This window comes from Leclercia sp. G3L, assembly GCF_021117075.1.
Lineage (GTDB): Bacteria > Pseudomonadota > Gammaproteobacteria > Enterobacterales > Enterobacteriaceae > Enterobacter > Enterobacter adecarboxylatus_C.
Genome location: NZ_CP088265.1, coordinates 629,819 through 1,552,564 on the forward strand (window position 1 = coordinate 629,819; position 922,746 = coordinate 1,552,564).

Annotated in this window: 815 protein-coding genes, 23 tRNA genes, 12 rRNA genes, 19 pseudogenes, 2 riboswitches and 1 other annotated feature (2 of these 872 only partly in view); of the genes and pseudogenes, 435 read left to right on the forward strand and 434 right to left on the reverse strand. The window is 56.4% G+C overall.

Translation table 11 applies throughout. The annotated features are described in order from the left end of the window. The 5 genes in view from glaH to csiR are tightly spaced (at most 45 nt apart) and all read left to right on the forward strand, a layout consistent with a single transcriptional unit that may run on beyond the window. Window positions 1-163 carry the 3' portion of a glutarate dioxygenase GlaH gene (gene glaH, locus LRS40_RS04400; RefSeq protein WP_231313191.1) on the forward strand. It extends 815 nt beyond the left edge of the window, so 163 of the gene's 978 nt are visible here — the last part of the coding sequence; the start codon falls outside the window, past its left edge; the stop codon is at window positions 161-163. A gap of 11 nt (window positions 164-174) precedes the next feature. After that, a complete protein-coding gene (gene lhgO / locus LRS40_RS04405; RefSeq protein ID WP_231313192.1) occupies window positions 175-1,443 on the forward strand; it encodes an L-2-hydroxyglutarate oxidase in 1,269 nt (422 codons plus the stop codon). Window positions 1,444-1,466: 23 nt separating this feature from the next. Then, the gene (gene gabD / locus LRS40_RS04410; RefSeq protein ID WP_231313193.1) at window positions 1,467-2,915 is read left to right on the forward strand and encodes an NADP-dependent succinate-semialdehyde dehydrogenase; all 1,449 of its coding nucleotides are present in this window, start codon (window positions 1,467-1,469) and stop codon (window positions 2,913-2,915) included. Window positions 2,916-2,932: 17 nt separating this feature from the next. After that, window positions 2,933-4,216 (forward strand): 4-aminobutyrate--2-oxoglutarate transaminase, encoded by a 1,284-nt coding sequence (gene gabT, locus LRS40_RS04415; RefSeq protein WP_231313194.1) that lies wholly within the window; start codon window positions 2,933-2,935, stop codon window positions 4,214-4,216. A 45-nt stretch (window positions 4,217-4,261) separates the two neighbouring features. Beyond that, a complete protein-coding gene (gene csiR / locus LRS40_RS04420; RefSeq protein ID WP_142488044.1) occupies window positions 4,262-4,945 on the forward strand; it encodes a DNA-binding transcriptional regulator CsiR in 684 nt (227 codons plus the stop codon). Window positions 4,946-5,129: 184 nt separating this feature from the next. Here csiR and LRS40_RS04425 read toward each other — a convergent pair whose 3' ends face one another. Both LRS40_RS04425 and LRS40_RS04430 read right to left on the reverse strand, forming a co-directional pair. After that, window positions 5,130-5,363, reverse strand: coding sequence for a type II toxin-antitoxin system CcdA family antitoxin (locus LRS40_RS04425; RefSeq protein WP_231313195.1), 234 nt, complete (start codon window positions 5,361-5,363; stop codon window positions 5,130-5,132). Between the two features lie 357 nt (window positions 5,364-5,720). Then, complete coding sequence (locus LRS40_RS04430) at window positions 5,721-6,059, reverse strand: DUF1493 family protein (RefSeq protein WP_231313196.1); 339 nt, start codon at window positions 6,057-6,059, stop codon at window positions 5,721-5,723. Window positions 6,060-6,295: 236 nt separating this feature from the next. Between LRS40_RS04430 and symE the strand changes: the two genes are divergently transcribed. After that, a complete protein-coding gene (gene symE, locus LRS40_RS04435; protein ID WP_231313197.1) occupies window positions 6,296-6,628 on the forward strand; it encodes an endoribonuclease SymE in 333 nt (110 codons plus the stop codon). 109 nt (window positions 6,629-6,737) lie between these two features. Here symE and LRS40_RS04440 read toward each other — a convergent pair whose 3' ends face one another. Together LRS40_RS04440 and LRS40_RS04445 are read right to left on the reverse strand one after the other, a co-directional pair. Beyond that, window positions 6,738-7,607 (reverse strand): hypothetical protein, encoded by an 870-nt coding sequence (locus LRS40_RS04440; protein WP_231313198.1) that lies wholly within the window; start codon window positions 7,605-7,607, stop codon window positions 6,738-6,740. A gap of 99 nt (window positions 7,608-7,706) precedes the next feature. Continuing rightward, a pseudogene (locus LRS40_RS04445) lies at window positions 7,707-8,856 on the reverse strand (IS3 family transposase). A gap of 62 nt (window positions 8,857-8,918) precedes the next feature. Here LRS40_RS04445 and LRS40_RS04450 point away from each other — a divergent pair. From LRS40_RS04450 to LRS40_RS04475, 6 genes and pseudogenes are all read left to right on the forward strand, one after another. Beyond that, a pseudogene (locus LRS40_RS04450) lies at window positions 8,919-9,401 on the forward strand (restriction endonuclease); the annotation flags it as partial. Continuing rightward, window positions 9,394-10,680: an McrC family protein gene (locus LRS40_RS04455; RefSeq protein WP_231313199.1), complete on the forward strand. Its 1,287-nt coding sequence runs from the start codon at window positions 9,394-9,396 to the stop codon at window positions 10,678-10,680. The pseudogene LRS40_RS04450 and the gene LRS40_RS04455, both read left to right, overlap by 8 nt. A gap of 113 nt (window positions 10,681-10,793) precedes the next feature. Then, window positions 10,794-13,385, forward strand: a complete 2,592-nt coding sequence (locus LRS40_RS04460) for a type I restriction-modification system subunit M (RefSeq protein ID WP_231313200.1) — start codon at window positions 10,794-10,796, stop codon at window positions 13,383-13,385. A gap of 1 nt (window position 13,386) precedes the next feature. After that, window positions 13,387-14,616, forward strand: coding sequence for a restriction endonuclease subunit S (locus tag LRS40_RS04465; protein WP_231313201.1), 1,230 nt, complete (start codon window positions 13,387-13,389; stop codon window positions 14,614-14,616). Between the two features lie 14 nt (window positions 14,617-14,630). Then, a pseudogene (locus tag LRS40_RS04470) lies at window positions 14,631-17,868 on the forward strand (type I restriction endonuclease subunit R). A 74-nt stretch (window positions 17,869-17,942) separates the two neighbouring features. After that, a pseudogene (locus LRS40_RS04475) lies at window positions 17,943-19,138 on the forward strand (IS3 family transposase). Continuing rightward, window positions 18,220-18,336 (forward strand) — a sequence feature (AL1L pseudoknot). Its footprint overlaps the pseudogene before it by 117 nt. 224 nt (window positions 19,139-19,362) lie before the next feature. Here LRS40_RS04475 and LRS40_RS04480 read toward each other — a convergent pair. The 8 genes and pseudogenes from LRS40_RS04480 to rraB all read right to left on the reverse strand — a co-directional run bounded on the left by LRS40_RS04480 (window position 19,363) and on the right by rraB (window position 27,387). Then, a complete protein-coding gene (locus LRS40_RS04480; protein ID WP_231313203.1) occupies window positions 19,363-21,036 on the reverse strand; it encodes a UvrD-helicase domain-containing protein in 1,674 nt (557 codons plus the stop codon). Further along, window positions 21,033-23,063 (reverse strand): ATP-dependent endonuclease, encoded by a 2,031-nt coding sequence (locus tag LRS40_RS04485; protein WP_231313204.1) that lies wholly within the window; start codon window positions 23,061-23,063, stop codon window positions 21,033-21,035. The genes LRS40_RS04480 and LRS40_RS04485 overlap by 4 nt, the downstream gene beginning before the upstream one ends. A gap of 339 nt (window positions 23,064-23,402) precedes the next feature. Then, window positions 23,403-23,543, reverse strand: a pseudogene (locus LRS40_RS04490) (hypothetical protein); the annotation flags it as partial. Window positions 23,544-23,746: 203 nt separating this feature from the next. After that, a complete protein-coding gene (locus LRS40_RS04495; RefSeq protein ID WP_231313206.1) occupies window positions 23,747-25,006 on the reverse strand; it encodes an integrase arm-type DNA-binding domain-containing protein in 1,260 nt (419 codons plus the stop codon). Window positions 25,007-25,205: 199 nt separating this feature from the next. Beyond that, window positions 25,206-25,290 (reverse strand) — tRNA-Leu (locus tag LRS40_RS04500). Between the two features lie 104 nt (window positions 25,291-25,394). After that, window positions 25,395-26,126 carry a topoisomerase II gene (locus LRS40_RS04505; RefSeq protein ID WP_231313207.1) on the reverse strand — a complete coding sequence of 244 codons (732 nt, stop codon included), beginning with the start codon at window positions 26,124-26,126 and terminating at the stop codon, window positions 25,395-25,397. Window positions 26,127-26,160: 34 nt separating this feature from the next. Continuing rightward, window positions 26,161-26,919 (reverse strand): tRNA isopentenyl-2-thiomethyl-A-37 hydroxylase MiaE, encoded by a 759-nt coding sequence (gene miaE / locus LRS40_RS04510; protein ID WP_231313208.1) that lies wholly within the window; start codon window positions 26,917-26,919, stop codon window positions 26,161-26,163. Window positions 26,920-26,964: 45 nt separating this feature from the next. Beyond that, window positions 26,965-27,387, reverse strand: coding sequence for a ribonuclease E inhibitor RraB (gene rraB, locus LRS40_RS04515; RefSeq protein WP_142488030.1), 423 nt, complete (start codon window positions 27,385-27,387; stop codon window positions 26,965-26,967). Window positions 27,388-27,551: 164 nt separating this feature from the next. Here rraB and argF point away from each other — a divergent pair, with 164 nt between their 5' ends. Continuing rightward, window positions 27,552-28,556 carry an ornithine carbamoyltransferase gene (gene argF, locus LRS40_RS04520; RefSeq protein WP_231313209.1) on the forward strand — a complete coding sequence of 335 codons (1,005 nt, stop codon included), beginning with the start codon at window positions 27,552-27,554 and terminating at the stop codon, window positions 28,554-28,556. Window positions 28,557-28,640: 84 nt separating this feature from the next. On the opposite strand, the gene LRS40_RS04525 is transcribed toward argF, so the two are convergent. Further along, entirely contained in the window at window positions 28,641-29,024 is a 384-nt protein-coding gene (locus LRS40_RS04525; protein ID WP_142488028.1) for a hypothetical protein, read from the reverse strand. 244 nt (window positions 29,025-29,268) lie between these two features. Here LRS40_RS04525 and LRS40_RS04530 point away from each other — a divergent pair, with 244 nt between their 5' ends. Beyond that, window positions 29,269-30,027 (forward strand): IclR family transcriptional regulator, encoded by a 759-nt coding sequence (locus tag LRS40_RS04530; protein WP_231313210.1) that lies wholly within the window; start codon window positions 29,269-29,271, stop codon window positions 30,025-30,027. Between the two features lie 33 nt (window positions 30,028-30,060). Here the strand turns inward: LRS40_RS04530 and LRS40_RS04535 are convergent, their stop codons facing one another. The 3 genes from LRS40_RS04535 to LRS40_RS04545 form a co-directional block, all read right to left on the reverse strand. After that, the gene (locus tag LRS40_RS04535) at window positions 30,061-32,028 is read right to left on the reverse strand and encodes a YjhG/YagF family D-xylonate dehydratase (RefSeq protein WP_142488026.1); all 1,968 of its coding nucleotides are present in this window, start codon (window positions 32,026-32,028) and stop codon (window positions 30,061-30,063) included. A 14-nt stretch (window positions 32,029-32,042) separates the two neighbouring features. Continuing rightward, complete coding sequence (locus LRS40_RS04540; protein ID WP_231313211.1) at window positions 32,043-32,951, reverse strand: dihydrodipicolinate synthase family protein; 909 nt, start codon at window positions 32,949-32,951, stop codon at window positions 32,043-32,045. 188 nt (window positions 32,952-33,139) lie between these two features. Continuing rightward, window positions 33,140-33,592, reverse strand: a complete 453-nt coding sequence (locus tag LRS40_RS04545) for a YhcH/YjgK/YiaL family protein (RefSeq protein ID WP_231313212.1) — start codon at window positions 33,590-33,592, stop codon at window positions 33,140-33,142. A gap of 203 nt (window positions 33,593-33,795) precedes the next feature. Here LRS40_RS04545 and LRS40_RS04550 point away from each other — a divergent pair, with 203 nt between their 5' ends. From LRS40_RS04550 to LRS40_RS04570, 5 genes are all read left to right on the forward strand, one after another. Then, window positions 33,796-33,900, forward strand: a complete 105-nt coding sequence (locus LRS40_RS04550; protein ID WP_156262787.1) for a pyrBI operon leader peptide — start codon at window positions 33,796-33,798, stop codon at window positions 33,898-33,900. 34 nt (window positions 33,901-33,934) lie between these two features. Further along, window positions 33,935-34,867 carry an aspartate carbamoyltransferase gene (gene pyrB / locus LRS40_RS04555; RefSeq protein WP_231313213.1) on the forward strand — a complete coding sequence of 311 codons (933 nt, stop codon included), beginning with the start codon at window positions 33,935-33,937 and terminating at the stop codon, window positions 34,865-34,867. Window positions 34,868-34,879: 12 nt separating this feature from the next. After that, window positions 34,880-35,341 carry an aspartate carbamoyltransferase regulatory subunit gene (gene pyrI / locus LRS40_RS04560; RefSeq protein WP_156262786.1) on the forward strand — a complete coding sequence of 154 codons (462 nt, stop codon included), beginning with the start codon at window positions 34,880-34,882 and terminating at the stop codon, window positions 35,339-35,341. A 72-nt stretch (window positions 35,342-35,413) separates the two neighbouring features. Further along, window positions 35,414-35,800 carry a 2-iminobutanoate/2-iminopropanoate deaminase gene (ridA, locus tag LRS40_RS04565; protein WP_142488020.1) on the forward strand — a complete coding sequence of 129 codons (387 nt, stop codon included), beginning with the start codon at window positions 35,414-35,416 and terminating at the stop codon, window positions 35,798-35,800. Between the two features lie 183 nt (window positions 35,801-35,983). Beyond that, window positions 35,984-36,136: a hypothetical protein gene (locus LRS40_RS04570; RefSeq protein WP_231313214.1), complete on the forward strand. Its 153-nt coding sequence runs from the start codon at window positions 35,984-35,986 to the stop codon at window positions 36,134-36,136. Here the strand turns inward: LRS40_RS04570 and LRS40_RS04575 are convergent. Then, a complete protein-coding gene (locus LRS40_RS04575; RefSeq protein ID WP_231311807.1) occupies window positions 36,130-36,828 on the reverse strand; it encodes an IS1 family transposase in 699 nt (232 codons plus the stop codon). The genes LRS40_RS04570 and LRS40_RS04575 overlap by 7 nt on opposite strands. Window positions 36,829-36,860: 32 nt before the next feature. Here LRS40_RS04575 and gbpA point away from each other — a divergent pair, with 32 nt between their 5' ends. Continuing rightward, window positions 36,861-38,222, forward strand: coding sequence for an N-acetylglucosamine-binding protein GbpA (gene gbpA, locus LRS40_RS04580; RefSeq protein ID WP_370649957.1), 1,362 nt, complete (start codon window positions 36,861-36,863; stop codon window positions 38,220-38,222). Between the two features lie 126 nt (window positions 38,223-38,348). Here gbpA and LRS40_RS04585 read toward each other — a convergent pair whose 3' ends face one another. Together LRS40_RS04585 and mgtA are read right to left on the reverse strand one after the other, a co-directional pair. Continuing rightward, the gene (locus tag LRS40_RS04585; RefSeq protein ID WP_231313216.1) at window positions 38,349-40,733 is read right to left on the reverse strand and encodes a beta-N-acetylhexosaminidase; all 2,385 of its coding nucleotides are present in this window, start codon (window positions 40,731-40,733) and stop codon (window positions 38,349-38,351) included. A 200-nt stretch (window positions 40,734-40,933) separates the two neighbouring features. Next, window positions 40,934-43,636, reverse strand: a complete 2,703-nt coding sequence (gene mgtA, locus LRS40_RS04590) for a magnesium-translocating P-type ATPase (RefSeq protein ID WP_231313217.1) — start codon at window positions 43,634-43,636, stop codon at window positions 40,934-40,936. Window positions 43,637-44,026: 390 nt separating this feature from the next. Here mgtA and treR point away from each other — a divergent pair, with 390 nt between their 5' ends. The 5 genes from treR to nrdG all read left to right on the forward strand — a co-directional run bounded on the left by treR (window position 44,027) and on the right by nrdG (window position 51,305). Then, window positions 44,027-44,974, forward strand: coding sequence for a trehalose operon repressor TreR (gene treR / locus LRS40_RS04595; RefSeq protein WP_156262781.1), 948 nt, complete (start codon window positions 44,027-44,029; stop codon window positions 44,972-44,974). Window positions 44,975-45,099: 125 nt separating this feature from the next. After that, window positions 45,100-46,518 (forward strand): PTS trehalose transporter subunit IIBC, encoded by a 1,419-nt coding sequence (gene treB, locus LRS40_RS04600; RefSeq protein WP_231313861.1) that lies wholly within the window; start codon window positions 45,100-45,102, stop codon window positions 46,516-46,518. A gap of 48 nt (window positions 46,519-46,566) precedes the next feature. Next, entirely contained in the window at window positions 46,567-48,222 is a 1,656-nt protein-coding gene (treC, locus tag LRS40_RS04605) for an alpha,alpha-phosphotrehalase (RefSeq protein WP_231313218.1), read from the forward strand. Between the two features lie 373 nt (window positions 48,223-48,595). Next, window positions 48,596-50,734, forward strand: a complete 2,139-nt coding sequence (gene nrdD / locus LRS40_RS04610; RefSeq protein WP_231313219.1) for an anaerobic ribonucleoside-triphosphate reductase — start codon at window positions 48,596-48,598, stop codon at window positions 50,732-50,734. Window positions 50,735-50,840: 106 nt separating this feature from the next. Further along, window positions 50,841-51,305 carry an anaerobic ribonucleoside-triphosphate reductase-activating protein gene (gene nrdG, locus LRS40_RS04615; RefSeq protein ID WP_142488011.1) on the forward strand — a complete coding sequence of 155 codons (465 nt, stop codon included), beginning with the start codon at window positions 50,841-50,843 and terminating at the stop codon, window positions 51,303-51,305. 2 nt (window positions 51,306-51,307) lie between these two features. On the opposite strand, the gene LRS40_RS04620 is transcribed toward nrdG, so the two are convergent. From LRS40_RS04620 to LRS40_RS04665, 10 genes are read right to left on the reverse strand one after another with little or no spacing between them, the layout of a single operon-like run. Beyond that, window positions 51,308-53,218 (reverse strand): BglG family transcription antiterminator, encoded by a 1,911-nt coding sequence (locus LRS40_RS04620; RefSeq protein ID WP_142488010.1) that lies wholly within the window; start codon window positions 53,216-53,218, stop codon window positions 51,308-51,310. 19 nt (window positions 53,219-53,237) lie between these two features. After that, window positions 53,238-54,374, reverse strand: coding sequence for a lactonase family protein (locus tag LRS40_RS04625; RefSeq protein WP_231313220.1), 1,137 nt, complete (start codon window positions 54,372-54,374; stop codon window positions 53,238-53,240). Between the two features lie 58 nt (window positions 54,375-54,432). Then, a complete protein-coding gene (locus LRS40_RS04630) occupies window positions 54,433-55,173 on the reverse strand; it encodes a KDGP aldolase family protein (protein WP_156262776.1) in 741 nt (246 codons plus the stop codon). Further along, window positions 55,170-56,288 carry a DgaE family pyridoxal phosphate-dependent ammonia lyase gene (locus tag LRS40_RS04635; RefSeq protein ID WP_231313221.1) on the reverse strand — a complete coding sequence of 373 codons (1,119 nt, stop codon included), beginning with the start codon at window positions 56,286-56,288 and terminating at the stop codon, window positions 55,170-55,172. Before LRS40_RS04635 ends, LRS40_RS04630 begins: the two co-directional genes overlap by 4 nt. Then, window positions 56,272-57,405, reverse strand: coding sequence for an amidohydrolase/deacetylase family metallohydrolase (locus LRS40_RS04640; RefSeq protein ID WP_231313222.1), 1,134 nt, complete (start codon window positions 57,403-57,405; stop codon window positions 56,272-56,274). The genes LRS40_RS04635 and LRS40_RS04640 overlap by 17 nt, the downstream gene beginning before the upstream one ends. A 42-nt stretch (window positions 57,406-57,447) precedes the next feature. Continuing rightward, the gene (locus LRS40_RS04645; RefSeq protein ID WP_142488005.1) at window positions 57,448-58,089 is read right to left on the reverse strand and encodes a DUF4310 family protein; all 642 of its coding nucleotides are present in this window, start codon (window positions 58,087-58,089) and stop codon (window positions 57,448-57,450) included. Between the two features lie 13 nt (window positions 58,090-58,102). Then, on the reverse strand, window positions 58,103-58,879 hold the full coding sequence (locus tag LRS40_RS04650) for a DUF4311 domain-containing protein (protein WP_142488004.1): 777 nt from the start codon (window positions 58,877-58,879) through the stop codon (window positions 58,103-58,105). Window positions 58,880-58,901: 22 nt separating this feature from the next. Continuing rightward, window positions 58,902-59,201, reverse strand: coding sequence for a DUF4312 family protein (locus LRS40_RS04655; RefSeq protein WP_006810338.1), 300 nt, complete (start codon window positions 59,199-59,201; stop codon window positions 58,902-58,904). Between the two features lie 2 nt (window positions 59,202-59,203). Further along, the gene (locus LRS40_RS04660) at window positions 59,204-59,566 is read right to left on the reverse strand and encodes a glycine-rich SFCGS family protein (protein ID WP_231313223.1); all 363 of its coding nucleotides are present in this window, start codon (window positions 59,564-59,566) and stop codon (window positions 59,204-59,206) included. A 10-nt stretch (window positions 59,567-59,576) separates the two neighbouring features. After that, window positions 59,577-59,915 carry a glycine dehydrogenase gene (locus LRS40_RS04665; protein WP_106994092.1) on the reverse strand — a complete coding sequence of 113 codons (339 nt, stop codon included), beginning with the start codon at window positions 59,913-59,915 and terminating at the stop codon, window positions 59,577-59,579. 452 nt (window positions 59,916-60,367) lie between these two features. On the opposite strand from LRS40_RS04665, the gene LRS40_RS04670 reads away from it, so the two are divergent. Continuing rightward, window positions 60,368-60,490: a Hok/Gef family protein gene (locus LRS40_RS04670; protein ID WP_231313862.1), complete on the forward strand. Its 123-nt coding sequence runs from the start codon at window positions 60,368-60,370 to the stop codon at window positions 60,488-60,490. 70 nt (window positions 60,491-60,560) lie between these two features. On the opposite strand, the gene cybC is transcribed toward LRS40_RS04670, so the two are convergent. After that, window positions 60,561-60,944: a cytochrome b562 gene (gene cybC / locus LRS40_RS04675; protein ID WP_142488001.1), complete on the reverse strand. Its 384-nt coding sequence runs from the start codon at window positions 60,942-60,944 to the stop codon at window positions 60,561-60,563. Window positions 60,945-61,103: 159 nt separating this feature from the next. Continuing rightward, window positions 61,104-62,456, reverse strand: coding sequence for a metalloprotease PmbA (gene pmbA / locus LRS40_RS04680; RefSeq protein ID WP_142488000.1), 1,353 nt, complete (start codon window positions 62,454-62,456; stop codon window positions 61,104-61,106). A 95-nt stretch (window positions 62,457-62,551) separates the two neighbouring features. On the opposite strand from pmbA, the gene yjgA reads away from it, so the two are divergent. Next, window positions 62,552-63,103 carry a ribosome biogenesis factor YjgA gene (gene yjgA, locus LRS40_RS04685; protein ID WP_142487999.1) on the forward strand — a complete coding sequence of 184 codons (552 nt, stop codon included), beginning with the start codon at window positions 62,552-62,554 and terminating at the stop codon, window positions 63,101-63,103. Window positions 63,104-63,207: 104 nt separating this feature from the next. Here the strand turns inward: yjgA and mpl are convergent, their stop codons facing one another. Next, window positions 63,208-64,581, reverse strand: a complete 1,374-nt coding sequence (gene mpl, locus LRS40_RS04690; protein ID WP_231313224.1) for a UDP-N-acetylmuramate:L-alanyl-gamma-D-glutamyl-meso-diaminopimelate ligase — start codon at window positions 64,579-64,581, stop codon at window positions 63,208-63,210. A gap of 179 nt (window positions 64,582-64,760) precedes the next feature. Between mpl and fbp the strand changes: the two genes are divergently transcribed. Then, window positions 64,761-65,759: a class 1 fructose-bisphosphatase gene (gene fbp, locus LRS40_RS04695; RefSeq protein WP_032616238.1), complete on the forward strand. Its 999-nt coding sequence runs from the start codon at window positions 64,761-64,763 to the stop codon at window positions 65,757-65,759. 203 nt (window positions 65,760-65,962) lie between these two features. After that, complete coding sequence (locus LRS40_RS04700) at window positions 65,963-66,316, forward strand: LysR family transcriptional regulator (protein ID WP_156262772.1); 354 nt, start codon at window positions 65,963-65,965, stop codon at window positions 66,314-66,316. Here LRS40_RS04700 and LRS40_RS04705 read toward each other — a convergent pair. From LRS40_RS04705 to ytfQ, 5 genes are all read right to left on the reverse strand, one after another. Continuing rightward, window positions 66,291-67,859: a methyl-accepting chemotaxis protein gene (locus tag LRS40_RS04705; protein ID WP_231313225.1), complete on the reverse strand. Its 1,569-nt coding sequence runs from the start codon at window positions 67,857-67,859 to the stop codon at window positions 66,291-66,293. The genes LRS40_RS04700 and LRS40_RS04705 overlap by 26 nt on opposite strands. A gap of 96 nt (window positions 67,860-67,955) precedes the next feature. Continuing rightward, window positions 67,956-68,954, reverse strand: a complete 999-nt coding sequence (yjfF, locus tag LRS40_RS04710) for a galactofuranose ABC transporter, permease protein YjfF (RefSeq protein ID WP_231313226.1) — start codon at window positions 68,952-68,954, stop codon at window positions 67,956-67,958. After that, on the reverse strand, window positions 68,941-69,966 hold the full coding sequence (gene ytfT, locus LRS40_RS04715; RefSeq protein WP_142487994.1) for a galactofuranose ABC transporter, ATP-binding protein YtfT: 1,026 nt from the start codon (window positions 69,964-69,966) through the stop codon (window positions 68,941-68,943). Before ytfT ends, yjfF begins: the two co-directional genes overlap by 14 nt. Window positions 69,967-69,976: 10 nt before the next feature. Continuing rightward, the gene (gene ytfR / locus LRS40_RS04720; RefSeq protein ID WP_231313227.1) at window positions 69,977-71,479 is read right to left on the reverse strand and encodes a galactofuranose ABC transporter, ATP-binding protein YtfR; all 1,503 of its coding nucleotides are present in this window, start codon (window positions 71,477-71,479) and stop codon (window positions 69,977-69,979) included. Window positions 71,480-71,582: 103 nt separating this feature from the next. After that, entirely contained in the window at window positions 71,583-72,539 is a 957-nt protein-coding gene (ytfQ, locus tag LRS40_RS04725) for a galactofuranose ABC transporter substrate-binding protein YtfQ (protein ID WP_032616231.1), read from the reverse strand. A gap of 309 nt (window positions 72,540-72,848) precedes the next feature. On the opposite strand from ytfQ, the gene ppa reads away from it, so the two are divergent. Together ppa and LRS40_RS04735 are read left to right on the forward strand one after the other, a co-directional pair. Then, a complete protein-coding gene (ppa, locus tag LRS40_RS04730; RefSeq protein ID WP_103178006.1) occupies window positions 72,849-73,376 on the forward strand; it encodes an inorganic diphosphatase in 528 nt (175 codons plus the stop codon). A 219-nt stretch (window positions 73,377-73,595) separates the two neighbouring features. Further along, window positions 73,596-75,179, forward strand: coding sequence for a methyl-accepting chemotaxis protein (locus tag LRS40_RS04735; RefSeq protein WP_231313228.1), 1,584 nt, complete (start codon window positions 73,596-73,598; stop codon window positions 75,177-75,179). A gap of 37 nt (window positions 75,180-75,216) precedes the next feature. Here LRS40_RS04735 and LRS40_RS04740 read toward each other — a convergent pair whose 3' ends face one another. Genes LRS40_RS04740 through tamA form a run of 3 tightly spaced genes read right to left on the reverse strand, consistent with a single transcriptional unit; the run spans window position 75,217 to window position 81,070 of the window. Continuing rightward, on the reverse strand, window positions 75,217-75,561 hold the full coding sequence (locus LRS40_RS04740) for a gamma-glutamylcyclotransferase (RefSeq protein ID WP_142487991.1): 345 nt from the start codon (window positions 75,559-75,561) through the stop codon (window positions 75,217-75,219). A gap of 2 nt (window positions 75,562-75,563) precedes the next feature. Continuing rightward, the gene (tamB, locus tag LRS40_RS04745; RefSeq protein WP_231313229.1) at window positions 75,564-79,340 is read right to left on the reverse strand and encodes an autotransporter assembly complex protein TamB; all 3,777 of its coding nucleotides are present in this window, start codon (window positions 79,338-79,340) and stop codon (window positions 75,564-75,566) included. Continuing rightward, window positions 79,337-81,070, reverse strand: a complete 1,734-nt coding sequence (gene tamA, locus LRS40_RS04750) for an autotransporter assembly complex protein TamA (protein ID WP_142487989.1) — start codon at window positions 81,068-81,070, stop codon at window positions 79,337-79,339. Before tamA ends, tamB begins: the two co-directional genes overlap by 4 nt. 224 nt (window positions 81,071-81,294) lie before the next feature. Between tamA and msrA the strand changes: the two genes are divergently transcribed. Continuing rightward, window positions 81,295-81,936: a peptide-methionine (S)-S-oxide reductase MsrA gene (msrA, locus tag LRS40_RS04755; RefSeq protein ID WP_142487988.1), complete on the forward strand. Its 642-nt coding sequence runs from the start codon at window positions 81,295-81,297 to the stop codon at window positions 81,934-81,936. A 188-nt stretch (window positions 81,937-82,124) separates the two neighbouring features. Next, window positions 82,125-83,462, forward strand: a complete 1,338-nt coding sequence (locus LRS40_RS04760; RefSeq protein ID WP_142487987.1) for a hemolysin family protein — start codon at window positions 82,125-82,127, stop codon at window positions 83,460-83,462. A gap of 58 nt (window positions 83,463-83,520) precedes the next feature. Here LRS40_RS04760 and LRS40_RS04765 read toward each other — a convergent pair whose 3' ends face one another. Next, a complete protein-coding gene (locus tag LRS40_RS04765) occupies window positions 83,521-83,727 on the reverse strand; it encodes a DUF1107 domain-containing protein (RefSeq protein ID WP_032616223.1) in 207 nt (68 codons plus the stop codon). 325 nt (window positions 83,728-84,052) lie between these two features. Between LRS40_RS04765 and LRS40_RS04770 the strand changes: the two genes are divergently transcribed. Next, window positions 84,053-84,610, forward strand: coding sequence for a YtfJ family protein (locus LRS40_RS04770; protein WP_142487986.1), 558 nt, complete (start codon window positions 84,053-84,055; stop codon window positions 84,608-84,610). Here the strand turns inward: LRS40_RS04770 and cysQ are convergent. Then, window positions 84,604-85,344, reverse strand: coding sequence for a 3'(2'),5'-bisphosphate nucleotidase CysQ (cysQ, locus tag LRS40_RS04775; protein ID WP_231313230.1), 741 nt, complete (start codon window positions 85,342-85,344; stop codon window positions 84,604-84,606). The two genes, LRS40_RS04770 and cysQ, sit on opposite strands and share 7 nt — an antisense overlap. Before the next feature lie 190 nt (window positions 85,345-85,534). On the opposite strand from cysQ, the gene LRS40_RS04780 reads away from it, so the two are divergent. Next, the gene (locus LRS40_RS04780; protein WP_231313231.1) at window positions 85,535-87,478 is read left to right on the forward strand and encodes a bifunctional 2',3'-cyclic-nucleotide 2'-phosphodiesterase/3'-nucleotidase; all 1,944 of its coding nucleotides are present in this window, start codon (window positions 85,535-85,537) and stop codon (window positions 87,476-87,478) included. Window positions 87,479-87,600: 122 nt separating this feature from the next. Here LRS40_RS04780 and LRS40_RS04785 read toward each other — a convergent pair whose 3' ends face one another. Further along, a complete protein-coding gene (locus LRS40_RS04785; RefSeq protein WP_197090553.1) occupies window positions 87,601-87,981 on the reverse strand; it encodes a helix-turn-helix domain-containing protein in 381 nt (126 codons plus the stop codon). A gap of 89 nt (window positions 87,982-88,070) precedes the next feature. On the opposite strand from LRS40_RS04785, the gene LRS40_RS04790 reads away from it, so the two are divergent. The 3 genes from LRS40_RS04790 to LRS40_RS04800 all read left to right on the forward strand — a co-directional run bounded on the left by LRS40_RS04790 (window position 88,071) and on the right by LRS40_RS04800 (window position 90,865). Next, window positions 88,071-88,919 carry an SDR family oxidoreductase gene (locus tag LRS40_RS04790; RefSeq protein ID WP_231313232.1) on the forward strand — a complete coding sequence of 283 codons (849 nt, stop codon included), beginning with the start codon at window positions 88,071-88,073 and terminating at the stop codon, window positions 88,917-88,919. Between the two features lie 80 nt (window positions 88,920-88,999). Continuing rightward, window positions 89,000-89,824: an AraC family transcriptional regulator gene (locus tag LRS40_RS04795; RefSeq protein ID WP_142487981.1), complete on the forward strand. Its 825-nt coding sequence runs from the start codon at window positions 89,000-89,002 to the stop codon at window positions 89,822-89,824. Window positions 89,825-89,899: 75 nt separating this feature from the next. After that, window positions 89,900-90,865, forward strand: a complete 966-nt coding sequence (locus tag LRS40_RS04800; protein ID WP_231313863.1) for a DMT family transporter — start codon at window positions 89,900-89,902, stop codon at window positions 90,863-90,865. A gap of 116 nt (window positions 90,866-90,981) precedes the next feature. Here LRS40_RS04800 and LRS40_RS04805 read toward each other — a convergent pair whose 3' ends face one another. Next, window positions 90,982-92,631, reverse strand: a complete 1,650-nt coding sequence (locus LRS40_RS04805; protein WP_156262761.1) for a methyl-accepting chemotaxis protein — start codon at window positions 92,629-92,631, stop codon at window positions 90,982-90,984. 242 nt (window positions 92,632-92,873) lie between these two features. Here LRS40_RS04805 and ytfE point away from each other — a divergent pair, with 242 nt between their 5' ends. Continuing rightward, window positions 92,874-93,536, forward strand: coding sequence for an iron-sulfur cluster repair protein YtfE (gene ytfE / locus LRS40_RS04810; RefSeq protein ID WP_106994067.1), 663 nt, complete (start codon window positions 92,874-92,876; stop codon window positions 93,534-93,536). A gap of 65 nt (window positions 93,537-93,601) precedes the next feature. Here ytfE and cycA read toward each other — a convergent pair whose 3' ends face one another. Next, complete coding sequence (gene cycA, locus LRS40_RS04815; protein WP_142487979.1) at window positions 93,602-95,011, reverse strand: D-serine/D-alanine/glycine transporter; 1,410 nt, start codon at window positions 95,009-95,011, stop codon at window positions 93,602-93,604. A gap of 306 nt (window positions 95,012-95,317) precedes the next feature. Further along, on the reverse strand, window positions 95,318-95,938 hold the full coding sequence (gene fklB, locus LRS40_RS04820) for an FKBP-type peptidyl-prolyl cis-trans isomerase (protein WP_185902404.1): 621 nt from the start codon (window positions 95,936-95,938) through the stop codon (window positions 95,318-95,320). A 231-nt stretch (window positions 95,939-96,169) separates the two neighbouring features. Between fklB and LRS40_RS04825 the strand changes: the two genes are divergently transcribed. Beyond that, window positions 96,170-96,805, forward strand: coding sequence for an OapA family protein (locus LRS40_RS04825; RefSeq protein WP_142487977.1), 636 nt, complete (start codon window positions 96,170-96,172; stop codon window positions 96,803-96,805). Between the two features lie 23 nt (window positions 96,806-96,828). Here the strand turns inward: LRS40_RS04825 and LRS40_RS04830 are convergent, their stop codons facing one another. From LRS40_RS04830 to rpsF, 5 genes are all read right to left on the reverse strand, one after another. Then, window positions 96,829-97,770 (reverse strand): DMT family transporter, encoded by a 942-nt coding sequence (locus LRS40_RS04830; protein WP_142487976.1) that lies wholly within the window; start codon window positions 97,768-97,770, stop codon window positions 96,829-96,831. A gap of 152 nt (window positions 97,771-97,922) precedes the next feature. Continuing rightward, window positions 97,923-98,372 carry a 50S ribosomal protein L9 gene (gene rplI, locus LRS40_RS04835; protein WP_142487975.1) on the reverse strand — a complete coding sequence of 150 codons (450 nt, stop codon included), beginning with the start codon at window positions 98,370-98,372 and terminating at the stop codon, window positions 97,923-97,925. Between the two features lie 41 nt (window positions 98,373-98,413). Next, window positions 98,414-98,641, reverse strand: a complete 228-nt coding sequence (gene rpsR, locus LRS40_RS04840; RefSeq protein ID WP_000135199.1) for a 30S ribosomal protein S18 — start codon at window positions 98,639-98,641, stop codon at window positions 98,414-98,416. 4 nt (window positions 98,642-98,645) lie between these two features. Further along, window positions 98,646-98,960: a primosomal replication protein N gene (gene priB, locus LRS40_RS04845; RefSeq protein ID WP_006178996.1), complete on the reverse strand. Its 315-nt coding sequence runs from the start codon at window positions 98,958-98,960 to the stop codon at window positions 98,646-98,648. A gap of 6 nt (window positions 98,961-98,966) precedes the next feature. Beyond that, entirely contained in the window at window positions 98,967-99,362 is a 396-nt protein-coding gene (gene rpsF / locus LRS40_RS04850; protein WP_011915632.1) for a 30S ribosomal protein S6, read from the reverse strand. Window positions 99,363-99,705: 343 nt separating this feature from the next. On the opposite strand from rpsF, the gene yjfY reads away from it, so the two are divergent. Next, window positions 99,706-99,981: a DUF1471 family protein YjfY gene (gene yjfY, locus LRS40_RS04855; RefSeq protein WP_142487974.1), complete on the forward strand. Its 276-nt coding sequence runs from the start codon at window positions 99,706-99,708 to the stop codon at window positions 99,979-99,981. Window positions 99,982-100,060: 79 nt separating this feature from the next. Here the strand turns inward: yjfY and LRS40_RS04860 are convergent, their stop codons facing one another. Genes LRS40_RS04860 through ulaA form a run of 6 tightly spaced genes read right to left on the reverse strand, consistent with a single transcriptional unit; the run spans window position 100,061 to window position 104,469 of the window. Continuing rightward, window positions 100,061-100,747 (reverse strand): L-ribulose-5-phosphate 4-epimerase, encoded by a 687-nt coding sequence (locus tag LRS40_RS04860; RefSeq protein WP_231313233.1) that lies wholly within the window; start codon window positions 100,745-100,747, stop codon window positions 100,061-100,063. Then, the gene (locus LRS40_RS04865) at window positions 100,734-101,600 is read right to left on the reverse strand and encodes an L-ribulose-5-phosphate 3-epimerase (protein ID WP_231313234.1); all 867 of its coding nucleotides are present in this window, start codon (window positions 101,598-101,600) and stop codon (window positions 100,734-100,736) included. Before LRS40_RS04865 ends, LRS40_RS04860 begins: the two co-directional genes overlap by 14 nt. A gap of 9 nt (window positions 101,601-101,609) precedes the next feature. After that, window positions 101,610-102,260, reverse strand: coding sequence for a 3-keto-L-gulonate-6-phosphate decarboxylase UlaD (locus LRS40_RS04870; RefSeq protein ID WP_142487971.1), 651 nt, complete (start codon window positions 102,258-102,260; stop codon window positions 101,610-101,612). A 12-nt stretch (window positions 102,261-102,272) separates the two neighbouring features. Beyond that, a complete protein-coding gene (gene ulaC / locus LRS40_RS04875; protein ID WP_231313235.1) occupies window positions 102,273-102,740 on the reverse strand; it encodes a PTS ascorbate transporter subunit IIA in 468 nt (155 codons plus the stop codon). A 10-nt stretch (window positions 102,741-102,750) separates the two neighbouring features. Next, window positions 102,751-103,056 (reverse strand): PTS ascorbate transporter subunit IIB, encoded by a 306-nt coding sequence (gene ulaB, locus LRS40_RS04880; RefSeq protein ID WP_108476136.1) that lies wholly within the window; start codon window positions 103,054-103,056, stop codon window positions 102,751-102,753. Between the two features lie 12 nt (window positions 103,057-103,068). Beyond that, entirely contained in the window at window positions 103,069-104,469 is a 1,401-nt protein-coding gene (gene ulaA / locus LRS40_RS04885) for a PTS ascorbate transporter subunit IIC (protein ID WP_142487969.1), read from the reverse strand. Between the two features lie 354 nt (window positions 104,470-104,823). Between ulaA and ulaG the strand changes: the two genes are divergently transcribed. Together ulaG and ulaR are read left to right on the forward strand one after the other, a co-directional pair. Then, the gene (gene ulaG, locus LRS40_RS04890; RefSeq protein WP_142487968.1) at window positions 104,824-105,888 is read left to right on the forward strand and encodes an L-ascorbate 6-phosphate lactonase; all 1,065 of its coding nucleotides are present in this window, start codon (window positions 104,824-104,826) and stop codon (window positions 105,886-105,888) included. 108 nt (window positions 105,889-105,996) lie between these two features. Continuing rightward, window positions 105,997-106,752 (forward strand): HTH-type transcriptional regulator UlaR, encoded by a 756-nt coding sequence (ulaR, locus tag LRS40_RS04895; protein ID WP_156262756.1) that lies wholly within the window; start codon window positions 105,997-105,999, stop codon window positions 106,750-106,752. Here the strand turns inward: ulaR and yjfP are convergent. Beyond that, complete coding sequence (gene yjfP / locus LRS40_RS04900; protein ID WP_231313864.1) at window positions 106,749-107,480, reverse strand: esterase; 732 nt, start codon at window positions 107,478-107,480, stop codon at window positions 106,749-106,751. The genes ulaR and yjfP overlap by 4 nt on opposite strands. 138 nt (window positions 107,481-107,618) lie before the next feature. Here yjfP and bsmA point away from each other — a divergent pair, with 138 nt between their 5' ends. From bsmA to LRS40_RS04915, 3 genes are all read left to right on the forward strand, one after another. Continuing rightward, window positions 107,619-107,948 (forward strand): biofilm peroxide resistance protein BsmA, encoded by a 330-nt coding sequence (gene bsmA / locus LRS40_RS04905; RefSeq protein ID WP_156262755.1) that lies wholly within the window; start codon window positions 107,619-107,621, stop codon window positions 107,946-107,948. A 136-nt stretch (window positions 107,949-108,084) separates the two neighbouring features. Continuing rightward, window positions 108,085-108,372: a DUF1471 family protease activator YjfN gene (gene yjfN / locus LRS40_RS04910; RefSeq protein WP_142487965.1), complete on the forward strand. Its 288-nt coding sequence runs from the start codon at window positions 108,085-108,087 to the stop codon at window positions 108,370-108,372. Window positions 108,373-108,544: 172 nt separating this feature from the next. Further along, window positions 108,545-110,470, forward strand: coding sequence for a methyl-accepting chemotaxis protein (locus LRS40_RS04915; protein ID WP_231313236.1), 1,926 nt, complete (start codon window positions 108,545-108,547; stop codon window positions 110,468-110,470). A 3-nt stretch (window positions 110,471-110,473) separates the two neighbouring features. On the opposite strand, the gene LRS40_RS04920 is transcribed toward LRS40_RS04915, so the two are convergent. Next, the gene (locus LRS40_RS04920) at window positions 110,474-112,096 is read right to left on the reverse strand and encodes an isovaleryl-CoA dehydrogenase (protein ID WP_231313237.1); all 1,623 of its coding nucleotides are present in this window, start codon (window positions 112,094-112,096) and stop codon (window positions 110,474-110,476) included. Between the two features lie 183 nt (window positions 112,097-112,279). Here LRS40_RS04920 and LRS40_RS04925 point away from each other — a divergent pair, with 183 nt between their 5' ends. Then, the gene (locus tag LRS40_RS04925; RefSeq protein ID WP_231313238.1) at window positions 112,280-113,569 is read left to right on the forward strand and encodes an MFS transporter; all 1,290 of its coding nucleotides are present in this window, start codon (window positions 112,280-112,282) and stop codon (window positions 113,567-113,569) included. A gap of 91 nt (window positions 113,570-113,660) precedes the next feature. On the opposite strand, the gene rlmB is transcribed toward LRS40_RS04925, so the two are convergent. The 4 genes from rlmB to LRS40_RS04945 form a co-directional block, all read right to left on the reverse strand. Beyond that, window positions 113,661-114,392, reverse strand: a complete 732-nt coding sequence (gene rlmB, locus LRS40_RS04930; RefSeq protein ID WP_142487961.1) for a 23S rRNA (guanosine(2251)-2'-O)-methyltransferase RlmB — start codon at window positions 114,390-114,392, stop codon at window positions 113,661-113,663. A gap of 63 nt (window positions 114,393-114,455) precedes the next feature. After that, the gene (rnr, locus tag LRS40_RS04935; RefSeq protein WP_231313239.1) at window positions 114,456-116,897 is read right to left on the reverse strand and encodes a ribonuclease R; all 2,442 of its coding nucleotides are present in this window, start codon (window positions 116,895-116,897) and stop codon (window positions 114,456-114,458) included. Between the two features lie 38 nt (window positions 116,898-116,935). Continuing rightward, a complete protein-coding gene (nsrR, locus tag LRS40_RS04940; RefSeq protein ID WP_142487959.1) occupies window positions 116,936-117,361 on the reverse strand; it encodes a nitric oxide-sensing transcriptional repressor NsrR in 426 nt (141 codons plus the stop codon). A gap of 203 nt (window positions 117,362-117,564) precedes the next feature. After that, entirely contained in the window at window positions 117,565-118,863 is a 1,299-nt protein-coding gene (locus LRS40_RS04945; protein WP_231313240.1) for an adenylosuccinate synthase, read from the reverse strand. Between the two features lie 371 nt (window positions 118,864-119,234). Between LRS40_RS04945 and LRS40_RS04950 the strand changes: the two genes are divergently transcribed. Beyond that, on the forward strand, window positions 119,235-119,525 hold the full coding sequence (locus LRS40_RS04950) for a hypothetical protein (RefSeq protein WP_142487957.1): 291 nt from the start codon (window positions 119,235-119,237) through the stop codon (window positions 119,523-119,525). A 53-nt stretch (window positions 119,526-119,578) separates the two neighbouring features. Here the strand turns inward: LRS40_RS04950 and hflC are convergent, their stop codons facing one another. The 9 genes from hflC to nnr form a co-directional block, all read right to left on the reverse strand. Continuing rightward, a complete protein-coding gene (gene hflC, locus LRS40_RS04955) occupies window positions 119,579-120,580 on the reverse strand; it encodes a protease modulator HflC (RefSeq protein ID WP_142487956.1) in 1,002 nt (333 codons plus the stop codon). A 2-nt stretch (window positions 120,581-120,582) separates the two neighbouring features. Then, window positions 120,583-121,836 carry an FtsH protease activity modulator HflK gene (gene hflK, locus LRS40_RS04960; RefSeq protein ID WP_142487955.1) on the reverse strand — a complete coding sequence of 418 codons (1,254 nt, stop codon included), beginning with the start codon at window positions 121,834-121,836 and terminating at the stop codon, window positions 120,583-120,585. Between the two features lie 116 nt (window positions 121,837-121,952). Then, window positions 121,953-123,233 (reverse strand): ribosome rescue GTPase HflX, encoded by a 1,281-nt coding sequence (gene hflX / locus LRS40_RS04965; protein ID WP_142487954.1) that lies wholly within the window; start codon window positions 123,231-123,233, stop codon window positions 121,953-121,955. 77 nt (window positions 123,234-123,310) lie between these two features. Further along, complete coding sequence (gene hfq, locus LRS40_RS04970; RefSeq protein WP_032616179.1) at window positions 123,311-123,619, reverse strand: RNA chaperone Hfq; 309 nt, start codon at window positions 123,617-123,619, stop codon at window positions 123,311-123,313. An 85-nt stretch (window positions 123,620-123,704) separates the two neighbouring features. Continuing rightward, window positions 123,705-124,655 carry a tRNA (adenosine(37)-N6)-dimethylallyltransferase MiaA gene (gene miaA / locus LRS40_RS04975; RefSeq protein ID WP_142487953.1) on the reverse strand — a complete coding sequence of 317 codons (951 nt, stop codon included), beginning with the start codon at window positions 124,653-124,655 and terminating at the stop codon, window positions 123,705-123,707. Continuing rightward, window positions 124,648-126,495 carry a DNA mismatch repair endonuclease MutL gene (gene mutL, locus LRS40_RS04980; RefSeq protein WP_142487952.1) on the reverse strand — a complete coding sequence of 616 codons (1,848 nt, stop codon included), beginning with the start codon at window positions 126,493-126,495 and terminating at the stop codon, window positions 124,648-124,650. The genes miaA and mutL overlap by 8 nt, the downstream gene beginning before the upstream one ends. A 9-nt stretch (window positions 126,496-126,504) precedes the next feature. After that, window positions 126,505-127,836 carry an N-acetylmuramoyl-L-alanine amidase AmiB gene (gene amiB / locus LRS40_RS04985; protein WP_231313241.1) on the reverse strand — a complete coding sequence of 444 codons (1,332 nt, stop codon included), beginning with the start codon at window positions 127,834-127,836 and terminating at the stop codon, window positions 126,505-126,507. Window positions 127,837-127,852: 16 nt separating this feature from the next. Next, on the reverse strand, window positions 127,853-128,314 hold the full coding sequence (gene tsaE, locus LRS40_RS04990; RefSeq protein ID WP_142487950.1) for a tRNA (adenosine(37)-N6)-threonylcarbamoyltransferase complex ATPase subunit type 1 TsaE: 462 nt from the start codon (window positions 128,312-128,314) through the stop codon (window positions 127,853-127,855). After that, window positions 128,307-129,833: a bifunctional ADP-dependent NAD(P)H-hydrate dehydratase/NAD(P)H-hydrate epimerase gene (gene nnr, locus LRS40_RS04995; protein ID WP_231313242.1), complete on the reverse strand. Its 1,527-nt coding sequence runs from the start codon at window positions 129,831-129,833 to the stop codon at window positions 128,307-128,309. Before nnr ends, tsaE begins: the two co-directional genes overlap by 8 nt. Here nnr and queG point away from each other — a divergent pair. Beyond that, complete coding sequence (gene queG / locus LRS40_RS05000) at window positions 129,832-130,971, forward strand: tRNA epoxyqueuosine(34) reductase QueG (RefSeq protein ID WP_231313243.1); 1,140 nt, start codon at window positions 129,832-129,834, stop codon at window positions 130,969-130,971. The two genes, nnr and queG, sit on opposite strands and share 2 nt — an antisense overlap. Window positions 130,972-131,241: 270 nt before the next feature. Here queG and LRS40_RS05005 read toward each other — a convergent pair. From LRS40_RS05005 to orn, 4 genes are all read right to left on the reverse strand, one after another. Further along, window positions 131,242-131,317, reverse strand: a tRNA-Gly gene (locus tag LRS40_RS05005). Between the two features lie 36 nt (window positions 131,318-131,353). Further along, window positions 131,354-131,429: transfer RNA gene (locus LRS40_RS05010), tRNA-Gly, on the reverse strand. A gap of 150 nt (window positions 131,430-131,579) precedes the next feature. Continuing rightward, window positions 131,580-131,655 (reverse strand) — tRNA-Gly (locus LRS40_RS05015). A 198-nt stretch (window positions 131,656-131,853) separates the two neighbouring features. Then, window positions 131,854-132,399: an oligoribonuclease gene (gene orn, locus LRS40_RS05020; protein WP_142487947.1), complete on the reverse strand. Its 546-nt coding sequence runs from the start codon at window positions 132,397-132,399 to the stop codon at window positions 131,854-131,856. A 107-nt stretch (window positions 132,400-132,506) separates the two neighbouring features. Between orn and rsgA the strand changes: the two genes are divergently transcribed. From rsgA to mscM, 3 genes are all read left to right on the forward strand, one after another. Further along, window positions 132,507-133,559, forward strand: a complete 1,053-nt coding sequence (rsgA, locus tag LRS40_RS05025) for a small ribosomal subunit biogenesis GTPase RsgA (protein WP_231313244.1) — start codon at window positions 132,507-132,509, stop codon at window positions 133,557-133,559. Window positions 133,560-133,657: 98 nt separating this feature from the next. After that, window positions 133,658-134,626, forward strand: coding sequence for an archaetidylserine decarboxylase (gene asd / locus LRS40_RS05030; RefSeq protein WP_231313245.1), 969 nt, complete (start codon window positions 133,658-133,660; stop codon window positions 134,624-134,626). A gap of 17 nt (window positions 134,627-134,643) precedes the next feature. Next, complete coding sequence (gene mscM, locus LRS40_RS05035; protein ID WP_231313246.1) at window positions 134,644-137,967, forward strand: miniconductance mechanosensitive channel MscM; 3,324 nt, start codon at window positions 134,644-134,646, stop codon at window positions 137,965-137,967. An 81-nt stretch (window positions 137,968-138,048) separates the two neighbouring features. On the opposite strand, the gene epmA is transcribed toward mscM, so the two are convergent. Continuing rightward, window positions 138,049-139,026: an elongation factor P--(R)-beta-lysine ligase gene (gene epmA, locus LRS40_RS05040; RefSeq protein WP_142487943.1), complete on the reverse strand. Its 978-nt coding sequence runs from the start codon at window positions 139,024-139,026 to the stop codon at window positions 138,049-138,051. A 310-nt stretch (window positions 139,027-139,336) separates the two neighbouring features. On the opposite strand from epmA, the gene frdA reads away from it, so the two are divergent. The 5 genes from frdA to blc all read left to right on the forward strand — a co-directional run bounded on the left by frdA (window position 139,337) and on the right by blc (window position 143,247). After that, window positions 139,337-141,127 (forward strand): fumarate reductase (quinol) flavoprotein subunit, encoded by a 1,791-nt coding sequence (gene frdA / locus LRS40_RS05045; protein ID WP_142487942.1) that lies wholly within the window; start codon window positions 139,337-139,339, stop codon window positions 141,125-141,127. Further along, a complete protein-coding gene (locus tag LRS40_RS05050; protein ID WP_039028428.1) occupies window positions 141,120-141,854 on the forward strand; it encodes a succinate dehydrogenase/fumarate reductase iron-sulfur subunit in 735 nt (244 codons plus the stop codon). The genes frdA and LRS40_RS05050 overlap by 8 nt, the downstream gene beginning before the upstream one ends. 10 nt (window positions 141,855-141,864) lie before the next feature. Next, window positions 141,865-142,260: a fumarate reductase subunit FrdC gene (frdC, locus tag LRS40_RS05055; RefSeq protein ID WP_039028427.1), complete on the forward strand. Its 396-nt coding sequence runs from the start codon at window positions 141,865-141,867 to the stop codon at window positions 142,258-142,260. 10 nt (window positions 142,261-142,270) lie between these two features. Further along, on the forward strand, window positions 142,271-142,630 hold the full coding sequence (frdD, locus tag LRS40_RS05060) for a fumarate reductase subunit FrdD (protein WP_231313247.1): 360 nt from the start codon (window positions 142,271-142,273) through the stop codon (window positions 142,628-142,630). 86 nt (window positions 142,631-142,716) lie between these two features. After that, the gene (blc, locus tag LRS40_RS05065) at window positions 142,717-143,247 is read left to right on the forward strand and encodes an outer membrane lipoprotein Blc (protein WP_231313248.1); all 531 of its coding nucleotides are present in this window, start codon (window positions 142,717-142,719) and stop codon (window positions 143,245-143,247) included. Here blc and sugE read toward each other — a convergent pair. Then, complete coding sequence (gene sugE / locus LRS40_RS05070) at window positions 143,244-143,561, reverse strand: quaternary ammonium compound efflux SMR transporter SugE (protein WP_032616159.1); 318 nt, start codon at window positions 143,559-143,561, stop codon at window positions 143,244-143,246. The genes blc and sugE overlap by 4 nt on opposite strands. 271 nt (window positions 143,562-143,832) lie before the next feature. Between sugE and LRS40_RS05075 the strand changes: the two genes are divergently transcribed. Then, complete coding sequence (locus tag LRS40_RS05075; RefSeq protein ID WP_231313249.1) at window positions 143,833-144,420, forward strand: response regulator transcription factor; 588 nt, start codon at window positions 143,833-143,835, stop codon at window positions 144,418-144,420. A 49-nt stretch (window positions 144,421-144,469) separates the two neighbouring features. Here the strand turns inward: LRS40_RS05075 and ecnB are convergent, their stop codons facing one another. From ecnB to efp, 3 genes are all read right to left on the reverse strand, one after another. Beyond that, window positions 144,470-144,616 (reverse strand): lipoprotein toxin entericidin B, encoded by a 147-nt coding sequence (gene ecnB, locus LRS40_RS05080; RefSeq protein ID WP_142487938.1) that lies wholly within the window; start codon window positions 144,614-144,616, stop codon window positions 144,470-144,472. Between the two features lie 106 nt (window positions 144,617-144,722). After that, complete coding sequence (locus LRS40_RS05085; RefSeq protein WP_142487937.1) at window positions 144,723-144,854, reverse strand: entericidin A/B family lipoprotein; 132 nt, start codon at window positions 144,852-144,854, stop codon at window positions 144,723-144,725. Between the two features lie 66 nt (window positions 144,855-144,920). After that, window positions 144,921-145,487 (reverse strand): elongation factor P, encoded by a 567-nt coding sequence (efp, locus tag LRS40_RS05090; protein WP_032616155.1) that lies wholly within the window; start codon window positions 145,485-145,487, stop codon window positions 144,921-144,923. Between the two features lie 40 nt (window positions 145,488-145,527). Between efp and epmB the strand changes: the two genes are divergently transcribed. Then, window positions 145,528-146,556: an EF-P beta-lysylation protein EpmB gene (gene epmB, locus LRS40_RS05095; protein ID WP_231313250.1), complete on the forward strand. Its 1,029-nt coding sequence runs from the start codon at window positions 145,528-145,530 to the stop codon at window positions 146,554-146,556. Window positions 146,557-146,636: 80 nt separating this feature from the next. Here the strand turns inward: epmB and LRS40_RS05100 are convergent, their stop codons facing one another. Beyond that, the gene (locus LRS40_RS05100; protein ID WP_231313251.1) at window positions 146,637-147,224 is read right to left on the reverse strand and encodes a winged helix-turn-helix domain-containing protein; all 588 of its coding nucleotides are present in this window, start codon (window positions 147,222-147,224) and stop codon (window positions 146,637-146,639) included. Window positions 147,225-147,279: 55 nt separating this feature from the next. Here LRS40_RS05100 and LRS40_RS05105 point away from each other — a divergent pair. Continuing rightward, window positions 147,280-147,977 (forward strand): IS1 family transposase gene (locus LRS40_RS05105; RefSeq protein ID WP_223216367.1). Its coding sequence is split into 2 segments (ribosomal slippage): window positions 147,280-147,529 and window positions 147,529-147,977, totalling 699 coding nucleotides; the frame shifts between segments, so codons are not numbered across the junction. A 35-nt stretch (window positions 147,978-148,012) separates the two neighbouring features. Next, window positions 148,013-148,672 carry a YjeJ family protein gene (gene yjeJ / locus LRS40_RS05110; RefSeq protein ID WP_231313252.1) on the forward strand — a complete coding sequence of 220 codons (660 nt, stop codon included), beginning with the start codon at window positions 148,013-148,015 and terminating at the stop codon, window positions 148,670-148,672. A gap of 94 nt (window positions 148,673-148,766) precedes the next feature. Here yjeJ and LRS40_RS05115 read toward each other — a convergent pair whose 3' ends face one another. The 3 genes from LRS40_RS05115 to LRS40_RS05125 form a co-directional block, all read right to left on the reverse strand. Then, window positions 148,767-149,120 (reverse strand): DUF4156 domain-containing protein, encoded by a 354-nt coding sequence (locus LRS40_RS05115; RefSeq protein ID WP_231313253.1) that lies wholly within the window; start codon window positions 149,118-149,120, stop codon window positions 148,767-148,769. 137 nt (window positions 149,121-149,257) lie between these two features. Further along, on the reverse strand, window positions 149,258-150,904 hold the full coding sequence (gene groL, locus LRS40_RS05120) for a chaperonin GroEL (protein ID WP_142487925.1): 1,647 nt from the start codon (window positions 150,902-150,904) through the stop codon (window positions 149,258-149,260). Window positions 150,905-150,948: 44 nt separating this feature from the next. Next, window positions 150,949-151,242, reverse strand: a complete 294-nt coding sequence (locus LRS40_RS05125; RefSeq protein ID WP_032616151.1) for a co-chaperone GroES — start codon at window positions 151,240-151,242, stop codon at window positions 150,949-150,951. A 177-nt stretch (window positions 151,243-151,419) separates the two neighbouring features. Between LRS40_RS05125 and yjeH the strand changes: the two genes are divergently transcribed. After that, window positions 151,420-152,658, forward strand: coding sequence for an L-methionine/branched-chain amino acid transporter (gene yjeH / locus LRS40_RS05130; RefSeq protein WP_231313254.1), 1,239 nt, complete (start codon window positions 151,420-151,422; stop codon window positions 152,656-152,658). 74 nt (window positions 152,659-152,732) lie between these two features. Here yjeH and LRS40_RS05135 read toward each other — a convergent pair whose 3' ends face one another. Further along, window positions 152,733-153,203, reverse strand: coding sequence for an FxsA family protein (locus LRS40_RS05135; protein WP_142487923.1), 471 nt, complete (start codon window positions 153,201-153,203; stop codon window positions 152,733-152,735). A gap of 336 nt (window positions 153,204-153,539) precedes the next feature. Between LRS40_RS05135 and aspA the strand changes: the two genes are divergently transcribed. The 5 genes from aspA (at window position 153,540) to LRS40_RS05160 (ending at window position 159,126) form a co-directional block, all read left to right on the forward strand. Beyond that, entirely contained in the window at window positions 153,540-154,976 is a 1,437-nt protein-coding gene (gene aspA, locus LRS40_RS05140; protein WP_106994018.1) for an aspartate ammonia-lyase, read from the forward strand. Between the two features lie 114 nt (window positions 154,977-155,090). Next, window positions 155,091-156,392: an anaerobic C4-dicarboxylate transporter gene (locus LRS40_RS05145; RefSeq protein WP_142487922.1), complete on the forward strand. Its 1,302-nt coding sequence runs from the start codon at window positions 155,091-155,093 to the stop codon at window positions 156,390-156,392. 114 nt (window positions 156,393-156,506) lie between these two features. Further along, window positions 156,507-156,830: a divalent cation tolerance protein CutA gene (gene cutA, locus LRS40_RS05150; RefSeq protein ID WP_106994016.1), complete on the forward strand. Its 324-nt coding sequence runs from the start codon at window positions 156,507-156,509 to the stop codon at window positions 156,828-156,830. Beyond that, window positions 156,806-158,503: a protein-disulfide reductase DsbD gene (locus LRS40_RS05155; protein WP_231313255.1), complete on the forward strand. Its 1,698-nt coding sequence runs from the start codon at window positions 156,806-156,808 to the stop codon at window positions 158,501-158,503. Before cutA ends, LRS40_RS05155 begins: the two co-directional genes overlap by 25 nt. Before the next feature lie 47 nt (window positions 158,504-158,550). Next, complete coding sequence (locus LRS40_RS05160; protein ID WP_231313256.1) at window positions 158,551-159,126, forward strand: transcriptional regulator; 576 nt, start codon at window positions 158,551-158,553, stop codon at window positions 159,124-159,126. Here LRS40_RS05160 and LRS40_RS05165 read toward each other — a convergent pair. Both LRS40_RS05165 and LRS40_RS05170 read right to left on the reverse strand, forming a co-directional pair. Next, entirely contained in the window at window positions 159,123-159,713 is a 591-nt protein-coding gene (locus LRS40_RS05165) for a LysE family translocator (RefSeq protein ID WP_231313257.1), read from the reverse strand. The genes LRS40_RS05160 and LRS40_RS05165 overlap by 4 nt on opposite strands. A 36-nt stretch (window positions 159,714-159,749) precedes the next feature. Next, window positions 159,750-160,592, reverse strand: coding sequence for an AraC family transcriptional regulator (locus LRS40_RS05170; protein ID WP_156262729.1), 843 nt, complete (start codon window positions 160,590-160,592; stop codon window positions 159,750-159,752). 171 nt (window positions 160,593-160,763) lie between these two features. On the opposite strand from LRS40_RS05170, the gene LRS40_RS05175 reads away from it, so the two are divergent. Continuing rightward, a tRNA-Phe gene (locus LRS40_RS05175) sits at window positions 160,764-160,839 on the forward strand. A 90-nt stretch (window positions 160,840-160,929) separates the two neighbouring features. Here the strand turns inward: LRS40_RS05175 and LRS40_RS05180 are convergent. Next, window positions 160,930-162,960, reverse strand: a complete 2,031-nt coding sequence (locus tag LRS40_RS05180) for an RNA-binding domain-containing protein (protein ID WP_231313258.1) — start codon at window positions 162,958-162,960, stop codon at window positions 160,930-160,932. Window positions 162,961-163,130: 170 nt separating this feature from the next. Between LRS40_RS05180 and LRS40_RS05185 the strand changes: the two genes are divergently transcribed. Then, window positions 163,131-163,721 (forward strand): hypothetical protein, encoded by a 591-nt coding sequence (locus tag LRS40_RS05185; RefSeq protein ID WP_231313259.1) that lies wholly within the window; start codon window positions 163,131-163,133, stop codon window positions 163,719-163,721. Window positions 163,722-163,792: 71 nt separating this feature from the next. On the opposite strand, the pseudogene LRS40_RS24750 reads toward LRS40_RS05185, so the two are convergent. After that, window positions 163,793-163,909 (reverse strand): annotated as a pseudogene (locus LRS40_RS24750) (Fic family protein); the annotation flags it as partial. A gap of 504 nt (window positions 163,910-164,413) precedes the next feature. Next, a complete protein-coding gene (locus LRS40_RS05190; protein WP_231313260.1) occupies window positions 164,414-165,838 on the reverse strand; it encodes a DUF4832 domain-containing protein in 1,425 nt (474 codons plus the stop codon). 230 nt (window positions 165,839-166,068) lie between these two features. On the opposite strand from LRS40_RS05190, the gene LRS40_RS05195 reads away from it, so the two are divergent. Both LRS40_RS05195 and galE read left to right on the forward strand, forming a co-directional pair. Next, a complete protein-coding gene (locus LRS40_RS05195) occupies window positions 166,069-166,995 on the forward strand; it encodes a hypothetical protein (protein WP_142487915.1) in 927 nt (308 codons plus the stop codon). Window positions 166,996-167,116: 121 nt separating this feature from the next. After that, window positions 167,117-168,133: a UDP-glucose 4-epimerase GalE gene (galE, locus tag LRS40_RS05200; RefSeq protein ID WP_231313261.1), complete on the forward strand. Its 1,017-nt coding sequence runs from the start codon at window positions 167,117-167,119 to the stop codon at window positions 168,131-168,133. Here the strand turns inward: galE and LRS40_RS05205 are convergent, their stop codons facing one another. The 11 genes from LRS40_RS05205 to proP form a co-directional block, all read right to left on the reverse strand. Continuing rightward, a complete protein-coding gene (locus tag LRS40_RS05205) occupies window positions 168,134-168,541 on the reverse strand; it encodes a hypothetical protein (RefSeq protein ID WP_142487913.1) in 408 nt (135 codons plus the stop codon). A gap of 2 nt (window positions 168,542-168,543) precedes the next feature. Further along, window positions 168,544-169,656 carry a glycosyltransferase family 4 protein gene (locus LRS40_RS05210; RefSeq protein ID WP_231313262.1) on the reverse strand — a complete coding sequence of 371 codons (1,113 nt, stop codon included), beginning with the start codon at window positions 169,654-169,656 and terminating at the stop codon, window positions 168,544-168,546. Window position 169,657: 1 nt separating this feature from the next. Beyond that, on the reverse strand, window positions 169,658-170,869 hold the full coding sequence (locus LRS40_RS05215) for a glycosyltransferase family 4 protein (protein ID WP_231313263.1): 1,212 nt from the start codon (window positions 170,867-170,869) through the stop codon (window positions 169,658-169,660). Beyond that, window positions 170,869-171,867, reverse strand: coding sequence for a glycosyltransferase family 2 protein (locus tag LRS40_RS05220; protein WP_142487910.1), 999 nt, complete (start codon window positions 171,865-171,867; stop codon window positions 170,869-170,871). Before LRS40_RS05220 ends, LRS40_RS05215 begins: the two co-directional genes overlap by 1 nt. Next, a complete protein-coding gene (locus tag LRS40_RS05225; RefSeq protein WP_142487909.1) occupies window positions 171,864-173,240 on the reverse strand; it encodes a capsular biosynthesis protein in 1,377 nt (458 codons plus the stop codon). The genes LRS40_RS05220 and LRS40_RS05225 overlap by 4 nt, the downstream gene beginning before the upstream one ends. Further along, complete coding sequence (locus tag LRS40_RS05230) at window positions 173,237-174,448, reverse strand: oligosaccharide flippase family protein (protein WP_142487908.1); 1,212 nt, start codon at window positions 174,446-174,448, stop codon at window positions 173,237-173,239. The genes LRS40_RS05225 and LRS40_RS05230 overlap by 4 nt, the downstream gene beginning before the upstream one ends. Then, window positions 174,445-176,562: a polysaccharide biosynthesis tyrosine autokinase gene (locus LRS40_RS05235; protein WP_231313264.1), complete on the reverse strand. Its 2,118-nt coding sequence runs from the start codon at window positions 176,560-176,562 to the stop codon at window positions 174,445-174,447. Before LRS40_RS05235 ends, LRS40_RS05230 begins: the two co-directional genes overlap by 4 nt. Window positions 176,563-176,564: 2 nt before the next feature. Further along, window positions 176,565-177,122, reverse strand: a complete 558-nt coding sequence (locus tag LRS40_RS05240) for a polysaccharide biosynthesis/export family protein (RefSeq protein WP_142487906.1) — start codon at window positions 177,120-177,122, stop codon at window positions 176,565-176,567. A gap of 1 nt (window position 177,123) precedes the next feature. Next, complete coding sequence (locus LRS40_RS05245) at window positions 177,124-178,410, reverse strand: outer membrane beta-barrel protein (RefSeq protein ID WP_231313265.1); 1,287 nt, start codon at window positions 178,408-178,410, stop codon at window positions 177,124-177,126. Continuing rightward, window positions 178,400-179,815 (reverse strand): undecaprenyl-phosphate glucose phosphotransferase, encoded by a 1,416-nt coding sequence (locus LRS40_RS05250; protein WP_231313266.1) that lies wholly within the window; start codon window positions 179,813-179,815, stop codon window positions 178,400-178,402. The genes LRS40_RS05245 and LRS40_RS05250 overlap by 11 nt, the downstream gene beginning before the upstream one ends. A 318-nt stretch (window positions 179,816-180,133) precedes the next feature. After that, complete coding sequence (proP, locus tag LRS40_RS05255) at window positions 180,134-181,636, reverse strand: glycine betaine/L-proline transporter ProP (RefSeq protein WP_142487903.1); 1,503 nt, start codon at window positions 181,634-181,636, stop codon at window positions 180,134-180,136. A gap of 655 nt (window positions 181,637-182,291) precedes the next feature. Between proP and kdgT the strand changes: the two genes are divergently transcribed. Beyond that, window positions 182,292-183,287: a 2-keto-3-deoxygluconate transporter gene (kdgT, locus tag LRS40_RS05260; RefSeq protein ID WP_142487902.1), complete on the forward strand. Its 996-nt coding sequence runs from the start codon at window positions 182,292-182,294 to the stop codon at window positions 183,285-183,287. A 40-nt stretch (window positions 183,288-183,327) separates the two neighbouring features. Here kdgT and LRS40_RS05265 read toward each other — a convergent pair whose 3' ends face one another. Together LRS40_RS05265 and crfC are read right to left on the reverse strand one after the other, a co-directional pair. After that, complete coding sequence (locus LRS40_RS05265; RefSeq protein WP_142487901.1) at window positions 183,328-184,206, reverse strand: diguanylate cyclase regulator RdcB family protein; 879 nt, start codon at window positions 184,204-184,206, stop codon at window positions 183,328-183,330. Further along, window positions 184,203-186,560, reverse strand: a complete 2,358-nt coding sequence (gene crfC, locus LRS40_RS05270; protein WP_231313267.1) for a clamp-binding protein CrfC — start codon at window positions 186,558-186,560, stop codon at window positions 184,203-184,205. The genes LRS40_RS05265 and crfC overlap by 4 nt, the downstream gene beginning before the upstream one ends. Window positions 186,561-187,151: 591 nt before the next feature. Between crfC and LRS40_RS05275 the strand changes: the two genes are divergently transcribed. The 16 genes from LRS40_RS05275 (at window position 187,152) to phnP (ending at window position 199,250) form a co-directional block, all read left to right on the forward strand. Next, the gene (locus LRS40_RS05275) at window positions 187,152-187,487 is read left to right on the forward strand and encodes a zinc ribbon domain-containing protein YjdM (protein WP_142487899.1); all 336 of its coding nucleotides are present in this window, start codon (window positions 187,152-187,154) and stop codon (window positions 187,485-187,487) included. A gap of 123 nt (window positions 187,488-187,610) precedes the next feature. Next, window positions 187,611-188,039, forward strand: coding sequence for a VOC family metalloprotein YjdN (yjdN, locus tag LRS40_RS05280; protein WP_142487898.1), 429 nt, complete (start codon window positions 187,611-187,613; stop codon window positions 188,037-188,039). A gap of 173 nt (window positions 188,040-188,212) precedes the next feature. Further along, window positions 188,213-189,001: a phosphonate ABC transporter ATP-binding protein gene (phnC, locus tag LRS40_RS05285; protein ID WP_156262719.1), complete on the forward strand. Its 789-nt coding sequence runs from the start codon at window positions 188,213-188,215 to the stop codon at window positions 188,999-189,001. A gap of 23 nt (window positions 189,002-189,024) precedes the next feature. After that, window positions 189,025-190,041: a phosphonate ABC transporter substrate-binding protein gene (gene phnD, locus LRS40_RS05290; protein ID WP_231313268.1), complete on the forward strand. Its 1,017-nt coding sequence runs from the start codon at window positions 189,025-189,027 to the stop codon at window positions 190,039-190,041. Between the two features lie 100 nt (window positions 190,042-190,141). Next, the gene (phnE, locus tag LRS40_RS05295; RefSeq protein WP_142487895.1) at window positions 190,142-190,921 is read left to right on the forward strand and encodes a phosphonate ABC transporter, permease protein PhnE; all 780 of its coding nucleotides are present in this window, start codon (window positions 190,142-190,144) and stop codon (window positions 190,919-190,921) included. A 20-nt stretch (window positions 190,922-190,941) separates the two neighbouring features. Further along, on the forward strand, window positions 190,942-191,667 hold the full coding sequence (phnF, locus tag LRS40_RS05300) for a phosphonate metabolism transcriptional regulator PhnF (RefSeq protein WP_142487894.1): 726 nt from the start codon (window positions 190,942-190,944) through the stop codon (window positions 191,665-191,667). Continuing rightward, entirely contained in the window at window positions 191,668-192,120 is a 453-nt protein-coding gene (phnG, locus tag LRS40_RS05305; RefSeq protein WP_231313269.1) for a phosphonate C-P lyase system protein PhnG, read from the forward strand. After that, window positions 192,117-192,701, forward strand: a complete 585-nt coding sequence (phnH, locus tag LRS40_RS05310; RefSeq protein ID WP_142487892.1) for a phosphonate C-P lyase system protein PhnH — start codon at window positions 192,117-192,119, stop codon at window positions 192,699-192,701. Before phnG ends, phnH begins: the two co-directional genes overlap by 4 nt. After that, the gene (locus LRS40_RS05315; RefSeq protein WP_231313270.1) at window positions 192,701-193,765 is read left to right on the forward strand and encodes a carbon-phosphorus lyase complex subunit PhnI; all 1,065 of its coding nucleotides are present in this window, start codon (window positions 192,701-192,703) and stop codon (window positions 193,763-193,765) included. The genes phnH and LRS40_RS05315 overlap by 1 nt, the downstream gene beginning before the upstream one ends. After that, complete coding sequence (gene phnJ, locus LRS40_RS05320; RefSeq protein ID WP_231313271.1) at window positions 193,758-194,603, forward strand: alpha-D-ribose 1-methylphosphonate 5-phosphate C-P-lyase PhnJ; 846 nt, start codon at window positions 193,758-193,760, stop codon at window positions 194,601-194,603. Before LRS40_RS05315 ends, phnJ begins: the two co-directional genes overlap by 8 nt. Next, window positions 194,600-195,355, forward strand: coding sequence for a phosphonate C-P lyase system protein PhnK (phnK, locus tag LRS40_RS05325; RefSeq protein WP_231313272.1), 756 nt, complete (start codon window positions 194,600-194,602; stop codon window positions 195,353-195,355). The genes phnJ and phnK overlap by 4 nt, the downstream gene beginning before the upstream one ends. 338 nt (window positions 195,356-195,693) lie before the next feature. Continuing rightward, window positions 195,694-196,374 carry a phosphonate C-P lyase system protein PhnL gene (phnL, locus tag LRS40_RS05330; protein WP_142487888.1) on the forward strand — a complete coding sequence of 227 codons (681 nt, stop codon included), beginning with the start codon at window positions 195,694-195,696 and terminating at the stop codon, window positions 196,372-196,374. Continuing rightward, window positions 196,371-197,507 carry an alpha-D-ribose 1-methylphosphonate 5-triphosphate diphosphatase gene (phnM, locus tag LRS40_RS05335; RefSeq protein WP_231313273.1) on the forward strand — a complete coding sequence of 379 codons (1,137 nt, stop codon included), beginning with the start codon at window positions 196,371-196,373 and terminating at the stop codon, window positions 197,505-197,507. The genes phnL and phnM overlap by 4 nt, the downstream gene beginning before the upstream one ends. Further along, window positions 197,504-198,061, forward strand: a complete 558-nt coding sequence (phnN, locus tag LRS40_RS05340; RefSeq protein ID WP_142487886.1) for a ribose 1,5-bisphosphokinase — start codon at window positions 197,504-197,506, stop codon at window positions 198,059-198,061. The genes phnM and phnN overlap by 4 nt, the downstream gene beginning before the upstream one ends. Next, window positions 198,048-198,482, forward strand: coding sequence for an aminoalkylphosphonate N-acetyltransferase (gene phnO / locus LRS40_RS05345; RefSeq protein WP_142487885.1), 435 nt, complete (start codon window positions 198,048-198,050; stop codon window positions 198,480-198,482). Before phnN ends, phnO begins: the two co-directional genes overlap by 14 nt. A 9-nt stretch (window positions 198,483-198,491) precedes the next feature. Beyond that, a complete protein-coding gene (gene phnP, locus LRS40_RS05350) occupies window positions 198,492-199,250 on the forward strand; it encodes a phosphonate metabolism protein PhnP (RefSeq protein WP_156262711.1) in 759 nt (252 codons plus the stop codon). Between the two features lie 106 nt (window positions 199,251-199,356). On the opposite strand, the gene yjdP is transcribed toward phnP, so the two are convergent. The 3 genes and pseudogenes from yjdP to LRS40_RS05365 form a co-directional block, all read right to left on the reverse strand. Continuing rightward, window positions 199,357-199,683, reverse strand: coding sequence for a DDRRRQL repeat protein YjdP (yjdP, locus tag LRS40_RS05355; protein WP_231313274.1), 327 nt, complete (start codon window positions 199,681-199,683; stop codon window positions 199,357-199,359). 108 nt (window positions 199,684-199,791) lie between these two features. Next, window positions 199,792-200,169, reverse strand: a pseudogene (locus LRS40_RS05360) (GNAT family N-acetyltransferase); the annotation flags it as partial. Between the two features lie 107 nt (window positions 200,170-200,276). After that, window positions 200,277-202,583 (reverse strand): hybrid sensor histidine kinase/response regulator, encoded by a 2,307-nt coding sequence (locus LRS40_RS05365; RefSeq protein WP_231313275.1) that lies wholly within the window; start codon window positions 202,581-202,583, stop codon window positions 200,277-200,279. A gap of 130 nt (window positions 202,584-202,713) precedes the next feature. Between LRS40_RS05365 and LRS40_RS05370 the strand changes: the two genes are divergently transcribed. The 6 genes from LRS40_RS05370 to LRS40_RS05395 all read left to right on the forward strand — a co-directional run bounded on the left by LRS40_RS05370 (window position 202,714) and on the right by LRS40_RS05395 (window position 208,850). Continuing rightward, window positions 202,714-204,228, forward strand: a complete 1,515-nt coding sequence (locus LRS40_RS05370; protein WP_231313276.1) for a sugar ABC transporter ATP-binding protein — start codon at window positions 202,714-202,716, stop codon at window positions 204,226-204,228. A gap of 2 nt (window positions 204,229-204,230) precedes the next feature. After that, window positions 204,231-205,226, forward strand: coding sequence for a ribose ABC transporter permease (locus LRS40_RS05375; protein ID WP_231313277.1), 996 nt, complete (start codon window positions 204,231-204,233; stop codon window positions 205,224-205,226). Window positions 205,227-205,257: 31 nt separating this feature from the next. Further along, window positions 205,258-206,199 (forward strand): ABC transporter substrate-binding protein, encoded by a 942-nt coding sequence (locus tag LRS40_RS05380; protein ID WP_142487879.1) that lies wholly within the window; start codon window positions 205,258-205,260, stop codon window positions 206,197-206,199. A gap of 137 nt (window positions 206,200-206,336) precedes the next feature. Continuing rightward, window positions 206,337-206,969 (forward strand): D-lyxose/D-mannose family sugar isomerase, encoded by a 633-nt coding sequence (locus LRS40_RS05385; RefSeq protein WP_231313278.1) that lies wholly within the window; start codon window positions 206,337-206,339, stop codon window positions 206,967-206,969. A 10-nt stretch (window positions 206,970-206,979) separates the two neighbouring features. After that, complete coding sequence (locus LRS40_RS05390; protein ID WP_231313279.1) at window positions 206,980-207,840, forward strand: ketose 1,6-bisphosphate aldolase; 861 nt, start codon at window positions 206,980-206,982, stop codon at window positions 207,838-207,840. Next, entirely contained in the window at window positions 207,840-208,850 is a 1,011-nt protein-coding gene (locus tag LRS40_RS05395; RefSeq protein ID WP_231313865.1) for a carbohydrate kinase family protein, read from the forward strand. Before LRS40_RS05390 ends, LRS40_RS05395 begins: the two co-directional genes overlap by 1 nt. Here LRS40_RS05395 and LRS40_RS05400 read toward each other — a convergent pair. Next, window positions 208,847-209,578, reverse strand: a complete 732-nt coding sequence (locus LRS40_RS05400) for a response regulator (protein WP_142487876.1) — start codon at window positions 209,576-209,578, stop codon at window positions 208,847-208,849. The two genes, LRS40_RS05395 and LRS40_RS05400, sit on opposite strands and share 4 nt — an antisense overlap. Before the next feature lie 265 nt (window positions 209,579-209,843). Between LRS40_RS05400 and fdhF the strand changes: the two genes are divergently transcribed. The 3 genes from fdhF to LRS40_RS05415 all read left to right on the forward strand — a co-directional run bounded on the left by fdhF (window position 209,844) and on the right by LRS40_RS05415 (window position 213,258). Then, a complete protein-coding gene (gene fdhF / locus LRS40_RS05405; protein WP_231313280.1) occupies window positions 209,844-211,991 on the forward strand; it encodes a formate dehydrogenase subunit alpha in 2,148 nt (715 codons plus the stop codon). Window positions 211,992-212,313: 322 nt separating this feature from the next. After that, window positions 212,314-212,466 carry a Hok/Gef family protein gene (locus tag LRS40_RS05410; RefSeq protein ID WP_142487874.1) on the forward strand — a complete coding sequence of 51 codons (153 nt, stop codon included), beginning with the start codon at window positions 212,314-212,316 and terminating at the stop codon, window positions 212,464-212,466. A 117-nt stretch (window positions 212,467-212,583) separates the two neighbouring features. After that, window positions 212,584-213,258 (forward strand): tetratricopeptide repeat protein, encoded by a 675-nt coding sequence (locus LRS40_RS05415; RefSeq protein ID WP_231313281.1) that lies wholly within the window; start codon window positions 212,584-212,586, stop codon window positions 213,256-213,258. An 85-nt stretch (window positions 213,259-213,343) separates the two neighbouring features. Here the strand turns inward: LRS40_RS05415 and gltP are convergent, their stop codons facing one another. Then, window positions 213,344-214,657 (reverse strand): glutamate/aspartate:proton symporter GltP, encoded by a 1,314-nt coding sequence (gene gltP, locus LRS40_RS05420; RefSeq protein WP_142487872.1) that lies wholly within the window; start codon window positions 214,655-214,657, stop codon window positions 213,344-213,346. A 420-nt stretch (window positions 214,658-215,077) separates the two neighbouring features. Here gltP and acs point away from each other — a divergent pair, with 420 nt between their 5' ends. The 3 genes from acs to actP all read left to right on the forward strand — a co-directional run bounded on the left by acs (window position 215,078) and on the right by actP (window position 219,084). Further along, window positions 215,078-217,036 carry an acetate--CoA ligase gene (gene acs / locus LRS40_RS05425; RefSeq protein ID WP_142487871.1) on the forward strand — a complete coding sequence of 653 codons (1,959 nt, stop codon included), beginning with the start codon at window positions 215,078-215,080 and terminating at the stop codon, window positions 217,034-217,036. An 87-nt stretch (window positions 217,037-217,123) separates the two neighbouring features. After that, on the forward strand, window positions 217,124-217,438 hold the full coding sequence (locus tag LRS40_RS05430) for a DUF485 domain-containing protein (protein WP_142487870.1): 315 nt from the start codon (window positions 217,124-217,126) through the stop codon (window positions 217,436-217,438). Next, the gene (actP, locus tag LRS40_RS05435) at window positions 217,435-219,084 is read left to right on the forward strand and encodes a cation/acetate symporter ActP (protein WP_231313282.1); all 1,650 of its coding nucleotides are present in this window, start codon (window positions 217,435-217,437) and stop codon (window positions 219,082-219,084) included. The genes LRS40_RS05430 and actP overlap by 4 nt, the downstream gene beginning before the upstream one ends. A gap of 210 nt (window positions 219,085-219,294) precedes the next feature. Here the strand turns inward: actP and LRS40_RS05440 are convergent, their stop codons facing one another. The 3 genes and pseudogenes from LRS40_RS05440 to LRS40_RS05450 form a co-directional block, all read right to left on the reverse strand. Beyond that, window positions 219,295-220,410, reverse strand: a complete 1,116-nt coding sequence (locus tag LRS40_RS05440) for a hypothetical protein (protein ID WP_231313283.1) — start codon at window positions 220,408-220,410, stop codon at window positions 219,295-219,297. Between the two features lies 1 nt (window position 220,411). After that, window positions 220,412-221,110, reverse strand: a pseudogene (locus LRS40_RS05445) (IS1 family transposase). 33 nt (window positions 221,111-221,143) lie between these two features. Further along, window positions 221,144-221,650: a hypothetical protein gene (locus tag LRS40_RS05450; protein WP_231313284.1), complete on the reverse strand. Its 507-nt coding sequence runs from the start codon at window positions 221,648-221,650 to the stop codon at window positions 221,144-221,146. A 47-nt stretch (window positions 221,651-221,697) separates the two neighbouring features. Here LRS40_RS05450 and LRS40_RS05455 point away from each other — a divergent pair, with 47 nt between their 5' ends. Next, a complete protein-coding gene (locus tag LRS40_RS05455) occupies window positions 221,698-222,993 on the forward strand; it encodes a Gfo/Idh/MocA family protein (RefSeq protein WP_231313285.1) in 1,296 nt (431 codons plus the stop codon). Window positions 222,994-223,088: 95 nt separating this feature from the next. Further along, window positions 223,089-224,366: an ABC transporter substrate-binding protein gene (locus LRS40_RS05460; RefSeq protein ID WP_231313866.1), complete on the forward strand. Its 1,278-nt coding sequence runs from the start codon at window positions 223,089-223,091 to the stop codon at window positions 224,364-224,366. 76 nt (window positions 224,367-224,442) lie between these two features. Here LRS40_RS05460 and LRS40_RS05465 read toward each other — a convergent pair whose 3' ends face one another. After that, window positions 224,443-225,132 carry an LrgB family protein gene (locus LRS40_RS05465; protein WP_142487865.1) on the reverse strand — a complete coding sequence of 230 codons (690 nt, stop codon included), beginning with the start codon at window positions 225,130-225,132 and terminating at the stop codon, window positions 224,443-224,445. Further along, a complete protein-coding gene (locus tag LRS40_RS05470) occupies window positions 225,125-225,535 on the reverse strand; it encodes a CidA/LrgA family protein (RefSeq protein ID WP_032616019.1) in 411 nt (136 codons plus the stop codon). The genes LRS40_RS05465 and LRS40_RS05470 overlap by 8 nt, the downstream gene beginning before the upstream one ends. Before the next feature lie 101 nt (window positions 225,536-225,636). Between LRS40_RS05470 and LRS40_RS05475 the strand changes: the two genes are divergently transcribed. After that, window positions 225,637-226,524 carry a LysR family transcriptional regulator gene (locus LRS40_RS05475; protein WP_142487863.1) on the forward strand — a complete coding sequence of 296 codons (888 nt, stop codon included), beginning with the start codon at window positions 225,637-225,639 and terminating at the stop codon, window positions 226,522-226,524. Between the two features lie 78 nt (window positions 226,525-226,602). On the opposite strand, the gene LRS40_RS05480 is transcribed toward LRS40_RS05475, so the two are convergent. From LRS40_RS05480 to soxR, 4 genes are all read right to left on the reverse strand, one after another. Beyond that, window positions 226,603-228,249, reverse strand: a complete 1,647-nt coding sequence (locus tag LRS40_RS05480) for a Na+/H+ antiporter (protein ID WP_142487862.1) — start codon at window positions 228,247-228,249, stop codon at window positions 226,603-226,605. A gap of 151 nt (window positions 228,250-228,400) precedes the next feature. Beyond that, the gene (gene ghxP, locus LRS40_RS05485) at window positions 228,401-229,750 is read right to left on the reverse strand and encodes a guanine/hypoxanthine transporter GhxP (RefSeq protein ID WP_156262696.1); all 1,350 of its coding nucleotides are present in this window, start codon (window positions 229,748-229,750) and stop codon (window positions 228,401-228,403) included. A 298-nt stretch (window positions 229,751-230,048) separates the two neighbouring features. After that, complete coding sequence (locus tag LRS40_RS05490) at window positions 230,049-230,720, reverse strand: glutathione S-transferase family protein (RefSeq protein ID WP_231313286.1); 672 nt, start codon at window positions 230,718-230,720, stop codon at window positions 230,049-230,051. A 275-nt stretch (window positions 230,721-230,995) separates the two neighbouring features. Beyond that, complete coding sequence (gene soxR, locus LRS40_RS05495; RefSeq protein ID WP_142487859.1) at window positions 230,996-231,454, reverse strand: redox-sensitive transcriptional activator SoxR; 459 nt, start codon at window positions 231,452-231,454, stop codon at window positions 230,996-230,998. Between the two features lie 98 nt (window positions 231,455-231,552). Here soxR and soxS point away from each other — a divergent pair, with 98 nt between their 5' ends. After that, window positions 231,553-231,879 (forward strand): superoxide response transcriptional regulator SoxS, encoded by a 327-nt coding sequence (soxS, locus tag LRS40_RS05500; protein ID WP_039031951.1) that lies wholly within the window; start codon window positions 231,553-231,555, stop codon window positions 231,877-231,879. On the opposite strand, the gene LRS40_RS05505 is transcribed toward soxS, so the two are convergent. Both LRS40_RS05505 and LRS40_RS05510 read right to left on the reverse strand, forming a co-directional pair. Further along, a complete protein-coding gene (locus LRS40_RS05505; protein ID WP_231313287.1) occupies window positions 231,876-233,462 on the reverse strand; it encodes an EAL domain-containing protein in 1,587 nt (528 codons plus the stop codon). The genes soxS and LRS40_RS05505 overlap by 4 nt on opposite strands. Before the next feature lie 338 nt (window positions 233,463-233,800). Next, entirely contained in the window at window positions 233,801-235,129 is a 1,329-nt protein-coding gene (locus LRS40_RS05510) for a sensor domain-containing diguanylate cyclase (RefSeq protein ID WP_231313288.1), read from the reverse strand. Between the two features lie 611 nt (window positions 235,130-235,740). Between LRS40_RS05510 and LRS40_RS05515 the strand changes: the two genes are divergently transcribed. Continuing rightward, the gene (locus LRS40_RS05515) at window positions 235,741-236,022 is read left to right on the forward strand and encodes a YjcB family protein (RefSeq protein WP_106993942.1); all 282 of its coding nucleotides are present in this window, start codon (window positions 235,741-235,743) and stop codon (window positions 236,020-236,022) included. A 64-nt stretch (window positions 236,023-236,086) separates the two neighbouring features. On the opposite strand, the gene ssb1 is transcribed toward LRS40_RS05515, so the two are convergent. Continuing rightward, window positions 236,087-236,617 carry a single-stranded DNA-binding protein SSB1 gene (gene ssb1 / locus LRS40_RS05520; RefSeq protein WP_032615999.1) on the reverse strand — a complete coding sequence of 177 codons (531 nt, stop codon included), beginning with the start codon at window positions 236,615-236,617 and terminating at the stop codon, window positions 236,087-236,089. A gap of 249 nt (window positions 236,618-236,866) precedes the next feature. Between ssb1 and uvrA the strand changes: the two genes are divergently transcribed. Next, on the forward strand, window positions 236,867-239,689 hold the full coding sequence (gene uvrA, locus LRS40_RS05525; protein WP_231313289.1) for an excinuclease ABC subunit UvrA: 2,823 nt from the start codon (window positions 236,867-236,869) through the stop codon (window positions 239,687-239,689). A gap of 3 nt (window positions 239,690-239,692) precedes the next feature. On the opposite strand, the gene LRS40_RS05530 is transcribed toward uvrA, so the two are convergent. The 6 genes from LRS40_RS05530 to dnaB form a co-directional block, all read right to left on the reverse strand. Then, window positions 239,693-240,046, reverse strand: a complete 354-nt coding sequence (locus LRS40_RS05530; protein WP_142490045.1) for an MmcQ/YjbR family DNA-binding protein — start codon at window positions 240,044-240,046, stop codon at window positions 239,693-239,695. 2 nt (window positions 240,047-240,048) lie between these two features. Beyond that, window positions 240,049-240,465 carry a secondary thiamine-phosphate synthase enzyme YjbQ gene (locus LRS40_RS05535; protein WP_142487855.1) on the reverse strand — a complete coding sequence of 139 codons (417 nt, stop codon included), beginning with the start codon at window positions 240,463-240,465 and terminating at the stop codon, window positions 240,049-240,051. A 110-nt stretch (window positions 240,466-240,575) separates the two neighbouring features. Further along, entirely contained in the window at window positions 240,576-241,289 is a 714-nt protein-coding gene (gene aphA / locus LRS40_RS05540; RefSeq protein WP_231313290.1) for an acid phosphatase AphA, read from the reverse strand. 194 nt (window positions 241,290-241,483) lie between these two features. Beyond that, window positions 241,484-242,677 (reverse strand): aromatic amino acid transaminase, encoded by a 1,194-nt coding sequence (tyrB, locus tag LRS40_RS05545; protein ID WP_156262691.1) that lies wholly within the window; start codon window positions 242,675-242,677, stop codon window positions 241,484-241,486. A 145-nt stretch (window positions 242,678-242,822) separates the two neighbouring features. Continuing rightward, entirely contained in the window at window positions 242,823-243,902 is a 1,080-nt protein-coding gene (gene alr / locus LRS40_RS05550) for an alanine racemase (RefSeq protein WP_231313291.1), read from the reverse strand. Window positions 243,903-243,933: 31 nt separating this feature from the next. Further along, window positions 243,934-245,346 (reverse strand): replicative DNA helicase, encoded by a 1,413-nt coding sequence (dnaB, locus tag LRS40_RS05555; protein ID WP_032615986.1) that lies wholly within the window; start codon window positions 245,344-245,346, stop codon window positions 243,934-243,936. A 71-nt stretch (window positions 245,347-245,417) separates the two neighbouring features. Between dnaB and LRS40_RS05560 the strand changes: the two genes are divergently transcribed. Then, window positions 245,418-246,401, forward strand: a complete 984-nt coding sequence (locus LRS40_RS05560) for a quinone oxidoreductase (protein ID WP_142487851.1) — start codon at window positions 245,418-245,420, stop codon at window positions 246,399-246,401. A gap of 178 nt (window positions 246,402-246,579) precedes the next feature. On the opposite strand, the gene pspG is transcribed toward LRS40_RS05560, so the two are convergent. The 4 genes from pspG to LRS40_RS05580 form a co-directional block, all read right to left on the reverse strand. Continuing rightward, window positions 246,580-246,822, reverse strand: coding sequence for an envelope stress response protein PspG (pspG, locus tag LRS40_RS05565; protein WP_142487850.1), 243 nt, complete (start codon window positions 246,820-246,822; stop codon window positions 246,580-246,582). A gap of 142 nt (window positions 246,823-246,964) precedes the next feature. After that, window positions 246,965-247,960: a tRNA dihydrouridine(20/20a) synthase DusA gene (dusA, locus tag LRS40_RS05570; RefSeq protein ID WP_142487849.1), complete on the reverse strand. Its 996-nt coding sequence runs from the start codon at window positions 247,958-247,960 to the stop codon at window positions 246,965-246,967. 80 nt (window positions 247,961-248,040) lie between these two features. Next, window positions 248,041-249,351 carry a conjugal transfer protein TraF gene (locus LRS40_RS05575; RefSeq protein ID WP_231313292.1) on the reverse strand — a complete coding sequence of 437 codons (1,311 nt, stop codon included), beginning with the start codon at window positions 249,349-249,351 and terminating at the stop codon, window positions 248,041-248,043. A 163-nt stretch (window positions 249,352-249,514) separates the two neighbouring features. Continuing rightward, window positions 249,515-250,003 carry a cupin domain-containing protein gene (locus LRS40_RS05580; RefSeq protein WP_156262688.1) on the reverse strand — a complete coding sequence of 163 codons (489 nt, stop codon included), beginning with the start codon at window positions 250,001-250,003 and terminating at the stop codon, window positions 249,515-249,517. Window positions 250,004-250,115: 112 nt separating this feature from the next. Here LRS40_RS05580 and zur point away from each other — a divergent pair, with 112 nt between their 5' ends. Next, window positions 250,116-250,631: a zinc uptake transcriptional repressor Zur gene (zur, locus tag LRS40_RS05585; protein WP_032615974.1), complete on the forward strand. Its 516-nt coding sequence runs from the start codon at window positions 250,116-250,118 to the stop codon at window positions 250,629-250,631. Window positions 250,632-250,700: 69 nt separating this feature from the next. On the opposite strand, the gene LRS40_RS05590 is transcribed toward zur, so the two are convergent. The 4 genes from LRS40_RS05590 to LRS40_RS05605 all read right to left on the reverse strand — a co-directional run bounded on the left by LRS40_RS05590 (window position 250,701) and on the right by LRS40_RS05605 (window position 253,521). After that, entirely contained in the window at window positions 250,701-250,910 is a 210-nt protein-coding gene (locus tag LRS40_RS05590; protein ID WP_032615972.1) for a CsbD family protein, read from the reverse strand. 141 nt (window positions 250,911-251,051) lie between these two features. Next, window positions 251,052-252,371: an MATE family efflux transporter DinF gene (dinF, locus tag LRS40_RS05595; RefSeq protein WP_231313293.1), complete on the reverse strand. Its 1,320-nt coding sequence runs from the start codon at window positions 252,369-252,371 to the stop codon at window positions 251,052-251,054. Between the two features lie 63 nt (window positions 252,372-252,434). Beyond that, the gene (gene lexA, locus LRS40_RS05600; RefSeq protein ID WP_032615967.1) at window positions 252,435-253,043 is read right to left on the reverse strand and encodes a transcriptional repressor LexA; all 609 of its coding nucleotides are present in this window, start codon (window positions 253,041-253,043) and stop codon (window positions 252,435-252,437) included. 109 nt (window positions 253,044-253,152) lie between these two features. Further along, window positions 253,153-253,521, reverse strand: coding sequence for a diacylglycerol kinase (locus LRS40_RS05605; RefSeq protein WP_142487845.1), 369 nt, complete (start codon window positions 253,519-253,521; stop codon window positions 253,153-253,155). Between the two features lie 155 nt (window positions 253,522-253,676). On the opposite strand from LRS40_RS05605, the gene plsB reads away from it, so the two are divergent. Beyond that, window positions 253,677-256,097: a glycerol-3-phosphate 1-O-acyltransferase PlsB gene (plsB, locus tag LRS40_RS05610; protein ID WP_231313294.1), complete on the forward strand. Its 2,421-nt coding sequence runs from the start codon at window positions 253,677-253,679 to the stop codon at window positions 256,095-256,097. Between the two features lie 88 nt (window positions 256,098-256,185). On the opposite strand, the gene ubiA is transcribed toward plsB, so the two are convergent. The 5 genes from ubiA to malK all read right to left on the reverse strand — a co-directional run bounded on the left by ubiA (window position 256,186) and on the right by malK (window position 261,311). Continuing rightward, window positions 256,186-257,055: a 4-hydroxybenzoate octaprenyltransferase gene (ubiA, locus tag LRS40_RS05615; protein ID WP_231313295.1), complete on the reverse strand. Its 870-nt coding sequence runs from the start codon at window positions 257,053-257,055 to the stop codon at window positions 256,186-256,188. A gap of 12 nt (window positions 257,056-257,067) precedes the next feature. Continuing rightward, entirely contained in the window at window positions 257,068-257,565 is a 498-nt protein-coding gene (ubiC, locus tag LRS40_RS05620) for a chorismate lyase (protein ID WP_142487842.1), read from the reverse strand. 181 nt (window positions 257,566-257,746) lie between these two features. Then, window positions 257,747-258,709, reverse strand: coding sequence for a maltose operon protein MalM (gene malM / locus LRS40_RS05625; RefSeq protein ID WP_142487841.1), 963 nt, complete (start codon window positions 258,707-258,709; stop codon window positions 257,747-257,749). A gap of 113 nt (window positions 258,710-258,822) precedes the next feature. Next, window positions 258,823-260,130, reverse strand: a complete 1,308-nt coding sequence (locus LRS40_RS05630) for a maltoporin (protein WP_231313867.1) — start codon at window positions 260,128-260,130, stop codon at window positions 258,823-258,825. A 71-nt stretch (window positions 260,131-260,201) separates the two neighbouring features. Further along, window positions 260,202-261,311 (reverse strand): maltose/maltodextrin ABC transporter ATP-binding protein MalK, encoded by a 1,110-nt coding sequence (malK, locus tag LRS40_RS05635; protein ID WP_142487840.1) that lies wholly within the window; start codon window positions 261,309-261,311, stop codon window positions 260,202-260,204. Window positions 261,312-261,680: 369 nt separating this feature from the next. Here malK and malE point away from each other — a divergent pair, with 369 nt between their 5' ends. The 3 genes from malE (at window position 261,681) to malG (ending at window position 265,441) form a co-directional block, all read left to right on the forward strand. Further along, a complete protein-coding gene (gene malE, locus LRS40_RS05640) occupies window positions 261,681-262,871 on the forward strand; it encodes a maltose/maltodextrin ABC transporter substrate-binding protein MalE (protein WP_106993919.1) in 1,191 nt (396 codons plus the stop codon). 120 nt (window positions 262,872-262,991) lie between these two features. Next, window positions 262,992-264,536: a maltose ABC transporter permease MalF gene (gene malF / locus LRS40_RS05645; protein ID WP_142487839.1), complete on the forward strand. Its 1,545-nt coding sequence runs from the start codon at window positions 262,992-262,994 to the stop codon at window positions 264,534-264,536. A gap of 14 nt (window positions 264,537-264,550) precedes the next feature. Next, entirely contained in the window at window positions 264,551-265,441 is an 891-nt protein-coding gene (gene malG / locus LRS40_RS05650; protein ID WP_142487838.1) for a maltose ABC transporter permease MalG, read from the forward strand. 93 nt (window positions 265,442-265,534) lie between these two features. Here the strand turns inward: malG and psiE are convergent, their stop codons facing one another. Beyond that, window positions 265,535-265,945: a phosphate-starvation-inducible protein PsiE gene (psiE, locus tag LRS40_RS05655; RefSeq protein ID WP_142487837.1), complete on the reverse strand. Its 411-nt coding sequence runs from the start codon at window positions 265,943-265,945 to the stop codon at window positions 265,535-265,537. Between the two features lie 179 nt (window positions 265,946-266,124). Then, a complete protein-coding gene (gene pgi, locus LRS40_RS05660) occupies window positions 266,125-267,774 on the reverse strand; it encodes a glucose-6-phosphate isomerase (protein WP_231313296.1) in 1,650 nt (549 codons plus the stop codon). Window positions 267,775-268,078: 304 nt separating this feature from the next. Here pgi and lysC point away from each other — a divergent pair, with 304 nt between their 5' ends. Next, a complete protein-coding gene (gene lysC, locus LRS40_RS05665) occupies window positions 268,079-269,428 on the forward strand; it encodes a lysine-sensitive aspartokinase 3 (RefSeq protein ID WP_231313297.1) in 1,350 nt (449 codons plus the stop codon). Between the two features lie 33 nt (window positions 269,429-269,461). On the opposite strand, the gene LRS40_RS05670 is transcribed toward lysC, so the two are convergent. Continuing rightward, on the reverse strand, window positions 269,462-270,250 hold the full coding sequence (locus tag LRS40_RS05670) for a nucleotidyltransferase domain-containing protein (RefSeq protein ID WP_231313298.1): 789 nt from the start codon (window positions 270,248-270,250) through the stop codon (window positions 269,462-269,464). A gap of 5 nt (window positions 270,251-270,255) precedes the next feature. Further along, a complete protein-coding gene (locus LRS40_RS05675; protein ID WP_156262681.1) occupies window positions 270,256-271,482 on the reverse strand; it encodes an RtcB family protein in 1,227 nt (408 codons plus the stop codon). 188 nt (window positions 271,483-271,670) lie between these two features. On the opposite strand from LRS40_RS05675, the gene rtcR reads away from it, so the two are divergent. The 3 genes from rtcR (at window position 271,671) to LRS40_RS05690 (ending at window position 274,637) form a co-directional block, all read left to right on the forward strand. After that, a complete protein-coding gene (gene rtcR / locus LRS40_RS05680; protein ID WP_231313299.1) occupies window positions 271,671-273,245 on the forward strand; it encodes an RNA repair transcriptional activator RtcR in 1,575 nt (524 codons plus the stop codon). Between the two features lie 111 nt (window positions 273,246-273,356). Further along, entirely contained in the window at window positions 273,357-274,301 is a 945-nt protein-coding gene (gene panS, locus LRS40_RS05685; RefSeq protein WP_142487831.1) for a ketopantoate/pantoate/pantothenate transporter PanS, read from the forward strand. A gap of 63 nt (window positions 274,302-274,364) precedes the next feature. Further along, a complete protein-coding gene (locus LRS40_RS05690) occupies window positions 274,365-274,637 on the forward strand; it encodes a DUF3811 domain-containing protein (RefSeq protein WP_142487830.1) in 273 nt (90 codons plus the stop codon). Here LRS40_RS05690 and rluF read toward each other — a convergent pair whose 3' ends face one another. The 3 genes from rluF to metH all read right to left on the reverse strand — a co-directional run bounded on the left by rluF (window position 274,638) and on the right by metH (window position 281,280). Further along, on the reverse strand, window positions 274,638-275,513 hold the full coding sequence (gene rluF / locus LRS40_RS05695; RefSeq protein ID WP_231313300.1) for a 23S rRNA pseudouridine(2604) synthase RluF: 876 nt from the start codon (window positions 275,511-275,513) through the stop codon (window positions 274,638-274,640). A 145-nt stretch (window positions 275,514-275,658) separates the two neighbouring features. Further along, the gene (locus LRS40_RS05700) at window positions 275,659-277,290 is read right to left on the reverse strand and encodes a Na/Pi cotransporter family protein (protein ID WP_156262678.1); all 1,632 of its coding nucleotides are present in this window, start codon (window positions 277,288-277,290) and stop codon (window positions 275,659-275,661) included. Window positions 277,291-277,596: 306 nt separating this feature from the next. Then, complete coding sequence (gene metH, locus LRS40_RS05705) at window positions 277,597-281,280, reverse strand: methionine synthase (protein WP_231313301.1); 3,684 nt, start codon at window positions 281,278-281,280, stop codon at window positions 277,597-277,599. Between the two features lie 194 nt (window positions 281,281-281,474). Here metH and iclR point away from each other — a divergent pair, with 194 nt between their 5' ends. Continuing rightward, on the forward strand, window positions 281,475-282,299 hold the full coding sequence (gene iclR, locus LRS40_RS05710; protein ID WP_156262676.1) for a glyoxylate bypass operon transcriptional repressor IclR: 825 nt from the start codon (window positions 281,475-281,477) through the stop codon (window positions 282,297-282,299). A gap of 81 nt (window positions 282,300-282,380) precedes the next feature. Here the strand turns inward: iclR and aceK are convergent, their stop codons facing one another. The 8 genes from aceK to LRS40_RS05750 form a co-directional block, all read right to left on the reverse strand. Continuing rightward, complete coding sequence (gene aceK / locus LRS40_RS05715; RefSeq protein ID WP_231313302.1) at window positions 282,381-284,108, reverse strand: bifunctional isocitrate dehydrogenase kinase/phosphatase; 1,728 nt, start codon at window positions 284,106-284,108, stop codon at window positions 282,381-282,383. A gap of 68 nt (window positions 284,109-284,176) precedes the next feature. Continuing rightward, the gene (aceA, locus tag LRS40_RS05720; RefSeq protein ID WP_156262674.1) at window positions 284,177-285,481 is read right to left on the reverse strand and encodes an isocitrate lyase; all 1,305 of its coding nucleotides are present in this window, start codon (window positions 285,479-285,481) and stop codon (window positions 284,177-284,179) included. A 32-nt stretch (window positions 285,482-285,513) separates the two neighbouring features. Continuing rightward, on the reverse strand, window positions 285,514-287,115 hold the full coding sequence (gene aceB, locus LRS40_RS05725) for a malate synthase A (RefSeq protein ID WP_231313303.1): 1,602 nt from the start codon (window positions 287,113-287,115) through the stop codon (window positions 285,514-285,516). A gap of 269 nt (window positions 287,116-287,384) precedes the next feature. Further along, window positions 287,385-288,314: a homoserine O-succinyltransferase gene (metA, locus tag LRS40_RS05730; protein ID WP_142487821.1), complete on the reverse strand. Its 930-nt coding sequence runs from the start codon at window positions 288,312-288,314 to the stop codon at window positions 287,385-287,387. 275 nt (window positions 288,315-288,589) lie between these two features. Continuing rightward, window positions 288,590-288,705, reverse strand: a 5S ribosomal RNA gene (gene rrf / locus LRS40_RS05735). Window positions 288,706-288,797: 92 nt separating this feature from the next. After that, window positions 288,798-291,715: ribosomal RNA gene (locus LRS40_RS05740) — 23S ribosomal RNA — on the reverse strand. Window positions 291,716-291,935: 220 nt separating this feature from the next. Then, a tRNA-Glu gene (locus tag LRS40_RS05745) sits at window positions 291,936-292,011 on the reverse strand. A gap of 86 nt (window positions 292,012-292,097) precedes the next feature. Next, a 16S ribosomal RNA gene (locus LRS40_RS05750) occupies window positions 292,098-293,637 on the reverse strand. 561 nt (window positions 293,638-294,198) lie between these two features. On the opposite strand from LRS40_RS05750, the gene purH reads away from it, so the two are divergent. Beyond that, window positions 294,199-295,788, forward strand: coding sequence for a bifunctional phosphoribosylaminoimidazolecarboxamide formyltransferase/IMP cyclohydrolase (purH, locus tag LRS40_RS05755; protein ID WP_142487820.1), 1,590 nt, complete (start codon window positions 294,199-294,201; stop codon window positions 295,786-295,788). Window positions 295,789-295,803: 15 nt separating this feature from the next. Then, a complete protein-coding gene (gene purD, locus LRS40_RS05760) occupies window positions 295,804-297,096 on the forward strand; it encodes a phosphoribosylamine--glycine ligase (RefSeq protein WP_231313304.1) in 1,293 nt (430 codons plus the stop codon). Window positions 297,097-297,138: 42 nt separating this feature from the next. Here purD and LRS40_RS05765 read toward each other — a convergent pair whose 3' ends face one another. The 6 genes from LRS40_RS05765 to nudC form a co-directional block, all read right to left on the reverse strand. After that, window positions 297,139-297,831: a DUF1481 domain-containing protein gene (locus tag LRS40_RS05765; protein ID WP_231313305.1), complete on the reverse strand. Its 693-nt coding sequence runs from the start codon at window positions 297,829-297,831 to the stop codon at window positions 297,139-297,141. Between the two features lie 11 nt (window positions 297,832-297,842). After that, complete coding sequence (gene hupA, locus LRS40_RS05770) at window positions 297,843-298,115, reverse strand: nucleoid-associated protein HU-alpha (RefSeq protein WP_032615913.1); 273 nt, start codon at window positions 298,113-298,115, stop codon at window positions 297,843-297,845. 186 nt (window positions 298,116-298,301) lie between these two features. Further along, complete coding sequence (locus LRS40_RS05775; protein ID WP_106996058.1) at window positions 298,302-298,892, reverse strand: YjaG family protein; 591 nt, start codon at window positions 298,890-298,892, stop codon at window positions 298,302-298,304. A gap of 41 nt (window positions 298,893-298,933) precedes the next feature. Next, entirely contained in the window at window positions 298,934-299,605 is a 672-nt protein-coding gene (nfi, locus tag LRS40_RS05780; protein WP_142487817.1) for a deoxyribonuclease V, read from the reverse strand. Between the two features lie 9 nt (window positions 299,606-299,614). Further along, window positions 299,615-300,679 carry a uroporphyrinogen decarboxylase gene (hemE, locus tag LRS40_RS05785; RefSeq protein WP_142487816.1) on the reverse strand — a complete coding sequence of 355 codons (1,065 nt, stop codon included), beginning with the start codon at window positions 300,677-300,679 and terminating at the stop codon, window positions 299,615-299,617. 42 nt (window positions 300,680-300,721) lie between these two features. Beyond that, on the reverse strand, window positions 300,722-301,495 hold the full coding sequence (gene nudC / locus LRS40_RS05790; protein WP_231313306.1) for an NAD(+) diphosphatase: 774 nt from the start codon (window positions 301,493-301,495) through the stop codon (window positions 300,722-300,724). A 95-nt stretch (window positions 301,496-301,590) separates the two neighbouring features. Here nudC and rsd point away from each other — a divergent pair, with 95 nt between their 5' ends. The 9 genes from rsd to LRS40_RS05835 all read left to right on the forward strand — a co-directional run bounded on the left by rsd (window position 301,591) and on the right by LRS40_RS05835 (window position 308,610). Beyond that, window positions 301,591-302,088: a sigma D regulator gene (gene rsd, locus LRS40_RS05795; protein WP_142487814.1), complete on the forward strand. Its 498-nt coding sequence runs from the start codon at window positions 301,591-301,593 to the stop codon at window positions 302,086-302,088. A gap of 53 nt (window positions 302,089-302,141) precedes the next feature. Continuing rightward, window positions 302,142-302,250, forward strand: a riboswitch (TPP riboswitch). A gap of 76 nt (window positions 302,251-302,326) precedes the next feature. Then, entirely contained in the window at window positions 302,327-304,222 is a 1,896-nt protein-coding gene (gene thiC / locus LRS40_RS05800; protein WP_142487813.1) for a phosphomethylpyrimidine synthase ThiC, read from the forward strand. Next, window positions 304,222-304,857: a thiamine phosphate synthase gene (gene thiE, locus LRS40_RS05805; RefSeq protein ID WP_142487812.1), complete on the forward strand. Its 636-nt coding sequence runs from the start codon at window positions 304,222-304,224 to the stop codon at window positions 304,855-304,857. The genes thiC and thiE overlap by 1 nt, the downstream gene beginning before the upstream one ends. Beyond that, window positions 304,850-305,605, forward strand: a complete 756-nt coding sequence (thiF, locus tag LRS40_RS05810; protein WP_231313307.1) for a thiazole biosynthesis adenylyltransferase ThiF — start codon at window positions 304,850-304,852, stop codon at window positions 305,603-305,605. The genes thiE and thiF overlap by 8 nt, the downstream gene beginning before the upstream one ends. After that, window positions 305,589-305,789: a sulfur carrier protein ThiS gene (gene thiS / locus LRS40_RS05815; protein WP_142487810.1), complete on the forward strand. Its 201-nt coding sequence runs from the start codon at window positions 305,589-305,591 to the stop codon at window positions 305,787-305,789. The genes thiF and thiS overlap by 17 nt, the downstream gene beginning before the upstream one ends. 1 nt (window position 305,790) lies before the next feature. Continuing rightward, window positions 305,791-306,561, forward strand: coding sequence for a thiazole synthase (gene thiG / locus LRS40_RS05820; protein ID WP_231313308.1), 771 nt, complete (start codon window positions 305,791-305,793; stop codon window positions 306,559-306,561). Continuing rightward, complete coding sequence (gene thiH / locus LRS40_RS05825) at window positions 306,558-307,691, forward strand: 2-iminoacetate synthase ThiH (protein WP_231313309.1); 1,134 nt, start codon at window positions 306,558-306,560, stop codon at window positions 307,689-307,691. Before thiG ends, thiH begins: the two co-directional genes overlap by 4 nt. A 292-nt stretch (window positions 307,692-307,983) precedes the next feature. Further along, on the forward strand, window positions 307,984-308,289 hold the full coding sequence (locus LRS40_RS05830; protein WP_039028885.1) for a PTS sugar transporter subunit IIB: 306 nt from the start codon (window positions 307,984-307,986) through the stop codon (window positions 308,287-308,289). 3 nt (window positions 308,290-308,292) lie between these two features. Continuing rightward, complete coding sequence (locus tag LRS40_RS05835) at window positions 308,293-308,610, forward strand: PTS lactose/cellobiose transporter subunit IIA (protein ID WP_106996047.1); 318 nt, start codon at window positions 308,293-308,295, stop codon at window positions 308,608-308,610. Window positions 308,611-308,754: 144 nt separating this feature from the next. Here LRS40_RS05835 and rpoC read toward each other — a convergent pair whose 3' ends face one another. From rpoC to LRS40_RS05900, 13 genes are all read right to left on the reverse strand, one after another. Next, a complete protein-coding gene (rpoC, locus tag LRS40_RS05840) occupies window positions 308,755-312,978 on the reverse strand; it encodes a DNA-directed RNA polymerase subunit beta' (RefSeq protein ID WP_142487807.1) in 4,224 nt (1,407 codons plus the stop codon). Window positions 312,979-313,054: 76 nt separating this feature from the next. Next, the gene (gene rpoB / locus LRS40_RS05845) at window positions 313,055-317,083 is read right to left on the reverse strand and encodes a DNA-directed RNA polymerase subunit beta (protein ID WP_142487806.1); all 4,029 of its coding nucleotides are present in this window, start codon (window positions 317,081-317,083) and stop codon (window positions 313,055-313,057) included. 318 nt (window positions 317,084-317,401) lie between these two features. Then, window positions 317,402-317,767: a 50S ribosomal protein L7/L12 gene (gene rplL / locus LRS40_RS05850; RefSeq protein ID WP_142487805.1), complete on the reverse strand. Its 366-nt coding sequence runs from the start codon at window positions 317,765-317,767 to the stop codon at window positions 317,402-317,404. Between the two features lie 66 nt (window positions 317,768-317,833). Beyond that, window positions 317,834-318,331 (reverse strand): 50S ribosomal protein L10, encoded by a 498-nt coding sequence (rplJ, locus tag LRS40_RS05855; protein WP_001207203.1) that lies wholly within the window; start codon window positions 318,329-318,331, stop codon window positions 317,834-317,836. Between the two features lie 291 nt (window positions 318,332-318,622). Further along, window positions 318,623-319,327 (reverse strand): 50S ribosomal protein L1, encoded by a 705-nt coding sequence (rplA, locus tag LRS40_RS05860; protein ID WP_142487804.1) that lies wholly within the window; start codon window positions 319,325-319,327, stop codon window positions 318,623-318,625. Between the two features lie 3 nt (window positions 319,328-319,330). Then, on the reverse strand, window positions 319,331-319,759 hold the full coding sequence (rplK, locus tag LRS40_RS05865; protein WP_032615878.1) for a 50S ribosomal protein L11: 429 nt from the start codon (window positions 319,757-319,759) through the stop codon (window positions 319,331-319,333). Between the two features lie 154 nt (window positions 319,760-319,913). Further along, window positions 319,914-320,459 carry a transcription termination/antitermination protein NusG gene (gene nusG / locus LRS40_RS05870; RefSeq protein WP_003862341.1) on the reverse strand — a complete coding sequence of 182 codons (546 nt, stop codon included), beginning with the start codon at window positions 320,457-320,459 and terminating at the stop codon, window positions 319,914-319,916. Window position 320,460: 1 nt separating this feature from the next. Then, window positions 320,461-320,844 carry a preprotein translocase subunit SecE gene (gene secE, locus LRS40_RS05875; protein WP_003862342.1) on the reverse strand — a complete coding sequence of 128 codons (384 nt, stop codon included), beginning with the start codon at window positions 320,842-320,844 and terminating at the stop codon, window positions 320,461-320,463. Window positions 320,845-321,074: 230 nt separating this feature from the next. Further along, window positions 321,075-322,259, reverse strand: a complete 1,185-nt coding sequence (gene tuf, locus LRS40_RS05880; RefSeq protein ID WP_142487332.1) for an elongation factor Tu — start codon at window positions 322,257-322,259, stop codon at window positions 321,075-321,077. A gap of 118 nt (window positions 322,260-322,377) precedes the next feature. Continuing rightward, window positions 322,378-322,453, reverse strand: a tRNA-Thr gene (locus LRS40_RS05885). Between the two features lie 6 nt (window positions 322,454-322,459). Then, window positions 322,460-322,534, reverse strand: a tRNA-Gly gene (locus tag LRS40_RS05890). Between the two features lie 118 nt (window positions 322,535-322,652). Then, window positions 322,653-322,737: transfer RNA gene (locus LRS40_RS05895), tRNA-Tyr, on the reverse strand. A gap of 8 nt (window positions 322,738-322,745) precedes the next feature. Beyond that, window positions 322,746-322,821: transfer RNA gene (locus tag LRS40_RS05900), tRNA-Thr, on the reverse strand. A gap of 338 nt (window positions 322,822-323,159) precedes the next feature. On the opposite strand from LRS40_RS05900, the gene coaA reads away from it, so the two are divergent. After that, on the forward strand, window positions 323,160-324,110 hold the full coding sequence (coaA, locus tag LRS40_RS05905) for a type I pantothenate kinase (RefSeq protein WP_142487802.1): 951 nt from the start codon (window positions 323,160-323,162) through the stop codon (window positions 324,108-324,110). A gap of 51 nt (window positions 324,111-324,161) precedes the next feature. Here the strand turns inward: coaA and dppF are convergent, their stop codons facing one another. The 9 genes from dppF to LRS40_RS05950 form a co-directional block, all read right to left on the reverse strand. Then, a complete protein-coding gene (gene dppF, locus LRS40_RS05910; protein WP_142487801.1) occupies window positions 324,162-325,175 on the reverse strand; it encodes a dipeptide ABC transporter ATP-binding subunit DppF in 1,014 nt (337 codons plus the stop codon). Beyond that, window positions 325,172-326,155 carry a dipeptide ABC transporter ATP-binding protein gene (dppD, locus tag LRS40_RS05915; RefSeq protein WP_142487800.1) on the reverse strand — a complete coding sequence of 328 codons (984 nt, stop codon included), beginning with the start codon at window positions 326,153-326,155 and terminating at the stop codon, window positions 325,172-325,174. Before dppD ends, dppF begins: the two co-directional genes overlap by 4 nt. Before the next feature lie 10 nt (window positions 326,156-326,165). Further along, the gene (dppC, locus tag LRS40_RS05920; protein WP_142487799.1) at window positions 326,166-327,068 is read right to left on the reverse strand and encodes a dipeptide ABC transporter permease DppC; all 903 of its coding nucleotides are present in this window, start codon (window positions 327,066-327,068) and stop codon (window positions 326,166-326,168) included. Between the two features lie 9 nt (window positions 327,069-327,077). Beyond that, a complete protein-coding gene (gene dppB / locus LRS40_RS05925) occupies window positions 327,078-328,097 on the reverse strand; it encodes a dipeptide ABC transporter permease DppB (protein WP_231313310.1) in 1,020 nt (339 codons plus the stop codon). A 177-nt stretch (window positions 328,098-328,274) separates the two neighbouring features. Beyond that, window positions 328,275-329,882, reverse strand: a complete 1,608-nt coding sequence (dppA, locus tag LRS40_RS05930; protein WP_142487797.1) for a dipeptide ABC transporter periplasmic-binding protein DppA — start codon at window positions 329,880-329,882, stop codon at window positions 328,275-328,277. Window positions 329,883-330,527: 645 nt separating this feature from the next. Continuing rightward, window positions 330,528-330,604: transfer RNA gene (locus LRS40_RS05935), tRNA-Pro, on the reverse strand. A 91-nt stretch (window positions 330,605-330,695) separates the two neighbouring features. Continuing rightward, window positions 330,696-332,387, reverse strand: a complete 1,692-nt coding sequence (gene eptB / locus LRS40_RS05940; RefSeq protein ID WP_231313311.1) for a kdo(2)-lipid A phosphoethanolamine 7''-transferase — start codon at window positions 332,385-332,387, stop codon at window positions 330,696-330,698. Window positions 332,388-332,653: 266 nt separating this feature from the next. After that, window positions 332,654-333,856 (reverse strand): MFS transporter, encoded by a 1,203-nt coding sequence (locus tag LRS40_RS05945; RefSeq protein ID WP_231313312.1) that lies wholly within the window; start codon window positions 333,854-333,856, stop codon window positions 332,654-332,656. Window positions 333,857-334,060: 204 nt separating this feature from the next. Next, window positions 334,061-334,765 carry an autotransporter domain-containing protein gene (locus tag LRS40_RS05950; RefSeq protein WP_142487794.1) on the reverse strand — a complete coding sequence of 235 codons (705 nt, stop codon included), beginning with the start codon at window positions 334,763-334,765 and terminating at the stop codon, window positions 334,061-334,063. 180 nt (window positions 334,766-334,945) lie between these two features. Here LRS40_RS05950 and tag point away from each other — a divergent pair, with 180 nt between their 5' ends. Beyond that, a complete protein-coding gene (gene tag / locus LRS40_RS05955) occupies window positions 334,946-335,527 on the forward strand; it encodes a DNA-3-methyladenine glycosylase I (protein WP_231313313.1) in 582 nt (193 codons plus the stop codon). Continuing rightward, entirely contained in the window at window positions 335,505-335,951 is a 447-nt protein-coding gene (locus tag LRS40_RS05960; RefSeq protein ID WP_142487792.1) for an N-acetyltransferase, read from the forward strand. Before tag ends, LRS40_RS05960 begins: the two co-directional genes overlap by 23 nt. Here the strand turns inward: LRS40_RS05960 and LRS40_RS05965 are convergent. Continuing rightward, the gene (locus tag LRS40_RS05965) at window positions 335,914-338,241 is read right to left on the reverse strand and encodes a molybdopterin guanine dinucleotide-containing S/N-oxide reductase (RefSeq protein WP_370649940.1); all 2,328 of its coding nucleotides are present in this window, start codon (window positions 338,239-338,241) and stop codon (window positions 335,914-335,916) included. The genes LRS40_RS05960 and LRS40_RS05965 overlap by 38 nt on opposite strands. Window positions 338,242-338,409: 168 nt before the next feature. Here LRS40_RS05965 and LRS40_RS05970 point away from each other — a divergent pair, with 168 nt between their 5' ends. The 6 genes from LRS40_RS05970 (at window position 338,410) to ghrB (ending at window position 344,375) form a co-directional block, all read left to right on the forward strand. Then, complete coding sequence (locus LRS40_RS05970; protein ID WP_231313314.1) at window positions 338,410-339,072, forward strand: OmpA family lipoprotein; 663 nt, start codon at window positions 338,410-338,412, stop codon at window positions 339,070-339,072. Window positions 339,073-339,204: 132 nt separating this feature from the next. After that, window positions 339,205-340,221 (forward strand): substrate-binding domain-containing protein, encoded by a 1,017-nt coding sequence (locus LRS40_RS05975; protein ID WP_142487789.1) that lies wholly within the window; start codon window positions 339,205-339,207, stop codon window positions 340,219-340,221. A 102-nt stretch (window positions 340,222-340,323) separates the two neighbouring features. Beyond that, complete coding sequence (locus tag LRS40_RS05980) at window positions 340,324-341,073, forward strand: sugar phosphate isomerase/epimerase (protein WP_231313315.1); 750 nt, start codon at window positions 340,324-340,326, stop codon at window positions 341,071-341,073. A gap of 4 nt (window positions 341,074-341,077) precedes the next feature. Beyond that, window positions 341,078-342,016, forward strand: coding sequence for a sugar kinase (locus LRS40_RS05985; protein ID WP_231313316.1), 939 nt, complete (start codon window positions 341,078-341,080; stop codon window positions 342,014-342,016). Between the two features lie 76 nt (window positions 342,017-342,092). Next, window positions 342,093-343,373: an MFS transporter gene (locus LRS40_RS05990; protein WP_142487786.1), complete on the forward strand. Its 1,281-nt coding sequence runs from the start codon at window positions 342,093-342,095 to the stop codon at window positions 343,371-343,373. Window positions 343,374-343,400: 27 nt separating this feature from the next. Beyond that, window positions 343,401-344,375, forward strand: coding sequence for a glyoxylate/hydroxypyruvate reductase GhrB (ghrB, locus tag LRS40_RS05995; RefSeq protein WP_142487785.1), 975 nt, complete (start codon window positions 343,401-343,403; stop codon window positions 344,373-344,375). A 55-nt stretch (window positions 344,376-344,430) separates the two neighbouring features. Here ghrB and cspA read toward each other — a convergent pair whose 3' ends face one another. Both cspA and LRS40_RS06005 read right to left on the reverse strand, forming a co-directional pair. Then, a complete protein-coding gene (cspA, locus tag LRS40_RS06000; RefSeq protein ID WP_032615822.1) occupies window positions 344,431-344,643 on the reverse strand; it encodes an RNA chaperone/antiterminator CspA in 213 nt (70 codons plus the stop codon). Window positions 344,644-344,912: 269 nt separating this feature from the next. Then, the gene (locus LRS40_RS06005) at window positions 344,913-345,623 is read right to left on the reverse strand and encodes a DUF3053 domain-containing protein (RefSeq protein ID WP_142487784.1); all 711 of its coding nucleotides are present in this window, start codon (window positions 345,621-345,623) and stop codon (window positions 344,913-344,915) included. Between the two features lie 331 nt (window positions 345,624-345,954). Between LRS40_RS06005 and LRS40_RS06010 the strand changes: the two genes are divergently transcribed. Next, window positions 345,955-346,245, forward strand: coding sequence for an HTH-type transcriptional regulator (locus LRS40_RS06010; RefSeq protein WP_142487783.1), 291 nt, complete (start codon window positions 345,955-345,957; stop codon window positions 346,243-346,245). Window positions 346,246-346,286: 41 nt separating this feature from the next. On the opposite strand, the gene LRS40_RS06015 is transcribed toward LRS40_RS06010, so the two are convergent. From LRS40_RS06015 to LRS40_RS06030, 4 genes are all read right to left on the reverse strand, one after another. Continuing rightward, window positions 346,287-347,906: an ATP-binding cassette domain-containing protein gene (locus LRS40_RS06015; RefSeq protein WP_142487782.1), complete on the reverse strand. Its 1,620-nt coding sequence runs from the start codon at window positions 347,904-347,906 to the stop codon at window positions 346,287-346,289. 256 nt (window positions 347,907-348,162) lie between these two features. Then, window positions 348,163-350,232: a glycine--tRNA ligase subunit beta gene (gene glyS / locus LRS40_RS06020; protein WP_142487781.1), complete on the reverse strand. Its 2,070-nt coding sequence runs from the start codon at window positions 350,230-350,232 to the stop codon at window positions 348,163-348,165. 9 nt (window positions 350,233-350,241) lie between these two features. Continuing rightward, window positions 350,242-351,153, reverse strand: a complete 912-nt coding sequence (glyQ, locus tag LRS40_RS06025) for a glycine--tRNA ligase subunit alpha (RefSeq protein WP_003860141.1) — start codon at window positions 351,151-351,153, stop codon at window positions 350,242-350,244. 159 nt (window positions 351,154-351,312) lie between these two features. Further along, complete coding sequence (locus LRS40_RS06030; protein ID WP_370462902.1) at window positions 351,313-351,609, reverse strand: YsaB family lipoprotein; 297 nt, start codon at window positions 351,607-351,609, stop codon at window positions 351,313-351,315. Between the two features lie 189 nt (window positions 351,610-351,798). Here LRS40_RS06030 and LRS40_RS06035 point away from each other — a divergent pair, with 189 nt between their 5' ends. Further along, window positions 351,799-352,794 carry an acyltransferase gene (locus tag LRS40_RS06035; protein ID WP_231313317.1) on the forward strand — a complete coding sequence of 332 codons (996 nt, stop codon included), beginning with the start codon at window positions 351,799-351,801 and terminating at the stop codon, window positions 352,792-352,794. A 79-nt stretch (window positions 352,795-352,873) separates the two neighbouring features. Here the strand turns inward: LRS40_RS06035 and xylB are convergent, their stop codons facing one another. Together xylB and xylA are read right to left on the reverse strand one after the other, a co-directional pair. Next, window positions 352,874-354,328, reverse strand: coding sequence for a xylulokinase (xylB, locus tag LRS40_RS06040; RefSeq protein WP_231313318.1), 1,455 nt, complete (start codon window positions 354,326-354,328; stop codon window positions 352,874-352,876). Window positions 354,329-354,386: 58 nt separating this feature from the next. Continuing rightward, entirely contained in the window at window positions 354,387-355,709 is a 1,323-nt protein-coding gene (gene xylA / locus LRS40_RS06045; RefSeq protein ID WP_142487777.1) for a xylose isomerase, read from the reverse strand. Window positions 355,710-356,079: 370 nt separating this feature from the next. On the opposite strand from xylA, the gene xylF reads away from it, so the two are divergent. The 4 genes from xylF (at window position 356,080) to xylR (ending at window position 361,062) form a co-directional block, all read left to right on the forward strand. Then, window positions 356,080-357,072, forward strand: a complete 993-nt coding sequence (gene xylF, locus LRS40_RS06050; protein WP_142487776.1) for a D-xylose ABC transporter substrate-binding protein — start codon at window positions 356,080-356,082, stop codon at window positions 357,070-357,072. Window positions 357,073-357,143: 71 nt separating this feature from the next. Further along, entirely contained in the window at window positions 357,144-358,685 is a 1,542-nt protein-coding gene (locus LRS40_RS06055; protein WP_231313319.1) for a xylose ABC transporter ATP-binding protein, read from the forward strand. Next, window positions 358,663-359,841: a xylose ABC transporter permease XylH gene (gene xylH, locus LRS40_RS06060; RefSeq protein ID WP_231313320.1), complete on the forward strand. Its 1,179-nt coding sequence runs from the start codon at window positions 358,663-358,665 to the stop codon at window positions 359,839-359,841. The genes LRS40_RS06055 and xylH overlap by 23 nt, the downstream gene beginning before the upstream one ends. 42 nt (window positions 359,842-359,883) lie before the next feature. Further along, entirely contained in the window at window positions 359,884-361,062 is a 1,179-nt protein-coding gene (gene xylR, locus LRS40_RS06065; RefSeq protein ID WP_142487773.1) for a D-xylose utilization transcriptional activator XylR, read from the forward strand. A gap of 39 nt (window positions 361,063-361,101) precedes the next feature. Here the strand turns inward: xylR and LRS40_RS06070 are convergent, their stop codons facing one another. Next, entirely contained in the window at window positions 361,102-361,926 is an 825-nt protein-coding gene (locus LRS40_RS06070) for a protein bax (RefSeq protein ID WP_142487772.1), read from the reverse strand. Window positions 361,927-362,239: 313 nt separating this feature from the next. Between LRS40_RS06070 and LRS40_RS06075 the strand changes: the two genes are divergently transcribed. After that, a complete protein-coding gene (locus tag LRS40_RS06075) occupies window positions 362,240-364,270 on the forward strand; it encodes an alpha-amylase (protein ID WP_231313321.1) in 2,031 nt (676 codons plus the stop codon). A gap of 176 nt (window positions 364,271-364,446) precedes the next feature. Then, window positions 364,447-365,703 carry a valine--pyruvate transaminase gene (avtA, locus tag LRS40_RS06080; protein WP_231313322.1) on the forward strand — a complete coding sequence of 419 codons (1,257 nt, stop codon included), beginning with the start codon at window positions 364,447-364,449 and terminating at the stop codon, window positions 365,701-365,703. A gap of 4 nt (window positions 365,704-365,707) precedes the next feature. On the opposite strand, the gene LRS40_RS06085 is transcribed toward avtA, so the two are convergent. Both LRS40_RS06085 and LRS40_RS06090 read right to left on the reverse strand, forming a co-directional pair. Further along, a complete protein-coding gene (locus tag LRS40_RS06085) occupies window positions 365,708-366,178 on the reverse strand; it encodes a 4Fe-4S binding protein (RefSeq protein ID WP_231313323.1) in 471 nt (156 codons plus the stop codon). A 126-nt stretch (window positions 366,179-366,304) separates the two neighbouring features. Further along, the gene (locus tag LRS40_RS06090) at window positions 366,305-367,123 is read right to left on the reverse strand and encodes an AraC family transcriptional regulator (protein WP_231313869.1); all 819 of its coding nucleotides are present in this window, start codon (window positions 367,121-367,123) and stop codon (window positions 366,305-366,307) included. A 226-nt stretch (window positions 367,124-367,349) separates the two neighbouring features. Here LRS40_RS06090 and LRS40_RS06095 point away from each other — a divergent pair, with 226 nt between their 5' ends. The 3 genes from LRS40_RS06095 to LRS40_RS06105 all read left to right on the forward strand — a co-directional run bounded on the left by LRS40_RS06095 (window position 367,350) and on the right by LRS40_RS06105 (window position 372,011). Further along, a complete protein-coding gene (locus tag LRS40_RS06095) occupies window positions 367,350-368,750 on the forward strand; it encodes an MFS transporter (RefSeq protein ID WP_142487768.1) in 1,401 nt (466 codons plus the stop codon). Between the two features lie 10 nt (window positions 368,751-368,760). After that, window positions 368,761-370,719 (forward strand): glycoside hydrolase family 127 protein, encoded by a 1,959-nt coding sequence (locus LRS40_RS06100; RefSeq protein ID WP_231313870.1) that lies wholly within the window; start codon window positions 368,761-368,763, stop codon window positions 370,717-370,719. A 209-nt stretch (window positions 370,720-370,928) separates the two neighbouring features. Next, window positions 370,929-372,011: a type I restriction endonuclease gene (locus LRS40_RS06105; protein ID WP_231313324.1), complete on the forward strand. Its 1,083-nt coding sequence runs from the start codon at window positions 370,929-370,931 to the stop codon at window positions 372,009-372,011. A 137-nt stretch (window positions 372,012-372,148) separates the two neighbouring features. Here LRS40_RS06105 and LRS40_RS06110 read toward each other — a convergent pair whose 3' ends face one another. Then, window positions 372,149-372,889, reverse strand: coding sequence for a MipA/OmpV family protein (locus LRS40_RS06110; RefSeq protein WP_231313325.1), 741 nt, complete (start codon window positions 372,887-372,889; stop codon window positions 372,149-372,151). A gap of 119 nt (window positions 372,890-373,008) precedes the next feature. Here LRS40_RS06110 and LRS40_RS06115 point away from each other — a divergent pair, with 119 nt between their 5' ends. Beyond that, entirely contained in the window at window positions 373,009-373,971 is a 963-nt protein-coding gene (locus tag LRS40_RS06115; RefSeq protein ID WP_156262652.1) for a LysR family transcriptional regulator, read from the forward strand. On the opposite strand, the gene aldB is transcribed toward LRS40_RS06115, so the two are convergent. After that, the gene (gene aldB / locus LRS40_RS06120) at window positions 373,968-375,506 is read right to left on the reverse strand and encodes an aldehyde dehydrogenase AldB (RefSeq protein WP_156262651.1); all 1,539 of its coding nucleotides are present in this window, start codon (window positions 375,504-375,506) and stop codon (window positions 373,968-373,970) included. The two genes, LRS40_RS06115 and aldB, sit on opposite strands and share 4 nt — an antisense overlap. A gap of 167 nt (window positions 375,507-375,673) precedes the next feature. Between aldB and LRS40_RS06125 the strand changes: the two genes are divergently transcribed. Then, on the forward strand, window positions 375,674-376,561 hold the full coding sequence (locus LRS40_RS06125; protein WP_156262650.1) for an ROK family protein: 888 nt from the start codon (window positions 375,674-375,676) through the stop codon (window positions 376,559-376,561). Here the strand turns inward: LRS40_RS06125 and selB are convergent. The 5 genes from selB to LRS40_RS06150 form a co-directional block, all read right to left on the reverse strand. Beyond that, window positions 376,558-378,414, reverse strand: coding sequence for a selenocysteine-specific translation elongation factor (selB, locus tag LRS40_RS06130; protein ID WP_231313326.1), 1,857 nt, complete (start codon window positions 378,412-378,414; stop codon window positions 376,558-376,560). The genes LRS40_RS06125 and selB overlap by 4 nt on opposite strands. After that, entirely contained in the window at window positions 378,411-379,796 is a 1,386-nt protein-coding gene (gene selA, locus LRS40_RS06135; protein ID WP_156262648.1) for an L-seryl-tRNA(Sec) selenium transferase, read from the reverse strand. Before selA ends, selB begins: the two co-directional genes overlap by 4 nt. A 102-nt stretch (window positions 379,797-379,898) precedes the next feature. Further along, window positions 379,899-380,507 (reverse strand): glutathione S-transferase, encoded by a 609-nt coding sequence (locus LRS40_RS06140; protein ID WP_156262647.1) that lies wholly within the window; start codon window positions 380,505-380,507, stop codon window positions 379,899-379,901. A gap of 93 nt (window positions 380,508-380,600) precedes the next feature. Continuing rightward, window positions 380,601-381,737 carry an HlyD family secretion protein gene (locus LRS40_RS06145; RefSeq protein ID WP_142487759.1) on the reverse strand — a complete coding sequence of 379 codons (1,137 nt, stop codon included), beginning with the start codon at window positions 381,735-381,737 and terminating at the stop codon, window positions 380,601-380,603. Window positions 381,738-381,739: 2 nt separating this feature from the next. Next, entirely contained in the window at window positions 381,740-382,096 is a 357-nt protein-coding gene (locus tag LRS40_RS06150; RefSeq protein ID WP_231313327.1) for a DUF3302 domain-containing protein, read from the reverse strand. A gap of 658 nt (window positions 382,097-382,754) precedes the next feature. On the opposite strand from LRS40_RS06150, the gene LRS40_RS06155 reads away from it, so the two are divergent. The 8 genes from LRS40_RS06155 (at window position 382,755) to trmL (ending at window position 391,495) form a co-directional block, all read left to right on the forward strand. Further along, complete coding sequence (locus LRS40_RS06155; protein ID WP_142487757.1) at window positions 382,755-384,668, forward strand: PTS mannitol transporter subunit IICBA; 1,914 nt, start codon at window positions 382,755-382,757, stop codon at window positions 384,666-384,668. A 108-nt stretch (window positions 384,669-384,776) separates the two neighbouring features. Then, a complete protein-coding gene (gene mtlD, locus LRS40_RS06160; RefSeq protein ID WP_231313328.1) occupies window positions 384,777-385,925 on the forward strand; it encodes a mannitol-1-phosphate 5-dehydrogenase in 1,149 nt (382 codons plus the stop codon). Further along, complete coding sequence (mtlR, locus tag LRS40_RS06165; protein ID WP_142487755.1) at window positions 385,922-386,512, forward strand: mannitol operon repressor MtlR; 591 nt, start codon at window positions 385,922-385,924, stop codon at window positions 386,510-386,512. The genes mtlD and mtlR overlap by 4 nt, the downstream gene beginning before the upstream one ends. A 59-nt stretch (window positions 386,513-386,571) precedes the next feature. Further along, window positions 386,572-386,934, forward strand: a complete 363-nt coding sequence (locus LRS40_RS06170) for a YibL family ribosome-associated protein (RefSeq protein WP_142487754.1) — start codon at window positions 386,572-386,574, stop codon at window positions 386,932-386,934. Between the two features lie 269 nt (window positions 386,935-387,203). Further along, window positions 387,204-388,859 carry an L-lactate permease gene (gene lldP / locus LRS40_RS06175; RefSeq protein ID WP_142487753.1) on the forward strand — a complete coding sequence of 552 codons (1,656 nt, stop codon included), beginning with the start codon at window positions 387,204-387,206 and terminating at the stop codon, window positions 388,857-388,859. Beyond that, window positions 388,856-389,629 (forward strand): transcriptional regulator LldR, encoded by a 774-nt coding sequence (gene lldR, locus LRS40_RS06180; protein ID WP_231313329.1) that lies wholly within the window; start codon window positions 388,856-388,858, stop codon window positions 389,627-389,629. Before lldP ends, lldR begins: the two co-directional genes overlap by 4 nt. After that, the gene (gene lldD, locus LRS40_RS06185; protein WP_156262644.1) at window positions 389,626-390,813 is read left to right on the forward strand and encodes an FMN-dependent L-lactate dehydrogenase LldD; all 1,188 of its coding nucleotides are present in this window, start codon (window positions 389,626-389,628) and stop codon (window positions 390,811-390,813) included. Before lldR ends, lldD begins: the two co-directional genes overlap by 4 nt. A gap of 211 nt (window positions 390,814-391,024) precedes the next feature. Continuing rightward, on the forward strand, window positions 391,025-391,495 hold the full coding sequence (trmL, locus tag LRS40_RS06190; RefSeq protein WP_142487751.1) for a tRNA (uridine(34)/cytosine(34)/5-carboxymethylaminomethyluridine(34)-2'-O)-methyltransferase TrmL: 471 nt from the start codon (window positions 391,025-391,027) through the stop codon (window positions 391,493-391,495). 32 nt (window positions 391,496-391,527) lie between these two features. On the opposite strand, the gene cysE is transcribed toward trmL, so the two are convergent. From cysE to LRS40_RS06215, 5 genes are all read right to left on the reverse strand, one after another. After that, complete coding sequence (gene cysE, locus LRS40_RS06195; RefSeq protein ID WP_103177740.1) at window positions 391,528-392,349, reverse strand: serine O-acetyltransferase; 822 nt, start codon at window positions 392,347-392,349, stop codon at window positions 391,528-391,530. Between the two features lie 79 nt (window positions 392,350-392,428). Next, window positions 392,429-393,448 carry an NAD(P)H-dependent glycerol-3-phosphate dehydrogenase gene (gpsA, locus tag LRS40_RS06200; protein WP_231313330.1) on the reverse strand — a complete coding sequence of 340 codons (1,020 nt, stop codon included), beginning with the start codon at window positions 393,446-393,448 and terminating at the stop codon, window positions 392,429-392,431. After that, entirely contained in the window at window positions 393,448-393,915 is a 468-nt protein-coding gene (secB, locus tag LRS40_RS06205; protein ID WP_106995460.1) for a protein-export chaperone SecB, read from the reverse strand. Before secB ends, gpsA begins: the two co-directional genes overlap by 1 nt. Window positions 393,916-393,947: 32 nt before the next feature. Continuing rightward, window positions 393,948-394,199, reverse strand: a complete 252-nt coding sequence (gene grxC / locus LRS40_RS06210) for a glutaredoxin 3 (protein ID WP_032615744.1) — start codon at window positions 394,197-394,199, stop codon at window positions 393,948-393,950. Window positions 394,200-394,213: 14 nt separating this feature from the next. After that, window positions 394,214-394,645: a rhodanese-like domain-containing protein gene (locus tag LRS40_RS06215; protein WP_142487749.1), complete on the reverse strand. Its 432-nt coding sequence runs from the start codon at window positions 394,643-394,645 to the stop codon at window positions 394,214-394,216. 248 nt (window positions 394,646-394,893) lie between these two features. On the opposite strand from LRS40_RS06215, the gene gpmM reads away from it, so the two are divergent. Genes gpmM through LRS40_RS06230 form a run of 3 tightly spaced genes read left to right on the forward strand, consistent with a single transcriptional unit; the run spans window position 394,894 to window position 398,682 of the window. Next, window positions 394,894-396,441, forward strand: a complete 1,548-nt coding sequence (gpmM, locus tag LRS40_RS06220; RefSeq protein WP_142487748.1) for a 2,3-bisphosphoglycerate-independent phosphoglycerate mutase — start codon at window positions 394,894-394,896, stop codon at window positions 396,439-396,441. Between the two features lie 33 nt (window positions 396,442-396,474). After that, entirely contained in the window at window positions 396,475-397,734 is a 1,260-nt protein-coding gene (gene envC / locus LRS40_RS06225) for a murein hydrolase activator EnvC (protein WP_231313871.1), read from the forward strand. 3 nt (window positions 397,735-397,737) lie between these two features. Continuing rightward, on the forward strand, window positions 397,738-398,682 hold the full coding sequence (locus tag LRS40_RS06230; RefSeq protein WP_231313331.1) for a divergent polysaccharide deacetylase family protein: 945 nt from the start codon (window positions 397,738-397,740) through the stop codon (window positions 398,680-398,682). A gap of 23 nt (window positions 398,683-398,705) precedes the next feature. Here the strand turns inward: LRS40_RS06230 and LRS40_RS06235 are convergent, their stop codons facing one another. From LRS40_RS06235 to kbl, 3 genes are all read right to left on the reverse strand, one after another. After that, entirely contained in the window at window positions 398,706-399,506 is an 801-nt protein-coding gene (locus LRS40_RS06235; protein WP_142487745.1) for a glycosyltransferase family 2 protein, read from the reverse strand. Between the two features lie 138 nt (window positions 399,507-399,644). Next, window positions 399,645-400,670, reverse strand: a complete 1,026-nt coding sequence (tdh, locus tag LRS40_RS06240) for an L-threonine 3-dehydrogenase (protein WP_142487744.1) — start codon at window positions 400,668-400,670, stop codon at window positions 399,645-399,647. Between the two features lie 9 nt (window positions 400,671-400,679). After that, the gene (gene kbl, locus LRS40_RS06245; protein ID WP_142487743.1) at window positions 400,680-401,876 is read right to left on the reverse strand and encodes a glycine C-acetyltransferase; all 1,197 of its coding nucleotides are present in this window, start codon (window positions 401,874-401,876) and stop codon (window positions 400,680-400,682) included. 215 nt (window positions 401,877-402,091) lie between these two features. Between kbl and rfaD the strand changes: the two genes are divergently transcribed. Genes rfaD through LRS40_RS06270 form a run of 5 tightly spaced genes read left to right on the forward strand, consistent with a single transcriptional unit; the run spans window position 402,092 to window position 407,272 of the window. Continuing rightward, window positions 402,092-403,024 (forward strand): ADP-glyceromanno-heptose 6-epimerase, encoded by a 933-nt coding sequence (rfaD, locus tag LRS40_RS06250; protein ID WP_231313332.1) that lies wholly within the window; start codon window positions 402,092-402,094, stop codon window positions 403,022-403,024. 9 nt (window positions 403,025-403,033) lie between these two features. Beyond that, entirely contained in the window at window positions 403,034-404,080 is a 1,047-nt protein-coding gene (gene rfaF, locus LRS40_RS06255; protein ID WP_142487741.1) for an ADP-heptose--LPS heptosyltransferase RfaF, read from the forward strand. A gap of 3 nt (window positions 404,081-404,083) precedes the next feature. Continuing rightward, complete coding sequence (rfaC, locus tag LRS40_RS06260; RefSeq protein WP_231313333.1) at window positions 404,084-405,070, forward strand: lipopolysaccharide heptosyltransferase RfaC; 987 nt, start codon at window positions 404,084-404,086, stop codon at window positions 405,068-405,070. Beyond that, window positions 405,063-406,166, forward strand: a complete 1,104-nt coding sequence (gene rfaQ / locus LRS40_RS06265; RefSeq protein WP_156262637.1) for a putative lipopolysaccharide heptosyltransferase III — start codon at window positions 405,063-405,065, stop codon at window positions 406,164-406,166. Before rfaC ends, rfaQ begins: the two co-directional genes overlap by 8 nt. Continuing rightward, on the forward strand, window positions 406,163-407,272 hold the full coding sequence (locus LRS40_RS06270) for a glycosyltransferase family 4 protein (RefSeq protein WP_231313334.1): 1,110 nt from the start codon (window positions 406,163-406,165) through the stop codon (window positions 407,270-407,272). The genes rfaQ and LRS40_RS06270 overlap by 4 nt, the downstream gene beginning before the upstream one ends. On the opposite strand, the gene LRS40_RS06275 is transcribed toward LRS40_RS06270, so the two are convergent. Further along, the gene (locus LRS40_RS06275; protein ID WP_156262635.1) at window positions 407,251-408,354 is read right to left on the reverse strand and encodes a glycosyltransferase family 4 protein; all 1,104 of its coding nucleotides are present in this window, start codon (window positions 408,352-408,354) and stop codon (window positions 407,251-407,253) included. The two genes, LRS40_RS06270 and LRS40_RS06275, sit on opposite strands and share 22 nt — an antisense overlap. 255 nt (window positions 408,355-408,609) lie before the next feature. Here LRS40_RS06275 and LRS40_RS06280 point away from each other — a divergent pair, with 255 nt between their 5' ends. From LRS40_RS06280 to coaD, 7 genes are all read left to right on the forward strand, one after another. Next, a complete protein-coding gene (locus LRS40_RS06280; RefSeq protein WP_231313335.1) occupies window positions 408,610-409,983 on the forward strand; it encodes an O-antigen ligase family protein in 1,374 nt (457 codons plus the stop codon). Between the two features lie 125 nt (window positions 409,984-410,108). Next, window positions 410,109-411,092, forward strand: a complete 984-nt coding sequence (locus LRS40_RS06285) for a glycosyltransferase (protein ID WP_231313336.1) — start codon at window positions 410,109-410,111, stop codon at window positions 411,090-411,092. A gap of 10 nt (window positions 411,093-411,102) precedes the next feature. After that, window positions 411,103-412,074, forward strand: coding sequence for a glycosyltransferase family 1 protein (locus tag LRS40_RS06290; RefSeq protein ID WP_231313337.1), 972 nt, complete (start codon window positions 411,103-411,105; stop codon window positions 412,072-412,074). 18 nt (window positions 412,075-412,092) lie between these two features. Further along, complete coding sequence (locus LRS40_RS06295; RefSeq protein ID WP_231313338.1) at window positions 412,093-413,727, forward strand: sulfatase-like hydrolase/transferase; 1,635 nt, start codon at window positions 412,093-412,095, stop codon at window positions 413,725-413,727. 153 nt (window positions 413,728-413,880) lie between these two features. After that, on the forward strand, window positions 413,881-415,155 hold the full coding sequence (waaA, locus tag LRS40_RS06300) for a lipid IV(A) 3-deoxy-D-manno-octulosonic acid transferase (protein ID WP_142487732.1): 1,275 nt from the start codon (window positions 413,881-413,883) through the stop codon (window positions 415,153-415,155). After that, entirely contained in the window at window positions 415,155-415,925 is a 771-nt protein-coding gene (locus LRS40_RS06305; protein WP_231313339.1) for a glycosyltransferase family 2 protein, read from the forward strand. The genes waaA and LRS40_RS06305 overlap by 1 nt, the downstream gene beginning before the upstream one ends. 3 nt (window positions 415,926-415,928) lie before the next feature. Further along, window positions 415,929-416,408: a pantetheine-phosphate adenylyltransferase gene (coaD, locus tag LRS40_RS06310; protein ID WP_231313340.1), complete on the forward strand. Its 480-nt coding sequence runs from the start codon at window positions 415,929-415,931 to the stop codon at window positions 416,406-416,408. Window positions 416,409-416,459: 51 nt separating this feature from the next. Here coaD and mutM read toward each other — a convergent pair whose 3' ends face one another. From mutM to radC, 4 genes are all read right to left on the reverse strand, one after another. After that, window positions 416,460-417,269, reverse strand: a complete 810-nt coding sequence (gene mutM, locus LRS40_RS06315) for a bifunctional DNA-formamidopyrimidine glycosylase/DNA-(apurinic or apyrimidinic site) lyase (RefSeq protein ID WP_142487729.1) — start codon at window positions 417,267-417,269, stop codon at window positions 416,460-416,462. Between the two features lie 72 nt (window positions 417,270-417,341). Further along, window positions 417,342-417,509: a 50S ribosomal protein L33 gene (gene rpmG / locus LRS40_RS06320; RefSeq protein ID WP_003024094.1), complete on the reverse strand. Its 168-nt coding sequence runs from the start codon at window positions 417,507-417,509 to the stop codon at window positions 417,342-417,344. Between the two features lie 22 nt (window positions 417,510-417,531). Next, window positions 417,532-417,768, reverse strand: a complete 237-nt coding sequence (gene rpmB, locus LRS40_RS06325) for a 50S ribosomal protein L28 (RefSeq protein ID WP_002436699.1) — start codon at window positions 417,766-417,768, stop codon at window positions 417,532-417,534. 339 nt (window positions 417,769-418,107) lie between these two features. Beyond that, complete coding sequence (gene radC / locus LRS40_RS06330) at window positions 418,108-418,773, reverse strand: DNA repair protein RadC (RefSeq protein WP_231313341.1); 666 nt, start codon at window positions 418,771-418,773, stop codon at window positions 418,108-418,110. Between the two features lie 174 nt (window positions 418,774-418,947). Here radC and coaBC point away from each other — a divergent pair, with 174 nt between their 5' ends. The 3 genes from coaBC to slmA all read left to right on the forward strand — a co-directional run bounded on the left by coaBC (window position 418,948) and on the right by slmA (window position 421,309). Then, window positions 418,948-420,159 (forward strand): bifunctional phosphopantothenoylcysteine decarboxylase/phosphopantothenate--cysteine ligase CoaBC, encoded by a 1,212-nt coding sequence (gene coaBC / locus LRS40_RS06335; RefSeq protein WP_231313872.1) that lies wholly within the window; start codon window positions 418,948-418,950, stop codon window positions 420,157-420,159. Continuing rightward, complete coding sequence (gene dut / locus LRS40_RS06340; protein WP_139563925.1) at window positions 420,137-420,595, forward strand: dUTP diphosphatase; 459 nt, start codon at window positions 420,137-420,139, stop codon at window positions 420,593-420,595. The genes coaBC and dut overlap by 23 nt, the downstream gene beginning before the upstream one ends. 117 nt (window positions 420,596-420,712) lie before the next feature. Next, window positions 420,713-421,309 (forward strand): nucleoid occlusion factor SlmA, encoded by a 597-nt coding sequence (gene slmA / locus LRS40_RS06345; protein WP_032615703.1) that lies wholly within the window; start codon window positions 420,713-420,715, stop codon window positions 421,307-421,309. 40 nt (window positions 421,310-421,349) lie between these two features. Here slmA and pyrE read toward each other — a convergent pair whose 3' ends face one another. Together pyrE and rph are read right to left on the reverse strand one after the other, a co-directional pair. Beyond that, a complete protein-coding gene (pyrE, locus tag LRS40_RS06350; protein WP_032615701.1) occupies window positions 421,350-421,991 on the reverse strand; it encodes an orotate phosphoribosyltransferase in 642 nt (213 codons plus the stop codon). 60 nt (window positions 421,992-422,051) lie between these two features. Next, complete coding sequence (gene rph / locus LRS40_RS06355) at window positions 422,052-422,768, reverse strand: ribonuclease PH (protein ID WP_032615700.1); 717 nt, start codon at window positions 422,766-422,768, stop codon at window positions 422,052-422,054. A gap of 125 nt (window positions 422,769-422,893) precedes the next feature. Here rph and LRS40_RS06360 point away from each other — a divergent pair, with 125 nt between their 5' ends. The 3 genes from LRS40_RS06360 (at window position 422,894) to LRS40_RS06370 (ending at window position 426,651) form a co-directional block, all read left to right on the forward strand. Next, complete coding sequence (locus tag LRS40_RS06360) at window positions 422,894-423,757, forward strand: YicC/YloC family endoribonuclease (protein WP_032615698.1); 864 nt, start codon at window positions 422,894-422,896, stop codon at window positions 423,755-423,757. Between the two features lie 173 nt (window positions 423,758-423,930). Further along, entirely contained in the window at window positions 423,931-425,865 is a 1,935-nt protein-coding gene (locus LRS40_RS06365; RefSeq protein ID WP_231313342.1) for an acyltransferase family protein, read from the forward strand. A gap of 168 nt (window positions 425,866-426,033) precedes the next feature. Beyond that, window positions 426,034-426,651, forward strand: a complete 618-nt coding sequence (locus tag LRS40_RS06370) for a trimeric intracellular cation channel family protein (RefSeq protein WP_142487725.1) — start codon at window positions 426,034-426,036, stop codon at window positions 426,649-426,651. Here the strand turns inward: LRS40_RS06370 and ligB are convergent. Further along, window positions 426,648-428,318, reverse strand: a complete 1,671-nt coding sequence (gene ligB / locus LRS40_RS06375; protein WP_231313343.1) for an NAD-dependent DNA ligase LigB — start codon at window positions 428,316-428,318, stop codon at window positions 426,648-426,650. The genes LRS40_RS06370 and ligB overlap by 4 nt on opposite strands. A gap of 252 nt (window positions 428,319-428,570) precedes the next feature. On the opposite strand from ligB, the gene gmk reads away from it, so the two are divergent. Genes gmk through recG form a run of 5 tightly spaced genes read left to right on the forward strand, consistent with a single transcriptional unit; the run spans window position 428,571 to window position 434,433 of the window. Next, a complete protein-coding gene (gene gmk, locus LRS40_RS06380) occupies window positions 428,571-429,194 on the forward strand; it encodes a guanylate kinase (RefSeq protein ID WP_231313344.1) in 624 nt (207 codons plus the stop codon). Between the two features lie 54 nt (window positions 429,195-429,248). Beyond that, window positions 429,249-429,524: a DNA-directed RNA polymerase subunit omega gene (gene rpoZ, locus LRS40_RS06385; RefSeq protein ID WP_032615688.1), complete on the forward strand. Its 276-nt coding sequence runs from the start codon at window positions 429,249-429,251 to the stop codon at window positions 429,522-429,524. Window positions 429,525-429,543: 19 nt separating this feature from the next. Beyond that, window positions 429,544-431,658, forward strand: coding sequence for a bifunctional GTP diphosphokinase/guanosine-3',5'-bis pyrophosphate 3'-pyrophosphohydrolase (gene spoT / locus LRS40_RS06390; RefSeq protein ID WP_231313345.1), 2,115 nt, complete (start codon window positions 429,544-429,546; stop codon window positions 431,656-431,658). Between the two features lie 4 nt (window positions 431,659-431,662). Then, the gene (gene trmH, locus LRS40_RS06395; RefSeq protein ID WP_231313346.1) at window positions 431,663-432,352 is read left to right on the forward strand and encodes a tRNA (guanosine(18)-2'-O)-methyltransferase TrmH; all 690 of its coding nucleotides are present in this window, start codon (window positions 431,663-431,665) and stop codon (window positions 432,350-432,352) included. Window positions 432,353-432,354: 2 nt separating this feature from the next. Continuing rightward, window positions 432,355-434,433: an ATP-dependent DNA helicase RecG gene (gene recG / locus LRS40_RS06400; protein ID WP_231313347.1), complete on the forward strand. Its 2,079-nt coding sequence runs from the start codon at window positions 432,355-432,357 to the stop codon at window positions 434,431-434,433. Here recG and gltS read toward each other — a convergent pair whose 3' ends face one another. After that, complete coding sequence (gene gltS / locus LRS40_RS06405; protein WP_231313348.1) at window positions 434,434-435,636, reverse strand: sodium/glutamate symporter; 1,203 nt, start codon at window positions 435,634-435,636, stop codon at window positions 434,434-434,436. A gap of 224 nt (window positions 435,637-435,860) precedes the next feature. On the opposite strand from gltS, the gene LRS40_RS06410 reads away from it, so the two are divergent. Beyond that, window positions 435,861-437,252 carry an NCS2 family protein gene (locus tag LRS40_RS06410; RefSeq protein WP_142487718.1) on the forward strand — a complete coding sequence of 464 codons (1,392 nt, stop codon included), beginning with the start codon at window positions 435,861-435,863 and terminating at the stop codon, window positions 437,250-437,252. Between the two features lie 118 nt (window positions 437,253-437,370). Then, on the forward strand, window positions 437,371-439,074 hold the full coding sequence (locus LRS40_RS06415; RefSeq protein ID WP_231313349.1) for an AsmA family protein: 1,704 nt from the start codon (window positions 437,371-437,373) through the stop codon (window positions 439,072-439,074). Between the two features lie 133 nt (window positions 439,075-439,207). Here LRS40_RS06415 and yicI read toward each other — a convergent pair whose 3' ends face one another. Both yicI and LRS40_RS06425 read right to left on the reverse strand, forming a co-directional pair. Then, window positions 439,208-441,526: an alpha-xylosidase gene (gene yicI, locus LRS40_RS06420; RefSeq protein WP_231313350.1), complete on the reverse strand. Its 2,319-nt coding sequence runs from the start codon at window positions 441,524-441,526 to the stop codon at window positions 439,208-439,210. Between the two features lie 12 nt (window positions 441,527-441,538). Continuing rightward, window positions 441,539-442,933, reverse strand: a complete 1,395-nt coding sequence (locus LRS40_RS06425) for a glycoside-pentoside-hexuronide family transporter (protein WP_231313351.1) — start codon at window positions 442,931-442,933, stop codon at window positions 441,539-441,541. A gap of 283 nt (window positions 442,934-443,216) precedes the next feature. On the opposite strand from LRS40_RS06425, the gene LRS40_RS06430 reads away from it, so the two are divergent. Further along, window positions 443,217-443,311 (forward strand) — tRNA-Sec (locus LRS40_RS06430). Between the two features lie 40 nt (window positions 443,312-443,351). Here LRS40_RS06430 and LRS40_RS06435 read toward each other — a convergent pair. Then, window positions 443,352-444,602 (reverse strand): annotated as a pseudogene (locus tag LRS40_RS06435) (ATP-binding protein); the annotation flags it as partial. A gap of 69 nt (window positions 444,603-444,671) precedes the next feature. On the opposite strand from LRS40_RS06435, the gene LRS40_RS06440 reads away from it, so the two are divergent. Continuing rightward, a protein-coding gene (locus LRS40_RS06440; RefSeq protein ID WP_231312969.1) for an IS1 family transposase occupies window positions 444,672-445,369 on the forward strand; the annotation gives its coding sequence in 2 pieces (ribosomal slippage) (window positions 444,672-444,921 and window positions 444,921-445,369; 699 coding nt in all). A 247-nt stretch (window positions 445,370-445,616) separates the two neighbouring features. Here the strand turns inward: LRS40_RS06440 and LRS40_RS06445 are convergent. The 3 genes from LRS40_RS06445 to LRS40_RS06455 all read right to left on the reverse strand — a co-directional run bounded on the left by LRS40_RS06445 (window position 445,617) and on the right by LRS40_RS06455 (window position 447,082). Then, window positions 445,617-445,847 carry a hypothetical protein gene (locus tag LRS40_RS06445; RefSeq protein WP_231313352.1) on the reverse strand — a complete coding sequence of 77 codons (231 nt, stop codon included), beginning with the start codon at window positions 445,845-445,847 and terminating at the stop codon, window positions 445,617-445,619. 9 nt (window positions 445,848-445,856) lie between these two features. Then, complete coding sequence (locus LRS40_RS06450; RefSeq protein ID WP_231313353.1) at window positions 445,857-446,768, reverse strand: SIR2 family protein; 912 nt, start codon at window positions 446,766-446,768, stop codon at window positions 445,857-445,859. Window positions 446,769-446,920: 152 nt separating this feature from the next. Then, window positions 446,921-447,082 carry a YlcI/YnfO family protein gene (locus tag LRS40_RS06455; RefSeq protein WP_231313354.1) on the reverse strand — a complete coding sequence of 54 codons (162 nt, stop codon included), beginning with the start codon at window positions 447,080-447,082 and terminating at the stop codon, window positions 446,921-446,923. 128 nt (window positions 447,083-447,210) lie between these two features. Between LRS40_RS06455 and LRS40_RS06460 the strand changes: the two genes are divergently transcribed. The 4 genes from LRS40_RS06460 (at window position 447,211) to LRS40_RS06475 (ending at window position 449,162) form a co-directional block, all read left to right on the forward strand. Further along, on the forward strand, window positions 447,211-447,498 hold the full coding sequence (locus tag LRS40_RS06460; protein WP_142487711.1) for a SymE family type I addiction module toxin: 288 nt from the start codon (window positions 447,211-447,213) through the stop codon (window positions 447,496-447,498). Between the two features lie 219 nt (window positions 447,499-447,717). Continuing rightward, window positions 447,718-448,203 carry a type VI secretion system tube protein TssD gene (tssD, locus tag LRS40_RS06465; RefSeq protein ID WP_231313355.1) on the forward strand — a complete coding sequence of 162 codons (486 nt, stop codon included), beginning with the start codon at window positions 447,718-447,720 and terminating at the stop codon, window positions 448,201-448,203. Window positions 448,204-448,212: 9 nt separating this feature from the next. Next, window positions 448,213-448,578: a tlde1 domain-containing protein gene (locus tag LRS40_RS06470; RefSeq protein ID WP_231313356.1), complete on the forward strand. Its 366-nt coding sequence runs from the start codon at window positions 448,213-448,215 to the stop codon at window positions 448,576-448,578. Next, window positions 448,575-449,162: a hypothetical protein gene (locus LRS40_RS06475; protein WP_231313357.1), complete on the forward strand. Its 588-nt coding sequence runs from the start codon at window positions 448,575-448,577 to the stop codon at window positions 449,160-449,162. The genes LRS40_RS06470 and LRS40_RS06475 overlap by 4 nt, the downstream gene beginning before the upstream one ends. Window positions 449,163-449,220: 58 nt before the next feature. Here the strand turns inward: LRS40_RS06475 and LRS40_RS06480 are convergent, their stop codons facing one another. The 3 genes from LRS40_RS06480 to LRS40_RS06490 form a co-directional block, all read right to left on the reverse strand. Further along, complete coding sequence (locus LRS40_RS06480; protein WP_142487708.1) at window positions 449,221-449,658, reverse strand: acetyltransferase; 438 nt, start codon at window positions 449,656-449,658, stop codon at window positions 449,221-449,223. Window positions 449,659-449,730: 72 nt separating this feature from the next. Further along, a complete protein-coding gene (locus LRS40_RS06485; protein ID WP_231313358.1) occupies window positions 449,731-450,729 on the reverse strand; it encodes a cyclopropane-fatty-acyl-phospholipid synthase family protein in 999 nt (332 codons plus the stop codon). A 75-nt stretch (window positions 450,730-450,804) separates the two neighbouring features. Continuing rightward, window positions 450,805-451,329, reverse strand: coding sequence for a lipocalin family protein (locus LRS40_RS06490; protein WP_231313359.1), 525 nt, complete (start codon window positions 451,327-451,329; stop codon window positions 450,805-450,807). A gap of 117 nt (window positions 451,330-451,446) precedes the next feature. Between LRS40_RS06490 and LRS40_RS06495 the strand changes: the two genes are divergently transcribed. From LRS40_RS06495 to LRS40_RS06510, 4 genes are all read left to right on the forward strand, one after another. Then, complete coding sequence (locus LRS40_RS06495) at window positions 451,447-452,172, forward strand: MerR family transcriptional regulator (protein WP_142487705.1); 726 nt, start codon at window positions 451,447-451,449, stop codon at window positions 452,170-452,172. Window positions 452,173-452,271: 99 nt separating this feature from the next. Next, the gene (uraH, locus tag LRS40_RS06500; protein WP_142487704.1) at window positions 452,272-452,685 is read left to right on the forward strand and encodes a hydroxyisourate hydrolase; all 414 of its coding nucleotides are present in this window, start codon (window positions 452,272-452,274) and stop codon (window positions 452,683-452,685) included. Between the two features lie 102 nt (window positions 452,686-452,787). Beyond that, window positions 452,788-453,747, forward strand: a complete 960-nt coding sequence (locus LRS40_RS06505; RefSeq protein WP_231313360.1) for a DUF523 and DUF1722 domain-containing protein — start codon at window positions 452,788-452,790, stop codon at window positions 453,745-453,747. Window positions 453,748-453,890: 143 nt separating this feature from the next. Further along, on the forward strand, window positions 453,891-454,979 hold the full coding sequence (locus LRS40_RS06510; RefSeq protein ID WP_142487702.1) for an AAA family ATPase: 1,089 nt from the start codon (window positions 453,891-453,893) through the stop codon (window positions 454,977-454,979). A 28-nt stretch (window positions 454,980-455,007) separates the two neighbouring features. Here LRS40_RS06510 and LRS40_RS06515 read toward each other — a convergent pair whose 3' ends face one another. The 3 genes from LRS40_RS06515 to nlpA form a co-directional block, all read right to left on the reverse strand. Continuing rightward, a complete protein-coding gene (locus LRS40_RS06515; protein WP_231313361.1) occupies window positions 455,008-455,961 on the reverse strand; it encodes a GlxA family transcriptional regulator in 954 nt (317 codons plus the stop codon). Window positions 455,962-455,987: 26 nt separating this feature from the next. Beyond that, window positions 455,988-456,767 (reverse strand): MBL fold metallo-hydrolase, encoded by a 780-nt coding sequence (locus LRS40_RS06520; RefSeq protein WP_231313362.1) that lies wholly within the window; start codon window positions 456,765-456,767, stop codon window positions 455,988-455,990. A gap of 138 nt (window positions 456,768-456,905) precedes the next feature. Then, window positions 456,906-457,709 (reverse strand): lipoprotein NlpA, encoded by an 804-nt coding sequence (gene nlpA, locus LRS40_RS06525; protein WP_142487699.1) that lies wholly within the window; start codon window positions 457,707-457,709, stop codon window positions 456,906-456,908. A 340-nt stretch (window positions 457,710-458,049) separates the two neighbouring features. On the opposite strand from nlpA, the gene LRS40_RS06530 reads away from it, so the two are divergent. After that, complete coding sequence (locus tag LRS40_RS06530) at window positions 458,050-458,556, forward strand: hypothetical protein (RefSeq protein WP_142487698.1); 507 nt, start codon at window positions 458,050-458,052, stop codon at window positions 458,554-458,556. 259 nt (window positions 458,557-458,815) lie between these two features. Here the strand turns inward: LRS40_RS06530 and LRS40_RS06535 are convergent, their stop codons facing one another. From LRS40_RS06535 to LRS40_RS06545, 3 genes are read right to left on the reverse strand one after another with little or no spacing between them, the layout of a single operon-like run. Next, a complete protein-coding gene (locus LRS40_RS06535) occupies window positions 458,816-459,214 on the reverse strand; it encodes a type II toxin-antitoxin system VapC family toxin (RefSeq protein WP_197090550.1) in 399 nt (132 codons plus the stop codon). Between the two features lie 3 nt (window positions 459,215-459,217). After that, window positions 459,218-459,550 (reverse strand): antitoxin, encoded by a 333-nt coding sequence (locus LRS40_RS06540; protein WP_370649941.1) that lies wholly within the window; start codon window positions 459,548-459,550, stop codon window positions 459,218-459,220. A gap of 45 nt (window positions 459,551-459,595) precedes the next feature. Further along, complete coding sequence (locus tag LRS40_RS06545; protein ID WP_231313363.1) at window positions 459,596-461,095, reverse strand: MDR family MFS transporter; 1,500 nt, start codon at window positions 461,093-461,095, stop codon at window positions 459,596-459,598. 78 nt (window positions 461,096-461,173) lie between these two features. Here LRS40_RS06545 and LRS40_RS06550 point away from each other — a divergent pair, with 78 nt between their 5' ends. Further along, window positions 461,174-461,833 (forward strand): TetR/AcrR family transcriptional regulator, encoded by a 660-nt coding sequence (locus LRS40_RS06550; protein ID WP_156262610.1) that lies wholly within the window; start codon window positions 461,174-461,176, stop codon window positions 461,831-461,833. Here the strand turns inward: LRS40_RS06550 and LRS40_RS06555 are convergent. Both LRS40_RS06555 and LRS40_RS06560 read right to left on the reverse strand, forming a co-directional pair. Further along, complete coding sequence (locus LRS40_RS06555) at window positions 461,830-462,249, reverse strand: GNAT family N-acetyltransferase (RefSeq protein WP_142487695.1); 420 nt, start codon at window positions 462,247-462,249, stop codon at window positions 461,830-461,832. The genes LRS40_RS06550 and LRS40_RS06555 overlap by 4 nt on opposite strands. Before the next feature lie 28 nt (window positions 462,250-462,277). Further along, window positions 462,278-462,541, reverse strand: coding sequence for a hypothetical protein (locus tag LRS40_RS06560; protein ID WP_231313364.1), 264 nt, complete (start codon window positions 462,539-462,541; stop codon window positions 462,278-462,280). A gap of 29 nt (window positions 462,542-462,570) precedes the next feature. Between LRS40_RS06560 and LRS40_RS06565 the strand changes: the two genes are divergently transcribed. Beyond that, entirely contained in the window at window positions 462,571-462,867 is a 297-nt protein-coding gene (locus LRS40_RS06565; protein WP_032615642.1) for a YicS family protein, read from the forward strand. Window positions 462,868-462,904: 37 nt separating this feature from the next. Here the strand turns inward: LRS40_RS06565 and LRS40_RS06570 are convergent, their stop codons facing one another. Beyond that, complete coding sequence (locus tag LRS40_RS06570) at window positions 462,905-463,852, reverse strand: LacI family DNA-binding transcriptional regulator (RefSeq protein WP_142487693.1); 948 nt, start codon at window positions 463,850-463,852, stop codon at window positions 462,905-462,907. A gap of 294 nt (window positions 463,853-464,146) precedes the next feature. Here LRS40_RS06570 and LRS40_RS06575 point away from each other — a divergent pair, with 294 nt between their 5' ends. The 6 genes from LRS40_RS06575 (at window position 464,147) to LRS40_RS06600 (ending at window position 470,097) form a co-directional block, all read left to right on the forward strand. Continuing rightward, entirely contained in the window at window positions 464,147-464,461 is a 315-nt protein-coding gene (locus LRS40_RS06575; protein ID WP_032615638.1) for a PTS sugar transporter subunit IIB, read from the forward strand. Window positions 464,462-464,473: 12 nt separating this feature from the next. Next, the gene (locus tag LRS40_RS06580) at window positions 464,474-465,799 is read left to right on the forward strand and encodes a PTS sugar transporter subunit IIC (protein ID WP_106995599.1); all 1,326 of its coding nucleotides are present in this window, start codon (window positions 464,474-464,476) and stop codon (window positions 465,797-465,799) included. Window positions 465,800-465,816: 17 nt separating this feature from the next. After that, complete coding sequence (locus LRS40_RS06585; protein ID WP_142487692.1) at window positions 465,817-467,202, forward strand: glycoside hydrolase family 1 protein; 1,386 nt, start codon at window positions 465,817-465,819, stop codon at window positions 467,200-467,202. Window positions 467,203-467,217: 15 nt separating this feature from the next. Beyond that, complete coding sequence (locus LRS40_RS06590; protein ID WP_072250852.1) at window positions 467,218-467,520, forward strand: PTS lactose/cellobiose transporter subunit IIA; 303 nt, start codon at window positions 467,218-467,220, stop codon at window positions 467,518-467,520. 161 nt (window positions 467,521-467,681) lie between these two features. Then, window positions 467,682-469,061: a carbohydrate porin gene (locus tag LRS40_RS06595; protein WP_231313365.1), complete on the forward strand. Its 1,380-nt coding sequence runs from the start codon at window positions 467,682-467,684 to the stop codon at window positions 469,059-469,061. 130 nt (window positions 469,062-469,191) lie between these two features. Continuing rightward, entirely contained in the window at window positions 469,192-470,097 is a 906-nt protein-coding gene (locus LRS40_RS06600; protein WP_142487690.1) for a DMT family transporter, read from the forward strand. Between the two features lie 36 nt (window positions 470,098-470,133). Here the strand turns inward: LRS40_RS06600 and nepI are convergent, their stop codons facing one another. The 10 genes from nepI to ivbL all read right to left on the reverse strand — a co-directional run bounded on the left by nepI (window position 470,134) and on the right by ivbL (window position 480,508). Beyond that, the gene (gene nepI / locus LRS40_RS06605) at window positions 470,134-471,324 is read right to left on the reverse strand and encodes a purine ribonucleoside efflux pump NepI (RefSeq protein WP_231313366.1); all 1,191 of its coding nucleotides are present in this window, start codon (window positions 471,322-471,324) and stop codon (window positions 470,134-470,136) included. Window positions 471,325-471,490: 166 nt separating this feature from the next. Beyond that, window positions 471,491-471,943 carry a DUF1198 domain-containing protein gene (locus tag LRS40_RS06610; protein ID WP_106995594.1) on the reverse strand — a complete coding sequence of 151 codons (453 nt, stop codon included), beginning with the start codon at window positions 471,941-471,943 and terminating at the stop codon, window positions 471,491-471,493. A gap of 164 nt (window positions 471,944-472,107) precedes the next feature. After that, window positions 472,108-473,112: an alpha/beta fold hydrolase gene (locus LRS40_RS06615; protein WP_231313367.1), complete on the reverse strand. Its 1,005-nt coding sequence runs from the start codon at window positions 473,110-473,112 to the stop codon at window positions 472,108-472,110. Window positions 473,113-473,274: 162 nt separating this feature from the next. Beyond that, a complete protein-coding gene (uhpT, locus tag LRS40_RS06620) occupies window positions 473,275-474,666 on the reverse strand; it encodes a hexose-6-phosphate:phosphate antiporter (RefSeq protein ID WP_231313368.1) in 1,392 nt (463 codons plus the stop codon). A gap of 132 nt (window positions 474,667-474,798) precedes the next feature. Further along, window positions 474,799-476,118 carry an MFS transporter gene (locus tag LRS40_RS06625; protein WP_231313369.1) on the reverse strand — a complete coding sequence of 440 codons (1,320 nt, stop codon included), beginning with the start codon at window positions 476,116-476,118 and terminating at the stop codon, window positions 474,799-474,801. Further along, the gene (uhpB, locus tag LRS40_RS06630; RefSeq protein ID WP_231313370.1) at window positions 476,111-477,616 is read right to left on the reverse strand and encodes a signal transduction histidine-protein kinase/phosphatase UhpB; all 1,506 of its coding nucleotides are present in this window, start codon (window positions 477,614-477,616) and stop codon (window positions 476,111-476,113) included. Before uhpB ends, LRS40_RS06625 begins: the two co-directional genes overlap by 8 nt. Beyond that, the gene (gene uhpA / locus LRS40_RS06635) at window positions 477,616-478,206 is read right to left on the reverse strand and encodes a transcriptional regulator UhpA (RefSeq protein ID WP_142487683.1); all 591 of its coding nucleotides are present in this window, start codon (window positions 478,204-478,206) and stop codon (window positions 477,616-477,618) included. Before uhpA ends, uhpB begins: the two co-directional genes overlap by 1 nt. Window positions 478,207-478,330: 124 nt before the next feature. Further along, window positions 478,331-478,618 carry an acetolactate synthase small subunit gene (gene ilvN / locus LRS40_RS06640; RefSeq protein ID WP_039032259.1) on the reverse strand — a complete coding sequence of 96 codons (288 nt, stop codon included), beginning with the start codon at window positions 478,616-478,618 and terminating at the stop codon, window positions 478,331-478,333. Window positions 478,619-478,621: 3 nt separating this feature from the next. Continuing rightward, complete coding sequence (gene ilvB, locus LRS40_RS06645; RefSeq protein ID WP_231313371.1) at window positions 478,622-480,310, reverse strand: acetolactate synthase large subunit; 1,689 nt, start codon at window positions 480,308-480,310, stop codon at window positions 478,622-478,624. A 99-nt stretch (window positions 480,311-480,409) separates the two neighbouring features. Further along, window positions 480,410-480,508, reverse strand: coding sequence for an ilvB operon leader peptide IvbL (ivbL, locus tag LRS40_RS06650; protein WP_103824263.1), 99 nt, complete (start codon window positions 480,506-480,508; stop codon window positions 480,410-480,412). Window positions 480,509-481,032: 524 nt separating this feature from the next. Between ivbL and tisB the strand changes: the two genes are divergently transcribed. From tisB to dsdA, 4 genes are all read left to right on the forward strand, one after another. Further along, window positions 481,033-481,122, forward strand: coding sequence for a type I toxin-antitoxin system toxin TisB (gene tisB, locus LRS40_RS06655; protein ID WP_039032257.1), 90 nt, complete (start codon window positions 481,033-481,035; stop codon window positions 481,120-481,122). Window positions 481,123-481,186: 64 nt separating this feature from the next. Continuing rightward, a complete protein-coding gene (locus LRS40_RS06660) occupies window positions 481,187-481,633 on the forward strand; it encodes a GNAT family N-acetyltransferase (protein ID WP_142487681.1) in 447 nt (148 codons plus the stop codon). A gap of 199 nt (window positions 481,634-481,832) precedes the next feature. Continuing rightward, on the forward strand, window positions 481,833-483,017 hold the full coding sequence (gene emrD / locus LRS40_RS06665; RefSeq protein WP_231313372.1) for a multidrug efflux MFS transporter EmrD: 1,185 nt from the start codon (window positions 481,833-481,835) through the stop codon (window positions 483,015-483,017). 61 nt (window positions 483,018-483,078) lie between these two features. Further along, window positions 483,079-484,377: a D-serine ammonia-lyase gene (gene dsdA / locus LRS40_RS06670; RefSeq protein WP_231313373.1), complete on the forward strand. Its 1,299-nt coding sequence runs from the start codon at window positions 483,079-483,081 to the stop codon at window positions 484,375-484,377. Here dsdA and LRS40_RS06675 read toward each other — a convergent pair. The 3 genes from LRS40_RS06675 to LRS40_RS06685 are packed head-to-tail and all read right to left on the reverse strand — an operon-like array spanning window position 484,374 to window position 486,182. Next, window positions 484,374-485,486 (reverse strand): anaerobic sulfatase maturase, encoded by a 1,113-nt coding sequence (locus LRS40_RS06675; RefSeq protein WP_231313375.1) that lies wholly within the window; start codon window positions 485,484-485,486, stop codon window positions 484,374-484,376. The two genes, dsdA and LRS40_RS06675, sit on opposite strands and share 4 nt — an antisense overlap. Further along, window positions 485,483-485,845 carry a DUF202 domain-containing protein gene (locus LRS40_RS06680; protein WP_142487677.1) on the reverse strand — a complete coding sequence of 121 codons (363 nt, stop codon included), beginning with the start codon at window positions 485,843-485,845 and terminating at the stop codon, window positions 485,483-485,485. The genes LRS40_RS06675 and LRS40_RS06680 overlap by 4 nt, the downstream gene beginning before the upstream one ends. After that, window positions 485,835-486,182: a YidH family protein gene (locus tag LRS40_RS06685; protein ID WP_142487676.1), complete on the reverse strand. Its 348-nt coding sequence runs from the start codon at window positions 486,180-486,182 to the stop codon at window positions 485,835-485,837. Before LRS40_RS06685 ends, LRS40_RS06680 begins: the two co-directional genes overlap by 11 nt. 331 nt (window positions 486,183-486,513) lie before the next feature. Here LRS40_RS06685 and LRS40_RS06690 point away from each other — a divergent pair, with 331 nt between their 5' ends. The 3 genes and pseudogenes from LRS40_RS06690 (at window position 486,514) to LRS40_RS06700 (ending at window position 489,684) form a co-directional block, all read left to right on the forward strand. After that, window positions 486,514-487,839: a PTS sugar transporter subunit IIC gene (locus LRS40_RS06690; RefSeq protein ID WP_231313376.1), complete on the forward strand. Its 1,326-nt coding sequence runs from the start codon at window positions 486,514-486,516 to the stop codon at window positions 487,837-487,839. 28 nt (window positions 487,840-487,867) lie between these two features. Next, window positions 487,868-488,191: a PTS sugar transporter subunit IIB gene (locus tag LRS40_RS06695; RefSeq protein WP_231313377.1), complete on the forward strand. Its 324-nt coding sequence runs from the start codon at window positions 487,868-487,870 to the stop codon at window positions 488,189-488,191. Window positions 488,192-488,200: 9 nt separating this feature from the next. Beyond that, window positions 488,201-489,684, forward strand: a pseudogene (locus tag LRS40_RS06700) (sulfatase). Here LRS40_RS06700 and LRS40_RS06705 read toward each other — a convergent pair. The 3 genes from LRS40_RS06705 to ibpA form a co-directional block, all read right to left on the reverse strand. Continuing rightward, a complete protein-coding gene (locus LRS40_RS06705; RefSeq protein WP_231313378.1) occupies window positions 489,681-491,342 on the reverse strand; it encodes a putative transporter in 1,662 nt (553 codons plus the stop codon). The pseudogene LRS40_RS06700 and the gene LRS40_RS06705 overlap by 4 nt on opposite strands. Window positions 491,343-491,530: 188 nt before the next feature. Continuing rightward, on the reverse strand, window positions 491,531-491,959 hold the full coding sequence (gene ibpB, locus LRS40_RS06710) for a small heat shock chaperone IbpB (RefSeq protein WP_142487671.1): 429 nt from the start codon (window positions 491,957-491,959) through the stop codon (window positions 491,531-491,533). A 132-nt stretch (window positions 491,960-492,091) separates the two neighbouring features. Beyond that, window positions 492,092-492,502: a small heat shock chaperone IbpA gene (gene ibpA / locus LRS40_RS06715; protein WP_032615564.1), complete on the reverse strand. Its 411-nt coding sequence runs from the start codon at window positions 492,500-492,502 to the stop codon at window positions 492,092-492,094. A gap of 311 nt (window positions 492,503-492,813) precedes the next feature. On the opposite strand from ibpA, the gene LRS40_RS06720 reads away from it, so the two are divergent. Then, a complete protein-coding gene (locus LRS40_RS06720) occupies window positions 492,814-493,146 on the forward strand; it encodes a YceK/YidQ family lipoprotein (RefSeq protein WP_142487670.1) in 333 nt (110 codons plus the stop codon). Here LRS40_RS06720 and LRS40_RS06725 read toward each other — a convergent pair whose 3' ends face one another. The 11 genes from LRS40_RS06725 to dnaA all read right to left on the reverse strand — a co-directional run bounded on the left by LRS40_RS06725 (window position 493,147) and on the right by dnaA (window position 506,503). Continuing rightward, complete coding sequence (locus tag LRS40_RS06725; protein ID WP_231313379.1) at window positions 493,147-494,373, reverse strand: DUF3748 domain-containing protein; 1,227 nt, start codon at window positions 494,371-494,373, stop codon at window positions 493,147-493,149. It lies immediately after the preceding gene. Window positions 494,374-494,424: 51 nt separating this feature from the next. Then, complete coding sequence (locus LRS40_RS06730; protein ID WP_185902397.1) at window positions 494,425-495,762, reverse strand: MFS transporter; 1,338 nt, start codon at window positions 495,760-495,762, stop codon at window positions 494,425-494,427. 179 nt (window positions 495,763-495,941) lie between these two features. Further along, complete coding sequence (dgoD, locus tag LRS40_RS06735; protein WP_142487667.1) at window positions 495,942-497,090, reverse strand: galactonate dehydratase; 1,149 nt, start codon at window positions 497,088-497,090, stop codon at window positions 495,942-495,944. Further along, window positions 497,087-497,704, reverse strand: a complete 618-nt coding sequence (locus tag LRS40_RS06740; RefSeq protein ID WP_142487666.1) for a 2-dehydro-3-deoxy-6-phosphogalactonate aldolase — start codon at window positions 497,702-497,704, stop codon at window positions 497,087-497,089. The genes dgoD and LRS40_RS06740 overlap by 4 nt, the downstream gene beginning before the upstream one ends. Beyond that, window positions 497,688-498,566: a 2-dehydro-3-deoxygalactonokinase gene (locus LRS40_RS06745; RefSeq protein ID WP_142487665.1), complete on the reverse strand. Its 879-nt coding sequence runs from the start codon at window positions 498,564-498,566 to the stop codon at window positions 497,688-497,690. Before LRS40_RS06745 ends, LRS40_RS06740 begins: the two co-directional genes overlap by 17 nt. Further along, window positions 498,563-499,252 carry a D-galactonate utilization transcriptional regulator DgoR gene (gene dgoR / locus LRS40_RS06750; protein ID WP_064324218.1) on the reverse strand — a complete coding sequence of 230 codons (690 nt, stop codon included), beginning with the start codon at window positions 499,250-499,252 and terminating at the stop codon, window positions 498,563-498,565. The genes LRS40_RS06745 and dgoR overlap by 4 nt, the downstream gene beginning before the upstream one ends. A gap of 250 nt (window positions 499,253-499,502) precedes the next feature. Continuing rightward, complete coding sequence (gene yidA, locus LRS40_RS06755) at window positions 499,503-500,315, reverse strand: sugar-phosphatase (protein ID WP_156262589.1); 813 nt, start codon at window positions 500,313-500,315, stop codon at window positions 499,503-499,505. Window positions 500,316-500,478: 163 nt separating this feature from the next. Continuing rightward, window positions 500,479-502,893: a DNA topoisomerase (ATP-hydrolyzing) subunit B gene (gyrB, locus tag LRS40_RS06760; RefSeq protein WP_142487663.1), complete on the reverse strand. Its 2,415-nt coding sequence runs from the start codon at window positions 502,891-502,893 to the stop codon at window positions 500,479-500,481. Window positions 502,894-502,921: 28 nt separating this feature from the next. Continuing rightward, complete coding sequence (gene recF / locus LRS40_RS06765; protein WP_142487662.1) at window positions 502,922-503,995, reverse strand: DNA replication/repair protein RecF; 1,074 nt, start codon at window positions 503,993-503,995, stop codon at window positions 502,922-502,924. Further along, entirely contained in the window at window positions 503,995-505,098 is a 1,104-nt protein-coding gene (dnaN, locus tag LRS40_RS06770; RefSeq protein WP_231313380.1) for a DNA polymerase III subunit beta, read from the reverse strand. The genes recF and dnaN overlap by 1 nt, the downstream gene beginning before the upstream one ends. A gap of 4 nt (window positions 505,099-505,102) precedes the next feature. After that, entirely contained in the window at window positions 505,103-506,503 is a 1,401-nt protein-coding gene (gene dnaA, locus LRS40_RS06775) for a chromosomal replication initiator protein DnaA (protein ID WP_142487661.1), read from the reverse strand. 601 nt (window positions 506,504-507,104) lie between these two features. On the opposite strand from dnaA, the gene rpmH reads away from it, so the two are divergent. The 7 genes and pseudogenes from rpmH to LRS40_RS06805 all read left to right on the forward strand — a co-directional run. Next, window positions 507,105-507,245, forward strand: a complete 141-nt coding sequence (gene rpmH, locus LRS40_RS06780) for a 50S ribosomal protein L34 (protein WP_002220736.1) — start codon at window positions 507,105-507,107, stop codon at window positions 507,243-507,245. A gap of 16 nt (window positions 507,246-507,261) precedes the next feature. Further along, window positions 507,262-507,621: a ribonuclease P protein component gene (rnpA, locus tag LRS40_RS06785; protein WP_014072458.1), complete on the forward strand. Its 360-nt coding sequence runs from the start codon at window positions 507,262-507,264 to the stop codon at window positions 507,619-507,621. Next, window positions 507,585-507,842, forward strand: a complete 258-nt coding sequence (gene yidD, locus LRS40_RS06790) for a membrane protein insertion efficiency factor YidD (RefSeq protein WP_132729115.1) — start codon at window positions 507,585-507,587, stop codon at window positions 507,840-507,842. Before rnpA ends, yidD begins: the two co-directional genes overlap by 37 nt. A gap of 2 nt (window positions 507,843-507,844) precedes the next feature. Beyond that, window positions 507,845-509,485: a membrane protein insertase YidC gene (gene yidC, locus LRS40_RS06795; RefSeq protein WP_231313381.1), complete on the forward strand. Its 1,641-nt coding sequence runs from the start codon at window positions 507,845-507,847 to the stop codon at window positions 509,483-509,485. A gap of 103 nt (window positions 509,486-509,588) precedes the next feature. Then, window positions 509,589-510,953: a tRNA uridine-5-carboxymethylaminomethyl(34) synthesis GTPase MnmE gene (gene mnmE, locus LRS40_RS06800; protein WP_231313382.1), complete on the forward strand. Its 1,365-nt coding sequence runs from the start codon at window positions 509,589-509,591 to the stop codon at window positions 510,951-510,953. A 194-nt stretch (window positions 510,954-511,147) separates the two neighbouring features. Further along, a complete protein-coding gene (tnaC, locus tag LRS40_RS24755) occupies window positions 511,148-511,225 on the forward strand; it encodes a tryptophanase leader peptide (RefSeq protein WP_138370951.1) in 78 nt (25 codons plus the stop codon). Window positions 511,226-511,454: 229 nt separating this feature from the next. After that, a pseudogene (locus LRS40_RS06805) lies at window positions 511,455-511,931 on the forward strand (beta-eliminating lyase-related protein); the annotation flags it as partial. Window positions 511,932-511,944: 13 nt separating this feature from the next. Here the strand turns inward: LRS40_RS06805 and LRS40_RS06810 are convergent. Further along, window positions 511,945-512,642, reverse strand: a protein-coding gene (locus tag LRS40_RS06810; protein WP_103215986.1) for an IS1-like element IS1A family transposase whose coding sequence is annotated in 2 segments (ribosomal slippage) — window positions 511,945-512,393 and window positions 512,393-512,642 — 699 coding nt in all. Because the reading frame shifts where the segments join, the coding sequence is not laid out codon by codon here. Window positions 512,643-512,696: 54 nt separating this feature from the next. Here LRS40_RS06810 and LRS40_RS06815 point away from each other — a divergent pair. Both LRS40_RS06815 and LRS40_RS06820 read left to right on the forward strand, forming a co-directional pair. Further along, a pseudogene (locus tag LRS40_RS06815) lies at window positions 512,697-513,647 on the forward strand (tryptophanase); the annotation flags it as partial. Window positions 513,648-513,737: 90 nt separating this feature from the next. Continuing rightward, window positions 513,738-513,917 (forward strand): annotated as a pseudogene (locus tag LRS40_RS06820) (aromatic amino acid transport family protein); the annotation flags it as partial. 36 nt (window positions 513,918-513,953) lie between these two features. On the opposite strand, the pseudogene LRS40_RS06825 reads toward LRS40_RS06820, so the two are convergent. Next, window positions 513,954-515,162, reverse strand: a pseudogene (locus LRS40_RS06825) (IS3 family transposase). Window positions 515,163-515,221: 59 nt separating this feature from the next. Between LRS40_RS06825 and tnaB the strand changes: the two are divergent. From tnaB to LRS40_RS06850, 5 genes and pseudogenes are all read left to right on the forward strand, one after another. Continuing rightward, a pseudogene (gene tnaB, locus LRS40_RS06830) lies at window positions 515,222-516,346 on the forward strand (low affinity tryptophan permease TnaB); the annotation flags it as partial. 111 nt (window positions 516,347-516,457) lie between these two features. After that, entirely contained in the window at window positions 516,458-517,633 is a 1,176-nt protein-coding gene (locus LRS40_RS06835) for an MFS transporter (protein ID WP_231313383.1), read from the forward strand. Then, on the forward strand, window positions 517,602-518,564 hold the full coding sequence (gene yidZ / locus LRS40_RS06840) for an HTH-type transcriptional regulator YidZ (protein WP_231313384.1): 963 nt from the start codon (window positions 517,602-517,604) through the stop codon (window positions 518,562-518,564). Before LRS40_RS06835 ends, yidZ begins: the two co-directional genes overlap by 32 nt. A gap of 143 nt (window positions 518,565-518,707) precedes the next feature. Beyond that, complete coding sequence (locus LRS40_RS06845) at window positions 518,708-519,454, forward strand: 4'-phosphopantetheinyl transferase superfamily protein (RefSeq protein WP_231313385.1); 747 nt, start codon at window positions 518,708-518,710, stop codon at window positions 519,452-519,454. A gap of 20 nt (window positions 519,455-519,474) precedes the next feature. Continuing rightward, the gene (locus tag LRS40_RS06850) at window positions 519,475-520,041 is read left to right on the forward strand and encodes an NADPH-dependent FMN reductase (RefSeq protein WP_231313386.1); all 567 of its coding nucleotides are present in this window, start codon (window positions 519,475-519,477) and stop codon (window positions 520,039-520,041) included. 41 nt (window positions 520,042-520,082) lie between these two features. Here the strand turns inward: LRS40_RS06850 and LRS40_RS06855 are convergent, their stop codons facing one another. Next, window positions 520,083-521,417 carry an NCS2 family permease gene (locus tag LRS40_RS06855; protein ID WP_142487652.1) on the reverse strand — a complete coding sequence of 445 codons (1,335 nt, stop codon included), beginning with the start codon at window positions 521,415-521,417 and terminating at the stop codon, window positions 520,083-520,085. Between the two features lie 168 nt (window positions 521,418-521,585). Between LRS40_RS06855 and yieH the strand changes: the two genes are divergently transcribed. Further along, window positions 521,586-522,251, forward strand: a complete 666-nt coding sequence (gene yieH / locus LRS40_RS06860; protein WP_156265001.1) for a 6-phosphogluconate phosphatase — start codon at window positions 521,586-521,588, stop codon at window positions 522,249-522,251. A gap of 40 nt (window positions 522,252-522,291) precedes the next feature. Here yieH and LRS40_RS06865 read toward each other — a convergent pair whose 3' ends face one another. Both LRS40_RS06865 and LRS40_RS06870 read right to left on the reverse strand, forming a co-directional pair. After that, window positions 522,292-523,452, reverse strand: a complete 1,161-nt coding sequence (locus LRS40_RS06865) for an esterase family protein (RefSeq protein ID WP_231313874.1) — start codon at window positions 523,450-523,452, stop codon at window positions 522,292-522,294. Window positions 523,453-523,486: 34 nt separating this feature from the next. After that, window positions 523,487-525,025 carry a carbohydrate porin gene (locus tag LRS40_RS06870; RefSeq protein ID WP_231313387.1) on the reverse strand — a complete coding sequence of 513 codons (1,539 nt, stop codon included), beginning with the start codon at window positions 525,023-525,025 and terminating at the stop codon, window positions 523,487-523,489. A 234-nt stretch (window positions 525,026-525,259) separates the two neighbouring features. Here LRS40_RS06870 and LRS40_RS06875 point away from each other — a divergent pair. Continuing rightward, a protein-coding gene (locus LRS40_RS06875; protein ID WP_103215986.1) for an IS1-like element IS1A family transposase occupies window positions 525,260-525,957 on the forward strand; the annotation gives its coding sequence in 2 pieces (ribosomal slippage) (window positions 525,260-525,509 and window positions 525,509-525,957; 699 coding nt in all). A 173-nt stretch (window positions 525,958-526,130) separates the two neighbouring features. On the opposite strand, the gene phoU is transcribed toward LRS40_RS06875, so the two are convergent. The 7 genes from phoU to glmU form a co-directional block, all read right to left on the reverse strand. Beyond that, window positions 526,131-526,856, reverse strand: a complete 726-nt coding sequence (gene phoU, locus LRS40_RS06880) for a phosphate signaling complex protein PhoU (RefSeq protein ID WP_103177617.1) — start codon at window positions 526,854-526,856, stop codon at window positions 526,131-526,133. A gap of 13 nt (window positions 526,857-526,869) precedes the next feature. Then, entirely contained in the window at window positions 526,870-527,643 is a 774-nt protein-coding gene (gene pstB / locus LRS40_RS06885; RefSeq protein ID WP_142487649.1) for a phosphate ABC transporter ATP-binding protein PstB, read from the reverse strand. A 47-nt stretch (window positions 527,644-527,690) separates the two neighbouring features. Continuing rightward, window positions 527,691-528,581 (reverse strand): phosphate ABC transporter permease PstA, encoded by an 891-nt coding sequence (pstA, locus tag LRS40_RS06890; RefSeq protein WP_142487648.1) that lies wholly within the window; start codon window positions 528,579-528,581, stop codon window positions 527,691-527,693. After that, window positions 528,581-529,540, reverse strand: a complete 960-nt coding sequence (gene pstC, locus LRS40_RS06895) for a phosphate ABC transporter permease PstC (RefSeq protein WP_142487647.1) — start codon at window positions 529,538-529,540, stop codon at window positions 528,581-528,583. Before pstC ends, pstA begins: the two co-directional genes overlap by 1 nt. Window positions 529,541-529,668: 128 nt before the next feature. Beyond that, the gene (gene pstS, locus LRS40_RS06900) at window positions 529,669-530,709 is read right to left on the reverse strand and encodes a phosphate ABC transporter substrate-binding protein PstS (protein WP_142487646.1); all 1,041 of its coding nucleotides are present in this window, start codon (window positions 530,707-530,709) and stop codon (window positions 529,669-529,671) included. Between the two features lie 290 nt (window positions 530,710-530,999). Further along, on the reverse strand, window positions 531,000-532,829 hold the full coding sequence (glmS, locus tag LRS40_RS06905) for a glutamine--fructose-6-phosphate transaminase (isomerizing) (RefSeq protein ID WP_142487645.1): 1,830 nt from the start codon (window positions 532,827-532,829) through the stop codon (window positions 531,000-531,002). Between the two features lie 278 nt (window positions 532,830-533,107). Then, the gene (glmU, locus tag LRS40_RS06910; protein WP_231313388.1) at window positions 533,108-534,475 is read right to left on the reverse strand and encodes a bifunctional UDP-N-acetylglucosamine diphosphorylase/glucosamine-1-phosphate N-acetyltransferase GlmU; all 1,368 of its coding nucleotides are present in this window, start codon (window positions 534,473-534,475) and stop codon (window positions 533,108-533,110) included. Window positions 534,476-534,818: 343 nt separating this feature from the next. Between glmU and LRS40_RS06915 the strand changes: the two genes are divergently transcribed. Continuing rightward, window positions 534,819-536,915 carry a right-handed parallel beta-helix repeat-containing protein gene (locus tag LRS40_RS06915; protein WP_231313389.1) on the forward strand — a complete coding sequence of 699 codons (2,097 nt, stop codon included), beginning with the start codon at window positions 534,819-534,821 and terminating at the stop codon, window positions 536,913-536,915. A 337-nt stretch (window positions 536,916-537,252) separates the two neighbouring features. Here the strand turns inward: LRS40_RS06915 and LRS40_RS06920 are convergent, their stop codons facing one another. The 13 genes from LRS40_RS06920 to asnC form a co-directional block, all read right to left on the reverse strand. Then, the gene (locus LRS40_RS06920) at window positions 537,253-537,672 is read right to left on the reverse strand and encodes a F0F1 ATP synthase subunit epsilon (protein ID WP_106995541.1); all 420 of its coding nucleotides are present in this window, start codon (window positions 537,670-537,672) and stop codon (window positions 537,253-537,255) included. A 20-nt stretch (window positions 537,673-537,692) separates the two neighbouring features. Beyond that, entirely contained in the window at window positions 537,693-539,075 is a 1,383-nt protein-coding gene (atpD, locus tag LRS40_RS06925) for a F0F1 ATP synthase subunit beta (RefSeq protein WP_039032216.1), read from the reverse strand. A gap of 26 nt (window positions 539,076-539,101) precedes the next feature. Next, entirely contained in the window at window positions 539,102-539,965 is an 864-nt protein-coding gene (gene atpG, locus LRS40_RS06930; RefSeq protein WP_156264997.1) for a F0F1 ATP synthase subunit gamma, read from the reverse strand. A 50-nt stretch (window positions 539,966-540,015) separates the two neighbouring features. Beyond that, the gene (gene atpA / locus LRS40_RS06935; protein ID WP_142487641.1) at window positions 540,016-541,557 is read right to left on the reverse strand and encodes a F0F1 ATP synthase subunit alpha; all 1,542 of its coding nucleotides are present in this window, start codon (window positions 541,555-541,557) and stop codon (window positions 540,016-540,018) included. A 12-nt stretch (window positions 541,558-541,569) separates the two neighbouring features. Then, window positions 541,570-542,103 (reverse strand): F0F1 ATP synthase subunit delta, encoded by a 534-nt coding sequence (gene atpH / locus LRS40_RS06940; RefSeq protein ID WP_142487640.1) that lies wholly within the window; start codon window positions 542,101-542,103, stop codon window positions 541,570-541,572. Between the two features lie 14 nt (window positions 542,104-542,117). Then, window positions 542,118-542,588 (reverse strand): F0F1 ATP synthase subunit B, encoded by a 471-nt coding sequence (gene atpF / locus LRS40_RS06945; RefSeq protein WP_032615498.1) that lies wholly within the window; start codon window positions 542,586-542,588, stop codon window positions 542,118-542,120. Window positions 542,589-542,641: 53 nt separating this feature from the next. Continuing rightward, window positions 542,642-542,881: a F0F1 ATP synthase subunit C gene (gene atpE / locus LRS40_RS06950; RefSeq protein ID WP_000429386.1), complete on the reverse strand. Its 240-nt coding sequence runs from the start codon at window positions 542,879-542,881 to the stop codon at window positions 542,642-542,644. A 49-nt stretch (window positions 542,882-542,930) separates the two neighbouring features. Next, on the reverse strand, window positions 542,931-543,746 hold the full coding sequence (atpB, locus tag LRS40_RS06955) for a F0F1 ATP synthase subunit A (protein ID WP_142487639.1): 816 nt from the start codon (window positions 543,744-543,746) through the stop codon (window positions 542,931-542,933). Window positions 543,747-543,754: 8 nt separating this feature from the next. Then, window positions 543,755-544,135 (reverse strand): F0F1 ATP synthase subunit I, encoded by a 381-nt coding sequence (gene atpI / locus LRS40_RS06960; RefSeq protein ID WP_103824374.1) that lies wholly within the window; start codon window positions 544,133-544,135, stop codon window positions 543,755-543,757. A gap of 615 nt (window positions 544,136-544,750) precedes the next feature. Continuing rightward, a complete protein-coding gene (rsmG, locus tag LRS40_RS06965) occupies window positions 544,751-545,374 on the reverse strand; it encodes a 16S rRNA (guanine(527)-N(7))-methyltransferase RsmG (RefSeq protein ID WP_142487637.1) in 624 nt (207 codons plus the stop codon). 105 nt (window positions 545,375-545,479) lie between these two features. Beyond that, window positions 545,480-547,369, reverse strand: a complete 1,890-nt coding sequence (gene mnmG / locus LRS40_RS06970; protein ID WP_156264995.1) for a tRNA uridine-5-carboxymethylaminomethyl(34) synthesis enzyme MnmG — start codon at window positions 547,367-547,369, stop codon at window positions 545,480-545,482. Window positions 547,370-547,742: 373 nt separating this feature from the next. Next, window positions 547,743-548,192 carry an FMN-binding protein MioC gene (gene mioC / locus LRS40_RS06975; RefSeq protein WP_231313391.1) on the reverse strand — a complete coding sequence of 150 codons (450 nt, stop codon included), beginning with the start codon at window positions 548,190-548,192 and terminating at the stop codon, window positions 547,743-547,745. 89 nt (window positions 548,193-548,281) lie between these two features. Continuing rightward, window positions 548,282-548,740, reverse strand: coding sequence for a transcriptional regulator AsnC (gene asnC / locus LRS40_RS06980; protein WP_032615488.1), 459 nt, complete (start codon window positions 548,738-548,740; stop codon window positions 548,282-548,284). Window positions 548,741-548,890: 150 nt separating this feature from the next. Between asnC and asnA the strand changes: the two genes are divergently transcribed. Then, window positions 548,891-549,883 (forward strand): aspartate--ammonia ligase, encoded by a 993-nt coding sequence (asnA, locus tag LRS40_RS06985; protein WP_156264994.1) that lies wholly within the window; start codon window positions 548,891-548,893, stop codon window positions 549,881-549,883. Here the strand turns inward: asnA and viaA are convergent, their stop codons facing one another. Together viaA and ravA are read right to left on the reverse strand one after the other, a co-directional pair. Next, window positions 549,884-551,335: an ATPase RavA stimulator ViaA gene (gene viaA, locus LRS40_RS06990; protein ID WP_142487633.1), complete on the reverse strand. Its 1,452-nt coding sequence runs from the start codon at window positions 551,333-551,335 to the stop codon at window positions 549,884-549,886. Beyond that, window positions 551,329-552,825: an ATPase RavA gene (gene ravA / locus LRS40_RS06995; protein ID WP_156264990.1), complete on the reverse strand. Its 1,497-nt coding sequence runs from the start codon at window positions 552,823-552,825 to the stop codon at window positions 551,329-551,331. The genes viaA and ravA overlap by 7 nt, the downstream gene beginning before the upstream one ends. A gap of 222 nt (window positions 552,826-553,047) precedes the next feature. On the opposite strand from ravA, the gene kup reads away from it, so the two are divergent. The 7 genes from kup (at window position 553,048) to rbsR (ending at window position 560,985) form a co-directional block, all read left to right on the forward strand. Next, window positions 553,048-554,916: a low affinity potassium transporter Kup gene (kup, locus tag LRS40_RS07000; RefSeq protein WP_142487631.1), complete on the forward strand. Its 1,869-nt coding sequence runs from the start codon at window positions 553,048-553,050 to the stop codon at window positions 554,914-554,916. Window positions 554,917-555,131: 215 nt separating this feature from the next. Then, on the forward strand, window positions 555,132-555,551 hold the full coding sequence (rbsD, locus tag LRS40_RS07005) for a D-ribose pyranase (protein ID WP_142487630.1): 420 nt from the start codon (window positions 555,132-555,134) through the stop codon (window positions 555,549-555,551). 7 nt (window positions 555,552-555,558) lie between these two features. After that, window positions 555,559-557,064 carry a ribose ABC transporter ATP-binding protein RbsA gene (gene rbsA / locus LRS40_RS07010; RefSeq protein WP_142487629.1) on the forward strand — a complete coding sequence of 502 codons (1,506 nt, stop codon included), beginning with the start codon at window positions 555,559-555,561 and terminating at the stop codon, window positions 557,062-557,064. A 4-nt stretch (window positions 557,065-557,068) separates the two neighbouring features. Beyond that, complete coding sequence (gene rbsC, locus LRS40_RS07015) at window positions 557,069-558,034, forward strand: ribose ABC transporter permease (protein ID WP_106995525.1); 966 nt, start codon at window positions 557,069-557,071, stop codon at window positions 558,032-558,034. A 27-nt stretch (window positions 558,035-558,061) separates the two neighbouring features. After that, window positions 558,062-558,952, forward strand: a complete 891-nt coding sequence (gene rbsB, locus LRS40_RS07020; RefSeq protein ID WP_231313392.1) for a ribose ABC transporter substrate-binding protein RbsB — start codon at window positions 558,062-558,064, stop codon at window positions 558,950-558,952. 107 nt (window positions 558,953-559,059) lie between these two features. Next, on the forward strand, window positions 559,060-559,989 hold the full coding sequence (gene rbsK, locus LRS40_RS07025) for a ribokinase (RefSeq protein ID WP_142490037.1): 930 nt from the start codon (window positions 559,060-559,062) through the stop codon (window positions 559,987-559,989). Window positions 559,990-559,992: 3 nt separating this feature from the next. Next, entirely contained in the window at window positions 559,993-560,985 is a 993-nt protein-coding gene (gene rbsR, locus LRS40_RS07030) for a ribose operon transcriptional repressor RbsR (protein WP_142487628.1), read from the forward strand. Here rbsR and mdtD read toward each other — a convergent pair. After that, window positions 560,951-562,378, reverse strand: a complete 1,428-nt coding sequence (gene mdtD / locus LRS40_RS07035; protein WP_231313393.1) for a multidrug transporter subunit MdtD — start codon at window positions 562,376-562,378, stop codon at window positions 560,951-560,953. The genes rbsR and mdtD overlap by 35 nt on opposite strands. Window positions 562,379-562,399: 21 nt before the next feature. Beyond that, window positions 562,400-563,092, reverse strand: coding sequence for a FadR/GntR family transcriptional regulator (locus LRS40_RS07040; protein WP_231313394.1), 693 nt, complete (start codon window positions 563,090-563,092; stop codon window positions 562,400-562,402). Window positions 563,093-563,550: 458 nt separating this feature from the next. Between LRS40_RS07040 and LRS40_RS07045 the strand changes: the two genes are divergently transcribed. From LRS40_RS07045 to rrf (LRS40_RS07060), 4 genes are all read left to right on the forward strand, one after another. Then, window positions 563,551-565,089: ribosomal RNA gene (locus LRS40_RS07045) — 16S ribosomal RNA — on the forward strand. 87 nt (window positions 565,090-565,176) lie between these two features. After that, window positions 565,177-565,251 (forward strand) — tRNA-Glu (locus LRS40_RS07050). A gap of 219 nt (window positions 565,252-565,470) precedes the next feature. Continuing rightward, window positions 565,471-568,383 (forward strand): 23S ribosomal RNA (locus tag LRS40_RS07055). A 92-nt stretch (window positions 568,384-568,475) separates the two neighbouring features. Further along, window positions 568,476-568,591 (forward strand): 5S ribosomal RNA (rrf, locus tag LRS40_RS07060). 89 nt (window positions 568,592-568,680) lie between these two features. On the opposite strand, the gene mobB is transcribed toward rrf (LRS40_RS07060), so the two are convergent. Next, window positions 568,681-569,187 carry a molybdopterin-guanine dinucleotide biosynthesis protein MobB gene (gene mobB, locus LRS40_RS07065; RefSeq protein WP_231313395.1) on the reverse strand — a complete coding sequence of 169 codons (507 nt, stop codon included), beginning with the start codon at window positions 569,185-569,187 and terminating at the stop codon, window positions 568,681-568,683. Further along, entirely contained in the window at window positions 569,184-569,768 is a 585-nt protein-coding gene (gene mobA, locus LRS40_RS07070) for a molybdenum cofactor guanylyltransferase MobA (RefSeq protein WP_231313396.1), read from the reverse strand. The genes mobB and mobA overlap by 4 nt, the downstream gene beginning before the upstream one ends. Before the next feature lie 68 nt (window positions 569,769-569,836). On the opposite strand from mobA, the gene LRS40_RS07075 reads away from it, so the two are divergent. The 3 genes from LRS40_RS07075 to dsbA all read left to right on the forward strand — a co-directional run bounded on the left by LRS40_RS07075 (window position 569,837) and on the right by dsbA (window position 571,819). Further along, on the forward strand, window positions 569,837-570,106 hold the full coding sequence (locus LRS40_RS07075) for a YihD family protein (RefSeq protein WP_142487623.1): 270 nt from the start codon (window positions 569,837-569,839) through the stop codon (window positions 570,104-570,106). Window positions 570,107-570,181: 75 nt separating this feature from the next. Beyond that, window positions 570,182-571,168 (forward strand): serine/threonine protein kinase, encoded by a 987-nt coding sequence (locus LRS40_RS07080; RefSeq protein WP_142487622.1) that lies wholly within the window; start codon window positions 570,182-570,184, stop codon window positions 571,166-571,168. 27 nt (window positions 571,169-571,195) lie between these two features. Then, window positions 571,196-571,819 (forward strand): thiol:disulfide interchange protein DsbA, encoded by a 624-nt coding sequence (gene dsbA, locus LRS40_RS07085; RefSeq protein ID WP_231313398.1) that lies wholly within the window; start codon window positions 571,196-571,198, stop codon window positions 571,817-571,819. Window positions 571,820-571,834: 15 nt separating this feature from the next. On the opposite strand, the gene LRS40_RS07090 is transcribed toward dsbA, so the two are convergent. Then, window positions 571,835-572,743: an acyltransferase gene (locus tag LRS40_RS07090; RefSeq protein ID WP_142487620.1), complete on the reverse strand. Its 909-nt coding sequence runs from the start codon at window positions 572,741-572,743 to the stop codon at window positions 571,835-571,837. 436 nt (window positions 572,744-573,179) lie between these two features. Here LRS40_RS07090 and polA point away from each other — a divergent pair, with 436 nt between their 5' ends. Further along, a complete protein-coding gene (gene polA, locus LRS40_RS07095; RefSeq protein ID WP_231313400.1) occupies window positions 573,180-575,972 on the forward strand; it encodes a DNA polymerase I in 2,793 nt (930 codons plus the stop codon). Window positions 575,973-576,284: 312 nt separating this feature from the next. Here the strand turns inward: polA and yihA are convergent, their stop codons facing one another. Beyond that, on the reverse strand, window positions 576,285-576,911 hold the full coding sequence (yihA, locus tag LRS40_RS07100) for a ribosome biogenesis GTP-binding protein YihA/YsxC (protein WP_142487618.1): 627 nt from the start codon (window positions 576,909-576,911) through the stop codon (window positions 576,285-576,287). A gap of 281 nt (window positions 576,912-577,192) precedes the next feature. Here yihA and LRS40_RS24760 point away from each other — a divergent pair. From LRS40_RS24760 to hemN, 3 genes and pseudogenes are all read left to right on the forward strand, one after another. Further along, window positions 577,193-577,300: pseudogene (locus LRS40_RS24760) on the forward strand (hypothetical protein); the annotation flags it as partial. Window positions 577,301-577,492: 192 nt separating this feature from the next. Further along, complete coding sequence (gene yihI / locus LRS40_RS07105; RefSeq protein WP_142487617.1) at window positions 577,493-578,008, forward strand: Der GTPase-activating protein YihI; 516 nt, start codon at window positions 577,493-577,495, stop codon at window positions 578,006-578,008. A 188-nt stretch (window positions 578,009-578,196) separates the two neighbouring features. Further along, window positions 578,197-579,570 carry an oxygen-independent coproporphyrinogen III oxidase gene (gene hemN, locus LRS40_RS07110; RefSeq protein ID WP_142487616.1) on the forward strand — a complete coding sequence of 458 codons (1,374 nt, stop codon included), beginning with the start codon at window positions 578,197-578,199 and terminating at the stop codon, window positions 579,568-579,570. 54 nt (window positions 579,571-579,624) lie between these two features. On the opposite strand, the gene LRS40_RS07115 is transcribed toward hemN, so the two are convergent. From LRS40_RS07115 to glnA, 4 genes are all read right to left on the reverse strand, one after another. Beyond that, a complete protein-coding gene (locus tag LRS40_RS07115; RefSeq protein ID WP_142487615.1) occupies window positions 579,625-579,747 on the reverse strand; it encodes a YshB family small membrane protein in 123 nt (40 codons plus the stop codon). A 112-nt stretch (window positions 579,748-579,859) separates the two neighbouring features. Continuing rightward, window positions 579,860-581,272 carry a nitrogen regulation protein NR(I) gene (gene glnG / locus LRS40_RS07120; RefSeq protein WP_142487614.1) on the reverse strand — a complete coding sequence of 471 codons (1,413 nt, stop codon included), beginning with the start codon at window positions 581,270-581,272 and terminating at the stop codon, window positions 579,860-579,862. Window positions 581,273-581,283: 11 nt separating this feature from the next. After that, window positions 581,284-582,333: a nitrogen regulation protein NR(II) gene (glnL, locus tag LRS40_RS07125; protein WP_142487613.1), complete on the reverse strand. Its 1,050-nt coding sequence runs from the start codon at window positions 582,331-582,333 to the stop codon at window positions 581,284-581,286. 187 nt (window positions 582,334-582,520) lie between these two features. Further along, on the reverse strand, window positions 582,521-583,930 hold the full coding sequence (gene glnA / locus LRS40_RS07130; protein ID WP_142487612.1) for a glutamate--ammonia ligase: 1,410 nt from the start codon (window positions 583,928-583,930) through the stop codon (window positions 582,521-582,523). Window positions 583,931-584,319: 389 nt separating this feature from the next. Between glnA and typA the strand changes: the two genes are divergently transcribed. The 5 genes from typA to fabY all read left to right on the forward strand — a co-directional run bounded on the left by typA (window position 584,320) and on the right by fabY (window position 589,167). Then, window positions 584,320-586,143 (forward strand): ribosome-dependent GTPase TypA, encoded by a 1,824-nt coding sequence (gene typA / locus LRS40_RS07135; protein WP_142487611.1) that lies wholly within the window; start codon window positions 584,320-584,322, stop codon window positions 586,141-586,143. A 129-nt stretch (window positions 586,144-586,272) separates the two neighbouring features. Further along, window positions 586,273-586,872: a glucose-1-phosphatase gene (gene yihX, locus LRS40_RS07140; RefSeq protein WP_142487610.1), complete on the forward strand. Its 600-nt coding sequence runs from the start codon at window positions 586,273-586,275 to the stop codon at window positions 586,870-586,872. Beyond that, a complete protein-coding gene (locus LRS40_RS07145; RefSeq protein ID WP_231313401.1) occupies window positions 586,866-587,747 on the forward strand; it encodes a virulence factor BrkB family protein in 882 nt (293 codons plus the stop codon). The genes yihX and LRS40_RS07145 overlap by 7 nt, the downstream gene beginning before the upstream one ends. Then, window positions 587,744-588,181, forward strand: coding sequence for a D-aminoacyl-tRNA deacylase (gene dtd, locus LRS40_RS07150; protein ID WP_231313402.1), 438 nt, complete (start codon window positions 587,744-587,746; stop codon window positions 588,179-588,181). Before LRS40_RS07145 ends, dtd begins: the two co-directional genes overlap by 4 nt. Window positions 588,182-588,225: 44 nt before the next feature. Next, the gene (fabY, locus tag LRS40_RS07155; protein ID WP_185902396.1) at window positions 588,226-589,167 is read left to right on the forward strand and encodes a fatty acid biosynthesis protein FabY; all 942 of its coding nucleotides are present in this window, start codon (window positions 588,226-588,228) and stop codon (window positions 589,165-589,167) included. Window positions 589,168-589,233: 66 nt separating this feature from the next. Here the strand turns inward: fabY and LRS40_RS07160 are convergent, their stop codons facing one another. Both LRS40_RS07160 and LRS40_RS07165 read right to left on the reverse strand, forming a co-directional pair. Continuing rightward, entirely contained in the window at window positions 589,234-589,794 is a 561-nt protein-coding gene (locus tag LRS40_RS07160; RefSeq protein ID WP_231313403.1) for an Ail/Lom family outer membrane beta-barrel protein, read from the reverse strand. A 167-nt stretch (window positions 589,795-589,961) separates the two neighbouring features. Beyond that, window positions 589,962-590,888: an alpha/beta hydrolase gene (locus LRS40_RS07165; protein WP_231313404.1), complete on the reverse strand. Its 927-nt coding sequence runs from the start codon at window positions 590,886-590,888 to the stop codon at window positions 589,962-589,964. A 228-nt stretch (window positions 590,889-591,116) separates the two neighbouring features. On the opposite strand from LRS40_RS07165, the gene LRS40_RS07170 reads away from it, so the two are divergent. Beyond that, window positions 591,117-591,431 (forward strand): type II toxin-antitoxin system RelE/ParE family toxin, encoded by a 315-nt coding sequence (locus tag LRS40_RS07170; protein ID WP_231313405.1) that lies wholly within the window; start codon window positions 591,117-591,119, stop codon window positions 591,429-591,431. Beyond that, entirely contained in the window at window positions 591,432-591,722 is a 291-nt protein-coding gene (gene nadS, locus LRS40_RS07175) for a NadS family protein (protein ID WP_156264963.1), read from the forward strand. Window positions 591,723-591,761: 39 nt separating this feature from the next. Here the strand turns inward: nadS and fdhE are convergent, their stop codons facing one another. Genes fdhE through fdnG form a run of 4 tightly spaced genes read right to left on the reverse strand, consistent with a single transcriptional unit; the run spans window position 591,762 to window position 597,285 of the window. Then, window positions 591,762-592,691: a formate dehydrogenase accessory protein FdhE gene (gene fdhE / locus LRS40_RS07180; RefSeq protein ID WP_142487602.1), complete on the reverse strand. Its 930-nt coding sequence runs from the start codon at window positions 592,689-592,691 to the stop codon at window positions 591,762-591,764. Further along, window positions 592,688-593,323: a formate dehydrogenase cytochrome b556 subunit gene (gene fdoI, locus LRS40_RS07185; protein ID WP_015569914.1), complete on the reverse strand. Its 636-nt coding sequence runs from the start codon at window positions 593,321-593,323 to the stop codon at window positions 592,688-592,690. The genes fdhE and fdoI overlap by 4 nt, the downstream gene beginning before the upstream one ends. Next, window positions 593,320-594,222 carry a formate dehydrogenase subunit beta gene (gene fdxH / locus LRS40_RS07190; protein WP_142487601.1) on the reverse strand — a complete coding sequence of 301 codons (903 nt, stop codon included), beginning with the start codon at window positions 594,220-594,222 and terminating at the stop codon, window positions 593,320-593,322. Before fdxH ends, fdoI begins: the two co-directional genes overlap by 4 nt. A 12-nt stretch (window positions 594,223-594,234) precedes the next feature. After that, window positions 594,235-597,285 (reverse strand): formate dehydrogenase-N subunit alpha, encoded by a 3,051-nt coding sequence (gene fdnG / locus LRS40_RS07195; RefSeq protein WP_142490036.1) that lies wholly within the window; start codon window positions 597,283-597,285, stop codon window positions 594,235-594,237. A gap of 438 nt (window positions 597,286-597,723) precedes the next feature. Here fdnG and fdhD point away from each other — a divergent pair, with 438 nt between their 5' ends. Then, window positions 597,724-598,554: a formate dehydrogenase accessory sulfurtransferase FdhD gene (gene fdhD, locus LRS40_RS07200; protein ID WP_231313406.1), complete on the forward strand. Its 831-nt coding sequence runs from the start codon at window positions 597,724-597,726 to the stop codon at window positions 598,552-598,554. A 114-nt stretch (window positions 598,555-598,668) separates the two neighbouring features. After that, window positions 598,669-598,881 carry a YdgH/BhsA/McbA-like domain containing protein gene (locus LRS40_RS07205; protein ID WP_231313407.1) on the forward strand — a complete coding sequence of 71 codons (213 nt, stop codon included), beginning with the start codon at window positions 598,669-598,671 and terminating at the stop codon, window positions 598,879-598,881. 41 nt (window positions 598,882-598,922) lie between these two features. On the opposite strand, the gene LRS40_RS07210 is transcribed toward LRS40_RS07205, so the two are convergent. Continuing rightward, a complete protein-coding gene (locus LRS40_RS07210) occupies window positions 598,923-599,246 on the reverse strand; it encodes an AzlD domain-containing protein (protein WP_103825275.1) in 324 nt (107 codons plus the stop codon). Then, the gene (locus LRS40_RS07215) at window positions 599,246-599,905 is read right to left on the reverse strand and encodes an AzlC family ABC transporter permease (protein WP_142487598.1); all 660 of its coding nucleotides are present in this window, start codon (window positions 599,903-599,905) and stop codon (window positions 599,246-599,248) included. Before LRS40_RS07215 ends, LRS40_RS07210 begins: the two co-directional genes overlap by 1 nt. A 102-nt stretch (window positions 599,906-600,007) precedes the next feature. Here LRS40_RS07215 and LRS40_RS07220 point away from each other — a divergent pair, with 102 nt between their 5' ends. The 5 genes from LRS40_RS07220 (at window position 600,008) to LRS40_RS07240 (ending at window position 606,270) form a co-directional block, all read left to right on the forward strand. After that, entirely contained in the window at window positions 600,008-600,556 is a 549-nt protein-coding gene (locus tag LRS40_RS07220; protein ID WP_142487597.1) for a helix-turn-helix domain-containing protein, read from the forward strand. Window positions 600,557-600,577: 21 nt separating this feature from the next. Next, the gene (locus tag LRS40_RS07225) at window positions 600,578-601,573 is read left to right on the forward strand and encodes a LacI family DNA-binding transcriptional regulator (protein WP_231313408.1); all 996 of its coding nucleotides are present in this window, start codon (window positions 600,578-600,580) and stop codon (window positions 601,571-601,573) included. 104 nt (window positions 601,574-601,677) lie between these two features. Then, window positions 601,678-603,801: an alpha-galactosidase gene (locus LRS40_RS07230; protein ID WP_231313410.1), complete on the forward strand. Its 2,124-nt coding sequence runs from the start codon at window positions 601,678-601,680 to the stop codon at window positions 603,799-603,801. A gap of 44 nt (window positions 603,802-603,845) precedes the next feature. Beyond that, complete coding sequence (locus LRS40_RS07235; RefSeq protein ID WP_142487594.1) at window positions 603,846-605,111, forward strand: MFS transporter; 1,266 nt, start codon at window positions 603,846-603,848, stop codon at window positions 605,109-605,111. Between the two features lie 220 nt (window positions 605,112-605,331). Further along, the gene (locus LRS40_RS07240; protein WP_231313411.1) at window positions 605,332-606,270 is read left to right on the forward strand and encodes an Abi family protein; all 939 of its coding nucleotides are present in this window, start codon (window positions 605,332-605,334) and stop codon (window positions 606,268-606,270) included. Between the two features lie 37 nt (window positions 606,271-606,307). Here LRS40_RS07240 and rhaM read toward each other — a convergent pair whose 3' ends face one another. The 9 genes from rhaM to rhaB all read right to left on the reverse strand — a co-directional run bounded on the left by rhaM (window position 606,308) and on the right by rhaB (window position 616,124). Continuing rightward, window positions 606,308-606,622 carry an L-rhamnose mutarotase gene (gene rhaM, locus LRS40_RS07245; protein ID WP_142487592.1) on the reverse strand — a complete coding sequence of 105 codons (315 nt, stop codon included), beginning with the start codon at window positions 606,620-606,622 and terminating at the stop codon, window positions 606,308-606,310. Next, complete coding sequence (gene fucO / locus LRS40_RS07250; RefSeq protein WP_142487591.1) at window positions 606,619-607,767, reverse strand: lactaldehyde reductase; 1,149 nt, start codon at window positions 607,765-607,767, stop codon at window positions 606,619-606,621. The genes rhaM and fucO overlap by 4 nt, the downstream gene beginning before the upstream one ends. Window positions 607,768-607,838: 71 nt before the next feature. Continuing rightward, on the reverse strand, window positions 607,839-608,843 hold the full coding sequence (locus LRS40_RS07255) for an ABC transporter permease (protein WP_142487590.1): 1,005 nt from the start codon (window positions 608,841-608,843) through the stop codon (window positions 607,839-607,841). Further along, window positions 608,840-609,844 carry an ABC transporter permease gene (locus LRS40_RS07260; RefSeq protein ID WP_231313412.1) on the reverse strand — a complete coding sequence of 335 codons (1,005 nt, stop codon included), beginning with the start codon at window positions 609,842-609,844 and terminating at the stop codon, window positions 608,840-608,842. The genes LRS40_RS07255 and LRS40_RS07260 overlap by 4 nt, the downstream gene beginning before the upstream one ends. Next, a complete protein-coding gene (locus tag LRS40_RS07265; protein ID WP_231313413.1) occupies window positions 609,844-611,346 on the reverse strand; it encodes a sugar ABC transporter ATP-binding protein in 1,503 nt (500 codons plus the stop codon). Before LRS40_RS07265 ends, LRS40_RS07260 begins: the two co-directional genes overlap by 1 nt. A gap of 54 nt (window positions 611,347-611,400) precedes the next feature. Next, window positions 611,401-612,387, reverse strand: coding sequence for a rhamnose ABC transporter substrate-binding protein (gene rhaS / locus LRS40_RS07270; RefSeq protein WP_032615332.1), 987 nt, complete (start codon window positions 612,385-612,387; stop codon window positions 611,401-611,403). 85 nt (window positions 612,388-612,472) lie between these two features. Next, a complete protein-coding gene (rhaD, locus tag LRS40_RS07275) occupies window positions 612,473-613,303 on the reverse strand; it encodes a rhamnulose-1-phosphate aldolase (RefSeq protein WP_142487587.1) in 831 nt (276 codons plus the stop codon). Between the two features lie 95 nt (window positions 613,304-613,398). Beyond that, window positions 613,399-614,658 (reverse strand): L-rhamnose isomerase, encoded by a 1,260-nt coding sequence (rhaA, locus tag LRS40_RS07280; RefSeq protein ID WP_231313414.1) that lies wholly within the window; start codon window positions 614,656-614,658, stop codon window positions 613,399-613,401. Next, the gene (rhaB, locus tag LRS40_RS07285) at window positions 614,655-616,124 is read right to left on the reverse strand and encodes a rhamnulokinase (RefSeq protein ID WP_231313415.1); all 1,470 of its coding nucleotides are present in this window, start codon (window positions 616,122-616,124) and stop codon (window positions 614,655-614,657) included. The genes rhaA and rhaB overlap by 4 nt, the downstream gene beginning before the upstream one ends. A gap of 301 nt (window positions 616,125-616,425) precedes the next feature. Here rhaB and rhaS (LRS40_RS07290) point away from each other — a divergent pair, with 301 nt between their 5' ends. Beyond that, on the forward strand, window positions 616,426-617,262 hold the full coding sequence (gene rhaS / locus LRS40_RS07290) for an HTH-type transcriptional activator RhaS (protein WP_231313416.1): 837 nt from the start codon (window positions 616,426-616,428) through the stop codon (window positions 617,260-617,262). Window positions 617,263-617,334: 72 nt separating this feature from the next. Next, window positions 617,335-618,183, forward strand: a complete 849-nt coding sequence (gene rhaR, locus LRS40_RS07295) for an HTH-type transcriptional activator RhaR (RefSeq protein ID WP_231313417.1) — start codon at window positions 617,335-617,337, stop codon at window positions 618,181-618,183. Here the strand turns inward: rhaR and rhaT are convergent, their stop codons facing one another. Next, a complete protein-coding gene (gene rhaT / locus LRS40_RS07300) occupies window positions 618,184-619,218 on the reverse strand; it encodes an L-rhamnose/proton symporter RhaT (RefSeq protein WP_231313418.1) in 1,035 nt (344 codons plus the stop codon). A gap of 287 nt (window positions 619,219-619,505) precedes the next feature. Between rhaT and sodA the strand changes: the two genes are divergently transcribed. Continuing rightward, window positions 619,506-620,126 carry a superoxide dismutase [Mn] gene (sodA, locus tag LRS40_RS07305; RefSeq protein ID WP_106995768.1) on the forward strand — a complete coding sequence of 207 codons (621 nt, stop codon included), beginning with the start codon at window positions 619,506-619,508 and terminating at the stop codon, window positions 620,124-620,126. A gap of 76 nt (window positions 620,127-620,202) precedes the next feature. Next, entirely contained in the window at window positions 620,203-620,877 is a 675-nt protein-coding gene (gene yiiM, locus LRS40_RS07310; protein WP_142487581.1) for a 6-hydroxyaminopurine reductase, read from the forward strand. 35 nt (window positions 620,878-620,912) lie between these two features. Here yiiM and cpxA read toward each other — a convergent pair whose 3' ends face one another. Continuing rightward, window positions 620,913-622,286 (reverse strand): envelope stress sensor histidine kinase CpxA, encoded by a 1,374-nt coding sequence (gene cpxA, locus LRS40_RS07315; protein ID WP_142487580.1) that lies wholly within the window; start codon window positions 622,284-622,286, stop codon window positions 620,913-620,915. Next, entirely contained in the window at window positions 622,283-622,981 is a 699-nt protein-coding gene (gene cpxR, locus LRS40_RS07320) for an envelope stress response regulator transcription factor CpxR (RefSeq protein WP_106995771.1), read from the reverse strand. Before cpxR ends, cpxA begins: the two co-directional genes overlap by 4 nt. Window positions 622,982-623,131: 150 nt before the next feature. On the opposite strand from cpxR, the gene cpxP reads away from it, so the two are divergent. The 6 genes from cpxP to LRS40_RS07350 all read left to right on the forward strand — a co-directional run bounded on the left by cpxP (window position 623,132) and on the right by LRS40_RS07350 (window position 629,260). Continuing rightward, window positions 623,132-623,632, forward strand: coding sequence for a cell-envelope stress modulator CpxP (gene cpxP, locus LRS40_RS07325; RefSeq protein WP_156264929.1), 501 nt, complete (start codon window positions 623,132-623,134; stop codon window positions 623,630-623,632). A 153-nt stretch (window positions 623,633-623,785) separates the two neighbouring features. Then, window positions 623,786-624,691, forward strand: coding sequence for a CDF family cation-efflux transporter FieF (fieF, locus tag LRS40_RS07330; RefSeq protein WP_142487578.1), 906 nt, complete (start codon window positions 623,786-623,788; stop codon window positions 624,689-624,691). Window positions 624,692-624,865: 174 nt separating this feature from the next. After that, the gene (gene pfkA, locus LRS40_RS07335; RefSeq protein WP_142487577.1) at window positions 624,866-625,828 is read left to right on the forward strand and encodes a 6-phosphofructokinase; all 963 of its coding nucleotides are present in this window, start codon (window positions 624,866-624,868) and stop codon (window positions 625,826-625,828) included. Window positions 625,829-626,042: 214 nt separating this feature from the next. Beyond that, window positions 626,043-627,032: a sulfate ABC transporter substrate-binding protein gene (locus tag LRS40_RS07340; RefSeq protein WP_142487576.1), complete on the forward strand. Its 990-nt coding sequence runs from the start codon at window positions 626,043-626,045 to the stop codon at window positions 627,030-627,032. 106 nt (window positions 627,033-627,138) lie between these two features. Beyond that, window positions 627,139-627,882: a CDP-diacylglycerol diphosphatase gene (locus tag LRS40_RS07345; protein ID WP_142487575.1), complete on the forward strand. Its 744-nt coding sequence runs from the start codon at window positions 627,139-627,141 to the stop codon at window positions 627,880-627,882. Window positions 627,883-627,955: 73 nt separating this feature from the next. Beyond that, a complete protein-coding gene (locus LRS40_RS07350) occupies window positions 627,956-629,260 on the forward strand; it encodes an SLC13 family permease (RefSeq protein WP_142487574.1) in 1,305 nt (434 codons plus the stop codon). A gap of 82 nt (window positions 629,261-629,342) precedes the next feature. On the opposite strand, the gene tpiA is transcribed toward LRS40_RS07350, so the two are convergent. Both tpiA and LRS40_RS07360 read right to left on the reverse strand, forming a co-directional pair. Then, window positions 629,343-630,110, reverse strand: a complete 768-nt coding sequence (gene tpiA / locus LRS40_RS07355) for a triose-phosphate isomerase (RefSeq protein WP_106995778.1) — start codon at window positions 630,108-630,110, stop codon at window positions 629,343-629,345. A gap of 110 nt (window positions 630,111-630,220) precedes the next feature. Then, entirely contained in the window at window positions 630,221-630,817 is a 597-nt protein-coding gene (locus LRS40_RS07360; protein ID WP_231313419.1) for a DUF1454 family protein, read from the reverse strand. Between the two features lie 112 nt (window positions 630,818-630,929). Here LRS40_RS07360 and LRS40_RS07365 point away from each other — a divergent pair, with 112 nt between their 5' ends. Then, window positions 630,930-631,349, forward strand: coding sequence for a DUF805 domain-containing protein (locus tag LRS40_RS07365; protein WP_142487572.1), 420 nt, complete (start codon window positions 630,930-630,932; stop codon window positions 631,347-631,349). On the opposite strand, the gene fpr is transcribed toward LRS40_RS07365, so the two are convergent. From fpr to LRS40_RS07385, 4 genes are all read right to left on the reverse strand, one after another. Further along, window positions 631,350-632,096, reverse strand: coding sequence for a ferredoxin--NADP(+) reductase (gene fpr, locus LRS40_RS07370; protein ID WP_156264920.1), 747 nt, complete (start codon window positions 632,094-632,096; stop codon window positions 631,350-631,352). 96 nt (window positions 632,097-632,192) lie between these two features. Further along, window positions 632,193-633,203 (reverse strand): class II fructose-bisphosphatase, encoded by a 1,011-nt coding sequence (gene glpX / locus LRS40_RS07375; protein ID WP_142487570.1) that lies wholly within the window; start codon window positions 633,201-633,203, stop codon window positions 632,193-632,195. A gap of 106 nt (window positions 633,204-633,309) precedes the next feature. Beyond that, window positions 633,310-634,821 carry a glycerol kinase GlpK gene (glpK, locus tag LRS40_RS07380; protein ID WP_142487569.1) on the reverse strand — a complete coding sequence of 504 codons (1,512 nt, stop codon included), beginning with the start codon at window positions 634,819-634,821 and terminating at the stop codon, window positions 633,310-633,312. Window positions 634,822-634,842: 21 nt separating this feature from the next. Beyond that, window positions 634,843-635,688: an MIP/aquaporin family protein gene (locus tag LRS40_RS07385; RefSeq protein WP_231313421.1), complete on the reverse strand. Its 846-nt coding sequence runs from the start codon at window positions 635,686-635,688 to the stop codon at window positions 634,843-634,845. Window positions 635,689-636,091: 403 nt separating this feature from the next. On the opposite strand from LRS40_RS07385, the gene zapB reads away from it, so the two are divergent. From zapB to LRS40_RS07400, 3 genes are all read left to right on the forward strand, one after another. Next, the gene (gene zapB / locus LRS40_RS07390; RefSeq protein WP_142487567.1) at window positions 636,092-636,331 is read left to right on the forward strand and encodes a septal ring assembly protein ZapB; all 240 of its coding nucleotides are present in this window, start codon (window positions 636,092-636,094) and stop codon (window positions 636,329-636,331) included. A 163-nt stretch (window positions 636,332-636,494) separates the two neighbouring features. Next, a protein-coding gene (locus LRS40_RS07395; RefSeq protein WP_223216367.1) for an IS1 family transposase occupies window positions 636,495-637,192 on the forward strand; the annotation gives its coding sequence in 2 pieces (ribosomal slippage) (window positions 636,495-636,744 and window positions 636,744-637,192; 699 coding nt in all). 194 nt (window positions 637,193-637,386) lie between these two features. After that, window positions 637,387-637,782: a hypothetical protein gene (locus LRS40_RS07400; RefSeq protein ID WP_231313422.1), complete on the forward strand. Its 396-nt coding sequence runs from the start codon at window positions 637,387-637,389 to the stop codon at window positions 637,780-637,782. 36 nt (window positions 637,783-637,818) lie between these two features. On the opposite strand, the gene rraA is transcribed toward LRS40_RS07400, so the two are convergent. From rraA to priA, 7 genes are all read right to left on the reverse strand, one after another. After that, on the reverse strand, window positions 637,819-638,304 hold the full coding sequence (gene rraA, locus LRS40_RS07405) for a ribonuclease E activity regulator RraA (RefSeq protein WP_142487566.1): 486 nt from the start codon (window positions 638,302-638,304) through the stop codon (window positions 637,819-637,821). A gap of 92 nt (window positions 638,305-638,396) precedes the next feature. Continuing rightward, window positions 638,397-639,317 (reverse strand): 1,4-dihydroxy-2-naphthoate polyprenyltransferase, encoded by a 921-nt coding sequence (gene menA, locus LRS40_RS07410; protein ID WP_231313423.1) that lies wholly within the window; start codon window positions 639,315-639,317, stop codon window positions 638,397-638,399. A gap of 69 nt (window positions 639,318-639,386) precedes the next feature. After that, on the reverse strand, window positions 639,387-640,718 hold the full coding sequence (gene hslU / locus LRS40_RS07415; RefSeq protein WP_142487564.1) for an HslU--HslV peptidase ATPase subunit: 1,332 nt from the start codon (window positions 640,716-640,718) through the stop codon (window positions 639,387-639,389). A gap of 9 nt (window positions 640,719-640,727) precedes the next feature. Continuing rightward, complete coding sequence (gene hslV / locus LRS40_RS07420) at window positions 640,728-641,258, reverse strand: ATP-dependent protease subunit HslV (protein WP_032615282.1); 531 nt, start codon at window positions 641,256-641,258, stop codon at window positions 640,728-640,730. A gap of 94 nt (window positions 641,259-641,352) precedes the next feature. After that, entirely contained in the window at window positions 641,353-642,336 is a 984-nt protein-coding gene (gene ftsN, locus LRS40_RS07425) for a cell division protein FtsN (RefSeq protein WP_231313424.1), read from the reverse strand. A gap of 93 nt (window positions 642,337-642,429) precedes the next feature. Beyond that, window positions 642,430-643,455 carry a DNA-binding transcriptional regulator CytR gene (gene cytR / locus LRS40_RS07430; protein ID WP_231313425.1) on the reverse strand — a complete coding sequence of 342 codons (1,026 nt, stop codon included), beginning with the start codon at window positions 643,453-643,455 and terminating at the stop codon, window positions 642,430-642,432. Between the two features lie 134 nt (window positions 643,456-643,589). Next, window positions 643,590-645,785, reverse strand: a complete 2,196-nt coding sequence (gene priA / locus LRS40_RS07435) for a primosomal protein N' (protein ID WP_231313426.1) — start codon at window positions 645,783-645,785, stop codon at window positions 643,590-643,592. A gap of 202 nt (window positions 645,786-645,987) precedes the next feature. On the opposite strand from priA, the gene rpmE reads away from it, so the two are divergent. Further along, on the forward strand, window positions 645,988-646,203 hold the full coding sequence (rpmE, locus tag LRS40_RS07440; RefSeq protein WP_039032122.1) for a 50S ribosomal protein L31: 216 nt from the start codon (window positions 645,988-645,990) through the stop codon (window positions 646,201-646,203). A gap of 51 nt (window positions 646,204-646,254) precedes the next feature. On the opposite strand, the gene metJ is transcribed toward rpmE, so the two are convergent. After that, entirely contained in the window at window positions 646,255-646,572 is a 318-nt protein-coding gene (gene metJ, locus LRS40_RS07445) for a met regulon transcriptional regulator MetJ (RefSeq protein WP_007369220.1), read from the reverse strand. A gap of 278 nt (window positions 646,573-646,850) precedes the next feature. Between metJ and metB the strand changes: the two genes are divergently transcribed. From metB to katG, 4 genes are all read left to right on the forward strand, one after another. Then, entirely contained in the window at window positions 646,851-648,011 is a 1,161-nt protein-coding gene (metB, locus tag LRS40_RS07450; RefSeq protein WP_142487560.1) for a cystathionine gamma-synthase, read from the forward strand. Window positions 648,012-648,013: 2 nt separating this feature from the next. Next, the gene (locus LRS40_RS07455; protein WP_142487559.1) at window positions 648,014-650,446 is read left to right on the forward strand and encodes a bifunctional aspartate kinase/homoserine dehydrogenase II; all 2,433 of its coding nucleotides are present in this window, start codon (window positions 648,014-648,016) and stop codon (window positions 650,444-650,446) included. A gap of 208 nt (window positions 650,447-650,654) precedes the next feature. Then, window positions 650,655-651,545, forward strand: coding sequence for a methylenetetrahydrofolate reductase (metF, locus tag LRS40_RS07460; protein WP_106995794.1), 891 nt, complete (start codon window positions 650,655-650,657; stop codon window positions 651,543-651,545). A gap of 144 nt (window positions 651,546-651,689) precedes the next feature. Further along, window positions 651,690-653,861, forward strand: coding sequence for a catalase/peroxidase HPI (gene katG, locus LRS40_RS07465; RefSeq protein WP_142487558.1), 2,172 nt, complete (start codon window positions 651,690-651,692; stop codon window positions 653,859-653,861). 112 nt (window positions 653,862-653,973) lie between these two features. On the opposite strand, the gene LRS40_RS07470 is transcribed toward katG, so the two are convergent. From LRS40_RS07470 to argE, 5 genes are all read right to left on the reverse strand, one after another. Further along, a complete protein-coding gene (locus LRS40_RS07470) occupies window positions 653,974-655,077 on the reverse strand; it encodes a glycerol dehydrogenase (protein WP_231313427.1) in 1,104 nt (367 codons plus the stop codon). Window positions 655,078-655,089: 12 nt separating this feature from the next. Further along, window positions 655,090-655,752 carry a fructose-6-phosphate aldolase gene (gene fsa, locus LRS40_RS07475; RefSeq protein ID WP_156264908.1) on the reverse strand — a complete coding sequence of 221 codons (663 nt, stop codon included), beginning with the start codon at window positions 655,750-655,752 and terminating at the stop codon, window positions 655,090-655,092. A gap of 128 nt (window positions 655,753-655,880) precedes the next feature. Beyond that, a complete protein-coding gene (locus LRS40_RS07480; RefSeq protein WP_231313428.1) occupies window positions 655,881-656,648 on the reverse strand; it encodes an AraC family transcriptional regulator in 768 nt (255 codons plus the stop codon). 94 nt (window positions 656,649-656,742) lie between these two features. Continuing rightward, complete coding sequence (gene ppc / locus LRS40_RS07485; protein WP_142487554.1) at window positions 656,743-659,394, reverse strand: phosphoenolpyruvate carboxylase; 2,652 nt, start codon at window positions 659,392-659,394, stop codon at window positions 656,743-656,745. Window positions 659,395-659,641: 247 nt separating this feature from the next. After that, entirely contained in the window at window positions 659,642-660,793 is a 1,152-nt protein-coding gene (gene argE / locus LRS40_RS07490) for an acetylornithine deacetylase (RefSeq protein ID WP_142487553.1), read from the reverse strand. Window positions 660,794-660,881: 88 nt separating this feature from the next. Between argE and argC the strand changes: the two genes are divergently transcribed. The 4 genes from argC (at window position 660,882) to oxyR (ending at window position 665,327) form a co-directional block, all read left to right on the forward strand. Continuing rightward, window positions 660,882-661,886: an N-acetyl-gamma-glutamyl-phosphate reductase gene (argC, locus tag LRS40_RS07495; RefSeq protein ID WP_231313429.1), complete on the forward strand. Its 1,005-nt coding sequence runs from the start codon at window positions 660,882-660,884 to the stop codon at window positions 661,884-661,886. A 6-nt stretch (window positions 661,887-661,892) separates the two neighbouring features. Continuing rightward, entirely contained in the window at window positions 661,893-662,669 is a 777-nt protein-coding gene (gene argB / locus LRS40_RS07500) for an acetylglutamate kinase (RefSeq protein WP_142487551.1), read from the forward strand. A 77-nt stretch (window positions 662,670-662,746) separates the two neighbouring features. Continuing rightward, window positions 662,747-664,120 (forward strand): argininosuccinate lyase, encoded by a 1,374-nt coding sequence (argH, locus tag LRS40_RS07505; RefSeq protein WP_231313430.1) that lies wholly within the window; start codon window positions 662,747-662,749, stop codon window positions 664,118-664,120. Between the two features lie 289 nt (window positions 664,121-664,409). Beyond that, window positions 664,410-665,327 carry a DNA-binding transcriptional regulator OxyR gene (gene oxyR / locus LRS40_RS07510; RefSeq protein ID WP_142487549.1) on the forward strand — a complete coding sequence of 306 codons (918 nt, stop codon included), beginning with the start codon at window positions 664,410-664,412 and terminating at the stop codon, window positions 665,325-665,327. On the opposite strand, the gene sthA is transcribed toward oxyR, so the two are convergent. Next, the gene (sthA, locus tag LRS40_RS07515; RefSeq protein ID WP_142487548.1) at window positions 665,310-666,710 is read right to left on the reverse strand and encodes a Si-specific NAD(P)(+) transhydrogenase; all 1,401 of its coding nucleotides are present in this window, start codon (window positions 666,708-666,710) and stop codon (window positions 665,310-665,312) included. The genes oxyR and sthA overlap by 18 nt on opposite strands. Before the next feature lie 196 nt (window positions 666,711-666,906). On the opposite strand from sthA, the gene fabR reads away from it, so the two are divergent. Both fabR and LRS40_RS07525 read left to right on the forward strand, forming a co-directional pair. Further along, entirely contained in the window at window positions 666,907-667,545 is a 639-nt protein-coding gene (gene fabR, locus LRS40_RS07520; protein ID WP_032615233.1) for an HTH-type transcriptional repressor FabR, read from the forward strand. 10 nt (window positions 667,546-667,555) lie between these two features. Then, window positions 667,556-667,915, forward strand: coding sequence for a YijD family membrane protein (locus LRS40_RS07525; RefSeq protein ID WP_032615232.1), 360 nt, complete (start codon window positions 667,556-667,558; stop codon window positions 667,913-667,915). 45 nt (window positions 667,916-667,960) lie between these two features. On the opposite strand, the gene trmA is transcribed toward LRS40_RS07525, so the two are convergent. After that, entirely contained in the window at window positions 667,961-669,061 is a 1,101-nt protein-coding gene (gene trmA, locus LRS40_RS07530) for a tRNA (uridine(54)-C5)-methyltransferase TrmA (RefSeq protein ID WP_231313431.1), read from the reverse strand. Window positions 669,062-669,165: 104 nt separating this feature from the next. After that, window positions 669,166-669,342, forward strand: a riboswitch (cobalamin riboswitch). Window positions 669,343-669,407: 65 nt separating this feature from the next. On the opposite strand from trmA, the gene btuB reads away from it, so the two are divergent. The 9 genes from btuB (at window position 669,408) to LRS40_RS07575 (ending at window position 677,814) form a co-directional block, all read left to right on the forward strand. After that, on the forward strand, window positions 669,408-671,252 hold the full coding sequence (btuB, locus tag LRS40_RS07535) for a TonB-dependent vitamin B12 receptor BtuB (RefSeq protein WP_231313432.1): 1,845 nt from the start codon (window positions 669,408-669,410) through the stop codon (window positions 671,250-671,252). Then, complete coding sequence (murI, locus tag LRS40_RS07540) at window positions 671,197-672,048, forward strand: glutamate racemase (RefSeq protein ID WP_142487545.1); 852 nt, start codon at window positions 671,197-671,199, stop codon at window positions 672,046-672,048. Before btuB ends, murI begins: the two co-directional genes overlap by 56 nt. A 382-nt stretch (window positions 672,049-672,430) precedes the next feature. After that, a 16S ribosomal RNA gene (locus tag LRS40_RS07545) occupies window positions 672,431-673,969 on the forward strand. Window positions 673,970-674,039: 70 nt separating this feature from the next. Next, window positions 674,040-674,116, forward strand: a tRNA-Ile gene (locus LRS40_RS07550). Window positions 674,117-674,152: 36 nt separating this feature from the next. Continuing rightward, window positions 674,153-674,228, forward strand: a tRNA-Ala gene (locus LRS40_RS07555). Between the two features lie 207 nt (window positions 674,229-674,435). Further along, window positions 674,436-677,348 (forward strand): 23S ribosomal RNA (locus LRS40_RS07560). A gap of 92 nt (window positions 677,349-677,440) precedes the next feature. Then, window positions 677,441-677,556: ribosomal RNA gene (rrf, locus tag LRS40_RS07565) — 5S ribosomal RNA — on the forward strand. 55 nt (window positions 677,557-677,611) lie between these two features. Then, window positions 677,612-677,688 (forward strand) — tRNA-Asp (locus LRS40_RS07570). 50 nt (window positions 677,689-677,738) lie between these two features. Further along, a tRNA-Trp gene (locus LRS40_RS07575) sits at window positions 677,739-677,814 on the forward strand. 100 nt (window positions 677,815-677,914) lie between these two features. Here the strand turns inward: LRS40_RS07575 and hdfR are convergent. Next, window positions 677,915-678,736, reverse strand: coding sequence for an HTH-type transcriptional regulator HdfR (gene hdfR, locus LRS40_RS07580; RefSeq protein WP_142487544.1), 822 nt, complete (start codon window positions 678,734-678,736; stop codon window positions 677,915-677,917). 118 nt (window positions 678,737-678,854) lie between these two features. Here hdfR and LRS40_RS07585 point away from each other — a divergent pair, with 118 nt between their 5' ends. Continuing rightward, complete coding sequence (locus LRS40_RS07585) at window positions 678,855-679,193, forward strand: DUF413 domain-containing protein (protein WP_142487543.1); 339 nt, start codon at window positions 678,855-678,857, stop codon at window positions 679,191-679,193. 25 nt (window positions 679,194-679,218) lie between these two features. Here the strand turns inward: LRS40_RS07585 and LRS40_RS07590 are convergent, their stop codons facing one another. Beyond that, window positions 679,219-680,739, reverse strand: a complete 1,521-nt coding sequence (locus LRS40_RS07590) for a YifB family Mg chelatase-like AAA ATPase (protein ID WP_231313433.1) — start codon at window positions 680,737-680,739, stop codon at window positions 679,219-679,221. Between the two features lie 343 nt (window positions 680,740-681,082). Here LRS40_RS07590 and ilvL point away from each other — a divergent pair, with 343 nt between their 5' ends. The 7 genes from ilvL (at window position 681,083) to ilvA (ending at window position 687,638) form a co-directional block, all read left to right on the forward strand. Beyond that, complete coding sequence (ilvL, locus tag LRS40_RS07595; RefSeq protein ID WP_023620831.1) at window positions 681,083-681,181, forward strand: ilv operon leader peptide; 99 nt, start codon at window positions 681,083-681,085, stop codon at window positions 681,179-681,181. Between the two features lie 86 nt (window positions 681,182-681,267). Next, a complete protein-coding gene (ilvX, locus tag LRS40_RS07600; RefSeq protein WP_197090613.1) occupies window positions 681,268-681,318 on the forward strand; it encodes a peptide IlvX in 51 nt (16 codons plus the stop codon). A 2-nt stretch (window positions 681,319-681,320) separates the two neighbouring features. Then, a complete protein-coding gene (gene ilvG / locus LRS40_RS07605) occupies window positions 681,321-682,967 on the forward strand; it encodes an acetolactate synthase 2 catalytic subunit (protein ID WP_231313434.1) in 1,647 nt (548 codons plus the stop codon). Further along, window positions 682,964-683,233 carry an acetolactate synthase 2 small subunit gene (ilvM, locus tag LRS40_RS07610; protein WP_032615208.1) on the forward strand — a complete coding sequence of 90 codons (270 nt, stop codon included), beginning with the start codon at window positions 682,964-682,966 and terminating at the stop codon, window positions 683,231-683,233. The genes ilvG and ilvM overlap by 4 nt, the downstream gene beginning before the upstream one ends. A 17-nt stretch (window positions 683,234-683,250) precedes the next feature. Continuing rightward, window positions 683,251-684,180, forward strand: coding sequence for a branched-chain-amino-acid transaminase (gene ilvE / locus LRS40_RS07615; RefSeq protein WP_142487539.1), 930 nt, complete (start codon window positions 683,251-683,253; stop codon window positions 684,178-684,180). 60 nt (window positions 684,181-684,240) lie between these two features. Further along, window positions 684,241-686,091, forward strand: coding sequence for a dihydroxy-acid dehydratase (gene ilvD, locus LRS40_RS07620; protein WP_142487538.1), 1,851 nt, complete (start codon window positions 684,241-684,243; stop codon window positions 686,089-686,091). 2 nt (window positions 686,092-686,093) lie between these two features. Beyond that, window positions 686,094-687,638 carry a threonine ammonia-lyase, biosynthetic gene (ilvA, locus tag LRS40_RS07625; protein ID WP_231313875.1) on the forward strand — a complete coding sequence of 515 codons (1,545 nt, stop codon included), beginning with the start codon at window positions 686,094-686,096 and terminating at the stop codon, window positions 687,636-687,638. 26 nt (window positions 687,639-687,664) lie between these two features. On the opposite strand, the gene ilvY is transcribed toward ilvA, so the two are convergent. Further along, on the reverse strand, window positions 687,665-688,555 hold the full coding sequence (gene ilvY, locus LRS40_RS07630; RefSeq protein WP_142487537.1) for an HTH-type transcriptional activator IlvY: 891 nt from the start codon (window positions 688,553-688,555) through the stop codon (window positions 687,665-687,667). A gap of 151 nt (window positions 688,556-688,706) precedes the next feature. On the opposite strand from ilvY, the gene ilvC reads away from it, so the two are divergent. Continuing rightward, window positions 688,707-690,182 carry a ketol-acid reductoisomerase gene (gene ilvC, locus LRS40_RS07635; RefSeq protein ID WP_032615195.1) on the forward strand — a complete coding sequence of 492 codons (1,476 nt, stop codon included), beginning with the start codon at window positions 688,707-688,709 and terminating at the stop codon, window positions 690,180-690,182. A 90-nt stretch (window positions 690,183-690,272) separates the two neighbouring features. Here the strand turns inward: ilvC and ppiC (LRS40_RS07640) are convergent, their stop codons facing one another. Together ppiC (LRS40_RS07640) and ppiC (LRS40_RS07645) are read right to left on the reverse strand one after the other, a co-directional pair. After that, entirely contained in the window at window positions 690,273-690,554 is a 282-nt protein-coding gene (gene ppiC / locus LRS40_RS07640) for a peptidylprolyl isomerase PpiC (protein ID WP_032615193.1), read from the reverse strand. A 49-nt stretch (window positions 690,555-690,603) separates the two neighbouring features. After that, window positions 690,604-690,885 carry a peptidylprolyl isomerase PpiC gene (ppiC, locus tag LRS40_RS07645; protein WP_106995953.1) on the reverse strand — a complete coding sequence of 94 codons (282 nt, stop codon included), beginning with the start codon at window positions 690,883-690,885 and terminating at the stop codon, window positions 690,604-690,606. Between the two features lie 112 nt (window positions 690,886-690,997). On the opposite strand from ppiC (LRS40_RS07645), the gene rep reads away from it, so the two are divergent. Then, complete coding sequence (gene rep, locus LRS40_RS07650; protein WP_231313435.1) at window positions 690,998-693,019, forward strand: DNA helicase Rep; 2,022 nt, start codon at window positions 690,998-691,000, stop codon at window positions 693,017-693,019. Between the two features lie 45 nt (window positions 693,020-693,064). Here rep and gppA read toward each other — a convergent pair whose 3' ends face one another. Both gppA and rhlB read right to left on the reverse strand, forming a co-directional pair. Continuing rightward, window positions 693,065-694,549, reverse strand: a complete 1,485-nt coding sequence (gene gppA / locus LRS40_RS07655; protein WP_231313436.1) for a guanosine-5'-triphosphate,3'-diphosphate diphosphatase — start codon at window positions 694,547-694,549, stop codon at window positions 693,065-693,067. A gap of 5 nt (window positions 694,550-694,554) precedes the next feature. Continuing rightward, complete coding sequence (gene rhlB / locus LRS40_RS07660; RefSeq protein WP_142487534.1) at window positions 694,555-695,820, reverse strand: ATP-dependent RNA helicase RhlB; 1,266 nt, start codon at window positions 695,818-695,820, stop codon at window positions 694,555-694,557. A 144-nt stretch (window positions 695,821-695,964) separates the two neighbouring features. On the opposite strand from rhlB, the gene trxA reads away from it, so the two are divergent. The 17 genes from trxA to LRS40_RS07745 all read left to right on the forward strand — a co-directional run bounded on the left by trxA (window position 695,965) and on the right by LRS40_RS07745 (window position 711,183). Then, complete coding sequence (gene trxA / locus LRS40_RS07665) at window positions 695,965-696,294, forward strand: thioredoxin TrxA (RefSeq protein WP_006179218.1); 330 nt, start codon at window positions 695,965-695,967, stop codon at window positions 696,292-696,294. A 336-nt stretch (window positions 696,295-696,630) separates the two neighbouring features. Further along, window positions 696,631-697,890 carry a transcription termination factor Rho gene (gene rho / locus LRS40_RS07670; RefSeq protein ID WP_001054528.1) on the forward strand — a complete coding sequence of 420 codons (1,260 nt, stop codon included), beginning with the start codon at window positions 696,631-696,633 and terminating at the stop codon, window positions 697,888-697,890. 240 nt (window positions 697,891-698,130) lie between these two features. After that, window positions 698,131-699,231: a UDP-N-acetylglucosamine--undecaprenyl-phosphate N-acetylglucosaminephosphotransferase gene (wecA, locus tag LRS40_RS07675; RefSeq protein ID WP_142487533.1), complete on the forward strand. Its 1,101-nt coding sequence runs from the start codon at window positions 698,131-698,133 to the stop codon at window positions 699,229-699,231. Between the two features lie 12 nt (window positions 699,232-699,243). Then, entirely contained in the window at window positions 699,244-700,290 is a 1,047-nt protein-coding gene (gene wzzE / locus LRS40_RS07680; protein WP_142487532.1) for an ECA polysaccharide chain length modulation protein, read from the forward strand. Window positions 700,291-700,347: 57 nt separating this feature from the next. Further along, complete coding sequence (gene wecB, locus LRS40_RS07685) at window positions 700,348-701,478, forward strand: non-hydrolyzing UDP-N-acetylglucosamine 2-epimerase (RefSeq protein ID WP_231313437.1); 1,131 nt, start codon at window positions 700,348-700,350, stop codon at window positions 701,476-701,478. Further along, window positions 701,475-702,737, forward strand: a complete 1,263-nt coding sequence (gene wecC, locus LRS40_RS07690; protein ID WP_231313438.1) for a UDP-N-acetyl-D-mannosamine dehydrogenase — start codon at window positions 701,475-701,477, stop codon at window positions 702,735-702,737. Before wecB ends, wecC begins: the two co-directional genes overlap by 4 nt. Next, window positions 702,734-703,411, forward strand: coding sequence for a dTDP-4-amino-4,6-dideoxy-D-galactose acyltransferase (rffC, locus tag LRS40_RS07695; RefSeq protein ID WP_231313439.1), 678 nt, complete (start codon window positions 702,734-702,736; stop codon window positions 703,409-703,411). The genes wecC and rffC overlap by 4 nt, the downstream gene beginning before the upstream one ends. A gap of 4 nt (window positions 703,412-703,415) precedes the next feature. Beyond that, window positions 703,416-704,546 carry a dTDP-4-amino-4,6-dideoxygalactose transaminase gene (rffA, locus tag LRS40_RS07700; protein WP_231313440.1) on the forward strand — a complete coding sequence of 377 codons (1,131 nt, stop codon included), beginning with the start codon at window positions 703,416-703,418 and terminating at the stop codon, window positions 704,544-704,546. Between the two features lies 1 nt (window position 704,547). Further along, window positions 704,548-705,798: a lipid III flippase WzxE gene (gene wzxE / locus LRS40_RS07705; RefSeq protein WP_231313441.1), complete on the forward strand. Its 1,251-nt coding sequence runs from the start codon at window positions 704,548-704,550 to the stop codon at window positions 705,796-705,798. After that, on the forward strand, window positions 705,795-706,874 hold the full coding sequence (locus LRS40_RS07710) for a TDP-N-acetylfucosamine:lipid II N-acetylfucosaminyltransferase (RefSeq protein ID WP_231313442.1): 1,080 nt from the start codon (window positions 705,795-705,797) through the stop codon (window positions 706,872-706,874). Before wzxE ends, LRS40_RS07710 begins: the two co-directional genes overlap by 4 nt. Further along, a complete protein-coding gene (gene wzyE, locus LRS40_RS07715; protein WP_231313443.1) occupies window positions 706,871-708,223 on the forward strand; it encodes an ECA oligosaccharide polymerase in 1,353 nt (450 codons plus the stop codon). The genes LRS40_RS07710 and wzyE overlap by 4 nt, the downstream gene beginning before the upstream one ends. A gap of 12 nt (window positions 708,224-708,235) precedes the next feature. After that, a complete protein-coding gene (gene wecG, locus LRS40_RS07720) occupies window positions 708,236-708,976 on the forward strand; it encodes a lipopolysaccharide N-acetylmannosaminouronosyltransferase (RefSeq protein ID WP_231313444.1) in 741 nt (246 codons plus the stop codon). A 267-nt stretch (window positions 708,977-709,243) separates the two neighbouring features. Then, a complete protein-coding gene (locus LRS40_RS07725; protein ID WP_231313445.1) occupies window positions 709,244-710,626 on the forward strand; it encodes an amino acid permease in 1,383 nt (460 codons plus the stop codon). A 105-nt stretch (window positions 710,627-710,731) separates the two neighbouring features. Beyond that, window positions 710,732-710,808: transfer RNA gene (locus tag LRS40_RS07730), tRNA-Arg, on the forward strand. A gap of 72 nt (window positions 710,809-710,880) precedes the next feature. Further along, window positions 710,881-710,956 (forward strand) — tRNA-His (locus LRS40_RS07735). Window positions 710,957-710,977: 21 nt separating this feature from the next. Continuing rightward, a tRNA-Leu gene (locus tag LRS40_RS07740) sits at window positions 710,978-711,063 on the forward strand. A gap of 43 nt (window positions 711,064-711,106) precedes the next feature. Then, window positions 711,107-711,183: transfer RNA gene (locus tag LRS40_RS07745), tRNA-Pro, on the forward strand. 501 nt (window positions 711,184-711,684) lie between these two features. Here LRS40_RS07745 and LRS40_RS07750 read toward each other — a convergent pair. The 5 genes from LRS40_RS07750 to hemC all read right to left on the reverse strand — a co-directional run bounded on the left by LRS40_RS07750 (window position 711,685) and on the right by hemC (window position 717,123). Continuing rightward, window positions 711,685-712,890: an MFS transporter gene (locus LRS40_RS07750; protein WP_231313446.1), complete on the reverse strand. Its 1,206-nt coding sequence runs from the start codon at window positions 712,888-712,890 to the stop codon at window positions 711,685-711,687. 158 nt (window positions 712,891-713,048) lie between these two features. Continuing rightward, window positions 713,049-714,248, reverse strand: a complete 1,200-nt coding sequence (hemY, locus tag LRS40_RS07755; protein WP_156264866.1) for a protoheme IX biogenesis protein HemY — start codon at window positions 714,246-714,248, stop codon at window positions 713,049-713,051. A gap of 2 nt (window positions 714,249-714,250) precedes the next feature. After that, entirely contained in the window at window positions 714,251-715,423 is a 1,173-nt protein-coding gene (gene hemX, locus LRS40_RS07760) for a uroporphyrinogen-III C-methyltransferase (protein ID WP_231313447.1), read from the reverse strand. Window positions 715,424-715,444: 21 nt separating this feature from the next. After that, a complete protein-coding gene (gene hemD / locus LRS40_RS07765; RefSeq protein ID WP_156264862.1) occupies window positions 715,445-716,185 on the reverse strand; it encodes a uroporphyrinogen-III synthase in 741 nt (246 codons plus the stop codon). Next, entirely contained in the window at window positions 716,182-717,123 is a 942-nt protein-coding gene (gene hemC / locus LRS40_RS07770; RefSeq protein ID WP_142487518.1) for a hydroxymethylbilane synthase, read from the reverse strand. The genes hemD and hemC overlap by 4 nt, the downstream gene beginning before the upstream one ends. 344 nt (window positions 717,124-717,467) lie before the next feature. On the opposite strand from hemC, the gene cyaA reads away from it, so the two are divergent. Next, complete coding sequence (cyaA, locus tag LRS40_RS07775; RefSeq protein ID WP_231313448.1) at window positions 717,468-720,011, forward strand: class I adenylate cyclase; 2,544 nt, start codon at window positions 717,468-717,470, stop codon at window positions 720,009-720,011. A gap of 88 nt (window positions 720,012-720,099) precedes the next feature. Here cyaA and cyaY read toward each other — a convergent pair whose 3' ends face one another. Next, window positions 720,100-720,420, reverse strand: a complete 321-nt coding sequence (gene cyaY / locus LRS40_RS07780; protein WP_156264857.1) for an iron donor protein CyaY — start codon at window positions 720,418-720,420, stop codon at window positions 720,100-720,102. 139 nt (window positions 720,421-720,559) lie between these two features. Between cyaY and LRS40_RS07785 the strand changes: the two genes are divergently transcribed. From LRS40_RS07785 to corA, 8 genes are all read left to right on the forward strand, one after another. Beyond that, on the forward strand, window positions 720,560-720,763 hold the full coding sequence (locus LRS40_RS07785; RefSeq protein ID WP_106995931.1) for a lipoprotein: 204 nt from the start codon (window positions 720,560-720,562) through the stop codon (window positions 720,761-720,763). Between the two features lie 32 nt (window positions 720,764-720,795). Further along, complete coding sequence (gene dapF / locus LRS40_RS07790) at window positions 720,796-721,620, forward strand: diaminopimelate epimerase (protein WP_156264856.1); 825 nt, start codon at window positions 720,796-720,798, stop codon at window positions 721,618-721,620. Continuing rightward, on the forward strand, window positions 721,617-722,324 hold the full coding sequence (locus LRS40_RS07795; protein WP_142487514.1) for a DUF484 domain-containing protein: 708 nt from the start codon (window positions 721,617-721,619) through the stop codon (window positions 722,322-722,324). The genes dapF and LRS40_RS07795 overlap by 4 nt, the downstream gene beginning before the upstream one ends. Beyond that, window positions 722,321-723,223, forward strand: a complete 903-nt coding sequence (gene xerC / locus LRS40_RS07800; RefSeq protein ID WP_156264855.1) for a tyrosine recombinase XerC — start codon at window positions 722,321-722,323, stop codon at window positions 723,221-723,223. Before LRS40_RS07795 ends, xerC begins: the two co-directional genes overlap by 4 nt. Next, window positions 723,223-723,939 carry a 5-amino-6-(5-phospho-D-ribitylamino)uracil phosphatase YigB gene (yigB, locus tag LRS40_RS07805; protein WP_156264854.1) on the forward strand — a complete coding sequence of 239 codons (717 nt, stop codon included), beginning with the start codon at window positions 723,223-723,225 and terminating at the stop codon, window positions 723,937-723,939. The genes xerC and yigB overlap by 1 nt, the downstream gene beginning before the upstream one ends. Before the next feature lie 107 nt (window positions 723,940-724,046). Next, entirely contained in the window at window positions 724,047-726,209 is a 2,163-nt protein-coding gene (uvrD, locus tag LRS40_RS07810; protein ID WP_142487511.1) for a DNA helicase II, read from the forward strand. Beyond that, window positions 726,170-726,415, forward strand: a complete 246-nt coding sequence (gene ysgD / locus LRS40_RS24765; protein WP_350223562.1) for a YsgD/CorL family protein — start codon at window positions 726,170-726,172, stop codon at window positions 726,413-726,415. The genes uvrD and ysgD overlap by 40 nt, the downstream gene beginning before the upstream one ends. A 148-nt stretch (window positions 726,416-726,563) precedes the next feature. Beyond that, a complete protein-coding gene (corA, locus tag LRS40_RS07815) occupies window positions 726,564-727,514 on the forward strand; it encodes a magnesium/cobalt transporter CorA (RefSeq protein WP_142487510.1) in 951 nt (316 codons plus the stop codon). 84 nt (window positions 727,515-727,598) lie between these two features. On the opposite strand, the gene rarD is transcribed toward corA, so the two are convergent. Together rarD and yigI are read right to left on the reverse strand one after the other, a co-directional pair. Next, window positions 727,599-728,495, reverse strand: coding sequence for an EamA family transporter RarD (gene rarD / locus LRS40_RS07820; RefSeq protein WP_231313449.1), 897 nt, complete (start codon window positions 728,493-728,495; stop codon window positions 727,599-727,601). 51 nt (window positions 728,496-728,546) lie between these two features. Beyond that, window positions 728,547-729,014, reverse strand: coding sequence for an acyl-CoA thioesterase YigI (gene yigI, locus LRS40_RS07825; protein WP_142487508.1), 468 nt, complete (start codon window positions 729,012-729,014; stop codon window positions 728,547-728,549). 159 nt (window positions 729,015-729,173) lie between these two features. Here yigI and pldA point away from each other — a divergent pair, with 159 nt between their 5' ends. From pldA to rhtC, 3 genes are all read left to right on the forward strand, one after another. After that, window positions 729,174-730,034 (forward strand): phospholipase A, encoded by an 861-nt coding sequence (gene pldA, locus LRS40_RS07830; RefSeq protein WP_142487507.1) that lies wholly within the window; start codon window positions 729,174-729,176, stop codon window positions 730,032-730,034. A gap of 91 nt (window positions 730,035-730,125) precedes the next feature. After that, window positions 730,126-731,955, forward strand: a complete 1,830-nt coding sequence (gene recQ, locus LRS40_RS07835; protein ID WP_231313450.1) for an ATP-dependent DNA helicase RecQ — start codon at window positions 730,126-730,128, stop codon at window positions 731,953-731,955. 61 nt (window positions 731,956-732,016) lie between these two features. Next, window positions 732,017-732,637 carry a threonine export protein RhtC gene (gene rhtC / locus LRS40_RS07840; protein WP_156264851.1) on the forward strand — a complete coding sequence of 207 codons (621 nt, stop codon included), beginning with the start codon at window positions 732,017-732,019 and terminating at the stop codon, window positions 732,635-732,637. On the opposite strand, the gene rhtB is transcribed toward rhtC, so the two are convergent. Further along, window positions 732,634-733,254 (reverse strand): homoserine/homoserine lactone efflux protein, encoded by a 621-nt coding sequence (gene rhtB / locus LRS40_RS07845; RefSeq protein ID WP_106995919.1) that lies wholly within the window; start codon window positions 733,252-733,254, stop codon window positions 732,634-732,636. The two genes, rhtC and rhtB, sit on opposite strands and share 4 nt — an antisense overlap. A 109-nt stretch (window positions 733,255-733,363) precedes the next feature. Here rhtB and pldB point away from each other — a divergent pair, with 109 nt between their 5' ends. The 3 genes from pldB (at window position 733,364) to LRS40_RS07860 (ending at window position 736,167) form a co-directional block, all read left to right on the forward strand. Then, window positions 733,364-734,359 carry a lysophospholipase L2 gene (pldB, locus tag LRS40_RS07850; RefSeq protein ID WP_231313451.1) on the forward strand — a complete coding sequence of 332 codons (996 nt, stop codon included), beginning with the start codon at window positions 733,364-733,366 and terminating at the stop codon, window positions 734,357-734,359. 25 nt (window positions 734,360-734,384) lie between these two features. Further along, complete coding sequence (gene yigL / locus LRS40_RS07855; protein WP_142487503.1) at window positions 734,385-735,185, forward strand: sugar/pyridoxal phosphate phosphatase YigL; 801 nt, start codon at window positions 734,385-734,387, stop codon at window positions 735,183-735,185. 82 nt (window positions 735,186-735,267) lie between these two features. Continuing rightward, the gene (locus LRS40_RS07860) at window positions 735,268-736,167 is read left to right on the forward strand and encodes a carboxylate/amino acid/amine transporter (protein ID WP_231313452.1); all 900 of its coding nucleotides are present in this window, start codon (window positions 735,268-735,270) and stop codon (window positions 736,165-736,167) included. On the opposite strand, the gene metR is transcribed toward LRS40_RS07860, so the two are convergent. After that, window positions 736,055-737,008: an HTH-type transcriptional regulator MetR gene (metR, locus tag LRS40_RS07865; protein ID WP_142487501.1), complete on the reverse strand. Its 954-nt coding sequence runs from the start codon at window positions 737,006-737,008 to the stop codon at window positions 736,055-736,057. The genes LRS40_RS07860 and metR overlap by 113 nt on opposite strands. A 117-nt stretch (window positions 737,009-737,125) precedes the next feature. Here metR and metE point away from each other — a divergent pair, with 117 nt between their 5' ends. Beyond that, entirely contained in the window at window positions 737,126-739,387 is a 2,262-nt protein-coding gene (gene metE, locus LRS40_RS07870; protein WP_231313453.1) for a 5-methyltetrahydropteroyltriglutamate--homocysteine S-methyltransferase, read from the forward strand. 64 nt (window positions 739,388-739,451) lie between these two features. Here the strand turns inward: metE and LRS40_RS07875 are convergent, their stop codons facing one another. The 7 genes from LRS40_RS07875 to LRS40_RS07905 form a co-directional block, all read right to left on the reverse strand. Continuing rightward, window positions 739,452-739,862, reverse strand: a complete 411-nt coding sequence (locus LRS40_RS07875; RefSeq protein WP_370649960.1) for a Shiga toxin A subunit — start codon at window positions 739,860-739,862, stop codon at window positions 739,452-739,454. A 33-nt stretch (window positions 739,863-739,895) separates the two neighbouring features. Beyond that, window positions 739,896-740,264, reverse strand: coding sequence for a tlde1 domain-containing protein (locus LRS40_RS07880; protein ID WP_231313455.1), 369 nt, complete (start codon window positions 740,262-740,264; stop codon window positions 739,896-739,898). Continuing rightward, window positions 740,261-740,758 (reverse strand): type VI secretion system tube protein TssD, encoded by a 498-nt coding sequence (locus LRS40_RS07885; protein WP_231313456.1) that lies wholly within the window; start codon window positions 740,756-740,758, stop codon window positions 740,261-740,263. Before LRS40_RS07885 ends, LRS40_RS07880 begins: the two co-directional genes overlap by 4 nt. A 203-nt stretch (window positions 740,759-740,961) precedes the next feature. Beyond that, window positions 740,962-741,798 carry a PRD domain-containing protein gene (locus tag LRS40_RS07890; protein ID WP_231313457.1) on the reverse strand — a complete coding sequence of 279 codons (837 nt, stop codon included), beginning with the start codon at window positions 741,796-741,798 and terminating at the stop codon, window positions 740,962-740,964. 23 nt (window positions 741,799-741,821) lie between these two features. After that, entirely contained in the window at window positions 741,822-743,285 is a 1,464-nt protein-coding gene (locus LRS40_RS07895; RefSeq protein WP_231313458.1) for a glycoside hydrolase family 1 protein, read from the reverse strand. Beyond that, window positions 743,285-745,096, reverse strand: coding sequence for a beta-glucoside-specific PTS transporter subunit IIABC (locus tag LRS40_RS07900; RefSeq protein WP_156264845.1), 1,812 nt, complete (start codon window positions 745,094-745,096; stop codon window positions 743,285-743,287). The genes LRS40_RS07895 and LRS40_RS07900 overlap by 1 nt, the downstream gene beginning before the upstream one ends. A gap of 179 nt (window positions 745,097-745,275) precedes the next feature. Next, complete coding sequence (locus LRS40_RS07905; protein ID WP_231313459.1) at window positions 745,276-746,082, reverse strand: dienelactone hydrolase family protein; 807 nt, start codon at window positions 746,080-746,082, stop codon at window positions 745,276-745,278. 251 nt (window positions 746,083-746,333) lie between these two features. On the opposite strand from LRS40_RS07905, the gene udp reads away from it, so the two are divergent. The 9 genes from udp (at window position 746,334) to tatD (ending at window position 754,211) form a co-directional block, all read left to right on the forward strand. Beyond that, window positions 746,334-747,095 (forward strand): uridine phosphorylase, encoded by a 762-nt coding sequence (udp, locus tag LRS40_RS07910; protein ID WP_106995909.1) that lies wholly within the window; start codon window positions 746,334-746,336, stop codon window positions 747,093-747,095. A 139-nt stretch (window positions 747,096-747,234) separates the two neighbouring features. Further along, entirely contained in the window at window positions 747,235-748,683 is a 1,449-nt protein-coding gene (gene rmuC / locus LRS40_RS07915) for a DNA recombination protein RmuC (protein ID WP_142487495.1), read from the forward strand. A gap of 66 nt (window positions 748,684-748,749) precedes the next feature. Next, on the forward strand, window positions 748,750-749,505 hold the full coding sequence (gene ubiE, locus LRS40_RS07920; protein ID WP_032615102.1) for a bifunctional demethylmenaquinone methyltransferase/2-methoxy-6-polyprenyl-1,4-benzoquinol methylase UbiE: 756 nt from the start codon (window positions 748,750-748,752) through the stop codon (window positions 749,503-749,505). A 13-nt stretch (window positions 749,506-749,518) separates the two neighbouring features. Then, entirely contained in the window at window positions 749,519-750,124 is a 606-nt protein-coding gene (gene ubiJ / locus LRS40_RS07925; protein ID WP_142487494.1) for a ubiquinone biosynthesis protein UbiJ, read from the forward strand. Further along, window positions 750,121-751,761, forward strand: coding sequence for a ubiquinone biosynthesis regulatory protein kinase UbiB (ubiB, locus tag LRS40_RS07930; RefSeq protein WP_142487493.1), 1,641 nt, complete (start codon window positions 750,121-750,123; stop codon window positions 751,759-751,761). Before ubiJ ends, ubiB begins: the two co-directional genes overlap by 4 nt. A 76-nt stretch (window positions 751,762-751,837) precedes the next feature. After that, complete coding sequence (gene tatA / locus LRS40_RS07935) at window positions 751,838-752,092, forward strand: Sec-independent protein translocase subunit TatA (RefSeq protein WP_032615095.1); 255 nt, start codon at window positions 751,838-751,840, stop codon at window positions 752,090-752,092. Window positions 752,093-752,095: 3 nt separating this feature from the next. Continuing rightward, on the forward strand, window positions 752,096-752,623 hold the full coding sequence (tatB, locus tag LRS40_RS07940) for a Sec-independent protein translocase protein TatB (protein ID WP_231313460.1): 528 nt from the start codon (window positions 752,096-752,098) through the stop codon (window positions 752,621-752,623). Between the two features lie 2 nt (window positions 752,624-752,625). Next, window positions 752,626-753,387, forward strand: a complete 762-nt coding sequence (gene tatC / locus LRS40_RS07945; RefSeq protein WP_142487491.1) for a Sec-independent protein translocase subunit TatC — start codon at window positions 752,626-752,628, stop codon at window positions 753,385-753,387. Window positions 753,388-753,428: 41 nt separating this feature from the next. After that, window positions 753,429-754,211, forward strand: coding sequence for a 3'-5' ssDNA/RNA exonuclease TatD (gene tatD, locus LRS40_RS07950; protein WP_231313461.1), 783 nt, complete (start codon window positions 753,429-753,431; stop codon window positions 754,209-754,211). Here tatD and rfaH read toward each other — a convergent pair. Next, window positions 754,208-754,699 carry a transcription/translation regulatory transformer protein RfaH gene (gene rfaH, locus LRS40_RS07955; protein ID WP_106995902.1) on the reverse strand — a complete coding sequence of 164 codons (492 nt, stop codon included), beginning with the start codon at window positions 754,697-754,699 and terminating at the stop codon, window positions 754,208-754,210. The two genes, tatD and rfaH, sit on opposite strands and share 4 nt — an antisense overlap. Before the next feature lie 183 nt (window positions 754,700-754,882). Here rfaH and ubiD point away from each other — a divergent pair, with 183 nt between their 5' ends. After that, entirely contained in the window at window positions 754,883-756,367 is a 1,485-nt protein-coding gene (gene ubiD / locus LRS40_RS07960) for a 4-hydroxy-3-polyprenylbenzoate decarboxylase (protein WP_106995901.1), read from the forward strand. A gap of 42 nt (window positions 756,368-756,409) precedes the next feature. After that, window positions 756,410-757,111: an NAD(P)H-flavin reductase gene (gene fre, locus LRS40_RS07965; RefSeq protein ID WP_142487488.1), complete on the forward strand. Its 702-nt coding sequence runs from the start codon at window positions 756,410-756,412 to the stop codon at window positions 757,109-757,111. Window positions 757,112-757,273: 162 nt separating this feature from the next. On the opposite strand, the gene fadA is transcribed toward fre, so the two are convergent. Then, window positions 757,274-758,437, reverse strand: coding sequence for an acetyl-CoA C-acyltransferase FadA (gene fadA, locus LRS40_RS07970; protein ID WP_231313462.1), 1,164 nt, complete (start codon window positions 758,435-758,437; stop codon window positions 757,274-757,276). A gap of 9 nt (window positions 758,438-758,446) precedes the next feature. Further along, window positions 758,447-760,636 (reverse strand): fatty acid oxidation complex subunit alpha FadB, encoded by a 2,190-nt coding sequence (gene fadB / locus LRS40_RS07975; RefSeq protein WP_231313876.1) that lies wholly within the window; start codon window positions 760,634-760,636, stop codon window positions 758,447-758,449. 187 nt (window positions 760,637-760,823) lie between these two features. Between fadB and pepQ the strand changes: the two genes are divergently transcribed. The 14 genes and pseudogenes from pepQ to LRS40_RS08045 all read left to right on the forward strand — a co-directional run. Beyond that, window positions 760,824-762,155: a Xaa-Pro dipeptidase gene (pepQ, locus tag LRS40_RS07980; protein ID WP_231313877.1), complete on the forward strand. Its 1,332-nt coding sequence runs from the start codon at window positions 760,824-760,826 to the stop codon at window positions 762,153-762,155. Next, on the forward strand, window positions 762,155-762,769 hold the full coding sequence (locus tag LRS40_RS07985) for an IMPACT family protein (RefSeq protein ID WP_142487486.1): 615 nt from the start codon (window positions 762,155-762,157) through the stop codon (window positions 762,767-762,769). The genes pepQ and LRS40_RS07985 overlap by 1 nt, the downstream gene beginning before the upstream one ends. 40 nt (window positions 762,770-762,809) lie before the next feature. Beyond that, window positions 762,810-764,261 carry a Trk system potassium transporter TrkH gene (gene trkH / locus LRS40_RS07990; RefSeq protein WP_142487485.1) on the forward strand — a complete coding sequence of 484 codons (1,452 nt, stop codon included), beginning with the start codon at window positions 762,810-762,812 and terminating at the stop codon, window positions 764,259-764,261. 12 nt (window positions 764,262-764,273) lie between these two features. After that, complete coding sequence (gene hemG / locus LRS40_RS07995) at window positions 764,274-764,816, forward strand: menaquinone-dependent protoporphyrinogen IX dehydrogenase (protein WP_231313463.1); 543 nt, start codon at window positions 764,274-764,276, stop codon at window positions 764,814-764,816. A 361-nt stretch (window positions 764,817-765,177) separates the two neighbouring features. Next, window positions 765,178-766,718, forward strand: a 16S ribosomal RNA gene (locus tag LRS40_RS08000). Between the two features lie 70 nt (window positions 766,719-766,788). Next, window positions 766,789-766,865 (forward strand) — tRNA-Ile (locus tag LRS40_RS08005). A gap of 110 nt (window positions 766,866-766,975) precedes the next feature. Then, window positions 766,976-767,051 (forward strand) — tRNA-Ala (locus LRS40_RS08010). A gap of 207 nt (window positions 767,052-767,258) precedes the next feature. Next, window positions 767,259-770,166: ribosomal RNA gene (locus LRS40_RS08015) — 23S ribosomal RNA — on the forward strand. Window positions 770,167-770,258: 92 nt separating this feature from the next. Further along, window positions 770,259-770,374: ribosomal RNA gene (gene rrf / locus LRS40_RS08020) — 5S ribosomal RNA — on the forward strand. Between the two features lie 175 nt (window positions 770,375-770,549). Continuing rightward, entirely contained in the window at window positions 770,550-771,578 is a 1,029-nt protein-coding gene (gene murB / locus LRS40_RS08025; protein ID WP_142487483.1) for a UDP-N-acetylmuramate dehydrogenase, read from the forward strand. Continuing rightward, window positions 771,575-772,537, forward strand: coding sequence for a bifunctional biotin--[acetyl-CoA-carboxylase] ligase/biotin operon repressor BirA (birA, locus tag LRS40_RS08030; RefSeq protein WP_231313464.1), 963 nt, complete (start codon window positions 771,575-771,577; stop codon window positions 772,535-772,537). Before murB ends, birA begins: the two co-directional genes overlap by 4 nt. A gap of 196 nt (window positions 772,538-772,733) precedes the next feature. Further along, window positions 772,734-774,740 (forward strand): biofilm formation regulator HmsP, encoded by a 2,007-nt coding sequence (hmsP, locus tag LRS40_RS08035; RefSeq protein ID WP_231313465.1) that lies wholly within the window; start codon window positions 772,734-772,736, stop codon window positions 774,738-774,740. Between the two features lie 158 nt (window positions 774,741-774,898). Next, a complete protein-coding gene (locus LRS40_RS08040) occupies window positions 774,899-776,185 on the forward strand; it encodes a dicarboxylate/amino acid:cation symporter (protein WP_231313466.1) in 1,287 nt (428 codons plus the stop codon). Window positions 776,186-776,410: 225 nt separating this feature from the next. After that, window positions 776,411-777,829 (forward strand): annotated as a pseudogene (locus tag LRS40_RS08045) (M16 family metallopeptidase); the annotation flags it as partial. 96 nt (window positions 777,830-777,925) lie between these two features. Here the strand turns inward: LRS40_RS08045 and LRS40_RS08050 are convergent. Continuing rightward, on the reverse strand, window positions 777,926-778,855 hold the full coding sequence (locus tag LRS40_RS08050; protein ID WP_231313467.1) for a sugar kinase: 930 nt from the start codon (window positions 778,853-778,855) through the stop codon (window positions 777,926-777,928). Between the two features lie 232 nt (window positions 778,856-779,087). Here LRS40_RS08050 and pdeH point away from each other — a divergent pair, with 232 nt between their 5' ends. Next, window positions 779,088-779,858 (forward strand): cyclic-guanylate-specific phosphodiesterase, encoded by a 771-nt coding sequence (gene pdeH, locus LRS40_RS08055; RefSeq protein WP_142487477.1) that lies wholly within the window; start codon window positions 779,088-779,090, stop codon window positions 779,856-779,858. A gap of 117 nt (window positions 779,859-779,975) precedes the next feature. Then, a complete protein-coding gene (locus tag LRS40_RS08060; RefSeq protein WP_231313468.1) occupies window positions 779,976-782,018 on the forward strand; it encodes an AsmA family protein in 2,043 nt (680 codons plus the stop codon). Window positions 782,019-782,099: 81 nt separating this feature from the next. Here the strand turns inward: LRS40_RS08060 and LRS40_RS08065 are convergent, their stop codons facing one another. The 3 genes from LRS40_RS08065 to LRS40_RS08075 form a co-directional block, all read right to left on the reverse strand. Further along, a complete protein-coding gene (locus tag LRS40_RS08065) occupies window positions 782,100-783,422 on the reverse strand; it encodes an MFS transporter (RefSeq protein WP_142487475.1) in 1,323 nt (440 codons plus the stop codon). 272 nt (window positions 783,423-783,694) lie between these two features. Further along, the gene (yhjD, locus tag LRS40_RS08070) at window positions 783,695-784,735 is read right to left on the reverse strand and encodes an inner membrane protein YhjD (protein ID WP_231313469.1); all 1,041 of its coding nucleotides are present in this window, start codon (window positions 784,733-784,735) and stop codon (window positions 783,695-783,697) included. 51 nt (window positions 784,736-784,786) lie between these two features. After that, complete coding sequence (locus LRS40_RS08075) at window positions 784,787-785,686, reverse strand: LysR family transcriptional regulator (RefSeq protein WP_142487472.1); 900 nt, start codon at window positions 785,684-785,686, stop codon at window positions 784,787-784,789. Between the two features lie 119 nt (window positions 785,687-785,805). Here LRS40_RS08075 and LRS40_RS08080 point away from each other — a divergent pair, with 119 nt between their 5' ends. Further along, the gene (locus LRS40_RS08080) at window positions 785,806-786,564 is read left to right on the forward strand and encodes an SDR family NAD(P)-dependent oxidoreductase (RefSeq protein ID WP_231313470.1); all 759 of its coding nucleotides are present in this window, start codon (window positions 785,806-785,808) and stop codon (window positions 786,562-786,564) included. Window positions 786,565-786,596: 32 nt separating this feature from the next. Here LRS40_RS08080 and LRS40_RS08085 read toward each other — a convergent pair whose 3' ends face one another. Beyond that, complete coding sequence (locus LRS40_RS08085) at window positions 786,597-787,124, reverse strand: GNAT family N-acetyltransferase (RefSeq protein ID WP_231313471.1); 528 nt, start codon at window positions 787,122-787,124, stop codon at window positions 786,597-786,599. A gap of 151 nt (window positions 787,125-787,275) precedes the next feature. On the opposite strand from LRS40_RS08085, the gene LRS40_RS08090 reads away from it, so the two are divergent. Further along, window positions 787,276-788,871: an STY4199 family HEPN domain-containing protein gene (locus LRS40_RS08090; protein ID WP_231313472.1), complete on the forward strand. Its 1,596-nt coding sequence runs from the start codon at window positions 787,276-787,278 to the stop codon at window positions 788,869-788,871. Window positions 788,872-788,883: 12 nt separating this feature from the next. On the opposite strand, the gene LRS40_RS08095 is transcribed toward LRS40_RS08090, so the two are convergent. Together LRS40_RS08095 and LRS40_RS08100 are read right to left on the reverse strand one after the other, a co-directional pair. Continuing rightward, window positions 788,884-790,533, reverse strand: a complete 1,650-nt coding sequence (locus LRS40_RS08095; RefSeq protein WP_142487468.1) for an alpha,alpha-trehalase — start codon at window positions 790,531-790,533, stop codon at window positions 788,884-788,886. A 238-nt stretch (window positions 790,534-790,771) separates the two neighbouring features. Continuing rightward, window positions 790,772-791,494 (reverse strand): hypothetical protein, encoded by a 723-nt coding sequence (locus tag LRS40_RS08100; protein ID WP_142487467.1) that lies wholly within the window; start codon window positions 791,492-791,494, stop codon window positions 790,772-790,774. 192 nt (window positions 791,495-791,686) lie between these two features. On the opposite strand from LRS40_RS08100, the gene LRS40_RS08105 reads away from it, so the two are divergent. Beyond that, window positions 791,687-792,091, forward strand: a complete 405-nt coding sequence (locus tag LRS40_RS08105; protein WP_142487466.1) for a hypothetical protein — start codon at window positions 791,687-791,689, stop codon at window positions 792,089-792,091. 457 nt (window positions 792,092-792,548) lie between these two features. Here LRS40_RS08105 and gorA read toward each other — a convergent pair whose 3' ends face one another. Both gorA and LRS40_RS08115 read right to left on the reverse strand, forming a co-directional pair. Further along, the gene (gorA, locus tag LRS40_RS08110) at window positions 792,549-793,901 is read right to left on the reverse strand and encodes a glutathione-disulfide reductase (RefSeq protein ID WP_231313473.1); all 1,353 of its coding nucleotides are present in this window, start codon (window positions 793,899-793,901) and stop codon (window positions 792,549-792,551) included. 70 nt (window positions 793,902-793,971) lie between these two features. After that, the gene (locus LRS40_RS08115; protein WP_142487463.1) at window positions 793,972-794,814 is read right to left on the reverse strand and encodes a 23S rRNA (adenine(2030)-N(6))-methyltransferase RlmJ; all 843 of its coding nucleotides are present in this window, start codon (window positions 794,812-794,814) and stop codon (window positions 793,972-793,974) included. 203 nt (window positions 794,815-795,017) lie between these two features. Here LRS40_RS08115 and prlC point away from each other — a divergent pair, with 203 nt between their 5' ends. Beyond that, the gene (prlC, locus tag LRS40_RS08120; protein ID WP_142487462.1) at window positions 795,018-797,060 is read left to right on the forward strand and encodes an oligopeptidase A; all 2,043 of its coding nucleotides are present in this window, start codon (window positions 795,018-795,020) and stop codon (window positions 797,058-797,060) included. Window positions 797,061-797,067: 7 nt separating this feature from the next. Further along, window positions 797,068-797,820 carry a 16S rRNA (guanine(1516)-N(2))-methyltransferase RsmJ gene (gene rsmJ / locus LRS40_RS08125; protein ID WP_142487461.1) on the forward strand — a complete coding sequence of 251 codons (753 nt, stop codon included), beginning with the start codon at window positions 797,068-797,070 and terminating at the stop codon, window positions 797,818-797,820. A 91-nt stretch (window positions 797,821-797,911) separates the two neighbouring features. Here the strand turns inward: rsmJ and uspA are convergent, their stop codons facing one another. Beyond that, window positions 797,912-798,349: a universal stress protein UspA gene (gene uspA / locus LRS40_RS08130; RefSeq protein WP_032615029.1), complete on the reverse strand. Its 438-nt coding sequence runs from the start codon at window positions 798,347-798,349 to the stop codon at window positions 797,912-797,914. Between the two features lie 283 nt (window positions 798,350-798,632). Here uspA and uspB point away from each other — a divergent pair, with 283 nt between their 5' ends. After that, window positions 798,633-798,968 (forward strand): universal stress protein UspB, encoded by a 336-nt coding sequence (gene uspB / locus LRS40_RS08135; protein WP_032615027.1) that lies wholly within the window; start codon window positions 798,633-798,635, stop codon window positions 798,966-798,968. Between the two features lie 57 nt (window positions 798,969-799,025). On the opposite strand, the gene pitA is transcribed toward uspB, so the two are convergent. Then, window positions 799,026-800,522 (reverse strand): inorganic phosphate transporter PitA, encoded by a 1,497-nt coding sequence (gene pitA, locus LRS40_RS08140; RefSeq protein WP_231313475.1) that lies wholly within the window; start codon window positions 800,520-800,522, stop codon window positions 799,026-799,028. A gap of 230 nt (window positions 800,523-800,752) precedes the next feature. Here pitA and LRS40_RS08145 point away from each other — a divergent pair, with 230 nt between their 5' ends. Both LRS40_RS08145 and LRS40_RS08150 read left to right on the forward strand, forming a co-directional pair. After that, entirely contained in the window at window positions 800,753-801,955 is a 1,203-nt protein-coding gene (locus tag LRS40_RS08145; RefSeq protein ID WP_231313476.1) for an NAD(P)/FAD-dependent oxidoreductase, read from the forward strand. A 169-nt stretch (window positions 801,956-802,124) separates the two neighbouring features. Beyond that, window positions 802,125-803,150, forward strand: coding sequence for a TerC/Alx family metal homeostasis membrane protein (locus LRS40_RS08150; protein WP_231313477.1), 1,026 nt, complete (start codon window positions 802,125-802,127; stop codon window positions 803,148-803,150). Between the two features lie 63 nt (window positions 803,151-803,213). Here the strand turns inward: LRS40_RS08150 and LRS40_RS08155 are convergent, their stop codons facing one another. From LRS40_RS08155 to LRS40_RS08165, 3 genes are all read right to left on the reverse strand, one after another. Continuing rightward, on the reverse strand, window positions 803,214-803,876 hold the full coding sequence (locus tag LRS40_RS08155) for an HAD family hydrolase (RefSeq protein WP_142487457.1): 663 nt from the start codon (window positions 803,874-803,876) through the stop codon (window positions 803,214-803,216). 94 nt (window positions 803,877-803,970) lie between these two features. After that, window positions 803,971-804,765 (reverse strand): SDR family NAD(P)-dependent oxidoreductase, encoded by a 795-nt coding sequence (locus LRS40_RS08160; protein WP_231313478.1) that lies wholly within the window; start codon window positions 804,763-804,765, stop codon window positions 803,971-803,973. A 54-nt stretch (window positions 804,766-804,819) separates the two neighbouring features. After that, entirely contained in the window at window positions 804,820-805,680 is an 861-nt protein-coding gene (locus LRS40_RS08165) for a LysR family transcriptional regulator (RefSeq protein WP_231313479.1), read from the reverse strand. Window positions 805,681-805,779: 99 nt separating this feature from the next. Here LRS40_RS08165 and LRS40_RS08170 point away from each other — a divergent pair, with 99 nt between their 5' ends. Beyond that, window positions 805,780-806,286 (forward strand): phenolic acid decarboxylase, encoded by a 507-nt coding sequence (locus LRS40_RS08170; protein WP_039032475.1) that lies wholly within the window; start codon window positions 805,780-805,782, stop codon window positions 806,284-806,286. A gap of 5 nt (window positions 806,287-806,291) precedes the next feature. Here the strand turns inward: LRS40_RS08170 and acpT are convergent, their stop codons facing one another. Genes acpT through LRS40_RS08265 form a run of 19 tightly spaced genes read right to left on the reverse strand, consistent with a single transcriptional unit; the run spans window position 806,292 to window position 822,572 of the window. Then, complete coding sequence (gene acpT, locus LRS40_RS08175; protein ID WP_142487454.1) at window positions 806,292-806,873, reverse strand: 4'-phosphopantetheinyl transferase AcpT; 582 nt, start codon at window positions 806,871-806,873, stop codon at window positions 806,292-806,294. A 2-nt stretch (window positions 806,874-806,875) separates the two neighbouring features. Then, a complete protein-coding gene (locus LRS40_RS08180; protein ID WP_231313480.1) occupies window positions 806,876-808,105 on the reverse strand; it encodes a beta-ketoacyl-ACP synthase in 1,230 nt (409 codons plus the stop codon). After that, the gene (locus LRS40_RS08185) at window positions 808,102-808,833 is read right to left on the reverse strand and encodes a 3-ketoacyl-ACP reductase FabG2 (RefSeq protein ID WP_142487452.1); all 732 of its coding nucleotides are present in this window, start codon (window positions 808,831-808,833) and stop codon (window positions 808,102-808,104) included. Before LRS40_RS08185 ends, LRS40_RS08180 begins: the two co-directional genes overlap by 4 nt. Further along, complete coding sequence (locus tag LRS40_RS08190) at window positions 808,830-809,303, reverse strand: 3-hydroxy-fatty acyl-ACP dehydratase (RefSeq protein ID WP_156264822.1); 474 nt, start codon at window positions 809,301-809,303, stop codon at window positions 808,830-808,832. The genes LRS40_RS08185 and LRS40_RS08190 overlap by 4 nt, the downstream gene beginning before the upstream one ends. Next, window positions 809,300-810,466: a beta-ketoacyl-[acyl-carrier-protein] synthase family protein gene (locus LRS40_RS08195; RefSeq protein ID WP_231313481.1), complete on the reverse strand. Its 1,167-nt coding sequence runs from the start codon at window positions 810,464-810,466 to the stop codon at window positions 809,300-809,302. Before LRS40_RS08195 ends, LRS40_RS08190 begins: the two co-directional genes overlap by 4 nt. Window position 810,467: 1 nt before the next feature. Next, complete coding sequence (locus LRS40_RS08200) at window positions 810,468-811,052, reverse strand: DUF3261 domain-containing protein (protein ID WP_231313482.1); 585 nt, start codon at window positions 811,050-811,052, stop codon at window positions 810,468-810,470. Continuing rightward, window positions 811,049-813,367 carry an MMPL family transporter gene (locus LRS40_RS08205; RefSeq protein WP_231313483.1) on the reverse strand — a complete coding sequence of 773 codons (2,319 nt, stop codon included), beginning with the start codon at window positions 813,365-813,367 and terminating at the stop codon, window positions 811,049-811,051. The genes LRS40_RS08200 and LRS40_RS08205 overlap by 4 nt, the downstream gene beginning before the upstream one ends. Further along, complete coding sequence (locus LRS40_RS08210; protein WP_231313484.1) at window positions 813,336-813,941, reverse strand: outer membrane lipoprotein carrier protein LolA; 606 nt, start codon at window positions 813,939-813,941, stop codon at window positions 813,336-813,338. Before LRS40_RS08210 ends, LRS40_RS08205 begins: the two co-directional genes overlap by 32 nt. Continuing rightward, window positions 813,938-814,360: a thioesterase family protein gene (locus LRS40_RS08215; RefSeq protein WP_156264817.1), complete on the reverse strand. Its 423-nt coding sequence runs from the start codon at window positions 814,358-814,360 to the stop codon at window positions 813,938-813,940. The genes LRS40_RS08210 and LRS40_RS08215 overlap by 4 nt, the downstream gene beginning before the upstream one ends. A gap of 3 nt (window positions 814,361-814,363) precedes the next feature. Continuing rightward, window positions 814,364-816,055: a glycosyltransferase gene (locus LRS40_RS08220; RefSeq protein WP_231313485.1), complete on the reverse strand. Its 1,692-nt coding sequence runs from the start codon at window positions 816,053-816,055 to the stop codon at window positions 814,364-814,366. Next, window positions 816,046-816,399 (reverse strand): hydroxymyristoyl-ACP dehydratase, encoded by a 354-nt coding sequence (locus tag LRS40_RS08225; protein WP_156264815.1) that lies wholly within the window; start codon window positions 816,397-816,399, stop codon window positions 816,046-816,048. The genes LRS40_RS08220 and LRS40_RS08225 overlap by 10 nt, the downstream gene beginning before the upstream one ends. Continuing rightward, on the reverse strand, window positions 816,386-817,747 hold the full coding sequence (locus LRS40_RS08230) for an AMP-dependent synthetase (RefSeq protein ID WP_231313486.1): 1,362 nt from the start codon (window positions 817,745-817,747) through the stop codon (window positions 816,386-816,388). The genes LRS40_RS08225 and LRS40_RS08230 overlap by 14 nt, the downstream gene beginning before the upstream one ends. Then, complete coding sequence (locus LRS40_RS08235) at window positions 817,740-818,327, reverse strand: hypothetical protein (RefSeq protein WP_231313487.1); 588 nt, start codon at window positions 818,325-818,327, stop codon at window positions 817,740-817,742. Before LRS40_RS08235 ends, LRS40_RS08230 begins: the two co-directional genes overlap by 8 nt. 6 nt (window positions 818,328-818,333) lie before the next feature. Continuing rightward, on the reverse strand, window positions 818,334-818,588 hold the full coding sequence (locus LRS40_RS08240; protein ID WP_142487442.1) for an acyl carrier protein: 255 nt from the start codon (window positions 818,586-818,588) through the stop codon (window positions 818,334-818,336). A 13-nt stretch (window positions 818,589-818,601) separates the two neighbouring features. Continuing rightward, window positions 818,602-818,859: a phosphopantetheine-binding protein gene (locus LRS40_RS08245; RefSeq protein WP_106995276.1), complete on the reverse strand. Its 258-nt coding sequence runs from the start codon at window positions 818,857-818,859 to the stop codon at window positions 818,602-818,604. Beyond that, entirely contained in the window at window positions 818,840-819,655 is an 816-nt protein-coding gene (locus tag LRS40_RS08250) for a 1-acyl-sn-glycerol-3-phosphate acyltransferase (RefSeq protein WP_231313488.1), read from the reverse strand. Before LRS40_RS08250 ends, LRS40_RS08245 begins: the two co-directional genes overlap by 20 nt. Beyond that, window positions 819,652-820,374 carry a beta-ketoacyl synthase chain length factor gene (locus LRS40_RS08255; protein ID WP_142487440.1) on the reverse strand — a complete coding sequence of 241 codons (723 nt, stop codon included), beginning with the start codon at window positions 820,372-820,374 and terminating at the stop codon, window positions 819,652-819,654. The genes LRS40_RS08250 and LRS40_RS08255 overlap by 4 nt, the downstream gene beginning before the upstream one ends. A 47-nt stretch (window positions 820,375-820,421) precedes the next feature. Beyond that, a complete protein-coding gene (locus LRS40_RS08260; protein ID WP_231313489.1) occupies window positions 820,422-821,495 on the reverse strand; it encodes a methyltransferase in 1,074 nt (357 codons plus the stop codon). Between the two features lie 3 nt (window positions 821,496-821,498). Continuing rightward, a complete protein-coding gene (locus LRS40_RS08265) occupies window positions 821,499-822,572 on the reverse strand; it encodes an AI-2E family transporter (protein ID WP_156264809.1) in 1,074 nt (357 codons plus the stop codon). Between the two features lie 108 nt (window positions 822,573-822,680). Between LRS40_RS08265 and LRS40_RS08270 the strand changes: the two are divergent. Further along, window positions 822,681-823,920 (forward strand): annotated as a pseudogene (locus LRS40_RS08270) (MFS transporter). Window positions 823,921-823,924: 4 nt separating this feature from the next. Here the strand turns inward: LRS40_RS08270 and LRS40_RS08275 are convergent. Then, window positions 823,925-824,482 (reverse strand): DcrB family lipoprotein, encoded by a 558-nt coding sequence (locus LRS40_RS08275; protein ID WP_231313491.1) that lies wholly within the window; start codon window positions 824,480-824,482, stop codon window positions 823,925-823,927. A 72-nt stretch (window positions 824,483-824,554) separates the two neighbouring features. Then, a complete protein-coding gene (locus LRS40_RS08280) occupies window positions 824,555-825,220 on the reverse strand; it encodes a 7-cyano-7-deazaguanine/7-aminomethyl-7-deazaguanine transporter (RefSeq protein WP_106995269.1) in 666 nt (221 codons plus the stop codon). Window positions 825,221-825,538: 318 nt separating this feature from the next. Between LRS40_RS08280 and tusA the strand changes: the two genes are divergently transcribed. From tusA to LRS40_RS08300, 4 genes are all read left to right on the forward strand, one after another. Further along, complete coding sequence (gene tusA / locus LRS40_RS08285; protein WP_142487436.1) at window positions 825,539-825,781, forward strand: sulfurtransferase TusA; 243 nt, start codon at window positions 825,539-825,541, stop codon at window positions 825,779-825,781. A 239-nt stretch (window positions 825,782-826,020) separates the two neighbouring features. Beyond that, window positions 826,021-826,992, forward strand: a complete 972-nt coding sequence (locus tag LRS40_RS08290) for a TRAP transporter substrate-binding protein (protein ID WP_231313493.1) — start codon at window positions 826,021-826,023, stop codon at window positions 826,990-826,992. An 11-nt stretch (window positions 826,993-827,003) separates the two neighbouring features. Further along, window positions 827,004-827,513, forward strand: a complete 510-nt coding sequence (locus LRS40_RS08295) for a TRAP transporter small permease (RefSeq protein WP_231313495.1) — start codon at window positions 827,004-827,006, stop codon at window positions 827,511-827,513. 10 nt (window positions 827,514-827,523) lie between these two features. Further along, complete coding sequence (locus LRS40_RS08300; protein ID WP_231313498.1) at window positions 827,524-828,810, forward strand: TRAP transporter large permease; 1,287 nt, start codon at window positions 827,524-827,526, stop codon at window positions 828,808-828,810. Between the two features lie 74 nt (window positions 828,811-828,884). Here LRS40_RS08300 and zntA read toward each other — a convergent pair whose 3' ends face one another. Continuing rightward, window positions 828,885-831,071, reverse strand: a complete 2,187-nt coding sequence (gene zntA, locus LRS40_RS08305; RefSeq protein ID WP_231313499.1) for a Zn(II)/Cd(II)/Pb(II) translocating P-type ATPase ZntA — start codon at window positions 831,069-831,071, stop codon at window positions 828,885-828,887. 76 nt (window positions 831,072-831,147) lie between these two features. After that, the gene (locus tag LRS40_RS08310; protein WP_142487431.1) at window positions 831,148-831,774 is read right to left on the reverse strand and encodes a lysoplasmalogenase; all 627 of its coding nucleotides are present in this window, start codon (window positions 831,772-831,774) and stop codon (window positions 831,148-831,150) included. Window positions 831,775-831,901: 127 nt separating this feature from the next. Here LRS40_RS08310 and LRS40_RS08315 point away from each other — a divergent pair, with 127 nt between their 5' ends. Then, window positions 831,902-832,261, forward strand: coding sequence for a DUF2500 domain-containing protein (locus LRS40_RS08315; protein WP_231313501.1), 360 nt, complete (start codon window positions 831,902-831,904; stop codon window positions 832,259-832,261). A 62-nt stretch (window positions 832,262-832,323) separates the two neighbouring features. Here LRS40_RS08315 and LRS40_RS08320 read toward each other — a convergent pair whose 3' ends face one another. Both LRS40_RS08320 and rsmD read right to left on the reverse strand, forming a co-directional pair. After that, window positions 832,324-832,605, reverse strand: a complete 282-nt coding sequence (locus LRS40_RS08320; protein WP_032614948.1) for a DUF1145 family protein — start codon at window positions 832,603-832,605, stop codon at window positions 832,324-832,326. Next, window positions 832,589-833,191 carry a 16S rRNA (guanine(966)-N(2))-methyltransferase gene (gene rsmD / locus LRS40_RS08325; protein WP_142487429.1) on the reverse strand — a complete coding sequence of 201 codons (603 nt, stop codon included), beginning with the start codon at window positions 833,189-833,191 and terminating at the stop codon, window positions 832,589-832,591. The genes LRS40_RS08320 and rsmD overlap by 17 nt, the downstream gene beginning before the upstream one ends. Window positions 833,192-833,327: 136 nt before the next feature. Here rsmD and ftsY point away from each other — a divergent pair, with 136 nt between their 5' ends. From ftsY to LRS40_RS08350, 5 genes are all read left to right on the forward strand, one after another. Then, window positions 833,328-834,848 carry a signal recognition particle-docking protein FtsY gene (ftsY, locus tag LRS40_RS08330; RefSeq protein WP_231313502.1) on the forward strand — a complete coding sequence of 507 codons (1,521 nt, stop codon included), beginning with the start codon at window positions 833,328-833,330 and terminating at the stop codon, window positions 834,846-834,848. A 2-nt stretch (window positions 834,849-834,850) separates the two neighbouring features. Then, on the forward strand, window positions 834,851-835,516 hold the full coding sequence (gene ftsE / locus LRS40_RS08335; protein WP_106995258.1) for a cell division ATP-binding protein FtsE: 666 nt from the start codon (window positions 834,851-834,853) through the stop codon (window positions 835,514-835,516). Next, entirely contained in the window at window positions 835,509-836,567 is a 1,059-nt protein-coding gene (gene ftsX, locus LRS40_RS08340; protein WP_156264806.1) for a permease-like cell division protein FtsX, read from the forward strand. Before ftsE ends, ftsX begins: the two co-directional genes overlap by 8 nt. Window positions 836,568-836,821: 254 nt before the next feature. After that, window positions 836,822-837,679 carry an RNA polymerase sigma factor RpoH gene (gene rpoH / locus LRS40_RS08345; RefSeq protein WP_106995256.1) on the forward strand — a complete coding sequence of 286 codons (858 nt, stop codon included), beginning with the start codon at window positions 836,822-836,824 and terminating at the stop codon, window positions 837,677-837,679. A gap of 297 nt (window positions 837,680-837,976) precedes the next feature. Then, window positions 837,977-839,077 (forward strand): branched-chain amino acid ABC transporter substrate-binding protein, encoded by a 1,101-nt coding sequence (locus tag LRS40_RS08350; protein ID WP_142487426.1) that lies wholly within the window; start codon window positions 837,977-837,979, stop codon window positions 839,075-839,077. Window positions 839,078-839,164: 87 nt separating this feature from the next. On the opposite strand, the gene panM is transcribed toward LRS40_RS08350, so the two are convergent. Next, window positions 839,165-839,548 (reverse strand): aspartate 1-decarboxylase autocleavage activator PanM, encoded by a 384-nt coding sequence (panM, locus tag LRS40_RS08355; RefSeq protein ID WP_142487425.1) that lies wholly within the window; start codon window positions 839,546-839,548, stop codon window positions 839,165-839,167. 423 nt (window positions 839,549-839,971) lie between these two features. On the opposite strand from panM, the gene livK reads away from it, so the two are divergent. The 12 genes from livK (at window position 839,972) to ugpQ (ending at window position 850,653) form a co-directional block, all read left to right on the forward strand. After that, the gene (livK, locus tag LRS40_RS08360; RefSeq protein WP_231313504.1) at window positions 839,972-841,081 is read left to right on the forward strand and encodes a high-affinity branched-chain amino acid ABC transporter substrate-binding protein LivK; all 1,110 of its coding nucleotides are present in this window, start codon (window positions 839,972-839,974) and stop codon (window positions 841,079-841,081) included. Window positions 841,082-841,131: 50 nt separating this feature from the next. Beyond that, on the forward strand, window positions 841,132-842,058 hold the full coding sequence (gene livH / locus LRS40_RS08365; RefSeq protein ID WP_039032510.1) for a high-affinity branched-chain amino acid ABC transporter permease LivH: 927 nt from the start codon (window positions 841,132-841,134) through the stop codon (window positions 842,056-842,058). Continuing rightward, a complete protein-coding gene (locus LRS40_RS08370; RefSeq protein WP_231313505.1) occupies window positions 842,055-843,332 on the forward strand; it encodes a high-affinity branched-chain amino acid ABC transporter permease LivM in 1,278 nt (425 codons plus the stop codon). The genes livH and LRS40_RS08370 overlap by 4 nt, the downstream gene beginning before the upstream one ends. Continuing rightward, window positions 843,329-844,096, forward strand: a complete 768-nt coding sequence (gene livG, locus LRS40_RS08375) for a high-affinity branched-chain amino acid ABC transporter ATP-binding protein LivG (protein WP_142487422.1) — start codon at window positions 843,329-843,331, stop codon at window positions 844,094-844,096. The genes LRS40_RS08370 and livG overlap by 4 nt, the downstream gene beginning before the upstream one ends. A 1-nt stretch (window position 844,097) precedes the next feature. Next, window positions 844,098-844,811 carry a high-affinity branched-chain amino acid ABC transporter ATP-binding protein LivF gene (gene livF, locus LRS40_RS08380; RefSeq protein WP_156264803.1) on the forward strand — a complete coding sequence of 238 codons (714 nt, stop codon included), beginning with the start codon at window positions 844,098-844,100 and terminating at the stop codon, window positions 844,809-844,811. A 147-nt stretch (window positions 844,812-844,958) separates the two neighbouring features. Beyond that, window positions 844,959-845,180 (forward strand): type II toxin-antitoxin system Phd/YefM family antitoxin, encoded by a 222-nt coding sequence (locus LRS40_RS08385; protein ID WP_142487421.1) that lies wholly within the window; start codon window positions 844,959-844,961, stop codon window positions 845,178-845,180. After that, window positions 845,177-845,545: a type II toxin-antitoxin system death-on-curing family toxin gene (locus LRS40_RS08390; RefSeq protein ID WP_142487420.1), complete on the forward strand. Its 369-nt coding sequence runs from the start codon at window positions 845,177-845,179 to the stop codon at window positions 845,543-845,545. Before LRS40_RS08385 ends, LRS40_RS08390 begins: the two co-directional genes overlap by 4 nt. A gap of 152 nt (window positions 845,546-845,697) precedes the next feature. After that, the gene (gene ugpB / locus LRS40_RS08395) at window positions 845,698-847,014 is read left to right on the forward strand and encodes a sn-glycerol-3-phosphate ABC transporter substrate-binding protein UgpB (RefSeq protein WP_231313506.1); all 1,317 of its coding nucleotides are present in this window, start codon (window positions 845,698-845,700) and stop codon (window positions 847,012-847,014) included. A 100-nt stretch (window positions 847,015-847,114) separates the two neighbouring features. Next, entirely contained in the window at window positions 847,115-848,002 is an 888-nt protein-coding gene (gene ugpA, locus LRS40_RS08400) for a sn-glycerol-3-phosphate ABC transporter permease UgpA (RefSeq protein ID WP_142487418.1), read from the forward strand. Continuing rightward, window positions 847,999-848,844: a sn-glycerol-3-phosphate ABC transporter permease UgpE gene (gene ugpE / locus LRS40_RS08405; protein WP_142487417.1), complete on the forward strand. Its 846-nt coding sequence runs from the start codon at window positions 847,999-848,001 to the stop codon at window positions 848,842-848,844. The genes ugpA and ugpE overlap by 4 nt, the downstream gene beginning before the upstream one ends. A gap of 1 nt (window position 848,845) precedes the next feature. After that, window positions 848,846-849,916: a sn-glycerol-3-phosphate import ATP-binding protein UgpC gene (locus tag LRS40_RS08410; protein ID WP_231313507.1), complete on the forward strand. Its 1,071-nt coding sequence runs from the start codon at window positions 848,846-848,848 to the stop codon at window positions 849,914-849,916. Next, the gene (ugpQ, locus tag LRS40_RS08415; protein WP_231313508.1) at window positions 849,913-850,653 is read left to right on the forward strand and encodes a glycerophosphodiester phosphodiesterase; all 741 of its coding nucleotides are present in this window, start codon (window positions 849,913-849,915) and stop codon (window positions 850,651-850,653) included. Before LRS40_RS08410 ends, ugpQ begins: the two co-directional genes overlap by 4 nt. Here ugpQ and LRS40_RS08420 read toward each other — a convergent pair. Beyond that, the gene (locus LRS40_RS08420; protein WP_106995241.1) at window positions 850,650-851,027 is read right to left on the reverse strand and encodes a DUF2756 family protein; all 378 of its coding nucleotides are present in this window, start codon (window positions 851,025-851,027) and stop codon (window positions 850,650-850,652) included. The genes ugpQ and LRS40_RS08420 overlap by 4 nt on opposite strands. A gap of 122 nt (window positions 851,028-851,149) precedes the next feature. Here LRS40_RS08420 and ggt point away from each other — a divergent pair, with 122 nt between their 5' ends. Continuing rightward, complete coding sequence (gene ggt, locus LRS40_RS08425; protein WP_231313509.1) at window positions 851,150-852,895, forward strand: gamma-glutamyltransferase; 1,746 nt, start codon at window positions 851,150-851,152, stop codon at window positions 852,893-852,895. Window positions 852,896-852,972: 77 nt separating this feature from the next. On the opposite strand, the gene yhhY is transcribed toward ggt, so the two are convergent. Next, window positions 852,973-853,461 (reverse strand): N-acetyltransferase, encoded by a 489-nt coding sequence (gene yhhY, locus LRS40_RS08430; RefSeq protein WP_231313510.1) that lies wholly within the window; start codon window positions 853,459-853,461, stop codon window positions 852,973-852,975. Window positions 853,462-853,679: 218 nt separating this feature from the next. Further along, window positions 853,680-854,330: a polymer-forming cytoskeletal protein gene (locus tag LRS40_RS08435; protein WP_231313511.1), complete on the reverse strand. Its 651-nt coding sequence runs from the start codon at window positions 854,328-854,330 to the stop codon at window positions 853,680-853,682. A gap of 173 nt (window positions 854,331-854,503) precedes the next feature. Between LRS40_RS08435 and LRS40_RS08440 the strand changes: the two genes are divergently transcribed. The 5 genes from LRS40_RS08440 to gntU all read left to right on the forward strand — a co-directional run bounded on the left by LRS40_RS08440 (window position 854,504) and on the right by gntU (window position 859,453). Beyond that, the gene (locus LRS40_RS08440; RefSeq protein ID WP_231313512.1) at window positions 854,504-855,541 is read left to right on the forward strand and encodes an oxidoreductase; all 1,038 of its coding nucleotides are present in this window, start codon (window positions 854,504-854,506) and stop codon (window positions 855,539-855,541) included. Between the two features lie 123 nt (window positions 855,542-855,664). Next, complete coding sequence (locus LRS40_RS08445; RefSeq protein ID WP_231313513.1) at window positions 855,665-856,360, forward strand: pirin family protein; 696 nt, start codon at window positions 855,665-855,667, stop codon at window positions 856,358-856,360. 99 nt (window positions 856,361-856,459) lie between these two features. Beyond that, window positions 856,460-857,455, forward strand: a complete 996-nt coding sequence (gene gntR, locus LRS40_RS08450; RefSeq protein ID WP_231313514.1) for a gluconate operon transcriptional repressor GntR — start codon at window positions 856,460-856,462, stop codon at window positions 857,453-857,455. Window positions 857,456-857,581: 126 nt separating this feature from the next. Beyond that, on the forward strand, window positions 857,582-858,109 hold the full coding sequence (gene gntK, locus LRS40_RS08455) for a gluconokinase (protein WP_231313515.1): 528 nt from the start codon (window positions 857,582-857,584) through the stop codon (window positions 858,107-858,109). 3 nt (window positions 858,110-858,112) lie between these two features. Next, a complete protein-coding gene (gene gntU, locus LRS40_RS08460; protein ID WP_231313516.1) occupies window positions 858,113-859,453 on the forward strand; it encodes a gluconate transporter in 1,341 nt (446 codons plus the stop codon). A gap of 91 nt (window positions 859,454-859,544) precedes the next feature. Here the strand turns inward: gntU and LRS40_RS08465 are convergent, their stop codons facing one another. Beyond that, complete coding sequence (locus LRS40_RS08465; protein ID WP_032614883.1) at window positions 859,545-860,138, reverse strand: YhgN family NAAT transporter; 594 nt, start codon at window positions 860,136-860,138, stop codon at window positions 859,545-859,547. A 177-nt stretch (window positions 860,139-860,315) separates the two neighbouring features. On the opposite strand from LRS40_RS08465, the gene asd (LRS40_RS08470) reads away from it, so the two are divergent. From asd (LRS40_RS08470) to glgP, 6 genes are all read left to right on the forward strand, one after another. After that, entirely contained in the window at window positions 860,316-861,419 is a 1,104-nt protein-coding gene (gene asd / locus LRS40_RS08470) for an aspartate-semialdehyde dehydrogenase (protein ID WP_231313517.1), read from the forward strand. 248 nt (window positions 861,420-861,667) lie between these two features. Further along, the gene (gene glgB, locus LRS40_RS08475) at window positions 861,668-863,854 is read left to right on the forward strand and encodes a 1,4-alpha-glucan branching enzyme (protein WP_142487406.1); all 2,187 of its coding nucleotides are present in this window, start codon (window positions 861,668-861,670) and stop codon (window positions 863,852-863,854) included. Then, a complete protein-coding gene (glgX, locus tag LRS40_RS08480; protein WP_231313518.1) occupies window positions 863,851-865,827 on the forward strand; it encodes a glycogen debranching protein GlgX in 1,977 nt (658 codons plus the stop codon). The genes glgB and glgX overlap by 4 nt, the downstream gene beginning before the upstream one ends. 18 nt (window positions 865,828-865,845) lie before the next feature. Next, window positions 865,846-867,141, forward strand: a complete 1,296-nt coding sequence (gene glgC, locus LRS40_RS08485) for a glucose-1-phosphate adenylyltransferase (protein ID WP_142487404.1) — start codon at window positions 865,846-865,848, stop codon at window positions 867,139-867,141. Next, a complete protein-coding gene (glgA, locus tag LRS40_RS08490) occupies window positions 867,141-868,574 on the forward strand; it encodes a glycogen synthase GlgA (RefSeq protein ID WP_142487403.1) in 1,434 nt (477 codons plus the stop codon). The genes glgC and glgA overlap by 1 nt, the downstream gene beginning before the upstream one ends. A 19-nt stretch (window positions 868,575-868,593) precedes the next feature. Then, the gene (gene glgP / locus LRS40_RS08495) at window positions 868,594-871,041 is read left to right on the forward strand and encodes a glycogen phosphorylase (protein ID WP_156264796.1); all 2,448 of its coding nucleotides are present in this window, start codon (window positions 868,594-868,596) and stop codon (window positions 871,039-871,041) included. Between the two features lie 90 nt (window positions 871,042-871,131). Here the strand turns inward: glgP and glpD are convergent, their stop codons facing one another. Continuing rightward, window positions 871,132-872,640: a glycerol-3-phosphate dehydrogenase gene (glpD, locus tag LRS40_RS08500; protein WP_231313519.1), complete on the reverse strand. Its 1,509-nt coding sequence runs from the start codon at window positions 872,638-872,640 to the stop codon at window positions 871,132-871,134. A 207-nt stretch (window positions 872,641-872,847) separates the two neighbouring features. Between glpD and glpE the strand changes: the two genes are divergently transcribed. The 3 genes from glpE to LRS40_RS08515 are packed head-to-tail and all read left to right on the forward strand — an operon-like array spanning window position 872,848 to window position 874,829. Continuing rightward, window positions 872,848-873,177 (forward strand): thiosulfate sulfurtransferase GlpE, encoded by a 330-nt coding sequence (glpE, locus tag LRS40_RS08505; RefSeq protein WP_231313520.1) that lies wholly within the window; start codon window positions 872,848-872,850, stop codon window positions 873,175-873,177. A 44-nt stretch (window positions 873,178-873,221) separates the two neighbouring features. After that, window positions 873,222-874,052 (forward strand): rhomboid family intramembrane serine protease GlpG, encoded by an 831-nt coding sequence (gene glpG / locus LRS40_RS08510; RefSeq protein WP_142487400.1) that lies wholly within the window; start codon window positions 873,222-873,224, stop codon window positions 874,050-874,052. 18 nt (window positions 874,053-874,070) lie between these two features. Beyond that, window positions 874,071-874,829 carry a DeoR/GlpR family transcriptional regulator gene (locus LRS40_RS08515; protein ID WP_142487399.1) on the forward strand — a complete coding sequence of 253 codons (759 nt, stop codon included), beginning with the start codon at window positions 874,071-874,073 and terminating at the stop codon, window positions 874,827-874,829. Window positions 874,830-875,009: 180 nt separating this feature from the next. On the opposite strand, the gene malT is transcribed toward LRS40_RS08515, so the two are convergent. Beyond that, window positions 875,010-877,715, reverse strand: coding sequence for an HTH-type transcriptional regulator MalT (gene malT / locus LRS40_RS08520; RefSeq protein WP_142487398.1), 2,706 nt, complete (start codon window positions 877,713-877,715; stop codon window positions 875,010-875,012). 584 nt (window positions 877,716-878,299) lie between these two features. Here malT and malP point away from each other — a divergent pair. Together malP and malQ are read left to right on the forward strand one after the other, a co-directional pair. Beyond that, on the forward strand, window positions 878,300-880,693 hold the full coding sequence (gene malP / locus LRS40_RS08525; RefSeq protein WP_231313521.1) for a maltodextrin phosphorylase: 2,394 nt from the start codon (window positions 878,300-878,302) through the stop codon (window positions 880,691-880,693). Window positions 880,694-880,702: 9 nt separating this feature from the next. Next, a complete protein-coding gene (gene malQ, locus LRS40_RS08530; RefSeq protein ID WP_231313522.1) occupies window positions 880,703-882,790 on the forward strand; it encodes a 4-alpha-glucanotransferase in 2,088 nt (695 codons plus the stop codon). 79 nt (window positions 882,791-882,869) lie between these two features. On the opposite strand, the gene gntT is transcribed toward malQ, so the two are convergent. The 3 genes from gntT to gntX form a co-directional block, all read right to left on the reverse strand. After that, the gene (gene gntT / locus LRS40_RS08535; RefSeq protein WP_142487393.1) at window positions 882,870-884,186 is read right to left on the reverse strand and encodes a gluconate transporter; all 1,317 of its coding nucleotides are present in this window, start codon (window positions 884,184-884,186) and stop codon (window positions 882,870-882,872) included. A 304-nt stretch (window positions 884,187-884,490) separates the two neighbouring features. Further along, on the reverse strand, window positions 884,491-885,066 hold the full coding sequence (gene nfuA / locus LRS40_RS08540; protein WP_142487392.1) for a Fe-S biogenesis protein NfuA: 576 nt from the start codon (window positions 885,064-885,066) through the stop codon (window positions 884,491-884,493). Between the two features lie 58 nt (window positions 885,067-885,124). Beyond that, window positions 885,125-885,808 carry a DNA utilization protein GntX gene (gene gntX, locus LRS40_RS08545; RefSeq protein WP_231313523.1) on the reverse strand — a complete coding sequence of 228 codons (684 nt, stop codon included), beginning with the start codon at window positions 885,806-885,808 and terminating at the stop codon, window positions 885,125-885,127. A 36-nt stretch (window positions 885,809-885,844) separates the two neighbouring features. On the opposite strand from gntX, the gene bioH reads away from it, so the two are divergent. Together bioH and LRS40_RS08555 are read left to right on the forward strand one after the other, a co-directional pair. Further along, the gene (gene bioH / locus LRS40_RS08550) at window positions 885,845-886,618 is read left to right on the forward strand and encodes a pimeloyl-ACP methyl ester esterase BioH (protein ID WP_231313524.1); all 774 of its coding nucleotides are present in this window, start codon (window positions 885,845-885,847) and stop codon (window positions 886,616-886,618) included. Window positions 886,619-886,731: 113 nt separating this feature from the next. After that, window positions 886,732-887,001, forward strand: a complete 270-nt coding sequence (locus LRS40_RS08555; RefSeq protein ID WP_142487389.1) for a YdgH/BhsA/McbA-like domain containing protein — start codon at window positions 886,732-886,734, stop codon at window positions 886,999-887,001. 40 nt (window positions 887,002-887,041) lie between these two features. Here the strand turns inward: LRS40_RS08555 and feoC are convergent, their stop codons facing one another. The 3 genes from feoC to feoA are packed head-to-tail and all read right to left on the reverse strand — an operon-like array spanning window position 887,042 to window position 889,863. Continuing rightward, the gene (gene feoC / locus LRS40_RS08560) at window positions 887,042-887,278 is read right to left on the reverse strand and encodes a [Fe-S]-dependent transcriptional repressor FeoC (protein ID WP_142487388.1); all 237 of its coding nucleotides are present in this window, start codon (window positions 887,276-887,278) and stop codon (window positions 887,042-887,044) included. A gap of 8 nt (window positions 887,279-887,286) precedes the next feature. Then, complete coding sequence (gene feoB, locus LRS40_RS08565) at window positions 887,287-889,605, reverse strand: Fe(2+) transporter permease subunit FeoB (protein WP_156264786.1); 2,319 nt, start codon at window positions 889,603-889,605, stop codon at window positions 887,287-887,289. Window positions 889,606-889,635: 30 nt separating this feature from the next. Further along, window positions 889,636-889,863 (reverse strand): ferrous iron transporter A, encoded by a 228-nt coding sequence (feoA, locus tag LRS40_RS08570; protein ID WP_142487386.1) that lies wholly within the window; start codon window positions 889,861-889,863, stop codon window positions 889,636-889,638. A 306-nt stretch (window positions 889,864-890,169) separates the two neighbouring features. On the opposite strand from feoA, the pseudogene LRS40_RS08575 reads away from it, so the two are divergent. Further along, window positions 890,170-890,871, forward strand: a pseudogene (locus LRS40_RS08575) (IS1-like element IS1B family transposase). Between the two features lie 122 nt (window positions 890,872-890,993). Here LRS40_RS08575 and LRS40_RS08580 read toward each other — a convergent pair. Both LRS40_RS08580 and greB read right to left on the reverse strand, forming a co-directional pair. Then, a complete protein-coding gene (locus LRS40_RS08580) occupies window positions 890,994-893,318 on the reverse strand; it encodes a Tex family protein (RefSeq protein WP_231313525.1) in 2,325 nt (774 codons plus the stop codon). 101 nt (window positions 893,319-893,419) lie between these two features. After that, the gene (greB, locus tag LRS40_RS08585; RefSeq protein WP_231313526.1) at window positions 893,420-893,893 is read right to left on the reverse strand and encodes a transcription elongation factor GreB; all 474 of its coding nucleotides are present in this window, start codon (window positions 893,891-893,893) and stop codon (window positions 893,420-893,422) included. Window positions 893,894-894,120: 227 nt separating this feature from the next. Between greB and ompR the strand changes: the two genes are divergently transcribed. Further along, window positions 894,121-894,840 (forward strand): two-component system response regulator OmpR, encoded by a 720-nt coding sequence (ompR, locus tag LRS40_RS08590; RefSeq protein WP_001157751.1) that lies wholly within the window; start codon window positions 894,121-894,123, stop codon window positions 894,838-894,840. Beyond that, window positions 894,837-896,183 (forward strand): two-component system sensor histidine kinase EnvZ, encoded by a 1,347-nt coding sequence (gene envZ, locus LRS40_RS08595; RefSeq protein WP_142487383.1) that lies wholly within the window; start codon window positions 894,837-894,839, stop codon window positions 896,181-896,183. The genes ompR and envZ overlap by 4 nt, the downstream gene beginning before the upstream one ends. Window positions 896,184-896,221: 38 nt before the next feature. Here envZ and pckA read toward each other — a convergent pair whose 3' ends face one another. The 5 genes from pckA to LRS40_RS08620 form a co-directional block, all read right to left on the reverse strand. Then, a complete protein-coding gene (pckA, locus tag LRS40_RS08600; protein WP_142487382.1) occupies window positions 896,222-897,841 on the reverse strand; it encodes a phosphoenolpyruvate carboxykinase (ATP) in 1,620 nt (539 codons plus the stop codon). Between the two features lie 380 nt (window positions 897,842-898,221). Continuing rightward, a complete protein-coding gene (hslO, locus tag LRS40_RS08605) occupies window positions 898,222-899,100 on the reverse strand; it encodes an Hsp33 family molecular chaperone HslO (protein ID WP_156264782.1) in 879 nt (292 codons plus the stop codon). A gap of 23 nt (window positions 899,101-899,123) precedes the next feature. After that, window positions 899,124-899,525 carry a ribosome-associated heat shock protein Hsp15 gene (gene hslR, locus LRS40_RS08610; protein ID WP_142487380.1) on the reverse strand — a complete coding sequence of 134 codons (402 nt, stop codon included), beginning with the start codon at window positions 899,523-899,525 and terminating at the stop codon, window positions 899,124-899,126. Then, the gene (yrfG, locus tag LRS40_RS08615) at window positions 899,522-900,205 is read right to left on the reverse strand and encodes a GMP/IMP nucleotidase (protein ID WP_231313878.1); all 684 of its coding nucleotides are present in this window, start codon (window positions 900,203-900,205) and stop codon (window positions 899,522-899,524) included. The genes hslR and yrfG overlap by 4 nt, the downstream gene beginning before the upstream one ends. A 64-nt stretch (window positions 900,206-900,269) precedes the next feature. Continuing rightward, window positions 900,270-902,405: an intracellular growth attenuator family protein gene (locus tag LRS40_RS08620; RefSeq protein WP_142487378.1), complete on the reverse strand. Its 2,136-nt coding sequence runs from the start codon at window positions 902,403-902,405 to the stop codon at window positions 900,270-900,272. 326 nt (window positions 902,406-902,731) lie between these two features. Here LRS40_RS08620 and nudE point away from each other — a divergent pair, with 326 nt between their 5' ends. Then, the gene (gene nudE / locus LRS40_RS08625; RefSeq protein ID WP_142487377.1) at window positions 902,732-903,292 is read left to right on the forward strand and encodes an ADP compounds hydrolase NudE; all 561 of its coding nucleotides are present in this window, start codon (window positions 902,732-902,734) and stop codon (window positions 903,290-903,292) included. A 41-nt stretch (window positions 903,293-903,333) separates the two neighbouring features. Here the strand turns inward: nudE and mrcA are convergent, their stop codons facing one another. Continuing rightward, the gene (gene mrcA / locus LRS40_RS08630; RefSeq protein ID WP_231313527.1) at window positions 903,334-905,886 is read right to left on the reverse strand and encodes a peptidoglycan glycosyltransferase/peptidoglycan DD-transpeptidase MrcA; all 2,553 of its coding nucleotides are present in this window, start codon (window positions 905,884-905,886) and stop codon (window positions 903,334-903,336) included. Between the two features lie 120 nt (window positions 905,887-906,006). Between mrcA and pilM the strand changes: the two genes are divergently transcribed. The 12 genes from pilM to trpS all read left to right on the forward strand — a co-directional run bounded on the left by pilM (window position 906,007) and on the right by trpS (window position 915,998). After that, complete coding sequence (gene pilM, locus LRS40_RS08635; RefSeq protein WP_231313528.1) at window positions 906,007-906,789, forward strand: pilus assembly protein PilM; 783 nt, start codon at window positions 906,007-906,009, stop codon at window positions 906,787-906,789. Next, on the forward strand, window positions 906,786-907,325 hold the full coding sequence (locus LRS40_RS08640; protein WP_231313529.1) for a PilN domain-containing protein: 540 nt from the start codon (window positions 906,786-906,788) through the stop codon (window positions 907,323-907,325). The genes pilM and LRS40_RS08640 overlap by 4 nt, the downstream gene beginning before the upstream one ends. Then, the gene (locus LRS40_RS08645) at window positions 907,309-907,770 is read left to right on the forward strand and encodes a hypothetical protein (RefSeq protein ID WP_156264779.1); all 462 of its coding nucleotides are present in this window, start codon (window positions 907,309-907,311) and stop codon (window positions 907,768-907,770) included. Before LRS40_RS08640 ends, LRS40_RS08645 begins: the two co-directional genes overlap by 17 nt. Further along, complete coding sequence (locus LRS40_RS08650) at window positions 907,760-908,155, forward strand: HofP DNA utilization family protein (protein ID WP_231313530.1); 396 nt, start codon at window positions 907,760-907,762, stop codon at window positions 908,153-908,155. The genes LRS40_RS08645 and LRS40_RS08650 overlap by 11 nt, the downstream gene beginning before the upstream one ends. Next, the gene (gene hofQ / locus LRS40_RS08655) at window positions 908,070-909,305 is read left to right on the forward strand and encodes a DNA uptake porin HofQ (RefSeq protein WP_231313531.1); all 1,236 of its coding nucleotides are present in this window, start codon (window positions 908,070-908,072) and stop codon (window positions 909,303-909,305) included. Before LRS40_RS08650 ends, hofQ begins: the two co-directional genes overlap by 86 nt. Before the next feature lie 296 nt (window positions 909,306-909,601). After that, entirely contained in the window at window positions 909,602-910,123 is a 522-nt protein-coding gene (aroK, locus tag LRS40_RS08660; RefSeq protein WP_010436374.1) for a shikimate kinase AroK, read from the forward strand. Window positions 910,124-910,180: 57 nt separating this feature from the next. Beyond that, window positions 910,181-911,269 carry a 3-dehydroquinate synthase gene (gene aroB, locus LRS40_RS08665; RefSeq protein ID WP_231313532.1) on the forward strand — a complete coding sequence of 363 codons (1,089 nt, stop codon included), beginning with the start codon at window positions 910,181-910,183 and terminating at the stop codon, window positions 911,267-911,269. Between the two features lie 92 nt (window positions 911,270-911,361). Next, window positions 911,362-912,648, forward strand: a complete 1,287-nt coding sequence (gene damX / locus LRS40_RS08670; protein ID WP_231313533.1) for a cell division protein DamX — start codon at window positions 911,362-911,364, stop codon at window positions 912,646-912,648. A 67-nt stretch (window positions 912,649-912,715) separates the two neighbouring features. Continuing rightward, window positions 912,716-913,528, forward strand: a complete 813-nt coding sequence (dam, locus tag LRS40_RS08675) for an adenine-specific DNA-methyltransferase (protein WP_231313534.1) — start codon at window positions 912,716-912,718, stop codon at window positions 913,526-913,528. A gap of 41 nt (window positions 913,529-913,569) precedes the next feature. Beyond that, window positions 913,570-914,247, forward strand: a complete 678-nt coding sequence (rpe, locus tag LRS40_RS08680; RefSeq protein WP_142487368.1) for a ribulose-phosphate 3-epimerase — start codon at window positions 913,570-913,572, stop codon at window positions 914,245-914,247. After that, the gene (gene gph / locus LRS40_RS08685; RefSeq protein WP_231313535.1) at window positions 914,240-915,001 is read left to right on the forward strand and encodes a phosphoglycolate phosphatase; all 762 of its coding nucleotides are present in this window, start codon (window positions 914,240-914,242) and stop codon (window positions 914,999-915,001) included. Before rpe ends, gph begins: the two co-directional genes overlap by 8 nt. Then, window positions 914,994-915,998: a tryptophan--tRNA ligase gene (gene trpS, locus LRS40_RS08690; RefSeq protein ID WP_156264777.1), complete on the forward strand. Its 1,005-nt coding sequence runs from the start codon at window positions 914,994-914,996 to the stop codon at window positions 915,996-915,998. The genes gph and trpS overlap by 8 nt, the downstream gene beginning before the upstream one ends. Window positions 915,999-916,140: 142 nt before the next feature. Here trpS and LRS40_RS08695 read toward each other — a convergent pair whose 3' ends face one another. From LRS40_RS08695 to nirB, 5 genes are all read right to left on the reverse strand, one after another. Further along, entirely contained in the window at window positions 916,141-916,311 is a 171-nt protein-coding gene (locus tag LRS40_RS08695; protein WP_032614785.1) for a YhfL family protein, read from the reverse strand. Between the two features lie 134 nt (window positions 916,312-916,445). Further along, complete coding sequence (gene cysG / locus LRS40_RS08700) at window positions 916,446-917,819, reverse strand: siroheme synthase CysG (protein WP_231313536.1); 1,374 nt, start codon at window positions 917,817-917,819, stop codon at window positions 916,446-916,448. A gap of 14 nt (window positions 917,820-917,833) precedes the next feature. Beyond that, window positions 917,834-918,643, reverse strand: coding sequence for a nitrite transporter NirC (gene nirC / locus LRS40_RS08705; RefSeq protein WP_231313537.1), 810 nt, complete (start codon window positions 918,641-918,643; stop codon window positions 917,834-917,836). 156 nt (window positions 918,644-918,799) lie between these two features. Beyond that, window positions 918,800-919,126, reverse strand: a complete 327-nt coding sequence (gene nirD / locus LRS40_RS08710; protein ID WP_039031530.1) for a nitrite reductase small subunit NirD — start codon at window positions 919,124-919,126, stop codon at window positions 918,800-918,802. After that, the gene (nirB, locus tag LRS40_RS08715; protein ID WP_156264776.1) at window positions 919,123-921,666 is read right to left on the reverse strand and encodes a nitrite reductase large subunit NirB; all 2,544 of its coding nucleotides are present in this window, start codon (window positions 921,664-921,666) and stop codon (window positions 919,123-919,125) included. Before nirB ends, nirD begins: the two co-directional genes overlap by 4 nt. A 240-nt stretch (window positions 921,667-921,906) precedes the next feature. Here nirB and LRS40_RS08720 point away from each other — a divergent pair, with 240 nt between their 5' ends. After that, on the forward strand, window positions 921,907-922,746 hold the 5' portion of the coding sequence (locus LRS40_RS08720) for a cytosine deaminase (RefSeq protein ID WP_231313538.1). It continues 477 nt past the right edge of the window; 840 of the gene's 1,317 nt are visible here — the first part of the coding sequence; it begins with the start codon at window positions 921,907-921,909; the stop codon falls past the right edge of the window.

A 922,746-nucleotide genomic window follows, 5' to 3' on the forward strand; every position in this document is an offset into this window, starting at 1 on the left:
CGTCTCCATTCCGGTACCGGTGGGTAAATTCCTGCTGATTAACAATATGTTCTGGCTGCACGGTCGGGATCGCTTCACCCCGCATCCGGATCTGCACCGGGAGCTGATGCGCCAGCGCGGGTATATCAGCTACGCCACCAGCCACTATCAGACTCATCAGTAGGAATTGAGCGGATGTATGACTTCGTGATTATCGGCGGCGGCATTATCGGCATGTCGACCGCCATGCAGCTGATTGAACTCTACCCGGACGCCCGCATTGCGCTGCTGGAGAAGGAGGCGGGCCCCGCCTGCCACCAGACCGGGCACAACAGCGGGGTGATCCACGCCGGGGTCTATTACACCCCCGGCAGCCTGAAGGCGCAGTTCTGCCTGGCGGGCAACCGGGCGACCAAAGCCTTCTGCGATCAACACAACATCCGCTACGATACCTGCGGCAAGATGCTGGTAGCCACTTCTCCGCTGGAGATGGAGCGCATGCGTGCCCTGTGGGACCGCACCGCCGCCAACGGCATCGAGCGCGAATGGCTCAGCGCCGCCGAACTGCGCGAGCGCGAGCCCAACATCACCGGGCTGGGCGGGATTTTTGTCCCCTCCAGCGGGATCGTCAGCTATCGCGAAGTGGCGGCGGCGATGGCGAAACGCTTTCAGACGAAGGGCGGAGAGGTGATTTATCGCGCCGAGGTCAGCGCCCTGAAAGAGCACGGCGACCGGGTGGTGATCCACACCCACGACGGACGCGAGTATGAAGCCTCCACCTTAATCAGCTGCTCCGGGCTGATGGCCGACCGGCTGGTGAAAATGCTCGGCATCGATCCCGCGTTTATTATCTGCCCGTTCCGCGGGGAGTATTTTCGCCTCGCGCCGGAGCACAATCAGATCGTCAACCATCTTATCTACCCCATCCCCGACCCCGCGATGCCGTTTCTCGGGGTGCATCTCACCCGGATGATCGACGGCAGCGTGACGGTGGGGCCGAACGCGGTGCTGGCCTTTAAGCGCGAGGGTTACCGCAAGGGCGATTTCTCCCTGTCCGATATGCTGGAAATTATTGGCTCAACGGGCATCCGCCGGGTATTGCAGAACAACCTGCGCTCGGGCCTGGGTGAGATGAAAAACTCGCTGTGCAAAAGCGGCTATCTGAAGCTGGTGCAGAAGTACTGCCCCGGCCTGACGGTGAAGGATCTGCACCCCTGGCCTGCGGGTGTGAGGGCGCAGGCAGTTTCGCCAGAAGGTAAGCTGATCGACGACTTTTTATTTGTCACCACGCCGCGCACCATCCATACCTGTAATGCCCCCTCCCCGGCGGCGACCTCGGCGATCCCCATCGGGGCGCATATTGTGAGCAAGGTTCAGACCCTGCTCGCCAGCCAGCACAACCCCGGGCGTGCGCTGCGGGCTGCCGGTAGTGTGGAGACCTTACATGCCGCGTTTACCCGTTAATCATTCTGAGACAGGAAGCCATCATGCAACTCAACGATCCCAGCTTATTCCGCCAGCAGGCTTATATAGAAGGAGAGTGGTGCGACGCCCACAGTGGTGAGACCCTCGCCGTGACCAACCCGGCGAACGGCCAGACCCTGGGCAGCGTGCCGAAAATGAGCACTGACGAGACCCGCGAGGCGATTGAGGCGGCGAACCGCGCCCTGCCCGCCTGGCGAGCGCTCACTGCCAAAGAGCGCGCCAACATTCTGCGCCGCTGGTTCGATTTGATGATGGCGAACCAGGACGATCTGGCCCGGCTGATGACCCTCGAGCAGGGCAAACCCCTGGCGGAAGCGAAAGGCGAGATTAGCTATGCCGCCTCTTTTATCGAGTGGTTCGCCGAAGAGGGGAAACGCGTCTACGGGGATACCATTCCGGGCCATCAGGCGGACAAGCGGCTGATCGTGATTAAGCAGCCGATTGGCGTGACCGCCGCCATCACTCCGTGGAACTTCCCGGCGGCGATGATCACCCGCAAGGCCGGTCCGGCCCTGGCGGCAGGCTGCACCATGGTCCTCAAACCCGCCAGCCAGACGCCCTACTCCGCGCTGGCGCTGGCCGAACTGGCGCAACGTGCCGGGATCCCGGCAGGGGTGTTTAATGTGGTGACCGGTTCGGCGTCCGATATCGGCAACGAGCTGACCAGCAACCCGCTGGTGCGCAAGCTCTCCTTTACCGGCTCGACCGGGATAGGCCGCCAGCTGATGGCCCAGTGCGCGAAGGACATCAAAAAAGTGTCGCTGGAGCTGGGGGGCAACGCGCCCTTTATTGTCTTTGACGATGCCGACCTCGATAAGGCCGTGGAAGGGGCGCTGGCCTCGAAGTTCCGCAACGCCGGGCAGACCTGCGTCTGCGCCAACCGCCTGTACGTGCAGGACGGCGTCTACGATCGCTTTGCCGAAAAACTCCAGCAGGCGGTGGAGAAGATGCAGATTGGCGACGGCCTGACCCAGGGCGTCACCATCGGGCCGCTGATTGACAGTAAGGCGGTGGACAAAGTCGAAGAACACATTGCCGACGCGCTGGAGAAAGGCGCGCGGATTATTACCGGCGGATCGCAGCATAAACTCGGCGGCAACTTCTTCCAACCGACTATTCTGGTAGATGTACCCGGTGATGCGAAAGTGGCAAAAGAGGAGACCTTCGGCCCGCTGGCGCCGCTGTTCCGCTTTAAAGATGAAGCCGATGTTATCCATATGGCTAACGACACCGAGTTCGGCCTCGCCGCCTACTTCTATGCCCGTGATTTGAGCCGCGTGTTCCGCGTCGGCGAGGCGCTGGAGTACGGCATCGTCGGGATCAACACCGGTATTATCTCCAACGAAGTGGCCCCGTTCGGCGGCATTAAAGCCTCCGGCCTGGGTCGGGAAGGTTCCAAATACGGCATAGAAGATTACTTAGAAATCAAATATATGTGCATCGGCCTTTAATCTTTCAGGAGATTTAAATGAGCAGCAATAAAGAGTTAATGCAGCGTCGCAGCAATGCCATTCCCCGTGGCGTGGGTCAGATCCACCCGATTTTTGCCGCCCGGGCCGAGAACTGCCGGGTGTGGGACGTCGAAGGCCGGGAGTATCTTGATTTCGCCGGGGGGATTGCGGTGCTGAACACCGGGCATCTGCACCCGGAGGTGGTCAGCGCCGTGGAAGCGCAGCTGAAAAAGCTGTCGCACACCTGCTTCCAGGTGCTGGCCTATGAACCCTATCTGGAACTTTGCGAAACCCTGAACCAGAAAGTGCCGGGGGACTTCCCGAAAAAGACCCTGCTGGTGACCACCGGATCCGAAGCGGTCGAGAACGCGGTGAAAATTGCCCGCGCGGCGACAAAGCGCAACGGCACCATCGCCTTCACCGGGGCCTATCATGGCCGCACCCATTACACCCTGTCGCTCACCGGGAAAGTGAACCCTTACTCGGCGGGCATGGGGCTGATGCCGGGCCACGTCTATCGCGCGCTTTTTCCCTGCGCCCTGCACGGCATCAGCGATGACGACGCCATCGCCAGCATCCATCGCATCTTCAAGAACGATGCCGCCCCGGAAGATATCGCCGCTATCGTGATCGAGCCCGTCCAGGGTGAAGGCGGCTTCTACGCCACCTCCCCGGCCTTTATGCAGCGCCTGCGCGACCTGTGCGACGAGCACGGCATCATGCTGATCGCCGATGAAGTGCAGAGCGGCGCGGGCCGCACAGGGACCTTCTTCGCCATGGAGCAGATGGGCGTGGCGGCGGATATCACCACCTTCGCCAAATCCATTGCCGGCGGCTTCCCGCTGGCGGGCGTCACCGGGCGCGCCGAGGTGATGGACGCCATCGCCCCGGGCGGACTGGGCGGCACTTACGCCGGGAGCCCGATCGCCTGCGCCGCCGCGCTGGCGGTAATCAAGGTCTTCGAGCAGGAGGATCTGCTGGGCAAAGCCAACAAGCTGGGTAACACCCTGCGCGAAGGCCTGCTGGCTATCGCCGAAAAACACCCTGAGATCGGCGACGTTCGCGGCCTGGGGGCGATGATCGCCATCGAGCTGTTTGAAGAGGGTGACCACCATAAGCCGAACGCCGCCCTGACGGCGCAGATTGTGGCCCGGGCGCGGGACAAAGGGCTGATCCTGCTCTCCTGTGGCCCGTACCATAACGTGCTGCGCATCCTGGTGCCGCTGACCGTGGAAGAGGCGCAGCTTCAGCAGGGGCTGGCGATCATCGCCGAATGTTTTGACGAGGCGAAGCAGGGTTAATTTTTACGCCCGGTGCAGGCCGGGCCGTATTCAAGGAGCACGACCATGACCATCATTTCCCAGGCAACGGCCATCGACGGCTACCGCTGGCTGAAGAACGACATTATCCGCGGCGTGTATCACCCGGATGAGAAGCTGCGGATGAGCCTGCTGACCTCCCGGTATGAACTGGGCGTCGGCCCGCTGCGCGAAGCGCTGTCGCAGCTGGTTGCCGAGGGGCTGGTCACGGTCATTAACCAGAAAGGCTACCGGGTGGCACCCATGTCCGAACAGGAGCTGCTCGATATCTTTGATGCCCGCGCCAACATGGAGGCGATGCTGGTGCGCCTCGCTATAGAGCGCGGCGGCGAAGAGTGGGAAGCCGACCTCCTCGCCCGGATGCATCTGCTGAACAAGCTCGAATCCCGCGACGCCAGCGAGACGATGCTGGATGAGTGGGACCAGCGCCATCAGGCGTTTCATACGGCGATTGTGGTTGGGTGTGGGTCGCGGTATTTGATGCAGATGCGGGAGAGGCTTTTTGATCTGGCGGCACGGTATCGGTATGTGTGGCTGCGGAAGACGGTTTTGTCTGTTGCGATGTTAGAAGAGAAGCATGTGGAGCATCAGAAGCTGATGGATGCGGTGCTGGCGCGGGATGCGGATAAGGCGGGGGAGCTGATGTATCAGCATTTGTTGACGCCGATTCCGATAATAAGGGGGGCGATGGGGGTGGGTCTGGCGACATGAAAAGTTAAATGCACCTTAAAACAGGCACTTTGAAGTGGATGTGTGTTTGTGGGCCAGGAAGCGATGCGGCACTGGCGGATGCAGATGCGCCGCGCCCCAAATAATAATCCGCCAGGGGACTGCACCTCAAGCAGGTACGGATAGGTCTTGTTCTTTCCTTTAATGCGGTAAACGCAGAATTGCATCACAGCTTCCCTGGTTCGTCAGAAAAACGGCCGTGGGTTTCAAAGAAGCGGCGCATCTCTTCCAGCCCTTCCCTGCTCTCTTCTGTCCAGCGAGCGGCCTGCAGCCGTTTCTGTTCGACGAGCAATGCTTTATTAAAGAGGGCAGATATGTTCGCCCCGGATAGCTTCACTTCATCGTAGAGGGCTGGGTCCACGATCAGGGTAACAGTTCTCTTTGGTTCAGTATGAGTCATGATATTTATCCTTATATTTATTGTGGTAAATATCCATTATGGCTGGTCCGCTCGTGAAAGCAGAATGCCTTTAAGCACAACCTTCCCACAAGATAATCGGGAAGGTCGTGTCAGAGCGCGAGGAGGAATGACTAAGGGATGCTATTTTTGCTTACCTGCGGGCTTAACATCCGCCACCCAGGTGCAAATTACGGCACATCCCGGTCGTAGCCTGGATACTTTTTCGGAATGTCTCACTATCCCAACGCTCTCTCGTCTAACCCTTTTAAAAGCAAAGCCTCCAATAAAGTTGGCTTTTTAGGAACAGTCAAAAATAAGTGTACAGGTATCGGAATTTATTTAGCTCTTTGATTATGATTAGTCGTACAACCATTTCCCGGCTTTAGCTGATTCGATCAACATGCTAATCGTAAAATCGGGAACAGGAACAGGAACAGGAGCAGATTTCTTAAATAGATTCCAGGAAAAAGGCTCATCGGGATAATAGATCTTTATATTAAAGCCTCCCCTGGCAACGCTGAATTCTCTAAAAAAGCCCTCCATGAGTTCTTCGGCTTCGTCAACATCTAGTAACATGTCAGTATCTATGTCTGTATCTGCGTTGAGTAACTTTTGTTTTTTCTCATTATTGATGAGATACACGCCATTGTAGCGTCTGGCGAGCACATAAATATGCTGTTCAATATCCTCTACCATAATTCGCATTTCCTTATGAGTTACTAACAGTTATGTAAAACAATGATTATCCACCGAAATTTAATTTATCGCATTAATATTCCAAAGCAGTCTAATCGCGCTTATTACGTTTTATATTAATCTGGACTTAATTTTATTTACTGGGTAAATTTACAGGTGTTATTTAACGCAATACGGGCATGCGCCAACATGCCCGTATCGCTCATCACAATCACTATGAATAGCGAATAGTAACCATGACTGATATCGATTGTATTGCAGAATCACTGCAACCAGAAGTCTTTGCCGCCGACGACCGGGTATTTACCGTAAGTTATGCGACGCGGTACGGGGATTACACCCGCATCCCTGCATTTATTATGAAAGGCCTGTGGCTCAATGAAGCCGGGTTCAGCACCGGAACGAAGGTAGATGTGAAGGTGATGAAGGGCTGTATGATCCTGACGTCCCGGCAGGGAGAGCCGGAGATAGAGACGCTGATGCGTGAGGTGAGTCAACTGTCGGACCAGGAGCAACAGCAGGTGATGGACTTTGTGGGGGTGATATCCGGGAAGGTTCGAAAGGCTTAAGACAGCGATAGTATGATTAAGGCGCCGGTGGGCGCCTTTTTGTTGGTAGTGAAAATCTGCCCGGTGAAAAGAGAGGCTCCCTGAAAACATACCGGGAGCCCTGGTCGTATTATCTTAGTAACTGAGCAACCCAGCGAATTAACTCAATTAAGGAATACTGCCCAAAGAGTTCTCCCTCATTTGTCACCCAGATCGGGAAAAACATTAACAGGGAAGCTGTGAGCAGGCTGGTCAGAATAAGGCTTATGAACCAACCGCTACGTAAAATCTTTTTATTCACCGCCCATTTAGCCAGATGCTGACCCATTCGCCAGCGGACCCAGCCACTGCGCCATAAATACCCCAGCAAAGAGATAACTATGGCGACGATGGCAATAAACAGGCCACAGTAACGCGCCAGTACCTCCAGGGAAGCGAGTAAATTATGCTGATTATCCCAGTTAGTGAACGGGGTAAGATAGACGCGTCCTGTCGCCCTGTCGTTGGACCAGATATCGCCATACGCTGTGTACAGAGGCATAAACAGATAGATAATGACAGCGCTGAAGATTGACCACTTCACCACCGACCAGTTCTGGACAGCCTGGGTGATGGCTTTCAGGCTGGTCAGGGCTTCATCGATATAGGTCGTAGTAACCCCACGATTCATCGCTTCGCGGAGCATATCCCCGGATTTACCCTTGCGGTTCGCATCCAGCATCTCCTGATGGGCTTCCGATTCCATAAAGGTTGCCACCGTTTTACGGCTACACGTAGCAACAAGCGGATTCAGCAATTTCCTTCTGGTGGTTCGATAGACAAGCTCGTTAAGATCGTTTTTCAGCATCAACTCAACGACATGTCCCGCATCCAGTATTTGCGGATGTCGACCGTAAACGATCCAGTTAACAGGCTGCGCAGCAAGCTGGGCCTGGCGTAGCTGGCTCGTAAATCGGGCAAAGGGTACGCTGGCGTTGTAGATAAAATTAACGTTACGCAACCCCTCATCAATACTGGAATCCGCCAGCTCAACGGCGCCATAACTCGCCAGTTCTGGGATACCCGCTTTGTAGAGGCCATCTGAATCGCCACGGATAATCTAGACACTTCCTAGCCGTTGATAATACTGGTTTTCATATTCTGTCGGTGACATCTGATCGCTGGAACCATGCCGACGCTTACTGTTATAAAACATTTCGATGTAATCAAAAATATCGCTGCGGGCTTCTTCCCGCGTTCCGTAGATCTTTTTCTTTATCCGTTCGCGTTTCAACAACTGGAAAAAGCTTTCTGCAACCGCATTATCATGGCAGTTACCGCGACGGCTCATGCTGCCCTCCAGGCCGTGTGATTTCAGGAACGACTGCCACTCATGGCTTGTGTACTGACTGCCCTGATCCGAATGAACCAGCACCTGTTTTTGGGGATTACGGCGCCATACAGCCATCAGCAGTGCGTTCAGGACAATGTCCTTTGTCATCCGGGATTGCATGGACCAGCCGATAATTTTGCGTGAGAACAGATCAACAACCACGGCAAGATACAGCCAGCCTTCGTGGGTCCTGATGTAGGTTATGTCCGTTACCCAACGCTTATCCGGAGCATCCGGATTGAACTGTCGCTGGAGCCTGTTGGGCGACACGATACTGGCCTCGCCTTTACGTGCCCGCGGGCTCCGGTATCCGACCTGAGCCTTTATCCCGACACGTTTCATCAGTCGCCAGACTCTGTTCACTCCGCACTGTTGCCCGCTGTCCCGCAGATCCAGATGGATTTTGCGATAACCATAGACGCATCCCGATTCCAGCCAGAACTGTTTAATCTGTCCTGTCAGTCTCAGGTCTGCCTGATGGCGTTGTGAATGCGGCTGCTGAAGCCAGGCGTAAAAAAACCACTGGGATGAACATCCAGCACCCGACAGAGCAGGCGAACAGGCCAGCAACAGGTGTTGTCACGGATAAAGGCGTACCTCAGTCGGACAGCTTTGCGAAGTACGCCGCGGCTTTTTTTAATATGTCCCGTTCGTCGGTAACCCGCTTCAGCTCTTTCTGGAGACGGCGGATCTCGGCCTGAGCATCTGACTGTTCTTTATTAGCGGAAGAATCCGGACCGTACTTCTTTATCCAGGCATAAAGGCTGTGGGTGGTGATATCGAGACGTGTTGCAACGCTGGCAACAGAATAACCGCGATCAACAACCTGTTTGACTGCTTCAATTTTAAACTCTTCGGGATAACGCTTACCGCTCATGGGCACCTCTCTTTAAGCCATCTTAAATGACTCTGAGGTGTCTGTTAAACCCGTGGCGATTCACTTTGCTGAGTGGAAGTAAGGTGAAAGGCATAGAACTCGAGTCGTTGTTAGAGAAACTCAACAGCCGCATCGAAGCACTTTACGATCGTGAACATACGCTAGGACATGCGTTCTTTATGCCGGTAAAAAATGCACTCGATGCCGGTGATGAAGACACTGCGTTTAAACAATTGAAGATCGCATTCCAGAAAAAGATCATTCCGCTTTTACAGGAATACTTTTTCGATGACTGGAACAAGATCCGGTTGGTGCTGGCAGACAATCAAAAGCAAGACGACAACCTGCAATTCGTGATTGAGAAAATCGACGATCTCGATACGCTTTTTGGTAACAACCATGGTTTACGACGCCATGATCAGCAATCAACAGCTTACGAGCTTAAAGATTTCGATCAAGAGATCTGGAATATTCCACAGGCTTATCGTTCAATTTATCAGCCCCAGCAGACACCCCTTGATGAGCAGGTTGTAAATCATGGGTGAAGTTATCTCCGTTTTTGAATATGACCTACTGGGGAGTGACAAAGCGGCTTCAGTTGGCGCAAAACCGGTGCCTCCACTGGTCTTTAATTATTTAGAAGCGCTTAGCCTGGCAAGTAATCAAGGGAGCCAGTTCCTCAAACTCACCTCTCGCTCAGGCTTCAAATTGCTTCAGGTTCAAAACTACGCGGGGATGCTTTCAACACCTCACTGTTTCCAGCTTGAGATACTGCCCAAGGTTGGTAAAAACCTCACAGCGGCTAATGCACGTCAAACATTGCTGACGATGCTAAGTCACCTGCCTGGGTTTCGACATATTCAAACCCAGCAGGCCACTCTTCAGGCACAGCGCATGCCTTTGCTCGAGATTTTTATCAGCCAGTTTTTGCAAAGCGTCAGCCAATTGCTTAAACAAGGTTTACGCTCCGACTATGTGAGCGAGCAAGGTAATCTGCCTTTTATGAAGGGCAAGCTGATGCTTTCTGCACAGCTGCGACATAACGCGGTAAATCGCCATAAGTTTTGTGTCGATTATGATGAGTATATGCCTGATTGTGCTGCCAATCGGCTCTTACACTCCGCACTGGATAAGTTACTTAGTCTGCAGCTGTCATCAGAGAATCAACGCTGGCTTTACGAACTGCGCTTTGCGTTTGACGGGATTCCACTTAGCCGGGATATAGAAAGTGATATAAACAGCTTACGCCTGGAACGTGGTATGGCTCATTACAATAAGCCAATGGCTTGGGCGCAGTTGATTCTGAGAGGAATGAGCCCGAGTGCCTTGCAGGGAAATACCGATGCAATATCACTCCTATTCCCTATGGAAGCGCTATTTGAATCCTTTGTTGCACAAACTCTCCCTGACGAACTCCCTACTCACCTTAAAGTTAAACCACAGGCTGCCACTTATTCTCTTGTGAAGCATGGGCCTAACGACTGCTTTAAGCTTCGCCCTGACTTGTTGATTCAATCGCTGCAACCGGTTCAGACCAAAATGGTAATGGATACAAAATGGAAGCTGGTGGATAACAAATTACAAAAAAAATCACTGTATGGACTAGCGCAATCCGACTTCTATCAAATGTTTGCCTACGGCCAAAAATACCTTGGTGGAACAGGCGAGATGTATCTGATTTACCCTGCGCATGATGACTTTAGCCAACCGATACCGCAGCACTTTGCTTTCTCTGACACCTTAAGATTGTGGGTTGTGCCATATCGGATAATGGCAAAGCGCGGGGAGAGGATGATGTGGGTAGGTGATGTGTCCAATATATAGTTACTAAGCCAAACTCGAAAACCTTGCCGCTAGCCAGGATCTCTTATCAAACGTACAATCAAAACCCTAAAATAGCCCTTTCCAAAAAAGAATTGCTTTTAACAGGAATTATAGTGAATAAACAGCAGCTTGCAGCAAAAATCTGGGAATCTGCCAACCAGATGCGTTCTAAAATTGAAGCCAACGAATACAAAGATTACATACTCGGTTTCATCTTCTACAAGTACCTAAGCGACCAGCTGGTGCAGTTTGTCACCAGACAGGGTATGACGCCCGAAGACATCAAAGCCCTCAATGAAGAAGACGCCGACACCGTTAAATACGTTCAAGACAACCTGGGCTACTTTATTGCCTACGATAATCTGTTCTCTACATGGATTGATCCAACATCCGAATTTGATGAGTCTAACGTGCGAGATGCACTCTCCGCCTTTAGCCGTTTGATTTCGCCAACTTACAAAAAACTGTTTGAAGGCATTTTTACTACCTTAGAAACAGGTTTAAGCAAACTGGGTGAAAGTGCTGGCAAACGCACCAAAGCCATCAGCGACTTGCTACACCTGATCAAAAGCATCCCCATGAACAGTAATCTAGGGTATGACGTCCTGGGCTACATTTACGAATACCTGATTGAAAAATTTGCCGCCAATGCGGGTAAAAAAGCCGGTGAGTTTTACACGCCTCATGAAGTTTCGGTACTGATGTCGAACATCATCGCTCATGAGTTAAAACACAAAAATACCATCAAAATTTACGACCCTACTTCCGGCTCTGGTTCGTTGCTGATCAATATCGGTGAGGCGATCGAGAAATACGCTAAAAATAAAGACAGCATCACATATTTCGCCCAAGAGTTAAAAGCCAACACCTACAACCTAACCCGTATGAACCTCATCATGCGTGGTATCAAAGCCAGTAACATTAAAACCCGTAATGGCGATACCTTAGAAGACGATTGGCCGTATTTTGATGAAAGCGATCCACAAGGCTCGTACTACGCCTTGCATGTCGATGCCGTGGTGTCCAACCCACCTTATTCACAAAACTGGGACCCCAGCTTTAAAGACAGCGATCCACGCTATTCACGTTTTGGCCTGGCGCCTAAAACCAAAGCCGACTTTGCTTTTTTACTGCACGATCTCTACCACCTAAAACCCGATGGCATTATGGCTATTGTACTGCCCCATGGTGTCTTATTCCGTGGCGGTGAAGAGGGTGAAATTCGCAAGCAACTCATTGAGCAGAATCACATTGATACTGTTATCGGTTTACCGGCAAATATCTTTTTTGGCACCGGCATTCCCACTGTGATTTTAGTACTCAAACAAAAACGCCAAAACACCGATGTATTGGTCGTCGATGCCTCCAAACACTTTATGAAAGAAGGCAAAAACAACAAACTGCAAGCCAGTGATATCAAACGTATTACCGATGCGGTGATTAACCGCGAAAGTATCGACAAGTTCTCGCAACTCGTAAGCAAACAAACCCTGCGCGACAACGGTTATAACCTCAACATACCGCGCTATGTAGATTCCTCTGCTCCGGCACCAAGCTGGGATTTACACGCCACCATGCTCGGCGGCATCCCCAACAGCGAAATTGCCGAACTACACAACTATTGGCAAGCTTTTCCGCAATTGCACAATACTCTGTTTGCGCCAAAATCTGCTGCTTACAGTGAACTGGCCATTGCCAAGCAAGACGTCAACGCCAGCATCAGTGGGCATCCGCAAGTGTTAGCGTTTATCAGCGCCTACAACCAAGCCTTTAATGGCTTTGATGACCACCTAAACACAGAATTAATACAAAACTGGGTAAGCGTAAAGCGTAACCAACAAGAGGCGATATTAAGTACCGAGCTATTTACTCGCTTAGCCCCCATTACCTTAATCGACAAATACCAGGCTTACCAATTTCTAAACAACCAATGGCAAATTATCAGCGCCGATTTAGAAATGATGCAAACTGAAGGTTTTGCCGCCACCAAACAAGTTGACCCTAATATAGTCATCAAGAAGAAAGACGGCAAAGACACCGAAGTACAAGACGGCTGGAAAGGCCACATATTGCCCTTTGATTTAGTGCAACAAACTTACTTAAGTGATGACTTACAAGCCCTGGCCGATAAAGAAACTCGATTGGCAGAAATTTCCAGCACACTGGAAGAAATTTTAGAATCTCTAACCGAAGAAGAAAAAGAACAAGATACGGTAAAAGAAAGTAAAGACGGCTTTGCCAATGCCGAATTGAGTAAAGCCGCCAAGGCCTTCTTGAAAGAGCATAAAGACAGCGAAGTTAAATTCGCAGAAGAAAGCTATGAAGCCAAAATCATTCGTGCGAACAAATTAATTGATGAAGAAAAAACCCTGAAAAAAACGGTCAAAGATGCCGCCACTGCCCTGCACTTAAAAACCAAAACAACTATCGAAGCCTTAAACGATGAACAGGTGAACAACTTGCTGCGCCTCAAATGGATTATGCCATTAAGCACGGAACTCGCAGCCATGCCAAACGCCGTGATTAACCAGCTCACCCGCCAAGTACAAGCCCTTGCTGATAAATACGCTGTCACCTATTCGCAAGTGGCCAATGATATAAAAACCACCGAGCAAGAATTGGCGGAAATGATAGGTGAACTCACAGGCAATGAATTTGATCTACAAGGCTTGGAAGTACTCACCAACTTATTGAAGGGTGAATAAGATGAGTGTCAAGAAGAAGATACCACAAATCCGGTTTAAAATATTTAGTGGGCAGTGGGTACAATCTAATTTAGCCAAATGCACGGATCTGCTTACTGGCAACCCTTTTAATAGTAAAGAATTTACCGCTGAAGGCATTCTTCTGGTGAGGGGAATGAATGTCAAAAGGGGATATTTAGATGTATCACCTGAAATTTCTGAGTTTTGGCCATCATCTAAAGGTTTAGAAAATTATTTACTTGAGCCAGAAGACATTGTTATTCAAATGGATGGTGCATTAATTGGAAAAAGTTATGCCAAAATAGAGTCGATTAATTTACCTGCCATTTTAGTACAACGCGTTACTCGCGTTAGGTGTAGTGAGGTAAATCCTGAATTTATTTACCAGTACATACAAAAGGACTTCTTAAACCATATTTCAGGTATTAAGACTGAAACAGCGGTACCACATTTGAGTCTACATGACATTCGAGGTTTCTCGGTTTCCTTGCCTAAAAGGTCAGAGCAAAATGCTATCGGAAATTACTTCCAAAAGCTCGATACCTTAATCAACCGACACCAACAAAAGTATGACAAACTCGGCAACTTTAAAAAATCCTTGCTGGGAAAGATGTTCCCAAAACAAGGCGAAACCATGCCAGAAATCCGCTTTAAGGGGTTTAGTGGTGAGTGGGAGGAGAAGGAGTTAGGTGAATTAGCTGAAATTGTTCGCGGCGCGAGCCCTCGCCCGATTGAAGATCCTAAATGGTTCGATAGTGAATCAAGTGTTGGTTGGTTACGTATTAGAGATGTGACCGAGCAAGATGGCAGAATTCACTTTCTAGAGCAGAGAATTTCAAAGCTTGGCCAAGAAAAAACTCGTGTATTGCATGAAAGACATCTGCTGTTAAGCATAGCCGCGAGTGTTGGTAAACCTGTAGTTAACTATGTTGAAACGGGGGTTCACGATGGTTTTCTAATATTCAAAAAGCCACTTTTTGAACTTGAGTTTATGTATCAATGGTTAAAATCTTTTGAAACAAAGTGGCAACAATTTGGCCAACCAGGAAGCCAAGTTAACCTTAACTCCGATATTGTTAAAAACCTGACCGTAACTATTCCTACTAATGAAGAACAAGCGGCCATCGGTAACTACTTTCAAAAGCTTGATGCCCTAATTAACCAACACCAGCAACAAATCACCAAACTCAACAACATCAAGCAGGCATGCTTAAGTAAAATGTTTGTCTAACAAGGAGCGCCATCATGATCACCTTTACAACTGAAGCGCAATTTGAGCAGGCTTTTATTGAGGTACTAACCAACAAAGGTTGGGAGCCGGAGATACTCAAAAACATAACCGAAGCCGATTTACTGCAAAACTGGGCAAACATTTTGTTTGAAAACAATCGCCAGCGGGACCGTTTAAACGATGTTCGGCTTACCGCGACTGAAATGCAGCAAATTATTGAGCAAATCAAAGAACTTAAAACCCCGCTCAAACTCAACGGTTTAATTAATGGCAAAACCGTGGCCATTAAGCGCGATAACCCCGCCGATACCTTGCATATGGGCAAAGAAGTCAGCTTAAAAATATACGACCGCCAGGAAATCGCTGCAGGCCAAAGCCGTTACCAAATTGTGCAGCAACCCAAATTTGAACGCGGCAGCCCTTTACGTAACGACCGGCGTGGTGATGTGCTATTACTGATTAACGGGATGCCGGTAATCCATGTAGAGCTAAAGCGCAGCGGCATTCCCGTTAGCCAGGCCATAAACCAAATTGAAAAATACAGCAAAGAGGGTGTATTTAGCGGCCTGCTTTCGCTTATCCAGGTCTTTGTGGCAATGGAACCCAATGAGACAAAATACTTTGCCAACCCCGGGCTAGACGGCAAGTTTAACCCAGACTATCAGTTTAACTGGGCCGATTTTAATAACGAACCCATGAACCACTGGAAAGACATCGCCTCTACCTTGCTTTCCATCCCTATGGCGCACCAGTTGATTGGTTTTTATACCGTCGCCGACGATACCGATGGCGTGCTTAAGGTAATGCGCAGTTATCAGTATTACGCCGCCAATGCGATATCTGACAAAGTGGCCAAAACCAACTGGCAACAACTGGGTAGCGCGGCCAATAACCCTGATCGCCTCGGTGGTTATGTGTGGCATACCACAGGTTCGGGTAAAACCATGACCAGTTTTAAATCGGCGCAGTTGATCGCACAATCCAAAGATGCCGATAAAGTGATTTTTTTAATGGACAGGATTGAGCTGGGTACCCAGTCTCTCGCGGAATATCGCAATTTTGCTGGCGATGGCGAAGACGTTCAAGCCACCGAAAATACTCACGTACTCATTACTAAATTAAAAAGCACCGCCCCCGCCGATACCTTAATTGTTAGCTCTATTCAAAAGATGAGTAATATTTTTGAAGCGGTAGACGATGAAGGTGCGGCCACAAACTCTGCGGATATTGAGAAAATTCGCGCTAAGCGTTTGGTGTTTATTGTCGATGAGGCGCACCGCTCTACCTTTGGCGACATGCTGATTATTATTAAGCGTACCTTTCCGCGCGCCCTGTTTTTTGGCTTTACCGGTACACCAATTCAAGAAGAAAACGAAAAAAACGGCAATACCACCAGTACCGTATTTGGCAACGAACTACACCGCTATAGCATCGCCGATGGCATACGCGATGGTAACGTGCTGGGCTTCGACCCTTACAAAGTTCCAACTTTTAGAGACAGTGATCTAAGACAAGCGGTGGCGTTAGAACAAGCCAAAGCCAACACGGTGATGGAGGCCATGGATAACCCAGCCAAAAAGAAAAAATTTAACCACTTTATGAAAGATGTACCTATGGCTGGCCATAAAGACGCCACAGGCAAGTACCACAAAGGCATTGAGGACTATGTGCCTAAAAGCCAATATTTAAGCGAAATTCACCAAGCCAAGGTGGTGGAAGATATTCTGCATAAATGGGATGTGCTCAGCCAAGGCAATAAATTCCACGCCATTTTGGCCACTAATAGCATTGCTGAAGCCATTGACTATTACCGTCATTTAAAAGCTGCCAAACCTGAACTTAAAGTATCGGCCCTGTTTGACCCGAACATTGATAACGACGGCAGTGGCGACCGTGGCCCCACCTTTAAAGGCGATGGCCTGGAAGAAATTATGGTCGACTATAACGCGCGTTATGGCCAGGATTTTGATTTTGCCCGCCATGCAGCCTTTAAAAAAGATTTAGCGGCACGCCTTGCCCATAAAAAGCCCTACGAGCGCATTCATACCGAGCCTTCAAAGCAATTAGATTTACTGATTGTTGTAGATCAAATGCTTACTGGCTTTGACTCTAAATGGCTTAATACCTTGTATTTAGACAAGGTGATTAGATACCAAAACATTATTCAAGCGTTCTCACGCACCAATCGCTTGTTTGGTCCCGACAAACCCCACGGCATCATTCGTTATTACCGCTATCCACACACCATGGAGCAGCACATTAACGATGCGGTAAAACTTTATTCTGGCGACAGACCTATCGGCTTATTTGTTGATAGGTTAGAAAGCAATCTTAAAGCCATGAATGAATTAGTAGTGGAAATTACCGAGCTGTTTGTCAGTACGGGTGTTGAGAACTTTGAAAAACTGCCAGACGATATAGAAGCCTGTGCTCAATTCGCCAAATTATTTAACACCTTTAGCCAACATCTGGAAGCGGCTAAAGTACAAGGTTTGCATTGGGAACAGTCAGTCTATTCCTTTACTGAAAATGATGTAGAACATGAAGTAACGCTGGGCATAGACGAACAAACTTACTTGGGCCTGGTCCTGCGTTACAAAGAATTGGTAGGCAAAAGTGATAGCGGTAGTGCAGGTGGCGACGATGTGCCTTTTGATATCAGTGGTTATTTAACTGAAATAGATACCGGCAAAATCGATGCCGACTATATGAACAGCCGCTTTGATAAATTTTTAAAAGAGCTTAACCAACACCAGGACTCTGCGAGCATTGAAACCACATTAAATGAGTTGCATAAGTCATTTGCATCGCTCACCCAAAGTGAGCAAAATTACGCCAAGCTCTTTTTACACGATTTGCAGCGCGGCGATGCGCAGTTAATTGAAGGCCATACTTTTAGAGACTACATCAACACCTACAAAGATAACGCTGAAAATGCGCAATTAAATGCAGTTGTTAATGCTCTTGGTTTAGATAAAGGGCTACTCATCGCATTAATGGCTGATAGTGTTAATGATAAGAATCTCAACGAGTTTGGTCGCTTCGACGCATTAAAAGATTCGGTAGATAAGGCAAAAGCCAAAGTTTATTTTGAAAAACAAGACGGCGTAATCTTACCTCCATTTAAGTTGAATATACGTATTGATCAGTTTTTAAAGCAGTTCATTTTTGCACAAACGGATGATTTCTTAAGTGGCAGTGATGTTGTTGATGTCGTAATGTGACGTGATGAATGTTCCTCCCTCAGCATAAGTCCTGTGACACTTATGCTGAGTGAACCGCCCCGGTAATCCTGGAGACTACACTCTTTGAGAGAGGTAACCAGGATGACAAAACATAACCGATTTCCCCCTGAAGTTCGTCAACGCGCTGTTCGTATGGTTCTGGAAAACCAGGACACCTACAACTCACAATGGGCCGCTATCTGCTCCATTGCCCCTAAGATCGGCTGCACTCCCGAAACATTGCGTATCTGGTCCGTCAGCAGGAGCCCGTTGATGATGAGCAGAATGCGCTGACCGCCAGCGAACGCCAGCGTCTGAAAGAACTGGAGCGGGAAGTCCGGGAGCTGCGCCGCAGCAATGATATTCTGCGTCAGGCTTCAGCGTATTTTGCCCAGGCGGAGCTCGACCGCCACTGGAAAAAATAATGCCGCTTCTGGAAAATCTGAGCGGTGAACACGGGGTCGGGCCAGTCTGTCATGAGCTGGATATTGCTCCGTCAACGTACTACTGGCATCAGCAACGCCGGAAGTATCCTGAACGACGCAGCCGTCGGGATAAACGCGATGCCGTGCTGATACCTGAGATACAGCGTGTATACGAAGAAAACTACAGCGTTTACGGTGCGACAGCTAAAACGTGAAGGCGTCGGTGTTGCCCGTTGCACCATTGAGCGCCTGATGAAAGCCCTGCGGCTACGTGGGGTGACACGCGGCAAAAGTGTCAGAACCACCCGCAGCAGCAAAGCCGAAACACCGCAGGATCGGGTGAACCGTCAGTTCGTGGCTGAACGGCCCGATAGTCTTTGGGTGGCCGATTTTACCTACGTCAGCACCTGGCAGGGGTTCGCCTATGTGGCCTTCATCATTGATGTGTTCGCCGGTGTTATCGTGGGCTGGCGAGTCTCATCCACGATGGAAACGTCGTTCGTGCTGGATGCACTGGAGCAGGCGCTGTGGGCCAGACGCCCGAGCGGCACCATCCATCACAGCGACAAAGGTTCGCAATATGTGTCACTGGCGTACACGCAACGGCTGCAGGATGCGGAGCTACTGGCTTCAACAGGTAGCACGGGTGACTCATATGACAATGCGATGGCAGAAAGTATCAACGGGTTGTATAAAGCGGAGGTGATCCACAGACAAAGCTGGAAAACCCGACAGGATGTTGAGTTGGCCACGCTGAAACGGGTTGACTGGTATAACCATCACCGATTAATGGAACGCACCGGATATATCCCGCCAGTGGAGGCAGAAAAGGTGTATTACGCTTCACTGAATAACCGGGATGTGGCAGCCTGAACACTCAGGCAAAATACTCTCCAGGAAAACCGGGGCGGTTCAGAGTGTTCTTTTTTAGAGGTACTGCATCATGAACTCGATAAAAGTTATGCTCTGGTTATGCGAGATACTTGCGCTTATAGCTGGCCGGGTTGAAAGGCCAGCCTATGTAATATCAAGCACATGATAAAGGTAGCACTCCGGATATAGCAGCCGTCTAAGCCGTAGCGATTCAGTTTTTTCTATTATTTTTCTTGCTTGAAATTGCAATTTTTCATTAAGAATGAATATATAGGAGCAACGTTTTTATAGGTAGAAGCTCTATCATCTCGCCAATTAGACACTCTATGCTCTCTATATTTTGTAGTAGTTATTATTATAGTTTCCTTAGCCCTGGATAAAGCAACATAGAGAGCACAATCATTTTCAAATTTTTCATTTCTATAAGTCCAAAAAGCCTGGTCCTCTAAGCCAAGAAAAATAACCACTTTATATTCAAGTCCCTTGCATTTATGTACGTTCATCACTTGAACAGAGTTTTCCGCCTGAAACATCAGCGCTGCTTCGTTAAGGGAATGCGTTGCATCTATTGTGTAGCGCAAATGCAGTTCAAGACTACGCCAGACCTTACCCCAATAGTCAGTGGACTTATACTGATTCCATCGCCCCGCCATTTTTTTCACACCAAATAGAGTTAAAACATCCTTAATATGGGTGATCAATGAATCGGGGCTGGGTGCATCACCTAAAGCTTCCCTATTAGCTGCTATTTTATCTGACAATTCTTTAATTAATATTTCTTCTTTTTCATCACCACTCGTAACTCGATGCAACTTAAGATATAAATCACAAAGCTCAGTATAGCTTGATGATGAGCGCGATGTATAAACCTTGAAGAGTGTAGCGAATATTCGCCCTAATGGTTCTTTTAATACATCTTGCAATTCCGATAAATCAAGATTTCTAATCCCTTTAGTCGTCAACTTATCCCGAAGTTTTCCTGTATATTTCTCTGACTGCTGCTTAACCAGCACACAAATTTCTTTTTCTTCAATACCAGAATCGATGAATCTTTTTATTTTAGCTGCAATATCATCCGCTTCAGAAAACTCATTATCATAAAAATGAATAGTACAATTATTGATGCTTTTGGAAATTGGTGTAAAATTATCATCATTTTGTACAAAATGAATGAAGCATCTCAATACCTCTTGAATGTCCTTATTAGCTCTAAAGTTTTGCACCAATAGTTTTTTTGTGGTATTAAATTCTCTTTCACAATCTTCAAATACTGTTTTCTTGGCACCAGCCCACAACATAATGCTCTGGTTGATATCGCCCACCGCTAGCAATTGCGTTCCTTTGTCTTTAAAAAGAAGCTTAATCAGTTCATACTGATCTGAGCGAGTATCTTGAAACTCATCTATAAAAACATGTGAATACGTCAAAGAAAAAAGATCTGCAATATCCGTTCTAGATTTTAAAATATATAACGCCAAACTTCTTATTAGATCAAATGACAACTTATCTTTGCCATTGCTCATTTTATGATTAAATACTAAATCATAATTATTTGATGGTATTTTACCCTCAGGCAAAACATCTTTAAAACGGTCAACAATACTTTTACAAAAAGCGTCAAAAGTATAAGAGTCAAAGCGTTCACCTCTTTGTCCACATCTTTTCATCACACGCGATTTGATATTCTCTTGCGCCTCTTTTTTATAAGAAAGGCATAATATCCGTTTAGGCCATATGCACTTTCCTGTCTGCAACAAGTAATTCGATTTCTGAGCCAAAAGCTCCGTTTTACCCGCCCCTGCACCAGCAAGCACAGAAACGGATTGATCACAGAAGATAATATCCATTAACTCCTGTGTCGACTCAATGCCTTCAGAAGGTTGCCATTGCTCAATCATTCAATAACCTCCGACAATAATGCCACAGTCTTGTCAGCAGCCCGAATTAATACTTGAGGCAATTTTTCTCTGATTTCATCCGGCGTATATTTCCCTTCAATTTTAGAAAACATTCTGACATGGGAGGCTGGCTTACTTTTATTAGATAAAAAACGATAGCGATACCACAGAAAATAATTAAGATAATCAGCAGAGAATTTGTAACGAACCCCGGAGTTGCCTTTTTTCAATACTGCATTTATTAACTCTTTCTTTTTATCTTCCTGGTTTTCCTGCTCTTCCTGCTCAATATCTTTAGGCCCCCTCTCTCCATAGCCCATATCTTTTTCACAGAAAATATCAGGGAAAGATTCAATCATTGCGTAATCAATATCCAAAGGTGATGAAAAGTAAATATTATTATTTTCCAATCCAGCCACAACATTATATTTTTTATCACCACTGCCCATAATTGTAAATGTTGTTGGATCTCGGTCATCATCCCATGTAGGTATCATTTCTTTTATCTGATCAAATCTTCCATCGTGGAAAATAGACAGTTGCTCAATAGCATATTTAAGCCGCCCAAAACCACCGCCATTTCTATCAATATCAAAATCCAGCAAAGTGATGAAGGGAACCTGCAACGATTTCAACAGACGCCAAAAATGGTTCACATGTCGTCCGCCAAGAGGAACAACAGAGATAGAATGGCTGTCGATCTCCGTTGAGTGCAGCTCTAGCACCTTAGGAATTATGATTTCCTCACTATCCCCTTCGCAAAATATTACCAGCTTAGAAAAATAGATCTCCGGGTACGCTTTAACCGCTTCTTTAATAAACTTAGAAAGCTCATCCTCTTTTTCCGGCAACATTAATGCGCTTACAACCGTACTTTTTGAGACCTGATCCAATCTAAAGTGACGTATTTGTTCAGGTTCGATTCGGCTTAAAATAGAAGATGAATGGGAAGAAATAATGACCTGGCATAATTCATTACGGCCATAATCTTTCACTAACTTAACAATTCTACCTAAGTAATGCGGAGAAAGATGATTTTCAGGCTCTTCCAGAGAGATCATACTAAAAATTGGGAGTCTCATTTTTTGAGGATTAAAATTAGACACCGCTCCTGAGGAAATCAACTCCCTGGTCTTCTTATCAATATCAAACATCGCCTTGATAAGGGAGAAATAGACCAATGATTTTTGCCCATCGCTTAGCCGGTCTACATTAACCGTGTGTCCGGTTTCATCAGGATTAAATTGAAGTTGTATTAATTTCAGTATTTCATCAATATTAGCAAGTGGAAAATTCAGCGATGCCTGAGATAAATAACGCCCCTTGTAGACATTTCCCCAACTGGCGTTAATTGCCGCTGCAATTTCATTTAATGCAGGATTGCTCTTCGTTAATGCATTTAACTTAGCCGCTTGCTCCTCTAATATTTCCTGACCTCCTCCAGCCCACTCAATTGCCTTCAATAAACGCCCAAGCACTGCTTTCGATGAATATTTTAATTGCAATAATGGATCTCGGTTGGCTGGAACGTAACTCACCTGAATGGCATTTCTTACTGCAGAGGAAAGTTTTTGCTTACTGCTCTCTTCAACCAGCTTATCGCTAGAGTTCACTACCCAGATATCTTCGTCAATATCTCCCATCGGATTTGCTTCAAAAGAAAGCTTGCCCTCTAATCGCACCCTAAAAAGAATAGTACCATCAGATTTATCAATGGTGAGATGTTCGATTAACGGAGGGATGGAGATTTTGCCTTCTTTTGGTTTAGGGAAGCTAAACCAAGCTTCGATAATTAAATTTCTAGTCTTTTCATCTTTCCCATCATCTGCATTATGGAAGTCATTTATTGTTAAGCTTCGCAGTGAATGATCCACCGAAAACAGCTTATTAAGCGCTTCCATGGCCGTACTTTTCCCAGTTCCATTATGGCCAATAAATGTGGTTAATTCATGCTCAAGGTCAATCGTTTGAGGATGTTGATTGGAGATACTTTTAAAACCGGAAACAACAATTTTCTTAAGTTGCATATATCAAGTCCTGGTTATAAGAATACGCAATCCTGATGCACATGATTCATCATATTTATTTGATTAAAAAAATCAATAAGTTAAATAACTTCACGTCAACAAAAGAAGCATAACGACGCGCTCGTCACATAAACTTTTTGCCCAATAAACAATTGGCTGCAGCTCCCATACGCTGTATCCCTCATTCAGCCACCAGACTTCCTAACTGGACGCCCGTGATGCGAATGACGCCCCTATTCTTTTATTTGTAATTACCGCTATTATTCACCAGCGAGCACAACGACCTGTGTAATGGTCTAATCAAACCGGACTGAATTGCCACGGATAATCTAGATACTTCTGAGCCGTAGCTTCACCAAATATACGTATCTTGATAAGCGTGGTGTTAGAGTCATCCGGATAATTGTTTTCTGCCACACAGGCAATAGTGTAAATAAAGTCGTTAATGCCTTTCAGGGAATCGAATTTAGCTTTTTTCATGCGTGCTCCATGTCCTACTCAGTCACAGAGGGGGCCTTAGCCATTACGTTAATCTTTTATAAAACAAAGATTAAAGTTTCTTAGCCTTCACAGATTGCTCGAGCGATTAATAGCATTGCCTGGGCTGAGTTATGAGGCTGTAAATACCAAATTAGCAAAAAAATAAGGCATGCCAGATGCATGCCTTCCAGAATCCCTTTTAATCAGCCCGTACTCAACTTAGCAAAGTCAAACGGACTAACCCCCTTATCCCGATTCGCATCCAGATAATCCGCCCACCACTGCACCATCAGCCTACGCTCCCCCAAGTGTTCAGCCTTATGAATATAAGCCGCTCGCACAGAGTTACGTTCCTGGTGACTCATCTGCCTTTCTACCGCATCCTTCGACCACAACCCCGACTCAATCAACGAACTACACGCCATTGTCCTGAAACCATGTCCACAAACTTCCGTTTTCGTGTCATAGCCCATAACTCGCAGAGCCTTGTTCACAGTGTTTTCACTCATCGGCTTACGTGGATCGTGATCGCCTACGAAAATCAGCTCACGATTTCCACTCATGCTTTTGATCTTTTCCAGAATGATCAAAGCCTGACGGGATAAAGGAACAAGATGAGGGGTACGCATCTTTGATCCTCGATGTGAATGCTTCACACCTTCCAATGGCTCACGTTCCCCCGGAATCGTCCACATAGCCGTTTCAAAATCGACTTCTGACCAGCGGGCAAAACGCAGTTCACTAGAGCGGATGAAGACTAACAACGTCAGCTCCACAGCTAAGCGTGTTAGCGGTCTGCCAGTGTAGGAATCAATTCGATGAAGTAGTTCAGGAATGCGATTAAGTTCTAGCGCAGCGCGATGCTGTCGTTTAGCTGTTGCAACCGCTCCAGCGATCTCTTGTGCGGGGTTGTAGTCGATTAATCCGCTTTGCACGGCAAATCGCATAATTGCTGTTGTTCGTTGTTGTAGACGCGTCGCCACTTCAAGACGTCCAGACATCTCTACGGCTTTGATGGGAATAAGTAAATCTCTGGTTTTTAACTCAGCGATATTCCGCTTACCAATCGCATCGAACAGATTATCTTCCAGGCTTTTAAGAACACGGCCACTATGTGACTCAGACCACTTTTGATTGCTTGCATGCCAGTCTCTGGCAACAGATTCAAAAGTGATGACCTCTTTAGCCTGTTCTTCTTTTACTGCACGCTTATGCTCACGAGGATCGACACCGGCAGCAACAAGCCTCCTGGCTTCTTCCCTCTTTTGACGAGCATCAGCCAGTGATGTTTCGGGGTAAACACCAAATGCCATCAGATGTTGTTTACCACCAAAGCGGAAACGAAAGCGCCAATATTTGGAGCCGTTAGGGTGTATCAGCAAAAACATGCCATCGCCGTCTACTAGCGAGTATTCCTTTGCTTCAGGCTTTGCCGAACGCACCTTAGTATCAGTCAGGGCCATGATGGTCTTCCTTCCATATGCTGCCGTGAGTATATAAGCATTATCGAACCAGCATATATACTCGGTTCTATACTCACAAGCATGTTGATGTGGGGTAACTCAGATTGATGTCGGTTGACTGAAAAGCGGGGCAAAGCCTTGCGGGGTCTAGATTTTAGACATAAAAAAAGACCTCAGTTGAGGTCTATTTACATACTGTTGGTGCCGAAGGCCGGACTCGAACCGGCACGTATTTCTACGGTTGATTTTGAATCAACTGCGTCTACCGATTTCGCCACTTCGGCACTGAAGGGGATGCGGAAACGTTGTGGATTATACCTGTCGCGCGCCGCCATGCAAGCGGCGACGCGCTAAACCGCGCTAAGTGCCCAAAAAACCAGCGTCCCCGTCAATCCAGTTCCGTCACCGCCAGCCGAATCACCCTCGCCGCCTTCTGCTCCGGCAGAGCCAGCACCTTCGCCCACATCGCCTGCACCAACTCGCAGGTGAGCTTCTCTTTGCCCACCGCGTTCTCCGGCATCACCAGCAGCTGTATATCCTTACCGTACTTGCTGGACAAGGCCTGCATAATCGGCCGCACATCTTCCACCGCGGCGGCGTGTTCCTCCGGGGTCACGGTGTGGCGATCTTTACCCCAGCCCGCGCGCATCATGTCGGCGTCGGCCTGCAGACGGCGCTGCATCATATCTTTATCCAGCACCCGCATCGGGTTGACGCCGCCCTTGACGGCCGGGAATAAGAAGCGGAAACAGGCGTCGTCACTCACCTTCTGAATGGCGGCGGTCTGCTCCATGTTGATCGTCATCCAGGCCACCGCATTGGCGTCGGGGGCATATTGCAGGCGCGACATCTGCAGCTCGAGGATCTGCGGCTGGACCACGTCGATAATCTCCTGCTCAGACTCCCCCGCTTTCTGCATGGTGAGGATCTGCTCGCGGATGCGTGCCACAAATCGGGGGTCCTGCTCTCTCAGCACCTGCCAGGAGGGCATGGCGTTAAGGACGGTATCAAGTCGATGTTCGGGGGTGTTTTGCAGGCGCTGCTTGTCGTAATAAACCCAGAAGGCCACTGCTGCGGAGATAACCGCTACCACTGCTATACGAGTCCACGCTCTTCTCATCGTTACGCATCCTTGATCCTTTAGCTATGCCGGTTTACACCGGCACGCCGCTATGGAAGCGAAACTCGTTGTCCGGTGATGAGATCAGTGTGGCTTCAATTTCACCAAAAAGCTGTATGCGGGGAGAGATATCCTCGTCGCTCACCTGTTGGGCAAGCGTCAGATAGTCCTGATAATGCCGCGCCTCGGAGCGCAGCAGCGACAGGTAAAACTTCTGCAACTCCTCATCGAGGAACGGGGCCAGCGCGGCGAAGCGTTCGCAGGAGCGCGCTTCGATATAGGCCCCGCAGATCAGCTTGTCGATCAGCGTCAGCGGCTCGTGGGTGCGCACGGCTTTCAGCATCCCTTTGGCGTAGCGGCTGGCAGTGATTTTGACGTAGGGGATATTGCGGGTCAGCATCGCCTCGCGCACCTGCCAGAAGTGGTGCAGCTCCTCTTTAATCAGCAGCACCATACTGTCGATCAGCGCCTGGCCCCAGAGGTCGTCGGTCTTCGGCATCACGCTTTTGCCAATCTGCTTATGCAGGGCGACAAAATCCGGTTCCGGGCCTTCGCGGAAGGTAAAGGCTTCATAGGGCTTGAGCCACTCGAGCAGGGCGTCGGCACCGCTCTCGTCGGCAACGTATTTTCGCACTAATAACAGCGCGGTCTGGGCGGCTTTGAGCTCGCACACCATATGGTCGGTGAGCAGCAGCGGCAGGTTAGCCGGGTCGCGGGCTTTATCAATCCACGCTTGCGGGGTCGGGCACTGGAGGAAGTTGAGAACAGGGGCGAGTATCTGCGGGTAATCCATCATTGAACCTTGCAAAGCGGCAGCCGAAGCTGCCGCAAATCATACTTAGTGACGCACGCCGTCGTCGTCTTCGTCAAAATCTTCGTCGTCTTCGTCGTCACCCTCTTCGCCGTTCGGATCTTCGAAGTAGGTGCCCCAGCCGTCGTATTCCACTTCAAAACGTTCGGCCAGGTCCATCAGCTGTTCAACCTGGGCGTCGATCAGCTCAGCTTTCAGCGCGCCTTCGCTCAGGATGTCGCAGCAGATGACGGTGTCGCCCTCTTCCACTTCCAGCTCTTCTGGCTCCGTCACTTCGTAACCCAGACGGAACGCTTCAACCGCCAGCTTTTCCAGCGCTTCGAAATCATCCGCAGAGAAATGGTGCTCGATGGTGTACAGCGCATCCGGATCGCTGCCGTCTTCCAGCAGTTCTTCAATAATCAGTCGCGTCTCTTCGCGCTGTTCTTCCAGCAGTTCTGGGTTTGCCATGGCTCGTTCCTCTTTAAAGTGCGGCAGATACTTCTATTTTCACACACGGATGTGTTTGCCTCCACCTTTGTAAGAAAGATTTGTGAATCGGGGTTGCAAGTGAATATTGATACAGATAAAGTGAATTTTAATTCAATAAGTGGCCTTTGCCATGTGAGGATAAAATGTCTGAACTGTATAAAAAACATTTCCTGAAATTGCTCGATTTTACTCCCGCACAGCTCACCTCTCTGCTTGCCCTCTCGGCACAGCTGAAAGCCGATAAGAAAAAAGGGACTGAAGTACAGAAACTTACTGGCAAAAACATCGCGCTCATCTTCGAAAAAGACTCTACCCGTACCAGATGCTCTTTCGAAGTTGCCGCATTTGACCAGGGCGCGCGCGTCACGTATCTCGGGCCGAGCGGCAGCCAGATTGGGCATAAAGAATCAATTAAAGATACCGCCCGCGTGCTGGGCCGGATGTATGACGGCATTCAGTATCGCGGCCATGGCCAGGAAGTGGTCGAAACCCTGGCGGAATTTGCCGGTGTGCCGGTGTGGAACGGGCTGACCAACGAGTTCCATCCAACCCAGCTGCTGGCGGACCTGCTCACCATGCAGGAGCATCTGCCGGGCAAAGCCTTTAACGAGATGGTGCTGGTCTATACCGGCGACGCGCGCAACAACATGGGTAACTCGATGCTGGAAGCGGCGGCGCTCACCGGGCTGGATCTGCGTCTGGTGGCCCCAAAAGCCTGCTGGCCGGAAGAGAGCCTGGTGGCGGAGTGCAGCGCGCTGGCAGAGAAGAACGGCGGCAAAATCACCCTCACCGAAGACGTGGCGGCGGGCGTGAAGGACGCCGATTTCATCTACACCGACGTGTGGGTGTCGATGGGCGAAGCCAAAGAGAAGTGGGCCGAGCGGATTGCGCTGCTGCGTGGCTATCAGGTGAACAGCCAGATGATGGCCCTGACGGGGAACCCGGACGTCAAGTTCCTGCACTGTCTGCCGGCGTTCCACGACGACCAGACCACGCTGGGCCAGCAGATGGCGAAGGAGTTCGATCTGCACGGCGGAATGGAAGTGACGGACGAGGTGTTTGAGTCGACGGCGAGCGTGGTATTTGACCAGGCAGAGAACCGGATGCACACCATTAAAGCGGTGATGGTCGCCACTCTGGGTGAATAACGCCTGCTTTTAAAATGACGGGAGGGTTGCCGCCCTCCTGATATTTATATTATCTACTTGTCGACAGAATAGTTTACCGGCTTATTAATTTGCCCTCACCCTCATCTTGCCGAACGGGCATTGTTTAAAAATACATTTTACCGGAGCATCGCACGTCTTGCTCTCCGGGTCGCGATGGCCGGGGCAGCTGGACATCTTATTCATTACGCGCCACAGGGTGTGGCTGTATTTGTCGATCTGCAGAATATTAATATCGCAGGGCTCGTCGTTAATAAATAAACGATTATAAATGACTTTTATCCGATCGCCGGGTTTAAAAAGCTGCTCGCCGTTATACCACAGAATATATTTATGATTATGTTGAGTCAGAATTTTTGAAAATAACGTCCCTGTGGCCGGACTGGCAATGGTGCCTAAAGAAACCCAAGTTTTAGAAGCAGTCATTAAAATACCTTTTAAACGAGCCATAAAAAATGCAGAAAGCCTTACGGTTAATGAGTGTAAAAGAACAATGAAAATGTGAGTAATAGGCACAGCCTATCTTTTTAACTTGAATCCATAAGTATCAGGAATGACTTATGTCAAATTTTTCCGCCATGATTGCCTGTGACGGTACCAGGATCGTCAAAGTCCCCGCCTCCCTTGTCGATTGATTTTTCAGCGTAAACAGGGTACGTTTTCGCCTTAATTCCAGCGCGGATGTGCCGAACTTATGCCTATTATTCAATCTGTTGAACGTGCCTTACAGATCCTCGATCTGTTTAACGAACAGGCGACGGAACTCAAAATCACCGACATCAGTAAACAGATGGGCCTGAGCAAGAGCACCCTCCACTCGCTGCTTAAAACCCTGCAGCTGCACGGCTATATCGATCAGAATCCGGAGAACGGCAAATATCGCCCGGGCATGAAGCTGGTCGAGCGCGGCCACTTCGTGGTGAGCACCATGGATATTCGCCAGAAGGCGAAGCACTGGCTGACGGCGCTGTCGGAGCGCACCGGGCAGACCACCCATCTGGGCATTCTGGACGGGCGTGAAGGGGTCTATATCGAGAAGATTGAAGGCAAGCTGGCGGCCATCGCCTACTCGCGCATTGGCCGTCGCCTGCCGGTGCATGCCACCGCCATCGGCAAAGTGCTGATCGCCTGGCTGAGCGACGCCGAGCTGAACACGCTGCTCGACGGTTATCAGTACACCACTTATACCCCCGCAACCCTGGCCTCACGCGAGGCGCTGCTGGCCGCGCTGGCACAGACCCGCGAGCAGGGTTATGCCCTCGACAGCGAAGAGAACGAGCAGGGGGTGCGCTGCGTGTCGGTCCCGGTGCGTAACCATGAATCCCGGGTTATCGCTGCCCTGAGCCTGTCGACCCTGACCTCCCGCGTCGACGACGATGAACTGGCGCATTTTCGCGAGCAGCTACAGGAGGCCGGGCGCCAGCTCTCACGCGCCCTGGGCTACCCGGCCTAAGGTTAATCTGCTCCCGGTATCTGGCTGAAGGGCTTATAAACCGAGCGCTTTTTTACCGGCGTTAATGACCTCGATAATTTTATCCGTGTCGTAAATACAGCCTTTCCAGGTTCCGCCGCTCACCGACTGTAAGGCCGCCCACAGGCGCGTATCGTCGGGTAAAAAATCGTGCGCGTGCAGTTCCGGATGAGGCTGACGACGCGCCAGCTCTGTAGCCCCCTCTTCGGGGGTGAGCGGTGCCAGCGGCGTGCCGATAAAGTTGACGCTGCCGGTCAGGGAGAGGCGATCCACCACAATCTCGATGATGTCGTTATCGCGCAGTTTACCAATCGGCCCACCCGCCAACGCTTCAGGCGCCACATGACCAAAACAGGCTCCGGTCGAGACGCCCGAGAAGCGGGCATCGGTGATCAGCGATACCGTTTTTCCCCAGGAGACATGCTTGAGCGCCGAGGTCAGCTGATATGTCTCTTCCATCCCGGTGCCGGACGGCCCGCCGCCGATCACCACCATGATGTCGCCCTGCTCAATCTCGCCGCTTTTGATCGCCTTGATTGCCCGGGCTTCCGAGACAAACACCCGCGCCCGGCCGGTGTGGCGATAAACGCCGTCCTCACCCACCACCGACGGGTCGATCGCCGTGGCCTTGATCACCGATCCTTCCGGGGCGATGTTGCCCACCGGGAACGCCACCGTGGAGGTGAGCCCGCGGGCGTTGGCACGCTCCGGGGGCAGGATCACATCGTCAGGATCCACCCCGTCCTGCTCGCGCAGGCACTGGCGGAAGCGCTCCCGGCGTTCCGAGGCCTGCCACCAGTCGAGGTTTTCCCCCACGGTCTGGCCGGTGACGGTCATGGCATCCAGATGCAGCAGACCAAGATCGCGCAGATGGAGCATCACCTCCGGCACGCCGCCCGCGAGGAATGCCCGCACCGTCGGGTGATAATCCGGCCCGTTCGGTAATACGCTCACCAGCCGCGGCACCTTACGGTTGACGCGGGTCCAGTGGTCGACGTCAGGAATGGTGCAGCCCGCCGCGTGAGCAATGGCCGGGATATGCAGCAGCAGGTTGGTGGAGCCGCCGAACGCGGCGTGGATCACCATCGCGTTCTCAATGGCTTTGTCGGTGAGGATATCGCGGGTGGTGATGCCGCGGTTATCCAGCTCGACCACCGCCCGCGCCGACTGGCGGGAGATCTCCAGCCACACGTCCTGTCCGGACGGGGCCAGCGCCGAGTGCGGCAGCGCCAGGCCTAAGGCTTCGGCCACCACCTGCGAGGTGCCTGCGGTGCCGAGGAACTGGCAGCCGCCCCCCGGTGAGGCGCAGGCGCGGCAGCCCAGCTCGGCGGCCTCCTGCAGGGAAAGTTCATGGTTAGCGTAACGCGCCCCGATGGTCTGCACCTTGCCGGCATCCTCGCCGAAGGTGGGCGGCAGCGTAGCGCCGCCCGGCACCAGAATGGTCGGCAGGTTGTGCATAGACGCCAGCGCAATCATGGTGGCGGGGAGGCCTTTGTCGCAGGTGGCGACGCCAATCACCGCCCGGCGCGTGGGCAGGGAGCGGATCAGCCGCCGAAAGACGATCGCCGCATCGTTGCGGTACGGCAGGGAGTCAAACATCCCGTGCGTGCCCTGGGAGCGCCCGTCGCAGGGGTCGCTGACAAAGGCGGCAAAGGGGATCCCACCGTTGCGGGTGATCTCTTTTGCCGCGGCCTGCATCTGCAGGCCAATCTCCCAGTGTCCGGTGTGGTAGCCCAGCGCCACCGGGCGGCCATCGCCCGCGCGGATCCCGCCCTGGGTGCCGATAATCAGCACCTCTTTGCCGGTGAGTTTATTGGCATCCCAGCCCATTCCGGCGTTCTGGGTCATGCCAAACAGATTGCCGCTCGGGGATTCCATCAGCATCTGCGGGGTCAGGGGCAGCGCCCCCTGCGGCCCGGCCGCGTGGGTGATCACCGAGTAGAAGGCGTCATCCTGCGGGGTAAAAATCGTCTCTATCGACATCGTCACCTTCCGGTTCAGCAGAGCTTGAGCTGTTGCAGCAGCGCTTTCAGCTGCGCCTTACGCGGTTCATCCAGCGGCCCGGCAGGCGGCAGCACGTGGGTGGACACCGGACGCACGCAGAGGGCAATCGCCTCTTTAATCACATTCACGAACGGGGCATCCAGCTGATACATCTGCGGGATTTGCAGCATGGTCTGATGATAGTGCGCGGCCTGCGCCAGGTCGCCGTCGTGGAAGGCCTGCAGCAGTTTCACCGAGATCTGCGGGGCGAAGTTGCCGCTGGCCGAGATCGCCCCATCGCCGCCCAGCAGCAGGGTATTGAACAGGTGATCGTCATAGCCGCAGAGCACCACAAAGTGCGGGTGCGCCGCCTTAACGGTGAGGATCATGCTGCGCAGGTGAGCCACAGAGTCGATGGTGTCTTTGATCCCCACGATATTGCGGCGGGAGTCCACCAGGGTTTTGACCAACTGCGGGGTCAGATCCTGTCCGGTCAGGGCCGGGAAGTTATAGAGGATCACCGGCAGGGTGACGCTGTCGGCCACCTGCCCGAAGTAGCGGATCAGGTTCGCTTCCGACACTTTCCAGTAGTAGGGGTTAATCACCACGATGCCGTCTGCCCCCGCCTGCTGCGCGTGCTGGCTCAGCTCGATGGTCTCCCGGGCGTTGGTGCCTCCGGTGCCGATCAGCACCGGCACGCGGCGATTCACATGGGCGATGGCAAATTCGGCGATCGCTTTACGCTCCTGGGTGTTGAGCTGGGAAAACTCCCCGCCGCTGCCGAGAAAGAACAGGCCATTGACGCCTGCGTCGATCATGCTGTCGATCAGCGCGGCGGTACCGGCTTTATCCAGTGCGCCATCGGCGGTGAAGATAGTGGAGACGGGGGGAATAATCCCCGAGAACTGTAGAGTCTGCTGCATGCGATCTCCTTGCTGAATCATTTTGTTCTACATTATAGAACAGCGTTCGTTTATTTAACGATCATACTAGAACGTGGGGAAAGCGAAGGACAATGCGGAAAAAGGAGGGAGTGCGTGTTTTTTAAGCTGGATCACAGAATGGGAGGCGTGTTCCCTCTCCCTGGGGAGAGGGTCAGGGCGAGGGGAAATTATCCCACTAACATCTTCACCACCACCTTGCGCACCTGGGCCGGGTTGCCCACCGCGCACAGCGGTTTGTGCACTTCGCCCGGGTAGAAGACCACGAAGTCGCCTTCGTTCAGCACTACGGTTTTCTCCTGCTCACCTTCCGGCTGGAAGGCGATGTCTTTATCCGCCAGCCAGTCGGTGTCCGGCGTGCCGTTTGGCAGGGTGCTGAAGGTCATCCCTTCCTGGCCTTTGAGCAGGATCTGGATGTCCAGATAACGGGCGTGATACTCCGCACGGCGCTCGGCAAACGGCTGGGTCATGTCTTCGGAAACCAGATAAAACAGGTTGTTGCCGTCGATATCATGTTTGCCGGTTGGGGTCGCGTCAGTCACGTTTGCTTTAACGTGTTCGATCGCCTGACGCAGCGCCTGCGGCAGCCAGGACTGGAGGTTGTGAATGTTGCCAACGATCATAGTGAAATCCTCAATATAAAACATCGTTTCATTTTCAACTTTTATACGAGAAATTCAGCTGCCATACCACCACTTTTTGGTGGGGATTTGCTCTTGCGCATAACCATGCACGCGGAAACCTTTACGTTGCTTAAAGTGTGCATTATTCGCTTGATCCGCGATTCAGGCTGCGTATAATGCCCCACAATTTGCCAGGAGGAAGCATGCTCAAACATGTTCGACAGAGTGCCGTTGCGCGTCTTAAAACAGACGCTGGCCTGCCGTTTTTCTTCCCATTGCAATCCCTATTCCAGAAGCCCCTCATTTGAGGGGCTTTTTTTTGCCCGGCGTCAGGAGATAAAAATGAATCCGCTTTATCAAAAACACATCATTTCCATCAACGACCTCAGCCGTGAAGAGCTGGAGCTGGTTCTGGCAACCGCGGCAAAACTGAAGGCCAATCCACAACCGGAGCTGCTGAAGCACAAGGTGATCGCCAGCTGCTTCTTCGAAGCCTCCACCCGCACCCGTCTGTCGTTCGAGACCTCCATCCACCGTCTGGGCGCCAGCGTGGTGGGCTTCTCCGACAGCAGCAACACCTCGTTGGGCAAAAAAGGCGAGACCCTGGCGGACACTATCTCGGTGATCGGCACCTACGTTGACGCCATCGTGATGCGTCACCCGCAGGAGGGCGCCGCGCGTCTGGCGACCGAGTTCTCCGGCGGTGTTCCGGTACTGAACGCCGGTGACGGGGCCAACCAGCACCCGACCCAGACCCTGCTGGATCTGTTCACCATTCAGGAAACCCAGGGCCGTCTGGAAAACCTGAACATCGCCATGGTGGGCGACCTGAAATATGGCCGCACCGTCCACTCCCTGACCCAGGCGCTGGCGAAGTTCAACGGCAACCGCTTCTACTTCGTCGCTCCGGACGCGCTGGCGATGCCGCAGTACATCCTCGATATGCTCGATGAAAAAGGTATTCAGTGGAGCCTGCACGCCAGCATCGAAGAGATGATGGCCGAGGTGGATATTCTCTATATGACCCGCGTGCAGAAGGAGCGTCTTGACCCGTCGGAGTACGCCAACGTGAAGGCGCAGTTTGTCCTGCGCGCCAGCGACCTCGAAGGTGCACGCAACAACATGAAAGTGCTGCACCCGCTGCCGCGTATCGATGAGATCACCACCGACGTGGATAAGACGCCGCACGCCTGGTACTTCCAGCAGGCCGGGAACGGCATCTTCGCTCGCCAGGCGTTACTGGCACTGGTTCTGAATCGCGACTTAGCTCTGTAAGGGGAAATGACCATGACACACGATAACAAACTCCAGGTCGAAGCCATCAAACGTGGCACCGTAATTGACCACATCCCTGCGCAGGTGGGCTTTAAGCTGCTGACCCTGTTCAAACTGACCGAAACCGACCAGCGCATCACCATCGGCCTGAACCTGCCATCCGGCGAGATGGGCCGCAAGGATCTGATCAAAATTGAGAACACCTTCCTGACCGATGAGCAGGTTAACCAGCTGTCCTTGTACGCGCCGGACGCGACCGTCAACCGCATCGACGACTACGAAGTGGTGGGCAAATCCCGTCCGAGCCTGCCGGAACGTATTGATGGCGTGCTGGTGTGCCCCAACAGCAACTGCATCAGCCATGCTGAGCCGGTCAACTCCAGTTTTGCAGTGAAAAAACGCGCCAATGACATCGCGCTCAAATGCAAATACTGCGAAAAAGAGTTTTCCCATAATGTGGTGCTGGCCAACTAATCGCAGTGGTAATGCATGCCTGCCTCTCTATAATGGCAGGCATATTCATAACGCTGTTATTCAGGAGAAATCATGACCAAAGTACTCGCGACGGAAAATGCACCTGCAGCTATCGGCCCATACGTTCAGGGCGTTGATCTTGGCAGCATGATCATCACCTCCGGCCAGATCCCGGTGAACCCAAAAACCGGTGAGGTGCCGGAAGACGTCTCTGCGCAGGCGCGCCAGTCGCTGGAAAACGTCAAAGCGATCGTTGAATCCGCTGGCCTGAAAGTGGGCGACATCGTTAAAACTACGGTCTTCGTGAAAGATCTCAACGACTTCGCCACCGTTAACGCCACCTACGAAGCTTTCTTCACCGAGCACAACGCGGGCTTCCCGGCGCGCTCCTGCGTGGAAGTGGCTCGTCTGCCAAAAGACGTAAAAATCGAAATTGAAGCGATTGCCGTGCGTCGCTAATACCTGATTTTGATATGCAAAAGGCAGCCTGCGCTGCCTTTTTTATTTTCTGAATACACAGAGAGAAATAACCTTCAAGCCTTTTCATTATTCTTTTTCATCGCAGCTTAAAATGACTAATTTTTTATTCCGGGCAACACTAAACCCGCCCAAATGCATTAATCCCTTTTAATGGAATAAAAAATGAAACTGTCTAAAATTGCGTTGGCACTTGCCACACTCACGGTTGCCTCATCGGCTTTTGCACATGGTTATGTAGAATCTCCGGCCAGCCGCGCTTATATGTGTAAGCTCGGTAAAAATATCGATTGCGGGGTAATGACTCCAACTTACTGATAGTGTTTTATGTTCAGATAATGCCCGATGACCTTGTCATGCAGCTCCACCGATTTTGAGAACGACAGTGACTTCCGTCCCAGCCTTGCCAGATGTTGTCTCAGATTCAGGTTATGCCGCTCAATTCGCTGAGTGTAACGCTTGCTGATTACGTGCAGCTTTCCCTTCAGGCGGGATTCATACAGCGGCCAGCCATCCGTCATCCATACCACGACCTCAAAGGCCGACAGCAGGCTCAGAAGACGCTCCAGTGTGGCCAGAGTGCGTTCACCGAAGACGTGCGCCACAACCGTCCTCCGTATCCTGTCATACGCGTAAAACAGCCAGCGCTGACGTGATTTAGCACCGACGTAGCCCCACTGTTCGTCCATTTCAGCGCAGACAATCACATCACTGCCCGGCTGTATGCGCGAGGTTACCGACTGCGGCCTGAGTTTTTTAAGTGACGTAAAAATCGTGTTGAGGCCAACGCCCATAATGCGGGCGGTTGCCCGGCATCCAACACCATTCATGGCCATATCAATGATTTTCTGGTGTGTACCGGGCTGAGAGGCGGTGTAAGTGAACTGTAGCTGCCATGTTTTACGGCAGTGAGAGCAGAGATAGCGCTGATGTCCGGCAGTACTTTTACCGTTACGCACCACGCCTTCAGTAGCTGAGCAGGAGGGACAACTGATGGAGATGGAAGCCACGGGAGCACCTCAAAAACACCATCGTACACTAAATCAGTAAGTTGGCACCATTACCCGATTGCGGTACTGTTCAATATGAACCCCAGAGCGTTGAACGTACTTCTGGCTTCCCAACTGGCGCGCTGCCGCCGGATGGACAGCTGGCCAGCGCCGGTATTTCCCAATATTCCCAGCTCGATCGCCAGAGCCTGAACGCGTGGACTAAAACACCGATTACTGCGGGTAAAAATACCTTTACCTGGTATCACACCGCACCACATAAAACCGTTAACTGGCGCTGGTATATTACGAAACAAGACTGGAATCCAAATAAACCGCTGACCCGCGATCAATTTGAGTCCACCCCATTCTGTACCGTAAATGGTAATGGTCAGGCTCCGGCTCAGCGTCAGCAAATGACCTGTAATGTTCCGCAGCGTACTGGCTACCAGGTTATTTACGCGGTATGGGAAATTGCGGATACCACTAATAGCTTCTACCAGGCGATAGACGTTGATTTCGGTAATGGCGGCAACGTCACCCCAGACGAAACCCCGGCAGTGGTTTCCGAATGGACCAACACCCTGAGCGGCCAGATTTCGGGTAACAACGTCAACGCAGGCGACAAAGTGATCGCCCGCTTCTTCGACGCAAATGGCGAAGTGGTCTCCATGCGTACCGAACTGACCGTCTCCTCGGCGTCTCAGGGCCAGGCAAGCCAGTGGGCATTCGATCTGGCGCAGGCGATCAACGCCGCGCACAGCGATGTCCGCGTCGGCATGAAAGACGAAAGCGGCGAGGTGAATCCGGTTCACGGCGCGAACAACGTCTACGTGAAAGACGGCAGCACCCTGAAATCTGTTGCTGTCTCTTATGAGGAACAGCAGTCTCAGGTGAGCGAAGCTATCGCCGTCACTAACGTGAAGTTCAGCAAAATCAAAAACGGTGCGGCAACCGTGACCTTCCACGTGAATACCCAGGGTAACGTCAACCTGGAAGCACGCGTGATGAACCACGCCGGTGCGGAAAAAGGTTATGTGAAGCAGGACATGAACAACGCCAACCAGGACGTGACCATGAACCTGTCTGACGTCACGCCGGGCCACCACATGCTGAAATACTACGCGTCCAACAAAGATGGCGTCATGTTCGCGCAGGACGTGATTGACATGATGCTGGAAGGCGAAGCGTCAAACACCGATAATGGTACCGCAGGTAAATACGACTACACCTATCCGCAGAATATCGCCTCCTACAAAGCCGGTACCGTGGTTCTGCAGCCGAAAAATGGTAAAACTTACAAGTGTAAGACTGCGCCATACAGCGGCTACTGCATTCAGTACGCAGCGGGCGCTAACCAGTTCGAACCGGGTGTCGGTTCCCACTGGACCATGGCGTGGACCCTGCAGAAATAAGTTGTTCTGTTTGCCGGGTGGCGGCTTCGCCTTACCCGGCCTATGGGTTAGTGCGGTTTGTTTGTCCGACAAACGGAACCGTACGGATTTTGTAGGCCCGGTAAGCGTAGCGCCACCGGGCATTTTTTACTGATTGCGCGTCGCGCGCAGCAGTTTCTCCAGCGGGTAGACCGCCGCAATCACCACTTCATCCTGAATTTGCGCCGCCTTATCCAGCTCGCCCTGAATCGACGCAATCTCGTTATCATCCAGCGTTCCCTGACGCGCCACCAGATCCGTTAAGCGCAGCCCAATCGTCGCCAGCTTATCCACCGTCTGAATCACCGGCTTCAGCGCTTTCAGCTGATAGCTGTTTTCGGCCAGCGCCAGCGCGTCCGGGGTGTTGGTCTGCCAGCGAGTAAAGAGATGACGCAGGGACTCCGCGCTTTCGCTGTCTTCGGCATCGCTCACCAGCCGCTCGGCCCAGCGGTCCATCTGCCGCACCTGGTTGCTCTCCGGAGGCAGCGCGTCGGCCAGGCGGTTCAGGGGCTCAAACAGATCGTAGTTTCCGGCCTGGAACTTGAGATGATTGCGGGTGTAATACTGGGCAGGCTCCAGCGCCTGGGCGAGGATGTTCAGCGCCATCGTGTCGGTGGTGTTCCCCAGACGGGTGAACTGCACCTGCTGACGGGCATGTTGTTGTAAGCCCACCGATACCGTCGACCAGCTGTCCATTGCCTGCAGGCGGGTGTACATGTTATCGACATCCGTTACGTCCTGCGCCGACCACAGCCGCTCCGCCACCGCAAACGCCCGCGGCCACAGCTTGATATCCAGCACCGGGGCAGACACATTTTCCGCCCACAGCGCCGCCTCGCCGCCCAGCAGATTCGCCTGCTGTCTGGCGTCAGGCACCGCCGGGGCGATCCCTTCCGGCACCGTATCCAGCCGCTGACCCGTCACCGGATAGCGGCTGTTGCCCAGCAGGAAATAGCCCTCAATCTTGTCGTCCTTCACCGTTACCACCGGGCGGGTTTCCCCCATCCAGGTATCGACGGTGAAGCTCACCTGATTGTCGCTGCGCCAGTCGATGTCCTGTACCGCCCGCCGCGATTTGCCGCTGAAATCGATAAACCCGCGCCAGCCCGCGTCGCCTTTCACCAGCGTGAAGCTCCCCTCCACCGGCTTGCCCTTCAGGCGCGGCAGGGTAAAGGACCAGCTCTGGGCGCTGTCGCGATCGGTGATGACGTCCACGTTGTTGAGCCCCTGGGGCACGATCTCATTGCGGTAGTGATAGGCGGTGTACTGGGGCTGATCGAGATAAAACCCGGTGGAGAGAATTCCTTTGTAGCCCTGCTTCACCACCTCGCCCAGCGCGTCCTGCCCCTGCCAGGACTGGATCAGGATGCTCTTCGGCAGATCCGGGTGGAAGATCTCGTCCCAGCCCACCATCTGGCGCTGGTTTTTCTCGAGGATCGTCTCCAGCTTGCGGTTGAAATACGCCTGCAGGGCGTGGCTGTCGGCCAGCTTGTTGTCGCGCATAAACTGCTGGATGGCGGGGTTCGCTTTCCACTGGCTGTCGTCCACCTCATCGCCGCCGATGTGCAGGTAGGGATCCGGGAAGATCGCCGTCAGTTCGGCGATCATCGCCCCGGCAAAGACGTAAGTGGCCTCTTTGGTGGGATCCATCACCGGCTTGAGCACGCCCCAATGACGCTCCATCTCATAGGGCCCCGGGGCGCTCATCAGCTCCGGATAGGCCACGGCAATGGCCGAGGCGTGGCCGGGCATGTCAATTTCAGGCACCACGCGAACGCCACGCGCGGCGGCGTAGCGCACCACGTCACGCATCTGATCCTGGGTATAGAACAGGCCGTCGCTGGCGAGTTCGGTCAGTTTCGGGTAGCGCTTTGAGGCAAAGCGCCAGCCCTGATCGTCGGTTAAATGCCAGTGCAGCACGTTGAGCTTCGCCGCCGCCATGCCGTCGATCTGGCGCTTGATGTCGTCGAGCGGAATAAAGTGGCGGGCCGAATCGAGCAGCAGGCCGCGCCACGGGAAGCGCGGGGCATCCTCAATGCTGACCCACGGCAGGGAGGTATTTTCCGCACCGTTCTGGATCAGCTGCAGCAGGGTCTCCATCGCCCGCAGCGCGCCGAAGCGGGTGTTGGCGGTGATAGTCACCCCGCTGGCGTCTACGGTGAGTGTGTAGCTTTCATCGCTGTCCGGTTTAGGCTGGGGGGCCACCTTCCGGGCGATGGCGATGGTTACCGTCGGTTTTTCAGGTTTGTCGGCCTGGGGCTGGAGGGTCCAGCCGGTTTGCAGCGCCACCCGCTGACGCAGGCGTGTCACCGCGTCACCGAGATCGTCCCCCGAGACGCTAACGGAGAAGTTATTGTTGATGACCAGCGCGCCCTGGCTGGCAGGACGTTCGACCTTTGCAGGCCAGGGCATCAGAGGGAGATCGCCTGCCGGGGCGGCAAACGCAGAAAAACCGAGCATAAGCCCGGCGGTCAGGAGGCTGTACCGTAACATGAATGTTCCTTATTTGACGGGCCGAAAAAAGGCAAAACATTCTGTTAACATGTGCGCAAATTAGCGTCAAGCGCGGCGGGTGACGGCGATCACAGGTTATTGAATTTGGGGTAAACGCGATGTGCCGGGTGGCGGCTTCGCCTTACCCGGCCTACGTTAGGATCGTAGGCCCGGTAAGCGCAGCGCCACCGGGCACAAACCTACTGCCAACCGTACCGGCGGCTATAGAACCCTTTCACCAGCTGCGTCAGCACCATATACCCGGCGAGGATCGCCACCAGCCACGGGAAGTAGCCGAGCGGCAGCGCCTGCAACTGCAGATACCCTGCCAGCGGCGAGAACGGCAGCGCGATGCCGAGCACCATCACCAGCCCCGTCATCAGGATCAGCGGCCAGGCGGCGCGGCTCTGGAGGAACGGAATGCGACGGGTGCGGATCATATGCACAATCAGGGTTTGCGACAGCAGCCCAACCACGAACCAGCCGGACTGGAACAGGGTCTGCTGATCCGGCGTGTTGGCGTGGAACACGAACCACATCAGGCAGAAGGTCAGAATGTCGAAGATCGAGCTGATCGGGCCGAAAAAGAGCATGAACCGGCCGAGTTCTGACGGATCCCAGCGCTGCGGCTTGCGGATCTGATCCTCGTCGACGTTATCAAAGGGGATCGCCACCTGGGAGACGTCGTACATCAGGTTCTGGATCAGCAGATGCAACGGCAGCATCGGCAGGAACGGCAGGAACGCGCTCGCCACCAGCACGCTGAAGACGTTGCCGAAGTTGGAGCTGGCGGTCATCTTGATGTACTTGAGCATGTTGGCGAAGGTGCGGCGACCTTCGATCACCCCCTCCTCCAGCACCATCAGGCTCTTCTCCAGCAGAATGATATCCGCCGCTTCCCGGGCGATATCCACCGCACCGTCAACCGAAATCCCGATATCCGCCGCACGCAGCGCGGGCGCATCGTTGATGCCATCCCCCATAAAGCCCACCACGTGCCCCTCGCGCTTCAGCAGGGTAACAATGCGCTCTTTGTGCATCGGGGTCAGGCGCGCAAACAGCGTGGTGCGCTTTGCAAGCAGAGCCAGCGCGTCGTCGGAAAGCGTTTCGATCTCGCTGCCCGTCACCACCTCACCCGCATCCAGCCCCACTTCGCGGCACACTTTCGCCGCCACCAGCTCGCTGTCGCCGGTAAGGATTTTCACCGTGATGCCGCTGTTTTTCAGCGCCCTGAGCGCCGGAGCGGTGGTCTCTTTCGGCGGATCGAGGAAGGCGATGTAGCCTTCGAGGATCAGATCCGATTCGTCGATGCGCTGGTAATCCCCCTCGCGGGCCGGCAGAAACTTGCTGGCCACCGCCACCACACGCAGCCCCTGGCGGTTGAGGTTATCGGTGACGCGGCGGATGCGCCGCAGCATGCTGTCGTCCAGCGGGACAATCTCGCCGTTGTGCCGCACCTGGGTAGATACATTCAGGATCTCCTGCAGCGCCCCTTTGCAGATCAGCTGATGTACCCCCTGCTCTTCACTGACCACCACCGACATGCGGCGGCGCTCGAAATCAAAGGGGATCTCATCCACTTTCTGCCAGCGGGTCGAGAGGGTGCGGGCTGTGGCTTCATCCACCCCTTCCAGCACCGCGACGTCGAGCAGGTTCTTCAGCCCGGTCTGGTAGTGGCTGTTCAGCCAGGCGGTATTCAGCACCCGCTCGCAGACCTTGCCCGACACGTCGGTGTGATGCTCCAGCACGATCTTGTCCTGAGTCAGGGTGCCGGTTTTGTCGGTGCAGAGGATATCCATCGCGCCAAAGTTCTGAATGGCGTCGAGGTGCTTGACGATCACCTTTTGCTTCGAGAGTTTTACCGCCCCGCGCGCCAGGGTCGAGGTGACAATCATCGGCAGCATCTCCGGAGTGAGCCCCACCGCCACCGAGAGCGCAAACAGCGCCGCTTCCCACCAGTCGCCTTTGGTGTAGCCGTTAATCAGCAGCACGATGGGGGTCATCGCCAGCATAAAGCGGATCAGCAGCATGCTGACGCGGCCAATGCCCTGCTGGAAGGCGTTGGGCTCGCTCTCCTGCTCGCTGACGCGCCCGACCAGCTGTCCAAACCAGGTGTTTCCTCCGGTGGCGATCACCATTGCCTGTGCCGTGCCGCTGACCACCGTGGTGCCCATAAAGCACAGGGTGTCGCACTCCAGCGGGTTGCTCTGCTGCGGATCGCGGCTGTGGGCGACCTTCTCCACCGGCAGGGATTCGCCGGTCAGCGAGGCCTGGGCCACAAACAGGTCCCGGGCCTGGAGAATGCGTAAATCCGCCGGGATCATGTCCCCGGCCGCCAGCTTCACCAGATCCCCCGGCACCAGCTGGTCAATAGGTACCTCCCGCCAGCCGCTTTCCCCTTTGTCGTTGAGGGTGCGCAGGACGGTGGCGGTGTTGCTGACCATCGCCTTCAGGGCATCCGCCGCCCGGGTGGAGCGGGCCTCCTGGATAAAGTTCAGCAGCGTGGAGATGCCCACCATCAGGGCGATCACCCCGGCGGCAAACAGGTCTTCGGTGGCATAGGAGATAACGCCCAGCACCGTCAGCAGCAGGTTGAAGGGGTTGCGGTAGCAGGCCCACAGATGCACCCACCAGCGGGCCGGTTTTTGCGCCGGGATCTGATTCTCGCCGTGCGTGGCGCGAGCGGTTTCGACCTCAGCGGCCGTCAGCCCTTCCGGATGGCTGGCAAAGGTCCGCCACAGCGCGGGCTCTTCCATTGCGGCCACCCGCAGACAGTGGGCGGCAAGCGCGCCGGGCATGACGGTATCGGTTTTGCCCGTTGCCATCGGGTCGCGCTGCACCAGACGGCGCGGCAGGTGGCGGCTCAGCCGGGCCAGCAGCTGTTGTGTGAAATTTTTGAACATAACACGTCCCCCGCACCCGTGAAAACGGGCGCAGTCTTGTCTTCAGACGTGACAAAGCCACGCCTGAGCGGCGGTATCAGTTATGCAGGAACGTTGAATAACGTTACTGCCTTACGCATCCGGTAAGGCAGTGAGTACAGGCTTACCGGAAAGAAAGGGTTCTCCCTCGCGGGAGAGGGGTGGGATCGGGATCCATACAGCCTCCGGTAAGTAAAAAAAGGTAAGTCGGCGCGCAGTATAGCGTTTTAGCCATACCGTTCGTGACAATTCGGGCGGTATGATACCGGCCGGGCATTAAACCAAACGTAAACCAGACTTTGCCCATTGCGGAACCGGACACCCGATTTAGGCTTATTGATTATTTCATCAATGCGTTACAGGAATGAAAGCATGCAGAATCGCCTCACCATTAAAGACATTGCGCGTCTGAGCGGCGTGGGTAAATCCACCGTCTCACGGGTGCTGAACAACGAAAGTGGTGTCAGCGAGCGCACCCGCGAACGCGTCGAGGCGGTGATGAATCAGCACGGCTTCTCTCCGTCCCGCTCGGCGCGCGCCATGCGCGGGCAGAGCGACAAAGTGGTGGCGATCATCGTCACCCGTCTGGATTCGCTGTCGGAAAACCTGGCGGTACAGACCATGCTCCCCGTCTTCTATGAACAGGGTTACGATCCGATCATGATGGAGAGCCAGTTTTCGCCGCAGATGGTCGAGGAGCACCTCGGGATGCTGAAGCGACGCAACATCGACGGCGTGGTGCTGTTTGGCTTTACCGGCCTCAGCGAGCAGATGCTCACCCCGTGGCAATCGTCTCTGGTCATGCTGGCCCGGGATGCCCGCGGCTTCGCCTCGGTGTGCTATGACGATGAAGGGGCAATTCACGTTCTGATGCAGCGCCTGTACGACGGTGGTCACCGGCATATCAGCTATCTTGGCGTGCCGCACAGCGACGTCACCACCGGCCAGCGCCGCCATAATGCCTACCTGGAATTCTGCAAACAGCACGCCCTGCCTGCGGTCGCCGCGTTACCCGGTCTGGGGATGAAACAGGGCTATGAGAAAGTGGCTGACGTGCTGACCCCGCAGACTACCGCGCTGGTCTGTGCCACGGATACTCTGGCCCTGGGCGCTAGTAAGTACTTACAAGAACAGCGCATCGACAGCCTGCAGCTGGCGAGCGTTGGCAACACGCCGCTGATGAAGTTCCTCCATCCGGAGATCGTTACCGTCGATCCCGGCTACGCCGACTCCGGCCGTCAGGCCGCTATGCAGCTGATTGAGCAGATCAACGGCCGCAGCGAACCGCGCCAGATCGTCATTCCCGCCGCCCTCTCCTGAGCGTCAAAAGACGCTTTATTGTGATCCTCGCCCGGTTTCGGGAACGTTCCCATTTTCCGCGTTACGCTGAAAGAGTAGGCTTGCCACCAGTCCCTAACCCCTACCATCTGTCATGAGGCTTCATGATGAGCAAAGTAAAACAAACGGATATCGACCAGCTGATCGTGCTGGTTGGCGGACGTGACAACATCGCCACGGTCAGCCACTGCATTACCCGCCTGCGTTTTGTGTTAAACGATCCGGCCAAAGCTAACCCCAAAGCCATCGAAGAGCTGTCGATGGTGAAAGGCTGCTTCACCAATGCCGGGCAGTTCCAGGTGGTGATCGGCACCGAGGTGGGCGATTACTATAAGGCGCTGCTGGCGACCACCGGCCACTCGTCGGCCGATAAAGAGCAGGCCAAAAAGGCCGCGCGCCAGAACATGAAGTGGCATGAACAGCTCATTTCACATTTCGCAGAGATTTTCTTCCCGCTGCTGCCGGCGCTGATCAGCGGGGGCCTGATCCTCGGCTTCCGTAACCTGATTGGCGATGTGCCGATGAGCGACGGCAAGACCCTCGCCCAGATGTACCCGGCTCTGCAGAGCATCTATGACTTCCTGTGGCTGATTGGCGAGGCGATCTTCTTCTATCTGCCGGTGGGGATCTGCTGGTCGGCGGTGCGCAAAATGGGCGGCACGCCGATTCTGGGTATCGTGCTGGGCGTGACGCTGGTCTCTCCACAGTTAATGAACGCTTACTTACTTGGGCAGCAGGTGCCTGAGGTGTGGAACTTCGGCCTCTTTACCATCGCCAAAGTGGGCTATCAGGCGCAGGTTATCCCGGCCCTGCTGGCCGGTCTGGCGCTGGGGATGATCGAGACCCACCTGAAGCGCATGGTGCCGGATTACCTCTATCTGGTGGTGGTGCCGGTCTGCTCCCTGATCCTGGCGGTGTTCCTCGCCCACGCCTTTATCGGTCCGTTCGGCCGCATGATTGGCGATGGCGTGGCATATGCGGTGCGTCACCTGATGACCGGCAGCTTCGCCCCGATTGGCGCCGCGCTGTTTGGCTTCCTGTATGCCCCGCTGGTGATCACCGGCGTGCATCAGACCACCCTGGCGATTGATATGCAGATGATCCAGAGCCTCGGCGGCACCCCGGTGTGGCCGCTGATTGCCCTGTCGAACATTGCGCAGGCCTCGGCGGTCACCGGCATCATCATCGTCAGCCGTAAGCATAACGAACGTGAAATCTCGGTGCCGGCGGCGATCTCCGCCTACCTCGGGGTCACCGAACCGGCGATGTACGGCATCAACCTGAAATATCGCTTCCCGATGCTGTGCGCGATGATCGGCTCCGGGCTGGCGGGCCTGCTGTGCGGGCTGAACGGCGTGATGGCTAACGGCATCGGCGTCGGCGGTCTGCCGGGCATCCTCTCTATCCAGACGAGCTACTGGCAGGTCTTCTCCCTGGCGATGGCCGTGGCGATTATCGTCCCGATGTTGCTGACCACCGTTATCTATCAGCGCAAGTTCCGTCAGGGCGCGTTGCAGATTGTTTAATCTCTTTCGGGGCGCAGTTGCGCCCCTTCGCATTTGCAGGAACGCACTATGAATACCCTTCCTCACTGGTGGCAAAACGGCGTCATCTATCAGATCTACCCCAAGAGCTTCCAGGATACGACCGGGCGCGGCACCGGGGATTTGCGCGGCGTGACCTCGCGTCTCGACTACCTCAAAACCCTCGGCATCGACGCTATCTGGCTGACGCCGTTCTATATCTCTCCGCAGGTGGATAACGGCTACGACGTGGCAAACTACGTCAGCATCGATCCGGCCTACGGCACGCTGGATGATTTCGACGCGCTGGTGGCCGCAGCCCATCAACGCGGGATCCGCATCGTACTGGATATGGTGTTTAACCACACCTCCACCCAGCACGCGTGGTTCCGCGAGTCGCTCAATAAAGAGAGCCCGTACCGCGAGTTCTACATCTGGCGCGACGGCACCCCGGAGCAGCTGCCCAACAACTGGCGCTCCAAGTTCGGCGGCAACGCCTGGCGCTGGCATGCCGAAAGCGAGCAGTACTATCTGCACCTGTTTGCCCCGGAGCAGGCTGATCTCAACTGGGAAAACCCGCAGGTGCGCGCCGAGCTGAAAAAAGTGTGCGAGTTCTGGGCCGATCGCGGCGTGGACGGCCTGCGTCTCGACGTGATTAACCTGGTATCGAAAGACCAGGATTTCCCCGACGATACGATCGGCGATGGCCGCCGCTTCTATACCGACGGGCCGCGCATTCACGACTATCTGCAGGAGATGAGCCGGGACGTCTTTACCCCGCGCAACATGATGACGGTGGGCGAAATGTCCTCCACCCGCCTGGAGCACTGCCAGCAGTACGCCGCGCTCGACGGGCGGGAACTGTCGATGACCTTTAACTTCCACCATCTGAAGGTGGATTATCCCAACGGCGAGAAGTGGACGCTGGCGAAACCGGATTTCGTGGCGCTGAAAGCCCTGTTCAGCCACTGGCAGCAGGGGATGCACAACCGGGCGTGGAACGCGCTGTTCTGGTGTAACCACGACCAGCCGCGCATCGTCTCACGCTTTGGCGATGAGGGAGAGTATCGCGTCCCGGCGGCGAAGATGCTGGCGATGGTGCTGCACGGGATGCAGGGCACCCCTTACGTCTATCAGGGCGAAGAGATTGGCATGACCAACCCGCACTTCACCCGCATCACCGACTACCGCGACGTGGAGAGCCACAACATGTTCGCCGGGCTGCGCGCCCAGGGGCAGGACGCCGACGAGCTGCTGGCGATCCTCGCGAGCAAATCCCGCGATAACAGCCGCACGCCGATGCAGTGGGATGCCTCAGCCAATGGCGGGTTCACCACCGGCGAGCCGTGGATCGCCCTGAGTAATAACGCGGAAACGATCAACGTCGAGGCGGCGCTGGCCGATCCCGACTCGGTGTTTTACGCCTACCAGAGGTTGATCCAGCTGCGTAAAACCCTGCCGGTGCTCACCTGGGGGGATTATCAGGATCTGCTCCCGGATCACCCGTTCCTGTGGTGCTATCGCCGCCAGTGGCAGGGCCAGACGCTGATGGCGATCGCCAGCCTGAGCCGCGAGTGCCAGCCGTGGCAGCCGCAGGCGGTTGAGGGCGACTGGCAGGTGGTGATGAGCAATTATCCTGAAGTCTCGCCGCAGCCTGGCGCCATGACCCTGCGTCCGTTTGAAGCGGTATGGTGGCTACAGTCTTAACGGGCATGCCGGGCGGCTCGAGGGCTGCCCGGCATGCGGATTAATTTTGTTTATTAATTATACAATTACTGAACTGTTGTCTTTACAATTCCTCAATCGCCCACCCGCTGTACTCTTCCCTGGATACCTTGTTCTGAATCAAATAAATCGCAAACTTGTTTGATGCAAATCACTATATGTAGCGCTTAGAATGCACGCCGACCCAACATCTTGTATTTAACGTCTACAATTTCAACAATAAGACGGCGTCAACGCTGGCCGGAATTGTGGATAACATGTGTTGGTAACCCGGGAAGTGGCTGGGCTGACTGTTGTTATGCCAAAAACCCACTTTCCTCTTCTCTGTGGATAACCTGTTTCTAAAGGAGTGGTCATGACACCGCATGTGATGAAACGAGATGGCTGTAACGTGCCTTTCAAATCAGAGCGCATCCAGGAAGCGATTCTGCGTGCAGCTAAAGCAGCGGGAGTCGATGACGCAGATTACTGCGCCACCGTCGCAGAAGTCGTCAGCAATCAGATGAAGGACCGCAGCAAGGTCGACATCAACGAGATCCAGACCGCGGTGGAAAACCAGCTGATGTCGGGCCCATATAAGCAGCTGGCGCGCGCCTATATTGAATACCGTCACGACCGGGATATCGAACGTGAAAAACGCGGTCGTCTGAACCAGGAGATCCGTGGCCTGGTCGAGCAGACCAACTCTGCGCTGCTCAACGAGAACGCCAATAAAGACAGCAAAGTGATCCCCACCCAGCGCGACCTGCTGGCCGGTATCGTCGCCAAGCACTACGCCCGTCAGCACCTGCTGCCGCGCGACGTGGTGCAGGCCCACGAGCGCGGGGATATTCACTATCACGATCTCGACTACTCGCCGTTCTTCCCGATGTTCAACTGCATGCTCATCGACCTGAAAGGTATGCTGACCCAGGGCTTCAAGATGGGCAACGCCGAGATTGAGCCGCCAAAATCAATCTCCACCGCCACCGCAGTGACCGCGCAGATCATCGCCCAGGTCGCCAGTCATATCTACGGCGGCACCACCATCAACCGCATCGACGAAGTGCTGGCCCCGTTTGTCGCCGCCAGCTATGCCAAGCATCGCCAGGTGGCGGAAGAGTGGCAGATCCCGGATGCGGAAGGTTATGCCCGCTCCCGCACCGAGAAAGAGTGCTACGACGCCTTCCAGTCGCTGGAATATGAAGTGAACACCCTGCACACCGCCAACGGTCAGACGCCGTTCGTCACCTTCGGCTTTGGTCTGGGCACCAGCTGGGAATCACGCCTGATCCAGCAGTCCATTCTGCGCAACCGTATTTCCGGTCTGGGCAAAAACCGTAAAACCGCGGTGTTCCCGAAACTGGTGTTCGCCATCCGCGATGGCCTGAACCACAAGTTTGGCGATGCCAACTACGACATCAAACAGCTGGCGCTGGAGTGCGCGAGCAAGCGCATGTATCCGGACATTCTGAACTATGACCAGGTGGTGAAAGTCACCGGCTCGTTCAAAACCCCGATGGGTTGCCGCAGCTTCCTCGGCGTGTACGAAGATGAAAACGGCGAGCAGATCCACGACGGGCGCAACAACCTGGGCGTGATCAGCCTGAACCTGCCGCGCATCGCGCTGGAAGCCAAAGGCAACGAGGCCGTCTTCTGGACGCTGCTGGACGAGCGCCTGCTGCTGGCGCGTAAGGCGCTGATGACCCGTATCGCCCGTCTGGAAGGGGTCAAAGCGCGTGTCGCGCCGATCCTCTATATGGAAGGGGCCTGCGGGGTGCGCCTGAAGGCTGACGATGACGTGTCTGAGATCTTCAAGAACGGTCGTGCGTCTATTTCGCTGGGCTATATCGGGATCCACGAAACCATTAACGCCCTGTTTGGCGACCAACACGTCTATGACAGCGAAGCCCTGCGGGCGAAAGGTATCGCTATCGTGCAGCATCTGCGCGACGCGGTAGATAAGTGGAAAGACGAAACCGGCTACGGCTTCAGCCTCTACAGCACCCCGAGCGAAAACCTGTGCGACCGCTTCTGCCGCCTGGATACCGCCGAGTTTGGCGTGGTGGAGGGTGTCACCGATAAGGGCTACTACACCAACAGCTTCCACCTCGACGTGGAGAAGAAGGTGAACCCGTATGACAAGATCGACTTTGAAGCGGCCTACCCACCGGTGGCGAGCGGCGGTTTTATCTGTTACGGCGAGTACCCGAACATTCAGCACAACCTGAAGGCGCTGGAAGACGTGTGGGATTACAGCTATCAGCACGTGCCCTATTACGGCACCAACACGCCGATCGACGAGTGCTACGAGTGCGGCTTTACCGGCGAGTTCGAATGTACCAGCAAAGGCTTCATCTGCCCGAAATGCGGTAACCACGACGCCGCCCGCGTCTCCGTGACCCGCCGCGTATGCGGTTACCTCGGTAGCCCGGATGCACGTCCGTTCAACGCCGGCAAGCAGGAAGAGGTGAAGCGCCGCGTGAAGCATCTGGGGAATGGGCAGATCGGTTAATCCTCTGCCACATTGATGCCCGGTGGCGCTGCGCTTACCGGGCCTACGGACCGCACTCTCATTGTAGGCCGGGTAAGCGCAGCGCCACCCGGCGTGGTTACACGCTATGAACATCCATCAATACTACCCGGTCGACATCGTCAACGGTCCCGGCACCCGCTGCACCCTGTTTGTCTCCGGCTGCATCCACGAATGCCCCGGCTGCTACAACAAAAGCACCTGGCGGCTGAACTCCGGAATGCCGTTCACCGCAGATATGGAACAGCGGATCATCGACGATCTCAACGACACCCGCATCAAACGCCAGGGGATCTCCCTTTCCGGCGGCGATCCCCTGCATCCACAGAACGTGCCGGATATTTTGCGGCTGGTGCAGCGCATTCGCGCCGAGTGCGCAGGCAAAGATATCTGGGTCTGGACCGGCTATAAGCTGGATGAATTAAACGATGACCAGATGCAGGTGGTGGACCTGATCAACGTGCTGATCGACGGCAAGTTTGTGCAGGATCTGAAAGATCCGATGCTTATCTGGCGCGGCAGCAGTAATCAGGTGGTGCATCATTTGCGTTGAGCTCAAAACCGGCTCAAACACTCCATCGCCACGGTTTTAAACTCGTCGAAGTCGTGGCAGCCGCACAGCCGGGTCATCGCCCGTTCGCGCAGGAAGGTGACGAAGATATCGTAGATCGCCATCGCCTCCTCATACTCGCTTTTACTGATCGCCAGCAGGAAAATGACGTGCGCGGTGTCATCGCCCCACTGGATGCCCTGCGGGGCCAGCACGGTATAGACCACGGTTTTTTGCGCCAGCAATCCGAGGGAATGCGGCAGGGCGATACCGTCGCCGAGCAGGGTGCTGACGATGGCCTCGCGCTCCACCACCGAGTCGAGAAACTCCGCGTCCACAAATCCCTCTTCCTGCAGCTGGTCGCACAGCTCCCGGAACAGCGTCTGCTGGTCGATGGGGCGATCGATGACGCGGAAATGGCTGGCGTCGAAGAACTTCTCCAGCATCCACGGGCGCGTTCTGTCCACCAGCACCAGCTTGCCGATCTGCTCCAGCTGATAGTCGGTCGGGAACGGGGCGATCAGCACCACCGGCTTGGCTTTTTCCGCGATCCGCGCGGTGGATATCACGAAGTCCTCGCTGATGCTTTCGCACTGCTCGTACTCCCGCAGGGTCAGGGTGCGCGTCACCTCGATCTGCGGGTACTTGCGCTGCAGCACCGCCTCGATCATCCGCACCATCGCGTTGCCCGCGTCGCAGACCAGCATCACCCGCGGCTGGCGCTGATAGCCAATGTTGTAATGGCGCTCCAGACCGACGCCAATGTGCAGCACCAGGAAACCGATCTCGTTTTCGCTGATCACATAGGGGGTGTATTTTCCCCAGCTGGAGACCGCCGCGAGGGTCATGTCCCACGCCATCGGGTAGTGCTGCTTGATGTTATCCAGCAGCGGATTGGGGATCATGATCTGGTAGCGCACGCGGGTGATCATGGTTTTTATATGGGTCAGGAGATCCGCGTGCAGCTGGGTGTCGTCGAGCAGATTGTAGTTAAAGTGGGTGTTGATATAGCGCAGGATGTAGTTCACCAGCGCCTCTTCATCATCGGCGTTGATGGCGCTGGGGGAGATCTCCTGCACCTGGCGGGCGGCGATATGCACCCCCAGCCAGGTCTCTTCCGCTGGCGAAAGGGTCTTATCCGCCAGCCGGGCGATGGCGCTGGCGATGTCCCGCGCGGCATCGCGCACGTTCTCAGCCACCTCTTCGGCGTTAAATTCCGGCAGCGGATAGCCTTCGCTGATGCGTCGCACCGTCACCGCGCCGTAGAGGCGTAAAAACAGCTCGCCTTCGTCGGTGAGGCGAATATGGTGGCGGGTGAAGGTCTCATGCAGCACGGCGGCGAGCTGTTCCGGCACGCCGGCATTCAGCGCCACTTCGGTGACCAGCGGATTGAGGTTGTCCTGCTGCGCCAGCTGCCACAGCAGATCGGTCAGGCAGGCGCGGATCGCCATCTCGCTGCCAAACAGCTTCATGCCGTGGCGCGGGCGGGTCTCCAGCGTCAGGCGATAGCGGTGAAACCACTCGCGCACCTCCGCCATATCGCTTTGCAGCGTGGCGCGGCTGACAAACCACTCGTCGGCCAGATCCTCCAGTTTGAGGGAGAACGCCGAAGTGAGAAAGCGCACCACCAGGTAGTGCACCCGCTCCGGGCCGGTGCGTGGGATCCGCAGCATCCGCGGGTGGGAATCCTGCAGCTGCTGGTAGCGGGCCTGATCGTCGATTTTCAGCTGATAGCCGTTCCCGCGGCTGAGGATAAACTGCGCCCCATTCCCCGCCAGCAGCGCGTTGAGCGCGGTAATGTCAGCCCGGACGGTACGCGTGGATACCGACAACCGTTGCGCCAGTTCGTCCTGAGGCAGCGTCTCGTTCTGCAACATTTCAAACAGTTGCGCTAAACGTTGGTTGGGAAATCGCACGGGGTTGTCCTCTTACTGCTTAAGGTGAAATGACCATCTGGGATGGGCTGCCGACCGGGGTATAGTCTGGCTCGAAGCTCAGCTTGCCGTCCTGCGCCACGCGGAAACGGGTGATGTTGTCGCTGCGCTGGTTCATGACGTACAGCCAGCGTCCCTGTTTATCCAGCGTCAGGGTGCGCGGGTAATCGCCACGCGTCCAGACATCGTCCCGATGCGTCAGCGTGCCATCCGCCGTTACGGTAAAGTGCCCGATGCTGTTATGCAAACGGTTAGCGACATACAGCTGCTTTCCATCGGCACTGAGTGCCAGCCCGGCGGCAAAACTGGTGCCTTTATACCCTTCCGGCAGCGCAGAGATCGTCCTGCCCTCTTTCAGCGTGCCGTTGGCCTGCACGGCATAATGGGTGAGCGTAGACGCCTCTTCGTTAATCAGCCACAGGGCATCGCCTTTTGGCGTAAAGACGAAGTGGCGCGGCCCGGCGCCTTTCGAGGAGGCGCTGATAAACGGCGGATCGTTCGGGGTCAGCTTGCCGCTTCGATCGTCAAAACGGTACTGATAGATGCGATCCAGCCCCAGATCGGTGGAAAAGACAAATTTCCCGCTCGGATCGGCGGCGATCATGTGCGCATGGGGACCGTTGTGATCGCTGATGGCAAAACTGCCTTCGGCTGCCGCTTCGGGTTTTGCGGCACCCGGCTCGCCCCGATCCTGATGTTTGTCGGTGGCATCACCCAGGCTGCCGTCTGCGTTGATCGGCAGCACCGCAATGGATCCGCTGACGTAGTTGGCCACCAGCAGGTGCTGGCCGTTTGGCGTCAGGGAGAGATACACCGGGCCCGCACCGCCGGACGCCACCTGATTCAGCTCACTCAGCTCGCCGTTTTCGCCCACCCGCAGCGCCTGCACCACGCCCTGCTCCACTTCGCTGGCCAAATAGATCGTTTTACCGTCGTGTGAAGCGGCCAACTGCGCGGCGTTCGGCAGCTTACTCACCAGCGTTTTGTTGCCGAGCGCGCCGGACTGCGGGTCGAGGGTAAAACGATACAGCCCTTCACCGTTCGGATTGTAGGTCCCCACCCAGGCATATTGCGTCTGGGCGACGGCGGCGGTAGCAAGTAGAGAGAGTGAAGCGACAAGCAGGTTACGGGTGTGCATGGTGGCTCCTGATCGTTATTCCCTCTCCCTGTGGAGAGGGTTAGGGTGAGGGATAGTTTTACTTCACCAACTTCTTCGTCATTTCCAGCAGCGTACGCACGTCTTCCGGGCGCGTGTCGCCGCTGGCTTTGTCGATGATCGAGCTGTAGATATGCGGAATGATCTTGCTCACGCCCGCATCCAGGGCGATCTGCAGGATCGCTTCATAGTTCTCCAGATCGATTCCCCCGGTCGGCTCCAGCCAGAAGTCGTGACGGGCGCAGGCTTCCGCCACCGCTTTGTATTCGTCACGACATTTCAGGCCGCCCATCGGGAAGTATTTGATCGAGCTGCCACCGAAATCCTTCAGCAGGGCAATGGCGGTTTCCACCGGGACGATGCCGTCCGGTGCCGCGCTGCTCAGCGGGCCGGTGGAGATTTTCACCATCCCGACGGTGCCGGTCGGGGAGACCAGGCCGTTAACCACGGACTCGCTCTGCCCCAGCAGCGCGCGGCTGGTAGCCACCCCGGTGAAGACCTGGTTGACGTGCTGCGGCTGCACCTGGCGGGAGATTTCGCTCACCATCGCCGACTGGTTCGGATCCCCCGCCCCCAGGCCCACGGAGAGGGCGTTATCGATCAGGGCGGCGTACTCGCGCATGTCCGCCACGGCGCTGTCCACGTCCGGGTAGTTTTTGGAGAGCACGCCCACCAGCACATGGCCTTCTGCCGCTTCATAGATGGCGCTGGCGTTGGCTTTGGATCCGGCCAGCACGTTCAGACACACGCGGTCGCGGTAAAAATTGGGGGTCAGTTTCATGCCTTTTTCTCCTGGCCTAATACTTCGCTGATGCGGCGATAGACGATATTCAGTTGGTCTGCGCTGACGCTGCGCACGTCGGCTTCGATAATCCCTTCGTTAGCTTTGTAGCCACGGAAGTAGATAGCGTATTCGCCCTGCTTCAGGGCATGCACCAGGTCGCCGGTGCCGACGCCGGTAGTGGCTTCGTCGAACTTAATCTCGGTGCGGGCGATATCGCGACCCGCGCTGTCCCAGACCACGCGCGCGGTGACGCCGTTCAGGGTGTTGAGCGCGTCGATAAACGGCGTCATCTTCGCCACCATCTCGGCCCCACTCTCTTTGGCTGCCGTCAGGTAGTGTTCAATGGCGCAGGTCAGGCCCAGAATGCCCTCTTTACCCACCTTCATGGCGCGGCCAATGCCTGCCGTCTGACGCTTGACCCACTCGACGTACTTGGTTCTGCCGATCACCAGGCCACTGGTTGGCCCTTCGATGGCCTTCGCGCCGCTGTAGATCACCAGGTCCGCGCCGGAGCGGTAGTAAGCGTGCAGATCTTCTTCTGCCGCCGCGTCGACAATCAGCGGCAGGTCGTGTTTACGCGCCACCACTGCCGCCTGCTCCACGCTGAGCATGCTCTTCTGCACACAGTGGTGGGATTTGATATAGAGGATTGCCGCAGTGCGCGGGGTGATCGCTGCCGCCAGCTGATCGGCGGAGCATTCGTTGGCGTAACCGGCTTCCACCAGCCTGCCGCCGCCCAGCGCCACCATGGTGCCCACCGGGGCGCCAAAGTTAACGTTGTGGCCTTTCGGCAGGACAATCTCGTTGTTCTCAATCGGGGTGACGTGCAGGTTCTCCAGCAGCCAGTCGCTCTCTTTCACCAGCACCGCCGCCACCGACTGGGCGATGCCCGCCGAGGCGCAGGAGACGACGGTCGCCCCTTCCACATCCAGCAGCTTCGCGATGTACTCGCCGGTTTTGTTGACCAGATCCTTCATCTCGAAGTACTGGTTCATGCCGTCCATCGCCGCCTGCATCACTTCCGGGCGCGGGGTGGAGACGCCGAGCGCCGTCATGCGCCCGGAGGTGTTAATCACCTGTTTTAAATTGTATTTCTCAAAAATTGAAGGCATGTTCCGTGCTCCCTTGTTCGGTCATGTAGCCCTTGCCCGCGCGGATCGCGGCAAGCGGCACCAGAATGTGTTCAGCCTGCAGGCTGTCGTTTTCGGCATCCGTCAGCACGGTTGGCTGGTGTTTGATGGTGAACAGCGTCAGGTCGGCGTCGAGACCCGGCTGAATGCGGCCTTTATGGGCCAGGCGCAGGCCGTCGGCGGCGTTGGCGGTCACGCACTCGATCACCTGCGGCAGCGACATGCCGATGGCGAGAAACTTCGACATCACGCTCGAAAGCGAGCCTACCGGGCCGTTGATGCGGTTGCGGCAGTAGATATCCGAGCTGATAGTGTGCGGCAGAATGCCCATCGCGATGGCGCGTTTCGCCACCTCAAAGCTGAAGCTCGCGGTGCCGTGGCCGACGTCCAGACGCACGCCGCGCTTCAGGGCGTTGGTGACGGAGGCGCGCAGTTCCCCGGAGGGGGTCAGAATGCGGTTCGGTTTGCCGTTGTAGCAGTGGGTGATGATGTCGCCGGAACTCAGCAGGTCGGCGATTTCGTCGAGATTCGGCGGGTTGTTGCCGATGTGTACCATCAGGGGCAGATCGCCGTTCTCTTTCTGGATCGTTTTGGCGCGCTCCAGCGGCGTAATGCCGTTTTCACCGACAACGCTGCTGCTCATGCGCGCTTTCAGGCCGACGATAAAATTCGGGTGGCGTTGTACCGCCTGCTTCACCGCGTCAGCGTCGATGTTGGCCATGTTGGCCAGTTCGTTCTGGGCAATCAGCCCCACGCGGGAGATGTTCAGCAGGGCAAATACCTCGGTGGAGGCCTTACGGGTGATGGCGTAGAAGTCGTCCACGTCATCCGCCCCGGTGCTACCGGCGTCCACTACCGAGGTGACGCCGGTGGCAATGCCCACGCTGTCCGGCTCGTCGTGGTAAATCGGGGAGTTCGGGTAGCAGTGGACGTGGGAGTCAATCCAGCCTGCGCTGACAAACACTTCGCCGTTCAGCTCCACCGTTTTTTGGGCAGGCGCGGCGATGTCGCCCACCGCTGCGATCTTCCCGTCCTGAATGGCGATATCGGTCAGGGTATCGTCGGTGAGGCGCGCGCGGCGCAGGAGTAAATCAAACATGGGGTTCTCCTGATAAGGCGGGCGCCTGAGCGCCCGCGGGTATTAAAGGGCGACCGGGAACAGCCAGCCCAACAGCATCGCGCCGAGGATGGCGCCACCGGTAATCGGCTTCTGCCAGATGTAGAACAGCAGGGCGCCTAACAGGGAACCGATGCCGATGGGAATCGACGCGGTCATCGCGCTGAGGATAATCAAAGGCCCGAGGAAGCGGCCGGAGGCGTTACCCGCGCCCATCATCACGTCAGCCCCGTAGGTGGAGTTGCTCTGATTGATGGTGAACTTGCGCGCCAGGATGATGATGTAACCAATCGCCAGACCAATAATCAGGCCGGTCGCCAGCGAGGCGATAAAGTTGGTCACCGGGAACATGATGCCCGCCCCCAGCAAGAGCGCCGGAACGCCGAGGCCCACCCCGGTCTGGATCGCCCCGCCGATATCGAGGATCCCCACCAGGGAGCCTTCGATAATACGGGCAAACAGGAAGCTGGCGCCGAACGCCGCTACCGCGCCGTAGGCACCGGTATCGATACCCGCTTTCAGCATCGCCACGAAGGCCACTTCGTTAAAAGCGCCGATACCGTAGAGGTAGTACATGTGCGTCCCGGCGAACACGCCGGAGGAGAGCAGGCCAACGAAGATCGGGAACGACCAGTCGGCATACCAAAAACCTTTATTCTGTTCCATTTAGAGGCTCCTGTTACTTGCCGCTGAGCGAGTTGTGGATCATGTCGAGCCAGTTCGGCACGGTCAGATGGAAGGATTCAATCATCTTCATGTCGAAGCCGCGGAAGAAGCCGCTCAGCACGAACAGCGCGACGATGGCGACCATCATCACTTTGGTGACGTGGTTCCAGCCGCTCTCTTCCACGCCTTTACCGATCAGGATCCCCAGCACCAGGCCCGGTACGGCGTTACCCATAATCAATTGCGCCGCGCCGCCAAAGACGGTGGCCCAGAAGCCCGATTTTTTACCCGCATCGATAGCCGCCAGCCAGAAGATCACCGGCATCACGGTGTTCACCAGCAGGTTAGCGGCAGGTACCAGCACCTTCACGGCGGTCACCTGAAGCGCAGCAGGAACGGACGACGCGGTGAGGTTCAGGAAGGTGACGACAATCATGCCGATCACGCCGCAGGCGATCGCCATTTTGCGGGGATCGTGCAGCGTCTCGCCGACGTTGCGGTTTTTGATCATCAGCGCCGCGGCACCCCAGTTCGGGATGATGCGGTGGTCAACGTCCTGGGTGAAGGAGCCCGCCGCAACCGACGAAGCCCAGGCGTTGAAGAAGAAGCCTAACCCAAAGGAGAAGTGAGACGCTGGGTCTCCCTCACAGGAGTTCAGCTCCCCCAACGTACGAAACGCGCCCATACCCTGTGTGGTAGGCGCATGAAACATGCGTGCAGCCCCGGCGCCCACGCCGACGCCAACCAGGCCGCCGATGATGAGCGATTTTATTAAAATTATCAGGAACATTAGTCTGCCCTATTAGTAAGAATCAGCGTTGCGTGACAAAGTCCACCTGGTCCAGATTGATGGCAGTCACGTTGACGGTCACGTCCAGCTCCACGCTGTAGGTGCGTCTTTCCCGGCGCAAAAAGAAGAACAGAAACGCCTCTTTACGCACCGCTTCTTGCGCCTGAACAACCTGCACATCCTGTGGCTCAATACGCAGTAAGATATGCGGCGATGCTTTCATCACCGCGGCCTGAACGTGGTTCAGCGCGTCGGCAAAGGCGCGCGCTTTGGCGTCACCCTTGCCTTTCACTCTCACCGTGGTGGTGAACTGTTCTTTCATGCTTATGCGCCGTGCTTCTTCTTCCAGGCCTGTACCAGACGCTCGCCCAGCTCTTCTTTATCCATAAAGCCAAAGCCCAGCACGTTGCAGCCTTCGTTGATGGCGGTCACGCCCTCTTCCACGGAACGCATGCCGTACTTGGCTTTGTAGCCATATTTGGTCTGAGCGGTGATGGCACCCGCGCCGCCGCTGCCGCAGAAGGAGATGCCGAAGGTGGCGTTTTCCGCCTTCATCACGTCACCCAGCTTCATGTCCGCCGCCACGCCTGGTACCACCACTGCGCGGCCACCCGCTTTTTCAACGCCTGCTGCAACCTTCTGACCTTTACCCAGGCGATCGCCGATAACGACTGTAATTTGTTCCATGATGTGCTCCTTAAAGGTTGTCTTTTGCGACTTCAAAGTGGACGGAGAGCAGCCAGGCTTCTTCATCAGGAAGGTTGCCAAACTGCGCCACGACTTCGCGGGCAAGCCGCATTGATTCAGGTGAAATTTCGTCAAACAGGTCAGCCTCGACCTCCGGCAGCGGCTCGCCGGTCACCGACCGGTGCGCCATGGCGCGAACGTGGGAGGTCAGCATCTGCTCCTGAACGGCATTGGGGATAATGTGGTGATGACTAAGCAGCGTGAAGGTCTGCTTGAGCATGGTGTCGGCCAGCTGTTCAGTTTGCGCCGCCTGGTCTCCAGTGTCGTTTATTACCGTTCCGTTAATCACTCGTCTTACCCCGTTATTGGCTCTGGGATAAAACTAACGCCCGCTGTTATGGGTTTGTAGCGAGTTGTTTTCCACTTCGAAGTGGAAAGGAGAGCGGCGCCAGTGATCTGTGCCACATAATTGCGCTGAATGATGATTTTTCGCTGGTCTAACGTGATGAATATCACGCTCCTGAGCGGGTAAAGCGGGGTTGTGGAGGTGAAAAAGTTTACGAGCAGACTCGTAGAAATGTGAGCTGGATAAGGTTTTCTTATGCGGATTGGGTAGAGTGGCCGTGGGTGCTTGAGACTGACCGTCTCTTGCATGGGACGGGAAGTGGAAAGCCCCACCTGACAAAAAATCAGGGATGGGGCCCGAAACGACACGTCCGAACACGTGAAGTTCGTTGCCTTACCCGCTTAAAAAGCAAGGAGGCATCCATGAAACGCAGAGATCCCAGTATCGGGGTTTTGATGATTATTTCTTTGACAATAATCATCTTAACGCTGGTGACGCGGAAGACACTGTGCGAGATCCGTTTTCGAAACGGTTCGCTTGAAGTGATTGCGCAAATGGACTGTCGCTCCGGATCGTAGGGAGCAAACATGCGGAGGCGTTTAGTACGCCTCCGCAACACGGGGAGAGGACGTGCGGCTCAGGCACCCATTAACGGTATTTTTTGTGATAAGTATTGCGCGTGGTGACAAACCCGTCGGCTGCCGCCTGCGCCTCTTTCACTTTGCCTTCGTTGGCCAGCTTCAGCGCGCCGTCAATCTGCCCGACCAGCGTCTCCAGACCGTGACGGTAATCTTTCATCTCCGCGCTGTCTTCCGCTTTGCCTTCCAGCTTCGGCGGGGTCTCTTTTTGCGCATCTACCGCAGCAGCGCGCATTTTGGTCAGGGCGCCTTTCATCTCCGCCGCATTGTCCGTTTTCTGCACCACCTTCAGGTTTTCGCTGAGGGTGTCCATATTATCTTCCAGGTCGGCAAACACCGACGAACTCAATACCAGCGTTGAGGCTGCGAGGATGGCTAACAGGTTTTTACGCATTGCTCACTTCCTTTTTTATTATTAAAAAAAGACTAATACCCTAAATAATTCGCGTTGCAGGAAGGCGGCAAGCGCGTGAATCCCCGGGAGCTTACATAAGTAAGTGACCGGGGTGAGCGCACGCAGCCAACGCATCTGCACCGTGAAGTATGACGGGTATTACTGACCGGCGATCTTCATCTCCGGTAACAGCACCGATCCGCACTGGATATTGCTGCGGGTTTCAATATCGTTACCCACCGTCACGATATTGCGCCACATATCCTTTAAGTTGCCGGCGATGGTAATTTCGCTCACCGGATACTGAATTTCACCGTTCTCGACCCAGAAGCCGGACGCCCCGCGCGAGTAGTCGCCGGTGACGCCGCTGACGCCCTGGCCCATCAACTCGGTCACTACCAGCCCGGTGCCCATCTCTTTCAGCATCTGCTCAAAGCTCAGGCCGCGGCCAGGGATCCGCCAGTTGTGGATGCCGCCCGCATGGCCGGTGCTTTGCAGCCCCAGTTTGCGCGCGGAGTAGCTGGTCAGCAGCCACTGGGTCAGGATGCCGTCTTTGATGATATCGCGACGCTCCGTGCGCACGCCTTCGCTGTCGAACGGCGTGGAGGCCAGCCCTTTCAGCAGGTGCGGATGCTCTTCAATGGTCAGCCATTCCGGCAGGATCTGCGTGCCCAGCGCGTCGAGCAGGAAGGTCGACTTACGGTATACCGCCCCACCCGCGATGGCCCCCACCAGATGCCCGAACAGCCCGGTCGCCACTTCATTGGCAAAGATCACCGGTGCTTTCATGGTAGACAGTTTTCGTGGAGCGAGGCGGGACAATGTGCGTTTTGCGCACTCCATCCCAACCCACTCCGGCGACTGAAGATCGCCCAGCGCGCGGCCAATGGTGTAGGCGTAATCGCGCTCCATGTCGCCATTCTCTTCGGCGATGACGCAGCTGGAGAGCGAGTGACGGGTGGAGCTGTAGCCCTGCAGCATACCGTGGCTGTTGCCAAAAACTTTGATGCCGTAGTGGCTGTTAAAGCTGCCGCCTTCGGTGTTGGTGATGCGCTTATCGGCGTTAAGGGAGGCTTGTTCCGCACGAGCCGCGAACTCAATGGCTTCGTCAGGGGTCACTTCTGCCGGGTGGAACAGATCCAGATCCGGGGCCTCAAAAGCCAGCAATTCGCGGTCTGCGACGCCTGCGTAAGGATCCGGCGAGGTGTAGGCGGCGATATCCAGCGCCGCCTGCACGGTACGCGCTATGGCGTCCGGGCTGAGGTCGGTGGAGGAGGCACTGCCTTTACGGTTCTGGTGATAAACAGTAATCCCTAACGCGCCATCGCTATTAAATTCAACGGTTTCCACCTCGCCATAGCGGGTGCTGACGCTCAGGCCGGTGGTTTTGCTGACAGCGACTTCTGCCCCGTCGGATTTCGCTGACGCCAGCTCCAGAGCCATGGAGACGGCCTCTTCCAGTGCTTTACGCTGCGCTGCAACTTGTGAGATCACTTTCATCGTAAATGCCATAATGTAAGGTGTAGTTAGCTGAAGTCTATCAGAGAACCGTTTCTCAGTACGCGCCTAAACTGGTAAGATTAGCCTCTTTTTTTAAGGAGCCTGACATGACTAAGCAGCCCGAAGACTGGCTCGACGACGTTCCCGGTGATGACATCGAAGACGAAGATGATGAGATCATCTGGGTCAGTAAAAGTGAAATTAAACGCGACGCCGAAGAGTTAAAACAGCTTGGTGCGGAAATGGTAGAGCTGGGCAAAAACGCGCTGGATAAAATCCCGCTCGACCCCGATCTGCGTGCCGCCATCGAACTGGCACAACGCATCAAGAAAGAGGGCCGCCGTCGCCAGCTTCAGTTGATTGGTAAAATGCTGCGCCAGCGCGATGTAGAACCCATTCGCCAGGCGCTGGACAAGCTGAAAAACCGCCACAACCAGCAGGTTGCCCTGTTCCATAAGCTGGAGCAGATCCGCGATCGCCTGATTGATAATGGCGATGACGCCCTGGCGGAGGTGCTGAACCTGTGGCCGGACGCCGATCGCCAGCAGCTGCGAACGCTTATCCGCAATGCGAAGAAAGAGAAAGAAGGGAATAAGCCGCCGAAGTCTGCGCGTCTGATCTTCCAGTATCTGCGCGAACTGGCGGAAGCCGAAGGTTAATATCGTGCATGCTGTTTGCCGGATGGCGGCGTAAACGCCTTATCCGGCCTACAAAGCGTGCGAATTGCAGGCCCGGTAAGCGTTAGCGCCACCGGGCCTTTTTATTACTCTGCGACTTCCGCTTTCTTCGCCAGGCCGTCCAGCAGCTTCTGATGGATGCCACCAAACCCGCCGTTGCTCATCACCAGAATGTGATCCCCCGGCTGCGCGGTCTTCACCACCATCTCCGCTAACGTATCCACATCGGCACTCCAGTGCGCAGGCTGGATACAGGCTTCAGCCACTTCCGCTACCTGCCAGGGAATATGCTGCGGCTGCAGGAGGAAGACTTCATCGGCACGGCCTAAAGACGGGGCCAGGTCATCTTTGCAGACGCCCATTTTCATGGTGTTGGAGCGCGGTTCCAGGACGGCCAGAATGCGTGCCGTGCCGCCCACTTTGCCGCGCAGCGCCGCCAGCGTCGCGAGAATCGCCGTCGGGTGATGGGCAAAATCGTCATACACCGTCACGCCATTCGCTTCGCCGCGCAGTTCCAGGCGGCGACGGGCGTTGATAAACGATCCCAGCGCATGAGCCGCATCGGCAGGCAGCACGCCCACATGACGGGCCGCGGCAATCGCCATCAGGCCGTTGTGCATGTTGTGTTCGCCCACCAGCGCCCAGTGCACTTCCCCAACTTTTTCGCCATCCAGCAGGACTTCCCACTGGGAGGCATCGTTGGTGAGCTTTTTCGCCTGCCAGTGGCCCTGCTCGCCCGCCAGCTCCTGCTCGCTCCAGCATCCCATCGCCAGGGTCTGCTTCAGGTTGATGTCGTTTTCCGGCAGGATAATACGTCCCTGACCCGGCACGATGCGCACCAGGTGGTGGAACTGCTTCTGAATCGCTTTCAGGTCGTCAAAGATGTCCGCGTGATCGAACTCAAGGTTATTGAGGATCAGCGTCCGTGGGCAGTAGTGGACAAATTTAGAGCGTTTGTCAAAGAAGGCGCAGTCATATTCATCCGCCTCTATGACAAAGAACGGGCTGTCGCCCAGGCGGGCAGAAACCTCGAAATTCCCCGGTACGCCACCGATCACGAAGCCCGGCTTGTAGCCGCAGGCCTCAAGGATCCAGGTCGCCATCCCGGCGGTGGTGGTTTTGCCATGAGTACCGGCAACGGCCACAACCCAGCGATCGCGCAGCACAAAGTCGTGCAGCCACTGCGGGCCCGACATGTAGGGAATATTCTTTTCCAGCACGGCTTCTACGCAGGGGTTGCCACGGGTCATGGCGTTACCGATGATCACCAGATCCGGCTGCGGATCGAGCTGGCTGGCGTCGTAACCCTCAATAAGTGAGATGCCCTGGTTTTCCAGCAGCGTGCTCATCGGCGGATACACATTGGCGTCCGAACCTGTCACCTCATGGCCAAGAGCGCGCGCCAGCATAGCCAGGCCGCCCATGAAAGTGCCACAAATCCCCAATATATGAATGCGCATACGTCACTATCCTTCTTCAATGTGGCGCACATTTTACGCATATGTCAGCAGCAGAGAAACGCATTTCAGGAAAATCTGTACTCAGCTGGCGCGATTCACCTCTGCGCGAAGATTTGAAAGTTTGTTAAGATTGTTGGGCATCAACAACTTTACTCAACATCCAATGCAGGGAAGGTGTTATGAAAACGTTAGGTGAATTTATTGTCGAAAAGCAGCACGAGTTCTCGCATGCTACCGGTGAGCTCACTGCTTTGTTGTCGGCAATAAAGCTGGGCGCCAAGATCATCCATCGCGATATCAACAAGGCCGGTCTGGTCGATATCCTGGGTGCCAGCGGTGCTGAAAACGTGCAGGGCGAAGTTCAACAGAAACTCGATCTGTTCGCGAACGAAAAACTGAAAGCTGCACTGCGCGCACGCGACATCGTTGCGGGGATCGCCTCGGAAGAAGAAGATGAAATCGTCGTCTTTGAAGGGTGTGAACATGCAAAATATGTCGTTCTGATGGATCCGCTGGATGGCTCCTCCAACATCGACGTTAACGTCTCTGTCGGCACGATTTTCTCCATTTACCGCCGCGTCACCCCTGTCGGCACCCCGGTAACCGAAGAAGATTTCCTGCAGCCGGGCAACAAGCAGGTCGCGGCGGGCTATGTGGTTTACGGCTCCTCCACCATGCTGGTCTACACCACCGGCTGCGGCGTGCATGCCTTTACCTACGATCCTTCACTGGGTGTGTTCTGCCTGTGCCAGGAGCGCATGCGCTATCCGCAGAAAGGCAGCACCTACTCCATCAACGAAGGGAACTACATTAAATTCCCGGCGGGCGTGAAGAAATACATCAAATTCTGCCAGGAAGAGGATAAAGCGACCCAGCGTCCTTACACTTCGCGCTATATCGGCTCCCTGGTGGCAGATTTCCACCGCAACCTGCTGAAAGGCGGGATCTACCTCTATCCAAGCACCGCCAGCCACCCGGAAGGCAAGCTGCGTCTGCTGTACGAGTGCAACCCGATGGCCTTCCTCGCCGAGCAGGCGGGCGGTAAAGCCAGCGACGGTAAAGAGCGGATTATGGATATCATTCCTGAGAGTCTGCACCAGCGCCGTTCGTTCTTCGTCGGCAACGATCATATGGTGGAAGACGTCGAACGCTTAATCCGTGAATACCCGGATGCCTGATTTATTCGTTTGATCAAAAGGGGCCATACGGCCCCTTTTTATTGTCGGTATGTTTGACCAAAAGGGGCCGGGCGGCCCCTTTTGTTTTTCCAGTGATTTATACCTTTGTCGGTATAACACTATATAAAAATGCTGCTGTAACCCACCGACTCAATCCGTCATCATTACGGCGTTCAAATAGTGTTCAACGGAAATCAGCAGAAATGAAAAATCTCTCTCGCTCATCCACTGGTATCGACCTCAATCTGATTCCGGTATTTATTGAAGTCGTCAGGTGCGGGAGCATGGCCAAAGCCTCTTTACGTCTTGATATGTCCAGACCGGCCGTGAGCCTGGCGCTGAAACGCTTTGGGATGCTGTTTAATGAGCCGCTGTTTACCCGCAAAGGCCTGTTTCTTGAGCCAACGCCCTATGCGCTGCATCTGACCGCCGAGATGGAAAAGCTGCTGGGCTTGATCCACGACCATATCGCCAGCGCGCCGTCCGCCGGAGAGAGCATCCCGACGCCAGCGGCGCCGGAACGCGATGAGGCTATACCTGTTGCGTCGACAGTTTAAACGACGACATCGCCTCGATAAGCTCGCGTGATTGCTCTTCCAGCGAGCGCGTCGCGGCGGAAGACTGCTGGACCAGAGCCGCGTTTTGTTGCGCGGTTTCGTCCATCTGATTGACCGCAATATTCACCTGCTCAATACCCCGGCTCTGCTCATGCGACGCGTTGGCAATCTCACGCATCAGGCGGGTCATGCGCATCACTTCGGTGGCGATCTCATCCATGGTTTCACCCGCCTGCTGGGCCAGATCGCTGCCTTCACTGACGTGTGACTGCGAATCGCTAATCAGGGTGCGGATCTCTTTTGCCGCATCGGCGCTGCGGCTGGCGAGGATACGCACCTCACCGGCCACCACCGCAAAACCACGACCCTGCTCACCCGCGCGGGCCGCTTCTACCGAGGCGTTCAGCGCCAGGATATTGGTCTGGAAGGCAATGCCGTCGATGACGCTAAGAATATCGGCGATGCGGTCGGCGCTGCCGGAGATGTCGCGCATCTTCTCAATCACGTAGCACACCATTTCGCTGCCGCGATCGGCAGTATCAGACATCGTCTTCGCCACCTGGTGTGCCTGCTCGGCGTTGTGGGCGTTCTGTTTCACCGTGGCGGTGAGTTCTTCCATGCTGGCCGCGGTCTGCTCCAGCGAGGTAGCGGTCGACTCCGTACGCTGGGCCAGGTGCATATTGCCGGCGGTCAGCTCCCGGCTGCCGGTATCGATCTGCGAACTGGCATCGCGCACGCGCAGTACCGAGCCCATCAGCGACTGGCGCATCTCTTCGATGGCGGCATTCAGGCGGTTAAACTCCTGGCTGGCGGGTGCGCTGAGGGCGTGGGTCAGATCGCCGGCCGCCACGTGCTCAAGCTGGGCGATAGAGGTGGAGAGCGGCTTCAGCAGCATATGACGCAGGGCCAGCCAGGCCAGCACAATGATGCCCGCGGTCAGCAGCGCGGCGACGATAATCAGCAGCATCACCCGCTCTTTGCTGGCCTGCACCGCCGCCACTTCGGCTTTACCGCGGCTGTCGCTCCAGGCCTGGAAAGCCTGCATGTCGTTATCGAACTGACGCGCCACCGGCACCAGGTGGTTCTCCAGCAGATCGTAATAGGCATCGGCGCTCTGCTCTTTCAGCGCGTTCTGCATCGGCACGATCCCTTGGGCGTTATAGGCCGCAAGGCTCGCCGCAACCTTCTTCAGCAGTTGCTCGCCTTCGGGATCCTTTACTCCGCCATCGATCACGTTTTTCAGCGTGGTTTGTGCCTGAGTGATTTCGTCATTGATGTTCTTCACCGATTTGGCGGCATCATCCAGCAGGCCAACCTCCATCATGCGCACGGCCTGCCCCGCCTCGTTACGCGCGCGCAGGATCAGGGTATAGCCCGAATTGAGCTGCACCAGCTGTTCACCCTGAAGATGATTAATGCGCTGCAGTGAAGAGGAACTTTGCGTGAGGGCATAAATGCCAATACCGCTGACGAGCAGCAGCAGGAGGGTCATGACGGCCAGTAACGAAAGCAAGCCGGTACGAATCGATAGCGTTTTAAGCATGATGTTATTTCCGGTAGCGAGATAAATCTGGACAGAATTAAAGGTTATCGGCCGCTACCGGAAAAGATTTAGACTTACAGCAAATTCAGTATGTTACTACTTTGTAGTTGTTGTACTAACCCGTGTTACAGGCGAGCTCTGGCGGTTCTCCCACAGCACCGTCAGCCCACGCTGCAGGGCGATAAAGATGAACAGCAGGATGCCAATCGCAATCTTGGTCCACCACGAGCTGAGGGTGCCGTCGAAGTTGATATAGGTCTGGATCAGCCCCTGGATCGCCACCCCGAACAGCGTACCCAGCACCGTACCGACCCCGCCGCTGAGCAGCGTGCCGCCAATCACCACCGAGGCAATGGCGTCCAGCTCCACGCCCACTCCCGCGAGGGCATAGCCCGCCTGGGTATAGATGGAGAAGACGATCCCCGCCAGCGTCGCCAGCCCGGTTGAGAGCATATAGATACGAATGGTGGTGCTGCGGGTGGAGATCCCCATCAGGTTGACAGAGGTCGCGCTGCCGCCGATGGCATAAACCTCATTGCCGAAGCGGGTGCGGTGGGCGAGGAAAATGCCAATCACCACCACCCCCAGCATCACCAGCCCGAGAATGCTCAGACGCCCGCCGCCGGGAATTTTCCACGCCAGGCTGGAGAGGGTGTCGTAGACCGGATGGTTGATCGGGATTGACTCCTCGGACACCAGATAGCTGACCCCTCGCAGGAAGAACATCCCGGCGAGGGTGATAATGAATGCCGGGATCTTCAGGGCGTCGATCAGCAACCCCATAAAGGCCCCGAAGGCGCAGCCCATCGCCAGCACCAGCGGGAAAGCCAGCAGCGGAGAGATCCCCCAGTAGCCGATCGCTTTCGCCAGGAAGACGCCGGTAAAGGCGATCACCGACCCCACGGAGAGATCGATCCCGCCGGAGAGGATCACGAAGGTCATACCGACGGCGATGATCCCGAGGAAGGCGTTATCGGTCAGGATGTTGCAGATCACCCGCGTCGAGGCAAAACCGGGGAATTGCGTCAGACAGTAGAGATAGCCCAGCACGAACACGCCCAGGGTGATCATTAACGGTAAATTACGTTTTATCATGGCCACGCATCCCCTTAATTAGACTGATAAAGCGCGGCGACTGGACGATCAGCACGCAGAGCACCACTACCGCTTTCACCACCTGATTGAGCTCCGGCGGGAAACCGGACAGCAGGATCCCGGTGTTCATCCCCTGGATAATCAGCGCGCCAATCACCGACAGCAGCAGGTTAAAGCGTCCGCCCATCAGCGACCCGCCGCCGATCACCACCGCAAGGATCGCATCCAGCTCCAGCCACAGGCCAGCGTTGTTGGCGTCCGCCCCGCGAATATCCGCCGCGACGATAATCCCGGCAATGGCGGCGCACACCCCGCTTAAGACGTAGGTCAGCATCACCATCAGGCGGGTACTGACCCCGGCGTTTTTCGCCGCGCGAATGTTAATCCCCACCGCTTCAATAAACATCCCGAGGGCGGTTTTGCGGGTGAACAGCCAGAAGGCAATCAGCGTCACCACCACGATGATCACCGGCGTCGGGAAGAACAGCAGCGAGCCACTGCCGATCCATGCCAGATTGGGGGCGTTGAAGGTGACGATCTGCCCGGAGGTGATCAGCTGCGCCACCCCGCGTCCGGCCACCATCAGGATCAGGGTAGCAACGAAGGGCTGTATTTTGAGGATCGCCACCAGGATGCCGTTCCACAACCCTGCCAGCACACCGGTACCCAGCGTCACCAGCAGTACCACCGGCAGGCTGTGTCCGGCTACGGTCATCGAGGCTGCCGTGGCACCCGCGATAGCCATCACCGCCCCGACCGACAGGTCGATACCGCCGGTAGCGATCACCAGGGTCATACCAATCGCCAGCAGAGCCACCGGCGCGGCGCGGTTTAAAATATCAATCGGGCTGCCGAACAGGCGGCCATCCTGAAGGATAATCTGATAAAAATGCGGTGAAACGAGGCTATCCACCAGCAGCACCAGCAGCAGCGCAATGATTTGCGGCATACCGGTGGGCCAGCGGAAGCGGCGCTTCGGCTCGCCGGTCTGAGAGAGTGAACGTGACATCACGATGTACTCCTTATGCCGCAATGGCGTTCATGATTGCCGGAACGGACAGCGCGTCCAGCGGGATCTCGGCCACCTGTTGCCGGTCACGCATGATGATCACGCGATCGGCGTAGCCCACCAGCTCCTCCAGCTCCGACGAGATAACCAGCAGTGCCAGGCCGTCGGCGCAGAGGGTTTCGATCAGGCGGATGATCTCCGCATGCGCCCCCACGTCGATACCGCGCGTCGGCTCGTCGAGGATCAGGAACTGCGGTTTGGTCAGCAGCCAGCGCGACAGCAGCACCTTCTGCTGGTTGCCGCCGGAGAGAAACTCGATCGGCTGCTCCGCGCTCGGGGTGCGGATGCCCAGCTGGCGAATAAAGCGTTCGGCAATGGCGTTCTGCTCTTTACGCGGAATGGGCCGCAGCCAGCCGCGCTGGGCCTGCAGGGCCAGAATGATGTTTTCGCGCACCGAGGCCGCGGCAATAATCCCGTCGGTTTTCCTGTCTTCCGGGCAGAAACCGATCCCGAGGCTGGAGGCCTGATGCGGGGAGCGCAGCGCCTGGGGCTTGCCTTTAATCAGGGCAGTGCCGGTGTCGGCAGGCTTAATGCCGAAGATCACTTCGGCGGTTTCGGTACGACCGGAGCCTAACAGCCCCGCCAGGCCGACGATCTCGCCGGGACGCACCTCCAGGTTAAAGGGCGCAATGGTGCCCTTCCTGCCGTAATCCTTAAATGCCGCAATGGGTTTCTCGCTGAGCAGCGTCCGGCCCGCACGCTGCAGGGCGTTAGTCTCCAGCTCGCGGCCGAGCATCATTTTCACCAGCTCGATTTGCGGCAGCTCGCGGGTTTCGCGGCAGCCGACAAAGCTGCCGTTACGAAGCACGGTAATGCGGTCGCTCACTTCATAGACCTGATCGAGGAAGTGGGTGACGAAGATCAGGCTTACCCCCTGGTCGCGCAGCTGGCGCATCAGGGTGAAGAGCATCTCCACCTCCTGGGTATCCAGGCTGGCGGTGGGTTCATCGAGGATCAGCACTTTGGCGGAGAGATCGATGGCGCGGCAGATGGCGACGATCTGCTGCATCGCCACCGAAAAGCGGTTCAGCGGTTCGCGCACGTCGAGGGAAAAGCCGTAGGACTCCATTAGCTTCGTGGCGCGGGCTTCCATCTCTTTGCGGCGCAAAAAGCCAAAACGACGCGGCTCGCGACCGATAAACAGGTTATCGGCCACCGACATGTTCGGCAGCAGGTTCACTTCCTGATAAACCGTCCCGATCCCCAGCTGCTGGGCATGGGCGGTATTTTTGGGCGAAATGGCCTGGCCTTCCAGCCAGATGGTGCCGCGATCGGCGTGATACACCCCGGTCAGGGCTTTAATCAGGGTCGATTTCCCGGCGCCGTTCTCGCCTAATAGCGCCATAATCTCGCCACGTCGCAGGCTGAAATCGACGCTATCCAGCGCTTTCACGCCGGGAAAGTACTTGCTCAATCCTTCTGTGCGGAGGATTTCCTGGTGTTGGTTTGTGGTCATGGTTCCCCCTGCATCACGCCGGATGGCGCTACGCTTATCCGGCCTACAAAAAGCGTATCGTAGGCCGGGCAAGCGCAGCGTCGCCCGGCATTTTCACTGGAGCTTAGTAGCCCATATTTTTCTTCTTCTCTAACTCTTCTTTAGCGGTATCAGGCAGGTAGAGGGTGGATTTGGTAATGGTGACTTTCTCCGGCATGGTGCCGTCTTTCTTGAATTTTTCCAGCGCGTCGAAGGCCGGGCCTGCCATGTTTGGCGTCAGCTCAACGCTGGCGTTGGCCTCTTTATCGATCATCGCCTTATAGATATCCGGCACGCCGTCGATGGAGCCGGTCAGAATATCGGTGCCCGGTTTCAGACCCGCTTCTTTAATGGCCTGAATGGCGCCGATCACCATGTCGTCGTTATGGGCGTAAACCATGCAGATGTTTTTGCCGTTGTTCTCGGCTTTGATGAAGCTCTCCATAACCTCTTTCCCTTTACTGCGGGTGAAGTCGCCGGACTGAGAGCGGATAATCTTGATGTTTGACGCTTTGGAGATGGCATCAGCAAAGCCTTTCTTACGATCGATGGCCACGCTGGCGCCGACGGTGCCCTGCAGCTCAACCACGTTACACGGCTTGCCATCCACCTGTTTCACCAGCCACTCACCGATTAATTTACCTTCCAGGACGTTGTCGGCGGTAACGGTAGTCATATAGAGAGATTTGTCTTTTACATCGATGGAACGATCGAGCAGAAACACCGGAATTTCGGCATCTTTGGCTTCTTTCAACACCGGCTCCCAGCCTGTTGCCACGACCGGCGCAATGAAGATGGCGTCAACGCCCTGGGCGATAAAAGAGCGTACCGCTTTGATCTGGTTTTCCTGCTTTTGCTGACCATCTGCGATTTTCAGCGTGATGCCGCGCTTTTCGGCCTCGCTTTTCGCGACGTTGGTTTCAGCCGCTCGCCAGCCTGATTCCGAGCCGACTTGTGCGAATCCTACGGTTAATGGGGCGGCCATCGCCATAGACGACATGGCTGCTGAAACTGCTGTGACAAGAAGTAAGCGCTTCCACATAAGAACGTCCTCGTAGGGTAGTTTATTGTTGGGTAAAAGGTGTTCTGCGAACAGACTATAGACAATGCGAGATGTAACGGAGTGTGTTACATCACACTTCAGAGAAGTGAATAAAACGTTAATCACAAGTTTGTAATCGCTTTCATTGAGCCATTAAAAATGCGGCTGAGTTTATGGATTATCTTGTCATGAGAAAGGGCTGATAGTGGCATCCGCGAGAAGGGAATGGCGAAAACAGGCGAAGACATTCGGCGCCAGTTGGCTATAATACTCGCCACTTGATTACCAATCATTTTAAAGGACACAGACATGAGCTTACTCAACGTCCCAGCGGGTAAAGAACTGCCGGAAGACATCTACGTAGTTATCGAAATCCCGGCGAACGCTGATCCTATCAAATACGAAATCGACAAAGACACCGGCGCGCTGTTCGTTGACCGTTTCATGTCTACCGCGATGTTCTACCCGTGCAACTACGGTTACATCAACCACACCCTGTCCCTGGACGGTGACCCGGTAGACGTGCTGGTCCCAACACCATACCCACTGCAGCCGGGCTCCGTGATCCGCTGCCGTCCGGTTGGCGTGCTGAAGATGACCGACGAAGCCGGTGAAGATGCGAAACTGGTTGCGGTACCGCACACCAAGCTGAGCAAAGAGTACGATCACATTAAAGATGTGAACGACCTGCCAGAACTGCTGAAAGCGCAGATCGCCCACTTCTTCGAGCACTACAAAGATCTCGAGAAAGGCAAATGGGTGAAAGTGGAAGGCTGGGACAACGCAGAAGCTGCTAAAGCGGAAATCGTTGCCTCCTTCGAGCGCGCTAAGAAGTAATTCTTACCCTGCGAAACGCCCCGACACGTCGGGGCTTTTTTATGCCCGTCAATTGTCACTAAACTGTCACATAGACTTTTTCTCCTGAAGTATTAGTTAGATAGCGTGTTTCTCCTGCCCTAATCCCCCTTCGCTCTCTTAAAGTCTGTCAGCCGTCGGTCGATACCTTCGTTACGTGATCACGATCGCTTTATTTCACCAGGGAAATACCTGCTACAGATGAAACTCAACACCCTTACCATTGGCCAACGGCTGGGGCTGCTGGCCGCACTGTTGCTGCTTGCAACGCTCTTCACCGGCCTGCGCGGGCTGGCGATTAACAACGACAGCCTGACGCAGCAAGAACAGATTATGACGATGGAGCAGTCCATCACCGAAAGCATCGATACCGCGCGTAGCGCCCAGGTGCAGTTCAAGATCCAGGTGCAGGAGTGGAAAAACACCCTGCTGCGCGGAGCCCAGGGACAGGAGGCGTTCGATAAATACAAAAATGCCTTTAGTCGTGAGAGCCAGGCCACCCAGGCGCTGCTCACTCATTTGAGCGAGCTGCTGCCCAAAATCGGTATGGATAATCGCGAGGTGCTGGCAACCCGTCAGATCCACGCCGGGCTGGAGCAACAGTACCTGAAAGCGCTGGCCGATTATCAGGTGGGGAATGTGACCAGCGCCCAGCGCGTGGATAGGCAGGTCACCGGCATTGACCGTGAACCGACCAGAATGATCGACGAGGTGGTGGCAAACACCCTCCAGCACGCAAAGGTGCTTCACCAGCAGATCGCTGACCAGAACCAGGCCCGCTATCAGCAGATCCGCTGGATGCTGGTGCTGACGATGGCATTAACTCTCGGCGCCGGAATGCTGGTGACCTGGTGGTTAATTCGCAGCATCACCCGGCCCCTGGCCCAGGCGGTCAGCATCGCCCGTACCGTGGCCGCCGGGGATTTGCAGTCCCGCTTTACGGTTGCCGGTCGCGATGAGACGGCCGAACTGATGCATGCCCTGCAGGAGATGAACATCAACCTGACCCGCATTGTGTCCGGGGTACGCAGCGGCACCGAGACCATCGCCACCGCCTCGGCACAGATTGCCAGCGGCAGCCATGAACTCTCTTCCCGTAACGAAGCCCAGGCCAGTGCCCTGGAGCAGACCGCCGCCTCAATGGAAGAGCTGACCTCGGTGGTCAAAAGCAACGCGGAACATTCACGCACCGCCAGCGATCTGGCCCGCAATGCCCGTCTGGTGGCGCGTCAGGGGGAAGAGGCCGTGGATCGTGCCATGCAGACCATGAGCGAGATCCATAATTTCTCCAGCGAGATCAACACCATTATCAGCATGATCGACAGTATCGCCTTCCAGACCAACATCCTTGCGCTGAACGCCGCGGTCGAAGCCGCCCGGGCGGGAACCGAAGGCCGTGGATTCGCGGTGGTGGCTGCTGAAGTGCGTGCCCTGGCTCAGCGTTCCGCCTCGGCCGCCAAAGAGATCCGCGTCCTTATCGATCGCTCTGTCAGCCGCATCGATGAGGGTAATGGTCAGGTCAAAGAAGCCGGGGTTGCCATGGCCGGTATTCTGCACAGCGTCAGCAAGGTGAGTGAACTGATTGAGGCGATCTCGTTAGCCAGCCACGAGCAGAGCACCGGCATCGATCAGGTGAACGTGGCCGTCACCCATATGGATGCCGCCACGCAGCAAAACGCTACGCTTTCGCAGGAGTCGTCCGCGGCGGCGCAGGCGATGCATCGCCAGGCTGAACAGCTGCTGGAGACGGTGCAGATCTTTAAGCTGCGCCAGGAAGGGGCATAACAAAAAACAACGCCACCCGAGGGTGGCGTTGTTTATCTCAGTACTGGTCTCTGTCTAACCAGTTACCGCTTTCAATCAGCGTCAGGCCGTCCACCGAACGTTGGTACACGTACATCCATGCACTGCCGTAAGGTGTCTGGATCAACTGGCGAGCGTATTCCCCGCCTCTTGTGCGCAAGGCATCAAGTTCGGCCAGCGTGGCATTATCAATACGATACACTTCACCGTGCACTGCTCCGTTCCCCGGAACCGCGCCTGGATAGTGGCCCAGGCTGTACAACTGGTAGTTCTCGATACTGTAATCCCCCAGCAACTGGGCGTTGGTCATCCAGTGGCTGTTGCCTTGCCTGGTTCGTAAACTACCGTAGACAAATATTCGCATTGCTAGAACTCAAACTGATAGAGCAAATCGAGTGCCTGATCTACGCCAGACACCGCTTCCAGATATAGCTTAGGCATCAGGCGATAGCGTAACGTGAGTGTCGCCAGCGAGTCAAAGATCCCCACGCCATATTTCACCTGCAGACCCGGCAGTACATAGCCGCTGACCACCACCTGGGAAGAGTCACCGACTCCCTGGGTGTCCAGCGCCAGATTGCTTACGCCAAACGTCTCCCCGATTTTACCCACAACCTGACCACTTTGTGCAACCCCCAGGCCGACTAACATTGAGGTCATCGCCGCACTGTCGCTCTGATTGCTGTCCAGACCTTGCCCGCGCAGCAGGTATGAGAGCGCTTCCTGCTGGGACATCGCCGGGTCGGAGAAAATTTCCGCTTTCGGTTCGTCCGCGGTGCCGGTCACGCGCACCCCGGCGATCACGTCATTCTCGGTAGCTTCCGGGTTACGGATCGCTTCGATATTCAGCAGGGGCTGATCTGGCGGACCGGAGAACAGCAGCTCGCCTTTACGCACAATCAGATCCTGCCCGTAAGCGTGGAAGCGCCCTTCCGGAATGGTGATCTGCCCGTTCAGGCCCAAGCCCTGCTTATCCTGCGCGACCTTCAGATCGCCGGTCAGCCTCGCCTTCAGGCCAAAGGCATCCAGCCGCACGTTGTTGCCCACGTGCACGATCAGGTTGCTGTTGATCGGGATAGAGGCCCGCTGCGTCTCCTCCGGCTGCAGATTGTTATCGAGCATGACCTCATCGCTGGAGACGCCTACCGCGCTCTCCGGCAGGTCATGGACTACAATGCGCGCCCATGGGACATCGACCCGGCCGTCGAGGGTGAACAGCTGCGGCGTGGCCTCAAAGACCACGTCCGGCGAGACGTCCAGCCGCACCATCGGCGGCACAGTGATGCGCACCTTGCTGCCCTTGGCCGCCACCCGCGCACGCCAGTTGTCGATCTGGCTCCAGTCGGCATCGCCGCTGAGGTTGATCTGTCCCTGCTGGGTGCGAACGGTCCCCGCCAGCGTCGAGCTCATGCCGTTGAAATTCATCGCCAGCTGGCTCGGCAGCATATCGAACGGCATAAAGTTGCCGTCGATATCCACCCCGTTAAGCTGCATCTGACCAAACAGCTGCGGGCTTTGCGCGCTGCCGGCCAGCCGCAGGTTGGCGTTCAGCATCCCGGCCGCCTTCTCGCCGCGGGAGAAAATGGCGTTCGCCATCGCCAGGTTGAGATTGCGGATGTTGACGTTGCCGCCCAGATTGCGCTGCCCCTGCGGATCGGTCACCTGGATCTGGCCGTCAAACTGGCCGTTGTTGGCGAGGCGGATGAGCCAGCCCAGTTCGGCGCGGTTGTTATGCAGATCGGCGGTCAGATTCAGGGTAGTAAACGCCAGCGGCAGCGGCGCATCGTTCACCACCTGCGTCACCTTCACGTTACGCCCGGAGAGCGTGACGTTGCCCTGCGGCAGCCCTGGTTTGGTGGCATCCCAGGCGACATCGGCCTTGCCGCTAAACACGCCGCTGGCCTGGGTAGACTCCGGCATAAACGGCTTGAGCATCGCGAGGTCAAAGCGGTTGAGGTTCACCATCGCCCGCCCTTCGGCCCCTGCGTCAACGGTTTGCGGCACGCACAGCTCGGCGTTCGGGTTGGTCCAGCAGTGCGGCCCGATGCTGATCTTCTGCTCCGCGTTGCGGTAATCCAGCGCAATGGAGCGGGTTAACGACCAGGGCCCCACCGGGGTGGCGAAGCGGGTGTTATCCAGGGTGCCTTTCCAGCGCATCTCTTTACGGTCAAAACTGCCGGCCAGGTGCAGCTGGCCGGAGACCGGCTCGCCCTGCACGCGCAGCTGGAGATCGTGCTGCTTCTCGCTACCTTTGGCTTCCAGCGTCACCTGACTGAGGTTTACGCCCGGCTGGGAAATACGATCGACGCGCAGGTTCAGATGCCCGGCGATCTGGTCGGTGGATTTGACGTCGCCGTCAACGCGAACGCGGGCGATGGTGAGCTCCTGCCAGCGCAGGCCGTTGGCGGTGATATCGGCCAGCAGCTGCGGGGCCTCGACCGTGCCGCGCACCTTAACCAGCCCTTTCGCCGTTCCGCCCAGCCCTGGCAGGGCATTATCAAGATTCGGTGCGTCGATGGTGGCATCCAGATCCAGATCTTTCACCCCCAGCTCGCCCTTGATGTCGGCGGTATTGCGGCCCAGCGCCACGTGCAGACCCGGGATGATCCACTGCAGGTAGCTGTTGCCCTTCAGCGAGCCATGTACATCCACCTTGTTCTGCTTCACGTTGCCGGTGATCTTCAGCTCCGGTACGTCCATCTGCCAGCTGCCGCCGTACAGGCTGCCGCGGGTTTTAATCAGTCCGTCGAGCTTCGATGGCCAGTCCGGCACCTCTTTGGCGGTGTTGATCCCGGTGAGCTTCAGCTCCCCGCGCCAGCTGATCGCCTTCTGCCAGTCGAGCAGCGCCGTCAGCTCGGTTTTCCCCTCCAGCGCCGCAACCGTCAGCTTATCGAGGTTGATCTGCTGCTCGTTCCCCTTCGCATCCAGTGTGATACCGGCGGGAGGCAGCCCCTCCCCTTTCACCGCGGTGCGGAACGACAGGGTGTAGTCGGTCATTTTGCCGGTGAGCTTCAGCTTCACGTCATCGGCCTGATACTGCTTCTCGCCGGTGAAGGGCCAGTAGAGCTGTTCGCTGACCACTTCCAGGTTGAGCGGCAGGCCCGCCTCGGCAAGCCGGGTCTGGCCGCGCAGCACCAGATCCACCGGGCCGGAGAGGTTCACGCCAAACTCCAGCTGCTCGCGCAGGGCGCCGCCGACCTTCAGCTTCACTTTCTCACCCTTGATTGGGTCGATGTTCAGGCTGCTGTTGAGGGTGATATCCACCGGCCAGTTATCCCGCAACTGCGCATTGCCGGTGGCGTTGACGCTCCCCTGGTTGGTGTCGATATCCAGCGCGTCGAGCTTCATGTTGCCGTCGATACTGCTCACCTTCAGCAGCATGTTGAAGACCGTCAGATCGGTATCGCCGGTCAGGCGCAGCTGCTCGCCCTTAAACTCTTCGATATTGAGGTTCAGCGGCAGATGAACGTCGGTCATCTCCGGCAGGACAGGTTTAGAGAAGAGATCTTTCAGCGTTTCGCCCAGCGGCTTCTCTTCCGGCTGCGGATTCTGAATTTTTGGCTCGACGATCTCTTCCTGCGCCACCTCCGCCACTTTCGGCAGGGCAATCAGCAGCCCCTGCAAAGCGGTCGGGGTCAGGGTCAGGTTCTTCTCCTGCCAGCGCAGGCCGGAGGTGAAGTCCATCACCGACACGGTGGTGTCGTCGATTTTGACGTTGACGTTATTCAGCGCCACCCGGCTAAGGGTAATCGGGTATGGCGTGGAGAGATCCAGCGGCCCGCTCTCCTCTTCGGCGGGCGGCGCCGCTTCCGGCATTTTTTTCGAATCTATCGTCACGAAGACATCCTTTAACGACAGATCGTTGATGCACAGGCTGCTGTCGCGCAAACAGCTGAGCTTCACCGCCAGGTGCAGATCCCCGGCGTTGACCGCCACGCCCGGCTGATCATAGCGGACGTTTTTCAGATGCAGGTCGCGCCAGCCGCCGGTGACCTGGCCAATCTCCAGCCCCGGTACCCAGCGGTTAGCCGCCTTAAACAGCAGATGCAGCCCGCTGGTGGTCCCCACCAGAAAGGCCACCGCGGACAGCAGCAGCAGGATAAACAGCACAACGCCGAGGCTGACTTTCTTCCATAAACTCATAATTCAGGCCCCAGACCGATGTAAAACTGTAAACCGTGTTCATCTTTATCCCCCACCGGCACGGCGAAATCGAGCTTGATCGGCCCGACCGGTGACTCCCAGCGCACCCCGACGCCCGCGCCGGTTTTAAAGTCGCTGCGGCGGATATCGCTCACCGCTTCCCCGCTGTCGATAAAGGTCGCCCCCCACCATTTTCCGGTGACGTTGTACTGATACTCCAGCGAGCCGGTAGCCAGCTTCGAGGCCCCAATCAGCTTGCCGTCGTCATCTTTCGGCGCGATGGATTTGTATTTATAGCCACGAATGCTGCGATCGCCCCCGGCGAAGAAGCGCAGATCCGGCGGCACTTTCTCGAAGTCGCCGGTTTCGATCCAGCCCAGATTGCCGCGCATCACAAAACGGTGGCGGTCATAGAGGGTGCGGATCCAGGCGTTCTGCGCCTGCACCACCACAAAGTCAACATCCGAGCCCCAGGCGGTATTGGAGTAGTCCACCGAATAGCGCTGGGAGTCGCCCCAGGTCGGCATCAGCCCGCCGCGGGAGCGGGTCCGGCTGATCATCACCCCAGGATAGAGCAGCATGGTGGTGTTGGTGACGTTGGCCTGGGTAAAGTGATCGAGGCTCCAGCGCAGGTTAATGGCGCGCTGCCAGCCGCTGGAGAGGTCCCAGTAGCGTGACACGGCGAGGGTCGTGGAGTCGGCTTCGGTATCGTTCAGATCGGTACGCTTAAAGCCGCCCTGCACCAGGTAATACTGCTCGAGCGGGTTTTTCAGCAGCGGCATTTTATAGCTGAAATCGAGCTGCTGCTCGGGCGCAGAGATACTGGCGTTGGTGGTCAGGCTGTGGCCGTATGAGTTCATCCACGGCTTTTTCCACGTCGCTTTTACCCGCGGACCGACGTCGGTGGAGTAGCCGACCCCGGTCTCGATGGTGTTCTCGGTGCGCGGCGAGACCACGCCATGCAGCGGCAACACTTTGGTCTTGCGCGCTTTATCAAACTCCGGGGCCACCACTACCGAGTTAAACCAGCCGGTAGCAGAGAGGCGGCGGTTAAGCTCGGCCAGATCTTTCGACTGGTAATAGTCGCCTTCTTTAAAGGGGATCAGGTTCTGCAGGTACTCGTCGCGGATTTGCGAGCCTTCGAAGGTCACATCGCCGAAGCGGTAGCGTTCCCCGCTGTCGTAATCGATATCCCAGAACGCCTGATGCCGGTCGAGAGAGACGCCCAGCTGGCTTTTGTTGAACTGGCTGTCGAAGTAGCCTTTGCGCAGCGCCACTTTAGTGAGATCTTTTTTGAAGCCGTCATAATCGCTGTGATTGAGCACGGTGCCGTTCTTCGGCCGCGTATTCAGCAGATCAAGGTAGTCATGGTCGGTGCGCGCGCCGCCACGCAGCACCACGTCCGTGCCGCCAATCAGCACCGGCTCGCCCGGCTTGACGCGGGCAATCAGCACCTGCCGCCCTTTGGCCGGAGGTGGACGCAACTCAAAGTCGATGGTGGGTTCGTAATAGCCGAGCGCTTTTAAACCGCCGCGGATGGCGTCATCCACGCGGGCGCGGAAGCGACGGTCTGGCGTCACTTCGTCGCTCTGGATCGTGGAGAGCTGTGCGCGTACGTTTTTTTGCAGCGCGCCGGATAGCCCCTCAACCTGCAAACGAACATTCGCCGCATCGGCGACTCCGCTTGTCAGCAAGAAACTGACTAAACATAACTGGCGGATTTTTGGCACGTTTTCTCCTGAATATCCTTGTTTCCACCCCTGGAAGCATATGAAGTGCCGCTCCGCAGCAGATCACGGCATAAAGCCCAAAACCCAATTCACGGGTTGAAAAATGGTTAAACAACCTAATATTTCTTATGTTTAAATCTAGACTCATTCACCGCATTTATTGTGTTCAATTAAACGCGTCGTGACAACCTTAACCCAAACATCACCTACCCGGAGGTCACACCGTGAGTTTATTCGATAAAAAGCACCTTGTTGCTCAGGCGGATGCATTACCGGGACGTAACACCCCTATGCCCGTCGCCACGCTGCACGCCGTGAACGGTCACTCGATGACCCATGTTCCCGACGGGATGGAGATCGCCCTGTTCGCAATGGGCTGCTTCTGGGGCGTGGAGCGCCTGTTCTGGCCGCTGCCGGGGGTCTACAGCACTGCGGCGGGCTACACCGGCGGCTATACCCCTAACCCAACCTACCGCGAAGTCTGCTCCGGCCAGACCGGCCATGCCGAGGCGGTACGGGTGGTGTATGACCCGAACGTCATCAGCTATGAACAGCTGCTGCAGGTGTTCTGGGAAAACCACGACCCGGCGCAGGGCATGCGTCAGGGTAATGACCACGGCACCCAGTACCGCTCGGCGATCTATCCGCTCACTCCGGAACAGGACGCAGCGGCCCGCGACAGCCTGGCGCGCTTCCAGCAGGCGATGCGCGACGCCAACGACGACCGTCAGGTGACGACCGAGATCGCCACCGCTCTGCCGTTCTACTACGCAGAAGACGATCACCAGCAGTATCTGCATAAAAATCCGTACGGCTACTGCGGTATCGGTGGTATTGGCGTTTGCCTGCCGCCTCAGCTGGCATAACAGTAAACCGGTTCTGCCTGTTTGTGGGCAGAACCGGCTCAAAAAGTGATCTCTGGCGACTTTACAGTTCATTACGCTATACTAGCCGCTGAAATAACCGGCCTACCGCTTCGGACCGGTGTTCAAAATGTCTACAACCCTGTGTGACCAACTTCCCTCCGAGGATCTGGCGAGAAGCCGGATAAGATATGTTAAACAGTATTTTAGTAATACTTTGTCTGATAGCCGTCAGTGCATTTTTCTCAATTTCAGAAATTTCCCTGGCCGCATCCCGTAAAATTAAACTCAAACTTCTCGCCGATGATGGCGATATTAATGCTCAACGTGTGCTGAAAATGCAGGAAAACCCGGGGATGTTCTTCACCGTGGTGCAAATTGGCCTCAATGCGGTCGCCATCCTGGGCGGTATTGTCGGCGATGCCGCCTTCTCCCCGGTGTTCCATAGCGTGTTCTCTAAGTACTTTTCCCCTGAACTCTCCGAGCAGCTGAGCTTTATCCTCTCCTTCTCGCTGGTGACCGGCCTGTTCATTCTGTTTGCCGATTTGACCCCGAAACGCATCGGTATGATTGCGCCCGAAGCCGTGGCTTTGCGCATCATCAACCCGATGCGCTTCTGCCTGTTCGTGTTCCGTCCGCTGGTGTGGTTCTTTAACGGCCTGGCGAACACCATTTTCCGCCTGTTCAAGCTGCCGATGGTGCGTAAAGACGACATCACCTCTGATGACGTTTACGCCGTGTTCGAGGCCGGTGCGCTGGCAGGGGTGCTGCGTAAGCAGGAGCATGAGCTGATCGAGAACGTGTTTGAGCTGGAGTCCCGTACCGTGCCGTCATCAATGACCGGCCGCGAGAACGTGATCTGGTTCGATCTGCACGAAGACGAGCAGAGCCTGAAGACCAAGGTGGCGGAACATCCGCACTCCAAGTTCCTGGTCTGCAATGAAGATATCGATCACATCATTGGCTATGTCGACTCCAAGGACCTGCTGAACCGCGTGCTGGCGAACCAGAGCCTGGCCCTGAACAGCGGCGTGCAGATCCGCAATACGCTGATTGTCCCGGACACCCTGACGCTCTCCGAGGCGCTGGAAAGTTTCAAAACCGCCGGGGAAGACTTCGCGGTGATCATGAACGAATACGCGCTGGTGGTGGGGATCATTACCCTCAATGACGTGATGACCACCCTGATGGGTGACCTGGTGGGACAGGGTCTGGAAGAGCAGATTGTGGCGCGCGATGAGAACTCATGGCTGGTGGACGGCGGCACGCCGATTGACGACGTGATGCGCGTGCTGGATATCGACGAGTTCCCGCAGTCCGGCAACTACGAGACCATTGGCGGCTTTATGATGTTTATGCTGCGTAAGATCCCGAAACGCACCGACTCGGTGAAGTTCTCGGGCTACAAGTTCGAAGTGGTGGATATCGACAACTACCGCATCGACCAGCTGCTGGTGACGCGCATCGACAACAAGCCCACCGTGCTGGTGCCGAAACTGCCGGATGCCGAAGAGAACGCTTCGGCCTAAGCCAGAAACATCAACGGCTCCCTTTGGGAGCCGTTTTTTTTACTGCATAGCACGTTGGTTAAGCCATCTCAGTTTGCAGACGCATAACCTGACGGTTGACTTCGGACATCACAGAAAAGTGCTGTTTATCCTTCACTTTTGGGACAAGGATTTTGCCCTTATCAAACTCAAAAGCGCCAACATCCTTGATATACAACCGTCCACGGAACAGGATTTTTACGTATTTCGCCACCTGAAGCGGATTGTAGCGTTGAAAAATTTTCATTCTATTATCTCCTGCGAATCATACGCTCTTGCGGCGCCACAATCGGGCCGACTCTCTGGAGCGCAAATTTTGTTGCCCAATGACTATAGACGAGAAAAACGGTGACACCCAGTCTGCATAAGTTTATTTACCTTTTGATGACAAATAATCAGAATATTCTTTGCAATGGTCACTTTCGAACAGTATATGCCTTCGTTTTTGTGCAGATATGTGCGTTCCCCCTCACTCTGGCACCGGGATTGCGGGTAAAGCGCCGCGATCGCACTTATGATTAAAACCTATGACCAAGTGGTCGGATCACCTGCCAAAAAAATAAGGAAACACCATGACCCTACGTAACATCCTGGCAACTGCCTGCCTGTTGCTGCCACTGATGGCTTCTGCACATAATTTCGAGAAGGGACAACGTGTGCCGCCGGTGGGCATTGCCGACCGGGGAGAATTGATCCTCGACAATAATGAGTTTAGCTACAAAAAATGGAATAGCGCGCAGCTCCCAGGCAAAGTGCGAGTTGTGCTACATATTGCCGGCCGCTCGTCGGCAAAAGAGAAAAACGCAACCTTGATTGAAGCGATCAAGTCGGCACATTTACCAAAAGATAGTTACCAGACCACCACCATCGTCAACACCGACGATGCGATCCCGGGCTCGGGCATGTTTGTGCGCAGCAGCCTGGAGAGCAATAAAAAGCTCTATCCGTGGTCGCAGATCATCGTCGACAGTAACGGTACGGCACGCGGCGCGTGGCAGCTGGAAGAAGAGAGTTCAGCGGCGGCCGTACTGGATAAAGAGGGCCGCGTTCAGTGGGCGAAAGACGGGGCGCTGACCCAGGAAGAGGTGCAGCAGGTGATTGCCCTGCTGCATAAGCTGCTCGGTCAGTAAAGCGAGACCCGGAAGCCGGGATTGAGGAAGGATTCACGCGGGGTATAGTCGAGCGGCTTGCCCTGCCAGTCGTGAACGTGCGCTCCCGCGGCGGCGGCAACGGCGTGGCCTGCCGCCGTATCCCAGACGTTGGTCGGCCCGAAACGAGGATAGAGCTGCGCCTGCCCTTCTGCCACCAGGCAGAACTTCAGCGAGGAGCCAATCGAGGTTGTCTGATGCTCACCCAGCTGATGCAGATACTCCTGCAGTTCGTTATCCGAGTGCGAACGGCTGATCACCACCAGCGGCGGACGGGCATCACGCACCTGAATCTGCTTACGCACGCCGCACTCTTCTTTCCACGCTTTGCCGTCGGCGGCGCTGTACATCACCTTCAGCACCGGGGCATAGACCACCCCCAGCACCGCTTTGCCTTTCTCAATCAGGGCAATGTTCACGGTGAATTCACCATTACGTTTGATGAACTCCTTGGTGCCATCCAGCGGATCGACCAGCCAGTAACGCTGCCAGTGCTGGCGTTCGTCCCAGGGCTGAGGATCTTCTTCTGACAGCACCGGAATATCGGGCGTCAGCGCCTGCAGACCCTGCAGGATCACCCCGTGCGCCGCGAGATCGGCGGCGGTCACCGGTGAGTCATCGATTTTTTGGATCACGTCCATCGGGAGCTTGCCATCATAGACCTGCATAATGGCATCGCCCGCATCCCGTGCGAGCTGACAAATTTTATCTAACATTCTCCACCTCTTTGTTAACACAGTGGGTTTAACTCTTTGTTTTATTTATATCGCATTGTGAATAAATCCGCTATCTGTGAAGCAATTCCGGTTTCAGGGCTCTTTTTTCTGGCAGGATTCACAATTCTGTAAGCAAAAAAATATAGATACATATTCTTTTGTGGCCTGGTTCAAAAAAAGGACTCCTCTGATGATTAAGTTTAGCGCAACGCTCCTGGCGACGCTGATTGCAGCGAGCGTACAGGCGGCGACGGTCGATCTCCGCATTCTGGAAACGACCGACCTGCACAGCAATATGATGGACTTCGACTACTACAAAGATGCGCCGACGGAAAAGTTTGGTCTGGTGCGCACCGCCAGCCTGATTAACGCCGCCCGCAGCGAAGTGAAAAACAGCGTGCTGGTCGATAACGGGGACTTAATTCAGGGTAGTCCGCTTGGCGATTACATGGCGGCGAAAGGTCTGAAAAAGGGCGATATCCACCCGGTTTACAAGGCGCTGAACACGCTGGGTTACGCGGTGGGCAACCTCGGTAACCATGAGTTTAACTACGGGCTGGATTATCTGCACATGGCGCTGTCCGGGGCCAAATTCCCGTACGTTAACGCCAATATCATCGACGTTAAGACCAACAAGCCGCTGTTCACCCCTTATCTGATCAAAGAGACTACCGTGGTCGACCAGGACGGGAAACCGCAGACCCTGAAGATTGGCTATATCGGCTTTGTGCCGCCGCAGATCATGACCTGGGATAAGGCCAACCTGAGCGGCAAAGTGACGGTCAACGACATTACCGAAACCGCCCGTAAGTATGTGCCGGAGATGCGCGAGAAAGGCGCCGATCTGGTGGTGGTGGTGGCCCACTCCGGTCTCTCTGCCGATCCGTATCAGGCGATGGCGGAAAACTCGGTCTACTACCTCAGCGAAGTGAAAGGCGTCGACGCCATTCTCTTCGGTCACGCCCACGCGGTGTTCCCGGGCAAAGATTTCGCCAGCATTAAAGGGGCGGACATTGCCAGAGGGACGCTCAACGGCGTGCCCGCGGTGATGCCGGGCATGTGGGGCGATCACCTTGGGGTGGTCGATCTGGTGCTGAATAATGACGGCGGCAAATGGCAGGTCACTGAGTCGAAGGCCGAAGCGCGACCGATTTACGATCTGGCGGCCAAAAAAGCGCTGGTGGGCGAGGATAAAAAGATCGTCGAGGTGCTGAAGCACGACCACGACGCCACCCGCGAGTTTGTCAGCAAGCCGATCGGTAAGTCTTCCGACAACATGTACAGCTACCTGTCGCTGGTGCAGGACGATCCCACCGTGCAGGTGGTGAACATGGCGCAGAAAGCCTACGTGGAGCGCTATATTCAGGGCGATCCGGACCTGGCGAAACTGCCGGTGCTCTCCGCCGCCGCGCCGTTTAAGGTGGGCGGGCGCAAGAACGATCCGGCCAGCTACGTCGAAGTGGAAAAAGGCCAGCTGACCTTCCGTAACGCCGCCGACCTCTATCTCTATCCGAACACCCTGGTGGTGGTCAAAGCCACCGGCCAGGAGGTGAAGGAGTGGCTGGAGTGCTCGGCCGGACAGTTCAACCAAATCGATAAGAACAGCACCCAGCCGCAGTCGCTGATCAACTGGGACGGGTTCCGCACCTATAACTTCGACGTGATCGACGGCGTGGAGTACCAGATTGATGTCTCCCGGCCGGCGAAATATGACGGCGAGTGCCAGGTGGTGAATGCTCAGGCGGAGCGTATCAAGAATCTGACCTTCAACGGCAAGCCGATCGATCCAAAAGCGACCTTCCTGGTGGCGACCAACAACTATCGCGCCTACGGCGGTAAGTTTGCCGGGACCGGCGACAGCCATATCGCCTTCGCCTCCCCGGACGAGAACCGCTCGGTGCTGGCGGCGTGGATCGGAGAGCAGTCGAAAAAATCGGGTGAAATCCACCCGGCAGCGGATAACAACTGGCGTCTGGCGCCGATCCACAGCGACGTGAAGCTGGATGTTCGCTTTGAGACATCGCCATCCGAGAAAGCGGCGGCGTTTATCAAAGAGAAAGCGCAGTATCCGATGCAGCAGGTCGCGACCGATGAGATTGGGTTCGCGATTTATCAGGTAGATTTAAGCAGGTAAAAGCAAGTGCGGTTTTTGTAGTTTCGTAGGCCGGGTAAGGCGCAGCCGCCACCCGGCAATCAGGCCGCACAATGCCCGGCGGCGCTTCGCTTGCCGGGCCTACAAAACCGCCAGCCAGGCAATCACGCCGCACGCTCGTCCCGGTTGCTCATCACCTGGGGTAAATTCAGCTCGATCCAGTCGGCCAGCGCCGCTACTTTCTCGCTCACCTCCTCTCCCAGCGGCGTCAGGCTGTACTCCACGTGCGGGGGTACCACCGGGTACGACACGCGATTAATAAACCCATCCTGCTCCAGGGCCTGCAGCGACTGGGCCAGCATCTTCTCGCTCACCCCGCCCATCTTGCGGCGCAGATCGCTAAAGCGGTGCGTCCCCTGACGCAGCGCCACCAGGATCAGCACGCCCCAGCGGCTGGTCACATGCTTGAGCACATCCCGGGAAGGGCACTGCTCGGCAAAGAGATTGCCGTCGCGCAGTTGCTCGCTAAGGGTTGGATTCGTCATTTGATACTTACCTTTTTGTACGTACTTACTAAAAGTTAGCTTGAGTGTTAGTGTGCCACAACATTCACACGAGACGAAGGATATTCATCATGATCGCGATTACCGGCGCTACCGGCCAGCTTGGCCAACTCGTTATTGAACAGCTGCTGAAAACCGTTCCGGCCAGCCAGCTGGTCGCCATTGTGCGTAACCCGGCGAAGGCCGACGCGCTGAGCCAGCAGGGGGTGACCGTCCGTCAGGCCGATTACACCGACCAGGCCGCCTTCACTGCCGCGCTTGCGGGCGTGGATAAACTGCTGCTGATCTCCTCCAGCGAAGTGGGCCAGCGTGCACCGCAGCATCAGAACGTGATTAACGCGGCGAAGGCGGCGGGCGTGAAATTTATCGCCTACACCAGCCTGCTGCATGCCGACACTTCCCCGCTGGGGCTGCACGTGGAACACGTCGACACCGAAAAAGCGCTGGCAGCCTCCGGCATTCCTTACGCCCTGCTGCGTAACGGCTGGTATACCGAAAACTACCTCGCCAGCGCCCCACCGGCTCTTGAGCATGGCGTGTTCATCGGCTCTGCGGATGAAGGCAAAATCGCCTCTGCCACCCGCGCCGACTATGCCGCCGCTGCGGCCCGCGTCATCAGCGAAGAGGGTCATGCCGGTAAAGTCTATGAGCTGGCAGGCGACCAGGCGTGGACGTTAGGCGACCTGGCTGCCGAACTGAGCCGCCAGAGCGGGAAAAACGTGGTGTACCAGAACCTGAGCGAAGCCGATTTTGCCGCCGCGCTGAAGGGCGTGGGCTTACCGGCGGGCCTGGCGGATATGCTGGCCGACTCCGACGTTGGTGCCTCGAAGGGCGGTCTGTTTGATGACAGCCATACTCTGCGCGCGCTGCTGGGACGTCCGACTACCTCCCTGGCCGAGAGCGTGAAGGGCATCCTGTAATTGTTAAAAGCTGGTTAATTATTGTGGCATCCCTGCGGGTCATCTCTGATAATGAGATCTGACCCGCGAGGAGGCTCACCGTGCAAGGCGTACCCGAACAGTTCTTCGATGAGAGAGACAGCGCGCGCTTTCGCCATCTGGCGCAGCTGCCGGGCGTGGAGCTGTATCACGCCCATATCTCCCGCTACGCCTTTGAGCCCCACACCCACGAGGCCTTCGGTATCGGCGCTATTGAAGCCGGTGCCGAACGCTTTCGCTATCGCGGAACGCAGTACGTCGCTCCCGTCCATTCCGTTGTGACCATGAATCCCGATGAGCTGCATACCGGCGAGGCCGAAACCGCCGACGGCTGGCGCTACCGCATGATCTACCTCGAGCCGGATCTGCTGGAAGAGGTGACGGGTATCCGCCACTGGTGGTTCAGCGAGGTCACCCGCCACGATCCCCGCCGTTCGCAGCAGATCGGGCAGCTGATCTATGGCCTGTGGCATACCGACGATCCGCTGGCGCAAAAGGGAATGCTGCTGGATCTGATTGATACCTTCCAGCCGCTGGCGCGCCATGCCCCGGTTCTGCACGAAGGGACGCATCGCTTCGAGCGCGTGCGCGACTATCTGCATGACAACTATATGCACTCCCTGACCCTCGATGAGCTGGCGCAGGTGGTGTCGCTCAGCCCGTATCATTTCCAGCGCCAGTTTAAGGCCCATTTTCACGTCACGCCTCACCAGATGCTGATGGCGATCCGCCTGTGGCGCGCCAAAGCCTTTCTTACTCAAGGGCTCCCGGCGGCAGAAGTGGCCGCCGCGACGGGCCTGACCGATCAGTCGCACCTGACCCGGGCGTTTACGCGTCGGTACGGCATCACCCCCGTGCGCTACCAGAAACAGGTCGCGAAGCGCTAATGCGCAATCTCATACAATACGCCCCCCTTTTGCCTTTCTACACTGCCAGCAGGTTCAGCGAAAATGGATAGAAAAATGGTTAGCGGCGTGTTGTATGCCCTGCTTGCAGGGTTGATGTGGGGGCTGATTTTTGTCGGCCCGTTGATTGTGCCGGAGTACCCGGCGGCGTTGCAGTCGATGGGGCGTTACCTGGCGCTGGGGCTGATCGCCCTGCCGATCGCCTGGCTCGGCCGCGCGCGGTTACGCCAGCTTACCGGTCGCGACTGGCTGACCGCGCTGGCGCTGACCATGATGGGCAACCTCATCTATTACATCTGTCTGGCGAGCGCCATTCAGCGTACCGGGGCCCCCGTCTCAACGATGATCATCGGCACGCTGCCGGTGGTGATCCCGGTGTTCGCCAATCTGCTCTACAGCCAGCGCGACGGCAAGCTGGCATGGTCGAAGATGGTGCCCGGGCTGATCGCCATTGCCCTGGGGCTGGCCTGCGTCAACATTGCCGAGCTGCGGCACGGCGTGGCTGGAGGCAGCGGCTGGCGCTATGTCTCGGGGATCCTGCTGGCGTCGGTGTCGGTGGTCTGTTGGGCATGGTATGCCCTGCGTAATGCCCGCTGGCTGCGGGAAAATCCGGACAAACATCCGATGATGTGGGCTACCGCGCAGGCGCTGGTAACGCTGCCGGTATCGCTGCTGGGCTATCTCGCCGCCTGCGCCTGGCTGAACGTGCAGCAGCCGGACTTCGCCCTGCCGCTGGGGCCGCGTCCCTGGGTCTTCCTCGGGCTGATGGTGGCGATTGCCGTCTGCTGCTCGTGGGTAGGTGCTCTGTGCTGGAACGTCGCCAGCCAGAAATTGCCGACGGTGATCCTGGGGCCGTTGATCGTTTTCGAAACCCTGGCCGGACTGCTGTATACCTTCCTGATGCGCCAGAGTCTGCCGCCGCTGTTAACCGGCACGGGGATTGTGTTGCTGGTGGTGGGAGTGGTGATCGCGGTCAGCGCGAAGCCGGAAAAACCCTTGGTCGTTCCGGCTTCGGAGCTGTAGATATTGCCCGGCGGCGCTACGCTTGCCGGGCCTACGGTTTCCCAGGCCGGGTAAGGCGAAGCCGCCACCCGGCAGGTTTCGTAGGCCGGGTAAGCGTTAGCGCCACCCGGCGTCTGTCAGAAGGTTTCCCAGTTAGCGTCCGTTGTGGCCAGCACCGGTTTCGCTTTTGCGGTATAGGTTTTCACTGGTGCCGCTTTGGCCGCCTGACCGTGAACAATCTTAAACACCGCCACCGCCTCGTTCAGGCGCGCCGCCTGCTCTTCCAGCGCCGCCGCCGCCGCCGCAGACTCCTCAACCAGCGAGGCGTTCTGCTGGGTCACACGATCCATTTCGGCCACCGCCTGACCCACCTGGTCGATACCGCGGCTCTGCTCATCCGAAGCGGAAGCGATTTCGCCCATGATGTCGGTCACGCGGGTGACGGCGCTGACGATTTCCGCCATCGTCGCGCCGGCTTCATTCACCAGTGCGGAACCCGCGCTGACGCGCGCGCCAGAGTCGTCAATCAGGCCTTTGATCTCTTTCGCGGCCTGGGCGCTGCGCTGGGCCAGGGTACGGACTTCCCCTGCCACCACCGCAAATCCGCGCCCCTGCTCGCCGGCACGCGCCGCTTCTACCGCCGCGTTCAGCGCCAGAATGTTGGTCTGGAAGGCGATGCCATCAATCACGTTAGTGATCTGGGCAATCTTGCTGGAGCTGGTGGCGATCTCGTCCATGGTGCGCACCACGCCTTCAACCACGTTTCCGCCTTTCTTCGCGGTAGAGGAGGCATCCAGCGCCAGCCGTGACGCCTGACGGGCGTTATCGGCGTTCTGCTTCACGGTGGCGGTTAACTGCTCCATGCTGGCTGCGGTCTCTTCCAGCGAGGCCGCCTGCTGCTCGGTGCGGGAAGAGAGGTCGTTGCTGCCTGCGGAGATTTCACCGGCGCCGGTGAAAATGGTGTCCGCCCCATCGCGGACCACGCCCACGGTGTTGGCCAGCGCCTTTTGCATTTCGTGAACGTTATGCGCCAGCAGCGCCATTTCATTTTGACCCCGGGCATCGATCGGTTGCGTCAGATCGCCGGCGGCAATGGCGCGAATATGCGCAATTACCTCATGCAGCGGCTTCAGCAGCACGTTGCGCATGGCGATCCAGCTGGCGACAATCACCGCCACCACAACCACCATAATGGCCGAGAGGATCCACAGGATACGCTGGTAGTCGTTCTCGTTATCGGTGATGCCCGCGCTGGTCAGCTTCGCCTGCGCTTCACGCCATTCGCGGTAAACAGCCTGCATCGCCACCTGCTTCTTCTCGGCATTCTGCTTGAACATATCGTCCAGCTTGCCCTCGGCCAACAGTGCGTTCATTTTCGTCAGCGTGGTGTGGTAAGCGCGATACTGCTCTTCCAGCCGATCGGCCAGCTTCTCATCCATACCCGGTGTTTCCGGCAGGGCATAGTATTTGTCGTAGTGCCCCTGCGCTTCGGCCAGCAGGGATTTCCCGGCGGTGACCAGCTCGCCCAGCTGCGTGCCGTTGATCTCGGTCGCCGTACTGCTTTGCAGACGAAGCATGCCGCGGTTAAGGGTAACGCGCGCCTGGTTCAGACTGATCCACGCGTCGGTAAACTCTGCCACGTTCTGGCTTGACAGCTGGGAGACGGTGAAATTGCTCTTATCATTGTTCAGGGCATTGATAAAAACCGTCGCGGCGATGATTTGCATCAGCCCGAGCACCAGCAGTACCGAGACTAACAGGGTGATTACTTTAATCCGTTTAAACATTCTTAACCTTATGTGCAGGACATTGTCTGTTGAGGACATATCGGCAGAGCAGGCGTGTTATTTAACGTTTCGTGGTCTAACCACCCTATTTTTTGGAAATAATTAAATCCATTCAGCAAGTTAAACCATAAGAAAGTTTTGTGAATTACCCTCCTTTTTACCCTCTGCTCCTAAAGGGTTATATCTTCATCTTAAAGATGCATTTAAAATGCATCTTATCAAATAACGATGAGGTAACGACCATGGCCTTCCGCGACCAACCTTTAGGCGAGCTGGCGCTCTCCATCCCACGCGCTTCCGCGCTGTTTCGTAAATACGATATGGATTACTGCTGCGGCGGTAAGCAAACCCTGGCGCGGGCGGCATCGCGTAAGGAACTGGATCTGGACCTCATCGAAGCTGAACTGGCAAAACTGGCTGAGCAGCCGCTGGAAAAAGACTGGCGCAGCGTGGCGCTGGGCGAAATCATCAATCACATCATCGTCCGCTACCATGACCGCCATCGTGAGCAGCTGCCGGAACTGATCCTGCAGGCGACCAAAGTTGAGCGCGTCCATGCGGAGAAAGCCTCTGTCCCGCGCGGTCTGGCGAAGAACCTGACCATGCTGCACGAAGAGCTCTCCAGCCACATGATGAAAGAGGAGCAGATCCTGTTCCCGATGATCAAACAGGGGATGGGTAGCCAGGCGATGGGGCCTATCAGCGTGATGGAAAGCGAGCATGACGACGCCGGTGAACTGGTGGAGGTGATCAAGCACATCACCAACAACGTGACCCCGCCGGCAGATGCCTGCACCACCTGGCGCGCAATGTATAACGGGATTAACGAGATGATCGACGACCTGATGGAGCACATCAGCCTCGAGAATAACGTGCTGTTCCCACGGGCGCTGGCCGGGGAATAAAAAAAGCCCGGTGGCGCTAGCGCTTACCGGGCCTACAAACGGCAACCGACGTTGCCGTTTCGCTTTTACCTTACGCCAGCCATTCTTTTCTTACCAATAAACAGCCAGCCCAGTCCCAGCGCGATAAACCACAGCGGCGTCACGATCAGCGCCTGACGGGTATCCTCTTCCAGAGTCAGCAGCACCAGCACAAACACGAAGAACGCCATGCAGACCCAGCACATCAGCTTGCCAAGCGGCATCTTGTAGATGGATTTTTCATGCAGGTGCGGACGCTGTTTGCGGTACACCAGGTACGAGCACAGTATGATGGTCCAGACGAACATGAACAGGATCGCCGAGACCGTGGTGATCATGGTGAATGCGCCAATCACGCTTGGGTTCACGTAGAGCATCACCACGCCGCCCAGCAGGCAGATACAGGAGAAGGTCAGCCCTTTTGCCGGTACCGCACGCTTTGAGAGCTTGGCGAACGCGCTCGGCGCCACGCCTTCCTGCGCCAGGCCGAACAGCATACGGCTGGTGGAGAACACGCCGCTGTTAGCCGACGAGGCCGCGGAGGTCAGCACCACGAAGTTAATCAGGCTCGCCGCTGCCGGCAGACCCACCAGCACAAACAGCTCAACGAACGGGCTCTTGGTTGGGACAACGGAGCTCCACGGCGTGACCGACATAATCACGATCAGCGCGAAGACGTAGAACATGATGATACGCACGGGAATCGAGTTAATCGCCCGCGGCAGAGACTTCTCAGGATCTTTGGTTTCAGCAGCTGTCGTACCTACCAGCTCAATCCCCACGAAGGCGAAGACCGCAATCTGGAAGCCGGCAAAGAATCCGCTCAGCCCTTTCGGGAACCAGCCGCCGTCATTCCACAGATGGGAGAACGAGGCCTCAACGCCGCTCGGGGAGGTAAAGTGGGTCATGACCATCACCAGGCCGACCACAATCAGGCCAACGATAGCGACGATTTTGATCATCGCGAACCAGAACTCCATCTCACCGAACATTTTTACGGTGGCGAGGTTAAGGCTCAGCAGCAGAACAATTACCGCCAGCGAGGCAACCCAGTCCGACAGCCCGGGGAACCAGAACTGCGCATAGGCCGTAATGGCGACGACGTCGGCCATCCCGGTGACCACCCAGCAGAACCAGTAGGTCCAGCCGGTAAAGTAACCCGCCCACGGCCCGAGAAGGTCGGAGGCAAAGTCGCTGAAGGATTTGTATTCGAGATTCGAGAGCAGCAGCTCTCCCATTGCCCGCATCACGAAAAAGAGCATAAAGCCGATAATCATATAGACAAAAATGATCGACGGACCGGCAAGGCTGATGGTTTTGCCTGATCCCATAAACAGCCCGGTGCCGATGGCCCCGCCGATGGCGATAAGCTGAATATGACGATTTGTGAGATTACGCCGTAGCGACTGTTCAGACGGTGCCTCTTCGTCGGCAACGACTTTTACCTGATCTACCATGTGATGTTTTCCTGTTGTAACTGCCTGTGTTGTTTAGGCTCTTCTGGCCCTTTATTACGTCGAAAAGCGACGGCCCGGTTAAGGACTCATCGATATTAGGTAAGAATCGGCGGGATGAATACTATGATTTAAATATTATGTTAACAATATGTTGAAAATGAGTGTCATATCACTCAAGCCACGCAAAACAGCTCACAAAAATACACTTAATGCGGTCATTTGCAAGATAATCTGTTGATTAGCGCGTAACTATAGGTTTTTTAACTGATTTCCCCTCCCCTGCTGGGGAGAGGAAAGTGCGCGGAATTACAGAATTTCCAGCAGCTCGACTTCAAAGACCAGGGTGCTGAATGGCGGAATGGATGCGCCTGCGCCACGCTCGCCGTAGGCCAGGTTCTGAGGGATAGTCAGTTCCCATTTGGAGCCAACCGGCATCAGGGTCAGAGCTTCGATCCAGCCTGGGATCACGCCGTTTACCGGGAATTCAGCCGGTTCGCCGCGGGCAACGGAGCTGTCGAACACGGTGCCGTCGATCAGTTTACCGGTGTAGTGCACGCGAACGTGGTCGGTACGTGCCGGGATTGCGCCGTCACCCTGATTGATCACGCGGAACTGCAGGCCGGTTTCGGTGCTGTTCACGCCTTCGCGCTCACGGTTCTCTTCGAGGAACTTCTCGCCTGCCGCTGCCATCTCTTCAAAACGCGCGCGACGGACGGTGTCAGCACGCTCGTGGATTTCGCGCAGCGCGCGGTGAACCACATCAACCGGAACCGCCGGGTGCTTACCTTCCAGCGCATCGGCGATACCCGCCACCAGCGCTTCCGGTAACAGACCCTGCAGACCTGATTCGCTCAGCTGCTGTCCTACCTGCAAACCAATACCGTAGCTTGCCTGCGCTTCGATTGTGTCAAAAGTCGGGGTGGTCATGGGATTTCCTTCCATCACATTTAAAGTAGCGGGCAGCATAACAGCCACCTTCCATCCGGTAAAACTTTGTCTTATGGAAAGATGACAAATTGCGATGAAACGGAAACAATAGAGACTATCTGGATTTTTCCCGAATGTGTGTCACGGAAGCCGTCTTTGCAATGCTCATCAGGCAGTTAGCAAACTATACTTCTCGGGACAGGAAAAAAGACGCGGAGCAGGAGGAGAGCCATGCCCGGGCCATTTGAACTAAAACCTACCCTGACGAAAATCTGGCATGCGCCAGACAACTTTCGCATCATGGACCCGCTGCCGCCCCTGCACCGCAGAGGCATTATCATCGGTGCGCTGATGGTTATTGTTGGTTTTCTGCTGCCAGGCGCTGACGACAGCGCGACAGCGCCTGTGCGCCGGGATGCCGAACTGGATTTCCGTTCGCAGACGCAGCCGCAGCCCGATAGCCAACCGATGCAGACGCAGCTGGTTTCCCCCTCTAACGATCCGGGCCAGATGGCGCCGGTTGAGCCGGAGCCGATTCAGGAAGAGCAACCCCAGGAGCAGGCCGCCGCGCCCGTGCAGTCGCAGCCGGTGCCGGGTATCGAACAGCAGTGGCGTTCCTACCGCGTAGAGCCGGGCAAAACGATGGCGCAGCTGTTCCGCGATCACAACCTGCCGCCGACCGATGTCTATGCGATGGCGCAGGTTGAAGGTGCGGGCAAGCCGCTGAGCAATCTGCAAAATGGTCAGATGGTGCAGATCCGCCAGAATGCGAGCGGCGTGGTGACAGGGCTGACCATTGACAGCGGCAATGGTCAGCAGGTGCTGTTTACCCGTCAGTCTGACGGCAGCTTTATCCGCGCTAAATAGCAGTCCGCCCGGTAGCGCGTTGCTTACCGGGCCTGTTTTCCACTCACTTTGTTGACCCACCAGATCCCCGAGCAGACCAGCACCAGCGCCACGGCATATTTGATCTCAAGGATATTCTCCCCGAGGAAAATCGCAGAGAGGACGGTTCCTGCCACCGGCACTAAGAAGTTGAAGGGTGCAATCATACTGACGCGGTTGTACTTCAGCAGCAAACTCCACAGCGCAAACGCCACCGAGGAGAGCAGGGTCAGATAACCGAGGATGGCCGCCGCTTTGACGCTGGGTACTGCCAGCGTTCCGCCTGTGATATAGCCTCCGACAACCAGCATCACCCCGCCTATCGCCAGCTGCCAGCCGGTCATCACCATCGGGTCGACCGTCTGAGAAATACGTTTGCCGTACAGCGTGGCCGCTGAAAGGATAAACGCCGCCAGCACCACAAAACCGTCTCCATTCCAGACAAAGTGGAAGTCCTGCAGGCCGCTATTGAAGTTCACGATCATTACCCCGGCAAAACCGAGGATACAACCGAGGGCTTTGTTGTAGCTGATCTTGTCGTTCTGATAGATAAAGTGCGCCAGCATGACGCTAAAGAAGGTGGCGGTCGCGTTCATGATCGACCCTTTGGCACCCGTCGTGTAAGCGAGACCGATATAAAAGAACGTGTACTGGATAGCCGTCTGCGTCAGGCCCAGTACCGTCAGCTGTCCAAACTGCCGGGGGCTGAGCCGACCAATTGGCTTGCGCTGGGCAAGGGCTAACAGCAGCAACAGCAGGCCGGCAAACACAAAGCGATAACCCGCAAAGACGACTTTTGATGAAATATCGTTGGTCGCAATCTGAAAGAGTTCGTAGCCGCTTTTAATGGCGGGATAGGAGCTTCCCCATAACAAACAGCACAGCGTCGCGCTGGCGAAAACGATGTTTTTACGGGCAAAAATCGGCGTGGGCAGAACGGAGTCCATAGCAAATCTCGAAGATAAAATGGCGTTTCATTTTATTATCAGAGAATGCGGCAGGAATAGCTACCCTGGAAGGCAAAAGGTGGGACAGGGCGCGTTAAAAAAGCAAAACGCCGGCACAAGGCCGGCGCTTCGACGTGGTGACGAGTAATTACTTACTCAGCAACAACGTTAACAACCAGTTTAGCGAAGACTTCGCTGTGAACCTGGAAGTCCACTTCGTGCTCACCGGTGGTACGCAGAACGCCGTTCGGCAGACGAACTTCGCTCTTAGCCACTTTAACGCCAGCTGCAGTTACTGCATCAGCGATGTCGCGGGTACCGATGGAACCGAACAGTTTACCTTCGTCGCCAGCTTTAGACGCGATGGTAACAGTGCCCAGTGCGTTGATTTCTTCAGCGCGAGCGTTAGCAGCCGCCAGAACGTCAGCCAGTTTGGCTTCCAGTTCAGCACGACGTGCTTCGAAAAACTCTACGTTTTTCTTGGTAGCAGGAACAGCTTTACCCTGTGGAACCAGGAAGTTACGAGCGTAGCCCGCTTTAACGTTTACCTGATCACCCAGGCTGCCCAGGTTTGCTACTTTATCAAGCAGAATAACTTGCATTACCTTATCCTCTTAAAGTCGTATTAATGGACCGTGCCCGATTACTGATGACGATCAGTGTACGGCAGCAGGGACAGGTAGCGAGCGCGTTTGATAGCGCGAGCCAGCTGACGCTGGTATTTTGCACGAGTACCGGTGATACGGCTTGGGACAATCTTACCGCTTTCGGTGATGTAGTTTTTCAGCGTTGCGATATCTTTATAGTCGATCTCTTGAACGCCTTCCGCGGTGAAACGGCAGAACTTGCGACGACGGAAATAACGTGCCATATGGCTAGTCTCCAGAATCTATCAAATCAATCTGCTCGGCATGCAGAACCATTTTGCTCAGACCGTTCTTTGCCTTGTGGCAAGAGATGAACCCCTGAACGGTTACTGCGCTACCGACCGTTATACTGTGAGTAATGGCCTGGTTTTCGTGTCCGCTAATAATAACGGGCATTTGGCACCACGCCTGCCGGTGAAACCCGGCTTCCTCCTGCACTGAACGATGCTCAAGCACGAACTGGCAGTGAGGAATTCCTGATGGGCTGACCTTACGAAGGGGGGTCCTGCACACGGTACCGGACAACACCAGACGGTTGGTCATCAGAAATTACTCTTCAGAATCCCCAGCATCAGAATCATCTGCGGTTTCGTTTGCGAAATCATCGCGACGCTCACGGCGCTCGTCTTTCGCTTTAACCATCGGAGATGCTTCGGTCACTGCGTTTTTGGTACGCATAACCATGCTGCGGATAACGGCATCGTTGAAGCGGAAGTTAGTTTCCAGCTCATCGATCGCTTCCTGCGGTGCTTCAACGTTCAGCAGAACGTAGTGAGCTTTGTGCAGTTTGTTGATCGGATAAGCCAGCTGACGGCGGCCCCAGTCTTCCAGACGGTGGATCGTGCCTTCTGCTGCAGTGATTGCACCAGTGTAGCGCTCGATCATACCCGGAACCTGTTCGCTCTGGTCAGGATGGACCATAAAAACGATTTCGTAATGACGCATCGAATTGCTCCTTACGGATTATTCAGCCTCCTGTCTGGGTCAGCCGAGGCCCGGGGAGGCAAGGAACGTGTTAAAGGTCGGCTGAAAAATTGACGCGTCATAATACTTGCGGACCCCTGGAAACTCAAGCGCATTGCACAAATAATTCGCACAAAGCGCAAAGCTCGTCTAAGTGGGTGATTTACCATAGCTCACGGACGATCGCGGCGCTTTTTTGAACAACAGCATCAGAAATGGTCGCCATTGCCCACCAGATAAGGGGTTACACTTTAATCAGACCCCTTCTGAGGACAAAACCCGAAGTGATTATCGTCGCACCGTAGTTTGTCGTGGAGCGCATATCATGAAAAAGATAAACCTTGCCATTCTGGCTGCGCTTTTGCTCAGTGCAAACGCGACAGCAGCGATTCAGGTTGACGGCCGACAGGCCAGGAATATGGATGATGTGCAAAGTCTGGGCGTCATTTATATCAACCACAACTTCGCTACGGAAAGCGAAGCAACAGAAGCCATTACTGCAGAAGCCGAAGCGCGGGATGCCCGCTACTATCACGTCATGCTCACCCGTGAACCGGGCAGCAACGGCAATATGCACGTCAGCGCAGATATCTACCGGTAATGCTTTGACGCTAGCACCAGGAAAGCCAACAACGAAAATATTGTCATAGTCTAATTAGCCCCCTGCCCGGGGGCTTTTTTTATTTTTGCCCGTAATAGGCGTTCGGGCCATGCTTGCGCATAAAGTGCTTGTCCATCAGGTAGCTGTCTATAGGTTGCAGATGAGGGTTGATGCCGCGGGCTATCCACGCCATTCGCGCCACCTCCTCCATCACCACGGCATTATGCACGGCATCGTGCGCATCTTTACCCCAGGCGAAGGGGCCATGCTGATAGACCACTATCCCCGGCCTGTGCAGCGGTTCGCTCTCACCCAGGGTTTCAACGATCACCCTGCCGGTATTGAGTTCGTACTCCCCTTGCACCTCCTCTTCGGTTAATGCCCGCGTACAGGGAATATCGCCAAAAAAGTAGTCTGCATGGGTAGTGCCCAGTGCCGGAATAGCCAGCCCCGCCTGCGCCCAGGCCGTGGCGTGGGTGGAGTGGGTATGCACCACGCCGCCAAGGGAGGGGTAACGCCGGTACAGCGCCAGATGGGTCGCGGTATCGGACGAAGGCCGCCACTGGCCCTCCACCACTTTGCCGTCGAGATCCACCACCACCATGTCTTCCACACGCATAGCCTCATAGGCCACGCCGCTGGGTTTGATCGCCACCAGCCCCCGACGCCGGTCAATGGCGCTGACGTTTCCCCAGGTAAAGGTAACCAGAGCGTAACGCGGCAAATCCATGTTGGCCTCAAACACCTGCTGTTTAAGCTGCTGCATTTTCGCCTCCCATAAGCCCGGCCCGCGCCATCCGCTCCAGCACCCAGTCCCGGGCTTTTGCCACCTCTTGCAGCGGATCTTCTGCGGTTTCGCTCCACATCTCAATCAGCCAGGGCCCGCAATAGCCACTCTCTTTCAGCGTCTGGAAACAGCGCTCAAAATCCACTACGCCACTGCCGAACGGCACGTTTTTGAATACGCCTGGCCGCGTGTCTTTGACGTGTACCGCCACGATATGACCAATACCCGCCTGTAGCTCCATCTGAACGTCGTTATCCCACGCGGACAGGTTGCCGATATCGGGATAGAGCTGGAACCACGGGTTGTTGAGGTAGTGAGCATAACCCAGCGCCTTGCTGATGGAGTTCATCAGCGGGTAGTCCATGATCTCCATCGCCAGCGTCACCTGGGCGCGGCTCGCCATCTCGACGCTCTCTTTCAGACCATCACGGAAACGACGGCGCGTTTCGTTGTTGGCCTGCTGGTAGTAAACGTCATAGCCTGCCAGCTGGATGACGCGGATCCCTACATCCTGGGCAAAGCGAATCGCTTTACGCATGATCGCCAGCCCCTGTGCGCGCACGGCGTCATCTTCACTACCCAGCGGAAAGCGACGATGGGCACTCAGGCACATTGAGGACACGCGCACGCCGGTTTCGGCCACCGCATTCACCAGCGCCAGACGCTGCTCGCGGCTCCAGTCGAGACGGGAAAGGCGCGCATCCGTCTCATCCACCGACATTTCGACGAAATCGAAACCCAGCGATTGCGCCAGTTTCAGTCGCTCGAGCCAGCACTCCCCGGCGGGGAGTGCCTTTTCATAGATACCTAGCGGCACCTGCTTGCTTAACATAACCGCTCCTTATCCCCACAGCTGGGCAATGGAACGTTTAAACTGGCGTGCCGCTTCCACCGGCGAAGCAGCATCACGAATGCTGCGCCCGGCGATAAAGACATGAATCGGGATACCTTTGAACAGCGGCAGATCCTCCAGCGCCAGGCCGCCGGTGACGGTGACCTTAAAGCCCATCTCCGCCAGGCGCTTAACGGCACTGATATCCGCATCACCCCAGGCGACTCCCGCGGCCTGCGCATCGCGGCTGCGGTGATAGACCACCTGCTGAATGCCTGCATCGCGCCACTCTTCCGCCTGCTTCCAGGTCCAGAAACCGGTGAGTTCGATCTGCACGTCGCCGTTAAACTCTTTAGCAACGTCCAGCGCCCCTTTGGCGGTATTAATATCCGCACAGCAGATCACTGTCACCCAGTCGGCGTTAGCTTCGAAGCACATCCGCGACAGGATTTTGCCCGCATCTGCGATCTTGGCGTCAGCCAGCACAATTTTGTGAGGATAGAGCGCTTTCAGATCGCGCACGGCGCGAACGCCTTCCCCCACGCACAGAATGGTGCCCACCTCGATGATGTCTACCTCTTCGGCGATCAGACGTGTCGTTTCGTAAGCGTGGGCCAGGGTTTGGTTATCCAGCGCGACCTGCAACATTGGTAATGACATTTCCGTTCCCTCTTAAAGTGCCGCCGCAGTGGCGTTATCGATTAAATCCAGGACGTCCTGCCCGGTACGGCAGGCGCGTAATCGGTCAAAGTTGGCTTCATCTTCAAACAGATTGACGATCTGCATGATGCCCACCTCCTGATGGGTGTTGGCATCGACGGCCGCCATGGTGATGAGGATATCGACCGGATCGTTATCTTCGTGGTTAAACACCAGCGGCGTTTTCAGGGTGACCAGGGCGAAACCGGTTTTTTTTACGCCCTCTTCCGGACGGCCATGCGGCATCGCCAGCCCCGGGGCAATCACAAAGTACGGCCCAAACTGCTCAACGCCATCGAGAATGGCCTGGTAATAGCGCGGCTCAACAATATCGGCCTTAACCAGCAGGTCAACGCTCAGCTTTACCGCTTCCTGCCAGGTGCTGGCCTCGGCCTGTAACAGGATTGAGTCATTTTCAGCCAGCGAATCACGGAGTTTCATATGGCTCCCCTTACTTCACGTCTTGTGGAAAGTGCTCTTTGATCACTTCCAGCAGTTTTGGGCCAAAGTCCGCAGGCGACAGCATGTTGCGCACCCCCACCACATATTTATTGCCTGTGACGCTGATTTCACCGGCGATATGGGTAGAGGCAATGATGATGTCCGCGCCGTTCAGTTCACTTTTGTATTCACCCACCGCACAGCTGTTCACCGTGTGGTCAATGTTTGACTGGGTTAAAAATTGGTCCACTTTCATCTTCATGATCATGGAGCTACCTTGCCCATTGCCACACACAGCCAGGATACGTACGGTCATAGTCAAAACTCCTTAGTGAGCAGAAACTTCTGCTGTTTGTTGTTCCGCATCTTCTTCCGCCCGCAGCGAACGGCCAGCGAAGAACATATACGCCAGGGCAATCAGAATAATGACGGCCATAAAGACGATGCCGAGGGAGGCGAAGCCCTGCATCATTGGCGGGGCCAGAATTGACCAGTCGGCCATCCCCATCCAGGCGCTCATGCCGGTGAGCTTGACCGCCCACACGCAGCCGAAGATTTCAATCATCCCCATCACCAGGCAGATCTTGAGCGCCGCGCGCCAGCCGCCAAAGTGGTTAGCAAACACGCCAATGGTGGCGTTGGAGAAGAACATCGGGATAAAGCCCGGAATGATGAGGATGGAAGAGCCGCAGCCCACCAGAATACCGACCGCAATCAGCTGACCGATGGTGCCCCACATAAAGCCCCACACCACCGCATTCGGCGCAAAGCTATAGATAGCCGCACAGTCGATCGCCAGAACCGCGCCGGGGATCAGGCGCTGAGAGATACCGTTGAAGGCTTCGGAGAGCTCGGCCACGAACATGCGCACGCCCTGGGTAATAATGAAAATGGCCACCGCAAAAGAGAAACCGGTTTGCAGGATGTAGATCGTCCAGTGGGTTTTACCCGCCATCGCCTGGACAACGTCAATCCCGAACGAGAGCAAAATCGCGCCGAAGAAGATGGTCATGACTATCGCCGTCGAGACAATGTTGTCGTGGAAAATATTCAGCCAGCCCGGCAGCTTGAGATCTTCCACGCTCTCCTCTTTTTTGCCGAGGTAAGGCGCGACTTTATAGGCAATCCAGGAGGCGAACTGCTGCTGGTGGCCGATGGAGAAGCCGCAGCCGTCAGTCACTTCCTGGGTTGGCTTGAACATCATGTTGGAGGTGATACCCCAGTAGAGCGACACCAGCACTGCCGTACAGATGATGGTGGTCCACATTGGGTAGCCGCAAATATAGAAGAAAACGGCAATTAGCCCGGCCTGCTGGAACATGATGTGGCCGGTCAGCATGATGGTACGAATGCCTGTAATACGGCGCAGCAGGACATAAATAATGTTCAGCGCCAGCGCCAGCAGCACGGCGTATCCCACCCAACTGTAGGCATCGCCCATGCGTTCGATGGTGGCCATCATGGAAGCATAGGTGTCAGATATGGCGCCGTTGATGCCATAAACTTCGGACATTTTGGCGACAACGGGCTTAAAGGTGCTGGTTAAAATACCTGAACCTGCCTGAAGCAGCATAAAACCGATGATGGTCTTAATGGTGCCTTTGATTATCACGCTCACGCTTTTACGCAGCAGGATATAACCCAGGCAAGTCACGATACCCAGCAGCAGCGGGGCATTGGTCATGACCTGATTAAAAAAGACGGTAAAGACGCTGTAGAGGATCTCCATAACACTCTCCGGTAAAGGCAGTACGATGCGTAGTGCTCGTACAACAGGCCACCACTCTAGTAATCACAAATAATCACCACAAGATTGCATTTGATTATTTGTGACGCATCACGCAAATTATTTCCCTGCATAGAGCAATGTCTTTTTCAACAATAGACCAACCTAATACAAATCATTTAATTTCAATAATATATTTAAATACAACAGCTAAAATCATAGATCGGCCTTGTCAGGGACGTCCTTTCAACGCGACATTTTGCTGTAATCAGGCCATTGCATTACTGAATCATTGGTGACAATATCAATCAAATTAAATCACCATATGATTAATTGTGAGAAAGAGGGAGTCTGACAATGAGTAAAGTGAACACCATTACCCGCGAATCATGGATCCTCAGCACCTTCCCGGAATGGGGAACCTGGCTGAATGAAGAGATTGAACAGGAGCAGGTTGCGCCAGGCACCTTTGCCATGTGGTGGCTGGGCTGTACCGGGATCTGGTTGAAATCTCAGGGTGGCGCGAATGTCTGTGTCGATTTCTGGTGCGGGACCGGCAAGCAAAGCCACGGTAATCCGCTAATGAAGAAAGGGCATCAGATGCAGCGTATGGCGGGGGTGCAAAAGCTGCAACCGAACCTGCGCACCACGCCGTTTGTCCTCGATCCGTTCGCCATCCGTCAGATCGATGCCGTACTGGCAACCCACGATCATAACGATCACATTGATGTGAATGTCGCCGCCGCCGTAATGCAAAACTGTGCGCCAGACGTGCCCTTTATCGGCCCGCAAACCTGCGTGGATATCTGGATCGGCTGGGGCGTGCCACAGGATCGCTGCATCGTGGTGAAGCCGGGCGATGTGGTGAAAATCAAAGACATTGAAATCCACGCGCTGGATGCGTTTGACCGTACGGCGCTGATTACGCTGCCGGCAGATCAGAAGGCAGCCGGTGTGCTGCCAGACGGCATGGACGAGCGCGCGGTAAACTATCTGTTTAAAACCCCGGGCGGTACCCTGTACCACAGCGGCGACTCGCACTACTCCAACTACTATGCCAAACACGGCAACGAGCACCATATCGACGTGGCGCTGGGTTCCTATGGCGAGAATCCACGCGGCATCACCGATAAAATGACCAGTGCCGATATTCTGCGCATGGCAGAAGCCCTCAATACTCAGGTGGTGATCCCGTTCCACCACGATATCTGGTCAAACTTCCAGGCCGATCCGCAGGAGATCCGCGTGCTGTGGGAGATGAAAAAAGATCGACTGAAATATGGCTTTAAGCCGTTTATCTGGCAGGTGGGCGGCAAGTTTACCTGGCCGCTGGATAAAGACAATTTTGAGTATCACTACCCGCGCGGCTTTGACGACTGCTTCACCATTGAGCCGGATCTGCCGTTCAAATCTTTCCTGTAATTGCTTCCCCCTCGCCAGGCGCTGCGCCTGGCGAGCCCATCATTTACTTAGTAATTTCAGGCTATTTCAAATATCATCTTTTAACATCAATTTATTTCGGAATAGCTCATGACAGAAGCACAGCGGCATCAAATCTTACTCGAACTCCTGGCGCAGACGGGGTTTGTTACCGTGGAACAAGTGATTGCCCGGCTGGGCGTTTCCCCTGCCACCGCGCGCCGGGATATTAATAAACTTGATGAAAGCGGGAAGCTGAAAAAAGTGCGTAACGGTGCGGAAGGGATCAGCCAACAACGCCCGCGCTGGTCTCCGATGAACATTCATCAGGCACAGAATCATGACGAGAAAGTGCGTATTGCCCGGGCCGCCTCCCAGCTGGTGAATCCCGGTGAAAGCGTGGTGATTAACTGTGGCTCAACTGCCTTTCTGCTGGGTCGCGAAATGTGCGGCAAGCCGGTGCAGATCATTACCAACTACCTGCCGCTGGCCAACTACCTCATCGATCAGGAGCACGAAAGCGTGGTGATCATGGGCGGACAGTACAACAAGAGCCAGTCCATTACCTTAAGTCCGCAGGACAGCGAGAACACGCTCTATGCCGGGCACTGGATGTTTACCAGCGGGAAAGGACTTACCGCCGAAGGGCTGTATAAAACCGATATGCTGACGGCGATGGCGGAACAGAACATGCTGAACGTGGTCGGCAAACTGGTGGTGCTGGTTGACAGCAGCAAGGTCGGGGAGCGCGCGGGAATGTTATTCAGCCGCGCCGAGCAGATAGACCTGGTGATCACCGGTAAAAGTGCTGACCCACAGATCCTCCAGAAACTGGAAGATCAGGGGGTGAAGATCCTGCGCGTTTAAAGATGCTGACGGAAAAACGCCACCGTGGCATCGAGGGCAGTCGGCGTAATGCGATGTTTCACCCCTGCCTCCCACAGGCAGGTCAGGTTTTTGTCCAGCCCTTCATGCCGCAATGCCTGCTGCAAACGGAAGGTCTCTGCGGCGGGCACCACATCATCCTCTTCCCCGTGCCACAGCAGCAGCGGACGATCGGCCAGCCGGGGTAGCCTGGTCGTTACCTCCCAGTCGGCAAGCGGAGAGACCATCTCCGCGAAGGACGCAGATGGCTGTGGGGGAAACAGCGTAGGGGCTAGCGAGGTAAAGTAGCCAGAGCCCATCAGGCTTGCCACGCATTTCACCTCCGGATGGCGCGCCATGATGCCCAGCGCGGTCATCCCGCCCATCGAGGCCCCGGCCACCGCAAGACGTTCATCCGCCACCAGCCTGGCCTGATACAAACCATCCCGTAGCGCGGCAAATTCAGTGAGGTTGCCATGCAGGATCGGCCAGAACTGCCCCAGACGAGCCTGCTCATCCCCCGTAAAGCGTGCGCCATGATCCGGTGCATCCGGCATTACCACCCGAAAACCGGCCTGCGCCAGGGCAACCGCAAAATAGCTGTAGACCAGCTTTGATGAGGTAAAACCATGATAAAAAATAACAACCGGCAACGGCTGAGACAGTTTTCCCGCCGGAACGGCATGTACACTCTCATGGTCGCCAAATTGTCGTATTTCAAGTTCAATCATCATTGGGCCTCATGCTAAAGGGTGATTTAAAATGTTGAGAACTGGATTACGCTTTCGCACAATTTTCATTCGAAATTTACGCCACAGCTAACAATTTGGGAACATTCCCCCAATCCTAAATCAACAGAGTTCTACACTATGGCTATCAGGAAACGAGATATGGTTATGCGAAGGTTTGCTGCTTTATTGCTGATGCTGGTGTTGGGCGGATGTAGCGCGTTAGAAGGCACGCCACAGCCTGCACCACCGGTTGCCGACCACCCACAAGAAATTCGTCGTAATCAGACGGAAGGATTACAACGGATGGGTACCGTCACCGCACTTGAGCGAGGCTCTCCCGCAGATGTGGAAGATGCCATCAAAGCAAAAGCCGTCGCCGCGAAAGCAGATTACTACGTCATTATCCTTATCGATGAAACCATCGTGACGGGACAATGGTACTCGCAGGCCATTTTATACCGTAAATAACGCGCGGTATTTAAACGACATTTACACTGCTTTGCGTCCATAGACGTTTTCCTGTCCACAATAAACTCCATGCCTGGGACAATGGAAGCGAGTTTATTAGCGAAGGATTGCCCGGCGGATACCGGGGACACGTAAAATGGAGCTGACGATGAAACGATCTCTTGCTTTGACCTCACTGTTACTCTCAGCCGGTCTGGTGAGTACTGCCGCTCAGTCAGCCGAATTTGCCAGCGCTGATTGTGTGACGGGTTTGAATGAAATTGGACTGATTTCCGTGAGTGATATCTCAGGGAGTCCGCAGGATGTAGAGCGCATGATCGCGCTTAAAGCAGATGAACAGGGAGCGTCGTGGTATCGCATCATAACCATGCAGGAAGACAGCCATGTTGATCGCTGGCGGGTACAAGCCATTCTCTACGCCTGAAAAGCGCCGATAAAAAGCCACTAAAAAAGAGTGGCTTTTTAACATTTACAATTCTATTATCCTTGCCGCTACTACCCCGAGACATTCTTGTAACATTTTGTTACATAAACCCAATAAATGTTATCCCCGCTCTGCCGTTGAAAAGCGTTACCTTTTTAGCAATGAGCAATTTATGATCAACTTTTTTCGCCGTGCAGGTCTGGGCACAAAGCTATCGCTGCTTACCGGCTTGAGTGTCGCTACACTCTTTCTGCTTTTCACTTTTCTCCTGAGCTATAACACCAGTCAAAAACTCGAATCCCTGGCTATCGAAGACCTGCATAATCAGTCCACCGGCGTGGTGGACATGGTGCAGATGTTCAATACCAGCCTCACCGAAGAGGTGGAGAGCTATACCCGTCTGTTCACCACCTTTTTGCCGCAGCCGCTGAGCCTTGACGTCAGCCAGCCCCGCACCATCAACGGTCAGAACGTTCCGCTGCTGAAAGGCGGCGATACGGAACTCCATGAGAACAACACCACGCCCGATGATTTCCTGAATCGCACCGGTGCTATCTCGACGCTGTTTGTCCGCAACGGCGATGACTTCGTCCGCGTGGCAACCTCGCTGCGTAAAGAGAACGGCGATCGGGCCATCGGGACGGTACTGGATCATGCCAGCCCTGCCTGGGCGGTAGTCACCAAAGGTGAGGTTTATCGCGGCCTCGCCCTGCTGTTCGGCAAACGCTATATCACCCAGTATCAGCCGGTAAAAGACGCGGGCGGGCAGGTGATCGCCATTATCTTCGTTGGGGTCGACATTACTCACTCGTGGAACGTCATGCGCGAAAAGATCCTCAGCCGTCGTCTGGGCGAGAGCGGTCACTTCTTTGTGCTGGACCGCAGTAACGGCAAAAATCACGGCCAGTACCTGTTCCATAGCGTAGAAGAGGGGCGGTTGCCGACGTGGGAGAACGGCGTTCAGCAGCAGCTGTTGGGGGATAAATCCGGCACCCTGGAGCGCCAGAGCGCCGATGGTCGCACGCTGATTATGGCCTGGACGCCGCTCCCGGGCTGGAACTGGACCATCGTGGGCGAGGTGGATAAAACCGTCCTGCTGGCCGATGTGACCAGCCTGCGGGATCGCTTCCTGCTGGCCGGCGTGGCCCTGTCCGCACTCTTCGCCATGCTGTTCGTGTTTATCATCCGCCGCTGGCTTTCACGCCCGCTGCGCGATGTGATTGGTCTGGCAGAACAATATGCTGCCGGCGATCTACGCGCTACCCTGCCTGCCACTCGTCAGGATGAGGTGGGCCAGCTGATCAATGCCATCAACGGCATTGGCGGCGGTCTGCAAAAAATCGTGCTGCAGGTGCGCGAAGCCGCGGGAGATATCCATCTGGGAACCAACGCCCTGGCAGCGGATACCGGCGAGATCTCTGAGCAGATCAACAAGCAGGCCAGCAGCGTGGAAGAGACCTCCGCCAGCATGGAGCAGCTGGCGGCCAGCGTGCAGCAGAATGCGGCCAATATGGAGCAGACCCAGCAGCTGGTGGGCGAAACCTCCCGGGCGGTGCATCAGGGCGGAGAGACCGTCAGCAATGCTGTTGCCACCATGGACGATATTCGCGAAGCATCGAAACGCATCGAAGCCATCACGCGGGTAATTGAAGGGATCGCGTTCCAGACCAATATTCTGGCGCTGAACGCCGCTGTAGAAGCCGCCCGGGCGGGAGAACACGGTAAAGGCTTCGCCGTGGTGGCCCAGGAAGTCCGTGCCCTGGCAGCGCGTAGCGCCAATGCGGTGAAGGAGATTGAACAGCTGATTGGCGATACGCTCAGCAAGGTAAGCGAGGGCCACGCCCTGTCGGAGCAGACCCGGCATGCGATGGAGAGCATCATCGAGCACATCGACAATATCAATCAGCTGGTCACGGAGATAAACCATGCCTCCCGCGAGCAGTCGGCAGGCATTGGTCAGGTGAACCTGGCGATGACGCATATCGGCGAAGCGTCGCATATCAACGCCGACCGCGTCTCGCGCAGTGAACAGACGGCGCAGGTTCTGCGCGGGAAGGGTTCACACCTGACCGATCTGGTCAGCCTGTTCCGCCTGTAAGGATCAGGCCACGCCGCCCGTGGCGCGCAGCAGCAGGTCGTCCTGGACCTGCTCGCTGAGCAGGGATCCTCCCCGGGCGTCGAGCATTTCACGGCACCAGGCCTGCGCCACCGGCGGTGATGCATGGCGCAACATCTGTGCCCCCGCGCCCAGCAGGAAGATCTGCCGGGCGATCTCCCTTCCCTGCGCCTCCTGTGGTTTACGTAGCTTCTGCTGTAGCTGACGCCAGCTGCGATCGAAGTGCCGATCCTGCCCCTTCACGTCGGCAAAATCATCGGCCAGCAGATCCATCACCGCTGGCTGCTTCGCCAGCACCCGCAGCACATCCAGCCCCATGATATTGCCCGAGCCCTCCCAGATACTGTTGACCGGCATCTCCCGGTACAGGCGCGGCAGCTCGCTCTCCTCGCAATAGCCGATGCCGCCAAGGACCTCCATCGCTTCGGCGACGAACGGGATCCCCGCTTTACAGATCGCCAGTTTCGCGGCCGGGGTAAACAGCCGCGCCCACAGAGCTTCGTGCTCGCTGTCACGGCGATCCCAGGCCCGCGCCAGGCGGAACAGGAGCGCCGTCTGCCCCTCCAGCTGGAGCGCCATGCGACTTAACACATCGCGCATCAGCGGCTGATCGATCAGGTTTTTGCCAAAGGTCTGTCGCTGGTGGGCATGATATAACGCCACCGAGAATGCCCGGCGCATCAGGCCGTGGCTGCCCAGCGCGCAGTCGAAACGGGTGAGGCCGCCCATCTTCAGGATCTGGCGCACGCCTTCACCCTCTTCGCCCAGCAGCCAGCCGGTAGCGTCGAGAAACTCGGCTTCACTGCTGGCGTTGGAGCGGTTGCCCAGCTTGTCTTTCAGACGCTCCAGATGCACGGCATTGCGCAGGCCGTCAGGCAGAAAACGGGGAACGAAAAAGCATGACAGGCCGCCTTTCGCCTGTGCCAGCACCAGGTGCGCATCGCTTTGCGGCACCGAGAAAAACCACTTATGGCCCACCAGCCGGTAGCTGCCGTCGCTGCAGCGCTCTGCCCGGGTGGTATTGCTGAGGACATCCGATCCGCCCTGCTTTTCCGTCATCCCCATACCGATTAACAGACCGCGCTTCTGGTTGCCCGGCGCCAGATGGGAGTCATACCGATCGCTAAGGAGCGGCGTCAGCCAGTCGTGGAAGGATCGCGGTAACGCCTGTTGCAACAGCGGCGTGGCGGCATGGGTCATAGTGATCGGGCAGAGCGTGCCGGCTTCTACCTGCGCATGCAGGATAAAACGCGCTGCCCGGGCTACGAAGGCCCCTTTGCGCGCCTCCTCTTCCCACGCCAGGTTATGTACCCGGTTGGCGCAGAGGCCCTGCATCAGCAGATGCCACGCGGGATGAAAGCGCACATCGTCCAGCCGGGTTCCGCTGGCGTCAAAACGCAGCAGCTCGGGTGGATTGACGTTGGCGAGGCGGCCCAGTTCCAGTGATTCTGCGGTACCCAGCTGCTGGCCGATACTGGCGAGTAGCTCGGCGTCCCAGTCGGCACCTTCACAGCTGACCGCTTCACACAGGGCTCGGTCGGAAAGAAAAAGGTTGCTGTTGGTGAGTGGCGCAGGCTGATTAAAAACAGTGTGCGTCTGCCAGTGCATAATGTATCCCTCCTTCTATGGCAATGAGGTAATTATGGACAGAGCGGGCAGACGCTGCACGAAAGCGGTCGCAAAATATCGCCCCTTGCAAGCGTGAATTAGCTCACACAATGAACGAATAATAAATTTCTCATCTGTTTTTATGGTGAATAATTTATTCTTACCCTCATGGAGAGAATAACGATGCAATCCACTCAGCGGGCGCCGGATGCCCATAAGCGTGCTTTAGTTGCTGGCTCTATTGGTAACTTTATCGAATGGTATGAATTTGCGGTGTACGGTTTTCTGGCCACCGTGATTGCAAAAAACTTTTTCCAGCTCAGCGGTGAGGCCGGGCTGACCAGCCTGATCCTCACCTACGCCTCTTTTGCTATCGCCTTTTTCTTCCGTCCGCTGGGTGCCATCGTCTTCGGGCGGCTCGGCGATCGTATCGGGCGCAAGCCCACGCTGATCGTCGTGCTGGTGATGATGACCCTGGCCACGGCGGCGATCGGCGTCGTGCCGGTGTATGCCAGTATCGGCATTGCCGCGCCGCTGCTCATCACCGGCCTGCGGATCCTGCAGGGGCTGTTCGCCGGCGGCGAGTATGGCGGCGCAGTGTCGCTGATGACCGAGTTCGCTCCACGCGGCAAACGCGGACTGTACGGCGCATGGCAGTCCTTTACCGTTGCGCTGGGTCTGCTGGCCGGGGCGGGGATCGTGGCGCTGCTCTCGGCGTTGCTGACGCCAGAAGCTTTACACGACTGGGGCTGGCGCATCCCGTTCTTTATCGCCCTGCCGCTGGGGGCGGTGGCCCTGTGGCTGCGGGTGAGCATGGAAGAGACGCCGAGCTTCGTGAAACAGCAAACCAAACCGGTGGCGGTGAAGGCGCGGACCGGTGACACCCTGAAGGCCATCGTGATGGGGATCGGCCGGGTGATGGTGTGGTCTGCCGCGGGCTATACCTATCTGGTGATCATGCCCGCCTATCTGCAATCAGCCCTGCATACCGGCTTTAACCAGGCGCTACTGATTGCGGTGATCTCCAATATCGGCTTTGCGCTGACCATTATTCCGTCGGGGATCCTAAGTGACCGCATCGGACGGCGCACGGTAATGGTGATTGCCGCCGCACTGCTGCTGATCCTTGCCCTGCCGCTGCTGAAAATTTTGCAGGCGGAATCCAGCACCCTGGCGGTGAAAGCGATAGTGGTGCTGATTGCCGGTGGGCTGGTGGGGATGCTGGCAGGACCAGGACCCGCCATGTTGTCAGAGATGTTCCCGACGCGAGTGCGCTATACCGGGCTGGGGCTGGCTTATTCACTGTCGAACGCCATATTTTCGGGGTGCGCGGGCTTAATCATTACCGGACTGATAAAAGAGACCGGGAATCTGGATATTCCGGCATATTACGTCATGGCGACGGCGGTGGTGAGTATTGTGGCGCTGATGACGCTCAGGAAGGATGACCATTTGCGGTCGCTGGAGGAGTGAGGTATGTGCCGGGTGGCGCTGCGCTTACCCGGCCTACGGAATCGGGCTTTTGTAGGCCGGGTAAGGCGAAGCCGCCACCCGGCACAACAGGCTACCCGCGCTGGCGCACCGCTTCAAACAGGCAGATGCCGGTTGCTACGGAGACGTTCAGGGACGAAACGCTGCCCGCCATCGGAATGCTGATCAGCTCATCGCAGTGCTCGCGGGTCAGACGACGCATACCTTCGCCTTCGGCACCCATCACCAGCGCCATGCGGCCGGTCATTTTGCTCTGGAACAGGGTATGGTCCGCTTCACCTGCGGTACCTACGATCCAGATATTTTCTTCCTGCAGCTGACGCATGGTGCGTGCCAGGTTGGTCACGCGGATCAGCGGCACATTTTCCGCCGCGCCGCAGGCCACTTTTTTGGCCGTCGCGTTGAGCTGTGCGGAACGGTCCCGAGGCACGATCACCGCGTGGACACCCGCCGCATCGGCGCTGCGCAGGCAGGCACCGAGGTTGTGCGGATCGGTCACGCCGTCGAGGATCAGGAAGAACGGATTATCCAGAGTTGCGATGAGATCCGGCAGATCGTTTTCCTGATACTGGCGGCCCGGCTTCACGCGGGCGATGATCCCCTGGTGTACCGCGCCTTCGCTTTTCTCATCCAGATACTGACGGTTCGCCAGCTGGATCACCACGCCCTGCGCTTCCAGGGCATGGATCAGCGGCATCAGGCGTTTGTCTTCACGCCCTTTCAGAATAAATACTTCCTGAAAACGCTCCGGTGCGCGCTCCAGCAGGGCCTGCACCGCATGGATGCCGTAAATCATTTCACTCATTGATGATTCTCATTAATTACTGTACTCCTCTCCCAAAAGGGAGAGGATCAAGGTCAGGGAAAATTATTCAGCTACTTTTTTCTTCGCTGCGCGCTTTGCTTTGGTCGCGGCGGCGATTTTCTGGGATTTAGCCGAGGGCTTTTTCGCTGCTCTGGCTTCTTTCTTCGCGGCCTTCGGCTTCTGTTTTTTCTCGCCGCGGAAGGCGCTGTCCGGCTCGAAGTTTACCTTTTTACCGGCCTGACGTCGTTTGCCGCTGGTTTTACCGGCAGTCCCTTTCTTCGCTTTCTCACGCTCGGTTTTACCCAGGTTGCGCGGCGCACGCTCGCTGGAGATCAGGCTGAAATCAATCTTGCGCTCGTCCATGTTGACGGCTTCAACCTTCACTTCCACACGATCGCCCAGACGATAGGTTTGACCGCCCGATTCGCCAATCAGACGCTGGCCGACCTGGTCAAAACGGTAGTAGTCATTATCCAGGCTGGAGACATGCACCAGACCATCAATGAACAGTTCATCAAGACGCACAAAGAAACCAAAGCCGGTAACGCTGGCAATCACGCCCTTAAACACGTTCCCGACCTGATCCAGCATGAAGTCACACTTCAGCCAGTCAGCAACATCACGGGTCGCTTCATCCGCGCGGCGTTCCGCCATCGAACAGTGCTGGCCCAGCTGCAGCATCTCTTCCATGGAGTAGTGGTAACCCCCGGTTTCCGTGGTGTTGCCCTTGTGGCCCTGCTCCTGCGCCAGCAGATATTTAATGGCGCGGTGCAGAGAGAGGTCCGGGTAACGGCGGATCGGCGAAGTAAAGTGGGCGTATGACTGCAATGCCAGGCCGAAGTGGCCGCGGTTTTCCGGATCGTAAATCGCCTGCTTCATGGAGCGCAGCAGCATGGTTTGCAGCATTTCCGCGTCAGGACGATCGCTGATGGACTCCAGCAGCTCGGCGTAATCGCGCGGCTCGGGTTTGTTGCCGCCCGGCAGCTCAAGGCCCAGCTCAGCCAGCACGGTACGGAACGAGGTGATGGCTTCGGTGGTCGGTTTATCGTGAATACGGAACAGCGCGGGCTCTTTGGCTTTCTCAACGAAGCGCGCCGCGGAGATGTTCGCCAGGATCATGCACTCTTCAATCAGCTTGTGCGCATCGTTACGCTGGGTCTGTTCGATCCGCTCGATGCGACGTTCGGCGTTGAAGATGAACTTCGCCTCTTCACTCTCAAATGAGATACCGCCGCGCTCTTCACGCGCCTGATCCAGCAGTTTATAGAGGTTATGCAGCTCTTCGATATGCTTCACCAGCGGCGCATACTGTTCACGCAGATCCTGGTCACCCTGCAGCATATGCCACACTTTGGTGTAGGTCAGGCGAGCATGTGAACTCATCACCGCTTCATAGAATTTGTAGCCGGTTAAACGCCCTTTGGTGGAGATGGTCATTTCACACACCATGCACAGACGGTCAACCTGCGGGTTGAGCGAGCATAAACCGTTGGAGAGCACTTCCGGCAGCATCGGCACAACCTGCGACGGGAAGTAAACCGAGGTGCCACGGTTGCGGGCTTCACCATCCAGCGGGGTGCCGGTCCGAACGTAATAGCTCACATCCGCAATCGCCACCCACAGGCGCCAGCCCCCGCCGCGTTTTTTCTCGCAGTAGACGGCGTCATCGAAGTCGCGGGCGTCTTCGCCATCGATAGTGACCAGCGGCAGGTTGCGCAGATCCACCCGGCCTGCTTTTGCCGACTCCGGTACCTGCTCTTTCAGGCCTTCAACCTGCTCTTCAACCGCTTTTGGCCAGACGTACGGAATTTCGTGGGTACGCAGCGCCATGTCCACGGCCATGCCGGTGCCCATGTTATCGCCCAGCACTTCGACGATCTTACCGATCGCTTTGGTACGGCGGGTTGGACGCTGGGTCAGTTCAACAACCACCACAAAGCCCATCCGCGCGCCCATCACCTCTTCCGGCGGAATCAGGATGTCAAAACTCAGACGACTGTCGTCCGGCACCACAAAACCGACACCGGCGTCGGTGAAGTAGCGGCCCACGATCTGGCTGGTTTTCGGCACCAGCACGCGCACCACGCGCGCCTCACGACGACCTTTACGATCGGCGCCCAGCGGCTGGGCCAGGATCTGGTCACCGTGAATGCACATCTTCATCTGTTCAGAGGAGAGGTACAGGTCGTCCTTGCGGCCTTCGACGCGCAGGAAGCCGAAACCATCACGGTGGCCAATCACCATGCCTTTCAGCAGGTCGAGACGTTCAGGCAGGGCATAGCACTGACGGCGGGTAAAGACCAGTTGTCCGTCACGCTCCATAGCGCGCAGACGACGGCGAAGGGCTTCAATTTGCTCTTCGCCTTCAATGTTTAATTCAACGGCAAGTTCTTCACGATTAGCGGGTTTTTCGCGTTTAGTTAAGTGTTCAATGATGAACTCGCGGCTTGGGATAGGATTAGCGTATTTTTCAGCTTCGCGTTCCTGGAAAGGATCTTGTGACATATCGGTTCCTCCGTTGTCATCTCCGGTGGAAATTTTCTTCATTCCACCAGCAATAATTTATACAGCGGTTGATTCTCTTCAACCAAATCGGCCAGCGTGTAGTTATCCAGCTCCATGAGAAAACTTTGCACGGCCTTAGAAAGCGCCTGTTTCAGACGACAGGCGGGGGTAATGTGGCAGAACTCGCTGCTGCAGTTCACCAGAGACAACGGCTCCAGTTCACGTACCACATCGCCAACACGAATACTCTGTGCCGGTTTACCGAGGCGGATGCCGCCATTTTTCCCTCGGACGGCAGCAACATATCCGGCACGGCTAAGTTGATTGATTATTTTGACCATATGATTACGGGACACACCGTACACCTCTGTCACCTCAGAGATACTGGTCATCTGCCCATCGGGTAACGACGCCATGTAGATCAGCGCGCGTAATCCGTAATCGGTGAAACTTGTTAACTGCACATCAACCTCAGGAAAAGGGTAAATCGCGGTGTATCCGCAGAGATATTCATTAATGATGATAAACCAGCCAGATAGTCAACGGCGAATTTATTTAAACTGAAAGGAGGGAAGGAGAAGGAAAAAGCCGGATACGCGATGCTTATCCGGCCTACGATGGGGTTTTGTAAGCCCGGCAAGCGCAACGCTGCCGGGCAAAACCATCATTATGCGTCGAACGGATCGCGCAGAATCATCGTTTCACTACGGTCCGGGCCGGTAGAGATAATATCAATCGGCACACCGGTCAGTTCTTCAATGCGCTGGATATAATCCAGTGCCGCCTGCGGCAGGCCGCTACGCTCTTTCACGCCGAAGGTGGTTTCAGACCAGCCTGGCATGGTTTCGTAGATCGGCTCAATGCCCTGCCAGTCGTCAGCTGCCAGCGGAGTGGTGGTCACTTCGCGGCCATCCGGCATACGATAGGCAACGCAGATTTTCACTTCTTTCAGGCCGTCCAGGACGTCCAGTTTGGTCAGGCAGAAGCCAGACAGGGAGTTGATCTGCACCGCACGGCGCACGGCAACCGCATCCAGCCAGCCGGTACGACGACGACGACCGGTGGTCGCGCCAAACTCGTTACCCTGCTTGCAGAGGAACTCGCCGATGTCATCAAACAGCTCGGTCGGGAATGGACCTGCACCCACGCGAGTGGAGTACGCTTTGATGATACCCAGAACGTAATCCACATAACGTGGGCCCAGGCCAGAGCCGGTTGCCACGCCACCCGCGGTGGTGTTTGAGGAAGTTACGTACGGATAGGTACCGTGGTCGATATCCAGCAGCGTACCCTGCGCACCTTCGAACATGACGAAATCGCCACGCTGACGCGCCTGGTCCAGCAGATCGGAAACATCAACAACCATACCGGTCAGGATGTCGGCAACCGCCATCACATCGTCCAGTACTTTCTGGTAGTCAACCGCGTCAACTTTATAGAAATTCACCAGCTGGAAGTTGTGATATTCCATCACTTCTTTCAGTTTTTCAGCAAAGGTGGCTTTGTCGAACAGGTCGCCAACGCGCAGACCGCGACGGGCAACTTTATCTTCGTAAGCCGGGCCGATACCACGACCGGTGGTACCGATCGCTTTCGCGCCACGCGCTTTTTCACGAGCCAGGTCCAGCGCAACGTGGTAGTCGAGGATCAGCGGACAGGCTTCGGAGAGCAGCAGACGTTCGCGAACCGGGATGCCACGGTCTTCCAGGCCTTTCATCTCTTTCATCAGCGCAGCAGGAGACAGCACAACACCGTTACCGATGATGCTGGTCACATTGTCACGAAGAATGCCTGATGGAATAAGATGGAGGACGGTTTTTTCACCGTTGATTACGAGAGTATGGCCCGCGTTGTGACCACCCTGATAACGCACAACAAATTTAGCACGTTCAGTCAGAAGATCGACGATCTTCCCTTTACCTTCGTCACCCCATTGGGTGCCCAGTACGACGACGTTGTTACCCATTTTTCAAAATCACCGATTGCTTAAAAATGGATTCTACCATCGGTTTTGATGATGTTCAGCTTTTTTTGTATACAAATTTCGTCGAAATTGACGGGTTCATCAGCAGTTAAACGATTACCTCAATATCTTGTGTGACAGACCGATTCTTATCACAAGCGGTGCGGTAGAGACGAAATAATGCCGTGTTGAAATAGTCACAATATCTATTTCATCTTCAGATATTACCGCTTTCTGTTATACGTCAATGTGATTCAAAGAGATGAGATAAAATTCACAACCCTCTGGTATTGCTGAATATTTCAAAGGTTGTCAGGATCGTTTCGCGCCGCCAGAGGGCGGAGCTAAATAACTAAATAATTAGGATGATTATAATGAAAGAATTAACAGCGTTTGAAATTGAATGTGTCAGCGGTGCTGGCTGGCTGCAGGATGGTCTGGCTTCTTTGGGTAGCAAAATTGGGACTGCTGCATGGTCAATGGGTACCGATCTGCTGAGTGTTGACCTGCCGCTGATTGGCACCGTTAATCTTTCCACTATCGCCCCGGACCTGGGAGAAAAAGTGGGTTCAACCATTGGTTCTACTGTGGGTGGTATGATTGAATCAACCCTGGCAAGCCTGCCAATTGTCGGCGGCCTGCTGAATAAACTGCTGGGTAACTAAACCTTACTTTTGTGGTAAAAAAAATGGCGCCTCAGTGAGGCGCCATTTTAGTTTTAGCGGCTGGCAGCAGGTGATTTCATGTAGCGGAAGAAATCGCTGTCCGGGCTCAGCACCATCACATCCTGGTTGCTCTGGAAGCTGCTTTCGTAAGCGCGCAGGCTACGGATAAAGGCGTAGAAGTCTGGATCCTGGCTGAACGCATCGGCGAACAGTTTTGCCGCTTCAGCATCACCTTCACCACGCATTATACGACCCTGACGCTCAGCTTCTGCCAGCGTTTTAGTCACTTCATAGTCTGCGGTTGCGCGCAGCTTTTCAGCCTCTTCCTGACCCTGTGAACGATGGCGACGGGCTACAGCTTCACGCTCAGCGCGCATACGGTTGTAGATCGCTTCAGACACCTCGGCCGGGAGGTTGATCTGCTTGATACGCACGTCAACCACTTCAATACCCAGCGCAGCCATACTGTTCGGGTTGATCACCGGCACTTTGCCGTTGGTTTCAGCCTGAACGCGCTCGGCGGCTTTGGCAATCGCATCGTCTGCTGCCGGTGTTTCGACTTCATCTTCTGTGCCTGCGGATCCAGAGTTCAGCGCATCGCGCACTTCCAGGGTCAGACGACCACGGGAGTCGGTCACGATGTCTTTCACATCCAGACGACCAATCTCAGAACGCAGACGGTCAGAGAACTTACGTTTCAGCAGCACTTCGGCCTGGGAGACGTCACCGCCGCCTGTTGCCAGGAAGTAGCGGCTGAAATCACTGATACGCCATTTGATGTAAGAATCAACGATCAGGTCTTTCTTCTCTTTAGTCACGAAACGGTCGGCCTGGTTATCCATCGTCTGGATACGCGCATCAAGCGTTTTCACGGACTGGATAAAAGGAACCTTAAAGTGCAGGCCCGGCTCATAGATCACCGGACGCTTGTCACCGTCACGCACGACGCTGCTGAACTGGAATTTAATCCCTCGCTCGCCCTCTTTCACCACAAAGATCGAGGTGTAAAGCACGACCAGTACGATAATGATGATCGCAATAACTGACTTACGCATCCTTATTCCCCCTGACGCTGGTAGTCGTTACGCTGCGCGTTAGCACGGCGTTGGTCCATAATGTCACCATCGTTAGAAGAAGGCGTTGTGTTCGCGCTGGCGCTGCCTGATGAGGCAGGAGGCAGACGCAGCAGATTGTTGGCACCGCTGTTATCGTTTTTCGCCGGAGCGTTACCGCCTTTCAGCATCTGATCCAGCGGCAGAACCATCAGGTTGCCATTTTTGCTGTCATTAACCAGTACCTTACGAGTATGGCTTAGCACTTTCTCCATGGTCTCGATATAGAGACGCTCACGGGTAATTTCCGGAGCCGCTTTATATTCTGGCAGGATGCGCGCAAAGCGAGCCACTTCACCCTGTGCTTCCAGCACGGTCTGCGTCTTATAAGCACGCGCCTCTTCGAGAATACGCTGGGCCTGGCCGTTCGCACGCGGCTGTACTTCGTTGGTGTAGGCTTCTGCTTCACGGATGTACTGCTGTTCGTTTTCACGGGCAGCAATGGCATCGTCAAACGCCGCTTTCACCTCTTCCGGTGGACGAGCAGCCTGGAAGTTAACGTCCAGCAGGGTGATACCCATGTTGTACGGACGAATAGTCTCTTCCAGCTCGCGCTGGGTATCGCTACGAATAACGGTACGACCTTCAGTCAGGATGCGGTCCATGGTGTATTTGCCGATCACGCCGCGCAGGGCGCTGTCGGTAGCCTGACGCAGGCTGTCGTCCGCGCTGGCCACGCTAAACAGGTAGCGTTCCGGATCGGTGACGCGGTACTGCACGTTCATCTCAACGCGCACCACGTTTTCGTCAGACGTCAGCATCACGCCGGATGCCGCCAGCTCACGCACCGATTCAACGTTCACCGCCGTGACGTCATCAATAAAGGTTGGTTTCCAGTTCAGGCCTGGCTCAACCAGATGGCTGAATTTACCAAAACGGGTAACAACACCGCGTTCGGCTTCTTTGATAGTGTAGAACCCGCTGGCAGCCCAGATAATTACGGCTGCTGCCGCAACAATAGTCACCACGCGACCGCCCATATGAGGACGCGGCCCCTGGCCAGTACCGCCGCCAGTGCCTTTACCACCGCCAAGACCGCCCAGCTTTTTACTCAGCTTGCGGAAGATATCATCCAGATCGGGTGGCCCCTGCTCGCGACCACCTTTGTTGCCATTTCCCCCGGAGTTGCCGCCTTGATTATTGCTGCTCCCCCACGGGTCGCGGTCTTGTCCGTTATTACCGGGCTGATTCCACGCCATGTATGTGCTCCATATTTGTTATGCGGTGATATACCTTCAAACGCCTGGCATGCCGGGGCATCCACTGCGATGCAGGTATCCCAAAGGGCAAAAACCTTCAGGCATCTCCTTTCCGGTCAGACGACGTAGTCGACCAGCGCAGGTTCTTGTTTACAGAGGCGACGCCAGTCAACGATCGGCATACGCACTTGCAACCCCACGCTGCCGTCATCCTCCATCCACTCTTTTTCTATCGCCTGAAGCTGATAAAAACGGCTGCGCAGTCGGCCTTCCTCGGGCGGTAAACGCAGCGTGTGCTGAGCCACTTCACCGGAAAGACGTTCTGTTAAGGCCTGGAAAAGCAGTGGTACACCAACACCGGTCTGGGCAGAAAGCCAGACCCGAATCGGTATGTTCTCTTCATTCCTGTCGATACGCGGCTCGAAGCCGTCCAGCATATCGATTTTGTTCATTACCAGCAGCGTCGGGATCTCGTGCGCGTCAATTTCTTCCAGCACAATATTCACTGCATCAATGTTTTCCTGCAGGCGTACATCCGCAGCGTCAATAACGTGCAACAGCAACGTCGCCTGACGGGTCTCCTGCAGGGTGGCTTTAAATGCGGCCACCAGATCGTGCGGCAGATGACGGATAAAACCAACGGTATCCGCCAGCACGGTTTCTCCGACATCCGCCACGTCAATGCGGCGCAGCGTCGGATCCAGGGTCGCAAACAGCTGGTCTGCGGCATACACCTGGGCCTCAGTTATCTGGTTAAACAGGGTGGATTTACCTGCGTTGGTATAACCGACAAGCGACACCGTCGGAATGTCTGCTTTTTGTCGCGATCGGCGCCCCTGCTCACGTTGCTTCTCCACTCTTTCGAGCCGTGAGAGGATCTGGGTTATACGGCCACGTAACAAGCGGCGGTCGGTTTCGAGCTGGGTTTCACCCGGGCCGCGCAAACCAATCCCGCCTTTCTGTCTTTCAAGGTGTGTCCAGCCGCGCACCAGGCGCGTTGCCAGATGGCGCAACTGCGCCAGCTCAACCTGCAATTTCCCCTCATGGGTACGTGCACGTTGAGCAAAAATGTCTAAAATCAAACCCGTCCGATCGATAACCCGGCATTCACACAGACGTTCCAGGTTGCGTTCCTGGGCCGGCGTCAGGGCGTGATCAAAAAGCACGACTGATGCGCCAGTCGCTTTAACGGCATCCGCAATCTCTACTGCTTTACCTTCACCAACAAAATACTTTGGGTGCGGCGCTTTACGGCTACCGGTAATCACCTGCATTGCTTCGACACCGGCGGAAGAGACCAGAGATTCAAACTCCTGGAGATCTTCCATATCTTTGTCTTGCGAAAAATAGATGTGTACCAGCACCGCCTGCTCACCGGCATCGTAACGGTCAAACAAGCGTAAACCTCTCAAAAAAGATCAGCGGGGAACGCAGAAAACCTGGCTCCCCGATATGGAAATAACAGCCAGTAACCTTATTCGGTTTCTTCACTGTCCTGCGCAGGCGCAGAAGAACCCTGCGCGTTGCTGCCATGATGGTAGTTACTGGAACCGCCGCCAGCGTTATTGCTGTGATGAGATACCGGGCGAGACGGAACAACAGTAGAAATCGCGTGCTTGTAGACCATCTGGCTGACCGTGTTTTTCAACAGGATCACGAACTGATCGAAAGACTCAATCTGACCTTGCAGCTTAATACCATTCACCAAATAAATAGAAACTGGAACACGTTCACGACGCAGTGCGTTCAAGAACGGATCTTGTAAAGATTGCCCCTTAGCCATTCTATCTTTTCCTTATATGCTTGTTTTGTACTTAGAACCTTGCGATTCTGAAAAATTGCGCACGATACGGCTTAATTGTACACATTCAGTCTGCGATATCACCAACAACCTGTAATACATCATGTAACGCCTGTTGTGGCTTTTCACTGTCTAACCAGTGAACACCGTCCCAACCGCGCAACCAGGTTATCTGGCGTTTCGCCAACTGTCTCGTGGCGCAAATACCTCGATAAACCATTTCATCATGTGAAATCTCACCTTCAATGTATGACCACATCTGGCGATAACCCACACAACGAATGGAAGGCATATCCGTATGCAAATCTCCACGGGCAAATAGCGCCCGCACTTCTGCTTCAAAATCTGAAGCTAACATCTGATGAAAACGCTGCTCAATTCGCTGATGGAGCAGTTCACGGCTCGCCGGGGCGATGGCGAACTGATGCACCTGATACGGCAGAGCCTCTCCTGACGTTTGCGTCAGTTCCGTTAAAGTTTTACCCGAAATGAAAAAAACTTCCAGTGCCCGGGAAAGCCTTTGCGGATCATTTGGATGAATACGTGCTGCGGCAACCGGGTCGATCTCAGTCAGTTGCTCGTGCAGCGCACCCCATCCCTGCTCTGCCGCCTGTTGCTCAATCTTTGCTCTTACCGCCGGGTCTGCCGATGGCAATGGCGACAACCCTTCCAGTAAGGCCTTGAAATAGAGCATTGTTCCACCCACTAACAGGGGAATACGTCCTGCTGCGGTGATCTCTGCCATCTGGGCCAGCGCATCGCGACGAAAATCTGCCGCTGAGTAAGCCTGCGCCGGGTCGAGAATATCCAGTAATCGGTGCGGTGCCGCGCGTAACTCGTCTGCGTTAGGCTTTGCCGTACCGATATCCATCCCCTGATAAATAAGGGCGGAATCAACGCTAATCAACTCTACTGGCAAAACTTTACGTAACTCAATGGCTAACGCGGTTTTACCGGAGGCCGTTGGCCCCATCAAAAATATCGCCTTTGGCAGGCTGGTATTACTCAAGTCACTCATTTTTCAGGGCGTTCATCGCCAAATGTAGATCTACAGGTTGCAACAAACCACCCGGCGGCGCTTTCACCAGCTGCGGGCAGAGGCGTTCGACCTCCGCCAGCACCGTGATCGCCTGCGCCATATTCCACGACGAATGCTCGCTGGCCAGCTGGCGGGCGATCCACTGCGCGGTGTTGGCGGCATCAAACGTCGTTTGTTGCGCCAGGTAGCCTATCAGTTCAGGAATCAAGTTTTGTAAATTTTGTTGGCGTAAGGGTAAAGGCACCGCCCGAAGCGTGACATGGTGCGCTTCGGTTACGACTTCGATACCCATTTCAGCCAGCGGCTTTTGATAGCGCTGGATGACCTGCGTCTCTTGCGCTGAGATTTTTATCCGCACCGGAATCAGCAGCGGCTGGGCACAGGCCTGGTGTGGCCCGGGCGCAAGCTGCGCCTGTTTTAACCAGCGTTCGGCTACCGGCAGGGATAACAGCGCCAGCTGGCCGTCACGCTCCAGCAGGGCCGCATCTGGCGATACAATGGTCAGCACCCGGCCAAAACTCTGGCTATGCCCCACCAGCGTAGAGGCCGCAGGCGCGACATCCTCTGTTTTCTGCGCAGGGGCCGGGGTATCAAGCAGCGTCCGATAGACCGCCCCCGCCTGCTTCTGATAACCCGGCTGCGCATGCGGGTAGCTGGCGCCCGACGCGCGAGGGGCTGCGCCGCCGGATGCAAAGCGCGGTGCGGCTGGCTCACGCGCGACAGCCGGTTCGGCAAACTGGTTTCTTCCCGCCGCAACGCGGTTTTCCGGAATGGGACGCGGCGCAGGCTCCACCTCACTCAACGGGAGAGTTGGCTCAGCCTGCTGCTGCAGGACGCTCAGCACGCCCTGGTAGATAAAGTCATGCACCAGCCGCGACTGATGAAAACGCACCTCATGCTTCGCCGGATGGACATTCACATCCACCTGATGCGGGTCGATTTCAAGATAGAGTACAAAAGCGGGCTGCTCTCCGGCACCGAGTTTATCCTCGCACGCCTGGCGGATAGCATGGTTGATCAAACGGTCACGCATCATGCGCCCATTTACGTAGCAATACTGGATCTCAGCAAAAGCCGCACTGCTCGCTTTCGGATCGGCCACCCAGCCGCGCAGGGTCAGATCCCCATGCTGCCACTCGATGGCCAGCGCCTGTTCAAGAAACGGCGTGCCGCAGATGGCGCCCAGCCGGCGCTCTTTCTGCCCACCCTGCGCCACGGCGCGGTACTGGCGCATCATCTTGCCGTTATGGCTCAGATTGATGGTGACATCGAAACGCGCCAGGGCGATGCGGCGAATAATCTCGTCGATATGGCCGAATTCGGTTTTCTCGGTGCGCATAAACTTGCGCCGCGCCGGAGTGTTGTAGAACAGATCCAGCACTTCCAGCGTTGTTCCCACCGGGTGTGCGGCAGGTTTCACCGTTACGTCCATATCTCTGCCTTCGGCGTAAGCCTGCCAGGCTTCCGGCTGTTCGGCGGTACGGGAGGTGAGCGTCAGACGCGAGACGGAGCTGATACTGGCCAGCGCTTCGCCGCGGAAACCGAGACTGATAATGGCTTCGAGATCGTCGAGAGAGGCGATTTTGCTGGTTGCGTGACGAGCCAGCGCCAGCGCCAGCTCCTCTTTTTTAATACCGCAGCCGTTATCGCGGATCCGAATAAGTTTCGCACCGCCGCGTTCAATATCAATGTCGATACGGGTTGCTCCCGCATCGAGACTGTTTTCCACCAGCTCTTTCACTACCGACGCAGGTCGCTCTACCACCTCACCGGCGGCGATTTGGTTCGCAAGCTGCGGCGGCAGAACCTGAATCGGCATGAAATCTCCTTAGTTGGTCGAGGTCGACTCGCCCGGTAATACGGCGCTGGCGGTCTGCCCCGCGCCACTCTGCGGTGCAGACTGGAGCGGATGCGTATCAAAATACTTACGCAGGCCTTTATAAATCGCTTCGGCAATCTGCTGCTGGTAGCGGTCGCTGCCCAGCAAACGCTCTTCGCCGTTATTACTGATAAAGCCCGTTTCCACCAGAATGGACGGGATATCAGGCGAACGCAGCACGCCCAGGCTGGCATGTTCCGGGCGGCGCTTGTGCAGGGAACCGACGCTTTGCAGCTGATTCAGGACGTTAGTCGCCACATCATACCCGACACGCTGAGAATGGCCGAACTGTAAATCCAGTACCGCCTGGCTCAGGTAGGGATCCGACTGGCTGTTCGCCAGCACATCACCTGCCCCGCCTAACAGTTCGGATTGTTTTTCATGTTCCTCAAGCCAGTTTGCCATTTCGCTGTTAGCGCGACGGTTGGAAAGCACCCATACGGATGCCCCTGTCGCGTTGCGGTTGGGAGCGGCATCGGCATGCACAGAGACCAGGAAATTGGCATTCTGCTGACGCGCGACGTCAGAACGCCCCATGACCGAGATAAAATAATCGCCGTCGCGAGTCAGGACGCCTTTAAACATCGGGTCGTCGTTCAGCAAGGTCCTCAGCTTACGGGCAATGGCGATTGTCACATTTTTCTCACGCGTCCCACCCGGCCCGATGGCGCCAGGATCCTCGCCACCGTGTCCGGCATCAATCGCAATAATGACTTTATCACCGTTTACCTGGCGCGCCTGCGCTGCCGGTCGGGTCACCGTGTTGCTGCTGGTGACGCTGGTAATACGATCGCTGCAGGATTTAAACGGATTGCGGGCCGGCTCTGAAGGGCGCGGCGCCACGACAGGTGCTTCCACCCGCTTCGCCACCACTGGCGGAGGAGGCGGCGGCGGTGCATCGGCATTGATGGTAAAGATCACCATATAGTTCGCGCCATTCTGTTGCTTCACCGCCCGGGTCTTGCCGTTTTGGGTTAAATCGACCACCAGACGCAGGGACTGATCGTCTTTCGGCGTACCGGAACGGATGCTGTGCACCAGGTTGTTGCCGCTGAACTGGAGCGGCAGCCCCTTGATGACGCCGGTCTGTTTAATATCCAGCGCGACGCTGCGTTTATCGTCCTGCGAAAACGCATACTCAGGATCGCCCATAAAGCTGAAGGTGATCCTGGCCTGATTGTCGCCGTTGGACACCTGAATATCGGACAAGGTTGCCGCCCCGGCCTGCGCACAAAACAGCACCGTTGCAGCCATCAACCAACTCTTAACGCGATTAATCATCCCGTTATCTCTTTTTTTAACCGGCTAACCGGGCCAGTATGGCGTTTCCTGATTCGGAGACAGCAGTGACGCGGGCTTCACGCCCTTGCGCCTGATACTCCAGGTGAATTTCAACATCCGGATCAGGCAAGACACCTGTTCCCTGCTGCGGCCACTCTACCAGGCAGATGGCATCGTTGGCGAAATAGTCACGGATCCCCATAAATTCCAGCTCTTCAGGATCGGCAAGGCGATAGAGATCGAAGTGATACACCATCAGGTTGTCCAGGGTGTAGGGCTCAACCAGCGTATAGGTCGGGCTTTTCACATTTCCCTTATGCCCCAGCGCCTGTAAGAAGCCCCGGCTAAAGGTGGTCTTCCCCGCGCCAAGGTCGCCATACAGATAAATGACGGTTGTGCCCTCGCAGGCCTGCGCCACGCGCTGGCCAAGATCTAAAGTTGCCTGTTCGTCGGGTAAAGGGATCACTCGATTAATCATTTTCTACGTCAATTATTTCCGGGTTAACAACACGCCGCAGCGTGTCAAAAAGATCGGTTGCCAGCATGCCGCGCGTGCCGTACTGGTCGGCCAGCCGATCGGCTGCTGTACCATGGGCGACGCAGCCTGCGCAGGCGGCATCATAAAGCGCCAGTTTCTGTCCGAGCAACGCCCCGATAATACCGGAGAGCACATCGCCCATGCCGCCGCTTGCCATTCCGGCATTACCGGCATCAATGATGCCTGACATCCCGCCCTCGCTGGCGACGACGGTGCCAGCGCCTTTCAGCACCACCACACCACCGTAACGTTTTACCAGACGCTGGGCAGAATGTAAGCGATCGCTTTCAATTTCTGCAACGCTGCAGTTAAGCAGGCGCGCGGCCTCGCCGGGGTGCGGCGTCAGGATGCGATTGTGACGTTTATCCGGGTTGATTGCCAGAAGGTTCAGCGCGTCAGCATCCCACAGCATGGCGTGGCGAAAATTCTCGACCTTCCGTAGCGCCTCTTTCCCCCACGGCTCCTGACCCAGACCGGGGCCAATCACCACCACATCGGCCCATTGCAGGCTGTCGTCCAGCGCCTGAATGGTGAGTTCGTGCACCATCAGCTCAGGCCGGGCGGTAACGATCGGAGCAATATTTTCGCGGCGAGTGAGGACGCGCACCAGCCCTGCGCCCGTCCGCAGTGCCGCTTCACCGGTCATGCGGATGGCCCCTGCGGTGCCGTGGTCGCCGCCGATAATCACCAGCCGGCCGTGATCGCCCTTATGGGATGTTGGGCGACGTGGGGGAAGCCAGTGCGCCAGTTGCGAGGCGTCAAAGCGGTCGATCGCCGTCTCCTGCCCGGCAAGCCAGCTCTCCAACCCGAGGGCGTTATGGTGCAATGCCCCGACCACATCCCGCGCTTTCCCGGTCAGCAGGCCGGGTTTGAGGGCAATAAAGGTCACCGTATGGTCGGCGTGAATGACTTCGCCGGGCGTGGCGCCCGTCTGCGCATTCAGCCCGGACGGGATATCCAGCGCAACGACAGGGGCCGGATGATGATTGGCATGAGCGATTAATCGGGCGACTTTATCGCGCGGCGCGCTGCGTAAACCGGTTCCCAGCAGGCCGTCGACGATCAGATCGACGCCTTCGGGCCAGGCCTTATCCGCGGCGTGGATAACCCCCGCCGCCTCCAGCCAGCTTTCCCGGGCTTTTGTCGCCTCTTCGGGAAGCGGTTTTTCGCTCTCCAGCGCCAGCAGCGTCACGGTCATACCGGCGGCCATCGCCAGGCGAGCAACGACATAGCCATCGCCGCCGTTGTTGCCATGGCCGCACAGAATCAGCCAGTGCCTGGCCCGCGGATACGTCGTGCGGGCAACGGCAAAAGCCGCCTCGCCCGCGCGCTGCATCAGCTCATAAAGCGTCATGCCGATGCTGTCCGCAGCCTCTTTTTCGGCGCGACGTAGCGCCTCCGCGGGCCAGACAGAATGTGGTATACTTGCGGGGTTTTTCTTCACAGTATGGTCCGTCATGTCACAGCCCCTCGATCTCAATCAGTTAGCGCAAAACATTAAACAGTGGGGCGCTGAGCTTGGTTTTCAACACGTGGGTATCACCGATACCGATCTTTCTGCCAGTGAACCAAAGCTCCAGGCATGGCTGGATAATCAATACCACGGCGAGATGGAGTGGATGGCGCGTCACGGCATGATGCGCGCCCGCCCGCATGAACTGTTGCCGGGGACCCTGCGCGTGATCAGCGTGCGGATGAACTACCTTCCCGCCAAAGCCGCCTTTGCCAGTACGCTGAAAGATCCTACTCTGGGATACGTCAGCCGTTATGCCCTGGGGCGTGACTATCATAAATTGTTGCGTAACCGGCTCAAAAAGCTTGGGGAAATGATCCAGCAGCAGTGCGCCACGCTGAATTTTAGACCCTTTGTCGATTCTGCGCCTGTACTTGAGCGCCCGCTGGCTGAAAAAGCGGGACTTGGCTGGACAGGTAAGCACTCACTTATCCTCAGCCGCGACGCCGGCTCGTTCTTCTTCCTCGGTGAACTGCTGATTGATCTTCCCCTGCCGGTGGATAAGCCGGTTGAGGACGGCTGTGGGCGGTGCGTGGCCTGCATGACCATCTGTCCCACAGGCGCCATCGTTGAGCCTTACACCGTCGATGCCCGTCGCTGCATCTCCTATCTGACCATCGAACTCGAAGGAGCGATCCCGGAAGAGTTTCGGCCGTTAATCGGCAATCGCATTTATGGCTGCGATGATTGTCAGCTCATCTGCCCGTGGAACCGTTATTCGCAGTTAACGGAAGAGGACGACTTCAGCCCACGTAAGGCCCTGCACGCGCCACCGCTTATCGAGCTATTTGCCTGGAGCGAAGCCTGGTTTCTGAAGGTAACGGAGGGATCGGCTATTCGCCGCATCGGGCATCTGCGCTGGCTGCGCAATGTCGCGGTCGCGCTGGGAAATGCCCCCTGGGACGAAGCCAATCTTCAGGCTCTGGAAAGTCGCCGAGGTGAGCACCCACTTCTTGATGAACACATAGAGTGGGCGGTTGCGCAGCAGATCGCCAAACGAAACGCCTGCGTGGTAGAGGTGCAATTACCGCAGAAAATCAGGCTGGTACGGGTGGTGGAAAAAGGGCTCCCACGGGATGCATGATGTTTCCACAGGCTGTGAATAAAATTTAAAAGCCAGAAGTAGTCTGGGCCCGGCAACAGGTCAAGTGATCGGCTTAACATTTTGAAATGAAATTTTCTTTATTATTTTCAACGGATTATAAAGTTACTATTCATCAGGCGAAGTATTCGCATATTCACTGAAAAAAGACAAAGCTGTGGATAAGTCTGTTAAGAAGAGTTTGTCAGAAATGAAACAAATCATCCCCGGCGGGGCTTTCCGCGGTGGATATCTGGAGGAGGAGAAAAAATTTGGAGCGGGAAACGAGACTCGAACTCGCGACCCCGACCTTGGCAAGGTCGTGCTCTACCAACTGAGCTATTCCCGCTTGGGTGGTGCGTATCTTGCGATACCTTTCAAATTTTGGAGCGGGAAACGAGACTCGAACTCGCGACCCCGACCTTGGCAAGGTCGTGCTCTACCAACTGAGCTATTCCCGCTTAATCTTCGTCTTTCAAGCCGCCACTGCGTTGGCTGCCTTCACTCACCTTAGTCACTTACTTTAGTAAGCTTCTAAGGATTCGTTCAGTTGCCGCCTTGTTGCAACTTGAAATCCTGCGATTGGTGGTCTTACTGCACAGCGAAAGATTTGGAGCGGGAAACGAGACTCGAACTCGCGACCCCGACCTTGGCAAGGTCGTGCTCTACCAACTGAGCTATTCCCGCAAAATCTGTGCTGTCGTAACGATGAATTCTCTGTCGTTACGGGAGGCGCATTATACGAGAAATCCTTTCTGCTGCAACCCCCCTAAAAGCGTTTTTTTATAAATTTAGTTCAAGTGCTGCAATATTCGTCACATTGCGCATTTTTAAATCGTTTTAGCCGCTTAGGCCCGGCAAGTGCTGCCCTGCCGGGCCTGTCGCTTATAATTTAATAAAATGTTCGCGGTAGTAAGCCAGTTCCGCCACAGACTCACGGATATCGTCCATCGCCTGGTGGGTGCCCTGCTTCTTAAAGCCATCCAGCATCTCGGGCTTCCAGCGACGGGCCAGCTCTTTCAGGGTGCTGACATCGAGATAACGGTAGTGGAAATACGCTTCCAGCTCCGGCATGTACTTAAACAGAAAACGGCGATCCTGGCCAATACTGTTACCACAGATAGGCGATTTGCCCTGCGGCACCCACTGCTTGAGGAACTCAATGGTGGCCAGTTCGGCTTCACGATCGCCCTGCGTACTGGCCTTAACGCGATCCACCAGCCCGCTACCGGTGTGGGTGCGCACGTTCCAGTCGTCCATCAATGCCAGCTGCGCGTCGGACTGATGCACGGCAATGGTGGGCCCTTCCGCCAGCACATTCAGGTTCGCGTCGGTCACCAGCGTGGCGATCTCAATAATGCGATCGCGCTCGGGATCCAGGCCGGTCATCTCCAGATCGATCCAAATCAGATTGTTTTCATCTGCACTCATGTTATTTTCCACCCTTCTCGTATAACCGGCCGTGGCAGGTTAACTAGTATTGATTAGTGTGTATCATAGAGGTTTTGCCCAATATGGGCGACCAGGAGCCAGCACGATTGAGTAAAAATAAACTCTCCAAAGGGCAGCAGCGCCGCGTGAAAGCCAATCACCAGCGCCGTCTTAAAACCACTTCGGAGAAGGTCGATTACGACGACAACCTGTTTGGCGAACCCGCGGAAGGCGTGGTGATTAGCCGCTTCGGTATGCATGCCGATGTGGAATCCGCCGATGGCGACGTTCACCGTTGCAACATTCGCCGCACCATCCGCTCGCTGGTGACCGGTGACCGCGTGGTATGGCGTCCGGGTAAAACCGCAGCAGAAGGCGTGACGGTGAAAGGCATCGTTGAAGCCGTACACGAACGCACGTCGGTCCTGACGCGCCCCGACTTTTACGACGGCGTAAAACCCATTGCCGCCAATATCGATCAGATCGTGATTGTCTCTGCGATCCTGCCCGAGCTGTCGCTGAATATTATCGACCGTTATCTCGTCGCCTGTGAAACTCTGCAGGTTGAACCGCTGATCGTCCTGAACAAGATTGATCTGCTCGACGGTGAAGGCATGGACTTCGTTAATGAGCAGATGGATATTTATCGCAAGATTGGCTATCGCGTGCTGATGGTCTCAAGCCGGACGCAGAATGGCCTGAAGCCGCTCGAAGAGGCATTGACCGATCGCATCAGCATTTTTGCCGGTCAGTCCGGCGTGGGCAAATCCAGCCTGCTGAACAACCTGCTCGGTTTGCAACAAGAGATCCTGACCAACGACGTCTCTGACAACTCCGGTCTGGGCCAGCACACCACCACCGCCTCACGGCTGTATCACTTCCCGCACGGCGGCGATGTGATCGACTCCCCGGGAGTGCGTGAATTTGGCCTGTGGCATCTCGAACCCGATCAAATCTTTAACGGCTTTGTCGAATTCCTCGACTATTTAGGCGAGTGTAAATACCGCGACTGCAAGCATGACAACGATCCTGGCTGTGCCATACGCGCAGCGGTCGAAAACGGTGAAATTGCGGAAACCCGTTTTGCAAACTATCACCATATTCTCGAAAGCATGGCGCAGGTAAAAACGCGTAAAAGCTTTTCTGAATCTGATGACTGACAACTAAGCTAAGCGTCGCTAAAATCGTCCCCTTTTTTCAGGTTCCGGCTGTCTGACAGCCGGATCAGGAACGACAAAACAATGGCCTGGAGGCTACCTTGTTAAACTCATTTAAACTTTCGCTTCAATACATTCTGCCAAAACTGTGGCTCACTCGCCTGGCGGGCTGGGGCGCGAGCAAACGAGCGGGCTGGCTGACGAAGCTGGTGATCGATCTGTTCGTGAAATACTACAAGGTCGATATGAAGGAAGCGCAGAAGCCGGATACCGCCAGCTACCGCACCTTCAACGATTTCTTTGTGCGTTCACTGCGCGATGAAGTGCGCCCCCTGAATACCGATCCAAACGTGCTGGTGATGCCTGCTGACGGCGTGATCAGCCAGCTGGGCGCGATTGAAAACGACAAGATCCTGCAGGCCAAGGGCCACAACTACAGCCTGGAAGCCCTGCTGGCAGGCAACTACCTGATGGCGGATCTGTTTCGCAATGGCTCCTTTGCCACCACCTACCTGTCGCCGCGCGACTATCACCGCGTTCATATGCCGTGCAACGGCATTCTGCGGGAGATGATCTACGTTCCGGGCGACCTGTTCTCGGTAAACCATCTGACCGCGCAAAACGTCCCTAATCTTTTTGCCCGTAACGAGCGCGTGATCTGCTTGTTTGACACCGAGTTTGGTCCGATGGCGCAGATTCTGGTGGGCGCGACAATCGTTGGCAGCATTGAGACCGTCTGGGCAGGCACCATTACGCCACCGCGTGAAGGCGTGATCAAACGCTGGACCTGGCCTGAAGGTGAAAACGAAGGCTCCGTGGCGCTGCTTAAGGGCCAGGAGATGGGCCGCTTCAAGCTCGGCTCTACCGTGATCAACCTGTTTGCTCCGGGTAAAGTGAAGCTGGTTGAGCAGCTCGAAAGCCTGTCGGTAACCAAACTCGGCCAGCCGCTGGCGGTTTCGACGGAAACCTTCGTGACACCGGACGCAGAGCCTGCGCCGCTGTCAGACGAAGAGATCGCTGCCGAACTCGAAGCCAGCCCGCTGGTTGATGACAAAAAAGACGAAAGCTAAGCAAAAGGTAGACTGACGTGCGCCTGATTATCACTTTGCTGATGGCCTGGTGCCTCAGTACGGGGGCGTACGCCGCTACGGCCCCCGACAGCAAACAAATTTCACAGGAACTGGAGCAGGCGAAGGCGGCAAAGCCCGCCCAGCCGGAAACCGTTGAGGCGCTCGAGGCTGCGCTGAACGCGCTTGAGGAGCGTAAAGGCTCTCTCGAGCGTGCCACGCAGTATCAACAGGTCATTGATAACTTCGCCAAACTTTCCCAAACCCTGCGCGCGCAGCTGAGCGATCTGCGTGAAGAGCCGCGCCAGGTGCCTGCGGGCATGACTTCTGACACCCTGAATCAGGAGATCCTGCAGGTCAGCAGTCAGTTACTGGAAAAAACCCGCCAGGCGCAGCAGGAGCAGGAGCGCGCCCGTGATATTGCAGACTCCCTGAACCAGCTGCCGCAGCAGCAAACCGATGCCCGTCGTCAGCTCAATGAGGTTGAACGCCGGGCCGGAGCGCAAACCGGCAATACCGCCCTTAGCCAGGCTCAAAATCTGGGCATACAGGCGGAATCTGCCAGATTAAAAGCGCTGGTAGATGAGCTCGAGCTGGCGCAGCTTTCGGCCAACAATCGCCAGGAGCTGGCGCGAATGCGCTCTGAGCTGGCGAAAAAACAGGGCGAGCAGCTGGATGCTTATCTTCAGGCGCTGCGCAATCAGCTCAACAGCCAGCGTCAGCGTGAAGCAGAGCGGGCGCTGGAGAGCACCGAATTACTGGCTGAAAACAGCGAAAACCTGCCCTCCGGCATTGTTGAGCAATTCAAGGTCAACCGTGAGCTTTCGGCCGCGCTCAACCAGCAGGCGCAGCGTATGGATCTGGTGGCCTCCCAGCAACGCCAGGCCACTAATCAAACCCTACAGGTGCGTCAGGCGCTGAATACGCTGCGCGAGCAGTCACAGTGGCTGGGCTCCTCGAACCTGCTCGGTGAAGCGCTGCGTGCCCAGGTCGCCCGCCTGCCCGAGATGCCAAAACCCCAGCAGCTCGATACCGAAATGGCGCAGCTGCGTGTGCAGCGTCTGCGCTTTGAAGATCTGCTGAATAAGCAGCCACAGCTGCGTCAGATCCACCAGCCGGACGGCAAGCCGCTCACCGCCGAGCAGAACCGCATTCTGGAAGCGCAGCTCCGTACGCAACGGGAATTACTGAATTCACTGTTGCAGGGCGGCGATACGCTGCTGCTCGAGCTGACCAAACTGAAGGTTTCAAACAGCCAGCTGGAAGATGCGTTAAAAGAGGTCAACGAGGCGACTCACCGCTACCTGTTCTGGACCTCGGACGTACGGCCGATCTCCTTCTCCTGGCCGATTGATATTGTTCAGGATCTGCGGCGGTTAATTTCGCTGGATACTGTCAGCCAGCTCGGCAAAGCCAGCATCATGATGCTCACCAACAAGGAGACGATCTTCCCGCTGCTGGGAGCGCTGATTCTGGTCGGGTTCAGCATTTACTCGCGCCGGCACTTCACCCGCTTCCTCGACCGCTCCAGCGCCCGCGTCGGCAAAGTAACCCAGGACCATTTCTGGCTCACGCTGCGCACGGTCTTCTGGTCAATCCTGGTCGCCTCGCCGCTGCCGGTCCTGTGGATGACCCTGGGCTATGGCCTGCGCGAAGCCTGGCCTTATCCGCTGGCGGTGGCTATCGGTGCCGGCGTAACCGCCACCGTGCCGTTGCTGTGGGTGGTGATGATCTGCGCCACCTTCGCCCGCCCGAATGGGCTGTTTGTCGCGCACTTCGGCTGGCCGCGTAGCCGCGTGGCGCGGGCTATGCGCTACTACCTGATGAGCATCGGGCTTATTGTCCCGCTGATCATGGCGCTGATCATGTTTGATAACCTGAACGACCGGGAGTTTTCCGGCTCGCTCGGCCGTCTGTGCTTTATCCTGATTTGCGGTGCGCTGGCCGTGGTGACGCTGAGCCTGAAGAAAGCCGGCATCCCGCTCTATCTCGATAAAGAGGGCAGCGGCGATAACATGGTCAACCATATGCTGTGGAATCTGCTGCTTAGCGCGCCGCTGGCGGCGATTCTGGCAGCAGCCGTCGGCTATCTGGCTACCGCCCAGGCACTGCTGGCGCGTCTTGAAACCTCGGTAGCGATCTGGTTCCTGTTGCTGGTGGTCTATCACGTCATTCGCCGCTGGATGCTGATTCAGCGCCGGCGTCTGGCGTTTGACCGGGCGAAAAACCGCCGGGCCGAGATCCTCGCCCAGCGAGCGCGCGGCGAAGAGGAACCGGCCCATATGCTCAGCACGGAAGGAACCGTGGAGGTCGATGAAACTGAGCTGGATCTGGATGCCATCAGTACCCAGTCCCTGCGCCTGGTACGATCTATTCTGATGCTGGTCGCGTTGCTGTCCGTCATTGTGCTGTGGTCGGAAATTCATTCGGCGTTTGGCTTCCTGGAAAATATTACCCTCTGGGATGTGACCTCGACGGTACAAGGGGTGGAGAGCCTGGAGCCGATTACCCTCGGGGCGGTGCTGATTGCGATTCTGGTATTTATCATCACCACTCAGCTGATCCGTAACTTCCCGGCGCTGCTGGAGCTGGCCCTGTTACAGCATCTGGATTTAACGCCGGGTACCGGATACGCCATCACCACCATCACCAAATACCTGCTGATGCTGTTTGGCGGGCTGGTGGGCTTCTCGATGATCGGTATTGAGTGGTCTAAATTGCAGTGGCTGGTGGCGGCACTCGGCGTCGGGCTCGGGTTTGGTTTGCAGGAGATCTTCGCCAACTTTATCTCTGGCCTGATTATTCTGTTCGAAAAACCAATCCGTATTGGCGATACCGTGACGATCCGCGATCTGACCGGCAGTATTACAAAGATCAACACCCGCGCCACTACTATCAGCGACTGGGACCGTAAAGAGATCATTGTTCCCAACAAGGCGTTTATCACCGAGCAGTTTATTAACTGGTCGCTGTCGGACTCCGTGACGCGTGTGGTGCTGACCGTGCCGGCCCCGTCGGATGCTAACAGCGAAGAGGTCACGCAAATTCTCTATACGGCGGCCGAACGCTGCTCGCTGGTGATCAGCACGCCAGAGCCGGAAGTGTTCCTGGTGGATTTACAGCAGGGGATCCAGATTTTCGAACTGCGTATTTACGCGGCCGAGATGGGCCATCGCATGCCGCTGCGCCATGAGATCCACCAGCTGATTCTGGCGGGCTTCCGTGAACACGGTATTGATTTGCCGTTCCCACCGTTCCAGATGCGTCTGGAAAGTCTGGACGGGCGTAAGACGGGAAGAACCTTGACTTCGGCGGCGAAGACGCGACCGGCGGGGAGTTTGTAATGCAAATGCCCGGCGGCGCTGCGCTTGCACGGGCCTACATGTTTCGTAGGCCGGGTTAGCGCAGCGCCACCCGGCGCGCAGTCAGGCGCGGTCTACGGTGAACGCTATCACATCACCCAGCTGCTCAGCGCCCAGCGCCAGCATCACCAGACGATCAACACCCAGCGCCACGCCGGAGCAGTCCGGCAAACCGGCTTTTAACGCCTCCAGCAAATTTTGGTCGATAGGTTGCTGCGGCAGGCCACGCGCGGCGCGCTTGCGGTTATCCTGAGCAAAACGCTGCTGCTGTTCACGGGCGTCGGTCAGTTCATGGAAACCATTCGCCAGCTCAATACCTTTAAAGTACACCTCAAAACGCTCCGCCACGCGGTGATCTTCAGTGCTGATCTGGGCCAGCGACGCCTGGCTTGCCGGGAAGTGATAGACAAAGGTCGGGCGATCTTTACCAATCTGCGGTTCAACGCCAAAGGTAAAGAGCAGCTGTAGCAGCGTGTCGCGATCCTCTTCAGTATCCGCAACATTGCTAAGATCCAGTTTTGCCGCCACTTCACGCAGCTGGGTTTTGTCCGCAGAGAGCGGATCGATCTCCAGATGGCGCTGGAAAGCCTGCTGATAAGAGAGGGTTTCGGCTTCCGGGCACTCCAGTACCTGCTGCAGCAGATCGTCCACTTCATTCATCAGGCGATACATATCGTAATGCGGGCGGTACCACTCCAGCATGGTGAATTCCGGGTTGTGGTGACGCCCCATCTCTTCATTGCGGAAACTGCGACACAGCTGATATACCGGCCCACATCCCGCCGCCAGCAGGCGCTTCATGTGGTATTCCGGGCTGGTCATCAGGTAGAGATTCATCCCCTGGGAGTGACCAGGGCCAACAAAACGGGTTTCAAACGGCACCAGATGAATATCCGTTACCGTCGCCTGACTCATGCAGGGCGTTTCCACCTCCAGCACACCGCGGTCCGCAAAGAAGCGACGAATCTCCGCCATAATTGCTGCGCGTTTTAACAGATTGGGGATGGATGCGCTCGGCTGCCAGGTGGCCGTTTCGCTCATGAGAATTTCTCCGATTTCAGACAAGGGGACGAAGTCTACTCGTAACCCATGGCGGAGACAAATTTTGCACAGTCAATTTTGGGCTTTTTATAACTACCAATAATTTCGTGACGTGATTCATCAATTGCAATGATAAATCGAGGGAAAGAACCGCAAAAAAATCGAACACGTCAAATTTCCCTCTCTTTCCTACGGCTATACTGCGTTACCCATAAAGGAGCAGTGGAATCGCTTTCGCATTTGCCCTCCCGGGCCGTGCACTACCTTAGGGTAGGTGAGATGCGAAATATCAAAAATCTGGAGGAATGTCGTGCATACCTTTCAAGCCGATCTTGCCATTATTGGCGCTGGCGGAGCGGGATTACGCGCAGCAATTGCAGCTGCCCAGGCTAACCCAAACGCTAAAATTGCCCTGATTTCAAAAGTCTACCCGATGCGTAGCCATACGGTCGCTGCGGAGGGTGGATCCGCTGCCGTCGCGCAGGATCATGACAGCTTTGATTATCACTTTCACGACACCGTAGCTGGTGGCGACTGGCTTTGCGAACAGGATGTCGTTGATTATTTCGTACATCATTGCCCGACGGAAATGACCCAGCTGGAGCAGTGGGGTTGCCCGTGGAGCCGTCGTGATGACGGTAGCGTCAACGTGCGTCGCTTCGGCGGCATGAAGATTGAGCGAACCTGGTTTGCCGCCGACAAGACCGGCTTCCATATGCTCCACACCCTGTTCCAGACCTCGCTGCAGTTCCCCCAGATCCAACGCTTCGACGAACATTTTGTCCTCGACATTCTGGTCGATGACGGCCAGGCCCGCGGCCTGGTGGCGATGAACATGATGGAAGGTACGCTGGTTCAGATCCGAGCCAATGCCGTGGTGATGGCGACCGGCGGTGCCGGACGTGTTTACCGTTATAACACCAACGGCGGCATCGTGACCGGCGACGGGATGGGCATGGCGCTGCAGCACGGCGTTCCGCTACGCGATATGGAGTTCGTGCAGTATCACCCGACCGGCCTGCCGGGTTCCGGGATCCTGATGACCGAGGGCTGCCGCGGTGAAGGCGGCATTCTGGTCAATAAGGATGGCTATCGCTATCTCCAGGATTACGGCATGGGCCCGGAGACGCCGCTGGGTGAACCAAAGAACAAATATATGGAGCTTGGCCCGCGCGATAAAGTCTCTCAGGCCTTCTGGCATGAGTGGCGCAAAGGCAACACCATCCCTACCCCACGCGGCGATGTGGTCTATCTCGACCTGCGCCACCTGGGCGAGAAGAAGCTGCTGGAACGTCTGCCGTTCATCTGTGAACTGTCGAAAGCCTATGTCGGCGTCGACCCGGTTAAAGACCCGATCCCGGTACGTCCAACTGCGCACTACACCATGGGCGGTATCGAAACCGATCAGCAGTGTGAAACCCGAATTAAAGGCCTGTTTGCGGTGGGTGAATGCTCCTCCGTCGGCCTGCATGGCGCTAACCGCCTGGGCTCCAACTCGCTGGCCGAGCTGGTGGTATTTGGTCGCCTGGCGGGTGAGCAGGCCATGGCCCGCGCAGCAACAGCCGGAGCCGCTAACGGTGCCGCGCTCGATGCGCAGGCTACCGATGTCGAGCTGCGCCTGAAAAAACTGGTGAATCAGGAAGGGAGTGAGAACTGGGCGAAAATCCGCGATGAGATGGGGCTTTCCATGGAAGAAGGCTGCGGTATTTACCGTACGCCGGAGCTGATGCAGAAAACCATCGACAAACTGGCTGAGCTACAGGAACGCTTCAAACGCGTGCGGGTGACGGATACCTCCAGCGTCTTCAACACCGATCTGCTCTACACCATTGAGCTGGGTCACGGCCTGAACGTTGCTGAATGTATGGCGCACTCCGCCCTGGCGCGTAAAGAGTCGCGCGGCGCCCACCAGCGTCTGGACGAAGGCTGTACGGAGCGTGACGACGTCAACTTCCTCAAGCATACCCTCGCTTATCGCGACGCGGACGGCTCTACTCGTCTGGACTATAGCGACGTGAAGATCACCACGCTGGCACCGGCGAAACGCGTTTACGGTGCAGAAGCGGAAGCAGCCGAGAAAAAGGAGACGGCGAATGGCTGAAATGCAAACTCTGAAAGTTGAAGTGGTGCGCTATAACCCGGAAGTGGACAGCGCGCCGCACAGCACTTTCTATGAAGTTCCTTACGATGAGCAGACCTCCCTGCTGGATGCGCTGGGCTACATCAAAGACAATCTGGCACCGGACCTGAGCTACCGCTGGTCCTGCCGTATGGCGATTTGCGGCTCCTGCGGGATGATGGTCAACAAAGTGCCAAAGCTGGCCTGTAAAACCTTCCTGCGTGAATACCCGAAAGGGATGAAGGTCGAAGCCCTGGCTAATTTCCCAATCGAACGCGATCTGGTGGTCGACATGACCCACTTTATCGAAAGCCTGGAAGCCATTAAGCCGTACATCATTGGCAACCCGCGTACGCCGGATCAGGGGCCGAACAAGCAGACCCCGGCGCAGATGGCCAAGTATCACCAGTTCTCCGGCTGCATCAACTGTGGTCTGTGCTATGCCGCCTGCCCGCAGTTTGGCCTGAATCCCGAGTTTATCGGCCCGGCCGCCATTACCCTGGCGCATCGTTACAACGAAGACAGCCGGGATCACGGGAAGAAAGAACGTATGGCGCAGCTGAACGGCCAGAACGGCGTCTGGACCTGTACCTTTGTCGGCTACTGCTCGGAAGTCTGTCCGAAGCATGTCGATCCGGCCGCCGCGATCCAACAGGGCAAAGTAGAAAGCTCGAAAGACTTTCTTATCGCCACCCTGAAACCACGCTAAGGAGTGCATGATGACGACTAAACGCAAAGCCTATGTGCGGCCGATGCCGTCCACCTGGTGGAAAAATCTGCCGTTTTATCGCTTCTATATGCTGCGTGAAGGCACGGCGGTACCGGCGGTGTGGTTCAGCATCGAACTGATGTACGGCCTGTTTGCCCTTAAGCATGGTCCGGAAACCTGGGCCGGTTTTGTCGGGTTCCTGCAGAACCCGATAGTGGTGATCCTGAATATCATCGTGCTGGCGGCAGCGCTGTTGCATACCAAAACCTGGTTTGAGCTGGCGCCGAAAGCAGCAAATATTATCGTCAAAAATGAAAAACTGGGGCCAGAGCCGATCATTAAAGGACTCTGGGTGGTGACTGCGGTCGTGACCGTGGTGATTCTTGGCGTAGCCCTGTTCTGGTAAGGAGACCACTGTGATTAATCCAACTCCAAAACGTTCTGACGAGCCCGTCTTCTGGGGGCTTTTTGGGGCAGGCGGCATGTGGTGCGCCATCATCGCGCCGGTCATTATTCTGCTGGTGGGCATTATGCTGCCGTTGGGGCTCTATCCCGGGGATGCCCTGAGCTACGAGCGGGTGCTGGCCTTTGCCCACAGCTTTATAGGGCGAATTTTCATCTTCCTGATGATTGTGCTGCCGCTGTGGTGTGGTCTGCACCGTATTCATCACGCCATGCACGACCTGAAGATCCACGTCCCTAACGGGAAATGGGTGTTCTACGGGCTGGCGGCCATCCTGAGCGTGGTCACGCTGGTTGCCGTGGTCTTTATGTAATCCTTCTCCGCTCTCCCGCCAGCCGGTGGGAGAGCAAAATTCCTGACAGGTTCTACACTTATCAAAAATCCTGTAAGGAAACGCCTATGCGCATCCTGCCCGTCATCGCCGCCGTTGCCGCTGCATTTCTGGTTGTTTCCTGTAGTGCTCCTACTCCGCCCCGGGGCGTGACTGTCGTCCGGCCCTTTAACGCCCAGCAATTCATGGGCTCCTGGTATGAAATTGCCCGTTTTGATCACCGCTTTGAACGTGGTCTACAAAAGGTGACGGCTCACTACAGCCTGATGAGCGATGGCGGTATTCAGGTTATCAACCGGGGCTACAACCCTGAGCGCGACATGTGGCAAAAAGTGATGGGAAAAGCGTACTTTACCGGCGCGTCTGACACCGCAGCGCTGAAAGTCTCTTTCATCGGTCCTTTTTATGGTGGCTATAACGTGATTGCGCTGGATAAAGATTACCAGCATGCGCTGGTGTGCGGGCCCAATCGTGACTACCTGTGGCTCCTCTCCCGCACACCGACGATTTCAGATGAGATGAAACAGAGGCTACTGAATTCTGCCACCCGTCAGGGATTTGATATCAGCCAGTTGGTCTGGATTGAACAACCCCATTAGTGGGTGCTGAGCTTCAGCCCAATAATACCGGCAACAATCAATGCGAGGCTGGCAATACGCGCCAGGCTCGCTGACTCACCCAGCAGTAAAATCCCGGTAATGGCCGCACCTACCGCGCCAATCCCCGTCCATACTGCATACGCCGTTCCCACGGGCAGCGAGCGCATAGCCCAGGAGAGCAGCACGATACTGACGATCATGGCGGAAACGGTAATGATGCTGGGCGTGAGTCGCGTAAAGCCGTGGGTATATTTCAGACCAATGGCCCATACCACTTCGAGCAAACCGGCAATAAAAAGAATAATCCAGGACATAAAGGCTCCTTAACTTAAATAACAGTCTGGGGCCGTCCCCGATGAGAGAAGCGCTTACAGGTCGTCCTGCAAGGCGGGTGAATCTCATATTTTGAAGAGCATGAATTCATTTTTCAACGTGTTTATTTCAGACATTAGTTGAGCGTTTGAAAGCGAGAAATAGACGTAATTAGCAGCGAAATTCACTCATTTATAACTCATCCGACTTCTTTATTATGGGACACTTCCTGATAGCAGGAAGCGACTACACTTTGCCGATTGCGAAAAACTAATGTTCAAAATTCTTTTGATTGACCGATGTCATTACACCCGCACGGGCCTGGAAATGTGGATCAATCATTCAGGGCTATTTCCTTCCCCTGTGTTGGTGACAGGCCTCAACAATCTCTTTCTTGCCAGAGAGCATATTCTGCAGTGGAAGCCGACGCTGGTGATTGCAGATTTGCAGGGGTTTACGTCAGACCTTCAGCACATCCATCAGCTCTCATCCGTAATGAATGCCAGTGAAACCGCACCTTTTGTTTTGCTGCATTCAGAGGAACAACCTGAAATGTCTGCATTTATGAACGCCTTTCCCCTGTGGGCATCGTTGGCCAAAACGACCCCACTGGAGGTACTGGCGCAGACAATTAATGAGGCGCTAGCATCCCAGGAAAGCAGTGAACCTGCATCGGCGGCATCGCCATTGCTGACACGTCAGGAAGAGAAAGTGTTAACGCTGTGGATGGAGGGTGCCAGCAATCAGAAAATTGCCTGCAAACTGAGCATTCATGGGAAAACGGTATACACCTACAAGCGCAATATTCGAATGAAACTGCACATGGATACACGGTATTCACCGTTTCTGTCACTGCCCTGAGCGGTAAACTGAGGGTACGGCGACGTATTAAGCCCCGTACCGCCCAAAATTACTGCTGTGCTTTAGTTGCCGCACCAGAGATCGCGCTGCCGCCAGAGGAGATATCTTCACCAACGCCGCGAGTGGTATTACAGGCAGTTAATACTGATGAAAGCACCAGGACAGAAAAGATCGCTACACATGTTTTCTTAAGCATAATGTCTTCCTTTTTTAGGCAAAGTTATTGTGTACAGCCACATAAGCATAGCCAGGATCCCGGCGAGTGACGGAAAAGGAAGCATTTTTAGGAAAAGTAGAAGATATCAGGAGGCGGCGTGAGAAATAGCATGACCCAGGCTTTTAATGTCTTCCCCGACACCACGGGCCGTGTTGCATCCGGTGAGAAGAGAGCCAGCAAGAACCATCAGCAGTAAGATTTTGATTGTGCGCGGCATCGTCCATGGACCTTTTATCGATCGATAAAGCGCAGCAAAACGCTGCGCCTTTCATCCCGAGATGAATTACTTCACGCGAGAAACGTACTCACCAGAGCGGGTATCCACTTTGATGATTTCGCCAGTCTGAACGAACAGTGGAACTTTAACCACTGCACCGGTGGACAGCTTGGCTGGCTTGCCGCCAGTACCTGCGGTGTCGCCTTTCAGACCTGGATCGGTTTCAACGATTTCCAGTTCAACGAAGTTTGGCGGGGTCACAGCGATAGGCTGGCCGTTCCACAGGGTTACGATACACTCAGCCTGATCCAGCAGCCATTTAGCGCTGTCACCAACGGCTTTCTCGTCAGCAGACAGCTGCTCGAAAGTGGAGTTGTTCATGAAGTGGTAGAATTCACCGTCGTTGTAGAGGTAAGTCAGGTTCATATCAACAACGTCTGCGCCTTCAGCGGAGTCGGTGGATTTGAAGGTTTTCTCTACACGGGTACCGGTCAGCAGGCGGCGCAGCTTAACGCGTGCGAATGCCTGACCTTTACCTGGTTTAACGAATTCGCTGGCTTCAACCGCGTACGGTTCGCCGTCCATCATGATTTTAAGACCGGCACGAAAATCGTTGCTATAGTAAGTCGCCATAAGGCCCTCTGAAATTGTTAACTGGTAGCTAAGCCACAAAATGGCGCATATTGTAACCCTAAACACCCCATCCAGAGAAGATTGGTTATTGCAACTTGCTGATGTAATCACCAGTCCTGATGAACTGCTGCGTCTTTTGAACCTGAACGCAGATGAAAACCTCCTTGCCGGACGTGAAGCGAAACGCCTGTTTGCGCTACGTGTTCCACGTGCTTTTGTTGCACGAATGGAGAAAGGCAATCCTGACGATCCTCTGTTAAAACAGGTTCTTACATCGCAGGATGAGTTTGTCGCTGCCCCCGGGTTCAGCACCGATCCCCTTGAAGAGCAAAACAGCGTGGTGCCCGGTCTATTGCATAAGTACCGCAATCGCGCATTGTTATTGGTTAAGGGCGGTTGTGCGGTAAATTGCCGTTACTGTTTCCGTCGTCACTTCCCTTATGCCGACAACCAGGGGAACAAACGTAACTGGCAGGCAGCTCTCGACTACATCGGCGACCATGCAGAACTCGATGAGATCATCTTCTCCGGCGGCGATCCCTTGATGGCGAAAGATCACGAACTAGACTGGCTTATCACTCAGCTGGAAGCGATCCCGCATATAAAGCGGTTACGCATCCATAGTCGTTTACCGATTGTGATTCCGGCAAGGATCACCGATGAGCTGAGCGCCAGACTGGCACGCTCATCGCTGCAAATCCTGCTGGTGAACCATATCAATCACGCTAATGAAATTGATGATAGCTTCCGGGCGGCAATGAAATACCTGCGTCAGGCTGGCGTAACACTGCTCAACCAAAGCGTCCTGCTACGTGACGTTAACGACAATGCTACGACACTGGCCGATCTGAGCAACGCGCTGTTTGATGCAGGCGTGATGCCTTACTACATCCACGTGCTGGATAAAGTACAGGGCGCTGCTCACTTTATGGTCGGTGATGAGGAAGCCCGCGCCATTATGCGTGAGCTACTGACCCTCGTTTCTGGGTATATGGTGCCGAAGCTGGCGCGTGAGATCGGTGGCGAACCGAGTAAGACGCCGCTGGATTTGGGGCTGAAGCAATGCTGAAGAAAAACTTGTCTGGCCTGCCAACCAGACAAGTATCAATACAGACTATATTTAAGCGGCGGTAGTCAATATTTCATGAATTAGAAATAATTAATAATAAAACTCATAACATCAACAATGATTAACGCTGCAAGAATCATTTTAACCCACGCAGGGATATAGGTTGCCTTTAAGGAGGACGGTTGAACATGTTCAAGTAAGCTGTTAAAAGGCGCCCCTAAATTTTTACGAAAACCTATTTTATTTTCTGTGTTGTCAGCTATAGATGGAGGGTTTGTTGATGAATATTGTGAATTAATTACTGGTAAATCTAATTCTTCTTCGAGCCGTTCAATTTTAGTATCTGTCGAAATAGTAAAACCCTTGCGCCTGACGGTAATGATAATCTCAACACTGAGCCCAGCTTTTTTTAAAGATTTACGTAATAAAGAAATATTTTGGTAAAACGTATTTTGTGAAACAACAATACCTCTGGCATTCCGGACTTGCAAAAGGAAGTCCTCTCTTGAAACGACGCGGCCTTGACACTCCAGCAAAAGCTGTAAACAACGAGCCGTAGGCACATTCAGTATTATGTTCTCACTTGATTCAATAGTAACAGACTTCACCTCACAAGAATTCATATCAAATATAACTTCACTGTTAATAATAAATTTATTGTATTTCATGGTAATGGTGCCAACTTACTGATTTAGTGTACGATGGTGTTTTTGAGGTGCTCCCGTGGCTTCCATCTCCATCAGTTGTCCCTCCTGCTCAGCTACTGAAGGCGTGGTGCGTAACGGTAAAAGTACTGCCGGACATCAGCGCTATCTCTGCTCTCACTGCCGTAAAACATGGCAGCTACAGTTCACTTACACCGCCTCTCAGCCCGGTACACACCAGAAAATCATTGATATGGCCATGAATGGTGTTGGATGCCGGGCAACCGCCCGCATTATGGGCGTTGGCCTCAACACGATTTTACGTCACTTAAAAAACTCAGGCCGCAGTCGGTAACCTCGCGCATACAGCCGGGCAGTGATGTGATTGTCTGCGCTGAAATGGACGAACAGTGGGGCTACGTCGGTGCTAAATCACGTCAGCGCTGGCTGTTTTACGCGTATGACAGGATACGGAGGACGGTTGTGGCGCACGTCTTCGGTGAACGCACTCTGGCCACACTGGAGCGTCTTCTGAGCCTGCTGTCGGCCTTTGAGGTCGTGGTATGGATGACGGATGGCTGGCCGCTGTATGAATCCCGCCTGAAGGGAAAGCTGCACGTAATCAGCAAGCGTTACACTCAGCGAATTGAGCGGCATAACCTGAATCTGAGACAACATCTGGCAAGGCTGGGACGGAAGTCACTGTCGTTCTCAAAATCGGTGGAGCTGCATGACAAGGTCATCGGGCATTATCTGAACATAAAACACTATCAGTAAGTTGGAGTCATTACCAAATTTCTAAAAGTAAATCAATGGATGCGACTAAGGCACTTATCAATAACATCCCTGCTATTGATATTTCTGAATTAGAACAACCTAATGAAGCATTGCTGGTTACGTCTTTAGCATTAAAAAACAAAGATGAAAATTTTAATTTAATTTTGATGATGCAGGATCAAAGCATTATTAACCTTAATATTAATGATTTTCAGATAGAAATCATCATTGCTTCTATCCAAAAATCTATGACAATTATTGAAGATCCTGATACTACAAATCAGATAATTTCGTTAGTAGATTTTATTCTTATGTATTCAGTTGACTTGGTGGATCATGAATATTTCAACTACAAAGAAATAGAACATCCTGATTGGAAAAAAAGCTTGTTCGCTAATTACATGGCTATACTTTATAGCTTTGGCACAGATAAAGGCGAGCGAATCCTTGCAGGGGTAATTATCAAGACTAATATTCAGCCTAATACAAAAGAGCTTAACGATTTAATATATCGTTTAAGTATGTTAATACCTATCATTACTGAATTAAAGAGTAAATATACTTTGCAGCAATCTTTTTGGAGAATTATCCCTTCAAAATCAGATGAGGTTTTAACCATGCAACAAAGCCTGGACTATTTGCATAAATTCTGTAAAGAAAGCCAAAAAAATCTGGTTTACGCTGAAAATAAATAACGGAAAATGTGAACAGTTAATTTTCCCGTTCAAAGATTACTCCCGTCTTTTATTCAAATTGTTTATACAAAAGACGGGAATAAATAGTCATATATCAGTTCGGGCACTTATAAACCTGGCCCTGCATCTCGCTGGCAGTCGGAACAAAGCTGGATAGCAACCCTTGCGTCGGGCTACTCACCCCATAAATCACATTCCCGCCCATATCAGCCGCCTGATTACGTAGGCCATTCGCCGCGCCACGCATCGAGCCGCCCTCTTCGCCATGCTGCCCGGAGAGCCAGTTGCTTTGCTTGCCCGTGGCGGTGCCAACCAGCTGGCATTCGCTTCCCGGCTTATCTTCTACAAAGCGAACGCTCTGCCCACCCGCAGACAGCTCGTTGCCGGAGCTGCAACCCGCCAGCAGCAACGCTGCTCCCACAATCCCTGCATAAACGTTAACGCGCATGTTATTCCTCGTTTTCAATAAGCTGGGCAGGTGCTGCCCGCGTCTAAACCTTATACTAAAAAGATGACCAAAAGAAAAACCCCCGATCATTTCTGACCGGGGGTTTGTTCATTTCTGCGAGGTGCAGAACAACATGATTACATCATGCCGCCCATACCACCCATGCCGCCCATACCACCAGCAGCACCTAAGTCAGGCGCGTCGCCTTTTGGCAGGTCGGTGACCATGCACTCGGTGGTGATCATCAGGCCAGCAACAGATGCCGCGTACTGCAGAGCAGAACGGGTTACTTTAGTTGGGTCCAGAATACCGAAGTCGATCATGTTGCCGTACTCTTCGGTAGCAGCGTTGTAACCGTAGTTACCTTCGCCCGCTTTCACCATGTTCGCCACAACAGACGGCTCTTCACCGGCGTTGGAAACGATCTGACGCAGCGGAGCTTCCATTGCGCGCAGCGCAACTTTGATACCCACGTTCTGGTCTTCGTTCTGAGCGGTCAGGCCAGCCAGTTTCGCTGCAACGCGAACCAGAGCAACACCACCACCGGCAACCACGCCTTCTTCTACCGCAGCACGGGTCGCGTGCAGGGCATCGTCAACGCGTGCTTTCTTCTCTTTCATCTCAACTTCGGTGGCTGCACCGACTTTGATTACTGCTACGCCGCCTGCCAGTTTCGCTACGCGCTCCTGCAGTTTTTCACGGTCGTAGTCAGAGGTCGCTTCTTCGATCTGCTTACGGATCTGAGTCACACGGCCCTGGATTGCATCTTCTTCACCCACGCCATCGATGATGGTGGTGGTGTCTTTGTTGATCACAACGCGTTTCGCCTGACCCAGATCTTCCAGGGTCGCTTTTTCCAGCTCCATACCGATCTCTTCAGAGATTACGGTACCGCCAGTCAGGGTTGCGATATCCTGCAGCATGGCTTTACGACGGTCGCCGAAGCCAGGTGCTTTAACCGCAGCCACTTTCACGATGCCACGCATGGTGTTAACCACCAGGGTCGCCAGCGCTTCGCCTTCAACGTCTTCAGCGATGATAACCAGCGGCTTGCCTGCTTTCGCAACGGCTTCCAGTACTGGCAGCATTTCGCGGATGTTGGAGATTTTTTTGTCGGCCAGCAGGATGAACGGGCTTTCCAGCTCAACAGCACCAGTTTCCGGCTTGTTGATGAAGTATGGGGACAGGTATCCGCGGTCAAACTGCATACCTTCAACCACGTCCAGTTCGTCTTCCAGACCGGTACCGTCTTCAACGGTGATCACGCCTTCTTTACCGACTTTATCCATCGCTTCAGCGATCAGTTTACCTACGGTTTCGTCGGAGTTAGCGGAGATGGTACCAACCTGAGCAATAGCTTTAGAGTCAGAGCACGGTACGGACAGCGTTTTCAGCTCTTCTACAGCAGCAACGACAGCTTTGTCGATACCACGTTTCAGATCCATCGGGTTCATACCCGCAGCAACGGCTTTCAGGCCTTCAGTGATGATAGCCTGTGCCAGTACGGTTGCAGTGGTGGTGCCGTCGCCCGCAGCGTCGTTCGCTTTGGAGGCAACTTCTTTCACCATCTGGGCACCCATGTTTTCGAACTTGTCTTCCAGCTCGATTTCACGCGCTACGGAAACACCATCTTTGGTGATGGTCGGCGCGCCGAAGGATTTGTCCAGAACCACGTTACGGCCTTTCGGGCCCAGGGTCACTTTAACTGCGTCTGCCAGTACGTTTACGCCGCGCAGCATTTTCACACGAGCGTCGTTACCGAATTTTACGTCTTTAGCTGCCATTTTAATCTTTCCCTTAAATTCGTATGTTCAGTGTCGTTCGCGGATTACGCTTCAACAATTGCCAGAATGTCGCTTTCGGACATGATCAACACTTCTTCATTGTCGATCTTCTCGGACTTCACACCGTAGCCATCGTTGAAAATTACGATGTCACCAACTTTAACGTCCAGAGGCTGCACATTTCCGTTTTCCAGAATGCGACCCTTACCGACAGCGATGATTTCGCCACGAGTTGATTTTGCTGCTGCAGAACCGGTCAGAACGATGCCGCCCGCAGATTTGGTTTCAACTTCTTTACGTTTGACGATCACACGATCATGTAACGGACGAATACTCATTGATAGCTCTCCTTTGAGAAAGTCATTATCAGTTATGGGTGACGCCGGGCCCTAAGCGGTTTTCCGGCTAGTGCCCTGAGAGATGGGGATGGGGTTTTACCCCTTCAAGGGGTAGTCGAAAAAAAATTTGTGAAAGTGTTACCATCGCCTCTCTTTTGATGGTGGCAGGACAACGGAATGAGTGGACTCAAACAGGAGCTTGGACTCGCGCAGGGTGTTGGCTTACTTTCAACCTCTTTATTAGGTACGGGGGTGTTTGCCGTGCCGGCGCTGGCTGCGTTGGTGGCAGGGGATAACAGTCTCTGGGCATGGCCGGTGTTAATCGTGCTGGTGTTCCCGGTGGCGATTGTGTTTGCCATTCTCGGGCGACACTTCCCGAGTGCCGGTGGGGTGGCGCATTTTGTCGGGATGGCGTTTGGCCCGCGACTGAAGCGCGTCACCGGCTGGTTATTCCTTTCCGTCATTCCCGTGGGGCTGCCTGCCGCCCTGCATATTGCGACGGGTTTTGGCCAGGCGCTGTTTGGCTGGCATGATGCGCAGCTGTTGCTGGCCGAACTGGGTACGCTGGCGATTGTCTGGTGGGTCGGATCTCGTGGGGCCAGTTCCAGCGCCAACCTGCAAACCCTGGTGGCGGTGCTGATTGTGGCGCTGGTTGCCGCCATCTGGTGGGCGGGCGATATTCAGGTAACGGAGATCCCCTTCCCTGTCGTAACCGATGTTGACCATTCTCAGCTTTTTGCCGCGCTTTCCGTTATGTTCTGGTGTTTTGTCGGCCTTGAAGCTTTCGCCCATCTGGCGTCAGAGTTTAAACAGCCGGAACGCGATTTCCCGCGGGCGTTAATGATCGGCCTACTGCTGGCGGGCACGGTCTACTGGGCCTGTACGGTGCTGGTGCTCCACTTCACTGCCTATGGTGCCGATATGGCAGCGGCGGCCTCGCTGCCTGCCATTGTGGTGCAACTCTTTGGTGTAAAGGCACTGTGGATCGCCTGCGTTATTGGCTATCTCGCCTGCTTCGCCAGTCTGAATATCTACATTCAGAGCTTTGCCCGACTGGTCTGGTCCCAGGCACTGTATAAGCCAGAAAGCCGTCTCGCGCGTCTGTCCAAACGTCAGCTACCGCTCAATGCGCTGAATACGGTGCTGGGCTGCTGTGTAGTGAGTACGCTGGCGATCTATTGGCTGGACATCAACCTCGACGCGCTTATCGTCTATGCCAACGGCATATTCATCATGATCTATCTGCTGTGCATGCTGGCGGGCTGCCGCCTGCTGAAAGGTCGTTATAAAGCGCTGGCCGTGATCGGTGGGGTGCTCTGCTTACTGCTGCTGGCGATGGTGGGATGGAAGAGTCTGTACGCCATTGTGATGCTGGCGGGACTTTGGCTGTTCTTGCCGAAGCGGAGTGCGGTGTAAACGCCGGATGGCGCTTCGCTTATCCGGCCTACAATCGTAGGCCCGGCAAGCGCAGCGCCGCCGGGCAACGTCTCTTAACGGTCGTCTTTATGATCCAGACGATCGCGCTGGTCATCCTTGCGCTGATACTCCCCGTCAAACGTCTCCCCACCGCCTGTTCCGGCGCTGAATCCGCCGCCCGGCATCCGGTTAAAACGCAAATGCGGCATCAGTTTCAGCGTCAGGAGCTTTTGCACTGGCGGGATCAGTAGTAACAGGCCGAGGAAGTCGGTGAAAAAGCCGGGAATAATCAGCAGGATACCGCCAATAATCAGCGACACGCTTTTGACCATCTCTGCCGCCGGGCTTTCGCCTGCGGCCATCTTCTGCTGCATTAACAGGAAATTTTTGAAACCCTGGTTGCGCACCAGCGACATGCCAATAACCGACGTGAAAATCACCAGTATTAGCGTCAGCAGGACGCCAAACACGTGGGCGACCTGAATAAAAATAGAAATCTCTATGTAAACATAGAGAAAGATTGCAGCTAACGGTATCCAGCGCACGGGCTTCTCCTGTGTGGCAGACGCCGTTGTGGCCCCTGTCGGTATCAATTTGCGATTCGCGTCTGTCAGAAATGGAGGCGTTTAGTCAAAATTCAATCGGTTTGCACGGATATTTTTTCTGGAAATATTAAAGCGGTGATTCATTTCACAGATTGATAAATATCATGCCACCGGGTCGATAATAAGTGATCCAGGTTACGGCATTTCGCTATCATCAGCATATCATTCCGGGTATCTGGTCGATTCAGGGGATAATCGTCGGTCAGAAAATAGACATAACCACAGATGTACTGTGTGTTTAGTACAATCAATCGGCAGCTTTAAAAGAAGGTTCACATGTTAAACAACATTCGTATCGAAGAAGATTTGTTGGGTACCAGGGAAGTTCCAGCGGATGCCTACTATGGTGTTCACACTCTGAGAGCGATTGAAAACTTCTACATCAGCAACAGCAAAATCAGCGACATCCCTGAGTTTGTGCGTGGCATGGTGATGGTGAAGAAAGCCGCAGCCATGGCAAACAAAGAGCTGCAAACCATTCCGAAAAGCATCGCCAATACCATTATCGCCGCCTGCGATGAAGTGCTGAACAACGGCAAGTGCATGGATCAATTCCCGGTCGACGTCTACCAGGGCGGCGCGGGTACATCGGTGAACATGAATACCAACGAGGTACTGGCCAACATCGGCCTCGAGCTGATGGGTCACCAGAAGGGTGAGTACCAGTACCTGAACCCGAACGATCACGTCAATAAATGCCAGTCCACCAACGACGCCTACCCGACCGGTTTCCGTATCGCCGTCTACGCCTCGGTAGTGAAGCTGGTGGATGCCATTAACCAGCTTGGCGAAGGCTTCCAGAACAAAGCCGTCGAATTCCAGGATATCCTGAAAATGGGCCGCACCCAGCTGCAGGATGCGGTCCCGATGACCCTCGGCCAGGAATTCCACGCGTTTAACGTGCTGCTGAATGAAGAGACCCGCAACCTGATGCGCACCTCTGAACTGCTGCTGGAGGTGAACCTCGGCGCAACGGCGATTGGTACGCGTCTGAATACCCCGGATGGCTATCAACAGTTGGCGGTGCAGAAGCTGGCCGAAGTGTCCAACCTGGCGGTTGTCCCGGCAGAAGATCTGATTGAAGCCACCTCCGACTGCGGCGCTTACGTAATGGTGCACAGCGCGCTGAAACGTCTGGCGGTGAAGCTGTCCAAAATCTGTAACGACCTGCGCCTGCTTTCTTCAGGCCCACGTGCGGGTCTCAACGAGATTAACCTGCCGGAACTGCAGGCGGGCTCGTCCATCATGCCAGCCAAAGTGAACCCGGTGGTGCCAGAAGTGGTAAACCAGGTGTGCTTCAAAGTCATCGGTAACGACATTACTGTCACCATGGCATCGGAAGCAGGTCAGCTGCAGCTGAACGTGATGGAGCCGGTGATTGGCCAGGCGATGTTCGAGTCCATTCATATTCTGACCAACGCCTGCTACAACCTGCTGGAAAAATGCATCAACGGCATCACCGCCAATAAAGCGGTATGTGAAAGCTACGTCTATAACTCCATCGGTATCGTTACTTACCTCAACCCGTTCATCGGTCACCACAACGGCGACATCGTCGGTAAAATCTGTGCCGAAACCGGTAAGAGCGTGAGAGAGGTCGTACTTGAGCGTGGCTTGCTGACAGAAGCCGAGCTGGATGATATCTTCTCGGCACAGAACTTAATGCACCCGGCCTATAAAGCAAAAAGATACACGGATGAAAGTGAACAATAACAGTTCAGGTTAAACTTCATGAAGGCACGTCACTTGACGTGCCTTTTTTGTTTTTAGGCTTTACCAAACCACAACAATTCAATATCAACTTGTTAATAAGCAAGGTAGGCACTCATGTTTGGAGCAGAACTCGTCATCGTCCTGTTGGCGATATACTTAGGCGCAAGACTCGGGGGGATCGGCATCGGTTTCGCCGGGGGTCTTGGCGTACTTGTACTCACTCTCTTTTTTCAAATTAAACCCGGCGCTATTCCGTTTGACGTTATTGAAATCATCATGGCGGTTATCGCCGCTATCGCTGCCATGCAGGTCGCGGGCGGTATGGACTATCTGGTGAGCCTGGCGGAGCGTATGCTGCGCCGCCACCCGAAATACATCACCTTCCTTGCCCCGCTGGTCACCTGGTTTATGACCATTCTCGCGGGTACCGGCCATACCGCGTTCTCCACCCTGCCGGTGATTACCGAAGTGGCGAAAGAGCAGGGCATCCGTCCATCCCGTCCACTCTCCATCGCCGTTGTCGCGTCGCAGATTGCCATCACCGCGTCACCTATCTCTGCGGCGGTAGTGTTCTTTGCCGGGATCCTCGAGCCACTGGGCGTAAGCTACCTGACGCTGCTGGCGATCTGTATTCCGGTGACGCTGATTGCGGTGATGATCACCGCAGTCTTCTGTAACTTCCTTGGCGCCGAACTGAAAGACGATCCGGTCTATCAGGAACGTCTGGCGAAAGGTGAAGTGAAGCTGCGCGGCAGCCAGGCCTTTGTCCTGAAGCCACACGCGAAACGCTCCGTGCTGCTGTTCCTGATCGGGATTATCGCGGTGATGTTCTACGCCACCGCCATCAGCGATACCGTTGGACTGATTCAGAACCCGGTCCTGCCGCGTAACGAAGCGATCGTGGTATTTATGCTGACCATCGCCACGCTGATTAGCATCACCTGTAAAATCGACACCAGCGAAGTGCTTAACGCCAGCACCTTCAAATCCGGTATGAGCGCCTGCGTGTGCGTACTGGGTGTGGCCTGGCTGGGTGACACCTTCGTCAAAGCCCATATCACGGATATCCAGACCGTAGCGGGCGACCTGCTGCATAACTACCCATGGCTGCTGGCGGTGGTGCTGTTCTTTGCCGCGACCCTGCTCTACTCCCAGGCGGCGACCACCAAGGCGCTGATGCCCGCGGCCCTGATGCTGGGCGTCTCTCCGCTAACGGCGATTGCCTCTTTTGCTGCCGTTTCCGCACTGTTTGTGCTGCCCACCTACCCGACCCTGCTGGCCGCGGTCGAGATGGATGATACCGGCTCCACCCGTATCGGTAAGTACGTGTTTAACCACGCCTTCCTGATCCCGGGCGTGATTGCTATCACCCTGTGTGTCGTCCTCGGCTTCATCATCGGCGGGATCGTGCTGTAAACCTCTTTTGGTTGTAAAAAGAGTTAAAGTCGGGCCGCTTAGCGGCCCGATTCATTAATGAGCAGTGGCCGGTCGTGATATAGTGATTTTTTTTCGCGATACCGAGGTCGACTTGTGAATACGCCCGACACTGTTGTTGTTCTGTGTACCGCTCCCGATGAAGCTACCGCCCAGGATCTTGCCGCCAAAGTGCTGGCAGATAAGCTCGCTGCCTGCGTGACCATCCTCCCCGGCGCCACTTCCCTCTACTACTGGGAAGGCAAACTGGAACAGGAGTACGAAGTGCAGATGCTGCTTAAATCCAGCGTGGCCCATCAGCAAGCACTCCTCGACTGCCTCAAATCGCATCATCCTTACCAGACTCCGGAACTGCTGGTGCTGCCAGTGCTCCACGGCGATAACGACTATCTCTCATGGCTCAACGCTTCCTTACGCTAATCCTGCTGCTGTGCAGCACGTCAGTCCTTGCCGGGTTGTTTGATGCACCCGGCCGCTCGAATTTCACGCCTGCCGACCAGGCTTTTGTCTTCGATTTTCAGCAAAATCAACATGAACTGAATCTCAACTGGCAGGTGAAAGAGGGGTACTACCTCTACCGCAAGCAGATCGGTATTACGCCCGCTCAGGCACAGGTTGGTGCCCTCCAGCTGCCCGCCGGGGTGGCGCACGAAGATGAATTTTACGGCAAAAGCGAAATCTACCGCGGTCAGCTGTCGGTGCCTGTCACCGTCGTGCAGGCGGATAAAGGCGCTACGCTGACGGTGACTTATCAAGGCTGTGCTGACGCCGGTCTGTGCTACCCACCCGAAACCAAAGTTATTCCGCTCAGCGAAGTGAAAGCGGTCGCCGTCCCTGCGGTTTCCCCTCTCCCCTCAGAGGAGAAGACCAGCGCAGGAGGCGAACTGCCCTTCTCCGCCCTCTGGGCCTTATTGATCGGCATCGGTATCGCCTTCACACCGTGCGTGTTGCCCATGTACCCGCTGATCTCCGGCATCGTCCTCGGTGGCAAACAGCGGCTCTCCACCGGCCGCGCGCTGCTGCTGGCGTTTATCTATGTTCAGGGGATGGCGCTCACCTATACTGCGCTCGGTCTGGTCGTCGCGGCGGCCGGCCTGCAGTTCCAGGCGGCGCTCCAGCACCCAGGGGTGCTGATCGGGCTCTCGGTAGTCTTTATCCTGCTGGCGCTGTCGATGTTTGGCCTGTTCAGTCTGCAGCTCCCCTCCTCCCTGCAAACCCGCTTAACGCTGATGAGTAATCGCCAGCAGGGCGGCTCGGTAGGCGGCGTCTTTGCAATGGGGGCCATTGCCGGGCTGATCTGCTCGCCCTGCACCACCGCCCCGCTCAGCGCCATCCTGCTGTATATCGCCCAGAGCGGAAATATGTGGCTCGGCGGCGGCACGCTGTATCTCTACGCCCTCGGGATGGGGCTACCGCTGATCCTGGTGACGGTATTTGGCAACCGCCTGCTGCCGAAGAGCGGCCCGTGGATGGAGACGGTAAAAACCGCGTTTGGTTTTGTCATTCTGGCGCTGCCGGTGTTCCTGCTGGAGCGCGTGATCGGTGATGTCTGGGGCCTGCGGCTGTGGGCCATGTTAGGTATGGCGTTCTTTAGCTGGGCCTTTATCAGCAGCTTAAACGCCAGTAAGCCGTGGATCCGCGTCGTGCAAATCCTGCTGCTGGCCGCCGCGCTGGTCAGCGTGCGTCCATTGCAGGACTGGGCCTTTGGCTCGCCTGCCGCGCAAAGCCAGGCGCACCTCAATTTCACGCCGATCGAAAATATCGACGCGTTACATCGCGCCCTGGCGCAGGCGGAGGGAAAGCCGGTGATGCTCGACCTCTACGCCGACTGGTGCGTCGCCTGCAAAGAGTTCGAAAAATACACCTTCAGCGACCCACAGGTGCAAAATGCCCTGAAAGACACCGTCCTGCTGCAGGCCAACGTTACGGCGAACAGCGAACAGGATAAGGCCCTGCTGAAGGAGCTTAATGTGCTCGGCCTGCCCACCATCTTGTTTTTCAACGCACAAGGTGAAGAGCAGCCCGCACAGCGGGTAACGGGTTTTATGGATGCCGCAACGTTCAGTGCGCATTTGCGCGATCGCCAACCGTAAACGACACTTTAAGCGGGAAAGTACGAAAGTAAACGGAGGAGAAAACCGTGCAACGTGAAAATGTTCTGGGCGCAACCCTGCAATTGCTTGAAATTCAAGGGATAGCCAGCACCTCGCTGGAAATGGTTGCCGAACGTGTTAATTATCCTCTGGATGAACTACGCCGTTTCTGGCCCGATAAAGAGGCGCTGCTGTACGATTCCCTGCGTTATCTCAGCCAGCAGGTGGATACCTGGCGCAGGCAGTTGATGCTCAACACCGAGCTCTCGGCAGAGCAAAAGTTACTGGCGCGCTACTCTGCGCTTACCGAATGCGTGCGTAACCACCGCTACCCGGGGTGCCTGTTTATTGCCGCCTGCACCTTTTTCACGGATCCGGGGCACCCGATCCACCAGCTTGCCGACCAGCAAAAGCGCGCCTCGCATGATTTTACGCATGAACTGCTGACCACCCTGGAAGTGGACGATCCGGCGATGGTGGCAAAGCAGATGGATCTGATTATGGAAGGCTGCCTCAGCCGGATGCTGGTTAACCGCAGCCAGGCCGATGTCGATACGGCACAGCGGCTGGCGGAAGATATTCTTCATTTCGCGCAGTGTCGCAAAGGCGGGGCGCTGACTTAAGCCAGCATTCCCGCCCAGGCAGAAATGAAGAGACACAGCGCCATCAGGCGCTGAAAACGCACCATCGCCGCAGCGGTCCGAAACAGCCTGTTTACCGCCTGTCCCAGCCATGCCCAGCACATCAGGCAGGCTACGGAGATCAGCAGGAACCAGAGCGCCATCAGCGCGACATCCCGTAACACATGCTCTCCCGCAGGGGCAAACAGGCTGACGACCGCCAGCGCCATCATCCAGGTTTTGGGATTGATCACCTGCAGTAGCGCTGCCGCCCGTGCGGTAAAGCGGGTATGCCCTGGGCGGGGGACGTTTGCCGCGGGGGCACAAAACAGCTGCCAGCTCATCCAGCTTAACCACAGCACCCCAGCCCAGCTCATCACCTGACGCACCAGCGGATACTGACGCAGCAGCTCCCCCGCCCCGGCTCCCGAAATCAGTACAATGGCGCTGGCCGCCACGCAGGCGCTCACCAGCGCGGGCAGAGTTGCCTTCATCCCGTAGTGCTGGCTGTTGGTCAGAACAAGAATATTGGTTGGCCCCGGCGTTATCGAGGCGACAAAAGCAAATAACAGAAACGGCATCAGGTTCACAGGCGACTCCTTTTTATCAGAGCCCTGACATTGCCGCTATTTTCTGGAAACGTCTGGAAGGTTTGTGCATAACCGACGGTAGTGGGCCGGCGTAATACGGTAAGCCCGCTGGAACCAGCGACCTAAATGGCTTTGATCGGCAAACCCCAGCGCCGCCGCCACGTCGACGGGCTGATCCCCGCGCGCCAGAAACTGCCGTGCTTTGGCCAGCCGCAGCTGTATGAGCCAGGCATGCGGCGCCAGATGAAACTCTCGCTTGAAGCAGCGGGTGAGCGTGAAGCGATCGGTGCCGGTCTCCCGGGCCAGATCGGAGAGGCCGATATTGTCGCCCAGATGAGCATAAAGATAGTCCCGGGCCCGGTGCGCTACCGCCGCGCTCTGCACCTGCGACGGTAATTTTTTGCGCCAGTGACAATGAGACGTGAGCTGCGCCAGCAGATTATCCATCGTGCTTTGCTGCACGATCTTCATTTCATCATTGTGCAGGGTCGCAAAGGTATCACCAATGGTTCGCACCAGCTGCGGCTCGCGGGTCAGGGTTTGGGTGAAATGCAGGGAATAGCTGCCGGGCGTGGAATCATACAGGCCATGCAGGGTGTTGGTGAGCCAGCGTTCATCAAGGTAGAACGTCAGATAGGTGAAGCCGCCCGCGACGGGGGCGTCGCCATCGTGGATCTCGCCTGGCTCAAGCAGGAACGCATCCCCCGGATGGCTACGGTGACGCTCACGGCGGCAATGGAACTGCTGGGTGCCGCTGAGGGTGATCCCCACCAGATAGCTGTCGTGCCAGTGCGGATCGTAGGCGTGCCCTTCAAAGTGCGCCTTGATAGTTTCAATCCCCGTATCTGCATGCTGTCGCAGTTCAAGCCAGTCCTTCACTGTCGTCCCCCTTTTTCGCTGTCAGCATTGCCCGGGCTTATCTTTCTGTCTGGAAGATTTGTGCAGAATCGACGCGCAAACCGACAGATTGCCGCAATCTTAAGCAGTTGAACAGCTTTTCCCGAAATAAGGTTGACGACCGTACCTGATTGCGGTTTAATGCGCCCCGTTGCCCGGATAGCTCAGTCGGTAGAGCAGGGGATTGAAAATCCCCGTGTCCTTGGTTCGATTCCGAGTCCGGGCACCACTATTTAGAAGAACCCGCCTATGGCGGGTTTTTTGCTTTTGGAGAATGGGGATCGGGATTTTCCGTTACCTGTTTAGTTTTAGCAAATATTCAAACTGCGCTATATCCCTGCTTCGGGTCATTCTTATACTGTGGAAACGCCAGTTTCAGTTCCCCTTGTTCCACCAACGATTTTAAGTACTGCTGACGCAGCGCGTTAGGGTTGCGACTAAGGATCTGCCCCAGCGCAGCAACGGAAATATACTGCCCCCGACATACGTTGAGGATCACGCTCTTCATCAGCTCCTTATCCCCCAGACGCAGCCTTTCGCGCGGAACTGCAGCCAGCGCAAACAACGCATCTCGAAAAGCATCGGTGAGATTTTCAACATCATCAATATAGGGTCTATCGATAAAGTGGTTAAGCAAACGTCCATACTCATCACGGGATGCGGGTTGATCGTCCTCAGCGTTATATGTGGAGCTTTCCTCGTTATGTGTGGACCTCTGCTCGTTATATGTGGAGTTACCCTCGTTATGTGTGGACCTCTGCTCGTTATATGCGGAGTTACCCTCATTATGTGTAGAGCTCAAAACCACCCCTAACGAGAAAACCTCATCCGGCGTCATCACCGATACGCCAGGTAAGGTGTAATATTTACTCTTCTGTTCACCCCCTGCGACCAGAAAACCTTTACTTTCCAGACGTGGAAGTGTCAACGTGACTTCACGGGAGTGACGAGTTGTTAACTGGCAGGCTCGTTCATGATTGACCCAGCCTTCAATCACCGCTGTTGCAACAATCACCTGTTCAAAATCATCAAGCTGATCGAAGGTCTCACCAAATAGTTGATGTAAATCATCCAGTACATTTTGTGGGATCAGGCTTGCAGTAGAAAGTTCTAATAGCGTCTGTGCAGGAAACGTTTTTTCCCAAAGCTTGGGTGTCCGCCAGTTAACCAATTTCCAGCCGCTGAAAATCTTGGGCATTCCGGAACCAGCCTTCTCACCTAAACCAATCAGCAAAAACATTTGGTGTAGCAATCTGTTGCGGCAATCACTGACACCGCCCGCAATGACATCCTCCAGCGGCAGGCGCATCAAGCCGGGATTGCGAAAGCCAAACATATCGGGACGTTTAACGATCAAAATAGAAACACGGTCAGTAAAATCAGCATGAACCAGCGTGTTGACTAGTGCTTCACGCAACGCGGTATGTACTGGCGTATCTGTTTTACGCTGGCCCTCTTCAAGCATGAACGGGACTTTCAGATCGGCGACCAGCTTTTGGTATACCTTACGATAAAAATCAAACAGGTTTCCTGACCATGTACCGTCCGGACATACCCGATCCACCCAACGCAGCTCCGTTTTAGCTTCGGGTCGTTCCTGATAATCCACCATGTAGTTAGGCGCTGCGGCAGTAATCGCATCCCATTTGCCAAACATGAGAACCCCAGCCAGAGTAATCCCTTCTTTTCCGGTTTCCCTGTCTTTACGCCATCCACCAATCATTTTAAATAGTTCAAACGGCTCACAGGCCAGATAAGGATGCTGCGGGTTATTTGCCGAAAGCAGGTTGCGATAGACTTTCAGGCTGTCCAGATTTATATCGTCCTGAAAGGAGTAGTGTTCAGAAAGTACTTCATTATCGCGGCTGTCGTGAAGCTGCTCTGCAAGCATCCGCTTGACGGTCATATCATCACAAAGGCGATCGCCTTCATGCAGACGTTGATATGTGTTACCAAATGGGGATTTTTTCAGATGAACCGGCTTCTGTTTACGCGTCGCCTGTGGGATATGGATTGCCAGAACATCCTTGCCCTGCAAAAAGACCTGTTGCACATCATTTTCTGATCTCAGCACATTCGCACTGACCCGATCACGATCGTTTAACTGATTAAACAGATCGGTCTTAATCTTTTCAGAATTGATAACACCAACGGGCGTGAACTTACCTGCTTCCTCTTTTACGCCCAGAACCACCCAGCCGCCCCGACCATTCGCCATTGCGGAATAGGTGGGCCAAAAGTCTTTTGGTAACTCACCTTTGCCGTCTTTCCCCCCTGCCAGCTTGAACTCTACCTGTTCCGACTCGACAAGGGTTTGCAGATCTATAATGTCTTTTATTTGCAAAGACATAGAGGTTCCTCTGGCTGAAAACTGTTCGGCTATATCATAACGCATCTGCTGGTTATTCGGTAGCCAGGCTGTGTTAACATAACCTGACTACAAGCTATATAGCCGTAGCAATGAAATTGTACGACAGGTCCAGAACATAATTTGATATTTAATAAATACATGGAGGTTATATGAGTGAGTTCATCAATACATTACTATCATTAATTTCATCTAACTTTTTTAACAAAAAATCAGAAAGTGAAGCGCTGGAGAAATTTCTACTCACATTTTCTCAACCAAATCACGATCCCCGACTTGTCGAATATTATTTCGCTCTAGCAACACACCATCGCTATGCTAAATATCATGAAATTATTTTTATGATGAATACTCGCTATTCATTGGCAACTATCTGGATGTACAAAAGCATTAACTGCATTCAGCAAGTTGTGCAATTTACTGACGATAGGGCAGTTGAAATTACCTCTCAAACTGGATGGCTGGCAAAATCTTCGTTACTGGTTATTGATATATTCTTTGCTACTGCATTTCTACTTTGCACCATGTGGGGAGCGAACGATATAAGCGTAATATATAATGCTATTGGTCATTCTGAGATATCGTTTTCCATGCTATGCAATGCTATCGGCTCAGGTATCGGTGCGATGGTTTCTTTCTTAATACTATCAATGACCGTTTATGGTTGGTGGGAAATCATCAACGCTCGGCCATTCGTTGATTACTATAATTTACATCGAAATAATACTACAGGCACAAATTGACCGTTATTCAGCTTATCTCCGTTATGCCAGCGCCGCAATTGGATAAATACTGGCATAAATTGTACTGTTGTGTGGAAAAAGGCCTTTAGCTGCGTAGACAGGATAGAATGGACACCGGTTGCCAGCCACAAGTGCCGGAGTAACTCCAGCTCCGTCAGCACATCGACCTAAGGGGAGTCAAAGGAGGGGGTTCAAAGTAATTGAATTGAGCCATGATGTTTGGTTATCTCAACTACCTTATGGCGACATCTAAAAAATAATTAAAATATCATTACAACTCATATAGTAACTAACAACCCCATCGAGAATTTTCTCAAAAGCATCTGATCCGACATATCAACTTAAAGCTCAATTCAGGGGTAAAGAATAAACACCCTACAAGTGAGGTGAGTATGTTTTTTCACGCCGTTATATGTGGACTTCGAACCGTTATGAGTGGAGTTCCACCACTATATGTGGACCTGATTCCACACATAACGAATCCTCTATTCGCTAAAATAGCGATTATTCGTGAGAACCATCACAAAAACAAAGCGATTTTATGTGGTGGGCCTTCATGGGGGCGCTGTTTGAGATAAATACCAAAAAAACTAATAATAAACAAGGTGTTAATCGTGGATATAATTCTGAGTCCGGCACCACTATTTAAAGAACCCGCCCAAAAGGCGGGTTCTTGCTATTTTGCACTTTCCTTAGTTAATCATCACCGACGACAGCCTATACCAGCCATCGCTCAGCTTTCCCTCGTTGGCGAGCTGAATACGCGCCTTACCGGTTTTATCCACCAGCGCCACGTCCAGCTGGTAGCGTCCTGCCGCCAGGCCAGGCGGGGTTGCCAGCTGATACGCCGAGCTGTGGCTACCCGGCAGCCATTGACGAATATCATCCCCGGCGTTGCCCTGCACGACCGTGCTTCCGCGCTCGTCCTGTAAACGCCAGGCGAGGGTATAGCGCAAATATATCGGCGCCACGCCGTCGTTTGACCACTGGCTGCTGAGCGAAACGGCCTGTCCGGCACCAGCACTTGCCGGATGGGTCAGCGATACCACCCGGAAGCGATAACCGATCTTCGTCAGCGCCTTATCGAGGATATCGCGGTACACCTGCGGCACGTCGGTAGATTTCAGGTTCAGGGTGCTGGCATGCTGTGCCAGGGCCCAGTCAAAGGTGGCCTGTACCTCTTCCCGGGTATACTTCTGCTCGCTCAGCCATTCCACCATGTGGCCGCAAATCTCCAGGCTGACGGGCGCTTTTTTCCACGCCTGGTTGAACCCCGGCCAGGCCGCCTGTGCCGCCGCAATGCGCTCCGGGTAATCATTGCCCATATGGCTCCAGCTGGAGCTAAAGTTACGCCAGTCGCCCCAGCAGTCCGCACGCCAGCCTGCCCCTCTCTTCGTCGCCCAGGCCACAGAATCATAACCGTTGAGCAGCATGATTTTAGGGGTATCAGGGAAGGCACTGAAGTGCATGTCGACATAGCGATTGAGCAATTCGGGAGGGTAACGTTCCTGCAACGGCTTCAGGGTCGGGAAATTACTGTTGTGCCACTCCCCCCATGAGCCCACCATACCGATATCGATAAAGGCCAGCTCGGGGTTATTGTTATAACGCGCGCCAAAGGCCTGAAGAAGACGCTGGGCGTAGGCAATATAGGTAGGATCGTCCAGATCGGGGACAAAGGTCTTATGATCCGGCGTCCATGTGCCTTTGATCCCCTTGTTGATCAGCCACTCCGGGATCTCAGAGCCTGACTCAGGCCCGTCGAGGATCATAAAACGCAGGCCAACGTTCATTGCCGGCTGATGCGCTGCCGCAGCGGCAAACCCCTCATCCACCAGCGCAAAATTGTACTGCCCTTCCCGCGGTTCAACTTCGCTCCAGTAGTAGCGACGATACTCGAGGCCCGTCGCCGGATACTGCGCGATGCTTAGGTCCTGGTTGTGAAAACGGGCCACGCCATTGCCCGGATTGGTCAGCAGTCCGCCGATGGCTGGAGGATTCACCGTTTGCAGCGGTTCCGCACTCTCCGCCTTCGCCCACCCCGACGAGAGCGCAAGCGCCCCGGCGACCCATAACAAATACCGATTTTTTTTGCATAGCAGATCGTGTAAATGCATCAATGCCTCTTTTCCCGGGAGCGAGTATTACAGGCGCGGCTGACAAGCCCGCGCGAAAGATGACCTCATTTTATTTCATAAGATATATCCCGGACTCACCCTTTTACATTATTTATTTAAAGAAACATTGGTCATATGGTTGTTATACACATGACGTACCGCTTTTCCTCGTGCTGTTTATGACAGCACATTCTGGATTTATTCATATTTCCTCTGAGAAGCAGGATAAAATGTTTAATAAAAATAACAGGATAATCAAAAAGCTGTTCTTCCATGAGTCCTGGGACATCATGGTCATTAACAGCTATGGCCAGCACGTTTTCCCGGAGAACACGCTGGATATCCTCAGTAACGCCAAAGCACAGCAGCTTGATAAAAAATATATCTTCCAGGCCGATCCTTTTATTATTGATAAAGACGATCTGCTGTATGTTTTTTATGAAGCGTTTTCCTTCCTTAACTCAAAAGGGGTGCTGCGCTGCCGCATCCTGAATAAAGATCTGGAAGAGATTGATGACGTGAAGCTGGAAGGGTTTGATGAATTAAAATGTCATCTCTCTTTCCCGTTCCTGTTCCAGCTCGACGGTAAGCTGTTCATGATCCCGGAGTCGGCAGAACGCAAAGAGGTGATTCTGTTCCAGTCCGTCGATTTCCCCGCGCGCTGGGAAAAGGTCAAAGTGCTGGTCTCCGATATGGCCGTCACGGATAACGTCGTCTTCGAGTTGAATGGCGTCAGTTATCTGGTCTCGACGACCATGGATAACGAACTGGTTATTCACACTTCTGATGGCATTCTTGGCGACTGGAAGCTGATCTCCCCAAACCTGGATGTCTGCAACGTGCATTTCAGAGGTGCCGGCAAGCCGTACTCGATCAATAACAAAACCTACCTCTTTACCCAGGAGTGCAATCCTGATGTATACGGAAAATCCATCTTCATCAAAGAATTGACCAGCTTAACCCCGGATAAATATGAAGAAAAACTGGTAGGGAAAATAAGCGCGTCGATCAATAACAGTGATGGTATTCACACCTTAAACTTCACCGACAATTATATTGTCTACGATACCAAGCACCTGACATTCAGCCTGCTCTCTACGCTTAAAAAACTGGCGTATAAAATTATGGTCAACCACCGTAAGCGGCTGCTTAGCTAAGTGACAATATGGGGAAGTCGCACTACGCTAACCAGAGCGGCAAAATAAAACACTGTGAAAGCGCATCTCTGTTACGGCACCTTTTTGTGTCGGCCGGCGATGGCTTTTTGGGGGATTTATTATGGCAATTCTGGTCACGGGTGGCGCAGGCTATATTGGTTCACACACGGTGCTGGCTTTACTGGAGAGAGGTGAAGATGTCGTCGTCATTGATAACCTCTCCAATGCCTCGCAGGAGTCATTAATCCGGGTCGCAGAATTAACGGGCAAACAGCCGGTGGTCTGCATCGCTGATATTCTGGATCGCGACGCGTTAAAAAAACTTTTCGCGCAACATACCATTTCTGACGTTATCCATTTCGCCGGTCTTAAATCGGTTTCAGACTCTATTGTCCGGCCTCTCGCCTATTATGAAAATAATGTCGTCGGAACCATGGTGCTTTTGGATGAAATGCAGCGTGCGGGCGTGTACAGTCTTATTTTCAGCTCATCGGCAACGGTATATGGCAACCCCGAATCCGTTCCTTTAAGCGAACAGTCCCGCACCGGCGGTACCACGAATCCGTACGGTACCTCCAAGCTGATGGTGGAGCATATTTTACGTGACTTCTCCGTTGCCGAGCCGTACTTCAGGATCGCCTGCCTGCGCTATTTCAATCCCGTTGGCGCACACCCCTCCGGGCGTCTGGGGGAGGATCCGAACGGTATCCCGAATAACCTTGTGCCCTATATTTCACAGGTGGCCATCGGCAAGCTGGCGTGCCTGACCGTCTTTGGTGATGATTATCCAACGCCGGATGGCACCGGCGTGCGTGACTATATTCACGTGATGGATCTCGCCTATGGCCACCTTGCCGCGCTGGATCATAAAGATGACGGCGAGGCGTTTAAGGCCATCAATCTCGGCACCGGGGTGGGCTATTCAGTGATTGACCTGATCAGGGCCTTTGAAAAAGCCGCGCAGACCAAAATCAACTACCGGATTGTCGGCAGGCGTTCCGGCGACGTGGCAGAGTGCTGGTCGGATTCATCGCTGGCGCGCCAGCAGCTGGGATGGCAGGCCACGCGCAACCTCGAGGAGATGATGCGCGACGCCTGGAACTGGCAGAAGAACAATCCCGGGGGCTACAGCGCCTGATTACTGATATTTCAGGTTGAGCCACCAGTCCCAAATCCCGACGTGATAGTTCTGGAAAACGTCTATGCCCAGTGCGGATTTGATCATATACAGCGTCAACAGCACGCAACACAGCAAGAACAAGGTGGCAAACAGGATCAGAAACGTCACCACGATCCGCGACAGCTTTGACTCCGGACGCGAGCGAGCACGGTGATCCCGCCCCAGTAAGAACACCATATAGAGGCGTTTGCCGAAGAAAGGAAAACTTTTACGGACATCGATGCGGTGGCGCGACGCCAGGGTAATCGTGATGATGGCGCTCTCGATCTCCTCTTTTTGCTCCGGGGTCAGCTGGGCGCTAACATCCTTATCAAGCACTTCATAAAAACGGTCGATAACAACCGGGTTTCTGGTCTTACTGGTCAATTTTAACCTATTTTTTTATCTAATCTATGGTAAATGGATACGGTTTTCCTGGCGATTTCATCCCAGTTGTAGCGCTGCAGAAAATCGCCATAATCAATCCGTGGAGAGTTCGCCCACCGGGTCATTTTGTCTGCCAGGTCAGCGACATCACCCAGCTTAAAACTGGTCTCAGCCGGTAAGCCGACCTCAAGGTTCGGCAAAATATCGCTCACCACCACCGGCAGCGAAAACGACATCGCCTCCAGCAGCGCAATAGGTAATCCCTCATGGTAAGAGGGCATCACAAACAGCGAGGCCTGTGAGAAGATGACCTGCAGCGCCTCGCCTTTTAAAAAGCCGGTCATGACGACGCCAGGCGTCTGAAACGCCAGCTGCTTCAGGTGTATGCTGTACTCCGTGTCATGATCCGCATCCCCGACCAACACCAGCGGCAGCGTCAGGCCCGACTGTTGATAAGCGGCAATGGCATCATGCATCCCCTTCTCTTCAACGAACCGCCCGACCATCACGATATAACGCCCGGGCTGCAACGCATAACGCCCGAGGATCCTGTCGATCGTCTCGTCAGCCAGCGGCGCCGGCACATTAGCGCCGTTATAAACCAGATGCGCATCATAGCGATGGTATTTCTGCTGGATCAGCTGGTTGATCACCTCAGAAATGACAATCACTTCGTTGGCATACTTCACCGCCACTTTCTCACCGAGCATCAGGATTTTTTTCGCCATCCTGCCCCACTTCTGGCGCTCGTAGTCCGGCCCATGATGGGTAAAGACCACGCGTTTGCCCAGCAGGCGTAACAGCGGCACCACGAGGCCGGGTCCGATGGCGTGAACATGCACAATATCGGATCGGTCAACAAATGTCCTCAACGCCGCAATAACAGAATGCACAATGGCTTCGAAACTGCGTTTTTTAGGCGCCCAGAGCGCCAGCGTCTCGACGTTTTTATAACTCGAGCGCCGGTAGGGCACGTAGGGTGACCGGGCAATCACGCAAATCTCCACGTCGTATTGCTGCCGGATAGCCGGGTACAGGTTCTGACAATGGGTTTCGACGCCGCCTAATACATCGGGGATCCCGCGTGTACCCAATACCGTGATTTTTTTTGGCATATTATGGCCTGTCGAGCAGTGCGCGATAGAGCGACTGCAACGTTTCCATGTGCTTGCGCAGTGAGTATTTCTGGCAAAGCCTGACCCGACCTTTCAGCCCCATCTCGTGGGCCTGCGCCGGGTTTTCCGCCATCACGTCCAGCGCATCGGCCAGATCCTGAGCGTTGCCAGGTTCAAACAGCAATCCTTCCACACCGTGACGTATCTGCTCCGGGATCCCGCCAATGCGGGCCCCTACCACCGCCCGGGCGAATGACATCGCCTCCAGCACCGCCATGGAGCAGTTTTCATAACACTCTGATGGCAGCACCACGGCCCGGGCGTTTTGAATCAGCGCATCCAGCGCCGGGCCCTGTTGCACATAGCCGAGGAACTCCGCGTTGGGATAGTCCACCACCATCTCGTCATACAGCGGCCCGTGGCCGACGATTTTTAACGGCATTTTATTGCGCATTAACTGATGCGCCCGGGTCAGGGTCGGAACCCCTTTCTCCGGACTCAGGCGCCCGACGTACAGCAGATAACCCTGATCCGCACCCGCCTCTGGCGTGTGGCTGTCGTCTATACCGTTCACAATCACATCGATGCGGGAATCCGGGAGCGAGCGTTTCAGCTCGTTACGCAGAAACTCGCTCGGGGAGACAATCACGTCCAGCGCCTGATAATTTTGCGCGATGTACTGCCAGGTCGCTTCTAACGACAGCAGCAGACTCTTCGCCGCCGAGCCCTCCTGACAGCGATAGCGAAACGCATTAAATACGCTGCCCGTCACGCACGCATCGCACACTTTGCCGTCGCGCAGCATCGAGTACGACGGGCACATAATCTTATAGTCGTGGGCGGTTAAGACGGTTCTACAGCCGAAGTCCCGGGCTACCTTGATCAGAGCCGGGGTCAGCTGGTGATAGATATTGTGGAAATGGACGATCTCCGGGCGCGTCTGCTCGAGCAGCGCCTGCATTTTTTTACAGGCTTCGCGGTTGTGAATAAAGCTGATGGCGGTCTTCACCCCCGCCAGCAGCCCGCCCTCTTTGTGATAATCGACATTGCTGACGAAGTAGTCGGCATAGTCAGATGGAAAGTTCTTCTCATGCTGCATGGAGAAATCGATCACCTCCACACCGGCCTCTTTCAGCATATTGCGTTCCTGAAAATAGACCGTCTCCGCTCCTCCCTTGATAAAGAAGAACTTATTCACCAGTAAGACTTTCATTACTCTACCTGTTCATGAATAACTTTATTGTCCGGCGGAACCCGGGGATCGCGCTGCGGGTGGAAAAGACCTTTCACCAGCCCGGCAGAGAGCACGGCAAGGTTGATTACGCTATTCAGGCCGTTTTTTAATGAGCGGTTCTGAATGGTTTTTAGCAGGATAAAGGCCAGCAGCGGCAGCAGCGCGATATCAATCAGGCTGACGTCGAAGGTGAAGAATGCAATCAGCACGATGAAGATGTAACTCGCAAAGATCACTTCGTTTTTCACCAGCATCAGCGCATCGCGGAACCAGGGTTTACCCCACGCGCTGCGCAACAGCTCACCGGGCGCCTGATGGAAGCCGCTTTTCCAGCGATAGCGCAGCATCCTGAAGGTCGGCATCGTATAGGAGGTATGACGAAAATAGGGTACGTTCAGGCGATGCAGTTTATAGCCTGCGGTCAGCAGGCGAATGCCTAACTCCGCCTCTTCATAGGCGTGCAGGCTGCGGTTGGTGAGATAACCAATATCGGCAATCGCCGACAGACGATAAAGGCCGCCGCCGCCCAAATGATCGTTATCGCCCAGCGGGTAGATTTTATTGATGCGCTGCTTGCGGGAGGTAAATTCATAGTTTGAGGCGTCGTCCATCTCCACCGTACCGGCCACGCCAGCGTACGTCGGGTTGTTCTGCAGAAACGCCACCGCATGATCGATAAAACCGGGCTCCAGCTCCATGTCGCCATCCATCAGCAGGATAAACTCCCCTTCGCTGTGAAGGTAGCCCAGCTGATGCCCGACACCGCAGCTGCGGTCCGCCGGTTCGGTTAACGACACCACCATCACCCCTTTATCGCTCGCCAGCTGCTGGGTGTTGTCCGTTGAAAGACTGTCAGCAACAATAATTTTATGCGGATACTCACCGATCTGGCTGCGAATACTGTCGATGGTTTTCTCAATACACTCGGCTTCGTTAAAGGTTTTGATACTTACGGTAATAAAGGGTTTGTACATCAATAGTGCCCCGTATAACGGCGTACGGTCCGGCGAATAATCAAACTGGAACCTAACGACATGTAAAACAAGAACTGCAACATCGGCGTGATCATCATTATCTGGCTGTACGGCAGGCTGAGCAGACAGGCAATGGCGAAGACGTTAAACGCTGGCGCGAAACTCAGAAGGTGAACGTCAGGCGCATCAAGCTGTTCAACCGACAGCACCGGTTCGGGCCGGGCCGCCTTAAGGGTGTAGATAATCAGGCCCACAAACAGCAGGGTCCCCACCACACCGACTTCCCATAGCAACATACTCAGGGAAGTACTATCGAGATACAGGTTGTAATACTGATGCAGGAAGCCCGGCGAGACGGAACTGCCGCTGTTGGTGGCGTTCAGGCCATAGCCGAACAGCGTTCCCGGCAGCCCCGACAGATCGTTATGCTGTATCCAGAACAGCAGGGAGGTGAATCGTCCCACTTCCCCGCCCGGCGTAATGAAATCGGGATCGAAGATGTAGTCCATGGAACCGAGGAAGACTTCAAAAGGGTTATCCGCCGTGTCGCCGCCATAGGCTGACGAGTAGGAGTAGGCCAGGGCGATGACCGCCACCACGATCAGCAGCGCCATGCCGATCAGAATAGAGAGCAGCACGGTTAAGTTGACCTTGCTTGCCTCTTTGACCCAGGAGGGCGTCAGCCACACCCAGCCCAGCAGCAGCGGCGACAGCAGGATCACGAATTTCACTTCGCCAATGATGCACATCACAAACCCCAGCACGATATGCAGCGCCATAGATTTAAAGCTGGTCAGCCCATGCTTATATTCCGAGACTTTCAGCAGCATGATCAGCAGACAGAACAGCCCCATAGCGGCCGTGTTACCGCCCCCCATAGGATCGCCGCCAAAGGTCCCCACTACGGAGTCCCATTTTTCGCCCTCGCCATACAGCGCCACGCGCTCCGGCAGGACAAAGATCAGCTGGTAAATGGCCACCGGGAACTGAATATAAAAGACCCAGTACAGCGCGCGAGTCACCTGATAGATCTGCGATTCCCGGCAGAACCCGAGCAGCAGGCAGACCATCACCAGCGACAGCCCAATTTCGTTTTTGAACCCGACGAGGGTAATCAGCGCCCCGCCCTGGAAGAGCGTTGAAATGACGGACAGCACGATAAAGGCGCCATACAGCGTCAGGATGATGGCCTCCTGGGCATCCAGCCGCAGGGGTTCATCGCGGGTCTGCAATACCAGGAAACCGGCCATCAGCAGCGTCATGACAAAGGGTAGCCACAGTACCGCCAGCTCACCGGTAAAATACTGCACCAGCCCGCAGAAGATCAGGGTAAACAGCGCGAAGGTCTGTAAATAATGTCCGGTATTAAGATTCATGATGCCACTGACCCGTTTTTCAGAATGTCGGCGCGCTTATTCACCTTCAGATAGATGAAGGCGTAGCGAATGAACGTCAGAATCGAAAATAAGATGATGGAGGTCGCATAGTCATTGTAGAGATACGGCACGACGACAAACGCGATGACCACGATCGCCAGTTGCTCAAGCTGGATCCGCAGGAAATAGCGGTGCGAGCCGAAAATCAGCTCTATCACCGTCAGCGGACAGACCGCCAGCGCCGGGAACAGGTACGGCAGCATATAGCGCGAGGTGGGCACAGAGGCAATCCACTCCTCGCTGAAACCCAGATTCATCACAATCGGATAGAAGATAAATACGCCCAGCGTGCAGACCACGCCCAGCACCAACAGCAGCAGACGGACCTTCGTGTACTCTTCGTAGTTGAAGATGTTGTTTCTGAAATCAATCGACCACTTCGAGAAAATGGTATTGCGCACCGCATTGCCGATAATCACCACCGGGGCCAGGCAGAAGCGGCTGACCACCGAAAAGTAACCCGCCGTTAAGGCCGAGAACCAGAAGTTGATCAGCATAATCGGCAGGTTGTTGCTCGCCATCGCCAGTACTTCTGCACTGCCCACCTTCGTGACGTGATGAATATTTTTTTTCAGGAACGCCAGGTTACTGGAGGGCCGCAGGTGATGCAGGGTGATAGAGCGAATATCAAATGTCCGCAGGATGCAGGCGCTGGTCAGCACCATCATCAGGATCGCCCACATCCAGTAAAATGCCATCACCTGTTGGGTGAGCAGGACAGAGACTACCACCACTACCGAGACGGAGATGCGCTGGACCACCAGAAAGCGAAAGTTCGCCGTACGCAGCGACAGGTTTTCTGCCACCAGCACCCAGGTATTCGAGAGCGTAAGCAGGTAAAGGAACAGCACATTCTGATGAAACAGCCAGCCCGTCAGCACGGCATAGGGGATGGCAATCGTCAGGCTTTGCAGGAGACAAAACACCACGTTCTGGGCCAGTTCGTCATCCTGCTGCCGGGGAATTAACAGCTGCGAGGCAAAGGTGCATACCTGTGCCCCGATCAGGGCAATACTGTAATTGAGCGCGTAGAGCCCCACTTCGCCAAGATCGTACTTATGCGAAATGAGCCAGATCGACAGGGCGCCAATCAGTTGTGAAATAACTGATGACCCTGCGATCGTGGAAGCGCTCCTGAGCAGACTCATGCCCGGCCTGTGTTATTCATCAGTTCATGCGTATGGTAGTTAAGTGAACGCAGCCCCTCTTTGCTCTCCAGATTTTTATCCACCACCTGATTCAGCACCCCACCAATCACCACGCAGCGATTGCTGACGGCTTTATCAATGGCATGTCCAACGGTGTCGGCACTGTTCTGGCCCGCTTTCAGGACGAAGATCAGACCGTCCGTCACTTGGCTCACCAGCTGCACTTCCTGGCTCTGATTCACCGCGGCCACATCAATGATGATGCGCTGGTAACGGCTGCGCAGCGTCCCGAGCAGCGGTTTCAAGCGTTCGGGCGACAGCAGCAACAGCGCAGAGATCGGCGTATTGCCGCGCGGCAGGAAGTCGAGCTTATCGTTGACCTTCACCAGCACGCTGTCGGTATCGCTGTCGCCGCGCAGGACTTCCGCCACGCCCGGCGCCTTCGGTGAGCCCAGCTCGCCCGACAGACCGTCATTGTTGAAGAAGTCCATGTCGATCAGCAGCGTTTTCTGGTCAAAGCTAAAGGAGTTCGCCAGCAGGTTCGCCAGTAGCGTCCGCCCCTCTCCGGCTTCCGCCGACGTAACGGCAATAACCTGCAACGGGTGACTGCTCAGCATGATCTGCGTGCGCATGCTGTGAATGATGTCGGCATTCAGCGGATCGCTGGTAATCAGATCGCGGATCTTGCCTCGCCCTCCCACGCCCTTAAAGCGGCGGATCTCACCCAGCGGCACCAGGTTAAGGCGCTTTTGCATCTGGCTGAGGGTGTTCACTGAGCGATCCGTGGCGGCTTTCACCATGACGTACATCACGTAGAAGAGCATCACCAGCAGCACGATCATCAGCATCAGCAGCGGTTTATTTGGCTTAACAGGACGCGCGGCGGGCACGGCAGGATCGTAGAGCTCCGCGTCAGCATCGGTATAGGTACCCGGCAGCGTCAGCTCCTGCGTACGCTGGTAGATCACCTTGTACATCTCTTCCGTCTTATCCAGCGCCAGCTTTAGCTCGTTGTAACCTTCGCGCTTCATCGACAGCCGCTGGAAGTTCTCTCTCTGCTCATCCAGCTGCTTCTGGTAATTTTTTTCATCCGCCACCGCCGCCTCGTAGTTCTGGCGTAATCCGGCCTCCTGCTCTCTGAGCGTCATCGCCGTTTGCGCCTGGATCGCGCCGATACGCGCCCGGGCCTGGATCACTTTGTCATGCTGCGGTCCGTAGGTTTTCTCCAGTTGCGAAAGCTCGCTGTTCGCCTGGATCAACGCAATGCGTAAATCCTGGATCTGGGCATGATTTGAAATCGACGGCAGCGAGATGGCCTTACCGCCACCGGAACGCACTTCGTTATAGATAGATTCTGCCGCCACCCGGCGTTCGGTAGCATTTGCCAGCCGGTTGGTGACAATGCCCATCTGTTCAGTTTCAAAACCGTCAACGCCGCGGAAGGTCAGTAACCCCGCTTTCGCCAGATAATTATCCAGCGCCGTTTTTTGCTGGATCATTTGCTCCTTGAGCAGCGCCAGCTTGTGCTGGGTATCTTCACTGGCCTGCAGCGTTTTCTGCTGCTTGAGCCCCAGGCTGTAATTGATAAACGACTCGGCCACCCCGTTGGCAACGTCTGCCGACAGCTGCGGGGAGGTGGACTCATACGAGACGGTGGCAAGATGGGTGGTACGCACGCTGTTAATGGTGAGGTTTTTACCTAACGTCTTGAGCGCATTTTCAACCCGCTGCTGCTCGTTCTCTTTCCCCGTTGCACCATCGTCGCCCCCGTTGAAAGCCGGATTTTGATCCAGCTTCAGGGTACGCACCGCCTGTTCCAGCACCACGCGCGACTGCATCAGCGCGTTTTGGGTTTCGTAGTAGCCGTTACGGGTGGAGTCATACCCCTCAACCTTCTGGAAAGGGGTCACATTATCGGGCTGGGCTTTAAGCAGGACCGTTGCCGTAGAGACATATTTTGACGGCATTAAACTCATTAGTGGCCAGGCAATCGCCCCGGCAATGACGCCGGAGAGAATGATTTTCCAGGAGTTCTTTTTAATTTCACTGGCAAATCTGGAGATATCGATAGCGCTTTCTCGCTTTTTGCCATTTTCCACTATTGATAGTTTCATGGTCAGAAGAACCCTATGCCAATAATTACGAGATCACCGGGGAGCACGGAGTGAGTCACATCAACATTTTCGAGTAACTCGCCAGTGGATGATTGTCGAATACTAAGGTCACTGCGGTCTGCACGGTCGGTATATCCTCCGCCTAAGGCGATAGCTTTTTCCACGGTCAGCCCTGGTTCATAGGCATAACCATTGGGATTCTCGATCTCACCAGAGATATAGAATTTGCGGAATTCAGCAATATTCACGGTCACCATGGGATTGAGCACAAACCCTTTGCGCAGGCGTTGCGTAATCTCTGCATCAACCTGACTTGCGGTTTTGCCCTTTAATTCCAGCTTGCCAATATAGGGGTAATTAATAGCCCCACTATTATCAAGTACTACCTTCATGGTCAGGTCAGGTTGACCGGCAACGTTAATGTTGACGGTATCGCCAGAGCCCAGTAAATAATTTGCTGTATCAACCACGCTATTGTCCATTAACGTCGGCTGTGGTGATTTGCAGCCGGCGAAAACAACGCTGAGGAGTAAAAACGCGCACAGTTTCATTATTTTCATTTTAAATCTGAACCTTAGCTGTAAGCATAATCAAAGATTGATCATAGCCCAACGTTTCAGTCACTACGCGGTCATCGTTGGGGCCGATGGTAAACGTATCTGTATCTTTATTAGACTTAAGCGTATCAAGATGATATTCCACACCAAAGTTAATCGATGGTGTGAGGTCATAACCTACGATAAATGAAAACACGCCATTCTTGTCGTGACGATCCTTGTCCTGATCTTTGTAGTCTTCTGTAATGTATGCATAATCAAGCAACGTCGTTAAACGGTTGTTCATCCATAGATGTTTGTAAGAAATACCGTATTCCGTTACTAAATTATATCCTCCCGCTTCGGAAGGGTCCTTAATACTTTGGGATGTTCTTAATGTAAAAAGTGACTGTTGCAAAGGTCTCCATTCACCTAGAATATCCCAGTTAATCCCGTTGAAATCCTTCGACCCGGGGTTATTTTCAAAGGTTTTATAGAGCCACGACACGTTCGCATCGACGTTTGTTTTGCCCGTTAGCTGCGATTGAACGCCGTATCGCAAATAATATTCATTACTGTCTTTTTCTGACGCATGGCCATAACGAAACTGGTTGGTAATAAAACTATAGCGAAAACGCGTCTTAGATGTGTACTGATCGAAAATTTCTGCAATCAGCGTATTTTCGTCCCACTCCTGCTCATCGATATATTCTGCAAAGTCCGCATCCTGGCTTTCAACCTGACCGGTATTGCCAAAGGTCCACTTGCGGTGCATCAACGCCAGGTCTGCTCTTCCACGTCCGTCCGGCGCACCATAACTATAGCGTAGCTCGCTGTTGAATAGATTGGTGGTTAAGGGTGACTTGACGCCAAATTGCCGGAACTGTTCCGGCAGGAACCCTTCCGTCACGCCGCGCCCGCGTGCCTCATGGCCGAGTGAATCTTCGAGATTCAGGGTCAGGCCATGCATCAAACCAAAGCGCCAGTCGCCTTTGAAGCGGAAAACGTGGTCATCGTAATCATCCGCAGAATTGCTGGAGTAGTGACGATAGTCCCCGGAGTACATCAGCAGATACTTATCCTGCCCACGCTCCCCGTTCAGGCTGATAACGGGCTTGAGGCTCTGGAAGTCGGAGCCTTTCGCATCGCTGTCATCGTGCTGGTAGGTCACGTTATCGTTATGCCCGTAATCAACAGCGACGTTGCTCTGAAAGTCGATGCCCGCAAAGCCGATGTGTGATTTTGGCGTTAATTCTGCCAGGGCGACCGGAGACGCTATAATCCCAGCGATAATAATAATTTTAGTATGCATTCTTACCGACAAATCCCTTAAAAATGGTTTTAATGATGATTTTTATATCTAACCAAAAGGACCAGTTCTGAATATATTCAATGTCGTACTGGACTCGCTTTTCCATTTTGTATAGCGCATCAATTTCGCCACGATAGCCATTAATTTGCGCTAAACCTGTGATCCCAGGCTTTACTTTATGGCGAATCATGTAGTTTTCGACCTGCTTACGGTAAAGCTCGTTGTGCGCCACAGCGTGCGGCCGTGGACCGACAATAGACATATTCCCTTGTATTACATTAATGAATTGCGGCAGTTCATCCAGAGATGTCCGACGTAAGAATGCGCCAAAGCGGGTGACCCGAGGATCGTCCCGTGTCGCCTGTACCACCGTGTCGGTATTTTCCATCACCTTCATCGTCCGGAACTTCCAGACTTTAATCTTCTGCCCGCTCAGGCCATAGCGATCCTGTTTGAAGAAAACAGGCCCACGTGAAGTGAGTTTGATACCTATAGCAATAGCGATCATTAACGTGGCAATCATTACCATAATCACGCTGCCCAATACCAGATCTTCTGCTCGTTTTATAAACGACCCGCCCCCGTCCAGCGGGGAGGTAAAAATGCCAATGGTCTGCAGGTTGTGGATGGAACGGATCTGGGAGGTATTAGTGCTGTAGGCGTAAAAGTCCGGCACAATATAGGTGTTGACCGTGGTATCAGACATCATCGCCAGAAAATGGCGGATGCGCTCCAGGGCCACCATCGGCAGGGCAATATAGATCTCGTCGACTCTGCTGGCTTTGGCTTCTTCAACCAGCTTGATCACCGGCCCGTTATAGGGGCTGGTAATTCTGGTGGCCAGTTCGCCGAGCCGCTCAGGACCGCGTTCATCGTAGAAGGCCAGGTCCAGCTGCACATCAGAGTACTCCAGGCGCAGCGCCCGCTCAGCCGCCAGGCCGTTATCCGTAATGCCGATAATAGCCACCCTTATTTTCTTTTTTGCCGACAGCTTGAAAATAATCAGACGGACGACGTAGAGAAAAGGGATCGGCGAGGCATACCAGAGCGGCATAGCAGGTATATTACGCACATCGATAAAGCTGACGTAGCCCAGAGCGTATAATTTCGCGACCAGCAGACGCACCAGGCCGATAAAAAGAATGGCAAAAAAAGCCGTCAGAAAGAGGCGTCTTTGGTTACGCAACTTGTTGTTTTTAGGACGATAGAGATAGCACTGCGTGTATTCACCAAACAGTAAAAAAGCGGTGGAGTACAATAAGCTGATCAAAATTACAGTATCGAAAGACTCCATTTTCAATACCCACCCACTCAGCATTAAAATTAAATTAATTGAGAAGAAATCAATTAATTTAATGAATACCGAGTATCCTCCATGGGTAATCTTTTGCGAATTTCTCAGCATGTCCAGACCTACTTATAATTAAGCTTGGTATTATTTTTTTGTTGTACTAATTGCATAAGCAAATAGTTTAGAAAATAAAATGCTGTTTCATGCAAGGGAGAGTGACAGGAATTGTCAACACCCTGTGTAATGCCTGCGTTTACAACTATGTCGGTGTAAAACTCAGCATACACACCCCTAATAGAGAAGAAAGCGTCGATTTTATAGAGACATCCGCTTATATACAGCGTAAGCACTATTCAATAAAATCGCCAATAAACTTTCGTTGTATTCCATTTGGATATGAAAAAAAAACCCGGCCGAAGCCGGGTTTTTTATTTACTCATTTATGCGGGGATGTTGATCGACCAGTCTGGAACGCTTCGCCTGTAGCTCGGCAATTTCAGCATCGATATCTTCTATCTTCTGCTCAATGTTGTCGTGGTGCTCGCGGAGGATCTCTTTGGCTTCCTGAAGGTCAGACGCAGCAGGCGTCGCCCCTTTCAGCGGCAGGTTCGCCGTCTCTTTCATGTAAATACCGGTAATCAGGCCAATCACCGCAATCACCATCAGATAGTAGGCAGGCATCATCAGGTTCTGGGTGCTCTCCACCAGCGAGGCTGCCAGCGTTGGCGTCAGACCGGCAATCAGTACCGAGATGTTAAAGGCCGCCGCCAGCGCGCTGTAACGGATATGCGTCGGGAACATCGCCGGCAGCGTCGAGGCCATCACGCCAATAAAGCAGTTGAGGATCACCGCCAGCATCAGCAGGCCGGCAAAAATCAGGCCGATCACATCACTGTTAATCATGATGAAGGCCGGGATAGCCAGCACAAAGAGCGCGATACTGCCGAAGATAATGAACGGACGACGTCCGAAGCGGTCGCTCAGCAGGCCCATGATCGGCTGCACAAACAGCATCCCCACCATGATGGCGATGATGATCAGCACGCCGTGATCTTCTGAGTAGTGCAGGTTGTGCGAGAGGTAGCTCGGCATGTAGGTCAGCAGCATGTAATAGGTCACGTTGGTGGAGATCACCAGACCAATACAGGTCAGCAGGCTACGCCAGTGGCGAGTCGCGATCTCTTTGAACGAGACTTTCGGTCCATCCTGCAGACCTTCGCGATCGCCCTGCTCCAGCTTTTCAACATGCTGCTGGAACGCCGGGGTCTCTTCTAACGCGTGACGCAAATAGAGGCCAATAAGCCCCAGCGGCAGCGCCAGGAAGAACGGAATACGCCAGCCCCAGGAGAGGAAGTTCTCTTCGCCCACCACGGTGGAGAGCAACACCACTACGCCCGCACCCAGCACGAACCCGGCGATGGAACCAAAGTCGAGCCAGCTGCCCATAAAGCCGCGCTTACGGTCCGGAGAGTATTCGGCAACAAAAATAGATGCCCCGGTGTACTCACCCCCAACCGAGAAGCCCTGAGCCATCTTACACAGCAGCAGCAGGATGGGTGCCCAGATGCCTATGCTCGCATACGACGGGATCAGGCCGATACAGAACGTACTGACCGACATAATCACTATCGTGATAGCGAGGATTTTCTGGCGACCATACTTGTCCCCCAGCATCCCGAAGAACAGCCCCCCTAACGGGCGGATAAGGAAAGGAACAGAGAACGTCCCGAGCGCGGCAATCATCTGCACGCTGGGATCGGCACCAGGGAAGAAGACTTTACCCAGCGCGTAGGCCACGAAGCCATACACACCGAAATCGAACCATTCCATCGCATTACCGAGCGAGGCGGCGGTGATCGCTTTGCGCAGTTTCCCGTCATCAATAATGGTGACGTCGCGCAGGGTGATCGGTTTAACTTTTTTCCTTTTCAGCATGGCTATCCTCGTTGACTAAGCCCAGTCCTCACCACAGCGCCTAAAAAGTGCGCTCTGTGGAACCCGGGAAGCGCCTCATGCGCATTCTCCTTTCTCAAGCGTAGCAGGTTTACTTACACTGACCTTTCGGAGCGGTACAACCGAACCTGTGACGCCTGTCTGGGCTGTTAATGATGCCTTTACCCTACCAGCGTTTATATTTGTGATCAACTTCACATATATTTTTAAGGTTTCTACCAGAAGTGTCAAAAGTGTAAATACAGCGTAATGCGTTGTTTCTTATACCCGGCGCTGAAAATATTCTTTCAGGCGTTATTATTTGCTACCAAATCAAAAAATAACGACATTTTTTTACAATGCATTCACAGCCATTTTAATAATCAAGAAGCAAATATCGTGTTTCCTTAAAATATGTGATGGAGATAACTAAAACACTGTTTTATTTTCATTGAATCATCATTCCAACGATCGCATCATAAGCCCGTCAAAACGAGTCTGGTGACCTTCAAGCGAAGGTTTAAAAATCCAAACTGGTTATATCTGCTGTATGAACGACGAATCGCCTGACGCATATTTGTCACAATTCGTTGAATTCATTAGATTATTAAATATCACTTGTCCGCGGGCGATGCGTGATGAGATGTGAGGGTTAATGATGAAGATTAAAGCCGCGATTGAACGCATCCCCGGAGGGATGATGCTGGTACCGCTGGTACTGGGTGCAATTTTAAATACCTTAGCACCTAATACCGGAGCCTATTTTGGTGGTTTCACCAAAGGCATGATTACCGGGACAGTTCCGATTCTGGCGGTATGGTTCTTCTGTATCGGCGCCTCCATTAATTTACGGGCAACGGGCACAGTATTACGTAAATCCGGTACGCTGGTGATTACCAAAATTGCCGTAGCCTGGATTGTGGCGATGGTTTGCGCCATGTTTATCCCGGAAAATGGTATTCAGACCGGCTTCTTCGCCGGCCTCTCCGTGCTGGCGATTGTCTCTGCAATGGACATGACCAACGGCGGCCTGTATGCCAGCCTGATGAACCAGTACGGCACCAAAGAAGAGTCCGGCGCCTTCGTTCTGATGTCTCTGGAATCTGGCCCGCTGATGACCATGCTGATCCTCGGCTCCGCCGGTCTGGCCTCCTTTGAACCGCACCACTTTGTCGGCGCCGTCCTGCCGTTCCTGATCGGTTTTGCCCTCGGCAACCTCGACCACGATCTGCGTGACTTCTTCAGCAAAGCGACCCCGGTTCTGATTCCGTTCTTCGGCTTCGCGCTGGGTAACACCATCAACCTGAACGTGATTCTGGATACCGGCCTGCTGGGTATCGTGCTGGGTGTGGCGGTTATCATCATCACCGGTATCCCGCTGATTATTGCCGACCGTGTAATCGGTGGAGGGAATGGTACTGCGGGTGTCGCCGCCTCGTCCGCAGCGGGTGCCGCCGTGGCGAACCCGGTCATTATCGCCCAGATTAACCCGGCCTTCGAACCGGTTGCCGCTTCCGCCACCGCGCTGGTTGCCGCGAGCGTCATCGTGACGGCGATTCTGGTGCCGATTATTACCGCCCTGTATGCCAAACGCTTTGGCAAAGTCCCAGAAAATACCGCGGAACAGAGCCCGGTTGAATCACTGCACCACTAATACGTAGCCCTCTCCCCGCCCGGGGAGAGGGTGAAAATCCTTACTCGCCAAACACCTCTTCCACCATCGCCTTTGCCAGCCTTGCCGCCGAACAAAGCCTCGGCATTCCCAGCGCCACATTCTGCCAGCTCTGCGTCACCGACCAGCACACCGGATGCCTGTCGGCATCGCACCAGTCCCCCAGCCAGCCAAGCATATCTTTATGATCGATAATCCCCGGCGTACTGGGTGTGGTCAGCCACTGATGGTAAAAATGACGGGTCGCGGGCGCCGCATTGATCCCCTGCGCCAGGTAGTTAGCCACCATGCTGCGCAGGTTATCTTTGAGCATGGCGCTGACATCCGCATTCGCCAGCCGACAGGCGTCACCGAACGCCCCCCAGCGCAGCTCCTCCAGCACCACATAGCCGCGCCCGGCCAGCGACCAGCCGTCATAATGTCCGGCCCGCCAGCGGGTAAAAATCTGTTCGCTGTGAACGCCCGCCTGCACCGTTAACCCACGCTGGGTTAATGCCTTCTCTTTAAACTGGGCGCGTTGCTGAAAATGGGCAGAGAGGATTTCGTACTGTTGCACCACGCCGATGGGGGGTTGATTGCGCAGGTTGGCCTGCTGGCGCAGCGTGGTCAGGGTCTGGGTCATGCGGGTCAGCGCCAGATGGCCGGGATCGACCATGCCCGCCAGTTTCTCTGCCAGCCCGAGCCGCAGCACAGCATTTTCGCTGAACATTCCCCCCATCGCCCACTGGCGAAGCTGAGTCTGCGCCATGATCTCCTGGGTTAAACGTTCACGAAAGTGCTGCTGTTGCGACCCCACAGAGGTGTGACGCTGTGCGTCAGCCCCCTGAACCAGGTCGACCATAAATTTAGGATGTATGCATTCCAGCGTCCGCCCGGGACCGTCCAGTAATTGTTTTGTCATGGTTGCTCTGCCGCGAACAGCGTTTGAATATCATCGCGTAACAGTCGGGTATCTTCCTGAATCCACGCTGCAGTCGTAATACATTGCTGCAGCAGCTGGCTGAGCGCGCGCGTGGCATGCTCATTCTGCTGGCGCACCGCGAGGCTATCACGCAAGCTTTCCTGTAACCCTGCAAGGCATAACGAGAACTCGGCAAAGAATGTCGCCATACCTGCTGTAACAGAGACATCGACCTGGGCGGCCAAAGCTTTACGGATTTGTTCACAAAATTGATCGATATGTTGTTTAAATTTCTCATGAAGCTGTGACACGTTGATAACATACCGCGTCCGCGTCATCACATAGTCTTCCCAGCCCCAGCCCGGATTGTTCAACCAGCGGGAGACCGTCTCACGCAGCGCGCTGCCGGCTCCCTGGGACTGACTGGCAGGCTGACTCTCCTGGGCGATAGCATCGCTGAACAGCCCCCGGGTATTAAAGTTAAGCTGGTTGGCCTGAAACGCCGGAAAGCTGATCCGCGCGCGAAAACCGGCGTGACTCAACTCTTCTTTAATACGCGTTTCAATCGGGCGCATGGCATCGTTCAGCGCCCGCGCCAGCGTGGACTCCAGCTGGTCGAAACGCAGCGCCAGCTCACGGCCGATTTTCGCCTGCGCATCCAGCATGATCATCTCGCAGGAGGAGCGGATTTTGCTCAACAGGATCTGCGCCTGGCCTTCATCCTCCAGTACCAGCTGACCGGGCATCGCCGCGGCATCAGCACGCTGTTTATGCGGATCAAACCCCGCCAGGTCGAGCAAATTGTCGGGATTAAAGATATGCGCGATGGAGAGTTTAATATCGTTCTGCTGGGAGGTGAGAAACAGATCCGTGGCGCTCAGCGCCTGGCTCACCTCATGGCGAACCTCATCGCTTACCGACGCCTGGCGGGAGTGCAGCAGCGCCATGTCATCTTCCAGACGGGCAATATTGTGCTGTAACTCGTCAAAGGCTACCGTCAGCCCCTGATAGCGGAAATCCAGATACTCCCGGGCGTTCTGGGCGTAGTTCAGCAGCTTATGCGACGCGGAGCGCAGCGCATACAGCGAGGCGTTGGAGTAGGCGGCATAAATCAGCTTGCGGATCGGCTGCTCAAACAGGGAGTCCTCCCACAGCAGATCGGCGGAGTGGCGAAGGTGTTCAATATCATCCAGATCGGCGGTTCGCCAGCGGCGGCCCAGTGCGGCCTCGGCAAAATCCTGCACCCAGCGCTGCTCCTGGTGATCGGGCAATTTACCGTGCATAGCCAGTTCGTGACGCGCCCGGTTCGCCAGGTATCCCCACATCGACGAGACCGGGAAGATCTGACCCGGGGAGATATGGCCCTTCATCAGGGTGCCGGAAATCATCGCCCGCACCTGCTCTTCATCATCGCTGTTGCGGTCTTTCTGATCGAACTTATTAACCAGGGCGTACAGCGGCACCGCTTTGCCGACGGCGGAGATGGCCAGCCGCACTTCGGCATCGGAGATCGACTTCAGTTGGGTATAGTCCATCACCGCCAGCACCGCCGATGCCCGGGCGAGCTGCTCGGTGAGCATTTTTTGCAGATGCGGCTGTCCGGCCTCGTTCGGCCCCGGGGTATCCAGCAGGGTTAATTGCCCCAGATGGACATCCAGCCCGGCCAGATGGACAAACTCCACTTCGATAACCGGGATATTCTCGATCGCAGCATAGGCCGGGAACGGAAAATCCGTGCCCAGCGCCTGAGAAAGCCGCACTAAATCGTTCAGGTTTTTTAAACAATTAAATATCGGCTGCGCACCTAAATAATGTTTTTCAAATGCCGCGCCGGTTTCGATACGCCCAAGTAGCGCATTCATATCTTTGTCAATTTCCAGCTGCTGCGCCAGCTTGCCGCGATCGTAATTGGCAAGCTTCTTTTGCATTTGTTTTATTAATGTATCGATGGGGGCGACGTGAGAAAAATGCAGCACCGGCTCTTTCTGGCCAGGAGTGTGACGGATCAGCGTCGGCAACGCGGTCATCGGGCGGTTGCGATTGGGTAACACTTCGGTGCCCACGATGGCGTTGATGGTGGTGGACTTTCCGGCCTTCATGGTGCCCACGATCGCCAGCACCATCTCCAGGCGGGTAATTTTGCGCAGCTCATTATTCAGCATCGACTGCTGCGCCTCTAAGCCACGGGCACTAAAATGCAGAGGTAAGACATTGCTGGTTTCGCCGGTAATGGCCGACGTGGCGTTGTCCAGCATGGCGACAGGCATGGCGCTCAACGACTCAAGATTCTGCAACGAGAGCTGCAGCAGCCTTTCGGCCTCCTGGCTCAATTCAAATATTGTCTGTGTGTGCATAGTAAAAGCCTTCCCTTAACACAAATTTTATATAACCGAATTGTTTATAAGAATGAAGGATCGGCTTATATGATTACGTGTTGTAAATATGTTCGAAGCCATATAATTGTGTAATGACAGTAAAAATATATTCTTTCAGCGCTTAAAGCAGCAGAGCGCGCTCCTTCGGTCAGGGAAACCGAAAGATTAAGAGCGTAGCTCAATTTTTAAAAACTTCAGGAAAAATCATCGTTAGTTACCCACCAAAAATGAGGGGTAAATCATCCCTTGCAGACCAGGGAGGGTTATTAAAGCAAGTCAGTAAAATATCATTAGCGTCTTAACCTTATCTGAAATGACACGGCGTATCAATTTGCCGCAATAAAATATTATCGCTTTTAATCAGGCGCGTTTATCCCCTGTGTCTGACTCTTAACATTGCCCCAATCGCTGACAAATTCTGTCATCGAAAAGACCCTTTTCGCTAAAAGCGAAAAACAATATCACCGACAACAGTAAGGACATGCGTTATACTTGCCGCCTTTTTCGACAACCTGTCGATTTTTGGCGGGCCTGATTGCCGCCGCTTCGCACTATTTTGAGGAGAACACCATGCAACTACCACAGTGTCCAAAATGCAGTTCTGAATATACCTATGAAGATAACGGTATGTTCATTTGCCCGGAATGCGCTTACGAATGGAACAACGCAGAACCCGCGCAAGAGAGCGATGAGCTGATTGTTAAAGATGCCAACGGCAACCTGCTGGCCGACGGCGACAACGTCACCGTGATTAAAGATCTGAAAGTCAAAGGCAGCTCGTCGATGCTGAAGATCGGCACCAAAGTCAAAGGCATCCGCCTGGTTGAAGGCGACCACAACATCGACTGCAAAATTGACGGTTTCGGCCCGATGAAGCTGAAATCCGAGTTCGTGAAAAAGAACTGATGCTTTTTTGTAGGCCCGGCAAGCGAAGCGCCGCCGGGCGCTTTTGCCGGATGCGCTACGCTTATCCGGCCTACAAATACCGAACTACACTTAACGGGCTTCTCTTTACCTGAGGTAATGATTATGCCGTTAAGTCCCTACATTTCATTCGCCGGTAACTGCGCAGAGGCCACGGCCTTCTATCAGCAGGCCGTCGGCGCGGAACTCCTCTATAAAATCACCTTCGGCGAAATGCCCAAAGACGACAACCGCGAAGAGGGCTGCCCGTCAGGCATGGCGTTCCCGGACTCCGCTATCGCCCACTCCAACGTGCGCATCGCCGGCAGCGTTATCATGATGAGTGACGGTTCGCCCGGCACAAACGCCACCTACGCCGGCTTTACGCTGGTGCTCGACACCCAGGACGTGGCGGAAGGCAAACGCTGGTTCGACAACCTGGCTGCGGGGGGCACCATCGACATGGCCTGGCAGGAGACCTTCTGGGCGCACGGCTTCGGCAAGGTGACCGATAAATACGGCGTTCCCTGGATGATCAACGTCGTTAAACAGTAGGCCGGATAAGCGCAGCGCATCCCGCAACAGCGCCCGGTGGCGCTGCGCTTAAAGGGCCTACAATGATTGTCATCGCTTTCACGTCAACTCTTCAAACTCCCGCAACCAACACTTAACCTAAATGTCATATTGATCCGCCAGCATGAGGCCACATTTGAATCGAGGCCTCCCCCATGCAAACTGTCATCCGCGTCGAGAAACTGAGCAAGACCTTCCATCACAATAAGGCTCTGCATGCCGTTGATCTGACCGTCCAGCAGGGCGAAATGGTGGCGCTGCTGGGGCCATCCGGTTCAGGTAAATCCACCCTTCTGCGCCACCTGAGCGGCCTTATCACCTGCGATAAAACCCCGGAAAGCCACGTTGAGCTGCTGGGCAACACCGTGCAGCGCGCGGGGCGTCTGGCGGGCGATATCCGCAAAAGCCGCGCGCAGACCGGCTACATCTTCCAGCAGTTCAACCTGGTGAACCGTCTGACGGTGCTTGAAAACGTGCTGATTGGCGCGCTCGGCAGTACCCCGTTCTGGCGCACCTGTCTGCGCTGGTTTTCGCCCTCGCAAAAACAGGAGGCGCTGCAGGCGCTGACCCGCGTCGGCATGGCCCACTTCGCCCACCAGCGCGTCTCCACCCTGTCCGGTGGCCAGCAGCAGCGCGTGGCGATTGCCCGGGCGCTGATGCAGAAAGCCAAAATTATTCTCGCCGATGAGCCGATTGCCTCGCTGGATCCGGAGTCGGCCCGCATCGTGATGGAAACCCTGCGCGATATTAACCAGCACGACGGCATCACCATCGTGGTGACGCTGCATCAGGTGGATTACGCCCTGCGCTACTGCGAGCGCATCGTCGCCCTGCGTCAGGGGCACGTGTTCTTTGATGGCGCCAGCCATCAGTTTGATAACGAACGTTTTGACCATCTCTACCGCAGCATTAACCGCGTCGAAGAGAACGCGCAGGCTGCTTAACGTCTCCACAATGAGGAATGGAAATGAGCTATAAAACGGTTGCCGCGCTGGCCTTCACCAGCATGTTCAGTATCAGCACCCTGTTAAGCCCGGCGTATGCGGAAGAGCAGGAAAAAGCACTGAACTTTGGCATCATTTCGACGGAATCACAGCAGAACCTGAAGCCACAGTGGGAACCCTTCCTGAAAGACATGGAAAGCAAGCTGGGGATCAAAGTGAACGCCTTCTTCGCCCCGGACTACGCGGGCATCATCCAGGGGATGCGCTTTAATAAAGTGGACATCGCCTGGTACGGCAACCTCTCCGCTATGGAAGCGGTGGACCGCGCCAACGGTCAGGTCTTTGCCCAGACCGTTGCGGCAGATGGCTCCCCGGGTTACTGGAGCGTGCTGATCGTCAACAAAGACAGTCCGATCAACAACCTCAACGACATGCTCGCCAAACGTAAAGAGCTGACCTTTGGCAACGGCGACCCGAACTCTACCTCCGGCTTCCTGGTCCCGGGTTACTACGTCTTCGCCAAGAACAACGTCTCCACCAGCGAATTCAAACGCACGGTCAACGCCGGGCATGAAACCAACGCCCTCGCCGTCGCCAACAAGCAGGTGGATGTTGCCACCAACAACACCGAAAACCTCGACAAGCTGAAGACCTCCGCACCGGACAAGCTGAAAGAGCTGAAGGTGATCTGGAAATCGCCGCTGATCCCTGGCGACCCGATTGTGTGGCGTAAAAACCTCTCCGACAGCACCAAGGACAAGGTGTACGACTTCTTTATGAACTACGGCAAAACCGCCGAAGAGAAGACCGTGCTGGAACGCCTGGGCTGGGCGCCGTTCCGCGCCTCCAGCGATTTGCAGCTGGTGCCGATTCGCCAGCTGGCGCTGTTCAAACAGATCCAGGGCGTGAAGGAGAACAAGGGTCTGAAGGACGAAGAGAAGAGCAGCAAGATGTCTGAAATTCAGGCGCAGCTGGACGATCTCGACCGCCTGACCGCGGCGCTGGGTGCGATGACCAGCGTGAATAAAGCGGTGCAGTAGTGCTTTTTGCCCGGTGGCGCTTCGCTTATCGGGCCTACTTTCTGGATCGTAGGCCGGATAAGCGTAGCGCCATCCGGCACACAAACCTCAAGGAACCTACATGCAAACCATCACTCTCCCACCGCCAAAGCGCAGCTGGTTCTCGCTGATCGGCTGGGCCGTTCTGCTGGCGGTGCTCGTTGTCTCCTGGAAGGGGGCGGAAATGGCGCCGCTCACGCTGATTCAGGACTCTGGCAACATGGCGACCTTCGCCGCCGACTTCTTCCCGCCGGACTTCAGCCAGTGGCAGGACTACCTCAGCGAAATGGCCATCACCCTGCAAATCGCCGTCTGGGGTACCGCGCTGGCGGTGGTGCTCTCCATTCCGTTTGGCCTGATGAGCGCCGACAACATCGTGCCCTGGTGGATTTACCAGCCGGTGCGGCGCCTGATGGACGCCTGCCGCGCCATCAATGAAATGGTCTTTGCGATGCTGTTCGTGGTGGCGGTCGGTCTCGGGCCGTTCGCCGGGGTGATGGCGCTATTTATTCACACCACCGGGGTGCTCTCCAAGCTGCTCTCGGAAGCGGTGGAAGCCATCGAGCCCGGCCCGGTGGAAGGCATTCGCGCCACCGGGGCCAACAAGCTGGAAGAGATCCTCTACGGCGTCCTGCCGCAGGTGATGCCGCTGCTTATCTCCTACTCCCTGTACCGCTTTGAATCTAACGTTCGCTCCGCAACGGTGGTGGGGATGGTCGGCGCGGGCGGGATTGGCGTCACCCTGTGGGAAGCGATTCGCGGTTTCCAGTTCCAGCAAACCTGCGCCCTGATGGTGCTCATCATCGTGACGGTCAGCCTGCTGGATTTCCTCTCTCAACGTTTGCGTAAGCACTTCATCTGAGAAGCGAGGCTTTGATTTGTATGCACTTATCCAGACATCCGACCAGTTACCCGACACGCTGGCAAGAGATTGCCGCGAAGCTTGAAGTGGAGCTGCGCACCCACTACCGCTGCGGGGATTATCTGCCTGCTGAACAGCAGCTTGCGGATCGCTATGAAGTGAACCGCCATACCCTGCGCCGCGCCATTGACCAGCTGGTTGAACGCGGATGGGTACAGCGTCGTCAGGGCGTCGGCGTGCTGGTGCTGATGCGCCCGTTCGACTACCCCCTCAACGCTCAGGCGCGCTTCAGCCAGAACCTGCTGGATCAGGGCAGCCACCCCACCAGCGAAAAACTGCTCTCGGTGCTGCGTCCGGCCTCCAGCCACGTGGCAGACGCGCTGGGGATTTCGGAGGGCGATAACGTCGTCCACCTGCGCACCCTGCGCCGGGTCAACGGCGTGGCGGTGTGTCAGATCGACCACTACTTCGCTGACCTGACCCTCTGGCCGGTGCTGCAGAACTTCGCCAGCGGCTCGCTGCACGACTTCCTGTTCGAAGCCACTGGGATTGCGCTCAGGCGCACCCAGACCCGCATCAGCGCCCGCCGCGCGCAGGCCAAAGAGAGCAAGGTGCTGGAGATTCCCAACATGGCGCCCCTGCTCTGCGTGCGCACCCTTAACCACCGTGACGGCGAGGTCAACGCGACGGAGTACTCCGTCAGCCTGACCCGCGCCGACATGATTGAATTCACCATGGAGCACTGAATGCATTTCGATACCTCCACCCGCCAGCACTGGATGGCCGTTCTCGCCCACAGCCAGCCTGCGGCGCTTGCCGAGCGGATGTCGGCCCTGAGCCTGACGCCCGCTTATGAACCGATCCGCGCCCCGGAAACCGGGCTGGTGCAGATCCAGGCGCGGATGGGCGGCACCGGGGCACGCTACTTTGCCGGTGATGCCACCCTGACCCGCGCCGTGGTGCGCCTTGCCAGCGGCACGCTCGGCTACAGCTACCTGCTCGGGCGCAACAAAGCGCATGCCGAGCAGTGCGCGGTGATCGACGCCCTGCTGCAGGAAGCGCCGCACTTTCAGACCTTAATGGAAACCCTTATTGCCCCGCTGGAAGCCGACCGCGCCGCACGCCTTGCCGCGCGTCAGGCCGAGGTGAATACCAGCCGGGTCGACTTCTTTACGCTCGTTCGCGGAGACAACGCATGACCCTTCAACCCGCTTTTACCCTTGCCGTGCAGGATGCCCAACACAGTTTTCGCCGTCTGCTAAAAGCGATGAGCGAACCGGGGGTGATCGTCTCCCTGCATCAGCTGAAACACGGCTGGCAGCCGCTGAACCTCGCCACCACCAGCGTGCTGCTGACCCTGGCCGATAATGACACTCCGGTCTGGCTGTCGGGCGCGGTGAGTAACGATATCGTCAGCTCTAACCTGCGTTTTCATACCAGCGCCCCGCTGGTGGATCAGCCCCAGCTGGCGGTGTTCGCCGTTGCCGACGAGCAGATTAGCCACGAGCAGCTCAACGCCCTGAGCGAAGGCAGCGCCGTCGCGCCGGAGACCAGCGCCACCCTGATTTTGCAGGTGCCGAGCCTGAGCGGCGGGCGCATGCTGCGTCTGACCGGAGCCGGAATTGCCGAAGAACGCATGGTCGCCCCGCAGCTGCCGGAGTGCATTATTCATGAACTGACCGAGCGCCCGCACCCGTTCCCGCTGGGGATCGACCTGCTCCTGACCTGCGGCGAACGCCTGCTGGCGATCCCGCGAACCACCCATGTGGAGGTGTGCTGATGTACGTTGCCGTCAAAGGGGGCGAGAAGGCGATCGCCGCCGCCCATGCCCTGCAGGAGCACAGACGCCGGGGCGATGAGCAGCTCCCGGAGCTGAGCGTCGCCCAGATCGAACAGCAGCTCAACCTGGCCGTGGATCGGGTGATGACCGAAGGCGGCATTGCCGACCGCGAGCTGGCAGCGCTGGCGCTGAAGCAGGCCAGCGGCGATAACGTCGAGGCCATCTTCCTGCTGCGCGCCTACCGCACCACCCTGGCGAAGCTGGCGGTGAGCGAGCCGATTAATAGCGCAGAGATGCGCCTTGAGCGCCGAATTTCTGCCGTTTATAAAGATATCCCGGGTGGTCAGCTGCTCGGCCCGACCTACGACTACACCCACCGCCTGCTCGATTTTACCCTGCTGGCGAACGGCGAGGCCCCTCGCCTGACCACCTCAGACGCCCCGCAGGATGCCGCCCCGCACGTCTTCAGCCTGCTGGCACACCAGGGGCTGGCGAAGGCGGAAGAGGATCGCGGCGATGAGCCGGACGACATCACCCGCACCCCGCCGGTCTACCCCTGCTCCCGCGCCTCGCGCCTGCAGCAGCTGATGCGCGGCGACGAGGGCTACCTGCTGGCGCTGGCCTACTCCACCCAGCGCGGCTACGGGCGTACCCACCCCTTTGCCGGCGAAATTCGCAGCGGCTATATCGACGTTGAAATCGTGCCGGAAGAGCTGGGTTTCGCGGTGAACGTCGGTGAACTGCTGATGACCGAATGCGAAATGGTTAACGGCTTTGTCACCCCGAACAACGACGCCCCGCACTTCACCCGCGGCTACGGGCTGGTGTTCGGCATGGGCGAACGCAAGGCGATGGCGATGGCGCTGGTCGACCGGGCGCTACAGGCCCCGGACTACGGCGAGAACCTCGCCGGCCCGGCGCAGGACGAGGAGTTTGTGCTGGCCCACGCGGATAACGTCGAGGCCGCCGGATTTGTCTCGCACCTCAAGCTGCCGCACTACGTCGATTTCCAGGCCGAGCTGGAACTGCTGAAACGTCTGCAACAGGAGCGCAAGAATGGCTAACCTCAGCGGCTATAACTTTGCTTATCTGGATGAGCAAACCAAACGCATGATCCGCCGCGCCATTTTAAAAGCGGTGGCGATCCCCGGCTATCAGGTGCCGTTCGGCGGTCGTGAGATGCCGATGCCTTACGGCTGGGGCACCGGGGGGATCCAGATCACCGCCAGCGTGATTGGCGAAGCCGACGTCCTGAAGGTGATTGACCAGGGCGCTGACGATACCACCAACGCCGTGTCGATCCGCCAGTTCTTCCAGCGCGTCACCGGGGTGAATACCACCGAGCGCACCGAAGACGCCACGCTGATCCAGACCCGTCACCGCATCCCGGAAACCCCGCTCGTTGAAGACCAGATTTTGATTTTCCAGGTACCGGTCCCCGAGCCGCTGCGCTTTATCGAACCCCGCGAAACCGAAACCCGCACCATGCACGCGCTGGAAGAGTACGGCGTGATGCAGGTGAAACTCTATGAAGACATCGCCCGCTTCGGCCATATCGCCACCACCTACGCCTACCCGGTGAAGGTCAACGGGCGCTACGTGATGGACCCGTCGCCGATCCCGAAATTCGATAACCCGAAGATGGACATGATGCCCGCGTTGCAGCTGTTCGGGGCCGGGCGCGAAAAACGCATTTACGCCGTGCCGCCGTACACCCGCGTGGAGAGTCTCGATTTCGACGACCATCCGTTTACGGTGCAGGAGTGGGACGAGCCGTGCGCCATCTGCGGATCGAAACACAGCTATCTCGATGAAGTGGTGCTGGATGACACGGGCAACCGGATGTTTGTCTGCTCCGATACCGATTACTGCCGCCAACAGAGCGAGGCCAACAGCCAATGAAACCGCTGCTTTCGGTCAATAACCTGACCCACCTCTATGCGCCGGGTAAAGGCTTCAGCGACGTGTCGTTCGACCTCTGGCCGGGTGAAGTGCTGGGCATTGTCGGCGAGTCCGGCTCCGGCAAAACTACTCTGCTGAAGTCCATCTCCGCGCGCCTTGCGCCGCAACACGGTGTGATCCTGTATCAGGGACGCTCCCTCTACGGCATAAGCGAGGCCGAACGCCGCCGCCTGCTGCGCACCGAGTGGGGCGTGGTGCATCAGCACCCGATGGACGGCCTGCGCCGCCAGGTGTCGGCGGGGGGCAACATCGGTGAGCGGCTGATGGCCACCGGTGCACGCCATTACGGCGACATCCGCGCCACGGCGCAGAAGTGGCTGGAAGAGGTAGAGATCCCGGCGTCGCGCATCGACGACCTGCCAACAACGTTTTCCGGCGGGATGCAGCAGCGTTTACAGATTGCCCGCAACCTGGTCACCCATCCGAAGCTGGTGTTTATGGATGAACCCACCGGTGGGCTGGACGTCTCTGTTCAGGCGCGCCTGCTGGATCTGCTCCGCGGCCTGGTGGTGGAGCTGAACCTGGCGGTGGTGATTGTCACCCATGATTTGGGCGTCGCCCGTCTGCTGGCGGACCGTCTGCTGGTGATGAAAAGCGGCGAGGTGGTGGAAAGTGGGCTGACCGACCGGGTGCTCGACGATCCGCACCATCCGTATACCCAGCTGCTGGTGTCGTCCGTGTTGCAGAATTGAGGTTGCTGTTGCCGGGTGGCGGCTTCGCCTTACCCGGCCTACGGACCGCGCTCTTTGTAGGCCGGGTAAGCGCAGCGCCACCCGGCAAGAATCCAGCACCTTGTAGGCCGGGTAAGCGCAGCGCCACCCGGCAAGAATCCAGCACCTTGTAGGCCGGGTAAGCGAAGCGCCACCCGGCAAGAATCCAGCACCTTGTAGGCCGGGTAAGCGAAGTGCCACCCGGCAAGAATCCAGCACCTTGTAGGCCGGGTAAGCGCAGCGCCACCCGGCAAGAATCCAGCACCTTGTAGGCCGGGTAAGCGAAGCGCCACCCGGCAAGAAAACGCCACGAGGCCAAGATGATCCACGTACAAAACGTAAGTAAAACCTTCGTGCTCCACCAGCAAAACGGCGTGCGCCTGCCGGTACTGCAAAATGCCTCTCTGGAGGTCAGCAGCGGCGAGTGCGTGGTGCTGCACGGCCACTCCGGCAGCGGCAAATCGACCCTGCTGCGATCCCTGTACGCCAACTACCTGCCGGACGAAGGCCATATCCATATCCGTCACGGCGACGAATGGGTGGATCTGGTGCAGGCCCCGGCGCGCAAGGTGCGGGACGTGCGCCGCACCACCATCGGCTGGGTCAGCCAGTTTTTACGGGTCATCCCCCGCGTCCCGGCGCTGGAGGTGGTGATGCAGCCCCTGCTGGATCTCGGCGTGCCGCGCGATACCTGCGCCGCCAAAGCCGCCAGCCTGCTGACGCGCCTCAACGTGCCGGAGCGCCTGTGGCACCTCGCTCCCTCCACCTTCTCCGGCGGAGAGCAGCAGCGGGTGAATATCGCCCGCGGCTTTATCGTCGATTACCCGATTTTACTGCTCGATGAACCGACCGCCTCGCTGGATGCGAAAAACAGCGCCGCAGTCATGGAACTGATCGAAGAAGCCAAAGCGCGCGGCGCGGCGATCGTCGGGATCTTCCACGACGACGCGGTGCGGGATCGCGTAGCGGATCGTCTGCACCCGATGGGGATCACCGCATGATCGTAAACAACGTAAAACTGGTGCTGGAAAACGAGGTCGTTAATGGCTCCATCGAGGTTCAGGACGGCGTCATTCGCGCCTTTGCTGAAACCCCGAGCCGCTCGCCGCAGGCGATGGACGGCGAAGGCGGCTGGCTGCTGCCGGGGCTGATTGAGCTGCACACCGACAACATGGACAAGTTCTTCACCCCGCGGCCAAAGGTAGACTGGCCCGCCCATTCGGCGATGAGCAGCCACGACGGAATGATGGTCGCCAGCGGCATCACCACCGTGCTGGACGCGGTGGCGATCGGTGACGTGCGCGACGGCGGCGACCGGCTGGAGAATCTGGAGAAGATGATCAACGCCGTGGAGGAGACGCAGAAGCGCGGCCTCAACCGCGCCGAGCACCGTCTGCACCTGCGCTGCGAGCTGCCCCACCACACCACCCTGCCGCTGTTCGAGAAGCTGGTCGGCCGCGAACCGGTGACTCTGGTGTCGCTGATGGATCACTCCCCGGGCCAGCGCCAGTTCGCCAACATCGAAAAGTACCGTGAATATTATCAGGGCAAATACTCTCTCAACGACCAGCAGATGGCGCGCTACGAAGAGGAGCAGCTGGCCCTGGCCGCCCGCTGGTCGCAGCCCAATCGCCAGGCCATTGCCGCCCTGTGCCGGGAGCGCAATATCGCACTGGCGAGCCACGACGACGCCACCGCGGATCATGTACTTGAATCCCATCAGCTTGGCAGCACAATTGCCGAATTTCCCACCACGTTCGAGGCGGCAGAAGCCTCCCGCCAGTACGGGATGAATGTCCTGATGGGTGCGCCGAACATCGTGCGCGGCGGATCGCACTCCGGCAACGTGGCGGCAAGCTCGCTGGCCTCGCTCGGCCTGCTGGATATTCTCTCCTCCGATTATTACCCCGCCAGCCTGCTGGATGCGGCGTTCCGGGTGGCCGACGATACGGGCAACGGCTTTACTCTGCCGCAGGCGATCCGTCTGGTGACGAAGAATCCGGCGCAGGCGCTAAATCTGCACGATCGCGGGGTGATTGGCGAAGGCAAACGCGCGGACCTGGTGCTGGCGCACCGCAAAGGCGAGCATATTCATATCGACCACGTCTGGCGTCAGGGAAAAAGGGTGTTCTGATGGGAAGAGTGATCTGGTTAATGGGGCCGTCCGGCTCCGGAAAGGACAGCCTGCTGGCGGCGTTGCGCCAGCAGACCCACCCGCAGCTGCTGGTGGCGCACCGCTACATCACCCGCCCCGCCAGTGCGGGGAGCGAAAACCACATCGCCCTCAGCGAGCCGGAGTTTTTTACCCGCGCCGGGCAGCAACTGTTTGCCCTGAGCTGGCACGCTAACGGCTATTATTATGGGGTGGGTCTGGAGATCGACCTCTGGCTGCATGCCGGATTCGACGTGGTGGTGAACGGCTCGCGCGCCCATCTTCCCCAGGCGCGGGCGCGCTATGCGGGGGCGCTGCTGCCGATCTGCCTGCAGGTGTCGCCAGATATTCTGCGGAGCCGACTGCAAAGCCGTGGTCGGGAGAACGCCAGAGAGATCGACCAGCGGCTTGAGCGTGCCGCCCGCTATACCCCGTCCGATTGTCCTGTCCTGAATAACGACGGAAGCTTGCTCCAGTCCGTCGAACACTTTCTTTCACTGATTCACCAGAAGGAGAACAACCATGCCCGAGTGTGAGTTGCGTCCCGCCACCGCGGAGGACGTCGACGCCGTCTATGGCCTTATTTGTGAATTAAAACAGGCGGAGCTTGACCGGTCAGCGTTCCATGCCGGGTTCGCGGCCAATTTGCAGGATCACAATATGCGCTACCAGCTGGCCGAACAGGATGGACACATCATCGGCATGATCGGCCTGCACATGCAGTTTCATCTGCATCATGCCAACTGGATCGGCGAGATCCAGGAGCTGGTGGTAATGCCGCAGGCGCGCGGGCTCAGGGTTGGCAGCCAGCTGCTGGCCTGGGCAGAAGAAGAGGCCCGCCACGCCGGGGCTGAGATGACCGAGCTTTCCACCAGCGTAAAGCGCCTCGACGCGCACCGCTTTTATCTTCGTGAAGGGTACACACAGAGCCATTTCCGCTTTACCAAACCGCTGTAAGGGGGCGCTATGAGTCTGACCATTACGTTAACAGGAACCGGTGGCGCCCAGCTGGTGCCCGCTTTTGGCTGTGACTGTCCGGCCTGCCGCCGGGCGCGTTTGCAGGACGACTATCGCCGTCGCCCCTGTAGCGCGGTGGTCAAATTCAACGACGCGGTAACGCTGCTGGACGCGGGAATCCCGCACCTGATGGACGACTGGCCCGCAGGCAGCTTTCAGCAGTTTTTACTCACCCACTACCATATGGATCATGTCCAGGGGCTGTTCCCGCTGCGCTGGGGCGTGGGGGCGACCATCCCGGTATACGGCCCGCCGGACGAAGCCGGCTGCGACGATCTGTTTAAGCACCCCGGCATTCTCGACTTTAGCCACACGCTTGAGCCCTTTGTGGTGTTTGAACTCCAGGGGTTACGCGTGACCCCGCTGCCCCTCAACCATTCGAAGCTGACGTTTGGCTATCTGCTGGAGAGCGCCCACAGCCGCGTCGCCTGGCTGTCGGACACCGCCGGGCTGCCGGACAAAACGGTAAAGTTTTTACTCAACAACCACCCGCAGGCGATGGTGATTGACTGTAGCCACGAGCCGCGCGCGGAGACCCCGCGCAACCATTGCGATCTGAATACGGTGATTGCCCTGAATCAGGTGATTGGCTGTCCGCAGGTGATCCTGACCCACATCAGCCATCAGTTTGACGTGTGGATGATGGACAACCCGCTGCCGGAAGGGTTCGAGGCGGGGTATGACGGGATGGTGCTGGTGCTGGACTAACGATTTTCTCCCTCTCTCTGTGGGAGAGGGCCGGGGTGAGGCATCAGGCCGCACGTTACTGCCGGGTGGCGGCTGCGCCTTACCCGGCCTACGGTTTTGTAGGCCCTTACCGCCGATCGTAATCATCCTCTAACCGCCGCTCGTCATCTTCAAGGCGACGTCGATCTTCGTCCAGCTGGCGCTGGCGCTCATCTAGACGCTGACGTCTGTCCTCAAGCTGCCTGCGACGATCGTCATACTGGCGGCTATCGCTGCTGCGACGGCTCTCTTCGTAGCGATCGTCGTCGGCATTGCGATTATTGCTGTTGGGGTTGTAGGCGTCGTTAATGGCCTGCTGGATATTGCCGATCGCATCGTCAACGATGTCGGCATGCGCCAGCTGGCTGGTTAAAGAGATCAGACCAAATAACAGAGCGGTAAAGGTACGTTTCATAAAGCCAGTCTCGCAGGGTGAGCTGGCTTTACGGTAATAAACGGCAGGTAGAGCGAGTAGCGGAGGAATCTCAAATTCTGGAAGGCAGAGTTGCTCCCATTATTACTATTGGTCAAAAACGCATATTAATGGGATACCGCATCGTAGGATTAACGCCTCATACAACCGAGTTGCCAGCCCTTTATCTCGCTCTGCGGGATCGACACAAATCCCCTCGACCTGAATAATATTGGCATCTTCCCAGCAGCGTTCAACAGCAACAATATCTTTCCCCAGGGTGGGTTTTCGCTGTAAATCCAGCGCCGCCACCACACGATGGCGCGGTACCCCTTCAAAGGTTTCGATATCCGCTTCAATAATGGCCGCACGAGGCGTCTGTGGATCGTAGATAACATGCAGCAGTCGCCCGGAGAGTTCAAACTCTTCCACCTGTTTAAAGGCGCGCGCGACTGTCATCGGGCTATAGGTTGTAGGCATCACGATCATATGTGAGTCCCCTCTCGTCAGTACCGGCATAATTCCCTTTATATCCTAATCCGCTTATTTTTGCGCAGATTAGCACCACCGATACCGCGCAAACGATTGATTAATTCTTAAACACTGCGGCGAATTTTCTCCGCATTCGTATCGATTTTACGCAGCGCCTGCGCCAGCTGCCCGCGGGTGAACGGCTTACGCAGCAGCTCCACCTCGGGCAGCTGTGGGTTGTGCGCCGGACGCAGATCCTGGCCGCTCATCAGCAGCACCGGGAGATGGGGGAAATGCTGGCGCACATGCTGGATCACCTCCGCGCCGCTCAGGTTGCCGGGCAGCATTAAGTCGCTGATAAAGATCTCGATATCCGCAGAGGCGCTCAGCATCTGTATCGCCTGCTCGCCGGTTTCGGCCTCCAGGGTCAGGTAGCCCAGCTGGTGGAGCTGTTCGCACAGCGTCTGCCGGACGTCGGTCTGGTCGTCCAGCACCAGCACCAGCCGGTCGCCTGGCGGCGAGGCGGGGGTTGCCCCGTTTTCCGACGAGGGTAGCGCCTGTAAGGTGGCGCGCGGCAGATGCAGCCGCACGGTGGTGCCCTGGCCGGGCGCGCTTTCGATCTCCACCCGCCCGCCGGACTGGCGCACGAAGCCATACACCATCGACAGCCCCAGCCCGCTGCCGCTGCCGGTCTGTTTGGTGGTGAAGAAGGGTTCAAAGACCTGAGATTTAATTGCCTGCGACATCCCGGCGCCGTGGTCGATCACCTCCAGCGCCACCATGTCCTGCTTACGCCCGTCGCTGCGGGTCACGCGCTGGTTCCAGGTGCGGATTTTGATGGTGCCGCTGTGCCCTTCCATCGCATCGCGGGCGTTCATCACCAGGTTGATGATGGCGTTTTCCAGCTGGCCAACGTCAATCCACGCCGGCCACGCCGGCGTTTGCGCTTCGATATCCAGCGCGACCGTGGCGGGCAGAGAGTGGCGCATCAGCTCGGCCAGGTTTTCCAGCAGGGGCTTCATCTCCACCGCGTGCGGGTTCAGCGACTGCTTACGGGAGAAGGCCAGCAGGCGCTGGGTTAACAGCGCCCCGCGCTCGGCGGCCTTCAGCGCACGGCCAATGCGTGGGGCATCCGGCGAGTGGGGATCGGCCAGCTCCAGGCTGCCGATGATCACCGCCAGCAGGTTATTGAAATCATGGGCCAGCCCGCCCGTCAGCTGCCCGACCGCCTTCATCTTCTGGCTGTGCAGCAGTGCCTCCTCCAGCCCCTGGCGTTCAAGGCGATCCACCTCCATCTGCGAGGTCTTCTCCTTCAGCAGTCGGGTGGTGTGCTCCAGCGAGGCGGTATTGCGGGCAAAGACGTTAAACGCCCTCGCCAGCTCGCCCAGCTCATCCCGGCGCTGCAGCGCAGGCACCGAGACATCCTGTTCCCCGTGGGCCAGCCGCGACATCGCCCGGGAGATAGCGGTCAGGTTGGTGCCCAGATTGCGGTAGATATACCAGCAGGCAAAGGCGGTGATGATCAGCGCCAGCACGGCGGACACCGTGATAAAGACGCTGATCGAGCGCAGCTCCCGATGGCTCTCAGCGGTGCGCAGCTGCGAGGCCTCGGCCACCTGCTCCACATACTGATTGATATCGCTGTTTAAGATCGCCACCAGCGCCTTGATGTGGAACATATACCAGCTGATAGCGAGATCGCTCTCTTCCAGCTGCCCGGAGAGCGGGCCGAGCTTGTTGAGTTCGGCGTAAAAATCAGGCAGGACGAAGCTCACCACCGGCTGCGCGGCCTGGCGGGGCAACATCGCCGTCACCGTATCCAGCTGCTGAAGGGTCGCGCGCGGCGAAGGGGTTTGAATGGCGGCGACGATCAGCCGATCCATCTCGCTGAGCAGCCGGGCGTCAGGCAGGTTACTGGCGTAGCGGCGATTGATGTCCTGCAGATGGCGGAGATAGCTCTGGCTCTGGTAGAGCGAGCTGAGCAGGGCGTTACGCTCCAGATGGCGTCGCTGCCCGCGCTCCAGCATGCCGGTCACGCTTTGCTGGAGCTCATTGCTGCGCTGGATGATCCGCGCCACCAGCGCCGGCTCCTGCTGCGCCAGCGGCGCATCGGCAAGCTGCTCCAGCGAACGGCCCAGCGCCGTCTGGGTCTGTTTGAGCCGGTTGGCTTCATCTTTATATTCCAGCGCCCCCACGACCTGCGACAGCCGCACCGCCGCCGTCGCCACGTTGGCGGTTTCACGCGCCAGGTTCATGCTGCCGGTCATGTCGTCCAGGGTCTGGCGCTGCACCTGCTCCTGAATATGGCTGGCATGACGAAAGCCCAGCACCGCCACGCCGCTGACCATTAACGTTACCGCCACCACCAGCAGATTGAAGATCAGCAGGCGGCCACGGGCGCTGGCGAAGAAGGGGGGACGGCGTGAGGGCATATTGGCTCCGCGGCGTAACTGTGATCCACATTAACTATTCATAACTATGACAAATATGAACGACTTCTGACATTTTGCATTTACCGGGGTGTGATGAAGTGCGGATATCGACCTTCACAGGAGATCCGCCATGAGCAGAACCCCGGTTTTAGAGATGCGCAGCATTGCCAAAACCTTTGGCAACTTCCACGCGCTGAAGGGTGTGGATCTGACGGTCTTCCCCGGCGAAATCCATGCCTTAATGGGCGAAAACGGCGCCGGGAAAAGCACCCTGATGAAAATCCTCGCCGGGGCCTACATCGCCACCGGCGGCGAGATCCTGATCGACGGCAAGCCGTTTCATATCAAAGGCCCAAAAGATGCGCTGGCGGCAGGCATCACCCTGATCTATCAGGAGATGCAGCTGGCCCCTAACCTTACCGTGGCCGAGAACATCTTCCTCGGCAGCGAGCTGTCGCGCGGCGGACTGGTACAGCGCAAAGAGATGGCCGCCCAGGCCCAGGCGGTAATCGATCGCCTCGGCGCCAATTTCAAAGCCACCGATCTGGTGATGAAGCTGACCATCGCCGAGCAGCAGCAGGTGGAAATCGCCCGCGCGCTGCACCGCAACAGCCGCATCCTGGTGATGGATGAACCCACCGCCGCCCTCTCCTCGCGCGAAACCCACCGCCTGTTCGAGCTGATTTTGCGTCTGCGCGACGAAGGGATGGCGATTATCTATATCAGCCACCGCATGGCGGAAGTGTATGAGTTATCTGACCGGGTCAGCGTGCTGCGCGACGGCCAGTACGTCGGTAGCCTGACCCGCGACAAGCTCAACGCCCCGGAACTGGTGCGAATGATGGTCGGGCGACCACTGAGCGATCTGTTCAACAAAGAGCGCGATATTCCTCTCGGCAGCCCGCGCCTGAACGTCCACCACCTGACCGACGGCGGCAAAGTGCAGCCCTGCAGCCTGCAGGTGCGTTCCGGCGAAATCGTCGGCCTCGCCGGGCTGGTGGGTGCCGGGCGTTCCGAGCTGGCGCAGCTGATTTTCGGCGTGCGCAAGGCCACCGGCGGGATGATTGAGGTGGATGGCGAGCCGGTGGTGATCCACTCCCCGCGCGCCGCCATCGACCACGGCATCGGCTTTTTAACCGAGAACCGCAAGGAGCAAGGGCTGTTCCTCGAGCTGGCGGCGCAGGAGAACATCACCATGGCGACGCTGGAACGCGATGCCAGCTTCGGCTGGCTGAACCGCAAAAAAGCCCAGTCGATCTCCGATGACGCCATCGCCCTGCTCAATATTCGCGTGCCGCACTCCCAGGTGCGGGCGGGCGGACTCTCCGGCGGCAACCAGCAAAAGCTGCTCATCTCCCGCTGGGTGGCGATTGGCCCGCGCATTCTGATCCTCGACGAGCCGACCCGCGGCGTGGACGTCGGGGCCAAAAGCGAGATCTACCGGATCATGAACCAGATGGCGCGTAAAGGGGTGGCGATCCTGATGATCTCCAGCGAACTGCCGGAAGTGGTCGGCATGAGCGATCGCGTGTACGTCATGCGCGAAGGGAGCATTGCCGGGGAACTCCATCGGGCCGATATCTCACAAGAAAACATCATGACGCTGGCGACCGGCGTTAACGACTCTCATCATCGGGCGGTATAACCATGACGCAACCTAACACTCCGCAACAGGTGGCCAAAGCGGCCTCCGCCAAAAAAATGCTGATGGGCGATCTGATGCAAACCATCGGTATCCTGCCGATATTGATCCTGATCGTCGCGGTATTTGGCTTTATCGCGCCGAACTTTTTTACCGAAAGTAATCTGCTGAACATCACCCGTCAGGCGTCGATCAACATCGTGCTGGCGGCGGGGATGACCTTCATTATTTTGACCGGCGGCATCGACCTGTCGGTGGGCTCGATTCTGGGCACCACCGCGGTGGCGGCGATGGTGGTCTCGCTGATGCCGGAGCTGTCGATGCTCTCGGTGCCGGCGGCGCTGATGCTCGGCATGGTGCTGGGGCTGTTCAACGGCGCGCTGGTGGCCTTTGCCGGGTTACCGCCCTTTATCGTCACCCTCGGCACCTACACGGCACTGCGCGGCGCGGCCTACCTGCTTGCGGACGGCACTACGGTCATCAACTCCAGCATCAGCTTTGAATGGATCGGCAATAACTATCTCGGGCCGGTGCCGTGGCTGGTGGTGATTGCCCTGGCGGTGATCGTTGTCTGCTGGTTCATCCTGCGCCGCACCACCCTCGGGGTACATATCTACGCGGTGGGCGGCAACATGCAGGCCGCACGCTTAACGGGCATCAAGGTCTGGATGGTGCTGCTGTTTGTCTACGGCATGAGCGGCCTGCTCTCGGGCCTCGGCGGGGTGATGAGCGCATCAAGGCTGTACAGCGCCAACGGCAACCTCGGTACCGGCTATGAGCTGGACGCTATCGCGGCGGTGATCCTCGGCGGCACCAGCTTCGTCGGCGGGATCGGCACCATCACCGGCACGCTGGTGGGGGCGCTGATTATCGCCACCCTTAACAACGGCATGACGCTGATGGGCGTCTCCTATTTCTGGCAACTGGTGATCAAAGGGACGGTGATCATCATTGCGGTGCTGATCGACAAATACCGTACCCGACACCATCAAAGTGCATAACAACAATACCCTACATAACGAGGACGAAAATATGCGTTTAAAACCTCTTGTTACCGCGCTCTGTGCTGGCGCACTGCTCGCAGCAAGCCCGTTTGTGCAGGCCAAAGAGCTGAAGTCCATCGGCGTGACGGTGGGCGATCTGGCGAACCCGTTCTTTGTGCAAATCACCAAAGGGGCGGAGCTGGAAGCGCGCAAGCTGGCGGGGGACAACGTGAAAGTGACGCTGGTGTCCAGCGGCTACGATCTCGGCCAGCAGGTTTCTCAGATTGATAACTTTATCGCCGCCAAAGTCGATATGATCATTCTTAACGCCGCCGATTCGAAAGGGATTGGTCCGGCGGTGAAGCGCGCGAAAGACGCCGGGATCGTGGTGGTGGCGGTTGACGTGGCGGCAGAGGGTGCCGATGCCACTATCACCTCCAACAACACCCAGGCCGGTGAGATGGCCTGTAAGCTGATCACCGACCGCCTGAAAGGCAAAGGCAACGTGGTGATCATCAACGGACCGCCGGTCTCTGCGGTACAAAACCGTGTGGAAGGCTGTAAGGCTGAATTTAAAAAACATCCGGATATCAAAGTCCTTTCGGATAACCAGAACGCCAAAGGCAGCCGTGACGGCGGGCTGGAGGTGATGACCTCCCTGCTGGCGGCCAATCCGAAGATCGACGGCGTGTTCGCTATCAACGATCCGACGGGGATCGGCGCCGATCTGGCGGCAAAACAGGCACAACGTAACGAGTTCTTTATCGTCGGCGTCGATGGCTCACCGGATGCGGAAGAGGCGCTGAAGCGGGAAAACTCTCTGTTTGTTGCTACCCCGGCGCAGGACCCGCAGGTGATGGCGGCGAAAGCGGTGGAGATCGGCTATGACATTCTGCAGGGCAAACCGGCGCCGAAAGAGCCGGTGCTGATCCCGGTGACGATGATCGATAAGAGCAACGTCGGCAATTATAAGGGCTGGACGGTTAAGTAATGACTGTACGCCTCTCCCCACAGGGGTGAGGATGTTCACGTTCCCTCTCCCCTGCGGGGAGAGGGTCAGGATGAGGAGTTTTCATGAAACGCTCCGAAATTAACGAGATCCTCGGCCACACGCGATAGTTTTTCTCCATGCACGATGTGCATCTGCCCCCCTTTGCCAGCTTCCCTCCTGCCCGCTGGCAGCAGCTTGACGGTGACGCCTGGCAGGAAGTATTCGACCTGCGGCTCGGCTGGGACGTGACCGCGTTCGGCGGCGATAACTTTGCGGCGCAGGGCTTAACCCTTTTTGCCCTGCGCAACGGCTCTCCCGGCGGCAAGCCATGGGACAAATGTTATGCCGAGAAGATCATGCATGTGCGTGAGGGCCAGGTGACGCCTTTGCACTTTCACTGGCGCAAACGCGAGGACATCATCAACCGCGGCGGCGGCAACCTCATTGTCGAGCTGTGGAACGCCGATGAGCATGAACAGAAAGAGGAGGGAGATATCAGGGTCGCCATCGATGGTTGCCAGCAGACCCACGTGGCGGGCAGCCATATCCGCCTCGCGCCGGGGGAGAGCATCTGCCTGCCGCCCGGCCTGTACCACAGTTTCTGGGGTGAGGTGGGCTTTGGCGACGTGCTGGTGGGTGAAGTCTCCTCGGTGAATGACGACGAGACGGACAACCACTTCCTGCAACCCACCGCCCGTTATAACAACATTGATGAAGACGAACCGGCCGTGCTGGTGTTGTGCAATGAATACAGCCTGTTTCGCCTGTAAGGAGTGAACCATGCCGCTTATCTCTCTCGCCGACGGGCTGGCCCATGCCCGCGAACATCGTTATGCGCTGGGGGCGTTTAACGTCCTCAACTCCCACTTCCTGCGGGCGCTGTTTGCCGCCGCCCGTCAGGAGAACTCGCCCTTTATCATCAATATTGCCGAAGTGCATTTTAAGTACGTCTCCCTCGACTCGCTGGTGGAGGCGGTCAAATTCGAAGCCGCCCGGCATGATATTCCGGTGGTGCTGAATCTCGATCACGGCCTGCATTTCGAGGCGGTGGTGCGGGCGCTGCGCTTAGGGTTCAGCTCGGTGATGTTCGACGGTTCCACCCTGAGCTACGAGGAGAACATCCGCCAGACGCGGGAAGTGGTGAAGATGTGCCACGCGGTGGGCGTGTCGGTGGAGGCGGAACTCGGCGCGGTGGGGGGCGATGAGGGCGGTGCCCTGTACGGCCATGCCGACGAAGCCTTTTTCACCGATCCTGGGCTTGCGCGGGAATTTGTCGACCAGACCGGCATCGACGCCCTGGCGGTGGCAATCGGTAATGCCCACGGCAAGTACAAGGGCGAGCCGAAGCTCGATTTCGCCCGTCTTGACGCCATCCGCCAGCAAACCGGCCTGCCGCTGGTGCTGCACGGCGGGTCCGGGATCGGCGACGCCGATTTCCGCCGCGCCATTGAGCTTGGGATCCACAAGATTAACTTCTACACCGGCATGTCCCAGGCGGCGCTGGCGGAGGTGGAGCAGCGAATGGCCAACCGCCAGCCGCTGTACGATGAGTTTGCTGAACTGCTGCTGGGCATCGAAGAGGCCATTACCGATACCGTCGCCGCACAGATGCGCACCTTCGGCAGCGCGGGGTTTGCGTGATGGAACGCCGGGGCATTATCGCGGCGGGCAATATGCTGGTGGATCACGTCCACCAGATTGTGCAGTGGCCGGAGCGCGGCTGGCTGGCGGAGATCGTCCACAGCGAACGCGCCACCGGCGGGGCGCCGCTCAACGTGCTGTTAACGGTGGCGAAAATGCACGCCGGGATCCCGCTGCAGGCGGTGGGACTGGTGGGGGATGACCACGACGGGGATTACATTCTCGCCATGCTCGACCAGTATCACGTCAACCGCCAGCGGGTGCAGCGCACCACCTTCGCCCCCACCTCCATGTCGCAGGTGATGACCGACCCCAGCGGCCAACGCACCTTTTTCCACTCCCCGGGGGCCAACCGGCTGCTGGATCTGCCCGCCTTCGACCGGCTCGACTCCAGCCTGAAGATCTTCCATCTGGGTTATCTGCTGCTGCTGGACAGCCTGGATATGCCGGACGAGGAGTACGGCACCCGCAGCGCGCGCTTGCTGGCGCAGATGCGCGAGCTGGGGTTTCAAACCTCTCTCGACCTGGTGTCGCGCAAGGGCGATCCGCGCTATCAGCCGCTGGTGCTCCCTGCCCTGCGCCATCTCGACTATCTGGTGATCAACGAGCTGGAGGCGGGCGAGTTCAGCGGCCTGGCAATGCGCGATGACCAGGATGCGCCGACGATCGCCAATATTGCCGCGGCGGCGGCAGAGCTGCTGGCAGCGGGCGTGAAGTCGCGGGTGGTGATCCACTGCCCGGAAGGGGCCTGGGGACAGGAGCCGGATCGGGAGGGGTGCTGGATCCCCTCGTGGCGGCTGACCCGGGAGGAGATCGTCGGCAGCGTCGGGGCGGGAGATGCTTTCTGCGCCGGATTTTTGTATGGCTGCCACGAATCGCTGTCGCTGGCGGAGAGCATCCGGATGGCGCACGCCTGCGCGCGGGCCAGCCTGATGGCGGCCAACGCTATCGACGGGGCGAAAACCCTGCAGGAGTTACGGCTTTTTATTCAGGAGAACCGGTTGGCCTAGGCCGCCCTGTCGCCATGCAGCACGTCGGCGGCAAAGACATAGCCCAGCCCGCGGATGGTTTTAATCAGCAGCGGCTGATGGGGATTGATTTCGATTTTGCGGCGCAGGCGCATGATCAACACGTCGATGGTGCGATCAAAAACCTCCGCGCTTTCGCTGTGGGTCAGCTCCAGCAGCTGTTCGCGGCTCAGCACCCGCCGGGCGTTTTGCGTCAACGCCAGCAGCAAACCGTACTCGCCCTGGGTCAGGGCGACCACGCCGCGCTGAGGGTCAATCAGTTCACAGCGGGTGGTATCCAGCGTCCAGCCGTTAAAGCCGATCCCGGCCGCCCGCGTAACGATCGGTTCTGCCGCCAGCGCGCCGGTGCGGCGTAGCACGGCTTTGACGCGCGCCACCACCACCCGGGGATTGAAGGGTTTGCCGATGTAGTCGTCCGCCCCCATCTCAAGGCCCACCACCACGTCCGACTCGCTGCCGAGCCCGGTGAGCATGATGACCGGCAATTCCGGGCGCTGCTTTTGCAGCTGCTGTAACACCTGCAGGCCGTTAATATCCGGCAGCATCATATCCAGCAATACCAGCGCGATATCCGGTGCCTGCTGCGCCAGACGCAGAGCATCCTGACCGGTATGGCACAGGTGGACGGTGAAGACGTGCTCGTTAAGCACATCCTGCAACAGTTCACACACCGCGGTGTCGTCATCGACCACCAGAATTGCTGGTTTCATCACTGGATTCCATTAGGGGGATAGAGATCAGTCTGGCCCATTCTGTGCAAGGCTCCAGCCAAAACGCCCTTTCCGTCACGGATCTTCAACCGCCGTCACATCCCCATCGCCACCAGGGCCGCAATTTTTGACGCGGGCCTGTTTTTCGTCAGGGTTTTGACCAGGATTCGCCCGTAAAGTCAGGGGAAATCCACAACAAAATTGTGGCATAGAGGCGGCATACTAAGCCGACATCTCAGCGTCATTTGAAACTGGAGCAAGACTGATGAAAAACGTCATCACGGTGTGCCCCTATTGCGCATCAGGCTGCAAGATAAACCTGGTGGTCGATAACGGCAAAATCGTCCGGGCGGAGGGAGCCGGGGGGAAAACCAACCAGGGCAAACTGTGCCTGAAGGGCTATTACGGCTGGGACTTTATTAACGACACCCAGATTCTAACCCCGCGGCTGAAAACCCCGATGATCCGCCGCGTTCGCGGCGGCAGGCTGGAGCCCGTCTCCTGGGATGAGTCGCTGGACTATGTTGCCCGCCGCCTCAGCGACATCAGGGCGCAGCACGGTCCGGATGCGATCCAGACCACCGGCTCCTCGCGCGGCACCGGGAATGAAACCAACTACATCATGCAAAAATTTGCCCGCGCGGTGATTGGTACCAACAACGTCGACTGCTGCGCACGCGTCTGACACGGCCCCTCGGTTGCAGGTCTGCACCAGTCGGTCGGTAATGGCGCCATGAGCAATGCCATCAACGAGATTGATGGCACCGATCTGGTGTTTATTTTTGGCTATAACCCGGCGGATTCACATCCGATCGTCGCAAATCATATTCTGCGCGCAAAGCAGAACGGGGCAAAAATTATCGTCTGCGATCCGCGGCGCATCGAAACCGCGCGCATTGCCGATATGCATATCGCGTTGCGAAACGGCTCAAACATCGCCCTGCTCAATGCCATCGGCCACGTGATTATTGCCGAGCAGCTTTACGATCGGACCTTCGTTGCCACCCGCACGGAGGGCTTTGATGAGTACCGTAAGATCGTTGAAAACTATACGCCTGAGTCGGTCGAAACCATTACCGGCGTAAGCGCGCGGGAGATCCGCCAGGCGGCGCGTCTGTATGCCGGAGCGAAAACGGCCACCCTGCTGTGGGGAATGGGCGTCACCCAGTTCTGGCAGGGGGTGGAGACCGTGCGGGCGCTCACCAGCCTCGCCATGCTGACCGGTAACCTCGGCAAAGCCCACGTCGGGGTCAACCCGGTGCGCGGGCAGAACAACGTGCAGGGTGCCTGCGACATGGGGGCGCTACCGGACACCTACCCGGGATACCAGTTTGTTCAGTTCCCGGAAAACCGAGAGAAATTCGCCAGAGCCTGGGGCGTCAAGAGCCTGCCGGCGCATCCCGGCTACCGTATCAGCGAGCTGCCGCACCGCGTGGCCCACAAAGAGGTGCGCGCGGCGTACATCATGGGCGAAGATCCGCTCCAGACCGATGCTGAACTGTCGGCGGTGCGTCAGGCGTTTGACGATCTCGAGCTGGTGATTGTCCAGGATATCTTTATGACTAAAACCGCGGCGGTGGCGGATGTTGTCCTGCCGTCTACCTCGTGGGGCGAGCATGAAGGGGTTTACACCGCAGCCGATCGCGGCTTCCAGCGCTTCTTTAAGGCGGTCGAGCCGAAGTGGGATTTGAAAACCGACTGGCAGATCATCAGCGAGATCGCGACCCGGATGGGTTATCCGATGCACTACGACAACACGCAGCAAATCTGGGATGAGCTGCGCCAGCTGTGTCCGGGATTCAAAGGGGCAACCTACGAGAAGATGGGCGAACTGGGCTACATCCAGTGGCCGTGCCGGGACGAGTCGCCGGCGGACCAGGGCACCTCGTTCCTGTTTGCAGAGAAATTCGACACCCCGAACGGGCTGGCGCAGTTCTTCACCTGCGACTGGATGGCCCCCATCGATAAGCTGGATGACGACTATCCCATGGTGCTCTCCACCGTGCGCGAAGTGGGCCACTACTCCTGCCGCTCGATGACCGGCAACTGTGCGGCCCTGTCGGCGCTGGCCGATGAGCCCGGCTATGTGCAGATCAACACCGAGGATGCCGCAAGGCTGGGCATTGAGGATGAGGCGCTGGTGTGGGTTAACTCCCGCAAAGGTCGGGTTATCACCCGGGCTCAGGTCAGCGATCGGCCTAACGTCGGGGCGGTATACATGACTTACCAATGGTGGATCGGGGCCTGCAACGAACTGGTGACGGAAAACCTCAGCCCGATAACCAAAACGCCGGAATATAAATATTGTGCCGTGCGCGTCGAGCCGATAGCGGATCAGGCTACCGCCGAACACTATGTGGTTGAAGAATATAATAAGCTGAAAAAATCGTTACGGGAAACCGCGATGGGTTGATGCAATTAAAGGTGCAATTAATAAAACGGGGTGAAATATTCATCCCGCTTTTATTTGCATAATAGAAATAATATATGGTGAATATTATTTTGCGAGCAGCATTCCAGAGAAATGTAATTTCACCTAAAAAGAATTACATCTTTTCTTTTGAGTTCAGCGGGATAAGATTAGCGGCGGGTGCTTAAGGCTTTCTGTCTTAAGCCGTATTGAGGGACAGAAAGTGAAAAACCCCGGAAATGTTTCCATTAACCGGGGGCTATCCCTCAACCACTCACAAGTTGAGGATAGCCCCTTATTCTTTTATTAGCAAGGAGTAAAGGGCATGACGCCATTAAAAACCGTGCCAGGCATAATATTAATTATTTGCCTGACCATAGTGATATTCGCCTTTATTAATCGCGGCACGTTATGCGAACTGACAATAAAGAGCGAGCAGCTTGAAGTGGCGGCTAAATTAGCCTGCGCAGCAGGCTAACGTCAGCGGGCGGGGAAACCCGCCCGGCTTGTGGGGAGTGGAGGTCTTAACGCACCCATTTTTTTCTTCTCATCCCGCGCTTATACTGCCCGTTATCTACCCCTACGAAAATAACGCATGAAACCTCTTTATCTGTTGTTGATCCTTTTTTCTTCCCTGGTTTGCGCCGAGGAGATTGGCGGCCAGTACCTGAAGCAGGCTGAGGCAGGCGACAGCCGGGCTCAGTATTATCTTGCCGAAACCTATTACAGCTCGGGGGATGATAAGCAGGCCGAAACCTGGGCCGAAAAAGCGGCCAAAAACGGCGATATCGATGCCATGGCGCTGCTGTCACAAATCAAGTTTAAGCACGGCGATTTAGCCCAGGCAAAAGGGCTGGCGCAGCAGGCCACGGTGGCGGGCAGCTCGCCGGGTGCGGTGATGCTGGCACGTTTGCTGGTCAATACCCGGGCTGGAAAAACTGACTACCCGCAGGCGCTGAGCTTACTGCACAAAGTCGCAGAGAATACCGAGGATGATGCCGCGGTCGATGCCCGGCAGCTGCTGGGGCTGATCTACGCCAACGGCGTGGAGGTGGCGCAGGATGATGTCCAGGCCGCACAGTGGTTTAAGCAGAGCTCCACCCTCTCGCGTACAGGTTACGCGGAGTACTGGGCGGGTCAGGTATTTCAGCAGGGCGAGGACGGGTTTATCACCCCGAATAAACAGAAGGCGCTGTACTGGTTAAATCTGAGCTGTAGCGAAGGTTTTGATACCGGCTGCGAAGAGTTTGATGCGTTAAGCGGGGAGTAAACGCCCGCCGACGGGACCGAGCGGTCTGCGTGCCGGGAGCGCTTCGCTTGCCCGGCCTACAGGACCGTAGGCCGGGCAATGTACTTTACTGGTCAGCGGTTTTATCAAAACGACCCAGCACATCGCGTTCATACGCCAGGGCTTTCTTACGGTCGAACTGATGTTCCCACTTGGCAATCACCAGTACCGCCAGCGCATTACCGACCACGTTCAGCGCGGTACGCGCCATGTCGAGAATACGGTCAACACCGGCGATAAACGCCAGCCCTTCCAGCGGAATACCCACGCTACCCAGGGTCGCCAGCAGCACCACAAAGGAGACGCCCGGCACGCCGGCAATCCCTTTTGAGGTCACCATCAGGGTCAGCACCAGCACGATCTCCTGCCACAGGGAAAGGTCGATACCGTAGAGCTGGGCAATAAAGATCGCGGCGATGCTCTGGTACAGCGTAGAGCCGTCGAGGTTGAACGAGTAACCGGTCGGCACCACGAAGCTGGTGATCGACGCAGGCGCCCCATAGGCTTCCATCTTCTCAATAATACGCGGCAGCACGCTCTCGGAGCTGGCGGTGGAGTACGCCAGAATTAGCTCGTCTTTCAGGATGCGGATCAGGATCCAGATGCTCAGGCCACACATCCGCGCCACCAGCCCCAGCACCACCAGAGCGAAGAACAGGATCGCGAAGTGCACCAGCAGCACCAGCTTCGCCAGCGGCCACAGGGAGGCAAAACCGAAGTTCGCTACCGTCACCGAGATCAGCGCGAACACCCCTACCGGCGCATAGCGCATCACCATGTGGGTCACTTTGAACATGGTTTCAGAGATGGAGCGGAACACGGTCACCAGCGGCTGACGGTGAGTGGACGGCAGTGACGCCAGGCCCAGACCAAACAGCACCGAGAAGAAGATGATCGGCAGCATTTCGCCCTTCGCCATCGACGCCACGATATTGGTCGGCACCAGCGAGAGGATGGTCCCCATCAGGCCATGAGAATGGCTTTGCACATCCGCGGTCGTGCTTTGGTATTTCGAAATATCCACCGTCGCCAGCTGCGACATATCAATGCCCGCGCCAGGCTGGAACACATTCGCCAGCGTGATGCCGAGAACGATCGCCACCGTAGTGATCACTTCGAAATAAAGGATGGTTTTTGCACCGATGCGGCCCAGCTGCTTCGCATCACCCACCCCGGCAATCCCTACCACCAGCGTCGAGATGACAATCGGCACCACAATCATTTTGATCAGATGGATAAAGATATCACCGGCAGGCGACAGTAAATTCGCGATCAGCCATTCGCGGCTGTCACTGTGATAATGCAGATAACTACCCAGCAAGATACCCAGCACAAGGGCCAGCAAAATTTGCCAGGCCAGGCTGACTTTCAAATTTTTCATGACAAGAAACTTCCTCAATGAAGTGTTCGTACTCGTAAAACGATGGGGACGACACATACTGAAAGGGTATGAATTGTGTTGCGTTCATTTATGGGGTTTTTTAACGCGCGGTATCAGTACCATTTGCACGGCATGCTACGCAAGCCTTTAAGAACGAGGCATTTGACTGACAAAAGGCGTTATCACGCTAATTTGTATTAGTCATGATAAATAACCTTTTGTTATAAAAACGCTTTTTTATGCAGTAATGCAAATAATCATTTCAGGCAATTATTTTTTTTCAAAGTGTCATTTGCTCATTTTTTATACTCTCTAATTTTTGCGTGATCTGTCGCCCAAATAGTAAACAAAGCTGGCAAAGCCCCTACAATTAACGTTTTTGCGACATATTATTAACATTCTACAAGGAGAACAAAAACCATGAGCCAGGTCCATAAACACGACATTCCCGCAAATATTGCGGACCGCTGCCTGATTAACCCGGAGCAGTACCAGGAGAAGTACCAGCTGTCTATTACTGACCCTGACGCCTTCTGGGGCGAGCAGGGCAAAATCCTTGACTGGATGACCCCGTATCAGACGGTCAAGAACACCTCTTTTGCCCCCGGCAACGTCTCTATTAAATGGTATGAAGACGGCACGCTGAACCTTGCCGCCAACTGCCTGGATCGTCACCTCGCCGATCGCGGCGACCAGACGGCAATCATCTGGGAGGGCGACGACGCGACCCAGAGCAAAAATATCACCTACCGCGAACTGCACCGCGATGTCTGCCGCTTTGCCAACGTGCTGCTGGCCCAGGGCATCAAAAAAGGCGACGTCGTGGCTATCTATATGCCGATGGTGCCGGAAGCGGCCGTGGCAATGCTGGCCTGCGCCCGCATCGGGGCCGTGCACTCCGTTATCTTCGGCGGCTTTTCGCCGGAAGCGGTGGCCGGACGCATCATCGACTCCAGCTCAAAGCTGGTGATCACCGCCGACGAAGGCGTGCGTGCTGGTCGTGCCGTTCCGCTGAAAAAGAACGTCGACGACGCGCTGAAAAACCCGAATGTGAACAGCGTCAACAGCGTGATTGTGCTGAAGCGCACCGGCAATGCCATTGAATGGCATGAGGGTCGCGACCTGTGGTGGAGCGACCTGATTGAGCAGGCCAGCGACCAGCATCAGCCGGAAGCGATGAACGCGGAAGATCCGCTGTTTATCCTTTATACCTCCGGCTCCACCGGCAAGCCAAAGGGCGTGCTGCACACCACCGGCGGCTATCTGGTCTATGCGGCCACAACCTTCAAATATGTCTTTGATTATCATCAGGGCGATATCTACTGGTGCACCGCCGACGTGGGCTGGGTCACCGGTCACAGCTACCTGCTGTACGGCCCGCTGGCCTGCGGCGCCACCACCCTGATGTTCGAAGGCGTACCTAACTGGCCGACCCCGGCGCGTATGAGCCAGGTGGTGGACAAACATCAGGTCAATATTCTCTACACCGCCCCTACCGCCATCCGCGCCCTGATGGCCGAAGGCGACAAGGCGATTGAAGGGACCGATCGCTCCTCCCTGCGCATCCTCGGATCCGTGGGCGAGCCGATCAACCCGGAAGCCTGGGAGTGGTACTGGAAGAAGATCGGTAACGAGAAGTGCCCGGTGGTCGACACCTGGTGGCAGACCGAAACCGGCGGGTTCATGATCACCCCGCTGCCGGGCGCTACCCAGCTGAAAGCCGGCTCTGCCACCCGTCCGTTCTTCGGCGTCCAGCCTGCGCTGGTGGATAACGAAGGCAACCCGCTGGAAGGGGCCACCGAGGGCAACCTGGTAATCGTCGACTCCTGGCCGGGTCAGGCGCGTACCCTGTTTGGCGATCACGACCGCTTCGAGCAGACCTACTTCTCCACCTTCAAAAACATGTACTTCAGCGGCGACGGCGCGCGTCGTGATGAAGATGGTTACTACTGGATCACCGGCCGCGTGGACGACGTGCTGAACGTCTCCGGGCATCGACTGGGGACCGCCGAGATCGAATCGGCGCTGGTGTCGCATCCGAAAATCGCCGAAGCGGCGGTGGTCGGTATTCCGCACAGCATCAAGGGCCAGGCGATCTACGCCTACGTCACCCTGAACCATGGCGAAGAGCCGTCGCCGGAGCTGTATACCGAGGTACGCAACTGGGTGCGGAAAGAGATCGGCCCGCTTGCCACCCCGGATGTGCTGCACTGGACCGACTCGCTGCCGAAAACCCGCTCCGGCAAGATCATGCGTCGTATTCTGCGCAAGATTGCCGCGGGGGATACCAGCAACTTAGGCGATACCTCAACGCTCGCCGATCCTGGCGTGGTGGACAAACTGCTCGAAGAGAAGCAGGCCATCGCTATGCCATCGTAACGCCACACCCTCACCCTAACCCTCTCCCTTAAAGGGAGAGGGAATAAAAACAACCCCTCCCCCTACAATACGTCTGGAGACTCTGTGATGAATGACAATATTTGTCAGCAGATAGAGAATAGTGCGCACTACAGGGAGCTCGTCGATAAGCGGCAACGGTTTGCCTTCACTTTATCTATCATCATGTTAATCATTTATGTCGGCTTTATTCTGCTGATTGCTTTTGCCCCACACTGGCTGGGCACACCGCTGCACGCCGGGACCAGCGTCACCCGCGGTATCCCTATTGGGATCGGGGTGATCGTCATTTCGTTTGTGCTGACCGCCGTGTACGTCATTCGTGCTAACGGTGAGTTCGACCGTCTGAATAAAGCCGTTCTGCGTGAGGTAAAAGCATCATGAAGAGAGTTCTGACGGCGCTCGCCGCCACCCTCCCCTTTGCGGCAAATGCCGCCGATGCCATTACCGGCGCAGTTGAACGCCAGCCAACCAACTGGCAGGCGATCGCGATGTTCCTGATCTTCGTGGTGCTGACGCTGTATATCACCTACTGGGCCTCGAAACGCGTGCGCTCCCGTAATGATTACTACACCGCGGGCGGCAACATTACCGGCTTCCAGAACGGCCTGGCGATCGCGGGCGACTTTATGTCGGCGGCCTCCTTCCTCGGGATCTCCGCGCTGGTGTACACCTCCGGCTACGACGGGCTGATCTACTCCCTTGGCTTCCTCGTCGGCTGGCCGATTATTCTGTTCCTGATCGCCGAACGTCTGCGTAACCTCGGACGCTATACCTTTGCCGACGTGGCCTCCTATCGCCTGAAGCAGGGGCCGATCCGTACCCTCTCCGCCTGCGGCTCGCTGGTGGTGGTGGCCCTGTACCTGATCGCCCAGATGGTGGGTGCCGGTAAACTCATCCAGCTGCTGTTCGGCCTGAACTACCATATCGCGGTGGTGCTGGTGGGCGTGCTGATGGTGATGTACGTCCTGTTTGGCGGCATGCTTGCCACCACCTGGGTGCAGATCATCAAAGCCGTGCTGCTGCTGTTCGGTGCCAGCTTTATGGCCTTTATGGTAATGAAGCACGTCGGTTTCAGCTTCAACAACCTGTTCAGCGAAGCGATGGCGGTCCACCCGAAAGGGGAAGCGATCATGAGCCCGGGCGGGCTGGTGAAAGATCCGATCTCGGCGCTGTCGTTAGGCCTGGGCCTGATGTTTGGTACCGCCGGTCTGCCGCATATCCTGATGCGTTTCTTCACGGTGTCAGATGCGCGCGAAGCGCGTAAGAGCGTGCTCTACGCCACCGGCTTTATGGGTTACTTCTACATCCTGACCTTTATCATCGGCTTCGGCGCCATCATGCTGGTAGGCGCAAACCCGGCGTTTAAAGACGCGGCGGGCGCGCTGATTGGCGGCAACAACATGGCGGCGGTGCATCTGGCTGACGCGGTGGGTGGCAACCTGTTCCTCGGCTTTATCTCCGCCGTGGCCTTCGCCACTATCCTGGCGGTGGTCGCAGGCCTGACGCTGGCCGGTGCCTCTGCGGTCTCCCATGACCTCTATGCCAACGTCTGGCGTAAAGGCGCCTCCGAGCGCGAGGAGCTGAAAGTCTCCAAAATTACCGTGCTGGTGCTGGGCGTGGTGGCGATCCTGCTGGGTATTCTGTTCGAGAGCCAGAACATCGCCTTTATGGTGGGACTGGCCTTCTCGATTGCCGCAAGCTGTAACTTCCCGATCATTCTGCTCTCCATGTACTGGTCAAAACTGACCACCCGTGGGGCGATGATTGGCGGCTGGCTGGGCCTGCTCACCGCGGTGATCCTGATGATCCTTGGCCCAACCATCTGGGTGCAGATCCTCGGCCACGAAAAAGCCATCTTCCCTTACGAATATCCGGCGCTGTTCTCCATCGCCGTGGCGTTCATTGGGATCTGGTTCTTCTCCGCCACGGATAACTCGGCGGAAGGTAACCTGGAGCGTGAGAAGTTCCGCGCCCAGTTTATCCGGTCCCAAACCGGCCTGGGTGTTGAACAGGGCCGCGCGCACTAAAATCCCCTCCCCGGCCGCTGGTCGGGGATCACATTTTTTTCCCCTTCAGGTGACGTTTATCACGTCACCAAAACAGAAAAAGCCGATGCGCATCACAGGCTTTATCTGCGATCCGCAAAGGCCATCACACTTTTCCCGATTTCACGCCAATCCCCGGCTTTCCCTCTGCCCCCCGTACAGACAATCCCCCTTCCAGTTTTTATGCTTTAGTCACAGCGACTCGCTCAGGCTTCTGGCAAAGCGCTCCAGCCGCGCCGGGCTCAGCAGTAGCGGCAGGAATAGCGGGCCGCTGGCGGGCGGGTCCACCAGCCAGCGATCCAGGGTGTCGGCGTAGTGAAGCAGCCGCTGCTGATGCTTCTGCAGGGTATCAGCAGGCAGGCTGTTCGCGCCGTAATGGTCGAGCCAGAGCACGTCGGTCACGGCGGCAGCCACGTGGGAGAACATCTGGCTGTAGATCTCCGCGCTGCGCCAGGCAGCCAGCAGGATCGCCAGCGTGTCGTCCGGGCAGGTAATACGCGGCATCAGCTCACGCAGGTTTTGCAGGGTGCGGGATGCGAGGAAGCAGGCGGCCTCTTTCTCCAGCGCCATCCGCTCCCGCTGCTCTTTGCCAAGCTCGGGATCGTCGGTGGGCATCAGCGGTTGCCAGGCGTGCAGCCAGTTGGCGCTGCGGGTGTCCATATGCAGCAGCTGTTGCGCCTGAGCGATGCTCTCCGGGATCTGGCTCTGATAGTGCAGCCGTCGCCCGAGGAGGTTCGGCGTTTTACACAGCCAGTCGTAGCTGGCATGCACGATGGCCGAGAGCTGATGCTTGTCCTGCAGGGAGCGAAAGCCGAGCTGATGATGTTCCACCCAGCGATCGAAGGTGGCGGGCAGCGCCGCATCGGCGGCCTGGTTGGCGGCGGTAAGACCGAACAGGTTGATGGCGTTGGCGGAGTCCATCACCCGGCTGTCGGGTAGCCACTGCCAGCTCACGCGGGAGGTAATAGCTTCAATTTCGTTTTCAGCGACACTGAGCGCCCAGCTTAAGCGGCCGCTGATCTCATCGGCCAGATAGCACGGCAGCGCGGTCCAGCCGTAGCCGGTGCCAAAGAGGTCGTACTCGATCCACTTTTTATGCCCCGGCAGGGTGGCGATGTGCGGATGGTTGGCAAAGCCGGGGTGGTAATCCAGCTCGGTGGCTTTTACCGAGGCGCGCACGTCGTCCGGGAGCGTCGCCAGAATGTTAGCGAGCTGCTGGCGCGGCCAGCTGTTATCAATAAAGTCGCGCAGGATGAGCTTTTTGCCCCGGGCGCGCAGCAGGCTCCAGACATCAGGTAATGACTCCAACTTACTGATAGTGTTTTATGTTCAGATAATGCCCGATGACCTTGTCATGCAGCTCCACCGATTTTGAGAACGACAGTGACTTCCGTCCCAGCCTTGCCAGATGTTGTCTCAGATTCAGGTTATGCCGCTCAATTCGCTGAGTGTAACGCTTGCTGATTACGTGCAGCTTTCCCTTCAGGCGGGATTCATACAGCGGCCAGCCATCCGTCATCCATACCACGACCTCAAAGGCCGACAGCAGGCTCAGAAGACGCTCCAGTGTGGCCAGAGTGCGTTCACCGAAGACGTGCGCCACAACCGTCCTCCGTATCCTGTCATACGCGTAAAAACAGCCAGCGCTGACGTGATTTAGCACCGACGTAGCCCCACTGTTCGTCCATTTCAGCGCAGACAATCACATCACTGCCCGGCTGTATGCGCGAGGTTACCGACTGCGGCCTGAGTTTTTTAAGTGACGTAAAATCGTGTTGAGGCCAACGCCCATAATGCGGGCGGTTGCCCGGCATCCAACACCATTCATGGCCATATCAATGATTTTCTGGTGTGTACCGGGCTGAGAGGCGGTGTAAGTGAACTGTAGCTGCCATGTTTTACGGCAGTGAGAGCAGAGATAGCGCTGATGTCCGGCAGTACTTTTACCGTTACGCACCACGCCTTCAGTAGCTGAGCAGGAGGGACAACTGATGGAGATGGAAGCCACGGGAGCACCTCAAAAACACCATCGTACACTAAATCAGTAAGTTGGCACCATTACCCAGACATCATGCAGGCTTTGCTGCCAGCGGGCGGTCTGAAAGTCCGGCGTCGTCAGGCTGAGAATAAGCCCGCTGAGATGGGGCAAGGCGTGTAATAGCGGATGCAATATCGCGGCATAAAAATGGTGCCAGAAATCCGGCGCGCTTTTTTCGTCGAACGTCAGTTCCGGAAATTTACGCTTAATAATGTCGTCATTGGGCGCGGCTTCACCCTGAAGCCAGAACGACAGATTATTTTCCGCCAGATAGCGATCGACGCGGATTAAATATTGCAGGGCGTAATGTTGCTGATGAATAAGGTTCTCGACGTTGAGCTTCTGGCTTAACGGCGAGGGCGTCGCAAGTACCGAAAGCAGTTCCTGTTGGTGCAGGATGATCCCAGTGAAACCGTGCTGCTTCGCGCTTTTTACTCCCTGAATAAACCAGGGCCAGTGCCAGATAAAAGTGCTGTTCAGCTCCATCAGCTGATGTGGAATACGTTTCATTGCGTCACCTTGCTGATATTTATTTTGCTACTTTAGCTGAGGATGCCATGAAAAAATATGCTCTGGTCGGGACCGGTGGGCGTGCCGGTTTATATATTTCCGCCATCGGGGGGGCCTGGCGGGAAAATGCCAGAATGGTCGCGTTCTGCGATACCAATACCACGCGCATGCACTACGCCAACCAGCTCTTAAAAAACGAAGGGGCGGCCCCGGTTTCCACCTGGCAGGCGACGCAGTTTGAGGAGATGATCCGCGAAACACGCCCCGATGTGGTTATCGTCACCACCATGGACCGCACCCACGACAACTACATCGTTCGCGCCCTGCACGCCGGCTGCGATGTGATCACCGAAAAGCCGATGACCATCGATGAACAGCGCGCCCTGCGCATTCTCGACGCTATCGAAGAGACCGGTCGCAGCGTGCGGGTGGCCTTCAACTACCGCTACGCCCCGCACCACAGCAAGGTGCGCGAGCTGCTGATGCAGGGGACGATTGGCAAGGTCACTTCGGTGCACTTCGAATGGCTGCTCAACACCGAACATGGCGCAGACTACTTCCGCCGCTGGCACCGGGAAAAACGCAACAGCGGCGGCCTACTGGTGCATAAATCCACCCACCATTTTGACCTGATGAACTTCTGGCTGGACAGCTACCCGGAGCGGGTTTACGCCGAAGGCAGCCTGCAGTTCTACGGCAGGGAGAACGCGGAGAAGCGCGGCGTGACGCACTTCTACCCCCGCGCCCACGGCTTCGCCGAGGCGAAAGCGGATCCCTTTGCCCTGCAGATGGCGGAGAACGCCCAGCTTAAAGCGCTCTATCTCGACGCCGAACACGAAGATAACTACTTCCGCGACCAGAGCGTGTTCAGCGACGGCATCACCATCGAAGACACGATGTCGGTGCTGGTGAAGTATCAGAACCAGGTCCAGCTCACTTACTCCCTCAACGCCTACCTGCCGTGGGAAGGGCTGAACGTGGTCTTTAACGGCACCGAAGGCCGGCTGGAGATGAAGATCGTCGAGAAGTCCTACGTTAACGCCGGGGGCGAGCGCGAAAACGAGGGCAGCCTCGAGCAGTGCGATCTCACCGTCTTTCCGATGTTTGCCGAACCCTGGAAAGCAACGTTCAGCCTCGGCGAAGGGGGCCACGGCGGCGGCGACAACGCCATGCTGGCCGACCTGTTTGGTACGCCGGGCCACGACCCGCTGCAGCGCGCGGCGGACCACCGCGCCGGGGCGATGTCGATCCTCACCGGGATTGCGGGCAACATCTCCATGCAGCAGCAGCGTCCGGTCAACTTTAAGGAGTTTGAGCTGGTTTCCCGTCTGACGAAACGCTAAAGGCATGGTGAAGGCGCGGCAGGAGACCGCGCCGGAGCCACTGGTCAGTATTGTGCCGTTACTCACCTGTTTAATAATAAAAAATCCGGAGATAAATAATGAATAAACTCCTGTCAGGTGTCATCGCATCGCTGTTATTTTCCTGTACCTCTACATGGGCGCAACCCGTTGAATTACGTATGTCGTGGTGGGGTGGCAACAGCCGCCACCAGGCCACGCTGAAGGCGCTCGACGCCTTTGAAAAAGCACATCCGGATATTAAGGTGAAGCCCGAATACACCGGCTGGGACGGGCATCTTTCGCGCCTGACCACCCAGATGGCGAGCGGCACCGAGCCGGATGTGATGCAGACCAACTGGCCGTGGCTCATCATCTTTTCCAAAAACGGCGAAGGTTATTACGATCTCGACAAGCTGAAAGCGGAGCTGGATTTAAGCCAGTACCAGGCCCAGGATCTGCAATCCACCACCATCAAAGGCAAGCTCAACGGCCTGCCGATCTCGGTCAACGCCCCGGTCTTTTACTACAACGACGTTACCTGGCAGAAAGCCGGGCTGGCGTACCCGAAAACCTGGGATGACTTTTTTGCCGCCGGGAAAGTGTTCCAGCAGAAGCTCGGCAACAGCTACTACCCCTACGCGATGGTCGATCAGGACGTCATCCTGCTGCTCAATGCCTGGATGATGCAGACCCATCACAAACCAATGTTCAACAGCGATGGTACCTTCGCCTGGAACGACGCCCAGTGGGAGGAGGCCTTCAGCTTTGTGAAGCGCCTGAGCGACGACCATGTTCTCCCGTCGCCAAAGACCCTCTCCTCCTACGGCAAAGGCAATCTCTATGAGATGAAGCCGTGGATTAATGGCGAATGGGGCGGCCTGTTCACCTGGAACATCACCATCCGCATGTTTGCCAACAACATGACGCCGCCGGCAAAGCTGGTACTGGGCGACTACGTGATGCAGCCCGGGACGGAAGAATCGGGTGTGTACTTTAAAACGGCGCAGATGCTGTCGGTAGCGAAATCAACGAAGCATCCAAAAGAGGCGGCAATCCTGGTCAACTACCTGCTCAACGATCCGCAGTCGGTTGAAGCCCTGGGGCTGGAGCGCGGCATTCCGCTCAACAAGGCGGCGGAGGCGCAGCTTATGGAGAAAGGGGTAATTGACCCGCAGGATCCGGTAATTGCCGGGCTGCGCCAGGCGCAGGCGCTGCACACCACGGTTGTCGCCACGCCCTATATTGAGGACTTGCAGGTAATCGACAGGTTTACCTCGGCGCGGGAAAAGCTGGAGCAGGGGCAAACGCCCGCTCAGGTCGCGGCGGATTTCCGCCAGCAGGTGGAGCGTATTGTACGGCGTGTGAACCGTTAGTATTGACGGGTGGCGCTACGCTTACCCGGCCTACAGAACCGTAGGCCCGTGCAAGCGCAGCGCCGCCGGGCAAAACTCAGAACATCAACCAGCCCACCAGCGGGGCCACCAGCACCATCACCACCCCGGAGAGCATCATCACCAGGCTGGCGACCACGCCCTCCTGTTGGCCCAGCTCATAGGAGCGGGCGGTGCCGGCACCGTGGGAGGCCGCGCCAAAGCCGGCCCCTTTCGCCATCCCTTCGCGGATCGAGAGCCGCAAAAACAGCATATCCCCCACCGCCATGCCAAACACCCCGGTGACCACCACGAACAGCGCCACCAGATCCGGCTGCCCGCCGAGCGGTTTTGCCGCGGCCAGGGCAAAAGGCGTGGTGACGGAGCGCACCGCGAGGCTGCGCTGGATCTCATCCGACAGGGTAAACAGCCGCGCCAGCCAGACCGAGCTGGTGACGGCTACCACCGTGGCGGTGATCACCCCGGCGGAGAGCGACATCCAGTGGCGTTTGATCACCGCGAGGTTGTCGTACACCGGCACCGCAAAGGCGATGGTCGCCGGGCCGAGCAGCCACAGCAGCCAGTGCGCTTCACCGATATAGTTCTGCCAGGAGATATGGCCCCACACCAGCATCATCACCAGCAGAATCGGGGTGAAGACCAGCGGCATCAGGGGCAGTTTACGAAAGCGGCGGTAGAGACGTTTGTTGGCAAAATAGATAACCAGCGTCACCACCAGACAGAGGACGCTGACCTGAAAGTTAGTCATGTTTCTGCCTGCTGATTTCAAAGCGGTAGACTTTATCCACCACCCACGCGGTGGCACCCAGCACCATTAGCGTGCTCAGGGCGATCACCGCAAAGATACGCCAGCCGTCCACCATCAGCAGCTGGACGTAATTGACCACCGCCACCACCGCCGGCACAAAAAAGAGCAGCATTTCCGCCAGCAGCCAGCGCGAGCCCGCCCGCACCCAGTTCAGGGGAATAACGCGACAGAGGATCAGGCTGAACATCAGCACCATGCCGACCAGATTGGCCGGCAGGGGCAGATGCAGCCAGCCAACAAGGTATTCAGCGAAGACAAAAAGACCCGCATAAAGCAGTACCTGAACCGGTACCTGGAGTCGTTGCACGACGGCAGGCGTAACGCGACCTAACGCCACGGTCATGGGGGATTTCCTAAAAATGAGAGGGAACGCCAGTATAGTCAGCGCCCGTAATTGACTGAAATGAATTAAAATCATCAAAGGTATAGTTTCGAGGAATAGCCATGGACATACGCACGCTGCGTTACTTTGTCGAAGTGGTACGCCAGCAGAGTTTCACCCGCGCCGCGGAGAAGCTTTTTGTCACCCAACCCACCATCAGCAAGATGCTGAAGAACCTCGAAGATGAACTGAACTGTACTCTGCTGATCCGCGACGGACGCAAGCTGCTGTTAACCGACACCGGCCGGGTGGTGTTTGAGCGCGGGCTGGCAATCCTCGCGGAGTTTCGCCAGCTGGAGGCCGAGCTGGGCGACATCAACCACCTCAACAAGGGGATACTGCGCCTCGGTATTCCCCCGATGGTGGGGATGATGATGGCCGGGCCCATCGGCCTGTTTCGCCAGCGCTATCCCGGCGTGGAGCTGAAAATTTCTGAATTTGGTGGTTTAACCGTCCAGCAGGCGGTAATCAACGGCGAGCTGGATCTGGCGATGACCGCCCTGCCGGTAGAGGAGGACAGCGGCCTGACGGCCCTGCCGCTGTTCAGCCATCCGCTGTGCGTTCTGGTGCCGCGCTCCGGCAGCTGGCTGACGCTTAAGGCTATTAATCCGGCGCTGCTGGCCGAGCACCCGTTACTGATCTACAACGAAGATTTTGCCCTCAGCCGCCAGCTGATGCAGCTCTTCAGCCAGCACGGCGTTAAGCCGCGCATTGCGGTGCGCAGCGGGCAGTGGGACTTTCTGGCGGCGATGGTGCAGGCGGGGGTGGGAATTGCGATACTGCCGCAGCCCATCTGCGAGCGGCTGGATAAAAACACCCTGCGCTGGATCCCGCTGCAGAGCGATCTGCACTGGCAGTTGGGGATGATCTGGCGGGAAGGGGTGTATTTGTCGAACAGCGCCCAGGCGTGGCTGAAATGCTGTGAAGGATTTTGGACTTCGGTGGAATAACGCCGGGTGGCGGCTTCGCCTTACCCGGCCCAGGGTTTAACAGGCCCGGTAAGCGTAGCGCCACCGGGCAATCAACGGCTACTGCTTCTCAATCAACAACGCTTCCATCAAATCGAGATCGTGCAGCAGCTTTTGCAGCGTCTCGTTGCTGATCTCCCGGGTGGCGCGCAGGTGATACAGCTCCGCGCGTTCAGAACGCAGCGCGGCAAGGCGGAAGCGGCGCTCGAGGTTCTCTTCCATCAGCGAGCTTTCCACGTCGTTGCGGCCATCCGCACGGCGGCGCAGGTTACCAATTACTCGCGAACTCACCTCTTTCAGCAGTTGGTTATCGATGTTCTCTTCGGTATCCGCGGCCAGACGCTCCTCCATCTTCTGGATGGCGACAATGGCTACCTCCGCCGTTGCCGCCCGGGCGATACGCGCCTCTTTATGCTGCTGAACGTGATCGCCCACCTCCATGTGTTGCAGCAGGATCGGCAGCATCACCACGCCAACAAACAGTGAGAACAGAATCACCCCTGCGGCGAGGAACACCAGCTCGTAGCGGGCCGGGAAGACGTCGCCGGTCGGCAGCAGCAGCGGAATGGAGAGTACACCGGCAAGGGTGATGGCCCCACGCACCCCGGCAAAGGTGGAAATCAGCAGCTCACGGGTGGTCCAGGAGCCAAACTCCATCGGTTTCTTTTTCAGGAAACGCATGCTGAAGTTTTTCATCGTCCACAGCCAGCCAAAACGCACCAGCATCAGCGCGGCGTAAATCAGCACGATGTCGGTAAACAACATCCAGGTTTCGACATTCGGATCGGCCTCGGCCGCCACCAGCGAGGACTCAAGGATACCCGGCAGCTGGAGGCCCAACAGCAGGAACACCATGCCGTTAAAGACAAACTCCAGCATCGACCAGGTGCTGTTGGCGCGCAGGCGCATCGCCAGCGGCGCGCGGCGCATAACCCCGGCGCGGGTGATGGTCATCCCGGCCGCTACCGCCGCCAGAATGCCCGATACGCCGATGTGTTCCGCAATCAGGTAAGAGGCGAACGGCAGCAGGAACAGCAGCACGATCTGCGTGGCGGGCTCGTCGCCGCCCCAGCGGCTGAGGAAACGCAGCGAACGACCGTACAGCCAGCTCACCACAAACCCCGCCAGAATGCCGCCAATGGCCACTTTAAAGAACTCAACGGACGCCCCGCCGATGGTGAAGACCATGGTGCCCATCGCCACGGCGACGGCAAACTTCAGCGCCACCAGGCCGGAGGCGTCGTTCATCAGCGCCTCGCCCTGCAGGATGCCCATGATTTTTTTAGGGATGCGTCCTTCGCCAACGATCCCGGACAGCGCCACGGCATCGGTGGGCGACAGTACCGCCGCCAGCGCAAAGGCCGGTATCAGCGGGATCCCCGGCACCACCCAGTAGATGAGAAAACCAATCCCCACCACGGTGACCACCACCAGCGCCAGCGCCAGACCTAAGATCTCGCGCCCGTGTTCGAGAAACTCACGGGTTGGGGTTTTCCAGCCGTCGGCAAACAGCAGGGGCGGAATAAACAGCACCAGAAACAGTTCGGGATCAAACTCGACATGCAATCCGAACGTCGGCCACGCCAGCAGAGCACCGATGGCGATCTGCATCAGCGGCAGCGGTAACTGGAAGGGCAGTACGCGGGTAACTACCCCGGAGAGGGAGACCAAAAGGGTCATGATGAGTATTGTGAAAAAGATTTCCATGCGTTCCCTGTTTGCGAGATTTCTGTACGTTTACATCACTGGCATCTTGCCACAGTGTATCTCCCCCAGAGTAACGCATAAGGCAACAAGATGTGTTCCGAAAATAAAAACGGGCGGCCTGAGCCACCCGTCTTTTTACGCAGTTGACGGCTTAGATAGCCCAGCCGCCCGCGTAGAAGGCCACCAGCGCCACGGCAATCACCACCGTACCGATGTTCAGCTTACGCCATTCGCCGGAGACGATGCGGCCGATCACCAGCGATGCGAAACCAATCATGATGCCGGTCACGATGTTACAGGTCAGCACGATGAACACCGCGGTGATCAGACCGGCCATCGCGTCAACGAAGTCGGCAAAATCAATTTTCGCCACGTTGCTCAGCATCAGCAGGCCAACGTACATCAGCGCAGGCGCGGTCGCATACGCCGGAACCAGATACGACAGCGGAGCGAGGAACAGGATCAGCAGGAACAGCACGCCGATGGTAATCGCCGTCAGACCGGTTTTACCACCTGCCGCCGTACCCGCCGCAGATTCGATATACACCGCCGCCGGGGCTGCACCCACCAGACCGGAGAAGACGCTGCTCAGGGAGTCGGTGGTCAGCGCTTTGCCGCCATCGATAATCTGACCGTCTTTATCCAGCAGGTTCGCCTGGCCCGCCACCGCGCGGATGGTGCCGGTGGCGTCGAAGACCGCGGTCATCACCAGCGCCAGCACGCTTGGCAGCACAACCGGGTTCAGCGCGCCCATGATATCCAGACTGCCGATCAGGGAGTTGCCGTTTTCATCGCTCAGGGATGGCATGGCGAACACGCCGGAGAAGTGCACCGCGGGATCGAAAATCAGACCCACAACAGAGACGCCAATGATGGTCAGCAGAATGCCGCCCGGCACTTTCAGTTTTTCCAGACCGATGATCACCGCCAGGCCAATCAGGGACATGATCACCGGGAAGCTGGCGAAATTACCCAGCGCAACCGGCAGACCGTCCAGCGGATTCTTGATCACAAGGCCAACGCCGTTGGCGGCAATCAGCAGCAGGAACAGGCCGATACCAATCCCGGTGCCGTGCGCAACGCCCTGCGGCAGGTTGCGGAGGATCCAGCTACGGATGCCGGTAGCGGAGATGATGGTAAACAGCACACCCATCAGGAACACGGCGCCCAGCGCAACCGGGACGCTGATCTGCTGGCCCAGCACCAGGCTGAATGCGGTAAAGGCAGTCAGGGAGATAGCGCAACCGATCGCCAGCGGCAGGTTGGCCCACAGCCCCATCACGATGGAGCCGACACCGGCCACCAGACAGGTGGCGACAAAGACCGCCGCCGGTGGGAAACCGGCTTTGCCCAGCATACCCGGCACCACGATCACGGAATAGACCATGGCCAGGAAGGTCGTCAGACCGGCAACGATCTCCTGACGCACGGTGCTGCCGCGAGCAGAAATTTTGAACATGGCGTCGAGTGAACCGCCGGTACGCGCAGATGGCGTAGACATAGAAAACATCCCCTGAAAATGATAATCGTCGTCGGTCAGCGTGATGGACACTCCACGACCAGCGAAACGTCATATCCCTGTGCTGCGTTTATGACAAAAAGGGGCGTCATAAAAAAAGCAAACGTTTAGCTTCGCGCTGACAAAACGGGTGTTGAATTAAAGGCAAACGATTATCCGTCCTGAAGATGGGCGTTTTCAACTTAACTTTGCCGTTTTTCGCTAATTTCCCTGCGCAGTGGTGAAGAAGTAGACAGAGTATGCGCAAACGTTATCGTGAATGCGCAATTTGATAACATTTTCAGGACTCGCCAGGGATTTCGAACGGACCGCCCTGCTGGATCGCACGCTGCCAGGCGGGACGCATTTCGACATTTTTCTTCCACGTCTGCAGGTGAGGGAGATCCTTGATACCGCCACGTTCCAGCAGGGCAAATACAGGAAAGCTCATTTGGACATCCGCCATGCTGAGGCGATCCCCGGCAAACCAGCGGTGATCCTTAAGCCAGGATTCCAGAAAACGGGCGTGGGTTTCCAGCTGGCGGTTGAGATACGCTTTCTGCACCCCCTGCCCCAGTACTTTGCCCAGCGAGCGCAGGCCAAACGGGATCGGCGGTTTACCGAGGCTGGAGAAGACCAGCTTCATCAGCAGCAGCGGCATCAGGGAGCCTTCCGCGTAGTGCAGCCAGAATCGGTAGTGCAGTTTCAGCTCGCGATCCTGCGGCTTAAGCTGCGACCCGGGATCGTAGGTCTCCTGCAGGTATTCAAGAATAGCGCCCGACTCCGCCAGGATCAGACCGTTATCTTCCAGCACCGGAGATTTACCCAGCGGGTGGACTTTGCGCAACGCGGCGGGTGCCATCATGGTTTTATCGCGCTGATAGCGCTCAATCTGATAGGGCAGCGAGAGCTCTTCCAGCGCCCAGAGCACGCGCTGGGATCGGGACTGGTTGAGGTGGTGGACCTTAATCATGGTCATCTCCAGTTGGGCTTATCCACTAACTATAGAAAATTGCACAACCTGGCGAAAAAATTTCGCCGAGTTTTTGCTCAGTGACGCTGGCAAACCCGGGCCCCCGGCCTAGACTTAAATTGTCAGCACAAACCGGAACCTCCAAAGCATGCTCGACTGAGGGGTGTTGATGTCGGGGGAAACCCTCCTGTGAACCAGCGGGATAGAGAGAAAGACAAAGACCGGGAATAAACTAAAGCGCCCTGTTGTGGCGCTTTAGTTTTTTATGCGTCGGGCTAATCCTCTTCCAACAGCCGCGCGCCGGTGCCCTGCTCGCCCAGCTTATCGCCAGGGTTACGCAGCGGACAGTCGCTGCGCGACAGGCATCCGCAGCCAATGCAGCCGTCAAGCTCATCGCGCAGCGCCTCCAGGGTGTGGATGCGCCGATCCAGTTCGTCGCGCCACTGGGAGGAGAGCGCTTTCCACTCTTTCGCACTCAGGGTATGCCCCTCCGGCAGGATACCAAACGCCTCGCCAATGGTGGCCAGCGGGATGCCGATACGTTGGGCAATCTTAATGATCGCCACGTAGCGCAGCACGTCGCGGGTATAACGGCGCTGGTTGCCGGTGTTGCGGATGCTCTTAATTAACCCTTTGCTTTCATAGAAATGCAGCGCTGACACCGCCACGCCGCTGCGCCTGGCCACCTCGCCCGGGGTGAGCAGCGGTTTTATCCGCGGTAATTTCTTTTCCATAAAACCTCTTTACCTCAAGTTAACTTGAGGAATTATACTCGCCCGCAGACAAAACGACGAATTAACCGATACAGGTGTAACCAGAAAGAGGCTGCTCTATGTCGCATCAACAAATTATTCAGACACTTATTGAATGGATGGATGACCATATCGATCAACCCTTGAGTATCGATGTGGTGGCTAAAAAGTCGGGTTATTCGAAGTGGTACTTACAGAGGATGTTCCGCGCCGTTATGCACCAGACGCTCGGCGAGTACATTCGTCAACGCAGATTATTGCTGGCCGCTCAGGCGTTACGCACCACCCAGCGCCCTATTTTTGATATCGCCATGGATCTGGGTTATGTCTCCCAGCAGACGTTTTCCCGCGTATTCCGCCGCGAGTTTGATCGGACCCCCAGCGACTATCGTCATCAGCTGAATTAATGGCTGTGGGCGAGTGTTGCCGCGACAGGCTGTTGCTGCCAGGTCATGAAATCCTGCGGCGACATCGCCTTTGCAAAGTGCCAGCCCTGACAATACTGCACGCCGCGCTTGTTTAACCACGTGACCTGTTCCGCCGTTTCCACCCCTTCCGCGATGGTTTTTAAGCGCAGGCTTTGGGCCATTTCGATAATGTGCTCGACGATCAGATGGCTGGTGCTGTTGGTGGTCAGCGTATCAATAAAAGATTTATCGATTTTCAGGATATCCACGTTCAGCGAGTAGAGGTTGTGCAGGTTGGAATAGCCGGTACCAAAATCATCGATCGCCACTTCATATCCTGCCTGTCGAAACGCCTGAATCACCGGCGTCGTTTTCGGCACGTCGATAAACCCGCGCTCGGTCACTTCGATTTTGATTTGCTGGGCCCGGACGTTGTAGTGGCGGGCTTTATCGGAGATCATCGCAATCAGGCGTGAAGAGTGAAAGTCCGTGGCCGACAGGTTAATGGAGATATAGATATGTGGGTTGCAGGCCAGGAAAGGACCCAGATCGCTGAAGACTTCTTCCACCACGTAGTCGGTAATGCGCTCGCTCATGCCCTCTTTTTCTGCCAGCGGGATAAACTCTACCGGGCTCATCACCGGACCGTTAAACCCAGGCCATCGCAACAGTGCCTCTGCCCCGACACAAAGGTTGGTTTTAATATCGATAATCGGCTGGTAGTGCAGACAAAGCTGTCTTTTATTTAATGCCCGATGCAATAAGCGACCCGGGGAGTTAAATTCGCGTCGTGTTCTCGACCACATCAGTAAAATAATAATGCTGCTGATCATCCCCAGCGGCAGGGTTAATGTCGCCTGATGATAGAGCACTTCATAAAAGCGCTGGTTAGTCGTTGAAACAATAGCGGCAATCGGGCGCTTGTCCGAGCGAACAATAGTATAAAAGCGGCCTTCATTCTGGAACGCCAGATCGTTATCGCTAATCAGCGTTTTTAATTCATTCTGATTGGCCTGTTCGCTGACGGAGAAAAAGGCATTGGTTATCGTATCAAATACGCCCCATGCCAGAGAACGATCCGAAGACATCACTTCGCTATAGGTCAGCGGATTAACCACCACCACATAATGACCTAATTGCATATAAGTCATCTTATATCCCGCATAAAATGGGGTGTCGCGGTAATAATAGGTAGAGACGTCAGGCTGGCGTTGGTAATTGGCGGCGGAAATAATATAGGGATTATCGGGGGTGCTCGTCGTTGAGCAGAGGAATTCACGCCCTTCAGCATAGAGCAGGTCGGCAATGTAAAGCCGGCCCCGGACGATATTTAACATATTTTGCCGATGTGCCGGCGTGCAAATATCACCCGAATACTGTTCAGCCGCCTGCCGGGCCAGATCCACCTGCTGAATGACCAGTTCAGTTTTGTCTAAAGCGAGTTGAGCAAAGGATCGAAGCTGACTACTTGTTTCGTTGACCGCGCGTTGCTGGGCAAACCATAGCGCAAGCATCACAGGTAGCAAAACTACCATGATAACCCCGACTATCCTCAGCACCTTGTCCCGTGCGCTACGATTCATTTCCGCCCTATATCCCTGCTTTTTATGTGCCTGTAATCATGAAGGCCGGATGCTTTGCTAAACAGGTGATTACGTTGCATGAATCATGCGAAGTTAGCAACTGACTTTTAACACCAATAACCTAATATTTGGTTATGCCGATAATATTTGTCCGTAAGCCAAACTGAAAGTATTCGTTTCCTGTTTATTAAGTAAAATAATTACCGGTGGCGAAAGCCAGGCTCCCGGATAACTCAACAGAATGTCGTCGATTAAGTCAAACTACCGACAGCGTCAAAAAAGCGCAACTTCATCATGAGATTTTGTGCTATTTATCCCATGATAATGATTAAAGTGATTTATAAATAATCAACCGCGACGATTGTTTTTCCTCTTCCCGCGCGTTTGGCATCATAAAGTGCCTTATCTGCGCTAATGAGTAGCGAGGAGGTATCGTGCTGTTCACCGCTTACCTCCACCACCCCCGCGCTAAAGGAGAGGATCAGCGTCCGGCTGCCAACGTTAAGCGGCGTCACGGACAGCGCCTTGCGAAGCCGGGTGGAGAGCTGCACCGCCGCGTCGCTGCGGCTCTTCGGCAGCAGCAGTAAAAACTCCTCTCCACCGACCCGGCCCAGCGCCGAACCGGGCGGGATCAGCGCCCGCAGGCAGTCGCAGAAGTGCACCAGCGCGGCATCCCCCACCAGGTGGCCCCACTGGTCATTAATCTGTTTAAAGAAATCCAGGTCAAACATCAGGACCGAGAAATGGCTATCGGCCTCCTGCCGCCGGCTGGCCTCCAGGGCAGCGGCAATCCGCTGCAGGATGGCAAAGCGATTTAAACAGCGCGTCAGATCGTCGGTCATGGCCTTCATCTCCAGCTGCCGCTCCGCTTTTTTACGGGCGGTGATATCGAGCCCGATATTGAGGATCGAGCCGTCCGGCAGGCCGATATTCGACCACAGGACCGTCAGCTGCGTACCGTCCCGGCGTACCGGGTGCCATTCATACATATCGTTCAACGGGGTGCTGTTCACCGACTCGTGCACCCGGCGTCGCATCTCCGGGTCAGGATAAAACAGCGCCAGCGGCTCGGCATGGGCGTTAATCTCCGCCATCGACCAGCCAAACACCTTTTCGCATTCGGCATTCCACAATACGCAGCGGCTATGCCTGTCGAAAGAGTTCATCAGCACCGGCGCCCGCTCAAACAGCGTTTTGTACTGGGCGATCATCCGCTGCATCTCTTTTGCCGTGCGTTCACGCGCGACAAGCCCGGTGACAAAATCCTTTAGCTTTTCTACCAGGATAATCACCACCTCTTTCAGCACGGTGATAGTGCTTTGCGGTTGCGTAAACCCCAGGAAGAAGTAACCGTGCTGATGCGGGGCCATTTGACACAGCACCCCGCACTGTAACTGGCGATGTCCCGGATGCCCTGGAGGAAATATCAACGCACCCATATTCTCTTTCCAGCCGATGACCTGCCACGGACGGCGATGGCGTTGCAATAACAGGCTGGCAAGAAATGCATTAATTTCCAGCGGATGGCAGGTTAATTCCCCGGCACTGACAAACTGCGGCTGGCCCGTATCATCCTGCATCATCACCCAGCTAAGCTGGGCACCAAAGGTATGATTAATCGTCTCCAGCAGATCCGTTAAGGTGGCGTGGGACGATAATTTTGGCATTAATTTAGCTAATGCGTGCAGGGCTCGGGTACTGTCTTTAATATTCTCTCGATTTACTTGCGTCATTGGTTATTCGCAGCTCATTAACGAGACAGAAATACCGCAACGAATTAATCAGGAATAAAGTGATATTCAGTCAGCATACATTAATGCGACTCTCTTACTGGGATGCGTGTGTAAAAATAAAAGGACAAAGAATAATAAACAACAAAAAGCACAAGCCTGATTTATTTATTACGAACAGAGTAAGCAACGGGAAGAAGCATAATCTATAGCCCTGAGGCTGTAAATATTGTACATCAACTGCCGCGCTGTACATGTTTTCTTATCCCGATGAATTATCAGCAAAGTTGTCATAAATACACCGGTTAGCAGGCTAAATATATATTTTCGCTCGCAATAACCACGTTAATATAAAGGTTATATGAGGCCATTTTTATGCATTTGCCCAGTGGCGAATAAAAGAACAAACGTGATATAGTTCACATATCTTATGTAACAAGAAACATCGTTTCATTGTTGTGAGTCTGAGCCTGCCGATAGCCAGTTTGCCACAGCGTGTGGGCAACGTCGCGCTTTACCCGGCGGCGGTTATCTTTGAGGATCGTTTTATGGCAGCTATTACCACCGGTGTTGTGTTTGCACGCTGGGAGTTGTTGAGCGCAGTGCTGATGTTTCTGGCCAGCACGCTGAACATTCAATTTCGTAAATCGGATTACACCGCGCTGGCGGTGATCAGCACCTGTCTGGGTCTGGCGGCGGCATGCTGGTTCGCGACCGGCCTGCTGGGCATCACCCTGCTGGATGTGGCCGTTATCTGGAACAACGTTAAAGCGGTAATGGTCGAGGCGATGAGCCATACGCCACCAGACTGGCCAATGATGTACACCTAGTAGATATAAAAAAACCCAGACATCGTCTGGGTTTTTTGTTGTTACGAAACGCAGGTTCTGATTATCAGAACGGGATATCGTCGTCGAAATCCATTGGCGGTTCGTTGGACTGCGCCGGTGCAGACGGCTGCTGCTGCGGACGGGACTGTGCGCCGCCGCTGAACTGGTTGCCGCCCTGCGGCTGCTGAGGCTGACCCCAACCGCCCTGCTGCTGCTGGCCGCCACCTGCTGGTGCGCCACCGCCCTGACGGCCACCCAGCATCTGCATGGTGCCGCCAACGTTGACTACCACTTCGGTGGTGTATTTTTCTGCGCCGGACTGATCGGTCCATTTGCGGGTACGCAGCTGGCCTTCGATATAGACCTGGGAGCCTTTACGCAGATATTCACCGGCCACTTCGGCCAGTTTGCCAAACAGCACAACGCGGTGCCATTCGGTCTGCTCTTTCATCTCACCGGTCGCTTTATCACGCCAGGATTCGGAAGTAGCCAGCGTAATGTTGGCCACTGCACCACCACTCGGCATATAGCGTACTTCCGGGTCCTGGCCCAGATTACCGACGAGAATCACCTTGTTTACGCCTCTGCTGGCCATGATCGTGTCTCCTGAAAACTTGTCTGAATAGTGTAAGCGCGCGAGTGTACCATTTCCACGTGGTCTTCCGATAGTTGGGAAGCATCTTCCAGACTTCTCACGAAGGATACATTGTTGCACAAGTAATCAGAATTTGCATTCCAATACTGTATATCCAGCCAGGTCAATTTGTGTCATAATTAATCGTTTCTGCCGGTTGTCCTTCAAACAAACCAGGCATTCCGTGTATCTACCTACCGGGAAAGGTGAATGGATAAGATAGAAGTTCGGGGCGCCCGCACCCACAATCTCAAGAATATCAACCTCGTCATCCCTCGCGACAAACTGATCGTCGTGACCGGGCTTTCAGGCTCAGGCAAATCCTCACTGGCTTTCGACACCCTGTATGCCGAAGGACAGCGTCGTTACGTTGAATCGCTCTCTGCATATGCGCGCCAGTTCCTGTCGCTGATGGAAAAACCGGACGTCGACCATATCGAAGGGTTGTCGCCGGCCATCTCCATTGAGCAGAAGTCGACTTCTCACAACCCGCGCTCCACCGTCGGGACCATCACCGAAATCCATGATTACCTGCGTCTGCTGTATGCCCGCGTGGGCGAGCCGCGCTGCCCGGACCACGATGTCCCGCTGGCGGCCCAGACCGTCAGCCAGATGGTGGATAACGTGCTGGCGCAGCCGGAAGGCAAACGCCTGATGCTGCTGGCGCCAATCATTAAAGAGCGCAAAGGCGAGCACACCAAAACGCTGGAAAACCTGGCCAGCCAGGGCTATATCCGCGCCCGTATCGACGGGGAAGTGTGCGATCTCTCCGATCCGCCGAAGCTGGAGCTGCAAAAGAAACACACCATCGAGGTCGTGATCGACCGCTTTAAGGTGCGTGATGACCTGACCCAGCGCCTGGCGGAGTCGTTCGAAACCGCGCTGGATCTCTCCGGCGGTACGGCCGTGGTGGCCGATATGGATGACCCGCAAGCGGAAGAGCTGCTTTTCTCTGCCAACTTCGCCTGCCCGGTGTGCGGCTACAGCATGCGCGAGCTGGAACCGCGTCTGTTCTCGTTCAACAACCCGGCGGGGGCCTGCCCGACCTGTGATGGTCTGGGCGTGCAGCAGTATTTCGATCCTGAGCGAGTGATCCAGAACCCGGAACTGTCGCTGGCCGGCGGCGCGATCCGCGGCTGGGACAAGCGTAACTTCTACTATTTCCAGATGCTGAAGTCGCTGGCTGAACACTATAAGTTCGACGTCGAAGCGCCGTGGGGCAGCCTCAGCCCAACCGTACACAAAGTGATCCTGTTCGGCTCCGCGAAAGAGAACATCGAGTTCAAGTACATGAACGATCGCGGCGATACCTCGGTGCGCCGTCATCCGTTCGAAGGCGTGCTGCACAACATGGAGCGCCGCTACAAAGAGACGGAATCCAGCGCGGTACGTGAAGAGCTGGCGAAGTTCATCAGCAACCGCTCCTGCGCCACCTGTGACGGCACCCGTCTGCGTCGCGAAGCGCGTCACGTGTATGTTGAAAACACGCCGCTGCCGACCATCTCGGACATGAGCATCGGTCATGCGATGGACTTCTTCAACAACCTGAAGCTCTCCGGCCAGCGCGCGCAAATCGCCGAGAAAGTGCTGAAGGAGATCGGCGATCGCCTCAAGTTCCTGGTCAACGTCGGCCTGAACTACCTCACCCTTTCCCGCTCGGCAGAGACCCTGTCCGGCGGTGAAGCCCAGCGTATCCGTCTGGCGAGCCAGATCGGCGCGGGTCTGGTGGGGGTGATGTACGTGCTGGATGAGCCGTCCATCGGCCTGCACCAGCGCGACAACGAACGTCTGCTCGGGACGCTGATCCATCTGCGTAACCTCGGCAACACGGTGATTGTGGTTGAGCACGATGAAGACGCGATCCGCGCGGCCGACCACGTGATCGACATCGGCCCCGGGGCCGGCGTCCACGGTGGCCAGGTGGTAGCGGAAGGTCCACTGGACGCTATTATGGCGGTACCAGAATCCCTGACCGGCCAGTACATGAGCGGCAAGCGCAAGATTGAAGTGCCGAAACAGCGCGTACCCGCCAACCCGGAAAAAGTGCTGAAGCTCACCGGGGCGCGCGGTAACAACCTGAAAGACGTGACTCTGACCCTGCCGGTCGGCCTGTTCACCTGTATCACGGGTGTCTCGGGTTCCGGTAAATCAACGCTGATTAACGACACCCTGTTCCCGATTGCTCAGACCCAGCTGAACGGGGCAACCCTGGCTGAACCGGCGCCGTATCGCGAGATCCACGGCCTGGAGCACTTCGACAAGGTGATCGATATCGACCAGAGCCCGATCGGCCGTACGCCGCGCTCGAACCCGGCCACCTATACCGGCGTGTTTACGCCGGTACGTGAACTCTTTGCCGGCGTGCCGGAATCGCGTTCGCGCGGCTATACGCCTGGACGTTTCAGCTTTAACGTCCGCGGCGGCCGCTGTGAAGCCTGTCAGGGCGATGGGGTGATCAAGGTCGAAATGCACTTCCTGCCGGATATCTACGTGCCGTGCGACCAGTGCAAAGGCAAACGCTATAACCGCGAAACGCTGGAGATTAAGTACAAAGGCAAGACCATCCACGAAGTGCTGGATATGACCATCGAAGAGGCCCGTGAGTTCTTTGATGCCGTTCCGGCGCTGGCGCGTAAGCTCCAGACCCTGATGGATGTCGGTCTGACCTACATTCGTCTGGGCCAGTCGGCAACCACCCTGTCGGGCGGCGAGGCGCAGCGCGTGAAGCTGGCGCGTGAGCTCTCCAAACGCGGCACCGGGCAGACGCTGTACATTCTGGATGAGCCGACCACCGGTCTGCACTTTGCCGATATCCAGCAGTTACTCGACGTGCTGCACCAGCTGCGCGATCAGGGCAACACTATCGTGGTGATTGAGCACAACCTGGACGTGATTAAAACCGCGGACTGGATTGTCGATCTCGGTCCGGAAGGCGGCAGCGGCGGCGGCGAAATCCTGGTTTCCGGTACCCCGGAAACCGTCGCGGAGTGCGAAGCCTCGCACACGGCCCGCTTCCTTAAACCACTTCTGTAGTCGTCACACTGACAGCTGCTGCCGGGTCATCTCCGGCAGCAGTTCCACCGCCTGCTTGTACGAGGCATCCACCAGATAGTAAATCTGCGAATCCGGTATCGACCCATCCAGATAGACCGTGCTCCAGTGCGCTTTATTCAGGTGCTTGCTGGGACGCACGTCGGTGTGCTGCTGGCGCAGCAAATCCGCCAGTTCCGGGCTGGTTTTTAGCGAGGCCGCCGGACGCCCCTCCACATCTTTCACCATCGCAAACAGCACGTCTGCGACCTTGATCTGGGTGGCCTTCCAGTCACTGTGCACGCTTTGCTCCGCACCCGGCTTATTCATGCAGTACTGAAGTATCTCCGAAATGGTCATCATTATTCCCCTTGTAGCGTAGCGATAATTTTGCGCGAACCGCCATGGATACGGTGTTCTCCCAGCCAGATCCCCTGCCAGGTGCCGAGCTGCACGCGGCCGTGATTCACCGGCAGCAGCAAAGAGACGCCCAGCAAGGAGGATTTAATATGGGAAGGCATGTCGTCTGGCCCCTCATCATCATGTTCCCAGCGGGCATCGTCGGGAACGGTTTTGAGAAAATGCTGCTCCATATCGGAACGGACGGTGGGATCGCAATTCTCGTTGAGGGTGAGAGAGGCTGACGTGTGTTGCAGCAACAGATGCAGTAAACCGACGTTAATGCGGGGAAGATCGCGGATCTGTCCGAGGACCTCGTCCGTCACCAGATGAAAACCACGAGACCTGGCGCGCAGGGTCAGGGTTTGCTGATACCACATGTGCTGCTCCGTTTTACAGGATAATCCTTCTAAGTGTGCAGCAATACGACGAAAGGTAAAACCCGTAGCGGGAAAATGTGCTTAAAAAAGCGTCTTTTCTGCCCGAACACTCAGTATTCTGAATTGGCGATCACCTCTTCGCCAAACGCTCCCGCCTGTGGGAGCGGTTTGTACGTCGAGTTGGAGGCGCGCAGCACCCGGATGCCTCTGGCACCCGCCTCGCGAGCCGCGGTGATGTCGCTGTCCGCATCGCCGTAGTAAATCTTGATCTGCTTCTGCTCCATCCACTGGGCTTTGTTGTTTCTGCCAGATTTCTCACCGGCAAAAATGACCGGATTCATGGCCGCGGCGGGGATCAGGAAAGCGTCCTGCAACGTTTTGGTGACGGTTTCGGTTTTAGTGGGGTGACGCCCGGTAATAAACCAGATCCTGTCGCCACGCTTGACGTGCATGGCAATCAGCGCGCGGGCCACCTCTTTCGGAATGCTGAACTCGTCCCAGCCGTTGTTCATCTGCTGCCAGAAGGCCGGGTTTTTCAGGTAGTCATCACTGTCCGGTGACCAGGTTTTTTTACCCCGCCAGAAGCCCGGGCTGGAGAACAGCACGGTGTCATCAATATCAAATCCCACCGACATGGGCGGACGCCCCATCAGGCTGTTTTCAATCTGGGCAACAGACACCCAGTGGATCGGTGCCTGCTCGGCCAGTCTGGCGGTGGTGGTGCCGGTGTATAACGGTGGAGGTGATGAGGGGCGCGCCACCACCGGGTGGCTGAGCGAGAGCAACAAGCAGACGGCGCTGAGCGCCAGTGTGATTTTGCGCATGTTTTCCCCTGAATATTGAAACCGTTATTTTTTATTTTGAGCGGATGGTCAAAAACCACCTCGAAAATAACCGTAGCCGGAGGGGAATGAAAGGGAATTCTTTATATAAACCATAATAAAAAGAGGGGTATCACAAAGCGGGGTTTACCTATTCCGGCCCCCTTCGCCAACGGAAGGAGACCGTGAGTAAGTGCTTACATCACAGCAGCAAAAGCCTGCGCCACGCGCTGAACGTTGCTGCTGTTCAGACCCGCCACGCACATGCGTCCGCTGGCAATCAGGTAGACGCCAAACTCATCACGCAGGCGATCCACCTGCTGCGCGCTGAAGCCGGTGTAGCTGAACATGCCGCGCTGCTGTAGCAGGTAGTCGAAGTTGTGCCCCGGAACCGCCTCTTTCAGCACGTCGACCAGCGTCTGACGCATGGAAAGGATACGGGTACGCATCGCTTCCACTTCCGCCAGCCACTCGGCCTTGAGTTCATCATCGCCCAGCACGGTCGCCACCACCTGCGCGCCAAAGTTTGGCGGGCTGGAGTAGATGCGACGCACGGTGGCTTTCAGCTGGCCGAGCACGCGTCCGGCAGCATCCTGATCCTCGCAGACTACCGACAGGCCGCCGACACGCTCGCCATACAGCGAGAAGATTTTGGAGAAGGAGTTGCTGACCAGTGCCGGCAGGCCTGCGCTGGCGATGGCGCGAATGGCATAGGCGTCCTCTTCCATCCCGGCACCAAAGCCCTGATAGGCAATGTCGAGGAACGGGATCAGGTTGCGGGCCTTCAGTACTTCAATGACCGCATCCCACTGATCGTTGGTCAGATCGGCACCGGTCGGGTTATGGCAGCACGGGTGCAGCAGCACAATGCTGCGTTCCGGCAGGGTGCTCAGTTTTTCCAGCAACGCGCCAACGCGCACGCCGTTGCTCTGATCGTCAAACCACGGGTAGGTATTCACCGTAAAGCCTGCGCCTTCAAAGATGGCGACGTGGTTTTCCCAGGTCGGGTCGCTCACCCAGACCCCGGACTCCGGGAAATACTTGTGCAGGAAGTCGGCCCCGACTTTCAGCGCGCCTGAGCCGCCCAGGGTCTGGATAGTGGCAACGCGCTTTTCCACCAGCACCGGATGCTCTGCGCCAAACAGCAGCGGAGCAATGGTGTGACGATAGCTGTTCAGCCCTTCCATCGGCAGATAGAGCGACGCGCCGTGCGGCGTGGCATTAAGACGCGCTTCGGCTTTGGCCACCGCCTGCAGCTGCGGAATAATGCCTGCTTCGTTGTAGTACAGACCGATACTGAGGTTAACTTTATCGCCCCGGGGATCTTCTTTGAAACGCTCCATTAAGGAGAGGATGGGGTCGCCAGCATAGGCGTCGACTTTCTGGAACACGCGATGGTTCTCCGGATAATAATGAGGCAGGGAATTCAACAATAAACCGGAAGCAGCAGAAGATCGAGAGGATGTTAAGGAAGATGGGGGTTGGGCAACAGAACCTGCTTTACTCCCTCTCCCATCAGGAGAGGGAACATAGCCGTCAGTCGAGGTAGTGCATCGCCACCCGCGACGTCAGGCGTGTGATAAGTTCGTAAGCACTCACTTTTGTGATTTCCGCGATCCGCTCTACGGGTAACCCTTCGCCCCAAAGGGTCACCGGATCGCCCGCTTTCTCCTGCGCCTCGGGTCCGAGGTCCACGCAGATCATGTCCATCGCCACGCGTCCGACGATGGTCACTTCGCGGCCGTTCACCAGCACCGGCGTACCGGACGGCGCGGCGCGCGGGTAGCCGTCGCCGTAGCCCATCGCCACCACGCCCAGACGGGTATCGCGCTCGCTGACCCAGGTGCCGCCATAGCCCACCGGCTCCCCGGCTTTATGCTCGCGCACCGCAATCAGGCTGGAGGTGAGCGACATCACCGGCTGAAAACCAAAGTCTGGCCCCCAGGGTTTACCCTCCAGCGGCGAGACGCCGTAGAGGATAATGCCCGGACGTGCCCAGTCGAAATGGGACTGCGGCCACAGCAGAATGCCGCCTGAGGCCGCAATCGAGCGCATCCCCGGCTTGCCTTCGCAGAAGGTGTTAAAGATATCGAGCTGCTGCTCGGTCGCACCGCATTCGGGCTCGTCGGCCCGGGCGAAATGGCTGACGATATTGACCGGCTGGTGAACGTTCTGGCACTGGCTTAAGCGCTGATAAAAGGCCTCTGCCTGCTCCGGGCGAACGCCCAGACGGTGCATGCCGGTGTCGAGCTTCATCCAGACGGTGACAGGCTCGCTGAGTACCGCGTTCTCCAGCGCCTCGAGCTGCTCCAGGTTGTGCACTGCGGTATGCAGCCGTTTTGCGGCGATGGTCGGCAGGTCGGCGGCGTTAAAGAAGCCCTCGAGCAGCAGGATCGGCTGGGTGATCCCCCCTTCGCGCAGGCGCAGGGCTTCTTCGAGACGGGCGACGCCAAAGGCGTCGGCATCGGGGAGCGTTCGCGCGGTCTCGATCAGACCGTGTCCGTAAGCGTTCGCTTTCACGACTGCAACCAGTTTGCTGGCGGGCGCCAGTTCACGCAGGCGTTGCAGGTTGTGTCGCAGAGCGCGGCGGTTAATGACTACAGTTGCCGCTTGCATTGCAATTCCTTGTTAAAAGAATGTCGGAGAGTTATTCATCGTCGTATTGCGGTCCCGCATAATTATCAAAGCGCGACCACTGGCCGTTAAAGGTCAGCCGCACCGTACCGATCGGGCCGTTACGCTGCTTACCGATAATAATTTCGGCGATCCCTTTCAGGTCGCTGTTCTCGTGATAAACCTCATCACGGTAAATGAACATGATCAGGTCGGCATCCTGCTCGATGGAGCCGGATTCACGCAGGTCGGAGTTGACCGGGCGCTTGTCGGCGCGCTGTTCCAGGGAGCGGTTAAGCTGCGACAGCGCCACTACCGGTACCTGTAGCTCTTTCGCCAGCGCTTTCAGCGAGCGGGAGATTTCGGCAATTTCCAGGGTACGGTTGTCCGAGAGCGACGGAACGCGCATCAGCTGGAGGTAGTCAATCATGATCAGCCCGATGCCGCCATGCTCGCGGGCGATACGGCGCGCGCGGGAGCGCACTTCCGTCGGCGTCAGGCCGGAGGAGTCATCGATATAGATGTTTCGTTTTTCCAGCAGGATGCCCATGGTGCCGGAGATCCGCGCCCAGTCCTCGTCGTCGAGCTGGCCGGTACGAATGCGGGTCTGGTCCACGCGCGACAGCGAGGCCAGGGAACGCATCATGATCTGCTCGGAGGGCATCTCCAGACTGAAGATTAAAACCGGTTTATCCTGCAACATCGCCGCATTTTCGACGAGGTTCATTGCAAAGGTGGTTTTACCCATCGACGGACGCGCGGCGACGATAATCAGATCCGACGGCTGGAGCCCGGCGGTCTTTTTGTTCAGATCGTCATAGCCGGTATTGACCCCGGTGACCCCGTCGTGTGGCTGCTGGAACAGCTGCTCAATACGCGAGACGGTGGCATCCAGCACCTCGGCGATGTTTTTCGGCCCTTCGTCTTTATTGGCGCGGCTTTCAGCGATTTTGAAGACCCGCGACTCGGCCAGATCGAGTAGCTCGTCGCTGTTACGCCCCTGGGGGTCGAAACCGGCTTCGGCGATCTCGTTGGCGACCGAGATCATGTCGCGCACTACCGCACGTTCACGCACGATATCGGCATAAGCGCTGATGTTCGCCGCACTTGGCGTGTTTTTCGATAACTCGGCCAGATAGGCGAAGCCACCCACCGACTCCAGCTGCCCCTGACGCTCCAGCGATTCCGCGAGCGTGATCAGGTCGATGGGGCTACCGGATTCCTGCAGACGCGCCATTTCGGTAAAGATATGGCGGTGCGGGCGGGTATAGAAATCGTCGGTGACGACGCGCTCGGCAACGTCATCCCAGCGCTCGTTATCCAGCATTAAACCGCCCAACACCGACTGTTCCGCTTCAATCGAGTGCGGCGGGACCTTTAACCCGGCTAACTGCGGATCGCGCTCGCGGGGCTCAGTCTGTTTGTTGAAGGGTTTGTTTCCTGCCATAGTGAATGGAGTTACCGAGATAGAGAGTGGGTCGAAAGATTACCATATTTTCTAAGTCTAATGGAGGGAGCATGGCAACGCGTATTGAATTTCATAAGCACGGCGGCCCGGACGTTCTCAGGGCGGTAGAGTTTACCCCCACCGCGCCTGGCGATAACGAAGTCCAGGTGGAAAACAAAGCCATTGGCATTAACTATATCGATACCTATATCCGCGGCGGCCTCTATCCGCCCCCGGCCCTGCCAAGCGGGCTGGGCACCGAGGCGGCCGGAGTGGTGGTCAAAGTGGGCAGCGCCGTGAAGCATATAAAGGAGGGCGACCGCGTGGTGTATGCGCAATCCGCCCTCGGCGCCTACAGCTCGGTCCACAACGTCCCGGCGGATAAAGCCGCCATTCTGCCGGATGCCATCTCCTTTGAGCAGGCCGCCGCCTCCTTCCTGAAAGGGCTGACGGTCTTTTATCTGTTACGCAAAACCTATGAGATCAAACCTGACGAACAGTTTCTGTTCCACGCGGCCGCAGGCGGCGTCGGGCTGATTGCCTGCCAGTGGGCAAAAGCGCTGGGGGCCAAGCTGATCGGCACCGTCGGCAATGCGCAAAAGGCGCAGCGTGCGCTGCAGGCGGGTGCCTGGCAGGTGATCAACTATCGCGAAGAGAGCATTGTCGAGCGGGTGAAAGAGATCACCGGCGGTAAAAAGGTGCGCGTGGTCTATGATTCGGTGGGCAAAGATACCTGGGAAGCCTCGCTGGACTGTCTGCAACGCCGCGGCCTGATGGTCAGCTTCGGCAACGCTTCCGGCCCGGTGACCGGCGTCAATCTGGGTATTCTTAACCAGAAAGGTTCGCTGTTCGCCACCCGCCCTTCGCTACAGGGCTACATCACGAATCGTGACGAACTGGTTGAGGCCAGTAACGAGCTGTTCTCGTTGATTGCCAGCGGCGTGATTAAGGTGGATGTGGCAGAGGCGCAGAAGTATCCGCTGAGTGACGCGCAGCGTGCGCATGAAGTGCTGGAGAGCCGGGCGACACAGGGTTCAAGTTTACTGATCCCCTAAAAAGAAATTGGGCTTCCCGTAGGAAGCCCTTTTCTTTTTTTAGTTCGGCTGTATGTAGGGTACAGCGCGATGAATTCTTTAACGGCGGCAATAGTGACAGATTCGATAACTAAATCCTATTCTGTTCTAAGCAATGCTGCCGTAAAAGTTGCAAGGATGTGACGAACCACTCAATACCTTAGTAACGAAAGCGGTTATTGCGCTGATAGCGTGGGATTTTTGGCGATTTAATCGCCCGTATCGCCCACACCACCGCCACGGCCAGCAGCAACCACGGCAGCAGTTTCAGCATCAGGGCAAACAGTCCGCCGATAAACATCACCACGGTAGCGACCACCAGTGCGGCAACAATACCCAGCAGTGAGACGCCGGTGACCAACAGCATGACAAAAAATCCAATCACAAAAAGTAGTTCCAGCATGGCTCTCTCCCGAATGCATCACAACGATACGCTGCTATCACCATTACAAGATCCGTGCCAAAAATTAACCCATTGATATAAAAAGAAAACGCCCGGCAATGCTGCGCCGGGCGTGGTGAATTTGACGAACTTTTAGTGAAAATTATCGCTTGTCTGCCACCAGACGCAGCGCCTGCTCCAGCACCTCGATATCGGCGCCCGCCTTATGGGCGTTTTCACTCAGGTAGCGGCGCCACTGGCGCGCGCCCGGGATCCCCTGGAACAGACCCAGCATGTGGCGGGTCACATGGCCCAGATAAGTACCATTGCTTAGCTCGCGCTCAATGTAGGGGTACATCGCCCGCACCACCGCCACCGGATCGCGATCGGCGGCATCCATACCAAAGATTTCGCGGTCCACCGCTGCCAGCACGCCCGGGTTCTGGTACGCCTCGCGCCCTACCATGACGCCATCCATATGCTGTAAATGCGCTTTCGCCTCGTCAAGAGACTTGATGCCGCCGTTGATCGACATGGTCAACTGCGGGAAATCGCGCTTCAGCTGATAAACGCGTGGGTAATCCAGCGGCGGGATCTCACGGTTCTCTTTCGGGCTCAGGCCAGAGAGCCAGGCTTTGCGGGCATGGATGATAAACATCTCGCACTCGCCCTTGCCGGCCACCGTGCCGATGAAGTCACAGAGAAATTCATAGCTGTCCTGCTCGTCGATGCCGATACGGGTTTTGACCGTCACCGGAATGGAGACCACATCGCGCATCGCTTTCACGCAGTCGGCCACCAGCTGCGCATTACCCATCAGACAGGCGCCAAACATGCCGTTCTGCACGCGATCGGACGGGCAGCCGACGTTGAGGTTAATCTCGTCGTAACCGCGTTCCTCTGCCAGCTTCGCACAGCGCGCCAGCGCGGCCGGATCGCTGCCGCCAAGCTGCAACGCCACCGGATGCTCCTCTTCGCTGAAGGCGAGATAGTCGCCCTTGCCATGAATAATCGCCCCGGTGGTCACCATCTCGGTATAGAGCAGGGTATGACGCGACAGCTGGCGCAGGAAGTAGCGGCAGTGTCTGTCTGTCCAGTCGAGCATCGGCGCGATGGAAAAACGGTGAGCAGGATAGAGGGACGAGTTTTCTGACGACATGGCGAAGTTTTAAGCATCTGCTGAAAATGGGGCGCTACTATAGCACATATTCGCCGGAGGCAGAGCGCCTCCGGATCCCGTCAGAAGGTGACGCTGAATTGCGCCCCGGCACCCCAGGTTTCATCCTCGCCGTAAATGCCGGTTAAATCGATATGCACGGTATTGAAGGGGGCAAAGCCAAAGCCGCCGGTGAAGACGTTACTGTCGTTGCCCTTCACGTCCCCGCGAAAGCCGCCGCGCACCGCCAGCCAGCCCAGCAGGGACACTTCTGCCCCCACTCCGACATACTGCGAGTCTTCTTCACTCCTGAAGCCCCGGGTTTTGGTCAGATCGCCATCGGCGCTGAGGGTGAGCAGGCCGGTATGCCAGGCCACCCCTGCCGTGACCAGAGGGCGGATCTGGTACGTGTCCTGATAGCTCACCTCCTGCCCGGTACGCCCGTGGAGAATGCGAATATCGTTGGTATCAATATCCCGTGAGAACAGGTTCTGCCCGCTCAGGCCGACCGTCCAGTTTTCACCGAAGTCGACCGCGACGCCGACATCGACGTTAAAACTGGTATCGTCATTGCGGTTACGACTGCTGTTAAAATCGCTGCTGTCGTAGGTATAGATGGAGGTGGTGTAGTTGTAGAGCCAGGTTTGCTGCAGTTTTGGCGTCACGCCGACCGAGACCGGCAGGCCGTTGAAATCAAACTGGCGGGCAACCGCCACGCCGTAGTCGGAAACGATCGCCGCCCTGCCCATGGCGACGGAATTCAGGTTGCGGGTAATCACGTCGCTGCCGTTCCGGGCCGCCCCCTGCGCCATCTGGTTAGTCATGCCCGCGTTGCCCTGCAATCTGCGCAAGAACGCAATGTCCTGCTGATCGATCTCCGAGCTGATGCGCGCGTGAGCATTGGCCTTAGCGACAAACGCCAGCGACAGCCCCGAACCCGGGATGCTGACGGCTATCCCTGCCCCCGCGTTGCCGTGGGCGGTTTTTCCTTCGAGGAACTCCAGCTGATCGGCCAGATTGCCCGCGGCTCCCTGAAGCTCACTGAGCGTTCCCTGCGGATCGGCCAGGATCCGCGCCACGGTCAGATCGTCGATCATCTCCCGATCGGCCCTGATCTCATCGCTGATCTCATCGATCTTGTCCTGTAGATTGTCTTTATCGCTAATCTGCGCCCCCACCGAGGGGAATATAATGGCGACGTCGTCTTCTGCTTTGGATTTTGCCAGCAGGGCCGGGTTGATCAGCACCCCGCTGCTATAATGCGCCGACGCAACGCCCGTTCCACCCATTGCATCGCCGCGTGCTTCCGTCCAGGTATTTGCTGCTCCAGCCTGATTAGCCAAAAGAATACCGGTGGCAATTCCCGCCACAGAAAATTTGAATTTTATTTTCACAGGACACCTGACTTATTTTGGGTGAATAAACCCCGGCGGCTAAATACCGCGCAGGGGCATACGTCCTTTGTGAAAAAAGTATGAGGAGCCGAATTTATCTAAACTTTAGTATTAGATTAAGTTATTGATTTCCTTATTTCTTTAATATGTATAGAACAAGAAATTACTTTTGCCCTGGTTTTCCGTCATGAGGACCAAAAAATTGCGGGGGATGATCGATCCAGCGATCTTCACGCGTGGCGGCATATACCGCATTCAGCGGATAATAAATTCGGTTATGTTTTTTATTCGCCTCTCCCACCACTAATAACCGCACTTCTTCACTGGTATTATTAATAAAGGTGTGGCAGACGCCCGTCCCGGCAGGAAAACCGACGCTGTCTCCTGGCTCCAGTTTCCATAAATAACCGTTTATCCAGGCTTCGGGATAACCCTCGAGCACAAAGATGAACTCCTCTTCATCGCTTTCGGCATGCGGGTACGAAGTACGGCGCCCTGGCGGGAGGCGCTCATGATGGATACCGAGGCGGCCCAGCCCCAGCGCACGGGCCAGCGGCGCGCCAATGGAGAAACGCTCTGTGCTGTCGGGATAGGTCGAGTTGTCGGCGCCTTCTACTTCGCGCCAGTGTCGAATGCAGTCCGGTCTTTTCATCTTTTCACCCCCAGTGGTTTTTCGTCAGGGTAGCACACCCGGTGGATCTCGGCGTTTAGGTCAGAACATGGTAAACTGGCGGTTTGTTATTCCACGTCATTCGAGGTGCAAAATGGAAACGACCACAATGCAGGCACTGTTAGCGCAAGCCGAAAAGCTGTGCGCGCAACGCAATGTGCGCCTGACTCCGCAGCGCCTTGAAGTGTTGCGTCTGCTGAGCCTGCAAAACGGGGCCATCAGCGCCTACGATCTGCTCGACCTGCTGCGCGAGAGCGAGCCTCAGGCCAAGCCGCCTACCGTCTATCGGGCGCTCGATTTTTTACTCGAGCAGGGCTTTGTGCATAAAGTGGAGTCAACCAACAGCTACGTGCTGTGCCATCTGTTCGATCAGCCGACCCACACCTCAGCGATGTTTATCTGCGACCGCTGTGGCAGCGTGAAGGAAGAAGGCGCTGAAGGGGTGGAAGATATCATGCACACTCTGGCCGCGAAGATGGGCTTTGCCCTGCGCCACAACGTGATTGAAGCACACGGCCTGTGCCGCAACTGCGTTGAAGTGGAAGCCTGTCGCCATCAGGAGGATTGTCAGCACGATCACTCCATCCAGCTGAAGAAAAAGCCGCGCTGAGGGCAAAAAAAGGGGCGACCTGAAAGGTCGCCCTGGGCGTACATCCGTGTACCTGCGGGTATAGGTTAATTACCAGCGATAGTTGTTACGGGTTTCCCAGTCACCAACCTCTTTCTCCGCCTGGTCTTTCTCATAACCATAGCGTTCCTGAATTTTACCCACCAGCTGGTCACGTTTACCTTCAATGACGGTCATATCGTCATCAGTCAGGTCGCCCCACTGTTCTTTCACTTTACCTTTAAATTGCTTCCAGTTACCGCCGACTTGGTCTTTATTCATCATCGATTCCTCTTCGTTCGGTCGTTAAGGTTAAGTTCGTCCTGAAATACGTTTCGTGCTGGACGTGATAATAATTATAGATAAGCCTGCGGCGTTGGGTTTGTTATTCGGAATCTTTTACCATTCAGTCGGGTGAAGCCGCTATGAAAACCAGCTGCCGTTGCGCCAGTGCCGGTGCCAGATCCAGGCCAGAGAGAGCCCCCGCAGGGCAAGAAACACGCACAGAGCCAGCCACAGGCCATGATTACCCAGCCACGGCAGGGTGAACAGCGTCAGGCCAAAGCCGGCGGCCGCTACGGCCATGCTGTTGCGCATCTCTGCCCCGCGGGTTGCGCCGATAAACATCCCATCCAGCAAATAGCACCAGACGCCCACCACCGGTAAAACCACCTGCCAGATAAGATAGTGGCTCGCCAGCGCGCGTAGTTCGGGCAGCGAAGTCAGCAGGGCAATGATCCGATCGCCTGCCAGGGCGTAAACGAGCGCGAAGGCGAGCGCCACCAGGCCGGACTGACGGCAGGCCGCCCGCCACACTTCCCGCAGCTGGCCGCTTTCCCGTGCGCCATAGGCCTGCCCGGAGTGGGCCTCAACCGCGTAGGCGAAGCCATCCAGCGCGTAGGCGGTAAAGGTCAGCAGGGTCATCAGCACGGCGTTGACGGCGATAATCTCCGGCCCCAGCCGCGCGCCCATTACCGTCAGCGCCCCGAAACAGAGTTGCAGCAGCAGCGAGCGCAGCATGATGTCGCGATTGAGGGCCAGCAGTTTGCGGATGTTGCCCCGCCAGCTCGCTTTCAGCAGCGCCAGCGAAATACCGCGCAGGGCCAGCACCCGCCAGACCATCCATAAGCCGATCAGCAGGGTGGCGTACTCTGCGATAGCGGTCGCCAGCGCAGCCCCCTGCACGTTCATCTGCAGGCCCATCACCAGCCAAAGATCCAGCACGATGTTGAGCAGGTTCCCCACTACCAGCAGGATCACCGGCGCCCGGGCATACTGCACCCCCAGCAGCCAGCCGAGCAGCACCAGGTTAGCCAGCGATGCCGGGGCGCTGAGCCAGCGGATCTCCAGGAAGCGCCTCGCCTGATGAAGAACGGCCTCGCTGCCGCCAACGATATGCAGCGCCAGATCGATGAGCGGTGTGCGCAACAGCACAATCAACAGACCGGCACCGAGGGCCAGGATCAGCGGCTGCACCAGCGCGCGGGCCAGACGCAACGGATCCTTCGCGCCATAGGCCTGGGCAGTAAGCCCGGTGGTACTCATGCGCAAAAAGAGCAGCAGCATAAACAGGAAGCTGGTTGCCGTCGCGCCGATGGCGACACCGCCCAGATAGACGGGCGAATCGAGATGACCAATGACAGCCGTATCCACCAGCCCGAGAAGAGGGACGCTGATATTGGAGACGATCATGGGAAGTGCAAGACGCCACAACGCCTTGTCTGAAGCAGTCAGGAGAGACATGAAAATGTTCGCCGGAGGCAGGAAAAGCAGACTGCGACAGGGTCGCAGTCTGTCAGAAAGGCGTTATAACCACTCACCGTTGCGGATGACGCCAACCGCAAGACCTTCGATGGAGAAGTTATTTTCACGCAGGTCGACAACAATCGGGGAAAACTCGCTGTTTTCCGGCAGCAGCTGCACGGTGTTGCCCTGCTTTTTCAGTCGCTTAACGGTGACTTCATCATCGATACGCGCCACAACCACCTGACCGTTACGCACGTCCTGCGTTTTGTGTACTGCCAGCAGATCGCCATCCAGAATACCGATGTCTTTCATCGACATGCCGCTTACGCGGAGCAGAAAGTCTGCGCTCGGTTTAAACATGCCCGGATCGACCTGATAGTGGCCTTCAATGTGCTGCTGCGCCAGCAGCGGTTCCCCGGCGGCGACGCGGCCGACGAGCGGAAGGCCCTCTTCGGCTTCAACCAGCAGGCGAATACCGCGAGACGCTCCGGAGACAATCTCAAGCACACCCTTACGCGCCAGTGCCTTAAGGTGCTCTTCGGCGGCATTTGGAGAACGGAAGCCCAGACGCTGCGCGATTTCTGCACGCGTCGGCGGCATACCCGTCTGGCCGATATGATCCCGAATGAGATCAAACACCTCTTGCTGCCTGGTCGTTAACGCTTTCATTCCGCCCCCTGGGTGTATATACAGTTATGCTGTGAGTATATACAGCTAAAGGTGATTTTGGAACCACAAACCGCATAAAAAACCAGAGACTTGTTCGGTTTCTGAAGGCTTATCGTAAATGTCCCCAAAGCAGCGTGACCCAGGTAAACAACGCAACGATAATCGCCATCAACACCGCGGCAGAACCCATATCTTTTGCCCGGCCCGAGAGCTCGTGAAAGTCAGTGCCGATACGGTCGACCACCGCCTCGATCGCACTGTTCAAAATTTCGACTATCATCACCAACATCACCGAGCCAATCAGTAATACGCGAGTGATGGGATCAACATCCAGCCAGCAGGCAATAATAATCGCCGCGACGACAGCAACCCCCTCCTGGCGAAATGCGGCTTCATTGATCCAGGCAGCACGGATGCCTTTCCATGAATAGCCGGCAGCTTTAATGATTCGGGTTAACCCAGTGGTATTATTGGCCATTAAAAGAAACCTTTCTTCGAAAATAGCGTCAGAAACGGTGGTTTAAGCGCCTGGCGCAGCCACCGGAAGTATGACGGGTAACAACAGAAATTTTGCGCGCTTTCTGTTATCCTTGCGCCGCAATTGCATTTTTAACCAGAGGCTTTACATCGTTTATGTCTGGCTGGCCACGAATTTACTACAAATTACTTAATTTACCATTAAGCGTCCTGGTAAAAAGCAAGTCTATTCCGGCGGTTCCCACGCTGGAGTTGGGACTCGATACCTCGCGTCCTATTATGTACGTTTTGCCTTATAACTCGAAGGCCGACTTGCTGACGCTGCGCGCCCAATGCCTGGCGCACGATCTTCCCGATCCGCTGGAGCCGCTGGAGATCGACGGCACTCAGCTGCCGCGCTACATCTTTATCCACGGTGGCCCTCGCGTGTTCACCTGGTACACGCCGAAAGAAGAGTCGATCAAGCTGTTCCATGACTACCTCGACCTGCACCGCAGCAACCCGCTGCTGGACGTGCAGATGGTGCCCGTATCGGTCATGTTTGGCCGTCGTCCGGGGCGTGATAAAGGCGAAGAGAATCCGCCGTTGCGCATGCTTAACGGGGTGCAGAAATTTTTCGCCGTCAACTGGCTCGGCCGCGACAGCTTTGTCCGTTTCTCGCCGTCAGTCTCACTGCGCCGCATGGCCGATGAGCACGGTACGGATAAGACCATCGCCCAGAAGCTGGCCCGCGTGGCGCGCATGCACTTTGCCCGTCAGCGTCTGGCCGCGGTAGGCCCGCGCCTGCCCGCACGTCAGGATCTGTTTAACAAGCTGCTGGCCTCGAAAGCGATCGCCCGCGCCGTCGAAGACGAAGCGCGCAGCAAAAAAATCTCCCACGAGAAGGCGCAGCAAAACGCCATCGCCCTGATGGAAGAGATTGCGGCCAACTTCTCCTACGAGATGATCCGCCTTAGCGACCGTATCCTGAGCTTTACATGGAACCGTCTCTATCAGGGGATCAACGTGCACAACGCCGAGCGTGTGCGCCAGCTGGCCCACGACGGCCATGAGATTGTTTATGTGCCCTGCCACCGCAGCCACATGGACTACCTGCTGCTCTCGTATGTGCTCTATCACCAGGGGCTGGTGCCGCCGCACATCGCTGCGGGTATCAACCTCAACTTCTGGCCGGCTGGCCCGATCTTCCGCCGTCTGGGTGCGTTCTTCATTCGCCGTACCTTTAAAGGCAATAAGCTCTACTCTACCGTGTTCCGTGAGTATCTGGGCGAGCTGTTCAGCCGCGGCTACTCTGTGGAATATTTCGTGGAAGGCGGCCGTTCCCGTACCGGGCGTCTGCTCGATCCGAAGACCGGCACCCTGTCGATGACCATTCAGGCGATGCTGCGTGGCGGTACGCGTCCAATCACTCTGGTGCCGATTTACATCGGTTACGAGCACGTGATGGAAGTGGGTACTTACGCCAAAGAGCTGCGCGGCGCCACCAAAGAGAAAGAGAGCCTGCTGCAGATGCTGCGCGGCCTGAGCAAGCTGCGCAACCTTGGTCAGGGGTATGTTAACTTCGGCGAACCTATGCCGTTGATGACTTATCTCAATCACCGTGTGCCGGAGTGGCGCGAGTCCATCGATCCGATCGAAGCGGTGCGTCCGGCCTGGCTGACGCCAACGGTGAACGCCATAGCCGCCGATCTGATGGTACGTATTAACAACGCCGGGGCGGCCAACGCCATGAACCTGTGTTGTACCGCTCTGCTGGCCTCTCGCCAGCGCTCGCTCACCCGTGAACAGCTGACCGAGCAGCTCGACTGCTACCTGAACCTGATGCGCAACGTGCCGTACGCGGCAGATGCCACGGTACCGACCGCCAGCGCCAGCGAGCTGATCGAGCACGCGCTGCAGATGAACAAGTTTGAGGTCGAGAAGGACACCATCGGCGATATCATCATTCTGCCGCGCGAGCAGGCGGTACTGATGACCTACTACCGCAACAACATTGCGCATATGCTGATGCTGCCGTCGCTGATGGCGGCCATCATCACCCAGCATCGCCAGATCACCCGTCAGGCGCTGCTGGAGCATGTCACCGCCCTCTACCCGATGCTGAAAGCCGAGCTGTTCCTGCGCTGGGACAACGACGAGCTGGCAGAGGTGCTGGATAAGCAGATTGAAGAGCTGACCCACCAGGGACTGATTTCGCAGAAAGATGACCTTCTGCTGATCAACCCGTCCCGGGCACGCACGCTGCAGCTGCTGGCGGCGGGCGCACGCGAAACCGTGCAGCGCTATGCCATTACCTTCTGGCTGCTGAGCGCCAACCCGTCGATCAACCGCGGGACGCTGGAGAAAGAGAGCCGCACGCTGGCACAGCGTCTGTCGATGCTGCACGGCATCAACGCGCCGGAGTTCTTCGATAAAGCGGTCTTCAGTTCGCTGGTGTTGACGCTGCGTGACGAGGGCTACATCAGTGACAGTGGTGATGCCGAGCCGGAAGAGACGATGAAGGTGTACCAGATGCTGGCGGACCTGATTACCTCGGACGTGCGCTTAACGATTGAGAGCGCGACGCAGGGGGAATAAAAAACGCCCGGTGGCGCTAACGCTTACCGGGCCTACAGGGTTTGCCAGATCGTAAGCCGGGTAAGGCGAAGCCGCCACCCGGCTTTTTTTATGCCCAGTAACTCGCCGCCAGGCCTAAAAACAACACCAGCCCCACATAGTTATTGTTCAGAAACGCTTTAAAACAGGCGTCGCGCTCGCGGTTGGCGATAAGCTTTTGCTGGTAGATAAACAGCACCCCTGCCGCCGCGACCGCCGCGTAAAAGACCCCGTTCAGCTGGTTCAGATAACCAATCGCCACCATCAGCCCCAGCACCGCGACCTGCAGAATCCCGATGATCAGCTTGTCCTGACGCCCAAACAGAATGGCGGTGGATTTGATGCCGATCTTCAGGTCATCGTCCCGGTCGACCATCGCGTACTGGGTATCGTAGGCCACCGCCCAGAGGATGTTGGCCAGGAACATCAGCCAGCAGCTCAGGGGCACGCTTTCGCTGACGGCGGCAAACGCCATCGGGATCGACCAGCCAAAGGCGGCACCCAGCACCACCTGCGGCAAATGGGTGTAGCGCTTCATAAACGGATAGACCCAGGCCAGGGCCAGCGCTGCTACGGAGAGCAGAATGGTCATGGTATTCAGGGTCAGCACCAGCAGGAACGAGAGCAGGACCAGCACTACAAACAGCGTGCGCGCCTCTTTCTCGGTGACATCGCCGCTCGGTAGCGGACGATTAGCGGTGCGTTTCACATGGCCGTCAAACTTACGGTCGGCATAGTCGTTGACGACACAGCCTGCCGCGCGCATTAACCAGACGCCCGCCACAAACACCGCCAGGATCCACAGCGGCGGCAGCCCGGGGGTCGCCACCCACAGCGCCCACAGGGTCGGCCACAGCAGCAGCAGCGCACCAATCGGCTTGTCGGTTCGCATCAGGCGGTGGTACGCCAGCAGCTTGTTCTGCGTCAGACTCCACTCCATTTTCTCTTCCTCTTAGTACAACGGCGACGCCGGTAAAAACAGCTCGGTCAGCATCAGGGGTTTACCACTTAAGCGCAGGCGGGAACGGCGTCCCAACAGCCCGGCATCGCGACCAATCTCAATAAAATCTCGGGTAAGCTCGGAGGAGGTAAACAGATAGCGGCCCAGCGGGGTTTTGCCCATCTGCTGCAGCGCCAGCTCCGGCCCGGTGAGGGTGGATTCAGGCACCACGGTGCGTCCGGCCAGCCACGGCTCGCCGTCGGCACAGAGCAGGATCTCCCGCAGCCAGTAGCGTGCCTCTTTCGGCAGTAATGGCAGTTCGTCCGCTACCGCATCAGGCGTGACAAATCCCTCCTGAATGAGGGTGACGGTAACCTTTTTGCCCTGCTGCTCAAAACGTTTGGTCATGGAATCTTCCAGCAGCAGCCAGTCGAGCTGCTCCGGTTCCAGCGCAGGTATTTCGTCAAAATAACGCAGCGCGCGCAGGAGCAAAAGCGCGGGGTGTGACATGCCAGACTCTCCGATACATAACGTGAAGCTATTGTATCGCAGAAACGCGGAATGGGGGCGGGCAAACGTGAACTAGCGAACATTATCGCAACAGAGGTGCAACAGCGGCAGAGATCGCAAAAAAAGTGCGCCCGCAAGGGCGCACCAAACTACTGACAAAATCAGCACTGTGGGGAGACGGTCACCCCTTGCCTTTTACACTGCTGATAAAGGTGGAACGGGCAGTGGTCGAGCCTAAACGCTCGGCTTCATCAAGGAGTTTCAGCGCCTTGTCGACATCGCCTTTATCTACTGCCTGTTTAATGGCCTGATTGAAGTAGGTTTCGGTGTCGTTAAGCACCGGCTCGCTCTTCTTCGCGGCGACCGGGGCAGCGACAGGAGCAGCAGCGGTGGCAGGTGCTGCGGCTGGCGCGGCATAGACCGGGGCAGGTGCTGCGGTGTTACCCACGGTGACCGGGCCCGGGCCGGAGGAGCCAAACAGTGGGCCGACCAGCACGCTGGAGGCGCTGTTGGTGGAGACTTTCAGCTTCAGCTCACCATCAGTGACGTGACGGGCAAGCGGGTCCGGAATATCCGGTACGGCATTGCCGGTGCCTTTGGCATAGGCTTTTGCCGGGTTGATAAGTTTGGTGGTTTTTTGCAGATCGCTATCGGTGGTAAACACCAGCACATAGAGTTTTTGCTGGCCCAGCGCAGGCGTCAGGCGCATGACCCCTTCCAGGCGGTCGGCGCTCATGACGCCCGGCTCCTGATAGGTGAAGTATTCGCTTGGGAAGTAGGCCGATGGCGTCAGGTTCTGATCCAGTATCAGCACGTTCGGTGCGAATACGCTGGTTTGTTTGTTCACTTCACTGGTCAGCGTAAGCGTGATTTCACCGATATTAGCCGGCACGCTGTAGGCTGCCACCGGGCCGGTGATGCCCGCCACATTCAAGGACTGGCCGCCGGTTGAAAGCTGGGTGGTCTGGGCTTTGGACTGATCGACAGGTGTCCAGACTAACTGTTGCAACGCGGCAGCCGGGACAGCAGGCGCGGCGCTGGTGTTTTGCGGTACAAAATTAACGTTGGCGAGCGTGATGGCTGGAGCACCTGCCAACAACCCTGCGGAGAGGCACAGCGCGACGAGACTTTTCTTCATTTTCATTGTTTTTACCTCAGATAGCATAAGCACTGCGGTGGCCAGGCAATAGCGCGCAGAACTCTATGAAAAGAGGGGCTTGCGCCCCTCTTTCAGGTCAATACATCAGATACTACGTATTACCACCAGATTTCCATCTGGGCACCGAAGGTCCACTCATCGTTGTCGCCACGGCTGAAGGTTTTCGCAGAGGTGTCGTTATACGCTACGCCAGAGGTGTAGCCAGTGTCGCCGTTGTTTGCGTAACCCCATTTCTCATCCCACTTGGCGTAGGTTGCGAAGACGCGGATAGCCGGACGAGACCAGATGCTGTCGCCTGCCTGCCACTGTTGCGCCAGGGTAATTTTGTACTGGCTGTTGGTGTCGTCAGTTTTCTGAGACTTAACGTTGTCGTAGCCCACTTCCAGCAGGGTGGACATGATTGGTGTCCATTTGAACATTGGACGAACGCCGACGGTCCACCACTCGGTACCGTTGTTGTTGTCGCGGTCGATGTTCTGGTACATACCGACGTACATCAGATCCCACTGGTCAGCCAGGGTGACAGCACCGTGGTCGAGAACGCGGATCAGAGAACCGTCGTTGTTCAGGCTCGCACCCTGCGGGATACCTTTACCGTTAGAGGTCATGGAATCCGTAGCGTACTGAACCACAAACTTGTTGAAGCCTTTCAGCATGCTCTGGGTATGTTCAGCGGTGAACATCCAGCCATCTTTAGAGGCGCCAGGCTGCAGGTAGTAGTCGTCAGGAATGTTGGTGTGACCGTAGTCAACGCCCAGCTCCAGGGTACCGCCTGGGTTGATTTCCATACCGGCTAAACGAACGTCGAAGACATCGTTCGGCACGAGATTGTCATAAACACGGTCGCCGTCTCCATTAATATCGGCGAAGGTCGCAGAACCGCCGGACTCAGAAGAGCGGGTCGCTGCCAGAGAGAGTTTACCGAAGCCCAGATCGATGTTTTCGATACCGGCACCAGGACCTGAAATATCCCAGTAGTAGAAGTCGATCATGTGTACGTCATGACGCTGATAGAAGCGCTTACCGGCCCAGATGGTGGAGCCTGGCAGCCATTCAATCAGGTTTTTACCCTGCACGTTAGCTTCACGGAAGGCCGGGCTGGTTGCTTCCCAGTCGTTCTGCTGTGAAACGGAATACGCTACGTTGGTGTCGAAGTAGAAGCTCTTGTCGCCCTCTTTCCACACTTCCTGGCCAAGTTTCAATTCAGCATAGGTTTCACATTCGTTACCAAGACGGTATTTACTTTGTGCACCTGTTGCCTGGAAACACTGCTGTTCGCCACCACTCCCGGTCCAGCCAATGCCAGAACGAGCATAACCTTTAAAGTCTACAGCGCCGGCCTGGGCAGACAGGATGCCTGCCGCAATGGCGACCGCCAGAGGGACTTTGCGCAGAGTAATCATTATTCTATCTCCTGAGATCATTGCTTTTCTTTGAACACTTCACCTGATGGTTTCGTGCTTATTATTGGGATTCCTTAAACGCCTGGCTCCTGGTGCAGCCGACGACATGCAGTGCCATCTTCCCGGAAGAGATGGCAGCGCTCTGGCGGCAAGCCGATAGCGAATGTGGCACCCTCTTTTACCAACACCACGTCATTCTGGCGGTACACCAGGTTCTGACGAATGGCGGGGATCTGGATATGAATCTGTGTTTCATGACCAAGTTGCTCAACCACCTGAACCTCGCCTTCCAGCGTCACATCAGCGATGTGGCTCGGCAGCAGATGCTCAGGGCGGATCCCGAGGGACATGTTCGCCCCCACGTTGACGTTTGCACTGTCTACCGGTAACCACACCTGCTGGCGGTTCGGCAGTTCAACCTGAACCTGTTCAATGGCGGTGGCGGTGACTTTGACCGGCAGGAAGTTCATCTTTGGCGAGCCAATAAAGCCCGCAACAAAGCGGTCTGCCGGGTAGTGATAGAGTTCCAGCGGTTTACCTACCTGCGCCACGCGACCGGCATCCAGCACCACAATCTTGTCGGCCAGAGTCATCGCTTCGACCTGATCGTGGGTGACGTAAATCATGGTGCGGCCCAGACGCTTGTGCAGGCGGGAGATCTCAATACGCATCTGCACGCGCAGCGCGGCGTCGAGGTTCGACAGCGGCTCATCGAGCAGGAACACGCGCGGTTCCGCCACCAGCGTACGGCCAATCGCCACACGCTGACGCTGACCACCGGAAAGTGCCTTCGGCTTACGCTCCAGCAGGTGCGCCAGCTGCAACACTTCGGCAACCTGGGTCACACGCTGGTTGATGGTCTCTTTTTTGGCGCCGGCCAGCTTCAGGCCGAACGACATATTCTCGGCAACGGAGAGATGGGGATAGAGGGCATAAGACTGGAATACCATCCCGACGCCGCGTTCCGCTGGCGGGATATCGTTCATCCGGGTATCGCCAATCATCAGATCGCCGCTGGTGATCGTTTCCAGACCGGCAATCATGCGCAGCAGTGTGGATTTACCGCAGCCTGACGGGCCCACAAAAACCACGAATTCGCCTTCCTGGATATCGAGATTGATATCTTTCGACACCACTACGTCACCCCAGGCTTTCGTTACGTTACGCAGTTCTACGCTCGCCATGCCCTACTCCCTTCGTTACAACCTGTCATCGACAGAAACATTCAATATGGGCTGACTATGCGGTATCGCGCGGCACCGCGAATCCTCCACCCCCTGCCTTTTTTATGGGGGAGGAGGCGGGAGGATGAGAGAGAGGACTCAGCCAGCGCGACCCGGGGGCTGAGGCTAAATTCGTGATGTCACTGGCAAAATTCAGCGTACTTTTATGTGCGCTGGGACACATAACTCAATTTTATGCAACGCAGATCACATAAAACGGGGGTGGGGCGTAGGGGACGGGAGGATGGAAAGAGGATGTCAAATAAGGAGACTGAGCGACGTTGAACCACCTCATGTATCCACAGCACATCACCAAAAAGGATGGCAGATATGAATATCAAGACTGGCGCACGCGTTTTCGCATTGTCCGCCCTTGCAGCAATGATGATCTCCGCTCCGGCGCTCGCCAAAATTGAAGAAGGTAAGCTGGTAATCTGGATTAACGGCGACAAAGGCTACAACGGCCTGGCCGAAGTGGGTAAGAAATTCGAGAAAGACACCGGCATCAAAGTCACCGTTGAACACCCGGACAAACTGGAAGAGAAATTCCCGCAGGTTGCGGCGACCGGCGACGGCCCGGACATTATCTTCTGGGCGCATGACCGTTTCGGTGGCTACGCACAGTCTGGTCTGCTGGCGGAAGTCTCTCCGGATAAAGCCTTCCAGGACAAGCTGTTCCCGTTCACCTGGGATGCCGTGCGTTACAACGGCAAGCTGATTGCTTACCCGGTCGCGGTTGAATCGCTCTCCCTGATCTACAACAAAGACCTCGTACCGAACCCGCCGAAAACCTGGGAAGAGATCCCGGCTCTGGATAAAGAGCTGAAGGCGAAAGGTAAGAGCGCGCTGATGTTCAACCTGCAAGAACCGTACTTCACCTGGCCGCTGATTGCTGCCGATGGCGGCTACGCGTTCAAATTTGCTGACGGCAAATATGACGTGAAAGACGTCGGCGTGGACAACGCAGGCGCGAAAGCGGGTCTGACCTTCCTGGTTGACCTTATCAAGAACAAACAGATGAACGCGGACACCGATTACTCCATCGCCGAAGCCGCGTTCAACAAGGGCGAAACCGCGATGACCATCAACGGTCCGTGGGCGTGGTCCAACATCGACAAGAGCAAAATCAACTACGGCGTTGCGGTGCTGCCAACCTTCAATGGCAAGCCGTCTAAACCGTTCGTTGGCGTGCTGAGCGCCGGTATCAACGCCGCCAGCCCGAACAAAGAGCTGGCGAAAGAGTTCCTGGAAAACTACCTCCTGACCGATCAGGGTCTGGAAGAAGTGAACAAGGATAAACCGCTGGGTGCCGTGGCGCTGAAATCCTTCCAGGAAACGCTGGCGAAAGATCCACGCATCGCCGCCACCATGAGTAACGCCGAGAAAGGCGAAATCATGCCGAACATCCCACAGATGGCTGCCTTCTGGTATGCCACCCGTACTGCGGTGATCAACGCCGCCAGCGGTCGTCAGACTGTGGATGCTGCGCTGAAAGATGCTCAGGGTCGTATTACCAAGTAGTAAGTAACAGCGGCGGGTGGCGCTTCGCTTACCCGCCCTACAACTACGGTTCGAACCGTAGGTCAGGTAAGCGGAGCGCCACCTGACAATAAGTTTTCACAGTTGTAGAGGAAGATCCCCATGGATGTCGTTAAAAAGAAACACTGGTGGCAAAGCGACACGCTGAAATGGTCAGTGATTGGTCTGCTGGGCTTGCTGGTGGGTTACCTTATTGTTGTAATGTACGCCCAGGGGGAGTACCTGTTTGCCGCCATGACGCTGATCTTAAGCGCCGTCGGCCTCTATATTTTTGCGAATCGTAAAGCCTACGCCTGGCGCTATGTCTATCCGGGCGTGGCCGGGATGGGGCTGTTTGTCCTGTTCCCGCTGATCTGCACCATCGCCATTGCCTTCACCAACTACAGCAGCACCAACCAGCTCGCGCAAGAGCGCGCCCAGCAGGTGCTGATGGATCGTTCCTATCAGGCCGGTAAGACCTTCAACTTTGGCCTCTACCCGTCCGGTGACGAGTGGAAGCTGGCCCTGACCGACGATGCCGCGGGCAAATACTACGTTTCCGATGCCTTTAAATTTGGCGGCGAGCAGAAACTGGCCCTGAAAGAAGCGGACGCGCTGCCGGAAGGGGAACGCGCTAACCTGCGTGTTATCACCCAGAACCGCCAGGCGCTGACCCAGGTGACCGCCGAGCTGCCGGATGAAAGCAAAGTGATCATGAGCTCGCTGCGCCAGTTCTCCGGCACACGTCCGCTCTACACGCTGGGCGATAACAGCACGCTCACCAACAACCAGACCGGCGTGAAGTACCGCCCGAACAATGAGATTGGTTTCTACCAGTCCGTCAATGCCGACGGTAACTGGGGCGACGATAAGCTCAGCCCGGGCTACACCGTGACCATCGGCTGGGACAACTTTACCCGCGTCTTCACCGACGAAGGCATTCAGAAGCCGTTCTTCGCCATCTTCGTCTGGACCGTGGTCTTCTCGATACTGACCGTGATCCTGACCGTAGCCGTCGGCATGGTGCTGGCCTGCCTGGTCCAGTGGGAAGCGCTGAAAGGGAAAGCGATTTACCGCGTCCTGCTGATCCTGCCCTATGCCGTGCCGTCGTTCATCTCGATTCTGATTTTCAAGGGTCTGTTCAACCAGAGCTTTGGTGAAATCAACATGATGCTGAGCGGGCTGTTTGGCATCAAGCCGGCCTGGTTCAGCGATCCGACCACCGCCCGCACCATGATCGTTATCGTCAACACCTGGCTTGGCTATCCGTACATGATGATCCTGTGCATGGGGCTGCTGAAGGCGATCCCGGATGACCTGTACGAAGCCTCGGCGATGGACGGTGCGACCCCGTTCCAGAACTTCTTTAAGATTACGCTCCCGCTGCTGATCAAGCCGCTGACGCCGCTGATGATTGCCAGCTTCGCCTTTAACTTTAACAACTTCGTGCTGATTCAGCTGTTGACCAACGGTGGCCCGGACCGTCTCGGCACCACCACGCCAGCCGGTTATACCGACCTGCTCGTAAGCTACACCTACCGTATCGCCTTCGAAGGCGGCGGCGGCCAGGACTTCGGTCTGGCGGCAGCGATTGCCACCCTGATCTTCCTGCTGGTAGGCGCGCTGGCGATTGTAAACCTGAAAGCTACTCGCATGAAATTTGACTAAGGAGGGCACTGATTATGTCTATGGTTCAACCCAAATCTCAGAAGTTGCGCCTCTTTGCGACCCACCTGGGCCTGCTGATTTTTATCGCGGCGATCATGTTCCCGCTGCTGATGGTTATCGCCATCTCCCTGCGTTCGGGTAACTTCGCGACAGGCAGCCTGATCCCGGATGAGATCTCCTGGGAGCACTGGAAGCTGGCGCTGGGCTTCAGCGTGGAGCACGCCGATGGCCGCGTGACGCCGCCGCCGTTCCCGGTGCTGCTGTGGCTGTGGAACTCGGTGAAAGTCGCCACCATCACCGCGATCGGTATCGTGACCCTCTCCACCACCTGCGCCTACGCGTTTGCCCGTATGCGCTTCAAAGGGAAAGCGACGCTGCTGAAAGGGATGCTGATTTTCCAGATGTTCCCGGCGGTACTGTCGCTGGTCGCCCTGTACGCCTTGTTTGACCGCCTCGGCCAGTACGTGCCGTTCATCGGCCTGAACACCCACGGTGGGGTGATCTTCGCCTACCTCGGCGGGATCGCGCTGCACGTCTGGACCATCAAGGGCTATTTCGAAACCATCGACAACTCGCTGGAAGAAGCGGCCTCGCTGGATGGCGCCACCCCATGGCAGGCGTTCCGCCTGGTGCTGCTGCCGCTCTCCGTGCCGATTCTGGCGGTGGTCTTTATTCTGTCGTTTATCGCCGCCATCACCGAAGTGCCGGTCGCATCACTGCTGCTGCGGGATGTGAACAGCTACACCCTGGCGGTAGGGATGCAGCAATACCTCAACCCACAAAACTACCTGTGGGGCGATTTTGCCGCAGCCGCCGTACTCTCCGCTATCCCGATCACCGTCGTGTTCCTGCTGGCTCAGCGCTGGCTGGTGAACGGCCTGACCGCGGGGGGTGTGAAAGGTTAAGTTTCATTGTTATGCCACTGCAACCCTCAACTTTGCCTTGATGTCTTGATCCAAACTTGTGACTGTATTCGGCGGCCCTCGGGCCGCCTTTTTTTATTCCCGTTTTAGCCGCTTCGAGTTGCACAGCCAGAGTGTGACTACCAGCAGCAGGATTGCCGCCGAGTAGAGCAACACGTCGAGGGGCGATTTATGATCGACGATAATCAGTCGCACAATCGCGGTGATACCAATGTAGATAAAGTAGCGCAGCGGGAAGTGAAAGCCAGACTGAAAGTACTTCACGATCAGGGCGATAAATTCGAAGTAGAGAAAGTAAACCACCAGCCCTTCAACCAGCTCGTATTTGCTGGTTTGCTCAGGGGCAAAAAGCACATCAGCCAGATGCACCGTCTCTTTACCGAGGAAGACGACCAGGATCAGGCCAAGGCTCAGCAGACCCAGGTTCAGCACGGTCTGCAGAATGGTTGAGATAAACTCAACGCGTGGGCGAGTCAGGGATGTCATACAGCACCTCATTCTCCGGGGCGAGGTTCCTGTATAACGCAAAAATGTGACGGGGATCTATATTTTTTGTTTATATTTTGTGCAGATCTGCCGGGCGGCACTCCGTTTGCCCGGCCTACGGGGTTTTGTAGGCCCGGTAAGCGTAGCGCCACCGGGCACACAGACCGCAGCAGACTTACTTATGCGCGCCAGGCTTTATAACGGTTAATCAGACCGTTGGTGGAGCTGTCGTGGCTGTTGATATCCTGGTTATCACCCAGCTCTGGCAGAATGCGGTTAGCCAGCTGTTTGCCCAGCTCTACGCCCCACTGGTCAAAGGTGAAGATATTCAGGATTGCGCCCTGGGTGAAGATTTTATGCTCATACAGGGCAATCAGCGCGCCCAGGCTGAATGGGGTGATCTCACGCAGCAGAATGGAGTTGGTCGGACGGTTGCCTTCGAACACTTTGAACGGTACCACGTGGTCCAGCGTCGCCGGATCTTTACCCTGATCGCGATACTCCTGCTCAACTACATCACGCGCTTTACCGAACGCCAGCGCTTCAGTTTGCGCGAAGAAGTTCGACAGCAGCTTCGGATGGTGGTCAGACAGCGGGTTATGCGTGATGGCCGGGGCGATGAAATCGCAAGGAACCATCTTGGTGCCCTGGTGGATCAGCTGGTAGAACGCGTGCTGACCGTTGGTGCCTGGCTCGCCCCAGATGATTGGGCCAGTCTGGTAATCCACGGCGTCGCCGTTACGGTCAACGTATTTACCGTTGGATTCCATGTTGCCCTGCTGGAAGTAGGCCGCGAAACGGTGCATGTACTGGTCGTATGGCAGGATCGCTTCGGTTTCAGCGCCGAAGAAATTGTTGTACCAGATGCCGATCAGCGCCAGCAGTACCGGCAGGTTTTTCTCTGGTGCGGTGGTGGAGAAGTGTTTATCCATCGCGTGCGCGCCGGAGAGCAGCTCAACAAAGTTGTCGTAGCCCACGGAGAGGATGATCGACAGGCCGATAGCGGACCACAGGGAGTAGCGTCCGCCAACCCAGTCCCAGAATTCAAACATGTTGGCAGTGTCGATACCGAACTCGCCTACCGCTTTGGCGTTGGTGGAGAGCGCCGCGAAGTGTTTCGCTACGTGCTGCTGGTCACCGGCCGTTTTCAGGAACCAGTCGCGCGCGCTGTGGGCGTTGGTCATGGTTTCCTGAGTGGTGAAGGTCTTAGACGCCACCAGGAACAGGGTGGTTTCCGGGTTCACGTTTTTCAGCACTTCCGCGATGTGGGTTCCATCGACGTTAGAGACAAAGTGCATGTTGAGGTGGTTTTTGTACGGACGTAGCGCTTCGGTCACCATGAACGGGCCGAGGTCGGAGCCGCCGATACCGATGTTCACCACGTCGGTGATCGCTTTGCCGGTGTAGCCTTTCCATTGACCTGAGATGATCGCTTCAGAGAAGGATTTCATCTTTTCCAGGACGGCGTTCACTTCCGGCATAACATCTTTGCCGTCAACGATAATTGGGGTATTGCTACGGTTACGCAGGGCCACGTGCAGCACCGCGCGATCTTCGGTGCGGTTGATCTTCTCACCAGAGAACATGGACTTGATGGCACCGCTCAGATCGGTCTCTTTCGCCAGATCCTGCAGTTTTGCCAGCGTCTCTTCGGTGATGCGGTTTTTGGAAAAATCCACCAGCATCCGATCGTCGAAGGTCGCGGAGAACTTGCTGAAACGATCGCCGTCTTTCGCGAACAGGTCCGCGATGGTGACGTCTTTCATTTCTTCAAAATGTTTCTGTAATGCCTGCCAGGCTGAAGTCTGCGTTGGATTGATATTTTTCATAGCAATACTCTTCTGAATTGAGAATTGTGACCTCGGTCGATTGTAGCCTCTGTCGCTGAAAATTGTGATGGTTTTTATGCCATTGGCCTGGCCTGTATCAAGTGCGTCGCAAAAGCCCCAAAAGTATAGCTGTTATAAGTCCTGTTTCTCATATGGAAGGCAGCATGAAAAATCCGCATAATCCCGGCGTTGACAGGATCCTCCACACATTTTATTTATACACACGGTATTTGCGCCTGCACCGATAAAACTATTTTGTCCTTGTGCCATGGTCGCTTTTTTCCTTCCCTGACACGAGGTTGTTATGACGAGTTTTGTTGTCGCCAAATTTGGCGGTACCAGCGTGGCCGATTACGATGCCATGAACCGCAGCGCCGATGTGGTGCTGGCCGATCCTGATACCCGCCTGGTGGTGTTGTCCGCTTCGGCTGGCGTCACCAATCTGCTGGTCGCCCTTGCTGAAGGGCTGGAAGCGAGCGAGCGCCAGGCTAAGCTCGAAGCGCTGCACAAAATTCAGTTCGATATTCTTAGCCGCCTGCGCGATCCGAGCGTGATTAGCGAAGAGATCGAGCGCCTGCTGGAAAATATTATCACCCTGGCGGAAGCCGCCTCTCTGGCCACCTCTACCGCCCTGACCGACGAGCTGGTCAGCCACGGTGAGCTGATGTCGACCCTGCTGTTCGTTGAAGTGCTGCGCGAGCGTAACGTTCAGTCGCAGTGGTTTGACGTGCGTAAAGTGCTGCGCACCAGCGACCGCTTTGGCCGCGCCGAGCCGGACGTTACCACCATTGCCGAACTGACGACCCAACAGCTGGCGCCGCGCCTGGCGGAAGGGATTGTCATCACCCAGGGCTTTATCGGTAGCGAAGCCAAAGGCCGTACCACCACGCTGGGCCGCGGCGGCAGCGACTACACCGCCGCCCTGTTGGGTGAAGCCCTGCAGGCCTCCCGCGTCGATATCTGGACGGACGTGCCGGGCATCTACACCACCGACCCGCGCGTGGTGCCTGCGGCAAAACGTATTGATGTGATCGCCTTTGAAGAGGCCGCTGAGATGGCGACCTTTGGCGCGAAAGTGCTGCACCCGGCAACGCTGATGCCTGCCGTTCGCAGCGACATTCCGGTGTTCGTGGGCTCCAGCAAGGATCCAAAAGCGGGCGGTACCATGGTGTGCAACACCACTGAAAACCCACCGCTGTTCCGCGCTCTGGCGCTGCGTCGCAAACAGACCCTGCTGACCCTGCACAGCCTGAGCATGCTGCACTCCCGCGGCTTCCTGGCCGAAGTGTTCAGTATTCTGGCGCGCCACAGCATCTCGGTAGATCTGGTGACCACTTCAGAAGTGAACATCGCCCTGACCCTGGATACTACCGGCTCCACCTCCACCGGCGATACCCTGCTGACGCAGTCTCTGCTGATGGAGCTTTCGGAACTGTGCCGTGTTGAGGTGGAAGAAGATCTCGCCCTGGTGGCGATCATCGGTAACGAGCTGTCCCGCGCCAGCGGCGTGGGCAAAGAGGTGTTTGGCGTGCTGGAGCCGTTCAACATCCGCATGATTTGCTATGGTGCTTCCAGCTACAACCTGTGCTTCCTGGTGCCTGGCGCCGAAGCCGAGCAGGTCGTGCAGAAACTGCATCATAACTTGTTTGAGTAACAGAAAAATGGCCCGGGAAACCGGGCCATTTTTTTATCCTGCCAGTACCGTTCTCATCAGCAGCGAATCCAGCGAGGCTATCTTGCCATTACGGCTGTCCGGCAGCGTAGGAGGGTTTTCACCCCGCGCCAGCTCCTGAGTGATGAAAGCATGCAGCAAAGGCCGTCTGGGGCCGTATTGCGCTTCTCCCGCACGCTGTTTTATCGCCAGCAGGTCATCGATTTCCTGACGTAACGGCGCATCAAGCTCGCTTCCCGCCAGCAGTTCGGCAAAACGCATCGGTGGCATACCTTTTCCGGCCTCCACCCACCGCACCGCTAATAGAGGACGCAGGACGTAAAAGTACTTTTTCAGTCGGACCTCTGCGTCCTGCAAATAGCCGCGGAAATTTTTGCGCGCCATAGAGTAGTAGTGCCAGCGCGCACGCACGGGGGAGAACCAGGCGGGCACCTGCGCGCGTAGCTCAGTTATCACCTTGTCGCTCTGCTGATAGACCACCGGCGAATCCAGCCACTCGATAAGCGTGGGGTTAGCCGCTTTCAGCAGGCCAAGCGCCTTGCGCCACTCCCAACCGCTCACGTCGAGTTCGTCGTCTATGGGCAGCTCAATGACATCCCGCTGCGGCTCGACGCGCAAATACCAGTCAGGTTTATGCACATACAGGAAGCGCACGTCATAATCGCTATCCGGCGATGCAAAGCCCCAGCCGCGGCTGCCCGATTCACAGGCATACAGCACGGTCACATTGAATCGTTGCTCTATTTCGTTGAGTTGCTGCCGCACACGCTCGCGCATGGCGGTATCCAAACCGTTATCAGCCATCTGCTTTATCCTTTTACACATACCACCTGGCGCAACGTATGGACGATTTCGACCAGGGATGCTTGCGCCGCCATGACGGCATCGATGTCTTTATAGGCCATCGGGATTTCATCGATGACCTCGTTGTCTTTTCTGCACTCGACGTGGGCCGTGGCGCGGATCTGATCGGCAACGGTGAAGCGTTTTTTGGCCGCCGTGCGGCTCATCACCCGTCCTGCCCCATGGCTACAGGAGCAGAAGCTCTCCTCATTGCCCAGGCCGCGCACGATAAAGCTCTTCGCCCCCATCGAGCCGGGGATGATGCCCATTTCGCCCTTCTGTGCCGACACTGCCCCTTTGCGGGTCACCAGCACCTCTTCACCAAAATGACGCTCTTTCTGCACATAGTTGTGATGGCAATTCACCGCCTCCTGCTGGGTCAGAAAAGGCTTTGGCACGATGCGCGACAGCGCGGCCAGCACGCGCGACATCATCACCTCGCGGTTATGGCGGGCAAAATCCTGCGCCCACTCCACGGCCTCGATGTAGTCGTTATAGTGTCGGCTCCCCTCCTGGAAATAGGCCAGATTCCTGTCAGGAAGGTTGGCGATATGCTGCTGCATATCCTTCTGCGCCAGGGTGATAAACACGTTGCCAATCGCATTACCCACGCCACGTGAGCCGCTGTGCAGCATGACCCACACGCGTTGCTGCTCGTCCAAGCACACCTCGATAAAGTGGTTCCCGGTGCCCAGCGTCCCCAGATGCTGATGGTTATTGGTTTTCAGCAGTTGCGGATATTTATCCGTCAGTCGCTTAAAGCGCGGCGCCAGCTGACGCCAGTGGTTATCCACTTCATCCGGCGTCTTTTCCCACGCCCCCTTGTCGCGACGGGAGCGGGTGTTGGTGCGCCCGTGCGGCACCGCCTGTTCAATGGCGCTGCGCAGCCCGTGAAGGTTATCCGGCAGATCGCCTGCCAGCAGCGACGTCCGCACGGCGATCATCCCACAGCCGATATCCACCCCCACCGCCGCCGGAATAATGGCCCCTTTGGTGGGGATCACGCTGCCAATGGTGGACCCTTTCCCGAGATGCACATCCGGCATCACCGCCAGATGTTTGAAAATAAACGGCATCTTCGCAGTGTTCAGCAACTGCTCGCGCGCCTCTGGCTCTACAGGAACCCCGTGCGTCCACATTTTTACCGGTGCGCTGTGATGCGCCGTTAATACGTCAAAATCATTCTGTTTCATGGTGCTCACCCTCAGGGATGTCTGTTACTGAGACGTATTGCCAGAAGCGTGCCAGAATATTAAGCCTTCATAAATAAAACATATCCTTTTGATTATAATTACTTTAATCCAAATAGCTTCTTCAGGCGTTGCTTAAGCCGCAGAATATTTTTATCTTTTAGTATCGGTTTTTATCTTGAAGGATAAACATGAAAAAGCGGCGAGTGGTTATTGGGGTCCTGGGCACGGTGATGGACAAACGCGGCAAGCGGGCCAACCGCTTACGCAAATGGCGCCCGACGGTCGGGCTTTGCCAGCAGCCCGACCTCCCCGTCGACAGGCTTGAGCTCCTCCACCAGCCCCTGGATCGGGGAATGGCGGAACAGATAACGGAAGATATCAGGCTGCTCTCGCCCCATACCACCGTGCGCCCGTGGCCCGTCACCATTGCCGATCCCTGGGATTTTGAAGAGGTCTACGCCGCGTTCCTCGACTTCGCCACCCACTACAAGTTTGACACCGAGCATGAAGAGTACCTGGTGCATATCACCACCGGCACGCACGTGGCGCAGATCTGCTGGTTTTTGCTGACCGAAGCGCGGTATCTTCCCGCCAGCCTGATCCAGACCGGCCCTGCCAGCAGGGATGCGCCCGAAGAGGCAGTGCCTGTCGGACGTTACTCGATCATCGACCTGGATTTAAGCCGCTATGCCGCGCTGACCAGCCGCTTTCAGCGCGAGCAGCAGGAATCCGTTTCGTTCCTCAAAGCCGGGATTGATACCCGCAATGCCACCTTCAACGCCCTGATCGATCAGATTGAACGCGTGGCGCTGCGCTCGACCGCCCCTGTATTACTGACGGGCCCAACGGGGGCCGGAAAATCCTTCCTCGCCAACCGTATTTACCAGCTTAAGCAATCCCGCCATCAGCTGACGGGCAGGCTGGTGGCAGTAAACTGCGCCACGCTGCGGGGTGACAACGCCATGTCGACCCTTTTCGGCCATGTCAAAGGGGCATTTACCGGGGCGGCAACGGCGCGTGCCGGGTTGCTGCGTGAGGCCGACGGCGGCGTGTTGTTTTTAGATGAGATCGCCGAACTGGGCCTCGACGAACAAGCCATGCTGTTGAAGGCCATCGAAGAAAAAACCTTCTTCCCGTTTGGCTCTGATAAAGAGGTCAGGAGCGATTTTCAGCTGATTGCCGGTACGCACCGGGATATGCGCCAGTGGGTGGCGGAAGGTCGCTTCCGTGAGGATCTCTGGGCCCGTATCAATATGTGGAGTTTTGCCCTGCCCGGCCTGGCGCAGCGTCGGGAGGATATCGCCCCCAACGTGGAGTACGAACTGCAACGCTTCGCGACTGAAGCGCAATCCCAGGTGCGTTTCGACAGAGAGGCACGTGAGCGCTATCTGCGTTTTGCTGACTCGCCTCAGGCGTTGTGGCGGGGTAACTTTCGTGAACTGGGTTCCTCTGTGGCGCGGATGGCCACGCTTGCCGAACAGGGACGCATCACCTTAGCGCTTGTTGAGGAAGAGATCGTCAGGCTGCAGGAGAGCTGGCAAATCGCCACGCCATCCGCGGCGATGGCGCTCGATCTCTTCGACCAGCGACAGCTGGAAACCGTGCTGGAGGTGTGCCGCCGTAGCGCCTCATTATCCGAGGCCGGTCGCGAACTCTTTGCGGTCTCCCGGATGAAAAAGGTCAACCCTAACGATGCCGACAGGCTGCGCAAATATCTCACCCGCTTTGGGCTGAGCTGGGAAAGTCTTCACCCGGGATCATGAAGAAAATTTGGTTGAACAAAATTCATTAGCAGGATAAACAATATCTCTAAGCCGGGCTCGAACCCGGCTTTTTTATAACTACATGACACAACACAATCGCAAGGAATCCGTATGTTATCCGCCATTACCCGGCTGTTCCCGTTATGGGCGCTGCTGCTCTCCGTTCTCGCGTATTACACGCCATCCACCTTTACCGCTATCGGCCCGTGGGTCACCACGCTGCTGATGCTGATCATGTTCGGCATGGGCGTGCACCTGAAAGTCGACGATTTTAAACGCGTGCTGTCACGCCCGGCCCCGGTCGCGGCGGGTATTTTCCTGCACTACCTGGTGATGCCGCTGGCGGCATGGGCGCTGGCTATCGCCTTTAAGATGCCGCCTGACCTCTCCGCCGGGATGGTGCTGGTGGGAAGCGTGGCCAGCGGTACGGCCTCCAACGTGATGATCTATCTGGCGAAAGGCGATGTGGCGCTGTCGGTGACCATCTCCTCCGTCTCCACGCTGGTGGGCGTGGTAGCAACCCCGCTGCTGACGCGTCTGTACGTGGATGCCCACATTCAGGTGGATGTGATGGGAATGCTGCTGAGCATTCTGCAGATCGTGGTGATCCCGATTGCGCTGGGGCTGATTATCCACCATCTGTTCCCTCGACTGGTGAAAGCCGTGGAGCCGTATCTGCCGGCGTTTTCGATGGTCTGTATTCTGGCCATTATCAGCGCCGTGGTCGCCGGTTCTGCGGCGCATATCGCCTCTGTCGGTTTTGTGGTGATTATCGCCGTGGTTCTGCATAACACCATCGGCCTGCTGGGCGGTTACTGGGGCGGAAAGCTGTTCGGCTTTGACGAATCCACCTGCCGCACGCTGGCGATTGAGGTCGGGATGCAGAACTCCGGCCTGGCCGCTGCGCTCGGCAAAATTTACTTCTCGCCGCTGGCGGCTCTGCCGGGTGCGTTGTTCTCGGTATGGCATAACCTGTCCGGCTCGCTGCTGGCGGGTTACTGGTCGGGTAAGCCGATCGATGAACAAAAGAAACGCGATGTGGTGAAGGAAGGTTAATTCAGCTTCGCGACTGCGAAGGCATGCTTTACACTGAAGCCTCTCTCACAGGAGGCTTCAGGTATGTCCACACCGAGATTGACCCAGAAAGACATGACGGAAAGCGAGCAGCGCGAACTGAAAACCCTGCTCGATCGCGCCCGTATCGCCCATGGCCGACTGCTGACCAACGCCGAAACCAATCACGTTAAGAAAGAGTACATCGACAAACTGATGGCGCAGCGTGAACTGGAAGCCAAACAAGCCCGCAAGCTTAAAAAAGCGCAGGCTTATAAGGTGGATAAAGAGGCGACATTCTCCTGGTCGGCGAATACCCCAACCCGTGGAAGGCGCTGATCAGCGCCCTTTCTTTTTGCGCCCTGGCTGGGTAAAGCGTTTTCCATTCCCGGCCGGTTTGGCTTTACTTTTCTCTTCCGCCTGTGGGGCCTTGACCACCGGTCGCTTGATGCCCTGCGTTTTCGGTTTTGCCTTCGCTTTCGGCTTCGCTTCTGAGGATGAGTTCTCGATCAGCTTAAACAGCTCAATCAACTCGTCCCCGGTCAGATCGCGCCACTCGCCCAGCGGAATGCCGGAGAGGCTGACGTTCATGATGCGCGTACGCTCCAGCTTCGTCACTTCAAAGCCAAAATGTTCGCACATACGGCGGATCTGGCGGTTTAAGCCCTGAACCAGGGTGATACGGAAGGCGAACGGCGCCTCTTTCTTCACCTTGCACTTCTTCGTGACCGTGCCGAGGATCGGAACGCCCGCCCCCATCCCGCGAATGAATTCGTCCGTCACCGGCTTGTTGACCGTGACGATGTACTCTTTCTCGTGGTCGTTACCGGCACGCAGGATCTTATTCACCAGATCGCCGTGGTTGGTGAGGAAAATTAATCCCTGGGAGTCTTTATCCAGACGGCCAATCGGGAAGATACGGCTGCTGTGGTTGACGAAATCAACGATGTTGTCGCGCTCGCCATCTTCCGTGGTACTGACAATGCCAACCGGTTTATTCAGCGCGATAAACACCAGGTCTTCTTCGTCCCGGGGCTCGATCAATTGACCATTCACTTTGACCACGTCGCCAGGGACGACCTGATCGCCAATGGTGGCGCGTTTACCGTTGATAAACACGTTGCCCTGTTCAATGTAACGGTCAGCCTCGCGGCGCGAGCAGATCCCGCTCTCGCTAATGTATTTGTTTAATCGGGTAGATTGAGTTGACAGCATAATTTCTCCTGTAGAGGCGAAATATACCCCAGGTTTGGGCTGGTAAAAAGCTAAGTACCAGGAAATACGAGACGCATTCAGTATGGTCCTGGCTATCTTGCGCAAGCCCCCGGCGTCGTTGCCCGCGCCAAAGGCTTAACGCAGATTAATACTCATCCCGGCCATCATCTTCATCCGGCTGCTCCATCACGCTGTACGCCACCGCGCAGAACAGGGAGTTCAGACGCTTCATGTCGCCCAGTAGCCCCATATGCAGGGAGCTGGTCTCGATACTTTGCACGTTCTGCTGGTGCAGCCGGTCAACGTGCGCGTGGGAATAGCGGCGGTTGAGGATGCGGAAACGGTGCTTGTTACGACGCAGGCGACGAGCGCTGGCCAGATCGCTGGAGAAAAAGACCGACATCGCCAGCTTGAGGTTGGCAAGCAGCTGATCGTGCAGCGCATCCAGCTCTTTGACCCCTTCGAGGGAAAACGCCCGGCGGGCCGCCAGCGATTTGTCAGCGATTTCACTCCCCATGCGTTCGACGATATCGGAGGCTTGCTCCAGGTTGAGCGACATCTCTATGATCTCCGCCCAGCGGCGGGACTCTTCTTCCGCCAGCTCATCTTTTGGCATCCGCGCCAGATAGAGCTTGATGGCGGTATAGAGCACGTTGATGTCATCCGCGAGCTTGCGCAGCGCTTTCTCTTCCCGCGGTTCGCCGTGCATCACCTTTTTCAGCCCCTCCAGCATCTGCTCCATGGCATCGCCCATGCGCAGTGTTTCCCGAGCGGCATTGGCCAGCGCCAGCGCCGGGGTATCCAGAGCTGAGGTGTCCAGATGTTTCGGTTTCAGGCGCGCATCGAGCTCGGGTTCATCGCGGATAATCCGTTCACAGAACCGCGCCATCACCCCGGCAAAGGGTACCATCGCCAGGCAGCGCACCAGGTTATAAAAGACGTGGAAGTAGATCACCATCTCCGATTCCGGCAGCGACAGGTTATCCATCAGATTCGCCAGCGGATAGACGAAAGGCAGGATGGCCAGGCTACCCACCAGCTTAAACAGCAGGCTGCCGAGCGCCACGCGACGGGCCGCGGCGTTGGCGGCGCTATTATTGAGTACCGCCAGCAGGCCGGAGCCGAGGTTAGCGCCAATCACCAGACACAGGGCCACCGGGAAGGAGATGATCCCCGCCGCGGTGAGCGTGGCGGTTAGCAGCACCGCCGCCAGGCTGGAGTAGCTAATCAGGGCAAACACCGCGCCAATCAGCGCATCCAGCAGGATATCGCCGGTCAGCGAGGCGAAGATGACCTGCACGCCGCTGGCCTGGGTAATGGGTGTGACGGCCTGGACGATCAGCTCCAGCGCCAGCAGAATCAGGCCAAGGCCGATCCCCACCCGTCCCAGCTGTCCGGCGCGGGTCTGTTTACGGCCAAGGAAAAATATCACGCCGATGAAAATCAGCAGCGGCGACAGCCAGGAGAGATCGAAGGTTAACACCCGCGCCATCAGCGCGGTCCCCACGTCGGCACCGAGGACAATCACCAGCGCAGGGGTCAGCGCCACCAGATCCTGCGCCACAAACGAGGTGACCAACATGGTGGTGGCGTTGCTGCTTTGCACCAGCGCGGTCACGCCAATGCCGGCGCAGAACGCGAGCGGTTTTTTCTCAACGCTGCGGCTGAGTACAGTACGTAAGCGGGCACCAAAAACACGCATCACGCCGGTACGGACAATGTGCGTGCCCCAGACCAGCAACGCCACGGCAGAAAGCAGATGTAGCAGAGTCAGCACGGATGTAGGTTCTCCTTTTCGTTATACGTTTTCCTGAGGCTCGTTGCGCGCTGTAGGCCCGGTAAGCGAGAGCGCCACCGGGCAATGCCGAAGGAGCCTTCGATCAGTATAAGGGGTCAAACGTAAGAAAGAGACAGGGCACCCTGTGGGTGCCCTGTTTGTTGTAAGGAAACGTGACGTGAACCGGACACTGACCGTCGGCGGCGCAGTCAGATTGCACACGGACTGCCCGCAGTGAGGGGAGCGTACACAAAGTACGTGACCCGAGTGAGGACAGCCCTGGTGCAAGCTGGCAAGTAAGCCAGGTCAGTCTGCGTCGTAGCCGAGGTTCGGTGCTAACCAACGCTCCACTTCCGAAACGCTCATCCCTTTACGCAGGGCATAATCCTCCACCTGATCGCGCTGGATCTGCGCCACGGCGTAGTACTTGCTGTCAGGATGGCTGAAATACCAGCCGGACACCGACGCCCCAGGCCACATGGCGAAAGATTCGGTGAGCTTCATGCCGGTATGGGTTTCAACATCCAGCAGCTGCCAGATAGTGCCTTTCTCGGTGTGCTCCGGGCAGGCCGGATAACCCGGGGCCGGACGAATGCCCTGGTAGTTCTCGCGGATCAGCTCCTCATTGCTGAGGTTCTCGTTCGGGGCATAGCCCCAGTACACTTTACGCACCCGCTCATGCAGGTATTCGGCAAAGGCCTCGGCCAGACGATCGGCAATCGCTTTAATCATGATTTTATTGTAATCATCATGCTGCGCTTCGTAGGCATTCGCCAGCGCGTCCTCCTCCAACCCGCCGGTTACGGCAAAGGCACCGATGTAGTCCGCTTTACCGCTCAGCTTAGGCGCGACGAAATCGGCCAGGCAGTAGTTGGCAAAACCGACCTTCTCGGTCTGCTGACGCAGATGATGGCTGACCGTCAGCACGTGGGTGCGAGTTTCATCGCGATAGATCTCGATGTCATCGCCCACACGGTTGGCCGGGAACAGCCCCACCACGCCGCGCGGGTTGAGGGTTTTCTCCGCGCTGAGCTGATCGAGCAGGTCGTTGGCATCCTTAAACAGGCGCTGGGCCTCTTCACCCACCACTTCATCTTCGAGGATGCGCGGATATTTTCCGGCCAGCGACCAGGTCATAAAGAACGGCGTCCAGTCGATGTAGTTGCGCAGGGTTTCAATGCTGGCCGTCACCTCCTGCACGCCCAGACGATGGGCAACCGGCGGCGTATAGCTTGACCAGTCAAAGGCCAGGTCGTTATCACGAGCCGCGGCCAGGGTGACCGGCGGGGTGCGCGGCTTTTTGCGCGCGTGTTGGATACGTACCGTCTCGTACTCTTTGCGGGTTCTGGCAACAAAGTCGTCGCGCTGGGTTGCTGAAAGCAGCGCCGAGACCACGCCCACCGTGCGCGACGCGTTCTGTACGTACACCGTCGGCCCGCTGTAGTTCTGCTCGATCTTCACCGCCGTGTGCGCTTTCGAGGTGGTCGCCCCGCCAATCAGCAACGGCAGGGTAAAGCCCTGGCGCTCCATCTCTTTCGCCACGTTGACCATCTCGTCAAGCGACGGGGTAATCAGCCCCGAGAGGCCAATCAGGTCAGCATTCACCTCGCGCGCGGTTTTGAGGATTTTATCCGCCGGCACCATCACGCCCAGGTCGATAATTTCGTAGTTATTACACTGCAGCACTACGCCGACGATGTTTTTGCCGATGTCGTGCACGTCGCCTTTTACGGTGGCAATCACCATCTTGCCGTTGCTGGAGCCTTTCTCTTTGCTGGCTTCGATGTAGGGCTCGAGATACGCCACCGCCTGCTTCATCACGCGGGCGGATTTCACCACCTGCGGCAGGAACATTTTACCCTCGCCGAACAGATCGCCGACCACGTTCATGCCGTCCATCAGCGGGCCTTCGATCACCTCAATCGGGCGCGCGGCCTGCTGGCGGGCCTCTTCGGTATCCAGCTCGATAAACTCAGTGATGCCTTTTACCAGCGAATATTCGAGACGCTTTTTCACGTCCCACGAGCGCCACTCGGCCTGCTGAACGTTGGCGCCGTCGTCGGCTTTGCTGCCGCGGTATTTCTCCGCCAGCTCCAGCATGCGCTCGGTCGCGTCGTCTCGGCGGTTAAGGATCACATCTTCTACCGCATCGCGCAGCTCCGCTGGCAGATCGTCGTAAATCGCCAGCTGGCCGGCGTTAACGATCCCCATGTCCATCCCGTTGCGGATGGCGTAGTAGAGGAACACCGCGTGGATGGCTTCACGCACCGGGTCGTTACCGCGGAACGAGAACGACACGTTGGAGACGCCGCCGGAGATCAGGGCGTGCGGCAGCTCGCGCTTGATGTCTTCACAGGCACCGATAAAGTCCTGGGCATAGTTGTTATGCTCTTCGATACCCGTCGCCACGGCAAAGATGTTCGGGTCAAAAATAATGTCTTCCGGTGGGAAGCCGACCTCTTCGGTCAGGATCTGGTACGCGCGGCGGCAGATCTCAATTTTACGCTCGCGGGTATCCGCCTGGCCCACTTCATCAAAGGCCATCACCACCACGGCGGCACCGTAGCGGCGCACCAGTTTGGCATGATGGATAAAGGGCTCAACCCCCTCTTTCATGGAGATGGAGTTAACGATGCCCTTGCCCTGAATGCACTTCAGCCCTTTCTCGATAACTTCCCATTTCGAGGAGTCGATCATGATCGGCACACGGGCAATGTCCGGCTCACCGGCGATCAGGTTGAGGAAACGCACCATCGCCGCTTCGGCGTCGAGCATCCCCTCATCCATGTTGATATCGATAATTTGCGCGCCGCTCTCTACCTGCTGGCGGGCCACATCCAGCGCTTCGCTGTATTTCTCCTCTTTGATCAGACGCTTGAACTTCGCGGAGCCGGTGACGTTGGTACGTTCCCCGACGTTCACAAACAGGCTCTCATCACCGATGTTCAGCGGTTCAAGCCCGGCCAGTCGGCAGGCAACCGGCAGCTCGGGTAATTTACGCGGCGGCAGGCCTGCCACGGCGTTGCTCATGGCGGCGATATGCTCCGGCGTGGTGCCGCAGCAGCCGCCGACAATATTCAGGAACCCGGACTCGGCCCATTCGCGGATCTGCGCCGCCATGGTAGCGGCGTCGAGATCGTATTCACCGAAGGCGTTCGGCAGGCCGGCGTTCGGGTGAGCGGTCACGTAGCATTCGGCGATGCGCGACAGTTCCTGTACGTACTGGCGCAGTTCGTCCGGCCCCAGCGCACAGTTCAGGCCAAAGCTCAGGGCATCGGCGTGGCGCAGGGAGTTATAAAAGGCTTCGGTGGTCTGCCCGGACAGGGTTCGGCCAGAGGCATCGGTGATGGTGCCGGAGATCATGATCGGCAGATCCACGCCGAGGGCCTCGAACTCCTCTTTCACCGCATAGATAGCGGCTTTGGCGTTGAGGGTATCGAAGACCGTTTCAATCATGATCAGATCGGAACCGCCTTCCACCAGCGCACGGGTCGACTCGCGGTACGCCGCCACCAGCTGGTCAAAGGTGATATTACGAAATGCCGGATCGTTCACATCCGGAGAGATAGAGGCGGTGCGGTTGGTCGGACCAAGCACGCCTGCGACGTAGCGCGGTTTCTCTGGCGTGCGGGCCGTCCATTCGTCGGCACAGGCACGCGCCAGCTTCGCCGCCTCATAGTTGATCTCCGCCGACAGGGATTCCATCTCGTAATCCGCCATGGCGATAGTTGTCGAGTTGAAGGTGTTGGTCTCAACGATATCCGCGCCCGCCTCGAAATAGGCGTAATGAATGGCGGCGATAATCTCTGGCTTGCTGAGCACCAGCAGGTCGTTGTTACCTTTCAGATCGCAGGGCCAGTCGGCGAAGCGGTCGCCGCGAAAGTCGTCTTCACTCAGACGATAGCTCTGGATCATGGTGCCCATACCGCCATCCAGCACCAGAATGCGTTCATTTAACTGCGCACGCAGTTGATCTACTTTGCTGCTCACACTTGCTCCCGCCAACGCTCAACCAGGCCAAAAGGCCAGCAGACCATACTGGCATAATCTTGCAAAGGGGAAAAGTCACACCGCGGTAACATGAGACATGTTCACTATAACTCCTCCGATCAGTAAGGATAGCGGTTGCAAAACAGCCAAATAAAACGAAAATGATTTCCACGATACAGAAAAAGGAGCCTGTCATGGTTGCCACCGTTCCCGCTAAACGCGGCAGAAAACCCGCCGCCGCAACCGCCCCGGCGGGCGGACAAGTCCAGTCCCTGACGCGGGGCCTCAAACTGCTGGAGTGGATAGCCGAGTCGCACAGCAGCGTGGCGCTGACCGAGCTGGCCCAGCAGGCTGGCCTGCCGAACTCCACTACCCATCGCCTGCTTACCACCATGCAGCAGCTGGGCTTTGTCCGTCAGGTGGGCGAGCTGGGGCACTGGTCCGTAGGTGCCCACGCGTTTATCGTCGGCAGCAGCTTTTTGCAGAGCCGTAACCTACTCGCTATCGTGCACCCGATCCTGCGCAAACTGATGGAAGACTCCGGCGAGACGGTCAACCTGGCGGTGCTCGACCAGAGCGATCATCAGGCGATTATTATCGACCAGGTACAGTGTACCCAGCTGATGCGCATGTCGGCGCCGATTGGCGGCAAGCTGCCGATGCACGCCTCCGGGGCGGGAAAAGCATTCCTGTCCCAGCTGAGCGAAGAGCAGGTTACCGGGCTGCTGCACCGCAAAGGCTTACACGCCTATACCCATGCGACGCTGGTGTCTCCGGTGCATCTGAAAGAGGATTTGGCCCTGACGCGCAAGCGCGGCTACTCCTTTGATGATGAGGAGCATGCGCTGGGTCTGCGCTGTCTTGCCGCCTGCATCTATGACGAGCATCGCGAGCCCTTTGCCGCCATCTCTATTTCCGGGCCAATCTCGCGAATGACCGATGACCGGGTGACCGAGTTGGGTGCGCTGGTGATTAAGGCGGCGAAAGAGGTCACGCTGGCGTATGGTGGGATCCGTTAAGATGGTTTTGCCGGGTGGCGGCTGCGCCTTACCGGGCCTACATTCGGACCGTAGGCCCGGTAAGCGCAGCGCCACCGGGCGTTAAACCGCAAATCTGATGCTAAACCTCTGCTTACGCCGGTAAGCATACACATCTTCCACATGACCGTTCTGGATGCGCTTTTGCAGGCCCCGCCAGTAGTCGGCGCGAAACAGATCGGCGTGCATCTCCTCAAATAGCGTCCCGATGCGCGGGTCAGCGCAGAGCCAGTGACGAAACTCTTCCGGGAAGACATCTCCCGGTGAGACGCTGTACCAGGGCTCGCTGGCGAGCTCATCCTCCGGGTAACGCGGCGGCGGGATCTCCCTGAAATTCACTTCCGTCATGTAGCAGATTTCGTCGTAATCGTAGAACACCACCCGCCCGTGTCGGGTGACGCCGAAGTTTTTGAACAGCATATCGCCCGGGAAGATGTTAGCTGCCGCCAGCTGGCGGATAGCATTGCCGTACTCTTCGATGGCGTCGTGAAGGGCCTGTCCCTCCGCCTGCTCCAGCCAGATATTGAGCGGCACCATCCGTCGTTCAATGTAGAGATGGCTGATGATAATCCGGTCGCCCAGATCGCTGATTTTTCCCGGCGCTTCCTGAAGCAATAGCGCCATCAGTTCCGGCGCAATCTGTCGCTTATCGAGTACGAAGTTCTCAAACTCCTGGGTATCCGCCATTCGCCCGACGCGATCGTGCTCTTTAACCAGCTGATAGCAGGCGCGCACGTGGGCGGCAGACATCTCTTTTTGCGGGGCGAATTTGTCCTTAATCACCTTAAACACCCGGTCAAACCCCGGCAGGGTAAAGACCAGCATCACCATGCCGCGAATACCCGGGGCTTCAATAAACTGCTCGTCGGCATGGGCGATATAGTGCAGATACTCCCGGTAGCTCTCGGTTTTGGCATGCTTCTGACACCCTATCGCCATATAGAGCTCAGCGGTGGTTTTACCCGGAAGGATCTCCCGCAGCCACGCCACCAGCGCGCCAGGCTGCGGGGCATAAACCATAAAATAGGAGCGGGCGAAGCCGAAAACGATGCTCGCCTCGGCGCTGGTGGTCAGGCAGGTATCCACCATCAGCTCCCCTTCATCACTGCGATGAATGGGCAGCAGAAACGGCAGCGTGACGTCCGGCGTAACCAGCTTGCCCACCAGCCAGGCGGCTTTGTTGCGATAGAAGAGTTCGTTCGCGACCTGCAGATGGCCGTTGCGCAGCTTGTCTGCACCCAGCGTGTCAGACAAATGGGCGATGATATACCCGACATCACGCGGGCGATTTTGCCAGGGCAGCCGCAGGGGGAGATCGGCTAACACTTTGGTTAACAACGCCTCCCAGCCCTGATCGGGAAAGAAATCTTTCGCCAGCGGCCGCGGCAGGGTGCGAAAACGTTGTCCGGATTGAGAGCTGAAAATAAAGAGCCGCTCCGGTGACAGCGAGCGGTGATCGAACAGCCGACAATAGACGGAATTGAAAAAGCTTTCCGCAATTTCAAAGCGAGGGTAATCCGGCAGCAGATGGGTGTAATGCTCTTTCACACGCAGTAAGAACGCGGCATCGGTACTGGTGTGCCCGGTGATGCAGCGCAATTGCTCCGCCACCAGCCCAACGTGATGATCATAAAGGTGAATACGCTGCTTCATCGCCTGCTGCACGGCGTGCCAGTCGGCCTGCTCAAAGCGCTGTTGCGCCCCGGACGTCACTTCAAGGAAACGACCATACTGGGCATCGAAGCCCTGCAGAATGGTTTGTGCAATCAGTAACTCCAGGCCACGCGACATAGCTTCCCTCTCCCCAGGAAACAGAACCGTAGGCCCGGTAAGCGTAGCGCCACCGGGCGTTTCCGTTATCAGAACTGTGCTTCTTCGGTCGAGCCGGTCAGCGCGGTCACGGAGGAGGCGCCGCCCTGAATGATGGTGGTGACTTTGTCGAAGTAGCCCGTTCCCACTTCCTGCTGATGTGAGGCAAAGGTGTAGCCCTTTTGGCTTGCCGCGAACTCCGGCTGCTGGACCTTCTCGACGTAGTGCTTCATCCCCTCGCCCTGGGCGTAGGCGTGCGCCAGGTCGAACATGTTGAACCACATGCTGTGAATGCCCGCGAGGGTGATGAACTGATACTTGTAGCCCATGTCCGACAGCGCCTGCTGGAAGCTGGCGATGGTGTTATCGTCCAGGTTTTTCTGCCAGTTGAAGGACGGTGAGCAGTTATAGGCCAGCAGTTTGCCCGGGTATTTCGCATGAATGGCGTCAGCGAAGCGTTTAGCCAGCGCCAGGTCCGGGGTAGAGGTTTCGCACCACACCAGATCGGCATAAGGAGCATAGGCCAGGCCGCGGCTAATCGCCTGCTCAATGCCGGCATGGGTACGGTAGAAGCCTTCGCTGGTACGTTCCCCGGTAATAAACTGGCTGTCGTAAGGGTCGCAATCGGAGGTGATCAGGTCTGCGGCATCAGCATCGGTACGGGCAATCACCAGCGTCGGAACGCCCAGCACGTCAGCGGCCAGACGGGCAGCCACCAGTTTCTGGATCGCCTCCTGCGTTGGCACCAGCACTTTACCGCCCATATGCCCGCACTTTTTCACCGAGGCCAGCTGATCTTCGAAGTGAACGGCCGCTGCACCGGCTTCAATCATCGATTTCATCAGCTCGAAGGCGTTCAGCACCCCGCCAAAGCCCGCTTCGGCATCGGCGACAATCGGCAGGAAGTAATCCACAAAGCGCGGATCGTTTGGCTCAATGCCGGACGCCCACTGGATCTGATCCGCACGGCGAAAGGTATTGTTGATCCGCTCCACCACCGCCGGGACAGAGTTTGCCGGATAGAGAGACTGATCCGGGTACATGCTGGACGCCAGGTTGGCGTCCGCCGCGACCTGCCAGCCCGACAGATAGACCGCTTCAATGCCCGCTTTCGCCTGCTGCAACGCCTGGCCGCCCGTCAGCGCGCCGAGGCTATTGATGTAACCCTTCTTCGATTCGCCGTGCAGCAGACGCCACATTTTGGCCGCCCCCAGCTGCGCCAGAGTGCACTCGGGGTTGACCGAGCCGCGTAACTTCACCACTTCCTCTGCGCTATAAGGGCGTTCAATGCCTTCCCAGCGCGGTTGAGTCCACTCGTTCTGTAATGCTTCGATTTGTTGGGTACGGGTTTTCATGTGCAGATGCTCCATATTGTTATGTGGTGAAATCAGGCCAGCAGGCGGTAGCCAGGCAGCGTCAGGAAGTCGATGAGCTCATCTGAGGTGGTGATCTGTTCCATCAGGCGTGCGGCGGCGTCGAAGCGGCCGCTGCTGAAGCGGTGCTCGCCCAGTTCGTCCTGAATGTTCAGCATCTCTTCCGACAGCATCTCGCGGAACAGGGCTTTGGTGACCGGTTTGCCGTTGCTGAGGGTCTTCTGATGGTGGATCCACTGCCAGATAGAGGTACGGGAGATCTCAGCGGTGGCGGCATCCTCCATCAGACCGTAAATCGGCACACAGCCGTTGCCGGAGATCCACGCTTCGATGTACTGCACCGCCACGCGGATATTGGCACGCATTCCCTCTTCGGTGCGCTCGCCCTCGCACGGCTCGAGCAGCTGTGCGGCGGTGACTGGCGTATCCTCTTCGCGGGTTACGTGCAGCTGATTTTTGTTATCGCCCAGAATGCGGTTGAACACCTCCATGGCGGTATCGGCCAGTCCGGGATGCGCCACCCAGGTGCCGTCATGGCCGTTGCTGGCTTCCAGCTCCTTGTCGGCCTTCACTTTGTTCAGCACCTGATTGTTACGCTCGCTGTCTTTGCTCGGAATAAAGGCCGCCATGCCGCCCATCGCGAAGGCGCCGCGTTTGTGGCAGGTTTTGATCAGCAGACGCGAGTAGGCATTCAGGAATGATTTGTCCATGGTCACCACCTGGCGATCCGGCAGAACACGATCGGGATGGTTTTTCAGGGTCTTGATATAGCTGAAAATGTAATCCCAGCGGCCGCAGTTCAGACCAACGATGTGGTCACGCAGGGCATGCAGGATCTCATCCATCTGGAACACCGCCGGCAGGGTTTCAATCAGCAGCGTGGCTTTGATGGTGCCGCGCGGCAGGTCGAAACGGTCTTCGGCATAGCTGAAGACCTCACTCCACCAGGCCGCTTCCTGCCAGGATTGGGTTTTCGGCAAGTAGAAATAGGGGCCGCTGCCTTTTGCCAGCAGATTTTTATGGTTATGGAAGAAATAGAGGGCAAAGTCGAACAGGCTGCCCGGGATCGCTTCCCCGTTCCAGGTAACATGCTTTTCCGGTAAATGCAGGCCGCGCACGCGGCAGACCAGGACCGCCGGGTTAGGTTTAAGCTGATAAATTTTGCCGGCTTCATTGGTGTGACTGATGGTGCCGTTCACCGCGTCGCGCAGGTTGATCTGGCCTTCGATCACTTTGTTCCAGTCGGGCGCCAGCGAATCTTCAAAATCCGCCATAAAGACTTTCACATTGGCATTCAGCGCATTGATCACCATTTTACGCTCTACCGGCCCGGTGATCTCGACGCGTCGGTCCTGCAGATCCTGCGGAATGCCGCGGATCGTCCAGTCACCTTCACGAATGGAAGCGGTTTCCGAAATAAAGTCAGGCAGCTGTCCGTTATCAATGTCTTGCTGCTGCTGGATACGTGCGGCCAGTAACTTATTGCGTTTTGGCGTGAAGCGGGTCACCAGCTCGGTAAGAAACTCAACGGCATCTGGCGTCAGAATCTGCTGCTCCTGCTCGCCATGCGGTTGGTTAAAGGCCAGTTCATCGATAATGGTTGCCTGTTGATTCATTCCACTGCTCCTCGTCGTTGATCCGAATTCATTTCCCCACGCGAACGAAAGATCGTTGTGTAGTTTTCGTTCAGCAAAATTAAGACTATCCATATTTATCGCAAAATCAAAAACTATTTCCATTTTTAATTTAAAATGAACTTAAGCGATTGATATTTATTAGATTAAAAATCATTCATCAAGCGGAGGGGATTTCGGAAATAAAAAAGGCACCCTAAGGTGCCTTAACTGGAGAGCTGAAACGCTACAGGATCAAGATCCTCAGAGGATTACTCCAGTGTCGGATTCATGTGGCGCAGATCGTATGGCGTGATCTGGTAGACGTAATAGTTGAGCCAGTTAGTAAACAGCAGGTTGCCATGACTGCGCCAGGTTGCCCGCGGTTTGTTCTGCGGATCGTTTTGCGGGAAATAGTTATAGGGCACGTCCGGGTTCAAACCCGCTTCCACATCGCGGAAATATTCGCTCGCCAGAGTATCGGGATCGTACTCGGGATGACCGGTAACAAAAGCAATACGCTTATCTTTGCTGGCGAACAGGTAGGCATCCCCCTCCTCGCTTTCTGCCAGGATCTCCAGATCGGTGTAGTCACGGATCAGTGCTGCCGGGAAATCGGCATAGCGTGAATGGGGAGCCAGGAAGGTGTCATCAAAGCCCCGCGTCAGCAGTGCATGGGGGTGCAGAATATGGTGTTCGTAGACGCCAGAAAGTTTTTCGCTGCGGGTCTGCTTAGGGATACCGTAAAGAATATTGAGTGCCGCCTGCACCGCCCAACAGACAAACAACGTGGAGGTGACGTGATCTTTGGCCCACTCCAGCACCTGCTTAATCTGCGGCCAGTAGGCCACGTCGTTGAACTCAACCAGGCCCAGCGGCGCACCGGTGACAATCAGTCCATCGAAATTGTCGTCGCGGATATCATCAAAGTTACAGTAGAAGTTATTAAGATGCTCCGAAGGCGTGTTGCGGGACTCACGCGCATCAATACGCAACAGCTGAATATCGACCTGGAGGGGGGAGTTTGAGAGCAAGCGGAGGAATTGATTCTCCGTCTCAATCTTCTTCGGCATCAGGTTGAGGATAAGCACCTTCAGAGGACGAATTTCCTGACCTGTAGCGCGCGATGCCTTCATGACAAAGACATTTTCCTCACGCAAGAAATTGACGGCTGGTAGCTCGTCCTGCACCCGAATCGGCATAACCTTAGATCCTCAAAGCATACGTATAAACGTTTAGACATCCAGATAGCTGACAATAACCAGGAATAAGGCAAATGTCGAGTCTGCATGTGAAAGGTGAGAAAGTTTCAAGGAAGGGGGTTGAGTGTGGCAGGATTGCCCGGTGGCGCTACGCTTACCGGGCCTACTAAAGCACTGGTCCCGTAGGCCGGGTAAGGCGCAGCCGCCGCCCGGGGGGTTTTCCCGGCGCAACGCAAAAAGCCCATCCGTGAGGATGGGCTTTCGCGTGATTTGATGCCTGGCAGTTCCCTACTCTCGCATGGGGAGACCCCACACTACCATCGGCGCTACGGCGTTTCACTTCTGAGTTCGGCATGGGGTCAGGTGGGACCACCGCGCTACAGCCGCCAGGCAAATTCTGTTGTTCACCCCGCCCGCAGGCGCAGTGACTAATCTGTATCAGCTGAAAATCTCTCAAATCCGCCGAAACAGCTTCGGCGTTGTAAGGTTAAGCCTCACGGTTCATTAGTATCGGTTAGCTCAACGCATCGCTGCGCTTACACACCCGACCTATCAACGTCGTCGTCTTCAACGTTCCTTCAGGAGCCTTAAAGGCTCAGGGAGAACTCATCTCGGGGCAAGTTTCGTGCTTAGATGCTTTCAGCACTTATCTCTTCCGCATTTAGCTACCGGGCAGTGCCATTGGCATGACAACCCGAACACCAGTGATGCGTCCACTCCGGTCCTCTCGTACTAGGAGCAGCCCCCTCAATTCTCCAGCGCCCACGGCGAGATAGGGACCGAACTGTCTCACGACGTTCTAAACCCAGCTCGCGTACCACTTTAAACGGCGAACAGCCGTACCCTTGGGACCTACTTCAGCCCCAGGATGTGATGAGCCGACATCGAGGTGCCAAACACCGCCGTCGATATGAACTCTTGGGCGGTATCAGCCTGTTATCCCCGGAGTACCTTTTATCCGTTGAGCGATGGCCCTTCCATACAGAACCACCGGATCACTATGACCTGCTTTCGCACCTGCTCGAGCCGTCACTCTCGCAGTCAAGCTAGCTTATGCCATTGCACTAACCTCCTGATGTCCGACCAGGATTAGCTAACCTTCGTGCTCCTCCGTTACTCTTTAGGAGGAGACCGCCCCAGTCAAACTACCCACCAGACACTGTCCGCAACCCGGATTACGGGTCTACGTTAGAACACCAGCCATTAAAGGGTGGTATTTCAAGGATGGCTCCACGCAGACTGGCGTCCACGCTTCAAAGCCTCCCACCTATCCTACACATCAAGGACCAGTGTTCAGTGTCAAGCTATAGTAAAGGTTCACGGGGTCTTTCCGTCTTGCCGCGGGTACACTGCATCTTCACAGCGATTTCAATTTCACTGAGTCTCGGGTGGAGACAGCCTGGCCATCATTACGCCATTCGTGCAGGTCGGAACTTACCCGACAAGGAATTTCGCTACCTTAGGACCGTTATAGTTACGGCCGCCGTTTACCGGGGCTTCGATCAAGAGCTTCGCGTTGCCGCTAACCCCATCAATTAACCTTCCGGCACCGGGCAGGCGTCACACCGTATACGTCCACTTTCGTGTTTGCACAGTGCTGTGTTTTTTAATAAACAGTTGCAGCCAGCTGGTATCTTCGACTGATTTCAGCTCCACCCGCAGGGGCTTCACCTACACATCAGCGTGCCTTCTCCCGAAGTTACGGCACCATTTTTGCCTAGTTCCTTCACCCGAGTTCTCTCAAGCGCCTTGGTATTCTCTACCTGACCACCTGTGTCGGTTTGGGGTACGATTTGATGTTACCTGATGCTTAGAGGCTTTTCCTGGAAGCAGGGCATTTGTTGCTTCAGCACCGTAGTGCCTCGTCATCACACCTCAGCGTTAACAAGGTTCCGGATTTACCCGGAACCTCCGCCTACATGCTTAAACCGGGACAACCGTCGCCCGGCCAACATAGCCTTCTCCGTCCCCCTTCGCAGTAACACCGAGTACAGGAATATTAACCTGTTTCCCATCGACTACGCCTTTCGGCCTCGCCTTAGGGGTCGACTCACCCCTGCCCCGATTAACGTTGGACAGGAACCCTTGGTCTTCCGGCGAGCGGGTTTTTTTCACCCGCTTTATCGTTACTTATGTCAGCATTCGCACTTCTGATACCTCCAGCATGCCTCACAGCACACCTTCGACGGCTTACAGAACGCTCCCCTACCCAACAACACATAGTGTCGCTGCCGCAGCTTCGGTGCATGGTTTAGCCCCGTTACATCTTCCGCGCAGGCCGACTCGACCAGTGAGCTATTACGCTTTCTTTAAATGATGGCTGCTTCTAAGCCAACATCCTGGCTGTCTGTGCCTTCCCACATCGTTTCCCACTTAACCATGACTTTGGGACCTTAGCTGGCGGTCTGGGTTGTTTCCCTCTTCACGACGGACGTTAGCACCCGCCGTGTGTCTCCCGTGATAACATTCTCCGGTATTCGCAGTTTGCATCGGGTTGGTAAGCCGGGATGGCCCCCTAGCCGAAACAGTGCTCTACCCCCGGAGATGAATTCACGAGGCGCTACCTAAATAGCTTTCGGGGAGAACCAGCTATCTCCCGGTTTTGATTGGCCTTTCACCCCCAGCCACAGGTCATCCGCTAATTTTTTTCAACATTAGTCGGTTCGGTCCTCCAGTTAGTGTTACCCAACCTTCAACCTGCCCATGGCTGAGATCACCGGGTTTTCGGGTCTATACCCTGCAACTTAACGCCCAGTTAAGACTCGGTTTCCCTTCGGCTCCCCTATACGGTTAACCTTGCTACAGAATATAAGTCGCTGACCCATTATACAAAAGGTACGCAGTCACACCACAAGGGTGCTCCCACTGCTTGTACGTACACGGTTTCAGGTTCTTTTTTTCACTCCCCTCGCCGGGGTTCTTTTCGCCTTTCCCTCACGGTACTGGTTCACTATCGGTCAGTCAGGAGTATTTAGCCTTGGAGGATGGTCCCCCCATATTCAGACAGGATACCACGTGTCCCGCCCTACTCTTCGAGTTCACAGCAAGTGTATCTTCGTGTACAGGGAGTATCACCCTGTACCCTGCGACTTTCCAGACGCTTCCACTGACACACATGCTGATTCAGACTCCGGGCTACTCCCCGTTCGCTCGCCGCTACTGGGGGAATCTCGGTTGATTTCTTTTCCTCAGGGTACTTAGATGTTTCAGTTCCCCTGGTTCGCTTCGTTAAGCTATGTATTCACTTAACGATAGTGTGACGAGTCACACTGGGTTTCCCCATTCGGAAATCGTCGGTTATAACGGTTCATATCACCTTACCGACGCTTATCGCAGATTAGCACGTCCTTCATCGCCTCTGACTGCCTAGGCATCCACCGTGTACGCTTGGTCGCTTAACCTCACAACCCGAAGATGTTTCTTTCGATTCATCATCGACTTGCGAAAATTTGAGAGACTCTGACACACCGCTTATCTGCTCTTATTACGGAGAACAGACACGGCGTGTCGTTTCAATTTTCAGCTTGATCCAGATTTTTAAAGAGCAAATATCTCAAACGTAACTCAGAGAGTTAGTTTTGAGATATAAAGGCAGGTGACTTTCACTCACAAACCAGCAAGTGGCGTCCCCTAGGGGATTCGAACCCCTGTTACCGCCGTGAAAGGGCGGTGTCCTGGGCCTCTAGACGAAGGGGACACTGAAGTCTGCTTCGGCAAGACGCCTTGCTTTTTACTTTTCATCAGACAATCTGTGTGAGCACTACAAAGGCAGGTTCTTTAAGGTAAGGAGGTGATCCAACCGCAGGTTCCCCTACGGTTACCTTGTTACGACTTCACCCCAGTCATGAATCACAAAGTGGTAAGCGCCCTCCCGAAGGTTAAGCTACCTACTTCTTTTGCAACCCACTCCCATGGTGTGACGGGCGGTGTGTACAAGGCCCGGGAACGTATTCACCGTAGCATTCTGATCTACGATTACTAGCGATTCCGACTTCATGGAGTCGAGTTGCAGACTCAATCCGGACTACGACGCACTTTATGAGGTCCGCTTGCTCTCGCGAGGTCGCTTCTCTTTGTATGCGCCATTGTAGCACGTGTGTAGCCCTACTCGTAAGGGCCATGATGACTTGACGTCATCCCCACCTTCCTCCAGTTTATCACTGGCAGTCTCCTTTGAGTTCCCGGCCTAACCGCTGGCAACAAAGGATAAGGGTTGCGCTCGTTGCGGGACTTAACCCAACATTTCACAACACGAGCTGACGACAGCCATGCAGCACCTGTCTCAGAGTTCCCGAAGGCACCAAAGCATCTCTGCTAAGTTCTCTGGATGTCAAGAGTAGGTAAGGTTCTTCGCGTTGCATCGAATTAAACCACATGCTCCACCGCTTGTGCGGGCCCCCGTCAATTCATTTGAGTTTTAACCTTGCGGCCGTACTCCCCAGGCGGTCGACTTAACGCGTTAGCTCCGGAAGCCACTCCTCAAGGGAACAACCTCCAAGTCGACATCGTTTACGGCGTGGACTACCAGGGTATCTAATCCTGTTTGCTCCCCACGCTTTCGCACCTGAGCGTCAGTCTTTGTCCAGGGGCCGCCTTCGCCACCGGTATTCCTCCAGATCTCTACGCATTTCACCGCTACACCTGGAATTCTACCCCCCTCTACAAGACTCTAGCCTGCCAGTTTCGAATGCAGTTCCCAGGTTGAGCCCGGGGATTTCACATCCGACTTGACAGACCGCCTGCGTGCGCTTTACGCCCAGTAATTCCGATTAACGCTTGCACCCTCCGTATTACCGCGGCTGCTGGCACGGAGTTAGCCGGTGCTTCTTCTGCGAGTAACGTCAATTGCTGCGGTTATTAACCGCAACACCTTCCTCCTCGCTGAAAGTACTTTACAACCCGAAGGCCTTCTTCATACACGCGGCATGGCTGCATCAGGCTTGCGCCCATTGTGCAATATTCCCCACTGCTGCCTCCCGTAGGAGTCTGGACCGTGTCTCAGTTCCAGTGTGGCTGGTCATCCTCTCAGACCAGCTAGGGATCGTCGCCTAGGTGAGCCATTACCCCACCTACTAGCTAATCCCATCTGGGCACATCTGATGGCAAGAGGCCCGAAGGTCCCCCTCTTTGGTCTTGCGACGTTATGCGGTATTAGCTACCGTTTCCAGTAGTTATCCCCCTCCATCAGGCAGTTTCCCAGACATTACTCACCCGTCCGCCGCTCGTCACCCGAAGAGCAAGCTCTTCTGTGCTACCGCTCGACTTGCATGTGTTAGGCCTGCCGCCAGCGTTCAATCTGAGCCATGATCAAACTCTTCAATTTAAGTTTGATGCTCGTGAATTAAACTTCGTAATGAATTACGTATGTTCACTCAGAGACTTTGGTATTCATTTATCGTCTTGCGACGTTAAGAATCCATGTCACTTTGAGTGCCCACACAGATTGTCTGATAAATTGTTAAAGAGCAGTGCAACGCGGCTTTCGCTCACCGTTGCGAGGTGGCGTATATTACGCTTTCCTCTTTCAGAGTCAAGCGTTTATTTTTCGCTTTTCTCTTCAACCGACCCGGCTGTTTGTGTGAAGTGATTCACATCCGCCGTGTCGATGGAGGCGCATTATAGGGAGTTCTCCGCAGCCCGCAACCCTTAAATGACAGAAAAATGACTGACTGCTGCATTCCCCAGCAAAACCCCGCCTTATACCTGATTACTCACAGACTTATCCACAATGCGACGAAAAAGTGAAAATGTGCGAGCGTTGCGCAAACGTTTTCGTTAAAATGCTCGCGCTAAATAAAGCGGCCCCGCCAGGTGTGTTAGTTGAGTTTTTATGTGGAAAATTCACCTAACGCTCTCTGTAATCGTCAAATCCAGGGGATTTACCATGCAACAACGTCGTCCAGTCCGCCGCGCTCTGCTCAGTGTTTCTGATAAAGCCGGTATCGTCGAATTCGCTCAGGCACTTTCTGCACGTGGTGTGGAGCTGCTGTCCACTGGCGGTACCGCCCGCCTGTTAGCAGATAAAGGCCTGCCGGTAACCGAAGTGTCCGATTACACCGGTTTCCCGGAAATGATGGATGGACGCGTCAAAACCCTGCATCCAAAAGTCCACGGCGGCATTCTGGGTCGTCGCGGCCAGGACGACGGCATTATGGATCAGCACGGGATTGCGCCGATCGATATGGTTGTTGTTAACCTCTACCCGTTCGCCCAGACCGTTGCCCGTGAAGGCTGCTCGCTGGAAGATGCGGTAGAGAATATCGATATCGGCGGCCCGACCATGGTGCGCTCCGCCGCCAAGAACCATAAAGATGTTGCCATCGTAGTTAAGAGCAGCGACTACGAGGCCATTATTAAAGAGATGGATGCCAACGAAGGCTCCCTGAATCTCGAGACTCGTTTCGACCTCGCCATTAAAGCGTTCGAACATACCGCCGCCTACGACAGCATGATCGCCAACTACTTCGGTAGCCTGGTGCCAGCCTATCATGGCGAAAGCAAAGATCCTTCCGGCCGCTTCTCACGCACCTTAAACCTGAACTTCATTAAGAAGCAGGATATGCGCTACGGTGAGAACAGCCACCAGCAGGCTGCCTTCTATATAGAAGAAGAGGTTAAAGAAGCCTCCGTTGCCACTGCACAGCAGGTTCAGGGCAAAGCGCTCTCCTATAACAACATCGCGGACACCGACGCGGCGCTGGAGTGCGTGAAAGAATTCAGCGAGCCGGCCTGCGTGATCGTCAAACACGCGAACCCATGCGGCGTGGCGGTCAGCACCTCGATTCTGGATGCCTACGATCGCGCGTACAAAACCGACCCGACCTCTGCGTTCGGCGGCATTATCGCCTTTAACCGTGAACTGGATGCTGAAACCGCTCAGGCAATTATCTCCCGTCAGTTTGTGGAAGTGATTATCGCCCCTTCCGCCACCGAGGAAGCCCTGAAGATCACCGCGGCGAAACAGAACGTTCGCGTACTGACCTGCGGCCAGTGGGCAGAACGCGTTCCGGGCCTGGACTTCAAGCGTGTGAACGGCGGTCTGTTAGTTCAGGATCGCGATCTGGGTATGGTGACAGAAGCCGACCTGCGCGTGGTCAGCAAGCGTCAGCCGACCGAACAGGAACTGCGTGATGCGCTGTTCTGCTGGAAAGTGGCGAAGTTCGTGAAATCCAACGCCATCGTCTATGCGAAAGAGAACATGACCATCGGGATAGGCGCAGGCCAGATGAGCCGCGTCTACTCCGCGAAAATTGCCGGTATCAAGGCAGGCGATGAAGGTCTGGAAGTGAAAGGCTCCGCCATGGCCTCTGACGCCTTCTTCCCGTTCCGTGACGGTATCGACGCGGCTGCGGCTGTGGGTATCACCTGCGTGATCCAGCCTGGCGGTTCTATCCGCGATGACGAAGTCATTGCCGCTGCCGACGAACACGGTATCGCGATGATCTTCACCGACATGCGTCATTTCCGCCATTAATTTCCGGAGCAGAGAATGAAAGTATTAGTGATTGGTAACGGCGGGCGCGAGCACGCCCTGGCGTGGAAAGCGGCGCAGTCACCGCAGGTGAACACCGTCTTCGTGGCACCGGGTAACGCCGGTACGGCGCTGGAGCCCGCCCTGCAGAACGTCGCCATCGGCGTGACCGATATTCCGGCGCTGCTGAGCTTTGCCCAGAATGAAAAGATCGACCTGACCATCGTCGGCCCGGAAGCGCCGCTGGTGATTGGCGTAGTAGACGCTTTCCGCGCGGCGGGTCTGACCATCTTCGGCCCAACCGAAGGCGCCGCCCAGCTGGAAGGCTCTAAAGCCTTCACCAAAGATTTCCTCGCGCGTCATAACATCCCGACCGCGGAGTATCAGAATTTCACCGAAGTGGAGCCCGCCCTGGCGTATCTGCGTGAGAAAGGCGCGCCGATTGTGATCAAGGCCGACGGTCTGGCCGCCGGTAAAGGCGTGATCGTGGCGATGACCCTCGAAGAGGCAGAAGCCGCGGTTCAGGATATGCTGGCGGGTAATGCCTTTGGCGACGCGGGCCACCGCATCGTGATCGAGGAGTTCCTCGACGGTGAGGAGGCGAGCTTTATCGTGATGGTCGACGGCGAGCACGTCCTGCCGATGGCCACCAGCCAGGATCACAAGCGCGTGGGCGATGCCGATACCGGCCCGAATACCGGCGGTATGGGTGCCTACTCCCCTGCCCCGGTAGTGACGGATGAAGTGCACCAGCGCACCATGGACCGCATCATCTGGCCTACCGTGAAAGGCATGGCGGCTGAAGGCAATACCTACACCGGTTTCCTCTATGCCGGCCTGATGATCGACAAGCTGGGCAACCCGAAGGTAATCGAGTTCAACTGCCGCTTTGGCGATCCGGAAACTCAGCCGATCATGCTGCGCATGAAATCCGATCTGGTGGATCTGTGCCTGGCGGCCTGCGAAGGCAAGCTGGACACGAAAACCTCCGAGTGGGACGAGCGTGCGTCGCTGGGCGTGGTGATTGCGGCGGGTGGTTATCCGGGCAACTACAGCACCGGGGATGAGATCCACGGTCTGCCGCTGGAGCAGGTTGAAGGCGCGAAGGTGTTCCATGCCGGCACTACGCTGTCTGATGACGATCGCGTGCTGACCAACGGCGGCCGCGTCCTGTGCGCCACCGCGCTGGGACATACGGTCGCGGAAGCGCAGCAGCGCGCCTATGCCCTGATGGCGGATATTCGCTGGAACGGCAGCTTCAGCCGTAACGATATTGGTTATCGTGCGATTGCGCGGGAGCGAGGGGAGTAACTTTTCCCCCATCCTGACCCTCTCCCTCAAGGGAGAGGGAACTTAAAAACTCTTCTCGGTCGGCTGCCAGGTACAGAAATCTTCGTTAGCCACCAGCAGCAGCTGTGACCCTTCCGGCGCTTCCAGCCACGCCACGCTTACTTCCATAGAGGAGTGGCTCTGACGCCGTCCAATATGTTCCGTCGCCCAGCTATCAAGATCCGGCTTCAGGGTCTGGCCTTCGCAGGTGGTCACGGTGCCATCGGCATGCCAGCGCCCCTGATGCAGCACTACCCGTCCCTGTCGCAGCGCGTCACTGGTCTGACGAACCTGGTCGGCACGGTAGCGATAGAGGTCAATTTGATCGGTAGAGAGTTGCTGCTTAAGACCGCCGATTTCGCGCTGCATAAAGCTCAGCTCACCGTGGTCGTCAAAACGCACCCGCACATGCTCGGGCACCTTGCTGTAGATATTCACGTCAATATAAGCAAGCGTATCACCCTGCCAGCGGTACTCACTGGTGGTGGTGCTGCCGCTGTGCCAGGGACTAAAGGCGGAGAGCAGATGGACTTCATCGTCCGTGTCTTTACGCCAGATACGTACCGCACCCTGATCGTCAGCGTAGCCGCTGGCGGTAAAAGGCGGCAGAGAGGCGTCATGGCTGCAGGCGGACAGCAAAAGTATGCCTGCCAGCGCTATTGCCTGGCGCCAGACAGACAAAAGGGGCGAAACCGCCCCCTCGATAAAACTGTTCACTGCTACGCGGCTTACTTAACTGCGTCTTTCAGTGCTTTGCCAGAAACAAATGCTGGCACGTTAGCTGCAGCGATTTTGATTTCGTTACCGGTCTGCGGGTTGCGGCCAGTACGCTCAGCGCGGTGGTTCACTTTGAAGGTACCGAAACCTACCAGTTGTACAGCATCGCCTTCTTTCAGAGACTCAGTAATAGCAGCCAGGGTGGATTCCAGAGCAGCTTTAGCCTGTACTTTAGACAGATCAGCCTTGTCCGCAATTACATCAATCAGTTGAGTCTTGTTCATAAGTTATCCTTTCAATGTGTTTATCGCTTGCTAAGCATCGAGTGCGACGAAAATGCCAAAAAAGCACTCTCCTGCATACACGCACCGATAGCCACTTATTTTCGCCCCCCAAATGTAGACCAGACGGGGGGCAGAAGGGAAGAGTACAGGCATGACAAAACAGGCGTAAAATCACGTTTTATTGTTTCACTGGTGAAGATTTATACCAATGTTACTCTCGCCTGCCTCACGCAAGTCTGCACGCAGACCTTTAATCAGCTCGATATCGCGTTCTTCGCACTCTGCCAGCAAACGGAATATTTCCCACTGGATGTCCCATTCCTGCTCAACGGCCGGGTTTAAACGGAGCTCTTCATCGGTCATTTCACGACCTTCCTGGGTCATCTCCAGCATCGCCACGGAAGTAATTGAGGCCTTACTGACTTCGATGGCATGTTCCAGAGTTTCGCCACTCAGGCGCGAGTGAATCAGTTCACTTAATGCCACACAGGCATCGATCGCCGGATAGACGCCATAGACATCATAGTCATCGGCAGCCGGGATCGCCTCTTCCAGCTTATCGAGCTGAGAATCGAAGTTCACCTTCGCATCTTTGACCGTCAGCGTCTCCCATACCAGATCGAGAATACGGCGATACAGCTGGCCGTCACCAAATTCAGTCTGCTTGCAGAACATGGCGTAGTTCGGGTACATGCGTTCGCACAGGCAGGCCATAAAGGTGACATGCTGCCAGCTTTCCAGCTTCTCGAGGCGCAGGTGAATCGGGTTTTGTAACATGATGAAGTCTCGAATCGAAAATTAACCGCAGTTTACCTGAATCAGCGCTGAATTTCCTGCCATCGCACAAAAGCGGGACGGCCGGAAGCCACCGCATCGGCCCAGCGGGTCGGCTCCGGTAATCGATAGCCCTTCATGCAGCGCTGGACCCACGCCAGCGCGGTGTCGGTACTGACGCGATGGCCGGTGGCGATGAACAGCGGATTGCAGCGCGCCTTACTGCGCCAGACCCACGCCAGCTGTTCGCCTTTGTCCATCAAGGGTGCCAGCGCGCCGGGCTCTGCCGACAGAGGTTCAAACTTACCGCAGAGGCGCTTTTTCGCTACCCCGATGGTCGGCACATCCACCAGCATGCCAAAATGGCTGGCAACGCCGAGACGGCGCGGATGGGAGATCCCGTGGCCATCGACGAACATCAGGTCGGGTCTTTGCGAAAGCTGGTCCCACGCGGCCAGCAGCGCGGGATATTCACGAAAAGAGAGGAATCCGGGGATGTAAGGCATGGTGGTGGCGATACGCGCTACCTGATACTCGACCAGCTCCAGTTCGGGCCAGGTCAGGAGTACTATCGCCGCCCGCGTCACCTCACCGCCCTGCTCAAACCCGACATCCGCCCCGGCAATCAGCGCGGGTGGGTCTTTATCCAGCCGGTCTTCACGGGAAACCGACGCAGCAAGTTTAAGTTGTTGAGCGCGAAGTGACGCAAGATCCATAACGACTCCTTACAGGTGATACTGGGCAGAAAGTCGGTGCACCGCCTCCACAAACACGCCTGCATGTTCTGGCGGTACATCCTGATGAATACCGTGCCCCAGGTTAAACACATGGCCTTCGCCCTGACCGAAGCCCGCCAGAATGGTCGCGACTTCTTCTTCAATACGGGCGGCCGGAGCATACAGCATAGACGGATCCATGTTGCCCTGCAGGGCGACTTTGTCCCCAACGCGGCGGCGCGCATCGGCAATATCGGTAGTCCAGTCGAGGCCCAGCGCATCACAGCCAGTGTCTGCCAGGGCTTCCAGCCACTGACCGCCGCCTTTGGTGAACAGGGTCACCGGCACGCGACGACCTTCGTTTTCACGCAGCAGGCCATCGACAATTTTATGCATGTAGTAGAGCGAGAACTGTTGGTAATCGCGGCCCGTCAGCACCCCACCCCAAGTGTCGAAGATCATCACCGACTGGGCGCCGGCTTTGATCTGCGCGTTCAGGTAGAGGGTGACGCTTTTCGCCAGCTTATCCAGCAGGGCGTGCAGCGCCAGCGGATCGGCGTACATCATCTTCTTGATCACGGTGAAGGCTTTGCTGCTGCCGCCTTCGACCATGTAGGTCGCCAGCGTCCACGGGCTGCCGGAAAAACCGATCAGCGGCACGTCGCCTTTCAGCTCGCGGCGAATGGTGCGCACCGCATTCATCACATAACCGAGCTCCTGCTCCGGGTCCGGGATCGGCAGGTTGTCGATGTCCGCTTTGCTCTTAATCGGCGAGCTAAAGCGCGGGCCCTCGCCGGTTTCAAAGTACAGGCCAAGCCCCATCGCGTCGGGGATAGTCAGGATATCGGAGAAGAGGATCGCCGCGTCCAGCGGATAGCGGCGCAGCGGCTGAAGGGTCACTTCACAGGCCAGCTCCGCGTTTTTGCACAGCGACATAAAATCGCCCGCCTGCGCGCGCGTGGCTTTGTATTCCGGCAAATAGCGGCCCGCCTGGCGCATCATCCATACCGGGGTGATATCAACGGGTTGGCGCAGCAGCGCACGCAGATAACGATCGTTCTTCAGTTCGGTCATTTTTGCAGTTCCTTAAGCGTCTTATCTCCAGTGTAACATGTCTCACACATCGTCAGCCCGACACATTGCCACGGTATCTTCTATCAGGCGGCGCGCCACGGTGCCCGGCGGTGGCAGCAGGGGTAAATCGTCGTAGCGATACCAGTCGGCGGACAGCAGCTCTTTCGGATCGACGACGATCTCGCCGCTGTCGTACTCGGCCATAAAGGCGGTCATCAGCGACTGTGGGAACGGCCACGGCTGGGAGGTGACATAACGTAAATTTTTCACCTTAATCCCGCTCTCCTCCATCACTTCTCGCGCCACGGCCTGCTCCAGGGTTTCGCCCACTTCGACAAATCCGGCGAGCACGGTATGCACCCCGTTGCGATGACGGGTGTGTTGCGCCAGTAAGATGGAGTCATCCCGACGGATAGCGACAATGATGCACGGCGCGATTTGCGGGTAATAGCGTTCCCGGCAGTGGCTGCAGAGCATCGCCCACTCGGTTTTGCTCGGGTGCATGGTGTGGCCACAGTAGCCGCAGAACTTATGCGAGCGATAAAACTCGGCAAGCTGCACAGCACGACCCGCCAGTTGGAACAAGCCGACATCAAGATCGAGCACCTGGCGCACCGATCCCATATCGTGACGACGATTTTGTTGGATCAACCACACAGAATCGCCCTTCCACTCACCTATATTTAGTGCGTGTTGCCCCGCAAGATCGAAATTTCCGGCCTCGCCATATGGTAATTCACCACCGGGCAACCATAATTTTTGTTCATGGCTGACTAACCACCAGCCGCGATCCGATTTTTCAATTATACGATCCATATCTATTGCACTACCTTTGCTTCACAGGCATGTTGGTAACAATACTATTACATTTTGGGTGGGCAGCTTTTAATCTTAACCTTGCGGAGTCAAACATGCTAAACCAGCTAGAAAACCTGACAGAGCGCGTTGGCGGAAGTAACAAACTGGTCGATCGCTGGCTGCACGTGCGGAAACATCTGCTTGTTGCCTACTACAATCTCGTTGGCATTAAGCCTGGCAAAGAGTCCTATATGCGCCTGAATGAAAAAGCGCTGGACGATTTCTGTCAGAGCCTGGTCGACTACCTTTCCAACGGTCATTTCAATATTTATGAACGTTTTATCCGTGAAATGGAAGGCAACAGCCCGTATTTAGCGGCAACCAAACTCTATCCCCTGCTGGAGGCCAATACCCAGCAAATCATGGATTACTATGACTCCACGCTGGAAAACGCCATCGATCAGGATAACTACCTGGAATTTCAGCAGGCGCTTTCCGATATCGGCGAGGCGCTGGAGCAACGCTTTACGCTGGAAGATAACCTGATCGCCCTTGCGCTGGATCACAATCTGAAAGCGAGCAACGAAGATAACGTCGCCCGACCGGCTTGAGTTATTCCTCGTTAACGCGTAGTTTACATTCACTGCTCCCGCTGTAGGGGAGCCTATTCTTGTCGGAGTGCCCAGTGCGAAAGCCGGGCTGAGACCGTTAATTCGGGATCCGCGGAACCTGATCAGGTTAAGACCTGCGAAGGGAACAAGAGTCAATTTATTGTATCGCCCCCGGGCGATCCTCTCTTGCTTCATCCGTCGTCTGACAAGCCACTTCCTGAACTTACTGGAACGAGCTATGTCTGCCACAAAAATGACCCGCCGCGAACAGCGCGCACACGCCCAACACTTTATCGACACCCTGGAAGGCACTGCTTTCCCCAACTCAAAACGCATTTACCTGACGGGTTCGCAGGAGGATATCCGCGTGCCAATGCGCGAGATCCAGCTCAGCCCGACGTTAATCGGCGGCAGCAAAGAGAACCCGCAGTTTGAAGAGAACGAAGCGGTGCCGGTGTACGACACCTCCGGCCCGTACGGCGATCCGGCTGTGGCGATTAACGTCCAGCAGGGTCTGGCGAAGCTGCGCCAGCCGTGGATTGAAGCCCGTAACGACAGCGAAACCCTGAATGCGCAAAGCTCAGCCTATACCCGGGAGCGTCTGGCCGATGACGGGCTGGACGAGCTGCGCTTTACCGGACTGCTCACGCCGAAGCGTGCCAGAGCGGGTAAATGCGTGACCCAGCTGCATTACGCCCGCCAGGGGATAGTGACGCCAGAGATGGAGTTTATCGCCATCCGCGAAAACATGGGCCGCGAGCGCATCCGTGGCGAAGTGCTGCGCCACCAGCATCCGGGAGAAGGCTTTGGCGCCCGCCTGCCGGAGAACATCACTCCGGAATTTGTACGTGACGAAGTCGCTGCTGGCCGCGCCATTATTCCGGCCAATATTAATCACCCGGAATCAGAGCCGATGATCATCGGACGTAACTTCCTGGTGAAAGTGAATGCCAACATCGGTAACTCGGCGGTCACCTCCTCCATCGAAGAAGAGGTGGAAAAACTGGTCTGGTCCACCCGCTGGGGCGCGGACACGGTGATGGACCTCTCTACCGGGCGCTATATTCACGAAACCCGCGAGTGGATCCTGCGTAACAGTCCGGTGCCGATTGGCACGGTACCCATCTACCAGGCGCTGGAGAAGGTGAACGGCATTGCGGAAGATCTCACCTGGGAAGCGTTCCGCGATACGCTGCTGGAGCAGGCCGAGCAGGGCGTGGACTACTTCACCATCCACGCGGGCGTGCTGCTGCGCTACGTGCCGATGACCGCCAAACGCCTGACCGGCATCGTCTCCCGCGGCGGTTCTATTATGGCGAAATGGTGCCTGTCCCATCATCAGGAGAACTTCCTGTATGAACACTTCCGCGAGATCTGCGAAATCTGCGCCGCGTACGACGTATCGCTGTCGCTGGGCGATGGCCTGCGTCCGGGTTCCATTCGCGATGCCAACGACGAAGCCCAGTTTGCCGAGCTACATACCCTGGGCGAGCTGACCAAAATTGCCTGGGAGTATGACGTCCAGGTGATGATTGAAGGCCCGGGCCATGTGCCGATGCAGATGATCCGCCGCAACATGACCGAGGAGCTGGAGCACTGCCACGAAGCGCCGTTCTACACCCTGGGGCCGTTGACCACCGACATCGCACCGGGCTATGACCACTTCACCTCCGGAATTGGCGCGGCGATGATCGGCTGGTTTGGCTGCGCGATGCTCTGCTACGTCACGCCGAAAGAGCATCTCGGCCTGCCGAATAAAGAGGACGTGAAGCAAGGGCTAATCACCTACAAGATTGCCGCCCATGCTGCCGACCTGGCGAAGGGCCATCCGGGGGCGCAGATCCGCGATAACGCCATGTCAAAAGCGCGCTTTGAATTCCGCTGGGAAGATCAGTTCAACCTCGCCCTTGACCCGTTCACCGCCCGCGCCTACCACGACGAAACCCTGCCGCAGGAGTCGGGCAAAGTGGCGCACTTCTGCTCCATGTGCGGGCCAAAATTCTGCTCGATGAAAATCAGCCAGGAAGTGCGCGACTACGCCGCGGCGCAGACCATCGAAGTGGGGATGGCCGATATGTCGGAAACCTTCCGCGCCCGGGGCGGCGAAATCTACCTCAAAAAAGAGGAGGCGTAATGTATCAACCCAACTTTCCGCCGGTGCCCTTTCGTCTGGGGCTCTATCCGGTAGTCGACAGCGTGGCGTGGATCGAACGCCTGCTTGCCGCGGGCGTACAAACGCTCCAGCTGCGCATCAAGGACAAGCAGGAGGATGAGGTCGAAGCCGATATCGTGGCGGCCATTGCCCTGGGGCGTCGCTACAACGCCCGGCTGTTTATCAATGACTACTGGCGCCTGGCGATTAAACATCAGGCTTACGGCGTGCATCTGGGTCAGGAGGATCTGGAGACCACCGATCTTGAGGCCATTCGTGCCGCCGGGTTACGTCTCGGCGTCTCGACCCACGACGATATGGAGATCGACGTGGCGCTGGCGGCGAGTCCGTCCTATATCGCCCTGGGGCACGTTTTCCCTACCCAGACCAAGCAGATGCCTTCCGCCCCTCAGGGGCTGGAGCAGCTGGCCCGGCATATCGAACGACTGGCGGATTACCCTACCGTTGCCATCGGCGGTATCAGTCTCGAGCGCGCCCCGGCGGTACTGGCGACCGGCGTTGGGAGCATCGCGGTAGTAAGCGCCATCACCCAGGCCGATGACTGGCAGGCAGCGACGGCGCAGTTACTGCAACTGGCGGGAGCAGGCGATGAATGACCGTGACTTTATGCGCTACAGCCGTCAGATCCTGCTGGACGATATCGCCATCGACGGGCAGCAGAAGCTGCTCGCCAGCCGGGTCCTGCTGGTCGGTCTCGGCGGATTAGGCGCCCCGGCGGCGCTGTACCTGGCCGGGGCCGGGATCGGCACTCTGGTGCTGGCCGACGATGACGAGGTTCATCTGAGTAATTTGCAGCGCCAGATCCTCTTCACTACCGACGACATCGCCCAGCCAAAGGCGCAGGTAACGCAGCGTCGGCTGCAGCAGCTTAACCCGGATATCCGGCTGATTGCCCTGCAGACGCGCCTGGATGGCAAAGCGCTGGAGGATGAGATCGCCCGCGCCGACGTGGTGCTGGACTGCACCGATAACATGGCCACGCGCCAGGCGATCAACGCCGCCTGCGTGATGCTCAATACTCCGCTCATTACCGCCAGCGCTGTGGGTTTTGGTGGCCAGATGATGGTGCTGACGCCGCCCTGGGCGCAGGGCTGTTACCGCTGTCTGTGGCCGGAGGATGACGAGCCGCAACGCAACTGCCGCACCGCAGGGATCGTCGGGCCGGTGGTGGGCGTGATGGGAACCTTGCAGGCGCTGGAGGCGATCAAGCTGCTCAGCGGCATTGAGACCCCACGCAATGCGCTGCGCCTGTTTGATGCCCGGGCGGGCAGCTGGCGACAGCTGGCCCTGCAGCGCGCCAGCGGCTGTGCGGTGTGTGGAGGGCAGCATGCAGATCCTGTTTAACGACGAACCGATGCAGTGCGTGGAAGGTTTAACCGTCGCCACCCTGCTCCACCAGCTGCGCCAGTTAAAACCCGGGGTCGCGCTGGCCCTGAACCAACAGATCCTGCCGCGCGAGCAGTGGGATAAACAGCAGGTCCGCGAAGGCGATCGGATCCTGCTCTTTCAGGTGATTGCCGGAGGCTGAGATGTTACGTATTGCTGATAAAACCTTTGATTCGCATCTGTTTACCGGCACCGGCAAGTTCGCCTCGCCGCAGCTGATGGTGGACGCCATTCGCGAGAGCGGCAGCCAACTTGTGACCCTGGCGATGAAGCGGGTCGATCTGCGTCATCACAATGACGCTATTCTGGCGCCGCTGCTGGAGGCGGGCGTGAGCCTGCTGCCCAATACTTCCGGAGCCAAAACCGCGGAGGAAGCCGTGTTCGCCGCCCGACTGGCGCGCGAGGCGCTGGGGACGCACTGGCTCAAACTGGAGATCCATCCCGATGCCCGCTGGCTGCTTCCCGATCCCATCGAGACGCTGAAAGCGGCGGAGATGCTGGTCAAAGAGGGGTTCACGGTGCTGCCCTACTGCGGCGCCGATCCGGTGCTGTGCAAACGGCTCGAAGAGGCGGGTTGCGCCGCGGTGATGCCGCTCGGAGCGCCGATAGGTTCCAATCAGGGGCTGGAAACCCGCACGATGCTGGAGATTATCATTCAGCAGGCGACGGTGCCGGTGATCGTGGACGCCGGCATCGGCGTGCCCAGCCATGCCGCGCAGGCGCTGGAGATGGGTGCCGATGCCGTGCTGGTCAACACCGCCATTGCGGTCGCGGACGATCCGGTGAGCATGGCACGGGCCTTTCGGCTGGCGGTGGAGGCGGGCGTGCTGGCGCGTCAGTCTGGCCCCGGTTCACGGAGCCCTGAAGCCCAGGCCACGAGCCCGTTAACCGGATTTCTGGAGGCCTTCTCATGAGCACCTTTACCGATCGCTGGCGCCAGCTCGACTGGGACGATATTCGCCTGCGCATCAACAGTAAAACCCCGGCGGACGTTGAACGCGCCCTGAATGCCCGGCAGCCGACGCGCGAGGACATGATGGCCCTGCTCTCCCCCGCCGCCAGCGCGTATCTTGAGCCAATGGCGCAGCGGGCCCAGCGTCTGACGCGCCAGCGCTTTGGCAACACGGTGAGCTTTTATGTTCCGCTCTATCTCTCCAACCTGTGCGCGAACGACTGTACCTACTGCGGCTTTTCAATGAGCAACCACATCAAGCGCAAGACGCTGGATGAACATGAGATTGCCCGGGAGTGTGCCGCGATCCGCGAGATGGGGTTTGAGCATCTGCTGCTGGTGACTGGCGAGCACCAGACTAAGGTCGGGATGGACTATTTTCGTCGCCATCTCCCGGCCATTCGCCGCCAGTTCGCCTCGTTGCAGATGGAGGTTCAACCCCTGTCAGAAGACGAATATGGTGAGCTGAAAACGCTGGGGCTGGATGGCGTGCTGGTCTATCAGGAAACCTATCACGAGGCGGTATATGCTCAGCACCATCTGAAAGGTAAAAAGCAGGACTTTTTCTGGCGGCTGGAGACGCCGGATCGACTGGGCCGCGCCGGGATCGACAAGATCGGACTCGGGGCACTGACCGGGCTCTCCGACAGCTGGCGGGTCGACAACTTTATGGTGGCGGAACATCTGCTGTGGCTGCAGCAGCGCTACTGGCAGAGCCGGTACTCGATCTCCTTCCCACGGCTGCGCCCCTGTGCCGGGGGGATCCAGCCCGCGTCGATCATGGATGAACGCCAGCTGGTACAGACCATCTGCGCGTTTCGTCTGCTGGCACCGGAGGTGGAGCTGTCGCTGTCGACCCGGGAATCTCCCGCGTTTCGCGATCGCGTCATTCCTCTGGCCATTAACAACGTCAGTGCTTTTTCAAAAACGCAGCCAGGCGGCTATGCCGACAATCGCCCCGAGCTGGAACAGTTTGCGCCGCACGACAATCGTCGCCCGGAAGAGGTTGCCGAAGCGCTCAGCCTGCAGGGATTACAGCCGGTGTGGAAAGACTGGGATAGCTGGCTGGGACGCGCCTCGCAGCCGGGCTGAGAAAGAATGCAACCCGATGAAGTTATTACGAGGCGTCACGTAACCTGATCAACGGGCCATTGCCAGACTGTGCCCGTATTTTTTACGCTTACTTCGTCAGCAGGGGATGCTGACCAGGGCGGAAAGCTTCTTCCTCGTTTCGCCCTGCCTTTCCCCGTTCTGTAACAGTTGTAACCGGTTTCAGAAAATGCGGGTTTCTTTGTGATGCCTCACACACAATCGCGGTATCGCGGTTGTCGAAGCGGGCGGCGCGGGATAATTATCAATAAACACATGTACATTGAGGCTGACTATGAAGAACATCGTTTTATGCTGTGCAGCGGGAATGTCCACCAGCATGCTGGTTCAACGCATGAAAGACGCCGCGCAGAAAAAAGGGGTCGAAGTAACCATTAAAGCCGTACCGGTTGCTGAGTTTAAAGATGAAATCGCCGCAGCCGACATTGTGTTGCTTGGCCCGCAGGTCAAATACGAACTCAATAATCTTCAGGCACAGGCAGAACCGCTGGGCAAAAAGGTCGCGGTTATCGACATGATGGATTACGGCATGATGAAAGGCGATGCCGTTCTCGAAAAAGCCCTCAAACTGCTGGAGTGACCCATGGACGATTTAGAAACCATCATTATGGAGCTGCTGGTGAATGCCGGTGCAGCCCGCAGTTCAGCATTAACCGCCCTGCAGATGGCGCGTAAAGGCGATTTTGCCGACGCAGAAAAGGCGATGGAAGAGTCGCGCGAATTCGTTAAGCATGCGCATACCATCCAGACGAAGCTGATTGGTATGGATGAAGGCACCGGCAAGCTGCCGGTTAACCTGATTACCGTTCACTCCCAGGATCATCTGATGAACGCGATGGTGATTCAGGATCTGGCGGGAGATATGATCGAGCTGTATCGCCGGTTACCGCTGGTGAACTAACACGCCGGGTGACGCTACGCTTACCGGGCCTACAACGGCCCCGAACCGTAGGCCCGGTAAGCGCAGCGCCACCCGGCAAAAACCTCACCAAACAGACAAAAAAAAACCCGCCGAAGCGGGTTTTTTTATGGGCTGACGTAACTATTACTCGTTGTCAGAACCGCCCAGGCCTGCGTTCAGCAGCTCTGCCAGGCTGGCAGATGCATCTTCAGCAGTCACCTGTGGTGCAGCAGGGATTTCGCCCGCTGCGCGACGGCGCATACGATCCTGGTGGTACGCATAACCGGTACCGGCCGGGATCAGACGACCCACGATAACGTTCTCTTTCAGACCGCGCAGTTCGTCGCGTTTGCCCGCAACGGCTGCTTCGGTAAGCACACGAGTGGTCTCCTGGAACGATGCCGCGGAGATGAAGGACTCGGTTGCCAGAGACGCTTTGGTGATACCCAGCAGATCACGTGCGAAGGTCGCACTGAGTTTGCCGTTCGCTTCCAGATCGCGGTTAGCAATCTTAACGCGAGAGTATTCAACCTGCTCACCTTCGAGGAAGTCGGAGCTACCGGCATTCACGATGGTGGCTTTACGCAGCATCTGACGAACGATAACTTCGATGTGCTTATCGTTGATCTTAACGCCTTGCAGACGGTAAACGTCCTGTACTTCGTTGGTGATGTAACGCGTTACCGCGTGGACGCCACGAAGACGCAGAATGTCGTGCGGTGCTTCCGGACCGTCGGAAACCACGTCACCACGTTCTACACGTTCACCTTCAAACACGTTGAGCTGACGCCATTTTGGAATCATCTCTTCGTACGGATCGCTGCCATCCAGCGGCGTGATCACCAGACGGCGCTTCCCTTTGGTCTCTTTACCGAAGGAAATGATACCGCTGATTTCAGCCAGGATTGCCGGCTCTTTCGGACGACGTGCTTCGAACAGGTCCGCAACGCGCGGCAGACCACCGGTAATATCTTTGGTACCGCTGGATTCCTGAGGAATACGCGCCAGAGCATCACCCGCACCGATCTGAACACCATCTTCCAGCTGGACAATCGCTTTACCTGGCAGGAAGTACTGAGCCGGCATGTCGGTGCCCGGGATCAGAACGTCGTTGCCGTTAGCATCAACGATTTTCAGAGCTGGACGCAGATCTTTACCACCTGCGGTACGTTCTGCAGAATCCAGAACCACCAGGGAAGAGAGACCGGTCAGGTCGTCGGTCTGACGAGTAATCGTCTGGCCATCGATCATGTCAGTGAAGCGGATAAAACCACTTACTTCGGTGATAACCGGCATGGTGTGTGGATCCCAGTTCGCTACGGTTTCGCCGCCGGCAACCTGCTCACCATCACCTTTCGCCATAACAGCACCGTAAGGCACTTTATAGCTCTCTTTGGTACGACCGAATTCGTCGATCAGCTTCAGCTCGGTGTTACGAGAAGTCACAACCAGCTTGCCTGCGGAGTTAACAACAGACTTCGCGTTGCTGAGCTTGATGCTACCTTTGTTTTTCACCTGGATGCTGGATTCAGCAGCCGCACGAGATGCCGCACCACCGATGTGGAACGTACGCATTGTCAGCTGTGTACCCGGCTCACCGATGGACTGTGCCGCAATAACGCCGATGGCTTCACCTTTGTTGATGATGTGGCCACGCGCCAGGTCACGACCATAGCAGTGCGCACATACACCAAAGTCGGTGTCACAGGATACAACGGAACGTACTTTCACTGAGTCAACAGAGTTGGCTTCCAGCAGGTCACACCAGTGCTCGTGCAGCAGCGTGTTGCGTGGAACCAGGATGTCTGCAGTACCCGGCTTCAGAATGTCTTCCGCAGTAACACGACCCAGAACGCGATCGCGCAGTGGCTCTTTAACATCACCACCCTCGATAACCGGGGTCATGGTGATACCTTCGAGGGTGCCACAATCGTCTTCGGTAACAACCAGATCCTGTGCAACGTCAACCAGACGACGCGTCAGATAACCGGAGTTTGCTGTTTTCAGTGCGGTATCCGCCAGACCCTTACGAGCACCGTGGGTGGAGATGAAGTACTGGAGTACGTTCAGACCTTCACGGAAGTTCGCGGTGATTGGCGTTTCGATGATGGAGCCATCTGGCTTCGCCATCAGACCACGCATACCTGCCAGCTGACGAATCTGTGCTGCAGAACCACGCGCACCGGAGTCGGCCATCATGTAGATGCTGTTGAAGGAAACCTGCTGCTCTTCGACGCCGTCACGGTTGATAACGGTTTCGGTCTGCAAGTTGTCCATCATCGCTTTGGATACACGATCGTTCGCCGCTGCCCAGATATCGATAACTTTGTTATAGCGTTCGCCCGCGGTTACCAGACCAGACTGGAACTGCTCCTGGATCTCAGCAACTTCGGCTTCCGCTTCAGAGATGATCTCGTGTTTCTTCTCTGGGATGACCATGTCATCAATACCAACAGATGCACCTGAACGCGCTGCATAAGCAAAGCCGGTGTACATTGTCTGGTCAGCGAAGATAACGGTCGGCTTCAGGCCCAGGATGCGGTAACAGGTGTTCAGCATCTTGGAAATTGCTTTCTTGCCCAGCGCCTGGTTGACGATGGAGAAAGGCAGACCTTTCGGTACGATCATCCACAGAATGGCACGGCCAACGGTCGTGTCAATCAGGCTGGTTTTCGCAACGAGTTCGCCGTTTTCAGCTTTTTCATACTCGGTGATACGCACTTTTACACGCGCATGCAGAGAGGCCAGGCCAGCGCGATAAATACGCTCAGCTTCTTTCGGGCCAGTCAGCACCATGCCTTCGCCTTTGGCGTTAACACAGTCACGGGTCATGTAGTACAGACCCAGTACAACGTCCTGAGAAGGAACGATAATTGGTTCACCGTTCGCTGGAGACAGGATGTTGTTGGTAGACATCATCAGCGCACGCGCTTCGAGCTGGGCTTCCAGCGTCAGCGGTACGTGAACAGCCATCTGGTCACCATCGAAGTCGGCGTTATATGCCGCACAGACCAGCGGGTGCAGCTGGATAGCTTTACCTTCGATCAGTACTGGCTCAAAGGCTTGGATACCCAGACGGTGCAGGGTTGGTGCACGGTTCAGCAGTACCGGGTGTTCGCGGATCACTTCGTCCAGGATATCCCAAACGACAGCCTCTTCACGCTCAACCATCTTCTTAGCGGCTTTGATGGTGGTGGCCAGGCCACGCAGTTCCAGCTTGCCGTAAATGAACGGTTTGAACAGCTCCAGTGCCATTTTCTTCGGCAGACCGCACTGATGCAGACGCAGGTATGGACCTACGGTGATTACAGAACGACCGGAGTAGTCAACACGCTTACCGAGCAGGTTCTGACGGAAACGACCCTGTTTACCTTTGATCATGTCGGCCAAAGATTTCAGAGGACGCTTGTTAGAACCGGTGATCGCACGACCGCGACGACCGTTATCCAGCAGGGCATCTACCGCTTCCTGCAGCATACGTTTTTCGTTGCGTACGATGATGTCCGGCGCAGCCAGATCCAGCAGACGTTTCAGACGGTTGTTACGGTTAATGACGCGACGATACAGATCGTTCAGGTCAGAAGTCGCAAAACGACCACCATCCAGCGGTACCAGCGGACGCAGATCTGGCGGCAGAACCGGCAGAACGGTCAGGATCATCCACTCTGGTTTGTTACCAGACTGAACGAACGCTTCCAGCAGTTTGATACGCTTGGTCAGCTTTTTACGCTTGGTTTCGGAGTTGGTTTCGTTCAGCTCTTCACGCAGAGTTTCACACTCTTGCTCCAGATCCATGCTCTTCAGCAGGGCCTGGATAGCTTCCGCACCCATCTTCGCGTCGAATTCGTCACCGAACTCTTCCAGCGCGTCGAGATACTGTTCTTCGGTCAGAATCTGGTTACGTTCCAGGTTCGTCATCCCGCCTTCGATCACAACATAAGATTCGAAGTACAGAACACGTTCGATATCGCGCAGCGGCATATCCAGCAGCAGACCGATACGGGACGGCAGAGATTTCAGGAACCAGATGTGGGCAGTCGGAGACGCCAGCTCGATGTGGCCCATGCGCTCACGACGCACTTTAGTCTGGGTCACTTCAACGCCGCACTTCTCACAGATCACACCACGGTGTTTCAGGCGCTTGTACTTACCGCACAGGCACTCGTAATCTTTTACTGGCCCGAAAATACGCGCACAGAAAAGGCCGTCACGCTCAGGTTTGAACGTACGGTAGTTGATGGTTTCTGGCTTTTTAACTTCACCAAAAGACCATGAACGGATCATGTCTGGCGAGGCCAGAGCAATTTTGATCGCATCAAACTCTTCGGTTTTAGTTTGCGCTTTCAGAAACTTTAATAAGTCTTTCACGGATTTGCTCCCGTCGGAGTTAGCACAATCTGGTGCCGGAAACTACTCCGGCACCAGTGACCTGTTTGAGCGAGAGTTACTCGTCTTCCAGTTCGATGTTGATACCCAGCGAACGAATCTCTTTCAACAGTACGTTGAAGGATTCTGGCATGCCCGGTTCCATCTGATGGTTGCCGTCCACGATGTTTTTATACATCTTGGTACGACCGTTCACGTCATCAGACTTAACGGTGAGCATTTCCTGCAGGGTGTATGCCGCGCCGTATGCTTCAAGCGCCCACACTTCCATCTCCCCGAAGCGCTGACCACCGAACTGCGCCTTACCACCCAGCGGCTGCTGAGTAACCAGGCTGTAAGAACCGGTAGAACGCGCGTGCATCTTGTCATCAACCAGGTGGTTCAGTTTCAGCATGTACATGTAACCCACGGTTACCTGGCGCTCGAACTGCTCACCGGTACGACCGTCGAACAGTGTGATCTGGCCAGAGCTTGGCAGGCCACCCAGCTGTAACAGTTCCTTGATTTCAGACTCTTTCGCACCATCGAAGACTGGCGTTGCGATTGGCATACCTTTTTTCAGGTTCTCAGCCAGGCGCAGCACTTCTTCATCGCTGAAGGTGTTCAGGTCGACTTTCTGACGAACATCAGTACCCAGATCGTACGCACGCTGGATGAATTCGCGCAGTTTCGCGACTTCCTGCTGCTGTTTCAGCATGGCGTTGATCTTATCGCCAATACCTTTTGCAGCCATACCCAGGTGAGTTTCGAGGATCTGACCAATGTTCATACGAGACGGTACGCCCAGCGGGTTCAGTACGATATCTACCGGCGTACCGTTAGCATCGTGCGGCATATCTTCGATCGGGTTGATCTTAGAGATAACACCCTTGTTACCGTGACGACCTGCCATCTTATCACCAGGCTGGATCTGACGTTTAACGGCCAGATAAACCTTAACAATCTTCAGCACGCCCGGTGCCAGATCGTCGCCCTGAGTGATTTTACGGCGTTTCGCTTCGAGTTTTTTCTCGAACTCGTGTTTCAGTTCGTCATACTGCTCAGCCAGCTGTTCCAGCTGATTTTGTTTCTCTTCGTCGGCCAGGCCCAGTTCCAGCCAGCGGTCACGTGGCAGCTTGTCGAGCTTCTCAGCTTCAACACCACCGGCAACCAGCACCGCGTAGATACGACCAAACAGGCCAGCTTCGAGGATCTGCAGCTCTTCAGACAGGTCTTTCTTAGCCTGCTTCAGCTGCATCTCTTCGATTTCCAGCGCACGTTTGTCTTTTTCTACGCCATCGCGAGTAAAGACCTGAACGTCGATAACCGTACCGGAAACACCGTTCGGCACACGCAGAGAAGAGTCTTTAACGTCAGACGCTTTCTCACCGAAGATCGCGCGCAGCAGTTTCTCTTCTGGCGTCAGCTGGGTTTCACCTTTCGGCGTAACCTTACCAACCAGAATGTCGCCACCGGTCACTTCTGCACCGATGTATACGATACCGGATTCATCCAGTTTGGAGAGCGCAGCTTCACCCACGTTAGGGATGTCAGCGGTGATCTCTTCTGGCCCCAGCTTGGTGTCACGGGACACACACGCCAGTTCCTGGATGTGAATAGTGGTGAAACGATCTTCCTGAACCACACGCTCGGAGACGAGGATGGAGTCTTCGAAGTTGTAACCATTCCACGGCATGAACGCTACGCGCATGTTCTGACCGAGCGCCAGTTCACCGAGGTCGGTAGACGGACCGTCAGCCAGCACGTCGCCGCGCTCAATTGGCTCACCCAGAGACACACATGGCATCTGGTTGATACAGGTGTTCTGGTTAGAACGGGTGTACTTGGTCAGGTTGTAGATGTCGATACCCGCTTCGCCTGCATGCATCTCGTCTTCGTTAACTTTGATAACGATACGGGAAGCATCGACGTACTGAACAGTACCGCCACGTTTAGCAACTGCAGTAACACCGGAGTCAACGGCAACAGCACGTTCCATACCGGTACCAACCAGCGGCTTATCAGCGCGCAGAGTTGGAACCGCCTGACGTTGCATGTTCGCACCCATCAATGCACGGTTGGCGTCATCGTGTTCCAGGAACGGGATCAGGGACGCACCGACGGAAACCACCTGCTGGGTGGAAACGTCCATGTAGTCAACCTGGTCGCGGCTGAACAAGCTGGATTCGCCTTTGCTACGGCAAGTTACCAGGTCTTCTACAAAGTGGCCTTCGTCATCCAGGTTGGAGTTCGCCTGAGCGATGACGTAGTTACCTTCTTCGATAGCAGACAGGTAGTGAATTTCGTCGGTTACAACACCGTCCGTCACTTTACGATACGGGGTCTCAAGGAAACCGTATTCGTTAGTCTGTGCGTACACGGACAGGGAGTTGATCAGACCGATGTTTGGACCTTCAGGCGTTTCGATTGGACATACGCGACCGTAGTGAGTCGGGTGTACGTCTCGAACTTCAAAGCCTGCGCGCTCACGGGTCAGACCGCCCGGGCCGAGTGCAGAGATACGACGCTTGTGCGTGATCTCAGACAGTGGGTTGTTCTGGTCCATAAACTGGGACAGCTGGCTGGAACCAAAGAACTCTTTCACTGCTGCGGAGATCGGCTTGGCGTTGATCATATCCTGAGGCATCAGGGTATCCAGATCGCCCAGAGACAGACGCTCTTTCACCGCACGCTCAACACGTACCAGGCCAACGCGGAACTGGTTTTCCGCCATTTCGCCTACGGAACGGATACGACGGTTGCCGAGGTGGTCGATATCGTCCACTTCGCCTTTACCGTTACGGATATCGATGAGCTTCTTCATCACTTCGATGATGTCTTCTTTGCTCAGGATACCGGAACCTTCGATCGCGTCACGCAGCAGAGAACGGTTGAACTTCATACGACCAACCGCGGACAGATCGTAGCGGTCTTCGGAGAAGAACAGGTTCTCGAACAGGCTTTCAGCCGCTTCGCGAGTTGGTGGCTCACCCGGGCGCATCATGCGGTAGATTTCTACCAGCGCGCTCAGACGATCGGTGGTTGGGTCGACACGTACGGTTTCGGACATGTACGGACCGTGGTCCAGATCGTTGGTGAACAGCGTTTCGATACGCTTGTGGCCAGACTGGCTCAGCTTAGCCAGCAGATCCAGGCTCAGCTCCATGTTAGCCGGGCAGATCAGCTCGCCAGTGGATGCATCAACGTAATCTTTTGCAGCGACTTTTCCAGCAATGTATTCAACCGGGACTTCGATGTGTTTGATATCATCTTTTTCCAGCTGACGGATGTGGCGCGCAGTAATACGGCGGCCTTTCTCCACATACACTTTGCCGTCGGCTTCGATGTCGAACGACGCGGTATCACCACGCAGACGCTCAGGCACCAGCTCCATTTGCAGCTTGTTGTCGCGAATTTCGAAAACAACTTTCTCAAAGAACAGATCAAGAATCTGCTCAGTGGTGTAGTTCAGCGCACGCAGAATGATGGTCGCAGGCAGTTTACGACGACGGTCGATACGGACAAACAGGTTGTCTTTCGGATCGAACTCGAAGTCCAGCCAGGAACCACGGTAAGGAATAATACGCGCGTTATACAGTACTTTACCGGAAGAGTGCGTTTTACCTTTATCGCTGTCGAAGAAGACGCCCGGGCTACGGTGCAGCTGGGAAACGATAACACGCTCGGTGCCGTTGATGACGAAAGTACCGTTATCGGTCATGAGCGGAATTTCGCCCATGTAGACTTCTTGTTCTTTAATGTCTTTAACGGTGCCTTCCGGCGCTTCGCGCTCGTAGATCACCAGACGCAGCTTAACGCGCAGCGGTGCCGAGTAGGTCACGCCACGGATTTGACATTCCTGAACGTCAAATACCGGTTCGCCAAGGCGGTAGCTGACGTATTGCAGCTCGGAATTACCGCTGTAGCTCTTAATCGGGAACACGGAACGGAAGGCTGCTTCCAGACCGTACTGCCCTTCAGGATCTTGCTCGATAAACTTCTGGAACGAGTCAAGCTGGATAGAAAGGAGATATGGAATGTCCAGAACTTGTGGACGTTTACCAAAATCCTTACGAATACGTTTTTTCTCGGTATAGGAGTAAACCATAGGGTTCCTCAGCTCGCTGACAAGTCGACCCATCTGTCCATTGGCGGACAGTTTGTGCAACACCATTTTGTTGATCGGAAAATCGAACACTTTCCGCAATGCCTGTTGCTATCACGCTTAAACCATTTCATTGCGATTTACCCAGAGCGAGCACCCTGTCGCAGTATATTAAGTCGTCGATAGAAACAAGCATTGTCAGGACAGCCAGCAGTCAAACAGTGTGAAACTCTACTGGCGCCTTACAGCGCAAAAAGGCTGGTGACTAAAAAGTCACCAGCCATCAGCCTAATTTCTCAGGCTGCAACCGGAAGGGTTGGCTTATTTAACTTCAACTTCAGCGCCAGCTTCTTCCAGAGATTTTTTCAGTGCTTCTGCGTCGTCTTTGCTCACGCCTTCTTTCAGCGCAGCTGGAGCAGATTCTACCAGGTCTTTAGCTTCTTTCAGACCCAGGCCAGTTGCAGCACGTACTGCTTTGATTACGGCAACTTTGTTCGCGCCAGCAGCTTTCAGAACTACGTCGAATTCAGTTTTTTCTTCAGCAGCTTCAGCCGGGCCAGCAGCTACAGCTACAGCAGCAGCAGCGGAAACACCGAATTTTTCTTCCATTGCAGTGATCAGTTCTACAACGTCCATTACGGACATAGCTGCAACTGCTTCAATGATTTGATCTTTAGTGATAGACATTTAAATTGTTCCTGAAAATCAGAATAAGTTTATACGTAAGCGAATACTTGATAAAGATGACTGCTATTAAGCAGCTTCTTTCGCATCGCGAACAGCAGCCAGAGTACGAACCAGTTTGCCAGCCGAAGCTTCTTTCATGGTTGCCATCAGGCGTGCAATTGCTTCTTCGTAGGTCGGCAGGGTTGCCAGGCGATCGATTTGCGATGCCGGGATCAACTCACCTTCAAAGGCTGCAGCTTTAACCTCGAATTTTGCATTCGCTTTCGCGAACTCTTTGAACAGACGAGCAGCAGCGCCCGGGTGTTCCATAGAGTATGCAATCAAGGTTGGACCAACAAACGTGTCTTTCAGGCACTCGAACTGAGTACCTTCAACTACGCGGCGCAGCAGGGTGTTACGAACAACACGCATGTAAACGCCAGCTTCACGACCTGCTTTACGCAGTTCAGTCATTTTATCTACAGTAACGCCACGGGAATCCGCAACTACTGCAGACAGCGCGCCTTTGGCTACTTCGCTGACTTCAGCAACAATCGCTTGTTTGTCTTGAAGATTTAAAGCCATTAGCTTTGCTCCTGGATGTTTGCCGGAACTCATGTTCCGGAACTCACTTCACTCTTCCCAACGGGAAGAGCGTCTTAATACGGTGAGCAGAAACAAGCCAGAGTATCCAAAAATAATCTTAGCGTTCTGTCACCGTCTACGCAGGGCATTAAGTTTCTTGCGAAACACCTGCGGTCTTCGACGGAGGCCTGGATTAGGCCAGGCTCCAACGAACAAATCTTTTAGCCGCTAACTATTGTTAGCAAACGTGGGGGTAAGATTGTAGACAAATCCACCGCCCACGTAAAGGCATTAGTTTGCAGCAGCGCTCAGGCCAGCCTGGTCAACTGCAACACCTGCACCCATGGTGGTGGAGATGCTAACTTTCTTGATGTACACGCCTTTCGCCTGAGTTGGTTTTGCTTTTTTCAGCGCAACCAGCAGAGATTCCAGGTTTTCTTTCAGTTTGTCAGCGTCAAAGTCCACTTTACCGATGGTGGTGTGGATGATGCCGTTTTTGTCGTTACGATAACGAACCTGACCTGCTTTAGCGTTCTTAACCGCTTCAGCAACGTTAGGGGTTACAGTACCAACTTTTGGGTTTGGCATCAGGCCGCGTGGACCCAGAACCTGGCCGAGCTGGCCAACAACGCGCATTGCATCCGGGGAAGCAATAACAACGTCAAAGTTCATTTCGCCTTTCTTGATCTGATCAGCCAGATCTTCCATACCTACCAGTTCAGCGCCGGCAGCTTTAGCAGCTTCAGCGTTTGCACCCTGAGCAAATACAGCTACACGTACGGAACGGCCAGTACCGTGTGGCAGTACAGTTGCGCCACGAACGTTCTGATCGGATTTACGAGCGTCGATACCGAGGTTAACAGCAACGTCAACGCTTTCTACGAACTTAGCGGTAGCCAGTTCTTTCAGCAGAGCGATTGCTTCGTTGATGTCGTATTGTTTGGTCGCATCAACTTTGCCACGGATTACGGACATGCGCTTGGTCAGTTTAGCCATTTCTTAGTCCTCCACTACCAGGCCCATGGAACGTGCAGTACCTTCGATGGAGCGAGTCATCGCTTCAACGTCGGAACCAGTCATGTCGGCAGCTTTGGTCTGCGCGATTTCCTGCAGCTGAGCGCGGGAAATTTTACCAACTTTGTCTTTGTTCGGCTTGCCGGAACCAGACTTGATACCAGCCGCTTTTTTCAGCAGAACTGCTGCCGGCGGGGTCTTGGTAACGAAAGTGAAAGAACGGTCAGCGTAAACAGTGATTACGACTGGGATTGGCAGACCTTTTTCCAGGGATTCGGTTTTGGCGTTGAACGCTTTACAGAATTCCATGATGTTAACACCCTGCTGACCCAGAGCTGGACCAACTGGTGGACTTGGGTTTGCCATACCAGCTGCAACCTGCAGCTTGACATAGGCTTGTACTTTCTTAGCCATTGTAAAATCCTCTGATTGGGTTATAGCGCCTCAAGGAGGCTCCCCGTGATAAAATTCGTTTTACGGATGTAATCCATAAAAACAAAAGGCGCGAAATTGTAGTCCAATCTCGCGCCCTGTGCAACGGTTAAATCGTCGCTTTTTTGATCGCTGCTTAGGCTTTTTCTACCTGGGCAAAGTCCAGCTCTACCGGGGTCGCACGACCGAAGATAGAAACGGAAACTTTCAGGCGGGACTTCTCGTAGTCCACTTCTTCAACCACGCCGTTAAAGTCAGCAAACGGACCGTCATTAACACGAACCATTTCACCCGGTTCAAACAGCGTTTTCGGACGCGGCTTATCACCAACCTGCTGCAGGCGGTTCATAATCGCATCAACTTCTTTGTCGCTGATTGGCGCCGGACGGTCAGACGTGCCGCCGATAAAGCCCATTACGCGCGGTACGCTGCGCACTAAGTGCCAGCTTGCATCGTTCATCACCATCTGAACAAGCACGTAACCCGGGAAGAATTTGCGCTCGCTTTTGCGACGCTGGCCGCCACGGATCTCGACCACTTCTTCGGTCGGAACCATAACTTCGCCAAACAACTCTTCCATATTATGTAATTTGATATGCTCACGCAGCGACGTTGCTACGCGGCCTTCAAAACCGGAAAACGCCTGAACGACGTACCAGCGCTTTTTAGGGGCTTCAGACATCTCAGAACCTCAGGCCAGTGATAAAGGATACCAGGCGAACCAGAATACCATCCAGTCCCCACAGGATCAGTGACATTACAGCGGTAACCGCAGCTACAATCAGCGTGGTGTGCAATGTTTCCTGGCGAGTCGGCCAAATGACCTTACGGACTTCGGTTCTCGCTTCGCGGGCAAAAGCGACGGTCGCTTTACCTTTGGTCGTCAACAGCGCGACACCACCCGCTGCAGCAATCAGAATTACCACTGCCAGCGCGCGTAGCGGCAGCATCATGTCGCGATAAAGGTAGTTGCCAACGATTGCCACGATCAGCAATACAGCTACTACTACCCATTTCATCGCTTCCAGGCCGCGCCCGCTCCCTTGAGCTTCGGTATTCGCACTCATAAACCAACCTGTCAGAAGTATTCTACAAACATTTTCACCCCGCGATAGCGAGGCGAACCAAACCGAAATGCTCTGTTGCGTTTCGGACTAAAACGCCCTCTTCAGAGCCTGTCTCAGCAATGATTATGACAAATAAAATCACTGATGAGCCAGGTTCTGGTTCGAAAGCGTGCAAAAAGGGCATCAAATGATGCCCTTTTCATGCGCATTGCGTCAAATGTTATCAGCAATTAGCCGAGAACTTTAGCAACAACGCCCGCGCCAACAGTACGGCCGCCTTCACGGATTGCGAAACGCAGACCGTCATCCATCGCGATTGGGTGGATCAGGGTAACAACCATCTTGATGTTGTCGCCTGGCATTACCATCTCAACGCCTTCTGGCAGTTCGATGGTACCGGTCACGTCAGTAGTACGGAAGTAGAACTGTGGACGGTAGCCTTTGAAGAACGGAGTATGACGGCCGCCTTCGTCTTTGGACAGGATGTACACTTCAGATTCGAACTTGGTGTGCGGCTTGATAGAGCCTGGCTTAGCCAGAACCTGACCACGTTCGATTTCTTCACGTTTGATACCACGCAGCAGAACACCAACGTTCTCACCAGCACGGCCTTCGTCCAGCAGTTTGCGGAACATTTCAACGCCGGTACAGGTAGACTTGGCAGTCTCTTTGATACCCACGATTTCAACTTCTTCGCCAACTTTAACGATACCGCGCTCTACACGACCGGTAACAACGGTACCACGACCGGAGATGGAGAATACGTCTTCGATAGGCAGCAGGAACGGCTTGTCAATCGCACGCTCTGGTTCCGGGATGTAGGAATCCAGGTAGCCAGCCAGTTCGATGATTTTCTCTTCCCACTCTGCTTCGCCTTCCAGCGCTTTCAGCGCGGAACCGCGAACGATTGGGGTATCGTCGCCCGGGAAGTCGTACTGGGACAGGAGTTCACGAACTTCCATCTCAACCAGTTCCAGCAGCTCTTCGTCATCAACCATGTCGCATTTGTTCAGGAACACGATGATGAAAGGAACGCCTACCTGACGACCCAGCAGGATGTGCTCACGGGTCTGAGGCATAGGGCCGTCAGTCGCAGCAACAACCAGGATCGCGCCGTCCATCTGCGCAGCACCGGTGATCATGTTTTTAACATAGTCGGCGTGGCCCGGGCAGTCTACGTGTGCGTAGTGGCGAGTCGGGGTGTCATATTCAACGTGGGAAGTGTTGATGGTGATACCACGAGCTTTTTCTTCTGGTGCGTTATCGATCTGGTCGAATGCACGAGCAGCACCGCCGTAGGTTTTTGCCAGAACGGTAGTGATTGCAGCGGTCAGCGTTGTTTTACCATGGTCAACGTGGCCGATAGTACCGACGTTAACGTGCGGTTTTGTACGTTCAAACTTTTCTTTAGACATCGATTGTCCCTCTAAGACACGGATAAATCGGTGATATCACCACATCAACCAGGCGAAATGCCTGAACTGTTGAATACATTTAAATTGAAACAGAGAGAAACGGGAGGGAGAAGTGAAGTGGTGCTGATACCCAGAGTCGAACTGGGGACCTCACCCTTACCAAGGGTGCGCTCTACCAACTGAGCCATATCAGCACGTATTGGAGCGGGCAGCGGGAATCGAACCCGCATCATCAGCTTGGAAGGCTGAGGTAATAGCCATTATACGATGCCCGCATCCTGAAACTCGGCTACCCAGTTCTTTCTGTAACAAAAAAAGAGATTTCTCTCTTTTTAAGTTCGAGCTGGTCAATTTTTTCCAACCAGCTCCGGCGGCTTTAACGCTGCCAGAAAGTGGTGGTGGGGGAAGGATTCGAACCTTCGAAGTCTGTGACGGCAGATTTACAGTCTGCTCCCTTTGGCCGCTCGGGAACCCCACCGGACTTGATGGTGCCGACTACCGGAATCGAACTGGTGACCTACTGATTACAAGTCAGTTGCTCTACCTACTGAGCTAAGTCGGCATCAAGTAGCGCGCATTTTAGGGAGCCCTGCAGGTTCATGCAACTAAAAATTTGCATAAATCGTTCTTTCGCTCACATTTTGTGCGAGAAGAGAGAATAACGCTGTATTTCCAGGCAAATGCGCGCAAATATTCATCATTTACGGTCCTCAAAAGGGGTGAAACCCGGTCTGTGACGTTTCACGCTTAACGCAACACTCGGCCACTTTTTTTCTTATTATTCGGCCCATCTGGTGTTAACCTCCTGCGCATTGTCCAAAATTAACTATATATGTGATGTGCTCTACCCCGCACGGCTAGCCTCTGGTGTGGGATAAGACGCCTCACTCAAGCGTGCTTATGAGCAAAAAAGAGCAAACGTTAATGACACCTTATCTCCAGTTTAGCCGCAGCCAGTGGGCTGCTCTGCGTGACTCCGTTCCCATGACCTTAACGGAAGGCGAAATCGCACGGTTAAAAGGGATAAACGAAGACCTGTCGCTTGAAGAAGTGGCTGAAATTTATTTACCTCTCTCGCGTTTGCTGAATTTCTATATCAGTTCCAACCTCCGCCGACAGGCCGTACTTGAGCAGTTCCTCGGTACGAACGGGCAGCGCATTCCTTATATTATCAGTATTGCCGGCAGCGTCGCCGTGGGGAAAAGCACCACCGCGCGTGTTCTGCAGGCGCTGCTGAGCCGCTGGCCGGAACACCGCAGCGTGGAGCTAATCACTACCGACGGCTTCCTGCACCCTAACGAGGTGTTAAAAGAACGCGGTCTGATGAAGAAGAAAGGCTTTCCGCTCTCTTATGATATGCACCGTCTGGTGAAATTCGTGTCGGATCTGAAATCCGGCGTGCCAAACGTGACGGCTCCGGTGTACTCGCATCTGATTTATGACCGCATCCCTGACGGGGACAAAACGGTGGTGCAGCCGGACATTCTGATTCTGGAAGGATTAAACGTTCTGCAGAGCGGGATGGACTATCCTCACGATCCGCATCATGTGTTTGTCTCTGACTTTGTCGATTTCTCTATCTACGTGGATGCGCCGGAAGATCTCCTGCAGAGCTGGTACATCAACCGCTTCCTTAAGTTCCGCGAAGGGGCGTTCACCGACCCTGACTCCTACTTCCATAACTACGCCCAGCTCTCGAAAGATGAGGCTGTTAATGTGGCCACCTCGCTGTGGAATGAGATCAACTACGTGAACCTGAAAGAGAACATTCTGCCGACGCGTGAGCGCGCCAGCCTGATCCTCACCAAGAGTGAGAAACACGCTGTCGACCAGATTCGTTTACGGAAATAGCTATTCACCGCCCCAATAAAAAAACCGGCTTATCGCCGGTTTTTTTATGACTTACGCCAGGGGCTTCTCGCCGTTTTCATCCTGATCGACGGCGAAGCAGGCCACCAGTTGACCGCCGTAGTCTTTTAACTGCGGTTGCAGCTGGGTGCACGGCCCAAAACGACGACGGCAGCGGGCGTTGAAAGCACAGCCCGGCGGCGGGTTGAGCGGGCTTGGCAGCTCGCCGGTCAGCTTAATACGCTCCCGACGTTCATCCGGGTTCAGGCGCGGTGTCGCAGAGAGCAGCGCCTGCGTATAAGGATGGCGCGGGTTATTAAAGATCTGATCTTTCGTCCCCTTCTCCACGCAGCGGCCCAGATACATCACCATCACTTCATCGGCAATGTGCTCCACCACCGACAGGTCATGGGAGATGAAGACATACGACAGGCCTAAATCCTGCTGCAGATCCATCATCAGGTTCAGCACCTGCGCACGGACGGAAACGTCGAGCGCGGAGACCGGTTCATCGGCGATCACCACATCCGGGTCGAGCATCAGACCACGGGCGATAGCAATACGCTGACGCTGACCGCCGGAGAACATGTGCGGATAGCGATCGTAGTGTTCGGTCTTGAGCCCCACTTTCGCCATCATCGCCAGCGCCTTCTCGCGACGCTGCTCTTTGCTCAACGTGGAGTTGATCTGCAGCGGCTCCTCCAGAATCTGCCCCACTTTCTTACGCGGGTTCAGGGAACCATACGGGTTCTGGAACACAATCTGGATTTTCTGGCGACGCAGTTTCTGCGCGTCAGGATCGTGCTTGAGCAGATCCTGCCCCTGATAGTACAGCTCGCCCCCGGTCGGGGTTTCAATCATGGTCAGCAGACGGCCCAGGGTGGATTTCCCGCAGCCGGACTCCCCCACCACCGCCAGCGTTTTGCCGCGCTCCAGAGTAAAGGAGACGCCATCCAGCGCTTTCACCAGGCGTTCCGGAGCAAACAGCCCCTTCTTGACCGGGTAGTGTTTTTTCAGATCGATAGCCTGCAACAGCGGCTGTTGCATGGTGGCCTCTTGCGAACTCATAGTGTGGGCCTCCCGGCGTCATCGAGTGGGTAGTGGCATTTAGACTGACGGCCATCGTTGAGGGTATAAAGATCCGGCTCATCGATGCGACATTTGTCCGTGGCATACGGGCAGCGCGGGTTCAGCAGACAGCCGGTCGGGCGGTCGTATTTACCCGGTACCACGCCCGGCAGTGACGCCAGACGCGCCTTGTCCTGGGCAAACTCCGGCAGCGCGCGCAGGAGCGCCTGAGTATAAGGATGGCGCGGTGCGCGGAAGATATCGTGCGAGCTGCCGGTTTCCACTACCTGCCCGGCATACATCACGATGATTTTATGCGCCGCTTCGGCCACTAACGCCAGGTCATGGGTGATCAGGATCAGCGCCATGTTCTCTTTCTGCTGCAGCTCCAGCAGCAGCTCGATGATCTGCGCCTGAATGGTCACATCCAGCGCGGTCGTCGGTTCATCGGCAATCAGCAGCTTCGGACGACAGGCAATGGCCATGGCGATCATAACGCGCTGGCTCATCCCACCGGACAGCTGGTGCGGATAGACATCCAGACGCGAGGCCGGGTCAGGAATACCTACCTGGGTCAGCAGGTCGATTGCCCGCTGACGACGGGTTTTCTTATTCCCACCCTGATGCACCTTAATTGCTTCCATAATCTGGAAACCGACGGTGTAGCATGGGTTGAGGCTGGTCATCGGATCCTGGAAGATCATCGCCACTTCGGCGCCAACCAGGTTGCGACGCTCTTTTTCAGAGATCCGCTTCAGATCCTGGCCGTTGAACTCCAGGCTTTCCGCCATTACGCGGCCAGGGTAATCAATCAGCCCCATGATCGCCAGAGAGCTTACCGATTTACCGGAACCTGACTCGCCCACGATGCCGACAACTTCACCCTGATTTACGCTGTAGCTAACCCGATCTACGGCGCGAAACTCGGAGCCCACGTCACCGAAGTGCACCGATAATTTATCTACATTTAATAACGCCATCTCGTGCCTCTTACTGCTTCAGTTTGGGATCAAGTGCATCACGCAGACCATCACCCATCAGGTTAAATGCCAGCACCGTCAGGAGGATCGCCAGACCCGGGAAGGTCACAACCCACCAGGCGCTTTGCGCGAACTGCAACACATCGGAGAGCATGGTGCCCCACTCCGGTGTTGGCGGCTGCGCACCCATGCCAAGGAAGCCAAGAGCGGCCATATCGAGAATGGCGTTAGAGAAACCGAGCGACGCCTGAACAATCAGCGGCGCAAGGCAGTTTGGAAGAATATTGACGAACATCTGGCGCATCGCGCCCGCACCCGCCACGCGAGAGGCGGTCACGTAGTCACGGTTCACTTCCACCAGCACCGCCGCACGCGTTAATCGCACGTAGTGAGGAAGCGCCACGAACGTCAGGGCCAGGGCGGCGTTGCCGATTGACGGCCCAAAGACCGCCACCAGCACCAGTGCCAGCAGCAGGCTTGGCAGCGCCAGCATGATGTCGACAACACGCATAATGATGTTATCCACCACACCGCCGAAGTAGCCAGCCACCAGACCGAGCACCACCCCCATAATCAGGGACAGTACCACTACCAGGCAGCCCACCAGCAGCGAAAGACGCGCGCCATACATCAGACGGGACAGCACATCACGGCCTACATCGTCAGTACCCAGCAGATGCGTCAGGGTACCGCCGTCCTGCCATGCAGGTGGTGCAAGCAGCGCATCACGGAACTGCTCCGCCGGGTTGTACGGCGCAAGAAAGTTCGCGAACACCGCGATCAAGATCATGATGACAACATACACCAGCCCCACTACCGCGCCTTTGTTGCGTTTGAAGTAGTGCCAGAACTCCTGCAGCGGCGTCATTGGCACCGGTGCAGCGACCACTTTATTTTCAGATACTTGTGACATGATGGCCCCTTACTTCTTATGACGAATACGCGGGTTCACCACGCCGTACAGCAAATCGACCAGCAGGTTGACGAGAATAATCATCGTCGCCACCAGCAGTACACCGCCCTGCACCACCGGATAATCACGGCGTTGCAGGGCGTCAATCAGCCAGCGCCCCAGGCCCGGCCAGGAGAAGATGGTTTCGGTCAGGATCGCCCCTGCCAGCAACGTCCCTACCTGCAGGCCGATAACCGTTACTACCGGCAGCATGGCGTTACGCAGGGCATGAACGATGATCACCCGCATGCGGGTCAGACCTTTGGCGCGGGCGGTACGGATATAATCCTCGCCCAGCACTTCCAGCATCGACGAACGGGTCATACGCACGATAACCGCCAACGGGATCGTACCGAGCACCATGGCAGGCAGGATCATATGCGCCAGCGCATCGATAAAGTTGCCCTCTTCACCCCAGATAGCCGTGTCGATCAGCATAAAGCCGGTCAGCGGGTTGGTGTCATCAAGGAAGACCATATCACTGACGCGCCCGGACACCGGGGTCAGGTTCCACTGCACCGACACCAGCATGATCAGCATCATGCCCCACCAGAAGATAGGCATGGAGTAACCGGTCAGCGCCAAGCCAACGGCGGTATGATCAAAGATAGAGCCACGTTTCACCGCAGCCAGCACGCCCACCGGAATACCCACGGAGACGGCAAAAATAATGGCGCAGACACCGAGTTCCAGCGTTGCTTTAAATCGTGGTACGAACTCTTCCCACACCGGCAGACGGCTTTTCAGCGAAATACCTAAATCACCATGCAACACGCCCCAGATATAGTGGAGATACTGCTGCCACATAGGCTTATCCAGCCCCAGTTCGGCTAACAGCTGCGCATGACGTTCAGGAGAAATACCACGCTCGCCCGCCATAATCATTACCGGGTCACCGGGGATCATATGGACGAAGGCAAAGGTGAGAAGGGTGATACCGATAAACGTGGGGATAACAAGTCCCAGACGTCGGAGGATGAACTGCAACATAACCCGGATTCTCTCTAATGACGTACGCCTGGAGGCGCGACGTCTGTATTGCTCACAAATCTTATTCCCTCCCCTTTCAGAGAGGGAATAAAGCACTGCTGCCGGGTTGCGCTACGCTTACCCGGCCTACATTCCGTAGGCCAGTGCAAGCGCAGCGCCGCCTGGCATTGCTTTTAATTATTCAACAGAAACGTTTTCGAAGTGGTGTTTGCCCAGTGGATCAACCACATAGCCTTTAACTTCTTTACGCACTGGCTCGTACACGGTTGAGTGAGCCACGATCAGCGCTGGTGCCTGTTCATGCATGACAACCTGAGCCTGTTTGTACAGTTCGATACGCTTGTTGTGATCTTCTGCAGCACGTGCCGGCTGAATCAGATCTTCGAACGGCTTGTAGCACCAGCGAGAGTAGTTAGAACCGTCTTTCGCCGCTGCACAACTGAACAGGGTTGCGAAGAAGTTATCCGGATCCCCATTGTCGCCAGTCCAGCCCATCATGACCGCCTGGTGCTCGCCTGCTTTAGCACGCTTCAGGTACTCGCCCCACTCGTAGGTCACGATCTTGGCCTGAACGCCGATTTTCGCCCAGTCAGCCTGAACCATCTCGGCCATACGGCGTGCGTTCGGGTTGTAAGGACGCTGTACTGGCATTGCCCACAGCTCAACGGTAAAGCCTTTATCCTGGCCCGCTTCTTTCAGCAGTGCTTTCGCTTTCTCAACGTCATAGGTGTAATCCTTAACGTCGTCGTTGTAGCCCCACATTGTTGGTGGGATCAGGTTCTTCGCGGCAACACCTGCGCCCTGATAAACGGCCTTGATGATCGCTTCTTTGTTGACCGCGTAGGTCAGCGCCTGACGCACTTTCACATCATCAAACGGTTTTTTCTCGGTGTTGAAAGAGAGGTAGCCGACGTTCAGACCCGCCTGCTCCAGCAGGTTGATGTTTTTGTCCTGCTTCATGCGCGCGATATCAGCCGGGTTCGGGTACGGCATTACCTGGCACTCGTTCTTCTGCAGCTTGGCGTAACGCACGGAGGCGTCAGGCGTGATGGAGAAGACCAGACGGTCGATCTGCGGCTTGGTGCCCCAGTAACCTTCGAACGCTTTGTACAGAATGCGGGAGTCTTTCTGATACTGCAGCAGCTGGAACGGACCGGTACCAACCGGGTTCAGGTCCACTTTCTCCGGCGTGCCGGCTTTCAGCATGTTGTCGGCATATTCTTTCGACAGAATAGAGGCGAAGTCCATGGCCAGGTCAGCCAGGAACGGTGCTTCAGGACGAGTCAGCACGAACTGAACGGTGTTGTCGTCCACTTTTTTGATTTCGCTGATCAGGTCTGGCAGGCCCATCCCTTCGAAGTACTCATAGCTGCCGCCAGAGACTTTGTGGTACGGGTTCTGGGCATTCTTCTGACGGTCGAAGGAGAACACCACGTCGTCTGCATTCAGATCGCGCGTTGGTTTGAACTCTTTGCTGTCCTGCCACTTCACGCCCTGACGCAGGTGGAAGGTATAGGTTTTACCGTCTTCGCTGACTTCCCACTTCTCAGCCAGACCTGGAATAACTTCCGTGGTGCCGGTTTTGAATTCAACCAGACGGTTATAGATAGGTACAGAGCTTGCGTCGTACGTCGTACCAGAGGTAAAGAGCTGTGGGTTAAAGCCTTCCGGCGAGCCTTCAGAACAGTAGACCAGGGTTTTTGCCTGTACGCCTGCTGCGACGGTCATAGCCACCAGGCTCAGACCAAGCTTCAGCATCCCTGACTTCTTCAAGGAAATACTCATTGTTATTCTGCTCCAATGTGATGTTTTTTGTTGTGTTACTCCGCCTGACCTTTAATTTATTTTTTACCCGGTCCGGTCGGTGTTGCCCTGAGGCGTTATAAGGGATGGAGATTCCTTTCAGAAGAGCGACTGAGTTGCAGCGCAGATCCTCCCTGAAGTGCCCCTCGTGCCCTACAATCTGTCAACAGAATGTGAAAACGTCAATACAGGTGACGGGGATTTACGCTAAGTGTGAGAATTGGCAAACAAAGATTAAAAAAACTACCGGAGCGTATTTTCAGCAGGGAAATTTATGCCACCCGCCATGACGCAGCACAACTCTCTACGCAATCTGCTACAACCAGTGATTAACATTTATTCAACCGGGGTAAATTTTCTTACAGAATGGCGATTATCTGCGCACTAAATACCATGAACGTTAAAACGCACAGGGGAAAATGCTGAGGTTATCCATAAGCAACGCGAAAAAAGATCAATCTAAAGATAAAAAAATACAATGGAATATGTCACATAATGGTTAACAGGCAGGGTGAACGAGAGGTAGGCCGTGTTTTGATAAGTCTGTAAAGATAAGGCTTTAATGCGATGGATTTCTGCGGACAATAAATGCAAAAAACCCCGCTCAAAGAGCGGGGTTTTCGAATGTGGTCGGCGAGAGAGGATTCGAACCTCCGACCCACTGGTCCCAAACCAGTTGCGCTACCAAGCTGCGCTACTCGCCGAATGCGGAGCGCATCTTACTGCTACGCTCTGTCTCCGTCAATCCCTTATTTTGCAAAAGCCTTTCGATCGGCTATAAAGTCGCCAGGCCTGTTACTTTGCGGCTTTCGCAGCGCCGTCCGGCACTTTACACCAGTTGTTATTCTCGTTAATCCCGCCGTCTGGCGAGGTATAACCGAGGCAACCGAGAATGGTGTCGTACAGCTCAACATGACGCCGTGCCACTTTCATATCCGCCTGCTCTTTAAGATGGGCGAACATTTTGGCTTTATCCGGGTTCTCCAGATACTTGTCGGACATCCACACCATCATCGGCACGCGGAACTGCTCCGGCGGTGCCATCTTGCGCGGCGTACCGTGCAGGTGCTCTTTCTCGTTAATCGACTCACCGTGGTCGGCGGCGTAGAAGACAATCGCCTTCTTATCGCGCACCTGGTCAATCACGCTATCGATAAAGTGATCCACATAGGTCACTGAGTTGTCGTAGGAGTTGATCAGCTGCGCTTTGCTGCAGTCTTTATCCACGCCCTTACACTCCGGCGTCCATTTGGCAAAGCTGCGCGGATAACGCTGGGTGTAGTTAAAGTGCGACCCTTTGGTATGTAGGATGATCATATGCTTACCATCCTGGTTGCTCTGCAGGGAGCGTTGCATCTCGTCGATCAGCAGCATGTCGTCCACGCTCTTACCGCGGTTACGCGGCTCGGCGCCAATCTGCTCACGGTAGGCGATGTTGTTGGCCATGGTGTTGCTGTAGAACCACATCTCGCTTTGCATCGCGTAGAGGTCGGAGCTAAAGCCCAGCTGACGCAGTACCGAGAAGACGTTCTGCTCTTTCAGCGTCCGCTGCGGGTTATCGCTCGCCCCGCCCTCGCGCACGAACATACAGCGCAACGAGAGCTTGGTGGCGGTATCACAGGAATACCCGCGGAAGGCGACAAGGTTTTTCTCCTGCGCCAGCTTCGGAGTGGTATCCCGCTCATAGCCCAGAATACCCATATGATCCCAGCGCGTGGTTTCGCCAATAATGAAAATCACGTAGGTATCGTCGATATCAGACGGCGCCTGATAGGTGAATTTCTTCGCCGGGTTCATCAGCGATTTATTATCGGAGGACTCATCCACCTGCGCCCAGGCATATAATCCCAGCGCGGAGATCCAGTTGGACGGCAGATAGGAGTTTGCCACCACGCCGCCGTAGCTCGGCATATCCACGCCGGAGGTACGCTCAACGTTCTTCTGCTGCAAATCCAACAGCCGGATGGGTCCCCAGACCATTAATCCCGCCAGTACCACGACCGCGGCGCTGCGGATGCGCTGCCCTGGGGTACGCAACTGGCGCAATAACGTATAGCGGCAGCGGTTGTTCCAGATAAGCAGCAGCGGCAGGATGCTGACGCAAACCAGCCAGAGAATAAAGTGTATACCGACCACTTCTTTCGAGAGGTCGATATCCGTGGTCATGACCGAGGCAATAATGCCGTAGCCAATCACCACGTTCATAAAGGTCATGTAATAGCTGGCACCCGCCGAGCACAACACTACCAGCGTGGCGAGTACGCGCCAGATACGCCGTCCAAACAGCGACAGCAGACGCAGCAAAAAGAAGGTGACCAGCACAGTGCCCACCAGTTCAACGACCGCAGCGACTCCTTTCCAGGCGGTAAAATCTTGCGCATAACCATCAAACCGACGGAAAAAAACCGCGCCATTCATAAACAGACCGATGTACAACGCGAGCAAAAAGCTGAGCTTTTGTTGCGTCATCGCTTTGATATATTTCATTAATGCAACCTGGAAAAAGGTAAAGTAGAGCCGCTCCACTCCTGGTCAAAAAGTGAACAGAGTATTTCATTGCTCAGGGGATCGTTATCGGAAACGTCTTTAAGCGCGGTAAGTAGACCACAGGGAAAAGAAAAAGTGGCAATAGAGAATGTGATCCCTGCAAATATTTACAAAAAAACAAGTCCGATGACATACCTGCGGCCTGTTCTTTGCCTCCCGAAGAAACAAAAAAGGCCGGAATATCCGGCCTTTAGAGGGAGTTTCAATCAGGCATGCGCTTCTTTAAATATTTCGCGCTGCGGCTGGCGAATAGTGGTGGAAAGCGCCAGGGAGAGGATTAGCAGGGCGAATATAACGCAGAAGGTGACATAAAAGCCGCCAAACAGCGAAGCAATAAGCGAACCGCAAATACTGCCGATACCAAAGCCTAAATAAATAACGCCGTAGTTTTTCGCCAGGTTATTCAGGCCGAAGAATTCACTTACCAGCGACGGGAATACGGTAATGGTGCCGCCGAAGTTAAACGCGACGCAGGCGATAGCGGCGAAGAAGGTCACTTCGTTGAGCGGGGCGAATAATAGCGCCGCCATGCCTACCAGCGACACCACCTGGCCGAGAGTAATTACGCGGATACGGGCAATCTTATCGGAGAGGATCCCCAGCACCAGGCGGCCAGAGAGGTTGGCGATAGAGATAATGGTGACCGCGTTGGCCGCCGTTGCGGCATCCAGTTTCACCATCCCCTGAGCGATATCTTTCGCCACGCCAATCACATACAGACCACTCATGCAGGCGGTCAGGAACATCACCGCCAGCATCCAGTACTGTGGTTTACGCATGGACTGGGCCAGGGTGAAGTCATTCTCAACCACGCCGTTAACGGATTTAACTTCCTGCTGTGGGGCATCTTTCATCAGCGTGGCCCCGAACAGGATCATCACCAGCACGATAGCGCCCCAGATCATGAAGGTCTTTTCCAGACCGACGGTGGCCAGCAGATGGCTGTCGATAAACTTAAAGCCCAGGCTGCCGAGACCATAAGAGCCAATGGCGAAGGCGGATATCAGCCCCTTACGCTCCGGAAACCATTTCACGCAGTTCGACAGGGTTAACAGGTAGCCAGCGCCATCCGCCAGCCCCACCAGCACCCCGGCGCTCAGCCACAGCATCATCAGGTTGCTGGAGTGGGCGGTCAGGAAGAAGCCGACCCCCAGCAAAATTCCGGAAGCCATAGTGACGCGCTTCACGCCGAAGCGTTCCTGTAATTTACCGGCAATGGAAGATGAGAGCGCCAGACCCAGGCTCAGCAAGCCAAAGGAGAAGGCGACCTGGCTGACCGGGGCATCGAGTTTATCGGAGAGGGCGCTGTTAAACAGACTCCAGGTGTAGACTGAACCCAGGGCAAACTGGGTCACGATGGTGCCGATAAGGGTCAGCCAGCGGGTGCGGTTGTAATTTGAGGTATTCATGGCAGTTGTCCTGCAGCAGAAAAAAGGGAAATTCACTGCTGACAACGATAACCAAAACCCTACATGAGCAGGGGTAAAACGGCATGAAATGCAGAGGTGCCGGAATGAAATGCCGAAAATCAGGAATGAATGACCTGGACTGCTGTCTGAACCCGCCCCGAAAAAGATGAACCCGGAGTCGCTCAGGTCATTCATCCACGGGTTTCAGAACCTCGCGCTGACGCCGAGGGTATAGAGATAATCTTCTCCGGTGGACATGTTTTCGGCCTGCGACATCGAAGCATAGGCCGCCATATACGGGTTGATCAGCATATCGGCCCCGACGGTGACATCCATCCAGTTGCCGTACTGCGTTGAGGGTGCCAGGCGCCCCAACCCGGACTGCATCTTCCACTGGTTATCGCCGAACTGCTGGTTATAGCTGATTTGCGCCCAGGGCCGCACATCTCCCAGTCGCGTATCGACGCGCCAGCCCAGCGTACTCACGCTGGCATGCCACAGCGGGTCGGTGAGCGACTGCGTGTTCACGCTGTCGCCAAACTCGTTGTACATATTGGGCGTGGAGCCATCGTAATGCCAGGCGGCAACCGGTCCGGTGGTGAAACGGCGGGCAACGGGAATACTCCAGCCCACGCTCATCGTGCTGGTCGCCTCTGCCGGTGACGAATCGGGCAAATTCAGCGCCAGACCGGGCATATTCTGTGAAGAGAGGATCCGCTCTTTGAGAATATCCTCGTAACGCGGTTGGTGATCGTCATCCCATGTATAACGCTCAGTGGTATTACTTTTTGTATCCGAAACGATATATTCCTGTTGCCAGGCATTTGCTGTGTTGCCTGTCAGCAGACAGGCCAAGAAACTCACCAGACCGGTTACGGCATGGCGGCCACTTATTTTTTTTATAATCATCAAAGCGACTCCAGAGAAGAGCCGAATTCGGCGATATTTGTGATTGTTTATAGTGAGGCTACGCGGCTACATGAAGAATGTTGCGTATCAGCCTGTATTAACTATTGTCTCTTTAGGTGACACGTCAAGCCGGGTCGATTGAAATTTTTGTAATTTCAGGAGCAACAAGGGAGAGAACCGATGCAACGTTGTGGCTGGGTTAGCCAGGATCCGCTCTACATCGCCTATCACGATAAGGAGTGGGGCGTGCCGGAAACTGACGGAAAGAATTTGTTTGAGATGATCTGCCTTGAGGGCCAGCAGGCCGGATTATCCTGGATCACCGTGCTTAAGAAACGGGAAAACTATCGCCAGGCCTTCCACCGGTTCGATCCGGTTCTTGTCGCCGGGATGACCACTGCGGACGTCGACAGGTTAGTGCTGGATGCAGGCATTATCCGCCATCGCGGCAAAATCGAGGCCATTATCGGCAACGCCCGGGCTTACCTGGCGATGGAAGAGAACGGCGAGCGGTTCTGTGATTTCGTCTGGTCCTTCGTCGATAACACCCCGCAGGTGACCCAGGTGGCAACGCTGGCAGAGATCCCCACCTCTACGCCCGCCTCTGATGCCCTGTCGAAAGCGCTGAAAAAGCGCGGCTTTAAGTTCGTCGGCACCACCATCTGTTACTCCTTTATGCAGGCCTGCGGGCTGGTTAACGATCACGTCACCGCCTGCCACTGTCATCCTGGAGGTCAACATGATCCGCAAATGGCTCAGTGACGATGTCGAACCTCTGCTGACCCTCTGGCTGGAGAGCACCACCGTCGCCCACCCGTTTATTGATGCGCAGTACTGGCAGGAGAGCGAGGCGGTCGTGCGGGAAGTCTATCTGCCGTCGGCAGAGACCTGGGTGTGGGAAGAGGAAGGCCAGCTTCGGGGCTTCATCAGCGTGATGGAGTCAGCCTTTGTCGGCGCGCTCTTTGTCGATCCGGCGTATGCCGGAAAGGGGATCGGGCATGCGCTGATCCACCATGTGCAGCAGCGCTACCCGTCGTTAAGCCTGGAGGTTTACCAGAAGAACAGCCGGGCGGTGAATTTCTACCATGCTCAGGGCTTTCGGATTGAAGACAGCGCCTGGCAGGAAGATACTCAACACCCGACCTGGCTTATGAGCTGGCAGGCGGATCAAACGCCGTCAGCGTAAGCGTCGGCCCCTGATATTTTTCCAGCCACGCCAGCGCGGTATTTCCCGCACAGCCGTTCCCCAGCTTCGAGCTGGGGAGATCTTTGGTCAGCACGTTGACCGCCCCGTTCTTACAAATTCCGCCATTTTCAGCATCCAGGTCCGGCCACGCCCCCTGATGAATGCAGATCACGCCCGGCTTGATGCCATCGCTGACCACCGCCCCGGCCAGCACCTGACCGCGATGGTTCCAGACGCGCACCACGTCGCCATCGGCAATGCCGCGCGCTTTGGCATCATCCGGGTGTAGCGTCACCGGCTCGCGCCCGGCCACTGCATACTGCTCGCGCAGTGAGGAGTAGTTCAGCTGGCTGTGCAGACGGTGCGCCGGGTGAGCAGACAGGATCTGCAGCTGCTCCGGCTCGGCGTTGCCATGCCACTCGTCCGGCTCCAGCCACATCGGGTGCGGCGGACAGTCGGCATACTGGTAGCTGGCGATACGCTCGGAGTGGATCACAATTTTGCCGCTCTCGGTTTTCAGCGGATGGCTCACAGGATCGCGACGGAAATCAGCGAAGCGCACGAACTTCGCGTTCTCGTCAGACTCCGGCATTTCAACGATGGCATTGGCTTCCCAGAATTCGGCAAAGGGTGCCAGCGTCACCCCCTGTGCCGCGCCGCGCTGCCCGGCGATCTGATAAAAGGTCTCAAGCCACTCCAGATCGGTTTTGCCCTCGGTAAAGCGCTCGCCGCCGCCCTGCTCCCAGCGCTCGCTCAGCTCGGCAAATACCTCAAGATCGTCACGCGCTTCATCGCGCGGCGGCACGACCCGCTTCATCGGCACCATATGCTGGTTGCTGTAGTCGCCGGTCATGGTCATGTCGTTACGTTCAAACGAGGTGGTGGCTGGCAGCACGATATCGGCATGCTTCGCCGCCGCGGTCCAGAAGCACTCGGAGATCACCACCAGCTCCGGCTTTTGCCAGGCGCGGATCAGACGATTAGTGTCCTGGTGATGGGTAAAGTTGGCGCCGCCCGCCCACCAGACGAAGCGAATGTCCGGGAAGTGGCGATCCAGCCCGTTGTGCTGATAGAAGCCGCCCGGGTTTTCCAGCGCCTCCACGATGCGAGCGACCGGGAATTTATCCACCGCGTCCGTCCCGCCCTTGACCGAGCCCTGCATGGAGGCCAGCACCGCCGCGCGCCGCGTCGGGTTTCCGCCGTTGGCAAAGTGGTACGAAAGACCAAAGCCGCCGCCCGGGGTGCCGATCTGACCGAGCATCGCCGCGAGGGTGACCAGCATCCAGTGTTTCTGCTCGCCAAACTGCTGGCGCTGCATCCCCCAGCCGGACATCAGCATGGTGGTATTGCTGTGGAACAACGCTGCCAGTTCACGAATTTTCGCTGCCGGAACGCCGCAGATGTCGGCAGCCCAATCGGCGGTTTTGGCGACACCATCCGTTTCCCCGGTCAGGTAGTCGGCAAATTTTTCATAACCGCTGGTACAGCGCGCGAGGAATTCCTCGTCCTGCCAGCCGTTCTCCACCAGCGTATGGGCGATACCGAGCATCATCGCCACATCAGTGCCCATATGCGGGGCGATCCACTCGGCGCTCTCGCCAAAGAAATCCATGGTTTCGGAGCGCATCGGATCGATACAGATCAGGCGCTTGCCGCTTTTACGCAGCGCGTCGAAGTACGGGATCCCCTGCTCATCGCTGGCGTTCCAGGCAATTTTCAGGGTGTTAAGCGGGTTGGCACTCCACAGCACCACCACGTCGCTGTGCTCCAGCACCAGCGGCCAGCTGGTCTGCTGCTGGTACACCTCGTTGCCGCCCACCACATAAGGCATGATGGCCTGTGCCGCACCGGTGGAATAATCCCCCAGATGACCGGTGTAGCCGCCCGCCAGGCTCATATAGCGCTGAAGCAGGGTCGCGGCCTTGTGCAGCACGCCGTTCGAGCGCCAGCCATACGACCCGGCAAAAATGGACGACGGACCATAGTTCTCACGAATACGTTTGTGCTGCGCGTCGATAAGATCCAGCGCCTGATCCCAGCTGACGCGCACAAACTCATCCTGCCCACGCACGCCCTGTGGATTATCCGGCGACGCCAAAAAGCCCTTACGGACCATCGGCCAGCGCACGCGGGCTTTGCTGTGCACCTGGTCGCGCACTGCGGTTTGCAGGGAGTTAGGGTGCTGCGTCGGCAACGCGCCACGGGATGAGATCACCGTATCGCCGTCGGTTTCGACCAGCATGGGCCCCCAGTGGGCTGCCGTCAGAATGGTTTTTGTAGAAGTGGTCACAGCGTGTGCTCCTGGATTGCCGGTTGCAGGTTTTCTCAGCCTTCATTGAGACTGTTTATGATTTGACACAAATTTAAGAGTTATCCCCGGAATTTTCTCCGTAACTGCACGTCATAATCAACCGCCACGCCCGTCGTGGCAAAGAATAAAAAAGCTTAAGGAAAGAAGATGAAAAAAAGCGCACTTATGATTGCCGCCGTAGTCAGCGGCGCACTGGTTGTTTCAGGCTGCACCACCAACCCATACACCGGCGAACGCGAAGCGGGTAAATCAGGCATTGGCGCAGGCATCGGCTCCCTGGTAGGCGCAGGTGTAGGTGTCCTCTCCTCCTCGAAAAAAGATCGCGGTAAAGGCGCCCTGATTGGTGCCGCAGCAGGCGCAGCGCTGGGCGGCGGTGCCGGTTATTACATGGACGTGCAGGAAGCGAAGCTGCGCGACAAAATGCAGGGTACCGGCGTGAGCGTCACCCGTAGCGGCGACAACATCATTCTGAATATGCCGAATAACGTCACCTTCGACAGCAACAGCGCAACGCTGAAACCGGCGGGTGCCAACACCCTGACCGGCGTGGCGATGGTGTTGAAAGAGTACGCAAAAACCGCGGTGAACGTGCTGGGTTATACCGACAGCACCGGCAGCCAGGATCTGAACATGCGTCTCTCCCAGCAGCGTGCGGACGCGGTAGCCAGCGCGCTGATCACCCAGAACGTCGCGGCGACCCGCATCCGCACCAGCGGCATGGGCCCGGCGAACCCAATCGCCAGCAACAGCACGGCGGAAGGCAAAGCGCAGAACCGCCGCGTTGAGATCACCTTAAGCCCGGTGCAGTAAGTTTATTGCCGGGTGGCGGCTTCGCCTTACCCGGCCTGGAAAATCTCGCTCTGACTCCGTAGGCCCGGTAAGCGTAGCGCCACCGGGCATTTTCGCGCTAAGGTGTACGCACCAATAGCAAGGAAATCAGCGATGAGTAAATCAACACGGCCCACCATCAGCGACGTGGCGAAAGCCGCGAAAACCGGTAAAACCAGCATCTCCCGTTATCTCAACGGCGAAAAACACCTGCTTTCCGACGCGCTACTGGCCCGTATTGAACACGCTATTGCCGAACTCGACTACCGCCCGAGCCTGATGGCCCGGGGTCTGAAGCATGGCCGCACCCGTCTTATTGGGCTTATCATCGCCGATATCACTAATCCCTACTCCGTTAATGTCCTTAGCGGCATCGAAGCCGCCTGCCGGGAAAAAGGATTCACCCCGCTGGTGTGTAATACCAACAACGAAGTCGATCAGGAGCTGCACTACCTCGATCTGCTGCGCAGCTATCAGGTGGAGGGCATCGTGGTCAACGCAGTGGGGATGCGCGAGGAGGGGCTGAACCGCCTGCAACAGTCCGCCCTGCCGATGGTGCTGATTGATCGCAAAATCCCCGATTTCGCCTGCGATGTGGTGGGACTGGATAACACTCAGGCCGCCACTACCGCCACCGAGCACCTGATTGAACAGGGCTTTGAAGCGATCCTGTTCCTGAGCGAGCCGCTGGGAATGGTGAATACCCGCCGCGAGCGCCTGAGCGCCTTTCGCACCACCCTGGCCCGCTATGCCGGCGTGGTTGCTGAAAACGTCGAAATCCCCCTTCACGAGTCTGAGCAACTGGACAACGCCCTGCGCCAGTTTCACACCCGCCATCGCGGGATGCGCAAGGCGGTCATCTCCGCTAACGGCGCGTTAACGCTACAGATCGCCCGTTCGCTGAAGCGCATTGGCCTGCACTGGGGCAGCGACATCGGTCTGCTGGGCTTTGACGAGCTGGAGTGGGCCGAGCTGGCAGGCGTGGGCATTACCACCCTCAAACAGCCCACCTGGCAGATTGGCTTTGCCGCCGTCGAGCAGGTAGTCCGCCGGATCAACGGTGCCGATGAGGCCGTGCGCGAGCAGGTCTTCTCCGGCGAACTGATCGTGCGCGGTTCCACGGCGCGTTAAGTCCCCTTCGTGATGGCGATCATAAATCCAGCATCCTGAACTTTTCTTTGGAACCGGTTCCATCTAGCGTAAAGAGTATCAGCTACGTGATGGAGTCCGCCAATGGGCAGAAAAATTATTGTTGTCACCGCCGCGTATGGCGCTGACAAGGTACGTGAAGCAGGTGGCCAGCGCGCCATGCTGCACGTGATCGCCGGCGCGGGTGCCGACGGGGTCGAGATCCGCCGGGAGTTATTCAGCGACGCCGAACTGGCGTCCCTCCCTACGCTTGCCGGATCTATTGAACTGCTCGGTCTGCTGGCCTGCTACTCCGCTCCCGATGCCCTCTTTACCCCGGACGGCACCCTCAATCCCATGCTGCCCCGCTACCTTGCCGAAGCCGCGACACTCAACGCCCTGTGGCTGAAAGTCTCTCTCGGCCACTTCAGCGATAAGCAGCAGCTCGATGCGCTGCGCGCCCTGCTCGATGAAACCGGCATGACGCTGGTGGTGGAAAACGACCAGACGCGCTGCGGCCAACTGGCCCCGATGCAGCGTTTCAAGGCGGCGTGCCGGGTGATGAATCTGCCGGTCACGCTGACCTTTGATATGGGCAACTGGCTGTGGGTAGGTGAATCTCCGGAGGAGGCCGCGAAGCATCTGGCGCCTGCGGTGAGCTATATCCACGTTAAAGCCGCCGTTCCCCATCAGCAACAGTATCGTGCCGTGCCGCCGGATAACGATGATGCCCGCTGGCAGGCGCTGCTGGATCAGCTCCCCTCCGACGCCCCGCGCGGAATCGAATTCCCGCTGGAAGGACCAGACCTGACGGCTGTCACCCGTCACTACGTCAATTTACTGCGCGAGGAGTAATCCCATGCCGCACGCTCTGGATGTCATCACCATTGGCGAAGCCATGGCCATGTTTGTCGCCACCAAGACCGGCGAACTCAGTGCCGTCGACCACTTTATCAAGCGCGTTGCCGGTGCCGAACTGAATGTTGCCACCGGGCTGGCGCGCCTTGGCCTGAAGGTGGGCTGGGTGAGCCGCGTGGGCAATGACAGCTTCGGTCAGTTTGTGCTCGACACCCTGAAAAAAGAGGGGATCGAAACCGCAGGCGTGACCCTGGACGACCGGTATCCGACGGGCTTCCAGCTCAAATCGAAAGTCACCGATGGAACCGATCCCATTGTGGAGTACTTCCGCAAAGGCTCGGCGGCCAGCCACCTGTCGGTAGAGGATTTCAATCCCATCTGGTTTACCGCGGCAAGGCATCTGCATCTGAGCGGCGTGGCGGCGGCGCTGTCTGCCAGCTCATACGCGTTGCTCGATCACGCTGCGGGCGCCATGAAGGCCGCGGGTAAGACCATTTCATTCGACCCGAACCTGCGCCCGGTGCTGTGGAAAAGCGAAGCGGAGATGGTGGAAAAGCTGAACCACCTCGCCTTCCAGGCCGACTGGGTATTACCCGGCGTGAAAGAGGGCCAGATCCTGACCGGGGAAAAGACGCCGGAAGCGATCGCGGATTTTTACCTGAACCGGGGCGTGAAGGCGGTGATCCTGAAGACCGGGGCCGACGGCGCCTGGTTTAAAACCGCCAACGGTGAGCAAGGAGCCGTAGCGGCGGTGAAGATCGAAAACGTCGTCGATACCGTCGGCGCGGGAGATGGCTTTGCCGTTGGCGTGGTCAGCGCCCTGCTGGAGGGGAAAACGCTCCATCAGGCTATCACTCGCGGCAATATCATCGGCTCGCTGGCGATCCAGGTTCAGGGCGACAGCGAAGGATTACCCACCCGGGAACAGCTAGGGGAATAACTCCCCGCAACATAATTAAGCCACCCTGTACCCTACAGACAGCGGCGGTTACTCCCTCAACCACAGAGGCAAGCCTATGAACAGTGCAACAAATGCAGTAAAACGCTGGTGGTACATCATGCCTGTCGTGTTCATCACGTACAGCCTGGCGTATCTCGACCGCGCGAACTTCAGCTTCGCGTCCGCCGCAGGCATCACCGAAGATCTGGGGATCACTAAAGGCGTCTCCTCGCTGCTGGGCGCCCTGTTCTTCCTCGGCTATTTCTTCTTCCAGATCCCCGGCGCGATTTACGCCGAACGCCGCAGCGTGCGCAAACTGATCTTCGTTTGCCTGATCCTCTGGGGGGCCTGTGCGTCACTCACCGGGGTAGTGAATAACATCCCGGCGCTGGCGGCCATTCGCTTTATTCTCGGCGTGGTGGAAGCGGCCGTTATGCCCGCGATGCTGATCTACATCAGCAACTGGTTTACCAAATCCGAACGCTCGCGCGCCAATACCTTCCTTATTCTCGGTAACCCGGTCACGGTGCTGTGGATGTCGGTAGTCTCCGGGTATCTGATCCAGTCCTTCGGCTGGCGCGAAATGTTCATTATTGAGGGCGTTCCGGCGGTGATCTGGGCCTTCTGCTGGTGGGTGCTGGTGAAAGACAAACCGGCACAGGCCAAATGGCTCTCTGAAGATGAAAAAGCGGCCCTGCAGGCGCAGCTGGATAAAGAGCAGCAGGGGCTGAAAGCGGTGCGCAACTACGGCGAAGCCTTCCGGTCACGCAACGTGGTGCTGCTGTGCATGCAGTACTTCACCTGGAGCATCGGGGTTTACGGTTTTGTTCTGTGGCTGCCTTCCATCATCCGTAGCGCGGGCGATAACCTCGGTATGGTCGAGGTAGGCTGGCTGTCATCCGTGCCGTATCTGGCCGCGACCATCGCCATGATCGTGGTCTCCTGGGCATCGGATAAACTGCAAAACCGTAAGCTGTTCGTCTGGCCGCTGCTGTTAATTGCTGCCTGCGCCTTTATCGGTTCCTGGGCGGTGGGCGCAAACCACTTCTGGGTTTCCTATACGCTGCTGGTGATCGCCGGTGCCGCAATGTACGCCCCTTATGGTCCGTTCTTTGCCATCATCCCGGAAATGCTGCCGCGTAACGTGGCGGGCGGCGCGATGGCGCTGATCAACAGCATGGGGGCGCTGGGCTCGTTCTTTGGTTCATGGTTCGTGGGTTATCTGAATGGCGCAACCGGCAGCCCGTCGGCCTCGTACATCTTTATGGGGGTGGCGCTTTTTGCCTCAGTGTGGCTTACTTTAATTGTTAAGCCTGCTAATAATCAGAACCTTCCCGTCGGCGCACGCCACGCCTGAACCCTTTTAAAATCAACGGAGATTAGCATGAAGCCGTCCGTCATTTTGTACAAAGCCCTGCCTGATGCGTTACAGCAGCGCCTTGAAGATCATTTCACCGTTACCCGGGTCAACAACCTGAGCCCGGAGACGGTGCAGCAACACGCTGACGCGTTCGCCGGTGCCGTCGGGCTGCTTGGCTCCAGCGAAAAAGTGGATGCCGCGCTGCTGGAGAAAATGCCGGCGCTTCGTGCAACCTCCACTATTTCCGTGGGCTATGACAACTTCGACGTCGATGCGCTGAATGCCCGTAACGTCCTGCTGATGCACACGCCAACCGTACTGACCGAAACCGTGGCCGATACGCTGATGGCGCTGGTGCTCAGCAGCGCGCGTCGGGTGGTGGAAGTGGCCGAACGCGTTAAGGCCGGGGAATGGACCAAAAGCATCGGCCCGGACTGGTTCGGCACCGACGTGCACGGCAAAACGCTGGGTATCGTCGGGATGGGCCGCATCGGCCTGGCGCTGGCGCAGCGCGCCCACTTCGGTTTCAACATGCCGATCCTCTACAACGCACGTCGCCAGCATAAAGAGGCCGAGGAGCGTTTCAACGCCCGCCACTGCGATCTGGACACGCTGTTACAGGAAGCAGACTTTGTCTGCCTGATCCTGCCCCTGACCGATGAGACGCATCATCTGATGGGCAAAGCGCAGTTTGAGAAGATGAAGAAGTCCGCCATCTTTATTAATGCGGGTCGTGGGCCGGTGGTGGATGAGCAGGCGCTGATTGCAGCGCTGAAAAACGGTGAGATCCACGCCGCAGGGCTGGACGTGTTCGAGCAGGAGCCGCTGCCGGCCAGCTCAGAGCTGCTGAAGATGCCTAACGTGGTGGCGCTGCCACATATTGGCTCTGCGACGCACGAGACGCGCTACAACATGGCAGCCTGTGCGGTGGACAACCTGATCGACGCCCTGCAGGGCAAGGTCGATAAAAACTGCGTGAATCCGCAGGCCAAACCCTAAACGAAAAAAACCCGCCAGAGGCGGGTTTTTAAATTCTTTTAGCTGAGTTGGAAGCTTACAGGCTTACAACGTTACCAGCTGCTGGGCCTTTAGCGCCGCTTTCGATGGTGAAGGAAACTTTCTGACCTTCGTCCAGAGATTTGTAGCCATCGTTCTGGATAGCAGAGAAGTGTACGAACACGTCTTTAGAGCCATCGTCAGGAGTGATGAAGCCGAAACCTTTATCAGCGTTGAACCATTTTACCAGACCAGTCATTTTACCAGACATAGATATTACCTTTTTAAAAATTTGTTTTGCCTTCCGGCGCGATGATGGAATGTGTTACAGATTTTTAAGCGATGAAGGAAGGGTCACTACGAAGGGTATCTAAGGATAACGCATCTGGACTGCTTAACTAAACTGCTTTAGGTCTGTGTAACAAACCGACGAGGACTATTAAACATAGTTACGGGATCAAAGACAAGCTTTATTTTCTGGCAGAATAAAAAACCCGCTTTTCAGCGGGGTTTTTATTCTGGAAATGTGCGCGTCTGACGTTATTCCGTTGCGGCCATCGCCGCGCCCCAGGCCTGGCTAAACGCCTGGTGCTGTGCTGCAAGCGGCCCAATCAGCGTATTGTACTGGCTGGCCTGCTGCGAGGTCGGGAACTGGATGCCGTTCGAGACAAAGCTTACCTGGGTACCCTGCTGCGAAATATAATCCGCCACCTGTACCAGCTGCTGAGTGAAGATCTGCGCGGCCGGAATGAGTGGCTGCAGCGCATCGGCAGGTTTGGTCACCACCTTTTCATACACTTTGTCGAACACAGGTTTCAGGTCTTCGCCCTGTTTCAGCGCAGAGCGCGCGCCATCGGCCTGCATTTTGGCGTTCTGCAGCTGCTGGCCCAGCACACCCAGTGCGCCGTTTGACTGGCTCAGCGGCTCACGCTGGGTCACATAGTCCTGCGGGACGCGAATCGCATTCACGCTGTCCACCACCGGACGCAGACCGGCGTCCATCGCCTGATTCACCTGCTGTGAATAGCCGTACAAAATGGCATAGTCGGAAACGAAGGGACCAAACTGTTTTTTCTGATCCGCAGTCAGCGTTGGCAAACGCTCGCCACTGCGCATCGCAGTATTTTGCAGGAAATCGATAAACGCTTTGCGCTGATCGCCTTCCTTATCGAAACACCCACTCAGGCTAACCACCATTAATAACGCCGCAAGCGGCGCAAACCAGCGAGAGCAGGGCTTTCCTGTCGCCATTGTTATTACTCCTTTCACCCAAAAAAGCGCACACCGGCACAGGCGTGCCCGACGCTGACAAGAATAGTCCAGGTCAGGCCTGCAAGATACCCTTTTCATGTAAAACGGCTATTGCCATATAAATTCTTACGATTTACAAAAATATACCTGATGCTATTGCGCTACTGAATAATCAAGTCATTAGCACTGGTGCTCACACCGAAAACAAGCGAGCGAAACGTATCTCTCAAAATTAATCACGTACGTTACGATCTCCTGTCAGTTTTAGCGACTATTCTTAAATTGCTCTCTATGTTCACGATCCCGCAGTGTGATTTAAGAGGAGTCCTCAATGGAATTAAAAGATCCTATGTTCGATCTGCTAAGCAGTCTGGAACAGATTGTTTTTAAAGATGTACCGCAGACGGTGACCCGTTCGCAAAAGTCTAACCCCTTTACGGAATTTGAGCGCTTACGCAAAGGGACAGGGATGAAAACAGATGATTTCGCCCGAGCAATGGGTGTCAGCGTAGCAATGGTTCAGGAGTGGGAATCGAAAAGAGTGAAGCCCTCTATGACCGAGCTGAAGCTGATGAGTCTGATTCAGGCTAACCCGGCACTCCGCAAGCAGTTGACTGAATGAAGTTGTTTTTGCCCCCGCATTTGCGGGGGTTTATGTTTTTGTCACCGCCGTTCAGCACGCCACTCCCCATCCAGCCATACCAGTTCATCCGTCAGGTTCAGCCCGTTCAGAAAATGATCGTCATGCGACACCACCAGCAGTGCGCCTGCAAAGCCTGCCAGCGCCGCCTCGATAGCCTGCGTTGAGGCCAGGTCCAGGTGGTTGGTCGGTTCATCAAGCAGCAACAGCTGCGTCGCCTCTTCCCGCCACAGGACGCAGGCAAGCGCTGCTTTTAACCGCTCGCCGCCGCTCAGCTCTGCCAGCGGCAGCGTAACTTTCCCGGCACCCAGCTGGAGTTGCGCCAACCGGCTGCGCAGCACGCCCTCCTCAAGCGGCGTGTTGTGCAGATTGAGATGGCTGATAACCGACTGCGTCAGATCCAGCTGCGATAAATGCTGGTCGAGGTACGCCGTGTTGACCGACACGCGGCAGGTCCCGGCGACGGGCGCGCACTCCCCGAGGATCGCTTTCAGCAGGGTAGATTTCCCGCAGCCGTTCGGCCCGCGCAGGGCCACCCGCCTCGGCCCGTCCATGCGCCAGGTGAGCGGCAGCATTGTGACATACGGCAGCACCAGATCGTCCAGCACCAGCACCTGTTTGCCCTCCGCAATCTGGCTGCCCGGCAGGGTAAACATCACGGGGTTTTCCTCTTCGACCCGCTCCCGCGCCTGATTGACCGCCGCATTCAACGCATCCTGTTGATCGTGATGCTGTTTGCGCCATGCGCCTGGACGCTCCTTTGCCGCCCCTTTATATTTCACGCGCTCAAACGAGGCGATATTAAGGGTATCCACCGTGCGCAGGGTTTTAGCCGAGCGGCGCAGGCTGTCGTCATGCTCTTTCTGCTGACGTGTGCGGGTGCGTTTGCGCTCGTGAGTTGCATGATCCAGCGCCGCTCGGGCAGCCTGCTGTTCCGCATCCCGCTGACGCTGATAATCGGCATAATTCCCGCCATAGCTGTGCAAACCGGAAGCGCTGAGTTCCAGTATGCGCGGCACCTGCGCCAGCAGCTCACGATCGTGGGATGCGACCAGCACGCCGCCGGTATGGCGGGCAAGCTGAGCGTAAAACCACTCCCGCCCCTGTCGGTCGAGGTGGTTGGTCGGTTCATCCAGCAGCAGATAATCCGTATTCGCCGTAAACGCGCCGCAAAGCAGAGCGCGAATCCGCTCACCGCCGCTCAGTTCGGAAGCCGGTTTGTCGGGTGTAAACGTCGGAAGCTGCGCGTCCCTGAATGCCTCGCTCAGCCGTTCGGCGATATCCCAGAAACCCTCCAGGCGCTCCAGATCGTCAGGCTGGTAATCACCGCTATCGATCCGCGCCCGGGCCGCAAAGATATCCTCATAGCCAAGTAGCCCGGCCAGCGTGGTTTGCGGAGAAATATCGTGCTGTTGCGCAACATAGCTGTGCGTGCCGAAACGTTCGATATGACCGCTGGCAGGCTCGTCCAGACCGGCCAGCAGGCGCAGGAGCCGGGTCTTACCGCTGCCGTTGCGGCCAACCAGCGCGCAGAGCGACGACTCCAGCGAGAAATTCAGCGGACCAAAAAGGGTATCGCCCGTCGCAAACTGACAGGTGACCTGATGCAAAATAAAAGAAGGGGATTGCGCAAAATGAGCCATAAGCACTCCTGAATGAAATCAAAACATCTCCTGCCGACGCGGTGGCGTTTAGCAAGGATCGAAATTCATCAGTCGTGGTTGTTCATTTTTGGGGGGCGCTCCAGGGGGAGAAAGTTAACGTGGATAAGGATAACGGTAATTTGTTGACCGTTTCAAGGTTAAATTTTCAACGGCACGGCATAAAAAAACCCGCCGAAGCGGGTTTCTAGCACTCCCGGTGCCCGTGCAAGCGTAGCGCCGCCGGGAAAAGGGCGCATTACTGCAGCAGGGAAATATCCGCCACGCGCAGGAACAGCTCGCGCAGTTTTTCGAGCATCGAGAGACGGTTGATACGCAGATCTTTATCTTCTACGTTCACCATCACTTTCTCGAAGAAGGCGTCGATCACGTCGCGCAGTTCGGCCAGCTCCACCAGCGCTTCCTGGTAGCGACCTTCCGCGAAGACCGGCTCCAGCTTGTCGCGCAGTACCACAACCTGCATCGCCAGGGCGATCTCTTCCGGCTCTTTCAGCGTCGCGGCGTTGACACGCTCGTTCAGCTTTTCATCGGACTTCGCCAGAATATTGGATACACGCTTGTTGGCCGCCGCCAGAGCAGACGCCGCTTCCAGGGTACGGAAGTGGGAAACCGCCTTCATACGGGCATCGAAATCAGCCGGACGGGTCGGACGACGCGCCAGCACCGCCTGGATGGTGTCGACGGTGTAACCTTCGTCCTGATACCAGGCGCGGAAACGGCCCAGCATAAAGTCGATAACATCATCTACCACGTTGGCGTTGGTCAGCTTGTCGCCGTACAGACGCACCGCTTCTTCAGTCAGGGTTTGCAGATCGAGGTTGAGGTTCTTCTCAACGATGATGCGCAGCACGCCCAGCGCAGCACGACGCAGCGCAAACGGGTCTTTATCGCCTTTCGGATGCTGACCGATACCGAAGATACCCGCCAGGGTGTCCATCTTGTCGGCAATCGCGACGGCACAGGCCACCGGGTTGGACGGCAGATCGTCACCGGCAAAGCGCGGCTGATACTGCTCGTTCAGCGCGACAGCTACGTCTTCCGCTTCGCCATCGTGACGCGCATAGTGCATGCCCATCACGCCCTGGGTGTCGGTAAATTCGAACACCATGTTGGTCATCAGGTCGCACTTGGAGAGCAGGCCTGCGCGGGTGGCGTGGTTGACGTCCGCGCCGATTTCACGGGCGATCCAGCCGGACAGCTCCGCGATACGGTCGGTCTTGTCGCGCAGCGTACCCAGCTGCTGCTGGAACAGCACGGTCTGCAGGCGCGGGAGGTGATCTTCCAGACGCTTTTTACGGTCGGTATTAAAGAAGAACTCGGCATCCGCCAGACGCGGACGCACCACTTTCTCGTTACCGGAGATAATCTGAATCGGATCTTTTGATTCAATGTTGGCCACGAAGATGAAGTTCGGCAGCAATTTGCCGTCATTGGCATAGACCGGGAAGTACTTCTGGTCGCCCTTCATGGTGTGAACCAGCGCTTCTGCCGGTACCGCCAGGAATTTCTCTTCAAACTTCGCGGTCAGGACCACCGGCCATTCCACCAGCGAGGTCACTTCTTCCAGCAGGCTTTCGCTCAGATCGGCGTTACCGCCAATCTGACGTGCCGCTTCTTCCGCGTCCGCTTTAATACGGGCTTTACGCTGTTCATAGTCAGCGATGACCTTACCGCGCTCCAGCAGGATTGAAGGATACTGGTCGGCATTGTCGATGGTGAACTCCGGCTCGCCCATAAAGCGGTGGCCGCGGATCACGCGATCGGACGCCACGCCCAGAATGGTGGCAGGGATCACGGTGTCGCCCAGCAGCAGGGTCACGGTGTGAACCGGACGCACGAAGTGGACGTCGCTTGCGCCCCAGCGCATCAGTTTTGGGATCGGCAGCTTAGCCAGCGAGGTGGCGATCATGTTCGGCAGCAGCGCTTCTGCGCTCTCGCCCTTCACATGGGCGCGATACAGCAGCCATTCGCCTTTGTCGGTAGTCAGACGCTCGGCCTGGTCAACGGTGATCCCGCAACCACGCGCCCAGCCTTCTGCCGCTTTGCTCGGCTTGCCTTCAGCGTCGAACGCCTGAGCAATGGCCGGGCCGCGCTTTTCAACTTCGCGATCGGGTTGGGAAGCAGCCAGGTTTGCCACTTTCAGCGCCAGGCGGCGCGGGGCAGCAAACCATTCGATTTTACCGTGTGCGAGGCCAGCGTTATCCAGCTCGGCAGTCACGTTCGCAGCAAAGGACTCCGCCAGGCTGCGCAGGGCTTTTGGTGGCAGCTCTTCGGTGCCGATTTCCACCAGGAAAGTTTTCTCAGACATGGCCGCCTCTTATTTGTTTCGGTTGCACATCGGGAAGCCAAGGGCTTCACGGGACGCATAGTAAGCTTCTGCAACGGCTTTGGTCAGGGTACGAATACGCAGAATGTAGCGCTGACGTTCAGTCACGGAGATCGCTTTACGGGCGTCCAGCAGGTTGAAGCTGTGGGCGGCCTTCAGAATACGCTCGTAGGCGGGCAGCGGCAGCGGAGTCTCCAGCGCCAGCAGCTGCTGGGCTTCTTTCTCGTACTGCTCGAAGCAGGTGAACAGGAAGTCCACGTCCGCGTATTCGAAGTTATAGGTGGATTGCTCCACTTCGTTCTGATGGAACACGTCGCCGTAGGTGGTTTTACCCAGCGGGCCGTCGCTCCAGACCAGGTCGTAAACGCTGTCTACGCCCTGAATGTACATGGCCAGACGTTCCAGACCGTAGGTGATTTCACCGGTGATCGGTTTACATTCCAGACCGCCAACCTGCTGGAAGTAGGTGAACTGCGTCACTTCCATACCGTTCAGCCACACTTCCCAGCCCAGACCCCAGGCACCCAGCGTTGGGTTTTCCCAGTTATCTTCCACGAAACGGATGTCGTGGATGGTTGGATCCATACCCAGCTCTTTCAGCGACCCAAGGTACAGCTCCTGAATATTGTCCGGTGATGGCTTAATGACCACCTGGAACTGATAGTAGTGCTGTAAGCGGTTCGGGTTTTCACCGTAGCGACCATCGGTCGGACGACGGGATGGCTGCACATAAGCGGTCGCCATTGGCTCTGGCCCCAGCGCGCGCAGGCTGGTCATCGGGTGTGAGGTGCCGGCGCCGACTTCCATGTCCAGTGGTTGAACAATGGTGCAGCCCTGACGAGCCCAGTAATCCTGTAAGGTCAGGATCAGGCCCTGGAAGGTCTTAGTATCGAACTTTTGCATAGTATTTCGTGCTGGATACGTGTGGTTTTAAATGGAAGGGATCAGTATACCCGTCGGATGCAAGATATACAGTACGAAACGGCGTTGTTTAGGGAAAATTGGGAAATAAGCATAGCTGACAACGCCCTCGGGACACAGCCAGCTCATGACGCGACGGCCTTAACGCATCGAAAGATGTAAAAAATGGCCTTCTGGGTCAAAAGAACAGATGAAACTCTCATTGCGGGCAGTGAAACCCTGCATTTCATAGCTACCCTGGAACTGTTCGAATGCGGTGACGTCGATTTTTTGCGCACCGGTATTGTAGCGCTGAGCCGCCCGATCCTTACACAGCTGTTCCATGTCCAGCGAACGCACCGGACTGACTTTCTTCGTTTGCGCTTTTTGCGCGGGGGACGTCTCCTGAGCCGCGCAGCCGGCCAGTAACGCGGGGATCAGGATCCACATTGCACGCATCATCATTTTTATTACCGCCCTGTGCTGTGGCTATTATTTTTAAACTCTAAACTTTATAGATTATGGCCCGGCATTCTGCGAATCTCACCGCCCGGGCACAAGCAGGGCGATGCAAACTCAGAATTTTCCAGTGAGCGTCTTTAGCAATACCACAGTCAGACTCTTTTTAATGCGAAAACAGAGGGATGGATGCAGGAAAAAATTAACTGGATTGATAATCTGCGGGGAATTGCCTGTTTAATGGTGGTGATGATCCATACCACGACCTGGTATATCACCAATGCCGCAAGCGTCAGCCTCGTTAACTGGGATATCGCCAATATTCTCAACTCCGCTTCACGCGTGAGCGTGCCGCTGTTTTTCATGATCTCCGGCTATCTCTTTTTTGGCGAGCGCAGCGCGCAACCGCGCCACTTTTTACGCATCGGGCTGTGTCTGCTGTTTTACAGCACCGTGGCGTTCCTTTATATCGTGCTGTTTACCTCGATTAACAGCGAGCTGTCGGTGAAATACCTGCTGCAAAAGCCGGTGTTCTATCATCTGTGGTTTTTCTTCGCCATTATCGTCATTTACCTGCTCTCCCCGCTGCTGCAGGTGAAGAGCGCGAACGGCAAAATGCTGCTGGCGCTGATGATCGTGATCGGCATCGTGGCCAACCCCAACACCGTCTCGCAAAAAATAGGCGGATTTGAATGGCTGCCGATCAACCTGTATATCAACGGCGACACCTTCTATTACGTGCTGTACGGTATGCTGGGCCGCGCTCTGGGTATGATGGATACCCGTAAACGCTGGCTGAATGGGATTTGCGCCGCGCTGTTTATTGCTGCGGTTGCGATCATCTCCCGCGGTACGCTGCATGAGCTGCAGTGGCGCGGCACCTTCGCCGACACCTGGTATCTCTACTGCGGCCCGATGGTCTTTATCTGCGCGATGTCATTATTTACCCTGGTGAAAAACACGCTCAATGCACGCCCCCTGCCGCTACTGGGGTTAATTTCACGTAACTCACTGGGGATTTATGGTTTTCACGCGCTGGTGATCCACGCCCTGCGCACGCGTGGCGTGGAGTTAAAAAGCTGGCCGTTGCTGGATATCGTCTGGATATTCTCGGCCACGCTGGTGGTCAGTTTGCTGCTGTCTATGCTGTTGCAGCGGATTGATACGCGCAGGTTTGTGAGTTAAGCACGGCTTGCTTGCCCGGCGGCGCTTCGCTTGCACGGGCCTACAAGGCTGTGCAAACGAAACGCCACCCGGCAACGTTTCACGACATCAATGGCAGAAGCTGCTGATAGATCTTGCGGAACACATCGCGTTGCCCGGCATAGCGGGCATGACGCGCGGTATCAGGGATGTGCTGCTGTTCCAGCGCCAGCTGTGGCAGCAGTGCCGACAGCGGTTTATCCGGATTCATCGCGATCTGCGCCAGACGCGCAGCACCCAGCGCAGGCCCGACATCCCCGCCGGTACGGTAATCCAGCTGCTGACCGCTGATATCCGCCAGCATCTGACGCCAGTACGGGCTACGCGCCCCGCCGCCGATCAGCGTAATGCTGGTCGGTTTGAGTCCGCACTCATGTACTACATCCATACCGTCGGCCAGGGCATAGCCCACCCCTTCCAGTACGGCGCGCGCCAGTTCGGCCGGACCGTGCTGATGGGTTAAGCCAAAGAACACCCCTTTCGCCTGCGGGTTGTTATGCGGCGTGCGCTCGCCGGAAAGATAGGGCAGGAACCAGAGGGTACCCGCGTTTTCATCGGCCTGCTGCGCAGCATCGAGCAGGGCCGGAACGCTGCCTAAGCTGGTCAGTTTTGCCGCCCAGTCCAGGCACGACGCCGCGCTGAGCATCACCGACATCAGATGCCATTTGCCGGGTAACGCATGGCAGAAGCTGTGCACCGCGCTGTCAGGGTTACTGCGATAACCGTCGCTGACGGCAAAGTAGACGCCGGATGTGCCCAACGACAGCATCGCCTGTCCGGCATCGGCCATCCCCACACCAACCGCGCCCGCGGCGTTATCACCGCCCCCCGCCACGACCGGAACGGCCGGCATATCCCACCGTTGCGCGACCGACGGCAGCAGCGTGCCGGTCTGCTCACAGCCTTCGAACAGAGCAGGCATATGGTCGCGGGTGAGATGGCAGGCGTCGAGCATCGTCTCGCTCCAGTCGCGTTTAGCGACGTCGAGCCACATAGTGCCTGCCGCATCGGACATATCGCTGGCGTACTCGCCGGTCATCCGCAGACGCAGATAATCTTTTGGCAGCAGCACCTTCGCCACCTGGCTAAAAATCTCGGGCTCGTGGCGCTGGACCCACAGCAATTTGGGTGCGGTAAAGCCCGGCATCATCAGGTTGCCGGTGATCTCCCGGGATGTCGGCACGCGTTCTTCCAGCAGGGCACACTCTTCACCGCAGCGGCCGTCATTCCATAAAATGGCCGGACGTAAAACACGGTTGTCCTTGTCCAGCAGCGTAGCGCCATGCATCTGCCCGGCAATGCCCAGGGCTTTGACTTCCCTCAGCGAGTGCTGCTCGCCAAGCGCCTTCAGGGCGCGATCCGTTGCCAGCCACCAGGCTTCAGGATCCTGTTCAGACCAGAGCGGATGTGGCCGTGAAACCTGCAATTTTTCTGTTTGCGCTGCCAGCACGTCGCCCTGTTCATTTAACAGAATGGCTTTCACACCCGATGTGCCAAGATCGATCCCGATATACATGCCCTGGGCTCCTTAAAATTGTAGGCCGGGCAAGCGTAGCGCCGCCCGGCGATACCCGTTACTTGTCGAACAGGTAATGATTCACCAGATTTTCCAGCAGCTCCTGATGACCACTCTGGTGCTGCGGCGCCAGGTTATGCTGTTCAGCGTACTTCGCCAGTTCCGTCAGCGATAACTGGCCTTTCAAAATTTGCTGACCCAGTTCACTGTTCCAGCCGCCATAGCGTTTCGCCACGCGCTTATCCAGCTCGCCGTCTTCAATCATGCGGGCGGCCACTTTCAGCGACAGCGCCATGGTGTCCATCGCCCCAATATGACCATAGAACAGATCGTATTTATCGGTACTCTGACGGCGCACTTTGGCGTCAAAGTTCAGGCCGCCGGTGGTAAACCCACCCGCTTTAATGATTTCGTACATCACCAGCGCGTTTTCTTCCACGCTGACCGGGAACTGATCGGTATCCCAGCCCAGCTGCGGATCGCCGCGGTTAGCATCCACGGAGCCGAAAATGCCCAGCGCGATAGCGGAGGCGATCTCGTGGTGGAACGAGTGGCCGGCCAGGGTCGCGTGGTTGGCTTCGATGTTCACTTTGATCTCTTTTTCCAGACCGAACTGCTTGAGGAAGCCGTACACCGTTGCCACGTCGTAATCGTACTGGTGCTTGGTCGGCTCCTGCGGTTTCGGCTCAATCAGCAGCGTGCCCTGGAAACCGATTTTGTGTTTATGTTCCACCACCATTTGCATGAAGCGGCCAATCTGCTCGCGCTCCTGGCGTAAATCGGTATTGAGCAGCGTTTCGTAGCCTTCGCGCCCGCCCCACAGGACATAGTTTTCGCCGCCCAGTTGATGGGTCGCGTTCATCGCCGTCACGACCTGGGTGGCCGCCCAGCTGAACACTTCAGGATCCGGGTTGGTGGCAGCACCTGCGCCATAGCGCGGATGGGTAAAGCAGTTGGCGGTGCCCCACAGCAGCTTCACGCCGCTCTGCTGCTGTTTTTCAGCCAGCACGTCGACCATCTGCGCAAAGTTATTCAGATACTCTTTCAGCGAGGCGCCTTCCGGGGAGACGTCCACGTCGTGGAAGCAGTAGTAAGGCACGTTCAGCTTGTGGAAGAACTCAAAGGCAACGTCCGCTTTGCGCTTCGCCAGCTCAAGCGCATCGCCCGGCTGCTGCCAGGGACGATCGAACGAGCCCACGCCAAACATATCGGCCCCGCTCCAGCAGAAGGTATGCCAGTAGCAGGCGGCGAAACGCAAATGATCTTCCATGCGCTTACCCAACACCAGCTCGTCCGGGTTGTAATGACGAAACGCTAAAGGATTAGAGGATTTCGGGCCTTCATAACGAACGCGATCGAGTTGATCGAAATAAGCTTGCATAATGAGCTCCATAATCAGGGGTGCGGCGAAGAGTAGATACTGGAGTAATAGTGAATAGTGATCGCAGCTTGCTCAATTACGTTATTTCACACTGCTATTGAGAGAATGCACAAACGTGCGCTGGCTCGCAAAATCAATTTGCAGCCAAAGGAATTTCACAGCGTAAATTCCAGAATCATGTGTAATTAAGAAGTTATGTAATTTAAAATAAGATCGCGGTCATAAATTCGAAAATAAACCAAATATCATAACGAGAAGATAAAAATCTGTAATTGCCAGTCTGCCGTTCCCCGTTAAGAATTTGCTACGTCTCTTGCAATGATTGTTTCTTTTATCTCAGTTACCTAACCCTACAAAAGGCAATATAATTATGAAGATAAAGAACTTGTGCCTCACTCTTTGTGCATCGCTGCTGCTGGCGAGTACGGCGAGTCATGCAAAAGAAGTCAAAATCGGCATGGCGATCGATGACCTCCGCCTGGAGCGCTGGCAAAAAGATCGCGATATTTTTGTCAATAAGGCAGAAGCATTAGGAGCAAAAGTTTTTGTCCAGTCTGCCAATGGCAATGAAGAAACCCAAATGTCGCAAATCGAAAATATGATTAACCGCGGCGTCGATGTGCTGGTTATTATTCCCTATAACGGTCAGGTTTTAAGTAACGTGGTAAAAGAAGCCAAACGCGAGGGCATTAAAGTATTGGCCTATGACCGCATGATTAATAACGCCGACATCGATTATTATATTTCCTTCGACAATGAAAAAGTCGGTGAATTACAGGCGCAAAGCCTGGTAGCGAAAGTGCCACAGGGGAACTATTTCCTGATGGGCGGCTCGCCAGTAGACAACAACGCCAAATTATTCCGCGCCGGGCAGATGAAAGTGCTGAAGCCGTACATTGACGAAGGCAAAATCAAAGTGGTTGGCGACCAGTGGGCAGATGGCTGGCTGCCAGAAAACGCACTGAAAATTATGGAAAACGCCTTAACTGCCAACAATAACAAAATTGACGCCGTGGTCGCGTCTAACGATGCCACCGCTGGCGGCGCAATTCAGGCGCTAAGCGCTCAGGGGCTGGCCGGAAAAGTGGCGATCTCCGGGCAGGATGCAGACCTGGCCGGGGTGAAACGCATTGTGGCCGGCACCCAGACCATGACGGTGTATAAACCGATCACCGAGCTGGCCACCACCGCCGCAGAAATTGCCGTTGAGCTGGGCAATGACCAGCAGCCTAAAGCCGACACCAGCTTAAACAATGGCCTGAAAGATGTGCCGTCCCGACTGTTAACCCCTATCGAAGTCAATAAAGAGAACATTGACGCCACCGTTGTGAAAGACGGTTTCCATAAAAAAAGCGAACTGTAGTCCATCATCGCCCCTGCCTGGCGGGGGCGCATCGACTTGCACTGTTTTCCTTCGGGTCATGTGGGGCAGTTATGTCTTATCTCCTTGAAATGAAAAGCATCACTAAGGCGTTTGGCGCGGTGAAGGCCGTGGACAACGTCAGTCTGCGTTTAAATCCTGGCGAGATCGTCTCGCTGTGCGGTGAAAATGGCTCCGGCAAATCGACGTTAATGAAAGTGCTGTGCGGCATTTACCCCCACGGCAGCTATGACGGCGAAATTATTTTTTCCGGCGAAACCCTGCAGGCCACGCACATCCGCGATACCGAACGCAAAGGCATCGCCATCATTCACCAGGAGCTGGCGCTGGTGAAGCACCTCACCGTGCTGGAGAACATCTTCCTCGGCGCCGAGATCGCCCGTCACGGGGTGCTGGATTACGACACCATGACCCTGCGCTGCGAAAAGCTGCTGGCACAGGTGAGCCTGGCGATCTCTCCCGATACCCGGGTGGGCGAGTTAGGTTTGGGGCAACAGCAGCTGGTGGAGATCGCTAAAGCGCTCAACAAACAGGTGCGCCTGCTGATCCTCGATGAACCGACCGCTTCGCTGACGGAACAGGAAACCGCGGTATTGCTGGACATCATTCGTGACCTGCAAAACCACGGTATTGCCTGCATTTACATCTCCCACAAGCTCAACGAAGTGAAAGCTATTTCGGACACGGTCTGCGTCATTCGCGACGGGCAGCATATCGGCACCCGCGAAGCGCAGGGAATGAGCGAGGATGACATCATTACTATGATGGTGGGCCGGGAGCTCACTGCGCTCTACCCAAATGAACCGCATACCCTCGGGGAGGAGGTGCTACGCGTGGAGCATCTCACCGCCTGGCATCCGATCAATCGTCATATCAAACGGGTGAACGACGTCTCCTTCTCGCTGCATCGCGGTGAAATTCTTGGCATAGCCGGGCTGGTCGGCGCCGGGCGTACCGAGGCCGTGCAGTGTCTGTTCGGCGTCTGGCCCGGTCGCTGGGAAGGCCGTATCTTTATTGACGGGCAGCCGGTCGATATCAAAAACTGTCAGCAGGCGATTGCCCACGGCATCGCGATGGTGCCGGAAGATCGTAAGAAAGACGGCATCGTGCCGGTGATGGCGGTAGGTAAAAATATCACCCTCGCCGCCTTAGATCAGTTCAGCGGAAAGCTAAGCAGCCTTGATGACGCCGCCGAGCAGCACTGCATTCTGCAGTCCCTTCAACGGCTGAAGGTCAAAACGTCTTCCCCGGATCTCGCCATTGGTCGTCTTAGCGGCGGCAATCAGCAGAAGGCCATTCTTGCCCGCTGCCTGTTGCTCAACCCGCGCATCCTGATCCTTGATGAACCCACCCGCGGGATCGATATCGGTGCGAAATACGAAATCTACAAGCTGATCAACCAGCTGGTTCAGCAGGGTATCGCCGTAATTGTGATTTCGTCAGAGCTGCCTGAAGTGCTGGGTCTGAGCGACCGGGTGCTGGTGATGCACGAAGGAAAACTGAAAGCCAACCTGAACAACCAGAACCTGACGCAGGAACAGGTGATGGAAGCCGCATTAAGGAGCGAACGCCATGTCGAAAAGCAATCCATCTGAATTAAAAGCCACGGCGCCCGCATCGGGTCTGTTTTCAGGGTTAAAGGCGCTTAATCTGCAGGTCTTTGTCATGATTGCCGCCATTGTAGCGATTATGCTGTTCTTTACCTGGACCACTGACGGCTCGTACCTCAGCGCCCGTAACGTCTCCAACCTGCTGCGTCAGACCGCTATTACCGGCATTCTGGCGGTGGGGATGGTGTTTGTGATTATCTCGGCGGAGATCGACCTCTCCGTAGGTTCGATGATGGGCCTGCTCGGCGGCCTGGCGGCGATTTTCGACGTCTGGCTGGGCTGGCCGCTGCCGCTCACCATCGTGGTTACCCTGCTGCTCGGTTTACTCCTCGGCACCTGGAACGGCTGGTGGGTGGCCTATCGTAAAGTGCCGTCGTTTATCGTCACCCTGGCGGGGATGCTGGCCTTCCGCGGCATTCTGATTGGCGTGACCAACGGCACCACCGTCTCTCCCACCAGCGCCTCCATGTCGCAGATTGGTCAGAGCTATCTCTCCAGCGGGGTCGGTTTTAGCCTCGGCGCAATTGGCCTGATGGCGTTTGTTGCCTGGCAGTGGCGGAGCAGAATGCGTCGTCAGTCCTTAGGGTTAGCCACGGCGCCATCCACCTCGGTGGTCGGACGCCAGGCGCTGACGGCGGTGATTGTCCTCGGGGCGATCTGGCTGCTGAACGACTATCGCGGCGTGCCGACGCCGGTGCTGCTGCTGGTTCTGCTGCTGGCCGGGATGTTTATGGCCACCCGCACCGCCTTTGGTCGGCGCATTTATGCCATCGGCGGCAACCTCGAAGCCGCGCGCCTGTCCGGCATCAACGTTGAGCGCACCAAGCTCGCGGTCTTTGCCATTAATGGCCTGATGGTCGCCGTGGCGGGTCTGATCTTAAGCTCGCGCCTGGGGGCAGGCTCGCCGTCGGCAGGGAACATTGCCGAACTCGACGCCATCGCTGCCTGCGTCATTGGCGGAACCAGTCTGGCGGGCGGGATCGGCAGCGTCGCCGGGGCGGTGATGGGTGCCTTTATTATGGCATCGCTGGATAACGGAATGAGTATGATGGACGTCCCGACATTCTGGCAGTATATCGTTAAGGGTGCCATTCTGTTGCTGGCAGTATGGATGGATTCCGCGACCAAAAGGCGCGCCTGAGGATGCTTTATCGTCTGTCACTGATTCTGGAAAAAGAGCGCCATGTTTGAGAAGCGTCACCGCATAACGTTGTTATTCAATGCCAATAAAGCTTATGACCGTCAGGTCGTAGAGGGTGTGGGTGAATACTTACAGGCGTCGCAGTCCGAGTGGGATATCTTCATCGAAGAAGATTTCCGGATGCGTATCGATAATATTAAAGAGTGGCTGGGCGACGGCGTTATCGCAGATTTTGACGATGCCGTTATCCAGCAGCTGCTGGTCGATGTCGACGTCCCCATCGTCGGCGTCGGCGGCTCCTACCACAAGCCGGAAAATTACCCTCCCGTGCACTATATCGCGACCGACAACCACGCTCTGGTGGAGAGCGCCTTTCTCCATCTGAAGGAGAAAGGGGTACACCGCTTCGCCTTTTATGGCCTGCCCGTCTCCAGCGGCAAAGGCTGGGCGGCGGAACGTGAGTATGCGTTCTGTCAGCTGGTGGCAAAGGAGAAGTATCGCGGCGTTGTCTATCAGGGGCTGGAGACGGCCCCGGAAAACTGGCAGCACGCGCAGAATCGTCTCGCCGACTGGCTGCAAACCCTGCCGCCGCAGACCGGGATTATCGCCGTGACCGATGCCCGCGCCCGGCACGTGTTACAGGTGTGCGAGCATCTGCACATTCCGGTGCCGGAAAAGCTGTGCGTCATTGGTATCGATAATGAGGAACTAACGCGTTACCTGTCACGGGTGGCGCTCTCCTCCGTGGCTCAGGGAACGCGTCAGATGGGCTATCAGGCAGCCAAGCTGCTGCACCGGCTGCTGGATAATGAAAACCTGCCGCTGCAACGGCTGCTGGTACCGCCGATGCGCGTTGTGGAGCGGCGATCGACCGATTACCGTTCACTGAACGATCCGGCGGTGATTCAGGCGATGCACTACATTCGTAACCACGCCTGTAAAGGCATCAAAGTGGACCAGGTGCTGGATGCGGTAGGGATTTCACGTTCAAATCTGGAGAAGCGTTTTAAAGAAGAGGTGGGCGAGACGATCCATGCGGTGATTCACGCCGAGAAACTGGAGAAAGCCCGCAGCCTGCTAATTTCGACGTCGCTTTCGATTCATGAGATTTCGCAGATGTGCGGTTATCCCTCTCTACAATATTTCTATTCGGTATTTAAAAAAGAGTATGACACCACGCCGAAAGAGTATCGCGATCGCTACAGTGAAGTGCTGATTTAAATAAAAAAAGGCCTCCCGGATGGAAGGCCCTTTTTACTATTACATATGTGCGGCGATTAAGCGCTGGTTATCCTGGTACATCGCAAACAGATAGTTGTTATAGCGTTGGCCCTGGGTTGAGTAACCTTTCAGCTTATGAATCATGGTGCTTGCCGTCACTTCCTGGTCTGCTTTACGCAGCTGCGCGCGCGACTTACGGAAGGATTTATAAGCAGGATGCGTGTTCAGATTCACAACATAAGCATTCACGGAATCTTTTACCGATTCAAACTGTGAGTAGCCTTTCACCTTGCCCGGCGCATTGTTACAACGCCCTTTCGCACATTTCATGCCGAAGAGGTTGTTATTACTGCGCGCCAGCTTCGAGGTACCCCAGCCACTTTCGGCTGCAGCCATCGTTGCGACCATGCTGCCTGGAATAATATCTACGCGCTCTAAGAGAGAGTTCCACGGCACACGACGCGTGTTTCCGTTCCAGCTCACCTTATAGCGTTTTGAAATTTCTTTCAGACGCGTGCGTTCTGATGGCGACCAGCGGCTATCGTACTGCTTGGAGATCAACCAGTTACGATCCGCCGTAATCGCGGCATTTTGACTTGTAATATAAGGCATTACCGTCCGGAGAAACGCTTTTTTCCTTGGTGTCCCGGAAGGGTATTTTCGCAAATCAGGAAGTGAACTACTCTTTGCACTATTGCGAGAATACTCTTGTTTACTGCTAACCTTACTACTTGTCGTCTTTATGACGTGGGCCTTCTTACTCGTTGTATCCGTGTGCGTCTTCGCAAGCACCTCACCAGAAATTGCCATGGTGAGTAACATGAGTATCGCGGCCCCATATCGTCGAATGGGAGTCGATATCATTAAGTCTCCTGGTCGGATAGAAACATTCCAACACCTTATTTTTTTCGTAAAATGAGAAGCGAATCTCAGATCCTAGCAAAAATAGACGAGAAGAGCATTCAAAGAAATAGTCTAAATCCGAAACCCTGTCATCCAGAAAGCGTTCGCTTAAGCATCATTTTCACAAAAATGTGCTCAATATCGCAGTTAATACGCCCGTTTAGCGTGAGATCACTCACCCTCATTGCTCCTCCCTGCGCGATAGCGCCAGGGGAGGAGTTAGCCTTCTACAATAGATGGCAAACTGAGCAAAACGCTGTGACAGGAAACCGGTATGAAACGTTCCGCTCTCGCTCTTCTCCTCTTGCCTGCCATGGCCAGCGCCGACTGGTCAGCCCCGGGTTTTCCGACCTTTACGGCTGAAGGCTCGGGGGTTTTCACGGCACAGGCAAAGCTGACGAAGGGTATCCGCCCGCTGACGGTGAATCTTGACAAGACGTGCTGGCAGCCTACAAACGCGATAAAACTCAACGAGATGATGTCACTCAAGCCGTGCGAAGGGGATCCGGTGCAGTGGCGTCTGTTCCGCGACGGTGATTATCAGGCACGGATTGATACCCGCTCCGGCACGCCTACCCTGATGTTGACCGTCGCCAGCGAGAGCGAAAAAGCGGTAACCAGCGTGGTGCGCCAGTGCCCGAAATGGGACGGTAACCCCCTGACGGTCGACGTCAGCAACACCTTCCCGGAAGGTAGCGTGGTGCGTGATTTTTACAGCAAACAGACCGCCACCGTGCAGCAGGGCAAAATCACCCTGCAACCCGCCCCGGACAGCAACGGCCTGCTGTTACTGGAGCGTGCCGGGACGGAAAAACCCGCCCCGTTCAGCTGGCAAAACGCCACCGTCTATTTTGTCCTGACCGATAGGTTTGAGAATGGCGATCCGGGCAACGACAACAGTTACGGACGCCATAAAGATGGCATGCAGGAGATCGGCACCTTCCACGGCGGCGACCTGAAGGGGCTCACCAGCAAACTGGATTATCTGCAACAGCTCGGCGTCAACGCCCTGTGGATCAGCTCGCCGCTGGAGCAGATCCACGGCTGGGTCGGCGGCGGCACCAAGGGTGACTTCCCCCATTACGCCTATCACGGTTACTACACCCAGGACTGGACCCGACTCGATGCCAACATGGGCACGGAAGACGATTTACGCCAGCTGGTGGATGAAGCCCATCGTCGGGGGATCCGCATCCTGTTTGACGTGGTGATGAATCACACCGGTTATGCGACGCTGGCCGACATGCAGGAGTACCAGTTCGGCGCACTCTATTTACAGGGTGATGAGCTGAAGCAAACCCTGGGTGAACGCTGGACCGACTGGAAGCCTGCCGCCGGACAGAGCTGGCACAGCTTTAACGACTACATCAATTTCAGCGACAAAGCCGCATGGGAAAACTGGTGGGGCAAACAGTGGATACGCACCGACATTGGCGATTACGACAACCCCGGCTTCGACGATCTGACCATGTCGCTGGCCTTCCTGCCGGATCTGAAAACCGAATCCACCACTCCTTCGGGCCTGCCGAACTTTTATCGCCATAAACCCGACACCGGGGCAAAAGCCGTCGATGGCTACACGCCCCGGGACTACCTCACCCACTGGCTGAGCCAGTGGGTACGGGAATACGGGATTGACGGTTTCCGGGTCGATACCGCCAAGCACGTGGAGCTGGCAGGCTGGCAGCAGCTGAAGGACCAGGCCAGTGACGCGCTAAAAGCCTGGAAAGCGGCCAACCCGGAGAAAAAACTCGACGATGCGCCCTTCTGGATGACCGGTGAATCCTGGGGTCACGGGGTGATGCAGAGCGATTACTACCGTCACGGCTTCGATGCGATGATCAATTTTGATTATCAGGAGCAGGCGGCGAAAGCGGTAGATTGCCTGGCCGATATCGACCTGACCTGGCAGCAGATGGCAGAAAAGCTGCAGGGCTTTAACGTCCTGAGCTACCTCTCTTCCCACGATACGCGTCTGTTCCGCGAGGGCGACCAGCGGGCGGCAGAGCTGCTGTTACTCGCGCCGGGCAGCGTGCAGATATTTTATGGTGATGAATCCGCCCGACCGTTCGGCCCGACGGGCTCCGACCCGCTGCAGGGGACGCGCTCGGACATGAACTGGCAGGATATCAGCGGCGCGCAGGCCGCCACCGTCGCCCACTGGCAGCGGCTCGGGCAGTTCCGCGCCCGCCATCCGGCAGTGGGGGAAGGAACGCAAACCACGCTGTCCCTGCCCCAGGGCTATGGCTTTGTGCGTGAGCACCAGGGCGACAAGGTGATGGTGGTATGGGCGGGTAATCGCTGATCGTTACGTTCAGAATCCCTCTCCCGACGGGAGAGGGAAAATACAGCATAATTCACTGCCTGATGGCAAACTGATAACATAAAGCAATCATTCTGTCTTTCCACGCTGATTTGCACCTGCGCAGTTGTAGCGTTATGGTGAGCCACTCTTAGAACAAGCCCGACAGAACACCTGCTATGACTTTTTCACTTTTCGGCGACAAATTCACCCGCCATTCAGGCATTACCCGCCTGATGGAGGATCTCAACGACGGGCTGCGCACACCGGGCGCCATCATGCTCGGCGGCGGTAACCCGGCACAAATTCCGGAGATGAACGCCTATTTTCAGACGCTCCTCGCGGACATGCTGGAAAATGGCAAAGCCACTGATGCGCTGTGCAATTATGACGGCCCGCAGGGGAAAACCGAGCTGCTCGCTGCCCTGGCAGAGATGCTGCGCGACACCCTCGGCTGGGAGATCGAACCACAGAATATTGCACTGACAAATGGCAGCCAGAGCGCGTTTTTCTACTTATTTAACCTCTTCGCGGGCCGACGTGCCGACGGCACCACCAAAAAGGTGCTCTTCCCGCTGACGCCGGAATACATCGGTTACGCCGATTCCGGCCTTGAGGATGACCTTTTCGTCTCCGCACGTCCGAACATCGAGCTGCTGCCGGAAGGCCAGTTCAAATATCACGTCGATTTTGAGCACCTGCATATTGGCGAAGAGACCGGCATGATCTGCGTCTCCCGGCCCACCAACCCAACCGGGAACGTGATTACCGACGAAGAGCTGATGAAGCTGGATGCGCTGGCGAACCAGCACGGCATTCCGCTGGTGATTGATAACGCCTACGGCGTGCCCTTCCCGGGCATTATCTTCAGCGAAGCGCGCCCGCTGTGGAACCCGAACATTGTCCTGTGCATGAGTCTGTCCAAGCTGGGCCTGCCTGGCAGCCGCTGCGGGATCATCATCGCCAATGAGAAAATCATCACCGCCATCACCAATATGAACGGCATTATCAGCCTGTCACCGGGCGGGATTGGCCCGGCGATGATGTGCGAGATGATTAAGCGCAACGATCTGCTGCGCCTGTCGAATGAGGTGATTAAGCCTTTCTATTACCAGCGCGTACAAGAGACGATCGCCACGATTCGCCGCTACTTACCGGAAGATCGCTGCCTGATCCATAAACCCGAAGGGGCGATTTTCCTCTGGCTGTGGTTTAAGGATCTGCCGATCACCACCGAGCTACTCTATCAGCGTCTGAAAAAGCGCGGGGTGTTGATGGTGCCGGGGGATTACTTCTTCCCGGGGCTGGATAAACCCTGGCCGCACACCCACCAGTGCATGCGCATGAACTACGTGCCGGACCCGGAAAAAATCGAAGCCGGGGTGAAAATCCTGGCCGAAGAGGTTGAGCTTGCCTGGCGGGAAAACGGCAAGTAACGCTTTACGTCAGATAACGCAGCCGTTCGGTACGTAATCTGGCAGGATCGACGCAGCTTAACGCATAGGTGGGACAGGCCGCCACGCAGGCCGGTCCCGCTTCGCGGTGCGCGCAGCGGTCGCACTTCAGGGCCTGAACCTGCTCAGCGCTCCCCGTCACCTGCATAGCCCCAAACGGACAGGCGACCATACAGCTTTTACAGCCGATACAGCGCGCCTGATCCACCTGCCACACTCCCGCCTGCCGCTGGATGGCCTGCGTCGGGCAGACGTTGGCGCAGGGCGCATCTTCACACTGATGACAGGTGACCGCCGTGGTAAAGGTCCCGCCTTTCACCACCCGAATGCGGGAAGTAAACGTCCTTGCCGTCACGGCCGCACAATTCTGATCTTCCTGATGCGATACCACACAGGCCACTTCGCAGGTGCGACAGCCAATACATTTCGCCGGGTCCGCAACAATAAATGGGTTCATCGCCTGCTCCATCCTTGCTGAAAAAAATCAGGTTGCCAGAGGGTTCGGGTTGAGCGCCTTGATCGAACAGGGTAAAAGCCCCGATTTGTGCGCCCTGCCGTGAAAACTGGCCATCTGCCAAAGAACTCAGGCAGAATTGATGTGTTCTTTACAGTAGCGGCGTTTCCAGACTCCGGGCGTTAAACCTGTATGCTTGCGAAAGATTTTCCGGAAGTAGCCGGCATCGTTAAAACCGCAGCGGGTTGCTACCTCTTTCAGCGATACGGCATCGTTGAGCAACAGCTTCTCAGCGGCCCTGACACGCTGGCGGTGGATCGCCTCGGTCAGGGTCAGATTGAAGACCCGTCGAAACACCCGCCCCAGGTAGTCCGCGTTGCAGTGCAGCTCTTTGGCAAGCGTAGAGGTGGAGATCGGCAGGTGAAACTGGGTGCCGATTAGCTGCCGCGCCTTCCACGCCAGATTCACTCCCGCTTCATCCGGCGGCAGTTCCTGTCCGGCCGCCAGGGAGAGCTGCTGCAGTATCAGTAGCAAAAGAAATTCCAGCGCCGGGCTGCGCTGAAGCTTCTCCTGCTCGGTCAGAAATTGCCGGAAAAGCGCAACCATTGCCTGCGGATCGCCGGTTTTTCCGTGCTGTTGTACAGACAGCAGCGTGCTCCTGGCAGAGGGCAGGCTCTGCTCGTCGACCTCAAAATGCAGCCAGTAAAAGCGTAAATCGGCGGGAAAATCCTCAATGCCCTTATGCAGACGATGCGGCCAGAGCAGCAGGCTCTCACCGGCATGCACCTCAAACACGCTCCCCTCTTCCTGGATCGTTAATGTTCCCTTTTCGACAAAAATCACTTCCCACGAATCGAGCCTGCGTGCCGGATGACGCCCCACGCCCCGGGAGATGAAATACCCGCCATTCTGAACCCTGATCGGAAGTGCTATGGACAATTCGAGCATTAGCATTCACTTTTCCGCTATTAATAGACAATTTATGACGCTTTATTACTGATTATTAACAGATAATTTCCTTTCGCCCCGATCGAAATCACATTTTGAGAACAAGGTCGGAATCCTCACCTTTTTATACTTTTCCCTTCCCTTGTTGAGGCCGGGGATCGGTGCAAAATTAATCGGGTACCTGACAAAACAATATAAAAAATCCGATAACCCGAGGAGTTACCTCATGACTTCCACTCCGATTACGCAGACAGAGATTGCCCGGCAGGCCGTCAACGAGCGCCTTTCAGTACGAGAAAAAATTGGCTACGGCCTGGGTGATGCGGGCGGGACGGTCATCACCTGTCTGATCATGAATTTTCTTACCTTCTTCTATACCGATGTCTTTGGATTAACCCCGGCGCTGGTCGGCACGCTGTTTATCGCCCTGCGCATTTTCGACGCCATATCCGACCCGGTGATGGGGATCATTGCCGACCGCACCCAAAGCCGCTGGGGACGCTTTCGCCCTTGGCAGCTGTGGGTCGCCCTGCCGATTGGCGCGATCGGCGTCCTGACCTTCACCGTGCCGGATGCCGGAATGGGAGTCAAAATCGCCTGGGCGTTCGGCACCTATTTGCTGCTCTCGGTGGGCTATACCGCCATCAACGTGCCCTACTGCGCGCTGATCAACACCATGACCACCCGCCACAGCGAGGTGCTCTCCTGTCAGTCCTGGCGCTTTGTGCTGTGCGGCGTGGCCGGTTTCCTGGTCTCGGTCGGCCTGCCGTGGCTGGTCTCGGAGCTCGGCCAGGGCGACACGGCTCAGGGGTATCAACTGGGCGTGGGGGTGTTGTGCGCCATTGCGGTGGTGATGTTCCTGTGCTGTTTCTTCTGGGTGCGTGAGCGCGTGCCGCTGGCAATGATGGGGAAATTTACCCTCAGGGAGCATCTCGCCGGTCTGCGCCAGAACGATCAGCTGCTGCTGATGCTGGTGATGTCCTTCCTGCTGATTAACGTCTTCAACATCCGTGGCGGCGGCTACATGTATTTCATCACCTACGTGCTGAAGGGCAGCACCGCGTATACCTCGCTGTTCTTCACCATGGTGACCTTTGCCGCCATTCTCGGGGCGGTGATCGTCAACCTGCTGTCGCGCCGCAGCGATACAGTCAAACTCTACTATTACACTAACCTGGTGCTGGCGGCACTGGCAGTGGGAATGTGGTTCCTGCCCGGCGGCCCGGCGCATCAGACCCTGTGGCTGGTGGTGATTCTGGCGAACGGAGTGATCCTCGGCTTTACCCTGCCGCTGCACTTCGCGTTAATGGCCTTTGCCGACGACTACGGCGAGTGGAAAACCGGCGTGCGCTCCTCCGGGATGAACTTCGCCTTTAACCTGTTTTTCATCAAGCTGGCCTGGGCATCCAGCGCCGGGATCATCAGCCTGGTATTCATTTTTGTCGCCTATCAGCCGGGCGCTGGTAACCAGACGGCCGCCTCGCTGCAGGGCATCACCACCATGGAAACCCTGCTGCCTGCCCTTTTCCATCTGCTGCTGGCGCTGGCGATCCGCAAGTGCCAGCTCAATAACCCGATGATGGCGCGCATTGCCACCGACCTGCGCCAGCGTCACGCTCAAGCCTGAGGAGAATATGATGTCCATAATGGAACCCGACCTGCATAAACTGAAAATCAGCGACCCGTTTCTGGGCCAGTATCAACAGCTGGTGCGGGATGTGGTTATCCCCTACCAGTGGGATGCCCTGAACGATCGCATCACCGAGGCCGAACCGAGCCATGCGATCGCCAACTTCCGCATTGCGGCGGGCCAGCAGAGCGGCGAATTTTACGGGATGGTCTTTCAGGACAGCGACGTGGCGAAATGGCTCGAGGCGGTTGCCTGGTCGCTGTGCCAGAAACCCGACCCGGAGCTGGAAAAGACCGCCGATGAGGTGATCGACCTGGTGGCCGCCGCGCAGTGCGACGATGGCTATCTGAATACCTACTTCACGGTAAAAGCCCCGGACGAGCGCTGGACAAACCTGGCGGAGTGCCATGAGTTGTACTGCGCCGGGCATATGATTGAAGCGGGCGTGGCGTACTTCCAGGGCACCGGCAAGCGCCATCTGCTGGAGGTGGTCTGCAGGCTGGCCGACCATATCGACAGCGTCTTTGGTCCGGGCGAGCAGCAGCTGCACGGCTATCCGGGTCACCCGGAGATTGAGCTGGCGCTGATGCGCCTGTTCGATGTCACCCAGGAGCCGCGCTATCTGGCGCTGGTGAAATATTTCGTCGAGCAGCGCGGCATCCAGCCGCACTTCTACGATATCGAATACGAAAAGCGCGGCAAAACCTCTTACTGGAACACCTACGGTCCGGCGTGGATGGTGCAGGACAAAGCCTACAGCCAGGCGCATCAGCCGCTGGCGGAACAGCAGACGGCCATCGGCCACGCGGTGCGCTTCGTCTATCTGATGACCGGCGTCGCGCACCTGGCCCGCCTGAGCCAGGACGAAAGCAAACGCCAGGACTGTTTGCGTCTCTGGAACAACATGGCCCAGCGCCAGCTGTATATTACCGGCGGGATTGGCTCCCAGAGCAGCGGCGAAGCTTTCAGCAGCGATTACGATCTGCCGAACGACACCGTCTATGCCGAGAGCTGCGCCTCGATCGGCCTGATGATGTTTGCCCGGCGGATGCTGGAGATGGAGGCCAACAGCCAGTACGCCGACGTGATGGAGCGGGCGCTGTATAACACCGTACTGGGCGGCATGGCGCTGGACGGGAAGCACTTCTTCTACGTTAACCCACTGGAGGTGCATCCGAAAACGCTGAAGTTTAACCATATTTATGATCACGTGAAGCCGGTTCGCCAGCGCTGGTTCGGCTGCGCCTGCTGCCCGCCGAATATCGCCCGGGTGCTGACCTCCATCGGCCACTACATCTATACCGTCCGTGAGGATGCACTGTTTATTAACCTCTATATCGGCAACAGCATGACCTTCCCGGTGGGTGACGAAGAGTTACAGGTACGGATCAGCGGTAACTATCCCTGGCATGAACAAGTCAACATTGAGATCACCTCCCCGGTGGCGATCGACCATACCCTGGCTTTGCGTCTGCCGGACTGGTGTGATAATCCGCAGCTGACGCTGAATGGCGACCTCGTCGCCGGCGAGGTGCGTCAGGGTTATCTCTACCTGACCCGCCGCTGGCAGGAGGGCGACAGGCTGCAGTTAACCCTGCCGATGCCGGTACGTCGGGTTTACGGGAATCCGCAGGTACGCCAGCAGGCCGGGAAAGTGGCGATTCAGCGCGGGCCGCTGGTCTACTGTCTCGAAGAGGCGGATAACGGCGCCGGACTGCATAACCTGACCCTGCCCACCGATAGCGAATTTAAGCTCGTGGAAGGAAAAGGGATTTTTGCCCATAAGGTGCTGATCCAGACCCAGGGTTATGCCCGCCACGCCGCGAACGCGGAAAAGCGACCGCTGTGGCAGTACGATCGCGCCCCGACCACGCAGCAGGCGCAGACCCTGACCTTTATTCCGTGGTTTAGCTGGGCGAACCGCGGCGAGGGAGAGATGCGCATCTGGGTGGATGAGATGAAATGACCTGTACATCTAAGATAACTTGTTGCGCTATATAAAATAAATTAACCCGACATTGCTGTCGGGTTAATTTATTCTTATCTGGAATATTTAATATCTGTGAGCTATTTCTCGGAAAATTTAATTTCACGAAAAGGCCTGGGTTATCATATTGAATATCACGCTCTTTAGTGTTATTTCATTAACACACACAGCGATAATAAGGTCTTATCATGGATTTCAATGAAAGGCTAAATGCCTTATCCAGTAAAATAAAAGAACAAATCAACTCCATCGTAACAGAGGAGGCTACGAAGAATGCCTTTGTAATGCCATTTATTCACAATGTATTAGGTTATGATGTTTTTGACCCCAGAGAAGTCACGCCGGAGTTCGTTTGTGACGTAGGTACCAAAAAGGGGGAGAAAATAGATTATGCCATAATGAAGAATAATGAAGTACAAATCCTTATTGAATGTAAAAAAATAGGTGAACCGCTTAATATCAACCATGCATCTCAACTCTTCAGATACTTCCATGTAACTAACGCCAGGATTTCGATTCTGACAAATGGTCAAATTTATAAATTCTTTACTGACCTTGACGCACCGAATAAAATGGATGAAAAGCCATTTTTAGAAGTTGACCTGTTAGAGATTGACGAAAATATCATACCAGAATTAAATAAATTAACAAAATCATCCTTTGACTTAGAATCGATAATCAACGCAGCAGGCGAACTTAAATACGTTAGCCAAATAAAAAAGATACTTCATACACAGCTCAACACACCTGAAGATGAATTTGTTAAATTTTTCGCATCAAGAGTCTACGATGGCATTCTAACCCAAAAAGTTAGAGAGCTATTCCTGACCCTAACAAAGAAAGCTGCCAGTCAATATATCAATGATCAAATCAACGACAGGCTTAAGTCGGCTATTACTGGAACATCTCCTTTAAGTGTTCAAACTGCGCCAGAGTTAAATACTGAGGAGTCGTCAAATGCTTCGGAAAAAGATGAAAATGATGTTGTAACAACTCTGGAAGAGCTGGAAGGATTTCATATTGTTAAAGCAATAACCAGGGCCGTTCTCGATGCCCCGCGAATAACGCATAGGGATACCAAAAGCTACTTCGGAATTCTGGTTGATGATAACAATCGCAAGCCACTATGTCGTTTACATTTTAACCGCTCACAAAAATATATAGGCCTTTTTGATATCGAAAAAAATGAAACGCGCCACCCTATCGAGACTGTCGATGATATTTACTCTTTCGCCGATATATTAAAAGCAACAGCAGCGCTTTATAACTAATGCTGCCTAAGATGCTTGTATATTCTCAATCAATAACCGGGCGACGCTGCACATGCCTTGGGTTAAGGGCAGGTATGAGTAGCGCCACCCGGTTGTATTGAGGCTGCCCTCGTCCCTGAGGGCAGATTACTGAAAAATCAGAACTTCCAGGAGAGACCGGTCATCAGCGCGAAGCTGTCGTCACGGTCGATCATCGGGCTGTTTTTCACGTCGTCAGGCAGTACGATATAGACCGCGCTGGCGTTCAGATAGAGGTTCTGCGTCAGCGGGTATTTCGCCGCCAGGCCGATATAGGGGGTCACACTTTCACCGGTAGTGTACTGCTGCAGACCACTGCGGCGGGACTCTTTCGCAGAGACACCGTAGTAGTAATCGTTGAAGCTTTCGTCGTGGAAGAACACGCCCACCGATGGCGTCAGGGTCAGGCGCTCCATCCGGATCGGGCGGAAGTAAGACATCTCGCCCACCACGCCGCCGCTCTCGTCCATCGCATCGGCCGCCAGGGCAAACTTCAGGCTACCCCAGCTTTCGTGACGGTAGTAGGCCCCACCCAGCATCGCGGAGGCTTTACGCTCATCCAGCTGCTTCATCACGTGGTCGTCGTTATCTTCCGGGTCGAAGTGCAGCGGCATCCAGGAGGCGGTCAGGCTCAGTTCGTTTTTCGCATCTTTCCAGACGATCCAGCCGCCGGTGGTCTGACGCACGTAGAAATGTTCGCCTTCGTAGCTAATTAAAGGGGCAGCGGAGACGTTCTCGTTATAGCCTTTATAGGGTGATTCATTAAACACTGCGCCAGCGCCAACTGAAAAATCATCGGCCATTGCGGATGTCGCCGTAAATAAAGCGGCCGCGATGAGTAAATTCTTTTTAAACTTCATTGTTTGCAATCCATTAAATGTCATACGACGCGGCGCATAATAATGGTTACAAAAATCGCGATGCAAATGGGATATTTGTATAATATTATATATAAATTCATATAGATGGGCGTCAGGCAATGAACAAGCTGCAAATCAAACCGCGAGAATTAAAAATTATTTCCGTCATTGCCGCGACCCACAGCATCGGAGATGCTGCTGCATTGTTGGGAATGGCCCAGGCCAACGTCAGTAAATATCTCGCTGATTTCGAAACCCGCGTCGGGCTGAAAATTTTTGAGCGCACCACCCGCCAGCTGGCGCTGACCCAGTTCGGTGAATCCCTGCTGCCCTTCGTCAATGCATCACTGGAAAAAAACGAACAACTGGTTAATTTTATTGCTGATTACAAACACGAAAAACGCGGCAAGGTCACCATTTATGGCCCGTCGGGGATCGTCACTTACCTGGCCCGCCACGTGATTCATGAGATCGAAAATATTGGCGATATTCGTATTAGCCTGAAGACCTACAACCTGGACAAGAATGAGTTTTTCGAAGGGGTCACCTTTCCCGATGATTGCGATATTTTAATTACCTATGCTCAACCGAAAGATGAAAACCTGGTTGCCAGCACCTTAACCAAATATTCTGTTACTGCTTTCGCCACGCCGGAATATATTAAAAAGCACCCTGTTAATCATCCTGACGATCTCATTAATCACTCCTGCATTCTTATCGATTCAATGATAATCGATGACGCTAATATCTGGCGTTTTCGCGTGAATAATAGCGAGCAGGTAATCGATTATAAAGTCACGGGTAATTATATTTGCGACAACACCCAGACGGCGCTGGAGCTGGCCCGCAATCATCTGGGGATCGTCTTTGCGCCAAAAGAGAGTCTGCTACGGGAGATAGAAGAAGGCTCGATGGTGCCCTGTTTCACCCATCAGGAGGAGTGGTGGCTGGATCTGGTAGCGATCTTCCGCAAACGTGACTATCAGCCGTGGCGGGTGCAGTTTGTGCTGGACGGGGTGTTGAATACCCTGCGTAAACAGATTGAGCAGACCCCCCTGGGGCGGCCTGCTCTCAGAGGTTAGAACAGGCCTAACGGTTTATCGGAGTAGCTGACCAGCAGGCATTTGGTCTGCTGGTAATGTTCCAGCATCATCTTGTGGGTTTCGCGGCCAATGCCCGACTGTTTGTATCCGCCAAACGCAGCGTGCGCTGGATAGGCGTGATAGCAGTTGGTCCAGACGCGTCCGGCCTGGATCCCACGCCCCATCTGATAGGCCAGATTGCCGTTACGGCTCCAGACCCCTGCACCCAGGCCATACTGCGAATCGTTGGCCAGCTCCAGCGCCTCCTCCATGGTTTTGAAGGTGGTCACCGCCAGCACCGGGCCGAAGATTTCTTCCTGGAAGACGCGCATATTATTTTTACCGGACAGAATCGTCGGCTCGAGGTAGTAACCCTCTTTCAGCTCGCCGTCCAGCTGCTTGCGCCGTCCGCCGGTTAAGAGCTCGGCCCCCTCTTTCTTACCGATATCGATATAGTTGAGGATGGTCTCCAGTTGCCCGTGCGACACCTGGGCACCCATCTGGGTGATGCTGTCCAGCGGGTTGCCGCTGCGGATCGACTCCACGCGACGAATGGCGCGCTCCATAAAGCGCTCGTAGATCGACTCCTGTACCAGCGCCCGGCTTGGGCAGGTGCAGACTTCGCCCTGGTTGAAGGCAAAGAGGGCAAACCCTTCCAGCGCCTTATCAAAGAAGGCATCCTCTTCGTCCATCACGTCGGCAAAGAAGATATTCGGGGATTTGCCGCCCAGCTCCAGCGTCACCGGAATGATGTTCTGGGTGGCGTACTGCATGATCTGCTGACCCACTTCGGTGGAGCCGGTAAAGGCCACTTTGGCGATCCGTTTGGAGGTCGCCAGATATTCACCGATTTCGCCCCCGGCGCCGTTGACCACGTTCACAACCCCAGGCGGGAGCAGGTCGCCTACCACTTCCATCAGCAGCAGGATCGACAGCGGCGTTAAGCGCGCCGGTTTCAGTATCACGCAGTTGCCGGCTGCCAGCGCGGGTGCCATTTTCCAGGCAGCCATCAGCAGAGGGAAGTTCCACGGGATGATCTGGCCGACCACGCCCAGCGGCTCATGGAAGTGATACGCCACTGTGTCCTTATCCACCTCGCTGATACCGCCCTCCTGGGCACGAATACAGGAGGCGAAATAGCGGAAATGGTCGATCGCCAGCGGCACGTCGGCGGCCATGGTTTCGCGGATCGGTTTCCCGTTGTCCCAGGTCTCTGCCGTGGCCAGCAGCTCCAGATTCTGCTCCATGCGATCGGCAATTTTGAACAGGATCGCAGCGCGATCCTGTACCGAGGTATGCGCCCATTTGTCTTTGATCTTGTGGGCGGCATCCAGCGCCAGATCGATATCGCGCTTCCCGGAGCTGGCAATTTCGCACAGCGGCTGGCCGGTCACCGGGGTCAGGTTCTGGTAATAATCGCCGTCGGCCGGGGGAACCCAGTCGCCGCCGATAAAGTTGTCATAACGGGCTTTCAGTTTGAGGGGGAAACCATATTCGCCGGGCAGGATACGTGCTGAGGGAGGGTTATTCGTCATGACTGTCTCCTTGCGTGAAGTGTCCTTCAAAGGTAGACCGCGGCGGTGAAAACATCGCCAGTCATCGCCTGCTTTGCGAGCCCCTTCACGCATTACCTTACTTTACGTTTGGTTTCCTGCCCTGAGCCATACTTAAAGCGCACAAACAGGGGAGAGGGTGAGGATAAATGCAGCTTTTTATCGGCTTTGACGTGGGCGGAACCCATATTAAACACGGCGTGATCGACGAGGACGGTAACGAACTCACCACCGATCAATTTGATACCCCAGAGGATGAAGAGACCTTTAAGCAACGGTGGCGCGAGGTGGTCGAGGCGTACCAGAAAGAGCACGAGATTACGGCGATTGGGGTGAGTATCCCCGGCCACATCAATACCCATACCGGCGAAGCCGCGAAAGCCGGCGCGCTGGAGTATCTGGATAACGTCAACCTCTACACGCTTTTCGCAGAGCTGACCGACCTGCCGGTGGTGGCCGATAATGACGCCAGCTGTGCTGCGCTGGGCGAACGCTGGTGCGGCGCCGGACATGAGTACGAGAATTTTGTCTGCATGACGATCGGCACCGGGATCGGCGGCGGGATTGTGCTCGGGGGCGATCTCTATCGCGGCTCGCACTATCGCGCCGGGGAGTTCGGGGTTATCCCGGTCGGCAAAAACGGCGAAGGAATGCATGAGGTGGCCTCTGCCAGCGGACTGATGGCGACCTGCCGCCGGGCGCTGGGGGTTTCCGGGGAGGATATGCCGGAAGGCGAAGAGCTGTTCGAGCGGATGGAGAACGATCTGCACCTGCGCGAAGCGGTGGAAGAGTGGGCCCTGTTTCTGGCCCGCGGGGTCTATAGCGTGATCTCCCTGTTCGACCCGCAGGTGGTGCTGATCGGCGGCGGCATCAGCGAGCAGGAGAAAATTTATAAACTCCTCGACCGACACCTGCAAACCTTTGAAGAGTGGGAATCCCTGCAGGTGCCCATCCTGCCCTGTCAGTTGGGTAACCAGGCGGGCAGGCTGGGCGCCGTCTGGCTGGCGAAACAGAAGTTCGCCAGCAAAAAGGACTAACCCTGCTGCCCCTCGTCGGCAAAGAGCAGCGCATCCCGCAGAAGGTGATCGTTACCGCGGCGGCGGGTAAAGCCAATGCGGTTGAAGTATTCGAGGATCTGGATCGCCAGCTTACGGCCGACATTTAGCCGGTCGCGGAAATCCGCCGCGCAGGTGGAGCCGCGCTCGTGGTCCAGCGCGCGGATCAGGTTCGCAAAGGTGACGATCCGATGGTGGCGGTAGTAGCGGTCTTTAACAATCGCGGTGATCAGCCCCTGCTGCGCCGCATGCTTCAGCACCTGACGCATGGTCTGCTCGTCAGTGGCGGTTTCACGGGCCAGATCGCGCACCCACCAGGGTTCATCGCCAAAGAGCGCGTCCGCTTTTTCCCAGACGGCCTGCTGCGCCGGGGTAAAGCCGGCTTTATGATCCGGCAGGTGCAGCCAGCCGTGGTAGCTGTGCAGTTCCCCGCTCTCGCGCATCCGCTCGATCAGCAGCAGGACGAGGGCCTCGTCTTCCATCGGCAGCGCCATCCGCCGCAGGCGCTCGCGCCCCGGACCGGGTTCATCCTGATGTTGCTGATGATAGGTCGTCAGCACCTCCAGAATCTTACGCTGCCAGCGCGCCGCGACGGCAGTGTTTAACAGGCTGGCGCCGGCCTGGATAAACTCCGGCTGTTGGGTCAGCTGACGCAACCCTTCCCTGCTGAGCTGGCGCGCCCAGCCGAACGCATCCAGGTTTACCGCCCCGCGCTCCAGATGCGCCAGCAGCGCGGCACGATCATCCGCCGCCGGTGCCAGCGTCGCCAGCCAGTGCAGGTACTCCGGCTTACGTTTCCCGCGACGCGGCGGATTGAGGGTGACCACTCGCGCCCCGGCAAGCGTGACGCGGGCAGAGATATCGCGCAGCACCAGCCGATCGTTGTCGGCCAGCCACAGCGGGGCATCGAAGACCAGTTCCGCCAGCGCTCCCTCCAGCAGCGAGACGCGTCCGGTGACGTGGCTGGCGGCATGGTGAATATGCAGCGGCTGCCACTGGGTCAGCGGCACATCTCCTTGCAGCGTGACGATGACGCGCGTGGTCGGCTCCGGCGGCGCTTCGGCCAGCAGCCAGTCCCCGCGGTTCAGCTCTGCTTTTTCCGTATCGCCCACCAGGTTCAGGGCAATGCGCTGCCCGGCGTGGGCCTGTTCAACAGGCTGGTTTTGCGCATGCAGTCCACGAATACGCACCGGCTTATTCACTCCGGTCAGCCACAGGCTGTCACCCACCCGCACCTCACCGGACAGCGCCGTACCGGTGACCACCAGACCGGCCCCTTTCACGGTAAAGGCACGATCGATAGCCAGACGAAAGCGGTGATGGTCCGCATGAGCGCGGGCCGGGAGCTGTTGCAGATGGGCGCGCAGGGCATCAATTCCCCGCCCCTCGGTGGCCACGGTGACAAACAGCGTCGCGTCGGCAAAGCCAAAGTCGCGCAGGGTGGCGAGCACCTCGTCGCGCACCGCCTCCACCCGGGCGTCGTCGACGCGGTCGGCTTTGGTCAGGGCTACCGTCAGCTGCGGGTTGCCGGTCAGCTGGAGGATCTGCAGATGCTCGCGCGTCTGCGCCATTACCCCGTCATCGCAGGCCACCACCAGCAGGGCATGGTCAATCCCACCGACCCCGGCCAGCATGTTGGACAAAAACTTCTCGTGCCCCGGCACGTCGATAAATCCCAGCACCTGGCCATCAGGCTGCGGCCAGTAGGCATAACCCAGATCGATGGTCATGCCGCGCTTCTTCTCTTCCGGCAGGCGGTCGGCGTTGACGCCGGTGATCGCCTGCAGCAGGGTGGTTTTGCCGTGGTCAACATGACCGGCGGTGGCAATAATCATTTCAACAACATCTCCAGAAACTGAGCTTCATCTTCCAGACAGCGTAAATCCAGCCACAGACGGCCGTCTTTTATCCGGCCAAGCACCGGCACCGGCAGGGATCGCCAGCGTAACGCCAGCGCCTCCAGCTGCGCGCCGCGCCCGTCTCGCGGGGTAAAAGTCAGGGCCGCACCCGGCAGGCGATCCACCGGCAGCGATCCGCTGCCCGGCTGTGACAGGCAATCTTCTACGCGAACCTCAAAGTCGGGGTAGTGCGCTGCGACCTGCGCCAGCAGGCGCTCCCCCTGATGATGGATCGCGGCGGCGTCGCGGCTCAACAGGCGCAACGTCGGTAAGCGTTCGGCCAGCGTCTCCGGGTGGAGATAGAGGCGTAAGGTGGCCTCCAGCGCGGCAAGCGTCATTTTATCCGCACGCAGGGCGCGTTTCAGCGGGTGCTGTTGCAATCTGGCAATCAGGTCGCGCTTGCCGACGATGATCCCGGCCTGCGGGCCGCCCAGCAGCTTGTCGCCCGAGAAGCTCACCAGGCTGACGCCAGCGGCAATTAACGCCTGCGGCATCGGCTCTTTCGGCAGGCCATAGCGGCTGAGATCCACCAGCGAACCGCTGCCCAGATCGACGACCACAGGCACGTCTCTCTGCTGGCCGATGCGCACCAGATCCGCCTCGTCAACGGCATGGGTGAAGCCTTCAATATGGTAGTTGCTGGTGTGCACCTTCATCAGCAGGGCGGTGTTGTCATCAATCGCCGCCGCATAGTCCCGCTCGTGGGTGCGGTTGGTGGTGCCCACTTCCCGCAGCCGGCACCCGGCCTGGGTCATCACGTCCGGGATGCGAAACGCCCCGCCGATCTCCACCAGCTCACCGCGGGAAACCACCACCTCTTTACCGCTGGCGGTCGCGGCCAGCATCAGCAGCACCGCCGCGGCGTTGTTATTCACAATGCAGGCATCTTCCGCGCCGGTGAGCTGGCACAGCAGCGCCGCCAGCGGCCGGTCGCGGTGGCCGCGTCCGGCGCCGTCGAGATCGTACTCCAGCGTGACCGGCATCTGCATCGCCTGGGTGACCGCGGCTACCGCCTCCTGGGCCAGCAGCGCACGCCCCAGATTGGTGTGCAGCACCGTACCCGTCAGGTTGATGACCGGACGCAACCCCTGTACTTCATCCGTCGCTAGCCGCTTTTCGGTCTCCTGCGCCCAGTCGTCACACCAGGCCGGCAGGCGGTTGTCGGCGCGGATCCCGGCGCGGGCTTCGTCCTGCAACTGGCGCAAGGTTTCGACCGTTCGGCTGTGGCCGAAGCGGGCAATGATGGGCGTAAGACGGGCGTCGCGAAGCAGACGATCGGTCGCGGGAAGTTGGCTATAGAGTGCGTGCTGAGTAGTCATGGAAGCGCCTGACGGTTGGGTATCTTCCCCCCTCCCGACGGGAGAGGGAGTCAATGTCAGGCCGATTGTACCGCGTCCGGCAAGGAAGTGTTATCGACGACATCAAGCCTTTGGCGGTTCGGTGCGGGCAAAACTTTCGCGCTGGAACAGGGTTTCCGCCAGCTTAACCAGCAGCGGGCGATCGACGCACCAGCCCGGCGAGACGCGACGGAAATTGAGGTAGCCAATAGCGCAGGCAATGGCGATGGTCGCCAGGTTAACGCTGTCGGTGGCAATTTTCCCTTCGCGGATGAGCTGTTCACAGTGATCCAGGCTGCGGGCGATTTTCTCCCGCTGACGCAGCAGCTCGCTCTCCGACTGTTGTGCCGCCGGACGCGCCTGCTCGCGCACCGAGGCCAGGGCCGCGTCCATGATCCCATCCGCCAGCGCCTCGATTTGCCGGATAGCCAGGGCGGCTCTGGGCTCACGGGGGATCATCGCCGGGGCGATATCCAGCAGCTCGATATAGCTGGCAATGATCGGGGAATCGAACCAGTGCTCCCCGTCATCGGTCACCAGCGCCGGGACTTTCCCCAGCGGATTGTAGTGCGCGACACCGTTTTCAGCCTGATAGGGTTGCTCATTCACAAATTCAAAAGTGATGCCTTTCTCCAGCAGGAGAATAGAGATTTTACGCACGAAGGGACTGGTATAACTGCCGATGAGTTTCATTGCCTGCTCCTTTTCCGCCAACAAAAGGATAAGTATGGCCCAGGCAAAGAAAAAAGGCAGGCACTGCGTATCGCGTGCCTGCCTTTAAAGGAATTAGTGGTCGAGATAGAGGTAGTGCATCCAGCTGGTCATACGCAGCAGGACTTTACGCATCACAGAGACGTGCGCGAAATGGTCGGAATAGACCGCGACCTGGGCGTAGATACCGTCAGGCAGCGCGTCCACGTCGGCGTTCGGATCCAGTTCGATAGTGCCCAGCACACCATCTGAACCCGGCACCATCGTCAGGGACTGCAGCGCACCCTGCGCCTGGTAAGTACCGCCCGGGACCACCGGCAAAATGCTGGTGAGCTTACCGGGGAAGACCTGCCCCGGCAGCGCGCTGAACACCACTTCCGCTTCATCGCCCGGCTTCAGACGCAGTAACGAGTTCTGGCGGAACTGCGCCACGATCATCCGTTTCTGTTCAGGAATAAACACCATCACCGGACGCAGCGGCAGAGACGCGGCGTAGGTGCCCGGACGAATCAATACCTGGGTGATATAGCCATTGCTGGGCGCACGAATAATGGTCTGATCCAGATTGTATTGCGCTTCTGCTAGCTGGGCGCGCAGGGAGGCGATCTGCGACTGCTCCCCGTTAGACATACTGTCTAACTGGCTCTGGATCTGGGTCTGCTCCGCCACTGAGGCTTTAACCATGGCGTCCTGTGCCAGGTAGTTTTGCCGCGCGTTATCGATATCGCTTTCAGAGAACGGATTCACCTTCGCCTGGCTGCCTTTTAAATAACGCTGATAGTCTTTGAACAGACGATCGCGCTCGGCAGAGACGCGGGTGGTATTCGATTGTGCTTCCGTCAGCTGTGCTTTCAGAACATCGATATTATGCGTCGCGGTGACCAGGTCAGCCTGCAGACGATCAACACGCGCTTTATACCTGCCCGGATCGATTTTAAATAACACCTCACCTTTTTTAATGAGCTGGTTATTTTTATCCGTCACTTCACTTACCACACCCGTCACCTGCGGCGTAATCGGTATTGAGATAACCGCTTTCTGCGCCGTGTACGTATACGGGTGGTTATAGTTCATTAATAAAATGAGACCGGCCACGAGAAATACCCCGCCCAGTGTCGCAGTCGCCAGCGTCCATTGGTTTACCGGAATACGAAATATTTTAAAGATGGCCCACGCAAACGCGACATAGGTCAATACGATCAACAGATCCATGATTATTGCTCCGAGGTGTTCTTATCAGCCACAGGGGGCACCGCGGCCAGTTTTTGTTCCAGCTCGGCTACGCGTCTTGCCAGCGCAGCCACGTCGGGGCTGCGGTCTGGCGGCTGAATATGGTTCTGCATCCCCCAGCCGCGCTCTGGCTGGTAGAGCGTTGCCCAGATCCACAGAAACGGCCAAATGGCATGGAGCGTAAACAGGCTAATCCACCCCGCCGTATGAATAGCATCGGCATGGGGATGGTTGCGCTTTTTGGCCATGTTATATGGAATGTCATGAATAGCGATGATTCCATAAAAAAGAACCACGAAGACAAAAATCAACACACCCAGCGCAAAATAGTTGAGAAACATATTTGCCTCACTAAATAAATCGTAAACTCATTAAAATAATTAAATGGTAAGCAGCCACATTAATTCATGAATAAGTACACGAATATGTACTTATTATTTCAGAGCCGGGGAGTATGATTTTTTCTTATATCTCCATGCAAGTTTAGAAGCGTGACAAAATATATCCTGAATAATAATAGACTTAAGTTTACAGTATGAGCTTAATCCAGCTTAGCGCTTTTCGCCATACCATATTTCAGGACTCTTTTTTTAACGATAAGTGTTGCTTACTTACATCCTGGCGTCGTTCGGTTAAACAGATGTTGCCGGCGATCGCATCCAGAGAATTCTGCATAAAAATTTTTTGTGGATTTGATCACACTACAGAAACAAATCGCCGACAATGAAATGTGATTTAATTCACATTTTAGGGGTCAAACTGCCGCTTTTGCGGTCATTGTATTTTTTTTACACTTCAATTTTGTGACATATGTCACTTCATTCCTCACCACACCCCCTACATTTACGTGACTGAGATCACACAATTTTTGCCTGTCTGGACAGTTAAAGTATTAAGTGCCAAATTTCACGCATCAGAACAGGGCTGGGCAACCTCTGCCACCGCATTAACAACAAACCTCGGGCTTAAGGCCTGCGTAAACAGAAGAAGGGGTGTTTTATGTCATCCGATTTTAAGATCAAAGTACAAAGCTTTGGTCGATTCCTCAGCAACATGGTGATGCCAAATATCGGCGCGTTTATCGCGTGGGGTATCATCACCGCGTTATTTATTCCGACAGGGTGGTTGCCTAACGAAACGCTGGCGAAACTTGTTGGCCCAATGATTACCTATCTGCTGCCGCTGCTCATCGGTTATACCGGTGGTCGTCTGGTAGGTGGGGACCGCGGTGGCGTGGTCGGTGCGATTACCACCATGGGCGTGATCGTCGGCGCGGATATGCCAATGTTCCTCGGTGCCATGATTGCCGGTCCTCTGGGCGGCTGGGCGATTAAGAAGTTCGACGTCTGGGTTGATGGCAAAATCAAATCCGGCTTCGAAATGCTGGTGAACAACTTCTCTGCCGGCATCATCGGCATGATCCTGGCGATTCTGGCGTTCCTCGGCATTGGCCCGGCAGTTGAAGTGCTCTCCAAACTTCTGGCGGCGGGCGTTAACTTCATGGTTGCCCACGACATGCTGCCGCTGGCGTCCATCTTTGTTGAACCGGCGAAAATCCTGTTCCTCAACAACGCCATCAACCACGGTATCTTCTCACCGCTGGGTATTCAGCAGTCTCATGACCTCGGCAAATCTATCTTCTTCCTGATTGAAGCTAACCCGGGTCCGGGCATGGGCGTCCTGCTGGCGTATATGTTCTTTGGTCGCGGCAGCGCGAAGCAGTCTGCTGGCGGTGCGGCTATCATCCACTTCCTCGGTGGTATTCACGAAATTTACTTCCCGTACGTGCTGATGAACCCACGTCTGATCCTGGCCGTTATCCTTGGCGGTATGACTGGCGTGTTCACCCTGAGCGTGCTGGGCGGTGGTCTGGTCTCCCCTGCTTCCCCGGGTTCTATCCTGGCGGTACTGGCGATGACCCCGAAAGGCGCCTACTTCGCTAACATCGCCGCTATCTGTGCGGCCATGGCGGTCTCCTTCGTCGTGTCGGCTATCCTGCTGAAAACCAGCAAAGTGAAAGAAGAAGACGATATCGAAGCGGCAACCCGTCGTATGCAGGACATGAAATCTCAGTCTAAAGGTGTTGCTGCAACGCCACTGGCTGCGGGCGATGTCTCTAACGACCTGAGCCACGTACGTAAAATCATCGTTGCCTGCGACGCCGGTATGGGTTCAAGCGCCATGGGTGCGGGCGTACTGCGTAAGAAAGTGGCGGATGCCGGTCTGTCTCAGATCTCCGTGACTAATAGCGCGATTAACAGCCTGCCGCCAGATGTTGACCTGGTCATCACCCACCGCGACCTGACCGAGCGTGCGATGCGTCAGGTTCCGCAGGCGCAGCACATTTCGCTGACCAACTTCCTGGACAGCGGCCTGTATACCAGCCTGACCGAACGTCTGGTGGCGGCGCAGCGTCATGAAGACAACGAAGTTAAAGTACGTACCAGCCTGCAGGACAGCTTTGACGAGAGCAACAGCCACCTGTTCCGACTGGGTGCGGAGAACATCTTCCTTGGCCGTACCGCGAGCCACAAAGAAGAAGCGATTCGCTTTGCCGGCGAGCAGCTGGTAAAAGGCGGCTACGTGCAGCCGGAATATGTTGAAGCGATGCTGGAACGTGAAAAACTGACCCCGACCTACCTGGGCGAATCCATTGCGGTGCCGCACGGTACGGTAGAAGCGAAAGATCGCGTTCTGAAAACCGGCGTAGTGTTCTGTCAGTACCCGGCAGGCGTGCGCTTCGGTGAAGAAGAAGATGACATTGCCCGCCTGGTGATTGGTATCGCGGCCCGTAACAACGAGCACATCCAGGTGATTACCAGCCTGACCAATGCTCTGGACGATGAAACCGTTATCGAACGTCTGGCAAACACCACCAGCGTCGAAGAAGTCCTGGCGCTGTTGAACAAGTAAGTCTTTCCCTTCCCTCTCCCCGTTGGGGAGAGGGCTAGGGTGAGGGGAAATTCGCGTGGTTCCTCACCCCAGCCCTCTCGGGTAACAACATTGATGAAGGTTAATACAATGAAAGCATTACATTTCGGCGCAGGTAATATCGGTCGTGGCTTTATCGGCAAACTGCTGGCAGACGCGGGCATTACGCTGACATTCGCAGATGTGAATCAGACGGTACTGGATGCCCTGAATGCCCGTCATAGCTATCAGGTGCATGTGGTGGGTGAAAACGAGCAGATCGAAACCGTCACCGGCGTGAATGCGGTCAGCAGTATTGGCGATGAGGTTATCGACCTGATTGCTAACGTTGACCTGGTCACCACTGCGGTGGGCCCGGTGGTGCTGGAGCGCATCGCCCCGGCCGTCGCCAAAGGGCTGGCCAAACGTAAGGCCCAGGGTAACAACGCCCCGTTGAATATTATCGCCTGTGAAAATATGGTGCGCGGCACCACTCAGCTGAAAGGCCATGTTATGGCCGCCGTGGCTGACGAAGATAAAGCCTGGGTTGAAGAGCATGTGGGCTTTGTCGATTCCGCCGTGGACCGTATCGTTCCGCCATCAGCCTCAGCGACCAGCGACCCGCTGGAAGTGACTGTTGAGACCTTCAGCGAGTGGATTGTCGACAAAACCCAGTTTAAAGGCGCGCTACCGGAAATCCCGGGGATGGAATTAACTGATAACCTGATGGCATTTGTCGAGCGTAAGCTCTTCACGCTGAACACCGGGCATGCTATAACCGCCTACCTCGGTAAATCAGCCGGTCATCAGACCATTCGTGACGCCATTCTCGATGAGAACGTTCGCGCCGTGGTAAAAGGTGCGATGGATGAGAGCGGCGCGGTACTGATTAAACGCTACGGTTTTGATGCCGATAAGCATGCGGCATATATTCAGAAAATCCTCGGTCGTTTTGAAAACCCGTATCTGAAAGATGACGTTGAGCGCGTGGGCCGTCAGCCGCTGCGTAAACTGAGTGCGGGCGATCGTCTGATCAAGCCGCTGCTCGGCACGCTGGAATACGGTCTGCCGCACACCAGTCTGGTCAAAGGCATTGCCGCCGCGATGCACTACCGCAGCGAAGAAGATCCGCAGGCACAGGAGCTGGCGCAGCTGATTGACGAGCAGGGTCCACAGGCCGCGCTGGCGCAGGTATCCGGTCTGGATGCCAACAGCGACGTGGTTGTGGAGGCGGTGACCGTATATAACGCAACCAAATGATGCAGGAACTGGCGCAGGTCATCCTGCGCCCGGAAGATAGATTGTCAGATATGCAGGCAATAATGGAACAAACCCAGGCCTTTGAAAACCGTGTGCTGGAGCGTCTGAATGCTGGCAAAACCGTTCGAAGTTTCCTGATATCCGCCGTCGAGTTATTAACCGAGGCGGTGAATATCCTGGTGCTTCAGGTTTTTCGCAAAGACGACTACGCGGTAAAATACGCAGTTGAACCGTTGCTCGACGGTGACGGCCCCTTGGGCGATTTATCCGTGCGTCTGAAACTGATCTATGGCCTGGGCGTCATTAGCCGTCATGAGTATGAAGATGCCGAACTGCTGATGGCGCTGCGTGAGGAGCTGAATCACGACGGCAACGAGTATGCATTCACCGACGACGAGATCCTCGGCCCGCTTGGCGAACTGCACTGCGTGACCGCCCTCCCCCCGACGCCGCATTTTGACACCAGCGACCCGGAGCTGTACGCGATGCAGAAGCAGCGCTACCAGCAGATCGTCCGCTCCACCATGGTCCTCTCCCTGACTGAGCTGATTTCCCGAATCAGCTTAAAAAAAGCGTTTCAGAAGTAAGCCTGCGCACATTGGTGTATCCTTCCCTGTAATCTCCCCTGTTTTTAGAGCTATTTGTGATGAAAGAAGTCGAAAAGAACGAAATTAAACGCCTGAGCGACCGCCTGGATCTGATCCGCCACCAGCAGGCCAGCCTCTCGCTGGTTGATGCCGCCGAGAAATATGCCGAGCTGGAAAAAGAGAAAGCGACGCTGGAAACCGAAATCGAACGTCTGCGTGGCGTGAAAGAGCAGAAGCTGAGCAAAGAAGCGCAGAAGCTGTCAAAACTGCCGTTCCGCCGTGCGATCACCAAGAAAGAACAGGCCGATATGGGCAAGCTGAAGAAAAGCGTGCGCGGCCTGGTGGTTGTCCATCCGATGACCGAGCTGGGCCGTGAAATGGGCCTGAAAGAGATGACGGGTTTCAGCAAGACCGAGTTTTGATTTTTAGCCGGGTAGCGCAATGCTTGCCCGGCCTGCCCCTTTCCCTCCAGAAAATTGGCCCAACCAATTCCGCAAACGATCCTTCCCTGGTTCACATTTCCATAATCTTTGCTCACAAACACATTGCCGACCAATAACATTTGGTTAACCATTTGTTGTCATTAACCCTACATCACACTATTGGCAGGACCACTTTTACACATAATGTGACGCCGAGATGAGCACAGACTCACCGCGTCTCACCCTGTGTGGTCCTCAGGAGACCTGCAATGAGCCTCTGGCAACAAAATTACGATCCGGCAGGAAATATCTGGCTATCAAGCCTGATCGCCTCGCTACCTATCCTGTTCTTCTTCTTTGCGCTGATTAAGCTCAAGCTGAAGGGATACCTTGCCGCGACATATACCGTTGCCATCGCCCTGATGGTGGCGCTGTTCTTCTACAAAATGCCGGTCGATCGCGCGCTGGCCTCGGTCATTTATGGCTTCTTCTACGGCCTGTGGCCGATAGCGTGGATCATCATCGCCGCGGTCTTCGTCTATAAAATCTCGGTGAAAACCGGGCAGTTCGACATCATCCGCTCATCGATACTCTCTATTACCCCTGACCAGCGCCTGCAGATGCTGATCGTCGGCTTCTCCTTTGGGGCGTTCCTTGAGGGGGCGGCCGGATTCGGTGCGCCGGTGGCGATTACCGCCGCGCTGCTGGTTGGCCTGGGCTTTAACCCGCTGTATGCCGCCGGTCTGTGTCTGATCGTCAACACCGCGCCGGTAGCGTTTGGCGCGATGGGCATTCCGATTCTGGTTGCCGGCCAGGTGACCGGGCTGGACAGCTTTGAGATCGGCCAGATGGTGGGCCGCCAGCTGCCGTTCCTGACCATTATCGTGCTGTTCTGGATCATGGCGATTATGGACGGCTGGCGCGGCGTGAAAGAGACCTGGCCCGCGGTGATGGTGGCGGGCGGTTCGTTCGCGATTGCCCAGTACCTCAGCTCCAACTTCCTCGGCCCTGAACTGCCGGACATTATCTCTTCCCTGGTGTCGCTGGTCTGTCTGACGCTGTTCCTGAAACGCTGGCAGCCGGTGCGCATCTTCCGCTTTGCCGATATGGGTGCCTCACATGTGGATCAGACTCTGGCCCGCACCGGCTATACGGCCGGGCAGATCGTCCGCGCCTGGTCACCGTTCCTGTTCCTGACCGCCACCGTGACGCTGTGGAGCGTTCCACCGTTTAAAGCGCTGTTCGCTCCTGGCGGCGCGCTGTACGACATGGTGATTAACATCTCCGTGCCGTTCCTCGACAAGATGGTCGCCCGTATGCCGCCGGTGGTGCACGACGCCACGCCGTACGCGGCGGTGTTCAAATTTGACTGGTTCTCCGCTACCGGCACGGCCATTCTGTTTGCCGCGATCCTTTCCGTGGTGTGGTTGCGCATGAAGCCTGCCGCAGCGGTACAGACGTTTGCCGCGACCATTAAAGAGCTGATGCTGCCGATCTACTCCATCGGCATGGTGCTGGCGTTCGCGTTTATCTCGAACTACTCCGGCCTGTCTTCGACGCTGGCGCTCGCCCTGGCGCATACCGGCCACGCGTTTACCTTCTTCTCGCCGTTCCTCGGCTGGCTGGGCGTGTTCCTGACCGGTTCCGATACCTCATCAAACGCCCTGTTTGCCGCCCTGCAGGCGACAGCCGCCCAGCAGATTGGCGTGTCGGACGTGCTGCTGGTCGCCGCTAACACCACCGGCGGCGTGACCGGGAAGATGATCTCGCCGCAGTCCATCGCCATTGCCTGTGCGGCGGTAGGCCTGGTGGGTAAAGAGTCGGATCTGTTCCGCTTTACCGTTAAACACAGCCTGATATTTACCTGCATGGTGGGCGTTATTACCACGCTGCAGGCCTATGTCTTAACCTGGATGATTCCATGATAGTGATGCCCAGACGCCTGTCCGACGAGATTGCCACTCGCGTGCGGGCGCTGATTGAAGAACAACATCTGGAGGCGGGCATGAAATTGCCCGCCGAGCGCCAGCTTGCCGCCCAGCTTGGCGTGTCGCGCAACTCTCTGCGCGAGGCGCTGGCGACGCTGGTAAACGAAGGGGTGCTGCTGAGCCGTCGCGGCGGCGGCACTTTCGTGCGCTGGCAGCATGACGACTGGTCCGAACAAAACATCGTCCAGCCGCTTAAAACGTTGATGGAGAACGACCCGGACTACAGCTTTGACATCCTCGAAGCGCGCCACGCCATCGAAACCAGCACGGCCTGGCATGCGGCGATGCGGGCAACCGAGGCCGATAAAGAGAAGCTCAAAGCCTGCTTTGAGGCCACGCAAAGCAGCGACCCGGATATCGCCTCTCAGGCGGACGTGCGTTTCCATCTGGCGATTGCCGAGGCGTCGCATAACGTGGTTCTGCTGCAAACCATGCGCGGGTTCTTCGACCTGTTGCAATCCTCCGTGAAGCAGAGCCGACAGCGTATGTATCTGGTCCCGCCGGTTTTCGCTCAGCTGACCGAACAGCACGAGGCGGTGCTCAACGCCATTCTCACCGGTGATGCCGAGGCCGCGCGTAAAGCGATGATGGCGCATCTGGGCTTCGTGCATACCACCATTAAACGATTCGATGAAGATCAGGCCCGACAGGCGCGCATTACCCGTCTGCCTGGCGACAACGACATTTCCAGGGAGAACAAAGCATGATCATTTCCGCAGCCAGTGACTATCGCGCCGCAGCGCAGCGCATCCTGCCCCCGTTCCTGTTCCACTATATCGACGGCGGGGCCTACTCTGAATACACCCTGCGCCGCAATGTGGAAGATCTGTCGCAGGTGGCCCTGCGCCAGCGCGTGCTGAAGAATATGTCCGACCTGAGCCTTGAGACGAAGCTGTTCAACGAAACGCTCTCCATGCCGGTAGCCCTTGCCCCCGTTGGCCTGTGCGGCATGTACGCCCGCCGGGGTGAAGTACAGGCCGCAGCGGCTGCCGACGCCAAAGGCATTCCCTTTACGCTTTCCACCGTCTCGGTCTGCCCGATTGAAGAGGTCGCTCCGACCATCAAGCGTCCGATGTGGTTCCAGCTGTACGTCCTGCGCGATCGCGGCTTTATGCGTAACGCCCTGGAGCGGGCCAAAGCGGCGGGCTGCTCCACCCTCGTCTTTACCGTTGATATGCCGACCCCCGGCGCGCGCTATCGCGATGCGCACTCCGGAATGAGCGGCGCGAATGCGGCGATGCGCCGCTACTGGCAGGCGGTGACCCATCCGCAGTGGGCGTGGGATGTGGGGCTCAACGGTCGCCCGCACGATCTGGGCAATATCTCTGCCTATCTGGGTAAACCGACCGGGCTGGAAGATTACATTGGCTGGCTGGCGAACAACTTCGATCCGTCGATCTCGTGGAAAGACCTGGAGTGGATCCGCGAATTCTGGGACGGCCCAATGGTGATCAAGGGGATCCTCGATCCGGAAGATGCCCGCGATGCGGTGCGCTTTGGTGCCGACGGCATCGTGGTGTCAAACCACGGCGGCCGCCAGCTGGACGGGGTGCTCTCGTCTGCCCGCGCCCTGCCCGCCATTGCCGATGCGGTTAAGGGCGATATTGCGATTCTGGCGGACTCCGGGATCCGCAACGGTCTGGACGTGGTGCGCATGATTGCCCTCGGCGCCGATACCGTTCTGCTGGGCCGGGCTTATCTCTACGCGCTGGCGACCCACGGCCAGGCGGGCGTGGCGAATCTGCTCAATCTGATCGAGAAAGAGATGAAGGTGGCGATGACCCTCACCGGGGCGAAATCCATCCGCGACATCAGCAAGGAGATGCTGGTGCAGGAGCTGAGTAAGATCCCTGCCGGGCTGGCACCGCTGGCGCAGGGGGATGCGGCTTAGCTCCTCATCCTCTCCCCAAAGGGGAGAGGGGATGATATCCTGCCCCGCAATTTTTTGCGCCTGTCCCATCAGGCGTATATTGTTGCAGCCAGTTTGGACACGGACAGCGCGCAACAACCGGAGCGTACACGTAGTACGTGAGGATTGTGAGCACTGCCCAGGTCCAAAATGGCAAATAAAATAGCCTGATGGGACAGGCTCAAGGGGCAGCATGCTTAACATCGTTCTATTCGAACCAGAAATTCCACCTAATACCGGCAATATCATCCGCCTGTGCGCCAATACCGGGTTCCGTCTGCATATCATCGAGCCAATGGGCTTTACGTGGGACGACAAGCGCCTGCGCCGCGCCGGACTGGACTATCACGAGTTCACCGCCGTGGTTCGTCATCGGGATCAGGCCGCCTTTATGGAAACGGAAAAACCGGAACGGATCTTTGCCCTCACCACCAAAGGTACGCCTGCGCACAGCGCCGTAAGCTATCAGGAGGGGGACTATCTGCTGTTTGGCCCTGAAACGCGCGGCCTGCCGGCCAGCATTCTCGATGCCCTGCCTGCTGAACAAAAAATCCGTATTCCAATGATGCCGGACAGCCGCAGCATGAATCTGTCGAACGCGGTGTCGGTGGTGGTGTATGAAGCCTGGCGCCAGCTGGGGTATGCCGGCGCGATATTGCGGTAGGCCCGGTAAGCGCAGCGCCACCGGGCGTTTACTCAGATCCCGTCGCCATACTCAAAGGTATGGTGGATCCCGTTGAAGAACTGATCCATATCCATCGCGGGCTTATCGCTGTCCGGCTTGCCAACGATGCGCGCCGGTACGCCTGCGGCGGTGGTATGCGGCGGTACAGGTTGCAGCACCACCGAACCGGCGCCAATTTTCGCGCCGCGTCCCACTTCGATATTGCCGAGGATCTTCGCGCCTGCGCCAATCATCACCCCTTCACGAATTTTCGGGTGGCGATCGCCGCTGGTTTTACCGGTCCCGCCCAGGGTCACGGACTGCAGGATCGAGACGTCGTTTTCAATCACCGCCGTTTCACCCACCACAATCCCGGTGGCGTGGTCGAGCATGATGCCGCGGCCAATCTTCGCCGCCGGGTGGATATCCACCTGGAAGCTTACAGAGACCTGGTTTTGCAGGAAGATCGCCAGCGCGCGGCGGCCCTCGTTCCACAGCCAGTGGCCGATACGGTAGGACTGCAGGGCGTGGAAACCTTTCAGATAGAGCAACGGAGTGGAGTACTTATCCACCGCCGGGTCGCGATTGCGTACCGCCTGAATATCACACGCGGCGGAGGCGATCATCTCCGGGTCGGCCGCATAGGCCTCTTCCACCACTTCGCGAATGGCGATGGCCGGCATGATCGGGGAAGCCAGCTTGTTGGCGAGCATATAGCTCAGGGCACTGCCGAGGTTTTCGTGCTTGAGTAGCGTCGCGTGGTAGAAACTGGCGAGCATTGGCTCACAGTCGGCCAGAGCCCGGGCTTCGGCTTTAATATTGTTCCAGACGATATCCAGTTCTTCACACGGCATTGCTTACTCCAGACGTAATGATAATGACCGGCCGGTTCTTTGCCAGCCGGGTCATTCAGGTGATAACGCTTTCCTGCAGTTAACTGCTGCTACGCTCGTCCTTGCGTGCGCGACCTAATAAGGTCAATGCTGCCTCGCGCGCATTTTTTCCGCAATACAATACCTGATAAATTTCCTCGGTTATTGGCATTTCGACACCAAAGCGGTGTGCCAGCTCCCGGACTTCTTTGGTATTGCGGTAGCCTTCTACCACCTGACCAATCTTCTCCTGCGCGCCGATTACATCCATGCCCTGGCCGAGCATCATGCCAAAACGACGGTTGCGCGACTGGTTGTCGGTACAGGTCAGCACCAGATCGCCTAACCCTGCCATCCCCATAAAGGTGGCCGGATCGGCACCGAGCGCCGCGCCCAGACGGGACATTTCAGTCAGCCCACGGGTGATCAGCGCCGTACGCGCGTTCGCGCCAAAGCCGATACCGTCAGACATGCCCGCGCCGATCGCGATAACGTTCTTCACCGCGCCGCCCAGCTGGACGCCGATAAAATCGGGGTTGCTGTAGACGCGGAAGCTTTTACCGCAGTGCAGAAGCTGTTGCAGATCGTCAGCGAAGGTCTCATCGGTCGAGGCCAGCGAGATGGCCGTCGGCAGCCCTGCCGCCAGCTCTTTCGCAAAGGTCGGACCGGAGATCACCGCCAGCGGAATGGCATCACCCAGCGCTTCGCAGGCGACATCCTGCAGCAGGCGGCCGGTCTCGGCTTCCAGCCCTTTGGTCGCCCAGACCACGCGCGCATCATCACGCATCAGCGGTTTAATCTGTCGCAGCACCTGGCCAAACACGTGGCTCGGCACAACGATCAGAATATTGCGGCTTGCGGCAAGCGCAGTCGCCAGGTCGCTTTCAAGATGCAGTGAGTCAGGGAAAGGCACATCGGGGAGGAACGCAACGTTGCAGCGATCCGCTTGCAGCGTAGCGATATGTTTTGGATCGTGGCCCCAGAGAACCACTTCGTGACCATTTCTTGCCAGAGTGATAGCAAGAGCGGTGCCGTAAGAGCCGGCACCGATCACAGTCATTGACGCATTGACAGTACTCATCAGGCATCCTGATGTTGTTCAGTACCTTCGCCAGCTTGCTGCTGCAGATAGTTCATGAACAGCGCATCGAAGTTCACCGGCGCAAGGTTCAGTTGCGGGAACGTACCACGGGAAACCAGGCTGGTGATGCATTCACGGGCATACGGGAACAGGATGTTCGGGCAGTATGCACCCAGGCAATGCGCCATCTGATTACCTTCGATGCCGCCGATGGAGAAGATGCCGCCCTGCTGTACTTCGCACAGGAATGCAGTCTCTTCGCCCAGAGAGGCGGTTACGGTAACACGCAGTACGACTTCATACACATCATCCGCCAGCTGGGTGGATGCGGTATCCAGATCAAGTTTAACCTCTGGCTGCCAGTCTTTCTGGAAAACATGCGGCGCATTAGGTGCTTCGTAGGAGACATCTTTGGTATAAATGCGCTGGATCTGGAAAGTCATTTCGGTGTTGTTTTGTTCTGACATGGAAAAACCCTTTTTAATTGTCCTAAAACGCCTTAGCGCAGCAGGGGATCAAGTCCACCACGCGCGTCAAGCGCATACAAGTCATCACAGCCGCCAATGTGCTGCGCATCGATAAAAATCTGCGGAACCGTCGTACGGCCACTACGTTTAATCATCTCTTCGCGCTTCGCAGCGTCGCCATCAATAGGCAGTTCCTGGAAGGCTACGCCTTTGCTGTCCAGCAGCGCTTTCGCACGGTGGCAGAACGGGCAGGTCGCTTTGGTATAGATCTCGATATTGGCCATGTTCAGACTCCTGTTTACTTACCGCGAACCAGAGGCAGATTCTCACCGCTCCAGCCTGAGATGCCGTCTTTCAGGACAGTGACGTTTGCAAAGCCTGCTTTGACAAGGGTATTTGCGGGCTCCTGAGCCTGCATCCCGGTGCCGTCAACGACAATAATGGGTTTGTCTTTATGCTTTTCCAGTTCGCCAAGGTTATTGGCTTTGATTTCAGCTGGCAGCAGGTTAATCGCGCCTGCAATATGGCCTTTGCGGAAATCGTCACGCTGACGCAGATCGACAACCACTGCATCTTCTTTATTGATAAGACGCGTGGCTTCGCCGCGGGTGATCACCTTCACTTTAGAGGTGAGGCCTTTGAACGTGGTGAAAAGTACGGCTGCCAGTAGACCAATCCACGCGATACAAAGTATGGGGTGGCGGCTGACAAATTGCATAATTTCTTGCATGGGGGGTAACGACTCCCGACTGAGTGAATAAAAAACCAGGACAGGAGTATACCTGTGCGTTGTGGCAAATACAGCCAGCGACAATAAGCTAATCCATTTTCTGCGTGCTGCCACGAAAAAAAAGACCAAAATTCCCCTCCCCTTACCCCTGGGCTGGCGTTTTCTTTGATCTTCTGCGGCTATTTGATCGATTCAGCTGTAGTAAAATTACGCAAATTTTTTGTCTTTTGAGCAAAGAGGTTGTCGCAATGTCGGTTTCTAAAAAACCTATGGTACTGATGATTCTGGATGGCTATGGCTATCGCGAAGATCACCAGGATAACGCCATTTTCAACGCTAAAACTCCGGTCATGGATGCACTGTGGGCCCAACGTCCTCATACGCTGATTGATGCGTCCGGCCTGGAAGTGGGTCTGCCCGATCGCCAGATGGGTAACTCCGAAGTTGGACACGTCAACCTGGGTGCGGGACGCATTGTTTATCAGGATCTGACCCGTCTGGATGTTGAAATTAAAGAACGCACCTTCTTTGCGAATCCGGTGCTGACCGGCGCGGTTGAGAAAGCCGCCGCCGCAGGCAAAGCGGTGCACATTATGGGTCTGCTCTCCGCAGGTGGTGTCCACAGCCACGAAGACCACATTATGGCGATGGTAGAACTGGCCGCGGAAAAAGGGGCAGAAAAAATCTATCTGCATGCATTCCTTGATGGCCGCGACACCCCGCCGCGCAGCGCTGAATCCTCCCTGAAAGCCTTCGAAGACAAGTTTGCCGCCCTCGGCAAAGGCCGCGTGGCATCCATCATTGGCCGCTACTACGCCATGGACCGCGACAACCGTTGGGATCGCGTAGAGCAGGCCTACAATCTGCTGGTTGAAGCCAAAGGCGAGTTCCAGGCAAACACTGCCGTTGCCGCGCTGGAAGCCGCTTACGCCCGCGATGAAAACGATGAATTCGTAAAAGCGACCGTGATCCGCGCCGAAGGCCAGGCCGATGCCGCGATGGAAGATGGCGACGCGCTGATCTTCATGAACTTCCGTGCTGACCGCGCCCGCGAAATCACCCGCGCCTTCGTCAACGCTGACTTCGACGGCTTCGCCCGTAAAAAAGAGGTCAAGCTGGGCGATTTCGTGATGCTGACCGAATATGCCGCCGACATTAAAGCGCCGTGCGCCTATCCGCCGTCATCGCTGGCGAATACCTTCGGCGAGTGGATGGCGAAGCACGACAAGACCCAGCTGCGCATCTCTGAAACCGAGAAATACGCACACGTCACCTTCTTCTTTAACGGCGGCGTGGAAGAGTCGTTCAAAGGCGAAGACCGCATTCTGATCAACTCCCCGAAAGTAGCGACCTACGATCTGCAGCCGGAGATGAGCTCTGCCGAGCTGACTGAGAAGCTGATTGCAGCCATCGAAAGCGGCAAATACGACACCATCATCTGTAACTACCCGAACGGCGACATGGTTGGCCATACCGGGGTGATGGAAGCAGCGATCAAAGCCATTGAAGCGCTGGACGAGTGCATCGACCAGGTCACCAAAGCCGTCGTGGCCGCGGGCGGCCAGATGCTGATCACCGCAGACCACGGCAACGCCGAGCAGATGCGCGATCCGGCCACCGGCCAGGCGCACACCGCGCATACCAACCTGCCGGTGCCGATGATTTATGTCGGTGATAAATCAGTTAAAGCAGTGGATGGCGGTAAGCTTTCAGACGTTGCCCCGACCATGCTGGCCCTGATGGGCATGGAAATCCCGCAAGAGATGACTGGCAAGCCGCTGTTCATCGTGGAATAATCCTTCCCCATGAGGGGAAAGGCGATTGTTTCAATCACATGGGTCGTGAAGCCGTTACGGTTATCAGTCAGGCCTTTACTTTACGCCAGCGTGCTCAGCGCTGGCGTATTGTTGTGCGCGGCATCCGCCCAGGCGGACGAGCGCGATCAGCTCAAAACCATTCAGGCCGATATCGCGGCCAAAGAGCGGGCGGTACGCCAGCAGCAGCAGCAGCGTTCTTCCCTGCTGGCGCAACTCAAAAAGCAGGAAGAGGCGATCTCCGCGGCGGCACGCCAGCTGCGTGAAACCCAGAACACCCTCAGCGTATTGAATAAACAAATAAACGAGATGAATGCGTCTATCGCCAAACTTGAGCTTCAGCGTGCGGCTCAGGAGCGCAATCTTGCCGCGCAGTTAGATGCGGCCTTCCGCCAGGGTGAACACACCGGCGTCCAGCTGATCCTCAGCGGCGAAGAGAGCCAGCGCGGCCAACGCCTGCAGGCCTATTTCGGTTATCTCAACCAGGCCCGCCAGGAGACTATCGCCCAGCTGAAGCAGACGCGGGAAGAGGTCACCACGCAAAAAGCGGAGCTGGAAGAGAAGCAGAGCCAGCAGCAGACCCTGCTTTACGATCAGCAGGCGCAACAGGCCAAACTGGAACAGGCGCGCAACGAGCGTAAGAAAACCCTCGCCGGGCTGGAGTCCTCCATTCAGGAGAGCCAGGCGCAGCTGGGGGAGATGCGCGCCAACGAATCAAAACTGCGTAACAGCATCGCCCGTGCGGAAGCGGCCGCCAAAGCGCGCGCCGAAAAAGAGGCGCGTGAAGCGCAGGCCGTTCGCAACAAGCAGCAGGAAGCCTCCCGCAAAGGCACCACCTACAAACCAACAGAAAACGAACGCTCGCTGATGTCGCGCACCGGCGGTCTGGGCTCTCCGCGCGGTCAGGCCTACTGGCCGGTACGGGGCTCAATTCTGCATCGTTATGGCGAACAGCTGCAGGGTGAGCTACGTTGGAAGGGGATTGTTATCGGTGCATCGGAAGGTAGCGAAGTCAAAGCTATCGCCGATGGCCGGGTGATCCTCGCTGACTGGCTGCAGGGTTACGGCCTGGTGGTGGTGGTTGAGCACGGGAAAGGCGACATGAGTCTTTACGGCTATAACCAGAGCGCCCTGGTCAGCGTCGGCACCCAGGTTCGCGCCGGTCAGGCTATCGCCCTTGTGGGCAGCAGTGGCGGTCAGGGCCGCCCGTCACTCTATTTCGAAATTCGTCGCCAGGGTCAGGCGGTCAATCCACAGCCGTGGTTGGGAAGATAAGTTTTGCTTCAATTTCGTCGTATGGTTCTCCCCTTCGTCAGCGCACTGGCGCTGGCGATGCCGGTTTACGCAGGTAAACTCGCTATCGTCATTGATGACTTCGGTTATCGTCCACACACAGAAAATCAAGTGCTGGCGATGCCATCCGCCATCTCCGTCGCCGTGCTGCCGAACGCGCCTCACGCTCATGAAATGGCCACCAAAGCCCACAACAGCGGGCATGAGGTGTTAATCCATCTGCCGATGGCACCGCTCAGCAAACAGCCGCTGGAAAAAGACACCCTCCGTCCGGAGATGAGCAGCGATGAGATCGAGCGCATTATCCGCGAGGCGTATGGCAAAGTGCCTTACGCCGTGGGGCTGAATAATCACATGGGCAGCGCCATGACCTCCAGCCTGTTTGGCATGCAGAAGGTGATGCAGTCGCTTGAGCGCTACAACCTTTACTTCCTCGACAGCATGACCATCGGCAACAGCCAGGCGATGCGCGCCGCACAGGGCACCGGCGTGAAGGTGATCAAGCGCAAAGTGTTCCTCGATGACACGCAAAACGAGGCCGATATCCGCGTCCAGTTTAACCGCGCCGTGCAGGTGGCCCGCCGCTCAGGCTCGGCGATCGCTATCGGCCACCCTCACCCGTCCACCGTCCGCGTGTTACAGCAGATGCTGCCCAACCTGCCTGCGGATATTACCCTGGTGCCGGCCAGCAGCCTGCTCAATGAGCCGCAGGTAGATACCTCCCGGCCGGTTAGCCCGCCACCCGCTGGCACCGCGCCTGGCGCCAAACCGCGTAACCCGTTCCGCGGCGTAACGCTTTGTGCGCCGAAGCAGCCGCCGGAGCCGGTCTATATGACCCGCTACTTCTCGGTGATTGGGGAGAGCATCAGCCAGAGTTCGCTGGTGAAATACGTTCAGCTGCAGTGGCAGGGTTGGGGTAAGAAAAGCTGATACCCGCCGTGAGGCGGGATCCTTTACTCGACGACGTGAGAGTCTGCGTGCTTTTTGGCCGCAGACGCTTTTTGTTCCTGATGTTGATACCAGGCTTTGAAATATTTCAGGAAGCTGTAAGAGGTGGCATAGAGACCGGTCACCACCCCCACTCTCCCCTGTCGCCACGCGCCGCTGAACAGATACCACTTGAAGAACGCGCCGATGGCGCTAATGACGCCGCGTGCAATAGAAGGGCGTACGGTCTGGTACTTCACCAGACGGCTGGTGTAGCTGTTCAGCTTGTTGAAGACCTCATGCAGCGAATAGAAGGTGTCATGGCGCACGCGGCCAGGAATTTTAACGGACTGGATCGCCCCTTCCACTTTGTCATCCACCGGACGCTGATTAAACCGCGCCTGGGTGCGGTTAAAGAGTCGTACCGGGAAATCGGGCGAGGAGACGGGATAAATCGTCCGCACCTCTTCCCCTAAGACATGCCAGTAGCGGGCGATCCGCCAGGCCTGCTGAGGATGAGGTTCATCACCGGCCTTGAGGCGCAGGATAAAATCGACGGTTTCAGCATCGAGGATCTCATCGCTGTCCATGCACAGCACCCAGTCACTGCTCGCCAGATCGATAGCGTGGTTCATCTGCACGCCATGCATGGTATAGGGCTGATGATGGGGGGTGATGCCGTATTCCTGGCAAATTGCTAAGGTGGCGTCGTGACTGCCCGAGTCGAGGACGATGAGCTCATCGGCAACAACGATCAACGGAGGCAGGACTTCACGCAGCAGTCGTGCTGAGTTACAGGTCAATAAACAAACGGTGAGCTTGAACATAGGCGCTGTAAAGTTGAGTAAACTTCCCCAAACTCTATAAGCGAAGGCGGTAAAAAGCGAAGAAAAGCTGGCAAATATCCGGTTATGGACTGAAAAACGTGAGGCCAGCGAAAAAAAGCGCCCGCAGGCGCTTTTCGTTTAATCCCAGCTCAGGATCACTTTTCCGGACTGGCCGGAACGCATCGCGTCAAAGCCCTGCTGGAACTCATCGATGGAGAAGCGATGAGTAATGATTGGCGACAGATCCAGACCCGACTGGATCAGCGCCGCCATCTTGTACCAGGTTTCGAACATCTCGCGACCATAAATGCCCTTGATGAACAGCCCCTTGAAAATCACCTTGTTCCAGTCGATGGACATATCTGACGGTGGAATACCCAGCATCGCGATACGACCACCGTGGTTCATGGTGTCAAGCATGGTGCGGAACGCCGGTGGCGCGCCGGACATCTCCAGGCCGACGTCAAAGCCTTCGGTCATCCCCAGCTCTTCCATCACGTCGTTCAGGTTCTCTTTAGAGACATCCACCGCGCGGGTGACGCCCATCTTGCGCGCCAGCGACAGGCGGTATTCGTTCACGTCGGTGATCACCACGTTGCGCGCACCCACATGCTTCGCCACGGCCGCCGCCATGATGCCGATCGGGCCTGCACCGGAGACCAGCACGTCTTCGCCTACCAGGTCGAATGACAGCGCCGTGTGCACCGCGTTGCCGAACGGGTCAAAGATAGAGGCCAGATCGTCAGAGATATTGTCCGGGATTTTGAAAGCGTTGAACGCCGGGATCACCAGGTATTCTGCAAAGCAGCCCGGGCGGTTGACGCCCACACCGACGGTGTTACGGCACAGATGCGTGCGTCCGCCGCGGCAGTTACGGCAGTGGCCGCAGGTGATATGGCCTTCGCCGGAGACGCGATCGCCAATTTTAAAGCCTTTTACTTCCTGACCAATGCCAACCACTTCGCCGACATATTCGTGACCCACCACCATCGGCACCGGAATGGTCTTCTGTGACCACTGATCCCAGTTGTAGATATGCACGTCAGTACCGCAGATGGCGGTTTTACGGATCTTGATCAGCAGATCGTTGTGACCCACTTCCGGCTCCGGAACGTCGGTCATCCAGATGCCTTCTTCCGCTTTCAGTTTGGATAATGCTTTCATTACGCGTCCTCAGGCAATCACGCCCAGTTGTTTGCCGATGCGGGTAAAGGCTTCCACCGCACGCTCAATTTGTTCAGGGGAATGCGCCGCCGACATCTGGGTGCGAATACGCGCCTGGCCTTTTGGCACCACCGGGAAGAAGAAACCGGTGACGTAAATGCCCTCTTTCTGCAGTTCACGCGCGAAGTTCTGCGCCACCACGGCATCGCCCAACATCACCGGGATAATGGCGTGATCGGCACCGGCCAGGGTAAAGCCCGCAGCGGTCATTTTTTCGCGGAACAGTCGGGCGTTAGCCCACAGACGGTCGCGCAGTTCGGCGCCGGACTCCACCATCTCCAGCACCTTGATGGAGGCGGAAACAATGGCCGGGGCCAGGGAGTTGGAGAACAGGTACGGGCGGGAGCGCTGGCGCAGCCACTCCACCACCTCTTTGCGTGCGGCGGTATAGCCGCCGGACGCGCCGCCGAGCGCTTTGCCCAGGGTGCCGGTGATGATGTCTACCCGGCCCATCACCTCACAGTATTCGTGGGAGCCACGACCGTTCTCGCCGACAAAACCAACCGCGTGCGAGTCATCGACCATCACCAGCGCATCGTATTTGTCTGCCAGGTCGCAGACGCCTTTCAGATTGGCGATCACGCCGTCCATGGAGAACACGCCGTCGGTGGCGATCAGCACGTGGCGCGCACCGGCCTCGCGGGCCTCTTTCAGGCGCGCTTCCAGCTCAACCATGTCGTTGTTGGCGTAGCGGAAACGCTTCGCTTTACACAGACGCACGCCGTCAATGATCGACGCGTGGTTCAGGGCATCGGAGATAATGGCATCTTCCGCGCCGAGCAGGGTCTCAAACAGACCGCCGTTGGCGTCGAAGCAGGAGGAGTACAGAATCGCATCTTCCATACCGAGGAAGGCAGCCAGCTTGCTCTCCAGCGCCTTGTGGCTATCCTGGGTGCCACAGATGAAACGCACGGAGGCCATGCCAAAACCGTGGGTGTCCATGCCCGCTTTAGCAGCAGCGATCAGCTCAGGGTGATTCGCAAGACCTAAATAGTTGTTGGCGCAGAAGTTGATCACGTGGCTGCCGTCGGCAACGGTGATATCCGCCTGTTGAGCGGAGGTAATGATTCGCTCTTCTTTGAACAACCCTTCCGCTCGCGCGGTTTCCAGGTCACTGTTTAACTGTTTGTAAAAATCACCACGCATTGCAATTCTCCAGACTCGGCAAATTTCGGCACATATTACCCAAAGCTATACGCCGATACGAGATGACGCATTAACAGTTCTCGTTTTTGCAGCATAAATCACGTGTACCCCTGCGCTGTGAAGGTGAATGGCTGAAGGGCAGCCATACTAATGATATGATAGAAACATTCGCGTCCGGGATTGTCCCCGGGCTCCACACTTCAAAGGTTACAGCTATGATCATCGTTACCGGCGGCGCGGGCTTTATCGGCAGCAATATTATTAAGGCCCTCAATGACAAAGGCATCACCGACATTCTGGTGGTGGACAACCTGAAAGACGGCACCAAGTTTGTTAACCTGGTGGATCTGAACATTGCCGACTACATGGATAAAGAAGATTTCCTTATCCAGATTATGGCGGGTGAAGAGTTCGGTGAGATCGAGGCTATCTTCCATGAAGGCGCCTGCTCTTCCACCACCGAGTGGGACGGCAAGTACATGATGGATAACAACTATCAGTACTCCAAAGAGATCCTGCACTACTGCCTGGAGCGTGAAATTCCGTTCCTGTACGCCTCTTCCGCAGCGACCTACGGCGGGCGCACTTCAGACTTTATTGAATCCCGTGAATTTGAGCAGCCGCTGAACGTTTACGGCTACTCCAAGTTCCTGTTCGACGAATACGTGCGCCAGGTGCTGCCAGAAGCCAACTCGCAGATCGTTGGCTTCCGCTACTTCAACGTCTACGGACCGCGCGAAGGTCACAAAGGCAGCATGGCGAGCGTGGCATTCCACCTCAATACCCAGCTGAACAACGGCGAAACCCCGAAACTGTTCGAAGGCAGCGATGGCTTCAAGCGTGACTTCGTCTACGTCGGCGACGTGGCAGCAGTGAACCTGTGGTTCTGGGAAAACGGCGTCTCCGGCATTTTCAACCTGGGTACAGGCCGCGCGGAATCCTTCCAGGCGGTAGCCGATGCTGCGCTGGCGTATCATCAGAAAGGCAGCCTTGAGTACATCCCGTTCCCGGATAAGCTGAAAGGCCGCTACCAGGCATTCACCCAGGCGGATCTGACCAACCTGCGTGCCGCAGGCTACGACAAGCCGTTTAAGACCGTTGCCGAAGGCGTAACGGAATATATGGCCTGGCTGAACCGAGGCGCATAAGACATCCCTATGAGAATACTGGTGATTGGCCCGTCATGGGTGGGCGACATGATGATGTCGCAAAGTCTCTATCGCACGCTCAAGGCGCGCTATCCCCAGGCGATAATCGACGTGATGGCACCCGCATGGTGCCGTCCGCTGTTATCGCGAATGCCGGAAGTGAACGAGGCGATCCCGATGCCGCTTGGCCACGGGGCGCTGGAACTCGCCGAGCGCCGCAAGCTCGGTCATAACCTGCGCGACAAGCGCTACGATCGCGCCTATGTGCTGCCTAACTCCTTCAAGTCCGCGCTGGTGCCTTTCTTTGCCAGCGTGCCGCACCGCACCGGCTGGCGTGGCGAGATGCGCTACGGCCTGCTGAACGACGCCCGGATACTGGATAAAGAGGCCTGGCCGCTGATGGTGGAGCGCTACGTGGCGCTGGCCTACGACAAAGGCGTGATGCGCAGCGCGAAAGATCTGCCGCAGCCGCTGCTGTGGCCGCAGCTCCAGGTCCACGAGGGTGAGAAATCCCAGACCTGCAACGCCTTTGGCCTGTTGCCCGATCGTCCGCTGATTGGCTTCTGCCCGGGCGCGGAATTTGGCCCGGCGAAGCGCTGGCCGCACTATCACTATGCCGAACTGGCGAAGCAGCTGATCGACGAAGGCTATCAGATTGTGCTGTTCGGCTCGGCGAAAGATCATGAGGCGGGCAATGAAATTCTCGCCACGCTGAACGTCGAGCAGCAGGCCTGGTGCCGTAATCTGGCCGGGGAAACCCAGCTGGAGCAGGCCGTCATTCTGCTGGCCGCCTGTAAGGCCGTGGTGACTAACGACTCTGGTCTGATGCACGTTGCCGCGGCGCTGAACCGCCCGCTGGTGGCGCTGTACGGCCCAAGCAGCCCGGACTTTACCCCGCCGCTGTCGCATAAAGCCCGCGTGATCCGCCTGATCACCGGCTACCACAAAGTACGTAAGGGTGACGCCGCCGAAGGCTATCACCAGAGCCTGATCGACATTACCCCGCAGCGTGTCCTCGATGAGCTTAACGAACTGCTGTTGAGTGAAGAAGGATAACGGATGCGGGTATTGATCGTTAAAACCTCCTCGATGGGCGACGTGCTGCATACGTTGCCCTCGCTCACTGACGCCATGAAGGCTATCCCGGGCATTCGTTTTGACTGGGTAGTGGAAGAAGGCTTCGCGCAGATCCCTGGCTGGCATGAAGCCGTCGACCGGGTGATCCCGGTGGCCATCCGTCGCTGGCGCAAAGCCTGGTTCTCCGCGCCGATTAAGGCCGAGCGTCAGGCCTTTCGCAACGCGGTTCAGGCCCAGCATTATGATGCCATCATTGACGCCCAGGGGCTGGTCAAAAGCGCGGCGCTGGTCACCCGACTGGCGCACGGCGTGAAGCACGGGATGGACTGGAATAGCGCGCGCGAACCGCTGGCGAGCCTGTTCTATACCCGCCGCCACGCGATCGCGAAGCAGCAGCACGCTGTCGAACGCACGCGCGAGCTGTTCGCCAAAAGCCTGGGCTACGCAAAACCGCAAATGCAGGGCGATTACGCCATTTCCCGGCATTTCCTGCACGACGCAGAGCACGCAAGTACGCCTTATCTCATCTTCCTGCACGCCACCACCCGGGATGATAAACACTGGCCGGAAGCCCACTGGCGCGATCTTATCGGCCTGCTGAGCGGTACAGACCTGCGCATCAGGCTCCCGTGGGGAGCCCCGCACGAAGAGGCGCGGGCGAAGCGGCTGGCAGAAGGCTTTGACTACGTGGACGTGCTGCCCCGTATGAAGCTGGACGGCGTGGCGCAGCAGCTGGCAGGCGCCACGGCGGTCGTGTCAGTGGATACCGGCCTCAGCCACCTGACGGCGGCGCTGGATCGTCCTAATATTACGCTTTACGGCCCGACGGATCCGGGTCTGATTGGCGGCTACGGAAAAAATCAATATATCTGCCGCCCGGAACATTCATCGCAGCTGAGCGACCTTTCCGCCGCTGCGGTATTTGCGCAATTAGAGCCGTTGCTGGCAGCAGAGAGAGCCTATGTCTGATTTTTTCTCAGCGGAGCGCCCACCGAAGCGCGTGCTGATCGTTAAGCTGCGTCACCACGGTGACGTCCTGCTGACCTCGCCGGTCTTCACGGTGCTGAAAAAGAACTACCCCGATGTCGAAGTGGATGCCCTGGTGTATGACGACACCCAGGCGATGCTCACCAGCCACCCCTGTATCGACCAGGTGCATACCATTGGCCGCAACTGGCGTAAAAAAGGCTGGTTCGCGCAGTTCCGCCTGTACCGAGCCCTGCTGAACACCCTGAAGGCGCGTCAGTATGACGTGTTGATCAATCTCACCGAACACTGGCACGGCGCGCGGCTGGCGCGTCGTCTGAAACCGCGCGTGTCCGTCGGCTTTAAGCCCGATAAACGCGGCGGGCTGGCGCGTCGCCGGTGGGTGAAATCTTTCACCACTCTCTATCCGGCGATCCAGGATAACAGCCGCCATATGGTGGAGGTGAATCTGGATGCGCTGCGGCGGATCGGCATTCATCCGCAGACCGATGCCGATAAACACACCCTGTTTGTGCCGGGCGATGCAGCGGAAGCGTCGATTGCAGAGAAACTGGCCGGGTTCGGGCTGGCAAGTCAGTCCTACATTCTGGTGCACCCGACGTCGCGCTGGATGTTTAAGGCCTGGAATATTAACAAGCTGGCAGCCACCATTGATAACCTGGCGGCCCGCGGCCTGCCGATTATCCTCTCAGCGGCGCCGTCAAAAGAAGAGACCGCCTATATGGATGAGCTGCGTGCCGCACTCACCCAGCCGGTGTTTGATTTAAGCGGCCAGCTTAACCTGAAAGAGCTGGGCGCGCTGATGAAGCACGCGCGGGTCTACTTCGGTGTGGACTCGATGCCTATGCACCTCGCCAGCGCGGTGGGAACGCCAACCGTCGCCATCTTCGGCCCAACCGGGGCAATTAAGTGGGCGCCGTGGGGCGTGAACTACCGGGTGATCGTTGCCGGCTTTACCTGTCAGCCCTGCGGTAAAGCGGGCTGCGGCGACAGCGGTGTCTCCGACTGCATTACGGCGATCACCCCGCAAATGGTGCTGAGCGCCATCGATACCCTGCTGCTGGAAAACCCGACATGAAGCTGGCTATCGTTCGACAGACCTATAATCCCAACGGCGGTGCCGAGCGCTTTGTCTCCCGCGCCCTGAACGTGCTGGCGCAGGATACCGCCCTGGACGTGACCCTGATCGCCCGTCAGTGGGAAGACGCCGCCGGCTGGCAAACGCTGACGGTCAATCCCGCATTCCGCAACCGCCTCGATCGCGAATCGGGTTTTGCCGCCGCCGCGGCGGCGAAGTTTGCGCAGTTCGATATCGTGCAGAGCCACGAGCGCATTCCGGGGGCAACCATCTTCCGTGCCGGGGACGGCGTGCACGCCACCTGGCTTGAGCAGTACAACCGCATCCAGTCACCGCTGGCGCGCTGGGCGCAGTCCCTGAGCCGCTATCATCGCTATATTTTGCAGGCGGAAACGGAGATGTTCACCCATCCTGCGCTGCGCAAAGTGATCTGCAACTCGAAGATGGTGCGGGACGATATCGCCCGCCGTTTTGGCCTGCCGGATGACAAGCTGACGGTGATCTACAACGGTGTGGATACCGCCCACTTTAGCCCGCAAGTTCGTGCGCTTTCCCAACGTGATGCGTTGGGGATCCCACAGGCATCACCGGTGTTGGCCTATGTCGGTTCCGGGTTCAGCCGTAAAGGGGTGGCGACGGCGCTGCGCGCTATAGTTCCTCATCAGGATGTCTGGCTGCTGGTCGCCGGGCGCGATAAACACGCGCGCAAATTCGAAAAGCTGGCGCAGTCCCTCGGCATCGCGTCCCGGGTGCGTTTTCTGGGGCCGGTTGCCGATGTCCGTCAGGTGTATGGCTCAGCCGATGCGCTGTTCCTGCCGACCCTTTACGATCCCTTTCCGAATGTCTGCGTCGAAGCCCTGGCCTGCGGCCTGCCGCTGCTCACCAGCCATGGCTGCGGCGCAGCGGAGTGGATTGAAGAGGGCGTTAACGGCTGGGTGCGCGACGCGCTCGACCGCGACGGGTATCAACAGGCGATAAGCCTCTGGCTTCAGGGCCGTGAACAGGGCGTGGATTACTCAGCGGCGGCACGCGCCACGGCTGAGCCTTATACCCTGGAACGGATGGCGAAAGAGTTGCAGGCGCTCTATCGCGACCTGCTGCGCTGAGCCGCGGTGGAAAAGACCTTTTCCATCGCCTCCAGCATGCACTCGCGGGTGAAATGGCTGCACAGGTAATCGTACCCCTGCTGCGCCAGCTTTTCGCGCAGCGCGGCATCGTCATGCAGTTTGACAATCGCCTCGCGCAACGCCGTTTCGTCGCGCTGCGCAATCAGGATCCCGGTCTGGCCGTTAATCACCGCATCAGCCGTGCCACCCGCGTCGGTGGCGATAGTAGCGATGCGCGAGGCCAGCGACTGCAGCACCCCCTGCGGGAGGCCTTCCATATCGTGCGACGGGCTGAGCGCGACATCAAAGGCCGGGAACCAGCGTTCAGGATCGCTGCGATGCCCCGCCATCACCACCCGCTGATGTAATCCCAGGTCGACAATCTCCTGCTCCAGCGTCGCTTTATATGGCCCTTCACCGACAATCGCCAATTTGATGTGCGGATTATCAATGGCGGCCAGGGCACGCAGCAACACGCTATGGCCTTTGTTAGGCCGCAGGTGCGATACCACGCCCAGCCAGAAATCCGCCTGCGACAGGCCGCAATCTTCACGTGCGGTCTGTTTATCCCCCGGGTGAAAACGCCGGGTATCCACGCCGCTCGGCACAGAGGTGCTCTGAGCCATCGGCACGCCGATATCCGCCATCTGCTGGCGCAGCGCCTCTCCGGTGGTCACAATATGGGCGCAGGCTTTACGAAACAGCCAGCGGGTAGTCCAGTTATTGCGTGGTACGCCGGAGGCATGGCGGGTACGCACCAGCGGAATTGGGTTCGAAAGGGTAAGATTGGCCAGCGCCACCAGCCAGGTATCGGCAGAATTGTGACTGTTGATGACATCAACGGACTGGCGATTCTCTTTCAGCCAGCGGCGCAGCTGCCGCAGGTTATGCAGGTTTTTACGCCGAAGCGGCATAGTCACCACCGTTAACCCGGCATCGCGTGCCAGACCGTGTAGGGGTGCACTGTCCGGGCAAAGTATGGTCACCTGATGGCCGCGCTGAATCATCCCTAAGGACTCATTAATGATGCGTAATGGCTGACCGCCTTTACCGCCGTCTGCTTCAGTGTGAACAATATGCATACTTTTCCTGTTTATTGTGCAATGACTTGCCATAACAACAAATTATAACCGTTACGGCTGTAGTAATACATAAAGCCTGATGCCGGCGAGCGCCTAACGGATTATTCTTGCTTACAAACATTGTCCTTCTGTAGGTCAGGTATTTGTGATAGTTTTCTCTGGCTTTTTATTTCCCACGGAAAAACCGTGGAAACCTCTCACTGCTTTGTTAATTAGCCGGTCAAGAACCGAAAATCTTTAACCAGCCAAAAATATATGACAAATACTCGTAACATTCTGACAGGTCTGTTAGTCCTTGCTGTACTGGCTTTATGTTTTGTCTGGCCGATCCCCAACGGGCAGCTGCCTTTTCACCGCAATGGGTTGATTTATCCTATCGTTGCCGTGGCTCTTGGCCTGTTTTTCAGTGGAGTGACAACCAGACAACGGCTGGATTTAAGCAAAATTAAGTTCGTTCTTATTGTGATATGGGCGTTAACTTTCTTTATTCTGATTAATGGCTTTTTTGTCGCCCCGGACATAAAAGAAATGGTTTCTGCCTGGAGTGGCCAGTGGTTACGCCCGGTATTACTGTTCTGTGCTGGCCTGGTATTATTACCGGCGATCCAGCGGACATTCCCCTCCATGACTGCCGCCCGTTTCTTTACGCTGGTGATCCTCTTCTTCTGGGGCGTGGTCTGCGTACATTTACTGGATTCCCTCTGGCTTTACTGGCGCGACGGCTACATTCACTGGGGCGAAACGCGGATCGTCTTTAACCGCACCCGCATGAGCTTCCAGGTCAATATGATTACCGGCTTTATCCTGGCCGAGTTGCTGGCACGCGGTCTGTTACATCAACGTTTCCTGCGCCTGAACACCCCCGTGCTGGGGTTGATGCTTTTAAGCAACCTGCTGTGTACCGCGCTGGTAGACACCCGCTGGGGCACCATCGGTCTGGTCGGCAGCCTGTTCTCAACTTTTATCCTGTTGAGCCTGCACAGCATGCGCCGCAGCAGGGTCATCGTCACCGGTGGCATTCTGGTTGGTCTTATTATTGTTTCTGCGCTGCTCGGTTACGCCTCATGGAAAACCGACCCACGCTGGCAAAACCTGGAGAGCGATGCCATTACGGGCTGGAATGCCCCGTTTAACAGCTTTTGCTACAATACAACCAACGGTCCGGTACTCATCAATGAGTTATCTGGTGCGCCGATGAATCACTCCAACGGTTGTCGAGCCAGCTTCTTCCACCAGGGCTGGGCGCTGATTGCTAAACACCCGGCGGGTGTAGGCGCTAAAAAAGAGGCTTTCCGTTTTGTTTTACGCCGTGATACTCAGGATAACCGCATCACTATCCCCCATAGCCACTACGGCCTGATTGAATTTGGTATTCAGAACGGCGTTATGGGTATCGCGGGCTGGCTGATTCTGCTGGTGGGCTGCTGGTATATCGGCTGGCGGGAATTCCGTCGCGGCAACATCATGGTGGGTATGTTCTTATTACTCTTTACCATCGGTTTCTTCTCCAGAACCATGGTCGATCACAATCTGGTCGATCACTTCCTGGAGCAGTATATGTTTCTGACCGGCTTGCTGGTTGGCATGTGTGCCCTGCGCCCTGCGCAGAGCGAAAATCAAACGACCTGACCTCTCTGAAGCGCCAGTGTGAATAATCACCCTGGCGCGGAACGCTTTAGCCTGTCGGCTGTCGAATTGCCAGCAAATGGCCTCGTTATACCCTTTTTATTGCTGCGTATTTTTACGGAGAAAGCATGTCTGAAACGCCTCAATTAAGCCTCATCGTTGCCGTATTTAATGGCGAAAAATTCCTGAGCGCTTTTTTTGACAGCATTAAACAGCAGAATTTATCGAGCCTGGAACTCATTATCGTTAATGACGGCTCAACGGATCGCTCAGCTGAAATTATTGCCCGCTATGCCAGTGAATTTAGCCATTTCAAGATAATCGATCAGCCTAATGGCGGCGTATCGGCCGCGCGCAATACCGGTCTTGCCCAGGCAACAGGCGAATACGTTGCCTTCCCCGATATAGATGACGTTATTTATCCGGGCATGTACCCGCGCCTGCTGGATATTGCCTTTGCGGGCCAGCTGGATGTGGCGACCTGTAACGGTACCTATATTTATGACGACGGCCGACCGTCGAAAAAGATTTTTCCGTCCGACAAGCTGGCTTCAACAGAGGTGCTGGATGGCCCGGAATGGCTGCAGATGGCGCTGGCCTCGCGCAAATTCCTGCACGTCACCTGGCTGAATATCTATCGCCACGCCTTTATCAAAGCGCAGGGTTTTACCTTCGAACATGGCCTGCGTCATCAGGATATTCCCTGGACCACAGAAGTGCTGCTGACGGCCAAACGCGTGCAGTATGTGGATGAAGTTTATTATGACTATCTGATCCACTCGGCGTCGGTATCGCACACGCCAGGCACCGACGATACGCGGATGCGCTCTTCACGTCACTATATGAAAATCCTCGAAATGCTGGATGCCATCAATAAACGCTATCCGGAACAGGTGAAGCGCGTCCCGGCCTGCCAGTGGCAAATCGCCAAAGAGGGGCTGGGTATTCTACACAGCATCAATAACATTGAAGACAGCGCGAAAAAACGCGAAATCACCCAGGAACTGTTCGATCGCGGCATCTGGTCGATGATCTGGAAAAACGCGCGGGGTTTGCGGCAGCGCTGGCGCCTGGGACGTCGTTACTTCCGTCTTAAAAAACTCGTCAAATGAAAGTGTAATTATGAACAAGCTAAAAGTGCATGTTGTCTCAAGGCAGGATTACATCGCGACGAATTTTGCTGATTTTCAGACACTGTTGGATCAGGTAATCAACCCCGACGATATTCCACATCGCTTCTATTGTGGTGGGCGCGGTGTCTGGACATTCCAGACCCTGCTTAGCCTGAACTACTACTATAACGGCCAGATAGAATGCTCCTGGGGCACAGAGTGTCGTGCTGATGCCATTAATTTGATGCATAACGATCACTTTGGCTCACGTGTAAAACCTTGGGTCGGTGTGACTGTTGTCGCCCGTGCCGATCGCCCCCCCGTCCTTGGTGCTGATTATGTCGTCGAGCAAAATCCAGCGATCGCGTCGAATACGAGCCGTATTTATATTCCTCACTGGCCGCAACCGGGACTTAAACCTCGCGAAAGTGAGAATAATAACGTTAATAATGTCGCCTATTTTGGGGGCGTAGATAGCTTTCCGGAAGAATACCAAACAGAAGCTTTTAAACAGCGTCTGGCCGACCAAGGTATCAGTCTCCGCATCTCCTTCGATAACTGGACCGACTACCAGGACGTGGATATTTGCATAAGTTTCCGCAAATCACACGATCATAAGCTGGCCCGCAAACCCGCCAGTAAATTGATCAACAACTGGCTGGGACGTACCGTTATGGTGTGTGATGATGAGCCCTCCTTCCGCGCGATCCGCGAAAGCGAGCTCGACTACCTGATCGCCAAAACGCCGGACGAGGCCTTCGATGCCATCATGCGGCTGAAAAACTCCCCTGACCTGTATCGTCAGATGCGCGAGCAGGGTGACAAACGTCTGCAGGTTTACTCCCGCGAAGCGGTCGCCGCATGCTGGTTCAGCCTGTTTGAGGATATCTGGCGTAAAGGACTGCATAAACGCCCTGCACTGGTTCGCGCTCTACGTTTTGGTTTCGGTAAAGCCATTCGTCCGCTGACTAAAAAGTTTTAAGCCACATTGAGTCTGTTCATGTTTAAAACATCCGCACGTTCATCACTCACGTCGCGCCGCAATATTCTGCGTACCGTGATACTCACACTGGTTTTCCTGGTGCTGTTTTCACTCTGTGAAATCATCATCCTGCTGAAAGACCATGTTTATCAGCCGAAATCCAGCGACATGTCGCTGTATTTAATCATTTCCGTGCTGGCGGCCGTAAGCGCCCGCTATTTCCTGACCCGTCTGCTGCTGGCGGTCACCTTTATCGTGCAGATATCGGAAGCGGTTTATTACCAGTTCTACGGCCAGTTTTACGGCCCGAGTGAAGTGTGGCTGGCCTTTGTCGAAACCAAAGATATCGCCAGCGGCATTACGGACAGTCTGGGATCGCTTGGGATCTACTTTGCCATCATGGCCGTCGCGGTGATCTTTGCGCTGGTCTTTACCCGTCGTCTGGCGCCGCAGTGGCATAAATGGGTGGCGATGCCGTGCCTGCTGGCTATCGTGGTAATGTTTGCGGGTCAGTTCTATAAAGCCATCGACGGACAGATGTATAAATTCAACCCGGATCTGCGCCACTCTTTACTGCGCAACGGTCTGTCGGCCATGAGTTACAGCGCCACTCGCCTGATCCCGGAAGCCCTTTCCGGCGAAAACCAGAGCGTGACGCACTATGAGCCCTATAAGGTCGAGCCAGTGCAAGGCAGCCACGCCGGGAAATACTCCATCATCCTGGCGATTGGTGAAAGCCTCAACCCGCATCATGTCAGCGCCCTGGGCTACGAACGCGACACTACGCCTGAGCTGAAGGCGCTGCTGCAGCAGTATCAGGGCACGGGCCGCCTGATCGTCTCGAACGCGGTTTCAACCCGGGTGGCAATCCCGATGCTGGTCAACAACCTGCGCGAGCCGGACAACTACGCCGCCTACAAGTCGAAGTCGACTAACATTTTCACCAATGCCAAAAAGCAGGGCTACCAGACGGCGTTTATCTCCGCCCAGGGCCTGGAAGGGCTGAGTAACTGGATTGGCATCCACGATATCGACCTGTGGGAAGATACGCAGATCCGCCCGGCGCCGGACGTGGGTGCCGACGTGGTGCTGACCCCGTCCGTTGAGCAGGCGAAGCTGGACTGGAATAAACCTTTCCTGATGGTGCTGAACAGCCGCGCGCCGCATATTCCTTATGAGCGCAACATCCCGCAGGGCTTCGCGAAATTCTCTACCCCACGCCTGAGTGACGACGTGGCGCAGAAGAAAAATGAGTACGATGATGCCGTGCGTCTGTACGACAAAGAGCTGGCCTCGGCGATCCGTACCGCAATGGCGAAATCTAAACTGCCGGTGCTGGTGTTTATTACTTCGGATCACGGCGAACGCGTCGGTGATGGCGGGCTGTTCGGCCACTCGATTGTCGAGATGCCGATTGCCCAGGTGCCGTTCCTCTACTTCAGCAACGATCCGGCGTACACGATGAGCGCCATCAGCCCACAGGTTCCTCTCAACCATTACCAGATGGCGACGCTGATCAACAGGATGCTGGGGTACGCGGTCAGTAATCCGAATCAGAAGGACGACAGTTACTATATTACCGGGGGGGATATTCGCGGCCTGTCGGAGCGCGTCACCTACCACCTGAACGAACTGCCGGAAGCGGAACGTTAAGCAGAAATCATTAAACGGGCATGCAATGCCCGTTTTTTATCTGCGAACGCACGTAACGCAGGCAAATGGCTGAGCAAAAGCGCCAAAGGGATAGCTTTAAACGGTCTAAATGCTTAGAATTTGCCCGCCGAAACTGAAAAAACGGATAATCGCTTGGAATTGTTGTATACCGCTCTGCTCTATATTATTCAGCCACTGGTGTGGCTACGACTGCTGCTACGTAGCCGTAAAGCGCCTGCCTACCGTAAACGCTGGGCTGAACGCTATGGTTACTGCCGCAACAAAGTTGCGCCGGACGGTATTCTGCTCCACTCCGTGTCCGTGGGCGAAACACTGGCGGCCATTCCGCTGGTCCGTGCCCTGCGCCACCGTTATCCGTCACTGCCGATCACCGTCACCACCATGACGCCAACCGGTTCCGAACGTGCCATGTCGGCCTTTGGCAAAGACGTGCATCACGTCTATCTGCCTTACGATTTACCCTGCGCCATGAACCGTTTCCTCAATACCGTGCGTCCTAAGCTGGTGATCGTGATGGAAACCGAACTGTGGCCAAATATGATTTCCGCCCTGCACAGCCGTAAAATTCCACTGGTAGTGGCCAACGCCCGCCTGTCGGAGCGCTCTGCGAAGGGGTATGGCAAGCTGGGCAAATTTATGCGCCGCCTGCTGAGCAAAATCACGCTGATCGCAGCCCAGAATGAAGAAGACGGCGCGCGCTTCCTGTCGCTGGGCCTGAAGCGCAATCAGCTGGCAGTTACCGGTAGCCTGAAGTTTGATATTTCTGTCACGCCGGAGCTGGCTGCCCGGGCTGTCACCCTGCGTCGCCAGTGGGCACCGCGCCGCAAAGTGTGGATCGCCACCAGCACCCACGACGGCGAAGAAGAGATTATCCTCCAGGCACATCGCCAGCTTCTGGAAAACTTCCCGGACCTGCTGTTAATCCTGGTGCCGCGCCACCCTGAGCGTTTTAAAGACGCCCGGGACATGGTGCAAAAAGGCGGGTTCAGCTTCACTATGCGCAGCAGCGGTGAAATCCCCTCCTCCAGTACTCAGGTAGTGATTGGCGATTCCATGGGCGAGCTGATGTTGCTGTACGGCATTGCTGACCTGGCTTTTGTCGGCGGTAGCCTCGTGGAGCGCGGTGGGCATAACCCGCTGGAGCCGGCGGCGCACGCCATTCCTGTGCTAATGGGGCCGCATACCTTCAACTTCAAAGATATCTGCGCCAAACTGCAGCAGGCTGACGGGCTGATTACGGTCACCGATGCGGGCTCGATCGTGAAGGAAGTTTCGACCCTGCTGACCGACGAAGATTATCGTCTGTGGTATGGCCGCCATGCCGTCGAAGTGCTGCATCAGAATCAGGGAGCATTGACCCGCCTGCTGCAACTTCTGCAACCTTACCTGCCCGTGCGGAGCCATTAATGCCTGCGCGTCTGTCGGTCGTGATGATCGCCAAAAACGCCGCAGACCTGCTGCCGGATTGCCTCGCCTCCGTAACCTGGGCCGATGAGATCGTCCTGCTCGATTCCGGCAGTACCGACGCCACGGTGGAAGTCGCGCGCGCGGCCGGTGTGCAGGTCTATATCAATACCGACTGGCAGGGTTACGGCATTCAGCGCCAGCGTGCGCAACAGTTCGCCACCGGCGAGTATGTCTTAATGATCGATACCGACGAGCGCGTCACGCCGGCGCTGCAACAGGCCATCCAGCGCGTGCTGGTTGCACCCCAGCCCGACGCCGTCTACAGCATCGCCCGGCGTAACTACTTCCTGGGCCGCTTTATGCGTCACAGCGGCTGGTATCCCGATCGCGTGATGCGCCTGTACGCACGCACGCGCTATCAGTACAACGATAACCTGGTGCATGAATCGCTGGACTGCGACGGCGCGCACGTGATTGCCCTCGACGGCGATCTGCTGCACCTCACCTGCCGTGATTTCGCCAGCTTCCAGCGCAAGCAGCTTAACTACGCCACGGCATGGGCCCAGGAGCGTCATCAGCGCGGTAAGACAACCTCGCTGGCGGGTATCTTCAGCCATACCGCCGGGGCGTTCCTGAAGACGCTGGTGCTGCGAGGTGGCGTGCTGGACGGTAAACAGGGCTGGTTACTGGCGGTGGTTAACGCTCAGTATACTTTTAATAAATACACCGAGCTGTGGGCGCTGAACCGCGGCTACTCAGAGAAAGCGTGAGCCATGAGCACAAAAGCGATCTATCCGGGTACCTTCGATCCCATCACCAACGGTCACATTGACATCGTCACGCGTGCCGCAAGCATGTTTGATACGGTGATCCTGGCGATTGCCGCCAGCCCCAGCAAAAAGCCGCTGTTCGACCTGGAGGGGCGGGTTGCCCTGGCGAAAGCCGCTACCGCGCACCTGCCGAATGTGGACGTCGTAGGCTTTAGCGACCTGATGGCGAACTTTGCCCGCGCTCAGCAGGCCAATATCCTGATTCGCGGCCTGCGTGCGGTGGCCGATTTTGAATATGAGATGCAGCTGGCGCATATGAACCGCCATCTGATGCCCGAGCTGGAGAGCGTCTTCCTGATGCCATCCAAAGAGTGGTCGTTTATCTCCTCTTCGCTGGTGAAAGAGGTCGCGCGCCACGCGGGTGATGTCACCCATTTCCTGCCTCCCGCCGTTCATCAGGCATTGATGGACAAGCTGAAGTAGTTCCTGCCTTTTTCTTGCCGGGCGGCGCTGCGCTTGCCCGGCCTATATATATCACTTCTGGCACTGACGGCAGTAGAAGGTGGCGCGCTGAGCGTGCTTCGTCGCCACAACAGGCGCGCCGCAGACCCGGCATGGCTCATCCTTACGACCGTAGACCTGCAATTCCTGGGCAAAGTAGCCCGGCTTACCGTCGCTCTGCAGGAAGTCCTTCAGGGTGGTTCCGCCCTGCTCAATCGAACGCAGCAGCACTGCTTTAATTACCCTGACCAGCAGCTCGCACTCTTGCGCGGAGAGCGAGGAAGCCAGGCGATCGGGATGGATCCCGGCGGCAAAGAGCGATTCGCTGGCGTAGATGTTACCGACGCCGACCACCAGCTTGTTATCCATCAGCCAGGGTTTAATCGGGGTTTTCTTCTTCGCGCACTTCGCTTTCAGGTACTCCGCGTCAAACTCATCCGAGAGCGGCTCCGGCCCCAGGTGCGCCAGCACGTTATGCCCTTCCAGCTCTTTGGTCCACAGCCAGGCACCAAAGCGGCGCGGATCGGTATAGCGCAGCACTTTACCGTTACTCATCACCAGGTCAACGTGGTCGTGCTTTTCAGCAGGCAGCTCTTCGCTGAGGATGCGTAAGCTCCCGGACATTCCCAGATGGATGATGATCCAGCCATCCGGCAGCTCCAGCAGCAGGTACTTCGCGCGGCGCTGTACGCTGAGAACCGGTTTATCGCTCAGGGCGTGGATCTCATCAGAAACCGGCCAGCGGAGACGTCCGTTGCGGACAACAGCGTGAAGAATGGTCGCACCGACCAGGTGGGGCTCAATGCCACGACGGCTGGTCTCTACCTCAGGTAATTCAGGCATGGTTCCTCCGTTGAGATTCAGAATGCAAAAAACCCCGCAGTTGCGGGGTTTTTCAGTACGAGGAGTCTAAAATTATTTAATTTTAGCTTCTTTGTACAGTACGTGCTGGCGTACAACTGGATCGAACTTTTTCAGTTCCAGTTTTTCCGGCTTAGTACGTTTGTTCTTCGTGGTGGTGTAGAAGTGACCTGTACCAGCAGAAGAAACCAGCTTGATTTTCTCACGAATACCTTTAGCCATGATTTATTTCCTCTTTAAGTACTTAGTACTTTTCGCCACGGGCACGCAGTTCGGACAGAACTGTATCGATGCCTTTCTTATCAATAACACGCATACCTTTAGCAGATACACGCAGGGTGACAAAACGCTTCTCGCTCTCAACCCAGAAACGGTGAGAGTGCAGGTTCGGCAGGAAACGGCGTTTAGTCGCGTTCAGTGCGTGGGAACGGTTGTTACCGGTCACCGGACGCTTGCCAGTAACTTGGCAGACTCGGGACATGTCTATTCTCCAAAAATCAAATTAGCTCGAGCTTCGTATGGGGTATCGGCGCCTCGTCAGGCTTTACAGCCCAGTCATCGCGATTCTACACGTCATTCTTCAAGCTGCGTCTGCGTTGGCTGCGCTCGCTCACCCAGGTCACATACTTAAGTATGCTCCCAGGGATTCACTCTCTTGCCGCCTTGATGCAGCCTGAATAATTTAGTGTCTTAGTGAACCATCGATTGCCAGGCCCAAATGCCAAACCCGAGATTCTCAAAGGTGGCGTAGTATACGCTGACTCGAGGATGTGCTCAAGTCCCGAACAGACAAAGATCCCGATGGATCGCGAGAAATGGCTTAAATCCACCCACGTTCAGCAAACGAAACGTATTCTCCCCGACCTATCACCAGATGGTCAAGCACACGAATGTCCATGAATTGACAGCATTTCATGATCCGTGCGGTCACGTCTCTGTCGGCTTTGCTCGGTTCGGCGCGTCCTGAGGGGTGATTATGCGCGAGGATCACGCCAGCGGCATTCACTTTTATCGCTTCGCGCACAATTTCACGTGGGTGAACCTCTACATGGCTCAGCGTCCCCGAAAATAACCGGGAATGGTTCAGGACCCGGTTCTGGTTATCAAGGAAGATAACCATAAAGATCTCGCGCTCGTCCTCCGCCAGCTGGCTGCGCACAAACTCCCGGGTCATCTCCGGATCCTGCAGTGGGTTTATTCCCCGTATCCCCGAACAGTAGTAGCGGCGGGCAAGCTCCGCTATCCCCTTCAACTGGGCAAACGTCGCTAAACCAATACCTTCGACCTGCCTGAAATCCTTCATCTCTGCGGACAGCAAACCATGCAGCGAGCCAAAATGGTGCAACAAATCTCTGGCAAGCGCGAACACATTTTTACTCCGCGTCCCGGTACGCAGGAACAGCGCCAGCAGCTCTTCGTCCGTAAGCAAGGTCGCGCCATCGCGTAGCATTTTTTCCCGCGGTAGCAGCGGGGTTGATGTCTCCATATTCTCTCCTTCTCCCTGACCACACCATGCTGCCACAGACCCCGGCTCCTCACGACGGCGTATTGCCCGTCTTGCGTAACGCCTCGCAAAGTGGCGGATGGACAACATCACGATGCTTTTCGGATTGTGATAAAATGGCCGTCTCTCAGGTGACCCCAACAGGAAAGAATCATGATGAGCCTGGCCGGTAAAAAAATCGTTCTCGGCGTCAGCGGCGGCATTGCAGCCTATAAAGCGCCGGAACTGGTGCGCCGTTTGCGCGAGCGCGGCGCGGACGTGCGGGTGGCAATAACCGAAGGGGGCAAAGCGTTCATTACGCCATTGAGCCTGCAGGCGGTTTCAGGCTACCCGGTGTCGGACAGCCTGCTCGATCCGGCGGCAGAAGCCGCAATGGGCCATATTGAGCTGGGCAAATGGGCGGATTTAGTCATCCTCGCCCCGGCCACCGCCGATCTTATCGCCCGCGTTGCCGCCGGCATGGCCAACGACCTGGTGTCCACCATCTGCCTGGCCACCCCGGCGCCGGTCGCCGTGGTGCCTGCCATGAACCAGCAGATGTACCGCAACGCGGCAACGCAGCATAACCTGTCAACGCTCGCCTCGCGCGGGCTGCTGATTTGGGGGCCGGACAGCGGCAGCCAGGCCTGTGGCGACATCGGCCCGGGCCGCATGCTGGATCCGCTGGCGATTGTGGATCTGGCCGCCGGCCATTTTTCACCTGTCAACGATCTGCAACATCTGAACATCATGATTACCGCGGGTCCGACGCGTGAGCCGTTGGATCCGGTGCGCTATATCACTAACCAAAGCTCCGGCAAGATGGGCTTTGCGATTGCCGCCGCCGCCGCGCAGCGCGGAGCCAAAGTCACGCTGGTCAGCGGCCCGGTGTCGCTGCCAACGCCAGCGCAGGTGCAGCGCATCGACGTAACGACCGCGCTGGAGATGGAAGCAGCCGTCCAGGCGCAGGCGCAACAGCAGCAGATTTTTATTGGTTGTGCCGCCGTAGCGGACTACCGCGCAGCCGCCGTGGCGGATGAAAAAATTAAAAAGCAAGGCGATGAAATCACGATAAAAATGGTGAAAAACCCGGATATCGTTGCCGGTGTCGCCGCGCTAAAAAATCGACGGCCTTACGTTGTTGGGTTTGCCGCTGAAACGAATAATGTGGAAGAATATGCCCGGCAAAAACGTACCCGCAAAAACCTCGATTTAATTTGCGCGAACGACGTATCGCTGGCCACTCAAGGATTTAACAGCGACAGCAACGCACTGCACCTATTCTGGCAGGATGGAGATAAAGTCTTACCGCTTGAGCGCAAGGAACTCCTGGGCCAACTATTACTGGACGAGATCGTTACCCGTTATGATGAAAAAAATCGACGTTAAGATTCTGGACCCGCGTGTTGGTCAGCAATTTCCGCTGCCGACCTATGCCACTTCCGGCTCTGCCGGTCTTGATCTGCGCGCCTGCCTCGACGACGCCGTAGAGCTGGCACCGGGCGCCACCACGCTGCTGCCGACCGGTCTTGCAATCCACATTGCCGATGCCTCTCTGGCGGCGGTGATCCTGCCGCGTTCTGGCCTTGGCCATAAGCATGGTATCGTGCTGGGCAACCTGGTGGGGCTTATCGATTCGGACTATCAGGGTCAGCTGATGGTCTCCGTCTGGAACCGTGGCCAGGACAGCTTCACCATTCAACCCGGCGAGCGTGTCGCCCAGATGGTATTCGTCCCGGTGGTACAGGCTGAATTTAATCTGGTAGAAGACTTCGACGCGACCGATCGCGGCGAAGGCGGCTTCGGCCATTCCGGGCGTAAATAAACCCGGCTAAACGCATCTCACAATCTAATAACGTATTAACAAACCGCAAACGGACGTTTGCGGTCGTTGTGTGGATGTCAGCCTGACAAGTGCTTATTTTCAGGGGTATTTTGCAACATGGCAGAAAAACAAACAGCGAAAAGGAATCGTCGCGAAGAAATACTTCAATCTCTGGCTCTGATGCTTGAATCCAGCGATGGCAGTCAACGCATCACCACCGCAAAACTGGCCGCCTCTGTGGGCGTGTCGGAAGCGGCGCTGTACCGTCATTTCCCCAGCAAAACGCGGATGTTCGACAGCCTGATCGAGTTTATCGAAGACAGCCTGATCACGCGTATCAACCTGATTCTGAAGGATGAAAAAGACACCACCGCACGGCTGCGTCTGATTGTTCAGCTGATCCTTGGGTTCGGCGAGCGCAATCCGGGTTTAACCCGTATCCTGACCGGCCACGCGCTGATGTTTGAACAGGACAGGCTGCAGGGGCGCATTAACCAACTTTTCGAACGTATTGAGGCGCAGCTGCGCCAGGTATTGCGCGAAAAGAAGATGCGTGAAGGCGAGGGTTACAGCATGGATGAATCGCTGCTTGCCGGGCAGGTGCTGGCCTTCTGTGAAGGGATGCTCTCACGCTTTGTGCGCAGTGAATTCAAATATCGCCCAACGGACGATTTTGACGCCCGCTGGCCGTTAGTCGCCGCGCAGTTGCAGTAACGGGTAGGCCCGGTAAGCGCAGCGCCACCGGGCAATTAACTCAGACGCCAAACTCTTCGCGATACGCACGCACCGCCGCCAGGCTCTCTGCCATCTCCGGCTTCTCTTCCAGATAGGCAATCAGGTCTTTCAGAGTGATGATTGAGGTCACTTTGCAGCTGTAATCGCGCTCCACTTCCTGGATAGCGGAGATTTCGCCACGGCCGCGCTCCTGGCGGTCCAGCGAGATCAGCACGCCAGCAAGCGTAGCGTTGTTCGCCTGGATAATCTCCATCGATTCACGAATGGCGGTGCCTGCGGTGATCACATCGTCCACCAGCATGACGCGGCCCTGCAGCGCGCTGCCGACCAGATTACCGCCTTCGCCGTGGGTTTTGGCCTCTTTACGGTTAAAGCAGTACGGCACGTCGCGATCGTGATGCTCCGCCAGCGCCACGGCGGTGGTGGTGGCAATCGGGATGCCTTTGTATGCCGGGCCAAACAGCAGGTCGAACTCAATCCCGGAATCCACCAGCGCTTCGGCATAGAAGCGGCCTAACAGAGCCAGATCGCGCCCGGTATTAAACAGCCCGGCGTTAAAGAAATAGGGGCTCTTGCGCCCGGATTTCAGCGTGAACTCGCCAAACTTAAGTACCTGCTTGCTAAGCGCAAATTCAATAAACTGGCGCTGATAAGGTTTCATGGATTCGCTCCTTACTTTTCTACGGACAAAAAAAAGGCGACTCATCAGTCGCCTTTAAAATCAATTTTCTAACGCCGCCTTCTGCGTCGTTACGATAGATTCGATTCCCTCTCGGGCTAACGCCAACAGCGCCAGAAGTTCTTCGTGGGTAAATGGCTCACCTTCAGCGGTGCCCTGCACCTCGATGATACGACCGTCTTCGGTCATCACCACGTTCATGTCGGTCTCTGCCGCGGAGTCTTCAACGTACTCCAGATCGCACAGCGCTTCGCCATTGACGATCCCTACAGACACTGCCGCAACCATGCCTTTCAGCGGGTTAGCTTTCAGCTTACCGGCCGCGACCAGTTTGTTCAGGGCATCGGCCAGCGCCACGCAGGCACCGGTAATGGAGGCCGTACGGGTGCCGCCGTCAGCCTGGATCACGTCGCAGTCCAGGGTGATGGTGAATTCACCCAGCGTTTTCAGATCGACAGCCGCGCGCAGCGCGCGGGCGATCAGACGCTGGATCTCCATGGTGCGGCCGCCCTGCTTACCCTTCGCCGCTTCGCGGGCGTTACGGGTATGGGTAGAGCGTGGCAGCATGCCGTATTCGGCAGTGATCCAGCCCTGCCCCTGGCCTTTCAGGAAGCGCGGCACGCCCTCTTCAATGGAGGCGGTGCACAGCACTTTGGTGTCACCAAATTCAACAAGCACAGAGCCTTCAGCGTGTTTTGTATAGTTACGGGTCAGGGTGACGGGGCGCACCTGGTTGGCGCTACGACCTGATGGACGCATGATGATATCTCCGGCTTGAAACGAATGTGGCTGCGCATTATACGGATTAAACGCGCTTATTCCTATCCTGAGAAAGCCCCGAAAGCTATAATCCCCCCATCTCTCCTTCAAAAACGGAAATGTCTATGATCCGCAGTATGACCGCCTACGCCCGCCGTGAAATCAAGGGTAGCTGGGGCAGCGCTACCTGGGAAATGCGCTCGGTAAACCAACGCTATCTTGAAACCTATTTCCGTATGCCGGAGCAGTTCCGCAGTCTTGAGCCCGTGGTTCGTGAGCGTATCCGTGCTCGCCTGACGCGCGGAAAGATTGAATGCAACCTGCGTTTTGAGCCCGATGCGAGTGCGCAAGGGGAGCTGATCCTCAACGAGAAACTGGCTAAACAGCTGGTGAACGCCGCTAACTGGGTCAAAATGCAGAGCGACGAAGGCGAAATCAACCCGGTTGATATTCTGCGCTGGCCTGGGGTGATGGCGGCTGGCGAACAGGATCTGGACGCGATTACCGCTGAAATTCTGGCTGCGCTGGACGGGACCCTGGATGACTTCATCGTAGCCCGTGAAACCGAAGGCCAGGCGCTGAAGGCACTGATCGAGCAGCGTCTGGAAGGCGTGAGCGGCGAAGTGGTGAAAGTCCGCTCCCATATGCCAGAAATCCTGCAGTGGCAGCGTGAGCGTCTGGTCGCCAAACTGGAAGACGCCGAAGTTCAGCTGGAGAATAACCGTCTCGAGCAGGAGCTGGTGCTGATGGCCCAGCGTATCGACGTTTCTGAAGAGCTGGACCGTCTGGAAGCGCACGTCAAAGAGACCTACAACATTCTGAAGAAGAAAGAGGCCGTGGGCCGCCGTCTCGACTTTATGATGCAGGAGTTCAACCGCGAATCGAACACCCTGGCGTCGAAATCGATCAACGCAGAAGTCACCAATTCTGCGATTGAGCTGAAGGTACTGATTGAACAGATGCGCGAGCAGATTCAGAACATCGAATAAGCCGTAACAGGCGTCGATTTGTTATTAATGGTCCCTTAACGGGACCATTTTCATTTAATAGCCATAAGAATTTACTGTCTGCTTTCGGCGCATCAGAACATAAGCAGTCTTTTAGCGATTTTGATAGAATGCAGGCCGCATTTCTTATTTTGAGCGTCCTTTCAGGAAACCTAATGGCAAACATCAACTTATCTTTAGAGGACGTATCCAGCCTCTCAGTTGACCGCGATTTCAGGCAAGACATTAACCTGCTGCGCGGAATAGCCATTCTTTCTGTCGTTTTTTATCACTTTACCGCCACCCTGTTGCCCGGCGGTTTTGCGGGCGTGGATGTATTTTTTGTTATCTCCGGCTTCCTGATGACCAAAATCATCGCCACCGGCCTGGAAAGGAACAGCTTTAATCTTATTCAGTTTTATGCCGCGCGCTGCAAGAGAATAATTCCTGCCCTACTGGCGATGTGTCTGGTCATCGCCGTGGCGACCTTTTTCTGGCTACCGACAAATGAGTATAAAAAGCTCGGAAACTATATTGGCTATGCCGCCCTATTTATTTCGAACCTGAAACTCAACAAAGAGTCCGGGGACTATTTTGCCCTCGACTCGCATGAAAACTGGTTTTTACATACCTGGTCATTGTCCGTTGAATGGCAATTCTACCTGGTTTTACCTTTTATTATGATGGGTCTTTACCCCCTCAGAAAAAAGCTGAACACCGGGCTCTGCCTGCTGGTCCTCACCGTCGCGTCGTTTATGGTGAGCATTACGCACACCTCTGGCAACGCGTCCACCAGCTTCTATCTGATGCCGTATCGCGCCTGGGAAATGCTGTGCGGCGGGCTGGTGTGGTATGCCGCGCAGCGTTTTGTTCTGCCATTAAGGCTTCGTCCGGTTGCGGCGATCGCAGGTTACGCCCTGATACTTATCTCTCTCTTTTCTATCACCGCAGAGCAAGCCTGGCCCGGGCCACTGACTTTACTGCCCGTCGTGGGTGCGATGCTGGTGATTTACAGCGACTACCAACCGCTGGTGAGCCTGTTTGACCGGAATTTTCGTTGGGCAGGACTGAGCTCGTATTCCGTCTATTTATGGCACTGGCCCATTGTGGTGTTTCTGATCTATTCAGGGCGACAGCATAACGGGCCGTGGGTAATGAGCGCGATTGCGCTCTCCTTTGCCGCCGGATGGCTCTCCTGGGTTTTGATTGAACAGCCCGGAAAAAACTACCTGAGCCAGCGTACGACCCGCACATTCTGGTTAATCCTGTTTGCCTGCGTGGGCGTTGCCTGGCTGTTTAGCTATCTGGTGAAAAACAGTATCGTTGTCAGCCAGCCCGATCCTCTGGTAAACAAAATCGCGCTGGAAGCCACCAATAAAAACTATGCTGCCAACCCGAAAACGCGCTTAAGCCTTTACGGTACGGGCAAGCCTGCCGCCATCATTATTGGCGACAGTCATGCAGAAGCCACCGCGACCGCACTGGCAGAAGCTGCACAGGGTAAAGGCTCGGTTATCGGTATCACTTATTCTGGCTGCCCGACGCTGGCGACGGGTGAAGTTGACGAGAACAAACGGTGCGGAGCATTTAATCGCTCCCTTCCTTCACGGCTGCAGAATTACCCGTCAGATGTTCCGGTGGTGATTGTGAACCGCCTGACGCATTATGCGGAACAGCAGCTGGTGACCTTCGACGCCAGGCCGCAAAACAAGGAGGCGTACCTGCAACAGTATGCCGATGCGGTGGTCGGAATGGCGTGTACCCTGAATCGCGAGCATCCTGTTTACCTGGTGAACCCGATCCCCGAGATGGCGCATAACATTCCCCGCACGTTATCCCATCGTCTGATGACTGGCAGAGCCACCCGCGATTTATCAGTCCCACTGGCGAACTACGAGAAAAAGAACGCGGCTATTTTACAGGCCCAGGCGCGGGCGGCAAAACAGTGCGGCGTTCAGGTTCTGGATCCCACCGCCTGGCTCTGCACCGCGGGTCGCTGTATGGGCAGTAAAAATCTACAACCCTGGTACTTCGACGATAATCACCTCAGCGAAACCGGTAATAAAGTGCTGGTACCGATGTTCCGCCAGGTTTTTAGTCGCCCGCGGTAGTTAAGACCAAATAAATCTAATGCGATATATGAGTAAAAAAAGCGATATCGCACTCATTGAGCTATTCAAGCATTAGCTAATCTAAGGCATAACCGCTCGCACAAAAAAATCTAAATCGTGAGCCAGCCCACAAAAAGTTACCCTGACGGCATTAAAGTTGGGGGTAACATGCTGCTGCACATCCTGTATTTGATCGGTATTACCGCTGAGGCCATGACCGGTGCCCTGGCCGCCGGACGTCGTCGTATGGACACCTTCGGCGTTATTATTATTGCCACCGCAACGGCGCTGGGTGGGGGTTCCGTTCGGGATATCCTGTTGGGCCACTACCCGCTCGGCTGGGTGCAGCATCCTGAATATGTGATTATTGTCGCCGTCGCCGCGGTGTTGACCACCATCCTCGCCCCGGTAATGCCCCATCTGCGACGTCTGTTTCTGGTGCTGGATGCGCTCGGCCTGATCGTCTTCTCCATTATCGGGGCCCAGGTCGCGCTGGATATGGGCGAAGGTCCGGTTATCGCCACTATCGCGGCGGTGATCACCGGCGTGTTTGGCGGGGTACTGCGCGATATGTTCTGCAAACGCATTCCACTGGTCTTTCAGAAAGAGCTCTATGCCGGGGTCTCCTTCGCGGCAGCGGTGCTGTACGTCGCTCTGCAGCACTACGTCAGCAATCAGGATGTGGTAATTATCTCCACGCTGCTCTTTGGCTTTACCGCCCGCATGCTGGCGCTGCGTTTAAAGCTGGGCTTACCGGTCTTTTATTACCGCCACGACAGCCACTAAAATCCCTGCACGCCCTGCTCATTAAGCCAGGACGTCAGGATGTTAACGTTAGGGTGACGGATAAAGTCAACCAGCCTGCGCGCTCTTTCCACGCCAATGCCTGGAACCTGTTGCCAGCCCAGCGGATCCCTGTTCTGTAACTGCAGCCAGTGCTGGTCGCCCAGCGCACGCATGGCCACCCGGGGAAGAGGTACGCCAAGCGCATCCAGCCAGCGGGTAAAGGGCTGACGGCGCGCCAGGTTGAACTGATGCCAGAGCCGCAGGCCGCGCTGCGCCGAAAGACCGGGCGTATGCTGGAGCTGCTCCTGGGTGAGCGTCAGCCACGAAAACAGGTGCTCAAAATGATGTGCCTGATGAAGCACCTGCCAGCCTGCGTCGCCCAGCCCTTCGATGTTTAATACCGACGATGAACTCAGCCAGGCCAGCCGGGCCATAAACTGTTCGTGACATTCCGGTGAGGCATAAAAACAGGTGAGCGGTGTGAAGCGCGACTCTGGTGGCACCGGTTTTTGTCGGTCGGTCCCTCGCCAGACAACCTTATCCACCCGCGGGATCCCCTGCCCGGCCAGGCTAACCTGAACCTGATCGCCCGGCGCAATATCCAGTGCCTGCCAGCGGCCCACCGACCCCAGATTGACGCGCTGCACCCGTTTATCATCAAGCTGTACCGGCTCAAGTGTCGCGACCACCGCGATCCTGCCGGTACGTCCCACGGCAAAGTTAATAGCCCTGACCTCTGCGACCCGTGTGGCCGGAGCATATTTCCACGCCACCACCCAACTGCCGTCTCCCGGCAGCCAGCGGTTGCCTGCGGGCTCCTGTGCCGAGCGGATAACAATACCATCGGTAACAAAGGGCAGCGGCGACTTCAGCCAGCGGTCGCGCATATTTTCGGCCTCCTCCACTGAACTGATTTTCTGCGTCCAGGATTCGGTCAGGGTGAAGCCCGCCCGGGCTAACGCCCGCAAACGCTCGCCCATCGGGGTGGGGCCGTCCGGCCAGGCCCAGATGAAGATGCCGATCTGATCCAGGACGGCGCTGTCATCCTGCCGCATCATCGCCCCGGCGACTTTTGCCCGCGCATTCATACCGCCCATCTGGCGCTGGACATGATTTTCGCGCTGTAAGAAGAGCTCCCCCTGCAACACGCTGTTGGCGAGCGGGCCCGTCACCCGGGCGGGCACCGTGGCGATGCGCTTCACTTTCGCCGTCCAGTCTTCGCCTTTCAGCCCATCGCCCCGGCTGGTGGCCTGCACCAGCTGCCCCTGACGGTAGACCAGCGTCACCGCCACGCCATCCACCTTGGGCTGGATCCACAGATCGCGATGCGAATGCATCCACTGCCGCAGCTCCGCTTTATCGGCCACCTTCACCACCCCGGTATGGCTGACCGGATGCCTGACCGAACCGCCCGCAGGCAACGGCGCGTCTGTCACCTGTTCATCACCAAAGCAGTGCCGCCACTGTCTCAGCCGCGCGGCCAGCTGGTCATATACCTCGTCGTTCACGTCGCTGACGCCCTGCTGCCAGTAAGCCTTATCCCAGCGGGCCATTTGCGCACTGAGTCGGGCGATCTCCTGCGCTGCCTGCGCGGGTGACCAGACCGGGCAAACCGCCATCCCGCTGCTGCTCCAGAGCAGCATAAGTACACCAAAACATCGCCACATCGTCGTTCCTCCCTGTTTTATACGGGGGTATAACGCGGTACGAAAACGCAGGCGACAGGCAAAAACAGACTTTACGAGCCAGCATCAGGACTTTGTTTCTGTTGCAGCAAACGGCGGAGAAAAGCGGAAAAGGGCGAGCAAAAATCAACTAAGAAACGGAAAAAGTGTGACAAAGGCTACGTCACGAAGCGGCGACGTGTATAATAAGCCCGTATGTAGGACTTTCTTCGCTAACACATACAAAAGACTCTCATGGCTCAAGGCACGCTTTATATTGTTTCTGCCCCTAGTGGCGCGGGTAAATCCAGCCTGATTCAGGCACTGTTAAAAACCCAACCGCTGTACGATACCCAGGTATCGGTTTCTCACACCACGCGCGCGCCGCGTCCGGGTGAAGTGCACGGTGAACACTATTTCTTTGTCGATCACGATGAATTCAGAACGATGATTGGCAGAGATGCGTTTCTTGAACACGCGGAAGTTTTCGGTAACTACTACGGCACCTCGCGTGAAACCATTGAGCAGGTGCTGTCGACCGGCGTGAACGTGTTCCTTGATATCGACTGGCAGGGCGCGCAGCAGATCCGCAAGAAAATGCCTGATTCGCGCAGTATCTTTATTTTACCGCCGTCGAAAGACGAGCTGGATCGCCGTCTTCGTGGCCGTGGCCAGGATAGCGAAGAGGTTATTGCAAAACGTATGGCCCTGGCAGTTGCGGAAATGAGCCATTACGCCGAATATGATTACCTGATTGTGAATGATGATTTTGACGCCGCCCTGAGCGATCTCAAAACTATCCTTCGCGCCGAACGTCTGCGCATGAGCCGCCAGAAGCAGCGACATGACGCATTAATCACCAAACTGTTGGCAGACTGAACCCACATTCAGTATCATGCCCAGTCATTTCTTCATCTGTGGAGCATTTTAAGTATGGCACGCGTAACTGTTCAGGACGCTGTAGAGAAAATTGGTAACCGTTTTGACCTGGTGCTGGTCGCCGCGCGTCGCGCTCGTCAGATGCAGTCAGGCGGTAAAGATCCGCTGGTACCGGAAGAAAACGATAAAACCACCGTTATCGCATTGCGCGAAATCGAAGAAGGTCTGATCAACAACCAGATCCTCGACGTACGTGAGCGCCAGGAGCAGCAAGAGCAGGAAGCCGCAGAACTGCAGGCCGTTACCGCCATTGCTGAAGGTCGTCGTTAATTAAACCTGCGGGTCGCCCTTGTATCTGTTTGAAAGCCTGAATCAACTGATTCAAACCTACCTGTCGGTAGACCAGATTAAACGTCTCCAGCAGGCGTATCTCGTTGCACGTGACGCTCACGAGGGCCAGACACGTTCAAGCGGTGAACCCTATATCACGCACCCGGTAGCGGTGGCCTGTATTCTGGCCGAGATGAAACTCGACTACGAAACGCTGATGGCCGCCCTGCTGCATGACGTGATCGAAGATACCCCCGCCACCTACCAGGACATGGAACAGCTGTTTGGCAAAAGCGTTGCCGAGCTGGTGGAAGGAGTCTCTAAGCTTGATAAGCTGAATTTCCGCGACAAGAAAGAGGCACAGGCCGAAAACTTCCGCAAAATGATCATGGCGATGGTGCAGGATATCCGCGTCATTCTGATCAAACTCGCTGACCGTACCCACAATATGCGCACCCTGGGCTCCCTACGCCCGGATAAACGTCGTCGCATTGCCCGTGAAACCCTCGAAATCTACAGCCCGCTGGCGCACCGTTTAGGTATTCATCACATTAAAACCGAGCTGGAAGAGCTGGGTTTTGAAGCCTTGTACCCGAACCGCTTCCGGGTGATCAAAGAGGTGGTGAAAGCCGCACGTGGTAACCGTAAGGAGATGATTCAGAAGATCCTCTCTGAAATCGAAGGGCGTTTGCAGGAAGCCGGTATTCCCTGCCGCGTCAGCGGTCGCGAAAAGCATTTGTACTCCATCTACTGCAAAATGGTGCTCAAAGAGCAGCGTTTTCACTCGATCATGGATATCTACGCGTTCCGCGTGATCGTCCAGGACTCTGATACCTGCTATCGCGTGCTGGGTCAGATGCACAGCCTTTACAAGCCGCGTCCGGGTCGAATGAAGGACTATATCGCCATTCCAAAGGCGAACGGATATCAGTCTCTGCACACCTCGATGATTGGCCCGCACGGCGTGCCGGTTGAGGTGCAGATCCGTACCGAAGACATGGATCAGATGGCGGAGATGGGTGTTGCCGCGCACTGGGCCTACAAAGAGCGTGGCGGCGAAAGCAGCACTACCGCGCAGATCCGCGCCCAGCGCTGGATGCAGAGCCTGCTGGAGCTACAGCAGAGCGCCGGTAGCTCGTTTGAATTTATCGAGAGCGTTAAATCCGATCTCTTCCCGGATGAGATTTACGTTTTCACGCCAGAGGGGCGCATTGTCGAGCTGCCTGCTGGCGCAACCCCGGTCGACTTCGCTTACGCCGTGCATACCGATATCGGTCATGCCTGCGTGGGCGCGCGCGTCGACCGCCAGCCGTATCCGCTGTCACAGCCGTTGACCAGCGGCCAGACGGTGGAAATCATTACCGCACCGGGCGCGCGTCCGAACGCGGCGTGGCTCAACTTTGTGGTGAGCTCGAAAGCCCGCGCCAAGATCCGCCAGCTGCTGAAGAACCTCAAACGCGACGACTCCGTCAGCCTGGGCCGTCGTCTGCTCAACCACGCGTTGGGCGGCAGCCGTAAGCTGGCCGAGATCCCGAAAGAGAGCATTCAGCACGAGCTGGAGCGTATGAAGCTCGCCTCGCTTGATGACCTGCTGGCAGAGATCGGTCTGGGTAACGCGATGAGCGTGGTGGTGGCGAAGAACCTGCAGCAGGGCGAAACCTCTGTGCCGCAGCCGTCATCAACCAGCCACGGCCATCTGCCGATCAAAGGCGCCGACGGCGTATTGATTACTTTTGCCAAGTGCTGCCGACCGATCCCGGGCGACCCGATTATTGCCCACGTCAGCCCTGGTAAAGGCCTGGTTATCCATCACGAATCCTGTCGTAACATCCGCGGCTATCAGAAAGAGCCTGAGAAGTTTATGGCGGTAGAGTGGGATAAAGAGACCGAGCAGGAATTTATCACCGAAATTAAGGTGGATATGTTCAACCACCAGGGTGCGCTGGCGAACCTGACGGCGGCAATCAACACTGCCTCTTCCAACATTCATAGCCTGAATACGGAAGAGAAAGATGGCCGCGTTTACAGCGCCTTTATTCGTCTGACCGCGCGGGACCGTGTGCATCTGGCGAACATCATGCGCAAAATCCGCGTGATGGCCGACGTGATTAAAGTCACCCGTAACCGAAACTAGCTTTATGAATTCAATGCGTTATGCCCGGATTTGCGAAATGCTCGCCAGGCGTCAGCCCGATCTGACGGTCTGCATGGAGCAGGTCCATAAACCTCATAACGTGGCTGCTATCGTCCGTACCGCAGACGCCGTCGGTGTGCATGAAGTGCACGCCGTCTGGAAGGGTACACGGATGCGTCCCATGGCCTCGGCTGCCGCAGGCAGCAACAGCTGGGTACAGGTCAAAGCCCACGACAATATTGCCGACGCCATTTCGCATCTGAAGGGACGCGGCATGCAGATTCTGGCAACCCACCTTTCCGACAAAGCCGTCGATTTCCGTGAGATTGATTATACCCGTCCGACCTGCATTCTGATGGGTCAGGAGAAGACGGGGATCACCCAGGAAGCGTTAGATCTGGCGGATCGGGACATCATCATTCCGATGATCGGCATGGTGCAGTCCCTGAACGTCTCCGTGGCGTCCGCGCTCATTCTGTATGAAGCCCAGCGCCAGCGCCAGAATGCCGGGATGTACAAACGCGAGAACAGCATGTTGCCGGAAGACGAGCAGCAGCGCCTGCTGTTTGAAGGCGGCTATCCGGTGCTGGCCAACGTGGCGAAGCAGAAAAAATTACCCTACCCCCACGTGAATATGCAGGGCGAAATCGAAGCCGATGCAACGTGGTGGGCCACCATGCAAGCGGCGAAATAATCATGCAAGGCCGCCTGCTGGATGCTGTGCCGCTCAATTCCCTGACGGGCGTTGGCGCGGCCCAGAGCAGCAAACTGGCAAAAATTGGCCTCCATACCGTGCAGGATCTCCTCCTGCACCTCCCCCTGCGTTATGAAGACCGCACCCAGCTCTATCAGATTGGCGATCTGCTGCCCGGGATTTACGCCACGGTTGAAGGCGAAGTGCTAAACAGCAATATCACCTTCGGCGGTCGCCGGATGATGACCTGCCAGATCAGCGACGGCTCCGGCATCCTGACCATGCGCTTCTTCAACTTCAGCGCGGCGATGAAAAACAGCCTCGCCGCCGGGCGACGGGTGCTGGCCTACGGCGAAGCCAAACGCGGGAAATACGGCGCGGAGATGATCCATCCCGAATACCGCGTACAGGGCGATCTCAGCACCCCGGAGATGCAGGAGACGCTGACGCCAGTCTATCCGACCACCGAAGGCATCAAGCAGGCGACGCTGCGCAAGCTGACCGATCAGGCGCTGGAGCTGCTCGACACCTGCGCCATTGCCGAACTGCTGCCGCCCGAGCTGGCGCAGGGGATGATGAGCCTGTCGGAGGCGTTGCGCACCCTGCACCGCCCGCCGCCGACGCTGCAACTCAGCGATCTGGAGAGCGGCCAGCATCCGGCCCAGCGACGCCTGATTCTGGAAGAGCTGCTGGCGCATAACCTGAGCATGCTGGCGTTACGCGCCGGGGCGCAGCGTTTTCACGCCCTGCCGCTCCCGGCCCGAAACGAATTAAAAGATAAACTGCTGGCCTCGCTGCCGTTTAAACCCACCGGGGCGCAGGCCCGCGTCACCGCCGAGATCGAGCGCGACCTGGCGCTGGACGTGCCGATGATGCGCCTGGTGCAGGGCGATGTTGGCTCCGGTAAAACGCTGGTGGCCGCGCTGGCCGCACTGCGCGCCATTGCGCACGGCAGACAGGTCGCGCTGATGGCGCCGACCGAACTGCTGGCCGAGCAGCACGCGAATAACTTCCGCAGCTGGTTTGCCCCGCTGGGTGTTGAAGTGGGCTGGCTGGCCGGGAAGCAAAAAGGCAAGGCGCGACAGGCGCAGCAGGAGGCCATCGCCAGCGGTCAGGTGCAGATGATTGTCGGCACCCACGCCATCTTCCAGGAGCAGGTGCAGTTCCACGGCCTGGCGCTGGTGATCATTGATGAACAGCACCGTTTCGGCGTACATCAGCGGCTGGCGCTGTGGGAGAAAGGGCTCCAGCAGGGGTACCATCCGCACCAGCTGATCATGACCGCAACGCCGATCCCGCGTACCCTGGCGATGACCGCCTATGCCGATCTCGATACCTCCACTATCGACGAGCTGCCCCCGGGCCGTACGCCGGTGACCACCGTCGCCATTCCGGACACGCGCCGCAGCGACATCATCGATCGGGTGCGCAACGCCTGCCAGGAAGGCCGCCAGGCCTACTGGGTCTGTACCCTGATTGAGGAGTCGGATCTGCTGGAAGCCCAGGCGGCGGAAGCCACCTGGGAAGAGTTAAAGCTGGCCCTGCCGGAGCTGAACGTCGGGCTGGTGCATGGCCGCATGAAGCCTGCCGAGAAGCAGGCGGTGATGCAATCCTTCAAGCAGGGCGATCTGCATCTGCTGATCGCCACCACGGTGATTGAAGTGGGGGTGGATGTACCAAATGCCAGCCTGATGATCATCGAAAACCCGGAACGTCTGGGTCTGGCGCAGCTCCACCAGCTGCGCGGCCGCGTAGGACGTGGCGCGGTGGCCTCGCACTGCGTGCTGCTCTATAAAGCTCCGCTGTCCAAAACCGCCCAGAAGCGTTTACAGGTTTTACGCGACAGCAACGACGGCTTTGTGATTGCGCAACAGGATCTGGAGATCCGTGGCCCGGGAGAGCTGCTCGGCACCCGCCAGACCGGTAACGCCGAGTTTAAAGTGGCCGATTTGCTGCGCGATCAGGGTATGATCCCTGAAGTACAGCGTCTGGCACGCCATATCCATGACCGCTACCCCGACCAGGCGGCAGCGTTAATCGAGCGCTGGATGCCCGAGACCGAACGATACTCGAACGCCTGATCAGCCAAACATCGGCAGCATCAGATAGAGTTTGATCACCAGCGCATTGACGATATCAATAAAGAACGCCCCCACCATCGGCACCACCAGAAACGCCATATGTGACGGACCGAAACGCTCGGTGATGGCCTGCATGTTGGCGATGGCCGTCGGCGTTGCCCCCAGACCAAAGCCGCAATGTCCGGCTGCAAGCACCGCCGCGTCGTAGTTTTTGCCCATCAACCGCCAGGTGACGAACATCGCATACAGCGCCATAAACAGAGCTTGCACGACCAGAATAACCAGCATCGGCAGCGCCAGCGAGGCCAGTTCCCACAGCTTAAGGCTCATCAGCGCCATCGCCAGGAACAGCGAGAGGCAGACGTTGCCCAGCACCGATACCGCACGTTCAAAGACGCGATAAAAACCTATCAGGGCCAGGCCATTGCTGAGGAGCACCCCCACAAACAGCACGCAGACAAAGGTTGGCAGCTCCAGCGCGGACCCCGCCAGCAGTTGCGCAATCACCTTGCCCGCCGTCAGACAGATGGCGATAAGCGCTATGGTTTCGATCAGCACCAGGGAAGTGATCATGCGTCCAACGTCCGGCTTTTCGAACGCCGACGGCACCGCTTCATCTTCCGGGCAGCCGTTCGGGGTGGCGGAGTGTTTTACAAGATAGCGCGCCACCGGCCCGCCAATCAGGCCGCCCAGCACCAGGCCAAAGGTGGCGCAGGCCATCGCCACTTCGGTGGCATTCTGGAAGCCATAGCGCTCAACAAACAGCTTACTCCAGGCCGCACCGGTGCCGTGCCCACCGGAAAGGGTAATCGAGCCGGCCAGCAGACCCATCAGCGGATCCAGCCCCAGCAGGGAAGCCATACCGATACCGATGGCGTTCTGCATCACCAGCAGCCCGACCACCACAATTAAGAACACGCCCAGCACTTTGCCGCCTGCCCGCAGGCTGGCGAGGTTAGCGTTCAGGCCGATGGTGGCGAAAAAGGCCAGCATCAGCGGGTCTTTTAGCGACATATCAAAGTTTATTTCCCAGCCCATGCTTTTTTTCAGCACCAGCAGCGCAACGGCAGCCAGCAGTCCGCCCGCGACGGGCTCCGGGATGGTGTATTTTCTGAAAAGGGGGACACTGTGAACCAGTTTACGGCCAAGCAGTAAAACCAGCGTTGCCGCAACGAGGGTCGACAACGTATCGAGATGAATCATAGTGGGCTCCTTATATGGCACGTGCTCCATCAACATGCGCGTTTTCCTGAACCGATTGCGCGACTTAAGCGCAATCGGGAGCAGGAGTGTAATGAACTTTGCCCTGGCGTGACAGAAAAGCCGTAATAAGCGGCGGGATTTCTCTGTGATTTTTGCGAGCAATCGTTTGCTTTTCTCATCCACTCGGCTAAAATGCCCGCTTTTCTTCCTGGGGATCGCAGCAGATGTCCGTTAACGCCGTTGAACAGCAAGATGCGCAACCGATTGCGCAGCCGCATAACAGTGAACTGATTTACCGTCTTGAAGACCGTCCACCGCTGGCGCAGACCTTGTTCGCCGCCTGTCAGCATCTGCTGGCGATGTTTGTGGCCGTCATCACCCCTGCCCTGCTGATCTGCCAGGCGCTCGGCTTACCGGCGCAGGACACCCAGCACATCATCAGCATGTCGCTGTTTGCTTCAGGCGTAGCCTCCATCATTCAGATTAAAGCCTGGGGTCCGGTAGGTTCCGGCCTGCTGTCGATTCAGGGCACCAGCTTTAACTTTGTGGCTCCGCTGATCATGGGCGGTACGGCGCTGAAAACCGGCGGCGCGGATGTGCCGACGATGATGGCGGCGCTGTTCGGCACCCTGATGCTGGCAAGCTGCACCGAGATGGTCATCTCCCGCGTGCTGCACCTGGCGCGCCGCATTATTACCCCGCTGGTCTCCGGCGTGGTGGTGATGATTATCGGCCTGTCGCTGATTCAGGTGGGCCTGACCTCTATCGGCGGCGGCTACGCCGCAATGGCCGACCACACCTTCGGCGCCCCGAAAAACCTGCTGCTGGCGGGCGTGGTGCTGGCAATCATTATTCTGCTCAACCGTCAGCGTAACCCGTACCTGCGCGTCGCCTCGCTGGTGATCGCCATGGCGGCAGGCTACCTGGCCGCCTGGGCGATGGGTATGCTGCCGCAGTCCAGCGCCGCGACCGACAGCCCGCTGATCGTGGTCCCGACGCCGCTCTACTACGGCCTGGGTATCGACTGGAACCTGCTCCTGCCGCTGATGCTGGTGTTTATGATCACCTCTCTGGAAACCATCGGGGATATCACCGCCACCTCCGACGTCTCTGAGCAGCCGGTCTCTGGCCCGCTGTACATGAAGCGCCTCAAGGGTGGTGTGCTGGCTAACGGTCTGAACTCCTTTGTCTCCGGCGTGTTCAACACCTTCCCGAACTCCTGCTTCGGTCAAAACAACGGCGTGATCCAGTTGACCGGCGTGGCCAGCCGCTACGTGGGCTTTGTGGTAGCGTTGATGCTGATCGTGCTCGGTCTGTTCCCGGCGGTCAGTGGCTTTGTGCAGCACATTCCTGAGCCGGTGCTCGGCGGCGCAACGCTGGTGATGTTCGGTACCATCGCGGCATCGGGCGTGCGTATCGTCTCCCGCGAGCCGCTGAACCGCCGCGCTATCATGATCATCGCCCTGTCGCTGGCGGTCGGTCTGGGCGTGTCTCAGCAGCCGCTGATCCTGCAGTTTGCCCCGGACTGGGTGAAAAACCTGCTCTCCTCCGGCATCGCTGCCGGCGGGATCACCGCTATCGTTCTGAACCTGATTTTCCCGCCAGAAAAGAACTGATCCCTTTCACGGCAGCAGGCAACTGCTGCCGTAACCCAGAATTCCGCCCTTCCCGCCTTGAGCATTGCGCATAAATCGTGCATAACTCCTTTATGTACGTTTTACGTGATGGAAGACCATGAAATTTATTGGAAAGCTTCTCGTCGGTATTCTGGCCGTTGTGCTTATTGCGATCCTCGCGCTCTATATCCTTGTTCAGACCCGCTGGGGCGCGGCGCAGGTCAGCAGCTGGATCACGGTAAACACCGACTACGAACTCAATTTTGACCTGATGGATCATCGTTTCTCTTCGCCCACGCACCTGGTGCTGAAAAACGTCACCTTCGGGCGCGACGGTCAACCCGCGACTCTGGTCGCGAAGATGGTGGATATCGGCGTGAGCAGCCGACAGCTCACCGATCCGCTGCACATGGATACCATCACCCTGTTTGACGGCACGCTGAACCTCTCCCCGCAGACGGCACCTCTTCCCTTCCAGGCCGATCGCCTGCTGCTGAACAACATGGCGTTTAACAGCCCGAATACCGCGTGGGATCTGAGCGCACAGAAGGTCACCGGCGGCGTGCGCCCCTGGAATCCTGAAGCGGGCAACGTGCTGGGTAAAAAAGCCAACATCCAGATTAGCGCCGGGTCGCTGACGCTGAACGGCGTCCCGGCCAGCAACGTGCTGATCGAGGGCGAGCTGACCGACAAAGAGGTGATCCTGATCACCATCGGTGCCGACATGGCGCGGGGCTCGCTCACCGGCACCGCGCGTCGCGACGCCAACGGCGGCTGGAAGGTGGACAACATGCGCCTGAACGACATCCGCCTGCAGAGCGATAAATCGCTGTCTGACTTCTTTGCCCCCATCACCACCCTGCCGTCGTTGCAGATTGGCCGCCTGGACGTAACCGACGCCCGCCTTCAGGGGCCGGACTGGGCGGTTACCGATCTCGACTTAAGCTTGCGCAACCTGACCCTGAGCCAGGGCGACTGGCAGAGCGAGGATGGCCGCCTGTCGATGAACGCCAGCGAATATATCTACGGCTCGGTGCATCTGTTCGACCCGATCCTCAATGCGGAATTCTCTCCGCAAGGGATCGCCCTGCGCCAGTTCACCTCGCGCTGGGAAGGCGGGATGGTGCGCACCTCCGGCAACTGGTTGCGCAGCGGGAAAGCGCTGGTACTGGATGATGTCGCCGTCGCCGGGCTGGAATACACCCTGCCGGAGAACTGGAAAACGCAGTGGATGGAGACCCTGCCGGAATGGCTGCACAGCGTCACGCTGCGTAAATTTGGCCTGAGCCGTAACCTGGTGATCGACGTGGACACCGCTTTCCCCTGGCAGATCACCGCCCTCGACGGCTATGGCACCAACCTGCAGCTGGCGAAAGATCGCCAGTGGGGCGTATGGGCGGGCACCGCCACCCTGAACGGCGCGGCCGCCACCTTTAACCGCGTGGACGTGCGTCGTCCTTCGCTGTCGCTTACGGCTAACGCCTCGACCATTGCCATCAATGAGCTGAGCGCCTTTACCGAAAAAGGGATTCTGGAAGCGAAGGCCAGCGTTTCGCAGACGCCGGTGCGGCAGACCACCATCAACCTGACCGGACGCGGTGTGCCGTTAAACGTGATCCAGCAGTGGGGCTGGCCGGCATTGCCGGTGACGGGCGACGGCAATATTCAGCTCACCGCCAGCGGCAATGTGCAGAAAGATTCGCCGTTGAAGCCGACGGTCAACGGCAGGCTGAATGCGGTGAATATGGATAAACAGCAGGTCACGCAGACGATGACGGGTGGGGCGGTGAGTACGGTTGAAACACCCGCACCAACACCGTAGGCCCGGTAAGCGATAGCGCCACCGGGCATCAGGCCGCACTGCATCGCCGGGTGGCGGCTTCGCCTTACCCGGCCTACAACATCAAAACCGTAGGCCCGGTAAGCGCAGCGCCACCGGGCGTTTTACAGACGGCTCAGAGGTGGATCACGACCTCCTCCCCCTCCGTTTTCACCACCACGCCCCACTCGCTCCCCGCATGTGACGCGCCTTTCACGCCGCTAATCTGATGCACATTGCGCAAACAGACCGACCAGTTCCGCGCTTCGCCACGCCCTTTTAACGTCAGGGTATCCCCGTTGCGCGTCGCGGTCAGGGTAAAGGCCACGGCACCGTTGGCCGCCGGCACCTCGCTTACCGCCGTGGCACCATCGTCGAGGTTAAACAGCTGGAAAGCGGTGCCTTCATTCCACGCATAGTCCGGCTTCTGGTCGTTATTGCCCAGCGCCAGCAGGGTGTTGTCACGCACGTAGACCGGCAGGCTGCGGAAGTCGTGCTGCTGTTTATGCCAGCGGCTGCCCTGCACCTCGTCGTTGCGCCACAGGTGCGTCCAGCGCCCTTCCGGCAGGTAGAACTGCACGTCGCCCGCTTCGCTGAACACCGGGGCCACCATCACCGAATCCCCCAGCATGTACTGGCGGTCGAGATAGTCACAGGCCGGATCGTCCGGGAACTCGAGCATCATCGCCCGCAGCATCGGGGTACCGAACTCACGGGCCAGCGCCGCCTGGCGGTACAGGTACGGCATCATCCGGCATTTGAGCTGCGTGAAGTGGCGCACCACGTCGCAGGACTCGTCGTCATACGCCCACGGCACCCGATAGGATTTGCTGCCGTGCAGGCGGCTGTGGCTGGAGAGCAGCCCGAACGCGCACCAGCGTTTGTAGACGTGCGCCGGGGCGGTGTTTTCGAACCCGCCGATATCGTGGCTCCAGAATCCGAACCCGGAGAGGCCGATCGACAGCCCGCCGCGCAGGCTTTCGGCCATCGACTCGTAGTTGGCGTAGCAGTCCCCGCCCCAGTGCACCGGAAACTGTTGCGCCCCCACCGAGGCCGAACGGGCAAACAGCACCGCCTCCTCTTCGCCTACCGTCTCTTTCAGCACGTTCCACACCAGCTCGTTGTAGATGTAGGCGTAGTGGTTGTGCATCTTCTGCGGATCGGAGCCGTCGAACCACTGCACGTCGGTCGGGATGCGCTCGCCGAAGTCGGTTTTGAAGCAGTCGACGCCGATATCCACCAGGCCTTTCAGCTTGTCGGCATACCATGTGCAGGCTTCCGGATTAGTAAAGTCGTAGATCGCCAGCCCCGGCTGCCACTTATCCCACTGCCACAGGGAGCCGTCCGGGCGTTTCAGCAGGTAGCCCTTCTCTTTCAGCTCCTTAAAGATCGGTGATTTCTGCCCGATGTAAGGGTTGATCCACACGCAGACCTTCAGCCCTTTCTCCTTCAGGCGGCGGATCATCCCTTCCGGGTCCGGGAAGGTCGCCGGGTCCCACTCGAAATCGCACCAGTGGAAGGCCTTCATCCAGAAGCAGTCGAAGTGGAAGACCTGCAGGGGCAGGTCGCGCTCCGCCATGCCGTCGATAAAGCTGTTCACCGTCGCTTCGTCGTAGTTGGTGGTAAACGAGGTGGTGAGCCACAGGCCAAACGACCAGGCCGGCGGCAGCGCCGGACGCCCGGTGAACTGCGTGTAACGGTTGAGCACCTCTTTCGGCGTCGGGCCGTCGATAACGAAATACTCCAGGTACTCGCCCTCGACGCTGAACTGCACCTTCGACACCTTCTCGGAGCCGATTTCAAAGGAGACGTTTTCCGGGTGATTCACCAGCACGCCGTAGCCGCGGTTGGTGAGGTAGAACGGGATATTTTTGTATGACTGTTCGGTGCTGGTGCCGCCGTCGCGGTTCCAGGTTTCGACCGTCTGGCCGTTGCGTACCAGGGCGGTGAAGCGCTCGCCGAGGCCGTAGACGGTTTCGCCCACCCCCAGATCCAGACGCTCGAACATGTAGTTGCGATCGCTGTTGCCGTCCTGCACGTAGCCGTTGTTTTTCAGCTGGCTACCGGTGATGCGCTGGCCGTTTCTGAGGAAATCGAGCGCCCAGAACTCGCCTTTGGTGACGCGGACGCTGACGTTGCCGCTTTTCAGCTCAGCAAATTCCGCGTTGTTTTCAATCTGGACGCTGACGTCTTTCAGGACGTTGAGCGGATAGTGCGGGCCGTTATCCAGCGCCCCCTGGAAGTGCTCGATGCGCACACCGACAATCCCCTCCTGCGGCGCAAACAGACGCACGGTGAACATCAGGGTGTCGAGCTGCCAGGTGCGCTCGCGCACGTCGCGCGGGGCGACATAGACCACCAGGTCGTTGCCCTGCTTCTCCACATCGAATACCTGAACCGGATACGTCACGTTCAGGCCCGGTTGGATAAGCCAGTTTCCGTCACTGATTTTCATGCTTTCGTCCTCTTAGTTCTGCAATTCTTTGCTGACCGGCAGATTGTTGAATTCCTGCTGATTACGACGCGCGCCCTGCGCCAGGTCGTTCATGATTTTCATCAGGAATGGCGTTTTCAGGCTGTAGTAGCGTTTGGCGATCACCGCGCTCAGCAGGTAGCACGCCGCCGGGACAAGGGTAAACAGGGCAATGATGATGCTGATGGTGGCGCTGTTCTGGCTTTTGGCTGCGGCATCATAGCCGCCGCCTGCCAGCATCCAGCCGATTAATGCTCCGCCCAGCGCCAGGCCAAGCTTGAGCACGAACAGCGTGCCCGCAAAGCTGATGCCGGTCAGGCGTTTGCCGTTGGTCCACTCGCCGTAATCGACGGTATCGGACATCATCACCCACTGGATCGGCGTCACCAGCTGGTGCAGGACGCCGATGACGAAGATAAAGCCAAACATGGTGATGCTGGCCTGCATCGGCACGAAGAACATCGCCACGCTGGCTACCGCCAGCAGGGCGTTGGTCCACCAGAAGACGCTGACTTTGCATTTCCAGTCGGTGAGCGGTTTCGCCAGCGCGGAGCCAATCAGGTTGCCGACGCAGTAGGTGGTGAGGAAGGCGACGAACAGCTCCGGCGAGCCCATGATCCAGGTGACGTAATACATCATCGCCCCGCCGCGCACGCAGACCGCCAGAATATTGAGGATGGTGAGCAGCCCGACGATGCGCCACTGGTCGTTCTGCCAGATGTCGCGCAGATCTTCGCGCATGGAGGTGGTGCTCGGCGGCACCTGGATGCGCTCTTTGGTGGTGAAGAAGCAGAACGCCAGCATCAGGAAGGCCACCACCGACAGCACCGCGATGCCGCCCTGGAAGCCGAACGCTTTATCCTCGCCGCCAATCATATTCACCAGCGGCATCATCAGCACCGTGGAGAGCATGCCGCCTGCCGTCGCCAGCACAAAGCGCCAGGACTGGAGGGAGATACGCTGCGTCGGGTCGTTGGTGATCACCCCGCCCAGCGCGCAGTAAGGGATGTTAACCACGGTATAGAGCAGGGTCAGCAGGGTGTAGGTAACGGCGGCGTAGATCATCTTGCCGTTCAGGCTGAGGTCCGGCGTGGTGTAGGCCAGCACGCAGACCAGGCCAAAGCGGATGGCACCGAACAGGATCCACGGGCGGAACTTACCCCAGCGGCTGCGTGTGCGGTCGGCCAGCAGCCCCATGCAGGGGTCGGAGATGGCATCCAGCGCGCGCGCCAGCAGGAACATGGTGCCGACGAACCCGGCGGGGATACCGAAGATATCAGTGTAGAAGAACATCATGTAGAGCATGACGTTGTCGAAGATGATGTGACTTGCGGCGTCACCCATGCCGTAACCAATTTTCTCTTTGACGGATAAGACTTCGCTTTTCATTGTTTTTCCTTCACGCGTAGGGGCGCTGAGACCGGTTACATTTCTTGTAAACCATCCCCTTCCAGGCAGGTATTGCGTTTTCTGGTTACGTTTTTACGTTTCTTGTTTTTTGTAATCGCGTTAAAAGTGCGGAGGCGGAAAATGTAAGCTGAGGATTTTCTTATGGTTTACGCTGGAGGGTTAGCGCAGGTCAAAAAAGGGGTGAAATAAGTGAGGGAAAAGATGGGGTAAATGATTGAAAGTAGCTATAATGCGCCCCGCCTCCATGTAGCAATCGAGGCGCGGAAGATCGTCATCTCCGGTGAGGTGGCTGGACTTCAAATCCAGTTGGGGCCGCCAGCGGTCCTGGGCAGGTTCGACTCCTGTGATCTTCCGCCAAATCAGATCGAAATGGCGGAAGATTTTTTATATATTCTCACTATGATAAATTCTGTCTTCTCCAATTTATAACGGCTTTTTTTATCCTTCCTTCTACTGTTTCTTTTTGCCACTCATCCCAGAAATCAACTGTTCCGCTATTAGGTTTATTAGTAGGCTCATCAATTCTAACTCTTGTAGGTAAGAGGCTTGCATCTCCGACAACTAATGCTTCCCCTGTATCCAGCATAGGTAATAACTCACTAAATCCACCTAAATTTTCTGGCAGTAATTTTCTAATCACCGCTTGATCATCAGCATTAGTTAATCTCATTGAGACAAAATTACTGCACTGACTTAAAATTGTTTTATTTACCTCAGAAGGACGTTGACTAATCACTACCAAACTCAAACCATATTTTCGACCTTCTTTCGCTATTCTTTCAAATACACCAATCGATATTTGATCTGCCGCATCCAGATTTGTTTTTTGTGGTATATATAAATGCGCCTCATCACATAATAATGCTATAGGGTGTCTTTCTGCTGATGGTGTCCACTGTTGGAGGGAAAATGCTAATCTAGCTACTAGAGAAACCATCAAAGGTAAAATGTCAGATGGGAATTCTGAGAAATTTATTATTTTTACTCCACCAAACTTATTTTCAAGTTTGCTACCAAATAAATAATTTGTTAACTCGCTTAGCCATTCAAAACGAAGGCTATCGTTGCCTGCATTAAAAAGAAATCCAAGACGCCTATCTGTGATTTTATTTTCAAGTCTAGCGATTAATCTTGACAACTTACCATTGAACTCTCCCATTTTTTGCCCGCGACTTCCTTCAACCATTTCAGAGTTGATTTCATCGAGTTTTTTTAAAAGAGCTTGTATATCAAATGGAACGGGACTATCAATTGTGAAACTTTCAAGTACATCTTTCTCACCGGCATTAATCAGATAATCCCTTTTTGCTTTATTAATCTCTCTAGAAATAATCATAGCTTGATTAGGTGCATTTTGATCTGACCTATCAACCATGATTGAAACAAGACCTTCATAAGATAAAAGCCAGTATGGTAAATAAATTATCCCGTCGCTTATCATACCACCGCTTTCGACCTCTGATGGCCCAGCAACCTTAAAATGAGTTATATTTTCATGTTGCAATGGTGAATATTCACCATGAAGATCGAACACAATAGAATTCGAAAACTTAAGACTTGCCATTTGTTCGACAATTTTAGCAGTTGGCCATGATTTACCTGAACCAGTACTCCCGCCAATAAAAGCATGTTTTTGGAAAAACTTATTACCATTAAGATATGGGTAATGGTGCCAACTTACTGATTTAGTGTACGATGGTGTTTTTGAGGTGCTCCCGTGGCTTCCATCTCCATCAGTTGTCCCTCCTGCTCAGCTACTGAAGGCGTGGTGCGTAACGGTAAAAGTACTGCCGGACATCAGCGCTATCTCTGCTCTCACTGCCGTAAAACATGGCAGCTACAGTTCACTTACACCGCCTCTCAGCCCGGTACACACCAGAAAATCATTGATATGGCCATGAATGGTGTTGGATGCCGGGCAACCGCCCGCATTATGGGCATTGGCCTCAACACGATTTTACGTCACTTAAAAAACTCAGGCCGCAGTCGGTAACCTCGCGCATACAGCCGGGCAGTGATGTGATTGTCTGCGCTGAAATGGACGAACAGTGGGGCTACGTCGGTGCTAAATCACGTCAGCGCTGGCTGTTTTACGCGTATGACAGGATACGGAGGACGGTTGTGGCGCACGTCTTCGGTGAACGCACTCTGGCCACACTGGAGCGTCTTCTGAGCCTGCTGTCGGCCTTTGAGGTCGTGGTATGGATGACGGATGGCTGGCCGCTGTATGAATCCCGCCTGAAGGGAAAGCTGCACGTAATCAGCAAGCGTTACACTCAGCGAATTGAGCGGCATAACCTGAATCTGAGACAACATCTGGCAAGGCTGGGACGGAAGTCACTGTCGTTCTCAAAATCGGTGGAGCTGCATGACAAGGTCATCGGGCATTATCTGAACATAAAACACTATCAGTAAGTTGGAGTCATTACCTAAGATATGCTATCGCGTTATCGTCTAAAGTATACTTACCAAGAGTTAAAGCATTACCTTCTGCAGATGCATTTGACAATACACGCATAAATAATGTTAAATATTCTCCTTCAAGAGTAAAGCAATTGGCATCAATTTCTGGCACTCTTTCAAGAGTACGTCTAAAGACATTATTCAAAACACCACTTTTATCTAGCAAAGTTCCAATAAGTGTTACTTTGCATAAATTTATTTATTCAACTTGCTCATCATCCAAGTCATTATTTAGTATTTTCTTTCTTGTAACTTGAGTGATTAATCCAATTAAATGCTGACCGGGTTTGGAGCTTTGTAGAACCACTAATCTATTTACTTGCAATCGTTTCAAATTATCTGGCAAATCTATATTTATAATAACAGTTGATGTATCAACAGAAATAACCTTCCCTAAAGCTTGCTCATCTGTGTAGTTAAAAATTGCCATATTTACTCCTTATAGAATAAGTTTTAAATAACCCTCTAAACTCCAATAATTCTCATTCACTATAATTGGATCTTTATTTTGTGAGCTATAGATGATTGATTGCCCATCATTTTCTCCACGCTCTATTGCAAGATAGTTGGACACGCTTCCATTAAGTAGAAAGTTTCGTGCTGAATTACTTAATTCCCAAGTAATTAGAGTAATACAAGCATTTTCTCTCACGCATTTCTCTACTAGTTTTTCCTGGATATGTTCATCATTGAAGCCAAATCCAACACATAAATATGACTTAGCATTATTAATGGCTTTATCGGCCATTTGTATTATTGTCCTAAAAGGCTCATGATAGGTCGTTGAATATTTTTCTATTCCTGGAGTAACAATTTTAGGAGTATGCTTTGGGGGGATTTTATTTAATTGCGTGTACCCAATGACATCTCCGTAAGGGCTACAAAACCAATCTAAGCTTCCATGAACTTTCATAATATTAACAATAGGTTGGCAACTTAAATAAGTATTGTTTTTCTGTTGCCTATAAAATCCATGGGAAAAGCCAGTATAATGATGATGCCCAGAATGTTCTACTGCATATTCTGCCAGCCTATCATAATTCGTTGTTATTAGATTTATTTCTTTAAGTGCACTTCTAAACAAAGACGAAATTAATTCAGATAATGCAAAGAAATTAGCGGCATGAATAGATTTTGAGAAAACATCTAAATCCTGAGGATTTAATAGCTCCCACGTCATATTGACTATTTTCGATGTAAGAAATGCTGGCAGTCGAACTTCTAATAATGCTGATTCAAGATCTTTGCCGCTATTCAATAAATGGACGAATTGTTCCCATTTATCAATACATTCATTATCACAATCACCTAGATCAATTTTTTCAATAAGATGTTTAGCTAACGCCCCCATACCAGCTAATCAAAATGCAGCAGATGCTCCGCTTCCAAGAATAATTGTTGGAACCTGAGAATAATAATGCTGAGCTTGCTTAAAATAATCCACATCACTCATAATATTTATTTCCTTATTAATAACTTTATTATAAGGGCGGCTTATGAAACCTACTTAATCGATAACCTTAATCTGCAAGCCTCTTTCACCCACTTACTAAAATTACCTTTCCCCGCAGCTTTCTCAATCTGCTCCAAAAGCTCATCCTCAAACCGGATGTTCTTCATCGTGCTTTTGGTGCGGTCAAAATTTGGCTTCTTTTTTTCTTGCATGGTAGGTACCATTTCGGTTAGTTTATCACCACGTGGTACCTACCACATGGATTCAGATTTCAAGCAACGCCCGGTAGTGTTCGAGCACTAAAGGGCGTCTAACCTCACCAACTATCAAGGAGTTGATTATGGCTGATTCACATTCTACCCCAGACATCACCGCAACCGGAACTGAGCGTACATTAATTGTGGGATATCGCCCGCAAGGTCTCGATCGCAGTACGCCAAATCTGATCCTTTCCGGCAAATGGCTGCGTACTGCGGGGTTTGATACCGGGGATAAAGTCACGATAAAAGTCATGGATGGCTGCATCGTGGTGATGGCGCACAATCCGCATGAGAAGGCGCTGCTCGCTGAGTTAAAGCTGGCGCAGCAGAAGCTAAAAGGGATTGAAGGGGCGCTTGCCGTGGCGTAACGTTCGCTCAAGGCGGATTTTGTAGGCCGGGTAAGGCGAAGCCGTCACCCGGCGATGCATAGCAATAATGCATTTAATCCAATAGATAATCCCTGTAAATAATATTCCATAATTAATAGTAACATTCCGCACTATTTAAAAACTCCTTTTCAGGCACGAATCACATTATAAGCCTTTAACTAAATGTATTTTATTTTAAATCTACATAAGGAGGTGGAAATGGCTATACCTGTTTATTTGTGGCTTGAAGATGATTCTGGTCGTTCGATTAAAGGCTCAGTTGACATAAAAAACCGCGAGGGTTCAATTGAAGTCATTGAATTAATGCATTCAGTGGAGCAACCAATCGATAAATTTTCCGGAAAAATAACATCCAAGCGCATATATAGCTCTTATGCATTCATGAAAGAGATTGATTCATCATCCCCTTGGTTATATAAGGCTCTCAGCACGGGCCAAACGTTAAAAAAAGCAGAATTCATATTTTATCGAATAAATTATAACGGACTGGAGGAAGCATACTTCAAAACAACCTTAAAGAACGCGAAGGTCGTTCAAATCGAGCCCGTCATGTTTGATATCAAACACCCTCAAAATGCACGCAATACGCATCAGGAGTATATCGACCTGACATATGAAAAAATTACGTGGCATTACCTTGACGGAAACATCATCCATTCAGACACATGGAAAGAAAGAGACTAAGGAGGATATATGTCGTGGGAATATGACGTAAAAGAACACAAATTTTATCTCGATGGCGTCTACCAGTTCGATGCTGATTACGCTGGGGCTAGTGGATATAAGAACGATCCCGCTCAGGAGTGCGTCAAAAACAGCGGGCCCCTGCCGCGGGGAAAATATACTATCGGTGCGCCCTATAATTCTGCCCACACTGGGAAATATACCCTCAGCCTTACACCTTATTCGACAAATGATATGTGCGGGAGAGATGCGTTCAAAATTCATGGGAAAAGCAGCCAGCATCCGGAAGACTCATCTGAAGGATGTATTATTGCTCCATTAAGTGCCAGAAGGAGCATATGGAAAAGTGACGATACGGAGCTGATAGTCAGATGAAACGCTTATCGACTTTATTCCTGGTGCTGCTTTCGGCCAGTCAATACGTTTACGCAGAGCAAATGACCGGCTTTGCAAAGCAATATTATCAGGAGGATATCTCTATACCGGAAATCGCAGCAGCGTTTCCGCTTTCTCCTGTTGTCACTATCGGCAACAAAGCCATTCAGATGGAGACGACTTCCCTGACGGATATTGCTGATATACCTATTCAGACAGACAGCTCTGCTCGCTGGCTCTGCCTGCATTCAAAAGACGGTATAAATTATTGGTTTATTTCCGATAATGAAATGGGGAGGGGGTTACTCACTGCTATTGCGATAGCTAAAGACGGCAATTATAAAGAGTGTGTAGCATCGCCAGCATCCATTCGCGTTTCCATAGGGAAGAGATCCCTGCTTGATGCCTCTCGCCAGGATATCGCTCAGTCATTCGGTAATAATGAGGAAATAAAAAAGGAGGCTGTTCTTTTTTATCAGGAAACCCCCGTTCAGGGCGGATTCATTCAAAGCAATACCGTCTCTTATTACTTCAATGGCGAGAAAGTGCGTGGCGTGATCGTTGGGCAGATTACGAGTAACTAATCGGCTTCTGGAACCCCCTCTCTTCCAAAGAGGAGAGAGGGGGTCGAATGTGCGGCAGTTAACCGCCATACCGCATATGCAGCAACGGGAACGGATTGCCCTGCCCGTCCAGCTCTGACCGCCCGGTCTGCACAAACCCCATATGCTGATAAAACCCCACGCCCTGCGGGTTTTGTTCGTTGACGTCCACCTCGTTAGCGCCGAAATGGTCAATGGCGTACTTCAGCAACAGCGAGCCAACGCCTTTCCCCCGGCTCGCATCATCGACGAACAGCATTTCAATGCGGTTTTCATCCACGCCCAAAAAGCCGTGAATGGCGCCGGTTTCATCCCGGGCAATAACAACGTTTAAATTTGGCAGATAAGCGTTGAGTAATAACGGGCGTAACGCCGTGATATCGCTCTCCTGCAGAAAATGGTGAGTGGCACGAACGGAGGACTCCCAGATCGCGACGAGACGTTCAAAGTGTGAAGGAACTGCGGTTTCGATTTTCATAATGCGATCATGATAGGGCAATAGATCTTAATCAAGTGTTAACGATTACCCTTTCCCGACGGGAGAGGGAACCTAAACCCGCACCTCCATCATCGCATATACCCCGTCTTTCGGCACGATCACCGTGACGTTTTCCACTGCGATACCCGCCGCGAGATGAATATCCTGCAGCTGCTGCAACGTACGCGGGAAGATGGGCGTCCAGCCGATACAGCGCAGGGCGAAATCAATCTGCGGGCTGCTGGTGAGCATATTGGAGATAATCAGCGCTCCGCCGGGTTTAATCAGGCGCAGGACATGTTGCAGGAAGGTCACTGCCTCGGTGTCGTTGAAGTATTCGAAGATCCCCAGCGCGTCCACCAGCTCGACCTTACCTTCGCCCAGTTCCTGTATCAGTTTGTCGCTGTGGATCAGGCCGTCTTTCAGATCGCGCTGCAATATCGTCACCTGCTCCCCGACTCTCAGCCCTTCGGCGGCGGCCATTTTCTCTGCCCAGCGCAGGGAGACGGGATCGTAATCCACCAGGGTTAAATGCACTTTTTGACCGTCCAGATGGGTGCTGCGCAGCGCCTCCAGCACCGGGACGGCCGCCCCGCTGGCGAGGCTGACCCAGACGTTGTCGATGTCATTATGCAGATACTGTTCCGCCAGCACGGAGAGCACCTTCGCCCGGGAACGGATGCCGATAGCATCGTTGGCGTGGATAAACCACTGGCGGCTGCGGCTGTCCATCCGGGTGCCGTCGGGGAGATGCTCATCCAGCGGGTTCTGGATGGCGTACAGGGCCAGCGCGGTGGGCACCAGCCGGGTACGCCAGGCGACGACCGCCGGGCGTGTCGCGAAAGCCTTTTCAGACCACTGATGCTGACATTTAATCGTCTTCTCGCCGCTGGCATCCTTTTCAATCAACGGCGGCATTAGCTGCGGGTCCGCCTTTAAGGCTCGATCGACGGCGTTCAGCTCACGCGTCACTTCGTCTTTCATCGGCCAGTTGTCGCTGACATCGGGAAACGACGCGCTGTAGATCGTCATGGTGGTCGGCGCGGTGCCGCGAAAGGGTTGCCAGTGCATATGTCATCTCCCGTGTGCCCATGACGCAAGTCTATTCCCCTGCCCGCACATTGCTCCAGGAAGAAAGCACGATCTTTAGTGTCTCACCCATACCAGCTCATCCACCCGGAAGCCCAGGCTGCGCGCGGTATTGAGATAATCCTGCTTAACCGCATCCGGAATGGTTGGCGTACGCGACAGGATCCACAGATAGTCGCGATCCGGGCCGCTGACCAGCGCGTACTGGTAGTCATCGTCCAGCTTGATCACGTTATAACCGCCGTAGAACGGGCCGAAGAACGAGACCTTCAGCGCAGCGGTAGTTGGCTCGCCGGTGTAATAGGCTTTGCCTTCGCTCTCACTCCACTTGCGCTTCAACGGATCATAGCCCCGGTTAAGCACGCTGATCCCGCCGTCGCTGCGCTTGCCGTAGGTGGCGGTCACCTGCTCCATGCCGCGCTCAAAGCGGTTTTCCAGACGGGCGATTTCGTACCACTTGCCCAGATAGCGGCTGGCGTCAAAATTGGTGATCGGCTGCACGCCTTTCGGCGGCGTAGGGGATTTACAGGCAACCAGAGTCAGCGCAATGGCGACACCGGTCACAACGGGCCATAGTTTCATGAGAACTCCTGTCATTTGCACGTTTTGAATTAAAGTGTAGTGCACCGATCTGGCGCTTCATCCCGCCGGAAAATATTCGTAGTATATTGAGATTATTCCCCCCTTTCGGACGCAGGCATGGCTTACTCCATCGGCGAATTCGCCAGACTCAGCGGGATCACCGCTACTACGCTGCGGGCATGGCAGCGTCGCTACGGTTTACTCAAGCCCCAGCGCACCGAGGGCGGCCATCGCCAGTACAGCGACGAAGATATCCAGCAGGCGCTGAAAATCCTCGACTGGGTGAAAAAAGGTGTGCCCATCGGCCAGGTGAAGCCGCTTCTGGAACGCCCTGCCCCGAGCCGGACCAACAACTGGCAAACGCTGCAACAGACCATGCTGCAGCGTTTGCAGGCGGGCAAAATCGAATCCCTGCGCCAGATGATTTACGATGCCGGTCGCGAGTATCCGCGCCCGGAGCTGGTCGTAAACGTGCTACGCCCGCTGCGCAGCCAGGTCTCGGCCAACGTTCCTGCCGTCATGACCCTGCGCGAAATTCTTGATGGCATCATCATCGCCTACGCCTCGTTTTGCCTTGAGAGCGATAAAAAAGCGCCGGGCGACAACCTCCTGCTCAGCGGCTGGCACCTGAACGATCCGTGCGAAATCTGGCTCGAAGCCCTGGCGCGCACCGGCCAGGGCCACCGTATTAACATCCTGCCCATTCCCCCTGCCGCGCTGGCACCGGAGATCTTCCCGGACCGCCAGTGGCTGTTGGTCACCAGCGGTAAACTCACCGCCGCGCGCAAAAAGCAGGTGGAACAGTGGCAGCAGCAGGTTGCCCTTGAGGTAATTATCCTCTGATTATTTTCTCCTGCGGGAATCTTCACGAAAAGTTGAATATTTTCCCGCGCGGCAAATGCTAACGTTTTCCTGTGACTTATCACTCCACAGGAAAACATGATGAAAAAAACTGCCCCTCTGCTGATCCTCGCCGCTATGGCCTTTGCCCCTGTCGCCTTTGGTGCCGCCCCTGCCGGCACCCTGAGCGTGCATATTCTTGACCAGCAAACCGGCACGCCGCCGCCGGGCGTCACCGTTACGCTGGAAAAGCAGCAGCAGGATAAATGGACCCCGCTTGCCAGCGGCAAAACTGACCAGGACGGACGCATTAAATCGCTCTATCCGGCGGATCAGGATATGCAGCCTGGCGTTTATAAAGTGACCTTCAAAACGGCAGAATACTTCCACGGCAACAAGCTGGAGTCGTTCTTCCCGGAGATCCCGGTGCTGTTTACCGTCACCCGCACCAACGAAAAACTTCACATTCCACTGCTGCTCAGCCAGTACGGTTATTCGACCTATAAGGGCAGCTAAAACTGGTTGATATGTATAGATAATAAAAAATATATCCGCCAATACTTGGACAAAATAATCATTTTGTGTAACTTTTAAAGAGTCACTCTGGAGGTGCACATCATGACAACGAAACCAGTGCTGGGTATTAGCGGATGCTTGACCGGTTCCGCCGTTCGCTTCGACGGCGGCCATAAGCGTATGGGCTTTGTCATGGATGAACTGGCAGAGTGGGTGAACTTCCGGCCCGTTTGTCCGGAAATGGCGATCGGCCTGCCGACACCTCGCCCGGCGCTGCGCCTGACGCAGATCGCCAGCGGTGAGACGCAGATGCGGTTCAGCAAAGCGCCTCACGAAGAAGTCACCCAAAAAATGACCGACTTTGCAGCAGGTTATGTGCCGAAACTGGGCGATCTCTGCGGATTTATCGTCTGTGCTAAATCGCCAAGCTGCGGCATGGAACGCGTGCGGCTGTATGATGAAAAGGGTAATGCGGGTCGCAAGGAGGGTGTCGGGCTGTTCACCGCCGCCCTGCTTGAAGCCTGGCCGTGGCTACCGGTGGAGGAAGATGGACGCCTGCATGACCCGGTGCTGCGGGAGAACTTTGTCGAGCGGGTTTTCGCGCTTCATGAGCTGAATACGCTGCGGGCGAATGGCCTGACGCGCCGCGGGTTGCTGGATTTCCATAGCCGTTACAAACTCCAGCTGCTGGCGCACCATCAGGCGGGCTACCGCGAGATTGGTCCGTTCGTCGCCTCGCTGCACGAGTGGGACGATCTGGAGGCCTTCTTCGAGGCCTATCGCGAAAAGCTAATGACGATCCTCAGAAAACCCGCGTCGCGGAAAAACCACACTAATGTGCTGATGCATATTCAGGGCTATTTCCGTAACCAGCTGAACAGCCGCCAGCGCGGCGAATTACGCGACGTGATCCTGCATTATCGCGACGGATTACTGCCGATTCTCGCCCCGCTCACGCTACTGAAACACTATCTGGCCGAATATCCCGACCGGTATCTGATGACGCAGAACTACTTTGATCCCTATCCCAACGATCTAGGTTTGCGTCTGGCCGTTACCTGAATGTCAAATGCGAGGCCCCATTGACCCTGAGAGGCCCGAAGCACTACCCCGTTTAGACGACACCTCACTGTCGTCTTTTTTTTGCACTTTGCGTAGAACACTGTAACTTTGTACAGGATTAGTCCGCCAAAGTGGGTCCGCCGATGATCAATACCCTGCATATTCAAAACTACCGCTCGATTCGCGACCTGTCGCTGGATCTGCAGCAGCTCAATATCGTCTTCGGTCCGAACGGCACCGGGAAATCCAATATTTACAAGGCGATCCACCTGATGCACAGCGCGGCGCAGGGGCAGTTTTCCCAGGCGCTGGCCAATGAAGGCGGGATTTTAAAGGTCTTCTGGGCGGGCAAAACCCGCAGCGATCGGTTGCGGCGCATGAACCTGGCGGTGGAAACCGAGACTTACGAATATGAACTGCAGGTGGGCTTTGTCGAAAAGCTGCCTTATCCCTCACAGTTTCAGCTCGATCCGGTGATCAAAGAGGAGTCCATCTGGCTGAGCGGCCAGCACCGACGCCCGTCGTCACAGCTAATGAAGCGCAAGAATCAGGCCGTGTTTCTTAATAACGTGCATCACGAAAAAGTGACCCACAGCGGCACGCTGTACGAGAACGAATCGGTGTTCGGGCAGCTGGGGGAGCCGCACCTCTACCCGGAAGTGTCGCAGATGCGCGAGTCTTTGCGTAACTGGCGCTTTTATCATGAGTTTTCCGTCTCCTCCGGCTCGGCGATCCGCGCCCCGCAGGTGGGGTTCCGCTCCCCGGTGCTGGCCAGCGACGGCGCAAACCTGGCCGCGGCCTTTCAGACCATTGTCGAGATTGGCGACGAGCTGCTGCTGATGCGCATCCTCGACCAGGCCTTCCCCGGCTGCGTGTTTTACAGCGACAACACCGGCGGGCGTTTTCGCATGATGATGCAGCGTGAAGGCTTAAGCAGACCGCTGGAGCCCGCGGAGTTTTCCGACGGCACGCTGCGTTTTCTCTGTCTGGCGGTGGCGCTGTTAAGCCCGCGCCCGCCCGCCTTTATCGCCCTCAATGAACCGGAAAACAGCCTGCATCCGCAGATGCTGCCCGCGCTGGCGAGTCTGATTGCCGAGGCCAGCCGTTACTCGCAGATCTGGCTCACCAGTCACTCCCCGGAGCTGGCGACGTTGATTGAAAAGCACCGATCGTTTTCGCTCTATCAGCTGTCGATGGTGGAAGGGGAAACGCGGATGGAGAAGCTGGGGTAAATGCCGGGTGGCGCTGCGCTTACCCGGCCTACGATCGCATACGGAACGTTTTGCGCCACTCCGCCGGGCTGACGCCAAAGCGGGCCTTAAACTGCTGGCGCAAGGTCACGGCTGAGAGGTACCCCACCTGCTCCGCCACCGCCTCGATCGGCAGATTGCTGCTCTCCAGCAACAGCTGGCTACGCCGCAGGCGTTCGGCGGTGATCCACGAGGCAACACTCATCCCGGTGGCTTTCATAAAATGGCGGGTCAGCGTGCGGCGACTCATCGCCACGCTCTCTGCCAGCGTATCCAGGTTCAGCGGCTGGCTGATATTACGCTGGAGATAATCGATCAGGTTGTTGATCCGCGCATCGCGGGTCGTTTCCGGCACCGGCTGGGCAATAAACTGCGCCTGCCCGCCCTCGCGGTGCGGCGGGACGATCATCCGGCGGGCAATCTGGTTGGCGACCTCGCTGCCAAAGCGCTGCCGGATGATGTACAGGCAACAGTCCAGCGCGGCGGCGGTCCCGGCAGAGGTGATGATGTTGTCGTCATCGACGTAAAGCGCATTGATATCCAGCTCTACCGCCGGGAACAGCGACTGGAACTGGCGTTCAAATTCCCAGTGAGTCGCCGCCCGTTTGCCATCCAGAATGCCTGCATATCCGAGGACAAATGACCCCAGACACAGCCCGACGATTTCCGCTCCGTTGTCTCTCGCCTGCACCAGGCTGTCGAGCAACGTCTGCGGCGGGCATTCAAGCACGTGTGCCCAGTAAGGCACCACGACGATATCGGCCTGCCTGATGGCGGAATAATCCTGCGTGGCATTGAGGGCGAAACCCTCCCGGGAGGTCAGTAACCCCGGGTTTTCGGCGCAGATCGTCACGTTAAAGCGCTTTTTACCCGATACGGTATCGCCAAAAAGAATGCAGGGCACAGAGTAGTGAAAGGGGCTGAACCCGTCGACGGCGACAATCGCCACTGTTGTTAACTTCACACTGTTCTCCTCTGCCCCGATACTGTTCAGACTATAACGCTTTCCCCGTCCTGAGGAATAATGACCGCCTCACCTATCTGGTTGGCGTCGACGTATTCCCGCAGTGCGCTGCGCGTCAGCAGGCAGTGGTTGATGGCCTCCATATGGACGGCGATAAGTTTTGCCTGCGGCAGCAGAAAGTGCACATTCAGCACATCTTCCGCACCCATAATGATGGGCCCGAAGCCGATCACGTGCGCGTACCCGGCGTTGAGGACCACCACATCCGGCTGCAGCTTTTGCAGTTCGTCGGCGACCTGCGGGCGCAAAATGGTGTCGCCTGCAATCAGCAGCGTTTTTTCGTCGGGATGGCGAAACACCACGCCGCACGCCTCACCAAGCAGCTCCGCCAGCTCCGGCACTGCGTAAGCGCGGTCGGTGCCGTGCTGACCGCCGTGGGTTTTGCTCAATTGAATCTCGCCAAACGGCGTGTTGTCCGTCAAAACGGTCAGATTGTGGAAGCCCTGGCTGCGCAGCAGCCGGGCGTCATCGTCGTGCTGCACAAAGATCGGCATCTCCTTGGCGATCCGCTCGATGGCATGCTGATCCCAGTGATCGGCGTGGGTATGGGTGACGATTACCGCATCGACATCCAGCAGGCTTTCCACCGCGCAGGGCAGCTCTACCGTCGGGTTGCGGATCTCCGCCCGGGCGGTGCCGGGGAAACCAGGGTAAGCGTCTTTGGGTGCCAGCAGCGGGTCAATCAGAAAGCGTTTTCCGGCATAGGTGATGAGCTGCGTCGCGTTGCGAATGTGGGTAATGTTCATGGTCTGTTCTCCGGTTTGTATGCGGAAAGCATAGCCGGAGGGCTGGTGACAGGATGTGGGCAAAAGGGCAATCAGCGATGGGATCGGGCCAATTTGTTTCTGGCCGCGACGAAAAGTCTCGTCGCGGCACGATTAACGTTATTCCCAGCCCGGCACTGCTCCGCCGTTAAAGATCGTCTCTGCTGCCTTCGCTACTTCTGGCGACTGATACGACTGAATAAACTCCTTCACGTTTTCCGCATCTTTGTTGTCTTCCCGCGTCACGACGATATTCACGTACGGCGAGTTTTTATCTTCGATAAAGACGCTGTCATGCACCGGCGAGAGTCCGGTTTGCTGGAGATAGGTGGTGCTGATAATCGCCACATCCACTTTCGGATCGTCCAGCACGCGCGGCAGCTGCGCCCCTTCCAGCTCCATGATGTTCAGCTTTTTCGGGTTGGCGGTGATATCCAGCGCCGTCGGCAGCAAACCGACGTCCGGTTTCAGGGCGATCAGCTTTTCGTTTTGCAGCAGCAACAGCGCGCGGCCCAGGTTTGTAGGGTCGTTCGGGATGGCGATGGTCGCGCCGTCCTTCAGCTCCGCCACCGATTTGATCTTGCGGGAATAGCCCGCCATCGGGAACACAAAGGTGTTGCCGACGGCCACCAGCTTGTAGCCGTGGGCTTTATTGTCTTCCGCCAGGAACGGGCGGTGCTGGAAGACGTTGGCGTCCAGCTCTCCGTGGTTGGTGGCGTCATTCGGCAGCAGCGAGCCACTAAAGCCCACCAGCTCGACATCCAGGCCGAACTTCTCTTTCGCCACTTTTTTGGCGACTTCCGCCACGTCCTGCTCGGCGCCGTTAATTACGCCCACCTTAATGTGTTTGGCATCGCTGCCGCTTTGGTCACAGCCCGCCAGCAGCAGGCCAGCGAGAAGAAGCGCACCTAATCGAAGTTTCACCCGTCATATCCTTTTGATAACTGTTTTATCGACTATATCGGCAACGCAGCGGCAGGCTAAAAAACGAAATGGCATCAGTAAGAAGGATAAGTTATAAGCGGCCTGACATACTCTAAAAAAACAAAAAGTAACAATGAGCGCCTGTAGGCAGGCTAATAAGGAACGGGAGAAAAAATAAATAGCAATGATATTACAAGTTGCGCATATTTAGGGATGATATTAAAGATAGTATTCCTGTAATAAAAACATTAGCGCATAGAAATCCAGTTGATTTAACTCAATAATTTAAAATCTTATAGTACTAATCTTTTGCCATCAAAATCCTGTTAGGTAATCCTGTATGAAACAATTAAACTGGCTTAAGGACACTGGAATGAAAGACCATAAACCCCTGGAGTTTATATCGGTCAGTGAAGTAATCAAAAACAGAGCAGGTAAAGCCGGACGGCTTCCTGTAACAAACAATTTAAGCATTACTCAAATTTGTCGCACCAGTAACAACCAAATAGTTCGCTATATGACGATCAGGATCCCTGAAGATATTATGTCAAGAGCACGGTTCAAAAAAGGTGACCGTATTGATATTGGCTTCACTGATGATGGATCCATCTGGCGATTAAAAGTCGTTCCAAACGGTGAACAGGGCTATAGCATTACAACACCATCAAATAACCCCAAAAGAGGCCAGCTTAGATTGACGTGGTGTGAAGGCATCCCAGTGATTGGTAATGACAGAGCAATAACCAAAGCACGTGCTATCGCAGATGAAAAATCAATGAGAGTATCTCCTGCAGAAATTATATTTACTATCGGTGAAGTCAGAATCGAAGCCAGAGGTGAATCGTAACTTAAGAAGTTAGTACTATATAAAAACCTGAGCGACATGCGCGTCATTTTCTGACAACACTCAAAGTCATTACTTTTGTAATACTCAAGAGTGTTGTTTCCTCAGATATCTTAATGGCTTTTAAAAATCTTAAGCGACTCTCTCTGCACTCTCATTCACCCCGCTTCCGCAGCGGTGCCTCGCGCAAAAACCATCACAGCACAAAGGCCAGCACAGGTATCGTAGGCCCGGTAAGCGGAGCGCCACCGGGCGTTGGGGCTCAGGCTGCGGTGGTCCAGTCCTCGATAGTCAGTTCCTGCACCATCGCAAAGGCACGATCGTTAGTCACAATGGTTGTGCCCCGACTGAGAGCGTGCGCTGCGATCAACTGATCGAGATCGCCCATCACTTTCCCTCTCTTTTCCATTGAGGCGCGTAGTTTGCCGTAGATTGCCGCGGCGTCACTGTCCCAGTCGCAAACGGTGATAGTTTTAAGAAATTCCGAGATGGTTTCATGCAGTCTATGGCTTTGCTTTTTGGCGACGCCATAAAGCAATTCAGCCTCCGTTATGCTTGAAATGCACATCTCTTCAGGTGCTATTTGAGAATAGCGATCTACCACGCTGGGATGTTGCTTCACGAGGTGGCTGACTATGTTAGTGTCCAGCATATGCAGCATTTTCTATAACCCTTCAAGAGGATCTCTTGTCGTATAACTCTGATTGCGCTCCTCCTTACTCAGGAATGAATCAGGTACCTGCGTCTGCTTCAGTAAACGCAAAAAATTCTCCCTGTGCCGTTCTTTCTCTGACATAGCCCTCAAAACAACATTCCCCTCCTCATCCCGCCGGATCCAGACGCTCTCCGAATCAAACGCGAACTCCGCAGGCAGTAACACCGCCTGGTTTCGCCCTTTTTTGAACAGTTTTGCTTTACGTTCCATCGCAACCTCTGCTGTTTTATTGACCAGGCCAAAGCATGCGCCAGCAGCGTTAAGGAAGACAAGCCTGGTCATCAAGTTTCGGAAAGCGACTCGCAACAATGAGCGGAACCGCTAACCTTACGCCTCCCGCTTGCGCAGCGGCGCCTCGCGCAAAAACCACGACAGCACAAAGGCGAGCACCATAATTCCTGCCGCCATCAGGAATACCGCATGAATGGCGGAGCCAAAGGCGTCCAGGTAGTCCAGGCGAAGAGCGTCAGGCAGATGGTGAATCGCAACAGGATTCATCTCCCGCGGCAGTTCGGTGCCCTCGGGTATCCGCGCCAGCAGGCCCGACTGCAATACGTGAGTGAAGACCGCGCCAAACAGCGCCACGCCAATCGCCCCGCCAATGGAGCGAAACAGCGTCACGCCGGAGGTCGCCACCCCATACCGATCCGCCGACACGCTGTTCTGCACCGCCAGCACCAGCACCTGCATCACCAGACCCAGCCCCGCCCCCAGCACGCCGGTAAACAGGTACAGCTGCCAGACCGGCGAATCAATGGTGATCCGCGTGAGCAGGGCCATGCCGACCACGCCCAGCAGGGTGCCGAGGATCGGGAACAGGCGGTATTTTCCGGTGCGGCTGATAATGCGGCCGCTGATGATGGAGGTCAGCAGCAGCCCGCCCATCAGCGGGATCAGCTGTAGCCCGGCCTGGGTCGGGGTGGCCTCTTTGACAATCTGCAGATAGAGCGGCAGGAAAGTCACCGAGCCAAACAGCGACATACCGATAATAAAGCCAATCAGGCTGCATAACAGGAAGCTGCGATCGCGGAAGAGCGACAGTGGAATAATCGGCTCCCACGCCAGCCGCTCCTCATAGATAAATCCGGCGATGCCCGTCAGGCCAAAGGCCAGAATGCACCACAGCTGCGGGTCGCTCCACTCCCGTACCGTGCCCCCTTCGCTGGTAAAGAGGATGATGCACAGCAGCGCCATGCTGAGGTAAATTGCCCCCAGATAGTCGATCTCATGTTTATTGCGCTTCGCGCTGCCGTGGAAGACCGCGCCGATCACCAGCAGGGCAAACACCCCCAGCGGCAGGTTGATATAGAAAATCCAGCGCCAGGAGGCATGCTGCACCAGAAAGCCGCCGACCAGCGGGCCGATCACCGTCGCCAGACCAAAGACCCCGCCGAACAGACCCTGATAACGGCCGCGATCCGCCGGCGGGATCACATCCGCCACCGCCGCCATGCTGATCACCATCAGCCCACCGCCGCCCAGCCCCTGCAGGGCGCGCATCAGTACCAGCTGGGTCATGTTCTGCGCCAGCCCGCACAGGGCAGAGCCCACCAGAAAAAGAACAATGGCGATTTGCAGCACGATTTTGCGGCCAAAGAGATCGCCAAATTTGCCGTACAGCGGCACCACTATGGTGGAGCTCAGGATATAGGCCGTCACCACCCAGGATAGCTTATCCAGCCCGCCCAGCTCGCCCACGATGGTGGGCAGCGCTGTGGAGACGATGGTCTGATCGAGAGCCGAAAGCAGCATCACCAGCAGGAGCGCGCTAAACAGCAGCCGGATAGAGGGCGCGTTTTTGGTTTGCGTTGTCGATTCGGACGCCATAAAACACCGCTTGAAATTAATTAATTGGGTAATTAATATTTAATGAAGTTATGAATCGGGTCAAGGGATCCTCCGCGCATGTCAGCACATAAAGATAATTCTGAGCCCACGCCACAGGCCCGCCGCCCGGGGCGTCCGCGCGGGAACAAACCCACCGCCACCAGCCGGGAACAGCTGCTGGATATCGCGCTGGATCTCTTTGCGCGTCAGGGGATTGCCCGCACCTCCCTCAACGCAATCGCCAAAGAGGCGGGCGTGACGCCGGCGATGCTGCACTACTATTTCAACTCCCGGGAGCAGCTGCTTGATGCCATGATCGAGGAGCGTTTTCTGCCGCTTCGCAGCGCCATCGCGACGCTTTTCAGCACCCACCCGGACGACCCGGTGACCGCCCTGACGCTGATGGTGAAAAAGCTGGCCGACCTGGCCGTCGAGCACCGCTGGTTCGCGCCGCTGTGGATGCAGGAGGTGATTGGGGAAATGCCGGTGCTGCGGTCGCACCTGCAGGCCCGGTTTGGCGATGAGAAATATCAGGCGACGCTGGATACCATTGCCCGCTGGCAGCAGGAGGGAAAACTGAACCGCGATCTGGCCCCGGAACTGCTGTTCACCACTCTGTTAAGCCTGGTGCTGGTGCCTTTCTCGCGGATGCGCAATGACGAGAGGTTAACCACTCTCTCGCCTGACAGTATTGTGCGCCATGTGCTGGCGGTGATAGGTCATGGTATTGGCGCTTAAAGCGCCTTCGAGAGGTAATGCCGCTGGATTCCCGGGTAGGGAAAATCGTCCAGCGTCATGGTCAGCTCATAGCCCTGCTTCTCATAAAACGGACGCGCCTGGAAACTGAAGGTATCCACCAGCGCATGCTGGCACCCCTGGCGTTTAGCTTCCTCTTCGGCGGCCTGCATCAGCTGGCCACCGAGCCCGCTGCCGCGTATTTCCTCGCTGACCCACAGATATTTGATGTTCAGCCACACGCCCTGACGGTTGCCGATCAGCCCGCCGCGCATTTTGCCGCCTTCATCGCGGGCATACACGGCAATATCACTCGCCACGCGGGAAAAACTAATAAACTGGCTGTTGTAGACCCGCAACCCCTGCAGTAACTCTTCCTGTTCGTGTTCAGTAATGGTGTCGGTAATACTCAGTTGCATATCATTCTCCCGTTACGTTGCACGTCGACTATCCCACATTCTGCCCACGATAAAAACAGCAAACTCTGGCGTAACGCGCGTTAAAAAATGTAAGTGCAATCAACGCTAAATTGCCTTTGCGAGCAGCATCACCCTTTGTTCTCTGGCAACCGCCTGCCGTCACAAATTTTTCTTTCGGGTTTGCCTGTCCGCCAAATTGTGCGGCTACGCTTATTCGTACCCCTGCGCAACTATTGGCAAAATTAATACTTTCGGCTTGGGTCGCAAAGGCGGATGTAACGATATATTTCATAAACGTGTGTGGTTTTTCCGGAGGTTTCCATGAAGTCAGCGCACCTGTTTTGCCTGGTAGTCTGCCTGCTTTTTGCCGCCTTCGTTCATGCTCAGGAACTGAACGACCCGGTCAAATTAGAACAAATGAAACAGTCGGTTTTGAAGGATGTGAAGAAAGCCTGTGCCCCGCAACGCAAGCAAAGTGATAAAGAGTGGCAGGCGATGATTATGGCCTCTGAGGCCAATCAGATGCTGGTCAAAAATGCGGTCGTGGCGATGGAGCGAAACAACCAGGAAGGTTACTGGGATGCCGTGAGTCAGGTGGACTGCATGGAGGATTACTGATTACGCATTAAGGGGCCCTACAGCCCCCTTAATTTTTTTAGCGTCGCACATCCGGAATAATTAAATCCCCGCGCAGCACATACGAACCCAGCATCTGGGTCTTCTCATTCAGCCAGCTGACAATCCGTGCCGCCATGGCATCCATCGAGTACTCAATCGCCGGAATGGTCGGAATGCCCGGCAGGTGCAGGGAGCCCGCAAGACTGAATACCATGATGTCGCCCGGTACCGATCGGTTGAACGCCTGCAGCTGCGGGATCACCCGCTGCGCTTCCTGCTCATCGGCCACCAGTAGGGCGTTGAAATTCACCGTAGTGGCGTTGTTAAGCAGCTCCTGCAGGGCCACGGAGGATGACGTGGCTTCCATAAAGACCAGGTTGCGATTAAACGGCAGGAAGTTCTTTTCCAGCCCATGCTTGTAGCCCAGCAGCACCTGATCGGCAAAACCGCTGCCGTGCGGGTGGATCAGGGCAATCTGGCGTCGCCCCTGGCTGGCAAGGAAGTTACACGCGGTTTCCGCGGCAAAGGCATGGTCATACTGGATACTGTTGACGTTGTTGGTTTCCATGCAATCCACCAGGATGACGTTCTCCTGATCGATATGCAGCGGAAAACGGGCGCCGATAATCAGAATGTCATCGCATAACCCGCAGGACAGCTCATCCAGCGCGCTCATGACTTCGGCTTTGGTGTTGGCGAAGCGAAGCAGCAGGTGCTTCTGGTGCTGGCTAAGGTGTTTTTCCAGCGCGTACAGATAACCGGTGGTCTGGTTAATGTTGTCCTGGGCGCAAATGACGCCGATACAGCCGGTAGACTGGCTGAGCAGCGACTGGGCAATCACATTTGGCCGATAGTTCAGCTCTTCCACTGCTTTCAGTACGGCCTGGCGGCTGGCTTCCTTCACGCCGCGCGACCCGCTCAACACCCGTGATACCGTGGCTTTGGACACCCCGGCCAGACGTGATACATCGTTGATTGTAGACATCTTTATCCCCTGACAGGTCTCTCCAGGCCCCTGTAATTCCTGATTCCACTTCGGCTCATATTATAGCCACTCAGGAGTATATCTGTTTCCGTTTTCCATGGAAACCGATTTTCCGTTTCCACTCCATATGATGCAAAAGCAGCCAAAATTCGTGACCTGAATCTGATAATCAGGGCCCATAAGCAAGGGATCTTGATGGCTGTCACACTTCTGTCTTATATCAATGGAAACCGGTTTCCATATGTTATCCAATCATCTCCGCAATAACTATTTACATTTTGAGGATGGTTGTCGATGTTCAAGATAATGCTGTGCTGTTCTGCCGGGATGTCCACCAGCCTGCTGGTTCGGAAAATGGTCGAAGCCGCGAACGAACGCGGTTTACCGGTCAAAATCGATGCGTATGGTGTTTCAGAATTTGATACACAGTTTCCGCAATATCAGGTCGTGCTTCTCGGACCGCAAGTCAAATACATGTTAAAAACGCTCTCAGACAAGGCTGCCACCCAGGGCATACCCGTACAGTCCATCGATACAATGGATTACGGTATGCAACGTGGCGATAAAGTGCTGGACTATGCTCTGTCGCTCATCGAAGCGGCACACTAAGAAGGTGTTCTCATGAGTTCGTTATATCAATCTATGGTTGCCGTCATTGAGCAGTCCATCGCGCCGCTGGCAGGTAAGCTGGGCCAGCAGAAGTACGTGATTGCCATCCGCGACGGCTTTACCGCCGCGCTGCCGTTTATGATCATCGGCTCGTTTATGCTGGTGTTTATCTTCCCGCCGTTCTCCGCAGACACCACCAACAGCTTTGCCCGCGGCTGGCTCGATTTCTCCGAGACCTACCGTGAACAGCTGATGCTGCCGTTTAACCTCAGCATGGGCGTGATGACCTTCTTCATCTCGGTAGGGATTGGCGCCAGCCTTGGCCGCCAGTTCAATCTTGACCCGGTGATGTCCGGCCTGCTGGCCTTTATGGCGTTCCTGCTGGTGGCCGCCCCTTATGCCGACGGCAAAATCTCTACCCAGTATCTGTCGGGCCAGGGGATCTTCACCGCCCTGATCACCTCCATCTATGCCACCCGCGTTTACGCCTGGCTGAAGGACCATAAAGTCACCATCCGTTTGCCGAAGGAAGTGCCGACCGGCGTGGCGCGCTCGTTTGAGATCCTGATCCCGGTGGTGGTGATCATTGGTACCCTGCACCCGCTGAACCTGTTTATCGAAGCCCAAACCGGGATGATCATCCCGCAGGCGATTATGCACCTGCTCGAGCCGCTGGTTTCCGCCTCTGACTCCCTGCCTGCCATTCTGCTCTCCGTGCTGCTGTGCCAGATCTTCTGGTTCGCCGGCATCCACGGCGCGCTGATTGTCACCGGCATTATGAACCCGTTCTGGATGGCTAACCTCTCCGCCAACCAGGCCGCACTGGCTGCCGGCGCTGCGCTGCCGCACGTCTACCTGCAGGGCTTCTGGGATCACTACCTGCTGATTGGTGGTGTGGGCTCGACCCTGCCGCTGGCCTTCCTGCTGCTGCGCAGCCGCGTCACCCACCTGCGCACCATCGGCAAAATGGGCGTGGTGCCAAGCTTCTTTAATATCAACGAACCTATTCTGTTCGGTGCGCCGATCATCATGAACCCGATGCTCTTTATTCCTTTCGTGTTCGTTCCGATGATCAACGCTTGTCTGGCCTATACCGCCACCAAACTCGGCTGGCTGGCACAGGTCGTCTCGCTGACGCCGTGGACCACTCCGGCGCCAATTGGTGCCTCCTGGGCGGCAAACTGGGCGCTCAGTCCGGTGGTGATGTGCGTCATTTGTATGGTCATGTCGGCGGTGATGTATTTACCGTTCCTGCGTGCTTATGAACGTTCCTTGATGAAAACCGAAGAACAAAAAGCGCAGGCAACCGTAGGTGCAGCAGAGACCGTCGGTAATTAAGTCAAAGAGGACGTTTTATGAAATATGCATTTCCCGAAAACTTCTGGTGGGGTAGCGCCTGTTCTGCACTGCAAACCGAAGGGGAAAGCCAGGGCAGTGGCAAGGGATTAACCACCTGGGATCACTGGTTCGCTACCGAACCGAATCGCTTTCACAATGGGGTAGGGCCGCAGAATACCTCCACGTTTTATCAGCACTGGAAAGCCGACATTCAGCTGTTAAAGCAGCTGAACCACAATAGCTTTCGCACCTCGATAAGCTGGGCGCGTCTCATCCCGGAAGGCACCGGTGAAGTGAACCAGGAAGCGGTTGCTTTCTACAATCAGGTGATCGACGAACTGATTGCCCAGGGTATCAAGCCGTTTATCACCCTGTTCCACTTCGACATGCCGATGGCGATGCAGGAGATCGGCGGGTGGGAAAACCGTGATGTGGTGGCGGCCTATGCCCGCTACGCAGAAACCTGCTTTGAGCTTTTTGGTGATCGGGTAATGCACTGGTTTACCTTTAACGAGCCGATTGTGCCGGTAGAGGGCGGGTATCTGTACGACTTCCACTACCCGAACGTGGTCGATTTCCGTCGCGCGGCAACCGTGGCCTATCACACCGTGCTGGCCCATGCCCAGGCGGTTCGCGCCTTCCGCGCCGGGCATTTTGCCGGTGAGATTGGCATCGTGCTGAACCTGACGCCGTCCTATCCACGCTCGCAGAATCCGGCGGACGTGAAAGCCGCGCACCATTGCGATCTGCTGTTTAACCGCAGCTTCCTCGATCCGGTGCTGTGCGGCGAATACCCGGCGGATCTGGTGGCGATGCTGAAAGCGCACGATCAGCTGCCCGTCTGTCTGCCGGAAGACAGCGCCCTGATTGCCGACGGCAAAATCGACCTGCTGGGCATTAACTACTACCAGCCGCGTCGGGTGAAGTGTCGTGATACGGCCATTAATCCGCAGGCACCGTTTATGCCGGAGTGGTTCTTCGATAGCTACGAGATGCCGGGCCGCAAGATGAACCCGTATCGCGGCTGGGAAATCTACGAGCCAGGTATTTACGATATTCTCATTAACCTGCGCGATAATTACGGCAACCCACGCTGTTTTATTTCTGAAAATGGTATGGGCGTCGAAAACGAGCAGCGTTTTATTGAGAACGGCCAGATTAACGACCAATATCGAATCGATTTTATTTCTGAACACCTTAAATGGCTGCATAAAGGCATTAGCGAAGGCTGTAATTGTCTTGGCTACCATATGTGGACATTTATTGATAACTGGTCATGGTGTAATGCTTATAAAAATCGTTATGGCTTTGTCCAGCTCGATTTGGAAACGCAGCAACGCACCATTAAAAAGAGCGGAGAGTGGTTTGCTGCCACCTCTCTAAATAACAGTTTTGATAAATAAACAGAGTAACTGATGATGATTGCCTTAGAAGAAGCCGTAATGGAAATCATCGTCAATGCTGGTCAGTCGCGCAGCCTGTGCTTTGAAGCACTGCATGCTGCGCGGCAGGGCAACTTTGACGAAGCGAAAAGCCTGCTGCGCGAAGCCGATGGCTACGCGCGCCAGGCGCACCATATGCAGACCAAACTTATCGAGCAGGACGCGGGCGAAGCCCGTCAGCCGATGACGTTAATTATGGTACACGCCCAGGATCACTTAATGAACTCGCTGCTGGCCCGTGAATTATCCGAAGAAATTATTCACCTGTATCAGCGTTAATTAATTAAATATTAGCACCGGAGATATCGTTACGATAATAGTATAAAGCCTATGTATCCTAAAAAATAAAAATCAACCTTTTCTGATGATAGCGACATATTCTGTCAATCCGGAACGGGGTGGTTATTGTCTGAATAAAATTTAAATATATTGAGATAACCATGAATATGATTAAAAAACTTCCATTAACAATGGCGGTAATCGCCGCGCTTTGCCCGGTTTCCGGATTCGCACAGGAATTTACGCAGGAGCAAATCGACGCCATTGTGGCCAGAGCGGTGGATAAAGCCCTGGCCGATCGCCAGGCGAAAATGGATGCCACGGTGGCGAAAAAAGCCGACGTCATCAACGAACCGCAAAGCGCCGCCCAGTCCCCGGATATGGCGATCCCGTTCGGGATTAAATTTACCGGCTATGCCCGCTACGGGGCGCACTTCCAGGCCGCCGATCAGAAATACGTCGCGGTGGACGGCTCCTATAACGGCGCCTCGGCGATCGGCCGTCTGGGTAACGAAGGCAACGGCGGCGAGTTCCAGCTCTCCAAGGCCTTCAAGGGCGAAAACGGCGCCATCTGGGACGTCAACGTGATGATCGACCACTGGGGCGACGAGGTTAACCTGAAGAAGGCCTACGCCGGGGTGACCAACATTCTGGCGTCCAACCCGAACGCCTATCTCTGGGCCGGGCGTGACTTCCACCAGCGTCCGCAGCAGGGCATCAACGACTACTTCTGGATGAACCACGACGGCCAGGGTGCCGGGGTGAAGAACTTCGACATCGGCGGCGTGCAGTTTGACGTGGCGACCGTGGCGGCAGTCGAATCCTGTAGCCCGGAAGTGATGGATGACGAGGCCAACCCGTCGCGCATCACCTGTACCGGCGGCTCCGGCACCGGCGACAAGGGCAACTACGCGGCCACCTCCAAAATTCACGGCATGAAGCTCGGCCCCATCGACCTGGAGCTGTACGCCAACTACGGCTTTGACTCGAAAGCCATCGAAACGGAAGAGCGCACCAACGCCTGGCAGGGCGGCGTGGTCCTGAGCCACACCAACGACAGCGGCGTGAACAAGGTGATCGCCCGCTACTCTGATAACTCGGATAACAGCGTGTTCAACAAAACCGAGGACCTGACCACGGTGTACGCCAGCTTCGAAGGGCTGCACAAGTTCACCCAGGCGACCCAGGTGGAGTATATTCTGGCCTTCCACGACTACGACAACAGCCGTGACAGCACCGACAACCGCAAGAACTACAACGCCATCGTGCGGCCGATGCACTGGTGGAACGACGTGCACTCCACCTGGCTGGAAGCGGGCTGGCAGCATGTTGATTACGACAACGGCGGGGATAACAAGGGCTGGAAGCTGACCCTGTCGCAGAACATGTCCATCGCGATGGGCCCGGAATTCCGTCCGATGCTGCGCTTCTACGTCACCGGCGGCAAGGTGGATAACGAACGCACCGCCCGCGTGAACAACACGAAAGATGAAACGCTCGACGACTTCAACGTCGGCGCGATGTGGGAAGCCTGGTTCTAAATCAACTGCGCCCGGCGGCGCTGCGCTTGCACGGGCCTACAAGGTTTTGTAGGCCGGGTAAGCGTAGCGCCACCCGGCAGGACCCGTGTTATGCTGCTGGCCTTTGAAAGCCACTATCGCAGGGGAGAGCATGGGTTCCACACGTAAAGGGATGCTGAACGTCCTGATCGCCGCCATTTTATGGGGCAGCTCAGGGGTTTGCGCGCAGTACATCATGGAGAAAAGTCAGATCCCCTCGCCTTATCTGACCATGATCCGCCTGCTGTTTGCCGGCGTGATCCTGCTGACGCTCTCATTCGTCCACGGCGACAAGATTTTTTCGGTCATCAAAAATCGCAAAGACGCCATCAGCCTGCTGATCTTCTCCCTGTTCGGGGCGCTGATCGTTCAGCTCACCTTCCTGGTGACGATTGAAAAATCCAACGCCGCCACCGCCACCGTGCTGCAATTCCTGTCGCCGACCATTATCGTGGCGTGGTTCGCGCTGGCGCGCAAAAAGCGCCCGGGCATTTTCGTGCTGGCGGCGATCATGACCTCGCTTGTCGGCACCTTTTTACTGGTCACCCACGGCGACCCGACCTCGCTGACTATCTCCCCGGCCGCGCTCTGCTGGGGCATCGCCTCCGCCTTCGCCGCGGCGTTCTATACCACCTACCCCTCCACGCTGATTGCCCGTTACGGCACGCTGCCGATCGTCGGCTGGAGTATGCTGCTGGCCGGGTTAATGCTGACGCCGTTCTATGCCGGGCGCGGCACCGCTTTCGTGGTCGACGGTAGCCTGCTGCTGGCGTTCTTCTATCTGGTGGTGATCGGCACGGCGGTGACCTTCAGCCTGTATCTGAAAGGCGCGCAGATGATTGGCGGGCCGAAGGCGAGCATTCTGAGCTGCGCCGAGCCGCTGAGCAGCGCCCTGCTGTCGGTGATTTTACTGGGCGTGGCGTTTACCCTGCCGGACTGGCTGGGCACGCTGTTGATTGTGTCGTCGGTGGTGCTGATTTCGATGGATTCGAGAAGACGGGTTCAGACGTCCGCGTAGTCTGATGCCCTCTCCCTCAGGGAGAGGGCCAAACACTTATTGCGCTTTAACCTTCCCCGCCACCAGCAGCGCAGTCATCAGCATTAATGTGCCGGAGATGACCAGCGGTGACGTCAGTCCCAGATGGTCGAGCGCAACGCCCCCCACCGCCGCGCCGCAGGTGTTCGCCAGCTGGATCACCGCCACCTGGATCGACCCGGCTTTTTCAGCCTGATCGGCAAGCGAGCGGGTGATCCACGTCGACCAGCCCACCGGGATCAGCGCAAAGGCAAAGCCCCAGATAATCGCAATCGCCGAGGCCACCCACTTGTCGCTGCCCCACAGGATCAGCACGGCGGCGCTGACTGCCAGCACCAGCGGCGCCCCTGCCAGCGCCACTTTCAGGGAGCGTTTCAGGAACTGCGCCGACAGCGAGGTGCCGACAAAGCTGGCGATACCGAAGCTCAGCAGCACCAGCGTCAGGCCGTCGACGTCAAACCCGGCCATGGTCATAAATACCGGACGAATGTAGGTAAAGAAGGCAAACTGCCCGGCGAACGACATAAAGATGGCGATCATTCCCGCCATCACGCCGGGGCGTTTCAGCAGGCTGAACATGTTCTGCTTGTGATGTGCGGCTTCGCCCGGCAGCGACGGTAGCGCTTTCCAGACCCAGAGAATGCACAGCAGCCCCATCACCGCGGCACCGTTAAAGACGTTACGCCAGCCGATGATCCCCCCGAGGAAACTGCCCAGCGGGGCGGCGATCACCAGCGCGATGGAGACCGCGCCGAAGATGACAGAGAGCGCTTTCGGCACGGTACGCGCCGGCACCAGCCGCATAGTGAGCGAGGCCGACATCGCCCAGAATCCGCCCAGCCCCAGCCCGAGGCAGGCGCGCCCCAGCAACAGCAGCATGAAGTTATCGGCAAAGGAGACCAGCAGGCAGGAGAGGGTCAGCAGGACAGAAAAGAGGAGCACCACCTTGCGGCGATCGGTGGTACCAATCGCCTGGGTAATGAACAGGCTGGCAAACATAGCGACAAAGGCGGTGACGGTGACCGACTGACCCGCCAGCCCTTCAGAAATGCCCAGATCCTGCGCCATTGGCGTCAGCAGGCTAACCGGCAAAAACTCCACGGTAATCAGGCAGGCGACGCAAAACGCCACGGAAAAAACCGCCGACCAGTTCGGGCGGGAGACCGCCCTGGCATGGGGCGAAGGGGCGGATTGGATCTGTTCTGTCATGGCATCACCTGGGGATAAAATGAGCGGGAAAGCCGCGCAGTTTAACAGTTTAAATGTGATCCATTTAACGTTTTGACAACTTTTGGCACTTTTTGCCGGGCGGCGCTGCGCTTGCACCGGCCTATGGGTCTTGTAGGCCCGGTAAGCGCAGCGCTACCAGGGAATATCAATGCAGGAAGAAGACCCCCTCTTCCGGCAGGAAGAGCTGGTTATAGCGCAGCTGAAAAGCGTTAAACTCGTACGGATCGGGCTCCATATCGCGCATAAAGCCGAGCGCCATGCGGATCTGGGCATCGGTGATCGGCGCGGCGAGACGCGCCTTGCGCAGCAGGCGATACCAGCTCAGCAGGTTGTTTTCACTGCTGTCGACAATGCACACCTGCCAGATCAGCAGCACCTGGGCGGCATTCTGCAGGTGCGCTTCGTCCGGGCGCTCCAGATAGCGGATAAACTCATTCCCGGCGCTTTTGCCAAACTGGTCGATCATCGATTCTACGGGAACCGGGGTAATGCCCAGACGCTCGCTGAGACGACGAATCGCGCGCCGGGGTCCCGACGTCATGACGCGAAAGCCCACCACAAATACCACGGCCAGCGTAGCCAGCATTATCCAGACCATGAACTCTCCTTAGGGTTAGCCGAGCATGATATCGGGAAATGCCGGGTATCGACAGCAGGCAACGTCGGATTAATGAACGGAGAAACAGTGGATTGGGGTCATGAAAAAAGATATCCGCCCGGGGAAGGCACCCGGGCGAATATTGGCGTGCGGTTAAAGACCAGTCAGCGCGCCTGAAGCCCTTTCAGCAGCGCCTCATGGAAACGCTGCGGATCCTGCATCTGCGGCGCGTGGCCCATGTCGTTAAACTCGACCAGGGTGGCGTGCGGAATACGCTTAGCCGTCTCCTGGCCCAGCACCGCGTAGTTACCGAGCGTCTTGCGCACCTCCGGCGGGGCGAGATCTTTCCCGATGGCGGTGTTGTCCTTTGTGCCGATCATCAATAATACCGGCATCTTCAGCTCGCTGAATTCATAGATCACCGGCTGGGTGTAGATCATGTCGTAGAGCAGGGCCGAGTTCCAGGCCACACGCTCTTTGCCCGGCCCGTTGTTCAGCCCGGCGAGCATGGTGACCCAGCGCTCGTATTCCGGCTTCCACTCCCCGGCGTAGTAGGTATTTTTCTCGTACTGCCGGATGCCGTCGGCGCTGGTTTTCAGCTCACGCTGATACCACTGGTCGACGGTAATATGCGGCACGCCGCGCGCTTTCCAGTCCTCAAGACCTATCGGATTGACCATCACCAGCTGTTCTACCTGCTGCGGCCACATCAGCGCGTAGCGGGTGGCCAGCATGCCGCCGGTCGAGTGTCCGATAACCGTCACGCGATCGACGCCGAGCGTTTTCAGCAACGCGTGGGTGTTATCTGCCAGCTGCTGGAAGCTGTACTGATAGCGTTCCGGCTTGGTGGATTTACAGAAACCGATCTGATCCGGGGCCACCACGCGGTAGCCACTGGCGGTAAGGGCGCGAATAGTGCCGTCCCAGGTGCCGGCGCAGAAGTTTTTACCGTGCATCAGCACCACGGTGTGGCCGTTGGCTTTTTCCGGCTTCACGTCCAGATAAGCCATATCCAAAGACTGATTTTGCGAGGTAAAGATGAAGTGTTTCACCGGCCAGGCGTAGTCAAAACCTTCCAGCTTCTCGCCGTAGGTGGGGGTATCGGCCGCCATCGCGGGTGAGGCCAGCGCCACCAGCAGGGCAAGGCAGGACAATCGTCGGGTCAACATGCAAGCTCTCCATTAGCAAAGGGGCTAAAGCTGCGCGAAAGGCGGCAGCGAAATAACACTGTAGAGCATGGGGCGGAGCGGATGTGTAAAGCGGGGTAAGGTAATCGGGGTGATAATGTAAAAAAGCCCGGCATCAAGCCGGGCAAAAAGTTACCTGCACACTCAGGCTGCTTTCAAAGGTTGCACGCGTTTTTCGCGGCGGATCTTGCGCTCTTCCAGCACAGCGACCATCGCCATAAGGACGATACAGCCGATGGCTGCCGCGTCCAGCGCGGCAAAGGTGCCCGCCCAGCCGGTGAGGCCGAAGATCGGCGTGCCGTCGGCGATCATCCCCAGACCCAGCTTGGCGAAGCTGTCGCCGATCAGGTAAGCGAAGGTGCCTTTAATCCCATCGGCGGCGCCGATCGCTTTTTTCGGTACGAAGCCCACCGCCGCCACGCCGATCAGCAGCTGCGGACCAAACACCAGGAAGCCGAGGGCAAACAGGGACGCCAGGTAGACGTACTGGTTGCTGGCATGCTGATAAATGCCCAGGGTGGCGATAATCAGCGCCAGCGCGACGCAGGCCACCAGCGCGCGACGACCGTTGGCGAGATCGGAGAGCCAGCCCCACAGCAGGGTGCCGACCAGCGCGCCCACTTCGAACAGGGTGAAGCCCTGAATCGCCACCTCTTTGGAAAGCTTCAGCTCCTGGAAGGCATACACGGTCGACCACTGGTCGATACCGATACGCACCACATACAGGAAGATGTTCGAGAAGCAGAGCAGCCAGATCACTTTGTTTTTCAGCACGTACTCAACAAAGATCTGCCATTTGGTCATCTCGTTCTCTTCGGTCTCTTTGTCCTCTTCGCTGATCTCTTCGTCAAACAGCTCTTCGGCTTTACCCAGGCCATAGGATTCCGGGGAGTCGCTGCCGTAGCGCAGGCCGATAAAGCCGACGATCAGGGCGATAATCGACGGGAAGATAAACATGCCGATGACGTGGCCGTCGAACAGGACGTTCGCGCCGAACAGCGCCACGCCTGCCGCACCCGCCCCGCCGAGGTTGTGGGAGATGTTCCACATCCCGAGGTACGAACCGCGCTTACGGCGCGGGGTCCATTTGGTGATGGTGGAGTAGCTGCACGACCCGCCGGTACTCTGGAAGAAACCGCTCAGGGCGTAGAAGGCGATCATCATAAACAGGCTGACCGAGCCCGCGCCCATGCTGGCGCTGAAGCCGAGCATACAGATGGCGGAGAGGATCAGCATAAACGGCAGGAACTGCTTGGTGTTTTTGCCGTCGGCGTAATAGGAAACCAGGGTTTTCCCCACCCCGTAGGTGATGGAGAAGCCGAGACCAATCATCCCCAGCTGGGTCATGCTCAGCCCGTAGGTGGAGATCATGTCGTTCTGGGCGATGTTAAAGTTTTTGCGGATCAGGTACATGGTCAGGTAGCCGATAAAGACCACCAGATAGGACTGCATGAAGGGTTTGAACCACATTTTGCGCCGCACATCGAGCGGCAGATCCAGGGTCGGCTTGCGCACCTGGTTTAAGAAGGCCAGCATGAATAACTCTCTCCCGAGCTGATTTTTATCGCATTGTAAAAATCAGTCGGGAGTGACGCCTGAGACAGCGTCCAGGCGGAACCGGGAAAATTTCTTAGTTTTGCGTCCCTCAGGGCGAAAAGGTGAGGCGCATCACGCTTCGCTGGCCTCGCGCGGCGCCTGAGCATGCAAAAACGGCAGCAGCAGCAGCGCGGAAATCCCCGCCGCGATGGCGATGACCGCAAAGAATCCGCTCCAGTGCCAGGTGTCGATCACCCGCGCCAGCGGCCAGCCGGAGAGCGACGCGCCAAGATAGGCAAACAGGCCGACAAAGCCCGTCGCCGCCCCTGCCGCGTCCTTGTGTGAACATTCGGCCGCCGCCATGCCGATCAGCATCTGCGGGCCAAACACGAAGAAACCGGTGGTGAAGAAGCAGGCCGCCTGCATCACGTAGCTGGCAAAGGGCATCAGCCACAGGGAGCCGACGGAGAGCAAAATCCCGGCGGCGAAGATCAGGTTCATTGGCCCGCGGTTGCCGTTGAACAGCTTGTCCGACCCCCAGCCCGCCACCAGCGCGCCGATAAATCCGCCCAGCTCAAACATCGATACCGCCGAGTTGGCGGTGACCAGATCGACGCCGAGCGTCTCGGACATATACAGATTGCCCCAGTCGTTGATCGCCGCCCGCACCACGTAGACCAGCACGTAGCAGAGCGATAGCAACCAGATCCAGGGGTTCAGCAGCACGTACCGGGTGAGGATCTCCCGGCGGGTCAGCCCTGCTCCCTCCTGCTGCTGGGCGATCTCCAGCGCGTCGTGCCGCCAGTCGCCCACCGCAGGCAGGCCCACGGTTTGCGGCCTGTCGCGCAGCCGCCAGCAGAGGAACAGCCCGGCAACAATCGCCAGACCGCCCGCAATCATCATCCCTGCCCGCCAGCCGTAGTGCAGCGCCGCCGCGCCCACCACGATGGGGATCAGCGCCCCGCCAACGTTATGCGCGGTGTTCCAGATGGCCCACCAGCCGCCGCGCTCGGTGCGCGAATACCAGCTGGTAAGCAGGCGGGCGCAGACCGGCGAGCCCCAGCCCTGGAAAAAGGCGTTCAGTGCCCACAGCAGGGCAAAGGCCCACAGCGAGGTGGAGAAGCCAAACAGGATGTTCACCACCCCGGTGGCGATCAGCCCGACGCCCATAAAATAGCGGGCGTTAGAACGGTCGCTGACGATGCCGGAAAAGAACTTCGACAGGCCGTAGGTAATGTAAAACAGCGTCGCCAGCAGGCCGATATCGGTGCGGGTCATCACCCCGCTGGCGAGGATCTCCGGCGCGGCGGCGTTGAAGCTTTTGCGAGTGAAATAGAACAGCGCGTAGCCCAGCCAGATGGTGATCAGGATGTGGCGACGCCAGTAGCGATAGCGGGCGTCGATCTCGGTTTTGTCGCCGATCGGGGCTGCGTTGACGGGGGTTTTAAACATGCTGAGTCCTTAGCGGCAAACTGACGCTGACGCGCGTCCCGTGGGTGCAGGAGATGTTCAGCGTACCGCCCAGCGCTTTCACGCGCTCGCGCATCCCCGCCAGGCCAAACCCCTGCTGGCCGGAGCCCGGCGGCAGACCGCAGCCGTCGTCTTCGATCATCAGCCGCAGCCACTCATCCTGCTGCCAGCCCTGCAACGTCACCGCGCTGGCGCTGGCGTGCTTAACGATATTGTTCAGCCCCTCCTGACAGACGCGGAACAGGGTAACGCGCTGGCCTTCGCTCAGCGCCGTTTCGTCGATATCCCAGTCGAGATGGCTGACGATGCCGCGGCTCTCCAGCTCCATCTCGCGCATCAGGGAGCGTACCGCCTGCTCAAGGGACAGATCGTCCAGCTGGCGCGGGCGCAGCCGACCCAGAAGACGGCGCACCGAGTCATACACCCCTAGCGAGAGCTGCTCGATATGCGCCCCGCCCTGCTTCACCCCGGCGTTGTCCGGGGCCAGGCGCTGAACGATGCCCGCCTGGGTGCGGATGGCGGTGATGGTCTGGCCGATATCGTCGTGCAGTTCGCGGGCCACTTCGCGGCGGACGTGCTCTTCGGTCTCCAGCAGCCGCTCGGCAAGGCGGCGATTGCGCGCCAGCTCGGTTTGCAGGGACTGGTTCAGCTCGCGCAGACGCTGAATGCCCGCCCCGAGCAGCAGCCCAGTCAGGCTCTGGGCCAGCAGGGAGAGCAGAAGATCCACAGGGTGATCGTGCCAGGTCTGGCTGGCAATCAGCGCAATGGCGTTCATCAGGGTGGCGATCAGCGCCCCCTGCCAGCCGTAGTGCCAGGCGAGGGCGATAATCGGCAGGGCCAGGCAGAACGGGGTAAAGCGCGACAGCTCGGCGGGGAGGCCAAGCTGGAGCCACAGACTCACCACAAACAGCAGCACATAACCAATCAGATGCCGCGCCCGCCAGTTCACCGGCTGCGAAACCAGCGCCGGCCCGAGCGGCTGCCAGACGGTGCTGGTGAGGTAGTGCCAGATAACGAGACAGGTCGGGGCCAGCGTCAGGCCGCCGGTCAGGGTCAGCAGCAGCGCGTTGAGCATCTCCTTTCCGCCCGCCCACGGCAGGGACTGTAGCAGCGCGGCGGCAATCAGCGCCGCTCCCTGACCCAGCAGGGTGCGCCAGTCGCGCTGGTGACGATAGCGGGAGATCAGCGCCACGGGAATAAGCGTCAGCACGCTTCCGGTCATCAATAAGGGCAGATGCGCCAGCGCCACTTGCTGTCCCAGCCAGGCCAGCATCAGCCATTCAGCACCGAGCAAAACGGGCCAGTAGCCGCGCGGGCATTGCAGCATCAACCCCAGACGCAGGCCGAAGGGAAAGAGCAATACCGCCAGCTCCGGGCGCTCTACCAGATGCAGGCTGATGCTCCACAGGCAGAACCACGCGGCAGAGAAGATGAAGAAGCTGGCGACCACCGCCACCAGCCGGGAGAAAAGGGAATTCATTACCAGCCGTCAAACATGCGGCGAGCCAGCTCGACGTCGTTGCTGACGCCCAGTTTTTCCATCAGGTTGGCGCGGTGAACGTGGACGGTTTTGGGCGACAGACCAAGCTCAACGGCGATCTCCTTCACTGCCATCCCCTGGGCCAGCTTTTCCGCCACCTGGCGTTCACGTCGGGTGAGCGGATCCTGGCGTCCGGCCGCCAGCTTGATGGCAATGTCCGGCGTCAGGTAGCAGCCGCCGGTAGCGACGGTGCGCACGGCGGCAATCAGCTCGTCCGGGCTACAGCGCTTGGAGAGGAACCCGCGTGCGCCCGCGTTCAGGGCCTGTTCCACCAGCGCCGGGCTGTCGTGGACCGAGAGCATGATGGTCGACATCCCCTTCGGCAGCTGGCTCAGCAGCTCCAGCCCGGAGAGATCCGGCATCGAGATATCGCAGATACAGACCTGCACCCCGCGTCCCGGCAGACCGGCCAGCGCCTCGCGACCGGAACCGAACTCGGCCACCACCTGAAAATCGGGCTCCAGGCTCAGCAGCTGGGCAAATCCGGAACGGACGATAAGGTGATCGTCGATAAGGGCGATGGTGGTCATGGCTGGATCCTGATGGGTGAAAGCGCCGGATGGCGGCGTAAACGCCTTATCCGGCCTACGGGTAAAATCCTTGTAGGCCGGATAAGCGCAGCGCCATCCGGCAAAGCCGCTTACCTTAAGTGATTTACTCGAAGAACACCGCAATTTTGTTAAACATGGTCGGATCGGACTGGTTGCGCACCACTTTCACCACATCCTCCAGCTTGTCGATCTGCGCCATCATCTGCTCCAGCCGCTGATCGTCATTCACCAGCAGCCAGATGCGGCTGTGTTCGCTGCCCTGAATCGGCAGACAGAGAATGCCTTCCACGTTGAACGCGCGGCGGGCAAACAGCCCGCAGACGTGGGTCATGACCCCGGGATGGTTGCGGACGGTAAGCTCCAGGATGACGTTATCATTTTGTTTTTGCATGGCTTATTCCCCCACCATTTCTGTATTGGCCGCACCGGGTGGGACCATCGGATAGACTTTTTGTTGTGGATCGATACGGACGTGGATCAGCGCCGGGCCCGGGCGCGAGATCGCCGCCTGCAACGCCGCGTGGGCATCCTCCTCGGCATTCAGATCGCAGGTATGCAGGCCAAAACCGGCGGCAATCTGCATAAAGTTAATCATCCCCGGATAGGTGGCGGCAAAGACGCCCTGCTTGTAGAACAGGCTCTGCTGCTGGTGAACCAGCCCCAGCGCTTCGTTGTTCATCAGGATGATTTTCACATCCAGCTGGTTTTCGGCCGCGGTGGCCATCTCCTGAATGTTCATCATCAGGCTACCGTCGCCGGAGAAGCAGATCACCTTGCGGTCCGGATTGGCGAGCGCCGCGCCCACGGCCGCAGGCAGGCCAAAGCCCATGGTGCCCAGACCGCCGGAGGTCAGCCACTGGCGCGGACGGTTCAGCGGATAGGCCTGAGCGGTCCACATCTGATGCTGACCGACGTCGGTGGTGATGATGGCGCTGTCGTCCACGCAGGCGGCCACGGCGTTGATCAGCCCGTAGTGGCTCAGCGGGTCGCCTTCGGTTGGGATGGCGCCCGGGAACTCCTGCTGTAACCCGCTTACCTGCTGATGCCAAGCGCTGCGCGGGGTGGCGTCGATATGCGGCAGCAGCTGCGCCAGCACCTCGTTGACGTCGCCCTGGATCGCCACGTGCGGCTGCTTGATTTTGCCCAGCTCCGCGCGGTCGATATCCACATGAATAATTTTGGCGTTCGGGCAGAACTGCTCGGTTTTGCCAATCGCCCGGTCATCAAAACGTGCCCCGAGAACGATCAGCAGATCCGCCTCCTGCAGAATAAAGTTGGTGCTGCGCGCGCCGTGCATGCCGAGCATCCCCAGCGACAGCGGGTGCGCTTTTGGCAGCATGCCCAGCGCCATCAGGGTCATGGTGGTCGGCAGGCTGGCTTTTTCTGCCAGGGCGCGCACCGCGTCTGGCGCATCAATCACCCCGCCGCCCAGATAGAGCACCGGGCGCTGTGCGGCGTTAATCATGGCGGCGGCTTCACGCACGCTGTCTGCACTGAACGCTGGCGATGGCGCGCGGGTGCCGGGCTCCGGCAGCACGTCGATCTCAATTTCAGCGGTCTGCACATCCTTAGGAATGTCTATCCACACCGGGCCCGGACGACCGGACTGGGCGATACGGAACGCATCGCTGATAACCTGCGGTAATTCGCTGATATCGCGCACTAAATAGTTGTGCTTGGTGATGGGGATAGAGATGCCGTAGGTGTCCACTTCCTGAAATGCATCGGTGCCGATCATCGAGGCCGGCACCTGGCCGGTAATGCAGACTAACGGAATAGAGTCGAGACGCGCGTCGGCGATGGCGGTGACCAGGTTGGTGGCGCCCGGCCCGCTACAGGCCATACAGACCGCCGGTTTGCCCTGGGTTCGCGCCATGCCCTGCGCGATAAAGCCTGCACCCTGCTCGTGACGCGCCAACACGTGGCGGATCTGCGTGCTCTGGCTTAAGGCGTCATACAGCGGGAGTACCGTCCCACCAGGAATACCCGCAACCGTGGTAATGCCCTGACGTTCCAGTAAATGAACGATTAACTGCGCGCCAGTGAAACGCGTCTTGTGTGATGTTGTGCCCGAACTTGCCATGCTCCAGTCCTTCTTATGGGCCGACTTTCCGGGGGGCTTTAAACAAAAACCCCGCCGGTTTGCGCCGGCGGGGTTTGGAATCGTGTGTTGATCCAGTCCCTACGGCGCATTGCCGACGACCACCACCACACGCACGACGACCACTGCGGCTGGGTGCGCAGTTTTTAGTAGGGTCGCGGTGTTCATGGATGCAGTCATGGGAGACCTGTCTCTGGAATCATTGAGTGGATTTATACAAGCACAGGTTGTCAGGCGTGACAACGGAATTATTTTCATCTGCCTGAAAATGCGTCAGGGATCACGTTTCGCTTGTCGGGTGATGAAAACAAAAAACCCCGCCGAAGCGAGGTTTTTTTTACAGCGTTTGCGGCTGGTGACCGCAGTGCACACTGTGTTACGTCAACGCACGAAGTATACGCGATCGCACGGGAACGCGCAATTTACGGCACGGATTTTGACGCATTTGAGTATGGCTCCCGCTTCACGTTTTGTCCATAAATTACTGTTCATATATACAGTATTTATCTATACTGGGTGTGTTCACAGGGTGCGAGGGGAGCCGCTCGTAGTACACCGGCGCAACGAAGTCCTGGCTGAAACGGGTGGTGCCGTCAGCGCCTCCACTCCCCAACTGAGCACACTGTGTTACGTCAACAAAGGTGCTGGCCACAGGCGGCGGAAAGGTACGCCAGCATCGTGCTCCTTAACCAGAGGAGACGCGTATGAGCGTAGTGGATATGGTTGTACTTATCCTCAAACTCATTGTTGCAGCACTGCAACTGCTTGATGCTGTCCTGAAATACGTTAAGTGATTCAGGTTCAAGCCGCACCAGAGAGGGGCGGGAAACCGCCCCTCTTTAATAACGAGGGAATGCTATGTTGCGTTTATTAATTGAGCCTGTCACGCCGGACGAGCCGGGCTATATCGCGCTGAAAGCCGAGAGCACCGCGCTCAATTTCAATATGTTGCGCAGGCTGGAAGAGAACTGGGAGCGGGGTGAAAATCGCTTTAACGCCCCGGGTGAAAAGCTGCTGGGTGCGTTTCTGAACGGCAAACTGGTGGGGATTTGCGGGCTAAACCGCGATCCGTTCAGCCAGCAGCCGCGGGCTGGCCGTATCCGCCATCTCTATATCAGCGAAAGCTGTCGTGGTCTGGGTATCGGCAGGCAACTGCTCGCCGTGGTGATGGCCGATGCCAGCATCTGGTTCGATTTTCTCAATACCCATGCGCCCCACACCGCCTGGCCATTCTACCAGCGGGCTGGCTTTACGCTGGTCGCGGATGAACCGCGCGTCACGCACCGGTTATTCTGCGCAGTGTAACGGGCCAGCAGCGTCCGGCCCGATCCTATGGCAACTTTAGTTGCCGTTCTTGTTTATTAATCCTGCCTTTTATGCCGTTTTCCATTCATCATCGCAATGCTTAACTTGCCATCTCACTGTGGTAGATTCCTCGCGCATTTATGGGAATGAGTAGTCACTTATTCTTTATTTATCACTTTTGGCAAAAGTATTCAGCGACATGAAAAGACAGCGGAACGTTAATTTACTCTTGATGTTGGTATTGCTGGTCGCCGTCGGTCAGATGGCGCAAACCATCTATATCCCGGCCATTGCGGATATGGCGAAGGAACTCAACGTCCGTGAAGGCGCGGTGCAGAGCGTGATGGGCGCTTACCTGCTGACCTACGGCGTCTCGCAGCTGTTCTACGGCCCGCTCTCGGATCGCGTTGGTCGCCGTCCGGTGATCCTGGTCGGGATGACGATTTTTATGATCGCCACGGTGATTGCCATGACCACCCACAGCCTGAGCGTGCTGATTGCCGCCAGCGCGTTGCAGGGCGTTGGCACCGGCGTCGGCGGGGTGATGGCGCGTACCCTGCCGCGCGATATGTATCAGGGCACCCAGCTGCGGCATGCCAACAGCCTGCTGAATATGGGCATTCTGGTCAGCCCGCTGCTCGCCCCGCTCATTGGCGGCCTGCTGGACACCATGTGGTCCTGGCGCGCCTGCTACGGCTTCCTGCTGGTGCTGTGCGTCATCGTTACCTTCAGCATGGCGCGCTGGATGCCGGAAACCCGGCCCACTGAAGCGCCGCGCACCAAACTACTCACCAGCTACAAAATCCTCTTCGGCAACGGCGCCTTTAACTGCTACGTGCTGATGCTGGTGGGCGGCCTGGCGGGCATCGCAGTGTTCGAAGCCAGCTCGGGCGTGCTGTTGGGTGCCGGGCTGAGCCTCAGCAGCATGGTGGTGAGTATTCTGTTTATTCTGCCGATCCCGGCGGCGTTTTTCGGTGCCTGGTTTGCCGGACGCGCCAATAAACGCTTCACCACCCTGATGTGGCAGTCGGTGGTGAGCTGCCTGCTGGCAGGGCTGATGATGTGGATCCCGGGGCTGTTCGGGGTGATGAACGTCTGGACCCTGCTGATCCCGGCCGCGCTTTTCTTCTTTGGCGCGGGGATGCTGTTCCCGCTGGCGACCAGCGGCGCGATGGAGCCCTTCCCGTTCCTGGCGGGCACCGCCGGGGCGCTGGTGGGGGGCCTGCAGAATATCGGCTCCGGCGCGCTGGCCTGGCTCTCGGCGATGATGCCGCAAAACGGACAGGCCAGCCTCGGGCTGCTGATGACGCTTATGGGCCTGCTGATTGTGCTCTGCTGGCTGCCGCTGGCCTCCCGCGCCTCGCATCACGAGCAGGCGGTGTAAGCGGATCTTGCCCTCAGGCTGGTTTCCTGTTTTCTTAAGGGGATACGCCTGAGAGGATCCTATGACGCCAGAACATCTGAAGTTAATCGCGCAGTACCCCCTGCTCAACGATCTGATTGCCCTGCAAGAGACTACCTGGTTTAACCCGAACGCCACGACGCTGGCCGACGGGTTACCCTGGGTCGGCCTGACCCAGGCGGAAGTGGACGACGCCCATGCCCGCCTGGCGCGTTTTGCCCCTTATCTGGCAAAAGCTTTTCCGGAAACCGCCGCAAACCACGGCATCATTGAATCCGATCTGGTCGCTATTCCGGCGATGCATCAGCGCTTGCAACAGGAATCAAACATCGCAATCCCCGGCACCCTGCTGCTGAAAAAAGACAGTCATCTGCCGATCTCCGGCTCGATTAAAGCCCGCGGCGGGATCTATGAAGTGCTGACCCATGCGGAAAAACTGGCCCTGGCCGCCGGGCTGCTCAGCCTCGACGACGATTACAGTATCCTGCTGGAGCCCCGCTTTAAGGACTTCTTCAGCCAGTACAGCATCGCAGTGGGGTCGACCGGCAACCTCGGGATGTCCATTGGCATCATGAGCGCCCGCATCGGCTTTAAGGTGACGGTGCACATGTCCGCCGACGCCCGCGAGTGGAAGAAGGCAAAACTGCGCAGCCACGGCGTGACGGTGGTGGAATATGAGCAGGATTACGGCGTGGCTGTGGAGCAAGGGCGCAAGGCGGCGGAAAACGATCCGAACTGCTTCTTTATCGACGATGAAAACTCCCGCACCCTGTTCTTAGGCTATGCCGTGGCAGGCGAGCGTCTGAAAGCGCAGTTTGCCGAACAGGGCCGGGTGGTGGATGCGGATCATCCCCTGTTTGTCTATCTGCCGTGCGGCGTGGGCGGGGGCCCTGGCGGAGTGGCGTTCGGGCTGAAGCTGGCCTTTGGCGATCATGTTCACTGTATTTTTGCCGAACCTACCCACTCCCCGTGCATGCTGCTGGGGGTGTATACCGGTCTGCATGATGAGATTGCGGTGCAGGATCTGGGGATCGATAACCTCACCGCGGCGGATGGTCTGGCGGTAGGCCGTGCCTCCGGCTTTGTTGGCCGCGCCATGGAGCGCCTGCTCGACGGGTTCTACACCCTCTCCGATCAGAGTATGTACGACATGCTGAGCTGGCTGGCGCAGGAGGAGAACATCCGCCTTGAGCCGTCGGCGCTGGCGGGGATGGCCGGGCCGGTGCGCCTCGCCGCCTCCGGTCGTTATTCGCTGGAGAACGCCACCCACCTGGTGTGGGCAACCGGCGGCGGGATGGTGCCGGACGAGGAGATGGCGAAGTACCTGGCGAAAGGGCGTTAACTTGCCCGATGGCTCTGCTGGAGCAGCGCCATCAGCTCTATGGGCGAACGGTGATGGCGGATTAAATCGCGCATCACCCGCATATGCGGGGCGGAGTGGCGGAAGAACGCCTGATACCCCGCGCAGAGCGCGCTTTTGCCATCCACCCGGTGTTTAGGGCAATCGCCGTTACACAGGTGACGCATCGGGCAGGCCCGACACTCGGCGGATAGGTCTGTTTGCTTGCGCAGCCCAAAGGCGATGGCCGCCTCGCTCTGATTAAGCTCTGCCAGCGGCGTCTGATGGATGTTGCCCAGCCGGTACTGGGGCCAGACGTAGTGATCGCACTGGAAGAGATCGCCATTGGCCTCCAGCGCAAAGGCGTGGCCGCAGGTGGCGGCAAGAGAACATATCTGCGACGGATAGCCGCACCACACCCCCAGCGTTGAGTCGAAGAGCTGCACAAAGACGCGACCAATATCCTCCCGCACCCAGACGTCAAATACCGTCGACAGGAATTCTCCCCACTGCCGATCGCTGACCGATTCCGGATTATCGTGCTCCTGCAGCGGAAGAAATTGCAGAAAGGGCGTGCCCAGCGCCCGTAAATAGCGATACAGGCGCTCCGGCTGGCGGCTGTTCTGCCGGTTAATGACCGTCAGGAGGTTAAACGACACCCGATGGGCGCGCAGCTTCTCTATCGCCGCCAATACCTTGTGATGAGTAGGATTGCCGCTGCGGCTGACGCGATATGCATCATGCAGCGCCGCCGGGCCATCCAGCGAGATACCCACCAGCCAGCCCTGCTCGCGAAAGAACCGACACCAGGCGTCGTTGAGCAGGATCCCGTTGGTCTGAAAGGCGTTGGTGATGCGCTTTCCTCCGCCATAGCGGTGCTGCAACGCCGCGACGCGGCGGAAGAAATCCAGCCCGCAAAGCGTCGGCTCTCCACCCTGCCAGGCAAACTGCACCTCCGGCCCGGGCTGGGCGGCGATATGCTGTTGGATGAAGGTTTCCAGCGTGGCGTCGTCCATGATCGGCTGCTGGGGCTTATCGATATAAAAACAGTAGCGGCAATCGAGATTGCAAAGTGAACTGGCCGGCTTGGCCATGACCTGACATCCTGTCATGCAAAATCCCTGATAAAAATGATGAGATGGTGAACGTGACTAGCAGCAAACAGTAATGCGAGGGATAACACTGCGAGGGCGATCATAAATTTAATACGCACCGGTCGGGATGCTGAAAAGTCGTACAGCGAAACGTCCATCCGCGCGCGATTGCGGGTGTAGTGCCAGAGGATCAGCGCCACCATCGCCAGCACGCCCAGCGCCACCCAGAACAGCGGGCCCGCCTGCTGCCAGTTGTGCCTGACCGCCAGCACCATCAACGCGCCATAACCAAACAGCGTGCGCAGCCAGGCGAGCGAGGTGCGCTCCGGTTGCAGCCCCGGGTCGGCCAGACGGCGCGCTTTGCGGCTATCCGCCATACAGTACCAGCCCCATCACAATCACCGCCACTATCATCAGGATCAGGCTGACCAGCAGCAGACTGTGGGTGTAGGGCAGATCTTCTTTCAGACGCATCGCCTTTTCATTCCGCAGCCAGCGCAGGTAGCCGTAGATCGCCAGCCCCCCGGAAAAGAGGCACAGCAGCAGCGCCAGCAGCTGGCGGATCACCGGCGTGGCAAAATCGGGCGCCAGCTGGTCGAGGCCGACACCGGCCGCCAGAAAGCCCAGCGCGGTGCGGATCCACGCCAGAAAGGTACGCTCGTTTGCCAGCGAGAAGCGATAATCCGGCGCTTCGCCGAGGCGGGAAATTTTCATGACGTCTCCTGTCTGACTGCCCGTTGTACAAAACTGCGGCAATAGTAACGTATCCGGGGACCGCCTCTCTACCCTGAACAACGGGCATATATACAAGCTTTGTATTTATTGTTCAGTTAAATAATCTCAAATTATATGCTGCCTATTTTTGCAAATAGAATCACAAAAAATCAAACTTAATCTTTAAATGACAATATTTGATTATTAAAGTGATTTCGCTTTCAAAATATCTTACCAAATAAACTATTAGTCGTTCCGTTATTAAATTACAAGCAACACTCAGCTGGATTTTATTCATCCGGAAGCGAATATCACGGAGGTTGACTGCATTATGTTTTCTGACTTTATTTCAGTAATACAATCCTTTCTAACCGAACCCGCTATTTTAATTGGATTGCTGGTGGGACTAGGTTATGCCCTTGATAAGAAATCGCCGATTAAAATTATTACCGGTATGGTTAGCGCCATGGTGGGATTAATGATGGTGCTCTTTGGCGGGTTTCAGTTTTCAGCCACCTTTAAACCCGTTGCCGATGCGGTCAGTAAATATTATGGGATCCATGGTTATTTAATGGATTCCTATGCCATGAAAGCGGCAACCCAGATTGCGCTTGGGGATAATTTCGGTTTTGTGGGCTATGTGTTTGCGCTGGCCTTTTTTACCAACCTGCTGCTGGTTTTATTTGGCCGCTACACAAAGGTAAAAGGCATTTTTCTGACCGGCAATACCGGGGTGTCTCACTCCCAGGCAGTGCTGTGGCTGATCGTCTTCTGGCTGGGCTTTGGCTGGGTGCAGTCAATTATTATCGCCGGAATTTTAACCGGGGTATTCTGGGCGTTCGCCACGACCCTGATCGCCAAACCGGTCGCTAAAATCACCAATAATGCGGGCTTTACCATTGCTCATAACCAGATGCTGGGGATCTGGTTCTTCTCGAAATTTGCCCACCTGTTTGGCGACGCTGAGAAGCAGGATGCTGAAAACATGAAGCTACCCGGCTGGCTGGCGATTTTTAACCATAACGTCACCTCCATCGCCATAGTGATGACCCTGTTCGTTGGCGGGTTCTTACTGACCACCGGCATCGATAACGTTCAGGCCATGGCAAAAGGTAAGCCCTGGTATATCTACATTATTAATCTCGGCCTGCAGTTCTCTATGTATATGGTGATCCTGTTGCAGGGCGTGCGCATGATGGTCGGGGAAATTAACGCCTCGTTTAAAGGCTGGCAGGATCGTTTAATTCCGGATGCTATTCCCGCCGTCGATGTCGCAGCGTTATTACCCTTCTCCCCGAATGCCGCCACCCTCGGATTTATTTTCTGTACCTTCGGCACTATTTTCTCGATGGGCATTCTGCTTATTACCCATAGCCATATTATGGTGCTTCCCGGTTTTGTACCATTATTTTTCTCCGGCGGCCCAATTGGAGTATTAGCTAACCGGCTGGGTGGTTATCGCGCCGTGATTATTTGTACTTTCCTGCTGGGGATTATTCAAACCTTCGGCACCGTATGGGCCATTCCCTTAACCGGACTCGCCGCCGAAGGGGTGGGCTGGACCGGTATTTTCGACTGGGCGACGTTATGGCCAGCGATTTGCGAAGTACTTAAGTTTATTGCCTCAACGTTCCATCTCGGGCCTTACGCGGGCTAAATCATCTCATTGTGAAAAGGATATCGTTATGAAAGACAAAATTAATATTCTGTTTGTATGCGGCTACGGTGTCGGCAGTAGCGTGATGTTGCAGACGGTGGTGAAAAAAGCGTTAGCCAAATATGACATTCATTTCGACATGGAGCATACCGCCGCGGGCGAGGTCGGCGGATTTACCGAATGGGCCGATATCTTCGCCATTTCGAAAAAACTGATTGATGTGGTGAGCCTCGATCCGCGCCATGGGCAGTATCTGATCCCCATCGAAAATATTATGGACGGAGAGACCATAGGGAAGCAGATCTATGCCGTGGTGGAAGAACATTTCCCGCATCTGGTAAAGGCCCGTTAAGGAGCGACGATGAAAGCGATCATTCTGCTCTTCGACAGCCTGAATAAACACTATCTGCCGCCTTACGGGGATACGATCACCCGGGCGCCGAACTTCCAGCGTCTGGCGGCCCGCTGCGCCACCTTCAACAACAGCTATGTCGGCAGTATGCCCTGCATGCCGGCTCGCCGGGAGCTGCACACCGGCCGGTATAATTTTCTGCATCGGGAGTGGGGGCCGCTGGAGCCGTTCGACGACTCCATGCCGGAGCTGCTGAAAAAAGCGGGCGTTTATACCCACCTGATTAGCGACCATCTGCACTACTGGGAGGACGGCGGGGGTAACTACCATAATCGCTACAGCTCATGGGAAATTATCCGCGGCCAGGAGGGGGATCACTGGAAGGCCAGCGTCGCCGACCCGGCGATCCCGGAGGTATTGCGGGTGCCGCAGAAGCAAACCGGCGGTGGCGTCTCCGGGCTCTGGCGACACGACTGGGTCAACCGCGACTACATTCAACAGGAGGCGGACTTCCCGCAAACCCGGGTCTTTAACGCCGGATGCGAGTTCATCGACAAAAATCATCAGCAGGACAGCTGGCTGCTGCAGGTGGAAACCTTCGACCCGCACGAGCCGTTTATACCACTGAAGCCTATCTCTCGTTGTATCAGGATCCCTGGGAGGGCCCGCACTACGACTGGCCGCGCGGCAAAGTGGAAGAGAGCCCGGAGGCGGTAGAGCATATTCGCTGCCGCTATCGCGCCCTGGTCTCCATGTGCGATCGCAACCTGGGGCGCATTCTCGACCTGATGGACCGCCACGATTTGTGGCGCGATACGATGTTGATTGTCGGGACCGATCACGGCTTTTTGCTCGGGGAGCATGGCTGGTGGGCAAAAAACCAGATGCCCTATTACAACGAGGTGGCGAATAACCAATTGTTTATCTGGGATCCGCGCAGCGCCCGGCAGGGGGTACAGCGGGATGCGCTGGTGCAGATGATTGACTGGGCGCCCACGCTGCTGGAGTTCTTTAACCAGCCCATCCCGCCTGATGTTCAGGGTCGCCCGTTAGCCCGCATTCTTGAGGATGACACCCCGGTGCGTGACGCTGCGCTGTTCGGGGTCTTCAGCGGGCATGTTAACGTCACGGACGGGCGCTATGTCTATATGCGCGCCGCGCTGCCCGGGCGTGAGAATGACATCGCCAACTACACCCTGATGCCGATCAAGATGAATACCCGCTTTACCCCGGATGAGCTGGAGTCGATTGCCCTGGCACCGCCCTTCCGCTTTACCAAAGGGGTTAAAACGCTGCGGATTCCGGCCCAGGAAAAATACCCGGGAGTCAATCGCGTCGGCCATCTGCTGTTCGATTTACACACCGATCCGTACCAGCAGTGCCCGATTGAGGATAAGGCCATCGAAGCGCGGATGATCGCCCTGCTGGTGCGTCTGCTACGTGAGAGCGACGCCCCGGCAGAGCAGTTCGCCAGATTAGGGTTAGCGGTTTAACCCATCCCCCAGAACAGCACCGCCAGCAATTGCGGTGTGATAATGCGCATGAACATCACCAGCGGATAGACCGTGGCGTAGGAGAGCGCCGCCGCACCGCTGGTGGCGTGCAGGTTGTTGGCAAACGCCAGCGCCGGAGGGTCGGTCATCGAACCGGCCAGCATGCCGCACAGGGTCAGGTAGTTCATCTTCGCCAACAGCCGCGCCAGAATGCCCATAGTAATCAGCGGGACGGCGGTAATAAGTATGCCATAGCCAATCCAGCTGACCCCGTCGCCGCGGGCCAGCGTCTCGACGAAATCACCGCCCGATTTCAGCCCCACCACCGCCAGAAACAGGACGATCCCCAGCTCGCGCAGGGCGAGGTTGGCGCTCGGGGGCATAAACCAGTAGAGCTTACCTACGCAGCCGATACGCCCGAGGATCAGGGCCATAATCAGCGGCCCGCCTGCCAGCCCCAGCTTGAGCGCCACCGGGAACCCCGGCACGTACAGCGGGATGGAGCCGAGCAGCACGCCAAGACCGATGCCGATAAATACCGGTAGCATCTGTACCTGCTGCAATTTTTGTTGCGCGTTGCCCACAATATTGGCGACGGCATCGATGGAGGCCGGACGCCCGACCAGGTTGAGGATATCACCAAACTGCAGGCTGGCCTCCGGGCTGGCCACCAGCTCAATCCCGGCGCGATTCAGCCGTGAGATCACCACGTCATAACGCTCTTTTGCCTGTAATTCGCGGATTTTCTTGCCTAAAACTCGCTCGTTCGTTACCACCACCCGCTCAACGCGCATATCGGTGCCGCGGGTGGAGAGCGAGGTATCAACCTCCTGACCAATCACCAGTCGGGCGTTATGCAGGTCCGCCGGCTGGCCGACGAGGTGCAGCAGATCGCCGGTCTGGATCACCGTGCCGGGCAGCGGCACCATCAGCGTCTGCTCGCGCTTCAGGCGGGAACAGATAATATTGGCGCTGTTGAGGATCGGCACATCCTGGATCGCCAGGCTGTTAAGATTAGGGTTGTCGACGCGGATGTTGATGGTTTTAATCAGCGCCTTACCCTGGGTAAGCGTGGATTCGTGCTGCTGCGCTTCCTGCTCGACGTTAATGCGAAACAGAACGCGCATCAGCCACATGGTGAGCAGAATGCCGCAGATGCCGAACGGGTAGGCCATGGCGTAGCTCATACCCATCTGATCCACGATGCCGGACTCAATCCCCAGATCGCGCAGGATTTGCTGCCCGGCCCCCAGTGCGGGGGTGTTGGTGACCGCGCCGGAGAATATGCCCAACACCACCGGCAGCGGGATGGCGAAGAGTTTATGCAGCAGAGCGGTGACCAGCCCGCCCATTACCACAATCCCCATCGCAAAGAGGTTGAGGCGCAGGCCCGAGACGCGCAGCGAGGCGAAAAAGCCGGGCCCGACCTGAATGCCGATGGTGTAAACGAAGAGGATCAGGCCAAATTCCTGAATAAAATGCAGCATTTGCGCGCTAAGGGTGATGCCCAGCTGGTCGGCAAAATGACTGACAAATATTCCGCCAAACAGCACGCCGCCAATGCCGAACCCGACGCCGCGGATTTTGACATTGCCTATCCACAGCCCGACCACCGCAACCAACGCCAGAATACTGACCGTTAACGCTATATCACTCATGACGGCATCCCCGTGAATAACATTATTATTAACAGGGATTCTCGCAGAGCGCAGGCGGGTTGTATGGGCGATGGCGCACAAAAAAGCCTCGCGGAGCGAGGCTTCAGGTTTGCCCGGCGGCGCTTCGCTTGCACGGGCCTACGAGCTATGTAGGTCGGGTAAGCGTAGCGCCACTCGACACGATGGCATTAGCTATTCAACGCCGGGCGTTCGCTGATGGCGATCCGCTGCGGAGCAATCTCTTCCGGCACGTTGCGGGTGATGTCGATATGCAGCAACCCGTTAGTGAAGGTGGCACCCGTCACTTCCATATGTTCAGCGAGGGTAAAGCTCAGGCTGAACGGCTGAGTGACCAGCCCCTGGTGCAGCCATTTGGTTTCGGTCTCCGGTTTTTCCGGGGTGCCTTTTACCGTCAGGCGCGTGCCTTCCAGCTGGATATCAAGGTTCTGCTGGCTAAAACCCGCTACCGCGAGCGTAATGCGATAGTGGTTATCGTCGCTCTTTTCGATGTTATACGGCGGGAAGGTCTGGCTTTCAGTGGTGCTTTGCAGCGCGTTAGCCAGTTTGTCAAAACCGATCCACTGACGCAGCAGAGGGGATAAGTCGTAATTACGCATGGTAGTTCTCCTTCTGAGAAGCGAGTTCGGCACAATTTTGTGCGCAGTTGTCCCGGCAAATCCTGTTGGATCCGCCTTTGCTCCCGATATCGGCAAGCATTCAGGTATGGGCCGCCGCAGCGACCCGAACAATTAATTAATTTCGATACGGCGCGGTTTTTTCGCTTCCGGGATCACACGTTCCAGATCGATATACAGCAGGCCGTTGACCAGGTTCGCGCCGTGAACGTGAATGTTCTCAGCTAACTGGAACTTACGCTCAAAGTTACGTTCCGCGATGCCCTGATAGAGATAGGTACGTTCTTTCTGCTCGCCCGCATGAGCGCCTTTCACCACCAGCAGGTTGTCCTGCGCGGTGATCTCCAGTTCGCTTTCAGCAAAACCGGCCACGGCAATCGCGATGCGATAGTGGTTTTCGTCAACCAATTCAACATTGTATGGAGGGTAGCCGTTGCTCTGGCTTTGGTTGTTTTCTAAATGATTGAACAGACGATCGAAGCCAATGGCTGAACGATAAAGCGGAGAAAGATCAAAGTTACGCATACAGTTAAAACTCCTGAAATCAGCAAGAATTGTCGCCTTCCACGGTGGACAGGCTGGGGTATCCCAAACGCCCCTCAGGCACGTTTGTTCATTGATACACTCTTAAAATGGGTCTGCTTCCGGTCTTTTCAAGAGCAGCGCAGCGAGAATTTTTTGCACTTTGCGGGTACTGGAATAGACTGGGACTACAGCACGTAAGGTTAAAATGCGATAGGTGCCACAGAGCGGTACTTTTCAACTATTCATTTTGACAATGGCCCGTTATAAACCCGGTTGCGGGTCTGTATTGGGCCATTGATGATGACTGACTGATAATGAAAAATGTTCTGATAAAGCTGACGATGTGCAGCGCGGTGGTTGTGCTTTGCGGATGTTCGAGCGTGATGTCTCACACCGGCGGTAAAGAAGGAACGTATCCCGGAACGCGCGCCAGCGCGAACATGCTGGCGGATGACGACACCAACTGGGGCACCAAATCCCTGGTGGTGCTGGATATGCCGTTTACTGCTGTTGTTGATACCCTGCTGCTGCCGTGGGATCTTTTCCGCAAGGATAAATCCGTTCGCTCCCGCGTGGAGCAAAGCGAGGAGAAGACGCTGGCGACCAACGCCGTCATCCCCCCCGCTGAGATGCCCTCTCGCTGATTAGCACCCGGTTTCTGTTATCCACAATTGACGGAAGCCCTCGACCTCCTCCATCCAGGCCAGATAGCGCCCGTCAGGCGAGTAAACCACCGCATCCCCCGACGGCGGGTTGCCGTGATCGGACGTCAAAAACGTTACTTCACCAGATGTGGCATCGCAGCACGCAATACGATCCTCCAGCACAAACCCCAGCGAATGGCCCGCCGGATGCCAGTTAAAGGCCGACTGGATATCGCGTTGATTATGGGTGAGCTGCCGGGGCTTTTCCCCTTCCGGCGCGATCAGCCACAGCTGCACCACACCTTTATCATCACGCATCAGAAACGCGATTTGCGTCGCCTGCGGGTTACTGCGTATCCAGTGACGCGGCACGTTCACCAGCCCCGGATAACGATGGTCATGGGTAAAGGTTAAACGGCGCTGCTTCACCCCGGCAGGAGGTGCGGGCATACGATCCTTCGTGCCCTGCAGCGGGAGATCGCCCGCCTGTTTCCAGCCCTGTTCGTCTTTCGGCAGGTCAACGATAAACAGCTCAGGCACTTTTTCACCGTCAGCGGAAAGGGTATCGCCGATAAAAGCCAGCCGGTCGTTGCCGATCCAGCCCTCTTCATAGGCGCGGTTGATCTCATCGCTGCCGGGTTGCGGCGTCGGGGTTGTACAGCTGACCAGTACGCTCCAGTGTGTGCCGGCATATTCCCGCGGATGGTTGCCTGCGGGTGTCACCGGACCAAAGGGTGCAGCCACGCCCACGTTGCGTAAATCGCGCTTCGGATCGTAATCGTGCAGCACGTGGTCGTTATAGGTAAAGCTGACGTACTGCCCGTCCGGGCTATATACATGGACATGGCTACCGCCGCGCAGCGCGCCGGGCGTGAAGGGCGCGGTAATATCCATCGCATCGAGATTGTTTACCTGCCCCTGTCCGGCAATCACCCCCTGGCGGTGGTGAAAATCGTACTGCCAGTGGGCATCAGGATTTTGCGGGCCGTGAATAAAGACGTATTGATTTTCTGCAGGATGAACGGTCACCACCCCAACGTGCGCGCCGTTGCTGGCGCGATAAATCACCTCCACCTCGCCGGTTTCGACGTTAACCCGCTCTATGGTTTCGCCGGTAAAGGACGCGCCGGAAGGACGGACGTCAAAGACCAACCACTGGCTATCTGCGGTCCAGGTGCGGGTGTTGGTGAGCTGATGGTTGCGGGGAGCGAAGGTGATTTGTTTCATGAGGATACCCTGATGCGCGGATGTGGCATCAGGGTATAGCATTGCCGGGGATTAGCCTACCCGTTTCACGTCGCCTACCAGCAGGATGTAGGAGAGCGCGCCAATCAGAGCTACCGCTGAGATATAGACCAGCGCCGGGCCGAAACCGTAGTCCTGTGCCAGGTAACCGATCACCAGCGGCACGGTGATCCCGCCCAGGCCACCAACGAAGTTAAACACTCCGCCGGTCAGGCCAATCAGACGCATCGGTGCCAGTGACGATACCAGCGACCAGGTGATAGAGGCAAAGCCATTCCCGAAGAATGCAACCGCCATCAGAGTCATAATCCACACCGGATCGTTGGTGTAGTTTGCGCCCATGATACAGGTGGAGATCAGCAGCCCACAGATGATCGGCGTTTTACGCGCGATGCCGAGGGAGTAGCCTTTTTTCACCAGCTTATCCGCCAGCCAGCCGGAGAGCAGCACGCCAAAGAAGGCTGCCAGGAACGGCACCGTGGTCATAAAGCCCGCCTTCAGCGCGGTAATACCTTTCTCCTGGGTCAGGTAGTTCGGGAACCAGGTGAGGAAGAACCACAGCGTCGAGGTGACAGCAAACTGGCCCAGGTAAACGCCCACCAGCTTACGGTGGAACACCAGCTTCCAGTCGGCTTTGGTCAGCGGCTGACGCGCCTCTTTTTTCACTGGTGCATCGCCGTCGACCAGACCACCGCCATCGCGGATGTAATCCAGCTCGGCTTTGCTGATGCTTTTAGTGAGACGCGGCGGCTGATAGACCTTAATCCAGATAAACGACCAGATAATGCCGATCCCGCCGGTGACGATAAATACCCAGTGCCAGCTCAGCAGCTCCTGGATCCAGATCAGTAGCGGGGTCAGGAACGCGAGGCCGACAAACTGGCCAGAGGTATAGAACCCGACCGCAGAGGCGCGCTCATGCTCCGGGAACCAGCTGGTGACCATACGGTTGTTGGTCGGGAATGCCGGAGCTTCGAAAATACCGGTGATAGCACGCAGGCCAATCAGCGACATTAAGCCGGTGGCAAAGCCCTGGAACAGGGTCGCCACGGACCAGCCGAAAATGGCGATAAAGTAGGTCAGGCGCGAGCCGACGCGGTCGAGGAACCAGCCGCCCGGGATCTGGCAGAGCGTATAGAGCCAGGCAAAGGCCGAGAAGACGTAACCCATTTCCGCTTTGGTGATACCAAACTCTTCCTGAATATGGGCCGAGGCCACGGCCAGGTTGGCGCGGTCGACATAGCAGATGACCACGGTAATAAAGATCATCATCAGCGTCAGGTAACGGCGACGCCCGGTTTTTGTAGCAGTAACTGGAATATCCATTGCAATCTGTCTCCAGATTTTGGGCATAGCGAAGCCGCTCACCATGCCCTGTAAATTACAGAGGGTGTATTTGATTTTTTAATTAAAAACTTAACCAGAATGCGCTAAATAATTCGTGCTGGGGGAAGGCGGCAAGTTTTCGCATCCCCGGGAGCATACAAAAGTATGTGACCGGGGTAAGAAAGCGTAGCCAACGCATCACCAGCGCGAAGTATGACGCGCATTTACCACTCTGCTACAGAACCGTCTTCATGACGCCACAGTGGGTTACGCCAGTCCGGCGCATTTTTACTCAGCTCAATGACTTTGGCTTCGTCGATCTCCACGCCAAGGCCCGGCTTGGTTAACGGTTTGAAGAAACCGCCTTCCATGCTGAAGTCTTCTTTATTTTTCACAAAGTCGAGCAGCTCCGCGCCCTTGTTGTAGTGAATGCCCATGCTCTGTTCCTGGAACACGGCGTTGCGCGAGACGAAGTCCACATGCAGACAGGCGGCCAATGCAATCGGCCCCAGTGGGCAGTGCGGCGCCAGCGCCACGTCGTAGGCTTCTGCCATCCCGGCAATTTTGTAGCATTCGGTGATGCCGCCCGCGTGGGAGAGATCCGGCTGCAGAATCGCAACGCCGCCCGCTTCCAGCACGCGTTTGAACTCGAAGCGCGAGAACATACGTTCGCCCGCCGCGATCGGAATATGGGTCTGTTCCGCCAGTTTCGGATAGTACTCCGCCTGCTCGGCCAGCACCGGCTCTTCGATAAACAGCGGACGATACTGCTCCAGCTCTTTGATCAGCACTTTCGCCATCGGCGCGCTGACGCGGCCGTGGAAGTCCAGACCAAATTCAATCTCGTTGCCGAAGGCCTCTCGGATCTGCGCCACGGTATTCACGGCGCGATCGACCGCACGCGAGTTGTCGATAATGCCCATCTCCTCGCAGCCGTTGAGCTTAAAGGTGTCAAAACCGATGCCGCGCAGCTTGTTGATGCCGTCGATCACCTCTGCCGGACGGTCGCCACCTACCCAGCTATACGCTTTGATTTTGTCGCGCACCAGGCCGCCCATCAGCTGCCAGACCGGGGCATTCAGCACTTTGCCTTTGATATCCCACAGCGCCTGGTCGATACCGGCGATAGCGCTCATCATGATCGGGCCGCCGCGGTAGAAGCCCGCGCGGTACATCACCTGCCACAGGTCGTTAATGCGTGCCGGATCCTGACCAATCAGGTATTCACCCAGCTCATGCACCGCCGCTTCGACGGTGCGCGCACGGCCTTCGATGACCGGCTCGCCCCAGCCAACCACCCCTTCGTCGGTTTCGATTTTCAGGAACATCCAACGCGGAGGTAAACGGTACGTGGTGAGTTTGGTTATTTTCATTTCACTGCCTCTCGATACGCTTTCACAAATGCCGCTGCCTGCTGCGCGGTACGTTCTACGGTCTGCCCGGCGCGATAGAGATCGCTGCCCAGCCCCGCGCCGACACAACCGGCTTTCATCCATTGAGCCAGGTTTTCTGGCGTTACGCCGCCCACGGCAAAGACCGGGACGCTGGCGGGCAAGACCGCTTTCAGCGCTTTGATGTATTCCGGGCCAAAGGCCGACGACGGGAAAATTTTGAGCGACTGCGCGCCCGCATCGAGAGCGGTAAAGGCTTCTGTGGCGGTGGCGCACCCTGGGCACACGGTCATGCCGTAATCCACCGCACGGCGGATCACCTCAGGGTTGATATTCGGCGTAACGATAAGCTTGCAGCCCATCTTCGCCAGCCGATCCACCTGCTCAGGCTGTAAGACGGTTCCTGCGCCAATCAGCGCCCTGTCGCCAAAGGCATCCACAACCGCCGGAATGCTTTTTTCCCACGCCGGGGAGTTGAGCGGGATTTCCACCGCGTCGAATCCGGCGTCAATCACCGCGCCAACGTGGGCTAAAGCCTCGTCAGGGGTGATGCCGCGCAGAATCGCGATAAGGGGAAGATTAGTTTGCCACTGCATGAGCGATGCTCCTTATTCCTGCCTGAAATGCCGTGTCGCCTTCCACCGCCGCCACATCGCGCCCGATGGCGTGGAACGCCTGACGGTAACGTGAAGTCAGTGATGAACCCGCGACGAGGGTGATGGACTGCTGCCCGGCGAACTGCTCGCTCAGGGTGGCGACTTCTGCGCCAATCAGCAGGCCCGATAAAAATTCGCTGACCTGCTCGCGGGGAAGGGTTCCCAGCACGTGCGAGGCGCGAACCTCAAAAAGCTGCGGCAAAACGGCAGGGGAAGCGATCCCGCGTTCAAGCCCGGCGGCAAACGCCTCAGGCGAGGCTTCTTGCTCAGGTAAACCGGCACCCACCAGCGAATGCTTAAGCAGCAAATGGTGCAATTCGCCGGTCATCACGGTGCGAAAATCGTGGATCTGCTGAGCATCGGCCTGCACCCATTTACAGTGCGTACCGGGCATCACGTAGACAGAAGAAGGAGAGAGCGTGCGCGCGCCGAGCAGCTGGGTCTCTTCGCCGCGCATTACGTTATGGTTATCGTCACGTGAGACGCGCAAGCCGGGAATGATCCAGACGTTGTCGCCAACGGACGTTAACTGTTCGCCAATGGCAGAGAAATGGGCAGGAATCGGCAGATATGGGGCTATCTTCCAGCCCACGTTGCTGCCGACCATTCCCGCCATCACCACCGGCGTGGCGCCGTCGCGCCAGTTTTGTGTCACCTCTGCTAACACCGCCTCGGGGGATTTACCGTTCAGACGCGTGACGCCTGCTTCGGATTGCCTGCTCTCCAGGCACTGCTCGCCCTGATACAGCCAGGCGCGCAGATTGGTTGATCCCCAGTCAATTGCGATGTAGCGAGATGTCATGTGATTTCCTTCAACCTTCGTGTTGAGCTGGCGATCATGGTTAATGCCGCCTGCTCTGCCGCATCGCTGTCCTGATGCCGTATCGCATCGAACAGCGCTTTATGTTCCTGGAGCGTCTTCGGCATGTTGGCCTCATCACCCATCCAGGTTCGTTCAAATACTGCTCGCTGTAGCGAGCTGATCGCCACGCTCAGCTGCTGTAACACCGGGTTATGCACCGACTGCAGCACCGCTTCGTGGTAGCGGATATCCGCCTCGTTAAAGGCATCCCGGTCCTGGTTGTTGGCGATCATGTCGTTCAGGGCCGACTCAATCTGCGCCAGGTCGCCGGAGGTTGCGCGTTCTGCCGCCCAGCGCGCGATAGCCGGTTCCACCAGGTTTCGCACCTCGCTCATCGCGCCGATCAGCCGTGGGTCATAGTCGTTTTCCAGCACCCACTGCAGAACGTCGGTATCGAGGTAGTTCCACTGGTTACGCGGGGCGACAAAGGCGCCGCGATAACGCTTCATTTCAATCAGCCGCTTCGCCATCAGCGAGCGGAACACTTCCCGAATGATGTTGCGCGAGGTTTCAAACTCCTCACACAGCTCCGCCTCTGCGGGCAGCGGCGAGCCGGGAACGTATTTGCCACCCACAATCTGGGTGCCCAGCGTAATGACGATGCGATCGGTTTTATTGAGAGTCATGGAGAGTCCTTGTGCTCTGTATGTCCATCACTACTTTACCGCGACCGCTGAATTTCGCCTCAATTTTGCAGTACAAACGTGATGCTATTCGTCATTGCCGTGGTCGTAATGTAGTACAATCAGATAATGTTGTACTACAATCTGGATCACAAAAAGAACAATCAGTGAAAGGAATGTTAAAGAAAGGTTCCTGCAGGGATAAAAAAACCCGCAACGTGTGCGGGTCATGGAGCGCGGATTTTGCCAGGTCTTAGTTCAGTACAAACTTCTCAATAGCGTATGCCACGCCGTCTTCGAGGTTAGATTTGGTGACGAAATTAGCCACCTCTTTCACCGACGGGATCGCGTTTTCCATCGCCACGCCTAAGCCAGCATATTCCAGCATCGCAATGTCATTTTCCTGATCGCCCAGGGTCATGATCTCTTCCGGTTTAATCCCCAGCGCGTCGGCCAGCGACTTCACGCCGGTGCCTTTATTAACGCGTTTATCGAGGATTTCGAGGAAGTACGGCGCACTTTTCAGCACGGTGTACTTCTCTTTTACTTCCGCCGGGATGCGGGCGATGGCCTGATCCAGAATCGCAGGCTCATCAATCATCATCACTTTCAGGAACTGGGTAGCCGGATCCATCTTATCCGCTTCGCAGAACACCAGCGGGATAGTGGCGACGAAGGATTCATGCACCGTGTAGTAGCTGATGTCGCGGTTGGCAGTGTAAAGCGTGTTGCGGTCGAGGGCGTGGAAGTGCGAGCCCACGTCGCGGGAGAGTTGTTCCAGATAGCGGTAATCGTCATAGCTCAGCGCCGTTTGCGCCACCGTGCTGCCATCGGCCGCTTTCTGCACCAGCGCGCCGTTGTAGGTAATGCAGTAATCACCCGGCTCATTCATGTGCAGCTCTTTCAGGTAGCTGTGGACGCCAGCATACGGACGACCGGTGCACAGCACCACGTTCACGCCTTTCGCACGGGCTGCGGCAATCGCGTTCTTAACGCCTGGAGAGATGGTGTGATCTGGCAGCAGCAGCGTGCCGTCCATATCGATTGCAATGAGTTTGATAGCCATGGGATCCCCGGTTGGAATGAGTCTGGACTCATGCTAACGCGATTCCGCTCAAAAAACAGTAAAGAAAAGGGGGATAGAAAGGGGAAGCGGGATTCCTCTTTTGCGGGCAAAGAAAAGCCCGGTGGCGCTAGCGCTTACCGGGCCTGGAACGCGGGGCGTTACATTAAATATCGATGTTCGCCGCTTTCAGGGCATTCTCTTCGATAAAGGCACGACGTGGTTCAACCGCATCACCCATCAGGGTGGTGAAGAGCTGGTCCGCTGCAATCGCGTCTTTTACGGTGACGCGCAGCATGCGGCGGCTTTCCGGATCCATGGTGGTTTCCCACAGCTGATCCGGGTTCATCTCGCCCAGACCTTTATAACGCTGAATGGAGAGGCCACGACGGGACTCTTTCACCAGCCACTCCAGCGCCTGCTCGAAGCTGGCCACCGGCTGACGGCGCTCACCGCGCTCGATAAAGGCATCGTCTTCGATCAGGCCGCGCAGCTTCTCGCCGAGGGTACAGATACGACGGTATTCCGCACCGGTCACGAACTCCTGATCCAGCGGATAGTCGGTATCCACACCGTGGGTACGCACGCGGATCACCGGCTCGAACTGGTTCAGTTCGCTGTTCTCGTTAACGTCGAACTTCCACTGGCTGCCGTGCTGCTCGTTCTCGTTCAGATCGGTCACCAGGGTGTTCACCCAACGGGTCACGGCCTGCTCGCTGCTGAGGTCAGCTTCGGCCAGCGTCGGCTGATAGACCAGCGCTTTCAGCAGCGTGCGCGGGAAGCGACGCTCCATGCGGCCAATCATCTTCTGGGTCGCGTTGTACTCAGACACCAGACGCTCCAGCGGTTCACCCGCCAGCGCCGGGGCGCTTGAGTTGGCGTGCAGGGTCGCACCGTCAAGGGCGATAGCGATCTGGTACTGATCCATCGCTTCGTCGTCTTTGATGTACTGTTCCTGCTTGCCTTTCTTCACTTTGTACAGCGGCGGCTGGGCAATGTAGACGTGGCCACGCTCAACGATTTCCGGCATCTGACGGTAGAAGAAGGTCAACAGCAGCGTACGGATGTGCGAGCCGTCGACGTCCGCATCGGTCATGATGATGATGCTGTGATAGCGCAGCTTGTCCGGGTTGTACTCGTCACGGCCAATGCCGCAGCCCAAAGCGGTGATCAGCGTCGCCACTTCCTGAGAGGAGAGCATCTTGTCGAAGCGCGCCTTCTCAACGTTAAGGATTTTACCCTTCAGCGGCAGGATCGCCTGGTTCTTACGGTTACGGCCCTGCTTCGCAGAACCGCCCGCGGAGTCCCCTTCCACGAGGTACAGTTCGGACAGCGCCGGGTCGCGTTCCTGGCAGTCCGCCAGTTTGCCCGGCAGGCCAGCCAGATCCAGTGCGCCTTTGCGACGGGTCATTTCACGGGCTTTACGCGCCGCTTCACGGGCACGCGCCGCATCGATAATTTTGCCGACCACGATTTTGGCGTCGGACGGGTTTTCCAGCAGGTATTCGCTCAGCAGCTCGTTCATCTGCTGTTCCACCGCCGATTTCACCTCGGAGGAGACCAGCTTGTCTTTGGTCTGCGAGGAGAACTTCGGATCCGGCACCTTCACGGAGACAACAGCAATCAGGCCTTCACGGGCATCGTCACCGGTGGCGCTGACTTTCGCTTTTTTGCTGTAGCCTTCTTTGTCCATGTAGGCGTTCAGGGTACGGGTCATCGCCGTACGGAAGCCGACCAGGTGCGTACCGCCATCGCGCTGCGGGATGTTGTTGGTAAAGCAGTAGATGTTTTCCTGGAAACCGTCGTTCCACTGCAGCGCAACTTCAACGCCGATACCGTCTTTTTCGGTGGAGAAATAGAAGATATTCGGGTGAATTGGCGTTTTGTTCTTGTTCAGGTACTCAACGAACGCCTTGATCCCGCCTTCGTAATGGAAGTGATCTTCTTTGCCGTCGCGCTTGTCGCGCAGGCGGATAGAGACGCCGGAGTTCAGGAACGACAGCTCGCGCAGACGCTTGGCCAGAATGTCATATTCAAACTCGGTGACGTTGGTGAAGGTTTCATGGCTTGGCCAGAAACGGACCTGCGTCCCGGTCACGTCAGTTTCACCGGTAACCGCCAGCGGAGCCTGCGGTACGCCGTGCACGTAGGTTTGCTGATGCACTTTGCCTTCGCGACGGATCAGCAGCTCCAGCTTCTGCGACAGGGCGTTCACCACAGAGACGCCAACGCCGTGCAGACCACCGGAGACTTTATAGGAGTTGTCATCGAACTTACCGCCTGCGTGCAGGACGGTCATGATCACTTCCGCCGCAGAGACGCCCTCTTCCGGGTGGATACCGGTCGGGATGCCACGGCCATCATCGGTGACGGAGACGGAGTTGTCGGCGTGGATGGTCACCACGATGTCTTTACAGTGACCCGCGAGCGCTTCGTCGATAGCGTTATCCACAACCTCAAATACCATGTGGTGCAGACCGGTGCCGTCATCCGTGTCGCCGATATACATACCCGGGCGCTTACGCACCGCATCCAGCCCTTTCAGGACTTTGATACTGGAGGAGTCATAAGAATTCGACATCAACGTTTCTCGCTCATTTATTCTTGGGTTAATCCGTTATTTTACCCTTTTCCACGGTGAACATCTTCGAATTTTTGTCCGACATGTCCATTACGTGTTCAGCGCTAATCGCACTGACGAAAACCTGCGACTGCGTGGCTTTTAAGCGGCTGGCAAGCAGCCCGCGCCGTGCGTCGTCAAGTTCCGAGGCAAAATCATCAATCAGGTACAGGCAGCGTCGTCCGCTTTCGCGGGTTAAGAACTCGCCCTGCGCCAGGCGCAGCGCGCACATCAGAAGCTTGAGCTGCCCGCGTGATAAAGTATCTTCCACCGGTGCACCGTCGGCACGAATGCGGAAATCCGCCTTGTGCGGGCCGTGCGCGGTGTAGGTCAGCATGCGATCGCGCTCGAAGCTTCGCTCCAGCACCTCGGCATAGTCGGTCTCTTTCTCCCAGCCGCGCTGGAAGGAGAAGCTCAGAGAGAACTCGGGTAAAAACTGTTGGCAGGTATCCGCCATGTCCTGTGCGATCCCGGCGCTGTACTCGGCGCGCCAGCGGCTGATCTGCTCCGCCAACGGGATCAGCTCTTTGTCCCACGCCCGCAGTTGGGCATAGCGGGTAACCTGGCGCAGCGCGGCATTGCGCTGCTTGAGTAGCCGTTTAAGGTTGCTCCAGGCGGTAAAGAAGCCCGCTTCGTTATGGAAGCATCCCCAGTCAAGGAAGGCTCTTCTGTATTTGGGGCCGCCGTTGAGTAAAGTAAACCCCTCGGGAGTGATCAGCTGCATCGGCATCAGCAGCGCCAGCTCGGCCACTTTGTGCCCGTCGGTGCCGTCGATGCGCACCTTGCTGTCACCCTGCTTGTCTTTGGTCAGGCCGATGGCGGTTTCATGATCCTCGCCCTGCAAACGCCCATGCAGGATGAACGACTCCTGCTCGTGGCGAATTACGCGGCCAATCTGCAAACTGCGAAACGCCCGACCATGGCCGAGCGTATAGATGGCTTCCAGCACGCTGGTTTTGCCGCTGCCGTTGGCGCCAACCAGGAAATTAAAGCCGGGGGATAAAGCAAGATCCGCGCTTTCGATATTGCGAAAGTCGCGGATCAACAGGCGGGTGAGCGACATTACAGTCTCATTGGCATGACAACATAAGCCGCGCTTTGGCTGGCAGCATCTTCAATCTGTACGCTCGACACGGAGTCCGTCAGCAGAATACGCACGTTCTCGCACTTCAGCGCATTCAGCACATCCAGCACGTAACTCACGTTAAAGCCGATTTCCATTTCGGTGCCCGCCGCATAGGTAACATCGAGGATCTCTTCAGCCTCTTCCTGCTCCGGGTTGTTGGCGGTGATCTTCAGCTGGTTTTCGCTGACATACAGGCGCACGCCGCGGAACTTCTCGTTGGAGAGGATCGCCGCACGGGCAAAGGCCTGCTTGAGGATATCGCAGCCCGCTTCCAGCGTTTTGTCCGGGTTCTTCGGCAATACGCGGCGGTAGTCCGGGAAACGACCATCCACCAGCTTGGAGGTGAAGATAAAGTCACCGACGTGGGCGCGAATATTGTTGCTGCCGATCTGCACGCGCAGCGGGGTTTCGCCGCCGTCGAGCATACGCATCAGCTCAATCACGCCTTTACGCGGTACGATCACCGAATGGTTCGGCAGGCTCACGCCAATCGGCATGGAGCAGACCGCCAGGCGGTGGCCGTCGGTGGCCACGGTACGCAGCTCTTCACCTTCGGTTTCAAACAGCATGCCGTTTAAGTAGTAACGCACGTCCTGATGCGCCATCGAGAACTGTGTGGCTTCAATCAGGCGCTTCATGGTCGCCTGCGGCAGGGTGAATTCAACTTCGCTCTGCCAGTCATCGAGGTTCGGGAAGTCGATAGCCGGGAGCGTGGAGAGCGAGAAACGGCTGCGGCCGGAGCGCACCAGCATGCGGTCGCCTTCCAGCTGCACGGCAATTTCCGCCCCTTCAGGCAGGCCACGGCAGATATCAAAGAACTTACGCGCCGGAACGGTGGTTGCGCCCGCTTCGTGAGGCTTAGAAAGCGTCACGCGTGCGACCATTTCCATCTCGAGATCGGTGCCGGTCAAAGACAGCGTGCCGTCTGCGACCTGCAGCAGCAGGTTACCGAGAATAGGCAGCGTCGGGCGGCCGCCTAAGGGGCCACTCACCTGTTGCAGCGGTTTTAATAAGTGTTCACGTTCAACGGTAAATTTCATAGCGTCACGAAGATAATGTTCTGATTAAATTGGAGAAGTCTTCTTTTATGTCGTGGCTTTCTTCACGCAACTGCTCGATCTTACGACAGGCGTGCAGCACGGTAGTATGGTCACGGCCACCAAACGCATCGCCGATTTCCGGCAGGCTGTGGTTGGTCAGTTCCTTTGCCAGCGCCATCGCCATCTGACGCGGTCTCGCCACCGAGCGGGAACGGCGTTTGGACAGCAAGTCCGCCACTTTAATTTTGTAGTACTCCGCCACCGTCTTCTGAATATTGTCGATGGTGACCAGTTTTTCCTGCAATGCCAGCAGATCGCGCAGCGCTTCACGCACGAAATCGATAGTGATCGCCCGTCCGGTGAAGTTGGCGTTCGCGATCACGCGGTTCAGTGCGCCTTCCAGCTCACGGACGTTGGAACGCAGGCGTTTGGCAATAAAGAACGCCACCTCGCCCGGCAGACGAATATCGTTCTCGTCGGCCTTTTTCATCAGGATCGCCACGCGGGTTTCCAGCTCCGGTGGTTCGATCGCTACCGTCAGCCCCCAGCCGAAGCGGGATTTCAGACGATCCTCAACCCCGTTGATCTCTTTTGGATAACGATCCGAGGTCAAAATGATCTGCTGATTGCCTTCCAGCAGGGCGTTGAAGGTGTGGAAAAACTCTTCCTGAGATCGTTCTTTATTGGCAAAGAATTGAATGTCATCGATCAGCAGCGCATCAACGGAGCGGTAGTAGCGTTTAAACTCTTCGATCGCGTTGTTTTGCAGGGCTTTAACCATGTCCTGAACGAAGCGCTCGGAGTGCATATACACCACTTTGGCATTCGGCTTACGCGCCATGATGCCGTTACCCACCGCGTGCAGGAGGTGCGTTTTACCCAGACCGGTACCGCCATAAAGGAACAGCGGGTTATAGGCGCCGCCCGGGTTATCCGCTACCTGACGGGCCGCCGCGCGCGCCAGCTGGTTCGATTTACCTTCGACGAAGTTATCAAAGGTGTGTTTGACGTTAACGTTAGAGCGGTAGGTCGGCTCTGCCGGGGCCGGAACGTTATCCCAGCCAGCCCGTGGCGCAGGGGCGACACGCGGCATCTGAACCTGCGCGGTTTGCGCGGGTGCAGCGGCGACGTTAACGGTCTCTCTGAGGGTTTGGGTGACCGGTTTTGTGCCCACTTCGAAACGCAGCTGTGGGGCATCGGCACCGCAAAATTCGTTTAGCAGTCCATTGATGTTATTGAGGTATTTGTCCCTGACCCAATCGAGCACAAAACGGTTTGGCGCATACAAAGCCAGCGTGTTATCGCTCAGTTCCGCCTGCAACGGGCGGATCCACATACTGAATTCTGTGGCTGGTAACTCATCCTGCAATCGGGCAAGACACTGCTGCCAAAGCGAAAGTGACACGGCGGACTCCACTCGAACATAAAAAGAAAGCTATTGAATAGTCATGATTGTAGACACACGTCGAAAAGACCCGGCGTTTAAGGGGGACGTGCGAACCGCTCTTTGCGGTTTTTGCCCGACCAGGATCCTGGGATCCGATCGGGACCGCGGATCATAGCCTAAACTGCGCCAGAGATCTTCTGTTTCTCACAGTTTCTTCCCGATTTATCCACAGGAGGATCGAAACGGGGTAAGTGTAAACGATCCTGATGAACCGCCCCCACGATTTAGGCCGCATATTGGAAAAATTAATGAGTAACGACCAATTTTTGCTTAAATGATCTAACGAAGATCCTGGACGATCCTTGCGATTTGCCCTGGAGCCCGTATAATTCCCCACCCGGCGCGTGGGACTCGAAGACCTGCGTCTGATGCTGCTCAATTTGCACGCTAAAAACGTGCGGAAAGACGCGGGAAATAAGGAAAGAGAATTGACTCCGGAGTGTACAATTATTACAATCCGGCCTCTTTAATCACCCATGGCTTCGGCGTCCAGTGTTCGTTATTCGTTCGGACTCCATAAAAAGTCATTGAATTTATTCAAGTTTAGGTAGAAATCGCCATGAAACGCACTTTTCAACCGTCTGTACTGAAGCGCAACCGTTCTCACGGCTTCCGTGCTCGTATGGCTACTAAAAATGGTCGTCAGGTTCTGGCACGTCGTCGTGCTAAAAGCCGTTCACGTCTGACCGTTTCCAAGTAATTAAGCTAACCCCTGCGTGGTTAAGCTAGCATTTCCCAGGGAGTTACGTTTGTTAACTCCCACTCATTTCACTTTCGTCTTCCAGCAGCCACAACGGGCTGGCACGCCGCAAATCACCATCCTCGGCCGCCAAAATTCGCTGGGGCATCCCCGTATCGGTCTCACTGTCGCCAAGAAAAACGTTAAGCGTGCGCATGAACGCAATCGGATTAAACGTCTGACGCGTGAAAGCTTCCGTTTACGTCAACATGAACTGCCTTCTATGGATTTCGTGGTGGTGGCTAAAAAAGGGGTTGCCGACCTCGATAACCGTGCTCTCTCGGAAGCGTTGGAAAAATTATGGCGCCGCCACTGTCGCCTGGCTCACGGGTCCTGATCGGCCTTATCCGGGTCTATCAACGCCTGATTAGTCCGCTACTTGGGCCACACTGCCGTTTCACGCCGACCTGCTCAAGCTACGGAATTGAGGCATTGCGCAGGTTTGGAATGATAAAAGGCAGTTGGTTGACGGTGAAACGCGTATTAAAATGCCACCCTTTACACCCAGGTGGAGACGATCCCGTCCCCCCAGGACCTTTTGATACCAGAGAACACTAACGATGGATTCGCAACGCAATCTTCTTATCATCGCTTTGTTGTTCGTGTCTTTCATGATCTTCCAGGCTTGGGAGCAGGATAAAAATCCTCAACCTCAGCAGCAGGTCACGCAGACAACGACCACCGCAGCGGGTAGCGCCGCCGACCAGGGCGTACCGGCCAGTGGCCAGGGTAAACTGATTACGGTTAAGACCGATGTGCTTGAGCTGACTATCAACACCCGTGGTGGTGATGTTGAGCAGGCACAACTGGTAACTTACCCGAAAGAGCTCGGTTCTAACGAGCCGTTCCAGTTACTGGAAACCACGCCGCAGTTTATCTACCAGGCGCAGAGCGGCCTGACCGGTCGTGATGGCCCGGATAACCCGGCTAACGGCGCACGTCCGCTGTATAACGTCGATAAAGATGCGTTTGTGCTGGCTGATGGCCAGAACGAACTCGCGATCCCGATGACTTACACCGATGCTGCGGGCAACACCTTCACCAAAACCTTCACCCTGAAACGCGGTGAGTATGCGGTGAACGTGGGCTATAACGTGCAGAACACCGGCGCGAAACCGCTGGAACTCTCCACCTTTGGCCAGCTGAAGCAAACCATCAATCTGCCGTCGCACCGTGACACCGGAAGCAACAACTTCGCGTTGCATACCTTCCGTGGCGCTGCGTACTCCACGCCAGATACCAAGTACGAGAAATACAAATTCGACACCATCGCCGATAACGAAAACCTGAACGTCAGCTCAAAAGGCGGTTGGGTAGCGATGCTGCAACAGTATTTCGCGACGGCATGGGTGCCGAACAACGCTGGCTCCAACAACTTCTACACTGCCAACCTGAACGGCGTTGCCGCTATCGGCTATAAGTCTGAGCCGGTTCTGATTCAGCCGGGTCAAACCGGTACGCTGGGCAGCACCCTGTGGGTCGGTCCGGAAATCCAGGATAAAATGGCTGCCGTGGCACCGCACCTGGATCTGACCGTAGACTACGGTTGGTTGTGGTTCATCTCTCAGCCGCTGTTCAAACTGCTGAAGTGGATCCATAGCTTCCTGGGCAACTGGGGCTTCTCCATCATCGTTATCACCTTTATCGTTCGTGGCATCATGTACCCGCTGACTAAAGCGCAGTACACCTCCATGGCGAAGATGCGTATGCTGCAGCCGAAGATTCAGGCTATGCGTGAGCGTCTGGGCGATGACAAACAGCGTCAGAGCCAGGAGATGATGGCCCTGTACAAAGCCGAGAAAGTGAACCCACTGGGTGGCTGCTTCCCGCTGCTCATCCAGATGCCAATCTTCCTTGCGCTGTACTACATGCTGATGGGCTCCGTTGAGCTGCGCCATGCGCCGTTCGCACTGTGGATCCATGACCTGTCCGCACAGGACCCGTACTACATCCTGCCGATCCTGATGGGCGTGACGATGTTCTTCATCCAGAAGATGTCGCCAACCACCGTGACCGACCCGATGCAGCAGAAGATCATGACCTTTATGCCGGTCATCTTCACCGTGTTCTTCCTGTGGTTCCCGTCAGGTCTGGTGCTGTACTATATCGTCAGCAACCTGGTAACCATCCTTCAGCAGCAGCTGATCTACCGTGGTCTGGAAAAACGTGGCCTGCATAGCCGCGAGAAGAAAAATTCCTGACTTTAAGTAGGCCGGGTAAGCGAAGCGCCACCCGGCAAACGGAACATAAATTAAAGGGCGGTCTATGGACCGCCTTTTTTATTGCATTAAGAAGAGACAAACCATGAGCCAAAACGACACTATCGTCGCCCAAGCAACCCCACCGGGACGCGGTGGTGTGGGCATTCTGCGTATCTCCGGCCTGAAGGCGCGCGAGGTGGCAGAAGCGGTGCTGGGGAAACTGCCAAAGCCACGCTACGCCGACTATCTGCCGTTTAAAGATAAAGACGGCACGGCGCTGGACCAGGGCATCGCGCTGTGGTTCCCGGGCCCGAACTCCTTTACCGGTGAAGACGTGCTCGAACTGCAGGGCCACGGCGGGCCGGTGATCCTCGACCTGCTGCTGAAACGCATTCTGACCCTGCCGGGCCTGCGCATTGCGAAGCCGGGCGAGTTCTCCGAGCGCGCCTTCCTGAACGATAAGCTCGATCTGGCCCAGGCCGAGGCGATTGCCGACCTGATTGATGCCAGTTCCGAACAGGCTGCACGCTCGGCACTGAACTCGCTGCAGGGGGCCTTCTCTGCCCGCGTTAACCATCTTGTGGAAGCACTTACTCACCTGCGGATCTACGTGGAAGCGGCCATTGATTTCCCGGATGAGGAGATCGACTTCCTCTCCGATGGCAAAATCGAAGCCCAGCTTAACGACGTGATGAACGATCTCGATGCGGTACGCGCCGAAGCGCGTCAGGGTAGCCTGCTACGCGAAGGAATGAAAGTGGTGATTGCCGGGCGTCCCAATGCCGGGAAATCGAGCCTGCTGAACGCGCTGGCGGGCCGTGAAGCGGCGATTGTCACCGACATTGCCGGAACCACCCGCGACGTGCTGCGCGAGCATATCCATATCGACGGTATGCCGCTGCACATCATCGACACCGCCGGGCTGCGCGATGCCAGCGACGAAGTTGAGCGCATCGGTATCGAGCGCGCCTGGCAGGAGATCGAGCAGGCCGACCGCGTGCTGTTTATGGTAGACGGTACAACGACCGACGCCGTTGACCCGGCAGAGATCTGGCCGGACTTTATCGCCCGCCTGCCGGCTAAACTGCCGATCACCGTTGTACGTAACAAAGCGGACGTTACCGGCGAAACGCTGGGCATCAGCGATGTGAATGGTCACTCACTGATTCGCCTGTCGGCGCGTACCGGCGAGGGCGTGGATGACCTGCGTAACCATCTCAAGCAGAGTATGGGCTTTGATACCAGCATGGAGGGCGGTTTCCTTGCCCGTCGTCGCCATTTGCAGGCGCTGGAGCAGGCGGCGATGCATCTGGATCAGGGCAAAGCCCAGCTGCTCGGTGCCTGGGCCGGAGAACTGCTGGCGGAAGAGCTGCGTCTGGCGCAGCAGGCGTTAAGCGAGATCACCGGGGAGTTTACCTCGGATGACCTGCTGGGACGCATCTTCTCCAGTTTCTGCATCGGGAAATAAACCCGTTTCAGCCCTCTGCTAAAAAGCCGCATAACATCCCTGTTATTGCGGCTTTTTCCTTTTCTATATTACCTGAATAAATACCAAATATATCTGTTATATTCTCTGTGATTACAATCACAATTAATATCTCTGCACATAGACAAATATTTTCATTCGAATAGTGTAGTAGCGTGTCTAATGAGGATAAATCAATGACGATTATCTTAAATACATATATCACTTCTAAGTGGTTCAATATTGACAATAAAATTGTCAATCACCATCCGTAATCTCCCTTCGCCTCTCATTCTCTATGCAACCTGAATAGACGAATACTCTATTTATCCGGTATGCCTGAAATTATTGCGCCCGTATGGCTGCAATTGCGCCTCTGCACGCCTCGGTCCGTGAGATATATTCTCCCGGTCGTGTGGCGATATAGCGGGCCCGGGCATGCCTGTATTAATGGTTATTAAAAATAGCCACCAGCACCGCTGCGATAAAAACAGGAATTATATAATGGAAAACTTCAAACATTTGCCAGAGCCATTTCGCATCAGAGTTATTGAGCCAGTTAAGCGCACCACAAGGGAGCATCGCGACAACGCGATTATTAAATCGGGTATGAACCCTTTCCTGCTGGATAGCGAAGACGTATTTATTGATTTACTGACCGACAGCGGCACCGGCGCGGTCACACAGAATATGCAGGCCGCCATGCTGCGCGGTGACGAAGCCTATAGCGGAAGCCGCAGCTATTATGCGCTGTCCGATGCCGTGAAAGAGATTTTCGGTTATCAATACACTATCCCTACCCATCAGGGACGCGGCGCCGAGCAGATCTATATTCCGGTGCTCATTAAAAAGCGCGAGCAGGAGAAGGGATTAGACCGCTCGAAAATGGTCGCCTTCTCTAATTACTTTTTTGATACCACCCAGGGACATAGCCAGATAAATGGCTGCACCGTGCGCAACGTGTATATCAAAGAAGCCTGGTAATGACTCCAACTTATTGATAGTGTTTTATGTTCAGATAATGCCCGATGACTTTGTCATGCAGCTCCACCGATTTTGAGAACGACAGCGACTTCCGTCCCAGCCGTGCCAGGTGCTGCCTCAGATTCAGGTTATGCCGCTCAATTCGCTGCGTATATCGCTTGCTGATTACGTGCAGCTTTCCCTTCAGGCGGGATTCATACAGCGGCCAGCCATCCGTCATCCATATCACCACGTCAAAGGGTGACAGCAGGCTCATAAGACGCCCCAGCGTCGCCATAGTGCGTTCACCGAATACGTGCGCAACAACCGTCTTCCGGAGCCTGTCATACGCGTAAAACAGCCAGCGCTGGCGCGATTTAGCCCCGACATAGCCCCACTGTTCGTCCATTTCCGCGCAGACGATGACGTCACTGCCCGGCTGTATGCGCGAGGTTACCGACTGCGGCCTGAGTTTTTTAAGTGACGTAAAATCGTGTTGAGGCCAACGCCCATAATGCGGGCGGTTGCCCGGCATCCAACGCCATTCATGGCCATATCAATGATTTTCTGGTGCGTACCGGGTTGAGAAGCGGTGTAAGTGAACTGCAGTTGCCATGTTTTACGGCAGTGAGAGCAGAGATAGCGCTGATGTCCGGCAGTGCTTTTGCCGTTACGCACCACCCCGTCAGTAGCTGAACAGGAGGGACAGCTGATAGAAACAGAAGCCACTGGAGCACCTCAAAAACACCATCATACACTAAATCAGTAAGTTGGCAGCATCACCAAGAAGCCTTTGATACCGGCATCCGTTACGATTTTAAAGGTAACTTTGACCTTCAGGGTCTGGAAAACGGCATCGAAGAAGTGGGGCCGGGCAACGTCCCTTATATTGTCGCGACCATTACCAGCAACTCCGCCGGTGGGCAGCCGGTGTCGCTGGCAAACCTGAAGGCGATGTATGCGATTGCCAGAAAATACGATATTCCGGTGGTGATGGATTCCGCGCGCTTCGCCGAAAATGCATACTTCATTCAAAAACGTGAAGCGGAATATAAAGACTGAACTATCGCGGAAATTACCCGGGAGACGTACAAGTACGCGGATATGCTGGCCATGTCGGCCAAAAAAGATGCCATGGTGCCGATGGGCGGCCTGCTGTGCATTAAGAATGACGACTATTTCGACGTCTATACCGAGTGCAGAACCTTGTGCGTCGTCCAGGAGGGCTTCCCGACCTATGGCGGTCTTGAAGGCGGCGCCATGGAGCGTCTGGCGGTCGGCCTGCACGACGGCATGGGCCAGGACTGGCTGGCATACCGTATTAATCAGGTCCAGTACCTGGTCGACGGCCTGGAAGCCATCGGCGTGATTTGCCAGCAGGCGGGCGGACATGCGGCCTTTGTGGATGCCGGTAAGCTCTTGCCGCATATTCCTGCAGAGCAGTTCCCGGCGCAGGCGCTGGCCTGTGAGTTATACAAAGTGGCCGGTATTCGGGCAGTGGAAATTGGCTCGTTCTTACTGGGCCGCGATCCGAAAACCGGTAAGCAGTTACCCTGCCCGGCAGAGCTGCTGCGTTTAACCATTCCGCGCGCCACCTATACGCAATCGCATATGGATTTTATCGTCGAAGCCTTTAAGCACGTTAAAGAAAATGCGATGAATATTAAAGGATTAACCTTTACCTACGAACCTAAAGTATTACGTCACTTCACTGCCAGACTCAAAGAAGTTTAACCTTCTGTCCCCGGGTGGCTAAATGATTCTAGCCACCCGCAAAATAAATAGTTCAATAACATCAGGCTTACCATAATTGATGGGGGCACCATGGATAACGCTTTAGAATTAGAGACTAAACACTCATCGGTTTGGGGTGTCATGGTTATAGCAGGTACCGTTATTGGCGGGGGAATGTTTGCTTTACCCGTGGATCTGGCGGGAGCCTGGTTTTTTTGGGGCGCGTTTATTTTAATTATCGCCTGGTTTTCAATGCTTCACTCCGGACTTGATCTTGACCCGCCATCTCCGGACAGCTTTTGTATCTTAAGTTAACGATGTCCGCTGCCGCCGATATTCCCTCGGGGAGTGATATCCCAGCGCGCTGTGCGGGTGGTTTTCATTGTAATGTGTGAACGCTGCTGCAAGGTTTCGCAGGGCTGTTCTCACATCTGGTTTTGCCATGAACGCGATATAGTCTTCCTTCATCGTCTTCACGAACCGTTCGGCCATGCCATTGCTCTGCGGGCTGCTCACCGCTGTTGTACACGGCTCCAGATTCAGCTCTCTGGCGAACCTCCGCGTTTCATGCGCGGTATATGCTGAACCGTTATCCGTCAGCCATTGAACCGGTGTGGTCGGCAGCCCGTCGCCGAAGCGCTTTTCCACCGACCTCAGCATCACATCCTGCACCGTCGAACTGTCGTAGCCTCCTGTGCTCGCTGCCCAGTCTATGGCTTCTCTGTCGCAGCAGTCCAGCGCGAACGTGACCCGCAGCTTCTCACCGTTGTCGCAGCCGAACTCGAAGCCATCTGAACACCAGCGCATATCGCTTTCTGCCACCGCGATTTTGCCCTTATGTTCACGCTTCGACCGCTCTGGTTTGTCATGCAGTAACAGCAGATTATGCTCGCTCATAAGCCGGTAAAGCCGTTTGGCGTTCACGGGGGCAGTCCCTCTGTACGACGTTGCGTACGCAGGATGCCCCACACACGGCGATAGCCGTAACTGGGCATATCGCTGATGATATCGAGGATCTCTGACAGTATTTCAGCGTCTGCTTCGTCATCACGCCGGTTACAGCGCCTGTCCCTGCCAGTCGGCAGAACGGTTAATTCGCAGTGACAGCTGCGCACGCGACACGCCCATGGTGCGGCTGACCAGGGCTATTCCCCGTCCTTTGGCAACAAGGGCGCGTGCGCTATCCATTTTTCGCGACTGAGCGTACTCCACGGCTTCTTTCAGGATCTCAACTTCCATCGTCTTCTTGCCCAGCAGGCGCTGAAGCTCCCGGACCTGCTTCAGAGCAGCAGTAAGCTCAGAAGCTGGAACAACTTCTTCTCCGGCCGCAACGGCGGTGAGGCTGCCTTCCTGATATTGCTTCTTCCACTTAAACAGCAGGCTGGGCTGGATGCCATGCAGGCGGGCGACATGGGAGACATTCATGCCCGGCTCCATCGTCTGCTGGATAATGGCGATCTTCTCCTGAGGAGTTTTACGTTTACGGACTTCTTGTCCTAACAGGATCCCGGTCATCTCAAAATTGGCGTTAGTGTTAGACATATATTCAAGCCTATCTCTTATCTGGAGATACAGCTACTGTCTGGTGTTTCAGGGGGCTACATCAGCTTCACTCCGGACTATTATTGTTAGAAGCAAATTTAAACTATCCCGTCGGTTCCAGTTTCAATACCATCACTAAAGATTTGCTTGGCAATAAATGGAATATCGTCAGCGGCTTCACGGTCGCCTTTGTACTTTATATCCTGACGTATGCTTATATCTCCGCAAACGGTGCCATAATCAGTGAAACCATTGCCATGAATCAGGGGACCCATGTTAATCCCCGGATAGTGGGTGTCTGTACGGCAATCTTCGTTGCAGGCGTACTGTGGTTCAGCTCACTGGCGGCCAGCCGCATTACCTCGCTGTTTTTAGGTATTAAGATCATCGCCTTTATCGTTGTGTTCGGCTCCTTCTTCTTTCAGGTCGATTATTCAATCTTACGAGACATCAACGTTACGCCGGCCAGCAATACCACCTACTTCCCCTATATCTTTATGGCCCTGCCCGTCTGTCTGGCATCGTTTGGGTTTCATGGCAACATTCCCAGCCTGATCATCTGCTACGGCAAGCGAAAAGATAAACTGATAAAAAGCCTTGTCTATGGCTCGCTGCTGGCCCTTTTTATCTACCTGTTCTGGCTCTATTGCACGATGGGGAACATTACACGCGACAGCTTCAATGAGATCATCTCGTCCGGGGGCAATGTTGACTCGCTGGTAAAATCCTTCCTCGGCACCCGACAGCATGGGGTGATCGAATTTTGCTTACTGGTTTTCTCCAATTTAGCAGTGGCCAGCTCGTTCTTCGGGGTCACCTTAGGCCTGTTCGATTATCTTGCCGACCTCTTTAAACTCGATAATTCACCGTCCGGTCGCCTGAAAACGATTATGCTGACCTTCCTGCCGCCCACCCTGCTCTACCTGATCTTCCCGAACGGGTTTATCTACGGTATTGGCGGGGCGGGATTGTGCGCCACCATATGGGCGGTGATTGTCCCGGCAATCCTGGCGCTGAAAGCGAGACAAAAATTCCCGAATAAGACCTTCACCGTCTGGGGCGGCATGGTTGTCCCGTCGATAGTGATCCTGTTCGGTATCCTGGTCATCGTTTGCTGGTTCGGTAATACCTTCCATTTCTTACCGCGCTTTGGCTAAACCCGCTCATCAGAAGGTGATTTCCTGACAGGAAATCGCCTTTGTCCAAATGGCAACTCGCCACCTTCCCTTTCTCCCCCTATGCTTCTTGCCTGACTCTATGGGGGTGTTATGGCTCGTTTTCTGTTTTGTAGTTTTGCGCTGGTGCTGCTTTATCCATCGGGCATTGATATGTATCTGGTGGGTTTGCCACACATCGCCCGCGATCTGGATGCCAGCGAAGCGCAGCTGCATATCGCGTTTTCGGCCTACCTGGCGGGGATGGCGTCATCAATGGTGTTTGCCGGAAAGATTGCCGATAAAGCCGGACGGCAGCCGGTCGCCATTACCGGGGCGGTGATTTTTGCACTGGCCTCCGTGCTCTGTTCAATGGCAGAGGAGAGTTCGCTATTCCTTACCGGACGCTTTATCCAGGGCGTCGGCGCAGGCGGCTGCTACGTGGTGGCTTTTGCCATCCTGCGCGATACCTTAAGCACCCAGCGTCGCGCCAAAGTGCTTTCCATGATGAACGGCATCACCTGCATTATCCCGGTGCTGGCGCCGGTGGTGGGTTACCTGATTATGCTGCAGTTTCCGTGGCAGAGCCTTTTCTGGACGATGGCGGCGATGGGGATGCTGGTCTTTATCCTGTCGATCGCGGTACTGAAAGAGACCCACCCCGGAGCGCAAAACCGGGAGCATAGCGCGTCTGTCCCGCCTGACGAGAAGCTGCTCAACCGCTTCTTCATCAGCCGGTTGCTGGTCACCACCCTGAGCGTGGCGGTGATCCTTACCTATGTAAACGTTTCCCCGGTATTGCTGATGGAAACCATGGGCTTCGATCGCGGAGAATATTCCACGGTGATGGCCTTAACCGCGCTGGTCAGTATGGCGGTCTCGTTCTCGACGCCGTTTGCGCTGAACATCTTCCGCCAGCGCACCTTGATGCTGACCTCCCAGGCGCTGTTCCTGGCGGCAGGTGTGATTCTGGCGACCGCCGGTTCACAGGCGATGATGCTTGTCGGTATTACCCTGATTTGCGCCGGGTTCTCCGTCGGCTTTGGCGTGGCGATGAGTCAGGCACTCGGCCCGTTCTCGCTGCGTGCAGGCGTAGCCAGCTCGGTGCTGGGTATCGCCCAGGTCTGCGGCTCTTCGCTATGGATTTGGCTGGCAGCCATAATGGGACTCAATGCGCTGAATATGCTGATCGGGGTGCTGATTGGCTGTAGCATGCTCTGCATCACCCTACTTTTGCTTATCCGGCCCGCAGCGCATCATGAAGAAGCCCCTCAGCAGTCTCGATCTTAACCTGTTGTTGTGCCTGCAGCTTTTGCTGCAGGAACGCAGCGTCACCAAGGCCGCGAAACGGATGAACGTTACCCCTTCCGCGGTGAGTAAATCGCTGGCGAAGCTGCGCGACTGGTTTGACGATCCGCTGTTTGTGAAGACTCCGCTGGGGCTGCTGCCGACGCCGCTGACGGTGAGTCTGGAACAGGATCTGGCCGACTGGATGCAGATAGGCAACCAGATCCTCGATAAATTCCACCCTGACTCCCCCGGCGGCCTGACGTTTGAGCTGGCGGCGGAAACCCCGCTGATGCTGATCCGCTTTAATGCCCTGCTGGAACAGGTGAACCAGCGCTATCCGCAGGCCACGGTGAAGATGCGCCACTGGGATTATGATTCGCTGGACGCCATAACCCTCGGGGAGGTCGATCTCGGCTTTACCGGGCGCGAAACACATCCCCGCTCCCGCGAGCTGTTAAAGCTGATGCCGTGGTTTATTGACTACGAAATTTTGTTCAGCGATCGCCCGTGCGTCTATCTGCGCGAAGATCATCCTGCGCTACAGGAGGAGTGGAACCTCGAAACCTTCCTGCGCTATCCGCATATCAGTATCTTCTGGGAGCGTAGCGACACCTGGGCGCTGGATGAAGTGCTGAGAGAGATGGGACGTACGCGCAATATCGCCATGAGCCTGCCCGGCTTTGAGCAATCGATGTTTATGGCGGCGCAGCCGGGCCATAACTACATTGCCACCGCCCCGCACTACTGCCATCACTACAATCAGCTCCACCAGCGGCAGCTGGTTACACTACCGATCCCCATTGATGAGGCGCAGGCACTGAAGCTCACCGTGCCCTTCACCCTGATCTGGCATAAGCGTAACAGCCACAACCCCAAAATCCTCTGGCTGAGAGAGACCATCAAGGCGTTATACGGCCCGCCGTTGCGTTAGACGCCTTGTTTTCGCCTAAGAAAATGTAAAGTTCCGCCGCAAAACTTCCCTTACTCCCATTTAGCCATTAAAACAGTAAGCGAGTTAAGCGATAATCATGTAACCGTTTAACCTGACGACTGACCATTATCACGGAGCGAAAAATGGCTACGCATTTTGCAAGAGGGACGCTGACCGAGGGGCGGCTGGTTTCAACCAGACTCTCTTTAAACTGTCAAAACGAAGCGCGGATGCTTCCTGAACATCGCCGCACACGGTTTCTGGCTTCCCGGATGTTGCTCGCTGAACTATTGTTTATGCTTTACGGCACCAGCGAGCTGCCGAAGGTGATTACCGAACCAGAGGGTTGCCCTGTGTTCGCCGATCCGGAGCTTCCCCGCTTTTCCATTGCCTACGCCGGCAATATCGTGGGCCTGGCGCTGACAACAGAAGGCGATTGCGGTCTGGATATGGAGCTGCAGCGGGCGCTCCGCAGCCCGGATGGCTCTCACGCCCATGACACCTACCCGCTCTCCAGCAACGAGAACTTATGGGTGCGTAACCAGAACGACCCCCACGAAGCCAGAGCGCAGCTGATTACTCTGCGTCAGAGCATCCGTAAGCTGTCGGGCGACGCCAGCGACTGCGCCAGCCTGCTGCAACTGTTACCGGGCTCCGGCCGTCTACGGGCCGCCAGAGCCGCACAGGTAGAAGCCTTAAGCGACGCTGAAGATGTTCTGATCTGGTCTATCGCCGTCACTCCGGCCATTGAACGGCTAAAAATTTGGGAGTTCGACAGCCGCCTCGGATGGCAGAGTCTGCCGGACGTCCCCGCCCGTGCGAACGAACCGGCCGCGCGCCTGATGCGCCTGACCAGTCTACCGGCGGAAAAAGCGATTATTCTCACCTGACCTTTCAAGAAGGAGTAGTGATGTCTGATACGTTAAAGGTTGTTACGTTACTGGGAAGTCTGCGCAAAGGTTCATTTAACGGGATGGTTGCCCGCACGCTGCCGAAGCTGGCGCCCGAGGGTATGGACATTACCGCCCTGCCGTCGATCGGCGATATTCCGCTGTACGACGCGGATGTGCAGCAGGAAGAGGGGTTCCCGGTTGCGGTAGAAGCGCTGGCAGCGCAGATCCGCGAAGCGGACGGCGTGGTGATTGTCACTCCGGAATATAACTATTCCGTGCCGGGTGGCCTGAAGAACGCCATTGACTGGCTCTCCCGTCTGCCGGAACAGCCGCTGGCGGGTAAACCGGTGCTGATCCAGACCAGCTCCATGGGCGCGATTGGTGGCGCACGCTGTCAGTATCATCTGCGCCAGATCCTGGTGTTCCTGGATGCGATGGTGTTGAACAAGCCGGAATTTATGGGCGGCGTGATTCAGAACAAGGTCGACCCGCAGACGGGTGAAGTGATTGATCAGAGCACCCTGGACCATCTGACCGGTCAGCTGAGCGCGTTTGGGAAGTATATTCAGCGGGTTAAAGCGTAAGCAGTCCGACCCCCTCCCACAGGGAGGGGGCTTTCTGTTTATCAGGCATCAATAAACGCAATCTTCAGCACGAACAGCAGCGCAACGACCATCACGCATGGGCTGATTTCACGCCAGCGTCCGGTGCCCGCCTTCATCACGCAGTAAGAGATAAAGCCCAGCGCAATCCCTTCGGTAATAGAGAAGCTGAACGGCATCATCACCGCGGTAATAAACGCCGGAACCGCTTCGGTCAGGTCGTCCCACTTCACGCGCGACAGGCTGGAGGTCATCAGCACGCCCACGTAGATCAGCGCACCGGCGGCGGCATACGGCGGTACCATGCCCGCCAGCGGTGAAAGGAAGATCACCAGCAGGAACAGCAGGCCAACCACTACCGCGGTCAGACCGGTACGGCCACCGACCGACACCCCGGAAGAAGATTCGATATAGGCGGTCACGGACGAGGTCCCGATAAAGGAGCCAGTGACGGAAGAGATACTGTCCACGAACAGCGCCTGCTTCATGCGCGGGAATTTGCCCTTCTCATCCGCCAGACCGGCTTTGTCGGTCACGCCAATCAGCGTCCCGGAGGAGTCAAACAGGTTCACCAGCATAAAGGAGAAGATCACCCCGGCCAGACCCAGGTTCAGCGAGCCCGCCAGATCGACGTGGCCAATCACGGTGGTCACGCTCGGCGGCGCAGAGACGATGCCGCTGTAGTGCACGTCGCCCAGCATCCAGCCCAGCAGGGTAGTAACGATAATGGAAACCAGCACCGCCGCGTGGATGTTGCGGGAGGCCAGAATCGCGATGATGAAGAAGCCCAGCACGCCCAGCAGCACGCTGTGGGAGGTCAGTTTACCGATGCTGACCAGAGTTTCCGGGTTTGCCACGATCACACCAGCGTTTTTCAGCCCCATCATGCCGATGAACAGGCCGATTCCGCTGGTGATGCCCACGCGCAGGCTGACCGGGATATTGGCAATCATCCAGTAACGCACGCGGAAAATGGTCAGGATCAGCAGACCGACGGCACCCCAGAAGATAGCGCCCATCCCCACCTGCCACGGCAGGCCCATCGCCTGGACCACCACAAAGGCGAAGAAGGCGTTCAGACCCATCGCCGGTGCCAGCGCAACCGGCAGGTTAGCGAACAGCCCCATCAGGATGCTGCCGAAGGCGGCGATAAGGCAGGTAGTAACGAAGACGGCACTGGTATCCATGCCAGCAACGCCCAGAATTTGCGGGTTCACAAAAACGATATAGACCATCGTCAGGAAGGTGGTGAAACCGGCGATCACTTCGGTGCGTGCCGTCGTGCCGTGTTCGCGCAGTTTAAACACGCGCTCAAGCAAACCCGTGCCAGAAGACTGGGTAGTGTGTTGTTGACTCATCATCTATTTCCGAACAAGGAGGGAAAATTCGTCGCTATCCTATACCAAAATGCGACAATAGGGGCGGTTGAGAGGCACTTTTTTTCATTGAATTTGCTTATACGGCAACGATTGCGTCTCAACGTTATGCAGCACGTAAACGTTAAACTTGTTAAGAAAGGGAAATGCATGTCTCAGATTGATGCAGTATTTTTCGACTGCGATGGTACGCTGGTCGACAGTGAGGTCATCTGTTCCCGGGCGTATGTCACCATGTTCCAGGAATTTGGTATCACGCTCGATCTCGAAGAGACGTTTAAACGCTTTAAGGGCGTGAAGCTCTACGAAATCATCGACATCATTAACGCCGAACACGGCGTCAGCCTCGCGAAAGCGGATCTGGAGCCTGTTTACCGCGCCGAGGTCGCACGCCTCTTCGACTCCGAACTGGAAGCGATCAATGGTGCCAGCACCCTGCTGGATTCAATGGCGGTGCCGATGTGTGTGGTCTCTAACGGCCCGGTGAGCAAAATGCAGCACTCTCTTGGCAAGCTGCAGATGCTGCACCATTTCCCGGAAAAACTGTACAGCGGCTACGATATCCAGCGCTGGAAACCCGATCCGGCCATGATGTTCCATGCCGCGAAGGCGATGAACGTCAACGTGGAGAACTGCATTCTGGTGGACGACTCCAGCGCGGGTGCGCAGGCGGGGATCGCCGCAGGCATGGAGGTATTCTACTTCTGCGCCGATCCGCACAACCCACCGCTGGACCATCCGAAGGTGACGACCTTTACCGACCTGGCCCAGCTGCCGGAACTGTGGAAAGCGCGCGGCTGGAATATCACCCGCTAAGCCTGATAAGCCGTAAAGCGACTCGCTTTACGGCTTTTTGCTATTTAAACAGTTTCTGGACGAAGTCCGCATAGGCCGGTCGCCAGACATCCATCTCATGATTCAGACCCGGATATTCGTGATAGTCGAACTTAATCTGGCGTTTCTCAAGCTCCTGCTTCAGCCCGGCGATATCCTTGCCCGTCACGGCATCTTTTTCACCTACCACAACGGTGAAATTGCGTAGCTGCTTATTGATGGCCTGCGGATCGTTGAGCCGCGCGCTGACGCCCGCATCCGGTACGCTGGTAGTAGTGACGCCGCTAAAGGTGGCCAGCCAGCCAAAGCGTTCAAGATGGTTCATCCCGGAGACCAGCGCCTGATAGCCGCCCTGGGACAACCCCGCCAGCGCACGTCCTTCGGCATCATCACGCACATTAAACCGCTGGCTTATGAGCGGTATGATGTCGTTCATCAGCTCCCGATCGGCAGCCTGGGCATTCAACGGATAGAAGGCTTTGCGTCGCTCGTTCGGCACGAAGGTTTCAGGCACAATGCCGGCGGCGTCGGTTTCGGTATCCGGCACCACCACCAGCATCGGGGCAATCTTTCCGGCCGCGAGCAGGTTATCCATAATCTGCGCGATGCGCCCCTGATCGATAGCCGAACGTCCCGTATCACCAAAGCCGTGATAGAAGTAGAGTACCGGCAGCGGTTTCCCCTGTCCGCTGTAGCCCGGCGGCGTCCAGACGAACAGCTGACGCTCCGACTTTAGCGCCGCCGAATGATAGGTCAGGGTAATAAGATCGCCGTGCGGGACCGGGTTAACGTCCAGAATACTGCCCGGCACCAGCACCATGCTGGTGTTCACCTGGCGTTGTGGTTTGGTCATCGCCGTGCCGGTATCAATACTGCGTACACCGTCAACGTTGAAGAAATATTCATACAGATTGGGCTGCATCACCGGCCCCCGCCAGCTCCAGATACCCGAAGCGTCTTTGGTCATCGGATGAATGTTTTCCGGGGTCGGGATCCCCACCACCACCGATACGCTTTTCGCCGCCGGGGCGAAGTAGCGATACGTCACCGTATTATCGGCATTTACCTGGGTGACATACTGGCTCAGCGGATAAGCGGGATCCGGGGCAGCGGGAAGATCTGCCGCGAAAGCCGATGGGCCGAGTGCAAGACAGAGCGTAATAACGGATAAAGCTGTTTTCATTCTTTTCATTAATATTGTCCTTTATGCGATCCAGTTACCACCAGATTTCAGCCTGCGCGCCAATGGCAAACTGATCCTTTTTTTGGTCTTCGAAGGTGAAATTATCTAATTCCGTCTCTTCGGCTTTGATATAAGTGCCATAAAAACGCAGTTCCGGGCGGGAGGTCAACATACTGGTATTCACTTTGAAAGTATGGAACAGCGTGGTTTTATAGCCTGATTCATAATATTTCTTGCCGGTCAGATCGGTGTTTTGCTGTTTGAAATAACCCAGCTCAACGCCTGACTGATTATATTGATCCCAGATATACGCCGGACGCACAACGGCGCGAATGGACTCGAAATCGGAATGGGCCCCGGTTTCATAGCTGTAAACGTCATTGCCGAAGGAGTAGACCAGCGCGCTGGCCATGATGACGTCATCCCGTAGATACATCTCGCCCTGCGAGGTCACGCGCACCGCCGTCCCGTTGGTATGGTCGCCATAATATCTGCCGTTAGAGGTGGTAAAAGGGCTGGAACCGGCATAGCGCGAGAAGCTGCTGGCGAGGGAGTTATTCGCCACCAGCACGGAATACTCATTAAATCCGCCGCTATCCAGTTTTTGCGTTAAGGTGGTGCCGACCATCCAGGTGTCTTTCCACGGATAATAGCCGTTATTATCCTGGTTATACTTCTCGCCTGAGCTTTGATTGGCCGCGACGTAGCGCCCGCTGACCATCAGCGAGGCTTTATCCCATAGCGGCAGTTCTTTATAACGCAGGTCGATGGTATTGGTATTCAACTGCTGCTTGTTTTTGAGCTCGCGATCGTAGTCATCCACGTCTTCCCGCACCAGCGCAATATCCACCTTGCCGGGTCCCACTTTCCAGTTTTCCAGCCCTACGCCCGCTGCGGCATCCGTTCGTTGAGTTTTCCAGTCCAGCATCTGGATTTCGATCTTCGGTGCACCGTGCTTCCCGACCCAGAAATCGGCCTCCGGGGCAAACGGCAGGAACCCCTGGGTAGTCACGTACATATCGGAAAATTGCAGATAGTTTTCGCCGCCCGCGTTATCGCCAAACCAGCCGGTGGAGTACTGTTGGCCGACGTTGCCATCCAGCATCACAATGGCATCGACGCGTTTATTGCCTTCGTTATAGACTCGCTGCTTAAGCTGCAAATCGAACCAGCCCGAATATTCATTACCGAAGCGCCCCAGGGAGCCAATGGCCCAGGACTTTGGCGAACCATGCGATGCGGTGCCCCAGCCGGAGCGGAAATAGCCGTTATAGCTAAAGCCAATTTCATCTTTCACAAATTTACTGAAGTCTTTCATGGTGATGGAGGAATAAACCGCCTCGGTATGGGCATCCTCTGTTTTGACCAGTACGGCGTCGGGTTTTTTCGCCGGGCTGGCGGTCTGCGTTTTGACGATCTCCTTATCTTTATACTGCTGAAGCTCTGCCTGAGTCTCTTTTAGCGCCTTTTCCAGTAATTCGAGGCGCTGCTCCACCGTTAATGGCGCAGACACGGCCTGACCGAGGGGTGCCATCATTAAAATGGCCGAGGTAATAAGGGTTCTCCTGAACATAATATAAGTCCCTGTTAATTTATCTTTTAAAATAAAAAAACCTGAAAGCGATTAACCTCCGCAAGGAGATAATCACTTTCAGGTTTTGCCCGCTTAATAGCGGTAACAATCCATTTTTGCTTAATAACGTTATTAGCGCATTAACGTATTTCAGTGGCTCGCGTTAATATCGGGATGTTGGTGATGCTGCCAACTTACTGATTTAGTGTATGATGGTGTTTTTGAGGTGCTCCAGTGGCTTCTGTTTCTATCAGCTGTCCCTCCTGTTCAGCTACTGACGGGGTGGTGCGTAACGGCAAAAGCACTGCCGGACATCAGCGCTATCTCTGCTCTCACTGCCGTAAAACATGGCAACTGCAGTTCACTTACACCGCTTCTCAACCCGGTACGCACCAGAAAATCATTGATATGGCCATGAATGGCGTTGGATGCCGGGCAACCGCCCGCATTATGGGCGTTGGCCTCAACACGATTTTACGTCACTTAAAAAACTCAGGCCGCAGTCGGTAACCTCGCGCATACAGCCGGGCAGTGACGTCATCGTCTGCGCGGAAATGGACGAACAGTGGGGATACGTCGGGGCTAAATCGCGCCAGCGCTGGCTGTTTTACGCGTATGACAGGCTCCGGAAGACGGTTGTTGCGCACGTATTCGGTGAACGCACTATGGCGACGCTGGGGCGTCTTATGAGCCTGCTGTCACCCTTTGACGTGGTGATATGGATGACGGATGGCTGGCCGCTGTATGAATCCCGCCTGAAGGGAAAGCTGCACGTAATCAGCAAGCGATATACGCAGCGAATTGAGCGGCATAACCTGAATCTGAGGCAGCACCTGGCACGGCTGGGACGGAAGTCGCTGTCGTTCTCAAAATCGGTGGAGCTGCATGACAAAGTCATCGGGCATTATCTGAACATAAAACACTATCAATAAGTTGGAGTCATTACCCGGGATGTTTTAGGGTAGAAGAGAAAAGAAAACAACCGGGAAAAGTTTGAAATGTGACTGACGGCAATGTTATTACGTGGGGAGGAACAGAGTTATTCGTAGAGGAAATATTTTGATATTTAAATATAACGCCAGCAAAGCTGGCGTTAGGGGGAAAATTACTCTTTCGGATCTTTTCCGGCGAGCATTTTGTCCAGTTCATCCCCGCCGACGTGACGGAAATCCTGTCCTTTCACGAAGTAGAAGATGTATTCGCAAATGTTCTGGCAGCGGTCACCGATACGCTCGATAGAGCGGGCGCAGAACAGGGCGGTCAGGACGCTTGGGATGGTGCGCGTGTCTTCCATCATGTAGGTCATCAGCTGACGTACAATGCCTTCGTACTCCTGATCGACCTTCTTGTCTTCACGGTAAATACGCACCGCTTCATCCAGATCCATACGCGCAAAGGCATCCAGCACGTCGTGCAGCATCTGCACGGTGTGGCGACCCAGCGACTCCAGGCTCACCAGCAGCGGCTGGTGCTGCTGGGAGAACTTCTCCAGCGCGGTGCGGCAGATTTTGTCCGCCACGTCGCCAATACGTTCCAGCTCGGCGATGGTTTTGATGATCGCCATGACCAGACGCAGGTCGCTCGCCGTCGGCTGACGCTTGGCGATGATGCGCACGCAGGCTTCGTCGATCGCCACTTCCATCATGTTGACGTGTTTGTCACCTTCCACCACGCGCTTCGCCAGCTCGCTGTCCTGGTTGTGCATTGCGGTGATCGCGTCAGAAAGCTGCTGCTCGACCATTCCGCCCATGGTCATCACCTGGGTGCGGATGCTTTCCAGCTCTGCGTTGAACTGGCCGGAAATGTGTTTATTAAGATTGAGGTTGTCCATGGTTAACTCCAAATCAACCGTAGCGGCCAGTAATATAATCTTCGGTTTGTTTTTTGGCGGGTTTGGTGAACAGATCGTCCGTGTTACTGAACTCAATCAACTCGCCCAGGTACATAAACGCCGTGTGGTCAGAACAACGCGCAGCCTGCTGCATGTTGTGGGTCACGATCACGACGGTGTAATCCTGTTTTAATTCGGTGATCAGCTCTTCGATACGGCCGGTAGAGATCGGATCCAGCGCTGAGCACGGTTCATCCAGCAATAACACTTCCGGGCGAATGGCGATACCACGCGCAATGCACAGACGCTGCTGCTGACCACCGGAGAGAGAGTATCCGCTCTGGTGAAGTTTATCTTTGGTTTCGTTCCATAATGCGGCCTTGGTCAAGGCCCACTGCACGCGCTCGTCCATATCGGCACGGGAGAGCTTCTCAAACAGGCGCACGCCAAAGGCGATGTTGTCATAGATGGACATCGGGAACGGCGTCGGTTTCTGGAACACCATGCCCACTTTCGCACGCAGCAGGGCGATGTCCTGGGTATTGGTCAGAATGTTGTCGCCGTCCAGCAGGATCTCGCCTTCAGCGCGCTGCTCCGGATAGAGCGAATACATTTTGTTAAAGGTACGCAGCAGCGTGGATTTCCCGCAGCCCGACGGACCGATGAATGCCGTAACCTGGTTTTTGGCAATATCCAGGTTGATGTTTTTCAGGGCATGGAACTTGCCGTAGTAGAAGTTCAGATCACGAACCGCAAGTTTACCCGGGGCAGTATCGACCATACTCATTGACTCATTTCCTCATCCGGCGCCGCAGAGTGCCACGCCGTCAATAATTAACCGTGTTTCTTCTTCGCGAAAATAACGCGCGCCAGAATGTTCAGTAACAGTACGCACAGGGTAATAATCAGGACCCCGGCCCAGGCCAGCGACTGCCATTCGGCAAACGGGCTCATCGCAAATTTAAAGATGGTCACCGGCAGGTTGGCAATCGGCTGCATCATGTCCGTGCTCCAGAACTGGTTGGAGAGCGCGGTAAAGAGCAGCGGCGCGGTTTCACCGGCAATACGGGCCACGGCCAACAGTACGCCGGTCAGGATCCCGGAGATGGACGCCTTCAGGGTAATGGCAGAGATCATCTTCCACTTCGGCGTACCCAGCGCGTAGGCCGCTTCACGCAGGCTGTCCGGTACCAGTTTCAGCATGTTCTCGGTGGTACGGATGACGATAGGCACCTGCAGCAGCGCCAGCGCAATCACCCCGGCCCAGCCGGAGAAGTGCTCCATCTGCGCCACCACGATGGTGTAGACGAACAGACCGACCACAATCGACGGGGCAGAGAGCAGAATGTCGTTAATGAAGCGGATCACTTCCGCAATCCAGGATTTACGACCGTACTCCGCCAGATAGATCCCCGCCATGATACCGAGCGGTGTACCGAACACGGTCGCCCACAGGATCAGCAGGCCACTGCCCGCCAGGGCGTTTGCCAGCCCGCCGCCGGCGGTATTGGGTGGCGGGGTCATCTCGGTGAACAGCGCCAGCGACATGCCGTCGATACCGCGCGTTACCGTGGAGAACAGGATCCAGACCAGCCAGAACAAACCGAATGCCATCGTCGCCATCGAGAGCGTCAACGCGAGCCGGTTCTTCATGCGGCGCTTCGCCTGCATTTTGCGGCGAGATTCCGCCAGCTCCACGGTGTTTTGCATTTCGAGCGTTGCCATTAGCGTGCCCCCTCATTTTTCGCCAGGCGCATGATCATCACTTTGGAGATCGCCAGGACGATGAAGGTGATAACAAACAGAATTAAGCCCAGTTCCATCAGCGCGGCAACGTGCAGGCCCGATTCCGCTTCAGCGAATTCGTTAGCCAGCGCCGAGGTGATGCTGTTGCCCGGCATATAGAGCGAGGCGCTGTCGAGCTGGTAGGTGTTACCGATGATAAAGGTCACGGCCATGGTTTCACCCAGCGCGCGGCCCAGACCCAGCATGACGCCGCCAATTACCCCATTTTTGGTGAACGGCAGAACGATACGCCAGATAACTTCCCAGGTGGTGCAGCCGATGCCGTAGGCCGACTCTTTCATCATCACCGGGGTTTGTTCGAAGACATCGCGCATCACCGCCGCGATGTAAGGAATAATCATGATGGCAAGGATGACGCCTGCGGCCAGGATCCCGATACCGAATGCCGGACCGGAGAAAAGGGCGCCCACAAACGGGATGGCGGAGAGGACGTTGCCCACCGGCTCCTGGAAGTAAGTCGCGAACAGCGGCGCAAAGATAAACAGGCCCCACATGCCGTAAACGATACTCGGGATCGCCGCCAGCAGCTCGATGGCGATACCCAGCGGACGCTTCAGCCAGTTCGGCGCCAGTTCAGTCAGGAACAGGGCGATACCAAAGCTCACCGGCACGGCAATCAGCAGGGCGATAAACGAGGTCACCAGCGTGCCGTAGATCGGCACCAGCGCACCGTAGATATCGTTCGGGGCATCCCACTCTTTGGTCCACAGGAAGGAGAAACCAAATTTCTGGATGCTCGGCCATGAGGAGAAAATCAGAGACACGATGATGCCGCCCAGCAGCAATAGCACAATCAGCGCAGCCAGTCTTACCAGCGCGCTGAAAATCATGTCACCTTTTTTACCCGGAGGGTTAAATGCAGGCTTGGTTGCAGCCATAAATTACTCTTCTGTTTGAGACGTCTTACGAATATGCCCGGTGGCGCTGACGCTTACCGGGCCTACAGGTGGCGCCGTAGGGCGGGTTAGCGCCAGCGCCACCCGCCATCTTCGTCAAAAATATCCTGTTAGTACAGCGCTTTACCGCTGCTGTCTTTCACGTTGGTTTTCCATGCAGCACGAATCTGCTCAACCACGCTGTCCGGCAGGCTGGCGTAATCCAGGTCGTTCGCCTGTTTGTTGCCGTTTTTGTATGCCCAGTCGAAGAACTTCAGCACTTCAGTACCCTGCTCTGGTTTCTTCTGCTCTTTGTGAACCAGGATGAAGGTAGTGGAGGTGATTGGCCACGCGCCTTCGCCTTTCTGGTTAGTCAGGTCCTGAGCGAAAGATTTGCTCCAGTCAGCGCCTTTAGCCGCGTTAGCAAAGTTCTCTTCGGTCGGGCTTACTGGTTTACCGTCAGCAGAAACCAGCTTGGTGTACGCCAGGTTGTTCTGCTTCGCGTAAGCATATTCTACGTAGCCGATTGAGCCAGGCAGACGCTGTACGAAGGCAGCGATACCGTCGTTACCTTTCCCGCCCAGACCGGTTGGCCAGTTAACGGTAGAGCCGGAACCGACTTTCGATTTCCACTCTTCGTTCACTTTCGCCAGGTAGCTGGTGAAGACGAAGGAGGTACCGGAACCGTCAGCGCGACGAACCACAGCGATGTTCTGCGAAGGCAGTTTCACGCCCGGGTTCAGTTTGGTGATGGCTTCGTCATCCCATTTTTTGATTTTGCCGAGGTAGATATCACCCAGGGTTTTGCCATCCAGCACCAGCTCGCCGGACTTCAGGCCAGGGATATTCACGGCCAGCACAACACCACCGATAACGGTCGGGAACTGGAACAGGCCTTCCTGCGTCAGTTTTTCATCAGACAGCGGAGCGTCAGATGCGCCGAAATCAACGGTATTCGCGGTAATTTGTTTAACGCCACCGGAGGAGCCGATACCCTGGTAGTTGACCTTGTTACCAGTTTCTTTCTGGTAGGTATCAGCCCATTTGGCATACACCGGCGCAGGGAAGGTTGCACCAGCGCCAGTCAGGCTTGCCTCTGCGAATACAGAGAACGCGCTCATCGATAAGGTCGCGGCGACAACAGTTGCGACAGTGGTACGCATAACTTTCATAATGTCTCCTGCAAGATTTTCGTAAATCGTTGTTTAGTGGCTACGATGAGCAAAATAGGACAAAGAGGTGACAGATAAATGTACGAATTATGACAGTTTTATGACAGCGAGAATTTCGCTTTGGAAAAGTTAAAATAAAGGTTAAATATCAGCAGGTTGAATATCATTATGACGCTAAGATTTCAGAAAAATTTTCTTTCTGTGACACTGAAAAAGTTAGCTGAAGATGACAGTTTGTCATTAAAAAACGCGGATAAAAAAGCTCCACCCGAAGGTGGAGCCTGAAGGGATTACTCTACGGTAACGGACTTCGCCAGGTTACGCGGCTGGTCAACGTCGGTACCTTTAATCAGCGCGACGTGATACGCCAGCAGCTGCAGCGGTACGGTATAGAAGATTGGCGCAATCACCTCTTCCACATGCGGCATCTCGATGATGTGCATGTTGTCGCTGCTGACGAAACCGGCATCTTTATCGGCGAAGACAAACAGCACACCGCCACGGGCGCGGACCTCTTCGATGTTGGATTTCAGTTTTTCCAGCAGTTCGTTGTTAGGTGCCACCACGATCACCGGCATATCCGCGTCGATCAGCGCCAGTGGGCCATGTTTCAGCTCGCCTGCGGCATAGGCTTCCGCGTGGATGTAGGAGATCTCTTTGAGCTTCAGGGCACCTTCCAGCGCGATCGGGTACTGATCGCCACGACCGAGGAACAGGGCGTGATGCTTGTCGGAGAAGGCTTCCGCCAGCGCTTCAATGCGTTTGTCCTGAGAGAGCATCTGCTCAATACGGCTCGGCAGCGCCTGCAGGCCGTGTACGATGTCATGCTCAACAGAGGCATCCTGGCCTTTCAGACGAGCCAGTTTCGCCACCAGCATCAGCAGGACCGTCAGCTGGGTGGTGAACGCTTTGGTGGAGGCCACGCCGATTTCGGTGCCGGCTTTGGTCATCAGCGCCAGATCGGATTCACGTACCAGAGATGAACCCGGCACGTTACAGATCGCCAGCGAACCGAGGTAACCCAGCTCTTTGGACAGACGCAGCGCCGCCAGGGTGTCGGCGGTTTCGCCGGACTGCGACAGGGTGATCATCAGGCTGTTACGGCGTACGGCCGATTTGCGATAGCGGAATTCAGAGGCGATTTCCACGTCGCACGGCACACCGGCCAGGGCTTCAAACCAGTAGCGGGAGACCATACCGGAGTTGTAGGAGGTACCGCAGGCCACGATCTGAATATGCTCGACGTTAGCCAGCATCTCGTTGGCGTTAGCCCCCAGTTCATTCAAATCCACTTCGCCGTGGCTGATGCGCCCGGTCAGGGTGTTTTTGATGGCGTTTGGCTGCTCGTAGATCTCTTTCTGCATGTAGTGACGGTAAGCGCCTTTATCGCCGGCGTCATACTGCAGATTAGATTCGATATCCTGACGCTTCACCGGCTCGCCAGTTTTATCAAAGATTTTCACGTCGCGACGGGTCACTTCCGCAATATCGCCCTCTTCCATGAAGATAAAGCGACGGGTGACCGGCAGCAGCGCCAGCTGATCGGAGGCGATGAAGTTTTCGCCCATCCCCAGACCAATCACCATCGGGCTGCCCGAGCGAGCGGCCAGCAGGGTGGACGGGTCACGGCTGTCCAGGATCACGGTGCCGTAGGCACCGCGCAGCTGGGGGATCGCACGCAGTACGGCTTCACGCAGCGTACCGCCCTGCTCCAGCTCCCAGTGAACCAGGTGAGCAATCACTTCGGTGTCGGTTTCAGACACGAAGGTATAACCGCGCTCAGTGAGTACTTCACGCAGCGGCTCGTGGTTTTCGATGATGCCGTTATGCACCACCACAATGTGTTCAGAGACATGCGGGTGCGCGTTGCCTTCAGAAGGTTCACCGTGGGTCGCCCAACGGGTATGGGCAATGCCTGTGCCACCGTGCAGCGGAGTTTCTTCCGCAGCCTGGGCCAGCATGTTTACTTTACCGAGGCGGCGCAGACGGGTCATGTGCCCTTCTGCATCGACCACTGCCAGACCGGCAGAGTCATAACCACGGTATTCCAGACGACGTAACCCTTCGAGAAGGATTTCAGCAATATCACGCTGCGCGACTGCGCCAACAATTCCACACATAGTTTTAGATTCCGAATAGAGGCTTTACGCCTGCGTTGTCGCTGACCTGTATTTACCCTTCGTCTTTCACGCCGTGACTGCGTTGGCTTCACGTCTTCGCCACGGTCACTTACTTAAGTAAGCTCCCATGGACTCATACGCTTGCCGCCTTGCCACAACGCGAAATCCGTTGGGTATGCCCTTTTCGGGCGCCCCGAGCCTTGTAGAGAGTGGGGTTATTTTTATGGGTACTGCTTATAGGCGGGGGATTATGTTATCCCCTCATCCCGAAAATGCTTTTACTTCTTCACCGGGCGTTTCCAGCCCTGCTTGTGAACCTGCGGCACGCGGCTGATGACCAGCTCGTTTTCCGCCACATCGCGCGTAACGGTAGTGCCTGCGGCAATGGTTACGCCTTTGCCGATAGTCACTGGCGCCACCAGCTGCGAATCGGATCCGACAAACACGTCGTCGCCAATAATGGTTTTAAACTTGTTCGCGCCGTCATAGTTACAGGTGATGGTCCCGGCGCCGATATTCACGTTGTCGCCAATCTCAGCATCGCCCAGATAGGTCAGATGCCCTGCTTTAGAGCCCTTACCCAGACGCGCTTTTTTCATTTCGACGAAGTTGCCGACGTGAGCGCCTTCAAGCAGTTCAGCGCCTGGACGCAGGCGGGCGAACGGCCCGATGGTACAGGCAGCCTCCAGATGGGCATCTTCCACCACGCTGTAAGGGCTGATTTCGCAGTCGTCACCAATCACGCTGTTTTTGATCACGCAACCGGTGCCAATTTTGACGCGGTTACCCAGCGTTACGTTGCCTTCCAGAATAACGTTAGTATCGATTTCGACGTCGCGCCCGTGATTGAGCACCCCACGCAGATCGAAACGCGCCGGATCGCGCAGCATTACGCCCGCCAGCAGCAGCTTTTCTGCCTGCTCGGACTGATAAATACGCTCAAGGCGGGAAAGCTGAAGGCGGTTATTCACACCGTCCGTTTCGCTGATGCGCGCCGGATGAACGGCAGCAATCTCACGGCCTTCCTGATACGCCATCGCAATGATATCGGTGATGTAGAATTCACCCTGCGCGTTGTTGTTATTCAGCTGCGACAACCAGCGTTTCATGTCCGCGCCGTTGGCGATCAGAATACCGGTGTTAATTTCCTGGATTTCACGCTGCGCATCGGTCGCATCTTTGTGCTCAACAATGCCCGTCACCTTGCCGTTTTCACGGGTGATACGGCCATAACCGGACGGATCGTCCAGCTTAACGGTCAGCAGACCAATGCCGCCCTGCGGCTTCGCGGCACGCAGGCGAGCCAGCGTCTCCACGGAGATCAGCGGCACGTCACCGTAAAGCATCAGGATATCTTCGTCGTCGGAGAAGAACGGGGCCGCCTGCTGCATGGCGTGACCGGTGCCCAGCTGTTCTGCCTGCAGCACCCAGTTGAGCTTGTCATCACGCAGCGTCTGCTTCAGCAGATCGCCACCGTGGCCGTAGACCAGGTGTACCTGGCTCGCGCCCATTTCATTCGCAGCATCAATGACATGCTGCACCATCGCTTTCCCTGCCAGGGTGTGCAGCACTTTTGGAAGATCGGAATACATGCGGGTGCCTTTGCCTGCGGCAAGAATGACCACGCTCATTGCATTATTCAACATACACGTCCTGACTGTAATTTGAGTGAAAAGTAAAACCCTTTGGCGTTGAAAATTCTACATATTTTGCGCCATAAAATGGGGTGGCGCTAAAACGCGCAACTTCGCCTGTTGAGGGCTGTTTAAAGGTTCTTTTTACAGCAGAGTAAAGGACTTTGCCTATGGAATATAGCGTCCTTTAAAGAAGTCTCCAGCCCTCACAGCATGTTAGCTATTTTTTCGCTTCATGAATAAAGCCTTCCATAACCAAAACGCTGTTTTAATTATCGAAATGTGTGACCGGCAAAAAAGAAACGCCGTTTTATTCTGATGATAATAGCGCTCAATTATTACTCAGGAGAATAAGATGAAATCTAGAATACCTCTGGCCCTGATGATGTATAGCGCATTTTCCGCAACAGCCGCCGAACAGCCTCATGTCTGGAAAGCCATTGCATTTGGGCAATCAACGGATGTGAATTTTTCATCCAACGTGCTGCCCGAAAAAATCGGCACCAACGATGTAACAATCGACGGGAAAAAGCTCACGCCGCAGGATAGCGTGGATCTGACAAAAGCGATCACGGTAGAGAGCCGTGGCGGCAAAATTGCCAACTCCCACGACGGGTTAACCTTTTTCTATACCGAACTGCCGGCGAGCGAGAATTTCGTCCTGCAGGCCAACATCCGGGTGGATCAGTTTGGACCGGAAAATGGCGCGAAACCCGCCGCGCAGGAGGGCGCCGGGCTGCTGGTGCGGGATATCCTCGGCAACCCGCGTCAGCAACCGTTAAAAACCGGCTATGAAGAGTTCCCCGCGGCGTCGAATCAGGTGATGAATGCCATCATGACCCAGGATAAAAAAGATCATCAGCGGGTGAAAATGCAGGCCATCACGCGGGAGGGGATAACCCGGCCGTGGGGCAATGCCGGGGCAGCCATTAAAAAACAGAGTTACAAGGAAGAGGTGGACCTGAGCCAGACGCCAGAGTTTCGCCTCAAACTGCAGCGCACGGACGACGGGTTTATTACTGCCTGGGCCCCGTTGGATAGCGACAGCTGGATCAGTAAGAGCGTGCCGCGCGCGGATTTGATTTCGGTGCAAAACCAGGATCGCTATTACGTCGGCTTCTTCGCATCGCGTAATGCCAAAATCACGGTGACTAATGCCTCGCTGACGACCACCAGCGCCCATACCGTCTCTTCGACGCCGTGGCATCCGGAGCCGCTGCCGGTCGTGGTGCAGCTGGCTTCCGGAAACAGCAGCGCTACCGGGGATTATCTTCTGCAGGCGCGCGCCAATGAAGATGGAGTATTCAGCGTCCGGCAAAACGAAGTGGTGATCGGTAATGAGAAAACGGTAAAAGCGGGAGAGATGTACACCCTGCCCGCCCGTCTTGAGCAGACCAGCAGCACCTTTACGGTGGCCTTTACCCCGTCTCAGGGTGAGCCGGTGAGCCAGCAAATCACAGTGGAACGCGTCGCGGACAGGGATACGGCTCTTCTTTATGCCGCACCAGACGGCAAAGCGGACGCAAAAGGCACAGCCGATGCGCCGCTGGATCTCGCCACCGCCATCGCGCTGCTGGCCCCCGGCGGTAAGCTGGTCCTGAAAAGCGGCGATTATCCTCGCAGCGAGATCCCACTCTCAGCCAGCGGCAGTCGCGACAAGCTCAAAACGCTGCAGGCTGAGGGCAAAGTGGTGATCCGCGGCCTGCTGCTGGACGCCAGCTACTGGCATATCCAGGGTATCGACGTCACGGAGAAAAGCTTGCGCATCCAGGGGAGCCATAACCTGATCGAGCGCGTCACGGCGTACCGCAATGACGACACCGGGATCCAGATCTCCTCCCCGGAGAAGATTGGCCGGCCGTTATGGGCGAGCTATAACCGGGTAGTGGATTCCGAATCCTATGCCAATGAGGATCCCGGCAAGATTAATGCCGATGGTTTCGCGGTGAAGATGCGGGTAGGCGATGGCAACCGGCTGGAGAAATGCTATGCCCACGACAATATCGATGACGGTTTCGACCTGTTCAACAAGATTGAAGATGGCGCAAACGGCGTGGTGGTGATCGAGAACTCGGTTGCCAGCAACAACACCAGTAACGGCTTTAAGCTCGGCGGGGAAGGGCAGCCTGTTGCGCACCAGATCCGCAACAGCAAAGCCACCGGCAATCATCTGGACGGTTTCACCGATAACTTCAACCCGGGCAAGCTGGTAGTGGAGAACAACCTGGCGGTGGATAACCAGCGATTTAACTACATCTTCCGCCCGAGCCCGTACGGAGACGTCACAACGCAAGGGACGTTTACCGGCAACCTGTCGATCCGGAATCAGCCTGGTGAATATGATGATGCGGTCGTGGGGACCATTGATAACACTAACTACTTTATCGTGAAGGGGAAAAGCGTGAATACAGACGGGAAGGAGTTAGACAAAACGCAGGTGCAGACTCAATAACCAGAGCGGCGCTTCGCTTATCACACTACAGTAAGCGTGGCGCCACCCGGCACATCAGCACTTAGTGGTTGAACGTACCGAAAGAAACGTTCATGTTGCTGAAGAGGGCGATGATTTTGTTAATGATTTTCATGATGGCATCCTGATATTTTTGGAGTTCAGTTATGTGACCTTCATCACAAAACAAAGTCTACTCCGGACCATTTCGCCGATCAATCTTTTTGTGAGCTAAATCACAAAATAATAAAACATCGTTTTAGTTTCATATTTACTGAAACAGAGCCATAAAAAAAGCCAGTCTGGAAACCAGACTGGCTTTCGTACTTTCAAGCCGGTGTTACATCGCTTTTTTGGTCAACTCGATAACGCGCAGTTTCGCGATCGCTTTGGCCAGCTCTGCAGACGCCTGAGCGTAATCCACGTCGCCATGAGAGCTCTTAATGTGCTCTTCTGCTTTACGCTTCGCTTCCAGAGCTCGTGCTTCGTCGAGATCCTGGCCACGAATTGCGGTATCAGCCAGTACGGTCACGCTGCCAGGTTGCACTTCAATCATGCCACCAGACAGATAGATAAACTCTTCATGACCGAACTGTTTAACGATGCGGATCATACCAGGCTTAATGGCGGTGAGCAGCGGGGCGTGTCCCGGGAAGATACCCAGTTCACCTTCGCTACCCGTTACCTGGATTTTCTCGACCAGACCAGAGAACATTTGTTGCTCTGCGCTGACGACGTCCAGGTGGTAAGTCATTGCCATATCACCCTCCGATTAAGGCGTTAAAGTTTTTTGGCTTTTTCCACGGCTTCGTCGATGGAACCCACCATATAGAACGCCTGCTCCGGCAGGTGATCGTATTCGCCTTCCATGATGCCTTTAAAGCCACGGATGGTGTCTTTCAGCGCAACGTATTTGCCCGGGGAACCGGTAAATACTTCTGCTACGAAGAACGGCTGGGACAGGAAGCGCTGGATCTTACGTGCGCGTGCTACCACCAGTTTGTCTTCTTCTGACAGCTCATCCATACCCAGGATGGCGATGATGTCTTTCAGTTCCTGGTAACGCTGCAGCAGGGACTGTACGCCACGCGCGGTGTCGTAGTGTTCCTGACCAACAACCAGTGGATCCAGCTGACGGCTGGTGGAGTCCAGCGGGTCAACGGCCGGGTAGATACCCAGAGACGCGATCTGACGGCTCAGTACCACGGTTGCATCTAAGTGCGCAAAGGTGGTGGCTGGAGATGGGTCAGTCAAGTCATCCGCAGGTACGTATACCGCCTGAACGGAGGTGATAGAACCGGTTTTGGTAGAGGTGATACGTTCCTGCAGAACACCCATCTCTTCCGCCAGGGTCGGCTGGTAGCCTACCGCTGATGGCATACGACCCAGCAGTGCGGATACTTCCGTACCGGCCAGGGTGTAACGGTAGATGTTGTCAACGAACAGCAGTACGTCACGACCTTCGTCACGGAACTTCTCAGCCATGGTCAGGCCGGTCAGCGCAACGCGCAGACGGTTTCCTGGTGGCTCGTTCATCTGGCCGTAAACCAGGGATACTTTGTCCAGAACGTTGGAGTCGGTCATTTCGTGGTAGAAGTCGTTACCCTCACGAGTACGCTCACCCACGCCTGCAAACACGGAGTAACCGGAGTGCTCGATCGCGATGTTACGGATCAGCTCCATCATGTTTACGGTTTTACCCACACCCGCACCGCCGAACAGACCGACTTTACCGCCCTTCGCGAACGGACACATCAGGTCGATAACTTTGATGCCGGTTTCCAGCAGTTCCTGAGAGCTGGACAGCTCTTCATAGGAAGGTGCTGCGCGGTGGATAGCCCAACGCTCTTCTTCACCGATGTCGCCTTTCATGTCGATCGGCTGACCCAGGACGTTCATGATACGGCCCAGGGTTGCTTTACCTACTGGTACTTCGATTGGGTGTTCGAGGTCTTTAACTTCCAGACCACGACGCAGACCGTCGGAAGAACCCATGGCGATGGTACGCACGATACCGCCGCCGAGCTGCTGCTGAACTTCCAGCACCAGGCTCTCATTACCATTCTGAACCTCAAGAGCATCGTACACGCGCGGTACGGCATCCTGAGGGAACTCGACGTCAACCACGGCGCCGATTACCTGGACAATTTTTCCAGTAGCCATCTTGAATCCTCTACGAATTAACCTGGTTATACCGCGGATGCACCACCGACGATCTCGGTGAGTTCCTGAGTAATGCTGGCCTGACGAGCTTTGTTGTATACCAACTGCAGCTCTTTAATCAGGCTGCCGCCATTGTCGGTCGCGGCTTTCATCGCCACCATACGTGCGGCCTGCTCGCTGGCCAGGTTTTCTACCACGCCCTGATAAACCTGAGATTCAACATAACGACGCAGCAGGGTATCCAGCAGCGGTTTTGGATCCGGTTCATACAGGTAATCCCAGGCTTTATGCTTCAACTCTGGCTCGTCTGATGCCGGTAATGGCAGCAGCTGAGTGAGGGTCGGAGCCTGTGACATGGTGTTAATAAATTTGTTGCTGACAACGTACAGCCTGTCCAGACGGCCTTCATCATAGGCCTGCAACATCACTTTTACCGGGCCGATCAGTTCGGACAGGGACGGGTTATCACCCATACCGGTCACCTGGGCGACAATATTGCCACCTACGGAATTGAAGAAAGAGACGCCCTTGGAGCCGATCATCGCGATATCGCTCTGAACGCCTTTATCGGACCATGCTTTCATATCCGCCAGCAGCTTTTTGAACAGGTTAATGTTCAAGCCACCACACAAACCACGGTCGGTCGACACCACCAGGTAGCCCACGCGCTTAACGTCGCGTTCTTCCAGGTAAGGGTGCTTATATTCCAGATTACCGCTCGCAAGGTGACCAATCACTTTGCGCATGGTATCTGCATAAGGACGGCTGGCCGCCATACGTTCCTGCGATTTACGCATTTTGGAAGCGGCGACCATCTCCATCGCTTTAGTGATCTTTTGCGTGTTCTGGACGCTTGCGATCTTACTACGTATCTCTTTTGCGCCGGCCATGAGCTTCTCCTCAATGCCTTGCGGCCTGCCCTAAGACAGACCGCCAGACGTTACCAGGACTGGGTTGCTTTGAAGGAATCGAGCAGGCTCTTCAGCTTGCCTTCGATTTCGTCGTTATAGCCACCGGACTGGTTGATCTCTTGCATCAGTGGAGCATGGTCACGGTCAGCGAAAGCCAGCAGAGCGGCTTCGAAGCTACCGATTTTCGCCAGTTCTACATCTCCCAGATAACCACGTTCTGCTGCGAACAGTACCAGGCCCTGCTGTGCGACTGACATAGGGGCATACTGTTTCTGTTTCAGCAGTTCGGTCACTTTCTGACCGTGGTCCAGCTGTTTACGGGTTGCATCGTCAAGGTCAGATGCAAACTGGGAGAACGCTGCCAGTTCACGATACTGTGCCAGCGCGGTACGAATACCACCGGACAGTTTCTTGATGATCTTGGTCTGCGCTGCACCACCCACACGGGATACGGAGATACCCGGGTTAACCGCCGGACGAATACCGGAGTTAAACAGGTTGGTTTCCAGGAAGATCTGACCATCGGTAATGGAGATTACGTTGGTCGGAACGAACGCAGAAACGTCACCCGCCTGGGTTTCGATGATTGGCAGCGCGGTCAGAGAACCGGTCTGGCCTTTCACTGCACCTTTGGTGAAGTTCTCAACGTATTCCGCGTTAACGCGGGATGCACGCTCCAGCAGACGGGAGTGCAGATAGAATACGTCGCCCGGGAATGCTTCACGTCCTGGTGGACGACGGAGCAGCAGGGAAACCTGACGGTATGCAACGGCCTGTTTGGACAGGTCATCATAAACGATCAGTGCATCTTCACCGCGGTCACGGAAGTATTCGCCCATTGCGCAACCGGCATACGGTGCCAGGTATTGCAGTGCAGCAGATTCAGAAGCGGTAGCAACAACAACGATGGTGTTAGCCAGCGCGCCGTGCTCTTCCAGTTTACGAACCACGTTAGAAATGGTGGACGCTTTCTGGCCGATAGCCACGTACACACATTTGATGCCGGAGTCGCGCTGGTTGATGATCGCATCGATTGCCATCGCGGTTTTACCGGTCTGACGGTCACCGATGATCAGCTCACGCTGGCCACGGCCGATTGGGATCATGGCGTCAACGGACTTATAACCGGTCTGCACCGGCTGGTCGACGGATTGACGGTCGATTACGCCCGGTGCGATAACTTCGATTGGCGAGAAGCCATCGTTATCAACCGGACCTTTACCGTCGATTGGCGCACCCAGGGTGTTCACCACGCGACCCAGCAGGCCGCGGCCAACTGGAACTTCAAGAATACGGCCAGTACACTTGACCTTCATGCCTTCGGCGAGGTCAGCGTAAGGACCCATCACAACTGCACCTACGGAGTCGCGCTCCAGGTTCAGTGCGATAGCGTAACGGTTACCCGGCAGGGAGATCATTTCACCCTGCATACAATCGGCCAGGCCGTGGATGCGGATAACACCGTCGCTTACAGAAACAATAGTACCTTCGTTGTGAGCTTCACTCACAACACTGAACTGAGCAATGCGCTGCTTGATCAGTTCGCTGATTTCGGTGGAATTCAGTTGCATGCTCCAGTCCCCTTAAGACTGCAAGACGTCTGCAAGGCGCTCAAGACGGCCGCGTACGCTGCCATCAATGACCATATCACCCGCACGGATGATTACGCCCGCCATTACAGACTTATCGATATTGCAATTCAGCTTCACTTTGCGTGACAGACGTTTTTCCATCGCGGCGGTGATTTTCGCAAGCTGTTCGTTACTCAGCTCAGTCGCAGAAGTTACGTGAACTTCAACGGTGGCTTCACTGAGGGCACGCAGGTGCTCGAACTGCTCAAGAACATCCGGGAGCGCTTTCAGACGACCATTTTCTGCCATTACCCGAATCAGGTTCTGACCGTTGGTGTCCAGCTGCTCACCGCAAATGGCGATGAACGAAGTGGCGAGGGTTTCCGGTGCCAGTGCACCCGAAAGCATCTCAGCCATGTGTTCGTTTTTCGTTACCTCAGCGGCAAACGCCAGCATGTTCTGCCAGCGATCGACATTTTGGTGTTCGATAGCAAAGTCAAAAGCTGCTTTGGCGTAGGGGCGAGCTACCGTAACAAATTCAGACATCAGCCCCTCCCTCCTTACAGTTCAGCGACAAGTTTGTCCACGATGTCGCTGTTAGCAGCTTCATCCACGGAACGTTCGATGATCTTCTCGGCGCCAGCAACAGCCAGAATCGCGACCTGCTTACGCAGCTCTTCGCGAGCACGTTTACGCTCGGCATCAATTTCTGCCTGCGCTTGCGTCACGATTTTAGTACGTTCCTGTTCTGCTTCAGCTTTCGCTTCGTCCAGGATCTGAGAACGACGTTTGTTCGCCTGCTCGATGATTACCTGGGCTTCCGCTTTCGCTTTTTTCAGCTGGTCGGTCGCGTTGGCCTGTGCAAGGTCCAAATCTTTCTTAGCGCGTTCTGCAGAAGCCAGGCCGTCAGAGATTTCTTTCTGACGTTTTTCGATGGCTGCCATTAATGGCGGCCATACATACTTCATGCAGAACCAGACAAAGATAACAAACGCGATGGCCTGGCCGAGGATTGTTGCGTTCATGTTCACAGCACAATACCTCTTTAAATTTACAACTGTGGCTTAGGGTTTAAATCTACTTACTACGCGACAGCAAACATCACGTACAGACCCAGACCTACAGCGATCATCGGGATAGCATCCACCAGACCCATAACGATAAAGAACTGAGTACGCAGCAGAGGAATCAGATCCGGTTGACGCGCTGCGCCTTCCAGGAATTTGCCCCCGAGGATGCCGATACCGATCGCAGCACCGATAGCCGCCAGACCCATCATCACAGCGGCAGCCATGTACAGCAGATCCATATTCAGGTTTTCCATGACAGTCTCCAGTTTGTTTCAGTTAAAACGTAGTAGTGTTGGTAAAGAATCAGTGCTCTTCAGACGCCATCGACAGATAGACGATCGTCAGAACCATGAAGATAAAGGCTTGCAGCGTAATGATCAGGATGTGGAAAATGGCCCATGGCACATTCAGAACCCACTGTGACCACCACGGCAGAAGACCCGCGATCAGAATGAAAATCAGCTCACCCGCATACATGTTGCCGAACAGTCGCAGACCGAGAGAAATCGGTTTGGACAGCAGGCTAACGCCTTCCAGGATCAGGTTGACCGGAATAAACGCCCAGTGGTTGAACGGCTGCAAGGTAAGCTCTTTCACGAAGCCGCCTACACCTTTCATTTTGATGCTGTAGAAAAGAATCAGGATGAATACGCCCAGTGCCATAGACAGGGTGATGTTCACGTCAGCAGACGGCACCACACGCAGGGCTGGCAGACCGAAGATATGCTCGCCGATAAACGGCAGCAGGTCGATCGGCAGCAGGTCCATCAGGTTCATCAGGAAGACCCACACAAAGACGGTCAGCGCCAGCGGTGCAATCACCTTGCTCTTGCCGTGGTACATGTCTTTGACGCTGCCATGGACGAAGCCAATGATCATTTCGATGAAAGTCTGGAATTTCCCTGGCACGCCGCTGGTTGCGCGTTTGGCAACGCCGCGGAAAATGGCCAGGAACAACAGACCCAGTACCACCGAGAAGAACATGGAGTCGATATTGATCGTCCAGAAGGTGGCTGGGGGGTTATGCGGATCCACCAGCGAGAATGTACGCAGGTCGATCTGAAGGTTGTTCAGATGGTGACCTATGTAATCCTGCGGCGTCATATTTTCTGAAGCCATGATGCCTTTTACCCTTTGTTATTGATTACAGCTGGCGCCAGAATTTGTACCACCAGCACCAAAACCCACGTCACTATCAGCGGCAAAAATACCACTTTAAAAACCGCCAGCGCCACCACCAGAAGGGCAAAGGTCAGCAACACCTTACACACTTCGCCCAGAGCGAAGGACCAGGCCATGCGGCCTTTGGCAGGTGTATGCGCCTGATGACGCCAGGCAAAAATCATAAACAACATATTCGGCACAACAACTGCCAAACCTCCGCTTACCGCAGAGATGCCCCAGAAGGGGTCTTTGAGGCAGAACAGCAATCCGCTTGCTATCACCGCCAGAAACTGAATGAACAGAAGCTTACGAGCAACGTTTCGACTCAAGAGCGACACAGACATCACGTTTTTACTCCTGCTCCCTTCGAGGTATGCCGCGTGTCGTATAAAACGTCCTTTAGGGCTCAGAGTCAAGCAGCAAAAAGCGGTCAAATTATACGGTGCGTCCCCGTGATTTCAAACAATAAGTAGCGAAAAGGTGAATAAATGTTTAAATATTTTTCCCCAGCGCTATTTCTTAACTTTTCGTCAAACTGTGAATGACTCGTCAAAACTGCAAACTGCGCGGAAACGTTGGCGATAAAGCGTGCACGAGATCACAAAATACACATTTACGATAAGGTCGAATAAATTAAATCAGTAAATCGTTATATTTCATGTTTCTGATATTAAAGCGTTATTTCAGCAACTATTTTCAAAACAGCCCTGTATACAAGAGAAACCTTTTATTGACATTTATAATAAATATTTAACATTGCAATCTGGTTACTCTTTCCTACTTTTAGCAAGCTGATATTTTCAGTGTTTATTATATTATGGGTTAACTACACGCTCAGGTTAACCCAAAGAAAATCCATAGTAAAAAAGCGGTTAAATTAAATCTGTTTATTTCTTAAGCATTCGTCTGTTTTTTAACATACTAAGAACAGCACAAATTCCACATTTTTTATTATTTTTTTAAAAATTGTTTGGCTTAACGATCACCAGATGACGTTCACCTTCCAGCTGCGGAACGCGCAATTTAATAGCGGACTCTAGTTCAAACCCGGCTGGCAACTGTGCAATTTCGTCTTCCGGCAGGATCCCTTTCAGCGCATAAAAGCGCCCATTCTGCGCAGGCAGATGCTTACACCAGTCGATCATGTCATTGAGCGAAGCAAACGCCCGGCTGATCACACCGTCAAACGGCGGCTCGGCGGGAAACTCCTCTACCCTACTCTGCACCGGATGAATATTTTCCAGCTTCAGCTCATGTTGAACCTGTCGCAGGAAGCGCACGCGCTTGCCCAGGCTGTCCAGCAACGTGAACTGACACTCAGGACGCACGATAGAGAGCGGGATACCAGGCAAGCCCGGACCGGTGCCTACATCAATAAAACGTTCGCCCTGGAGGTGAGGCGCCACGACGATGCTGTCGAGAATGTGACGCACCAGCATCTCATTCGGGTCGCGAACCGAGGTGAGGTTATAGGCCTTGTTCCATTTGTGCAGCATATCGACATACCCCACCAGCTGATTTTTCTGGTGATCGGTGAGCGAAATACCGGCTTGATCCAGCAGACGAGTGAGTTTGTTGAGCACGGTGAATACCTGTTGAGATGCGTTTTGGCGGGTGGCGCTACGCTTACCCGCCCTACGGAGTTCTGTAGGCCCGGATCGCTACGCATTACCGGGCAGTTCTTACGATTATGCGCTGCGGCGCAGCATACCCTGTTTTTTCAGCCACACCAGCAGAATGGAGATGGCCGCAGGGGTGACGCCGGAAATACGCGATGCCTGGCCGATGGATGACGGCTTATGGTCATTCAGCTTGGCGATCACCTCGTTGGAGAGGCCGTTAACCTGACGATAATCCAGCGTGGCCGGGAGGATGGTACTCTCGTTGCGCTGCTGTTTCTCGATTTCATCCTGCTGACGGGCGATATAGCCTTCGTATTTCACCTGGATTTCAACCTGCTCGGCGGCCTGCACGTCTTCCAGACCCGGCGCGAACGGCGTCATCTGGATCAGCTGGTCGTAGGTCATCTCCGGACGACGGAGCAGATCTTCCCCGCTGGCTTCACGCGAAAGTGGCGCAGACAGGTGAGCGTTCACTTCGTCTACAGATTCGGCGGTTGGGTTGACCCAGGTGGACTTCAGGCGCTGACGTTCACGCTCGATGTTCTCCAGCTTCTCGTTGAAACGCGCCCAGCGCGCGTCATCCACCAGACCCAGCTCACGGCCGATTTCGGTCAGGCGCAGATCGGCATTGTCTTCACGCAGCATCAGACGATATTCCGCGCGAGAGGTAAACATGCGGTACGGCTCTTTGGTCCCCAGGGTGCAGAGGTCATCCACCAGCACGCCAAGGTAAGCCTGAGAACGGCCCGGCGCCCAGCCCTCTTTCTCGGCCGAGAAGCGCGCGGCGTTCAGACCGGCCAGCAGACCCTGCGCAGCAGCTTCTTCGTAGCCGGTGGTACCGTTGATCTGGCCCGCGAAGAACAGCCCCTGGATATATTTGCTCTCCAGGGTTGGCTTCAGGTCACGCGGATCGAAGAAGTCATACTCGATGGCATAGCCCGGACGGACAATCTTCGCATTCTCCATCCCCTGCATCGAACGGACGATCTGCATCTGTACGTCGAAAGGCAGGCTGGTGGAGATACCGTTCGGGTAGATCTCGTTGGAGGTCAACCCTTCCGGCTCGAGGAAGATCTGGTGCTGGTTACGATCGGCAAAGCGCATCACCTTGTCTTCGATCGACGGACAGTAGCGTGGGCCGATCCCTTCGATCACCCCGGCATACATCGGGCTGCGATCGAGGTTACTGCGGATCACGTCATGGGTTTTCTCGTTAGTGTGCGTGACATAGCACGGCACCTGGCGCGGATGTTGATCCACGTTGCCCATGAACGAGAAGACCGGCATTGGGTTATCACCATGCTGCTGTGCCAGCACGCTGAAATCAATGGTTCGGGCGTCAATACGCGGCGGCGTGCCGGTTTTCAGGCGGCTGACGCGCAGCGGCAGCTCGCGCAGACGGCGCGACAGCGGAATGGACGGCGGATCGCCAGCACGGCCACCGCTGTAGTTATCCAGTCCGATATGAATTTTGCCATCAAGGAAAGTCCCGACGGTCAGCACCACGGCTTTGGCACGGAACTTCAGACCCATCTGGGTCACGGCACCGACGACACGATCGTTTTCGACGATCAGATCCTCAACTGCCTGCTGGAAGATCATCAGGTTCGGCTGATTCTCCAGCGCGGTACGCACCGCCTGACGATAGAGCACGCGGTCTGCCTGTGCACGGGTGGCACGAACGGCGGGGCCTTTGCTCGCGTTTAGTATCCTAAACTGAATGCCGGCATGGTCGATCGCGGTTGCCATCAGGCCGCCAAGTGCATCCACTTCTTTTACCAGGTGTCCTTTCCCAATGCCGCCAATCGCCGGATTACAGGACATCTGTCCTAGCGTGTCGATATTGTGTGTCAAAAGCAGGGTCTGTTGACCCATTCGCGCCGCGGCCATTGCGGCCTCGGTGCCTGCATGACCCCCGCCAATGATGATGACGTCAAAAGGATCCTGATAAAACATGGTGGTCTGCCTCGCGTAAAGCGGTAAGAAAATGGATTGAAGCCCGGGCCGTGGATTCTACTCAACTTTAGTCGATCGAGAAAGCACTGGGATCCTGGCTATTAAAAAGAAGATCTTTTTATTTAGAGATCTGTTTTATTGTGATCTCTTATTAGGATCGCGGATTTCTGTGGATAAGCCGGATCTCCCGAAGAAGATCATGCGTTTAGAGAGGATCGTTTGCTGTGAATGATCGGTGATCCTGCAACGTATAAGCTGGGATCAGATCGCGATGTTATACACAGCACAAAAAGTCATCAAGGGTTGTTCTTGGGATAACTACCGGTTGATCCAAGCTTTTAACCAGAGTTATCCACATCTGATCGCACGATCTTTAATCGGTTTTGAGTAAATTTTTCCATTCAGCCAGCCAAAGTTCCGCTGGATCTTCCGGAATATCGTGATCGAGGATGTTGATCTTCAGCGTTTCACCGATCTGTTGTGCCCCACAGGACTTCAGTTCGGTCTCGACTTTCTCAACGGCGCCGCAGAAGGTGTCATATTCCCGGCTGCCGATGCCGATCGCCCCAAAACGGACGTTCGCCAGGTCGGGCTGCTGTTCTTTTAACTCTTCATATAAAGGAAGAAGGTTATCCGGAAGATCGCCTGCACCGTGGGTGGAGGTGATCAACAGCCAGATCCCGTCGTTCGGCAGATCTTCTAACAACGGCCCGTGCAGCGTTTCAGTGGAAAAACCCTCGTCTTCCAGCTTTTCAGCCAGGTGTTCCGCGACATATTCAGCCCCGCCAAGGGTGCTGCCGCTGATTAGAGTAATATCTGCCATGGATCGCTCGCTCATATAAAGAGGGATCATTGTACGCTGTGAGCGAGCTGGGATCTACCTGTGGAAAATGTGGGTATGAATTTGCTCGATCAGGGGCGGATGGTACGCATGATCGGGTTCTGCAGGGAGATCAACGTCTCGGTGGACTGAATTTCATCGATTGTTTGGATCTTGTTGATAAGTACCTGCTGCAGGGCGTCGATCGATCGGCACATCACCTTAATAAAGATGCTGTAGTGACCGGTGGTGTAGTAGGCCTCGGTCACTTCATCCAGTGCGTTGAGCTTTGCCAGTGCGGAAGGATAGTCTTTGGCGCTCTTCAGGATGATGCCGATAAAGCAGCAGACGTCGTACCCCAACTGTTTAGGGCTGACGTCGATATGTGCCCCGGTGATGATACCCGCCTGCTTCATCTTCTCTACGCGCACATGAATAGTCCCCGGACTGACGCCAAACTGTTTGGCCAGTTCGGCATAGGCAGTACGGGCGTTAGCCATCAGGGCCTCAAGGATGCCGCGGTCCAGATTGTCGATCTGATAATTTTCCATAGTTTTTTCTTATGAAGATTAATGAATCACTCTATTTTAGCGGGTAATTTTATCGAATCAAAAGTGATAGCGGAGTTTTATTGTTGGATTATTGAAAGAGGTTCTTTTTTGTTGCTTAATCAATGCCAACAGGACGCAGGAGTATAAATAATGAAAACCGCTTACATCGCACAACAACGCCAGATCAGTTTCGTTAAATCCCATTTTTCCCGCCAGCTGGAAGAGAAGCTCGGTCTTATTGAAGTTCAGGCACCGATCTTAAGCCGCGTGGGCGACGGGACGCAGGACAACCTGTCTGGTTGCGAAAAAGCGGTACAGGTGAAAGTGAAAACACTGCCAGACGCCCAGTTCGAGGTGGTTCATTCCCTCGCGAAGTGGAAGCGTCAAACCCTGGGACAACACGACTTCAGCGCGGGCGAAGGGCTTTACACGCACATGAAAGCTCTTCGCCCCGATGAAGACCGCCTTACCGCCATTCACTCTGTGTACGTTGACCAGTGGGACTGGGAACGCGTCATGGGTGATGGGGAACGTCATACCCGCACGCTGAAGGCGACGGTAGAAGCCATTTATGCCGGGATCAAAGAGACCGAAGCGGCGGTCAGCAAAGAGTTTGGTCTGACCCCGTTCCTGCCGGAGACGATCCAGTTTGTTCACAGCCAGGAGCTGCTGACCCGCTTCCCGGATCTGGATGCTAAAGGCCGTGAGCGCGCGATCGCTAAAGAGTTAGGGGCCGTATTCCTGATTGGGATCGGCGGCAAGCTTTCTCATGGTCAGCGTCACGACGTTCGTGCGCCGGATTATGATGACTGGAGCAGCGAAGGCGAGAGCGGCCTGGCGGGCCTGAATGGCGATATTCTGGTGTGGAACCCGATTCTGGAAGATGCGTTTGAGCTCTCTTCCATGGGGATCCGCGTCGATGCCGAAGCGCTGCAGCGTCAGCTGGCAATCACCGGTGATGAAGATCGTCTCAAGCTGGAATGGCACCAGGCGCTGCTGCGTGGTGAGATGCCTCAGACCATCGGCGGCGGCATTGGCCAGTCTCGCCTGACCATGTTACTGCTGCAGCTCTCCCACATCGGCCAGGTTCAGTGTGGCGTATGGCCGCAGCAGGTGCGTGACAGCGTGGATGCGCTGCTGTAATTAGCGTTTCCAGCGCCGCAGCAGGCGGCTACGCAGCCCGGTATCAAAGCGCCAGATATGATCGAAGATGCGCATGATGCCGGGTTTTCCATGAGTGGACATCGCCACCGCGTGAAAACGATGCTGATGCTCCCGCTGCAATACCTTCACCTTACTCACCACCTCATCCGGCAGCCGCTGGGCAATAAAATCCGAGATCACCACCGCGTCGGCGTCATACCACTCTCCGCCCTGCATCCGCTCAATAATGGCGCGAAAACAGCTGGCGAGATCGGTCCCGCCGCGAAAACGCTGGCTTAAGAAGCGGATCGCCTGCTCGAGGCCGTGCTGGCCTGACAGCTCGTAGCCCACCACCTCGCTGGAAAACAGCATGATAAAGCAGCGTCGTCTGTCGGCCAGCGCCACCCGCATCAGCGCCAGGCAAAAGGCTTTGGCGCACTGTTCATTGAAGCCGCCCATTGAACCGGAAGTGTCCACGCAGACGATAAACGGCCCGCGGGGCTGTTCGTCGAAATCCTGATGCACCGCCGGACGCTGGCTGACCTTCTCCCGCCAGGCATCGCCATGCAGCCGGTAGGTCAGGAGCTGCTTCTCCACCAGCCGACGGTAAAATTCATACTCCAGCTCGGTGATACCCAGGGTTGCCAGCTCGGGCGGCAGCAGGCGCAAAATGTCGTCGCTCTGCTGCAGTCCGTCCACCTGCTCCGGCACCGTTGCCGGTTCACGCACCAGGGTGCGGAAGGTTTCCAGCGGGGCATCCTTTTTTGGCACCGACTTCGCCTCCCGGGAGCGGCCCAGCTGTTCTGCCAGCTGCATCAGCTCCGGCTGCTGGGCCAGGAAGTCGCCATAGCGAACGATAAGCTGATAGTCCCCGCGCTTGAGCTGACCGGCGCTCATATCCCACAGGCGACCAGCAGCGTTTTCATTTTCAACCAGCACCGGCTCCAGCGCCCCGGCTAAGGTCATGCGCTCCTGCACTTCGCTGAGCAGCTGTTCGCGCTCCTCTTCCAGTAGCTGCTGATTCAGGGAAGTGGCCTGTACCACCAGGCTCAACCGCCAGCGCTGTAAAAAGAGGGTATGCAGGGCGGGCGTAAAGGTGGCGTTATCCACCACCAGCTGCCGGGCCTGGCTGGCGTACGGGGAGTGAAGCTTGTCCAGCAGGGTTAAAATCTGCGGCAGCTGGACGATCAGCTGGGGCGTGGAGAGCAGTTGGCTTTGCTGATAGCACATCACCTCTTCGGTGAGCTCTGGCGGGACGCGGGTATCTTTCAGCCTTTTGCGCAAGTTTTCCCGCCAGCGCGGGAGATCGTCAGTAATAGCGGTTTTAAGCCGGGGAAATTTTTCGAAAAAGATCGCCAGCTGCGGCGAGGCCAGCAGGGTCAGGATGATCTCTTCGATCATGCCCTCCTCGCCGACGGCGAGCATAACGTTGAGCGTATCCAGCGTCAGCATTGACGCGCCTGTTTGATCTGCGCGCTCACATCCTGCAGGCTGGATTCAATTCGCCCCAGCCAGTCACTGTGGATAAACAGACATTTTTGCTGCTCGCTAAAGCGGGTGTGCTGCAGATGCCACTGGTTATCCAGCGCTTCCAGCTGCTGTTTGATCTCTTCCGGGACGCTGTCAGAGGCGGTACCTGGCAGCGCAAGGCGCGATCCCTGCAGGCTGACGTCGCGGATCACCAGATGCAGACTCCCGTCCACTTCCATATTTAGCTGCTGGGCAAAGCCGATGCCGTTGAGTTTGCCGCGGATCTCGCCGCCTTTGGTCAGCCACAGCGACAGGGCTTCGCGCTCAATGGTGATGTGAATCACCTGCATATCATGAAGCTTAAGCGGCTGCTGGAGGAGTAGCGTCAGGGTGGTCTCACTCAGTTCGGCCGGTAATTCATAGTGCGGACGCCGGGCAAACATGCCGCTCTGACGGCTGACGCGCAGGGCGGTTTTGTCGCTTTGCTGCTGCTGAAGCTGAAGGCGGCGCTGGGTGATGGCCCCGAGCTGGTTCAGCATCTCCTGCTGTCCCCAGGCGTGCCCGGTCATCAATATTTCCAGCTGCTGCTGCATCAGGTTCATGCCGTTGGCGTCATGCCACAGGCAATCCTTCAGCAGGATCAGATCGATAGGGGCAACCGCATCGCGACCGCTGAACAGGGCGCTGGCCTGCAACAGGCGAATGGCTTTCTTCCAGCGGCGATCGGAGACGTAAGGCGCACCCGGCAGGGCATCCAGCTGCTGGCGCAGCATAAAGACCAGGTCGAACACCGCATCCGGCAGTTTGATTTTGCCAATGTCCTGCTGCCACTGCTGGTACTCTTCGTCAGTGACCTGTAGCGCAGCGGGCACCGGGTTATCGTTTTCATCCTGCTGGCTAATCAGCAGCGAGCGGAAGTTCGCTTTGTCCTGCACCTTGTCGAGCCAAAGGCGGATCAGCATGCGGTCATATAAGGCTTCCAGACTGCTGTCGGCTTCCGGCAGTTCGTTGGAGGCTGCCACCAGCAGGCGCATTGGGATTTTTTCTTCAAACGCGCCATTGCGGAACCGGCGTTCGTTGATGGCAGTGAGCAGGGTATTCAGGATCGCCGGGCCAGCTTTCCAGATTTCATCGAGAAACACGATCTCCGCTTCCGGGAGATAGCCCGCCGTTAAACGTTCATAGCGTCCTTCATCTTTAAGCGCCTGGATGGATAGCGGGCCGAACACCTCTTCCGGCGTGGAAAAACGGGTCATCAGATACTCAAAGGCTCTGGCATGCTGAAACGCGAATTTCAGCCGGCGGGCAATCAGGCTTTTTGCGATGCCGGGCGGCCCCAGCAGAAAGACGCTTTCGCCGCTCAATGCCGCCAGTAAACAGAGGCGGATGGCATGGCTACGTTCAAAGAGCCCTTTTTCCAGCGCGCCGCTGAGACGGGAAATTCTTTCTGCTAATAAATGAGTGTGAGCCATAATTGTTTTGCATCCTTTCGCCGTAAACCCGGCTAATTGAAGCGAGTATAGACGTTTCGTTCGGGGCTGGTAATAGACTGAACTACGGTGCTATTTTCTTTGCGCTATGTTAATGACGGCGCATTTAGGGGTACGATTCTACGATTAATCGTGCATACTGTGCGCTTTTTGTGGGCCAAGGGACTAAGCACACATTTGTTATATAAACGAAAAGACTAGTCTATGAGCACTGATAATAAGCAATCATTACCCGCAATCACGCTTGCGGCGATCGGGGTTGTCTACGGTGATATCGGCACCAGCCCGCTTTATACGCTTCGTGAATGTTTGTCCGGTCAGTTTGGTTTTGGCGTGGAACGCGACGCTGTTTTTGGTTTTTTGTCTCTCATCTTTTGGCTCCTTATCTTAGTCGTCTCCGTTAAATATCTCTCCTTCGTCATGCGTGCTGATAACGCCGGTGAAGGTGGGATCCTGACCTTGATGTCGCTGGCCGGGCGCAACACCTCGCCCAAAATGACCTCTTTCCTGGTCATTATCGGGTTGATTGGTGGCAGCTTCTTCTATGGCGAAGTGGTGATCACGCCGGCGATCTCCGTGCTGTCGGCAATCGAAGGGCTGGAGATTATCGCGCCGCAGCTTGATGAGTGGGTGGTTCCGCTGGCCATTATTGTGCTGACCCTGCTGTTTGTGATTCAGAAACACGGTACCGGGCTGGTGGGGAAACTCTTCGCGCCAATTATGCTCGCCTGGTTCCTGATCCTGGCGGTGCTGGGGTTACGCAGCATTATTGCTAACCCGGACGTGCTGCATGCGCTGAACCCGATGTGGGCAGTGCACTTCTTCCTCGAATACAAAACTGTATCGTTTATTGCGCTGGGTGCCGTGGTGCTGTCCATCACCGGGGTTGAGGCGCTGTATGCCGATATGGGGCATTTCGGCAAACTGCCTATTCGCGTGGCATGGTTTATTGTAGTGCTGCCATCGCTGGTGCTGAACTACTTCGGTCAGGGTGCGCTGCTGCTCAAACATCCGGAAGCGATTAAAAACCCGTTCTTCCTGCTGGCGCCGGACTGGGCGCTGGTGCCGATGCTGATCCTCGCGACGCTGGCGACGGTGATTGCCTCCCAGGCGGTGATTTCAGGCGTCTTCTCCCTGACGCGTCAGGCGGTACGTCTGGGTTATCTCTCCCCGATGCGCATCATTCATACGTCGGAGATGGAGTCGGGCCAGATCTACATCCCGTTCATTAACTGGCTGCTCTATTTCGCGGTGGTGATTGTTATCGTCAGCTTTGAACACTCCAGTAACCTGGCGGCCGCCTACGGTATAGCCGTTACCGGGACGATGGTGCTGACTTCAATCCTCTCCACTACGGTGGCCTACCGGAACTGGCACTGGAATAAATTCCTCGTGGGGATGATTCTGGTCGGCTTCCTCTGTATTGACGTGCCGCTGTTCTCAGCTAACCTCGACAAGATTGTCTCCGGCGGCTGGCTGCCGTTGACGCTGGGGATGGTGATGTTCCTGGTGATGACCACCTGGAAGAGCGAGCGTTTCCGCCTGCTGCGCCGGATGCACGAACACGGTAATTCTCTCGAGGCGATGATTGCCTCGCTGGAGAAATCTCCGCCGGTGCGCGTGCCTGGCACCGCGGTCTATATGTCGCGCGCGCTGAACGTGATCCCCTTTGCCCTGATGCACAACCTCAAGCACAATAAGGTGCTGCACGAGCGGGTGATCCTGCTGACCCTGCGAACGGAAGATGCGCCGTACGTGCATAACGTTCGCCGCGTGCAGATAGAGCAGCTGTCGCCCACCTTCTGGCGGGTGGTGGCCAGCTATGGCTGGCGCGAAACCCCGAACGTGGAAGAGGTGTTCCACCGCTGCGGTCTGGAAGGCTTAAGCTGCCGGATGATGGAAACCTCGTTCTTTATGTCGCACGAGTCGCTGATCATCGGTAAACGTCCGTGGTATCTGCGCCTGCGCGGCAAGCTCTATCTTATCCTCCAGCGTAACGCCCTGCGTGCGCCCGACCAGTTCGAGATCCCGCCTAACCGCGTGATCGAGTTAGGAACCCAGGTCGAGATTTAGTTAGTGCCCGGCGGCGCTTCGCTTGCGCGGGCCTACGGTTTAGTAGGCCGGGTAAGCGCAGCGCCACCCGGCAAATCCCCTCTTAAATCCCTCCCTCATTTCACTTAGCGAAACGTTTCGACGACGATCACAAATCTGCAACGCCATGGTGGTTTTCTGCGCATCGGTGAGATTAAACTGACGCCAGCGAAACGTTTCGCTAGTGGAGCAAGAATATGAAGAAAGGCACGGTACTCAACTCTGAAGTCTCATCGGTCATCTCCCGTCTTGGGCATACCGATACGCTGGTGGTGTGTGATGCGGGTTTACCCATTCCCCACAGCACAACGCGTATTGATCTGGCGTTAACCCAGGGCGTGCCCTCGTTTATGCAGGTGCTGGATGTGGTGACAACCGAGATGCAGGTTGAGGAAGCCATTCTCGCAACGGAAATCCAACAACATAATCCGCAGCTCCACGAAACGTTGCTTGGCCATATCAAGCAACTGCAACAACACCAGGGAAACACCATAAAAATAAGCTACATAACGCACGAGCAGTTCAAGAAAAATACCGCTGACAGCCAGGCGGTTATCCGCAGCGGGGAGTGTTCCCCATATGCGAATATCATTCTCTGTGCTGGCGTCACCTTCTGAGGCCATCATGGACGCACTCCTGCAACTGAAAGGGATCGATAAGTCGTTCCCGGGCGTTAAAGCCCTCTCTGGCGCCGCACTGAATGTCTACGCCGGCCGCGTGATGGCGCTGGTGGGTGAAAACGGCGCCGGCAAATCCACGATGATGAAGGTGCTGACCGGCATCTATCAACGCGACGCCGGTTCGCTACTGTGGTTGGGAAAAGAGACCACCTTCAACGGCCCGAAATCCTCCCAGGAAGCCGGGATTGGCATCATTCACCAGGAGCTGAATCTCATTCCGCAGCTGTCCATCGCGGAGAACATCTTCCTGGGTCGTGAGTTCGTTAACCGCTTTGGCAAAATCGACTGGAAACAGATGTATGCCGAAGCCGACAAGCTGCTGGCGAAGCTGAATCTGCGCTTTAAAAGCGATCGGCTGGTGGGCGAACTCTCCATTGGCGATCAGCAGATGGTGGAGATCGCCAAGGTACTGAGCTTCGAATCCCGGGTCATTGTGATGGATGAGCCGACCGACGCCCTCACCGATACCGAAACCGACTCCCTGTTCCGCGTGATCCGCGAGCTGAAAGCGCAGGGGCGCGGCATCGTCTACATCTCCCACCGTATGAAAGAGATTTTCGAGATCTGCGATGACGTGACCGTCTTCCGCGACGGGCAGTTTATTGCCGAGCGTGAAGTGGTGACCCTCACCGAAGACACGCTGATTGAGATGATGGTGGGCCGTAAGCTGGAAGACCAGTATCCGCGTATCGATAAGGCCCCGGGCGATATACGTCTGAAGGTCGATAATCTCTGCGGCCCTGGGGTGAATGATGTCAGCTTTATCCTGCGTCAGGGGGAGATCCTTGGCGTGGCCGGGCTGATGGGGGCCGGACGTACCGAGCTGATGAAAGTGCTGTATGGCGCCAGTCCACGCGCCAGCGGATACGTCACCCTTGATGGGCATGAAGTTATCACCCGTACACCGCAGGATGGCCTGGCGAACGGCATCGTCTACATCTCCGAAGACCGTAAGCGCGATGGCCTGGTGTTGGGCATGTCGGTGAAAGAGAACATGTCCCTGACCGCGCTGCGCTACTTCAGCCGCAGCGGCGGGGGTCTGAAGCATAAAGACGAACAGCAGGCCGTCAGTGATTTTATCCGCCTCTTCAACGTCAAAACCCCGTCGATGGAACAGGCTATCGGTCTGCTTTCGGGCGGTAATCAGCAGAAAGTGGCGATTGCCCGCGGCCTGATGACCCGTCCGAAAGTGCTGATCCTCGATGAGCCAACCCGCGGCGTGGACGTTGGCGCGAAGAAAGAGATTTATCAGCTTATCAACCAGTTTAAGGCTGACGGGCTGAGCATCATTCTGGTCTCTTCCGAGATGCCAGAGGTATTAGGCATGAGCGATCGCATTATCGTCATGCATGAAGGGCATCTTGGCGGTGAATTCAGTCGCGAGCAGGCCACCCAGGAAATTCTGATGGCTGCCGCTGTGGGCAAGCTTAATCGCGTGGATCAGGAGTAAGAAGATGACTACCCAGGCTGTTTCTGGACGCCGTTATTTCACTAAGGCATGGCTGCTGGAACAAAAATCGCTGATTGCCCTGCTGGTGCTGATCGCGATTGTCTCCACCATGAGCCCGAACTTTTTTACCGTTAATAACCTGTTCAACATTCTTCAGCAGACTTCCGTCAACGCCATTATGGCGGTAGGGATGACGCTGGTGATTTTGACGTCGGGTATCGACCTGTCCGTCGGTTCCCTGCTGGCGCTCACCGGCGCGGTTGCCGCTTCAATTGTAGGGATTGAAGTCAACGCGCTGGTGGCCGTAGCAGCGGCGCTGGCGCTGGGTGCCGCAATTGGTGCTGTCACCGGAATGATTGTGGCGAAAGGCCGCGTGCAGGCGTTTATTGCCACCCTGGTGATGATGCTGCTGCTGCGCGGTGTGACCATGGTCTACACCAACGGCAGCCCGGTTAACACCGGCTTCACCGACAATGCCGATCTGTTTGGCTGGTTCGGTATCGGCCGCCCGCTGGGTATCCCGACGCCGGTCTGGATCATGGGTCTGGTGTTCCTGGCGGCGTGGTACATGCTGCATCACACCCGTCTCGGTCGCTATATCTATGCTCTGGGCGGTAACGAAGCGGCAACGCGTCTGTCCGGTATCAGCGTCAATAAAGTCAAAATTATCGTCTACTCCCTGTGCGGCCTGCTGGCCTCGCTGGCGGGCATTATCGAGGTGGCGCGTCTCTCCTCTGCCCAGCCAACGGCGGGTACCGGTTATGAGCTGGACGCCATCGCTGCGGTGGTGCTCGGCGGTACCAGCCTGGCGGGGGGTAAAGGTCGTATCGTGGGGACGCTGATCGGTGCGCTGATCCTTGGCTTCCTGAACAATGGTTTGAATTTGTTAGGTGTTTCTTCCTATTACCAGATGATCGTCAAAGCGGTAGTGATTTTGCTGGCGGTACTGGTAGACAACAAAAAACAGTAACTGACGACACTACAGGACATCTTTGATATGAACATGAAAAAACTGGCTACCCTGGTTTCTGCTGTCGCGCTGAGCGCAACCGTGAGTGCAAACGCCATGGCGAAGGACACCATCGCGCTGGTGGTTTCTACCCTGAACAACCCGTTCTTCGTCTCCCTGAAGGATGGCGCACAGAAAGAAGCCGACAAACTGGGCTACAACCTGGTGATCCTGGACTCCCAGAACAACCCGGCGAAAGAGCTGGCTAACGTGCAGGACTTAACCGTTCGTGGCACCAAAATTCTGCTGATCAACCCGACCGATTCCGATGCGGTAGGTAACGCCGTGAAGATGGCAAACCAGGCTAACATCCCGGTGATCACCCTGGACCGTCAGGCGTCTAAAGGCGAAGTGGTCAGCCACATTGCCTCTGATAACGTGCTGGGCGGCAAAATCGCCGGTGACTATATCGCTAAGAAAGCGGGCGAAGGCGCCAAAGTTATCGAACTGCAGGGCATCGCCGGGACTTCCGCAGCGCGTGAGCGTGGCGAAGGCTTCCAGCAGGCCGTTGCGGCCCACAAATTCAACGTGCTGGCCAGCCAGCTGGCAGATTTCGACCGTACTAAGGGTCTGAACGTGATGCAAAACCTGCTGACCGCTCACCCGGACGTTAAAGCGGTATTCGCACAGAACGACGAAATGGCGCTGGGCGCGCTGCGTGCCCTGCAGACCGCCGGTAAATCTGATGTGATGGTGGTTGGATTTGACGGCACGCCTGATGGTGAAAAAGCGGTAAACGATGGCAAACTGGCTGCGACCATTGCTCAGCTTCCGGAGCAGATCGGCGCGACTGGCGTGCAGACTGCTGACAAAGTGCTGAAGGGCGAGAAAGTTCAGGCCAAATACCCTGTTGACCTGAAACTGGTCATCAAGCAGTAATATGCGATTCAGGCAGCTCCCGGCTGCCTGAGGGACAATATATAAAGAAAAGCGTGGCATACGCCACCGGGTAACTCCGGTGGCGCTCTCTGATGGACACTTCAATGATGAAAACCGCAGGTAAGCTCGTCGTCCTTGGCAGTATTAATGCCGATCACATTCTTAACCTTGAGGCTTTCCCGACGCCGGGCGAGACCGTAACGGGTCATCGCTATCAGGTCGCCTTTGGCGGCAAGGGCGCAAACCAGGCGGTCGCAGCCGGACGCAGCGGTGCCAACATCGCCTTTATCGCCTGTACCGGCGATGACGATACCGGTGAGCGCGTGCGTAAACAGCTGGCAAGCGACAACATCGATATTGCACCGGTCAGTGTGGTGGAAGGCGAATCAACCGGCGTGGCGCTGATTTTCGTCAACGCGGAAGGTGAGAATGTCATCGGTATTCATGCGGGTGCCAATGCGGCGCTAACGCCGGAACGCGTGGTGGCGCAACAGGCGCGTATCGCCGATGCCGACGCCCTGCTGATGCAGCTGGAATCGCCGGTAGAAAGCGTGCTGGCGGCGGCAAAAATTGCCCATGAAAATCATACCACTGTCGTACTTAATCCCGCGCCTGCCCGTGTATTATCAGACGAGCTGCTGGCGCTGGTGGATATCATCACCCCTAACGAAACCGAAGCCGAAAAGCTGACGGGCATTCGCGTTGAAAACGATGACGATGCGGCGCGCGCGGCGAAAGCCCTGCACCAGAAAGGCATCGGTACGGTCATCATTACCCTTGGCAGCCGTGGCGTATGGGCCAGCGTTGAGGGAGAAGGTCGTCGCATTCCCGGCTTTAAGGTGAAAGCTGTCGATACCATCGCGGCGGGCGATACCTTTAATGGTGCGCTGGTCACGGCGCTGCTGGAAGGTGAGCCGCTGGACACCGCGATCCGTTTTGCCCATGCGGCGGCGGCCATTGCGGTAACGCGCCCTGGCGCACAGCCTTCTGTACCATGGCGCAATGAGATCGATGAATTTTTCAGTCAGCAGAGGTAGCGTTTGGCCACAATGAAAGATGTCGCCCGCATGGCGGGCGTCTCTACTTCGACGGTCTCCCATGTCATTAATAACGATCGCTTCGTCAGCGAGGCGATCCGGGAGAAGGTTGAAGCCGCAGTTAAATCCCTCAATTATGCACCTTCCGCCCTGGCGCGCAGTCTGAAGCTCAACCAGACCCGCACCATTGGCATGCTCATCACCGCCAGTACCAACCCCTTTTACTCTGAGCTGGTGCGCGGCGTGGAGCGCAGCTGTTTTGAGCGCGGCTACAGCCTGGTGCTCTGCAATACCGAAGGCGACGAGCAGCGCATGAACCGTAACCTGGAGACGCTGATGCAAAAGCGCGTCGACGGGTTATTACTCCTGTGTACCGAAACGCATCAACCCTCACCCGAGATTATGCAGCGTTACCCTTCCGTTCCCACGGTGATGATGGACTGGGCACCGTTCGACGGTACCAGCGACCTGATTCAGGATAACTCGCTGCTGGGCGGGGACATGGCGACACAGCATCTGATTGATAAGGGCCATACCCGCATCGCCTGTATTACCGGTCCGCTGGATAAAACCCCTGCCCGCCTGCGGCTGGAGGGCTTTCTGGTCGCGATGGCGCGCGCCGGTCTGCCTGTGCCTGACGGCTATCAAATTACCGGTGACTTTGAATTCAGCGGCGGGTTTGAGGCGATGCAGTCGTTACTGGCGCAGAAAGATCGCCCGCAGGCGGTCTTTATCGGTAACGATGCGATGGCGGTGGGAGCTTATCAGGCGCTCTATCAGGCGGGACTCCGTGTCCCGGATGATATCGCCGTGGTGGGGTATGACGATATCGAACTGGCGCAGTATATGACGCCGCCGCTCACCACCATTCATCAGCCAAAGGATGAACTGGGCGAGCTGGCGATTGACGTGTTAATCCATCGAATCGCCCAGCCCGGGCTGCAACAACAGCGGCTGCAGCTTACTCCTGTTCTGATGGAACGCGGGTCGGTTTAGGTTTGTGCCGTTCTTTGATAAGGTTACGACCATCTTTCGGTTTTAACAGCATAAAGACCAGGGCAGAAACCACCGTTAGCACGCCCATGGTGATAAAGGTGGAGTGGAACTGTTCGACAGTGTTGTTACTGTCGAACCCTTCGTAAAAACGCAATACCGCCGCACTGACCGCAACCCCCAGACTGATCGACAGCTGCTGCGTGACTGCCAGCATGCTGTTACCGCCGCTGGCGTTCTCGTCGCTGAGGTCGGCAAGGGTAATGGTGTTCATTGAGGTGAACTGGATGGACATTGCCATCCCCAGTACAAACAGCGGCAGGATCAGCATCCACACCGGCAGCGCTGCCGACTGGAGTGAAAATTGCGCAATCATCACGCCGATAAACACCGTCACCCCGACCAGCGTCCGGCGGTATCCCAGCCGGCGTAACAGCTGGGTCACGCCGGATTTAGCCAGGATCGACCCCACCGCCGTGGGCGCCATCATGCAGCCCGCAATCAGCGCCGGATAACCGAACCCGACCTGCAACATCAGCGGCATCAGGAAAGGAACACAGCCGGTACCCAGGCGTGAAGCGATATTTCCGGCAATGCCTACCGAGAAGGTGTGCGTGTTAAACAGCGAGAGTGAAATCAGCGGCGTAGGATGGCGGCGCGCATGACGTATATAAAGAAGAAAAAGAACAATACCGCTGAAGATGATGGAGACGGCCAGCCAGGTCGCCACCACTTTCTCACCGAACAGCTCCATGCCGCTGGAAAACAGCACCAGGCTCAGTCCAAACAGGAAGAACCCGCCCATATCGAATTTGCGCCGCGGGGTGGTGAAGTTCGGCATAAATTTGCGGGCATAGAAAATACCGGCGATCCCAATAGGAATATTAATGAGGAATATCCAGTGCCAGCTGGCCCAGGTAACCAGCACGCCCCCCAGCACCGGACCGAGGATCGGCCCGACCAGACCGGGCATGGTGACGAAGTTAAGCACCGGCAACAGTTCGCTGCGCGGATAGGCCCGTAACAGCGCCAGGCGCGCAACCGGCATCATCATCGCACCGCCAACCCCCTGAATTACCCGGAACACAACCAGTTCACCCAGCGAACTGGAGAGTGCGCAGGCCAGTGAGCCCAGCGTAAACAAGGTGACCGCCAACATAAAAACACGCCGCGTGCCAAAGCGATCGGCCAGCCAGCCGCTTACCGGGATCAGCATCGCAACGGTCAGGGTATAGCTGATGATGGCCGACTGCATTGCCAGCGGAGAACGGTTAAGGCTTTCGGCAATCGCCGGGAGAGCGGTATTGAGGATGGTGGCGTCCAGCGCCTGCATAAAGAAAGCCATTGCCGCGATCCATGGCAAACCCGCCATGCTGCGTGCTTTTTTTACTGTCATTCGATTTCCTGTTGTTTGTTGCTACCGTGTCGGTGTGGCAAGCAGTGTCTGGCTGGCCGTCATGGCGCGTAGCCCGTCGCTATCCTGAATGGCATCAACGATAGCCTGGTGTAAATCCAGCTTCACCACCTCGTCCTGAGTAATAGACGTAAAGTAGGTGTGATAGACAGAGTGAAAGAGCGAGGCAAAAGAGGTCAGAAACGGATTACCGCTCATCTCATAGATATGCTCGTGCCAGGCCATATCCACTTCTATCCAGCGTTCCCGGTTAAAGTGCTTCTTCAGATGCACCATCTCATCCATCAGGGTATTTAGCCGCGCTTTCTGTTCTGCCGTACCGATCGTGGCGGCCAGCAGGCAGGCCTGCGGCTCCAGGCTGCTGCGCATGACCAGGAAATGGTCGATGACCTGATGGAAGTTGTCTTCCGTCATCCACCAGGAGAGTAACTCCTGATCGAGGAAGTTCCAGTTGCCCTGAGGCATAACGCGCGTACCGATGCGCGGACGGGGAAGTACCATCCCTTTCGCGGTTAAGGTTTTTACAGCTTCACGCACGGCGGTTCGGCTCACGCCAAACTGCTCACCCAGTTCCAGTTCGCCCGGCAGGATACTGCCTGGCAGATATTCACCCGCCAGGATCCGCTGTGCCAGCTTTTCTGCCAGCACATAGGAGAGGTTTTTTTGTGCCGCCAGCTGTTGCGCGCTCAAAGGCATAACGCATATTCCTTGATTCTTAATGCTAGTAAGTATGCCATCTGCAGGATAGTTGTGGTTGGTAAAACGACAATTAGCGCAATTTCTGGCTAAAAGATGGGTCTTTTGGTGAAAAAAAGCACGGTTGATTAGTTTTTTTAAATTTACTCTTGTCACCGCCGAAGAACTCCCTATAATGCGCCTCCACTGACACAGAACAACGGCAAACAAGCCGCCGGGTCAGCAGGGAAAAGCGTGAAATTATCGCTTGACTCTGAAAGAGGAAAGCGTAATATACGCCACCTCGCAACGGTGAGCGAAAGCCGCGTTGCACTGCTCTTTAACAATTTATCAGACAATCTGTGTGGGCACTCAAAGTGACATGGATTCTTAATGTCTTCGGACAATAAATGAATACCAAAGTCTCTGAGTGAACATACGTAATTCATTACGAAGTTTAATTCACGAGCATCAAACTTAAATTGAAGAGTTTGATCATGGCTCAGATTGAACGCTGGCGGCAGGCCTAACACATGCAAGTCGAGCGGTAGCACAGGGAGCTTGCTCTTGGGTGACGAGCGGCGGACGGGTGAGTAATGTCTGGGAAACTGCCTGATGGAGGGGGATAACTACTGGAAACGGTAGCTAATACCGCATAATGTCGCAAGACCAAAGAGGGGGACCTTCGGGCCTCTTGCCATCAGATGTGCCCAGATGGGATTAGCTAGTAGGTGGGGTAACGGCTCACCTAGGCGACGATCCCTAGCTGGTCTGAGAGGATGACCAGCCACACTGGAACTGAGACACGGTCCAGACTCCTACGGGAGGCAGCAGTGGGGAATATTGCACAATGGGCGCAAGCCTGATGCAGCCATGCCGCGTGTATGAAGAAGGCCTTCGGGTTGTAAAGTACTTTCAGCGAGGAGGAAGGTGTTGCGGTTAATAACCGCAGCAATTGACGTTACTCGCAGAAGAAGCACCGGCTAACTCCGTGCCAGCAGCCGCGGTAATACGGAGGGTGCAAGCGTTAATCGGAATTACTGGGCGTAAAGCGCACGCAGGCGGTCTGTCAAGTCGGATGTGAAATCCCCGGGCTCAACCTGGGAACTGCATTCGAAACTGGCAGGCTAGAGTCTTGTAGAGGGGGGTAGAATTCCAGGTGTAGCGGTGAAATGCGTAGAGATCTGGAGGAATACCGGTGGCGAAGGCGGCCCCTGGACAAAGACTGACGCTCAGGTGCGAAAGCGTGGGGAGCAAACAGGATTAGATACCCTGGTAGTCCACGCCGTAAACGATGTCGACTTGGAGGTTGTTCCCTTGAGGAGTGGCTTCCGGAGCTAACGCGTTAAGTCGACCGCCTGGGGAGTACGGCCGCAAGGTTAAAACTCAAATGAATTGACGGGGGCCCGCACAAGCGGTGGAGCATGTGGTTTAATTCGATGCAACGCGAAGAACCTTACCTACTCTTGACATCCAGAGAACTTAGCAGAGATGCTTTGGTGCCTTCGGGAACTCTGAGACAGGTGCTGCATGGCTGTCGTCAGCTCGTGTTGTGAAATGTTGGGTTAAGTCCCGCAACGAGCGCAACCCTTATCCTTTGTTGCCAGCGGTTAGGCCGGGAACTCAAAGGAGACTGCCAGTGATAAACTGGAGGAAGGTGGGGATGACGTCAAGTCATCATGGCCCTTACGAGTAGGGCTACACACGTGCTACAATGGCGCATACAAAGAGAAGCGACCTCGCGAGAGCAAGCGGACCTCATAAAGTGCGTCGTAGTCCGGATTGAGTCTGCAACTCGACTCCATGAAGTCGGAATCGCTAGTAATCGTAGATCAGAATGCTACGGTGAATACGTTCCCGGGCCTTGTACACACCGCCCGTCACACCATGGGAGTGGGTTGCAAAAAGAAGTAGGTAGCTTAACCTTCGGGAGGGCGCTTACCACTTTGTGATTCATGACTGGGGTGAAGTCGTAACAAGGTAACCGTAGGGGAACCTGCGGTTGGATCACCTCCTTACCTTAAAGAACCTGCCTTTGCAGTGTCCACACAGATTGTCTGATGAAAAGTAACGAGCAAGACGGCTGCGAAGTCGCGACACATCGTGTCCCCTTCGTCTAGCGGTTAGGACTCCGCCCTTTCACGGCGGCAACAGGGGTTCGAATCCCCTAGGGGACGCCACTTGCTGGGTGTGAGTGAAAGGCACAACCAATCAGTATCTCAAAACTGACTGTTAAGTCATGTTTGAGATATTTGCTCTTTAAAAATCTGGATCAAGCTGAAAATTGAAACGACACGCCGTGTCTGTTCTCCGTAATAAGAGCAGATGAGCGGTGTGTCAGAGTCTCTCAAATTTTCGCAAGTCGATGATGAATCGAAAGAAACATCTTCGGGTTGTGAGGTTAAGCGACCAAGCGTACACGGTGGATGCCTAGGCAGTCAGAGGCGATGAAGGACGTGCTAATCTGCGATAAGCGTCGGTAAGGTGATATGAACCGTTATAACCGACGATTTCCGAATGGGGAAACCCAGTGTGACTCGTCACACTATCGTTAAGTGAATACATAGCTTAACGAAGCGAACCAGGGGAACTGAAACATCTAAGTACCCTGAGGAAAAGAAATCAACCGAGATTCCCCCAGTAGCGGCGAGCGAACGGGGAGCAGCCCGGAGTCTGAATCAGCATGTGTGTCAGTGGAAGCGTCTGGAAAGTCGCAGGGTACAGGGTGATACTCCCGTACACGAAGATACACTTGCTGTGAACTCGAAGAGTAGGGCGGGACACGTGGTATCCTGTCTGAATATGGGGGGACCATCCTCCAAGGCTAAATACTCCTGACTGACCGATAGTGAACCAGTACCGTGAGGGAAAGGCGAAAAGAACCCCGGCGAGGGGAGTGAAAAAGAACCTGAAACCGTGTACGTACAAGCAGTGGGAGCACCCTTGTGGTGTGACTGCGTACCTTTTGTATAATGGGTCAGCGACTTATATTCTGTAGCAAGGTTAACCGTATAGGGGAGCCGAAGGGAAACCGAGTCTTAACTGGGCGTTAAGTTGCAGGGTATAGACCCGAAACCCGGTGATCTCAGCCATGGGCAGGTTGAAGGTTGGGTAACACTAACTGGAGGACCGAACCGACTAATGTTGAAAAAAATTAGCGGATGACCTGTGGCTGGGGGTGAAAGGCCAATCAAACCGGGAGATAGCTGGTTCTCCCCGAAAGCTATTTAGGTAGCGCCTCGTGAATTCATCTCCGGGGGTAGAGCACTGTTTCGGCTAGGGGGCCATCCCGGCTTACCAACCCGATGCAAACTGCGAATACCGGAGAATGTTATCACGGGAGACACACGGCGGGTGCTAACGTCCGTCGTGAAGAGGGAAACAACCCAGACCGCCAGCTAAGGTCCCAAAGTCATGGTTAAGTGGGAAACGATGTGGGAAGGCACAGACAGCCAGGATGTTGGCTTAGAAGCAGCCATCATTTAAAGAAAGCGTAATAGCTCACTGGTCGAGTCGGCCTGCGCGGAAGATGTAACGGGGCTAAACCATGCACCGAAGCTGCGGCAGCGACACTATGTGTTGTTGGGTAGGGGAGCGTTCTGTAAGCCGTCGAAGGTGTGCTGTGAGGCATGCTGGAGGTATCAGAAGTGCGAATGCTGACATAAGTAACGATAAAGCGGGTGAAAAACCCGCTCGCCGGAAGACCAAGGGTTCCTGTCCAACGTTAATCGGGGCAGGGTGAGTCGACCCCTAAGGCGAGGCCGAAAGGCGTAGTCGATGGGAAACAGGTTAATATTCCTGTACTCGGTGTTACTGCGAAGGGGGGACGGAGAAGGCTATGTTGGCCGGGCGACGGTTGTCCCGGTTTAAGCATGTAGGCGGAGGTTCCAGGTAAATCCGGAACCTTGTTAACGCTGAGGTGTGATGACGAGGCACTACGGTGCTGAAGCAACAAATGCCCTGCTTCCAGGAAAAAGCCTCTAAGCATCAGGTAACATCAAATCGTACCCCAAACCGACACAGGTGGTCAGGTAGAGAATACCAAGGCGCTTGAGAGAACTCGGGTGAAGGAACTAGGCAAAATGGTGCCGTAACTTCGGGAGAAGGCACGCTGATGTGTAGGTGAAGCCCCTGCGGGTGGAGCTGAAATCAGTCGAAGATACCAGCTGGCTGCAACTGTTTATTAAAAACACACAGCACTGTGCAAACACGAAAGTGGACGTATACGGTGTGACGCCTGCCCGGTGCCGGAAGGTTAATTGATGGGGTTAGCGGCAACGCGAAGCTCTTGATCGAAGCCCCGGTAAACGGCGGCCGTAACTATAACGGTCCTAAGGTAGCGAAATTCCTTGTCGGGTAAGTTCCGACCTGCACGAATGGCGTAATGATGGCCGGGCTGTCTCCACCCGAGACTCAGTGAAATTGAAATCGCTGTGAAGATGCAGTGTACCCGCGGCAAGACGGAAAGACCCCGTGAACCTTTACTATAGCTTGACACTGAACACTGGTCCTTGATGTGTAGGATAGGTGGGAGGCTTTGAAGCGTGGACGCCAGTCTGCGTGGAGCCATCCTTGAAATACCACCCTTTAATGGCTGGTGTTCTAACGTAGACCCGTAATCCGGGTTGCGGACAGTGTCTGGTGGGTAGTTTGACTGGGGCGGTCTCCTCCTAAAGAGTAACGGAGGAGCACGAAGGTTAGCTAATCCTGGTCGGACATCAGGAGGTTAGTGCAATGGCATAAGCTAGCTTGACTGCGAGAGTGACGGCTCGAGCAGGTGCGAAAGCAGGTCATAGTGATCCGGTGGTTCTGTATGGAAGGGCCATCGCTCAACGGATAAAAAGGTACTCCGGGGATAACAGGCTGATACCGCCCAAGAGTTCATATCGACGGCGGTGTTTGGCACCTCGATGTCGGCTCATCACATCCTGGGGCTGAAGTAGGTCCCAAGGGTACGGCTGTTCGCCGTTTAAAGTGGTACGCGAGCTGGGTTTAGAACGTCGTGAGACAGTTCGGTCCCCTATCTCGCCGTGGGCGCTGGAGAATTGAGGGGGCTGCTCCTAGTACGAGAGGACCGGAGTGGACGCATCACTGGTGTTCAGCTGTCATGCCAATGGCACTGCCCGGTAGCTAAATGCGGAAGAGATAAGTGCTGAAAGCATCTAAGCACGAAACTTGCCCCGAGATGAGTTCTCCCTGAGCCTTTAAGGCTCCTGAAGGAACGTTGAAGACGACGACGTTGATAGGTCGGGTGTGTAAGCGCAGCGATGCGTTGAGCTAACCGATACTAATGAACCGTGAGGCTTAACCTTACAACGCCGAAGCTGTTTCGGCGGATTTGAGAGATTTTCAGCTGATACAGATTAGTCACTGCGCCTGCGGGCGGGGTGAACAACAGAATTTGCCTGGCGGCTGTAGCGCGGTGGTCCCACCTGACCCCATGCCGAACTCAGAAGTGAAACGCCGTAGCGCCGATGGTAGTGTGGGGTCTCCCCATGCGAGAGTAGGGAACTGCCAGGCATCAAATCACGCGAAAGCCCATCCTCACGGATGGGCTTTTTGCGTTGCGCCGGGAAAACCCCCCGGGCGGCGGCTGCGCCTTACCCGGCCTACAACACCTTCATCCAGTGCAGGATGAAATCAACCATCCCCTCCGCATCATTGATATCTAATACCGGTACCTGAAGCGACAGTGGAACGTCACTCCCCACCGCGATAACGTGATCATCAAGCGTCAACTCATTAATATCATGCCCGGTATCGCTTCTGAAAAGCAGGATCTTTGCCACCGCCTCATGCTTAAAACCTTCCACCAGTACCAGATCCAGCTTCGAATGATCCATCCGACTGATGAGATAAGCCAGATCGATCTCCTCTTCGGCGGGTGTTTCCGTCATTAAGGCCCATCGCTGACTGCTGGCGACGAGGGTTTGTGCCGCACCGGCCTTACGCAGTTCGTAGCTATCCTTCCCGGGAGTATCGACATCCATGTTGTGGTGGGTATGTTTGATAAGCCCCGGACGAATACCTCTGGCATAGAGTGCCGGAATGATGGCTTTTAACAGGGTGGTTTTCCCCGTACCGCTCCAGGCGGCAATCGCTAAAACGGGTATCATTTGTGCCTCTGAATAGTTTGTATCTCTTCGAGTGTATTCATATTAATAAATGCCTGTTTCATATCGCTAAATTCAACGGAATGCCCACCTGCCTGGCGCATAAAGACCATCACACGACGCTCGCCAGCGGCTAAATAGCTCTCTAATACCGGCATCAGCTGGCGATGCATTAACGCAATGGTTGGATGATCGCGATCGCCGTCATGCGCCCAGACTACAGATGCCGTTTCCCTGTATTTAACCAGCCGCTCAGCCAGGCAATCCGGGATAAAGGGTGTATCGCAAGGGCAAAACAGGAACCATTCCGCATCGCTCTGCTGCATAACCGAAAGCATGCCCGCCAGTGGTCCGGGGTAATCAGCCAGCAGATCCGCGTAAACGGGATACCCACTTTCCTGATAAGTGGCGATATTGCGGTTGGCACTCACTACGAGCGTACTGACCTGCTTATGCAGCGTTCGCGCAACATGTTGCCATAACGGCAGGCCGTTCAGCTCCTGCAAGCCCTTATCTTTTCCTCCCATACGGGACGCCTTGCCTCCGGCTAATACCACCCCGGTGATGCTGCTTATCTGGCTCAACAATATCGCCTCTTTTCTTGTGGGATTGACCCTGCTAACGTGTCACTCTAAATGAAAGGAGCATTACCATGAAATGTAAACGTCTGAACGAAGTTATTGAACTCCTCCAGCCAGCCTGGCAGAAAGAGCCAGAACTTAACCTGGTGCAATTTTTACAGAAACTGGCGCAGGAGTCAGGTTATGACGGTGAACTGGCCGACCTTTCTGATGACATCCTGATCTATCACCTGAAAATGCGTGATTCCGGAAAAGATGCGGTTATCCCGGGGATCCAGAAAGATTACGAAGAAGATTTCAAAACCGCACTGCTGCGCGCGCGTGGCGTAATTAAAGAGTAAAAGCTTGTAAGAGGCACCACCGTAAACGCCGTTAAATGATATCCTCAATCATTCGTATAATTTCCGGATGATCGGATGAACGACCAGGCTTTTACTTTCCAGACCTTACACCCGGATACCATTATGGATGCGCTGTTTGAACAGGGCATCCGGGTGGACTCAGGCCTGACTCCATTAAACAGCTATGAGAACCGCGTCTACCAGTTTCAGGACGAGGATCGCCGGCGCTTTGTGGTGAAATTTTACCGCCCGCAGCGCTGGTCAGCTGAACAAATTCAGGAAGAGCATCAGTTCGCTCTCGACCTGGTGGCCGATGATGTTCCCGTCGCCGCTCCTCTTAAATTCAATAATCAGACGCTGCTGACACACCTGGGTTTTTATTTTGCTGTCTTCCCCAGCCTCGGTGGCCGGCAATTTGAAGCCGATAATATCGATCAGATGGAGTGGGTTGCCCGCTATTTAGGGCGCATTCATCAAACAGGGCAGAAAAGCGCATTTACCGCGCGCCCTGGCATCGGCATTCAGGAATATTTGCTCGAACCGCGACAGGTATTTGAAACGTCCACGCTCATCCCTTCCGGGCTGAAGGCACAATTCCTTGCCGCAACGGATGGCTTAATTAACGCCGTCATACCGCGCTGGGATAACAACGTACAAACGCTGCGTTTGCATGGTGATTGCCATGCCGGAAATATTCTCTGGCGTGATGGGCCATTATTTGTCGATCTCGATGATGCGCGAATGGGACCAGCCATTCAGGATCTCTGGATGCTGCTGAATGGCGATAAAGCCGAACAGCGGATGCAGCTGGAGACGATTATCGAGGCCTATGAAGAGTTCAGTTCTTTTGATTCAGACGAAATTGCATTAATCGAACCTTTACGCGCCATGCGTTTTGTTTATTATCTTGCATGGTTAATCAGGCGTTGGGACGACCCCGCTTTTCCCAGAAACTTCCCGTGGCTTACCGGGGAAGATTACTGGCGTAACCAGATATCCACATTTATTGAACAGGTAAAGGTTCTGCAGGAACCCCCTTTGCAATTAACGCCAATGTATTAATCGAACACACCCAGGAGAGAGTTGATCATGAAAAAAATATGGCTGGCACTGGCAGGTATGATTCTGGCTTATAGCGCATCGGCTGCACAGTTCACCGATGGCAAGCAGTATATTACCCTCGACAAACCGGTTGCCGGAGAACCTCAGGTCCTTGAGTTCTTCTCATTTTACTGCCCGCACTGCTATGAGTTCGAGCAGGTTCTGCACGTTTCCGATAGCGTGAAGAAAAAGCTGCCGGAAGGCACCAAAATGACCAAGTATCACGTTGAGTTCCTTGGCCCGTTGGGCAAAGACCTGACTCAGGCATGGGCCGTTGCGATGGCGCTTGGTGTGGAAGACAAAATTACTGCGCCGATGTTTGAAGCGGTTCAGAAAACCCAGACCGTTCAGACCACTGCCGATATCCGTAAAGTATTTGTTGATGCCGGCGTTAAAGGCGAAGAATACGATGCAGCCTGGAATAGCTTTGTCGTGAAATCCCTGGTGGCTCAGCAGGAAAAAGCTGCTGCCGATCTGGAACTGCGCGGCGTGCCAGCCATGTATGTTAACGGCAAATATCAGCTGAATATGCAGGGTATGGATACCAGCAGCATGGACATCTTTGTCCAGCAATATGCCGATACAGTGAAGTATCTGGTTGAGAAGAAGTAATAAAGAAAACGCCGGTCAATGACCGGCGTTTTTGTATTCCGCTTTAATCGTGTTTATCAGCGCGTCTTTCTCACTCCAGAGCGTATTCAGCCAGAGCTGGAAACGTCGTTTAAAGTTCTTATCACTGACATAGTCCCCGTGTAATTCCTCCGCCACAGGCACCAGATTAATACGCACCACGATCCGGGTTAACTTGCCGCTGAGCATATCGTAAAACGGCGTCTTATCGTTTTCGGGATAGCAGAGCGTCACGTCCAGTAATTTATCGAACTGTTGACCCAGCACGTTAAGCGCCATGGCGATCCCGGCCGCTTTAGGTGGCAGCAGGTTGGCATAGGGAGAACGGGTTTGCTGCTGCTTCACTTCGGTAAAGCGAGAGCCTTCGACAAAGTTGACGATCGTGGTAGGGTGCGCGCGAAACTTCTCGCACGAGCGGCGGGTCGTTTCAACATCTTTACCACGGCGCTCAGGATGACGAATCAGATAGCTACGCGAATAGCGTTTCATGAAAGGCATATCCAGCGCCCAACAGGCCAGGCCAATAAAGGGCACCCAGGCAAGCTGCTGCTTAAGAAAATATTTATTCATCGGGATATGTTTGCGAAACAGCACGCACAACACCACGATATCGGCCCAGCTATGGTGGTTGCAGATCAGCAAATACCAGTTTTTCTTGTTAAGCCCTTCCAGACCCTGAACATCCCATTTCAGATGCGGGTTAAGACGCAGTAGTACCGCCAGGCCTTCGCACCAGCAGTACATCATAAAGTTGCAGAAGGCAGAGACAGCACGCCAGACGACGGGGATCGGCAATAGCAGTTTAATTATTCCGGCGATGATGATCGGCACAGAACAGGCGATGGTGACCAGAATAGTTAATGCGATACTTAACAGGAGTATGATCGCAGCCAGCAGTCTAGACATGATGAATGTTTTCAGGTAGTTAGCTATAATTAGCGCCTGATAAACAGACACCGGGCGCTGATTTTACCAGAAAACGTTCTAAGGATGGCGCTTTTACCTGGCGGGAATTCTGAATTGCATACCCGGTGGAGAAAAATCCTGTGGCGCGGATCCAGTGTGGCTTATATCCACATGGAGTAAATTGTCATCAATCAGCAATATGAGATCGCGATCAAATTATAACTTATTGATTATTAAAATTTAATATTATTTCAACGATCGTCAGATAGCACATTTAGTCCAGGCCGCAGAAACTACTCACAAACTTATCCACAGATTTTATTTGCGAGCGATCCTCAGGATCGCAAAATCTTTGGCTGTATTGGCCGCGAAAAACTGATGTTTTCATCCTTCTGTGGCATCCTTTATCCATAAATTACTCAAAGGCACGGACATTATGGTTCAGATCCCCGAAAATCCGCTTATTCTCGTCGACGGTTCGTCTTACCTCTATCGGGCGTATCATGCGTTTCCTCCGCTGACCAACAGCGCGGGAGAGCCTACGGGCGCAATGTATGGCGTGCTGAACATGCTGCGTAGCTTGATCCTGCAGTATCAGCCGAGCCATGCCGCCGTAGTCTTCGATGCGAAAGGCAAAACTTTCCGGGATGAGCTGTTTGAACATTACAAATCCCATCGCCCGCCGATGCCGGACGATCTGCGCGCGCAGATTGAACCCCTGCATAAGATGGTGAAAGCGATGGGGCTGCCTTTAATGGCCGTCTCTGGCGTGGAAGCGGACGATGTGATAGGTACGCTGGCGCGGGAAGCCGAAAAGCTGGGTCGCCCTGTGTTGATCAGTACCGGTGATAAAGATATGGCGCAGCTGGTTACGCCGGGGATCACCCTGATTAACACCATGACCAATACTATCCTCGGCCCGGAAGAGGTGGTGACAAAGTATGGCGTGCCGCCGGAGCTTATCATCGACTTCCTCGCCCTGATGGGCGACTCCTCCGATAACATCCCGGGCGTGCCGGGCGTAGGCGAGAAGACGGCCCAGGCTCTGCTGCAGGGGTTGGGTGGGCTGGATACGCTGTATAGCGAGCAGGATAAAATTGCCGGGTTAACCTTCCGCGGTGCCAAAACCATGGCCGCTAAGCTTGAGCAAAACAAAGAGGTGGCGTACCTCTCCTATCAGCTGGCGACCATTAAAACCGACGTTGAACTGGATCTGACCTGCGAGCAGTTGGAAGTGCAGCAGCCTGCTGCCGAAGAGCTGTTGGGCCTGTTTAAGCAGTATGAATTCAAACGCTGGATAACCGATCTTGAAGCGGGGAAATGGCTGCAGGCGAAAGGGGCTAAACCGGCGGCTAAGCCGAAAGAGACGCGGGTGATCGATGCAGAAGAGGAGCCGGAAGAAGAAGCCAGCGTCCTCTCTTCTGAACATTACGAAACCATCCTTGATGAAGCACAGCTGCAGGTCTGGATTGAAAAATTAAAGCAGGCGCCGGTGTTCGCTTTTGATACCGAAACCGACAGTCTCGATAATGTCTCCGCCAATATGGTGGGTCTCTCCTTCGCCACTGAGCCTGGCGTTGCCGCCTATGTGCCGGTCGCACACGACTATCTGGATGCGCCTGAACAGATCGCCCGCGAGCGCGTACTCGAGCTCCTCAAGCCGATCCTTGAAGACGACAAAGCACTCAAGGTGGGGCAAAACCTGAAGTTCGATCGCGGCATCCTGCAGAACTACGGCATTGAGCTGCGGGGCATTGCCTTCGATACCATGCTGGAGTCCTATATCCTCGACAGCGTGGCCGGTCGTCATGATATGGATTCACTCTCCGATCGCTGGCTGAAGCACAAAACCGTCACCTTTGAAGAGATTGCGGGTAAGGGCAAGAATCAGCTGACGTTTAACCAGATTGCTCTTGAAGAGGCGGGACACTATGCGGCTGAAGATGCCGACGTCACGCTGCAACTGCATTTAAAGATGTGGCCAAAGCTGCAAAAACACGCCGGGCCGCTGAACGTGTTCCAGAATATCGAGATGCCGCTGGTGCCGGTTCTGTCCCGGATTGAGCGCAACGGCGTCAGGATCGACCCGGCTGTGCTGCATAAACACTCGGAAGAGATCGCGTTGCGCCTGAACGAACTCGAGCAAAAAGCGCATGAGATCGCCGGCGAGCCGTTTAATCTCTCATCCACCAAGCAGCTGCAGACCATCCTGTTTGAAAAGCAGGGCATTAAGCCGCTGAAGAAGACGCCGGGCGGGGCGCCGTCCACCTCCGAAGAGGTGCTGGAGGAGCTGGCCCTGGACTATCCTTTGCCAAAAGTGATCCTGCAATACCGCGGGCTGGCCAAGCTGAAATCGACCTACACCGATAAGCTGCCGTTGATGATCAACCCGAAAACGGGTCGCGTGCATACCTCCTATCATCAGGCAGTGGCGGCTACCGGGCGACTGTCCTCAACCGATCCTAACCTGCAAAACATTCCGGTGCGTAATGAAGAGGGGCGTCGTATTCGTCAGGCGTTTATTGCGCCGCAGGACTACGTCATTGTCTCTGCTGACTACTCACAGATTGAACTGCGTATTATGGCGCACCTGTCCCGGGATAAGGGACTGTTGACCGCCTTTGCGGAAGGACAGGATATCCACCGGGCCACGGCTGCCGAAGTGTTTGGCATGTCACTTGAGAGTGTCACCGGGGAACAGCGCCGGAGCGCAAAAGCGATCAACTTTGGTCTGATCTACGGTATGAGCGCATTTGGTCTCTCCCGTCAGCTCAACATTCCGCGTAAAGAGTCGCAGAAGTATATGGATCTCTATTTCGAACGCTATCCGGGCGTGCTGCAGTACATGGAGACCACCCGCGCCCAGGCGAAAGAAAAAGGCTATGTCGAAACGCTGGAAGGACGCCGCCTCTATCTGCCGGATATCAAATCCAGCAATGCCGCCCGCCGTGCCGGTGCCGAGCGTGCAGCAATCAACGCCCCGATGCAGGGGACGGCGGCAGATATCATTAAGCGTGCAATGATCGCCGTTGATGCCTGGCTGGAGAAGGAGCAGCCGCGGGTTCGTATGATCATGCAGGTACACGATGAACTGGTGTTCGAAGTGCACAAAGACGATCTGGAAGCCGTCTCGAAAAAGATCCATGAACTGATGGAGAATACCGTGAAGCTGGATGTACCGTTGCTGGTGGAAGTGGATAGCGGAGAAAACTGGGATCAGGCTCACTAACTCTTTATGTGATATGACCTGTTTTTGTAAGTAAGCAACATATCCATGAACGTTTTGTGATGATCATTAGAATTCCCTATGTAAAGAATGAAAAAAAACTACAAAAAGTGCTTTGTCTATAGTCTAAAACAGAGTAGAGTTATTCACGTAGGGTACAGAGGTAAGATGTTCTATCTTTCAGACCTTTTACTTCACGTAATCGGATTTGGCTGAATATTTTAGCCGCCCCAGTCAGTAATGACTGGGGCGTTTTTTATTGCGGCAAAGTAAAATTCAGCGCAAAAAAAAGCGCGGACATCGCCGCGCTTATTATCACTCTTCCGCTTCTGTTGCGGGTTCCAGCTCGCTGTACCAGTGATCCAGCTTCTCACGCAGTTTATCCACACCGAGTTTCTTCAGCGAAGAGAAGGCTTCAACCTGGATGTCGCCGTTGAATGCCAGAACCGCTTCACGCACCATATTCACCTGCGCTTTACGCGCGCCGCTGGCCAGCTTGTCGGCTTTGGTCAGCAGTACCAGCACCTGGATCCCGCTTTCGACGGCCCAGTGGATCATCTGCTGATCAAGATCTTTAAGCGGATGGCGAATATCCATCAGCACGACCAGACCTTTCAGGCACAGGCGTTTTTCCAGATATTCACCCAGGGCGCGCTGCCACTTGATTTTCATCTCTTCCGGAACTTCGGCGTAGCCATAGCCTGGCAGGTCAACCAGGCGCTTGCCTGGCGCAACTTCGAACAGGTTAATCAGCTGGGTACGGCCAGGCGTTTTAGAGATACGGGCCAGGCTTTTCTGATTGGTCAGGGTATTCAGAGCGCTGGATTTCCCCGCGTTGGACCGGCCAGCAAATGCCACTTCAAGACCCGTATCAGCGGGTAAATGGCGAATATCAGGCGCACTAAGGACAAAATGCGTCTGGTGATAATTCAGGTTGGTCACGTGGTTGTCTCCAGAAATTCGTAACGTTGGGGGGATTATACCTGAACAGAGAGAAAAGGCTTTTCCCATCGGCAATGCGGCTGTAAGTAAAAACCATGAACTTTGTAAGAGATCTGCCCTTTTTACTATGGGAGATTTAAGAAAAATCGCAGGGCGTTAAAAAATCAAAACCATTAAAATCAGCCTATTAACGCTTAGTCTTAATCTTAAAGTCGCGTGTAAGTCGCGTGAGTGGGTTGTAGGTTTTGCCTGACAGCGTAAAGTAACGTTCAACGGCGAGGATGCCGAGAGGAACCGGACTTAAGGATAAGGGTCAGGAGCGCCAGGAGGCGAAGACACAGGATTGTCAGGAAGACGCACGCCTCGGAGGCGTTGAAAAGGGAAAAGGACCTATCACGGACGGTACCTGCTAACGGAAAAACAGGGTTAGTTGTCAGCAAACAGGGATTGTCAGACCCATAACGGGTTGTGAGTCAGGAAAAAAGGCGACAGATTGCTCTGTCGCCTTTTTTCTTTGCTTGCTTTCTGCTAGATTTCGCCGCAATTCTATACTGAAGAAAACGAGTTAAAGACAAAACAACATGAAAAAACCGACCTCCGCTGCAGGCGCTAAACGTCCAGCAAAAGCACGCCGCAAAACGCGCGAAGAACTGAATCAGGAAGCGCGCGATCGCAAACGCGATAAAAAGCATCGTGGTCATGCTGCCGGCAGCCGCGCGAGTGGCGGTGACTCATCCGGCGCGTCTGCGAAAAACAAGCAGCAGAAAGACCCGCGTATCGGCAGTAAAACACCTGTTCCATTAGGCGTGACCGATGCCCCGGTCACCAGGCAGCACAAACCCAAGAGCGAGAAACCTATGCTTTCACCGCAGGCTGAGCTGGATTTGCTGGAGAATGATGAGCGCCTGGACGCGCTGCTGGAACGTCTTGAAGAGGGTGAAACCCTGAATGCTGAAGAGCAGTCATGGGTGGATGCCAAACTGGACCGCATCGATGAGCTGATGCAGAAGCTTGGCCTCTCTTACGACGACGAAGAGGAAGAGGAAGAAGAAGAGAAGCAGGAAGACATGATGCGCCTGCTGAAAGGTGGAAACTAACATTTGCACCCGGCAGGCTTTATCGTCCTGCTTATAACCCTTCCGGTTATATGTTATCTGGTGTGGTTATTCGTTAAACTACGGCGGTTGTCGCGGCGACAGAAGTGGCTGCGCACCCGATTCATGGCCCGCACAGGGGCCAGAACGGGCCGCCGTATACGAACGCGACACCAACGGAAGGAGTGAACATGTCTGTACCAACCATCGACTGGGATCTGGCTCTGATCCAAAAATATAACTATTCCGGGCCGCGTTATACCTCTTATCCAACCGCGCTGGAGTTTTCCGACGCCTTCGGTGATAGCCATTTTCAGCAGGCAGTTGCGCGTTACCCTGACCGCCCGCTCTCTCTGTATGTTCATATCCCGTTCTGCCACAAGCTCTGCTACTTCTGCGGCTGCAATAAAATTGTGACCCGCCAGCAGCACAAAGCGGATCAGTATCTGGATGCGCTTGAGCAGGAGATCCTGCATCGCGCGCCGCAGTTTGCCGGTCGGCATGTCACCCAGCTCCACTGGGGCGGTGGTACGCCGACCTACCTGAATAAAGCGCAAATCAGCCGTTTAATGGCGCTGCTGCGTGGCAACTTTAATTTCAACCATGATGCCGAAATCTCGATCGAGGTTGATCCGCGTGAAATTGAGCTGGATGTACTGGATCACTTACGCACGGAAGGGTTCAACCGCCTGAGTATGGGCGTGCAGGACTTCAACAAAGAGGTTCAGCGCCTGGTCAACCGCGAGCAGGATGAAGAGTTCATTTTTGCTCTGTTAAATCACGCGCGGGATATTGGCTTCACCTCGACCAATATCGATCTGATTTATGGCCTGCCAAAGCAGACGCCAGAAAGCTTTGCCTTTACGCTGAAGCGCGTGGCAGAGCTTAACCCGGATCGCCTGAGCGTCTTCAACTATGCGCATCTGCCGACGCTGTTTGCTGCCCAACGCAAAATCAAGGATGCCGACCTGCCTTCCGCCCAGCAAAAACTGGATATTCTGCAGGAAACCATCACCTCTCTGACCGAGACCGGCTACCAGTTTATCGGCATGGATCACTTCGCCCGTCCGGATGACGAGCTGGCTATTGCTCAGCGTGAAGGGGTACTGCACCGCAATTTCCAGGGTTACACCACCCAGGGTGATACGGATCTGCTGGGGATGGGCGTTTCGGCCATCAGCATGATTGGCGACTGCTATGCCCAGAACCAGAAAGAGTTGAAGCACTATTATCAGCAGGTGGATGAAACCGGCAACGCTCTGTGGCGCGGCATCGCGTTAACCCGCGACGACTGTATCCGCCGGGACGTGATAAAAGCGCTGATCTGCAACTTCCGCCTCGACTTCAGCGAGGTTGAAGCGCAGTGGGATCTGCAGTTTAGCGATTACTTTGCGGAAGACCTGAAGCTGCTGGCGCCGCTGGCAAAAGATGGGCTGGTGGATGTCACGGAGCGTGCGATTGAGGTCACGCCGAAGGGGCGTCTGTTGATTCGTAATATCTGCATGTGCTTCGACGCCTATTTGCGTCAAAAAGCGCGTCTGCAGCAGTTCTCGCGGGTGATTTAAGGCGTACCGAAGTAAGTAGGCCGGGTAAGGCGTAGCCGCCACCCGGCAAACCCTCTAACTAAACAACCCAACCAGCGCCGCACACAGCACAGCTGCAATGGCCGCCTGTGGCGTATGTCCCGCTGCTGCGCTGGCTTCGACGCCGCCAGACAAGATTGTAACGATAGATTCCAGCATGATGATCCCCCCGTTTTCCCGGGCAAGATAATACTTAACTCATCGGAACAGTAAAGCGCAAAATAACGCCAGTTTGCGCTTAATTCATCCTCTTTACACAGCGGGTAAAATTTCACTCCATGCCCAGCTCTTTTAACTTACGCGTCAGGGTATTGCGACCCCAGCCGAGCAGGCGTGCAGCCTCCTGTTTATGGCCCTGGGTATGGCGCAGCGCGGTAGTGAGCAGCGTGCGTTCCATCTCGGGCTGTGCCTCGGAGAGCAGGTTTTGATGACCGGAACGCAGGGCGCGATCGGCCCACTGCGCCAGCAGAGTCGCCCAGCTGTCAGGCAGGGTCTGACCGGTGCTGCTTTCTGGTACATGGGTTTCGAAAAGCTCAGGGGGAAGATCCTGAATCAGAACCTCCTGGCCTGCGGCCATCACCGTTAACCAGCGACAGGTATTTTCCAGCTGGCGCACGTTACCGGGCCAGGCCAGGCGCGTCAGCGCGGCCTCGGTTTCCGGGTGCAGCAGTTTGGCTTCCACCCCCAGCTCGCGGGCGGCATCCTGCAGGAAATGACGCGCCAGGCGCGGGATATCTTCCCGGCGCTCCCGCAGCGGAGGCAGATGTACGCGAATAACGTTCAGTCGATGGAATAAGTCCTCACGGAATTTCCCTTCCTGCACGCGCTGCTCCAGGTTCTGGTGCGTTGCGGCAATAATGCGCACATCCACCTTCACCGGGGCATAACCGCCTACGCGATAAAATTGTCCGTCGGCCAGCACGCGCAGCAGTCGGGTCTGAACGTCCAGCGGCATGTCGCCGATCTCATCCAGGAAAAGTGTGCCGCCATCAGCCTGTTCGAAACGACCCTGACGAATGGTATTCGCACCGGTGAACGCCCCTTTTTCGTGACCAAACAGCTCGGATTCAATCAAATCCTTGGGGATCGCCGCCATATTCAGGGCGATAAACGGGGCTTTGGCGCGCGGGCTGTGGCGATGCAGGGCATGCGCGACTAGCTCTTTCCCGGTGCCTGACTCACCGTTAATCAGCACGCTTATGGAGGAGCGCGACAGGCGGCCGATGATGCGAAACACATCCTGCATCGCCGGCGCTTCGCCAATGATATCGGTGGTAGGGCCGAATACCGGGGCGTTACGCGGCTGCTGCTGTTCCTGATAGTGGCTGATGGCGCGTTCAACCAGCGCCACTGCCTCGTCAATATCGAACGGTTTTGGCAGGTAATCGAACGCACCCTGCTGGTAGGCGCTGACCGCTGCATCCAGATCGGAATGTGCAGTCATTATGATGACCGGCAGCATCGGGTGGCGCTGCTTAATCTGTTTTAACAGCGCCAGGCCGTCCATCCCCGGCATACGGATATCGGACAGCAGCACGTCCGGGGTTTTGGTGGTGAGTGCATCAAGCACGTCGGCCCCGCTCTCAAAAGCGGTGCAGCTTAATCCTGCTCCGGTAAGCGCCCGTTCAAGCACCCAGCGGATGGAGCTATCGTCATCAACTACCCAGACTATCCCTCGTTGCATAACCTAACCCTCTATTTCCTGATTGGCAGGTAAACCGAAAACTCGGTATGACCCGGCCAACTGGTAAATTCAATTTTGCCGGAATGCTGATCTATCAAATTTCGGGCAATGGATAAGCCAAGCCCGGTCCCGCCTTCACGGCCGCTGACCATCGGGTAAAACAGCGTGTCCTGTAAATGAGAAGGGATCCCCGGGCCGTTATCTTCCACGTCGATGCGGGCCGCCAGACGGTAGCGCGTACCGTGCAGGGTGAGCTGAAAGGCGGTGCGGGTACGCAGGATAATTTCTCCGCCATCCGCCCCTAATGCCTGCAGGGCATTGCGCACGATATTCAGTAATACCTGTTCAATCTGGTCGGGATCGTGCGGCAGTTCCGGCAGGCTGGGATCGTAATCCCGAATCAGCCTGACGTTATCCGGCAGCTCCATCGACACCAGTTTGACGACGCGCTCGGCCACTTTGTGGATGCTCTCGGTGACGTGCATCCCGGGTTGCTGCGGACCTAACAGGCGATCCACCAGATTACGCAGGCGATCGGCCTGTTCAATGATGACGTTGGTGTACTCCGCCAGCGCCGGGTCGGGCAGGGCTTTGGTTAACAGCTGTGCCGCACCGCGCAGGCCACCAAGCGGATTTTTAATCTCATGGGCGAGGCCGCGCACCAGGTCGCGGGCTGCAATCTGCTGAGCATGCTGGAGCTGCTCCTGGCTCAGGCGACGCTGATTATCCATTGGCGCCATCTCCAGCAGGATCAGGCCTTCCGGCAGCCGTTGCGCGGTCAGGGAGAGAATATGCGAGCGCCCGTCGATCACCAGCGTGACTTCGTTATCGGTAAAGCCTTGTCCCGCCTGCAGGCTCTCCTGCATCAGGCCGATGTTCAGGGAAAAATAACTCAACAGCTCGGGTAACGGCGCGCCAAACAGTTTGCGTGAACTCTGGGCAAGCAACTGCTGGGCCGCAGGGTTGGCGTAATGCACCGCCAGATCGTCGTCGACCAATAAAATGCTGTTGATCAGTGAATTGAGGATCTGCCCAGCATCGGGCAGCGTGCCAGTTGCCATTCAGCAGTCTCCTGGAGTTGGTTGCACCATTTTAGTGCAGTATAGCGTTTCTGCGGTAAAAAGCGCGTGAGATCAGTTTGTTGGTGGTGAAAAAAGCCCATCCGAAGATGGGCTGAAAAGTTTCCACGGCAACAAAAAAAACGGCTATCAATCTCGCGCGGAAAGGCCGCGCGACAGGGATTGAAGATTAAACGCTGTAGTACAGTTCGAACTCAACCGGGTGTGGCGTCATGCGAACACGGTCGTTCTCTTCCATACGCAGCGCGATGTAAGCATCGATCGCTTCGTCGGTGAACACGCCGCCAGCCGTCAGGAACTCACGGTCTGCGTCCAGCGCGTTCAGGGCTTCTTCCAGAGAGCCTGCAACCTGTGGGATCTCTTTCGCTTCTTCTGGCGGCAGGTCGTACAGGTTTTTGTCCATCGCTTCGCCCGGGTGGATCTTGTTCTTGATACCGTCAAGACCCGCCATCAGCAGCGCTGCGAAGCACAGGTATGGGTTAGCCGCTGGATCCGGGAAGCGAACTTCGATACGACGTGCTTTCGGAGAGGAAACTACCGGAATACGGATAGAAGCAGAACGGTTACGGGCAGAGTAGGCCAGCATTACCGGCGCTTCGTAGCCTGGGACCAGACGCTTGTAGGAGTTAGTGGTTGGGTTCGCCAGGGCGTTGATCGCTTTAGCGTGTTTGATTACGCCACCAATGTAGTGCAGTGCCTGCTCGGACAGACCTGCATATTTGTCGCCAGCGAACAGGTTAGTCCCGTTCTTGGACAGAGACATGTGGCAGTGCATACCGGAACCGTTGTCACCAAACATTGGTTTTGGCATGAAGGTCGCGGTTTTACCGAAACGGTGCGCAACGTTGTGCACAACGTATTTGTAGATCTGAATTTCGTCCGCTTTCTTGGTCATGGTGTTGAAACGGGTGGCGATTTCGTTCTGGCCAGCAGTTGCAACTTCATGGTGGTGTGCTTCAACAACCAGGCCCATCTCTTCCATGATCAGACACATGGTAGAACGGATGTCCTGTGAAGAGTCGACCGGAGGAACCGGGAAGTAACCGCCTTTAACAGCAGGACGGTGACCTTTGTTGCCACCTTCGTATTTGGTGGAGGAGTTCCATGCGCCTTCGATATCATCGATAGCAACGTGGGAACCGGAAGTGGTCGCACCAAAACGGATGTCGTCGAACAGGAAGAACTCTGGCTCTGGCCCGAACAGAACGGTGTCTGCGATGCCGGTGGAGCGCAGGTACTCTTCAGCGCGTTTAGCGATAGAGCGTGGGTCGCGGTCATAACCCTGCAGGGTGCCCGGCTCGAGGATATCGCAACGGATGATCAGGGTAGATTCTTCGAAGAACGGGTCAATGAGCGCAGTGGATGCGTCAGGCATCAGAACCATGTCAGATTCGTTGATACCTTTCCAGCCACCAATCGAGGAGCCGTCAAACATTTTGCCTTCTTCAAAGAATTCGGCATTCACCTGATGAGCAGGAATAGTGACGTGCTGTTCTTTGCCTTTGGTATCGGTGAAGCGCAGATCAACAAACTTCACTTCATGTTCGTTCAGCATCGTCAAAACGTGTTCAGCGGACATACTTAACTCTCCAGATTGGTCATTGTCGTCGTGGTAACGAGGTCTTCAAATTCTGTGTAAGGCAGGCGATGTTGCCTTTGGTTGCCGTATTTTTTATTAAGCGAAATCTGTGCCAACTTTTAAAACACCCCAAAAAGGCGTTATCATGCGCACCATAGTGCAAAAGGGCTGCACCACGATGGTTTTGTTGCACCAGTATAGTGCTTCAATGTGAACATTGAGCACCATATTGGTGCAATTTACGTTAAAGTGCCCTTTTACCGCTCCGTGAAAGCGATCACAAAGCATCTCTGCGATACTTGTTTGCGGGGGATGTTTGTGATCCTGTTTTGTAGTGCGATTAATCCGTGTACAATAACGCGCTATTTCTAAATGCCTGAGGCAAAGTTGTGATCGAAAATCTGCGTAATATCGCCATCATCGCGCACGTTGACCATGGTAAAACTACCCTGGTTGATAAGCTGCTGCAGCAATCCGGTACGTTCGATGCGCGTGCCGAAACTCAAGAACGCGTGATGGACTCCAACGATTTGGAGAAAGAGCGTGGGATTACCATCCTCGCTAAAAACACCGCGATCAAATGGAATGACTACCGTATCAACATCGTTGATACCCCGGGGCACGCCGACTTCGGTGGTGAAGTTGAGCGCGTGATGTCCATGGTGGATTCCGTGCTGCTGGTGGTTGACGCATTTGACGGCCCAATGCCGCAGACGCGCTTCGTAACCAAAAAAGCATTCGCCCATGGCCTGAAACCAATCGTGGTTATCAACAAAGTTGACCGCCCTGGCGCGCGTCCTGACTGGGTTGTTGATCAGGTCTTCGACCTGTTCGTTAACCTCGACGCAACCGACGAGCAGCTGGACTTCCCTATCGTTTACGCTTCTGCGCTGAACGGTATCGCAGGTCTGGATCACGAAGACATGGCTGAAGACATGACTCCGCTGTATCAGACGATTGTTGACCGCGTTCCTGCGCCAAACGTTGATGTTGAAGGCACTCTGCAGATGCAGATCTCTCAGCTCGACTACAACAACTATGTTGGCGTTATCGGCATCGGCCGTATCAAGCGCGGTAAAGTGAAGCCTAACCAGCAGGTCACTATCATCGATAGCGAAGGCAAAACCCGTAACGGTAAAGTCGGTAAAGTACTGACCCACCTGGGCCTTGAGCGTATCGAGAGCGACATTGCTGAAGCAGGCGACATCATCGCGATCACCGGTCTGGGCGAGCTGAACATCTCCGATACCATTTGCGACACGCAAGCGGTTGAAGCGCTGCCAGCCCTGTCAGTTGATGAACCGACCGTAACCATGTTCTTCAACGTCAACACCTCTCCGTTCTGTGGTAAAGAAGGTAAGTTTGTTACCTCTCGTCAGATCCTTGACCGCCTGAACAAAGAGCTGGTGCACAACGTGGCACTGCGCGTTGAAGAGACCCCTGATGCGGACGCATTCCGTGTTTCCGGTCGTGGTGAGCTGCACCTGTCTGTTCTGATCGAAAACATGCGTCGTGAAGGTTTCGAGATGGCGGTTTCCCGTCCGAAAGTAATCTTCCGCGAAATCGATGGCCGTAAACAAGAGCCGTTCGAAAACGTAACGCTGGACGTCGAAGAGCAGCACCAGGGTTCTGTGATGCAGGCTCTGGGTGAGCGTAAAGGCGACCTGAAAAACATGAATCCAGATGGCAAAGGCCGCGTACGTCTCGACTACGTGATCCCAAGCCGTGGTCTGATCGGCTTCCGTTCAGAGTTCATGACCATGACTTCCGGTACGGGTCTGCTGTACTCCACCTTCAGCCACTACGACGACGTTCGTCCGGGCGAAGTTGGCCAGCGTAACAACGGCGTTCTGATCTCCAACGGTCAGGGTAAAGCGGTTGCGTTCGCCCTGTTCAGCCTGCAGGACCGCGGTAAGCTGTTCCTGGGTCACGGTGCAGAAGTTTACGAAGGCCAGATCATCGGTATTCACAGCCGTTCTAACGACCTGACTGTAAACTGCCTGACCGGTAAGAAACTGACCAACATGCGTGCGTCCGGTACTGACGAAGCAACGGTTCTGGTTCCACCGGTTAAGATGACTCTGGAGCAGGCTCTGGAATTCATCGATGACGACGAACTGGTAGAAGTGACTCCAACCTCTATCCGTATCCGTAAACGTCACCTGACTGAGAACGATCGTAAACGCGCAATGCGCGGCCCGAAAGAAGATTAATTTTCTTCTCTCCGTCCTCTAAAACCCCGCCTTCTGGCGGGGTTTTTCTTTTCCGCCATGCCGCACGCCTCATAGCCAAACATCTTCTTTCCCGCTACAGTTAATTTTCACGGCGAAAAGGAGAAACACATGCTCTATATCTTTGATTTAGGAAACGTAATCGTCGATATCGACTTCAATCGTGTGCTGGGAACATGGAGTGATTTCAGCCGCGTTCCGCTGGCAACGCTTAAGCAGACTTTTACGATGGGCGACGCCTTCCATCAGCATGAGCGCGGTGAGATTTCGGATGAGCAATTCGCCGAAATGCTCTGTCATGAGATGGATCTTCCCCTCAGTTACGAACAATTTTCTCACGGCTGGCAGGCGATCTTTGTCGGGATTCGCCCCGAGGTGATTGCCATTATGCACAAGCTGCGTGAGCAGGGGCATCGGGTGGTGGTGCTGTCCAATACCAACCGCCTGCACACTACCTTCTGGCCGGATGAATACCCGGAAGTGAAAGCGGCCGCAGATAAAATCTATCTTTCCCAGGAGATGGGCATGCGTAAGCCGGAAGCACGGATCTACCAGGCCGTCCTGCAGGCCGAAGGATTCTCTGCCGCCGACGCCCTCTTTTTTGACGATAACGTCGATAATATAGAGGGAGCTAACCAGTTGGGTATCACGTCAATTCTGGTGACCGGAAAACAGACGATACCTGACTATTTTGCGAAGCAGTTATGCTAAAAATCGTTCATCAAAAAGCCAGCCACCACACCCGACCACTGCGTGCGTGGCTAAAACTCCTCTGGCACCGCATCGATGAGGACAATATGACTACGCTGGCAGGTAACCTCGCCTACGTGTCGTTGCTCTCGCTGGTGCCGCTGGTGGCTGTCATCTTTGCGCTTTTCGCCGCCTTTCCGATGTTTTCGGATGTCAGCCTGCAGCTCCGCCATTTTGTCTTTGCTAACTTCATGCCTGCTACCGGGGATGTCATTCAGAATTACATCGAGCAGTTTGTCGCCAACTCCAGCAAGATGACGGCGGTTGGGGCGTGCGGGCTTATCGTCACCGCGCTGCTGCTGATGTATGCCATTGATAGCGCGCTCAATACGATCTGGCGCAGCACCCGCGCACGGCCTAAAGTTTACTCGTTTGCGGTGTACTGGATGATCCTGACTCTGGGGCCGCTACTGGCCGGGGCCAGCCTGGCGATCAGCTCTTATCTGCTCTCGTTACGCTGGGCCAGCGAACTCGATAGCGTGATTGACGATGTGTTGCGCATCTTCCCGCTGCTCTTGTCCTGGCTCGCTTTCTGGTTGCTCTACAGCATTGTGCCGACCACGCGCGTGCCTAACCGGGATGCCATGCTGGGGGCGCTGGTGGCCGCTCTGCTTTTCGAACTGGGCAAGAAAGGATTCGCGCTCTACATCACCATGTTCCCCTCCTATCAGCTGATTTATGGCGTGCTGGCGGTGATCCCCATTTTGTTCCTCTGGGTTTACTGGACGTGGTGTATCGTCTTGCTTGGCGCGGAAATTACTGTCACTCTCGGGGTATACCGCGAACTCAAAAAAGCGGCCGAAGCCGAAAAACGACGAGAAGCAGACCAACCATGATTGCATTAATCCAGCGCGTAACCCGTGCCAGCGTCACCGTGGAGGGAGAGGTGACGGGTGAAATTGGCCCGGGACTTTTAGTCTTGTTAGGTGTCGAAAGGGATGACGACGAGCAAAAAGCCAACCGCTTATGCGAGCGCGTGTTGGGTTACCGTATCTTTGGCGATGCGGAAGGCAAAATGAACCTCAACGTTCAGCAGGCGGGTGGCAGCGTGCTGGTGGTGTCGCAATTTACGCTGGCCGCCGATACCGAGCGCGGCATGCGCCCGGGATTCTCAAAAGGGGCGGCGCGGGATCGGGCAGAAGCGTTATATGAATACTTTGTTGACCGTTGCCGTCAGCAAGAGATGCATACACAGACCGGACGATTCGCTGCAGATATGCAGGTCTCGCTGGTAAATGATGGCCCCGTCACGTTCTGGCTCCAGGTATGAGTGAGCTGACGGTATGGCCGCGGGTAACAAGAGAGAGTACAGCTATGTATCACCTTCGAGTACCGCAAACGGAAGAAGAGTTGGCGCTTTACTACCAGTTCCGCTGGGAGATGCTGCGTAAGCCATTACATCAGCCGAAAGGGTCGGAACGCGACGCCTGGGACGCCATGGCACATCACCAGATGGTGATGGATGAAGAGGGCAACCTTGTCGCCGTCGGGCGGCTGTATATCAATGCCGATAATGAAGCCTCCATCCGCTTTATGGCGGTCCATCCCAGCGTACAGGACAAAGGTCTCGGTACGCTGATGGCGATGACGCTGGAGTCCGTTGCCCGTCAGGAGGGCGTGAAGCGCGTCACCTGTAGCGCGCGTGAAGATGCGGTGGAGTTCTTTGCCAAGCTGGGTTTTATAAACCAGGGCGAAATCACCACCCCGCAAACCACGCCCATTCGCCATTTTTTGATGATCAAACCCATCGCCTCGCTGGATGATATTCTGCATCGTGCCGACTGGTGCGGTCAGCTGCAGCAGGCCTGGTATCAGCACATCCCGCTGAGCGAAAAGATGGGGGTACGCATTCAGCAGTACACCGGGCAAAAATTTATCACCACCATGCCGGAGATCGGCAATCAGAACCCTCACCACACCCTGTTTGCCGGCAGCCTGTTCTCGCTGGCGACGCTCACCGGCTGGGGACTTATCTGGCTGATGCTGCGCGAGCGCCACCTGGGCGGCACTATCATCCTCGCCGATGCCCATATTCGTTACAGCCGCCCGATCAGCGGTAAGCCGAGCGCGGTGGCGGACTTAGGCTCGCTGAGCGGCGATCTCGACCGTCTGGCCCGCGGCCGCAAAGCCCGCGTGCAGATGCTGGTGGAGCTGTTCGGTGACGAGACGTCTGGTGCGGTGTTTGAAGGAACCTATATCGTGCTGCCCGCGAAGCCGTTTGGTGCCTACGAAGAGGGCGGGAACGAGGAAGAGTAGCATCAGGAGTGAGAGTTACCCGTTGAGAATGGGGTAACTCTCGGTGTTAAGCCTCAGCCCGTTTACTTAAAAACGATAGCCCATACCCACGTTGAAACCCTTGATCGTATAGTCACGCCCCAGGCTGGCCTTCGTGCCTTCATAGCCGAGATTAATGGAAAGATTGTCGAGCGGGTTCATCACCATACCCACTCCCCAGGCGAAAGATGCTGATTTCTCGGAAATACCGTCATGGTTCACTTCATTATTACCGTAATTCACCCAGCGGGTATTTCCGGTCGCTTTTACCCATGCGGCACCGCCGAGGGCATAAAGTGAAACGTAGTCATTAATACGGTACGCCGGCCCTGCCAGCAGAGAGTAATAATTTACGTCTATGTCATTATGAACAACGTCGCGGGTCGCTAAATAATCCTGCTTAGTATGCGTTTTCATCCACGAGAAGGAACCAAGAAGGCTGAGCGGAGTATCGAATTCGTAGCGATACTGGACGTTGACGCCATTCAGGTTGTCAAAGCCCTTAACGTCGCTGTGCGCGAAGCCTAAAGAAAAGGTGTGATTATTTGCAAATGCCAGGCTGCTGGTGAGAGAGGCTACCAGTAATATTGCCAGAGAGCTTTTATTCATTGATGTAATCCATTAATCAAAGAAGCCAGATATTTAATAATGATGATAAGAGGGGAGCGTGATGATTATTTTTCCTTTATCACACTGCCTTGGGCGATTTATTTTGCTTTGCTGGATTTGCAGGAACAAATCTTAATTGCTTTATCGTCAATATGGGATTTCTTAATTCATTCTCTTTCCGCCGACACAGCGCCCAAACGCCATGCGATATCCCTCATAACATCCCTCGCCGCCTGGCTTACGCCACCAAGCTGAAAGAAACCGTGAATCACACCCGACCAGCACTGGCAGGTGCAGTTCACACCTTGTTCGGTCATGTGTTGATACAAAGCTTCGCCTTCGTCACATAACGGGTCGTACTCGGCGGTGATGATATGGGTTCTCGGTAGGCCATAAAGATCATCCCGCCATAGTGGGCTGGCTTCAGGATGCTGGCGTTCGGTATGGGGAAGATACATGTTGTATCCGCTGAGGAGCGTATCGCGGGTAATAACATAATCCAGCCCATTGCGGGTGTAGCTTTCAAAATGCGCCGTTGCGTCGAGCATAGGATAGATTAGGATCAGCTGAGCGGGCTGCCACAGACCTGCGGCCTTAAGCCGTAGTGCCGTCACCAGTGCCAGATGGCCTCCCGCACTGTCCCCGCAAAGGGTGATGCGGGTTTTATCCACGCCAAATCTGTCCGCGTACTTCCAGACCAGATTTGCGCCTCTTTCAGCATCATCATGAGCAGCAGGGAAGGTATGTTCGGGAGCCAGCCTGTACTGCACCGCAATCACCCGACAGTTGCTGTAATACGCCAGCTGACGCAGTTGGGGCTCGTGGGTATCAAAACCGCCACTGACAAAACACCCGCCATGATAATAGATAACGGCGGGCAGCGTTTCAGGCGCGTTGAGCGGTGAGTAGGTCCGAAACGTTATTCCGTCCAGCGCCAGCGTTGCTATCTGGACACGCCTTTCCTTCTCCCCGGCAAGCACTGTTCCGGCAACATAGCCAGCCCTCCGTTCATCAATATTCTGGGCGAGCGAAGAGGGTCGCCCTGCGGCGATAAATTCCTGAACCAGCTTATCAATACCCTTTTCCAGCGCCATAGTTTAAATCTCGAATCTGTATGGATATACAGCGTTATAGCCTGGTTTTCTGCGGATGAAAACAGCAGATTTGGGGAGGATACAAATCTGGAAAGCGGCTCGCAGAAACAAAATGTACTGAGCAGAGCGAGTGGATTTTTCCACTTCATCTCAATAACGTAACAGGGTAGGGATACGTCATTGGCGTACACTTAACTTTTGATACTATAAGCCAATGGCGTATGTTTTATGCTATTCATTGAAACGGATATCTTCACTGAAGACGTCAAAAAATTACTGGATGACGACGAATACCATAAACTGCAGGTCTTTCTGGCAATGCAGCCTGAATATGGCGATCTGATTCAGAACACGGGAGGCTTACGCAAGATTCGCTGGCTTGCCGGCGGTAAGGGAGGAAAGCGTAGTGGTGTACGAGTCATTTATTCTTATCGCTCACGTGAAAATGAAATTCGATTGCTGCTCATCTATCGCAAAGGGATCAAAGATGACCTGTCAGCAAATGAGAAAGCCGTACTGAAAATGATTATTGAGAGGTGGTAAATGGATAAGGCGCTATTTGAGCGGTTAACTCAAAGCGTGGCTCAGATGAACGAAATTGCCGGGGGCAAACGCGAGCCATCGCGCACCTTTCAAATCGATGCCATGAAAATTAAAGAAATTCGTCAGGCGTCAGGGCTGTCGCAAAGTAAATTCGCGCAACTAATCTCGGTCAGTGTTGATACGCTACGCAACTGGGAGCAAGGTAGACGTTCACCTACAGGCCCGGCCAAGGCGCTACTTCGTGCTATTGCCAACGATCCGCAGCATGTTATTCCTGCGCTATCCCAGTAATTTAGCCCGGCAGCAAAACCTACCGGGCTAAAAGACAGATTACTCCCCTTCACCCGGGAACAGGAACGGGTTAATAGAGCTGCGGGCAAAGCCCTCCTGCTCCATTTTGGCGTCCAGAATCAGGGTAGCAAGATCGTCAGCGACGGCCTCCACTTTCGGGTCTTTTTCCTGGTACAAAATCTTCAGGTAGGTGCCACAGTCGCCGCAGCTTTCGGCTTTCACCGCGGACTGCTCGTTCTCCAGCGACCAGTAGTGCAGATCGCGGGTCTGCTCGCAGTTGCTGCACTTGATGCGCACCACGTGCCACTCGGTTTCACACAGGTTGCAGTGCAGGTAGCGCAGCCCCTGAGTGGTACCGATTTGCACCATGCTGGAGACCGGCATCGAACCGCATACCGGGCAGAACTGGCGGGCTTCACCGTATTCGGCACGGGCTTTACCTGGGATCAGGCTGGCCATTTGTGCCCAGTAGAGCGACAGGGCGGCCCAGATAAACGGCGCTTTATCGCTGCTGACTGAGGCAAAATCAGAGGCAAAAAGCGCGCTCGCCATCTGCTCCAGTTCCTGCTCAGAGGCTTTCTCGAGATTCTCGATCACCGCCAGCGCAGGGCCGCTCATCTCGGGCTTCAGCTCGGCAATCAGCGAGTGCAACAGTTTATGCCAGTGCTTATCGCGCGGCAGCACGTGGATATCCAGCGGCGGCTTGCCCTGAACGTTGGCCTCTTTGATGCGCGCGGTCAGGTCCATTTGCAGCGGATGGTCGTACAGCACCACTTCCTGGGCATGGGCGATCAGCCCGGCAAAGCGCAAATAATCGCCAAGCGGGTTGTTCTCTGCCAGTTCACGCAGGCGTTCAGCGCGGCGGTTGTAGAGGTTTTTCAGTCTGGGGAACAGTAGCGGCGGAATCACTTCCGCCGTGCGTTTCTCGCTCGAACCCAGCTCATCTTGCGGGATTATGCGAATACTCATTCAGATGACTTTTCCTGTTTCTGGCGGACTTCACGGTACCAGCGCGGGTGATGTTTCTTCGCCCACGTCTTAGTGACCCAGCCTTCCACCATCGCGGTAATGGTGCCTTTCACCCAGAGGGCGGCGTAGATATGCACCATGATAACCACAATTAACGCCACTGCGGCAAATGAATGCAGCATTAACGCAAATCGGATCACCGGGATTGAGAAAGCAGGCGCAAAGTACGGACGCCAGATGATCACGCCGCTCACCAGCAACAGGACCAGGAAGATAATCGCCGCCCAGAATACGCATTTCTGGCCGAAGTTATAACGCCCGGTATCACCTACTTCCTCGTTGACGACGATCTTACGAATATTCTTCGCCCAAAAGATATCATCCCGATTGATTAGGTTATGGTGCCAGTAGCGGAAAAACATGATGATGAACGAGGCGAACATCACCACTCCCACAAACGGGTGCAGGATGCGCGCCAGCTGCGGCGTACCGAGGATCTGCATCAGCCAGTTGAAGGAGGGGAAGAAGAACCCCAGCCCGCTTATCGCCGCCAGCATGAAGCAGAAGGCGGTGACCCAGTGGTTGATACGTTCCGGCGCCGTGTAGCGCACGATGGTGTCACGTTTTCTCATTTGCGCACCTCGTCTTTCTCTTCATGCAGGTTGTCGTCTTCCTCTTCCGCGCGGTTCGGCCCGACGCCGACGTAGTGGAAGATGCTCGCTGCGAAGGTGGCAGCAAAACCGACCGCTGCCAGCGGTTTCCAGATGCCTTTCCAGAATTTCACCGTGGCGCTGATCTCCGGGTTCTCCGGCAGGCCGTGATACAGATTCGGCTTGTCGGCGTGATGCAGGACGTACATCACGTGGGTACCGCCAACACCGGCCGGATCGTACAGGCCTGCGTTGTCGTAACCGCGGGTTTTTAGCTCGGATACGCGCTCGCCCGCCAGCGTTTTCATGTCCTCTTTGGAACCAAAGTGGATAGCGCCGGTTGGACAGGTCTTCACGCACGCGGGCTCCTGGCCGACGGTTACGCGGTCGACGCACAGCGTGCATTTGTAGACGCGGTTGTCTTCCGGGTTCAGGCGCGGCACGTCAAACGGGCAGCCGGCGATGCAGTAGCCGCAGCCAATGCACTGCTCAGACTGGAAGTCGACGATGCCGTTGGCATACTGAATGATAGCCCCTTCCGCCGGGCAGGCCTTCAGGCAGCCCGGATCCGCACAGTGCATACAGCCGTCTTTGCGGATCAGCCACTCCAGTTTGTCGTTCTGCTCTACTTCCGAGAAGCGCATCACCGTCCAGGACTTGGCGGTCAGATCGGCAGGGTTATCGTACACCCCGACGTTATGTCCCACTTCGTCACGGAGGTCGTTCCACTCTGAACAGGCCACCTGACAGGCTTTACAGCCGATACAGGTGGTCACGTCAATAAGCTTCGCCACTTCCTGCTGGTGGTCCCGCGCCTGAGGCGCGGGGGTGAAACTGTTAGTCGCGGAACGACGAATAATGTCTTGCGATTGATAAGCCATAAGTCGTCTCCGTTACACCTTTTCCACGTTCACGAGGAAGGCCTTAAACTCCGGCGTCTGCGTGTTCGCATCACCGACGAACGGCGTCAGGGTGTTTGCAATAAACCCTTTCTTCGCCACGCCCTCGTAACCCCAGTGAATCGGGATGCCGATGGTATCCACCTCTTGCCCGTGCACGTTCAGGGTGCGAATACGCTTGGTCACCACCGCCTTGGCTTTGATGTAGCCGCGGTTGGAGGAGACCTTGACGGTATCGCCCTGGGCGATGCCGAGCTTGTTCGCCAGCTTCTCGCCGATCTCCACAAACTGTTCCGGCTGCGCGATGGCATTAAGCCGTGCGTGCTTGGTCCAGTAGTGGAAGTGCTCGGTCAGACGGTAAGTGGTACCGACATACGGGAACTTGTCTTTTTTACCCAGCGCGTCGAAATCGCCCTTAAAGATACGGGCTGCCGGGTTAGAGACCACGTTCGGGTGCAGCGGGTTAGTGCCCAGCGGCGTCTCAAACGGCTCGTAGTGTTCCGGGAACGGACCCTCCGCCATTTTATCGATCGCGAACAGACGTCCCATCCCTTCAGGCTGCATGATAAACGGCCCGACATCGCTGCCCGGAGGCGCGGTGCTGTAGTCCGGAATATCCACGCCGCCCCATTTCGCGCCGTCCCATTTCAGCAGCTGACGCTTCGGATCCCACGGGTTGCCCTGCGGGTCTGCGGAGGCACGGTTATAGAGGATGCGGCGGTTCAACGGCCATGACCATGCCCAGCCCAGCGTATTGCCGAGGCCCGACGGGTCGGCGTTATCGCGGTTGGCCATCTGGTTGCCTTTCGGCGTCCAGCTCCCGGCAAAGATCCAGCAGCCGCTGGAGGTGGTGCCGTCATCACGCAGGTGCGCAAAGGTGCTGAGCTGATCGCCTTTCTTCGCCAGAACCGCACCGGTAGCTGGGTCGATAACATCCGCCAGCGCTTTACCGTTGCTCTCCATCGCCACCTCTTCCGGGGAAGGATTCTCCGGCGTCGAGTAGTTCCAGGTCATGTTCAGCACCGGTTCCGGGTTCGCGCCGCCTTCTGCCGCGTACATCTTACGCAGGCGTAAGAAAATACCGGCCAGGATCTCGCCGTCGTTCATGGCGATACCCGGGGCATCCGCGCCTTTCCAGTGCCACTGCAGCCAGCGGCCGGAGTTGACGATGGAGCCGTTCTCTTCCGCGAAACAGGTGGACGGCAGACGGAACACTTCGGTCTGAATCTTCGACGGATCGACGTCGTTCGATTCACCGTGGTTCTGCCAGAAGGTCGCCGTCTCGGTATTGAGCGGGTCAATGGTGACCAGGAACTTTAGTTTCGACAGAGACGCCACAACCTTGTTCTTGTTCGGGAACGACGCCACCGGGTTAAAGCCCTGGCACAGATAGCCGTTGACCTGACCCTGGTTCATCATCTCGAAGTACTGCAGAACGTCGTAGCCTTTGTCCCACTTCGGCAGCCAGTCAAAGCCCCAGCTGTTTTCAGCCGTCGCTTTATCGCCATAGAAGGCCTTCATCATTGAGACGAAGAACTTCGGATAGTTGCCCCAGTAGTTCACCTGGCCTTCGAGCAGCGGTTTTGGCGTGCTGGCCGTCAGGTAGGTTTGCAGGTCGGTCTGTTTTTCGCTTGGCAGGTTCATATAACCCGTCAGGCTCTGCGACAGCAGGCCGAGGTCGGTCAGACCCTGGATATTGGAGTGACCGCGCAGGGCGTTGACGCCGCCGCCAGCCATCCCCATGTTGCCGAGCAGCAGCTGCACCATCGCCATGGTACGGATGTTCTGCGCGCCGATGGAGTGCTGGGTCCAGCCGAGGGCATACAGGAACGAGGCGGTTTTATCATGAACGCTGGTTTCAGCGATCATCTCGCACACCTTCAGGAAGTCCGCTTTCGGCGTCCCACAGATGTTTTCAACCACGTCCGGCGTATAGCGGGAAACGTGCTCTTTCAGCAGGTTCCAGACGCAGCGCGGGTGTTGCAGCGTGATATCGCGTTTCGCGAAGCCTTTCTCATCCAGCTCGTAGTTCCAGCTGGTTTTGTCGTACTTGCGTTTTTCGGCGTCGTAACCGCTGAACAGGCCATCTTCGAAGTGGTAATCCTCACGCACGATCAGGCTGGCGTTGGTGTAGGCTTCGGTGTATTCGCGGTTATATTTTTCGTTAGTCATCAGGTACAGCAGTACGCCTGACAGGAAAGTGATGTCAGTACCTGAACGAATAGGGGTGTAGAAATCCGCCACTGACGCCGTACGCGTAAAGCGGGGATCGATCACAATCAGTTTCGCACCGTTGTGGATTTTGGCTTCCATCGCCCAGCGGAACCCGACAGGGTGCGCTTCAGCGGCGTTACCGCCCATCACCACGATAAGGTTGGCGTTCTTGATGTCGACCCAGTGGTTGGTCATCGCACCGCGACCAAATGTTGGAGCAAGACTTGCTACCGTTGGTCCGTGTCAGACACGCGCCTGGTTGTCGACCGCGAGCATGCCGAGTGCACGCGTGAATTTCTGGGTTAAATAGCCGGTTTCGTTACTGGAGGCAGAGGCACACAGCATCCCGGTGGAGAGCCAGCGGTTAACGGTGGTACCTTCGGCGTTCTGCGCCATGAAGTTAGCATCGCGGTCTTCTTTCATCAGCTTAGCGATGCGATCGAACGCTTCATCCCAGCCAATTTGCTGCCACTTGTCGGAGCCAGGCGCGCGATACTCGGGGAATTTCAGACGGCTTTCTGAGTGGATAAAGTCCACCAGACCAGCCCCTTTCGGGCAGAGCGCGCCACGGTTGACCGGATGATCCGGGTCCCCTTCGATATGGAAAATAGATGCTTTGGCGTTTTTTGCACCGTCACCGAGGCTATACATCAACAGCCCACAGCCGACAGAGCAGTACGTACAGGTGTTACGGGTTTCGCGGGTGCGCAGCAGTTTGTACTGCCGTGTTTCCGCCAGCGCTACGCCGGGCGCAAAGCCCAGTGCCGCCGCCGTGGTGCCTGCCATACCGCCAGCGCAGATCTTAAAGAACTGCCTTCTGCTGACCTGCATGGTCACTCCTTGTTTCGACATTGCTACCTTTATAGGTCGAGCCGCAGGAGCGTTTTGCTGCTTGCCTGCAACGCGCATTATTCGGGTATATATAGTTTTACTTTACGGTTACAAAACAACCGCAAAGGGTTGGAATTTTGTATTCCCACAATTCCTTGAGGGATAGGGCGCAGAATACCACATTGTCGGTAGGCTTGTTTGAATGGAGTTAAAACATCGTGAATAAAATCTAAGCGTGCTAATTTAAAAATGTGAATTAGATCACGTTATTAACTTTATGTGTTACAAGGCTGTATCAACCTGGCGAGACTCCTCCTCCCGTGGGAGTAAGACAGGAGAAAAGGCGTCCTAATGAAAAATTGATCCATCTCTGGGGCGCATCGCCGCCATTTATGCTGCAATAGCACACTTATTTTCGAAGTTGCCAGGAACGATGTCGTGTCAAAACAAAACCGAGATACCTCCTCCCAGCCCGTCGGCGTAGTGGCGTGCGAGGTGCGCAGACCCCCTCAGCTCAACCACCCCATCCCGGACTGGATTGCGCAAGAGGTGCCCGTGGCGCTGGTCTACAACGGTATCTCGCACGTGGTGATGATGGCTTCGCCAAAAGATCTGACGCTCTTTGCCATCGGCTTTTCGCTCTCTGAGGGGATAATTGACCACCCGCAGGAGATCTACGGGATGGATGTGGTTCAGGCCTGCAACGGAATGGAGGTGCAGATTGAACTCTCCAGCCGGCGTTTTATGGCCCTGAAGGAGCGCCGTCGCGCCCTGGCCGGGCGTACCGGCTGCGGCGTCTGTGGCGTGGAGCAGCTGAACGACATCGGCAAACCTATCGCCCCGCTGCCCTTTAGCCAGACCTTTACGCTGGCGAACCTCGATATCGCCTTGAACAACCTTCATTCGGTACAGCCGGTAGGTAATCTGAGCGGCTGCACGCACGCCGCCGCCTGGGTACTGCCGTCGGGCGAAATTGCCGGTGGGCATGAGGATGTCGGACGCCATGTGGCGCTGGATAAACTGCTGGGCCGACGGGCGGGAGAGAGTGCTGCCTGGCAGCAGGGTGCCGCGCTGGTCTCCAGCCGGGCCAGCTACGAGATGGTGCAAAAGGCGGCGATGTGCGGGGTTGAGATCCTGTTTGCGGTCTCCGCGGCCACCACGCTGGCGGTTGAGGTGGCCGAGCGCTGCAACCTGACGCTGGTGGGGTTCTGCAAGCCGGGAAGGGCCACGGTTTATACTCATCCGCAGCGTTTGAATATTGTTCAATAAATTTGAATGGTTATAGCAAATCCTTCCGCTATCAGTTGTCGGTGATGAGGCTTATTATTTATCACATCAAGGCACAACGCCTTACACCAACAACTTATCGCAAGGTTCACTATCATGAAAAGCATCAAAACTTTTGTCGCAGTAATCGCTCTGACTACTTCTTTCGGTTCTTTCGCTGCGCAGACCGTGACTGCAACCGGTTCAACCATCGATGGCACTGAAGCTAAAATCGCGGCTCAGGCCGAGCAGGCTGGCGCGTCCTCTTACACCATTACTCAGGCGTTCTCCGGTAACCGTGTGCACATGACCGCTGAGCTGAACAAATAAAAGCGAAGTATCTGTCGAAAGAGCGCCCCCGGGGCGCTTTTTTAGTTTATGCCCGCCAGGCGTAATAACGCCGTCACCACTGCCGCCGCGACAATCACGAAAATCAACGGCACCTTGCGCCAGGCAAGGAATACCGCAAAGGCCACGCCCAACACCCGCGCCATCCCGGCAAAATGCTCCCCTTCATAGAAGGTGGTCGCCAGCGCCACTGAAAACAGCAGCACCGTTGCCGCATCCGACAGCAGCGCCTGGGAGCGTTCAGACAGCGCTAACCGGCTGCCCAGCTTCGCCCCGCCGAGACGCATCAGGTAGGTGCCCGCCGACAGCAGGGCGATGCCGAGAATAAAGACGGTCATGTTTTCCATTATTTCTTCCTCGCCGCGAGGCCCAGCAGAGAGAGCAATACCGGCAGCCCCACCGGCGCAAAGGGCACCGCGGCCAGCGACAGGGCGGCACCGCTACAGGCGCGGATAAGCGTGGTGCGGTTCTTAAAGGCGGGCACGACTAACGCCAGTAAAATGGCCGGGAATACCGCATCCAGCCCGATGGTTTCCGGGTCGGGCAGCAGTTTGCCGACCATCGCCCCCAGCAGGGTGCCCAGCGGCCAGATAATGGCCACCCCAAGGCCGCAGAGCCAGTAGGCAGCTTTGCGCTGCTCCGGCGTTTTTTGCGACAGGCCAAACACCACGCTTTCGTCATTCATAATGTGGCAGCCCAGGAAGCTGGCGCCGCGTTTGCCCACCAGCTCACGCACCGTTACGCCAAAAGGGACATGGCGGGCATTGACCAGCAGTCCGGCCGCCGCGGCGGCAAGGGGATTGCCCCCGCTGGCGACGATGCCGATAAACATAAATTCCGAAGCGCCCGCCAGCACTGAAAGGGAGAGCACAAAGGGCACCCACAGCGGGAAGCCATACGCCATCGCCAGCGAGCCGTAGGACATCCCCACAACACCCACCGCCAAACACACGAGAATAATCGCCTTGATGGTGTCGCCTTTGAGACAAGAGAACGCGTGTTTCATACAGTTTTAGCCATAACGAACGAGTATCCATTATAATGAACGCATCACATTCGTTTATCAAGATGAACGATTCGTTCGATTTATAGAACAAGAGACCGTTTTATGACGCAGCCAATCAGCGTAATCGCCAAAAGTCTGGTGCGGGAGCGCATGCGGACCGGACTTTCACTGGCGGAAATCGCTCGCCGGGCCGGGATCGCCAAATCAACACTCTCTCAGCTGGAGTCCGGGAACGGCAACCCCAGCCTCGAAACCCTGTGGTCGCTCTGCGTGGCGCTGGATATTCCCTTTGCCCGTTTGCTCGAACCGCAGCAGCCCACCACCCAGGTGATCCGCCTCGGGGAAGGAACAAAAGTCATTGCTGAACAGGCTAACTTTGAGGCCATTTTGCTGGCGACCTGTCCGCCGGGCGCGCGACGCGATATCTATATCCTGACGGCGCAGCCCGGAGCCGACCGTATCTCCCATCCGCACCCGCCGGGGTCGGTTGAGCATATTATTGTCATGAAGGGCCGGGCGCTGGTTGGCCTCACCGGGGCACCGGAAGAGCTCGGGATTGGGGACTATATTTGCTATCCTGCCGACCAGCCGCACATCTTCAAAGCCCTTGAGCCAGACACTTACGCGCTCATGGTGGCGGAACAAAACTGACACACTAAGACACGGATAATCATGTCGCTTAAAGCCATTGCTAAAGAACTGGGACTGTCGGTAACGACGGTGAGCCGCGCCCTCAACGGCTATTTTGACGTTTCCAGCGAGACGCGCGCCCGCGTGGAAGCCGAAGCGCAGCGTCGCGGCTATCGCCCGAACACCTTCGCCCGTCGTCTGAAGATGGGCAAGATCGACGCCGTGGGGCTGGTCTTTCCGGTGCATCCCGTGCCGCTCAATAACAGCGTCTTTATGGACATGGTCGGCGAAATTAGCCACGAACTGGCGCAACATGAGATCGATTTATTATTGATTGCCGATGACGATCTGGCCGACAAACACAGTTACATGCGCATGGTGCAGAGCCGTCGCGTGGATGCGCTGATCGTGGCCCATACTCTGGACAACGATCCGCGACTTGAGCAACTTCAGGCCGCCGGGTTCCCCTTCCTGGCACTCGGCCGCAGCCATCTGCCTGAACCCTATGCCTGGTTCGATTTCGATAATTATGCGGGCACGTACACCGCGACCCGGCGGTTAATTGAGCAGGGGCATCAGCGCATCGCGCTGTTGGGTGAGAGCAACAATCAGGCGTTTATTACCCAGCGCCGTCAGGGCTACCTTGATGCTCTGAACGAGGCAGGGCTTTCCAGCGAATGGCTGCGCACCATGCCGCCTTCCCGCCGCGCGGGCTACACCACCACCCAGGCGCTGTTGGCGCTGGATGTCGCTCCCACGGCGATCGTCACCGACTGCAACACCCATGGCGACGGGGCCGCGATGGCGCTGGCGCAGATGGGGCGCTTAACGGGCGAGAACGCCGTTGCGCTGGTGGTCTACGATGGTCTGCCGCAGGACAGCATTGTCGATATCGACGTGGCGGCGGTGATCCAGTCCACCCGTCAGGGGGTGGGCAAGCAGATTGCCGACATGGTGCTACAGCTGATTAACGGCGATGACATCAGCCAGTTGCAGGTGCTGTGGCAACCGGAATTCTCTCCGGGCCAGACGGCATAAATTTCCCCAAATTCTAAACCCGATCACAAATCCGAAACGTTTTGGTTTGTATCCGAAACGTTTCGGATCAACACTCAGGATATCCCGATGACAGGAGATGTCCGATGCAAGAGGCAGTTTTACGACTCGCGAGCGAAACGGTCGATGTGGTGATCAAAACCCATCCGTTCGCCGAAATTCTTTACTGGGGGCCGCACCTTCGCCACTTTTCGCCGCAGGATGCGGCCACGCTTTCCCGCCCGATCGCCAACGGCAGACTGGACGTTGACTCGCCGGTGACGCTGATGGCGGAACTTGCCCACGGCCTGTTCGGCGCGCCGGGCATTGAGGGCCACCGCCAGGGGCTGGATGGTTCGCCGCTGTTCCGTACCGTTGCGGTCGCGCAGCAGGGACAAACCCTGACTCTTACCGCCGAAGATGACACCGCCGGCCTGCGTCTGACCAGCGAGATCGCCCTCGATGACAGCGGCGTGCTGGCGGTTCGTCATGGCCTGACCAATCTCAAAAGCCAGCCGTGGCAGGTTGAGCGCCTGGCCGTCACCCTGCCGCTGGCGGAACGTGCCCGCGAGTTGATGGCGTTTCATGGCCGCTGGATCCGCGAATTCCAGCCGCATCGTCTGCTGCTGGAGCATGACAGCTTCGTGATTGAAAATCGCCGCGGGCGCAGCTCCCACGAGCATTTCCCGGCCCTGATTAGCGGCACGCCGGGCTTCAGCGAAATGCACGGCGACGTCTGGGGCGTGCATCTGGGCTGGAGCGGCAACCATCGTCTGCGCGCGGAGGCCAAAACCGATGGCCGTCGTTATCTGCAGGCTGAAGCGCTGTACCTGCCGGGTGAAAAGGCGATTGAGGAGGGTGAAACCCTGTGGACGCCGCGGCTCTACGCCAGCTACTCCGCTCAGGGGCTGAACGGCATGAGCCAGCAGTTCCACCGCTATCTGCGCGACAACATTATTCGTTTCCCGGAGAACAAACCGCGTCCGGTGCATCTCAACACCTGGGAGGGGATCTACTTTAACCACGATCCTGAGTACATCATGCGGATGGCGGACGAAGCGGCCTCGCTGGGGGTGGAGCGCTTTATCATTGACGATGGCTGGTTTAAAGGACGCAACGACGACCATGCTGCGCTGGGAGACTGGTATCTCGACGAGCAGAAATACCCCAATGGCTTAACGCCGGTGATCGACCACGTCAAAAGCCTCGGGATGGAGTTTGGTATCTGGGTCGAGCCAGAGATGATCAACCCGGACTCCGATCTGTATCGCGCTCACCCGGACTGGGTGCTGGCTCTGCCAGGCTATGCACAGGCCACCGGTCGCCACCAGTGGGTGCTGAACCTCAACATTCCTGCCGCGTTCAACTACCTGCTGGAGCGCATGAGCTGGCTGCTGGGTGAGCACCAAGTGGACTATGTGAAGTGGGACATGAACCGCGAGCTGGTGCAGCCGGGCCATAACGGCAGGGCCGCTGCCGACGCCCAGACCCGCCAGTTCTACCGTCTGCTGGACACCCTGGGCGAGCGCTTCCCGCACGTGGAGTTTGAATCCTGCTCCTCCGGCGGCGGGCGTATCGACTATGAGGTCCTGACCCGCTGCCATCGTTTCTGGGCTTCGGATAACAACGACGCGCTGGAACGTAATACTATCCAGCGTGGCATGAGCTACTTCTTCCCGCCGGAGGTGATGGGGGCGCATATCGGTCATCATAAATGCCATGCCACTTTCCGCCAGCACAGCATCGCTTTCCGGGGCCTGACGGCGCTGTTCGGCCATATGGGGCTGGAGCTGGATCCGCTCGCCGTGGATGAGCAGGAGCGCGAAGGCTATCGGCACTATGCGGCCCTGCATAAGCAGTGGCGGGAGGTGATCCACCGCGGCACCCAGTGGCGGGTGGATATGCCCGACAGCACCACGCTGGCGCAGGGGATAGTGAGTCAGGATCAGGGCCAGGGGCTGTTTATTGTCAGCCAGTTGGCGATGCCGGATTACACCCTGATGATGCCGCTGCGCATGCCGGGGCTGGCGGCTAACGCCCAGTACCGTATCACGCTGCTCGACCACCCCAACATCCGCCTGACCGGCGAAGGGGGGCACACCATGCGCAAGCTGCCGGCGTGGATGAAATCTCCGCAAACGGTGAGCGGTGAATGGTTGATGCAGGCGGGGCTTGCCCTGCCGGTTCTGGATCCGGAAACCGCCATCCTGATTGGCGTTGAACGCGTATAAGGGCAATGGGCCGGGCAACCGGCCCTGAGTTGAGGATAAAAATAATGAACACGACTGCCTGTACCCACAAAGACAACCCGAACTTCTGGATCTTCGGGTCGTTCTTCTTTCTCTACTTCTTCATCATGGCCACCTGCTTTCCGTTCCTGCCGATCTGGCTGTCGGATATCATCGGCCTGAATAAAACCGATACCGGGATCGTCTTCTCCTGCATCTCGCTGTTTGCCATCTCGTTCCAGCCGGTGCTGGGAGTCGTGTCGGATAAGCTGGGGCTGAAAAAACACCTGCTGTGGATCATCGCGGTCCTGCTGTTTCTCTTCGCACCCTTTTTCCTCTACGTCTTCGCTCCGCTGCTGAAGACCAACATCTGGCTCGGGGCCCTGAGCGGAGGGGTCTATATCGGCTTCGTCTTCTCGGCGGGAGCGGGCGCGATTGAGGCCTACATTGAGCGCGTGAGTCGCAACAGCTTCTTTGAATACGGCAAGGCGCGGATGTTTGGCTGTCTCGGGTGGGGGCTGTGCGCCTCGACGGGCGGGATCCTGTTCGGGATTGACCCCTCGTATGTGTTCTGGATGGGTTCTGCGGCGGCACTGGTGCTGATGGTGCTGTTGGTGGTGGCAAAACCGAAGCCTAACCAGACCGCGCAGGTGATGAACGCCCTCGGTGCTAACCAGCCGCAGATCACCGCCAGAACCGTGATTAACCTGTTCCGCCAGCGCAAAATGTGGATGTTCATTTTGTACGTGATTGGCGTGGCCTGCGTGTATGACGTCTTCGATCAGCAGTTCGCCACCTTCTTTAAAACCTTTTTCGCCACGCCGGAGGAGGGGACGCGGGCGTTTGGTTTTGCCACCACCGCCGGGGAGATCTGCAACGCCATCATCATGTTCTGCTCGCCGTGGATCATTAATCGCATTGGCGCGAAAAATACGCTGCTGATCGCCGGGGTGATTATGGCGACGCGCATTATTGGTTCGTCATTTGCGACCACCGCCGTGGAAGTGGTGGCCCTGAAGATGCTGCACGCGCTGGAGGTGCCGTTCCTGCTGGTGGGCGCGTTCAAGTACATCACCGGCGTGTTCGATACCCGACTGTCCGCCACCATCTATCTGATTGGTTTCAACTTTGCCAAACAGCTGGCGGCGATTTTCCTCTCCGCCTTTGCCGGGAATATGTATGACCGGATCGGCTTCCAGGATACCTACCTGATGTTGGGCTGTTTTGTGCTGGCGGTAACGGTGTTGTCAGCCTTTACGCTGAGCAGCAGGCAGGAGATCGCGGCGCGCGGTAATACGGCGGAGGTGAACTAAAAAGACGCTGAACCAGGTTGAGGCCCGCGAAAACGACGAAACCCACCAGAGGTGGGTTTCATAAATCGCTTTGCCTATGATGTACGCAACTAGAACCTATAAAAGGGGAAGTAGACAGTACAGGCTGCTGGGAGCAGATACTATAGATTGATGGTTTCTTCGTCAACCCTTCTACGAGTATATGGTATGCTTCGACCCATTGTTATGGGAGCAAGAAGAAATGCCGCAAGCTACTCATTATAAACCGATTATTTCATTGATCTCGTCAATACGCCTTGATAGTTATCGCACGACTTTTCGTCCCGCTGATGAGTGTGAGCTGTATGGAATATACATCTGGTCCCAGCATGCAGCAGCGTCTATTTATCCGTTACTCCAAAACCTTGAGATTTCGTTAAGGAACGCCGTTGACAGAGAAGCAAGGGCAAGATTTGGCAAAAGGTGGTGGGAAAGCATTCACAGCACAAAAGGCAGAGAACAATGTCATTTCCATAAAAATCTTGAAAAGGCTAAAGATTGCCTCGTTCGTGAATGGCGTAAAAAAGAGATGAGACGCAGGCGGGGCGTACATGCACAGGCCCGCTCTGTGCCGGACTGGACTCACGATCAGATTATTGCCGCAACGGATTTTAGTACCTGGCATTATGTATTAAATAATGAGTACAGTGCCCCCGCGCCGCGAGACAACCCGCTGTACTTGTGGCCTAAATCCTTAAGTAAGGTCTTTAAGAATTACGCAAAAATCAACGCGAATCCGCAAAGGGTCAGAAAAGAGCTGATTGATATCATCTTTGAACTGAGAGAGTACAGAAACCGTATCTCCCATCATGAACCTATCTGGGTTAAAGCGCCTAATGTTAACGATGCAAGAACAGCTATCGATACGATTAGGGTCAAGATAAATAAGATCGAACTTGTCATCGAAGCCCTTGATATCAATTTACTTAATGTGATGAAAAAGGTGGGACTGTTTGAAAATGCCAGACGGGTTTGTTCAGTAGAGGAGCTGGATATTTTTCGCTATACCAAACCCTATTGTGCGTTATCACCCGAGCAGATTTCAGTCATTGAACAACCCTGCCGCGATGCGAAAGAGAGAAATGAAACCATTATATGGGAGCATGATGCGACGGTGTATGGCCTAAGAACGGTGCGCTAAAAGCAGGTGACACTTACTTGCATCACCTGCCTTATGATTATGCTAAATAAAACACCTCTTTCAGCCCGGTACTCACCGGGCTGTTATCCGGGTTAGACGGCATCACTTCCCCCATATATTTCCACCAGCGCTGGCAGACATCGGTGTTCGCCACCGCGTTCCAGCGCTCTTCCGATTCAATCTCCACCGTGGCAAACAGCAGGTTGCGGGTCTTATCCAGATAAATGGCGTAGTGGTGCGCGCCGTGGTCTTTCAGCACCGCTTCCAGCTCGGGCCAGATCGGGTTGTGGCGACGCTCATACTCCTCGTGTGCATCAGGGTTCACCTGCATCACAAAGGCTTTGCGGATCATAATGCCTCCAGATAGAGTTCGCGCACCTCGTCGCGGCTGGCGCTGCGCGGGTTGCAGGGGGCGCACGGGTCGGCGAGGGCTTTGTCGAGCCAGCCTTCGATATCGGCTTTGGTGACGCCGAGCTTGCTGAAGCCGGACGGGATCCCGACGCGGGTGCTCAGGGCACGGATAGCGTTGATGGCCGCCATGCTGGCCGCTTCGTCGCTCATGTCACGGGTATCGACGCCCATCGCCTGCGCCACGCGGGCAAAGCGTTCCACAGCGTTCGGGCGGTTAAAGTTCTCGATGATCGGCAGCAGGATGGCGTTGCATACACCGTGCGGCAGGTTGTGCGTGGCCCCCGGCTGGTGGGCCAGGGCGTGCACCAGCCCGAGCCCGGCGCTGTTAAAGGCCATGCCGGCCAGATACTGGCCGAAGGCCATCTGCTCGCGCGCGACAATATTGTGGCCGTTGTCCACCGCCTCCGGCAGCCAGTGGGCGATCAGGCGAATGGCCTCCAGCGCATTGGCGTCGGTCAGCGGATGGGCGCCGACGGAGACATAGGCTTCGATGGCGTGGGTCAGGGCATCCATTCCGGTGGCGGCGGTGACGGAAGCCGGAATGTCGAGCATCACGCTGGCGTCATCCACGGCGATATCCGGAATGATGTTCGGGTCGATAATCACCTCTTTCACCTGACGCGTGGAGTCGATGATCACCGCATTGCTGGTCATCTCTGCCGCCGTACCGGCGGTGGTATTGATGGCCACCAGCGGCACGCCAGCGTTGATCACCTTGCCGACGCCGGAATAGGCGGTAGACGGACCCGGGTTAGCGGTGAGAATCTTAATCGCTTTCGCGGTATCGATCGGGCTGCCGCCGCCGAAGGCAATGATGTAATCACAGTGCGCGTCCTGATACGCGGCATAGCCCTGCTGCACCAGTTCTTCGGTCGGGTTCGGGAAGACCGCGTCGAACAGGTGATAAGACATCTGCTGCGCGTCGAGGGCGGTAAACAGGCTGTCGAGCAGGCCCATTTTCACCAGCTGACCGTCAGTGACGATCAACGCGGTGCCCCACTGTTTGTTTGCCACCAGCTTAACCATATCGCCGATTGCGCCTGCGCCGTGCAGGCTGATTTTCGGCAGCGCCAACATAAAGCTCATGATAATTCTCCTTAATTACGGTGATTTTTATGCCCGGCGGCGCTGCGCTTGCACGCAGCGCCTCCCGGCATTTAGATCCGTCTTCGCTGCATAATCCGGCGGGTGATGATCGGCAGGGAGATCACCACAATCAGCATCGCGCCGATGATCACCGACATTACGATGCCCGGCACGTTGAGCAGGCTCAGGCCGAAGGTGACCAACCCCATCAGGAAGGCGGCGATAATCACGCCCACCATGCTGCCGGAACCGCCGAGAATATTGACCCCGCCGAGCACTGCCATGGTCACCACCGCCAGCTCCCAGCCCATCGCAATGGTCGGGCGGGTACTGCCCAGACGCGAGGTGAGCAGCACCGAGGCCAGCCCGGCCATCAGCCCCACCAGGGCAAATAGAATCAGGTTGTGACGCTTGACGTTGATGCCGGAATACCAGGCCCCGGTCGGGTTATTGCCGATGGCATAGGTGCGGCGCCCGAAGTTGGTCTTGTGCAGCACGAAGGCAAACACGGCCGCCAGCACGATGAACAGCGTAAACTCAAACGACAGCGCCCCCCAGACATACCCCTGACCAAACCAGGCGAAGCTCTCCGGGTACGCGTTCAGGGCCTGGTCGCCCAGCAGAATGTAGGTGATGCCGCGATAGAGGCTCATGGTGCCGATGGTGATCACAATCGACGACAGGTTAAAGCGGGTCACCAGCAGGCCGTTGAACAGCCCGCACAGCAGGCCAACCCCCAGGCCGACGCAGACCAGCCACGGGGTATCCAGCCCGGCCGCCGCGCAAAAGCCCATCACCGTGGAACTCAGGGCGATGGTGGAGGCCACCGACAGGTCAATTTCACGGGCAATAATCAGCATCGCCATCGGCAGCACGATGATCGCTTTTTCGGTGAAGTTGAACGTGGCGTCGGACAGGTTCCAGATATCGAGGAAATAGGGGGAGGCCAGGGCGTTAACCACGAACACCGCCAGGGTGACCGCCAGCAGAAAGCCTTCCCAGCACAGCAGGCGCTGGAAAATGCCTGCCGGGGCGGGGGTATTTTTAATCTCTTCAGACGTCATTACTTTACTCATGATCTTACCGCCTGTTTCTGACGTGCCAGCGCCGCATCACGCAGGATCAGCCGTCCTTTGCGTTTGTTGCCGCGCTCATTGAGCAGCACCGCAATCACGATCACCGTCCCGGAGATCGCCATCTGCCAGAACGGCGACACGCCGATCACCGGCAGGGCATTGTTGATCACTCCGAGGAACAGCGCTCCGCACAGGCAACCCAGCACCCGGCCGGTGCCGCCCATGGTGCTGATGCCGCCGATCACGCAGGCCGCCACCACCTGAAGCTCAAAGCCGTTCGCCACATCGACATAGGCCACCGCAAAGCGGGAGATCCACAGATAGCCGCAGAACCCGGCCAGCGCCCCGGAGAGGCAGAAGCTGACGAACTGCATTTTGCCCGCGTTGATCCCGGTGTAGTACGCCGCCGTCGCGTTACCGCCTGCGGTGTAGAGCGACCGCCCGGTGCGGCTGTAGCGCAGGAAGTAGCCCACCAGCAGCAGGGCGGCAATGGCGCACCAGCTCAGCACCGGCAAGCCCAGCACCGACGCCCGCGGCAGGCCGAGGAAGTCGGCACCCATCTGGTTGGAGTTAACCCAGCCGCCGCCGGAGAGCAGAAAGATAATCCCGCGATAGATGCTCATGGTGCCCAGCGTCACCACAATCGCCGGAATGCCCATCTTCCATACCAGCAGGCCGTTGATGAGCCCCATCACCAGGCCCAGCGCGGTGGCCAGGATCAGCAGCGCCCAGACCGGTACCCCGGGATAGTTAAAGTTAATCAGGGCGACAATCATCCCGGTCAGCGCCAGGTTGGCCGCCATCGACAGGTCGATGCCTCTGGTGAGCAGCACCATCATCTGCCCGAGAGCGAGAATGATCAGAATGGAGGTGTCGTTAAACATCTCCACCAGGTTGCCCGGGGCGATAAACGACGGGACGCGGGTACCGATGGCGATCGCCATCAGCACGATCACCGCCGCCAGCAGCGCCTCGCGGTGTTTAAGCAGCTGTTGCACCATTATGCGGCCTCCTGTCTGGCACCGCTGGCGGCGCTGACGATGGTTTCGGCCGTCGCGCCTCCCGCCTGATATTCCGCCACCATTAATCCTTCATGCATGACGATAATGCGGTCGGCCATGCCCATCACTTCCGGCAGTTCGGAGGAGACCATGATCACCGCCAGCCCCTGACCGACCAGCTCTGACATAAACTGATGCACTGCCGCTTTGGAGCCGATGTCGATCCCTTTGGTCGGCTCATCGAGGATAATGACGTCCGGGTGGGTCGCCAGCCATTTGCCGATCACCACTTTTTGCTGGTTGCCGCCGGAGAGCGTTTCCACCGCCTGTTTCCAGCTAAAGGCTTTCACCTGCAGGCGTTTGGCATATTCATCCGCCAGCTGCCACTCGCGATCGTCATTCAGCACCCCGCTGGCGTTGAGCTTGCTGAGCTGCGGCAGGCTGATGTTCTGCGCAATCGACAGCTCGATAATCGCCCCCTGCTTCTGGCGTTCTTCAGGCACGCAGACAATCCCGGCCCGGATGGCGTCCGCCGGCTGGCGGAAATGCTGCTCTTTACCGTTCAGCACGATGCTGCCGGAGGAGGGACGCGAGACGCCGGAGAGCGCCTGCATCAGCTCGGTACGCCCGGCCCCCACCAGCCCATAGAAGCCGAGGATCTCGCCTTTGCGCAGGCTAAAGGAGATATTCGCGAACTCGGTGGGATGGCAGAAATTTTTCACCTCCAGCACGGTGTCGCCTTTTTCGCACGCCACTTTCGGGAAGGTCTGGGTAATGGCGCGGCCGACCATCATCGCCACCATTCGCTCTTCGGTGATGTCGTTGATGGCTCCAGCACCAACAAACACGCCGTCGCGCAGGATGGTGTAGTGATCCGCCAGCTCAAAAATTTCGTCGAACTTGTGCGAGATAAACAGGATCGCTTTCCCCTCCTGTTTCAGGCGTTCGACGATCTGATAGAACTCAAGAATTTCATGCTGCGACAGGGCGGCGGTGGGTTCATCGAGGATCACCACCTGGGCGTCAAACGACAGCGCCCGGGCAATCGCCACCATATGCCGCTGGGCGATGCTCAGGGTTTTCAGCGTCGCGCGCGGGTCGATCTGCACCTCCAGACGGGTGAGGATCGCCTGCGCCCGGCGGTGCATCTCCGGCCAGTCGAGTTTTTTGAAAATGCCTTTATAGAGGTACTGACCGACAAAAATATTTTCGGTGACCGACAGCTCATCGAACAGCACGGTCTCCTGGTGAATTGCGGTAATGCCCACCTTGTGCGCCGAATCGGGCGTCGGCAGGTGGATAGGAATGGTTTTGTAGAGGATCTCGCCCTCGTCGGGCTGGTAGATGCCGGTCATCACTTTGACCAGCGTCGATTTACCCGCGCCGTTTTCACCGATCAGGGCGGTGACTTTGCCGGGCCAGAGTTCAAGCTGCACGTTCTCAAGGGCGCGCACACCGGGGAAAACCTTGGTGATGCCTTTAAGTTGAAGCAATGGGGTCATGATAGTTCTCCATTTGATCTCCTCTCCCCTCGGGAGAGGGGAGAGGAGAAGGAATCAGAAGATTTTCGAGAACTTATCAATGTTGCTGGCATCGTAAACAAACGGCTCAGCCATCGCGCCGCTGCCGTCGGCATCCAGCTTCACTTTGCCCAATTTGCCCATGCTGGCTTCTTCTTTGGTCGCCGTGCCTTTCACCAGGTCATCCGCTAAGTAAGTGGCAGCATACCCGAGGTCGATCGGGTTCCAGATGGCGAAGCTCTTGCTGGCGCCGGATTTCACCGCGCCCGCCATCTCAGACGGCAGGCCCAGACCGGTGACGTACACTTTGCCGATCTTGCCCTGATCTTTCACCGCCTGCGCCGCCGCCACGATGCCGACCGACGACGGAGAGACGATCACTTTCAGATCCGGGTAGGTTTTCAGCAGGCCGACCGCTTCGCGGTAGCTCTTATCCGACAGATCGTCGCCATAGGCCACGGTCACCAGATTGACGGACGGGTACTGCGGCAGCACCTTTTTCATCTCGGCAATCCAGGTGTTCTGGTTGGTGGAGGTTGGGGTGGCGCTCAGCACCGCCACGTCGCCTTTCTCCACGTTCAGCGCTTTCAGCGCTTCGGCCGCCAGCTTAACGTTCGTCTCGCCAATCAGCGCGTTATTGGAAGGGTTGAGGTGGATCTGGCGCCCGGCTTTCGCCACGCCGGAGTCCCATGACACCACTTTGATCCCGCGCTGCATCGCTTTTTTCAGCACCGGCACCACGGCATCAGGATCGTTAGCGGAGATAGCGATCGCATCCACACCCTGGGCGATCAACCCGTTCAGCACTTCGATCTGCGCTTCGGCGGTGGTGGTGGTCGGCCCGGTATAGATCACTTTGACATCACCTAACTCTTTGGCTGCCTCCTGGGCACCCACGTTTGCCGCTTCAAAGAAGCCGTTACCTAAGGATTTCGCCACCAGGGCGATTTTCACTTCAGCTAAAGCAGAACCGGACAACGCCAGGGCGGCAACGGTGAGGATCAAGCTTGTCTTTATTTTCATTGCTTTTACTCCACTTAATGAGGTGATTTGTGTAGGGATTGCAGGTGTAGCTTCGCCCCGTCTCAGTGAGCGGGGCGCGATGTTCTTATTTGTACAGATCTAACGCCGACTGCACAGGGTTAACGCCAAAGCGTTTGCCCAGCGCAATCAGTTCTTCCCGGGTGATGGTCTGCTTCATGCCACCCATCGAATACACTTTTACCAACACTTCGGCAGACTTCTCGGCGGTGTCGATCAGACCAAAGGTTTCATCGAGCGTCGGGCCGCTGCCGAACACGCCGTGGAACGGCCACAGCACCAGAGAGTGTTTTTGCATCTCAATCGCCGTGGCTGCGCCGATCTCGTCGGTACCCGGCACCATCCACGGCAGAATGCCCACGCCATCCGGGAATACCACCAGGCACTCGGTGCTGCCTTCCCACAGCTGACGGGTAATAACGTCAGTGTTGTTCTCCAGGACGAAGGTCAGGGCGATCAGGTTGGTGGCGTGGCAGTGCATGATCACGCGATCTTTCCCACTGGTGGCCTTGATACGTTCGCAGTGGGAGAGGAAGTGGGCCGGCAGCTCAGAGGTTGGCACCGCTTCGTCCGTCAGTCCCCAAAGAATGTGGTAGCCCGCGCCGTCGCTGTCCACTTTTACCACCCCTAAATTCGCGGTGGGATCGAGCTGCACGTTGCGGAAGAATTTGCCGGAACCGGTGACGATAAACGGCGTGTTGGCGAGCAGCGGCATCGGCTGGCTCAGGGCGATATAGCGCGGCTTCTGATGGAAGTCGGCGGCAAAGGGTTCAATATCCGCGTCATCCAGGCGCAGCGTCAGGTTGCCGCCGTTGCGCTCGTCCCAGCCTTTCAGCCAGGCGTCGGAGGTGGCTTTGATCATGCCCTGAACGAACCAGGATTGGGTGATGGTCTGCATTCTGTGTTTCCTTTGAAAATGCCGGGTGGCGCTGCGCTGACCCGGCCTACTTTTACCCGTAGGCCCGGCAAGCGAAGCGCCGCCGGGCAATGTCTTTACTTACGATTGGCTAATACGTCCTGCTCATACGCCCGCACGGTATCCAGCCACTGGCTGCCCGCCGGGGCGTCGTTGCGCTGGCAGTACATTTCCCATACCGCCTGCCACGGCAGTGATTTTTGCTCCTCCAGCAGTGCCAGACGCGCGGTGTAATCCCCTGCGGCTTCCAGCGCGCGCAGCTCGGAGGTCGGCTCCAGCAGGGCGCGCAGCAGGGCTTTCTTCATGTTGCGGGTGCCGATAACCCAGGCCGCGATGCGGTTGATGGAGGCGTCGAAGAAGTCGAGGCCGATATGCACCCGGTCAAACAGGTCATGGCGGACGATCTCGCTGGCGATGGCCTGGGTTTCGTCATCCAGCAGCACCACGTGGTCGCTGTCCCAGCGCACCGGACGGCTGACGTGCAGCAGCAGGTGCGGCACATACAGCATCGCGGCGGATATTTTGTCGGAGATCACTTCGGTGGGATGGAAGTGTCCCGCATCCAGGCACAGCGCGGTCTGACGGCTGGTGGCGTAGCCCATGTAGAACTCGTTGGAACCCACGGTGTAGCTCTCGGCGCCAATGCCGAACAGCTTGCTCTCCACGGCGTCGATGTGGTGCGCCGGGTCCAGCTTTTCGCTGATCGCTTCATCCAGCGCGGCCAGCAGGCGCTGACGCGGGGCGAGGCGGTCAACGGTAATGTCTTTCATCCCGTCCGGGATCCAGATGTTCATCACCGACGGGGTGCCCAGCTGCTCGCCAAAGTACGCCGACACGCGACGGCTGGCCTTCACGTGGTCGATCCAGAACTGACGGATCTCGTCATCGGCATGGGCGAGGGTAAAGCCGTCGGCGCTCAGGGGATGCGAGAAGCAGGAGGGGTTAAAATCGAGCCCCAGCTTGTTGGCTTTGGCCCACTCGACCCAGTTCTTAAAATGTTCCGGCTTGATGGCATTGCGATCGACCGGCGTGTCGGACTCCAGATAGATGGCGTGCAGGTTCAGGCGTTTTGGCCCCGGGATCAGGCTCAGGGCCAGCTCCAGATCGGCCCGCAGTTCGGCGGCGTTACGCGCCTTGCCCGGATAGTTACCGGTGGCCTGAATACCGCCGGTCAGCGCGCCGCCCGGATTCTCAAAACCGGCGACGTCATCGCCCTGCCAGCAGTGCATAGAGACGGGCAGACGGTCGAGCTGACGCAGAGCCTCCTCGACATCCACGCCCACGGCGGCGAAACGCTGTTTAGCCAGTTCCCAGGCTTGTTCAATTTGAGTGGTCATGCGCAAAGCTCCTTAGTCAGTCGTTTTTGCTGAAACTGCGCCCGGTAGCGGGCAATTTCATGGCAGGGATTGGGTGTGAAGGTGGTCAGGCCGTAATTCGCGGATACCACCGAACGGAAATCGTCCACGCTGGTCAGCTCGTCCAGGGTCATCAGCTGAATGCCGATATTGCCGAGGGTAGAGGCCTCAACCGGGCCCGCCACTACGGTAATACCGCAGGCATCGGCACAAAGCTGGTTGAGCAGCTGGTTCTGGCAGCCGCCGCCCACGATATGCAGCTGGCTGAACGGCTTACCGCGCAGGTCAGCCAGTTCGTGCAGAATGTCGGCATACAGCAGGGCAAGGCTGTCGAAAATGCAGCGCGCCAGTTCGGCCGGGCGGGAAGGAACCGGGTGTCCGGCCTCGAAGCAGGCGGCCTGGATCTCGACGCTCATGTGCGCCGGATTGATAAAGCGGTCGTCGTTTGGGTTGATCAGGAACGTGCAGGCCGTCAGCTTTTCGGTCTCGGCGATCAGCGCAGGCAGGTCGGTAATGTTTTGCTCTTTCAGCACCCGCTGCAGCAGCCACAGGCCCATGATGTTTTTCAGCACCCGGTAGCGGCCTTCGGCGCCGCCTTCATTGGTGATGTTCGCCGCCATTGCCGCATCGCTGGTGTACGGAGTCTTGCTCTCAAAGCCCATCAGCGACCAGGTACCGGAGGAGAGATAGGCGGCGTCTTTACTGGCAAGCGGAGAGGCGATGACCGCGCTGGCAGTATCGTGGCTTGCCACCGCGACCACCGGAATGTGATTGCCCTGCGGGCAAAGCCACTGACCGATCACATTACCCGGGTGGGTTGGTGTGCCAAACCAGGCGGGCGAGGCGCCGGTCCAGTTCAGCAGCTTTTCATCCCAGTTATCCGAGTTGATATTAACCAGTTGGGTGGTGGTCGCGTTGGTGTATTCCCAATTCATATTGCCGGTCAGGCGATAGCTGAAATAGTCCGGGATCAGCAGCGCGTGCGCCACGCTGGCGGCCAGGTCCGGCTGTTGCTCAACCAGCGCGCGCAGCTGGTACAGCGTGTTAAAGGGCAGGAACTGGATGCCGCTGCGCCCGTAAATGCTCTCTTTGCCAAGCTGGGCAATAGCATGCGCCATCACGCCATCGGTACGGTTATCACGATAGGAGACTGGCAGGCCGACGCGCTCGCCGTGGCTGTTAAGCAGCACGTAGTCAACGCCCCAGGTATCAATGCCAATGCTGTCAATGAGAATGCCTTCATTGCAGACGTTGGCCAGGCCGGTACGGATCTCCGTCTCCAGAGCGTCAATATCCCAGGTATCGAAGCCATCCTGCTTTTGCAGGCAGTTAGCAAAACGGTGCATTTCACGAAGCGAAAGCGTGCGCTGGTTACAGTCCCAGGTGGCCAGCATGACGCGGCCGCTGGATGCGCCTAAATCGACTGCCACACAATGGCGAAAAGTCATGGTCGGGTCCTTCTTTAAGTCATTGGCGATGAGTGTAAGAAAGGGAAGAAAAAGCCACCTTCTCGCCACTGACAGACGAAATCTGCGGCTGGCAAGAAAGCAAAGATGAACGTGAGGAAGTTCACAGTTTCCAGTAATGGCGGGGTTTGTGGGCAATGTGATGGTTACCGCATTTCCTGATCTTTCCGCCTGTTTCTTGAAAAACAGACAGCTTTTGCGAGGTTTGCTGCCGAAAATTTAAGGTGAGTCCGGAGAGCCTTAATTACTATTTTGAGAACATTTCTCATTGGTGGGGGCCGTTATGACCGTACTACACAGCGTGGATTTTTTTCCTGCGGGAGGTTCGCCTGTCGCGATTGAGCCACGGCTCCCTCAGGCAGCGTTTCCAGAGCATCATCATGATTTTCATGAGATTGTTATCGTTGAGCACGGGACGGGCATTCACGTATTTAACGGCCAGCCGTACACCATCAGCGGCGGCACGGTGTGCTTTGTGCGCGACCATGACAGGCACCTGTATGAACATACCGACAACCTGTGCCTGACCAATGTGCTCTACCGCTCCCCGGACGCGTTCCAGTTTCTCTCCGGGCTGAACCAGCTGCTGCCGCAGGAAAAGGACGGGCACTATCCGTCACACTGGCGGGTGAATCAATCCACGCTCCAGCAGGTGCGTCATCTGGTAAGCCAGATGGAGAAGAGCGAAGACGGTCAGGAAACGCACGCTATTGCCACCCGGGAGCTGTTGTTTATGCAGCTACTGGTGCTGCTGCGCCGCAGTAGCCTGGTGGAAGGGCTGGACAATAACGACGCGCGGTTAAACCAGCTGATGGCCTGGCTGGAAGATCACTTTGCTGAGGATGTCTGCTGGGAAACGCTGGCGGATGATTTTTCCCTGTCGCTGCGCACCCTGCATCGCCAGCTTAAGCAGCACACCGGCCTGACGCCCCAGCGCTATCTCAACCGGCTGCGTTTAATCAAAGCCCGTCACCTGCTGCGCCATACCGACGAAAGCGTGACGGATATCGCCTATCGCTGCGGTTTCGGCGACAGTAACCACTTTTCGACGCTTTTTCGCCGCGAGTTTAACTGGTCGCCGCGTGACATTCGCCACGGCAAGGACGCTTCACTTCAGTAACGCGAAGGCAGTCACCGTTTTTCACCGCAAAAAGGCTAATAATGTCAGGTTATTGGCCGTTGAGGTGATGGTGTGGTTGCTCAGTTAATTCTCCGTAAAGATGATTTTTTTACCTCCGCAGGCCAGGCCGTCGCGGTGGCGGATCGCTATCCGCAAAACGTCTTTGCTGAGCACACCCATGAGTTCTGTGAACTGGTGCTGGTCTGGCGCGGCAACGGTTTGCACGTTCTCAACGATCGGCCCTACCGCATTACCCGCGGGGATCTATTCTACATCCGCGCCGAAGATAAACACTCCTACGCCTCAGTGAACGACCTGGTGTTGCAGAACGTCATTTACTGCCCGGAAAGGCTGAAACTCAACGTCGACTGGGCCGCCAATATCCCCCGTTTTAATGAAGCAAAGAGTACGCCGCACTGGCGCTTAAGCAGCAACGGCATGACCCAGGTGCGCCAGGTGATCTCCCAGCTGGAGCAGGAGAGCCAGAAAAGCGATCCTGCTGCTAACCAGATGGCGGAGCTGCTCTTCGCCCAACTGGTAATGACCCTCAATCGCCATCGTTACGCCACTGATAACCCCTCAGCCACTGCCCAGGAAGCCCTGCTCGATAAGCTGATCACCACCCTGGCGGGCAGCCTGAACAAAAGCTTCGTGCTGGAGAAGTTTTGTGAACAGGAGCAGTGCAGCGAGCGCGCCCTGCGCCAGCAGTTCCGCTCCCAGACCGGGATGACGGTAAACCACTTTTTGCGCCAGCTGCGCATCTGCCACGCCCAGTATCTGCTGCAGCATACGGAGCTGATGGTCAGCGAAGTGGCGATGCGCTGTGGCTTTGAGGACAGTAATTATTTTTCGGTGGTGTTTAACCGGGAGGTAGCGATGACGCCGGTACAATGGCGTCATCGCAGTCGAAAGGCCGCGTAATCAGTTTGCCATGCCAAGGCCGACAATGTTGGCCGCGATAATAATCACCACGCAGCCCAGGCTCAGCACGCCCACCGGACGACGCCCGGCGTTGTTCCACTCCTTCAGGATCAAGCCCACCAGCCCGCCGTAGAGCACGTAGAAGCTCATGTGCAGCATCCAGCTCATGTAGTCATACTGCGCCGGAATGCTGGCGTGGCCCCAGGCGTAGAAGAAGAACTGCAGATACCACATCAGGCCGCCGAGCGCCGAGAGCAGCACGTTGGTGACGATCAGCGATTTTGCCAGTGAGAAATCCGCTTTTACCGACAGATCTTTCACTTTGGCCAGACGAATAAAGCAGAAGCCGAGGTTAACCAGCGCGCCGCCGCCCATGATCACCACGTAGCTTGGCAGAGCGACGTACAGCGGATCGACCCCCAGCGCGGCTGCGGCTTCATGCATCGGTTTGGCGGCGTTCATCGCAAACGACATCCCCGCTGAGAAGATGCCGCACATGACCGCCAGCACCAGGCCTTTCTTCAGGTTGAAGTCCTCTGCCTTGATGCCCATTTTGCGCTCTTTCAACTGACCTGCGCGGGTGACAATACCCACGCCGATCACCGCCACCAGCACCCCCAACAGCGTCATACGGCCGCCTTCGGTGTTGATCAGCACGTCGAAGTTGCCGTTGAGGATCGGCGTCATCAGGGTGCCGACAATCAGCGTAATGCCGATCGCGATGCCGATACCCATCGACATGCCAAGGTAGCGCATGGTCAGGCCGTAGTTGATGTTGCCGATGCCCCACATGGCGCCAAACAGAAACACCGGCAGCAGGGTGGAGGCGCTGAAGGAAGAGAAGTAACCCCAGAAATCCGGGAGCAGCATGGCGCTAATGGTCCAGGGTAAAATCAGCCATGACACGGTACCGCCAACGGACCACATGGTTTCCCATGACCAGCCTTTAACCTTTTTAAACGGGGCATAGAAACAGGCTGCACTGGCCGCGCCTATCAAATGCCAGAAAATACCCATCGTAATCACATGATTCATTTTTACATCCTCATCGTTTTTATAGTCAGTAGCTTCCCGCCGACTTGATGAGTGTAAAAATTAGGCGGTTTGGGTACCTTCGGTAGGTTGCCGCACCTTCGTTTTGAATGGCAATCAACGCGTTAACCGCGTGAGCAGACTCACAAATTCGTTATTTATCAAAACTGAATAACCTTATTAAAACTACGGCATTGATAAACATTTTCAATATCATTTAATTAACTATAATGAACCAACTGCTTACGCGGCATTAACACGTTTGCCGCCCGACTATAATGGAGATGATTATGAGCTATACCCTGCCATCCCTGCCGTACGCTTACGACGCCCTTGAGCCGCATTTCGACAAGCAGACGATGGAGATCCATCACACCAAACACCACCAGACTTACGTTAACAACGCCAACGCGGCGCTGGAAAGCCTGCCAGAGTTCGCCAGCCTGCCTGCTGAAGAGCTGATCACCAAACTGGATCAACTGCCAGCTGACAAGAAAACCGTACTGCGTAACAACGCTGGCGGCCACGCTAACCACAGCTTCTTCTGGAAAGGCCTGAAAACCGGCACCACCCTGCAGGGTGACCTGAAATCCGCTATCGAGCGCGACTTCGGCTCCGTTGATAACTTCAAAGCTGAGTTTGAAAAAGCCGCTGCGACCCGTTTCGGCTCTGGCTGGGCGTGGCTGGTACTGAAAGGCGACAAACTGGCTGTGGTTTCTACCGCGAACCAGGATTCCCCGCTGATGGGCGAAGCAATTTCTGGCGCGTCTGGCTTCCCAATCGTGGGCCTGGACGTGTGGGAACACGCTTACTACCTGAAATTCCAGAACCGTCGCCCGGACTACATCAAAGCCTTCTGGGACGTGGTGAACTGGGACGAAGCAGCAGCACGTTTCGCCGCTAAAAAATAAGGTTGCAAAGCCGCCTGTGAGAAGCGAGTCTGATGACTCGCTTTTTTTATACCCACAATCTGCACAAGGAGCCGCGATGAACTATCCCGTTAATGTATTCACCGGAAAAATAAGGGACTATGACGGTAGCCGCCCGAGCGCGATTGCCAAACTGCAGGTTGACGGGGAACTGACGTTAACCGAGCTGGGTCTGACGGGAGATGAGCAGGCGGAGAAGAAAATCCACGGCGGGCCGGATCGGGCGCTGTGCCACTATCCGCGCGAGCATTATCAGCACTGGGCGAGCGAATATCCTGCCCAGGCCGGGCTTTTTGTCGCGCCGGCGTTCGGCGAAAACCTCTCCACTGAGGGGCTGACGGAGAAGAACGTCTTTATCGGGGATATCTTTCGCTGGGGCGACGCCCTGATCCAGGTGACCCAGCCGCGCTCCCCGTGCTTCAAACTCAACTTCCATTTCGGCATTAACGACATGGCCACGCAGTTACAGAACGCAGCGAAAACCGGCTGGCTCTATCGCGTGGTGCTGGCAGGGCAGGTTTCGGCTGATGCGCCGCTGACGTTGGTCTCCCGCCTGAGCGATGTGTCGGTGCATGACGCCTGCGCCATCGCCTGGCACATGCCCTTTGACGATGACCAGTACCGCCGCCTGCTGTCGGCGGCGGGGCTATCGACCAGCTGGACAAGAACCATGCAGAAGCGGCGAATTAGCAACAAGATCGAGGATAATTCCCGGAGATTATGGGGAAGGTAGGCCGGGTAAGGCGAAGCCGCCACCCGGCACAATAGCTACGATCGTTTGTACAACGGCAACCAGAGCGTTAACCGTAATCCGCCCAGCGGGCTGTCGTCGGCTTTCACCCAGCCGCGGTGCTGCTGAATGGCGGTTTCGACAATCGCCAGGCCCAGCCCGGTACCGCCAGATTCCCTGTCGCGTGCCTCATCGGTACGATAGAACGGACGGAAAATCTGCTCGCGATCTTCCGGGCTCACGCCAGGACCATCGTCATCGACGTTGATGGTGATACCGTCTTTATCCACCGAGAACGCCACCTCGATTTTGGTATGCGAGTAGCGCAGGGCGTTACGCACGATATTTTCCAGCGCGCTTTCCAGCGTATTGGGGTTACCGTACAGCGGCCATGGCCCCGGTGGGAAGTTAACCGTAAAGGATTTCCCCATCTGCTCGGCTTCGAATGCCGCGTTATCCAGCACCTCATGCCACAGGTGGTTAGCTTTCACCGTTTCGCTCACCAGCGCGTTTTTCTGCTGATTGCGAGACATCACCAGCAGGTCATTGATCATGCTGTCCAGACGATGCGCTTCCGTTTCGATACGCTCCAGCTCTTTGCTCTCTCCGCCGCGGCGGCGCAGCAGGGCGGTGCCCAGTTGCAGACGCGTCAGCGGAGTGCGCAGTTCGTGGGAGATATCAGAGAGCAGACGCTGCTGTGTGGTCATCATCCGCTCCAGCGCCGTCACCATCTGGTTGAAGCTGGCACCCGCCGCCAGGAACTCCTGCGGCCCGGCTTCCAGTTCCGGGTGCTGCCGCAGGTTACCCTGCGCCACTTCATCCGCGGCGTTTTTCAACTTACGCGCCGGTTTCGCCAGGCTCCACGCCAGCCACAGCAGCAGCGGTGAACTCACCAGCATAGTGACAATTAAGAGCAGCAGCGGGCGGTCAAACAGCAGGTTGATAAAGTCGGACTGGGAGTTGCTCGCCGGACGAATCAGATAGAGCTGGTAGTTATCTTCCCCGTCATTGACGGAGAATGGCCCCACCATCTCTACCCGACCATATTTTTTCTTTTGCGGATGATCGGCGTTATCCGCCTGGCCAATGAAGTTGCGGATGATCTGCATTTCATTACGGTCGGCGCCGATCACGCGGCCTTCGCTGGTGACCAGCAGCAGGCGTTGCCCCGGCGGCGCCCATTTTTCGATAGCGCGAAACAGCCTGCGCCACCACATCAAATCATTGGGCGGATCGATGGCCAGCTCTGCTTCTACGTGCTGCTCGATCATCACACCCTGACGTTGCTCGCTGTCGAGGAGCTCCGTCATCTGGCGTGAGTCGAGTTTGGGTAACATCAAAACCAGCATTAACACCAGTGCCAGCGTCAGCCAGAAGATGGCGAAGATGCGGGCGGTTAAGCTGCCTATCATGAAGCGGACACCATCAGATAGCCGCGTCCGCGCAGGGTTTTAAACCACGGGTGACCATCCTTGCGCTCCGGTAATTTGCGGCGCAGGTTGGAGATGTGCATATCAATGGCACGGTCGAACGGGGTCAGGCGCTTACCCAGCACTTCCTGGCTCAGATGTTCACGCGATACCACCTGGCCCAGATGCTGCGCCAGCAGATAAAGCAGGGTGAATTCGGTGCCGGTCAGCTCCAGCGCCTGGCCGTCGAAACTGGCCTCCTGGCGGCCCGGATTGAGGCTCAGGGAATCCACTTCAAGTGTTGGCGAACCGTTGTCGGTGTTCTGCTGCTGCTCGCTCCAGTGGGAACGACGCAGGATCGCCCGAATACGTGCCACCAGCTCCCGGTCGTTAAACGGCTTAGGCAGATAGTCATCGGCACCCAGCTCAAGGCCCAGCACGCGATCGAGTTCGCTGCCGCGCGCGGTCAGCATAATTACAGGGGTCTGGTGAGTCTGGCGCAGCTCTTTAAGGGTGTCGATGCCGTTCTTCTTCGGCATCATGACGTCGAGCAAAAGCAAGTCGATGCTATCGTCGAGTTGACTCAGCGCCTGCTCCCCGTCATGGGCCACCGACACGTCAAAGCCTTCCATGTCGAGCAACTCCTTTAAAAGGGATGTCAGCTCTCGGTCATCATCAACTAACAGGATTTTATTCATTGTTTAAATACCTCCGAGGCAGAAATTACGTCATCAAGGCTCTCTAATCCATGACTTTACGTTGTTTTACACCCCCTGACGCATGTTTGCAGCCTGAATCGTAGACTGGTTCTCGTTGAATCGCGACACGAAAGATTTTGGGAGTAAGTGATGCGCAAAGTTACCGCTGCCGTCATGGCCTCAACGCTGGCGTTTAGTGCATTTAGCCAGGCTGCTGGAGTCATCACCGGCGATAACCGCTCCTCAACGGAGGGCATCGCGCAGCAGAGTGGCCAAGGCCATATGTTCGACGGCATAAGTTTAACCGAACATCAGCGTCAACAGATGCGAGATCTGATGCAGCGGGCTCGACATGACCAGCCCCCTGTTAATGTTAGCGAAATGGAGACAATGCATCGCCTTGTCACCGCAGAAAATTTTGACGAGAACGCTGTGCGCGCTCAGGCAGACAAAATGGCGCAGGAGCAGGTTGCCCGACAGGTCGAAATGGCTAAAGTCCGCAACCAGATGTTCCACCTGCTAACGCCCGAGCAGCAAGCGGTTTTGAACCAGAAACACCAGCAACGTATGGATCAGTTGCGTGAGGTTGCACGGATGCAGAAGAACGCTGAATCGACGCTTTTTAGTAGCAATACCCGTAGTAACCAGTAGACCCTGTTTTCCTTGCCATAGACACCATCCCTGTCTTCCCCCTCATGATGAGGGGGTTTTTTTTGCCCGTCATTCAAACGTAGTAACCGTTTATTCATCTTAATGACTCCTCTGCATCCGTTATACTAGCGGCATAGCATGACAGGAGTGTTTATGAATCAATCCTATGGGCGGCTGGTAAGCCGGGCCGCATTGGCTGCGACGATCATGGCGTCGTGCCTGTTAGTGATTAAAATTTTTGCGTGGTGGTATACCGGTTCAGTCAGTATTCTGGCGGCGCTGGTCGATTCGCTGGTGGATATTGCCGCTTCGCTCACTAACCTGTGGGTGGTGCGCTACTCGCTGCAGCCGGCGGATGAAGAGCATACCTTTGGTCACGGCAAAGCCGAGTCGCTGGCGGCGCTGGCACAAAGCATGTTTATTTCCGGTTCGGCGCTGTTCCTCTTTTTGACCGGTATTCAGCATCTGTATACCCCGTCACCGATGAAAGATCCGGGCGTGGGCGTTGTCGTCACGGTTATTGCACTTATTAGCACATTGATTCTGGTAACGTTCCAGCGCTGGGTTGTGCGCAAAACGCAAAGTCAGGCGGTACGGGCCGATATGCTTCATTATCAGTCTGATGTTATGATGAACGGCGCGATCCTGATTGCGCTCGGTCTGGCCTGGTATGGCTGGCATCGGGCCGATGCGCTATTTGCGTTAGGGATTGGCTTTTATATTTTATACAGTGCGTTGCGCATGGGGTACGATGCGGTGCAATCGCTTCTCGATCGCGCCTTGCCAGACGCAGAACGGCATGAAATCTTCGAAATTGTGACCTCCTGGCCCGGCGTCAGCGGCGCTCACGATCTTCGCACGCGGCAGTCAGGGCCGACCCGCTTTATTCAGATTCATTTAGAAATGGAAGATAACCTGCCGCTGGTTCAGGCACATCTGGTGGCTGAGCAGGTTGAGCAGGCGATTTTGCAGCGTTTCCCGGGGTCAGACGTCATTATTCACCAGGATCCCTGTTCAGTCGTACCTAAGCCAGGCAATGGACATTTTGAGCTTTCGTAATTCGTTGTAAAAAAGTGAACCGGGCCAGCATTTTGTGGAAAAATAACCGCCATATGGCCTGACCTGAATCAATTCAGCTGGAAGTGATTGATATACTATTTGCAGTATTCGTTGGTCGTCAGAAGTCTTCCGGCAACAGATTTCATTTTTGCATTCCTAAGTTCAGAGGTAGTCATGATTAAGAAAATCGGTGTGTTGACAAGCGGCGGTGATGCGCCCGGCATGAACGCAGCAATTCGTGGTGTAGTTCGTGCTGCGTTGACGGAAGGTCTGGAAGTTTTTGGTATCTATGACGGTTATCTGGGCCTGTATGAAGATCGCATGGTGCAGCTCGACCGCTACAGCGTGTCCGACATGATTAACCGCGGCGGTACCTTCCTGGGTTCCGCTCGTTTCCCGGAATTCCGCGATGACCGCATCCGTGAAGTGGCTATCGAAAACATGAAAAAACGCGGCCTCGACGCGCTGGTCGTTATCGGTGGTGACGGTTCCTATATGGGCGCCAAACGTCTGACCGAAATGGGCTTCCCGTGCATCGGTCTGCCTGGCACCATCGACAATGACATCAAAGGTACCGACTACACCATCGGCTACTTCACTGCCCTGGGCACCGTGGTTGAAGCGATTGACCGCCTGCGCGACACCTCTTCTTCTCACCAGCGTATCTCTATCGTTGAAGTAATGGGCCGCTACTGTGGCGACCTGACTCTGGCTGCGGCGATTGCCGGTGGCTGTGAGTTTGTCGTGGTTCCGGAAGTGGAATTCAGCCGTGAAGACCTGGTTGCGGAAATCAAAGCCGGTATCGCGAAAGGTAAGAAACACGCCATCGTAGCCATCACCGAGCACATCTGCGACGTTGACGAGCTGGCGAAGTACATCGAAACCGAAACCAAACGCGAAACCCGCGCCACCGTTCTCGGCCACATCCAGCGCGGCGGCTCCCCGGGTCCTTACGACCGTATCCTGGCCTCCCGTATGGGTGCGTACGCGATTGAACTGCTGCAGCAGGGCTTCGGCGGTCGTTGCGTCGGCATTCAGAACGAAAAACTGGTTCACCATGACATCATCGACGCTATCGAAAACATGAAGCGTCCGTTCAAAGGTGACTGGCTGGACTGCGCGAAAAAACTGTACTAATCAGCTGATTGTTGCCGGGTGGCGGCTACGCCTTACCCGCCCTACAAAAGCAGGGTCCGTAGGCCCGGTAAGCGAAGCGCCACCGGGCTTTTTTGTGTCTACAATACCGCTTTTTATTCCGTGAAGTTATAGCCAATCTTTTTTTATTCTTTAATCATTGGTTTCCTTTCTGGCACGCTGCATTCATCAAACACAACATTAAGAGAGTGGGACGATGAACAAGTGGGGCGTGGGGTTAACTTTATTGCTGGCATCGACCAGCGTTCTGGCAAAGGATATCCAGTTACTAAACGTGTCTTACGATCCGACACGTGAACTGTACGAACAGTACAACAAAGCGTTTGCCGCACACTGGAAACAGGAAACCGGCGATAACGTGGTGATCCGTCAGTCGCACGGTGGCTCCGGCAAGCAGGCGACCTCGGTGATTAACGGTATTGAAGCCGATGTCGTGACTCTGGCGCTGGCGTACGACGTGGACGCGATTGCGGAACGCGGTCGTATCGATAAAAACTGGATCAAACGTCTGCCAGACAACTCTGCGCCATACACCTCCACCATCGTTTTCCTGGTGCGTAAAGGCAACCCGAAACAGATCCACGACTGGAACGACCTGATTAAGCCGGGCGTTTCCGTGATTACCCCGAACCCGAAAAGCTCCGGCGGCGCGCGCTGGAACTATCTTGCAGCCTGGGGCTACGCCCTGCACCACAACAATGGCGATCAGGCCAAAGCCCAGGACTTCGTGAAATCGCTGTTTAAAAACGTTGAAGTGCTGGACTCCGGCGCGCGTGGCGCAACCAACACCTTTGTTGAACGCGGCATTGGCGATGTGCTGATTGCATGGGAAAACGAAGCGCTGCTGGCGACCAACGAGCTGGGTAAAGACAAGTTTGAAATCGTGACCCCAAGTGAATCGATTCTGGCTGAGCCGACCGTCTCTGTGGTCGACAAAGTGGCGGATAAGAAAGGCACCCAGGCCGTGGCGGAAGCCTACCTGAAGTACCTTTACACCCCGGAAGGTCAGGAGATCGCCGCGAAGAATTTCTATCGTCCACGTGATGAAGCGGTGGCGAAGAAGTATGAGAACGAATTCCCGAAACTGAAGCTGTTCACTATCGATGAAGAGTTTGGCGGCTGGACCAAAGCGCAGAAAGATCACTTCTCGAATGGCGGCACCTTCGATCAGATCAGCAAACGTTAATCACCCATAGCGTTTAAAAAGCCCGGCAGAATCATACTGCCGGGCTTTTTTGTTTGTCATCAAAGTGCGTTACTCTTTTGGTTCAACCGGATACAGGGAACGCGTTGTGAAAAAAATAATTGTGCTGGCACTGATCCTCATCGCGCTTGCCGCGGGGGGCTGGTTCTGGATGAAGTCGGGTAACCCAAACGCATTACGGCATATCGTTCTCGACCAGTGTGTACCCAATCAGATGCAAAACCGTAACCCGGCGCCCTGTGTCCTGGTGAAGAGGGATGCGGGATATGTGGTATTCAAAGACCGCAACGGCCCCCTGCAATATCTTCTGATGCCAACGTACCGCATCAACGGCACCGAAAGCCCGCTTCTGACTGAGGCCTATACGCCGAACTTCTTCTGGCTGGCGTGGCAGTCGCGCAACTTTATGAGCATGAAGCGGGGTGCCAAAGTGCCTGACAGCGCCATTTCCCTGACCATTAACTCCCCAACGGGCCGTACGCAAAATCATTTTCATATCCATATCTCGTGCCTGCGGCCGGACGTGCGCGAGAAGCTCAATACTCATCAGGGGCAAATCAGCACCCAATGGCTGCCGTTTCCCGGTGGGCTGAAAGGGCACGAGTATCTGGCGCGTCGGGTGACGGAAGCGGAGCTGGTGAAACGCAGCCCATTTATGATGCTGGCAGAAGAGCTGCCGGAAGCGCGCGACCATATGGGACGCTTTGCGCTGGCGATGGCGCAGCAGGCGGACGGCTCTTTTGTCCTGCTGGCGACCGAGCGCAATCTGCTGACGTTCAACCTGGCCTCCGCTGAGGAATTGCAGGATCATCAATGTCATATCCTGAATTGACCCCACCATAAATAGCGTTTACTCCCGCTGCCTGCCGCCGTAGACTTGCTGAAAAATTCTACAGGAGACAGGCATGTCGCTCTGGATCACTCACCCGCTGTTTCTGCCCTCGCTGATTATCGTCGTCACCATCATCCTGTGGGCGACCTCGCTGTTGCCGGAATTCCTCACCGCGCTGCTGTTCTTTACCGCAGCGATGATCGCCAAAATTGCGCCGCCGGAGGTGATATTCGGCGGGTTTGCCTCGTCGGCATTCTGGCTGGTGTTCAGCGGGTTTGTGCTGGGCGTGGCGATCCGTAAAACCGGGCTGGCGGACAGAGCCGCGCGGGCGTTGTCGTCCAGGCTGACCGACTCCTGGCCGCTGATGGTGGCCAGCGTCGTGCTGCTTACCTATGCGCTGGCGTTTGTGATGCCCTCTAACATGGGGCGCATCGCGCTGCTGATGCCGATTGTGGCGGCGATGGCGAAGCGGGCGGGCATTGCCGATGGCTCCCGGGCGTGGTTTGGTCTGGCGCTGGCGGTGGGGTTTGGCACCTTCCAGCTGTCGGCCACTATCCTCCCGGCTAACGTACCTAATCTGGTAATGAGCGGGGCGGCGGAAGGGTCGTATGGTATTCATCTCAACTATGTTCCGTACCTGCTGCTGCACACCCCGGTGCTGGGCATTCTCAAGGGCCTGATTCTGATCGGCCTGATCTGCTGGCTGTTTCCCGGCGCCCCCAAACCGGCAAAAGATCTGTCTCCGCCGGAGCCCATGGGCCGTGACGAAAAGCGCCTCGCCTGGCTGCTGGCGGTAGTGCTGGTGATGTGGGTGACGGAGAGCTGGCACGGTATCGGCCCGGCATGGACCGGGCTTGCGGCATCGCTGGTGGTGATGCTGCCGCGAATTGGTTTTATCACCGGCGAGGAGTTCTCGGCCGGGGTGAACATGCGCACCTGTATTTACGTGGCGGGCATTCTCGGGCTGGCGATCACCGTGACGCAGACCGGGATCGGCAGTGCCGTGGGCGAGGCGCTGATGCGGGTGATGCCGCTGGATGCCGACGCGCCCTTCACCAGTTTCCTGGCGTTAACCGGCATCACTACCGCGCTGAATTTTATCATGACCGCCAACGGTGTTCCGGCGCTGTATACCACTCTGGCGCAAAGCTTCTCGGACGCCACCGGCTTCCCGTTATTGTCGGTGATTATGATTCAGGTGCTGGGATACTCCACGCCGCTGCTGCCGTATCAGGCGTCGCCGATAGTGGTGGCGATGGGGCTGGGAAGAGTGCCTGCGCGGGCGGGGATGCTGCTCTGCCTGGCGCTGGCGGTGGCAACCTATCTGGTGCTGCTGCCGCTGGATTATCTGTGGTTTAGTATCCTGGGACGGCTGTAAAAAAGCCCGGTGGCGCTGGCGCTTACCGGGCCTGGAGAACCCTAGGGCGGGTTAGCGAAGCGCCACCCGCCGCAAAGGTTTTTTACGCCTGTTTAGCCGCTTCTGCTGCTTTAACGATCACCGCGAAAGCGTCTGCTTTCAGGGATGCGCCGCCAACCAGCGCGCCGTCGATGTCCGGCTGGGTGAACAGCTCTGCTGCGTTCGCTGCGTTTACGGAACCGCCGTACTGGATGATTACTTGCTCAGCCACTTTCGCGTCTGCTTTAGCAATATGGTCACGGATGAATTTGTGAACCGCCTGAGCCTGAGCTGGGGTTGCAGATTTGCCGGTACCGATCGCCCATACTGGCTCGTAAGCAATGACCGCGCCTTCGAACGCGCTCGCGCCCTGAGTGGTCAGCACTGCGTCGATCTGGCGTGCGCACACTTCTTCAGTTTTGCCCGCTTCGTTTTCAGCTTCGGTTTCACCGATGCACAGAACCGGGATCAGACCCTGCTCTTTCAGTACCGCGAATTTTTTAGCGATGAATTCGTCGGACTCTTTGTGGTAGGTACGACGCTCAGAGTGGCCGATGATGATGTATTTTGCGCCGATATCTTTCAGCATTTCAGCGGAGGTTTCACCGGTGAACGCGCCAGACAGGTTAACGTCAACGTTCTGCGCACCCAGAACGATGTGGCTGCCGTCAGCGGCGTGTTTAGCCATATCCAGGTACATGTCCGGCGGAGCGATCGCAACAGCACAGCCAGTCACGCCAGCCAGCTCTTTACGCAGGTTAGCTACCAGCTCGTTTACCATGTGGCGGCTGCCGTTCAGTTTCCAGTTACCCATCACTAAAGGATGTCGCATTTCAATTCTCCACGCTCAAGAGCGAATTAAGGAATATGGCCACCCGGCTGGGCAGCATGGTCTGTGAATCAGTATAGAGATTTTCCCTCGAAAGGCTTTGCTTTTTGTCATTAATTCGCCCCGCCGAGGGTCTCAGATAACGCCAGCTTAATCGGTTCAACAGCGAAGGTCAGCCCCTTTTCGCCGTTATCTGCCACCACATAGCGAACCGCGCCTTCCGTTTCGGCGTAATAACGTTTGTTTTTACCGGCAGCCAGCAGCTTTTGTAGCCTTTGCTGGCTTTGTGATTTGGTTAACGCCGGGGTGAACGCCCGTAAAATGGCGCTCATATACTCCAGCGCTTTGGCTTTGGCGGCCTTTTGCTCCGGCCCCTGAATCGGCAACCAGGTAATCTGCATACTCTTAATTTTGAGCGTTCCACGCTCCAGCGCCGTTGAGGCGTACAGATTCTCGTTAATCTTGCTGGCGGCACGGGTCAGGTTGGGGGTATCGCGGGCACCATCGATGGCGCGAAACTCATTCAGCGACAGGCCAGGGTTAGCGCTGTTGAAGGCCTCGCGGAACAGGCTAATGGATTGATCAAACGACGGCGCGCCCGGCATCACGTAGGGGGCCGTGGCAGGTGCGGAGGTCTCGGCAGCGCGCAGAGAAACGCTCGCGCACGACAGTGTTAAACCCAGCCAAATAAGGTGAAACCACATCTTCATCAATAAAGTCTCTGAATGTTACTGTCACGATTAAAACGATATCTGGCTGGCTTGTCAAAAGGATGCGACTCCAGGGTAAACTACGCTCCGCAATGATTTTAAGGAACCTGACATGACCATACAGCAGTGGTTGTTTTCATTCAAAGGGCGTATTGGACGCCGTGATTTCTGGATCTGGATTGGCGTATGGATTGTCGCCATGCTGGGTCTGTTTATTTTTGCGAATAACGCGTGGCTGAATACCCAGACGGCGGCATTCGCGCTGGTTTCGCTGCTGTGGCCGACCGCGGCGGTGTTAGTGAAACGTCTGCACGATCGTGGCCGCTCGGGGCTGTGGTCGCTGCTGGTGGTGCTGGCGTGGATGCTGCTGGCAGGCAACTGGTCGATGCTGCCCTCCATGCTGCCGTGGGCGGTTGGCAGGCTGATCCCTACCATTATTTTTGTGATGATTATTGTCGACCTGGGCGCGTTCGTGGGCACCCAGGGCGAGAATAAATACGGTAAAGATACGATCGACGTAAAATACCGCTAATTACCAGTAGTGTTCTGCAGTCATATGGCCCGGACGGCGGCGTAAATGTTTGGTCATCTGCCGGGTCTCTTTCAGCAGCTGTTGAGTGTCGCGCACCATCTGCGGGTTGCCGCACAGCATGACATGGCTGCTTTCGGCCGTCATCGGCAGGCCAACCGCAGCTTCCAGTTCACCGCTTTCAATCAGGGCCGGCACGCGGCCGGTCAGTGAGCCCACCACCGTTTCACGGCTCACCACCGTCTGAATTTTCACTTTCCCTTCATAGCGTTGCTGCAACTCCAGCATCTGCGGCAGGTAGCTCAGGTCCGCGGCATAGCGTGCGGCATGCACCAGCACGATATTTTTAAAACGTTCCAGGTCTTTCCCGTATTGCAGGATCGAAAGGTACGGGCCGATGGCGGTACCGGTCGCCAGCATCCACAGGGTGTCGCAGTCCGGCACTTCATCCAGCACGAAGAAGCCTGCGGCTTCGCTGACTATCTGGATCTCGTCACCGGGTTTGAGGGCCGCCAGGCGCGGGCTAAGTTTGCCATCGGGAACGGTGACAAGATAGAACTCGAGATCCGGGTTATCCGGCGGGTTGACATAGGAGTAGGCGCGCTGCACGCGTTCACCGTCGATTTCCAGCCCCAGCTTGGCGAATTGTCCGGCCGTGAAGGGATGGATGGGCGCATTGACGGTAAGACTAAATAGCGCATCGGTCCAGAACTCTACCTTTTTGACTTTACCTGTTACCCAGTCTGCCATGATGTTCTCCTGTACTGATCTCGGGTTCTATCTTCCTTACCTGAGAGAGAGATTTCCAGCCCGTGCGGGCCGGAAAGCTCAATTGATCAAACGGTTTTACAGAATGTGAGTCTGCACGTCGGGATCTTTGCGGTCGAGATAGTGAATCGACTGGATGCGGCGAATGGTGCGTGATTTACCGCGGATCAGCAGCGTTTCGGTGGTCGCCATATTGCCTTTGCGGGTGATGCCGTCCAGCAGATCGCCTTTGGTGATACCGGTGGCCGAGAAGACGACGTTATCGTTGCGCGCCATATCATCCAGACGCAGCACGGTATTGGCCTCGATGCCCATCGCGGCGCAGCGGGCCAGCTCCTGCTCACCGATACGGCGGTTCTCTTCGCTATCGCCTTTCACTTCATGGCGGGCCAGCAGACGACCCTGCATGTCACCGTCGAGGGCGCGGATCACTGCGGCAGAAACCACCCCTTCCGGCGCGCCGCCGATGCCGTACAGCACGTCCACTTCGCTGTCCGGCATGCAGGTAAGGATGGAGGCTGCCACGTCGCCATCGGGAATAGCAAAGACGCGCACGCCCAGCTGCTGCATATGGGCGATAGTGACATCATGACGCGGTTTGGCCAGGATGGTGACCGTCAGTTCGCTCAGCGGTTTATTGAGCGCGGCGGCGATGTTACGCAGGTTGTCCGCCAGCGGCAGGTTGAGGTCGATAACCCCTTTGGCGCCCGGCCCGACAATCAGCTTCTCCATATACATATCAGGCGCGTTGAGGAAGGTGCCTTTGTCGCCCACGGCCAGTACGGCCAGGGCGTTAGCCTGACCCATGGCGGTCATGCGGGTGCCTTCAATCGGGTCGACGGCGATATCCACCGCGTCTCCCTTGCCGGTCCCGACTTTTTCACCGATAAAAAGCATTGGCGCTTCGTCGATTTCGCCTTCGCCAATCACGATGGTGCCGTCGATATTGACCTGGTTAAGCATAATGCGCATGGCATGGACGGCTGCACCGTCGGCGATATTTTTGTCGCCACGGCCAAGCCACTTGTAGCCCGCCAGAGCGGCGGCTTCGGTCACGCGGGAAAATTCGATAGCAAGTTCACGTTTCATTGGGTACTCGTGCGGTCAAAAGGAATTGCACGAAGTTTATCACAGAGTGGGGTGGGGTGCGGGCTGAGGACCCCTCTCCCCAAAGGGAGAGGGAATGTGAAGTGGATTACGACTCGTCGTGATCTTCCCACGCCAGCGCGCGTTTCACGGCTTTCTTCCAGCCGCTGTAGCGGAAGTTACGCTCGGTGGTTTCGATGCCCGGGCGGAATTCGCGTTCGATGACCGCTTTCTCCTGCAGCTCGTCCAGGTTCTGCCAGAAGCCGACCGCCAGACCGGCAAGGTAAGCCGCCCCCAGCGCCGTCACTTCACGCACTTCCGGACGCTCCACGCGGGTGCCCAGAATGTCGGACTGGAACTGCATCAGGAAATTGTTAGCCACCGCGCCGCCGTCCACGCGCAGGGCGTGGAGACGAATGCCGGAGTCGGCCTGCATCGCTTCCAGCACGTCGCGGGTCTGATAGGCAATTGACTCCAGCGTGGCGCGAATGATGTGGTTCGAGTTCACCCCACGCGTCAGGCCGAAAATCGCCCCGCGAGCATAGGGATCCCAGTACGGCGCGCCCAGCCCGGTAAAGGCCGGTACGACGTACACCCCGTTGGTGTCTTTCACTTTAGTAGCGAAATACTCCGAGTCGAAAGCGTCGCTGATAAGCTTCATCTCATCGCGCAGCCACTGGATAGAGGCTCCGGCCATAAACACCGCGCCTTCGAGGGCGTAATTCACCTCTCCGCGAGGGCCGCAGGCGATAGTGGTCAGCAGGCCATGCTCTGATTTCACCGCCTTCTCGCCGGTATTCATCAGCATGAAGCAGCCGGTGCCGTAGGTGTTTTTCGCCATCCCTTCTTTCACGCACAGCTGGCCAAACAGCGCCGCCTGCTGGTCCCCGGCGATCCCGGCAATCGGAATACGGGTGCCGCCTTTACCGCCGATGTTGGTCTGGCCGTACACTTCAGAGGACTTTCGCACCTGCGGCAGCATGGCACGCGGGATATCCAGCGCGTCCAGCATTTTGTCATCCCAGTCCAGATCGTGGATGTTGAACAGCATGGTGCGCGAGGCGTTGGTGTAGTCGGTAACGTGGACGCGTCCCTGAGTCATCTTCCAGATAAGCCAGGTATCCACCGTGCCGAACAGCAGTTCACCACGTTTGGCACGCTCGCGAGAGCCTTCCACATGGTCAAGGATCCACTTCACCTTGGTGCCGGAGAAGTAAGGGTCCACCACCAGGCCGGTGGCGCTGCGCACGTACTCTTCCATGCCGTCACGCTTGAGCTTCTCGCAGATATCCGCGGTACGGCGGCACTGCCAGACGATGGCGTTATAAATCGGTTTACCGGTTTCGCGTTCCCAGACGATGGCCGTTTCACGCTGGTTGGTGATGCCAATGGCCGCAATCTCGTCGGAACTGATATCGGCTTTCGCCAGCACTTCAACCAGCGTCGAGCTTTGCGAGGCCCAGATTTCCATCGGGTCGTGTTCAACCCAGCCTGGCTTAGGATAGATTTGCTCGAATTCGCGCTGTGACACGCTGACAATGTTCGCGTCATGATCCATAACGACAGCGCGGGAGCTGGTCGTGCCCTGGTCGAGCGCAACGATATATTTTTTGTCGGTCATTTTATGAGTCCCGTAGTCAGATTACAGCGAAGCTTTTGATTCAGTCGGGGAGAGGCTTTTTTTCTCCTCAACCACACAGGTGTCGCACGGCAGATGGCGTCCAATCAGCTTACGATAGCCGAATGCGCCCAGCGATGCCCCAACGATCGGGCCGAACAGCGGCACCAGGAAGTAGGGAATATCTTTCGCACCGGTAAAGGCCACGTTGCCCCAGCCCGCGAAGAAGGCAAAGGTCTTCGGCCCCAGGTCACGTGCCGGGTTCATGGCGAAGCCGGTCAGTGGTCCCATCGATGCGCCGATGACCGCAATCAGTAAACCAATCAGCAGCGGTGCCAGCGGGCCGCGTGGAATGCCGTTGCCGTCATCACCCAGCGCCATGATGACGCCCATCAAGATAGCGGTGATCACCATCTCCACCGCGAAGGCCTGCACAAAGTTAATATGCGGGTTCGGATAGGTTGAGAAGATGCCGGCCAGCTCGAGGCTCTCGGTACTGCCACGCACCATCTGGTGCGTCTGTTCGAAGTCGATAAACAGATTGTAATAGAGCCCGTAAACTAACGCCGCTGCACAAAAGGCACCGGCAAACTGCGCCACAATATAGGGCACAACCTTGCGTTTATCGAAGCAGGCAAACAGCCACAGCGCGATGGTAACCGCAGGGTTAAGATGGGCACCTGAAACACCCGCCGTCAGGTAGATGGCCATCGCCACGCCCAGACCCCAGATCACGCTGATTTCCCACTGCCCAAAGCTGGCGCCCGCTACTTTCAGCGCCGCCACGCATCCTACGCCAAAGAAAATCAACAACCCAGTACCCAGGAACTCTGCGATGCACTGGCCTTTCAAGGTTGATGTTTCACTCATAATCGGATCCTGACAGAAAATTAATGGTTTTTGTCATCGCAGCGATCGTCACTCTTGCCACGATGTCCTGTAGACACAGTGTTAATTTATCGTTAACGAGCAAAAACGAGAAATATCGAAATTAAAATGTGTGTGCCGCGTCAACAAAATGAGCGATAACGCGCCATTAAGTGTGCGTTAGCGTTTATACGCGGAGGCGGGCTGAAGCATTCCATTAACTAAAGTGTTAACAATTTAGGGGTATATGATGCGAACGCACCAGGAGGAGGCTGAAAAGTGTTGCAAACCGCAATCTGCGCGGTCTGCCGCTGGACAGGGAGGGCGGGGCTCCATACAATCGACACCAGGTGTTGTGCGCGTTTACGTCAAAGCGTCGCCTTGCAAATTCAGGAGAGGTAGGATTATGTCTTTAGAAGTGTTTGAGAAACTGGAATCCAAAGTACAGCAGGCGATTGATACCATCACCCTGCTGCAGATGGAAATCGAAGAGCTGAAAGAAAAAAACAACGCGCTGTCGCAGGAAATTCAGACTGCTCAGCAAGGTCGTGAAGAGCTGGAGCGTGAAAACCATCATCTGCGCGAACAGCAGACCGGCTGGCAGGATCGTCTGCACGCCCTGCTGGGACGTATGGAAGAGGTCTAAATCCGAATTCCTGAAAAAGGCATCCACATTGGATGCCTTTTTTATTTTGTGGGAATAAGATCGCTCAACATAGTGCTCACAAGGAATGCGAGATGACTACACGAAGCGGGTAATGGTGCCAACTTACTGATTTAGTGTACGATGGTGTTTTTGAGGTGCTCCCGTGGCTTCCATCTCCATCAGTTGTCCCTCCTGCTCAGCTACTGAAGGCGTGGTGCGTAACGGTAAAAGTACTGCCGGACATCAGCGCTATCTCTGCTCTCACTGCCGTAAAACATGGCAGCTACAGTTCACTTACACCGCCTCTCAGCCCGGTACACACCAGAAAATCATTGATATGGCCATGAATGGTGTTGGATGCCGGGCAACCGCCCGCATTATGGGCGTTGGCCTCAACACGATTTTACGTCACTTAAAAAACTCAGGCCGCAGTCGGTAACCTCGCGCATACAGCCGGGCAGTGATGTGATTGTCTGCGCTGAAATGGACGAACAGTGGGGCTACGTCGGTGCTAAATCACGTCAGCGCTGGCTGTTTTACGCGTATGACAGGATACGGAGGACGGTTGTGGCGCACGTCTTCGGTGAACGCACTCTGGCCACACTGGAGCGTCTTCTGAGCCTGCTGTCGGCCTTTGAGGTCGTGGTATGGATGACGGATGGCTGGCCGCTGTATGAATCCCGCCTGAAGGGAAAGCTGCACGTAATCAGCAAGCGTTACACTCAGCGAATTGAGCGGCATAACCTGAATCTGAGACAACATCTGGCAAGGCTGGGACGGAAGTCACTGTCGTTCTCAAAATCGGTGGAGCTGCATGACAAGGTCATCGGGCATTATCTGAACATAAAACACTATCAGTAAGTTGGAGTCATTACCCGAATTTGGGATTATTATGGCCCTGTTGGTCAATATAAAAATAAAAGCGTGTTACCTCTTTTATTCCCTGATCCTCATGACAAAAAAAGCAAACTTGAGCCGTATTTGGGAAGATTACCTGCATTCATGGACTCAATTGTTCCTGTGGCAAGCCCAGAGTATGTTCGTGAGCTTAGTTTATGAAAAATACTAAAATAATCATTTTTACTATTTTTATCATTGCGATAGGGGTTGGGTACATATACATGGCTGCAAGAGTTTTTAAACCAGAGCGTTATACGCAAGACGATTTCTTTAGCTACCAACTTATGACTCCAGAAGTTCTTAAACGGACTCCTCGGGTATCAAACCAATGGCACTTCCTTAGTCGAACAGATGAGGGAAGTGGCTTAAGATGGAATGAGATAGTTTTTACTAATATAAATAAAAATGATGCCACTGCACTTGCCGAGCAACTCGATACCTGGATAAACAATTATCCGCAACGCCGTGACATAATGAGTGTTTCGATAGAGGAGTCAAATGGGGTGTTAGAGCTACGTGTGATTCGCTATGAGATGGATAAAAACAAATGAAAGAAGGCCTTCTGCATACCAGATGGCCTTCTTTTGCTATTCGATATCCAGCGGATCTTCCGACAGGATAATACCGGTATTATCGGCATACAGATGGTCGCCGGAGAAGAACGTCACTCCGCCGAAATTGACGCGGACGTCGCTTTCGCCAATGCCTTCACCTGCGGCACCCACCGGAATAGCAGCAATTGCCTGAATGCCGATATCCAGCTCTTCAAGGTCGTCCACCTGGCGCACTGCGCCATACACCACCATGCCTTCCCACTCGTTTTGCGTGGCGAGACGGGCAAGTTCTGCATCGATTAATGCGCGACGCACGGAGCCGCCGCCGTCAATCAGCAGAATGCGACCACGGCCGTTCTGTTCGAGCAGATCGTACAGCAACCCGTTGTCCTCAAAACATTTCACCGTGATGATCTGTCCGCCAAACGATGACCGTCCTCCAAAGTTGGAAAACAGCGGTTCTACGACGTTGATATCTTCCTGGTAGATGTCACAAAGCTCAGAGGTATCGTATTTCATAGGCTTAAGGTTCAGTTGCTGCGAGTGATTTCAGTATATCGCGCGAAACGCATTGTTGGCAAAATCATCAATTGTTAATTGATATTTGTCAGCTAGTTCAGCGTCTGGCTGAGCACAATTCCCACCACGAACAACAGGTTAGTAAGCAGTGCCCCTTTTACCGTGCGTTCCAGCATTGGCGGCATGGCCGAGGCGCTCTGTTCGTGGATCACGTACCGCGCCTGTTTGACCAGCAGCGGCGTGGCGAGCACAAACAGCCAGCCCCACAGGCTGTGCAGGGAAAGCAGGTTAAACAACGCCAGACAGAGCAGGGCGCCCATCAGCAGGCAGGCATGGTAGCGGCGCGCATTTACCGGCCCCAGACGGACCGCCAGGGTGTTTTTCCCGTTCAGTCGATCGCTGTCGATATCGCGCAGGTTGTTAATGTTGAGCACCGCCGTCGCCAGCATGCCGCAGGCGGTGGCTGGCAGGAACAGGGCCGGGATCAGGGTATGTGCCTGCAGATACCAACTGCCCATCACGCTCAGCCAGCCGAAGAACACCAGCACCGAAATGTCGCCCAGCCCGATGTATCCGTAAGGGCGGGTGCCGACGGTATAGGTTATCGCCGCAACAATCGCCAGCAGGCCGAGCACGAGGAAGCCAACCGCATCCGCAGGGGTTTTACAGGCCACCAGCACCAGCGCAATCCCGGAGAGACAAATCAGCACCACGGTGATAATCAGCGCCCGCTTCATCTGCTCCTGAGTGATCACCCCTTTCTGCATCCCGCGCAAAGGCCCGATACGGTCGGGTTTATCGCTGCCCTTAACGGCATCGCCATAGTCGTTGGCGAGGTTAGAGAGGATTTGCAGGAGCCCGGCGGTGATCAGCGCCAGCGCAGCCACCAGAGGGTCGAAATGTCCCTGCCACCACGCCAGGGTTGTGCCCACCACAATGGCGGCGAAAGCGAGAGGAAGGGTTTTAGGACGCAGGCTTTCCAGCCAGGCACGCGTACGGCTGATTTTAGTCATAGGATGTTTAGCCAATAAAAATGGGGCTTTTCAGCCCCATCATCAGTGATGAAAATGCAATGACCGCGATTATAAGATAAAACGGCTCAGATCTTCATCTGCTACTAAAGCATCAAGGTGCTTACTCACATAGTCGGCATCAATGGTAATGCTTTGACCATTCAGGTCGCTTGCATCATAGGAGATGTCTTCCATCAGGCGTTCCAGTACGGTGTGCAGACGACGTGCGCCGATGTTTTCGGTGGTTTCGTTAACCTGCCACGCCGCCTGGGCGATACGCTTGATACCGTCTTCGGTGAACTCAATGTTCACGCCTTCGGTCGCCATCAGCGCTTTGTACTGTACGGTCACAGAGGCGTTCGGCTCGGTCAGGATGCGCTCGAAGTCTTCGGTGGTCAGCGCCTGCAATTCAACGCGGATCGGCAGACGACCCTGCAGCTCCGGGATCAGGTCAGACGGCTTGGCCACCTGGAATGCGCCAGAAGCGATAAACAGAATGTGGTCGGTTTTCACCATGCCGTGCTTGGTGGAGACGGTGCAGCCTTCAACCAGCGGCAGCAGGTCGCGCTGTACGCCTTCACGGGAGACGTCCGGACCGTTGGACTCACCGCGCTTACAGATTTTATCGATCTCATCGATAAACACGATGCCGTGCTGCTCTACAGCGTCGATGGCGTCCTGCTTCAGCTCTTCCGGGTTCACCAGTTTTGCGGCTTCTTCTTCAATCAGCAGCTTCATCGCATCTTTGATTTTCAGCTTACGCGGCTTCTGCTTCTGCCCGCCCAGGTTCTGGAACATGGACTGCAGCTGGCTGGTCATCTCTTCCATGCCCGGAGGGGACATGATTTCCACGCCCATCGGCGCGGCGGCGAGATCGATCTCAATCTCTTTGTCATCCAGCTGGCCTTCGCGCAGTTTTTTGCGGAATGCCTGGCGTGCAGCAGACGGCTCTGCAGGTTGCTCTGCCTGGCCCCAGTTGTTTTTCGCCGGTGGGATCAGGACGTCCAGCACGCGCTCTTCCGCCATCTCTTCGGCGCGATAGCGGTTTTTCTCGATGGACTGTACGCGTACCATTTTGATTGCGGAATCGGTCAGATCGCGGATGATAGAGTCCACTTCTTTCCCGACATAGCCCACTTCGGTGAACTTCGTCGCTTCAACTTTGATAAAAGGCGCGTTTGCCAGTTTGGCCAGGCGACGGGCGATCTCGGTTTTACCGACACCGGTTGGGCCGATCATCAGAATGTTTTTTGGCGTTACTTCATGGCGCAGCACTTCATCCAGCTGCATACGACGCCAGCGGTTACGCAGGGCGATCGCCACGGAACGCTTGGCGTTATCCTGGCCGATGATGTGTTTGTTCAGTTCGCTGACAATTTCGCGTGGAGTCATTTCAGACATGAGAAATCCTTACGCCTTAGACGGCAATTCTTCGATGGTGTGGAAGTGGTTGGTGTAGATGCAGATATCACCTGCAATATCCAACGCCTTCACAGCGATATCGCGCGCGCCCAGGTCGGAGTTTTCCAACAGCGCGCGAGCGGCGGCCTGGGCGTACGGGCCGCCGGAACCGATAGCAATCAGATCGTTTTCTGGCTGGACCACGTCACCGTTACCGGTGATGATCAGCGAGGCATTTTCATCGGCTACCGCCAACAGCGCTTCGAGTTTGCGCAGCATGCGGTCGGTACGCCAGTCCTTCGCCAGCTCAACGGCGGCTTTCACCAGATGGCCCTGATGCATTTCCAGTTTGCGTTCAAACAGTTCAAACAGCGTGAAGGCGTCAGCAGTACCGCCTGCAAAACCGGCGATCACTTTGTCGTTATACAGACGACGCACTTTCTTCACGTTGCCTTTCATGACGGTATTACCCAGCGTGGCCTGGCCATCACCGGCAATCACCACCTGGCCGTTACGGCGTACACTTACTATTGTTGTCACGAGCAGACCCCCTGGTTACAGAATCGGGAAACAGAAGCCCTGAGCCTGTGCTCAGGGCTGAATAGAATGATAGATGGGGGGGATTTTGGGGGTTTCAACCCCCGGAAGCGAGTCGAATGCAGTTTGTGTGACCTGCCATCTTCAGACGAGAGATGGTGCCATCGGCATTGTCTTTACCTTTGACCGGGCCAATCACCACGCGATTCCAGCCGTTGTTGGTGGTGATGCGTGAATCAAAGCCTTCAAAAGCCAGCTGCGCACGCACGGTTTCTGCCTGCTCTGCGCCTTTAAAGGAGCCGCACTGCACCATCCAGCGGCGTTCGTCTTTCTTCTCAGCCGTCTGCTTTGGCGCCTCTGTCTCTTTGGTGATCGGCGCGGCTTTCGGCTGCTGGGCGGTGGTATGCGCCGGGGTCTGCAGCAGATCCTGATACGGCTGATTTTGCTTAGCCGGCTGCGCTTTAGGCTGCTGAACCGGCTGCGTCTGCGCGGTACGCGGTTGCTGATACGGCTGTTCCGTTACCCGCGGCTGCGCTTTCGGCTGCTGTACCGTCTGGCTCTGCGCCCACTGCTGTTGTTGCTGTTGCTGCTGAATTTGTTGCTGCGCCTGACGTTGACGCTGGAGCGTTTGCTGGCGCTGCGCCGCCGTCTGCTCATTCCACGGCACTTCGTTGAGCTGGGTAGGCTGCTGGCGCATATCGGCCTGCATCTGAGCCAGCAGCTGACGCTGTTCGTTGGTTAACTGGGTAGGATCCACCACCTCGCCACCGGCAGAAGGTTCTGTCGGCGCGCGGACGCCCGGCTGGCGGCTCTCAAGCTCTTTGATATAGCGCCAGCGCTCTTCCGGCTTCGGTGGTAAGCCATTGCCGACAACTTTATTGCCCTGCAGCGCTTCCGCTTCTTCTTTTTTATGGTGCGTAATGAACCAGAGGCCGCCGATGAATGCCACCAGTACCGCCGCTGCAATCGCGACCATGGCAGGCGAGACCGCAGGCAGGCTGCGTTGCGGGCTCCGTGAGCTACTCTTTTTGCGTCGCGAAGGTGCCGGCTGGCCGCGACGTACATAATCTCGTTGTGCCACTATCGTTTCGCTGTATTTATTCGTTTGTCAGCCCGCCATGTTACTTAAGCGGCGGGCCTTTGACCAGTCGAGGAAGTCTGAAAGGCGGCGGCTTTACGTTAGCGGCTGGGTTGAGCCGCGAACGATCAATTCGCAGTCCAGTAAACGGGAGCCGCTGCTGACCGTCTGGCCGTTGAGTTGATCCAATAACAGCAGCATCGCTTCCCGGCCAATCTCATAGCGAGGCTGCGCCACGGTTGTGAGCGGCGGATCGCAAAACTCAGACAGGGAAATGTTATCGAAGCCAATGATGGAGAGGTCTTTCGGCACATTCAGACCGTGCCGCTTCGCATACGAGAGTGCGCCGAGCGCCATCACGTCGCTGTGACAGAACACCGCGGTCGGCGGCTGTGGCAGCGACAGTAGTTTTTCCAGCGCCAGCCCGCCTGCGGCATAGGTAAAGTCGCCCCGGGCAATATAGTGTGGATCCACCGTCGCCCCGGTGCGGCGCAGCGCCTGAACGTAGCCCTGCAGGCGATAATGACACAGCGGCATCTCTTCCGGCCCGGCGATGCAGCCGATGCGTTTATGGCCCAGCTCCTGCAGATAGTTCACGGAGTTGAACGCAGCGGTGAGGTTATCAATGTGAACGGTAGGCAGTTCCAGCTCGGGGGCGAACTCGTTGGCCATCACCATCGGCGGCAGGTTGCGCTGCTCTTCAATGCTGGCATCGAAGGGCAGGCGTGAACCGAGCAGCAGCATGCCGTCGATCTGCTTGGTAATGATCAGGTCGATGAAGGTTTTTTCCTGCTGGTTCTGGTGGGCGCAGTCGCCAATCAGCACCAGGTAACCCTGGGCCGCAGCGGTCACTTCAATGCCGCGGATGATTTCGCTGAAAAAGGGATCGCAGATGTCGGGCACAATGACCAGGATGGTGCGGGATTCGTTACGTTTGACGTTACGTCCCATCGCCTGCGGCAGATAACCCACCTCCAGCGCAGCCTGCTCAACACGATTGCGTGTGGTCTGAGAGACTTTATCGGGATTCATTAAGGCTCGGGATACCGTTGCCGTTGAGACTTTTGCTTTCAGGGCAACATCTTTCATGGTCGCTGAGGCGACCTCTTTCCTGGACTTCAACCTCTTCTCCTCGCCGGCGTATCACCGCTCTTCTGACTAAATCAGTTTTATCAGATTGCGAATGGAAGCGGTTACAGAATTTTCATAAAAAGTGTGAGGCATGTTGAATTTTTCGATCCGCCTCCCACCATTTTTTAGCTTTCGATGGGATCGACGTCCAGCACCCACTTCACTTTGCGCGCTTCCGGCAGCGTGTTAATTAACGCCAGGGTACCGCTGACGATATGTTGCAGGCGGATCCGCGACGGGTGTTGCAGCAGGATTTGCCAGCGATAGCGCCCGCCGCGTTTCGGTGCCAGTGCCGGAACCGGGCCTAAAATCCACAGCTGATTATCCACCAGCGGGCTGGCCTGCAGCAGATTGCGCAACTGCTGGAGGAACAGCGGTGCCTGCTGGTTGTTGTGATCCTCGGCGCGGATAATCACATGGCTGGTCCAGGGCGGTAATTGCAGGGTCTGGCGCTCGGCCAGCGCCTGCTCGGCAAAGGCGTCATAGCCTTTATGCAACAGGGTTTGCAGCAGCGGATGCTCGGGATGGTGAGTTTGCAGCACGACTTCGCCCTGCTTGCCGGCACGCCCGGCGCGGCCTGCCACCTGGGTATAGAGCTGGGCAAAGCGCTCTGCGGAGCGGAAATCCGCCGAGAACAGCGCGCCGTCAACGTCCAGCAGCGCCACCAGCGTCACGTCCGGGAAGTGGTGCCCTTTCGCCAGCATCTGGGTGCCAATCAGGATCCGCGCTCCGCCGCGATGCACTTCCGCCAGCTGCTGCTCAAGCGCCCCCTTGCGGCTGGTGGTGTCGCGGTCGATACGCGAGATCGCCACGCCGGGGAAGAAGGGGATTAACGCCTGTTCCAGCTGCTCGGTGCCCAGCCCGACCGGCACCATATGCGTCGAGCCGCAGGATGGACACTGGCGCGGGATCGGCCGCTGGCTGTCGCAGTGGTGACAGCGCAGATGGTGCTGGGCCTGATGCAGAGTGTAGTAATGATCGCAGCGCGGGCATTCGGCTATCCAGCCGCAGTCATGGCACAGCAGCGCCGGGGCAAAACCGCGCCGGTTGAGAAACAGGATCACCTGGTTGTTGGCCTGCAGATGCTGGCGCATGCGGGCGATCAGCGCCGGGGCAAGTCCCGCCTGCACCTGCTGGCCTTTCAGATCGAGAACATGTTGTACGGCAGGGCGCGCATTCCCCGCCCGGCGCGTCAGGCGCAGCATGTGGTATTTGCGCTGGCGCACGTTGTGCAGCGTCTCCAGCGCAGGGGTGGCCGAGCCGAGGATAATCGGGATCTGCTCGCTATGGGCGCGGTATACCGCCAGATCGCGGGCGTGATAGCGCCAGCCTTCCTGCTGTTTATAGGAGCTGTCGTGCTCTTCGTCGATGACGATCACGCCCAGGTTTTTGAACGGTGTGAACAGCGACGAGCGGGTGCCAATCACGATCGCCGCTTCGCCATTTCGGGCTTTCAGCCAGGCGCTGAGGCGTTCGCTGTCGTTTAAACCGGAGTGCAGCACCTCGACCGGGGCGTTAAACCGCTCGCGGAAACGGGCGATGGTCTGCGGGGTCAGGCCGATTTCCGGCACCATCACCAGGGCCTGCTTGCCCTGTGCCAGCACGTTTTCCAGCACGCTCAGATAGACTTCAGTCTTACCGGAGCCGGTGACGCCCGCCAGCAGCCAGGCCGAGAAGCGATCCGAGGCGCTGTGGATCGCCCCGACGGCGGTGGCCTGTTCGGTATTAAGACGCAGGCGATCACCCGCCACGCTAAAGCCGTCGCGCCAGTCGACCAGCGCAGGGGCTTCGCAGGCCAGCTCGCTCAGCCCCTTTTTGCGTAAGCTCTGCAGCGCCGCGTCGTTAAAATCGAGGCTTTCGACCTGATGACGCCAGATCCTGCCCTGGCGTAACGCCGCCAGCGCCTGCTGCTGTTTTGGGGAGCGTTTCAGGCTATTGATATCCACCGCTTGCCCCTGCTCGGTGGCAAACCAGTACCACATCGGCGCGTGGCTGGCGCTTTTACCCTGCCGCAGCAGAATGGGCAGGGCGTGAAACAGCACGTCGCCAATGGGATGGTGATAGTAGTCGGCGGCCCACAGCAGCAGGCGCCAGACGCTATCCGAGAACACAGGCTCATCGTCCAGCACCTCCACCACGCTTTTCAGCTCATTGAGGGGCAGCTCGCTTTTCTCGCTCACGGAAACCACAATGCCCACCCGCTGCTGTTTGCCAAAGGGCACCGTCACGCGACAGCCCGCTTTGGCCTGCATGCTGTCCGGCAGCAGGTAATCAAAGGTACGGGGAAGCGGAACGGGCAGGGCAACGTGAGCAACGGGCATCGAATCTTCCTGACTTGAAAAGTGGCGCGTTAGTATACACATTAGTGAAAGACGGCGTGCGGATCAGTTTGCATACCCTGGTTAAATTCTGTATGATTCGCCGCCTTTGGTGCACTTTGCATCAAAGAACTTACATTCAACATCGCGTGGTGTCTGGCGTTAGGGCTGGAAGAGCGACGCGGCCTTAACTGAGGTTCTCCCCATGAAAAAAGATATCCATCCTAAATACGAAATGATTACTGCAAACTGCTCTTGCGGTAACTCTATCCAGATCCGCTCTACCGTGGGCCACGATCTGAACCTGGACGTGTGCGGCCAGTGCCACCCGTTCTACACTGGTAAGCAGCGTGACGTTGCAACCGGTGGCCGTGTTGACCGCTTCAACAAGCGTTTCAGCATCCCGGGCTCTTCCAAGTAAGATGCATCCCGAAAAAAAAGCGCCGCAAGGCGCTTTTTTTATATCTGTAAATCAGTATTCCCACGTATCCGGGTCGATACCCAGCTCACGCATGATCACCTTCGCCTCTTCCGGAATTTCGTCACTACGCTCTTTGCGCAGGTCTTCATCGTTCGGCAACGGTTGACCGGTAAACGCGTGCAGGAACGCTTCGCACAGCAGTTCGCTGTTGGTAGCGTGACGCAGGTTATTCACCTGACGACGCGTGCGTTCATCGGTGAGGATCTTTAACACTTTCAGAGGAATGGAAACCGTAATTTTTTTTACTTGTTCACTCTTCTTACCGTGCTCAGCGTATGGGCTGATATATTCGCCGCTCCATTCAGCCATGAGATACCTTTAATCCTCTCTGTCATTAATATGAGGCCGACACCGCAGCGGTTCGCAGGGTTTCGCGCCATAATCTTGCGTAGTTTACCGTAGAGACGCCACCGTGACACGGATATTGCCTCTGCGTTATGCGCTAAAGCATGTAATTTTAACGGCTATTTGCGTATTGCTCAATCTATACGCAAAGAAGTTTAGATGTCCAGATGTATTGACGTCCATATAATCAATGTTTACTCTGGTGCCTGACTTTTCATCCATTAAGCCAGGAAGCCTTCACCATGACGCGTAAACAGGCCACCATCGCAGTGCGTAGCGGATTGAATGATGACGAACAGTACGGCTGCGTTGTCCCGCCGATTCATCTCTCCAGTACCTATAACTTCACCGGATTTAATGAACCACGCGCCCATGACTACTCGCGCCGTGGCAACCCGACGCGTGATGTCACCCAGCGTGCGCTGGCGGAACTGGAAGGCGGCGCAGGCGCGGTGATGACCAATACCGGCATGTCGGCTATCCACCTGGTGACCACCGTGTTCCTGAAGCCTGGCGATCTGCTGGTGGCCCCGCACGACTGCTACGGCGGCAGCTACCGTCTGTTCGACAGCCTGGCGAAGCGCGGTTGCTATCGCGTGCTGTTTGTCGATCAGGGTGATGAGCAGGCGCTGAAACAGGCGCTGGCAGAAAAACCGAAGCTGGTTTTAATCGAGAGTCCAAGCAACCCGCTGCTGCGCGTGGTGGATATTGCGAAAATTTGTCAGCTTACGAGGGATGCGGGAGCGATAAGTGTAGTGGATAATACCTTCCTCAGTCCGGCCTTGCAGAACCCGCTGGCGCTGGGAGCAGATCTGGTATTGCATTCATGCACCAAATACCTGAACGGCCACTCTGACGTCGTGGCCGGGGTCGTGATTGCTAAAGATCCGGAGCTTGTCACCGAACTGGCATGGTGGGCGAATAATATCGGCGTCACCGGCAGTGCGTTTGACAGCTACCTGCTGCTGCGCGGGCTGCGTACCCTGTCGCCGCGTATGGAGGTGGCGCAGCGTAATGCCCAGGCGATTGTCGATTTCCTGAAGACCCAGCCGCTGGTGAAGAAGCTTTATCACCCGTCGCTGCCGGAGAATCAGGGGCACGAGATTGCTGCGCGTCAACAAAAGGGTTTTGGCGCGATGTTAAGTTTCGAACTGGATGGCGATGAGCAGACGCTGCGTCGCTTCCTGAGCGGGTTGTCACTGTTTACGCTGGCGGAATCATTAGGGGGAGTCGAAAGCTTAATCTCCCACGCCGCAACAATGACGCACGCAGGCATGGCACCAGAAGCGCGTGCCGCCGCCGGGATCTCTGAGACGCTGCTGCGTATCTCAACCGGTATTGAAGATTGTGAAGATTTAATTGCCGATCTGGAAAATGGCTTCCGGGTCGCAGCCAAGGGGTAATCATGAGTGTGATAGCGCAGGCAGGGGCGAAGGGTCGCCAGCTGCACAAGTTTGGTGGTAGTAGTCTTGCTGATGTGAAATGTTACCTGCGGGTCGCGGGGATCATGGCAGAATATTCGATGCCGGGGGACATGATGGTTGTCTCTGCGGCAGGCAGCACCACCAATCAGTTGATTAGCTGGCTGAAGTTAAGCCAGACCGATCGTCTCTCTGCGCATCAGGTTCAACAAGCGTTACGCCGTTACCAGAGTGAACTGATCGCCGGTTTATTGCCTGCCGACGTGGCCGATGGCCTGATTAGCACCTTTATCCAGGATCTGGAGCGGCTGGCCGGTTTACTCGACAGCGGCGTCACCGACGCCGTCTATGCCGAAGTGGTGGGCCACGGTGAAGTGTGGTCTGCCCGTCTGATGGCAGCCGTTCTGCAACAGCAGGGCCTGGAAGCGGCCTGGCTGGACGCACGTGATTTCCTGCGTGCCGAGCGCGGCGCCCAGCCGCAGGTTGATGAAGGCCTCTCTTATCCTCTGCTCCAGCAGCTGTTGGTGCAGCACCCGAATAAACGTATTGTCGTGACCGGCTTTATCAGCCGCAGCAACGCGGGTGAAACCGTATTGCTGGGACGTAACGGCTCCGACTACTCCGCAACGCAGATCGGTGCTCTGGCGGGCGTATCCCGCGTCACCATCTGGAGCGACGTAGCCGGTGTCTACAGCGCTGACCCGCGTAAGGTTAAAGATGCCTGCCTGCTGCCGCTATTGCGTCTCGACGAAGCCAGCGAGCTGGCCCGTCTGGCGGCCCCGGTGCTTCACGCCCGTACCCTGCAGCCGGTTTCCGGCAGCGATATCGACCTGCAGCTGCGTTGTAGCTATACGCCGGATCAGGGCTCGACCCGCATTGAGCGCGTGCTGGCCTCCGGCACGGGGGCGCGTATCGTCACCAGCCATGACGATATCTGCCTGATCGAATTCCTCGTTCCTGCCGGACATGATTTCAAACAGACGCATAAAGAGATCGACCTGATCCTGAAGCGGGCCCACATCCGCCCGCTCGCCGTGGGAGTGCACACTGACCGTCACCTGCTGCAGTTCTGCTACACCGCAGAAGTGGCCGACAGCGCGCTGAAAATCCTCGATGAAGCGGGCCTGCCGGGCGAGCTTCGTCTGCGTCAGGGGCTGGCGCTGATTGCGATGGTAGGCGCGGGCGTCACCCGTAACCCGCTGCACTGCCACCGCTTCTGGCAGCAGCTGAAAGGTCAACCGGTAGAGTTTACCTGGCAGTCGGAAGAGGGGATCAGTCTGGTGGCGGTGATGCGTACCGGGCCAACCGAGAGCCTGATCCAGGGCCTGCACCAGTCGCTGTTCCGCGCTGAAAAACGTATCGGCCTGGTGCTGTTCGGGAAAGGCAACATCGGCTCCCGCTGGCTGGAGCTGTTTGCCCGCGAGCAGACCACGCTCTCGGCACGTACCGGCTTTGAATTTGTGCTGGCGGGCGTAGTGGATAGCCGCCGCAGCCTGCTCAGCTACGAAGGGCTGGATGCCAGCCGTGCGCTGGCCTTCTTTAACGACGAAGCCATTGAGCAGGATGAAGAGTCGCTGTTCCTGTGGATGCGCGCTCATCCGTACGATGACCTGGTGGTGCTGGATGTGACCGCCAGTGAGCAGCTGGCCGATCAGTATCTCGATTTTGCCAGCCACGGTTTCCACGTCATCAGCGCCAACAAACTGGCGGGCGCCAGCAATACCCGCAACTATCGCCAGATCCACGACGCCTTTGAAAAAACGGGTCGTCACTGGCTGTACAACGCCACCGTGGGTGCCGGTTTGCCGGTGAACCACACCGTGCGCGATCTGATTGAAAGCGGCGACAGCATTCTGGCGATCAGCGGTATTTTCTCTGGCACCCTGTCGTGGCTGTTCCTGCAGTTTGATGGCACCGTGCCCTTCACCGACCTGGTGGATCAGGCGTGGCAGCAGGGGCTGACCGAGCCCGACCCGCGCGTCGATCTCTCCGGTAAAGACGTGATGCGCAAGCTGGTGATTGTGGCGCGTGAAGCGGGCTACGACATCGAGCCGAATCAGGTGCGTGTGGAGTCGCTGGTGCCGGCGGGCTGCGAAGAGGGGTCTGTCGATCACTTCTTCGAGAACGGCGATGCCCTGAACGAGCAGATGTTACAGCGCCTGGAGGCGGCCCGCGAAATGGGTCTGGTTCTGCGCTACGTGGCGCGTTTCGATGCCAATGGCAAAGCGCGGGTCGGCGTTGAGGCCGTACGTCCGGAACATCCGCTGGCGGCGCTGCTGCCGTGCGATAATGTCTTCGCCATCGAAAGCCGCTGGTATCGCGATAACCCGCTGGTGATCCGCGGTCCGGGCGCGGGCCGCGACGTGACCGCCGGGGCGATCCAGTCAGATATCAATCGTCTGGCGCAGCTGTTGTAGCCCCTATGTTTCTCCCTCTCCCCGCAGGGGAGAGGGAGCAGTCACCCCCACCCTGAACTTTTTTCACCTTCCCTGAACATTCCTCACCGTCAATGATGATATTTTCAGTTGACGCCAGTCCGCTTTTCCGTCATTTTTACATCTGGACGTCTAAACGTATAGAAGTTCGAACACAACACATAACGACACGCGATTGATGAGGTAAGGTATGAGCTTTTTTCACGCCAACCAGCGGGAAGCCCTGAATCAGAGCCTGGCTGAAGTAAACGGCCAGATTAATGTCTCTTTTGAATTTTTCCCGCCGCGCACCAGTGAAATGGAGCAGACCCTGTGGGCCTCTATCGATCGCCTGAGCAGCCTGAAGCCGAAATTTGTCTCGGTGACCTACGGTGCGAACTCCGGCGAGCGCGACCGCACGCACAGCATCATCAAAGGCATTAAGGATCGTACCGGTCTGGAAGCCGCGCCGCATCTGACCTGTATCGACGCCACCCGCGACGAACTGCGCACCATCGCCCAGGATTACTGGAACAACGGCATCCGTCACATCGTGGCCCTGCGCGGCGACCTGCCGCCGGGCAGCGGTAAGCCGGACATGTACGCGACCGATCTGGTGGCGCTGCTGAAAGAGGTGGGCGACTTCGACATCTCCGTGGCGGCTTACCCGGAAGTGCACCCGGAAGCGAAAAGCGCCCAGGCAGATCTGCTCAACCTGAAACGCAAAGTGGATGCCGGCGCCAACCGCGCCATCACCCAGTTCTTCTTTGATGTCGAAAGCTATCTGCGCTTCCGCGACCGTTGCGTCTCTGCCGGTATCGACGTTGAAATTATTCCGGGCATTCTGCCGGTCTCTAACTTCAAGCAGGCGAAGAAATTTGCCGACATGACCAACGTGCGTATCCCGCTGTGGATGGCGAAGATGTACGAAGGCCTGGACGATGACGCCGAAACCCGCAAGCTGGTGGGGGCCAATATCGCCATGGATATGGTGAAGATTTTAAGCCGCGAAGGGGTGAAAGATTTCCATTTTTATACCCTTAACCGCGCCGAAATGAGCTACGCGATCTGCCATACGCTGGGGGTTCGCCCGGGTCTGTAACGGCAAAGCCCTCAATAATATGGGGGCTTTTATATTTCAGGCAGATATCAACGGTATTAACTATCAAATCTGTGGATGGTTTCAATTATCTCTTGTTCCCGGTGGTGTATATCCTAACGATAAAACCATAGAGGGAGCAGAGCGATGAGTACGTCCGACGAGAATCAGAATTCAGGTAAGTGCCCTTTCCATCAGGGCAGTTATGACAAGAGCGCGGGTGCCGGCACCAACAGCCGGGACTGGTGGCCCAAACAGCTTCGTATCGACCTTCTTAATCAGCACTCCGAACGTTCCAACCCGCTAGGCAAAGACTTCAACTACCGCAAAGAATTCAGCAAATTAGACTACTCCGCCCTGAAAGGCGATCTGAAAGCCCTGCTCACCGATTCCCAGCCGTGGTGGCCTGCGGACTGGGGCAGCTACGCCGGTCTGTTCATCCGTATGGCGTGGCACGGCGCGGGGACCTACCGCTCCGTGGACGGACGCGGCGGCGCGGGCCGGGGTCAACAGCGTTTCTCTCCTCTCAACTCCTGGCCGGATAACGTCAGCCTCGATAAGGCGCGTCGTCTGCTGTGGCCGATCAAGCAAAAATATGGGCAGAAAATCTCCTGGGCTGATCTGTTTATTCTTGCCGGTAACGTGGCGCTGGAGAACTCCGGCTTCCGTACCTTTGGCTTTGGTGCCGGGCGTGAAGACGTCTGGGAGCCGGATCTGGACGTTAACTGGGGCGATGAGAAAGCCTGGCTCGAGCATCGTCATCCCGAAAGCCTGGCGAAAAGTGCCGTTGGCGCCACCGAGATGGGGCTGATCTACGTGAACCCGGAAGGGCCAAACGCCAGCGGTGAACCGCTGTCTGCGGCGGCGGCGATCCGCGCCACCTTCGGCAACATGGGGATGAACGATGAAGAGACCGTCGCGCTGATTGCCGGAGGTCATACGCTGGGTAAAACTCACGGTGCCGGGGAAGCGACCCACGTGGGTATCGATCCGGAGGGGGGCCCGCTTGAAGCGCAGGGCCTGGGCTGGGCCAGTACACACGGCAGCGGTTTCGGTGCCGACACCATTACCTCCGGTCTGGAAGTGATCTGGTCCCAGACGCCGACCCAGTGGAGCAACTACTTCTTTGAGAACCTGTATAAATACGACTGGGTGCAAACCCGCAGTCCGGCAGGTGCTATCCAGTTCGAAGCGTCGAATGCGCCGGAAATCATGCCCGATCCCTTCGACCCGTCGAAAAAACGTAAACCGACCATGCTGGTTACCGATCTGACGCTGCGTTTCGATCCGGAGTTCGACAAGATTTCCCGTCGCTTCCTCAACGATCCGCAGGCCTTTAACGAAGCTTTCGCCCGGGCGTGGTTCAAACTGACCCACCGCGACATGGGACCAATTGCACGTTATATCGGGCCGGAAGTGCCGAAAGAAGAGCTGATTTGGCAGGATCCGCTGCCACAGCCGTTCTTCCACCCGACCGCGGAAGATATTCAAAGCCTGAAAGAGGATATTGCAGCTTCCGGGCTCTCGGTCAGCGAGCTGGTGTCGGTGGCATGGGCCTCGGCATCCACCTTCCGTGGTGGCGATAAGCGTGGTGGGGCTAATGGTGCCCGTCTGGCGCTGGCACCGCAGCGCAGCTGGGATGTCAACGCCGTAGCCGCGCGCGTGCTGCCGGTGCTGGAAGGTATTTATAAATCGGCGCATAAGGCGTCCCTGGCTGACATCATCGTGCTGGCGGGTGTGGTGGGCGTTGAGCAGGCGGCCAAAGCCGCTGGCGTCAACATCACCGTGCCCTTTACGCCGGGCCGGGTTGACGCGCGCCAGGATCAGACCGATATCGGCATGTTTACGCTGCTGCAGCCGGTTGCCGATGGTTTCCGTAACTACCGGGCGGCGATCGACGTGTCGACCACCGAATCGTTGCTGATTGATAAAGCGCAGCAGCTGACGCTGACCGCGCCAGAGATGACGGTGCTGCTGGGCGGGCTGCGCGTGCTGGGCGCTAACTTCGATGGCGGTAAGAGCGGTGTCTTTACCGATCGCGTGGGCGTACTCAGCACGGACTTCTTCGTCAATCTGCTGGATATGGGCACCCAGTGGAAGGCCACCGACGAGTCCAGCGAGCTGTTTGAAGGCCGCGACCGCGTGAGCGGGGACGTGAAATACCTGGCGAGCCGTGCTGACCTGGTGTTTGGTTCCAACTCCGTGCTGCGCGCCCTGGCTGAGGTTTATGCCAGCAGCGATGCCCACGAGAAGTTCGTGAAGGACTTTGTGGCGGCATGGGTGAAAGTGATGAACCTCGACCGGTTTGATCTGCTGTAAACCAGAAAATCCCCGCTTCGGCGGGGATTTTTTTGCCCGGCGGCGCTGCGCTTGCACGGGCCTACGGGTTCTGTAGGCCGGGTAAGGCGAAGCCGCCACCCGGCAATAATGACTACTCCCATTCCTGCAGGAAGCGCTGACCATACTGGTCGGCAACCAACAGCGCGGCATACACCTGGTCCGGCGTTGCACCGCCCGGCATGTTGTGGATGGTTTCATCTTTCGCACAGGACGCAGTCGCCACTAAGCGCATTTTAGCCGGGATATCGGCAGTGATATCCAGCTGCGCCAGGGTGATAGGCAGCCCGACGCTGTGACATAAGGCCGCGACGGTCTCGATCTCTTCCACCGGGGCGTTCTCCAGCACCAGCTGGGTCAGGGTGCCAAAGGCCATTTTCTCGCCGTGGTAGTAAAGATGGGCATCCGGTATGGCGGTCAGACCATTGTGGATCGCATGTGCCGCTGCCAGGCCGCCGCTTTCAAAACCGACGCCGCTGAGATAGGTATTGGCTTCAATCACCCGCTCAAGAGCCGGAGTCACCACATGCTGCTCCGCCGCCAGCATCGCTTTTTCGCCCTCTTCAACCAGCGTGTTGTAGCATAGCTCGGCCAGCGCCAGCGCGGCCTGGGTGCACTTGCCGCCCGCCATGGTGGTTGCGCCGCTGCGTGAGCAGGCCCGGGCTTCAAACCAGGTCGCCAGCGCGTCGCCAATCCCGGCAGCCAGCAGGCGTGCAGGAGCCCCTGCCACCACTTTCGTATCCACAATCACCATGTTCGGGTTGTGCGGCAGCATCAGATAGCGATCGAATTCGCCGCTGTCGGTGTAGATCACGGAAAGCGCGCTGCAGGGCGCATCGGTAGAGGCAATGGTCGGGGCGATGGCGACCGGGACATCCATAAAGTGCGCCAGCGCTTTTGCGGTATCCAGCGTCTTACCGCCACCGATGCCGATAATAGCCTGGCAATCGGCATTTTTCGCCAGCTCACGCAGCCGGTCGATCTCATTTTGCGAACATTCGCCGCCGAAGGGCGCAATTTCGACATACAGTTGCGCCTGGTCGAAGCTCTGACGCAGCGTCTCTTCAGCAAATCCCAGCACAAATTTATCGCCAACAACCAGCCAGCGTGCCGCCAGCGGCTTGAGATAATCGCCGAGGCGGGTCAGCACATCGGCACCCTGAATGTATTTTCCGGGTGATTGAATAATACGGTCCATACTGTGTCTCCCTTAGAGCATGAGGTTGCCAAACGCGTTGTTCCAGTCCTGCTCAAACTTGTCGATGGCCGACTCTACGGCGGGGGTATTGAGCATTTGCTGCGCGACATCGGTGGGCAGGGTAATTGCTTCGCAGCCGGCGAGCAGGCAGTCCAGCGCCTGACGCGGGGTTTTGAAGCTGGCGGCCAGCACCTTGCTCTCCGGCGCGTGCATTTCCAGCAGGCTTTGCAGCTCCTGCACCGTGCGGATCCCGTCGCCGCCCTGGGCATCCACGCGATTGACGTACGGCGCGATATATTTCGCTCCGGCCAGCGCGGCCAGCAACCCTTGTGAAGCGCTGTAAACCGCGGTGCCGAGGGTGGTAATTTTCTCTTTTTTAAGGGTTTTAATGGCGATAAGCCCCTGTGCAGTCACCGGGACTTTAACCACGAGACCGGGGATAGCCTTACTTAGCTGTCTGGCCTCGGCGATCATGCCCGGTGCATCGCGGCTCATGGTCTGGGCAAACAGAATGCCGTCCGGACCGATAGCGTTTTGCAGGCGCGGCAGCACGTCCCAGATGGATTCGCCGTTGGCGGCAATAATGCTCGGGTTGGTGGTTACGCCTGCAATCGGGAAGATTTGCGCCAGGCGTTCAACGTCCGCCACGTTGGCGGTATCCAGATACAGTTCCATTATTTTTCCTTAAGTCTCCAGGTCTGAATTAAGGATACGGCGGGCCGGACGGGGGGAACCAGAGGTCAATTTTGCCAAATACTGGACAAATGTAAGGTCCTTAGCGAAGTGAGAGGGGGATCACAATGCTAGTTTTTGGCGGTGAGATGGCTGTGATACTGGCGACGATATTCCGAGGGCGAGCGCTCGGTGTGCTTGCGAAACAGGCGGCAGAAGTAGTTGCTGTCCGTAAAGCCGCAGTGTGTGGCGATCTCTTTAATTTTTAGGTCGTAGCCTTTGAGTACCTGCCGGGCATGTTCGAGACGGGTCTTTGTCAGATATTCATTGAACCCAACGCTGCCGGTCTTTTGAAAAAGATGCGAAAGGTAGTTCGGTGAAATGTAAAACGCCTGCGCTACCGACTCGCGGGTAAGGGCTGAGGCATGGTGTTCTTCGATATACGTCCGAATGGCTTCAAACAGCGCCCGGCTGCGGGAGGCCGTGTGGATATCGCTGCCCAGCAGATCGCGACAGTGGCTGAGCAGACTTAAGACCACCAGCCTGGCGGTTTCCTGCTCATCCGGCTGCATCTGCAACTCGGCCAGCGTTTGCAGCAGAAAAGCACCCGTTCTCGGCCCGCGCCTGGCGACCTGCTGCTGGCATAAAACGGTGGCGTCACGCTGTAGCTGGATCGTCAGCTGTTGCTTACCGAAGCTGATGCTGAGACAGGTTGTGGGTTGCAGAGGAACATGCCCGGATGAAGAGAACACCGCGTCATGGGTCTGGCCCTCAGGCACAATCATCAGACGAGGAGAGGCGTGGGGGATCTGTTCGGCCGAAGAAGCAAAATGCACCTGACGCAAAGGCGACACGCCGTTGATCAGATCGGTGAGGATAGGATTTATATCGTGTTGCATAGTGAGACTACCGAAATGTGCCGGGTGGCGCTAACGCTTACCCGGCCTACTTATCGTAGGCCCGTGCAAGCGCAGCGCCGCCGGGCATAAAGCCTTAACCGGTGTTACGCATCCCCGCCGCAACGCCCGCGATGGTGACCATCAGCGCTTGTTCCACGCGTGGATCCGGCTCCAGACCCTCTTCTTCCGCTTTACGCGAGCGGTACAGCAGCTCTGCCTGCAGCACGTTCAGCGGGTCGGTATAGATGTTACGCAGCTGGATAGACTCGGCAATCCACGGCAGATCGGCCATCAGATGGGAGTCGTTGGCGATATCCAGCACCACTTTGATATCGTCTTCCAGCAGCTCGCGCAGCTCGCTACCCAGCGCCCACAGCTCCGGTTTCACCAGACGCTGATCGTAGTATTCCGCCAGCCACAGGTCAGCTTTGGAGAACACCATTTCCAGCATGCCGAGGCGCGTGGAGAAGAACGGCCAGTCGCGACACATCGTTTCCAGCTCGCTCTGTTTGCCATCTTCCACCACTTTTTGCAGCGCGGCACCGGCTCCCAGCCAGGCTGGCAGCATCAGGCGGTTCTGCGTCCAGGCGAAGATCCACGGGATAGCACGCAGGGACTCCACGCCGCCGGTCGGACGACGTTTTGCCGGACGTGAACCCAGCGGCAGTTTGCCCAGCTCCTGCTCCGGCGTTGCCGAGCGGAAATAAGGCACAAAGTCTTTGTTTTCGCGCACATAGCCGCGATACATATCGCAGGAGATATCCGACAGCTCGTCCATGATATGGCGCCATGCGTCTTTAGGCTCCGGCGGCGGCAGCAGGTTCGCTTCGAGGATCGCGCTGGTGTAGAGCGACAGGCTGCTGATGGTCACTTCCGGCAGACCGTACTTGAAGCGGATCATCTCGCCCTGTTCAGTCACACGCAGGCCGCCTTTCAGGCTGCCCGGCGGCTGGGAGAGCAGGGCCGCATGGGCTGGGGCACCGCCACGGCCAATCGAGCCGCCGCGACCGTGGAACAGGGTCAGTTCAATCCCGGCTTTTTCGCAGGTTTTGATCAGCGCATCCTGGGCCTGATACTGCGCCCACGAGGCGGCCATGACGCCCGCATCTTTTGCGGAGTCGGAATAGCCAATCATGACCATCTGCTTGCCCTGGATAAAGCCGCGATACCAGTCGATATTCAGCAGCTGGGTCATCACGTCGTTAGCGTTATTCAGGTCGTCGAGGGTTTCAAACAGCGGCGCAACCGGCAGGGCGAAGGTGATACCCGCTTCTTTCAGCAACAGGTGAACCGCCAGCACGTCGGACGGGGTTTTCGCCATGGAGATCACATAGGCGGCCACCGATCCTTTCGGCGCATCGACGATCGCTTTGCAGGTGTCGAGCACTTCGCGGGTCTCTTCGCTGGGTGCCCAGCTCCGCGGCAGTAGCGGACGTTTGGAATTCAGTTCGCGGATCAGGAAAGCCTGTTTGTCAGCTTCTGACCAGCTTTCGTAGTCGCCAATGCCGAGGTAGCGGGTCAGTTCGCCCAGCGCCTCGGTGTGGCGGGTGCTCTCCTGACGCACATCGATACGCACCAGCGGCACGCCGAAACACTTCACGCGGCGCAGGGTATCGAGCAGCTCGCCGTTAGCGATGATGCCCATCCCGCAGGCCTGCAGCGACTGATAACAGGCGTACAGCGGCTCCCACAGCTGCTCGTTCTGGCTCAGCAGACCGGCAGGCTTCGGCAGGCGTTGGCCCTTAAGGCGCGCTTCCAGCCAGGCCTGAGTGGCCAGCAGCTGGCTGCGCAGGTTTTTGAGCAGGAAGCGGTAAGGTTCAGTTGCACCGGCTTCACCCACCAGCTCAAGCAGTTCCGGCGTGGCTTCAACCATCGACAGCTCTGAAATCAGCACCTGAATGTCTTTCAGGAACAGATCGGTGGCTTTCCAGCGGCTCAGCAGCAGGACGTGACGGGTGATCTCGGCGGTGACGTTCGGGTTGCCGTCGCGGTCGCCGCCCATCCAGGAGGTGAAACGCACCGGCACAAAATCCACCGGCAGGCGATAGCCGAGGTTCTCTTCCAGCTGTTCATTCAGCTCACGCAGGTAGTCAGGTACCCCTTTCCACAGGCTGTTTTCCACCACCGCAAAGCCCCACTTGGCTTCGTCAACCGGGCTTGGGCGGTGCTTACGAATTTCATCGGTATGCCAGGACTGAGCAATCAGCTGGCGCAGACGGCGCATCAGCTGGTTACGTTCGTAGTCGGCAATCTCTTTGTTATCCAGCTGCTTGAGGCAGCTGTTCACTTCACCCATTTTGTGGATCAGGGTGCGGCGGGTGATCTCGGTCGGGTGGGCGGTTAACACCAGCTCCAGTGACAGAGACTCAACGGCCTTCTTGATGGTCGCTTCGTTGAGGTCGGGCTGGTCCTTGAGTTTTCTGAGCGTGCGGGCAATCACTTCCGGGTTGCTGGCCCCTTCGCCATTCGGCGAAATGCTGTGGTACTGCTCGGCGGTATTCGCCAGGTTAAGGAACTGGCTGAAGGCACGGGCTACAGGCAGCAGCTCGTCGTTGGAAAGGTTCTGCAGCGTGGTGAGCAGCTCCTGACGATTGGCTTCGTTACCGGCACGGGAAGATTTAGACAGCTTACGGATTGTTTCAACGCGATCGAGAATGTTCTCGCCCAACGCATCCTTGATGGTATCTCCCAGCACCTTGCCGAGCATACTGACATTACTACGCAACGCGGAATATTGTTCGTTCATAAAAACCCAGTCACCCCATCATTTTTGTTTATGCCCGGCCAGACATCTAACGGACATTATTTTGTCATCTCCCTTTATAAAGCCACGTAAAACCCCCGTCGTCAATTGCTGCGAAAACGGTTCAGCAAACGAATAAATGCGGGCAATTTACGAAATTTAATTGGCTTTGCGTCAGATAAGAGATGCTTATGAGAGTGTGACGAAGATCATGGGATTTTTCCCCTCTCGTGAGAGAGGGGAGCAGTCATTAATGCCAGCAGAAGTGATGCACAACCTGAGTAATTAACTCACGGGTTGGTTTGATAAAGCGTGTTTCCAGGTACTCATCCGGCTGGTGGGCCTGATTGATGGAGCCCGGTCCGAGGACCAGCGTCGGACAGAGGGTCTGAATAAACGGCGCTTCGGTGCAGTAGTTCACCACGTCGGTTTTCTCGCCGAGCAGTTTTTCCACCACTTCGACCAGCTGATGGTCCGGCGGGCACTCATAGCCCGGGATCGGCGGATGCAGTTCAGAAACCGTCAGACGACCCGGCCAGCGCTCGCTCACCGGCGCCAGCGCTTCATTCAGCAAGCCGTCGAGGTCGCTAAGCGTCATGCCCGGCAGCGGACGGATGTCCATATGCAGTTCGCAGCAGGCGCAGATGCGGTTGGAGGCATCGCCGCCGTGCAGGCTGCCGAGATTCAGCGTCGGATAAGGCACGGTGAAGGCCTCGTAGTGATAACGCTCCTTCAGGTCGTCACGCAGCGTCATGATGCGGCCGATGGCGTCATGCATCAGCTCGATGGCGTTCACGCCGCGCGCTGGATCGCTGGAGTGGCCGGATTGGCCCAGCACGCGTACTGCCGTGGAGATATGGCCTTTGTGCGCGCGGATTGGCTGCAGGGAAGTCGGCTCGCCGATGATGGCGCAATCCGGGCGAATTGACGTGTTTTCAGAGAAGTAGCGTGCGCCCGCCATGCTGGTCTCTTCGTCAGCAGTCGCCAGAATATAGAGCGGCTTTTTCAGTTTTGTCACGTCCACGTCACGCAGCGCGTCGAGGATAAAGGCGAAGAAGCCTTTCATGTCGGCGGTGCCCAGCCCGTAGAGCTTGTTGTCGTGCTCGGTCAGGGTGAAGGGATCGCGCGTCCAGCGGCCATCGTCAAACGGCACGGTATCGGTATGTCCCGCCAGCAGCAGCCCGCCCGCACCCTGACCGGTACTGGCGAGCAGGTTAAATTTATTACGGGTTCCCGGGACCGGCTGAACCTCCACCTTAAACCCAAGATCGCTGAACCATCCCGCCAGCAGATTGATTAAAGTCTCATTACTCTGATCCAGCGCTTCTTCTGTTGCGCTGATGGACGGCGTGGCAATCAGGGCGCGGTAGATCTCGATAAATGGCGGTAAATTCATTTTCATTGTTGACACACCTTAGGTCGTGATAGTATCAATATTCATGCAATAAATGTGAATAAAAATACATTAACGTTGAGCATAAAGGAACCCGATGTTGAATACGCTGATTGTAGGCGCTAGCGGTTATGCGGGCGCAGAGCTTGTAAGCTACGTGAATCGCCATCCTCATATGACCATAACCGCTTTGACTGTCTCAGCGCAAAGCAATGATGCAGGAAAGTTAATTTCCGATTTACATCTGCAACTTAAAGGGATTGTCGATCTGCCGTTGCAGCCAATGTCGGATATCAGCGAGTTTACCGACGGCGTGGACGTGGTGTTTTTAGCCACCGCTCACGAAGTCAGCCACGACCTGGCGCCGCAGTTCCTGGCCGCCGGCTGCGTGGTATTCGACCTCTCCGGTGCGTTCCGTGTGAACGACGCCGCGTTCTATGAAAAATACTATGGCTTCACCCACCAGCACCCGGACCTGCTTGAAAAAGCGGTGTATGGTCTGGCGGAGTGGAGCGCAGATGCGCTGAAAGAAGCGAACCTGATTGCTGTACCGGGTTGCTACCCGACGGCGGCGCAGCTCTCGCTGAAGCCGCTGATCGACGCGGACCTGCTGGATCTGAACCAGTGGCCGGTGATCAACGCCACCAGCGGCGTGAGCGGAGCGGGGCGCAAGGCCGCTATCTCCAACAGCTTCTGCGAAGTGAGCCTGCAGCCGTATGGCGTGTTCAATCACCGTCATCACCCGGAAATCACTACCCATCTGGGGGCGGATGTCATCTTCACCCCGCATCTGGGCAGCTTCCCGCGCGGGATCCTCGAAACCATTACCTGCCGCCTGAAGCCGGGCGTGACTAAAGACCAGGTGAATGCGGTCTTCACGACGGCCTATGCGGATAAACCACTGGTGCGTCTGTATGACAAAGGCGTGCCGGCGCTGAAAAACGTGGTCGGCCTGCCGTTCTGCGATATCGGCTTCGCCGTGCAGGGCGAGCACCTGATTGTGGTGGCCGCAGAAGATAACTTACTCAAAGGCGCAGCCGCCCAGGCAATGCAGTGCGCAAATATTCGTTTTGGCTATGCTGAAACGCAGTCTCTTATTTAAGGTGTGATGATGAACCCATTAATTATCAAGCTTGGTGGTGTACTGCTGGACAGCGAAGAGGCGCTGGAGCGTCTGTTTACCGCGCTGGTCAACTACCGCGAATCCCATCAACGCCCGCTGGTGATTGTTCACGGCGGCGGCTGTGTGGTCGATGAGTTAATGAAAGGCCTTAACCTGCCGGTGAAAAAGAAGAACGGCCTGCGCGTCACGCCTGCTGACCAGATCGATATTATTACCGGCGCGCTGGCGGGCACCGCCAACAAAACCCTGCTGTCCTGGGCGAAGAAACACCATATCGCTTCCGTGGGCCTCTATCTGGGCGATGGCGACAGCGTCAAGGTGACCCAGCTTGATGAAGAGCTTGGCCATGTAGGGCTTGCCCAGCCGGGTTCGCCAAAACTGATTAATACGCTGCTGGAAGGTGGTTTTCTGCCAGTAGTGAGCTCTATCGGTGTGACCGAAGAGGGCGATCTAATGAACGTCAACGCGGACCAGGCGGCAACCGCCCTGGCGGCGACGCTGGGTGCTGACCTGATCCTGCTCTCTGACGTGAGCGGTATTCTGGACGGCAAAGGCCAGCGCATTGCGGAAATGACGGCTGAGAAAGCCGAACAGCTGATCGCTCAGGGCATTATTACCGACGGCATGATTGTGAAAGTGAATGCGGCGCTGGATGCTGCCCGCACGCTGGGTCGTCCGGTGGATATCGCCTCCTGGCGCAACGCGGAGCAACTGCCGGCGCTGTTTAACGGCACGCCGATCGGCACGCGTATTCTGGCGTAATCGATTCATTGTTTTGTAGGCCCGGTAAGCGCAGCGCCACCGGGCAATGAAATTCAAAGATATTAAGGAAGCATGTTATGGCACTTTGGGGTGGGCGTTTTACACAGGCAGCGGATCAGCGGTTCAAACAGTTCAACGACTCTTTGCGCTTCGACTACCGCCTGGCCGAACAGGATATCGTCGGCTCTGTGGCCTGGTCCAAAGCGCTGGTCACCGTGGGCGTGCTGTCCACTGACGAACAGCTGCAGCTGGAAGAGGCGCTAAACAATCTGCTGGAAGAGGTGCGTCTGAACCCGCAGCAGATCCTCGAGAGCGACGCCGAAGATATTCACAGCTGGGTGGAAGGCAAACTGATCGACAAAGTTGGCCAGCTGGGTAAAAAGCTGCACACCGGCCGGAGCCGTAACGATCAGGTCGCAACCGACCTGAAGCTGTGGTGTAAAGATACCGTGGTGGAGCTGCTGGCGGCGAACCGTCAGCTGCAGAACGCGCTGGTGGAAACCGCGCAGAACAATCAGGATGCGGTGATGCCGGGTTATACCCACCTGCAGCGCGCGCAGCCTGTGACTTTTGCGCACTGGTCGCTGGCCTACGTTGAAATGCTGGCGCGCGACGAGAGCCGTCTGCAGGATACCCTGAAGCGTCTGGACGTGAGCCCGCTGGGCAGCGGCGCGCTGGCCGGTACCGCCTATGAAATTGACCGTGAACAGCTGGCCGGCTGGCTGGGTTTTGCCTCTGCGACCCGCAACAGCCTGGACAGCGTGTCCGACCGCGATCACGTGCTGGAGCTGCTTTCCAATGCCTCTATCGGTATGGTGCACCTGTCGCGCTTTGCCGAAGACCTGATCTTCTTCAACTCTGGTGAAGCCGGTTTTGTTGAGCTCTCGGATCGAGTGACCTCCGGCTCTTCCCTGATGCCGCAGAAGAAAAACCCGGACGCGCTGGAGCTGATCCGCGGCAAGTGTGGCCGTGTGCAGGGCGCGCTGACCGGCATGATGATGACCCTCAAAGGGCTCCCGCTGGCCTACAACAAAGATATGCAGGAAGACAAAGAAGGGCTGTTCGACGCGCTCGACACCTGGCTGGACTGTCTGCATATGGCGGCGCTGGTGCTGGACGGCATTCAGGTGAAACGCCCGCGTTGCCAGGAAGCGGCCCAGCAGGGCTATGCGAACTCCACCGAGCTGGCGGATTACCTGGTCGCCAAAGGCGTACCCTTCCGTGAGGCGCACCATATTGTCGGTGAAGCGGTTGTTGAGGCCATTCGTCAGGGCAAACCGCTGGAAGATCTGCCGCTGGCCGACCTGCAGAAATTCAGCAGCGTGATTGGCGATGATGTTTATCCAATCCTGGCGCTGCAATCCTGTCTGGATAAGCGTGCGGCGAAAGGCGGCGTGTCGCCGAAGCAGGTGGCGCAGGCGATTGCGGATGCGAAAAACCGCCTGGTATGACGGTTTAAACGCCGGGTGGCGCTTCGCTTACCCGGCCTATGTACTGAAGCCCAACCTCGAGTTGGGCTTTTTTACGCAAAAAAAAGCGGACCACGGGGTCCGCAAAAGTTCACGTTGGCTTTAGTTGTTCGAGTTTTGAGAGAAACTCGTAAGACGGGGCGGGACTTCAAGGGTAATCGGTGCCGCCTCGTCTCTGTGATGCATTATTCAACAGAACGCTTGATAGGGATAATCGTTCGTTGCTATGCTATCTATCGCCATGAACTATCGTGGCGACGGAGGATGAATAATGAATATTCGTGATCTTGAATACCTGGTCGCATTAGCTGAACACCGCCATTTTCGCCGCGCGGCAGATTCCTGCCACGTCAGTCAGCCTACGCTTAGCGGTCAAATCCGTAAGCTGGAAGACGAACTGGGCGTGATGCTGCTGGAGCGCACCAGTCGTAAAGTGCTGTTCACCCAGGCAGGTCTTCTGCTGGTGGATCAGGCGCGCACCGTACTGCGCGAGGTCAAAGTGCTCAAGGAAATGGCAAGCCAGCAGGGGGAGACCATGTCCGGCCCGCTGCATATTGGCCTGATCCCAACCGTTGGCCCGTACCTGTTGCCGCAAATTATTCCGATGCTGCATCAGACCTTCCCGAAACTCGAAATGTACCTGCACGAAGCGCAAACCCATCAGCTGCTGGCACAGTTAGATAGCGGTAAGCTCGACTGTGCCATTCTGGCGCTGGTCAAAGAGAGTGAAGCCTTTATCGAAGTGCCGCTGTTTGATGAGCCGATGATGCTGGCGATCTACGAGGATCACCCGTGGGCAAACCGCGATCGTGTGCCGATGGCCGATCTGGCCGGTGAAAAACTGCTGATGCTGGAAGATGGCCACTGCCTGCGCGATCAGGCGATGGGCTTCTGTTTTGAAGCGGGTGCCGATGAAGATACCCACTTCCGTGCAACCAGCCTGGAAACGCTGCGCAACATGGTGGCGGCAGGAAGCGGTATTACACTGCTGCCCGCGCTGTCAGTGCCGCCGGAGCGTCGTCGCGATGGAGTGGTTTATCTGCCGTGCATCAAGCCGGAGCCACGTCGTACTATTGGTCTGGTCTATCGTCCGGGGTCGCCGCTGCGCAGCCGCTATGAGCAGCTGGCAGAGGCCATCCGCAGTTCGATGGATGGCCGTTTCGACAGTGCGTTAAAACAGGCGGTTTAAGCCGTTCAGCGCCGCTACCCGATAGGCTTCCGCCATGGTCGGGTAGTTAAAGGTGGTATTAACAAAGTACTCGATAGTGTTACCGCCACCTTTTTGCTCCATGATCGCCTGGCCGATATGAATGATTTCCGCCGCACGTTCACCGAAGCAGTGAATGCCGAGGATCTCTTTCGTCTCGCGATGGAACAGGATCTTCAGCGTACCCACGCTCATCCCGACGATTTGCGCCCGCGCCAGATGTTTAAACTGGGCACGACCCACCTCGTAAGGCACCTTCATGGCCGTCAGCTGCTGTTCGGTTTTACCGACTGAGCTGATCTCCGGAATGGTGTAAATGCCGGTCGGGATATCTTCAATCAGATGGGCCGTCGCTTCACCTTTCACCAGCGCCTGAGCGGCAATGCGCCCCTGGTCATACGCCGCTGACGCCAGGCTTGGGTAACCAATCACGTCACCCACGGCATAGATATGCGGCAGGGCGGTCTGATACATGCTGTTGACCTTGAGCTGTCCACGACTGTCGGTGGTCAGGCCGATGTTTTCCAGCGCCAGCGAATCGGTATTACCTGTACGGCCGTTGGCATACAGCAGGCAGTCGGCTTTCAGCTTTTTGCCGGACTTCAGGTGCATGATCACGCCATCATCGCAGGGTTCGATCTTCTCGTACTCTTCGTTGTGACGAATGACGACGCCGCTGTTCCAGAAGTGATACGAGAGCGAGTCGGACATCTCCTGATCGAGGAACGCCAGCAGACGGTCGCGGGTGTTGATCAGGTCAACTTTGACGTTCATGCCGCGGAAGATGGAGGCATATTCACAGCCGATCACCCCGGCGCCGTAGATCAGCACGTGGCGCGGCTCGTGGTGCAGGCTCAGGATGGAGTCGCTGTCGTAAACGCGCGGGTGGGAGAAATCCACATCGGCCGGACGGTACGGGCGCGAGCCGCAGGCGATCACAAATTTCTCGGCGGTGATGGTCTCGACGGAACCGTCATGACACTCCAGCGCCAGCGTGTGCTCATCAACGAAATGTGCGCTGCCCTGCAGAATTTCACAGTGGTTGCGCTCATAAAAACCCTGGCGCATCCGCGTCTGCTGATTAATCACGGTATCCGCATGATTCAGGATATCGGCAAAAGAGGAGCGGAGAAGACGGGAGTGATCGCTGTAAAGAGGGTTCTGATTGAATTCAATAATGCGGCTGACGGCGTGGCGGAGGGCTTTGGAAGGGATGGTGCCCCAGTGGGTACAGCCGCCGCCAACGTTATGGTAGCGCTCAATGACCGCTACTCTGGCTCCCTGTTTTACCAGTCCCATAGCAGCGCCTTCGCCGCCGGGGCCGGAACCAATAACTATTGCGTCGTAATCGTAGGAATGTGACATGGTAAGGCTTACCTGTTCTTATACATAAAAGCAACAGAATAGTAACATCATTGGCAGGATAACCCAATTATCGTTGTGCTCTTTTCGCGTGATGGAGCACAAACAACATGGAAACCCTCATTCTGTAAGCCAGGTAAACCGATTAATTTTATTCTCTGGTATAGTGCCAGCGGGCCTTTGGAAGGATTCAACTATCGTGATGGGCGTAAGAGCACAACAAAAAGAGAAAACCCGGCGTTCGCTGGTAGAAGCCGCATTCAGTCAACTGAGTGCCGAGCGAAGTTTTGCCAGTCTGAGCCTGCGCGAAGTCGCACGCGAAGCCGGGATTGCGCCTACCTCTTTCTACCGTCACTTCCGTGACGTAGATGAACTGGGTCTGACCATGGTGGATGAGAGCGGGCTGATGCTCCGCCAGCTGATGCGCCAGGCGCGTCAGCGTATCGCCAAAGGGGGCAGCGTGATCCGCACCTCCGTTTCCACCTTTATGGAGTTTATCGGCAACAATCCTAACGCATTTCGTTTACTGTTGCGGGAACGCTCGGGTACCTCGGCCGCGTTTCGTGCCGCCGTGGCGCGTGAGATTCAGCATTTTATTGCGGAACTTGCCGACTATCTTGAACTCGAAAACCATATGCCGCGCGCCTTCACTGAAGCGCAGGCCGAGGCGATGGTAACAATAGTCTTCAGTGCGGGCGCCGAAGCACTGGATGTAAGCGTTGAACAACGCAAGCAACTCGAAGAGCGACTGGTATTGCAACTGCGGATGATCTCTAAGGGAGCGTATTACTGGTATCGCCGTGAACAAGAAAAACTGGCGCATCAATCCGATGAGTGAAAGGTGAGTAATGAAACAGACAGGACAGGATAAAGGAACATTGTTGCTGGCATTGATCGCTGGCTTATCCATTAACGGTACCTTTGCAGCGATTTTTAGCTCTATTGTACCGTTCTCGGTTTTCCCGATGATCTCTCTGGTGCTGACGGTGTACTGTCTGCATCAGCGTTATCAGAATCGCACCATGCCGGTGGGGTTACCGGCATTGTCGGCGGCGTTCTTTGTGCTGGGTGTCCTGCTGTATAGCACCGTGGTGCGTGCAGAGTACCCGGACATTGGCTCTAACTTCCTGCCTGCGGTGCTGTCGGTAGCGCTGGTCTTCTGGATCGGCTTTAAAATGCGTAACCGTAAGCAGCAACTGCCAGAGTAACGGTTTTGTAGGCCGGGTAAGCGCAGCGCCACCCTGCAATACGACTTACCGGGCCGTCAGTAATACGCCGCACTCCATATGGTGCGTATACGGGAACTGATCGAACAATGCCAGACGTTCAACATTGTGCGTCTGGCTTAATGTTTCCAGGTTCTTGCATAAGGTCTCCGGGTTACAGGAGATATACAGAATACGCGGGTATGCCTGCACCATCTTCTCGGTTTCGCTGTCCAGCCCGCTGCGCGGCGGATCGACGAAAATCGTCTCACACTGGTAGCTCTTCAGATCAATCCCCTGCAGACGATTAAACTCCCGCACGCCGTTCATCGCCTGAGTAAACTCTTCCGCCGACATGCGAACGATCTGCACATTATCAATGTGGTTCGCCGCGATGTTGTACTGTGCGGAAGCGACCGACGGTTTGGCGATTTCGGTAGCCAGTACGCGATTAAAGTTACGCGCCAGCGCCAGCGAGAAGTTACCGTTACCGCAGTACAGCTCCAGCAGATCGCCGGTTGAACCTTCAGTAGCCTTCAGCGCCCACTCCAGCATCTGCACGTTCATTGCCGCGTTCGGCTGAGTAAAGCTGTTCTCAACCTGGCGATAAATCATCTCTTTGCCCGCTACCGGCAGGCGCTCATCAATGAAATCCTGATCCAGCATGATTTTGGTTTTTGTCGCGCGGCCAATCAGGTGCACGTTGATGTTCTGCGCGCGCAGCGCATCACGCAGGGCTTCTGCGGCCTGGCGCCACTCGTCATTCAGCGCTTTATGGTACAGCAGGGAGACTATGGCCTGATTGCTTTGGGTGGTCAGGTAGTCAATCTGGAACAGCTTATGGCGCAGCAGCGGATTATTGCGCACGCCGTCCATTATCAGCGTCATTAACTGGTTAATCAGCTCGCTGGCCGCCGGGAAACTGTCCACGCGGATACGGCTTTTGGTCTGCTGATCGAAAATGATGTGATACAGATCGTCGCCGTCGTGCCAGATGCGGAATTCGGCACGCATACGGTAGTGGCTGACCGGGGAGCGGAACACCTCAGGCGCAGGCGCAGCAAAAGGCGTCATCATACTTTGCAGACGGACGACTTTCTCTGCCAGTTGCGCGTCGTACTGTTCTGTCGGGAGGTGTTCGGGGGTCATGATGCTTCCTGATTGATGATGAATTACGCGGGGATTGTAGGGATTGTGCAGGGGATGTCCAGCCTTAATGGTTAACGGCAGTCTGGACATCTATACGTGTCTAAATGTAGCATTATGTTTCCGGTCTCTTTTGAGTGAAAAGGGAATCCAGTGCAAATCTGGAGCTGACGCGCAGCGGTAAAGACTGGCGGGATGAGAGCTGTAGACACTGTGAAAATGGGAAGTCTTCATCCTTCTAAAGCCACCTAGCCCGAAGACCTGCCGGGATCACGTCGCATTTGGTTTCATCATCGCGTGCTATGGGTGAGGCCTGCGGCATCCTTCTTATATTGTGGATGCTTTTACAATGATTAAAAAAGTATCGCTGCTGACGGCGCTTTCCGTCACGGCATTTTCGGGCTGGGCGCAGGATAGCGCAGACGCGTTGGTGGTGACGGCAAACCGTGTTGCACAACCTGCTAATACCGTTCTGGCTCCCAGCTCCGTTGTTACCCGGGAAGATATTGAACGCTGGCAGGCAAAAAGCGTCGTTGAAGTCATGTCACGCTTACCGGGTGTGGATATCGCCCAAAGCGGCGGCATGGGTGCCAACTCCTCTACCTTTATTCGCGGGACGGAATCCCGTCATGTGCTGGTGCTGATCGACGGTATTCCACTGAATAACGCCGGGATCAGTAACTCACCTGATCTCAGCCAAATCCCCGTTTCGCTCATTCAGCGTGTCGAATACATTCGTGGCCCGCGCTCGGCCCTGTATGGTTCGGATGCGATTGGCGGCGTGATTAACATCATTACGGGTTGGGACAAGCCAGGGGCGGAAATCACCGCCAGCGTCGGCTCGAAAGGCTATCAATCCTACGATGGTTCATTCCAGCAGGTACTGGATAAAACCAAAATCACCATGGCTGGCAATTACACGTACACCCGCGGCTTCGATATCGATGCGGCCGATGCGCCACGCCAGCCCGATCGCGACGGCTTTATGAGTAAGTCGTTATTTGGCTCTGTTGAGCAGCAGATCACCGACAACCTGAGCGGTTTCGTGCGTGGGCTCGGTTATGACAACCGCACCGCGTATGACGGCTATGATAACTATGGCGCAACGGGTATTGATGGTCGCCCGGACACCCGTCAGCTTTACAGCCAGAACTGGGACACCGGCCTGCGCTATAACCAGGGGATCTATCAGACGCAGCTGGTAGCCGGTTACGGTCGCAGTAAAGACCAGAACTACGATCCGAGCAAAGGCCGGTATGCTTCTTCCGCTACCATGGATGATGTTAAGCAGTACACCACCCAGTGGATGAACACCGTCACGGTTGGTCACGGCAATATCGGTGCTGGTCTGGACTGGCAGAAGCAAAAAACCCAGGCAGGAACGGGTTATCTGGAGAAAGGCTACGACCAGCGCAACACCGGCGTGTTCCTGTCTGCCATGCAGCAGTTCGATAGCGTCACCCTGGAAGCCGCAGCGCGTAATGACGATAACTCTAACTTTGGTAACCATAACACCTGGCAGACCAGCGCCGGATGGGAGTTTATCGACGGTTACCGGATCATCGCTTCCTACGGCACGGCCTATAAAGCGCCGACCATGAGCCAGATCCATAGTACGAGGTATGGCAACCCGGACCTGAAGCCGGAAGAGAGCAAGCAGTGGGAAGGCGGCTTCGAGGGGCTGACCGGCCCGGTGACCTGGCGTGTATCGGGTTATCGTAACGATATTGACAACCTGATCAGCAGCGACCCGCGCACGTTCCGTTATTACAACGTTAATAAAGCGCGCATCAAAGGCATCGAAGCCACGGCCCAGTTCGATACCGGGCCGGTAGGGCATCAGATTTCTTATGACTATGTTGATCCGCGGAATGCCAAAACCAACGAAGTGCTCGCTCGCCGTTCGAAGCAGCAGGTGAAGTACCAGCTGGATACGCAGGTGTGGGATCTCGACTGGAATCTGGCCTATCGCTACCTGGGTACCCGTTATGACGATGACTTCAGTTCGTACCCGTCTCGCAGAGTAAAAATGGGCGGCGTAAGCCTGTGGGATCTCGCAGTTTCATATCCTGTCACCTCTCACCTTACAGTTCGTGGTAAAATCGCCAACCTGTTCGATAAAGACTACGAGACAGTTTATGGCTACGAAACTGCAGGACGGGAATACACCTTGTCTGGCAGCTACACCTTCTGACCCACGTCCCACCGTACTGGTGTTTGACTCCGGTGTCGGTGGGCTTTCAGTCTATGATGAGATTCGACATCTCCTGCCGGATCTTCATTACATCTATGCATTCGATAATGTGGCTTTTCCGTATGGGGAAAAGAGCGAAGCGTTTATCGTCGAACGCGTCGTTGAAATCGTCACCGCCGTACAACAGCATTACCCTCTCGCACTGGCGGTGATTGCCTGTAATACGGCGAGTACGGTTTCCCTCCCCGCCTTACGCGAAAAATTCCCGTTCCCGGTTGTCGGCGTGGTGCCTGCGATTAAACCTGCGGCGCGCCTGACGGCGAATGGAGTGGTGGGACTGCTGGCAACGCGCGGTACGGTGAAGCGCCCCTATACCCGCGAACTGATCGAACGCTTTGCCAATGAATGTCAGATCGCGATGTTAGGGTCTGCCGAGCTGGTGGAAATGGCAGAAGCGAAACTGCACGGTCAACCGGTGTCGCTGGAAGAGCTGCGTCGTATTCTGCGTCCCTGGCTGCGTATGGCGGAGCCGCCAGACACGGTAGTCCTGGGCTGCACGCATTTCCCTTTATTGCAGGAAGAGCTGCTTGCCGTACTGCCGGAAGGTACCCGACTGGTGGATTCGGGCGCGGCTATCGCTCGTCGCACTGCGTGGCTACTTGAACATGAAGCGCCAGATGCAAAATCTGCCGACGCGAATGTCGCTTATTGCATGGCATTGACTGCTGAGACTGAGCAACTTTTACCCGTTTTGCAGCGTTACGGCTTCGAAACGCTCGAAAAACTAGCGCTGTAGCACGTTTTTGAGCAAAAAAAAGACGGTTGAAAGATTTTTTTAAATTAGCTCTTGTCACTGCCGGAGAACTCCCTATAATGCGCCTCCACTGACACGGAACAACGGATTACAAACCGCCGTGACAGCAGGCTTCAGAGATGAACGCCGACAGAGAAAAGCGAAAAATAATTGCTTGACTCTGAATGAGGAAAACGTATTATACGGGACCTCGCAACGGTGAGCGAAAGCCGCGTTGCACTGCTCTTTAACAATTTATCAGACAATCTGTGTGGGCACTCAAAGTGACATGGATTCTTAATGTCTACGGACAATAAATGAATGCCAAGTCTCTGAGTGAACATACGTAATTCATTACGAAGTTTAATTCACGAGCATCAAACTTAAATTGAAGAGTTTGATCATGGCTCAGATTGAACGCTGGCGGCAGGCCTAACACATGCAAGTCGAGCGGTAGCACAGAAGAGCTTGCTCTTCGGGTGACGAGCGGCGGACGGGTGAGTAATGTCTGGGAAACTGCCTGATGGAGGGGATAACTACTGGAAACGGTAGCTAATACCGCATAACGTCGCAAGACCAAAGAGGGGGACCTTCGGGCCTCTTGCCATCAGATGTGCCCAGATGGGATTAGCTAGTAGGTGGGGTAACGGCTCACCTAGGCGACGATCCCTAGCTGGTCTGAGAGGATGACCAGCCACACTGGAACTGAGACACGGTCCAGACTCCTACGGGAGGCAGCAGTGGGGAATATTGCACAATGGGCGCAAGCCTGATGCAGCCATGCCGCGTGTATGAAGAAGGCCTTCGGGTTGTAAAGTACTTTCAGCGAGGAGGAAGGCGGTGAGGTTAATAACCTCATCGATTGACGTTACTCGCAGAAGAAGCACCGGCTAACTCCGTGCCAGCAGCCGCGGTAATACGGAGGGTGCAAGCGTTAATCGGAATTACTGGGCGTAAAGCGCACGCAGGCGGTCTGTCAAGTCGGATGTGAAATCCCCGGGCTCAACCTGGGAACTGCATTCGAAACTGGCAGGCTAGAGTCTTGTAGAGGGGGGTAGAATTCCAGGTGTAGCGGTGAAATGCGTAGAGATCTGGAGGAATACCGGTGGCGAAGGCGGCCCCTGGACAAAGACTGACGCTCAGGTGCGAAAGCGTGGGGAGCAAACAGGATTAGATACCCTGGTAGTCCACGCCGTAAACGATGTCGACTTGGAGGTTGTTCCCTTGAGGAGTGGCTTCCGGAGCTAACGCGTTAAGTCGACCGCCTGGGGAGTACGGCCGCAAGGTTAAAACTCAAATGAATTGACGGGGGCCCGCACAAGCGGTGGAGCATGTGGTTTAATTCGATGCAACGCGAAGAACCTTACCTACTCTTGACATCCAGAGAACTTAGCAGAGATGCTTTGGTGCCTTCGGGAACTCTGAGACAGGTGCTGCATGGCTGTCGTCAGCTCGTGTTGTGAAATGTTGGGTTAAGTCCCGCAACGAGCGCAACCCTTATCCTTTGTTGCCAGCGGTCCGGCCGGGAACTCAAAGGAGACTGCCAGTGATAAACTGGAGGAAGGTGGGGATGACGTCAAGTCATCATGGCCCTTACGAGTAGGGCTACACACGTGCTACAATGGCGCATACAAAGAGAAGCGACCTCGCGAGAGCAAGCGGACCTCATAAAGTGCGTCGTAGTCCGGATTGAGTCTGCAACTCGACTCCATGAAGTCGGAATCGCTAGTAATCGTAGATCAGAATGCTACGGTGAATACGTTCCCGGGCCTTGTACACACCGCCCGTCACACCATGGGAGTGGGTTGCAAAAGAAGTAGGTAGCTTAACCTTCGGGAGGGCGCTTACCACTTTGTGATTCATGACTGGGGTGAAGTCGTAACAAGGTAACCGTAGGGGAACCTGCGGTTGGATCACCTCCTTACCTTAAAGAACCTGCCTTTGCAGTGCTCACACAGATTGTCTGATGAAAAGTAAGCAGTAAAAATCTCTGCAGGCTTGTAGCTCAGGTGGTTAGAGCGCACCCCTGATAAGGGTGAGGTCGGTGGTTCAAGTCCACTCAGGCCTACCAAATTTGCGATGCAAATTTGAAGAGATTAACTACGATGGGGCTATAGCTCAGCTGGGAGAGCGCCTGCCTTGCACGCAGGAGGTCTGCGGTTCGATCCCGCATAGCTCCACCATCCTTTACTGCGACAACAAGAAAACTTCAGAGTGTACCTGAGAAGGTGCGCTGCGAAGTTTTGCTCTTTAAAAATCTGGATCAAGCTGAAAATTGAAACGACACGCCCTGTCTGTTCTCCGAAACAGGAACAGATAAGCGGTGTGTCAGAGTCTCTCAAATTTTCGCAAGTCGATGATGAATCGAAAGAAACATCTTCGGGTTGTGAGGTTAAGCGACCAAGCGTACACGGTGGATGCCTAGGCAGTCAGAGGCGATGAAGGACGTGCTAATCTGCGATAAGCGTCGGTAAGGTGATATGAACCGTTATAACCGACGATTTCCGAATGGGGAAACCCAGTGTGACTCGTCACACTATCGTTAAGTGAATACATAGCTTAACGAAGCGAACCAGGGGAACTGAAACATCTAAGTACCCTGAGGAAAAGAAATCAACCGAGATTCCCCCAGTAGCGGCGAGCGAACGGGGAGCAGCCCGGAGTCTGAATCAGCATGTGTGTCAGTGGAAGCGTCTGGAAAGTCGCAGGGTACAGGGTGATACTCCCGTACACGAAGATACACTTGCTGTGAACTCGAAGAGTAGGGCGGGACACGTGGTATCCTGTCTGAATATGGGGGGACCATCCTCCAAGGCTAAATACTCCTGACTGACCGATAGTGAACCAGTACCGTGAGGGAAAGGCGAAAAGAACCCCGGCGAGGGGAGTGAAAAAGAACCTGAAACCGTGTACGTACAAGCAGTGGGAGCACCCTTGTGGTGTGACTGCGTACCTTTTGTATAATGGGTCAGCGACTTATATTCTGTAGCAAGGTTAACCGTATAGGGGAGCCGAAGGGAAACCGAGTCTTAACTGGGCGTTAAGTTGCAGGGTATAGACCCGAAACCCGGTGATCTAGCCATGGGCAGGTTGAAGGTTGGGTAACACTAACTGGAGGACCGAACCGACTAATGTTGAAAAAAATTAGCGGATGACCTGTGGCTGGGGGTGAAAGGCCAATCAAACCGGGAGATAGCTGGTTCTCCCCGAAAGCTATTTAGGTAGCGCCTCGTGAATTCATCTCCGGGGGTAGAGCACTGTTTCGGCTAGGGGGCCATCCCGGCTTACCAACCCGATGCAAACTGCGAATACCGGAGAATGTTATCACGGGAGACACACGGCGGGTGCTAACGTCCGTCGTGAAGAGGGAAACAACCCAGACCGCCAGCTAAGGTCCCAAAGTCATGGTTAAGTGGGAAACGATGTGGGAAGGCACAGACAGCCAGGATGTTGGCTTAGAAGCAGCCATCATTTAAAGAAAGCGTAATAGCTCACTGGTCGAGTCGGCCTGCGCGGAAGATGTAACGGGGCTAAACCATGCACCGAAGCTGCGGCAGCGACACTATGTGTTGTTGGGTAGGGGAGCGTTCTGTAAGCCGTCGAAGGTGTGCTGTGAGGCATGCTGGAGGTATCAGAAGTGCGAATGCTGACATAAGTAACGATAAAGCGGGTGAAAAAAACCCGCTCGCCGGAAGACCAAGGGTTCCTGTCCAACGTTAATCGGGGCAGGGTGAGTCGACCCCTAAGGCGAGGCCGAAAGGCGTAGTCGATGGGAAACAGGTTAATATTCCTGTACTCGGTGTTACTGCGAAGGGGGACGGAGAAGGCTATGTTGGCCGGGCGACGGTTGTCCCGGTTTAAGCATGTAGGCGGAGGTTCCAGGTAAATCCGGAACCTTGTTAACGCTGAGGTGTGATGACGAGGCACTACGGTGCTGAAGCAACAAATGCCCTGCTTCCGGGAAAAGCCTCTAAGCATCAGGTAACATCAAATCGTACCCCCAAACCGACACAGGTGGTCAGGTAGAGAATACCAAGGCGCTTGAGAGAACTCGGGTGAAGGAACTAGGCAAAAATGGTGCCGTAACTTCGGGAGAAGGCACGCTGATGTGTAGGTGAAGCCCCTGCGGGTGGAGCTGAAATCAGTCGAAGATACCAGCTGGCTGCAACTGTTTATTAAAAAAACACAGCACTGTGCAAACACGAAAGTGGACGTATACGGTGTGACGCCTGCCCGGTGCCGGAAGGTTAATTGATGGGGTTAGCGGCAACGCGAAGCTCTTGATCGAAGCCCCGGTAAACGGCGGCCGTAACTATAACGGTCCTAAGGTAGCGAAATTCCTTGTCGGGTAAGTTCCGACCTGCACGAATGGCGTAATGATGGCCAGGCTGTCTCCACCCGAGACTCAGTGAAATTGAAATCGCTGTGAAGATGCAGTGTACCCGCGGCAAGACGGAAAGACCCCGTGAACCTTTACTATAGCTTGACACTGAACACTGGTCCTTGATGTGTAGGATAGGTGGGAGGCTTTGAAGCGTGGACGCCAGTCTGCGTGGAGCCATCCTTGAAATACCACCCTTTAATGGCTGGTGTTCTAACGTAGACCCGTAATCCGGGTTGCGGACAGTGTCTGGTGGGTAGTTTGACTGGGGCGGTCTCCTCCTAAAGAGTAACGGAGGAGCACGAAGGTTAGCTAATCCTGGTCGGACATCAGGAGGTTAGTGCAATGGCATAAGCTAGCTTGACTGCGAGAGTGACGGCTCGAGCAGGTGCGAAAGCAGGTCATAGTGATCCGGTGGTTCTGTATGGAAGGGCCATCGCTCAACGGATAAAAGGTACTCCGGGGATAACAGGCTGATACCGCCCAAGAGTTCATATCGACGGCGGTGTTTGGCACCTCGATGTCGGCTCATCACATCCTGGGGCTGAAGTAGGTCCCAAGGGTACGGCTGTTCGCCGTTTAAAGTGGTACGCGAGCTGGGTTTAGAACGTCGTGAGACAGTTCGGTCCCCTATCTGCCGTGGGCGCTGGAGAATTGAGGGGGCTGCTCCTAGTACGAGAGGACCGGAGTGGACGCATCACTGGTGTTCGGGTTGTCATGCCAATGGCACTGCCCGGTAGCTAAATGCGGAAGAGATAAGTGCTGAAAGCATCTAAGCACGAAACTTGCCCCGAGATGAGTTCTCCCTGAGCCTTTAAGGCTCCTAAAGGAACGTTGAAGACGACGACGTTGATAGGTCGGGTGTGTAAGCGCAGCGATGCGTTGAGCTAACCGATACTAATGAACCGTGAGGCTTAACCTTACAACGCCGAAGCTGTTTCGGCGGATTTGAGAGATTTTCAGCTGATACAGATTAGTCACTGCGCCTGCGGGCGGGGTGAACAACAGAATTTGCCTGGCGGCTGTAGCGCGGTGGTCCCACCTGACCCCATGCCGAACTCAGAAGTGAAACGCCGTAGCGCCGATGGTAGTGTGGGGTCTCCCCATGCGAGAGTAGGGAACTGCCAGGCATCAAATTACGTAGTGAACCGGGGCATTAAACCGGTGGTTACAGAAGTATTCGGTGGAGCGGTAGTTCAGTCGGTTAGAATACCTGCCTGTCACGCAGGGGGTCGCGGGTTCGAGTCCCGTCCGTTCCGCCACCTATTTAAACTAAGCCTGCTTTATTAGCAGGCTTAGTAGTAAGAAATTTAGGGGCGTAGCTCAGTTGGTAGAGCACCGGTCTCCAAAACCGGGTGTCGCGAGTTCGAGTCTCTCCGCCCCTGCCATATAAGAATCCTTTGCTTCGGCAAAGGATTTTTTTTGCCTGTCAGAAAGCAAATACCTTCCTCTCAGTCATCTTTGCGTTGCGTCCCTGCAACACTTCCCTTAATCCATCACATTGATTTTAAGCAGATCTTTAATTTGCCCTTGCTTGTCACTGTTCTGCAGCCAGATGGCGTACAGCGGCCTCTGAAGCAGGGCTGAATCCGTCACCGTATACAGGCCGGCTTTCTGACTGGCCCAGCGCTGTGGCAACCAGGTACAACCTTTTAGCGATGCGAGTTGCTGGCAGGCTATCTCGGCAGAACTGGTGGTCAGGACCGGAACATCATCAATGGCAATCAAACCCGTTTCATGCGGCTGGAAATCAGGCCCCCATTCCAGTCGCAGATAGTTCAGGTCGCTTTTCATGGCCGAAGGTTCAGCAGCATAAAGCGCCAGGGTGAACTGCCCGAGGATCTGGCTGCTAAATTCATCCATTTTCGGGGCTTCGGTGGTGATCAGCAGATCCAGCTGTCGTTCATGTAACTGCTTAACCAGAGACTGTCGCTGCGCAATGCGGGCCTCAAACTGCAGTTGTGCGTGAGAGCGGTATAAGCGACTAAGCCAGGGGCTGAGCATACACTCCCATAAAGAGGCGCTGGCACCGATAGAAAATTCATTATGCTTTGAGGTATGAGCAACTTCCTTACGCGCGGCCTGCCAGGTATTCATTAAAGTTTCTGCATAGGGCAGAAGCTTTTCACCGGCAGGCGTTAATCGAATGTTGTTGCGATGGCGGGTAAAAAGGTTCACTCCAAGCTGATTTTCAAGCTGACGAATACGAAAGCTCACCGCCGACTGCGTCAGATAAAGCGCTTCTGCGGCGCGCCCAAAGTGGCGAGTTCTGCTCACTTCGAGGAAAGTTTTTAGCAATTCCGTATCCACGGTTTTCTCCGCAAAATAATTTGTCGTTATGATTTAAATGTTTTGTTGGACGCTCTGTCAAGCGTAACTAATACTCCGCGCCATAAATAGCTCGGCCAAAGATATAGGAGCGTGTAGGATGGCGGAAAGCTTTACGACGACTAATCGTTTTTTCGACAATAAAAATTATCCACGCGGATTTTCTCGCCATGGTGATTTCACCATCAAAGAAGCACAACTGCTTGAGCGCCACGGTTATGCTTTCAATGAACTGGATTTAGGAAAACGCGAACCCTCCACTGAAGACGAAAAATCGTTTGTTGCCGTCTGCCGTGGCGAACGTGAGCCGGTAACGGAAGCGGAGCGCGTATGGATAAAGTATATGGCACGTATCAAACGTCCAAAGCGTTTCCACACCCTGTCTGGTGGTAAACCACAGATGGAAGGTGCGGAAGACTACACCGAATCAGACGATTAAGAATAAGGGGCTACGGCCCCTTTTTTTATTCCAGCATCTTTTGCAGGTGCATGAGTAAACGGTCAATAGCGCGATAGCTCAGGGCTTCCTGCAGGTGTCTGCGTTCTATCTTTTCACTTTCCCCCAGGTCAGCAATCGTACGGGCCACCTTTAGCAGCCGTTGCCAGGCACGTACCGACAGGCCGAATCGGGTGAGAGTCTCTTCCAGCCACAGGGCATCCTCTGCCATGAGGGGGCAAAACCTGCGGATCTCCGCATTATCCAGATGGGCATTAAGTTTATTCTGCCGCACCAGCTGACGCTCCTGCGCGGCGATCACTCTGTTTCGTACGGTGAGACTGGTCTCTCCTGCTCTGTGCGCCTGGCTTAGCAAACCTGGCGGCGGTAGCGGGATCTCAAGCGATAAATCGAAGCGATCGAGAAACGGGCCCGATAAGCGTCCCAGATAGCGAAGCGTCTGTTCGGGCGAACAGCGGTTATGGTTACCTTGATAATGACCCGTTGGGCTGGGATTCATGGCGGCGATAAGCTGGAAACGAGCCGGATAACTGATCTTTGCACGGGTACGGGAGATGTTAATCTGACCCGATTCGATAGGCTCACGTAAAGCATCCAGCACACGCCGTTCAAACTCGGGTAACTCATCCAGAAAGAGAATGCCGTTATGCGCCAGTGAGATCTCTCCCGGGGCGGGGATTGCACCCCCGCCTACCATGGCCACGAGCGAAGCGCTGTGGTGCGGTGCGCGAAAGGGACGTCGACGCCACTGCTTATACATCGATGTGGCGTTGACCAGACTGACGATTGCCGCACTCTCCAGCGCCTCATGGTTGCTGAGTGGCGGTAGCAGACCATTGAGCCGGCTCGCGAGCATGGTTTTGCCTGTGCCTGGTGGGCCAATCAGCAGCAGGTTGTGTGCGCCGGCTGCGGTGATCTCCAGCGCCCTTTTACCCTGCTCCTGGCCGATAATATCGCTGATATCCTGATCGCTGTTTTCTACTGCAAACGGCTCCTGAGCGGGCACAGCCAGCTCGTGGCGGCCCTCAAGAAAGGCGCACACTTCCTGCAGGTGCTCTGCCACCAGGCAGCCTTTTTGTTCGATAAGGCTGACTTCGGCAGCGTTATCCTTGGCAACGATAATCTCTCTGCCAGCATGAATGGCCGCCAGGGCACCAGATATTGCGCCAGGAACCCCTCTTAATGCGCCTGTGAGCGCCAGCTCACCCACAAACTCGTATGCGCTTAGTCTGGGAGAGGAGAGTTGCTCAGAGGCGGCGAGAAGCGCAATGGCGATAGGTAAATCATATCGTCCGCCTTCCTTGGGTAGATCGGCTGGCGCCAGGTTAATCGTGATCTTTTTGGCCGGAAAGGTATAACCGCTATTGATGATTGCGCTGCGTACCCGGTCTCTGGCTTCCTTGACGGTGGTTTCCGGCAAGCCAACTAGCGTTAAGCCCGGCAGGCCATTACTGAGGTGAACCTCAACGGAAATCAGCGGCGCTTTAACACCTAACGCAGCGCGGGTATAAACAACCGACAGTGACATAAAGAGCCTCCTTGAAGCGCCACTATGCCACTATGAGGTGCCGATTTTTATCGGCAAATCGCGTTTTTACGCGGCCGGTTCCTTAATATTTCCCCGAAATTGTAAGCTTTTCATCGCTATGGAAGGCCGCTCGCAAATAGCAATAAGCTTTCCTTCTCGGCTTTGGCTAAGCAACAAAAAAATGAAAATAATTCATTTTCTATTTTTCTCATAAAAAACAATGATTTTTATCTAAACTATTAGCGTAATAAGAAAGTGAATTATAAAAAAATGTTGTCTTCGTCTCGATATCTGTGATAACTCTTTAGGTATTCCTTCGAACAAGATGCAAAAAGAATAGAAAATGACAGCCCTTCTACTAGTGATTAGCCTGGTCGTGATTAGCGTGGTGGTGATTATTATCCCACCGTGCGGGGCTGCACTTGGACGAGGAAAGGCTTAATAATCAAGCCTTAACGAACTAAGACCCCCGCACCGAAAGGTCCGGGGGTTTTTTTATGACCTTAAAACATAAGCGAGGAGCAGACGATGAGTAATAGCATAAAATTCTGTTTCTCTCGATTTACGACGGGGAAGTAACTATGAATGGCGCACAGTGGGTAGTACATGCGTTGCGAGCGCAGGGAGTCGATACCATCTTCGGTTACCCGGGCGGCGCAATTATGCCGATTTACGATGCGTTGTATGACGGCGGCGTGGAACATCTGTTGTGCCGACACGAGCAGGGTGCGGCGATGGCGGCCATTGGCTATGCGCGTGCAACCGGGAAAACAGGCGTCTGCATGGCGACCTCCGGCCCGGGCGCAACTAACCTGATCACCGGCCTGGCTGATGCGCTGCTTGATTCCGTTCCCGTTGTGGCCATCACCGGCCAGGTTGCTTCTCCCTTCATCGGGACCGATGCTTTCCAGGAAGTGGACGTTCTCGGTTTGTCACTGGCTTGTACGAAACACAGCTTCCTCGTGCAATCTCTGGAAGAGCTGCCGCGCGTCATGGCGGAAGCCTTTGAGGTGGCAAACTCAGGCCGTCCTGGCCCGGTTCTGGTTGATATCCCAAAAGATATTCAGGTTGCGTTGGGCGATCTGGAGCCGCACTTCTCCACCGTTGAGAATGACGATGCATTCCCGTTTGCCGAAGTCAGCGAAGCCAGCCAGATGCTGGCCCACGCGCAAAAGCCGATGCTCTATGTCGGCGGCGGCGTGGGGATGGCGCAGGCGGTTCCGGCCCTGCGCGAATTTATCGCGGTCACCCAAATGCCAGCGACCTGCACGTTAAAAGGGCTGGGCGCGGTGGATGCCGACTACCCTTACTATCTTGGCATGCTGGGGATGCATGGCACCAAAGCCGCCAACCTTGCCGTGCAGGAGTGTGACCTGCTGATTGCCGTGGGCGCACGTTTTGACGATCGCGTAACCGGCAAGCTGAACACTTTCGCACCGAATGCCAAAGTCATTCATATGGATATCGACCCGGCAGAGATGAATAAGCTCCGCCAGGCGCACGTGGCCTTGCAGGGCGATCTCAATGCGCTGCTGCCCGCATTACAACAGCCCTTAACGATCGACGCGTGGCGTCAGCATGCAGCAGAGATGCGCCGCGAACATGACTGGCGTTACGATCATCCAGGTGAGGCGATCTATGCCCCGTTACTGTTGAAGCAACTTTCAGATCGTAAGCCTGCGGACAGCGTAGTGACTACCGACGTAGGTCAGCATCAGATGTGGTCAGCCCAGCACATGACCTACACGCGCCCGGAAAACTTCATCACCTCAAGCGGCTTAGGCACCATGGGCTTTGGCTTACCCGCTGCGGTGGGTGCCCAGGTCGCGCGCCCGGACGATACGGTTATCTGTATCTCCGGTGACGGCTCCTTCATGATGAACGTCCAGGAGCTGGGCACCATCAAGCGTAAGCAGCTGCCGGTGAAGATCGTGCTGCTGGATAACCAACGTTTAGGCATGGTGCGCCAGTGGCAGCAGCTCTTTTTCCAGGAGCGTTACAGCGAAACCACCCTGACCGATAACCCCGATTTCCTCGTTCTGGCCAGCGCCTTTGGCATCCCTGGCCAGCACATCACCCGTAAAGACCAGGTTGAAGCGGCACTTGATGAAATGCTGTCAAGCAAGGGGCCTTACCTGCTTCATGTCTCAATCGACGAGCTTGAGAATGTCTGGCCGTTGGTGCCGCCCGGCGCCAGTAACTCACAAATGCTGGAGAAATTATCATGATGCAACATCAGGTCGCCGTGCAGGCTCGCTTCAACCCGGAAACATTAGAACGTGTGTTGCGCGTGGTGCGCCATCGTGGTTTCCAGATATGTTCCATGAACATGGAAACCGCCACCGACGCGCAGAACATAAATATCGAATTGACCGTTGCCAGCCAGCGCCCCGTCGAATTACTGTTTAGCCAGTTGAGCAAACTGGTCGACGTCGCACGGGTCGATATCCAGCAGCGTGCCGCTACATCGCAAACACAACAAATTCGCGCCTGAGCGCAATAGGAAGAAAAATGACGACGAAAAAAGCTGATTTCATTTGGTCCAATGGTGAGATGATTCGCTGGGAGGACGCTAAAGTCCACGTGATGTCCCACGCGCTTCACTACGGTACGTCTGTTTTTGAAGGCATCCGTTGCTACGACTCTCACAAAGGACCAGTGGTGTTCCGCCATCGCGAACACATGCAGCGTCTGCGTGATTCAGCCAAAATTTATCGTTTCCCGGTTTCCCAGAGCGTTGACGAGCTGATGGAGGCTTGCCGCGCCGTTCTGCGCAAAAACAACCTGACCAGCGCCTATATCCGTCCTCTGGTATTTGTGGGCGATGTGGGGATGGGCGTTAACCCGCCAGCCGGTTACACCACCGATGTGATCATCGCCGCGTTCCCGTGGGGAGCCTACCTCGGCGCAGAAGCGCTGGAGCAGGGGATCGACGCGATGGTTTCCTCCTGGAACCGTGTGGCACCAAACACTATCCCGACCGCAGCCAAAGCGGGCGGTAACTACCTCTCCTCCCTGCTGGTTGGCAGCGAAGCACGTCGCCACGGCTATCAGGAAGGTATCGCTCTGGACGTGAATGGCTACATCTCCGAAGGCGCAGGTGAGAACCTGTTTGAAGTGAAAGATGGCATTCTGTTCACCCCGCCATTCACCTCTTCAGCTCTGCCGGGCATCACCCGTGACGCCATCATCAAGCTGGCGCAGGATCTGGGTATCGAAGTGCGCGAGCAGGTACTGTCCCGCGAATCTCTGTATCTGGCCGATGAGGTATTTATGTCCGGTACCGCAGCAGAAATTACGCCGGTACGCAGCGTTGACGGCATCCAGGTGGGCGAAGGCCGCCGTGGTCCGGTTACCAAACGTATCCAGGAAGCATTCTTTGGCCTCTTTACCGGTGAAACCGAAGATAAATGGGGTTGGTTGGATCAGGTTAATCAATAAGCATAATTATGGGACGGCACGCACCGTCCCATTTACCAGATAGACGGGAGTAAATAACGCATGCCTAAGTACCGTTCCGCCACCACCACTCACGGCCGCAACATGGCGGGTGCCCGCGCGCTGTGGCGCGCCACCGGAATGACCGACGCCGACTTCGGGAAACCGATTATCGCCGTGGTCAACTCTTTTACTCAGTTTGTACCGGGCCACGTGCACCTGCGCGATCTCGGGAAGCTGGTTGCCGAGCAGATTGAAGCCTCCGGCGGCGTGGCGAAAGAGTTCAACACCATCGCCGTGGATGACGGGATCGCGATGGGGCACGGGGGCATGCTTTATTCACTGCCGTCGCGCGAACTGATTGCCGACTCGGTGGAGTACATGGTTAACGCCCACTGTGCCGATGCGATGGTCTGCATCTCCAACTGCGACAAAATCACCCCGGGGATGCTGATGGCCTCCCTGCGCCTGAACATTCCGGTGATCTTCGTCTCCGGCGGTCCAATGGAAGCGGGTAAAACCAAGCTTTCCGATAAAATCATCAAGCTCGACCTGGTCGACGCGATGATTCAGGGCGCCGACCCGAAAGTCTCCGACGAGCAGAGCGAGCAGGTTGAACGTTCCGCCTGTCCGACCTGCGGCTCCTGTTCCGGTATGTTCACCGCCAACTCAATGAACTGTCTGACCGAAGCGCTGGGCCTGTCCCAGCCGGGTAACGGTTCGCTGCTGGCGACCCACGCCGATCGTAAAGAGCTGTTCCTTAACGCCGGTAAGCGCATCGTTGAACTGACCAAACGCTACTACGAGCAGGACGATGCCAGCGCGCTGCCGCGCAATATCGCCAGCAAAGCGGCGTTTGAAAACGCCATGACGCTGGATATCGCCATGGGCGGTTCCACCAACACCGTTCTGCACCTGCTGGCCGCCGCCCAGGAAGCAGAGATTGATTTCACCATGACGGACATCGACCAGCTGTCCCGTAAAGTGCCGCAGCTGTGTAAGGTTGCGCCGAGCACGCAGAAATACCACATGGAAGACGTTCACCGTGCCGGTGGCGTACTGGGTATTCTTGGCGAGCTGGATCGCGCCGGGCTGATGAACCGTGACGTGAAAAACGTGCTGGGTCTGACGCTGCCGCAAACGCTGGATCAATACGATGTAATGCTGACCAAAGACGAATCAGTGAAAAAAATGTTCCGCGCCGGTCCGGCAGGGATCCGCACCACGCAGGCCTTCTCGCAGGATTGTCGCTGGGACACCCTGGATGACGATCGCGCGGAAGGCTGTATCCGTTCCCTGGAAAACGCCTACAGCAAAGATGGTGGTCTGGCCGTGCTGTACGGCAACTTCGCGGAAAACGGCTGTATCGTTAAAACCGCGGGCGTGGACGACAGCATCCTGAAATTCACCGGTCCAGCAAAGGTGTACGAAAGTCAGGACGATGCGGTAGAAGCAATCCTCGGCGGTAAAGTGGTGGCTGGCGACGTGGTGGTAATCCGCTACGAAGGGCCGAAAGGCGGGCCGGGGATGCAGGAGATGCTCTACCCGACCACCTTCCTGAAATCCATGGGCCTCGGTAAAGCCTGTGCGCTGATCACCGATGGTCGTTTCTCCGGCGGCACATCAGGCCTCTCTATCGGCCACGTTTCACCGGAAGCGGCCAGCGGCGGCAACATCGCGATTATCGAAGATGGCGATCTGATCGAAATCGACATTCCGAATCGCGGCATTCAGCTGCAGCTGAGCCCTCAGGAGATCGCTGCCCGCCGTGAAGCACAGGACGCGCGTGGGGATAAAGCCTGGACGCCGAAAGATCGTCAGCGCGAAGTCTCCTTTGCCCTGCGCGCCTACGCCACCCTTGCCACCAGTGCGGATAAAGGCGCGGTGCGCGATAAATCCAAGCTTGGGGGCTAATGATGGCCGAATCCCAACCCTTATCGTCTGCCCCTGAGGGGGCAGAATATCTCCGGGCGGTGCTGCGTGCGCCGGTCTATGAAGCGGTGCAGGTCACGCCGCTGCAAAAAATGGACAAGCTGTCCTCGCGGCTGGATAACGTTATTCTGGTGAAGCGCGAAGACCGCCAGCCAGTGCACAGCTTCAAGCTGCGCGGCGCCTACGCGATGATGGCCGGGCTGACCGACGAGCAAAAAGCGCGGGGCGTGATCACGGCGTCTGCGGGCAACCATGCCCAGGGCGTGGCGTTCTCTGCCGCGCGACTGGGGCTGAAAGCCCTGATTGTCATGCCTGTGGCAACCGCAGATATTAAAGTCGATGCGGTGCGGGGTTTTGGCGGCGAAGTGCTGCTCCATGGTGCCAATTTTGACGAAGCGAAAGCCAAAGCCATCGATCTGGCGCAGCAGCAGGGCTTCACCTGGGTGCCGCCGTTCGATCACCCGATGGTGATTGCCGGCCAGGGCACCCTGGCGCTGGAGTTGTTGCAGCAGGATGCCCATCTCGACCGCGTGTTTGTCCCGGTTGGCGGCGGCGGGTTAGCTGCGGGCGTGGCGGTGCTGATCAAACAGCTGATGCCGCAGATCAAAGTCATCGCCGTTGAAGCCGAGGATTCTGCCTGCCTGAAGGCGGCGCTGGATGCTGGTCATCCGGTGGACTTACCGCGCGTCGGGCTGTTTGCCGAAGGCGTAGCGGTGAAACGCATCGGGGATGAAACCTTCCGCGTCTGCCAGGAGTATCTCGACGACATCATCACCGTCGACAGCGATGCGATCTGCGCGGCGATGAAGGATCTGTTCGAGGATGTGCGCGCGGTGGCGGAACCGTCCGGCGCGCTGGCGCTGGCGGGCATGAAAAAATACATCGCCCAGCACAACATTCGCGGCGAACGTCTGGCTCACGTGCTTTCTGGTGCGAACGTCAACTTCCACGGTCTGCGTTACGTTTCCGAGCGTTGCGAGCTGGGTGAGCAGCGTGAAGCGTTGTTAGCGGTGACGATTCCGGAAGAGAAGGGCAGCTTCCTTAAGTTCTGTCAGCTGCTTGGCGGTCGCTCGGTGACGGAGTTTAACTACCGTTTCGCCGATGCTAAAGATGCCTGCATTTTTGTCGGCGTGCGTCTGAGCCGCGGGGTGGAAGAGCGTAAAGAGATCCTCAACCTGTTGCACCAGGGTGGCTACAGCGTGGTGGATCTCTCCGACGACGAGATGGCGAAACTGCACGTGCGCTACATGGTGGGCGGGCGTCCGTCGAAGCCGTTACAGGAACGCCTGTTCAGCTTCGAGTTCCCGGAGTCACCTGGCGCATTGCTTAAGTTCCTGCATACCCTGGGTACGCACTGGAACATCTCCCTGTTCCACTACCGCAGCCATGGCACCGACTACGGCCGCGTGCTGGCGGCATTCGAACTGGGCGAGCACGAGCCGGATTTCGAAACGCGGCTGAACGAGCTGGGTTATGACTGTCATGACGAGACCCACAACCCGGCGTTCCGTTTCTTCCTGGCAGGTTAAGTGAATCGTAGGCCGGGTTAGCGCAGCTAATGATTCGGCAATAAATTCCAGAACGCATCAATAAGCGGCTCATGCAGCCGCTTTTTTTGTGCACAGACGCCAAGCTCAAACGGCGTTTTCTCGTCGCTGCGCTCCAGAATCATTACGCGATTGCGCACCGGTTCCGGGCTGTTCTCCAGCACCACTTCCGGCAGCAGCGCCACGCCGCAGCCGAGCGCCACCATCGAGACCATCGCCTCGTGGCCGCCGACCGTGGCGTAAATCGAGGGATTACTGATTTTCTGCCGACGGAACCACAGCTCGATGCGGCGGCGCACCGGACCCTGATCGGCCATGATAAAGGGCACCGTTGACCAGTCCGGTTTTTCCACCGAGACCTGATTACGCACCGGGCAGGGCAGGGCCGGGGCGATCAGCACCACTGCCAGATTTTCCAGCATCGAAAACGCCACTGCGCCTGGCAGGGTTTCCGGCTTACCGGCAATCGCCAGATCCGCTTCTCCCGTCACCACCTTCTCCATCGCGTCAGCGGCATCACCGGTAGTGAGTTTGATCTCAACCGAAGGATGTTCTGCGCGGAAGCGATCGAGGATGGGCGGCAGATGGCTATAGGCGGCGGTCACCGAACAGAAGATATGGAGTTCACCGGAAAGCGACGGCCCCTGCTGGTCGATGGTGTGGCGCAGCTGCTGGTACTGCAGCAAGGTTTGCTGCGCAAACGTACGCAACTCTTCTCCGGCTTCGGTGAGCGTCACCGTGCGGTTATCGCGTACAAACAGGGGCTGGCCGAGGTCCTCCTCCAGGCGCTGGATCTGACGCGAAAGCGTGGAGGGGCTGACGTGCATCGCCCGCGCGCTGCGGCCAAAATGACGGCTTTCCGCCAGATGCAGGAACATTTTCAGATCGCGTAAATCCACCGATTCCACTCCAGGGTTTTATATTGCAGAAATTGCAACGTGACGTTGTGAATATATCAATTTCCGCAATAAATTTCCTGTTGTAATGTGGGTACATTCTCGCTGAAACGCGAACCGAACAATAAGACACACAACATCACGAGGTATCACCATGGCTAACTACTTCAACACACTGAATCTGCGCCAGCAACTGGCTCAGCTGGGCAAATGCCGCTTTATGGCGCGCGATGAATTTGCCGATGGCGCAAGCTATCTTCAGGGTAAAAAAGTGGTCATTGTCGGCTGCGGCGCTCAGGGTCTGAACCAGGGCCTGAACATGCGTGATTCCGGTCTGGATATCTCCTACGCCCTGCGTAAAGAAGCCATCGCTGAGAAGCGTGCATCCTGGCGTAAAGCGACCGAAAACGGCTTCAAAGTTGGTACCTACGAAGAGCTGATCCCGCAGGCGGATCTGGTAGTTAACCTGACGCCGGACAAACAGCACTCTGACGTTGTGCGTTCCGTGCAGCCGCTGATGAAAGACGGTGCGGCGCTGGGTTACTCCCACGGCTTCAACATTGTTGAAGTGGGCGAGCAGATCCGTAAAGACATCACCGTTGTGATGGTGGCACCGAAGTGCCCGGGTACCGAAGTACGTGAAGAGTACAAACGTGGTTTCGGCGTGCCGACGCTGATCGCGGTTCACCCGGAAAACGATCCGAAAGGCGAAGGCATGGCGATTGCCAAAGCATGGGCGGCGGCCACCGGCGGTCACCGTGCAGGCGTTCTGGAATCCTCTTTCGTTGCGGAAGTGAAATCTGACCTGATGGGTGAGCAGACTATCCTGTGCGGTATGCTGCAGGCCGGTTCTCTCCTGTGCTTTGACAAGCTGGTGGAAGAGGGCACCGACCCGGCATACGCAGAAAAACTGATTCAGTTTGGCTGGGAAACCATCACCGAAGCGCTGAAGCAGGGCGGTATCACCCTGATGATGGACCGTCTGTCTAACCCGGCGAAACTCCGTGCATTCGCGCTGTCCGAGCAGCTGAAAACCATCATGGCGCCGCTGTTCCAGAAACACATGGACGACATCATCTCCGGTGAGTTCTCTTCCGGCATGATGGCTGACTGGGCAAACGACGACAAAAATCTGCTGACCTGGCGTGAAGAGACCGGTAAAACCGCGTTCGAAACCGCCGCGCAGTTCGATGGCAAAATCAGCGAGCAGGAGTACTTCGACAAAGGCGTTCTGATGATTGCAATGGTGAAAGCGGGCGTTGAGCTGGCCTTCGAAACCATGGTGGATTCCGGCATCATCGAAGAGTCTGCGTACTACGAATCACTGCACGAGCTGCCGCTGATCGCGAACACCATCGCCCGTAAGCGTCTGTATGAGATGAACGTGGTGATCTCTGATACCGCAGAGTACGGCAACTACCTGTTCTCTTACGCATGCGTACCGCTGCTGAAAGAGTTCATGACCACTCTGCAGACCGGCGACCTGGGTAAAGCCATTACCGAAGGCGCGGTAGATAATGCCCAGCTGCGTGACGTGAACGAAGCGATTCGCAGCCACGAGATCGAGAAAGTGGGTCAGAAGCTGCGTGGCTACATGACCGATATGAAACGTATCGCCGTAGCGGGTTAAGTAAATTATCGGGTGGCGGCTACGCCTTACCCGACCTGGAAAAGCGCAAAATCGTAGGCCCGGTAAGCGTTAGCGCCACCGGGCTTTTTATTAGTTGCGGTACAGCACCTTAATGATGTGGTAACCGAACTGGGTGTGCAGCGGGCCGGTTGGTTCCAGCACCGGGCAGGAGAACACCACTTTATCGAACGCCGGAACCATCTGGCCCTGACGGAATTCACCCAGGTGGCCGCCTTTTTTACCGGATGGGCAGGTGGAGTGCTTTTTCGCCAGCTTTTCGAAGTCGCCGCCGTTCTTGATCTGCTCCAGAAGCTCCAGAGCCAGTTTCTCTTCTTTTACCAGGATGTGCATTGCTGCCGCTGTTTTCGCCATGATCGTGCCTTGAAGGGTTGAGTAAAATCGGGGCGCAATATACCACGCGTTAGCTGCGGTACAGCACCTTAATGATATGGTAGCCAAATTTGGTTTTCACCGGGCCGTAAGGCTTCAGCAACGGGCAACTGAAGACCGCCTGATCGAAGGGTCCCACCATCGCACCCTGCTTAAATTCACCTAAATCGCCGCCGTTACGCCCGGAAGGGCATTTCGAGTAGCGCTTTGCCAGATGATCGAAGCTAATGCCGCGCTCCAGTTTGGCGAGGATCTCCTGCGCCAGCTTCTCTTCCTTTACCAGAATGTGCAGGGCTGCTGCGGTCTTTTTCATGGTTCTGTTCCCGGGGTTCATCGCGTTTTCTTCACTTTATCATTAGCCGGTAAATCTGCGCCCGGCTTTCTGCTACAATCCCCACCCCGTTCGAAGATTGAGCAATATTCCCATGCGTTTAAACCCTGGACAACAACAAGCGGTCGAATTCGTAACTGGACCATGCCTGGTGCTGGCAGGGGCCGGTTCCGGTAAAACCCGCGTGATAACCAACAAAATCGCCCATCTGATCCGCGGCTGCGGCTATCAGGCACGCCATATCGCGGCGGTAACCTTTACCAATAAAGCGGCGCGCGAGATGAAAGAGCGTGTCGGGCAGACGTTAGGGCGTAAAGAGGCCCGCGGCCTGATGATCTCCACCTTCCATACCCTGGGGCTGGATATCATTAAGCGCGAATACGCGGCACTGGGCATGAAGTCAAACTTCTCCCTATTCGACGACACCGATCAGGTGGCGCTGCTGAAAGAGTTGACCGAAGGGCTGATCGAAGACGACAAAACGGTGCTGCAGCAGTTGATCTCTACGATCTCTAACTGGAAAAACGATCTGATGGACCCTGCCCAGGCCGCTGCAAGCGCCAAAGGGGAGCGGGATCGGATCTTCGCCCACTGCTACAGCCTGTACAACGATCATCTCAAAGCCTGTAACGTGCTCGATTTCGATGACCTGATCCTGCTGCCGACGCTGCTGCTGCAGCGTAATGAAGAGGTGCGAGAGCGCTGGCAGAACAAGATCCGCTATCTGCTGGTGGATGAATACCAGGACACTAACACCAGCCAGTACGAGCTGGTGAAACTGCTGGTAGGGCAGCGGGCGCGTTTTACCGTCGTGGGTGATGACGACCAGTCGATCTACTCCTGGCGCGGCGCTCGTCCGCAAAACCTGGTCCTGCTGAGCAAAGACTTCCCGGCGCTGCAGGTGATCAAGCTGGAGCAGAACTACCGCTCCTCCGGGCGTATACTGAAGGCGGCCAACATCCTGATCGCCAATAACCCGCACGTGTTTGAAAAGCGCCTCTTCTCCGAGCTGGGCTATGGCACCGAGCTCAAGGTGTTGAGCGCCAATAACGAAGATCACGAAGCCGAACGCGTGGCGGGGGAGCTGATTGCCCATCACTTCGTGAATAAGACCGACTACAAAGATTACGCCATTCTCTATCGCGGGAATCACCAGTCGCGCGTCTTTGAAAAGATGCTGATGCAGAACCGTATCCCGTACAAAATTTCCGGCGGCACCTCGTTCTTCTCGCGCCCGGAAATCAAGGATCTGCTCGCCTACCTGCGCGTGCTGACCAACCCGGATGATGACAGTGCTTTCCTGCGGATCGTGAATACGCCGAAGCGGGAGATTGGGCCGGCGACGCTGCAAAAACTGGGTGAGTGGGCAATGACCCGCAATAAGAGCCTGCTGACAGCCAGCTTCGATATGGGCCTGAGCCAGAGCTTAACCGGGCGTAGCTATGAATCGCTGACCCGCTTTACCCACTGGCTGCGCGAGATCCAGCTGCTGAGCGAGCGGGAGCCGATCGCGGCGGTGCGCGATCTGATCCGCGGCATCGACTATGAATCCTGGCTGTATGAAACCTCCGCCAGCCCGAAAGCGGCAGAGATGCGGATGAAGAACGTTAACCAGCTCTTTAGCTGGATGACCGAGATGCTGGAAGGTTCCGATATCGACGAGCCGATGACCCTGACCCAGGTCGTCACCCGCTTTACCCTGCGCGACATGATGGAGCGCGGAGAAAGCGAAGAAGAGGCGGATCAGGTGCAGCTCATGACCCTGCACGCCTCGAAAGGGCTGGAATTCCCCTATGTCTATCTGGTGGGCATGGAAGAGGGCATCCTGCCGCATCAGAGCAGCATCGATGAAGATAACGTCGATGAAGAGCGCCGCCTGGCCTATGTGGGCATCACGCGGGCACAGAAAGAACTGACCTTTACGCTCTGTAAAGAGCGCCGTCAGTACGGGGAGCTGGTGCGTCCGGAGCCGAGCCGCTTCCTGCTGGAATTACCGCAGGATGATGTGCTCTGGGAGCAGGAACGTAAAGTGATTACCGCCGAAGAACGGATGCATAAAGGGCAGGCCAGTATCGCCAATATTCGCGCGATGATGGAGAAGGCAAAAAACCGCTAGTGTGAGGGCCCGGTAGGCGTCGCGCCGCCGGGCGTTTAATCGGGGTTATTGTGCTTCAAGTACCCAGTGCACATAACTCTGCCACTGACACTCCTGCACCAGCATTTCTGCTCCCAGCGGATGGCTATCCAGCCACTTTTCCGGCAAATTCAACATCAGCTTTTCGCCTTCCGCCATCAACGTCATGGCGGGCAGCAAATCGTCGCGCCGACGGCTGGCAAAGAGGATCGCCAGACGCAGCAGGCGGCAGAGATGCTCCGCCACGCGCGGCGGCACCGCATTTTGCTGGTGGAGTGAAGAGAGATCGACGGGGTTGGTCTGGTTCAATAGCAGCGTGGCCAGCAGCTTTTTCTGCGCCGGGGTATAACCGGGCAGATCGAGATTGCGTACCAGATAGGCGGCATGCAGCGGTGCCTGTTTGAAATCGACGCTCAGGCCGATCTCATGCAGCTGACAGGCACTCACCAGCAGCTCGCGGCTGACAGGCTCAAGATGCCACTCGCTTTCAACCTGATCGAGGAAACTGACCGCCAGGTTCGCGACCCGATGCGCCTGTTCGATATCCACCATAAACCGGCGCTGAATATTGCGCAGCGTATGGTTGCGAATGTCCTGATCGACGGCCAGATGCAGCATGCCGTAGACCAGCCCTTCCCGTAGCGCACCGCCCGCAAGGGTCATGCACTGAATATTCAGTTCGGTGAAAATGGCAATCAGGATCGCCAGCCCGCTTGGGAACACCAGGGCACGCTCAAGGGTCAGCCCTTCAATTTCGAGCTCTTCCAGACGACCACAGTGGATTGCGCGCTGCTTTAACTGCTGCAGTTTCGCCAGCGTAATACGCTCATCCATCCCCTGCGCCATCATGATTTCCTGCAGCGCCTGGACGGTGCCGGACGCGCCAACGCAGACCTTCCAGCCGTGATAACGCAGCTCATCCGCCACCGGACGCAGTACCTCGCGGGCGGCTTTTTCAGCGTCATCGAAGTTCTCTTGCGCCAGATTGCGATCGGTAAAGTAGCGTTCAAGCCAGGTGACACAGCCCATCGACAGGCTGTTCAGGGAGGTTGCCTGCGCACCGATACCGGTGACCAGCTCAGTGCTTGCACCGCCGATATCCACCACCAGACGACGTTCATCGCCGCCTGTGGTATGCGCCACGCCCTGATAAATCAGACGGGCTTCTTCTTCACCGCTAATCACCTGTACCGGGCAGCCGAGGATCGCCTGCGCGGTAGCAATAAACTCCCCGGCATTCACCGCCAGACGCAGGGTTGCGGTGGCGACAACACGGATTTGCTGGGGGGGAATATCCTGCAGGCGTTCGGCAAAGAGACGCAGGCATTGCCAGCCGCGCTCCATGGCTTCAGGAGAGAGATGATTATCCGCACTCAGGCCCGCCGCGAGACGGACCTTGCGCTTAATACGCGTCAGCGTCTGTATACTTCCCGCCACCTCGCGTACAACCAGCATATGAAAACTATTCGAACCTAAATCAATAGCTGCATAGAGCGAGGTGGACCGGAGCATAGTTTTTAGCCTGAACGACGACGATTACGCGGGGCGCTGTTACGGCGCGGGCCATTGCCGGAACGGGCGCGGGTCAGGCGCTTCGCAGGTGGCAGTTCGCTTAACAGCGCTTCCGGGTTGTATTTACTCTGCGGAATTGAGTGGCCGATATAGGTCTCAATCGCCGGCAGGTTCAGCGCATACTCTTCGCAGGCAAGGCTGATGGAGTGACCGCTGGCGCCCGCACGACCGGTACGGCCGATACGGTGAACGTAATCTTCGCAATCGTCCGGCAAATCGTAGTTAAAGACATGGGTGACCGCCGGGATATGCAGACCACGTGCGGCCACGTCCGTTGCCACCAGAATATCCAGATCGCCACGAGTGAAATCCTCGAGAATGCGCAGTCGTTTTTTCTGCGCCACATCACCGGTCAACAGACCTACACGATGCCCATCCGCAGCCAGATGGCCCCAGATATCTTCACAGCGGTGTTTGGTGTTAGCGAATACGATGGCGCGATCCGGCCACTCTTCTTCAATCAGCGTTTGCAGTAAACGCATTTTTTCTTCGTTAGACGGGTAGAAGAGCTCTTCTTTAATACGGTGGCCGGTTTTCTGTTCCGGCTCCACTTCGACGTATTCAGCGTTGTTCATCTGTTCGAACGCCAGCTCACGGACGCGATAAGACAGCGTAGCTGAGAACAGCATGTTCAGGCGCTGGTTAGCGGCAGGCATACGACGGAACAGCCAGCGGATATCTTTAATAAAGCCCAGATCGTACATACGATCGGCTTCATCCAGAACCACAACCTGGATAGCGCCGAGGTTAATGTGGTTCTGTTTTGCATAATCGATCAGACGGCCAGTGGTGCCAATCAGAATATCGACGCCGCTTTCCAGCACTTTCAGCTGTTTGTCGTAACCGTCACCGCCGTAGGCCAGGCCGAGCTTCAGACCGGTGGCCTGTGCCAGCGGTTCTGCGTCAGCGTGGATCTGTACCGCCAGTTCTCGCGTCGGGGCCATGATCAGCGCGCGCGGCTGGTTAACTTTGCGGTCAGCAATTGCCGGGTGAGTCAGTAAATAATGAAACGTTGACGTTAAAAACGCCATCGTTTTGCCGGTACCGGTTTGCGCCTGCCCTGCAACATCGCGACCTGCCAGCGTTAGCGGGAGGGCGAGAGCCTGAATGGGCGTGCAGTTATGAAACCCTTTATTTTCAAGGGCTTCGATCACTTTTGGGTGCAGGGCGAAGTCGGAAAACTTCTGTTCTGTTAAATGTGTTTTGCTCATAGTGTGGTAGAATATCAGCTATCTATTGCTTTACGAAAGCGTATCCGGTGAAATAAAGTCAACCTTTAGTTGGTTAATGCTACATCAACAGGTCGTTGATGGAAGCGAGATCAACGCACCAGGCTTATTCCTGTGGAGTTATATATGAGCGATAAAATTATTCACCTGACTGACGACAGTTTTGACACGGACGTACTTAAAGCTGACGGGCTGATCCTCGTCGATTTCTGGGCTGAATGGTGTGGTCCTTGCAAAATGATCGCCCCGATTCTGGATGAGATCGCTGACGAATATCAGGGCAAACTGACCGTAGCGAAACTGAACATCGACCAGAACCCGGGCACCGCACCTAAGTATGGCATTCGTGGTATCCCAACCCTGCTGCTGTTCAAAAACGGTGAAGTTGCGGCGACCAAAGTGGGCGCGCTGTCCAAAGGTCAACTGAAAGAGTTCCTGGACGCCAACCTGGCGTAAGGTTCTCGGCTGTGCGTCCAGGGTTTCTAAATTGTTTGGATCTCTGGACGCCCGGCTAGAGTCGTGCTAAGTTAGCTATGACTTCGTTTTAAACATACCTTGTTGTTTGAATCTTGTTTTACCCGATACTTCCCGCTGTTGACATAAACAGTGCGTGAAGTGGATAGATTCCGGGCTTGTCACTCAATCCGTCTTGTCGTTTCAGTTCTGTGCTTTCCCTGTGACCAGACAGCGAACAGACATGAGTTGATGGCCGCTAACAGGCATGGATGACCCTGCCATACCATTCACAAATTAAGTTCGAGTATCACCCCGAGTTTAAGAACCCACACCATTATGAATCTTACCGAATTAAAGAATACGCCGGTTTCTGAGCTGATCACTCTCGGCGAAAATATGGGACTGGAAAACCAGGCTCGTATGCGCAAGCAGGACATCATTTTTGCCATCCTGAAGCAGCACGCAAAGAGTGGCGAAGATATCTTTGGCGACGGTGTGCTGGAGATATTGCAGGACGGATTTGGTTTCCTCCGCTCTGCAGACAGCTCCTACCTCGCCGGTCCTGATGATATCTACGTTTCCCCCAGCCAAATCCGCCGTTTCAACCTCCGCACTGGTGACACCATTTCAGGTAAGATTCGTCCTCCTAAAGAGGGTGAACGCTACTTTGCGCTGTTGAAAGTTAACGAAGTTAACTACGACAAACCAGAAAACTCGCGCAATAAGATCCTGTTTGAAAACTTAACGCCGCTGCACGCGAACTCTCGCCTGCGCATGGAGCGTGGTAACGGTTCTACCGAAGACTTAACCGCTCGCGTTCTGGATCTGGCGTCTCCGATTGGTCGTGGCCAGCGTGGTCTGATTGTGGCACCGCCGAAAGCCGGTAAAACCATGCTGCTGCAGAACATCGCCCAGAGCATCGCATACAACCACCCAGACTGCGTGCTGATGGTGCTGCTGATTGACGAACGTCCGGAAGAAGTGACCGAGATGCAGCGTCTGGTGAAAGGTGAGGTTGTAGCCTCTACCTTCGACGAACCGGCATCCCGTCACGTTCAGGTTGCGGAAATGGTTATCGAGAAGGCGAAGCGTCTGGTTGAGCATAAAAAAGACGTTATCATCCTCCTCGACTCCATCACCCGTCTGGCGCGTGCCTACAACACCGTGGTTCCGGCTTCCGGTAAAGTACTGACCGGTGGTGTGGATGCTAACGCCCTGCACCGTCCGAAGCGTTTCTTCGGTGCTGCGCGTAATGTGGAAGAGGGCGGAAGCCTGACCATCATCGCAACCGCGCTGATCGACACCGGTTCGAAGATGGATGAAGTTATTTACGAAGAGTTTAAAGGTACAGGCAACATGGAACTGCACCTCTCTCGTAAAATCGCTGAAAAGCGCGTCTTCCCGGCTATCGACTACAACCGTTCCGGTACCCGTAAAGAAGAGCTGCTCACCACTCAGGAAGAGCTGCAGAAAATGTGGATCCTGCGTAAAATTATCCATCCAATGGGTGAAATCGACGCGATGGAGTTCCTCATTAACAAACTGGCGATGACCAAAACTAACGACGATTTCTTCGATATGATGAAGCGCTCGTAAAGCAAATAAAGCGCCGAAACGCCACGTTTTTACGTGGCGTTTTTCTTTTGTGGCTTATACGCTGTAACTGTGCGCTGTCCAATTATCCTGCCGGAGACGAAAATGGGAATGTTCGTCAAAGCAGAAAAGTAATTGTCTGAAAAATAAACAAAGGGACTTGGGTGAGGCCTGCTTTTTCCTTCTGGAGCCGAGCCTTCAAGGTTATACTTCCGGGATTAACATTTGTTGAGAGTATCCATAGTGAATCTACTCACCGCGGTGACTGAGCTAATCAGTATTTTTCTTTTCACCACCTGCTTTTTATTTCTCGCCCGCAAGGCGGCGAAGAGAGTGGGTCTGGTGGATAAGCCCAATTATCGTAAACGCCATCAAGGCTTGATTCCGCTGGTTGGCGGAATCTCTGTTTATGCGGGCATCTGTTTCACCTTCAGTATTGCGGATTACTATATCCCGCATGCGGCGCTCTATCTGGCGTGTGCCGGCGTGCTGGTACTGGTGGGGGCGCTGGACGACAGGTTCGATATTAGCGTGAAATTCCGCGCTGCGGTTCAGGCGGCCATCGGCGTCATCATGATGGTGGTTGGGAAACTCTACCTCAGCAGCCTTGGCTATATTTTCGGCACCTGGGAGATGGTGCTGGGGCCGTTCGGCTACTTCCTGACGCTGTTTGCCGTGTGGGCGGCGATTAACGCCTTTAACATGGTGGACGGCATCGACGGCCTGCTGGGGGGGCTCTCCAGCGTTTCGTTCGCCGCAATCGGCATCATCCTGTGGTTCGACGGTCAGTACAGCCTGTCGATGTGGTGTTTTGCGATGATTGCCGCCATTCTGCCATATATCCTCCTTAACCTTGGCGTGCTGGGCCGTCGCTACAAAGTCTTTATGGGCGATGCCGGGAGTACGCTGATTGGTTTTACCGTTATCTGGATCCTGCTGGAAACCACTCAGGGGAATACCCACCCAATCAGTCCGGTGACGGCCCTGTGGATTATTGCTATTCCGCTGATGGATATGGTGGCGATTATGTATCGCCGTCTGCGCAAAGGGATGAGCCCGTTCTCGCCAGATCGTCAACATATTCACCATCTGATTATGCGCGCCGGCTTCACCTCGCGTCAGGCGTTTGTCTTAATCACCCTCGCCGCTGCGCTGCTGGCCGGCATTGGTGTCGCCGCAGAATATGCACATTTCATCCCTGAATGGGTAATGTTGGTATTGTTCTTGCTAGCATTTTTCCTGTACGGCTATTGTATTAAGCGGGCATGGAAAGTGGCGCGATTTATTAAACGCGTGAAACGCCGTATGCGTCGAAATGGCAATAACCCAACTTTAACCAAGTAAATCGGGACTGTAATGACTCAACCGTTGGCGGGAGCAAAATCAGTGGTAACTGAGAATGAGCTGGATGTTCGTGGCTTGTTCCGCGTGTTGTGGGCGGGCAAGTTTTGGATCGCAGGTATTGCGCTGGGCTTTGCACTTATCGCACTGGCGTATACCTTTTTCGCCCGACAGGAGTGGAGCGCGACGGCCATTACCGATCGTCCGACGGTGAACATGCTCGGGGGCTTCTACTCTCAGCAACAGTTTCTGCGTAACCTGGATGTGAAAGCGAATCCAGCCTCCGCCGAGCAGCCCTCGGTGATGGACGAGTCCTACAAAGAGTTCATTATGCAGCTCGCCTCCTGGGATACGCGCCGTGATTTCTGGAACCAGACCGACTATTTCAAACAGCGGATGGTGGGCAACAGCAAGGCGGATGCCGCCCTGCTGGACGAACTGATCAACAATATTCAGTTCATGGCGGGCGACCCGCTGCGCAACATTAACGACAGCGTCAAACTGATCGCGGAAACCGCGCCGGATGCCAACAATCTGCTGCGTCAGTATGTCGCTTTCGCCAGCCAGCGAGCGGCAAGTCATCTGAATGATGAGCTGAAAGGGGCCTGGGCAGCGCGTACCGTGCAGATGAAAGCGCAGGTCAAACGTCAGGAAGAGGTGGCGAAAGCGATCTTTAATCGCCGGGTTCATAATATTGAGCAAGCGCTGAAGATTGCGGAGAAGAGCAATATCTCCCGCAGCGAAACCGACGTGCCGGCCGACGAACTGCCAGATTCTGAAATGTTCCTGCTGGGCCGCCCAATGCTGCAGGCGCGCCTGGAAAACCTGCAGGCCGTAGGTCCGGATGTTGACCTCGACTACGATCAAAACCGCGCCATGCTCACAACCCTCAACGTAGGTCCGACACTGGACCCACGTTTTCAGACCTATCGTTATTTGCGAACACCTGAAGAACCTGTAAAACGCGATAGTCCACGTCGCGCATTCCTGATGATTATGTGGGGGATTGTGGGTGCTTTAATTGGCGCAGGCGTGGCATTAACCCGTCGTCGCAAAATTTAAGAACGCCATCTACGATGAAGGCTTATGGCCTTCATCGCTTAATCGAAGAGAATCGATGTGAAAGTACTAACCGTCTTTGGTACGAGGCCGGAAGCCATCAAGATGGCGCCTCTGGTTCATGCGCTGGCAAGCGACCCTTATTTTGAGGCGAAAGTTTGCGTTACCGCACAGCATCGGGAGATGCTGGATCAGGTCCTTAACCTCTTTTCTATTGTTCCCGATTACGACCTCAATATTATGAAGCCGGGGCAAGGATTAACCGAAATTACCTGCCGTATTCTGGAAGGGTTAAAACCCATTCTGGAGTCGTTCAGGCCTGATGTCGTGCTGGTGCACGGTGATACCACTACCACCATCGCCACCAGCCTGGCGGCGTTCTATCAGCGTATTCCTGTGGGGCATGTCGAAGCGGGATTGCGTACTGGCGATCTTTACTCTCCCTGGCCTGAAGAGGCGAACCGTACCCTGACCGGGCATCTGGCGATGTATCACTTCGCACCGACGGAGAACTCCCGTCAGAACCTGCTGCGCGAGAACATAAAAGACCAGCATATCTTTGTCACCGGCAACACGGTGATCGACGCGCTGATCTGGGTGCGTGACCGGGTGCTGGCGAGCGACACCTTGCGTGGGGAGCTGGCCGAGCAGTATCCGTTCCTGGCTAATGGTAAAAAGATGATCCTGGTGACCGGACACCGTCGGGAAAGCTTTGGTCAGGGATTCGAGCAAATATGCCATGCGCTGGCGGAAATCGCTGCACTTAATGAAGATGTGCAGATCGTCTATCCGGTGCACCTGAATCCCAACGTCAGTGAACCGGTCAACCGCATCCTGGGGCACGTCAAAAACGTCATACTTATTGAGCCGCAGGACTATCTGCCTTTCGTCTGGCTGATGAACCACGCCTGGCTGATCCTGACCGACTCTGGCGGTATTCAGGAAGAGGCGCCTTCATTGGGCAAACCGGTGCTGGTAATGCGTGAGACCACCGAGCGCCCGGAAGCGGTCAAAGCCGGAACCGTGCGGCTGGTGGGCACCGGTTCGCGACTGATCGTGGAAGAGGTGACGCGCCTGCTGCACGACGATAAAGAGTATCAGACCATGAGCCGGGCCCATAATCCCTATGGTGATGGCCAGGCCTGTGACCGTATTTTGCACGCACTTAAACATAATCGGGTATCGCTATGAGTTTTACGACCATTTCTGTCATTGGGCTTGGCTACATTGGGCTGCCAACGGCGGCGGCATTTGCCTCCCGCCAAAAACAGGTCGTAGGTGTGGACATCAACCAGCATGCGGTTGCGACGATCAACAAGGGTGAAATTCACATTGTTGAACCGGATCTCGACAAGGTAGTGAAAACGGCCGTTGAGGGAGGGTACCTGAAGGCCAGCACCACGCCGGTAGCCGCCGATGCTTACCTGATTGCCGTGCCGACGCCGTTCAAAGGCGAGCATGAGCCGGATATGGCGTATGTCGAAGCGGCAGCAAAATCCATCGCGCCGGTGCTGAAAAAAGGCGCCCTGGTGATCCTGGAGTCGACCTCCCCGGTGGGTGCCACCGAGCAGATGGCACAGTGGCTGGCCGAGGCGCGCCCGGATCTCACCTTCCCGCAGCAGGCGGGCGAGCGTGCGGACATCAACGTCGCCTACTGTCCGGAGCGCGTGCTGCCGGGGCAGGTGATGGTCGAACTGATTAAAAACGATCGTGTTATTGGCGGGATGACGCCGGTCTGTTCCGCCCGCGCCAGCGAGCTCTATAACATCTTCCTGGAAGGCGAGTGCGTCGTCACCAACTCCCGTACCGCCGAGATGTGCAAGCTGACGGAAAACAGCTTCCGCGACGTCAATATCGCGTTTGCCAATGAGTTATCGCTGATTTGCGCCGATCAGGGGATCAACGTCTGGGAATTGATTCGTCTGGCGAACCGCCATCCGCGCGTCAATATCCTGCAACCCGGCCCGGGCGTAGGCGGTCACTGTATCGCGGTCGACCCGTGGTTTATCGTGGCGCAGAACCCGCAGCTGGCGCGTCTGATCCGTACGGCCCGCGAAGTGAACGACAGCAAACCGCACTGGGTGCTGAACCAGGTGAAGGCCACGGTGGCGGATTACCTGACGCAGAGCGGCAAGCGGGCAAATGAGGTGACTATCGCCTGTTTTGGTCTCGCCTTTAAGCCGAACATCGACGATCTGCGTGAAAGCCCGGCGATGGAAATTGCTGAGATGATTGCCGACTGGCACAGTGGCGAAACGCAGGTAGTGGAACCCAATATCCACGAGCTGCCGAAAAAGCTGGCCGGTCACTGCACCCTGACACGCGTTAATGATGCGCTGGCCACCGCCGATGTGCTGGTGCTGCTGGTGGATCACAGCGAGTTTAAAGCGATTTCGGGCGATGCCGTGCGTCAGGAATTTATCGTTGATACCAAAGGCGTATGGCGTTGAGTCAGCTGCGTGGTGCGTTACAGCCGCTGGACTGGGAAAGTCAGTTTTTTTCCCTGCCCACGGCCATTGTGCGCCTGTCTGATGACGCCCCGTTGCTGGCGACCGACGATTTATCCGCCTGGCAACGCGTGCAGGCTAAAATTCCGGCCACCCGCACCGACTGGCTGGATGCACTCCAGCAGCAGGGCTTCAGGCTGGTTGAAGGCGAAGCCGATCTCGCGATCCAGGTGACGCAGCATGCCTGCCCAGGCGCTGAGATGGCTACCGAACAGGATATTCCGGCGCTGCGCCAGCTGGCCGCGCAGGCGTTTGCCCTGAGCCGCTTTCGCGCGCCCTGGTACGTCCCGGACGACAGCGGTCGCTTCTATGCCCAGTGGATCGAAAATGCGGTCAAAGGCACCTTCGATCACCTCTGCCTGATATTCCGTGCACCGGATGGCGCCATCCTGGGCTTTGTCTCCCTGCGTAAACTGAATGACACCGACGCGCGTATCGGCCTGCTGGCCGGGCGCGGCATGGGCGAGCGGTTGATGCAGGCGGCGCTGTGCTGGGCCGGACAACAGCAGCTTTCCACATTGCGGGTGGCGACCCAGATGGGCAACACCGCCGCGCTTAAACGTTATATTGCAAGCGGCGGCAACATCGAAACGACCGCTTACTGGCTATACAGGTGACAAGATGATCCCATTTAATGCGCCTCCCGTGGTGGGCACCGAACTTGATTACATGCAGTCTGCGATGGGCAGCGGCAAACTCTGTGGCGATGGCGGCTATACTCGCCGTTGCCAGCAGTGGATGGAACAGCGTTTTCAGAGCGCGAAGGTGCTGCTCACGCCGTCCTGCACCGCCTCGCTGGAGATGGCGGCGCTATTGCTGGATATCGGTCCTGGCGATGAAGTGATCATGCCGAGCTACACCTTTGTCTCGACCGCTAACGCCTTCGTGCTGCGTGGAGCGAAAATCATCTTCGTGGATATCCGTCCGGACACCATGAACATCGACGAGACGCTGATTGAAGCGGCGATCACCGACAAGACCCGCGCCATCGTGCCGGTACACTATGCCGGCGTGGCGTGCGAGATGGACACCATCATGGCGATCGCCAAAAAGCACAACCTGTATGTGGTGGAAGATGCCGCGCAGGGGGTGATGTCCACCTACAAAGGCCGCGCGCTGGGTACTATCGGTCATATTGGTTGCTTCAGCTTCCACGAAACCAAAAACTACACCGCAGGCGGTGAGGGCGGCGCGACCCTGATTAACGATCGCGCCCTGGTGGAGCGCGCAGAGATCATCCGTGAGAAAGGCACCAACCGCAGCCAGTTCTTCCGCGGACAGGTGGATAAGTACACCTGGCGCGATATCGGCTCCAGCTACCTGATGGCGGATCTGCAGGCGGCGTACCTGTGGGCCCAGCTGGAAGCGGCAGAACGCATCAACCAGCAGCGCCTGGCGCTGTGGCAGACCTATTACGATGCGCTGGCCCCGCTGGCGCGAAAAGGCCGTATCGAGCTGCCAACCATCCCGGCGGACTGCGTGCATAACGCGCATATGTTCTACATCAAGCTGCGGGATAACGACGATCGCAGCGAGCTGATCGCATACCTGAAAGAGGCCGAGATCCTGGCGGTGTTCCACTATATTCCGCTGCACTCCAGCCCGGCAGGGGAAGCCTTTGGTCAATTTGTGGGTGACGATCGCTTCACCACCAAAGAAAGTGAGCGGTTACTCCGCTTACCGCTGTTCTACAACCTTGCTGCAGTCAACCAGCGCACGGTCATTAATACCCTTCTGAGTTATTTCGGCTGATATGTCTCTGGCGAAAGCATCGGTGTGGACCGCCGCGTCCACACTCGTCAAGATCGGCACGGGCCTGTTAGTCGTCAAACTGCTGGCCGTCTCATTTGGCCCGGCGGGCGTTGGGCAGGCGGGGAACTTCCGTCAGCTGGTCACCGTGCTGGGCGTGCTGGCCGGGGCGGGTATCTTCAACGGCGTGACCAAGTACGTGGCGCAATATCATGATGATAAGGCGCAATTACGTACGGTGGTCGGGACCTCATCCGCGATGGTGCTGGGCTTTTCCACCCTGCTGGCGGTGATCTTTTTACTGGCAGCCGCGCCCATCAGCCAGGGGCTGTTTGGTCATACGGGCTATCAGGGCCTGGTGCGGCTGGTGGCGCTGGTGCAGATGGGTATCGCCTGGGCTAACCTGCTGCTGGCGCTGATGAAGGGCTTCCGCGATGCCGCCGGCAATGCGCTGGCGCTGATCGTCGGCAGCGTGATTGGGGTCGTCGCCTATTATGCCTGTTATCGTCTCGGCGGCTACGAAGGCGCGCTGCTGGGGCTGGCGCTGGTGCCAGCGCTGGTGGTGATCCCGGCGGCTATCATGCTGATGCGCAGAGGCACTGTCCCGCTGCACTATCTTAAGCCGCAATGGGACAAGATCCTTGCGGGACAGCTGGGCAAATTTACCCTGATGGCGCTTATCACCTCGGTCACTCTGCCGGTAGCCTATGTGATGATGCGAAATCTGCTGGCGGCGCACTACAGCTGGGATGAGGTGGGGATCTGGCAAGGCGTCAGCAGCATCTCCGATGCCTACCTGCAGTTCATTACCGCCTCATTTAGCGTCTACCTGCTGCCAACCCTGTCACGTCTGACGGGGCGTCAGGAGATCACCCGCGAAATACTCCGTTCCCTGCGCTTCGTCTTACCGGCGGTGGCTGTCGCCAGTTTTACCGTCTGGCTGCTGCGCGATGTCGCCATCTGGCTGCTGTTCTCCGCTAAATTTACCGCGATGCGCGATCTGTTCGCCTGGCAGCTGGTGGGTGATGTGCTGAAAGTAGGCGCTTACGTCTTTGGCTATCTGGTGATCGCCAAAGCCTCGCTGCGGCTCTATATTCTGGCGGAAATCAGCCAGTTCACCCTGCTGACGGCGTTTTCGCACTGGCTGATCCCCACGCACGGCGCGCTGGGAGCGGCCCAGGCCTACATGGCCACCTATATTGTCTATTTTGCTGCCTGTTGCGGCGTCTTTTTACTTTGGCATAAACGCGCATGACTGCACTGATTCACGTCCTGGGATCGGATATCCCACACCATAACCAGACCGTACTGCGGTTCTTTAACGATGAGCTGGCACCCGGCAGCGCCCTGGCGCGCGAATTTATGGTGGTGGGGAAGGATACCGGCCTGAGCGCCGCCTGCCCGGCACTGCAGCTGACTTTCTGGCCGGATAAAGCGTCGCTTGCCAATGCGGTGATCGCCAGAGCCAAAGCGGATCGCCAGCAGCGTTTCTTTTTCCACGGTCAGTTCAATACCGGCCTGTGGCTGGCGCTACTGAGTGGGGGCATCAAGCCCGCGCAGTTTAACTGGCATATCTGGGGGGCAGATCTGTATGAAGTCTCCCAGGGCTGGAAATTCCGTCTTTTCTATCCGCTGCGTCGCATGGCCCAAGGGCGGGTGGGCTGCATCTTTGCCACTCGCGGCGATCTGAACTATTTCGCCCAACGTCATCCGAGCGTCCGCGGCGAGCTGCTCTATTTTCCGACCCGCATGGATCCGTCCCTGAACGGGTTAGCCAGGGATGTGAAGCGCGAGGGGAAGCTGACGATTCTGGTGGGTAATTCCGGGGATCGCAGCAACGAACATATCGCGGCCCTGAAGGCGGTGCATCAGCAATTTGGCGATACGGTCAACGTGATCGTACCCATGGGCTATCCTGCTAATAACGCGGCGTACATCAATGAAGTTCGCCAGAGCGGGCTGGCGTTGTTCAGCCCGGAGAATCTGCAGATCCTCAGCGATAAGCTGGCCTTTGACGACTACCTGGCCCTGCTGCGCCAGTGCGATCTGGGTTACTTCATCTTCGCGCGCCAGCAGGGGATTGGCACACTGTGTCTGCTGATCCAGGCGGGCGTGCCCTGCGTGCTCAATCGCGACAACCCGTTCTGGCAGGATATGGCGGAGCAGCACATTCCGGTGCTGTTCACCACGGATGACCTGAATGAAGAGGTGGTGCGCGAAGCGCAGCGACAGCTGACGCAGGTGGATAAAAACACCATCGATTTTTTCAGCCCGAACTACCTTACGCCGTGGCACAAGGCGCTGCGGATCGCCTCAGGGGAGAAAGCATGAGCCAGTTGCAATTTAGCGGCCTGTTGGTCATCTGGCTTCTGAGCGCGCTCTTTATCGCCACCCTGACCTGGTTCGAATTCCGGCGGGTGCGCTTTAACTTCAATGTCTTTTTCTCGCTGCTGTTTCTGCTGACCTTTTACTTTGGCTTCCCGCTGACCAGCGTGCTGGTGTTCCGCTTCGACGTGGCCGTCGTACCGCCGGAGATCCTGATGCAGGCCCTGCTGTCGGCCACCTGTTTCTATGGGGTCTACTACGTCGCCTACAAGACGCGGCTGAAGCCCGCCAGCTCTGGCGCTGAGCGACGACCGCTGTTTACCATGAACCGGGTCGAGACCCACCTGACCTGGGTGATGCTGATGGGGATCGCGCTAATTACCGTCGGCATCTTCTTCATGCACAACGGCTTTTTGCTGTTTAAGCTGCAGTCCTACAGCCAGATCTTCTCCAGCGAAGTCTCAGGGGTGGCGCTCAAGCGCTTCTTCTACTTCTTCATTCCGGCGATGCTGGTGGTCTATTTTCTGCGCCAGGATGCCCGGGCGTGGTTGTTTTTCCTGGTCAGCACCGTGGCGTTTGGCCTGCTGACCTACATGATTGTCGGCGGCACGCGCGCGAACATCATTATCGCCTTTGCCATCTTCCTGTTTATCGGCATCATTCGCGGCTGGATCTCGCTGTGGATGCTGGCTGCTGCAGGGGGGATGGGGATTGTCGGGATGTTCTGGCTGGCGCTGAAACGCTATGGCATGGACGTCAGCGGCGATGAGGCGTTTTACACCTTCCTGTACCTCACCCGCGATACCTTCTCGCCGTGGGAGAACCTGGCCCTGCTGCTGCAGAACTACGATAAAATCGACTTTCAGGGGCTGGCGCCCATCGTGCGCGATTTTTATGTCTTTATCCCCACCTGGCTGTGGCCGGACAGGCCGGGCGTGGTTCTGAACACCGCCAACTACTTTACCTGGGAAGTGCTTAACAACCACTCCGGTCTGGCGATCTCACCGACGCTGATCGGCTCGCTGGTGGTGATGGGCGGCGGCTGGTTTATCCTGCCTGGGGCGATCGCCGTAGGGCTGATTATCAAATGGTTCGACTGGCTCTATACGCTGGGCAATCAGGAGACCAATCGCTACAAGGCAGCGATTTTGCATAGTTTTTGTTTCGGTGCCATTTTCAATATGATCGTGCTGGCGCGAGAGGGGCTGGACTCGTTCGTCTCTCGCGTGGTCTTTTTCATGGTGGTTTTTGGCGCCTGTCTGCTGATGGCGAAGCTGCTGTACTGGCTGTTCGACAGCGCTGGGTTAGTACATAAGCGCGAGCCGGCAAGCGGCAGGGCGCTTTCGCGAGTCTGAGTAAGGATGATAATGACTGACAATACCTCTGCGCCGCTGTATGACCTGCGGGGCCTGAAGCTGATTGGCTGGCGTGATATGCAACATGCGCTGGACTATCTCTGCGCCAGTGACGGAATGAGAACCGGCACGCTGGTGGCCATTAACGCAGAAAAAATGCTTACCATTGAGGATAACGCCCAGGTACGCGATCTCATTGAGGCGGCAGAATTTAAATACGCTGACGGCATCAGCGTGGTGCGCTCCTTGCGTAAGAAATACCCGGATGCAGACATCTCCCGCGTGGCGGGGGCTGACCTCTGGGAAGCGCTGATGGCCCGGGCGGGCGCAGACGGCACGCCGGTGTTTCTCATTGGCGGCAAACCGGAGATTCTGGCGCAAACCGAGCAGAAGCTGCGTGCCCGGTGGCAGGTAAATATCGTCGGTAGCCAGGACGGTTACTTCAGTGCCGATCAGCAGCAGGCGCTGTTTGCCCGCATTCGCAATAGCGGGGCGAAGATTGTCACCGTGGCGATGGGTTCCCCGCGTCAGGAGATCCTGATGCGCGACTGCCGTCAGGTCTACCCGGACGCGCTTTATATGGGCGTGGGCGGCACCTATGACGTCTTTACCGGCCATGTGAAGCGTGCGCCAAAGGTATGGCAGAACCTGGGGCTGGAGTGGCTGTATCGCCTCTTATCACAGCCCAGCCGCATCACCCGGCAGCTGCGTCTGCTGCGTTATCTCGGCTGGCACTACTCCGGTCGGCTTTAATCTGTGATTTGCAGCGCGATCTGCTGTTCGCGCTGCAACCTGCCTGCAAATCTGCTGCTTTTCTGTGCAATACATTCATTTTTTTAACGCATCGTTTGCCATTTCACAAAATTTAAGAAACCATTCCTCCCCGCACTACCGTACCAGGCTGTTTTTGCATCAACCGTTAACATAAACGGTCCATATCGCACAGCCCGTGATAGCACATCCGTACCTATAACAATAACCGGCCGAGGCCGGGAGAGTCGCAAGCACAACCGAGGATTTATGGCAGAGAAAAAACCGGAGCTTCAGCGTGGGCTGGAAGCTCGTCATATTGAACTTATCGCCCTGGGCGGGACGATTGGCGTGGGGCTGTTTATGGGATCCGCCAGCACCCTGAAATGGGCGGGGCCGTCGGTCCTGCTGGCGTATATCGTCGCCGGGCTGTTCGTCTTCTTTATCATGCGCTCGATGGGCGAAATGCTGTTCCTCGAACCGGTTGCCGGTTCGTTCGCTGTCTACGCCCACCGCTACATGAGCCCGTTTTTCGGCTATTTAACGGCCTGGTCGTACTGGTTTATGTGGATGGCGGTCGGGATATCGGAGATTACCGCCATCGGGGTCTACGTGCAGTTCTGGTTTCCGGAGATGGCGCAGTGGATACCCGCGCTGATAGCCGTGGGGCTGGTGGCGCTGGCTAACCTCGCTGCCGTGCGCCTGTACGGTGAGATCGAGTTCTGGTTTGCGATGATCAAAGTCACCACCATCATCGTGATGATCGTCATCGGGGTGGGGGTGATCTTCTTCGGCTTTGGTAATGGCGGGCAGGCGATTGGCTTTGGCAACCTGACCGAGCACGGCGGGTTCTTTGCCGGAGGCTGGAAAGGCTTCCTGACCGCGCTCTGTATCGTAGTGGCCTCCTACCAGGGCGTTGAGCTGATCGGTATCACCGCCGGTGAAGCCAAAAATCCGCAGGTGACCCTGCGCAGCGCGGTAGGCAAAGTGCTGTGGCGCATTCTGATCTTCTACGTGGGCGCGATTTTTGTCATCGTCACCATCTTCCCGTGGAATGAGATTGGCACCACCGGCAGCCCGTTCGTGCTGACTTTCGCCAAAATCGGTATTACCGCGGCGGCAGGCATTATCAACTTTGTGGTGCTGACGGCGGCGCTCTCCGGCTGTAACAGCGGCATGTACAGCTGCGGGCGTATGCTTTATGCCCTGGCAAAAAACCGCCAGCTTCCGGCTGCGGTGGGCAAGGTTTCCCGCGCAGGGGTGCCGGTAGCGGGTGTAGCTATCTCTATTGCCATCCTGCTGGTGGGGTCGTGCCTGAACTACATCATCCCGAACCCGCAGCGTGTCTTCGTCTACGTGTACAGCGCCAGCGTACTGCCGGGAATGGTGCCGTGGTTTGTGATCCTGATTAGCCAGCTGCGTTTCCGTCAGGCGCATAAAAAAGCGATTGCCAGCCATCCGTTCCGCTCCATTCTGTTCCCGTGGGCGAACTATCTGACCATGGCGTTCCTGATCTGTGTGCTCATCGGCATGTACTTCAATGAAGATACCCGCATGTCACTGTATGTCGGGATGATATTTATCGCTGCCGTGAGCCTGGGATATAAGCTTTTTGGGTTGGGACGGCACGTCGAAAAAGCAAAAACGCAGTAATATGCGGCAAAGTGCGCAAACTGTAAGCAAACGCGCATTTATTTTAAAAAAGCACTAGACAGCAGAGCGAGACCTCCGTAATATCCAGCCCCGCAACGGCGCTAAGCGCCCGTAGCTCAGCTGGATAGAGCGCTGCCCTCCGGAGGCAGAGGTCTCAGGTTCGAATCCTGTCGGGCGCACCATTTACCCGGTGCTGGAGCTGCGGTGGTCTGTTAAGTAGGCAGAACCGCGTGGAAGTAAAGTATTAAGTAGTGGTGGCTATAGCTCAGTTGGTAGAGCCCTGGATTGTGATTCCAGTTGTCGTGGGTTCGAATCCCATTAGCCACCCCATTATTTAAAGAGTTGTGAATTGCGAAGGTGGCGGAATTGGTAGACGCGCTAGCTTCAGGTGTTAGTGTCCTTAGGATGTGGGGGTTCGAGTCCCCCCCCTCGCACCACGACTTTTAATGAATTGAACTAAAAATTCAAAAAGCAGTACAACGGCGAGTAGCGCAGCTTGGTAGCGCAACTGGTTTGGGACCAGTGGGTCGGAGGTTCGAATCCTCTCTCGCCGACCAATTTTGAACCCCGCTTCGGCGGGGTTTTTTGTTTTCTGCTATTCCTGCCTCTGTTGCTTATCGCCGACAGCATTCCGCCAGCCTGTCGTGAATAAGTGACACTTAACCTTCTGATAAATAACAATATATTTCTTTCTGTTCCAGGGTGTCGTTTTCAGGAGACACTTTGTCCGCGATCGCGATACATTCTGCCCCTCTCGACCTGCCTGAATAGCATAATTTCCTTTTATCTTAAAAAGTTGGAGATCGGACAACTTCGGGATACAAACCTGGCACGTTGCATGCAATAATACACATGTAGATGCTCATTCCATCTCTTATGTTCGCCCTAGCGCCTCATAAACCCCGGAATGATGCAGAGCCATTTACGGTGCTTATCGTCCACTGACAGATGTCGCTTCGGCCTCATCAAACACCATGGGCACAACGTTGAGTGAAGCACCACAAGTTGTCGAACAGACCTGTTTAACGCCTGCTTTTTAGCAGGCGTTTTTTTATGCCTTATCTGCCGTAGCGCCTCAGGGTCCCCACGACAATCAGCAAGGCACAGGCTGAAACGCCATACAGCGCCTGCAGCGGCCCCAATACGTCAGCAATCAGTGCCGTGAGGCAGGTAAAGAGTGACGCACTGGCGGTTTGCCATCGCCACGTCCTGCCGCTGGCCGAAGAAACCTGGTCAGCCTGAAAGCTGCTCAGCAGGCTAAAAGTGCCCACCGCAAAAACGATATTTGAGGCCAGATGGGCGATAAATACTACCCCCAGCGCCTGCATCCCCGATAACAGGGGGATCGTTCCGTAAGCGAATAAAAAGAGGCCGAGGCAGGTCAGCAGGAGACGGTTTTGCCCGGCGTAGCGGGGCAGGCTCTCTCTCTTCAGCAGCAGCGGGCCGCACAGCTGCCCAAGGCTGCGGGCAAAGAGCAAGGGTAGAGCCAGCCCGGCGGCATCCTCCGGTTCGATCTGCTGCGCCAGCGCAGGCAATAGCGCCATCGCGGGCGATCCCACGGCGGCGAGGGCGGGAAGCAGTAACAGGCTGCGTTTTTGCTGCGGGGCCAGCGTCTGCCAGTGCACTGCCACCGGTCTTTCGGTTTCTGCTGCCTGTCCAGGCGCCAGAGAAGGCAACGCGCTGCCGGCGAGGAGCAACATCAGCAAGGAACCCACAAAGGTGAGCGCGTCGAACCCAAGGAGTGTCAGGGCGGGCAACTGATGGAACAGCACCATACCCAGCCCGGTACCCAGCAGCACCTGCGACGCAAAAATCACCGTCTCCAGGCATGTCGCCGCGGACAGCTCGGCTTCGGATAATCCCCGACGGAACAGCAGGGTCAGAGCCGGCCAGCTCATGCCCGCCAGAAAGGCCTCGGTGGACTGCACCGCCAGCAGCGCCACCATGCTGTGATACTGAATGCCCATCAGGGGAAACAGCAGGGCGAGCAGACCCAGCCACTCGGTCAGGACCAGCAGGCGGATGGGCGAAAAGCGCATACAGAGCCTCTCTCCAACGAGGCTGCCCACAAAGCCGGGTAGCATGGCAAACAGGTATGCCAGGGTCAGTAAAGAGGCGGGAGCCTGCCAGTCCAGCAGCAGGCCAAAGACCATCACCTGGGTTAAGCCATTCCCCACAGAGGTAAAGAGAAAAGCGCAGGCCAGCAGGCGCAGCCAGCGATGGCTGCGGAGCGCGCGAAAAAGCGCGTACAAAAGCGTGTTCATGAAACGATCCTTTCAAAAACGATTTAGTCCACGCCGCAAAGGCGTGTGCAGGAAAAATGTTTAATGAAAGGAAGTCGTTACATTGGCGGAAGCGGTCTCATGAAGATGATGCAAAGAACGTAGCAAATAAAAAAGGAGGCCGTCAGGCCTCCTGGGTATTATTGCTGCGGGGGATTGTTCTGCAACGTCAGCAGCAGGCCATCGCGACGCATCGCAGCGGCCTCCTCTGGCAGATGCAGCTTGTCCAGCGTATCCGCCAGCCAGGCGTAATCGAACGCATCCGGGCGCTGTTTTAACGCGGCGCGGAAGGCGAGGCTGGCCTCTTTCCATTCGCCATGTCTGGCCAGGGACTGACCGAGGGTGCTCCACAGCAGCGGCCGATCGCCCACGGTTTTGATCTGCTGGCGAAGCATTTTCTCGATCTGCTCCGGATTATTGGTTTTCAGACGCGGGATCACCATCACCAGCCGATCGTCATACTGGCGTTTCAGGCCATCAAGAATGATGCTCTGTGCGGTATCGTGATCGTCACACTCAATCAGGTGCTCCGCCATCGCCACCTGCAGGGGGACCTGCTGGCGCGTTTTGCGGCTCTGATTTTTCCACCACTCTTTCAGTCCATCGCTGCCCTGATCGGCGCGGGCCTGGTCCATCAGACCAATCCAGGCCTGACGTTGCAGGTCGTCGCGCTGCTCATCGTCACCCACGTCTGCTTTTGCCATCGACGGGATGATGTCCAGCAGCGAGCCCCAGGCGCCGGTGCGGATATAGGCCTGTTCTGCCAGACGCAGCACTTCCGGATGACGCGGGGCGATCTCCAGCAGACGATCGACGCCGTGTCGGGCGGCATGGTTTTCGTTACGCGCCAGCTGCAGACGCACCCGGGTGATCTCCACCGGGATCGGATCGTTTTCGGCCAGTTCGGAGGCGCGCTCCAGATGCTGATTGGCGCGCACTTCGTCGCCGCGCTGCTGGGCCGCTTCGGCCGCCAGCAGGTAGTTGACCACCGGCTGTTCAGCGTGATCGGCGTTCTTCGACATCAGCTTCTCAACCTGCTGATAGTCGCCTTCGGCCAGCTTGAGCAGCGCCTGTTCGGTCTGCTTGCGGGCGCGACGGCGTTTGCGGCCGACAAACCAGCTGCGGGTATGCGCCCCGGTGCGGAAGATGCGGCGCAGGATCCATTCGATCGCCAGAAACGCCACCATCACCAGGATCAGAATGATCACCAGCCCGGTGACGCTGGTTTCGATATTGTAGTTATCGGTCTGGATCAGCACGTAACCCTGATGACCCGCCAGCATAGGACCAAGCACGATCCCGGCGAGCAACAGTGCGAAGAGTAACAGGACTTTCAACATAATTACTCTCCTTGTGGCGCGCTGTCAGGGGCCGGAGCGGAAGCGGGGGCTTGCTCTGCGGCCACGCCCGGCTGTGCCAGCAGGTTGCGCACGCGCGTCTGCATCAGCTTCTCCAGAATCGGCTGGCTTTCCAGCTTATCCGGGACGTTCATGGTGATGTTCTGTTGGCTCAGCTTGTCCACATCTTCGAGGAAGGCCGTGGTGGTGGCATCGTCGGTATCGTAGTAGGCACGCACCCAGGTCGAGACGTTGTCCAGCGCCTGCTTGTAGGTCTCTTCCTGATGGCGAGGCACCGCCTGGGCGGCCACCAGCAGACGCGAGCGCAGGTTTTCGCGCAGGTAGACGTCCTGATTCGGGGCTAACAGCGGCACGGTGGTCTCATCGCGGCGGCGAACGGTGATAAAGCTGTCCATAAAGTTCTGCCAGCTTTTCTGCAGGTTGATGTGCCACTCGCTCAGCGAGCTGGAGAGTTCGCTGCTGTCGGAATCCATCGGGGAGTCGTCGTCGTTATTGTCTGCCAGACGCAGGTTATCGATCTGGTTCGACAGCTGATTCACTTTCAGAATGATGCCGTCGTAGTCCACCTGCGAAACGGTGCCCAGGCTGGCGATATCTTCGGTGAGGGCGCGACGGGCAGCGATCAGGCTCGGGTCGTTCATGTCTCCCAGGCTGGCATCGGCACTTTTCAGCAGCGCGGCGGCGGTTGTGACGTCCTGATCGCTCCACAGCTTACGCCCGGCCAGTTTGACGAGGAAATCCGCCTGCGCCAGCAGCCAGGTTTTGGCGTCGGTGCCGGAAATGGTGGCCACTTTTTGCTGCATCTCATCCAGCTGCTTCGTCAGCTCGGCCTGCTGACGGTTCGCGTCGGCCAACTGGGCTGCCTGCTGCTTGATCACCGCATCCAGCTCGGCTTTATGCGACTGCTGTGCCTGTTGCAGGGCAGTGACCTGGGTAACCAGCGCGTCGCTGGCGGCGGTCTGGTTAGTGGCTTGCTTTTTCACCAGACCGTACAGGCCGATACCTGCGGCCAGCGCAATGGCGATAGCAATCGCGCTTAACGCCAGGCTGGTTTTATTGCTGCCATGCTTTTTCTCTGTCGTTTCTGGCTGTGGCGTGGTGTCCACAGTCTCCCTGGTCTCTTCAACCACGGCGGAGGATTTTTCGTGTTCCGTCATTATGGCTTCCCATTATGAGAGTTATTGTAATGCGCGCAGCAGCGCATCGTTGTCGGCGTTATCAGCGATCCGAATATCTTGCCAGCCCAGTTCCCGGGCGAGGTTCGCCAGACGCTCACTGACGACCAGAAGCCGACAGCGGAGTAACCAGTTTTCACGATACCATTGTGGCATCAGCGACCAGAGGTGTTGCAGCATTTCGCCGCTGGTCACCACCAGGGTTGTAACGCCGCGAGACTGCCAGCGCATCGCCTCTTCCGCACCGTCATAGTGTTTATTACAACGTTGATAACATTCACAAAATGTCACTTCTGCTCCGCGCTCACGCAGCGTGTCGCCCAGCAGTTCACGTCCACCGTTGCCGCGCAAAATCAGGGCGCGCTTCCCGACAACGGTTTGTAATTCAGGTAATTGTAGCAATACTTCGCTGATTTCCCGATCCAGCGGATAGCGGACGTCTTTGCCACTTTCGGTATGCAGCGCCAGGGCGGTGGTTCTGCCGATGGCGAAATAGCGTGGCGCGTCCGGCCAGCGCAGGCCATCCTGTTGCAGCCGGGCGTGGGCAAATTCCACGGCATGTTGTGAAAGGGCAAACAGCATGTCATCGGCCTGCAGCGCTCCAAGATGACCGGCAAGCAGGGGCAGTTCCCGGCCTGGGGTGAACTCAATCAGCGGAAAGCTCCACGCCACCTGCCCCAGTGCGCGCAGACGGCTCACTAACTGATCTCCAGCGGGAGAAGGGCGGGTGACGAGAATACTCATGCCGGGGGTTCTCCGTTATAGACATCCGCGAGAATTTCACGCGCGCCGTTATCGAGCAGCTCTTCAGCCAGCGAAATACCCAGCTGTTCCGCATCCTGGGGATGACCACGGCGTTCGCCGCGCACCATCTGCGAACCGTCCGGCGCGCCAACCAGCGCGCGCAGCCACAGTTCGCCATCAATTAATTCAGCATAGCTGCCAATCGGCACCTGACATCCCCCTTCCAGGCGAGTGTTCATGGCGCGCTCTGCCTGGACGCGGATGACCGTCTCGTCGTGATTGAGCGGCGCCAGCAGCGCATGGGTGCGTGTATCGTCGAGTCGGCACTCAATGCCCACCGCGCCCTGACCGACGGCCGGCAGCGACTGTTCCGGTGGCAACGCCACCTTAATGCGCGACTCCAGACCCAGGCGCTTCAGGCCGGCAACCGCCAGAATGATAGCGTCGTACTCGCCGTTATCGAGCTTGCCGAGACGGGTACCGACGTTGCCGCGCAGGGAGCGGATAACCAGGTCCGGACGCGACTCGGCCAGCTGGCACTGGCGGCGTAAACTTGACGTGCCAACGATGCTGCCCTGTGGCAAGGCATCCAGCGAGTCGTAGCGGTTTGAAACAAAGGCGTCGCGCGGATCTTCGCGCTCGCAAATGGTGACCAGCCCCAGTCCCTCAGGGAAATCAACCGGGACGTCCTTCATGGAGTGGACCGCGATATCAGCGCGATCCTCAAGCAGTGCCAGCTCCAGCTCTTTCACGAACAGGCCTTTGCCGCCCACTTTCGCCAGCGGTGTATCAAGAATGACATCGCCGCGCGTGACCATCGGCACCAGCTCAACCCGCAAGCCTTCATGGCAGGCTTCGAGGCGCTGCTTAACATAATGTGCCTGCCAGAGCGCGAGGGGGCTTTGGCGTGTGGCAATTCTTAAAACATTGTCTAACATGCTTGTTACCGTCTTAATCATCTACTGACCATCCTAACATTGTTGTCCTGGGAGTGTCAGTTTTACGGACGTTGAGGGGTTCAGGACAGGGCAGCGATAGAGGTTGCCTGCTGCCGTATTCAGGAATTTACACGTACAGAACGGTGCTACACTTGTATGTAGCGCATCTTTCTTTACGGTCAAACGGCAAGGTGTTAAATTGATCACGTTTTAGACCATTTTTTCGTCTCCGAGACCAGAAAGATAAGGGCGAAAAAGGGCGACGGTTACTTTCGAAATACTGTGAACGCGTAATCCTCGGTCCTGGTGAGGATTAGTGCCTTCTGAACATCAGGCGATACGTCTTGTACCTCTATATTGAGACTCTGAAACAGAGACTGGATGCCATCAACCAACTGCGTGTCGATCGCGCGCTTGCTGCGATGGGCCCTGCTTTCCAGCAGGTTTACAGTCTTCTGCCGACATTGTTGCACTATCACCACCCACTGATGCCGGGTTACCTCGACGGTAACGTTCCCAAGGGCATCTGCCTTTTCACGCCTGATGAAACCCAAGAACACTACCTGAAAGAGCTGGAGCTCTACCGTGGCATGCCGCCGCAGGAGTCCCCGAAAGGTGAACTGCCGATCACCGGCCTCTACACTATGGGCAGTACCTCTTCGGTAGGACAAAGCTGTTCTTCGGATCTGGATATCTGGGTCTGCCATCAGTCCTGGCTCGATAACGACGAGCGTCAGCTGCTGCAGCGTAAATGCAGCCTGCTGGAGAGCTGGGCGGCCTCGCTCGGCGTGGAAGTGAGCTTCTTCCTGATTGATGAAAACCGTTTCCGCCATAATGAAAGCGGCAGTCTGGGTGGTGAAGACTGCGGCTCGACGCAGCACATCTTATTGCTGGATGAGTTTTACCGTACCGCCGTGCGCCTGGCCGGGAAGCGTATTCTCTGGAGTATGGTGCCGTGCGACGAAGAAGAGCATTACGACGATTACGTCATGAAGCTCTACGCCCAGGGGGTCCTGACGCCAAACGAGTGGCTGGATCTGGGCGGCTTAAGCTCCCTGTCCGCCGAAGAGTATTTCGGTGCAAGCCTGTGGCAGCTGTATAAAAGTATCGATTCCCCGTACAAAGCGGTGCTGAAAACCCTGCTGCTTGAAGCCTACTCGTGGGAATACCCGACGCCGCGCCTGCTGGCGAAAGACATTAAACAGCGTCTGCATGATGGCGAGATCGTCTCTTTCGGTCTTGATGCATACTGCATGATGCTCGAGCGCGTCACCGAATACCTGAAAGCCATTGACGATCCGACCCGTCTGGACCTGGTCCGTCGATGTTTCTATCTCAAAGTCTGTGAGAAGCTCAGCCGCGAACGCGCATGCGTCGGCTGGCGTCGTGAAGTGGTCAGTCAGTTAGTCAAAGAGTGGGGATGGGACAAAGAGCGTCTGTCGATGCTCGATAACCGCGCCAACTGGAAGATCGATCAGGTGCGTGAAGCGCACAACGAGCTGCTCGATGCCATGATGCAGAGCTACCGTAACCTGATCCGCTTTGCCCGTCGTAATAACCTCAGCGTTTCCGCCAGCCCGCAGGATATCGGTGTTCTGACCCGTAAGCTGTACGCCGCGTTTGAAGCGCTGCCGGGTAAAGTGACGCTGGTGAACCCGCAGATTTCGCCGGACCTGTCTGAACCAAACCTGACCTTTATCTATGTGCCGCCGGGTCGCGCGAACCGCACCGGGTGGTATCTGTACAACCGTGCGCCGAGCATGGACTCGATCATCAGCCATCAGCCGCTGGAATATAACCGCTATCTGAACAAGCTGGTGGCCTGGGCCTGGTTTAACGGCCTGCTGACGTCGCGTACCCGCCTGTTTATTAAGGGTAACGAGATCGTCGATCTCGCCAAACTGCAGGAGATGGTGGCGGATGTGTCGCATCACTTCCCGCTGCGTCTGCCTGCGCCGACGCCGAAAGCGCTCTACAGCCCGTGCGAAATTCGCCATCTGGCGATCATCGTCAACCTGGAATACGACCCGACGGCGGCGTTCCGTAATCAGGTGGTGCATTTCGATTTCCGCAAGCTGGACGTGTTCAGCTTTGGCGAGCAGCAAAACTGCCTGGTGGGCAGCGTCGACCTGCTGTACCGCAACTCGTGGAACGAAGTGCGTACTCTGCATTTCAACGGCGAGCAGGCGATGATCGAAGCGCTGAAAACCATTCTCGGCAAGATGCACCAGGATGCTGCTCCACCGGACAGCGTCGAGGTCTTCTGCTACAGCCAGCATCTGCGCGGCCTGATCCGTACCCGCGTGCAGCAGCTGGTCTCCGAGTGTATCGACCTGCGTCTCTCCAGTACCCGTCAGGAAACCGGCCGCTTCAAAGCGCTGCGCGTCTCCGGGCAAACCTGGGGCCTGTTCTTTGAGCGTCTGAACGTCTCGGTGCAGAAGCTGGAAAATGCCATCGAGTTCTATGGCGCCATTTCGCACAATAAACTGCATGGTCTGTCGGTACAGGTTGAGACTAACCACGTCAAGCTGCCGCAGGTGGTGGATGGTTTTGCCAGCGAAGGGATTATTCAGTTCTTCTTTGAAGAGTCGGGCGACGATGCCGGTTTCAATATCTATATCCTTGATGAAACCAACCGCGCCGAAGTGTATCACCACTGTGAAGGCAGCAAAGAGGAGCTGGTGCGCGACGTCAGCCGCTTCTACTCGTCCTCACACGATCGCTTTACCTACGGTTCCAGCTTCATCAACTTCAACCTGCCGCAGTTCTACCAGATTGTGAAGGTCGATGGCCGTGCGCAGGTGATCCCGTTCCGTACCCAGGTGATTGCAGCCGCACCGGCCAATCAGGACGCCAACACCCCGCTGTTGCAGCAGTATTTCTCCTGAGCCGCTGTGCCGGATGCGCTTTGCTTATCCGGCCTACGGTTCGAGCCGTTGTAGGCCCGGTAAGCGCAGCGCCACCGGGCAATAAACCTTAGCGGAAGCTCACCTCTTCGCCCGACTGCGCGGTCGCGGCCTGCTCAAGCAGATCCCAGAACGCTTCACCGCTGCGATCGCAAATCCACTCGTCGCCCTTGAGGTCGAAATGGTAGCCGCCCTGCTTGGTGGCCAGCCACACCTGGTGAAGCGGTTCCTGACGGTTAATAATGATCTTGCTGCCGTTTTCAAAGCTGATGGTCAGCACGCCGCCGTTGATTTCACAATCGATGTCGCTGTCGCCATCCCAGTCGTCAAGACGTTCTTCGATGGTTTGCCACAGGTTATCGGCGAGGCGATGGAATTCACTGTCATTCATGGTTCTGTTCCTGTTTTTCGTGATGGCGGCAGTATAACGCTAAATAATTCCGGTTGCAGGTTAGCGGCAAACTCTTGCTTTTGTGCCTTCTCCTGCGATGATAGAAAACAGAAAGCATGAACTTACAGGCAACCTGATAATGAAAAACGTTTTTGGAACGCTTGCCGTTCTCCTCGCACTGTTTAGCCTGAGTGGCTGTGGTCTGAAAGGGCCGCTCTATTTCCCACCGGCAGATAAAACCGCGCCACCACCGACCAAAAAAGCGCAAAGCCCCGTACAAACCACCATGCCAGATCGTAACGATCGCGGCGACAATGGCGGCCCAAGCCAGGTGAATTACTGACGCGCGTTGCGAACCGCGCAATGGAGTAAATAATGCAGTTCTCTAAAATGCATGGCCTTGGCAATGATTTTATGGTCGTCGACGCGGTAACGCAGAATGTCTTCTTTTCTCCGGAGCTGATCCGCCGCCTGGCCGATCGGCACCTCGGGGTCGGGTTTGATCAGCTGCTGGTGGTTGAGCCGCCTTACGATCCCGATCTCGATTTTCACTACCGCATCTTTAATGCTGACGGCAGCGAAGTCTCCCAGTGTGGCAACGGCGCGCGCTGTTTTGCCCGCTTTGTCCGGCTGAAAGGGCTGACCAACAAGCGTGATATCCGCGTCAGCACTGCTAATGGGCGAATGGTGCTGAGCGTCACCGACGATGAGCTGGTGCGGGTCAACATGGGCGAGCCGAACTTCGAGCCATCGCAGGTGCCGTTCCGCGCCAACAAAGCGGAAAAGACCTATATCATGCGCGCCGCGGAACAGACAGTCTTGTGCGGCGTGGTCTCCATGGGGAACCCGCACTGCGTGATTCAGGTTGATGATGTCGCGACCGCGCCCGTTGAGACGCTTGGTCCGGTGCTGGAAAGCCATGAACGTTTTCCTGAGCGCGCCAATATTGGATTTATGCAGGTCATCACTCGCGATCACATCCGTCTGCGCGTCTTTGAACGCGGAGCTGGTGAAACACAGGCGTGCGGAAGCGGTGCCTGTGCGGCCGTCGCGGTGGGGATTGCGCAGGGTTTACTGGCGGAAGAGGTTCGCGTGGATTTACCAGGCGGCCGTCTTGATATCGCCTGGAAAGGCCCGGGCCAGCCGCTGTATATGACCGGCCCGGCGACACAAGTCTACGACGGGTTTATCCATCTATGAAACAACCAGGAGAAGAACTGCAGGAAACGCTGACGGAGATGGACGACCGGGCGGTTGTTGATTATCTGCTGCGCCATCCTGAGTTTTTCATTCGCAATGCCCGTGTGGTTGAAGAGATGCGCGTGCCACATCCGATCCGCGGGACGGTCTCGCTGGTCGAATGGCATATGGCGCGCGCACGCAATCATATCAACCATCTGGAAGAGAATATCTCGCTGCTGATGGAGCAGGCCACCAGTAATGAGAGCCTGTTCTATCGTCTGCTGCACCTGCAGTCGCGACTGGCCTCCGCCAGCAGCCTGGACGAATTTCTGCTTCGCCTGCATCGCTGGGCGCGCGAGCTGGGGCTGGCCGGGGCGACCCTGCGCCTGTTCCCGGATCGCTGGCGCATTGGCGCCCCCTCCAGCTTTACCCATCTGGCGCTATCGCGGCAGGCGTTTGAGCCGCTGCGCATTCAGCGCATGGGGCATGAGAACCACTACCTCGGGCCGCTGCATGGCCCGGAACTGCTGATCGTTCTGCCGGAGGCCAAGGCCATCGGTTCGGTGGCGATGTCGCTGATGGGACGCGATGGCGATCTCGGGGTGATGCTGTTTACCAGCCGCGATCCGCAGCACTATCAGCAGGGACAAGGGACGCAGCTGCTCCAGGAGATCGCGCAGATGCTGCCCGAGCTGCTGGAGCGCTGGATTGAACGCGTATGACGGATGCTCTGCTGGCGCCTGCCGTCACGCGTTTTCTGCGCTATCTGGGCGTTGAGCGCCAGCTCAGCCCAATCACCCTGGTAAACTACCAGCGTCAGCTTGATGCCATCATGCAGCTGGCCGACGAGATCGGCCTGAAGAGCTGGCAGCAATGTGATGCCGCCACGGTGCGGACCTTTGCCGTGCGCAGCCGCCGGAAAGGACTTGGCCCTGCCAGCCTCGCGCTGCGTCTGTCAGCCCTGCGCAGCTTCTTCGACTGGCAGGTAAGCCAGGGCGAGCTCAACGCCAACCCGGCCAAAGGGATCGCCGCGCCAAAAGCGCCGCGCCACCTGCCCAAAAATATCGATGTCGATGATGTTAACCGCCTGCTGGATATCGATCTCAACGATCCGCTGGCGGTACGGGATCGGGCGATGCTGGAGGTGATGTACGGCGCGGGGTTACGTCTTTCCGAGCTGGTGAACCTCGATATCAAACACCTCGATCTGGACACCGGAGAAGTGTGGGTGATGGGCAAAGGCAGCAAAGAGCGCCGCCTGCCCATTGGCCGTAACGCCGTGGCGTGGATTGAGCACTGGCTCGATCTGCGCGGCCTGTTTGGCACCGAAGAGGATGCGCTGTTCCTCTCGAAGCTCGGGAAGCGCATCTCGGCGCGTAACGTGCAGAAACGTTTTGCCGAGTGGGGGATCAAGCAGGGGCTGAACAGCCATGTGCATCCGCATAAACTGCGCCACTCATTCGCCACGCACATGCTCGAGTCCAGCGGCGATCTGCGTGGGGTGCAGGAGCTGCTGGGCCACGCCAATTTGTCCACCACCCAGATTTATACCCATCTTGATTTTCAACACCTTGCCTCGGTGTACGACGCGGCGCATCCACGCGCCAAACGGGGGAAATAATGCGTTTTTATCGTCCATTAGGCCATATTTCAGCACTGACGTTCGACCTTGATGACACCCTTTATGACAACCGCGAGGTGATCCTGCGTACCGAGCAGGAAGCGCTGGCGTTTGTGCAAAACTACCATCCCGCGTTAAAAACGCTGGAAAACAAAGAGTTTCACCGCCTGCGCCAGGCATTACGGCAAACCGAGCCGGAAATTTACCACGACGTCACCGAGTGGCGTCGCCGCGCCGTTGAGCAGGCGATGCTGAATGCTGGTCTGACCGCCGCCGAAGCCGCGCTTGGCGCAGAAGCCTCGATGGCGCACTTCGCCCAATGGCGCAGCCGTATCGACGTGCCGCAGGAGACCCACGACACCCTGGCGAAACTGGGCGAGAAGTGGCCGCTGGTGGCCATCACCAACGGCAATGCGCAGCCGGAGCTGTTCGGCCTGGGCGACTACTTCGAGTTTGTACTGCGCGCGGGCCCGCACGGGCGCTCCAAGCCGTTCAACGATATGTACCATCTGGCGGCAGAGAAGCTCGACCTGCCGCTGGGGGAGATCCTGCACGTGGGCGATGACCTGACTACCGACGTTGCTGGCGCGATCCGCTGCGGGATGCAGGCCTGCTGGATCAAGCCAGAAAATGCCGATCTGATGCAGACCGCCGACAGCCGCCTGCTGCCGCATATCGAAATTTCACGGTTGGCATCCCTCACCACGCTGATATAATCACCAGTAGTATTGTATAAATTACCAGGGTTTTGCAGTTGTAGGCCCGGTAAGCGAAGCGCCACCGGGCGTTTTGCCGTGTTCCTGATTACTACGTGACGGTGCCAATGGACGTTTCTTACCTGCTCGACAGCCTTAATGACAAACAGCGTGACGCGGTTGCCGCGACGCGCACCAATATGCTGGTGCTGGCAGGGGCGGGCAGTGGTAAGACACGCGTGCTGGTACACCGCATTGCCTGGCTGCAGAGCGTGGAGAACTGCTCGCCGTACTCGATTATGGCGGTAACCTTCACCAACAAAGCGGCGGCGGAGATGCGCCACCGTATTGCCCAGCTGATGGGCACCAGCCAGGGCGGCATGTGGGTTGGCACTTTCCACGGGCTGGCGCACCGCCTGCTGCGTGCACACCATCTGGATGCCAACCTGCCGCAGGACTTTCAGATCCTCGACAGCGAAGATCAGCTGCGCCTGCTGAAGCGCCTGATCAAGGCCATGAACCTCGACGAGAAGCAGTGGCCGCCGCGTCAGGCGATGTGGTACATCAACAGCCAGAAAGACGAAGGGCTGCGCCCGCACCACATCCAGAGCTTTGGCAACCCGATTGAGCAGACCTGGCAGAAGGTCTATCAGGCCTACCAGGAGGCCTGCGATCGCGCCGGGCTGGTGGATTTTGCCGAGCTGCTGCTGCGCGCCCATGAGCTGTGGCTCAACAAGCCGCATATCCTGCAGCACTACCGCGAACGCTTCACCAACATCCTGGTGGACGAATTCCAGGATACCAACAACATTCAGTACGCATGGATCCGCCTGCTGGCGGGCGATTCCAGCAAGGTGATGATTGTCGGCGATGACGATCAGTCGATCTACGGCTGGCGCGGCGCCCAGGTGGAGAACATCCAGCGCTTCCTCAAGGACTTCCCGGGCGCGGAGACCATCCGCCTGGAGCAGAACTACCGCTCCACCAACAACATTCTGAGCGCGGCCAACGCCCTGATTGAGAACAACAACGGGCGTCTGGGTAAAAAGCTGTGGACCGAGGGCATCGACGGCGAGCCGATCTCGCTTTACTGCGCCTTCAACGAGCTGGACGAAGCCCGCTTCGTGGTCAACCGGATCAAAACCTGGCAGGACAACGGCGGCGCGCTGGAGAAGTGCGCCATTCTCTACCGCAGCAACGCCCAGTCGCGCGTGCTGGAAGAGGCGCTGCTGCAGGCCAGCATGCCGTACCGCATCTATGGCGGGATGCGCTTCTTCGAACGCCAGGAAATTAAAGACGCGCTCTCCTATCTGCGCCTGATTGCCAACCGTAACGACGACGCGGCCTTTGAGCGCGTGGTCAACACCCCCACGCGCGGCATCGGCGATCGCACCCTTGACGTGGTGCGTCAGACCTCCCGCGATCGCCAGCTGACCCTGTGGCAGGCGTGTCGCGAGCTGCTGCAGGAGAAGGCCCTCGCCGGACGTGCGGCCAGCGCGCTGCAGCGCTTCCTGGAGCTGATCGAAGCCCTGGCTCAGGAAACCGCCGACATGCCGCTGCACGTTCAGACCGACCGGGTGATTAAAGACTCCGGCCTGCGCATGATGTACGAGCAGGAGAAGGGCGAGAAGGGCCAGACCCGTATCGAGAACTTAGAGGAGCTGGTGACGGCCACGCGCCAGTTCAGCTACAACGAAGAAGATGAAGACCTGATGCCGCTGCAGGCGTTCCTGTCCCATGCTGCGCTGGAAGCGGGCGAAGGGCAGGCCGACACCTGGCAGGATGCGGTCCAGCTGATGACCCTCCACTCGGCCAAAGGGCTGGAGTTCCCGCAGGTGTTTATCGTCGGCATGGAGGAGGGGATGTTCCCGAGCCAGATGTCGCTGGATGAGGGCGGTCGTCTGGAAGAGGAGCGTCGCCTGGCCTACGTCGGCGTGACCCGCGCGATGCAAAAGCTGACCCTGACCTATGCGGAAACCCGCCGTCTGTACGGCAAAGAGGTTTACCACCGGCCGTCGCGTTTTGTTGGCGAACTGCCGGAAGAGTGCGTGGAAGAGGTTCGTCTGCGGGCCAGCATCAGCCGCCCGGTCAGCCATCAGCGTCTGGGTGCGCCAGTCTCGGAAAACGACAGCGGATTCAAACTCGGCCAGCGCGTGCGCCACGCCAAATTCGGTGAAGGCACCATTGTGAACCTGGAGGGCAGCGGGGAACACAGCCGCCTGCAGGTGGCATTCCAGGGGCAGGGTATCAAATGGCTGGTGGCCGCTTACGCCCGACTGGAAGCAGTGTAACTTTCCGAAAAATATCACTATTTTTTAATAAGCTGCCAGGCTTAAACGCTGAAGGGCATTTAAAGTTCTTCAGCGTTTCGTTGCGTGTTGACGCCGCTGTGACTGCTGGCGTAACATGCGCGCACGATTACGCTAAGAGGACATTCGCCTTGGACACACCCAGTAGATGCTGGCTCAATTCCCTGTCATCCAGGAACAACTCCTAAGGCTATCTCCTCACGCTGATGCCCTTAGTGGTTGTCAGCGACAGTTATTCCCGTCGCGCTGAGTCAGGCTGTTTAATGGTCTGAAACCCAATGTGTTTCTGTGTGCCCACCGAACTGTCCGATATTTTTTGCATTGGGAGTCCCGGTCATGCTGAGCGCATTTCAACTGGAAAAGAACCGACTGATTCGGCTTGAAGCTGAAGAGTCACAACCCCTCATTGATGCCGTTTGGGTGGATCTGGTCGAGCCGGATGACGACGAACGCCTACGCGTACAATCTGAACTTGGGCAAAGCCTGGCCACCCGCCCGGAACTGGAAGACATCGAGGCGTCGGCCCGTTTCTTCGAAGACGAAGACGGTCTGCACATCCACTCCTTTTTCTTCTTCGAAGATGCGGAAGATCACGCCGGTAACTCTACCGTCGCATTCACCATCCGCGATGGCCGCCTGTTTACCCTGCGTGAGCGTGAACTGCCCGCGTTCCGTCTCTACCGCATGCGCGCCCGTAGCCAGGCGATGGTGGACGGCAATGCCTATGAGCTGCTGCTCGACCTGTTTGAAACTAAAATCGAACAGCTGGCGGATGAAATCGAAAACATCTACAGCGATCTGGAAGCGCTGAGCCGGGTGATCATGGAAGGCCATCAGGGCGATGAGTACGACGAAGCGCTCTCAACCCTGGCAGAGCTGGAAGATATCGGCTGGAAGGTGCGTTTGTGTCTGATGGATACCCAGCGCGCGCTGAACTTCCTGGTGCGCAAGGCGCGTCTGCCGGGCGGTCAGCTGGAGCAGGCGCGTGAGATCCTGCGCGATATCGAATCCCTGCTGCCGCACAACGAATCCCTGTTCCAGAAGGTGAACTTCCTGATGCAGGCGGCGATGGGCTTTATCAACATCGAGCAGAACCGCATCATCAAGATCTTCTCGGTGGTCTCGGTAGTGTTCCTGCCGCCTACGCTGGTGGCCTCCAGCTACGGGATGAACTTTGAGTTTATGCCGGAGCTGAAATGGAGCTTTGGTTATCCGGGAGCGATTGTCTTTATGGTGCTCGCCGGTCTCGCGCCGTATCTCTACTTTAAGCGTCGTAACTGGCTGTGATGGTTGCGCCCGGTGGCGCTACGCTTACCGGGCCTACAGATCCCGTAGGCCGGATAAGGCGCAGCCGCCATCCGGCAAAAAGCACTACAATCCTTTGCGCGTCCTGCGCTGGGTATAAATCGCATCCGCCACAAACACCGCCAGCGCCACCCAGATAAAGGCAAAGGTCACCATCTTATCCGCGCCCGGCACTTCGCCGTAGAACAGCACCGCCAGCAGGAACATCAGCGTCGGGCCGATGTACTGGAAGAAACCCAGCGTCGACAGGCGCAGACGCGTTGCCGCACCGGTAAAGCACAGCAGCGGGATGGTGGTGACCACACCGGCCGCCATCAGCATCACGTTCAGCGTCCACGGGTTACTGCCCATATGGCTGGTGCTGCTGTCGGCAATGCCGAACAGGTAAATCGCGGCCACTGGCAGCAGCCACAGGGTTTCAAACAGCATCCCGGTTTGCGCTTCAACTGCAATTTTCTTGCGCACCAGGCCATAGAAGGCAAAGCTGAACGCCAGCCCCAGGGCAATGACCGGCAGCGAGCCGAAGGTCCAGAGCTGAACCAGAACGCCGCAGAGGGCGAGCATCACCGCCAGCCACTGCATCCGGCGGAAGCGCTCGCCAAGGAACAGCATCCCCAGCACGATATTCACCAGCGGGTTAATGAAGTAGCCGAGGCTCGCTTCCAGCATATGATGGTTATTGACTGACCAGATAAACAGGAGCCAGTTGCCGCCAATCAATACGGCAGAGAGGGCCAGCAGGAAAATTTTCTTTGGCGTTTGCAGGAGCGTTTTCACCCCCGACCACTGACGTCTTACGCTCATCAGCGCCACCATAAAGAAAAACGACCAGATCACGCGGTGGGTAAGAATTTCGTCAGCGGGGACGTAGTGAATCAGCTTGAAGTAGGCGGGCGCGATACCCCAGATAAAATAAGCGGCAAGGGCGAGCAAAACGCCCTGCCGCGTCTGTTTAGCATCCATCAGGAAAATCCGTTACAAAAAAGTAACGCAATTTTACCCGATTTTACCTTCTCAACCCACCATATAAGTGGCGGTTGCGCTGGCGATATAAACCTGATCTTCGTTGTGTAGCTCGACGCGCGCGACCGCGACTTTATTGCCCGCCCGCAGCAGGCTGCTGCTGGCAGTAAAGCGATTCCCGCGGCCAGGGCGCAGATAATCGACGCGCAGGTCGATGGTGCCCATCCGCGACAGGCGCTGGCGCAGCTCGTCTTCGTTGATGGTGTCGTGGCGGGTCAGGGTGCTGCCGACGCAGACCAGACCAGCGGCAACATCAAGGGCAGAGGCGATCACCCCGCCATGGAGAATGCTTTGCGCCCAGTTACCGACCATCATCGGCTGGTTGTTAAAGCTCAGTTGGGCAAAATCTTTTTCGTAACGCTCCAGCTCGAGCCCCAGCGCACGGTTGAACGGCATATGGTAGACGAAGATCTCCCCGACAAGCTTCAGGGCCTGGTCGGCAGTTAGCGTGGCAGACATAGCGCGTCACATCCTTATTGTTAAAAGGCTGTTGATTTTATGCCTCATTAGTGTGAATTTCTACTTTCAGACCCCGGATATAAGCAGTTAATCATTAATTCTGTAAAATGAATAAACCATAACTATTCATTAAAACAATTTCGCAGGAGAGCATCACCGATGCGGATATATCAGGCCGGGTTCCTGGCGGCGGTTACGCTGCCCTCTGTGGCATTCGCGCAGGAAGCGGTAACTCAGGAGGTGCCTGCTGTACGGGGCAGCATCATCGCTAACCTTTTGGAAGAGCACGATAATCCTTTTACGCTCTATCCCTATGACAGCAACTACCTCATCTATACCGCCACCAGCGACCTCAATAAAGAGGCGATCCGCACCTATGACTGGGCCGACGATTCGCAAAAAGATGAGGTGAAGTTTCAGCTGAGCCTTGCCTTCCCGCTATGGCGCGGCATTTTGGGGCCGAATTCGATTCTCGGTGGCTCCTACACGCAAAAATCCTGGTGGCAGCTGTCGAACAGCGATGAATCTTCGCCGTTTCGTGAGACCAACTATGAGCCGCAGCTTTTCCTTGGCTTTGCCACCGATTACTCGCTGGCGGGCTGGACCCTGCGGGACGTTGAGTTTGGCTACAACCACATGTCTAATGGCCGCTCCGACCCAACGTCGCGCAGCTGGAACCGCCTCTATACCCGCCTGATGGCGCAGAACGGCAACTGGCTGGTGGAGGTGAAGCCCTGGTACGTGGTGGGCAACACCGACGATAACCCGGATATCACCAAATACATGGGCTACTACCAGCTGCGGGTGGGCTATCAGCTGGGCGAAGCGGTGCTGAGCGTGAAGGGTCAGTACAACTGGAATACCGGCTACGGCGGCGCGGAGATGGGCGTCAGCTACCCGTTGACCAAACATGTTCGTTTCTATACCCAGGTCTACAGCGGTTACGGCGAATCGCTGATCGACTACAACTTCAACCAGACCCGCGTCGGCGTGGGCGTGATGCTGAACGATCTTTTCTAGCCTCCTCGAATGTTTTTGTCTTAAACGTTGAAGTTTCTCTCGCAGGCGCTGAAAATAGCGCCTGTTTTTATTTCAGGCAAATGGGGTTGATGTGGTGCAGGCGGAAGTCGTAAATCAGGAGTTGCTGGCTAAACAGGTTTTGCACGAAACCTTTGGCTACCAGCAGTTCCGCCCGGGCCAGGAAACCATCATTAATACTGCCCTTGGGGGCCGTGACTGTCTGGTGGTGATGCCGACCGGCGGCGGGAAATCCCTGTGTTATCAGGTTCCCGCCCTGGTGATGAACGGCCTGACGGTGGTGGTATCACCGCTGATCTCGCTGATGAAAGATCAGGTCGACCAGCTGCTGGCGAACGGCGTTGCGGCGGCCTGTATCAACTCCACCCAAACCCGCGAGCAGCAGCAGGAAGTCATGGCCGGGTGCCGCACCGGGCAGGTGCGTCTGCTGTATATCGCCCCGGAACGCCTGATGCTGGATAACTTCCTTGAGCATCTGGCGCACTGGAATCCGGTGCTGCTGGCGGTGGACGAAGCGCACTGTATTTCCCAGTGGGGTCATGATTTCCGTCCGGAGTACGCGGCCCTCGGTCATCTGCGCCAGCGTTTCCCCGAGCTGCCGTTTATGGCGCTCACCGCCACCGCCGACGACACCACCCGCCAGGATATTGTTCGTCTGCTGGGCCTTAACGATCCGCTAATCCAAGTCAGCAGCTTCGACCGCCCAAATATCCGCTACATGCTGATGGAAAAATTCAAGCCGCTGGATCAGCTGTTGCGCTATGTCCAGGAGCAGCGCGGCAAGTCGGGCATCATCTACTGCAACAGCCGGGCGAAGGTGGAAGACACCGCCGCGCGACTGCAAAGCCGGGGCTTCAGCGCCGCCGCCTATCATGCCGGGCTGGAAAACCACATTCGCGCCGAGGTGCAGGAGAAGTTCCAGCGCGACGACCTGCAAATCGTGGTGGCAACCGTCGCCTTTGGGATGGGCATCAACAAGCCGAACGTGCGCTTTGTGGTGCATTTCGACATTCCGCGCAATATCGAATCCTACTATCAGGAGACGGGCCGCGCCGGGCGTGACGGCCTGCCTGCGGAAGCGATGCTGTTCTACGATCCGGCCGATATGGCCTGGCTGCGCCGCTGCCTGGAAGAGAAACCGCAGGGGCCGTTGCAGGATATCGAGCGCCACAAGCTCAACGCGATGGGGGCCTTTGCCGAAGCGCAAACCTGCCGCCGCCTGGTGCTGCTGAACTATTTTGGCGAGGGGCGCCAGGAGTCGTGCGGGAACTGTGATATCTGCCTCGATCCGCCGAAGCAGTACGATGGCCTGATGGACGCGCGTAAGGCGCTCTCCACCATTGGCCGCGTCAATCAACGCTTCGGTATGGGCTACGTGGTGGAGGTGCTGCGCGGTGCCAACAACCAGCGTATCCGCGAGATGGGTCATGACAAGCTGCCGGTCTACGGTATTGGTCGCGATCAGAGCCATGAGCACTGGGTGAGCGTCATCCGTCAGCTGATCCACCTCGGTTTTGCGACCCAGAACATTGCCCAGCACTCCGCGCTGCAGCTCACCGAAGCTGCCCGCCCGGTGCTGCGTGGCGTCGTGGAGCTGCAGCTGGCCGTGCCGCGCGTGGTGGCGCTGAAACCGCGGGTGATGCAGAAATCTTACGGCGGTAACTACGATCGCAAGCTGTTCGCCAAGCTGCGTAAGCTGCGCAAAGCCATCGCGGATGAAGAGAATATCCCGCCGTACGTGGTGTTTAACGACGCGACGCTGATTGAGATGGCCGAACAGATGCCGCTCAGCGCCAGCGAAATGCTCAGCGTCAACGGCGTCGGCACGCGTAAGCTGGAACGTTTTGGTAAAGAGTTTATGGCGCTGATTCGTTCCCATACGGATGGCGATGATGAGGAGTAGTCAGTCCGGCAAAAAAGTGCCAGGATGATGACTCCCTGAACTATTTCCCCGCGAGTTAATTATGTTAACCCTGTTTCTGACCGTGGCGCTGGTGCATATTGTGGCGCTGATGAGCCCTGGCCCTGACTTTTTCTTCGTCTCACAGACGGCGGTTAGCCGCTCCCGCAAAGAGGCGATGATGGGCGTGCTGGGTATTACCCTTGGCGTCATGGTCTGGGCTGCCGTGGCGCTGCTGGGCCTGAACCTGATCCTCGAAAAAATGGCGTGGCTGCACAACATCATTATGGTCGGCGGCGGTCTGTATTTGTGCTGGATGGGCTATCAGATGCTGCGTGGGGCGTTTAAGAAAGAGGACAGCGAGGCACCGGAGCCAAAAATGGAGCTGGCGGCCAGTGGGCGCAGCTTTGTGAAAGGGCTGCTGACCAACCTCGCCAATCCAAAAGCAATCATCTATTTTGGCTCGGTATTTTCACTGTTCGTGGGTGAAGACGTCGGGGCCGGTGCGCGCTGGGGCATTTTCCTGCTGATCGTGCTGGAGACCTTCGCCTGGTTCACAATCGTTGCGAGCCTGTTTGCTTTGCCCTCGATGCGCCGCGGATATCAACGCCTGGCGAAGTGGATTGACGGCGTTGCCGGCGCGTTATTCGCCGGCTTCGGCATTCATCTGATCCTGTCGCGCTAAGCGTGCCTTGCTGACGCCAGCAGCGCGCCCACCAGCATAAACAGCGAACCAAACACTTTATTCAGGGCCTTCATCTGACGAGGCCCTTTAATCCATGTCGCAATCCGCGTTGCCAGCGTCGCATAGCCAATCATCACAATAATATCGACCACAATGGTGGTCACGCCCAGCACCACGTACTGCATGATCTGGGGCTGATGCGGCACGATAAACTGCGGAAACAGGGCGGCCAGAAAGACGATGCTTTTCGGGTTGGTCAGGTTCACAAACACCGCGCGTTTAAACAGGCGGCCCCGGCTCTGGGTCTGGGCGAGCGTATTCAGATCCAGGGCACCCGCGGCGCGCCACTGCTGGATCCCCAGCCAGATAAGGTAGGCCGCACCGGCCCACTTCAGCACTTCGAAGGCCAGTACCGAGCGGGAGAACAGAGTGCCGAGCCCTATGCCGACCAGCACGATGTGAATCCCCAGCCCGGTCTGCAATCCGGCAATCGACGCCGCCGCCCCGCGATAGCCATGGTTCATGGCGGTGGTCATGGTATTGATGGCCCCGGAACCCGGTGAAAGGCTGAGGATGATGGATGTCAGCAGGTAGGCGAACCACCACTCGAAGGTCATTTGAAGCTCCCGAATCGTCTATTTTTATGCCACAATACGCTAATGTTGCGTCATTTTACGACCTGTCACGAAAAAACGATATTCCTTGGCTTACAGGGGTGTAAACCCGATGTTTCAGCAGAATAAGGACTGGGAAACGCGAGAAAAGGCTTTCGCCGCTTTCTCTATGGGGCCGTTGACCGATTTCTGGCGCCAGCGCGAAGAGGGCGGGTTTACAGGCGTCGATGATGTTCCTGTGCGCTTTGTTCGTTTTCAGGCCGAAGCCCATGATTCGGTGATAATAATTTGTCCCGGACGGATCGAAAGTTACGTCAAGTATGCCGAGCTGGCATACGATCTCTTCCGGCTGGGTTATGACGTGCTGATTATCGACCACCGTGGTCAGGGGCGCTCCGGACGAATGCTGTCCGACACGCACCGCGGCCATGTAAGTCATTTCAGCGATTACGTCGATGATTTTGCCGCCTTCTGGCAGCAGGAAGTGCAGCCCGGCCGTTGGCGAAAACGGTTTATTCTGGCGCACTCGATGGGCGGCGCGATCGCCACGCTGTTTTTACAGCGCCACCCGCAGCATCAGTGTGATGCCATTGCCCTGAGCGCCCCGATGTTTGGCATCGTCATGCGTTTTCCGGACTGGATGGTACGCCATATCCTCGACTGGGCTGAGGGCCATCAGCGCATTCGTGAAGGCTACGCCATCGGCACCGGGCGCTGGCGCGCACTGCCGTTTGCCATTAACGTGTTAACCCACAGTCGGCAGCGTTATCGCCGCAACCTGCGCTTTTATGCGGATGAACCGCGTTTACGCGTCGGTGGTCCCACTTACCACTGGGTGCGCGAAGGCATTCTGGCAGGTGAGGAGGCGATGGCGGGCGCCGGCCAGGACGATACCCCCACAATTATCCTTCAGGCAGAAGAGGAGCGGGTAGTGGATAACCGCATGCACGACCGCTTCTGTGAACTGCGAGCCGCAGCCGGTCACCCTTGCGAAGGGGGTAAACCGCTGGTCATAAACGGCGCGTACCATGAGATCCTTTTTGAAAAGGACGCCATGCGCTCAGTCGCACTCAACGCCATCGTCGACTTTTTCGGCAGGCATAACTGATATTCACCAGAGGTTAAATTTTTCTATGTACCAGGTTGTCGCGTCTGATTTAGATGGCACGCTGCTCTCTCCCGACCACACTTTATCGCCTTACGCGAAAGAGACCTTAAAACTCCTGACTGCCCGTGGCGTGAATTTCGTCTTCGCCACCGGCCGCCACCACGTTGATGTGGGGCAGATCCGCGATAATCTGGAGATCAAGTCCTACATGATCACCTCCAACGGTGCCCGCGTGCACGATCTGGACGGGAATCTGATCTTCACCCATAACCTCGATCGCGACATCGCCACCGATCTGTTCGGGATCATGCATAACAACCCCGATATCATCACCAACGTCTATCGCGATGATGAGTGGTTTATGAACCGTCACCGCCCGGACGAGATGCGTTTCTTCAAAGAGGCGGTCTTCAACTATTCGCTGTATGAACCGGGTCTGCTTGAGCCGGAAGGCATCAGCAAGGTGTTCTTCACCACTGACAGCCACGAAGCGCTGCTGCCGCTGGAGCAGGCGATCAACGCCCGCTGGGGCGATCGGGTTAACGTCAGCTTCTCCACGCTTACCTGTCTGGAAGTAATGGCGGGCGGCGTCTCCAAGGGTCATGCTCTGGAAGCGGTTGCCAAACGTCTGGGCTTTGATCTGCAGGACTGCATTGCCTTTGGCGACGGTATGAACGACGCTGAAATGCTCTCCATGGCGGGGAAAGGCTGCATCATGGAAAACGCCCACCAGCGCCTGAAAGACCTGCACCCGGAGCTGGAAGTGATCGGCACCAACGGTGACAACGCGGTGCCAAAATACCTGCGTAAGCTGTTCCTTGAATAATCTTCATTTGGTTGTTTAACGTTCAGTTGTCAACCAAAGAGTTCGCTACAATGCCTGTCCATCTTCCAGAGAGACAAGCATTGTGGCGCTACTCATCATCACCACTATCCTGTGGGCCTTCTCCTTTAGCCTGATCGGTGAATATCTTGCCGGACATGTCGACAGCTACTTCTCGGTGCTGATGCGCGTCGGGCTGGCGGCGCTGGTGTTCCTGCCGTTCCTGCGTACGCGCGGGCAAACGCTGAAAACTATCCTGCTCTATATGTTGGTGGGCGCGATGCAGCTTGGCATCATGTATCTGTTCAGCTTCCGGGCTTACGTTTATCTGTCGGTATCGGAATTCCTGCTGTTTACCGTGCTGACGCCGCTCTATATCACCCTGATTTACGATCTGCTGAGCAAGCGCCGGCTGCGCTGGGGCTACCTGCTGAGCGCCGCGCTGGCGGTAGTGGGTGCGGCGATCATTCGCTATGACAAAGTGAGCGATCATTTCTGGACCGGACTGATGTTCGTCCAGCTCGCCAACATCAGCTTTGCGATTGGCATGGTGGGCTATAAACGCCTGATGGAGACCCGGCCAATGCCGCAGCACAACGCTTTTGCCTGGTTCTATATGGGGGCAGCGATAGTAGCGGTGGCGGCGTGGTTCATGCTGGGTAATCCGCAGAAGCTGCCGACCACCGCGCTGCAGTGGAGCGTGCTGATCTGGCTGGGGGTGGTGGCATCCGGGCTGGGTTACTTCATGTGGAACTACGGCGCCACGCAGGTGGACGCCGGGACGCTGGGGATCATGAACAACGTCCACGTCCCTGCGGGCCTGCTGGTGAACCTCGCCATCTGGCAGGAACAACCGCACTGGCCGAGCTTCATTATTGGGGGGACGGTGATCCTGGCTTCACTGTGGGTACATCGCCGTTGGGTCGCTCCGCGCTCCGGACAAACGGTAGATGGTCGCAAGCATGGTTCCGCGCTGAGCGAATAAAGGCCTCGGTAACCGGTTGACGCTGCTCGCCATCGCGCACGGCGGCGTACAACCGGCTCCACAATCCCTCGCCCAGGGTTTTGGTCACCACCAGACCCTGGCGTTCAAAACTCTCCACCACCCAGTGCGGCAGCGCCGCGATGCCCATTCTGGCCGCCACCATCTGAATCAACAGCAGGGTGTTATCCACGCTTTTCAGCTGCGGGCTGATGCCCGCCGGCTGCAGGAAGTGACGCCAGATATCCAGACGACTGCGCTGAACCGGGTAGATCAGCAGCGTTTCCGTCGCCAGATCTTCCGGCGTGATGCGCGCTCTGGCGGCCAGAGGATGGTCCGGGGCCAGCACCAGACGCACTTCAAAATCAAACATGGGCGAATAGTGCAGGCCGCTGCGCGGCAGAATGTCCGAGGTCATCACCAGATCCAGCTCGCCCTGCACCAGGGAGGGCTGCGGATCAAATGTCACGCCGGATTTAAAGTCCATCTCCACCTGCGGCCACCTCTGGCGGAAGTTCTCAAGCGCGGGGGTCAGCCACTGAATACAGCTGTGACACTCGATGGCGATGCGCAGCCTGGTCTGCTCCGGCTCATGACAGGCCTGCAGCGCGCTTGCGATCTGCGGCAGCACCTGATTGGCCAGCTGTAGCAGGATCTCGCCCTGCGGCGTAAAGCGCAGCGGCTGACTTTTACGCACGAACAGACGAAAGCCAAGGCGTTGTTCCAGATCGCTGAACTGGTGGGAAAGGGCGGACTGCGTCTGGTGCAGCGTGGCCGCCGCCGCCGCGAGAGAACCGCAGTTCCGCAACGCCTGGAGCGTTTTCAGGTGTTTTATCTCGATCATGAAAGTCCTTCACTTCGCCATGAGCAATTTGCGCTTGAGGAATATACAGTACCTTTACAATATGGAAGTGTAAACATCTGGACGTCTAAATCCTGAAAATTCCATAAGGGGCATACCATGACAATTCGTAACCACACCCTCGGTTTTCCACGCGTCGGCCTTCGTCGCGAACTAAAAAAGGCACAAGAGAGCTACTGGGCGGGCAACGCCACGCGTGAAGAACTGCTGGCGGTAGGGCGCGAGCTGCGCGCCCGTCACTGGGACCAGCAAAAGCAGGCTGGCGTGGATCTGCTCCCGGTGGGCGATTTTGCCTGGTACGACCATGTTCTGACCACCAGCCTGCTGCTTGGCAACGTGCCGGCTCGTCATCAGAACAGCGATGGATCGGTGGATATCGACACCCTGTTCCGTATTGGCCGTGGCCGCGCACCGACCGGCGAGCCCGCGGCGGCAGCGGAAATGACCAAATGGTTTAACACTAACTATCACTACATGGTGCCGGAGTTCGTTAAAGGTCAGCAGTTTAAACTGACCTGGACCCAGCTGCTGGATGAGGTGGACGAAGCGCTGGCGCTGGGCCACAAGGTCAAACCTGTCCTGCTGGGCCCGGTTACGTATCTGTGGCTGGGTAAAGTGAAGGGCGAGCAGTTTGACCGCCTGAGCCTGCTGAACGACATCCTGCCGGTGTATCAGCAGGTGCTGGGCGAGCTGGCAAAACGCGGCGTTGAGTGGGTGCAGATCGACGAACCGGCGCTGGTGCTGGAGCTGCCGCAGGCATGGCTGAATGCTTTCAAACCGGCGTACGACGCGCTCGCGGGCCGGGTAAAACTGCTGCTGACCACCTATTTCGAAGGGGTGACGCCGAACCTCGACACCATCACCGCGCTGCCGGTGCAGGGTCTGCACGTAGACCTGGTTCACGGTAAAGATGAGGTAGCCGAGCTGCACACCCGTCTGCCTGCGAACTGGCTGCTCTCTGCCGGACTGGTGAACGGGCGTAACGTCTGGCGCGCCGACCTGACAGAAAAATATAACCAAATCAAAGGTATTATAGGCAAGCGCGAGCTATGGGTCGCCTCCTCTTGTTCACTGCTGCACAGCCCAATCGACCTGAGCGTCGAGACCCGCCTGGATGCGGAAGTGAAGAGCTGGTTCGCCTTCGCCCTGCAAAAATGCGAAGAGCTGGCGTTGCTGCGTGATGCGCTGAATACGGGTGACACCGCCGCCATTACCGAATGGAGCGCGCCGATTCAGGCCCGTCGTCACTCGACGCGCGTGCACAATGCCGCCGTGGAAAAACGTCTGGCGGCCATCACTGCCCAGGACAGCCAGCGTCAGAGCGCCTATGAGGTGCGTGCCGAAGCCCAGCGTGCCCGTTTCAACCTGCCGGCCTGGCCGACCACCACCATCGGTTCCTTCCCGCAGACCACCGAGATCCGCGGCCTGCGTCTGGACTTCAAAAAGGGCAACCTGGATGCGGGCAACTACCGCACCGGCATCGCCGAACACATCAAACAGGCCATTGTGGAGCAGGAGCGTTTAGGACTCGACGTGCTGGTGCACGGTGAAGCCGAGCGTAACGACATGGTGGAGTACTTCGGTGAACACCTCGATGGGTTTGTCTTTACCCAGAACGGCTGGGTGCAGAGCTACGGCTCCCGCTGCGTGAAGCCGCCGGTAGTGATTGGCGACGTCAGCCGTCCGGAAGCGATCACCGTGGAGTGGGCGAAATATGCTCAGTCTCTGACCGACAAGCCGGTAAAAGGCATGCTGACCGGTCCGGTGACCATCCTTTGCTGGTCCTTCCCGCGCGAAGACGTGACCCGTGAGACCATCGCCAAACAGATTGCCCTGGCGCTGCGTGATGAAGTGGCGGATCTGGAAGCGGCGGGCATTGGCATCATCCAGATCGACGAACCGGCGCTGCGCGAAGGTTTGCCGCTGCGTCGCAGCGACTGGGATGCCTACCTGGCGTGGGGCGTGGAAGCCTTCCGTATCAACGCCGCCGTGGCGAAGGATGACACCCAGATCCATACCCATATGTGTTACTGCGAGTTTAACGACATCATGGACTCCATCGCCGCCCTGGATGCTGACGTGATCACCATCGAGACCTCGCGCTCAGACATGGAGCTGCTGGAGTCGTTCGAAGAGTTCGACTACCCGAACGAGATCGGGCCGGGCGTGTACGACATTCACTCCCCGAACGTCCCGAGCGTGGAGTGGATTGAAGCCCTGCTGCAGAAAGCGGCGCAGCGTATCCCCGCAGAGCGCCTGTGGGTGAACCCGGACTGCGGCCTGAAAACCCGCGGCTGGCCGGAGACCCGTAGCGCGCTGGCGAACATGGTTAAGGCGGCGCAGAATTTGCGCCAGGGTTAACCCCGGCGCACGATTGCCGGGCGGCGCTGACGCTTGCCCGGCCTGGGTTAATCTTCCAGAGAAATTAAAATTCCCTTGAAAGCGTAATATAGCCATTAAACCTGACAGAGCATTCATCTTTATTTATAAGGCCGGAAGCAATGAATACATTTCTCTTCATCTCCTTATTAATATAAATGTATTTGGCTATTAGCGATTGCGTATGATTTTCATAATAACTGTCAAAGTAAGCACTTTCAGGTATTGTCGCTTTACCCTGTGCCATCGCAATTTCATAATCGATCTTAGCTAACGATCTTGCGTACAGTTTTGATACGGAAGAGGTATCGATAACGTTAACAATCGTTTTGTTTCTCAGAATGGTCGATGTATCGATCTGCAAATCTCGTGAGATAGTATTAAATAAAGTGGTTTCCATTGAGGCACCGACAATAGCACACCCCTTGTTCTGTGCCTCTGAGAACAACGGAACCATTAATAATATCCAGAGAAGTGTTTTTTTAAACATTTAATCCTCCACGACTAATATTTTATCGCTGCTTGCGGCAATAATTTTTCGACTGGATATGTTCAGAATAATACAGTCATCAGATGCTTCTCCCGGGTGAACTGAACTTTCACCATGTATCATGAAGCCATCCCGACCACACATGTCGATACCGGCATAAGGTGTTAATCTCATCGTCCATGCTTTGGTTTTAGGGTGATAGAAGGCAGGCCCTATTGTATAAGTTCCTCTTGGTAACGGGCCTTTGTTTTTTACGCATTCATTTGCCGAGTCGTTTTTAAACCCAGGCCTCCCTGCATACTGAGCATCAAACTGATAAGTGCCATCCAGATAAAAAGAGTGCGAACTTACTTTATAAACCCACGTCATACTACAGCCTCCTGCTCAGCACCCCATCTGTCTGTATGAATAATATTCCCATCCAGATAGTGCCACGTGATTATCTCATAAGCTAAATAAAAGGCTTCAAGATGATTGTGCCTTTCAAAAGTGGGGTTTTTAATGTCGAACATTAACGGTTCTATTCCATTAACCCTTACATTTCCCATCGTTATACGGAAATACTCTTCTTCCTGACCATTATGATTTATACGATAGAATTTAAGTTCTGCTTGCTTAAAGGTTTTACCAGTAGATACGCCTTTATAAAGATAAGGCGATGAACTATCGATTTCTTTAATTAAAGCAAAATCACCATGGATACGTTTGCCGGTAATTTTGCCTGTAAGGTTGTCCGTGGGAAGATCGACAGAATGCATAAACTCTATAATCTCAATGCTTCCTTCTCTTCCTCGTATATCAACAGAGCCTTTAACTTGATTTCCTGCGTAGTCTGTTAGCCAAAGATAGACGGGTATAGCCATCTTATAACCTCCTGTTTTAACGATGGATATTAAATCCAGCGTACGCCCGGCATACAAAACAGGGAACCATAAAAGTATGGTTAATTTCCTAAAGCGTTTGTACTTTGTGAAGGATCACGAAATTAAAAGATGAAGAGGTTAACCCCGAAGCACGATTAAATGTCATTTGTAGGCCCGGTAAGGCGCAGCCGCCACCGGGCGATTTACGCCTGCCCATCCATCAGCCGGCTAATATGGATACTCAACCACGTCAGCTCATCTTTCGGCAGGGTGAGCTGATATTTATCCTGCACATAATCACGGATCACCCACGCCACGGTCATCGCGTCCGGGCGGTGGCGCATCAGCTCCTGATAAAAATCCTCGGTCTCGCTGAGGGCGATTTTCCCGGCCAGCACCCGCTCGGCAAAATAACGCAGATGGGTGATAAAGCGCATATAGTTAACCGACTGCGTATCGATGCTCTTGCCCAGCTTATAGCGCACGATATCGGCGATGCGGTTGACCAGCTCAACCTGCTGGTGGGCGGTGCTGTCGTCGTCCTGGCTGCTGGCGTTGATCAGATGAAAGGCGATGTTTACCGCCTCTTCTTCGGGTAATTCCACCTCAAACTTCTCATTCACCTGGGCGCGTGCCTGCAAACCGACACTGTACTCCTGCGGATAGTAACGCTTCACTTCCCAGCTCAGCTTATTGAGGATCGTCTGCCCGTTGCGGCTGCGCTCCACCGCAAAGTGCAGATGCTCCGCAAGGGTAAAGAGCAATACGGAATTGAGCTTATCCCCACACAGGCGGCGCGCGAGGATAAGAATTTCATGGCTAATGTCGAAGAACGCCGCAGGAATGGTGTCCGTCAGGGATAAAAAATGGCGGGATTTGAGATCGCTCAGCGGCAGGAACACTTTCTCCACCTGCGCCAGGTCGATATGGGTACCGGGTTTCGCCCCAAAGCCGATCCCCTTGCCGAACAAAATCATCTCCCGCTGGTCGTTATCGACCAGCAGCATGCTGTTATTAAGCGACTTTTTTATCGTTATCACGGTTATTCCTGCGGCATGGCCGGTTAGCTCATGTCTGCGCCATTGCTGGCAATCACTTTTTTGTACCACCAGAAGGAGTCTTTTTTCAGGCGCTTCAGCGTGCCTTTGCCTTCATCGTCCTGATCGACATAGATAAAGCCGTAGCGCTTGGACATCTGCGAGGTGCCCGCACTGATAATGTCGATGCAGCCCCAGGTGGTGAATCCCATCACATCCACCCCTTCATTTATAGCTGCCAACGTTTGCTCGAAGTGGGCGCGGAAGTAGTCGATGCGGTAGCTGTCTTGGATCGCGCCGTTTTCCACGACATCTTTCGCGCCAAGACCATTCTCCACGATAAACAGCGGCTTCTGGTAACGGTCATACAGCTCCAGCAGGGAGATTTTCAGCCCGACAGGGTCAATCTGCCAGCCCCATTCGGATGCTGGCAGGTACGGGTTTTTCACCCCGAGAACGGTATTCCCCGGGATGCGCTCCACGTCCGGCTGGGTCGATTCTGTCATCGACATGTAGTAGCTAAAGGAGACGAAGTCGACTGTATAATCCTTTAAGATGCGCTGATCGTCGGCCTGCATCGCAATCTGGATATCCCGCCGCGCCAGATCGCGCAGGATCAGCGGCGGATACTCGCCAAACACCTGCACATCGGCGTAGAAATAGTTCTCCAGATTCTTCTTCAGCGTCGCTTCCACGTCTTCGGGACGGCAGCTGTGCGGATAGGTGGTGAGTTTGGTCAGCATGCACCCGACCTGGCTGCCCGGGATTTTGGCGTGGCAGTCGCGCGTCACCAGCGCCGAGGCGACAAACTGGTGATGCAGCCCCTGGTAGATATCCTGCTGGGCTTTGCCCGGTGCGCTTTTCTCTTCCCGGATGCCCGCCGTGGTAAAGGGGTGGCGATGGATACTGTCGATCTCATTAAACGTCAGCCAGTAGCGGACCAGATCTTTATAGCGATCGAAACAGACGTTGCTGAAGCGCACAAAAGCATCCACCACGTTGCGGTGCACCCAGCCGTTGTACTTTTCGCTCAGGGCCAGCGGCATTTCGTAGTGAGAGAGGGTCACCAGCGGCTCGATGTTGTGGCGACGCAGCTCGCGGAACATCTCTTCATAAAACTGCAATCCTGCCTCGTTTGGCGCAGCGTCTTCACCGGTCGGGAAGATACGCGACCAGGCGATCGACACCCGCAGCACGGTATAGCCCATCTCAGCAAACAGGGCGATATCGTCCTTATAGTGGTGATAAAAATCGATGCCGCGGCGTTTCGGGTAGAGCGCGTCATTTTTACCTTCAAACGCGTCGCGGATATTCTCGTCCGTCAGCGCCATATGGCCGCTGTAATCCTTCACGGACAGGTTGGGCTTCCAGGTGATAGCGTCAGCAACGGACGGCCCTTTGCCATCCACATTCCATGCCCCTTCGGCCTGATTAGCGGCTATAGCGCCACCCCATAAAAAACCTTGCGGAAACGGGAGGGATTTCTCCATTACACGGACTCCTTAAGCGTCATGATGATATGCGGGTCTGGATTCTTATCGTCGGTATTACCTGGTGTCAGCGAAAAGCGTTCGCCGTTCGTCACCACCATCATCACCACCGGATCGAGCCCGGCGGAAGTGATGGTATCGAGTGAAAATTCAATCAGCGTGTCGCCGCTCTTCACATGTTGGCCCTCCACCACCCGTGGGGAGAAACCTTCACCCTGCAGCCGGATGGTGTCGATGCCGATATGGAAAATCAGCTCGACGCCCGCGTCGGTGAGCAGGCTCAGCGCATGGCCGCTGTCAAATACGTTCACGATGGTTCCATCCGCCGGGGCCCGCAGCACGCCCTGGGAAGGAATAATAGCGATCCCGTCGCCCATGATTTTGCGGGAGAAGACGTCATCGTTAACGTTTTCAAGCGGGATGATCTGCCCTTCGACCGGGCGGGTGAGGCTCAGCGCGTCGGTGTGTTCAGCCGCTTTATCACGCCACAGCACGAAGGCGCTGATAAAGGCGACGGCAAAAGATAGCCCCGCCCCGGCGAAGGCCCAGACGATGTTCATCGGGTTATCCGGAGAGACAAACATTGAGATACTGGCAAGGCCAGGGCCGACAAGGGCAAAGGCCTGAATCGCCATCCAGCCAATAAATGCCCCACCCACGATGCTGCCGAGGATCACACTGTAAAGCGCCTTTTTATTCAGCAACGTAACGCCATACAGCGCCGGTTCGGTAATGCCGAACAGGGCGGAGATCCCGGCGGAGAAGGCGGTAGATTTCAGCACTTTATCTTTACTCTTAAGCGCAATCGCCAGGCACGCGCCGGACTCGGCAATGTTGTGCGCCAGCGACGCGGGCAGATAGAGCATCTCGCGCCCGAACTGGCTCATGGAGGCCACGGCGTAGGGCAGCATCGGCTTGTGCATCCCGGCGGCGACCATGAAGGGCAGGGCGGCGGCCAGCAGCCCGGTGGCGACAAAACCGAGTTTGCCGTAGAGCCATAAAATCACCGTTGCCAGGCCGGCACCCAGCTCGTAGCCCAGCGGCCCCAGGATCAGCAGCGTAACGGGGACCGTCACCAGCAGAGAGAGCATCGGCGAGAGAAAAATGCGCAGCGCGCCGGGGGAGTAGCGGTTGAACAGCTTCTCCGTCCGGGCGTAAAACAGCACGCACAGAATGGCCGGGAATACCTGCGAGGCGTAGGCGACGTTGCGCAGATCGAACGACATGAATGCCGTCCCGTCGGCCAGCTGTTTGGTCATCGCCGGCAGCACCATCACGGAAACTGCCGAGACGGCCACCAGCACGTTCACCTTCAGCTTCATCGCCGTGGTGATCGCCACCAGGATCGGCAGGAAGTAGAGCGGCGCGGAGCCGATATTATCCAGTACCTTGTAGGTCGAACTGTCCCGGCTGAGCCAGCCCATGACGTCCAGCAACAGCAGCAGCGATTTCAGGACGCCGCCACCGGCAATGGCAGGCACCAGCGGCTGAAAAACGCTTATCACGAAATCGACAACCTGCGCGCCACGGCTGATTCTGACAGGCGTATGTTGTCCGCCCGCCTGAGGGGCCCCCACCAGCGAGCGCACCGCCTCAAAGACCTGCACCACTTCGTGACCAATAATCACCTGGCACTGCACGTTCACCCGCACGCCCAGCACGCCGTCGACCTTTGCCAGCGCCGCTTCGTTGACCTTGCCATTGTCGTACAGGCTCAGCCGTAAACGGGTGGAGCAGTGTTCGATATGTTCGATATTCTCAGCACCGCCGACCTGGGCGATGATGTCCAGCGCTGTTTGCAAGTGGTTCATGTTCTGGCCCCTGTCTCCAGAGCAAAAAAAAGACCTGAACCCCCTCTCCGCTCGAAAACGGAGAGGGGGTTCAGGTCTTGCCTACGGATCGTAGTTACACGCCTGTGGTTTTTATATCGTCCAGATTGTGTTTAAAAGTCAAACAGTCGCGTCACTTTGCGTAGCGAAATGTGAGCCGCTTAACCTTTTTTACCACCATATTGTTGGAACCAGGCCAGCATCCGCTGCCAGCCATCTTTGGCTGATTCCGCGTGATAGCTCGGGCGATAATCAGCGTTGAAAGCGTGTCCAGCTCCCGGGTAAACCACAATCTCCGCCGTTGCGTTTGCCGCACGCAGGGCATGACGCATGGTCTCTACCGTATCCAGCGGGATCCCGGTATCTTCTGCGCCATACAACCCGAGGACGGGCGCGTTCAAATCGGTTGCAATATCAACCGGATGCTTCGGTGAATTCAGCGTCTTTTCGCCCACCAGCTTGCCATACCACGCCACGGCGGCTTTCAGCTGCGGGTTGTGCGCGGCATACAGCCAGCTGATACGGCCGCCCCAGCAGAAGCCGGTTGCCAGCAGACGATGGGGATCGCCCCCGTTGCGCGCCGCCCAGTTGGCGACGTGGTCAAGATCCGCCAGTACCTGCGCATCCGGCACTTTAGTGACCAGGTTGCTGAACAGGGTGGGAATGTCGTTGTAATCGTTCGGGTCGCCCTGACGGAAATAGAGCTCAGGCGCGACGGCCAGATAGCCTTCCAGCGCCAGGCGACGGCAGAGATCGCGAATGTGCTCATGTACGCCGAAAATTTCCTGAATCACGATGACGATTGGCAATGCCCCTTGCGCATTTTTGGGCCGGGCATGGTAAGCGGGCATATTATCGCCCTGGGTCGGAATCGAAGTCTCCCCGGCGGTAATCGCCTCTTCGGGGGTAGTGACAACGGTTGAGGCTTGCAGGTCAGCAGCAGGGGCAAATCCAGATTTTCCAGTCATGGCATTCTCCGTACCAATTAGCGCAAAAGTAAATATAGTCCGCAGGTTAACAATCCACAGTGCCCGAAACAGGCTATCTTTTGTGCAACAGATAACGATATAACTCGTTAATGTGATGTTAATCACTATTTCATGGTAATTAACTGCAATCAATTTTATTCATGGTGACGTCTGTCACGAAACAAGGCCGGTTCCTCCGGTAAAGTACCGCTTTGCTTCTGCTGACAAACTGACCCACAGAGGAGTTTTCTATGTCTAAGTCTGATGTTTTTCATCTCGGCCTCACTAAAAACGATTTACAAGGGGCTACGCTCGCTATCGTCCCTGGCGATCCTGAGCGTGTGGAAAAGATCGCCGCGCTGATGGATAAGCCGGTTAAGCTGGCAGCCCATCGCGAATTCACGACCTGGCGGGCAGAGCTGGATGGCAAAGCGGTGATCGTGTGCTCTACCGGTATCGGTGGCCCGTCTACCTCAATTGCCGTTGAAGAGCTGGCGCAGCTGGGCATCCGTACTTTCCTGCGTATCGGTACGACCGGTGCGATTCAGCCGCATATCAATGTCGGCGACGTACTGGTTACCACCGCGTCCGTGCGTCTGGACGGCGCGAGCCTGCACTTTGCGCCAATGGAGTTCCCGGCAGTGGCCGATTTCGAGTGCACCACCGCGCTGGTAGAAGCCGCGAAATCCGTCGGCGCGACCACGCACGTTGGCGTGACCGCCTCCTCTGATACGTTCTATCCTGGCCAGGAGCGCTACGACACCTTCTCCGGTCGCGTAGTCAACCGTTTCAAAGGCTCGATGGAAGAGTGGCAGTCGATGGGCGTGATGAACTATGAAATGGAATCTGCCACGCTGCTGACCATGTGCGCAAGCCAGGGTCTGCGTGCCGGTATGGTTGCGGGCGTCATTGTTAACCGCACCCAGCAAGAGATCCCTAACGCCGAGACCATGAAGCAGACCGAAAGCCACGCGGTGAAAATCGTGGTGGAAGCGGCCCGCCGCCTGCTGTAATTTCCCCTTTTCCTTGCCAAAGGCCGACCTGCTCGGCCTTTTTCTTTGCGTAGCGCCTCGCAGAAAACCCTTTTCAAACTGGACGTTTATACAGCACAATTCTATTTTGTGCGGGTCATACCTTGATGCAGGGGGCGTCGTGGATATTTCCATCCTTTTTTATGCCGTTATTGCGCTGGTCAGCGTCGGCGTGGGCTGGTTGTTCGCCAGCTATCAGCATGCGCAGCAGAAGGCCGATCAGCTTGCCGAACGCGAAGAGATGGTGGCCGATCTCAGTGCATTAAGACAGAACATAGCCCAGAGCGGGCACTGGCGCGACGAATGCGAGCTGCTCAACAACGAGCTGCGCAATCTGCGGGATATCAACACCTCGCTGGAAGCTGACCTGCGCGAAGTCACTACCCGGCTGGAGTCCACCCAGCTGCATGCGGAAGACAAAATCCGCCAGATGATCAACAGCGAACAGCGCCTGAGCGAGCAGTTCGAAAACCTCGCCAACCGCATCTTTGAGCAGAGTAACCGCCGCGTCGATGAACAAAACCGCCAGAGCCTGAACGGCCTGCTGTCGCCCCTGCGCGAACAGCTGGACGGCTTTCGTCGCCAGGTGCAGGACAGCTTCGGTCAGGAGGCGCGGGAGCGCCACACGCTGGCCCATGAAATCCGCAACCTCCAGCAGCTGAATGCCCAGATGGCGCAGGAGGCCATCAATCTCACTAAGGCGCTGAAAGGCGACAATAAAACCCAGGGTAACTGGGGCGAAGTCGTCCTGACCCGCGTGCTGGAAGCCTCTGGCCTGCGCGAGGGCCACGAATATCAAACCCAGGTCAGCATTGAAACTGAGAGCCGCGCGCGAATGCAGCCCGACGTCATTGTGCGTCTGCCGCAGGATAAGGACGTGGTCATCGATGCCAAAATGACCCTGGTGGCCTATGAGCGCTACTTCAACGCCGAAGATGACTACACCCGCGAGTCGGCGCTGCAGGAGCATATCGCCTCGGTGCGTAACCATATCCGTCTGCTGGGACGCAAAGACTATCAGCAGCTGCCCGGCCTGCGTTCGCTCGACTACGTGCTAATGTTTATCCCGGTTGAACCGGCCTTTTTACTGGCGCTGGACCGCCAGCCGGAGCTGATCTCCGAGGCGCTGAAAAACAACATTATGCTGGTCAGCCCCACCACGCTGCTGGTGGCGCTGCGCACCATTGCTAATCTGTGGCGCTATGAGCACCAGAGCCGCAATGCCCAGCAGATTGCCGACCGCGCCAGCCGCCTGTATGACAAAATGCGCCTGTTCGTCGATGACATGTCGTCGGTCGGGCAGAGCCTGGATCGCGCCCAGGATAACTACCGTCAGGCGATGAAAAAGCTGGCCTCCGGGCGGGGTAACCTGCTGGCTCAGGCCGAATCGTTCCGCAGCCTGGGCGTGGAAGTAAAACGCGAGATTAATCCGGAATTAGTTGAACAGGCCACGTCGCAGGATGAAGAGTACCGGCTGCGCAGTGATGAGCCCGTTCAAAATACAAACAACACCTTAGCAGGCGCGCAGGCGTCGGCAGACCCCCTGGAGCGTTATTCCCGGGGTGGTTGAATCGTAGGGCAAATGCGCCCAATCTGTTACACTTCTCAAACATTTGACTGATAAGCAGGCTCTGAGATGGTTGAAGATTCACAAGACACAACGCACTTTGGCTTTCAGACTGTCGCTAAAGCGCAGAAAGCTGACATGGTGGCCCACGTATTCCATTCCGTGGCGGCGAAGTACGATGTAATGAATGACCTGATGTCATTCGGCATTCATCGCTTGTGGAAGCGCTTCACTATTGACTGTAGCGGCGTGCGTCGTGGACAAACCGTGCTGGATCTGGCGGGCGGCACCGGCGACCTGACAGCGAAATTCTCGCGTCTGGTGGGCGAAACGGGCCGCGTGGTGCTGGCTGATATCAACGACTCCATGCTGAAAATGGGTCGTGAAAAACTGCGCAATATTGGCGTGGTCGGCAACGTTGAATATGTCCAGGCGAACGCTGAAGCGCTGCCTTTCCCGGATAACACCTTTGACTGCATTACCATCTCTTTCGGTCTGCGTAACGTCACCGATAAAGAGAAAGCGCTGCGTTCCATGTACCGCGTACTGAAACCGGGTGGACGTCTGCTGGTGCTGGAGTTCTCGAAGCCGATTATTGAGCCGCTGAGCAAAGCCTACGACGCCTATTCGTTCCACATTCTGCCGCGCATTGGCGAAATGGTTGCCAACGATGCAGACAGCTATCGCTACCTGGCCGAATCCATCCGTATGCACCCAAACCAGGACACCTTAAAAGCCATGATGCAGGATGCAGGCTTTGACAATGTTGATTACTTCAACATGACGGCAGGCGTTGTCGCGCTGCATCGCGGTTATAAGTTCTGAGTGGAGGTGGCAAATGCCGTTTAAACCCTTGATCACAGCCGGTGTGGAAAACGTACTCAATACCTTTCTGTACCGGTCTCCCGCGCTAAAAACGGCGCGTCAGCGTCTTAACGGCAAAGTGCTGCGGGTAGTATTAAAAGAGTTTTCGACTCCGCTGGTGCTGGTGTTCAGCGAGCGTCAGCTCGACGTGCTGGGGGAGTGGGAAGGCGAGGCCGACTGCTCCGTCATCACCCATATGAGCACCCTGCCTAAACTGCGCGATCGCCAGCAGCTTACCGCCCTGATCCGCAGCGGCGAGCTGGAGGTTCAAGGCGATATCCAGGTGGTGCAGAACTTTGTCGCGCTGGCCGATCTGGCCGAGTTCGACCCGGCAGAGCTGCTGGCCCCCTGGACCGGCGATATTGCCGCTGAGGGGATTGGTAAAGTACTACGCGGCGGTGCCTCGTTGCTGAAGAAGGGGTTTCAGCGCCAGCAGCGCTATGCCGCGGAAGTGCTGACCGAGGAGTGGCGCATGGCGCCGGGGCCGCTGGAAGCGGCATGGTTTGCAGAAGAGACCGCCGCGGTTGAGCGTGCAGTTGATGCACTGACAAAACGGCTTGAAAAACTGGAGGGCAAATGACGCCTGGTGAAATTCGGCGCCTCTACTTTATCATCCGCACCTTTTTAAGTTACGGGCTCGACGAGCTTATCCCCCGAATGCGCATCACACTGCCGCTGCGTATCTGGCGGCGAACGCTATTCTGGATGCCAAATCGCCATCAGGACAAACTGCTTGGTGAGCGACTGCGTTTGGCGCTTCAGGAGCTGGGGCCTGTCTGGATCAAGTTCGGCCAGATGCTCTCCACCCGTCGTGACCTGTTCCCGCCAATGATCGCCGATCAGCTGGCGCTGCTGCAGGATAAAGTTGCCCCGTTCGACGGTAAGCTGGCAAAGCAGCAGATCGAAAAAGCGATGGGCGATCTCCCGGTTGAAACCTGGTTCGATGATTTCGACATCCAGCCGCTGGCTTCCGCCTCCATTGCGCAGGTTCACACCGCACGGCTGAAAGAGAATGGCAAAGAGGTGGTCATCAAGGTGATCCGCCCGGACATTCTGCCGATCATCCGAGCCGATATGAAACTCATCTACCGCCTGGCCCGCTGGGTGCCGCGTCTGCTGCCTGACGGCCGCCGCCTGCGCCCGATGGAAGTGGTGCGCGAATATGAAAAGACGCTGATTGATGAGCTGAACCTGCTGCGGGAATCGGCGAACGCCATTCAGCTGCGCCGTAACTTTGAAAACAGCCCGATGCTGTATGTGCCGGAAGTCTATTCCGACTATTGCAGCCAGGACATGATGGTGATGGAGCGCATCTACGGGATCCCGGTCTCGGACGTCGCAACCCTGGAAAAGCAGGGTACCAACATGAAGCTGCTGGCCGAGCGTGGCGTGCAGGTCTTCTTCACCCAGGTGTTCCGGGACAGCTTCTTCCACGCCGACATGCACCCGGGGAATATCTTCGTCAGCTACGAGCATCCTGAAGATCCGCAGTATATCGGCATCGATTGCGGTATCGTCGGCTCGCTGAACAAAGAAGATAAGCGCTATCTGGCCGAGAACTTTATCGCCTTCTTTAACCGCGATTATCGTAAAGTGGCCGAGCTGCACGTCGATTCCGGCTGGGTTCCGCCGGATACCAACGTAGAAGAGTTTGAGTTCGCCATTCGTACGGTCTGTGAGCCTATTTTCGAGAAGCCGCTGGCTGAGATCTCGTTCGGCCATGTGCTGCTGAACCTGTTCAATACCGCCCGCCGCTTCAATATGGAAGTACAGCCCCAGTTAGTTTTACTTCAGAAAACATTACTTTACGTTGAAGGGGTGGGGCGACAGCTTTATCCTCAGTTAGACTTATGGAAAACGGCAAAACCCTTCCTTGAGTCGTGGATCAAGGACCAGGTGGGTCTTCCGGCGCTGGTGCGCTCCCTGAAAGAGAAAGCGCCGTTCTGGATTGAAAAAATGCCTGAAATTCCTGAACTGGTGTATGACAGTTTGCGTCAGAGCAAAAACTTGCAACACAGCGTGGATAAAATTGCCCGCGAGTTGCAAACCAACCATGTGCGTCAGGGGCAGTCCCGGTATCTGTTTGGCATTGGGGCGACACTGTTGTTAAGCGGCACGCTGCTGCTGATCAATCGTCCTGAGTGGGAGCTCATGCCTGCCTGGTTGATGGCGGGCGGCGTGGTTGTCTGGCTAGCCGGATGGCGCAAAACGCGCTGAATTGCGTCGCTATACCAGGGCCGCATAACGTATAATGCGGCCTGATTAATTATTCATCTATAACTGGGGAAGATGTATGGGTGGTATCAGTATCTGGCAATTGTTGATCATTGCCGTCATCGTCGTGCTGCTGTTCGGTACCAAAAAACTCGGTTCTATCGGTTCCGATCTCGGTGCGTCCATCAAAGGCTTTAAAAAAGCGATCAAAGATGATGACGAGAAGCAGGATAAATCCAGCCAGGATGCGGATTTCACTGCTAAATCCATCGCTGATAAACAAGACGATGCCAAAAAGGAAAATGCTAAACGCCACGATAACGAGCAGGTGTAATTCGTGTTCGATATCGGTTTTAGTGAACTGCTGCTGGTCTTCGTGATTGGTCTCATTGTTCTGGGGCCACAACGTCTGCCTGTAGCAGTAAAAACGGTTGCAGGCTGGGTGCGTGCGCTGCGATCGCTGGCGACTACGGTGCAAAATGAGCTGGCGCAGGAGCTTAAGCTGCAGGAGTTTCAGGACAGCCTGAAAAAGGTTGAAAAGGCGAGCATAGATAACCTGACGCCGGAACTGAAAGCCTCGATGGACGAACTGCGCGAAGCGGCGGAATCTATGAAGCGCTCCTACAGCGTCAACGATCCGGAAAAAGCGAGCGATGAAGCCAATACCATTCGCAACCCGCTGGTCAAAGATAACGAAGCGCAGCATGAAGGCGTGACGCCTGCCACTGCTGAGCATCAGGCCACTGCGCCCGAACAGGCGCCAGCCGAGCCGGTGACCCCAAAACAAGAACCGACGCCAGCGCCCGCAGAGAAAAAGCCTGCACCCGCCGCTGACGCGTCCCTCTCGTCGAGTGATAAAGCGTAAACATGGCAGTAGATGAAACTCAACCGCTGATTGCGCACCTGATCGAGCTGCGTAAACGCCTGCTGAACTGCATTATTGCGGTTTTGCTCATTTTTTTATGCCTGGTCTATTTTGCTAACGATATCTATCAGGTGGTTTCTGCCCCCCTGATTAAGCAGATGCCGCTTGGGGCCACCATGATCGCCACCGACGTGGCATCGCCCTTCTTCACGCCAATTAAGCTGACCTTCTGGGTGTCGCTGATTGCCTCTGCGCCGGTGATCCTCTATCAGGTCTGGGCCTTTATTGCCCCCGCGCTGTATAAGCATGAACGCCGCCTGGTGATCCCGCTGCTGGTCTCCAGCTCGCTGCTGTTTTATATCGGCATGGCCTTTGCCTACTTCGTGGTCTTCCCGCTGGCCTTTGGCTTTCTGGCAAATACCGCGCCGGTAGGGGTCCAGGTCTCGACCGATATTGCCAGTTATCTCAGCTTCGTAATGGCGCTGTTTATGGCCTTCGGCGTGGCGTTTGAGGTGCCGGTTGCCATCGTGCTGCTCTGCTGGATGGGGATCACCACCCCGGATGAATTACGCAAAAAACGGCCTTACATTCTGGTCGGCGCCTTTGTAGTGGGCATGCTTTTAACGCCGCCGGATGTCTTCTCGCAAACCCTGCTGGCAATCCCGATGTATTGCCTGTTTGAAGTCGGTGTCTTCTTCGCGCGCTTCTATACCGGCAAGCGACGTGAAGATCACGACGAAGAGTCCGAAGGAACAGAAGAATAACCCCAACCGCCCGCCAGGGCGGTTGTCATATGGGAGCCAGTATGTTTGATATCGGTCTGAATCTGACCAGCCCGCAGTTTGCCCAGGATCGTGACGAGGTGGTGGCAAGGGCCATCGCCGCCGGGGTCAACGGCTTACTGCTGACGGGCACCAACCTGCACGAAAGTGAACAGGCGCGACAGCTGGCGCAGCGCTACGACCGCTGCTGGTCAACGGCGGGCGTCCATCCGCACGACAGCAGCCACTGGACGGCGGAAAGTGCCAGCGCACTCCGGGCTTTAGCCGCATCCCCTGAGGTGGTGGCTATCGGTGAGTGTGGTCTCGACTTTAATCGCAACTTCTCTACTCCCGCCGAGCAGGAGCATGCCTTTAGTGCCCAGCTGGCATTAGCCGCGGAGCTGGGCATGCCGGTGTTTATGCACTGCCGCGACGCTCATGACCGTTTTCTGGCGCTGCTGGATCCCTGGCTGGATAAACTGCCCGGGGCGGTGCTGCACTGTTTTACCGGCACGCGCGAGGAGGCGATAGCCTGTCTGGATCGCGGTTTGTATCTGGGGATCACCGGCTGGGTCTGCGATGAACGGCGCGGGCTGGAGCTGCGCGAGCTGCTGCCGGTTATTCCTGCCGAACGCCTGTTGGTTGAGACTGATGCACCTTATCTGCTGCCGCGCGATCTCCGTCCAAAACCGGCATCGCGACGCAATGAACCGGCTTATCTGGGACATATCATGGAACGGGTCGCCCACTGGCGCGGCGAAGAGGCGCAGTGGCTGGCAGCGCAGACGGATGACAACGTACGTCGTCTGTTTGGCGTCGACTTTTAAACTTTGCGGAAGCTGGTATTTTTTACGCTCTGCTTCACTTCTTTATTCAGTAAGTTCAGCAGCAGCATGGAGCGGGCTTCACCGTCCGGCTCAGCGAAAATGGCTACCAGCCCTTCAAAGGCCCCTTCGGTGATCACCACATCGTCGCCGGAGAAGGGGGTATCGGGATCGGTAATGCCTTCAGGCTGTTTGTAGACCGAGAGCTGGTGGATCACGGAAGAGGGTACTGTAGCCGGGTGCGCGCCAAAGCGTACGAAGTGGCTGACACCGCGCGTCGCATTGATGGTGGTGGTGTGGATCACTTCGGGGTCGAATTCAACAAACAGGTAGTTAGGGAACAGCGGTTCACTGACGGTTGTGCGTTTACCACGGACCATTTTTTCCAGCGTGATCGCTGGCGTCAGACAGTTCACTGCCTGGCGTTCCAGATGTTCCTGAGCACGCTGAAGTTGTCCGCGTTTGCAATACAGTAAATACCAGGCCTGCATAATGACTCTTTTCCGCTTGTTATGCCGGCAAGCATATCAAAACCCTGGCGGGATCGCTAAGCTGATTATAATGGCCATACACAGAAGAAGCCGTGAATCTTCACGCTAATTTAACAAAAATACAGCATCAGGCAGTCTTACGCCGTATAATGAAACGCTTACAGAGAGAGCTTGACTAACTGCATGAAATACAACGATCTACGCGACTTCCTGGAACTGCTGGAAAAGCAGGGCGAACTCAAACGCATCACCCTTCCTGTCGATCCTTACCTGGAAATGACAGAGATTGCCGACCGCACGCTCCGCGCGGGTGGGCCAGCGCTCCTGTTTGAAAATCCGAAAGGCTACACCATGCCGGTGCTCTGTAACCTGTTTGGCACACCAAAACGTGTGGCGATGGGGATGGGGCAGGAGGATGTCAGCGCGTTGCGTGAAGTGGGTAAGCTGCTGGCCTTTTTAAAAGAGCCTGAGCCGCCAAAAGGGTTTCGCGATCTCTTCGATAAGCTGCCGCAGTTTAAGCAAGTCCTGAATATGCCGACCAAACGGCTGCGCGGCGCGCCCTGCCAGCAGAAAATCGTGGAAGGCGATGCGGTCGATCTGACGCGTATCCCGATCATGCAGTGCTGGCCCGAAGACGCCGCCCCGCTGATTACCTGGGGTCTGACCGTGACGCGCGGGCCGCATAAAGAGCGGCAGAATCTTGGGATCTATCGTCAGCAGCTGATCGGTAAAAATAAATTGATTATGCGCTGGCTGTCGCATCGCGGCGGTGCGCTTGATTTTCAGGAGTGGTGCGCGGCCCATCCGGGCGAACGCTTCCCGGTCGCCGTGGCGCTGGGTGCCGATCCGGCCACCATTCTCGGTGCCGTCACGCCGGTGCCGGATACCCTGTCGGAATACGCCTTTGCCGGGCTGTTGCGCGGCACCAAAACCGAAGTGGTGAAGTGCGTTTCGAACGATCTGGAAGTACCTGCCAGCGCTGAAATCGTGCTCGAAGGCTACATTGAGGCGGGTGAGATGGCACCGGAAGGGCCGTATGGCGACCACACCGGCTATTACAACGAAATCGACAGCTTCCCGGTGTTTACCGTGACGCACATTACCCAGCGTGAAGATGCCATTTACCACTCCACCTACACCGGACGTCCGCCGGATGAACCCGCGGTGCTGGGCGTGGCGCTGAACGAAGTGTTTGTGCCGATCCTGCAAAAGCAGTTCCCGGAAATCGTTGATTTCTATCTGCCGCCGGAAGGGTGCTCCTATCGCCTGGCGGTGGTAACCATTAAGAAGCAGTATGCGGGTCACGCTAAACGGGTGATGATGGGCGTATGGTCTTTCCTGCGCCAGTTTATGTATACCAAGTTTGTGATCGTTTGCGATGATGACGTCAACGCCCGTGACTGGAATGACGTGATCTGGGCCATTACCACCCGTATGGATCCGGCACGCGATACCGTGTTAGTGGAAAACACGCCGATAGATTACCTGGATTTTGCCTCACCGGTTTCCGGTCTTGGCTCAAAAATGGGACTGGATGCCACCAATAAATGGCCCGGCGAAACCCAACGTGAATGGGGTCGTCCGATCAAAAAGGATCCTGAGGTGACTGCGCGAATTGACGCGATCTGGGATGAACTGGCCATAATGAATAACGGTAAAGACGCCTGAATGCGCCGTTATGCCCTATAGACTTCCCGACAGAGAGAGCGAATGACAACCTTAAGCTGTAAAGTGACTTCGGTAGACGCTATCACCGACACCGTATATCGCGTCCGTTTAGTACCTGAATCGGCGTTCTCCTTCCGCGCTGGCCAGTATCTGATGGTGGTGATGGATGAGCGGGATAAGCGCCCTTTCTCAATGGCCTCGACGCCGGACGAGCAAGAGTTTATCGAGCTGCACATTGGGGCGTCTGAGCTCAACCTGTATGCGATGGCAGTCATGGATCGCATTCTGAAAGAGAATGAGATCGAGATTGATATTCCTCACGGCGAAGCCTGGCTGCGTGATGACGAAGAGCGTCCGCTGATCCTGATTGCGGGCGGCACCGGTTTCTCCTACGCGCGCTCCATCCTGCTGACGGCGCTGGCGCGTAACCCGGACCGTGATATCACCATCTACTGGGGTGGCCGCGAGGCGAAGCATCTCTACGATCTGTCTGAGCTGGAAGCGCTGAGCGTGACCCATCCGAACCTGCGCGTTGAGCCAGTAGTTGAACAGCCGGAAGAGGGCTGGCGCGGTCGCAGCGGCACCGTATTAACGGCAGTGCTGCAGGATCATGGCACGCTGGTTAACCACGATATTTATATTGCCGGTCGTTTTGAGATGGCGAAAATTGCCCGGGATCTGTTCTGCAACGAACGTAACGCCCGTGAAGATCGCCTGTTTGGCGACGCGTTTGCCTTTATTTGAGACGAAAAAAACCCGCCCCTGACAGGCGGGAAAACGGCAACTAAACCTTTTCTCTTTGCCATTGATTCTAATGGCAGCCAGATACCTTTCGTAGGCCGGGCAAGCGTAGCGCCCCCGGCAAAAGCCCGATGGCGCGTTGCTTATCGGGCCTACGTTTAAGCCTTAAACCCTTTCAAATACCGTCGCGATCCCCTGACCCAGGCCGATACACATGGTTGCCAGACCAAACTGGGCATCTTTGCGTTCCATCAGGTTAATCAGCGTGGTGCTGATACGCGCCCCGGAACAACCCAGCGGGTGACCCAGCGCAATGGCGCCGCCGTTGAGGTTAATCTTCTCGTCGATCTGATCCATCAGCCCCAGATCCTTAATACACGGCAGGATCTGTGCGGCGAAAGCTTCGTTCATCTCAAAGAGGTCGATATCGCTGGCGGAAAGCCCGGCTTTTTTCAGCGCCAGCTTTGAGGCTGGCACCGGGCCGTAACCCATGATTGACGGATCGCAACCCACCACCGCCATCGAGCGGATGCGCGCGCGCGGCGTCAGGCCCAGCTCGCGGGCGCGGCTTTCGCTCATTACCAGCATCGCCGCCGCACCATCGGACAGGGCAGAAGAGCTGCCCGCCGTCACGGTACCGGTGACCGGATCAAAGGCCGGTTTCAGCGTCGAGAGGGCCTCAACGGTAGTTTCCGGGCGGATCACTTCATCGAAATAGAACTGCTTCAGCACGCCGTCAGCGTCGTGACCGCCGGTGGGCAGAATTTCATTCTTGAATGCGCCGGACTGCGTCGCGGCCCAGGCACGGGCGTGGGAGCGGGCGGCAAAGCTGTCCTGCATTTCACGGCTGATACCGTGCAGGCGGGAGAGCATTTCTGCCGTCAGCCCCATCATTCCTGCGGCTTTCGCTACGGTGCGGCTCATGCCGGGATGGAAATCGACCCCGTGGTTCATCGGCACGTGGCCCATGTGCTCCACGCCGCCGATCATGCACACCTGCGCATCGCCGGTCATGATCATACGCGCCGCATCGTGCAGGGCCTGCATCGATGAACCGCACAGGCGGTTGACGGTGACAGCCGGTACCGAATGCGGGATTTCCGCCAGCAGCGCCGCGTTACGGGCGATGTTAAAGCCCTGCTCCAGGGTCTGCTGCACGCAGCCCCAGTAGATATCGTCCAGCGCGGTGGCTTCCAGAGCCGGGTTGCGCGCCAGCAGGCTACGCATTAAATGTGCGGAGAGATCTTCCGCGCGCACGTTACGAAATGCGCCGCCCTTCGAACGGCCCATCGGGGTGCGAATTGCATCGACAATGACAACCTGTTCCATTGTGACTCCTTAAGCCGTTTTCAGTGCGCCAACCGGACGGGCGGGCTCAACCGGGGGATAGTACGCTTCGTTATTACGCGCTTTGGTACGCAGACCTTCTGGAGCCTGATAAAGCGCGCCGAGATGTTCATACTGCTGCGTCATATCCAGGTAGCGGGCGCTGCCCAGCGTATCCAGCCAGCGGAACGCGCCGCCGTGGAACGGAGGGAAGCCCAGGCCGTACACCAGCGCCATGTCTGCTTCCGCCGGGCTGGCGATAATACCCTCTTCGAGACAGCGCACCACTTCGTTGACCATCGGGATCATCATGCGGGCGATAATCTCTTCGTCGCTGAAATCGCGCTTCGCGTGACTGACGTCGGCCAGCAGGCTGTCCACGGCTGCGTCTTCCTCTTTCTTCGGCTTGCCTTTGCTGTCTTCTTTATAACGCCAGAAGCCGAGGCCGTTTTTCTGGCCGTAGCGGTTCGATTCAAACAGGGCGTCGATGGCATCGCGGTAATCTTTCTGCATGCGCTGCGGGAAACCTGCCGCCATCACCGCCTGAGCGTGATGCGCGGTATCAATGCCGACCACATCCAGCAGATACGCCGGGCCCATCGGCCAGCCAAACTGTTTTTCCATTACTTTGTCGATCTTGCGGAAATCCGCTCCGTCGCGCAGCAGCTGGCTGAAACCGGCAAAGTAGGGGAACAGCACGCGGTTAACGAAGAAGCCCGGGCAGTCGTTCACTACAATTGGGGTTTTGCCCATCTTGCTGGCCCAGGCCACGACTTTGGCGAGGGTTTCGTCAGAGGTTTTTTCACCGCGGATCACTTCAACCAGCGGCATACGGTGCACCGGGTTAAAGAAGTGCATGCCGCAGAAGTTTTCCGGGCGCTTGAGAACGCTGGCCAGTTCGCTGATTGGAATGGTGGAGGTGTTGGAGGCCAGCACGGTGTCCGGATGTACTTTATCTTCGGTTTCTGCCAGTACCGCTTTTTTCACTTTCGGGTTTTCGACCACCGCTTCGACGACCACATCCACGCGATCGAAGCCGCTATATTCCAGCGTCGGATGAATAGTGGAGATCACCCCGGAGAGCTTCAGGCCGTCGATTTTGCCGCGTTCGAGCTGTTTATTCAGCAGCTTGGCCGCTTCGGTCATGCCCAGGGTCAGCGACTTCTCGTTGATGTCTTTCATCACCACCGGCACGCCTTTCCAGGCCGACTGGTAGGCAATGCCGCCGCCCATAATGCCTGCGCCCAACACCGCCGCCTGTTTTGGCGTCTCGATGTTTTTGGTGAGCTGCTTCGCTTTACCCTTCACGTACTGGTCATTGAGGAAAATACCGACCAGCGCGCGGGCTTCGTTGGTGTGAGCCAGTGGGACGAAACTTTGGTTTTCTAATTTCAGTGCTTCGTCACGGCCCAGACGTGCGGCGGCTTCGATGGTTTTCACCGCGGTGATAGGCGCCGGATAGTGTTTACCCGCCGTCTGCATCACCATGCCTTTGGCGATGGTGAAACTCATGGTGGCTTCAATTTTACTTAAGTGCAGCGGCTCCAGCTTCGGCTGGCGTTTCGCTTTCCAGTCGAGGTCGCCATTGATTGCCTGACGCAGAATGGCCAGCGCCCCTTCATGCAGTTTTTCAGGCTTAACCACGCCATCCACCAGACCGAGTTTTAACGCCTGGTCGGCACCGACGTCTTTACCGGCAGCGATGATCTCGAGAGCGCTGTCGGCACCCAGCAGGCGCGGCAGACGGACCGAGCCGCCAAAGCCCGGCATAATGCCCAGTTTGGTTTCCGGCAGGCCGATGCGCAAATCAGGGGTGGCGAGACGGTAATCGGTCGCCAGCACGCATTCGCAGCCGCCGCCGAGCGCATAGCCGTTGACCGCAGAGATCGTCGGGACAGGGAGATCTTCCAGACGGTTAAAGACGCTGTTGGCAAAATGCAGCCACTTGCTCAGCTGCTCCTGGGGGACCAGGAACAGGGAGAGAAATTCGGTGATGTCTGCGCCGACGATAAATGCTGCTTTTTCGGAACGCAGCAGCAGACCTTTTAAGTCGGACTCTTTTTCAAGCACGTCCAGCGCATGGCCAAGGCTGGCCACGGTTGCGGTGTCCAGTTTATTCACTGAGCCGGGGGCGTCGAACACCAGTTCGGCAATGCCACCTTCCAGCCAGTCTACGTACAGGGTGTCGCCTTTGTAGAGCATGTCGGTCTCCTGAATCCAGCAATTGGATCTGGTCATACCAGATGATTCGGAGTGTGGGATTTGTGTTAATGAAATGCAAATTACTCATTAAATAATTGTAGGTCTGATCACGATCGGCGGAGATCACGCAGCCTTTCTGAGGTGTGCTAAGATGCGGTGACTTGAGGTCAAAACAAAAGGAAGAATGATGGACTCACTGGCCGCGCTGTATAAAAATCACATTGTTACGTTACAGGAACGTACCCGCGACGTACTGGCTCGCTTTAAGCTGGATGCTCTACTCATCCACTCCGGCGAGCTGTTCAATGTTTTTCTCGACGATCACGCTTATCCCTTCAAGGTGAATCCGCAATTTAAAGCCTGGGTGCCGGTAACCCAGGTTCCCAATTGCTGGTTGCTGGTGGACGGCGTGAACAAGCCGAAACTGTGGTTCTATCTGCCGGTGGATTACTGGCACAACGTTGAACCGCTGCCGACCTCCTTCTGGACGGAAGAGATCGAGGTGATTGCCCTGCCTAAAGCCGACGGTATTGGCAGCCAGCTACCTGCTGCCCGCGGCAACATCGCCTATATTGGCCCGGTACCGGAACGTGCGCGCGGTCTGGAAATCGCCGCAGATAACATCAACCCGAAAGGCGTGATCGACTATCTGCACTACTACCGCTCCTATAAGACCGACTATGAGCTGGCGTGCATGCGTGAAGCGCAAAAAACCGCGGTCAACGGCCACCGTGCGGCACACGAAGCCTTCCTGTCCGGCATGAGCGAGTTCGACATTAACCTGGCTTACCTGACGGCCACCGGCCATCGTGACACCGACGTGCCATACAGCAACATTGTGGCGCTGAATGAGCACGCGGCGGTGCTGCACTACACTAAACTCGATCACCGCGCGCCATCCGAAATGCGCAGCTTCCTGCTGGATGCCGGTGCGGAATATAACGGCTATGCCGCGGACCTGACCCGCACCTGGGCCGGGAACAGCGATACCGAGTTCGCTCAGCTGATCAAAGACGTCAATGAAGAGCAACTGGCCCTGATCGCCACCATGAAGGCCGGAGTGAGCTATGTGGATTACCACATCCAGTTCCATCAGCGCATTGCGAAGCTGCTGCGTAAGCACCAGATCGTCAGCGATATGAGTGAAGAGGCGATGGTGGAAAACGACCTGACCGGGCCGTTTATGCCGCACGGTATCGGCCACCCGCTGGGTCTGCAGGTGCACGACACTGCTGGCTTTATGCAGGATGACACCGGTACCCATCTGGCAGCGCCGTCCAAATATCCTTACCTGCGCTGCACCCGCATCCTGCAGCCGCGCATGGTGCTGACCATCGAGCCGGGCATCTACTTCATTGAGTCTCTGCTGGCGCCGTGGCGCGAAGGGCAGTTCAGCAAGCACTTCAACTGGCAGAAAATTGAGGCGCTGAAGCCGTTTGGTGGCATCCGTATCGAAGATAACGTGGTGATCCACGAAAACGGTACTGAAAACATGACGCGGGACCTGAAGCTGGCGTAATGGAGAGCTGGCTCATACCGGCAGCGCCGGTCACCTTTACGGAAGAGATCAAAAAAAGCCGTTTCATCACGCTGTTGGCGCATACCGACGGCGTGGAGGCGGCAAAAGCCTTTGTTGAGTCAGTACGGGCAGAACATCCTGACGCCCGCCACCACTGCGTGGCGTGGGTAGCGGGGCCGCCCGACGATTCACAGAAGCTGGGGTTCTCGGATGATGGTGAACCGGCGGGCACGGCGGGCAAACCGATGCTCTCTCAGTTAATGGGCAGCGGCGTGGGCGAAATCACCGCCGTCGTGGTGCGTTACTACGGCGGCGTATTATTAGGAACCGGTGGGCTGGTCAAGGCCTATGGCGGCGGGGTCCAGCAGGCGCTGAATCAACTGACAACGATCCGCAAAACGCCACTTACCGAATATACTTTATTGTGCGATTACGCCCAGTTATCCGGCATCGAAGCGTTGCTGAAGCAGTATCAGGGCCTGATTGTGCACAGTGATTACCAGGCGACGGTGCAATTGCGTGTGGCGCTACCCCAGGCGTCGCTTCCGGTATTCTCAGCAAAACTGGCTGATTTTAGTCGTGGTTCGTTGCAATTACGGCCGATTGAAGAATAATCCCCACCTTACTTATTGAATACCTAAGGAAGCGGCAGAGATGCATTTTCGTGCCATAACCCGAATCGTTGGATTGCTGGTCATACTCTTTTCCGGGACGATGATCCTCCCAGGACTGGTGGCGCTTATTTATCGGGATGGTGCGGGCCGGGCCTTTACGCAGACCTTTTTCGTCGCGCTGATGATTGGCTCCCTGCTGTGGTGGCCTAACCGTCGTGAGAAGGGGGAGCTGAAATCCCGCGAAGGCTTCCTTATCGTGGTGCTGTTCTGGACCGTGCTGGGCAGCGTGGGGGCATTGCCCTTCATCTTTTCCGAACAGCCCAACCTGACCATCACCGATGCGTTCTTTGAATCCTTTTCCGGGCTGACCACCACCGGGGCCACCACGCTGGTGGGGCTGGACTCGCTGCCCCATGCCATCCTCTTTTATCGCCAGATGCTGCAATGGTTTGGCGGGATGGGGATCATTGTATTAGCCGTGGCGATCCTGCCGATACTGGGCGTCGGGGGGATGCAGCTCTACCGGGCAGAGATGCCGGGGCCGCTGAAAGATAACAAGATGCGCCCGCGTATCGCCGAGACGGCCAAAACCTTGTGGCTCATCTATGTGCTGTTAACCGTCGCCTGTGCGCTGGCGCTGTGGTTCGCCGGAATGCCGGCCTTTGATGCTATCGGCCACAGCTTTGCCACCATCGCGATTGGGGGGTTCTCCACCCATGATGCCAGCATCGGCTATTTTGACAGCCCGACCATCAACACCATTATTGCGGTCTTCCTGCTCATCTCCGGCTGTAACTATGGTCTGCACTTCTCTTTACTCAGTGGTCGTAACCTGAAGGTCTACTGGCGCGATCCGGAATTCCGCATGTTTATCGGCGTGCAGCTGACGCTGGTAGTGATTTGTACCCTGGTGCTGTGGCTACACGATGTCTATGCTTCGGCGGTCACTACGCTGAACCAGGCCTTCTTCCAGGTGGTGTCAATGGCGACGACCGCAGGCTTTACCACCGACAGTATTGCGCGCTGGCCGCTCTTCCTGCCGGTTCTGCTGCTCTGTTCGGCCTTTATCGGCGGCTGCGCCGGGTCGACGGGGGGCGGGTTAAAAGTGATCCGCATCCTGCTGCTGTTTAAGCAGGGCAACCGCGAGCTTAAGCGTCTGGTACACCCGAATGCGGTTTACAGCATCAAGCTGGGTAACCGTGCGCTGCCAGAACGTATTCTCGAAGCGGTGTGGGGTTTCTTCTCCGCCTACGCGCTGGTCTTTATCGTCAGCATGCTGGCGATTATCGCGACGGGCGTGGATGACTTCTCGGCGTTTGCCTCCGTTGTGGCTACATTAAATAACCTGGGACCGGGCCTTGGCGTGGTCGCAGATAACTTTGCCAGCATGAATCCGACCGCGAAGTGGATCCTGATTGCCAACATGCTGTTCGGGCGTCTTGAGGTCTTTACGCTGTTGGTCCTCTTTACGCCAACATTCTGGCGCGAATAAAGGGAGCCATTTGTGAAAACACTCATTCTATTTTCAACACGCGACGGGCAAACGCGCGAGATTGCCGCTTTTCTGGCTTCTGAGTTAAAAGAGCAGGGCATCTATGCCGACGTCATTAACCTGAACCGCACCGAAGAGATTGCGTGGCAGGAGTATGACCGGGTGGTGATCGGCGCCTCCATCCGCTACGGCCATTTCCATCCGGCGGTGGATCGCTTTGTGAAAAAGCATACGGCAATGCTGAACAGCCTGCCCGGCGCTTTCTTCTCCGTTAACCTGGTGGCGCGTAAAGCGGAAAAGCGTACCCCGCAGACCAACAGCTACACGCGTAAGTTTTTGCTGAACTCGCCCTGGAAGCCAACGGCCTGTGCCGTCTTTGCCGGTGCCCTGCGTTACCCACGCTATCGCTGGTACGATCGCTTTATGATCCGTCTTATTATGAAGATGACCGGCGGCGAAACGGATACACGCAAAGAAGTGGTCTATACCGACTGGTCCCAGGTCTCCAGTTTTGCCCGGGAAATCGCACAATTAACCGGCAATCCGCGGCTTTAATAAACGTAAAGATTGAAAAGTAAGCGAACGGAAAACTTTTTGAGATTTATGCTTGTCACCGCCGAAGAACTCCCTATAATGCGCCTCCACTGACACGGAACAACGGCAAACAAGCCGCCGGGTCAGCAGGGAAAAGCGTGAAATTATCGCTTGACTCTGAAAAAGGAAAACGTATTATACGGGACCTCGCAACGGTGAGCGAAAGCCGCGTTGCACTGCTCTTTAACAATTTATCAGACAATCTGTGTGGGCACTCAAAGTGACATGGATTCTTAACGTCGCAAGACGATAAATGAATACCAAAGTCTCTGAGTGAACATACGTAATTCATTACGAAGTTTAATTCACGAGCATCAAACTTAAATTGAAGAGTTTGATCATGGCTCAGATTGAACGCTGGCGGCAGGCCTAACACATGCAAGTCGAGCGGTAGCACAGGGAGCTTGCTCCCGGGTGACGAGCGGCGGACGGGTGAGTAATGTCTGGGAAACTGCCTGATGGAGGGGGATAACTACTGGAAACGGTAGCTAATACCGCATAACGTCGCAAGACCAAAGAGGGGGACCTTCGGGCCTCTTGCCATCAGATGTGCCCAGATGGGATTAGCTAGTAGGTGGGGTAACGGCTCACCTAGGCGACGATCCCTAGCTGGTCTGAGAGGATGACCAGCCACACTGGAACTGAGACACGGTCCAGACTCCTACGGGAGGCAGCAGTGGGGAATATTGCACAATGGGCGCAAGCCTGATGCAGCCATGCCGCGTGTATGAAGAAGGCCTTCGGGTTGTAAAGTACTTTCAGCGAGGAGGAAGGCGGTGAGGTTAATAACCTCATCGATTGACGTTACTCGCAGAAGAAGCACCGGCTAACTCCGTGCCAGCAGCCGCGGTAATACGGAGGGTGCAAGCGTTAATCGGAATTACTGGGCGTAAAGCGCACGCAGGCGGTCTGTCAAGTCGGATGTGAAATCCCCGGGCTCAACCTGGGAACTGCATTCGAAACTGGCAGGCTAGAGTCTTGTAGAGGGGGGTAGAATTCCAGGTGTAGCGGTGAAATGCGTAGAGATCTGGAGGAATACCGGTGGCGAAGGCGGCCCCCTGGACAAAGACTGACGCTCAGGTGCGAAAGCGTGGGGAGCAAACAGGATTAGATACCCTGGTAGTCCACGCCGTAAACGATGTCGACTTGGAGGTTGTTCCCTTGAGGAGTGGCTTCCGGAGCTAACGCGTTAAGTCGACCGCCTGGGGAGTACGGCCGCAAGGTTAAAACTCAAATGAATTGACGGGGGGCCCGCACAAGCGGTGGAGCATGTGGTTTAATTCGATGCAACGCGAAGAACCTTACCTACTCTTGACATCCAGAGAACTTAGCAGAGATGCTTTGGTGCCTTCGGGAACTCTGAGACAGGTGCTGCATGGCTGTCGTCAGCTCGTGTTGTGAAATGTTGGGTTAAGTCCCGCAACGAGCGCAACCCTTATCCTTTGTTGCCAGCGGTTAGGCCGGGAACTCAAAGGAGACTGCCAGTGATAAACTGGAGGAAGGTGGGGATGACGTCAAGTCATCATGGCCCTTACGAGTAGGGCTACACACGTGCTACAATGGCGTATACAAAGAGAAGCGACCTCGCGAGAGCAAGCGGACCTCATAAAGTGCGTCGTAGTCCGGATTGGAGTCTGCAACTCGACTCCATGAAGTCGGAATCGCTAGTAATCGTAGATCAGAATGCTACGGTGAATACGTTCCCGGGCCTTGTACACACCGCCCGTCACACCATGGGAGTGGGTTGCAAAAGAAGTAGGTAGCTTAACCTTCGGGAGGGCACTTACCACTTTGTGATTCATGACTGGGGTGAAGTCGTAACAAGGTAACCGTAGGGGAACCTGCGGTTGGATCACCTCCTTACCTTAAAGAACCTGCCTTTGCAGTGCTCACACAGATTGTCTGATGAAAAGTAAGCAGTAAAAATCTCTGCAGGCTTGTAGCTCAGGTGGTTAGAGCGCACCCCTGATAAGGGTGAGGTCGGTGGTTCAAGTCCACTCAGGCCTACCAAATTCTTCCTGATACTGCGTTGCAGAATAACTAACATACTTAAGTATGCTTCGTTATTCCACGCCTTGTCTCATAAAGAATTAGCGGTACAGAGATTAGCATTTTGCGATGGGGTTATAGCTCAGCTGGGAGAGCGCCTGCCTTGCACGCAGGAGGTCTGCGGTTCGATCCCGCATAGCTCCACCATCCTTTACTGCGACAACAAGAAAACTTCAGAGTGTACCTGAGAAGGTGCGCTGCGAAGTTTTGCTCTTTAAAAATCTGGATCAAGCTGAAAATTGAAACGACGCGCCGTGTCTGTTCTCCGAAACAGGAACAGATAAGCGGTGTGTCAGAGTCTCTCAAATTTTCGCAAGTCGATGATGAATCGAAAGAAACATCTTCGGGTTGTGAGGTTAAGCGACCAAGCGTACACGGTGGATGCCTAGGCAGTCAGAGGCGATGAAGGACGTGCTAATCTGCGATAAGCGTCGGTAAGGTGATATGAACCGTTATAACCGACGATTTCCGAATGGGGAAACCCAGTGTGTTTCGACACACTATCGTTAAGTGAATACATAGCTTAACGAAGCGAACCAGGGGAACTGAAACATCTAAGTACCCTGAGGAAAAGAAATCAACCGAGATTCCCCCAGTAGCGGCGAGCGAACGGGGAGCAGCCCGGAGTCTGAATCAGCATGTGTGTCAGTGGAAGCGTCTGGAAAGTCGCAGGGTACAGGGTGATACTCCCGTACACGAAGATACACTTGCTGTGAACTCGAAGAGTAGGGCGGGACACGTGGTATCCTGTCTGAATATGGGGGGACCATCCTCCAAGGCTAAATACTCCTGACTGACCGATAGTGAACCAGTACCGTGAGGGAAAGGCGAAAAGAACCCCGGCGAGGGAGTGAAAAAGAACCTGAAACCGTGTACGTACAAGCAGTGGGAGCACCCTTGTGGTGTGACTGCGTACCTTTTGTATAATGGGTCAGCGACTTATATTCTGTAGCAAGGTTAACCGTATAGGGGAGCCGAAGGGAAACCGAGTCTTAACTGGGCGTTAAGTTGCAGGGTATAGACCCGAAACCCGGTGATCTAGCCATGGGCAGGTTGAAGGTTGGGTAACACTAACTGGAGGACCGAACCGACTAATGTTGAAAAATTAGCGGATGACCTGTGGCTGGGGGTGAAAGGCCAATCAAACCGGGAGATAGCTGGTTCTCCCCGAAAGCTATTTAGGTAGCGCCTCGTGAATTCATCTCCGGGGGTAGAGCACTGTTTCGGCTAGGGGGCCATCCCGGCTTACCAACCCGATGCAAACTGCGAATACCGGAGAATGTTATCACGGGAGACACACGGCGGGTGCTAACGTCCGTCGTGAAGAGGGAAACAACCCAGACCGCCAGCTAAGGTCCCAAAGTCATGGTTAAGTGGGAAACGATGTGGGAAGGCACAGACAGCCAGGATGTTGGCTTAGAAGCAGCCATCATTTAAAGAAAGCGTAATAGCTCACTGGTCGAGTCGGCCTGCGCGGAAGATGTAACGGGGCTAAACCATGCACCGAAGCTGCGGCAGCGACACTATGTGTTGTTGGGTAGGGGAGCGTTCTGTAAGCCGTCGAAGGTGTGCTGTGAGGCATGCTGGAGGTATCAGAAGTGCGAATGCTGACATAAGTAACGATAAAGCGGGTGAAAAACCCGCTCGCCGGAAGACCAAGGGTTCCTGTCCAACGTTAATCGGGGCAGGGTGAGTCGACCCCTAAGGCGAGGCCGAAAGGCGTAGTCGATGGGAAACAGGTTAATATTCCTGTACTCGGTGTTACTGCGAAGGGGGACGGAGAAGGCTATGTTGGCCGGGCGACGGTTGTCCCGGTTTAAGCATGTAGGCGGAGGTTCCAGGTAAATCCGGAACCTTGTTAACGCTGAGGTGTGATGACGAGGCACTACGGTGCTGAAGCAACAAATGCCCTGCTTCCAGGGAAAAGCCTCTAAGCATCAGGTAACATCAAATCGTACCCCAAACCGACACAGGTGGTCAGGTAGAGAATACCAAGGCGCTTGAGAGAACTCGGGTGAAGGAACTAGGCAAAAATGGTGCCGTAACTTCGGGAGAAGGCACGCTGATGTGTAGGTGAAGCCCCTGCGGGTGGAGCTGAAATCAGTCGAAGATACCAGCTGGCTGCAACTGTTTATTAAAAAAACACAGCACTGTGCAAACACGAAAGTGGACGTATACGGTGTGACGCCTGCCCGGTGCCGGAAGGTTAATTGATGGGGTTAGCGGCAACGCGAAGCTCTTGATCGAAGCCCCGGTAAACGGCGGCCGTAACTATAACGGTCCTAAGGTAGCGAAATTCCTTGTCGGGTAAGTTCCGACCTGCACGAATGGCGTAATGATGGCCAGGCTGTCTCCACCCGAGACTCAGTGAAATTGAAATCGCTGTGAAGATGCAGTGTACCCGCGGCAAGACGGAAAGACCCCGTGAACCTTTACTATAGCTTGACACTGAACACTGGTCCTTGATGTGTAGGATAGGTGGGAGGCTTTGAAGCGTGGACGCCAGTCTGCGTGGAGCCATCCTTGAAATACCACCCTTTAATGGCTGGTGTTCTAACGTAGACCCGTAATCCGGGTTGCGGACAGTGTCTGGTGGGTAGTTTGACTGGGGCGGTCTCCTCCTAAAGAGTAACGGAGGAGCACGAAGGTTAGCTAATCCTGGTCGGACATCAGGAGGTTAGTGCAATGGCATAAGCTAGCTTGACTGCGAGAGTGACGGCTCGAGCAGGTGCGAAAGCAGGTCATAGTGATCCGGTGGTTCTGTATGGAAGGGCCATCGCTCAACGGATAAAAGGTACTCCGGGGATAACAGGCTGATACCGCCCAAGAGTTCATATCGACGGCGGTGTTTGGCACCTCGATGTCGGCTCATCACATCCTGGGGCTGAAGTAGGTCCCAAGGGTACGGCTGTTCGCCGTTTAAAGTGGTACGCGAGCTGGGTTTAGAACGTCGTGAGACAGTTCGGTCCCTATCTGCCGTGGGCGCTGGAGAATTGAGGGGGACTGCTCCTAGTACGAGAGGACCGGAGTGGACGCATCACTGGTGTTCGGGTTGTCATGCCAATGGCACTGCCCGGTAGCTAAATGCGGAAGAGATAAGTGCTGAAAGCATCTAAGCACGAAACTTGCCCCGAGATGAGTTCTCCCTGAGCCTTTAAGGCTCCTGAAGGAACGTTGAAGACGACGACGTTGATAGGTCGGGTGTGTAAGCGCAGCGATGCGTTGAGCTAACCGATACTAATGAACCGTGAGGCTTAACCTTACAACGCCGAAGCTGTTTCGGCGGATTTGAGAGATTTTCAGCTGATACAGATTAGTCACTGCGCCTGCGGGCGGGGTGAACAACAGAATTTGCCTGGCGGCTGTAGCGCGGTGGTCCCACCTGACCCCATGCCGAACTCAGAAGTGAAACGCCGTAGCGCCGATGGTAGTGTGGGGTCTCCCCATGCGAGAGTAGGGAACTGCCAGGCATCAAATCATGCGAAAGCCCATCCTCACGGATGGGCTTTTTGCGTTGTGGCGGGAAAAACCCGGGCGGCGTCGGCGTCTGATCCGGCCTACAACACCCCCTGGCCCGGCAATTCCAGCCGACAAAGATCCCCCGATGGGGTAAACTATCCCGGTTTTTGCATCTGGATAGCCTCTATGAATCACTCCCTTAAGCCCTGGAATACCTTCGGTATCGACCGAAATGCCCGACAGATCGTGCGAGCCGACGATGCGCAGCAGCTGCTGGCCGCATGGAATCATGCCACGCAACACCATCAACCCGTTCTTATTCTGGGCGAGGGCAGTAACGTTCTCTTTCTGGAAGACTTTTCCGGCACGGTGATCGTTAACCGCATCCGTGGGATCGCGGTTGAGGAGACGCAAGAATGCTGGCGTCTGCACGTGGGTGCCGGAGAAAACTGGCACGATCTGGTGCAATTTACCCTTGAACACAACATGCCGGGGCTGGAAAACCTTGCCCTGATCCCAGGCTGTGCCGGTTCATCCCCTATTCAGAACATTGGTGCGTACGGTATTGAACTCAAAAACGTCTGTGAATATGTAGACTGTATCGAGCTGGCTACCGGTGAAGCACGTCGTTTACAAGCTGATGAATGCCGTTTCGGCTACCGCGACAGCATTTTCAAACATGAATATCAGGACAAATATGTCATCGTCGCGGTCGGTCTGCGCCTGACAAAAAACTGGAAGCCGGTTCTCTCCTACGGTGATTTAACCCGTCTGGATCCCGCTACTGTGACCGCGAAAGAGATTTTTACGGCCGTTTGCCAGATGCGCATGAGCAAATTGCCCGATCCGAGAGTGAATGGTAATGCCGGGAGTTTCTTTAAAAACCCGGTGATCGGCGCCGAAAATGCGCAAACATTGCTTGCCCAGTGGCCGAATGCGCCGCACTATCCACAGGCAGATGGCAGCGTTAAGCTGGCTGCTGGCTGGTTGATCGATCAGTGTCAGCTCAAAGGCACCACCTTTGGCGGCGCGGCGGTACATCGCCAGCAGGCGCTGGTGCTTATCAACGAAAATAATGCGACCAGCGATGACGTCGTGCAGCTGGCCCATCAGGTGCGTCAGCGCGTGGGTGAGAAGTTCAATGTCTGGCTGGAGCCGGAAGTGCGCTTTATCGGGCATCACGGTGAAGTGAACGCGGTGGAGACCATTGCATGAAAGACCATACTGTCCCCCTGAAGCTGATCGCCATTCTGGCCGACGGCGATTTTCATTCCGGTGAACAGCTCGGTGAACAGCTGGGAATGAGCCGTGCCGCTATTAACAAGCATATTCAGACCCTGCGCGACTGGGGCGTGGATGTCTTTACCGTGCCGGGCAAAGGCTACAGCCTGCCGGAGCCGGTTCAGCTGTTGAACGAAGCCTTTATTCACAGTCAGATTGTCGATAACAGCGTCGCCGTTCTGCCGGTGATTGATTCCACCAACCAGTATCTGCTCAACAGGCTCAACGAACTGAAGTCAGGCGACAGCTGTGTGGCTGAGTACCAGCAGGCAGGTCGCGGTCGCCGGGGACGTAAATGGTTTTCGCCTTTTGGCGCCAACCTCTACCTGTCTATGTACTGGCGCCTGGAGCAGGGGCCCGCTGCCGCCATCGGTCTTAGCCTGGTGATTGGTATTGTGCTGGCAGAGGTCCTGCAATCCCTTGGTGCTGACGACGTGCGGGTGAAGTGGCCAAACGATCTCTATCTTAAGGATCGCAAACTGGCCGGCATTCTGGTCGAACTGACGGGTAAAACCGGCGACGCGGCGCAGATCGTGATGGGTGCCGGGATCAATCTGGTGATGCGTAACGTGCAGGCAGACGATATCAATCAGGGCTGGATCAACCTGCAGGAAGCGGGGATCGCCATCGATCGTAACGTCCTGGCGGTGCAGGTCATCAATGAGCTGCGTCACTCGTTGAGAATCTTCGAACAGGAAGGGTTAACGCCGTTCCTGCCTCGCTGGGAGAAACTGGATAATTTTGTTCACCGTCCGGTGAAACTCATTATTGGCGATAAAGAGATCTACGGCACCTCGCGGGGTATTAACGAGCAGGGCGCACTGTTGCTGGAGCAGGATGGAGTTATAAAACCCTGGGTAGGCGGGGAGATTTCACTGCGCAGCGCCGAATAAGGCACCAGGCTGCAGCCCCCGTTATACGGGGCTGTAACCGGCCTGAACAACCGCTCCACACCCTGTGCGGAGCGGGAACCAGAATAATCCCTAAACGGTTGGTTACACTCTCTTAAATACATCACGATAAGGTATACTCTGAAAGCAGCGGGGTAACAGTTGATTAACCTGCGTTTCGCGTTTCTGGAGATTCATTTTGCGTGTCAGCCGCTCTTTAACTATCAAACAAATGGCGATGGTGACTGCCGTCACTATGGTGTTTGTTTTTGTCTTTTGCGTCATTTTGCTGTTTCATGCCATTCAGCAGAATCGCTATAACACGGCTTCGCAACTCGAAAGTATTGCCCGCTCAATCCGTGAGCCCCTTTCTGCGGCCATTCTTAAGGGCGACATTCCCCAGGCGGAATCCATTATTAAGAGCATCAGGCCGGCAGGCGTCGTCAGCCAGGCCGATGTGGTGCTGCCCAATCAGTTTCAGGCGCTGCGCATGAACTTTATTCCGGAGCGTCCGGTACCGGTGATGGTGAAGCGCCTGTTTGAGCTGCCGGTACAAATCTCGCTGCCGGTCTATTCCCTGCAGCGTCCGGCGAACCCGCAGCCGCTGGCCTATCTGGTGCTGCAATCGGACTCCTGGCGAATGTACAAATTCGTGATCAGTTGGGTCTCAACGTTGGTAACCACTTACTTATTGTTGACGCTGATGCTCACCGTGGCGCTGACCTGGTGCATCAACCGACTGATCGTCCACCCGCTGCGCCGGATTGCCCGCGAGCTGGATACCCTTTCGCCGCAGCAGCAGATCGGGCATCAGCTACCCGTCCCTCGTCTGCATCATGACGACGAAATTGGCATGCTGGTACGCAGCTACAATCTGAATCAGCAGCGCATGATGCGCCAGCATGAAGAGCTCAACCACAACGCCACCCGCTTCGCAGTGTCGGATCTGCCCAACAAGGCATTTCTGATGGCGTTGCTGGAGCAGGCGGTAAAACGCCAGCAGACTACCGCGCTGATGGTGGTGGCCTGTGAAACCCTGCAGGACACCGCTGGCGTGCTGAAGGAGAGCCAGCGGGAAATGGTGCTGCTGACGCTGGTCGAAAAGCTCAAATCCGTACTGGCACCGCGGATGGTGCTGACCCAGGTAAGCGCCTATGACTTTGTGATTATCGCCAATGGCGTCAAAGAACCGTGGCACGCCATTACGCTAGGTCAGCAAGTACTTACTGTTATAAATGAACGGTTGCCGGTACAGGGGATCCAGCTGCGGCCGAGCGCCAGTATCGGCATCGCCATGTTTAACGGCAACCTGACCGGCGAGCAGCTCTACCGCCGGGCATTCTCTGCCGCATTTACTGCCCGGCAGAAAGGAAAGAACCAGATCCAGTTCTTCGAACCGGAGCAGATGGAGAAGGCGCAGCAGCGGCTCTCAGAAGAGAACGATATTCTGACCGCGCTGGACCACAACCACTTCGCTATCTGGCTACAGCCACAGGTGGATCTGCATACCGGCAAGGTAAGGAGCGCTGAAGCGCTGCTGCGGATGCGCCAGGCCGATGGCAGCTGGGAGCTCCCGGAAGGGCTGATCGACCGCATTGAGAACTGCGGTCTGATTGTGACCGTAGGTCACTGGGTGCTGGAGGAGTCCTGCCGTTTGCTGTCAGCCTGGCAGTCGCGGGGAATAATGATGCCATTGTCGGTTAACCTGTCGGCATTACAGCTGATGCACCCGAACATGGTCCCGGAGCTGCTGGAGATGATCGGTCGCTACCGCATCCAGCCTGATACCCTGATACTGGAAGTGACCGAGAGCCGTCGGATCGACGATCCTAACGAAGCCGTGGCAATACTCCGCCCGCTACGTAATGCCGGCGTGCGCATTGCGCTGGACGATTTTGGCATGGGGTACGCCGGGCTGCGTCAACTCCAGCATATGAAAACCCTGCCGGTAGACGTGCTGAAAATCGATAAGGCCTTTGTCGAGGAGCTGCCTGACGACAGCAGCATGGTGGAGGCGATTATCCAGATGGCGCACAGCCTGAAGCTGGAGATTATCGCCGAGGGTGTCGAGACCGACGCTCAGCGACGCTGGTTGGCTGATGCCGGGGTGGAGTGCGGACAGGGATTTTTGTTTGCTAAAGCCGTTCCAGGCGATGTTTTTGAAAGCCGTTATCTTCACCAGAATGACAATCACACAGTTGAATGAAATGTTGCTGGCTTGTGCGAGCCAGCTCAAGTTTCTTAACATTTGTGTTTCAAATTCAGCCTGAGCTTCTATTTGTCCTGATTATTGGGTGCTATTTTAAGGCCGCAGGTGAGCAGTAACCCTACACTTCCTGCGGTTTTTCTTCCCAAGGACATCTTATGAAAACCTCTCTCTTCAGAAGTCTTTATTTTCAGGTCTTAACCGCCATCGCCATCGGTATTCTGCTTGGCCATTACTACCCTGAATTAGGCGCCCAAATGAAACCGCTTGGCGATGCCTTCGTTAAGCTGATTAAGATGGTGATCGCTCCGGTTATATTCTGTACCGTCGTGACCGGCATCGCAGGCATGGAAAGCATGAAAGCCGTGGGCCGCACGGGTGCGGTTGCGCTTCTCTATTTTGAAGTGGTCAGCACCCTCGCGCTGATCATCGGCCTGATCATTGTGAACGTGGTTCAGCCTGGCGCGGGTATGAACGTTGACCCCTCGACGCTGGATGCGAAAGCGGTGGCGGTCTACGCCGAGCAGGCGAAGGATCAGGGCGTGGTCGCCTTCCTGCTGGATGTGATCCCCGGCAGCGTGATTGGCGCCTTCGCCAGCGGCAACATCCTGCAGGTGCTGTTGTTCGCCGTGATGTTTGGCTTTGCTCTGCATCGCCTCGGCAGCAAAGGCCAGCTGATTTTCAACGTGATTGAAAGCTTCTCGCAGGTCATCTTCGGCATTATCAACATGATTATGCGCCTTGCACCGATCGGAGCCTTCGGGGCGATGGCCTTTACCATCGGCAAATATGGCGTTGGCACCCTGGTGCAGCTCGGCCAGCTGATCATCTGCTTCTATATTACCTGTATCCTGTTTGTGGTCGTGGTGCTGGGCAGTATTGCGCGCGCCACAGGCTTCAACATCTTTAAGTTCATCAGCTATATTCGTGAAGAGCTGCTGATCGTGCTGGGTACTTCCTCGTCCGAATCGGCGCTGCCGCGCATGCTCGACAAGATGGAGAAGCTGGGCTGCCGTAAATCGGTGGTGGGGCTGGTTATCCCGACCGGTTACTCCTTTAACCTTGATGGCACCTCGATCTACCTGACGATGGCGGCGGTGTTTATCGCTCAGGCCACCAACAGCCATATGGATATCTTCCATCAGATCACGCTGCTGGTGGTGCTTCTGCTCTCCTCGAAAGGCGCAGCAGGGGTGACGGGCAGCGGCTTTATCGTGCTGGCAGCCACCATCTCTGCGGTAGGGCACCTGCCGGTGGCCGGGCTGGCGCTGATCCTCGGTATCGATCGCTTTATGTCTGAAGCCCGCGCGCTGACCAACCTGGTGGGTAACGGCGTGGCGACCATCGTGGTGGCGAAGTGGGTGAAAGAGCTGGACCACAAAAAACTCGACGATACGCTGAATAATCGTGCGCCAGACGGCAAAACACAGGGTTTGTCCTCCTAAAATCTTCTCTCTGGCCCGCATTCCCTTGTCGGGGTGCGGGCTCCTGCGCATAATGGCCCTGAATACTTGTCATAATCGGACAAGATTTATTTCGGGTATATTTCACTTCTTGCCGTGACGTTTCGCTTCACGCGCGGTCTAATCGGAGTGTTTTGAACATCATCTTTAGAGTGCGACAGGGCGTGTGGCACTCTTTATAACCAGGAATGTTGATCAGGGGTTCACATGCAGGGCACAAAAATTCGACTCTTAACCGGCGGTTTGCTCATGATGGCAGCAGCCAGTTACGTGCAGGCTGACGCGCTCCAGCCGGACCCGGCCTGGCAACAGGGTACGCTGGCGAACGGTTTTCAGTGGCAGGTTTTAGCCACACCACAACGCCCCAGCGACCGCATTGAAATCCGCCTTTCCGTCAATACCGGCTCCCTGACCGAGAGTACGCAACAGAGCGGTTTCAGCCATTTTCTTCCCCGTCTGGCGCTGACCCAAAGCGGCAGCCTGCAGGCCGTACAGGTTCGTTCACTGTGGCAACAGGGTATTGACCCTAAGCGTCCTTTGCCGCCTGCCGTTGTCTCCTATGACTACACCATGTTTAACCTCAGCCTGCCAAACAACCGTAACGATCTGCTCAAAGAGGCGTTGACCTGGCTGTCCGATACCGCCGGTAGCGTCTCGATTACGCCTGAAACCGTGAATTATGCCCTGAGCAACAGCGATATGGTGGCGACCTGGCCGGCGGATACCAAAGAGGGCTGGTGGCGCTATCGCCTGAAAGGCTCTGCGCTGCTGGGCCACGATCCGGCGGAGCCGCTGAAACAACCGGTTGATATCGAGCAGGTCAAATCGTTCTACCAGACCTGGTACACCCCGGACGCCATGACCCTGATTGTGGTCGGCAACATTGATAGCCGCTCGGTGATCGAGCAGATCAGCAAAACCTTTGGCGAGCTGAAGGGCAAGCGCAGTACCCCTGCGCCGGTACCCACCCTGTCGCCGCTGCGTGCAGAGCCGGTCAGCATCATGACCGATGCCGTGCGTCAGGAGCGACTCTCTATTATGTGGGACAGCCCGTGGCAGCCGATTCGCGAATCTGCCGCGCTGCTGCGTTACTGGCGCGCCGATTTAGCCCGTGAGGCGCTGTTCTGGCACGTTCAGCAAACCCTGAGCAAGAACAACGCCAAAGACATTGGTCTGGGCTTTGATTGCCGGGTGCTGTTCCAGCGCGCCCAGTGCGCCATTAACGTGGAGTCGCCGGGCGACAAGCTGAACGCCAATATGGCGGTGGTCGCCAAAGAGCTGGCGAAGGTGCGTGAGAACGGCCTGAGCGAAGAGGAGTTCAACGCGCTGGTGGCGCAGAAAAACCTCGAGCTGCAAAAACTGTTCGCCACCTATGCCCGGACCGATACCGATATTCTGATCAGCCAGCGTATTCGCTCGCTGCAAAACCAGGTGGTGGATATCGCGCCGGAGCAGTATCAGAAACTGCGTCAGGACTTCCTTAACAGCCTGACCGCAGAGATGCTGAGCCAGGATCTGCGTCAGCAGCTTTCACAGGATATGTCGCTGATTCTGATGCAGCCGAAAGGCGAGCCGGAATACAACATGAAGGATCTGCAGGCGACGTGGGATGGGATTATGGCACCCGCGAAATAAAAGCAAAAAGGCAACGTAAGTTGCCTTTTTTAATGTTTGCTCCCTCAGACTAAAGGAGAGGGTTGGGACGAGGGCACCAGACCGCAGTTATGCAGGCATCGCCTCACGCGGGATGATCGCGCCGCGATACTGAATCACCGTGCTGGCGGTCAGGTGGCCGCGCTGCGCTGCCGCTTCCGGGGTTCCGCCCGTCAGACGCACCGCAAGATAACCGGCGCTGAAGGAGTCACCCGCCGCGGTGGTATCAATCACTTTCTCTTTCGCCAGCTTCACCGCAGGCACGTCAACAACCGCTTCCCCGGCAACCGCCACCAGGCAGGAGTCTGCCCCGCGCTTAATCACTACTTCAGATACACCAGCAGCCTGAGTACGGGCGATCACCTCATCAACCGGCTTTTCGCCCCACAGGGCATCTTCGTCATCGAGGGTTAAGAAGGCGATATCGGTGCATTCAAGCATGCGGGTATAAACCTGCTGCGTCTCTTCGCGGCCGGCCCACAGGCGTGGACGGTAGTTATTGTCGAAAATCACTTTTCCGCCGTTGGCGCAGCATTCGCGCAGCAGGGAGAAGAGTTTTTCACGGCTGTTTGGGCTGAGGATCGCCAGGCTGATGCCGCTCAGGTAGAGATAGTCAAAGTGGGCCAGCGTTTCGCAGATGCGATCGGCGCTGTCGCTCTCCAGCCAGAATTTGGCGGCGGCTTCGTTACGCCAGTAGTAGAAGGTGCGCTCGCCGGTGCTATCAGTCTCAATGTAATAGAGACCCGGCAGGCGGTTTTCCATCCGCTGGGTCAGAGAGATATCAACGTTTTCACTCTGCCAGGCGTCCAGCATCTGCTGGCTGAAATTATCCGTGCCCAGGGCAGTCACATAGTTGACCGCCAGCGCATCAGCATCAACCTGACGGGCAATATACACCGAGGTGTTTAAGGTATCGCCACCAAAGCCACGGTTCACTTCCGCGCCTTTCTGGGACAGTTCGATCATACATTCGCCGATCACGGCAATTTTCTTAGACATAGTCGTGAACCTGAACAGTTAAATTAGCGCTAGTGTGCGCTGCAGCCCGGAAGCGGTCAACTGTATTAAAACGACGTTCCATTATTTTTTTGAACCCGGACAAGTTTCAGGGGAGTTTCAGATCCCAGATTTTAATATTCGTCCGCAACCGAACATAAAGTTCTCTTAGCCCGGGCCGATAATCCTTTGACCAGTCCCGACAGGCTCTTCCCTATTCAACAGGATATCTGAAATGAAGTTAAGGCAGGACATCCAGCTGCTGAGCATCCCTGAGGCAAGTATTGAGAACTTGCAGGAACATCGCTACTGGCTGCAATGTCAGCGTGCTTATACTTATCAGCCCATTTACCGCACCGACGGTAAACTGATGGCGATCGAGATCCTGACCGTCGTGACCCATCCCTCCAACCCGGCACAGCGGATCGCCCCGGATCGCTATTTTGCGGAACTGCCGGTGCGCCACCGCCTGGATATCCTTGAAGAGCAGCTCAGCATGCTGACGGCAAAACAGGACTTCTTCGCCGACAACAGCATTCTGGCCTCGGTCAACGTTGATGGTCCAACCCTGCTGGCGGTGCGTCAGGATGAGAGCCTGCAGAAGCTGATTCAACAGCTGCCGTGGCTGCGCTTTGAGCTGGTGGAGCACGTGCGTCTGCCGCAGGACTCCTCGTTTGCCACCATGTGCGAATTTGGCCCCCTGTGGCTGGACGACTTTGGCACCGGCATGGCGAACTTCTCCGCCCTGAGCGAAGTGCGTTACGACTACATCAAAGTGGCGCGGGACCTGTTCATTATGCTGCGTCAGACCCCGGAAGGCCGCAACCTGTTCACGCTGTTATTACAGCTCATGAACCGCTACTGCCAGGGCGTGATTGTCGAAGGTGTCGAGACGCTGGAAGAGTGGCGCGATGTGCAAAACTCACCCGCCGCCGCCGCGCAGGGCTATTTCCTTTCCCGTCCGGTACCGATGGAGACGCTCGACAACGTTATCATCACTCTGTAATCCCTGACTGCTTCCCATAATAGCGCGTGGTTAACGCGTTATTACCGGACGCTGCCGCCCCTTTTTTGCTTGTCTGAACTATATTCATGACTGGCAAGGTAAAAAGGGAAATATGGGATGACAAAAACAGCGAAGATTATCACCTGGTCCGGGGGGGTCTTCTTGTTGCTGATTGTGGTGCTTATTGTCGTGATCGCGACATTTGACTGGAACCGCCTCAAACCGACCATCAACCAGAAAGTCTCGACTGAACTCAACCGTCCATTCGCCATTCGCGGCGATCTGGGCGTTGTATGGGAGCGCCAGAAGGGCGAAACGGGCTGGCGCAGCTGGGTCCCATGGCCACACGTGCATGCCGACGACGTTATTCTCGGCAACCCACCCGATATTCCTGAAATCACTATGGTGCATCTGCCGCGCGTCGAAGCTACGCTGGCCCCGCTGTCGCTGCTGACCAAAACGGTCTATCTGCCGTGGATCAAGCTCCAGAAGCCCGATGCCCGGCTGATCCGCCTGTCGGAGAAGACCAACAACTGGACCTTTGATTTTGCCGATAGCAAAGACAAAGAGGCCGCAGCCAAACCCTCGTCCTGGTCGTTCCGCCTCGACAACATTATTTTCGATCGCGGGCGCGTCGCCATTGATGATGCGGTGAGCAAAGCCAACCTCGAAATCTTCGTCGATCCGCTGGGTAAAGCGCTGCCTTTTAGCGAAGTCACCGGCGCGAAGGGCAAAGATGATAAAGGCAAAGTGGGCGATTACGTCTTTGGCCTGAAGGCCGAGGGGCGTTACAACGATCAGCCTCTGAAAGGTAGCGGCAAAATTGGCGGCATGCTGGCCCTGCGCAGCGAAGGCACTCCCTTCCCGGTGCAGGCCGATTTCCGCTCCGGCAACACCCGGGTGGCCTTTGTCGGCACGGTGAGCGATCCCATGAAGATGGGCGGGGTCGATCTGCGCCTCAAATTCTCCGGGGATTCGCTGGGCGAGCTGTACGAACTGACCGGGGTACTGCTCCCGGATACCCCACCGTTTGAAACCGACGGCCATCTGGTGGCAAAAATCGATCCTGAAAAATCGTCCGTCTATGATTACCGCGACTTCAATGGCCGGATCGGTGACAGCGATATTCATGGCTCGCTGACCTACAGCACCGGTAAACCACGGCCGAAGCTGGAAGGCGACATGGAGTCCCGGCAGCTGAGGCTGGCCGATCTGGGGCCGCTGATTGGCGTTGACTCCGGCAAAGGCACCAAGGCGCAGAAGGTGAGAAAGGAGGCACCGCCGTCAGGGAAAGTGCTGCCTAACGACCGCTTCGAAACCGATAAATGGGATGTGATGGATGCCGACGTGCGCTTCAAGGGGCGTCGAATCGAGCATGGCAGCAGCCTGCCGCTCAGCGATCTCTCGACCCATATCATTCTCAAAAATGCTGACCTGCAGCTGAAGCCGCTGAAATTTGGCATGGCGGGCGGGACGATCTCGGCCAACATCAAGCTGGAAGGTGACAAGAAACCGATGCGCGGCCAGGCGGAGATCCAGGCCCGCCGGCTGAAGCTTAAACAGCTGATGCCCGATGTGGAGCTGATGCAAAAAACCCTCGGGGAGATGAACGGCGATGCGACCATCCGCGGCACGGGTAACTCCGTGGCGGCCCTGCTGGGCAACGGTAACGGTAACCTGAAGCTGCTGATGAACGATGGGCTGGTTAGCCGCAACCTGATGGAGATCCTCGGGCTTAACGTCGGTAACTTCCTGGTCGGGCAGATTTTTGGTGACGATGAGGTGAGGGTTAACTGTGCGGCGGCCAATATCGACCTGGTCAACGGCGTTGCCCGTCCGCAGATCTTTGCTTTTGATACTGAAAATGCGGTGATCAATATTACCGGCACGGCCAGCATGGCTTCTGAGCAGCTGGATCTGACGATTAACCCTGAAAGTAAAGGCATTCGCATCGTGACGCTGCGCTCGCCGTTGTACGTACGCGGTAGCTTTAAAGATCCGGATGCGGGAGTGAAGGCGGGGCCGTTGATTGCGCGTGGTGCGGTGGCTGCGGCGCTGGCAACGCTGGTGACGCCAGCGGCAGCACTGCTGGCGCTCATTTCCCCGTCAGAGGGGCAGGCCAATCAGTGTCAGGTGATTCTGTCGCAGATGAAGAAATAGAGCGGGGAATTGCCCGGCGGCGTATTGCTTGCCGGGCCTGGGTGTTATTCACCCTCTCCCTTTGGGAGAGGGTAGTTTGAATTACAATGATTGATGGCGGGTCTCGTGGGTCAGCAGCAGGGCAATCAGCGTCAGCGCCGCCATTGCCGCCAGGTAGAACCCGACATACGCCAGACCGTAGTTCGCCTGCAGCCAGGTGGCGATATACGGCGCTACAGAGGCCCCCAGAATCGAGGAGACGTTATAGGAGAATGACGCTCCGGTATAACGTACTTCGGTCGGGAACAGCTCTGGCAGCAGCGCGCCCATCGGACCGAACGTCAGCCCCATCAGGCTCAGACCAATCAGCAGATAAGCCATCACCAGCGCCGGGTTGCCGGAACCCAGCAGCGGCGGGAAGACGAACAGCGCAAACAGAATGATCAGTGAAGTGATAACGATCATGCTCGGGCGACGACCAAAGCGGTCAGCCAGCAGCCCTGCAATCGGCACCATCACGCCAAAACCAATCACCGCCATCATCAGCATCCACAGCACTTCGTTACGCGGCAGACCCAGACCCACAGGCGCAGCGGTGGTGCTGAAGGTCATGGAGTAGACGGTCATGATGTAGAACAGCGTATAGGTCGCCAGCATGATGAAGGTACCGAGCACCGTCACGCGGACGTGTTTGGTCAGCAGCGTGCCGAGCGGGATTTTTACCTGTTTCTTCGCGGCGGCCACTTTGGCGAACACCGGGGTCTCATGCAGGGAGACGCGCACATACAGGCCGATCAGCACCAGCACCGCCGAGAAGATAAACGGAATACGCCAGCCCCAGGTCATGAACTGCTCGTCGGTCAGCAGCCAGGAGAGCAGCAGGAAGGTGCCGTTGGCAAAGAAGAAGCCAATCGGCGCGCCCAGCTGCGGGAAGGAGCCGTACAGCGCGCGCTTGCGCGGTGGCGCATTCTCGGTGGCCAGCAGCGCCGCGCCGCCCCATTCACCGCCCAGACCCAGACCCTGACCAAAACGGGCCAGCGCCAGCAGCAGCGGAGCCAGAATACCGATGGTCTCGTAGGTCGGCAGCAGGCCGATGGCGACGGTAGAGATCCCCATGGTCAGCAGCGAGGCGACCAGCGTCACCTTACGCCCGACGCGATCGCCGAAGTGGCCGAACAGCGCTGAACCAATAGGACGTGCGATAAAGGCGATGGCGAAGGTCGCCAGCGACTGCAGGGTAGCCGCCGTCGGGTCGCCCTGCGGGAAGAAGATATGCGGGAAAACGATGACCGCAGCGGTCGCGTAAATATAGAAGTCGAAGAATTCGATGGCGGTACCAATCAGCGATGCGACGACGACTTTATTGCGCGAGTTAACCGGGGCGTTTTCCTGCTCTGAATTGAGTGTTGTGGCTGTGGCTTGCATAAACTTTTCTTATTTTTGGCGAACGAAAGGCCATATTACGCACAGCAAAAGCGACATTTCAATCTGTAACAAACGCAGCGAATGGCGAAAAAGCCGGCAAAAAGTGAATAATTTTCAGACCTGGAAATTCACATCTATGAAATGCTTCACAGAAATTAATACTTAGATGATAAAACTGGTTTTTGGTTAAATAAAAGTTACAGGCTGGATTTATATGCTGAAATGATGAATCGGGCTGAAATATTGCATTCTTATCCAGCCCGATGAGGTGCTTAACGGTGTGTTTTGCCGGGCATTCTCCGGTCATCCGGGTACTGGGCGGTGGCGATCCACGCCGCGCAGAACAGCGTCAGCCTGGCGAAGAAGTAGAAGAAGGCCATCAACCCCAGCACGGAGCCGAATGCCGCCCCGGAAGGAGAAGACACCAGCGACGGAAGGGTGTAGGTCATGACAATTTTGATCACCTCAAAACCAATCGCGGCAATGAAGGTGCCGCGGATCAGCGCTTTGCGCCGCGGCCGGTGGCGCGGCAGACGCCAGAAGATCCAGAAGAACAGCAGATAGTTCGCCAGCATCGAGATCGCCAGCCCCACCAGATGCCAGACGGGCTTCAGCCACTCGATGGTATCGAGATAAAGCGCAGAGATAATCATCTCCTGCGCTGCGCCTGCCGCAGAGGTGATGGAGAGGGTGATAATCAGCGCCACCAGCAGGCCAATCAGCGAAACGAAATCGCGGAAATACTTGATCCAGATTTTCTCCTCATCCTGCGGTTTACGCTCCCAGACGTCACGCGACTGGGCGCGGATCGCTTCCCGCAGGTTGCCCATCCAGTTAATGCCGGAGTAGAGCGCCACAAACAGCCCGACAATCCCCACGGTGGTACGCTGCTGTACGGCGGTGCTGATGGTGCTTTTCAGGGTGGCCGCCAGCGTTGGATCGCTGACGTTCTGCAGAATTTTACCGAAGATGTCCTGCAGCAGGGTCGGGTGCGACACCAGAATGAAACCCGCCGCGGCAAAAGAGAGCATCAGGATGGGGATCATCGACAAAAATGAGAAGTAGGTGATCGCCGCGCCAAACTGATTGCCCAGTCGATCGTTAAACCGCTCGGTGGCACGCAGCAGGTGGGCAATGACCGGCTGCTGCTGAATCAGCTGGAAGGCGTCCTTCGCTTTGTCCAGCAGGCTCCCCGTTTTACGTATAGAGGTGACTTTAGGTTCAGCCGGCGGAGGCGGACTGTTTTCCAGTTTTTTAATCGGTTCGAAGTCCAGATCATGGGTGGGGCGTTGCTCACTATTTTCCGGCGTCACGCGCACTTTCCTTATTGATTAGCGGGAGGTCCTTAAAATTATAGCCTGCACTCAGTCAACGTACGCTTTCATGATATCCGTGAGCCAGGCCATAAACAGATGCACCCGGCGGGAGAGGTTGCGGCGGTGGGGATAGATGAGCGACACCGGCATCGGTCGGGCGCGGTACTGCGGCAGGATCTCCAGCAGCTTTTTGGTGCGCAGCGCGTCACGCACGCCTACCCGCGGTGCCTGAATAATCCCCAGCCCGGCGAGTGCCGAAGCGTTATAAGTCTCGGTCGTGTTGACCGTCAACACGCCGCCGGTTTTAACCCAGTGGCTTGCCTCGCCGTCGTAGTATTCGAAACCCTGTGACCGGGTGCCAGGGTGCGCCGCGTAGTGCACCACCGCATGAGAGGCTAAATCCTCCAGCCCGTCGGGATAGCCGAAACGCGACAGATAATCGGGGCTGGCGCAGTTGATTACCGACAGCCTGCCAAGCGGCCGGGCAATTAAGCCGGAATCCTTCAGGGTGCCAACGCGCACCACGCAGTCGAACCCTTCCCGCACCACATCCACCAGCCGGTCGCTGCTGCTCAGCTCCAGTTCTATGCCGGGATACTGTTGTAGAAAAAGCGGCAGGCGAGGGATGACTAAATTTCGCGCAACGCTTACGGGCATATCCACCCGCAATCTTCCGCTGACGCTGGCAGGGTCGTGCAAAAAAAGACCATCCAGTTCATCCATGTTGGTCAGCAGATCTTTGGCCCGCTCGTAATAGACCATTCCGTCCTGAGTCAGGCTGACACGCCGCGTGGTGCGGTGCAGCAGCCGGGTGCCAAGCCCGTTCTCCAGGGCCTGGATCTGACGGGATACGCTACCTTTAGGAAGGCCCAGTGAGTCTGCTGCCCGGGAAAAACTCTCCAGTTCAGCGACGCGAATGAACAACTGCATTGCCTGAATTTTATCCATAGGGAGCACTCATTGTTGTTGGATATGAAACAGTGAAGCGTTGCTAGCCATATTTATTGATTTTCTATCACCTAATAAGCTCTTTCTCAATCACCACCACAGCCGAAACGAGGTTTCTTATGACTGAACGTATTGCATTAGTGACTGGCGGCAGCCGCGGGCTCGGTAAAAACGCGGCGCTGAAGCTGGCAGATAAAGGTGTCGGGATCCTCCTGACCTGGAACCGTAGCCAGCAGGAGGCGCTCGAAGTTGTGCGCGAAATTGAGCTAAAAGGGGTAAAGGCGGCGGCATTGCAGCTGAACGTCGGGGAAGTTGCCAGCTTCGACGCCTTTACCGGACAGGTGAGGGAAACACTGCATTCGGTATGGCAGCGCAACAGCTTCGATTATTTGTTGAACAACGCAGGCGTGGGTTTATACGCCCCTTATGTTGAGACCACCGAAGCGCAGTTTGATGAGGTGATGAACATCCATTTCAAGGGCCCCTTCTTCCTGACGCAGCGCCTGTTACCCTTGATAAAAAACGGCGGGCGGATCCTGAATGTCTCCTCCGGTCTGGCACGTATCACCCTGCCGGGCTCGAGCACCTACGCGGCGATGAAAGGGGCGATGGAAGTGCTTACCCGCTATCAGGCAAAAGAGCTGGGGGCGCGTGGGATCACGGCCAATATTATTGCTCCCGGCGCCATTGAAACTGACTTTGGCGGCGGGCGCGTGCGCGATAACAAGGAGTTGAACCAGCACATTGCTTCACAGACGGCGCTGGGGCGCGTCGGGCTGCCGGACGACATTGGCGATGCGATTGCGGCCCTGCTCAGCGACGAGCTTGGCTGGATGAATGCGCAGCGGATTGAACTCTCCGGGGGAATGTTTCTGTAACCTGGTGCCGGGGAGGGATCCCCGCGGCACCCTTAGCGGTACTCTTTCTTTAACAGCCCAAACAGCCAGTCGTTGTGCCACTGGCCTGCCAGCCAGTAGCTTTCGCGCAGTTCCCCTTCCAGCACAAATCCCACCTTTTCCAGCAGGCGTTTCGAGGCCACGTTGTCCGCCGTCACCGTGGCGGTTAAGCGGCGAATGCCTCCCTGGCCGAAGGCGTAATCGCACACCGCCTGTAAGGACTCAAAGCCGTAGCCTTTTCCCTGAGCCAGGGGAGCAAACAAGAATCCCACTTCGGCGCAATCCTCATCATGATGAATATACCCGGTGACCCCGAGCGGCATCTGGCTGGTGTTATCGCACACCACCAGGCACAGCCAGCGATCGCTGCCCGGCGACCATGCCGGCAGACGCGCATCAAAAGCCTCGCGAATGGCCTCCTCCGGGCGGGCTTCGGCCACGTAGCGCATCACATCGGGGTGCTGCTGAAGCGAGAGAAAAAAGGGCCAGTCTTCTTCCTGCAGCGGGGAGCAGGTTAAACGCGGGGTGTGCAATACAGGCATGCCAGGTCTCCGGAACTTTTGTAAATGATTTTAACATTATCACTGAAATAGTGACCGTTATCGGTTATGTTTAATCTGGTATAACCACTTGAAAAAAGACCGCTCTCCGACAGCTGCCTCTGCATATTTGCGCAGCACGTAAAGGAAAATGATGACCCTCAGTAAATCGCACCTGATCCGCGAGCAGTTCGAACGCTGTCTGGGAATTATTCGTCAGGCCTCCGTGGAAATTCTGCTCCTGTTAAAGGTACACGTTGCCGAAGGCAAAGATCCCCGTTGGTTCCTTGAGCAGCTCGATTCCGCCAGGCTGGCGCTGGGGGGCTGGGCGAGGGTGGCAAAGCAGCTCAACCTGAACGATGCGGAACTGTCGCAGTTCACCTTACAGCTGCGGCTGTTACAGCAGCGAGTGCCGCAGTATGAAAGTGGACAGGATGTAAGCGACAACCAGCTGATCGCCGCGACGCGCTTTGTGACGGCGCTTGAACATTTGCGTCTGCAGCAGCCGCTGCTGACCTACAGTACGGAAATGGGCCCCAGCGATGAGCTACGTCAGCAGCACGCACAAAAGCAGGTGCGGGCGCTGGAGCTGATGATTAAAGGGCTGATTATGCAGGCGTGGCCGGATCCGACGCGCCTGAATAATCACCTGAAAACCCTGTTCAGCGCCGATCGGGTGCGCGGCTGGCTGCGGCAGGGGGAACGTAATGACGCACTCGGCGGCATGATGTTCAGCGAGCTGGCCCTGATGCTGGTGGATAAAAAAGAGTATTCCCGCTCCTACTCGGCGCTGTTCAGCGATCCATCTCTGCTGACGCTGATGGTGGAGCCGCGTAAAACGCTCCAGTCCTTTCTTGATGATATCCGCCTGATCCGCAACAACATCATTGCCAGCCAGCCGCTGACCTCAGCGCAGACGTTGCTGCTGGATAACTACTATGCCCAGATCGCCGGTCCCGTGCAGCGGGCATTTGAAGAGGGCCGCACCGCCGTCAACCCGGCCGGGCTGATGGCTGAAGGCGTTCACGAGCTGAATCTCTTCTGGGAGAACGCCCGCAAAAAAAATAAAGCCACCGGCGACGATATTTTTGAGGTGCGCGACACCATCGATAAACCGAACCGTCGGCCTGCGCGCACTCCGGAGCAGCGCGATTACCTGATTTCCGTCGTGCTATGGGGTGCGGTTGGGGTCATGGTGATGGGGATGATGATGATGGGCACCTGGCTGTTAATTGAAAGCAGCGCCCCGACCCAGGCGGCCAGTACCGTACCGCCCGTGAAGGCAGTGGTGGAAGAGATGCGCGAGACGCCTTCCTCCCGCGAAACGCTGACGCGGATGGGTGTCACCTGGGATGAGAATAATTTCCGCGCGGCGATAGACCGCAACGATACCCGGGTGGCACTGTTGTTCCTGAAAGCGGGGATGAACTGGAAACTCTCCTGGACGGAGCATGCGCTCTCCGTCGGCCATCGCGAGGTACTGGAGGTCCTGATGCGCTATCGTCTGCAAATGGCGCAGCCAAAGCCCTGTCGGCAGTTTATTACCAACCTCGGCCATGCGATGTCAGCAGGGCAACCGCTGACGGGCCTGCGTAAGGAGTATCTCCAGGCATTTTGTACCGTCCCGGCGGTGGTTGAACGTCAGCGACGCGAGATGGATCAGGCGAAGCGGCGGGCACAAGCGCAGCCGAACGAAAGCACTAAAAAATGGCAGTCGATCCAGACGGCCATTTATGAAGTGATTCGCTGAGAGGTCGGGGAGTTACGGCTCCCCATACAGGCCAATCAGGCGGCGAACCACGCCGTTGGTCCAGCCAAACCCATCCTGCAGGGGGTACTCACCCCCGCCCCCTTCGCGAGGCTGGCTGCTGGCGATGTGGTACTTCTCAATCAGCTTGTAGTGCGTCTTGTAGAAATGGTTAACCGTCTGCAGCCAGCTCCAGGCGATTTCATCCCCCAGCGAGTCGTTGCCGTACTGCTTGAAGCCCTGGATTGCCATCCACTGCAATGGCGCCCAGCCGTTGGGTTTATCCCACTGCTCGCCGGTTTCGTACTCGGTAGCCAGAATACCGCCCGGCGTCAGCAGGCGGGCTTTTACGGCATCCGACAGACGTTCAGCCTGCTCGTGGGTGGCCATACCGACGTACAGCGGCACAATGCTGGCGGCAGAAAAGAGCGCCAGTGCCTCCCGGCGCCAGTCGTAATCGCGATAGCAGCCGTTTTCCTCATCCCACAAATAGCGGTTTACCGCCGCGCGACGATCGCTCGCCTTCTGGCGGAAGATCTCTGCCGTCTCTTTGTCCCCCTTCGAGGCCGAGATATTGGCGATGGCGCTCTCCAGCTTGAACAGGAAGGCGTTGAGATCGATTGGGATAAACTGGGTGGTGCGAATACTCGCCAGCCGGCTCGGATCCCGCAGCCAGCGCGAGGAGTAGTCCCAGCCGGAAGCGGCCCCGGCGCGCAGATCGCGATAAACCTCGTTAGGCGGACGACCGGAGTGGCGGGCGGTTTCAACGTCCTCTATCCAGGATTCGTCCCGCGGAGTGTCGCGGTCATCCCAGTAGCGGTTAAGCAGAGAGCCATCCGGCATGCGCACCGCGCTGCGGTAGGCCTGGTTGAGCAGCAGCGACTCCGCGCCGTCCATCCAGAAGGCATACTCCATTTTCAGGTGATCCAGATAGCGCTTGGCGCCGCGCACGCCGTCCTCTTCAAACAGCTCAACCATCAGGGCAAACACCGGCGGCTGAGAGCGGCTCAGATAGTAGGTGCGGTTGCCGTTGGGAATATGGCCGTAGCGTTCAATCATCCACGCAAAGTTGTCCGCCATGCACTTAAGCATGTCGTGGCGTCCGCTTTCGGCCAGCCCCAGCATGGTGAAATAGGAGTCCCAGTAGTAGGTTTCGCTGAATCGCCCGCCGGGCACAATATAGGCCTGCGGCAACGCCAGCAGCGACGACCAGGGGATGTGATCCTGCGGCTCACGGGTCAGCACCGGCCACAGGTTGTCGATATGTTCCTTGAGCGAGAGGGACGGATCGGAAACATACTCGCTCGACAGGACTTCCGGCAGCCAGAAGTGATTCTCCACAAACTGGCGCAGATTGAAGTCCCGGTGACGTCTTACCTTACGGTAGCGGATGAGGATATCGAGCGGATCCATTTTTGGTGCGCAGTCGGGGAAAGTTTTGCTGTCGGCAAACAGTCGCGTCGACTGCACATGCTCAAAGAGCTCAAGGTAGCGATCGGCAGGGGTGAGCGCATCGGATGCGGGCAGCCCTTCAATCATTTCAGGTTCCGGCTCCGCCTCGAGCATTTCATCCAGTTTTAACTCGCAGGGATCGATTTCGTAGAGAAGTTCTTGTTCTATATCGAACTCTACGGTCTCTACAGTGCGTATATTCTGGTTGAACATGGTGGTCAGGACCTCCGGTTAGCGTTGTCTCGGGTCTGGTTTTATCCGGTTGCCTACTAAGCTTAGACATTCGCTTCGGTCTGTGAAGAGGTATATGTGCGGTAGATCACATTTTACTGGAAGAGAAAAACCGGCACTGCGGGTGGCATGTTGATGTTATTGCAGGCAATAAACAGCCGATCCAGCAGTGCGGAGGCGATCTAAAATTCGGATCATTCGCTTTGCGACAGAGTATGAATCAGAAGGTTTCTTCTGCTTCATCGCTTAAGCGATATTCTTTAGCGCGTTCAAAAATACCTTCAGATGAGAGGCGAGCGCGGAAACCTCTCCCTTCTGGCTGAATCACGAATTGTAATGATTCGGACAGCGCTACGGGTTGATCTTTACTGTCAGTACCGATAATGCCAGTTGGGGCGAAAGGTGCAACCGCCTCAGCAAAGGCCTGCTGCATCTCCTCATGCGTTTTATAGTGGGCATCTTCAATATTGAGGGCGCAGTGAAGAAGAGCGCAGTCAAGCATGGTGCCCTGAAGCCAGTAACATGAGGAGGAATAGGCTGCGCACCAGGTCAGTTTGCTACCTTCGATGAACATTTCCAGTTTTTCAGTTTTACTGCCCGCAAAACATGAGCCCAGCATTAACCCTTTAATGTTGAATTTCTTTGATTTTTGATTAATGGCGTCGAGGATGTCGTCGAGCGAGACATCGCCGATACGGGTTTTACTGCCATGCGCCGCAATATAGACGAGAGTGTTATCAAATTTCTGACGGCACAAGCACTCCAGCGCAATCTCGAAGCTCTTTTTGTTATAAAAATTCAGGGAATAGACCTCGGTATCGCCATGCATTTTGGCGATCCCCTGCACAAACGGCAGCACTGACGAGCGGTTGGCATCATAATCATCGAGTTTCCACGGTGATTCAAATACCAGAATAGCGTTCTTACTTTTGCTGATTGGCATGAAATATTCCCTTAAGGTAAATTATATTCTTTTCTGGTTAATAACGCTGTGTATTTGCACTTTTATTTTATCGGCCAACTCTGCAAATAATTGTCCAAAATCGCCATTGTTTCGCTACGGGCATATAAGTAATAAAGGACTTCCACACCGTCGTCATCACTTCCGATGACTACTTCATAACAGGAAATCCTTATGAACCTTAACGCGAAGCGTCAGGGCGTTACGCCTTTTACTTTTGCAAAGCCAGCTGACTATAAATCCACTATAACAGAACTGCAGGGGTTGCTGGAAAACCGCCATTTAGTGTGGCTGGATATTTGTGAAGGTGAGAACAAAGCTATTATATTTCGCTGCAATCTAAAACAAAGTGTGTTTCGTAATATTGAGTTCAGCAGTTTATTGATTAATCACTGCTATATCGACGGGCTCTGTTTTGAGAATTGCGATATGCGTAATGTCTTTTTCTCGAATAGCGTGATTACACAGCCGATCCGCTTGCGTCATTGCCAGGTCGCGGGGATGCGTCTGTTAGAAATGCCGCGCAGAATGTTTATTTTTGAGGAGTGTACCGGCGTCGAACAGATCCTGTTTGCCTGACACCGGTGAGGCAAAATCAGTGCGCCTGGTATTTTCTCCGTTTTTTGCTTCGTCTCTTCGCTCTGATTCAGGGCATTGCTGGCCGCTTTTTCCGCATGCGCCGCGCTATAGGCCGCCAGATGCGAAACCACGATAGCGTAAATACTCATCAGCGAGACCCAGAGGATACTGTTTTTCCACCACAGCAGAGTGGGTATGGTTAACATCGCCCAGACAAGGGCAAGAATCAGGTGGGATTTAGCCAGGCTTTTTGCGTTGATCTTCACTTGCATTATGTTTTCTCTAACCTTAAATAATCGATCCAGATAAGCAATTAATACTTTTTAAGATTAGCCAGGTCTGCCGCCGTTTCCGGTGAATTTTGTTACCGTTTGTACAGCCGGGCTGAGGGGGCATAAAAAAACCGGCCACTGAGGACCGGTCTTTATAAGCGCAGAATCGCGAGTGGCAAAGCGTATTAACGCATGGTCACAAACTCTTCTGCCGCCGTTGGATGGATCGCCACGGTGTTATCGAAGTCTTTCTTGGTCGCACCCATTTTCAGCGCCACGGCAAAGCCCTGCAGGATCTCATCCATACCGAAGCCAATACCGTGAATACCGACGATCTTCTCCTCAGGCCCAACGCAGACCAGCTTCATGCGGCATGGCTGACGGTGAGCGGTGACGGCGGTATACATGGCGGTGAAGGCCGATTTATACACTTTCACCTGGTCGTCGCCATACTGCTCGCGCGCCTGCGGTTCGGTTAAACCGACGGTGCCGATCGGCGGATGGCTGAAGACCACGGTCGGGATGTTGCTGTAGTCGAGGTGCTCGTCCGGTTTGTTGTTAAACAGACGCTCGGAGAGACGACGGCCCGCGGCCACCGCTACCGGGGTCAGCTCAACGGCACCGGTGTTATCGCCCACCGCGTAAATGCCCGGCACGCTGGTGTTCTGGAACTTATCGACAACGATATAGCCTTTCTCATTGGTCTCAACCCTGGTTACGGCCAGGTTGAAGTTGTCGTTTGCCGGTTCACGACCAATGGCCCAGATCAGGCAATCAACGGTCTGGCTGCGGCCATCTTCCAGCTCCAGGGTCAGGCTGCCGTCGGCGTTTTTCACGACCGCTTTCGGAATGGCTTCCGTATGCAGATGAGGGCCTTCGGCGTTCATCACTTCCACCAGCGTATCGACGATCAGCGGATCGAAGCTGCGCAGCGGGGCGTGTTTGCGCACGAACAGGTGCGCTTCCGCGCCCAGGCCGTTAATCACGCCCGCCAGTTCTACGGCGATGTAGCCCGCGCCCACAACGGCAACGCGTTTCGGCAGGGCAGGCAGCTCAAAGAAACCGTCGGAGTCGATGCCATATTCCGCGCCCGGAATAGACGGATGGCTCGGACGGCCGCCGGTGGCGATCAGGATATGATCGGCGGTGATCGTCTCGCCGTTCACTTCGATGGTCTTCGCATCCACAAAACGGGCGAAACCGCGGATTACATCGACGTTGTTCTTACCCAGCACGTTGTCGTAGGAGGTATGAATTCGGTCAATGTATGCCGTACGGCTGGCGATCAGGCGATCCCAGTCGAAGTTATTGATGGTGGTGTCAAAACCATAATCCGGGCCATACAGGTGGATGGCCTCACGGATCTGCGCCGCATGCCACATCACTTTCTTCGGTACACAACCGACGTTGACGCAGGTGCCGCCGAGGTCTTTCGCTTCAATCAGGGCGCACTTCTGGCCATACATGGCCGCACGGTTAATCGAGGCGATACCGCCGCTGCCGCCGCCGATAGCGATGTAGTCATAATGCTTAGTCATGGTCTTATCCTTAATCGTTAATTGCCGCGATTGTATACCTGAAATCAATAGCTTCCACCGATTGCTGTAATTACTCAGGTACGATCCAGCTGACGGTGGCGTGGCCAGTACCGGCCGGAACCAGCTTTTTGTGCAGCCACGGCAGAACGTTGTTCATCTGCGCTTCCAGCTTCCACGGTGGGTTAACCACGATCATGCCGGAGGCGGTCATGCCGCGTCGATCGCTGTCCGGGAGAACCGCCAGCTCAATTTGCAGGATCTTACGGATACCGGTCGCTTCCAGATCCTTAATCATGCGCTTGATCTGCGAACGCAGCACCACCGGATACCACAGGGCATAGGTGCCGGTGGCAAAGCGTTTGTAACCTTCGTGGATACCCGCCACCACAGCCTGATAGTCACTTTTGATCTCATACGGCGGGTCGATCAGCACCAGGCCGCGACGGGACACCGGTGGTAATTTCGCTTTCAGCTGCTGGTAGCCGTCCGATTTCTCCACGCGCGCGCGGCTGTCTTTCTGGAATTCAGAGCGCAGCAGCGGGTAGTCGCTCGGGTGCAGTTCGGTCAGCTGAATGCTGTCCTGCTCGCGCAGCAGCTGACGGGCAATCAGCGGCGAGCCCGGGTAGTAACGTAGCTGGCCGCTGCGGTTGAAGTGATTAATGACGCTGATGTACGGCTCAAGCTCGGCCGGCAGGTCGTCCTGCTGCCAGATACGGGCGATGCCCTCGAGGTACTCCCCGGTGCGCTCGGCGTGTTCACCGCTCAGCTGATAGCGGCCCGCGCCGGCATGGGTGTCCAGATAGAGAAAAGGCTTATCTTTCTCTTTGAGCGCCTCGATAATCAGGCTCTGAACGGTATGTTTAAGAACGTCGGCGTGGTTGCCCGCGTGAAAGCTGTGGCGATAACTGAGCATGGGTAGATATGTTCCGATAATGTCGATTGGCCACAGTTTACAGCAGAACGGCGCAGATTACCCGCAGGCCCGGCACGCACCGTCGCGGCGGCGGTTTTTCTGTCACCTCAGCCATTGAAATTCACTACACTTAACCCCATCCTGGAAACAATATGCTCGCGCAGGATGCGCGCTTCATTCACTCATTTAACAGGACAGTGCTTATGACCAACCCATTACTGACGCCTTTTTCGTTGCCACCGTTTTCCTCCATTCTGCCTGAACATGTTGTTCCCGCTGTCACCAAAGCACTGGACGATTGCCGTACCGCCGTCGAGAGCGTGGTTGCGCAGGGCGCCCCTTACAGCTGGGAAAACCTGTGTCAGCCGCTGGCGGAAGTGGATGATGTGCTCGGCCGCATTTTCTCCCCGGTCAGCCACCTGAACTCGGTGAAAAACAGCCCGGAGCTGCGTGAAGCCTACGAACAAACCCTGCCGCTGCTGTCGGAATACAGCACCTGGGTCGGGCAGCACGAAGGGCTGTATAAAGCGTACCGCGACCTGCGCGAGGGCGATAACTATGCGACCCTGAACATCGCCCAGAAAAAGGCGGTTGATAACGCCCTGCGCGATTTTGAACTGTCGGGCATTGGCCTCGCGAAAGATAAGCAGCAGCGCTACGGCGAAATCGCGACCCGCCTGTCCGAGCTGGGCAACCAGTACAGCAACAACGTGCTGGACGCCACCATGGGCTGGACGAAGCTGATTACCGACGAAGCCGAACTGGCGGGTATGCCGGAGAGCGCGCTGGCGGCGGCGAAAGCCCAGGCCGAGGCGAAAGAGCAGGAAGGTTTCCTGCTGACCCTGGATATCCCGAGCTATCTGCCGGTGATGACCTACTGTGACAACCAGGCCCTGCGTGAAGAGATGTATCGCGCCTACAGCACCCGCGCCTCCGATCAGGGCCCAAATGCCGGCAAGTGGGATAACACCCCGGTGATGGCGGAGATCCTCGCCCTGCGTCACGAGCTGGCACAGCTGCTGGGCTTTGACAGCTACGCGGATAAATCCCTTGCCACCAAAATGGCGGAAAACCCCCAGCAGGTGCTCGATTTCTTAACCGATCTGGCCAAACGCGCCCGTCCTCAGGGCGAGAAAGAGCTGGCCCAGCTGCGCGCCTTTGCGAAAGCGGAGTTCGGCGTCGATGAGCTGCAGCCGTGGGATATCGCGTATTACAGCGAGAAACAGAAGCAGCACCTTTACAGCATCAGCGATGAGCAGCTGCGCCCGTACTTCCCGGAAAACAAAGCCGTTAACGGCCTGTTCGAAGTGGTGAAGCGCATCTATGGCATTACCGCTAAAGAGCGCAACGATGTGGAAGTGTGGCATGACGACGTGCGTTTCTTCGAGCTGTATGACGATAAAAACGAACTGCGCGGCAGCTTCTACCTTGACCTGTATGCCCGTGAGAACAAGCGCGGCGGGGCGTGGATGGATGACTGCGTAGGCCAGATGCGTAAAGCCGACGGCTCGCTGCAAAAGCCGGTGGCCTACCTGACCTGTAACTTCAACCGTCCGGTCAGCGGTAAACCTGCGCTCTTTACCCATGACGAAGTGATCACCCTGTTCCACGAGTTCGGTCACGGTCTGCACCATATGCTGACCCGTATCGAAGCGGCAGGCGTGGCCGGTATCAGCGGCGTGCCGTGGGATGCGGTCGAGCTGCCGAGCCAGTTTATGGAAAACTGGTGCTGGGAGCCGGACGCGCTGGCGTTTATCTCCGGCCACTACGAGACCGGCGAGCCGCTGCCAAAAGCGCTGCTGGATAAGATGCTGGAAGCGAAAAACTACCAGGCGGCGATGTTTATCCTGCGCCAGCTGGAGTTCGGCCTGTTCGATTTCCGTCTGCATGCCGAGTTCAGCCCGGAGCAAGGGGCGAAGGTCCTCGAAACCCTGGCGGAGATCAAGAAGCAGGTGGCCCTGATCCCTGGCCCGGCATGGGGGCGCTTCCCGCACGCGTTCAGCCATATCTTTGCTGGCGGCTATGCGGCGGGTTACTACAGCTACCTGTGGGCGGACGTGCTGGCGGCAGACGCTTACTCCCGCTTCGAAGAAGAGGGGATTTTCAACCGCGAAACCGGGCAGTCGTTCCTCGATAACATCCTGACCCGCGGCGGTTCCGAAGAGCCAATGGAGCTGTTCAAACGCTTCCGTGGCCGCGAGCCGCAGCTGGACGCGATGCTTGAGCATTACGGCATCAAGGGTTAGTTGATTCGTGAAGATTCACTTAGTAGATGAGACAGGCGCCGGAGACGGCGCCTTATCTGTTCTGGCGGCCCGCTGGGGGCTGGAACACGATGAAGAAAACCTGATGGCGCTGGTGATGACTACAGCGCATCTGGAGTTACGTAAACGTGACGAACCGAAACTCGGCGGGATTTTTGTCGACTTTGTCGGTGGCGCCATGGCACACCGGCGCAAGTTCGGCGGCGGACGTGGCGAAGCGGTCGCCAAAGCGGTCGGGATCAAAGGCAGCTATCTGCCGGACGTGGTGGATGCCACCGCCGGACTGGGGCGCGATGCCTTTGTGCTCGCCTCTGTAGGCTGTCGGGTGCGGATGCTGGAGCGCAACCCGGTGGTCGCCGCCCTGCTGGATGATGGCCTTGCTCGCGGCTATGCCGATCCGGAAATCGGCGGCTGGTTGCAGGAGCGACTACAGCTGATCCACGCCTCGAGCCTGACGGCACTGACGGATATCACCCCGCGTCCGCAGGTGGTCTATCTCGACCCAATGTTTCCGCATAAGCAGAAAAGCGCGCTGGTGAAGAAAGAGATGCGGGTGTTTCAGTCGCTGGTGGGGCCGGACTTAGACGCAGATGGCCTGCTGGAGCCTGCTCGCCTGCTGGCAACAAAGCGGGTAGTGGTGAAACGTCCTGACTATGCGCCGCCGCTGGCGGAGGTCGCCACCACCAATGCGGTAACCACCAAAGGGCACCGGTTTGATATCTACTCCGGTACGCCGGAATAAAAAAGCCGGGAGGCGGCTTCGCCTTACCCGGCTTACGTGCAGTGCCATTTGTAGGCCCGGTAAGCGTTAGCGCCACCGGGCTTTTTTACACTTACTCGTCGTCTTCGTCGCGCAGCGGCACAATCAACATGTCCACGTGCACGGTGTTAATCAACTGACGTGCTGACGACATCAGCTTGCTCCAGAAGTCCTGGTGATGACCGCAGACCACCAGATCCATATCGTATTTCTTGATTGCATCAACCAGCACCTGGCCCAGGTCGCCGCTGCCGCTCAGGGTTTCGGTGATCGGATAGCCCGCGTTGGTGGAGAGTTCGGTCAGCGCCTGGTGGGTCTCTTCGGAGATACGCTTCTGCATGTCGCCCAGATTCACGTCAATCAGGCCGGTATAGAGATCGGAGTAATTCACGTCCACGTGAATCAAGGAAACTTTCGCATTGTACGGACGCGCCATGGATACCGCTTTATCAACCAGGACTTTGCTCTCCGGGGAGAGGTCAACCGCGATAAGAATGTGTTTATAAGCCATAGTGTTACTCCTTCCTTAAGTTATCGATGACCAATGCGTGTAGCAGTCGTCTACCTGCCTTCATTACGGCCCAGTTAAACAAAATTTTCAAGCATTGGTGTTGATAACGATTAACCTTGTGGCAAAAAAATTAGCGGATCTCCTACACTATTGAATAAGCCGTTCGGATACTAAAATGTGAAGCCGATCGGCTTTTGAGTCTCTCTTTCACTGAACCGTCTGTCAGGGCATGGGTGCGGTAGTCCCGGAGCATTGCTTCGCGGGCGGACGCCGGGGAGGAAGTATGATTAGCACCGTCGCATTATTTTGGGCGTTATGTGTAGTTTGCATCGTGAATATGGCGCGTTATTTCTCGTCTTTACGCGCCCTGTTAGTGGTACTGCGTGGCTGCGATCCATTGCTTTATCAATATGTGGACGGCGGGGGATTTTTCACCTCGCACGGGCAGCCCAGCAAACAGATGCGCCTGGTGTGGTATATCTACGCCCAGCGTTATCGGGATCATCATGACGATGAGTTTATCCGCCGCTGTGAACGCCTGCGTCGTCAGTTCATCCTGACCAGCGCACTGTGCGGCCTGGTGGTGGTGAGTATGATTGCTCTCCTCATCTGGCATTGAGCGCAAAAAAAAAGCGGGCCAGTTACCTGACCCGCTCTTCGCGTAACCTGCCTGCAATTACAGGAATTGCAGGGAGATCCAGTACAGACCACCAGACAGCAGAATCGATGCTGGCAGGGTAAACACCCAGGCCATCAGGATGCTGGTCACGGTTTTGCGTTGCAGACCACCGCCATCAACCAGCATGGTACCCGCCACGGACGAAGAGAGAACGTGGGTTGTGGATACCGGCATACCGGTGTAGCTGGCCAGACCGATAGAGACCGCTGCCGTCATCTGAGCAGACATCCCCTGGGCATAGGTCATGCCTTTCTTACCGATCTTCTCGCCAATGGTTGTCGCCACGCGACGCCAGCCGACCATCGTACCGAGACCCAGCGCCAGTGCGACCGCCATGATGATCCAGATCGGTGCGTACTCGATGGTATTCAGCATGTCGACCTTCAGCTTCTTCAGCAGACGCTGATCGTCAGCAGAGACTTCAGGCAGCTTAGAGACTTTCTCGGTCACGTCAGAGATGCACAGCATGATGCGACGCATCTGGCCACGCTGCTCCGGAGTGAGCTTCTCGTAGCTTTCGACATCCGTCAGCATGCCTTTTGCCCGCTCCAGTGCGTTAATCGCATTGGCCGGATGGCAGTGGAACTCAGCCGGTTTGGTTGCGCCTGCTTCCGGAGAAGGGATCAACTGATCAACGCCGGTCGCCTTTTTCAGCAGGTCGGGACGCTGCTGGAAATAGGTTTCGACGTTGTTGATGGCGTCGCGGGTACGGGTAATTTCGTAACCGGTGGCATTCATGTTCACCACGAAGCCCGCAGGTGCCACACCAATCAGCACCAGCATAACCAGACCAATCCCTTTCTGACCGTCGTTCGCGCCATGAGAGAAGGCCACGCCGATAGCAGAAACGATCAGGGCGATACGCGTCCAGAATGGCGGCTTTTTCTTACCGTCTTTCTTTTCACGCTCGGCTGGCGTCAGGTGGATACGGGCACGTTTTTTGGTGCCGCTCCAGTAACGACGCAGCAGGAAAATTAAGCCACCCGCCACAACCAGACCGACAATGGGAGAAACAATCAGTGAACCGAAAATACCCAGAACTTTAGGAATATTCAGTGCGTCCACCACAGACGTACCGGTCATCAGCGCATTGGTTAAACCAATACCGATGATGGCGCCGATGAGCGTGTGAGAACTGGATGCTGGCAGGCCGAAATACCAGGTACCGAGGTTCCAGATAATTGCAGCAAACAGCAGAGAGAACACCATGGCCAGGCCATGGCCGGAACTGACATTCAGTAGCAGATCCGTTGGCAGCATATGCACAATGGCGTAGGCTACGCTCAGACCCCCCAGAAGAACACCAAAGAAGTTAAACACCGCAGCCATCACAACCGCAACTTGCGATCGTAAAGCACGGGTGTAAATAACGGTTGCGACTGCGTTCGCAGTGTCGTGGAAGCCGTTAATCGCTTCGTAGAACAATACAAAGGCCAGAGCAAGCAAGAGTAAAAGCCCGGTATGAAAATCCAGGCCGGCAAACAAATGTAGCATAGGACGTTACGCCATCTTGAGGACATGAACGCGGCGCATTATCCAGGACAAATGCGCAACGGGCAAAGTGAAATATAGACTTTTTTTGATTTGCCTACTGACATAAGCGTAGCAGTAAAAGAATTATTTTTTAAATTTCAATAAAATGAACGAGATCGCGGATATTTACGCTGGCACGCTTCTTGAGGAAACTTTACAATCCGCGCCCTCAAAACCAGGAGAATCGAGACGTGGAAAAGTATGATGCCATCATTATTGGCGCCGGTGCGGCGGGTTTATTCTGTGCGGCAATGGCCGGACAGGCAGGGCGCCGGGTTCTGCTGCTCGATAACGGTAAAAAACCTGGTCGTAAAATCCTCATGTCTGGCGGGGGCCGCTGCAACTTTACTAACCTTTATATCGAACCCGCGGCCTATCTGAGCCAGAACCGCCATTTTTGTAAATCTGCTCTTGCCCGCTATACCCAATGGGACTTTATTGACCTGGTGGGTAAACACGGCATTGCCTGGCATGAAAAAACCCTGGGCCAGCTATTTTGCGACGATTCGGCGCAACAGATTGTCGATATGCTGGTGGCCGAATGCGAAAAAGGCCAGGTTACCCTGCGTCTGCGCAGTGAAGTGCTGGAAGTCGCCCGTGACGAGGCGGGATATACCCTGCAACTCAATGGCGAAACGGTGAGCGCGGAAAAGCTGGTGATCGCCAGCGGCGGGCTCTCGATGCCGGGGCTGGGCGCGTCGCCGTTTGGCTATAAAATTGCCGAACAATTTGGCCTGAAGGTGCTTCCGACCCGAGCCGGTCTGGTGCCGTTCACCCTGCATAAACCCTTGCTGGAGCAGCTGCAAACCCTCTCAGGCGTCTCGGTGCCTTCGGTCATCACGGCCGAAGACGGCACCGTATTCCGTGAGAACCTGCTGTTCACCCATCGCGGCCTCTCCGGCCCGGCGGTCCTGCAAATCTCCAGCTACTGGCAGCCGGGGGAGTTCGTCACCGTCAATTTAGTGCCGGACTGCGAACTGGCGAGCTTCCTGGATGAACAGCGCGCGGCGCACCCTAACCAGAGCCTGAAAAATACGTTAGCCATGCAGCTGCCGAAGCGGCTGGTGGAGTGCCTGCAGCTGCTGGGGCAAATTCCCGATGTGTCGCTGAAACAGCTCAACAGCCGTGACCAGCAGACGCTGGTGGAGACCTTAACCGCCTGGCGCGTCCAGCCCAACGGCACCGAAGGCTATCGCACTGCGGAAGTGACGCTCGGCGGGGTGGACACCAACGAACTCTCCTCGCGCACCATGGAGGCCCGCAACGTGCCGGGGCTCTATTTTATCGGTGAGGTGGTGGACGTGACCGGCTGGCTGGGCGGCTATAACTTCCAGTGGGCGTGGGCCAGCGCCTGGGCCTGCGCAGAGGCGCTGGCGGTAGAGAATAAAAACTGACCGGGTATGCAGAACCGCGTTGATGTGAGTTAAAATAGACTATCCGGCGCAGGTACATCCTGCGCCGGTTTACTTCTTAAGGGGAGAAGGCTGTTAACGGCCCCCCCTTTTTCTTTACTGGCTTCGCCAGTCTGCATGGTTTGTATTTTGTCTTCAAAAAGGGTTGTGTATGTCATCTGCTCATCTCGGTTTCCCGACGGAAACCGTTGTTGTATTCGTGGTTATGGCTGTCGGGGCGATGTTTATCGACCTCTTCATGCATCGCCATGACAAACCGATTTCACTGAAAAGTGCTTCGCTCTGGTCGATCTTCTGGGTGATGACCGCGATGGCGTTCGCCGGGTTCCTGTACGTTCACCACGGTGCTGAGGTGGCGAGCCTGTTCCTCACCGGTTACGCGCTGGAAGAGGTGCTCTCCGTCGACAACCTGTTCGTGATGATGGCGATCTTCGCCTGGTTTGGCGTGCCGGATCAGTACCGTCACCGGGTGCTTTACTGGGGGGTGATTGGCGCTATCGTCTTCCGTGGGATCTTCGTCGCCATCGGCACCAGCCTGCTGAGCCTCGGGCCGTACGTGGAAGTGGTCTTTGCCCTGATTGTGGCCTGGACAGCGGTGATGACGCTCAAGCGCGGTGAAGAGCAGGACGAGATCGAAGATTACTCTCAGCACCTGGCCTACCGCGCGGTCAAACGCTTCTATCCGATCTGGCCAAAAATCACCGGCAACGCCTTCCTGCTGAGCCAGAAAGAGGTGGATGCCGAGCTGGAAAAACCAGAGAACCAGGATGTGATGGTCGGCCGTGTGAAGAAGGCGAAGCGCTATGCCACGCCGCTGCTGCTCTGCGTGGCGGTGGTGGAGCTGTCAGACGTGATGTTCGCCTTTGACTCGGTGCCGGCGATCATCGCCGTTAGCCGCGAGCCGCTGATTATCTACAGCGCCATGATGTTCGCGATCCTCGGCCTGCGTACCCTCTATTTCGTGCTGGAGGCGCTGAAGCAGTATCTGGTCCATCTGGAGAAAGCGGTGATCGCGCTGCTGTTCTTTGTGGCCTTCAAGCTCGGTCTGAACGCCACGGATCACTTCTGGCATCACGGCTACGGCATCGGCGCCACGGCGAGTCTGTTAGTGGTGCTGGGCGTGCTGGCGGTGGGGATAGTGGCGAGCCTGCTGTTCCCGGGGAAACGGGAAGCCTGAGTGGTATTGCCCGGCCTGCGGATGTTGTAGGCCGGGTAAGGCGAAGCCGCCACCCGGCATGTTTTACGGTTTAATAGGTGAATTCCGGCGCGCGCGCGGCGGGTGGAAATGCCGCCAGTGCGGATCCTGCGCCGCAGCCAGCAGCTCGTGATCGCCGCGGGTATCGCCCCAGGCGCGCACGTGGTAATTGGTCAGGCTGCCATACACGTGCTCCAGCCGGGCCACCTTCTGCGCACAGCGACAGTTATGGCCGGTGATCCGCCCGGTCAGCTTGCCGTCTTTCACTTCCAGCTGGGTGCCGATAAGCTTAATGCCAAGCTTGTCGGCCCAGGGCTGCAATACCAGGGCCGGCGAGGCGGAGCAGATCGTCACTTCCGCACCGGAATTGACTTCCGCGGCCACCGCCAGTACGCCCTGCGGGCGCATCAGTTTGTTCCAGTATTTCTCGCAGAACAGCTCTGCCTGCTGACGCAGCCAGTGCTCATCCACGCCGGTCAGAAAGGTTCTGATCAGCACCTCTTTCAGCTCATCACGGGTCAGCTTGCGGCGCACACAGTGCAGGGTAGGCAAGGCCATCCGGACCAGGCGACCGGCAAAATAGCGTTTGCCGAACGCAAAGCGTAAGAAAGGGATAAAGCTGTCGTGATGCGTCAGCGTGCCGTCGAAGTCGAACACCGAAAGTACGCTGGATTTTGCCACTGCCTCATCGGCAATCATATTGGTCATAGCTACGTCTTAGCTGAAATACACATTCTGCCCATCAGTTTACCTGCTTTAGCGTCAGATGCCACCCGCCAGCGGACGGGCGGCAACGGCATGGCTAGATAATATCGTCCACCACGCCGCCATCGACGCGCAGCGCCGCGCCGGAAGTAGCGGACGCCTGCTGTGAACAGACGTAGACCACCATGTTGGCGACCTCTTCTACCGTGGCGGCCCGCTGAATGACCGAGCTCGGACGGTGCGCCATGACAAACTCTTTCGCCAGCGTCTCCAGCGATTTGCCGGTTTTCTCTATCTCGTCTTTCATCATCTCCGCAAAGCCGTCCGACATCGTCGGGCCCGGCAAAACGCTGTTCACGGTGACGCCGCTGCCCGCGACAAATTTCGCCAGCCCGCGCGCCAGCGACAGCTGGGCGGTTTTGGTCACCCCGTAGTGGATCATGTCTGCCGGAATATTGCAGGCCGACTCCGAGGAGATAAACACCACCCGGCCCCAGCCTTTTTGCACCATGCCGGGCAGCAGGGCGCGCGACAGGCGTACGCCGGACATCACGTTAGTTTGCCAGTAGCGATCCCAGGTCTCATCGTCGGTGGCGTAAAAATCCTGCGGCCCGTAAATCCCGGCGTTGTTCACGAGGATATCGACGCCGGTGGCGACCTTCAGCAGAGCATCCACCCCGTCAGGGGTGCTGAGGTCGGCAATCGCCGCCCGCACCTGCACGCCGGGTATGACCTGCTGCAGCTGTTGGATCCCCCGGTTGACCGAGTCGACGCTGCGCCCGTTAACAATCACCTCGGCACCGCTCTCCGCCAGCCCTCTGGCAATGGCGAAGCCAATGCCGCCTGTGGAGGCGGTTACTAACGCCACTTTTCCCGTAAGATCGATTTTCACGGTCTGCTCCTTGTCATAGTTGAAGTTCAGACCGTTAAGCGTAGCAGTTCACCTTTACGACGGCTGGCGGAAGAGGTGCAGTAAGGTTTCAACCTGTTCGTCGAGCGGGGCGAGCGTGCGTTTTACAATCAGATGCAGCGGTGTAGCACGGCGCGTGCCGTGGTTCAGGGGCAGTGTTTTCAGCACACCGCTTTCCAGCTGTTGCTGAATTCGCTCTTCCGGCAGCCAGCCATACCCCACCTGATACATCACCGCATCGATAGCGGCATCGATGGTGGAGAAGGTCCAGGCTTCGCCGCCGGGAGGCGCGGCGTAGTTCTGCCCGGCGATCTGGATGAGTGGCCAGGGGCGTAGCATTTCATCAGTGAGCGGCGTGTCGCGTTCAAACAGTGGATGCTCCCGATGCGCCACGGCGACAAAATCGATATTCATCAGCCACTCGCCGCGCCCGGTCACATCCTGGCGGCGGGTTAGCACCATCACGTCGGCTTCGCTCTGGGTCGGCGCCTCGCCGGCGTTCTCAAGTATTTCGGTCAAATGCACCTCGGTTTGCGGATAGCGCTGTTGAAACTGGCGCAGAATGGCAAACAGATGACGGCGAGGGAAAATACTGTCCACCACCACATCCAGTCGGGTACGCATCCCGTTGCGTAGCGTCGTGGCGCGAGTCTCCAGCAGGGTAAAGGCGTTTAGCAGCGGTTTGACCTGATTTAACAGCAGTTCCCCTTCCGGGGTCAGCACCGCCTTACGCCCTGCCTGAACCAGGAGCGCCACGCCCAGCCGCTCCTGCAACAACGCCAGGTTATAACTGACGGATGATTGGCTGCGGTGCGTCTCCTCTGCGGCGCGGGCAAAGCTGCCTAACTCAACGACGCGTTCAAGCAGTGCCCACTGCTCAAGGGTAGTTTTGTGCATGACTCATCTAATTTTTGAATGAATTTGATTAAATCATAGCGTTATTAATCCAATTTTTGCAGGCGTAAGATGGGCTCATTGAAACAGAGGAGACAGAATATGAGCCATTTTGATAAACATGATTTGAGCGGTTTCGTCGGCAAACATCTGGTCTACACCTACGACAACGGCTGGAACTACGAGATTTATGTCAAAAACGAGCAGACCCTCGACTACCGTATTCACAGCGGGATAGTGGCAAACCGTTGGGTAAAAGATCAGCAAGCTTATATCGTTCGCGTGGGCGAGAGTATTTATAAAATTTCATGGACTGAACCGACCGGTACCGATGTGAGCCTGATTGTGAACCTCGGCGACAGGCTGTTCCACGGCACTATCTTCTTCCCGCGTTGGGTGATGAATAACCCGGAAAAAACCGTCTGCTTCCAGAACGATCATATTCCGCTGATGGTCTCTTATCGCGAGGCGGGCCCGGCCTACCCAACCGAAGTTATTGATGAGTTCGCCACCATTACCTTTGTGCGCGACTGCGGTGCCAATAACGATGCTGTCATTGACTGTGCTGCCAGCGAGCTGCCGGCAGACTTTCCGAATAATTTGAAATAAGCGGGTTACAGAACCTGAAGCGCACCGTTATGGAGGGTGAAGGGCGTTGGCGTACAGACGGCGAGGCTGAGTTCGCCGTGCTGGACGTGGCTGACGCTCAGCGCGGAGGTAAAGGTGCTATCGACGCTGACAATTTGCCAGGCGCTCCCGCCGCGCTGTTTGACGATAGCCTCTTTGCGCGTCCAGATTCGCCAGAAGGCCGACAGCTTTGCCTCGGGCGCCTCCCGCTCCAGCTCGTCGTGTTCCGCGACGCTAAAGACGGCATTCGCCAGCGCCTGCCAGTTATCCCGGGGGCGGATCACTTCGATGTCGCAGCCCACTTCGCCCTCATCGCTTAACAGCAGGGCGATATCATCCCCGCTGTGGCTGAGGTTAAACCAGTACGGATGAGCATCAACGAAGGCGGGTTTACCCTGTTCACCAAAGACGATCTCCGGCACCGGGGAGGGCGATAACGCCCGGGCGAGCAGGGTCCGCCCGGCCAGCCAGGGAGTGCGACGCGCGCCCTCAGGCGCCTGTTCGGCCAGCGCTGACGCCAGAGGGTCAGCGCTGAGGGTAGAAATTTTTCCCAGCAGGAACTGGTACATAGTCACGCCCAGCGTTTAATGATTATGGAAGTATTAATGCCGCCGAACGCGAAGTTATTGCTTTGCAGATATTCGCAATCAATGTGACGGGCTTTCCCCATAATATAATCTAACGCGCCGCATTGCTCATCTGGTTGTCTTAAATTGATGGTCGGTGCGAACCAGCCCTCGCGCATCATCTCCAGACTCATCCAGGCTTCCAGCGCACCGCAGGCACCCAACGTGTGGCCGAAATAACTCTTCAATGACGAGACAGGTACGCTGTCGCCAAACACGGCGGCGGTGGCCAGGCTTTCGGCAATATCCCCCCGGTCGGTGGCGGTGCCGTGCGCCGAAATGTAGCCAATATCCTGCGGACTCAGTCCGGCGATGCGCAGCGACTTTTCCATGCAGATCTGCATGGTTTCCCGCTGCGGCTGGGTGATGTGCGCCGCGTCGCAGTTGGTGGCGAAGCCGACAATTTCCCCATAAATGGTCGCGCCACGCGCTTTCGCATGCTCCAGCTCTTCCAGAATCAACGTTCCCGCCCCTTCGCCAATTACCAGCCCATCGCGCTGGATATCGAAGGGTGACGGGGTGGCTTCCGGATCGTCATTACGCTGGCTGGTGGCGAAAAGGGTATCGAATACCGCCGCTTCCGACGGGCAGAGCTCTTCGGCCCCTCCTGCCACCATTACCGTCTGATAGCCGTGGCGGATGGCTTCCCACGCATAGCCTATCGCCTGGCTGCCGGAGGTACAGGCGCTGGAGGTCGGGATCACCCGCCCGCGGAGGCCGAAGAACAGGCCGGTATTGACTGCCGTGGTGTGCGGCATCATCTGCACGTAGGTGGTGCCGGTGATGTTGTTGGTGTGCTTCTCGGTGAGCATGGTGGCGAACTCGCTGACCGGGCCCGTGCTGCCGGTCGACGAGCCGTAAGCAATGCCGGTTTCGCCCTGAGTCAGGATCGGATCGTCAATCAGCCCGGCCTGCGCCAGCGCGAGTTCGGTGGCGCGGGTCGACAGTAAAGACACGCGGCCCATGGCGCGGATGCGCTTGCGGGTGTAGTGCTCCGGCAGGGTAAAATCATCGATCGGTGCCGCCAGCAGGGTATGCAGACCCTCATACACCGTCCACTCCGGCATCTTGCGTACCGCGTTTTTATACTCCAGCAAGCGAGCAGAAACCGACTGCCACTCTTCACCGAAGGCGGTCACGCCGCCCATGCCGGTAATCACCACCCGACGCGTCATAACATGCCCCCGTTAATGGAGATCACCTGGCGGGTCACATAGCCCGCAATATCCGACATCAGATAGCTGGCCAGTCCGGCCACCTCGTCTGCCTGACCCATCCGTTTCATGGGGATCATGGCCATTGCCTCTTTCAGCGCGGCCTCTTCCATCTCGATCATCCCGGTATCTATCAGCCCGGGTGCGATGCAGTTGACGGTAATTTTGCGCTTCGCCAGCTCCATCGCCAGGGCTTTGGTGGCACCGATAATACCCGCTTTGGCCGCGCTGTAATTTACCTGGCCGCGGTTGCCCATCACCCCTGAAACCGACGACAGAGTAATAATACGTCCGCCTTTGCGGGTGCCAATCATGGGCATGATGCAGGGGTGAATGACGTTGTAAAAGCTGTCGAGATTGGTGTGGATCACGCTGTCCCAGTCCTCGTCGCTGAGCGCCGGGAAGGCACCATCCCGGGCGATCCCGGCGTTGCTGACCACGCCATACCAAGGACCGTTAACGTCCATATCCTGCTCCAGCACCTCGCGGCACTGCGCGCGATTGCCCACGTCAAACGAGAGCAGACGCCCGTTTCCCCCCGCCTGCTCGATAGCATTCAGGGTGTCCTGTGCGCCAGCGACGTCGCGGTGGTAATGCACGCCGAGGGTGAACCCGTCTGCGGCAAGTTTGAGGGCGATAGCCCGGCCAATGCCTTTGCTGGCACCGGTAACCAGAACGGAACGACTCATTGACTTACTCCCTGTTTAAACAGTGATGCTAATTCCTGCTGGCCTGGCTGGAAGGTATTGACGCGCCCGGTTGCCAGCGTCTCTTCATCGGTGAGGATGGCGCACTCGAAGCTGCTAAAGCGTTCATCCTGCATCAGCAGCGTGACCGTGATGGTTAACAGGCTGCTGGCCGGGAAGCACCCTGCGGCGCAAACCAGTTCCCGCGCCCCCAGTACCATGCCGAGCGAAATGCTCTCCTGACCCTTCTGCTGACGGTGCCAGCCTGACCAGATGCCAACGGTCTGGGCCATCAACTCAAGGGCGTACCAGCCCGGCAGATCGCCCGCGGTATTCAGAAAGGGCGCCAGCACGCCTTGCGGACTGACGGTGACGCGGCAGACGGCAGACTCAGCGGTCACGCTGTGGACAGATTCCAGCAGCAGCATGGGGGCATCGTGGGGCAGATACTCGGTCGGGGATAAATAACTCATGACACTCTCCCCAGCAGGATGCTGGCGTTATTGCCGCCAAAGGCGAACGAATTTGACAAGATCACCGCTTTTTTCAGCGCGGTGGGCTGATGCAGCACGCCGCAGGGGGCGAGCGTCGGATCCGGTGTATAGCGGGTGAAATCCTGGGCGGGTAAGGGGAGGTCACGGGTCAGGATCAGCCAACTCAGCGCCGCTTCGGTGATCCCCGCCGCCCCCAGCGTATGGCCGGTCAGGTGCTTGGTGGAACTGCAGGGCACCACCTCGCCAAACAGATCGTGCACCACCTGCGTTTCAATCTGGTCATTCAGCGGCGTTGCCGTACCGTGCAGATTGATGTAGCCCACCTCATCCGGTTTTATTCCGGCCTCCTTCAGCGCCTGGTTAATGGCGCTGATGGCCCCTTCACCCTGCGGATGGGGGGCGGAAATATGGTACGCATCGCTCGACTCGCCGGTACCCAGCAGCACCACCGGCTGCGGCTCGCGGGTGAGAACCATCAGGGCTGCCGCTTCGCCAATGGTGATCCCCCGCCGGTCACGGCCAAAGGGCTCGCACAGCGTGGTGGAGAGTGACTCAAGGCTGTTAAAGCCATTCACCGGCATCCGGCTTAGCGTATCTGCCCCGCCGACGATAGCGATATCTGCCAGCCCGGCATCAATCAGCCGACGTCCGCTGATGATTGCCCGCGCGCTGGAGGAGCAGGCGGTCGACAGGGTGTAAGCCGGGCCCTCCAGACCGAGCCAGTTCGCCAGAAAGCGCGAGGGATCGCCCAGCTCCTGCTGAGCGTAGCGCCAGTTGACGCTGGCTTCGCCGCTCATCGACAGACGCACATGTTCGTCGCCCTCGTCGAGCCCGGAGGTGCTGGTGCCCATGACCACCGCCACCCGGTCACGGCCGTAGCGGGCAATGGCCTCATCCACGACAGGCTGGATCTGCGCCAGCGCCGCCAGCAGGAGCTGATTATTGCGCGAGCGGTGCAGGGCAAAGCTTTCCGGGATCGCAGGCAGCTCGCCGTCGACGCCGCCCAGCACCGCATCCTGACCCTGTAGCCAGCCGCTGCGCAGGTGCATGCCGGGGGCCACGCCGCGCGTCAGGTTAGCGGCAATCTCGTCAGGCGAATTGCCCAGGGCATTGATCAGGCCAACGGCAGAAATGTAGATCATCTCAGTCATCCAGATATTGAATGGTGATGTGGTAGTGGAACACCTGTTGTTCGATGCTGATCGGCACGCGCTTGCCTTTGCGCTGCAGGTAGACAATCTCCGTCACCAGCTTGCCGTCGGCATTGCGCAGCTCGCGACGGTCGCCGCGATCCTGCAACGTCCAGCCCTTCGGCAACTGCGGCAGCCAGGCGTCGATCGGCCAGTGGCTGAGCATCACGTCCGCCAGCACCTGGCTGGCCGGAGGCAGCTCTGGCGCAACAATCGACTGTTCAGTATGGATGCCCGTTTCATTATAGGTGGCGAGGAACAGGCGAATACCCACCGATGACAGCCCGGCGAGGGTCACCTTCTGCGCATCGGCATTCAGCATCACCAGCAGCGACTGGGTCTTGCCATTAAAGCTGCCGGTCAGCAACTGCTGGGAGCTCAGCGCCGGAGTAATACCCGGCGGCGGTAGCGTCACCCGGGTACCTGGCTGGAGCCATGCCTGCGGTCGGGCATCGTCACGCTTCGGGGCCGTGTGGCTGCAACCGGTCAGCAACAGCGCGCCGATCAGGGCGGCGGCGCGGTAAAAAGGAGCGATCATTGTTTTCTCTCTTTTTGGGCTGGCATCGCCAGGGGAGCCAGCAGAAAGGCGGTGAAAATACCGCTGACCAGTACAATGCCGAAACTGCCGATCGCCTGCGTGGCGCTGAATACCAGCATGCCGAGGGTTAACAGGGTGGTCATCATCGCCAGGGTAATGGCCAGCATCGAGGTCAACGGCGTGCCGCGCGGGTTGTTGAAGAATAGCGTGTAGTTGATCCCGATGCCGAGTACCAGCACCAGCGCCAGCAGGGAAAACAGGTTAACCGGATGACCCGAGATTGCCAGCGCGGCGAGGCCGCAGCCCAGCGACACCAGCGAGGGCACGAGGGTGATCAGCCCCTTACGCCAGCCGAGGCGCAGCATGGCACCGCAGGCGATCGTCGCCAGGGCGACAACCAGCAGGCCGGTCAGCACTGCGCGGTAGAGGGCAAACAGGCTGTCGAAACTCGCCTTGCGATCCACCCACACCACGCCCGGATGTTGCTCCGCCAGCTCGCGCAGCGCCGGGCTGTTTTTCACCCCATCCACCGGTACCAGCACGCCGCTTTCGCCGCCGGGCAACGTGAGCCACAGCAGACGCCAGCCTTCACTGGCCGGGCTGGCAAGCCACGTATCGACCTGCACCGGGGTGGCATTCAAATCCGGTGATACTGTCGTCATCCCGGCGTTTTGCAGGACCCTCGTTACTGCCGGAGCCGCCTGGCGCAGCAGCGCCAGATCGCGCTCTTGCTGCGCCAGCGAGTTCAGCGGCAGGGTGCGCCAGGATTTCAGGTCACCCGCCTGCTGCGCCCGGGCCAGCGTCGGGGTAAAGGCCTCCAGCCGCTCCAGCGTCTGCTGGGCCGATGCGCCATGCACCACGAACCATTTCTGATCGACACGCTGCCCGGTCAGGGCGGTAATGGTTTTCTCCTGAGCCAGAATATCCTGCGGCAGGGCCTGTAGCTGGGCGATATCGTCATCCACCCGCAGCGTGGCGATACCCGCGAGAGCGGCCAGGGCCAGCGCAACCGGCAGGCCAACCGACACGCGTCTGTCGCGCCATGCCGACAGCCAGCGCAGCATGAGCGCCCTCGCCGGAACCGGACGCACCGGTAAGCCGCGGCACAGCCACGGATGCCAGAAAATGACCGTCAGGCAGGCGGCGCTTAAGCCCGCAGCGGCAAACACCGCCATCTGGCGGATGCCCGGGAAGGGCGCCAGCATCATGATGAAATAGGCCGCCACGGTGGTGAGCAGCGCCAGCAGCAGGGCGTTGCGCACTTTCGCCAGGCTTTGCCACGGCGAGTCCTGGCCGCCGTGAACCATCCGCTCGGTCAGGTAATAAAGCGTGTAGTCCGCCGAGATGCCGATGATGCTCATGCTCATCACCAGGGTCATCAAATGCAGTTCACCAAACAGCAGCAGCGTCGTGACCGTGCCGGCCAGCGCGCCCATGGCGATGGAGAGCAGGCACAGGAGCAGCGGGCGCAGGGAGCGGAACACCGCCACAATCAGCAGGATCACCCCCAGCACGGTGGCGACGCCGAGGGTCGAGATATCCCGCTTTGCCTGCTGGCTGGCGTAGTCGCTGTAAAACACCGTGCCGCGCGACAGCAGCTGCGCCTGCGGATACTGCGTTTTCAGCTGGCTTTCGAGGTCGTGGAGCCGGGTCACCAGCCGGTGGGTTTGCTGCATATCGAACGACGAACCGGCCAGCTCGCCGTGCAGCAGATACCAGTAATTTCCGGCATCGTCTTTTGTCACCAGCCAGCCGTCCATCAGCCGTAGCTTTTGGCTGTTTTGTGCCAGCGCCAGCTGGGAGCCGCGCATCAGCATCAGCGGGTCGTTTTGCAGCTCTTTACCGCTGACTCCGGAGAAGGCCGAATACAGCTGGGATAAAATCCACTGGGCCTGCGCCTCGCCGCCGTTTTGCAGGCGCGCGCGGGTGGCAGGGTCGATCAGGCCGTTGCGGTGCTGCCAGAAAAACGCCCCCCAGGCTTTCTGCCCGGCGGCGTCCATCGGCCCTTTTACCTCGTGCAGCGATCCCGCCCCCTGCAACAGGCTCAGCCAATGCTGCGCCACCTGCGGGTCGGGTTGTTTTCCGGGGCTGACCAGCCACACCAGCTGACGATCGAGGCGTTCAATAAAGCCGTCGTTCAGGGCCGGGGGGATCGCCCCGAGGCTCTGTTTGGGCAGCATCGCCAGCACGCTGCTGTTCAGCCGCGCCCCCGGCAGCAGCGTCAGCAGCATGCCCAGCAGCACCAGGCATACCGCGGCCCACACCAGGGCCGGGCGTCGGGCGTTACGGTGCGGCAAAGCGTTGGCGTTCGGCATCGGTCAGGCTGGCGGGCGTGAGCTGGTGGCGGGAGAGGGCGATAGCGGTACGATCGCCCTGCTTATCGTTCAGCACGATGGATTCCACATAGGTTGCACCACTCAGATCCAGCGAGGCGAAAATCTTGTCCAGCGGCGTGGTGGTGGGAGTCAGCACCAGCGACCAGCGATCTTCACCAAGATCTTTAAAGTTGATGCGGAAATTCTCCTCCAGCACCTTGCGATCCGCCTGGAACAGGGCGCGCAGCAGGTGATTGAACTGGAACATCTGCGGGTTGTTTTCAGCGGTGATGGTCTGCGGCTGCTGGCCGTTGATGACCTGCACCATCCGTTTGTCGTCCAACAGCAGCGTCATCGGGAAAGGGGCTTTTTGATCCCACAGCAGCCCGCTGTCGCGGGCGATCAGCATCTCACCCTGAGATCGCAGCGGCTGGGGCAGATCCTTGATGGTGCGGGACTGCTCAAAGTGGGCGCGTACTACCGGCTGTTCGGTAAAGCGCTGCTGTAATTCATCTAGCGTGACGGCGTTGACCCACGGACTGATCAGCAGGGCAAGCAGCAATAATCTCTTCATGGCGTAACTCCCATACGCTCAAACAGGATCGCCGGGCTGACAAAACACAACTCGCGGCTCTTCTCTTCCACCGCCACCTGAATGGTGTAGCCGGTGGTGGTCCGTTTGCCGCTGGTGGCGTCAAAAATCTGATAGGCGATACGCAGGCGGTTCTCAAACTCTTCGATATGGGCCCGGACGCGGATCCGTTGCTCAAAGGTGAGGACATCACGGTATTTAACCCGGGTGTCGACCACCGGCCAGAGATAGCCGGATGCCTTCATCTGGCGATAGCCATAATCGAACTGGTTGAGCAGGGCCTCGCGGGCAACCTCAAAATAGCGGAAATAGTTGCCATGCCAGACCACGCCCATCATATCGACGTCGTGAAACGGCACGGTCAGCTCTACTTCGGTCGTAAAGCGGGGATCGGTCAGCACCCTTTACTCCTTCTCTTTGGCATCCGGCAGACGCCAGAAATCGAAAAAATTAAACCAGTCGAGCGGGGCCTGCAGCGCAAAGTGCTCCAGCCGTTGGGCATAACGGTCGACGGTCTGCTGTAACGCCTGCTGGCGCCCGCTGCGCGGTAACAGCAGCGGATCGGCAAAGTCTTCGCAGTGGATATGCAGCTTCTGCTGCTGGCGCAGGGCGAAAATCAGCATCACCGGGCAGCGCATCAGCGAGGCGAAAATAAATGGCCCCTCAGGAAACGGCGCAGGCTGGCCCATAAAGTCGCTCCATACCACGCGCCAGCTGCCGCCGCGCTGCGGATCGACGGCGATCCGATCCCCGACGATCGCCACCCATTCCCCGCGATCGATCTTCTCTTTCAGGAGGATGGCGGTCTCCGGACCAATATCGGTCACCGGGATCAGGTTCAGCCCGGCCTGCGGCGCCATCTCCTGCATAATCTGTTTGAAGCGTTGGGCGTTATCGCTGAAGACCAGCGCATTGATGGTCTTGCCGCCGTCGAGCTGCGCCAGGGCGCGGCACGCCTCGACATCGCCGAGATGGGAGGCCAGCAGCAGCTTGCCCTCAGGCACGCTAAGGTCGAGCTTTTCCCGTGCGCCAGGGGCGAAGACCACGTCCCTGCCCAGTCTGAGTTCGCCCTGCCAGCTGGCGACCTTATCCAGCATCGCATTGCCAAAACGCAGGAAGTGGAAAAAGCTGTTCAGGCGCGCGGGCTTGGGCTGCTGGCGCTGCGCCAGCGTCTCGCTCACGCGGGCGATCCACTGTTGCGATGCCTGGCGGGCCGGGCGGGCCGTCAGCCAGTAGACGGCAATCACCGGCCACAGCAGGAGGGTAAACGCCCTGCGCCCGAGCAGCTGCCAGACCCGTAACATCAGGCGCATGCCGTACAGGCCTTTCACCTCCTGCTGCTGCGCCCAGTGCTGGCTGCGGCGGCGAAAGAGCAGGGAAGGGATGCGCGGCAGCATGCCGAAGAACAGCCGGGTGTGCATCCAGGAGATGCGCAGGTTGTCGTTCAGGGCATCGAAATGGGAGATGCCATCCTGCGGATAGGTCACCCGGGTGGGCAGAAAATAGCTGGTATTGCCCTGCCAGTAGAGGCGCACCATGATTTCGGTATCAAAATCCATTCGCTTGCCGAGCGGCACGCTGTTGATGACCTGTAACGTCGGGGCCACCGGGTAGACCCGGAAGCCGCACATGCTGTCTTTGAGCTGCAATGACAGGGTTTCGATCCAGACCCAGACATGGGTGATCCAGCGGCCATACAGTCGCGAGCGGGGGATCGAGTCATCAAAGACCGGCTGGCCGGAGATCAGCGCCTGCGGGTGGCGCTCTGCCAGCGCCAGCAGCCGGGGGATGTCCTCAATGGCATGCTGGCCGTCGGCATCCACCTGCACCGCATGGGTAAAACCTGCCCCGGCGCAGACTTTCAGTCCACGGATCACCGCCGCCCCTTTGCCGGCGTTGTGTATCAGCCGCACCAGCGTCACCTGCGCATTGTCGACAGCCAGGCGATCCAGTTCCTGACGGGTGCTGGCGTCGCTACCATCGTCGACCACAATTACCGGCAGCTGAAACGGCGCCAGACGGCTCAGAACATTCGCCATCATCGCCCCATGGTTGTAGCAGGGGATCAGAATGCAGGGGCGAAAGGTTAACGGCATAAGCGAATCTTCCCGCTGCTGGCCAGGAGGCGCTGTTCACCGTCGTGGCGTTGATAGCTGAAGGTGAGGGTCTGGCGCTCCGCGTTCCAGTCGAGGGTCAACGTTACGGTGGCATCGGGGAGCAGCGGTGCCTGAAATTTAACGTTCTGGATACTGTGAAAACGATACTCCGGTGCCAGCAGCGTGGTGGCGTAGTGCATTACCCAGTCAAGCTGGGCGACGCCGGGCAGCAGCGGCTGCACGGCAAAATGGCCCTGGAACCAGAACAGCGCCGGATCGAGGTGCAGGACGATCTCAAGATGCTGCGGATGTGCCTGATGGCGCTCGATTTCATGGATTTTCATGAAATAACTCCTGTAACTGCGCATAGACACGCTTGTTCATACTGTTTACCGGCATTTCATCAATGATGCGCCAGTAGCGAGGGATCGCGACCGGTTCGAGCCACGGCCGCAGGGCGCGTCGCCAGGCCATGATCTGCGCTTTACTGCCGCGCTGGTGCAGCTGTTGACGCGCTGCGTCACCCAACACCAGCAGTACGCCAACGCCCTGGCGTCCACCGCGCGTAACCGGCAGCGCCGCCGCTTCGCAGATGCCGTCCAGCGCCAGCAGACGCTGTTCAACCTCGGTCAGCGAGATGCGTTTCTCTTCGATTTTCACTACCCGTCCCTGGCGGCCAATAAGGCTGAACTGACCATCATCCCCGACGTGCAGAATATCGTCGAGCAGAACGCCGTCCGCCTCATCGATCAGCGGCGAGGTGACGCGCAGGGCGCCATTATCGCGGCTAAAGGTCACCCCGGGGAAGGGTTGCCAGAGGCATTTGTCCGCCTGACGGTAACGCCAGGCGAGGACGCCGGTTTCGCTACTGCCGTAAATTTCATCCGGCCAGAGTTCCAGCCAACGGTGGGTATTGCAGGCCGACTCCCACATCAGTACGCCTCCGGCCGAGACCAGGACGGCAACGGGCGGCGGGGCGAGCTGCGTATCGAGCCGCTTCAGAAACGCCGGGCTGCTGATAAACAGGTAGCGCCGGGTATGATCCACTGCCGCCAGCTGTTCGGCATAGGAGATCATCTCCGCATGCAGCGGCAGCGCCAGCGCCATCGGCAATACAATGCGAAACGTCAGGCCGTACAGATGCTGGGGCACAACCGAGGAGACCACGCAGCAACCGTTCAGCCGCTCGCCAAAGCGGGCTGCCAGCAGCCTGGCTTCCCGATCGAGCTGGGCGACACGCTTGACGATCCGTTCAGGGGCTCCGGTCGAGCCGGAGGTGAACAGTTCGATAACGCGGGCGTCATCAATGGCCGGCAGCGGCATGAACGGCGGCGCACTTCGGCGGGCAGAGCTGACCACCAGCAGGCGGCCCCGGAAGCTCAGCGTCCTGTCGCTCAGCACGCCGCTGAACAGTCCCTGCTGCTCCTCCAGCAGCGATTCCCGGCTGTGTCCGGGCAGCACCGGGGTTTTGCCCGCATGCAGCGTTGCCAGCAGGGCAACGATAAACAGATAGCTGTTGTCAAAACAGAGCGCCCAGCGATCGCCTTCCTGCTGCTGCAAACAGGCCGTCAGGGCGCTGACGTCGTCGCGCAGCTGCCCGAGCGTCCAGCAGCGATCGCCAGACCAGGCGACAGGGGTGTCGTCCGGGCGTGGGGCGTTCAGCCACTGGCTCAGCGGGAGGGGGTTATGCATCGCGCTGCTCTTTTTTGATCATCCGTTGACGCACCATCCACTCGCCTGCCATTAACGTGCCCATCAGGATATAGGCGATCATGCCGTTCCACAGCGTCCAGAGCCGCATGTCCCCCCGCAACACGGTGAACAGCGCCACTCCCCCGTTGAAGATGAAAAAGCCGCACCAAACCCGGGTGACAACGCGGGTATAGCGCACACCGGAAGGGGATAAATTCGGTTCCCGCAGTCGCGCCAGCCGTTCGACCAGCGGCATCGCCGTCCACAGCGACCCGCCGAAAACGGCCAGCATCGCCAGGTTAACGATCACCGGATAGAACAGCAGCCACTGATGCGCTTTCAGGAGGTAGCTGGCGGCGCACAGGACGATACCCGCCAGGGCAACGCTCTGGGTCACATAGCGCATCGGCCCGGAATTAAGCCGTGCCTGGCGAAAACGGAACAGCAGCAGGATTGCCATCAGCGGCAGCAGCCAGTGCAGGCTGTTGTGCGACAACCCGAAGCCAATCAGAAAGGGCCATGCGACCAGCATTAACCCCGTCAGCAGTGGGATTGCCGGGAAGGATCGTCCGCCACGCATGGTGTCTTATGCTTCACGCAGGAGCTTTTCTACCGCATCCACTACGTCCTGCACGGTACGTACCGACTTGAAGGTTTCCGGTTTGATTCGGGCGCCGGTTCGTTTCTGCAGGTGAACAACCATGTCGACGGCGTCGATGCTGTCCAGCTCCAGATCCTCATACAGGCGCGCCTCCGGGGTGATGGCTTCCGGCGCAATTTCAAACAGGGTGATCAGGAGAGTGGTGACTTCCTGATAAACGGATTTGTGTTCTGTAGTCATGGTAAATTCGGTCTCAGGCGCGTTGGGCGGTGATGAAAGAGGCCAGGGTGGCGACGGAGTAAAAATGTTGACGCATCTCTTCGCTTTCGGCAGACAACACCACGCCGTACTGGTTTTTTACCGCCAGCCCCAGCTCAAGGGCATCGATCGAGTCAAGGCCCAACCCATCGCCAAACAGCGCGGCATCCGTATCGATATCCTCTGCGGTCAATTCGTCCAGATTGAGGGTAGTAATGATAAGATTTTTAATTTCAAGGTAGAGCGCTTGCATCATTCATTCCTGACAAAGATTGAAGACCGGATGTTAAGCGATGCTGCAGGTGCCGGTTGAGCTGTCTTGCCGCCAGGGCTGGCTCCTGTACTGCTGCATCGTAAAAATCACTAATATTGACCCGCTCACGGACATCGATCGTGAAAAAGGGTTTGTCTGGCGGTATGTCATACCACCGGCTGTGTTTATCAAGCAGGTGCTCGCTGCAGTGGATGAGCACCACCCGCAGGTCGCTGGCGCAACGCACGGCAATATTGGCCGCACCGCGTTGCAGCGTGATGGCTTTCCCCGCCTGCGTGCGCGTCCCTTCCGGGAAGATCAGCAGGGTGTTGCCCTGGCTCAGCCGTTGCTGACAGGCGCTTAACAGGGCGTCGGCTTCGCTGTTGATCAGGTAATCGGCCGCCCGGATCGCCCCGCTGAGAAAAGGGTTACGCAGCAGGGCGCTTTTCACCAGGCAGTCGGTTTCCGGCATCACCGACGCGATCAGCACGTAGTCGATAAGCGTCGGGTGGTTCGCCACTACCAGACAGCCGCGTTCGTGGCGAAGCACGTCGAGGTTATTGAAGCGGTAATCGAGCACGCCAAGGGTGCGGGCGACGGTTAAAAAAGCACGGAAGCTGGCGGCAATACTGCGTCGGGCGAGGCGACGACGACGCGCGCGATCGCGCTGGACCAGGTTCAGCAGGTTGAACCACACCAGCGACAGCAGCAGTCCGCCCGCGCCAAACAGCACGAAGCACAAGCCGGTCATCACCAGCCGCCAGCCGCGGCTGAGGGCCGCCCTTACGCGTATCATGCGCGGGTCCACTGCCACAGCAGGCGCTCGCCGGGCACCACAAACTGCCGATCGCCTCGCAGGTAGTGGCGCAGGAACAGCAGGCTCTGCGGCAGCGAGAGCGCTTCGGGGCAACGGACGGATTGCGTTTCGCAGCGCAGAGTGTCACCGGCTTCGATGACCAGCGCCAGGGCATAGGGCCAGGTCGGCATCTGCGGCGGGAGTGCAGAGCGGTAAAAATCGGGCAGGGCGCCATCGAAATCGACCATTAACACCCGCGTATATCCGGCATGCAGCAGGCTCAGCACTTCGCACAACCCCTGCTGGAAGGTGTCCATTCCGGCGGAGAGGGATGACGAGACAATCGGCTGACGCGCCGCGATAGTCAGATTGCCCACCGCAGAGTTGTGGACCGACATGGCGAAATCGGTCGGGGAAACATCCTGTCCGGTCGCCAGCGCATGCAGGAGGCGATAGTTACGCTCCAGCTCACCGTGACGGCTGGTGTAAACCACGGCATCAATGGCATGCTTTCGCACCATCGCCATACCGCAATCGACCGCCAGTTTACTGCCGGAACTGAGGCGGCGGGCGGTCATCATCGGCAGTTCGGACAGTTTGGCCTGCGGCGCAGCAGGATCGATGGCATGCAAACCCTGTGACCATGCCTGCCAGTGGCTGGCATCACTAAGGCCTGGCGCTCTGGCTTGCCAGTCGAGAATGTTAAGTGCAAATTTCATCTGCGCGCGTCCGCGATAAACCCGTTATCCAGTAACGCAGCCGAAGGTCAGGTCGCGTTATTGTTTATTTTCTGGCAAATCAATAAGGTGTGGCCCACACCGAGATTGTCATGCCGTTGTTCTACCCGGAATCCTGCTCTCTCCAGATAGTGATAAAATTTCTCTACGCTGTAAAAACGGCTGTTGCCGTTCGCCATACAGGTGAAATAGAGCGAGGTTGCGTTCAGGCTGAAGGAGGCCGCTTCGAATCGTTGCGCATCCCAGAAAAGCTCCAGAATGCACAGGCGGGCACCTGGCTTCATCACCTTCGCCACGTTGCTCAGCAGGGTCACAATCTGATCGGGAGAGAAGCAGTCCAGAAACTGGCTCATCCACCAGATATCAGCGTCATCCGGCAGAGCAGCGTCGCTAAGCATATCGACAGGATAGAGCTCAATACGATGAGATAATCCTGCTTTTGCGATATTTTCCTGGGCCAGGGCAATTTGCTGCGGCAGATCGAGCAGCGTCACGGCGATATTTTCATCGTAACGACAGCAGCGTAGCGCCCATTTACCCGTATTTCCGCCGACATCGTACAATTTTGTCGGCGAGCTTGCGAATATATAGGGTAACGCGGCATCAAATGCGCCGTCGGAATAGAAGTGATCGAAAGCAAACCAGCTCCGCTGCGCCTGTTCGGGTAGGGCGGAGAGTGCCGGATAAATGGTCGGCCATTCACCAAAGACAGCGAGCCCGGCCGGTTTTTCCGCTTTCAATGCATCGGCAAGATGAAACAGGCCCTGATAGCAAACATCCTGGGTGAAATCCATATTGACGCGGGTCATGCTGTCATGCAGCAGATAGTGACCAATTTTGGCCAGATAATATCGCCCCTCGCTGTGGGTCACTATCCGCCCGCTTAATCCCATATCCAGCAATACGCCAGCGCCATATTCGCTGAGCGTGCTGTTCGCCACGATCTCCTCGAGAGAAGCGCCGCGCGTGCCCTGTTTATCCAGCCAGGCGAGGATGCCGGTGTTACGCAGACAGAGCGCGGTCTGAAACAGCATCGGGGCAAAGGCGATACGTTGCGCTTCGGTGATGGCCTCCAGCGCGCTGAGGGTGTCCTTTTCGTACATGCGTTATCCCGGTAAGCGGCTTTTCGGTCGGCCCGGGCCGAGCAGGATCGCCAGCTTGCTGCCCCCCTGGGTAGTCTCCATCCAGATCTTACAGACGCTGGTCAGCGGAACGGACAATAACATCCCGACCGGGCCCAGTAACCAGCCCCAGATCAGTAACGACAGGAACACCACCATGGTGGACATCCCCAGCCGGTGGCCCATCATCCGGGGCTCAACGATATTGCCCAGCACCATATGGACGATCAGGAACAGCGCCCCCACCATGGCGCACTCATAGAGACCATTGAACAGAAACGCCTGGATCATCGGCGGGACGGCGGAGATGACCGCGCCAATATTAGGCACATAGTTCAGCAGGAAGGCCAGAACACCCCACATCAGGGCGAACTGTACCCCCAGCAGCGTCAGCCCCAGCCAGACAATCGCGCCCGTCCACAGGCTTAACAGCGTTTTCAGCGCCAGATAGTGGGAAACGCCCTTCAGCGCCCGGTGCAGACCGGCGATGTGGATCTGCGGGTTATTGAGGGCAAAACGCATTTTGTACGGCACGTGGCGCACTTCAAACAGCATAAACACCACCGTCATCACCAGCAGCAGGACGCTGGCCATCGCCCCGGAAAGCTGGGTCATCAGCGCGGTGGCAAAGGTCATCACCTTTTCCGAGTCCATCCGTTTCAGCATCCGCTCCGGGGAGATATGCAGGTTGAGAAAGGGAAACATCTCCTGGAGATCCAAAAGCTTGCGCGTCAGCTCTTTATTGTATTTCGGCAGCAGGGCGGCAAATTCATTGAGCGAGGCCGCCAGCACCCCAAACAGCGCCGTCAGGCCAATCAGCATCACCACCACCACAATGGTGATGGCCAGGGGGCGGCTAAATCCGCGACGCAAAAACCAAGTGACGAGGGGGTTGAGGACGATGGCGAAAAAGAGCGCCAGCAGCAGCTGCACGAGAATATCCGCTGCGGCGTGAATACCTGCGAGGATGACCACCAGGCAGGCCAGTTTGAGCAGAATATGAAGACCGGATTTATCAGGCTGTGTAAGACCCGGTTTACCGGGTGGCGTGGTTAACATAGTGTTTCCTCTTATGAGATGCTCATAAGTGTAGTGCGCGCGCAGCGCTTCGGCGGAGGCCGTTAATCTTAAAGTCGCTGCTGCATTTCGGCCCCTGTCATGGTAATAGTGAAACACTGTTGTAAAAATTCTGGTGAACCTGATGCCCGAACCCGCCGCCGAACCGGCACTGAGTGGATTACGCCTCAACCTGCGTATTGTTTCCGTCGTTATTTTCAACTTTGCCAGCTACCTGACCATCGGCCTGCCGCTGGCCGTGCTGCCGGGCTATGTCCATGACATTATGGGCTTTAGCGCCTTCTGGGCGGGCCTTGTGATCAGCCTGCAATACTTCGCCACCCTGTTAAGCCGCCCTTACGCCGGGCGCTATGCCGACCTGTTTGGCCCGAAAAGCATTGTGGTGCTGGGGCTTTGCGGCTGCTTCCTGAGCGGAGTGAGCTATCTCCTCGCCGGGTTAACCAGCGCCTGGCCGATGGTGAGCCTGGCGCTGCTCTGTCTTGGTCGGGTGATCCTTGGGGTCGGGCAAAGCCTCGCCGGAACCGGCTCCACGCTGTGGGGCGTCGGGGTGGTGGGGGCATCGCACATCGGACGGGTGATCTCCTGGAACGGGATCGTCACCTACGGCGCGATGGCGATGGGGGCCCCGCTCGGCGTGCTCTGCTATCGCTACACCGGCCTGAGCGGGCTGGCGCTTACCATTATGGTGGTGGCGCTGCTGGCGATTTTATTTGCGCTGCCGCGACCAAAAGTCAAAGCCAGCAAAGGCAAACCGATGCCGTTTCGCGCGGTGCTGGGGCGCGTCTGGCCCTACGGCATGGCCCTGGCCCTTGGCTCGGCAGGCTTTGGGGTGATCGCCACCTTCATTACCCTGTTCTACGCCGATAAAGGCTGGGACGGCGCGGCCTTTGCGTTGACCCTGTTCAGCTGTGCCTTCGTCGGGACGCGGCTGCTGTTCCCGAACGGCATCAACCGACTGGGCGGGCTGAACGTGGCCATCATCTGCTTTAGCGTTGAGATTGTCGGCCTGCTGCTGACCGGTATCGCCGATGCGCCCTGGATGGCACGGATCGGGGTGTTCCTCGCAGGCGCGGGCTTCTCGCTGGTGTTCCCGGCGCTGGGGGTGGTGGCGGTGAAAGCGGTGCCGCAGCAGAACCAGGGCGCGGCGCTGGCGACCTATACGGTGTTTATGGATATGTCGCTGGGGATCACCGGGCCGCTGGCCGGGCTGGTGATGGCGTGGGCCGGGGTACCTGTTATCTATCTGGCGGCAGCGGGGCTGGTGGCGGTGGCGTTACTGCTGACGTGGCGGCTAAAAAAATGGCCTCCGGAGGAGGCCATCTCATCGTGAGAACTTACTGAATCACGAGGGTATTGATGATGTTCTCTGCGGCAGTTTGCGCTTTCTGCTGATCGTCAGCAGGCAGCGTGATCTGCAGGGTCAGCAGCTTGTTGTCCACTTTGCCCAGCACTACGGAGGAGTAAGCCGTCTGGCCTTTAGCAGAGATAATGCTGTCCAGCTGTTGCAGCTTGTGGTCTTTCAGCTCGATGGCTTTATTGGTCACGACCTGCAGCTGCGGGTCGCGGCTGCGCTGCTGATCTTCCAGACGCTTCGCCAGCACGCCCAGGTCTTCATTGGTGTCATCACCAACGATCACGATCACCGCTTTTTGCCCGGTAGCATCGGAATAAACGTGCATGTTGTTCGTCTGGGTGCCCAGCTTGCCGCTCTGATCGGTCATATCCGCCGGCAGAGAGAAGCTGAGTTTGCCATCCATCAGGCTGACCGGTTGGCCCGTGGCGTTGCTTTCAGCAGACGCAGCCTGAGCAGGCGTTTTGGTGTCGCTGTTATCACAGGCTGCCAGCCCCATCACCAGCAGGCCAATCCCGACATATTTAACCAGATTGCGCATTACATTCTTCCTTTCGATAAACGGCCATAACGGCGCATCAATCCATCTTATCACAACTGTTCAGGGGAACCCTTAACCAGCCTGCAATCCCGGGATTTCAGATTTATCCGCGAATCTTTTCAGCAACATATTTAGCAGCACGCCGTACATCGGCAGGAAGAAGACCAGGCTGATAAGCACCTTAAAGGCGTAGTCCACGAGCGCAATTTCCATCCAGTGTTGCGCCATGAACGCATCCGGGCTGCGCCAGAAGGCGATAAAGAAAAAGGCCAGGGTATCGCTGACGTTGCCAAACAGCGTGGAGGCGGTCGGCGCCATCCACCAGCGATGGTTCTGCCGCAGGCGGTTAAACACATGTACGTCGAGGATCTGTCCCAGCGCATAGGCCATAAAGCTGGCGGCGGCGATACGGGCGACGAACAGGTTAAAGTGCGTCAGCGCCTCAAAGCCCTGCCAGCTACCCATATAGAACAGCGAGGAGATCACGTACGAAACAAACAGCGCCGGAAGCATGACGGCAAAAATAATGCGTCGGGCCAGCGGGGCGCCAAAGATACGGACGGTGAGATCGGTCGCAAGGAAGATAAACGGGAAACTGAATGCGCCCCAGGTGGTATGAAAACCAAAAATGGAGATGGGCAGCTGCACCAGGTAGTTACTGGAGGTGATCACCAGCAGATGAAAAAGCGAAAGCCAGAACAACGCTTTTACGCGCTGCGATTGAGAGAACTGCGTCATATTGTGACCTTTTTGATTAGAATTTGGGGTGAGGGAACCCAATATGAATCTGGCCCATTAGGCTATTTTATTCGCCATTCTGAATCCGGGCAGTGCTCGAAATCCTCACGTACTAAGTGTACGCTCCGGTTTCTGCGCGCTGTCCGTCTCCAGACTGGCTTCAACAATAACGCCTAATGGGCCAGATTCTGAAAGCCGCCGCATGATACTGCTTTAACGACAGTTTGCAATGGCTAATTTTCACGCAATCGTTAACCTGGTTTGCTTTGCCCGGCTCGCGGCGTAAACTACTGCCGTTTTTATCTGGACGAGACCAAGATGACCGATCTGTTTACCCACCCGGACCACACCCTTGACGCGCAGGGCCTGCGCTGCCCGGAACCCGTCATGATGGTGCGCAAAACCGTGCGCACGATGCAGTCCGGCGAAACGCTGTTAATTATCGCCGACGATCCGGCCACGACCCGCGATATTCCGGGCTTCTGTACCTTTATGGAACATGAGCTGCTGGCGCAGGAGACCGGGGTATTGCCGTACAAATATCTTATCCGCAAAGGGTAATAGACCTTGTAGGCCGGGTAAGGCATCGCCGCCACCCGGCGTGCCCGGCGGCGCTGCGCTTGCACGGGCCTACGATTGCCATTTCGTTTGACCTCCATCACCAAAATAAACCACCATTTCAATTTTTAGCGCTTTTTGTGAGGCGCTTCACCTACGCTTTCCAGGCATTGGGCTAGTTTCTAAACGTTAAAACTAAAACAACGTTCCGATACTTACCTCACTACCCTGGAGTTGACTCAATGAAAACGACCCTCAAGCCGTTGCTGGCCGCTCTGTGCCTGTCTGCTTTTGCCTGCTCTGTTTCTGCTCAAACCATTAAAGCCGCTGATGTGCATCCTGAAGGCTACCCGAACGTGGTGGCAGTGCAGCACATGGGTGAAAAACTTAAACAACAAACCGACGGCAAGCTGGAGATCAAAGTTTTCCCTGGCGGCGTGCTGGGCGATGAAAAGCAGATGATTGAGCAGGCGCAGATGGGGGCAATCGATATGATTCGCGTCTCCATGGCCCCGGTTGCCGCCATCCTGCCGGATATTGAAGTCTTTACGCTCCCCTATGTCTTCCGTGACGAAGACCATATGCACAAAGTGATCGACGGCGATATCGGGAAATCGATCGGCGATAAACTCACCGCCAACCCGAAATCGCGGCTGGTGTTCCTCGGCTGGATGGACTCCGGCACCCGTAACCTGATCACCAAAGATCCCATTGTTAAACCGGAAGATCTGAAGGGTAAAAAAATCCGCGTGCAGGGTAGCCCGGTGGCGCTGGCCACGCTGAAAGATATGGGAGCTAACTCGGTGGCAATGGGGGTAAGTGAAGTCTACAGCGGCATGCAGACCGGCGTTATCGACGGTGCCGAGAACAACCCGCCGACCTACATCGCCCACAACTACATGCCTGTCGCCAAAAACTACACCCTCAGCGGCCACTTCATCACCCCGGAAATGCTGCTCTACTCCAAAGTGAAATGGGACAAGCTGAGCGCCGACGAACAGCAAAAAATTCTGACCCTGGCCCGCGAAGCGCAGTTCGAGCAGCGCAAGCTGTGGCAGGCCTATAACGACGAAGCTCTGCAGAAGATGAAGGCGGGCGGCGTGCAGTTCCACGACATTGATAAAGCGGTCTTCGTGAAGGCGACAGAGCCGGTGCGCGCCCAGTATGGCGATAAGCATCAGGATCTGATGAAAGCTATCGCTGACGTTAAGTAACCGGGGGACTTATGTCCGAACTCTATCTTAAGTGGATGGACCGTCTCTATTTGCTGGCGATGGGCGTGGCAGGCCTGTCGCTGCTGGTGATGACCATTGTTATTCCGATTGGCATTTTCTCGCGCTATGTCCTTAACCGTGGTGAGTCCTGGCCGGAGCCGATTGCCATTATTTGTATGGTGACATTCACCTTTATCGGCGCGGCGGTGAGCTACCGCGCCGGCTCGCATATTGCGGTGAATATGCTTACCGACCGGCTGTCTGACGCGATGAAAATTGTATGCGCGCGGATCGTAGATCTTCTGATGCTGGTCATTTCGGGCCTGATGTTGTGGTACAGCTATTTGCTTTGCGTTGAACTGTGGGAACAGCCGGTAGCGGAGTTTCCCATTTTGACCTCCGGTGAAAGCTACTTGCCGCTGCCGATTGGATCGGCAGTTCTGCTCCTGTTTGTTCTTGAGCGCCTGCTGTTTGGCTCTCAGGAACATCGCCCGGTCGTCATGATCGGCAACCACAGTTAAGGGGTGAGTGATGGACGCATTTGTTTTGTTATTCACCCTCGCCATCTTACTGGCGCTGGGGATGCCGGTGGCTTTCGCCGTGGGCTTAAGCGCCGTGGCTGGCGCGCTGTGGATTGTTCTGCCGCTGGAGGCGCTGATGATTCAGATCACCAGCGGGGTGAATAAATTTACCCTGCTGGCGATCCCGTTCTTTATCCTGGCGGGGGCGATCATGGCGGAAGGGGGCATTGCCCGCCGGTTGGTGAACTTTGCCTATATCTTTGTCGGCTTTATTCGCGGCGGGTTGTCGCTGGTGAATATTGTCGCCTCGACCTTCTTCGGTGCTATTTCGGGCTCGTCGGTGGCAGATACCGCCTCCATCGGTACCGTGATGATCCCGGAGATGGAGAAGAAAGGCTATCCGCGTGAGTACGCAGCGGCGGTGACCGCCAGCGGCTCGGTACAGGCGATCCTGATCCCCCCCAGCCATAACTCGGTGATCTACTCCCTGGCGGCGGGGGGTACGGTGTCGATTGCGACGCTGTTTATCGCCGGCGTCCTGCCGGGCCTGCTGCTCGGGGTCTCACTAATGGTGCTGTGCCTGGGCTTTGCCCACAAGCGCGGTTATCCAAAAGGCGAGAGGATCCCCTTTAAGCAGGCGCTGAAGATTTTCTTCGATGCCCTGTGGGGTCTGATGACGGTGGTGATTATTCTCGGCGGCATTTTGTCGGGGATCTTTACCGCCACCGAATCCGCGGCGGTTGCCTGTCTGTGGGCGTTCTTTGTCACCATGTTTATCTACCGCGACTACAAGTGGAACGAGCTGCCGAAGCTGATGTGCCGCACGGTGAAGACGGTAACGATCGTGATGATCCTGATCGGCTTTGCAGCGGCCTTTGGCGCGGTGATGACTTATATGCAGCTGCCGATGCGGATCACCGAGTTCTTCACCTCGCTCTCGGACAACAAGTACGTGATCCTGATGTACATCAACATCATGCTGCTGCTGATTGGCACCCTGATGGACATGGCGCCGATCATTCTGATCCTGACTCCGGTGCTGCTGCCGGTGACCAATGCGCTGGGTATCGATCCGGTGCATTTCGGGATGATCATGATGGTGAACCTCGGGATGGGGCTGATTACGCCGCCGGTGGGATCGGTGCTGTTTGTCGCCAGCGCGGTGAGTAAGCAGAAAATCGAAGCCGTGGTGCGTGAGATGCTGCCGTTCTACGGCATGCTGCTGGTGGTGTTAGGGTTGGTGACCTATATTCCGGCGATATCGCTGTGGTTACCGCGGATGTTGGGGATGCAGTAGTGATAATGCCGGGCGGCGCTACGGTTCATGGGTTTTTGTAGGCCCGGTAAGCGTAGCGCCACCGGGCGTTTTTTTTACCTTTGGCGCAACAGCCGCAACGCGTTCGCCGTCACCAGCACCGTGGCCCCGGTATCCGCCAGCACCGCCAGCCACAATCCCGTCATGCCCAGCAGGGTCGTCACCAGGAAAATCCCCTTCAACCCCAGCGCGATGGCGATGTTCTGCCGGATATTGGCGCGGGTGGCGCGGGCCAGACCGATCATCTGCGCCAGCCCGGTCAGGCGGTTGTGGGTGAGCGCCGCATCGGCGGTCTCCAGCGCCACGTCGGTGCCGCTACCCATCGCAATGCCAAGCGTTGCCGCCTTCATTGCCGGGGCGTCGTTAATCCCGTCCCCGACCATCGCCAGCGGCGCATGCGCATTCAGGGCCGTTACCGCCTGCACTTTATCGGCTGGCAGCAGCCCCGCCCGGTAATCCAGCGCCAGCTCACCGGCAATGGCTGCGGCGGCGCGCGGGTTATCGCCGGTCAGGATCACGCCGTTGACGCCGAGCTGATGCAGGGCGCTAACGGCCTCTTTCGCGTCATTACGCAGGGTATCACGCAGGGCGATCAGACCTTTTGCCTCGCCGTCCTGGACCACCATCACTACCGTCTGCCCGGCCTGCTCCAGAGTAGCGATTTGCGTTACAAAGTGCGGAGCAGGGAATTTATCTGCCGCGCAAATGAGCACCTTGCTGCCCGCGACTTCAGCTTCGATCCCCGAGCCCATCAGCGCCCGCTGGCTGGTAGCCGTCGGAACAGCCAGCCCGCGGGTCTGCGCTTCACGCACAATCGCCTGCGCCAGCGGGTGGGTGGAACCCTGCTCTACCGCGGCGGCGAGCGCCAGCAGATCCTGCTCGCCAATCTCGTGCGGATAAATGCCCTTCACCTGCGGCTTGCCCACCGTCAGGGTGCCGGTCTTGTCGAACGCCACCTGCTGCACCTGCGCCAGCTGCTCCAGTGCGGCACCGCCCTTAATCAGCGCCCCACGGCGTGCGGCGGCCGCCAGCCCGGAGGTGATGGCCGCCGGTGTAGAGATCACCAGCGCACACGGGCAGCCAATCAGCAACAGGGTCAGCCCTTTGTAGATCCAGCCCTCCCAGGGCGCGCTGAACAGCAGCGGCGGCACTACGGCCACCAGCAGGGCAATCAGCATAATCACCGGGGTATAGATGCGGCTGAAGCGGTCGATGAAGCGCTCCACCGGGGCGCGGCGCTCTTCCGCCTCTTCGATCAGCTTCAGGATGCGGTCGATAGCGCTGTCGCCCGGTTCGGACAAGACCGTCAGCTGTACCAGACGATCGACGCTGGTGGCCCCCGCCGGGACTTTTTCACCCGCCGCACGGTCCACCGGAATGGATTCGCCGGTGAGGGCGCTTTCATCAAAGCTGGCCGCGGCGGTGAGCAGCGTCCCGTCAGCAGGCAGACGACCCCCGGCGGCAACTTCAATCACATCCCCCGGACGCAGCGCGGCAATAGACACGGTTTTACGCTCGCCATTAATGACCTGAGTTGCAGTTTCAGGCTTCAGCGCCATCAGCGCGCTGACCCCTTTACGCGCCCGGCTTGCCGCCCAGCCTTCGAGCCGCTCGCCAATCAAAAACAGCAGCAAGACCATCGCCGCTTCCGCCGTGGCGTCGATAAACAGCGCCCCGATGGCGGCCACGCTCATCAGGGTTTCAATGGCGAACCAGCTGCCGCTTTTCATCAGGCGCAGCGCCTGGCGGGCCACCGGCCAGAGCCCGACCAGGGTGGTGGCGATAAAGGCGAGGTTACCGAGCGGGTGGTTGAACTGCTCCAACCCCCAGCTTATGCCCATCAGCAGAACCAGCGTGATGAGCGGCAGATTGTCGCGCAGCACCGAGGCTTTTTCGGCGGGAGCGTTCTCATTGCGCAGCGTATAGCCCGCATTGATGACCGCCGCTTCGACCTGGGCGCTGACGTTGCTGCCGGCGTCGACCAGCAGTTTTTCGGTAGCAAACAGGACCTGGACATGATTGACGCCCGCCACCTGGCGAACGGCGGTTTCCACTTTGCGGGCGCAGGCGGCACAGTCCATGCCGTTGACCACCCAGCTGTAACGCTGGCCCTGGACGGGCGCCACGGCTTCGGCCTGCACAGGACCGTGATCCGCGGCGCAGCAGGCCTCTTTGGCGGGAAGGGGGGCGAGCTTAAGTGCCGAAAACTGCGGCACTTTTTTTGGCGTTTCTGGAGTCGACATGGCACTCTCCGGCAATGATAATTTTCTCATTAACCGCAGTATGCACTCTGGAGTCGACTCCAGAGTCAAGCGCTATTTAAATATACAGCGAACGCACAATCAGGAAATGCCCGGCGAAGTAGCAGGCGGCGGCAATGGCATTATCGGCACCGAAACGGCGACGATAGTGGCTACCCAGCCAGACGATATTGCCCAGCAGCAGGAGCGTGGCGCCGATGAAGGCCGACAGGGCAGGAGCCGTCGGACGGAAGAACCACAGCTCGCCCGCCAGCCAGACCATCACCAGGGTCATGGCGATAAAGGTACATACCGCCCAGCGCAGCTCTTCCAGACGCGACCAGATCACGGCGATCAGCAGCGCGCCAATGACCAGCAGCGCCAGTGGCAGCGGCCAGAAGAACGACAGCGTCATCTGGCTGGCGAAATAGATGGTATAGAGCAGGTGCGATAAGAAAAACGCCCCCACGGCATAGAGCAGACGCTGGCGCGGCAGCAGGGTCAGAGCATCGCCCACCAGCGACGCGCAGAGCCCGGCGAGCACCAGGTAACTGATGGCGTTAAACATCGGCGCTTGCCAGGCCAGCAGTAACAGGAGCAACAAGGTGACGGGTTTAAACAGCCAGCGCTGCCAGGCAGGGCCGCGGTAGGACGCATCGACATACAGCCATGCGGAGAAACAGACAGCGATAAATGACCAAAGCATATTAAGTCCCTGTATCTGTTATTGTTGAACAAACAGTTTCACTTCAGTGTAGTGGTGCAGACGGGCCAATAGCAATGCACAGCGTGGCACGCTATCCTGATTTCAGCCTGGTCTTAAGGATTGTCTAATGAGCAAGATGCCGCTTTTTTTTATTATCGTGCTGGCGATTATCGTCATTGCCGCCTCGTTTCGCTTTGTGCAGCAGCGTCGGGAAAAGGCGGATAACGACGCCGCCCCGCTGCAGCAAAAGCAGGTGGTGGTGAGCAATAAACGGGAAAAAGCGCTCAACGATCGCCGATCGCGGCAGCAGCAGGTGACGCCCGCTGGCACTGCAATGCGCTATGAGGCGAGCTTTAAGCCGGAGAGCGGCGGTCTGGAGATGACTTTTCGCCTCGACGAGAAGCAGTACCATCAGCTGACGGTGGGGGATAAAGGGACGTTGAGCTACAAAGGGGCGCGGTTTGAGGGGTTTAGTCCGGCGCCGTGATTATCGGCCCGGACGAACCGTAGGCCCGGTAAGCATCGCGCCACCGGGCAACAGCGCGCAGATTACTTCTTCGCCTGCGCCTTAAACTTATTCATCCACACCAGCAGTTCAAACACGCCAAAAATAAACACCCGCAGCTGCTGCCAGCCGGTCATTTTCGGGCCATCCTTCGGCATGCCGTTTTTGAGCATCACCATCTGCAGGGCGTGCATAAATGAGGTGAAGATCAGCGCCACGTTGACGAAGATATTCATCGGACGCGGGAAGGGGTGGACGAGGTTAAGCAACAAAAAGGCCCAGACCCCGATCATCAGCAGACGACCCAGATTAATCAGTACCGGCATCAGTCTCTCCTTGTGATTGACGGTGATAAAGACGATAGGCGACCTGGCCGGCCACTTTTTCCCGGTGCAGATCCCAGTGGGCGGGCACCGGCGGTAAACCATTTTCTACCTCGCTCTCGACGTAGATTAGCGCATCATCCGCCAGCCAGCCGTTGTTTTCCAGCAGCGTCAGCGTCTCTTCCAGCAGCCCTTTGCGAAAAGGCGGATCGACAAACACCACATCGTGCGGCCTGCCCGCCTGCGCAAGGAAGGCGAGGGTGTTGGTATTTTCGACTTTCGCGTGTGCGGCCTTCAGGGTGACCAGGTTTTGCTGCAGCTGCTGGGCCACGCTGCGATCCATCTCCAGCAGCGTGGCGCTGGCGGCGTAGCGCGACAGGGCTTCGAGACCCAGCGCACCGCTTCCGGCGAAGCAATCCAGGCAGCGGGCATCTACCATTGAAGGTGCCAGCCAGTTAAACAGCGTCTCGCGAACGCGGTCGGTGGTTGGGCGCAGACCGGGGCTATCCGGTACCGGCAGTTTACGGCCTCGCCACTGGCCGCCGATAATGCGTATCTGGCCCGCTGCGGCACGGTTGGGTTTCTTCATATCTTTGCTCGGGAACACCGACGGCCTGCGCTTGCAGGCGGTGATGTGCGTTAAGTTAAGTGATAAACTATTTCATCATTTTTTTAGCTTCCATGTATATAGCGCCAGTAATTAACCGCGAGGGGTGTAGTCGCAGATGGCAAAAGAGAAAAAACGTGGCTTCTTTTCCTGGCTGGGCTTTGGTCAAAAAGAGCAGGAAACCGAGCAGCAGAACGAAGAACAACAGATCGCCGAACAGCCTGCCGCTGTTGAACAGCCGCAGCCTGAAACCCCTGTTGAGACCGTCGCTGACGTAGAAGCAGAAGCGCGCACCCACAGCCAGCAAGAGACTGAAGCCTTCGCTGAAGAGGTGGTTGAGGTCACAGAGCAGGTCCAGGAGAGCGAAAAACCACAGCCGGTTGAGCCAGAGCCTGTGATCGTTGAGCCAGAGCCAGAGCCAGTGGCCGTTGCGTCAGAGCCTGTGGAAGAGAGTGTCGAGCCGGTCGCTGAGGTGGAACCTCCGCAGGCGATTGAGCATGAAGAATTACCGCTGCCGGAAGAGATCCTCGATGAAATTGAGGAAGCGATCCCGGAAGAGTACCTGCCAGAGACCGACGTTGAAGAGCCCATTAGCGATGAAGAGCTCGAAGCTCAGGCGCTGGCGGCCGCAGCCGCAGAAGAAGCGGTGCTTGTCGTCCCGGTAGCCGAAGAGGAAGAGCCGGTTGAAGAGCTTGCCCAGGAGCAGGAAAAACCGACCAAAGAAGGTTTCTTCGCGCGCCTGAAACGCAGCCTGATCAAAACCAAAGAGAACCTCGGTTCCGGATTTATCAGTCTGTTCCGCGGTAAGAAAATCGACGATGATCTCTTTGAAGAGCTGGAAGAACAGCTGCTGATTGCCGACGTTGGTGTGGAAACCACCCGTAAAATCATCAACAGTCTGACGGAGAGCGCCAGCCGTAAACAGCTGCGTGACGCCGAGGCGCTGTACGGCCTGTTGAAAGAAGAGATGGGTGAAATCCTCGCAAAAGTTGACGAACCGCTTAATATTGAAGGCAAAATGCCATTTGTTATTCTGATGGTCGGCGTTAACGGCGTGGGTAAAACTACCACTATCGGCAAGCTGGCGCGTCAGTTCGAACAGCAGGGCAAATCGGTGATGCTGGCCGCGGGCGATACCTTCCGTGCCGCCGCCGTAGAGCAGCTGCAGGTGTGGGGCCAGCGCAACAACATTCCGGTGATTGCCCAGCACACCGGGGCGGATTCCGCCTCCGTGATCTTTGACGCTATTCAGGCGGCCAAAGCGCGTAATGTGGATGTGCTGATTGCCGATACCGCAGGGCGTTTGCAGAACAAATCGCACCTGATGGAAGAGCTGAAGAAGATCGTCCGGGTAATGAAAAAGCTGGACGAAGATGCACCGCATGAAATTATGCTGACTATTGATGCCAGCACCGGGCAGAACGCCATCAGTCAGGCGAAGCTGTTCCACGAAGCGGTAGGATTGACCGGGATCACGCTGACCAAGCTGGATGGCACCGCGAAAGGCGGGGTGATCTTCTCGGTGGCCGATCAGTTTGGTATTCCTATCCGCTACATCGGTGTTGGCGAACGTATCGAAGATTTACGTCCGTTTAAATCGGGCGACTTTATTGAGGCACTTTTTGCCCGAGAGGATTAACAATGATTCGCTTTGAACACGTCAGCAAGGCCTATCTCGGTGGGAGACAAGCGCTGCAGGGGATTAACTTTCACCTGCAGCCGGGCGAGATGGCATTTCTGACCGGCCACTCCGGCGCAGGGAAAAGTACCCTGCTCAAGCTTATCTGCGGGATCGAACGGCCCAGTGCCGGGAAAATCTGGTTTAGCGGCCACGACATTAGTCGTCTGAAAAACCGTGAAGTGCCGTTTCTGCGTCGGCAGATCGGCATGATTTTCCAGGATCACCATCTGCTGATGGACCGCACGGTATTCGACAACGTGGCGATCCCGCTGATTATTGCGGGCGCCAGCGGGGATGACATTCGTCGTCGCGTGTCGGCGGCGCTGGATAAGGTCGGGCTGCTGGACAAAGCGAAGAACTTTCCGATCCAGCTCTCCGGCGGTGAACAGCAGCGCGTCGGCATTGCCCGCGCGGTGGTGAACAAACCGGCGGTGCTGCTGGCGGATGAACCTACCGGTAACCTGGACGACGCCCTTTCCGAAGGGATCCTGCGTCTGTTTGAGGAGTTTAACCGCGTTGGGGTGACAGTACTGATGGCGACGCACGACATGGGGCTTATCTCCCGTCGTTCGTACCGCATGCTGACGCTGAGCGACGGTCATTTGCACGGAGGCCTCGGTGAATAAGCGTGACGCAATAAACCAGATGCGGCAGTTTGGCAGCAAGCTTGACCGTTTTCGTAAATCGGCGGGCGGCCCGGGCGATGGCAACCGCAATGCGCCGAAGCGCAGCAAAGCCGCGCCAAAACCCAACTCGCGCAAGTCCAACGTCTTTAACGAGCAGGTGCGGTACGCCTTCCAGGGTGCGCTGCAGGATCTGAAAAGCAAACCGCTGGCCACCTTCCTGACGGTGATGGTGATCGCCATCTCCCTGACCCTGCCCAGCGTCTGCTACATGGTCTACAAAAACGTTAACCAGGCGGCGTCGCAGTACTATCCCTCCCCGCAGATCACCGTTTATCTCGACAAAGCGCTCGACGATAACGCGGCGGCGCAGGTGGTGGGGCAGCTGCAGGCGGAGCAGGGCGTTGAGAAGGTAAACTACCTGTCGCGGGATGAGGCGCTGGGCGAGTTCCGCAACTGGTCCGGCTTTGGCGGCGCGCTGGATATGCTGGAGGAGAACCCCCTGCCCGCAGTGGCGGTGGTGATCCCGAAACTGGACTTCCAGGGCACCGAGTCGCTGAACACCCTGCGCGATCGCGTCTCCCGCATCAACGGCATCGATGAAGTGCGGATGGATGACAGCTGGTTTGCCCGTCTGACGGCGCTGACCGGCCTTGTCGGGCGCGTGGCGGCAATGATCGGCGTGCTGATGGTCGCGGCGGTGTTCCTCGTTATCGGCAACAGCGTCCGTCTGAGCATCTTCGCCCGTCGCGATACCATCAACGTGCAAAAGCTGATCGGCGCAACCGACGGTTTTATCCTGCGCCCGTTCCTGTATGGCGGCGCACTGCTCGGTTTTTCCGGCGCATTTCTTTCACTGATTTTGTCAGAAATTTTGGTGATGCGTCTTTCCGCAGCGGTCACCGACGTGGCGCAGGTTTTCGGAACTAAGTTTAATATCAGTGGCTTAGCATTCGATGAGTGCCTGTTGCTGCTGCTGGTGTGCTCGATGATCGGCTGGATCGCAGCATGGTTAGCGACTGTGCAACATTTACGTCACTTTACCCCTGACTAAAAAATCTCTGGTATAATCTTTCCCTGCATTGAGAATCACCGTGCAGGGAAAGAGCCCCTGTTGTCTCTTACCCCGCATAATCATCCCCATGTCACATTTTGTGCGTAATTTATTCACAGTTTCACTCGGAACTTGTGGATAAAATCACTGTCTGATAAAAGAGTGAATGATATTCTCGTTGCTCATTAATTCTGGCATGTTCGTTGCCTGATGGGGACAAACCGCCGCCAGAAAGAATCGATTGAGAGGAATGAATGACCAAAGAAATGCAAACTTTAGCTTTAGCCCCTGTTGGTAACCTGGAATCTTATATCCGGGCTGCGAACACCTGGCCGATGTTGACGGCCGAGGAAGAAAAGGAGCTTGCTGAAAAGCTGCATTACCAGGGCGATCTGGAAGCAGCTAAGACGCTGATCCTGTCTCACCTGCGCTTTGTTGTTCACGTTGCTCGTAACTACGCGGGCTACGGCCTGCCGCAGGCTGACCTGATCCAGGAAGGCAACATCGGCCTGATGAAGGCGGTGCGTCGCTTCAACCCGGAAGTGGGTGTGCGTCTGGTCTCCTTCGCCGTGCACTGGATCAAAGCGGAAATCCACGAATACGTGCTGCGTAACTGGCGTATCGTGAAGGTCGCGACCACTAAAGCACAGCGTAAACTGTTCTTTAACCTGCGTAAAACCAAGCAGCGTCTGGGCTGGTTTAACCAGGATGAAGTAGAAATGGTTGCCCGCGAGCTGGGTGTTTCCAGCAAAGACGTGCGCGAGATGGAATCCCGTATGGCCGCGCAGGACATGACCTTTGATATGTCCTCTGACGACGATGCGTCAGACAGCCAGCCGATGGCCCCGGTCCTGTATCTGCAGGATAAATCGTCCAACTTTGCCGACGGCATTGAAGACGACAACTGGGAAGAGCAGGCCGCCAACAAACTGACCTTTGCAATGGAAGGTCTCGACGAGCGTAGCCAGGATATTATCCGTGCCCGCTGGCTGGACGAAGACAACAAGTCCACCCTGCAGGAGCTGGCCGATCGCTACGGTGTCTCCGCTGAACGTGTGCGTCAGCTTGAGAAAAACGCCATGAAAAAACTTCGCGCCGCTATCGAAGCGTAATTTTCGCGAAGTCCCCGATAACCCTCGAATGCAGATTCGGGGGTTTTGTTTTTTTAGCGCCTCTTCTCGCGAATTCCCTTCTCCTCGCAAACACTTATCGAACTGTTGTGCGCTGACTCGTTAAAGCCTCGCTTACCTTATATACATATCAAAATAGCTATTCCAAATAGATAAAAATGGGGTATGTTTTAGCAGAGTATGCTGAAAAGGCGCGTACAGCAGACGCATAATCGAAATAAAGCGCCATAAAACAACATCACAACAAACACAATAACCATCACAATGGGGATTCTCAGGATGAATATGAAGGGTAAAGCCTTACTGGCAGGATGTATCGCGTTGGCATTCAGCACCATGGCTCAGGCGGATATCAAAGTGGCCGTGGTTGGCGCCATGTCCGGTCCGGTAGCGCAGTACGGCGATCAGGAGTTCACCGGTGCAGAGCAGGCGGTTGCCGACATTAATGCCAAGGGCGGTATCAAAGGCGAAAAGCTGCAGATCGTAAAATATGATGATGCCTGTGACCCGAAACAAGCGGTTGCAGTCGCCAACAAAGTGGTCAACGACGGCATCAAATACGTGATCGGCCACCTGTGCTCCTCCTCCACGCAGCCTGCGTCTGACATCTACGAAGACGAAGGCATTCTGATGATCACTCCTGCCGCCACCGCGCCGGAACTGACCGCCCGTGGCTACAAGATGGTGATGCGTACTACCGGTCTGGACTCTGACCAGGGCCCAACCGCCGCGAAATATATTGTCGATAAAGTGAAGCCGCAGCGTATCGCCATTGTCCATGACAAGCAGCAGTACGGTGAAGGCCTGGCGCGTTCCGTGCAGGACAACCTGAAAAAATCCAATGCCAACGTGGTGTTCTTCGACGGTATTACCGCCGGTGAGAAAGATTTCTCTACCATGGTGGCGCGTCTGAAGAAAGAGAACATCGATTTCGTCTACTACGGTGGTTACCACCCGGAGATGGGCCAGCTCCTGCGTCAGGCGCGTGCTGCCGGTCTGAAAACGCAGTTCATGGGCCCGGAAGGGGTGGCGAACGTCTCCCTGTCTAACATCGCCGGTGAATCGGCTGAAGGCCTGCTGGTCACCAAACCGAAGAACTACGACCAGGTTCCAGCCAACAAACCGATCGTAGACGCGATCAAAGCTAAGAAACAGGATCCAAGCGGCGCGTTCGTCTGGACCACCTACGCTGCGCTGCAAACTCTGCAGGCGGGCCTGAATCAGTCTGCGGAACCGGCTGACATCGCCACCTGGCTGAAAGCGAACTCCGTTGAGACCGTGATGGGGCCGCTGTCATGGGATGAGAAGGGCGATCTGAAAGGCTTTGAGTTCGGCGTGTTTGACTGGCATGCCAATGGTACAGCAACCGACGCTAAGTGATGTTAGCGCCGGGTGGCGGCTTCGCCTTACCCGGCCTACATATAGCACGTCGTAGGCCCGGTAAGCGTAGCGCCACCGGGCATTTTTTTAATGCTTTTCCCACCCGTTGCTTTGCGCCGTAAACCCCAGGGCCTGCATAAAGGCCGCCATCACGCCCCTGTCTTCCACGCCGACATCCGCCATCCACCACGAGGCCACGCTCGGGTTATCGCGCATCACTTCTTCAATCAAATATTGCCCCACGCCGCGTCGGCGGGTGACCTCCCGCACGCGCAGGGAGTCCAGCGCTCCTTGCGTACCGCTCAGCGTTACCCGCACCGCCCCTAACAGCCGCTCGTTAAAGCGCGCAGCATAAATACGGTGTGTTTCATCAACGGTGAGCGAGGAGGGAGAATATTCCGGCCAGATCTTGTTGAGGTCGATATGATCCTGGTCGCTAAATTTCTCCAGACGGTGGATGGTCAGTTTCATTAGCCGCTTGTCCAAATCAAAAAGAGTGCTGGCAGTGTCTCAATTTATTCTGTCAGACGCTTCCACTTTTTAAACCCATTCCCCAGCTGATTACTTTTTTAGCGTTACGTTGCGTAGTCTTAAAACGCAGGGATCGAAAAATAAGAAGAATTTTAACCTAAAAGGCAGCGTTTTATTCGGCGCTTTGTACCGTTATTTTATGCTGCAACTCGCGCTTTTATTTGTTTATCTCTGCCTGATTTCAGAATATTATCTTTGCTTAATCGCCTGAAATATAGAGATTTTAGTCTGGTTTTAGGCAAAAAACTGCGCTAAACCATTAAAGGCAATAGCAAAAGTTGCGTTGTTTAATAAAAGTACAGAATGCTTTTTAACCATAATAAAACAAAATATATACATCACGTCACGAATGGGGATTCCTGGATGAGAATGAACGCGAAAACATTAGTCGCGGGGATGGTTGCACTGGCGATTTCGCAGTCAGCTATGGCGGAAGATATTAAAGTTGCCGTGGTAGGGGCGTTATCCGGCCCTGTTGCCCAGTGGGGCGATATGGAGTTCAACGGCGCGCGCCAGGCCATTAAGGACATCAACGCTAAAGGCGGCATTAAGGGCGACAAACTGGTCGGCGTGGAATATGACGATGCCTGTGACCCGAAACAAGCCGTCGCCGTCGCCAACAAAATTGTTAACGATGGCATTCAGTATGTGATTGGCCATCTCTGCTCGTCCTCTACCCAGCCTGCGTCCGACATCTATGAAGACGAAGGCATCCTGATGATCACGCCGGGCGCTACTAACCCTGAACTGACCCAGCGCGGCTATCAGTACATCATGCGTACCGCCGGTCTTGACTCCTCCCAGGGACCGACCGCGGCGAAATACATCATCGAAACCGTCAAGCCGCAGCGCATCGCTATCATTCACGATAAGCAGCAGTACGGTGAAGGGCTGGCTTGCTCGGTGCAGGACGGCCTGAAAAAAGGCGGCGCGAACGTCGTCTTCTTCGACGGCATCACTGCGGGCGAGAAAGACTTCTCGGCGCTGCTGGCGCGTCTGCAGAAAGAGAACATCGACTTCGTTTACTACGGCGGCTACTACCCGGAAATGGGCCAGATGCTGCGCCAGGCCCGTGCTGTCGGCCTGAAAACCCAGTTTATGGGCCCGGAAGGGGTGGGTAACGCCTCGCTGTCGAACATCGCGGGCGACGCGGGCGAAGGCATGCTGGTGACAATGCCAAAACGCTATGACCAGGATCCGGCCAACGCTGCTATCGTCGATGCCCTGAAAGCGGAGAAGAAAGACGCGAGTGGTCCATACGTGTGGATCACCTATGCCGCCGTGCAGTCTCTGGCCACCGCCATGGATCGTACCGGCAGCAAAGAACCGCAGGATCTGATTAAAGATTTGAAAGCACACGGGGCTGACACCGTGATTGGGCCGCTGAACTGGGACGAGAAAGGCGATCTGAAGGGATTTGAGTTTGGTGTCTTTAAGTGGCACGCCGACGGTTCATCCTCGGTCGCCAAATAATCATTATCCCACCGCCCGGCAGGACCGGGCGGGAATAGAAAGGTTATCTTATGTCCGAGCAGTTTCTCTATTTTTTGCAGCAGATGTTTAACGGCGTCACGCTGGGAAGCACCTATGCACTGATCGCCATCGGCTATACGATGGTGTACGGCATTATCGGCATGATCAACTTCGCCCACGGCGAGGTGTACATGATCGGCAGCTATGTCTCCTTTATGATTATCGCCGCGCTGATGATGATGGGCATCGACAGCAGCTGGCTGCTGGTGGCTGCCGGGTTTGTCGGCGCGATTGTAATTGCGAGCGCCTACGGCTGGAGCATCGAACGCGTGGCCTACCGGCCCGTGCGCAGCTCCAAGCGCCTGATCGCGCTGATCTCCGCCATCGGGATGTCCATCTTCCTGCAAAACTACGTTAGCCTGACCGAAGGCTCACGCGACGTGGCGCTGCCAAGCCTGTTCAACGGCCAGTGGATTGTCGGGGCCAGCGAGAACTTCTCGGCGTCGATCACCACCATGCAGCTGGTGATCTGGATTGTCACCTTCCTCGCCATGCTGGCGCTGACCCTTTTCATCCGCTACTCCCGCATGGGCCGCGCCTGTCGCGCCTGCGCGGAAGACCTGAAGATGGCGAGCCTGCTCGGCATCAACACCGACCGCGTGATTGCCCTGACCTTCGTGATTGGTGCGGCGATGGCGGCGGTGGCTGGCGTGCTCCTCGGTCAGTTCTACGGCGTAATCAACCCGTACATCGGCTTTATGGCCGGGATGAAAGCCTTTACCGCAGCGGTGCTGGGCGGGATCGGCAGTATTCCGGGCGCCATGATCGGCGGCCTGATCCTCGGCGTGGCCGAAGCGCTCTCCTCTGCGTACCTGAGTACCGAATATAAAGACGTGGTGTCGTTTGCCCTGCTGATTCTGGTTCTGCTGGTCATGCCTACCGGTATTCTGGGTCGTCCGGAGGTAGAGAAAGTATGAAACCGATGCATTTTGCCATGGCGCTGCTCTCAGCGGCGATGTTCTTTATCCTGGCGGCCGTCTTTATGGGCGTTCAGCTGGAGCTGAGCGGCACTAAGCTGGTAGTGGATTCCGCGTCGGATATCCGCTGGCAGTGGGTCTTTGTCGGCACCGCGGTGGTCTTCTTCTTCCAGCTGCTGCGTCCGGTGTTCCAGAAGACACTGAAAAGCGTCTCCGGGCCGAAGTTTGTCCTGCCAGCGATTGACGGCTCGACCGTCAAACAGAAGCTGTTCCTGGTGGCGCTGCTGGTGGCTGCCGTGGCCTGGCCGTTCGTGGTCTCCCGCGGCACGGTGGATATCGCCACCCTGACCATGATTTACGTGATCCTCGGCCTCGGTCTGAACGTGGTGGTGGGCCTGTCCGGTCTGCTGGTGCTTGGCTACGGCGGCTTCTACGCCATCGGCGCTTACACCTTCGCCCTGCTGAACCACTATTACGGTCTCGGCTTCTGGACCTGTCTGCCGCTGGCGGGGCTGGTCTCTGCTGCCGCCGGTTTCCTGCTTGGTTTCCCGGTGCTGCGTCTGCGCGGCGACTATCTGGCGATTGTGACCTTAGGCTTCGGTGAAATCGTCCGTATCCTGCTGCTCAACAATACCGAAGTGACCGGCGGCCCGAACGGTATCAGCCAGATCCCGAAACCGACCTTCTTCGGCCTGGAGTTCAGCCGTTCCGCGCGTGAAGGCGGCTGGGACACCTTCAGCAACTTCTTTGGTATCAAGTACGACCCGTCCGACCGCGTGATCTGGCTCTATCTGGTGGCGCTGCTGCTGGTGGTCATCACCCTGTTCGTGATTAACCGTCTGCTGCGCATGCCGCTGGGCCGTGCGTGGGAAGCGCTGCGTGAAGATGAGATCGCCTGTCGCTCCCTGGGCCTGAACCCGACCCGCATCAAGCTGACCGCCTTTACCATCAGCGCCGCGTTTGCCGGTTTCGCCGGAACCCTGTTTGCCGCGCGTCAGGGCTTTGTCAGCCCGGAATCCTTCACCTTTGCGGAGTCCGCTTTCGTGCTGGCGATTGTAGTGCTCGGCGGGATGGGCTCGCAGTTCGCGGTGATTCTCGCGGCTGTCCTGCTGGTGGTCTCCCGTGAGCTGATGCGTGACTTTAACGAATACAGCATGCTGATGCTGGGTGGTTTGATGGTACTGATGATGATCTGGCGTCCGCAGGGCTTGCTGCCGATGACCCGTCCACAGCTGAAACTGAAAAACGGGCAAGCGAAAGGAGAGCAGGCATGAGTCAGCCATTATTATCCGTTAACGGCCTGATGATGCGTTTTGGTGGCCTGCTGGCGGTCAACAACGTCTCGCTGGATCTGCACCAGAAAGAGATTGTCTCCCTGATCGGCCCGAACGGTGCCGGTAAAACCACGGTCTTTAACTGTCTGACCGGTTTCTACAAGCCGACGGGCGGTACCATCATGCTGCGCGATCAGCACCTCGAAGGCTTACCGGGCCAGCAGATTGCCCGCATGGGCGTGGTGCGTACCTTCCAGCACGTGCGTCTGTTCCGCGAGATGACGGTAATTGAGAACCTGCTGGTGGCGCAGCATCAGCAGTTGAAAACCGGGCTCTTCGCCGGCCTGCTGAAAACCCCGGCGTTTCGCCGGGCGCAGGACGAAGCATTGGATCGCGCCGCCACCTGGCTCGACCGTATCGGCCTGCTGCAGCACGCCAACCGTCAGGCCAGCAACCTGGCCTACGGCGATCAGCGTCGTCTGGAGATTATCCGCTGCATGGTAACGCAGCCGGAGATCCTGATGCTCGACGAACCGGCGGCGGGACTGAACCCGAAAGAGACCAAAGAGCTGGACGAGCTGATCGTCGAACTGCGTGACCATCACGACACCACCATCCTGCTGATTGAGCATGATATGAAACTGGTGATGGGCATTTCTGACCGCATCTACGTGGTGAACCAGGGCACGCCGCTGGCGAACGGTACGCCGGAAGAGATTCGCAACAACCCGGACGTGATCCGCGCATACCTTGGTGAGGCATAAGATGGAAAAAGCGATGTTAACGTTCGACAAGGTCAATGCGCATTACGGCAAGATCCAGGCCCTGCACGACGTCAGCCTGCACATCAATCAGGGTGAAATCGTCACCCTGATCGGGGCTAACGGCGCGGGGAAAACCACGCTGCTCGGTACCCTGTGCGGCGATCCGCGCGCCACCAGCGGACGTATCGTCTTTGATGGTAAAGACATTACCGACTGGCAGACGGCGAAAATCATGCGCGAAGCGGTGGCGATAGTCCCGGAAGGGCGTCGCGTCTTCTCGCGTATGACGGTAGAAGAGAACCTGGCGATGGGCGGCTTCTTTGCCGAGCGCGAGCAGTTCCAGACCCGCATCAAGCGCGTGTATGACCTCTTCCCGCGCCTGTTTGAGCGCCGTATTCAGCGGGCAGGCACCATGTCCGGCGGGGAACAGCAGATGTTGGCAATCGGCCGCGCGCTGATGAGCCAGCCGCGTCTGCTGCTGCTCGACGAACCTTCGCTCGGGCTGGCGCCGATCATCATCCAGCAGATCTTCGACACCATCGAACAGCTGCGTAGCGAAGGGATGACCATCTTCCTCGTGGAGCAGAACGCCAACCAGGCGCTGAAGCTCGCGGATCGCGGCTACGTGCTGGAGAATGGCCGCGTGGTGCTGGAAGACACCGGCGATGCGCTGCTGGCGAACGAAGCGGTGCGGAGTGCGTATCTAGGCGGTTGAGCTGTCTGTATTGCCCGGCGGCGCTGCGCTTACCGGGCCTACAACAGCGTGCCGTACGTAGGCCGGGTAAGGCGGAGCCGCCACCCGGCTTTTTTGTTTTTTGTACGCTTTACTTGTACAATTGACTTGTACTTAAAAGGGGGCAATATGCGTACAATGAACTATAGCGAAGCACGTCAGAATCTTGCCTCAGCGCTGGATTCTGCCGCGACGGGAACACCCGTCACCATCACGCGTCGCGGTCATAAACCTGCCGTGATTATCAGCGCAGAAGAATTTGAACGTTATCAGGTGGCAAAACTGGATGCCGAGTTTGACGCCATTATGGGTATTCATGGCAACGAAATTAGGGAACTGGCTGACAAATGACCCTGCAATTTATCTCAGCGGAAGAGATAGTCCTGTTTCATGACAAACTCCTCAGCGTCACGCCTGGCGTCGCGGGAATGTCGGATCCGGGTCGTGCTGAAGCGCTGCTCTATCGCGTGTTAAACAAATATCAATACGAAGGGGTGACCGATGTCTGGATCCTGGCGGCGATGCATTTGCTGGCCATCTCCCGCGGCCATATCTTCAATGATGGTAATAAACGCACGGCATTGTTTATCACCTTGCTTTTCCTCAAACGTAACGGCATTTCGCTGAAGGCCAATCCGGATTATGTGGCGATGACGGTTGAGGCTGCTGCGGGCCGTCTGTCGCTTGAAGAAATTGTGGAGCGTTTACGCCGCTAGCCACTGCCTTCACATTTCCATCATCCCTCTGACGCTCTGCTGTCATATCTCTGTAAACAAACGGTTATTTTTCTGTAATTCGAGCATGTCATGTTACCTCGCGAGCACAAAACGCGTGATATCGCGCATCCGGCACAATAAGAGAGATGACAATGACATCGTTACGACACACAGCTTTGGGTCTGGCAATGGGTCTGGCTTTTGCGACTAACGCAATGGCCGTCACCACTATTCCGTTCTGGCATTCCATGGAAGGGGAGTTGGGTAAAGAAGTTGACTCCATGGCGCAACGTTTCAACGACACCCATCCGGATTACAAAATTGTGCCGGTGTACAAAGGCAACTACGAGCAGAGCCTGAGCGCGGGTATCGCCGCATTCCGTACCGGCAACGCCCCGGCGCTGTTACAGGTTTACGAAGTTGGCACCGCCACTATGATGGCCTCTAAAGCCATCAAGCCGGTCTATGAAGTGTTTAAGGACGCGGGCATCAACTTCGACGAATCCCAATTCGTGCCGACCGTCTCCGGTTACTACACCGATTCCAAATCCGGCCATCTGCTCTCTCAGCCGTTTAACAGCTCCACCCCGGTGCTGTACTACAACAAAGACGCCTTCAAAAAAGCCGGTTTAGATCCTGAGCAGCCGCCAAAAACCTGGCAGGATCTGGCCGAGTACACCGCGAAGCTGAAAGCGGCGGGGATGAAGTGCGGCTACGCCAGCGGCTGGCAGGGCTGGATCCAGATCGAGAACTTCAGTGCCTGGCACGGCCAGCCGGTCGCCACCGAAAACAACGGTTTCAACGGCACCAATGCGGTACTGGAATTCAACAAGCCGGAGCAGGTGAAGCATATCGCTCTGTTGCAGGAGCTGAACAAGAAGGGCGATTTCAGCTACTTCGGGCGTAAAGACGAATCTACCGAGAAGTTCTACAGCGGCGATTGCGCGATTACCACCGCCTCTTCCGGCTCGCTGGCGGATATCCGCCACTACGCCAAATTCAACTACGGCGTGGGCATGATGCCGTACGATGCCGACTCGAAAGGCGCGCCGCAGAACGCCATCATCGGCGGGGCCAGCCTGTGGGTGATGCAGGGTAAAGACAAGGACACCTACAAGGGCGTAGCGGAGTTCCTCGACTTCCTGGCAAAACCGGAAAACGCAGCCGAATGGCACCAGAAGACCGGCTATCTGCCGATCACCAAAGCCGCGTATGACCTGACCCGTGAGCAGGGCTTCTACGACAAAAACCCGGGCGCAGACATCGCCACGCGCCAGATGCTGAACAAGCCACCGTTGCCGTACACCAAAGGCCTGCGCCTGGGCAACATGCCGCAGATCCGTACCATCGTGGATGAAGAGCTGGAGAGCGTGTGGACCGGTAAGAAATCCCCACAGCAGGCACTGGATGCTGCAGTAGAGCGTGGCAACCAACTGCTGCGCCGCTTTGAGCAGTCGACCAAATCGTAATGTGAAATGCCGGGTGGCGGCTTCGCCTTACCCGGCCTACGCGAACCTGTAGGCCGGATAAGCGTAGCGCCATCCGGCGCTGTTCAGGAACTCAATCCCCATGTCATCTTCCCGTCCGGTGTTCCGTTCCCGTTGGCTGCCGTACCTGCTGGTCGCGCCGCAACTGGTCATCACCGTCATCTTCTTTATCTGGCCTGCGGGCGAAGCGCTGTGGTACTCGGTACAGAGCGTCGATCCGTTCGGGCTCTCCAGCCAGTTCGTCGGCCTGGATAACTTCGCCGCCCTGTGGCACGACAGCTACTACCTCGATGCCTTCTGGACGACGATCAAATTCAGCACCCTGGTCACCGTCAGCGGTCTTCTCGCCTCGCTGTTTTTCGCCGCGCTGGTGGATTACGTGGTGCGCGGCAGCCGTCTGTATCAAACTCTGATGCTGCTGCCCTATGCCGTAGCGCCGGCGGTCGCCGCCGTGCTGTGGATCTTCCTGTTTAACCCGGGGCGCGGACTGATCACCCATTTCCTTGGCGAGTTCGGCTATGACTGGAACCATGCCCAGAATAGCGGTCAGGCGATGTTCCTGGTGGTCTTCGCCTCGGTGTGGAAGCAGATCAGCTACAACTTCCTGTTCTTCTTTGCCGCGCTGCAGTCCATTCCGCGCTCGCTGGTAGAAGCCGCGGCGATTGACGGCGCAGGCCCGGTCCGCCGCTTCTTCAGGCTGGCGCTGCCGCTGATCGCCCCGGTGAGTTTCTTCCTGCTGGTGGTCAACCTGGTCTATGCCTTCTTCGACACCTTCCCGGTGATCGATGCCGCCACCGCCGGCGGCCCGGTACAGGCCACCACTACGCTTATCTATAAGATCTATCGCGAAGGTTTTGCCGGGCTGGATCTCTCGGCCTCTGCCGCCCAGTCGGTGGTGCTGATGTTCCTCGTCATCATCCTCACGGTGGTGCAGTTCCGCTATGTCGAAAGTAAGGTGCGCTACCAATGATTGAGAACCGTCGCGGGCTGACGATTTTCAGCCATACCATGCTGATTTTGGGCATCATCGTCATCCTGTTCCCGCTGTACGTGGCCTTCGTCGCCGCCACGCTGGATCGCAACGCCATCTTTGAAACCCCGATGACGCTGGTCCCGGGCGGGCATCTCTTTGAGAACATGGCGACCATCTGGACCCAGGGCGTCGGCGTTAACAGCGCCCCGTTCTGGCTGATGATGCTCAACAGCTTCATCATGGCGTTCGGCATCACGGTGGGCAAAATCACGGTGTCGATGCTGTCGGCGTTTGCCATCGTCTGGTTCCGCTTTCCGCTGCGCAACCTGTTCTTCTGGATGATCTTTATTACCCTGATGCTGCCTGTGGAGGTGCGCATCTTCCCGACGGTGGAGGTGATCGCCAACCTCGGGATGCTCGACAGCTATGCGGGGTTAACCCTGCCGCTGATGGCCTCGGCCACCGCCACTTTCCTGTTCCGCCAGTTCTTTATGACCCTGCCGGACGAGCTGATTGAGGCGGCGCGTATCGACGGTGCCTCGCCGATGCGCTTTTTCCGCGACATCGTGCTGCCGCTGTCGAAAACCAACCTCGCGGCGCTGTTTGTTATCACCTTTATCTACGGCTGGAACCAGTATCTGTGGCCGCTGCTGATTGTCCAGGACGTCAATCTCGGCACCGCCGTGGCGGGCATCAAAGGGATGATTTCAACCGGCGAAGGCACCACCCTCTGGAACCAGGTGATGGCGGCGATGCTGCTCACCCTTATCCCACCCGTAGTCATTGTTTTAGCCATGCAGCGTGCGTTTGTCCGCGGCCTGGTCGATAGCGAGAAATAAAATGGCAGGTTTAAAATTACAGGCAGTTACCAAAAGCTGGGATGGCAAAACCCAGGTCATTCAGCCGTTAACGCTCGACGTGGCGGACGGGGAATTTATCGTGATGGTCGGCCCGTCCGGCTGCGGCAAATCCACTCTGCTGCGGATGGTGGCGGGGCTGGAGCGCGTAACGTCCGGGGATATCTGGATTGACCGCCAGCGCGTCACCGAGATGGAGCCTAAAGACCGCGGTATTGCGATGGTGTTCCAGAACTACGCCCTCTATCCGCACATGAGCGTGGAGGAGAACATGGCCTGGGGGCTGAAAATCCGCGGAATGGGCAAAAGCCATATCGACGAGCGCGTCAAAGAGGCGGCGCGCATTCTGGAGCTGGATGGTCTGCTGAAGCGCCGCCCGCGCGAGCTCTCCGGTGGCCAGCGTCAGCGCGTGGCGATGGGCCGCGCCATCGTGCGCGATCCGGCGGTGTTCCTGTTCGATGAACCGCTCTCTAATCTCGATGCCAAACTGCGCGTGCAGATGCGCCTCGAGCTGCAGCACCTGCACGGTCGCCTGAAAACGACTTCACTCTACGTCACCCACGATCAGGTGGAAGCCATGACCCTCGCCCAGCGGGTAATGGTGATGAACAAAGGCATCGCCGAGCAGATTGGCACCCCGGTGGAGGTATATGAGAAGCCCGCCAGCCGCTTTGTGGCGAGCTTTATCGGTAGCCCGGCAATGAACCTGCTGGAGGGGCGCATCAGCGCCGCGGGGACCCATTTTGAACTGGAGAGCGGCATGGCGCTGCCGATCAACTGGTTCTATCGCGGCTATGCCGGACGCAAAATGACGCTGGGTATCCGCCCGGAACATATTGCGCTAAGCTCCCAGTCGGAAGGCGGGGTGCCGCTGGTAATGGATACCCTCGAGATGCTGGGCGCCGATAACCTGGCGCACGGACGCTGGGGCGAGCAGAAGCTGGTGGTGCGTATGTCGCACCAGGAGCGCCCGAAAGCGGGCAGCACGCTGTGGCTGCATCTGCCGGAAAATCATCTGCATTTATTCGATGGCGAAACAGGACAACGTGTATGAGTTACTGGCCTTATCCCCACATCGTCGCCCACCGTGGCGGCGGTAAACTGGCACCGGAGAACACCCTGGCGGCGATTGACGTCGGTGCGCGCTACGGCCACACCATGATCGAATTCGACGCCAAACTGTCGCAGGACGGGGAGATCTTCCTTCTGCACGATGACAACCTCGAGCGCACCAGCAACGGCTGGGGCGTGGCGGGTGAACTACCGTGGCGCGATCTGCTGAAGGTGGATGCCGGAAGCTGGTTCAGCGGGGAGTTCAAAGGCGAGCCTTTGCCGCTGCTGGCTGAAGTGGCCGACCGCTGCCGGAAGCTAAGGATGATGGCCAATATCGAAATCAAGCCGACCACCGGCACGGGACCGCTCACCGGCAAAGTGATTGCGCTGGCGGCACGTGAGCTGTGGGAAGGCATGACCGCACCGCTACTGTCATCCTTTGAGATCGACGCCCTGGAAGCGGCGCAGGTAGCAGCCCCCGAGCTGCCGCGCGGTTTACTGCTGGATGAGTGGCGTGAAGACTGGCGCGAGCTAACCACCCGGCTGGGCTGCGTGTCGCTTCATCTCAACCATCGTCTGCTGGATGAGGCGCGGGTGAAGGTAATTAAGGCCGCTGGCCTGCATATCCTGGTCTATACCGTCAACCAGCCCCAGCGGGCAGCGGAGCTGCTGCGTTGGGGCGTGGATTGTATCTGTACCGATGCGATAGCCCTGATAGGCCCGGACTTCCAGCCCTAAGGGTTATTCAGCATAGAGCCGTTCTGCTGCTGCGGCAGCATATGTTGCTGCTGCACACCGCCCGAAGACTCTACGCCGCTGAGCATCCCGCCGCTGGTGTTAGGCAGAACCTGCACGCCCGGCTGGCTCTGCTGAACCCGCAGGGTGTTGTTGTTCATCTGCGTTTGCAGATGCTGTTGCTGGACGCGGGTCTGCGTCTGCAGCTGCTGATTGAGCATCCCTGTCTGTTGCTGCTGCTGGATCATCATCTGATTTTGCATCCGCTGCTGGCTGGGGTTTTGATAGCCCGGCTGGTTGGGGTTGTTCAGGGTGTTGATGGGCTGCGCGAGCACGGCAAACGGCAGTAACGCCGCAACAAGAATCAGTCGTTTCATTGTTACTCCCTCCTTCTGAGGCCTCCTTTAAGTTTACCTCCGATCCTGCACGACGATGATTTTTTAAGAGTTATGAACCAGGCTTAAGCGGGAGCATGAGTCCCTGTACCTGGAGAATAACAATGATGAAACCAACGTTTTTACGCTGGGTAGCGATTGCTGCCCTGACGGCAGGCGGTACGTTTTGCGTGGCAGCGAATCCGCCTGCCGCGCCCCCGGTCTCCTACGGCGTGGAAGAAGATGTGTTCCATCCCGTGCGGGCGCAGAAGGGGATGGTCTCTTCGGTGGATGCCCTCGCGACCCAGGTAGGGGTGGATATCCTCAAACAGGGCGGTAATGCGGTGGATGCGGCGGTGGCGGTCGGCTATGCGCTGGCGGTGACGCACCCGCAGGCGGGTAACCTCGGCGGCGGCGGTTTTATGATGCTGCGTACCAAAGATGGCGTGACCACGGCGATCGACTTCCGTGAAATGGCCCCCTCCCAGGCCACGCGCGATATGTTCCTGGACGAGCAGGGCAACGCCGACAGTAAAAAATCCCTCACCTCCCATCTGGCGACCGGCACACCGGGTACGGTTGCGGGCTTCTCGCTGGCGCTGGATAAGTACGGCACCCTGCCGCTGAACAAAGTGGTCCAGCCGGCCATCAAGCTGGCGCGCGACGGCTTTGAGGTCAACGACGCCCTGGCCGACGATCTGAAAACCTACGGCAGCGAAGTGCTCCCTAACCATGAGAGCAGGAAAGCGATCTTCTGGAAGGAGGGCGAGCCGCTGAAGAAGGGTGACAAGCTGGTGCAGACCAACCTCGCCAAAAGTCTGGAGATGATTGCCGAGAACGGCCCGGACGCCTTCTATAAAGGGGTCATTGCCGACCAGATTGCCGAAGAGATGAGCAAGAACGGCGGGCTGATCACCAAAGCCGATCTCGCGGAGTACAAAGCCGTGGAGCGCACGCCGATTAGCGGGGACTATCGCGGGTATCAGGTCTACTCCATGCCGCCGCCGTCTTCCGGCGGGATCCACATCGTGCAGATCCTCAACATCCTCGAGAACTTCGATCTGCATAAGTTTGGTTTCGGCAGTGCCGATACCATGCAGGTGATGGCCGAGGCGGAAAAATATGCCTACGCTGACCGCTCGGAGTATCTGGGTGACCCGGATTTCGTCAAGGTACCGTGGCAGGCGCTGACCAATAAAGCCTATGCCAAAACCCTGGCCGATCAGATCGATATCAACAAAGCCAAACCCTCTAGCGAGATCCGCCCGGGCAAACTGGCGCCGTACGAGAGCAACCAGACCACCCACTTCTCGGTGGTGGATAAAGACGGTAACGCGGTGGCGGTGACCTATACGCTCAACACCACCTTTGGTACCGGGATCGTGGCAGGTAACAGCGGTATTCTGCTCAACAACGAGATGGACGACTTCTCCGCCAAACCGGGCGTGCCGAACGTCTACGGGCTGGTGGGCGGGGATGCCAACGCCGTTGGGCCGAAGAAACGCCCGCTGTCGTCGATGTCACCGACCATCGTGGTGAAAGATGGCAAAACCTGGCTGGTGACCGGCAGCCCAGGCGGCAGCCGCATTATCACCACCGTGCTGCAGATGGTGGTCAACAGCATCGATTACGGGATGAACGTGGCAGAGGCCACCAACGCGCCGCGCTTCCATCACCAGTGGCTGCCGGATGAGCTACGGGTGGAGAAAGGCTTTAGTCCGGACACCCTGAAGCTGCTGGAGCAGCGCGGGCAAAAAGTGGTGGTGAAAGAGGCGATGGGCAGCACCCAGAGCATTATGGTCGGGCCGGATGGCGCGCTGTATGGGGCATCGGATCCGCGTTCAGTAGATGATTTGACGGCGGGGTATTAAACCTTTTACCTCTCCCCAATGGGGAGAGGTATCCATAACCGTAGGCCGGGTAAGGCGAAGCCGCCACCCGGCAATGCTTACCTGATGCGCGCCATAAAGTGCGCATCCACATACTCGCCGTTACGCAGGGCGAACTTCTTCCCGGTGCCTTCCACCACAAAGCCGTATTTACGATACAGGGCGATGGCAGAGGGATTGTCGACAAACACCGTCAGCTCGATGCGCTCGATGCGCAGCCAGTTGTCGCACAGGTTGATCATCTCCCGCATCAACGCGCTGCCCGCGCCGCGGCCTTGCACCTCGGCTGAAACGCCGATTCCGAACGTCGCTACATGGCTGCGGCGTGGATTTTCCATCACGTCCAGCACCAGATGCCCGATAACCTGTCCGTCCAGGCAGGCTACCAGCTGACGTCTGCCCGGTTTTTGCGCAACGCGTTCTTTCCACATGTCCATCGCAGGATGAGGGAGTTGTATAGTGTCGTGATAAACCCCTGGATGGGCATTAATCAGGCGTAAAGCTTCGGCATCGGCGGCTTCAACGTGGCGTATCACTATCTCACTCATTCCTTCTTCCTCAGTCAGTTAGGTTCCTTTCCAACATCCATGAGTTTGAAATGTGAGTCAACAAGCATTTTTTGCAAAAAAGGAGTGGACAAGTGCGAATGAGAATGATTATTATTGCTCTGCATTCAGGAGAACCGACACGGGAACCTGAAAGCACGACATTGCTCACATTGCTTCCAGTATTATTTTAGCCAGCTTCCAGCTGGCTTTTTTTTGCCCTAAAGCTTTTGCAGCTGCACGAGATCGAGCGGGTCGGGGGTGCTCTCTTTCATCAGACCCACCACGTTGTTCTTTTCTGCGACAGCCGGCAAAAGCTCAGCCTGGCCGGAAAACTGACCGCCTTTTTTAACCGCCAGAGTGCGATAGCCAAGGGTGCCCGTGACCTGACCATGCTCGCAGATCTCAATCACATCGCTGCTGCACTGGCCGACGATCTTGCCATCCACGATCAGCTCCCGACAGGTAACGTTCCCCTCCACCTGGCCCCCACGCATAATCTTTATCAGGCTCTCACTGGAATCGATATTGCCGATAAGCGTCCCGTGAACGTAGACGTGCCCGCCGGAAACGATATTATCTTCAAAGCGCACATCGCTGGCGATAACGGTGGTGCCGTGTTTCTCCGTAACGGTGGGCTCTTTTTCGCTGACGGGCACCGGTGGAAGGGCGATGTCTGGCTTGCCAGTCTCGGTGGTTTTGCTCTTTTTAAACATGATCTTGACCTGATTAAGTAGAAGGGAGGTGCCAAAGCTCAGTAAGGACAATGCAGCGAACAGCCACGTCAGGAAGAGGGCGCCTGAGCACCAGGACACCAGCGCGAGCAGCCAGAAGAGAAGTGCGCTATTTAACGCGAGATATTTTCTTTCCATAGAAAATGAGCGCGACTCCTTTCGCGAGCATGGGGTTTTGGCCGTCCCCTTATCCTGTTAATTCCGGCCAGGATCAAGGTTCCGACCGCCATTTTAGGATTCGTTATAGAAATATATTTCGCCGCCAGGTTGCGCTATGGTTGAAAGCAGAGACCTAAGCCAGGAAAACCACTATGACACTACACTGCGCATTTATTGGATTTGGCAAAAGCACCACCCGCTATCACCTTCCGTATGTTCTCACCCGTAAAGCCAGCTGGCATGTGGCGCACATCTTCCGCCGCCACCCGAAACCGGAAGAGCAGTCCCCGCAGTACGCCCATATTCATTTCACCAGCGATCTCGATGAGGTCCTGAACGACCCCGAGGTTAAGCTGGTGATTGTCTGCACCCACGCCGACAGCCACTTTGAGTACGCGAAACGCGCCCTGGAAGCCGGTAAAAACGTGCTGGTGGAAAAACCCTTCACCCCGACGATGGCCGAAGCGAAAGAGCTGTTCGCGCTGGCTCGCAGTAAAGGGCTGACCGTGAGCCCGTATCAGAACCGTCGCTTTGACACCTGCTTCCTGACCGCCAGACAGGCGATTGAGAGCGGTAAGCTGGGCGAAATCGTCGAAGTAGAAAGCCACTTCGATTACTACCGTCCGGTGGCGGAGACCAAACCCGGCCTGCCGCAGGATGGCTCCTTCTATGGCCTCGGCGTCCACACCATGGACCAGATCATCTCCCTGTTCGGCCGTCCGGACCATGTGGCCTACGACATCCGCAGCCTGCGCAATAAAGCCAACCCGGACGATACCTTCGAAGCCCAGCTGTTCTACGGCGATCTGAAAGCGATCGTCAAAACCAGCTATCTGGTAAAGATCGACTACCCGAAATTTATCGTCCATGGCACCAAAGGCTCGTTTATCAAGTACGGCATCGACCAGCAGGAGACCAGCCTGAAGGCCAATATTATGCCGGGCGAGCCGGGGTTTGTGGCGGATGAGTCCGTGGGCGTGCTGGAGTACGTCAACGACGCGGGCGTAACGGTGAAAGAGGAGATCAAACCGGGCACCGGCGACTACGGGCAGGTCTACGATGCGCTGTATGAGACGCTGACAAAAGGTACCCCTAATTACGTCAAGGAAATTGAAGTGATGACCAATCTTGAAATCCTTGAACGGGCCTTTGAACAGGCCTCACCTGCCACGGTAACCCTTGCCAGATAAGCCTGAAAGACTCCTCTGTTCTTGTTCAGATATTTTGAAAAGAGGAGTCAATTTTCACCCTCTATGATCCCGGGTCGATTGCGTCCACACTTACTCCATCGAAACGAACTGAGGGTAAAAACAATGATCTTCTTACGCAAAGCAAACGACCGCGGTCACGCAAATCATGGTTGGCTGGACTCATGGCACAGCTTCTCGTTTGCCGATTATTATGACCCGAACTTTATGGGTTTCTCGGCACTGCGAGTGATTAACGATGACGTTATCGATGCCGGCCAGGGCTTTGGTACCCACCCGCACAAAGACATGGAAATCCTGACCTACGTTCTGGACGGCGCAGTTGAGCACCAGGACAGCATGGGTAACAAAGAGCAGGTTCCTGCGGGTGAGTTCCAGATTATGAGTGCGGGTACCGGGGTGCGTCACTCCGAATACAACCCAAGCAAAACCGACCGCCTGCGTCTGTACCAGATCTGGATCATTCCGGAAGCCAAAGGCATCACCCCGCGCTACGAGCAGCGTCGCTTTGACGCCGAGCAGGGGAAACAGCTGGTTCTGTCTCCGGATGCCCGTGACGGCTCGCTGAAAGTGCATCAGGATATGGAGCTGTACCGCTGGGCGCTGGCGAAAGACGAGCAGTCCGTGCACCAGATCGCCGCGAACCGCAAAGTGTGGATCCAGGTGGTAAAAGGCGAGGTGACCATCAACGGCACCAAAGCGACCACCAGCGATGGTCTGGCCATCTGGGATGAGCAGGCGATCTCCGTCCATGCCAACAGCGCCGCTGAAATTCTGCTGTTCGACCTGCCGCCAGTCTAAAGAGTAAATAATTGTCCAGCCTTCCCCAATGGCAGGGAAGGTTGGTCTTTGTCCGTGATAAACTGAGGGAATCTATCACTACCGGTTTCTCTCAGGACGATGAAAAAGAAAAGACCCGTACTTCAGGATGTAGCCGATCGCGTCGGTGTGACTAAAATGACGGTCAGCCGTTTCTTACGTAACCCGGAACAGGTTTCCGTGGCGTTACGTGGCAAGATTGCCGCTGCTCTCGATGAACTGGGTTATATCCCCAACCGCGCTCCCGATATTCTCTCCAATGCGACCAGCCGTGCGGTAGGCGTCCTGCTCCCCTCCTTAACCAACCAGGTCTTCGCGGAAGTGCTCCGCGGCATCGAAAGCGTCACCGACGCCTTTGGCTATCAGACCATGCTCGCTCACTATGGGTACAAACCGGAACTGGAAGAAGAACGTCTGGAGTCGATGCTCTCCTGGAACATTGACGGCCTGATCCTGACCGAACGCACCCACACCGCGCGCACGCTGAAGATGATCGAAGTGGCGGGTATTCCGGTGGTCGAGCTGATGGACAGCCAGTCGCCCTGTCTTGATATCGCCGTCGGGTTCGATAACTTTGAAGCCGCCCGCCAGATGACGGCAGCGATCATCGCCCGCGGTCATCGTCATGTCGCCTATCTTGGCGCACGTCTGGATGAACGTACTATCATCAAACAGAAGGGATACGAGCAGGCGATGCTCGACGCGAACTTAACGCCCTACAGCGTGATGGTAGAGCAGTCTTCTTCCTACACCTCCGGCATTGAGCTGATGCGCCAGGCCCGTCGCGAGTATCCGCAGCTTGATGGCATCTTCTGTACCAACGATGACCTCGCGGTCGGCGCCGCCTTTGAATGCCAGCGTCTGGGGCTGAAGATCCCGGGTGATATGGCGATTGCCGGTTTCCACGGTCACGACATCGGTCAGGTCATGGAGCCGCGTCTGGCAAGCGTCCTGACCCCGCGTGAGCGCATGGGCCGTATCGGTGCGGAACGCCTGCTGGCGCGCATTCGTGGCGAAACGGTGACGCCTAAAATGTTAGATTTAGGTTTCACGCTGTCACCAGGTGGATCTATTTAGGGTGACAAGTTTGAACTAGCTCACACTTATTCACTTCGCACACGTTTGGATATTGCTTCTCGTCAGCCCCGGCAGGACAATGTTACCGATAACTGTTACCCGTAACAATCGACTGAGGGACATACTTTGAGCACCACAAATCCATATCACCACGTTTATGTCCTGATGGGCGTTTCCGGTAGCGGTAAATCCGCCGTTGCCAGCGAAGTGGCGCATCAAATTCATGCCGCGTTTCTTGATGGTGACTTTCTCCATCCGCGCAGCAATATCAACAAAATGGCCTCTGGCGAGCCGCTGAACGACGACGATCGTAAGCCGTGGTTACAGGCGCTGAACGATGCTGCCTTTGCCATGCAGCGCACCAATAAAGTGTCGCTGATTGTCTGCTCCGCGCTGAAAAAGACCTACCGCAACCAGCTGCGTGAAGGTAACGCCAATCTCTCCTTTATCTACCTGAAGGGCGATTTCGACGTGATTGAAACCCGCCTGAAAGCGCGTAAAGGGCACTTCTTCAAAACCCAGATGCTGGTAACGCAGTTCGAAACCCTGCAGGAGCCGGGCGTGGATGAAAGTGATGTGCTGGTCGTGGATATCGATCAGCCGCTGGACGGTGTTGTCGCAAGCACCATTGAGGTCATTAACAAAAGGCAGTAAGTTTTGAGTACGTTAACGCTTGTTTTAACAGCAGTCGGCTCCGTGCTGTTGCTGCTGTTTTTAGTAATGAAGGCCCGTATGCACGCCTTCGTTGCTTTGATGGTGGTATCCATTGGTGCAGGTCTCTTTTCCGGAATGCCGCTCGACAAAATCGCCGCGACCATGGAAAAAGGGATGGGAGGCACGCTAGGCTTCCTGGCGATTGTGGTCGCGCTTGGCGCGATGTTTGGCAAAATCCTGCATGAAACCGGCGCGGTCGATCAGATCGCCGTCAAAATGCTGAAATCTTTCGGCCACAGCCGGGCGCACTACGCGATTGGTCTGGCCGGTCTGATCTGCGCGCTGCCGCTGTTCTTTGAGGTGGCCGTCGTGCTGCTGATTAGCGTGGCCTTCTCCATGGCGCGCCATACCGGCACTAACCTGGTGAAGCTGGTAATCCCTCTGTTTGCCGGTGTGGCAGCGGCGGCGGCATTTCTGCTGCCGGGGCCTGCGCCGATGCTGCTGGCCTCGCAGATGCACGCTGACTTCGGCTGGATGATCCTGATTGGCCTCTGCGCCGCGATCCCGGGCATGCTGATTGCCGGTCCGCTGTGGGGCAATTTCATCAGCCGTTACGTTGAGCTGCACATCCCGGGCGACGTCACCGAGCCGCACCTGGGCGAGGGCAAAATGCCGTCGTTCGGCTTCAGCCTCGCGCTGATCCTGCTGCCGCTGGTGCTGGTGGGGCTGAAAACCATCGCCGCGCGCTTTGTGCCGGTCGGTTCCAGCGCTTACGAGTGGTTTGAGTTTATCGGCCATCCGTTCACCGCGATCCTGGTGGCCTGTCTGGTGGCGATTTACGGCCTGGCGATGCGTCAGGGCATGGCGAAAGACCGGGTGATGGAGATCTGCGGTGCTGCGCTGCAGCCTGCGGGTATTATCCTGCTGGTTATTGGTGCGGGCGGCGTGTTCAAGCAGGTGCTGGTGGATTCCGGCGTCGGCCCGGCTCTGGGCGAAGCGCTGACCGGGATGGGCCTGCCGATTGCGGTGACCTGTTTCGTGCTGGCTGCGGCTGTACGTATTATTCAGGGCTCCGCCACCGTAGCCTGCTTAACGGCAGTGGGCCTGGTGATGCCGGTGATTGAGCAGCTGAACTACTCCGGTGCGCAGATGGCAGCGCTGTCTATCTGTATCGCGGGTGGGTCGATTGTGGTGTCACACGTTAACGATGCGGGCTTCTGGCTGTTCGGTAAATTTACCGGCGCGACCGAAGCGCAAACCCTGAAAACCTGGACGATGATGGAAACTATCCTCGGCACCACCGGGGCGATTGTCGGGATGATTGCGTTTACGCTGTTGAGCTAGCGGCAGTGCCCGGCGGCGCGTTGCTTGCCGGGCCTACAAAACCAGACCGTAGGCCGGGTAAGCGCAAGCGCCACCCGGCTTTTTTACATCCTCACCCCTTCATCCACGCCCTGATCCCATCCAGGAACATCTGCGTCGCCATCATCACCAGAATTAACCCCATCAGCCGCTCCAGCGCATTGACCCCTTTCTCGCCCAGCAGGCGTAAAAACAGCGATGACTGCAGCAGGATGATGAAGGTCCCGCCCCAGGCTATCAGCAGGGCAATCACCAGATGGCTCATCTGATTCGGATACTGATGCGACAGCAGCATCAGAGTTGCCAGAATGGTCGGCCCGGCGACCAGAGGAATGGCCAGCGGCACAATAAATGGCTCTTCACCCGCAGGCAGGCCGCTACTGCTGCCTTCGCTGCTCGGGAAAATCATTTTGATGGCAATCAGGAACAGAATAATCCCGCCGGAGATGGAGACCGTTTCAGCGCGCAAATTCAGGAATGCGAGGATTTTCTCGCCGGCAAACAGGAAGATAAACATCACCAGCAGGGCGATGAGCAGCTCGCGGATCATGATGGCCCGACGGCGTTTCGGCTCGGTGTGCTTCAGCACCGACATGAATATCGGCAGGTTTCCGAGTGGATCCATAATTAGGATCAATAAAACAGCTGCGGAAATGATTTCACTCATCGTAGGTTATCCCTGATACTTGTATGGTTTCTCGGATGATTAGCTCTTTTTCTGATAGCCGGGCAATCATCGATTAATTTCGCTTGCGACTTTGGCAGCATTTTGTAATGTGAAGCATATCCCAGTTCAATACTGGCTTGCATAAACAGCACACACCCTCTGCAGGAAAAAAATGCTATGAAAAACGTTGGTTTTATCGGCTGGCGCGGTATGGTCGGCTCTGTACTCATGCAACGCATGGTTGAAGAGCGCGATTTCGACGCTATCCGCCCGGTCTTCTTCTCCACTTCCCAGCTCGGCCAGGCTGCACCGTCCTTTGGGGGTACCACAGGCACGTTGCAGGATGCTTACGATCTGGAAGCGTTGAAGGCGCTGGACATTATTGTCACCTGCCAGGGCGGCGATTATACCAACGAAATTTATCCAAAGCTTCGTGAAAGCGGCTGGCAGGGCTACTGGATTGATGCGGCCTCTTCGCTGCGCATGAAAGACGACGCGATCATCATTCTTGACCCGGTTAACCAGGACGTCATCACCGATGGCCTGAACAAAGGCGTCAAAACCTTCGTGGGCGGTAACTGTACGGTCAGCCTGATGCTGATGTCGCTGGGCGGTTTGTTTGCCCAGGATCTGGTGGAGTGGGTCTCTGTGGCGACCTACCAGGCGGCCTCCGGCGGCGGCGCGCGCCATATGCGCGAGCTGCTGACCCAGATGGGCCAGCTGCACCACAGCGTGGCACAAGAGCTGGCAAACCCGGCGTCCGCTATTCTCGATATCGAGCGTAAAGTCACTCAGCTGACCCGCAGCGGCGAGCTGCCGGTAGATAACTTCGGCGTACCGCTGGCCGGTGGCCTGATCCCGTGGATCGACAAACAGCTGGATAACGGCCAGACCCGCGAAGAGTGGAAAGGCCAGGCGGAGACTAACAAAATCCTGCGTACCGCCTCCGCGATCCCGGTTGATGGCCTGTGCGTGCGCATCGGCGCGCTGCGCTGCCACAGCCAGGCATTCACAATTAAAATGAAAAAAGATGTATCCATACATACTGTGGAGGAATTGCTCGCTTCGCACAATCAGTGGGCAAAAGTCATCCCTAATGACCGCGATATCACCATGCGTGAGCTGACCCCGGCTGCGGTCACCGGCACATTATCTACCCCTGTAGGACGCCTGCGTAAACTAAATATGGGCCCGGAATACCTGTCCGCCTTTACCGTCGGCGATCAGCTTCTGTGGGGTGCCGCAGAGCCGCTGCGCAGGATGCTACGCCAGCTGGCGTAATAAATACTTAATACTTAGGGGTGATTTATCACCCCTTTTTTTGCGTACTAAAGGACGAAAACGCAAATGATTCATTATTTTTCGGGAGTCATATAAAGCGTTGGCTATGCTTTATGCGGGATGTCACATATTCCGCCTGGAGGTTGGATGGAACAGAGAGGATGCACAAGGTGCTGTTCCATCCAGGTCACATTAAGGTCGTACCCGGTGGCGAAAGGGGCGGCAACTAAAAAAACAGGATGAATACCATGTCCGTTCGTATTGATAGAGACGTGATTAATGCGCTTATTGCGGGTCACTTTGCGGATCCATTTTCTGTACTTGGCATGCACCGCACTGAAGCTGGACTGGAAGTCCGTGCACTGTTACCTGACGCGACGGAGGTGTGGGTCATCGAACCCAAAACCGGGCGCAAGGTCGGTAAACTCGAATGTATCGATTCACGCGGCTTCTTCGCCGGCGTGATGGCCCGCCGTAAAAACGTCTTCCGTTATCAGCTCGCCGTCATCTGGCATGGTCAGCAGAACCTGATCGACGATCCCTATCGCTTCGGTCCGCTGCTGCAGGAGATGGATGCCTGGCTGCTGTCTGAGGGGACGCACCTGCGTCCCTATGAGACGCTCGGCGCCCATTCTGACACCATGGACGGCGTGACCGGCACCCGCTTTACCGTCTGGGCTCCGAATGCCCGGCGCGTGTCGGTGGTGGGGCAGTTCAACTACTGGGATGGCCGTCGCCACCCGATGCGCCTGCGTGGCGAGACCGGCATCTGGGAGCTGTTTATCCCCGGCGCGCAAAACGGCCAGCTGTACAAGTACGAGCTGATCGATGCGCACGGCAATCTGCGCATCAAAGCCGATCCCTATGCCTTCGAAGCGCAAATGCGCCCGGAAACCGCATCGCTCATTTGCGGTCTGCCGGAGAAAGTCGCCCAGAGCGAAGAACGCATCCGGGCCAACCAGTTCGATATGCCGATCTCCATTTATGAAGTCCATCTTGGCTCCTGGCGTCGTCATACCGATAACAACTTCTGGCTCAGCTACCGGGAGCTGGCCGACCAGCTGATCCCGTATGTGAAATGGATGGGCTTTACCCATCTGGAGCTGCTGCCCATTAATGAACACCCGTTCGACGGCAGCTGGGGTTATCAGCCGACCGGCATGTATGCCCCGACCCGCCGTTTCGGCACCCGCGACGACTTCCGCTACTTTATCAACGCCGCACACGCCGCCGGGCTGAACGTGATCCTCGACTGGGTGCCGGGCCACTTCCCGTCCGATGACTTTGGTCTGGCGGAGTTCGACGGCACCAGCCTGTATGAGCACAGCGATCCGCGCGAAGGCTATCACCAGGACTGGAATACCCTGATCTACAACTACGGCCGTCGGGAAGTGACCAACTATCTGGTGGGCAACGCGCTTTACTGGATCGAGCGTTTCGGCATTGATGCCCTGCGCGTGGACGCCGTCGCCTCGATGATCTACCGCGACTACAGCCGCAAAGAGGGAGAGTGGATCCCGAACGAGTTCGGCGGTCGTGAAAACCTGGAAGCCATTGAGTTCCTGCGTAACACCAACCGTATTCTTGGGGAGCAAACACCGGGTGCGGTGACGATGGCGGAAGAGTCCACGGACTTCCCGGGCGTTTCTCGGCCACCTTCGATGGGCGGCCTCGGCTTCTGGTTCAAGTGGAACCTCGGCTGGATGCACGACACCCTGGACTACATGAAGCTGGATCCGGTGCATCGCCAGTATCACCACAACAAGCTGACCTTCGGCATGCTCTACAACAGCACCGAAAACTTTGTTCTGCCGCTCTCCCACGACGAAGTGGTCCACGGCAAAAAATCGATTCTCGACCGTATGCCGGGCGATGCATGGCAGAAGTTTGCCAACCTGCGCGCCTACTACGGCTGGATGTTCGCCTTCCCGGGCAAAAAACTGCTGTTTATGGGCAACGAGTTCGCCCAGGGCCGGGAGTGGAACCACGATACCAGTCTCGACTGGAACCTGCTGGAAGGGGGCGACAACTGGCATCACGGCGTTCAGCGCCTGGTGCGCGACCTCAACCATACCTATCGGCACCACAAAGCGCTGCACGAGCTGGACTTTGATGATTACGGCTTCGAGTGGCTGGTGGTGGATGACAACGAGCGCTCGGTGCTGATCTTTGTCCGTCGTGACAAAGTGGGTAACGAAATCATCGTTGCCAGTAACTTCACCCCGGTCACGCGTCATCACTACCGTTTCGGCATCAATCAGCCGGGCAAATGGCGTGAGGTGCTGAACACCGACTCCATGCATTACCACGGCAGCAACGCGGGCAATGGCGGGCTGGTGCAGAGCGATGAGCAGGAGAGCCATGGTCGACCACAGTCCCTGAGCCTTACCCTGCCGCCGCTGTCCACGATCTGGCTGGTGCGGGAGGGGGAATGACGCAGCTCGCTGCAGGTAACCCGGCGCCGCTCGGCGCACGCTACGATGGCAAAGGGGTGAACTTCACCCTCTTTTCCGCCAATGCGGATCGGGTTGAACTCTGCGTGTTTGACGAGAAGGGCATTGAACATCGTTACGATCTGGTGGGTCGCACTGGCGATATCTGGCATGGCTACCTCGAGCATGCCCGGCCCGGCACCCACTATGGTTTCCGGGTGCATGGCCCCTGGGAACCGTCCAGAGGGCTGTTCTTTAACCCGGCCAAGCTGCTGCTCGACCCTTGTGCGTATCAGGTTGAAGGCACGCTGAAGGACGATGTTCTGCTGCACAGCGGCAAAGTGACCGCCGATCACCGGGACAGTGCCGCGGTGGCGCCCCGCAGCGTGGTGGTCAGCGACGATCGCTACGACTGGGAAGAGGACGCCGCCCCCAATACGCCCTGGGGCAAGACGGTCATCTATGAAGCCCACGTGAAAGGGCTGACGTATCTGCACCCTGGCATTCCGGAGGCGATCCGCGGCACCTACCGGGCGCTCGGTCACCCGGTGATGATTGCTTATTTTAAGCATCTCGGGATCACCGCCCTGGAATTATTACCGGTAGCCCATTTTGCCTCAGAGCCGCGACTGCAGCGCCTCGGTCTCAGCAACTACTGGGGCTATAACCCGATGGCGATGTTTGCCCTCGACCCGCGCTATGCCTCGCATCCCGAGCGGGCCCGGGATGAGTTTCGTGATGCGGTGAAGGCGCTACACGAAGCGGGTATTGAGGTCATTCTGGATATCGTGCTCAACCACAGTGCCGAGCTGGATCTGGAAGGCCCGACGTTCTCCCTGCGCGGAATTGATAACCCTAGCTATTATTGGTTAAGAGAGGATGGCGATTACCACAACTGGACCGGTTGCGGTAACACCCTCAATCTCAGCCATCCGGCGGTGGTGCAGTACGCGTATGAATGCCTGAAGTATTGGGTGGAAACCTTCCATATCGACGGCTTTCGTTTTGACCTGGCGTCAGTGATTGGACGCACGCCGGAATACAGCCCGCAGGCGCCGCTGTTTGAGGCAATTAAGAACTGCCCGCTGCTCTCGGGCGTGAAGCTGATCGCGGAGCCCTGGGATATCGGCCCGGGCGGCTACCAGGTGGGGAATTTCCCGCCGCCGTTTGCCGAGTGGAACGACCACTATCGTGATACCGCGCGCCGCTTCTGGCTGGCGCGCGATCTGTCACTCGGCCAGTTTGCCGGGCGTTTCGCAGCTTCAAGCGATCTGTTCAAGCGCAACGGGCGACTGCCCTCCGCGTCGATCAACCTGGTCACCGCGCACGACGGGTTCACCCTGCGTGACTGCGTTTGTTTCAATCAGAAACACAATGAAGCCAATGGCGAAGAAAATCGTGATGGCACCTTCAATAACCACAGTTTTAACCATGGTATTGAAGGATTAAGTGGCAATCTGAATGTGATTGAGCGGCGCCGCGCCAGCGTGCACGCGCTGCTCACCACGCTGCTTTTGTCGCAAGGAACGCCGATGTTGCTGGCAGGCGATGAACATGGCCATAGCCAGCACGGTAACAACAATGCGTATTGCCAGGATAACCCGTTAACCTGGCTGGACTGGCAACAGGCCAACAGTGGATTAGCCGACTTTACCGCTGCGCTGATCCATCTGCGTCAGCAGATCCCGGCGCTCACCCTGAATCAGTGGTGGGAAGAGGGCGACGGCAATGTGTGCTGGCTGAATAAAGAGGCGCAACCGTTGGAAGCGCGTGAGTGGCAAAGCGGCGTGCCGTGCCTGCAAATCCTGCTTTCGGATAGCTGGCTTATCACGCTTAACGCCACAGATGAGGTCGCAGAAATTGTTTTACCCGAAGGGGAGTGGCGGGCCATCCCCCCATTTGCCGGAGAGGATAATCCGGTCGTTATGACTGCCTGGCATGGGCCTGCGCACGGTGTATGTGTATTCCAGAGATGATAATAAAAGGAGTTGATCATGGTTAGGTTAGATAAGAACGACCCTCTAATGTTGGCGCGTCAGCTGCCATTGAAGTCTGTTGCCCTGATTCTTGCTGGCGGCCGCGGTACCCGATTAAAAGATTTAACGATTAAGCGCGCCAAGCCCGCCGTCCACTTCGGCGGTAAATTCCGTATTATCGATTTTGCCCTGTCAAACTGCCTGAATTCAGGCATTCGCCGTATTGGCGTGATCACCCAGTACCAGTCACACACTCTGGTGCAGCATATTCAGCGCGGCTGGTCGTTCTTCAGTGAGGAGATGAACGAGTTTGTCGACCTGTTACCTGCCCAACAGCGCGTGCACGGCGAAAACTGGTATCGCGGTACTGCCGATGCGGTGACGCAAAACCTCGACATTATTCGTCGCTACGACGCCGAGTATGTGGTGATCCTCGCCGGGGACCACATCTACAAGCAGGACTATTCCCGCATGCTCATCGACCATGTCGAAAAAGGGGCGCGCTGCACCGTAGCCTGTATGCCGGTGCCCGTTGCCGAAGCGACGGCCTTTGGCGTGATGGCGGTGGATGAAAACGACAAAGTGATCGATTTCGTTGAAAAACCGGCGAACCCGCCATCCATGCCGGGGGACGACACCAAAGCGCTGGCCAGTATGGGGATCTATGTCTTTGATGCTGATTACCTTTATCAGCTGCTGGAAGAGGACGACAAGGATGAGAAATCCAGCCACGACTTCGGCAAAGATATCATCCCGAAAATCACCAAATCTGGCATGGCCTATGCACATCCGTTCCCACTGTCCTGCGTACAGTCCGATCCTAATTCAGAACCTTACTGGCGCGATGTCGGCACCCTGGAAGCGTACTGGAAGGCGAACCTCGATCTGGCCTCGGTGACCCCGGAACTGGATATGTACGACCACAACTGGCCGATCCGTACCCATATGGAATCCCTGCCGCCGGCGAAATTTGTGCAGGACCGCTCGGGCAGCCACGGCATGACGCTGAATTCGCTGGTCTCCGGCGGGTGCATTATTTCCGGCTCGGTGGTGGTGCAGTCGGTGCTGTTCCCGCGCGTGCGGGTGAACTCCTTCTGCAACATTGATTCGTCAGTATTGTTACCCGACGTCTGGGTTGGCCGCTCGTGCCGCCTGCGTCGTTGCGTTATCGACCGTGCCTGCGTCATTCCGGAAGGCATGGTAATTGGAGAAAACGCGGAAGAGGACGCGCGCCGTTTCTACCGCTCAGAAGAAGGCATCGTGCTGGTTACGCGTGAAATGCTGCGTAAACTGCAGATCAAACAGGAGCGATGATGCAGGTTTTACACGTTTGTTCTGAGATGTTCCCGTTGCTGAAAACCGGCGGGTTGGCGGATGTGATTGGGGCGCTACCGGCGGCGCAAATTGCCGGTGGGGTCGATACTCGCGTGCTGTTACCCGCTTTTCCCGATATTCGTCGCGGCATCCCTGACGCCCAGATCGTCAGCCGCCGCGATACCTTTGCCGGGCGCATCACATTACTGTTTGGTCATTACAACGGTGTGGGCATTTACCTGATTGATGCCCCGCATCTGTATGACCGCCCAGGGAGCCCGTACCACGACACCAACTTATTTGCCTATACCGATAACGTGCTGCGTTTTGCGCTGCTCGGCTGGGTCGGGGCGGAGATGGCCTCCGGGCTGGATCCGTTCTGGCGCCCGGACGTAGTGCACGCCCACGACTGGCACGCCGGGCTGGCTCCGGCGTATCTGGCGGCGCGTGGCCATCCGGCGAAGTCGGTCTTTACCGTGCATAACCTGGCCTATCAGGGGATGTATTTAGCCAAACATATGGATGACATCGATCTGCCATGGTCGTTCTTTAATATCCATGGGCTGGAGTTTAACGGGCAGATTTCATTCCTTAAGGCCGGGCTGTATTACGCCGATCACATCACCGCCGTGAGCCCGACCTACGCGCGGGAGATCACCGAGCCGCAGTTTGGCTACGGCATGGAGGGGTTGCTCGCGCAACGCCAGCGCGAAGGACGTCTGTCGGGCATTCTCAACGGCGTGGATGAAAAAATCTGGAGTCCGGAGTCGGACCTGCTGCTGACCGCGCGCTACAACCGCGATTCGGTGGAAGATAAGGCCGAGAACAAACGTCAGCTACAGATCGCCATGGGGCTGAAGGTCAACGAAAAGGTGCCGCTGTTTGCGGTAGTGAGCCGTCTGACCAGCCAGAAAGGGCTCGATCTGGTGCTCGAGGCGCTGCCGGGCCTACTGGAGCAGGGCGGACAGCTGGCGCTGCTGGGTGCCGGCGATCCGGTATTGCAGGAGGGCTTCCTCGCGGCCGCGGCCGAGCATCCGGGTCAGGTGGGCGTGCAGATCGGCTATCACGAAGCGTTTTCGCACCGCATCATGGCGGGCGCCGACGTTATTCTGGTCCCGAGTCGTTTTGAGCCCTGTGGCTTAACCCAGCTGTATGGCCTGAAGTACGGCACGCTGCCTCTGGTGCGTCGTACCGGCGGGCTGGCGGATACCGTATCCGACACCTCGCTGGAGAACCTGGCAGACGGAATCGCCAGCGGATTTGTCTTTGAGGACAGTAATGCCTGGTCGCTGTTACGCGCGATTCGGCGTGCCTTCGTGTTGTGGTCCCGTCCCTCTTTGTGGCGTTTTGTTCAGCGCCAGGCGATGGCCATGGATTTTAGCTGGCAAGTTGCGGCGCAGTCCTACCGCGATCTTTATCAACGCTTGATGTAACAATGCTGGAATCAGAGATATGAATGCACCTTTTTCCTATGCGTCTCCCACGGTAAGCATTGAGGCGTTAAAGCACTCAATCGCTTACAAGCTGATGTTCACCATCGGCAAAGATCCGGTGATTGCCAACAAACACGAATGGCTTAACGCCACCCTGTTTGCCGTGCGCGACCGGCTGGTTGAACGCTGGCTGCGCTCTAACCGCGCCCAGCTCTCACAGGAGACCCGTCAGGTTTATTATCTGTCGATGGAGTTTTTGATTGGCCGCACCCTCTCCAATGCGCTGTTGTCGCTGGGTATCTATGACGACGTAAAAACCGCACTGGAAGAGATGGGGTTAGATTTAGAAGAGCTGATTGACGAAGAGAACGACCCCGGCTTAGGCAACGGCGGTCTCGGTCGTCTGGCGGCCTGTTTCCTCGACTCGCTGGCAACGCTCGCCCTGCCGGGACGCGGCTACGGTATCCGCTACGATTACGGCATGTTCAAACAGAACATCGTCGACGGCCGGCAGAAAGAGTCCCCGGACTACTGGCTGGAGTACGGCAATCCGTGGGAGTTCAAGCGCCACAACACCCGCTATAAAGTCCGCTTTGGCGGCCGTATCCAGCAGGAAGGCAAAAAGAGCCGCTGGGTCGAAACCGAAGAGATCCTGGCCGTGGCCTACGACCAGATCATCCCGGGCTACGACACCGACGCGACCAACACGCTGCGCCTGTGGAATGCCCAGGCCAGTAGCGCGATTAACCTCGGTAAATTCAATCAGGGCGACTACTTCGCGGCGGTGGAAGACAAAAACCACTCCGAGAACGTCTCCCGTGTGCTGTACCCGGATGACTCCACCTATTCCGGGCGCGAGCTGCGTCTGCGTCAGGAGTACTTCCTGGTCTCCGCGACCATTCAGGACATCCTGAGCCGCCACTACCAGCTGCATAAAACTTACGCCAACCTGGCGGAAAAAACCGCCATCCACCTCAACGACACCCACCCGGTGCTGTCGATCCCGGAGCTGATGCGCCTGCTGATCGACGAACATAAGTTCAGCTGGGAAGAGGCGTTCGAGGTGACCTGCCAGGTCTTCTCCTACACTAACCACACGTTGATGAGCGAAGCGCTGGAAACCTGGCCGGTGGATATGCTCGGCAAAATCCTGCCGCGCCACCTGCAGATCATTTTTGAGATCAACGACTTCTTCCTGAAAACCTTGCAGGAGCAGTACCCGCACGACACCGGCCTGCTGAGCCGTACCTCGATCATTGATGAATCCAATGGCCGCCGGGTGCGCATGGCGTGGCTGGCGGTGGTGATCAGCCACAAGGTCAACGGCGTGTCGGAGCTGCACTCCAACCTGATGGTGCAGTCGCTGTTTGCCGACTTCGCGAAGATCTTCCCGATGCGTTTCTGCAACGTGACCAACGGGGTAACGCCGCGCCGCTGGCTGGCACTGGCGAACCAGCCGCTCTCCGACGTGCTCGACGAGAACATCGGCCGCAACTGGCGTACCGACTTAAGCCAGCTGAGCGAGCTGGAACAGCACGCCGATTTCCCGACGGTGAATAAAGCGGTGCGTGATGCCAAGCTGCTGAACAAAAAGCGGCTGGCGGTGTGGATGGCGCTGCATCTCAACGTGGTGGCCAACCCGAAAGCGCTGTTCGACGTGCAGATCAAACGTATCCACGAGTACAAGCGTCAGCTGATGAACGTGCTGCACGTGATCACCCGCTACAACCGCATCAAGGCCGATCCCGATGCCGACTGGGTGCCGCGTGTGAATATCTTTGCCGGTAAAGCGGCCTCGGCCTACTACATGGCGAAGCACATCATTCACCTGATCAACGACGTGGCGAAGGTGATCAACAACGATCCGCAGATTGGCGACAAGCTGAAGGTCGTCTTTATCCCTAACTACAGCGTGAGCCTGGCCCAGCTGATTATCCCGGCCGCCGATCTCTCCGAGCAGATCTCCACCGCGGGCACCGAAGCTTCCGGCACCAGTAACATGAAATTTGCCCTTAACGGCGCGCTGACCATCGGCACGCTGGATGGCGCAAATGTCGAGATGCTGGAGCACGTGGGCGAAGAGAATATCTTCATCTTCGGTAACACCACGGAAGAGGTTGAGGCCCTGCGTGCCAAAGGCTACTCGCCGCGTGATTATTACGAGAAGGATGAAGAGCTGCGTCAGGTGCTGACCCAGATCGCCACCGGGGTCTTTAACCCGGACGAGCCTGGCCGCTATCGCGACCTGGTGGATTCGCTGATTAACTTCGGGGATCACTACCAGGTGCTGGCAGACTACCGCAGCTATGTGGATTGTCAGGACAGGGTCGACGAGCTGTACCGCAAGCCGGAAGAGTGGACCACCAAAGCGATGCACAACATCGCCAACATGGGCTACTTCTCATCCGATCGCACCATCAAAGAGTATGCCGAGACCATCTGGCATATTGATCCGGTGAAGTTGTAAAAAATGCCGGGTGGCGGCTCCGCCTTACCCGGCCTACGATCCTGTGTCTTTTGTAGGCCCGGTAAGCGTTAGCGCCACCGGGCATTACTCTCAGGACGCCAGCGATAACTCACGCTTTCCCGTCCGCTCGGCCAGCCACAGCGCCACGCGGGACTGTTGCTCCGCATTCAGCCACATCCCCTCTTTGGTCCGACGCCACAGCGCATCGTCCGCGCGGCGTACCCACTCGTGGTCGGCTAAATAACGTAATTCCGCCTCGTAGAACTCGTGACCAAAATGTTCGCCCAGATCGCTGAGATCCTTCGCGTCACTCAGGATCAGCTCACTGTTGCTGCCGTAGGTGCGGGCAAAGTGGCGGGCCATGGATTCGCTGATAAACGGATAGCGACGGCGCAATTTCGCCGCGTAGTCATCGCGGTTGCCGCCGATATCACCGCCGGGCAGCACCGCGCCTTTGGTCCACGCCGGGCCGATACCCTGATAGAACGGGGCCAGTTTTTCCATCGCATGCTCTGCCAGCTTGCGATAGGTGGTGAGCTTACCGCCAAACACCGACAGCAGCGGCGCCTTGCCGTGGTCATCGTGAATATCGAGGGTGTAATCGCGGGTGATGGCCTGCGGTGAGTCAGACTCGTCATCGCACAGCGGACGCACCCCGGAGTAGCTCCAGACCACATCGTCACGCGCCAGCGATTTCTTGAAGTGCGCGTTATACACCTTCAGCAGATAGCTGATTTCGCTCTCGTCGATAGCGACGCTTTTCGGATCGCCTTTGTACTCCACGTCGGTGGTACCAATGATGGAGAACTCATCCATCCATGGGATCACAAACACGATGCGCTTGTCTTCGTTTTGCAGAATATAGGCCTGCTTCTGGGTATGTACCCGCGGCACCACGATGTGGCTGCCTTTAATCAGACGGATGCCATACGGCGACGGCAGCTGCATCCCCTCGTCGAAGAACTGCTTCACCCACGGGCCGGTGGCGTTCACCAGACCGCGGGCCTGCCAGCTGAAACGCTCGCCGGTATCAATATCTTCGGCCTCGACGATCCACAGCCCTTTTTCCCGGCGGGCGGAAATGGCACGGGTACGGGTTTTCACCTCGCCGCCTTTGCGTTCAACCATTTGCGCGTTGGCGAGCACTAGGCGGGCATCATCCACCCAGCAGTCGGAATATTCGAATCCGCGCACGATTTCAGGCTTCAGCACCGAATCTGAGCCAAAACGCACACCGGCAGAAGCGGGCAGGCTGGTGCGTTTGCCCAGGTGATCGTACATAAACAGGCCAATGCGGATCATCCAGGCCGGACGCAGATGCGGACGGTGCGGCAGACGAAAACGCATCGGAGTCGCGATATGGGGGGCCATTTTCAGCAGCACTTCACGCTCGGCCAGCGCCTCACTGACCAGGCGGAACTCGTAGTGCTCCAGATAACGCAGGCCACCGTGGATCAGCTTAGAGCTGGCGGAGGAGGTAGCGCAGGCGAGATCCTGCGCTTCCAGCATCAGGACAGATAATCCGCGCCCGGCAGCGTCCGCCGCAATGCCCGCTCCGTTGATTCCGCCACCGATAACAATCAGATCTTTGGTTTCCATTGTTTCCTCACGCACTTTCGTTAAAGCTCAAAAATGTTCGATATCGCTCATACTAGCAAAGGAAACGGATTTTAGTAACATCAAAAAAACAAATTTGAGTGATACAGCTAACATAATGGCGTTTACCCGCCGTCAGGACGTACACTAGCCGATAAGATAGTGAGGGCATCAGGCCGCACTGCACCTGCACAAACAACAGAGAGCACCATGGAACATTTTGAATGTATTAACGTAGAAGAAGCCCACCAGAAGATGCACCAGGGACTGGCGGTGCTGGTGGATATTCGCGATCCGCAAAGTTTCGCGATGGGCCACACGCCGGGCGCGTTTCATCTGACCAACGCTTCCCTGAGCGAATTTATGCGCGATAACGATTTTGAAACGCCGGTGATGGTGATGTGCTATCACGGCAACAGCAGCAAAGGCGCGGCGCAATACCTGCTGCAGCAGGGCTTTGAAGCGGTCTACAGCGTGGACGGCGGATTCGATGCATGGCACCGTCATTTCCCGGCAGAAGTCGAGCACGCCGGCATTTAGGGTATATACTGTCCCCTTTTGTGTGGAATAAGCGACTGCCGCCGATGCTGATGATTACCTCTTTTACCAACCCGCGCGTCGCCCAGGCGTTTGTCGATTACATGGCGACGCAGGGTGTTATCCTCACCATTCAACAACATACCCAGACCGACGTCTGGCTGGCGGATGAGAGCCAGGCCTCCCGGGTCAACGCCGAGCTGGCGCGTTTTCTGGAGAATCCCGGCGATGCGCGCTATCTGGCGGCAAGCTGGCAGTCCGGCCATACCGGCAGCGGGCTGCACTACCAGCGTTTTCCTTTCCTTGCGACCGTGCGTGAACGCGCGGGGCCGTTCACCCTGGTCTTAATGGCGGCCTGTATTCTGGTCTTCATTCTGATGAGCGTGGTGGGCGATCAGCAGGTCCTGCTGATGCTGGCCTGGCCGTATGATGCCTCCGTTGAGTTCGAGTTCTGGCGCTACTTCACCCACGCGCTGATGCACTTCTCGGTGCTGCATATCCTCTTTAACCTGCTGTGGTGGTGGTATCTCGGCGGGGCGGTGGAGACACGGCTCGGCAGCGGCAAGCTCATCGTGCTTACCCTTATCAGCGCGCTGCTCAGCGGCTTTATCCAGCATAAGTTTGGCGGCCCGTGGTTTGGCGGCCTCTCTGGCGTAGTTTACGCGCTGATGGGCTATGTCTGGCTGCGCGGCGAGCGCGATCCCGCGAGCGGCATCTACCTGCAGCGCGGTTTAATGGCCTTTGCATTAATCTGGATTATTGCCGGATGGTTTGATCTGTTTGGCATGGCGATTGCCAACGGCGCACACATGGCCGGGCTGGCAGTCGGGCTGGCGATGGCGTTTGCCGATACGCTAAATGCGCGAAAACGAACATAATTCTGGCAGGGAACTCTGATGAAACAAACACAACGTCATGACGCCATTATTGAACTGGTGAAAAAGCAGGGATACGTCAGCACCGAAGAGCTGGTGGAGCAGTTTGCCGTCAGCCCGCAGACCATTCGTCGTGACCTCAACGATCTGGCCGATCAGAACCGTATCCTGCGCCATCACGGGGGCGCGGCGCTGCCGTCCAGCTCGGTGAATACCTCCTGGCACGATCGCAAGGCGACGCAGACCTCTGAGAAAGAGCGTATTGCCCGCAAGGTGGCGAGCCAGATCCCCAATGGCGCGACGCTGTTTATCGACATCGGCACCACGCCGGAAGCGGTGGCCCACGCCCTGCTGAACCATGAGAACCTGCGGGTCGTCACCAACAACCTCAACGTGGCCACCACCCTGATGCAGAAAGAGGATTTTCGCATCATCCTGGCGGGCGGCGAGCTGCGCAGCCGTGACGGCGGCATTATTGGCGAAGCGACCCTCGACTTTATCTCCCAGTTCCGCCTCGACTTCGGCATCCTCGGCATCAGCGGGATCGATACCGATGGCTCATTGCTGGAGTTTGATTACCACGAAGTACGCACCAAGCGGGCGATTATCGAGAACTCGCGCCACGTGATGCTGGTAGTGGATCACTCCAAGTTTGGCCGTAACGCGATGGTGAATATGGGCAGTATCAGTATGGTGAACGCGGTTTACACCGACGTGATGCCGCCAGCGGGTGTGTTGAAGGTCATTAAAGATAATAACTTGCAGTTAGAACTGTGCTGAGTTTGTGCCGGGTGGCGGCTTCGCCTTACCCGGCCTACAAAACCGTAGGCCCGGCAAGCGTAGCGCCGCCGGGCAATGAATGGCAACAAAACCGTAGGTCCATGCAAGCGTAGCGCCGCCGGGCAATGAATGGCAACAAAACCGTAGGCCCGTGCAAGCGTAGCGCCGCCGGGCAATGAATTACACCCCGTACCCCATCATCTTCAACAGCTGCTGCGCATGCAGCACCGCGTCCTGGCGGTGGGCGACACCCAGCTTCTGATACAGATTCCGGATATGCGTTTTGATGGTGGTGGCCGCCACGGCCAGCTCACCGGCGATCTGCTCGTTGCTGTAACCTGAGTAGATCAGCCCCAGCACCTGCCACTCACGCTGGGTCAGCGGGCTGGTGCGGATCAGTTCCGGCACTTCCGGATGGGTCAGCAGACGCTCCACGAAAGTCTCATCGAAATGGGCGAACTTGTGGCGGTGATGCTGGTTAATCTCCCGCAGGATGCGCTGGGCGCGATGCTGATCCAGCTCCGGCAGAGTGTTGAGCTGAATCAGCTGGCGCAGCTGCTGCGCCATGGTCTCGCCTTCAATCACAAAGTGGCTGATAAACCCGGTGCGGTTCGCCAGCTGCAATGCTTCCAGCAGCACGCGCTGGGCGTCATTCTTGCGGCCGGCCTGCCAGTAAAGCTGGTTCTGCAGCAGCAGGTTGCGGTTGAGATCGCTCATCAGTCGCAGGCTGCGGGCATTTTCATTTAACTCTTCCAGCACCATTTCGGCCGGTTCAAATTCGCCTAACAGGATCTGCGCCCGGGCAATATTGCGCCACTGGCTCTGCAGGAAGTGGTTATTAGCAAACTCCGGCTTCGGCGTCTGGCGCAGCCAGTTGGCCGCCGATTTCTTGTCGCCGGTCATCTGCCAGTAAATCACCCGCACCTTATCGGCGTTGGATACCCAGTCGCTGTGATACTGACCGTTGCCGAGCAGGTTCTCCAGACGGTTAAGGTGGTTGCGGGCGTTATCCAGATCGCCGCGCGCCAGCGAGCACTGCACCAGCAGGCCCAGACACTGCAGCTGCTGCTGCGGCTGATAGGTGGAGAGCACGTCGACTCCATGACGGGCGGTGCTTTCGGCTTCGTCCAGTCGGGCCCATGCCCACAGCAGCTGGGCGCGGATGCGCAGCAGGAACTCGTGCATCGGCAGCTGTTCCAGATGCTGATCGCGGATCAGGGTGAAGGCTTTCTCCTGGGTCTCCCAGGCGGCCTGCAGGAAGCCCTGGGCAAACAAAATTTCGCTCTGCTGGATCAGGCTCCACAGGGCGTAGTGCCAGACGTCATGGCGGCGCGCCATCTGCTCCGTCTGCTGCATCAGCGACAGGGAGCGGGTGAGATCGCCTTTACAGTGCAGTACTTCGCCGTGCACCGAGGTGGCGACGATGCGGCTGTAGAAGTTCGCCAGCGGCAGCTCCTCCAGCGCTCCCAGGGCCAGGCGCTGGGCCTCTTCCGGGTTGCCGTCGTTGATGGCCACCTGCGCGCGCAGGGCGTTGAATTCGCCGTGCAGGGCGGCGTCCATCTCGCCTTTCATCTCCTGCTCGGCGCGGGCCAGCAGGGTATTCACTTCGCTGTAGCGGTGCTGGCTCTGCATCAGCCAGGCCTGCAGCAGCACCAGACGCGGATTCTCCAGCAGGCTCTCCCACGGCAGGGCGCGGAGCGACTCCTCCAGCAGGGCCAGCTCGCTGTGGTTAAACAGGCTCCAGGCATGGTTGAGCAGAATATCGCGCAGCATATGGGCATCGCCCGCCGCCAGGGCGTGGTGAATGGCCTCGCTCGGGAAACCCTGCGCCATCCAGCTTTCGGCGGCGGCGCGGTGGATTTCCGGTAATTCGGTTGCCAGCTCCCACTGACAGCGCTGGCGCAGGAAGCTGCCAAACAGCGGGTGGTAGCTGAACCACTCCCCGGAGTCGTCCATGCGCTGCAGGAACAAGCCCTGACGTTCTATCTCCTCCAGGCGCATCTGGCCGTTGTCTTCGCCGGTGACGCGCACGATCAGCGCATCGTTCATCGAGCGCAGCAGGGAGCTTTTTAGCAGGAACTGACGGGTGGATTGATCGACGCTGTCGAGCACTTCATCCACCAGGTAATCGGAGAGGTGGCTGGCATTGATCCCCGACAGACGACGGGCGGATTGCTGCGTCGAGCTGTTGTTATGTCGGGCCGACAGGGCAATCAGCTGCAGGGCGGTGGCCCAGCCTGCCACGTCGTCGCACAGGCGGCTGCTTTCGGCCACTTCGATTGGGGATTTCAGGCGACAGTCAAAGAACTGCTTCGCTTCCTGATGGGTAAAGGAGAGCTGTTGGCTGCCCACTTCCAGCAGCTGATCGCGCACGCGCAGGTTGGCAATGCCCAGCTGCGGCAGGTTACGCGACAGGATCACCAGGGTCAGGTTTTCCGGCTGGTGGCGCAGGAAAAAGCGCATCGACTCATGGATAACCGGATTGGTGATCAGATGGTAGTCATCAATGACCAGGTAGAGCGGGCGGTGCCATTCGGCCAGCTCGATAAACAGTTGGGAAAACAGGGAAGAGAGGCTGGCGTACTGACGCTTTTGCACCATCACTTCGCTGGTCACACAGTGTCCGTTGGTCGCCTGCTGAATGGCGGCGATCAAATAGCTGGCAAAACGCTCCTGCTGGTTGTCGCCCTCATCAAGGGAGTACCAGCCGAGATCGGTCTTACCGGAAGCCCACTGTGAAATGAGCGTGGTTTTGCCGTAGCCGGCAGGGCTCGTTACCAGCGCCAGTCGAAAATTGTTCGCGCCGGAAAGTTTCGCCAGCAAGCGTTCGCGGACCACAGTATGGTCAAGACGAACCGGGCGACTTAATTTGGACGGAATCAACATAGTTTTCACTTCACTGTGTGGAAATCGAGATTTTTGATTTTTTTGCGCTTCGTAATTAATCCTTATAAGGTCGGTCAGAAACCCTTTTAATGCAAGTTATGTCCGGGTTTTATGTCCCTTAATTTGCACTCGGTCACAAAAATATATCGATGGGGAAGGGAACTTTTCCGATGGGCCTCGAAAGCGCATGGATACTGGCGTGGCGTGTTTCCAGGAGGTTAAGCATAAAAAGGAATATAGAAGCGTAAAGGCGGTGAAAAGTTAATAAAGTTCCGGGAAGGTTACGGGGGTGAAATAACATTCTGCGATGCAGTAAATTCTGAGCAATATTACGTCGGGTAAGTAATTATTTCCGCATGCCTATATTTCAGGCGAAACCGCATTTCATTTTTTTGACTCCCTTCCCGGAAATCGCGGCCTGAATGCCCCACACTTTCGCCGCAGAAGGTGGCCGCGATCACACTTTAGCGCTCATCCCCGCTACTCCTCCCTGTCTAATCCCCGCCAGGAGGAGGAAGAGGCATGAGGAGCCAGGCACACTAGCACCAACGCCTCATTTTCTCTCTACAGGATGCAGATTCCCTATGTCACAGCCTACTTTCAACAAAGCTCAATTCCAGGCTGCCCTGACGCGTCAGTGGCAGCGTTTTGGTTTAAACGCCGCCGAAGACATGACCTCCCGCCAGTGGTGGCAGGCCGTCAGCGGAGCGCTCGCCGAGCTGCTGAGTGCCCAACCCGCGGTGAAGCCCGTCGAAGGCCAGCGCCACGTTAACTATATCTCTATGGAATTCCTGATTGGCCGTCTGACCGGCAACAACCTGCTGAACCTCGGCTGGTATCAGGAGGTCAGCGATGTGCTGAACACCCATAACATCCACCTGACCGACCTGCTGGAAGAGGAGATCGATCCGGCGCTGGGCAACGGCGGTCTGGGGCGTCTGGCGGCCTGCTTCCTCGACTCGATGGCGACGGTAGGCCAGTCGGCGACCGGCTACGGTCTGAACTATCAGTATGGACTGTTCCGCCAGTCCTTTGCGGGCGGCCAGCAGATGGAAGCCCCGGACGACTGGCATCGCGGCAGCTACCCGTGGTTCCGCCACAACGAAGCGCTGGACGTGCAGGTCGGCATTGGCGGTAAAGTGACAAAAGCGGGCCAGTGGGAACCGGGCTTTACCATTACCGGCCAGGCCTGGGATCTGCCGGTGCTGGGCTATCGTAACGGCGTGGCACAGCCTCTGCGCCTGTGGCAGGCGACGCACGCTCACCCGTTCAACCTGACTAAATTCAACGACGGCGACTTCCTGCGTGCTGAGCAGCAGGGCATCGACGCCGACAAGCTGACCAAAGTCCTCTACCCGAACGACAACCATCTGGCGGGCAAAAAGCTGCGCCTGATGCAGCAGTACTTCCAGTGCGCCTGTTCCGTGGCCGACATCCTGCGTCGCCACCACCTGGCGGGCCGCAAGCTGGCGGAGCTGGCGGATTACGAAGTGATCCAGCTAAACGATACTCACCCGACCATTGCCATTCCGGAACTGCTGCGCGTGCTGATCGACGAACATCAGCTGAGCTGGGATGACGCCTGGGCGATCACCAGTAAGACCTTCGCCTACACCAACCACACCCTGATGCCAGAGGCGCTGGAGTGCTGGGACGAGAAGCTGATTAAAACCCTGCTGCCGCGCCATATGCAGCTGATCAACGAGATCAACAACCGCTTTAAGAAACTGGTGGATAAAACCTGGCCGGGCGACAAAACAGTATGGGCGAAGCTGGCGGTGGTGTTCGACAAGCAGGTGCGTATGGCTAACCTGTGCGTGGTCAGCGGCTTTGCGGTGAACGGCGTGGCCGCGCTGCACTCTGACCTGGTGGTGAAAGATCTGTTCCCGGAATATCACCAGCTGTGGCCGAACAAGTTCCACAACGTCACCAACGGCATCACGCCGCGTCGCTGGATCAAACAGTGCAACCCAAAACTGGCCGCGCTGCTGGACGCCTCGCTGGATAAAGAGTGGGCTAACGATCTCGACCAGCTGATCAACCTGGAGAAGTATGCCGACGATGCGGCGTTCCGCGAGACGTACCGCACCATCAAGCAGGACAACAAGGTGCGCCTGGCGGCGTTCGTCAAAACCCGTACCGGGATTGAGATCAGCCCGAACGCGATTTTCGATATCCAGATTAAACGTCTGCACGAGTACAAGCGTCAGCACCTGAACCTGCTGCACATTCTGGCGCTGTACAAAGAGATCCGCGAGAACCCAGAGGCCGACCGCGTGCCGCGCGTGTTCCTGTTCGGGGCGAAAGCGGCGCCGGGCTACTACCTGGCGAAAAACATCATCTTCGCTATTAATAAAGTGGCCGACGCGGTGAACAACGATCCGAAGGTGGGCGACAAGCTGAAGGTGGTCTTCCTGCCGGATTACTGCGTCTCGGCGGCGGAGCTGCTGATCCCGGCGGCGGACGTCTCTGAGCAGATTTCTACCGCGGGCAAAGAGGCCTCCGGCACCGGCAACATGAAGCTGGCCCTGAACGGCGCGCTAACCGTCGGTACGCTGGACGGCGCGAACGTTGAGATCGCCGAGCAGGTGGGCGACGAGAACATCTTTATCTTCGGCCATACTGTGGAAGAGGTGAAAGCCATCAAAGCCAAAGGTTACGACCCGGTGAAATGGCGTAAAAAAGACAAACTGCTGGATGCGGTGCTGAAGGAGCTGGAGAGCGGCAAATACAGCGACGGCGACAAGCATGCGTTCGACCAGATTCTGCACAGCATCGGCAAACAGGGCGGCGATCCGTACCTGCTGATGGCCGATTTTGCGGGCTACGTTGAGGCCCAGAAGCAGGTCGATGTCCTGTATCGCGACCAGGAAGCCTGGACCCGGGCGTGCATTCTGAATACCGCGCGCTGCGGCATGTTCAGTTCTGACCGTTCAATCCGCGACTACCAGGCCCGTATCTGGCAGGCAAAACGCTAAGGAAGCGCGATGGAAAGTAAACGTCTCGATAATGCCGCCCTGGCGGCGGGGATCAGCCCCAGCTATATCAATGCTCATGGTAAACCGCAGTCTATTGGTGCTGAGACCAAGAGGCGTTTGCTGGATGCTATGCACAAAGCCAAACCCGTCGCGAAAGCGGCGGTCACCGCCGTCCCGAACGTGATGGTCTATACCGCGGGCAAAAAGATGCCGCTGATGATTGAAGGCAGCGGCGACTTTAGCTGGCTGCTGACCACCGAAGAGGGGCATCAGCACAAAGGCCACGCCACGGGCGGCAAAAATCTCAACCTGCCGGCAAAACTGCCGGAGGGTTACCACACCCTGACGCTGACTCAGGATGCCCATCGCTGGCACTGCCGGGTGATCGTCGCGCCAAAACGCTGCTACGAGCCGCAGGCGCTGAAAGAGGGCAAGAAGCTGTGGGGCGCCTGCGTGCAGTTATACACGCTGCGCTCGGAGGCTAACTGGGGCATTGGCGACTTCGGCGATCTGCAGAAGATGCTGGCCGACGTCGGCAAGTGCGGCGGGGCCTTTATCGGCCTCAATCCGATCCATGCGCTCTATCCGGCGAATCCGGAGAGCGCCAGCCCGTACAGCCCGTCATCCCGCCGCTGGCTGAACGTGATTTACATTGACGTTAACGCCGTGGAGGATTTTCGCAACAGTGACGAGGCGCAGGCATGGTGGAAGATGGAGACCACCCGGCAGGCGCTGCAACGCGCCCGCGATGCCGAGTGGGTCGATTATGCTTCTGTCACCGCGCTGAAGATGGCCGCACTGCGCATGGCGTGGAAAGGCTTTGCCCGGCGTGACGACGAACAGATGGCGGCCTTCCGGGCGTTTGTTGCCCGCGAAGGGGAGAGCCTGTACTGGCAGGCGGCGTTCGATGCGCTGCACGCGTATCAGGTGAAAGAGGACGAAATGCGCTGGGGCTGGCCGGTGTGGCCTGAGCAGTACCAGTCCGTTGATTCCCCGGCGGTGAAAGCGTTTTGCGAAGAGCATACCGATGAGGTCGATTTCTATCTCTGGCTACAGTGGCTGGCGTACACCCAGTTTGCCGCCTGCTGGCAGGAGAGCCAGGGCTACGATATGCCGATTGGCCTGTACCGTGACCTGGCGGTCGGCGTGGCCGAGGGCGGGGCAGAGACCTGGTGCGATCGCGAGCTCTACTGCCTGAAAGCCTCCGTCGGTGCGCCACCGGATATTCTTGGCCCGCTGGGTCAGAACTGGGGCCTGCCGCCGATGGACCCGCACGTGATTGCGGCTCGCGCCTATGAGCCTTTTATCGAGCTGCTGCGCGCCAACATGCAGAACTGCGGCGCGCTGCGTATCGACCATGTGATGTCGGTCCTGCGTCTGTGGTGGATCCCCTACGGTGAAACCGCCGACCACGGGGCCTACGTGCATTATCCGGTCGACGATCTGCTCTCCATCCTTGCGCTGGAGAGCAAGCGCCATAACTGCATGGTGATCGGGGAAGATCTCGGCACCGTGCCGGTTGAAATCGTCAGCAAGCTGCGTGACAGCGGCGTTTACTCTTATAAAGTGCTCTATTTTGAAAACGACCTTGAGAAGAACTTCCGCGCGCCGGAGGCGTATCCAGAACAATCAATGGCAGTCGCGACGACGCATGACCTTCCTACGCTTCGTGGCTGGTGGGACAGCGGCGACCTTACCCTGGGCAAAACGCTGGGCCTCTACCCTGACGAAGTGATGCTGCGTGGGCTGTATCAGGATCGCGAGCTGTCGAAGCAGGGGCTGCTGGATGCGTTGCACGCGCACGGCTGCCTGCCAAAGCGCACCGGGCGCAAGGCATCGTTGATGTCGATGACCCCGACGCTCAACCGCGGATTGCAGCGCTACATTGCCGACAGCAACAGCGCCCTGCTGGGGCTGCAGCCGGAAGACTGGATTGATATGGCGGAGCCGGTCAACATCCCGGGCACCAGCTATCAGTACAAGAACTGGCGTCGCAAGCTGTCTACGTCTCTTGAAGCGATGTTTGCCGATGACGGGGTGAACAAGCTGATTAAGGATTTGGATAAGCGGCGCAAAGCGGCTGCGAAGAAGAAGTGATAAAAAACCCGCCAGATGGCGGGTTTTTTATTGACCCTGTAGGCCGGGTAAGGCGTAGCCGCCACCCGGCACTGTTACATCACACCACCGCACCCAGCAGTAGACACCCGATCAGCCCGCAGACGGAGATGATGGTTTCCAGCATCGACCAGGACTTGATGGTCTCACCGATGGTCAGGTTGAAGTACTCTTTGAACAGCCAGAAGCCCGGATCGTTCACGTGAGAGAAAATCACGCTACCGGAACCCACCGCGATAACCATCAGCTCTGGGCTGACGCCGGTGGTGGCAATCAGAGGGGCAACGATACCGCCCGCGGTAATGGCCGCAACGGTCGCAGAACCCAGGGCAATACGCAGCACCGCCGCGATAGACCACGCCATCAGGATTGGAGAGATGTTGGTGTCATGCATCATGGAGGCGATGTATTTGTCCACGCCGCTATCAACCAGAACCTGTTTGAACGCACCGCCACCACCGATGATCAGCAGCATCATGGCGATGATTTTGATCGAAGAGCTCAGGGTATCGTTAATCTGATCCATGGAGCGGCCACGGTTCAGACCGAAGGTGAACAGCGCAATCAGGACCGCAATCAGCGTTGCCATGACCGGGTCACCGAGGAACTCCGCCACGCCGAGAACTGGATGGCCTTTCGGCAGCACCATTTCACAGACGGCACGCAGGGCCATCAGCACTACCGGTACCAGAGAGGTCCAGACGCTGACGCCAAAGCTCGGCATCTCTTCTTCGGTAAAGGTTTTCGCGCTGTACAGACCTTCCGGGATCGGCTTGTCGATGCCTTTCAGGCAACGCGCAAACACCGGCCCTGCGAGGATAACGGTCGGGATCGCCAGAATGGTACCGAACAGCAGGGTTTTACCCATGTCCGCATGGAAGATGGTGGCGATAGCGGTCGGGCCCGGGTGCGGCGGCAGGAAGCCGTGGGTTACGGACAGCGCAGCGGCCATTGGCACACCCACGTACAGCAGCGGGATGCTGGCAGAGGCGGCGATGGTGAACACCAGCGGCAGCATCAGCACGAAGCCCACTTCGTAGAACAGTGCAAAACCGACGGTGAAGCCGGTTAAGACCACTGCCCACTGAATATTATTTTTGCCGAACTTTGCAATCAGCGTGGTCGCGATGCGCTGTGCGCCACCGCAGTCAGCCAGCATTTTGCCGAGCATAGCGCCGAAGCCCATGATCAGCGCGAGGCTACCGAGCGTACCGCCCACACCGGCTTTAATGGAGCTGATAACTTTTACCAGCGGCATCCCTTGCATCAGGCCGACAGCAAGGGCCACCAGTACAAGGGCAATGAAGCCGTTCATTTTGAAACGGATCATCAGGAGCAGTAACAGGACTACACCGATAGCGACGATGACTAATGGCATGATTATCTGGCCTTTAAAATTGTTATGGGTAACGTCATTGTTTCAACGACATATTAATGTTGCCCCAACTGGGAACAGCGTACTTCCAGGCACAAAGACAGGCTGCCTTCTAAATCATTAAGCTTAGTCGGTCGGCGTGAAGGTGTTTGAGTGCCCGCGAGAATGATACGGGTAACATGTGCGGATTGAGAATGACCCTGGCGGTCAAAATGTGAAATCTGAGACGCAGGTCATGTTCTGAAGCAGGGGAGAAGGGGGAGAGGCCCGGATCGCTACGCGTCACCGGGCAACAGATAACGGCAACTTAATAGTAGGAGTGTTCGCCGCGCTGGTGTTCGGTGAGATCGCGCACGCCTTTCAGCTCCGGGAACTCGTTCAGCAGCTGCTTCTCGATCCCCTCTTTCAGGGTCACGTCGACCATGGAACAACCGTTACAGCCGCCGCCAAACTGCAGAATGGCCAGACCGTCTTCGGTGATCTCCATCAGAGTGACGCGACCACCGTGGCCTGCCAGCTGCGGGTTAATCTGGGACTGCAGCAGGTACTCAACGCGCTCCATCAGCGGGGCGTCATCGGTCACTTTACGCATTTTGGCGTTGGGTGCTTTCAGGGTTAACTGGGAACCCAGTTGGTCGGTCACAAAATCAATTTCCGCATCTTCCAGATACGGGGAGCTCAGCTCATCGACATAGGCAGTGAGTTGCTCAAATTTCAGGGCAGTGTCAGTTGCTTCCACAGCATCCGGTGGGCAATAAGAGACGCCGCATTCTGCATTCGGGGTGCCCGGGTTGATCACGAACACGCGGATCTGGGTCCCTTCTTCCTGATTTGCCAGCAGTTTGGCAAAGTGCGCTTGTGCAGCATCGGAAATACGGATCATAGCATTGGCCTAATAGTTGACTAAAATACCTGGGTATAATACGCCCAACCTGAGGGCGCTACAAGGTTCGACACAGACACCATACCTGAACCGACGCTGCGCCGCTTCGCAAAAGCAGGCGGGAGAGTTCCGCGACGGTAGCGCCTGTGGTCACGACATCATCCACCACAGCGATATGGCGCCCGACGACCGGTAATTCAAGAGTAAAAGCGTGCTGCAGGTTGCGTTTACGCAACCTGGCGCTGAGCTGATGCTGGGCCGGGGTGGCGCGGTTGCGGCGAATGGCATCGGGAACATAGCAGCAGTTTAGCCAGCGGGCCAGCGGGCGACAGAGCAGGTCGCTCTGGTTAAACCCGCGCCGCCAGTGACGCCGTGACCAGAGCGGTACGCAGACCAGCGTATCAACATCCGGCAACCCCCGGCTGCGCCTGGCGCGCAGCAGCGCCAGCAGTAACAGCCTCGCCAGCGGTTTTGCCAGCTGACTGCGGCGGGAAAACTTCAGCTGATGCACCAGCTGGCTCAGCGGCGGTGTATAGCCGCTCACCGCCACCAGCGCCTGCCAGGGCGGCGGTCTGCGCAGGCAGCGGCCGCAGGGCAGGTGGAGATGAATGGCCGGTAAACCGCACTGCGGACAAACACCTGTCCGCCCTGTCAGCCCCTTTTCGCACACGGAACAGACGCCCCAGTGGCTGAGCGCAAGCGGCATCCGACATAGCCAGCACAAGCCGGGCACTGTTAGCATAGACAACCTCCTTGTGAAAAAAGAGAACAGTAATCGATGAATAACCTTTGGTGGCAGACCGTCGGGACAGGAAATTGCCATCTTGTGCTGCTGCACGGATGGGGGCTGAATGCCGAAGTATGGCGTTGCATCAGCGAGGAACTGGCCTCGCAATTCACGCTGCACCTGGTGGATCTGCCGGGCTTTGGCCGCAGCCGTGATTTCGGCGCAATGCCTCTTGCCGACATGGCGGAGCAGGTGCTGGCGCAGGCCCCGGATAAGGCGATCTGGCTGGGCTGGAGCCTGGGCGGGCTGGTGGCGAGCCAGATTGCCCTGACGCATCCTGAGCGGGTGCAGGCCCTGGTGACCGTCGCCTCCTCCCCGTGTTTTAGCGCCCAGGCGGAGTGGCCGGGGATCAAACCCGAGGTGCTGGCCGGTTTCCAGCAGCAGCTGAGCAACGATTTCCAGCGCACGGTGGAGCGTTTTCTTGCGCTACAGACCATGGGCACCGAAACCGCACGCCAGGACGCCCGGACGCTGAAAACCACGGTGCTGGCGTTGCCGATGCCGGAGGTGGAAGTGCTGAATGGCGGGCTGGAGATCCTGAAAACGGCCGATCTGCGCGCGCCGCTGGCGTCGCTGACGCTGCCGCATCTGCGTATTTATGGTTACCTCGACGGGCTGGTCCCGCGCAAGATCGTGCCGCTGCTGGATGAGCAATGGCCGCAGAGCGAAGCCCTGATTGTCGCCAAAGCGGCGCATGCGCCCTTTGTCTCTCACTCCGCCGAGTTTTGCGCGGCGTTGATTGCCTTAAGTCAGCGTTTAAACTGATTATTTTTCATTCCCGCTGGAAAAAGTGACATACCGCAACAATACTCAATATATCGTTGCGGGTATCCCGCCTTCGATAATCAAAACTACAATCCTCTTTGGGAGTCATGGCTATGAAACTTGTTACAGGTATTGTTGCTTCTCTGGTTATTGGTTCACTCTCTTTTGGCGTTATGGCGGCAGAAGAGATCCAGAAAGATAAAGTGAAAGAGATGAATTTGACGAAGGTTGGCGATATCTCTACATCTGATACCACCGCGCCAATGGATGCGAGAAAAGAGCTTTCCCAGAAAGCAGATGAGCTGGGCGGTAAGTACTATGTCGTCACCAGCGCCAACAAAGATCAGAAAGACATCCGCGCGACCGCAGACGTCTACAAATAAACACATAAAGCCGGGCAGAGTTGCCCGGCTTTATTAACGATTAACGCAGCGCCCACCACTCCCTGAGGCAGGCTTTTCCTTCAGGACAGCTTTTACAGCTGCCGGATAAGCAGCCGTCGGGATCCTCCTGGATGCGCTGCGCTTTCCCCATCGCCTCCAGACGCTCCAGCATGGCCTCGATCATCGCCTGCGGCATGCGCAGGATCTGGCTGAGCTGGGTGGCTTCCATTCTCCCCTGTAGCGCCAGTAAATCACGAACCTCAATTAACGATGCCATGCCGCCTCCTAATGACAGTCGCTGGCCGGGCTGTCACAGCAGGCCGCTGCGGTTCTGCCTTTCGCCAGCAGGTTAACGTCCACGCGGCTGCGCGCCCGACGTAACAGGCCCATCACCACCACGTTAAACAGCACCACCGCCAGGATACAGACCAGGCTGTAGTGCGGATGCTGGCTGAAATTGACCGTCTGGTAGTACACCGTTGCCAGCGAGTAAGCGATATTCAGCCCCCACAGGACGGAGAAGCCCATCCAGCCGCGGCTCGATTCGCGGGCAATCGCCCCCATCACCGATATGCACGGAATGTAGAGCAGGACGAAGATCAGGTAGCTGTAGGCCGCCGAGGCGCTGCCAAACTTCTCGCTCATCACGCCCATCGCCCCGGTCGCCATCTCCCCGTCGCCTTTGCTGGCTTCAATCGGGTTCGCCAGCACGCTCAGGCTGAAGGTCTCTTTCAGACTCTGCCAGGTTTCATCCACGGCGCTGAACAGTTCGTCCCCGAGGTGAAACGCCGCCGGGTTAAATTCCTCTTCCTGAATATTCTCTGCGGTGTAGAGGGTGTTCAGCGTGCCGACCACCACCTCTTTCGCCATCGCGCCGGTGAACAGCCCGACGGTGGCCTGCCAGTTGTCTTCATGTACGCCAATTGGTTTAAACAGCGGGGTGATGACGCGGCTGACGGAGGCCAGCGCCGAGTCGTTAATGTTGTCTACCGCCTTGCCGCTGAGTGAGAAGCTGTTCAGCGCGCTGAGGAAAATACTGACTACCACAATCACTTTACCCGCCCGCAGGACAAAACCTTTCAGCCGCTGCCAGGTCTGGATCAGCAGGCTTTTCATGTGCGGAACGTGATAGACCGGCAGCTCCATCACGAACGGCGACGCCTCGCCACGCATGATGGTGTGTTTGAGCATCAGGCCGGTGAGGATCGCCATCACGATGCCGAGCACGTACAGCGAGAAGACCGCCAGCGCCCCCTCCTGGCCGAAAAAGGCCGCGGCAAACACCGCGAAGATCGCCAGCCGTGCGCCGCAGGACATAAACGGCGCCATCATGATGGTCATCAGCCGTTCGCGAGGCGCATCCAGAGTGCGGGCGCCCATCACCGACGGCACGTTGCAGCCGAAGCCGACAATCAGCGGTACAAAGGATTTGCCGGGCAGGCCGAGCGCCTGCATCAGGCGATCCATCACAAAGGCCGCGCGGGCCATATAACCGGAGTCCTCAAGGAACGAGAGGAACAGATACATCATGCCGATCTGCGGCACCAGCGGCAGCACGGTGTTGATCCCGCCGCCCAGCCCCTGGGCGAGGAAAATGGTCAGCCATTCCGGCAGGTGCAGGGTGTAACCCAGCCACTGAATGCCGTGAATAAAGATGGCCACCGAGCCGACATCAAACAGCGGCTGTAGCGCGCCGCCGATGTTAATGGCCAGCAGGAACATCACGTACATCACCAGCAGGAAGACCGGCAGGCCGAGAAAACGGTTGAGGATCAGGGTGTCCATCGCCCGGGTAAAGCGGCTTGGTTCGGCGGTAAGGGCGTTGCTCACCACGTCGCAAATGGCATTGATGCTCTGATAGCGCGCATCGGCAATGTGAAGGGCCGGGTCGTCCAGCTCATCGTTCAACCGTGCGAGGGAGACATCCAGATATTGCGCGGCATCACCGGCATAGGCGCGGCTGTAGATATCGCCTTCCAGCATCTGCAGGCCGAGCCAGTGACGCTGTTTGAACGGCATGCTGTGCGCCATCTCCTGGGCGAGGATCCCGGCTTCCCGCAGCAGCGGCTGGGCGTAATGCACCAGCTCCACGTCGGCATTGCGGGTGTGGCGGTCAATGGCCAGCTTAAGGGCGTCGATCCCGCGGGCGCGGGTGGAGACCAGCGGCACCACCGGGCAGCCCAGACGGGCGGAGAGGGCGTCGACGTCGATGCGGATCTGCTGCTTTTCCGCAATATCGAGCATGTTCAGCGCCACCACGCAGGGGATGCCCAGCTCCAGCAGCTGTAACGTCAGGTAGAGGTTGCGCTCGAGGTTCGAGGCATCCACCACGTTGATCAGCAGGTCGGCGTCACCGCTGAGAATGTAGTGGCAGGCGATCTGCTCATCCAGCGAGGTCTGGGAGGAGATGGTGGTTAATGAGTAAGTGCCGGGCAGATCGACGAGGGTGACCTGATTATCGGTGGTGGCGAACTGGCCCTCTTTACGTTCGACCGTCACACCCGCCCAGTTACCCACCCGCTGACGCGCGCCGGTAAGCTGGTTAAATAAGGTGGTTTTGCCGGAATTCGGATTGCCAATTAAGCCAATGGTTAATTTTTTCATTCTATTCGACTCGCTGCGGGAGCTGGCGTGTTATTGAGACAGGGCTTCAACTTCTATTAAGGCGAGATCTTTCTTACGCAGAACCAGGTTCACACGTCGGGTTTCGATATGCACCGGATCGCCCAGCGGGGCAACGCGCACCACCTGGAAAGAGGAGCCGGGTAGCATCCCTAATGAGAGCAGTTTCTGCCGATAGGCCGGGCTTATTTCGCGGGTGAAGCCGGTAATTTTCCACGCGCTGGCTGGAGTGAATTGCATAGTGCCTACTTAACGGACGGTTAAATAATCAACAGGCACAATGGTAATGAGAATGGTTTCTCTCATCAATATTAAATATGTGACGGAATGTAGATACGGCTATTAATTTGCGGGCTGATTGACCTTGCTCAATATTTTCGGGCAATGATGGTAAGCGATAAAAAGATTTATTGTTAACGGAGTGATAATTATTGGTTTAAATACGGATATGCAATCGGTTCCATATTTATAAGAAATAAGAGAGTTTTTTTGGTGATGCTGCCAACTTACTGATTTAGTGTATGATGGTGTTTTTGAGGTGCTCCAGTGGCTTCTGTTTCTATCAGCTGTCCCTCCTGTTCAGCTACTGACGGGGTGGTGCGTAACGGCAAAAGCACTGCCGGACATCAGCGCTATCTCTGCTCTCACTGCCGTAAAACATGGCAACTGCAGTTCACTTACACCGCTTCTCAACCCGGTACGCACCAGAAAATCATTGATATGGCCATGAATGGCGTTGGATGCCGGGCAACCGCCCGCATTATGGGCGTTGGCCTCAACACGATTTTTTCCGCCATTTAAAAAAAACTCAGGCCGCAGTCGGTAACCTCGCGCATACAGCCGGGCAGTGACGTCATCGTCTGCGCGGAAATGGACGAACAGTGGGGATACGTCGGGGCTAAATCGCGCCAGCGCTGGCTGTTTTACGCGTATGACAGGCTCCGGAAGACGGTTGTTGCGCACGTATTCGGTGAACGCACTATGGCGACGCTGGGGCGTCTTATGAGCCTGCTGTCACCCTTTGACGTGGTGATATGGATGACGGATGGCTGGCCGCTGTATGAATCCCGCCTGAAGGGAAAGCTGCACGTAATCAGCAAGCGATATACGCAGCGAATTGAGCGGCATAACCTGAATCTGAGGCAGCACCTGGCACGGCTGGGACGGAAGTCGCTGTCGTTCTCAAAATCGGTGGAGCTGCATGACAAAGTCATCGGGCATTATCTGAACATAAAACACTATCAATAAGTTGGAGTCATTACCGTTTTTTTTATTTTAATTTTTGCGGTCTGTTTGCCGGGCGGCACTGCGTTTGCCCGGCCTACAAACCGTAGGCCCGGTAAGCGAAGCGCCACCGGGCACTGCCTATGTTAGCGCTTTTTACCCATCGCCGCCGCCAGCGCATCCATCATCGCGCTGTTGCCGGATGGCTGTGCTTCACGCCCGCGCGGTTTCGCCGCTGGACGCTGCTGCTGACGCGCATCGCTGTTGCCGCCGCCACGACGGGCATTGGTCTCGCCAGGCTGCTCGTCCAGACGCATGGTCAGGGCGATACGCTTGCGCTGCAGATCCACCTCCAGCACCTTCACCTTCACGATGTCGCCGGCTTTCACCACGGTGTGCGGATCTTCCACGAACTTATCGGCAAGAGAGGAGATATGGACCAGGCCATCCTGATGCACGCCAATATCGACAAAGGCACCAAAGTTGGTGACGTTGGTGACTGCACCTTCCAGCACCATGCCCGGCAGCAGGTCGTTCATGGTTTCGACGCCTTCGGCGAACTGCGCGGTTTTGAACTCCGGACGCGGGTCGCGGCCCGGCTTCTCCAGCTCTTTGATGATGTCGGACACCGTCGGCACGCCGAACTTCTCATCGGTGAAATCCACCGCTTTCAGATTACGCAATTCGCTGCTGTTGCCCATCAGCACTTTCAGCGCCTGCTGGGTGGCAGCCAGAATGCGCTCGACAACCGGATAGGCTTCCGGGTGAACGGTGGAGGCATCCAGCGGGTTGTCGCCGTGGTTGATACGCAGGAAGCCCGCGCACTGCTCGAACGCTTTCGGCCCCAGACGGCTCACTTTCAGCAGCTGTTGGCGGTTCTGGAACTGACCGTTCTCATCACGCCAGGCGACGATATTCTGCGCCATCATCCGGGTTAACCCCGCCACGCGGGTCAGCAGGGCGACGGAGGCGGTGTTCAGATCAACGCCGACGGCGTTCACGCAGTCTTCCACCACCGCATCCAGCTTGCGCGCCAGCTGCGTCTGGCTGACGTCGTGCTGGTACTGGCCCACGCCGATGGATTTCGGGTCGATCTTCACCAGCTCAGCCAGCGGATCCTGCAGGCGGCGGGCGATAGAGACCGCACCGCGCAGGGAGACGTCCAGATCCGGGAACTCCTGCGCGGCCAGCTCGGACGCCGAGTACACCGACGCGCCCGCTTCGCTGACAATCACTTTTTGCGCCGTCACTTTCGGGAACTGCTTTTGCAGATCGAGGAAGAAGCGCTCGGTTTCGCGCGAGGCGGTGCCGTTGCCGATCGCCACCAGCTCCACGTTGTGCTTCTCGCACAGTGCCGCCACGGCGACCGCAGCTTTGGCTGCCTGGCCGGTGTGCGGATAAATGGTGTCGGTGGCAACCAGTTTGCCTGTGCCATCCACTACCGCCACCTTCACGCCGGTACGCAGGCCCGGATCGAGACCCATGGTCGCGCGCAGGCCTGCCGGGGCGGCCATCAGCAGATCGTGCAGGTTACGGGCAAAGACGTTAATCGCTTCGTCTTCGGCGCGTTCGCGCACGGTGCCCATCAGTTCGGTTTCGAGATGCATCAGCACCTTGATACGCCAGGTCCAGCTCACCACCCCTTTGCGCCAGCTGTCCGCCGGAGCGTTGTTCAGGCGCAGGCCAAGATGGTCGATGATGATCTGCTCGCCGTGGCTCTCTTTCGGCGGCTCGTCAAACTGCGGGTCGGCATTCAGGGAGAGTTGCAGCACACCTTCATTGCGGCCGCGGAACATTGCCAGGGCGCGGTGAGAAGGGGTGGAGGAAATCGGTTCATGATGATCGAAGTAGTCGCGGAATTTCGCCCCTTCTTCCTCTTTGCCGCTCACCACGGTGGAGACGATATGGGCGTTCTTCCACAGGTAATCACGCACTTTAGCCAGCAGGGCGGCGTCTTCGGCAAAGCGCTCCATCAGAATGTAGCGTGCGCCATCGAGGGCGGCTTTAGTGTCGGCCACGCCTTTATCGGCATCGATAAACTTCGCGGCTTCGGTTTCCGGGTCGTGGGACGGCGTCGTCCACAGCAGATCCGCCAGCGGCTCCAGACCGGCTTCAATAGCGATCTGCCCGCGGGTGCGGCGTTTTTGTTTGTACGGCAGATAGAGGTCTTCGAGTTCAGTCTTATTCAGGGTGCCGTTGATGGCTTTGGCCAGCTCGTCGGTCAGCTTGCCCTGTTCACCGATGGATTTCAGGATCGCCTGACGCCTGTCTTCCAGTTCACGCAGATAGCCAAGGCGGGTTTCCAGGTTACGCAGCTGCGTATCATCCAGACCGCCAGTCACTTCCTTACGATAACGTGCGATAAACGGCACGGTGTTCCCTTCATCAAGCAGGCGAACGGCAGCTTCTACCTGTTCAGCCCTTGCCTGAAGTTCACCCGCAATAATGCGGCAGAGCGAATCTTTCATCATGGCTATTTCATCTTGTGGGTCGAAAAATCAGGGGATAGTTATACGGACTGGCACGGCAAAATGCCAGCCGCCGCGCCAGGCTCTCGGATTGTTCCGGCGGGTTATTTCACATAGTCGATGGCGTTCACATACCAGGTCGCTTCCCCTGCCGGAGTGTGCACGACGGCCAGATCGCCGACCTCTTTTTTCAGCAGCGCTCTGGCCATGGGCGAGTCGATGGAGATGTAATCCTTACGACCAAAAATTTCATCGTAGCCGACAATCCGAAAGCGCTTAAGATCGCCGTCGTCGTTTTCGATCTCCACCCACGCGCCGAAAAAGACTTTGCCCTCCTGCTGCGGGGAGTAATCGACGATTTTCAGGTTCTCAAGGCATTTGGTCAGATACCGCACCCGGCGGTCGATTTCGCGCAGCCGTTTCTTGTTGTACTGGTAGTCGGCGTTTTCACTGCGGTCACCGAGGCTCGCGGCCCAGGTCACTTTTTTGGTCACCTCCGGGCGCTCTTCCCGCCACAGCGTGTCCATCTCTTTCTTCAGATTTTCATACCCTTCGCGGGTGATCAGGGGCGTTTTCATTCTCTGGCCTTACGACTTAGGTTGCATACCTTGCGCACATTACGTATCACTTAGCTTAACAGACAGGATTAATAATGAGTTATGTGATGAAATGTGCAGATAAGCTCCTGTTAAATATGCTTTGTAACAATTTCGACTAGAATTTATACCAGAATTAGCTGGTCGTGAACGCCCACTTTTTTAGAATACGCTGTTCAAGATTATCCGAACCTTTGGGAGTACTGACAATGCAAGAGAATTATAAGATTCTGGTGGTGGATGACGACATGCGCCTGCGCGCACTGCTCGAGCGTTATCTGACCGAGCAGGGCTTCCAGGTTCGTAGCGTTGCCAACGCCGAACAGATGGATCGCCTGTTGACCCGCGAATCCTTCCACCTGATGGTGCTGGATCTGATGCTGCCTGGCGAAGATGGCCTCTCCATCTGCCGTCGTCTGCGTAGCCAAAGCAACCCGATGCCGATCATTATGGTAACGGCGAAAGGGGAAGAGGTTGACCGTATCGTGGGCCTGGAAATTGGCGCCGACGACTACATTCCTAAACCGTTTAACCCGCGTGAACTGCTGGCGCGTATTCGCGCCGTACTGCGTCGTCAGGCGAACGAACTGCCTGGTGCGCCGTCGCAGGAAGAGGCGGTGATCGCCTTCGGTAAGTTCAAGCTGAACCTCGGTACCCGCGAGATGTTCCGTGAAGACGAGCCTATGCCGCTGACCAGCGGCGAGTTTGCGGTACTGAAAGCCTTAGTCAGCCACCCGCGTGAGCCGCTCTCCCGCGATAAGCTGATGAACCTGGCGCGTGGCCGCGAATATTCCGCGATGGAGCGTTCCATCGACGTGCAGATCTCCCGCCTGCGTCGCATGGTGGAAGAGGATCCGGCGCATCCGCGCTATATCCAGACCGTCTGGGGTCTGGGCTACGTGTTTGTCCCGGACGGCTCTAAAGCATGAGGCGAATGCGTTTCTCGCCGCGTAGCTCGTTTGCCCGCACCCTGTTACTGATCGTCACCCTGCTGTTTGTCAGCCTGGTGACGACCTACCTGGTGGTGCTGAACTTTGCGATCCTGCCGAGCCTCCAGCAGTTTAATAAGGTCCTGGCCTACGAAGTGCGTATGCTGATGACCGATAAACTGCAGCTGGAAGATGGCACGCAGCTGGTGGTGCCACCGGCGTTTCGCCGTGAAATCTACCGTGAGCTGGGGATATCGCTCTATTCCAACGAAGCGGCGGAAGACGCAGGCCTGCGCTGGGCGCAACACTACGAATTCCTCAGCCAGCAGATGGCGCAGCAGCTGGGCGGCCCGACGGAAGTGCGCGTTGAGGTCAACAAAAGCTCCCCGGTAGTCTGGCTGAAAACCTGGCTGTCACCCAACATCTGGGTGCGCGTGCCGCTGACCGAAATCCATCAGGGCGACTTCTCGCCGCTGTTCCGTTACACCCTGGCGATCATGCTGCTGGCGATAGGCGGCGCCTGGCTGTTTATTCGTATCCAGAACCGACCGCTGGTCGACCTGGAGCACGCGGCGCTCCAGGTCGGTAAAGGCATTATCCCGCCTCCGCTGCGCGAGTATGGCGCGTCGGAAGTGCGGTCAGTGACCCGCGCCTTCAACCATATGGCGGCTGGCGTTAAACAGCTGGCCGACGATCGTACCCTGCTGATGGCCGGGGTCAGCCATGACCTGCGCACTCCGCTGACGCGTATTCGCCTCGCCACTGAGATGATGGGCGAGGAGGATGGCTACCTGGCGGAGTCCATCAACAAGGACATCGAAGAGTGCAACGCCATTATCGAACAGTTCATCGACTACCTGCGCACCGGGCAGGAGATGCCGATGGAGATCGCAGAGCTGAACGCGGTGCTGGGCGAAGTGGTGGCGGCCGAAAGCGGTTACGAGCGTGAGATCGAAACCGATCTGCAGCCGGGCGATATCACCGTGCGCATGCACCCGCTCTCCATCAAGCGTGCAGTGGCTAATATGGTGGTTAACGCCGCCCGCTACGGCAACGGCTGGATCAAGGTCAGCAGCGGCTCTGAACTGAACCGCGCCTGGTTCCAGGTTGAAGATGATGGTCCGGGCATCAAGCCGGAGCAGCGTAAACACCTGTTCCAGCCGTTTGTGCGCGGAGACAGCGCGCGCAGCACCAGCGGCACCGGTTTAGGCCTGGCGATTGTGCAGCGTATCGTGGATAACCATAACGGTCTGTTGGAGATTGGTACCAGCGAGCGGGGCGGATTAAGTATCCGCGCGTGGCTGCCGGTTCCGTTTACCCGTGGACAGGTGAAAGAGAGTTAAAAATACGCCGGGTGGCGCAGCGCCACCCGGCACAGTCTCTACAGCTTAGGCCCCGCACTCACCAGCGCCGCACCTGCCGGCGTATCGGTGTACTTCTCGAAGTTTTCCACGAACAGTTTCGCCAGGGTGGTGGCTTTTTCCTGCCACTGCTCCGGTGAAGCGTAGGTATTGCGTGGATCGAGGATACGGCTGTCCACGCCCGGCAGTTCGGTCGGGATCGCCAGATCAAACATCGGCAGGGTGAAGGTTTCCGCATCATCGAGCGAACCGTTCAGAATGGCGTCGATAATAGCGCGGGTATCTTTGATTGAGATACGCTTGCCGGTACCGTTCCAGCCGGTGTTGACCAGATACGCCTGGGCGCCAGAAGCCTGCATGCGTTTCACCAGCACTTCGGCGTACTGCGTCGGGTGCAGCGACAGGAAGGCCGCGCCGAAGCAGGCGGAGAAGGTCGGGGTCGGCTCAGTTACGCCACGCTCGGTACCGGCCAGCTTGGCGGTAAAACCGGAGAGGAAGTGATACTGGGTCTGGCTTGCGGTCAGGCGTGAAACCGGCGGCAGCACGCCAAACGCGTCGGCGGTGAGGAAGATCACCTTGGTCGCATGGCCTGCTTTCGACACCGGCTTAACGATGTTATCGATGTGGTAGATAGGGTAGCTGACGCGGGTGTTCTCGGTTTTCGACGCATCGTCAAAATCGACCGTGCCGTCGGCACGCACCGTTACGTTCTCCAGCAGCGCATCGCGACGGATGGCCTGGTAGATATCCGGCTCCGCTTCTGCTGACAGACGAATGGTCTTGGCGTAGCAGCCGCCTTCGAAGTTGAACACGCCGTCATCATCCCAGCCGTGCTCGTCGTCGCCAATCAGGCGGCGTTTCGGATCGGTGGAGAGGGTGGTTTTACCGGTGCCGGACAGGCCGAAGAACACCGCCACGTCGCCTTTCTCGCCAACGTTCGCCGAGCAGTGCATGGAGGCAATGCCCTGTAACGGCAGCAGGTAGTTCATTACCGAGAACATCCCTTTCTTCATTTCGCCGCCGTACCAGGTCCCGCCGATCAGCTGGATACGCTCGGTCAGGTTAAAGGCGACAAAGTTCTCCGAGTTCAGCCCCTGCTCTTTCCAGTTCGGGTTGGTGCACTTCGCGCCGTTCATCACCACAAAGTCAGGTTCGAAGCTCCGCAGCTCTTCATCGGTGGGGCGAATGAACATGTTCTTCACGAAATGCGCCTGCCAGGCGACTTCGGTGATAAAGCGGACGGAAAGGCGGGTGTCGGCGTTAGCGCCGCAGTAAGCATCAATGATGAACAGACGCTTGCCGGAGAGTTGTTGGGTAACGAGGGATTTCAGCTGCTGCCAGGTTTCAGGGGAGATCGCTTTGTTGTCGTTCTTCCCTTTGCCATTATCTGACCACCACAGGGTGTCGCGGGTGGTGTCGTCACGGACAATGTACTTATCTTTCGGCGAACGACCGGTAAAGATACCGGTATCGACAGCGATAGCGCCGGTGGTCGTCAATATACCGCGTTCGTATCCTTCCAGTGCTGGATTGAGCTCTTCCTGGTACAGCGTATCGTAATCGGGGTTGTAGACGATATCGTGAGCGTCGTTGATACCATAAGCCTTGAGATCTTGCGGGGTTAAACCATTAACACGCATATCACTGCTCCTTAGCCAATATATACTGCCTGAAATTGTAGGGTTTTTCCTCGAATGTTAACCGCGACCGGGCTCATAGATTTGCGTATCTGGACAAAAACCCTTTATGACGGAAAACGCTGTGACTCCTGTCACTTCGCGGAGCAGATTATGGCAGGAATCACTTTTTGGTTGGTGAAAATGTTCTGAAAAGGTTAATTTCTGGTAAATTTAACTGCGAGAATGTGAGTGTAAGCGCATACATGAAAGAAAGTTACGAAAGTCTTTCATCACTGATAACGATTCAGCAGGTGAGGGGAAATAGTGAATAAAATGAAAGGGTAGCCGAGCGGAAGGAAAGGTCAACTGCCCCCACGTGAGAGGGCAGTTAACGGGACAACTTAGTGCAGCTGAGGATCGGCCGGGGAGGCGTTATTGCGGATCTCGGCAATGTCCATCGAATTGAAGACGTAATGCGAACCGCAGTAGTCGCAGTGCATGTCGATCTCGCCCTCTTCCGCCATGATGCTGTCGATCTCTTCATCCGGCAGGGTTTTCAGCGCGCCCGCGCAGCGTTCACGGGAACAGGTGCATTTGAACTCGACGTCCTGCGGATCGTACAGCGTCACCTCTTCTTCGTGGTACAGGCGCCACAGCACTTCGTTCGCCGGCAGGGTGAGCAGCTCTTCGGCTTTGATGGTTTCGGTCAGCGTTGCCAGATGCTCGAAATCATTGGTCTGCGCATCCTGCGCAGGCAGAACCTGGAGCAGCATACCGCCGGCTGCAGGCTGGCCATCCACTTCACCGGTACGGATGAACAGGCGGGTTGGCAGCTGTTCGGAACGCATGAAGTAATCTTCCAGGCAGGCGGCAAGCGTATCGCCTTCCAGACCGACCACGCCCTGATAGCGTTCACCCTCTTCCGGAGAGATGGTGATCACCAGGTAGCCGTTGCCGACCAGCGTTTTCAGGTCTGCGCCTTCCGGGATTTCGCCCTGTACGCGCGCCACGCCGCGCATCTGCTGCTGGTTGTTGCCGTTGATCACCGCCAGGCTCATCGGGCCATCGCCCTGCAGCTGCACGGTGATATCACCGGCGAATTTCAGGGTTGCGGTCAGCAGGCTGGTGGCAACCAGCAGCTCACCCAGCATGGTTTTCACCGGCAGTGGGTAGTTGTGGTTTTCCAGGATCTGTTTCCAGGTTTCGGATACCGTCACCAGCTCGCCGCGAACGGCAAATTGTTCAAACAGGTAGCGGTGTAATTGGTCGTGTTGGGCCATAGTCATCTCTCGTTCAGCAAGAATCACTCATTCTCGCCATTTTTAAATTTAATCAGATCGCGACGTTCTTTCTTGTCCGGTCGCCTGTCGGGATGCGGCATGGTCAGGGCATTCAGCTTACGTGCCTGCGCCATCTTCTCGCGCTTTTCAACGCTCTCGGCCGTCTCTTCATACAGGGTGCTGGCTTCCGTTGCCGGGCGACGCTGTTCGGTGACGTTTTTCACGATCACCGTCCGTTCGTCGTTGCCCTGACGCAGGGTCAGGGTGGCGTTCAGCTCCACGAGCTTGCTCGGTTTGCTGCGCTGCCCGTTGTAATGCACTTTGCCGCCTTCAATCATTTCCCGGGCGAGGGCGCGCGTTTTATAAAAGCGGGCAGCCCACAGCCATTTGTCCAGTCTTACCCCTTCGGAGGGCTTCTCTTTCATGGCTTCTCCTTCACGGTGAGTGAGGGGATCATCCGGCGATAGTCGTTCAGCCCCGGATGCCGCAGATAACTTTTTTCAGCCAGGCCAGAATCAGGATTGGTCACGCCAAGGCAATAACGAATGCCAAAGGTTGCCGCCGCATCCAGAATCGGTTCGCTGTCATCAATGAACAACGTTCTCTCTGGTTGCAGGCCGGTCTCTTCTGCCACCGCCTGCCACAATCGCTGATCCTCTTTCGGATAACCAAATGTGTGGGTGGAAAGTAATAAATCAAGGTGTGAGGCCAGACCGGTATGTTCCAGCTTCACCGCCAGATTATGCGGATGCGCGTTGGTCAGCAGGATGCGCCGCTTGCCGCTCGCTTTCAGGGCATCGAGAAAGGGAACGGTATCTTCACGCAGCACGGCGTGCGGGCCCTGAGCGGTAGTCATCGCCCAAATATCCAGACCGAGGCGTTCGCTCCAGTAGTCCAGGCAGTACCAGTTTAGCGTATGTTGTACGGCGGTATATTGCTGGCGTATGAATTCCTGCGCTTCTGCCGGGGAGATCCCCTGCTGCTCGCCGTAGGTCTCCGGCACCAGTTTTTGCCAGAAGTGATTATCAAACGCGAGATCGAGCAGCGTGCCGTCCATATCCAGCAGGACGGTATCGACGTCCTGCCAGGCGATATCAAAATGCATGGGGGAATACTCCAGCCAGAAGAAACGTGCGCGACAGGGTAGCATATCCTGTCGCGCGGGAGCGTTATCCGATCAGGCTCTCAGGCGCGGGGATAAGCTTCGGGTTGAGGCAATTTTCGTAGTATTGCTGAATATCGGCCAGACGGGTGCGCGAGCGCTGGTAGCGGCGCAGCGCCATAAAGGCGTTCCAGAGCATGCAGACCACCATCGTCAGCATCAGCAGCGAGGTAGCGATGTAGCGCCATAACCCGGCGCTGTCCGGCATGCTGTGCAGCTCGACATGGCGGGTACCGTTGGCATCGGTAAAGAGGCCGGTCACAATCCCCTCGGCGCTGAACGGCGTACGCATCAGCATCTGCGCCAGGCGCTGGAACTCGCCCCACTGCTGCTGGGCCGGGTAATCATATAGCGCTACCGATGGGTAAGGCTGATCGACCAGCTCGCTGCCTTCGTCGCTGACGATCACAAAGCCGCCGGGGGCAGGGCTGTTAAGTGCCTGGGCGGCACGTGAGGTTTCGCGCATGACGAACGGCGCGGTAGAGGTGGCGACCAGATTTTCCAGCGACTCTGCGCTGACCGGACGCAGCAGCACGTTGACGCCATCGAGACGGCCGCCATCGGCACGTTTCACCAGCGCCTCCCAGTCTTTGCTGTTTCCGAGGTTAACCAGCGCATTTTTCAGCCTGACGCACTCGTCCTGCTCTGCACACAGCTCCTGAGTTTTCAGGACGATATCGCCAAAGTCATCCAGCAGGATCATGCCGGACTTCTGAATAGCGGAGCGTAATGCCGGGCTGACGCGTGAATTATCTTCCGGTTTGGGATGCAGCTGGCTCGTCAGGGCCTGGGTCAGGGCCGTAGCTTTGTTGACGATATCGGATTCCGGCAGCGGCAGGGGCGCCGCGTCATTCCAGATCACCTGCGAGCAGTCAAACGGCGTAAAGGGTGAGCTCTGGCGGGCGTTCCAGGTTCCAGGAGCATGGATATTACACATCCCGGTACCCTTCAGGCGCAGCGTATCGCCAATACGTACACCTGCACTTTCGAGCTCCCCGACGCTGGTGGCTTCAATGGTCTGGGCGCCTTTAATCCACGACAGGGTAAACTTGATCGGCATATCCAGCGGGACGAGGAAAACCAGCATCGCCAGCACCAGCCCGGCGCCACCGGCAATCACCGTGCTGCGCAGCCAGTGCTGTAGCGGGAAATTTTTGACCTCATCATGCAGGGATAGATAGCGGCCCTGGCGTACGACATGCCGGTCCAGATAGATATCAATATCGGTTTTTTGCCCTAAATCCTGGGCCAGCCACGGCTGCCAGTGGCGGGGATAGATCAGATCGATAATGCCCAGCGAGATATTGTTGACGTGATCCTGATCGTTTTCGCCAAACAGGCCCCAGCGCTTTGGCGTGCCGCGCAGGCAGTGGATCTCACGCAGCGCATTTTTGGCAGGCGGGGCGAATAATCCCCAGAGTCCCGCCGCCAGTAGCAGCACGCCGCCCCCGGCAAGCCAGGGAGCAAAAACATCAGGGCTCATCAGGCAGAAGAAGAAGAGCAGGAACGCGGCGACAATCAGCAGCGCTTCCCGAATGCCATCCGGGCGGCTCAGGGCGTACTCTTCATGGGTTTCCTGACGAATATTCAGCAGCTCAATCTGCTCGGTCTCTTCCCCACGAATCGACGCCTGGGTTGAACTGACATGCTCCAGCGCAAAGTGGGGCGCTTCCTGGACATACTCCGCGATGGAGTGACCATTGAGGGCGATCACTAGCGGGATGGAGTCGGTGTGGATCAGCTCAACGCTGTTTTCATCATTAATGTACTGTTCCCAGAACGGCGGCAGATGCACCTCAGCCGAGTCGAGGTAGTAACGCCATTTATTGGGATCGTCAGTGGTAATACCGTAGCGGGTAATGGAGCGCGTCACGCAGAGCACGGTGTTGCTCTGGGCATTGAGGCTTAACGAGACCGGCGCGGCGCTGGCGCCTGTCGCCGGCGTCTGTTGGATGCGGTTAAAGGACTCGAGATATTGCTCAATCGCGCTGCGTTCTTCAGCGGTGAGCTTGCGGGTGTTCGCCCCGGCAAAGGCATTGAGATACGGCAAGCGATATCGACGCTGTGCCCGACGCCTGTACAACCACCCTGCAATGAATGCGCAGGCCAGCATAGCAGCGATGACAATTACAATGGTGCTCATGCTTTCCCCATCTTACTTTTTCTTACAGGTGTAGTCAGTAGCACCTTATTTAACAGTGAACGCGTGTCTGTGGTTGGCTATCGGCATGTAAGGTGTTGAACTTGAGCAATATGAAGCGCATCCCAGTGATCGCTGATAATAGCAAAGCTAACCCTGACGGGATATCAGCAAATTCCTGGAATAATTTCAAGCTCTTGACTTTTGACCTGAAATAAGGAATGAATCTGCACAGGTTACATAAATGTAAATAAAGCGCGATTGACATTGCCGAAACCGTGCGGCGTATCGCACAATGACGCCAGTTCACTCAGCAAAGACCCGTCAAAATGAGCAAACCTTTACAAAAGCCCACCATCCTGAATGTTGAGACCGTCGCGAAATCGCGTCTGTTTAATGTTGAAAGTGTGGACCTGGAGTTCAGTAACGGCGTGCGCCGCGTCTACGAGCGTATGCGTCCCTCCACGCGCGAAGCCGTCATGATTGTGCCCATTGTTGACGAGCATCTGATCCTGATCCGCGAATATGCGGTGGGGACCGAGTCATACGAACTTGGCTTCTCCAAAGGGCTGATCGATCCCGGTGAATCGGTTTTTGAAGCCGCGAACCGCGAGCTGAAAGAAGAGGTTGGGTTTGGTGCGAAGGAGTTAACCTTCCTGAAAAAGCTCAGCATGGCTCCCTCCTATTTTTCCAGCAAAATGAATATCGTGCTGGCGGAAGATCTCTATCCGGAATCGCTGGAAGGGGATGAACCCGAGCCGCTGCCGCAGGTGCGCTGGCCGCTGGCGCATCTGATGGATCTGCTGGAAGAGCCCGACTTTAACGAAGCCCGGAACGTGAGTGCGCTGTTCCTGGTGCGGGAGTGGCTGAAAGGGCAGGGAAGGCTGTAGCCGAAGGATCCCCCTCTCCCAACGGGAAAGGGGGCAGACGTTTAGAACAGTTCTTGTGTCTCGCCGTTGTCAATCAGCGTTGTACCCACCTCATGCACCGCCTGATGCGTTGGCTGCGTGCCTTCGATGAAATACTCTTCCCGGCTGCTGCCGCCATTGGACAGCTGACCGCTGTAGCGATCGATATTGACCGTCACCACGCCTGGCGGTGGCGTTAATGGCTGCTCCGGCACGCCGTCCAGCAGCATCTTCATAAAGGCATCCCACGCGGGCTGAGCGCTTTTGGCCCCGCCTTCGTAACCGGAAATCTGATCCTTGATCGCCCCGGAGGCCGTGGTACGACCTAAATCACGGCGGTGATCGTCAAAGCCGATCCACACCGAGGTCACCGCGCCTGGACCATAACCCGAGAACCAGGCATCTTTCGAGCTGTTGGTGGTCCCGGTTTTGCCGCCGATATCCTTGCGCTGCAGATCGCGACCGGCACGCCAGCCCGTACCCTGCCAGCCTGGCTCGCCAAAGATATTGCTGTTCAAGGCGCTTTTGATCAGGAACGCCAGCGGTGTGTTAATCACGTGCGGGGCGTACTCCTGAGCACCGGTCTGCGCAACCAGCGCCTGGTTTGCCTGCTCGAGCTGCGGCATTGGCACTGCCGCGTTTTGCTGCGCCTGAGAAATGGCGACATCTTCCATATCCTGGTTGTTCAGGGATTCTGATTTAGGGGTATCGCCATAAATCACCGGAATGTCACACTCTGCGCAGGCGATTTTCGGTTTCGCTTCGAACAGGACACCGCCCTGATCGTTCTCGATTTTGCTGATGAAGAACGGATCGACCAGGAAGCCGCCGTTCGCCATTACCGCATAACCGCGCGCAACCTGCAGCGGGGTAAAGGAGGCAGAGCCCAGCGCCAGCGACTCGGTATGCACAATATTCTGTGCCGGGAAGCCAAAGCGTTGCAGATACTCCGCCGCATAATCGACCCCCATGGCGCGCATGGCGCGAACCATCACCACGTTCTTAGACTGTCCCAGACCCTGACGCAGACGAATCGGCCCGGCGTACTCGGCCGGTGAGTTCTTCGGTCGCCAGTCGGAACCGGCCCCGGCATCCCAGCGGGAGATGGGCACGTCATTGAGGATGCTGGCGAGGGTCAGGCCTTTATCCATTGCCGCGGTGTAGAGGAACGGCTTGATATTGGAACCGACCTGGCGCAGCGCCTGGGTGGCACGGTTAAATTTACTCTGGTTGAAATCGAAGCCGCCGACCAGCGCCAGCACCGCGCCGTTATGCGGATTGATAGAGACCAGCGCGGAGTTGACGTCCGGGATCTGCCCCAGCCACCAGGCGTCGTTTACCTGACGGACCCAAATCTGCTGACCCACCTGTACCGCATCGGTCACTTTGCGCGGAGTCGCACCCTGCTGCGTATCAGAACGATACGGACGCGCCCAGCGGACGCCCTCCATGCGCAGCGACACCGAGGTGCCGTCCGCGAGCATCGCGGTGGCTTCCTGCGGACTGGCCTGGGTCACGACAGCCGCAACAAACGGCCCGTAGCCCGGGAGCGGTTTCAGGGTGTCGGCGATCTTTTTACTGTCCCAGGCGGATTCACCTACCTTCCACAGCACGTTTGACGGGCCGCGGTAGCCGTGGCGCATGTCGTAATCAATCACGTTATTACGCACCGCCTGCTGCGCGCCCTGCTGGACGTTGCGGCTGATGGTGGTGTAGACGCGGTAGCCATCTTCGTAGGCCTGCTCGCCGTAGCGGGAGACCATCTCCTGACGCACCATCTCGCTGAGGTACGGCGCGGAGAACGCAATTTCCGGCGCATGGTAGTTGGCGTCAATCACGTCGCTGCGGGCCTGATCGTACTGGGTCTGGCTGATATAGCCTTCGCTCAGCATACGCGACAGCACCACGTTGCGGCGGGCGGTAGCGCGATCCAGCGAGTAGAGCGGGTTGAAGGTGGAGGGGGCCTTCGGCAGACCGGCGATGGTGGCCATTTCACTCAGGGTTAACTGGTCAATGGATTTGCCAAAATAGACCTGCGCCGCCGCGCCCACGCCGTAGGCACGGTAGCCGAGATAGATCTTGTTGAGGTAGAGCTCGAGGATCTCATCTTTATTCAGCATCTGCTCAATACGGATTGCCAGGAACACTTCCTTGATCTTACGCATCAGCGTTTTTTCAGGACTCAGGAAGAAGTTACGCGCCAGCTGCTGGGTGATAGTACTCGCACCCTGAGAGGCATGGCCGGAGAACAACGCCACGCTTGCGGCACGGAAAATCCCCACCGGATCGACGCCATGGTGCTCATAAAAACGGCTGTCCTCGGTGGCAATAAAGGCTTTCACCATGACGGGTGGGATCTGATTCAGGGTCAGCGGGATACGGCGCTTTTCACCGTACTGGGCGATAAGCTCGCCGTCCGTGCTGTACACCTGCATCGGGATCTGGAGTCGTACATCACGAAGCGTAGCGACATCAGGCAGTTGCGGCTCAATATATTTGTACAAACCAAAAATCGAGCCTGCTCCAAGCAGAATGCAACAGACTGCAAGGATCAATAAATACTTTACGAACTTCACTGGAGATTTCCCATTTAGTTTGAACTGGGCAGTTTCTAAACAATCGCGCGGTAGTATAAAGGCAAGCCTGTAGCATTGATATAGCCGTTATCCCCCGGGACGATAAGGAGATCGTGAAACATGGCGTTTAAAACATGGCATACAGGTGTTCATATTCAACAGGATAAGGTTCTGGCCGTCGCGCTGGTACGCGAAAAGTCGGGGTGGGGATTGCGCCGCTGGTGGCAGCTCCCCCTGGCGGCGGACATTATCCGCGACGGGCAAATTCTTCAGCCCGAACAACTGGCTGCGGCACTGCGCGAGTGGCGCCAGATGCTGCCTCATCAACATCAAATCTTTCTCGCCTTTCCGGCCGCCCGCACTCTACAGCGCACGCTACCGCGCCCTTCGATGACCCTGCGCGACAGCGAACGGACCGCCTGGATCGCCTCGGCGATAAGCCGTGAGCTGGAGATGCCCCCCGACGCCCTGCGGTTTGACTATGCGGAGGATACCTTCAGCCAGGCTTATCACGTGACGGCGGCACAGAATAAGGAGATTGCGACGCTGCTCGAGCTGGCCCAGGTGCTGCGTCTGCGGTTGGCCGCGATCACGCCCGACGCCGGAGCGCTGGCCCACCTGTTGCCCTTTGTGCAAGCTCCGGCCCAGTGCGTCGCCTGGCGCGACCGGGATCAGTGGCTATGGGCGATGCGTCACCAGTGGGGCAGGCGCGGGCTGGCGGAGGCTCCTGACGTCGATCGGCTGGCTGCTCTGCTGGCTCTCAGGGTCGACGAGATTGCCTGCTGTGGCGCAGGCAGTTTTGACCCCTGGTGCGCGTTATCCCGCACGCAGCCGCCGCTGCCTGAAAATGGGGCGGATTTCAGCGTCGCGCTGGCGCTGGCGACCGGAGAACACTCGCGATGAGGGCGGCCAATCTTCTGCCGTGGCGCCAGCGGCAACAGCGTCGCTGCCTGCGCTACTGGGGGCTGATGTTTACCGGTTCGTTGCTGGTGACGCTGATGCTCTGCGCAGCCAGTCGGGCCTGCGATCCTCTGGTAACACGCGCCAGCGCGCTGCGGCATGCCAGCGATCTGGCGCTACGTCAGGGGCTGGAGCAGCGGCAAAAGCAGTGGACGGCTTTACAGGCCCGGCATCAGCAACAGCAGCGGTGGGCGCTGCAAAAAGCGAAAACGGAAGCCTGGCAACCGGCATTGATCGCCTTATCCCGCCTCCTGCCGGAGCAGGCATGGCTGGCGCAGCTGCACTTTCAGCAGTCGACCCTCTCGCTGACCGGCTATGCCGCCACGCTGCCCGCCCTTGCCGGGCTGGAGACGGCGCTCCGCCAGGTGCCGGGCTTTACCCCCGGAGCACCGGGCGAGATGCGACAGGACGCCCAGGGGCGTTGGCAGTTCAGCTGGACGTTGACCCGCAAGGAGCGTGTTGATGCGGATCCATCCTGACAGCTGGTATGCCATGACGCCGCGCGGGCGCTGCCTGTGCTGGGGCATCAGTTCAGCGTTACTCCTGGCTGGCGTCACCGGATGGCAGTGGCGAATGCAGGATCGGCAGATAGCAACGCAGGAGGCCAGGCTGGTGCGGAACGCAGAGACCCATTCCCGGCTGTGGACCGCGGTGCGTAAGCTCTCACCCCCTGACAACGCGCAACCTTCCGTGGCGGCACTGCCTTTTTCACCTTTGGCGTTTGATACCGATGAGCTGCGGATGGTTCGCTGGCAGCCCAGGGGAGCAGGAGGAGAACTGGTGATTAAGGCGACCTGGGCGCAGATCCCCTCGCTGTTTGCCACTCTCGCCCGGCGAGATATGGCGGTGGGGCGCTTTAGCATTCAGCCAGAGCAGAACCGGTTACAGATAGTGATGCAGCTGGAGCGCCAGGATGCGGGTTAAGTGCAGGGTGCTGTTATTACTGCCGCTGCTTCTCGGCATGCGCGATCCCTTTCAGGCCCCGGTCTCACGCTGCCCGGATGCCGCGCTGCGGCAGTGGCGCTATGCCGGGGTGGTGCTGGGTCCGGTGCCGGTGGCGATCGTCAGAGATGAAAAGTCGCGCTGGCTGCGCCTTCGTCGCGGCGACACGCTGGCGCAAGGCGGGAAGGTGAGGGCGTTGGACGAAAAGGAACTGGTCATCGATATGCCCGGGGCGTGTGAGCCCTCGCAGTGGCGATGGCAACGACAAGGAACCAAACAGGATGAAAACAGGGATCGTGGGATTACTGCTGACAGGCAGTCAGGCGCTGGCCGCGGGGCCAGCTCCGGTGAGCCTGGTGGTGGATGAGGTGCCGGTGGCCCAGCTTCTGCAGGCGCTGGCGGAGCAGGAGAACCGCAACATGATTATCTCCCCGGACGTCAGCGGCAATGTCTCTCTGCGTCTGCAGGAGGTCCCCTGGCTGCAGGCGATACAGACGGTGGTCACCGGTGCCGGGCTGGTGATGCGCCAGCAGGCGGGCATTTTTTATATCCACACCGCCGCCTGGCAGCAGCAACAGCAGGCCAAAAAAGAGGCCGAGCGAACAAAGCGGCAGCTCAGCGCGCCGCTGGAGGCGCGCAGTTACCCCCTCTCCTATGCTGATGCCGGGGATTTGCAGTCAGCTGCCGAAAAGCTCCTCAGCCCGAATGGCAGCCTGGCGGTAGACAAGCGCACCAATCGCCTGCTGGTGCGCGACAACCGGGCTGCGCTGGAGACGTTACAACACTGGGTGGCGCAGATGGATCTTCCTGTGGCTCAGGTAGAGCTGGCCGCGCACATCGTTAGCATGAGTGAAAAAAGCCTGCGCGAGCTGGGGGTGAAGTGGAATCTGGCCCAGGGGCAGCAGGCCGGTAAGCCAGGACAGCTGACGATGCTCAGCAGCGATCTGGCCGTTACCAACGCCACCACCCAGGTGGGATTCAATATCGGGCGGATTAATGGCCGGTTACTGGATCTCGAACTTTCCGCCCTGGAACAAAAACAGCAGGTCGACATTATCGCCAGCCCTCGCCTGCTGGCCTCGCACATGCAGCCCGCCAGCATTAAGCAGGGCAGCGAGATCCCCTATCAGGTTTCCAGCGGCGAGAGCGGCGCGACCTCGGTTGAGTTTAAAGAGGCGGTGCTGGGGATGGAGGTGACGCCGGTGGTACTGGCCAACGGGCGCGTGCGCCTGAAGCTGCGCATCAGCGAGAACGCCCCGGGCCAGGTTTTGCAGCAGGCCGACGGCGAAACGATGGCGATAGATAAGCAGGAGATTGAAACTCAGGTAGAGGTCAAAAGCGGTGAAACGCTGGCCTTAGGCGGAATTTTTTCCCAGAGGCATAAAACCGGCAGCGAAAGTGTGCCAGGCTTGAGCCGTATTCCCTTACTGGGGCAACTTTTTCGCCATCAGGGGAAAGACAACGAACGCAGGGAGTTAGTGGTTTTTATCACCCCTCGTCTGGTTGCGACGCCATAATGTCCCGCGATGCCCCGCGTGATTTTGCATTCTGTTTGTTGCAGATGTTTGACGTGGGGCATGAATTAGCATACAAGGAGTACCGATTTGAGAATCAGCTTACTCAATCACACTCCTTAATAACTTAAGCGGCAAGCCTGATGATTTAATCTGTTGCCAAACAAGCCGGAGTATTGAGATAATTTTTAGTCTGACTCTCGCTCTATCGCATATGAGGTTTCAGTTCATGTCCTGCTACGCCCGATATCGGTGAAGCGGGTTTACCATTAACGAATAGTCTTAGTAGTACCGAAAAAATGGCAGAGAAACGCAATATCTTTCTGGTTGGGCCTATGGGTGCCGGCAAAAGCACTATTGGGCGCCAGTTAGCTCAACAACTCAATATGGAATTTTACGATTCTGATCAAGAGATTGAGAAACGAACCGGAGCTGATGTGGGCTGGGTCTTCGATGTAGAAGGCGAAGAGGGTTTCCGTGACCGTGAAGAAAAAGTCATTAATGAACTTACGGAAAAACAGGGCATTGTGCTGGCAACTGGCGGCGGCTCTGTAAAATCTCGCGAAACTCGCAACCGTCTCTCCGCCCGCGGTGTCGTGGTCTATCTTGAAACGACCATCGAGAAACAACTGGCGCGTACGCAGCGTGATAAAAAACGCCCGTTGCTGCAGGTTGAGACGCCTCCACGCGAAGTTCTGGAAGCCCTTGCTGGTGAACGCAATCCGCTGTACGAAGAGATTGCCGACGTCACCATTCGCACAGACGACCAGAGCGCTAAAGTGGTCGCAAACCAGATTATTCATATGCTGGAAAGCAACTGATTCTGGCTTTATATACACTCGCCTGCGGGTAAAAGCATTTAAGGTGGATGTCGCGCTATGGAGAGGATTACAGTCACTCTCGGTGAACGGAGTTACCCTATCACTATCGCGGCTGGTTTGTTTAACGACCCAGCTTCCTTCTTACCACTGAAAGCGGGTGATCAGGCAATGCTGGTCACCAATGAGACTCTGGCTCCGCTTTATCTCGACAACGTGCGTCAGCGCCTTGAACAGGCTGGCGTAAAGGTCGACAGTGTGATTCTGCCTGATGGCGAGCAGTATAAAAGCCTGACGGTACTGGATACCGTCTTTACCGCATTACTGCAAAAACCGCATGGTCGCGATACTACACTGCTGGCATTAGGCGGCGGTGTTGTTGGCGATCTTACGGGGTTTGCTGCGGCAAGCTATCAGCGCGGCGTCCGTTTTATTCAGATTCCTACCACGCTGTTGTCGCAGGTCGACTCATCTGTTGGCGGCAAAACGGCCGTTAACCATCCGCTTGGCAAAAACATGATTGGCGCGTTCTACCAGCCCGCTTCGGTGGTGGTGGATCTCGACTGTCTGCAAACGCTGCCTCAGCGTGAGCTGGCTTCAGGTCTGGCGGAAGTGATCAAGTACGGCATTATTCTGGACGGCGCATTCTTTAGCTGGCTGGAAGAGAATATGGATGCCTTACTGCGCCTGGATGGTCAGGCGATGGCGTACTGTATTCGCCGCTGCTGTGAGCTGAAAGCAGAAGTCGTGGCCGCAGACGAGCGCGAAACAGGCTTACGTGCTTTACTGAATCTTGGGCACACCTACGGTCATGCTATCGAAGCCGAAATGGGCTACGGTAACTGGCTGCATGGCGAGGCCGTTGCGGCGGGGATGGTGATGGCCGCGCGCACCTCGGAGCGTCTGGGTCAGTTCAGAAAGGCGGATACGCAGCGCATTATCACGCTGCTTGAGCGTGCCGGGTTACCGGTTACGGGGCCGCGTGAAATGTCGGCACAGGCCTACCTGCCGCATATGATGCGTGATAAAAAAGTATTAGCAGGCGAGATGCGTCTGGTGCTCCCGCTTGCAATAGGTAAGAGTGAAGTGCGTGGCGGTGTGCCGCACGATGTGGTTCTTGGCGCTATTGCTGATTGCCAGCAGGCGTAACTATTAGAAAGGTCCGGCTGCGGTAAAACGTAGCCATTTTGCTTCAGGTGATGTGCAAAGTCGTAGGCATAAGCCTTTTAGTGGGGTGTTAAATGGATGAATTCAAACCAGAAGACGAGCTGAAACCCGATCCCAGCGATCGTCGTACTGGTCGTACTCGTCAATCTTCAGAACGTGATAACGAGCCGCAAATTAACTTTGACGAGGTCGATCTCGAAAACGATGACCCTCGTCCTTCGCGTGGCCGTGCTGCCCGCGACGAGCGTGAAGAAGAAGATTTTGAGTCTGAAGATGATTCAGTGGATGAAGTGCCCGTAGAGCGCCGCCCGCGTAAGCGTAAAGCCGCGCCGGCGAAGCCCGCTTCCCGCCAGTACATTATGATGGGGCTGGGCGTGCTGGTCCTGCTGCTGCTGATTATCGGCGTCGGCTCTGCACTCAAAGCCCCGTCGAGCAATCCGGCCGATCAGAGCGCCTCTGCTGAGAAGAGTGTCGATCTGTCCGGCAATGCGGCCGATCAGGCCAACGGCACCCAGCCTGCGCCGGGTACTACTTCCGCCGAGCAGACTGCCGGCAATACCCAGCAGGAGATCTCTCTGCCGCCGGTCGCGTCCACGCCAACGCAGGGTCAGACACCGGCAACCCCGGCAGGCCAGCAGCGTGTTGAAGTGCAGGGCGATCTGAACAATGCACTGACGCAGCCGCAGAACCAGCAGCAGGTCAACAACGTGGTGGTCAACTCCACGCTGCCGACCGAGCCTGCGACCGTGGCGCCAATTCGTGGTGCTACCGGGCAACAGCAGACGGCGGCGACAGAGAGTGCGCCACGTCAGACTAAGCCTGCCCAGCATCAGGAACGTAAGCAGACGGTGATTGAGCCGAAGCGTGAAGTGAAGCCGCAGCCTGTTGCGAAAGCGGAAGAACCGAAAGCGACTGCCCAGCCGAAGCGTAGCGAAACCGTGACCAGCGCACCGGCAAAAGCCCCTGCTGCGACAGCGACGGCACCGAAAGCGACCGCAACGCCAGCCCCGACGGCGACAGCCTCTGCGCCAGCGGCAGCAGCACCTGCGGCCACTGCCAGCACCGGTAAAACGACAGGGAACGTGAGTTCACTGAAGTCTGCCTCATCCAGCAACTACACGCTGCAGTTGAGCAGTTCTTCCAGCTATGACAACCTCAACAGCTGGGCGAAAAAGTCGAACCTGAAAAACTTCGTTGTCTATGAGACTACCCGTAACGGTCAGCCATGGTATGTGCTGGTGAGCGGCGTGTATGCTTCGAAAGATGAAGCAAAACGCGCGGTCGCAACACTGCCAGCTGATGTTCAGGCGAAAAACCCGTGGGCGAAGCCGATCCGTCAGGTTCAGTCCGATTTGAAGTAATCTGTGAAGCGCAGGATGCTGTCGGAGCTTTCTCCACAGCCGGAGAAGGTGTAATCAGTTAGTCAGCATGAAAAAAAATCGCGCTTTTCTGAAATGGGCAGGGGGGAAATACCCCCTGCTCGATGATATTAAACAACGCCTGCCTGCGGGCGAGTGTCTTGTCGAACCCTTTGTGGGCGCGGGCTCGGTATTCCTCAATACCGACTACTCCCGTTATATCCTTGCGGATATCAACAGCGACCTTATCGACCTCTATAACATCGTAAAGCTGCGTACCGACGAGTACGTTGATGAGGCGCGCAAGCTATTTACCCCAGAGAACAACAACCCGGACGTTTACTACCTGCTCCGCGCTGAGTTTAATCAGTGTCAGGATAAGTTCCGTCGGGCGCTGCTGTTCCTCTACCTCAACCGCCATGGCTACAACGGCCTGTGCCGGTATAATCTGCGTGGTCAATTCAACGTGCCTTTCGGTCGCTACAAGCGCCCCTATTTCCCTGAGGCTGAGCTGTATCACTTTGCTGAAAAAGCGCAGAATGCGGAGTTCCACTGCCTCTCGTATGAAGAGTGTATGGACCGTGCTGACGGTAACTCGGTGGTCTACTGTGACCCACCGTACGCCCCTCTGTCGGCAACGGCGAATTTTACCGCCTACCACACCAACAGCTTCAGCCCTGCCGAGCAGGCGCGTCTGGCGGAAATGGCGGAAAAGCTGGTCAGCAAAAGAATTCCGGTGTTAATTTCGAATCATGACACGCCTGATACGCGCGAATGGTACAAAGCCGCAGAGCATTTTCAGGTCAAAGTCCGGCGCAGCATCAGCAGCAACGGCGGTACACGTAAAAAGGTGGACGAACTGCTGGCTCTCTATCTACCCTGAGCCGTTTCGCCCGCCGTTAAACAAAGTTCAAGGAGATGCGGATGAAACAGTATTTGATTGCACCCTCAATTCTTTCGGCTGATTTTGCCCGGCTGGGCGAAGATACCGCGAAAGCCCTCGCTGCCGGTGCGGATGTCGTTCATTTCGACGTTATGGATAACCACTACGTGCCTAACCTGACCATCGGCCCGATGGTCCTCAAGGCACTGCGCAACTACGGCGTGACCGCCCCTATTGACGTGCACCTGATGGTGAAGCCGGTCGACCGCATCGTGCCGGATTTTGCCGCCGCGGGTGCCAGCATCATTACCTTCCATCCTGAAGCCTCCGAACACGTTGACCGCACCCTGCAGCTGATCAAAGAGCACGGCTGTAAGGCGGGCCTGGTATTTAACCCGGCCACGCCGCTGAGCTATCTCGATTACGTGATGGACAAGCTGGACGTGATTCTGCTGATGTCCGTCAACCCCGGCTTCGGCGGGCAGTCTTTCATCCCACATACTCTGGATAAGCTGCGTGAAGTGCGTCGTCGCATCGACGAATCAGGCTTTGATATCCGTCTCGAAGTGGACGGCGGCGTGAAGGTAAGCAATATTGGCGAAATCGCCGCGGCGGGCGCAGATATGTTCGTGGCCGGTTCGGCGATTTTCGATCAGCCGGACTACAAAAAAGTCATTGATGAAATGCGCAGTGAACTGGCGAAGGTAAGTCATGAATAATTTGCAGGCAATTGGGGGCGTTGCGTTTGACCTCGACGGCACGCTGGTGGACAGCGCGCCAGGCTTAACCGCGGCGGTTGATCAGGCGCTGTATGCGCTGGAACTGCCGGTGGCGGGCGAAGATCGCGTGATAACGTGGATTGGTAACGGGGCAGACGTGCTGATGGAGCGCGCGCTGACCTGGGCCCGTCAGGAGCGCGCCATTCAGCGTGCGGCGCAGGGCAAACCTGGCGTCGATCACGCGGATATCCCGCAGGAAGAGCAGATTCGCCTCCTGCGTAAGCTGTTCAACCGTTTCTATGAAGAGACGGTAGAAGAGGGCAGCTTCCTGTTCCCGGATGTGGCCGGTACGCTGAGCGCGCTGCATGCAGAAGGCATGCCGCTGGGGCTGGTTACCAACAAACCAACCGCCTTTGTTGCACCGCTGCTGGAAGCGCTGGATATCGCAAAATACTTCTCGGTGATTGTCGGTGGCGATGACGTGCAGAATAAGAAGCCGCATCCCGAACCGTTGCTGCTGGTGGCAGGAAAATTATCCTTAACACCGGACGCGCTGCTCTTTGTAGGGGATTCGCGCAATGATATTCTGGCGGCCAGGGCCGCAGGTTGCCCGTCCGTTGGCCTGACCTATGGCTATAACTACGGTGAATCCATTACGTTGAGTGAGCCGGATTTCGTCTTCGACCACTTCAAAGATTTACTGCCCGTTCTCGGGCTTTCGCACAGTGAAAATCAGGAATTGAAAAATGACTAAGCCCATCGTATTTAGTGGCGCACAGCCCTCAGGTGAACTGACCATTGGCAACTATATGGGTGCGCTGCGTCAGTGGGTGAACATGCAGGATGACTATCACTGTATCTACTGCATCGTTGACCAGCATGCCATTACCGTGCGCCAGGATCCTCAGCAGTTGCGTAAAGCGACGCTCGACACCCTTGCGCTGTATCTGGCCTGCGGTATCGATCCTGAGAAAAGCACCATCTTCGTTCAGTCTCACGTCCCGGAACACGCGCAGCTGGGCTGGGCCCTGAATTGCTACACCTATTTCGGTGAACTGAGCCGCATGACCCAGTTCAAGGATAAATCTTCCCGTTACGCTGAAAACATCAACGCCGGTCTGTTTGACTATCCGGTACTGATGGCGGCTGACATTCTGCTGTATCAGACCAACCAGGTGCCGGTGGGTGAAGATCAGAAGCAGCACCTGGAGCTGAGCCGCGACATTGCCCAGCGTTTCAACGCGATTTATGGCGACGTCTTCAAGGTGCCTGAGCCGTTCATTCCGAAGTCCGGTGCCCGCGTGATGTCGCTGCTGGAGCCGACCAGGAAGATGTCCAAGTCGGACGATAACCGCAACAACGTGATCGGTCTGCTGGAAGATCCGAAAGCGGTGGTGAAGAAGCTCAAGCGTGCAGTCACCGACTCTGACGAGCCGCCTGTTGTGCGTTACGACGTGCAGAACAAAGCGGGTGTCTCTAACCTGCTGGATATTCTCTCTGCCGTGACTGGCCAGAGCATTCCAGAGCTGGAGCAGCACTTCGAAGGCAAAATGTATGGCCATCTGAAAGGTGAAGTGGCGGATGCGGTCTCCGGCATGCTGACCGAACTGCAGGCGCGCTACCACCAGTTCCGCAACGACGAAGCCTTCCTGCAGAAGGTGATGAAAGACGGCGCCGAGAAAGCCAGCGCACGCGCTTCTGTGACCCTGAAAGCGGTGTATGAAGCGATTGGGTTTGTGGCTAAACCTTAAGTTTTTTTGCCGGGTGGCGGCTGCGCCTTACCCGGCCTACGCGAACTTACAGGCCGGGTAAGCGTAAGCGCCACCCGGCGAGACAGCCGCACTAATAAAAAAACCGGGGAATCCCCCCGGTTTTTTTATGCCTGAAAAAGAGTTACTGATTTGCCGCCGGGCCGCAGCCGCCGATGATCTTGGAGATGGAGATCGCCGGGTGCAGCAGGTAGTCGTAGCTGCAGTTATTTTTGGTGTTTTGCACGTGGCCGGTGCACGCCGTCAGGGTAGTTAAGATGCCTGCAACCAGGGCAATCTTTGCCAGTTTGAACATAACGCTTCCTTGTCTGTAACATGAGGGAATATATAGAAAATGTGCTTTCGCGGGAGGTATGTTATCGACAGCGGTAAGCGAGGAGTAGTCCATAACAGGACTACTCATTTCGCGGGGAATATGTTCAGTCTGACTTAATGGTTTGAAAACCAGTTGAGCTTGTCGCGCAGCGCCACCACACGGCCTACGACAATCAGCGCCGGGCTTTCAACCTGCTGCGCCAGGTCGCCCAGCTGGGTCAACACGCCACTGACCACACGCTGTTTAATCGACGTGCCGTTCTCCACCAGCGCCACCGGCATTGCTGCATCCATACCATGTTCGAGTAGCTTAGCCTGAATGGTCCCCGCCTGGTTCAGGCCCATATAGAACACCAGGGTCTGTTTCTCTGCGGCCAGGTTATGCCAGTCCAGCTCGCTGCCGGTTTTCAGGTGGCCGGTAACCAGACGCACGCTTTGGGCGTAGTCACGGTGGGTCAGTGGAATGCCCGAATAGGCAGAGCAGCCTGAGGCGGCGGTAATACCCGGTACCACCGAGAACGGAATGCCCGCTTCACAGAGGGTTTCCAGCTCCTCGCCGCCGCGTCCGAAGATAAAGGGATCCCCGCCTTTCAGACGCACCACGCGTTTACCCTTCTGCGCTTCACGCAGCAGGATCTGGTTAATCTCTTCCTGAGGTACGCAGTGATATCCGGCACGTTTGCCAACAAACACCCGATCCGCATCGCGACGCACCAGGTTCATGATGTCGTCGGAGACCAGACGGTCATAAACCACGATATCCGCCTGCTGGATCTGCTGTAGCCCTTTCAGGGTCAGCAGGCCGGCATCCCCTGGACCCGCGCCCACCAGCACCACTTCGCCCCGGTGATCGAGCGGGGCATTGATCAGCTGCTCTGTGGTTTCATCCACGGCTTTCCGATCCTGGTTCGCCAGCGACTGCGCCAGCCGGTCGTTCACAAAGAATTTTTCCCAGAAGCGGCGGCGTTCACCCACGGTGGCGAACTGCTTTTTCACGCGCGAGCGCAATTGCCCGGCATAGTGGGCCACCTGGCCGAGATGCTGCGGCAGGATCGCTTCCAGCTTTTCGCGCAGCAGGCGCGCCAGCACTGGCGACGTCCCGCCGGAGGAGACGGCGACCATCAGCGGCGAGCGGTCGATAATCGACGGCATGATAAAGCTCGCCTCTTTCGGCGCATCCACCACGTTGCAGAAGATCCGCCGCGCTTCACAGGCGTCGCTGACACGCTGGTTAACCGCATCGTCGTCGGTGGCGGCAATGGTCAGCCAGCAGGTATCAAGCAGTGATTCGTTGAACTCACCCTCGACGAGGGTGAGCATCCCTTCCTGCGCCCACACGGTAAATTGTGGGGCGAAGGCAAGGGCGTTGACGGTGAGCCGGGCACCTGCCTCCAGCAGCAGGCGGGCTTTGCGTTCAGCCACATCGCCACCCCCCACGAGCAGGCAGTCGCGATTGCGTAATTGACAGAATATTGGCAGGTGATCCACGACATTACCTCTTCTTACTGGTTGGCTTTCGCCTGAACGGTTGCGATGGTAGCCGGAGTCGGACGCTCCGCTTTAGGGGTAGCATACCAGTAACCCCAACCCATAAATACAACCCCAGAAAGAGTATTGCCAAGCGTTACCCACAACAGGTTATGGCCGATACCAGACAGGGTATAGGCTTCGCTGTGGTGACCGAACCAGGAGAGGGCAAACAGCGTCATGTTGGCAACGGAGTGTTCGTAGCCGGAAGCGATAAAGGCCAGCAGACACCACCAGATGGCGATAAATTTCGCGGTGCCTTCAGTACGGATTGCCATCCAGATAGCAAGACACACCAGCCAGTTACAGAGCGCGCCTTTGAAGAACAGCACCATCGCCGGTGCGGAGGTTTTTGCCAGCGCGACGGTGTGCACGAGGCTGGTATCGACCGGCAGGAGGCTACCGCCGCCCCAGCTGTAGAGCAGGGCGACAAACACGGAGCCGACCAGGTTGCCGAGCCAGGTTTGCGGCAGGATCGCCCACATCTGGCCCTGAGTGATAGTGCCCGCTTTTACGCCCAGGGTCAGGAACATGGTGTGACCGGTGAACAGTTCAGAACCGGCGATGATCACCAGAGTCAGGGCGATACCAAAGGTGGCACCCATCACCAGCGGACGCACGGAGGGATCGAGCAGATTGCCGAGGGTGAAAATTAAAATAATCCCCAGTCCGACATAGGCACCCGCCATGGCGGAGCTGACCCAGAATCCGAGAGGACTGTTTTTACTGAGGCGTGCAATTCGCGCAGCGTTAGCCGCACACTTATTAATAGTGTCTGTAAACATTTGATTATCCTGAGTAATGAAAAAGAAAAGCAAAAAAGTAAATCGTAGGCCGGATAAGAAGCTTGCTTCGCCATCCGGCAATTGCCCGGCGGCGCTGCGCTTGCCGGGCCTACAAAATCAAAAACAAATAACGGGGGCGTTGCATCCCCGTATTAATCAGCCTCTCAGCTGTACCTTGCCGTCTTTGACGCGGACGTCATAGTGCTTCACGGAGTGGCTCTCATCTTCCATACAGTGACCGTCGCTCAGGCGGAAACGCTGTTTTTTCAGCGGGCTGGCAACCCACAGCTCCCCCTGATGCTCAGCGATGATCCCGCGGGAGAGCACGCTGGCCTCGAAGAATGGGTCGATATTGCTGATGGCAAAGACCTGTTCGTCGTGGCGTGGACGGAAAATGGCAACCTGCTCATGACCTAACAGCGCGCACACGCCGGTGGCAGGCAGGATCTCGTCGATTTTGCAGATATTGACCCACTGACTCATACGTTTTCCTCCACCAGCATGACCGGAATGCGTTCATAAGGTGTCGCCGGGCGATGCTGCTCGCGCTCTGGCACCACCTGCACGCTCGGGTCGCGCTGGGTGCTGTTGATAAAGTGTTTGAAGCGAACCTGCGCCGCCGGGGTGTTGACGGTTTCAGTCCATTCACAAATCACGGCGTCACGCAGGCGCGCCATCTCTTCTTCCAGCGTCGCGTTCAGGCCAAGTTTGTCGTCGATAATGACGGATTTCAGGTAGTCGATGCCGCCCTCCAGGTTATCCAGCCACGGCGCGGTACGGGTCAGTTTGTCCGCGGTACGGATGTAGAACATCATGAAGCGGTCGAGATACTTGATCAGCGTTTCACGATCGATATCCGCCGCCAGCAGATCCGCATGACGCGGTTTCATCCCGCCGTTACCGCAGACGTACAGGTTCCAGCCTTTCTCAGTGGCGATGATACCCACGTCTTTACCCTGCGCTTCGGCACATTCACGGGTACAGCCGGAGACGCCGAACTTCATTTTGTGCGGGGTACGAATGCCTTTGTAGCGGTTTTCCAGCTCGACGCCGAAGCCGACGCTGTCGCCCACGCCGTAGCGGCACCAGGTGCTGCCCACGCAGGTTTTCGCCATACGCAGCGCTTTGGCATAGGCATGGCCGGTTTCGAAACCTGCTTCAATCAGCTGACGCCAGATTTCCGGCAGGTCGTCTTTCTGCGCACCGAACAGGCCGATACGCTGGGAACCGGTAATTTTGGTGTACAGATTAAATTCACGGGCGATGCGGCCCACTGCCACCAGGCCTTCCGGGGTAATTTCACCGCCGGCAGAGCGTGGGATGACGGAGTAGGTACCGTCTTTCTGGATGTTCGCCAGGAAGTTGTCATTGGTGTCCTGCAGCGGGGTGTGCTGCGGCTTGAGCACATACTCATTCCAGCAGGAGGCCAGCAGAGAACCGACGGTCGGTTTACAGACTTCACACCCATAACCCTGGCCATGTTTCTGCAGCAGCTCGTCGAAGGATTTGATGCCTTCAACGCGGATCAGGTGGTACAGCTCCTGGCGAGAGTAAGCGAAGTGCTCGCACAGGTTGTTGTTTACTTCGATACCCTGTTTCGCCAGCTCGGCGTTGAGCACCTGAGTGACCAGCGGGATACAGCCGCCGCAGCCGGTACCGGCTTTGGTTTCGGCCTTCAGCGCCGCCACGGTGTGGCAACCTTTGTTGATGGCGGAAATCAGCATGCCTTTGGTGACATCGAAGCAGGAGCAAATCTGCGCGCTGTCCGGCAGTTTATCGACACCAATCGAAGGCTTACCGCTGCCAGCGTGGGCAGGCAGGATCAGCGCGTCCGGGTTTTCCGGCAGTTCGATGGCGTTCAGCACCAGCTGCAGCAGGTTGCCAAAATCGCTGGTATCACCCACCAGCACCGCACCGAGCAGGGTTTTGTTATCCGGGCTGACGATAAGACGTTTATAAACTTCTTTGCTTTCATCGAGGTAGACGTAGCTGCGGGAGTTTGGCGTGCGGCCGTGCGCATCGCCGATACCGCCCACGTCAACGCCCAGCAGTTTCAGCTTGGCGCTCATGTCTGCGCCTTCGAAGGCGTTTTCATTGCCGAGGATATGGTCAACGGCGACCTGCGCCATTTTGTAGCCAGGGGCAACCAGACCGTAGACGTGATTTTCCCAGCTGGCGCACTCGCCAATGGCGTAGATATCCGGATCGGAGGTCTGGCAGGTGGCGTTGATCATAATGCCGCCGCGCTGGGCAACCGCCAGGCCGCACTGCGTAGCCAGCTTGTCGCGCGGGCGAATACCGGTGGAGAAGACGATGAAGTCGACTTCCAGCTCGCTGCCGTCAGCAAAGCGCATGGTTTTACGCGCCTCGGTGCCTTCCTGCACGATCTCTTTGGTATTTTTGCTGGTGTGAACTTTCACACCCATGCTCTCAATTTTGCGTTTGAGCTGATCGCCACCCATGTGGTCGAGCTGCTCTGCCATCAGCATCGGGGCAAATTCGATGACGTGGGTTTCAACGCCTAAGTTTTTCAGCGCGCCAGCGGCTTCGAGGCCGAGCAGGCCGCCGCCGACTACCGCGCCGCGTTTGCTGCGGCGGGCGCAGGATTCAATAGCGTTGAGATCTTCAATGGTGCGATAGACGAAGCAATCCTGAGTTTCTGACCCTTTGATCGGTGGGATCCACGGGTAAGAGCCAGTCGCCATGATCAGTTTGTCGTAAAAAACCGTGCGTCCCGCACTGGAATGAATCACTTTTTCCTGACGGTTGATGGTAATAGCGCGTTCGCCCACCAGTACCTTCACGCCATGTTTCTCGTAAAAACCTTCGCGTACCAGAGAGAGCTCTTCGGCGGTGTGGTGAGAGAAATAGGAGGAGAGGTGCACGCGGTCGTACGCCTTACGGGGTTCTTCACAGAACACGGTAATGTCGAACTGGGCGGCATCGGCTTTATCAAGAAGATCCTCAATAAAGCGGTGACCGACCATGCCGTTACCGATAATCGCGAGTCTGACTTTGCTCATTTTTGCCTCGATTTCTTTTCTATTACTGCCTACCTTAACGATTCAGCAAAGCCACTTATTGATGCAAATCAAATACGCCTTCAACTACTCCTTAGTGAGTAGATGGCTGATTTGTCAGGTTTTTTCTAAGTAGCTGAATTAGCAGGCTTTTCGTGATAGCTGATTTTGTGTACAAATTAGGGGCCTAATCTTTAATTTTCGTTACCTCTAAATTTCAGCCCTCTTTTTCGGGAGAATATGATGTCTACAGCACCGCTTTGGCTTATCCAGAACGTCCGATTACCGGGTCGGGACGGGTTATGGCAACTGGCTATTGAGAACGGTCATTTTGGCGAAATCACCCCGACGGGCGAGGGACAGAGCGAGAGCTATGAAGTGTTAAACGCGCGCGGTGGTCTGGCCCTGCCGCCGTTTATCGAGCCGCATATTCATCTTGATACCACCCAGACCGCGGGTGAGCCGAACTGGAACCAGTCCGGCACGCTGTTTGAGGGCATCGAGCGCTGGGCAGAGCGCAAGGCGCTGCTCAGCCATGAGGATGTCAAAACCCGGGCGTGGAAGACCCTGAGATGGCAGATCGCCAACGGCATCCAGTTTGTGCGTACCCATGTGGACGTCTCCGACCCGACCCTCACCGCCCTGAAGGCGATGCTGGAGGTGAAGCAGGAGGTGGCCCCGTGGGTCGAGCTGCAAATTGTCGCCTTCCCGCAGGAGGGGATCCTCTCTTACCCCAACGGCGCCACCCTGCTTGAGGAAGCGTTAAAGCTGGGGGCCGACGTGGTAGGCGCCATTCCGCACTTTGAGTTCACCCGCGAGTACGGCGTGCAGTCGTTGCATATCGCCTTTGAACTGGCGAAGAAGTACGACCGGCCGCTGGATATTCACTGCGATGAAATCGACGACGAGCAGTCGCGATTTGTCGAAACGGTAGCAACGCTGGCGTACGAGGCCGGGATTGGTTCGCGCGTCACCGCCAGCCATACCACCGCGATGCACTCTTACAACGGGGCTTATACTTCACGGCTGTTTCGTCTGCTGAAGCTCTCCGGGATTAACTTTGTGGCCAATCCGCTGGTGAAT

What these genes read in the sequence shown, in the direction of transcription:
- lhgO (WP_231313192.1), top strand. Translation starts at nt 175, where the DNA reads ATGTATGACTTCGTGATTATCGGCGGCGGCATTATCGGCATGTCGACC.
- gabD (WP_231313193.1), top strand. Translation starts at nt 1,467, where the DNA reads ATGCAACTCAACGATCCCAGCTTATTCCGCCAGCAGGCTTATATAGAA.
- gabT (WP_231313194.1), top strand. Translation starts at nt 2,933, where the DNA reads ATGAGCAGCAATAAAGAGTTAATGCAGCGTCGCAGCAATGCCATTCCC.
- csiR (WP_142488044.1), top strand. Translation starts at nt 4,262, where the DNA reads ATGACCATCATTTCCCAGGCAACGGCCATCGACGGCTACCGCTGGCTG.
- LRS40_RS04425 (WP_231313195.1), bottom strand. Translation starts at nt 5,363, where the DNA reads ATGACTCATACTGAACCAAAGAGAACTGTTACCCTGATCGTGGACCCA.
- LRS40_RS04430 (WP_231313196.1), bottom strand. Translation starts at nt 6,059, where the DNA reads ATGGTAGAGGATATTGAACAGCATATTTATGTGCTCGCCAGACGCTAC.
- symE (WP_231313197.1), top strand. Translation starts at nt 6,296, where the DNA reads ATGACTGATATCGATTGTATTGCAGAATCACTGCAACCAGAAGTCTTT.
- LRS40_RS04455 (WP_231313199.1), top strand. Translation starts at nt 9,394, where the DNA reads ATGGGTGAAGTTATCTCCGTTTTTGAATATGACCTACTGGGGAGTGAC.
- LRS40_RS04465 (WP_231313201.1), top strand. Translation starts at nt 13,387, where the DNA reads ATGAGTGTCAAGAAGAAGATACCACAAATCCGGTTTAAAATATTTAGT.
- LRS40_RS04480 (WP_231313203.1), bottom strand. Translation starts at nt 21,036, where the DNA reads ATGATTGAGCAATGGCAACCTTCTGAAGGCATTGAGTCGACACAGGAG.
- LRS40_RS04485 (WP_231313204.1), bottom strand. Translation starts at nt 23,063, where the DNA reads ATGCAACTTAAGAAAATTGTTGTTTCCGGTTTTAAAAGTATCTCCAAT.
- LRS40_RS04495 (WP_231313206.1), bottom strand. Translation starts at nt 25,006, where the DNA reads ATGGCCCTGACTGATACTAAGGTGCGTTCGGCAAAGCCTGAAGCAAAG.
- LRS40_RS04505 (WP_231313207.1), bottom strand. Translation starts at nt 26,126, where the DNA reads ATGAGAAGAGCGTGGACTCGTATAGCAGTGGTAGCGGTTATCTCCGCA.
- miaE (WP_231313208.1), bottom strand. Translation starts at nt 26,919, where the DNA reads ATGGATTACCCGCAGATACTCGCCCCTGTTCTCAACTTCCTCCAGTGC.
- rraB (WP_142488030.1), bottom strand. Translation starts at nt 27,387, where the DNA reads ATGGCAAACCCAGAACTGCTGGAAGAACAGCGCGAAGAGACGCGACTG.
- argF (WP_231313209.1), top strand. Translation starts at nt 27,552, where the DNA reads ATGTCTGAACTGTATAAAAAACATTTCCTGAAATTGCTCGATTTTACT.
- LRS40_RS04525 (WP_142488028.1), bottom strand. Translation starts at nt 29,024, where the DNA reads ATGGCTCGTTTAAAAGGTATTTTAATGACTGCTTCTAAAACTTGGGTT.
- LRS40_RS04530 (WP_231313210.1), top strand. Translation starts at nt 29,269, where the DNA reads ATGCCTATTATTCAATCTGTTGAACGTGCCTTACAGATCCTCGATCTG.
- LRS40_RS04535 (WP_142488026.1), bottom strand. Translation starts at nt 32,028, where the DNA reads ATGTCGATAGAGACGATTTTTACCCCGCAGGATGACGCCTTCTACTCG.
- LRS40_RS04540 (WP_231313211.1), bottom strand. Translation starts at nt 32,951, where the DNA reads ATGCAGCAGACTCTACAGTTCTCGGGGATTATTCCCCCCGTCTCCACT.
- LRS40_RS04545 (WP_231313212.1), bottom strand. Translation starts at nt 33,592, where the DNA reads ATGATCGTTGGCAACATTCACAACCTCCAGTCCTGGCTGCCGCAGGCG.
- LRS40_RS04550 (WP_156262787.1), top strand. Translation starts at nt 33,796, where the DNA reads ATGCTCAAACATGTTCGACAGAGTGCCGTTGCGCGTCTTAAAACAGAC.
- pyrB (WP_231313213.1), top strand. Translation starts at nt 33,935, where the DNA reads ATGAATCCGCTTTATCAAAAACACATCATTTCCATCAACGACCTCAGC.
- pyrI (WP_156262786.1), top strand. Translation starts at nt 34,880, where the DNA reads ATGACACACGATAACAAACTCCAGGTCGAAGCCATCAAACGTGGCACC.
- ridA (WP_142488020.1), top strand. Translation starts at nt 35,414, where the DNA reads ATGACCAAAGTACTCGCGACGGAAAATGCACCTGCAGCTATCGGCCCA.
- LRS40_RS04570 (WP_231313214.1), top strand. Translation starts at nt 35,984, where the DNA reads ATGAAACTGTCTAAAATTGCGTTGGCACTTGCCACACTCACGGTTGCC.
- LRS40_RS04585 (WP_231313216.1), bottom strand. Translation starts at nt 40,733, where the DNA reads ATGTTACGGTACAGCCTCCTGACCGCCGGGCTTATGCTCGGTTTTTCT.
- mgtA (WP_231313217.1), bottom strand. Translation starts at nt 43,636, where the DNA reads ATGTTCAAAAATTTCACACAACAGCTGCTGGCCCGGCTGAGCCGCCAC.
- treR (WP_156262781.1), top strand. Translation starts at nt 44,027, where the DNA reads ATGCAGAATCGCCTCACCATTAAAGACATTGCGCGTCTGAGCGGCGTG.
- treB (WP_231313861.1), top strand. Translation starts at nt 45,100, where the DNA reads ATGAGCAAAGTAAAACAAACGGATATCGACCAGCTGATCGTGCTGGTT.
- treC (WP_231313218.1), top strand. Translation starts at nt 46,567, where the DNA reads ATGAATACCCTTCCTCACTGGTGGCAAAACGGCGTCATCTATCAGATC.
- nrdD (WP_231313219.1), top strand. Translation starts at nt 48,596, where the DNA reads ATGACACCGCATGTGATGAAACGAGATGGCTGTAACGTGCCTTTCAAA.
- nrdG (WP_142488011.1), top strand. Translation starts at nt 50,841, where the DNA reads ATGAACATCCATCAATACTACCCGGTCGACATCGTCAACGGTCCCGGC.
- LRS40_RS04625 (WP_231313220.1), bottom strand. Translation starts at nt 54,374, where the DNA reads ATGCACACCCGTAACCTGCTTGTCGCTTCACTCTCTCTACTTGCTACC.
- LRS40_RS04630 (WP_156262776.1), bottom strand. Translation starts at nt 55,173, where the DNA reads ATGAAACTGACCCCCAATTTTTACCGCGACCGCGTGTGTCTGAACGTG.
- LRS40_RS04635 (WP_231313221.1), bottom strand. Translation starts at nt 56,288, where the DNA reads ATGCCTTCAATTTTTGAGAAATACAATTTAAAACAGGTGATTAACACC.
- LRS40_RS04640 (WP_231313222.1), bottom strand. Translation starts at nt 57,405, where the DNA reads ATGTTTGATTTACTCCTGCGCCGCGCGCGCCTCACCGACGATACCCTG.
- LRS40_RS04645 (WP_142488005.1), bottom strand. Translation starts at nt 58,089, where the DNA reads ATGGAACAGAATAAAGGTTTTTGGTATGCCGACTGGTCGTTCCCGATC.
- LRS40_RS04650 (WP_142488004.1), bottom strand. Translation starts at nt 58,879, where the DNA reads ATGTTCCTGATAATTTTAATAAAATCGCTCATCATCGGCGGCCTGGTT.
- LRS40_RS04655 (WP_006810338.1), bottom strand. Translation starts at nt 59,201, where the DNA reads ATGAAAGAACAGTTCACCACCACGGTGAGAGTGAAAGGCAAGGGTGAC.
- LRS40_RS04660 (WP_231313223.1), bottom strand. Translation starts at nt 59,566, where the DNA reads ATGGAACAAATTACAGTCGTTATCGGCGATCGCCTGGGTAAAGGTCAG.
- LRS40_RS04670 (WP_231313862.1), top strand. Translation starts at nt 60,368, where the DNA reads ATGATTATTTCTTTGACAATAATCATCTTAACGCTGGTGACGCGGAAG.
- cybC (WP_142488001.1), bottom strand. Translation starts at nt 60,944, where the DNA reads ATGCGTAAAAACCTGTTAGCCATCCTCGCAGCCTCAACGCTGGTATTG.
- pmbA (WP_142488000.1), bottom strand. Translation starts at nt 62,456, where the DNA reads ATGGCATTTACGATGAAAGTGATCTCACAAGTTGCAGCGCAGCGTAAA.
- yjgA (WP_142487999.1), top strand. Translation starts at nt 62,552, where the DNA reads ATGACTAAGCAGCCCGAAGACTGGCTCGACGACGTTCCCGGTGATGAC.
- mpl (WP_231313224.1), bottom strand. Translation starts at nt 64,581, where the DNA reads ATGCGCATTCATATATTGGGGATTTGTGGCACTTTCATGGGCGGCCTG.
- fbp (WP_032616238.1), top strand. Translation starts at nt 64,761, where the DNA reads ATGAAAACGTTAGGTGAATTTATTGTCGAAAAGCAGCACGAGTTCTCG.
- LRS40_RS04700 (WP_156262772.1), top strand. Translation starts at nt 65,963, where the DNA reads ATGAAAAATCTCTCTCGCTCATCCACTGGTATCGACCTCAATCTGATT.
- LRS40_RS04705 (WP_231313225.1), bottom strand. Translation starts at nt 67,859, where the DNA reads ATGCTTAAAACGCTATCGATTCGTACCGGCTTGCTTTCGTTACTGGCC.
- yjfF (WP_231313226.1), bottom strand. Translation starts at nt 68,954, where the DNA reads ATGATAAAACGTAATTTACCGTTAATGATCACCCTGGGCGTGTTCGTG.
- ytfR (WP_231313227.1), bottom strand. Translation starts at nt 71,479, where the DNA reads ATGACCACAAACCAACACCAGGAAATCCTCCGCACAGAAGGATTGAGC.
- ytfQ (WP_032616231.1), bottom strand. Translation starts at nt 72,539, where the DNA reads ATGTGGAAGCGCTTACTTCTTGTCACAGCAGTTTCAGCAGCCATGTCG.
- ppa (WP_103178006.1), top strand. Translation starts at nt 72,849, where the DNA reads ATGAGCTTACTCAACGTCCCAGCGGGTAAAGAACTGCCGGAAGACATC.
- LRS40_RS04735 (WP_231313228.1), top strand. Translation starts at nt 73,596, where the DNA reads ATGAAACTCAACACCCTTACCATTGGCCAACGGCTGGGGCTGCTGGCC.
- LRS40_RS04740 (WP_142487991.1), bottom strand. Translation starts at nt 75,561, where the DNA reads ATGCGAATATTTGTCTACGGTAGTTTACGAACCAGGCAAGGCAACAGC.
- tamB (WP_231313229.1), bottom strand. Translation starts at nt 79,340, where the DNA reads ATGAGTTTATGGAAGAAAGTCAGCCTCGGCGTTGTGCTGTTTATCCTG.
- LRS40_RS04760 (WP_142487987.1), top strand. Translation starts at nt 82,125, where the DNA reads ATGTTAAACAGTATTTTAGTAATACTTTGTCTGATAGCCGTCAGTGCA.
- LRS40_RS04765 (WP_032616223.1), bottom strand. Translation starts at nt 83,727, where the DNA reads ATGAAAATTTTTCAACGCTACAATCCGCTTCAGGTGGCGAAATACGTA.
- LRS40_RS04770 (WP_142487986.1), top strand. Translation starts at nt 84,053, where the DNA reads ATGACCCTACGTAACATCCTGGCAACTGCCTGCCTGTTGCTGCCACTG.
- cysQ (WP_231313230.1), bottom strand. Translation starts at nt 85,344, where the DNA reads ATGTTAGATAAAATTTGTCAGCTCGCACGGGATGCGGGCGATGCCATT.
- LRS40_RS04780 (WP_231313231.1), top strand. Translation starts at nt 85,535, where the DNA reads ATGATTAAGTTTAGCGCAACGCTCCTGGCGACGCTGATTGCAGCGAGC.
- LRS40_RS04785 (WP_197090553.1), bottom strand. Translation starts at nt 87,981, where the DNA reads ATGACGAATCCAACCCTTAGCGAGCAACTGCGCGACGGCAATCTCTTT.
- LRS40_RS04790 (WP_231313232.1), top strand. Translation starts at nt 88,071, where the DNA reads ATGATCGCGATTACCGGCGCTACCGGCCAGCTTGGCCAACTCGTTATT.
- LRS40_RS04800 (WP_231313863.1), top strand. Translation starts at nt 89,900, where the DNA reads ATGGTTAGCGGCGTGTTGTATGCCCTGCTTGCAGGGTTGATGTGGGGG.
- LRS40_RS04805 (WP_156262761.1), bottom strand. Translation starts at nt 92,631, where the DNA reads ATGTTTAAACGGATTAAAGTAATCACCCTGTTAGTCTCGGTACTGCTG.
- ytfE (WP_106994067.1), top strand. Translation starts at nt 92,874, where the DNA reads ATGGCCTTCCGCGACCAACCTTTAGGCGAGCTGGCGCTCTCCATCCCA.
- cycA (WP_142487979.1), bottom strand. Translation starts at nt 95,011, where the DNA reads ATGGTAGATCAGGTAAAAGTCGTTGCCGACGAAGAGGCACCGTCTGAA.
- fklB (WP_185902404.1), bottom strand. Translation starts at nt 95,938, where the DNA reads ATGACCACCCCGACTTTTGACACAATCGAAGCGCAGGCAAGCTACGGT.
- LRS40_RS04825 (WP_142487977.1), top strand. Translation starts at nt 96,170, where the DNA reads ATGCCCGGGCCATTTGAACTAAAACCTACCCTGACGAAAATCTGGCAT.
- LRS40_RS04830 (WP_142487976.1), bottom strand. Translation starts at nt 97,770, where the DNA reads ATGGACTCCGTTCTGCCCACGCCGATTTTTGCCCGTAAAAACATCGTT.
- rplI (WP_142487975.1), bottom strand. Translation starts at nt 98,372, where the DNA reads ATGCAAGTTATTCTGCTTGATAAAGTAGCAAACCTGGGCAGCCTGGGT.
- rpsR (WP_000135199.1), bottom strand. Translation starts at nt 98,641, where the DNA reads ATGGCACGTTATTTCCGTCGTCGCAAGTTCTGCCGTTTCACCGCGGAA.
- priB (WP_006178996.1), bottom strand. Translation starts at nt 98,960, where the DNA reads ATGACCAACCGTCTGGTGTTGTCCGGTACCGTGTGCAGGACCCCCCTT.
- rpsF (WP_011915632.1), bottom strand. Translation starts at nt 99,362, where the DNA reads ATGCGTCATTACGAAATCGTTTTTATGGTCCATCCTGACCAGAGCGAA.
- yjfY (WP_142487974.1), top strand. Translation starts at nt 99,706, where the DNA reads ATGAAAAAGATAAACCTTGCCATTCTGGCTGCGCTTTTGCTCAGTGCA.
- LRS40_RS04860 (WP_231313233.1), bottom strand. Translation starts at nt 100,747, where the DNA reads ATGCAGCAGCTTAAACAGCAGGTGTTTGAGGCCAACATGGATTTGCCG.
- LRS40_RS04865 (WP_231313234.1), bottom strand. Translation starts at nt 101,600, where the DNA reads ATGTTAAGCAAGCAGGTGCCGCTAGGTATCTATGAAAAGGCACTCCCC.
- LRS40_RS04870 (WP_142487971.1), bottom strand. Translation starts at nt 102,260, where the DNA reads ATGTCATTACCAATGTTGCAGGTCGCGCTGGATAACCAAACCCTGGCC.
- ulaC (WP_231313235.1), bottom strand. Translation starts at nt 102,740, where the DNA reads ATGAAACTCCGTGATTCGCTGGCTGAAAATGACTCAATCCTGTTACAG.
- ulaB (WP_108476136.1), bottom strand. Translation starts at nt 103,056, where the DNA reads ATGACCGTACGTATCCTGGCTGTGTGTGGCAATGGGCAAGGTAGCTCC.
- ulaA (WP_142487969.1), bottom strand. Translation starts at nt 104,469, where the DNA reads ATGGAGATCCTCTACAGCGTCTTTACCGTCTTTTTTAATCAGGTCATG.
- ulaG (WP_142487968.1), top strand. Translation starts at nt 104,824, where the DNA reads ATGAGTAAAGTGAACACCATTACCCGCGAATCATGGATCCTCAGCACC.
- ulaR (WP_156262756.1), top strand. Translation starts at nt 105,997, where the DNA reads ATGACAGAAGCACAGCGGCATCAAATCTTACTCGAACTCCTGGCGCAG.
- yjfP (WP_231313864.1), bottom strand. Translation starts at nt 107,480, where the DNA reads ATGATTGAACTTGAAATACGACAATTTGGCGACCATGAGAGTGTACAT.
- bsmA (WP_156262755.1), top strand. Translation starts at nt 107,619, where the DNA reads ATGGCTATCAGGAAACGAGATATGGTTATGCGAAGGTTTGCTGCTTTA.
- yjfN (WP_142487965.1), top strand. Translation starts at nt 108,085, where the DNA reads ATGGAGCTGACGATGAAACGATCTCTTGCTTTGACCTCACTGTTACTC.
- LRS40_RS04915 (WP_231313236.1), top strand. Translation starts at nt 108,545, where the DNA reads ATGATCAACTTTTTTCGCCGTGCAGGTCTGGGCACAAAGCTATCGCTG.
- LRS40_RS04920 (WP_231313237.1), bottom strand. Translation starts at nt 112,096, where the DNA reads ATGCACTGGCAGACGCACACTGTTTTTAATCAGCCTGCGCCACTCACC.
- LRS40_RS04925 (WP_231313238.1), top strand. Translation starts at nt 112,280, where the DNA reads ATGCAATCCACTCAGCGGGCGCCGGATGCCCATAAGCGTGCTTTAGTT.
- rlmB (WP_142487961.1), bottom strand. Translation starts at nt 114,392, where the DNA reads ATGAGTGAAATGATTTACGGCATCCATGCGGTGCAGGCCCTGCTGGAG.
- rnr (WP_231313239.1), bottom strand. Translation starts at nt 116,897, where the DNA reads ATGTCACAAGATCCTTTCCAGGAACGCGAAGCTGAAAAATACGCTAAT.
- LRS40_RS04945 (WP_231313240.1), bottom strand. Translation starts at nt 118,863, where the DNA reads ATGGGTAACAACGTCGTCGTACTGGGCACCCAATGGGGTGACGAAGGT.
- LRS40_RS04950 (WP_142487957.1), top strand. Translation starts at nt 119,235, where the DNA reads ATGAAAGAATTAACAGCGTTTGAAATTGAATGTGTCAGCGGTGCTGGC.
- hflC (WP_142487956.1), bottom strand. Translation starts at nt 120,580, where the DNA reads ATGCGTAAGTCAGTTATTGCGATCATCATTATCGTACTGGTCGTGCTT.
- hflK (WP_142487955.1), bottom strand. Translation starts at nt 121,836, where the DNA reads ATGGCGTGGAATCAGCCCGGTAATAACGGACAAGACCGCGACCCGTGG.
- hfq (WP_032616179.1), bottom strand. Translation starts at nt 123,619, where the DNA reads ATGGCTAAGGGGCAATCTTTACAAGATCCGTTCTTGAACGCACTGCGT.
- miaA (WP_142487953.1), bottom strand. Translation starts at nt 124,655, where the DNA reads ATGAGTGACTTGAGTAATACCAGCCTGCCAAAGGCGATATTTTTGATG.
- mutL (WP_142487952.1), bottom strand. Translation starts at nt 126,495, where the DNA reads ATGCCGATTCAGGTTCTGCCGCCGCAGCTTGCGAACCAAATCGCCGCC.
- amiB (WP_231313241.1), bottom strand. Translation starts at nt 127,836, where the DNA reads ATGATTAATCGCGTTAAGAGTTGGTTGATGGCTGCAACGGTGCTGTTT.
- tsaE (WP_142487950.1), bottom strand. Translation starts at nt 128,314, where the DNA reads ATGATTAATCGAGTGATCCCTTTACCCGACGAACAGGCAACTTTAGAT.
- queG (WP_231313243.1), top strand. Translation starts at nt 129,832, where the DNA reads ATGTCACAGCCCCTCGATCTCAATCAGTTAGCGCAAAACATTAAACAG.
- nnr (WP_231313242.1), bottom strand. Translation starts at nt 129,833, where the DNA reads ATGACGGACCATACTGTGAAGAAAAACCCCGCAAGTATACCACATTCT.
- orn (WP_142487947.1), bottom strand. Translation starts at nt 132,399, where the DNA reads ATGAGTGCAGATGAAAACAATCTGATTTGGATCGATCTGGAGATGACC.
- epmA (WP_142487943.1), bottom strand. Translation starts at nt 139,026, where the DNA reads ATGAGCGAAACGGCCACCTGGCAGCCGAGCGCATCCATCCCCAATCTG.
- LRS40_RS05050 (WP_039028428.1), top strand. Translation starts at nt 141,120, where the DNA reads ATGGCTGAAATGCAAACTCTGAAAGTTGAAGTGGTGCGCTATAACCCG.
- frdC (WP_039028427.1), top strand. Translation starts at nt 141,865, where the DNA reads ATGACGACTAAACGCAAAGCCTATGTGCGGCCGATGCCGTCCACCTGG.
- blc (WP_231313248.1), top strand. Translation starts at nt 142,717, where the DNA reads ATGCGCATCCTGCCCGTCATCGCCGCCGTTGCCGCTGCATTTCTGGTT.
- sugE (WP_032616159.1), bottom strand. Translation starts at nt 143,561, where the DNA reads ATGTCCTGGATTATTCTTTTTATTGCCGGTTTGCTCGAAGTGGTATGG.
- LRS40_RS05075 (WP_231313249.1), top strand. Translation starts at nt 143,833, where the DNA reads ATGTTCAAAATTCTTTTGATTGACCGATGTCATTACACCCGCACGGGC.
- ecnB (WP_142487938.1), bottom strand. Translation starts at nt 144,616, where the DNA reads ATGCTTAAGAAAACATGTGTAGCGATCTTTTCTGTCCTGGTGCTTTCA.
- LRS40_RS05085 (WP_142487937.1), bottom strand. Translation starts at nt 144,854, where the DNA reads ATGCCGCGCACAATCAAAATCTTACTGCTGATGGTTCTTGCTGGCTCT.
- efp (WP_032616155.1), bottom strand. Translation starts at nt 145,487, where the DNA reads ATGGCGACTTACTATAGCAACGATTTTCGTGCCGGTCTTAAAATCATG.
- epmB (WP_231313250.1), top strand. Translation starts at nt 145,528, where the DNA reads ATGGCGCATATTGTAACCCTAAACACCCCATCCAGAGAAGATTGGTTA.
- LRS40_RS05100 (WP_231313251.1), bottom strand. Translation starts at nt 147,224, where the DNA reads ATGAAATACAATAAATTTATTATTAACAGTGAAGTTATATTTGATATG.
- yjeJ (WP_231313252.1), top strand. Translation starts at nt 148,013, where the DNA reads ATGGATGCGACTAAGGCACTTATCAATAACATCCCTGCTATTGATATT.
- LRS40_RS05115 (WP_231313253.1), bottom strand. Translation starts at nt 149,120, where the DNA reads ATGCGCGTTAACGTTTATGCAGGGATTGTGGGAGCAGCGTTGCTGCTG.
- groL (WP_142487925.1), bottom strand. Translation starts at nt 150,904, where the DNA reads ATGGCAGCTAAAGACGTAAAATTCGGTAACGACGCTCGTGTGAAAATG.
- LRS40_RS05125 (WP_032616151.1), bottom strand. Translation starts at nt 151,242, where the DNA reads ATGAGTATTCGTCCGTTACATGATCGTGTGATCGTCAAACGTAAAGAA.
- yjeH (WP_231313254.1), top strand. Translation starts at nt 151,420, where the DNA reads ATGAGTGGACTCAAACAGGAGCTTGGACTCGCGCAGGGTGTTGGCTTA.
- aspA (WP_106994018.1), top strand. Translation starts at nt 153,540, where the DNA reads ATGTTAAACAACATTCGTATCGAAGAAGATTTGTTGGGTACCAGGGAA.
- LRS40_RS05145 (WP_142487922.1), top strand. Translation starts at nt 155,091, where the DNA reads ATGTTTGGAGCAGAACTCGTCATCGTCCTGTTGGCGATATACTTAGGC.
- LRS40_RS05155 (WP_231313255.1), top strand. Translation starts at nt 156,806, where the DNA reads ATGGCTCAACGCTTCCTTACGCTAATCCTGCTGCTGTGCAGCACGTCA.
- LRS40_RS05180 (WP_231313258.1), bottom strand. Translation starts at nt 162,960, where the DNA reads ATGTCTTTGCAAATAAAAGACATTATAGATCTGCAAACCCTTGTCGAG.
- LRS40_RS05185 (WP_231313259.1), top strand. Translation starts at nt 163,131, where the DNA reads ATGAGTGAGTTCATCAATACATTACTATCATTAATTTCATCTAACTTT.
- LRS40_RS05190 (WP_231313260.1), bottom strand. Translation starts at nt 165,838, where the DNA reads ATGCATTTACACGATCTGCTATGCAAAAAAAATCGGTATTTGTTATGG.
- LRS40_RS05195 (WP_142487915.1), top strand. Translation starts at nt 166,069, where the DNA reads ATGTTTAATAAAAATAACAGGATAATCAAAAAGCTGTTCTTCCATGAG.
- galE (WP_231313261.1), top strand. Translation starts at nt 167,117, where the DNA reads ATGGCAATTCTGGTCACGGGTGGCGCAGGCTATATTGGTTCACACACG.
- LRS40_RS05210 (WP_231313262.1), bottom strand. Translation starts at nt 169,656, where the DNA reads ATGCCAAAAAAAATCACGGTATTGGGTACACGCGGGATCCCCGATGTA.
- LRS40_RS05215 (WP_231313263.1), bottom strand. Translation starts at nt 170,869, where the DNA reads ATGAAAGTCTTACTGGTGAATAAGTTCTTCTTTATCAAGGGAGGAGCG.
- LRS40_RS05225 (WP_142487909.1), bottom strand. Translation starts at nt 173,240, where the DNA reads ATGAATCTTAATACCGGACATTATTTACAGACCTTCGCGCTGTTTACC.
- LRS40_RS05230 (WP_142487908.1), bottom strand. Translation starts at nt 174,448, where the DNA reads ATGAGTCTGCTCAGGAGCGCTTCCACGATCGCAGGGTCATCAGTTATT.
- LRS40_RS05235 (WP_231313264.1), bottom strand. Translation starts at nt 176,562, where the DNA reads ATGAAACTATCAATAGTGGAAAATGGCAAAAAGCGAGAAAGCGCTATC.
- LRS40_RS05240 (WP_142487906.1), bottom strand. Translation starts at nt 177,122, where the DNA reads ATGAAAATAATGAAACTGTGCGCGTTTTTACTCCTCAGCGTTGTTTTC.
- LRS40_RS05245 (WP_231313265.1), bottom strand. Translation starts at nt 178,410, where the DNA reads ATGCATACTAAAATTATTATTATCGCTGGGATTATAGCGTCTCCGGTC.
- LRS40_RS05250 (WP_231313266.1), bottom strand. Translation starts at nt 179,815, where the DNA reads ATGCTGAGAAATTCGCAAAAGATTACCCATGGAGGATACTCGGTATTC.
- proP (WP_142487903.1), bottom strand. Translation starts at nt 181,636, where the DNA reads ATGCTGAAAAGGAAAAAAGTTAAACCGATCACCCTGCGCGACGTCACC.
- kdgT (WP_142487902.1), top strand. Translation starts at nt 182,292, where the DNA reads ATGAAGATTAAAGCCGCGATTGAACGCATCCCCGGAGGGATGATGCTG.
- LRS40_RS05265 (WP_142487901.1), bottom strand. Translation starts at nt 184,206, where the DNA reads ATGACAAAACAATTACTGGACGGTCCCGGGCGGACGCTGGAATGCATA.
- crfC (WP_231313267.1), bottom strand. Translation starts at nt 186,560, where the DNA reads ATGCACACACAGACAATATTTGAATTGAGCCAGGAGGCCGAAAGGCTG.
- LRS40_RS05275 (WP_142487899.1), top strand. Translation starts at nt 187,152, where the DNA reads ATGCAACTACCACAGTGTCCAAAATGCAGTTCTGAATATACCTATGAA.
- yjdN (WP_142487898.1), top strand. Translation starts at nt 187,611, where the DNA reads ATGCCGTTAAGTCCCTACATTTCATTCGCCGGTAACTGCGCAGAGGCC.
- phnC (WP_156262719.1), top strand. Translation starts at nt 188,213, where the DNA reads ATGCAAACTGTCATCCGCGTCGAGAAACTGAGCAAGACCTTCCATCAC.
- phnD (WP_231313268.1), top strand. Translation starts at nt 189,025, where the DNA reads ATGAGCTATAAAACGGTTGCCGCGCTGGCCTTCACCAGCATGTTCAGT.
- phnE (WP_142487895.1), top strand. Translation starts at nt 190,142, where the DNA reads ATGCAAACCATCACTCTCCCACCGCCAAAGCGCAGCTGGTTCTCGCTG.
- phnF (WP_142487894.1), top strand. Translation starts at nt 190,942, where the DNA reads ATGCACTTATCCAGACATCCGACCAGTTACCCGACACGCTGGCAAGAG.
- phnG (WP_231313269.1), top strand. Translation starts at nt 191,668, where the DNA reads ATGCATTTCGATACCTCCACCCGCCAGCACTGGATGGCCGTTCTCGCC.
- phnH (WP_142487892.1), top strand. Translation starts at nt 192,117, where the DNA reads ATGACCCTTCAACCCGCTTTTACCCTTGCCGTGCAGGATGCCCAACAC.
- LRS40_RS05315 (WP_231313270.1), top strand. Translation starts at nt 192,701, where the DNA reads ATGTACGTTGCCGTCAAAGGGGGCGAGAAGGCGATCGCCGCCGCCCAT.
- phnJ (WP_231313271.1), top strand. Translation starts at nt 193,758, where the DNA reads ATGGCTAACCTCAGCGGCTATAACTTTGCTTATCTGGATGAGCAAACC.
- phnK (WP_231313272.1), top strand. Translation starts at nt 194,600, where the DNA reads ATGAAACCGCTGCTTTCGGTCAATAACCTGACCCACCTCTATGCGCCG.
- phnL (WP_142487888.1), top strand. Translation starts at nt 195,694, where the DNA reads ATGATCCACGTACAAAACGTAAGTAAAACCTTCGTGCTCCACCAGCAA.
- phnM (WP_231313273.1), top strand. Translation starts at nt 196,371, where the DNA reads ATGATCGTAAACAACGTAAAACTGGTGCTGGAAAACGAGGTCGTTAAT.
- phnO (WP_142487885.1), top strand. Translation starts at nt 198,048, where the DNA reads ATGCCCGAGTGTGAGTTGCGTCCCGCCACCGCGGAGGACGTCGACGCC.
- phnP (WP_156262711.1), top strand. Translation starts at nt 198,492, where the DNA reads ATGAGTCTGACCATTACGTTAACAGGAACCGGTGGCGCCCAGCTGGTG.
- yjdP (WP_231313274.1), bottom strand. Translation starts at nt 199,683, where the DNA reads ATGAAACGTACCTTTACCGCTCTGTTATTTGGTCTGATCTCTTTAACC.
- LRS40_RS05365 (WP_231313275.1), bottom strand. Translation starts at nt 202,583, where the DNA reads ATGCCCTCACGCCGTCCCCCCTTCTTCGCCAGCGCCCGTGGCCGCCTG.
- LRS40_RS05370 (WP_231313276.1), top strand. Translation starts at nt 202,714, where the DNA reads ATGAGCAGAACCCCGGTTTTAGAGATGCGCAGCATTGCCAAAACCTTT.
- LRS40_RS05375 (WP_231313277.1), top strand. Translation starts at nt 204,231, where the DNA reads ATGACGCAACCTAACACTCCGCAACAGGTGGCCAAAGCGGCCTCCGCC.
- LRS40_RS05380 (WP_142487879.1), top strand. Translation starts at nt 205,258, where the DNA reads ATGCGTTTAAAACCTCTTGTTACCGCGCTCTGTGCTGGCGCACTGCTC.
- LRS40_RS05385 (WP_231313278.1), top strand. Translation starts at nt 206,337, where the DNA reads ATGCACGATGTGCATCTGCCCCCCTTTGCCAGCTTCCCTCCTGCCCGC.
- LRS40_RS05390 (WP_231313279.1), top strand. Translation starts at nt 206,980, where the DNA reads ATGCCGCTTATCTCTCTCGCCGACGGGCTGGCCCATGCCCGCGAACAT.
- LRS40_RS05395 (WP_231313865.1), top strand. Translation starts at nt 207,840, where the DNA reads ATGGAACGCCGGGGCATTATCGCGGCGGGCAATATGCTGGTGGATCAC.
- LRS40_RS05400 (WP_142487876.1), bottom strand. Translation starts at nt 209,578, where the DNA reads ATGAAACCAGCAATTCTGGTGGTCGATGACGACACCGCGGTGTGTGAA.
- LRS40_RS05410 (WP_142487874.1), top strand. Translation starts at nt 212,314, where the DNA reads ATGACGCCATTAAAAACCGTGCCAGGCATAATATTAATTATTTGCCTG.
- LRS40_RS05415 (WP_231313281.1), top strand. Translation starts at nt 212,584, where the DNA reads ATGAAACCTCTTTATCTGTTGTTGATCCTTTTTTCTTCCCTGGTTTGC.
- gltP (WP_142487872.1), bottom strand. Translation starts at nt 214,657, where the DNA reads ATGAAAAATTTGAAAGTCAGCCTGGCCTGGCAAATTTTGCTGGCCCTT.
- acs (WP_142487871.1), top strand. Translation starts at nt 215,078, where the DNA reads ATGAGCCAGGTCCATAAACACGACATTCCCGCAAATATTGCGGACCGC.
- LRS40_RS05430 (WP_142487870.1), top strand. Translation starts at nt 217,124, where the DNA reads ATGAATGACAATATTTGTCAGCAGATAGAGAATAGTGCGCACTACAGG.
- actP (WP_231313282.1), top strand. Translation starts at nt 217,435, where the DNA reads ATGAAGAGAGTTCTGACGGCGCTCGCCGCCACCCTCCCCTTTGCGGCA.
- LRS40_RS05450 (WP_231313284.1), bottom strand. Translation starts at nt 221,650, where the DNA reads ATGAAACGTATTCCACATCAGCTGATGGAGCTGAACAGCACTTTTATC.
- LRS40_RS05455 (WP_231313285.1), top strand. Translation starts at nt 221,698, where the DNA reads ATGAAAAAATATGCTCTGGTCGGGACCGGTGGGCGTGCCGGTTTATAT.
- LRS40_RS05465 (WP_142487865.1), bottom strand. Translation starts at nt 225,132, where the DNA reads ATGACTAACTTTCAGGTCAGCGTCCTCTGTCTGGTGGTGACGCTGGTT.
- LRS40_RS05470 (WP_032616019.1), bottom strand. Translation starts at nt 225,535, where the DNA reads ATGACCGTGGCGTTAGGTCGCGTTACGCCTGCCGTCGTGCAACGACTC.
- LRS40_RS05475 (WP_142487863.1), top strand. Translation starts at nt 225,637, where the DNA reads ATGGACATACGCACGCTGCGTTACTTTGTCGAAGTGGTACGCCAGCAG.
- LRS40_RS05480 (WP_142487862.1), bottom strand. Translation starts at nt 228,249, where the DNA reads ATGGAAATCTTTTTCACAATACTCATCATGACCCTTTTGGTCTCCCTC.
- ghxP (WP_156262696.1), bottom strand. Translation starts at nt 229,750, where the DNA reads ATGTCTACGCCATCTGCGCGTACCGGCGGTTCACTCGACGCCATGTTC.
- LRS40_RS05490 (WP_231313286.1), bottom strand. Translation starts at nt 230,720, where the DNA reads ATGATTAAGGTCCACCACCTCAACCAGTCCCGATCCCAGCGCGTGCTC.
- soxR (WP_142487859.1), bottom strand. Translation starts at nt 231,454, where the DNA reads ATGGAAAAGAAATTACCGCGGATAAAACCGCTGCTCACCCCGGGCGAG.
- soxS (WP_039031951.1), top strand. Translation starts at nt 231,553, where the DNA reads ATGTCGCATCAACAAATTATTCAGACACTTATTGAATGGATGGATGAC.
- LRS40_RS05505 (WP_231313287.1), bottom strand. Translation starts at nt 233,462, where the DNA reads ATGAATCGTAGCGCACGGGACAAGGTGCTGAGGATAGTCGGGGTTATC.
- LRS40_RS05510 (WP_231313288.1), bottom strand. Translation starts at nt 235,129, where the DNA reads ATGCCAAAATTATCGTCCCACGCCACCTTAACGGATCTGCTGGAGACG.
- LRS40_RS05515 (WP_106993942.1), top strand. Translation starts at nt 235,741, where the DNA reads ATGGCAGCTATTACCACCGGTGTTGTGTTTGCACGCTGGGAGTTGTTG.
- ssb1 (WP_032615999.1), bottom strand. Translation starts at nt 236,617, where the DNA reads ATGGCCAGCAGAGGCGTAAACAAGGTGATTCTCGTCGGTAATCTGGGC.
- uvrA (WP_231313289.1), top strand. Translation starts at nt 236,867, where the DNA reads ATGGATAAGATAGAAGTTCGGGGCGCCCGCACCCACAATCTCAAGAAT.
- LRS40_RS05530 (WP_142490045.1), bottom strand. Translation starts at nt 240,046, where the DNA reads ATGACCATTTCGGAGATACTTCAGTACTGCATGAATAAGCCGGGTGCG.
- LRS40_RS05535 (WP_142487855.1), bottom strand. Translation starts at nt 240,465, where the DNA reads ATGTGGTATCAGCAAACCCTGACCCTGCGCGCCAGGTCTCGTGGTTTT.
- aphA (WP_231313290.1), bottom strand. Translation starts at nt 241,289, where the DNA reads ATGCGCAAAATCACACTGGCGCTCAGCGCCGTCTGCTTGTTGCTCTCG.
- alr (WP_231313291.1), bottom strand. Translation starts at nt 243,902, where the DNA reads ATGCAAGCGGCAACTGTAGTCATTAACCGCCGCGCTCTGCGACACAAC.
- dnaB (WP_032615986.1), bottom strand. Translation starts at nt 245,346, where the DNA reads ATGGCAGGAAACAAACCCTTCAACAAACAGACTGAGCCCCGCGAGCGC.
- LRS40_RS05560 (WP_142487851.1), top strand. Translation starts at nt 245,418, where the DNA reads ATGGCAACGCGTATTGAATTTCATAAGCACGGCGGCCCGGACGTTCTC.
- pspG (WP_142487850.1), bottom strand. Translation starts at nt 246,822, where the DNA reads ATGCTGGAACTACTTTTTGTGATTGGATTTTTTGTCATGCTGTTGGTC.
- dusA (WP_142487849.1), bottom strand. Translation starts at nt 247,960, where the DNA reads ATGTCGTCAGAAAACTCGTCCCTCTATCCTGCTCACCGTTTTTCCATC.
- LRS40_RS05580 (WP_156262688.1), bottom strand. Translation starts at nt 250,003, where the DNA reads ATGAAAAGACCGGACTGCATTCGACACTGGCGCGAAGTAGAAGGCGCC.
- zur (WP_032615974.1), top strand. Translation starts at nt 250,116, where the DNA reads ATGGAAACGACCACAATGCAGGCACTGTTAGCGCAAGCCGAAAAGCTG.
- LRS40_RS05590 (WP_032615972.1), bottom strand. Translation starts at nt 250,910, where the DNA reads ATGAATAAAGACCAAGTCGGCGGTAACTGGAAGCAATTTAAAGGTAAA.
- dinF (WP_231313293.1), bottom strand. Translation starts at nt 252,371, where the DNA reads ATGTCTCTCCTGACTGCTTCAGACAAGGCGTTGTGGCGTCTTGCACTT.
- lexA (WP_032615967.1), bottom strand. Translation starts at nt 253,043, where the DNA reads ATGAAAGCGTTAACGACCAGGCAGCAAGAGGTGTTTGATCTCATTCGG.
- LRS40_RS05605 (WP_142487845.1), bottom strand. Translation starts at nt 253,521, where the DNA reads ATGGCCAATAATACCACTGGGTTAACCCGAATCATTAAAGCTGCCGGC.
- plsB (WP_231313294.1), top strand. Translation starts at nt 253,677, where the DNA reads ATGTCTGGCTGGCCACGAATTTACTACAAATTACTTAATTTACCATTA.
- ubiA (WP_231313295.1), bottom strand. Translation starts at nt 257,055, where the DNA reads ATGGAGTGGAGTCTGACGCAGAACAAGCTGCTGGCGTACCACCGCCTG.
- ubiC (WP_142487842.1), bottom strand. Translation starts at nt 257,565, where the DNA reads ATGTCACACCCCGCGCTTTTGCTCCTGCGCGCGCTGCGTTATTTTGAC.
- malM (WP_142487841.1), bottom strand. Translation starts at nt 258,709, where the DNA reads ATGAAAATGAAGAAAAGTCTCGTCGCGCTGTGCCTCTCCGCAGGGTTG.
- malK (WP_142487840.1), bottom strand. Translation starts at nt 261,311, where the DNA reads ATGGCGAGCGTAGAACTGCGTAACGTAACGAAAGCCTGGGGTGACGTA.
- malE (WP_106993919.1), top strand. Translation starts at nt 261,681, where the DNA reads ATGAATATCAAGACTGGCGCACGCGTTTTCGCATTGTCCGCCCTTGCA.
- malF (WP_142487839.1), top strand. Translation starts at nt 262,992, where the DNA reads ATGGATGTCGTTAAAAAGAAACACTGGTGGCAAAGCGACACGCTGAAA.
- malG (WP_142487838.1), top strand. Translation starts at nt 264,551, where the DNA reads ATGTCTATGGTTCAACCCAAATCTCAGAAGTTGCGCCTCTTTGCGACC.
- psiE (WP_142487837.1), bottom strand. Translation starts at nt 265,945, where the DNA reads ATGACATCCCTGACTCGCCCACGCGTTGAGTTTATCTCAACCATTCTG.
- pgi (WP_231313296.1), bottom strand. Translation starts at nt 267,774, where the DNA reads ATGAAAAATATCAATCCAACGCAGACTTCAGCCTGGCAGGCATTACAG.
- lysC (WP_231313297.1), top strand. Translation starts at nt 268,079, where the DNA reads ATGACGAGTTTTGTTGTCGCCAAATTTGGCGGTACCAGCGTGGCCGAT.
- LRS40_RS05670 (WP_231313298.1), bottom strand. Translation starts at nt 270,250, where the DNA reads ATGGCTGATAACGGTTTGGATACCGCCATGCGCGAGCGTGTGCGGCAG.
- LRS40_RS05675 (WP_156262681.1), bottom strand. Translation starts at nt 271,482, where the DNA reads ATGAAACAGAATGATTTTGACGTATTAACGGCGCATCACAGCGCACCG.
- rtcR (WP_231313299.1), top strand. Translation starts at nt 271,671, where the DNA reads ATGAAAAAGCGGCGAGTGGTTATTGGGGTCCTGGGCACGGTGATGGAC.
- panS (WP_142487831.1), top strand. Translation starts at nt 273,357, where the DNA reads ATGTTATCCGCCATTACCCGGCTGTTCCCGTTATGGGCGCTGCTGCTC.
- LRS40_RS05690 (WP_142487830.1), top strand. Translation starts at nt 274,365, where the DNA reads ATGTCCACACCGAGATTGACCCAGAAAGACATGACGGAAAGCGAGCAG.
- rluF (WP_231313300.1), bottom strand. Translation starts at nt 275,513, where the DNA reads ATGCTGTCAACTCAATCTACCCGATTAAACAAATACATTAGCGAGAGC.
- iclR (WP_156262676.1), top strand. Translation starts at nt 281,475, where the DNA reads ATGGTTGCCACCGTTCCCGCTAAACGCGGCAGAAAACCCGCCGCCGCA.
- aceK (WP_231313302.1), bottom strand. Translation starts at nt 284,108, where the DNA reads ATGTCGCGTGGCCTGGAGTTACTGATTGCACAAACCATTCTGCAGGGC.
- aceA (WP_156262674.1), bottom strand. Translation starts at nt 285,481, where the DNA reads ATGAAAACCCGTACCCAACAAATCGAAGCATTACAGAACGAGTGGACT.
- aceB (WP_231313303.1), bottom strand. Translation starts at nt 287,115, where the DNA reads ATGAATCAACAGGCAACCATTATCGATGAACTGGCCTTTAACCAACCG.
- metA (WP_142487821.1), bottom strand. Translation starts at nt 288,314, where the DNA reads ATGCCGATTCGGGTGCAGGACGAGCTACCAGCCGTCAATTTCTTGCGT.
- purH (WP_142487820.1), top strand. Translation starts at nt 294,199, where the DNA reads ATGCAACAACGTCGTCCAGTCCGCCGCGCTCTGCTCAGTGTTTCTGAT.
- purD (WP_231313304.1), top strand. Translation starts at nt 295,804, where the DNA reads ATGAAAGTATTAGTGATTGGTAACGGCGGGCGCGAGCACGCCCTGGCG.
- hupA (WP_032615913.1), bottom strand. Translation starts at nt 298,115, where the DNA reads ATGAACAAGACTCAACTGATTGATGTAATTGCGGACAAGGCTGATCTG.
- LRS40_RS05775 (WP_106996058.1), bottom strand. Translation starts at nt 298,892, where the DNA reads ATGTTACAAAACCCGATTCACCTGCGCCTCGAGAAGCTGGAAAGCTGG.
- nfi (WP_142487817.1), bottom strand. Translation starts at nt 299,605, where the DNA reads ATGGATCTTGCGTCACTTCGCGCTCAACAACTTAAACTTGCTGCGTCG.
- hemE (WP_142487816.1), bottom strand. Translation starts at nt 300,679, where the DNA reads ATGACCGAACTGAAGAACGATCGTTATCTGCGTGCGCTGCTGCGCCAA.
- nudC (WP_231313306.1), bottom strand. Translation starts at nt 301,495, where the DNA reads ATGGATCGTATAATTGAAAAATCGGATCGCGGCTGGTGGTTAGTCAGC.
- rsd (WP_142487814.1), top strand. Translation starts at nt 301,591, where the DNA reads ATGCTAAACCAGCTAGAAAACCTGACAGAGCGCGTTGGCGGAAGTAAC.
- thiC (WP_142487813.1), top strand. Translation starts at nt 302,327, where the DNA reads ATGTCTGCCACAAAAATGACCCGCCGCGAACAGCGCGCACACGCCCAA.
- thiE (WP_142487812.1), top strand. Translation starts at nt 304,222, where the DNA reads ATGTATCAACCCAACTTTCCGCCGGTGCCCTTTCGTCTGGGGCTCTAT.
- thiF (WP_231313307.1), top strand. Translation starts at nt 304,850, where the DNA reads ATGAATGACCGTGACTTTATGCGCTACAGCCGTCAGATCCTGCTGGAC.
- thiS (WP_142487810.1), top strand. Translation starts at nt 305,589, where the DNA reads ATGCAGATCCTGTTTAACGACGAACCGATGCAGTGCGTGGAAGGTTTA.
- thiG (WP_231313308.1), top strand. Translation starts at nt 305,791, where the DNA reads ATGTTACGTATTGCTGATAAAACCTTTGATTCGCATCTGTTTACCGGC.
- thiH (WP_231313309.1), top strand. Translation starts at nt 306,558, where the DNA reads ATGAGCACCTTTACCGATCGCTGGCGCCAGCTCGACTGGGACGATATT.
- LRS40_RS05830 (WP_039028885.1), top strand. Translation starts at nt 307,984, where the DNA reads ATGAAGAACATCGTTTTATGCTGTGCAGCGGGAATGTCCACCAGCATG.
- LRS40_RS05835 (WP_106996047.1), top strand. Translation starts at nt 308,293, where the DNA reads ATGGACGATTTAGAAACCATCATTATGGAGCTGCTGGTGAATGCCGGT.
- rpoB (WP_142487806.1), bottom strand. Translation starts at nt 317,083, where the DNA reads ATGGTTTACTCCTATACCGAGAAAAAACGTATTCGTAAGGATTTTGGT.
- rplL (WP_142487805.1), bottom strand. Translation starts at nt 317,767, where the DNA reads ATGTCTATCACTAAAGATCAAATCATTGAAGCAGTTGCAGCTATGTCC.
- rplJ (WP_001207203.1), bottom strand. Translation starts at nt 318,331, where the DNA reads ATGGCTTTAAATCTTCAAGACAAACAAGCGATTGTTGCTGAAGTCAGC.
- rplA (WP_142487804.1), bottom strand. Translation starts at nt 319,327, where the DNA reads ATGGCTAAACTGACCAAGCGCATGTCCGTAATCCGTGGCAAAGTTGAT.
- rplK (WP_032615878.1), bottom strand. Translation starts at nt 319,759, where the DNA reads ATGGCTAAGAAAGTACAAGCCTATGTCAAGCTGCAGGTTGCAGCTGGT.
- nusG (WP_003862341.1), bottom strand. Translation starts at nt 320,459, where the DNA reads ATGTCTGAAGCCCCTAAAAAGCGCTGGTACGTCGTTCAGGCGTTTTCC.
- secE (WP_003862342.1), bottom strand. Translation starts at nt 320,844, where the DNA reads ATGAGTGCGAATACCGAAGCTCAAGGGAGCGGGCGCGGCCTGGAAGCG.
- tuf (WP_142487332.1), bottom strand. Translation starts at nt 322,259, where the DNA reads ATGTCTAAAGAAAAGTTTGAACGTACAAAACCGCACGTTAACGTCGGT.
- coaA (WP_142487802.1), top strand. Translation starts at nt 323,160, where the DNA reads ATGAGCAAAAAAGAGCAAACGTTAATGACACCTTATCTCCAGTTTAGC.
- dppF (WP_142487801.1), bottom strand. Translation starts at nt 325,175, where the DNA reads ATGAGTTCGCAAGAGGCCACCATGCAACAGCCGCTGTTGCAGGCTATC.
- dppD (WP_142487800.1), bottom strand. Translation starts at nt 326,155, where the DNA reads ATGGCGTTATTAAATGTAGATAAATTATCGGTGCACTTCGGTGACGTG.
- dppC (WP_142487799.1), bottom strand. Translation starts at nt 327,068, where the DNA reads ATGTCACAAGTATCTGAAAATAAAGTGGTCGCTGCACCGGTGCCAATG.
- dppB (WP_231313310.1), bottom strand. Translation starts at nt 328,097, where the DNA reads ATGTTGCAGTTCATCCTCCGACGTCTGGGACTTGTTATCCCCACGTTT.
- dppA (WP_142487797.1), bottom strand. Translation starts at nt 329,882, where the DNA reads ATGAGTATTTCCTTGAAGAAGTCAGGGATGCTGAAGCTTGGTCTGAGC.
- eptB (WP_231313311.1), bottom strand. Translation starts at nt 332,387, where the DNA reads ATGAAATATATCAAAGCGATGACGCAACAAAAGCTCAGCTTTTTGCTC.
- LRS40_RS05945 (WP_231313312.1), bottom strand. Translation starts at nt 333,856, where the DNA reads ATGAATACCTCAAATTACAACCGCACCCGCTGGCTGACCCTTATCGGC.
- LRS40_RS05950 (WP_142487794.1), bottom strand. Translation starts at nt 334,765, where the DNA reads ATGATTATAAAAAAAATAAGTGGCCGCCATGCCGTAACCGGTCTGGTG.
- tag (WP_231313313.1), top strand. Translation starts at nt 334,946, where the DNA reads ATGCAACGTTGTGGCTGGGTTAGCCAGGATCCGCTCTACATCGCCTAT.
- LRS40_RS05960 (WP_142487792.1), top strand. Translation starts at nt 335,505, where the DNA reads ATGATCCGCAAATGGCTCAGTGACGATGTCGAACCTCTGCTGACCCTC.
- LRS40_RS05970 (WP_231313314.1), top strand. Translation starts at nt 338,410, where the DNA reads ATGAAAAAAAGCGCACTTATGATTGCCGCCGTAGTCAGCGGCGCACTG.
- LRS40_RS05975 (WP_142487789.1), top strand. Translation starts at nt 339,205, where the DNA reads ATGAGTAAATCAACACGGCCCACCATCAGCGACGTGGCGAAAGCCGCG.
- LRS40_RS05980 (WP_231313315.1), top strand. Translation starts at nt 340,324, where the DNA reads ATGGGCAGAAAAATTATTGTTGTCACCGCCGCGTATGGCGCTGACAAG.
- LRS40_RS05985 (WP_231313316.1), top strand. Translation starts at nt 341,078, where the DNA reads ATGCCGCACGCTCTGGATGTCATCACCATTGGCGAAGCCATGGCCATG.
- LRS40_RS05990 (WP_142487786.1), top strand. Translation starts at nt 342,093, where the DNA reads ATGAACAGTGCAACAAATGCAGTAAAACGCTGGTGGTACATCATGCCT.
- ghrB (WP_142487785.1), top strand. Translation starts at nt 343,401, where the DNA reads ATGAAGCCGTCCGTCATTTTGTACAAAGCCCTGCCTGATGCGTTACAG.
- cspA (WP_032615822.1), bottom strand. Translation starts at nt 344,643, where the DNA reads ATGTCTGGTAAAATGACTGGTCTGGTAAAATGGTTCAACGCTGATAAA.
- LRS40_RS06005 (WP_142487784.1), bottom strand. Translation starts at nt 345,623, where the DNA reads ATGGCGACAGGAAAGCCCTGCTCTCGCTGGTTTGCGCCGCTTGCGGCG.
- LRS40_RS06010 (WP_142487783.1), top strand. Translation starts at nt 345,955, where the DNA reads ATGGAATTAAAAGATCCTATGTTCGATCTGCTAAGCAGTCTGGAACAG.
- LRS40_RS06015 (WP_142487782.1), bottom strand. Translation starts at nt 347,906, where the DNA reads ATGGCTCATTTTGCGCAATCCCCTTCTTTTATTTTGCATCAGGTCACC.
- glyS (WP_142487781.1), bottom strand. Translation starts at nt 350,232, where the DNA reads ATGTCTGAGAAAACTTTCCTGGTGGAAATCGGCACCGAAGAGCTGCCA.
- glyQ (WP_003860141.1), bottom strand. Translation starts at nt 351,153, where the DNA reads ATGCAAAAGTTCGATACTAAGACCTTCCAGGGCCTGATCCTGACCTTA.
- LRS40_RS06030 (WP_370462902.1), bottom strand. Translation starts at nt 351,609, where the DNA reads ATGCGTGCAATGTGGATCCTGATCCCCGCGTTACTGGCCGGCTGCGCG.
- LRS40_RS06035 (WP_231313317.1), top strand. Translation starts at nt 351,799, where the DNA reads ATGCAGGAAAAAATTAACTGGATTGATAATCTGCGGGGAATTGCCTGT.
- xylB (WP_231313318.1), bottom strand. Translation starts at nt 354,328, where the DNA reads ATGTATATCGGGATCGATCTTGGCACATCGGGTGTGAAAGCCATTCTG.
- xylA (WP_142487777.1), bottom strand. Translation starts at nt 355,709, where the DNA reads ATGCAAGCTTATTTCGATCAACTCGATCGCGTTCGTTATGAAGGCCCG.
- xylF (WP_142487776.1), top strand. Translation starts at nt 356,080, where the DNA reads ATGAAGATAAAGAACTTGTGCCTCACTCTTTGTGCATCGCTGCTGCTG.
- LRS40_RS06055 (WP_231313319.1), top strand. Translation starts at nt 357,144, where the DNA reads ATGTCTTATCTCCTTGAAATGAAAAGCATCACTAAGGCGTTTGGCGCG.
- xylH (WP_231313320.1), top strand. Translation starts at nt 358,663, where the DNA reads ATGTCGAAAAGCAATCCATCTGAATTAAAAGCCACGGCGCCCGCATCG.
- xylR (WP_142487773.1), top strand. Translation starts at nt 359,884, where the DNA reads ATGTTTGAGAAGCGTCACCGCATAACGTTGTTATTCAATGCCAATAAA.
- LRS40_RS06070 (WP_142487772.1), bottom strand. Translation starts at nt 361,926, where the DNA reads ATGATATCGACTCCCATTCGACGATATGGGGCCGCGATACTCATGTTA.
- LRS40_RS06075 (WP_231313321.1), top strand. Translation starts at nt 362,240, where the DNA reads ATGAAACGTTCCGCTCTCGCTCTTCTCCTCTTGCCTGCCATGGCCAGC.
- avtA (WP_231313322.1), top strand. Translation starts at nt 364,447, where the DNA reads ATGACTTTTTCACTTTTCGGCGACAAATTCACCCGCCATTCAGGCATT.
- LRS40_RS06085 (WP_231313323.1), bottom strand. Translation starts at nt 366,178, where the DNA reads ATGAACCCATTTATTGTTGCGGACCCGGCGAAATGTATTGGCTGTCGC.
- LRS40_RS06090 (WP_231313869.1), bottom strand. Translation starts at nt 367,123, where the DNA reads ATGCTCGAATTGTCCATAGCACTTCCGATCAGGGTTCAGAATGGCGGG.
- LRS40_RS06095 (WP_142487768.1), top strand. Translation starts at nt 367,350, where the DNA reads ATGACTTCCACTCCGATTACGCAGACAGAGATTGCCCGGCAGGCCGTC.
- LRS40_RS06100 (WP_231313870.1), top strand. Translation starts at nt 368,761, where the DNA reads ATGTCCATAATGGAACCCGACCTGCATAAACTGAAAATCAGCGACCCG.
- LRS40_RS06105 (WP_231313324.1), top strand. Translation starts at nt 370,929, where the DNA reads ATGGATTTCAATGAAAGGCTAAATGCCTTATCCAGTAAAATAAAAGAA.
- LRS40_RS06110 (WP_231313325.1), bottom strand. Translation starts at nt 372,889, where the DNA reads ATGAAGTTTAAAAAGAATTTACTCATCGCGGCCGCTTTATTTACGGCG.
- LRS40_RS06115 (WP_156262652.1), top strand. Translation starts at nt 373,009, where the DNA reads ATGAACAAGCTGCAAATCAAACCGCGAGAATTAAAAATTATTTCCGTC.
- aldB (WP_156262651.1), bottom strand. Translation starts at nt 375,506, where the DNA reads ATGACGAATAACCCTCCCTCAGCACGTATCCTGCCCGGCGAATATGGT.
- LRS40_RS06125 (WP_156262650.1), top strand. Translation starts at nt 375,674, where the DNA reads ATGCAGCTTTTTATCGGCTTTGACGTGGGCGGAACCCATATTAAACAC.
- selB (WP_231313326.1), bottom strand. Translation starts at nt 378,414, where the DNA reads ATGATTATTGCCACCGCCGGTCATGTTGACCACGGCAAAACCACCCTG.
- selA (WP_156262648.1), bottom strand. Translation starts at nt 379,796, where the DNA reads ATGACTACTCAGCACGCACTCTATAGCCAACTTCCCGCGACCGATCGT.
- LRS40_RS06140 (WP_156262647.1), bottom strand. Translation starts at nt 380,507, where the DNA reads ATGAAACTCATCGGCAGTTATACCAGTCCCTTCGTGCGTAAAATCTCT.
- LRS40_RS06145 (WP_142487759.1), bottom strand. Translation starts at nt 381,737, where the DNA reads ATGGATCTGTTGATCGTATTGACCTATGTCGCGTTTGCGTGGGCCATC.
- LRS40_RS06150 (WP_231313327.1), bottom strand. Translation starts at nt 382,096, where the DNA reads ATGTTTCTCAACTATTTTGCGCTGGGTGTGTTGATTTTTGTCTTCGTG.
- LRS40_RS06155 (WP_142487757.1), top strand. Translation starts at nt 382,755, where the DNA reads ATGTCATCCGATTTTAAGATCAAAGTACAAAGCTTTGGTCGATTCCTC.
- mtlD (WP_231313328.1), top strand. Translation starts at nt 384,777, where the DNA reads ATGAAAGCATTACATTTCGGCGCAGGTAATATCGGTCGTGGCTTTATC.
- mtlR (WP_142487755.1), top strand. Translation starts at nt 385,922, where the DNA reads ATGATGCAGGAACTGGCGCAGGTCATCCTGCGCCCGGAAGATAGATTG.
- LRS40_RS06170 (WP_142487754.1), top strand. Translation starts at nt 386,572, where the DNA reads ATGAAAGAAGTCGAAAAGAACGAAATTAAACGCCTGAGCGACCGCCTG.
- lldP (WP_142487753.1), top strand. Translation starts at nt 387,204, where the DNA reads ATGAGCCTCTGGCAACAAAATTACGATCCGGCAGGAAATATCTGGCTA.
- lldR (WP_231313329.1), top strand. Translation starts at nt 388,856, where the DNA reads ATGATAGTGATGCCCAGACGCCTGTCCGACGAGATTGCCACTCGCGTG.
- lldD (WP_156262644.1), top strand. Translation starts at nt 389,626, where the DNA reads ATGATCATTTCCGCAGCCAGTGACTATCGCGCCGCAGCGCAGCGCATC.
- trmL (WP_142487751.1), top strand. Translation starts at nt 391,025, where the DNA reads ATGCTTAACATCGTTCTATTCGAACCAGAAATTCCACCTAATACCGGC.
- cysE (WP_103177740.1), bottom strand. Translation starts at nt 392,349, where the DNA reads ATGCCGTGTGAAGAACTGGATATCGTCTGGAACAATATTAAAGCCGAA.
- gpsA (WP_231313330.1), bottom strand. Translation starts at nt 393,448, where the DNA reads ATGAGTACTGTCAATGCGTCAATGACTGTGATCGGTGCCGGCTCTTAC.
- secB (WP_106995460.1), bottom strand. Translation starts at nt 393,915, where the DNA reads ATGTCAGAACAAAACAACACCGAAATGACTTTCCAGATCCAGCGCATT.
- grxC (WP_032615744.1), bottom strand. Translation starts at nt 394,199, where the DNA reads ATGGCCAATATCGAGATCTATACCAAAGCGACCTGCCCGTTCTGCCAC.
- LRS40_RS06215 (WP_142487749.1), bottom strand. Translation starts at nt 394,645, where the DNA reads ATGCAAGAAATTATGCAATTTGTCAGCCGCCACCCCATACTTTGTATC.
- gpmM (WP_142487748.1), top strand. Translation starts at nt 394,894, where the DNA reads ATGTCGGTTTCTAAAAAACCTATGGTACTGATGATTCTGGATGGCTAT.
- LRS40_RS06235 (WP_142487745.1), bottom strand. Translation starts at nt 399,506, where the DNA reads ATGTTCAAGCTCACCGTTTGTTTATTGACCTGTAACTCAGCACGACTG.
- tdh (WP_142487744.1), bottom strand. Translation starts at nt 400,670, where the DNA reads ATGAAAGCATTATCCAAACTGAAAGCGGAAGAAGGCATCTGGATGACC.
- kbl (WP_142487743.1), bottom strand. Translation starts at nt 401,876, where the DNA reads ATGCGTGGTGATTTTTACAAACAGTTAAACAGTGACCTGGAAACCGCG.
- rfaD (WP_231313332.1), top strand. Translation starts at nt 402,092, where the DNA reads ATGATCATCGTTACCGGCGGCGCGGGCTTTATCGGCAGCAATATTATT.
- rfaF (WP_142487741.1), top strand. Translation starts at nt 403,034, where the DNA reads ATGAGAATACTGGTGATTGGCCCGTCATGGGTGGGCGACATGATGATG.
- rfaC (WP_231313333.1), top strand. Translation starts at nt 404,084, where the DNA reads ATGCGGGTATTGATCGTTAAAACCTCCTCGATGGGCGACGTGCTGCAT.
- rfaQ (WP_156262637.1), top strand. Translation starts at nt 405,063, where the DNA reads ATGTCTGATTTTTTCTCAGCGGAGCGCCCACCGAAGCGCGTGCTGATC.
- LRS40_RS06270 (WP_231313334.1), top strand. Translation starts at nt 406,163, where the DNA reads ATGAAGCTGGCTATCGTTCGACAGACCTATAATCCCAACGGCGGTGCC.
- LRS40_RS06275 (WP_156262635.1), bottom strand. Translation starts at nt 408,354, where the DNA reads ATGCATATTGTTCACACTGAAGCAGACGGCGGTAAAGGCGGTCAGCCA.
- LRS40_RS06280 (WP_231313335.1), top strand. Translation starts at nt 408,610, where the DNA reads ATGACAAATACTCGTAACATTCTGACAGGTCTGTTAGTCCTTGCTGTA.
- LRS40_RS06285 (WP_231313336.1), top strand. Translation starts at nt 410,109, where the DNA reads ATGTCTGAAACGCCTCAATTAAGCCTCATCGTTGCCGTATTTAATGGC.
- LRS40_RS06290 (WP_231313337.1), top strand. Translation starts at nt 411,103, where the DNA reads ATGAACAAGCTAAAAGTGCATGTTGTCTCAAGGCAGGATTACATCGCG.
- LRS40_RS06295 (WP_231313338.1), top strand. Translation starts at nt 412,093, where the DNA reads ATGTTTAAAACATCCGCACGTTCATCACTCACGTCGCGCCGCAATATT.
- LRS40_RS06305 (WP_231313339.1), top strand. Translation starts at nt 415,155, where the DNA reads ATGCCTGCGCGTCTGTCGGTCGTGATGATCGCCAAAAACGCCGCAGAC.
- coaD (WP_231313340.1), top strand. Translation starts at nt 415,929, where the DNA reads ATGAGCACAAAAGCGATCTATCCGGGTACCTTCGATCCCATCACCAAC.
- mutM (WP_142487729.1), bottom strand. Translation starts at nt 417,269, where the DNA reads ATGCCTGAATTACCTGAGGTAGAGACCAGCCGTCGTGGCATTGAGCCC.
- rpmG (WP_003024094.1), bottom strand. Translation starts at nt 417,509, where the DNA reads ATGGCTAAAGGTATTCGTGAGAAAATCAAGCTGGTTTCTTCTGCTGGT.
- rpmB (WP_002436699.1), bottom strand. Translation starts at nt 417,768, where the DNA reads ATGTCCCGAGTCTGCCAAGTTACTGGCAAGCGTCCGGTGACCGGTAAC.
- radC (WP_231313341.1), bottom strand. Translation starts at nt 418,773, where the DNA reads ATGGAGACATCAACCCCGCTGCTACCGCGGGAAAAAATGCTACGCGAT.
- coaBC (WP_231313872.1), top strand. Translation starts at nt 418,948, where the DNA reads ATGAGCCTGGCCGGTAAAAAAATCGTTCTCGGCGTCAGCGGCGGCATT.
- dut (WP_139563925.1), top strand. Translation starts at nt 420,137, where the DNA reads ATGATGAAAAAAATCGACGTTAAGATTCTGGACCCGCGTGTTGGTCAG.
- slmA (WP_032615703.1), top strand. Translation starts at nt 420,713, where the DNA reads ATGGCAGAAAAACAAACAGCGAAAAGGAATCGTCGCGAAGAAATACTT.
- pyrE (WP_032615701.1), bottom strand. Translation starts at nt 421,991, where the DNA reads ATGAAACCTTATCAGCGCCAGTTTATTGAATTTGCGCTTAGCAAGCAG.
- rph (WP_032615700.1), bottom strand. Translation starts at nt 422,768, where the DNA reads ATGCGTCCATCAGGTCGTAGCGCCAACCAGGTGCGCCCCGTCACCCTG.
- LRS40_RS06360 (WP_032615698.1), top strand. Translation starts at nt 422,894, where the DNA reads ATGATCCGCAGTATGACCGCCTACGCCCGCCGTGAAATCAAGGGTAGC.
- LRS40_RS06365 (WP_231313342.1), top strand. Translation starts at nt 423,931, where the DNA reads ATGGCAAACATCAACTTATCTTTAGAGGACGTATCCAGCCTCTCAGTT.
- LRS40_RS06370 (WP_142487725.1), top strand. Translation starts at nt 426,034, where the DNA reads ATGCTGCTGCACATCCTGTATTTGATCGGTATTACCGCTGAGGCCATG.
- ligB (WP_231313343.1), bottom strand. Translation starts at nt 428,318, where the DNA reads ATGTGGCGATGTTTTGGTGTACTTATGCTGCTCTGGAGCAGCAGCGGG.
- gmk (WP_231313344.1), top strand. Translation starts at nt 428,571, where the DNA reads ATGGCTCAAGGCACGCTTTATATTGTTTCTGCCCCTAGTGGCGCGGGT.
- rpoZ (WP_032615688.1), top strand. Translation starts at nt 429,249, where the DNA reads ATGGCACGCGTAACTGTTCAGGACGCTGTAGAGAAAATTGGTAACCGT.
- trmH (WP_231313346.1), top strand. Translation starts at nt 431,663, where the DNA reads ATGAATTCAATGCGTTATGCCCGGATTTGCGAAATGCTCGCCAGGCGT.
- recG (WP_231313347.1), top strand. Translation starts at nt 432,355, where the DNA reads ATGCAAGGCCGCCTGCTGGATGCTGTGCCGCTCAATTCCCTGACGGGC.
- gltS (WP_231313348.1), bottom strand. Translation starts at nt 435,636, where the DNA reads ATGATTCATCTCGATACGTTGTCGACCCTCGTTGCGGCAACGCTGGTT.
- LRS40_RS06410 (WP_142487718.1), top strand. Translation starts at nt 435,861, where the DNA reads ATGTCCGTTAACGCCGTTGAACAGCAAGATGCGCAACCGATTGCGCAG.
- LRS40_RS06415 (WP_231313349.1), top strand. Translation starts at nt 437,371, where the DNA reads ATGAAATTTATTGGAAAGCTTCTCGTCGGTATTCTGGCCGTTGTGCTT.
- yicI (WP_231313350.1), bottom strand. Translation starts at nt 441,526, where the DNA reads ATGAAAATCAGTGACGGAAACTGGCTTATCCAACCGGGCCTGAACGTG.
- LRS40_RS06425 (WP_231313351.1), bottom strand. Translation starts at nt 442,933, where the DNA reads ATGAAAAGCGAAGTCTTATCCGTCAAAGAGAAAATTGGTTACGGCATG.
- LRS40_RS06445 (WP_231313352.1), bottom strand. Translation starts at nt 445,847, where the DNA reads ATGGCAATTTTTAACTACACAGATGAGCAAGCTTTAGGGAAGGTTATT.
- LRS40_RS06450 (WP_231313353.1), bottom strand. Translation starts at nt 446,768, where the DNA reads ATGGGGGCGTTAGCTAAACATCTTATTGAAAAAATTGATCTAGGTGAT.
- LRS40_RS06455 (WP_231313354.1), bottom strand. Translation starts at nt 447,082, where the DNA reads ATGCAAGAAAAAAAGAAGCCAAATTTTGACCGCACCAAAAGCACGATG.
- LRS40_RS06460 (WP_142487711.1), top strand. Translation starts at nt 447,211, where the DNA reads ATGGCTGATTCACATTCTACCCCAGACATCACCGCAACCGGAACTGAG.
- tssD (WP_231313355.1), top strand. Translation starts at nt 447,718, where the DNA reads ATGGCTATACCTGTTTATTTGTGGCTTGAAGATGATTCTGGTCGTTCG.
- LRS40_RS06470 (WP_231313356.1), top strand. Translation starts at nt 448,213, where the DNA reads ATGTCGTGGGAATATGACGTAAAAGAACACAAATTTTATCTCGATGGC.
- LRS40_RS06475 (WP_231313357.1), top strand. Translation starts at nt 448,575, where the DNA reads ATGAAACGCTTATCGACTTTATTCCTGGTGCTGCTTTCGGCCAGTCAA.
- LRS40_RS06480 (WP_142487708.1), bottom strand. Translation starts at nt 449,658, where the DNA reads ATGAAAATCGAAACCGCAGTTCCTTCACACTTTGAACGTCTCGTCGCG.
- LRS40_RS06485 (WP_231313358.1), bottom strand. Translation starts at nt 450,729, where the DNA reads ATGCACTGGCAACCCTTTCGCGGCACCGCGCCGACCACCATGACGATC.
- LRS40_RS06490 (WP_231313359.1), bottom strand. Translation starts at nt 451,329, where the DNA reads ATGAAACTATGGCCCGTTGTGACCGGTGTCGCCATTGCGCTGACTCTG.
- LRS40_RS06495 (WP_142487705.1), top strand. Translation starts at nt 451,447, where the DNA reads ATGGCTTACTCCATCGGCGAATTCGCCAGACTCAGCGGGATCACCGCT.
- uraH (WP_142487704.1), top strand. Translation starts at nt 452,272, where the DNA reads ATGAAAAAAACTGCCCCTCTGCTGATCCTCGCCGCTATGGCCTTTGCC.
- LRS40_RS06505 (WP_231313360.1), top strand. Translation starts at nt 452,788, where the DNA reads ATGACAACGAAACCAGTGCTGGGTATTAGCGGATGCTTGACCGGTTCC.
- LRS40_RS06510 (WP_142487702.1), top strand. Translation starts at nt 453,891, where the DNA reads ATGATCAATACCCTGCATATTCAAAACTACCGCTCGATTCGCGACCTG.
- LRS40_RS06520 (WP_231313362.1), bottom strand. Translation starts at nt 456,767, where the DNA reads ATGAACATTACCCACATTCGCAACGCGACGCAGCTCATCACCTATGCC.
- LRS40_RS06530 (WP_142487698.1), top strand. Translation starts at nt 458,050, where the DNA reads ATGAAACAATTAAACTGGCTTAAGGACACTGGAATGAAAGACCATAAA.
- LRS40_RS06535 (WP_197090550.1), bottom strand. Translation starts at nt 459,214, where the DNA reads ATGCTGCATATGCTGGACACTAACATAGTCAGCCACCTCGTGAAGCAA.
- LRS40_RS06540 (WP_370649941.1), bottom strand. Translation starts at nt 459,550, where the DNA reads ATGACCAGGCTTGTCTTCCTTAACGCTGCTGGCGCATGCTTTGGCCTG.
- LRS40_RS06545 (WP_231313363.1), bottom strand. Translation starts at nt 461,095, where the DNA reads ATGGCGTCCGAATCGACAACGCAAACCAAAAACGCGCCCTCTATCCGG.
- LRS40_RS06550 (WP_156262610.1), top strand. Translation starts at nt 461,174, where the DNA reads ATGTCAGCACATAAAGATAATTCTGAGCCCACGCCACAGGCCCGCCGC.
- LRS40_RS06555 (WP_142487695.1), bottom strand. Translation starts at nt 462,249, where the DNA reads ATGCAACTGAGTATTACCGACACCATTACTGAACACGAACAGGAAGAG.
- LRS40_RS06560 (WP_231313364.1), bottom strand. Translation starts at nt 462,541, where the DNA reads ATGAAATATATCGTTACATCCGCCTTTGCGACCCAAGCCGAAAGTATT.
- LRS40_RS06565 (WP_032615642.1), top strand. Translation starts at nt 462,571, where the DNA reads ATGAAGTCAGCGCACCTGTTTTGCCTGGTAGTCTGCCTGCTTTTTGCC.
- LRS40_RS06570 (WP_142487693.1), bottom strand. Translation starts at nt 463,852, where the DNA reads ATGTCTACAATCAACGATGTATCACGTCTGGCCGGGGTGTCCAAAGCC.
- LRS40_RS06575 (WP_032615638.1), top strand. Translation starts at nt 464,147, where the DNA reads ATGTTCAAGATAATGCTGTGCTGTTCTGCCGGGATGTCCACCAGCCTG.
- LRS40_RS06580 (WP_106995599.1), top strand. Translation starts at nt 464,474, where the DNA reads ATGAGTTCGTTATATCAATCTATGGTTGCCGTCATTGAGCAGTCCATC.
- LRS40_RS06585 (WP_142487692.1), top strand. Translation starts at nt 465,817, where the DNA reads ATGAAATATGCATTTCCCGAAAACTTCTGGTGGGGTAGCGCCTGTTCT.
- LRS40_RS06590 (WP_072250852.1), top strand. Translation starts at nt 467,218, where the DNA reads ATGATTGCCTTAGAAGAAGCCGTAATGGAAATCATCGTCAATGCTGGT.
- LRS40_RS06595 (WP_231313365.1), top strand. Translation starts at nt 467,682, where the DNA reads ATGAATATGATTAAAAAACTTCCATTAACAATGGCGGTAATCGCCGCG.
- LRS40_RS06600 (WP_142487690.1), top strand. Translation starts at nt 469,192, where the DNA reads ATGGGTTCCACACGTAAAGGGATGCTGAACGTCCTGATCGCCGCCATT.
- nepI (WP_231313366.1), bottom strand. Translation starts at nt 471,324, where the DNA reads ATGACAGAACAGATCCAATCCGCCCCTTCGCCCCATGCCAGGGCGGTC.
- LRS40_RS06610 (WP_106995594.1), bottom strand. Translation starts at nt 471,943, where the DNA reads ATGGTCTGGATAATGCTGGCTACGCTGGCCGTGGTATTTGTGGTGGGC.
- LRS40_RS06615 (WP_231313367.1), bottom strand. Translation starts at nt 473,112, where the DNA reads ATGTTGACCCGACGATTGTCCTGCCTTGCCCTGCTGGTGGCGCTGGCC.
- uhpT (WP_231313368.1), bottom strand. Translation starts at nt 474,666, where the DNA reads ATGCTGGCCTTCTTAAACCAGGTGCGCAAGCCGACCCTGGATCTGCCG.
- LRS40_RS06625 (WP_231313369.1), bottom strand. Translation starts at nt 476,118, where the DNA reads ATGTTTAAAACCCCCGTCAACGCAGCCCCGATCGGCGACAAAACCGAG.
- uhpB (WP_231313370.1), bottom strand. Translation starts at nt 477,616, where the DNA reads ATGAATTCCCTTTTCTCCCGGCTGGTGGCGGTGGTCGCCAGCTTCTTC.
- uhpA (WP_142487683.1), bottom strand. Translation starts at nt 478,206, where the DNA reads ATGACCACCATCGCCCTTATCGACGATCACCTTATCGTCCGTTCCGGA.
- ilvN (WP_039032259.1), bottom strand. Translation starts at nt 478,618, where the DNA reads ATGCAAAAACAAAATGATAACGTCATCCTGGAGCTTACCGTCCGCAAC.
- ilvB (WP_231313371.1), bottom strand. Translation starts at nt 480,310, where the DNA reads ATGGCAAGTTCGGGCACAACATCACACAAGACGCGTTTCACTGGCGCG.
- ivbL (WP_103824263.1), bottom strand. Translation starts at nt 480,508, where the DNA reads ATGACTGCATCCATGAACACCGCGACCCTACTAAAAACTGCGCACCCA.
- tisB (WP_039032257.1), top strand. Translation starts at nt 481,033, where the DNA reads ATGAGCGTAGTGGATATGGTTGTACTTATCCTCAAACTCATTGTTGCA.
- LRS40_RS06660 (WP_142487681.1), top strand. Translation starts at nt 481,187, where the DNA reads ATGTTGCGTTTATTAATTGAGCCTGTCACGCCGGACGAGCCGGGCTAT.
- emrD (WP_231313372.1), top strand. Translation starts at nt 481,833, where the DNA reads ATGAAAAGACAGCGGAACGTTAATTTACTCTTGATGTTGGTATTGCTG.
- dsdA (WP_231313373.1), top strand. Translation starts at nt 483,079, where the DNA reads ATGACGCCAGAACATCTGAAGTTAATCGCGCAGTACCCCCTGCTCAAC.
- LRS40_RS06675 (WP_231313375.1), bottom strand. Translation starts at nt 485,486, where the DNA reads ATGACAGGATGTCAGGTCATGGCCAAGCCGGCCAGTTCACTTTGCAAT.
- LRS40_RS06680 (WP_142487677.1), bottom strand. Translation starts at nt 485,845, where the DNA reads ATGGCGGATAGCCGCAAAGCGCGCCGTCTGGCCGACCCGGGGCTGCAA.
- LRS40_RS06685 (WP_142487676.1), bottom strand. Translation starts at nt 486,182, where the DNA reads ATGAAAATTTCCCGCCTCGGCGAAGCGCCGGATTATCGCTTCTCGCTG.
- LRS40_RS06690 (WP_231313376.1), top strand. Translation starts at nt 486,514, where the DNA reads ATGTTTTCTGACTTTATTTCAGTAATACAATCCTTTCTAACCGAACCC.
- LRS40_RS06695 (WP_231313377.1), top strand. Translation starts at nt 487,868, where the DNA reads ATGAAAGACAAAATTAATATTCTGTTTGTATGCGGCTACGGTGTCGGC.
- LRS40_RS06705 (WP_231313378.1), bottom strand. Translation starts at nt 491,342, where the DNA reads ATGAGTGATATAGCGTTAACGGTCAGTATTCTGGCGTTGGTTGCGGTG.
- ibpB (WP_142487671.1), bottom strand. Translation starts at nt 491,959, where the DNA reads ATGCGTAATTACGACTTATCCCCTCTGCTGCGTCAGTGGATCGGTTTT.
- ibpA (WP_032615564.1), bottom strand. Translation starts at nt 492,502, where the DNA reads ATGCGTAACTTTGATCTTTCTCCGCTTTATCGTTCAGCCATTGGCTTC.
- LRS40_RS06725 (WP_231313379.1), bottom strand. Translation starts at nt 494,373, where the DNA reads ATGAAACAAATCACCTTCGCTCCCCGCAACCATCAGCTCACCAACACC.
- LRS40_RS06730 (WP_185902397.1), bottom strand. Translation starts at nt 495,762, where the DNA reads ATGGTGAGCGGCTTCGCTATGCCCAAAATCTGGAGACAGATTGCAATG.
- dgoD (WP_142487667.1), bottom strand. Translation starts at nt 497,090, where the DNA reads ATGAAAATAACCAAACTCACCACGTACCGTTTACCTCCGCGTTGGATG.
- LRS40_RS06740 (WP_142487666.1), bottom strand. Translation starts at nt 497,704, where the DNA reads ATGCAGTGGCAAACTAATCTTCCCCTTATCGCGATTCTGCGCGGCATC.
- LRS40_RS06745 (WP_142487665.1), bottom strand. Translation starts at nt 498,566, where the DNA reads ATGACATCTCGCTACATCGCAATTGACTGGGGATCAACCAATCTGCGC.
- dgoR (WP_064324218.1), bottom strand. Translation starts at nt 499,252, where the DNA reads ATGACTCTCAATAAAACCGATCGCATCGTCATTACGCTGGGCACCCAG.
- yidA (WP_156262589.1), bottom strand. Translation starts at nt 500,315, where the DNA reads ATGGCTATCAAACTCATTGCAATCGATATGGACGGCACGCTGCTGCTG.
- gyrB (WP_142487663.1), bottom strand. Translation starts at nt 502,893, where the DNA reads ATGTCGAATTCTTATGACTCCTCCAGTATCAAAGTCCTGAAAGGGCTG.
- recF (WP_142487662.1), bottom strand. Translation starts at nt 503,995, where the DNA reads ATGTCGCTCACCCGCCTGTTGATCCGCGACTTTCGCAATATCGAAAGC.
- dnaN (WP_231313380.1), bottom strand. Translation starts at nt 505,098, where the DNA reads ATGAAATTTACCGTTGAACGTGAACACTTATTAAAACCGCTGCAACAG.
- rpmH (WP_002220736.1), top strand. Translation starts at nt 507,105, where the DNA reads ATGAAACGCACTTTTCAACCGTCTGTACTGAAGCGCAACCGTTCTCAC.
- yidD (WP_132729115.1), top strand. Translation starts at nt 507,585, where the DNA reads ATGGCGCCGCCACTGTCGCCTGGCTCACGGGTCCTGATCGGCCTTATC.
- yidC (WP_231313381.1), top strand. Translation starts at nt 507,845, where the DNA reads ATGGATTCGCAACGCAATCTTCTTATCATCGCTTTGTTGTTCGTGTCT.
- mnmE (WP_231313382.1), top strand. Translation starts at nt 509,589, where the DNA reads ATGAGCCAAAACGACACTATCGTCGCCCAAGCAACCCCACCGGGACGC.
- tnaC (WP_138370951.1), top strand. Translation starts at nt 511,148, where the DNA reads ATGACGATTATCTTAAATACATATATCACTTCTAAGTGGTTCAATATT.
- LRS40_RS06835 (WP_231313383.1), top strand. Translation starts at nt 516,458, where the DNA reads ATGGCTCGTTTTCTGTTTTGTAGTTTTGCGCTGGTGCTGCTTTATCCA.
- yidZ (WP_231313384.1), top strand. Translation starts at nt 517,602, where the DNA reads ATGAAGAAGCCCCTCAGCAGTCTCGATCTTAACCTGTTGTTGTGCCTG.
- LRS40_RS06845 (WP_231313385.1), top strand. Translation starts at nt 518,708, where the DNA reads ATGGCTACGCATTTTGCAAGAGGGACGCTGACCGAGGGGCGGCTGGTT.
- LRS40_RS06850 (WP_231313386.1), top strand. Translation starts at nt 519,475, where the DNA reads ATGTCTGATACGTTAAAGGTTGTTACGTTACTGGGAAGTCTGCGCAAA.
- LRS40_RS06855 (WP_142487652.1), bottom strand. Translation starts at nt 521,417, where the DNA reads ATGAGTCAACAACACACTACCCAGTCTTCTGGCACGGGTTTGCTTGAG.
- yieH (WP_156265001.1), top strand. Translation starts at nt 521,586, where the DNA reads ATGTCTCAGATTGATGCAGTATTTTTCGACTGCGATGGTACGCTGGTC.
- LRS40_RS06865 (WP_231313874.1), bottom strand. Translation starts at nt 523,452, where the DNA reads ATGAAAACAGCTTTATCCGTTATTACGCTCTGTCTTGCACTCGGCCCA.
- LRS40_RS06870 (WP_231313387.1), bottom strand. Translation starts at nt 525,025, where the DNA reads ATGTTCAGGAGAACCCTTATTACCTCGGCCATTTTAATGATGGCACCC.
- phoU (WP_103177617.1), bottom strand. Translation starts at nt 526,856, where the DNA reads ATGGACAACCTCAATCTTAATAAACACATTTCCGGCCAGTTCAACGCA.
- pstB (WP_142487649.1), bottom strand. Translation starts at nt 527,643, where the DNA reads ATGAGTATGGTCGATACTGCCCCGGGTAAACTTGCGGTTCGTGATCTG.
- pstA (WP_142487648.1), bottom strand. Translation starts at nt 528,581, where the DNA reads ATGGCAACGCTCGAAATGCAAAACACCGTGGAGCTGGCGGAATCTCGC.
- pstC (WP_142487647.1), bottom strand. Translation starts at nt 529,540, where the DNA reads ATGGCTGCAACCAAGCCTGCATTTAACCCTCCGGGTAAAAAAGGTGAC.
- pstS (WP_142487646.1), bottom strand. Translation starts at nt 530,709, where the DNA reads ATGAAAGTTATGCGTACCACTGTCGCAACTGTTGTCGCCGCGACCTTA.
- glmS (WP_142487645.1), bottom strand. Translation starts at nt 532,829, where the DNA reads ATGTGTGGAATTGTTGGCGCAGTCGCGCAGCGTGATATTGCTGAAATC.
- glmU (WP_231313388.1), bottom strand. Translation starts at nt 534,475, where the DNA reads ATGTTGAATAATGCAATGAGCGTGGTCATTCTTGCCGCAGGCAAAGGC.
- LRS40_RS06915 (WP_231313389.1), top strand. Translation starts at nt 534,819, where the DNA reads ATGAAATCTAGAATACCTCTGGCCCTGATGATGTATAGCGCATTTTCC.
- LRS40_RS06920 (WP_106995541.1), bottom strand. Translation starts at nt 537,672, where the DNA reads ATGGCAATGACTTACCACCTGGACGTCGTCAGCGCAGAGCAACAAATG.
- atpD (WP_039032216.1), bottom strand. Translation starts at nt 539,075, where the DNA reads ATGGCTACTGGAAAAATTGTCCAGGTAATCGGCGCCGTGGTTGACGTC.
- atpG (WP_156264997.1), bottom strand. Translation starts at nt 539,965, where the DNA reads ATGGCCGGCGCAAAAGAGATACGTAGTAAGATCGCAAGCGTCCAGAAC.
- atpA (WP_142487641.1), bottom strand. Translation starts at nt 541,557, where the DNA reads ATGCAACTGAATTCCACCGAAATCAGCGAACTGATCAAGCAGCGCATT.
- atpH (WP_142487640.1), bottom strand. Translation starts at nt 542,103, where the DNA reads ATGTCTGAATTTGTTACGGTAGCTCGCCCCTACGCCAAAGCAGCTTTT.
- atpE (WP_000429386.1), bottom strand. Translation starts at nt 542,881, where the DNA reads ATGGAAAACCTGAATATGGATCTGCTGTACATGGCTGCCGCTGTGATG.
- atpB (WP_142487639.1), bottom strand. Translation starts at nt 543,746, where the DNA reads ATGGCTTCAGAAAATATGACGCCGCAGGATTACATAGGTCACCATCTG.
- atpI (WP_103824374.1), bottom strand. Translation starts at nt 544,135, where the DNA reads ATGTCTGTGTCGCTCTTGAGTCGAAACGTTGCTCGTAAGCTTCTGTTC.
- mnmG (WP_156264995.1), bottom strand. Translation starts at nt 547,369, where the DNA reads ATGTTTTATCAGGATCCTTTTGACGTCATCATCATTGGCGGGGGTCAT.
- mioC (WP_231313391.1), bottom strand. Translation starts at nt 548,192, where the DNA reads ATGGCAGATATTACTCTAATCAGCGGCAGCACCCTTGGCGGGGCTGAA.
- asnC (WP_032615488.1), bottom strand. Translation starts at nt 548,740, where the DNA reads ATGGAAAATTATCAGATCGACAATCTGGACCGCGGCATCCTTGAGGCC.
- asnA (WP_156264994.1), top strand. Translation starts at nt 548,891, where the DNA reads ATGAAAACCGCTTACATCGCACAACAACGCCAGATCAGTTTCGTTAAA.
- viaA (WP_142487633.1), bottom strand. Translation starts at nt 551,335, where the DNA reads ATGCTGACGCTGGATACGCTCAACGTTATGCTCGCCGTCGGCGAGGAG.
- ravA (WP_156264990.1), bottom strand. Translation starts at nt 552,825, where the DNA reads ATGGCTCACACTCATTTATTAGCAGAAAGAATTTCCCGTCTCAGCGGC.
- kup (WP_142487631.1), top strand. Translation starts at nt 553,048, where the DNA reads ATGAGCACTGATAATAAGCAATCATTACCCGCAATCACGCTTGCGGCG.
- rbsD (WP_142487630.1), top strand. Translation starts at nt 555,132, where the DNA reads ATGAAGAAAGGCACGGTACTCAACTCTGAAGTCTCATCGGTCATCTCC.
- rbsA (WP_142487629.1), top strand. Translation starts at nt 555,559, where the DNA reads ATGGACGCACTCCTGCAACTGAAAGGGATCGATAAGTCGTTCCCGGGC.
- rbsC (WP_106995525.1), top strand. Translation starts at nt 557,069, where the DNA reads ATGACTACCCAGGCTGTTTCTGGACGCCGTTATTTCACTAAGGCATGG.
- rbsB (WP_231313392.1), top strand. Translation starts at nt 558,062, where the DNA reads ATGAACATGAAAAAACTGGCTACCCTGGTTTCTGCTGTCGCGCTGAGC.
- rbsK (WP_142490037.1), top strand. Translation starts at nt 559,060, where the DNA reads ATGAAAACCGCAGGTAAGCTCGTCGTCCTTGGCAGTATTAATGCCGAT.
- mdtD (WP_231313393.1), bottom strand. Translation starts at nt 562,378, where the DNA reads ATGACAGTAAAAAAAGCACGCAGCATGGCGGGTTTGCCATGGATCGCG.
- LRS40_RS07040 (WP_231313394.1), bottom strand. Translation starts at nt 563,092, where the DNA reads ATGCCTTTGAGCGCGCAACAGCTGGCGGCACAAAAAAACCTCTCCTAT.
- mobB (WP_231313395.1), bottom strand. Translation starts at nt 569,187, where the DNA reads ATGATACCCGTTTTAGCGATTGCCGCCTGGAGCGGTACGGGGAAAACC.
- LRS40_RS07075 (WP_142487623.1), top strand. Translation starts at nt 569,837, where the DNA reads ATGAAATGTAAACGTCTGAACGAAGTTATTGAACTCCTCCAGCCAGCC.
- LRS40_RS07080 (WP_142487622.1), top strand. Translation starts at nt 570,182, where the DNA reads ATGAACGACCAGGCTTTTACTTTCCAGACCTTACACCCGGATACCATT.
- dsbA (WP_231313398.1), top strand. Translation starts at nt 571,196, where the DNA reads ATGAAAAAAATATGGCTGGCACTGGCAGGTATGATTCTGGCTTATAGC.
- LRS40_RS07090 (WP_142487620.1), bottom strand. Translation starts at nt 572,743, where the DNA reads ATGTCTAGACTGCTGGCTGCGATCATACTCCTGTTAAGTATCGCATTA.
- polA (WP_231313400.1), top strand. Translation starts at nt 573,180, where the DNA reads ATGGTTCAGATCCCCGAAAATCCGCTTATTCTCGTCGACGGTTCGTCT.
- yihI (WP_142487617.1), top strand. Translation starts at nt 577,493, where the DNA reads ATGAAAAAACCGACCTCCGCTGCAGGCGCTAAACGTCCAGCAAAAGCA.
- hemN (WP_142487616.1), top strand. Translation starts at nt 578,197, where the DNA reads ATGTCTGTACCAACCATCGACTGGGATCTGGCTCTGATCCAAAAATAT.
- LRS40_RS07115 (WP_142487615.1), bottom strand. Translation starts at nt 579,747, where the DNA reads ATGCTGGAATCTATCGTTACAATCTTGTCTGGCGGCGTCGAAGCCAGC.
- glnG (WP_142487614.1), bottom strand. Translation starts at nt 581,272, where the DNA reads ATGCAACGAGGGATAGTCTGGGTAGTTGATGACGATAGCTCCATCCGC.
- glnL (WP_142487613.1), bottom strand. Translation starts at nt 582,333, where the DNA reads ATGGCAACTGGCACGCTGCCCGATGCTGGGCAGATCCTCAATTCACTG.
- glnA (WP_142487612.1), bottom strand. Translation starts at nt 583,930, where the DNA reads ATGTCCGCTGAACACGTTTTGACGATGCTGAACGAACATGAAGTGAAG.
- yihX (WP_142487610.1), top strand. Translation starts at nt 586,273, where the DNA reads ATGCTCTATATCTTTGATTTAGGAAACGTAATCGTCGATATCGACTTC.
- LRS40_RS07145 (WP_231313401.1), top strand. Translation starts at nt 586,866, where the DNA reads ATGCTAAAAATCGTTCATCAAAAAGCCAGCCACCACACCCGACCACTG.
- dtd (WP_231313402.1), top strand. Translation starts at nt 587,744, where the DNA reads ATGATTGCATTAATCCAGCGCGTAACCCGTGCCAGCGTCACCGTGGAG.
- fabY (WP_185902396.1), top strand. Translation starts at nt 588,226, where the DNA reads ATGTATCACCTTCGAGTACCGCAAACGGAAGAAGAGTTGGCGCTTTAC.
- LRS40_RS07160 (WP_231313403.1), bottom strand. Translation starts at nt 589,794, where the DNA reads ATGAATAAAAGCTCTCTGGCAATATTACTGGTAGCCTCTCTCACCAGC.
- LRS40_RS07165 (WP_231313404.1), bottom strand. Translation starts at nt 590,888, where the DNA reads ATGGCGCTGGAAAAGGGTATTGATAAGCTGGTTCAGGAATTTATCGCC.
- LRS40_RS07170 (WP_231313405.1), top strand. Translation starts at nt 591,117, where the DNA reads ATGCTATTCATTGAAACGGATATCTTCACTGAAGACGTCAAAAAATTA.
- nadS (WP_156264963.1), top strand. Translation starts at nt 591,432, where the DNA reads ATGGATAAGGCGCTATTTGAGCGGTTAACTCAAAGCGTGGCTCAGATG.
- fdhE (WP_142487602.1), bottom strand. Translation starts at nt 592,691, where the DNA reads ATGAGTATTCGCATAATCCCGCAAGATGAGCTGGGTTCGAGCGAGAAA.
- fdoI (WP_015569914.1), bottom strand. Translation starts at nt 593,323, where the DNA reads ATGAGAAAACGTGACACCATCGTGCGCTACACGGCGCCGGAACGTATC.
- fdxH (WP_142487601.1), bottom strand. Translation starts at nt 594,222, where the DNA reads ATGGCTTATCAATCGCAAGACATTATTCGTCGTTCCGCGACTAACAGT.
- LRS40_RS07205 (WP_231313407.1), top strand. Translation starts at nt 598,669, where the DNA reads ATGAAAAGCATCAAAACTTTTGTCGCAGTAATCGCTCTGACTACTTCT.
- LRS40_RS07210 (WP_103825275.1), bottom strand. Translation starts at nt 599,246, where the DNA reads ATGGAAAACATGACCGTCTTTATTCTCGGCATCGCCCTGCTGTCGGCG.
- LRS40_RS07215 (WP_142487598.1), bottom strand. Translation starts at nt 599,905, where the DNA reads ATGAAACACGCGTTCTCTTGTCTCAAAGGCGACACCATCAAGGCGATT.
- LRS40_RS07220 (WP_142487597.1), top strand. Translation starts at nt 600,008, where the DNA reads ATGACGCAGCCAATCAGCGTAATCGCCAAAAGTCTGGTGCGGGAGCGC.
- LRS40_RS07225 (WP_231313408.1), top strand. Translation starts at nt 600,578, where the DNA reads ATGTCGCTTAAAGCCATTGCTAAAGAACTGGGACTGTCGGTAACGACG.
- LRS40_RS07230 (WP_231313410.1), top strand. Translation starts at nt 601,678, where the DNA reads ATGCAAGAGGCAGTTTTACGACTCGCGAGCGAAACGGTCGATGTGGTG.
- LRS40_RS07235 (WP_142487594.1), top strand. Translation starts at nt 603,846, where the DNA reads ATGAACACGACTGCCTGTACCCACAAAGACAACCCGAACTTCTGGATC.
- LRS40_RS07240 (WP_231313411.1), top strand. Translation starts at nt 605,332, where the DNA reads ATGCCGCAAGCTACTCATTATAAACCGATTATTTCATTGATCTCGTCA.
- rhaM (WP_142487592.1), bottom strand. Translation starts at nt 606,622, where the DNA reads ATGATCCGCAAAGCCTTTGTGATGCAGGTGAACCCTGATGCACACGAG.
- fucO (WP_142487591.1), bottom strand. Translation starts at nt 607,767, where the DNA reads ATGAGCTTTATGTTGGCGCTGCCGAAAATCAGCCTGCACGGCGCAGGC.
- LRS40_RS07255 (WP_142487590.1), bottom strand. Translation starts at nt 608,843, where the DNA reads ATGAGTAAAGTAATGACGTCTGAAGAGATTAAAAATACCCCCGCCCCG.
- LRS40_RS07260 (WP_231313412.1), bottom strand. Translation starts at nt 609,844, where the DNA reads ATGGTGCAACAGCTGCTTAAACACCGCGAGGCGCTGCTGGCGGCGGTG.
- LRS40_RS07265 (WP_231313413.1), bottom strand. Translation starts at nt 611,346, where the DNA reads ATGACCCCATTGCTTCAACTTAAAGGCATCACCAAGGTTTTCCCCGGT.
- rhaS (WP_032615332.1), bottom strand. Translation starts at nt 612,387, where the DNA reads ATGAAAATAAAGACAAGCTTGATCCTCACCGTTGCCGCCCTGGCGTTG.
- rhaD (WP_142487587.1), bottom strand. Translation starts at nt 613,303, where the DNA reads ATGCAGACCATCACCCAATCCTGGTTCGTTCAGGGCATGATCAAAGCC.
- rhaA (WP_231313414.1), bottom strand. Translation starts at nt 614,658, where the DNA reads ATGACCACTCAAATTGAACAAGCCTGGGAACTGGCTAAACAGCGTTTC.
- rhaB (WP_231313415.1), bottom strand. Translation starts at nt 616,124, where the DNA reads ATGACTTTTCGCCATTGTGTGGCAGTCGATTTAGGCGCATCCAGCGGC.
- rhaS (WP_231313416.1), top strand. Translation starts at nt 616,426, where the DNA reads ATGACCGTACTACACAGCGTGGATTTTTTTCCTGCGGGAGGTTCGCCT.
- rhaT (WP_231313418.1), bottom strand. Translation starts at nt 619,218, where the DNA reads ATGAATCATGTGATTACGATGGGTATTTTCTGGCATTTGATAGGCGCG.
- sodA (WP_106995768.1), top strand. Translation starts at nt 619,506, where the DNA reads ATGAGCTATACCCTGCCATCCCTGCCGTACGCTTACGACGCCCTTGAG.
- yiiM (WP_142487581.1), top strand. Translation starts at nt 620,203, where the DNA reads ATGAACTATCCCGTTAATGTATTCACCGGAAAAATAAGGGACTATGAC.
- cpxA (WP_142487580.1), bottom strand. Translation starts at nt 622,286, where the DNA reads ATGATAGGCAGCTTAACCGCCCGCATCTTCGCCATCTTCTGGCTGACG.
- cpxR (WP_106995771.1), bottom strand. Translation starts at nt 622,981, where the DNA reads ATGAATAAAATCCTGTTAGTTGATGATGACCGAGAGCTGACATCCCTT.
- cpxP (WP_156264929.1), top strand. Translation starts at nt 623,132, where the DNA reads ATGCGCAAAGTTACCGCTGCCGTCATGGCCTCAACGCTGGCGTTTAGT.
- fieF (WP_142487578.1), top strand. Translation starts at nt 623,786, where the DNA reads ATGAATCAATCCTATGGGCGGCTGGTAAGCCGGGCCGCATTGGCTGCG.
- pfkA (WP_142487577.1), top strand. Translation starts at nt 624,866, where the DNA reads ATGATTAAGAAAATCGGTGTGTTGACAAGCGGCGGTGATGCGCCCGGC.
- LRS40_RS07340 (WP_142487576.1), top strand. Translation starts at nt 626,043, where the DNA reads ATGAACAAGTGGGGCGTGGGGTTAACTTTATTGCTGGCATCGACCAGC.
- LRS40_RS07350 (WP_142487574.1), top strand. Translation starts at nt 627,956, where the DNA reads ATGTCGCTCTGGATCACTCACCCGCTGTTTCTGCCCTCGCTGATTATC.
- tpiA (WP_106995778.1), bottom strand. Translation starts at nt 630,110, where the DNA reads ATGCGACATCCTTTAGTGATGGGTAACTGGAAACTGAACGGCAGCCGC.
- LRS40_RS07360 (WP_231313419.1), bottom strand. Translation starts at nt 630,817, where the DNA reads ATGAAGATGTGGTTTCACCTTATTTGGCTGGGTTTAACACTGTCGTGC.
- LRS40_RS07365 (WP_142487572.1), top strand. Translation starts at nt 630,930, where the DNA reads ATGACCATACAGCAGTGGTTGTTTTCATTCAAAGGGCGTATTGGACGC.
- fpr (WP_156264920.1), bottom strand. Translation starts at nt 632,096, where the DNA reads ATGGCAGACTGGGTAACAGGTAAAGTCAAAAAGGTAGAGTTCTGGACC.
- glpX (WP_142487570.1), bottom strand. Translation starts at nt 633,203, where the DNA reads ATGAAACGTGAACTTGCTATCGAATTTTCCCGCGTGACCGAAGCCGCC.
- glpK (WP_142487569.1), bottom strand. Translation starts at nt 634,821, where the DNA reads ATGACCGACAAAAAATATATCGTTGCGCTCGACCAGGGCACGACCAGC.
- LRS40_RS07385 (WP_231313421.1), bottom strand. Translation starts at nt 635,688, where the DNA reads ATGAGTGAAACATCAACCTTGAAAGGCCAGTGCATCGCAGAGTTCCTG.
- zapB (WP_142487567.1), top strand. Translation starts at nt 636,092, where the DNA reads ATGTCTTTAGAAGTGTTTGAGAAACTGGAATCCAAAGTACAGCAGGCG.
- LRS40_RS07400 (WP_231313422.1), top strand. Translation starts at nt 637,387, where the DNA reads ATGAAAAATACTAAAATAATCATTTTTACTATTTTTATCATTGCGATA.
- rraA (WP_142487566.1), bottom strand. Translation starts at nt 638,304, where the DNA reads ATGAAATACGATACCTCTGAGCTTTGTGACATCTACCAGGAAGATATC.
- menA (WP_231313423.1), bottom strand. Translation starts at nt 639,317, where the DNA reads ATGACTAAAATCAGCCGTACGCGTGCCTGGCTGGAAAGCCTGCGTCCT.
- hslU (WP_142487564.1), bottom strand. Translation starts at nt 640,718, where the DNA reads ATGTCTGAAATGACTCCACGCGAAATTGTCAGCGAACTGAACAAACAC.
- priA (WP_231313426.1), bottom strand. Translation starts at nt 645,785, where the DNA reads ATGCCCGTTGCTCACGTTGCCCTGCCCGTTCCGCTTCCCCGTACCTTT.
- rpmE (WP_039032122.1), top strand. Translation starts at nt 645,988, where the DNA reads ATGAAAAAAGATATCCATCCTAAATACGAAATGATTACTGCAAACTGC.
- metJ (WP_007369220.1), bottom strand. Translation starts at nt 646,572, where the DNA reads ATGGCTGAATGGAGCGGCGAATATATCAGCCCATACGCTGAGCACGGT.
- metB (WP_142487560.1), top strand. Translation starts at nt 646,851, where the DNA reads ATGACGCGTAAACAGGCCACCATCGCAGTGCGTAGCGGATTGAATGAT.
- LRS40_RS07455 (WP_142487559.1), top strand. Translation starts at nt 648,014, where the DNA reads ATGAGTGTGATAGCGCAGGCAGGGGCGAAGGGTCGCCAGCTGCACAAG.
- metF (WP_106995794.1), top strand. Translation starts at nt 650,655, where the DNA reads ATGAGCTTTTTTCACGCCAACCAGCGGGAAGCCCTGAATCAGAGCCTG.
- katG (WP_142487558.1), top strand. Translation starts at nt 651,690, where the DNA reads ATGAGTACGTCCGACGAGAATCAGAATTCAGGTAAGTGCCCTTTCCAT.
- LRS40_RS07470 (WP_231313427.1), bottom strand. Translation starts at nt 655,077, where the DNA reads ATGGACCGTATTATTCAATCACCCGGAAAATACATTCAGGGTGCCGAT.
- fsa (WP_156264908.1), bottom strand. Translation starts at nt 655,752, where the DNA reads ATGGAACTGTATCTGGATACCGCCAACGTGGCGGACGTTGAACGCCTG.
- LRS40_RS07480 (WP_231313428.1), bottom strand. Translation starts at nt 656,648, where the DNA reads ATGCAACACGATATAAATCCTATCCTCACCGATCTGATCAACGGCGTG.
- ppc (WP_142487554.1), bottom strand. Translation starts at nt 659,394, where the DNA reads ATGAACGAACAATATTCCGCGTTGCGTAGTAATGTCAGTATGCTCGGC.
- argE (WP_142487553.1), bottom strand. Translation starts at nt 660,793, where the DNA reads ATGAAAATGAATTTACCGCCATTTATCGAGATCTACCGCGCCCTGATT.
- argC (WP_231313429.1), top strand. Translation starts at nt 660,882, where the DNA reads ATGTTGAATACGCTGATTGTAGGCGCTAGCGGTTATGCGGGCGCAGAG.
- argB (WP_142487551.1), top strand. Translation starts at nt 661,893, where the DNA reads ATGATGAACCCATTAATTATCAAGCTTGGTGGTGTACTGCTGGACAGC.
- argH (WP_231313430.1), top strand. Translation starts at nt 662,747, where the DNA reads ATGGCACTTTGGGGTGGGCGTTTTACACAGGCAGCGGATCAGCGGTTC.
- oxyR (WP_142487549.1), top strand. Translation starts at nt 664,410, where the DNA reads ATGAATATTCGTGATCTTGAATACCTGGTCGCATTAGCTGAACACCGC.
- sthA (WP_142487548.1), bottom strand. Translation starts at nt 666,710, where the DNA reads ATGTCACATTCCTACGATTACGACGCAATAGTTATTGGTTCCGGCCCC.
- LRS40_RS07525 (WP_032615232.1), top strand. Translation starts at nt 667,556, where the DNA reads ATGAAACAGACAGGACAGGATAAAGGAACATTGTTGCTGGCATTGATC.
- trmA (WP_231313431.1), bottom strand. Translation starts at nt 669,061, where the DNA reads ATGACCCCCGAACACCTCCCGACAGAACAGTACGACGCGCAACTGGCA.
- btuB (WP_231313432.1), top strand. Translation starts at nt 669,408, where the DNA reads ATGATTAAAAAAGTATCGCTGCTGACGGCGCTTTCCGTCACGGCATTT.
- murI (WP_142487545.1), top strand. Translation starts at nt 671,197, where the DNA reads ATGGCTACGAAACTGCAGGACGGGAATACACCTTGTCTGGCAGCTACA.
- LRS40_RS07585 (WP_142487543.1), top strand. Translation starts at nt 678,855, where the DNA reads ATGGCGGAAAGCTTTACGACGACTAATCGTTTTTTCGACAATAAAAAT.
- LRS40_RS07590 (WP_231313433.1), bottom strand. Translation starts at nt 680,739, where the DNA reads ATGTCACTGTCGGTTGTTTATACCCGCGCTGCGTTAGGTGTTAAAGCG.
- ilvL (WP_023620831.1), top strand. Translation starts at nt 681,083, where the DNA reads ATGACAGCCCTTCTACTAGTGATTAGCCTGGTCGTGATTAGCGTGGTG.
- ilvG (WP_231313434.1), top strand. Translation starts at nt 681,321, where the DNA reads ATGAATGGCGCACAGTGGGTAGTACATGCGTTGCGAGCGCAGGGAGTC.
- ilvM (WP_032615208.1), top strand. Translation starts at nt 682,964, where the DNA reads ATGATGCAACATCAGGTCGCCGTGCAGGCTCGCTTCAACCCGGAAACA.
- ilvE (WP_142487539.1), top strand. Translation starts at nt 683,251, where the DNA reads ATGACGACGAAAAAAGCTGATTTCATTTGGTCCAATGGTGAGATGATT.
- ilvD (WP_142487538.1), top strand. Translation starts at nt 684,241, where the DNA reads ATGCCTAAGTACCGTTCCGCCACCACCACTCACGGCCGCAACATGGCG.
- ilvA (WP_231313875.1), top strand. Translation starts at nt 686,094, where the DNA reads ATGGCCGAATCCCAACCCTTATCGTCTGCCCCTGAGGGGGCAGAATAT.
- ilvC (WP_032615195.1), top strand. Translation starts at nt 688,707, where the DNA reads ATGGCTAACTACTTCAACACACTGAATCTGCGCCAGCAACTGGCTCAG.
- ppiC (WP_032615193.1), bottom strand. Translation starts at nt 690,554, where the DNA reads ATGGCGAAAACAGCGGCAGCAATGCACATCCTGGTAAAAGAAGAGAAA.
- ppiC (WP_106995953.1), bottom strand. Translation starts at nt 690,885, where the DNA reads ATGAAAAAGACCGCAGCAGCCCTGCACATTCTGGTAAAGGAAGAGAAG.
- rep (WP_231313435.1), top strand. Translation starts at nt 690,998, where the DNA reads ATGCGTTTAAACCCTGGACAACAACAAGCGGTCGAATTCGTAACTGGA.
- gppA (WP_231313436.1), bottom strand. Translation starts at nt 694,549, where the DNA reads ATGCTCCGGTCCACCTCGCTCTATGCAGCTATTGATTTAGGTTCGAAT.
- rhlB (WP_142487534.1), bottom strand. Translation starts at nt 695,820, where the DNA reads ATGAGCAAAACACATTTAACAGAACAGAAGTTTTCCGACTTCGCCCTG.
- trxA (WP_006179218.1), top strand. Translation starts at nt 695,965, where the DNA reads ATGAGCGATAAAATTATTCACCTGACTGACGACAGTTTTGACACGGAC.
- rho (WP_001054528.1), top strand. Translation starts at nt 696,631, where the DNA reads ATGAATCTTACCGAATTAAAGAATACGCCGGTTTCTGAGCTGATCACT.
- wzzE (WP_142487532.1), top strand. Translation starts at nt 699,244, where the DNA reads ATGACTCAACCGTTGGCGGGAGCAAAATCAGTGGTAACTGAGAATGAG.
- wecC (WP_231313438.1), top strand. Translation starts at nt 701,475, where the DNA reads ATGAGTTTTACGACCATTTCTGTCATTGGGCTTGGCTACATTGGGCTG.
- rffA (WP_231313440.1), top strand. Translation starts at nt 703,416, where the DNA reads ATGATCCCATTTAATGCGCCTCCCGTGGTGGGCACCGAACTTGATTAC.
- wzxE (WP_231313441.1), top strand. Translation starts at nt 704,548, where the DNA reads ATGTCTCTGGCGAAAGCATCGGTGTGGACCGCCGCGTCCACACTCGTC.
- LRS40_RS07710 (WP_231313442.1), top strand. Translation starts at nt 705,795, where the DNA reads ATGACTGCACTGATTCACGTCCTGGGATCGGATATCCCACACCATAAC.
- wzyE (WP_231313443.1), top strand. Translation starts at nt 706,871, where the DNA reads ATGAGCCAGTTGCAATTTAGCGGCCTGTTGGTCATCTGGCTTCTGAGC.
- wecG (WP_231313444.1), top strand. Translation starts at nt 708,236, where the DNA reads ATGACTGACAATACCTCTGCGCCGCTGTATGACCTGCGGGGCCTGAAG.
- LRS40_RS07725 (WP_231313445.1), top strand. Translation starts at nt 709,244, where the DNA reads ATGGCAGAGAAAAAACCGGAGCTTCAGCGTGGGCTGGAAGCTCGTCAT.
- LRS40_RS07750 (WP_231313446.1), bottom strand. Translation starts at nt 712,890, where the DNA reads ATGAACACGCTTTTGTACGCGCTTTTTCGCGCGCTCCGCAGCCATCGC.
- hemY (WP_156264866.1), bottom strand. Translation starts at nt 714,248, where the DNA reads ATGTTGAAAGTCCTGTTACTCTTCGCACTGTTGCTCGCCGGGATCGTG.
- hemX (WP_231313447.1), bottom strand. Translation starts at nt 715,423, where the DNA reads ATGACGGAACACGAAAAATCCTCCGCCGTGGTTGAAGAGACCAGGGAG.
- hemD (WP_156264862.1), bottom strand. Translation starts at nt 716,185, where the DNA reads ATGAGTATTCTCGTCACCCGCCCTTCTCCCGCTGGAGATCAGTTAGTG.
- hemC (WP_142487518.1), bottom strand. Translation starts at nt 717,123, where the DNA reads ATGTTAGACAATGTTTTAAGAATTGCCACACGCCAAAGCCCCCTCGCG.
- cyaY (WP_156264857.1), bottom strand. Translation starts at nt 720,420, where the DNA reads ATGAATGACAGTGAATTCCATCGCCTCGCCGATAACCTGTGGCAAACC.
- LRS40_RS07785 (WP_106995931.1), top strand. Translation starts at nt 720,560, where the DNA reads ATGAAAAACGTTTTTGGAACGCTTGCCGTTCTCCTCGCACTGTTTAGC.
- dapF (WP_156264856.1), top strand. Translation starts at nt 720,796, where the DNA reads ATGCAGTTCTCTAAAATGCATGGCCTTGGCAATGATTTTATGGTCGTC.
- LRS40_RS07795 (WP_142487514.1), top strand. Translation starts at nt 721,617, where the DNA reads ATGAAACAACCAGGAGAAGAACTGCAGGAAACGCTGACGGAGATGGAC.
- xerC (WP_156264855.1), top strand. Translation starts at nt 722,321, where the DNA reads ATGACGGATGCTCTGCTGGCGCCTGCCGTCACGCGTTTTCTGCGCTAT.
- yigB (WP_156264854.1), top strand. Translation starts at nt 723,223, where the DNA reads ATGCGTTTTTATCGTCCATTAGGCCATATTTCAGCACTGACGTTCGAC.
- uvrD (WP_142487511.1), top strand. Translation starts at nt 724,047, where the DNA reads ATGGACGTTTCTTACCTGCTCGACAGCCTTAATGACAAACAGCGTGAC.
- ysgD (WP_350223562.1), top strand. Translation starts at nt 726,170, where the DNA reads ATGGCTGGTGGCCGCTTACGCCCGACTGGAAGCAGTGTAACTTTCCGA.
- corA (WP_142487510.1), top strand. Translation starts at nt 726,564, where the DNA reads ATGCTGAGCGCATTTCAACTGGAAAAGAACCGACTGATTCGGCTTGAA.
- rarD (WP_231313449.1), bottom strand. Translation starts at nt 728,495, where the DNA reads ATGGATGCTAAACAGACGCGGCAGGGCGTTTTGCTCGCCCTTGCCGCT.
- yigI (WP_142487508.1), bottom strand. Translation starts at nt 729,014, where the DNA reads ATGTCTGCCACGCTAACTGCCGACCAGGCCCTGAAGCTTGTCGGGGAG.
- pldA (WP_142487507.1), top strand. Translation starts at nt 729,174, where the DNA reads ATGCGGATATATCAGGCCGGGTTCCTGGCGGCGGTTACGCTGCCCTCT.
- rhtC (WP_156264851.1), top strand. Translation starts at nt 732,017, where the DNA reads ATGTTAACCCTGTTTCTGACCGTGGCGCTGGTGCATATTGTGGCGCTG.
- rhtB (WP_106995919.1), bottom strand. Translation starts at nt 733,254, where the DNA reads ATGACCTTCGAGTGGTGGTTCGCCTACCTGCTGACATCCATCATCCTC.
- pldB (WP_231313451.1), top strand. Translation starts at nt 733,364, where the DNA reads ATGTTTCAGCAGAATAAGGACTGGGAAACGCGAGAAAAGGCTTTCGCC.
- yigL (WP_142487503.1), top strand. Translation starts at nt 734,385, where the DNA reads ATGTACCAGGTTGTCGCGTCTGATTTAGATGGCACGCTGCTCTCTCCC.
- metR (WP_142487501.1), bottom strand. Translation starts at nt 737,008, where the DNA reads ATGATCGAGATAAAACACCTGAAAACGCTCCAGGCGTTGCGGAACTGC.
- metE (WP_231313453.1), top strand. Translation starts at nt 737,126, where the DNA reads ATGACAATTCGTAACCACACCCTCGGTTTTCCACGCGTCGGCCTTCGT.
- LRS40_RS07875 (WP_370649960.1), bottom strand. Translation starts at nt 739,862, where the DNA reads ATGGTTCCGTTGTTCTCAGAGGCACAGAACAAGGGGTGTGCTATTGTC.
- LRS40_RS07880 (WP_231313455.1), bottom strand. Translation starts at nt 740,264, where the DNA reads ATGACGTGGGTTTATAAAGTAAGTTCGCACTCTTTTTATCTGGATGGC.
- LRS40_RS07885 (WP_231313456.1), bottom strand. Translation starts at nt 740,758, where the DNA reads ATGGCTATACCCGTCTATCTTTGGCTAACAGACTACGCAGGAAATCAA.
- LRS40_RS07895 (WP_231313458.1), bottom strand. Translation starts at nt 743,285, where the DNA reads ATGGAGAAATCCCTCCCGTTTCCGCAAGGTTTTTTATGGGGTGGCGCT.
- LRS40_RS07900 (WP_156264845.1), bottom strand. Translation starts at nt 745,096, where the DNA reads ATGAACCACTTGCAAACAGCGCTGGACATCATCGCCCAGGTCGGCGGT.
- LRS40_RS07905 (WP_231313459.1), bottom strand. Translation starts at nt 746,082, where the DNA reads ATGACTGGAAAATCTGGATTTGCCCCTGCTGCTGACCTGCAAGCCTCA.
- udp (WP_106995909.1), top strand. Translation starts at nt 746,334, where the DNA reads ATGTCTAAGTCTGATGTTTTTCATCTCGGCCTCACTAAAAACGATTTA.
- ubiE (WP_032615102.1), top strand. Translation starts at nt 748,750, where the DNA reads ATGGTTGAAGATTCACAAGACACAACGCACTTTGGCTTTCAGACTGTC.
- ubiJ (WP_142487494.1), top strand. Translation starts at nt 749,519, where the DNA reads ATGCCGTTTAAACCCTTGATCACAGCCGGTGTGGAAAACGTACTCAAT.
- ubiB (WP_142487493.1), top strand. Translation starts at nt 750,121, where the DNA reads ATGACGCCTGGTGAAATTCGGCGCCTCTACTTTATCATCCGCACCTTT.
- tatA (WP_032615095.1), top strand. Translation starts at nt 751,838, where the DNA reads ATGGGTGGTATCAGTATCTGGCAATTGTTGATCATTGCCGTCATCGTC.
- tatC (WP_142487491.1), top strand. Translation starts at nt 752,626, where the DNA reads ATGGCAGTAGATGAAACTCAACCGCTGATTGCGCACCTGATCGAGCTG.
- tatD (WP_231313461.1), top strand. Translation starts at nt 753,429, where the DNA reads ATGTTTGATATCGGTCTGAATCTGACCAGCCCGCAGTTTGCCCAGGAT.
- rfaH (WP_106995902.1), bottom strand. Translation starts at nt 754,699, where the DNA reads ATGCAGGCCTGGTATTTACTGTATTGCAAACGCGGACAACTTCAGCGT.
- ubiD (WP_106995901.1), top strand. Translation starts at nt 754,883, where the DNA reads ATGAAATACAACGATCTACGCGACTTCCTGGAACTGCTGGAAAAGCAG.
- fre (WP_142487488.1), top strand. Translation starts at nt 756,410, where the DNA reads ATGACAACCTTAAGCTGTAAAGTGACTTCGGTAGACGCTATCACCGAC.
- fadA (WP_231313462.1), bottom strand. Translation starts at nt 758,437, where the DNA reads ATGGAACAGGTTGTCATTGTCGATGCAATTCGCACCCCGATGGGCCGT.
- fadB (WP_231313876.1), bottom strand. Translation starts at nt 760,636, where the DNA reads ATGCTCTACAAAGGCGACACCCTGTACGTAGACTGGCTGGAAGGTGGC.
- pepQ (WP_231313877.1), top strand. Translation starts at nt 760,824, where the DNA reads ATGGACTCACTGGCCGCGCTGTATAAAAATCACATTGTTACGTTACAG.
- LRS40_RS07985 (WP_142487486.1), top strand. Translation starts at nt 762,155, where the DNA reads ATGGAGAGCTGGCTCATACCGGCAGCGCCGGTCACCTTTACGGAAGAG.
- trkH (WP_142487485.1), top strand. Translation starts at nt 762,810, where the DNA reads ATGCATTTTCGTGCCATAACCCGAATCGTTGGATTGCTGGTCATACTC.
- murB (WP_142487483.1), top strand. Translation starts at nt 770,550, where the DNA reads ATGAATCACTCCCTTAAGCCCTGGAATACCTTCGGTATCGACCGAAAT.
- birA (WP_231313464.1), top strand. Translation starts at nt 771,575, where the DNA reads ATGAAAGACCATACTGTCCCCCTGAAGCTGATCGCCATTCTGGCCGAC.
- LRS40_RS08040 (WP_231313466.1), top strand. Translation starts at nt 774,899, where the DNA reads ATGAAAACCTCTCTCTTCAGAAGTCTTTATTTTCAGGTCTTAACCGCC.
- LRS40_RS08050 (WP_231313467.1), bottom strand. Translation starts at nt 778,855, where the DNA reads ATGTCTAAGAAAATTGCCGTGATCGGCGAATGTATGATCGAACTGTCC.
- pdeH (WP_142487477.1), top strand. Translation starts at nt 779,088, where the DNA reads ATGAAGTTAAGGCAGGACATCCAGCTGCTGAGCATCCCTGAGGCAAGT.
- LRS40_RS08060 (WP_231313468.1), top strand. Translation starts at nt 779,976, where the DNA reads ATGACAAAAACAGCGAAGATTATCACCTGGTCCGGGGGGGTCTTCTTG.
- LRS40_RS08065 (WP_142487475.1), bottom strand. Translation starts at nt 783,422, where the DNA reads ATGCAAGCCACAGCCACAACACTCAATTCAGAGCAGGAAAACGCCCCG.
- LRS40_RS08075 (WP_142487472.1), bottom strand. Translation starts at nt 785,686, where the DNA reads ATGGATAAAATTCAGGCAATGCAGTTGTTCATTCGCGTCGCTGAACTG.
- LRS40_RS08080 (WP_231313470.1), top strand. Translation starts at nt 785,806, where the DNA reads ATGACTGAACGTATTGCATTAGTGACTGGCGGCAGCCGCGGGCTCGGT.
- LRS40_RS08085 (WP_231313471.1), bottom strand. Translation starts at nt 787,124, where the DNA reads ATGCCTGTATTGCACACCCCGCGTTTAACCTGCTCCCCGCTGCAGGAA.
- LRS40_RS08090 (WP_231313472.1), top strand. Translation starts at nt 787,276, where the DNA reads ATGACCCTCAGTAAATCGCACCTGATCCGCGAGCAGTTCGAACGCTGT.
- LRS40_RS08095 (WP_142487468.1), bottom strand. Translation starts at nt 790,533, where the DNA reads ATGTTCAACCAGAATATACGCACTGTAGAGACCGTAGAGTTCGATATA.
- LRS40_RS08100 (WP_142487467.1), bottom strand. Translation starts at nt 791,494, where the DNA reads ATGCCAATCAGCAAAAGTAAGAACGCTATTCTGGTATTTGAATCACCG.
- LRS40_RS08105 (WP_142487466.1), top strand. Translation starts at nt 791,687, where the DNA reads ATGAACCTTAACGCGAAGCGTCAGGGCGTTACGCCTTTTACTTTTGCA.
- gorA (WP_231313473.1), bottom strand. Translation starts at nt 793,901, where the DNA reads ATGACTAAGCATTATGACTACATCGCTATCGGCGGCGGCAGCGGCGGT.
- LRS40_RS08115 (WP_142487463.1), bottom strand. Translation starts at nt 794,814, where the DNA reads ATGCTCAGTTATCGCCACAGCTTTCACGCGGGCAACCACGCCGACGTT.
- prlC (WP_142487462.1), top strand. Translation starts at nt 795,018, where the DNA reads ATGACCAACCCATTACTGACGCCTTTTTCGTTGCCACCGTTTTCCTCC.
- uspA (WP_032615029.1), bottom strand. Translation starts at nt 798,349, where the DNA reads ATGGCTTATAAACACATTCTTATCGCGGTTGACCTCTCCCCGGAGAGC.
- uspB (WP_032615027.1), top strand. Translation starts at nt 798,633, where the DNA reads ATGATTAGCACCGTCGCATTATTTTGGGCGTTATGTGTAGTTTGCATC.
- pitA (WP_231313475.1), bottom strand. Translation starts at nt 800,522, where the DNA reads ATGCTACATTTGTTTGCCGGCCTGGATTTTCATACCGGGCTTTTACTC.
- LRS40_RS08150 (WP_231313477.1), top strand. Translation starts at nt 802,125, where the DNA reads ATGTCATCTGCTCATCTCGGTTTCCCGACGGAAACCGTTGTTGTATTC.
- LRS40_RS08155 (WP_142487457.1), bottom strand. Translation starts at nt 803,876, where the DNA reads ATGACCAATATGATTGCCGATGAGGCAGTGGCAAAATCCAGCGTACTT.
- LRS40_RS08165 (WP_231313479.1), bottom strand. Translation starts at nt 805,680, where the DNA reads ATGCACAAAACTACCCTTGAGCAGTGGGCACTGCTTGAACGCGTCGTT.
- LRS40_RS08170 (WP_039032475.1), top strand. Translation starts at nt 805,780, where the DNA reads ATGAGCCATTTTGATAAACATGATTTGAGCGGTTTCGTCGGCAAACAT.
- acpT (WP_142487454.1), bottom strand. Translation starts at nt 806,873, where the DNA reads ATGTACCAGTTCCTGCTGGGAAAAATTTCTACCCTCAGCGCTGACCCT.
- LRS40_RS08180 (WP_231313480.1), bottom strand. Translation starts at nt 808,105, where the DNA reads ATGACGCGTCGGGTGGTGATTACCGGCATGGGCGGCGTGACCGCCTTC.
- LRS40_RS08185 (WP_142487452.1), bottom strand. Translation starts at nt 808,833, where the DNA reads ATGAGTCGTTCCGTTCTGGTTACCGGTGCCAGCAAAGGCATTGGCCGG.
- LRS40_RS08190 (WP_156264822.1), bottom strand. Translation starts at nt 809,303, where the DNA reads ATGAGTTATTTATCCCCGACCGAGTATCTGCCCCACGATGCCCCCATG.
- LRS40_RS08195 (WP_231313481.1), bottom strand. Translation starts at nt 810,466, where the DNA reads ATGATCTACATTTCTGCCGTTGGCCTGATCAATGCCCTGGGCAATTCG.
- LRS40_RS08200 (WP_231313482.1), bottom strand. Translation starts at nt 811,052, where the DNA reads ATGATCGCTCCTTTTTACCGCGCCGCCGCCCTGATCGGCGCGCTGTTG.
- LRS40_RS08205 (WP_231313483.1), bottom strand. Translation starts at nt 813,367, where the DNA reads ATGCCGAACGCCAACGCTTTGCCGCACCGTAACGCCCGACGCCCGGCC.
- LRS40_RS08210 (WP_231313484.1), bottom strand. Translation starts at nt 813,941, where the DNA reads ATGAAGAGATTATTGCTGCTTGCCCTGCTGATCAGTCCGTGGGTCAAC.
- LRS40_RS08220 (WP_231313485.1), bottom strand. Translation starts at nt 816,055, where the DNA reads ATGCCGTTAACCTTTCGCCCCTGCATTCTGATCCCCTGCTACAACCAT.
- LRS40_RS08225 (WP_156264815.1), bottom strand. Translation starts at nt 816,399, where the DNA reads ATGAAAATCCATGAAATCGAGCGCCATCAGGCACATCCGCAGCATCTT.
- LRS40_RS08230 (WP_231313486.1), bottom strand. Translation starts at nt 817,747, where the DNA reads ATGCATAACCCCCTCCCGCTGAGCCAGTGGCTGAACGCCCCACGCCCG.
- LRS40_RS08235 (WP_231313487.1), bottom strand. Translation starts at nt 818,327, where the DNA reads ATGCGTGGCGGACGATCCTTCCCGGCAATCCCACTGCTGACGGGGTTA.
- LRS40_RS08240 (WP_142487442.1), bottom strand. Translation starts at nt 818,588, where the DNA reads ATGACTACAGAACACAAATCCGTTTATCAGGAAGTCACCACTCTCCTG.
- LRS40_RS08245 (WP_106995276.1), bottom strand. Translation starts at nt 818,859, where the DNA reads ATGCAAGCGCTCTACCTTGAAATTAAAAATCTTATCATTACTACCCTC.
- LRS40_RS08250 (WP_231313488.1), bottom strand. Translation starts at nt 819,655, where the DNA reads ATGATACGCGTAAGGGCGGCCCTCAGCCGCGGCTGGCGGCTGGTGATG.
- LRS40_RS08255 (WP_142487440.1), bottom strand. Translation starts at nt 820,374, where the DNA reads ATGAAATTTGCACTTAACATTCTCGACTGGCAAGCCAGAGCGCCAGGC.
- LRS40_RS08260 (WP_231313489.1), bottom strand. Translation starts at nt 821,495, where the DNA reads ATGTACGAAAAGGACACCCTCAGCGCGCTGGAGGCCATCACCGAAGCG.
- LRS40_RS08265 (WP_156264809.1), bottom strand. Translation starts at nt 822,572, where the DNA reads ATGTTAACCACGCCACCCGGTAAACCGGGTCTTACACAGCCTGATAAA.
- LRS40_RS08275 (WP_231313491.1), bottom strand. Translation starts at nt 824,482, where the DNA reads ATGCGCAATCTGGTTAAATATGTCGGGATTGGCCTGCTGGTGATGGGG.
- LRS40_RS08280 (WP_106995269.1), bottom strand. Translation starts at nt 825,220, where the DNA reads ATGACGCAGTTCTCTCAATCGCAGCGCGTAAAAGCGTTGTTCTGGCTT.
- tusA (WP_142487436.1), top strand. Translation starts at nt 825,539, where the DNA reads ATGACCGATCTGTTTACCCACCCGGACCACACCCTTGACGCGCAGGGC.
- LRS40_RS08290 (WP_231313493.1), top strand. Translation starts at nt 826,021, where the DNA reads ATGAAAACGACCCTCAAGCCGTTGCTGGCCGCTCTGTGCCTGTCTGCT.
- LRS40_RS08295 (WP_231313495.1), top strand. Translation starts at nt 827,004, where the DNA reads ATGTCCGAACTCTATCTTAAGTGGATGGACCGTCTCTATTTGCTGGCG.
- LRS40_RS08300 (WP_231313498.1), top strand. Translation starts at nt 827,524, where the DNA reads ATGGACGCATTTGTTTTGTTATTCACCCTCGCCATCTTACTGGCGCTG.
- zntA (WP_231313499.1), bottom strand. Translation starts at nt 831,071, where the DNA reads ATGTCGACTCCAGAAACGCCAAAAAAAGTGCCGCAGTTTTCGGCACTT.
- LRS40_RS08310 (WP_142487431.1), bottom strand. Translation starts at nt 831,774, where the DNA reads ATGCTTTGGTCATTTATCGCTGTCTGTTTCTCCGCATGGCTGTATGTC.
- LRS40_RS08315 (WP_231313501.1), top strand. Translation starts at nt 831,902, where the DNA reads ATGAGCAAGATGCCGCTTTTTTTTATTATCGTGCTGGCGATTATCGTC.
- LRS40_RS08320 (WP_032614948.1), bottom strand. Translation starts at nt 832,605, where the DNA reads ATGCCGGTACTGATTAATCTGGGTCGTCTGCTGATGATCGGGGTCTGG.
- rsmD (WP_142487429.1), bottom strand. Translation starts at nt 833,191, where the DNA reads ATGAAGAAACCCAACCGTGCCGCAGCGGGCCAGATACGCATTATCGGC.
- ftsY (WP_231313502.1), top strand. Translation starts at nt 833,328, where the DNA reads ATGGCAAAAGAGAAAAAACGTGGCTTCTTTTCCTGGCTGGGCTTTGGT.
- ftsE (WP_106995258.1), top strand. Translation starts at nt 834,851, where the DNA reads ATGATTCGCTTTGAACACGTCAGCAAGGCCTATCTCGGTGGGAGACAA.
- rpoH (WP_106995256.1), top strand. Translation starts at nt 836,822, where the DNA reads ATGACCAAAGAAATGCAAACTTTAGCTTTAGCCCCTGTTGGTAACCTG.
- LRS40_RS08350 (WP_142487426.1), top strand. Translation starts at nt 837,977, where the DNA reads ATGAATATGAAGGGTAAAGCCTTACTGGCAGGATGTATCGCGTTGGCA.
- panM (WP_142487425.1), bottom strand. Translation starts at nt 839,548, where the DNA reads ATGAAACTGACCATCCACCGTCTGGAGAAATTTAGCGACCAGGATCAT.
- livK (WP_231313504.1), top strand. Translation starts at nt 839,972, where the DNA reads ATGAGAATGAACGCGAAAACATTAGTCGCGGGGATGGTTGCACTGGCG.
- livH (WP_039032510.1), top strand. Translation starts at nt 841,132, where the DNA reads ATGTCCGAGCAGTTTCTCTATTTTTTGCAGCAGATGTTTAACGGCGTC.
- LRS40_RS08370 (WP_231313505.1), top strand. Translation starts at nt 842,055, where the DNA reads ATGAAACCGATGCATTTTGCCATGGCGCTGCTCTCAGCGGCGATGTTC.
- livG (WP_142487422.1), top strand. Translation starts at nt 843,329, where the DNA reads ATGAGTCAGCCATTATTATCCGTTAACGGCCTGATGATGCGTTTTGGT.
- livF (WP_156264803.1), top strand. Translation starts at nt 844,098, where the DNA reads ATGGAAAAAGCGATGTTAACGTTCGACAAGGTCAATGCGCATTACGGC.
- LRS40_RS08385 (WP_142487421.1), top strand. Translation starts at nt 844,959, where the DNA reads ATGCGTACAATGAACTATAGCGAAGCACGTCAGAATCTTGCCTCAGCG.
- LRS40_RS08390 (WP_142487420.1), top strand. Translation starts at nt 845,177, where the DNA reads ATGACCCTGCAATTTATCTCAGCGGAAGAGATAGTCCTGTTTCATGAC.
- ugpB (WP_231313506.1), top strand. Translation starts at nt 845,698, where the DNA reads ATGACATCGTTACGACACACAGCTTTGGGTCTGGCAATGGGTCTGGCT.
- ugpA (WP_142487418.1), top strand. Translation starts at nt 847,115, where the DNA reads ATGTCATCTTCCCGTCCGGTGTTCCGTTCCCGTTGGCTGCCGTACCTG.
- ugpE (WP_142487417.1), top strand. Translation starts at nt 847,999, where the DNA reads ATGATTGAGAACCGTCGCGGGCTGACGATTTTCAGCCATACCATGCTG.
- LRS40_RS08410 (WP_231313507.1), top strand. Translation starts at nt 848,846, where the DNA reads ATGGCAGGTTTAAAATTACAGGCAGTTACCAAAAGCTGGGATGGCAAA.
- ugpQ (WP_231313508.1), top strand. Translation starts at nt 849,913, where the DNA reads ATGAGTTACTGGCCTTATCCCCACATCGTCGCCCACCGTGGCGGCGGT.
- LRS40_RS08420 (WP_106995241.1), bottom strand. Translation starts at nt 851,027, where the DNA reads ATGAAACGACTGATTCTTGTTGCGGCGTTACTGCCGTTTGCCGTGCTC.
- ggt (WP_231313509.1), top strand. Translation starts at nt 851,150, where the DNA reads ATGATGAAACCAACGTTTTTACGCTGGGTAGCGATTGCTGCCCTGACG.
- yhhY (WP_231313510.1), bottom strand. Translation starts at nt 853,461, where the DNA reads ATGAGTGAGATAGTGATACGCCACGTTGAAGCCGCCGATGCCGAAGCT.
- LRS40_RS08435 (WP_231313511.1), bottom strand. Translation starts at nt 854,330, where the DNA reads ATGGAAAGAAAATATCTCGCGTTAAATAGCGCACTTCTCTTCTGGCTG.
- LRS40_RS08440 (WP_231313512.1), top strand. Translation starts at nt 854,504, where the DNA reads ATGACACTACACTGCGCATTTATTGGATTTGGCAAAAGCACCACCCGC.
- LRS40_RS08445 (WP_231313513.1), top strand. Translation starts at nt 855,665, where the DNA reads ATGATCTTCTTACGCAAAGCAAACGACCGCGGTCACGCAAATCATGGT.
- gntR (WP_231313514.1), top strand. Translation starts at nt 856,460, where the DNA reads ATGAAAAAGAAAAGACCCGTACTTCAGGATGTAGCCGATCGCGTCGGT.
- LRS40_RS08465 (WP_032614883.1), bottom strand. Translation starts at nt 860,138, where the DNA reads ATGAGTGAAATCATTTCCGCAGCTGTTTTATTGATCCTAATTATGGAT.
- asd (WP_231313517.1), top strand. Translation starts at nt 860,316, where the DNA reads ATGAAAAACGTTGGTTTTATCGGCTGGCGCGGTATGGTCGGCTCTGTA.
- glgB (WP_142487406.1), top strand. Translation starts at nt 861,668, where the DNA reads ATGTCCGTTCGTATTGATAGAGACGTGATTAATGCGCTTATTGCGGGT.
- glgX (WP_231313518.1), top strand. Translation starts at nt 863,851, where the DNA reads ATGACGCAGCTCGCTGCAGGTAACCCGGCGCCGCTCGGCGCACGCTAC.
- glgC (WP_142487404.1), top strand. Translation starts at nt 865,846, where the DNA reads ATGGTTAGGTTAGATAAGAACGACCCTCTAATGTTGGCGCGTCAGCTG.
- glgA (WP_142487403.1), top strand. Translation starts at nt 867,141, where the DNA reads ATGCAGGTTTTACACGTTTGTTCTGAGATGTTCCCGTTGCTGAAAACC.
- glgP (WP_156264796.1), top strand. Translation starts at nt 868,594, where the DNA reads ATGAATGCACCTTTTTCCTATGCGTCTCCCACGGTAAGCATTGAGGCG.
- glpD (WP_231313519.1), bottom strand. Translation starts at nt 872,640, where the DNA reads ATGGAAACCAAAGATCTGATTGTTATCGGTGGCGGAATCAACGGAGCG.
- glpE (WP_231313520.1), top strand. Translation starts at nt 872,848, where the DNA reads ATGGAACATTTTGAATGTATTAACGTAGAAGAAGCCCACCAGAAGATG.
- glpG (WP_142487400.1), top strand. Translation starts at nt 873,222, where the DNA reads ATGCTGATGATTACCTCTTTTACCAACCCGCGCGTCGCCCAGGCGTTT.
- LRS40_RS08515 (WP_142487399.1), top strand. Translation starts at nt 874,071, where the DNA reads ATGAAACAAACACAACGTCATGACGCCATTATTGAACTGGTGAAAAAG.
- malT (WP_142487398.1), bottom strand. Translation starts at nt 877,715, where the DNA reads ATGTTGATTCCGTCCAAATTAAGTCGCCCGGTTCGTCTTGACCATACT.
- malP (WP_231313521.1), top strand. Translation starts at nt 878,300, where the DNA reads ATGTCACAGCCTACTTTCAACAAAGCTCAATTCCAGGCTGCCCTGACG.
- malQ (WP_231313522.1), top strand. Translation starts at nt 880,703, where the DNA reads ATGGAAAGTAAACGTCTCGATAATGCCGCCCTGGCGGCGGGGATCAGC.
- gntT (WP_142487393.1), bottom strand. Translation starts at nt 884,186, where the DNA reads ATGCCATTAGTCATCGTCGCTATCGGTGTAGTCCTGTTACTGCTCCTG.
- nfuA (WP_142487392.1), bottom strand. Translation starts at nt 885,066, where the DNA reads ATGATCCGTATTTCCGATGCTGCACAAGCGCACTTTGCCAAACTGCTG.
- gntX (WP_231313523.1), bottom strand. Translation starts at nt 885,808, where the DNA reads ATGCTAACAGTGCCCGGCTTGTGCTGGCTATGTCGGATGCCGCTTGCG.
- bioH (WP_231313524.1), top strand. Translation starts at nt 885,845, where the DNA reads ATGAATAACCTTTGGTGGCAGACCGTCGGGACAGGAAATTGCCATCTT.
- LRS40_RS08555 (WP_142487389.1), top strand. Translation starts at nt 886,732, where the DNA reads ATGAAACTTGTTACAGGTATTGTTGCTTCTCTGGTTATTGGTTCACTC.
- feoC (WP_142487388.1), bottom strand. Translation starts at nt 887,278, where the DNA reads ATGGCATCGTTAATTGAGGTTCGTGATTTACTGGCGCTACAGGGGAGA.
- feoB (WP_156264786.1), bottom strand. Translation starts at nt 889,605, where the DNA reads ATGAAAAAATTAACCATTGGCTTAATTGGCAATCCGAATTCCGGCAAA.
- feoA (WP_142487386.1), bottom strand. Translation starts at nt 889,863, where the DNA reads ATGCAATTCACTCCAGCCAGCGCGTGGAAAATTACCGGCTTCACCCGC.
- LRS40_RS08580 (WP_231313525.1), bottom strand. Translation starts at nt 893,318, where the DNA reads ATGATGAAAGATTCGCTCTGCCGCATTATTGCGGGTGAACTTCAGGCA.
- greB (WP_231313526.1), bottom strand. Translation starts at nt 893,893, where the DNA reads ATGAAAACGCCCCTGATCACCCGCGAAGGGTATGAAAATCTGAAGAAA.
- ompR (WP_001157751.1), top strand. Translation starts at nt 894,121, where the DNA reads ATGCAAGAGAATTATAAGATTCTGGTGGTGGATGACGACATGCGCCTG.
- envZ (WP_142487383.1), top strand. Translation starts at nt 894,837, where the DNA reads ATGAGGCGAATGCGTTTCTCGCCGCGTAGCTCGTTTGCCCGCACCCTG.
- pckA (WP_142487382.1), bottom strand. Translation starts at nt 897,841, where the DNA reads ATGCGTGTTAATGGTTTAACCCCGCAAGATCTCAAGGCTTATGGTATC.
- hslO (WP_156264782.1), bottom strand. Translation starts at nt 899,100, where the DNA reads ATGGCCCAACACGACCAATTACACCGCTACCTGTTTGAACAATTTGCC.
- hslR (WP_142487380.1), bottom strand. Translation starts at nt 899,525, where the DNA reads ATGAAAGAGAAGCCCTCCGAAGGGGTAAGACTGGACAAATGGCTGTGG.
- yrfG (WP_231313878.1), bottom strand. Translation starts at nt 900,205, where the DNA reads ATGCATTTTGATATCGCCTGGCAGGACGTCGATACCGTCCTGCTGGAT.
- LRS40_RS08620 (WP_142487378.1), bottom strand. Translation starts at nt 902,405, where the DNA reads ATGAGCACCATTGTAATTGTCATCGCTGCTATGCTGGCCTGCGCATTC.
- nudE (WP_142487377.1), top strand. Translation starts at nt 902,732, where the DNA reads ATGAGCAAACCTTTACAAAAGCCCACCATCCTGAATGTTGAGACCGTC.
- pilM (WP_231313528.1), top strand. Translation starts at nt 906,007, where the DNA reads ATGGCGTTTAAAACATGGCATACAGGTGTTCATATTCAACAGGATAAG.
- LRS40_RS08640 (WP_231313529.1), top strand. Translation starts at nt 906,786, where the DNA reads ATGAGGGCGGCCAATCTTCTGCCGTGGCGCCAGCGGCAACAGCGTCGC.
- LRS40_RS08645 (WP_156264779.1), top strand. Translation starts at nt 907,309, where the DNA reads ATGCGGATCCATCCTGACAGCTGGTATGCCATGACGCCGCGCGGGCGC.
- LRS40_RS08650 (WP_231313530.1), top strand. Translation starts at nt 907,760, where the DNA reads ATGCGGGTTAAGTGCAGGGTGCTGTTATTACTGCCGCTGCTTCTCGGC.
- hofQ (WP_231313531.1), top strand. Translation starts at nt 908,070, where the DNA reads ATGAAAACAGGGATCGTGGGATTACTGCTGACAGGCAGTCAGGCGCTG.
- aroK (WP_010436374.1), top strand. Translation starts at nt 909,602, where the DNA reads ATGGCAGAGAAACGCAATATCTTTCTGGTTGGGCCTATGGGTGCCGGC.
- aroB (WP_231313532.1), top strand. Translation starts at nt 910,181, where the DNA reads ATGGAGAGGATTACAGTCACTCTCGGTGAACGGAGTTACCCTATCACT.
- damX (WP_231313533.1), top strand. Translation starts at nt 911,362, where the DNA reads ATGGATGAATTCAAACCAGAAGACGAGCTGAAACCCGATCCCAGCGAT.
- dam (WP_231313534.1), top strand. Translation starts at nt 912,716, where the DNA reads ATGAAAAAAAATCGCGCTTTTCTGAAATGGGCAGGGGGGAAATACCCC.
- rpe (WP_142487368.1), top strand. Translation starts at nt 913,570, where the DNA reads ATGAAACAGTATTTGATTGCACCCTCAATTCTTTCGGCTGATTTTGCC.
- gph (WP_231313535.1), top strand. Translation starts at nt 914,240, where the DNA reads ATGAATAATTTGCAGGCAATTGGGGGCGTTGCGTTTGACCTCGACGGC.
- trpS (WP_156264777.1), top strand. Translation starts at nt 914,994, where the DNA reads ATGACTAAGCCCATCGTATTTAGTGGCGCACAGCCCTCAGGTGAACTG.
- LRS40_RS08695 (WP_032614785.1), bottom strand. Translation starts at nt 916,311, where the DNA reads ATGTTCAAACTGGCAAAGATTGCCCTGGTTGCAGGCATCTTAACTACC.
- nirC (WP_231313537.1), bottom strand. Translation starts at nt 918,643, where the DNA reads ATGTTTACAGACACTATTAATAAGTGTGCGGCTAACGCTGCGCGAATT.
- nirD (WP_039031530.1), bottom strand. Translation starts at nt 919,126, where the DNA reads ATGAGTCAGTGGGTCAATATCTGCAAAATCGACGAGATCCTGCCTGCC.
- nirB (WP_156264776.1), bottom strand. Translation starts at nt 921,666, where the DNA reads ATGAGCAAAGTCAGACTCGCGATTATCGGTAACGGCATGGTCGGTCAC.